Source organism: Staphylococcus sp. LKG4-2, assembly GCF_050955665.1.
Lineage (GTDB): Bacteria > Bacillota > Bacilli > Staphylococcales > Staphylococcaceae > Staphylococcus > Staphylococcus saprophyticus.
In genome coordinates this window covers 1-922,746 of sequence record NZ_CP194532.1, presented here as the reverse complement: position 1 = coordinate 922,746, position 922,746 = coordinate 1, and the positions used below count along the sequence as shown (strand labels likewise).

At 33.4% G+C, this 922,746-nt stretch carries 814 protein-coding genes, 3 tRNA genes, 3 rRNA genes, 1 other RNA gene, 56 pseudogenes, 7 riboswitches and 2 other annotated features (1 of these 886 only partly in view); of the genes and pseudogenes, 352 read left to right on the top strand and 525 right to left on the bottom strand.

The window, feature by feature from the left end:
• The 27 genes from rpsK to rpsJ all read right to left on the bottom strand — a co-directional run.
• On the bottom strand, positions 1-157 hold the beginning of the coding sequence (rpsK, locus tag ACM6UH_RS04385) for a 30S ribosomal protein S11 (RefSeq protein WP_002482636.1). 233 nt of this gene lie to the left of the window's left edge; only the first 157 of its 390 coding nucleotides appear in the window; it begins with the start codon at positions 155-157; its stop codon lies beyond the left edge, outside the window.
• A 23-nt stretch (positions 158-180) separates the two neighbouring features.
• On the bottom strand, positions 181-546 hold the full coding sequence (gene rpsM / locus ACM6UH_RS04380; RefSeq protein ID WP_011302605.1) for a 30S ribosomal protein S13: 366 nt from the start codon (positions 544-546) through the stop codon (positions 181-183).
• Positions 547-567: 21 nt separating this feature from the next.
• Positions 568-681, bottom strand: coding sequence for a 50S ribosomal protein L36 (gene rpmJ, locus ACM6UH_RS04375; RefSeq protein WP_002482634.1), 114 nt, complete (start codon positions 679-681; stop codon positions 568-570).
• 31 nt (positions 682-712) lie between these two features.
• On the bottom strand, positions 713-931 hold the full coding sequence (gene infA, locus ACM6UH_RS04370; protein ID WP_001118443.1) for a translation initiation factor IF-1: 219 nt from the start codon (positions 929-931) through the stop codon (positions 713-715).
• A gap of 171 nt (positions 932-1,102) precedes the next feature.
• A complete protein-coding gene (locus tag ACM6UH_RS04365; protein WP_011302604.1) occupies positions 1,103-1,753 on the bottom strand; it encodes an adenylate kinase in 651 nt (216 codons plus the stop codon).
• 17 nt (positions 1,754-1,770) lie between these two features.
• Entirely contained in the window at positions 1,771-3,063 is a 1,293-nt protein-coding gene (secY, locus tag ACM6UH_RS04360) for a preprotein translocase subunit SecY (RefSeq protein WP_048787596.1), read from the bottom strand.
• Complete coding sequence (gene rplO / locus ACM6UH_RS04355; RefSeq protein ID WP_002482631.1) at positions 3,063-3,503, bottom strand: 50S ribosomal protein L15; 441 nt, start codon at positions 3,501-3,503, stop codon at positions 3,063-3,065. Before rplO ends, secY begins: the two co-directional genes overlap by 1 nt.
• Positions 3,504-3,521: 18 nt before the next feature.
• The gene (gene rpmD / locus ACM6UH_RS04350) at positions 3,522-3,701 is read right to left on the bottom strand and encodes a 50S ribosomal protein L30 (protein WP_002482630.1); all 180 of its coding nucleotides are present in this window, start codon (positions 3,699-3,701) and stop codon (positions 3,522-3,524) included.
• 16 nt (positions 3,702-3,717) lie between these two features.
• Positions 3,718-4,215: a 30S ribosomal protein S5 gene (rpsE, locus tag ACM6UH_RS04345; RefSeq protein WP_011302602.1), complete on the bottom strand. Its 498-nt coding sequence runs from the start codon at positions 4,213-4,215 to the stop codon at positions 3,718-3,720.
• 20 nt (positions 4,216-4,235) lie between these two features.
• Positions 4,236-4,598 (bottom strand): 50S ribosomal protein L18, encoded by a 363-nt coding sequence (rplR, locus tag ACM6UH_RS04340; protein ID WP_011302601.1) that lies wholly within the window; start codon positions 4,596-4,598, stop codon positions 4,236-4,238.
• Positions 4,599-4,629: 31 nt separating this feature from the next.
• The gene (gene rplF, locus ACM6UH_RS04335) at positions 4,630-5,166 is read right to left on the bottom strand and encodes a 50S ribosomal protein L6 (RefSeq protein WP_002482627.1); all 537 of its coding nucleotides are present in this window, start codon (positions 5,164-5,166) and stop codon (positions 4,630-4,632) included.
• Between the two features lie 27 nt (positions 5,167-5,193).
• Positions 5,194-5,592, bottom strand: a complete 399-nt coding sequence (rpsH, locus tag ACM6UH_RS04330; protein ID WP_002482626.1) for a 30S ribosomal protein S8 — start codon at positions 5,590-5,592, stop codon at positions 5,194-5,196.
• A gap of 31 nt (positions 5,593-5,623) precedes the next feature.
• The gene (locus ACM6UH_RS04325; RefSeq protein ID WP_002482625.1) at positions 5,624-5,809 is read right to left on the bottom strand and encodes a type Z 30S ribosomal protein S14; all 186 of its coding nucleotides are present in this window, start codon (positions 5,807-5,809) and stop codon (positions 5,624-5,626) included.
• A gap of 21 nt (positions 5,810-5,830) precedes the next feature.
• Positions 5,831-6,370: a 50S ribosomal protein L5 gene (gene rplE / locus ACM6UH_RS04320; RefSeq protein ID WP_002482624.1), complete on the bottom strand. Its 540-nt coding sequence runs from the start codon at positions 6,368-6,370 to the stop codon at positions 5,831-5,833.
• A 25-nt stretch (positions 6,371-6,395) separates the two neighbouring features.
• Complete coding sequence (gene rplX / locus ACM6UH_RS04315) at positions 6,396-6,713, bottom strand: 50S ribosomal protein L24 (RefSeq protein ID WP_002482623.1); 318 nt, start codon at positions 6,711-6,713, stop codon at positions 6,396-6,398.
• 42 nt (positions 6,714-6,755) lie between these two features.
• Positions 6,756-7,124, bottom strand: coding sequence for a 50S ribosomal protein L14 (gene rplN, locus ACM6UH_RS04310; protein ID WP_433912001.1), 369 nt, complete (start codon positions 7,122-7,124; stop codon positions 6,756-6,758).
• A 31-nt stretch (positions 7,125-7,155) separates the two neighbouring features.
• Positions 7,156-7,419, bottom strand: a complete 264-nt coding sequence (gene rpsQ / locus ACM6UH_RS04305; RefSeq protein ID WP_002482621.1) for a 30S ribosomal protein S17 — start codon at positions 7,417-7,419, stop codon at positions 7,156-7,158.
• Positions 7,420-7,445: 26 nt separating this feature from the next.
• A complete protein-coding gene (gene rpmC / locus ACM6UH_RS04300; RefSeq protein ID WP_002482620.1) occupies positions 7,446-7,655 on the bottom strand; it encodes a 50S ribosomal protein L29 in 210 nt (69 codons plus the stop codon).
• The gene (gene rplP, locus ACM6UH_RS04295) at positions 7,645-8,079 is read right to left on the bottom strand and encodes a 50S ribosomal protein L16 (protein WP_002482619.1); all 435 of its coding nucleotides are present in this window, start codon (positions 8,077-8,079) and stop codon (positions 7,645-7,647) included. Before rplP ends, rpmC begins: the two co-directional genes overlap by 11 nt.
• Before the next feature lie 2 nt (positions 8,080-8,081).
• Positions 8,082-8,735: a 30S ribosomal protein S3 gene (rpsC, locus tag ACM6UH_RS04290; protein ID WP_002482618.1), complete on the bottom strand. Its 654-nt coding sequence runs from the start codon at positions 8,733-8,735 to the stop codon at positions 8,082-8,084.
• Between the two features lie 24 nt (positions 8,736-8,759).
• On the bottom strand, positions 8,760-9,113 hold the full coding sequence (gene rplV / locus ACM6UH_RS04285) for a 50S ribosomal protein L22 (RefSeq protein WP_002482617.1): 354 nt from the start codon (positions 9,111-9,113) through the stop codon (positions 8,760-8,762).
• Positions 9,114-9,141: 28 nt separating this feature from the next.
• Positions 9,142-9,420, bottom strand: coding sequence for a 30S ribosomal protein S19 (rpsS, locus tag ACM6UH_RS04280; protein ID WP_002482616.1), 279 nt, complete (start codon positions 9,418-9,420; stop codon positions 9,142-9,144).
• Positions 9,421-9,484: 64 nt separating this feature from the next.
• Entirely contained in the window at positions 9,485-10,318 is an 834-nt protein-coding gene (gene rplB, locus ACM6UH_RS04275; RefSeq protein WP_011302600.1) for a 50S ribosomal protein L2, read from the bottom strand.
• Positions 10,319-10,348: 30 nt separating this feature from the next.
• Positions 10,349-10,624: a 50S ribosomal protein L23 gene (rplW, locus tag ACM6UH_RS04270; protein ID WP_011302599.1), complete on the bottom strand. Its 276-nt coding sequence runs from the start codon at positions 10,622-10,624 to the stop codon at positions 10,349-10,351.
• Positions 10,624-11,247 carry a 50S ribosomal protein L4 gene (gene rplD, locus ACM6UH_RS04265; protein WP_002482613.1) on the bottom strand — a complete coding sequence of 208 codons (624 nt, stop codon included), beginning with the start codon at positions 11,245-11,247 and terminating at the stop codon, positions 10,624-10,626. The genes rplW and rplD overlap by 1 nt, the downstream gene beginning before the upstream one ends.
• 26 nt (positions 11,248-11,273) lie before the next feature.
• Entirely contained in the window at positions 11,274-11,933 is a 660-nt protein-coding gene (rplC, locus tag ACM6UH_RS04260) for a 50S ribosomal protein L3 (protein ID WP_037537923.1), read from the bottom strand.
• Between the two features lie 27 nt (positions 11,934-11,960).
• Positions 11,961-12,269 carry a 30S ribosomal protein S10 gene (gene rpsJ, locus ACM6UH_RS04255; RefSeq protein WP_002482611.1) on the bottom strand — a complete coding sequence of 103 codons (309 nt, stop codon included), beginning with the start codon at positions 12,267-12,269 and terminating at the stop codon, positions 11,961-11,963.
• 358 nt (positions 12,270-12,627) lie between these two features.
• Here rpsJ and ACM6UH_RS04250 point away from each other — a divergent pair, with 358 nt between their 5' ends.
• A complete protein-coding gene (locus ACM6UH_RS04250; RefSeq protein ID WP_011302597.1) occupies positions 12,628-13,014 on the top strand; it encodes a hypothetical protein in 387 nt (128 codons plus the stop codon).
• Positions 13,015-13,279: 265 nt separating this feature from the next.
• Here ACM6UH_RS04250 and ACM6UH_RS04245 read toward each other — a convergent pair whose 3' ends face one another.
• Both ACM6UH_RS04245 and ACM6UH_RS04240 read right to left on the bottom strand, forming a co-directional pair.
• On the bottom strand, positions 13,280-14,614 hold the full coding sequence (locus tag ACM6UH_RS04245; RefSeq protein WP_011302596.1) for an NCS2 family permease: 1,335 nt from the start codon (positions 14,612-14,614) through the stop codon (positions 13,280-13,282).
• 110 nt (positions 14,615-14,724) lie between these two features.
• Positions 14,725-16,863: a DNA topoisomerase III gene (locus ACM6UH_RS04240; protein WP_011302595.1), complete on the bottom strand. Its 2,139-nt coding sequence runs from the start codon at positions 16,861-16,863 to the stop codon at positions 14,725-14,727.
• 123 nt (positions 16,864-16,986) lie between these two features.
• On the opposite strand from ACM6UH_RS04240, the gene ACM6UH_RS04235 reads away from it, so the two are divergent.
• The 3 genes from ACM6UH_RS04235 (at position 16,987) to ACM6UH_RS04225 (ending at position 19,842) form a co-directional block, all read left to right on the top strand.
• Positions 16,987-17,859 carry a GNAT family N-acetyltransferase gene (locus ACM6UH_RS04235; RefSeq protein WP_011302594.1) on the top strand — a complete coding sequence of 291 codons (873 nt, stop codon included), beginning with the start codon at positions 16,987-16,989 and terminating at the stop codon, positions 17,857-17,859.
• A 197-nt stretch (positions 17,860-18,056) separates the two neighbouring features.
• On the top strand, positions 18,057-18,914 hold the full coding sequence (locus ACM6UH_RS04230; protein ID WP_011302593.1) for a RhaT/GlcU family sugar-proton symporter: 858 nt from the start codon (positions 18,057-18,059) through the stop codon (positions 18,912-18,914).
• Positions 18,915-19,050: 136 nt separating this feature from the next.
• Positions 19,051-19,842: a glucose 1-dehydrogenase gene (locus ACM6UH_RS04225; RefSeq protein ID WP_047504384.1), complete on the top strand. Its 792-nt coding sequence runs from the start codon at positions 19,051-19,053 to the stop codon at positions 19,840-19,842.
• A 169-nt stretch (positions 19,843-20,011) separates the two neighbouring features.
• Here ACM6UH_RS04225 and ACM6UH_RS04220 read toward each other — a convergent pair whose 3' ends face one another.
• Positions 20,012-20,920 carry an AEC family transporter gene (locus ACM6UH_RS04220; RefSeq protein ID WP_002482604.1) on the bottom strand — a complete coding sequence of 303 codons (909 nt, stop codon included), beginning with the start codon at positions 20,918-20,920 and terminating at the stop codon, positions 20,012-20,014.
• A gap of 149 nt (positions 20,921-21,069) precedes the next feature.
• Here ACM6UH_RS04220 and ACM6UH_RS04215 point away from each other — a divergent pair, with 149 nt between their 5' ends.
• Both ACM6UH_RS04215 and mspA read left to right on the top strand, forming a co-directional pair.
• Entirely contained in the window at positions 21,070-21,246 is a 177-nt protein-coding gene (locus ACM6UH_RS04215) for an SE1832 family protein (protein WP_002482603.1), read from the top strand.
• Positions 21,247-21,310: 64 nt separating this feature from the next.
• A complete protein-coding gene (gene mspA, locus ACM6UH_RS04210) occupies positions 21,311-21,628 on the top strand; it encodes a membrane stabilizing protein MspA (protein ID WP_011302591.1) in 318 nt (105 codons plus the stop codon).
• A gap of 345 nt (positions 21,629-21,973) precedes the next feature.
• Here mspA and ACM6UH_RS04205 read toward each other — a convergent pair whose 3' ends face one another.
• A complete protein-coding gene (locus tag ACM6UH_RS04205; RefSeq protein WP_047504387.1) occupies positions 21,974-25,147 on the bottom strand; it encodes an efflux RND transporter permease subunit in 3,174 nt (1,057 codons plus the stop codon).
• Between the two features lie 237 nt (positions 25,148-25,384).
• Entirely contained in the window at positions 25,385-26,632 is a 1,248-nt protein-coding gene (locus ACM6UH_RS04200) for a lipid II:glycine glycyltransferase FemX (RefSeq protein WP_047504390.1), read from the bottom strand.
• Positions 26,633-26,752: 120 nt separating this feature from the next.
• Between ACM6UH_RS04200 and ACM6UH_RS04195 the strand changes: the two genes are divergently transcribed.
• Positions 26,753-27,004: a hypothetical protein gene (locus ACM6UH_RS04195; RefSeq protein WP_011302588.1), complete on the top strand. Its 252-nt coding sequence runs from the start codon at positions 26,753-26,755 to the stop codon at positions 27,002-27,004.
• Here the strand turns inward: ACM6UH_RS04195 and ACM6UH_RS04190 are convergent.
• Positions 27,001-27,762, bottom strand: a complete 762-nt coding sequence (locus ACM6UH_RS04190; RefSeq protein WP_002482599.1) for a VOC family protein — start codon at positions 27,760-27,762, stop codon at positions 27,001-27,003. The two genes, ACM6UH_RS04195 and ACM6UH_RS04190, sit on opposite strands and share 4 nt — an antisense overlap.
• Positions 27,763-28,157: 395 nt before the next feature.
• Between ACM6UH_RS04190 and ACM6UH_RS04185 the strand changes: the two genes are divergently transcribed.
• On the top strand, positions 28,158-28,589 hold the full coding sequence (locus tag ACM6UH_RS04185; protein WP_011302586.1) for a MarR family winged helix-turn-helix transcriptional regulator: 432 nt from the start codon (positions 28,158-28,160) through the stop codon (positions 28,587-28,589).
• A gap of 4 nt (positions 28,590-28,593) precedes the next feature.
• Positions 28,594-29,805, top strand: a complete 1,212-nt coding sequence (locus ACM6UH_RS04180; RefSeq protein ID WP_048787458.1) for an MFS transporter — start codon at positions 28,594-28,596, stop codon at positions 29,803-29,805.
• Positions 29,806-30,028: 223 nt separating this feature from the next.
• Here ACM6UH_RS04180 and ACM6UH_RS04175 read toward each other — a convergent pair whose 3' ends face one another.
• The 7 genes from ACM6UH_RS04175 to ACM6UH_RS04145 all read right to left on the bottom strand — a co-directional run bounded on the left by ACM6UH_RS04175 (position 30,029) and on the right by ACM6UH_RS04145 (position 34,866).
• Positions 30,029-30,379 carry a transcriptional regulator, SarA/Rot family gene (locus ACM6UH_RS04175; RefSeq protein WP_002482596.1) on the bottom strand — a complete coding sequence of 117 codons (351 nt, stop codon included), beginning with the start codon at positions 30,377-30,379 and terminating at the stop codon, positions 30,029-30,031.
• 401 nt (positions 30,380-30,780) lie between these two features.
• Positions 30,781-31,803, bottom strand: coding sequence for a GTP 3',8-cyclase MoaA (moaA, locus tag ACM6UH_RS04170; RefSeq protein WP_011302584.1), 1,023 nt, complete (start codon positions 31,801-31,803; stop codon positions 30,781-30,783).
• Positions 31,804-31,817: 14 nt separating this feature from the next.
• Positions 31,818-32,426 carry a molybdenum cofactor guanylyltransferase MobA gene (mobA, locus tag ACM6UH_RS04165; RefSeq protein ID WP_011302583.1) on the bottom strand — a complete coding sequence of 203 codons (609 nt, stop codon included), beginning with the start codon at positions 32,424-32,426 and terminating at the stop codon, positions 31,818-31,820.
• 6 nt (positions 32,427-32,432) lie between these two features.
• The gene (moaD, locus tag ACM6UH_RS04160) at positions 32,433-32,666 is read right to left on the bottom strand and encodes a molybdopterin converting factor subunit 1 (RefSeq protein ID WP_002482593.1); all 234 of its coding nucleotides are present in this window, start codon (positions 32,664-32,666) and stop codon (positions 32,433-32,435) included.
• Between the two features lie 5 nt (positions 32,667-32,671).
• Positions 32,672-33,118, bottom strand: coding sequence for a molybdenum cofactor biosynthesis protein MoaE (locus ACM6UH_RS04155; RefSeq protein WP_011302582.1), 447 nt, complete (start codon positions 33,116-33,118; stop codon positions 32,672-32,674).
• Positions 33,119-33,610, bottom strand: coding sequence for a molybdopterin-guanine dinucleotide biosynthesis protein B (gene mobB, locus ACM6UH_RS04150; protein ID WP_433911998.1), 492 nt, complete (start codon positions 33,608-33,610; stop codon positions 33,119-33,121).
• Complete coding sequence (locus ACM6UH_RS04145; RefSeq protein ID WP_011302580.1) at positions 33,607-34,866, bottom strand: molybdopterin molybdotransferase MoeA; 1,260 nt, start codon at positions 34,864-34,866, stop codon at positions 33,607-33,609. The genes mobB and ACM6UH_RS04145 overlap by 4 nt, the downstream gene beginning before the upstream one ends.
• Positions 34,867-34,930: 64 nt before the next feature.
• On the opposite strand from ACM6UH_RS04145, the gene moaC reads away from it, so the two are divergent.
• Positions 34,931-35,419 (top strand): cyclic pyranopterin monophosphate synthase MoaC, encoded by a 489-nt coding sequence (moaC, locus tag ACM6UH_RS04140; protein WP_037537903.1) that lies wholly within the window; start codon positions 34,931-34,933, stop codon positions 35,417-35,419.
• A 137-nt stretch (positions 35,420-35,556) separates the two neighbouring features.
• Here moaC and ACM6UH_RS04135 read toward each other — a convergent pair whose 3' ends face one another.
• Both ACM6UH_RS04135 and ACM6UH_RS04130 read right to left on the bottom strand, forming a co-directional pair.
• Positions 35,557-36,057 carry a MogA/MoaB family molybdenum cofactor biosynthesis protein gene (locus ACM6UH_RS04135; RefSeq protein WP_011302578.1) on the bottom strand — a complete coding sequence of 167 codons (501 nt, stop codon included), beginning with the start codon at positions 36,055-36,057 and terminating at the stop codon, positions 35,557-35,559.
• Between the two features lie 14 nt (positions 36,058-36,071).
• Complete coding sequence (locus ACM6UH_RS04130; protein WP_011302577.1) at positions 36,072-37,076, bottom strand: ThiF family adenylyltransferase; 1,005 nt, start codon at positions 37,074-37,076, stop codon at positions 36,072-36,074.
• Positions 37,077-37,312: 236 nt separating this feature from the next.
• Between ACM6UH_RS04130 and cudC (ACM6UH_RS04125) the strand changes: the two genes are divergently transcribed.
• Positions 37,313-37,879, top strand: a complete 567-nt coding sequence (cudC, locus tag ACM6UH_RS04125) for a choline uptake/conversion transcriptional regulator CudC (RefSeq protein ID WP_002482586.1) — start codon at positions 37,313-37,315, stop codon at positions 37,877-37,879.
• Positions 37,880-37,966: 87 nt separating this feature from the next.
• Here cudC (ACM6UH_RS04125) and ACM6UH_RS04120 read toward each other — a convergent pair whose 3' ends face one another.
• From ACM6UH_RS04120 to ACM6UH_RS04085, 8 genes are all read right to left on the bottom strand, one after another.
• Positions 37,967-38,800, bottom strand: coding sequence for an MBL fold metallo-hydrolase (locus tag ACM6UH_RS04120; protein ID WP_011302575.1), 834 nt, complete (start codon positions 38,798-38,800; stop codon positions 37,967-37,969).
• A 165-nt stretch (positions 38,801-38,965) separates the two neighbouring features.
• Entirely contained in the window at positions 38,966-39,571 is a 606-nt protein-coding gene (locus ACM6UH_RS04115; protein WP_011302574.1) for an ATP-binding cassette domain-containing protein, read from the bottom strand.
• Positions 39,572-40,243, bottom strand: coding sequence for a molybdate ABC transporter permease subunit (gene modB, locus ACM6UH_RS04110; protein ID WP_047504400.1), 672 nt, complete (start codon positions 40,241-40,243; stop codon positions 39,572-39,574).
• 12 nt (positions 40,244-40,255) lie between these two features.
• Positions 40,256-41,053: a molybdate ABC transporter substrate-binding protein gene (gene modA, locus ACM6UH_RS04105; protein WP_206170441.1), complete on the bottom strand. Its 798-nt coding sequence runs from the start codon at positions 41,051-41,053 to the stop codon at positions 40,256-40,258.
• Positions 41,054-41,235: 182 nt separating this feature from the next.
• Positions 41,236-42,726 carry a UDP-glucose--hexose-1-phosphate uridylyltransferase gene (gene galT, locus ACM6UH_RS04100; RefSeq protein ID WP_069805205.1) on the bottom strand — a complete coding sequence of 497 codons (1,491 nt, stop codon included), beginning with the start codon at positions 42,724-42,726 and terminating at the stop codon, positions 41,236-41,238.
• Positions 42,727-42,729: 3 nt separating this feature from the next.
• Complete coding sequence (galE, locus tag ACM6UH_RS04095) at positions 42,730-43,731, bottom strand: UDP-glucose 4-epimerase GalE (RefSeq protein ID WP_048787457.1); 1,002 nt, start codon at positions 43,729-43,731, stop codon at positions 42,730-42,732.
• A gap of 35 nt (positions 43,732-43,766) precedes the next feature.
• On the bottom strand, positions 43,767-44,927 hold the full coding sequence (locus tag ACM6UH_RS04090) for a galactokinase (protein WP_048787456.1): 1,161 nt from the start codon (positions 44,925-44,927) through the stop codon (positions 43,767-43,769).
• A gap of 104 nt (positions 44,928-45,031) precedes the next feature.
• Positions 45,032-46,036 (bottom strand): LacI family DNA-binding transcriptional regulator, encoded by a 1,005-nt coding sequence (locus ACM6UH_RS04085; RefSeq protein ID WP_048787455.1) that lies wholly within the window; start codon positions 46,034-46,036, stop codon positions 45,032-45,034.
• Between the two features lie 206 nt (positions 46,037-46,242).
• Here ACM6UH_RS04085 and fdhD point away from each other — a divergent pair, with 206 nt between their 5' ends.
• Positions 46,243-47,040, top strand: coding sequence for a formate dehydrogenase accessory sulfurtransferase FdhD (gene fdhD, locus ACM6UH_RS04080; protein WP_047504409.1), 798 nt, complete (start codon positions 46,243-46,245; stop codon positions 47,038-47,040).
• A gap of 68 nt (positions 47,041-47,108) precedes the next feature.
• Here the strand turns inward: fdhD and ACM6UH_RS04075 are convergent, their stop codons facing one another.
• From ACM6UH_RS04075 to ACM6UH_RS04060, 4 genes are all read right to left on the bottom strand, one after another.
• On the bottom strand, positions 47,109-47,846 hold the full coding sequence (locus ACM6UH_RS04075) for a GNAT family N-acetyltransferase (RefSeq protein ID WP_041784894.1): 738 nt from the start codon (positions 47,844-47,846) through the stop codon (positions 47,109-47,111).
• Positions 47,847-47,882: 36 nt separating this feature from the next.
• The gene (locus ACM6UH_RS04070; RefSeq protein WP_011302565.1) at positions 47,883-48,431 is read right to left on the bottom strand and encodes a biotin transporter BioY; all 549 of its coding nucleotides are present in this window, start codon (positions 48,429-48,431) and stop codon (positions 47,883-47,885) included.
• A 400-nt stretch (positions 48,432-48,831) separates the two neighbouring features.
• Positions 48,832-49,746 (bottom strand): ABC transporter substrate-binding protein, encoded by a 915-nt coding sequence (locus ACM6UH_RS04065; RefSeq protein ID WP_011302563.1) that lies wholly within the window; start codon positions 49,744-49,746, stop codon positions 48,832-48,834.
• A gap of 184 nt (positions 49,747-49,930) precedes the next feature.
• On the bottom strand, positions 49,931-51,082 hold the full coding sequence (locus ACM6UH_RS04060; protein WP_048787454.1) for an acyl-CoA dehydrogenase family protein: 1,152 nt from the start codon (positions 51,080-51,082) through the stop codon (positions 49,931-49,933).
• A gap of 151 nt (positions 51,083-51,233) precedes the next feature.
• On the opposite strand from ACM6UH_RS04060, the gene ACM6UH_RS04055 reads away from it, so the two are divergent.
• From ACM6UH_RS04055 to ACM6UH_RS04040, 4 genes are read left to right on the top strand one after another with little or no spacing between them, the layout of a single operon-like run.
• A complete protein-coding gene (locus ACM6UH_RS04055) occupies positions 51,234-51,980 on the top strand; it encodes an amino acid ABC transporter ATP-binding protein (protein WP_011302561.1) in 747 nt (248 codons plus the stop codon).
• Positions 51,980-52,834: an amino acid ABC transporter substrate-binding protein gene (locus ACM6UH_RS04050; RefSeq protein WP_011302560.1), complete on the top strand. Its 855-nt coding sequence runs from the start codon at positions 51,980-51,982 to the stop codon at positions 52,832-52,834. The genes ACM6UH_RS04055 and ACM6UH_RS04050 overlap by 1 nt, the downstream gene beginning before the upstream one ends.
• Positions 52,834-53,517: an amino acid ABC transporter permease gene (locus tag ACM6UH_RS04045; protein ID WP_011302559.1), complete on the top strand. Its 684-nt coding sequence runs from the start codon at positions 52,834-52,836 to the stop codon at positions 53,515-53,517. The genes ACM6UH_RS04050 and ACM6UH_RS04045 overlap by 1 nt, the downstream gene beginning before the upstream one ends.
• A 13-nt stretch (positions 53,518-53,530) precedes the next feature.
• A complete protein-coding gene (locus tag ACM6UH_RS04040) occupies positions 53,531-54,229 on the top strand; it encodes an amino acid ABC transporter permease (RefSeq protein WP_002482569.1) in 699 nt (232 codons plus the stop codon).
• Between the two features lie 281 nt (positions 54,230-54,510).
• Here ACM6UH_RS04040 and ACM6UH_RS04035 read toward each other — a convergent pair whose 3' ends face one another.
• The 4 genes from ACM6UH_RS04035 to ACM6UH_RS04020 all read right to left on the bottom strand — a co-directional run bounded on the left by ACM6UH_RS04035 (position 54,511) and on the right by ACM6UH_RS04020 (position 58,319).
• Positions 54,511-55,590 carry a PTS sugar transporter subunit IIC gene (locus ACM6UH_RS04035; RefSeq protein WP_047504412.1) on the bottom strand — a complete coding sequence of 360 codons (1,080 nt, stop codon included), beginning with the start codon at positions 55,588-55,590 and terminating at the stop codon, positions 54,511-54,513.
• A gap of 186 nt (positions 55,591-55,776) precedes the next feature.
• Positions 55,777-56,124 (bottom strand): transcriptional regulator, SarA/Rot family, encoded by a 348-nt coding sequence (locus tag ACM6UH_RS04030; protein WP_011302557.1) that lies wholly within the window; start codon positions 56,122-56,124, stop codon positions 55,777-55,779.
• 768 nt (positions 56,125-56,892) lie between these two features.
• The gene (locus ACM6UH_RS04025) at positions 56,893-57,252 is read right to left on the bottom strand and encodes a hypothetical protein (protein WP_011302556.1); all 360 of its coding nucleotides are present in this window, start codon (positions 57,250-57,252) and stop codon (positions 56,893-56,895) included.
• A 14-nt stretch (positions 57,253-57,266) separates the two neighbouring features.
• Positions 57,267-58,319: an LLM class flavin-dependent oxidoreductase gene (locus ACM6UH_RS04020; RefSeq protein ID WP_011302555.1), complete on the bottom strand. Its 1,053-nt coding sequence runs from the start codon at positions 58,317-58,319 to the stop codon at positions 57,267-57,269.
• 514 nt (positions 58,320-58,833) lie between these two features.
• Here ACM6UH_RS04020 and ACM6UH_RS04015 point away from each other — a divergent pair.
• A complete protein-coding gene (locus tag ACM6UH_RS04015) occupies positions 58,834-59,559 on the top strand; it encodes a CHAP domain-containing protein (protein ID WP_011302554.1) in 726 nt (241 codons plus the stop codon).
• A gap of 815 nt (positions 59,560-60,374) precedes the next feature.
• On the opposite strand, the gene nhaC (ACM6UH_RS04010) is transcribed toward ACM6UH_RS04015, so the two are convergent.
• Both nhaC (ACM6UH_RS04010) and ACM6UH_RS04005 read right to left on the bottom strand, forming a co-directional pair.
• Positions 60,375-61,772 (bottom strand): Na+/H+ antiporter NhaC, encoded by a 1,398-nt coding sequence (nhaC, locus tag ACM6UH_RS04010; protein WP_011302553.1) that lies wholly within the window; start codon positions 61,770-61,772, stop codon positions 60,375-60,377.
• Positions 61,773-61,800: 28 nt separating this feature from the next.
• Complete coding sequence (locus tag ACM6UH_RS04005; protein ID WP_011302552.1) at positions 61,801-62,871, bottom strand: NAD/NADP-dependent octopine/nopaline dehydrogenase family protein; 1,071 nt, start codon at positions 62,869-62,871, stop codon at positions 61,801-61,803.
• A 284-nt stretch (positions 62,872-63,155) separates the two neighbouring features.
• Here ACM6UH_RS04005 and ACM6UH_RS04000 point away from each other — a divergent pair, with 284 nt between their 5' ends.
• The 5 genes from ACM6UH_RS04000 (at position 63,156) to ACM6UH_RS03980 (ending at position 66,404) form a co-directional block, all read left to right on the top strand.
• A complete protein-coding gene (locus ACM6UH_RS04000; protein WP_002482560.1) occupies positions 63,156-63,527 on the top strand; it encodes a DUF4870 domain-containing protein in 372 nt (123 codons plus the stop codon).
• A gap of 331 nt (positions 63,528-63,858) precedes the next feature.
• A complete protein-coding gene (locus ACM6UH_RS03995) occupies positions 63,859-64,326 on the top strand; it encodes a CHAP domain-containing protein (RefSeq protein ID WP_002482559.1) in 468 nt (155 codons plus the stop codon).
• Between the two features lie 226 nt (positions 64,327-64,552).
• Positions 64,553-64,873, top strand: coding sequence for a DMT family transporter (locus ACM6UH_RS03990; RefSeq protein WP_011302551.1), 321 nt, complete (start codon positions 64,553-64,555; stop codon positions 64,871-64,873).
• On the top strand, positions 64,873-65,187 hold the full coding sequence (locus ACM6UH_RS03985; protein ID WP_011302550.1) for a DMT family transporter: 315 nt from the start codon (positions 64,873-64,875) through the stop codon (positions 65,185-65,187). Before ACM6UH_RS03990 ends, ACM6UH_RS03985 begins: the two co-directional genes overlap by 1 nt.
• Positions 65,188-65,447: 260 nt before the next feature.
• Positions 65,448-66,404 (top strand): 2-hydroxyacid dehydrogenase family protein, encoded by a 957-nt coding sequence (locus ACM6UH_RS03980; RefSeq protein WP_002482556.1) that lies wholly within the window; start codon positions 65,448-65,450, stop codon positions 66,402-66,404.
• A 60-nt stretch (positions 66,405-66,464) separates the two neighbouring features.
• Here ACM6UH_RS03980 and ACM6UH_RS03975 read toward each other — a convergent pair whose 3' ends face one another.
• The 7 genes from ACM6UH_RS03975 to ACM6UH_RS03945 form a co-directional block, all read right to left on the bottom strand.
• Positions 66,465-67,589, bottom strand: a complete 1,125-nt coding sequence (locus ACM6UH_RS03975; protein ID WP_011302549.1) for an FAD-dependent monooxygenase — start codon at positions 67,587-67,589, stop codon at positions 66,465-66,467.
• A 77-nt stretch (positions 67,590-67,666) separates the two neighbouring features.
• On the bottom strand, positions 67,667-68,443 hold the full coding sequence (locus tag ACM6UH_RS03970) for an N-acetylglucosaminidase (protein WP_011302548.1): 777 nt from the start codon (positions 68,441-68,443) through the stop codon (positions 67,667-67,669).
• 26 nt (positions 68,444-68,469) lie between these two features.
• A complete protein-coding gene (locus ACM6UH_RS03965; protein ID WP_011302547.1) occupies positions 68,470-68,703 on the bottom strand; it encodes a hypothetical protein in 234 nt (77 codons plus the stop codon).
• A gap of 238 nt (positions 68,704-68,941) precedes the next feature.
• On the bottom strand, positions 68,942-69,409 hold the full coding sequence (locus ACM6UH_RS03960) for a DUF1641 domain-containing protein (protein ID WP_002482553.1): 468 nt from the start codon (positions 69,407-69,409) through the stop codon (positions 68,942-68,944).
• Positions 69,409-72,363, bottom strand: a complete 2,955-nt coding sequence (gene fdhF / locus ACM6UH_RS03955; protein ID WP_011302546.1) for a formate dehydrogenase subunit alpha — start codon at positions 72,361-72,363, stop codon at positions 69,409-69,411. Before fdhF ends, ACM6UH_RS03960 begins: the two co-directional genes overlap by 1 nt.
• A gap of 320 nt (positions 72,364-72,683) precedes the next feature.
• Positions 72,684-73,637 carry an LCP family protein gene (locus tag ACM6UH_RS03950; RefSeq protein WP_011302545.1) on the bottom strand — a complete coding sequence of 318 codons (954 nt, stop codon included), beginning with the start codon at positions 73,635-73,637 and terminating at the stop codon, positions 72,684-72,686.
• A gap of 140 nt (positions 73,638-73,777) precedes the next feature.
• Entirely contained in the window at positions 73,778-74,569 is a 792-nt protein-coding gene (locus ACM6UH_RS03945) for an inositol monophosphatase family protein (RefSeq protein WP_011302544.1), read from the bottom strand.
• 451 nt (positions 74,570-75,020) lie between these two features.
• Here ACM6UH_RS03945 and ACM6UH_RS03940 point away from each other — a divergent pair, with 451 nt between their 5' ends.
• The 6 genes from ACM6UH_RS03940 to ACM6UH_RS03915 all read left to right on the top strand — a co-directional run bounded on the left by ACM6UH_RS03940 (position 75,021) and on the right by ACM6UH_RS03915 (position 80,688).
• Positions 75,021-75,713, top strand: coding sequence for a helix-turn-helix transcriptional regulator (locus ACM6UH_RS03940; protein WP_011302543.1), 693 nt, complete (start codon positions 75,021-75,023; stop codon positions 75,711-75,713).
• 216 nt (positions 75,714-75,929) lie between these two features.
• Positions 75,930-76,259 carry a hypothetical protein gene (locus ACM6UH_RS03935; protein ID WP_048787451.1) on the top strand — a complete coding sequence of 110 codons (330 nt, stop codon included), beginning with the start codon at positions 75,930-75,932 and terminating at the stop codon, positions 76,257-76,259.
• A gap of 97 nt (positions 76,260-76,356) precedes the next feature.
• Positions 76,357-77,406, top strand: coding sequence for a MupG family TIM beta-alpha barrel fold protein (locus tag ACM6UH_RS03930; protein WP_011302541.1), 1,050 nt, complete (start codon positions 76,357-76,359; stop codon positions 77,404-77,406).
• 5 nt (positions 77,407-77,411) lie between these two features.
• Positions 77,412-78,299, top strand: a complete 888-nt coding sequence (gene murQ, locus ACM6UH_RS03925; RefSeq protein WP_011302540.1) for an N-acetylmuramic acid 6-phosphate etherase — start codon at positions 77,412-77,414, stop codon at positions 78,297-78,299.
• Positions 78,300-78,371: 72 nt separating this feature from the next.
• The gene (locus tag ACM6UH_RS03920) at positions 78,372-79,811 is read left to right on the top strand and encodes a PTS transporter subunit EIIC (protein WP_011302539.1); all 1,440 of its coding nucleotides are present in this window, start codon (positions 78,372-78,374) and stop codon (positions 79,809-79,811) included.
• 1 nt (position 79,812) lies between these two features.
• The gene (locus ACM6UH_RS03915; protein WP_047504431.1) at positions 79,813-80,688 is read left to right on the top strand and encodes a MurR/RpiR family transcriptional regulator; all 876 of its coding nucleotides are present in this window, start codon (positions 79,813-79,815) and stop codon (positions 80,686-80,688) included.
• Between the two features lie 95 nt (positions 80,689-80,783).
• Here the strand turns inward: ACM6UH_RS03915 and ACM6UH_RS03910 are convergent, their stop codons facing one another.
• Positions 80,784-82,217, bottom strand: a complete 1,434-nt coding sequence (locus ACM6UH_RS03910; protein WP_011302537.1) for an alkaline phosphatase — start codon at positions 82,215-82,217, stop codon at positions 80,784-80,786.
• A gap of 258 nt (positions 82,218-82,475) precedes the next feature.
• The gene (locus tag ACM6UH_RS03905) at positions 82,476-83,864 is read right to left on the bottom strand and encodes an amino acid permease (protein WP_047504436.1); all 1,389 of its coding nucleotides are present in this window, start codon (positions 83,862-83,864) and stop codon (positions 82,476-82,478) included.
• A 431-nt stretch (positions 83,865-84,295) separates the two neighbouring features.
• On the opposite strand from ACM6UH_RS03905, the gene ACM6UH_RS03900 reads away from it, so the two are divergent.
• The 3 genes from ACM6UH_RS03900 to ACM6UH_RS03890 are packed head-to-tail and all read left to right on the top strand — an operon-like array spanning position 84,296 to position 85,739.
• Entirely contained in the window at positions 84,296-85,141 is an 846-nt protein-coding gene (locus ACM6UH_RS03900) for a formate/nitrite transporter family protein (RefSeq protein ID WP_011302535.1), read from the top strand.
• A 56-nt stretch (positions 85,142-85,197) separates the two neighbouring features.
• On the top strand, positions 85,198-85,557 hold the full coding sequence (locus tag ACM6UH_RS03895) for a hypothetical protein (RefSeq protein ID WP_002482541.1): 360 nt from the start codon (positions 85,198-85,200) through the stop codon (positions 85,555-85,557).
• On the top strand, positions 85,554-85,739 hold the full coding sequence (locus tag ACM6UH_RS03890; RefSeq protein WP_002482540.1) for a hypothetical protein: 186 nt from the start codon (positions 85,554-85,556) through the stop codon (positions 85,737-85,739). The genes ACM6UH_RS03895 and ACM6UH_RS03890 overlap by 4 nt, the downstream gene beginning before the upstream one ends.
• Before the next feature lie 47 nt (positions 85,740-85,786).
• Here ACM6UH_RS03890 and ACM6UH_RS03885 read toward each other — a convergent pair whose 3' ends face one another.
• The 3 genes from ACM6UH_RS03885 to ACM6UH_RS03875 form a co-directional block, all read right to left on the bottom strand.
• A complete protein-coding gene (locus ACM6UH_RS03885; RefSeq protein ID WP_011302534.1) occupies positions 85,787-85,978 on the bottom strand; it encodes a hypothetical protein in 192 nt (63 codons plus the stop codon).
• Between the two features lie 4 nt (positions 85,979-85,982).
• Positions 85,983-86,627, bottom strand: a complete 645-nt coding sequence (locus ACM6UH_RS03880; RefSeq protein ID WP_048787450.1) for an HAD family hydrolase — start codon at positions 86,625-86,627, stop codon at positions 85,983-85,985.
• A gap of 186 nt (positions 86,628-86,813) precedes the next feature.
• Positions 86,814-87,728 (bottom strand): bile acid:sodium symporter family protein, encoded by a 915-nt coding sequence (locus ACM6UH_RS03875; protein ID WP_011302532.1) that lies wholly within the window; start codon positions 87,726-87,728, stop codon positions 86,814-86,816.
• A 258-nt stretch (positions 87,729-87,986) separates the two neighbouring features.
• On the opposite strand from ACM6UH_RS03875, the gene ACM6UH_RS03870 reads away from it, so the two are divergent.
• On the top strand, positions 87,987-88,517 hold the full coding sequence (locus ACM6UH_RS03870) for a hypothetical protein (RefSeq protein ID WP_011302531.1): 531 nt from the start codon (positions 87,987-87,989) through the stop codon (positions 88,515-88,517).
• Positions 88,518-88,778: 261 nt separating this feature from the next.
• On the opposite strand, the gene ACM6UH_RS03865 is transcribed toward ACM6UH_RS03870, so the two are convergent.
• Positions 88,779-90,365: an alpha-glucoside-specific PTS transporter subunit IIBC gene (locus tag ACM6UH_RS03865; RefSeq protein WP_011302530.1), complete on the bottom strand. Its 1,587-nt coding sequence runs from the start codon at positions 90,363-90,365 to the stop codon at positions 88,779-88,781.
• 214 nt (positions 90,366-90,579) lie between these two features.
• Here ACM6UH_RS03865 and ACM6UH_RS03860 point away from each other — a divergent pair, with 214 nt between their 5' ends.
• Complete coding sequence (locus ACM6UH_RS03860) at positions 90,580-91,347, top strand: MurR/RpiR family transcriptional regulator (RefSeq protein ID WP_002482534.1); 768 nt, start codon at positions 90,580-90,582, stop codon at positions 91,345-91,347.
• Between the two features lie 60 nt (positions 91,348-91,407).
• Here ACM6UH_RS03860 and ACM6UH_RS03855 read toward each other — a convergent pair.
• The 10 genes and pseudogenes from ACM6UH_RS03855 to hutU all read right to left on the bottom strand — a co-directional run.
• Positions 91,408-91,650: pseudogene (locus ACM6UH_RS03855) on the bottom strand (transposase); the annotation flags it as partial.
• Positions 91,569-91,823, bottom strand: coding sequence for a helix-turn-helix domain-containing protein (locus tag ACM6UH_RS03850; RefSeq protein WP_119496115.1), 255 nt, complete (start codon positions 91,821-91,823; stop codon positions 91,569-91,571). The pseudogene ACM6UH_RS03855 and the gene ACM6UH_RS03850, both read right to left, overlap by 82 nt.
• Before the next feature lie 122 nt (positions 91,824-91,945).
• Complete coding sequence (locus ACM6UH_RS03845; RefSeq protein WP_011302526.1) at positions 91,946-92,452, bottom strand: SRPBCC family protein; 507 nt, start codon at positions 92,450-92,452, stop codon at positions 91,946-91,948.
• A 363-nt stretch (positions 92,453-92,815) separates the two neighbouring features.
• Complete coding sequence (locus tag ACM6UH_RS03840) at positions 92,816-94,108, bottom strand: Na+/H+ antiporter NhaC family protein (protein WP_041784777.1); 1,293 nt, start codon at positions 94,106-94,108, stop codon at positions 92,816-92,818.
• A 115-nt stretch (positions 94,109-94,223) separates the two neighbouring features.
• Positions 94,224-94,324, bottom strand: a riboswitch (SAM riboswitch).
• Between the two features lie 130 nt (positions 94,325-94,454).
• On the bottom strand, positions 94,455-95,066 hold the full coding sequence (locus tag ACM6UH_RS03835) for a flavin reductase family protein (protein ID WP_041079152.1): 612 nt from the start codon (positions 95,064-95,066) through the stop codon (positions 94,455-94,457).
• A gap of 203 nt (positions 95,067-95,269) precedes the next feature.
• Positions 95,270-96,151: an SDR family oxidoreductase gene (locus tag ACM6UH_RS03830; protein WP_002482530.1), complete on the bottom strand. Its 882-nt coding sequence runs from the start codon at positions 96,149-96,151 to the stop codon at positions 95,270-95,272.
• A gap of 81 nt (positions 96,152-96,232) precedes the next feature.
• On the bottom strand, positions 96,233-97,357 hold the full coding sequence (locus ACM6UH_RS03825) for an amidohydrolase (protein WP_048787459.1): 1,125 nt from the start codon (positions 97,355-97,357) through the stop codon (positions 96,233-96,235).
• Positions 97,357-98,535: a SulP family inorganic anion transporter gene (locus tag ACM6UH_RS03820; protein WP_011302522.1), complete on the bottom strand. Its 1,179-nt coding sequence runs from the start codon at positions 98,533-98,535 to the stop codon at positions 97,357-97,359. Before ACM6UH_RS03820 ends, ACM6UH_RS03825 begins: the two co-directional genes overlap by 1 nt.
• Positions 98,536-98,653: 118 nt before the next feature.
• Positions 98,654-99,892, bottom strand: a complete 1,239-nt coding sequence (gene hutI / locus ACM6UH_RS03815) for an imidazolonepropionase (RefSeq protein ID WP_047504452.1) — start codon at positions 99,890-99,892, stop codon at positions 98,654-98,656.
• Entirely contained in the window at positions 99,892-101,553 is a 1,662-nt protein-coding gene (gene hutU / locus ACM6UH_RS03810) for a urocanate hydratase (RefSeq protein ID WP_011302520.1), read from the bottom strand. Before hutU ends, hutI begins: the two co-directional genes overlap by 1 nt.
• A gap of 227 nt (positions 101,554-101,780) precedes the next feature.
• On the opposite strand from hutU, the gene ACM6UH_RS03805 reads away from it, so the two are divergent.
• Complete coding sequence (locus ACM6UH_RS03805) at positions 101,781-102,656, top strand: LysR family transcriptional regulator (RefSeq protein ID WP_011302519.1); 876 nt, start codon at positions 101,781-101,783, stop codon at positions 102,654-102,656.
• On the opposite strand, the gene hutG is transcribed toward ACM6UH_RS03805, so the two are convergent.
• Positions 102,646-103,575, bottom strand: a complete 930-nt coding sequence (gene hutG / locus ACM6UH_RS03800) for a formimidoylglutamase (RefSeq protein WP_047504455.1) — start codon at positions 103,573-103,575, stop codon at positions 102,646-102,648. The two genes, ACM6UH_RS03805 and hutG, sit on opposite strands and share 11 nt — an antisense overlap.
• Positions 103,576-103,830: 255 nt before the next feature.
• Here hutG and ACM6UH_RS03795 point away from each other — a divergent pair, with 255 nt between their 5' ends.
• The gene (locus ACM6UH_RS03795) at positions 103,831-105,246 is read left to right on the top strand and encodes a CPBP family intramembrane glutamic endopeptidase (protein WP_011302517.1); all 1,416 of its coding nucleotides are present in this window, start codon (positions 103,831-103,833) and stop codon (positions 105,244-105,246) included.
• 183 nt (positions 105,247-105,429) lie between these two features.
• Here ACM6UH_RS03795 and ACM6UH_RS03790 read toward each other — a convergent pair whose 3' ends face one another.
• The gene (locus ACM6UH_RS03790; protein ID WP_041784774.1) at positions 105,430-106,131 is read right to left on the bottom strand and encodes a ribose 5-phosphate isomerase A; all 702 of its coding nucleotides are present in this window, start codon (positions 106,129-106,131) and stop codon (positions 105,430-105,432) included.
• 159 nt (positions 106,132-106,290) lie between these two features.
• Here ACM6UH_RS03790 and ACM6UH_RS03785 point away from each other — a divergent pair, with 159 nt between their 5' ends.
• Positions 106,291-106,947, top strand: a complete 657-nt coding sequence (locus tag ACM6UH_RS03785; RefSeq protein ID WP_061046320.1) for an MOSC domain-containing protein — start codon at positions 106,291-106,293, stop codon at positions 106,945-106,947.
• A gap of 134 nt (positions 106,948-107,081) precedes the next feature.
• On the opposite strand, the gene ACM6UH_RS03780 is transcribed toward ACM6UH_RS03785, so the two are convergent.
• The 3 genes from ACM6UH_RS03780 to ACM6UH_RS03770 all read right to left on the bottom strand — a co-directional run bounded on the left by ACM6UH_RS03780 (position 107,082) and on the right by ACM6UH_RS03770 (position 110,828).
• Complete coding sequence (locus tag ACM6UH_RS03780) at positions 107,082-108,098, bottom strand: aldose epimerase family protein (protein WP_041784773.1); 1,017 nt, start codon at positions 108,096-108,098, stop codon at positions 107,082-107,084.
• Positions 108,099-108,697: 599 nt separating this feature from the next.
• On the bottom strand, positions 108,698-109,936 hold the full coding sequence (locus ACM6UH_RS03775; protein WP_048787058.1) for an ABC transporter permease: 1,239 nt from the start codon (positions 109,934-109,936) through the stop codon (positions 108,698-108,700).
• Entirely contained in the window at positions 109,929-110,828 is a 900-nt protein-coding gene (locus tag ACM6UH_RS03770; RefSeq protein WP_037537848.1) for an ABC transporter ATP-binding protein, read from the bottom strand. Before ACM6UH_RS03770 ends, ACM6UH_RS03775 begins: the two co-directional genes overlap by 8 nt.
• Positions 110,829-111,057: 229 nt before the next feature.
• Between ACM6UH_RS03770 and ACM6UH_RS03765 the strand changes: the two genes are divergently transcribed.
• Positions 111,058-112,674: a ribulokinase gene (locus ACM6UH_RS03765; RefSeq protein WP_048787059.1), complete on the top strand. Its 1,617-nt coding sequence runs from the start codon at positions 111,058-111,060 to the stop codon at positions 112,672-112,674.
• A gap of 57 nt (positions 112,675-112,731) precedes the next feature.
• Here the strand turns inward: ACM6UH_RS03765 and ACM6UH_RS03760 are convergent, their stop codons facing one another.
• Positions 112,732-113,430, bottom strand: a complete 699-nt coding sequence (locus ACM6UH_RS03760) for a DUF805 domain-containing protein (protein ID WP_011302510.1) — start codon at positions 113,428-113,430, stop codon at positions 112,732-112,734.
• A 203-nt stretch (positions 113,431-113,633) separates the two neighbouring features.
• On the opposite strand from ACM6UH_RS03760, the gene ACM6UH_RS03755 reads away from it, so the two are divergent.
• Positions 113,634-114,245, top strand: coding sequence for a DNA-3-methyladenine glycosylase (locus ACM6UH_RS03755; protein ID WP_002482515.1), 612 nt, complete (start codon positions 113,634-113,636; stop codon positions 114,243-114,245).
• Between the two features lie 115 nt (positions 114,246-114,360).
• Here the strand turns inward: ACM6UH_RS03755 and ACM6UH_RS03750 are convergent, their stop codons facing one another.
• The 4 genes and pseudogenes from ACM6UH_RS03750 to ACM6UH_RS03735 form a co-directional block, all read right to left on the bottom strand.
• Positions 114,361-115,686, bottom strand: coding sequence for a Na+/H+ antiporter NhaC family protein (locus ACM6UH_RS03750; RefSeq protein WP_037537845.1), 1,326 nt, complete (start codon positions 115,684-115,686; stop codon positions 114,361-114,363).
• Between the two features lie 103 nt (positions 115,687-115,789).
• Positions 115,790-116,590 (bottom strand): DUF4097 family beta strand repeat-containing protein, encoded by an 801-nt coding sequence (locus ACM6UH_RS03745; RefSeq protein ID WP_048787060.1) that lies wholly within the window; start codon positions 116,588-116,590, stop codon positions 115,790-115,792.
• A complete protein-coding gene (locus ACM6UH_RS03740; RefSeq protein ID WP_371284690.1) occupies positions 116,587-116,916 on the bottom strand; it encodes a hypothetical protein in 330 nt (109 codons plus the stop codon). Before ACM6UH_RS03740 ends, ACM6UH_RS03745 begins: the two co-directional genes overlap by 4 nt.
• Before the next feature lie 66 nt (positions 116,917-116,982).
• Positions 116,983-117,108: pseudogene (locus tag ACM6UH_RS03735) on the bottom strand (HAAS signaling domain-containing protein); the annotation flags it as partial.
• Between the two features lie 236 nt (positions 117,109-117,344).
• On the opposite strand from ACM6UH_RS03735, the gene gltS reads away from it, so the two are divergent.
• Positions 117,345-118,553 (top strand): sodium/glutamate symporter, encoded by a 1,209-nt coding sequence (gene gltS, locus ACM6UH_RS03730; protein WP_041079166.1) that lies wholly within the window; start codon positions 117,345-117,347, stop codon positions 118,551-118,553.
• 406 nt (positions 118,554-118,959) lie between these two features.
• On the opposite strand, the gene fni is transcribed toward gltS, so the two are convergent.
• Together fni and corA are read right to left on the bottom strand one after the other, a co-directional pair.
• Positions 118,960-120,003, bottom strand: coding sequence for a type 2 isopentenyl-diphosphate Delta-isomerase (fni, locus tag ACM6UH_RS03725; protein ID WP_048787062.1), 1,044 nt, complete (start codon positions 120,001-120,003; stop codon positions 118,960-118,962).
• A 66-nt stretch (positions 120,004-120,069) separates the two neighbouring features.
• On the bottom strand, positions 120,070-121,017 hold the full coding sequence (gene corA, locus ACM6UH_RS03720) for a magnesium/cobalt transporter CorA (RefSeq protein ID WP_048787063.1): 948 nt from the start codon (positions 121,015-121,017) through the stop codon (positions 120,070-120,072).
• A gap of 137 nt (positions 121,018-121,154) precedes the next feature.
• Between corA and ACM6UH_RS03715 the strand changes: the two genes are divergently transcribed.
• Both ACM6UH_RS03715 and ACM6UH_RS03710 read left to right on the top strand, forming a co-directional pair.
• On the top strand, positions 121,155-121,631 hold the full coding sequence (locus tag ACM6UH_RS03715) for a thioesterase family protein (RefSeq protein WP_002482506.1): 477 nt from the start codon (positions 121,155-121,157) through the stop codon (positions 121,629-121,631).
• A gap of 8 nt (positions 121,632-121,639) precedes the next feature.
• Complete coding sequence (locus ACM6UH_RS03710; RefSeq protein ID WP_433911995.1) at positions 121,640-122,050, top strand: hypothetical protein; 411 nt, start codon at positions 121,640-121,642, stop codon at positions 122,048-122,050.
• 194 nt (positions 122,051-122,244) lie between these two features.
• Here ACM6UH_RS03710 and ACM6UH_RS03705 read toward each other — a convergent pair whose 3' ends face one another.
• Entirely contained in the window at positions 122,245-123,147 is a 903-nt protein-coding gene (locus tag ACM6UH_RS03705) for an alpha/beta hydrolase fold domain-containing protein (RefSeq protein ID WP_011302503.1), read from the bottom strand.
• Positions 123,148-123,397: 250 nt separating this feature from the next.
• Here ACM6UH_RS03705 and ACM6UH_RS03700 point away from each other — a divergent pair, with 250 nt between their 5' ends.
• Positions 123,398-124,033 carry a hypothetical protein gene (locus tag ACM6UH_RS03700; protein ID WP_002482503.1) on the top strand — a complete coding sequence of 212 codons (636 nt, stop codon included), beginning with the start codon at positions 123,398-123,400 and terminating at the stop codon, positions 124,031-124,033.
• Between the two features lie 96 nt (positions 124,034-124,129).
• Here the strand turns inward: ACM6UH_RS03700 and ACM6UH_RS03695 are convergent, their stop codons facing one another.
• A complete protein-coding gene (locus tag ACM6UH_RS03695; protein ID WP_048787064.1) occupies positions 124,130-126,025 on the bottom strand; it encodes a DHA2 family efflux MFS transporter permease subunit in 1,896 nt (631 codons plus the stop codon).
• Positions 126,026-126,038: 13 nt separating this feature from the next.
• The gene (locus ACM6UH_RS03690) at positions 126,039-126,686 is read right to left on the bottom strand and encodes an HlyD family secretion protein (RefSeq protein WP_011302500.1); all 648 of its coding nucleotides are present in this window, start codon (positions 126,684-126,686) and stop codon (positions 126,039-126,041) included.
• Positions 126,687-126,815: 129 nt separating this feature from the next.
• Between ACM6UH_RS03690 and ACM6UH_RS03685 the strand changes: the two genes are divergently transcribed.
• Positions 126,816-127,364 carry a TetR/AcrR family transcriptional regulator gene (locus ACM6UH_RS03685; protein ID WP_011302499.1) on the top strand — a complete coding sequence of 183 codons (549 nt, stop codon included), beginning with the start codon at positions 126,816-126,818 and terminating at the stop codon, positions 127,362-127,364.
• An 84-nt stretch (positions 127,365-127,448) separates the two neighbouring features.
• Here the strand turns inward: ACM6UH_RS03685 and ACM6UH_RS03680 are convergent, their stop codons facing one another.
• From ACM6UH_RS03680 to ACM6UH_RS03670, 3 genes are all read right to left on the bottom strand, one after another.
• Positions 127,449-128,672 carry a multidrug effflux MFS transporter gene (locus ACM6UH_RS03680; RefSeq protein WP_011302498.1) on the bottom strand — a complete coding sequence of 408 codons (1,224 nt, stop codon included), beginning with the start codon at positions 128,670-128,672 and terminating at the stop codon, positions 127,449-127,451.
• A gap of 210 nt (positions 128,673-128,882) precedes the next feature.
• Positions 128,883-130,022 carry a TcaA NTF2-like domain-containing protein gene (locus ACM6UH_RS03675; RefSeq protein WP_433911994.1) on the bottom strand — a complete coding sequence of 380 codons (1,140 nt, stop codon included), beginning with the start codon at positions 130,020-130,022 and terminating at the stop codon, positions 128,883-128,885.
• 522 nt (positions 130,023-130,544) lie between these two features.
• A complete protein-coding gene (locus ACM6UH_RS03670; RefSeq protein ID WP_011302496.1) occupies positions 130,545-131,009 on the bottom strand; it encodes a MarR family winged helix-turn-helix transcriptional regulator in 465 nt (154 codons plus the stop codon).
• Positions 131,010-131,227: 218 nt separating this feature from the next.
• Between ACM6UH_RS03670 and ACM6UH_RS03665 the strand changes: the two genes are divergently transcribed.
• Positions 131,228-132,205 (top strand): YdcF family protein, encoded by a 978-nt coding sequence (locus tag ACM6UH_RS03665; protein WP_048787066.1) that lies wholly within the window; start codon positions 131,228-131,230, stop codon positions 132,203-132,205.
• 187 nt (positions 132,206-132,392) lie between these two features.
• Here the strand turns inward: ACM6UH_RS03665 and ACM6UH_RS03660 are convergent, their stop codons facing one another.
• Both ACM6UH_RS03660 and ACM6UH_RS03655 read right to left on the bottom strand, forming a co-directional pair.
• A complete protein-coding gene (locus tag ACM6UH_RS03660) occupies positions 132,393-133,061 on the bottom strand; it encodes an ABC transporter ATP-binding protein (RefSeq protein WP_011302494.1) in 669 nt (222 codons plus the stop codon).
• A complete protein-coding gene (locus tag ACM6UH_RS03655; RefSeq protein ID WP_069793699.1) occupies positions 133,061-134,113 on the bottom strand; it encodes an ABC transporter permease in 1,053 nt (350 codons plus the stop codon). Before ACM6UH_RS03655 ends, ACM6UH_RS03660 begins: the two co-directional genes overlap by 1 nt.
• A 154-nt stretch (positions 134,114-134,267) precedes the next feature.
• Between ACM6UH_RS03655 and ACM6UH_RS03650 the strand changes: the two genes are divergently transcribed.
• The gene (locus tag ACM6UH_RS03650; protein ID WP_002482492.1) at positions 134,268-134,942 is read left to right on the top strand and encodes a response regulator transcription factor; all 675 of its coding nucleotides are present in this window, start codon (positions 134,268-134,270) and stop codon (positions 134,940-134,942) included.
• On the top strand, positions 134,935-136,317 hold the full coding sequence (locus ACM6UH_RS03645; RefSeq protein WP_048787068.1) for a HAMP domain-containing sensor histidine kinase: 1,383 nt from the start codon (positions 134,935-134,937) through the stop codon (positions 136,315-136,317). The genes ACM6UH_RS03650 and ACM6UH_RS03645 overlap by 8 nt, the downstream gene beginning before the upstream one ends.
• A 164-nt stretch (positions 136,318-136,481) precedes the next feature.
• On the opposite strand, the gene mqo (ACM6UH_RS03640) is transcribed toward ACM6UH_RS03645, so the two are convergent.
• Entirely contained in the window at positions 136,482-137,960 is a 1,479-nt protein-coding gene (gene mqo / locus ACM6UH_RS03640) for a malate dehydrogenase (quinone) (protein WP_048787069.1), read from the bottom strand.
• Positions 137,961-138,352: 392 nt separating this feature from the next.
• Here mqo (ACM6UH_RS03640) and ACM6UH_RS03635 point away from each other — a divergent pair, with 392 nt between their 5' ends.
• Positions 138,353-139,501: a glycosyltransferase family 4 protein gene (locus ACM6UH_RS03635; RefSeq protein ID WP_011302490.1), complete on the top strand. Its 1,149-nt coding sequence runs from the start codon at positions 138,353-138,355 to the stop codon at positions 139,499-139,501.
• 148 nt (positions 139,502-139,649) lie between these two features.
• On the opposite strand, the gene ACM6UH_RS03630 is transcribed toward ACM6UH_RS03635, so the two are convergent.
• Positions 139,650-141,251: an L-lactate permease gene (locus ACM6UH_RS03630; RefSeq protein ID WP_011302489.1), complete on the bottom strand. Its 1,602-nt coding sequence runs from the start codon at positions 141,249-141,251 to the stop codon at positions 139,650-139,652.
• 297 nt (positions 141,252-141,548) lie between these two features.
• Between ACM6UH_RS03630 and ACM6UH_RS03625 the strand changes: the two genes are divergently transcribed.
• Entirely contained in the window at positions 141,549-143,237 is a 1,689-nt protein-coding gene (locus ACM6UH_RS03625; RefSeq protein ID WP_011302488.1) for a CDP-glycerol glycerophosphotransferase family protein, read from the top strand.
• 91 nt (positions 143,238-143,328) lie between these two features.
• On the opposite strand, the gene ACM6UH_RS03620 is transcribed toward ACM6UH_RS03625, so the two are convergent.
• Both ACM6UH_RS03620 and ACM6UH_RS03615 read right to left on the bottom strand, forming a co-directional pair.
• Positions 143,329-144,153: a hypothetical protein gene (locus tag ACM6UH_RS03620; protein ID WP_011302487.1), complete on the bottom strand. Its 825-nt coding sequence runs from the start codon at positions 144,151-144,153 to the stop codon at positions 143,329-143,331.
• A 251-nt stretch (positions 144,154-144,404) separates the two neighbouring features.
• Positions 144,405-144,923 (bottom strand): GNAT family N-acetyltransferase, encoded by a 519-nt coding sequence (locus ACM6UH_RS03615; RefSeq protein ID WP_011302486.1) that lies wholly within the window; start codon positions 144,921-144,923, stop codon positions 144,405-144,407.
• 272 nt (positions 144,924-145,195) lie between these two features.
• Here ACM6UH_RS03615 and ACM6UH_RS03610 point away from each other — a divergent pair, with 272 nt between their 5' ends.
• Both ACM6UH_RS03610 and ACM6UH_RS03605 read left to right on the top strand, forming a co-directional pair.
• The gene (locus ACM6UH_RS03610; protein WP_048787070.1) at positions 145,196-146,185 is read left to right on the top strand and encodes an acrylyl-CoA reductase family protein; all 990 of its coding nucleotides are present in this window, start codon (positions 145,196-145,198) and stop codon (positions 146,183-146,185) included.
• 224 nt (positions 146,186-146,409) lie between these two features.
• On the top strand, positions 146,410-147,774 hold the full coding sequence (locus tag ACM6UH_RS03605) for a sugar porter family MFS transporter (protein ID WP_011302484.1): 1,365 nt from the start codon (positions 146,410-146,412) through the stop codon (positions 147,772-147,774).
• 70 nt (positions 147,775-147,844) lie between these two features.
• On the opposite strand, the gene ACM6UH_RS03600 is transcribed toward ACM6UH_RS03605, so the two are convergent.
• Together ACM6UH_RS03600 and ACM6UH_RS03595 are read right to left on the bottom strand one after the other, a co-directional pair.
• Entirely contained in the window at positions 147,845-148,246 is a 402-nt protein-coding gene (locus tag ACM6UH_RS03600; RefSeq protein ID WP_011302483.1) for a GNAT family N-acetyltransferase, read from the bottom strand.
• A gap of 150 nt (positions 148,247-148,396) precedes the next feature.
• The gene (locus ACM6UH_RS03595) at positions 148,397-149,428 is read right to left on the bottom strand and encodes an NAD(P)/FAD-dependent oxidoreductase (protein ID WP_002482481.1); all 1,032 of its coding nucleotides are present in this window, start codon (positions 149,426-149,428) and stop codon (positions 148,397-148,399) included.
• A 117-nt stretch (positions 149,429-149,545) separates the two neighbouring features.
• Between ACM6UH_RS03595 and ACM6UH_RS03590 the strand changes: the two genes are divergently transcribed.
• Positions 149,546-150,463: an ABC transporter substrate-binding protein gene (locus ACM6UH_RS03590; protein WP_011302482.1), complete on the top strand. Its 918-nt coding sequence runs from the start codon at positions 149,546-149,548 to the stop codon at positions 150,461-150,463.
• Positions 150,464-150,567: 104 nt separating this feature from the next.
• Here the strand turns inward: ACM6UH_RS03590 and ACM6UH_RS03585 are convergent, their stop codons facing one another.
• The 5 genes from ACM6UH_RS03585 to ACM6UH_RS03565 all read right to left on the bottom strand — a co-directional run bounded on the left by ACM6UH_RS03585 (position 150,568) and on the right by ACM6UH_RS03565 (position 154,437).
• Positions 150,568-150,981 carry a DUF2871 domain-containing protein gene (locus tag ACM6UH_RS03585; RefSeq protein ID WP_011302481.1) on the bottom strand — a complete coding sequence of 138 codons (414 nt, stop codon included), beginning with the start codon at positions 150,979-150,981 and terminating at the stop codon, positions 150,568-150,570.
• Between the two features lie 209 nt (positions 150,982-151,190).
• The gene (rpiB, locus tag ACM6UH_RS03580) at positions 151,191-151,637 is read right to left on the bottom strand and encodes a ribose 5-phosphate isomerase B (protein WP_002482477.1); all 447 of its coding nucleotides are present in this window, start codon (positions 151,635-151,637) and stop codon (positions 151,191-151,193) included.
• 30 nt (positions 151,638-151,667) lie between these two features.
• Positions 151,668-152,300: a dihydroxyacetone kinase subunit DhaL gene (gene dhaL, locus ACM6UH_RS03575; protein ID WP_047504479.1), complete on the bottom strand. Its 633-nt coding sequence runs from the start codon at positions 152,298-152,300 to the stop codon at positions 151,668-151,670.
• Between the two features lie 12 nt (positions 152,301-152,312).
• Positions 152,313-153,311 (bottom strand): dihydroxyacetone kinase subunit DhaK, encoded by a 999-nt coding sequence (locus tag ACM6UH_RS03570; RefSeq protein ID WP_069822198.1) that lies wholly within the window; start codon positions 153,309-153,311, stop codon positions 152,313-152,315.
• Between the two features lie 43 nt (positions 153,312-153,354).
• A complete protein-coding gene (locus tag ACM6UH_RS03565) occupies positions 153,355-154,437 on the bottom strand; it encodes an MDR/zinc-dependent alcohol dehydrogenase-like family protein (protein ID WP_048787338.1) in 1,083 nt (360 codons plus the stop codon).
• A gap of 175 nt (positions 154,438-154,612) precedes the next feature.
• Here ACM6UH_RS03565 and ACM6UH_RS03560 point away from each other — a divergent pair, with 175 nt between their 5' ends.
• A complete protein-coding gene (locus ACM6UH_RS03560; RefSeq protein ID WP_002482473.1) occupies positions 154,613-155,377 on the top strand; it encodes a DeoR/GlpR family DNA-binding transcription regulator in 765 nt (254 codons plus the stop codon).
• Between the two features lie 178 nt (positions 155,378-155,555).
• On the opposite strand, the gene ACM6UH_RS03555 is transcribed toward ACM6UH_RS03560, so the two are convergent.
• The 6 genes and pseudogenes from ACM6UH_RS03555 to ACM6UH_RS03530 all read right to left on the bottom strand — a co-directional run bounded on the left by ACM6UH_RS03555 (position 155,556) and on the right by ACM6UH_RS03530 (position 164,008).
• A complete protein-coding gene (locus tag ACM6UH_RS03555; protein ID WP_048787339.1) occupies positions 155,556-157,040 on the bottom strand; it encodes a Na+/H+ antiporter NhaC family protein in 1,485 nt (494 codons plus the stop codon).
• Between the two features lie 85 nt (positions 157,041-157,125).
• The gene (locus ACM6UH_RS03550) at positions 157,126-158,454 is read right to left on the bottom strand and encodes an LLM class flavin-dependent oxidoreductase (protein WP_283995666.1); all 1,329 of its coding nucleotides are present in this window, start codon (positions 158,452-158,454) and stop codon (positions 157,126-157,128) included.
• Entirely contained in the window at positions 158,451-159,467 is a 1,017-nt protein-coding gene (locus tag ACM6UH_RS03545) for an LLM class flavin-dependent oxidoreductase (protein ID WP_047504485.1), read from the bottom strand. Before ACM6UH_RS03545 ends, ACM6UH_RS03550 begins: the two co-directional genes overlap by 4 nt.
• A gap of 248 nt (positions 159,468-159,715) precedes the next feature.
• Positions 159,716-160,495 (bottom strand): SDR family NAD(P)-dependent oxidoreductase, encoded by a 780-nt coding sequence (locus ACM6UH_RS03540; protein ID WP_011302475.1) that lies wholly within the window; start codon positions 160,493-160,495, stop codon positions 159,716-159,718.
• A gap of 161 nt (positions 160,496-160,656) precedes the next feature.
• Positions 160,657-162,321 carry a Na/Pi cotransporter family protein gene (locus ACM6UH_RS03535; protein WP_047504488.1) on the bottom strand — a complete coding sequence of 555 codons (1,665 nt, stop codon included), beginning with the start codon at positions 162,319-162,321 and terminating at the stop codon, positions 160,657-160,659.
• Between the two features lie 397 nt (positions 162,322-162,718).
• Positions 162,719-164,008, bottom strand: a pseudogene (locus ACM6UH_RS03530) (YhgE/Pip domain-containing protein).
• Positions 164,009-164,166: 158 nt separating this feature from the next.
• Between ACM6UH_RS03530 and ACM6UH_RS03525 the strand changes: the two are divergent.
• Together ACM6UH_RS03525 and ACM6UH_RS03520 are read left to right on the top strand one after the other, a co-directional pair.
• Complete coding sequence (locus tag ACM6UH_RS03525) at positions 164,167-164,772, top strand: TetR/AcrR family transcriptional regulator C-terminal domain-containing protein (protein ID WP_047504491.1); 606 nt, start codon at positions 164,167-164,169, stop codon at positions 164,770-164,772.
• A gap of 76 nt (positions 164,773-164,848) precedes the next feature.
• Positions 164,849-165,787 (top strand): magnesium transporter CorA family protein, encoded by a 939-nt coding sequence (locus ACM6UH_RS03520; protein WP_011302469.1) that lies wholly within the window; start codon positions 164,849-164,851, stop codon positions 165,785-165,787.
• 200 nt (positions 165,788-165,987) lie between these two features.
• Here ACM6UH_RS03520 and ACM6UH_RS03515 read toward each other — a convergent pair whose 3' ends face one another.
• Both ACM6UH_RS03515 and ACM6UH_RS03510 read right to left on the bottom strand, forming a co-directional pair.
• On the bottom strand, positions 165,988-167,430 hold the full coding sequence (locus ACM6UH_RS03515; RefSeq protein ID WP_011302468.1) for a sucrose-specific PTS transporter subunit IIBC: 1,443 nt from the start codon (positions 167,428-167,430) through the stop codon (positions 165,988-165,990).
• Between the two features lie 126 nt (positions 167,431-167,556).
• Positions 167,557-168,132 carry a peptidoglycan recognition protein family protein gene (locus ACM6UH_RS03510; protein WP_011302467.1) on the bottom strand — a complete coding sequence of 192 codons (576 nt, stop codon included), beginning with the start codon at positions 168,130-168,132 and terminating at the stop codon, positions 167,557-167,559.
• 236 nt (positions 168,133-168,368) lie between these two features.
• On the opposite strand from ACM6UH_RS03510, the gene rsp reads away from it, so the two are divergent.
• Both rsp and ACM6UH_RS03500 read left to right on the top strand, forming a co-directional pair.
• Entirely contained in the window at positions 168,369-170,474 is a 2,106-nt protein-coding gene (gene rsp, locus ACM6UH_RS03505; RefSeq protein WP_011302466.1) for an AraC family transcriptional regulator Rsp, read from the top strand.
• A 157-nt stretch (positions 170,475-170,631) separates the two neighbouring features.
• Positions 170,632-170,979, top strand: coding sequence for a DUF4889 domain-containing protein (locus ACM6UH_RS03500; RefSeq protein ID WP_011302465.1), 348 nt, complete (start codon positions 170,632-170,634; stop codon positions 170,977-170,979).
• A gap of 232 nt (positions 170,980-171,211) precedes the next feature.
• Here ACM6UH_RS03500 and ACM6UH_RS03495 read toward each other — a convergent pair.
• Positions 171,212-172,435, bottom strand: a pseudogene (locus ACM6UH_RS03495) (cation:dicarboxylate symporter family transporter).
• Positions 172,436-172,921: 486 nt separating this feature from the next.
• On the bottom strand, positions 172,922-173,278 hold the full coding sequence (locus tag ACM6UH_RS03490; RefSeq protein ID WP_011302462.1) for a DUF3139 domain-containing protein: 357 nt from the start codon (positions 173,276-173,278) through the stop codon (positions 172,922-172,924).
• A gap of 377 nt (positions 173,279-173,655) precedes the next feature.
• Here ACM6UH_RS03490 and ACM6UH_RS03485 point away from each other — a divergent pair, with 377 nt between their 5' ends.
• The 3 genes from ACM6UH_RS03485 (at position 173,656) to ACM6UH_RS03475 (ending at position 175,183) form a co-directional block, all read left to right on the top strand.
• Positions 173,656-174,096, top strand: a complete 441-nt coding sequence (locus ACM6UH_RS03485; RefSeq protein WP_047504496.1) for a MarR family winged helix-turn-helix transcriptional regulator — start codon at positions 173,656-173,658, stop codon at positions 174,094-174,096.
• 247 nt (positions 174,097-174,343) lie between these two features.
• Positions 174,344-174,712 (top strand): Hsp20 family protein, encoded by a 369-nt coding sequence (locus ACM6UH_RS03480; RefSeq protein WP_011302460.1) that lies wholly within the window; start codon positions 174,344-174,346, stop codon positions 174,710-174,712.
• 36 nt (positions 174,713-174,748) lie between these two features.
• On the top strand, positions 174,749-175,183 hold the full coding sequence (locus tag ACM6UH_RS03475) for an Hsp20/alpha crystallin family protein (RefSeq protein ID WP_011302459.1): 435 nt from the start codon (positions 174,749-174,751) through the stop codon (positions 175,181-175,183).
• A 214-nt stretch (positions 175,184-175,397) separates the two neighbouring features.
• On the opposite strand, the pseudogene lip (ACM6UH_RS03470) reads toward ACM6UH_RS03475, so the two are convergent.
• From lip (ACM6UH_RS03470) to ACM6UH_RS03455, 4 genes and pseudogenes are all read right to left on the bottom strand, one after another.
• A pseudogene (lip, locus tag ACM6UH_RS03470) lies at positions 175,398-177,386 on the bottom strand (YSIRK-targeted triacylglycerol lipase); the annotation flags it as partial.
• The gene (locus tag ACM6UH_RS03465; protein ID WP_048787340.1) at positions 177,356-177,697 is read right to left on the bottom strand and encodes a YSIRK-type signal peptide-containing protein; all 342 of its coding nucleotides are present in this window, start codon (positions 177,695-177,697) and stop codon (positions 177,356-177,358) included. The pseudogene lip (ACM6UH_RS03470) and the gene ACM6UH_RS03465, both read right to left, overlap by 31 nt.
• A 363-nt stretch (positions 177,698-178,060) precedes the next feature.
• A complete protein-coding gene (locus ACM6UH_RS03460) occupies positions 178,061-178,600 on the bottom strand; it encodes a GNAT family N-acetyltransferase (RefSeq protein ID WP_002482453.1) in 540 nt (179 codons plus the stop codon).
• 327 nt (positions 178,601-178,927) lie between these two features.
• Positions 178,928-179,752 carry a formate/nitrite transporter family protein gene (locus ACM6UH_RS03455; RefSeq protein WP_047504499.1) on the bottom strand — a complete coding sequence of 275 codons (825 nt, stop codon included), beginning with the start codon at positions 179,750-179,752 and terminating at the stop codon, positions 178,928-178,930.
• 194 nt (positions 179,753-179,946) lie between these two features.
• On the opposite strand from ACM6UH_RS03455, the gene ACM6UH_RS03450 reads away from it, so the two are divergent.
• Complete coding sequence (locus ACM6UH_RS03450) at positions 179,947-180,348, top strand: Rrf2 family transcriptional regulator (protein ID WP_047504503.1); 402 nt, start codon at positions 179,947-179,949, stop codon at positions 180,346-180,348.
• Positions 180,349-180,370: 22 nt separating this feature from the next.
• Positions 180,371-180,559: pseudogene (locus ACM6UH_RS03445) on the top strand (family 1 glycosylhydrolase); the annotation flags it as partial.
• A 318-nt stretch (positions 180,560-180,877) separates the two neighbouring features.
• Here ACM6UH_RS03445 and ACM6UH_RS03440 read toward each other — a convergent pair.
• From ACM6UH_RS03440 to ACM6UH_RS03430, 3 genes are all read right to left on the bottom strand, one after another.
• Positions 180,878-181,054: a hypothetical protein gene (locus tag ACM6UH_RS03440; RefSeq protein ID WP_011302453.1), complete on the bottom strand. Its 177-nt coding sequence runs from the start codon at positions 181,052-181,054 to the stop codon at positions 180,878-180,880.
• A gap of 86 nt (positions 181,055-181,140) precedes the next feature.
• Entirely contained in the window at positions 181,141-181,614 is a 474-nt protein-coding gene (locus tag ACM6UH_RS03435) for an SRPBCC family protein (RefSeq protein ID WP_011302452.1), read from the bottom strand.
• Positions 181,615-182,208, bottom strand: a complete 594-nt coding sequence (locus ACM6UH_RS03430; RefSeq protein ID WP_011302451.1) for a helix-hairpin-helix domain-containing protein — start codon at positions 182,206-182,208, stop codon at positions 181,615-181,617.
• Between the two features lie 96 nt (positions 182,209-182,304).
• Between ACM6UH_RS03430 and ACM6UH_RS03425 the strand changes: the two genes are divergently transcribed.
• Positions 182,305-182,643, top strand: a complete 339-nt coding sequence (locus tag ACM6UH_RS03425) for a PadR family transcriptional regulator (protein ID WP_011302450.1) — start codon at positions 182,305-182,307, stop codon at positions 182,641-182,643.
• A gap of 264 nt (positions 182,644-182,907) precedes the next feature.
• Positions 182,908-183,405: a hypothetical protein gene (locus ACM6UH_RS03420; RefSeq protein WP_225310459.1), complete on the top strand. Its 498-nt coding sequence runs from the start codon at positions 182,908-182,910 to the stop codon at positions 183,403-183,405.
• A gap of 317 nt (positions 183,406-183,722) precedes the next feature.
• Here ACM6UH_RS03420 and ACM6UH_RS03415 read toward each other — a convergent pair whose 3' ends face one another.
• The 4 genes from ACM6UH_RS03415 to ACM6UH_RS03400 all read right to left on the bottom strand — a co-directional run bounded on the left by ACM6UH_RS03415 (position 183,723) and on the right by ACM6UH_RS03400 (position 187,136).
• On the bottom strand, positions 183,723-184,238 hold the full coding sequence (locus ACM6UH_RS03415) for a YceI family protein (RefSeq protein ID WP_041784764.1): 516 nt from the start codon (positions 184,236-184,238) through the stop codon (positions 183,723-183,725).
• Between the two features lie 179 nt (positions 184,239-184,417).
• Entirely contained in the window at positions 184,418-185,950 is a 1,533-nt protein-coding gene (gene adcA / locus ACM6UH_RS03410) for a zinc ABC transporter substrate-binding lipoprotein AdcA (protein WP_047504507.1), read from the bottom strand.
• Between the two features lie 184 nt (positions 185,951-186,134).
• On the bottom strand, positions 186,135-186,740 hold the full coding sequence (locus ACM6UH_RS03405; protein WP_002482443.1) for a DsbA family protein: 606 nt from the start codon (positions 186,738-186,740) through the stop codon (positions 186,135-186,137).
• Between the two features lie 27 nt (positions 186,741-186,767).
• Entirely contained in the window at positions 186,768-187,136 is a 369-nt protein-coding gene (locus tag ACM6UH_RS03400; RefSeq protein WP_037537751.1) for a cystatin-like fold lipoprotein, read from the bottom strand.
• 277 nt (positions 187,137-187,413) lie between these two features.
• Here ACM6UH_RS03400 and ACM6UH_RS03395 point away from each other — a divergent pair, with 277 nt between their 5' ends.
• Positions 187,414-188,646, top strand: coding sequence for an aminoacyltransferase (locus tag ACM6UH_RS03395; RefSeq protein WP_011302445.1), 1,233 nt, complete (start codon positions 187,414-187,416; stop codon positions 188,644-188,646).
• 77 nt (positions 188,647-188,723) lie between these two features.
• Positions 188,724-190,290, top strand: a pseudogene (locus ACM6UH_RS03390) (IS3 family transposase).
• Positions 190,291-190,409: 119 nt separating this feature from the next.
• Here ACM6UH_RS03390 and ACM6UH_RS03385 read toward each other — a convergent pair.
• Both ACM6UH_RS03385 and ACM6UH_RS03380 read right to left on the bottom strand, forming a co-directional pair.
• A complete protein-coding gene (locus ACM6UH_RS03385; RefSeq protein WP_225791775.1) occupies positions 190,410-190,796 on the bottom strand; it encodes an ASCH domain-containing protein in 387 nt (128 codons plus the stop codon).
• Between the two features lie 109 nt (positions 190,797-190,905).
• A complete protein-coding gene (locus ACM6UH_RS03380; protein WP_047504511.1) occupies positions 190,906-192,369 on the bottom strand; it encodes an MDR family MFS transporter in 1,464 nt (487 codons plus the stop codon).
• Between the two features lie 219 nt (positions 192,370-192,588).
• Here ACM6UH_RS03380 and ACM6UH_RS03375 point away from each other — a divergent pair, with 219 nt between their 5' ends.
• Entirely contained in the window at positions 192,589-192,693 is a 105-nt protein-coding gene (locus tag ACM6UH_RS03375) for a putative metal homeostasis protein (protein ID WP_011302442.1), read from the top strand.
• A 255-nt stretch (positions 192,694-192,948) separates the two neighbouring features.
• On the opposite strand, the gene ACM6UH_RS03370 is transcribed toward ACM6UH_RS03375, so the two are convergent.
• Complete coding sequence (locus ACM6UH_RS03370; protein WP_011302441.1) at positions 192,949-193,635, bottom strand: 2,3-diphosphoglycerate-dependent phosphoglycerate mutase; 687 nt, start codon at positions 193,633-193,635, stop codon at positions 192,949-192,951.
• A gap of 377 nt (positions 193,636-194,012) precedes the next feature.
• Here ACM6UH_RS03370 and ACM6UH_RS03365 point away from each other — a divergent pair, with 377 nt between their 5' ends.
• Positions 194,013-194,381, top strand: a complete 369-nt coding sequence (locus ACM6UH_RS03365) for a hypothetical protein (RefSeq protein ID WP_011302440.1) — start codon at positions 194,013-194,015, stop codon at positions 194,379-194,381.
• A 289-nt stretch (positions 194,382-194,670) separates the two neighbouring features.
• Here ACM6UH_RS03365 and ACM6UH_RS03360 read toward each other — a convergent pair whose 3' ends face one another.
• A complete protein-coding gene (locus ACM6UH_RS03360) occupies positions 194,671-195,540 on the bottom strand; it encodes a cation diffusion facilitator family transporter (RefSeq protein ID WP_047504514.1) in 870 nt (289 codons plus the stop codon).
• 259 nt (positions 195,541-195,799) lie between these two features.
• Positions 195,800-196,183, bottom strand: coding sequence for a GtrA family protein (locus ACM6UH_RS03355; RefSeq protein WP_011302438.1), 384 nt, complete (start codon positions 196,181-196,183; stop codon positions 195,800-195,802).
• Between the two features lie 273 nt (positions 196,184-196,456).
• Between ACM6UH_RS03355 and ACM6UH_RS03350 the strand changes: the two genes are divergently transcribed.
• Positions 196,457-197,662 (top strand): multidrug effflux MFS transporter, encoded by a 1,206-nt coding sequence (locus ACM6UH_RS03350; protein WP_011302437.1) that lies wholly within the window; start codon positions 196,457-196,459, stop codon positions 197,660-197,662.
• A 323-nt stretch (positions 197,663-197,985) separates the two neighbouring features.
• Here ACM6UH_RS03350 and ACM6UH_RS03345 read toward each other — a convergent pair whose 3' ends face one another.
• A complete protein-coding gene (locus ACM6UH_RS03345) occupies positions 197,986-198,450 on the bottom strand; it encodes a GyrI-like domain-containing protein (RefSeq protein ID WP_048787206.1) in 465 nt (154 codons plus the stop codon).
• A 179-nt stretch (positions 198,451-198,629) separates the two neighbouring features.
• On the opposite strand from ACM6UH_RS03345, the gene ACM6UH_RS03340 reads away from it, so the two are divergent.
• Positions 198,630-199,238, top strand: coding sequence for a C39 family peptidase (locus tag ACM6UH_RS03340; protein WP_048787205.1), 609 nt, complete (start codon positions 198,630-198,632; stop codon positions 199,236-199,238).
• A gap of 136 nt (positions 199,239-199,374) precedes the next feature.
• Here the strand turns inward: ACM6UH_RS03340 and ACM6UH_RS03335 are convergent, their stop codons facing one another.
• Complete coding sequence (locus ACM6UH_RS03335) at positions 199,375-200,184, bottom strand: metallophosphoesterase (RefSeq protein ID WP_048787204.1); 810 nt, start codon at positions 200,182-200,184, stop codon at positions 199,375-199,377.
• 185 nt (positions 200,185-200,369) lie between these two features.
• Here ACM6UH_RS03335 and ACM6UH_RS03330 point away from each other — a divergent pair, with 185 nt between their 5' ends.
• The 3 genes and pseudogenes from ACM6UH_RS03330 to ACM6UH_RS03320 all read left to right on the top strand — a co-directional run bounded on the left by ACM6UH_RS03330 (position 200,370) and on the right by ACM6UH_RS03320 (position 204,147).
• Complete coding sequence (locus ACM6UH_RS03330; protein WP_011302433.1) at positions 200,370-202,391, top strand: cation:proton antiporter; 2,022 nt, start codon at positions 200,370-200,372, stop codon at positions 202,389-202,391.
• Positions 202,392-202,704: 313 nt separating this feature from the next.
• Positions 202,705-203,519, top strand: a pseudogene (yidC, locus tag ACM6UH_RS03325) (membrane protein insertase YidC).
• A gap of 127 nt (positions 203,520-203,646) precedes the next feature.
• A complete protein-coding gene (locus tag ACM6UH_RS03320; RefSeq protein ID WP_011302430.1) occupies positions 203,647-204,147 on the top strand; it encodes a GNAT family N-acetyltransferase in 501 nt (166 codons plus the stop codon).
• A 101-nt stretch (positions 204,148-204,248) separates the two neighbouring features.
• Here ACM6UH_RS03320 and pcp read toward each other — a convergent pair whose 3' ends face one another.
• The 6 genes and pseudogenes from pcp to ACM6UH_RS03290 form a co-directional block, all read right to left on the bottom strand.
• Positions 204,249-204,890, bottom strand: coding sequence for a pyroglutamyl-peptidase I (gene pcp, locus ACM6UH_RS03315; RefSeq protein WP_002482427.1), 642 nt, complete (start codon positions 204,888-204,890; stop codon positions 204,249-204,251).
• Positions 204,891-204,920: 30 nt separating this feature from the next.
• Positions 204,921-205,847 (bottom strand): DUF979 domain-containing protein, encoded by a 927-nt coding sequence (locus ACM6UH_RS03310; RefSeq protein ID WP_011302429.1) that lies wholly within the window; start codon positions 205,845-205,847, stop codon positions 204,921-204,923.
• A pseudogene (locus ACM6UH_RS03305) lies at positions 205,840-206,544 on the bottom strand (DUF969 domain-containing protein). Before ACM6UH_RS03305 ends, ACM6UH_RS03310 begins: the two are co-directional and overlap by 8 nt.
• A gap of 166 nt (positions 206,545-206,710) precedes the next feature.
• Positions 206,711-207,151 carry a DUF805 domain-containing protein gene (locus tag ACM6UH_RS03300; RefSeq protein ID WP_011302426.1) on the bottom strand — a complete coding sequence of 147 codons (441 nt, stop codon included), beginning with the start codon at positions 207,149-207,151 and terminating at the stop codon, positions 206,711-206,713.
• Positions 207,152-207,253: 102 nt separating this feature from the next.
• Complete coding sequence (locus ACM6UH_RS03295) at positions 207,254-208,852, bottom strand: M20/M25/M40 family metallo-hydrolase (protein ID WP_011302425.1); 1,599 nt, start codon at positions 208,850-208,852, stop codon at positions 207,254-207,256.
• A 251-nt stretch (positions 208,853-209,103) separates the two neighbouring features.
• Positions 209,104-210,495, bottom strand: coding sequence for an MFS transporter (locus ACM6UH_RS03290; RefSeq protein ID WP_011302424.1), 1,392 nt, complete (start codon positions 210,493-210,495; stop codon positions 209,104-209,106).
• A gap of 423 nt (positions 210,496-210,918) precedes the next feature.
• Here ACM6UH_RS03290 and ACM6UH_RS03285 point away from each other — a divergent pair, with 423 nt between their 5' ends.
• From ACM6UH_RS03285 to ACM6UH_RS03245, 9 genes are all read left to right on the top strand, one after another.
• Positions 210,919-212,694, top strand: coding sequence for a sensor histidine kinase (locus ACM6UH_RS03285; RefSeq protein WP_011302423.1), 1,776 nt, complete (start codon positions 210,919-210,921; stop codon positions 212,692-212,694).
• On the top strand, positions 212,672-213,436 hold the full coding sequence (locus tag ACM6UH_RS03280) for a response regulator transcription factor LytR (RefSeq protein WP_011302422.1): 765 nt from the start codon (positions 212,672-212,674) through the stop codon (positions 213,434-213,436). The genes ACM6UH_RS03285 and ACM6UH_RS03280 overlap by 23 nt, the downstream gene beginning before the upstream one ends.
• A gap of 120 nt (positions 213,437-213,556) precedes the next feature.
• Complete coding sequence (lrgA, locus tag ACM6UH_RS03275) at positions 213,557-214,003, top strand: antiholin-like murein hydrolase modulator LrgA (protein WP_011302421.1); 447 nt, start codon at positions 213,557-213,559, stop codon at positions 214,001-214,003.
• On the top strand, positions 213,996-214,697 hold the full coding sequence (lrgB, locus tag ACM6UH_RS03270) for an antiholin-like protein LrgB (RefSeq protein ID WP_002482419.1): 702 nt from the start codon (positions 213,996-213,998) through the stop codon (positions 214,695-214,697). The genes lrgA and lrgB overlap by 8 nt, the downstream gene beginning before the upstream one ends.
• Positions 214,698-214,932: 235 nt before the next feature.
• Positions 214,933-215,445 carry a DUF4242 domain-containing protein gene (locus ACM6UH_RS03265; RefSeq protein WP_069803685.1) on the top strand — a complete coding sequence of 171 codons (513 nt, stop codon included), beginning with the start codon at positions 214,933-214,935 and terminating at the stop codon, positions 215,443-215,445.
• A gap of 294 nt (positions 215,446-215,739) precedes the next feature.
• Positions 215,740-216,480 carry an ABC transporter ATP-binding protein gene (locus tag ACM6UH_RS03260; RefSeq protein WP_002482417.1) on the top strand — a complete coding sequence of 247 codons (741 nt, stop codon included), beginning with the start codon at positions 215,740-215,742 and terminating at the stop codon, positions 216,478-216,480.
• A 12-nt stretch (positions 216,481-216,492) separates the two neighbouring features.
• A complete protein-coding gene (locus ACM6UH_RS03255) occupies positions 216,493-217,443 on the top strand; it encodes an ABC transporter substrate-binding protein (RefSeq protein ID WP_069804922.1) in 951 nt (316 codons plus the stop codon).
• Between the two features lie 6 nt (positions 217,444-217,449).
• Complete coding sequence (locus tag ACM6UH_RS03250) at positions 217,450-218,211, top strand: ABC transporter permease (RefSeq protein WP_002482415.1); 762 nt, start codon at positions 217,450-217,452, stop codon at positions 218,209-218,211.
• A 13-nt stretch (positions 218,212-218,224) separates the two neighbouring features.
• On the top strand, positions 218,225-219,274 hold the full coding sequence (locus ACM6UH_RS03245) for an acyl-CoA/acyl-ACP dehydrogenase (RefSeq protein ID WP_011302419.1): 1,050 nt from the start codon (positions 218,225-218,227) through the stop codon (positions 219,272-219,274).
• Positions 219,275-219,854: 580 nt separating this feature from the next.
• Here the strand turns inward: ACM6UH_RS03245 and ACM6UH_RS03240 are convergent.
• The 10 genes from ACM6UH_RS03240 to ACM6UH_RS03195 all read right to left on the bottom strand — a co-directional run bounded on the left by ACM6UH_RS03240 (position 219,855) and on the right by ACM6UH_RS03195 (position 228,304).
• Positions 219,855-220,619 (bottom strand): alpha/beta hydrolase, encoded by a 765-nt coding sequence (locus ACM6UH_RS03240; RefSeq protein WP_011302418.1) that lies wholly within the window; start codon positions 220,617-220,619, stop codon positions 219,855-219,857.
• Between the two features lie 18 nt (positions 220,620-220,637).
• The gene (locus ACM6UH_RS03235) at positions 220,638-221,327 is read right to left on the bottom strand and encodes an ABC transporter permease (RefSeq protein WP_011302417.1); all 690 of its coding nucleotides are present in this window, start codon (positions 221,325-221,327) and stop codon (positions 220,638-220,640) included.
• 2 nt (positions 221,328-221,329) lie between these two features.
• Positions 221,330-222,271 carry an osmoprotectant ABC transporter substrate-binding protein gene (locus ACM6UH_RS03230; RefSeq protein WP_047504523.1) on the bottom strand — a complete coding sequence of 314 codons (942 nt, stop codon included), beginning with the start codon at positions 222,269-222,271 and terminating at the stop codon, positions 221,330-221,332.
• Between the two features lie 15 nt (positions 222,272-222,286).
• Complete coding sequence (locus tag ACM6UH_RS03225; protein WP_002482410.1) at positions 222,287-222,922, bottom strand: ABC transporter permease; 636 nt, start codon at positions 222,920-222,922, stop codon at positions 222,287-222,289.
• Positions 222,922-224,106 carry a betaine/proline/choline family ABC transporter ATP-binding protein gene (locus ACM6UH_RS03220; protein ID WP_002482409.1) on the bottom strand — a complete coding sequence of 395 codons (1,185 nt, stop codon included), beginning with the start codon at positions 224,104-224,106 and terminating at the stop codon, positions 222,922-222,924. Before ACM6UH_RS03220 ends, ACM6UH_RS03225 begins: the two co-directional genes overlap by 1 nt.
• A gap of 296 nt (positions 224,107-224,402) precedes the next feature.
• The gene (locus ACM6UH_RS03215) at positions 224,403-224,876 is read right to left on the bottom strand and encodes a thioesterase family protein (protein ID WP_011302415.1); all 474 of its coding nucleotides are present in this window, start codon (positions 224,874-224,876) and stop codon (positions 224,403-224,405) included.
• Position 224,877: 1 nt separating this feature from the next.
• The gene (locus tag ACM6UH_RS03210; protein WP_011302414.1) at positions 224,878-225,843 is read right to left on the bottom strand and encodes a 3-hydroxyacyl-CoA dehydrogenase NAD-binding domain-containing protein; all 966 of its coding nucleotides are present in this window, start codon (positions 225,841-225,843) and stop codon (positions 224,878-224,880) included.
• Positions 225,843-226,730, bottom strand: coding sequence for a 3-keto-5-aminohexanoate cleavage protein (locus ACM6UH_RS03205; RefSeq protein WP_283995763.1), 888 nt, complete (start codon positions 226,728-226,730; stop codon positions 225,843-225,845). Before ACM6UH_RS03205 ends, ACM6UH_RS03210 begins: the two co-directional genes overlap by 1 nt.
• Positions 226,731-226,912: 182 nt before the next feature.
• A complete protein-coding gene (locus tag ACM6UH_RS03200) occupies positions 226,913-227,473 on the bottom strand; it encodes a TetR/AcrR family transcriptional regulator (RefSeq protein WP_002482405.1) in 561 nt (186 codons plus the stop codon).
• A gap of 237 nt (positions 227,474-227,710) precedes the next feature.
• Positions 227,711-228,304: a YdeI/OmpD-associated family protein gene (locus ACM6UH_RS03195; RefSeq protein WP_047504526.1), complete on the bottom strand. Its 594-nt coding sequence runs from the start codon at positions 228,302-228,304 to the stop codon at positions 227,711-227,713.
• A gap of 193 nt (positions 228,305-228,497) precedes the next feature.
• On the opposite strand from ACM6UH_RS03195, the pseudogene ACM6UH_RS03190 reads away from it, so the two are divergent.
• A pseudogene (locus tag ACM6UH_RS03190) lies at positions 228,498-229,850 on the top strand (APC family permease); the annotation flags it as partial.
• A gap of 98 nt (positions 229,851-229,948) precedes the next feature.
• On the opposite strand, the gene ACM6UH_RS03185 reads toward ACM6UH_RS03190, so the two are convergent.
• The 4 genes from ACM6UH_RS03185 to ACM6UH_RS03170 all read right to left on the bottom strand — a co-directional run bounded on the left by ACM6UH_RS03185 (position 229,949) and on the right by ACM6UH_RS03170 (position 233,673).
• Complete coding sequence (locus ACM6UH_RS03185; RefSeq protein ID WP_011302409.1) at positions 229,949-231,121, bottom strand: MFS transporter; 1,173 nt, start codon at positions 231,119-231,121, stop codon at positions 229,949-229,951.
• A 260-nt stretch (positions 231,122-231,381) separates the two neighbouring features.
• Positions 231,382-232,155, bottom strand: a complete 774-nt coding sequence (locus ACM6UH_RS03180) for an ABC transporter permease (RefSeq protein ID WP_011302408.1) — start codon at positions 232,153-232,155, stop codon at positions 231,382-231,384.
• The gene (locus ACM6UH_RS03175; RefSeq protein WP_002482400.1) at positions 232,152-232,802 is read right to left on the bottom strand and encodes an ABC transporter ATP-binding protein; all 651 of its coding nucleotides are present in this window, start codon (positions 232,800-232,802) and stop codon (positions 232,152-232,154) included. The genes ACM6UH_RS03180 and ACM6UH_RS03175 overlap by 4 nt, the downstream gene beginning before the upstream one ends.
• An 88-nt stretch (positions 232,803-232,890) precedes the next feature.
• Positions 232,891-233,673 (bottom strand): CPBP family intramembrane glutamic endopeptidase, encoded by a 783-nt coding sequence (locus tag ACM6UH_RS03170; protein WP_047504529.1) that lies wholly within the window; start codon positions 233,671-233,673, stop codon positions 232,891-232,893.
• Positions 233,674-233,869: 196 nt separating this feature from the next.
• Here ACM6UH_RS03170 and ACM6UH_RS03165 point away from each other — a divergent pair, with 196 nt between their 5' ends.
• Entirely contained in the window at positions 233,870-235,453 is a 1,584-nt protein-coding gene (locus ACM6UH_RS03165; protein ID WP_047504532.1) for an FMN-binding glutamate synthase family protein, read from the top strand.
• A 150-nt stretch (positions 235,454-235,603) separates the two neighbouring features.
• On the opposite strand, the gene ACM6UH_RS03160 is transcribed toward ACM6UH_RS03165, so the two are convergent.
• Entirely contained in the window at positions 235,604-236,119 is a 516-nt protein-coding gene (locus ACM6UH_RS03160; RefSeq protein WP_047504534.1) for a thioredoxin domain-containing protein, read from the bottom strand.
• Between the two features lie 201 nt (positions 236,120-236,320).
• On the opposite strand from ACM6UH_RS03160, the gene ACM6UH_RS03155 reads away from it, so the two are divergent.
• Positions 236,321-237,397: a M42 family metallopeptidase gene (locus ACM6UH_RS03155; protein ID WP_047504537.1), complete on the top strand. Its 1,077-nt coding sequence runs from the start codon at positions 236,321-236,323 to the stop codon at positions 237,395-237,397.
• A gap of 107 nt (positions 237,398-237,504) precedes the next feature.
• Here ACM6UH_RS03155 and ACM6UH_RS03150 read toward each other — a convergent pair whose 3' ends face one another.
• Positions 237,505-238,323, bottom strand: coding sequence for an SDR family oxidoreductase (locus tag ACM6UH_RS03150; RefSeq protein ID WP_047504902.1), 819 nt, complete (start codon positions 238,321-238,323; stop codon positions 237,505-237,507).
• A gap of 227 nt (positions 238,324-238,550) precedes the next feature.
• Between ACM6UH_RS03150 and ACM6UH_RS03145 the strand changes: the two genes are divergently transcribed.
• The 13 genes from ACM6UH_RS03145 (at position 238,551) to hisIE (ending at position 252,771) form a co-directional block, all read left to right on the top strand.
• Positions 238,551-240,089, top strand: coding sequence for an AbgT family transporter (locus tag ACM6UH_RS03145; protein WP_047504540.1), 1,539 nt, complete (start codon positions 238,551-238,553; stop codon positions 240,087-240,089).
• Between the two features lie 212 nt (positions 240,090-240,301).
• On the top strand, positions 240,302-241,828 hold the full coding sequence (ppx, locus tag ACM6UH_RS03140) for an exopolyphosphatase (protein ID WP_002482393.1): 1,527 nt from the start codon (positions 240,302-240,304) through the stop codon (positions 241,826-241,828).
• A 67-nt stretch (positions 241,829-241,895) separates the two neighbouring features.
• On the top strand, positions 241,896-244,055 hold the full coding sequence (locus tag ACM6UH_RS03135; protein WP_011302400.1) for an RNA degradosome polyphosphate kinase: 2,160 nt from the start codon (positions 241,896-241,898) through the stop codon (positions 244,053-244,055).
• A 334-nt stretch (positions 244,056-244,389) separates the two neighbouring features.
• On the top strand, positions 244,390-245,691 hold the full coding sequence (locus ACM6UH_RS03130) for a D-serine ammonia-lyase (protein WP_011302399.1): 1,302 nt from the start codon (positions 244,390-244,392) through the stop codon (positions 245,689-245,691).
• A gap of 167 nt (positions 245,692-245,858) precedes the next feature.
• Positions 245,859-246,674 carry an ATP phosphoribosyltransferase regulatory subunit gene (locus ACM6UH_RS03125; protein WP_011302398.1) on the top strand — a complete coding sequence of 272 codons (816 nt, stop codon included), beginning with the start codon at positions 245,859-245,861 and terminating at the stop codon, positions 246,672-246,674.
• Between the two features lie 18 nt (positions 246,675-246,692).
• A complete protein-coding gene (gene hisG / locus ACM6UH_RS03120; protein WP_002482389.1) occupies positions 246,693-247,310 on the top strand; it encodes an ATP phosphoribosyltransferase in 618 nt (205 codons plus the stop codon).
• Positions 247,300-248,568, top strand: coding sequence for a histidinol dehydrogenase (gene hisD, locus ACM6UH_RS03115; protein ID WP_225791588.1), 1,269 nt, complete (start codon positions 247,300-247,302; stop codon positions 248,566-248,568). The genes hisG and hisD overlap by 11 nt, the downstream gene beginning before the upstream one ends.
• The gene (locus tag ACM6UH_RS03110) at positions 248,555-249,559 is read left to right on the top strand and encodes a pyridoxal phosphate-dependent aminotransferase (RefSeq protein ID WP_011302396.1); all 1,005 of its coding nucleotides are present in this window, start codon (positions 248,555-248,557) and stop codon (positions 249,557-249,559) included. Before hisD ends, ACM6UH_RS03110 begins: the two co-directional genes overlap by 14 nt.
• Positions 249,537-250,115 carry an imidazoleglycerol-phosphate dehydratase HisB gene (gene hisB / locus ACM6UH_RS03105; RefSeq protein WP_011302395.1) on the top strand — a complete coding sequence of 193 codons (579 nt, stop codon included), beginning with the start codon at positions 249,537-249,539 and terminating at the stop codon, positions 250,113-250,115. Before ACM6UH_RS03110 ends, hisB begins: the two co-directional genes overlap by 23 nt.
• On the top strand, positions 250,112-250,708 hold the full coding sequence (gene hisH / locus ACM6UH_RS03100; protein ID WP_011302394.1) for an imidazole glycerol phosphate synthase subunit HisH: 597 nt from the start codon (positions 250,112-250,114) through the stop codon (positions 250,706-250,708). Before hisB ends, hisH begins: the two co-directional genes overlap by 4 nt.
• Positions 250,683-251,387, top strand: coding sequence for a 1-(5-phosphoribosyl)-5-((5-phosphoribosylamino)methylideneamino)imidazole-4-carboxamide isomerase (gene hisA / locus ACM6UH_RS03095; RefSeq protein WP_048787529.1), 705 nt, complete (start codon positions 250,683-250,685; stop codon positions 251,385-251,387). Before hisH ends, hisA begins: the two co-directional genes overlap by 26 nt.
• Positions 251,384-252,142 (top strand): imidazole glycerol phosphate synthase subunit HisF, encoded by a 759-nt coding sequence (hisF, locus tag ACM6UH_RS03090; protein WP_002482383.1) that lies wholly within the window; start codon positions 251,384-251,386, stop codon positions 252,140-252,142. The genes hisA and hisF overlap by 4 nt, the downstream gene beginning before the upstream one ends.
• A complete protein-coding gene (hisIE, locus tag ACM6UH_RS03085) occupies positions 252,139-252,771 on the top strand; it encodes a bifunctional phosphoribosyl-AMP cyclohydrolase/phosphoribosyl-ATP diphosphatase HisIE (protein ID WP_011302392.1) in 633 nt (210 codons plus the stop codon). The genes hisF and hisIE overlap by 4 nt, the downstream gene beginning before the upstream one ends.
• Positions 252,772-252,842: 71 nt before the next feature.
• On the opposite strand, the gene ACM6UH_RS03080 is transcribed toward hisIE, so the two are convergent.
• Positions 252,843-253,718, bottom strand: a complete 876-nt coding sequence (locus ACM6UH_RS03080) for an ABC transporter substrate-binding protein (protein ID WP_011302391.1) — start codon at positions 253,716-253,718, stop codon at positions 252,843-252,845.
• A 212-nt stretch (positions 253,719-253,930) separates the two neighbouring features.
• Here ACM6UH_RS03080 and ACM6UH_RS03075 point away from each other — a divergent pair, with 212 nt between their 5' ends.
• Positions 253,931-254,299: a VOC family protein gene (locus ACM6UH_RS03075; protein WP_047504906.1), complete on the top strand. Its 369-nt coding sequence runs from the start codon at positions 253,931-253,933 to the stop codon at positions 254,297-254,299.
• Between the two features lie 95 nt (positions 254,300-254,394).
• Here the strand turns inward: ACM6UH_RS03075 and ACM6UH_RS03070 are convergent, their stop codons facing one another.
• The gene (locus ACM6UH_RS03070; protein WP_011302390.1) at positions 254,395-254,895 is read right to left on the bottom strand and encodes a GNAT family N-acetyltransferase; all 501 of its coding nucleotides are present in this window, start codon (positions 254,893-254,895) and stop codon (positions 254,395-254,397) included.
• A 248-nt stretch (positions 254,896-255,143) separates the two neighbouring features.
• Positions 255,144-255,848 carry an SDR family oxidoreductase gene (locus tag ACM6UH_RS03065; protein WP_002482377.1) on the bottom strand — a complete coding sequence of 235 codons (705 nt, stop codon included), beginning with the start codon at positions 255,846-255,848 and terminating at the stop codon, positions 255,144-255,146.
• A 204-nt stretch (positions 255,849-256,052) separates the two neighbouring features.
• On the opposite strand from ACM6UH_RS03065, the gene ACM6UH_RS03060 reads away from it, so the two are divergent.
• Positions 256,053-256,322 carry a DUF1413 domain-containing protein gene (locus ACM6UH_RS03060; protein ID WP_002482376.1) on the top strand — a complete coding sequence of 90 codons (270 nt, stop codon included), beginning with the start codon at positions 256,053-256,055 and terminating at the stop codon, positions 256,320-256,322.
• 202 nt (positions 256,323-256,524) lie between these two features.
• Here ACM6UH_RS03060 and ACM6UH_RS03055 read toward each other — a convergent pair whose 3' ends face one another.
• The 12 genes from ACM6UH_RS03055 to ACM6UH_RS03000 all read right to left on the bottom strand — a co-directional run bounded on the left by ACM6UH_RS03055 (position 256,525) and on the right by ACM6UH_RS03000 (position 266,340).
• Positions 256,525-256,716 carry a hypothetical protein gene (locus ACM6UH_RS03055; protein WP_011302389.1) on the bottom strand — a complete coding sequence of 64 codons (192 nt, stop codon included), beginning with the start codon at positions 256,714-256,716 and terminating at the stop codon, positions 256,525-256,527.
• A gap of 207 nt (positions 256,717-256,923) precedes the next feature.
• Positions 256,924-257,175: a hypothetical protein gene (locus ACM6UH_RS03050; RefSeq protein WP_225791774.1), complete on the bottom strand. Its 252-nt coding sequence runs from the start codon at positions 257,173-257,175 to the stop codon at positions 256,924-256,926.
• Positions 257,176-257,189: 14 nt separating this feature from the next.
• Positions 257,190-257,612 (bottom strand): hypothetical protein, encoded by a 423-nt coding sequence (locus ACM6UH_RS03045; protein WP_225791773.1) that lies wholly within the window; start codon positions 257,610-257,612, stop codon positions 257,190-257,192.
• 127 nt (positions 257,613-257,739) lie between these two features.
• On the bottom strand, positions 257,740-258,813 hold the full coding sequence (locus tag ACM6UH_RS03040) for a YkvI family membrane protein (protein WP_011302387.1): 1,074 nt from the start codon (positions 258,811-258,813) through the stop codon (positions 257,740-257,742).
• A gap of 271 nt (positions 258,814-259,084) precedes the next feature.
• Entirely contained in the window at positions 259,085-259,834 is a 750-nt protein-coding gene (locus ACM6UH_RS03035; protein ID WP_250644998.1) for an SDR family oxidoreductase, read from the bottom strand.
• Between the two features lie 402 nt (positions 259,835-260,236).
• The gene (locus ACM6UH_RS03030) at positions 260,237-261,595 is read right to left on the bottom strand and encodes a gluconate:H+ symporter (RefSeq protein WP_047504548.1); all 1,359 of its coding nucleotides are present in this window, start codon (positions 261,593-261,595) and stop codon (positions 260,237-260,239) included.
• Between the two features lie 189 nt (positions 261,596-261,784).
• Positions 261,785-263,332 (bottom strand): gluconokinase, encoded by a 1,548-nt coding sequence (gene gntK, locus ACM6UH_RS03025; protein WP_011302383.1) that lies wholly within the window; start codon positions 263,330-263,332, stop codon positions 261,785-261,787.
• A 36-nt stretch (positions 263,333-263,368) separates the two neighbouring features.
• Positions 263,369-264,049: a GntR family transcriptional regulator gene (locus ACM6UH_RS03020; RefSeq protein WP_047504551.1), complete on the bottom strand. Its 681-nt coding sequence runs from the start codon at positions 264,047-264,049 to the stop codon at positions 263,369-263,371.
• A 180-nt stretch (positions 264,050-264,229) separates the two neighbouring features.
• Positions 264,230-264,703 (bottom strand): hypothetical protein, encoded by a 474-nt coding sequence (locus ACM6UH_RS03015; RefSeq protein WP_225791772.1) that lies wholly within the window; start codon positions 264,701-264,703, stop codon positions 264,230-264,232.
• A gap of 108 nt (positions 264,704-264,811) precedes the next feature.
• Positions 264,812-264,946, bottom strand: a complete 135-nt coding sequence (locus ACM6UH_RS03010) for a MerR family DNA-binding transcriptional regulator (RefSeq protein WP_011302380.1) — start codon at positions 264,944-264,946, stop codon at positions 264,812-264,814.
• A gap of 79 nt (positions 264,947-265,025) precedes the next feature.
• Positions 265,026-265,721 (bottom strand): GTP pyrophosphokinase, encoded by a 696-nt coding sequence (locus ACM6UH_RS03005; protein WP_002482367.1) that lies wholly within the window; start codon positions 265,719-265,721, stop codon positions 265,026-265,028.
• A gap of 205 nt (positions 265,722-265,926) precedes the next feature.
• Positions 265,927-266,340, bottom strand: coding sequence for a DUF2188 domain-containing protein (locus ACM6UH_RS03000; protein WP_047504556.1), 414 nt, complete (start codon positions 266,338-266,340; stop codon positions 265,927-265,929).
• A 181-nt stretch (positions 266,341-266,521) separates the two neighbouring features.
• Here ACM6UH_RS03000 and ACM6UH_RS02995 point away from each other — a divergent pair, with 181 nt between their 5' ends.
• Positions 266,522-267,685, top strand: coding sequence for a hypothetical protein (locus ACM6UH_RS02995; protein ID WP_047504559.1), 1,164 nt, complete (start codon positions 266,522-266,524; stop codon positions 267,683-267,685).
• Complete coding sequence (locus ACM6UH_RS02990; RefSeq protein WP_047504561.1) at positions 267,685-268,896, top strand: cell envelope integrity protein TolA; 1,212 nt, start codon at positions 267,685-267,687, stop codon at positions 268,894-268,896. Before ACM6UH_RS02995 ends, ACM6UH_RS02990 begins: the two co-directional genes overlap by 1 nt.
• Before the next feature lie 127 nt (positions 268,897-269,023).
• Here ACM6UH_RS02990 and ACM6UH_RS02985 read toward each other — a convergent pair whose 3' ends face one another.
• The 3 genes from ACM6UH_RS02985 to ACM6UH_RS02975 all read right to left on the bottom strand — a co-directional run bounded on the left by ACM6UH_RS02985 (position 269,024) and on the right by ACM6UH_RS02975 (position 273,084).
• A complete protein-coding gene (locus tag ACM6UH_RS02985) occupies positions 269,024-270,949 on the bottom strand; it encodes an FUSC family protein (RefSeq protein WP_047504564.1) in 1,926 nt (641 codons plus the stop codon).
• 511 nt (positions 270,950-271,460) lie between these two features.
• Positions 271,461-271,745 carry a putative quinol monooxygenase gene (locus tag ACM6UH_RS02980; protein ID WP_011302374.1) on the bottom strand — a complete coding sequence of 95 codons (285 nt, stop codon included), beginning with the start codon at positions 271,743-271,745 and terminating at the stop codon, positions 271,461-271,463.
• Positions 271,746-271,806: 61 nt separating this feature from the next.
• The gene (locus ACM6UH_RS02975) at positions 271,807-273,084 is read right to left on the bottom strand and encodes an MFS transporter (protein WP_011302373.1); all 1,278 of its coding nucleotides are present in this window, start codon (positions 273,082-273,084) and stop codon (positions 271,807-271,809) included.
• 267 nt (positions 273,085-273,351) lie between these two features.
• Here ACM6UH_RS02975 and ACM6UH_RS02970 point away from each other — a divergent pair, with 267 nt between their 5' ends.
• Positions 273,352-273,960 carry a DedA family protein gene (locus ACM6UH_RS02970; RefSeq protein ID WP_002482360.1) on the top strand — a complete coding sequence of 203 codons (609 nt, stop codon included), beginning with the start codon at positions 273,352-273,354 and terminating at the stop codon, positions 273,958-273,960.
• A 199-nt stretch (positions 273,961-274,159) separates the two neighbouring features.
• Here ACM6UH_RS02970 and putP read toward each other — a convergent pair whose 3' ends face one another.
• Positions 274,160-275,704 carry a sodium/proline symporter PutP gene (putP, locus tag ACM6UH_RS02965; protein WP_047504567.1) on the bottom strand — a complete coding sequence of 515 codons (1,545 nt, stop codon included), beginning with the start codon at positions 275,702-275,704 and terminating at the stop codon, positions 274,160-274,162.
• A gap of 501 nt (positions 275,705-276,205) precedes the next feature.
• On the opposite strand from putP, the gene ACM6UH_RS02960 reads away from it, so the two are divergent.
• Positions 276,206-278,158 (top strand): fructose-1,6-bisphosphatase, encoded by a 1,953-nt coding sequence (locus tag ACM6UH_RS02960; protein WP_433911993.1) that lies wholly within the window; start codon positions 276,206-276,208, stop codon positions 278,156-278,158.
• Positions 278,159-278,218: 60 nt separating this feature from the next.
• Here ACM6UH_RS02960 and ACM6UH_RS02955 read toward each other — a convergent pair whose 3' ends face one another.
• A complete protein-coding gene (locus ACM6UH_RS02955) occupies positions 278,219-280,018 on the bottom strand; it encodes a cation:proton antiporter (RefSeq protein ID WP_047504572.1) in 1,800 nt (599 codons plus the stop codon).
• A 323-nt stretch (positions 280,019-280,341) separates the two neighbouring features.
• Here ACM6UH_RS02955 and ACM6UH_RS02950 point away from each other — a divergent pair, with 323 nt between their 5' ends.
• Positions 280,342-281,391, top strand: coding sequence for a YkvI family membrane protein (locus tag ACM6UH_RS02950; protein ID WP_011302370.1), 1,050 nt, complete (start codon positions 280,342-280,344; stop codon positions 281,389-281,391).
• Between the two features lie 319 nt (positions 281,392-281,710).
• Positions 281,711-283,126: an anion permease gene (locus ACM6UH_RS02945; protein WP_047504574.1), complete on the top strand. Its 1,416-nt coding sequence runs from the start codon at positions 281,711-281,713 to the stop codon at positions 283,124-283,126.
• A 90-nt stretch (positions 283,127-283,216) separates the two neighbouring features.
• On the opposite strand, the gene ACM6UH_RS02940 is transcribed toward ACM6UH_RS02945, so the two are convergent.
• The 5 genes from ACM6UH_RS02940 to ACM6UH_RS02920 form a co-directional block, all read right to left on the bottom strand.
• Positions 283,217-283,771, bottom strand: coding sequence for a cysteine hydrolase family protein (locus ACM6UH_RS02940; RefSeq protein WP_011302368.1), 555 nt, complete (start codon positions 283,769-283,771; stop codon positions 283,217-283,219).
• Between the two features lie 128 nt (positions 283,772-283,899).
• Positions 283,900-284,502: a methylhydroquinone degradation carboxylesterase MhqD gene (gene mhqD, locus ACM6UH_RS02935; protein WP_011302367.1), complete on the bottom strand. Its 603-nt coding sequence runs from the start codon at positions 284,500-284,502 to the stop codon at positions 283,900-283,902.
• Between the two features lie 30 nt (positions 284,503-284,532).
• Entirely contained in the window at positions 284,533-285,438 is a 906-nt protein-coding gene (locus ACM6UH_RS02930; RefSeq protein ID WP_011302366.1) for a VOC family protein, read from the bottom strand.
• Positions 285,439-285,519: 81 nt separating this feature from the next.
• Positions 285,520-286,476 carry a ring-cleaving dioxygenase MhqE gene (gene mhqE, locus ACM6UH_RS02925; RefSeq protein WP_047504577.1) on the bottom strand — a complete coding sequence of 319 codons (957 nt, stop codon included), beginning with the start codon at positions 286,474-286,476 and terminating at the stop codon, positions 285,520-285,522.
• Positions 286,477-286,545: 69 nt separating this feature from the next.
• Positions 286,546-286,977, bottom strand: a complete 432-nt coding sequence (locus ACM6UH_RS02920) for a MarR family winged helix-turn-helix transcriptional regulator (protein ID WP_011302364.1) — start codon at positions 286,975-286,977, stop codon at positions 286,546-286,548.
• 240 nt (positions 286,978-287,217) lie between these two features.
• Here ACM6UH_RS02920 and aldA point away from each other — a divergent pair.
• Positions 287,218-288,642: pseudogene (aldA, locus tag ACM6UH_RS02915) on the top strand (aldehyde dehydrogenase).
• Between the two features lie 152 nt (positions 288,643-288,794).
• Here aldA and ACM6UH_RS02910 read toward each other — a convergent pair.
• A complete protein-coding gene (locus tag ACM6UH_RS02910; RefSeq protein WP_011302362.1) occupies positions 288,795-289,790 on the bottom strand; it encodes a metal ABC transporter solute-binding protein, Zn/Mn family in 996 nt (331 codons plus the stop codon).
• A 174-nt stretch (positions 289,791-289,964) separates the two neighbouring features.
• Here ACM6UH_RS02910 and ACM6UH_RS02905 point away from each other — a divergent pair, with 174 nt between their 5' ends.
• Entirely contained in the window at positions 289,965-290,246 is a 282-nt protein-coding gene (locus ACM6UH_RS02905; protein ID WP_172439371.1) for a GNAT family N-acetyltransferase, read from the top strand.
• 97 nt (positions 290,247-290,343) lie between these two features.
• On the opposite strand, the gene ACM6UH_RS02900 is transcribed toward ACM6UH_RS02905, so the two are convergent.
• From ACM6UH_RS02900 to ACM6UH_RS02890, 3 genes are all read right to left on the bottom strand, one after another.
• Complete coding sequence (locus ACM6UH_RS02900) at positions 290,344-292,107, bottom strand: ABC transporter ATP-binding protein (protein WP_041079312.1); 1,764 nt, start codon at positions 292,105-292,107, stop codon at positions 290,344-290,346.
• Positions 292,100-293,881: an ABC transporter ATP-binding protein gene (locus tag ACM6UH_RS02895; protein ID WP_047504580.1), complete on the bottom strand. Its 1,782-nt coding sequence runs from the start codon at positions 293,879-293,881 to the stop codon at positions 292,100-292,102. Before ACM6UH_RS02895 ends, ACM6UH_RS02900 begins: the two co-directional genes overlap by 8 nt.
• A gap of 234 nt (positions 293,882-294,115) precedes the next feature.
• Positions 294,116-294,661: a tubby C-terminal domain-like protein gene (locus ACM6UH_RS02890; protein ID WP_048787491.1), complete on the bottom strand. Its 546-nt coding sequence runs from the start codon at positions 294,659-294,661 to the stop codon at positions 294,116-294,118.
• 187 nt (positions 294,662-294,848) lie between these two features.
• On the opposite strand from ACM6UH_RS02890, the gene ACM6UH_RS02885 reads away from it, so the two are divergent.
• The 5 genes and pseudogenes from ACM6UH_RS02885 to ACM6UH_RS02865 all read left to right on the top strand — a co-directional run.
• A complete protein-coding gene (locus ACM6UH_RS02885; protein ID WP_047504584.1) occupies positions 294,849-295,658 on the top strand; it encodes a VOC family protein in 810 nt (269 codons plus the stop codon).
• Between the two features lie 190 nt (positions 295,659-295,848).
• Positions 295,849-296,112 carry a CAT RNA binding domain-containing protein gene (locus ACM6UH_RS02880; protein WP_011302357.1) on the top strand — a complete coding sequence of 88 codons (264 nt, stop codon included), beginning with the start codon at positions 295,849-295,851 and terminating at the stop codon, positions 296,110-296,112.
• A gap of 5 nt (positions 296,113-296,117) precedes the next feature.
• Positions 296,118-296,270, top strand: a pseudogene (locus ACM6UH_RS02875) (PRD domain-containing protein); the annotation flags it as partial.
• Between the two features lie 42 nt (positions 296,271-296,312).
• Positions 296,313-296,651, top strand: a complete 339-nt coding sequence (locus ACM6UH_RS02870) for a PRD domain-containing protein (protein ID WP_011302356.1) — start codon at positions 296,313-296,315, stop codon at positions 296,649-296,651.
• Positions 296,575-296,994: pseudogene (locus ACM6UH_RS02865) on the top strand (family 1 glycosylhydrolase); the annotation flags it as partial. The gene ACM6UH_RS02870 and the pseudogene ACM6UH_RS02865, both read left to right, overlap by 77 nt.
• A 40-nt stretch (positions 296,995-297,034) precedes the next feature.
• Here ACM6UH_RS02865 and ACM6UH_RS02860 read toward each other — a convergent pair.
• From ACM6UH_RS02860 to ACM6UH_RS02835, 6 genes and pseudogenes are all read right to left on the bottom strand, one after another.
• Positions 297,035-297,694, bottom strand: a complete 660-nt coding sequence (locus tag ACM6UH_RS02860) for an NAD(P)H-dependent oxidoreductase (protein WP_037537761.1) — start codon at positions 297,692-297,694, stop codon at positions 297,035-297,037.
• 92 nt (positions 297,695-297,786) lie between these two features.
• Positions 297,787-298,593, bottom strand: a complete 807-nt coding sequence (locus ACM6UH_RS02855; protein ID WP_002482337.1) for a Cof-type HAD-IIB family hydrolase — start codon at positions 298,591-298,593, stop codon at positions 297,787-297,789.
• A 257-nt stretch (positions 298,594-298,850) separates the two neighbouring features.
• Positions 298,851-299,381 (bottom strand): NAD(P)H-dependent oxidoreductase, encoded by a 531-nt coding sequence (locus tag ACM6UH_RS02850; RefSeq protein ID WP_011302353.1) that lies wholly within the window; start codon positions 299,379-299,381, stop codon positions 298,851-298,853.
• A gap of 104 nt (positions 299,382-299,485) precedes the next feature.
• Positions 299,486-299,629 (bottom strand): annotated as a pseudogene (locus ACM6UH_RS02845) (helix-turn-helix transcriptional regulator); the annotation flags it as partial.
• 119 nt (positions 299,630-299,748) lie between these two features.
• Positions 299,749-301,278 (bottom strand): annotated as a pseudogene (locus tag ACM6UH_RS02840) (sodium:solute symporter).
• A gap of 25 nt (positions 301,279-301,303) precedes the next feature.
• A complete protein-coding gene (locus ACM6UH_RS02835; protein ID WP_047504589.1) occupies positions 301,304-302,185 on the bottom strand; it encodes an N-acetylneuraminate lyase in 882 nt (293 codons plus the stop codon).
• 260 nt (positions 302,186-302,445) lie between these two features.
• Between ACM6UH_RS02835 and ACM6UH_RS02830 the strand changes: the two genes are divergently transcribed.
• A complete protein-coding gene (locus ACM6UH_RS02830) occupies positions 302,446-303,318 on the top strand; it encodes an ROK family protein (RefSeq protein WP_047504592.1) in 873 nt (290 codons plus the stop codon).
• Positions 303,319-303,402: 84 nt separating this feature from the next.
• Here ACM6UH_RS02830 and ACM6UH_RS02825 read toward each other — a convergent pair whose 3' ends face one another.
• Positions 303,403-304,200 carry a MurR/RpiR family transcriptional regulator gene (locus ACM6UH_RS02825; RefSeq protein ID WP_047504595.1) on the bottom strand — a complete coding sequence of 266 codons (798 nt, stop codon included), beginning with the start codon at positions 304,198-304,200 and terminating at the stop codon, positions 303,403-303,405.
• 165 nt (positions 304,201-304,365) lie between these two features.
• On the opposite strand from ACM6UH_RS02825, the gene ACM6UH_RS02820 reads away from it, so the two are divergent.
• The gene (locus ACM6UH_RS02820; protein WP_047504598.1) at positions 304,366-305,034 is read left to right on the top strand and encodes an N-acetylmannosamine-6-phosphate 2-epimerase; all 669 of its coding nucleotides are present in this window, start codon (positions 304,366-304,368) and stop codon (positions 305,032-305,034) included.
• A 76-nt stretch (positions 305,035-305,110) separates the two neighbouring features.
• On the opposite strand, the gene srtA is transcribed toward ACM6UH_RS02820, so the two are convergent.
• Positions 305,111-305,710: a class A sortase SrtA gene (srtA, locus tag ACM6UH_RS02815; RefSeq protein ID WP_011302347.1), complete on the bottom strand. Its 600-nt coding sequence runs from the start codon at positions 305,708-305,710 to the stop codon at positions 305,111-305,113.
• 222 nt (positions 305,711-305,932) lie between these two features.
• On the opposite strand from srtA, the gene ACM6UH_RS02810 reads away from it, so the two are divergent.
• On the top strand, positions 305,933-306,424 hold the full coding sequence (locus ACM6UH_RS02810) for a GNAT family N-acetyltransferase (RefSeq protein ID WP_011302346.1): 492 nt from the start codon (positions 305,933-305,935) through the stop codon (positions 306,422-306,424).
• A 100-nt stretch (positions 306,425-306,524) separates the two neighbouring features.
• Complete coding sequence (locus tag ACM6UH_RS02805) at positions 306,525-307,694, top strand: ArgE/DapE family deacylase (protein ID WP_047504601.1); 1,170 nt, start codon at positions 306,525-306,527, stop codon at positions 307,692-307,694.
• A gap of 189 nt (positions 307,695-307,883) precedes the next feature.
• Here the strand turns inward: ACM6UH_RS02805 and ACM6UH_RS02800 are convergent, their stop codons facing one another.
• The 5 genes from ACM6UH_RS02800 to ACM6UH_RS02780 all read right to left on the bottom strand — a co-directional run bounded on the left by ACM6UH_RS02800 (position 307,884) and on the right by ACM6UH_RS02780 (position 314,416).
• On the bottom strand, positions 307,884-308,558 hold the full coding sequence (locus tag ACM6UH_RS02800; RefSeq protein ID WP_011302343.1) for a haloacid dehalogenase type II: 675 nt from the start codon (positions 308,556-308,558) through the stop codon (positions 307,884-307,886).
• An 874-nt stretch (positions 308,559-309,432) separates the two neighbouring features.
• Complete coding sequence (locus ACM6UH_RS02795) at positions 309,433-310,503, bottom strand: NAD(P)-dependent alcohol dehydrogenase (protein WP_011302342.1); 1,071 nt, start codon at positions 310,501-310,503, stop codon at positions 309,433-309,435.
• 18 nt (positions 310,504-310,521) lie between these two features.
• On the bottom strand, positions 310,522-312,015 hold the full coding sequence (xylB, locus tag ACM6UH_RS02790) for a xylulokinase (protein WP_156676063.1): 1,494 nt from the start codon (positions 312,013-312,015) through the stop codon (positions 310,522-310,524).
• Between the two features lie 7 nt (positions 312,016-312,022).
• Complete coding sequence (locus tag ACM6UH_RS02785; RefSeq protein WP_047504604.1) at positions 312,023-313,315, bottom strand: MFS transporter; 1,293 nt, start codon at positions 313,313-313,315, stop codon at positions 312,023-312,025.
• A gap of 84 nt (positions 313,316-313,399) precedes the next feature.
• Complete coding sequence (locus tag ACM6UH_RS02780; protein ID WP_047504607.1) at positions 313,400-314,416, bottom strand: substrate-binding domain-containing protein; 1,017 nt, start codon at positions 314,414-314,416, stop codon at positions 313,400-313,402.
• Positions 314,417-314,753: 337 nt separating this feature from the next.
• Here ACM6UH_RS02780 and ACM6UH_RS02775 point away from each other — a divergent pair, with 337 nt between their 5' ends.
• Positions 314,754-316,826, top strand: coding sequence for a helix-turn-helix domain-containing protein (locus ACM6UH_RS02775; protein WP_011302337.1), 2,073 nt, complete (start codon positions 314,754-314,756; stop codon positions 316,824-316,826).
• Between the two features lie 122 nt (positions 316,827-316,948).
• Here ACM6UH_RS02775 and ACM6UH_RS02770 read toward each other — a convergent pair whose 3' ends face one another.
• The 7 genes from ACM6UH_RS02770 to ACM6UH_RS02740 form a co-directional block, all read right to left on the bottom strand.
• Positions 316,949-318,403 (bottom strand): ABC transporter ATP-binding protein, encoded by a 1,455-nt coding sequence (locus ACM6UH_RS02770; protein ID WP_047504610.1) that lies wholly within the window; start codon positions 318,401-318,403, stop codon positions 316,949-316,951.
• Positions 318,404-318,412: 9 nt separating this feature from the next.
• On the bottom strand, positions 318,413-319,132 hold the full coding sequence (locus ACM6UH_RS02765) for an energy-coupling factor transporter transmembrane component T (RefSeq protein WP_011302335.1): 720 nt from the start codon (positions 319,130-319,132) through the stop codon (positions 318,413-318,415).
• Between the two features lies 1 nt (position 319,133).
• Positions 319,134-319,718 (bottom strand): MptD family putative ECF transporter S component, encoded by a 585-nt coding sequence (locus ACM6UH_RS02760; RefSeq protein WP_002482316.1) that lies wholly within the window; start codon positions 319,716-319,718, stop codon positions 319,134-319,136.
• 185 nt (positions 319,719-319,903) lie between these two features.
• On the bottom strand, positions 319,904-321,628 hold the full coding sequence (locus ACM6UH_RS02755; protein ID WP_048787484.1) for a glycosyltransferase family 2 protein: 1,725 nt from the start codon (positions 321,626-321,628) through the stop codon (positions 319,904-319,906).
• A gap of 150 nt (positions 321,629-321,778) precedes the next feature.
• Positions 321,779-323,467 (bottom strand): teichoic acid ribitol-phosphate polymerase TarL, encoded by a 1,689-nt coding sequence (tarL, locus tag ACM6UH_RS02750; RefSeq protein ID WP_011302333.1) that lies wholly within the window; start codon positions 323,465-323,467, stop codon positions 321,779-321,781.
• Positions 323,468-323,542: 75 nt separating this feature from the next.
• Positions 323,543-324,571, bottom strand: a complete 1,029-nt coding sequence (locus ACM6UH_RS02745) for an alcohol dehydrogenase catalytic domain-containing protein (protein WP_011302332.1) — start codon at positions 324,569-324,571, stop codon at positions 323,543-323,545.
• Complete coding sequence (locus ACM6UH_RS02740) at positions 324,564-325,280, bottom strand: D-ribitol-5-phosphate cytidylyltransferase (RefSeq protein WP_011302331.1); 717 nt, start codon at positions 325,278-325,280, stop codon at positions 324,564-324,566. Before ACM6UH_RS02740 ends, ACM6UH_RS02745 begins: the two co-directional genes overlap by 8 nt.
• Before the next feature lie 509 nt (positions 325,281-325,789).
• On the opposite strand from ACM6UH_RS02740, the gene ACM6UH_RS02735 reads away from it, so the two are divergent.
• Positions 325,790-327,127, top strand: coding sequence for an aspartate aminotransferase family protein (locus tag ACM6UH_RS02735; protein WP_011302330.1), 1,338 nt, complete (start codon positions 325,790-325,792; stop codon positions 327,125-327,127).
• 258 nt (positions 327,128-327,385) lie between these two features.
• Here ACM6UH_RS02735 and ACM6UH_RS02730 read toward each other — a convergent pair whose 3' ends face one another.
• Genes ACM6UH_RS02730 through pgsB form a run of 5 tightly spaced genes read right to left on the bottom strand, consistent with a single transcriptional unit; the run spans position 327,386 to position 331,826 of the window.
• Positions 327,386-328,978 (bottom strand): gamma-glutamyltransferase, encoded by a 1,593-nt coding sequence (locus ACM6UH_RS02730; RefSeq protein WP_011302329.1) that lies wholly within the window; start codon positions 328,976-328,978, stop codon positions 327,386-327,388.
• Between the two features lie 2 nt (positions 328,979-328,980).
• On the bottom strand, positions 328,981-329,139 hold the full coding sequence (locus ACM6UH_RS02725) for a hypothetical protein (protein WP_162837506.1): 159 nt from the start codon (positions 329,137-329,139) through the stop codon (positions 328,981-328,983).
• A complete protein-coding gene (locus ACM6UH_RS02720; RefSeq protein WP_011302327.1) occupies positions 329,129-330,199 on the bottom strand; it encodes a CapA family protein in 1,071 nt (356 codons plus the stop codon). The genes ACM6UH_RS02725 and ACM6UH_RS02720 overlap by 11 nt, the downstream gene beginning before the upstream one ends.
• Before the next feature lie 15 nt (positions 330,200-330,214).
• A complete protein-coding gene (gene pgsC / locus ACM6UH_RS02715; protein ID WP_002482307.1) occupies positions 330,215-330,667 on the bottom strand; it encodes a poly-gamma-glutamate biosynthesis protein PgsC in 453 nt (150 codons plus the stop codon).
• A gap of 1 nt (position 330,668) precedes the next feature.
• Positions 330,669-331,826: a poly-gamma-glutamate synthase PgsB gene (pgsB, locus tag ACM6UH_RS02710; protein ID WP_011302326.1), complete on the bottom strand. Its 1,158-nt coding sequence runs from the start codon at positions 331,824-331,826 to the stop codon at positions 330,669-330,671.
• 436 nt (positions 331,827-332,262) lie between these two features.
• Between pgsB and ACM6UH_RS02705 the strand changes: the two genes are divergently transcribed.
• Together ACM6UH_RS02705 and ACM6UH_RS02700 are read left to right on the top strand one after the other, a co-directional pair.
• Positions 332,263-332,592: a hypothetical protein gene (locus ACM6UH_RS02705; protein ID WP_011302325.1), complete on the top strand. Its 330-nt coding sequence runs from the start codon at positions 332,263-332,265 to the stop codon at positions 332,590-332,592.
• 195 nt (positions 332,593-332,787) lie between these two features.
• Complete coding sequence (locus ACM6UH_RS02700; RefSeq protein WP_002482304.1) at positions 332,788-333,945, top strand: ArgE/DapE family deacylase; 1,158 nt, start codon at positions 332,788-332,790, stop codon at positions 333,943-333,945.
• Positions 333,946-334,117: 172 nt separating this feature from the next.
• Here ACM6UH_RS02700 and ACM6UH_RS02695 read toward each other — a convergent pair whose 3' ends face one another.
• Entirely contained in the window at positions 334,118-334,999 is an 882-nt protein-coding gene (locus tag ACM6UH_RS02695) for an AraC family transcriptional regulator (RefSeq protein ID WP_011302323.1), read from the bottom strand.
• 103 nt (positions 335,000-335,102) lie between these two features.
• On the opposite strand from ACM6UH_RS02695, the pseudogene ACM6UH_RS02690 reads away from it, so the two are divergent.
• A pseudogene (locus ACM6UH_RS02690) lies at positions 335,103-336,011 on the top strand (DMT family transporter).
• Between the two features lie 243 nt (positions 336,012-336,254).
• Here the strand turns inward: ACM6UH_RS02690 and ACM6UH_RS02685 are convergent.
• The 13 genes from ACM6UH_RS02685 to nhaC (ACM6UH_RS02625) form a co-directional block, all read right to left on the bottom strand.
• Positions 336,255-337,229, bottom strand: coding sequence for an alpha/beta hydrolase fold domain-containing protein (locus ACM6UH_RS02685; RefSeq protein ID WP_011302320.1), 975 nt, complete (start codon positions 337,227-337,229; stop codon positions 336,255-336,257).
• A gap of 166 nt (positions 337,230-337,395) precedes the next feature.
• Positions 337,396-337,887, bottom strand: coding sequence for a GNAT family N-acetyltransferase (locus ACM6UH_RS02680; RefSeq protein ID WP_047504616.1), 492 nt, complete (start codon positions 337,885-337,887; stop codon positions 337,396-337,398).
• Between the two features lie 430 nt (positions 337,888-338,317).
• A complete protein-coding gene (locus ACM6UH_RS02675) occupies positions 338,318-338,644 on the bottom strand; it encodes a thioredoxin family protein (protein ID WP_011302318.1) in 327 nt (108 codons plus the stop codon).
• 114 nt (positions 338,645-338,758) lie between these two features.
• Positions 338,759-339,163, bottom strand: a complete 405-nt coding sequence (locus ACM6UH_RS02670; RefSeq protein WP_172439370.1) for an acyl-CoA thioesterase — start codon at positions 339,161-339,163, stop codon at positions 338,759-338,761.
• Between the two features lie 122 nt (positions 339,164-339,285).
• Complete coding sequence (locus ACM6UH_RS02665) at positions 339,286-340,275, bottom strand: D-cysteine desulfhydrase family protein (RefSeq protein WP_047504619.1); 990 nt, start codon at positions 340,273-340,275, stop codon at positions 339,286-339,288.
• A 155-nt stretch (positions 340,276-340,430) separates the two neighbouring features.
• Positions 340,431-340,976 carry a GNAT family N-acetyltransferase gene (locus ACM6UH_RS02660; RefSeq protein WP_011302316.1) on the bottom strand — a complete coding sequence of 182 codons (546 nt, stop codon included), beginning with the start codon at positions 340,974-340,976 and terminating at the stop codon, positions 340,431-340,433.
• Positions 340,977-341,150: 174 nt separating this feature from the next.
• Positions 341,151-343,187: a glucose-specific PTS transporter subunit IIBC gene (gene ptsG, locus ACM6UH_RS02655; RefSeq protein WP_061050480.1), complete on the bottom strand. Its 2,037-nt coding sequence runs from the start codon at positions 343,185-343,187 to the stop codon at positions 341,151-341,153.
• 236 nt (positions 343,188-343,423) lie between these two features.
• Positions 343,424-344,818 (bottom strand): YfcC family protein, encoded by a 1,395-nt coding sequence (locus ACM6UH_RS02650; RefSeq protein WP_011302313.1) that lies wholly within the window; start codon positions 344,816-344,818, stop codon positions 343,424-343,426.
• Between the two features lie 333 nt (positions 344,819-345,151).
• Positions 345,152-346,894, bottom strand: a complete 1,743-nt coding sequence (locus ACM6UH_RS02645; protein WP_011302312.1) for a pyruvate oxidase — start codon at positions 346,892-346,894, stop codon at positions 345,152-345,154.
• Positions 346,895-347,104: 210 nt separating this feature from the next.
• On the bottom strand, positions 347,105-347,791 hold the full coding sequence (locus tag ACM6UH_RS02640) for an LrgB family protein (protein WP_011302311.1): 687 nt from the start codon (positions 347,789-347,791) through the stop codon (positions 347,105-347,107).
• Entirely contained in the window at positions 347,792-348,187 is a 396-nt protein-coding gene (locus ACM6UH_RS02635) for a CidA/LrgA family protein (RefSeq protein ID WP_011302310.1), read from the bottom strand.
• Between the two features lie 244 nt (positions 348,188-348,431).
• Positions 348,432-349,307: a cidABC operon transcriptional activator CidR gene (cidR, locus tag ACM6UH_RS02630; protein ID WP_002482286.1), complete on the bottom strand. Its 876-nt coding sequence runs from the start codon at positions 349,305-349,307 to the stop codon at positions 348,432-348,434.
• A gap of 230 nt (positions 349,308-349,537) precedes the next feature.
• On the bottom strand, positions 349,538-350,884 hold the full coding sequence (nhaC, locus tag ACM6UH_RS02625; RefSeq protein WP_047504626.1) for a Na+/H+ antiporter NhaC: 1,347 nt from the start codon (positions 350,882-350,884) through the stop codon (positions 349,538-349,540).
• 182 nt (positions 350,885-351,066) lie between these two features.
• Between nhaC (ACM6UH_RS02625) and ACM6UH_RS02620 the strand changes: the two genes are divergently transcribed.
• Positions 351,067-351,498 carry a CHAP domain-containing protein gene (locus tag ACM6UH_RS02620; protein WP_047504628.1) on the top strand — a complete coding sequence of 144 codons (432 nt, stop codon included), beginning with the start codon at positions 351,067-351,069 and terminating at the stop codon, positions 351,496-351,498.
• A gap of 230 nt (positions 351,499-351,728) precedes the next feature.
• On the opposite strand, the gene ACM6UH_RS02615 is transcribed toward ACM6UH_RS02620, so the two are convergent.
• From ACM6UH_RS02615 to ACM6UH_RS02605, 3 genes are all read right to left on the bottom strand, one after another.
• Entirely contained in the window at positions 351,729-352,703 is a 975-nt protein-coding gene (locus ACM6UH_RS02615; protein ID WP_061050479.1) for an SMP-30/gluconolactonase/LRE family protein, read from the bottom strand.
• A 188-nt stretch (positions 352,704-352,891) separates the two neighbouring features.
• A complete protein-coding gene (locus ACM6UH_RS02610) occupies positions 352,892-354,175 on the bottom strand; it encodes a hydroxymethylglutaryl-CoA reductase, degradative (RefSeq protein ID WP_048787396.1) in 1,284 nt (427 codons plus the stop codon).
• 2 nt (positions 354,176-354,177) lie between these two features.
• Positions 354,178-355,329: a thiolase family protein gene (locus ACM6UH_RS02605; protein ID WP_002482281.1), complete on the bottom strand. Its 1,152-nt coding sequence runs from the start codon at positions 355,327-355,329 to the stop codon at positions 354,178-354,180.
• A gap of 104 nt (positions 355,330-355,433) precedes the next feature.
• Between ACM6UH_RS02605 and ACM6UH_RS02600 the strand changes: the two genes are divergently transcribed.
• A complete protein-coding gene (locus ACM6UH_RS02600) occupies positions 355,434-356,603 on the top strand; it encodes a hydroxymethylglutaryl-CoA synthase (protein WP_047504632.1) in 1,170 nt (389 codons plus the stop codon).
• Between the two features lie 255 nt (positions 356,604-356,858).
• Here ACM6UH_RS02600 and ACM6UH_RS02595 read toward each other — a convergent pair.
• Both ACM6UH_RS02595 and ACM6UH_RS02590 read right to left on the bottom strand, forming a co-directional pair.
• A pseudogene (locus tag ACM6UH_RS02595) lies at positions 356,859-358,449 on the bottom strand (BCCT family transporter).
• 133 nt (positions 358,450-358,582) lie between these two features.
• Positions 358,583-359,116 (bottom strand): methylated-DNA--[protein]-cysteine S-methyltransferase, encoded by a 534-nt coding sequence (locus ACM6UH_RS02590; RefSeq protein WP_011302302.1) that lies wholly within the window; start codon positions 359,114-359,116, stop codon positions 358,583-358,585.
• Between the two features lie 120 nt (positions 359,117-359,236).
• Between ACM6UH_RS02590 and ACM6UH_RS02585 the strand changes: the two genes are divergently transcribed.
• On the top strand, positions 359,237-359,509 hold the full coding sequence (locus ACM6UH_RS02585) for a YrhK family protein (protein WP_002482277.1): 273 nt from the start codon (positions 359,237-359,239) through the stop codon (positions 359,507-359,509).
• Positions 359,510-359,605: 96 nt separating this feature from the next.
• Here the strand turns inward: ACM6UH_RS02585 and ACM6UH_RS02580 are convergent.
• The 7 genes and pseudogenes from ACM6UH_RS02580 to ACM6UH_RS02550 all read right to left on the bottom strand — a co-directional run bounded on the left by ACM6UH_RS02580 (position 359,606) and on the right by ACM6UH_RS02550 (position 370,670).
• A pseudogene (locus ACM6UH_RS02580) lies at positions 359,606-361,017 on the bottom strand (MFS transporter).
• A gap of 236 nt (positions 361,018-361,253) precedes the next feature.
• Positions 361,254-361,946, bottom strand: a complete 693-nt coding sequence (locus ACM6UH_RS02575) for an alpha/beta hydrolase (protein WP_011302299.1) — start codon at positions 361,944-361,946, stop codon at positions 361,254-361,256.
• Between the two features lie 42 nt (positions 361,947-361,988).
• A complete protein-coding gene (locus ACM6UH_RS02570; protein ID WP_011302298.1) occupies positions 361,989-362,453 on the bottom strand; it encodes a hypothetical protein in 465 nt (154 codons plus the stop codon).
• A gap of 260 nt (positions 362,454-362,713) precedes the next feature.
• Entirely contained in the window at positions 362,714-363,889 is a 1,176-nt protein-coding gene (locus ACM6UH_RS02565) for a M20 family metallopeptidase (RefSeq protein ID WP_047504634.1), read from the bottom strand.
• A gap of 89 nt (positions 363,890-363,978) precedes the next feature.
• The gene (locus ACM6UH_RS02560; protein WP_047504637.1) at positions 363,979-365,376 is read right to left on the bottom strand and encodes an MFS transporter; all 1,398 of its coding nucleotides are present in this window, start codon (positions 365,374-365,376) and stop codon (positions 363,979-363,981) included.
• Between the two features lie 318 nt (positions 365,377-365,694).
• A complete protein-coding gene (gene aryK / locus ACM6UH_RS02555) occupies positions 365,695-367,977 on the bottom strand; it encodes a transcriptional regulator AryK (RefSeq protein ID WP_048787395.1) in 2,283 nt (760 codons plus the stop codon).
• A gap of 182 nt (positions 367,978-368,159) precedes the next feature.
• Positions 368,160-370,670 (bottom strand): MMPL family transporter, encoded by a 2,511-nt coding sequence (locus ACM6UH_RS02550; RefSeq protein ID WP_011302294.1) that lies wholly within the window; start codon positions 370,668-370,670, stop codon positions 368,160-368,162.
• A 147-nt stretch (positions 370,671-370,817) separates the two neighbouring features.
• Here ACM6UH_RS02550 and ACM6UH_RS02545 point away from each other — a divergent pair, with 147 nt between their 5' ends.
• Positions 370,818-371,372: a TetR/AcrR family transcriptional regulator gene (locus ACM6UH_RS02545; protein ID WP_061050478.1), complete on the top strand. Its 555-nt coding sequence runs from the start codon at positions 370,818-370,820 to the stop codon at positions 371,370-371,372.
• 179 nt (positions 371,373-371,551) lie between these two features.
• Here ACM6UH_RS02545 and pruA read toward each other — a convergent pair whose 3' ends face one another.
• Positions 371,552-373,096 (bottom strand): L-glutamate gamma-semialdehyde dehydrogenase, encoded by a 1,545-nt coding sequence (gene pruA / locus ACM6UH_RS02540; RefSeq protein ID WP_011302292.1) that lies wholly within the window; start codon positions 373,094-373,096, stop codon positions 371,552-371,554.
• 240 nt (positions 373,097-373,336) lie between these two features.
• Between pruA and ACM6UH_RS02535 the strand changes: the two genes are divergently transcribed.
• Positions 373,337-374,407, top strand: coding sequence for an acyltransferase family protein (locus ACM6UH_RS02535; protein ID WP_061050477.1), 1,071 nt, complete (start codon positions 373,337-373,339; stop codon positions 374,405-374,407).
• A gap of 110 nt (positions 374,408-374,517) precedes the next feature.
• Here the strand turns inward: ACM6UH_RS02535 and ACM6UH_RS02530 are convergent, their stop codons facing one another.
• On the bottom strand, positions 374,518-375,099 hold the full coding sequence (locus ACM6UH_RS02530) for a DUF4064 domain-containing protein (RefSeq protein WP_061050476.1): 582 nt from the start codon (positions 375,097-375,099) through the stop codon (positions 374,518-374,520).
• Between the two features lie 179 nt (positions 375,100-375,278).
• Between ACM6UH_RS02530 and ACM6UH_RS02525 the strand changes: the two genes are divergently transcribed.
• The gene (locus ACM6UH_RS02525) at positions 375,279-376,064 is read left to right on the top strand and encodes a putative hydro-lyase (protein WP_047504649.1); all 786 of its coding nucleotides are present in this window, start codon (positions 375,279-375,281) and stop codon (positions 376,062-376,064) included.
• Positions 376,065-376,111: 47 nt separating this feature from the next.
• On the opposite strand, the gene ACM6UH_RS02520 is transcribed toward ACM6UH_RS02525, so the two are convergent.
• The 3 genes from ACM6UH_RS02520 to ACM6UH_RS02510 form a co-directional block, all read right to left on the bottom strand.
• A complete protein-coding gene (locus tag ACM6UH_RS02520) occupies positions 376,112-377,128 on the bottom strand; it encodes a PTS sugar transporter subunit IIC (protein ID WP_011302288.1) in 1,017 nt (338 codons plus the stop codon).
• 459 nt (positions 377,129-377,587) lie between these two features.
• On the bottom strand, positions 377,588-378,151 hold the full coding sequence (locus ACM6UH_RS02515) for a sugar O-acetyltransferase (protein ID WP_002482261.1): 564 nt from the start codon (positions 378,149-378,151) through the stop codon (positions 377,588-377,590).
• A 28-nt stretch (positions 378,152-378,179) separates the two neighbouring features.
• Positions 378,180-379,376 carry a DUF819 domain-containing protein gene (locus ACM6UH_RS02510; RefSeq protein WP_002482260.1) on the bottom strand — a complete coding sequence of 399 codons (1,197 nt, stop codon included), beginning with the start codon at positions 379,374-379,376 and terminating at the stop codon, positions 378,180-378,182.
• A gap of 155 nt (positions 379,377-379,531) precedes the next feature.
• On the opposite strand from ACM6UH_RS02510, the gene ACM6UH_RS02505 reads away from it, so the two are divergent.
• From ACM6UH_RS02505 to ACM6UH_RS02495, 3 genes and pseudogenes are all read left to right on the top strand, one after another.
• Positions 379,532-380,953, top strand: a complete 1,422-nt coding sequence (locus tag ACM6UH_RS02505; protein ID WP_047504651.1) for an SLC13 family permease — start codon at positions 379,532-379,534, stop codon at positions 380,951-380,953.
• A gap of 136 nt (positions 380,954-381,089) precedes the next feature.
• Positions 381,090-381,295, top strand: a pseudogene (locus ACM6UH_RS02500) (hypothetical protein).
• A gap of 470 nt (positions 381,296-381,765) precedes the next feature.
• Positions 381,766-382,053: a YxeA family protein gene (locus ACM6UH_RS02495; RefSeq protein ID WP_061050475.1), complete on the top strand. Its 288-nt coding sequence runs from the start codon at positions 381,766-381,768 to the stop codon at positions 382,051-382,053.
• A 235-nt stretch (positions 382,054-382,288) separates the two neighbouring features.
• Here the strand turns inward: ACM6UH_RS02495 and ACM6UH_RS02490 are convergent, their stop codons facing one another.
• The 3 genes from ACM6UH_RS02490 to ACM6UH_RS02480 form a co-directional block, all read right to left on the bottom strand.
• A complete protein-coding gene (locus ACM6UH_RS02490; RefSeq protein WP_011302285.1) occupies positions 382,289-383,158 on the bottom strand; it encodes an SDR family oxidoreductase in 870 nt (289 codons plus the stop codon).
• 170 nt (positions 383,159-383,328) lie between these two features.
• Positions 383,329-385,224 carry an FtsX-like permease family protein gene (locus ACM6UH_RS02485; RefSeq protein WP_011302284.1) on the bottom strand — a complete coding sequence of 632 codons (1,896 nt, stop codon included), beginning with the start codon at positions 385,222-385,224 and terminating at the stop codon, positions 383,329-383,331.
• Positions 385,214-385,975 carry an ABC transporter ATP-binding protein gene (locus tag ACM6UH_RS02480; RefSeq protein WP_011302283.1) on the bottom strand — a complete coding sequence of 254 codons (762 nt, stop codon included), beginning with the start codon at positions 385,973-385,975 and terminating at the stop codon, positions 385,214-385,216. The genes ACM6UH_RS02485 and ACM6UH_RS02480 overlap by 11 nt, the downstream gene beginning before the upstream one ends.
• A 199-nt stretch (positions 385,976-386,174) precedes the next feature.
• Between ACM6UH_RS02480 and ACM6UH_RS02475 the strand changes: the two genes are divergently transcribed.
• The 3 genes from ACM6UH_RS02475 to copZ all read left to right on the top strand — a co-directional run bounded on the left by ACM6UH_RS02475 (position 386,175) and on the right by copZ (position 390,437).
• Entirely contained in the window at positions 386,175-387,626 is a 1,452-nt protein-coding gene (locus ACM6UH_RS02475; protein ID WP_048787390.1) for a SulP family inorganic anion transporter, read from the top strand.
• Positions 387,627-387,800: 174 nt separating this feature from the next.
• Positions 387,801-390,185, top strand: coding sequence for a heavy metal translocating P-type ATPase (locus tag ACM6UH_RS02470; protein WP_061050474.1), 2,385 nt, complete (start codon positions 387,801-387,803; stop codon positions 390,183-390,185).
• Between the two features lie 45 nt (positions 390,186-390,230).
• Positions 390,231-390,437, top strand: coding sequence for a copper chaperone CopZ (copZ, locus tag ACM6UH_RS02465; RefSeq protein ID WP_011302280.1), 207 nt, complete (start codon positions 390,231-390,233; stop codon positions 390,435-390,437).
• A 50-nt stretch (positions 390,438-390,487) separates the two neighbouring features.
• On the opposite strand, the gene ACM6UH_RS02460 is transcribed toward copZ, so the two are convergent.
• From ACM6UH_RS02460 to ACM6UH_RS02440, 5 genes are all read right to left on the bottom strand, one after another.
• Positions 390,488-391,486 (bottom strand): D-lactate dehydrogenase, encoded by a 999-nt coding sequence (locus tag ACM6UH_RS02460; protein WP_061050473.1) that lies wholly within the window; start codon positions 391,484-391,486, stop codon positions 390,488-390,490.
• A 25-nt stretch (positions 391,487-391,511) separates the two neighbouring features.
• Positions 391,512-392,669 (bottom strand): aminotransferase class I/II-fold pyridoxal phosphate-dependent enzyme, encoded by a 1,158-nt coding sequence (locus ACM6UH_RS02455; protein WP_011302278.1) that lies wholly within the window; start codon positions 392,667-392,669, stop codon positions 391,512-391,514.
• Between the two features lie 58 nt (positions 392,670-392,727).
• Positions 392,728-392,836: riboswitch (SAM riboswitch) on the bottom strand.
• A 261-nt stretch (positions 392,837-393,097) separates the two neighbouring features.
• Positions 393,098-393,844 (bottom strand): hypothetical protein, encoded by a 747-nt coding sequence (locus ACM6UH_RS02450; protein WP_048787352.1) that lies wholly within the window; start codon positions 393,842-393,844, stop codon positions 393,098-393,100.
• Between the two features lie 525 nt (positions 393,845-394,369).
• Positions 394,370-395,413, bottom strand: coding sequence for a PTS transporter subunit IIC (locus tag ACM6UH_RS02445; RefSeq protein ID WP_061050472.1), 1,044 nt, complete (start codon positions 395,411-395,413; stop codon positions 394,370-394,372).
• A 512-nt stretch (positions 395,414-395,925) separates the two neighbouring features.
• A complete protein-coding gene (locus ACM6UH_RS02440) occupies positions 395,926-396,354 on the bottom strand; it encodes a 6-pyruvoyl trahydropterin synthase family protein (protein WP_048787350.1) in 429 nt (142 codons plus the stop codon).
• 130 nt (positions 396,355-396,484) lie between these two features.
• On the opposite strand from ACM6UH_RS02440, the gene ACM6UH_RS02435 reads away from it, so the two are divergent.
• Positions 396,485-396,838 (top strand): DUF488 domain-containing protein, encoded by a 354-nt coding sequence (locus ACM6UH_RS02435; protein ID WP_011302274.1) that lies wholly within the window; start codon positions 396,485-396,487, stop codon positions 396,836-396,838.
• 10 nt (positions 396,839-396,848) lie between these two features.
• Positions 396,849-397,514, top strand: coding sequence for a DNA-3-methyladenine glycosylase family protein (locus ACM6UH_RS02430; protein WP_061050471.1), 666 nt, complete (start codon positions 396,849-396,851; stop codon positions 397,512-397,514).
• 175 nt (positions 397,515-397,689) lie between these two features.
• Here ACM6UH_RS02430 and ACM6UH_RS02425 read toward each other — a convergent pair whose 3' ends face one another.
• The 3 genes and pseudogenes from ACM6UH_RS02425 to ACM6UH_RS02415 all read right to left on the bottom strand — a co-directional run bounded on the left by ACM6UH_RS02425 (position 397,690) and on the right by ACM6UH_RS02415 (position 400,819).
• Positions 397,690-398,262, bottom strand: a complete 573-nt coding sequence (locus ACM6UH_RS02425) for a M23 family metallopeptidase (protein WP_225791786.1) — start codon at positions 398,260-398,262, stop codon at positions 397,690-397,692.
• A gap of 197 nt (positions 398,263-398,459) precedes the next feature.
• Positions 398,460-399,406: pseudogene (locus ACM6UH_RS02420) on the bottom strand (nucleoside hydrolase).
• Between the two features lie 58 nt (positions 399,407-399,464).
• A pseudogene (locus tag ACM6UH_RS02415) lies at positions 399,465-400,819 on the bottom strand (amino acid permease).
• 218 nt (positions 400,820-401,037) lie between these two features.
• Here ACM6UH_RS02415 and ACM6UH_RS02410 point away from each other — a divergent pair.
• Together ACM6UH_RS02410 and ACM6UH_RS02405 are read left to right on the top strand one after the other, a co-directional pair.
• A complete protein-coding gene (locus tag ACM6UH_RS02410) occupies positions 401,038-402,000 on the top strand; it encodes a DMT family transporter (RefSeq protein WP_433911992.1) in 963 nt (320 codons plus the stop codon).
• 170 nt (positions 402,001-402,170) lie between these two features.
• Positions 402,171-402,734: a TetR/AcrR family transcriptional regulator gene (locus ACM6UH_RS02405; protein WP_011302267.1), complete on the top strand. Its 564-nt coding sequence runs from the start codon at positions 402,171-402,173 to the stop codon at positions 402,732-402,734.
• A gap of 57 nt (positions 402,735-402,791) precedes the next feature.
• On the opposite strand, the gene ACM6UH_RS02400 is transcribed toward ACM6UH_RS02405, so the two are convergent.
• Entirely contained in the window at positions 402,792-403,574 is a 783-nt protein-coding gene (locus tag ACM6UH_RS02400; RefSeq protein WP_047504669.1) for a trypsin-like serine peptidase, read from the bottom strand.
• Between the two features lie 287 nt (positions 403,575-403,861).
• On the opposite strand from ACM6UH_RS02400, the gene ACM6UH_RS02395 reads away from it, so the two are divergent.
• Together ACM6UH_RS02395 and ACM6UH_RS02390 are read left to right on the top strand one after the other, a co-directional pair.
• Positions 403,862-404,839 carry an LLM class oxidoreductase gene (locus ACM6UH_RS02395; protein WP_011302265.1) on the top strand — a complete coding sequence of 326 codons (978 nt, stop codon included), beginning with the start codon at positions 403,862-403,864 and terminating at the stop codon, positions 404,837-404,839.
• Positions 404,817-405,050: a DUF896 domain-containing protein gene (locus tag ACM6UH_RS02390; RefSeq protein WP_002482236.1), complete on the top strand. Its 234-nt coding sequence runs from the start codon at positions 404,817-404,819 to the stop codon at positions 405,048-405,050. The genes ACM6UH_RS02395 and ACM6UH_RS02390 overlap by 23 nt, the downstream gene beginning before the upstream one ends.
• A 333-nt stretch (positions 405,051-405,383) precedes the next feature.
• Here ACM6UH_RS02390 and ACM6UH_RS02385 read toward each other — a convergent pair whose 3' ends face one another.
• Positions 405,384-406,241 (bottom strand): fructosamine kinase family protein, encoded by an 858-nt coding sequence (locus tag ACM6UH_RS02385; RefSeq protein WP_011302264.1) that lies wholly within the window; start codon positions 406,239-406,241, stop codon positions 405,384-405,386.
• 251 nt (positions 406,242-406,492) lie between these two features.
• Here ACM6UH_RS02385 and ACM6UH_RS02380 point away from each other — a divergent pair, with 251 nt between their 5' ends.
• The gene (locus ACM6UH_RS02380) at positions 406,493-407,560 is read left to right on the top strand and encodes a quinone-dependent dihydroorotate dehydrogenase (RefSeq protein WP_047504672.1); all 1,068 of its coding nucleotides are present in this window, start codon (positions 406,493-406,495) and stop codon (positions 407,558-407,560) included.
• A 109-nt stretch (positions 407,561-407,669) separates the two neighbouring features.
• A complete protein-coding gene (locus tag ACM6UH_RS02375) occupies positions 407,670-408,092 on the top strand; it encodes a universal stress protein (protein ID WP_011302262.1) in 423 nt (140 codons plus the stop codon).
• A gap of 82 nt (positions 408,093-408,174) precedes the next feature.
• Here ACM6UH_RS02375 and ACM6UH_RS02370 read toward each other — a convergent pair whose 3' ends face one another.
• Positions 408,175-408,978, bottom strand: coding sequence for a Cof-type HAD-IIB family hydrolase (locus ACM6UH_RS02370; protein ID WP_002482232.1), 804 nt, complete (start codon positions 408,976-408,978; stop codon positions 408,175-408,177).
• Between the two features lie 50 nt (positions 408,979-409,028).
• The gene (locus ACM6UH_RS02365; protein ID WP_047504675.1) at positions 409,029-409,409 is read right to left on the bottom strand and encodes a VOC family protein; all 381 of its coding nucleotides are present in this window, start codon (positions 409,407-409,409) and stop codon (positions 409,029-409,031) included.
• 453 nt (positions 409,410-409,862) lie between these two features.
• On the opposite strand from ACM6UH_RS02365, the gene ACM6UH_RS02360 reads away from it, so the two are divergent.
• Positions 409,863-411,290 carry an APC family permease gene (locus ACM6UH_RS02360; protein WP_002482230.1) on the top strand — a complete coding sequence of 476 codons (1,428 nt, stop codon included), beginning with the start codon at positions 409,863-409,865 and terminating at the stop codon, positions 411,288-411,290.
• Between the two features lie 139 nt (positions 411,291-411,429).
• On the opposite strand, the gene ACM6UH_RS02355 is transcribed toward ACM6UH_RS02360, so the two are convergent.
• The 8 genes from ACM6UH_RS02355 to yut all read right to left on the bottom strand — a co-directional run bounded on the left by ACM6UH_RS02355 (position 411,430) and on the right by yut (position 418,925).
• Positions 411,430-411,843, bottom strand: a complete 414-nt coding sequence (locus ACM6UH_RS02355) for a MarR family winged helix-turn-helix transcriptional regulator (protein ID WP_011302259.1) — start codon at positions 411,841-411,843, stop codon at positions 411,430-411,432.
• A gap of 301 nt (positions 411,844-412,144) precedes the next feature.
• Complete coding sequence (locus ACM6UH_RS02350) at positions 412,145-413,056, bottom strand: ABC transporter substrate-binding protein (protein ID WP_011302258.1); 912 nt, start codon at positions 413,054-413,056, stop codon at positions 412,145-412,147.
• A gap of 147 nt (positions 413,057-413,203) precedes the next feature.
• Positions 413,204-413,893 (bottom strand): ABC transporter ATP-binding protein, encoded by a 690-nt coding sequence (locus ACM6UH_RS02345; RefSeq protein WP_048787080.1) that lies wholly within the window; start codon positions 413,891-413,893, stop codon positions 413,204-413,206.
• The gene (locus tag ACM6UH_RS02340) at positions 413,886-414,665 is read right to left on the bottom strand and encodes an ATP-binding cassette domain-containing protein (protein WP_011302256.1); all 780 of its coding nucleotides are present in this window, start codon (positions 414,663-414,665) and stop codon (positions 413,886-413,888) included. The genes ACM6UH_RS02345 and ACM6UH_RS02340 overlap by 8 nt, the downstream gene beginning before the upstream one ends.
• Positions 414,658-415,479, bottom strand: a complete 822-nt coding sequence (gene nikC, locus ACM6UH_RS02335) for a nickel transporter permease (protein ID WP_048787081.1) — start codon at positions 415,477-415,479, stop codon at positions 414,658-414,660. The genes ACM6UH_RS02340 and nikC overlap by 8 nt, the downstream gene beginning before the upstream one ends.
• Positions 415,476-416,453, bottom strand: a complete 978-nt coding sequence (gene nikB / locus ACM6UH_RS02330; protein ID WP_370490318.1) for a nickel ABC transporter permease — start codon at positions 416,451-416,453, stop codon at positions 415,476-415,478. Before nikB ends, nikC begins: the two co-directional genes overlap by 4 nt.
• Entirely contained in the window at positions 416,453-417,931 is a 1,479-nt protein-coding gene (gene nikA / locus ACM6UH_RS02325; RefSeq protein WP_047504688.1) for a nickel ABC transporter substrate-binding protein, read from the bottom strand. Before nikA ends, nikB begins: the two co-directional genes overlap by 1 nt.
• Before the next feature lie 91 nt (positions 417,932-418,022).
• Positions 418,023-418,925, bottom strand: a complete 903-nt coding sequence (yut, locus tag ACM6UH_RS02320; RefSeq protein WP_011302252.1) for an urea transporter — start codon at positions 418,923-418,925, stop codon at positions 418,023-418,025.
• Between the two features lie 215 nt (positions 418,926-419,140).
• On the opposite strand from yut, the gene ACM6UH_RS02315 reads away from it, so the two are divergent.
• Genes ACM6UH_RS02315 through ACM6UH_RS02285 form a run of 7 tightly spaced genes read left to right on the top strand, consistent with a single transcriptional unit; the run spans position 419,141 to position 424,200 of the window.
• Positions 419,141-419,443, top strand: a complete 303-nt coding sequence (locus ACM6UH_RS02315; RefSeq protein ID WP_011302251.1) for an urease subunit gamma — start codon at positions 419,141-419,143, stop codon at positions 419,441-419,443.
• Between the two features lie 15 nt (positions 419,444-419,458).
• Positions 419,459-419,863 carry an urease subunit beta gene (locus ACM6UH_RS02310; RefSeq protein ID WP_047504693.1) on the top strand — a complete coding sequence of 135 codons (405 nt, stop codon included), beginning with the start codon at positions 419,459-419,461 and terminating at the stop codon, positions 419,861-419,863.
• Positions 419,864-419,868: 5 nt separating this feature from the next.
• Entirely contained in the window at positions 419,869-421,584 is a 1,716-nt protein-coding gene (gene ureC, locus ACM6UH_RS02305) for an urease subunit alpha (RefSeq protein WP_002482218.1), read from the top strand.
• A gap of 10 nt (positions 421,585-421,594) precedes the next feature.
• Entirely contained in the window at positions 421,595-422,047 is a 453-nt protein-coding gene (gene ureE / locus ACM6UH_RS02300) for an urease accessory protein UreE (protein ID WP_002482217.1), read from the top strand.
• The gene (locus ACM6UH_RS02295; RefSeq protein WP_011302248.1) at positions 422,040-422,729 is read left to right on the top strand and encodes an urease accessory protein UreF; all 690 of its coding nucleotides are present in this window, start codon (positions 422,040-422,042) and stop codon (positions 422,727-422,729) included. Before ureE ends, ACM6UH_RS02295 begins: the two co-directional genes overlap by 8 nt.
• A 13-nt stretch (positions 422,730-422,742) precedes the next feature.
• Positions 422,743-423,357 carry an urease accessory protein UreG gene (gene ureG / locus ACM6UH_RS02290; protein WP_011302247.1) on the top strand — a complete coding sequence of 205 codons (615 nt, stop codon included), beginning with the start codon at positions 422,743-422,745 and terminating at the stop codon, positions 423,355-423,357.
• Positions 423,358-424,200, top strand: coding sequence for an urease accessory protein UreD (locus ACM6UH_RS02285; protein WP_002482214.1), 843 nt, complete (start codon positions 423,358-423,360; stop codon positions 424,198-424,200). It begins immediately after the preceding gene.
• Between the two features lie 86 nt (positions 424,201-424,286).
• On the opposite strand, the gene ACM6UH_RS02280 is transcribed toward ACM6UH_RS02285, so the two are convergent.
• Positions 424,287-424,493 carry a hypothetical protein gene (locus ACM6UH_RS02280; RefSeq protein ID WP_011302246.1) on the bottom strand — a complete coding sequence of 69 codons (207 nt, stop codon included), beginning with the start codon at positions 424,491-424,493 and terminating at the stop codon, positions 424,287-424,289.
• A gap of 177 nt (positions 424,494-424,670) precedes the next feature.
• Between ACM6UH_RS02280 and ACM6UH_RS02275 the strand changes: the two genes are divergently transcribed.
• From ACM6UH_RS02275 to ACM6UH_RS02265, 3 genes and pseudogenes are all read left to right on the top strand, one after another.
• On the top strand, positions 424,671-425,141 hold the full coding sequence (locus ACM6UH_RS02275; RefSeq protein ID WP_011302245.1) for a thioesterase family protein: 471 nt from the start codon (positions 424,671-424,673) through the stop codon (positions 425,139-425,141).
• A 173-nt stretch (positions 425,142-425,314) separates the two neighbouring features.
• Complete coding sequence (locus ACM6UH_RS02270; protein ID WP_002482211.1) at positions 425,315-425,869, top strand: TetR/AcrR family transcriptional regulator; 555 nt, start codon at positions 425,315-425,317, stop codon at positions 425,867-425,869.
• 135 nt (positions 425,870-426,004) lie between these two features.
• A pseudogene (locus tag ACM6UH_RS02265) lies at positions 426,005-427,254 on the top strand (MFS transporter).
• A 98-nt stretch (positions 427,255-427,352) separates the two neighbouring features.
• Here ACM6UH_RS02265 and ACM6UH_RS02260 read toward each other — a convergent pair.
• Together ACM6UH_RS02260 and ACM6UH_RS02255 are read right to left on the bottom strand one after the other, a co-directional pair.
• Positions 427,353-428,498: a bifunctional cystathionine gamma-lyase/homocysteine desulfhydrase gene (locus ACM6UH_RS02260; RefSeq protein ID WP_011302242.1), complete on the bottom strand. Its 1,146-nt coding sequence runs from the start codon at positions 428,496-428,498 to the stop codon at positions 427,353-427,355.
• On the bottom strand, positions 428,495-429,400 hold the full coding sequence (locus ACM6UH_RS02255; protein WP_047504698.1) for a PLP-dependent cysteine synthase family protein: 906 nt from the start codon (positions 429,398-429,400) through the stop codon (positions 428,495-428,497). The genes ACM6UH_RS02260 and ACM6UH_RS02255 overlap by 4 nt, the downstream gene beginning before the upstream one ends.
• Positions 429,401-429,617: 217 nt before the next feature.
• Between ACM6UH_RS02255 and ACM6UH_RS02250 the strand changes: the two genes are divergently transcribed.
• Positions 429,618-430,907, top strand: coding sequence for a homocysteine synthase (locus tag ACM6UH_RS02250; protein ID WP_011302240.1), 1,290 nt, complete (start codon positions 429,618-429,620; stop codon positions 430,905-430,907).
• 405 nt (positions 430,908-431,312) lie between these two features.
• On the opposite strand, the gene ACM6UH_RS02245 is transcribed toward ACM6UH_RS02250, so the two are convergent.
• From ACM6UH_RS02245 to ACM6UH_RS02230, 4 genes are all read right to left on the bottom strand, one after another.
• Positions 431,313-432,383 carry an ROK family protein gene (locus ACM6UH_RS02245; RefSeq protein WP_433911991.1) on the bottom strand — a complete coding sequence of 357 codons (1,071 nt, stop codon included), beginning with the start codon at positions 432,381-432,383 and terminating at the stop codon, positions 431,313-431,315.
• A 165-nt stretch (positions 432,384-432,548) separates the two neighbouring features.
• Complete coding sequence (locus ACM6UH_RS02240) at positions 432,549-433,481, bottom strand: L-lactate dehydrogenase (RefSeq protein WP_011302238.1); 933 nt, start codon at positions 433,479-433,481, stop codon at positions 432,549-432,551.
• Positions 433,482-433,524: 43 nt separating this feature from the next.
• Positions 433,525-434,343 (bottom strand): MetQ/NlpA family ABC transporter substrate-binding protein, encoded by an 819-nt coding sequence (locus tag ACM6UH_RS02235; RefSeq protein WP_011302237.1) that lies wholly within the window; start codon positions 434,341-434,343, stop codon positions 433,525-433,527.
• An 89-nt stretch (positions 434,344-434,432) separates the two neighbouring features.
• Positions 434,433-434,539: riboswitch (SAM riboswitch) on the bottom strand.
• Positions 434,540-434,684: 145 nt separating this feature from the next.
• Positions 434,685-435,440: a CPBP family intramembrane glutamic endopeptidase gene (locus ACM6UH_RS02230; RefSeq protein WP_011302236.1), complete on the bottom strand. Its 756-nt coding sequence runs from the start codon at positions 435,438-435,440 to the stop codon at positions 434,685-434,687.
• Positions 435,441-435,653: 213 nt separating this feature from the next.
• Here ACM6UH_RS02230 and panE point away from each other — a divergent pair, with 213 nt between their 5' ends.
• A complete protein-coding gene (gene panE / locus ACM6UH_RS02225) occupies positions 435,654-436,571 on the top strand; it encodes a 2-dehydropantoate 2-reductase (RefSeq protein ID WP_011302235.1) in 918 nt (305 codons plus the stop codon).
• A gap of 94 nt (positions 436,572-436,665) precedes the next feature.
• Here panE and ACM6UH_RS02220 read toward each other — a convergent pair whose 3' ends face one another.
• The 14 genes and pseudogenes from ACM6UH_RS02220 to ACM6UH_RS02155 all read right to left on the bottom strand — a co-directional run bounded on the left by ACM6UH_RS02220 (position 436,666) and on the right by ACM6UH_RS02155 (position 450,903).
• Complete coding sequence (locus ACM6UH_RS02220) at positions 436,666-437,181, bottom strand: HTH domain-containing protein (protein WP_047504706.1); 516 nt, start codon at positions 437,179-437,181, stop codon at positions 436,666-436,668.
• A gap of 342 nt (positions 437,182-437,523) precedes the next feature.
• Positions 437,524-438,255: an amino acid ABC transporter ATP-binding protein gene (locus ACM6UH_RS02215; RefSeq protein WP_002482190.1), complete on the bottom strand. Its 732-nt coding sequence runs from the start codon at positions 438,253-438,255 to the stop codon at positions 437,524-437,526.
• A complete protein-coding gene (locus ACM6UH_RS02210; RefSeq protein WP_011302233.1) occupies positions 438,252-438,971 on the bottom strand; it encodes an amino acid ABC transporter permease in 720 nt (239 codons plus the stop codon). Before ACM6UH_RS02210 ends, ACM6UH_RS02215 begins: the two co-directional genes overlap by 4 nt.
• Positions 438,955-439,749, bottom strand: a complete 795-nt coding sequence (locus ACM6UH_RS02205) for an amino acid ABC transporter substrate-binding protein (protein ID WP_011302232.1) — start codon at positions 439,747-439,749, stop codon at positions 438,955-438,957. The genes ACM6UH_RS02210 and ACM6UH_RS02205 overlap by 17 nt, the downstream gene beginning before the upstream one ends.
• 233 nt (positions 439,750-439,982) lie before the next feature.
• Complete coding sequence (locus ACM6UH_RS02200; protein WP_061050468.1) at positions 439,983-440,276, bottom strand: PTS lactose/cellobiose transporter subunit IIA; 294 nt, start codon at positions 440,274-440,276, stop codon at positions 439,983-439,985.
• A gap of 43 nt (positions 440,277-440,319) precedes the next feature.
• The gene (locus tag ACM6UH_RS02195; RefSeq protein WP_061050467.1) at positions 440,320-440,640 is read right to left on the bottom strand and encodes a PTS sugar transporter subunit IIB; all 321 of its coding nucleotides are present in this window, start codon (positions 440,638-440,640) and stop codon (positions 440,320-440,322) included.
• 37 nt (positions 440,641-440,677) lie between these two features.
• Positions 440,678-441,574 (bottom strand): hypothetical protein, encoded by an 897-nt coding sequence (locus ACM6UH_RS02190; protein ID WP_011302230.1) that lies wholly within the window; start codon positions 441,572-441,574, stop codon positions 440,678-440,680.
• A gap of 18 nt (positions 441,575-441,592) precedes the next feature.
• Positions 441,593-442,909 carry a PTS sugar transporter subunit IIC gene (locus tag ACM6UH_RS02185; protein ID WP_047504711.1) on the bottom strand — a complete coding sequence of 439 codons (1,317 nt, stop codon included), beginning with the start codon at positions 442,907-442,909 and terminating at the stop codon, positions 441,593-441,595.
• 10 nt (positions 442,910-442,919) lie between these two features.
• Positions 442,920-444,050: a zinc-dependent alcohol dehydrogenase family protein gene (locus ACM6UH_RS02180; protein WP_048787086.1), complete on the bottom strand. Its 1,131-nt coding sequence runs from the start codon at positions 444,048-444,050 to the stop codon at positions 442,920-442,922.
• Between the two features lie 55 nt (positions 444,051-444,105).
• On the bottom strand, positions 444,106-444,954 hold the full coding sequence (gene ahlS, locus ACM6UH_RS02175) for an AhlS family quorum-quenching N-acyl homoserine lactonase (protein ID WP_041079459.1): 849 nt from the start codon (positions 444,952-444,954) through the stop codon (positions 444,106-444,108).
• 245 nt (positions 444,955-445,199) lie between these two features.
• Positions 445,200-445,946, bottom strand: a complete 747-nt coding sequence (gene nagB / locus ACM6UH_RS02170) for a glucosamine-6-phosphate deaminase (RefSeq protein WP_061050466.1) — start codon at positions 445,944-445,946, stop codon at positions 445,200-445,202.
• A 51-nt stretch (positions 445,947-445,997) separates the two neighbouring features.
• Positions 445,998-447,533: pseudogene (locus ACM6UH_RS02165) on the bottom strand (PTS transporter subunit EIIC).
• 454 nt (positions 447,534-447,987) lie between these two features.
• Positions 447,988-449,055, bottom strand: coding sequence for an ornithine carbamoyltransferase (gene argF, locus ACM6UH_RS02160; protein ID WP_170178157.1), 1,068 nt, complete (start codon positions 449,053-449,055; stop codon positions 447,988-447,990).
• 594 nt (positions 449,056-449,649) lie between these two features.
• A complete protein-coding gene (locus ACM6UH_RS02155) occupies positions 449,650-450,903 on the bottom strand; it encodes an MFS transporter (protein WP_011302222.1) in 1,254 nt (417 codons plus the stop codon).
• Positions 450,904-451,296: 393 nt separating this feature from the next.
• Here ACM6UH_RS02155 and ACM6UH_RS02150 point away from each other — a divergent pair, with 393 nt between their 5' ends.
• Positions 451,297-452,886 (top strand): L-lactate permease, encoded by a 1,590-nt coding sequence (locus ACM6UH_RS02150; protein ID WP_011302221.1) that lies wholly within the window; start codon positions 451,297-451,299, stop codon positions 452,884-452,886.
• 240 nt (positions 452,887-453,126) lie between these two features.
• Complete coding sequence (locus ACM6UH_RS02145) at positions 453,127-453,786, top strand: glyoxalase/bleomycin resistance/dioxygenase family protein (RefSeq protein ID WP_047504718.1); 660 nt, start codon at positions 453,127-453,129, stop codon at positions 453,784-453,786.
• 97 nt (positions 453,787-453,883) lie between these two features.
• Here the strand turns inward: ACM6UH_RS02145 and ACM6UH_RS02140 are convergent, their stop codons facing one another.
• From ACM6UH_RS02140 to ACM6UH_RS02125, 4 genes are all read right to left on the bottom strand, one after another.
• On the bottom strand, positions 453,884-454,333 hold the full coding sequence (locus tag ACM6UH_RS02140; protein WP_306462266.1) for a hypothetical protein: 450 nt from the start codon (positions 454,331-454,333) through the stop codon (positions 453,884-453,886).
• A 94-nt stretch (positions 454,334-454,427) separates the two neighbouring features.
• Positions 454,428-455,012: a TetR/AcrR family transcriptional regulator gene (locus tag ACM6UH_RS02135; RefSeq protein WP_011302218.1), complete on the bottom strand. Its 585-nt coding sequence runs from the start codon at positions 455,010-455,012 to the stop codon at positions 454,428-454,430.
• Positions 455,013-455,178: 166 nt separating this feature from the next.
• Entirely contained in the window at positions 455,179-455,718 is a 540-nt protein-coding gene (gene ssuE, locus ACM6UH_RS02130) for an NADPH-dependent FMN reductase (RefSeq protein WP_011302217.1), read from the bottom strand.
• Between the two features lie 229 nt (positions 455,719-455,947).
• The gene (locus ACM6UH_RS02125; RefSeq protein ID WP_047504721.1) at positions 455,948-456,340 is read right to left on the bottom strand and encodes a DUF1398 family protein; all 393 of its coding nucleotides are present in this window, start codon (positions 456,338-456,340) and stop codon (positions 455,948-455,950) included.
• Positions 456,341-456,550: 210 nt separating this feature from the next.
• Here ACM6UH_RS02125 and ACM6UH_RS02120 point away from each other — a divergent pair, with 210 nt between their 5' ends.
• Positions 456,551-457,783 (top strand): ArgE/DapE family deacylase, encoded by a 1,233-nt coding sequence (locus ACM6UH_RS02120; protein ID WP_011302215.1) that lies wholly within the window; start codon positions 456,551-456,553, stop codon positions 457,781-457,783.
• A 317-nt stretch (positions 457,784-458,100) separates the two neighbouring features.
• On the opposite strand, the gene argB is transcribed toward ACM6UH_RS02120, so the two are convergent.
• From argB to ACM6UH_RS02065, 11 genes are all read right to left on the bottom strand, one after another.
• Positions 458,101-458,862 carry an acetylglutamate kinase gene (gene argB, locus ACM6UH_RS02115; protein WP_011302214.1) on the bottom strand — a complete coding sequence of 254 codons (762 nt, stop codon included), beginning with the start codon at positions 458,860-458,862 and terminating at the stop codon, positions 458,101-458,103.
• Between the two features lie 12 nt (positions 458,863-458,874).
• Positions 458,875-460,113, bottom strand: a complete 1,239-nt coding sequence (gene argJ, locus ACM6UH_RS02110; protein WP_011302213.1) for a bifunctional glutamate N-acetyltransferase/amino-acid acetyltransferase ArgJ — start codon at positions 460,111-460,113, stop codon at positions 458,875-458,877.
• A gap of 23 nt (positions 460,114-460,136) precedes the next feature.
• The gene (gene argC / locus ACM6UH_RS02105) at positions 460,137-461,168 is read right to left on the bottom strand and encodes an N-acetyl-gamma-glutamyl-phosphate reductase (protein WP_047504723.1); all 1,032 of its coding nucleotides are present in this window, start codon (positions 461,166-461,168) and stop codon (positions 460,137-460,139) included.
• A 44-nt stretch (positions 461,169-461,212) separates the two neighbouring features.
• The gene (gene rocD, locus ACM6UH_RS02100; protein WP_047504725.1) at positions 461,213-462,397 is read right to left on the bottom strand and encodes an ornithine--oxo-acid transaminase; all 1,185 of its coding nucleotides are present in this window, start codon (positions 462,395-462,397) and stop codon (positions 461,213-461,215) included.
• A 457-nt stretch (positions 462,398-462,854) separates the two neighbouring features.
• A complete protein-coding gene (locus ACM6UH_RS02095) occupies positions 462,855-464,498 on the bottom strand; it encodes an APC family permease (RefSeq protein ID WP_047504728.1) in 1,644 nt (547 codons plus the stop codon).
• A gap of 490 nt (positions 464,499-464,988) precedes the next feature.
• Positions 464,989-466,332 (bottom strand): gluconate:H+ symporter, encoded by a 1,344-nt coding sequence (locus ACM6UH_RS02090; protein ID WP_225791771.1) that lies wholly within the window; start codon positions 466,330-466,332, stop codon positions 464,989-464,991.
• A 199-nt stretch (positions 466,333-466,531) separates the two neighbouring features.
• Positions 466,532-467,200 (bottom strand): ABC transporter ATP-binding protein, encoded by a 669-nt coding sequence (locus tag ACM6UH_RS02085; protein WP_011302207.1) that lies wholly within the window; start codon positions 467,198-467,200, stop codon positions 466,532-466,534.
• 10 nt (positions 467,201-467,210) lie between these two features.
• Entirely contained in the window at positions 467,211-468,134 is a 924-nt protein-coding gene (locus ACM6UH_RS02080) for an ABC transporter permease (RefSeq protein ID WP_011302206.1), read from the bottom strand.
• Complete coding sequence (locus tag ACM6UH_RS02075; RefSeq protein ID WP_048787090.1) at positions 468,131-469,297, bottom strand: ABC transporter permease; 1,167 nt, start codon at positions 469,295-469,297, stop codon at positions 468,131-468,133. The genes ACM6UH_RS02080 and ACM6UH_RS02075 overlap by 4 nt, the downstream gene beginning before the upstream one ends.
• Before the next feature lie 50 nt (positions 469,298-469,347).
• A complete protein-coding gene (locus ACM6UH_RS02070; RefSeq protein ID WP_011302204.1) occupies positions 469,348-470,853 on the bottom strand; it encodes a DUF6583 family protein in 1,506 nt (501 codons plus the stop codon).
• 240 nt (positions 470,854-471,093) lie between these two features.
• Positions 471,094-472,491 carry an MFS transporter gene (locus ACM6UH_RS02065; RefSeq protein WP_047504738.1) on the bottom strand — a complete coding sequence of 466 codons (1,398 nt, stop codon included), beginning with the start codon at positions 472,489-472,491 and terminating at the stop codon, positions 471,094-471,096.
• Between the two features lie 333 nt (positions 472,492-472,824).
• Here ACM6UH_RS02065 and ACM6UH_RS02060 point away from each other — a divergent pair, with 333 nt between their 5' ends.
• Complete coding sequence (locus ACM6UH_RS02060) at positions 472,825-473,766, top strand: nucleoside hydrolase (protein ID WP_047504741.1); 942 nt, start codon at positions 472,825-472,827, stop codon at positions 473,764-473,766.
• A 97-nt stretch (positions 473,767-473,863) separates the two neighbouring features.
• Here ACM6UH_RS02060 and ACM6UH_RS02055 read toward each other — a convergent pair whose 3' ends face one another.
• The 4 genes and pseudogenes from ACM6UH_RS02055 to ACM6UH_RS02040 form a co-directional block, all read right to left on the bottom strand.
• The gene (locus tag ACM6UH_RS02055) at positions 473,864-475,006 is read right to left on the bottom strand and encodes a CapA family protein (RefSeq protein ID WP_047504744.1); all 1,143 of its coding nucleotides are present in this window, start codon (positions 475,004-475,006) and stop codon (positions 473,864-473,866) included.
• Positions 475,007-475,153: 147 nt separating this feature from the next.
• A complete protein-coding gene (locus ACM6UH_RS02050; protein ID WP_047504747.1) occupies positions 475,154-475,780 on the bottom strand; it encodes a nitroreductase family protein in 627 nt (208 codons plus the stop codon).
• 262 nt (positions 475,781-476,042) lie between these two features.
• Positions 476,043-477,348 (bottom strand): annotated as a pseudogene (locus tag ACM6UH_RS02045) (MFS transporter).
• 175 nt (positions 477,349-477,523) lie between these two features.
• A complete protein-coding gene (locus ACM6UH_RS02040) occupies positions 477,524-477,967 on the bottom strand; it encodes a GNAT family N-acetyltransferase (protein WP_047504749.1) in 444 nt (147 codons plus the stop codon).
• A gap of 319 nt (positions 477,968-478,286) precedes the next feature.
• On the opposite strand from ACM6UH_RS02040, the gene ACM6UH_RS02035 reads away from it, so the two are divergent.
• Positions 478,287-480,446, top strand: a complete 2,160-nt coding sequence (locus tag ACM6UH_RS02035) for a bifunctional glycosyltransferase/CDP-glycerol:glycerophosphate glycerophosphotransferase (protein ID WP_069804929.1) — start codon at positions 478,287-478,289, stop codon at positions 480,444-480,446.
• Positions 480,447-480,625: 179 nt separating this feature from the next.
• Here ACM6UH_RS02035 and ACM6UH_RS02030 read toward each other — a convergent pair whose 3' ends face one another.
• The 7 genes and pseudogenes from ACM6UH_RS02030 to betB form a co-directional block, all read right to left on the bottom strand.
• Positions 480,626-482,002 (bottom strand): MFS transporter, encoded by a 1,377-nt coding sequence (locus ACM6UH_RS02030; protein WP_061050462.1) that lies wholly within the window; start codon positions 482,000-482,002, stop codon positions 480,626-480,628.
• Positions 482,003-482,116: 114 nt separating this feature from the next.
• Positions 482,117-482,500 carry a DUF2255 family protein gene (locus ACM6UH_RS02025; protein WP_011302194.1) on the bottom strand — a complete coding sequence of 128 codons (384 nt, stop codon included), beginning with the start codon at positions 482,498-482,500 and terminating at the stop codon, positions 482,117-482,119.
• Positions 482,501-482,533: 33 nt separating this feature from the next.
• Positions 482,534-483,241, bottom strand: coding sequence for an SDR family oxidoreductase (locus tag ACM6UH_RS02020; protein WP_061050461.1), 708 nt, complete (start codon positions 483,239-483,241; stop codon positions 482,534-482,536).
• Positions 483,242-483,287: 46 nt separating this feature from the next.
• Positions 483,288-483,602: pseudogene (locus ACM6UH_RS02015) on the bottom strand (cupin domain-containing protein); the annotation flags it as partial.
• Positions 483,596-483,877, bottom strand: coding sequence for a LysR family transcriptional regulator (locus ACM6UH_RS02010; RefSeq protein WP_225791784.1), 282 nt, complete (start codon positions 483,875-483,877; stop codon positions 483,596-483,598). The gene ACM6UH_RS02010 and the pseudogene ACM6UH_RS02015, both read right to left, overlap by 7 nt.
• A gap of 425 nt (positions 483,878-484,302) precedes the next feature.
• On the bottom strand, positions 484,303-485,985 hold the full coding sequence (gene betA / locus ACM6UH_RS02005; protein ID WP_061050459.1) for a choline dehydrogenase: 1,683 nt from the start codon (positions 485,983-485,985) through the stop codon (positions 484,303-484,305).
• Positions 485,986-486,041: 56 nt separating this feature from the next.
• Positions 486,042-487,535 carry a betaine-aldehyde dehydrogenase gene (gene betB / locus ACM6UH_RS02000; protein ID WP_047504769.1) on the bottom strand — a complete coding sequence of 498 codons (1,494 nt, stop codon included), beginning with the start codon at positions 487,533-487,535 and terminating at the stop codon, positions 486,042-486,044.
• Positions 487,536-487,737: 202 nt separating this feature from the next.
• On the opposite strand from betB, the gene cudC (ACM6UH_RS01995) reads away from it, so the two are divergent.
• Entirely contained in the window at positions 487,738-488,298 is a 561-nt protein-coding gene (gene cudC, locus ACM6UH_RS01995) for a choline uptake/conversion transcriptional regulator CudC (RefSeq protein WP_002482146.1), read from the top strand.
• Between the two features lie 169 nt (positions 488,299-488,467).
• On the opposite strand, the gene ACM6UH_RS01990 is transcribed toward cudC (ACM6UH_RS01995), so the two are convergent.
• Positions 488,468-490,090 (bottom strand): BCCT family transporter, encoded by a 1,623-nt coding sequence (locus ACM6UH_RS01990; RefSeq protein WP_011302187.1) that lies wholly within the window; start codon positions 490,088-490,090, stop codon positions 488,468-488,470.
• A gap of 484 nt (positions 490,091-490,574) precedes the next feature.
• On the opposite strand from ACM6UH_RS01990, the gene ACM6UH_RS01985 reads away from it, so the two are divergent.
• From ACM6UH_RS01985 to ACM6UH_RS01975, 3 genes are all read left to right on the top strand, one after another.
• Positions 490,575-491,297: a class I SAM-dependent methyltransferase gene (locus ACM6UH_RS01985; RefSeq protein ID WP_061050458.1), complete on the top strand. Its 723-nt coding sequence runs from the start codon at positions 490,575-490,577 to the stop codon at positions 491,295-491,297.
• A 125-nt stretch (positions 491,298-491,422) separates the two neighbouring features.
• On the top strand, positions 491,423-492,313 hold the full coding sequence (locus ACM6UH_RS01980) for a fructose bisphosphate aldolase (protein WP_011302185.1): 891 nt from the start codon (positions 491,423-491,425) through the stop codon (positions 492,311-492,313).
• 179 nt (positions 492,314-492,492) lie between these two features.
• Positions 492,493-493,500 (top strand): PTS transporter subunit IIC, encoded by a 1,008-nt coding sequence (locus ACM6UH_RS01975; protein WP_047504772.1) that lies wholly within the window; start codon positions 492,493-492,495, stop codon positions 493,498-493,500.
• 77 nt (positions 493,501-493,577) lie between these two features.
• Here the strand turns inward: ACM6UH_RS01975 and ACM6UH_RS01970 are convergent, their stop codons facing one another.
• The 6 genes from ACM6UH_RS01970 to ACM6UH_RS01945 form a co-directional block, all read right to left on the bottom strand.
• Complete coding sequence (locus ACM6UH_RS01970; RefSeq protein WP_011302183.1) at positions 493,578-494,975, bottom strand: APC family permease; 1,398 nt, start codon at positions 494,973-494,975, stop codon at positions 493,578-493,580.
• A 182-nt stretch (positions 494,976-495,157) separates the two neighbouring features.
• The gene (locus ACM6UH_RS01965; protein WP_002482140.1) at positions 495,158-496,537 is read right to left on the bottom strand and encodes an NAD-dependent succinate-semialdehyde dehydrogenase; all 1,380 of its coding nucleotides are present in this window, start codon (positions 496,535-496,537) and stop codon (positions 495,158-495,160) included.
• A gap of 89 nt (positions 496,538-496,626) precedes the next feature.
• Entirely contained in the window at positions 496,627-497,940 is a 1,314-nt protein-coding gene (gene gabT / locus ACM6UH_RS01960) for a 4-aminobutyrate--2-oxoglutarate transaminase (protein ID WP_061050457.1), read from the bottom strand.
• Between the two features lie 103 nt (positions 497,941-498,043).
• On the bottom strand, positions 498,044-499,429 hold the full coding sequence (locus ACM6UH_RS01955) for a PLP-dependent aminotransferase family protein (RefSeq protein WP_047504778.1): 1,386 nt from the start codon (positions 499,427-499,429) through the stop codon (positions 498,044-498,046).
• A gap of 160 nt (positions 499,430-499,589) precedes the next feature.
• Complete coding sequence (gene cls / locus ACM6UH_RS01950) at positions 499,590-501,074, bottom strand: cardiolipin synthase (protein ID WP_061050456.1); 1,485 nt, start codon at positions 501,072-501,074, stop codon at positions 499,590-499,592.
• Positions 501,075-501,294: 220 nt separating this feature from the next.
• On the bottom strand, positions 501,295-502,479 hold the full coding sequence (locus ACM6UH_RS01945) for a CynX/NimT family MFS transporter (protein WP_041079903.1): 1,185 nt from the start codon (positions 502,477-502,479) through the stop codon (positions 501,295-501,297).
• A 93-nt stretch (positions 502,480-502,572) separates the two neighbouring features.
• Between ACM6UH_RS01945 and ACM6UH_RS01940 the strand changes: the two genes are divergently transcribed.
• Positions 502,573-503,118 (top strand): helix-turn-helix domain-containing protein, encoded by a 546-nt coding sequence (locus ACM6UH_RS01940; RefSeq protein ID WP_002482135.1) that lies wholly within the window; start codon positions 502,573-502,575, stop codon positions 503,116-503,118.
• Positions 503,119-503,229: 111 nt separating this feature from the next.
• Positions 503,230-504,090 (top strand): ABC transporter substrate-binding protein, encoded by an 861-nt coding sequence (locus ACM6UH_RS01935; protein WP_037537515.1) that lies wholly within the window; start codon positions 503,230-503,232, stop codon positions 504,088-504,090.
• 184 nt (positions 504,091-504,274) lie between these two features.
• Here the strand turns inward: ACM6UH_RS01935 and ACM6UH_RS01930 are convergent, their stop codons facing one another.
• The 3 genes from ACM6UH_RS01930 to ACM6UH_RS01920 all read right to left on the bottom strand — a co-directional run bounded on the left by ACM6UH_RS01930 (position 504,275) and on the right by ACM6UH_RS01920 (position 509,834).
• Complete coding sequence (locus tag ACM6UH_RS01930) at positions 504,275-505,090, bottom strand: pyruvate, water dikinase regulatory protein (RefSeq protein WP_011302177.1); 816 nt, start codon at positions 505,088-505,090, stop codon at positions 504,275-504,277.
• A complete protein-coding gene (gene ppdK / locus ACM6UH_RS01925; RefSeq protein ID WP_047504791.1) occupies positions 505,083-507,716 on the bottom strand; it encodes a pyruvate, phosphate dikinase in 2,634 nt (877 codons plus the stop codon). The genes ACM6UH_RS01930 and ppdK overlap by 8 nt, the downstream gene beginning before the upstream one ends.
• Before the next feature lie 1,038 nt (positions 507,717-508,754).
• Positions 508,755-509,834, bottom strand: a complete 1,080-nt coding sequence (locus ACM6UH_RS01920) for a CdaR family transcriptional regulator (RefSeq protein WP_433911990.1) — start codon at positions 509,832-509,834, stop codon at positions 508,755-508,757.
• Between the two features lie 131 nt (positions 509,835-509,965).
• Between ACM6UH_RS01920 and ACM6UH_RS01915 the strand changes: the two genes are divergently transcribed.
• The 5 genes and pseudogenes from ACM6UH_RS01915 to larC all read left to right on the top strand — a co-directional run bounded on the left by ACM6UH_RS01915 (position 509,966) and on the right by larC (position 515,262).
• Entirely contained in the window at positions 509,966-511,123 is a 1,158-nt protein-coding gene (locus tag ACM6UH_RS01915) for a glycerate kinase (protein WP_011302174.1), read from the top strand.
• 63 nt (positions 511,124-511,186) lie between these two features.
• Positions 511,187-512,449, top strand: a pseudogene (gene larA, locus ACM6UH_RS01910) (nickel-dependent lactate racemase).
• Between the two features lie 15 nt (positions 512,450-512,464).
• On the top strand, positions 512,465-513,289 hold the full coding sequence (larE, locus tag ACM6UH_RS01905; protein ID WP_064205597.1) for an ATP-dependent sacrificial sulfur transferase LarE: 825 nt from the start codon (positions 512,465-512,467) through the stop codon (positions 513,287-513,289).
• Between the two features lie 21 nt (positions 513,290-513,310).
• Complete coding sequence (gene larB, locus ACM6UH_RS01900; RefSeq protein WP_064205596.1) at positions 513,311-514,069, top strand: nickel pincer cofactor biosynthesis protein LarB; 759 nt, start codon at positions 513,311-513,313, stop codon at positions 514,067-514,069.
• A gap of 17 nt (positions 514,070-514,086) precedes the next feature.
• Positions 514,087-515,262, top strand: a complete 1,176-nt coding sequence (larC, locus tag ACM6UH_RS01895; RefSeq protein ID WP_069804932.1) for a nickel pincer cofactor biosynthesis protein LarC — start codon at positions 514,087-514,089, stop codon at positions 515,260-515,262.
• A 119-nt stretch (positions 515,263-515,381) separates the two neighbouring features.
• Here larC and ACM6UH_RS01890 read toward each other — a convergent pair whose 3' ends face one another.
• The 7 genes from ACM6UH_RS01890 to ACM6UH_RS01860 all read right to left on the bottom strand — a co-directional run bounded on the left by ACM6UH_RS01890 (position 515,382) and on the right by ACM6UH_RS01860 (position 522,076).
• On the bottom strand, positions 515,382-515,549 hold the full coding sequence (locus ACM6UH_RS01890) for a hypothetical protein (RefSeq protein ID WP_232160376.1): 168 nt from the start codon (positions 515,547-515,549) through the stop codon (positions 515,382-515,384).
• Positions 515,550-515,835: 286 nt separating this feature from the next.
• A complete protein-coding gene (locus ACM6UH_RS01885) occupies positions 515,836-517,479 on the bottom strand; it encodes an alpha-keto acid decarboxylase family protein (protein WP_069804934.1) in 1,644 nt (547 codons plus the stop codon).
• A gap of 159 nt (positions 517,480-517,638) precedes the next feature.
• Positions 517,639-518,100 (bottom strand): MarR family winged helix-turn-helix transcriptional regulator, encoded by a 462-nt coding sequence (locus ACM6UH_RS01880; RefSeq protein WP_011302167.1) that lies wholly within the window; start codon positions 518,098-518,100, stop codon positions 517,639-517,641.
• A 267-nt stretch (positions 518,101-518,367) separates the two neighbouring features.
• The gene (locus ACM6UH_RS01875) at positions 518,368-519,114 is read right to left on the bottom strand and encodes a glycerophosphodiester phosphodiesterase family protein (protein ID WP_011302166.1); all 747 of its coding nucleotides are present in this window, start codon (positions 519,112-519,114) and stop codon (positions 518,368-518,370) included.
• A gap of 258 nt (positions 519,115-519,372) precedes the next feature.
• The gene (locus tag ACM6UH_RS01870; RefSeq protein ID WP_011302165.1) at positions 519,373-519,723 is read right to left on the bottom strand and encodes a DUF4064 domain-containing protein; all 351 of its coding nucleotides are present in this window, start codon (positions 519,721-519,723) and stop codon (positions 519,373-519,375) included.
• Positions 519,724-519,749: 26 nt separating this feature from the next.
• Positions 519,750-520,736: a DUF4352 domain-containing protein gene (locus ACM6UH_RS01865; RefSeq protein ID WP_141711947.1), complete on the bottom strand. Its 987-nt coding sequence runs from the start codon at positions 520,734-520,736 to the stop codon at positions 519,750-519,752.
• Between the two features lie 452 nt (positions 520,737-521,188).
• The gene (locus ACM6UH_RS01860) at positions 521,189-522,076 is read right to left on the bottom strand and encodes a LysR family transcriptional regulator (RefSeq protein ID WP_433911989.1); all 888 of its coding nucleotides are present in this window, start codon (positions 522,074-522,076) and stop codon (positions 521,189-521,191) included.
• Positions 522,077-522,170: 94 nt separating this feature from the next.
• Between ACM6UH_RS01860 and ACM6UH_RS01855 the strand changes: the two genes are divergently transcribed.
• The gene (locus ACM6UH_RS01855; RefSeq protein WP_074381770.1) at positions 522,171-523,379 is read left to right on the top strand and encodes an MFS transporter; all 1,209 of its coding nucleotides are present in this window, start codon (positions 522,171-522,173) and stop codon (positions 523,377-523,379) included.
• A 297-nt stretch (positions 523,380-523,676) separates the two neighbouring features.
• Here ACM6UH_RS01855 and ACM6UH_RS01850 read toward each other — a convergent pair whose 3' ends face one another.
• Both ACM6UH_RS01850 and ACM6UH_RS01845 read right to left on the bottom strand, forming a co-directional pair.
• Positions 523,677-524,651, bottom strand: coding sequence for a tRNA dihydrouridine synthase (locus tag ACM6UH_RS01850; protein ID WP_002482113.1), 975 nt, complete (start codon positions 524,649-524,651; stop codon positions 523,677-523,679).
• A gap of 196 nt (positions 524,652-524,847) precedes the next feature.
• Positions 524,848-525,984 carry a YbfB/YjiJ family MFS transporter gene (locus ACM6UH_RS01845; protein WP_048787506.1) on the bottom strand — a complete coding sequence of 379 codons (1,137 nt, stop codon included), beginning with the start codon at positions 525,982-525,984 and terminating at the stop codon, positions 524,848-524,850.
• A 219-nt stretch (positions 525,985-526,203) separates the two neighbouring features.
• Here ACM6UH_RS01845 and ACM6UH_RS01840 point away from each other — a divergent pair, with 219 nt between their 5' ends.
• Together ACM6UH_RS01840 and ACM6UH_RS01835 are read left to right on the top strand one after the other, a co-directional pair.
• Positions 526,204-527,007, top strand: coding sequence for a DUF3100 domain-containing protein (locus tag ACM6UH_RS01840; RefSeq protein WP_047504821.1), 804 nt, complete (start codon positions 526,204-526,206; stop codon positions 527,005-527,007).
• Between the two features lie 5 nt (positions 527,008-527,012).
• Positions 527,013-527,465 carry a hypothetical protein gene (locus ACM6UH_RS01835; protein WP_047504824.1) on the top strand — a complete coding sequence of 151 codons (453 nt, stop codon included), beginning with the start codon at positions 527,013-527,015 and terminating at the stop codon, positions 527,463-527,465.
• Between the two features lie 220 nt (positions 527,466-527,685).
• Here the strand turns inward: ACM6UH_RS01835 and ACM6UH_RS01830 are convergent, their stop codons facing one another.
• Genes ACM6UH_RS01830 through ACM6UH_RS01820 form a run of 3 tightly spaced genes read right to left on the bottom strand, consistent with a single transcriptional unit; the run spans position 527,686 to position 531,252 of the window.
• A complete protein-coding gene (locus ACM6UH_RS01830; protein ID WP_011302159.1) occupies positions 527,686-528,033 on the bottom strand; it encodes a DoxX family protein in 348 nt (115 codons plus the stop codon).
• Positions 528,034-528,053: 20 nt separating this feature from the next.
• Positions 528,054-529,187: an Ig-like domain-containing protein gene (locus ACM6UH_RS01825; RefSeq protein WP_069805320.1), complete on the bottom strand. Its 1,134-nt coding sequence runs from the start codon at positions 529,185-529,187 to the stop codon at positions 528,054-528,056.
• A 34-nt stretch (positions 529,188-529,221) separates the two neighbouring features.
• Positions 529,222-531,252 carry a cell surface protein gene (locus ACM6UH_RS01820; RefSeq protein WP_174538692.1) on the bottom strand — a complete coding sequence of 677 codons (2,031 nt, stop codon included), beginning with the start codon at positions 531,250-531,252 and terminating at the stop codon, positions 529,222-529,224.
• A 358-nt stretch (positions 531,253-531,610) separates the two neighbouring features.
• On the opposite strand from ACM6UH_RS01820, the gene ACM6UH_RS01815 reads away from it, so the two are divergent.
• Positions 531,611-531,853 (top strand): hypothetical protein, encoded by a 243-nt coding sequence (locus ACM6UH_RS01815; RefSeq protein ID WP_011302155.1) that lies wholly within the window; start codon positions 531,611-531,613, stop codon positions 531,851-531,853.
• Positions 531,854-532,004: 151 nt separating this feature from the next.
• Here ACM6UH_RS01815 and mqo (ACM6UH_RS01810) read toward each other — a convergent pair whose 3' ends face one another.
• The 3 genes from mqo (ACM6UH_RS01810) to panB all read right to left on the bottom strand — a co-directional run bounded on the left by mqo (ACM6UH_RS01810) (position 532,005) and on the right by panB (position 535,399).
• Complete coding sequence (gene mqo / locus ACM6UH_RS01810; RefSeq protein ID WP_011302154.1) at positions 532,005-533,492, bottom strand: malate dehydrogenase (quinone); 1,488 nt, start codon at positions 533,490-533,492, stop codon at positions 532,005-532,007.
• A 249-nt stretch (positions 533,493-533,741) separates the two neighbouring features.
• A complete protein-coding gene (gene panC, locus ACM6UH_RS01805; RefSeq protein WP_011302153.1) occupies positions 533,742-534,590 on the bottom strand; it encodes a pantoate--beta-alanine ligase in 849 nt (282 codons plus the stop codon).
• Entirely contained in the window at positions 534,587-535,399 is an 813-nt protein-coding gene (panB, locus tag ACM6UH_RS01800; RefSeq protein ID WP_011302152.1) for a 3-methyl-2-oxobutanoate hydroxymethyltransferase, read from the bottom strand. The genes panC and panB overlap by 4 nt, the downstream gene beginning before the upstream one ends.
• A gap of 82 nt (positions 535,400-535,481) precedes the next feature.
• On the opposite strand from panB, the gene ACM6UH_RS01795 reads away from it, so the two are divergent.
• Positions 535,482-536,339 carry an oxidoreductase gene (locus ACM6UH_RS01795; RefSeq protein ID WP_011302151.1) on the top strand — a complete coding sequence of 286 codons (858 nt, stop codon included), beginning with the start codon at positions 535,482-535,484 and terminating at the stop codon, positions 536,337-536,339.
• 258 nt (positions 536,340-536,597) lie between these two features.
• Positions 536,598-537,020 carry a DUF2871 domain-containing protein gene (locus ACM6UH_RS01790; protein WP_011302150.1) on the top strand — a complete coding sequence of 141 codons (423 nt, stop codon included), beginning with the start codon at positions 536,598-536,600 and terminating at the stop codon, positions 537,018-537,020.
• A 351-nt stretch (positions 537,021-537,371) separates the two neighbouring features.
• On the opposite strand, the pseudogene ACM6UH_RS01785 reads toward ACM6UH_RS01790, so the two are convergent.
• The 3 genes and pseudogenes from ACM6UH_RS01785 to ACM6UH_RS01775 all read right to left on the bottom strand — a co-directional run.
• A pseudogene (locus tag ACM6UH_RS01785) lies at positions 537,372-537,509 on the bottom strand (gluconate permease); the annotation flags it as partial.
• A 15-nt stretch (positions 537,510-537,524) separates the two neighbouring features.
• The gene (locus ACM6UH_RS01780) at positions 537,525-538,109 is read right to left on the bottom strand and encodes a nucleotide-binding domain containing protein (protein WP_232160434.1); all 585 of its coding nucleotides are present in this window, start codon (positions 538,107-538,109) and stop codon (positions 537,525-537,527) included.
• A gap of 15 nt (positions 538,110-538,124) precedes the next feature.
• Positions 538,125-538,820: pseudogene (locus tag ACM6UH_RS01775) on the bottom strand (four-carbon acid sugar kinase family protein); the annotation flags it as partial.
• Between the two features lie 168 nt (positions 538,821-538,988).
• On the opposite strand from ACM6UH_RS01775, the gene ACM6UH_RS01770 reads away from it, so the two are divergent.
• Positions 538,989-539,915, top strand: coding sequence for a VOC family protein (locus ACM6UH_RS01770; RefSeq protein WP_048787499.1), 927 nt, complete (start codon positions 538,989-538,991; stop codon positions 539,913-539,915).
• A 286-nt stretch (positions 539,916-540,201) separates the two neighbouring features.
• Here the strand turns inward: ACM6UH_RS01770 and ACM6UH_RS01765 are convergent.
• From ACM6UH_RS01765 to nrdD, 3 genes and pseudogenes are all read right to left on the bottom strand, one after another.
• Positions 540,202-541,197 (bottom strand): annotated as a pseudogene (locus ACM6UH_RS01765) (choloylglycine hydrolase family protein).
• An 81-nt stretch (positions 541,198-541,278) separates the two neighbouring features.
• Positions 541,279-541,815 (bottom strand): anaerobic ribonucleoside-triphosphate reductase activating protein, encoded by a 537-nt coding sequence (gene nrdG, locus ACM6UH_RS01760; protein WP_011302143.1) that lies wholly within the window; start codon positions 541,813-541,815, stop codon positions 541,279-541,281.
• A complete protein-coding gene (gene nrdD / locus ACM6UH_RS01755) occupies positions 541,812-543,662 on the bottom strand; it encodes an anaerobic ribonucleoside-triphosphate reductase (RefSeq protein ID WP_011302142.1) in 1,851 nt (616 codons plus the stop codon). Before nrdD ends, nrdG begins: the two co-directional genes overlap by 4 nt.
• 200 nt (positions 543,663-543,862) lie before the next feature.
• On the opposite strand from nrdD, the gene ACM6UH_RS01750 reads away from it, so the two are divergent.
• A complete protein-coding gene (locus tag ACM6UH_RS01750) occupies positions 543,863-544,180 on the top strand; it encodes an antibiotic biosynthesis monooxygenase family protein (protein WP_011302141.1) in 318 nt (105 codons plus the stop codon).
• Between the two features lie 121 nt (positions 544,181-544,301).
• On the opposite strand, the gene ACM6UH_RS01745 is transcribed toward ACM6UH_RS01750, so the two are convergent.
• The 4 genes from ACM6UH_RS01745 to ACM6UH_RS01730 all read right to left on the bottom strand — a co-directional run bounded on the left by ACM6UH_RS01745 (position 544,302) and on the right by ACM6UH_RS01730 (position 548,758).
• Positions 544,302-545,225 (bottom strand): AEC family transporter, encoded by a 924-nt coding sequence (locus ACM6UH_RS01745; protein WP_011302140.1) that lies wholly within the window; start codon positions 545,223-545,225, stop codon positions 544,302-544,304.
• 726 nt (positions 545,226-545,951) lie between these two features.
• The gene (locus tag ACM6UH_RS01740) at positions 545,952-546,578 is read right to left on the bottom strand and encodes a DUF4064 domain-containing protein (protein WP_011302138.1); all 627 of its coding nucleotides are present in this window, start codon (positions 546,576-546,578) and stop codon (positions 545,952-545,954) included.
• Between the two features lie 271 nt (positions 546,579-546,849).
• Complete coding sequence (locus ACM6UH_RS01735; RefSeq protein ID WP_011302137.1) at positions 546,850-547,302, bottom strand: MarR family winged helix-turn-helix transcriptional regulator; 453 nt, start codon at positions 547,300-547,302, stop codon at positions 546,850-546,852.
• A 22-nt stretch (positions 547,303-547,324) separates the two neighbouring features.
• Entirely contained in the window at positions 547,325-548,758 is a 1,434-nt protein-coding gene (locus ACM6UH_RS01730; RefSeq protein ID WP_047504860.1) for a YhgE/Pip family protein, read from the bottom strand.
• 400 nt (positions 548,759-549,158) lie between these two features.
• Here ACM6UH_RS01730 and ACM6UH_RS01725 point away from each other — a divergent pair, with 400 nt between their 5' ends.
• Genes ACM6UH_RS01725 through ACM6UH_RS01715 form a run of 3 tightly spaced genes read left to right on the top strand, consistent with a single transcriptional unit; the run spans position 549,159 to position 550,796 of the window.
• Positions 549,159-549,353, top strand: coding sequence for an ATP-binding cassette domain-containing protein (locus ACM6UH_RS01725; RefSeq protein WP_251465530.1), 195 nt, complete (start codon positions 549,159-549,161; stop codon positions 549,351-549,353).
• A gap of 41 nt (positions 549,354-549,394) precedes the next feature.
• A complete protein-coding gene (locus ACM6UH_RS01720; protein ID WP_250644996.1) occupies positions 549,395-550,039 on the top strand; it encodes an ATP-binding cassette domain-containing protein in 645 nt (214 codons plus the stop codon).
• Positions 550,040-550,043: 4 nt separating this feature from the next.
• Complete coding sequence (locus ACM6UH_RS01715) at positions 550,044-550,796, top strand: amino acid transporter (protein ID WP_047504862.1); 753 nt, start codon at positions 550,044-550,046, stop codon at positions 550,794-550,796.
• A 44-nt stretch (positions 550,797-550,840) separates the two neighbouring features.
• On the opposite strand, the gene ACM6UH_RS01710 is transcribed toward ACM6UH_RS01715, so the two are convergent.
• The 3 genes from ACM6UH_RS01710 to ACM6UH_RS01700 form a co-directional block, all read right to left on the bottom strand.
• Positions 550,841-559,687 (bottom strand): SdrD B-like domain-containing protein, encoded by an 8,847-nt coding sequence (locus ACM6UH_RS01710; protein WP_433911988.1) that lies wholly within the window; start codon positions 559,685-559,687, stop codon positions 550,841-550,843.
• Positions 559,688-560,069: 382 nt separating this feature from the next.
• Positions 560,070-561,164 carry an ABC transporter permease gene (locus tag ACM6UH_RS01705; protein WP_069805308.1) on the bottom strand — a complete coding sequence of 365 codons (1,095 nt, stop codon included), beginning with the start codon at positions 561,162-561,164 and terminating at the stop codon, positions 560,070-560,072.
• Positions 561,161-561,889, bottom strand: a complete 729-nt coding sequence (locus ACM6UH_RS01700; protein ID WP_048787545.1) for an ABC transporter ATP-binding protein — start codon at positions 561,887-561,889, stop codon at positions 561,161-561,163. The genes ACM6UH_RS01705 and ACM6UH_RS01700 overlap by 4 nt, the downstream gene beginning before the upstream one ends.
• A gap of 139 nt (positions 561,890-562,028) precedes the next feature.
• Here ACM6UH_RS01700 and ACM6UH_RS01695 point away from each other — a divergent pair, with 139 nt between their 5' ends.
• Complete coding sequence (locus ACM6UH_RS01695; protein ID WP_037537447.1) at positions 562,029-562,595, top strand: TetR/AcrR family transcriptional regulator; 567 nt, start codon at positions 562,029-562,031, stop codon at positions 562,593-562,595.
• Positions 562,596-562,661: 66 nt separating this feature from the next.
• Here the strand turns inward: ACM6UH_RS01695 and isaB (ACM6UH_RS01690) are convergent, their stop codons facing one another.
• Positions 562,662-562,985, bottom strand: coding sequence for an immunodominant staphylococcal antigen IsaB family protein (isaB, locus tag ACM6UH_RS01690; RefSeq protein ID WP_415844070.1), 324 nt, complete (start codon positions 562,983-562,985; stop codon positions 562,662-562,664).
• 3 nt (positions 562,986-562,988) lie between these two features.
• Entirely contained in the window at positions 562,989-563,162 is a 174-nt protein-coding gene (locus tag ACM6UH_RS01685; RefSeq protein WP_232160382.1) for a hypothetical protein, read from the bottom strand.
• Positions 563,163-563,436: 274 nt separating this feature from the next.
• Between ACM6UH_RS01685 and ACM6UH_RS01680 the strand changes: the two genes are divergently transcribed.
• Complete coding sequence (locus ACM6UH_RS01680; protein ID WP_047504872.1) at positions 563,437-563,568, top strand: beta-class phenol-soluble modulin; 132 nt, start codon at positions 563,437-563,439, stop codon at positions 563,566-563,568.
• Between the two features lie 69 nt (positions 563,569-563,637).
• Here ACM6UH_RS01680 and ACM6UH_RS01675 read toward each other — a convergent pair whose 3' ends face one another.
• A complete protein-coding gene (locus ACM6UH_RS01675; protein WP_047504875.1) occupies positions 563,638-564,108 on the bottom strand; it encodes a peptide-methionine (S)-S-oxide reductase in 471 nt (156 codons plus the stop codon).
• Positions 564,109-564,254: 146 nt separating this feature from the next.
• Between ACM6UH_RS01675 and ACM6UH_RS01670 the strand changes: the two genes are divergently transcribed.
• Both ACM6UH_RS01670 and ACM6UH_RS01665 read left to right on the top strand, forming a co-directional pair.
• The gene (locus tag ACM6UH_RS01670) at positions 564,255-564,476 is read left to right on the top strand and encodes a hypothetical protein (RefSeq protein WP_433911987.1); all 222 of its coding nucleotides are present in this window, start codon (positions 564,255-564,257) and stop codon (positions 564,474-564,476) included.
• A 288-nt stretch (positions 564,477-564,764) separates the two neighbouring features.
• Entirely contained in the window at positions 564,765-565,715 is a 951-nt protein-coding gene (locus tag ACM6UH_RS01665) for a rhodanese-related sulfurtransferase (protein ID WP_002482073.1), read from the top strand.
• A 46-nt stretch (positions 565,716-565,761) separates the two neighbouring features.
• Here the strand turns inward: ACM6UH_RS01665 and ACM6UH_RS01660 are convergent, their stop codons facing one another.
• The 4 genes and pseudogenes from ACM6UH_RS01660 to ACM6UH_RS01645 form a co-directional block, all read right to left on the bottom strand.
• Positions 565,762-566,553 carry an arginase family protein gene (locus ACM6UH_RS01660; protein ID WP_048787543.1) on the bottom strand — a complete coding sequence of 264 codons (792 nt, stop codon included), beginning with the start codon at positions 566,551-566,553 and terminating at the stop codon, positions 565,762-565,764.
• 202 nt (positions 566,554-566,755) lie between these two features.
• Positions 566,756-566,887: pseudogene (locus ACM6UH_RS01655) on the bottom strand (family 1 glycosylhydrolase); the annotation flags it as partial.
• On the bottom strand, positions 566,863-568,368 hold the full coding sequence (locus tag ACM6UH_RS01650) for a PTS transporter subunit EIIC (RefSeq protein WP_225791781.1): 1,506 nt from the start codon (positions 568,366-568,368) through the stop codon (positions 566,863-566,865). The pseudogene ACM6UH_RS01655 and the gene ACM6UH_RS01650, both read right to left, overlap by 25 nt.
• 180 nt (positions 568,369-568,548) lie before the next feature.
• Entirely contained in the window at positions 568,549-569,091 is a 543-nt protein-coding gene (locus ACM6UH_RS01645) for a MurR/RpiR family transcriptional regulator (protein WP_002482069.1), read from the bottom strand.
• Between ACM6UH_RS01645 and ACM6UH_RS01640 the strand changes: the two are divergent.
• A pseudogene (locus ACM6UH_RS01640) lies at positions 569,064-569,960 on the top strand (VOC family protein). The gene ACM6UH_RS01645 and the pseudogene ACM6UH_RS01640 sit on opposite strands and share 28 nt — an antisense overlap.
• Before the next feature lie 107 nt (positions 569,961-570,067).
• Here the strand turns inward: ACM6UH_RS01640 and ACM6UH_RS01635 are convergent.
• The 3 genes from ACM6UH_RS01635 to ACM6UH_RS01625 all read right to left on the bottom strand — a co-directional run bounded on the left by ACM6UH_RS01635 (position 570,068) and on the right by ACM6UH_RS01625 (position 572,979).
• Complete coding sequence (locus tag ACM6UH_RS01635; protein WP_069805312.1) at positions 570,068-570,643, bottom strand: dihydrofolate reductase family protein; 576 nt, start codon at positions 570,641-570,643, stop codon at positions 570,068-570,070.
• Positions 570,644-570,960: 317 nt separating this feature from the next.
• Positions 570,961-571,710, bottom strand: a complete 750-nt coding sequence (locus ACM6UH_RS01630) for a transglycosylase family protein (RefSeq protein WP_061046312.1) — start codon at positions 571,708-571,710, stop codon at positions 570,961-570,963.
• A 537-nt stretch (positions 571,711-572,247) separates the two neighbouring features.
• Positions 572,248-572,979, bottom strand: a complete 732-nt coding sequence (locus ACM6UH_RS01625; protein WP_069822298.1) for a transglycosylase family protein — start codon at positions 572,977-572,979, stop codon at positions 572,248-572,250.
• Between the two features lie 402 nt (positions 572,980-573,381).
• Here ACM6UH_RS01625 and ACM6UH_RS01620 point away from each other — a divergent pair, with 402 nt between their 5' ends.
• Positions 573,382-573,873 (top strand): acyltransferase family protein, encoded by a 492-nt coding sequence (locus ACM6UH_RS01620; protein ID WP_108866149.1) that lies wholly within the window; start codon positions 573,382-573,384, stop codon positions 573,871-573,873.
• 405 nt (positions 573,874-574,278) lie between these two features.
• Positions 574,279-574,842, top strand: a complete 564-nt coding sequence (locus ACM6UH_RS01615; protein WP_048787111.1) for a TetR/AcrR family transcriptional regulator — start codon at positions 574,279-574,281, stop codon at positions 574,840-574,842.
• 127 nt (positions 574,843-574,969) lie between these two features.
• On the opposite strand, the gene fadH is transcribed toward ACM6UH_RS01615, so the two are convergent.
• A complete protein-coding gene (fadH, locus tag ACM6UH_RS01610) occupies positions 574,970-575,734 on the bottom strand; it encodes a 2,4-dienoyl-CoA reductase (protein WP_069804984.1) in 765 nt (254 codons plus the stop codon).
• Between the two features lie 213 nt (positions 575,735-575,947).
• Entirely contained in the window at positions 575,948-576,175 is a 228-nt protein-coding gene (locus ACM6UH_RS01605; RefSeq protein ID WP_011302113.1) for a DUF3955 domain-containing protein, read from the bottom strand.
• Between the two features lie 203 nt (positions 576,176-576,378).
• On the opposite strand from ACM6UH_RS01605, the gene ACM6UH_RS01600 reads away from it, so the two are divergent.
• Complete coding sequence (locus ACM6UH_RS01600; protein WP_048787113.1) at positions 576,379-576,846, top strand: helix-turn-helix domain-containing protein; 468 nt, start codon at positions 576,379-576,381, stop codon at positions 576,844-576,846.
• Between the two features lie 66 nt (positions 576,847-576,912).
• Positions 576,913-577,026, top strand: a riboswitch (SAM riboswitch).
• Positions 577,027-577,096: 70 nt separating this feature from the next.
• The gene (locus ACM6UH_RS01595) at positions 577,097-577,270 is read left to right on the top strand and encodes a hypothetical protein (protein ID WP_002482060.1); all 174 of its coding nucleotides are present in this window, start codon (positions 577,097-577,099) and stop codon (positions 577,268-577,270) included.
• A 77-nt stretch (positions 577,271-577,347) separates the two neighbouring features.
• Here ACM6UH_RS01595 and gtfB read toward each other — a convergent pair whose 3' ends face one another.
• The 9 genes from gtfB to ACM6UH_RS01550 form a co-directional block, all read right to left on the bottom strand.
• Positions 577,348-578,673, bottom strand: a complete 1,326-nt coding sequence (gtfB, locus tag ACM6UH_RS01590) for an accessory Sec system glycosylation chaperone GtfB (RefSeq protein WP_047502925.1) — start codon at positions 578,671-578,673, stop codon at positions 577,348-577,350.
• The gene (gtfA, locus tag ACM6UH_RS01585) at positions 578,666-580,171 is read right to left on the bottom strand and encodes an accessory Sec system glycosyltransferase GtfA (RefSeq protein ID WP_048787114.1); all 1,506 of its coding nucleotides are present in this window, start codon (positions 580,169-580,171) and stop codon (positions 578,666-578,668) included. The genes gtfB and gtfA overlap by 8 nt, the downstream gene beginning before the upstream one ends.
• A gap of 33 nt (positions 580,172-580,204) precedes the next feature.
• Positions 580,205-580,393, bottom strand: coding sequence for a hypothetical protein (locus ACM6UH_RS01580; RefSeq protein WP_047502927.1), 189 nt, complete (start codon positions 580,391-580,393; stop codon positions 580,205-580,207).
• Positions 580,394-580,720: 327 nt separating this feature from the next.
• Positions 580,721-582,223: a DUF6056 family protein gene (locus ACM6UH_RS01575; protein ID WP_047502929.1), complete on the bottom strand. Its 1,503-nt coding sequence runs from the start codon at positions 582,221-582,223 to the stop codon at positions 580,721-580,723.
• Between the two features lies 1 nt (position 582,224).
• Positions 582,225-583,172, bottom strand: a complete 948-nt coding sequence (locus tag ACM6UH_RS01570) for a glycosyltransferase family 2 protein (RefSeq protein WP_011302108.1) — start codon at positions 583,170-583,172, stop codon at positions 582,225-582,227.
• 242 nt (positions 583,173-583,414) lie between these two features.
• Positions 583,415-584,644 (bottom strand): putative glycoside hydrolase, encoded by a 1,230-nt coding sequence (locus tag ACM6UH_RS01565; protein WP_069793460.1) that lies wholly within the window; start codon positions 584,642-584,644, stop codon positions 583,415-583,417.
• A gap of 366 nt (positions 584,645-585,010) precedes the next feature.
• Positions 585,011-586,996: a metallophosphoesterase gene (locus ACM6UH_RS01560; protein ID WP_069793461.1), complete on the bottom strand. Its 1,986-nt coding sequence runs from the start codon at positions 586,994-586,996 to the stop codon at positions 585,011-585,013.
• Between the two features lie 249 nt (positions 586,997-587,245).
• Entirely contained in the window at positions 587,246-587,461 is a 216-nt protein-coding gene (locus ACM6UH_RS01555; protein WP_041080169.1) for a zinc ribbon domain-containing protein, read from the bottom strand.
• A 699-nt stretch (positions 587,462-588,160) separates the two neighbouring features.
• A complete protein-coding gene (locus tag ACM6UH_RS01550; protein ID WP_069805288.1) occupies positions 588,161-589,870 on the bottom strand; it encodes an ABC-ATPase domain-containing protein in 1,710 nt (569 codons plus the stop codon).
• A 263-nt stretch (positions 589,871-590,133) separates the two neighbouring features.
• On the opposite strand from ACM6UH_RS01550, the pseudogene ACM6UH_RS01545 reads away from it, so the two are divergent.
• Positions 590,134-590,631, top strand: a pseudogene (locus tag ACM6UH_RS01545) (ABC transporter ATP-binding protein); the annotation flags it as partial.
• Positions 590,631-591,266 (top strand): ABC-2 transporter permease, encoded by a 636-nt coding sequence (locus tag ACM6UH_RS01540; RefSeq protein ID WP_069793462.1) that lies wholly within the window; start codon positions 590,631-590,633, stop codon positions 591,264-591,266. The pseudogene ACM6UH_RS01545 and the gene ACM6UH_RS01540, both read left to right, overlap by 1 nt.
• Before the next feature lie 53 nt (positions 591,267-591,319).
• Here the strand turns inward: ACM6UH_RS01540 and ACM6UH_RS01535 are convergent, their stop codons facing one another.
• Complete coding sequence (locus ACM6UH_RS01535; RefSeq protein WP_069805286.1) at positions 591,320-592,396, bottom strand: YkvI family membrane protein; 1,077 nt, start codon at positions 592,394-592,396, stop codon at positions 591,320-591,322.
• A 234-nt stretch (positions 592,397-592,630) separates the two neighbouring features.
• Between ACM6UH_RS01535 and ACM6UH_RS01530 the strand changes: the two genes are divergently transcribed.
• Positions 592,631-595,723, top strand: a complete 3,093-nt coding sequence (locus tag ACM6UH_RS01530; protein WP_069805284.1) for a choice-of-anchor I family protein — start codon at positions 592,631-592,633, stop codon at positions 595,721-595,723.
• 28 nt (positions 595,724-595,751) lie between these two features.
• Positions 595,752-595,937 (top strand): LPXTG cell wall anchor domain-containing protein, encoded by a 186-nt coding sequence (locus tag ACM6UH_RS01525; RefSeq protein ID WP_053092667.1) that lies wholly within the window; start codon positions 595,752-595,754, stop codon positions 595,935-595,937.
• Between the two features lie 222 nt (positions 595,938-596,159).
• On the opposite strand, the gene ACM6UH_RS01520 is transcribed toward ACM6UH_RS01525, so the two are convergent.
• Genes ACM6UH_RS01520 through melB form a run of 3 tightly spaced genes read right to left on the bottom strand, consistent with a single transcriptional unit; the run spans position 596,160 to position 600,539 of the window.
• Entirely contained in the window at positions 596,160-597,743 is a 1,584-nt protein-coding gene (locus ACM6UH_RS01520) for a glycoside hydrolase family 2 TIM barrel-domain containing protein (RefSeq protein WP_433911986.1), read from the bottom strand.
• Between the two features lie 7 nt (positions 597,744-597,750).
• Positions 597,751-599,139 carry a glycoside hydrolase family 2 TIM barrel-domain containing protein gene (locus ACM6UH_RS01515; RefSeq protein WP_433911985.1) on the bottom strand — a complete coding sequence of 463 codons (1,389 nt, stop codon included), beginning with the start codon at positions 599,137-599,139 and terminating at the stop codon, positions 597,751-597,753.
• 11 nt (positions 599,140-599,150) lie between these two features.
• Positions 599,151-600,539: a melibiose:sodium transporter MelB gene (melB, locus tag ACM6UH_RS01510; RefSeq protein WP_063488882.1), complete on the bottom strand. Its 1,389-nt coding sequence runs from the start codon at positions 600,537-600,539 to the stop codon at positions 599,151-599,153.
• 183 nt (positions 600,540-600,722) lie between these two features.
• Between melB and ACM6UH_RS01505 the strand changes: the two genes are divergently transcribed.
• The gene (locus tag ACM6UH_RS01505; RefSeq protein WP_011302104.1) at positions 600,723-601,568 is read left to right on the top strand and encodes an AraC family transcriptional regulator; all 846 of its coding nucleotides are present in this window, start codon (positions 600,723-600,725) and stop codon (positions 601,566-601,568) included.
• Positions 601,569-601,682: 114 nt separating this feature from the next.
• Here the strand turns inward: ACM6UH_RS01505 and ACM6UH_RS01500 are convergent, their stop codons facing one another.
• Positions 601,683-602,021: a winged helix-turn-helix transcriptional regulator gene (locus ACM6UH_RS01500; protein ID WP_011302103.1), complete on the bottom strand. Its 339-nt coding sequence runs from the start codon at positions 602,019-602,021 to the stop codon at positions 601,683-601,685.
• A gap of 105 nt (positions 602,022-602,126) precedes the next feature.
• Between ACM6UH_RS01500 and ACM6UH_RS01495 the strand changes: the two genes are divergently transcribed.
• The 6 genes from ACM6UH_RS01495 (at position 602,127) to ACM6UH_RS01470 (ending at position 606,185) form a co-directional block, all read left to right on the top strand.
• Complete coding sequence (locus ACM6UH_RS01495) at positions 602,127-602,399, top strand: MBL fold metallo-hydrolase (RefSeq protein WP_306806842.1); 273 nt, start codon at positions 602,127-602,129, stop codon at positions 602,397-602,399.
• Positions 602,386-602,784: an MBL fold metallo-hydrolase gene (locus ACM6UH_RS01490; RefSeq protein WP_331250217.1), complete on the top strand. Its 399-nt coding sequence runs from the start codon at positions 602,386-602,388 to the stop codon at positions 602,782-602,784. Before ACM6UH_RS01495 ends, ACM6UH_RS01490 begins: the two co-directional genes overlap by 14 nt.
• 5 nt (positions 602,785-602,789) lie before the next feature.
• Entirely contained in the window at positions 602,790-603,566 is a 777-nt protein-coding gene (locus ACM6UH_RS01485; RefSeq protein WP_063488881.1) for a carbon-nitrogen family hydrolase, read from the top strand.
• Positions 603,567-603,665: 99 nt separating this feature from the next.
• Positions 603,666-604,097 (top strand): glycosyl hydrolase 2 galactose-binding domain-containing protein, encoded by a 432-nt coding sequence (locus ACM6UH_RS01480; protein WP_063488880.1) that lies wholly within the window; start codon positions 603,666-603,668, stop codon positions 604,095-604,097.
• 34 nt (positions 604,098-604,131) lie between these two features.
• Positions 604,132-604,767 (top strand): hypothetical protein, encoded by a 636-nt coding sequence (locus ACM6UH_RS01475; protein WP_063488879.1) that lies wholly within the window; start codon positions 604,132-604,134, stop codon positions 604,765-604,767.
• Positions 604,768-604,793: 26 nt separating this feature from the next.
• A complete protein-coding gene (locus ACM6UH_RS01470; RefSeq protein ID WP_176720952.1) occupies positions 604,794-606,185 on the top strand; it encodes an FAD-dependent monooxygenase in 1,392 nt (463 codons plus the stop codon).
• A gap of 468 nt (positions 606,186-606,653) precedes the next feature.
• Here ACM6UH_RS01470 and ACM6UH_RS01465 read toward each other — a convergent pair.
• Positions 606,654-606,851: pseudogene (locus tag ACM6UH_RS01465) on the bottom strand (CatB-related O-acetyltransferase); the annotation flags it as partial.
• Positions 606,782-607,177, bottom strand: coding sequence for a hypothetical protein (locus tag ACM6UH_RS01460; RefSeq protein ID WP_256112268.1), 396 nt, complete (start codon positions 607,175-607,177; stop codon positions 606,782-606,784). The pseudogene ACM6UH_RS01465 and the gene ACM6UH_RS01460, both read right to left, overlap by 70 nt.
• A 798-nt stretch (positions 607,178-607,975) precedes the next feature.
• Here ACM6UH_RS01460 and ACM6UH_RS01455 point away from each other — a divergent pair.
• Positions 607,976-608,560 (top strand): TetR family transcriptional regulator, encoded by a 585-nt coding sequence (locus ACM6UH_RS01455; protein ID WP_048787118.1) that lies wholly within the window; start codon positions 607,976-607,978, stop codon positions 608,558-608,560.
• Positions 608,561-608,838: 278 nt separating this feature from the next.
• Here the strand turns inward: ACM6UH_RS01455 and ACM6UH_RS01450 are convergent, their stop codons facing one another.
• Positions 608,839-609,642, bottom strand: coding sequence for an alpha/beta hydrolase (locus ACM6UH_RS01450; protein WP_371806938.1), 804 nt, complete (start codon positions 609,640-609,642; stop codon positions 608,839-608,841).
• A gap of 269 nt (positions 609,643-609,911) precedes the next feature.
• Here ACM6UH_RS01450 and ACM6UH_RS01445 point away from each other — a divergent pair, with 269 nt between their 5' ends.
• On the top strand, positions 609,912-610,640 hold the full coding sequence (locus ACM6UH_RS01445) for an NAD-dependent protein deacylase (protein ID WP_048787119.1): 729 nt from the start codon (positions 609,912-609,914) through the stop codon (positions 610,638-610,640).
• Between the two features lie 165 nt (positions 610,641-610,805).
• On the opposite strand, the pseudogene ACM6UH_RS01440 reads toward ACM6UH_RS01445, so the two are convergent.
• From ACM6UH_RS01440 to ACM6UH_RS01420, 5 genes and pseudogenes are all read right to left on the bottom strand, one after another.
• Positions 610,806-612,101 (bottom strand): annotated as a pseudogene (locus tag ACM6UH_RS01440) (LLM class flavin-dependent oxidoreductase).
• A 281-nt stretch (positions 612,102-612,382) separates the two neighbouring features.
• Positions 612,383-612,790, bottom strand: coding sequence for a YbgA family protein (locus tag ACM6UH_RS01435; protein WP_048787120.1), 408 nt, complete (start codon positions 612,788-612,790; stop codon positions 612,383-612,385).
• A gap of 72 nt (positions 612,791-612,862) precedes the next feature.
• Positions 612,863-613,525: an ABC transporter ATP-binding protein gene (locus ACM6UH_RS01430; RefSeq protein ID WP_048787121.1), complete on the bottom strand. Its 663-nt coding sequence runs from the start codon at positions 613,523-613,525 to the stop codon at positions 612,863-612,865.
• An 18-nt stretch (positions 613,526-613,543) separates the two neighbouring features.
• On the bottom strand, positions 613,544-614,593 hold the full coding sequence (locus tag ACM6UH_RS01425) for an ABC transporter permease (protein WP_069805282.1): 1,050 nt from the start codon (positions 614,591-614,593) through the stop codon (positions 613,544-613,546).
• Positions 614,594-614,903: 310 nt separating this feature from the next.
• Positions 614,904-616,042, bottom strand: a pseudogene (locus ACM6UH_RS01420) (MFS transporter).
• A 201-nt stretch (positions 616,043-616,243) separates the two neighbouring features.
• Here ACM6UH_RS01420 and ACM6UH_RS01415 point away from each other — a divergent pair.
• Both ACM6UH_RS01415 and ACM6UH_RS01410 read left to right on the top strand, forming a co-directional pair.
• Positions 616,244-616,414 (top strand): annotated as a pseudogene (locus ACM6UH_RS01415) (LysR family transcriptional regulator); the annotation flags it as partial.
• A gap of 87 nt (positions 616,415-616,501) precedes the next feature.
• Positions 616,502-617,134, top strand: coding sequence for a LysR family transcriptional regulator substrate-binding protein (locus ACM6UH_RS01410; RefSeq protein ID WP_011302086.1), 633 nt, complete (start codon positions 616,502-616,504; stop codon positions 617,132-617,134).
• Positions 617,135-617,501: 367 nt separating this feature from the next.
• Here the strand turns inward: ACM6UH_RS01410 and ACM6UH_RS01405 are convergent, their stop codons facing one another.
• Genes ACM6UH_RS01405 through alsS form a run of 3 tightly spaced genes read right to left on the bottom strand, consistent with a single transcriptional unit; the run spans position 617,502 to position 621,551 of the window.
• Complete coding sequence (locus ACM6UH_RS01405) at positions 617,502-619,106, bottom strand: L-lactate permease (RefSeq protein WP_011302085.1); 1,605 nt, start codon at positions 619,104-619,106, stop codon at positions 617,502-617,504.
• A gap of 17 nt (positions 619,107-619,123) precedes the next feature.
• Positions 619,124-619,828, bottom strand: coding sequence for an acetolactate decarboxylase (gene budA / locus ACM6UH_RS01400; RefSeq protein ID WP_002511818.1), 705 nt, complete (start codon positions 619,826-619,828; stop codon positions 619,124-619,126).
• Positions 619,829-619,886: 58 nt separating this feature from the next.
• Positions 619,887-621,551, bottom strand: coding sequence for an acetolactate synthase AlsS (gene alsS / locus ACM6UH_RS01395; RefSeq protein WP_011302083.1), 1,665 nt, complete (start codon positions 621,549-621,551; stop codon positions 619,887-619,889).
• A 751-nt stretch (positions 621,552-622,302) separates the two neighbouring features.
• Here alsS and lqo point away from each other — a divergent pair.
• From lqo to ACM6UH_RS01360, 7 genes are all read left to right on the top strand, one after another.
• Positions 622,303-623,799 carry an L-lactate dehydrogenase (quinone) gene (gene lqo / locus ACM6UH_RS01390; RefSeq protein ID WP_433911984.1) on the top strand — a complete coding sequence of 499 codons (1,497 nt, stop codon included), beginning with the start codon at positions 622,303-622,305 and terminating at the stop codon, positions 623,797-623,799.
• Positions 623,800-623,838: 39 nt separating this feature from the next.
• Entirely contained in the window at positions 623,839-623,940 is a 102-nt protein-coding gene (locus ACM6UH_RS01385; protein ID WP_019468545.1) for an SE2200 family small protein, read from the top strand.
• A 563-nt stretch (positions 623,941-624,503) separates the two neighbouring features.
• Positions 624,504-625,367, top strand: a complete 864-nt coding sequence (locus tag ACM6UH_RS01380; protein WP_256112273.1) for an ATP-grasp domain-containing protein — start codon at positions 624,504-624,506, stop codon at positions 625,365-625,367.
• A gap of 312 nt (positions 625,368-625,679) precedes the next feature.
• Positions 625,680-625,979, top strand: a complete 300-nt coding sequence (locus ACM6UH_RS01375) for a TetR-like C-terminal domain-containing protein (protein ID WP_225310471.1) — start codon at positions 625,680-625,682, stop codon at positions 625,977-625,979.
• A gap of 286 nt (positions 625,980-626,265) precedes the next feature.
• Positions 626,266-626,433, top strand: a complete 168-nt coding sequence (locus ACM6UH_RS01370; protein WP_283995757.1) for a hypothetical protein — start codon at positions 626,266-626,268, stop codon at positions 626,431-626,433.
• Positions 626,427-627,515: an acyltransferase family protein gene (locus ACM6UH_RS01365; protein ID WP_048787126.1), complete on the top strand. Its 1,089-nt coding sequence runs from the start codon at positions 626,427-626,429 to the stop codon at positions 627,513-627,515. Before ACM6UH_RS01370 ends, ACM6UH_RS01365 begins: the two co-directional genes overlap by 7 nt.
• Before the next feature lie 412 nt (positions 627,516-627,927).
• Positions 627,928-629,334: a glycosyltransferase family 2 protein gene (locus ACM6UH_RS01360; RefSeq protein WP_048787127.1), complete on the top strand. Its 1,407-nt coding sequence runs from the start codon at positions 627,928-627,930 to the stop codon at positions 629,332-629,334.
• Between the two features lie 256 nt (positions 629,335-629,590).
• Here the strand turns inward: ACM6UH_RS01360 and ACM6UH_RS01355 are convergent, their stop codons facing one another.
• Complete coding sequence (locus tag ACM6UH_RS01355; RefSeq protein ID WP_225310472.1) at positions 629,591-629,995, bottom strand: TetR-like C-terminal domain-containing protein; 405 nt, start codon at positions 629,993-629,995, stop codon at positions 629,591-629,593.
• Positions 629,996-630,245: 250 nt separating this feature from the next.
• On the opposite strand from ACM6UH_RS01355, the gene ACM6UH_RS01350 reads away from it, so the two are divergent.
• Complete coding sequence (locus tag ACM6UH_RS01350; protein WP_256112310.1) at positions 630,246-630,512, top strand: helix-turn-helix domain-containing protein; 267 nt, start codon at positions 630,246-630,248, stop codon at positions 630,510-630,512.
• Between the two features lie 317 nt (positions 630,513-630,829).
• On the opposite strand, the gene ACM6UH_RS01345 is transcribed toward ACM6UH_RS01350, so the two are convergent.
• The 4 genes from ACM6UH_RS01345 to ACM6UH_RS01330 all read right to left on the bottom strand — a co-directional run bounded on the left by ACM6UH_RS01345 (position 630,830) and on the right by ACM6UH_RS01330 (position 637,401).
• The gene (locus ACM6UH_RS01345; protein WP_069805220.1) at positions 630,830-634,054 is read right to left on the bottom strand and encodes a DEAD/DEAH box helicase; all 3,225 of its coding nucleotides are present in this window, start codon (positions 634,052-634,054) and stop codon (positions 630,830-630,832) included.
• A 118-nt stretch (positions 634,055-634,172) separates the two neighbouring features.
• Entirely contained in the window at positions 634,173-635,159 is a 987-nt protein-coding gene (locus ACM6UH_RS01340; RefSeq protein ID WP_069805222.1) for an HNH endonuclease signature motif containing protein, read from the bottom strand.
• 406 nt (positions 635,160-635,565) lie between these two features.
• The gene (locus ACM6UH_RS01335) at positions 635,566-636,006 is read right to left on the bottom strand and encodes an antibiotic biosynthesis monooxygenase family protein (RefSeq protein ID WP_260677860.1); all 441 of its coding nucleotides are present in this window, start codon (positions 636,004-636,006) and stop codon (positions 635,566-635,568) included.
• A gap of 21 nt (positions 636,007-636,027) precedes the next feature.
• Positions 636,028-637,401, bottom strand: a complete 1,374-nt coding sequence (locus tag ACM6UH_RS01330; protein WP_069805224.1) for a cryptochrome/photolyase family protein — start codon at positions 637,399-637,401, stop codon at positions 636,028-636,030.
• Between the two features lie 184 nt (positions 637,402-637,585).
• On the opposite strand from ACM6UH_RS01330, the gene ACM6UH_RS01325 reads away from it, so the two are divergent.
• Positions 637,586-638,011 (top strand): pyridoxamine 5'-phosphate oxidase family protein, encoded by a 426-nt coding sequence (locus ACM6UH_RS01325; protein WP_019469199.1) that lies wholly within the window; start codon positions 637,586-637,588, stop codon positions 638,009-638,011.
• A 137-nt stretch (positions 638,012-638,148) separates the two neighbouring features.
• On the opposite strand, the gene ACM6UH_RS01320 is transcribed toward ACM6UH_RS01325, so the two are convergent.
• The 13 genes and pseudogenes from ACM6UH_RS01320 to ACM6UH_RS01260 form a co-directional block, all read right to left on the bottom strand.
• Complete coding sequence (locus tag ACM6UH_RS01320) at positions 638,149-639,693, bottom strand: phytoene desaturase family protein (RefSeq protein ID WP_433911983.1); 1,545 nt, start codon at positions 639,691-639,693, stop codon at positions 638,149-638,151.
• Positions 639,690-640,571, bottom strand: coding sequence for a phytoene/squalene synthase family protein (locus ACM6UH_RS01315; protein WP_019469197.1), 882 nt, complete (start codon positions 640,569-640,571; stop codon positions 639,690-639,692). The genes ACM6UH_RS01320 and ACM6UH_RS01315 overlap by 4 nt, the downstream gene beginning before the upstream one ends.
• A 55-nt stretch (positions 640,572-640,626) precedes the next feature.
• Positions 640,627-641,670: a glycosyltransferase gene (locus ACM6UH_RS01310; protein WP_047502991.1), complete on the bottom strand. Its 1,044-nt coding sequence runs from the start codon at positions 641,668-641,670 to the stop codon at positions 640,627-640,629.
• Positions 641,671-641,736: 66 nt separating this feature from the next.
• A complete protein-coding gene (locus tag ACM6UH_RS01305; protein WP_283995778.1) occupies positions 641,737-643,227 on the bottom strand; it encodes a phytoene desaturase family protein in 1,491 nt (496 codons plus the stop codon).
• Complete coding sequence (locus ACM6UH_RS01300; RefSeq protein WP_048787147.1) at positions 643,228-643,701, bottom strand: hypothetical protein; 474 nt, start codon at positions 643,699-643,701, stop codon at positions 643,228-643,230. It abuts the gene before it with no gap.
• 4 nt (positions 643,702-643,705) lie between these two features.
• Positions 643,706-644,206 (bottom strand): TspO/MBR family protein, encoded by a 501-nt coding sequence (locus tag ACM6UH_RS01295; protein WP_002467556.1) that lies wholly within the window; start codon positions 644,204-644,206, stop codon positions 643,706-643,708.
• Between the two features lie 50 nt (positions 644,207-644,256).
• Positions 644,257-645,756: an NAD-dependent epimerase/dehydratase family protein gene (locus tag ACM6UH_RS01290; RefSeq protein WP_047502999.1), complete on the bottom strand. Its 1,500-nt coding sequence runs from the start codon at positions 645,754-645,756 to the stop codon at positions 644,257-644,259.
• Between the two features lie 191 nt (positions 645,757-645,947).
• Positions 645,948-646,064: pseudogene (locus ACM6UH_RS01285) on the bottom strand (hypothetical protein); the annotation flags it as partial.
• Positions 646,065-646,202: 138 nt separating this feature from the next.
• Positions 646,203-646,589 (bottom strand): annotated as a pseudogene (gene isaB, locus ACM6UH_RS01280) (immunodominant staphylococcal antigen IsaB family protein); the annotation flags it as partial.
• Positions 646,590-646,902: 313 nt separating this feature from the next.
• On the bottom strand, positions 646,903-647,268 hold the full coding sequence (locus ACM6UH_RS01275) for a DoxX family protein (RefSeq protein ID WP_047503001.1): 366 nt from the start codon (positions 647,266-647,268) through the stop codon (positions 646,903-646,905).
• 9 nt (positions 647,269-647,277) lie between these two features.
• Entirely contained in the window at positions 647,278-648,282 is a 1,005-nt protein-coding gene (locus ACM6UH_RS01270; RefSeq protein WP_002483586.1) for an NADP-dependent oxidoreductase, read from the bottom strand.
• 3 nt (positions 648,283-648,285) lie between these two features.
• A complete protein-coding gene (locus tag ACM6UH_RS01265) occupies positions 648,286-648,951 on the bottom strand; it encodes an SDR family oxidoreductase (RefSeq protein ID WP_047503004.1) in 666 nt (221 codons plus the stop codon).
• Positions 648,952-648,972: 21 nt separating this feature from the next.
• Positions 648,973-649,656: a type 1 glutamine amidotransferase domain-containing protein gene (locus ACM6UH_RS01260; RefSeq protein WP_037576451.1), complete on the bottom strand. Its 684-nt coding sequence runs from the start codon at positions 649,654-649,656 to the stop codon at positions 648,973-648,975.
• Positions 649,657-649,733: 77 nt separating this feature from the next.
• On the opposite strand from ACM6UH_RS01260, the gene ACM6UH_RS01255 reads away from it, so the two are divergent.
• The 3 genes and pseudogenes from ACM6UH_RS01255 (at position 649,734) to lip (ACM6UH_RS01245) (ending at position 653,813) form a co-directional block, all read left to right on the top strand.
• Complete coding sequence (locus ACM6UH_RS01255) at positions 649,734-650,081, top strand: MerR family transcriptional regulator (protein ID WP_047503009.1); 348 nt, start codon at positions 649,734-649,736, stop codon at positions 650,079-650,081.
• Between the two features lie 869 nt (positions 650,082-650,950).
• Positions 650,951-651,152: pseudogene (locus tag ACM6UH_RS01250) on the top strand (MFS transporter); the annotation flags it as partial.
• A 399-nt stretch (positions 651,153-651,551) separates the two neighbouring features.
• Positions 651,552-653,813: a YSIRK-targeted triacylglycerol lipase gene (gene lip, locus ACM6UH_RS01245; protein ID WP_047503013.1), complete on the top strand. Its 2,262-nt coding sequence runs from the start codon at positions 651,552-651,554 to the stop codon at positions 653,811-653,813.
• A 905-nt stretch (positions 653,814-654,718) separates the two neighbouring features.
• Here lip (ACM6UH_RS01245) and ACM6UH_RS01240 read toward each other — a convergent pair.
• Both ACM6UH_RS01240 and ACM6UH_RS01235 read right to left on the bottom strand, forming a co-directional pair.
• Entirely contained in the window at positions 654,719-656,728 is a 2,010-nt protein-coding gene (locus ACM6UH_RS01240) for a catalase (protein ID WP_061046308.1), read from the bottom strand.
• Positions 656,729-656,931: 203 nt separating this feature from the next.
• A pseudogene (locus ACM6UH_RS01235) lies at positions 656,932-657,107 on the bottom strand (nitroreductase family protein); the annotation flags it as partial.
• 302 nt (positions 657,108-657,409) lie between these two features.
• Between ACM6UH_RS01235 and ACM6UH_RS01230 the strand changes: the two are divergent.
• Both ACM6UH_RS01230 and ACM6UH_RS01225 read left to right on the top strand, forming a co-directional pair.
• The gene (locus ACM6UH_RS01230; RefSeq protein WP_061050419.1) at positions 657,410-658,786 is read left to right on the top strand and encodes an amino acid permease; all 1,377 of its coding nucleotides are present in this window, start codon (positions 657,410-657,412) and stop codon (positions 658,784-658,786) included.
• A 385-nt stretch (positions 658,787-659,171) separates the two neighbouring features.
• A pseudogene (locus ACM6UH_RS01225) lies at positions 659,172-659,959 on the top strand (DUF3387 domain-containing protein); the annotation flags it as partial.
• 39 nt (positions 659,960-659,998) lie between these two features.
• Here ACM6UH_RS01225 and ACM6UH_RS01220 read toward each other — a convergent pair.
• From ACM6UH_RS01220 to ACM6UH_RS01195, 6 genes are all read right to left on the bottom strand, one after another.
• Positions 659,999-660,400, bottom strand: a complete 402-nt coding sequence (locus ACM6UH_RS01220; RefSeq protein ID WP_047503021.1) for a hypothetical protein — start codon at positions 660,398-660,400, stop codon at positions 659,999-660,001.
• Between the two features lie 411 nt (positions 660,401-660,811).
• Complete coding sequence (locus tag ACM6UH_RS01215; RefSeq protein ID WP_061050418.1) at positions 660,812-661,459, bottom strand: NAD(P)H-binding protein; 648 nt, start codon at positions 661,457-661,459, stop codon at positions 660,812-660,814.
• A 50-nt stretch (positions 661,460-661,509) separates the two neighbouring features.
• Positions 661,510-661,995 carry a flavodoxin family protein gene (locus ACM6UH_RS01210; protein WP_061050417.1) on the bottom strand — a complete coding sequence of 162 codons (486 nt, stop codon included), beginning with the start codon at positions 661,993-661,995 and terminating at the stop codon, positions 661,510-661,512.
• Positions 661,996-662,012: 17 nt separating this feature from the next.
• A complete protein-coding gene (locus tag ACM6UH_RS01205) occupies positions 662,013-662,978 on the bottom strand; it encodes an aldo/keto reductase (RefSeq protein ID WP_061050416.1) in 966 nt (321 codons plus the stop codon).
• 113 nt (positions 662,979-663,091) lie between these two features.
• Positions 663,092-663,940: an aldo/keto reductase gene (locus ACM6UH_RS01200; RefSeq protein WP_069844461.1), complete on the bottom strand. Its 849-nt coding sequence runs from the start codon at positions 663,938-663,940 to the stop codon at positions 663,092-663,094.
• 60 nt (positions 663,941-664,000) lie between these two features.
• A complete protein-coding gene (locus ACM6UH_RS01195; protein WP_061050677.1) occupies positions 664,001-664,426 on the bottom strand; it encodes a MerR family transcriptional regulator in 426 nt (141 codons plus the stop codon).
• 156 nt (positions 664,427-664,582) lie between these two features.
• On the opposite strand from ACM6UH_RS01195, the gene ACM6UH_RS01190 reads away from it, so the two are divergent.
• Positions 664,583-665,902, top strand: a complete 1,320-nt coding sequence (locus tag ACM6UH_RS01190; RefSeq protein ID WP_061050414.1) for an MFS transporter — start codon at positions 664,583-664,585, stop codon at positions 665,900-665,902.
• A 351-nt stretch (positions 665,903-666,253) separates the two neighbouring features.
• Here ACM6UH_RS01190 and ACM6UH_RS01185 read toward each other — a convergent pair whose 3' ends face one another.
• The 4 genes from ACM6UH_RS01185 to ACM6UH_RS01170 form a co-directional block, all read right to left on the bottom strand.
• Positions 666,254-666,391, bottom strand: coding sequence for a hypothetical protein (locus tag ACM6UH_RS01185; protein WP_096808032.1), 138 nt, complete (start codon positions 666,389-666,391; stop codon positions 666,254-666,256).
• Between the two features lie 13 nt (positions 666,392-666,404).
• A complete protein-coding gene (locus tag ACM6UH_RS01180; protein WP_061050413.1) occupies positions 666,405-667,289 on the bottom strand; it encodes a permease in 885 nt (294 codons plus the stop codon).
• 89 nt (positions 667,290-667,378) lie between these two features.
• Entirely contained in the window at positions 667,379-667,699 is a 321-nt protein-coding gene (locus tag ACM6UH_RS01175; protein ID WP_061050412.1) for an ArsR/SmtB family transcription factor, read from the bottom strand.
• A gap of 32 nt (positions 667,700-667,731) precedes the next feature.
• The gene (locus ACM6UH_RS01170) at positions 667,732-667,932 is read right to left on the bottom strand and encodes a hypothetical protein (protein ID WP_002452584.1); all 201 of its coding nucleotides are present in this window, start codon (positions 667,930-667,932) and stop codon (positions 667,732-667,734) included.
• 204 nt (positions 667,933-668,136) lie between these two features.
• Between ACM6UH_RS01170 and ACM6UH_RS01165 the strand changes: the two genes are divergently transcribed.
• The 4 genes from ACM6UH_RS01165 to chrA are packed head-to-tail and all read left to right on the top strand — an operon-like array spanning position 668,137 to position 671,350.
• Positions 668,137-668,451 carry an ArsR/SmtB family transcription factor gene (locus ACM6UH_RS01165; protein WP_061050411.1) on the top strand — a complete coding sequence of 105 codons (315 nt, stop codon included), beginning with the start codon at positions 668,137-668,139 and terminating at the stop codon, positions 668,449-668,451.
• Positions 668,448-669,740: an arsenite efflux transporter membrane subunit ArsB gene (gene arsB / locus ACM6UH_RS01160; protein ID WP_172969232.1), complete on the top strand. Its 1,293-nt coding sequence runs from the start codon at positions 668,448-668,450 to the stop codon at positions 669,738-669,740. The genes ACM6UH_RS01165 and arsB (ACM6UH_RS01160) overlap by 4 nt, the downstream gene beginning before the upstream one ends.
• Positions 669,741-669,757: 17 nt before the next feature.
• Positions 669,758-670,150, top strand: coding sequence for an arsenate reductase (thioredoxin) (gene arsC / locus ACM6UH_RS01155; RefSeq protein WP_061050409.1), 393 nt, complete (start codon positions 669,758-669,760; stop codon positions 670,148-670,150).
• A gap of 36 nt (positions 670,151-670,186) precedes the next feature.
• Positions 670,187-671,350 (top strand): chromate efflux transporter, encoded by a 1,164-nt coding sequence (gene chrA / locus ACM6UH_RS01150; RefSeq protein ID WP_061050408.1) that lies wholly within the window; start codon positions 670,187-670,189, stop codon positions 671,348-671,350.
• A gap of 357 nt (positions 671,351-671,707) precedes the next feature.
• On the opposite strand, the gene cstB (ACM6UH_RS01145) is transcribed toward chrA, so the two are convergent.
• Together cstB (ACM6UH_RS01145) and cstA are read right to left on the bottom strand one after the other, a co-directional pair.
• Positions 671,708-673,042 (bottom strand): persulfide dioxygenase-sulfurtransferase CstB, encoded by a 1,335-nt coding sequence (gene cstB / locus ACM6UH_RS01145; RefSeq protein WP_433911982.1) that lies wholly within the window; start codon positions 673,040-673,042, stop codon positions 671,708-671,710.
• A gap of 28 nt (positions 673,043-673,070) precedes the next feature.
• Entirely contained in the window at positions 673,071-674,138 is a 1,068-nt protein-coding gene (gene cstA, locus ACM6UH_RS01140) for a persulfide response sulfurtransferase CstA (protein ID WP_061050407.1), read from the bottom strand.
• Between the two features lie 137 nt (positions 674,139-674,275).
• Between cstA and cstR (ACM6UH_RS01135) the strand changes: the two genes are divergently transcribed.
• The gene (gene cstR, locus ACM6UH_RS01135; protein ID WP_031869238.1) at positions 674,276-674,536 is read left to right on the top strand and encodes a persulfide-sensing transcriptional repressor CstR; all 261 of its coding nucleotides are present in this window, start codon (positions 674,276-674,278) and stop codon (positions 674,534-674,536) included.
• A complete protein-coding gene (locus tag ACM6UH_RS01130) occupies positions 674,536-675,291 on the top strand; it encodes a sulfite exporter TauE/SafE family protein (protein ID WP_031869237.1) in 756 nt (251 codons plus the stop codon). Before cstR (ACM6UH_RS01135) ends, ACM6UH_RS01130 begins: the two co-directional genes overlap by 1 nt.
• 555 nt (positions 675,292-675,846) lie before the next feature.
• Here ACM6UH_RS01130 and ACM6UH_RS01125 read toward each other — a convergent pair.
• A complete protein-coding gene (locus tag ACM6UH_RS01125; RefSeq protein ID WP_000592150.1) occupies positions 675,847-676,392 on the bottom strand; it encodes a YdhK family protein in 546 nt (181 codons plus the stop codon).
• Between the two features lie 17 nt (positions 676,393-676,409).
• Positions 676,410-678,473 (bottom strand): heavy metal translocating P-type ATPase, encoded by a 2,064-nt coding sequence (locus ACM6UH_RS01120; RefSeq protein WP_061050406.1) that lies wholly within the window; start codon positions 678,471-678,473, stop codon positions 676,410-676,412.
• Positions 678,474-679,091: 618 nt separating this feature from the next.
• On the opposite strand from ACM6UH_RS01120, the gene ACM6UH_RS01115 reads away from it, so the two are divergent.
• The 3 genes and pseudogenes from ACM6UH_RS01115 to ACM6UH_RS01105 all read left to right on the top strand — a co-directional run bounded on the left by ACM6UH_RS01115 (position 679,092) and on the right by ACM6UH_RS01105 (position 681,669).
• Positions 679,092-679,514, top strand: coding sequence for a DMT family transporter (locus ACM6UH_RS01115; RefSeq protein ID WP_069822406.1), 423 nt, complete (start codon positions 679,092-679,094; stop codon positions 679,512-679,514).
• A gap of 478 nt (positions 679,515-679,992) precedes the next feature.
• Complete coding sequence (locus ACM6UH_RS01110) at positions 679,993-680,175, top strand: hypothetical protein (protein ID WP_225791765.1); 183 nt, start codon at positions 679,993-679,995, stop codon at positions 680,173-680,175.
• Positions 680,176-680,399: 224 nt separating this feature from the next.
• Positions 680,400-681,669: pseudogene (locus ACM6UH_RS01105) on the top strand (ISL3 family transposase).
• 183 nt (positions 681,670-681,852) lie between these two features.
• On the opposite strand, the gene ACM6UH_RS01100 reads toward ACM6UH_RS01105, so the two are convergent.
• The 7 genes and pseudogenes from ACM6UH_RS01100 to ACM6UH_RS01070 form a co-directional block, all read right to left on the bottom strand.
• A complete protein-coding gene (locus ACM6UH_RS01100) occupies positions 681,853-685,386 on the bottom strand; it encodes a putative Ig domain-containing protein (RefSeq protein WP_433911981.1) in 3,534 nt (1,177 codons plus the stop codon).
• Positions 685,387-685,803: 417 nt separating this feature from the next.
• Entirely contained in the window at positions 685,804-686,355 is a 552-nt protein-coding gene (locus tag ACM6UH_RS01095) for a hypothetical protein (protein ID WP_225791764.1), read from the bottom strand.
• Between the two features lie 6 nt (positions 686,356-686,361).
• Positions 686,362-687,339, bottom strand: a pseudogene (locus ACM6UH_RS01090) (DNA polymerase); the annotation flags it as partial.
• A gap of 210 nt (positions 687,340-687,549) precedes the next feature.
• A pseudogene (locus ACM6UH_RS01085) lies at positions 687,550-688,875 on the bottom strand (DUF6038 family protein).
• 33 nt (positions 688,876-688,908) lie between these two features.
• Positions 688,909-690,768 (bottom strand): AbiA family abortive infection protein, encoded by a 1,860-nt coding sequence (locus ACM6UH_RS01080; protein WP_048787305.1) that lies wholly within the window; start codon positions 690,766-690,768, stop codon positions 688,909-688,911.
• A 409-nt stretch (positions 690,769-691,177) separates the two neighbouring features.
• Positions 691,178-693,253, bottom strand: a complete 2,076-nt coding sequence (locus ACM6UH_RS01075; RefSeq protein WP_433911980.1) for a DUF262 domain-containing protein — start codon at positions 693,251-693,253, stop codon at positions 691,178-691,180.
• A 69-nt stretch (positions 693,254-693,322) separates the two neighbouring features.
• Positions 693,323-693,454 carry a hypothetical protein gene (locus tag ACM6UH_RS01070; RefSeq protein ID WP_275114309.1) on the bottom strand — a complete coding sequence of 44 codons (132 nt, stop codon included), beginning with the start codon at positions 693,452-693,454 and terminating at the stop codon, positions 693,323-693,325.
• 429 nt (positions 693,455-693,883) lie between these two features.
• Here ACM6UH_RS01070 and ACM6UH_RS01065 point away from each other — a divergent pair, with 429 nt between their 5' ends.
• The 8 genes and pseudogenes from ACM6UH_RS01065 to ACM6UH_RS01030 all read left to right on the top strand — a co-directional run.
• Positions 693,884-695,311 (top strand): DUF6038 family protein, encoded by a 1,428-nt coding sequence (locus ACM6UH_RS01065; protein WP_433911979.1) that lies wholly within the window; start codon positions 693,884-693,886, stop codon positions 695,309-695,311.
• Between the two features lie 125 nt (positions 695,312-695,436).
• The gene (cch1, locus tag ACM6UH_RS01060) at positions 695,437-697,227 is read left to right on the top strand and encodes a cassette chromosome replicative helicase (protein ID WP_433911978.1); all 1,791 of its coding nucleotides are present in this window, start codon (positions 695,437-695,439) and stop codon (positions 697,225-697,227) included.
• A 62-nt stretch (positions 697,228-697,289) separates the two neighbouring features.
• Positions 697,290-697,547: a hypothetical protein gene (locus ACM6UH_RS01055; RefSeq protein ID WP_058332293.1), complete on the top strand. Its 258-nt coding sequence runs from the start codon at positions 697,290-697,292 to the stop codon at positions 697,545-697,547.
• A gap of 177 nt (positions 697,548-697,724) precedes the next feature.
• Complete coding sequence (ccrA, locus tag ACM6UH_RS01050; RefSeq protein ID WP_433911977.1) at positions 697,725-699,074, top strand: cassette chromosome recombinase CcrA; 1,350 nt, start codon at positions 697,725-697,727, stop codon at positions 699,072-699,074.
• Between the two features lie 20 nt (positions 699,075-699,094).
• Complete coding sequence (gene ccrB / locus ACM6UH_RS01045) at positions 699,095-700,723, top strand: cassette chromosome recombinase CcrB (protein WP_433911976.1); 1,629 nt, start codon at positions 699,095-699,097, stop codon at positions 700,721-700,723.
• 473 nt (positions 700,724-701,196) lie between these two features.
• On the top strand, positions 701,197-701,535 hold the full coding sequence (locus tag ACM6UH_RS01040; RefSeq protein ID WP_040030080.1) for an SAUGI family uracil-DNA glycosylase inhibitor: 339 nt from the start codon (positions 701,197-701,199) through the stop codon (positions 701,533-701,535).
• 95 nt (positions 701,536-701,630) lie between these two features.
• On the top strand, positions 701,631-701,942 hold the full coding sequence (locus tag ACM6UH_RS01035; protein ID WP_040030079.1) for a DUF960 family protein: 312 nt from the start codon (positions 701,631-701,633) through the stop codon (positions 701,940-701,942).
• 14 nt (positions 701,943-701,956) lie between these two features.
• Positions 701,957-702,208 (top strand): annotated as a pseudogene (locus tag ACM6UH_RS01030) (DUF1643 domain-containing protein); the annotation flags it as partial.
• Here the strand turns inward: ACM6UH_RS01030 and cstR (ACM6UH_RS01025) are convergent.
• A pseudogene (cstR, locus tag ACM6UH_RS01025) lies at positions 702,165-702,266 on the bottom strand (persulfide-sensing transcriptional repressor CstR); the annotation flags it as partial. The pseudogenes ACM6UH_RS01030 and cstR (ACM6UH_RS01025) sit on opposite strands and share 44 nt — an antisense overlap.
• Before the next feature lie 135 nt (positions 702,267-702,401).
• Here cstR (ACM6UH_RS01025) and ACM6UH_RS01020 point away from each other — a divergent pair.
• A complete protein-coding gene (locus ACM6UH_RS01020) occupies positions 702,402-703,466 on the top strand; it encodes a DsrE/DsrF/DrsH-like family protein (protein WP_000438836.1) in 1,065 nt (354 codons plus the stop codon).
• 32 nt (positions 703,467-703,498) lie between these two features.
• Positions 703,499-704,833, top strand: a pseudogene (gene cstB / locus ACM6UH_RS01015) (persulfide dioxygenase-sulfurtransferase CstB).
• 113 nt (positions 704,834-704,946) lie between these two features.
• Here the strand turns inward: cstB (ACM6UH_RS01015) and ACM6UH_RS01010 are convergent.
• Positions 704,947-706,095: an ROK family transcriptional regulator gene (locus ACM6UH_RS01010; protein WP_000427807.1), complete on the bottom strand. Its 1,149-nt coding sequence runs from the start codon at positions 706,093-706,095 to the stop codon at positions 704,947-704,949.
• 319 nt (positions 706,096-706,414) lie between these two features.
• Between ACM6UH_RS01010 and psm-mec the strand changes: the two genes are divergently transcribed.
• On the top strand, positions 706,415-706,483 hold the full coding sequence (gene psm-mec, locus ACM6UH_RS01005) for a phenol-soluble modulin PSM-mec (RefSeq protein ID WP_014532405.1): 69 nt from the start codon (positions 706,415-706,417) through the stop codon (positions 706,481-706,483).
• Between the two features lie 84 nt (positions 706,484-706,567).
• Here the strand turns inward: psm-mec and mecI are convergent, their stop codons facing one another.
• Positions 706,568-706,939, bottom strand: coding sequence for a mecA-type methicillin resistance repressor MecI (gene mecI, locus ACM6UH_RS01000; protein ID WP_433911975.1), 372 nt, complete (start codon positions 706,937-706,939; stop codon positions 706,568-706,570).
• Positions 706,939-708,696 (bottom strand): beta-lactam sensor/signal transducer MecR1, encoded by a 1,758-nt coding sequence (mecR1, locus tag ACM6UH_RS00995; RefSeq protein ID WP_000952923.1) that lies wholly within the window; start codon positions 708,694-708,696, stop codon positions 706,939-706,941. The genes mecI and mecR1 overlap by 1 nt, the downstream gene beginning before the upstream one ends.
• Before the next feature lie 96 nt (positions 708,697-708,792).
• On the opposite strand from mecR1, the gene mecA reads away from it, so the two are divergent.
• Complete coding sequence (gene mecA, locus ACM6UH_RS00990) at positions 708,793-710,802, top strand: PBP2a family beta-lactam-resistant peptidoglycan transpeptidase MecA (protein ID WP_063852655.1); 2,010 nt, start codon at positions 708,793-708,795, stop codon at positions 710,800-710,802.
• A 45-nt stretch (positions 710,803-710,847) separates the two neighbouring features.
• Here the strand turns inward: mecA and ACM6UH_RS00985 are convergent, their stop codons facing one another.
• The 3 genes from ACM6UH_RS00985 to ACM6UH_RS00975 form a co-directional block, all read right to left on the bottom strand.
• Positions 710,848-711,276 (bottom strand): MaoC family dehydratase, encoded by a 429-nt coding sequence (locus tag ACM6UH_RS00985; RefSeq protein WP_000872606.1) that lies wholly within the window; start codon positions 711,274-711,276, stop codon positions 710,848-710,850.
• A 96-nt stretch (positions 711,277-711,372) separates the two neighbouring features.
• A complete protein-coding gene (locus tag ACM6UH_RS00980; RefSeq protein ID WP_000958858.1) occupies positions 711,373-712,116 on the bottom strand; it encodes a glycerophosphoryl diester phosphodiesterase in 744 nt (247 codons plus the stop codon).
• 916 nt (positions 712,117-713,032) lie between these two features.
• On the bottom strand, positions 713,033-713,422 hold the full coding sequence (locus ACM6UH_RS00975) for a hydroxymethylglutaryl-CoA synthase (RefSeq protein WP_020444595.1): 390 nt from the start codon (positions 713,420-713,422) through the stop codon (positions 713,033-713,035).
• 35 nt (positions 713,423-713,457) lie between these two features.
• Here ACM6UH_RS00975 and ACM6UH_RS00970 point away from each other — a divergent pair, with 35 nt between their 5' ends.
• Positions 713,458-714,132: an IS6-like element IS257 family transposase gene (locus tag ACM6UH_RS00970; RefSeq protein ID WP_001106057.1), complete on the top strand. Its 675-nt coding sequence runs from the start codon at positions 713,458-713,460 to the stop codon at positions 714,130-714,132.
• 524 nt (positions 714,133-714,656) lie between these two features.
• On the opposite strand, the gene ACM6UH_RS00965 is transcribed toward ACM6UH_RS00970, so the two are convergent.
• From ACM6UH_RS00965 to ACM6UH_RS00915, 11 genes are all read right to left on the bottom strand, one after another.
• Positions 714,657-715,913 (bottom strand): MrcB family domain-containing protein, encoded by a 1,257-nt coding sequence (locus ACM6UH_RS00965; RefSeq protein WP_000566670.1) that lies wholly within the window; start codon positions 715,911-715,913, stop codon positions 714,657-714,659.
• 321 nt (positions 715,914-716,234) lie between these two features.
• Entirely contained in the window at positions 716,235-716,714 is a 480-nt protein-coding gene (rlmH, locus tag ACM6UH_RS00960) for a 23S rRNA (pseudouridine(1915)-N(3))-methyltransferase RlmH (protein ID WP_041080268.1), read from the bottom strand.
• A 598-nt stretch (positions 716,715-717,312) separates the two neighbouring features.
• The gene (locus tag ACM6UH_RS00955; RefSeq protein ID WP_103301463.1) at positions 717,313-718,113 is read right to left on the bottom strand and encodes an MBL fold metallo-hydrolase; all 801 of its coding nucleotides are present in this window, start codon (positions 718,111-718,113) and stop codon (positions 717,313-717,315) included.
• A 425-nt stretch (positions 718,114-718,538) separates the two neighbouring features.
• Positions 718,539-719,321: a two-component system regulatory protein YycI gene (locus ACM6UH_RS00950; protein WP_048787306.1), complete on the bottom strand. Its 783-nt coding sequence runs from the start codon at positions 719,319-719,321 to the stop codon at positions 718,539-718,541.
• The gene (locus tag ACM6UH_RS00945; protein WP_048787307.1) at positions 719,322-720,662 is read right to left on the bottom strand and encodes a YycH family regulatory protein; all 1,341 of its coding nucleotides are present in this window, start codon (positions 720,660-720,662) and stop codon (positions 719,322-719,324) included.
• Positions 720,652-722,484, bottom strand: a complete 1,833-nt coding sequence (walK, locus tag ACM6UH_RS00940; protein ID WP_048787308.1) for a cell wall metabolism sensor histidine kinase WalK — start codon at positions 722,482-722,484, stop codon at positions 720,652-720,654. Before walK ends, ACM6UH_RS00945 begins: the two co-directional genes overlap by 11 nt.
• Positions 722,485-722,496: 12 nt before the next feature.
• The gene (gene yycF / locus ACM6UH_RS00935) at positions 722,497-723,198 is read right to left on the bottom strand and encodes a response regulator YycF (protein ID WP_002481985.1); all 702 of its coding nucleotides are present in this window, start codon (positions 723,196-723,198) and stop codon (positions 722,497-722,499) included.
• 416 nt (positions 723,199-723,614) lie between these two features.
• A complete protein-coding gene (locus ACM6UH_RS00930; protein WP_011302025.1) occupies positions 723,615-725,021 on the bottom strand; it encodes a DHA2 family efflux MFS transporter permease subunit in 1,407 nt (468 codons plus the stop codon).
• A gap of 453 nt (positions 725,022-725,474) precedes the next feature.
• Entirely contained in the window at positions 725,475-725,933 is a 459-nt protein-coding gene (locus tag ACM6UH_RS00925; RefSeq protein ID WP_011302024.1) for a MarR family winged helix-turn-helix transcriptional regulator, read from the bottom strand.
• A 194-nt stretch (positions 725,934-726,127) separates the two neighbouring features.
• Positions 726,128-726,200 (bottom strand) — tRNA-Asp (locus ACM6UH_RS00920).
• A gap of 6 nt (positions 726,201-726,206) precedes the next feature.
• Positions 726,207-726,281: transfer RNA gene (locus ACM6UH_RS00915), tRNA-Glu, on the bottom strand.
• Positions 726,282-726,565: 284 nt separating this feature from the next.
• Between ACM6UH_RS00915 and ACM6UH_RS00910 the strand changes: the two genes are divergently transcribed.
• Complete coding sequence (locus ACM6UH_RS00910) at positions 726,566-727,777, top strand: macrolide family glycosyltransferase (protein ID WP_011302023.1); 1,212 nt, start codon at positions 726,566-726,568, stop codon at positions 727,775-727,777.
• Positions 727,778-727,865: 88 nt separating this feature from the next.
• On the opposite strand, the gene ACM6UH_RS00905 is transcribed toward ACM6UH_RS00910, so the two are convergent.
• The 10 genes from ACM6UH_RS00905 to hutH form a co-directional block, all read right to left on the bottom strand.
• A complete protein-coding gene (locus ACM6UH_RS00905) occupies positions 727,866-729,149 on the bottom strand; it encodes an adenylosuccinate synthase (protein ID WP_002481979.1) in 1,284 nt (427 codons plus the stop codon).
• A gap of 294 nt (positions 729,150-729,443) precedes the next feature.
• Positions 729,444-730,844, bottom strand: coding sequence for a replicative DNA helicase (gene dnaB / locus ACM6UH_RS00900; protein WP_037537355.1), 1,401 nt, complete (start codon positions 730,842-730,844; stop codon positions 729,444-729,446).
• 39 nt (positions 730,845-730,883) lie between these two features.
• The gene (gene rplI / locus ACM6UH_RS00895) at positions 730,884-731,330 is read right to left on the bottom strand and encodes a 50S ribosomal protein L9 (protein WP_002481977.1); all 447 of its coding nucleotides are present in this window, start codon (positions 731,328-731,330) and stop codon (positions 730,884-730,886) included.
• A complete protein-coding gene (locus ACM6UH_RS00890; RefSeq protein WP_048787557.1) occupies positions 731,327-733,294 on the bottom strand; it encodes a DHH family phosphoesterase in 1,968 nt (655 codons plus the stop codon). Before ACM6UH_RS00890 ends, rplI begins: the two co-directional genes overlap by 4 nt.
• Before the next feature lie 14 nt (positions 733,295-733,308).
• A complete protein-coding gene (locus ACM6UH_RS00885; protein ID WP_172439358.1) occupies positions 733,309-734,235 on the bottom strand; it encodes a DUF2232 domain-containing protein in 927 nt (308 codons plus the stop codon).
• A 265-nt stretch (positions 734,236-734,500) separates the two neighbouring features.
• Positions 734,501-735,469, bottom strand: a complete 969-nt coding sequence (gene metX, locus ACM6UH_RS00880; protein WP_002481973.1) for a homoserine O-acetyltransferase MetX — start codon at positions 735,467-735,469, stop codon at positions 734,501-734,503.
• A gap of 61 nt (positions 735,470-735,530) precedes the next feature.
• Positions 735,531-735,629: riboswitch (SAM riboswitch) on the bottom strand.
• Between the two features lie 111 nt (positions 735,630-735,740).
• The gene (locus ACM6UH_RS00875) at positions 735,741-736,070 is read right to left on the bottom strand and encodes an AzlD domain-containing protein (RefSeq protein ID WP_011302018.1); all 330 of its coding nucleotides are present in this window, start codon (positions 736,068-736,070) and stop codon (positions 735,741-735,743) included.
• Complete coding sequence (locus ACM6UH_RS00870; protein ID WP_011302017.1) at positions 736,067-736,768, bottom strand: AzlC family ABC transporter permease; 702 nt, start codon at positions 736,766-736,768, stop codon at positions 736,067-736,069. Before ACM6UH_RS00870 ends, ACM6UH_RS00875 begins: the two co-directional genes overlap by 4 nt.
• 316 nt (positions 736,769-737,084) lie before the next feature.
• Entirely contained in the window at positions 737,085-738,368 is a 1,284-nt protein-coding gene (gene serS, locus ACM6UH_RS00865) for a serine--tRNA ligase (RefSeq protein WP_048787559.1), read from the bottom strand.
• Positions 738,369-738,431: 63 nt separating this feature from the next.
• Positions 738,432-738,620, bottom strand: a binding site (T-box leader).
• A gap of 79 nt (positions 738,621-738,699) precedes the next feature.
• Positions 738,700-740,199, bottom strand: a complete 1,500-nt coding sequence (gene hutH, locus ACM6UH_RS00860) for a histidine ammonia-lyase (protein ID WP_048787560.1) — start codon at positions 740,197-740,199, stop codon at positions 738,700-738,702.
• Positions 740,200-740,595: 396 nt separating this feature from the next.
• Here hutH and ACM6UH_RS00855 point away from each other — a divergent pair, with 396 nt between their 5' ends.
• Positions 740,596-741,408: an NAD(P)H-hydrate dehydratase gene (locus ACM6UH_RS00855; RefSeq protein ID WP_048787561.1), complete on the top strand. Its 813-nt coding sequence runs from the start codon at positions 740,596-740,598 to the stop codon at positions 741,406-741,408.
• Between the two features lie 61 nt (positions 741,409-741,469).
• On the opposite strand, the gene gyrA is transcribed toward ACM6UH_RS00855, so the two are convergent.
• The 6 genes from gyrA to dnaA all read right to left on the bottom strand — a co-directional run bounded on the left by gyrA (position 741,470) and on the right by dnaA (position 750,825).
• Entirely contained in the window at positions 741,470-744,202 is a 2,733-nt protein-coding gene (gene gyrA / locus ACM6UH_RS00850; protein ID WP_048787562.1) for a DNA gyrase subunit A, read from the bottom strand.
• A gap of 35 nt (positions 744,203-744,237) precedes the next feature.
• The gene (gene gyrB / locus ACM6UH_RS00845) at positions 744,238-746,172 is read right to left on the bottom strand and encodes a DNA topoisomerase (ATP-hydrolyzing) subunit B (RefSeq protein WP_172439369.1); all 1,935 of its coding nucleotides are present in this window, start codon (positions 746,170-746,172) and stop codon (positions 744,238-744,240) included.
• Between the two features lie 12 nt (positions 746,173-746,184).
• Positions 746,185-747,300, bottom strand: a complete 1,116-nt coding sequence (gene recF, locus ACM6UH_RS00840; RefSeq protein ID WP_011302011.1) for a DNA replication/repair protein RecF — start codon at positions 747,298-747,300, stop codon at positions 746,185-746,187.
• Entirely contained in the window at positions 747,297-747,530 is a 234-nt protein-coding gene (yaaA, locus tag ACM6UH_RS00835) for a S4 domain-containing protein YaaA (RefSeq protein ID WP_171914394.1), read from the bottom strand. Before yaaA ends, recF begins: the two co-directional genes overlap by 4 nt.
• 549 nt (positions 747,531-748,079) lie before the next feature.
• Positions 748,080-749,210: a DNA polymerase III subunit beta gene (dnaN, locus tag ACM6UH_RS00830; protein WP_047505101.1), complete on the bottom strand. Its 1,131-nt coding sequence runs from the start codon at positions 749,208-749,210 to the stop codon at positions 748,080-748,082.
• A gap of 247 nt (positions 749,211-749,457) precedes the next feature.
• Positions 749,458-750,825: a chromosomal replication initiator protein DnaA gene (gene dnaA / locus ACM6UH_RS00825; protein ID WP_048787564.1), complete on the bottom strand. Its 1,368-nt coding sequence runs from the start codon at positions 750,823-750,825 to the stop codon at positions 749,458-749,460.
• Between the two features lie 731 nt (positions 750,826-751,556).
• On the opposite strand from dnaA, the gene rpmH reads away from it, so the two are divergent.
• The 12 genes from rpmH to ACM6UH_RS00765 all read left to right on the top strand — a co-directional run bounded on the left by rpmH (position 751,557) and on the right by ACM6UH_RS00765 (position 762,931).
• Positions 751,557-751,694: a 50S ribosomal protein L34 gene (gene rpmH / locus ACM6UH_RS00820; protein WP_000240855.1), complete on the top strand. Its 138-nt coding sequence runs from the start codon at positions 751,557-751,559 to the stop codon at positions 751,692-751,694.
• A gap of 159 nt (positions 751,695-751,853) precedes the next feature.
• Entirely contained in the window at positions 751,854-752,201 is a 348-nt protein-coding gene (rnpA, locus tag ACM6UH_RS00815) for a ribonuclease P protein component (protein ID WP_011304029.1), read from the top strand.
• 162 nt (positions 752,202-752,363) lie between these two features.
• Positions 752,364-753,743 (top strand): tRNA uridine-5-carboxymethylaminomethyl(34) synthesis GTPase MnmE, encoded by a 1,380-nt coding sequence (gene mnmE / locus ACM6UH_RS00810; protein ID WP_103301806.1) that lies wholly within the window; start codon positions 752,364-752,366, stop codon positions 753,741-753,743.
• Between the two features lie 16 nt (positions 753,744-753,759).
• Complete coding sequence (gene mnmG / locus ACM6UH_RS00805; protein ID WP_433911974.1) at positions 753,760-755,637, top strand: tRNA uridine-5-carboxymethylaminomethyl(34) synthesis enzyme MnmG; 1,878 nt, start codon at positions 753,760-753,762, stop codon at positions 755,635-755,637.
• Between the two features lies 1 nt (position 755,638).
• Positions 755,639-756,358 carry a 16S rRNA (guanine(527)-N(7))-methyltransferase RsmG gene (rsmG, locus tag ACM6UH_RS00800; RefSeq protein WP_011304027.1) on the top strand — a complete coding sequence of 240 codons (720 nt, stop codon included), beginning with the start codon at positions 755,639-755,641 and terminating at the stop codon, positions 756,356-756,358.
• Positions 756,359-756,398: 40 nt separating this feature from the next.
• The gene (locus ACM6UH_RS00795; RefSeq protein WP_002481957.1) at positions 756,399-757,238 is read left to right on the top strand and encodes a ParB/RepB/Spo0J family partition protein; all 840 of its coding nucleotides are present in this window, start codon (positions 756,399-756,401) and stop codon (positions 757,236-757,238) included.
• A gap of 207 nt (positions 757,239-757,445) precedes the next feature.
• Positions 757,446-758,903, top strand: coding sequence for a carbon starvation CstA family protein (locus tag ACM6UH_RS00790; RefSeq protein WP_433911973.1), 1,458 nt, complete (start codon positions 757,446-757,448; stop codon positions 758,901-758,903).
• A gap of 193 nt (positions 758,904-759,096) precedes the next feature.
• Positions 759,097-759,660, top strand: a complete 564-nt coding sequence (locus ACM6UH_RS00785; protein ID WP_047505113.1) for a helix-turn-helix transcriptional regulator — start codon at positions 759,097-759,099, stop codon at positions 759,658-759,660.
• A 109-nt stretch (positions 759,661-759,769) separates the two neighbouring features.
• On the top strand, positions 759,770-760,528 hold the full coding sequence (locus tag ACM6UH_RS00780; protein ID WP_069795223.1) for a MerR family transcriptional regulator: 759 nt from the start codon (positions 759,770-759,772) through the stop codon (positions 760,526-760,528).
• A 302-nt stretch (positions 760,529-760,830) separates the two neighbouring features.
• Positions 760,831-760,926, top strand: a complete 96-nt coding sequence (locus tag ACM6UH_RS00775) for a type I toxin-antitoxin system Fst family toxin (RefSeq protein WP_002441941.1) — start codon at positions 760,831-760,833, stop codon at positions 760,924-760,926.
• Between the two features lie 357 nt (positions 760,927-761,283).
• On the top strand, positions 761,284-762,678 hold the full coding sequence (locus ACM6UH_RS00770; protein WP_433911972.1) for an RES family NAD+ phosphorylase: 1,395 nt from the start codon (positions 761,284-761,286) through the stop codon (positions 762,676-762,678).
• 187 nt (positions 762,679-762,865) lie between these two features.
• Entirely contained in the window at positions 762,866-762,931 is a 66-nt protein-coding gene (locus tag ACM6UH_RS00765; protein WP_162009580.1) for a type I toxin-antitoxin system Fst family toxin, read from the top strand.
• Between the two features lie 60 nt (positions 762,932-762,991).
• Here the strand turns inward: ACM6UH_RS00765 and ACM6UH_RS00760 are convergent, their stop codons facing one another.
• Positions 762,992-763,225, bottom strand: coding sequence for a FeoA family protein (locus ACM6UH_RS00760; RefSeq protein ID WP_011304022.1), 234 nt, complete (start codon positions 763,223-763,225; stop codon positions 762,992-762,994).
• Between the two features lie 376 nt (positions 763,226-763,601).
• On the opposite strand from ACM6UH_RS00760, the gene ACM6UH_RS00755 reads away from it, so the two are divergent.
• Positions 763,602-763,901 carry a hypothetical protein gene (locus tag ACM6UH_RS00755; protein ID WP_011304021.1) on the top strand — a complete coding sequence of 100 codons (300 nt, stop codon included), beginning with the start codon at positions 763,602-763,604 and terminating at the stop codon, positions 763,899-763,901.
• A 466-nt stretch (positions 763,902-764,367) separates the two neighbouring features.
• Here the strand turns inward: ACM6UH_RS00755 and ACM6UH_RS00750 are convergent, their stop codons facing one another.
• Complete coding sequence (locus tag ACM6UH_RS00750; protein WP_048787569.1) at positions 764,368-765,201, bottom strand: aldo/keto reductase; 834 nt, start codon at positions 765,199-765,201, stop codon at positions 764,368-764,370.
• Positions 765,202-765,493: 292 nt separating this feature from the next.
• Here ACM6UH_RS00750 and ACM6UH_RS00745 point away from each other — a divergent pair, with 292 nt between their 5' ends.
• The 3 genes from ACM6UH_RS00745 (at position 765,494) to ACM6UH_RS00735 (ending at position 768,358) form a co-directional block, all read left to right on the top strand.
• A complete protein-coding gene (locus ACM6UH_RS00745) occupies positions 765,494-766,915 on the top strand; it encodes an APC family permease (RefSeq protein ID WP_069804925.1) in 1,422 nt (473 codons plus the stop codon).
• Positions 766,916-767,243: 328 nt separating this feature from the next.
• Positions 767,244-768,044, top strand: coding sequence for a Cof-type HAD-IIB family hydrolase (locus ACM6UH_RS00740; protein ID WP_063489087.1), 801 nt, complete (start codon positions 767,244-767,246; stop codon positions 768,042-768,044).
• A gap of 50 nt (positions 768,045-768,094) precedes the next feature.
• Positions 768,095-768,358, top strand: coding sequence for a TetR-like C-terminal domain-containing protein (locus tag ACM6UH_RS00735; RefSeq protein ID WP_011304018.1), 264 nt, complete (start codon positions 768,095-768,097; stop codon positions 768,356-768,358).
• Between the two features lie 238 nt (positions 768,359-768,596).
• On the opposite strand, the pseudogene ACM6UH_RS00730 reads toward ACM6UH_RS00735, so the two are convergent.
• Positions 768,597-768,863, bottom strand: a pseudogene (locus ACM6UH_RS00730) (BCCT family transporter); the annotation flags it as partial.
• Between the two features lie 435 nt (positions 768,864-769,298).
• Here ACM6UH_RS00730 and ACM6UH_RS00725 point away from each other — a divergent pair.
• The 5 genes from ACM6UH_RS00725 to ACM6UH_RS00705 all read left to right on the top strand — a co-directional run bounded on the left by ACM6UH_RS00725 (position 769,299) and on the right by ACM6UH_RS00705 (position 777,249).
• On the top strand, positions 769,299-770,873 hold the full coding sequence (locus ACM6UH_RS00725; RefSeq protein WP_047505126.1) for a CoA-transferase: 1,575 nt from the start codon (positions 769,299-769,301) through the stop codon (positions 770,871-770,873).
• A gap of 17 nt (positions 770,874-770,890) precedes the next feature.
• Entirely contained in the window at positions 770,891-772,417 is a 1,527-nt protein-coding gene (locus ACM6UH_RS00720) for a class I adenylate-forming enzyme family protein (protein WP_047505128.1), read from the top strand.
• A gap of 90 nt (positions 772,418-772,507) precedes the next feature.
• Positions 772,508-773,716, top strand: coding sequence for an acyl-CoA dehydrogenase family protein (locus ACM6UH_RS00715; protein ID WP_011304013.1), 1,209 nt, complete (start codon positions 772,508-772,510; stop codon positions 773,714-773,716).
• A 58-nt stretch (positions 773,717-773,774) separates the two neighbouring features.
• Positions 773,775-776,033 carry a 3-hydroxyacyl-CoA dehydrogenase/enoyl-CoA hydratase family protein gene (locus tag ACM6UH_RS00710; RefSeq protein ID WP_064205719.1) on the top strand — a complete coding sequence of 753 codons (2,259 nt, stop codon included), beginning with the start codon at positions 773,775-773,777 and terminating at the stop codon, positions 776,031-776,033.
• 31 nt (positions 776,034-776,064) lie between these two features.
• Positions 776,065-777,249 carry a thiolase family protein gene (locus ACM6UH_RS00705; protein WP_011304011.1) on the top strand — a complete coding sequence of 395 codons (1,185 nt, stop codon included), beginning with the start codon at positions 776,065-776,067 and terminating at the stop codon, positions 777,247-777,249.
• Positions 777,250-777,499: 250 nt separating this feature from the next.
• On the opposite strand, the gene ACM6UH_RS00700 is transcribed toward ACM6UH_RS00705, so the two are convergent.
• The 10 genes from ACM6UH_RS00700 to ACM6UH_RS00655 all read right to left on the bottom strand — a co-directional run bounded on the left by ACM6UH_RS00700 (position 777,500) and on the right by ACM6UH_RS00655 (position 789,459).
• The gene (locus ACM6UH_RS00700; protein ID WP_047505133.1) at positions 777,500-777,964 is read right to left on the bottom strand and encodes a DUF4188 domain-containing protein; all 465 of its coding nucleotides are present in this window, start codon (positions 777,962-777,964) and stop codon (positions 777,500-777,502) included.
• A 6-nt stretch (positions 777,965-777,970) separates the two neighbouring features.
• Positions 777,971-778,429, bottom strand: a complete 459-nt coding sequence (locus tag ACM6UH_RS00695; RefSeq protein WP_011304009.1) for a DUF3021 domain-containing protein — start codon at positions 778,427-778,429, stop codon at positions 777,971-777,973.
• Positions 778,426-778,866 (bottom strand): LytTR family DNA-binding domain-containing protein, encoded by a 441-nt coding sequence (locus ACM6UH_RS00690; protein WP_047505135.1) that lies wholly within the window; start codon positions 778,864-778,866, stop codon positions 778,426-778,428. Before ACM6UH_RS00690 ends, ACM6UH_RS00695 begins: the two co-directional genes overlap by 4 nt.
• Positions 778,867-779,057: 191 nt before the next feature.
• Positions 779,058-780,125, bottom strand: a complete 1,068-nt coding sequence (locus tag ACM6UH_RS00685) for a WD40/YVTN/BNR-like repeat-containing protein (RefSeq protein WP_063489086.1) — start codon at positions 780,123-780,125, stop codon at positions 779,058-779,060.
• 48 nt (positions 780,126-780,173) lie between these two features.
• Positions 780,174-782,051: an assimilatory sulfite reductase (NADPH) flavoprotein subunit gene (locus tag ACM6UH_RS00680; protein ID WP_047505140.1), complete on the bottom strand. Its 1,878-nt coding sequence runs from the start codon at positions 782,049-782,051 to the stop codon at positions 780,174-780,176.
• Positions 782,052-782,383: 332 nt separating this feature from the next.
• A complete protein-coding gene (locus ACM6UH_RS00675; RefSeq protein WP_011304005.1) occupies positions 782,384-783,124 on the bottom strand; it encodes a cyclase family protein in 741 nt (246 codons plus the stop codon).
• 24 nt (positions 783,125-783,148) lie between these two features.
• Positions 783,149-785,395 (bottom strand): 5-methyltetrahydropteroyltriglutamate--homocysteine S-methyltransferase, encoded by a 2,247-nt coding sequence (gene metE / locus ACM6UH_RS00670; RefSeq protein WP_141711952.1) that lies wholly within the window; start codon positions 785,393-785,395, stop codon positions 783,149-783,151.
• Positions 785,389-787,230, bottom strand: coding sequence for a bifunctional homocysteine S-methyltransferase/methylenetetrahydrofolate reductase (locus ACM6UH_RS00665; RefSeq protein ID WP_047505146.1), 1,842 nt, complete (start codon positions 787,228-787,230; stop codon positions 785,389-785,391). Before ACM6UH_RS00665 ends, metE begins: the two co-directional genes overlap by 7 nt.
• Positions 787,184-788,359 carry a cystathionine beta-lyase MetC gene (metC, locus tag ACM6UH_RS00660; protein ID WP_002484348.1) on the bottom strand — a complete coding sequence of 392 codons (1,176 nt, stop codon included), beginning with the start codon at positions 788,357-788,359 and terminating at the stop codon, positions 787,184-787,186. The genes ACM6UH_RS00665 and metC overlap by 47 nt, the downstream gene beginning before the upstream one ends.
• Complete coding sequence (locus ACM6UH_RS00655; protein ID WP_002484347.1) at positions 788,356-789,459, bottom strand: PLP-dependent transferase; 1,104 nt, start codon at positions 789,457-789,459, stop codon at positions 788,356-788,358. Before ACM6UH_RS00655 ends, metC begins: the two co-directional genes overlap by 4 nt.
• Positions 789,460-789,521: 62 nt before the next feature.
• Positions 789,522-789,891, bottom strand: a binding site (T-box leader).
• Positions 789,892-790,073: 182 nt separating this feature from the next.
• Between ACM6UH_RS00655 and ACM6UH_RS00650 the strand changes: the two genes are divergently transcribed.
• From ACM6UH_RS00650 to add, 14 genes are all read left to right on the top strand, one after another.
• Positions 790,074-790,922, top strand: coding sequence for a ParB/RepB/Spo0J family partition protein (locus ACM6UH_RS00650; RefSeq protein WP_011304002.1), 849 nt, complete (start codon positions 790,074-790,076; stop codon positions 790,920-790,922).
• A gap of 21 nt (positions 790,923-790,943) precedes the next feature.
• Positions 790,944-791,699: an HAD hydrolase family protein gene (locus tag ACM6UH_RS00645; protein ID WP_047505150.1), complete on the top strand. Its 756-nt coding sequence runs from the start codon at positions 790,944-790,946 to the stop codon at positions 791,697-791,699.
• Between the two features lie 282 nt (positions 791,700-791,981).
• Positions 791,982-793,127, top strand: coding sequence for a globin domain-containing protein (locus ACM6UH_RS00640; RefSeq protein WP_064205721.1), 1,146 nt, complete (start codon positions 791,982-791,984; stop codon positions 793,125-793,127).
• Positions 793,128-793,566: 439 nt separating this feature from the next.
• The gene (locus tag ACM6UH_RS00635) at positions 793,567-794,295 is read left to right on the top strand and encodes a phosphoadenylyl-sulfate reductase (RefSeq protein ID WP_002484343.1); all 729 of its coding nucleotides are present in this window, start codon (positions 793,567-793,569) and stop codon (positions 794,293-794,295) included.
• A gap of 178 nt (positions 794,296-794,473) precedes the next feature.
• Entirely contained in the window at positions 794,474-796,303 is a 1,830-nt protein-coding gene (locus ACM6UH_RS00630; RefSeq protein WP_048787578.1) for an assimilatory sulfite reductase (NADPH) flavoprotein subunit, read from the top strand.
• A gap of 15 nt (positions 796,304-796,318) precedes the next feature.
• On the top strand, positions 796,319-798,028 hold the full coding sequence (locus tag ACM6UH_RS00625; protein ID WP_047505162.1) for an NADPH-dependent assimilatory sulfite reductase hemoprotein subunit: 1,710 nt from the start codon (positions 796,319-796,321) through the stop codon (positions 798,026-798,028).
• 22 nt (positions 798,029-798,050) lie between these two features.
• Positions 798,051-798,824 (top strand): uroporphyrinogen-III C-methyltransferase, encoded by a 774-nt coding sequence (gene cobA, locus ACM6UH_RS00620; protein ID WP_011303997.1) that lies wholly within the window; start codon positions 798,051-798,053, stop codon positions 798,822-798,824.
• A 46-nt stretch (positions 798,825-798,870) separates the two neighbouring features.
• Positions 798,871-799,611 carry a sirohydrochlorin chelatase gene (locus tag ACM6UH_RS00615; RefSeq protein ID WP_002484339.1) on the top strand — a complete coding sequence of 247 codons (741 nt, stop codon included), beginning with the start codon at positions 798,871-798,873 and terminating at the stop codon, positions 799,609-799,611.
• Between the two features lie 25 nt (positions 799,612-799,636).
• The gene (locus ACM6UH_RS00610; RefSeq protein WP_047505168.1) at positions 799,637-800,248 is read left to right on the top strand and encodes an NAD(P)-binding protein; all 612 of its coding nucleotides are present in this window, start codon (positions 799,637-799,639) and stop codon (positions 800,246-800,248) included.
• A gap of 20 nt (positions 800,249-800,268) precedes the next feature.
• The gene (locus ACM6UH_RS00605; protein ID WP_047505171.1) at positions 800,269-801,180 is read left to right on the top strand and encodes a sulfite exporter TauE/SafE family protein; all 912 of its coding nucleotides are present in this window, start codon (positions 800,269-800,271) and stop codon (positions 801,178-801,180) included.
• 15 nt (positions 801,181-801,195) lie between these two features.
• On the top strand, positions 801,196-802,374 hold the full coding sequence (gene sat, locus ACM6UH_RS00600) for a sulfate adenylyltransferase (protein ID WP_011303993.1): 1,179 nt from the start codon (positions 801,196-801,198) through the stop codon (positions 802,372-802,374).
• An 18-nt stretch (positions 802,375-802,392) separates the two neighbouring features.
• Positions 802,393-803,007, top strand: a complete 615-nt coding sequence (gene cysC, locus ACM6UH_RS00595; RefSeq protein WP_011303992.1) for an adenylyl-sulfate kinase — start codon at positions 802,393-802,395, stop codon at positions 803,005-803,007.
• Between the two features lie 71 nt (positions 803,008-803,078).
• On the top strand, positions 803,079-803,306 hold the full coding sequence (locus tag ACM6UH_RS00590) for a hypothetical protein (RefSeq protein ID WP_241963191.1): 228 nt from the start codon (positions 803,079-803,081) through the stop codon (positions 803,304-803,306).
• A gap of 425 nt (positions 803,307-803,731) precedes the next feature.
• Complete coding sequence (gene add, locus ACM6UH_RS00585) at positions 803,732-804,706, top strand: adenosine deaminase (protein ID WP_047505174.1); 975 nt, start codon at positions 803,732-803,734, stop codon at positions 804,704-804,706.
• A gap of 3 nt (positions 804,707-804,709) precedes the next feature.
• On the opposite strand, the gene ACM6UH_RS00580 is transcribed toward add, so the two are convergent.
• On the bottom strand, positions 804,710-805,315 hold the full coding sequence (locus tag ACM6UH_RS00580; protein ID WP_011303988.1) for a class I SAM-dependent methyltransferase: 606 nt from the start codon (positions 805,313-805,315) through the stop codon (positions 804,710-804,712).
• A 212-nt stretch (positions 805,316-805,527) separates the two neighbouring features.
• Here ACM6UH_RS00580 and ACM6UH_RS00575 point away from each other — a divergent pair, with 212 nt between their 5' ends.
• The 4 genes and pseudogenes from ACM6UH_RS00575 (at position 805,528) to ACM6UH_RS00560 (ending at position 809,420) form a co-directional block, all read left to right on the top strand.
• On the top strand, positions 805,528-806,148 hold the full coding sequence (locus tag ACM6UH_RS00575) for a phosphatase PAP2 family protein (protein WP_047505180.1): 621 nt from the start codon (positions 805,528-805,530) through the stop codon (positions 806,146-806,148).
• Between the two features lie 38 nt (positions 806,149-806,186).
• A pseudogene (locus ACM6UH_RS00570) lies at positions 806,187-806,581 on the top strand (DUF2294 domain-containing protein).
• Between the two features lie 168 nt (positions 806,582-806,749).
• Positions 806,750-807,774, top strand: a pseudogene (locus ACM6UH_RS00565) (NAD-dependent formate dehydrogenase).
• A gap of 290 nt (positions 807,775-808,064) precedes the next feature.
• Positions 808,065-809,420 (top strand): sugar porter family MFS transporter, encoded by a 1,356-nt coding sequence (locus ACM6UH_RS00560; protein WP_047505182.1) that lies wholly within the window; start codon positions 808,065-808,067, stop codon positions 809,418-809,420.
• 123 nt (positions 809,421-809,543) lie between these two features.
• Here the strand turns inward: ACM6UH_RS00560 and ACM6UH_RS00555 are convergent, their stop codons facing one another.
• On the bottom strand, positions 809,544-809,903 hold the full coding sequence (locus tag ACM6UH_RS00555; protein ID WP_047505185.1) for a DUF1304 domain-containing protein: 360 nt from the start codon (positions 809,901-809,903) through the stop codon (positions 809,544-809,546).
• Positions 809,904-810,160: 257 nt separating this feature from the next.
• Positions 810,161-810,541, bottom strand: a complete 381-nt coding sequence (locus ACM6UH_RS00550) for a winged helix-turn-helix transcriptional regulator (RefSeq protein WP_002484325.1) — start codon at positions 810,539-810,541, stop codon at positions 810,161-810,163.
• A gap of 120 nt (positions 810,542-810,661) precedes the next feature.
• Here ACM6UH_RS00550 and ACM6UH_RS00545 point away from each other — a divergent pair, with 120 nt between their 5' ends.
• Both ACM6UH_RS00545 and ACM6UH_RS00540 read left to right on the top strand, forming a co-directional pair.
• Positions 810,662-811,843, top strand: coding sequence for an MFS transporter (locus ACM6UH_RS00545; protein ID WP_069803631.1), 1,182 nt, complete (start codon positions 810,662-810,664; stop codon positions 811,841-811,843).
• A 152-nt stretch (positions 811,844-811,995) separates the two neighbouring features.
• Positions 811,996-813,192: pseudogene (locus tag ACM6UH_RS00540) on the top strand (amidohydrolase).
• A 120-nt stretch (positions 813,193-813,312) separates the two neighbouring features.
• On the opposite strand, the gene ACM6UH_RS00535 reads toward ACM6UH_RS00540, so the two are convergent.
• On the bottom strand, positions 813,313-814,716 hold the full coding sequence (locus ACM6UH_RS00535; protein ID WP_047505194.1) for an MDR family MFS transporter: 1,404 nt from the start codon (positions 814,714-814,716) through the stop codon (positions 813,313-813,315).
• A 508-nt stretch (positions 814,717-815,224) separates the two neighbouring features.
• Between ACM6UH_RS00535 and mbcS the strand changes: the two genes are divergently transcribed.
• Positions 815,225-816,796 carry an acyl-CoA synthetase MbcS gene (gene mbcS / locus ACM6UH_RS00530; protein ID WP_011303980.1) on the top strand — a complete coding sequence of 524 codons (1,572 nt, stop codon included), beginning with the start codon at positions 815,225-815,227 and terminating at the stop codon, positions 816,794-816,796.
• Positions 816,797-816,864: 68 nt separating this feature from the next.
• Here the strand turns inward: mbcS and ACM6UH_RS00525 are convergent, their stop codons facing one another.
• Complete coding sequence (locus tag ACM6UH_RS00525) at positions 816,865-817,476, bottom strand: YIP1 family protein (RefSeq protein WP_069803629.1); 612 nt, start codon at positions 817,474-817,476, stop codon at positions 816,865-816,867.
• 281 nt (positions 817,477-817,757) lie between these two features.
• Here ACM6UH_RS00525 and ACM6UH_RS00520 point away from each other — a divergent pair, with 281 nt between their 5' ends.
• Positions 817,758-818,222: a DUF805 domain-containing protein gene (locus ACM6UH_RS00520; RefSeq protein ID WP_011303978.1), complete on the top strand. Its 465-nt coding sequence runs from the start codon at positions 817,758-817,760 to the stop codon at positions 818,220-818,222.
• Positions 818,223-818,402: 180 nt separating this feature from the next.
• Here the strand turns inward: ACM6UH_RS00520 and ACM6UH_RS00515 are convergent, their stop codons facing one another.
• Positions 818,403-819,503: a helix-turn-helix domain-containing protein gene (locus ACM6UH_RS00515; RefSeq protein WP_069793582.1), complete on the bottom strand. Its 1,101-nt coding sequence runs from the start codon at positions 819,501-819,503 to the stop codon at positions 818,403-818,405.
• Between the two features lie 213 nt (positions 819,504-819,716).
• On the opposite strand from ACM6UH_RS00515, the gene ACM6UH_RS00510 reads away from it, so the two are divergent.
• Positions 819,717-820,031, top strand: a complete 315-nt coding sequence (locus ACM6UH_RS00510) for an ArsR/SmtB family transcription factor (protein ID WP_011303975.1) — start codon at positions 819,717-819,719, stop codon at positions 820,029-820,031.
• On the top strand, positions 820,031-821,323 hold the full coding sequence (gene arsB / locus ACM6UH_RS00505) for an arsenite efflux transporter membrane subunit ArsB (protein ID WP_164971848.1): 1,293 nt from the start codon (positions 820,031-820,033) through the stop codon (positions 821,321-821,323). Before ACM6UH_RS00510 ends, arsB (ACM6UH_RS00505) begins: the two co-directional genes overlap by 1 nt.
• A 191-nt stretch (positions 821,324-821,514) precedes the next feature.
• On the opposite strand, the gene ACM6UH_RS00500 is transcribed toward arsB (ACM6UH_RS00505), so the two are convergent.
• Positions 821,515-821,973, bottom strand: coding sequence for a threonine/serine exporter family protein (locus ACM6UH_RS00500; protein WP_047505200.1), 459 nt, complete (start codon positions 821,971-821,973; stop codon positions 821,515-821,517).
• Positions 821,974-821,985: 12 nt separating this feature from the next.
• Positions 821,986-822,738 carry a threonine/serine exporter family protein gene (locus tag ACM6UH_RS00495; protein WP_069803627.1) on the bottom strand — a complete coding sequence of 251 codons (753 nt, stop codon included), beginning with the start codon at positions 822,736-822,738 and terminating at the stop codon, positions 821,986-821,988.
• A gap of 564 nt (positions 822,739-823,302) precedes the next feature.
• Here ACM6UH_RS00495 and ACM6UH_RS00490 point away from each other — a divergent pair.
• The 6 genes from ACM6UH_RS00490 to ychF all read left to right on the top strand — a co-directional run bounded on the left by ACM6UH_RS00490 (position 823,303) and on the right by ychF (position 831,426).
• Positions 823,303-824,832 carry an NADH dehydrogenase subunit 5 gene (locus ACM6UH_RS00490; RefSeq protein WP_011303971.1) on the top strand — a complete coding sequence of 510 codons (1,530 nt, stop codon included), beginning with the start codon at positions 823,303-823,305 and terminating at the stop codon, positions 824,830-824,832.
• Position 824,833: 1 nt separating this feature from the next.
• Entirely contained in the window at positions 824,834-827,488 is a 2,655-nt protein-coding gene (locus tag ACM6UH_RS00485) for a DUF2309 domain-containing protein (RefSeq protein WP_047505205.1), read from the top strand.
• A gap of 162 nt (positions 827,489-827,650) precedes the next feature.
• Positions 827,651-828,019 carry a DUF2294 domain-containing protein gene (locus ACM6UH_RS00480; protein WP_002484313.1) on the top strand — a complete coding sequence of 123 codons (369 nt, stop codon included), beginning with the start codon at positions 827,651-827,653 and terminating at the stop codon, positions 828,017-828,019.
• A 1,187-nt stretch (positions 828,020-829,206) separates the two neighbouring features.
• Positions 829,207-830,085 carry a mechanosensitive ion channel family protein gene (locus tag ACM6UH_RS00475; protein ID WP_047505210.1) on the top strand — a complete coding sequence of 293 codons (879 nt, stop codon included), beginning with the start codon at positions 829,207-829,209 and terminating at the stop codon, positions 830,083-830,085.
• 28 nt (positions 830,086-830,113) lie between these two features.
• The gene (locus ACM6UH_RS00470) at positions 830,114-830,329 is read left to right on the top strand and encodes a DUF951 domain-containing protein (protein WP_002484311.1); all 216 of its coding nucleotides are present in this window, start codon (positions 830,114-830,116) and stop codon (positions 830,327-830,329) included.
• Positions 830,329-831,426, top strand: a complete 1,098-nt coding sequence (gene ychF, locus ACM6UH_RS00465) for a redox-regulated ATPase YchF (RefSeq protein ID WP_047505213.1) — start codon at positions 830,329-830,331, stop codon at positions 831,424-831,426. Before ACM6UH_RS00470 ends, ychF begins: the two co-directional genes overlap by 1 nt.
• Positions 831,427-831,588: 162 nt before the next feature.
• Here ychF and ACM6UH_RS00460 read toward each other — a convergent pair whose 3' ends face one another.
• A complete protein-coding gene (locus ACM6UH_RS00460; RefSeq protein WP_047505216.1) occupies positions 831,589-832,395 on the bottom strand; it encodes a GH25 family lysozyme in 807 nt (268 codons plus the stop codon).
• Positions 832,396-832,816: 421 nt separating this feature from the next.
• Here ACM6UH_RS00460 and rpsF point away from each other — a divergent pair, with 421 nt between their 5' ends.
• From rpsF to rpsR, 3 genes are read left to right on the top strand one after another with little or no spacing between them, the layout of a single operon-like run.
• Positions 832,817-833,122, top strand: coding sequence for a 30S ribosomal protein S6 (rpsF, locus tag ACM6UH_RS00455; protein WP_002484308.1), 306 nt, complete (start codon positions 832,817-832,819; stop codon positions 833,120-833,122).
• 18 nt (positions 833,123-833,140) lie between these two features.
• Positions 833,141-833,653: a single-stranded DNA-binding protein gene (gene ssb, locus ACM6UH_RS00450; protein WP_002484307.1), complete on the top strand. Its 513-nt coding sequence runs from the start codon at positions 833,141-833,143 to the stop codon at positions 833,651-833,653.
• A 49-nt stretch (positions 833,654-833,702) separates the two neighbouring features.
• A complete protein-coding gene (rpsR, locus tag ACM6UH_RS00445; RefSeq protein WP_002484306.1) occupies positions 833,703-833,945 on the top strand; it encodes a 30S ribosomal protein S18 in 243 nt (80 codons plus the stop codon).
• A 121-nt stretch (positions 833,946-834,066) separates the two neighbouring features.
• Here rpsR and ACM6UH_RS00440 read toward each other — a convergent pair whose 3' ends face one another.
• The 3 genes from ACM6UH_RS00440 to ACM6UH_RS00430 are packed head-to-tail and all read right to left on the bottom strand — an operon-like array spanning position 834,067 to position 834,674.
• Positions 834,067-834,207, bottom strand: a complete 141-nt coding sequence (locus ACM6UH_RS00440; protein ID WP_162835602.1) for a hypothetical protein — start codon at positions 834,205-834,207, stop codon at positions 834,067-834,069.
• Positions 834,204-834,443, bottom strand: coding sequence for a hypothetical protein (locus tag ACM6UH_RS00435; RefSeq protein ID WP_047505220.1), 240 nt, complete (start codon positions 834,441-834,443; stop codon positions 834,204-834,206). Before ACM6UH_RS00435 ends, ACM6UH_RS00440 begins: the two co-directional genes overlap by 4 nt.
• A gap of 24 nt (positions 834,444-834,467) precedes the next feature.
• Entirely contained in the window at positions 834,468-834,674 is a 207-nt protein-coding gene (locus tag ACM6UH_RS00430; RefSeq protein WP_047505223.1) for a hypothetical protein, read from the bottom strand.
• Positions 834,675-835,493: 819 nt separating this feature from the next.
• Between ACM6UH_RS00430 and ACM6UH_RS00425 the strand changes: the two genes are divergently transcribed.
• Positions 835,494-835,766 (top strand): hypothetical protein, encoded by a 273-nt coding sequence (locus ACM6UH_RS00425; RefSeq protein WP_048787278.1) that lies wholly within the window; start codon positions 835,494-835,496, stop codon positions 835,764-835,766.
• A 241-nt stretch (positions 835,767-836,007) separates the two neighbouring features.
• On the opposite strand, the gene ACM6UH_RS00420 is transcribed toward ACM6UH_RS00425, so the two are convergent.
• A complete protein-coding gene (locus ACM6UH_RS00420) occupies positions 836,008-836,322 on the bottom strand; it encodes a DUF1093 domain-containing protein (RefSeq protein WP_225791762.1) in 315 nt (104 codons plus the stop codon).
• A 593-nt stretch (positions 836,323-836,915) separates the two neighbouring features.
• Between ACM6UH_RS00420 and ACM6UH_RS00415 the strand changes: the two genes are divergently transcribed.
• The 5 genes from ACM6UH_RS00415 to ACM6UH_RS00395 all read left to right on the top strand — a co-directional run bounded on the left by ACM6UH_RS00415 (position 836,916) and on the right by ACM6UH_RS00395 (position 840,241).
• Positions 836,916-837,260: a DUF4260 domain-containing protein gene (locus ACM6UH_RS00415; RefSeq protein ID WP_047505227.1), complete on the top strand. Its 345-nt coding sequence runs from the start codon at positions 836,916-836,918 to the stop codon at positions 837,258-837,260.
• A 41-nt stretch (positions 837,261-837,301) separates the two neighbouring features.
• On the top strand, positions 837,302-837,700 hold the full coding sequence (locus ACM6UH_RS00410) for a nuclear transport factor 2 family protein (protein WP_174543139.1): 399 nt from the start codon (positions 837,302-837,304) through the stop codon (positions 837,698-837,700).
• 41 nt (positions 837,701-837,741) lie between these two features.
• The gene (locus tag ACM6UH_RS00405; RefSeq protein WP_048787279.1) at positions 837,742-838,356 is read left to right on the top strand and encodes an FMN-binding negative transcriptional regulator; all 615 of its coding nucleotides are present in this window, start codon (positions 837,742-837,744) and stop codon (positions 838,354-838,356) included.
• A gap of 200 nt (positions 838,357-838,556) precedes the next feature.
• The gene (locus ACM6UH_RS00400; protein ID WP_037539147.1) at positions 838,557-838,745 is read left to right on the top strand and encodes a hypothetical protein; all 189 of its coding nucleotides are present in this window, start codon (positions 838,557-838,559) and stop codon (positions 838,743-838,745) included.
• Between the two features lie 197 nt (positions 838,746-838,942).
• Positions 838,943-840,241: a peptidoglycan recognition protein family protein gene (locus ACM6UH_RS00395; RefSeq protein ID WP_047505235.1), complete on the top strand. Its 1,299-nt coding sequence runs from the start codon at positions 838,943-838,945 to the stop codon at positions 840,239-840,241.
• A 245-nt stretch (positions 840,242-840,486) separates the two neighbouring features.
• On the opposite strand, the gene ACM6UH_RS00390 is transcribed toward ACM6UH_RS00395, so the two are convergent.
• A complete protein-coding gene (locus ACM6UH_RS00390) occupies positions 840,487-840,897 on the bottom strand; it encodes an Lrp/AsnC family transcriptional regulator (protein ID WP_011303950.1) in 411 nt (136 codons plus the stop codon).
• Between the two features lie 110 nt (positions 840,898-841,007).
• Here ACM6UH_RS00390 and ACM6UH_RS00385 point away from each other — a divergent pair, with 110 nt between their 5' ends.
• The gene (locus tag ACM6UH_RS00385) at positions 841,008-841,415 is read left to right on the top strand and encodes an alkylhydroperoxidase (protein ID WP_047505238.1); all 408 of its coding nucleotides are present in this window, start codon (positions 841,008-841,010) and stop codon (positions 841,413-841,415) included.
• A 43-nt stretch (positions 841,416-841,458) separates the two neighbouring features.
• On the opposite strand, the gene ACM6UH_RS00380 is transcribed toward ACM6UH_RS00385, so the two are convergent.
• From ACM6UH_RS00380 to ACM6UH_RS00370, 3 genes are all read right to left on the bottom strand, one after another.
• Positions 841,459-842,763: a TrkH family potassium uptake protein gene (locus ACM6UH_RS00380; protein WP_048787280.1), complete on the bottom strand. Its 1,305-nt coding sequence runs from the start codon at positions 842,761-842,763 to the stop codon at positions 841,459-841,461.
• Between the two features lie 139 nt (positions 842,764-842,902).
• Positions 842,903-843,649, bottom strand: coding sequence for a poly-gamma-glutamate hydrolase family protein (locus tag ACM6UH_RS00375; protein ID WP_011303947.1), 747 nt, complete (start codon positions 843,647-843,649; stop codon positions 842,903-842,905).
• Positions 843,650-844,015: 366 nt separating this feature from the next.
• Entirely contained in the window at positions 844,016-844,390 is a 375-nt protein-coding gene (locus tag ACM6UH_RS00370; protein WP_048787260.1) for a VOC family protein, read from the bottom strand.
• 186 nt (positions 844,391-844,576) lie between these two features.
• Here ACM6UH_RS00370 and ACM6UH_RS00365 point away from each other — a divergent pair, with 186 nt between their 5' ends.
• The 3 genes from ACM6UH_RS00365 (at position 844,577) to merA (ending at position 846,896) form a co-directional block, all read left to right on the top strand.
• Positions 844,577-844,981, top strand: coding sequence for an SRPBCC family protein (locus tag ACM6UH_RS00365; RefSeq protein WP_048787259.1), 405 nt, complete (start codon positions 844,577-844,579; stop codon positions 844,979-844,981).
• Between the two features lie 171 nt (positions 844,982-845,152).
• A complete protein-coding gene (gene hypR / locus ACM6UH_RS00360) occupies positions 845,153-845,587 on the top strand; it encodes a redox-sensitive transcriptional regulator HypR (RefSeq protein WP_047505249.1) in 435 nt (144 codons plus the stop codon).
• A complete protein-coding gene (gene merA / locus ACM6UH_RS00355) occupies positions 845,574-846,896 on the top strand; it encodes a hypothiocyanous acid reductase MerA (RefSeq protein ID WP_048787258.1) in 1,323 nt (440 codons plus the stop codon). Before hypR ends, merA begins: the two co-directional genes overlap by 14 nt.
• 78 nt (positions 846,897-846,974) lie before the next feature.
• Here merA and ACM6UH_RS00350 read toward each other — a convergent pair whose 3' ends face one another.
• Positions 846,975-847,154 carry a hypothetical protein gene (locus ACM6UH_RS00350; protein ID WP_002484285.1) on the bottom strand — a complete coding sequence of 60 codons (180 nt, stop codon included), beginning with the start codon at positions 847,152-847,154 and terminating at the stop codon, positions 846,975-846,977.
• 308 nt (positions 847,155-847,462) lie between these two features.
• Here ACM6UH_RS00350 and ACM6UH_RS00345 point away from each other — a divergent pair, with 308 nt between their 5' ends.
• Entirely contained in the window at positions 847,463-847,882 is a 420-nt protein-coding gene (locus ACM6UH_RS00345; protein WP_048787257.1) for a GNAT family N-acetyltransferase, read from the top strand.
• Positions 847,883-847,923: 41 nt separating this feature from the next.
• Here ACM6UH_RS00345 and ACM6UH_RS00340 read toward each other — a convergent pair whose 3' ends face one another.
• Complete coding sequence (locus ACM6UH_RS00340) at positions 847,924-848,148, bottom strand: hypothetical protein (protein ID WP_011303942.1); 225 nt, start codon at positions 848,146-848,148, stop codon at positions 847,924-847,926.
• Between the two features lie 293 nt (positions 848,149-848,441).
• Positions 848,442-848,541: riboswitch (guanidine-I (ykkC/yxkD leader) on the top strand.
• 52 nt (positions 848,542-848,593) lie between these two features.
• Here ACM6UH_RS00340 and ACM6UH_RS00335 point away from each other — a divergent pair.
• The 4 genes and pseudogenes from ACM6UH_RS00335 (at position 848,594) to ACM6UH_RS00320 (ending at position 851,781) form a co-directional block, all read left to right on the top strand.
• Positions 848,594-848,920, top strand: a complete 327-nt coding sequence (locus ACM6UH_RS00335) for a DMT family transporter (protein ID WP_047505258.1) — start codon at positions 848,594-848,596, stop codon at positions 848,918-848,920.
• Positions 848,920-849,234, top strand: a pseudogene (locus ACM6UH_RS00330) (DMT family transporter). The gene ACM6UH_RS00335 and the pseudogene ACM6UH_RS00330 overlap by 1 nt, the downstream one beginning before the upstream one ends.
• 377 nt (positions 849,235-849,611) lie before the next feature.
• Positions 849,612-850,237: pseudogene (locus ACM6UH_RS00325) on the top strand (LysE family translocator).
• A 212-nt stretch (positions 850,238-850,449) separates the two neighbouring features.
• Positions 850,450-851,781, top strand: a complete 1,332-nt coding sequence (locus tag ACM6UH_RS00320) for a PepSY-associated TM helix domain-containing protein (RefSeq protein WP_047505265.1) — start codon at positions 850,450-850,452, stop codon at positions 851,779-851,781.
• Positions 851,782-852,148: 367 nt separating this feature from the next.
• Here ACM6UH_RS00320 and ACM6UH_RS00315 read toward each other — a convergent pair whose 3' ends face one another.
• Positions 852,149-852,481, bottom strand: a complete 333-nt coding sequence (locus tag ACM6UH_RS00315) for a DUF4889 domain-containing protein (protein WP_041079841.1) — start codon at positions 852,479-852,481, stop codon at positions 852,149-852,151.
• A gap of 103 nt (positions 852,482-852,584) precedes the next feature.
• On the bottom strand, positions 852,585-852,950 hold the full coding sequence (locus tag ACM6UH_RS00310; RefSeq protein ID WP_047505269.1) for a DUF4870 domain-containing protein: 366 nt from the start codon (positions 852,948-852,950) through the stop codon (positions 852,585-852,587).
• A 139-nt stretch (positions 852,951-853,089) separates the two neighbouring features.
• On the opposite strand from ACM6UH_RS00310, the gene ACM6UH_RS00305 reads away from it, so the two are divergent.
• Positions 853,090-853,668, top strand: coding sequence for a histidine phosphatase family protein (locus ACM6UH_RS00305; protein WP_047505272.1), 579 nt, complete (start codon positions 853,090-853,092; stop codon positions 853,666-853,668).
• Between the two features lie 43 nt (positions 853,669-853,711).
• Here the strand turns inward: ACM6UH_RS00305 and ACM6UH_RS00300 are convergent, their stop codons facing one another.
• The 5 genes from ACM6UH_RS00300 to ACM6UH_RS00280 form a co-directional block, all read right to left on the bottom strand.
• Positions 853,712-853,927 (bottom strand): hypothetical protein, encoded by a 216-nt coding sequence (locus tag ACM6UH_RS00300; RefSeq protein WP_011303933.1) that lies wholly within the window; start codon positions 853,925-853,927, stop codon positions 853,712-853,714.
• Positions 853,928-854,237: 310 nt separating this feature from the next.
• Entirely contained in the window at positions 854,238-854,858 is a 621-nt protein-coding gene (locus ACM6UH_RS00295; protein ID WP_041079844.1) for an NDxxF motif lipoprotein, read from the bottom strand.
• A 604-nt stretch (positions 854,859-855,462) separates the two neighbouring features.
• The gene (gene ahpF / locus ACM6UH_RS00290; protein WP_061050401.1) at positions 855,463-856,986 is read right to left on the bottom strand and encodes an alkyl hydroperoxide reductase subunit F; all 1,524 of its coding nucleotides are present in this window, start codon (positions 856,984-856,986) and stop codon (positions 855,463-855,465) included.
• Positions 856,987-857,002: 16 nt separating this feature from the next.
• Positions 857,003-857,572, bottom strand: coding sequence for an alkyl hydroperoxide reductase subunit C (gene ahpC / locus ACM6UH_RS00285; RefSeq protein ID WP_047505279.1), 570 nt, complete (start codon positions 857,570-857,572; stop codon positions 857,003-857,005).
• A 460-nt stretch (positions 857,573-858,032) separates the two neighbouring features.
• On the bottom strand, positions 858,033-858,386 hold the full coding sequence (locus ACM6UH_RS00280; RefSeq protein ID WP_048787255.1) for a helix-turn-helix domain-containing protein: 354 nt from the start codon (positions 858,384-858,386) through the stop codon (positions 858,033-858,035).
• Positions 858,387-858,789: 403 nt separating this feature from the next.
• Here ACM6UH_RS00280 and nfsA point away from each other — a divergent pair, with 403 nt between their 5' ends.
• Both nfsA and ACM6UH_RS00270 read left to right on the top strand, forming a co-directional pair.
• Positions 858,790-859,545 carry an oxygen-insensitive NADPH nitroreductase gene (gene nfsA, locus ACM6UH_RS00275; RefSeq protein ID WP_047505286.1) on the top strand — a complete coding sequence of 252 codons (756 nt, stop codon included), beginning with the start codon at positions 858,790-858,792 and terminating at the stop codon, positions 859,543-859,545.
• Positions 859,546-859,630: 85 nt separating this feature from the next.
• Positions 859,631-860,206 (top strand): hypothetical protein, encoded by a 576-nt coding sequence (locus ACM6UH_RS00270; RefSeq protein WP_048787261.1) that lies wholly within the window; start codon positions 859,631-859,633, stop codon positions 860,204-860,206.
• A 175-nt stretch (positions 860,207-860,381) separates the two neighbouring features.
• Here ACM6UH_RS00270 and ACM6UH_RS00265 read toward each other — a convergent pair whose 3' ends face one another.
• The 4 genes from ACM6UH_RS00265 to ACM6UH_RS00250 all read right to left on the bottom strand — a co-directional run bounded on the left by ACM6UH_RS00265 (position 860,382) and on the right by ACM6UH_RS00250 (position 864,574).
• Positions 860,382-861,761, bottom strand: coding sequence for an L-cystine transporter (locus ACM6UH_RS00265; protein ID WP_011303927.1), 1,380 nt, complete (start codon positions 861,759-861,761; stop codon positions 860,382-860,384).
• A gap of 263 nt (positions 861,762-862,024) precedes the next feature.
• Positions 862,025-863,062, bottom strand: a complete 1,038-nt coding sequence (locus tag ACM6UH_RS00260; protein WP_011303926.1) for a hypothetical protein — start codon at positions 863,060-863,062, stop codon at positions 862,025-862,027.
• 121 nt (positions 863,063-863,183) lie between these two features.
• The gene (locus tag ACM6UH_RS00255) at positions 863,184-863,849 is read right to left on the bottom strand and encodes a hypothetical protein (RefSeq protein ID WP_047505289.1); all 666 of its coding nucleotides are present in this window, start codon (positions 863,847-863,849) and stop codon (positions 863,184-863,186) included.
• A 308-nt stretch (positions 863,850-864,157) separates the two neighbouring features.
• Positions 864,158-864,574: a general stress protein gene (locus ACM6UH_RS00250; RefSeq protein ID WP_011303924.1), complete on the bottom strand. Its 417-nt coding sequence runs from the start codon at positions 864,572-864,574 to the stop codon at positions 864,158-864,160.
• Positions 864,575-864,800: 226 nt separating this feature from the next.
• Positions 864,801-864,903: riboswitch (purine riboswitch) on the top strand.
• 256 nt (positions 864,904-865,159) lie between these two features.
• On the opposite strand from ACM6UH_RS00250, the gene xpt reads away from it, so the two are divergent.
• Genes xpt through guaA form a run of 4 tightly spaced genes read left to right on the top strand, consistent with a single transcriptional unit; the run spans position 865,160 to position 870,074 of the window.
• Positions 865,160-865,741, top strand: coding sequence for a xanthine phosphoribosyltransferase (gene xpt, locus ACM6UH_RS00245; protein ID WP_002484266.1), 582 nt, complete (start codon positions 865,160-865,162; stop codon positions 865,739-865,741).
• Entirely contained in the window at positions 865,738-867,006 is a 1,269-nt protein-coding gene (gene pbuX, locus ACM6UH_RS00240; RefSeq protein WP_002484265.1) for a xanthine permease PbuX, read from the top strand. The genes xpt and pbuX overlap by 4 nt, the downstream gene beginning before the upstream one ends.
• Positions 867,007-867,043: 37 nt before the next feature.
• The gene (guaB, locus tag ACM6UH_RS00235) at positions 867,044-868,510 is read left to right on the top strand and encodes an IMP dehydrogenase (protein WP_002484264.1); all 1,467 of its coding nucleotides are present in this window, start codon (positions 867,044-867,046) and stop codon (positions 868,508-868,510) included.
• A gap of 22 nt (positions 868,511-868,532) precedes the next feature.
• Positions 868,533-870,074 carry a glutamine-hydrolyzing GMP synthase gene (gene guaA, locus ACM6UH_RS00230; protein WP_002484263.1) on the top strand — a complete coding sequence of 514 codons (1,542 nt, stop codon included), beginning with the start codon at positions 868,533-868,535 and terminating at the stop codon, positions 870,072-870,074.
• Between the two features lie 118 nt (positions 870,075-870,192).
• Here guaA and ACM6UH_RS00225 read toward each other — a convergent pair whose 3' ends face one another.
• On the bottom strand, positions 870,193-870,414 hold the full coding sequence (locus ACM6UH_RS00225) for a hypothetical protein (RefSeq protein WP_011303922.1): 222 nt from the start codon (positions 870,412-870,414) through the stop codon (positions 870,193-870,195).
• A gap of 227 nt (positions 870,415-870,641) precedes the next feature.
• Here ACM6UH_RS00225 and ACM6UH_RS00220 point away from each other — a divergent pair, with 227 nt between their 5' ends.
• Positions 870,642-871,319 carry a hypothetical protein gene (locus ACM6UH_RS00220; protein ID WP_048787254.1) on the top strand — a complete coding sequence of 226 codons (678 nt, stop codon included), beginning with the start codon at positions 870,642-870,644 and terminating at the stop codon, positions 871,317-871,319.
• A gap of 135 nt (positions 871,320-871,454) precedes the next feature.
• Entirely contained in the window at positions 871,455-871,673 is a 219-nt protein-coding gene (locus ACM6UH_RS00215; RefSeq protein ID WP_011303920.1) for a hypothetical protein, read from the top strand.
• 82 nt (positions 871,674-871,755) lie between these two features.
• Here ACM6UH_RS00215 and ACM6UH_RS00210 read toward each other — a convergent pair whose 3' ends face one another.
• Both ACM6UH_RS00210 and ACM6UH_RS00205 read right to left on the bottom strand, forming a co-directional pair.
• Positions 871,756-872,094: a hypothetical protein gene (locus ACM6UH_RS00210; protein ID WP_048787253.1), complete on the bottom strand. Its 339-nt coding sequence runs from the start codon at positions 872,092-872,094 to the stop codon at positions 871,756-871,758.
• 96 nt (positions 872,095-872,190) lie between these two features.
• On the bottom strand, positions 872,191-872,565 hold the full coding sequence (locus tag ACM6UH_RS00205; protein WP_048787252.1) for a hypothetical protein: 375 nt from the start codon (positions 872,563-872,565) through the stop codon (positions 872,191-872,193).
• A 463-nt stretch (positions 872,566-873,028) separates the two neighbouring features.
• On the opposite strand from ACM6UH_RS00205, the gene ACM6UH_RS00200 reads away from it, so the two are divergent.
• The 4 genes from ACM6UH_RS00200 to cspD all read left to right on the top strand — a co-directional run bounded on the left by ACM6UH_RS00200 (position 873,029) and on the right by cspD (position 876,788).
• Positions 873,029-874,303 carry a dicarboxylate/amino acid:cation symporter gene (locus tag ACM6UH_RS00200; protein ID WP_011303917.1) on the top strand — a complete coding sequence of 425 codons (1,275 nt, stop codon included), beginning with the start codon at positions 873,029-873,031 and terminating at the stop codon, positions 874,301-874,303.
• 144 nt (positions 874,304-874,447) lie between these two features.
• Positions 874,448-874,963, top strand: coding sequence for a VOC family protein (locus tag ACM6UH_RS00195; protein ID WP_011303916.1), 516 nt, complete (start codon positions 874,448-874,450; stop codon positions 874,961-874,963).
• 820 nt (positions 874,964-875,783) lie between these two features.
• Positions 875,784-876,227: a VOC family protein gene (locus tag ACM6UH_RS00190; RefSeq protein ID WP_011303914.1), complete on the top strand. Its 444-nt coding sequence runs from the start codon at positions 875,784-875,786 to the stop codon at positions 876,225-876,227.
• Positions 876,228-876,587: 360 nt separating this feature from the next.
• Positions 876,588-876,788: a cold-shock protein CspD gene (gene cspD, locus ACM6UH_RS00185; RefSeq protein ID WP_011303913.1), complete on the top strand. Its 201-nt coding sequence runs from the start codon at positions 876,588-876,590 to the stop codon at positions 876,786-876,788.
• A 108-nt stretch (positions 876,789-876,896) separates the two neighbouring features.
• Here the strand turns inward: cspD and ACM6UH_RS00180 are convergent, their stop codons facing one another.
• Positions 876,897-878,060, bottom strand: coding sequence for an MFS transporter (locus ACM6UH_RS00180; RefSeq protein WP_048787250.1), 1,164 nt, complete (start codon positions 878,058-878,060; stop codon positions 876,897-876,899).
• Between the two features lie 116 nt (positions 878,061-878,176).
• Between ACM6UH_RS00180 and ACM6UH_RS00175 the strand changes: the two genes are divergently transcribed.
• Entirely contained in the window at positions 878,177-879,067 is an 891-nt protein-coding gene (locus ACM6UH_RS00175) for a LysR family transcriptional regulator (protein WP_047505311.1), read from the top strand.
• Between the two features lie 62 nt (positions 879,068-879,129).
• Here ACM6UH_RS00175 and ACM6UH_RS00170 read toward each other — a convergent pair whose 3' ends face one another.
• Positions 879,130-880,569, bottom strand: coding sequence for an MDR family MFS transporter (locus ACM6UH_RS00170; protein WP_011303909.1), 1,440 nt, complete (start codon positions 880,567-880,569; stop codon positions 879,130-879,132).
• A gap of 245 nt (positions 880,570-880,814) precedes the next feature.
• Here ACM6UH_RS00170 and ACM6UH_RS00165 point away from each other — a divergent pair, with 245 nt between their 5' ends.
• Together ACM6UH_RS00165 and ACM6UH_RS00160 are read left to right on the top strand one after the other, a co-directional pair.
• Positions 880,815-881,327 (top strand): GrpB family protein, encoded by a 513-nt coding sequence (locus ACM6UH_RS00165; protein ID WP_011303908.1) that lies wholly within the window; start codon positions 880,815-880,817, stop codon positions 881,325-881,327.
• A 225-nt stretch (positions 881,328-881,552) separates the two neighbouring features.
• On the top strand, positions 881,553-882,767 hold the full coding sequence (locus ACM6UH_RS00160; RefSeq protein ID WP_048787249.1) for a CynX/NimT family MFS transporter: 1,215 nt from the start codon (positions 881,553-881,555) through the stop codon (positions 882,765-882,767).
• 65 nt (positions 882,768-882,832) lie between these two features.
• Here the strand turns inward: ACM6UH_RS00160 and ACM6UH_RS00155 are convergent.
• A pseudogene (locus ACM6UH_RS00155) lies at positions 882,833-883,432 on the bottom strand (poly-gamma-glutamate hydrolase family protein).
• A gap of 181 nt (positions 883,433-883,613) precedes the next feature.
• Between ACM6UH_RS00155 and ACM6UH_RS00150 the strand changes: the two are divergent.
• A pseudogene (locus ACM6UH_RS00150) lies at positions 883,614-883,940 on the top strand (hypothetical protein); the annotation flags it as partial.
• 162 nt (positions 883,941-884,102) lie between these two features.
• Positions 884,103-884,840 carry an alpha/beta hydrolase gene (locus ACM6UH_RS00145; protein WP_048787247.1) on the top strand — a complete coding sequence of 246 codons (738 nt, stop codon included), beginning with the start codon at positions 884,103-884,105 and terminating at the stop codon, positions 884,838-884,840.
• 504 nt (positions 884,841-885,344) lie between these two features.
• On the opposite strand, the gene ACM6UH_RS00140 is transcribed toward ACM6UH_RS00145, so the two are convergent.
• Both ACM6UH_RS00140 and brnQ read right to left on the bottom strand, forming a co-directional pair.
• Positions 885,345-885,716, bottom strand: a complete 372-nt coding sequence (locus ACM6UH_RS00140; RefSeq protein WP_048787245.1) for an iron chaperone — start codon at positions 885,714-885,716, stop codon at positions 885,345-885,347.
• Positions 885,717-885,909: 193 nt separating this feature from the next.
• Positions 885,910-887,214 carry a branched-chain amino acid transport system II carrier protein gene (gene brnQ, locus ACM6UH_RS00135; protein ID WP_011303900.1) on the bottom strand — a complete coding sequence of 435 codons (1,305 nt, stop codon included), beginning with the start codon at positions 887,212-887,214 and terminating at the stop codon, positions 885,910-885,912.
• Between the two features lie 298 nt (positions 887,215-887,512).
• On the opposite strand from brnQ, the gene ACM6UH_RS00130 reads away from it, so the two are divergent.
• From ACM6UH_RS00130 to ACM6UH_RS00120, 3 genes and pseudogenes are all read left to right on the top strand, one after another.
• Positions 887,513-888,844 (top strand): sodium-dependent transporter, encoded by a 1,332-nt coding sequence (locus ACM6UH_RS00130; protein ID WP_172439375.1) that lies wholly within the window; start codon positions 887,513-887,515, stop codon positions 888,842-888,844.
• A gap of 337 nt (positions 888,845-889,181) precedes the next feature.
• A pseudogene (gene lip / locus ACM6UH_RS00125) lies at positions 889,182-890,942 on the top strand (YSIRK-targeted triacylglycerol lipase).
• Between the two features lie 337 nt (positions 890,943-891,279).
• The gene (locus tag ACM6UH_RS00120; protein ID WP_048787243.1) at positions 891,280-891,831 is read left to right on the top strand and encodes a GNAT family N-acetyltransferase; all 552 of its coding nucleotides are present in this window, start codon (positions 891,280-891,282) and stop codon (positions 891,829-891,831) included.
• A gap of 555 nt (positions 891,832-892,386) precedes the next feature.
• Here the strand turns inward: ACM6UH_RS00120 and ilvD are convergent.
• The gene (ilvD, locus tag ACM6UH_RS00115) at positions 892,387-894,081 is read right to left on the bottom strand and encodes a dihydroxy-acid dehydratase (protein ID WP_011303894.1); all 1,695 of its coding nucleotides are present in this window, start codon (positions 894,079-894,081) and stop codon (positions 892,387-892,389) included.
• Positions 894,082-894,391: 310 nt separating this feature from the next.
• On the opposite strand from ilvD, the gene ACM6UH_RS00110 reads away from it, so the two are divergent.
• Together ACM6UH_RS00110 and ACM6UH_RS00105 are read left to right on the top strand one after the other, a co-directional pair.
• Positions 894,392-895,171 carry an arylamine N-acetyltransferase family protein gene (locus ACM6UH_RS00110; RefSeq protein WP_048787408.1) on the top strand — a complete coding sequence of 260 codons (780 nt, stop codon included), beginning with the start codon at positions 894,392-894,394 and terminating at the stop codon, positions 895,169-895,171.
• Positions 895,172-895,334: 163 nt separating this feature from the next.
• Complete coding sequence (locus tag ACM6UH_RS00105) at positions 895,335-896,318, top strand: LysM peptidoglycan-binding domain-containing protein (protein ID WP_048787407.1); 984 nt, start codon at positions 895,335-895,337, stop codon at positions 896,316-896,318.
• A 93-nt stretch (positions 896,319-896,411) separates the two neighbouring features.
• Here the strand turns inward: ACM6UH_RS00105 and ACM6UH_RS00100 are convergent, their stop codons facing one another.
• Positions 896,412-896,690, bottom strand: coding sequence for a hypothetical protein (locus tag ACM6UH_RS00100; protein ID WP_048787406.1), 279 nt, complete (start codon positions 896,688-896,690; stop codon positions 896,412-896,414).
• A gap of 201 nt (positions 896,691-896,891) precedes the next feature.
• Between ACM6UH_RS00100 and ACM6UH_RS00095 the strand changes: the two genes are divergently transcribed.
• The gene (locus tag ACM6UH_RS00095) at positions 896,892-897,773 is read left to right on the top strand and encodes a GNAT family N-acetyltransferase (protein WP_047505343.1); all 882 of its coding nucleotides are present in this window, start codon (positions 896,892-896,894) and stop codon (positions 897,771-897,773) included.
• A 110-nt stretch (positions 897,774-897,883) separates the two neighbouring features.
• Positions 897,884-899,128 (top strand): ammonium transporter, encoded by a 1,245-nt coding sequence (locus ACM6UH_RS00090; protein ID WP_011303890.1) that lies wholly within the window; start codon positions 897,884-897,886, stop codon positions 899,126-899,128.
• A gap of 184 nt (positions 899,129-899,312) precedes the next feature.
• Here ACM6UH_RS00090 and ACM6UH_RS00085 read toward each other — a convergent pair whose 3' ends face one another.
• The 3 genes from ACM6UH_RS00085 to gltC all read right to left on the bottom strand — a co-directional run bounded on the left by ACM6UH_RS00085 (position 899,313) and on the right by gltC (position 902,161).
• Positions 899,313-900,083: a YibE/F family protein gene (locus ACM6UH_RS00085; protein ID WP_002484235.1), complete on the bottom strand. Its 771-nt coding sequence runs from the start codon at positions 900,081-900,083 to the stop codon at positions 899,313-899,315.
• Entirely contained in the window at positions 900,080-901,195 is a 1,116-nt protein-coding gene (locus ACM6UH_RS00080) for a YibE/F family protein (protein WP_047505346.1), read from the bottom strand. The genes ACM6UH_RS00085 and ACM6UH_RS00080 overlap by 4 nt, the downstream gene beginning before the upstream one ends.
• 78 nt (positions 901,196-901,273) lie before the next feature.
• Positions 901,274-902,161 (bottom strand): glutamate biosynthesis transcriptional regulator GltC, encoded by an 888-nt coding sequence (gltC, locus tag ACM6UH_RS00075; protein ID WP_011303888.1) that lies wholly within the window; start codon positions 902,159-902,161, stop codon positions 901,274-901,276.
• Positions 902,162-902,298: 137 nt separating this feature from the next.
• On the opposite strand from gltC, the gene gltB reads away from it, so the two are divergent.
• The 14 genes from gltB to rrf all read left to right on the top strand — a co-directional run bounded on the left by gltB (position 902,299) and on the right by rrf (position 922,156).
• Positions 902,299-906,801 carry a glutamate synthase large subunit gene (gene gltB, locus ACM6UH_RS00070; RefSeq protein WP_047505349.1) on the top strand — a complete coding sequence of 1,501 codons (4,503 nt, stop codon included), beginning with the start codon at positions 902,299-902,301 and terminating at the stop codon, positions 906,799-906,801.
• A 20-nt stretch (positions 906,802-906,821) separates the two neighbouring features.
• The gene (locus ACM6UH_RS00065) at positions 906,822-908,285 is read left to right on the top strand and encodes a glutamate synthase subunit beta (protein WP_002484230.1); all 1,464 of its coding nucleotides are present in this window, start codon (positions 906,822-906,824) and stop codon (positions 908,283-908,285) included.
• Between the two features lie 56 nt (positions 908,286-908,341).
• Positions 908,342-908,434, top strand: a tRNA-Ser gene (locus tag ACM6UH_RS00060).
• 369 nt (positions 908,435-908,803) lie between these two features.
• Positions 908,804-910,231 carry a PTS system trehalose-specific EIIBC component gene (treP, locus tag ACM6UH_RS00055; RefSeq protein ID WP_047505354.1) on the top strand — a complete coding sequence of 476 codons (1,428 nt, stop codon included), beginning with the start codon at positions 908,804-908,806 and terminating at the stop codon, positions 910,229-910,231.
• Positions 910,232-910,320: 89 nt separating this feature from the next.
• Positions 910,321-911,955: an alpha,alpha-phosphotrehalase gene (treC, locus tag ACM6UH_RS00050; RefSeq protein ID WP_011303886.1), complete on the top strand. Its 1,635-nt coding sequence runs from the start codon at positions 910,321-910,323 to the stop codon at positions 911,953-911,955.
• 25 nt (positions 911,956-911,980) lie between these two features.
• Positions 911,981-912,706, top strand: a complete 726-nt coding sequence (treR, locus tag ACM6UH_RS00045) for a trehalose operon repressor (RefSeq protein WP_011303885.1) — start codon at positions 911,981-911,983, stop codon at positions 912,704-912,706.
• A 106-nt stretch (positions 912,707-912,812) separates the two neighbouring features.
• An RNA gene (gene ffs / locus ACM6UH_RS00040) (signal recognition particle sRNA large type) lies at positions 912,813-913,082 on the top strand.
• A 189-nt stretch (positions 913,083-913,271) separates the two neighbouring features.
• Entirely contained in the window at positions 913,272-913,802 is a 531-nt protein-coding gene (locus tag ACM6UH_RS00035) for a GNAT family N-acetyltransferase (RefSeq protein WP_002484226.1), read from the top strand.
• Between the two features lie 59 nt (positions 913,803-913,861).
• The gene (dnaX, locus tag ACM6UH_RS00030; protein ID WP_047505357.1) at positions 913,862-915,574 is read left to right on the top strand and encodes a DNA polymerase III subunit gamma/tau; all 1,713 of its coding nucleotides are present in this window, start codon (positions 913,862-913,864) and stop codon (positions 915,572-915,574) included.
• A gap of 89 nt (positions 915,575-915,663) precedes the next feature.
• Positions 915,664-915,981: a YbaB/EbfC family nucleoid-associated protein gene (locus tag ACM6UH_RS00025; RefSeq protein WP_002484224.1), complete on the top strand. Its 318-nt coding sequence runs from the start codon at positions 915,664-915,666 to the stop codon at positions 915,979-915,981.
• A gap of 4 nt (positions 915,982-915,985) precedes the next feature.
• Positions 915,986-916,582, top strand: a complete 597-nt coding sequence (gene recR / locus ACM6UH_RS00020) for a recombination mediator RecR (RefSeq protein ID WP_002484223.1) — start codon at positions 915,986-915,988, stop codon at positions 916,580-916,582.
• 621 nt (positions 916,583-917,203) lie between these two features.
• Positions 917,204-918,756: ribosomal RNA gene (locus tag ACM6UH_RS00015) — 16S ribosomal RNA — on the top strand.
• Between the two features lie 284 nt (positions 918,757-919,040).
• Positions 919,041-921,963 (top strand): 23S ribosomal RNA (locus ACM6UH_RS00010).
• Positions 921,964-922,041: 78 nt separating this feature from the next.
• Positions 922,042-922,156, top strand: a 5S ribosomal RNA gene (gene rrf / locus ACM6UH_RS00005).
• Together the 16S, 23S and 5S rRNA genes form the textbook arrangement of a ribosomal RNA operon.
• The last annotated feature ends 590 nt before the right edge of the window (positions 922,157-922,746 follow it).

The following is a 922,746-nucleotide window of genomic DNA, read 5'->3' as shown; positions in this document are numbered from 1 at the left end:
TAAATCCTAATGCACCTGCTGATGACCATGATAACGCATTACCAAATTCATCAGTAATAGTTACGATTGTATTATTGAATGTTGAACGGATGTGTGCCACACCATTTTCAATATTCTTTTTCACTCTACGTTTACGAGATACTTGTTTACGTGCCATTTAAATTTTGCCTCCTTTACCTATTATTTTTTCTTGTTAGCTACAGTTTTAACTGGGCCTTTACGAGTACGAGCATTGTTTTTTGTTTTTTGTCCGCGAACTGGTAATCCACGACGGTGACGGATACCACGGTATGATGAGATTTCCATTAAACGTTTAATGTTTAAGTTTTGCTCACGACGTAAGTCACCTTCTACTTTATAGTTGTCAACAATTTCACGGATACGACCTAATTCATCATCAGTTAAATCTTTAACGCGTGTTTCTGGTGATACGTTAGCTTCTTCAGCAATTTTGTTAGCTGTAGTAGTACCGATACCATACACATAAGTTAATGAAATAACAATACGTTTTTCACGTGGAATATCTACTCCTGCAATACGTGCCATAATTATTTACACCTCTCTTTATTAACCTTGTCTTTGTTTATGTTTTGGGTTGCTACAAATTACCATTACTTTACCTTTACGTTTAATGACTTTACATTTTTCGCAAATTGGTTTTACTGATGGTCTTACTTTCATTTTTAAACCTCCCTATATTATGGAGTGACGATTATTTATAACGATACGTAATTCTTCCGCGTGTTAAATCATACGGAGACATTTCTACTGTTACTTTGTCGCCAGGTAGAATACGAATATAATTCATTCTAATTTTACCACTTACGTGAGCTAAAATTTCATGACCATTTTCTAATTCTACTTTAAACATTGCATTTGGTAAAGTATCTAATACAGTACCTTCTAATTCAATTACATCCTGTTTAGCCATTAATTAACTTCCCCCTTTATGAAATAGTCGGTTATCGTCAAAAATCAACTCTAACCATACGTGTCTATAAGTGTTGTTAATCAGTTTAACAAATATAATGAATTACGTAATCGCATTGTCACTCTTATTTAATTATACCTTTGACATTACATAGACCGTACAAAGTTGATCTTATTTTAAATCTTCTAAGATATCAATGACGTCGTTTGTAACGACTTTAATATCTCTAGAACCATCAATGTTTTTCAAAACATTTTTATTATCATAGAATTCTAAGATAGGTTTAGATTGTTTTACATTGACGTTTAAACGATTAGCAACTGTTTCTGGGTTGTCATCTTCACGTTGATATAATTTACCACCGTCAAGATCACAAATACCATCAACTTTTGGAGGATTGAATACAAGATGATAAGTTGTTCCGCATTTCTCACAGATTCTACGACCAGTGAGGCGGTTCATTAATTCTTCTTCAGGTACCTCTATATTGATAACAGCATCAATTTCTCTATCTAATTCTTTCATGATATTACTTAATGCTTCAGCTTGTTCAATAGTACGAGGAAAGCCGTCAAGTAAGAATCCTTTTTTCGCATCGTCTTCAGATATTCTATCTTTAACGATACCCACAGTAACTTCATCAGGGACTAATTCTCCACGATCCATGTACGATTTAGCTTCTTTACCTAAATCCGTTTCATCTTTAATCGCTTTTCTGAACATGTCACCAGTAGATATGTGTGGAATTGGGAATTTCTTAACAATTTCACTCGCTTGAGTTCCTTTACCTGCACCAGGTAAACCCATTAAAATGATATTCATAAATGCCCTCCTACAATTTATCTACCACCAAAGCCTCTATAATCTTTTTGGCTCACTTGAGCTTCTAGACTTTTCATTGTTTCAATCGCTACACCAATTACAATTAGTAAGCTCGTACCACCAACCTGAATAGACTGTGGTAAGCTCATTACTTTCGTTGCAATAATTGGCAGAATCGCTATTACAGCTAAGAATATTGATCCGACAAAAGTTAAACGATAGAGAACTCTAGTAATATATTTTTTGGTTTGTTCGCCAGGTCTAATACCTGGAACATAACTTCCTTGTTTCTTCAGGTTATCTGCCATCTTTTCAGGATTAACTTGTACAAATGCATAGAAGTAAGTAAATGCTATGATGAGTACAACGTACACAATCATACCAATGTTATTCGATGGATTTGCCACGTCTGATACCTTTTGCGCCCAACTTGCGTCAGGGAAAAACAATGTCAATGTTCTTGGTAACAAGAAGAATGCCATTGCAAAGATAACTGGGATAACACCTGCAGAGTTAACTTTCAAAGGTAAATATGTTGCTTGTGAACCTAATCGTTGTGCTGATTGTTTCTTCGCATATTGAATTGGAATTTTACGAATAGCTTGTAGTACATATATTGCACCAACCGTTAATAATATCATTCCAATAATTAAGCCAATTACTTTCAACCAAGCCATAGAAGTATCATCTTGGCCAACAAAGGCCTGTTGATAAAACTGGATTAGTGATGAAGGTAATGAAGACAAAATACCAGCGAAGATGATAATGGAAATACCATTACCAACACCGAATTGAGTGATTTGTTCACCTAACCATATTAAGAATGCTGTTCCAGCTGTTAAAACAACAGCGATTAATAAATAACTAAGAATCGATTGATCCATGATCAATTGACCTTTTAAATAATTATTAAATTGGAAAGCCATCCCAATAGATTGGATAAAAGCAAGTACAATAGCAAAATAACGCGTTACGTTATTAAGTTTCTTTCTACCTGCATCACCTTGTTTTGCCCACTCTGAAAACTTCGGAACAATATCCATTTGTAATAACTGCATTACGATTGACGCAGTAATATAAGGCATTATACCCATGGCAAAGATAGAAAAGTTCTTCAAGGCTCCGCCACCAAATGTATTTAACAAGTCAGTGACACCTTGAGAACCTTGTTGACTGTCAAAAGCAGCTGGGTTAACACCAGGTGCTGGAATATAAGTACCTATTTTAAAAATAACTAACATTGCGAGAGTAAAAAAGATCTTGTTACGAACTTCTTTTGTTTTAAAGAAGCTCACAAGCGTTACAAACATTAGATCACCTCGTGTGCTCCGCCTTTTGCATCAATAGCTTCTGCTGCAGATGCAGAGAACTTGCTAGCTTTAACTGTTAGTTTTTTATCAAGAGAACCAGTACCTAGTATTTTAATACCAGATTTTTCACTCTTAACTACACCAGATTCTACTAATAAAGCAGGAGTTACTTCAGTACCATCTTCAAATTTATTAAGTTGGTCTAAGTTAACAATAGCATATTCTTTACGGTTGATGTTAGTAAAACCTCGTTTTGGTAAGCGACGGAATAATGGTAATTGTCCACCTTCGAAGCCTGGTCTTACACTACCACCTGAACGCGCTTTTTGTCCTTTTTGTCCACGACCACTAGTTTTACCGTTACCAGTAGCTGCACCACGTCCAACGCGGTTACGAACTTTACGAGAACCTTCTGCTGGTTTTAACTCATGTAATTTCATATCGGCACCTCCTTAAAATTATTTTTCTTCTACTGTCACTAAGTGACTTACTTTGTTGATTTGCCCACGAATAGCAGGGTTATCTTCAACAACTACTGAAGAGTTTGTTTTTTTCAAACCTAAAGCTTCAACAGTTTTACGTTGTGTTTCTGGACGACCTATAACACTACGAGTGAGGGTAATTTGTAATTTAGCCATAACTTATTTTCCCTCCTTAATTGTATAATTCTTCTACTGATTTGCCGCGTAATTTCGCAACATCTTCAGCATTTTTAAGGTTTTTTAATCCATTGATTGTAGCACGAACCATGTTAATTGGTGTATTTGAACCTAAAGATTTACTTAAGATATCAGTGATACCCGCTAATTCTAATACCGCACGAACAGGGCCACCTGCGATTACACCAGTACCTGGTGCAGCTGGTTTCATAAATACACTGCCTGAACTGAAACGTCCAGTAATTGTGTGAGGTGTTGTACCTTCAACACGTGGAACTACAACTAAATCTTTTTTAGCTGCTTCAACTGCTTTTTTGATTGCTTCAGGTACCTCTTGTGCTTTACCAGTACCGAAACCAACGCGACCGTTCTTATCTCCAACTACTACTAATGCAGTGAAACGGAAACGACGACCACCTTTTACAACTTTCGCAACACGGTTAATTGTAACAACGCGTTCTTCAAATTCTTTCGCTTCTTCTCTACGAGCCATGTAAATGTCCCTCCTTTAAATTAAAATTCTAAACCATTTTCACGAGCTGCATCTGCTAAGGCTTTAACACGGCCATGGTATAAATATCCTCCACGGTCAAATACAATTGTTTTCACGCCTTTTTCGCTAGCTCTTTTAGCTACAGTTTCGCCAACTTTAGCTGATAATTCAACTTTTGATCCAGATTCATTTGCTAAATCTTTTTCTTGAGTTGAAGCTTGTGCTAATGTTTTACCACTTACATCATCAATGACTTGTGCATAGATGTGTTTATTTGAACGATAGATGTTCAAACGTGGTTTTTCTGCTGTGCCAGCTAATTTATTACGTACACGCGCATGTCTTTTAAGACGCACTTTGTTTTTATCAATTTTGCTGATCATCTTAATACTCCTTTCTTCTGAAAGTTATTTATTATTTACCAGTTTTACCTTCTTTACGGCGAACGTATTCACCTTGGTAACGAATTCCTTTACCTTTATAAGGTTCTGGAGGTCTTACTGAACGAATGTTTGAAGCGATTGCTCCAACTTGTTCTTTAGAAATACCAGCAACAGTTACTGTTGTGTTTTTCTCAACACCGAAAGTAATACCATCATCAGCTTTAATTTCAACTGGGTGAGAGTAACCAACGTTTAAAATTAAGTCATTACCTTGCATTTGAGCACGGTAACCAACACCAACAAGTTCAAGTGTTTTTTGGTATCCTTCTTTAACACCTTGTATCATATTGTTAATTAAAGCACGAGTTGTACCATGTACTGTTCTATCATCTTTAGAATCAGTTGGTCTTACAACTTCTAAAGTGCTTTCGTCTTGTTTATATGTCATTCTTTCATTCATTGTTCTTGATAATTCACCTTTAGGACCTTTAACAGTGATTGTGTTACCTTCAACACTTACTGTTACGTCGCTAGGGATGTCAATAATTTTTTTACCAACACGACTCATGTTATCGCACCTCCTTATTATTTATTATTACCAAATGTAACCTAGGATTTCTCCACCGATGTTACGTTTTCTAGCTTCTTTATCAGTTACAACACCTTCAGAAGTTGAAACTAATGCAATACCTAAACCATTAAGTACTTTAGGTACTTCGTTAGCTTTAGCATATACACGTAAACCAGGTTTTGAAATACGTTTTAAACCAGTGATAACACGTTCATTGTTTTGACCATATTTAAGGAATAAACGGATAACCCCTTGTTTATCGTCTTCAACGTATTCTACGTTTTTAATGAAACCTTCACTTTTTAAAATTTCAGCAATTTCTTTTTTAATGTTTGAAGCAGGTAATTCTAATTTATCGTGACGCACCATGTTTGCGTTTCTTACACGAGTTAGCATATCTGCAATTGGATCGTTGATTGTCATTGATTGTTGCCTCCTTTCAGACTATTTTCTATTACCAGCTAGCTTTACGAACGCCAGGGATTTGGCCTTTATAAGCTAATTCACGGAAACAAATACGGCATAATTTAAATTTACGATATACAGAATGTGGACGACCACAGCGTTCACAACGAGTATACTCACGTACTTGGAACTTTTGTTTTTTTTGTTGCTTAGCAACCATTGAAGTTTTAGCCACTTAATTAGCCTCCTTTAGAGATTATTTGTGAAATGGCATACCGAATTGTGATAACAATTCACGAGCTTCCTCGTCAGTGTTAGCAGTCGTTACGATAACGATATCCATTCCTCGTACTTTATTTACTCGGTCATAGTCAATTTCTGGGAAAATTAATTGTTCTTTAACACCTAAAGTGTAGTTACCTCTACCATCGAATGCAGTTTTAGATACACCTTGGAAGTCACGTACACGTGGAAGTGAAACAGCAATTAATTTATCTAAAAAGTCATACATTCTTTCACCACGTAGTGTTACTTTCGCACCGATAGGCATACCTTCACGTAAACGGAATGTTGCTACTGATTTTTTAGCTTTTGTAATTAATGGTTTTTGACCAGTGATAGCTTGTAATTCTTCTACAGCATCATCTAATACTTTAGTATTTTGAACAGCGTCACCGACACCCATATTTACAACGATTTTTTCTATTTTTGGAACTTCCATTACTGAACTGTAGTCAAATTGCTTAACTAAGTTTTGAGTAACTTCAGAATTGAATTTTTCTTTTAAACGGTTCACAGTGGATCCTCCTTTCAATTAATTATTAATTATTAGATTTGATTTCTTCGCCAGATTTTTTAGCGATACGAACTTTTTTACCATCTACGAATTTATGACCTACGCGTGTTGGTTCATTCGTTTTAGGGTCTAATAACTGTACATTAGAAACATGGATTGCTGCCTCTGTTTCTAAGATTCCACCTTCAGGATTAAATTGAGTTGGTTTTTGGTGCTTTTTAATTATATTGACACCTTCCACAACGACACGGTCTTTTTTAGGTTCAGTTGAAACAACTTTACCTTCTTTACCTTTGTCTTTACCTGCGATAACTTTTACGTTGTCACCTTTTTTGATATGCATGTGTGGCACCTCCTTAAATTTATATATTTTACAAATGTTTTATTAAAGTACTTCTGGAGCTAATGATACAATTTTCATGAAGTTGCCTTCACGTAATTCACGAGCAACAGGTCCAAAAATACGAGTACCACGTGGGCCTTTGTCGTCACGAATGATGACACATGCATTTTCATCAAATTTGATATATGAACCATCGTTACGGCGTACACCTGATTTAGTACGAACTACAACAGCTTTTACTACTTCACCTTCTTTGACAACGCCACCTGGTGTAGCATTTTTAACACTTACAACGATAACGTCACCAATGTTAGCTGTTTTACGACCAGATCCACCTAATACTTTAATTGTAAGAACTTCACGCGCACCAGAGTTATCTGCTACTTTTAATCGTGTTTCTTGTTGGATCATGAGTTAAACCTCCTTTATCTTCACTATTTAATTAAATAATTACTGATTCTTCAACAATTTCTACCAAACGGAAACGTTTAGTTGCTGATAAAGGACGAGTCTCTTGTATCTTAACTGTGTCCCCTAATTTAGCTGAGTTGTTTTCATCATGAGTTTTGTATTTTTTAGAGTATTTTACTCGTTTACCATATAACTTGTGTGTTTTGTATGTTTCAACAAGTACAGTTATCGTTTTATCCATTTTATCGGAAACGACTCTACCTACATAAACTTTACGATCATTTCTTTCGCTCACTTTAGTAACCTCCTCTTTCAATTGAATTATTGATTCGCTTTACCTTGTTCAATTTCTCTTTCACGAGCAACAGTTTTTAGACGTGCAATCGTTTTTCTTACTGTGCGAATACGTGCAGTTTCCTCTAATTGACCTGTAGCTAACTGAAAGCGTAGGTTAAAAAGCTCTTCTTTTGAAGATTTGATTTGTTCTTCGATTTCTGAAGTGGTTAAGTCTCTAATTTCCTTAGCTTTCATTTGTTTCACCACCCAATTCTTCACGTTTTACAAACTTAGTTTTAACTGGAAGTTTGTGACTTGCTAAACGTAATGCTTCACGCGCAACTTCTTCGTTTACGCCTGCGATTTCAAATAAAATTCTACCTGGTTTTGCTACTGCAATCCAACCTTCTACTGCACCTTTACCAGCACCCATACGTACTTCTAAAGGTTTTTGAGTGTAAGGTGTATGTGGGAAGATTTTAATCCAAACTTTCCCGCCACGTTTCATGAAACGAGTCATTGCAATACGAGCTGATTCGATTTGACGAGATGTGATCCAAGACGTTGTAGTTGCTTGCAAACCATACTCACCAAATGTTACATAGTTACCGCCTTTAGAACGACCAGTAGTTTTAGGACGATGTTGACGACGATATTTTACACGTTTTGGTAGTAACATTACTATTTTCCTCCTTCACTAGTGTTCTTAGTAGGAAGAACTTCTCCACGATAAATCCATACTTTGACACCTAATTTACCGTAAGTAGTGTCAGCTTCTGCATGTGCATAACCAATGTCAGCACGTAGTGTATGAAGTGGAACAGTTCCTTCTGAATATTGTTCAGCACGAGCGATGTCAGCTCCGCCTAAACGACCTGAAACTTGTGTTTTGATACCTTTGGCACCAATTTTCATTGCTCTTGTAATAGCTTGTTTTTGTACACGACGGAATGAAGCACGGTTTTCTAATTGGCGTGCAATATTCTCAGCAACTAATTTAGCATCTAAATCAACTTTTTTGATTTCGATAACGTTGATGTGTACTTTTTTGTTTGTTAATGAGTTTAATTTGTTACGTAATTTTTCAATTTCTGAACCGCCTTTACCGATAACCATACCTGGTTTACCAGTATGAATAGCGATGTTGATACGATTAGCAGCACGTTCAATTTCAACGTGTGAAACTGATGCTTCTTGTAATGCGTTATCAATATACTTACGGATTTTTAAATCTTCGTGTAATAATGATGCGAAGTCTTTTTCTGCATACCATTTAGCTTCCCAATCACGGATTACACCAACACGAAGTCCGATTGGATTAATTTTTTGACCCACAGTGTACCCTCCTTAAAAAATATATTAAGCTTCTTTAGCTTCTTCTTTACCGTCACTTACGACGATTGTAATGTGGCTTGTACGTTTGTTAATCGCACTTGCACGACCTTGTGCACGTGGACGGAAACGTTTTAATGTTGGTCCTTCATTAGCATAAGCTTCTTTAACTATTAATTCATCAGTGTTCATGTCATAGTTATGTTCAGCATTAGCTAAAGCGGACATTAATAATTTTTCTACTACTGGTGATGAAGCTTTGTTTTTTAATTTTAAAATTGCAATAGCTTCTCCAGCGCTCTTACCTCTAATTAGATCTAATACTAATCTAACTTTACGAGGTGCGATTCTTATTGTTTTAGCAACCGCTTTTGCTTCCATTCGAATTTCCTCCTCTACCTGTTAGAAATTATCTTCTAGTTTTTTTGTCGTCTGCAGCGTGTCCTTTGAAAGTACGAGTTGGTGCGAATTCTCCTAATTTATGACCAACCATATCTTCTGTTACGAATACAGGCACATGTTTACGTCCATCATATACAGCGAATGTATGTCCGATAAAATCAGGGAAAATAGTTGAACGACGTGACCAAGTTTTGATTACTTGTTTTTTCTCGCTTCCGCTTTGAGCTTCAACTTTTTTCTTTAGATGATCGTCAGCGAAAGGTCCTTTTTTAATACTACGAGCCATAGTGGCGCCTCCCTTCTTATTGTGTGCGTGCAGCTATTAAGCCGCACACGCAAATAAGTTATTTTTATTTTTTCTTACGTCCACGAACGATAAGTTTGTCTGAAGATTTTTTACCACGACGAGTTTTCTTACCAAGCGTAGGTTTACCCCAAGGTGACATTGGAGATGGTCTACCGATAGGTGCACGACCTTCACCACCACCGTGTGGGTGATCGTTAGGGTTCATTACAGAACCACGAACTGTTGGGCGAATGCCTTTCCATCTAGAACGTCCTGCTTTACCAACGTTTACAAGTTCATGTTGGATGTTACCAACTTGACCAATAGTAGCACGGCAAGTTGAAAGAATCATACGTACTTCGCCAGATCTTAATCTGATTAATACATATTTACCTTCTTTACCAAGTACTTGTGCACTAGCACCAGCTGAACGAGCAATTTGTCCACCTTTACCAGGTTTTAACTCGATGTTATGGATTACTGTACCTACTGGAATGAATTGTAATGGTAATGCATTACCTACTTTAATATCTGCTTCTTCACCGCTTTCAAGAACTTGACCTACTTTTAGGTTTTTTGGAGCGATGATATAGCGTTTTTCACCATCAGCATAAACTAATAATGCAATGTTTGCTGAACGGTTTGGATCATATTGTATTGAATCAACTTTAGCATTGATTCCATCTTTATTACGTTTGAAGTCAATAACACGGTATTGACGTTTGTGTCCTCCACCGTGGTGGCGAACTGTCAATTTACCTTGGTTATTTCGTCCCGCTCTTTTCGGTAGCGGTTGTAATAATGACTTTTCAGGTGTAGTTTTCGTGATTTCAGCGAAATCTAAACTAGTCATATTACGACGACCATTAGTAATTGGCTTATATTTTTTTAGAGCCATTGTCGTTTACCTCCTTATTGGTAATGTTTTTTAGTTGAAAAGATCAATTGATCCTTCTTTTAATTTAACGATTGCTACGCGTTTTTTGTTTGTATAGCCTTGGTAACGGCCCATACGTTTTTTCTTTGGTTTGTAGTTAATGATGTTTACATTATCAACTTTTACATCAAAGATTTCTTCAACAGCGATTTTAACTTGTGTTTTATTAGCACGAGTATCAACGTCGAATGTGTATTTGTCTTCAGCCATAGCAGCTGAAGATTTCTCAGTGATTACGGGGCGCTTAAGAACGTCTCTTGCTTCCATTATCCGAGCACCTCCTCAACTTTTTTAGCAGCTGATTCTGTAATTACTACACTGTCAGCGCTTGTGATATCTAGAACGTTTAAACCTTGAGCTGTAGTTACTTGAACACCAGGGATGTTACGTGCTGATAAAGCAACATTCACATCTTCAGATTCTGTTACTACTAATACTTTTTTAGGTTGTTCTAAATTAGAGAGTACAGTTTTGAACTCTTTTGTTTTTGGAGCATCTAGGTTTAATGCATCAACAACAGTTAAGCCTTTCTCTTGTACTTTGAAAGATAATGCTGAGCGTAATGCTAAACGGCGCATTTTCTTAGGCATTTTGTATGAGTAGCTTCTTGGTGTTGGTCCGAATACGATACCACCACCACGCCATTGTGGAGCACGGATTGTACCTTGACGCGCACGTCCTGTACCTTTTTGTCTCCATGGTTTACGTCCACCACCACGTACTGCTGAACGGTTCTTAACAGCGTGAGTACCTTGGCGTAATGAAGCACGTTGTAAGTTAATTGCTTCAAAAAGAACGTTGTTGTTTGGTTCGATTGCAAATACTGCATCGCTTAGTTCAACTGAACCTGATTTAGTTCCATCTACTTTTAATACATCATAATTAGCCATTATGCAATTCCTCCTTTCGTTGTATATTATTTATTACCTTTGATTGATGATGTGATTTCTACAAATCCTTTTTTAGGACCAGGTACATTACCTTTTACTAAAATAACATTGTTTTCAGCGTCAATTTGTACAACTTCTAAGTTTTGAACTGTTACAGTGTTACCGCCCATACGTCCAGGCATTTTTTGTCCTTTAAAGACTCTTGAAGCATCTGATGCCATACCTACAGAACCTGGGGCTCTGTGGAAATGAGAACCATGTGACATTGGACCACGTGCTTGATTATGACGTTTAATGGCACCTTGGAAACCTTTACCTTTAGATACGCCTGTTACATCAATTACGTCTCCAGCTTCAAATGTATTAACTGAGACTTCTTGACCTACTTCGTATTCATCAACATTAACGTTTCTGAATTCACGAATGAAGCGCTTAGGTGCTGTGCCTGCTTTTTTAGCATGTCCTTCAGCTGGTTTGTTAGCATATTTGCTTGATCTGCTATCTTTTTTATAAGCTTGTTTGTCTTCATAGCCTACTTGGATAGCGTTGTATCCATCAATCTCTTCAGATTTCTTTTGTAATACAACGTTTTGGCTTGCTTCTACTACTGTTACAGGGATTAAATCACCATTTTCTCCGAAAACTTGTGTCATCCCGATTTTTCTTCCTAAGATTCCTTTGGTCATCGAAAGTCCACCTCCTAATTTTTTCTATTATAATTTGATTTCGATGTCTACGCCAGATGGTAAGTTTAAGCCCATAAGAGCATCAACTGTTTTTGGTGTAGGGTTAACAATATCGATTAAACGTTTATGAGTACGTTGTTCGAATTGCTCACGTGAATCTTTATACTTATGCACGGCACGAATAACAGTATAAACTGATCTTTCAGTCGGTAACGGAATTGGTCCAGAAACATCTGCACCAGAACGTTTCGCTGTTTCAACAATTTTTTCTGCTGATTGATCGATTACTCTGTGATCATAAGCTTTTAATCTGATTCTGATTTTTTGTTTTGCCATAATTTTCCCTCCTTATATCGTCTACATTTAAGTGATAGACTTCTCCACGAAAACTATCTCACACAGCGCCATGGCAAAGCGGCCGGGTGTGTCAGTAACCTTTCGCTTCATCGCGTGTTCTTAAAGTCCAACATTAGATATGATACATGATAAACAGTGATTTATCAAGCTTTTCTGCAAAAGTTTTGAAACTTTTTGTCTAACACATACTTTGTTATTGTACTTTATTAGGAAACGCACTTCAACCTCTTTTGTAATTTTTTTAGTTCTTTGTAAAATTTTTATTAATCTCTCTTCATATTATTATTCTAATAGTTTACTTTCCTTTATAATTAAAAACAGTTAGGTGGTGAATTATATGAAACGTGGTATACGTATGACATTGTTAGTATTATCTGTCTTACTCATAGTTAGTGAATTGGTTTACGGAATTCCATTCTTAGGTGGAAGCATTGTTTTAAGTTTTGGTTGGCAGCCTTTACTTATTAACGCGCTACTCTACTTTATAATGATGATTATATTAATAGTAGATAAACAAAATTCTATTAAGCCGATGATGTTTATTCCTTTATTAGGTGTGATTGGTTCTTTCTTGGCTTTCATTCCACTTGTTGGTATGGTGATCCATTGGATTTTATTCTTTTTAATGCTATTTTTCATTTTCATTTTATTATCTACACCACTATATGTACCAAACAAATACGCAAAGGTAATTTATACGGAGGATCGACGTAAGAATCATTAATTATTATCGTAGGATACCTGCCCAACTCAAATGTAATTAGCGCAATCCAACGGTATATGTCATAAATTCTTCTAAGCATTTTGATCTGGTTATCCGCTTAAACTACTATAACTTTAAAATGTATATAATGAAGAAACTCGATTTTAGTTATTTATGTAAGAACAAAACTAATTCCTAAACACTTATACTTTCATTCAAATAATAAAATTAAAAGCACATTGTTCAATGTCTAAATGACAGAACAATGTGCTTTTATTTCGTTTTGTTATCCGTGAACAAAGATAAAGTACAATATAAATAAAATCATCAGTGCATACATTATTGGATGTACTTCTTTATGACGTTTTGAAATTAACATTGTAATTGGATAAAAGATAAATCCACAAGCAATACCTGTTGCAATAGAATAAGATAAAGGCATCATAATAATCGTTACAAATGCTGGAACTGCTACTTCGAATTTTTTCCAATCAATTTCAGCAAAGTTAGCTGCCATTAAGACACCTACTACTACTAACGCAGGCGTAGTCACCGCACTGGTTACTACCTCCATCAATGGACTAAAGAAAATAGCTAACAAGAAACAGAAACCTGTAACCACACTCGCAAAGCCGGTTCTTGCACCTACTGCCACACCTGAGCTTGATTCAATGTATGAAGTCGTCGTAGTTGTACCAAAGATCGCACCAACGATTGTTGCTAGTGAGTCAGAGAACAACGCACGTCCTGCTCGTGGTAATTTATTATTTTTCATAATCCCAGCTTGAGTTGCCACAGCAACGAGTGTACCAGCTGTATCAAAGAAATCAATGAATAGGAAAGTTAATATAACGATTAAAAATTGAACCGTTAATAATTGACTAGGATCCTTAAATGCTTCAAACGCAGCGCCAAACGTCGGTTCAATACTAGGTACTTGTCCAACGATACCACTAGGTGTATGTATCAGCCCTGTGAACATACCTACGATAGATGTTAAAACCATTCCTATAAAAATCGCGCCAGGTACTCTAATAGCATAAAGTATTACTGTCACAACGATACCGAAAATAGTAAGTAATACAGGTCCGTCTGTGATATGTCCTAATGTAACTAGTGTAGAATCATTTTTAACAATTATACCTGAACTTTGTAAGCCGACAAAGGTAATAAATAATCCAATCCCAGCCGAGACAGCCATTTTCATTTGATAAGGTATGGCATTGATGATGACCTCTCGAAGCCCCGTCATCGTTAACACTGCGAAAACTAATCCTGAAAATAATACGCCTGTAAGTCCGACTTGCCATGGTATACCCATTGTTAAAACAACAGTAAATGCGAAAAATGCATTTAATCCCATACCAGGTGCTAATGCAATCGGATACCTTGCTATTAATCCCATAAATAACGAGCCTACAAACGCCGCTAATGCTGTAGCTACAAATATTGCGCCTTGGTCCATTTTCATATTTTCAGAAACACCATCGACGCCGGCTAAACTAAGTACTTGAGGGTTAACAGCTAAAATATAAGCCATCGACAAGAATGTTGTAAGCCCGCCAAGTATCTCTTTCTTATAGTTTGTTTCGTGTTTATCAAACTTGAAGTACTTTTTCACGGTTAGTTCTCCTTTTTTTAAAATACTTACATATTTTAATACCAAACGAACTATTTTACAATAGCAAACACGAACCTTACTTAAATTTTTTAACTATTTGTTCGAATTATTTAGAATTTTAAACCCTTCAAAGCATCTTGAAACGGGTTATTTTCAATACCTTCATCATTATTCATATATTTTTTCAGATCTTTTTTATTTACTTTATCTGATTTTTTATTTTTGTGTCGTTTATCCATTTGAGCTTGTGTTTCAGTATGTCCACAAACACAACGATATACTGCGTCTTTGCCTCGACCAAACAGCGTCATTTTTTTATGACAGTTTGGACAACGTGCGTTTGTTTTACGTTGTACATTTTTTTTAGTTTTACACTGTGGATCCTGACACACTAACATTTGGCCATTTTTCGTCTTGACTTTAATCATAAATTTGCCGCATGTAGGACATTCAGTCGTTGTTAGGTTGTCATGTTTATAATTTTGTTCACTTTCTTTAATCTCATTGACTACCTGATTTGTAAAAGCTTTCATTTCAGAGATGAATTGGCTCGCATTATATTTCCCTTGTTCTATGAGTAGAAGTTTTTCTTCCCATTCTGCTGTTAATAATGGAGAAGTGAGTTTTTGTGGCGCTAATTCCAATATTTGTTTCCCTTTTGACGTAACTTTTATTTTACCATCACGAGCTTCAATAGCGTTCATATTAAATAGCTTTTCTATGATATCCGCTCTCGTTGCAACCGTACCTATACCGCCCGTGTCTTTTAATGTTTTATCGTGTTTTTTATCGCTTAAATCAAAGAATTTTTGTGGGCTTTCCATCGCTTTCAAAAGTGATCCTTCATTAAAATAAGGTGGGGCCGTTGTCTCATGTTCTTCTATTAGAATTTTAGTTACATTAAGCTTTGTACCCTTCTGTAACTGATCTATCTGAGTATTTATACTTTCTTTATTTTCATAAATTGCTTTAAACCCTAATTTAGTAGTTACTTTGTCCTTAAAAGTAAATGTATGCTGCCCTACTTTGAGTTCAATGGCGATTGCTTCGTATTCGTGTGGCGGCATTAGGTTTTCTAAATATCTCTGAGCAATCATCATATAAATTTTAGATTCCCTTTGGCTAAGTTGATTGATATCTGGACGCACTTCTGTGGGAATAATTGCATGGTGATCAGATACTTTATTATTATTAACAAATCTTTGTTTTGATGAAAATGTTTGTGACATTTGTGCTTTAGCCATATCTTTTAATGAAGTGGCCATAATCGCTTTCAATCTATCTTTGAGCGTATCAACCATATCATCTGTTAAATAGTTAGAATCAGTACGTGGGTAAGTTACTAACTTATGACGTTCATACAACGTTTGCAAGGTATTCAAAGTTTCTTTTGGTCCAAGATGAAATCGTTTATAAGCATCTTGTTGTAAATCCGTTAAATTATATAATTGTTGTGGATATGCTTTTTTATGTGTCTTGCTAATCGATGCAATGTGCCCGGATTGCCCATCGATTGCTTTTTTTATACTTTCCAAAACAGTTTTATCAGGATGCGACTGTGGCTTAGTACAATGGAAAGTTAAACCAGCCGCATTGAGTTTCATTGTATAATAGGTCTGAGGTTTAAAGTGATTGATTTCATTTTGTCTCATTTGAACTAATTGTATGGTCGGAGTCTGTACACGACCCAATGAGAGTTGTGCATCATATTTTGTAGTCAGTGCACGTGTAGCATTAATACCAACTATCCAATCTGCTTCACTTCGTGCTAAGGCAGCATGATATAGATTATTAAACTTACGTCCATCTTGCAGTTTATTGAAACCTTCTTTGATTGCTTTATTGGTTACAGAACTAATCCATAAACGCTTGGTCGGTTTTTTATTATGCGCTTTATCCAATATCAAACGAGCAACCAGTTCTCCTTCTCGTCCTGCATCTGTCGCAATAATAATATCTTTTACTTTATTATTATTAATTAATGATTGCACTGTCGAAAATTGTTTTCTCGTTTTACTTATCACAATTGTTTTCATTTTATTGGGTATAATCGGTAAATCATTCAATTTCCATTCTTTATAACTTGCATCATATTGTTCTGGTGTCGCATTTGTTACTAAATGCCCTAATGCCCATGTAACAATATATTTATTATTTTCAAAATATCCATTACGTTTTTCATTAATGTTTAGCGTATTGGCAATGTCTCTACCAACTGAAGGTTTTTCAGCTATAATCAGTGATTTCATAATTTCGCCCTTTCAAATTCAGTATTATATTTATTGTAACATGTATGTAGCACATCAAAACTTCCATTTACATCGAAAAGTTCTTATAATTAACTTAATAGATTATTATACGGAGGTATTGTTATGAAAATTGTTCAATTAAATAACTATGATCAAATTGTAAAGTTTATAAATGAAGCCGATTATCACTACACATCGTACTTATACAAGCTGCCACAAGCACACGATGATGTTGAAGCAACGATTAGACAATCCTTAGAGGATCCAGGCGTATTTGCACAAGTTGATGACCAAGCACAAATTGAAATGCTCATGCTTGCATTTAAATATGAAGAAAATAAATATAAAGTGCTCGGTCCTTTTGTCAGGAAATCACTTTCACTCACTGAAGAAAATTTTAAAACTTTATTTGAAGCTTTGGTTCAAAGCAAACCGGATACTGCGAATTTTAATTTTTCATTCGAGGAAACGGAACAAGATTACATGCCTTTTATGAAAGAAATTGAAGCTTCCTATAGTTTTACGGATTATCATCTCATATCTACACAAGATATAGGTAAAATTGATCATGCTCAAAACATTACTACCTACCAACCTGCTTATTATCGACTATTCGAGAAGTTACACCATGATACCTTTAAACACGATGTGATGACTGCAGAAGAAATCATTGAATCGTTAGATAGTCACAATAAATTATTTATATTTATGTCTGAAGGCTTATTAAAAGGTTATCTTTATTTACAAGTTTTTGAAAATACGAAAAAAGCTGAAATCAAATATTTTTCTTCACACACTGACTATAGATTTATGGGTATTGCTTTTGATTTATTATCCTATGCACTTCAATATACATTTTCAAATTATGATGTTGATAAGATTTATTTCAAAATTCGCAGTAAAAATAATACACTCGTGGAACGATTTCATGAATTAGGCTTCAACATCAATTATGAATATAAAAAATTCAAATACGTTGCTGCACATATTGGCTGATTTTTAATTAAGAAGCAAGCAAAACAAGTTCGTTAATACACAAATAAAATGTATGTTTAAAACATAATAAACAAAGAAATCGCTCTTTTTAATTTAATATTTTTTACTAACGTAATATTTTGTTTTAAACTAGATGTTCAGGAACAACCAAAGATGGTTATTCTCGAGGGACAATATAATAGAAAGAGTGAGTATATATGGATTTGTTAATTGCGTTATTGCCTGCATTATTCTGGGGTAGTGTTGTTTTAATTAACGTGCTTGTTGGTGGTGGCCCATATAATCAAATTAGAGGGACAACATTAGGTACATTAATTATCGGAATTATTTTACTACTTACAGGTAATGCAAAATTTGATGACCTCGCCGTCATTATTGTTGGTTTAATCTCAGGTGCATTTTGGGCGCTTGGTCAGGGTTATCAACTTAAATCAATTAGTCTAATTGGTGTTTCAAAAACGATGCCAATCTCTACTGGTTTACAATTAGTTGGTACGACATTATTCAGTGCTATTTTTCTTGGAGAATGGAGTACAGGGATTCAAGTTACATTAGGTTTAGTTGCTATGGTGTTATTAGTAATTGGTATCGCATTAACTTCAATTAAAGGTAAAAATGAAGCTTCAGGCGGTAACAATAAATTCGGCAAAGCAATTCCTATATTGATTATTTCTACAGTAGGTTACGTTGTTTATGTAGTCGTAGCACAAATTTTTGGTGTAGATGGAATGAATGCCCTCTTCTTCCAATCAATAGGTATGGCTATTGGCGGTTTAATACTTTCTGCTAAACATGAGACATCAGTAAAAAGTACTATGTGGAATATTATCCCAGGTGTCATTTGGGGAATTGGTAATTTATTTATGTTCTATTCACAACCTAAAGTTGGTGTAGCAACAAGTTTCTCATTTTCACAATTATTAGTAATTGTATCTACACTTGGTGGTATCTTCTTACTAGGAGAAAGAAAAGACAAACGCCAAATGATTGGTATTTGGGCTGGGATTGTATTAATAATCATTGCAGCCTTTATATTAGGTAATTTAAAAGGTTAGGCATCATTTAATATATTACACATCATTAAGTTTAGAACATCGACATAGCGTTCAGCGTTAATTGTACTATTCCAAATTAACAACACGTCTGTTCTAAACCTTTTTGTAGGAATAACTTTTAAGGAGGCTTCAATATATGTTTACAGATTTAGAAAATAAAGTAGTTGTGATTACAGGTGGTAGTAGCGGTATTGGTAAAGCAATGGCAGAACAATTCGGTAAAGAAAAAGCAAATGTTGTCATTAACTATCGTTCAGAAAGTAGCTTAGATGCTGTTGCCGAATCTATAAAACTAATAGAAGACGCTGGTGGTAAAGCGATTAAAGGATATGCTGATGTTTCTAAAGAGGCAGACGTCGAACAATTAGTCAAAACTGCAGTTGATACATTTGGTACTTTAGATATCATGATTAACAATGCTGGTTTTGAAAAACCAATTCCTACGCACGAAATGCCCTTAGATGAGTGGCAAAAAGTCATTGATATTAATTTAACCGGTGCATTCATAGGTGCTAAGGCCGCTGTTAATCAATTTTTAAAAGAAGATAAACCAGGTATTATCATTAATACATCAAGTGTTCACGATAAAATTCCATGGCCAAACTATGTGAATTATGCTGCAAGTAAAGGCGGTTTAAAATTAATGATGGAAACAATGTCAATGGAATATGCACAGTATGGCATTCGCATTAACAATATATCTCCTGGTGCTATCGTAACAGAACATACAAAAGAAAAATTCTCAGATCCGCAAACGCGTGCAGAAACACTTGAAATGATTCCAGCCAAAGTTATTGGCGACGCACAACAAGTGGCTAATGTTGCAAGATTCCTTGCTTCAGATTTAGCAGACTATATTCACGGTACAACAATATATGTTGATGGTGGTATGACAAACTATCCTGCATTTATGGGTGGTAAAGGCTAATCTCATTGCTACCAACAAAAGACAGAAAGCGAACGCTATCATGCGCTTTCTGTCTTTTTATTTATCTATATATTAATTGTATAAATTAATACTTATTAAGAAACAAAACACGACCAATAATCGTTTTATATTGATCGTGTTTCTTTTTATTATTAAATTTTAGAGCACTTTAAACAAACAACATCTGATAAATATACAAGATAATAATACTAATCACGATTGTTAAATTAGTAACCATCCCTACTAGAGGCAATGTTTTATATTTAAACTGAATTGAATAAGGTATAATCGCTACACCTACTGGTAAGAGCCATGCTACTTGTAATGTAGTCTTTATCATTTCATCATTCACTGGCAAGAAAAAGTGAACAAGTAAGCCAGCAATGATACCAAGACCATAATGCGCTACTAAATACTTAATAGCAATTGGTAAAAAGCGTTTATCTATACTAAAATTCAACATTAACCCTAGAAGTATCATTGATAATGGCATATTTGCACCTGATAACACAGAAAAGAAATCAATGACTGGGTCTGGAAAATGAATATTCATCATATTTAAAATAAACATAATAATATATGTCATAAGTGGTACAGACTTCAATAAATTTTTTCCTAAATATTTAAAATCAAAACTGTCTCCACCACTGCTAAAATAGCTTCCTACAAAATAAGTCACACCAAACATAATGATTGCGCCACCAATATCGGCCATACCAAAATAAATCATCCCAGTTTCTGGCCAAATCGCCTCAACCAGAGGGTAAGCAAATAAGCCAATATTTAAAGAAGCCATCATCATACCTGTTGCACCACGAATTTGATTATCATATTTTATAAAGAACCATACAATTATTACTTTTGTAATGACACCATATAAAATCATCATAATAGGTAAAATAGATAACGAGACATCCAATTTAGCTTCATTCAAATTCACGATAACTAAAGAAGGCAACGTGACATTTAATACTAATGTCGACAGTACTTGGCTATCATTCGCTTTAAAGTAATTGATTCTTTTAAGCGTATAACCTAATGCAATGAGTAAAATAATTATGATAAATTGTTGTGTCACAATAATCCTTCTTTCACTAAGTTATTTCATTTTCATTCTATTTTCATACCTTAACATATAAAATGGTTATTTTAGAAGCTTTCAATTTCATGTTATAATTCAATTCAAACTGGTGTAGGCGTTTTCTACCCGCAAAGGAGTGTACGCTAATGGATTTGAATGAAAAATTAGCTGAACTAAAATATGATTATGTTCGATTACAAGGTGACTTAGAAAAAAGAGAATCTGTTAATCAACAAGTCGATCCTTTAGTAAAGCAACTTGAAGAAATAGAAAAAGAAATTGCATCTGTACGTTCAGAAATTAGTCAAAAAGAACATAAATAACATCCTAGTAAATATTTTTTTTACATGCTAAGATTAAAGGTGAACATAGAAAGGATGTAACAATATGCTACTCTATCTTATCTTTTTACCAGTACTCTATCTAATCGTGTGTTACATAAGCATATTTAGAATGGATACGATTATCACGCGTATTTTGCGTATTATAATGGCCTTGCTCTTATTATTTGTTGTTGCAATTACGACATTATCATTCCCTGCAATTAATTGGTGGGTTTTCATCATATTGTTATTATTAGTTGGTAATGTTGAAATCACTGCTTTCAAACATAGTAAGAAAGACCAAAAAGCGGTTCAAATCTTAAATATCATCAGTATTATATTATTTATAATCTATGCTATTTTAACATTAGTTTTATATTAATTGGTAATTCTGATACTCAAAAATATTTTAGCTATACGCTGTTTAATTAAAAGAGTCTGGGACATAAATAGTTGTCTCAGACTCTTTTTCGTTTAGGCAGTTGATGACTGAATTGAAATGTAAAGTCTCACTGGTTTAAAGAACTACTTTTTCAATTTATGAAAATCAGTAGTTCTTATGCATAAGCCAAAGCTTATGTATTCTGCATAAAATTCTAGGAGACTTATGCATCGGCTTTAGCTCAGATAAACATTTCAATCCTAGTCATCCTTGCCTTGATTGCATAGGTGGGACTACGAAATCTCTATTAAAAAATTTGATTTCTGTCCCACTCCCCTATTTTTTTTATTTATTATGTTTTTGTCGATTCTCTATTTTACGTTTAAGGGTAAACAATATTTCATATATAACCGGAACAACAATCAATGTTAGCAATGTAGATGAAATTAATCCACCTACAACCGTTGCAGCCATACCTTTTGAAATAATGATTGAACTATCTTCACCAAATAGCATTGGGGCTAGAGCACCGATTGTAGCAAGTGCCGTCATTAAAATTGGTCTGATACGCGTGCCACCCGCTTCTAATAACGCTGCTTTCATTTCAAGCCCTTGTTTTTCCTTATTAATCACTCTATCAATCAATACAATCGCGTTCGTTACTACGATCCCAATCAGCATTAACATACCTATCATACTTGGTACCGATATTGTCTCTCCCGTTATAACTAAAGCCACTACTACACCTATAATGGTATATGGTAATGAAAATAGAATTGTGAAAGGTGCCAGTGCGCCTTTAAATGTCAATACAAGCACTAGATATACAATGATAATAGCTGCTAACATAGCCATCGCTAATTGTGTTATGGCATTGCTAATATCTTCATTTGCACCACCAACGTTAACTTTTACATTGCTTGGTGTATCGATATGATTTACTTTCGACATTATTTTCTGTGATGCACCACCTACGTCATCATTTGTAATTTTAGCTGAAACGGTTGCGATTTCATCTCCAGCCTTCGTTTCAATTTTGTTTGGCGTTGTCGATTCTTCTAACTCAGCAATATCACTTAATTCCACAGACTGACCTGTGGGAGATTGCAACTCTGTGTTTTCTAACTTATCTTTTGACCAATCTGTTTGCTTATCTTCCTTAATTTTAACATCTATGGACTTCCCTTTTTCTTTAACAGTTGTCACACTTTCCTCAGGTGTATTCTGATTCAAGGTCATTGCTAACTGTGAAGCAGATAATCCATAACTTGCTGCCTTATTCTGATCTATTTTAATATTATATTGATCATAGGTTTGTGTTAAATCTGATTTAACATTTGCAGTCCCACTGACATCTTTTATTTCATCTTCAACTTTCTTCACTGTACCTTTAATTGATTCTAATGATGGACCACTAACAGTAATTTCTAAAGCATTATTACTGCCACCAGTACCCATATCTTGATTTGACCACTCACCAGGATGTTTGTATGTTTCAATATGATGTAACACCTTATCGGGTTCTTCATCAAAATGAGTTGTGTTCGAATCGTACTCAACCATAATCGCCATACTATTAGAGTTACCAGTTGGATCATTAGGTGTTGGACCGCCAACTGAATATTGAACTGTACGCACTTTATCTTTACTATTCAGATATTTTTGTACTTGCTCTGCATGGTCTAATACCCCTTTTTGCGTTTCTCCTGGTTTAGGCGTATAAGTTAATGCCATATATTTATCTTCACCCGTAGAAATAAAGCTAGTTCCTAGTTTGGCAGCCCCAAGTCCAATACTTGCAATTAATATAATTGTACTGACAATAATGACTATCCATTTATGATTTAATGACCAGTTCAAAACGGATTTATACTTTCTACCGATAAATCCTAATGATGTTTCCTGTTTATGCTGTATTACACCTTTTTTAAAGAAAGTAGCACTTAATGCAGGAACAATCGTAATAGATACAAGTAATGAAGCTAGTAAACTAAACGCGATTGCCAGTGCAAATGGTCTAAACATTTCTCCTACAGAGCCACTTACAAAAGCTAATGGCAAGAACACGACAATTGTAACAATCGTCGATGACATGATTGGTTTAAATACTTCGCTTGTAGCACTTACAATGAGTTGATCACCTTTAAGTGCTTCTGATTTATCAGATAATCGTCGGTAAATATTTTCAACAACAACGATAGAATCATCAATAACACGACCTATCGCAACAGTTAATGCTCCTAACGTTAAAATATTCAATGAAACATCTGATAATTTCAACGCAACCATTGCAATTAAAATGGACATGGGTATAGATACAATTGAAATGGCAGTCGTTCTGATATTTCTTAAAAATAATAGAATTACGATAATCGCTACAATGGTACCTAGTGCAGCTTTCTCAATCATTGTATACAATGCATCTTCTATTGGTTTTGCTGTATCCATCACTTTTGTAGCAACCATTTTCGGATTGTCTTTTATAAATTGATCAATTTCTTTTTTTGTATCTTTGGCAACTTGAACAGTGTTTGCATCTTGTGCTTTTGTAATTTGAACATTAACTGCATCTTTACCGTTTGTTTTAGATATAGATGCCCGCTCATCGCCTGCAGATACTTGTGCAATTTCTTTTAATTTTACGGATGGTACTTCAGAATCACTTGATTGGCTACTCGATGCTGTAGTTGCAGATTGGGAAGCAGAAGCTTGTTGCTCAGCACCTTGACTTGACGCTCCGTCATCACCTTGAGATTGACTATCTCCTGTTGCTGCAGATAACGGAATGTCTAAATTTTCAAGTGCTTTAACGGATGTAAATTGACCATCAATAACGACAGATTTCTCAGTATCATTAAATTGAAATAGGCCTAATGGTGTTTCACTTGTAGCACTTTTCAAATACTGTTGAACACGCTCTTTAGTTAACCCACTTGCTTCTAATTTATCTTGGTCAAATTTTATTGATACTTCTCGTGACGTCTGCCCATTAAGTTGCGCATTTTGGACCCCCTCAATTGTTTGAAGTTTTGGTAATAACTGATTATTAATTTTTCGTGTTGTATCTTTTAAATCATTATCATTGGTAGTAAATGAATAAGCAACTATTGGAAAAGCATCCATAGAGCTTCTTGTTAACTCCGGCTCTTCAACATTCTCTCCAAATTTTATTTTATCTAACTCTTTTTTGAGGTCGTTCTCTGCTTTATCTAAATTAGTACCTTCATTATATTCAACCGTAACCATTGATGCATTCTGTATAGATTGAGCATTAACATTCTTAACACCTGCCATCGATCTAATTTGATCATCAATCTTATCACTTACATCTTCTTTTACTGTTTCTGGTGTAGCACCTGGCATGGAGGTTTGTACGGTAATCATTGGTGGCTCTACGTCAGGTAATAATTCTAATTTCATTTTGCTACTGGCATAAACACCGCCCAATATAACTAACAAAACCATTAAAAATATTGCAAATTTATTTCCTAATGAAAACTGCAACAATTTTTTTATCATGTATTTTTCTCCTCTCACATATCCCTTTAACAGTTCTAATTTACCACAAGTATGGTCCTGAAAATATGTAGTTTATTAATTATAGACAATTTGTCCTGTGACATTTAGTTGAACTTTTAAATTTCAACATCACTATGTGTATCATTATTCCATGGCAATCATAAAAAATGCGTGCTATAAAGTTGAATCAATGTATTCTAACTCTATATAGCACGCGTCTATTTATTCTGAAATGCTTTATTTTTTTAATTTTCGAGACAGTTTAATTTTGGCTTTTGTAAGTTTTGGTTTAATATTCTCGATAATTTGATATAAAGGTGCATTTAACACATAGTCGAATTCACCAATTTTTTCACTTAAATATGTGCCCCAAACTTTTTTAAATGTCCATAAACCATAATGGTCTGAATCTTTATCAGGATTATTATCAGTTCCACCAAAGTCGTATGACGTTGCACCATGTTCTCTTGCATATTGCATCATAGCAAATTGCATATGGTGGTTTGGTAAGAAGTTACGATACTCATTTGATGAAGCCCCATATAAGTAGTAAGATTTTTTACCAGCAAACATTAATAAAGCACCTGATAAATAAATGCCTTCTGGATGCGTTGATTCTAAAGTAACCATTTCATCAATGAGTTCTTGAGTTTTGGCTATTTTATTATCAGCATCATTTATTTTATTAAGTGTCTTCTTATCCTGCTTTTTATCTGCAAGTTTTGCTTTTTCATCTTCTAGTTCATGCAATTCTTGTCTTAAATCTTCTAAAACAGGTTTAGGTTCTAACTTCACTAAAAACAACTCAGCATCCCCATCAGGGTGTAATGCATCATATATATTTTCAAAATAACTAATATCTCTAGTTAAAAAACCATCTCTTTCGCCTGTTATTTGCATTAAATTAGCAAATGTTTTCAAACCTTCTCTATTTGAACGTTCAACTGTAGTACCACGTTTTAAAGCTAATCTCACTTTTGAACGATTTCTACGTTCAAAACTTTGAATTAATGCTTCATCCGTTTTTTCTATTGGTGTAATCATAGTCATTCTTGGTTGAATATAATCTTTAGATAAGCCCTCTTTAAACCCTTTATGTTTAAACCCAAGCGCTCTTAAATTAGACAAAGCGTCTGCACCTTTATCTACTTCAACATCTGGATCAATTTTAATAGCATATGCTTTTTCTTCTTTGGCAATTTGCATTGCAGCTTCAAGTAAAGTTTCTAATGCCAACTTGTTACTATAATCTGTTACAAATCCTCTTGAAATATAGCACAGTGTATAAGGTAGTTTAGGTACTTTTTTAAATAGTAGTTGCGCTACCCCTACAATTTCATCGTCTTCTCCAACTGCGATACGTCTTGAGTACCATCCAGTTAATGTTTTAGTTTCTGCCCACTGCGTTAATTGTAATAAGTCACCTTGTGGGTGTGCTTTAACAAATGCATCATGTGCTTGATCTGTAATATTCATTTTTTCCATAAAAACTGATGTCTCCTTTATCAATTCAATACTTTGGTATTATACAATGCTTTTAGCAAACTTTCACATAGAATTCACTCATTTGATATACTATAATAAATTTAGAAATGAGGTGTAACTATGCGTAGTATTATTATTGGATTGTTTTTAATTATTAATTTAGTTTTCGTTATTCAAGCTTTTATTGAACCACTGACAATTTCATATTTAAGTCTAAGAATTATTTTAGCAGCATTAACTTTTGTCATATCTATTTACTTACTGTTATTGCGTACTAATAAGTTTTCAACTTATTTAACTATTTTAACACTTATTATTTCATTGATACACATATTCATTATCGCTCATAGTGCTTATATTTACATTTATTAATCTGCCTCAAATATATAACTTAACCCTCTTATAATTAAAGTATATGGAGAAGTCGTTTTACTATCTTTAATTGTTATTGATTTATATCCTGAGTTAGGACCATCACTTATTTTAAATATCAAATCATCATGTTTTAATTTAAGTATTGTGACTTTCTCATCTTCACTAACTATGTCCATATCAAACCAATGTTGCCATTTTTTCACAGTATGTGCGCGTTCGGTACTATGCAAATTAATGGATTTAATCATAAATTCTTTTTGGCGAAGTGCTTCTAATTTTTCATTCCTTTTTTGCTCGTTCTCATCCCACTGTATAAAGAACGGTGGCTTCACTCTATAGTCTGGATCTGCAATATATAATAATTTCCAGGATGTCTTATCACCTTTAATGTTTTCTCTGTGCATTTCAATCGGACCGATAACATCTATACCTTTTTCTTCTAAATCTTCCTTAAGTTGATTGATGTCAGCCGTACTTAAAGCTAATGTCTTCATTCCTTGACTATATTGGTCTTGCACAATTTTAGATGGGAATGATACACGCCCTTCATCCGATTTCACTATTTTTTGCAAAACTTCCGGTTTATAAACATCCAACAATTCTACGTAAGCATTTTCTAAATAAGCTAATCTATTAAATGTACCAAAACGCTCATGTTGTCCACCTTGGTTCAAAGTTAATAAATGACCTGGAAATTTAAAGTTCTCTAACTGATGAATATAATGGATAATATGATCTAATTTCAAATATTGCATTAATTTCTCTCCCCTAAGCTTCCTTTAGCTTCATCATAACAAATTGCATACGACTTTACTTCTCATAACACATCCATACAACTTTCTTTCATATTAAACTCACCAAATGTCGGCGCTTATTGTCACTTTTCCTCAACTATTTATACATTGACTCAATTACAAATGTGAGAAATGACAAATTTTCTGAAATTCCCACCAGCTTGCCCTCATTTCAATCACTATTTCTTCATTTATTATCAATGCATGATTTTTTATGTTCGCTTAAGTCTTTTTAACATCAAACAGGTTATAACTTGATTTTAAAAATAAAATACTATTGCTTTATCCTACAAAAAGGTTTACAATATTGTTTGTTGCTAAATAGGTTAGCCTAGCTAACTATTAAGGAGGATCTTATGGACTCACAAAGTATATTCAATCATCTAACAGCTATTTATAGACCCTACACTAAATTTTTCCAACCGGTATTTGAGGAATTTGATGTTTATCCCGCACAATGGTTGGTATTAAAAGATATTGCTCAAAACGCACCAACGACACTCGTTCAAATTTCAAAGCGTCGAGCAATTGAAAAACCAACTACAAGAAAGATTTTAAAAGTACTTTCTGATAAATCATTACTTACGATTGAACCTGGAGAAGATAAAAGAGAAAAATTATTATCTTTTTCTGAAAAAGGACAGCAACTTTATGGTGCAATCAATACACGTATATGTGATGTACAGGATAAAATTATTGAAAATACTGGTTTATCAGATGATGAACTTAACTATGCAATACAAGTCATTCAAAAGATCCATGAACAAATTATCAATATGGAGGAATAGTCAAATGAATCAATCCACTTCTCTGAAATCACCGATTTGGACAAAAAGTTTTAACATTAACTTTTTTACTAATTTTTTAATTAATCTATGTATGTATCTACTGATTGTTATTATTGCTAGTTATACAAAATCAGAGTACCACGCCTCAGATAGTGTTGCTGGACTAGTTACAGGGCTATTTATTATCGGCTCATTAATAGGTAGATTTACGACTGGTAAATATGTTAATAAAATTGGGCCTAAACGTATATTACTCATTGGTTTAGGCTTTTTATTAGTTACACAATTATTTTATTTTATAGAAGGTTCTTTAGCTTTCTTAATGGTAACTAGACTCGTTAATGGTATTGCTACAGGTATTACTACAACTGCTACAGGAACAATTGCAGCTTATGTCACACCAAATGACAGAAAGAGTGAAGGCATTAGCTTATTCTCCTTAAGTTTGGTCATAGGTGCAGCAATCGGACCATTCTTCGGTTTATTACTAATCAATAGCTTCCCTATTAAATTATTATTCACAATCTGCTTACTCTGTGGCATTATCAGCTTTATTATTTCTTTCTTTATTAAATTACAATTTGAAGTAGAAAGTAACACAGAGTCTAAAAAGCAAACGACTCAATCTAAAAAATTCAATATTAACAATTATATTGCAAAAGAGGCTGTACCCGTTGCAATTATCATGTTGATTTCCGGTTTAACCTATTCATCAATTCTTACATTTCTACAATTTTTTGCCCAAGAAATTAATCTTGTAACAATATCAAGTTACTTCTTTATATTCTATGCAATTGCTTCACTTATTACACGCCCAGTTGCTGGTCGATTAATGGATCAAAAAAACGAAAATGTAGTAGCTTATCCAGCATTCATATTCTTAATCATTACTTTCCTTACTTTAAGTATTACAAACAATGGTTGGTTACTCATAATTGCTGGTTTATGCTTAGGTGCTGGTTACGGCAATATTTCATCTTGTATGCAAGCCATTGCGATTAAAGTCTCACCGCCAGCTAAATATGGTATTGCGACTTCTACTTACTTTATTGGTCTTGATTTAGGTTTAGGATTTGGACCTTATGTATTAGGGTTCTTTACATCAGCTGTGAGCTACGCACAACTTTATGCAATAATGGCAATCATCGTTTTAATCACAGCGATCATTTACTACTTTGTACACGGCAGAAAAGTTAAAAATTTAAGTTCATTTTAATTAAAAAATTAGAGTCTGAGACACCGCTTGATGTCTCAGACTCTTTTTAGTTCGACAGTAAATAACTATAAAGTATATTCCCCTACGATATTAAGTTAGTAGATTTTCTGGATCAGTTAAGGTAATTCACTCCTAGCCATTCCTTATCGAATATAAACCTACAGAACTTTTATGGATATTTGATTGTAATCCTATCTGATTATTTTAATTTATGTATATCACACTATTGTGCTATTTGAATTTTTTCAATTTCATTGATAATGTCATCTAATAATTTACTCTGTATATCATTATAATAATAAAAAACTTGTCTTTCATCCGTTTCTGAACGCACTTTAGAAATGAGCTCTTTTTTATAAATTTTTCTAATAATAACGTCAATTTTACTCGTATCCCAAAGCATTTCAAAATGCAAGGTATCTCTTAACTCTTTACCGCTCATTTTCTTTGCTTCATACACTTTATACAATATGACAAATTCTTCTATTGATAAGCGATGTACAGATTTTAACCAATGCTTTAATTGACTTAATGCTCTTTCAGAATTTATAAAATATGATACTTTACTTTCCATAAAAAATGGCCTCCTTATTGACTACTCTCGTTGTGTTCTATGGCTTTATTTAATGAATAAGCTTCAAAAGTATTATATAACACTTTCTTCATTTAATCTATTATTTTTATTGAAACAGATAAATATTATCTTCAATTGAATATAATTTATATAATCTCAAATGAACATCTTAAAAAATTTGTATTACTCAATATCTTTAGACATAAATTAACAAATTTTATCTATTTTATATTTTGCGAAATTAAATATCATTAAAGGTTAAGCATCCTATCATTTTGACCTTGAAATTTATTAAAAGGCAATTAAAAATAGGCATCTTTCCATTTTCAATTCAGTCATCTACTGCCTAAATGAAAAAAATCTGAGACATCTATTTTGTCCCAGACTCATTTCATTTTTTATTATCCACCTATATAATTCATGTTTATTTTTTTACGTTTTCTATTTGCAACTGTTTGTTCAGTTCGTTCATCAGAATAGCGGTCATCTCTGATATTCCATAATGCTTTAAATTGTTCGAATAATTCATTATCAGTTGCGCCATTGCGCATAAATGACTTAACATTAAATCCATCTACAGTACTAAATAAACATCCATAAAACTTACCATCTGATGAAAGACGTGCACGTGTACAAGTAGAACAGAATGACTGAGAAACACTTGTTATCAAACCAAATTGTGCTTTATTATCTTTATGCTGATAATATTTTGCAACTTCACCATAATATTTCGGTGCCACTGGCTCAATATCAAAATTCTGCTCTATCATTTCAAGCATTTCGTCTTTTGACACAACTTTACTAAAGTCCCAACCATTATCATTACCAACGTCCATAAATTCAATAAATCGAATTTGTACATCTTTATCTTTAAAGTATTGCACCATAGGTACGATCTGGTCATCATTTACACCTTTTTGTACCACTACATTTACTTTCACTTGAAATCCTATAGCAACTGCATAATCAATTTGTTGTAAAATCGTAGAAGCCTTAATATTTCTATTGTTTATGGCTTGGAACACAGCATCGTCTATTGCATCTAGGCTGACATTGATACGTCTCAAGCCAGCATCGTATAATTTTTGACCGTGTTTTTTTAATAATAAACCATTTGTCGTTAAACCAATATCTTCTACACCTTCTAATTGATTTAACTGGTATATCAATTTATCTAAATCACGTCTTAGTAATGGTTCCCCACCTGTAATTCTTATTTTTTTCACACCTAATTGCGTGTATACCTGTGCAATACGTACCATTTCATCAAAGGTAAGCAACTCATCTTTAGGTAAGAATACAAAGTCATCACCAAATATTTCTTTCGGCATGCAATAATCACAACGGAAATTGCAACGATCTGTAACTGACAGTCTTAAATCACGAATCGGACGTCCAAGTTTATCAGTTATTTGCTCTACCATAACATTAGGTCCCCTTATCTATTTAATATATCTTGTTGTAAAGAGTCCAAATCTTGTTGATAATTAATATTTTTGTACCAATAATCTGGTGATTCAATTAAATTTACATCTAACCAATCACTTTTCACTTTATTATAAACACTTTTCAAACTATAATCGTTTGAATTTAATGCATCATCAATATATGGCAATGTGTGCGGACTATAAAAAGCAATAGTCGGTATGGGTCTGCCCTTTTCCTTAAACCCAGCGATATCTAATTGGTCTTCTATAAGGTGTTCTACCATGAATTGATATAGTTTACTCACAGCTTTTTGAGAAATCATAGGTGTATCAACCGACACAACAAAGAACAGTTCCTCACTTTCATAATGCTGAATGACTGACTGAATACCTGCCAAAGGACCTTTATCCTTATTTTGATCTTCATCAATAATAATATCAGAATGATCAAATTGAGATGCTAATGTCTCATTTGTACTGATAATAATTTGATTAAACATATTTGTACCCTCTAAAACGTCAATAATACGCTTATAAAATGGTTGCGCATTTATTTGAGCAAAAGCCTTTGGTTCGCCGAATCTTTCTGATTGTCCTCCGGCAAGTATAATTGCTTTCATGTCTTTTTACCCTCCGCTAACTGGTGGAATTAATGCCACTGTATCATCTTGATGTACGATGTCATCACTTTTGACGAATTCTTCATTTACTGCAATTTGAAATTGCTTATCCTTGATTTGAGGATAACGTTCAAATAAATCTTTAGTAAAATCATCTACCGTAATATCATAACTTAAATCAATTGTTTCAGTCTGTTTAGCTAAAATTTCTTTTAATTCTGCAAAGTATAGTATTTTCATAATTACTATTCCCCCTCAACTGCATCATTGTGATTCCCATGTTGATGCCCTTGCCATTGAGCGCCATCTTCCCATATTTCCTTTTTCCATATAGGCACGATTGCTTTGATTCGTTCAATAGCATATTCATTTGCGCGATATGCATCCTTTCGATGTGGCGAGGAAACACTGATAATTACAGCAATATCAGATATATTCAGTGGTCCAATTCTATGAACAATTGCTGTTTTTGTTCCAGGCCATTTCTGTGATATTTCGTCTCCAATTTGAGCGAGTTTCTTCTCAGCCATAGGAATATATGCTTCATATTCTAAGTATTCTGTTTTAACACCTTTCGTCCACTCTCTTACATGACCTGTAAAAACAACTACCGCGCCTTGATTTTCATCTAGGACATAATCTCTATATGGCTCAGTTTGTATCGGGTCACACTTCACTTCGAATTGCTTCATTTAATGCATTCCTTCTATTTTAAAATAATGAAATAGCCATTGATTATAAAGCGTCAATGCATCTGTATCGGCCAAATTCACATAGTATTTTACATTCGTTAGATGGCTTAGACTTTGACGTTCTTTCTCATCTTGATAAACAACTACTTTATCAAATGGTGCAGATTTAAAGCCTTCTACGAGTATCACGTTACAATCTATTGTAACAGATTCGCTGATGATTTCCTCAAGACTTTGATTTTCTTTTCTTGTTACCGACTGTTGATAAGACTTACCTTGTACAATACTTTGATCAGCACCTGCATTAAAATGTTTCATATGGTCAACTTGATCATTTTGTAATGTGATATCCGCTTCTTGATTAACTAATTGGTTAAATCCGTGATGTTTAACAGTTGCCACTGTTAACAAATGTGATTTTAAAAATTGGATTGTATGTGACATTAACGTCGTTTTTCCAGCGTTTTTATAACCCACAATTTGTAGCATCATATAAAACATGTCTTTTCGTATGCTTGTGATTCCGTCAATATGACGTTAACCGTATGTCCTTGACTATAACCTCTCGTTCCACCTGGAAGCATAATCATAGCATTACTATGGGCTATCGCAACTACAGCGCCTGATTTATTAAACCCTGATGGTACTACCGTCATTTCTTTTCCATTCAACGTCGCTGTGGCACGTATAAATCTTGTGAATGGGTTCGCCTTTTTAAAATCTTCCATTAATGTCGCTTGTATTACTTGAGGATATATTGCATTAGCACCCATCATATGAAGTGCTGCCGGTTTAACATATAACTCAAAACCAGTATAGCAAGCCGATGGATTCCCAGATAATCCAAATAGATAGGTTTCATTTGCAACTGCTACAGTCGTAACACTACCTGGTCGCATCGCTATTTTATTGAATAGTACTTCTGCGTTTAATGCTTCATATATTTGTGGCAGATAATCGAAATCACCCACCGACACGCCACCAGTCGTAATGACAATATCATGTTTAGCCATTGCTTCTTTTACGACTTGAATACTACTGTCCAAATCATCTTCTTGAATTTGATATGCAATAGCACTTAACCCTAATTTTTGCGATAAGGCTGTAATCATAGGACCATTTGAATTCCTAATTTTTCCTGGTTCTAAAGCATCATTCACATCCAATAACTCACTACCAGTAGCTATAACACCTACACTTGGCTTTTTATTTACTTTTACTTGTGTATAACCGTAAGTTGCTAATACAGCAATGGCACCGGAATTAATTAATTGCCCCTTTTCCAGTACGATATCTCCTATCTCTGTTTCCTCACCCTTTAAAGAAACATTTTCATTTGGCTCAAAGGTTTTTCTCAAAGTAAAACTATGTCCGTTTTCAACAGTTTGTTCTAACATAACCACTGCATCTGCACCTTCTGGTAGAGCAGCCCCTGTCATAATCCGAACCGCCTCGAAAGCGCCTACCGTTTTATCAGAAACAGATCCTGCTCCAATATGATCAATCACATTAAAGCTTACACGTTGTTCACCACTAGCACCTACCGTATCCTTACTGCGAATAGCAAAGCCATCATAGGGAGATTTATTAAACCGTGGAATTTCATATGTCGCAATGATATCTTCGGCTAAAATATGATGGATACTCTCATTTAATGGAACTTCTACTTGTTGCGTATAAATCGATTGATTGACTACACGTTCAATTGCTTCACTTACAGGAATTGGCGTTCTTTTTTCTACTGGCATTTTAAATCTACTCCTTACATAAATTAATTTCGTGATATACTAAGAAACGATTAGGAGGGATATTTTGTCTGAATTTACGCATATAAATCACCAAGGCAATGCTAAAATGGTAGATGTTTCAGAAAAAAACATTTCTAAACGTACTGCAATTGCACATTCAAGTATCACAGTTAACTCGGAAATTTATAAACAAATTGTCGAACATACAAATCAAAAAGGGAATGTTTTAAATACTGCTCAAATTGCGGGTATTATGGCCGCTAAAAATACTGCAGATATTATTCCTATGTGTCACCCATTACCACTAACTGGCATAGATGTAACATTTGATTGGCAAGAAAATGAACAATCATACACACTTAATATACAGACGATTGTCTCTACTACAGGTAAAACTGGCGTTGAAATGGAAGCACTAACCGCTGCTACTGCTGTTGCCCTTACCGTATATGACATGACAAAAGCATTAGATAAAAGTATGGTAATCGGTGAAACCTATCTGTTATCCAAATCAGGTGGGAAATCAGGCGACTATCAGCGCCAAGATAATTAAAGATAGTGACTCCTTGAATTACCCAAAGTAAACTGAAGTCATGACCATCATTTTTTAGCAGCAACTATATAAACTAAGCGCGAAGTGTCGCAATTCTGTTAAATAAATCAGAATTCAAGTTACACTTGGCGCTTTTATTATTTAGTTATTTCTTTCACTAGGTGATTTAATTCTGGTTTTATCAACTTGTTCAACGCTAATTTAACAGCGCCTGTTGAACCAGGAATACTAAATATCAACTTATCTCCAACTGCACCTGCAATCGCTCTTGATAAAAGTGCACGTGTTCCAACGTCTTCGGTATAACTCAAATATCTAAATAATTCACCAAAACCCTCAATTTCTTTTGTGATTAGTGCTGATACAGCTTCTATTGTAACGTCCCTCTGAGCAATCCCTGTACCACCAGTTGTAATAATGACATCTATATCTTCCTTTAACCATTCTCGTAATTGTTTTTGAATTAAGTCTTGTTCATCTTTAACAATTCGATAATGCTCACTAGCAATACTTACATTCAATTCTGAAAGTAGTGATTGAGCCAATTGCCCCCCCTTATCCGTTTCATAATCTCTTGTATCAGAAACGGTTAAAATAGCACATTTTATATCTTTGTCTAATTGCACATTTGTATGCACGATGCCCACCTCATTTATCCAAATAATTGATTTATTAATTTAATTGCTTCTTGTGGTTGCTTCATGCCATGTATCAGCATACGTCCACCTTTAAAACTGACGATACGATAACCTTTATATTGAAATTGAATGATATAAGGGTTACGTTTAAATGCGATTTTGTGTTGATTTAAAAATACACCTAGCATTTCCTGGGAAATATTAGGGTTTTCATATTGCACCGTATCTCTTCCACACAAACTAACATACTGACGTTTGGTTTCATTTAAATGGGGATATGTTGGATTTTGACCACAAGTTGGACAATTTGTTCTATATAATTTACTAAATCCAAAGCTAAAATGTGTACCTTCCCATAAATCACCATAAGTCAATTTAGTATCAGGCGTATGTTCTATCAATAGTTTCAATGCATCGCGTATTTGTAAACTTGTCGTCATCGTTACAGCGGGTTGTATAACACCTACCGTATCACACGTCATATTGATGGTTGGCAATTGTGGTACCATGCAATTAAAGCACGGTGTTGTGCCAGGTATAAATGCAGCTTCTATATAAGTACTTTGCACTACACCACCATAAATCCACGGTATATTCTGTTGATACGCATAGTCATTAATTAATTGCCGCGTTTCAAAATTATCTGTAGCATCTAAAATCAAAGAAATATTTGTAGCATGCGCTTCTAAAAATTGACGATCAACATGTGCGATATGACTGTGTATGACGACATCTTTACGAATTGCTAATAATTTTGTTTCTGCAGCAATGACCTTAGGCAATGCTGCATCTGCATCCGCTTCTGAAAATAATGTTTGCCTTTGAAGATTACTGTATTCAATATAATCTCTATCCACAATCGTAAGTTCACCTATGCCAGAGCGCACTAAACCCTCTGCAAGATGTGTACCTAAAGCACCCATACCAACAATAAGTACATGCTGTCTCTTAATTTTATCCTGTCCGTCTGATCCAATATGTTTAAATAACATTTGTCTTGAATATCGATCCTGTGTCACACGAATAACCCTCTCTTCACATCATTATTTCTATTATAAATCTTGGTCTCCAATGTAACAACGGTTTAAAATTAATATTGTTATAAAGTAGTGTTTCCCCTTATCTTTATTCAGCTCTAATACGTGTTTTTATTTTATCTTTCATTAATATAGACAAGTATTTTCAACATTCTGAACATATCCTATTATCTTAACTTCATGGTACAATGAATCAAATATTATTTTGAGGTGAATTCATGGCGCGATCAAAAAACTTTGAACAACTATTAGAAGAAGCGAAAGATATCGTAATTAACTCTATTGGAGAAACAATGGATCTTTACGGTGTCAATCGGAGCGTAGGTAATCTTTATGGCACGATGGTTTTCGAACAAAAAAGCATGACATTAGATGAAATGCGTTATGAGTTACAAATGAGTAAACCAAGTATGAGTGCCGGTGTTAAACGACTACAAGAATTTGATGGTGTAAAGCAACAATTTATTAGAGGTAGCAGAAAACAACACTTTACAGCAGAAAAAGATTTCTTTACGTTTTTCGGTAATTTTTTCTCGCAAAAATGGAATCGTGAAATCAAATTAAATTTAGAAGCCATTCAACGAGCAGAAAAATTACTCTTCCCTATTATTGATTCTGAAGATGCAGAACCAGAATGGATTGAAGATGCCAATAAAATGTTAGAACAAATTGAACATTCCAAAGTCTATTACGCTTGGCTATCTACACTTTCCGAAGCACTACATTCCGGAGAAATTTTTGATTATTTTCCTATTCCAAATCAAACTAGCGCTTCACAAAGCTGATCAATATTTAACTAAAAAAGTACCCTTCTCCATTTCACTTTGTTGTGTCGGCTTTGAAGGGTACTTTATTAATGGTTGTTGCCATATTTATTCTATTGTAATTTGTAAACCATCGTAAGCAATGGTAGTCAACAATCCTTCCTCTTTTAATTGCTGTTCTAATTGTTCAATGTGTGTTTCATTTAAGTTTTCCGTTGCTTCTATGTGTGTAAAGTAAGTGTGTGTTGCATTGATTTCACGCGCGATAGTCACACTTTCTTGAAAAGTAATTTCACCTAACGCTGCTAGCATACCATTTTCGTGAATTCGTTCTTCGGTAACTGGATTAACTTCATTACTACCAAATGGTAAAATCGCAACATCAACGTTCTTCAATTTTTCTATTGGGTGATAACCTTTAATTTCATCCGGGATAATTAAAATGCGTAATGTGGATGTCGTAATATAAAATCCAAATGCAATGTCTTCTGCTAGCTGAATCCACTCTATAGTCGTTTCACCTATCTTTATTTGACCATTGTTAGGAATAATCTCTTTTTCAATTACACCTAAATCGCCTAGATAGTTTAAATGATCCCAATGACCAAAATATTTTTTAAAATCATTTACATGTTGCTCTGTAAGGATTATTTTCGATTTTTTGGATTGTGGTACTTTATTTATAAAATCAAAATTTAATGTTTCCCAAATTCTTATACCCATCGTATGATCAGGATGCCAATGCGAATATATGCCATATTTTATATCATAAATTTCTGAACGGCGTAATTGATAAAATATATCCTCAGAAGTATCAATTAATAATTGGAGGTCATGTATATAAATAGCTGGTCCAGTTCTATGTATTGCTTGTGAATGTTGCGAATGGGACTTATAAAGTGACGGAAACCCACCTGCTGTTCCTAAAAATTCTATCTTCATATATACACCCCTTCTAAAATAAAATGATGCTTATTATCATTTAAATTGATCAAAAAATACATTCATATTATAGATATTTGTCTTATACTTTTAAAAAAACCTGTATAACTATTATCTATGTCATACAGGTTTTTAAGTATTGAAGTTTATATTTGGAAAATGATTTTAGCCAATAGTGATGATTTCATGCGCTAGTGAGGTGGCCTCATAATTTGAATGTGTAACAAAGATAATAGGAATTTGCCACTTTTCAAATATACGTTGCACAAGTTGGATACTTTCATGCTTAGTCGAATCGTCTAGACTTGAAAATGGTTCATCTAACAGAATCAAGTCTGGCTTTGTACTCAGTGTTCTAGCTAAAGCCACGCGTTGTGCTTCTCCACCTGATAAACGCATAGGATATTGATCTTTTAGGTGATCAATATTTAGTTGTTTCATCAATTTATCAATATGATCAGAAGGTTGTGCCATGAAAGTAATATTTTGATAGACATTCATGTTAGGAAAAAGTTGGTAATCTTGGAAAAGATAGCCAATATTTCTTTTTTGAATTTTCTCATAAATCGCATGCGCTGAATCTGAAATAATACGTTTATTCAATTGTATAAATGCGCTGTCAGGTTGTCTTAAACCCGCTATCATATTCAATATTGTCGTCTTGCCAATACCGGATGGTCCTTTAATTGCATATATCTTTGGTTTATCATCATTAATTTGTATGCTTAATGGTGTTGCTTTAAGCTGATGTTTCAGATGTATATGTAACAATTAATCAACCTCCCGATAACGATCTTTATTTAACAAATTAATTGTACCTATAACAGTTATCGCAAATGCTACCAATACAATTACCCATAACCATGCTTGATTTTCCTTACCTTGTTCAACCAAGAAATAAATCTCTAAAGGTAATGTATTCGTCTTGTTTGGAATATAGCCAGCCACCATAAGCGTAGCGCCAAATTCACCGATTGCTCTCGCAAAGCTCATCATTACCCCAGATAAGATTGCCCGTTTAGATAGCGGTAGAATTAATTTAAAAAATATTTTACTTTCACTGGCTCCCATTGTCCTAGCTGTATTTAGCATCTTATGATCTATACTGCGGAAGCCTTGTACAGTATGTTGGTACATCAATGGAAAACTGACGATCACAGAGGCAATGACTGCACCAGTCAATGTAAACACTACGGGTAAGTGTAATACATTAGCAAAAAATGCCCCAATATAGCTTCTTGGTGAAAACACAATGAGCAAGATGAACCCCATCACAGTCGGCGGTAAAACAATAGGTAAGACTATGATACTTTCTAAGATTCTAGCAATGATACCACGACGTCTATATAACCATTTTGAAATGAGTACGCCAATTAAAGTTACTATGATAGTACTTATAACGGCTACTTTAAGTGATATCCAAAATGGTGTAATATCTGGCATTGCTAAATCCTCCTATGCATCAAATTGATATTTTTTCAAAATATCTTTGGCCTTATCTGTTTTTAAGAAATCTATCCATTCTTTCGCTAACTTTTTATCCGTTGTAGTAGCTGCTTTATAAGTAATTGGTTTTTTCAAATCGGCTGTATTGATTTCTTTCACTTTACTACTACCATTTTGTTGTGATTGATATAAATCTGTTTTATACACATAACCTAATTGTGCATTACCTTTTTCAACATAGTTTAATACTTGACGCACATCTTTGGCATAAACTAAATTTGGTTTCACTTTATCGAATAAATGATTATCTTTTAAATATTGCTCAGCATATTTACCTGCAGGTACTGATTTCGCTTCACCGATGGCTAGCTTATCATCGCCTTGTATATCAGCCACTGAATGATAGTTACTATCTTTTTCACCAATTAATACTAATTGATTTTTAGCATACTCATATGTATTTTGCGCTTTGTCTTTATCAACTAGCCCATCCACATCTTTCGTATTTGCAGACATAAATACATCTACTGGTGCACCTTTTTCTATTTGTTGTCTTAAAGCACCTGAACCACCATAATTAAAAGAAACGTCTACATCTTTATGATCTTTTTTAAAAGCTTTTTCTAAGTCCTTAGTGACATCCGTTAGACTTGCTGCTGCAGAAACATGCAATTCTTGCTTAGCTTTTTCATCGCTTTTCGTTTTACTATCATCCTTATTATCACCGTTTGAACATCCTGCTAACATAAGGCATAAAGCAATCAATGAAATAATTAAATATTTAAATCTAATTTTCAAAATAATCATCCTTTTTCATTTTATTATATGCTTGTAATCAAGAAAATAAAAGAGCGGAGTGAAGAAATCAATGAGTCCAGTTTGATTTCTTCACTCCGCCTTGAGATAAAAATATTTTCAGTTTATAACATGTCATAAAATATAGCGCGTTTTTAAACATAGCCTAATCAATTCGACATGCGCTGCTTTTATTATAAATGTTTGATAAAGCGTTTAAATGCTTGGCGTCCAGTATCGGTGTTTTTAAAAACACCTGCATCTTCTAACACACGTTTAAATTTATAACCGACTTCTTTATCAACGATGTCGTCAACATTTTGTTTATTGATATCATAAGTGCGCTTCATATTTTCAGCCCATTGCTGGTGTATACCTAAATCAAATTGGTTATCACCCACAAGATACGTTTTTACTTGTTGTAATTCCTCTTTTAAGCGCCCTGGTAATATCGCCGTACCCATCACTTCTATTAAACCGATGTTCTCTTTTTTAATATGTTGTACATCCTCATGTGGATGGAATATCCCATCTGGAAATGCTTCGGAAGTTTGATTATCTCTTAAAACAATATCTAATTCATATTGTGATTGTCTATAACGTGCAATCGGTGTTACAGTATGATGTCTTTCACCATCTTTACTAAATGCCCTTACATCTATCGTTTCATCTGAGTATTGATTCCACGTATTCATGACATATGTTGCTGCATTAATGAGTTCATCGCGATTTTCGCTTTTTAATCGAATCACACTCATTGGCCAATTCAACGTACTCGCTGTTACCGATGAAAATTGATTCATTGTAAACCGCTCTATTTCTGCCGCATTATCCATAGGAAATACATGTTTGCCGGCCTGATAATGATTATGTGATAAAATCGATCCACCAACTAATGGAATGTCTGCATTAGATCCAATAAAATAATGTGGAAATTGTTCAATAAACGCTAACAAATTAACAAATGTTTGTTTATTAATTTCCATAGGCACATGGTGTTCAGATAACACAATGCTATGCTCTGGAAAATAAGCATATGGTGAATATTGGAATCCCCACGACTTTCCGTCTAATTTCAATCGTATAATACGATGATTCGTACGAGCTGCTTGTGTAACCGAGCCTTGGTAGCCTTCATTTTCAATACATAGTGCACATTTAGGATAATGTTTAGCTGGTTCAGCTTTAGCTTTCGCAATTTGCTTTGCATCTTTTTCAGGTTTAGATAAATTGATTGTAATTTCAATATCACCGTATTCTGTTTCTACTTCATAATTAATATTATTAGCAATGGCATCTTCTTTTACATAATGATTCCGTCTAGTTATTTCATAAAAATAATTAGTAGCTGTTTCCGGTGATTTTTTATAGGCTTCTACAAAATTTCGATTAATAACTGAAGGTCGAGGTGTTATTAAATCTAATATTTGTGCTTCAACGATTTCTTTTTTATATAATGCATCTTCTAGGCAGTTTTCATTAACTGCTTGTTCAATCCAATACTGAGCAATCGCATTTGCAGTGGCATCTTGGTTTAGTGGTGATTCATTATCAACATCAATACCTATTGCATTTAAAATTCGGAGCAGTTGATTTTGAATATAAATGTTATCTTCTTGTTCATAATCACCAAATGCAATTGCCTGTGTGACAAATTGCTGTACTAATTGTTGATTTAATAACATGCCTTATACCTCCGTATCTTCTTGATAACCGTTTGGATGTTGATTATGCCAGCGCCAAGCTGAATCAATAATGTCATGTATATTATCATGTTTTGGTTTCCAACCAAGTATTGATTGTGCTTTATCACTTGATGCAACTAATTTACTAGGGTCTCCAGCTCTTCTAGGTCCAACCTTCGCTTCAATTGGTTTGTTTGTCACCTTTCGAGCCGCTTCTAATATCTCAAATACTGAGTACCCTTGACTACTTCCTAAATTAAATGCGCCAGATTCCCCACCATTTTGTAAATGTTGGTAAGCTAAAATATGTGCATCTATTAAGTCGACAACGTGAAGGTAGTCACGAATACATGAACCATCTTCCGTATCATAGTCATCACCAAATATCGTTAATGCTTCTCTTTGTCCCAATGCAACTTGTAATACAATTGGCACTAAATGCGTCTCTGGACGGTGGTCTTCACCTATAGTGCCCTCTTCTTTTGCACCCGCTACATTAAAGTAACGCAAGGCTGCATAATTAACACCGTAAGCATTGTGACTCCAATGCATCATTTTTTCCATCATTAACTTACTTTCACCATAAGGACTCGTCGGTGTTTTAGAATCTGCTTCAGTAATAGGCACTGTATCTGGTTCTCCATATACTGCTGCAGTTGAGGAAAAGATAATATGTTTTACTTGATGATCATACATGACTTCTAATAACACTTGTAAACCATTCACATTATTGTTGAAATACGCTAACGGCTTCTCAACAGATTCACCTACTAACGAATATGCACAGAAATGGAAGACACCTTCTATTGTTTCAGTTGTAAACACCTGATCTAAAAATGGCTTATCACGTATATCGCCTTCATAAAATCGTGCATCTTTATTTACAGCTACACGATGACCTGTCCCTAAATTATCTACAACAACGACGTCGTAACCTCTACTTATTAATTGATCCACCGCATGACTACCAATATATCCAGCGCCACCTAATACTAAAACAGACATATTCAAAATCCTTTCTTTTAATCATTTTGTATTGCTTACAAAGCCTTTACGCCATCACTTATACCCACATGATAAAACGAAGGTGCATAACCAATTTTATCAATATATGCTTTTGATACTTCATCTTCTAACTTCTGTATACTATTTTTATCCACTAAAGCAATGGCACATCCTGCAAAACCAGCACCTGTCATTCTTGCGCCTAATACACCCTCTACTTGCTGAGCTGTTTCAGCTAAGGTATCTAATTCAATACCTGTAACTTCGTAGTCTTCTTTTAATGATTTGTGTGATGCATTGAGTAATTGCCCAAATTGTTCAAAGTTATTATCAGCCAATGCTTTATGTGCAAGCTTCGTTCTCTCATTTTCTGAAATCGCGTGTTTGGCACGTCTACATACGACCTCATCAGTAATAAATGATTGGTACTTCTCAAATTGCGCTAAAGATAATTCACCTAAAGATGTGATTTCTAATTGCTGCTGTAATTGTGAGAGTGCGTTTTCACACTCAGATCTACGTTCATTATATTTACTTTCAGTTAGTGAACGTCTTTTATTTGTATTCATAATTGAGATGACATAATCTCCAAATTTAGCAGGTACATAGTCAAAATCAAGTGTAGCGGTGTCTAATAATATGGCATGCTCTGCTTTACCCATACCAATAATAAATTGGTCCATTATACCTGAATTCACACCCATAAATTTATTTTCAACGACTTGTCCTAATTTAATTAGTTGTAAGCGCTCTAAATGCAAATTAAATAATTGTTTAATTAGCCAGCCAGTTAGTAATTCAATAGAAGCTGATGACGATAAACTCGCACCATTCGGTATATTTCCTTCAACTAAAATATTGAATCCTTGGTTGATATCATTAAATTCTTCTTTTAAATATTTAACGACACCCTTAGGGTAGTTTGCCCAATCGTGTTGCTCGTTAAATTCAAGTTCATCTAATGTAAAAGATACAATACCTGTATCTTCAAAATTATTTGAATATAATTGAATGATACGATCCGTTCTTTTAGATGCTAAACCATATGTCCCCAGTTCTATTGCAGCTGGAAATACATAACCACCGTTATAATCAGTATGTTCCCCAATTAGATTAATTCGTCCCGGTGCAAACGCCCTCACATCTGCTTTTACATCAAATAAAGATTCAAACTTTTTGTGCATTTCCTGTAACATAAGCTTTCCACTCCTTTTTCTAAACCATCTCACATACCTATCGGCCCTTTAGTAAACACAATTAAAGTTTACTTGTTTACTAAATGTTTTGTCAATAAAGTTAACTATACTTTAAATGTGTTTCTTGCTTTGAGTTGCGCTTCTACAACAACATGAATTGCGATTTGCCTTGTGTTATTGATACGTTCTTCTGCCATTCTGACAGCAGTTCTCCCAAATTCATCGACAGGAATATGCACGCTACTAATAGAAGGCACTGCATATTGAATCACTTCTAAATCATTAAAACTAATTAATTTCACTTCTTCAGGGATTGCTTTTTTATTTAGTTGCAATTGTTGTAAAATACCGATTGCAATCATATCGTTGCCAGCAATAAATACTTGAGGAAACGCATGATCACTTTCTAAATAAACTTTCACTGCATCCTCTCCCTGTGTTTTTCCCCATCCATTGAGTAACACTATTTCTTCGACGTCATGTTTTTCACACCATGATTGATATGCTTGGTATCTAACATCTGCTGCGTTAGTAGTTGTTATACCATTCAACTCTCGTATTGTATGGTGCCCACCAATATATGCAATTTTCGTTAGACCTTTATCTAAAATGCGATTAAGCAGTTCTGTCATTGCATCATCCAAATCAGAATACACAGCATCAATAGATTTAGGTGTATTTGGATTATTAATGACCACCATGTTAGCGTTGTGCGTTTTCAATTTGTTCAATGCATCTACAGAAAAATTCCCAATTACAATAATGGCGCCTGCATTTTCAATTTTGTTTAAATCGATATGATCTTGTTGCCCATCAATTCTAATTGTGTGCTTAAGGGATAAGTTTAATCTTTTAACTTCTGCTTCTATCGCTAATCGGATTTCTCTATAATATGGATCCGACATTTCTTTCTCTCGAGAAGCGTATGTAATAATTTGGATACGTTTATTTTTTCTAGTAACTTTTTCGTATTGTAACGCTTGTGCGATTTGATGTATGCGTGTCCGCGTTTCTTTAGCAACGGATAAAGTTGGATCATTGTTTAAAACACGTGAAACAGTACCTGGACTTACTTCAGCTTGACGTGCAATATCCCTAATACTTGCCATTCATGTATCACCTCTATTAGTATTGTTTACCTTTAGTTTACTTCTCACTTTATGTTAAATCAATTGTGACGTAACTAAATCTGATTAATCGTTAAAAGCAACTTATAAACAGAATCGTGTAATGATAATACCTTTATAAACCGAATCATTTTTTTACAACTAAAAATAAGCTAAAATAATAATAGAATATGAAACGAGGTGCTTGTATGCATGAAGATGTTTTGACAAATCAAACAATTGTACGCTTTGAAGATGGTAAACTGATAGAAAAAAAAGATCACTATGTTACTGAATTTCCATTAACTATTATGGTAAATGGTGAAGAATTTGCTACAGTTATTTGTAGTCCAAATCATATGGAAGAACTTACACTTGGTTTTTTAGCTTCTGAAGGTGCTATATTAAGAAGCGATGATTTAAAGTCTATTCAAATAGATGATAGTAAGGGGTTTGCGCACGTTGAGTTAACAAAATCCTTAGGAGAACGCTTCGAGTATTCTACTAAACGCATGATTGCATCCTGTTGTGGTAAAAGTAGAGAATTTTATTTTCAAAATGATGCAGCAGTAGCAAAGACGTCAATGTCAAATATTGAATTAAATCCTCAACAAGTACTGAATATGATGACACGTTTACAAAGCGCTAGTGAAGTATTCAAACAAACAGGTGGTTTACACAATGCAGCCATTAGTGATGGAGATACGTTTTTCGAACATCGTCAAGATATCGGACGCCACAACGCACTGGATAAACTTTATGGTTACTGTATCGAAAGACATATACCAGTACGTAATAAAGTACTTATATTTAGTGGTAGAATCTCTTCTGAAATATTAATTAAAGCCGCTAAAATCGGTGTGGGCGTTATTCTTTCTAAATCCGCGCCAACCACGCTAGCCATAACACTCGCACAAGATTTAAATATTACAGCCATTGGTTTTATTAGAGACGGAAATTTTAATATTTATAGTCATCCTGAACGCATAAAAATAGCGGAGACGTAATTAGTTGATAAATCAACAAACTACGTCTCCGCTTTACTACTATTATAATAGTATCGTTTGATATTATTTTAAATATGCTCTTTTAGTATTTGATAACAGTAGCTAATAAAGATATAACCTTGCTTTATATACATATCTTTCGCGCTATCCTCACCATCAGCTATCAATATTATCGTTTTGTCTTTCGCAATCTGTGCTACAAATGATTGCATCACACTGCCTATGCCTTGCCTTTGATATTCATCCAACACGCCAAATCCATCTATTTCCATCGCCGATGCGGACACAATTAAATCTAATATACCTACTGGGAGTTCACCCTTATATGCTAATATTCTCAATTTATTTTCTTGTGGAAATTGATTACGAATCATCTGTATACTTTCTTGTGCATATGCTAGCCCATAGGGTTCAGCAAACCTACGATAAATAGCTATATAATCTTCAAGTGTTTCATCGTTCACGATTGTAACATCTATTTCTGAGTTTATAGCTTGATGGATATGCTGAGGTTCGATAGCGTAAAGCTCCATAATCCCTAACTCAAATTCTAATGCTTTTATTTCATCCAACCATTGTTGATCTAGGTTCTCATTTTCAGGAAAAGTAAATGCAAGGTGGGAAGATCCTTGTTGTTTATGCATAAATTGTTGGTAAGCCATATCTAATTTCCAAGAATTAAGCGTAGGCATTCGCTTATATACCCATTTGTTTGTATCATATACTAATGGTTCCTCAGGTGTTAAATAAATGGTTTTACTATTATCATCTTGATAAACCGTGCCTTGTTGAAAAATATCATTCATAGAAATGACCAATTTATACACCTTCCCTCTATGTTTTTACTTCATTAATTGTTTGAATTGACTATGGTTTAACATTGTATTGCCTATTAAACTCGCAATAATCGCTTTTAATAAATCTCCAGGCATAAAGACGAATGAAAGCATTACTGACTTAGATATTGGTAAATGTGTTATCCACCCCATAATGATAGTGCCTACAATATCCAACAGTAATACACCGAACACAATTGTTGTACCTAATAATACAACAAAATTCATTTTATTAAAATATAAATCTCTCACTAAACCAATCAGGTATGTAATCACTGGATACATAAATAAAAAACCTGCTGAAGGTCCTGCAAATACACCAATACCGCCACGGCCGCCAGATAATAATGGTAGACCTGTTGCTACTAGTAATAGTAAAACAATGACACTTAAAGTACCATATTTACGTCCAAGAAGTATCGCTGCTAGAAATATACCTATATTTTGTAAAACAATGGGTACTGGCATTACCGGCAATGGTATCGCAGGCACAAAGCCTAGTACCGCTATCATTGCTGTCATCAATGCTGTATATACTAATCTTTTTGTTGTCATAGTTATTCCTCCTCGATGAAGAAATTATATCACGAATGTAAACTTTAAAAAATAAAAAGTTTACATTAGGTTGCGTTTTTTAGTATTTTTACCATTAAATCATCACAAGCATAAGACCACATAAACCCCTTTAATAAAATAAATATATTGCACCCATTTTATAACATGTTGATGTTTAATATCATATAATGAATGAAAAACTACATATCTATACCTTACCCTTAGCATATACATGCAGCGCCTTCCTCTTTGAAACTATAAAAAATAGCTATGAAAAAATCTATTGTAAAGATTTCTTCATAGCTAATCTTAGAATGTTTTAAAAATGAGTCTTTCTGTCCTAAAGTACTTATTATTTACTACATACAATCAAATTGATTTAGCGTACTGATAATTTAGTTTAATTGTTTAAAAGTTTTTCTTTTAAATCTTTTCTCATAAATTCTAATGTGTATGGATCATTGTACCAATATGTCTCAGCTTGAACTTTAATTACATGATCTTGTTGTACCGCTGGAATATTATTCCATAAGTCTGTTTTTTCATAAGCAGGTGTTGATTTACCTTCACTTGTTGAAACAATATAGTCGCCGGCATAATCAGCAATTTTTTCTTGTTTAACTTCTGCCCATCCTTCTTTTTTAACTAAATCATTTAGTTTATCAGGTATCTTCAGACCAAATGCTTGATATAATACTTCGCCACCACGACCCCAGTTAGGACCATAGCTATATAGTTTTTTATCAAATTCATCAAAGATTGAAACAGTAGCATCTTCGCCTATTTTATCTTTTATTTCTTGTCCATCTTTTTTAGTTTGTGATTTCCATTTATCTTCCCAAGATTTCACTTCATCTTCTTTACCTAATAATTTCCCTAATTCTCTTTGTTGATCTAAATACTTATGTTTACCATAGTCATACACAACTGTAGGTGCAATTTTTTGATATTTTTTAATATTTTTATCTGTTGAATAAACAACGATTAAATCAGGTTTTGTTTTTGCAACCTTTTCTACATCATTTTCCCCAATTTTTTCTACACCTTTAAATTTATCTTTAAGTAATTTGCTGTTATCGACTTGTTCATTTACTGCCACAATCTTACCACCAAGATATTTAATACCACCGGCATATGTAGGCGCCACAACAGCAATACGCTCTGGATTTTTAGGAATATCGATACTTTTTCCACTATCTAATTTATATGATTTTGTTTCTTCCTTTTTGTCGCTATTTGAGTCACTATCTGATTTATTACCACATGCGGCTAAAATAAGCATTAAAGCAAGTAACGGAAATAATAATTTTTTCATAATTCTCCTCCATTGAAAATGATTATCAGTATCAATTGATTATATAATGACTCTAGTAATTTTACAATAGTAAAAAGTCAAATTTTTAGCTTTTTAAGTTATTAAAAAAATGCATTCAGACACTATGTCTAAATGCATTTTAATTACAACTATTAAATGAAACTTTCTCAAGTCTTTATATTTTCTAAAATCTATCTAATACACTTTTAGCAATATTAGTATATGCCATATCTTCCATTGGTGGATTGTGTAAACCTGCTCTCATATCTCGATAATAACGTTGTAACGGACGTTCCATTTCAAGGCTCTTAGCACCGACAATACGCATGGCAATATCAATTACTTCGAGTCCTTGATTCATGACTAACACCTTACTTGCAGATGTTTCATTCCATATAGCTTTATCTGAATGGGTATTTGAATATAATGATGCTGTACTCCATAAAAAGTGACGCGCAGATAATAGCAAGGATTCCATTTTGCCAATATTTTGCTGAACGGTTGTTATATCTCCTATCGTACCTTCTATACTATTAGGGCTATAAGTTTTAGCAAAGTCAACAGCATAATCTCTTGCTGCTTGCGCAATGCCTAAATAAGTACTTGGGATATGTAGAATCCAACCGTTTGGTTTTTTACCACCAGCGCCTCTAATTTCTACAAAATTCTGTTCTGGTATTTGAACATCATTTAATATTAAATCATGACTTTCTGTAGCTCTCATTCCTACCATATTCCAATTATCTGCAATTTCTACGCCTGGTGTATCCTTTTCTATAAGATAAAATCCTACTTGCTCAATCGTTTCATCATATGCACTCACAATAAAATGCGTGAGCCCCTTACTCATAGAAGTGAATGTTTTAACACCATTTAATATATAGCCATTTTCATTTTTAATTGCATTCGTAGCAGGTCTACCACCTCGTGTTGGACTCCCTGTTTCCGCTTCACTTACAGCTCTATTAACCAGTGCACCGTTTATGATAGATTCCGCAAATTGATTTAACATGTCTTCGTCCCACATCTTTTGTTCATATAATTGACCCACAACACTCAAATGCCAGCCAATTGAAAGTGCCGTTGCACCATCAATAGAGCCTAAATAGGTTTGAATAATAACCATATCTTCAACTGAGGCACCTTCGCCACCGTATGCTTTAGGTAAAGTTAATAATGTATAACCTTCATTGACTAACCACTCAATATTTTCATATGGAAACCTAGAATGTTGATCATTATAGACTGCATGTGATCTAAATTTATCTTTCGCTGTATTCAATTTTGCTATCCACTTTTCTTGAATATCTGTATGTATTAATGCAGAATCTTTCATTTTTTCCACCTCGTCCATTATATTTCTTTCTATATAAGTATAAGTTTAACACTCGATATGGCTTAAATAAAGGTTTCTACCCCAAATCCTTACTTTACCGATAAGATTTATTATGATAATTTATAATTATTGCTATATTGGGGGGACACATATGATTACAGTTAATCATCTTATACATAAATACAATGAGAATACGATACTGAATGACGTCAGTTTCTCACAGGATAAAGGTACAGTCACAGCTATTATCGGACCCAGTGGTTCTGGTAAAACAACACTCTTACGCACACTAAATGCACTTGCTTTAGCGAAATCAGGGACTATTACTATTGGGGATACAAGCTTTGATGCTTCTAAACATAATAAAAAAGATATATTCAAATTACGTCAAAAATCCGCAATGGTTTTTCAAAATTATAATCTTTTTAAAAATAAAACAATACTAGAAAATATTACTGTCGGTTTAAAATATGGGAAAAATTATAGCCATGCTGAAGCCAATGACATCGCACTGTCTTATTTAAATAGAATTGATTTATTAGAACAAAAAGATAAATATCCGAGTCAATTATCTGGTGGGCAAAGTCAACGTATCGGAATCATTCGTGCACTTGCCTTAAATCCTGATGTACTACTGCTTGATGAACCAACCTCAGCCTTGGATCCAGAATCTATACAAAGCGTACTCTCTCTAATCAAATCGATTGCCCAAGAAGGTATGACAATGGTCTTAGTTACTCACGAAATACAATTTGCAAAAGCAATCGCTGACCAAGTGCTATTTATTGATGATGGACACATTATTCATCGTGGTACACCACATGAAGTATTGGAAAACACTGAGTCAAAAAGAATCCAGCGTTTTTTAAATCATGTTGGCACGGAGCGTGATGTTTAATGCTACGACACAAAAAATATTTCTTCATGATGTTATGCGTTTTATGTTTCTTATTGTCTGCTTGTAATGCTACTCATAATGATGATACTTCATCACACAAAAAGGAAATTAAAGTCGCATTGTCAGCAGAAGTTAATCCACCCTACTTATACACTACGAAAAACAACGAATTTATTGGACTCGATATGGAATATATGAAATTACTTGAAAAAAAATTACCACAATATGATTTCAAATATGAAGTAGGCGAAGAAGAATCCAACTTAGTAGGCATTGGTGCTGGAAAGTTTGATATGGGAATTAACTGGTTCTTCAAAACACCTGAACGTGAAAAACAATTTCTATATCAAGATGAGCCATATAGTTATGCTTTACCTTTACTCGTTGTTAACCGTGATAACAACGACATACATCATTTAGATGATTTACCAGGAAAAAATATTACACCAATGGCTCCTAGTGGTGGCTTGTATTCTATCTTATCTGAATATAATAAAAATCATACAGATAAGATTCAAGTCAATACGATACAAGAACCTTCGAATGGCGATAATTTAAAAATGGTTAGTCAGCAACGTCGAGACGCCATGCTTTTGAATTGGAACACTTATAAAGCCATACAATCTCAAGTCAAAGAAGATGTGAAAATCGGTGGTATTGTTAAAAAAGAACCATTACACATCGTTTACAATAAAAAGCATCAACAATTACATGATGACATTGACCAGGCTACGATTGAATTGAAGAAAGAAGGCAAACTACAAGCGCTTTCAAAAAAATATTTTGATATTAATGTCTTTGAAGATTTAGATGATATTAATAAGAAAAAATCACAATTGGAGGTGCATCGCTAATGCAATCAGTAAATTGGTTGGATTTATTATATCAAGTCTTGCAACAGTTACCTTTGACATTATTGATGATTGTTTTATCGCTCATTTTTGCACTGATACTCGGTTTTATTTTAGCAACCATACGACTACAAAAAATTAAATTATTGTCACCTGTCGTCAAAGTCTATATTTCTTTTATTCGTAGCACACCTTTACTATTACAACTTTTCTTAGTTTATTTTGCTTTACCTCAGTTGTTGTTGTTTGTACATATTGATATCAATCATTTCAGTAGATTATTTTTTGTGATTTTAGCTTTCACATTACATACTGGTGCTTATTTATCTGAAATTATTCGCGCAGGTTACCAATCTGTAGACTACCGACAAATTGAAGCAGGTTTATCCATAGGTTTAACATACCCTAGAATATTAAAAGAGATCATCTTACCACAAGCGCTGCGCAACAGTATTCCAAATTTAACAACACAAATCATCGAACTTGTAAAAGATACTTCTTTGGCTTTTACTATCGGAATCATCGACATGATGGGACAAGTCAAATTAATTATTGGTAATAATTATGGTTTAGGTATGTTAGAAGTATATATTGTCATTTCTGTTGTTTATTGGCTCATCGCTTTAATTATCCAAGGCGTATTTACAATCATTGATAAACGTGCCCAAAAACCATACCAAATTTAAGGAGGACAGACCTATGTCATTTATTTTTTATACTATATTTGAAGTACTCAAAGGCGTGCCAAATACAATCATGATTTCACTTGTTGCCATTATCATCGGTCTGTTCATTGGATTAATTTTCGCAATGATTCGCTTAAAACGTATACCTGTATTATCTCAGTTCATTATAATATACAATTCTTTTTTCAGAAGTACACCGCTGATTGTTCAGTTATTCATTGTCTATTATGGCTTACCAGCCTTTATTTTATTCTTAAACGAACATTTGCAATGGCATATAAACCCTGATATTTTTTCTCCATTAATCATTGCATTTATTGTATTTTCATTACATGCTGTTGCCTACCTTTCAGAATCTATTAAAAGCGGATTGCAATCTGTCGATTATGAACAAATAGAAGCTGCACAATCTGTAGGGCTTACGAGATTTCATATATATAAAGAAATCGTGCTACCTCAAGCATTTGCTTATGCGTTACCTAATATTGAAAATCAATTCATCATGTTAATCAAAGGAACTTCCCTAGCGTTTGCAGTTCAAGTCACTGAAATTATGGCAGTCAGTCACATTATTGCCAATGAAGGATACCGTTTCATAACAGTCTACACTGTTGCTGCAATGTTTTATTGGTTATTAGCAATGATTTTAGAATATATATTTAATAAAATGGAAACAAGCTCATTACGTTATATGCAAACGAATGCGTCATAAAATTTTTATTCCAGAAGTTATATTAAAACGCGCCAGTTGAAATTCGAACATTCAACCGGCGCGTTTTTATTTTATAAGTATACATAACAAATGCTAGATTTTCGTCAATAATTATCTACTACTTGTTACAGATGAATGATTACTAGTTAAATAGGAAGAAACTAGATTTTTTTGTCCTTCAACAATAATTATAGAAGATCAATTTTTTATGAATCATGACAGACCCATAGGGCATCGTCTCATTTTTCTATAATAATTTCGTGATTTCAATCCCTGTTTTATTATGCTAAGCTTTCTGCACATTGTTTTTTTAATTTATAATATTGTTTAACTTTTTTGGGCATTGTACCATTTTGCAATTCGTACTTTGTAATAATTGGATAGTTTTTAAATACGAGTGACCCTAAATAACCACAAATTGCACTGCTTAACGCACACATCAATGCCACTGTAATCACAGTAAGTGCATTGTTAAACCCAAACATTACCATCAGTCCTGCAATTGGCGTAGCTGTTCCAGTTGCTTCATTCACCAAACCAAATGAAGCAATGATTACGCCTGATATTGCGCCACCAACAAAATTTGTAATATAAACAGGTACTGGGTTTGCAGTTACGATATCTGCTTGTGACAAAGGTTCAATTGCAACTGAAATGGTTGTTTTGCGATCACCAAACTTCATTCTTTTGAATAATACAAAATTCATGAATGACGAACCAAACACTGCTAATGCTCCGATAGCCATAGGTGTACCAGTTAATCCAAGTAAAGCAGTTAATGCCATTGAACTTAATGGTGCAGTAGCTACAACCGTGATAATACCACCTAATACCACACCCATTAGTATTGGACTCGAAGTTGTAGACTCTTTAATGATATTACCGATTTGCATTAAAGAAGCATCTACAACTGGCGTCATACCAGTTGCAATCAATCTTGTAATAGGTGCGATGACAATGATTGCCGTTATTAAATCAAGCCCATCAGGTAACTTTTCTTCCATCCATTTCATACCAAAACTTGCAATATAAGCCGCAACAAAACCTGGTAACAAGTCCATATTGCCACATGAAACTGCAATAACAAATGCATAAACAGGAGACACACCCATAGCTAGTGCTACTAACCCTGCTGCTGCAACACCACCAAGCCCACCTGCCGCTTCACCAAGTTGACCTAAAAAAGGTAACCCAATTAAATCACCGCCGACATATTTGTGAAATGCTTCAACTAAAAATGATGCAATGGCAGCATTTGCAAGTGCCCCCATCGCTTTACTACCATTTGGTGCTTTGCTTGTAAATAATGTAAATAAGCATAACACGATGCCCAAGAATATAATCCCTATAAGTAAATTCATAATAACACCTTTCCCGCTTTTATGTATGCGCTTTCATTAAACAAATATAAGTATACCACAGTTAATTTGTTTTCAAAAACATATTATAGTGAAATATATAACTAATAATATAAAATTGCATTTTCAAAATATTAGTCTTGTTATGGCTTACGCAAAATTTTTCATTTTATAGGGATTCTATCGTGATTATAATGAGCGTTGTAATGCTTCAATCATTTCATTAATGCTATTCCGTTGTTGCTCATTCACATAAACTACAACTGTTCTTTCGTCTATTTCACTTCTTTTTTTACTTAAGAAATTCATTTTTATTAATTTTTGCAATGCTTTCGTTAAATAATACGGTTGTAGTTCTGAGTGTTTTGCAATATCTTTTGCAGTAATTTCATTATCTTCACAATTATAAATATAATTTAAGATAAATATTTCTTCATAATTTAATTTATACTCTCGTTTACTGAACTTAAAAAATTTTTTCCCCTGTTGATACGTAGATATAAGCTCATTTAATGATTTAAATGTTTGTGAATTCATACAACCACTCCTTATGTTTTTTCATGATGTTAATATCTGTTTTAGTGATGCTTAACAATATTAATACATTAATTTTATCCCATTTTCTAAAACGAATTCAATATGACCAACTATGTGAAATATTAAAATTTCATACTATTTTTTTAATATTTACTTTTCATTTTCAAATTTTATTAAGCTATTCATTCTTTTTATTACTAAAAAAAGAATGTGTTATCCATTGTAAATATCAAATCTTCTAACTTACAAAATGCATAGTGTTTTTGTATGAAAAATTTTCAATAAAAAAGGGCTATTTACTTTTCGTTAAAAACGCAAATAGCCATTAGCATATAGATAAAAACAACAAATAAATTTGTAGTGAATTTGCCTATTTTTATATTTTTCTTTATATGCATGTGTCATCAATAAACGATCTAAAAAATTTTTCTGTAATACTCAATATGCTTAACTCAAATTATAATTTATTAGCGACATAGTAATGATGCGCTAAATGACTGAATCGCTTTTTAATTTATCAAGCATCCTATTTTTCATATCCTATCGACAGCAATTTAGATTGAATCCAGTGAGAAAAGCATTAGCCGAAGACTGTTGGCTAAGACCGTACCTTCGGAAAATGTGCATAAAAAAACTGCCAACAAGGTCAGAGACTTTGTTGGCAGTCTTAGGTTACTTATCTTTCATTAAAAAAGTAAATAACTTCTAGTATCTAAATATACCAATGTATGGTTACATCCTTCACTTTATAGTCAAAAATGAAGCAACTTATTTTTTCTTACAGTCAAATGTGTCTAAGAAGCTTAATGCTGCTAATCCAGTTAAATCTAAAGCATGTTTAGCGCCTGCTTTACCATGACCTGCTTCAAAGTGTTTATATGCTGCTACACCTAATACTGCGATTGTTAGCAATGAACCAAGACGTGATAATCTTTTACTTGCAAAACTTAATACAAAGAATACTGCACTTAACGCTTCAACAGCACCTGCTAATGGTACTGCATTTGCTGGTAAGTTGAATACTTCAACAAACGTATCTTTCATAGATTGGTCACCTTTTATTTTAGGTTTTGCCGCACCATATAATTCTTTAGCTAATTTTAAATTTGTTAAATAACGTAATATCATTACAAAATCTCCTTTTATTTGTTTTCAAAATATTTATCTACAATAGGTTTTACACGTTCAGCCAATAATTTAATCGTATTGATTGTTCTTTCATGAGGAATAGATCCCACTGGGGTATGCAACATAAAACGTGTAATGCCTAATGCTTCAACCGTTTCAATGATTTTATTTGCTACAGTTTCTGGACTGCCAACATACAATGCACCTTGTGATCCAGCCTCACGTTCAAAACTATTTTCATCATACATTGGCCAACCACGTTCTTTTGCCAATATATCATGACTTGCCTTTACTGATGGGAAGAATTCACGTTTAGCTTGTTCATCGGTTTCAGCAATATAACCCCATGAATGTGTTGCAATAGGTAAAGCTTTAATATCATGTCCATAAGATTCTGCTATAGATTTATACATATCTATATTTCTTTTGAACCTTTTTGGATCACCACCAATTATAGCATAAGTTATTGGTAAACCTAACGCTCCTGCTTTTAATGAAGATTCTGGTGTACCACCTGTTGCTATTGTAATTGGTAGGGGTCGATGTTCTGCCCTTGGATAAACACCTAGATTTTCTATAGACGGTCGGATTTGTCCTTCCCAATTAACAATTTCATTACGATTAATGTGCATTAATAAATCAATCTTCTCATTAAAGAGCTGTTCATAATCTTTCAAATTATAACCAAATAATGGAAAAGACTCTATAAATGAACCTCTACCTACCATTATTTCAGCACGTCCATTAGAAACTGCATCTAATGTAGAAAAACGTTCATATACACGTACTGGGTCATCTGATGACAATACAGTTACAGCACTACTCAGTTTAATATGATGTGTACTTGTTGCAGCAGCTGCTAACACAGTAACTGGATCTGATACAGCGTAATCTGGTCTATGATGCTCTCCTAAGCCATAAACATCAAGTCCATATTGATCAGCGGTTTCAACTTCTTCTATTATGTTACGAATTCTTTGCGCATTTGATATACCAGGTTGAGTACCTACTTCTGTGTGCAAATCCATATTATCTGCAAAAGAAGTTAAACCTAATTCTATTTTCATTCATTCACCTCTCAAACGAGTATAATTTTTATACTCAATATCATAATCTCTTCTCCATTAAGTGTCAATATCATTGCTCAAACAAAACTAAAACATTTATTTAGTTACAAATTACATTTAACTTAATATAATTAGTAAATCATAAAATGGTCGCAAAGTAATTTTTTGTTATTTTAAATATATAAATAGTCTCATATTTTCCCATTTGTAATTTTCTGTTATTTTACAGCTTTGTAATATAATAAAGTGCTATTTTACACTTTATTATACTAAAACATGATACCATCGGTCTTTAGTCCTATGTCACACCTCGACTTATTTGTTACATAAAGGGGTTAATTATTATAACTAAATTACAAAATGATAACAACGCACACAAATCACTTATTTTTTGGTAAAGTAATTCTTGTCGTTGAAACAGCGAATAAAAATTATAAAAATTGTCGTTTAGAGACTGGGATAAAATTAAAACTAAATTTTAAATTATTTACTATTCTTAGGAGGATATTTAACAATGAAAAAAATCGCTACAGCTACTATCGCTACTGCAGGAATCGCTACTTTTGCTTTTGCACAACATGATGCAGATGCAGCAGAAAACAACAATAGTGGGTACAACCCAAATGACCCAAGTTCATATAGCTATTCATATACTATAGATCAACAAGGTCAATACCACTACACTTGGCAAGGTAACTGGAACCCAAGCAACAGTGACCAAGGTCACACTAGCAACGGTTACAGCAATGCTAACTCAACTAACAATAATGCAACTCAATCATATACAACTAATAACCAAGGTACTGGTGGTAAAGGTGCAGTTTCTCACTCTACTTCAAACAGCAATGTTAAAGTAAGTACAACTAGCGCGCCATCAAATTCAAATGGTTCAAACTCAATTTCTAATACTTCAGGTTCTTCAAACAACTTATACACAGCTGGACAATGTACATATTATGTATATGACAAAGTTGGTGGTAAAATTGGTTCAACTTGGGGTAACGCTAACAACTGGGCAAGCGCAGCTGCTGCTTCAGGTTACACAGTAAACAACTCACCTGCTTCAGGTTCAGTCTTACAATCAACTGCTGGTGGATATGGCCACGTAGCATACGTTGAAAATGTAAACAGTGACGGTTCAATCAACGTTTCTGAAATGAACTATGGTCAAGGCGCTGGAGTTGTTACTTCACGTACAATCTCTGCAAGCGAAGCTTCAGGTTACAACTACATTCACTAATTTTAGTGTCATCAAAAAGACAATCCGTATGGATTGTCTTTTTTTGTTATCCATTAAACCTTGAACTTTGATTGCTTTTTATCTCAACCACATTCAACAGTACTTTTTTAATATAAAGTGAACAGAAATCAAATCTTCTAATAAAGATTTCGTAGTCCTACCTGCCCCTCAAGAATGACTAGGATTGAAAAAGAGTCTGAAACATCTATTTATGTCCCAGACTCTCGTTTTCATTATATTTTATTCAAGTCTTTATGTTGACGCAATTGCCATCATATTTATAATAAATTAAAACTATATTTTCTATAATCATCAATCCATATTAACTAAATTTGAAATTAGGATTTCTAAACTAGAAACTTAAATATATGGTCGCGTTAATAAATCGGTTCTATAATGTAATATCGCTACAATATACAGAACAAAACCGATTATAAAATAGATAATAGAAGGATATTTAAAATCTTTATCTACATTAGTAGGATTAACGATGCCCTTTGTATATAAGTAATATAGCCACAATGATTACTATGTACAATTCGGACTCATCTCATCCTTATTTATGTATAGCCTAATTATATATTTTTAAACCTCTTATTTAAGATTCATATAAATAATTGTTCATGTTTTATTAAAAGCTGTCTTTTTATACCCTTCATTAATTTTTAATTAAGTAACTTTATTTAAAAGTTATTACTTTCATACAACAAGTATCATATGGCTACTCATTTATAATAAAAAACAGCTCGATGACTCACAATATGACATCGAACTGCTTTAAATCATTGCATTTTAATTACCACACTCGTATTACATTATTCATTTGGCTGTGCTTTTTTAATTCCAATTCCACTAAATCCATAGAATATCGCAAATACGATACATAGATAACATGGTACTGTCCATATAAAGAATTGATCAACTGTAACACCTAATTGTTGGGTATAATAAATACCTGATGTTCCCCATGGAATTAAGGGTATAATCATTGTACCTGAGTCCTCTAATGTTCTAGATAAATTAGATCTATCAAGTCCCATTTTATTATACATTTCCATCATTAATACACCGACCATGATAATCACTACAGATGCTACACCTGCAGCAAGTACCATCATAAGTCCACCTAAAACAGTTGCAAGCACTAATTGGCCGACTGTATTAATATTTTTAGATATTTTTTGTAAAATGACATCTAAACAACCTGCCCTTTCGACAATACCAGCAAATGCATAACCACAAAATATGGTAACGATAATTTCGGTCATACTCATAATGCCGCCTTGCTCTATTAAACTCACTGCACTATTCGTTAAGTCCCCACTATTCACCGACACCATTTCTTTATTAAACCCATCAAATGTTGCTTTGAAACCGTCGACAATTTTAAATCCATTGTTAAAAGCACCAACAATGATGGCACTTAATGCTGAAATGAGCATGGCTGGTACAGTTGACATTTTCATCAGCAAACAAATAATGATTACAATTAATGGAATCCATACAAAGAAATTAATATTGTATATTTGTGCCAACTCTTTTAACAACGCGTTAACTTGAGCTGTGTTCGTATTACCTCCAAATTGTCTTCCAGCAAAGAACCATACGACAAGTCCTATAATAGAAGCTGGTACAGTTGTCCAAATCATGGCTCTTATATGAGAAAAGATATTTACTTTCGTAACTAAAGCTGCCAGATTGGTTGTATCAGATAAAGGCGACATTTTGTCACCGAATACTGCGCCAGCAATAATTGCACCAGCTGCCATACCGGGTGTGATATGTAATTGTGTTGCGATGGCCATCAATGCAATACCCGCAGTAGAGGCAGAACCCCATGCTGTCCCAGTCGCAACTGAAGTAACAGCGCAAATAATAAATGCTGAAACTAAAAAGTAGTTAGGATTTAAAAACTCTAGACCATAATAAATTAATGCCGGAACAGTGCCAGAATACATCCATGTACCAACAATAATACCCACTGCTAAGATAATGAATAATGCTGGCATTGCAGTAGATAAACGCTTCGTTATTCCTTCTTCTAAATCCTGCCATTTTAATCCTACTCTTCTAGCTATTAAAGCAGCATAAGCAGATGAAAGTATCAATAGTGCTTGTATCGGTATATCAAATACTACAAAACCTGTAATAACGATAATAATCATTACTAGTATCGTTGAAATTGATTCCAAAAATGTTGGTTGTCTTTTCATACGCAAGTCCCCTTTGTCAAATGATTCATTATTCAAACCCTAGTTTATCTTTACCTAATTCATCGATTGTTAGACCTTCTTCAAAAAAGTCACGCTCTAATATTGTTGATGCAAGCACAATGATCGCATCAATATTAGGTGTTGCAACGTCAATTTCACGCCCTAGGCTAGACCACAATACTAATCCAAATGCAATGTCTTCAGTTAAATAACGATTTTTCACATGATTTGGGCCTTTAATCTGTGAAAATACAGGACTCGTATTAAATAACCTATTCAATGGTTCGTCTTCATCTTGTCTTTCTAGATAACCTCTTTCAATACGTGCCTCTTTTGCAGTAGATAATTCAAAACCTAGCTTACGCCCTAAAGTTAGTCTTTCTAATTCAACTGCATGTAATAATCTAACCGTATGCTTCGTAATACCTTCTTCATATAAAGCAAAACTATCCGCATAATCGATGCGACCAACATTTAATAAAGTTGGTCCCGGATGTACCTCTGGGTTACCATTCTCTAAATTTGTTTTCCATAAACTTTCTTCTTTAACGATATTTGGATATAATTTTTCAATTTTATCGAAACACTCACTCAAATACTCTTTATCATAGGTTGAAAAATGTACTTTTCTAACATTTAGCGATAAAGCTACACGGGCTTCTTCAAAATTAACTCGCGTACCATAAGTTAATGTATTTACCTCTGCAAAATGAGGTAACACGTCTATATGCATATCTTCAAGTACATTCATAAATCGAATAGATCCCATAGAAGCTGCAATATTAAAGAAAATAAGTTGTTCTTTTTTAACAAAAGGTGCCATTGTTTGTGCATAGTGTTCAATGAATGAAGATGGAATCACAATTTGGATCACTTCAGCATCCTGAAGGACATATTCCATATCATCACTAATATCCGTAAATTCAACAAAGCTCTCTTCACCTTCATTATTAAAAGTGAATCCACCCTGTTCAAATGCTTTATCAAATTTATTGATTGATTGGTTTCTACAATATAGCTTAACTTCATGTCCCTTACTAATCATATCTAATGCAGCCGTCACTGCACCATTACCTGAACCCACGATAGCTATTTTCATAATTTACCTTCTTTCTTTTTATTTTTGAATACTGTCCATTTTAGTCATTACTTACAACTATAGCCTATAAGGAAATTTAATAAACACTGGTTTACAATTTAAATTTCCGGTTATAGTTAAATAAGGATGCGATAAATCACATTATCATATTTTAACAAGTATACACATTGCGTTACAGTCATATTTAAAATTAAATGAAAAACTCAAGCGATATACTATTATTTTTCAAAATTTGATATAGTTAATCTATCTATAAGTCTTAGGATAAAGGAGGTTTAACTAATATGGCAGAAACAGATTATAATCAACAAACTTATACAAATGTAAACCAAGAGCCTAATTCAGATGCGAGATTAATGGCAACATTAATTTATGTATTAAGTTTCTTTACTTCTTTAATCGCACCATTAATTATTTGGTTAATTAAACGCGAGGATTCACCGTTTGTCGATAGAGCAGGTAAAAATTATTTCAACTTCTTACTTTCATACGTTATTTGGTCAATAATTGGAACTATCACGATGTTGATATTAATAGGCTTTGTATTACTACCAATTATTGTAATACTGAACTTTATTTTTACAATTGTAGCTGCAGTAAAAGCGTATAATGGAGAAGATTATTTACCGCCACTATCTATAAGATTCTTTAAATAATCTAAACACAATTTTGTGATTCTTTATAGCTACTGTAATAATGATAGCTTTTTGAAATACAAAAAATTTGTAAAAACCTTATATTAACGCGTTTTATTTCGTATTACGACTTGATACGATTCTGTAACCTTACATCTCGTTTATTACAACGATATGTGAGGTTTTTTTAATTGTTTTACAAAAGCGTAACAATCCACACAAAGCTTGCTTCATCTGTTAGAGTATTACTTGTCGTTGAAAGCAAACCGCAAAATTAATCAACATTCAAATTCAACACAAATGAATTGAATCACATATAACTATTTATAATCTTTGGGAGGATTTTTTAATTATGAAAAAATTAGTAACAGCAACAACTTTAACAGCAGGTATTGGCGCAGCAATCGTAGGTTTAGATCACGGAAATGAAGCAGACGCAGCAGAACAAACACAACCAACTAACCAAAGCACAACACAATCTACTTCAGGTTCAAGTGCTAACTTATATACAGCTGGTCAATGTACTTGGTACGTATACGATAAAGTAGGCGGAAACATTGGTTCAACTTGGGGCAATGCGAACAACTGGGCTTCAGCAGCATCTTCAGCAGGTTACACTGTAAACAACTCACCTGAAGCTGGTTCAATTTTACAATCTACTGCTGGTGGTTATGGTCACGTAGCATACGTTGAAAATGTAAATAGCGACGGTTCTGTAGAAGTTTCAGAAATGAACTACAACGGTGGACCATTCTCAGTTAGTGAACGTACTATTTCTGCTGGTGAAGCAAGTTCTTACAACTATATCCACTTAAACTAAGTCTTTGAATGACTTTAAAATATAATATTGTAATGATGTAAGAGCCCGGGACATTTTGTTTTGGGCTCTTATTTTAGTATTGCGGATAAATGCGTCAATTCAAAAATTATATTTTTTCTAATAATATGATTGTAATACAATTCCGCTTTCACATCTTATAACATTGAACTCTATCCAAATATTTGAGAAAATATAATAGTTTAGTGATTATAAGGAGGCACATCAAATGCAGTGGTTCAAAGTGATCTTAGCCGGACTCATTGAAATTGTATGGGTGACTGGTTTAAATACTGCCGACTCATTACTTAGTTGGACAGGAACGTTTATTGTAATTATTATCAGTTTCTTTCTTGTTATATCTGCTTGTAAATACTTACCCGTTGGTACCGTATACGCTGTATTCGTTGGTATCGGTGCAGTAGGTACAGTACTTGTAGACATGATCTTTTTTGGTGATCCATTCGATTTAGTAAAAATCAGCTTAATTATCATATTAATTATTGGCATCATAGGGTTGAAATTAACTACAGAGGAGGCTGATGGCTAATGGCATGGATTATTTTATTAATCGCCGGACTATTAGAAGTTGTTGGCGTAGTTATATTAAATGAAATTTCACGCACCAAAAAGAAATGGCTTGTCATTCTATTAGCAGTTGCATTTATCTGTAGTTTCAGTACTTTGAAGCTTGCTATGAATGATATACCTATGGGCACCGCTTATGCTACTTGGAGCGGCATTGGTACTGGTGGCGGTACTTTGGTAGGGATGTTTTTATATAATGAGTCAAAAAACGCAAAAAGAATCTTCTTTATTGCTTTAATCATCCTATCTATTGTCGGTTTAAAAATCGTTAGTTAAATCTTTCAACAACCGTGGTATAGCACTATTCTCAGTCCTGTACAATTTGACAGTTTTTAACTATTTAGAGTGGTAAGTTAAGGTCTAATTATATTTTAGTCCTAACTGCCACTCTTTTTTATTTATTAAAATGTACTTTAACACCCCTATTATTAAGCGATTTTTTCTATTTAAAGTCGACTTTTTTATAATTCACAATATTATTATTTGTTTGCACAATAGAATTTTACTATACTTGAGTGTAAAGGAAGTGATTATACATGGTAAAAGTTTATATAGCAGGTCCAATACCTGAAGTGGGTCTTAACTTATTGAAAGACCAAGGCTTTGAGGTAGATATGTATGAAGGAACAGGTATCATTGATAAAGAAACACTTAAACAAGGTGTTAAAGATGCTGACGCATTAATTAGCTTGCTGTCTACTTCTGTAGACAAAGAAGTGATTGATGCAGCTAACAACCTAAAAATCATCACAAATTATGGTGCGGGTTTCAATAATGTTGATATTGATTATGCACGACAACAAAATATCGATGTTACCAATACACCTAAAGCATCTACCAATTCTACAGCCGAGTTAACTTTTGCACTTGTACTCGCAGTGGCAAGAAGAATTCCAGAAGGCGACAAGTTATGTCGAACAACTGGTTTTGATGGATGGGCGCCACTATTTTTCCGCGGTAGAGAAGTTTCTGGAAAAACAATTGGTATCATCGGTCTAGGTGAAATAGGTAGTGCTGTTGCTAGACGTGCCAAAGCTTTCGACATGAACATTTTATATACTGGACCACATCAAAAAGTTGATAAAGAACGAGAGATTGGTGCTAAATATGTTGATTTAGAAACATTATTAAAAAATGCAGACTTTGTTACAATTAATGCTGCTTACAATCCAAGTCTTCATCACCAAATTGACAAAGCGCAATTTGAAATGATGAAACCAACGAGTTACCTAATTAATGCTTCAAGAGGACCTATTGTTCACGAAAAAGCTTTAGTACAAGCATTGAAAGATAAAGAAATTGAAGGTGCCGCTTTAGATGTCTTCGAATTCGAACCGGAGATTAATGATGAACTTAAAACATTAGATAATGTCGTTATCACTCCGCACATAGGTAATGCTACATTTGAATCACGTGATATGATGTCTAAAATCGTAGCCAATGATACAATTAGTAAATTGAACAATGACCAACCTAAATTTATTGTGAACTAAAATACTTCAATCACAAAAAACCTCGAAACAACAGTCAAACTGTGTTTCGAGGTTTTATTTTTATTTGTTTTTCGATTTGTATATAAACTTAGTTTGCGCTGCAACAAGACGATTAGGCATGATTTTAGCTATGCTATTTCTTAATGAAATAACGATTTTATTGCTTCTTTGAGCTAATTTGCCAATTTTTCTAGATCGCTTAATGACTTTTTTGGTATGATCCACACGGATTTTATCGTATCTTTGTAATGCTGCTTCAAATGGATAAGCTTGTAAACAATTAGCTAGTACGATAGCATCTTCCATTGCTTGACCAGCGCCTTGTCCCATATTTGGCGTTGTTGCATGTGCCGCATCGCCTAATAAAATCACGCGCTGATAGACGAAAGTTTTTAGTGGTTGTAAATCATAAATATCATGTAATAGAATATCTGTTTCACTTTGTTTATCTAACACTTTTCTAACTTCATTTGGAAAATGATTAAATCTAGCTTGTAAATGTGGCTTACCATAGGATTGCATTGTCGCATCATTTTCTTTCGCATTGATTGAAATAAACCAATAAGCTTGATTATTTAATAACGGTACGACACCTACTCTACCTTTTGCAGACCAATACTCTTTTGCAACATTATCAGACTTAATATCTATATCTTCTACAAGACCTCTAAACACCGTATATCCTTGATACTGTGTTTTACTATTAGGTGCTACAGTATGTCTTATGTTCGAATGAAGTCCATCAGCACCAATACATAAATCAAATGCTTCTGCTTCTTGTGCTTCAAAATGCATCACAACTTTTAAAGCATTATTATCAACATGCGTAACATGGTGATTAGTATAAATAGCAGATTCAGAAACGTATGATTTAATTACATCAATTAAACTTTGACGCGTCATTGTTAAATTCACTGTGTTTTTCTTCAATTTTGCTTTACTTAACACATTATCTTTATCATCTAATATTTCCATAACATTGATAACTTGACCTATGTTTTTAATACCTTTTGCTAAATCATGTTTCCCAAGTTTGTCAATGACATTACCACCGATACCAATGCCTGCACCGACTTCTGTAATAGTGCTATTTTTTTCAAAAACTTTAACTTCGTGTCCTTGTTCACATAATAATGCTGCAGCTGTTAATCCACCGATTCCAGCACCCACTATAGCTATTTTCATCTTTTAATTCACTCCAAATTTCCCAATTTCTTCATTATTAATATGACTCTCTTTCAAATGTTTTGTTATATCTTCATTTATAGATAGTAGTCTTTATTAATATGATCTTTTTTTATACCTAGTTGATGATAATAATGTTTCATAAACGTAGCAATGTTCTCATCCCATTCAATATCACTTGCATATTGATGTTCTCCTGGTGACTTAGGATTCCAGCGCATTTGGTACAAGGAGAGTTGATTATTTTCAAAGTAGTTACCTCTCACAAAGCGCGCACCACCCATAATTGCCTTTTCAGGTGATGTCCATTTTTGTTTTTTTGCAAAACTGCTACCTGTATGAACTGCATTCTCATCAAAAGCACCAATGCCGTAAAAATTAAAATATGTTTTACCATCAACTTCTATGCCCTTAGCAAGCTCTGATTTGCCATTTCCTGTCTCAACAAGTGCATGACTTACAAGGTATAGGACATTCACTTCATATTTATCTTGAGCATCTAAAAATGCTTGCCCTTTATTTTTTAAAATACCTTTATCTTTTAAAATACTATTGAGTTCTTCTTCAGACATGGACACTTTTTCAGAAATATCCATATGATTTAAGTTATCTTTGTCACTATTTACATCCATTGCTTTTTCTACATCTTTTTTAGACGCTTCAACAAATCGCCCATTTTTCTCTGTCATATTTAATGTACCAGCACCTACTTGTTTTTCAACAGCTTCATCAAAAGTATGTGTTTTTTCGTCATCAAATAAATGGGTTTCATTAACAATAAATAAGATTGCAAAAACAACTAATATTAAAATTATAATAAACATAGGTATTTTACGCTTTATGTTGTCATTCATTTCGTGAAAAACTCCTCATCTTGCACTTATTTTGTTAATGTAACATAAGCAAATATAATAGCAATTAAAACTATTACAAATGAAATATTGATTATAATTTTCATCGCTGTTCGCTCTCTAAATAATGTATTAAATATGGTTAAGCTTATTGCAAGAGACGCAACAAACATGGTTATTGCCATTGCTATATTTAAAGTGATCAAAAATACTATACCAATCACTAATAATACATTTGAAATAATAGCTAAGATTTTTACCATTTTCGGGCTGATAAGACTTCCACTCCTTGCTATAAATAATTGATTAAAATTAATACCGACATTAGAAATTGTATCACATTTAGCTTTGTTTCAATATGTCATTTTATAAAACACAAAAAAGGAACGTGCTAGAAACCAAAATGATTATTTGATCTCTTATGCACATTCCTCGTTATTGAACTTATGAATTGTAACGCTCATTAAATATCTAATGAATTATGCCTTACAAGGCCCATGGTTAATCTCTAGACATACCTCTTAACATATTTAACATATACGTTAAACTACGGTTCATTTCATCGTCTTTCAAGATACCCATCAATCCAGTAATTGACGTTTTTTGATTTGGATTTGCCTTATTAGCAACACTTAATCCTTTGTTTACTTTATTTAACATTGTTGTTAAATCATCCACATTTAAATCACCAAGTAAAAATACAAGTGATGCCATGTTTGAAATTAAACCAGTGTATTGCTCTTTATTTAATTCTACAGCGAATTTATTGGCAATCACACCTCTACTCTTAACCGCACCAGACATTGCATCTAATAGCTTAGCATCGTCTAGTGTACTAATGATATTGATTGCTTTTAAAATGCTATCCTTATTAGCAACAATTGCATCTGTCACTTCAGTTAAACTTTCTTCCTTGAGTTCTGCTTCTGATTTTTGCATGCGTTTAATCTGTGTGATTCTCTCAGCCATTATCTATCCACCTGACTTCCTGGGAAAGTATAATCTTCACGCTTCCATTTATCTTGAACACGAACACTATATTGCGGTTGACGTTGCTTATTAACACGGAAGTTCGTAGGATTCAATGGTGATTTACCTCTACGTGTCTTCACTTCCATGCGACAACTTGTACGTTTATATGATGGTGTATCTGTATCTTTATCAACATCACTATTAGTTAATAGATTAATCGCACCATGATCACCATGTGCCATTGCATTGTTATTTAACGGAATATAAATTTCTTTGCCTTTTACTCTATCTGTGACATGTGCTACAAGCTCAACTTCACCCGTTTCAGAAATCAATTTAATTTCTGCACCTTCATGGATACCTCTATCCTCTGCAAGCTCTGGTGAGACTTCAACGAAAGCATTAGGTACTTTATATTCAAGTCCAGGTACTTTATAAGTCATATTACCTTCATGGAAATGTTCTAATAATCTACCATTATTTACATGCAAATCATATTCTTCATTCACTTTAAAGAAATTATCAAATGTTAATGGATAGAAATTAGCTTTCTTATCTTCAAAATTAAACCCTTCAAGATAAAGTATTGGCTCATCCGTACCATCTTCAGCTACTGGCCATTGTAAACTATTGTATCCTTCTAATCTATCATAATTCACACCAGAATAAAGTGGTGTTAGACGTGCAATCTCGTCCATGATTTGACTTGGATGTGTATAATTCCAATCATATCCCATTGCCTTAGCAACTGCTTGTATAATTTGCCAATCTGGTTTTGAATCACCTTTTGGTTCTAGTGCTTGGAACAAACGTTGGATACGACGTTCCGTATTCGTAAAAGTACCTGTTTTTTCTAATGATGGGCTTGCTGGTAACACGACATCTGCATAAGTAGCAGTGAATGTAAAGAACTCATCTTGTACAACTAGGAAACCAACTTTCTCTAAAGCAGCTTGTACAAAGTTAATATTAGAATCAACAATACCCGTATCTTCACCATATAAATATAATGAATCAATTTCGCCATTGTGGATACCTTCCATCATTTGATGGTTATCTTTTCCTACTTGTTTTGGTAATGTTTCACCATATTCACGTTCGAATTTGGCTCTAATTTCATCATCAGTCACTTTTTGATAGCCAGGGAATTGGTCTGGCATGCTTCCCATATCACTACATCCTTGTACGTTATTATGTCCACGTAAAGGATACGCGCCTGAACCTGGTTTTCTGTAGTTACCTGTCGCTAATAACAAGTTAGAAATCGCAGTCGATGTATCACTACCGATATCTTGTTGTGTAACACCCATAGCCCATGCTATAGAGACAGATTTAGCATCTGCAACTTGATGTGCAAAATCAATTAACGCATCTTTAGAGATACCTGTTGTTTCTTCCGCAAATTCCATTGTGTATGGCGCTAATGATTTGTAATATTCATCAAAATGATTTACCCATTCATTAATGAATGCTTTGTCATGTAAATCTTCATCGATAATATATTTTGTCACTGCTGATAACCATACTAAGTCTGTACCTGGTTTTGGTTGATAGAAATTATCAGCACGTTCCGCCATTTCATGCTTACGAATATCAAATACATTTAATGTATTATTATAAAGTTTATGACCACGTTTAATTCGTGACGCGATAACTGGATGTGCTTCAGCTGTATTTGTACCTATCAAGACAACCATATCAGCTATTTCAAGATCTTCAATTGAACCAGAGTCACCACCATGACCGACTGTTCTAAATAAACCTTTAGTAGCAGGCGCTTGGCAATAACGTGAACAATTATCCACATTATTCGTACCAATGACTTGTCTAGCTAATTTTTGCATTAAATATGACTCTTCGTTCGTTGCTTTGGATGATGAAATAAATGCTAAACCATCTGAACCATGAGTTCCTTTTACTTTATTAAAGTTTTCAGCTACTACTGAGAGTGCTTCTTCCCATTCCACTTCTTCAAACTGACCATTTTTACGCACTAATGGCTTTGTTAAACGTTCATCAGAATCAACATAATCCCAACCAAATTTACCTTTAACACAAGAAGAGATTTTATTTGCTGGTGATTCATGTTGTGGTTGCACTTTTAATACTTCACGATTTTTTGTCCAAACATCGAAAGAACAACCTACACCGCAATATGTACATACAGTTTTAGTTTTTTCGATGCGTTCCTCACGCATTGCCGCTTCTGAATCTGAAACAGCAAATAATGGACCGTATCCTGGTTCTGCTTTTTTCGTTAAATCAATCATTGCCGCTAATGAACCAGGTTCTAGGTCAGTCATATAACCTGCATTACCTTCCATATTAACTTCCAACATCGCGTTACATGGACAAACTGTTGCACATTGTCCACATCCCACGCAAGAAGAATCATTTATAGAAGTATCGTTATCCCATATAACGCGCGGTTGTTGACGTTCCCAGTCAATTGTTAAAGTCTCATTTACTTGTACGTCTTGACATACTTCCACACAACGTCCACACAGGATACATTGATTTGGATCATAACGGTAGAATGGGCCATAATCTTTTTCGTATGGCTTCTCTTTATATTCATATGTTTGATGTTCAAGACCCCATTGGTCCATCGTATTATGAATTTCACAATCACCATTGTTGTAATCACACACCGTACAATAAAGCATATGTTTTTCTAAAATGCGATCTAACGCTTCTTTTTGGCTGGCTTGTACTTTGTCATTTTGCGTATTAACAATCATTGGTCTATCAATTGTGGTACTACAAGCACGTTCCATTTTACCGTCGATTTCTACAGTACAGGTATCACATGTTTGGATAGGACCTAATGATTCGTTGTAACATATTGAAGGCACAAATGTATCTTGTGATTTAATAAACTGTAGTAAATTGGTTCCAGGTTCAACAAGATAATCTTTGCCGTCTAACGAGACAATCAAATGTTCTTGCATAGTCTTCACCCCTATTATATATTTTCGCCCATGTATTTAACTTCATAAGATGTTTTGTAACATTACATCTAAAAGCCCCACACTTTTTAAAATAATGTTAATACTATTGTATAGGTATTTTTCTCAATTGTTAAGGTATTTCATTATATTCTTTATTTTTTTATTAAATAGCACAATGTTTAACAGCGCTATGCATCAGATTCTATTCAATCTACAATCTCATTGATTATTAAAATAGCTTTTTTGTACTCAATTAAAAACGCGTGAAAAACCAATCTAATTTTTAAATCAGATTTGATTTCTCACGCGCTATTCTTATATTAAATACCTAAATTATCTTTTACGTTTGTCTCAATTTCATTTAATGAATTTTCACTAGGTACAAAGTAATATAGTCCGTCATCTTGAATGCCACCTTGGCCTTCTAATTGATGTCTATTTACATTGTCATTTGCATCTTTATAATTACTTCTTACTTTATTTAATTCACCGACTGATAAATCTGTCTTCACATTATCTTCAACATGATTCATTAAAGAATTAAAATGCGTAATAGAACTCACACTTGTAAGTTTATTGGCAAGGCCTTGAATAACAAGTTGTTGACGTTCTTGACGTCCAAAATCGCCACCAGCTCCATCTTCTTTACGACTTCTGATAAACGCCATGGCTTCTTTACCATCCATTTTAGACCGTTCACCTTCAGTAAATTGATAACCGTCATAAGAGAAAGTTGCGTTACTTGTTACTGTAATACCACCAACAGTGTCAATCATATCTTGCATACCATCCATATCAATTGTTGCGTAATGGTCAATCGGTACATTTAATAATTTTTCTAGAGACTTCACTGCCATGTCAGGCCCACCATATGCATATGCGTGGTTAATTTTTTCAGTTGTCCCTTTACCAACAATATCTGCTTGTGTATCTCTAGGTATACTAACGATTTCAGTTGTTTTCTTTTCTGGATTAACGGATAGTACCATAATCGTGTCACTACGTTGTCCACCGCCGTTAGCATTTCTTTCGGCATTAGAATCTACGCCAAATAATGCAATAGTAAATGGATCTCCATCATCCAAATTCACACTTTTATCTCTTAATGATGATTTATCTCTATCAAGAGGGTTATGGATAGATCCTCCAACAGAAAATATTTTATAGCCAAGATATATGACTGCAATTAATGCTAGCAGCACTAATATGCCTATAAACCACAAGAAAACTTTTGTCGGTAAGCCCATTTTTTTATTTTTTTCAGAACGATTCACTCTTATCATTCTCCATTTCTATGTCAATTTTCTACTCTATTTAATAATACATTATATAGTAATATAATAAATAAGACATAGTTCTTTAGACCTATTATTTATTTAATAAATAATAAAACTAAAACATTTTTTGTGATTTCCTAATTTTTATATCCATTACCTGAATTAAGTACATCTAACATATGTGTATGACAAGCTTTATTACTAATAATAAACGGACCTGCTGTTGAAAAATCTAACTTTGTATTATCCAATGTGGTCATTTTCAAGCCAAGTTCACTTGCAAATAAAAATTGTGCTGCTATGTCCCATGGCTTCGGATTCGTGTTGACATGTGCACCAAACTGACCTTTAATTACACGTATTGAATCTAGTCCACATGAGCCAATACAACGGTATCCAAATGATGCCTCGTTCAAATCTTGAATCGTTTCATCATTAATTACTAATGGATTATAAGAAATAATCGCATCTTTTAACTCGATATCTTCTGGCGATGATAATGGCTCGCCATTTACATAAGCTCCGAATCCTCTGACTGCTTTATAAAGTTTGCCATGTGGATAATCATAAATATATGACAGCATAGGCTCACCTTCTACAAAATACCCTAAGATAATACAATAATCTTCTTGTTGCTTAACTAAGTTGGTTGTACCATCGATTGGATCCATAATCCAAACATGACCTTCTTTAGCATTGATTTCACTATTAGACTTCTCTTCTGCAAATAACTGATGACTAGGATAATGTTCTTTTAAAAATGACTCGAACTTTTGTTGAATGGATTTATCTACATTGGTCACTAAATCAAACCTGTTTTTTTTAGTACTTGTAACCATATCATTGATTAACTTTGGAATAATGTCATCTAACGTATTAAACCAAGCATGAATTGAATCATCTATTTTAATAAGTTGTTCTTTTTCCATATGAGATACACCTCTTCATTTAAATAATATAAACCGAACCTATATACGCTATATAATTGTTTTATTTTATCACAGAATCCGCATTGAAATACATGTTATTTGGCTACGATTAAAATACAGTTAATCAAAATACCATTTATATACTCAATAATTACAAAATAAAACCGACTAGCGTCGCTAGCCGGTTAAATAGAAAGGAAAGTAAGTAATAAATATTGAAGATGTTTGATTAGTAACTCGAACAAATAGATGTTAACAAAACTATATGTAATAGCCTACCCCTTTGCCATCTATTCGCTACCCCTTTGTTACTAGTTATATACTAACATAACCTCCTCATAAATGTAAGCGTTTTCTTTAAATTTCTCGAAAAAATTTTTCTAAATGTCATCATTGTCACTTTTGTGATATAATAAATGTAATATGTAATCATTTGGGAGGTAACTTTCTAATGAATAAACGCGAAAGACAAAATAAACTTGTTCTAGCTATTCAAGAGAATAGACAGATTACTGCTTCAGAATTAGCGACGGATTTAAATGTATCCAAAAGGACGATTTTAAGAGACATTCAAGATTTAGAAGATCAAGGTGTTAAGATTTTGGCAAAACATGGTAAGTTGGGTGGTTACCAATTGCAAGAAACACCAAATAGTTATGAAATTGAGCTAACTGAAAACCAATTATCTGCTTTATTCCTAGTTTTGAATGAAAGTCAATCTTATTCAACACTGCCTTATAAAGAAGAAATAAATGCAATTATTAAAAAATGCTTAAATTTACCTTATACAAAAATGAGACGTTATTTAAAAAAATTAGATCGTTATATTAAATTTGATCATAGTGAACATCTCAATTTACCCCCTATATTCTCAGAGGTACTCATCTACTGTACAGAAAGAAATGTGATGGCCGTGGAATATAATAATCGTACTGATATTGTAACTGAAAATGTTATTTTCATTGGATTACTTTGTGATGAAGGACTTTGGAAGGCTGTCATTTTTGAAATTGGACTTGGTAAAACAAATGAAATCCCCATTGTTGATATTCATGATATTTCGTATTCTTTTGGCAAAACAATCAAAACACAAGATATTACCGTCAATAATTATCAACAATTTTTAAATCCAACTGAGTCCTAATGTTCAGTTGGATTTTCTTTATCCATATATTTAATAAAATATAATTATCTATACCTCCACTACTCAGTTAATTCTGTACTCTACTTCTTCTAATTAACCTACTTTTAGACACTACTAAAAACTTCATCTATAATTCTGCCATTGCATTGTAAAATTTTAAAAACCCTTCGCTTATTTATTGTTTATTATGCCACAATTTAACGAAAGGATGATTCTATGTATCACCTAGAATTTCACAACTTAGAAAAACGTATAACCAAGTTACTCAATTTAATCGAGATATATAAATTTGCTTATGTTACCAATCATAAAAAGAAACTTCAATATAAAGAGGATGTTCATGATTTTATAGAGCAAGAATATACTGAATTTAAACAAGATGCTTTGTATCAATTATCCCTTTTTCATTATAATTACTTTACTTTTTTAAGCAATCAAATGGAACAACCGCTCGACGAATTAACGATCGGCAATACCACGAAACATATCGAACTTATCCAACAACGTTTAATGCATATCCATCAAGTACTTTCCTATTATTTGTAATAAAATTTCATTTTAAATAAAAATAGAAATTCAAATTGTAATACTTTTTCATATGTTGTACAATGAAACCGATTACAGCATTAAAGGAGTGGTAAAAATGCATGGTTTTTCTATTTATCTTGGTCAATCCATCGATAAATCATATATAAGACGCATGGTTGATTTAGGATACACGACTATTTTCACTTCAGTTCAAATTCCTGAAGACAATGAGAATACTAAATATCGCTATTTGGGAGAACTTTTAGACTATCTATCAAACGATCAGCTGACTTATATGATTGATATCAATCCTTCATTGCTGAATCAATCTTTCTATCAATTCTTGAAGCAATATCAGCAGGCGCATTTTATTATTCGCGTAGATCATAGTACTTCTATTGATATTGTCAATGAAATTATTGAAAATGGATTCCAATGTTGTCTCAATGCCAGTATTGTATCCGAACAATTGTTGCAACAGTTATATACTCAGTTAAATGATTTTAGTTATATATGCTATTGTCATAACTATTATCCTCGTCCAGATACTGGATTAACGACAGATTTTGTTAACGCTCAAAATAAATTAATTTTGAAATTTAATCCTAATGCCAATATCTATGGCTTTATAGTTGGAACTACAAAACGTGGCCCACTTTATAGAGGATTACCAACACTCGAATGCTCGAGATATATGCACCCCCTTAAAAGTGCTCAACTATTACTAGATCAATCAGTAAACCATATCATGGTTGGCGATACACAAATAACACAACGATACGCTCATAAACTCATATCACTTTTAACACAAAGACATTTCACTTTATCTATCACATTAAAAGACTTACAAGTTAAATCCATATTATCAAAACGACATAGCGTCCGTATCGATAACCCAGCAAATGTACTGCGCTCACAAGAAGCACGTCATTATTGTCAATCAGATATAAAACCTCAATTTAATCATATCCGAAAAACAGGCGCTATTACCGTAGACAACCAACTCAATGGTCGCTATCAAGGAGAACTGCAAATTATCAAGACAGATTTACACCCTCACGAACATATAAATGTTGTTGGTCAAATTATTGACGATGATATACCGCTCATTGATTGCTTACGTCCTAATGATACCTTTGAATTTATTATACAAACAAGGAGCTGAAATTTATGAATAATTCTATGACTGAAGCAAGAAATGAAGCAACCATGCATTTAGATGAAATGTCCATTATACAAGCCTTAGAAACTATGAATGCTGAAGATCAAAAAGTACCCCAACAAATTCATGATATATTACCAAAATTAGCAGAAGTAATTAAAGTTACAACGGAACAATTTAAACAAGGTGGTCGCATCATTTATATCGGGGCTGGAACCAGTGGTCGTTTAGGTGTCCTCGATGCAGCAGAATGTGTACCGACTTTTAATACTTCAACTAATGAAGTTATTGGACTCATAGCTGGTGGACAACGTGCAATGACAGTAGCAGTTGAAGGTGCAGAAGATAGTGAGTCGCTTGCGCGTGAAGACTTAAAACATATACATCTAAATGAAAAAGATGTTGTTATTGGTATTGCAGCTAGCGGCAGCACGCCCTATGTTATGGGCGGACTCAAATGTGCTACAGAGATTGGAGCACACACAGTCGCTATATCTTGTAACACAAACACCAAAATAAGTGACCTAGCACAATATCCAATCGAAGTGAATGTAGGACCAGAAGTATTAACTGGCTCAACAAGATTGAAATCTGGAACAGCGCAAAAGTTAATATTGAATATGATTTCCACAATTACAATGGTAGGTGTTGGTAAAGTTTACGATAACCTCATGGTAGATGTAAAAGCAACAAACCAAAAGTTAATAGATCGTTCCATACGGATTATTCAAGACATATGTGACATTTCATATAATCAAGCGCAATCACTTTATGAATCCGCTGATCAAAACTTAAAAGTAGCCGTCGTCATGCATCTCTGCGATATTAATAAATCTGAAGCCGTTACTCGACTTAACGATAATAATCATATCATTAAAAAAGCAATACAGAATTAATTCACCACGATATCACTAAGCAAATTTATTCAAGAATGATTACCTGTATTCAATATAAGAGGAGGTTATATTATGACAAAAGAGCAAATATTAGCAGAACATATCATTGACGCGGTTGGTGGCATCGATAATATGGATAATATCATTAATTGTATGACTCGCGTTAGAATTAAAGTACTCGATGAAGATAAAATTGATTACGAACAACTAAAATCAATTAAAGGTGTTATGGGCGTAGTTAAAGATGACCGTGTACAAGTCGTTGTAGGGCCAGGAACGGTTAATAAAGTGGCATCTCACATGTCCGAATTAAGCGGTGCCCCTTTAGGAGAAACAATCAAACATAAATCGAAAGACTACCGTGCAAATGCCGAAGCACAAGCCCAAGCAAATAAATCTGAATTCCAAAGTAAACAAAAACGTGGTAAATTCAATAAATTATTAAAGACCATAGCTAATATTTTCATACCTTTAATTCCTGCATTTATTGGTGCGGGTTTAATTGGCGGTATCGCCGCTGTATTAAGTAACTTATTAGCAGCAGGACAAATTTCTGGCGAGTGGGTAACTCAACTTGTTACGGTATTTAACGTTATCAAAGATGGTATGTTAGCCTACCTCGCTATCTTCACTGGCATCAATGCTGCAAAAGAATTTGGTGCTACACCTGGTTTAGGTGGCGTCATCGGTGGTACAACATTATTGACGGGATTAACAGACAAAAATATGATTACTAATATTTTTACTGGTGAACCCCTTCAACCTGGCCAAGGTGGTATTATTGGCGTAATCTTTGCAGTTTGGTTACTCAGTATTATAGAGAAACGTCTACATAAAATCGTCCCTAATTCAATCGACATTATTGTTACGCCTACAATCACTTTATTTATCATTGGTTTGTTAACAATCTTTATATTTATGCCTTTAGCTGGGTTCGTTTCTGACGGACTTGTTACTGTGATTAACGGCATCATCGATATTGGCGGCGTCTTTAGCGGCTTTATCATCGGTGCATTCTTCCTACCATTAGTTATGTTAGGATTACATCATATGTTTACGCCTATTCACATTGAAATGATTAATCAAACAGGTGCTACTTATTTACTTCCTATTGCAGCAATGGCAGGTGCTGGACAAGTTGGTGCAGCGCTTGCACTTTGGGTAAGATGTCGTAAAAACACAACCTTAAGAGACACACTGAAAGGTGCTTTGCCAGTAGGATTTTTAGGCATTGGAGAGCCATTAATTTATGGTGTGACATTACCACTAGGCAAGCCATTCATTACTGCTTGTATTGGTGGCGGTATTGGCGGTGCAGTCATAGGTGGTATTGGTCACATAGGCGCAACTGCAATTGGACCAAGTGGTATTTCTTTATTACCTTTGATTTCAGATCATATGTATTTAGGTTACATTGCAGGACTACTCGTAGCATATGCAGGTGGTTTCATATTCACCTATTTCTTTGGTACAACGAAAGCTATGCGAGAATCTGATACACTAGGTGATTAAAATGACCAACGTACTTTATAAAATTGATAGCAATTATAATCAATTAACTAAAAGCGAGAAAAAAATCGCTGACTTCATACTAATTACACCGCATAAAATGATAAATATGTCTGTCCAAGATTTATCAAATGAAATTGATACAAGTACTGCATCCATTGTTAGATTTAGTAAGAAAATAACTGGAAAAGGATTTCAAGAGCTTAAAATCGCTATATCTCGTTATTTACCTAATGATGCAATTAACAATAATCATCTAGAACTTGTAGATAATGAATCTGTAGATACACTTAAAAACAAAATGTTATCTCGTGTCACTGATACGATGAATTATGTATCTAATCATATTGATGACCAAATGATAGATCACATATGCGATACGATGAAGCGTGCACGTACAATCTTTCTATTTGGCTATGGTGCCTCTCTCGTGATAGTGACTGACCTTTTCCAAAAATTATCGCGCATAGGACTTAATGTTCGTCTACTTCAAGAGACGCATTTATTCATGTCGACGCTAGCTACCCATGATGAACGTGATTGTATTATTTTTGTTACGAATCAAGGTAGTCATAGCGAAATGCAATCCATGGCAAAAGTCGCTAAAGATTATACGATACCTATTATTACAATTTCTAGTTCAAATGATAATCCAGTTGCTAAAATATCAGATTACACCATTATTTATGGCCAAACAGATGAAAATGAATTGCGCATGGCTGCCACGACATCTCTATTCGCACAATTGTTTACTGTTGATATTTTATATTATCGCTATATTGCCTTAAATTACCAAAGTGCACTGGATTCAATTACACAATCTAAAATGGCTTTAGATAATTATCGTAAGCATTTATCTACCATTCGGTTTAAACACTAATTACTTTTTACAAAAAAAACACTTTCCCTAATGATCACATTGTATTGTGAACTTAGAGAAAGTGTTTTTTTTGTTTTCTTAGTTATGAAATTGAATTAAGATGATTGATCATTTTTGAAAAAATCAAAGATGTTTTTGGCATTATCTGTATTATCAATGTTACCTTGGAATCGGTCACTACCTGGACCAAATGCATAAGTATTTACATCTTCACCAGTATGACCATACGTTGTCCATCCAGTATTAGACTTATCGTTAATTGGTTTTTGTACTGCATCTTGTAGTTTTTGTAATTGATCTTTATATTTTTCGTCATCTTCATCAAGATCTTTTAATTTTTTAGCTTCTTCATTAATTTTATCAATTTGACTTTGTTTTACATCAAATCCATAACCCTCTTTAATGACTTTCGCAGCGTCTTTACCACTAGCAATTTGCTTTGTCATATAAGAACCTGAATGTTTCATTGAGTGAATCGCATCTGGATTCCAAACGTAGTCTTTACCCTTAGCAATGGATAACCCACCTGTTGAATGGTCAGCAGTCGCAACGACTAGCGTATCTGGATTTGCTTTAGCGTATTGTGTTGCATAGTCAAATGCTTTTTCAAAACCTTGCATTTCAGACATTACGCCAGTAACATCATTAGGATGACCAGATTTATCAATTGAAGCACCCTCTACCATTAAGAAGAATCCTTTATCATTTTGTTTCAATTTATTAACAGCAGTATCTGTCATATCAACAAGTTTTGGATTTTGTTTTGGTGCATCAATTTGTAAAGGCATATCATTATCTGCAAATAAACCTAGTATTTGCTTGCTATTAGAGTTTTGCATTTGCGATTTATTCTTCACAATATCATAACCATCTTTTTTTAATTTATCTGTGAGGTTACCATTCTCTTTTCCGAAATATTCAGCACCGCCACCAAGTAGCACGTCCACTTTGTGTTGGCCATTTATTTTATCATTATAAAATTGTTGCGCAATTTCATCTTTTTTATCACGATCATCAACATGTGACGCATAAGCTGCTGGTGTAGCATCCGTAAGTTCAGCAGTAGACACAAGTCCAGTTGACTTACCATTTTCTTTAGCTTGTTCTAAAACAGTTTTAACATCCTTTTTATTTTCATCAACACCAATTGCACCATTATATGTTTTATGACCAGAACTAAAAGCAGTTGCCCCAGCAGCTGAATCCGTTACATTTTCTTTTGGATCATCTGGATTTGTACGTTGGTTACCTGCTAAATAATGATCAAATGCTGTTTTATCCATTTCTTTTGTTTCAGGATTATCTGCAAAATAACGGTATGCAGAGTTATATGAAGGTCCCATACCATCGCCCACAAGGAAAATCACATTTTTAGGATTTTTAGTATTTCCCATATATGAAACTTCATCATTTTGATTTGAATCTTGTCCTCCGCCTGATGCATAAGTTGGTTGTGCACTCCCCAATGCTGTACCAGCCACAATTGCACTTGCTACAGAAATAGTTGCTAACCTATTGAAGATTTTCATAAATTAATAACTCCTTTAATATGTATTATCGTGCTACACATTCAGTTTAAAACACTAGTTTTGAGTGAACATTTTAATATAGTTAATTTTCTGTAAATTAACTATATTATGAATATAAATAGCTTATTAAATAAATATGAAACCTTTTATGTTGAAATTATTTTAATAAAAAAACAAACAGAGCCTGAGACATCTATTTTTGTCTCAGACTCGTTATACTTCAATAAGCATTCAAGCTATTTCTAATATTTACTTTACTTATATCAGTTTGTCTTTACTCAATTTATGGTAGCCTTTTAAGAAAAAGAATAATGTCATAAATAATAAGAATATAATACCAATTACAACTGAAACGACGGTTTCTTTATTAAACAACATACCAATCAATACCATTATAAAGAATGCCATCGTAATATAGTTTGTTATAGCACCACCAGGCATCTTGAATGGGTGACCATCTAATTCGTCAGGATGATTTTTTCTAAATCTTAAATGACTAATTAAAATCATAAACCACGGTACCATACCAGGTAAGATTGACGCACTATATACGTAAACAAAGATACTGTCTGCACCTTTAATGAATAAAGGTAAGATAACATTTAATAATGCACCAATTAAAATACCAATTGCAATGGCAAGTACAGTCCAAATTGGAACACCATTTTTCATAACTTTACCAAAGAATTTAGGTAACATGCCTTTTTGAGATAAGTTCAATGTCATACGACTAGCACTGAATATACCTGAGTTACAACCTGACATTGCTGCAGTCAATACAACAAAGTTAATTAAACCAGCTGCAAAGGTAATACCTACTTTCGCAAATGTTGCTACAAAAGGACTACCTATGTTTCCTAATTCATCCCATGGATAAACAGTAACAATCACAAAAATTGCACCAATATAGAAAATTAATATACGCCAGATAACACCATTAACCGCACTTTTAATATTTTTCTGCGGATCTTTCGTCTCACCAGCTGTAATACCAATTAATTCCACACCTTGATATGAACCAATAACAATTGATAGCGCAAAGAAGAATCCAATCCAACCATTAGGCATGAAACCACCATGTGACCATAAATTAGATAAGCCGATCGCTTCTCCACCATTACCAAGTCCAAAGAAAATTAATCCAAAGCCAGCAACAATCATTAATATAATTGTTACAACTTTAATCATTGCAAACCAGAATTCAAATTCACCGAACGCCTTAACAGATACAAGGTTTGCACCTGCTAATAGTGCAACCACAATAACACCAGGAATCCACTGTGGTAAATCTGGGAACCAGTAGTTCATATATTCTCCAACGGCAATGACCTCACTCATTCCTACAACAACCCATTGGAATATATTACTCCAAGCTGTTAAGTACCCTGCCACTGGATGTATGTAATCACTTGCAAAGTTAGCAAAAGAACCAGAAGTTGGATGTAAGTAAACCATTTCTCCCATTGCTCTCATTACTAAGAATAAAAAGATACCTGCAATTAAATATGCGAATATCACAGAAGGACCTGTCCATTTTATAGTGCTGGTTGCCCCCATAAACAATCCAACACCGATTGTTCCGCCAAGAGCGATCATACGCATTTGACGAGCACCTAATCCCCTTTGTAATTCATTATTTTCTTCCATCATTCAAACCCCATCTCTTTCAAATATAAGTAAATTTCATTTCACTTATTATGTCGCTATTATACTATAAATTCAAAAAATTTAAACAATTATTTTGAATTATGTAAGGGTTTACATTTTCCGTCATTAATTGTATGCGATTTTAGTAAAAAAAGCAAAGTCTTTTTTTATTATTTTATTACTTCAATCCTACATTTTTTAAATATAGGTTTTAAACATCTATATAAATAAGTTTTAAAGAAAGCACCATATCACTATCCATCAGTACTTTGCGCATGATATTCAATGATTTAGGCTCATAAGGAAAATTCATTTTATTCAAACATCACTTAAATACTTTATAGCTTATCAAAATATATTTTGTGAAAATATTCACAATTTAATCACTTCGTAGTATACTATGCTTAATTAAAGAAAGTGAGGATAATAAAGTGAACGAAAAAAATGTTAAATGGGATAAAGTCTTTTACGGTAAATCTTGGATAAATCATGTAGTAGATACAATAAGAACAAAGGATATACTTCAAAGTTTTTATTTCAAACGTTATTTACTTCGCGCCATCATGGCTGGATTTATATTAGGTGTCATCACAGTATTTGTATTACTTATTAAAGCTTCTCTTGATACACATGTTCCCACAGGTGTTATCAATTTAGTGGCTGCTGTCGCATTTAGTTTTGCGCTTGTTTTAATACTATTTACAAATTCAGAGCTACTGACAAGCAACTTTATGTATTTTACTGTTGGTTTATATTATCGCGTTATCAGTCCAACTCGTGTTTTAAAAATCTTCATGCTTTGCTTTATTGGGAATGCCTTAGGTGGCCTAGTTTTCTTTCTTATATTAAAAGGCTCTGATGTTATGACAGTTGATATGTTTACGCAATTAGAGGCAACCATTGAACATAAAACATTATCTTCAAGTTTGATAGCGATATTAATTAAAGGTATTTTTGCAAATTTCTTCATTAATATTTCTTTAGTCATTGCGATGCAAATAGATGATATTTTAGCTAAAATGTTTGTCATGATGTTTGGTGTGTCAATTTTTGCATTTATGGGTTATGAACATGTCGTATACAATACTGTCCTTTTCGCAGGCGGTCTCATTTATCATAGTAACGTATTAGCTTTAACTCCTGCAGTTATCAATCTGATTGGTGCAGGTATTGGGAATTATATCGGGGGTGGTTTAATTATAGGTTTATTCTATGCATATTTAAATGATCACCATCAATATGATCACAAAGTATCAACTAAACCAGTGAAACATTAACTTAAATACATTGTATGGTATACTCTTTATTAGATTTGATTACAAAGGAGTTTTATATGAATCAACACTTACTGAAACGTACAATTACGATTTCCATCATTTTTGGTGTGTTATTTTTCGTATTAAATTATTTTAGTGGTTCCGATAGTTCCATTGGGCAACTCATATTAAAAAGTATACTTGTCATCGTTGTCTTTGGCATTTTATATTTTGTGCTTTTCTCTATAGTAAATTCACCTGAAAGAAAATATAAATTTGGAATAACCATTCCAATCGCATTACTTATTGCAATACTCATTAGTGCGATATTCTCCGCTCTGAAAGTAGGTATTGTCATTGGCTTAATTCTCGGGATTATTGCTGGTTATGTATGGGAATTTATTGCAAAAAATAAAAATGGTGGTGACAAATCATGAGTATTATCTTAGGCGTCGTTGTTATGATTTTGTTAATCGTAAGTTTGATACCCAACCTTAAAGCTGTTAAAAAATCAAAAGAAACAGGTGAAAAGAATCCTCGTTTTGCCATTATGGTGGGAATCGATGCGATTCTACTTATTCTTGTTATCGTAACACTTCTATTTAAATTTTTATCATAGAAACATAAAATGGCTGCCGTGTTTTAACACGACAGCCTTTTTTAATATCAAAATTGATTTTGTAAGACAAAATAATAAAGTGCTGCTGCGCCTAATAAATAAACTAAAGTACCCACCATAAACGAACGGAAATGAATATGAAACGGTATCTTTTTATTAAAAATAGGTCCTAGTACTAAATTACCAATCGCTAATATGATAGGTCCACCTAAGAAAAACAATATCAAATAACCATTCATAGTATTAACCCCTATTATTTTCAAAACATAATTTTATAATCTCTTCTGCAGATAAATCTTTTCCTATATAAGCAACCTCATTAAAATCTTGTAATTCTGTCATCTCGTTTGTATTAACAATGACATCTAATCCTGCGGTAACAGCAGCCGTGGCACCATTAACAGAGTCTTCTAACGCAAGACAATTCGTAGGATTGTAATTTAGTTTTTGCACTGCTGTTAAATATGGATCTGGATTCGGTTTAATTGCTGCAACATCCTCACGTCCTACAATAATATCTATATAAACATCTAAACCTAAGTTTTTAAATGTTGGCAGAATATCTTCTCGATAACTACTTGTTGCGATTGCCATTGGTATATGGCGTTGTTTACAATAATCCATTAACTTTTGTACAGATTCAATAATCGGTAAATCCACACTTGTTTCATGATGCTCTTCATAAATTTTATTTTTATTGTCAATACCAAGTACTTCCTCTAAATAATTATGTAATGCGGTTGCAGCACCACCAATCGATTGTCGATAATAGTCTAAGCTAATTTCATTTTGCTTATGCTGTTTTAAATGTTTATTGATGATTTCAAATAGATGTTTTTCTGTATCAATCATCGTACCATCAAAATCAAATACCACTGCTTTATACATGAATATGCCTCCAATAATTGCTTCACAATTCAATAATTTAATCGTTTCTATTTAGTAATAGCTTATCATAATTTCAAGTGTAATTAATCTTCTTTATCTTATCAATTTCACACCAAAAAAAGTGGGTACCTAAATTCACTACTTAAAGTCGTAGTGTCATTTGTGTACCCACTGTTGATTAAGATTTTAACGTTTATTCCAGTATTTTGCTAAAATTGGTCCTGTAATATTATGTACTAAACTAAATACTGCACCCGGAACAGCTGCTAGCGGACTAAAATGCACAGTCGCTAACGATACTGCCAGACCAGAATTTTGCATTCCAACTTCAATAGATACTGCTTTCTTGTCTGCTCTCTCTAGTTTAAATATACGTGCTAGCGTATAACCAAGTGTATAACCTACTATATTATGCAAGATAACAACAGCAAAGATTAATAAACCAGTTTCAAGAATCTGTGATTTACTCCCTCCAACGACTGATGCTAAAATTAATGAAATAGCAACTACAGATACAATTGGCAATGCCGTAGCAGATTTGGCCGCAAAATTTTTGAATACCTTTTGTAATATAAAACCAATCAATATCGGTATCAATATAACTTGAATGACTGACCAAAACATACTCATGAATGAAACTTGTAGCCATTCATGCGCAAATAAATATATTAATGCTGGTGTCATAATTGGCGCAAGTAAAGTTGAAACACTTGTGATGGCAACTGATAGCGCAACATTCGCATTAGCTAAGTAACTCATAACGTTACTTGATGTCCCTCCTGGACAACAGCCTACTAATATAACACCAATTGCAACTTCTGGTGGTAAATGAAATAATTTTGCTATTAAAAATGCCGTTAATGGCATAATCGTATATTGTAAAATGACGCCAATAATAACTGAACGTGGCGACTGAAATACAATTTTAAAGTCTTTGGGATCAATTGTTAACCCCATCCCCAACATCACAATACCCAATAAATATGGTACCCATCCGCTCAATGTAGCTAACTGTGCTGGAAAAATAAATCCAATAATTGCAGCAATTAACATCCATACTAAGAATGTGTTGGTGGCAAATCTACTAACTTTTGATAACATCTTAAACACTTCCCTCTATGTATTAACAAAGAAAAATGTATCATACTTTAAGCCCTCAAACAACTGAATTTTCTAAATATTCTAATTTTTTAAATACTAGTGTTTAAATTTTTTTCAACTTCATTCTATAGACCTAGTGCTTACTGTAAAAAAGAGTGGTACAATCTAATAGAAATATAAATATGTAAAAATTTAAGTGTAATAGAATATTATGATTAATAACGATAAAACACTTTATATAGATATTGGGGGTATAATATGTTTTTAGATAAAACTGAAACGTTTGTGTTAAATATTGAAGGTCTTGGTAAGCGCGCGACGAGAAAGCACTTAACAAAACTTTTAAAACAAATTCACTTTTGTAATTCTTTTAAATTCACTATTTTCAAGAAAAATAATTTATATGCTTTAGAGATAAATTTACCGAAACAACAGCTACCATATTTGATTAGCTTTTTAAGTTTTCATAATTATGCCATCTATCAAATACTAGAAAGTGCACATTCAGATGAACTGTTAGCATTAGATCACTTATTATTATCATCGAAACGTTTTGAATTAGTCGTAGATGGTCTACATGATGCATTTATAAAAGATAAAGTCATCGACATCATGAATTTAATCAATCAAACTGACTATATCTCTTATACCTTCAATAGAAACAAGATAAATGTTTCATGTTCACCTTCTATATTTGCAAAATTAATATATTTAGTTGCAACACATAATATAGATGTACTCGGAGCAGTATACCAACCAAGACTGATGCATAAAGTAAGAATTTCATAAACTTCACATAAATTTGGAATAAGCATGACATATCGTTTTTCCTAAAATAGCGTTGACATGAACTAATTCCAATATAACTAAGTAGAGTCTGAGACAAAAATAGATGTCTCAGACCCTTTTTCATTTAGGCAGTAGATGACTGAAGTGAAAATGCGCTTATATCAAGCTATTTTCAATCCTAGTCATCCTTGCCGGGGTGGGACCACGAAATCTCTATTAGAAAATTTGATTTCTGTCCCACTCCCTAAAATCCACTATACTTTACTGCGATTCATTCACTATATTTTCAAAAGCCTCTCTTACTTGTGGCACAGACATACCTACAACGACTTGTACGTTCTTACCACTCTTAACTAATCCATGCGACATTTGGTTATGCGTAAAATACCCACTATCTTCTACTTTCTCTGGATCATTAACAGTCAATCTCAAACGTGTCGTACAATTAGTAACATCTTTAATATTTTCCTTACCACCTAAGCCCTCTAAATAATAAATTGCTTTATCTTCATACTCATTTCCAGTAGATGCAGTTGTTTTTGTTTCTCCTTTTTTATCTTTATAATCATGTTTACTATACAATTTCACATCTTCTTCATCTTTTTTACGACCAGGAAGTGGAATATTGAATTTTAAAATTAAAAATCTAAATAAGAAGTAATATATTGCTGTAAATACAAGACCAATAATTATTTGGAATACGTATGTTAGCCAATGGTTTTGTGCTAAAGGAATCCAGTTTGTTGCGAAGAAGTCTAAAAGTCCCCCGCCAAAATTACCGACAAGACCAAATCCATACATTAATGTATCCATTGTAGCAGCTAATAATGCATGTAATACAAATAAATAAGGTGCAATAAATAAGAATGTAAATTCTAATGGTTCCGTAATACCTACAACGACTGCAGTTAATGTTGCTGGTATAAGTAATGCTGCAATTTTCTTTTTATTCTCTTTAGGTGTCGTAGAGTACATTGCTAAAGCAATACCAATAGCACCAAATACTTTACCATTACCTTGTAGCATAAAGCCATAAGGAAATTGTTCTTTTAATGGTTTCGTACTCTTAGCAAACTCATTGACATGTTCGAACCATTCGGCTTTCAAACCGTGATTAACTACTACTGGGCCGACTTCAATTGGTGCATAAATGAAATGATGTAGGCCAGTTGGAATGAGCACTCTCTCTAAGAAATGGTACAACCATACACCAATATAACCTGAACCTATGATAAATCCTTGTAATGATGAAATGCCTCCTTGTACAGTTGGCCAAATAATACAAGTAATTAATGCAACTGGCAACATAACAAAGAATGAAATCGTAACAACAAAGGTCAATCCTTGGAATACCCCTAACATTTCAGGAAGACGTTTACTGTAATAGCGATTATGTATCCAAGTTATGATACTGGAGATGATAATACCGCCTAATATGTTTGTATCGAGCGTTTCTATACCAGCAATCGCTTTAAGGCCTGTTACATTTTCAACGCCTTTTTCCAAATTTGCGCCAAATGTATGTGGCCATTGCGTAAGTATTGCATTGATAAATGTATTAAACATTAAGTAACCCATTAAGGCAGCTAAGGCAGCGTGTCCCGGTGCTTTCTTAGCTAATGATAAAGGTAAACCTACTACAAAGACGATTTCCATGTGATTAAATATCGTCCAACCACCTGATTCAATCACAGACCAAATCTTAAACCAATTCGTTCCTTCTTCTGCAATACTCCCCATAATTGATGGATTTTTAAATAGTGTTGCAAACCCAAGTACAATACCAAAGAAAGCAAACATTAATACAGGTACGATCATTGCACTACCAAACCTTTTAATTGCGTTCATAACTGTGTTCCCTCATTTCCTATCAGTTCAATTTTCAAAATTTTAAACATCTATACTTTTTTATTATATTCAATCGTATTCATTGCTTATGCTTAATATTAAAGGAAACGCTTACATAAAAACAATAGTTTGACGTCATTTGGAATAATTTTGTATAATCAGATTATATTTTCAAAAGTTGAAAATATTTTCATTAAGTGTGAGGTGATTACCATTGTTTTTAGATGAACGCGTCAATAATAACTTTAATAAATTAAACGAAAATGATTTACATATAGCACATTTTATTAATACACATATTAATCAATGTAAAACGATGAAAATACAAGAATTAGCTGCGAATACCCATGCATCCAATGCGACGATCCATCGTTTTACACGTAAGCTTGGGTTTGACGGATACAGTGATTTTAAATCTTATTTAAAATTTGAAACAGAACAATCACATCAGCTGCCTTCCGACTCTATTGAAGGATTTAAACAAGAAATTGAAAATACGTTCACTTATTTAGAGCGCATTGATTATGAACTGATTACCGATAAAATTAACCAAGCCGAAACGGTCTATCTATACGGTACAGGTTTAGCTCAGATGAATGTTGCTCAAGAAGCACAACGGATTTTATTAACAATTCATAAGAATATTATTGTCCTACATGATGTTCATGAATTTAAAATGGTCTTAAATAAAGCAACACCGAAAGATATCTTTTTTATCATTTCGCTTTCCGGAGAAACAACGCAACTTTCAGATATCACTAATTTACTGCAACTGCGTCAAAAATACTTTTTCTCAGTAACTACATTGAAAGATAACACGCTAGCACAAAAAGCAAATTATAATATCTATGTTTCGAGTAATACGTTTTATCTCGTAGATGGTATAGATTACTCTAGCTTTATCAGTTATCATATCTTTTTCGAAACATTGCTACGGAAATATAATGAACGCCAAGAAAAAGGCGAACTCAACACACACTAAAAAAAGGACTTACAAGCAATCAATTCATTTTGTACTGAACCCCAAAAGTTGTACTTTGGTTTAGTGTAATATTTCAAAGGTTTGTTTCCTAAAATTTTTAGGAGACAAGCCTTTTAATTTTGATTTAATTCTTTCATCATTATAAAAAATAATATAGTTTTGAATAGCTAGCTCCAATTGATAAAAATGATCAAATTTTTCTCCATAAAACATTTCTTGCTTCAATAATCCAAAAAAGTTTTCCATAACTGAATTATCGAGACAATTTCCCTTTCTTGACATACTTTGAAACACTTTATTTTCAATCGTTTACTTAACCCTTCGGGTCCAAATTCTTTATATTGTGTAACCCACCTTTCGATTAAACTTTTATTCGATATTTCATATTTCTTTGTTAATGCTCTATAACCTAATAAACTATTCAAATATTCTTGAACTACCTTTAATTTAAATTCATATTTGTAATGTTTGCCCATAAAAAATACACCCCTAAAAGTTAGATTTTTAGTCCAACTTTTGGGGTGCACATCATTCATTTAGCATGCTTGTAAGTCCTTTTTTTATTTGTATTAAAATGATATTTTGTCGTTTTTTATAATTATAATTCCGCTTCAAATGTTTCTAATGCAATTTGTAGTTTATCAAATAACATTTCAAAACCATGTGCAGTAGAATCATGGTATTCTTTTTTCTTTTGCTTATATTCTAATGTTGTAAGTCTACGTTCTCTAGGAACATACGCAGTATAATTGAAAATCATTTGTGTGATGCCAGGTTCTCTTTCGAATATTTCAACTTCTATCGTATCTTCAGAATCACTTAGCTCTGGCATACCTATGGTCATTACAATATATTCAAAAGGCGTTAACGTACGATATGATCCTTGAATTTTATTTTCTTTGCCTTTTCTTACATCAATAATCGTATAGTTTCCATTTTGTTCAGCATCTACTTGGATTGATTTATTTGTTCTTTCTGTTGTCATAAACCATTGTTTAAGAAAACGTTCATCTGTCCACGCTTGATATAACAATTCTGGTTCAACTTTAAATAATCGTTCAAGACGTATCTCAACATTTTCATTCTCTACATTATATTTAGCCACGATGGATTGTTCACCTACTTTCACTCTTATTTCTATTCTAACGCATTATACAAGACTTCTAAACTATAATCATGCGAAATATGAGTGGTTTGTATGATTTTATCAAACTTTCAACAACTTTATTTTATCGTTAATAGTCAGTAAACGTCAAAATTTTGCATTCTTAAATCTTTAACAATTAGGATTAAACTTAATAAAGCATCGTGTACTACGCCGTTAGTCTATACTTAAAAAAGAGAGTCAGAAATCAAATGATACATAAGATTCCGCACTCTCTCAATTTATATTAAACTTAACAATTTTGCATGACGACTGTTAATCATCCATACATATGAAATATTCACTTCACATGATTGTTAGGGTTTATTTCTTGTCCAATCTCGGCAATCTAAAGGCGATAGCAATCAGACCACAAATCCCTAATATCATCGGATAAATCGCATACGGTACCAATTCAAACGGTGATATAGATGCCACACCTGCTGCTGCAATAAGCTGTGGACTATACGGTAATAGTCCTTGGAAACAGCTTGCAAACATATCTAGAATACTTGCTGATTTACGCGGATCTACACCATATTCATCTGAAATGTCTTTAGCTAATGGCCCTGCCATTAATATAGAAATCGTATTATTAGCAGTTGAAATATCGGCCACACTCACTAAGCCAGCAATTCCTAGTTCTGCGCCACGCTTAGATTTCACTCTATTACGCACAAAATTAAGTAACCATGTAATACCACCATTGTGTTGTATCAATGCCACTAGACCACCAATTAATAGTGCAATAATGGCAATATCCTCCATGCCAATAATCCCTTTAGAAATAGAGCTTAATAACCCAATCCAATCAAAGGTACCATAAAATAAACCTATAATTGCTGAAAGTATAATACCGCCAATAAGTACAATAATAACGTTGACGCCGAATAATGCGAGTATGAGTACAAATAAATAAGGTACTACTTTTATAAGATCATAATCGTAGCTCTTAGATGCATCAATTTGTGCTCCATTTGTTAAAAACCAAAGTACAATGACAGTAAATATGGCACCAGGTAACACGATTTTGATATTCACCTTAAACTTATCACTCATTTTTGTTTTTTGAGTTCTTACCGCAGCTATCGTTGTATCTGAAATCATTGATAAATTATCACCAAACATCGCCCCACCTACGACCGTCGCCATAGTGATGGCTGCAGAGACATCCGCCTGTTGGCTTAGTCCAAAGCCAACAGGCGCTATAGCTGCTACAGTGCCCACGGATGTACCCATAGAAAGTGACACGAACATACATATCACGAATAAACCTACAATGATTAAATTCTCAGGAATCAAAGATAGTCCCAAATTCACTGTAGATTTTACGCCACCCATATCTTCAGTTGTTTGCGAAAACGCTCCTGCTAATAAGAAAATGAGCATCATTAGTATAATATTGGAATGTCCTGCACCCTTAGTAAAAATTTCAACTTTCTTTTGAAATGATTCTTTTCTATTTAATACAAGTCCCACAATTGTCGCTACTAGTATCGCAACATTTAGGGGCATTGTAGTGAAATCGCCGGTAATGATACCAACACCTAAAAACATACCCACAAAAATAATTAAAGGTATCAGTGCCCATGCATTACCTTTCTTTGTCTCCTCCATACAAAACCAACTTTCCTTTAAGTTCAAACAGAACATCAATTTTTCTACCATTAAATAAACTTACTCAAATAAAAAACTCTTTCCAATTGAAGAAAGAGTAAACTTTGTACATTTATTCTTATCTTCTAGCATAAATGATGCTACTGGAATTGGCACACGCATAATCATGTTGCCGAAGTATCCACAGGCCAGTCCCTCCACTTCTCTTGATAAGTTATTTAATTTATTTTTCACAGTACAATATTAAATTAGTTTCGTCAATTACTGTTTTAAATTCTTGCTTAAACTTTAACAAATCTTAACAATTAGCTGATGAGCTAATGACTTCAGTCTTATCATTTATAAATTACTCTGTTGGTCGATTAATCGTAAATGATTGTCCTAATGCAGCATAATCATTTCCAGCTAAACGTGCCACAGGCGCTAATGCTTGTGCATCTATTTTACTATCATCAAAGTAAACTGCCTCATCAATGTGATACATCACAACCTCACCAATGATTAAATCTGATCCTTCTTGAGCATCGCCTAATGTAACGATTTGATTTAGTTTGCATTCCATTCGAATTTTGGCTTGTTCCACACCTGGTACAGGCACGACTTCTGATTTCACACATGTCAACTGCGTTCTTTCTAATTCATTTAGTGTTCTGTCTATAGGTGCAGCCGTTTTATTTATTTGTTCTACAGTCATTTCATCTGTAATATGAACTACAAATGAGCCTGTTTCTTCAATATTTAACGATGTATCTTTGCGCTTTCCTTGTGAACGTGCAGTAGAAATCATAATCATAGGAGGTGCGCTGCATACAACATTAAAAAAACTGAACGGTGCAGCATTTAAATTCCCATCTTTATCCTGTGTTGTCACAAATGCAACTGGTCTTGGAATAACACTACCACTTAATAATTTATAATTCTGTTGTTTCGTTAATGTGTTTGCGTTATATTGTTTCATCCACATTTATACTCCTTTTAAAAATAATAAAAAAGCGAGACAGAAACCAAACATTGAATTTGATTTCTCAATCTCGCCCATATAACGTCGGCTATATGACTCATTGTAATATTCGCTTATCAATCTAGAAGTCACAGGGTTTAGATGATACAACTTTAATGTGATTGAATCATCTCCACATTAGCTGTGACGTTTCATATAACCTAGTCTAACTGAGTACCACCTGTCACACCATATACTTGACCTGTTGTATAACTGGATTCTTCAGCTGCCAAGTGTACATATGTGCCTGATAATTCTACAGGTTGACCTGCTCTGCCCAAGACTTCCTTTTGTCCAAAGCTCGGAATTTTAGATTGCGGTTGACCGCCAGAAATTTGTAATGGTGACCAAAATGGTCCTGGCGCAACACAATTCACACGAATGCCTTTCGCACCGAGTTCTTCGGATAGACTTTTCGTTAATGAAATAATCGCAGCTTTTGAAGCAGCATAATCATGTAAAATTGGGCTTGGATTGTAACCTTGAACTGAAGAGGTCAGCGTAATGGTTGCACCAGCTTGTAAATAATCTACTGCTTTTTGAACTGTCCAAAATATTGGATAAACATTCGTCTCAAATGTTTCTGAAAACGAAGCTGTGTCAAAACCTTTTATGCTTTCTCTATATTGTTGATGACCGGCGACGATGGTTACATTGTCTAACCCGCCAAGTTCGTTGTAAGCTGTTTCAACTAAATCGTAATTAAATTGTTCATCTCTAATGTCACCTGGAATTAAGACAGCTTTTCTTCCTGCTGCTTCAATGACTTGTTGTACTTCTTCTGCATCTTGTTGTTCTGCTGGAAGATAATTAATTGCTACATCAGCGCCTTCCTTAGCGTAAGCAATAGCTGCTGCTCTGCCTATAGCTGAGTCTCCACCAGTAACTAACATTTTATAATCATTTAAACGACCATAACCAGTATAGGATGTTTCACCGCAATCAGGCTTTGGATCTAACTTACTTTGTAAACCTGGAACTGGTTGTTCTTGTTTTGGAAAATCTTTATTTGAAAATTTAGTTCTTGGATCTTGACCTGCCATTATGAACACTCCTTAAATTATGAACTAGTTATTAAATACCCAACATTTCTATTGTCTAATACATAATTTAAGTATATTGCCTTAATTTTCATTCAATAATTTTTGTACAAAAGTAACAAAATAGTCAGGTACTTTTTCTAAAATACGTTCATCTGGGTCATATTTTGGATGGTGCAAATCATATTCACTATTAGAACCAATAAAGACAAATACACTTGGATACTTATTAGAAAAACCAGAAAAATCTTCGCCAATCGTCAACGGTTTATCCATAACACTGACATTGTATCCAACTTCTTTGGCAATTGCTATTGCATCATTTGTTAATTGCTCATCATTAACCACAGCACCAGGCAAGCGGTGATAAGACGTTTCAATGTCTACGCCAAATACTTTAGCAAGTCCGCTTCCAATGGCTCTTAATCTTTCTTCAATCAGTACACGTTTATCTTCATCAAAACTTCTCACAGTACCTTGCACATAGGCTTCGTCTGCAATAACATTCCATGTATTCCCACATGATACTTCTCCAATTGTAACAACTGCATTATCAAATGCTGATAAATTTCTACTCACAATAGACTGAACACTATTAATCAACTGTCCCAATACAATCATTGGGTCTTTACCTTGTTCTGGTTTAGCAGCATGCGCACCTTTACCTTTAATTTTAAATTCGAAACGGTCTACAGAAGATGTGATAACCCCCGATTTAACCGCAAATTCTCCAATATCTAACGTTGGATAATTATGATAACCTAACACGGCTTTCGCACCGTCAATTGCACCTGTATTAGCAACTTTCACTGCGCCATAGCCCAATTCTTCTGCAGCTTGAAAAATAATGCGCACGCGTCCGTTGAGTTGATTTTCTATTTCTTTTAATCTCACTGCGACCCCTAGCACACTAGCCATGTGAATATCATGTCCACATGCATGCATCGCACCTTCATTGGTCGAAGTGAATTCATGTTTCACTTGCTCATCTATTGGTAGTGCATCAATATCTGTTCTAACTGCAACGAATTGATCACCTTGTCCAACCTCTGCAACTAGTCCTGTTTCTAATGGTAAATCTAAAACTTTAATATCATATGATGCTAAGATGCGTTTGATACGTTTTGTTGTTTCATATTCTGCATCTGATAGCTCTGGATATTGATGAAATGTTCTTCTCCAATTTATGTAGTCTTCGTATTGTGGCATTATATGTCACGTCCTTTCCTTTTATTAAACCCTTGAATCAAATAGTATAGTAAACTAACAAGCACAACCCCGGCCGCTAGGTTATTCGTACTTAAAATAATCAACATTGTAAGTACAACGATCGCCCCATGCTTTATTGGAGATACCTTAATAAATGAAATCGTTCTCCTATCAAATGTATTAAGGGAAATCGTTATTAATACAGTTGCTAGCACTGCCATTGGTATTTGACCGATAATATCTCCAAAAACGAATAAGCTAATGAGTAAAAAAGCACCCGTGATCAATGTTGATACCCTCGATGTAGCTCCCATCGTTGCATTAAATCGCGATTGACCCACAAGTGCGCTACCACCATAGCCACCAAATAAAGCGACAATTGTATTGGCAACACCTTGCCCTATCGTTTCTTTATTTTTATCACTTTTAGTGGCAGTAACTGCATCCATCATCCGCGCTGTTAATGTCGTTTGTACAACAGCAACAATTGCCATTGTCACTCCATACATGCTTGAAATACCAACGATATGCATATCATACATTGCATCTGGAAATGACAGCATCGGTACATGAATATGCAATGATGCTAAATGGTGTACATAGACAATATCTGGTTTAAGCCACCATGCACATATCGTTAAAATAATAATCGCAATCAATGGTGCCGGCATAAATCTGATATATCTTTGTGCTAACCAAATAATTAAAAAAGATGCCACCGCTATGACATAGGTCGCATTTGAAATATTTAGTATATTTTTTAGTTGCGATGTAAATAACAATACACCTAATGCATTCATAAAACCTATAACAACACCTGTGGGAATATAATCTAATAATTTATTGATTCGGCAAATACCCATCAAAATTTGTATTATTCCCATAATTAACGTAGCCAATATTACAGCGGGCATACCGTGGCTAGACATAAGCGGTGCGACAACTAAAGAAACACCACTACTTGGTGCTGACACCATTAATGTTCGATTGCCGGTCAAACTTATAACTAACATCATAAGTCCAGTACTTAGCATACCTATGGTTGGACTTACACCTGCAATAAAGGAAAAAGCAATTGCACCGGGTAGTAACGCGAGTGCCAACAAAACACCTGCAAGCATATTGGTGACTAATGCCCCGTGCCACTGATTAAAATAACTTATGTGACGCACATTCATTGTCACCTCCAAATTGCTTTAACCATATGGTATCATAATTGTCGAAATATTTAATCAACTCTGCCTAAAATAATACAAAAAAAGCCAAGTCAATTTGACTCAGCTTTAACTATTCAAATTATTGTTCTAATTTGATACGATTATCAATCAACACTTTACCATCTTTAATGACTTTTTCAGCGTGGTTAATACCATAGTGATATGGAATATATTCATGGTTAGGCGCATCCCAAATAACAATATTAGCTTTATCTCCTTGATTAATGGTACCAGCATCAATGTCAATGGCTTTAGCCGCATTAACAGTCACTGCGTTCCAAATTTCATTTGGAGATAATTTCAATTTCAAGGCAGCAATCGACATCACAAGTTGTAAGTTGTTTGTGACACAACTACCTGGGTTAAAATCTGTCGCAATCGCGATTGCGCCATCATTGTCTAACATACCTCGCGCATCTGCATAAGATTCCTTGCCTAAATAGAAAGTCGTACCAGGCAATAACACCGCGACAGTGTCACTATTTTTTAGTTTTTCTTTACCTTCTGTACTTGATGCTACAAGATGATCTGCAGAGATTGCATTTTCGTCGATAGCTAACTCTAACCCCCCCAATGGATCAATTTCATCTGCATGGATTTTCACATCAAAACCTAATGCTTTTGCCGCTTCCATATATTTTTTCGATTCTTCAACCGTAAACACACCAGTTTCACAGAATATATCTGCAAAATCAGCATACGGCTTAACTTCTGGTAATAAATCAATCATCTCTTGAAGAAAAGCTTGATTAGACTCAGCATCTTTAGGTACGGCATGCGGACCAAGGAATGTGTGTTTCATGTCTAAGTTATATTTTTCAGCCAAACGATTAGATACACGTAATTGTTTTAGTTCATTTTCTTTATCTAGACCATAGCCACTTTTACTCTCAACAGCTAAAACGCCATGTTCCATCATCGTCAACAAATTCTTTTCTGCCTTTTTAAATAATGCTTCTTCAGTAGCTTTACGTGTAGCTTCAACTGTAGATAAAATGCCACCACCTTGTTCAAGAATTTCTAAATAAGAAACACCTTGTCTTTTAAGTGACATTTCATGTTCACGTGAACCACCATGAACAAGATGTGTATGTGCTTCAACCAAAGCTGGTGAAACCACTTTATCTGTTGCATCAATTGTTTCAGTTGCTTCATAGGCATCTGAGTGCTCTCCTGCGTAGACAATTTTGCCGTTTTTAACGACAACCGTTCCATTTTCAATAATGTTAAGTTCGTCTAACTCTTTTCCTTTTAATGGACGTTCAGTAGATTTTGGTAAAATTAGTTCTTTAATGTTTTGAATAATTAAATCGTTCATTATTTGTCTCCTTTACCTGTAATCATTGGGATTTTGATACCTTTTTCTTTTGCAACTTTAATCGCAGATTCATATCCAGCATCCGCATGTCTCACAACACCCATACCCGGATCTGTCGTTAATACACGTCCTAATCTTCTATCAGCACGTTCTGATCCATCTGCTACAACAACCATACCTGCATGTAAAGAGTAACCCATACCAACGCCGCCGCCATGGTGGAATGAAATCCATGAACCGCCTGCTGCTGTATTAATTAATGCGTTTAAGATTGCCCAATCGCCAACAGCATCAGAACCATCTTTCATACCTTCAGTTTCACGGTTTGGACTAGCGACAGAACCAGAATCAAGATGATCACGACCAATGACAATTGGTGCAGAAATTTCACCATCTCTTACTAATTTATTCAATGCTAAGCCCATTTTCGCACGCTCTTCATAACCTAACCACGCAATACGTGACGGTAAACCTTGGAAGGCGATTTTTTCTTGCGCTAAATCTAACCAACGAATTAATTTTTCATTATCTGGGAAAATCTTTCTCATTTCTTCATCTGCACGCTCAATATCTTTCGGATTTCCACTTAATGCTGCAAAACGGAATGGGCCTTTACCTTCACAGAACAATGGACGAATATAAGCAGGCACAAATCCAGGGAAATCAAATGCATTTTCTAATCCATCATTAAATGCAACCTGTCTGATATTATTACCATAATCAAATGCAACAGCACCATTTTTTTGAAATTCAAGCATGAGTTCTACATGTTTTCTCATAGAAGTTTGTGCTTCTTTAACATATTGTTTCGGATCTTTTTGGCGTATTGCTTTCGCTTCTTCTAATGAATACCCTTGAGGTACATAACCATTTAGCGGATCATGTGCACTTGTTTGGTCTGTCACAATATCAATTTTAAAACCTTTATCTAAGATTGCTTTATGTGTGTCAACCGCATTACCGACTAAACCAATTGATAATGGTTCACCCTTTTCACGAGCTTCATCAGCTAAACGTAACGCTTCGTCTAAGTCGTGTGTTTTAACGTCACAATAACGCGTCTCAATACGTTTATCTATGCGTGTTTCATCGACGTCTACGCCGATAACAACGCCACCGTTCATTGTAACGGCTAGTGGTTGCGCACCACCCATACCGCCTAGACCAGCTGTCAAAGTGACCGTGCCATTTAATTTGCCATTAAAATGTTGATTCGCAAGTTCTCCAAATGTTTCATAAGTACCTTGAACAATACCTTGTGAACCAATATAGATCCAACTACCAGCTGTCATTTGACCATACATCATTAAACCTTTTTTATCTAATTCATTGAAATGATCCCAATTTGCCCATTCTGGAACTAATACTGAATTAGATATTAATACACGTGGCGCTTCTTCATGTGTTTTAAATACAGCAACGGGTTTACCAGACTGCACTAACATTGTTTCATCTGCTTCTAATGAACGTAATGTATCTTCAATGGCTTCAAATGCTTCCCAATTACGTGCAGCTTTACCTATACCTCCATAAACAACTAAGTCTTCAGGGCGTTCAGCTACTTCCGGGTCAAGGTTGTTATATAACATTCTCAGTACCGCTTCTTGTTCCCAACCTTTACATTCAATGTCTAACCCTCTTTTTGCTTCTATTTTTCTCATGAAAAATCACTCCTTGTTTTTAATAAACATATCCTTTGTTTAACAATAACTAAAAAAACCATAGTACAAATGGTATGGTAATAAGCAATGTAAGCACGATACTTACACAAAAGCACACCTTTCTCTATATGAACCAGTATAATGTGTTATTATATAGACTACCAATATAAATAAACTAATTATTGATAGCTTTAAACTATAAATAACTAATTAAAGGAGCTTTCCTTATGAAAATCATACAATTAGAATACTTTGTTGCTGTTGTTAAATATAATAGCTTTACTAAAGCCGCTAACTTTTTACATATTAGTCAACCTTCTCTGACGACAACAATTAAAAAAATGGAAGCTGATCTAGGTTATGATCTATTTATGCGTACGACTAAAGATATTAAAATTACTGAAAAAGGCATTCATTTTTACAATTACGCACGACAACTGATACATCAATATCATCAAACTATCGAAAAAATGTACGATCTCAATATGGGACATGTACCTAAAATTAAAATATCTATTTTAGAATCGACAAACCAATGGCTTTCTCAAGTATTATCGACACATGCTAAACAATTTCCAGATCAAACTTACCTTGTATCTGAAATTCATGATCAAAATAAAATTTTTGAATTGCTCGTTAACTTTGAGAATCATGTTGCTTTCACTAACGAACAAATGAAGCATGATGATATTGAATCTATACCGCTCTATGAGGAGTCCTATGTGTTGATCACTCCTAAAAATGCTTTTCCACATTCACATACTACTTCTATTGCATCCTTGCCATTAATATTGCCAACCAAAGGATCCCAAGTTCGTAAACATCTAGATGACTACTTTAACCGTATGAACTTGCATCCTAATATCATTATTGAAGCGGATCGATTTGAAGCTGCCACGAACTTTGTGCATAGAGGTTTGGGATATGCTGTGATACCTAGAGTTTATTATCAATCATTTAATGCTAAGGATTTAGATGTCTTAGATATTCAACCTAAGTTAGGTCGTTCTATATATATTAACTACCTAAAAAAAAGAAAGCACTCATCACGTGTGCTTTCTTTCATCGAACAATGTGTTAACTATTGGAATTTTAAAGAATAAAATGATATAAGAAATTAGCTGATAATTTTGCAGTTCTGTTATCTACATCATACTTAGGATTTGTTTCAGCAATGCTAATTGTTGGGACTTTTTCATTCGGAATGATGCGTTTAGCTAATTCAAGTACGATGTGTGGTGATAATCCAAGCACACCATTAGCACTCACACCTGGTGCAAACGCGCTGTCAATAACATCCATACATATTGTAAACATGATGACATCATGATCATGTACAAAACGTTCCACCTTATCTTTGATTGGAGGAGAAATTTGGTGAAGCAATTCTTCTGAATAAACATAACCGATGCCTTTAGTTTCTGCATAGTCAAAAAGTGCTCGAGTATTGCCACCCTGTTGTATACCTAATACAAGATAATCTGTGTTTTCATCTTCTTCTAGTATTTGTCTAAAACTCGTGCCAGATGTTGAACCTGATTCTTCTCGTGTATCAAAGTGTGCATCAATATTAATGACACCAATAGAAGCGTCAGGATATGCCTCTCTCGTGCCTAGATATTGTGCATATGCAATATCGTGACCACCACCAAGTAAGAATGTTTGATTATGTTTTTTTATAGATTTGGCAACGTAATGCGCAAATTCTTGTTGCGTTTCTTCTAATCTATCATGATTGTGTTCAACGTTGCCATAGTCATATACATTACATTGTCTAATAACTGGTAAATTGGCAAACGTTTTTTTAATTGCATTCGGGCCTTCTTTTGCACCAATACGCCCTTTATTCAATTCAACACCTTTATCTACCGCGTACCCTAGTATACCTACACCATGACGTGATTCATTGTCATCATCTTCAATATTGCGAAAATTTATAGTTTGAAAGTGCCTAAATTGTGATTCATCTGTTTCACTATCAATTCTTCCAGTCCAAAGATCACGTTGTGCTAATTTATACATAATTCTCCTCCTTTAAATACTTACGGTCATTTAAAAGTATACGCTTACATTTTCCTCAATTCAATTTATAATAATATTTACCCAATTCGCATCATTATAAATTTAAAAATTCGTAATAAATATTTCAATTTCATGTTAGATTAACTCAAACTATTACATTTCAATGATAAATCGGGAATTTAATTTATTTCTATCTCATAAATATGTATAATTAGGTACAAATGATTTTTTTGAACCCTATTGGAGGTTACATAAATGAATACAAAACGTATACCAGGTTTTCAATGGGCAATGATGATTTTTATCTTCTTTATTGTTGCTTATGCATTACCTATTATACTTAAAGATTTACAGAGTTCCGTTCCATTTAAAGATTTCGTCTTTGATATGAGTACACTTGCACCATTCATAGCAGCTTTTATCTGTATTGCTATATTTTCACACAGAGGTACTCAATTAGCTAGTTTAAAATTGACTATTAGCTTAAAAGTGATTGAGCGTGCAATTTTAGCGCTTATTTTACCATTAATTATTTTTATTATAGCTATGGTATGCTTTAATATTTTTTCTGATAGTTTTGTTCTTTTACAAACAAAAGATTTATCTGTTTCAATTTCATCTATTATTATAGGACAAATTGTCATGGCTTTTTTAGTAGAACTCGGTTTCCGTTCTTATCTACAACATATTGTTGAAACTAAGATGAACACGTTCTTCGCGTCTATTATTGTTGGTTTTATGTATGCAATATGGAATGTAAACATCGCCTTTAGTTTTGACTTTGCAATATATAGTTTCCTATATTCATTTGCTTTTTCAATGATTATTGGGGAATTAATACGTGCAACGAAAGGCCGTACAATATACATTGCAACTTTATTCCATTTCGCAATGTCATTTGGACTTGTATTCTTATTTAATGAAGAATTAGGCGAAGTATTTGCTATGAAAGTCATCGCCTTATCAACTGCAGCCGTTGCTATACTTTATATTTTAATTAGTTTAATTATTCGTACAATCCTTTATTTCTTTACAAAACGTAATTTAGACGAAGTAGAGGAAAATAATTATCTTGATCACGTTAATGACACCGATGAAGATCTTACTGATGTTGGTGATGAATATAACGTGTCAGAAACCGACGAAACGCATCATTCAGCGAATGTAAATGCCGCTACAGCTGAGACATCTTCAGAAGTTCAAGATAAGGAAGATCCAACTGATCGTCATCACGAATCAAATGCATCAGACCAAGATAATCAATACAATTCGACAGAAGATACTGCACATGAGGACGACAGTCGAGCGAATATAATCTCAGAGAATACACCAAGTCCCTCATCAAATGATTCAACGAAAGTGGACGCTAAACACTCAGATTCACGTGCGAATAGTGCAGTAGAAGCATCTACTGAGAAGGCACATCCAGAATCAGACCAAGATGAAGTGAAAGTAAATTCTCGCTATACTTCAAATCGACAGTCATCTGTCGTATCTGATGCACGTACAACAATCGATGAAGAAAGTGATGAATCTTCAAGACATTTGAGTTCAGAAAGTGATGATGTAACGCAACAAGATAATCAACCTTTAGATACAGCTGATTCATCTAATGCTGATTACGAACGCTCACCTTTTGATTTGAAAAGTAAACGTGGACACCGTAGCTAATCATACTCAATATAAAATGATTCAACTGATTTTATGAATTTTAAAAACCAATGCTAAGCTATGTTTCATGACTGATAGCTTTAGTATTTGTTTTTTGTTTAATTACTGTAGCATGTAGCGATATGATATTTTCAAACGATACAAAAAGACATTGTGCTCGAATGAATAAGCACAATGTCTTTTTTAATCTATCAATGATGCTTTATTTTTAATCTTTACTCCATTCGTTGTACCAATAATGGCTTGGTCTGCAACATTTAAAAAATAACCTGTTTCTAGTACACCGATAAGGTGAATCAAAAATTCATGCATACCTGCTGCGTTGATACCTTCATTTAATACAACATCTAAGATATAATTACCGTTATCTGTAATAAATGGCACATCATCAACCATTCTACGTGTTACTTTTAATTCATCATATGCTTTAATTCGTTTAGCTACAAGTAACCAATTAAATTTGTCCACTTCAACAGGCAACTTAAACGTTTGTCCAAGATAGTCTACACATTTACTATCGTCAGCTAAGACAACAAATCTTTCGGCCATGGCATCTATTACTTTTTCTCTAAATAGCGCGCCACCACCGCCTTTAATTAAGTTTAAGTCGTTATCAATTTCATCTGCGCCATCTATTGCAATATCGATATGATCCACATCATTCACATCAATGATATGGATACCTAACTCTTTGGCTATAAATGCCGTTTTATTAGAGGTACAGACACCTGTGATTTTTATTTGTTCTTGTTCCAGTTTCTCTGCTATTTTTGGGACAAGCAATTCAATCGTTGATCCAGAGCCAATACCAACAATCATACCATCTTTAATCTGGTCTAATGCATCATTAAATGTACTCATTTTTAACTGTTTCTTATCCATCATGCTTCCCCTTTTATACTGTACTTTTATCTTTATTGTACATGAGATTTATTAAAATACCTAGACAGAAAACTGATTTTCAAAATAAATTTATACATATACTTGCATAATTAACACATTGTTTTAAAATAATAATCAATCTATTGTTGGAGGTACAAAAATATGATTTATAAATTAGAAGCCATTTCTACTGGCAAAATACAAGATTTACCATATAGTACCAAAAGACCTATGCGTTCTGCATTAAATAAAGAAAAATATTCAGGAAAAATGTGGCTTACACATACTGGATTTGCTGAAGATGAACAAGAATATAAAGGACATGGCGGGCCAAATAAAGCCGTTTGCCTGTACAGTAAGAAAAATTATGAACTTTGGAAACATGACCTACCAGCGTTACCACCCTATGCGATGTTTGGTGAAAATTTAACAGCAACTGATTTAGATGAAGCGCATGTCTATTTTGGTGATCAATTCCAGCTTGGTGAAGCTATTTTAGAAGTTTCAGAAATCAGAGAACCTTGTTGGAAAATACAAGAAAAGTATAAAATCCCTGATTTGATTAAGAGAATGTCATCTTCTTGTAAAACTGGCTTCTATTTTCGTGTGTTAGAAGAAGGCTACGTACACGACTCCGATCATTTAAAACTTATCAAATCTGCGGATGCATCAACACGTCTTTCTGTGTATGAGCTCAATGACATCTATTACAATGATAATAAAAATATTAATCGCTTAACCTATGTTTTAAAAAATCCATATTTAACAAGCGACAGGATTAGCAAATTTGAACGCTTCTTAAAACGTGCTCAAAAATAATAGCGTTTGCTGTAATTAAATTAAAATGAAATGAAAGGCGGGTATCTCATTTAAGATACCCGCCTTTCATATAGTCTATACTTAATGATTAACCACTCTCCCAAATGGTGTCATAAGTATTGACTCGTTCATTTTTATAGTTGCTTTTCAGAAATTTTATATGACGTTTTAGAGTAAAAAGGCTCATTAGCTTCTAAAATGGATGGTGCTTGATCGCCTAATAAATTAATATCGTTTGGAATACATTGCGTTTCTAGTGTAAAACCTGAGTGCGCTTTATAAATATTAAAATCACTATTCCAACCAGTTGTATCATTAAATGTGTAAATGACAATGTTTGGCATATCTGTGTTTACTTTTAATATAAAATGTTTATTTTCCACAGTCATTTCATTACCACCAATATCAAATGGATGATCAATACCACCAAAGCGTTGCATTTGTTCTTTAACAATTGCGTCTTCACTATCAAAAATATCTTTGAACTGGATATTTTGTTCTTGGAAGGTATTTACCAAACTTAAAGGTTCCATACTTTTCACGATATTGTCTTCCCCTAATAAATACATATCCAATTTTGAACTTGAAATGCTGTGATTATCAATCACATTGTTGTCTCTGTTCAAGTTAAAATATACATGATTCATCGGATTAAACAATGTTTTTTCAGTTGATTTCGCTTTATATTCTATCGTCCACTTATGGTCGACATTATAAGTGTGAATCACTTCTAAATCAATATCACCTGGAAAGTGATCATCTGCACTTTGAATTGTAGTAGTAAAAATAACCTTCACTTGTCCGACTTGTTCTTCAATTTTATAATCAAAGAAACGTTTGTCTATACCATTGGGTCCACCATGAATATTATGTACACCATTATTGGCATCTAACTCATATTTTTTACTATCTAACTCAAATGTTGCATTTGCAATTCTTCCGCCATATCGACCTACGGTTGCACCAAAATTATAAGGATTCGATTCATAAAACTCATCTGCTTCAACGACATTACCCAGTACAATATTATTATCGTCGTATTTCCACGATACAATTCTCGCACCATAATTTGTAAAAACAATTTTTGTTTCTTCATTATCAATTTTAATCAAATCGATACCATTGCTTTGACTTTCTACTTTTGCAAACATCATTAATGACTCCCTTTCAAACCTACACTTTAATAATAGGTTTTTCCATGAATAAAATTCAATCATAAATGTCGCCTTCGTTATACTTGATTCAAGGGGTTTTGAACAAGTATGAAGGCAATTATCTAATATAGATTTCGTTTACGAATATAAGATAATCATAATTTCATCATTAAAACACTGAATTGGTGCACACAAATGATCTCTAAAACATATATTTATGGTCCCTCAATCATAAAATATGCTTAGATGTTTAATTAAAAATAATTATGTAACATTTGAATACATTCAATCATTTTTTATATCTTCATATTACTCACTTATATTGTAACAATTTATTCAAATATTTATCTATACTAATCATAAATTCTATCAAACTATATAGAAAATTGTTATACATTTTTCTATTTTTACCTAATTCCCAACAAATTCATCATCTTCCAATCAATAATTATATGAATTAATAACAAAAAAACGAGCTAAGACGTCTATCATGCCTCAGCCCATTTCACAATCTAGTCATGTTATCTAGAGATCACGCAACGCCATTTGCTTAGAAAAAATAATTTTCTATCTCACTCTATTAGGTATTCATGCGTTTAACTTCTTTTAAAAATACGTTTCATTGCATTCATAAAGCCTTTATCAAAACTCAAAATCGTATTTTTGTAACTTCTTACAGCAATCCATAATAAAATAAAAATGGTAATAATGGATAAAATAACACTCACAACAATCTCCCAAACTGCAACATCAGGTGACGCTGAACGTACAAACATTACGAACGGAGACAATAGCGGGATAAAACTAGTGATTTTTGTAAGCATTGTATCTGGATTCATCACACTGAATAACGAGATATAAAATGCAATCATACTGAATAGTGTCATCGGCATCAACGCTTGGTTGATATCTTCAATACGTGCCGTAATGGATCCCAAAATAGCTGCTAATATAATATATGAAAGGATACCAATAATTAGTGAAACGATACCTACAATAGATATTTGCATCGTTAACTCGTTTGGTTCAATTTTAAATCCTTTCAACATATCACTTATATCAAATACGAAGAAACATATTAAGCCTGCCGCTACAAATATGATAATCTGTGTAAATGCCACAGCAATCACACCGGAAATCTTAGCTAAAATATGTGTGACTGGACTCACACTCGTAATAATCATTTCGATAACGCGTGACGTTTTTTCTGTAGCAATTTCCATCGCTACTTGACTTGCATAATTAAAGACAATAAAGAATATCAACATCAGTCCTGCGTATACCATTATTGTGTTAAAGCCTTTTTGCGCTTCACTTAAATTTGAATTGCTTGCTTTATCAGCAATGACTTCTGACGTAACTTTACTTTGTGATTGCAATTGTTTCAGTTCCCCTTGGGACAAATTCAAGTTCGCTGCGACGAGTTGTGTTTGAATTGTTGATAAAGAAGCTTTTAATTTTTGTTTTTGTTGTTCTGAAACTGTATCTTTACTTAAAATTTTTCCAGAAAGTTTATTATCATCTGTCATTTTGATAATGTATGCTTTATCTAATTTTTCGTTTTGAACTTGCGTTTTAGCTTGCTTCTCTGAAACTTTTTTAAATGTAGCCCCCTCGTCCAGTTGATCACCTTGACTTTTTATTATTTTATAAATTTCATTGTCAGATGAAACAACACCGACTTTATCAGGACCATCATCAAACAAATCAATAATCTTATTCATATTAGATGCTAAGAGCATTAAGACAATAACCAATCCAGTAAAAATCATAAATGATTTCGTCTTGACTTTGTTCTTGTACGTCAGTGAAAATGTTGCTAAAAATTTATCCATTAACGTCACCTACTTTGTCTATAAATATTTCATTTAGTGAAGGTTCTACTACCTGGAATCGTTTCACAAAGCCATATTGTTTCACTATGTCATAAATTTGTTCTGCGACGGATTCTGTCTCTATCATTGCTTTAATCTCTCTCTTATTTCTGTCTACCTCTAGGACGCCATCTACTTTATCAATTTCTGGCATTTCGTGATCTGTTTCAATGACTACACGTTTGTTGCCATGATTCGTTTTCACTTCATCAATTGGACCCGATACAACAAGCTCTCCCTTATTTAAAATACATACGTTATCGCATAGTTCCTCAACATGTTCCATTCTATGAGAGCTATATATAATTGTCGTACCTGCATTGTTTAAGTCTTGAACCGCCGACTTTAGCAATTCAACATTCACTGGATCCAAACCACTAAATGGTTCATCAAGAATAAGCAACTCAGGATCATGTAGCATACTTGCTAGTAATTGAATTTTCTGTTGATTCCCTTTAGAAAGTGATTCGATTTTCTTTTCTCTATTTTCTGTAATATCAAATCGTTTTAACCAGTAATCAATTGCTTTTGTAATATCTTTAGATGCCATGCCTTTTAATGTAGCTAAATAACGTAATTCGTCTTCTACTTTCATCTTAGGATGTAAGCCACGTTCTTCTGGTAAATAACCAATACGATTATATAACGAGCGATCGATTACTTTATCATTATATGTGATGCTTCCCTTTGTAATGGGTGTCAATCCTAATATCATTCTAAATGTGGTTGTTTTCCCAGCGCCATTTCTTCCTAAAAATCCTAGCATCTTTCCTTTTTCTAAGGAAAGTGACATATCGTTTACAGCAGTAAAATTTTTATACTTTTTTGTTACATGGTCAATTATTAATGACATACCATTTCGCCACCCTTCTTATATAAATCCTCTACTCTGATGATACCATTTGTCTTTTGAAATATACATTTTTAAATAAATCACACATATTTATATTAATAAGACTGTATTTCTCAATAATCCAATATCACAATGATCTTAACTTTACATTATAATATGTAAGCACTATCATAAAGATAAATGAAGTCTCTAGGCTTATTCCACAAACTGATTAGGGGGCAATGCAATCATGACATATAGTATCGGCATCGACTATGGTACCGCTTCAGGGCGCGTATTTTTAGTAGATACAACAAATGGTGAAATTATTTCTACATATATAAAAGAATATCCACATGGCACCATTTCAGAATCATTAAATGGTACCGAATTACCGCACAATTATTTTTTACAACATGCAGCAGACTACACTTCTATATTGGAGGAAGGCGTTCAGTACGTCTTAAAAGATAGTCAAGTTGATCCTAAGTCCATCATTGGCATTGGTATAGATTTCACCAGTTGTACCATCGTGTTCTTAGATGATGACTTCAAACCTTTACATTTACATCCAGATTTAGAAGATCAACCGCATGCTTATGTGAAACTGTGGAAGCATCATGGCGCTCAAGATGAAGCAACCTACATGAAACAAGTAAGTGATAAGGTAAACCCATCCTGGTTAAATTTTTATGGTCATAACGTAAACAGTGAATGGATGATTCCTAAAATATTAGAAGTTAAAAACAAAGCACCAGAAGTTTTAGAACGTAGTGCCTATATCATGGAAGCTGGAGATTATTTAGTCAGTTTATTAACTGATAAAAATATTCGCTCTAATTGTGGCATTGGATTTAAAGGCTTTTATAACGAAACAGATGGCTTCAATTATTCCTTTTTTGAAGCTATCGATCAGGAATTACCAGAAATTGTTAAAACAAAATGCGAAGCACCCGTAGTCAATATCGGTGAAAGCGCTGGTAGTTTGAGCCCATATTATCAAAATCTATGGGGCCTTACAGAACAAGTACAAATTTCTCCGTATATCATTGATGCGCACTCCGGTGTACTCGGTGTCGGCGCAATTGAACAAGGTGAATTCACGCCTGTTATCGGTACAAGTACATGCCATCTGATGCTCGATCCAAAACAAGAACCCATACCTGCAATTACTGGTTCAGTTAAAGATGCTATCATTCCAGATCTTTATGCATATGAAGCTGGACAAGCTGCTGTTGGTGATTTATTTAATTATTCTGCCAGCCTCGCACCAAAATCTTATGTAGACCAAGCTGAAAAACAAGGCCTTTCTATCCTTGGATACTTAGAGAAACTGGCTGCTGATATATCAATAGATAAACAGCATGTAACCGTACTCGATTGGCATAATGGTAACCGTAGTATCTTAAGTGATAGTAAGCTAACAGGTAGTATCTTTGGTTTAACACTGCAAACACCATTTGAAATGATACACAAAGCTTATTTAGAGTCTACAGCGTTCGGAACAAAAATGATTATGCAACAATTTGAAAACAACCACATTCCCGTAGAAACAGTATATGCTGCCGGTGGTATTCCTATAAAAAGTGAACTTTTAGTTGATATTTATGCTAATGTGCTAAATAAAGAAGTGGTCGTTATTGATTCAAGTAACGCTACAGCGCTTGGTGCAGCTATGTTGGGTGCAAATGTTGGTGGCGCTTATCCAAGCTTAAAAGAAACTGTCAAACATATGAAGCAACCTGTTTATTATCGTAAACAACCAGAAGCTAAAAAAGTTAAACAGTATGCGCTTTTATTTGATCGTTATAAAGCCTTGCATGATTTGCTTGGTAAAGAATATCCACAATTATCTTACATTAATTAAATTATAAAGAGGGCTGTTTCAATTATATGAAACAACCCTCTTTATAATTTATGGCATTTAATATTTAAAATTATCGTCTTTTTTAGTAGCGTTCTCATCACTAGTGTTAACTTCTTCACTGAAAGCATTCTCTTCACTATTCACGTGTTTCACATTTGTGTCTTCGTGTATAGGTGCGTCTTGATTTGCATATGTGTTAGTAGATGATTTAATATGATTGCCATATTTATGACTAGCACCATATTTATTCGTTTTTCTTTCACTATCAAGACAACAAATCACTAGCATGTAGATGCCAAGTGCTATATAGACAAGGAAAATAATAGCAAAAAATATGATATATACTGGATTATTATATTCAGGATCTTGAATATTCACTACAAATAGCACCGGATAACTTATAACAATAACACCTAGATATATTAATGGCATGAGCATGGTTCTTCCCGTATCATGAAATCTTCTGATTAAAAGTGCCCATCCTGGAATTAATGTTGCCAAACTGTATATTAATGCGTAACAAATCGATAAGAATAATAATATAACTCCTATAGCAACCAATTCTTCAGAACTTGATGCTGCGCCTGATACAGTCATTATTAAACCGATGATATACAAAATCAATGCTGGCATCATAAAGATGATGTTCCATAATGCCATGAACCAGTACTCGCTACGACGTGAACGGCCTTTGAAATTAACATAGTTTTTCCAAAATAATTTGAGTGCCTGACCAAATCCAATGCTTCGTTCCATACTTTCCCCTCATTTCATATTCATTTTGTTTTCAATAAGTTTTGTCATATACTAGACTTTAACCAAAAGCATATGCTAATTCCTATTAATCTTATAATAATTAGTGTAACAAATAATCATGTACATAGTAACACAATTTTACAAATATTTTAAAAACATTTAAAAAAATTTAATTTCATATTATTAAAAGTGGAGGGCATCTAATGGATTTTTTACAACGCGATACCGTAACAATTGCTAAAGACTTACTCGGCGTAAGAATCATCTACCACGATGAACTACAAACCTTTACAGGTTATATTGTAGAAACAGAGGCATATATAGGAACAAAAGATCGTGCTGCCCATGGTTATAACGGAAAGAGAACACCTAAAGTTGAATCATTGTATAAACAAGGCGGCACTATTTATGCCCATGTCATGCATACACATCTACTCATTAATTTCGTTACCCAATTGGAAGGCCAACCTGAAGGGGTATTAATTAGGGCAATAGAACCCGAAGAAGGTATAGAGTTAATGGCTATTAATCGAGGAAAGAACGGTTTCGAACTGACTAATGGCCCAGGTAAATGGACTAAGGCGTTTAACATACCTAGACATTTAGACGGATCCAAATTGAATGAAGGTCGGCTAAAAATTGATACAAAAAATCGTAAGTATCCTAAAGAAATTGAAGCAAGTGGCCGTATTGGCATACCTAACAAAGGGGAATGGACACACAAGCCATTAAGATTCACTGTAAAAGGAAACCCATATATTTCACGAATGAAGAAATCAGACATGCGACAACCAGAATATACTTGGCGCATATAAAAAAATAAAGGACATTCAGAATACGTTTTTAAAACGCATATTGAATGTCCTTTACTTATATAGTTCTTTTCCAAAACATAAAGTAAGTGTCTAATGAGAGACAGATATATTTATGCTATTTTTGCTTTTTATCTCGATCCAATAGTCCAAATTGAATTGTAATGATTGTACAAATTACAAAAATCACAGGATAAAATGAATATTTTAAAACTTCTAAGTAAGATACATCACCGTATTGTTCTACCATTAACATCCCTGAGTCATGTGGTAATACCATTAATGCACAACACGCGAAAATATCTAGTAAACTTGCCATACGTTTTGGTGGTACTTTATACTCGTCACCGATTTCTTTTGCAATTGGCGCAGAAATAATAATAGCCAATGTATTGTGTGATAAAGCTGCTGAAAGCACCCCAGACATTAAACTGATAACATACTCAGCACTCTTGCGCCCTTTTGCTTTTGCCTTCATAGCTGTAATAATCCAATCTATACCACCGTAGTAACGAATTAATGCCACAAGACCTGATACTAAGAAAGCAACGAGGAAAATAGTGAACATACTTTCCATACCATCACCTATTGCTTTTGTAAATTGAAATACGCCCATTTGACCTTGCACCATGCCAAGTACGCCAGCCATAACGATACCAATAATTAATACAAGTATTACATCAAGACCAGCAATCGCTGCTATCAAGACGAAAATATAAGGCAAAATATTGATAAAATTAAAACTTAAATCTCCTTCTACTTTACCTGTTCCTCCTACAACAGCATAAAAAATAGCTGTAATAATAGCTGCCGGTAAAGCAATTAAGACATTCATCTTAAATTTATCTTTCATTTTCGCACCGACACCATTTGTTGCTGCGATCGTCGTATCAGATATAATAGATAAATTATCTCCAAAATATGCACCTGCGATCACCGCTGCACCCGCCGCTGCAACACTTAAATCTGCAGCTTGTGCGACTGCAACACCAACAGGAATGAATGCTGCCTGTGCACCAGTTGAAGTCCCTAATGTTAAGGCCGCAAAACCACTCATGATAAATATACCGGGGATGAGTAAACTTGGTGGAATAACAGACAGACCCATATTAACCATCGCAGCCTTGCCACCCATTTCTGAAGTCACAGTAGAAAATGCACCCGCGAGTAGTAAGATTAATCCTAAATTTACTATGCCTGAATTACCAGCATGTTCAGTAAAAATTTGTACTTTTTTTGTGAATGCTGTTTTCCTATCATAGCAAGTCCACGCAATCACAATACCTATCATGATTGCCACATGTCTCGGTAACTGATCGAACGCATCCTCTTTACCCATTATCGTGAAAGTAATCCCTACGCCAATATATAAAATTAAGAATATCAGCAACGGCAATAAGGCTAACGCCCCATATTGTTTTTCACTTCGTAACGACTGTTCCATATATATACTCCTTATAACCTAGTATTTTCATACGATATATAGTAAATCAAAAAAGGAACAATGTCATTGAATTGACGTTATCCCTTTAAAATAAGCATATTATTTATTTAATTAACGCATCACCCGTATCTGTCTTAATCATGATCACATGATGGCCGTTACCGACTTTTTTATTTTCAAATTGTTTGTCTTCAATATTTAAATTACCAGTATCACTACTATACTCAATTTGACTGTTTTTAGGTTTATCCTTACCATATATTAACTCTACATTACCAGTATCTGTTTTAATTTGCATAGGTTTATCCGCTGGTGTATCTTTCATTAAAATATCACCGGTATCCGTTTTGAAATCACCGTGTTGAAATTGCGTTTTGTTCAGTTTAATGTCTGATGTATCACCAGACGCAACCAATTGATTGAACTTACTATCATTGATGGTCAAATCCATTACATCTGTATTCAACTGTGCTTTATCCGCATTGATATCATTTAAAGTTGTACTACCATCATCTGAATGTACCTTTAAATTTTCTAAATCTTGAGGAACATATATAGTCATATCATTATATCGCATGTCTAAAAACGAAATATCCACATTTGATTGTCCTTTGTGGTCACTTACCGTTAAGTTGCCATTTTTAACTTTTGCATGAATCTTGATTTTTTCATTAGAACCTTTTGATAATACCTTAAACGTTTTACCTTCTTTTATTTTCACATTACTATGTTTTAAATCTAAATCTAATCCTTTAATACTTTTATTATTATAAGTTTCATTAAAATTCGTTGTAATTTGATTTGCTTTTTTATGTTCAATTTTAAATTGTTGAACTGCACCTACTGCACAAATCACTGTTATGACTAAACCAATATCAAATATCCATATCAATGATTTTTTCATCTCGTAGCACTTCCTTTCACTACATGGATATTCCATTTTAGATATTTAACACAAAGTACATAAAATCCTTTTGTAATAAGATAAGTAATGACGAATAGTATGAGTCCTAAACCAAACATCGTGCCTGTCACAAAAACATCTAATAAGACAACTGCTTCAAACCCTTCTATAGCACCTTTAATTATAATACCTATCGGTGAGAGTATGAGAGATATCGTCGTAATGATTAATGAAATAACCACACTTAATAATATGATAAAAGGAATCGTTATAATGAAAAAGTTTAATATACTTAAACCCATAACAGCTAATGTAGCATGACCCACATCCCCTAATTTATTACTTTTTTCAGCCTTGACTATCGCAGCATTTGCATTTAATTCTTTCGCTAATTGTCTCGGATTACCTAATTCATCAGCGATTTGTTCTTCGGTTTTTCCTTCTTGTAATCCACTATAAAAATGCGTGTCATATTCATTAATAATATCTTGTCGTTCTGTATCATCTAAATTTTTCAGTAGTTTACGCTAAAAATATAACACACTACTGTACATTGCAAGGTACTGATCAATGTTTTTTCTCCTTTACTATATAGGTTGTTTAAATTGGCAACTATTGTTTTATTATAGGTCAAACTATCATTCTAGTTTTAAAGAATGTATAATGATGCTTGTATATTTTTGTAAACGTTTACTTAATATGAAATCATATTTAAATAATTACATAAAGTTAATGAAATAAAGGGGGTCTATTAATGCTAGAGTTAGATGCAATTACCACTTTAGCACTTGCAAGTATTTTATACTTACTTGGTGTATACATCGTCAATCATGTAAATATTTTGAAAAGATTATGTATACCAGCGCCGGTAATCGGAGGACTATTATTTGCAATTGTTGTCGCAATTTTGAAGTCAGCAAGTTTGTTAACAATCAAATTAGATTCAGAATTTATACAGAATTTCTTTATGCTCGCATTTTTCACAACGATTGGCTTAGGCGCTTCGCTTAAACTACTAAAATTGGGTGGTAAAATACTTATATTTTACTTTATCTTCTGTGGCATATTAGCAATTTGTCAGAATTTAATAAGTGTTTCGTTAGCAAAAGTACTCAATATTTCGCCATTACTTGGCTTAACTGCGGGTTCTATGTCAATGGAAGGCGGTCATGGCAATGCAGCTGCATATGGACAAACGTTACAAGGCATAGGTGTCGATTCAGCATTAACGGCAGCATTAGCCGCAGCAACACTGGGTCTTGTCGCAGGTGGGTTAATTGGTGGCCCTGTAGTGAAATTTTTAATTAATAAATATAACTTAAAGCCTGAACAAGCAGAAGAAACTACGCAAGATTATTCTGAAAGTGATAGAAACGAATACTTACACAATCGAATGGCGCCTACTACCGTATTTTTACTACAATTTACAATTGTAGCTATTTGTATGGCCATTGGATCCTATTTAGGAAACACATTTACCGATTTAACAGGTATCAATATCCCTATTTATGTTGGTGCAATGTTTGTCGCTGTCATAATCAGAAATATCTCAGAATACAATAATCTAAAAATAATTGATATGAAAATCGTTGATCGTATCAGTGATGTATCACTTAGCCTATTCTTATCCATTGCTTTAATGAGTATTCAACTTACTGAAATATATCAATTAGCAATACCGTTAATCATCATCGTACTAGTTCAAGTTTTATTTATTATTCTGTTCTCGGTCATCGTATTATTCCGTGGCTTAGGCAAGAATTACGATGCTGCAGTTATGGTAGGCGGTTTTATTGGTCATGGTTTAGGTGCAACTCCAAATGCTATGGCAAACTTAGATGTTATCACTAAAAAATATGGCGCATCTCCTAAAGCATATCTCGTAGTACCAATTGTCGGTGCATTCTTAATTGACCTACTTGGTGTACCAATAGTGACTATATTTATCAATGCCTTTAAATAGATAACTTACAAATAAATTTTAGTAGCACTTATTAAGCTTTTTTGAAATATTTTTAGAAATGACAATTATTTTGTATTGAGCGCTTTTATTATTTGCTTTATTTAATACAATAAATACCAATCATGTTTATTTTATATACTATTACATTGATAGTGATTTATGCCGAAATTGTGAGTATAGTACTTGTTGAAGATTACATGCTAAGACAGCACCCGTGAAAATTATGGGTAAAAAAACTGCCAACAAAATCAAAGATTTTGTCGACAGTTTGTAGCAAGTAATTTAAGTGTTTGTATAAGTACTTGTCATTTATACTCCAATCCCTTATCACACATTTAAGCAAGCCGAGCATTTTTGCCGTGGCTTGCTTAATTTCGTTTTATTCTATTATTTTGAACTTTTCAAATTATCTGATGTCTAAACCTCTTTGTTCAATCCATGACTGTAATTTAGGACTAAATACCATTTGCGTTTGTTTTAAATCTTTTATTGTTTTGACATCAAGCATGGTCATAATCTTCTTCATATGATCTGTAAATTGTTCAGTATAATTAAGTGTTTCAGTAATACCATAGTTTTCAACTTGATTTAAAAATGGGCGTGACATCCCGACTGCGCTTGCACCCAATGCCAAACATTTAACTGCATCTAAAGGTGTTCTTACACCACCACTGGCTAAAATATCCATATCTTGTTGATATGAAGCACTTTCTAACAGTGATTCAACTGTTGTTTGTCCCCATAATCCTAAATAATCCATATCTTTGTATGTGCGTCTTTCATTCTCAATATCCACGAAATTTGTGCCACCTCTACCGCTAACATCGACGTAGCGTACACCGATTTCATTGAGGCTCTTAATAGTTTCCTTACTCATACCAAATCCTACTTCTTTTACAATCACTGGCACGTCTACGCGTGAGACGATTTGTGCTAAGTTTTCCATCCAAGTAGAAAACGTTCTATTACCTTCTGGCATTACAAGTTCTTGTGGAGCGTTCACATGAACCTGCAGTGCTTGAGCATCGAGTAATTTTACAGATTCAACCGCTTTATCTACAGGGACATCTGCACCAACATTACTGAAAATAATACCATCCGGATTCGTATCTCTGACAATACTGAAAGATGATGCCATTTTACTATTTCTTAATGCAGCATGTGTAGAACCAACTGCCATAGCGATACCAGTTTCACGTGCTATTACAGCCAATTTTTCATTGATTTGCTTCGTCCATTCACTACCACCAGTCATAGCATTGATATATAAAGGTTGATCTAGTGTGAAGTCTTTTAACTGACTTGTTAAATCAATATCATCGACATCGACACTAGGAATTGAATGATGTACAAATCGTATTTCGTCAAAATCAGAAATCGTGGCATCTCCTTGTGCCATCGCAATTTCTACATGTTCATTTTTTCTTTGTTCTCTTTTATTATCGCTCATCTTTTGCTCCTACTTTCAATCATTTTATAATGCTTTGATATATTAAATAATGTCTTAAATTACATACTAAAACCATTTTTCTTTTTTAAAATAATAAATACATCCTGCACTGATCGCCAACATAATACCTAATACAATATAGTAACCATAATGCCACTTTAACTCAGGCATATTGATAAAGTTCATGCCATATATACCTGTAATTAACGTTAATGGTAAGAATATCACAGATACTAGGGTCAGTATTTGCATCACACTATTCATTTTAAATGAGGTATAGGACGAATAATTATCTCTTATTTCAGTTGTCACTTCTTGTGCAGTTTTTAAAATACTTTGTTGTTTAATAATATGATCCTCTATATGTTGAATATACATATGATTTTTACTATCTACAAGTAATAGCTTACTTTCTTTAATATTATCTATTAATTCGTTCATAGGGTATATAATGCGTTTCAATTTAATAATGTCACCACGAATTTTAAATACATCTTCCATGATACCTTTAATGGATTGACTGTTTAAATTTTGGTCTTCGAATTCAAACACTTTATCTTCGATGTCATAAATGTGTTTAAAATAATCATCTACCAATTTATCTAAAATATACAGTGCCACATCAGACGTATCTAAATCTTTATTAAATTGATGTTTAATCATTTGTTCTACATCTTCTAATATTGAAAATGGTTTGTGATGGTATGTAATCAAAATATTATCTTTGATAAACAAATTTAACGCTTTATCCCTATTAAAAGGGGTATCCATACTATGAAAGACGAGATATTGATATGTTTCATAGGCCTTATATTTTGCTCTCGGTGTCCCTTTTATCGTATCTTCAATTTCAAGTTTATTAAATTTAAATTGTGATTGTAATACTTCGTTTTCAGTTTCCGTTGGGTCATTAAAATCATACCAAATCAGCGTAGCTTCTTTTGGTATTTCATTATAGTGAGCTACCTGAACGAAAGGTTGTTCAGAAGTTTGATATTTAATCGTTATACTCATTATTCCCCTCCCGAAATCGTTTCCTTTATTTTACCATGAAATAGTATGTGTGTATGTTTTAGATTTATTTCGTTAAGCATACTTTAAAACATGTTAAACTTTAATTATATATTTTCAAACTTTGAGGAGTTGTATTCATGAAAAATCCTTTCACAGTGATTCAGCAAGTGAACGAAGATATGATTGATCACAATGGTCACATGCATGATGCTCATTATAATATGGTCTTTAGCGATGCCATTAACCAATTCAATTATCAACACGGATTATCCTTGGAAGAGCGTGAAGCCTTAAACTATACACTATTTACAGTTGAAGAACACACGGCCTACCTTTCTGAATTAAAGAAAAACGAACGCTATCACATTACCATCTATTTATATGATTATAATGAAAAAAGCGTCCATTTCTTTTCCATAATGACAAATGAACATGGTTCAAAAGTTGCTACGAATGAAGCACTCATGTTAGGTATTAATCGTGCAACTAATAAAACTGCACCTTTCCCAGAACAATTTGCACAAGCAATTATCAATTATTATGATAATCAACAATTAATTGAATGGCCAAAACAATTAGGCCATCGTATTCGGATTTCAAGAAAAGGAGTTTAGATATTACTATGACAAATCATATACATTCAGCAGTAGCATCACAATTGTATGATTTATTCGATGATACTAAATATGAATTAAGCGAATTAAATCAAAGTAAGCAACTTGTATTAAACGGACCAGACAATAAATTAATTAAACGTGGTTTAGATATCAGTTATTTACAAGGTCAGAAGAAAGCGATTGATGCCATAGATTCAATATTAAAAAATGATTCTGACGATGCAGCTTTCAAGCTTAATTTTACGGAATTTAGCACTCAAGTCATCAAATCATTCGAATCATCTGCAGCTAAGTTTAAAACCCTTGCGCTACCCACCGAAGACTATGATGTAGTACTTGCACATCATTATTCATTAATGGGTCAAAAATTAATTATCGACACAGTTCACACAACGATATTAAACCAAACATTTTAATGACATGTGCAACAAACCTAATGTAGCGTAAAGCTATAAAACTATAATCACAACCTAATCACAGGTCGTTGTATGACAACCATATATGCATTTAGATTCGCTATTTCTAGCCATATAGCATTTTATTAATGATTATAAAAAAACAAGCTTTGACATCCATGTTTCAGCTTGTTTTAAAATATTTAGTTATCTGTTCATTCATCTTTTAACGTTTCTACGATTTGCTTAACCACTTTATGAGACTCTCTTATAGGTAATAAGGGGAAAGCATGAATCATTCTTTTATATTCATAAAAATGTATTTCTTGTGATTTATCTGCTAAAATATGTGCAAATCTTTGCATGTCTGGGAGGTAAATTTCGTATGCACCGCCAAACATATATATCGGTGGCAAATCTGTCAGTTCTCCATAAATTGGTGACACACGTGCATCGTCTAATGGCAGATTATGAGACCATACGTTTAAAATGCGTTGTACGCCATCTTTATCAACGATGACATCTTTTTTATCTAGTGATTCCGTGATACCTTCATTATCCAATTGGGCATCTAGTAACGGTGAAAACAAATATAATTTACTTGGTAAAGGGCGTTGTTTTTCCTTCAGTTGTTGCACAAAACTTAGTGCTAAAGCAGCACCAGTGCCATCTCCCATAATGACAATAGCATCACTATCCACTTCAGTTAGCAATTTATTGTACATCTCAAATATAGCATTATAAGTATCATCTATATGAAACTCAGGTGTCTTTGGATAGATTGGCATGACAACTTCACTTAATGTACTTAATGAAAGCTTATCCATAAATCTCCAATGAAAAGCAGATGGCTGCAATGTATTATAACCACCGTGTATATAGAGTAATTTTCTTTCGTGGCTATGTCTAAAACGAAATCTAAAGACTTGAATATCCCCTAGCATTTGTTTATCTAAATCAGATTTAACATTCAATGTTTCAGGTTGTTTATGTTTTTTTTCATTAATTTTCTCGCGATCATTTAAAAATTGCTCAAAAGCTTCATCTGAACTAAAAATAATAGATCTATGAGGTAAGAGGTACTTATTCACAAATTTAGTTGTCAGTCTTGATTTCATTTATAATCCATCCAATCTAAGTTTATTCTCCAAGTATTTAGAATGTTTCATTTTACTTACTAATCAAAATTCATAGTATGGTAAAATTAATACAATGACAAAAAAATACAGTTATAATATAATTTGAGTTCCCTAATAATCGAATCTATCAATAACTAGTTATCACAGTTATTGCATATTATAACAAAATAGAAACAAAAGTCATAAAATATTTAGATGTAGCATTCTACAGTAATGAAAGGAGTATCCTATGGCAGAACAGAACCATCAATTTAAAGATTTTGAACATACCCTAACAAGTGAACCCATGCAACGTGGGATGCGTTTTGAAAAAAAGAAAAAGTCTTGGGTAAGTATGCTTATCCAGATTATTGTCCTTATTTTAATGGCCATAACGGGTTATAGCATGTTTAAGGAACCTATTTTTAATTTAGTCTTCGCGCAAGAGACAATCAATTTTCATAAACTCACTAATTTCCAAACTACTATAAATGATATTTCTAACTTAAATATTAATGTCGCCTCAATCGATAATTTACAAACGAGTATCGATCGATTAATCCTAGTATTTTACGTGTTCTTTATCGCCTGTATTTTAAGTTTAGTCTTAACTTTCTTTACTTTACTATTTAACAGAACCGTATTAAAAGTAGTAAATATGTTTGTCATCGCGATTATGTTAGTCATTACATTTGGTTTTTCTTATCTAATTAAAAATATTGCTTCTAGAATTTCAGACTCAATGAATCAATATTATATTTCAGTTAAACCTACCCAAATCTTAACTGAAGCTGATGCAATTCATAATGCTTTTACATTGTTAGGATGTAGTATCGCGCTCGTATTAATTAGCATGTTTTTCAGAAATCGTATAGTGCGTAAATAAGCTTATCGTCATCTATTTAAAAACATACTGTAAAAGAAAAAGCCGCTTCCAACATTTAAGTTGGAGGCGGCTTTTATGTTAATCAAAAAATATGATTTAATTTTCTTTAGACATATAGTGATCTTTACCTTTTAAGAATAAACTTAAAATAAATGCAAGTGCACTTAGCGCTGTTGCAATTAAGAATGCACTATTGACACCATTGATAGAAGCTAGTTTTTGAACAAATTCTAGCACTTGTGAAGTTGCCATTTGTTCGCCGCCTAACGCTTGCGCCATTTCTTGTAAACGATCTTTAATAAATGGGTTCGTTTTATCTAAATCTTGTGCGTAACCTGCAGCATATTGCGTTGTTTGTGTAGACATCACTGTCACTAATAACGCCGTACCAATTGAACCTGCAAGTTGTCTTAATGTATTTGATAAGGCATTACCATGTGCAATTAATCTCTGTGGTAATGCATTCATACTAGCTGTCATAATTGGCATCATAATAAAACTCATACCAAAAGAACGAATAATATAAATAAGCATTAAATGACCATAAGTCGTATTCATATTTAATTTCGTTAATTCCCAAGTAGCATAAGTCATGATTGCAGTACCTACTAATGCCAATGGTTTGATACCAATTGTGTCTAATAATTTACCAGCAATTGGACCCATAACACCCATAATCAAGGCACCAGGTAGTAATAACAGACCTGATTGAATTGGGGTAAAGCCTCTTAAGTTTTGCAAGTAAAGTGGTAAAAGAATCATACCACCAAATAAACTCATTGTAACGATCATATTGATGACTGTTGTTAACGTAAATCCTGAGTATTTTAATACTTCCATACTTAACATAGGCACACGCATTGTAAGTTCTCTGATGACAAATGCAATAATAAAGATAACACCTAATATTAAGGAAATGACTACGATAGGTGAACTCCAACTATTGTTACCTGCTTCACTGAATCCGTAAAGTAACGCGCCGAAACCAATCGTACTAAAGATAATTCCTGGTACATCGGCTTTTGGATTTGTTGTTACTTGATATACTCTAAACCAAATATAAGCAATGGCTAAAGATACCAAACCAATGATGAACATACCATAGAACATAACATTCCAATGATAATTTTCAACAATATAACCAGATAATGTTGGACCAATCGCTGGTGCTAAAATCATAGCGATACCAAGCGTACCCATCGCTGCCCCACGTCTTTCAGGTGGGAAAATTGTCATAAATACATTTGTACCTAACGGCATTAATATACCGGCACCAATAGCTTGTAATACACGGCCTACCATCATGATTGTAAATGATTCAGACAGTCCACAGACTAAAGAACCAATCGTAAATAATGTCATCGCAACTAAGAATAGCTTACGATACGAATATTTATTAAATAAGTAGGCGCTGACTGGAATTAAGATACCATTTACTAGCATAAATCCTGTCATTAGCCATTGACCCGTATTAGCTGAAATATTGAAATCTGTGTTTATCATCGGTAACGCTACATTAAGTAAAGTTTGGTTTAATATAGCTATAAACATACCAAAGATCATCGCAATTAATACTTTGCCTTGGGTCGTACCTTTACCAAACATAAATGTACTATGCTTTTCTTTTAATTTTTCATTTACTTTAGCTTCTTCTGAATTAGGATTGATCGCTTCATGATCTGAATCATCTTGTTGTTCTACTTCTGTATCATTGGTATCAGTAGAAAATGTGTTTAATTCATCATTCTCATCTTTATTTTCACGATCATCTTCGTTCGTTGCTTTTGACTCCTTGGATGATTCCTGAGAATCTTCCGTATCGTTCACTTTAAATTTAGATTGATAAATTTCATTAGAAACATGACTTTCATGCTTTGTTTGTTCCACTTGTTGATTTACTTTATTATGTTTTCTTTTAGTTAGAAAAACATTAAGTAACCCAACTAAAATGAGCGCTATGACTACGTAAATTATAATGAAGGTCATTGTCATTTAAAGACCCCCCTTAATTTTTATGAATTTTAACTTCAGCGTTCATTCCTGGAACAACATTTTTAGATGGTTTTGAATCGAGTGAAATTTTCACAGGTACAACTTGAGATACTTTTGTATAATTACCATCAGTGTTTGATGAAGGCATCATTGAGAAACTTGAAGCTGTAGCTTTACCAACTTCTTCTACTTTACCTTTAAGTTCAGCGTCTTCGCCGTCAAGTTTTACATTTACATCTTTGCCTTCTTCAACATCTGCAATATCTTTTTCATCAACATTTGCAGTAATGTAAGAATCATCTAAATTATAAGCATAAGCAATTGGAGTCCCTGCTTGCGCCATTGAACCTTCCATACCATCTGTTTTTACGATTGTACCATCTTGTGGCATTTTAACGTCCATGTTTTGTGATTGGCCATCTTCACCTTTAGCTGCAATTTCTGCAACTTTATCACCTTTATTTAATTTTTCATTGTTTTTTACATCGAATGATTTGATTTCACCTGATGCTGGTGCAGATATTTTAATTTGTTCTCCATCTACTTTCGCATTATCAGTACTTACAAATCCTGTAGCTTGATTATAAAAATGGAAACCGACTACTCCTATAATCACAAGAACTACAATGGTAACGATGTTGATTAATACCATTTTTTTCATTACTCTTTCCTCCTATTTGCTTTTAAAATTCACTTTATATATTATAGATACATAACATTTAAAAAAACACCGACACTTCTATAAAATGTGTCGGGTAAGTTATTGTATGCAATTTTTGAAGGAGATAAAATGAAACAGAAAGCTAAAGAAAAAATTATTCGAAATATGATTACTTTGCTAGAAGAACATCCTTTTGAAGACATTACTATTAAAATGATCTGTGCTTATAGTGGCATTAATCGAACGACCTTCTACGATTACTTTGTAGATAAGTATAATCTTTTATCTACGATTCAAACATATCATCTTCAAAAATATAAAAAATTATTAAATGCACTATACTTCAGTTTCGATAAAAATGAAATTAATCATTTTAAACTCTATCAATTTTTCAAAGTCATATTAACTTATATTAAACGTCACTATGGATTTTTCCATGCCATATTTGTCTCACACCCTAATCGAGATTTATTTACGGATTATGTAAAAATCACTAAAGAGACGTATACGAATATGCTTGTCGATTACACGACAGTATTGAAGAAAAAACAATTTGTCACGTATGCTATTGGCGGACAAATTGGTATTATATACTTTTGGATACGTGAAGAGTGTATCGAAACACCTGATGAACTGGCACAAATTTTACTAGCAAACGCTATAAAACTTAGACGCTAATATCATATGAGTCATTGCGCATAAGCATAACATTTTAAAATAATTAAAGCGGTCGAGACATGATACGTGTCTCGACCGCTTTAATTATTCAATACTATTTTTAGATGGTACATACTTAAACACAAAATAATTGATACATTGCAAAATAATGAGCAAAATACCAGCTATCATAATAATCGTAATATATGGTATATAACTGTCTTCACCCATCATGCCGACTAAAGGCGAAACAAGTCCACCTAATAAGGATTGAACTAATCCTAATAAACTAGATGCACTGCCGTTACCACCAGTGCGTTCATCCATTGCAATTGAAAAGCCTAATGTCGCCACACCAGTAACTGGTGCTACGAGAATAACAAAACCAATAAATAACAACCACATTGATAAATGCATGACTAGCGTCATCGATACGACTGCTACACCAATAATTTGTATTATGGTTAAAATTCTTAACAAAGTTAGTCGATCTATATAATCAACCATTTTACCAGTCAATTGGCTAGAAATAATCAAACTGATACCTATGACTGCAAACATAATACTAAATTGTTGCGCCGACATTTGATAAATACTTTGCGTAATAAATGGCGAAGCAGATATGTAACTAAACAACATAATAAATGTTACACCTTGAATCAACATCGGTAATACAAATCTAGGTGTAATTAATAATTGCTTGAAATTTTTAAATATACTACCAAGATGTGGACTGTCTCGTTCTTCTAATTCCAAAGATTCTGGTACTTTAAATAGTGAGCCAATGACCATTGAAACACCGAACAACGTTAAAATAACAAAGACCATACGCCAAGTAGCGAACGATAATATAACGCCACCTAGAGCAGGTGCTATGACCGGCGCCACACCATTCACTAGCATAAGTAAAGCTAAGAATTTTGTTAATTGCTTTCCACTATATAAATCACTAGATATCGCGCGTGATATGACTGCACCTGCACCGCCACAGAAACCTTGAACAAATCTTAGAGCAATCATGAGCCAAATATTATCGACGAAAATAATACCTATACTTGCCAATGTAAATAATGACATGGCTACAACAAGTGGCGTTTTTCTACCTATCGCATCAGAGATTGGACCAACAAATAAATTACCTAAAGCGAGACCAATCATAAATAGAGATAATGTTAATTGTGAATTTGAAGTTGTTGTACTAAAATCTGATTGTATTTGAGGTAAGCCAGGCAAGAACATATCAATAGATAAAGCGCCGATTGCTGTTAAAGCCCCTAAAATAATGACAAACAGTAATGATTGTTTGTGCTGCGTTTGTTTATTAGTCATTTAAGTTCTCCTAAAAATAATTCTATTCTTATCATTTTATACATATTAACACCATTATAGCTTTAACCTTACCACTTTTAAATACTTGCTTGTATATTCATTTCTCTATACAAAAAGAACGAGGTTAAAAGCACCTCGTTCTTCCTCATTCCAATTATTTAATATTATATGGTCTTACAATAATATAGACCAATTAAATACCTTTATTAATTACTCTGAATATTTAACTACTTTTAAATTATCTGCATCTCCATCACCTTGTAATTGATAGTCAACTTCTCCATATTGACCATTCTCTTTCAAAGCTTGTCCAGTTACATAAAATGTATTACCTTGTTTAATGATTTCTGTTATTTGTGGTTGTTGTATAAAGAATAAACGGTTTGAATTCACATCACTTTTAGTCGACTTATAGTTATCTGTGTTTTTCTTCAAATAAGATGATACTAAAGAAAAATCACTTTGACTATGTGCACTATTCATCGCTGTAGTGAAATTACCGAAAAAATTAGTCACCTTATTTCTAAAGCTATTCTCTTCTTTTTCTTTTTTATCTACATAGGATTGTATTTCATCATCATCAAAATTTAATGTTACTTTTGTTTTATCTTTTAGATTATCTGTTTTCACTGTCGTTTCAGCTGACTTAAATGTTTTCTTCTTAGCTTCGCCTTCAGCAGAAACAGTAATATCATTTGTTTTTGGATATGGACCAATCTCTTTTGCTTTAGCATAATCGTAAGTTTTATCGTTGATTTTTACTTTTACAGTGTCTTTATCTATTTCTGATGCGCCACTTAATTCAACTTGAATATATGCCTCGTTAAAATCTTCGCTGACATCTATCGTTTCATTATTACTATTATTAAAATTAAACTTTAACTGACCATCAAATTGGCCATTAGCCGTTTCTTTTTTAGTTTCTAGTAAGTAATCACCTGGAATAAATTTACCTATTGTTGTCGTTTTATTTTTTTCAGCAGTGACTGTTTTTTGTTTATCATCAGATTTAAATTTATATGTCGCATCATATTTAGGTTTGACGATAGCTTCTTTAGTAGGAGCCGTAAAACTCATGTTATCAAAAATTAAATAACGTCTTCCATTTTTACTAACTCTCAATACATTTTCTCCATTTTTAGCAGTGACAAAATCCGCTTCTTTGGTCTCGCTCTCATTTAACTTCTTGATTTTTTGATTCACATCTTTTACAAAGTTGTCCATCCCAACCTCATTTTTTATATATTTAATATAAGCGGTTGCTTCTGTCTCATCCACACTATTGTTTTGTGTACTTAGGATTGTAGAAAGCTTTTGTGTATCATTATTATCGACTGCATTTATAAGCAACTCTGATTGTGCTTCAGGCGAATTGAAGTTTTTTAATAAGAAGAAAATAATAATAAGTAAGATAATGATAAAGAATGCAATTCCCCAGGGGATAATTTTACGTGCTTTTATATTTGCGCTTTTTTTTTATCTTTTAATGAACGCGTGAGTTGTTCTGAGTGATTGTCAGTGACTTCATAACCACAATGGCCACACTTACTTTGTTTATCTCTCATATTCCCCCCACATTTAGGACATTTTCGCATTTTATCACCTCTTTATCTCTAAATTCATACATCATCACATTATTTTAACACACATTAAAATGAAACCATATGTAAGCTTGCTGTTGCTACTTTAATTAATCCAATATGCAAACATAAATTGCCTATTTTATTCTACTTACCTTATTATATGTAACGCATGCTAAAAATGATATACATCGTTAGTCCAATAACACGATTAAACTAGCATTGACGCAATAACGTCAATGATCAATATTTAAGATTGCTTTTTACTCATCGTATGTTACGTCAACTAAATTTATGTGTGGTTTTTTAAATTAAAATTCTTTAGTCGACGATCAATAATCTCGAGCACATATCTCGCCTGTTCGATTTCTTCATCTGATAAATCATGCAACATGTCACTTACGATATCGTTGATGATAGATTTACTTTCTCGATTGAATTGCTTACCTTTTTCCGTTAACTTAATATATTTTAAACGCTGATCTGTATGCGCTTCGGCTTTATCCCATTCTACAACTTCAGCTTGTATCAATTTTTTTATTCTTCGACTAACTGCTGCTTTATTAACCCCTTGTTTCTCTGTAATTGCTGTCAAAGTCATTGCTTTTTCATTTTCTAACATCAAAATCACGTTAGCTTGTTCTTTTGAAATTTTATATTCTTCTCTCAATGCTTTCAGTAACTTCGCCATCAATGTATTCACATCATCAATGAATTCTCCCATAAACTCAATATGATTACCTAAATTTTTTACCATACCTGCCACCTCAATGTTCCATTAAAAATCATTTAATTTTGTTTTTTTTATATTATGTTAATGATATCAATATTTTATTATGTATAAAAGTTAAAACTCGCAACTTATACTTATATTAATTCATATTTTTACTTGGTTACCTTAGTATTAATAATTAAATTTGCTTATTTCGAAAGATTACACTACATTTAATATACTATAAAAATCGGAAGTGAGGCATGGGTATGTTAACTTTGGCTTTATGTATTATGATATTATTTACATATTTGTGTATGTTTTTTAACTTCAAATATTCGGCACATCTCTCAATCTATATTTCCCAGGTAATATTAGGTTATGTTGTCATTATTATACATATTGGTGAGCATACGCTACCTATAGATATTCTTGTTGTCATGTCCTTAGGCGCTCTATTATTACACATCAAACATAAGCATTTAATGCAAAATCGCATGAGTGCCCTTTTCTTAAAACGTCTCTATTATGTGGCTTTTAAGCTCGTTGTTTTCACGCTTGCATGCTTTTACATTAGTTTGATTCCTATTGGTATTAACGTTATCTTTCTATGGATTTCAGCTATATCTTTTAGCGCGCTTTTCACTTTTATTTGCTACATGATGTGTTCGTCGAACTTTTTAAATCTGAATAATAAACCTGACTTCGATGTCATACTTGTCCTAGGTGCTGGTATATTTACAGAAAATGTAACGCCTATGTTAGCTAGCCGTTTGGATCGTGCTTTAACTTTATATATGCAACAACCAAATGCTAAGTTTATTGTGAGCGGCGGACAAGGGCCCGATGAACCCATCTCCGAAGCGCTAGCCATGAAGCGCTATTTAATACATCATGGGGTTGAATCAAATCATATTATGTTAGAAGATCAATCCACAAGTACGTCAGAGAATATCCAATTCTCTAAATCACTCATTGAGAGCCACTTCGAATGTGTCCCTAAAATTGTCTGTGTCACAAGTCAATTTCATATTATGCGTGCTTTACGCTTTGGACAAAAATTCAATTTAAAATTAACTGGAGTTGGAAGTCATACACCTTATCATTTTTTTGAAATTGCATTAATTCGTGATTTCTTAGCATTAATGTATCAATATAAATTATTATTAACGGTTTATTTTGCAGCTTTATTTTTCATATGCATAATCGCATATTGGTTTATTCCAAGTATCCCTTTATAACATATTTTAAATATGTCCACTGTATCGCTACGCGTCATTGAGTGAATAAAAAAATCTGAGACATCACTAAATGTCTCAGATTTTTATTTATACTATTTGCGGATGTAATAAATTAAATACTTTAAGTATACATTCCGTTTTATCTTAACGCCCTATTGCATTGTATCTAAAATAACACATCTATCATTTAGGCATTGGTAATAACGCCATCATCTAATTCAATGACTTTGTCAGCATATTCAAATAAACGTTTATCATGAGTAATCATGATGCCAATCATTTTTTTACTTTTAATTTGATTTTTGATCATTTCAATAACTTCCGTCGCACGTTCCGCATCTAAACTTGCAGTCGGTTCATCAGCTAAGATAATTTTAGGATGATTCATTAGTGCTCTCACAATTGCCACACGTTGTTTCTCCCCACCAGACAGCATATGAGGAAAGGCAGTCAAGCGATGGTTTAGTCCTATTTGTTTTAGTAAAGTTTCTGCCCTTTGATTAGCTTCTTGCATAGTCATTCCTGCCTCTTTACCAATCGTTGTCAATTGTGCTTTTACTTTTAAATATGGTACTAAGTGAGACGATTGAAAGATAAAGCCAATCTCATTTAACCTTAATTCTGAAGCCTTTCTATCTCTAGTAAATAAAGGTTGATTATTATACAAAATATCTCCACTACTTTGTGAAAGTAAACCACCTAAAATAGTTAATAATGTCGTTTTACCAGATCCAGATGCACCATTAAGAATAACAAATTCGCCTTCATTCACATTGAAATTGATACCTTTTAATACAGGGGTTTCTGATTGGCCATTACCAAATGATTTTTTAATATCTTTAACTTGTAAACTCATTATTCTCCACCTCCAATTGTTTCGATAGGATCTACTTTAAATAATTTGATAAATGATAATATTGCTCCAATTATAGCAACAATAATAAATACACCTACAACTAACAGTAGATTTGATGTTGTAACATGGAATGGCATAGATACTGGCATTAAGAATGACAATCCCGTAATAATAGCAACTGATATAATCACGCCTATCATCGTCGTAATTAATATTTGAATAATTAATGCGCTTAATAAGTGTTTTGTTTTCATACCAATCGCTTTTAATATTCCAATTTCTGGTATTTTTTGAATTGTCATAACATAGAAGAATGCACTAAGTACAATCGCTGAAATAACAAACAAACTTACAATCATCATATTTAATGGCGCTTGTTCTGCTTGATAACTTGGAATTTCACTTGTTATGTCATTTTCTGTAAATACTTTCACGCCAGAAATATCATTCACTTTCTCTTGCTCTGATTTTGATAAATCTTTAACTGGATAAATAGTGCTAGCTTGTTTATTCAATGTGTTAAATCCATTATCACTCATGATCACAACTGAACTATGTGAATACATCGTATCATTGAGTACACCTGATACTTTTAATGCTTTACCATCTTTAAGTTTAATTTTATCTCCTACGTTAATACTATCAGCAGTAAGTTTATTATTAATTGCCACTTCATTGTCTTTAGTAGGATAATGCCCTGCTTTTAATTCAGGTTTTTCGTTTTTAACCGTATTGATCATTAAGACGTCTTCTTCATTTTTATCAATCTTTAATGTTTGAGGTGCCATTTTTAATGGTTCTTGACCTGTAATATCTTCAATTTTATTTTGTTGTTCTGGTTTAATAATCGACTTCTCAATTTGTGGTTGCTTATTATCTGGTAAAACATACTTTTCGGATTTCATGTTGTCTAACATTGAGATATTTTCTCTTGCTAATCCTTGAGCTAATCCACTTATAAATAACACCATAATACCTAACAATAATATGATGAGCATGATTAAAATATAGCGAAACTTATAATATTTGATTTCTTGCCATGCTAATTTCATCATTTTCAACTCCTTCTTTAAAACTTATATTTGGAGTTTATGCTATCAATGTGAACTCAATATGAACGCATCTAAATTATTTCATTATTATAAATTGTATCGTCGAAGTGTTACATTTATAATAATCATAATACTTAATAAGGAGACCTTGCGTATGACAACCTGTCTAATTGTCGATGATGACCCAAAAATATTAGAATATGTTTCGAAATATATTGAACGAGAGCATTTCGAAACAATTGTCCAATCTAGTGCAGAAAATGCTTTATCTTATCTTGAAACACATCAAGTTGATATTGCAATTGTAGATGTGATGATGGGAAAAATGAGTGGATTTGAATTATGTAAAATACTTAAAGAAGATTTCGATATCCCGGTCATTATGTTAACTGCACGGGATGCTTTAAGTGATAAAGAACAAGCTTATTTAACAGGTACAGACGATTATGTTACAAAACCTTTTGAAGTTAAGGAATTGATGTTCAGAATTAAAGCGGTACTTAAACGTTATAATGTTAATATAAATAACGAAGTTTCAATCGGTAATCTGACATTAAACCAATCCTATTTAGAAATTCAATCTTCATCAAAATCAATGAATTTACCTAATAAAGAATTTCAGTTACTTTTTTTACTTGCTTCTAATCCAAGACAAGTCTTTAATCGTGATGCATTAATTGAAAAAATATGGGGCTTTGATTATGAAGGTGATGAACGTACAGTGGATGTTCATATTAAGCGTTTGAGAAAACGACTTGAAAAAATAGATGCTTCTGTAACGATTCATACTGTAAGAGGATTGGGCTATAAGGTGGATGATCATGTTTAAATCACTCTATACACGAATAGCCATTTACACAATCACTGTTATGATATTCTCTGCAGTTGCTAGTTTTCTCTGTACTAATATTATTTATCATAACTACTTAAAAGAAAATAACGACGCTAAAATCATGCGCACATTAAAGGATTCAATTCAATATCAAAAAGAATCAAGGATTGAAGCATCTGCACCCTTTTTCAAACACTTGGGAGAGATGAATTATCAAGTGATGACAATTTCTGAAGATGGCCATCGTACATATTATGGCACTGAATTCAGAAAAGATAATATTAGCAAAAAAACAGCTGAATCTGTATTACATGGTAAGGATTATCATGGTATTAAAAATTTACCCTATAACCCTATTATCACTGGTTTTTTTGAGAATACAACGAAAAATACCGTTGGTATAGCTTATCAATCTAAAGGACATACATATGCTGTTTTTATGCGTCCTGACATTGGCAAAACATTTAGTGAATTTAGAATATTTCTTGCGATTCTAATCACATTATTACTACTTTTCTCAATTATATTGGTTATTTCATCTACTTATGCGATTATCAAACCGATACAACAGTTGAAACGTGCTACAGAACGATTGATGCATGGTAACTTTGATGAGGTCATTCATGTAACACGTAAAGATGAATTTGGTACATTACAATATCGTTTTGATAAAATGCGCCTATCTCTCAAACAATTAGACGATATGAGACAACATTTTGTTCAAAATGTATCGCATGAAATTAAAACACCGCTAACTCATATTCATCATCTACTTGATTTATTAAAGTTTGCTAAAACGGATAATGCACGTGAGCAATATATTGAAGAAATATATGAAGTCACAACACAACTTAGTGAATTAACAAAAGCATTGTTACTGTTATCAGAAATAGATAATGGCGCGCATTTAGACTTTGATGATGATATTCAATTAAATCAGTTGATTAAAAAAATAATTAGACATGAGCAATTTTCTGCCAATGAAAAAGATTTAATTATAATGTCAGACTTAGAAACAATTAGTATGAATGGTAACGAACGTTTATTACATCAAGCCTTTCAAAATTTGATTACCAATGCGATAAAATACTCAACAACGGGTGGCATGGTTGACGTCACACTTTCACAAAACTTAGAGACAATTACATGTACAATTACAGATGACGGCCAAGGCATGTCAACCGAAACACAAGCTCGTATATTTGAACGATTCTACAAGTCAAGTAATCATGATAATAGTAATGGCCTCGGTTTAGCGATAGCAAAAGCAATATTTGAACTGCACCATGGCACAATAACGGTAGATAGTGAAAAAAATGCTGGAACGACCTTTACAATCACATTCAAAAAGGTGCCTAAGACAATAAGTTAATTCGATAAAACGATGCCCTACATTTACAACCCATACAATGAATTAGGCCGAGACACATTTTGATGTCTCGGCCTAATTTAACATGAATAAAAGATATACAATGCACAATTTCTACTTCATTAGTTCATGGCTTATTTATTTGTCATCCTTAATCACCAATAACTCTAGTTAATTTTAAGATATTTCGTAATCTCTTTGTTTAATTGCGTATAAAGTGCTTCATTCTCAGATAATTTCATACCGAAAGAAGGAACCATTTCTTTAATTTTTTCTTCCCAACCTTCAAATTCATCTTTATAGCAACGTTTCAATAAATCTAACATAATATCTACCGCAGTAGAAGCGCCAGGTGAAGCACCAAGTAATGCAGATAATGAGCCATCTTCAGAAGTGATGACTTCTGTACCGAATTGTAAGGTACCTTTACCTTGATCAGTATCTTTGATTACTTGTACTCTTTGTCCTGCAACAACAACTTCCCAATCCTCACTCTTTGCGTTCGGTACAAATTGACGTAAATCTTCCATACGTTCTTCGTTGGATAAGGTAAGTTGTGAAATAAGATATTTCGTTAAATTCATCTCTTTAATTCCCGCAGAAAGCATGGTAATTATGTTATTAGGTTTAACAGACTTGATTAAATCCATATTTGAACCTGTTTTTAAAAACTTCGGTGAAAAACCAGCAAAAGGTCCAAATAAAATTGTGCGTTTACCATCTATATAGCGTGTATCTAAATGTGGTACAGACATTGGCGGCGCGCCGACTGGTGCCTTACCGTATACTTTAGCTAAATGTTTTTTGGTAATCGCTTCATCTCTACACACTAAGAAGAGCCCACTAACTGGGAATCCTCCTATATGTTTAGATTCTTTGATGCCTGTTTTTTGTAATAATGGTAAACTTGCGCCACCTGCACCGATAAATACAAAGTCGCTTTCTACAATTTCTATAGTGTTTGTATCAAGATTTTTAACTTTCACTTCCCAAACACCGTCTTTACGCTGTTTAATGTCTTCAACTTCGTGTTTATAATTTAATGCTACATCTTTATCTTCTAAATTTTCAAATAATTTTTTAGTCAATGCACTGAAGTTAACGTCTGTACCTGTTTTATCATAACTAATCGCCATGGGGATATTAGACGTACGTCCTTCCATAATTAAAGGCGTCCATTCAGTTATCTTATCTTTATCGTCCGTGATTTCCATATTACTAAATAAAATGTTTTTATTTAGTCTTTCTACACGTCTTTTCAAAAAGTCTACATTTTTAATCCCTTGAACAAAGCTCATGTGAGGCACTGGTTTAATAAATGCTTCTGGATGATCGAGTTGCCCTTGTTTCACCAGATAGCTCCAAAACTGTTTGGAAACTTGAAATTGTTCATTGATTTTAACCGCTTTTTTGATATCAATTGTGCCGTCTTTATTTTCGCTCGTATAATTTAATTCACATAATGCAGAGTGCCCTGTGCCCGCATTATTCCACGCATTCGAACTTTCTTCAGCAGGTGTTGATAACCTTTCATACATCTTAATTTCTTTCTCAGGAGCGATTTCTTTTAAAATCGTCCCTAGTGTTGCGCTCATGATACCGCCACCAATTAAGATGACATCTGTTTTGCTATGTTGTGTACTCATAACAAATACAGTCCCCCTTTTATATGTGTTTAATAGAAACGTTATCTTTACTTTTATAATACGTTCACTAATTTAGTAAAGCGTTTTCTATAACTTAAAAATAAAAAATTCGTCTTATTGCCATTTATGTATTTAACGCAATAACACAATTACTTCATACCTCTCTAATTATATACGTAATTATCGCATGAAAAAAGGGGTTTCAGTAATTTTACACAAATTTTGTTAATAAGTGTTAACTAGAATATATCATATTTTGATGATTATACTTATTAAAACGAGGTATACTTTATTTATCACAACGTTTTATAAACAAAGAAAATATAGAAATCCACCACACATTTCGTGATATAATGGATTTCAATTTAAGTAAAGTACGCTTGGAGGTTTTTATGAAATCAATCACTTTTTTTATGCATAATTTTTATGCGATGGGTGGAACGGTAAAATCGATTTCCCAAATCGCTAATGTTCTAGCTGAAAAAGGACATCACGTGGAAATTATTTCCGTTTTTAAAGGAGACACATCACCTTATTTTGATATCAATCCATCCATTAAAGTTAAGCCCTTAGTTAACTACCAATTACATCCCTTTAATTTTAAAGATATCTTATTTAATCGTATTACTAAATGGACATCCTTATCGAAACCCAAGTATATTTCCCAACACGAACCTGGTCTTAATCAATTTTCACATTATATAGAAAAGAAAATGATTAAAGCAATTAAACATGTTAATACCGATGTCCTAATTGGGACACGCGCAAGTTTTAATATACTTATCGCTCAACATGCGCCTATGAAATGTGAAAAAATTGGTATGGAGCACATGAATTTTGATGCGCATCCAGAAGCATATCAACAAGAAATCATTAATGCCTATAAAAATCTAGACAAATTAACAACATTAACTGAAACTGATAAAGTAAAATATCAAGATTACATACACATCCCTACTTTTGTAATCCCAAATATTATCAATGAAACACGCTTACAAGAACAAAAAGTTAAAAATATTAGTGCCGCCGGACGTTTAGAATACGAAAAAGGCTTTGATTTACTGATTGACAGTATTAATCTAATTCAAGAAAATATGAGACAATTTGGATATCAGGTCCACATATATGGTGATGGTAAAGAACGAAACAACTTATCCAAGTTGATCCGTAAAAATAACTTAGAGGATATTGTTTTTCTTCAAGGCGCAACACATCAATTAAATGAAAAATTAGCTAAAAGTGAACTGACAGTTATTCCATCCCGCAATGAAGGGTTTGGCATGGTTATATTAGAAGCAATGAATCAAGGCAGTGTCGTAGTAAGCTTTGACGGAAATGCTGGTCCTGAATCAATTATTCAAAATAATGTAAATGGCTATTTAATTGAACATGGCAATGTAGACGCTTTAGCAAACAAACTACGCCGTCTCATTAACCAAGAATTTAAAGATCAAGTTATTATCGAAAATGGTTATCAAACGGTTGAGAATTATGAGCCAAATGCAATCTATCTTTCTTTTAGACATATGCTTGATACTTAGACATTAGATAAACCGACAATCATAGGATTTTCACCTTACACAATGCAAAAACGCCTACAAAGTAGACATACATATGACTACTTTGTAGGCGTTTGTTTTATAATAAGCTATTAAAAATAAATCCATTTGAAATTAATATCTGTTTTTTCTATATAAATATATTTAATAAGAAAGTCCAAATACATACGAAAACCAGTAAAGCCACACTATAACGAAGTGTCATTTTAAGTAATTCTGATTCTTTACCTACTTGTTGTACAGAGGCTGTTGCAATAGCGATTGATTGAGGTGAAATTAATTTTGCTGCAACACCACCCACGGTATTTGCAGAAACAAGTAACGCACCACTTGCACCAATATTGCTTGCTACCGCGGCTTGAATTGGCGCAAATAAAGTATTGTTATTCGTAACTGAACCAGTTAAGAATACACCAATCCAACCTAAAATTGGTGATAATAATGGGAAAATACTACCTGTTTTCGCAATTCCCTCACCTACTGCATTACTCAAACCTGCATAAGTCATTAATTTAGAAATAACTAAAATAAAACAAATCGTAATGATTGGTAACCATAACTCTTTAAATGCGTTCTTGAATAAACGCACACCATCTTTAAAATGTACTTTATTGGACATCAAAATTGTAATAACAATAACGATTAAAATAGCTGTTCCTGTTTGACCTATGATGTTTAACGGTAATGTGATCGCCTTATTAGCGATTTCACTATATGTACCTGGTAGTGCAATGTTGAACACGAATGATTCTAGCGCACCACCTGGAACAAACAACGCTTTAAAGAAAGATGCACTCCAAATCATTACAACTACTGTTAAAATGACGAATGGACTCCATGCATAAATAATCTCTTTAGGTTGATGTTTGCTGATTTTTGGAGGTTCTTCATCTTTATTAATTCTAAAGATATGTTTTGGCTGGAATTTTTTAGAAAATATTGCAAGTGCCATCATTGCACCTAATGGTGGTATGATATCTGCTAATTCTGGGCCTATAAACACCGTAATGATTGCTTGTAAAACAGTGAAAGTAATCGCAACTACAAGTATCGCTGGTAGTGTTTCTTTAATACCTTTAAATCCGTCTATAATCCATATTAATAAAAATGGAATAAGCATATTCATAAGCACAAGTGTTAAGGCAGACATAGAAGAAACTGCCATACCTGTCACACTATCGTGTAAACCTAATGTGTCTATAACTGTAACTGGTAAACCAATGGCACCAAAAGCACCTGCTGAAGCGTTTGCAATCAAACACAACATGGCAGCTTGCAATGGCGCAAATCCTAATTGTGTAAGTAATAAAGCACAAATAGCGATAGGTACACCAAATCCAGCAGCACCTTCTAAAAATCCATTAAATGCGAATCCAATTAATAGCAATTGAATACGTTGGTCCTGAGAAATGCTCGATATACTATCTTGAATCGTATCGAATTGACCAGTTTCATTCGTAATCTTATAAAGTAAAACTGCCATTACAACGATATAACCAATGGGTATAATCCCTTGGAAAAATCCTTCTACAACAGCACCTGATGCAATATTTACAGGTAGTTTAAAGAAGACGATAGCAATAATAACTGTAACAACAACAGTTGTGATTGATGCATAAATGCCTTTCATTTTAAAAATAGTTAAACATAAAAGAAATAAAACAATCGGCACTGCTGCAACAATTGATGATAACAGGACGTTATCAAAGGGGTTAAACGTATCTACAAACATTTTGACTCACTTCTACTTTCTACATATATTTATGATTGTGTATAAAAACGATTCCTTATTGTGAATTTTTTCACAATTAAATTATAGCATTTTTTCTACCAAATTCAATAAAAATTTAAAATATTATTTTTAAATGCGACAACTTATACCCTATAATTACATTTAATTTACATTGCTGTAAAGAATAAATTTAAATATAGTGAGTTTTGCTCGGGGTTTTTTATTCACGGATATCTTTTGTCTCACGTACGCAACATGGTAAAATAAGATTATTAACTATTAAGTAGAGGGATATTCATGATAAAACAAATTGAAATTACTGCAGTTCATGATTTAGAATCTGAGCTGGAGAAAGCTAGACACGAAGACTGTACACACTTTGTCTTAATAAATGACAGCATAGACATATATCAACCCATGCTTGAGGCTGTATCATTAAAACCGTGTACGATTGTAGCGGACTATACAGTGAAAAATCAATATATCAACGATTGCACATACTTCGGTAAATCAGACATTACATTTAATGATTGGATAGAAAATATTAATCATTTTCCAAATGTGATATATCATATAGAAACAACACAATCTATCTTAAATAATTACGATATTAATAATATATTCGATTTGGCTCTGATATCTTTAATGCAAGATGATGTCATTACAGATAGTCATGTCGTTTTTAACTTTAATTCTGAATTTATAACAAGTAGGCGCATTTGGCATGATATTAAAAATCTAACGCCATTAAATACTACAAAATTCAATTTAAACAAATTAGCTTATACGCATAATCACCCGTTGCCCTTTAAAAACAACGAAATATTAGCTCCTGATCAAATGCGTTTTACTGACAAATGTTTAAATCGCACGCATTTTAAATTACCACATTGGTTATTTAAAATGATTCAAAATCACTTTGTAAAGAAACACCAAAATATGAGCTACATATATGAAAAAGATAAATCAAACATTAAAGACCATATTGTATTCTTAGGTTTTGATTATGGTTTCAGAGGTAATTCTCGCTATTTGTTCAATCACTTTGCAAAACATTTTTCTAAGTTACCCATATATTTCATTACGAATGATGTAAATGGACCCAATTTTATAAAACCAGATGACCCTAAAGCCAAGTCTCTCATAGAAAGTGCCCAGGTTGTTATTTTGGAAAGCTATATTCCAGACAATTTAAAACCAAATGGTACCATTATCCAACTATGGCATGGCACACCAATAAAAAAATTGTTTTTAGACAGTATGGAACCAACGCAAAATCTTAACATTTATAATTATCGAGCACGTAAATATAATAAATGGTTACAGCAAGATTATTTTATCAGTGACTGTGCCCCAATTATTGAACACTTTAAATCTGCTTTTCCACAACAACAAACTCATATTTTAAATTGTGGCTATCCAAGAGTTAGATATTTAATGGACAAACAATCTGATAAACATTATATTTCTTTCATCAAACAAGAACTTAAATTGGATCCTGACAAAGAAACACTATTATATGTTCCAACTTGGCACTCACATTTTGATGAAGTTGATTTATTGCCTATAAGTGACGGGTTACTTAACAAATATAATGTGATATTCAAAGGACATATTGAAGATCAATCAGATTATATGCCTGAAAATGCAATCATTGCACCTACGCATATTGAAGTTCAAGATTTATTGTTAGTATCTGATATTGTATTGACTGATTATTCATCGATTATATTTGATGCCCTATCGATAGATAAAGTTGTATGTCAATATACACCAGATCATGAAAAATATGTAACAGAACGTGGTGTATATGATGACGTGATGCACGCATTATCAACTGTACGTTATAGTGATTCAAAAGCATTGTTAAATGATTTAATCAGTCATCAAATGAAAGATGTTCATCATACTGAATTTATTAATAAAGATAATCATGCCTTTGAAACAATTTCTCACATCATTCATAAATGTATTAAATCTAAGTAATTGAGACTATGTCATAACTAAATAACAAACAAAAAAGTGAGCCAGACTTCATTAAAAGACTGGCTCACTTTTTCTAAACCTAAATTCAATATTATTGTTGATAAGCAGGGTCCACTACTCTAACAGTACCTTGTTGATCAACTGTAGCTATTGTATATGTTCCAGGTTGCGCTTGATTTTGGAAACTGAAGATATAGCTATAATTTCCTTCGCTACCTTCAATTGCATAATCATTATATGGATTAGATTGTCCATTTAAACCATTCACTTCAGTTGTAGCATTATCTAAAGCATTTTGGAAATTCGGTAAGTTTTGTAATGCAGCTTGTGAATCAGGTGTACCAGATGTAATATTTTGTGCTACTGGCACTGCATTTTGACCTTGATACGGCGCTACGTATTGCGATGTGTTGGCACTAGAAGCACCATTATTTGCATCTGCACTTGCATTATCATTTGAATTACTACCATTAGCATCATTCATAGCACCATTCTCGTTGCCATTACTTTCTGAAGATGTGGCATTGTTAGCATTGTCATTGTTTCCTGATGCATTATCTCCATCAGCATTTGAACTTGAGCCATCACTATTTGCGTTACTGTCATTGTTACTTGATGAACTATCTGAACCTGACGCATTATCCGAGCTGTTTTCATCATCTCCATTATTGCGATCACTTGAACTACTGTCATCAGATTTACTATCTGAATTTTTGTCTGAATCTGAATTGTTATCTTTGTCTTTATCAGAATCATTGTTCTTTTTGTCATCGTTCTTAGAATCTTTGGACTTATCATCAGAAGATTGATTGTCTTTTGAACTATCATCCTTTTTACTGCTGTCATCATCACTACCATTTGAACAAGCAGCTAGTGCTAATGATAAAGTCAAAAACCCTGCTAATAATTTTTTCATATATGAAAACCTCCTTGAATTTATAATACTCATGACACAAAGGTTACTTAGTATGTATCACGCTATCATTTAGGGTTGATGAGAATTATTATGTTATTCACTATAAATTCAAAAATAAACATCTTTCATCAAAATTCTTTCAAAAGAAAATATAAATTTAACAAAATCAAAACAATTTTTAAGTTTATATTGATAGATTACACATCTTCGACAATTTAAATCATTACACATGTTAAATTAACATACCTAGGTCAGATGTCTCTCTCCATTATCAAGTCGGTATCTACAACATTCCCTGTATAAAATTGATGTTCACCTGTCACCGACAATCCTTGCTTTTTATAAAAATTAAAAGCCTGTGCATTATGTTCCCACACGCCTAACCATATTTTCTTTTTATTTAATTCACGCGCTTTCGCAGTGGCAAACTCAATTACTTGTTTGCCCCGCCCACCACCTTGGGCATGTGGTAAAAAGTAGATACGTTGAATCTCAAGATAAGCATCCCCCTTTGGTTCAGTTTGTGCTTCATTAATGTTTAATTTAAAATATCCAACAATGTCACGATTTTCCTTATAGAAATAAATGAATGAATTGTCATCTTTTAACTCTTGTAGTAATTGATCTTTTGCATAAGCCTCATCAAAGTATGCGTCGAAATCTTCATCTGTATATTCACCATGCTCAAACGTCGTCCTAAACGTAGTGATACTTAATTCTCTTAATACTTTAACTTCATCTAGTTTAACCATTTCTATAGATTGATCCATTCCGCTTTCACCCCACATTATATTTTATTGTCATTATACTAAAGTCGAAGACAGGTTACTATTTTAAAAAGCACCTGACTCAGTTCTAACTTATTCACTCTATATAGAATAAATCTACGAATTTTATGTAATTTAAAAGTTTTTTTAAATTAAAACGCTTTCTTATAAATACTCTAGGTTTGGCTTATTGTGTAATATTCAATTACATGATAAAGTAGGTCTTGTTTTTTAATTGTTCGTAATTTTTATACATAAGGGAGTGCCATTCAGTAATGACTAACACATTCAAAGCCTTTGTAGTCGATGAACAAGACGGCAAAGTCGTGAATCAATATAAAGATATTTCAGTAGATGCTCTACCAGAAGGCGATGTACTTATTAAAGTAAAATATTCTGGAATCAATTATAAAGATGCGCTTGCTACAGTAGAAAATTCAAAAATTGTTTCTTCTTATCCAATGATTCCAGGTATTGATTTAGCTGGTGTTGTAGAACATTCAGATACACATGCTTTCGAAAAAGGCGATGAAGTCATCGTTACGGGTTATGACTTAGGGACTAGCCATTTTGGTGGTTTTAGTGAATATGCACGTGTTAAAGAAGAATGGATTGTACCATTACCAAAGGATTTAACATTAGAAGAAGCAATGATTTATGGTACAGCTGGATATACAGCTGGATTAGCTATTGAAAAGTTAGAACATAACGGACTTTCTATCGAAAAGAAAGATATACTCGTACGTGGTGCTACCGGAGGTGTTGGTACATTAGCGATTATGATGTTAGATTCAATTGGATTTGATGTTATTGCTAGTACTGGCAAAAAAGGTGCAGAGGACAAACTAAAAGCGCTTGGAGCTAAAGAAGTTATTTCCCGCATTGCTAATAGCGATCAAAAAGCACTTGGCAAACGAACTTGGCAAGGTGTCATTGACCCAGTTGGCGGAGAGAGTTTATCACAAATCGTGAAACAATTGGATTACAATGGTATGGTTGCTGTTATTGGTATGACAGCAGGTGCAAAATTTGATAGCTCAGTATTTCCATTTATCTTGAGAGGCGTAAGTATTATAGGTATTGATTCAGTTTATACTGAAATGAGACAACGCAAACATATCTGGCGCCGTTTAGCTAAAGATTTAAAACCAGATAACTTACATGATATTAAAAAAGTAATCCACTTTAATGATATTGAAGATAATATTAAACAAGTACTTGAAGATAATAATTCAGGTAGAATCGTCATTGATTTTAATGCTTAATCCTTAATCCTTAATCCTTAAAATAAACCTTAGTTTTCTTTTAAAAAGGAAATTAAGGTTTATTTTTTTATCGATTTAAACGCGTCCCTTTTTTATTCGTATATGAATAAAATGATATCTAATATAAATAGATATGAATAAATAAAAATCTTATATTTTAATATTTACAACCAAAATATGAAAGCGTATACTTATTGATATCGAAACTTATCAGGAGGGTTTTTATGGGAATTAAAGTAGATAAAAAACTCATCTTTTTCCTTGGTGCATTGGGAGGTTTACTCTATGGTTACGACATGGGAGTAATATCGGGTGCTCTATTATTTATAAAAGATGATATACCATTGAATAGTGTTACAGAAGGATTGGTTGTTGCATCTATGCTTGTCGGTGCCATCTTTGGTTCTGGTGCAAGTGGGCCATTATCTGACAGACTTGGCCGTAGACGTGTGGTATTTGTGATAGCTATTGTTTATATTGTTGGTGCACTTATCTTAGCATTAGCACCTTCAATGCCCGTATTAGTTATAGGTCGTTTAGTTATCGGATTGGCTGTTGGTGGCTCTACTGCCATTGTTCCAGTTTATTTATCTGAAATGGCACCTACGGAACAACGTGGTTCTTTAAGTTCTTTAAACCAATTAATGATTACGATTGGTATCTTATCTTCATATTTAATCAACTATGCTTTCACACCTATCGAAGGTTGGAGATGGATGTTAGGTCTTGCAGTTGTACCGTCACTTATTTTATTAATTGGTGTCGCATTTATGCCTGAAAGTCCTAGATGGTTACTTGAACATAGAAGTGAAAAAGCAGCACGTGATGTTATGAAATTAACATTTAAAGACAGCGAAATCGATAAAGAAATCGCAGATATGAAAGAAATTAATAGTATCTCTGAAAGTACATGGAATGTTTTAAAATCACCATGGTTACGTCCAACACTGATTATTGGTTGTATATTTGCTTTGCTACAACAGATTATCGGTATTAACGCCATTATATATTATGCACCTTCTATCTTTAGTAAAGCAGGATTAGGCGATGCTACTTCTATTTTAGGTACTGTTGGTATTGGTACTGTGAACGTTATCATTACGATTGTTGCAATTATGATTATTGATAAAATTGATCGTAAACGCTTATTAGTCATTGGTAATATTGGCATGGTTGCTTCATTACTTATTATGGCCGTATTAATTTGGACAATTGGTATTCAATCTTCTGCTTGGATTATCGTGGCTTGTTTAACGTTATTCATTATATTCTTTGGTTTTACTTGGGGACCTGTATTATGGGTAATGTTACCAGAGTTATTCCCTATGCGTGCACGTGGTGCCGCAACGGGTGCCGCAGCATTAGTATTGTCAATCGGAAGTTTATTAGTTGCTCAATTCTTCCCAATATTGACTGAAGTCTTACCTGTAGAACAAGTATTTTTAATTTTTGCAGTGATCGGGATTTGTGCACTAATATTTGTCATCAAATACTTACCTGAAACACGTGGTCGTAGTTTAGAAGAAATTGAAGCTGATTTACGTTCTAGAACAAATGCCACAGATGCAAATATTCATGAATCAAAATAATTTATAAACTGACACACATAAGGGTGAATCGCCATAATGCGACTCACCCTTTTTTATTGCCATACTATGCTTAAAATTTGATATACATACCACAAGAATGAGGTTCTGTAGTGATAAATCCATATTGTGCGTATAATTGATCTGCTGGATAATCAGCCATTAAACTAACATAAGTACCTTCTTCAGCTTCATTTTCTACATATGACATGATATGCGACATAATCGTTTTACCATAACCTTGTCCTTGAAACTCAGGGTTTACAGCAATATCAATAATTTGAAATGCTGTACCACCATCACCGATGACACGTCCCATACCTATCAAGTCTGTTCCATGATATATGGTCACATTAAAACATGCATTGCTAATGCCCTTTTCCGCAGCTTTTTGTGATTTCTCACTTAACCCTGCTACTTTTCGCAAATTTCTATAATCAACTACACTAGGTGCTTCATGCTTTATCTCTATCATCGTGCCACATCTCCTATAACTTATGTTTTCTATATTATGATATAGTCCGTAATAATTCTCAAACTATCCTTCATATAAATAATGATTTTTGTATAAAAAAATCGACAACGGTTTTTCCGCTGTCGTTTAAAAAGCATCATGTGCTGTAAGCTATAAATATTTTTTCATAACTACCTTATTAGATTCTTTGAAAATCTCATTATGGCTAGAAACATAGCCTTCTGCTTTTGCTTTTGGTTCTATATAAAGTTTAGCTAGGTTAGCTGCATTCGCAGCGTCACTAAATGCACTTGCAATTAAATGTGCTTTAGCTTCATGATAAATAATGTCACCACATGCATATAGACCATCGATGCTTGTAGCAGTATTACCAAAGCCCTTAATGCTATATTCATTAAACATATCTACTTTAGCAGAAGATTGTTCAAGTAATGTATTCTCTCTATCAAAGCCATGACTAATGATGACATCATCAAATGATTTTACAGTATGTTCCCCAGTTTCAATATTCTCTAAGATGACTTGCTCAATCTGCGTTTGCGTTTCATCACCAATTAATTGATGTATATGTGTATTCGGTAATTTTTTAACGTTTAATTGTTCCAATTTTTCTTTCATGACTTCATAACCTTTAATATCAGCTTTTCTATATATTAGCGTTACACTTTTAGCATAGCCACTTAAATCATTTGCCCAATCCAATGCTGAATTGCCAGCTCCTGAAATCAATACATGTTTGTCTTTGAATTTTTTTAATGACTGAACGACGTAATGTAAATTTGTCAATTTGTATCTCTCTGCATCCTTAATATCGAGTTGCTTCGGATTAATGATGCCGCCACCAATCGCAATAATAACTGATTTACTAGAAAATACATTACCTTTATCAGTTTCAACTTCAAAGTGTTGTTGTTCTATTTTCCTGATATCAATCACACGTTCTTCTAAATTTACTTCTGGTTCAAAATGCAAACCTTGCTTAACTGTATCTTGAATTACTTCAAAACAAGGTTTTGGAGCTAACCCACCAATATCCCAAATAATCTTTTCTGGATATACATGCATTTTACCACCAAGTTTATCCTGGATATCTATAATACGCACACGCATACCCCTTAAGCCTGAATAGAAACTAGCAAATAATCCTGCAGGACCTCCGCCAATTATAATAACATCATCCATAAAGCATCCTCCCAAAATTCAGCTTGTGTCTTTCCTACATTATGCTATAATTGATAACGATTATCAATGAAAACCTTTTAATTTTCAAAATTCTTAAAATTTAGGAGCTGTTAATCTGTGAAGAAATTGTTATTAATTTTAATTTGTTTGACATTATTTGTAGGCGCTTGCAGCACACAAGATTCAAGTAAAAAGAACGATAGTGAAAATAAATCCACTGAAAAATCTTTTAAGGATGATACAGCTAAAGAAGTTAAAATTCCTAAAAACCCTAAAAGAATTGCTGTTTTACACCCAACTTATATCGGCGCATTGGTAAAATTTGGCCATAAGCCGATTGCCGTACCAGAATTTGTAGAGAAAAACAAAGTATTAAATGATGCTACAAAAGGCATTAAGCGTATTGATAATACCAGTGTTGAACAAGTTACTAAACAAAAACCGGACCTTATCGTAACGACAATACAAGATAAAAATATTAAAAAATTACAGAAAATTGCTCCAACCGTAGCTTTTGATTCAGAAAAATCTACTTATAAAGACCATGCAAAAAAACTTGCCGCTTTAGTCAATGAAGAGTCGAAAGCTAAACAATGGATTAAAGACTGGGATAAACAAATGGCCGACGATAAAAAAGAATTGTCACCATTAATTAAAGGCAAGACTGTGTCAGTATTGCAACAAACTCCAAAAGGTACTATGGCATTTAGTGATCATTTAGGTAGAGGCACAGAAATCTTATATGATGGTTATGGTATGAAGCAACCTAAAGCGCTAGAAAAAGCAACTCAAGACAAATTTGCCACACCTATTAATCCTGAAAATTTCAAAGATTATATAGGCGATTTTGCAGTTATTGCGACAAATGGTGATCAACCTGCACCGTTCGAAAACACTAATTATTGGAATAATCTACTAGCAGTTAAAGATAATCAGGTGATTAAATTTGATGTTACAGAAACACAGTATAATGACCCTATTTCTTTAGAAAAACAACGTGATATTTTTTATAAAGCATTAAAATCAAAAAAATAATATAGTACATCTCGTTTCATTTTTACTAGTACTGTAGATAAAAATTATTTATAAAAAAGCAAAAGCTGCCAACAATGGTTTACGCATTGTTAGCAGCTTTTTAATTAATCCCTTGGGTCTTTCACTATTGCATTTCTTAATAAGAAGAATAATAGTATAAAGCCAGCAGTTAAAATCGTATGACCTATACCTGCATATCCCGCAAAAGATTCAGGCACAGTCAATCCAATGACTTGGTATGTACCTTTTGTAAACATCATACCTATTGTCGTTAATACGCCAATATTATAAACAATAAAGAACCAATTAAATAAATAATAACTACTTAGTTTAAATACTTTTACAACAGGCAATAAAATCAAATGCATAAACATCCCTAATATAAGGGTATGAGTATGTACTACAACGAGTTGTGTATCACCAGTGAAATGATGTGCAAGCGTCAATTCACGATAATAGAAACCACTGAGTAAGCCTAAAACTGTATAAATTAAAAAAGCATATAATACTCTACGCATAGATAATCCTCCTCAAGCATATTATATGACAATTATCTTAAAATTACAGTGACAATTCTTCAAACATATAGAAATACTACGACGTCTTTGCTTTACCTTATATATAACCACGTCTTGTTTATCACATAACTACAAATTAAAAACTAAGCATCCTATTTTTAGCGCTAGTATAGGATGCTTAGCCTTTATATTATTAATCCAGTTATGTTTTACTTATTTTCACTTTCTTCCACTTTATCGATCTTATCAACTTTGCGCTGTGAACCACCTTCCCAACTCACATTAAGATAAGCTTCAACATTTTTTTTAGCAACTTCAACACCTATAATTTGTGCCCCCATAGTTAAAATCTGTGCATTATTGCTTAATTGTGCACGTTCTGCAGAATAATAATCGTGTGCTAATGCTGCACGTATGCCTTTTATTTTGTTTGCAGTAATTGCTACACCAATACCCGTACCACAAATCAAAATACCGCGTTCGTTTTCACCTTGTTGAATGCTTTTTCCAACTTCAGCCGCTACATCAGGGTAGTCCGTTTCAGCACATTGATGACAACCAAAATCTTCAACTACATGTCCTAAATGCTCAACATGCGCTTTGACCGCTTCTTTTAAATCATATCCATTATGGTCTGCACCAATTGCTATTTTCATTAAAATTCCTCCTTAAATTTTCTTCATACCTTATATAAATGTTTTAAATGTATCTAGCATCAAATAGGCAGACATTGCGCCAGGATCTACATGTCCTTGGGAACGATATCCCAAACGTTTTGATCTTCCTTTATTCGATACAATATCTTTAGTACTTTCCATACCATGTTTTGCTTCACCTAACGCTACTTGAAATGCATCAGCAAACGATTCCCCTGATTGTTGTGCATGTTCTAATGATTTGTAAAAAGGTTCAAGTGTATCTATCATCGTTTTATCGCCTATTTTAGCTTTACCTCTATCCTGGATTCCTTTACAAAAAGCAATCCAATATTGATAGAGACCTTCATCATCTAAAGATGTCTCATTTTTAACAGCAACGGCACCTTTTAAATAGCCAGAAGCGTACAATGGTCCGACAGATGAACCGACAGCATCTAAGAAACGCTTACCAACTGCTACACTAATTTTTGAAATATCATCTTGGTCTGCCAATTCATTTTGAATTGTTTCTTTAACAGCTTGATAACCGATATCCATCGTTACGCCATGGTCACCGTCACCAATTTTTCTATCCAATTCGCAAAGTTCGTCTTTTTTATTTTCAAAAAGTTCGGTTAAAGCTAAAATATACGCTTTAAATGATTCATTTGTTAATGTCATAATGCGCTCCTCCTAAATGACTTTGAAATTTGGACAATCTATAGGATGATCTATACAGCGCTTCAATGTATCATCAACTTTCATCAATGTAATTGAAAATCCACCCATTTCCATTGAAGTAATGAAATTCCCTATAAATGTTCGGTATGTGTTGATATGATTATCTTTTAAAATTGCATCTACTTCTTTATTGGTAATATAAAGTTCCATTTGTGAAGTGGCGCCCAAACCATTGATTAAGACAACAACATCATCTTCAGCGTGATAGATGTCTTCTTTTAAAATATTTTGCATAATAACTTGAACCGTTTCTTTAGCTGTGCGAATTGTTGTTTTTTCAATACCAGGTTCACCGTGATGACCTAAACCGATTTCCATCTCATTATCTTTTAAATCAAAGCTTGGTTTACCTGTTTGCGGCAAATAACATGGACTCAAACCAATACCCATTGAACGCGTTTGATCGTTTGCCAATTGCGCAAAACGTCTAACTTCTTCTAAATCATAACCATAGTCTGCAGCCGCACCAGCCGCTTTATAAACTAATAATTCTCCTGCAATCCCCCTGCGATCATCTATATCTTTGGAAGAAGCGACGTCATCATTACCAATCACTGCCTTAGTCACAATATCATCTTCAATTTCCGTCATTTCACTCGCCATTTCAAAATTCATTAAATCTCCTGCGTAGTTTCCATAGATATAAAGTACGCCATGGCCATGATTTATTTCTCTTGTAACTGCCTGTATAGGTATTGGCGAAGGTGAAGCAAAAATATTTCCAACGGCTACACCATCTGCCATACCTTTACCAACATATCCTAAGAATGCTGGTTCATGACCAGAACCGCCACCTATCAATATGCTAACTTTTCTTTTGTCATTTCTCTTTTTGCCTATTAAAGCTCTCTTATGGAGTTCAGAACGTCTAATATATTCTGGATAAGCAATTAGATAACCAGACATTAGTTCCTCAATCACATTATCTGGGTTATTAATCATTTTTTTCATTTTAAAACGCTCCTTTTACGACGTTGTGTTTGACAATATTAATTTATGGTACTAGAACCACTTTTAGCGATTGATCTCCTTTTTTCATCAATTCAAATCCTTCTTCAAAATCTTTTAAAGGTAGTTGATGTGTGACAACGCCATCTGTAGGGAAGTCGCCTTTTTGAATACCATCTATAACCAATGGATAACAATAAGGTCCTAAGTGACTACCCATTAAATCTAATTCTTTACGGTCAGAGATAATACTCCAATCCACCGTGACTGGATCTCCAAAAACAGAAAATTCTACAAAACGACCTAATTTTCTAATTGCACTTAAACCTTGTTCTACAGACTTAGGATGGCCAGTTGCTTCAATATACGTATCACAACCATATCCTTCTGTCATATCTTTAATTTCTTTTACAACATCCACTTTTGATGGGTTCATAACAATATCAGCACCAAATGCTTTAGCTAATTCTAATCGATCATCTTTCATATCTAAGACGACTAATGTTTCCGCACCCGCTTTTTTAGCTACGCCAACCATACCTAAACCTAGTGTACCGGCACCAGATAGGACAACAAAGTCACCTAATTTAATATTGGCACGTTGAATGGCATGCAAGCTACATGCATATGGTTCAATTAAAATGGCTTTTTCAATAGGCATATCTTCTGGTACTTTGTAATTAATAGCCTCTTTAGTAAATTTCATATATTCCGCCATACCACCGTTAACATTGTTTTGGAATCCATAAAGATCATGTTTTTCACACATCCAATATTCGCCGCGGTTACAGAATCTACAATTCCAACAAGGTACGATTTGTTCTGAAATCACACGATCTCCAATTTCAAAATCTGTAACATCTTCTCCTTTTTCTACAATGCGTGCTATAAATTCATGTCCCGGAATCATAGGTGCTTTAATGTATGAAGGTTGCTTTTCATCACCCCAAAAACTTGGTGCACCGCCATAAGCCTTTATATCACCAGCACATATACCACATGCTTCAACTTTCACAACAATTTCTTTAGGATGTTCTATCGTTGGCGTTTCAACTGTTTCATATTTATATTCTCCAGGCGCGTATGCGACTACTGCGTTCATTGTTTCAGGATAATTTTTCTTACTCATCATTAACAGCTCCCTTATCATTTTTAGAAAACGCTTTCATATATATGTGTAATTCTAATATACTTTTTCATTTATCACAAATATTTTTTCATTTATTTTCGTTTTGTTTTCTTTTTGTTTTCTTATATAGAATTTATGTTAATATAAAAGTGATACTAAAGAGGATGTGAAGCACATGAAAATGTATGCAGATGAACGCAGAGAACATATATATTCGTATATTAAATCTCATAAACGCGCAACAGTAAAACAACTATCTGATTACTTAAGTGTTACTGAAGCAACAGTAAGAAGTGATTTACGGAGACTAGAAAGTGAAAATAAATTAACACGTACACATGGTGGCGCTAAAGTCACAGAAAATATAGGCTCTAAATTTAACTTTTCTTATCGTTTAACACAAAAACACGGTGAAAAATATAAAATAAGTAAGTCCGCCTTAAAAAAAATCAAACCGCAACAATGTATTATGATTGATGCAAGTTCGACTACTTATGAACTCGCCAAATTACTTGCAGAAACTACGATGGAACTGACAATTATTACAAATGGTCTAGAAAATGCCGTACTATTAAAAGAAAATCCACATTTAACCGTTCTCGTAGTTGGTGGTTTTGTTTCACAAGATTCAAACGCGATAACTGGGAATATCGATTCTCAAATTCTAGAAATGTATCACATTGACTATTTCTTTTTATCTGCAAATGGTTTTACGTTAGAAAATGGATTAACTGATTTTTCATTACCTGAAGTACAATTAAAAAAACAAATGGTACAAGAAAGTGAAAACGTCATCGCTCTCATTGATAAAAGTAAATTTGGTGTTTCTTCAACACTTTCCTTTGCGAAAATATCTGATATTAATGAAGTCATTACGGATGAAAAACCAGAACATAAATGGCTTAAACATGTCCCGTTTTCAGTAACCGTTGCACAATAACAATAATGAAGTTTCACTGAATCGCACATGCATATGGTATATTTTTAATTTCAACATCTTACAAACGTGATCACTAAATAATTCGCGACATATAAAACGCCCTACAAAGTAGACATGCATAAATGCAAACTTTGTAGGGCGCTTTTCATTTCTATAACCCATATGATTCAATTTTCAGTTATACGCCACCTGACCAACCAACAGCTGTAAATATAAAAAGTACGATGGAACCAACTACTAGCCATACGATGAATAATGGTATCATAAATTTGAACCATGAGCCAAAGTTTGCTTTAGCAATCGCAATGGCACCTATCGTAGCACCTAAAGTAGGCGTAATTAAGTTACCTAGTCCACCACCAAAAGATAAAGAAGTTAATAAAATTTGATCATTAACACCTAATGTTTCTGTTACCGGTTGTAATATCGGTACCATGACACTCATTAGACCTGAACCTGACGGAACTAAGAAGTTAAAGACCGTTGCCACTAAAAATACGATTACGGAAACAATACCTAAAGATGCACCATCAAGTTGTGTTGTAAGTGTATGAACAATCGTGCTAAGAATTTGTCCTTTTTCCAAAATAACACTTATCGTATTCGCCATGATAATAGCAAACGCAACGACCAACATTGGCTTTGCACCTTCTAAAAATCCATCGACCATTTCGCTAGGGGTTTTGCTTTTTACAATATAAGCCAATACAAAACTTATTCCGAAAATAGTAATAAATACACCATTTCCGTATTTTTCTGTCCATCTAAACAAACCATTTCCTAAAGCTAAGACAATTGGCGTTAAGACAACTAATGCAACGACGATACTGTCTCTCCAATTGACTTGTCTATCCTCGGTAGCCATTTCATGATGCGCTGTTTGAGTTATATCTTGTCGCCATTCACTTGTATTCATCACACTCTTACTGGGATCTTTTATTACTCTTCTTGCATACCAAACAACATACAATAAAGTAACAATTAAGAATACGCCATACATAATCGCTCTTCCACCATAACCCGAATACAATGCAACCTCAGGATATACAATTTGTCCTATCTTTGCCATACCGGATGGAGATACTGAAAAAGCCATGTACAATGGTAAAAAGGTAATCGCTAATGCCATGATTGGATCTAGTTTCAATCGATTCACTAAAATGACACCTAATGTTACAAATACAATCATTTGATCTCCGCCAATAAAGAAACCAATAAATGCCATTAATGAAAATAAGCCAATAATAAGTGGCAATGCGCCGGCATGTTCAAAGCGATAAATCATATAATTCGTTAATTTTTTTACAGAATCAAGATATAATATACCTCCCATTGCGCCGCCGATAAACAGTAATAAGGTTACTGTTTGTGCTGATTGAATACCGCCGTTTAAAATGAGTGTTATAGCATAAATTGGATTCACTGGATTTTGATCAATAGCATGATATGTGCCTTGGATAATTGAACCATCTTTATTAGTATCAAATGCACCTGCAGGAATAATATAGGTCAAGAAACAAGCAAACATCATCATGATTAACATGATTAATAGAACGTGAGGTAATTCGAATTTTTTCTTAGTCTTTACTGCTATATTATCAGAAGTCTGATTTACATTTTGATTACTGACATTTTGATATGATGTTGTGCTTGATTCTGACATACGGATTCACTCCTTTTATAATATAAAAATAGACACAACTGTATATAACATAGATGTGTCTATCTATATAAGTACGTATATTTAATTATTGCGTTACATGTGACTGACTATATCTATTTTCTTTAAATGGAATACCTATGTGATCACGTAATGTATCACCTTGATACTCCTGAGTGTAATAACCTTTTTGTTCTAATATCGGTAAGACATGATTGATAAATTCATCATAAACCGCACCATAAATATGTGGTCCAAATATAAAGCCATCTGCTGCACCATCTTCAAACCATTCAATAATTAAATCGGCAACCTTTTCATATGTGCCCATGAATGGAGAACGGCGGACAGTCTCTTCTAAGGCAACTTCTCGTAAAGTAAGCTGATGTTCTTTAGCGCGAGCTGCGATCGCATCTGCAGTAGCACGGAAACTATTTTGTCCAACTTCGCCAAGCTCTGGGAATGGTGCGTCTAAATCATATTGACTAAAATCATGATGATCATAATATCTTCCTAAATAATCTAACGCCTCATCAATATTAGCTAATGATTTTATTTCCTCAAATCGAGATTCAACTTCATTTTCAGTTTCACCAATAATCGGTGCTAATATAGGGTATACTTTCACTTCATTAGGATTACGTCCAAATGCTTTTGCTTGCGCTTTGATACTATCATAATTGCTTTGAGCGATTTCTTTGGATTCACCTAACGTAAATACTGCATCCGCATATTTAGCTGCGTAAGCCTGACCTTTCGGAGATGCACCAGTTTGGAAAATGACCGGTTGACCTTGTTCAGAACGGCTTGCATTTAGTGGACCTTTGACCTGAAAATACTTACCTTTGTAATCTAAAGTATGCATTTTATCTTTATCAAAATACTCACCTTTTTCCACATCAAAAGTAAATGCATCGTCCTCATATGAATCCCATAAGCCTTGAACTACTTGAATATGCTCTTCGGCAATATCATATCTAATATCGTGTTCCGGATGGTCACCTTTACTATAATTATCTGCACTACCTGCAAGTGGTGATGTAACTACATTCCAACCTGCACGTCCATGGCTAATTCTATCTATTGTTGCTAACTGACGTGCTACTGTAAATGGTTCACTATAAGACGTTGAAATTGTCCCTACTAAACCGATATTTTTTGTAACTGGTGCAAGGGCAGCCAGCAATGTAAGTGGTTCATGTCGATCTAAAAAATGAGGTATAGATTTCTCATGTATATATAAACCATCGGCAACAAATACAAAGCTAAAACCTGCTGCTTCTGCTCTCTTAGCAATTTCCAATTGAAAATCAAAATTTGTACTCGCATCATCAGGCACTTCATTCGATTTCCAAGCATGCATATGACTACCTGGCCCGTTAAGCATAATTCCAAAATCTATTTTCCCTTTAGTCATACTATCCCTTCTTTCTCGTTAATCACATGCTTTGCAGGTGACATTTGTTTAACTGTTTTCATTCGTAATTCATGATTTTGAACCGGTATGTGTAACATAAATTCATCTATCAATCCATCGACATTTAATTGTTGCAATTGTTGTTTTACTTCGCTTGCTAAACCATCTAATACTTCAATTTTTTTAGTTTCAACTTCAAATGTTTCCGTACTTTGTTCTGTAAATGTGTCTAATTGTTGTTTCGTATTGACTGTAATTTTCCGACCGTCTTTAAAATGAAGTGCATAATTTGTGCGCCCTTCTTCTACCAAAGCCTTATCTGATTCACTTTCAGTTACTACTGTAGCTACACCCACGATAACTCTTCCCTCAGGATATTGTGCTTTATATGCTTTAATCGACTGATGTAACACGTCAATATTAGAATTAATGAAAAATGCATATACAAAACCTACTTTTTCGTCAGCAGCAAATTGTGCTGAATTTTCACTTCCTCCAAGTAAGTAAAGTTCTGGTGACGGAATTTCATTATTACGTATAGATGTTTGTAGCTGACTATATGCTTCTTCATCTGTGAAATCATTTTTATTAAAACGATTTAATAAGTGAAATTTTTCGTTAAAAGTTGTTTGCGGAGATTTTAATTCAGATTGTAATGCTTGGGTTGCTAAAGGAAAACCACCCGGCGCCTTTCCTATACCTAAATCCACTCTTCCAGGTGCAATATTGCTAATCAAATGAAATTGCTCAATCACTTTAAACGGACTATAGTGTTGTAACATAACGCCACCCGATCCCACTCGAATACGTTTCGTTTGATTTAGTAAATGTGTCACTAATATTTCTGGACTCGTTCCAGCGACTTCAGGTATATTGTGATGCTCTGCAACAAAATATCTTGTGTAATTTTCTGTATCGGCAAGTTGAGCTAATTCAACTGTACGTGCGATACCATCCCTAACAGTTTCATCAGTATCTATTGGACTTTGATCTAAAATACTCATTGATGTCATACATAAACCCTCCCAATCAATTTTCTGAATATTATATTAATAGTAATACTATGCCTGCCTCGCACATTTGTCAAGTATTCCTATCGTTTTAATAAGGATTAAAATAACAATAATGACAGGTCATTAATTCATGTTCATATCTGATTAATGACCTGTCTTATATAGTTTCATTTATTTATAAATATTGTTGGTTGGTATATTGAATAGACCTTACCAAAACTCACATATATGAATTTAAATAATCTATACTATAACGCTGTATAACCGCCATCGATTGTAACAACACTTCCCGTCACAAACGATGAAGCATCAGACGCTAAATATAATGCAGCACCTTGTAATTCTTCTGGAACCCCTGGTCTACCAAGTGGTGTAAATTTCATCCATGTATCAATCATATCTCCGCCTTGTGCGAAATAATCTTTTGTAAGTTCTGTCTTCATGTATCCTGGTGCAATAGAATTTACACGAATACCATGTTCAGCCCATTCACTTGCTAAACTTTTCGTAAACATAATGACAGCACCTTTCGATGTATTATAGGCAGCTTGAGGTTGTGGCGTATTCACTATAATACCTGACATTGAAGATGTATTAATAATTGATCCTTTTTTCTGTTCTATCATCACTTTACCAACTGCTTGTGAGACTAATACCATACTGTTAATATTCACATCCATATTTTTTACCCAACGATCGTATGGCATATCTTCAAATTTCACATGTTCATTAATACCTGCATTATTAAATAAAATATCAATACGGCCAAATGTATCCATGACATCTGTAACCATTTGTTCAACATCCGATACGCTTGTAACATCTACTTTACATGCGATTGCTTTGTTACCTGTTTCATTTTTAAATTCAGCAGCTGTCTCCTTGGCCAATTCTAAATTTATGTCAGCAATAACTAAGTTTGCGCCCGCTTCGGCTAACCCTTTACCCATAGCTTTACCTAATCCAGAAGCACCACCCGTAACAATTGCCACTTGGTTATCTAATTTAAACTTATCGAAAACACTCATATTGTAACCTCCATTATTTCCTTATGTTATTACTAATTGTAGGATAAAATAATTAATTAAGATAGTGCAAACGCTTACTAAATTTAAAATTAATAAAGTGAGACCGGCATCACAGTTTCTAAAAGTGATTCCAGTCCCACATTCACCTCATTAAACGTAATTTAATGTGACCATTCTAATGCATGTTCCGTCTCTTCATTTGTCTCAATTTCATCGATGTCTATCATTGATTCTGAAATATTTCTCGAATGATAACCGATACGTTCTAATATACCTATCATATCAAGATATAATAAACCACCTTCTGGTGTACACTCACCTGAACTTAGTCTCTTAATATGTTTTTTCCTTAAATCATGCTCTAAACGATAAGACTCATTACTTATTTTCACAATTTCATCTCGTTTGACCCTGTCATAGACATCAAACATATCGATTGTTTTGTCAAAAGATGTCGTTACATGATCATACAATCGATTGATACTCGCTTCTGCTTTTTCAGAAATTTGAACTTGATTCGTTTGTTCTTTTTTCTTATCTAATAAATAAGCTTCAGATAATCCTGCCACTTTCAATATTGTTCGGTTTACATCTTGAAGTACAGTCATTCTTTCCGCATCTTTTTTAGATAATTTCTTTTCAGATATCTTAGTTAAATATTGACGTACATTATCATTCATATTATCTATAGCCGCGTGTTTATGCATGATGTCTCTTTCTTTTTTATCATCATATTCATTTACATTCTTAAGCATAGAAAATGTCATGTGCCCAATATTTTGAATTTCTTCTTGAGCCTCTTGGAGAGCAATGCTCGGTGCTCTATTAATAAGATTTCTGTCTAAATTTCTAGGTTTATATTTTTCATTTAAATCTTCACCTGGAACAATTTTAGTCACTACCCATGCGAGTACAAAAATAAACGGTAATTGTATTAATGTATTGGTAACGTTGAATGTACCATGTGCAAAAGCAATAACCATTTCCGGTTTTAAGTTGAGCAGACTTTGCATCCATTCAATAGCCATTTGATACAGTGGCAGTATAATTAAGAATATAGATGCGCCTATAACATTAAACATGACGTGCACCGCTGCAACACGTTTAGCTGCCAGTGAGCCAGCAAGACTCGCTAATACTGCAGTGATCGTCGTACCTATATTATCACCAAGTAAAACTGGTAATGCGCCATGTAAACTAATCAAGTCATTTGCAAAAAAGCCTTGCAAAATACCGATTGTTGCACTTGAACTCTGAATAACTACAGTCAATATTGTTCCTGCGATAAGGCCATAAATTGGATTAAAAGACATATCCAACATCAATTGTTTAAAACCTTCTAAATCAGCTAAAGGTTTAACTGCGCCACTCATCAGTTCTAAGCCATAAAACAATGCACCGAAACCAAATAGGATCATCCCTATATTTTTCACTTTACGTTTTTGAATAAAGAATATTAAAAATGCACCAATAGCTAAAATAGGAAGCGCATAAGCACCAATGTCTATACCTATAATAAATGCTGTAACCGTCGTACCTATATTGGCACCCATGACTACTCCTATTGCTTGACGCATGGTCATAAACCCTGCACTTACTAGCCCAATTGTAATTACAGTAGTTCCCGAGCTACTTTGAATTAAAATCGTTACAATCATACCGGCAAGTACACCCATGATTGGATTACTTGTAAATGTATTTAAAATGTTTCTAAGACGATCACCCGCAGCTGCCTGTAGGCCATCACCCATTTGTTTAATTCCGTATAAAAATATACCTAAACCACCTATAAAAGTAAAAATAATCTCCATTACTGAAGAATCCATCATTACACCTCTTTGAATTATTTGTAAACCATGTTAATTGTATCTAATTTTTGTTAAGTCAATGTTAAACAAATATTAAAATATAAGGTCAGTTAGTCAATAAATTTGTAATCATATTGCAAGGAGATAATAAATTTCCTTAAAAGACTGGCGCAATCGAACTTTACCTTATTGATTATTTTAATTAATATTAAAAATCCGAATCGATTTTTTAGTATCGACTCAAATTTAAAACTTGCTTATTTTTATTGATGCCGCTTTACGTTTATGACTGTCATCATTTTATCAATTGAAGTGACACATAATGATAAGTGCTTTCCCCAATTTTTTACGTAAACAAAAAAAGAGCCTGGGCATCAATAGATGTCTCAGACTCAAAAATTTATTATATTTATTTTTATGACGGAATTTCAGTACGTTTACCACTATGTTTTCTTATCATAGCAGCACTAATAGAAGATACAATACCAAAGATGATAAATCCTACAAACATCCACATTGTAGCATTCATTTCTAACGGTTGATTCATATAAAGTAATTCTCTTAGGTACTCACCATAGTGTGTAAATGGATTCCAACTTACAATATAATCTTGATAGAACTTAGGTAGCATTTGTTTAGGGAACATAACTAATTGCATACTAAAGAACATTGCAATAAAGAATATTGGTATTGATTTCATACCTAACCAAGTCATTACGCCTAAAATAAGTCCAATAAATCCTAACAGTGCAATTGAGACAAATACGGCTATTTTATTAATGTCAGGAAAATCAAACCCTTGGACGGCAGACATAAAGTAAACATAGCCAAAGCCACCAATAAATGCTGTAAGTACACCCACACCTAATTGACCTAAAGATGCAATTAAACGGTGAGAAATTTTAATATTGTCAGATGTTCTAAAGGCAAAGAATAACAAGATTGATGCCACAATTGAACTGATCCACACTGGCATAAACATTAAGAAAGAAGCATTACCATTACCTTGATGATCTTTCACTTTGTGCACTTGTTTATCAGCTACTTTTACAGGATTTGTCAGTCCTTCAATTTCATTAGCACTCACTTTTACATCTTGCTTTTCTAAAGTATCTAAACTTTGTTGCGTGATTTGTTTATTTAAATTGTCACCAATACCGTTTAGTACATTAGATGAAATTTGAGATGCCTGCATATTTGCACCCTTATTAGTTATCGTTTTAAACTCTGCACGTTTAACTTTAATATCTTGAGAAGCACCTGATTTAGCCATTTGACTTTGCATTTGTTTGGCTTGTTCTGGTGGTATTTCACCTGATTTAACTTTATCTTGCATTTCTTGTTTTTTGCTATCCATCACTACTTTTTGAGTTTGACTCATAGCATGTTTTGAAAAATCTTTTTCGAAAATCGCTGCGCCATAATATTTTTGTTCGTCTAGTCCTTTTCGAACGTCTTTTTCATTATCAACCTTTACCCATTTTACTGTATCAGAATCACTATCTAAGAGTTTATCCTCTAAATTTTTCCCTATATTAATATCTTTATTTTATATAGAAGTACCTTCATCATGATTAACGATTGCTATTGGTAATTCCTTAGGTTTTGGATTATATGCTGGATAAAATGCAATTGAAAAAATTGCAAGTATGATTAGAATTGCAATAGGTGCAATCCATAATAATTTACTTTTAAAAATATTCATATTAACTTACCTCCTTCTTAAACACCTTGTTGATTAATAACTACTTTGTTTATTATAATGAGATTGTTTCAATAAACAATATGCAATGATAACCATTATGTCCGTTTTTGAACATTTTTACTTAAATTGTCTATTAACGTACAAGGAGTTGACAATATATGATTGAAGATCGACGCGTTCGTAAAACGAAACAAGCAATTAAAAATGCATTCATTAAATTATTAAATAAAAAAGATTTAGAAAAAATCACGATACAAGATATCACAGAATTAGCAGATATTAACCGTGGCACTTTTTATTTACATTATGAAGATAAATATATTTTATTTTCAGATATAGAAGATGAGTATATCAGTGATTTAGCAGATGATATGCTTTTCTACAAAGATATGACAAAAGGGCTCAACATTGAAGCTTTCGCTAAAGTCTTTTCAGAGAAAGTGCTAAAAAATATCATGGTTTATATCAATAAAAATATCGAATTTTATCAAATTATTTTTAAATTAGAGCGAAAGAGTCATATAGAAGAAAAAATATCAGAACTCAAGTTTGAGAATATGTCTAAGAATGTTAATGATGACCATAGCATTTCTGGTATACCGTTAGATTACTTTCATAGTTATGTTTTTGGTGCTACGATTTCTTTTATTAAACACTGGGTTCAAGATACAAATAGAAAGGAACCTGACATTGTCGTTGGCTACTTATTTAAAATTATTTTTAATGGTCCATTGCGCTTAATGGCAAACGGACAATTAAAATAATGAATTGTATGCTTGTCAATATCATGTTTCTTCGCTAACATTAAAAAGAATTTCAAAGAAAGGACATCATTGTCTTATGATAACTGCTTACAAGCATTCACAAACCCAAGAAATTGTTCATACTGAATTAGATCAAACCGCTTCATGGATAAATGTTGTTGATCCAAATTGGGAAGAAATAGAAACTTTAATCAATCGTTATGATATTCCTGAAGATTTCATTCGCGATCCACTAGATTCAGAAGAAAGCGCCCGTGTAGAATACGATGAGGATACACGCTACTCGCTTATCATACTAGATTTACCTGTTGTTAATGACACAAACTTGAAAGTATTGTCATTTATTACGATTCCTTTAGGTATTATTATCGGTAATAAAAAGATTATTACTGTTTGTAATGTAGAAAATGAATTTCTTGATAATTTTGCACGCCAAAATATTAACTTACATTTTCACAGTCGTTTTGCATTAAATATATTATTGACCATTTCAAATCACTATAACAGAAACTTGAGATTACTCAATAAAACGCGTCTACGTATAGAACGTGACCTAAAAAATAACGTCACAAACAAACAGTTATATAATTTAATGGAAGTAGAAAAAAGTTTAGTCTATTTTTTAGCCGCGCTAAAAGGAAACGAAAGCATAATCAAAAAATTATTTAGGTTGCCAGCCATTAAACGTTTTGATGAAGACGAGGATATATTAGAAGATTTAGTTATAGAAAATAACCAAGCATTAGAAACAACAAGACTTTATACAGATATCTTAGAAAGTATTACAACATCATATGCTTCCTTACTTTCAAATGAAATGAACAATACCATGAAGACATTAACGCTTTTTACAGTATTTTTAACTTTACCAACATTGGTATTTAGCTTTTTTGGGATGAACGTCCCATTACCAATCAATGATCACAGTTACATCTCATGGATTATTGTGATCTGTATTTCACTTATCATTGTATCAATTGTCGGCGCATTTTTATGGCGAAAACAAAAGTTATGATGCTTAATTAAAATGTAGTAATTAAATACACAATCCTCATTTTAAATATGATTTCGTATGAATGCTTTAGCACATATATGATCAAAAAGGTTTGTTCATTTTTAGAGTAATAAAGAAAACGGTAATTTCTATTTTATTTCAATAGAAATTACCGTTTTCTTAGTTTATGTTTTCAACTTGTAATCTATAACAACTTTTAGCTATTTTGAAATGGCTTTATTCCCTTTTCTATAAGATAGCCCATATGTTAATCCAAATGCTACGATAAAGGCGATTAACATGCCTATTCCATAATGTAACCAACCATTATGTTGGCCACTTATAGAAATAAAACCAGGGATTCCTGCCGTACCTAACGCGATTGCTTTCACTTTAAAGAAAGATATATAGGCTGCTCCTATACCTGAACCTACTATCGCACCAATAAAAGGATATCTAAGTTTTAAGTTAACACCAAACATAGCTGGTTCGGTAATACCTAATAATGCTGATATACCCGCTGCAGATGCGACGCCTTTAAGTTTTTTATTTTCTTTAACAATAAAGAAAGCTGCTAGTGCTGCTGCACCTTGCGCAATATTCGACATTGTCGCAATTGGGAAAATAAATGACCCACCTGTTGAAGCACTATCTGCAATCAACTGTGTTTCAATCGCAATAAAGCTATGATGCATACCAGTAATTACAATAGGCGCATATAATAATCCGAAAATCAGACCGCCAATCGCACCACCAAATTCATACAGCCATGTTAAACCATCTGACAACCAATAGCCTAATGTCCGTGTAATTGGTCCTACAAATGAAAATGTGACAAATGCAGTAACTAATATAGATAATAATGGCGTAAGTAAATTATCTAAGACAGTTGGTACTACTTTACGTAGTGCTTTTTCAATTGTCGCAAGAATATATGCAGCCACTAACATAGGAAGCACTTGCCCCTGATAACCAACTTGGTTAATGTCTAAACCAAAGAGATTCCAGTGAGGGATTGCCTTACCTTCTTCTACAGCTTTCGGATAATCATAGGCACTCATTAAATCGGGATGTACCAATATCATCCCTAAAGCTGCACCAAGAAAGGCGTTGCCTCCAAACCGCTTCGCAGCACTAAAACCTATTAATATAGGTAACAATGTAAATGGTGCATTAGCAAAGACATTGATCATCTCAGCTAGCCCTTTAAACTGGTTATGTACGTCAATTAATGATTGACCATCATAAAAAATACCTGGTGCTGTTAAAATATTATTAATACCCATTAATAGACCACCAGCTACAATTGCCGGTATGATTGGTACAAAAATGTCCGATAACATTTTGACAAATCGCTGAAATGGATTCATATTTTTATTACCTTGTGCTTTCACTTCAGAAGTTGTAGAAGCTTCTTTACCTGTTATGTTTTCTAATTCATTAAACACTTTATTCACAGTACCAGAGCCAATAATAATTTGATATTGACCACCTGTTGAAAACGTTCCCTTAACGACATCCATATCATTCAATACTTTCTCATCAACTAAACTTTCATCCTTAAGAACAAGTCGTAAACGCGTAGCACAATGCGCCATTGCGTCTAGATTGTCTTCTCCTCCTATTGCATTTAATAGTTCTTCCGCAGACTTTTTATAATTCAATTAAATCCCTCCTCATTAAATGGAACCGGTACCAAAAATCTTTATCCTTATTGTAACCGGTTCCAACTAAGAACGCAATATCCCACTTTAATTATTTATTATTACATCTATGGCAACTACAACATATTACCCTACTGTTTTTAATTCTTCATCTGATATACAACTAGCATAGGACTTAATTCTTTCAATAAAATAATCTTGTAATATTTGTATCGTTTGCTGATTTGTTTCTACGTTACCTAAATGAATTTTCCACGCTCGCGCAGGACATTCAGTGTCAAAAAATTCCTTATGCAATCTCACTGTTTCACGGTTTATAGGTAAATGATATTTGTTCAATATAAGTGCAGCCATTTTGAAACTAGCTTCTTCATTTCTCATAAATGCCTCATCATCTAAAACACCATTTATTTTAGATTGGCAACGTTCTATACCTACATAATGTGAATTAGCAAATGCGTTACCACAGTGCCATTCTATATATTCAGATGGATGAAACCAATAGCACGTATTAGCGTCTACATAGAGACATGCCCAGCCTTTCTCTAATTCATTTCTATTTATTCTGCGCTTCAACCACTCAATGTATGCTTTAGCCGTATAATTTTCAGCATCATCATGAAGTACTACGCCTAATACTTGTAATTTAGGTTCTGTGATCTTTTCTGTTTGTCTATAAAATTCAGAATAAATATGTTCCATTGTGAATCCTCCTTCGTATTTTTGAATTTGTTTTAAAAATTAACTCTCTTCATTCAGAAAAATTATCCAACCTTGAAATTGAATTGTGGTAAATTTAATTTTTAGCTTTAAATCACTTTGTAAGATTTAAATTTATTTATATTTAAAGGATTAAAATTTTCAACTTTTTATAATATAATGTATTTTGTTCAATATATTTATAGCATGTTATTTTATTATCAGGAGTTGCTTTTACGATGGATAATACAACTTTATGTATTCATGAGCATTTAAACACCATTACACGCCGTTGTATCAATCAAGTGATCTTATTGTTTTCACTGAGTAATCATTTAGACATAACTTTAAATGGAAGAAAAATCTCAGCTGGAAATAACATTATTATCATTAACCATAGTGATTTATATCAAATATCGAATGCACAACAAGTAGTTGAAATATGCATACCTATTAGACATTTTATAAAATTAGAAAAACACTTTTTCAATTCCAATTATAATTTTAAATTACTAAATTCTGAACCATATTTAAAATATCAAATTTTGACAATGGCGCAACAATTAAACCAATCATTTACTATTGATACTTCTCTAATGACAGAAATTATCACGAAATTAAACAAAGAAGCCAGAGTCGAATATGATGCGCCTTATATTCCAACGATAGACACTGAAAATAGTTTATTAAATAAAATTACTGAATTTATTAAAGCTAATATTTCACTACCTCTTTTATCTAAAGACGTGTCCAAATCATTCTATATCTCGGCATCTTATATTTCAATTCTGTTCAAAAAACATCTAGGCATGAGTTTTAAAAATTATATTACGAGCTTGAAAATTGCCCTTTCACTTTCCGAACTTGTTCAGAATAAGCAAACCATTTATCAGGTTTCCGAACAGTTTGGTTTTAATCATTATTCAAACTATACGCAACAATTTAAACATTTTATGCAAATGACACCAAATGAATTCAGAAAAAATGTTCAATCTAATCCTAAAATGATTGTTCAACTTGTTAATGAAGATATTAGCCCGTATCAAAGTGCTATAGATACTTATACCTCAGATAAACCGCAGACCATAAATCAAATCAACATTGAGTTAAATCAATTAACTTTTAATGATGCTATTAAATCACCTACTGTTTTTATACACGTTGATAATTTGATGGATATTGTGCAATCTGACTACAATACAAAGCTTAGCTTTAAAGATTTAACGAATGCCTATATTTTAATAAATAATAGTCGTAATTTAGCATTAGAAAACCTAAGTCTTACAGGTATGATTGACTTTATCGATGCTTTATTTTCAAATTATGTTGGTATTGCCATAAGAATTAAATCCTTAAATCAGTTTGATCTCATCGAAGATAGTATCTTTCAATTTTTAAAATATAAACCTGAGTACGTCAAACAAAATCGTGATTATAATTTCCTATTGTTACTAGATGCGACACATTTATCTCTAACAGATATTAATCGTTTATATATTAAAATCAAAAACTTCAATGTGAAGCTCAATATTAAAGTTGGCATCACAGTTGAAGGTGTCATAGAGCAGACACACTCATTAAAGAATGCGTCAAAATTATTAAATCGGTTTAATTTTGATTTTCATTTCATCGATATTGAGCAAGACAACGTACAAACATTACTTAACAAAAAAAGTACGCATTTCAATAACTCAATGAGTCATTTTGAATACTATAATAAACTCATCGAAGAAACACAAATTGATGCTTCAAAATTTGTTTATACGAAACTATCTAAAAAAGGTTTTTTACTTTATGACGGAAAACATCCCTTACAAATTACAGATTTAATGTGCCATATGCTTATCATGTTAAAAAGAGGCAGTGGCGTCGGCTATGAATTAATACGTAAAGAAAAATATGATATCGCCTTAATGAATAACCATGGTATTTATGAACCATTAATGTACTTATATCAATTTGTTAAACCTTTCATTAGTAAATATACAGCCATTCATCAAAACTATATTATTCTGCATGAAGATCATTCTATTCATCTTTTATTGTTTAACGCACCATATCAAAGATCATCAACACAAGATGTTCAAAAATTCATTTTAAAAGAAAAACATCTACCAGCTAAAACAACGTTGTTCATTCAAACATTGAACAGAGAGCATGGATTTGTTGATTATGCATTACCTTCTTCATTTAATGACACTTATATTGAAAGATCGTTATTACGCTATATTGAAGATTCCACAATTCCTAAAGCTGAAATAAGACACTTCTCTCGTTCAGATTCACCATTATACTTCACTTTACATCATGATGAATTGAAATATATACGTATTTTACCATCTTAGAATCACACTAATGTTAAACTTAACTTAATTTACATCCCAATGAATCTGTACAATTATAGATTATTAACAAGGTATCTGAATCATTTCATTTTGAATGGCAATGTTATAGAATGTTATTTGTAACAGAAACAAATAGTTCGAAAAGGAGCGTTGCACATTGAAAAATAGTAAAGTATTTGCTATATCGTTAAGTGTAATCATGTTAGTTATAGCTGTTGTATTGATTATAATGATGTTCACAAGTGGACAAAAAGAAACTTATTACGGATATATGAAAGATGCTACGACAGCTGATAAAGTCATAAGTGAAAAAGATCATAAAATTGAGAAGAATGTTAAGTTACCATCAAAGTCTGATTTTTCACCTAAAAAAGGAGACTTTGTTAAATTAGTAAAAGCTGACGGTGATGACACTTATAGTAAGATGGAAGTTGTAGATCATGACGATATTCCACATGGCTTAATGATGAAAATCCATGATATGGGCGGCATGAAGGGTATGTAAATATATATTCCACATATCAAATTCGATATACTAAAATAGCTATGAAGAAATCTATAGTAGTAGATTTTTTCATAGCTATTTTTACATTTATAGAAATATGTCTCACTCAAATTAATTATAAAAGCGTGAGAAGTAAAGTCAGTTTAGGAACTAAATGGCCTTCCACAACAGCTTTTTATAATTAAATCGATTTTAAATATGCTTGTCCTTTTTCTTTATCATAAGCATTCTCTCATTTTGCTATAACAATTGTAGACAATGCATTCCCCATGACATTTACGCATGTTCTAACCATATCTAATATACGGTCAACACCTATAATTAATGCAAGTCCTTCTGCTGGTAAGCCCATAGATGTCAATGTCGTTATCAATACGACTATAGAAACACCTGGTACGCCTGCCATACCTTTAGACGCTACCATCAAAGTAACCATCAACATAATTTGCTGCTCTATGGACATATCGATACCATACATTTGTGCTACAAATAATGCTGCGATTGATTGATATAATGCTGATCCATCTAAGTTAAATGTATAGCCGATTGGTACGACAAAAGAGGTAATGTCTTTCGGTGAGCCAAAGCGTTCCATTTTTTGCATTATAATAGGTAGCACTGATTCAGAACTAGAAGTTGAAAAAGCTAAGATTAATTCGTTTTTCAAGATTTTCATTAAAGCAAAAATACTGACACCACATATTTTTGCAACAATGCCTAATATGACTACTACAAAAAATATCATAGCGCCTATAACAACTAAAAATAATTCTAACAATGGAATTAGTGCTGATGCACCAAACGTCATAATCGTTGTACAAATAAACGCAAACACACCAATAGGTGCAAGTTTAAGTATCTTGTTTATCATCCAAAAAACAGCTTCTAATGTACCTGATAAAAAGAGCTTTACAGGTTCAGCTTTTTGACCTATTGTCGATAAGGCAATACCAAAAAATACTGCAAAGAATATAATTGGTAACAATTCACCACTTGTCAAAGCTCCAAAAATATTGGTCGGTACAATATTGACAATCGTATCTATAAAATGGTTGCCATATGTAGATTGTTCTGCAGCTTTTGCTGAACTTTCATAATGACTTATATCCCCTTTAGGTAACTTATTTGGCTCTAAGCCTGCGCCTGGTTTAAAAATATTAGCAAATATAATGCCTAATCCAATAGCAATTGTTGTTATAATTTCAAAATAAAGAATTGTTTTAAAACCATAACGACCCACTGTTTTAGATTCACCAACATCAGAAATAGATCAAGCTAGTGAACAAAATACTACTGGTATCACTATCATTTTTATTAAATTTAAAAAGATGTCCCCAAATGGTTTAATATAATTAGCGACGTCACTATGACCATAGAGCAATAACCCTACTATGACACCTAATACCAAAGCAATCATAACTTGCATTGGTAAACTTATTTTCTTAAATATTGTCATGATGTTTCTCCCCTTTTATAATATCGACTAATTATACCAAATTAAATCTTTTTACACATCTATTTTTTCTACATTTTAAAACTTTATACACTTAAAATAACATAATTTATTTTTGATTATTATTTAAGTTACATAATTAAACCTTTAAGACAATCAATACAAAGGCTTTAACAATAACATGATGTTTTTCTTAACTTTAACTCTTTTTAGTATATATAGTAATTATGCGATTGAATTGAAATTTTTCTATTTAATTTTATATTTGAGTAACATAAAAAAATCATACTTCTTATATATTTAAAAGCCAGAAATTCTAACAAAACAGTATATTTACAAAAAAGAACGAATCCATAATAAATGGATTCGTCTTTTTTAAATATTAACTTTTAAGCGTACTTGATAATCTACAGAAGTAACTCATATAATCATTTGATTTCTGTGTTATTCCTAATTTTAAAGGCCTTCATACTTCAGCTATTTTATGAGCTAATCCTTAGGTTTGTAATCTTGTTTAAATGCATTGTGCTTCGCATCTTTAACATTTTTATTCGTTTCACTATCAAAACCTTGAACTAATATGCCTTTATAAGTACTAATCGGTTGAACAACATAAGTGTATTTAGGATCATCCTTAAACTCTACTTTTTTATAATACAATCCTTTTTTAGCACTATAAAGTGTCTTTTCTGTTTTAATTTTTTCTGTTAAATGCTTTTCGTCCATATAATGGTCAACTAAGTCCAAATTTTTATGACCTTGATACGTTCTCATACCAAAGAAAAATACGATAGCAATAATCAATGATATGACCAATAGCCCTATGATTTTTAAAAATGTTTTCATCATTAAACTCCTTTTATTAAAACATAACCTTCTATAAACAATGATAAATCATAATTGTTGTAACTTTTTATACATAAAACGATATGTATATATTAAAATCCATAATGTTATTATTATGACTGATTACAATTCATTAATAAAGTATTAAAGCACTTTTGTAACAAAATCTTCTTAAATTCATTACTCATTATAAGTAAATTACGCCCTGTCATTTGTTAAGAATAAATCCTATCAAATGAGTTGGTTTTCTATATATTGTTTTGCATTATGTATTATATATAAAATATTATAACGAGGGGGTAAAAGAGGCGCACAACTGTTGCTTGACAATAGACAACGTTCATAATAAGGTTAACTTTCATAAGGGGTGATTTATAATGGAGGAAAAAGACAACACGCTAGAACGACAACTATGTTTTCTTTTTTATGTTTCTTCTAAAGAGATAATTAAGAAATATACATCTTATTTAAAAGAATTCGATTTAACATATACAGGCTACATTGTTTTATTGGCAATCGGAGTGGAAGAAAAATTAAATATTAAAACACTAGGTGTACGTGTTTTTCTAGATTCAGGTACACTTACACCATTATTAAAAAAACTAGAGAAAAAAGGTTACGTGACTAGAACACGTGAAATTGATGATGAGCGCAATTTACAAATAGCGCTTACAACAAAAGGTAAAGATATTAAAGAACCACTTTCTAATATATCTAAACAAGTCTTTAACGAATTTGATATGGAAGTTGATGAAGCGATTGACTTAAAAGAAACATTACAAAATTTTGTTAACAAGCATTTCCAACAAAATATTTAATTTACGATGGATAAGTTAAAGTTAGAAGTACATTTTATAATTATTTTTGACTTTACTTATCTTTTTTTAACTACCACTGTATTTCACTATTTTTGCCATATGTAGTTGTATAAATCTATTTACATATATTTATTTAATGAACGCCCTATTACAAGTGGTGTTTTTTTATGTCTAATGCTTTGACTTTGACTTTCTTTGACTATAGTATTATACTGTAGTTGTAAGGTTAAAGGAGAGGTGATTAGAGATGATACAAAATACCAGTAATCTTCCACAAGATTTATTAGAAGGTTTATTATCAGATCATCATGAATTCAAAGTAAACGTTTATCAGTCAGATAATCAATACACAGTTGAAGCTGAGCTTCCTGGTTATCAAAAAGAACATATTTCAATCAATTATGAAGATAAAACACTAACAATTACTGCAAAACATTCAGATGCACAGCAAGATGATATGACATATCTTATCAAAGAGCGTAGTACTGATGAACAAAGCAGACAATTTATATTCAAAAACATCGATACAAATGCTATTAAAGCCACAATGGATGATGGCATTTTATCTGTTATACTACCAATCAAACAAACAAAAACACAAATTTCAATAGACTAAATTTTTATAAAATATTATTTAAAGGAGAGATGTACGATGGCTTTTGATATGAGACCATTTAACAATTCATTTTTTGAAGGAAATCCTGGAGATTTATTTAAAGATTTTGGACGTCAGTTTTTTGAGCAATTCCCAGATAGTACAAGCATTAAATCAGACGTAAAAGAACTAGATAATGCCTATGTTGTGGAAGCTGAACTCCCTGGTTTTCAAAAAGAAAATATTAGTTTACAGTTTGAAAACAATGTTTTAACTATTGAAGGAAAACAAGTTATTGAAAACAATGAGGAAGATGAAGCAGGTCGTCTAATTCATCAAGAACGTAGTACGAGCAACGTCAAACGTCAATACCCATTTGAAAATGTTGATGAAAATGCTATTAAAGCTTCATATGAGAATGGCATGTTAAATGTAACATTACCTAAAAAAACACAAGAAGAACGTTCTTCATCTAATATTCAAATAGACTAACGATAATGAACGTTTACACGAGTTAATTTTTATAGTAAAAATCATAACGGTAGAGTCACTTTATTGGTGACTCTACCGTTTTTCTTTATGTTGATCTATTGGGTTTCCCCTACTTACACATAGGCTAATAATTAAGGACATATAAGCATATTAAAAAACCCATCTCCAAAAATTTATGGAAATGGGCAATAACTTTATTTAGCCTATTGGTAGTTTAGACAGCTAGATTTCTATTTTCGGATTCCTCTACGCGCATTAAATGATCAACAATACCAGTATAAAATTGTTCTAATTCTTCACCAGTGCGTTTATAATCTGTAGGATCCATACCAACAAAATCCATATGATCCCAATCCTTTTTAACTGGTAAGACTTGCCAAATACCTTTTTCATTAGCTGAACTAATATCTGTTACATTTTTATAGGCTTGTCCATTTGGATATAAGGCTGAAATAGTAGGTACAATACCATCATTTAATCTCAATTGGTGATTCTTATCTTTACCAATGATTCGACTTGTTAAATCCATTAGTGGATATTGTCTAATATTTGGAACATGTTTGCCAGATAATGTTGCATGTGAAGCTTCCCCAGCATATGACGTATAAACAATATTAGGGTTCAGTGAGGTATTTTGATTTAATTGTTCCGAACCTTCGGCTGTTAAGTCGGTTAATGCATTATCCTTTGTATCCCATAAAGGACTATTCTTTATACGTTTTGAGTATTCGATATAACTTTCATTCGCACGTTGATGGAAGCCCCATTGTACAAAGCCTAAATCTACGGTTGAGAATTTATTACCACCTACTTTGCCAATTGTATTAATAATATCTCTGGCAAATTGACGTACACCTAATTTATCTGAACCTTGTGTACCATTATGTGTTGCACCTAATGTTGTCATTGAAGAAATCATATTATCATGATTACCCTCGAAAAGCGGTGATATTTCTCCACCATGTTCTTTTTGATAATCAATTTCTTCTTGATTTCCAAAACGTAAATAGTGTTCAAGCAAACGAATCATTTGGCCACCCATACTATGTCCAACTAAATGAACTTTTTGACCTGGTTGCCATTCTGGCATCACGCCAGTATATGTACGTCCGTATCTATCATGACCATATTTTTCAGCATGTGCTTGACCATAATCTACACGACCGCCTTTGATATAATAATAAAGTTCCGTTGCTCTATCATGGTTACTACTGAAAGTACCAACTGTAGCTTCATGTACTTCATACCCTGACTTTTCAAATTGCTCTTTGATATGGAATTTATCCCCACCCCAATAATTAGGGTAAAAAACAGGTCTATTTTCACCTACACCACCAAAGAAACCGTGTACTAAAATCAGCGGGTATTTGTTTTTATATTCACCTTGTTTTGCAGTTTTTGAATCTTTAAGTAACTTATCCGCTTCTACTTCTTCAGCATCAGCACGTTTTCGAGGTGTAGCTGTTTCATTTTCAACTTTATCTTTTGCTTTATAAGGACTATCTTTCGCGTTTGGATCTAAATCTACTTTTTCTGTATCAAATTTTGTTTTTGTTTTTAAATTATTCTTATCGCCATTATTTTCTATACGTTGTGGTTCTTGTGTTGTTTCATCTTCTGTGAGGCTTTGTTGGTCTTGTTGCTCATTTTTTGTGTCTTCTTTTGAATTAATATCAGGCGCAGTTTCTGGTTTAGCTTTATCTTCTGATGAAGTTGGATTCGCTTTTACGTCTGCTTGATCATCTACTTTTTCATTTTTAGCATTTGATGTTTCTGTTGAATCTTCTTGAGTTTCAACTTCCAATGATTGACGTTTTTCTTTTTGTTCATCACTTAAATTAGATGAACTTGCTTGATGGTCTATCTCACTATCATTTTCATCAGCCGTTGATTGTTTATCTTCTGTGTTTTCATTTAGTTTACCTGTATCAACTTTATTATCTGATGAATGCTTATCAGATGCATTAGGAGTGCCCTGTTCATCATCTTTTGCTTGATTTAGTTCTATTGGTGGATTAAATTCTGTTTTTTCTGAATTTTCATCTTCTACTTTATTGCTATCTTCTTTCTTTTCTTGATTATCATTGTTTTGGTTTGATTCAGGAATTTTTTCCGTCTTTATATCTTCGGTCGAATTTTCTTGTTTAATTGGTGGTTGTTGAGATTTAGACTCTACTTTTGTAGGCGTATTTGAGCTATCATTGTTAGCTTGTGATTGATTTGTATTTTGAGGTTCATCTTGTGGTTGTGCTTGAAGATTTTTTGTTTGGTCATCCGTTGATTTGACATCAGGTTTTCATTTGTAACTGACGGCGATATTGCACGATTTGACTCGTCTTTCGCTGAAGTTTGTTCATTCTTTAATTCATTACTTGAAGATTCACTTGCAAATGACACATTTCCGCTAGCAATAAAAAATGTAGCCGCTAATACAGATACTGTGCCGATAGAATATTTTCTTATACTGAATCTTTGCCTCGAATTACCATTTTTTTGGATATTGTTTTTCTTCAAAAAATCCCTCTAAATTATTTTTTGTGAAACTACATCCCTTGTTAATAATTTTCCCCAAAAATTATAAATAACTGTATATATAAGATAACATATTTTATATTGAAGTAAATTAATTTCAATTATTAATACATTTCTTTAATGCATAATTGATTAAAATCTCATTTAAAAAGCAACTTTTGTATAGTTAAATGTAATTGCTAATCATTGGAAAAATTAAGGTTTATTTCTTTATAAAATTAAAAGTAAACCTAAATGCGATTTCGATATCATTTGTTGTGTTTATCAGTTTTATCTTATATAAAATCATCAAAAAAGGAATCCTCTTATTCAACTAATAAAAGGATTCCCTGACTCATATATTTATTAATGGAATGGTGGTTTTCCCAACACATCTTCATCAAATCTTTCTGGTATAAGTACTTTTCTCATGATAACACCTAAATCGCCATCTTCACTTTCATGTTCATTATAAATTTCATATCCACGTTTTTTATAAATATCTAGAAGCCACGGGTGTTTACGGGCTGAGGTACCTAAAGTTACAGCTGGTACTTTAAGTGTATCTCGTAAAAATGTTTCTTCTACATATTTTAACAATTTACTACCTATCCCTTTACCATCATATGAAGGCTTAGTTGCAAACCACCACACAAATGGATATATGGAAATACGTCGTTTACTTTCCCATGGAAAACGCACTGTTATAGTTGAAATGATTTCTTTATCATCTTCTAATACAAATGTAGTATTTTTTGTTAGATTATCTTTTACCAAAGCTAAATCAGCATTGACAGATGGCCAATCAATTCCCAATTCTCTTAATGGTGTAAAAGCCTCATGCATAAGTTGTTGTAGCGCTTCTGCATCTGACTCTGTTGCAATTCTTATATTGTAATCAGACATGTTGTCACTCCTATCATTCCCAAGCTTATTAAGTCATTAAAATAAAATGATTTTCATAAACTTACTTTTAAATTATATAAATACAATATGTCTTCTTTATAATCGAGTCAATTGATATGTTTTAGAATATAGATCTAATACATACGTGAAGGCAAAGCAATCACACTTTGCTATCATGTTTTCGTGAATCTACGTCAACATTAATTGCTGTTTATAGCGTCACAAGTGTTAAAGCTATTGTGTATACATTATGTATTTGTAAATCAATCAGTTACAGTACTATTGATTAAATTTTAGAAATACTATCTGTTTTCATAGATGCTCATTTTATGATTTACTATGCCAACTATCTCTTCTTCCATTCAAATATGCATAAACTAACCCTACGAAAATACCTCCACCGATAAAATTACCAATAAACGCGCAGACAATATTTTTCAATACATGTAACCATGCTACCGCGTCGAAATCATAAAAAACCATACCTAAATATAACCCAGCATTAAACACAACATGCTCGTATCCCATAAATACAAATACAATCACTCCACAAGCGATGAAAAATGCTTTGGATAAACCATCTTTAAATTGAATTGATACATAGATGCCGATATTAATAAAGAAATTACAAAAAATCGCTTTTACTAAAATCGCATACCAACTACTATCAATGGTTTTGCCGTCGACCATACTAGTTAAGCTACTGATCATTTCTGGTGTCATAATAGGTGTAAATTTCATTAATGCAAAAAGTATAAAACCACCGATTATATTAAATAAGAAACAAACCAACATAATACCTAACGCTTTATTCATACCAATGATTTTATAATACCAACCCACTGTCAGATACATAAAATTACTAGTTAATAATTCTGAATTAGTTAACACAATCAACACCAATGCTAAACTAAAAGAAATGGCGCCCATCAGATTCACTAAACCTTCATTCGTTCCTGCAAATTGTGTTTTGATACCTAGCATAAATACTGTAACAATAGCTAATAGAAATCCTGACATAATGGATTTTAGTGCATAGCGTCCTGGAGTTTGGCTAAACATGACTTCTTTCATTTGTACCTGATTATTAATATTTTCAATTGTTTCTTTTGACGTATATGTATCGTTTATAGACTTGCCATTATCAACCATAAATCATTCGCACCCCTTATCAATTTTTAAAAAATCAAATTTTGCTAACAATATTATTATAAGAGTTTATACCTATACTTAATAGTCGTTTTAGAACATTTTATTAAATTAATACATTGCACGTTTAAATAATATATCGTAAACTCTACTTGTAACTAAAATTTACACAAGCACTAGCAAAAGGAGTCTTAATCTTGAACACTCAATTTTCTGTGTCCATACACATTCTTACACTATTAGCCACTGAAAAAGAACCAGTGTCTAGTCAATATATAGCAGATAGCATCAATAGTAATGCCACACTAGTTCGTAAAATATGTCGTTATTTAAGAGACGGTCATTATATTCAAAGTAGTCAAGGTATCTCGGGATACAGTCTATCTTCTTCCGCAAATGACATTCACTTAGGCGACCTATACCAACTTATCTTTTCAGAAACAATGCATTTCGCAAAAATTCATAAAGATACCAATCAACATTGTCATGTAGGTAAAAATATTAGCCATGCGCTAGATGAAATTTATAGTGAAGTTGATACAACCATAATTAATAAACTAAACACGTATACAATCCAATCGGTCATTGATCATTTTTAAAAATGCTTACGTAACTTACTTTTTAATGGGTTATACACCATGGGGAATCATTGATATTATTTCATTTACAACTGGAGAAATGAAAAAACGTTATGGTCTCATTTATGTAGATAGAGATAATGAAGGACATGGTACTTTAGAACGTAAGAAAAAAGCTTCCTTTGATTGGTACCGTAATGTGATTAAAACAAATGGTGAGTCCCTCAATTAATATTATAAATAAAACAGCCTGAGACAAAATAGATGTCTCAGGCTGTTTTCAATTAGTCAGTAGATGACTGAATTAAAATATAAAGACTCACTTGTTTAAAGAAATGATTTTTCCATTCCCATGGAAACGAGACGCTCTAATGCATAAGCCAAAGCCTATATACCACATGAAATTTCTAGAAAGACATATACATGAGCATTAGTTCAGGTGAACCTTTATACAAGTCATCGTTGCCTTGATTGCATAGGTGGGAGTACGAAATCTCTATTAGAAAATTTGATTTCTGCCCATCCCCTTTTTGGTTAAACAACTATAGTATTATTGTTTAAATTTACTTAAAAAATGTAGACCATAGGCAAAAATACCATATCCAGCTAATGTACGTAAGAACCATTTAAATGTATGACTACTTAAGGTTTTTTCATTTAATAATACTGTAGGAATTAATGTACTAAATGAATACAAACCAAGTACTTTCATGTAACGTTTATTCAATACACACACCTCTTTTCAATACTATTATATCGAAAAACGCTAAATGATTACTATGCCAATTACAACATTTTTTTGAAGTTTTACTGTTATAAAGTTTCTAATAATGTCTCTAAGTTATCAAACGTACTATTCATACCTTCTTCGACACCCATATCTAATAATTGTTGTGCCGCTTTAGGGTCGGGTAATACAGCAACTGAAGTAAGCTTTGCTACACCATTATCGTTATCTTCAATATGAATCGTATTGTGCATACCAGCCATTTTTTGATCAATATTACCATCTTTATCTGCAAAATAATCATTATAATCAATCAGCGTGGGTTGTATCACTTCGGTATATTGCGTTACAGTATAGCTCGTACCTTGTGGTGCGCGTATAGCAAAAAAGGCATTCCCACCCGTTTGTACATCAGATTCATACACTTCTGTAGTGGCACCTTGTGGGTGAAACCATTTTTCAAATAAATTTTGGTCTGTATATGCTTTAAAAATTTGTTCTGCAGTAGCTTTAAATTCCCTCGTAAATATGATGTTATTTTCTACAATTTTTACACTCATTTATGATTCTCCTTCATTCATTATTATATATGATGTTATTGATTTAACTTTGGCATCTTTACGGTGACTTGTAAATTCAAACATATCAGCAAAATAAATCGTTGTACCATTTTCCAAAATCTGCGTACCATGCAATGCACCAGATTTACCGTGACTTATATTCATTTTCACATCTATGGATACAATAGTTTCTTTGTGGTCTTCAAGCTCTTGATAAAATGCGTCAAATCCAGTTAATTGAAATGCGTCTACTACTTCCCATTTAAAATCCTCTGCAACGATCGCTTGCAATTTGTCTTTATCCACAAGTGCTGAGCCAATTAAAAAATCTAGCATGACTCTTCTCTTAGGTGCGTTATCACATTTCAAATCACCAGTTAAGTGAAATGGCACATCAAATCCAATATCCTCTTTAAAATTCATGTTATGTTTTTTCAAGTTATCTTCCAATATATCCATTGCTTTCGGTCCTACACCATGTATTGCTAATAATGTCGTTCTATCATATCCAGCAATATCTTCTAATGTTTTTACCCCTATATGGTGTAATGCATTCGTCGCTGGTTTCCCTATTTTAGGTAAATCTATCGTCATTTTATCAACCCCTTCTTTTTAATAACTATACCCAATTTAAACATTAATCAAAATTTATACTATCTTTTATTATAAGATAGTGAAAAGAGGGATTATATGTCAATATCTGATCAAATGATGAAAGGATTGTTAGATGGAGCTATTTTAGGTTTAATTGCACAAGGCGAAACTTATGGCTATGAAATATTAGACAAATTAAAATCACAACAATTTCCAGAAATCAGTGATGGCAGTATTTATCCAGTATTATTACGCTTAAATAAAAAAGGTTATGTTACAAGTGTTTCTAAAAAATCGATGACTGGTGGACCTAAACATAAATATTACTCAATTACTGATACTGGTAAAAATGAATTAAATCAATTTAAAGCAAATTGGCATTATTTGAATAATGGTATGAATAATTTGATGAGGAGTGTAAACGATGTTAACTAAAAAAGCTGAAGATTTTTTACTAAAGCTGCGTATCGAATTATTATTTCGTGATAAAACGAAAAAGATGTTAACGCGATTGAAGAAGAATTACGTGACCATATTACCACTGCTGAAGCACAAAACGAAAATGTCGATGACTTATTGAATACACCTATAAAAAACTATGCCGACACATTTTCAAAGGAACTAAATTTAACACAAGGTATTTATAAATATATATTTTATTTCATTTCTTTCATGATTATTATGGTAGTCATTCCTAGGATGCTTGATAACTCATTTCAACTAACGTTAGCGCTCATGCTTTATATACTATTTATATTTATAGGTTCTTTAGTACTTATATTATTTGTCATTAAAAAATTAATTATGACATGGGGAGATAGTAAAAAGACTTATATTGCTGTCGGTTTTTCATCAGCTATCGTCTTCGGTATTTATATATTAAGTGAGTATTTATTACGACATTATCCAATATTTATTTTTTGGTCACCTAATCAAACTACTAATTTTATTATTGGCATAATACTTTTATTACTAACAATGGCCATTTGCTTGCTATTAAAGAAAAAATATTTTGCTGGTCTTATTTTAATCTTAAGTCTGCCTAACATAATAAGCCGGATATTTACTGGCGGCGATTACTCTAATAAAAATTTCTTAATCATTTCATCTATTGTATTAACAATTATCTCTTTATCTTTCATTGCTTATATTGTTGTACAATATTATCGTGACAAAAAATCAATCGACAATAATTAAATATAAAAAGCTACTCGATTAACAATTTGTTTCAAATATAGACCAAGCTACTGCATTAATTTTGTGTTAGTTTGGTCTATTTTTTTATCGTTTGCGTAATTCAATGTAATAAACATTACGGCTTTTTAATTTAGATTTTCTCATGTTTTTAATGTATTGGCATTTATTTGGACCGACTCCTACGGGAAAAGCACTAGCCGAAGACTACAGGTTATGGCAGTGCCAACGGAAAGCGTGCACAAAAAAACTGCCGACAAAGTCAAAGACTTTGTCGGCAGTCTGAACCTACTCGATAATCTAGTAGTTTTTTATATAGTTTAGTCTTCTAATGCGAATTCTAAACTCACTTGGAATTTCACATCTTTACCAATCATTACGCCACCAGTTTCAAGTGCTTGGTTGAACGTGATGCCATATTTTTCACGGTTAATAGAACCGTTAACAATAAATCCAACCGTTGTTGCACCGTTCATTGGGTTTTTACTTTGGCCTTCATATGATAAGTCAAAAGTTTCTTCATTCGTTTCGCCTTTAATTGTTACATTACCTGTGATTGATTTTTCATCTGCTTTAGTAATTTCAAATTTGATTTCTGGATTATTTTCTACATCTAAGAAATCTCCACTACGTAAATGCGCATCACGATCATCTACACGTGTATCAATAGAGCTCGCATTAATTGTAAAATCACCTTTAATTGTACTTAAATCATTAATGTCGCCATCAATATTTGCATCAAACTCTGTAAATCTACCTTTAATATTTGAAATCATTAAATGTTTTACTGAAAATTCTACTACTGAATGTGCTGCATCGAAATTAAATTTTGTCATTATCACTATACCTCCAAAGTATTATAAGTTTTGTTTATACATTTATTATACCAAGTATATAAAATATATCAAACAAAAATCTTAAATATTTTCTTCTAAATTCATTATTCCCATTTCTGAATAAAGTATTCATTTGAAGATTCAAACAATTGTGAAGGTTTTATTGAAAATTATCATTCTTAATGAGCTAACATTTCCTCTTTAATTTCCTCGCTACTTAACGAATTTGGATAATATGTTGGCCAATTATCTAATTCTTTTAAAATTTTATCTTTATTATTGCCCATAAAAATATGGAAATGTGCAGCTTTTTTCGGTTCAATATTATGATCACTGAACTGTACATATTTAGGTAAATGACTATTTTGATCTACTAATTTAAAAGTATATCTCACACCTCTGTTACCTTTTTCATATTTTAAAATATCTTTGCCATCATATACATATTTCCCAGTTTCTTTTTTACCATCTTTTTCAAACGTTATTGTATCGTTTGAAATAGTAATATGACTTATATCTGTTTTATAACCTTTTTCATAATATGACTTATATGCTTTAGCAGACATGGAATCATCATCTTCTGCTTTATGTTCCATAACTTCATCCAAAGTGCCATCTTTTAAGTAAGGATAAACTGATTGCCAGTTGCCTTTATAATCACCCAATGTTCTATCTTTAACTTGGCTATCTTTAAAATAACCGTCAGAAATCGCTTTATCATGTTTACTTTGTTCCTTATCGTCTTCAGTTTGAATAGAATCACTTAATGCTTTATCCATATTTATAATATTTTTCTTCATCAATGATTGATAACTCAACTTATAATCTTGTTGCTGCGATTTATTTAAAGATTCCATATTATAAAATTTTAAAGGTTTTGCCTCTGTTTCTTTACGTATTGTGTCTGTCACTTTATTTGATACATTATCTTCATATAAAATATATTTAGCTCCAGAATCTTTAATTTCTTTCACAATGTTCGACAATGATTTTTGTGAAGGATCTTCAGCATTCATATTTTGTACACCTTTTTGAACAAAATCATATCTTTCTGCAAGATATCCAATAGATTCATGAGATATAAATATCGTATTACCTTCTTTATTTTCAGTAATAGATTTCAAATCTTTATCTATTTCTTTTAAATCCTTATTTAATTTTTCATAGTTTTTTTCATATGTTTTCTTGTGTTTAGGATCCTTCTTAATTAGTTCATCTTTAATCTCTTTAGCAAATGTCTGATCAAATTTAGGATCTAACCAAACATGAGGATCGTATCCGCCATGATGGTGATGTTCATCATGGTCATGTCCTTCTTCTTCATGACTATGTTGGTCCGTAAGCAATTGAGATTTATCTAATTTATCTTCAAGTGCTAATTTTTTATCATCTTTTTTAATTGTACTTGCTACTTTTTTAGCAACTGGATCTAAATTGTCACCAGTATATAGAAATAAGTCCGCTTTTGATGCATTAATTATATCTTTTTGTGTAGGTTCGTAATTATGTAAATCTGTTCCAGCTGGGTAGATAGAATTCACCTCTACGTGTTTACCACCTATTTGTTCAGCAAATGACTTCAAAGGGAAAACAGTTGTATTTATTTTTATTTTTTCATTCGATTTTGTATTATCGGACTCTCCTTTTCCACAACCGGCTAGAACTACCATGAATGCCAGAACCATAATACTAATGTATGTAATTTGTTTCAATTTTAAAACCTCCTAAATAGTAATTGTTACGATTTATTATTATATGCTTTCTTCCTCATAAAAACAATACTAAATATAAAATTTTCGTAATTATTACGATTTAATGCTGAGAAAAAACACAGACAAGTAAAATCAAAAATGTGATTATACTTGTCTGTGCTCATTTCAACTTTTAGTTAAATTTCTACTCTTTTTCTAATATTTTTTTGTAATTCTCAAAATCATAAGGATCTTCTACTTTTTGGCCATGGACGAAAACAGTAGGCGCTGTTTCAATATGGTTATCTTTATATTGCTTTTGATCCTTTTTTGCAGCTACCCAAGATTTACTATTTTCTTGTTTATAGTCGTCTTTGATTTCTTTTTTAAGCGTCGTATTAATTTTAAGTTTATCTATTTGTTGATCAACTATTTGATTTGTAATCCATGCTTTTTCTGAATTAGGTTGTTGTTTAAACATTAATTCTTGAAATTTTAAATATTGTTCTGGTGCTAGCCTTTGTACAGCATGACCTGCTCTTGAACCAATAATAGAATCATCACCTAAAAATGCCATATTAACAAATTGATAGTCCACTTTATCTGTATCAATATAGTGCTTTTTCAATTTTGGCATTACATTTTTTTCGACTTTTTTACAATATGGGCACTTAAAATCGCCATACTCAATAATCTTTATTTTCCCATCAGACGTTGTTTTATCATCTTTATGTGTATCTTCTGGGTTGGTACAAGCAGTTGCTAATACAAGTGTAAGCACTAGCACGATTGATAACCATGCTTTTTTCATTTATTACACCTCAATTTCATTTACTCGTTATTCGTCTAAATCCATATTTTCTTCTTTATAGTCTGGGTCATGTTTCTGTATATAGCCTTTTGAATTAAAATCTTTTTTAAATGTTGTTTTACCATCTTTATATTCATAAGCATAATAATGAATCTCTTCATCATTCTTAATAGGTTTATAGGCAATGATTACAAATTTGCCTTTTTCATATACATATATATTGGCATCTTTTTTGTCAAATTTGCGTTCAATATCACCTTTGTGTTGTTCTGCAAGTTTTTTCTGATAATGTTGTTGTTTATTTACTGCTTTATCTATTTTATCTGCATATTTACCACTACTACACCCAGCAATCATTAATGTAGAGATGACAATTAGCGTTATAATCTTTTTCATACTTTATTTCACTCCTAAAACAATCCTCTTTTTAAATTAAATACTTTGATATACATTATAACCGTAAGTAATATCATACACTGAATTAGCAAAATGTACTATAATATTTTTAAAGTATATAGCCTACCAATGTGATACACTATTTAATAAAAATATTTTTAATATTGCAATCTGTTTTTTTGTAAAACATGGCATTTAATAGTAAATTTGGTATACTACTTATAAGTTGTCCAACTCAATTTCAAAATAAACGTTGCCATTTAAGGAGGCAAAATATATGTTCTTTGTGAATCTTACCCCTGAAGAATTCCAAACATTCACACAAAATCACTTTTCACATTACACACAATCACGTGTTAATTATGAAGCTCAATACAATGCACACTTGTTAGGTGTTAAAGACGACAATGACGAAGTCATTGCTGCTGGTATGTTTACAGAAGCACGCGCGCTAAAATTCTTTAAATATTTTTATAGTCAACGTGGACCTATCTTAGACTATACCAATTTGTCACTAGTTGATTTTTACTTTAGCGAATTAACAAAATATCTTAAACAACATAATTGCCTATACGTATTACTTGATCCGTATATCTTAGAAAACTTGAGAAATGCTGATGGCGAAATCAAGAAATCTTACGATAATCGAATGCTTATAAGCACTTTAGAAAAACTAGGTTATAAACATCAAGGTTATCCTGTAGGTTATTCAAAAACGAGCCAAATACGTTGGCTATCTGTCTTAGATTTAAAAGACAAATCAGAACAACAATTACTTAAAGAAATGGATTACCAAACGCGACGTAATATCAAACGTACTGAAGAAATGGGCGTTAAAGTACGTCAACTTCCTATAGAAGAAACCGATCGTTTTTTCAAACTATTTAAGATGGCTGAAGAAAAACATGGCTTCAGCTTCCGTGACGAACCATACTTTGAACAATTACAAAAAGATTACCAGGGCTTTGCTTCAATACAATTAGCATATATTGATTTAAGCGAATACGTTAACGGCCTTAAACAAAAACTAGACACATTAAATCATCAAATGAAAGACGTGGAAGCTGCATTACAAGAAAGTCCAAATTCTAAAAAACAAAAAACGAAACAAACACAACTTAATCAACAAATTGTCAGTACACAACGCAAAATTGATGATACTAATAAGACAATTACGACGGATGGCCCAGTCTTAGACTTAGCAGCTGCTATCTATATTTATAATGATTATGAAGTATATTATTTATCTAGTGGTTCTAATCCAGACTATAATGCCTATATGGGTGCTTATAAGCTGCAGTGGGAAATGATTAAATTTGCAAAGAATCACAATATCGATCGTTATAATTTTTACGGGATCACTGGTGACTTTAGTGAAGACGCCATTGATTATGGCGTTCAACAGTTCAAAAAAGGCTTCAATGCAGATGTTGAAGAATATATTGGAGATTTTGTTAAGCCAATCAAACCATTACTCTACAAACTAGGAAAACGAATTGGAAAATTATAGCCTCATTGTGTAACTATGAAATAAAAAAGGTTTAGGACATGTTTTGATATGCTCCCTTCAAAGTAGACATTTAAAAAATGAAAACTTTGAAGGGAGTTTTTCTATGTCTAAAAAAATCGTTGATCTAGATTTATTAGAATTGATTTTTGCTAAATATGAAAATGGTATGAGTTTCGAAAATATTGTAGATGTAGTTGATATTGATATCTCTCCAGGCCATCTCCGATACATGTACAACAAATATTTAACCAACGGTATACAATCTTTTATACGCAATTCACAAAATAATAAGTATACACTTCAATTTAAAAAGAATGTGGTTCAAGAGTATTTGAATGATGGCATATCTTATAAAAATTTAGCCATTAAATATAATATTTCTGCTCATGAAACTGTACGTAGATGGGTAAATCGTTATACTGGAAGAAAAGAGAATATCAATTCTTCTCCTAAAAATGAGGTGTATACGATGAAGGGTAAAAAAACAACATTCCAAGAACGTCTTAAAATTGTAGAATACTATTTAGATAATGAAATTAATTATAAAGACTGTGCTGAAAAATACGGTATCAGTTATGGTCAATTGTACCAATGGGTACAAAAATATAAAGTACATGGCCGCGATGGCCTTCAAGATGGTCGAGGCAAAGGCAAACCTAAATCTATATTAACACCAGAAGAACAGAAAGAAGCTGAAATTCAAGCTCTAAAAAGTCGGAATAAAATACTAGAAATGGAAAATAAAGTACTAAAAAAATATCAAGAAATAGAAAGAGAGATGATAAACCAAAAAACAAGCAAATCGTCGCATACGAAACGATTGAAACGCTAAAAAATGAATTTCCTATTAAGCATTTATGCCAAATTTTAAAGATTTCCCGTGCAAGTTTTTATAAATGGTTACATCGTAATCCCACACAAAAAGAAATTGAAAACCAAGTATTGTTAGAAGAAATAAAACATATTTATAAAAAATATAAAGGTATTTATGGATATAGGAGGATTTATATTTATATTCGCCTATATTTACAGAAAGAAGTAAACCATAAACGTGTTTATCGGTTGATGAATCAACTGAATTTAAAAGCAGTTATTCGCCGAAAACGTAAGCGCTATAAACCTAGCAACCCACAAACCATAGCCGAAAACGAATTAAATCGTAAATTTCAAGAAAGTAAGGCTAATAAAAAATGGCTAACAGATGTAACTGAATTACAACTTAAAAATGGAAATAAAATATATCTTAGTGCGATATATGATTTGGGATCAGGTAAAATTGTAAGTCATGTATTAGGAAGCTCAAATAACAATCAACTCGTATTTGAAACATTTGATAAGGCAGTTAATACTGTAACTGATACCGAAGGTATTATATTTCATAGCGATCGTGGTTTTCAGTATACATCCAGATTATTTAAAAATAAGTTAAATCAACATAATATGATACAAAGTATGTCTCGAGTTGGAAGATGCATTGATAATGGACCTATGGAAGGTGTTTGGGGAATTATTAAATCTGAAATTTATAGGGGTTATAAAAACTTTAAATTTGAAACTATAGAACAAGCGTTTCAAGTTATCAATGAGTATATAACATTCTTTAATAATGAAAGAATTACATTAAAAATGGCTAATCTCGTATAAACCGAGATTAACCGATAATTTAATTATTTATTTGTCTACTTGACGGGGTGCAATTCATTTTGATGTCCTAAACCTTTTTTCATGTACTAAGTTATGCTTTTACAAAATACATTTCTCTATTATGGAACTAAATGTATTTCAATTGCTAATGCACCCAAATGAAGTTCGTCAGTTTGATTATATATTTGATAGATAGATGCTAATTTTTGAGATAATTGTATCTCATCACTAAAACCTACTTCTTTATTTGAATAATGTTGTAGTAATGCTTGGAACGAATCGTACACTTTAACATTACCCACTTTCACCTTCACTTGTTCACCTGTTGCTAAATTAGTAAATTCTATGAAATCGCCTATTTGCACTGCTTGTCTTTTCTCATCATTCAATCTAACTTCTACAGTTTTTGTACTATTACTTACTAACCGAAATGGTTCTTCATATAAACGCATCGAATGTTCTATAAAGCCTTTCACCCTTTTCCTATAAATCTTATGATGTAACATTAAAAATACCATAATCCTATCATTTAAAACACTAAATTCGTCTTGCTCGATAATAATATAAAAACTGTCGGCAGCATACACGCTGCAGACAGTTTCGGTCTTTTAATAATTATTTGCTTTGTTGTTGTTCGAGTTCTTGTTGCTCTTGATTTATTTTACGTTTACTTTTAAGCATAAATACACTGATTAAACTGATAATAGAAATGATTACAGCAAACCAAAATGCTGCGTGATAACCACTTAACAATGCTTCATGTTGTATTTGCATTGCCATTTCTTTTTTATCCATTCCTTTATAATCACTCATATTAGGTGAAAAGTCTTTTGCTACTTGACTCATAATTGTTATTAAACCTGCCGTCCCTATGGAAGCTGATATCTGTTGAACTGTATTAGTCATAGATGAGCCATGCGCATTCATCTCTCGTGACAATTGGTTCATTGTATGCGTCATAAGTGGCATTAAACCAAGTGCTATACCAATCATTCTAATAGCGTAAATTGTCGCTAATATAGCTGATGATGTGTTTTCATCCATAAATATAAAGTATGAACTTGTTACAACGACAATCAGCATACCTATAAATGCAAGTATTTTTGCACCATATTTTTCATATAGGAAACCTGAAGCCACTGACATAATACCCATCACAATTGCACCAGGTAATAATATTAAACCAGACTGTAATGCTGTATCTTTCATAATATTTTGCACAAACATTGGTAATACTGTTTCCGAACCTATCATAGCAATCATCGTAAAGGCCATGATAACAATTCCCACTGCAAATTGACTATTTTTAAATACTGAAAAATCAAGTAACGGGGTTTCTAATCTTGTTTGACGGAAAATGAATAACACGACTAATATTAAGCCGCCAATAACTGTTGTCAGTACAACAGGATCATTCCATCCATCTCGAGATAAAGAACTTGTCCCATAAAGTAAACCACCAAAGCCTAAGACTGATAAGGCTATAGATAATATATCAATAGGCGCTTTCCTGTTGGTACCAACATTTTTCACAAATTTTATTGCACCAAGAAATGTTAGCGCTGCAATCGGCGCAACGACATGAAATAGTGAACGCCAATCAAAATACTCCACTAAATAACCTGAAAGCGTTGGACCAATGGCAGGCGCTAAACCGATAACTAAACCAAAGGTCCCCATGTATTTACCACGTTCATGTGGTTCGAAAACATCTAAAATTGTAGTCATCATTAATGGCATCATAATACCTGATCCCATTGCCTGCACAATTCTTGCACATAATAAAACCGTAAAATTCGGACTAAATCCTGCAATGATTGTACCGATAAAGAATATAAAAATTGCAGTTAAGAAAACTTGTCTTGTTGAAAAACGTTGTATAATCATTGCTGATAACGGAACAACAATGCCGTTTGTTAATAAAAAGGCAGTTGTAAGCCATTGTACTTGCGTATAATCTATATCAAAATCTTTCATTATACTCGGTAATGCGGTTGTTAACAGTGTTTCATTTAATAGTCCAAAGAAACCACCAAACAACATCATTAGAATCATAATTATTTTTGTTTTTTGAGTCATTTTTATCTCCTATTTACACATTCGTCTTTAGCATATTTATTTGTCGCATTTATGCATTATACATATAAAATGTTTATCTGACATTAAAATAACTCAAAAAAATGGTAATTTTTACAAATTAGGTTATTAGATAAAAAATTAATCGTAAATCGTAATAATTACTATTTACAAAACGTACTTTTTAATTCATAATCAATTTCTATAAAGGAGGTTTTATGTATGAAATTAGACTTACAAACAGCACGTAGAAATTTAAATAGTCCTAATATCAAAACACGTAAACGCGCACGCAAAATTATTCAACAACATAAGCGTAGTAAATAATTTATCTTCATAGCATGTCGCTGTCATTTTAAACATGCCACGTTATTTTTAATATCCAACTATTTTTTCCACAATTAAAAGAGTCTAAGACATCTATTTTTGTCTCAGACTCTTTTAAACATATGCATAATAATTATCTTCCTTTAGATAACCTATTTGATTAGCTATCCTTGGTGCCCTACTACTACAAACTCTTATTAAAATTATTTTTTCTGACTGGTTTGCTTTTTAAAGGCTATTTACTATTACTTTCAATTATAAGTAATATTTGTCTATAACTTGTAAGTCATCTGTAAGTTCATATATTAATGGTGCACCTGTTTTAATTTCATATCCAACGATATCTTCATCAGAAACATTCTCTAAATACTTAATCAATGCACGTAATGAATTACCATGAGCTGATACTAACACTGTTTTACCATCTAAAAGTTGTTGAGAAATTTGATCGTTCCAATACGGTATCACTCTTACTAACGTATCTTTTAGGCTTTCAGATTCAGGCATGACACGTCTATCCAAATGTTCATATTTACGGTCATTTAAATAACTTTCTCGTTGTGCTTCATCTTGTTTTGGCGGTGCAACATCATATGAACGTCTCCAAATATGTACTTGATCTTCACCAAACTTTTTACGTGCATCATCTTTATTTAGTCCTTGTAAACCACCATAATGTCTTTCATTTAATCTCCAAGATTTAATTATAGGAATAAATAATTGATTAGATTCATTTAATAAGTGATAAGTTGTTTTAATCGCACGTTCGAGTAAAGATGTATAAACTATATCGATTTCAATGCCTTGTGCTTTTAATTTTTTACCAGATGTTATGGCTTCATTTTCGCCCTGTTCTGATAGATCAACATCTGCCCATCCTGTAAATAGGTTTTCTGCATTCCACACACTTTGTCCATGTCTACATAAAATTAATTTTGGCATAATATTCCTTCTTTCATTAAGTGAAATTAAATTTTTTGCGATATTTACAGTAATATTACAATTCGCATATGCATAACATATCCCATAAATACTTTAATAATCGCATTTATGCTGTCGTCTTTGCTTTGATATATTAAAATTATAACAATTTACAATAGCTTTTGAAATAATTGTAGTCCTTTATTCACAAAAGATACTTTCTTTTTATTTTACTGTAACCTACGTTATAAAATTAGGTGTTATAGTTGTAATCGTTGAAAAAAAGCAAAGCAAATAAGGCAGTAAATTAAATAAATAGTACTTTAAACAAATTAGAACACAAACCTGTTCATTATATTAAAACAGACAGGTACATTCATTAGGAGGATTTTTAAACTATGAAAAAATTATTATTAGCATCTTTCGCATCAATTACAATTGCAGCTACTGGATACGGCGTAACATCAACAGCGGATGCTGCAGAAACACCAGTACAACAATCATCTCAATCTAATAGCGATGTATACAGCCAATTTATCGAAGCTGGTGGAACTAAAGCATTATGGGACAATATTGTAATGCCTGAATCAAGTGGTAATCCTGATGCAGTAAATGAATTAGGATATAGAGGTTTAGGACAAACGAAAGAAGCTTGGGGAAAAGGCTCAGTTGAAGAACAAACTAAAGGTATGATTAAATATGCTGAAGACCGTTATGGTTCAATAGATGCAGCAATTGACTTCCGTTTAGCTAACGGTTGGTGGTAAGTATCATGTCACGAGAGTGACTTTAAAATAAATAACTTAGACTAATGAAAACAGCAATTTCTATTGTAATAAAATAGAAATTGCTGTTTTTTTACGATGATATCAAATCATTATTGATTCTAATTAGGCCTGTATTTAAAGCTACTCAAGAAAGCAATAAATGCCTTTGTAAGAGCATAACTGATTTTGATAACATCATTTTTATATACAAAATAACTGATAGTTAAAATATGAATATTTAGATCTCAAACGCTTTTACAGTCAAGTCACATATTGACACGCTCATTTTTCATTGTATGGAAACAGGTTCTGGATGTACATAAACTGAAGAAATACCTTTTTCATGCATGTGATGTTCTACTTTGTCACAAATATGATGTGCTTCTTCCAAAGATAAATCAGATTCCACTACAATAGTGACATCTACAAAGATGCTACTGCCATGATATCGACCTTTAATTGACTGAACATCAATAACCTCTTCTATTTCTAAGACATAATTTTTATATGCATCTAATTCTTGCTCATTGAATCCATCGCTCAAAGTGAAGATAGATTCTTTAAAAATTCCAAAGCCTGTATATATTATAAGTAGGCCTAAGATTGTCGCTAATATTATATCCACAATTGGAAAGCCGATTTGTGTAAATACTAAGCCAATAGCCGTACCAATACTGACCAAAGCATCAGACAAGTTATCTTTTGCTGCAGAATTTAGAGAACTACTATTTGTACGTTTAGCTAATTTTTGATTAATAAAGAAGACTATGATCATGATGACACCACTGATAACACTGACATAAATCGTGATTGCATTTGGTGTTGCATGTGCCCCTGAAAAAATTCGAGGGAAATTTTCTATAACAACTTGAATACCAACAAACATGATAATAAATGAAACAAGCAGTGTGGAAATATTTTCTGATTTTAAATGACCGTATGGATGATTTTTATCCGCAGGTTTTATTGAAATTTTCAATCCTATAATTACAGCTAGCGAAACGATAATATCCGTCATATTATTTAAACTATCCGCTCTTACTGCTGCTGAGTCATATACATAACCAACAAAATACTTTACTATAGACAGAATGATATAAACAATTAAACTAAGATATGCGCCTTTTTGAGCGATTTTTAAATTCTCACTTTGTGTCATGTCTGTTTCCACCTTAATTGATATTGGATAATATATTATGACGCATCAAAACAACATTTACAACATTTTTTATTATAAAATTATTTAATATAATTATTTTAATTATTTATTTAGCCTTTCCTAAAAATCACTATCAAATTGCATAAAAATAAAGGAAACAATTAAGAAATTAATTATTAGAAATTGATTTCTTGGTTGTTTCCTTCAACTAAAAAGACTAAATAAAGTTGGTGTTCCCTTTTATAACAGGAACTTTGTATCACTCGTCTCTTAATATATATTTTGATAAGACAAAGGTAATTGGAATCGTGATAATTAATCCAGCAAACGGTGCAATGACCGATGATATATGAAACCATTGTACAAATACGTATAATAAACCTGTTTGCATTCCCATGTTTACAACCTGTGTCAACGGAAATTGTATAAATTTTCGCCATGTAGGTTTTACTTTATAAACAAAATAGCAGTTCAAATAATACGAAATAATAAAGCTGACTACAAACCCACTTACATGACTGATTAAATAATTAATACCTAATAATTTTAATAATATTAAATAGACCACATAATAATTAAACGTATTTATGCCACCTACTATGATGAATTTAATTACTTCATATTGTGTTTTACTTAAGCTCATTCATTTACTCCTTTATAACCAAACATTATCTATCTTGTATCTCAATTGTGTGATTTAAATGATTCGTATTGTGATTCATTGTAAATATGCTACATTAAATTTATTCATAATCTATTGTATTATATAACAATGTTGATATCATGCAACATACATTGCATTTCTACAAGAAATTTTCCCATTGCATTTATCTTTACGTATGGGATAATAGTCTAGTTAAGAAATTATCCGTTTTTTCACACTATACTTTAATCCGATTTTTAAGGAGTATTATATATGGACAAAACTTCAAATCCCCGATTACCCATCATGATCATCATTATGTTGGGAATCATGACTACCTTTGGTCCTTTAACGATAGATATGTATGTGCCATCGCTTCCAAATGTACAAAATGCTTTTGACACAACGGCTTCACAAGTACAACTCACTCTTTCATTTGCAATGATTGGTCTTGCAGTTGGACAATTTATCTTCGGACCACTATCAGACGCTTATGGTCGCAAAAAAGTAGCATTAATTATTATTTCATTATATGTCATCGCTTCATTAATAGCCGTGTTCACGACTTCGCTGTCTATCTTACTTACACTTCGTCTCATACAAGGGTTAACTGGCGGTGGCGTCATCGTCATTGCTAAAGCATCCATTGGCGATCAACATAAAGGAAAAGCGTTAGCTAAAGGCTTAGCGTCTCTACTTGTTGTTAATGGCATTATCAGTATCATTGCGCCATTAATTGGAGGATATGCACTAACTATCGCAAATTGGAAAGCAATATTTTTAATATTAACCATTATAAGTTTTGCAATTTTGTTATTTGCCTTTTTTAAAATGGAAGAAACAAGAAGTAGACATCTCTCAAAACTTAACTTTTCAGCTATTTTTAAAGATTTTGGTTCCTTATTAAAGAAACCAGCTTTCATTATACCTATGTTACTACAAGGGTTAACGTATGTGATGTTATTTAGTTTTTCATCAGCTGCGCCTTTTATCACTCAAAAAATTTATGACATGACGCCACAACAATTCAGTATTTTATTCGCAATTAACGGTATCGGGTTAATTATAGTGAGTCAGTTAACCGCTACATTAGTTGAATATATAAATCGTTATTTGTTATTAATACTACTAACCTTGATTCAAATAGCTGGCGTTATTCTAATTTGCTTTACGCTTATATTCCACTTACCACTTTGGGTATTAGTCATTGCTTTCTTCTTAAATGTTTGTCCTGTTACTGGAATCGGACCTTTAAGTTTTACTTTGGCAATGGAATCTAGAACTGGCGGTAGTGGCAATGCATCAAGTTTACTTGGTTTATTCCAATTTATATTAGGTGGTATAATGTCGCCACTTGTGGGATTAAAAGGAGAATATAGTGTCATGCCTTATATAATCATTCTGATTATAACGACGATTTTCATTGTATTACTCGAAATCTCATTAAAATCATTTACGTTCAAAAACAGTTCTAATTAAAAAATCAAATAATGAGAGGCTGCGACAAACATAGATGTCGCAGCCTCTTTTTATATTAGGTAATAGATGACTGAATTGAAAATGCAAAGTCTCACTTATTTAAAGAAAAGATTTTTTCATTTTATAGAAACGAGTCATTCTGATGCATCAGCAAACGCATATATTGCCACATAAAAATGCTAGCAAGATTTATGCATGAGCATGAGCGTTAGCTTAGTTATACCTTTAACCAGGTCATCCTTGCATTGATTGCATAGGTAGGACTACGAAAACGCTATTAGAGACTTGGATTTCTGTCCCACTTGTGATTACTTTCTATTTTATTAAACAATAGGTAACCATATTTCTGTGACATAGTCATCTTCTCTAATGGCCCCTTCTTTGTATAATTCAAAAAATGGTGCATGTCTTATTTCATAATCCAATTTAGGTAAAATATCTTTGTTAATTTGTTGCATCGCTTTTTTAATTGACTCTGGTACTGGCCCTTTAGCATCAAATACTAAGTATCTGCCACCTTCCAATTCTATGTTCCGCCATTTGTCATCTTTATGTTCACTGGTTACGCCTATCAAATAATGTATCTCTCCACTATTATGGGGCTTGCAAACACCAAGTAAGCCCGGCAATTGATTATTTCCTAGCTCTAATAATTGATCTTTTTTTCCACTATCATCAAATTCCATCCAAAACATAAAAATATTTTCTTGTGCTTTTTGTCCAGTGGCATATATCTTTTTCTCACCAATAACAGATAACGTTGGCAACTCTTCAATTATATAATTCATTCGCATTCCCCACCCTCTTTTTTGCTATTATAACCAAAACATATATAGAATATCCATGGCAAACTATTACTTCGAAATTCAAGCATCTTAATAGGCAATCTTTATGAATAGATATATAATAATAGCAATTAACTTCATTCACACTTTTGTTGAGTAAAATTTACTAGGAGATTTTCATCATGCATTCAAATATTTTATCAGTAAAACCCATCAGCCAATTGTTTCCAATTCCGATGATCATGGGTTGTGAGGGTGTTTCTGCAGCAATTATTTTACAATTTAACCACCTTAACATACCAGCCACTGAAATTATGCGTCACTGGCCGAGACATAGAAATAACCCATATAAAGGATACGTAGGACATCATTTATGGATAAAACTAGGTTATCATCAGACTATTTTTCCAACTGCTCTCGTCCCACATCTTAGACGCTATTCAAATCATGTCGTTGATAGCACTGGTCAATCCTTAACTGATTTATGTCACATTATAGACCAAGGACAACCCGTTGTTATTTATCATACCGTACTGGGTAAAAGACCTTACCGTCGTACTTATAAATTAGATAACCAACCAACAAAGTTAGTAGCTAATATTCACGTCACCGTTCTCGTTGGTTATGATGCTCAACACTATTATTATATTGATCCCTTGTGGTCCCACTTAGGAAAATCATTTATCTTACCAGCTATAATACCAACCAAATATCAATTGATGAAAATCAAAAAATCAAAATTAGAGCAAAGTTATGATGCGCCTGGCCGCATGAGTTTTCATTTATCATAAAACTGCTAATAAAACGAGCGCCCAATCAAACATAAAATGATAAAATCACTTATGGTTGATCGGGCGCTAGTTCTCTTTTTTTTACTAAACGACAATGAAATTAAACTCATTATCCTATTTATAGTTTCTGCATGTTTTAAATCTGAATGATATTTAGCGCATGATCTATTTCACGAGTCACATCATCTGAACGCCACTCTCGTTGATATCCAAGACACGGACAAATATAAGTGACACCTTGTTCATCAAAACGATTTCTAAAATGTACATGTCCCATAATACTATAACGGATTGGATACTTTTTATAAATTTCATCAAAATCAGATGTTCCAATAAAAGCATTGAAATAATCAAATAATCGATGTGGCATCGGCACTGCAAACTTCGGATGTGTCACAATATGGGTCATTAAAATAATTTGCTTGTCTTTGACTTTTTCTATATCTTTAATGGCTTGATTTGCTGCAATTCTCGATAATTTTCTATCGTCCATGGGCCAATCAATTTTCACCTTATCTTGCCACGTTGCACCATAGTATTTTCTACGTGCAATGCGTTCAAGTGAAAATTCAGGACTTGCATATGAATAATCATACCACCCCGTATTTCCCACTATTGCCCAAGCGTCATTTAAATGGTATGGTTTACCGATTAAACAGGCTTCCATCCCCATATACTCTTCTAAGATTTCAGCTGATGTAGCATTCGTATCAGCAGACCAGAAATCATGATTGCCCGGAATAAATAAAACTTTTATTTGAGCTTGTACTTCTACTGATTTAATAAAAGCTTGAGTTAACTTGTAATTATTCGAAATATCTCCAGCAATTAATAATAATTCTACTTGATTACGCTGTATTGCCTTGATGAGTTCGTATTCATAATCCTTTGGCTTTAGAGATTTATGCCTATCAATATGTAAATCCGAAATAACACCAATGTTCATATTTATCACATTCCTCTATTAACTTAACATCACCATTATGACATATTCCGTTAAATAGTATTAAATGATGCGCCTAATCAATCCTTTGAAATACTTATTAAATTTAGTGACATTCTATATATGACTATCTATGATTTTTATATAATGATAAGATATAATAATCAAAAAAATAACTAGGAGTCTTTATGCTATTACTAGAAGCTTTTCTAATCTTTATTATTGCTGTGATAATCAGTTCAATTATTCACAATAAATTCCCTAAAGTGCCAATGGCATTTGTTCAAATTGCGTTAGGTGTCTGTCTTTATGTCCTTCCTATCCCCTTGCATTTTGAATTTGATTCAGAAGTATTTATGATGGCTGTCATCGCACCATTACTATTTGTTGAAGGCACACATGTATCAAGAACTAAGCTGTTAGAATATCGTAAACCTATCATTTTGATGGCTATGGCGCTTGTATTTACTACCGTTATTGGCGTCGGCTACTTTATTGCTTGGATTTGGCCGGAACTTCCTATGCCAGCAGCATTTGCAATTGCTGCAATCCTCTGTCCAACGGATGCCGTTGCAGTTCAAGCAATCACTAAAGGTAAAATCCTACCAAAAGGGGCACTATCTATACTTGAAGGTGAGTCTCTGTTAAATGATGCTGCTGGTATTATTTCGTTCAAAATAGCAGTGACTGCTTTAGTAACAGGCGCATTCTCTGCATTTGATGCAATTGAACAATTTATTATTTCTACAATATTAGGGGTTGTAATAGGGATTGTTATCGGCATGTTAATTGTACGTTTGCGTATTTATTTATCAATGAATAAAGGGCTTAAAGATGGTAATACAATGATTTTCATTCAATTACTGACTCCCTTTGCAGTCTATTTTGTCGCTGAAATGTTACACGCGTCCGGTATTATCGCAGTAGTCATCGCTGGTTTAATTCATGGATTTGAAAGAGATCGTTTGATACGTGCTCAAACAGAGTTACAAATGAACTACAATCAAATTTGGAGTACCTTAAGTTATGTACTTAATGGCTTTGTTTTCGTAGTGTTAGGTTTCATCGTGCCAAAGGTCGTTTCTGAAATTATTAATAAAGAACCAGAAAATATTAAATTTTTAATTACCACAACGTTACTTATCGCTCTAGCCATTTATGTATTTCGTTTTATTTGGGTGTTCATCTTATTCAAACAATTTTACTATCCGAATAACATTCAATCCTATTTAAATGACAATCAAGAAACACCGCCAAAACGGGTGCATTACGCATTTATCATGACAATGTGTGGTATTCACGGTACGATTTCGCTATCTATGGCACTAACCTTGCCCACTTTACTAGCACAGCAACAAACGTTTACTTATAAAAATGACTTACTATTTATTGCTTCTTTGATGGTAATTATTAGTTTAGTCATGGCACAAATCGTTCTCCCATTAATTACACCGTCTGAACAACGCAAAGCATCAACTTCTATGAGTTATGTTGCTGCCAAAGTCCTTATTGTTCAAAATGTAATTAAACACTTTAAAGTTAAATCTAAAGAAGATGAGTCTATAAACTATAATACTGTTATATCAGAGTATTTTGATGAATTATTCTTTTTACTGCAAATGTCACCAGAAGATAATAATGCTAAAGAAATGAAGCGTCTTGAAGATATTGCCAATGAAGAAGAATCTGAGACGTTGGAACGCTTAGTTTCTCAAAACAAAGTAGACCGTCAAACTATTTTAAATTATCGTTCTGCATTAGAAACTTCTAGACAATACAAGGAATCATCTGCACTTCATAAATTCAAAGTAGTATTACAGATGCTCATTTTGAGAATTAGAGCTAAAAAACATGCAGACACATCACAGATAAAACAATTTAAATCTAATTTCCAAGAAGTAAAGAAAATCATGCGTATTGTAAATCACAACGTTGCATTACGCTTAAAGTCTGAACAAACAAGTGACAACGTATTAGAAGTAAATATTGTTTTAAACCAGTATTACAATAGATTACACAGAATTAGAAAAAATCAAAATAAAAACAATCAAACACCCGCTTCTATTACAGAAGCGCATAAACTTGAAGGTTTGTACATGCAAAGAGCATTCTTAGATAAACTTGTACAAAATAATAAATTGGATGCACATATCGCTTCACAAGTTCGTGAAAATATAAATTATAATGAGATTGTTTGGGCATCAAAATAAAGCAATGTAATAGAAATCAATTTTTTTAAACGCTTGCTTAATTAGACGCTCGTAGATAGATAGTGTCACAACATTAAAATCATCTCTATATGCTGATTGCGTTCTAGTGTAGGTTGTTAAGTCCTCGATATCAACTTCACACTTAAGGTACTACTTTAATTTAGTCATAAGGCTATACTAAAGTGGTGCCTTATTTTTATACTTATGGATAAATATAATGCTTCCGATTTTTACTACTTTAAAAATACTTAAAAATCTCATTCAATTGTGTTAAAGTTATATTTATATCAACACTAATTTGGAGGGATGAATGATGCGTATAAAGTGGCTATTCTTATTATCGATTCCCCTTTTCCTAACTGCATGCAATAAGTCACAACAAACTCATAATCATGATCAAGGCATTTTCAATATGATATTCGTACAACCCATCGATAAGTTATTACATGCCTTAGGCCATTTGTATGGAGAAAATTATGGTTTAGCAATCATTACCATTGTTTTACTAATACGTGTGCTCTTACTCCCCTTTATGGTATTGCAAGTTAAAATATGCACATGATGCGTGAAAAAACTGAAGTGGTACAGCCTCAAATTGATACATTGAAAGAAAATGTAAAGCTTGCTAAAACTCAAGAAGAAAAACTAGAAGCAAATAAACTTTTGATGGATACATATAAACAATATGATATTAACCCTTTAAAAAATATGATTGGTTGTTTACCTATATTAATTCAGTTGCCTATCTTATATGGTTTAATTATCACTTTAAAATTCCCGAGTGATGGAGGCATTGACAGCCATCCACATTTTCTTTGGTTTAATTTAACTGAGCCAAATCTATGGATTTCTTTAATTGCAGCAGTGGTTTATTTTTTCCAAACTTTAGTAAATGCCATTCACTACCCAAAAGATCAGCGAAAAACGCACTATGTTTTAATGATACTATCTCCCATATTTATCACTTATATTTCGTTACAATCTGCTTCCGCTTTAGGACTTTATTGGACAGTAGGTGGTTTATTCTTAATCATACAAATGCATTTTGCACATGCATATTATGGCAAAATTGTACGCAATGAAGCTTCATTACTTCAAGATGAATTAAAAGAAGAAACGAAATCATAAAATCGTTTATACTTTAATACAATGTATCTCCCATTTCTAATTACATACAATTTTGAATTGAAAAATTTCTTTTTCAAAAATAATGATGCTATAATAATATCAATTTAGTATGTAAGGGAGGCATTCTATGGAATTTACAATCAGAGCTTTAACTGAAGAAGATCGACATAGCAAAGCAAATGTCCATTACGAAAGTTGGTTGAGCACTTATAACCATATATCTGTAAATGACTATCTAGAAAATCTTGATAAAGCACAATTTATTAAGAAGTCCTCCTTGCATAACTTACCTACGTTAGTAGCAATTGTTAAAAATGAAATCGTAGGTTTTATCACTTATGGTAAAACAGAATCCATTTCAGAATCAGATGACTGGAGCGAAATTTATGCATTATATCTATTAGAAGCTTATCAGCGTCATATGATTGGTTACGCTTTAACGCAACGTGCATTAGAATTATCCTATCCTGATAATGTGACGCTATGGGTAGTTGAAGAAAACACAAATGCCATTCATTTCTATGAACAAATAGGCTTTAAAGCAACTGAGCATAAAAAGCCAACATACTTTGGTAAAACCTATAATGAAGTCCGCATGGATTATACACGTACAGAACATGATCATTAAAAAAGCGGCGCAAAATCATTGCTTGATCTACTTTTCCAATAAACAAATAATGAGACCGGGGCATCTATACATGTCTCGGTCTCATTATTTGTTTATTTTATTTAGTGTGTTTCACCTAAAGCGACTTTTATATCTTCTCCTGATTCAACAATTGCTTCTAAAGCAGCATATAAACCAATTCGAATCGTTTCTAATGACATAGACGGTTTTTCTGGTTTATCAGTAACTTGTTCAGGAACAAATGGTACATGAATAAAGCCAAATTTTATTTTTGGAAACGCTGTTGCTTGTAAATAACCTAGCTGATATAAAATATGATTACAAACAAAAGTGCCAGCAGTATTAGATAACCTTGATGGAATACCCTGTGCTTTAATCGCTTCTGTTATTCGTTTGACTGGCAAATTAGAAAAATATGCTGCATTTCCATCAACTTGTATCACTTCATCAATCGGTTGATTACCTTCATTATCGGCAATGCGTGCATCATCCACATTAATCCCAACACGCTCAGGTGTTAATTCATATCTCCCACCAGCTTGTCCTATAGCCAAAACGATATCATATTCATAACGCTTCATTTGAGATAGAATGACATCTTTACTTTTGTGAAAAACAGTAGGTATTTCTAACTTATCTATCTTATGTGCGCCAATTTCATCAGGTAATAATTTCACAGCTTCTAATGCTGGGTTAACGCGTTCTCCACCAAATGGATCGAAACCAGTTATTAAAATTCTCATATAAATGTTCCCTTCTTAACCTTATTTTTTCTAAAACGCCCATACATACATTAAAGCGATATGTACTATAATCATTATTATTGCAATGGGTGCTTGCGCTTTAATCACACCAAACTCTTCTTTCATTTCTAGCAAAGCTACGGGTAACGTATTAAAATTAGCTGCCATTGGCGTTAATAATGTGCCACAAAATCCTCCTGTCATTGCTAATGCGCCTGCAATAACTGGATCACCACCTTGTGCAATAACAAATGGTATACCAATACTTGCAGTTATCACAGTAAATGCTGCAAATGCGTTCCCCATAAGCATGGTAAATAACACCATGCCTAAGACATAGGCTGTTGCACCAATTAAATGATTACCTTCTGGTAGTATTGTCGAAATGCCTTTAGATATCACATCTCCCACACCACTAACCGTAAACAGCACACCTAAAGCTGCAAGAAATTGTGGTAGTATGCCCACCGTGCCAATTTGTTGTGTTAATCGATCGCTATCATAGAAAATATATTTCACTTTAGGTTTAATCACCATATATGCTGCAATTAGTCCCAATATAGAGGAAATGCCCAAACCAATTGCGCCACCCAATGGCGTCCAGTTTGAGACAGCAATAGCAGCAATCGCTAATATAAGTGCTGGTATAAATAATTTATTACCATATTTTTGTGCACCCATATCTCCTTCTTTTTCTGTAACATGAACAATATTTTTAATGGTAACTTGTTTAAATAAAGTCAATCCGCCCATCATTAATATGAATATGCCATTAAAGACATTAGGTATATAAGGTCCAGCGATAAATGTAATTGCTAATAAAATCCAAAATAATGCCGTACCATACTTTTTATGATGCTTAGAAGATTTAAGTATTCGAAACGCAGTATAAAGTAATTGGAGACCTATTAATATGTAAAAAATTTCTAAAATATGATTTAAAATACTTTCACTCATCCTTATTCACCCGCTTTGTACCATATTTCTTATATAAATATTTATCAAACCGTATATTATTTATCCATACAATTAAAAATACGATAATGGATATCGGTACAGACGCTAATACAAGTTGAACTGCGTCCACTTTAATACCTAAGGATTGAAAAGTACCAACCATCAATAATATACCAGCTGCACCAACAAATAAATTTTGACCAAAGAAATTACCATAGTTTTCCATTGCCGATGTCTGAGCTTTTATTTTCTCAATATCTTTGGCATCAATTTCTTTTTCATTTAAATTATAACGCGTCCTTAGTGCGCCCTATACCATCGGATTTATCAATGGACGTACGAACTGTGGATGACCACCTATACGAATTGATGCTACTCCAGCAAGTTCCCTAATAATTAAATAAATCGTCAGTAATCGACCACTCGTCACTTGCTTAACCTTGCCAATCATATTAGAGGCTTGTTTCTTCAATCCAAATCTTTCAATAAGTCCGACCATCGGCAACGTCAATATAAATAATGTAACTAAACGATTATCTACAAACGCTTTTCCTAATGTATCTAATATGGCATATAAATCTAAACCTGAAACAAGTCCTGTCACGACAGCTGCAATTAAAATAACTGCAATGGTATCTATTTTAAGTAAAAACCCTAAAATGATAATTATAATACCTATTAATTTTAGCCATTCCATAAAATCCCTCCTTCAGTTATATTATAGTTTTCTTCTGTCTAAAAACAATGAATTTTCAGATTTTTTAAATGAAAAAACGTGCTTTTCACAAATTTTTATTAATAAAAAAACATGGAGATAGGAATCACATTTCATCATAATGATTTCCATCTCCATGCTTTATATTTTATAACCATTTTAATTGTGCATCTTCTACATTTTTCGAAGGTAGTAGTGTTTCTATCACTAATATAATAGTACAAATTATTGAAACAATGTTTAAGAAGACTGCTATACTGTCAACTTGGATAATATCAAAGACAATATTAACTACCACAGATAGAATAATTAATATGATCGCTGTTGTCCGTTTTCGACCAGCATCATAAAATCTTCGCAAGGTCACTGCAGCCATCGGGACAATGTTAGCTAATCCAAACAACCCTATTAAAGCTGACAATACTGCTGCTACAATGAATATACCGACAATAAAACTAAACGCACCAATCAACGCAATGATAAAAATACTGATAATATGTACCAATACTGGCGTCCAAAATTCTAAACGATTCGATTTACCTTTAAAATCTATATATCTTTTCCAATAATCTTTATACGCCTCTATCATAGCATTACCTCTCTAATTTAATTATATGGTTCCTCATTTGTATATAATCTTAATATATCGTAATACCCACATCACACTCAACCCATAGATGATAATCGGAAATTAAATATATGATTTTATGAGTTTCTCTAACACAAATGGTAATTCTTCAAAAGCACTTTTTTTATGCAATCGTTCACTCACTTTATGCGCATCTTTGCCAATAGGACCACAAAGTAATGTCGGCGCACTAATTTCTTTAATCGCCTCAAATGGAATCGTATACGTTGCATTAAAATTCGGTGTGTTCTTTTCGTAAGTTATCATTTGAGACATATCTCCAGCAAAATTTAAATAACTACTATCACTGATACCGTTAAAATAATGTATACGTTTACTCTGACATTGAAATTTTTCTTCAAATGTCTCTTTAACTAATGCGATGGTTTCCTCAATTTTTTGATCGTATGAAACATTTACAGCAGGATAATATGGTGTCGCAAAAAATGTCACAACTGCAGGTGCGATATTGCGACAAATTTGCATTAAGCGGTCTGTCACACGAATGCTCTGCATATGAAGCCCCGGCGTTTCTTTGATAACCTGTTGTATTTCTTTATCGATGCGTGATTCGCCATAATGTTTAATCGCATATTGTTTTAACTGATCAAAGGTGAGGACGTTGATTTTTGTTTCAAATTCAATGTCTTCGTTCTCTAATATTTTTAACCAATCACTTTCACAACGCTCTGTCGCACGAATGACCGTATCTATAAATTGTCTATATAAATCCGCTGGCTTTTGCTTAAATAGAAACATGTTATATAACCCCATTGTCCTAAATGGCGTTTGAACATCATACGTTTGTTTAATGTCTTTCGTCATAAGCGAAACAGGCAATGGTGTCGTTTCATTTTCAAATTCTTCTTTAAATAAATGGTTATACTCAATTGCTTGATTCATATAACTCATCATAAAATTAGAACTCAGACCATCTAATGGGTTACCTACATGTGTTTCTTTTCCGTAGCACAATACCCCAGGCATAATTTTACCTATAGAGCCAGAATAGATATAATGTTGTTCATCTGCACTTGCTTGTTGAAACGTTGGCTCACTATTCAAATGTAGTTGAATGTCTAATTGAAATGTTTGTTTTATTGAAGCTATCGTTTCCACTGCTTTTCTCATACCTGATGAATTTACTTCTTCATCTGGCACAGTTACTAATATCAAATTGATATCCCATACTTCTATACTTGCTAATTCGATTAATGATAAATGCAACATTAACCCAGCCTTCATATCCATCACGCCCCGACCAAAGAGGTAGGTGTCATTTTTTAAATCTTCAATAGCATCTGTACTTAAATAACTGCTGTATTGTGTGAAATCATATTTTAGTTTATCTGGGTCAAACGCATCTTCACGAAATGAGCCATAATCATCTACATCTACTGTATCGAAATGACTAATTAACACAATCGTTTTAGTTGTCGTGGGCGCCTTATAAAAGGCTACAACGGCCTCTTTATTATCTTCTGTAGTCTCAAGTAAAATTTGTGACTGATTTTTTTCAAAATAAGGAATCTGTAATAATAATTGCTTTATAAAACTCGGAAATGTTAATTCACCTTCCGTATTCGTCACAGTTTGATGATTTACTAAACGTTTTAATAAAATCAATCTGTCTTCATATGTTTGCCATAATAATTTAGTCAATTGATCACCCCCATATGTAAGCGCTTACTAGATTATAAACCGTTTTGAATTTCATAATCAATGCATTTAGTATTAAAATTTTTCAATACACTTATTTAACTATTAATTCTTAAATTTTCTTGATAATAAAAATAGAGCGGAACAGCAATCAAATCTTCTAGAAATGATTTCTCTGTCCCGCTCTAATAACAATGACGTTCTATGAAAGATAAGCTTCCAGGATCAATTCATATCACAGTTTGCATTCTATTTTAATTATTAAATTGATGTTTAGGCACGAGTAATAGAACAGCTAAAAATGCAATAATAGCTAATGCTGCATTAAATAACAAACCATACATGGCACCTACATGTATATTCGCAGTGGTTGTCATAACCGTAAATATTGTTCCTGACAACGCAACACCAAACGAATTACCTAAAGAGGACGCCATTTTATAGACACCAGAAGCGACACCTACTTTGTCATCAGGCGCTGTCGTAACAGCAGTGTCTGTAGATGGCGTTGCATACATACCTAATCCGATACCATAAATTAAGTAACCAAGTATACACATAACGATATACATCGGTGTAGGTAGGAATGTGAGTGAAATTAAAATAATACCAACAGCATTTAACCCTGCACCGATTAACATTGGACGTTTAGGTCCAATGTGTTGAAGTATTTTTTCTCCGACTCTAATCATTACAAGTACAGCCACAAGATAAGTAATCGTCATTGCGCCAGATTGGAATGATGTAAAATGAAGGCCTGATTGAAAATAAGTATTCGCTACAATTAAAGTACCGGCAACGGCATTTAATAAAAAGTTCGATACTGTTGCACCCGTGTAACCTTTATTTTTAAATATCCTAAAATCAATCAGCGGATTGTGTATTCTTGTTTCATAAAATAAGAATCCAATAACTGCAACAATAAAAATGAACATCAATGACAAAATGAGTGGTGAAAATAAACCATAATTTGAAGCTTGTGTAATAATCAAATTGACACTCAACATTGCAATAATTAAAATAATAAGTCCAATCGTATCAAATTTGGCGCGTTTCGTTTCTTTTGTTTGAACCGCCTTTGTTTCTGGCGCATGCTTCATTAAATACATCGCTGCGAGTGCCACAATAATAGAGATAATAAAAATTGATCTCCAACCTACAAAGGTAGACACCATGCCACCGAATAATGAACAAATACCTGTACCGCCCCATGAACCAATAGACCAATAGCTCAGGGCGCGTTGACGTCGGCTTCCTATGTAATACTCGTTAATGATTGCTAACGTTGATGGCATAATACACGCAGCAGATAAGCCTTGTATGGCTCTACCAACTACTAACAATGGTATAAATCCAGGAATAATAATCAGTAATGAACCGACAATACTTAAAATCAATCCTATATATGTCATTTTAACTCTACCATATCGGTCAGCTAGCCCACCAGCACCGACAACAAACAGCCCACACAATAATGCTGTGATACTTACTGCCACGTTAATTGTGCCATAATTTGTATCAAACGATGACTGAAGATCTGGTACGATATTTACAAGAGATTGTGCAAATAACCAGAATGTAATAACTCCTAAAAATATACCTACAAGAAGCCTATTATCTCCTTCAAATGATTGTGATGACTCCATATTCTTTTTTCCTCCTATATCCCCCAAAAAGCATTGCATCACTTCAAAAAAGATATACACGTTTTTAAACTCAAATTAAACATATTCTAAAAAAGTCTATATCTATTTCAAAATGAATCTTTTAAAATGAAATTAAGCTTTATTTATTTGTGAAAACATCAGACAATTATTTATTATATAATTTCTTTCGTTTTCACAAAATATTTAAAAACCCAATATTAACAAAATAACACTTAGCTATAGATATTGCTAAAAAACAGCGTTAAATGTATATTTGTAAACTCAAAGAGTAATATTCTCTTTAAAATTCATCGAATTATACTAAAATTTTATCGCTTAAAATGATAATTACTTTTCTGCAATAACATATAGCTAAAAAATTTCTGTATACTATATTAAGACAAACTATGATAAGGGTGCATTATGTTAAATTTATTTATACTACTTCTTGAACGTGTGGGCTTAATCATACTTATTGCCTATATACTAATGAACATCAACCATTTTAAAACAATGATGAATGAGCGCGAGAAACGACGTTCACAATGGCAATTAATTATTATTTTTGGTTGCTTCTCTATGATTTCAAACTTCACTGGTATACAAATCCGAGGCGATGAAATAATTAATGGAACTGTTTATAACCATCTAGACCCTGATGCTTCTTTAGCAAATACACGTGTTTTGACTATTGGCGTATCAGGACTTATCGGTGGTCCATTTGTAGCATTAGCAGTTGCCGTCATTTCAGGTATGTATCGTGTTTACATTGGTGGTGCTGATGCATATATTTACTTGATTTCATCTATTTTCATCGCTTTAATTTCTGGCTATTTTGGCTATAAAGCGATGCGTGCTAACCGTTATCCTACGATAGTCAAAGGTGCGTGCATTGGTGGTACAACAGAAATAATTCAAATGCTTTGTATTCTTTTATTTTCTGATAATACTGAACATGCGTGGACATTAGTAAAACTCATCGCTATCCCTATGATTTCGATTAATTCCATCGGTACAGCAATATTTTTATCTATTATTTTATCTACTATTAAACAAGAGGAAGAAACGCGTGCGATACAAACACATGATGTGTTACAGCTTGCTAACCAGACATTGCCTTATTTCCGCTCTGGTTTGAATGAGCAATCAGCGAAAAAAGCAGCAGAGATTATACTTAATTTAATGCGCGTATCTGCGGTAGCAATTACCAACCGTAAAGATATTTTGACTCATGTTGGCGTAGCGAGCGACCATCATGTTGCCCAAAAAGCAATTATTACTAATTTATCTAAACGAGCCATTCAATCTGGCACTTTAAAAGAAGCATATTCTAGTGAAGAAATCGGTTGTAACCACCCAGGATGCCCTTTAGAAGCAGCAATCGTAGTACCTCTACGCGTCAAGAATGATGTTGTCGGGACATTAAAATTATATTTTACAAATAAATATGATGTTAACTATTCAGATAAACAATTAGCAACTGGACTTGCTGAAATATTTTCCAGTCAACTTGAATTAGGTCAAGCTGAAACACAAAGTGCCTTAATACGTGATGCTGAAATTAAATCACTTCAAGCACAAGTTAATCCACATTTTTTCTTTAATGCAATTAATACCATTTCTGCATTAATACGTATTGATAGTGAAAAAGCACGTGAATTACTTTTACAACTCAGTCAATTTTTCAGATCTAATTTACAAGGTGCGCGTAATAACACGATTTCTTTAGAAAAAGAATTACAACAAGTAGAATCCTATTTATCTCTAGAACAAGCTAGATATCCGGACCGCTTCAATGTGTCGTTTGACATAGATCGTACTTGTTACGGCGCACTTGTACCGCCTTTTGCTATACAGATACTTGTTGAGAATGCCATTAAGCATGCTTTTAAAAATAGGAAATACAATAACGAAATTATCGTAAAAGCACACAAAGCTCAAACAGGTTTAGTCATTTCCGTATCCGATAATGGTCATGGTATCCCTTATGAAAAACTTGATAAAATTGGTAAAACCAGTGTCCATTCAGAATCTGGTACAGGCAGCGCGTTAGAAAATTTAAATCGCAGATTAGATGGATTGTTTGGTTATGAAGCAAGTCTTCAAATTCATTCCGATCACCAAGGCACACAAGTGAGTTGTACGATTCCGTACCATAATTTAGAGGAGGAAAAAATTGAGAGCAATCATTGTAGATGACGAACCCTTAGCACGTAATGAACTTCACTATTTGCTAAATCAAATAAACCATTTTGAAAAAATTGATAAAGCAGAAAATGTTTCTGAGACATTAGAACTATTACTTTATGATGATTATGATGTTATTTTTCTTGATATTAATTTAATGGACGAAAGTGGTCTTGATCTTGCCAACAAAATAAAGAAAATGAAACATGCGCCTTTTATCATCTTTGCCACAGCGCATGATACTTTTGCTGTAAAGGCTTTTGAATTGGATGCCATCGATTATATCCTTAAACCTTTTGAGCAACAACGTATTGCACAAGCAGTTCACAAAGTAGAACAAGCTTTGGGGCAAACTACCGAACATCATAGTGATAGTTATACAACAGCTTCTATGGATACTCAAAACAACGAAAAAACAAAAACAAGTAAAGTGCTCCCTATTGAGGTAAATGAACGCATTCATATTATTAACTTAGATGATATTATTGCAGTTTCGGTCAACAATGGTATTACTACAATCAATACAACACTCGACGATTTCGAAACTTCAGAGCCTTTGAGTCATTATGAAAAGAAAATTGAAACGCAAAATTTCATGCGTATCCATCGTGCAACATTAATTAATAAATCCCATATTCAAACCATTGAACATTGGTTCAATTATACGTATCAACTTACCATGACAAATCAATTAAGGTTTCAGGTTAGCCGCTCCTATATGAAAACTTTCAAACAAATGATGGGGCTTAATTGATAGTCACATTTCAATTTATGCATTTCAGCTCTAACGTGTCGTAAGTCACATCAAAAACGCTCCATCGTAATCGCTTTCATTTTATAATTAACTCAAGATCATTTTGGGAGGCAATTTTAAATGGGAGTAGAAAAAGAACAACGCAAAACGCACAATAAAATCTCTAAAACATATAATTTTTTCCATCAAGCGCTTGTTATAGCGATTATTATGTTTATTTCAAACATCATCGAAAGTTTCATGCCGGTGCCAATGCCAGCTTCAGTAATAGGACTTGTCCTATTATTTATTGCTTTATGTACTGGTATTGTAAAACTTGGCCAAGTAGAAACTGTTGGAACCACATTAACGAATAACATTGGTTTCTTATTCGTACCAGCAGGTGTTTCAGTCATTAATTCATTAGGCATATTAAGCACAAGTCCAATCCTAATTATATTATTAATTATCATTTCAACATTGCTCTTGTTGTTATGTACAGGATTTTTATCTCAGTTGCTTATTACAAAATCCTTTATTCCGAAAAATTCAAAACAAAAAAATTGGCGGAGGATAAATTATGATTGAACATTTAGCGATTAATACACCTTATTTTGGTATTCTACTATCACTTATACCTTTTATCATCGCAACTTTTTTATTTAAAAAGACAAATGGCTTTTTCTTGTTCACACCATTGTTTGTCAGCATGGTCGTCGGCATTGCCTTTTTAAAATTAACTGGTATTGATTACGCAAATTATAAAATCGGTGGCGATATCATTAATTTCTTCTTAGAACCAGCAACAATATGTTTCGCTATACCTTTATATAAACGTCGCGATGTCTTGAAAAAATATTGGAAACAAATCCTAGGCGGCATCACATTAGGTACAACTGCTGCACTTGTTTGTATCTATCTTATCGCCGAAGCATTCCAATTTTCTAATGGCATCATAGCATCTATGTTACCTCAAGGTGCGACAACTGCCATTGCATTACCCGTATCTGCAGATATCGGCGGCATCAAAGAGTTGACATCACTAGCAGTTATTTTAAATGGTGTGATTATATATGCTTTAGGATCTAAATTAATTAAGTTATTTAATATAACAAATCCTATTGCACGTGGTTTAGCACTTGGTACAAGTGGCCATTCGTTAGGTGTTTCTTCTGCACAAGAATTTGGTGAAACTGAAGCATCTATGGCGTCTATTTCTCTAGTTATTGTTGGTGTGATTGTTGTAATCGTAGCTCCAATATTAGCAACATTACTATTATAATTTAATAACCCGCACACGTATAAAGTTAAATGACGTGTGCGGGTTTATTTTTTAAAAACTTAAATCTATACACGTATATTTTCTTACCTTACTGCACCCATTACAATTTAACCGCTAACTATATACTATTTTTATAATTTATCAGAAAATTTAAATTACTTATTTTCATATCCTTGTAATCTGATAAGATTTATTGTATTATACACCTACTATTAATATTTGGAGGTTAAGATTTATGACATTATTTTTACTAGAAGCAAACGATTTGGCTTTTGCCTCAAATAAAAAAGAATTAGAAGATAAAGCTGCTCAATTAACAACTGGTGATGTACCTACTTTAATTGAAGTTCAAGCTACTGAAGACTTAACACATGGTTACTTTATTGTAGAAGCAAATAATGATACTGAAGCAAAACAATTTCTAGAAGATGCTTCAATTAATATAAATTTAGTTAAAGAAGTGCGTCTAGTTGGTAAAGAACTGGATGAAGTTAAAAAAGGCGATCCTAAAATTGACTACCTTGTAACTTGGAATATCCCAGAAGGTATTACAATGGATCAATATTTAGCACGTAAGAAGAAAAATTCAGTTCACTACGAAAAAGTACCGGAAGTACAATTCCAACGTACGTATGTTTGTGAAGACATGACAAAATGTATTTGTATGTACGATGCGCCAGATGAAGACGCTGTACGCCGTGCTCGTAAAGCTGTAGATACACCAATCGATGACATCGAAAAAATATAAAGAACTACTTTCTCAATAGAATTGAGATTAGTAGTTCTTAGGGAGAGGGACAGAAATCATTTGTTTTAATAAAGATTTCGTAGTCCCACCCCGGCAAGGATGACTAGGGTTGAATAAGCTTAATATAAGCGCAATTCAATCCAGTCATCTACTGCCTTTTTACAAAGTGATTAATCACTAGATTTTCTAAAAAGTAAATTCATAAACAACCACTTCACGGGCTATGTACTTGCATAGCCCTTTAGTGTAAACGCAATTCTTATTAAAACGATAAGAATAATTGAGGTGTCTACCGTGATTCATATTAATCGAGTTCATCATCAATTTGGAGAGAATACTGTCATTAACGATTTCGAACTAAATATAGATAAAGGAGAAATCATTACTTTTATTGGGAAAAGTGGATGTGGCAAATCAACTTTATTAAATATTATTGGAGGTTTCTTAACACCCTCATCTGGTTCTGTTAATATCAATGGTCAAATTAAACAAACGCCATCTCCAGATTGTTTGATGATATTCCAACATCATAATCTTTTTCCATGGAAAAATATCTATGACAATATACGCATTGGTTTAAATAAGCGTATGAGTAATGAAGAAATTAACCATCATTTAAAAAGTGTCGATTTAAATAATAAAGGCTCAGCATTCCCTGAATCATTATCTGGTGGGATGAAACAACGTGTTGCACTTTGTAGAGCACAAGTACATCAACCGAAAGTTATTTTAATGGATGAACCACTTGGTGCTTTAGATGCATTTACCCGTTATAAACTACAAGATCAATTGATTCAATTAAAGCATCAAACTGACGCTACTATTATTCTTGTCACACATGATATAGATGAAGCATTATATCTTTCTGACAATATTATTTTACTTGGAGAGGGTTGTGAAATTATCGATCAATATAAGATTAAGCAATCACATCCTCGTAATCGCAATGATAGCCATTTATTAAATATCCGTAATACTATCATGGAAAAGTTTGCCTTAAATCATTATATGGCAGAACCGGAATATTATTTATAAGGAGGCAGCATATTGAAAAAATTATTAATCCTTTCTCTAATATTCCTAGTATTACTTTCTGCTTGTACACAAAGTAATAGTCAAAAACAATCCGATAAAAAAGAAACTATAAAAATTGGTTATTTACCTATTACACATTCAGCAAACTTGATGATGACCCAACAAATACAGCAACAAACCAAAAACACGAATTACAACTTAGAACTAGTAAGATTTAATAATTGGCCTGACCTGATGGACGCTTTAAATAGTGGCAAAATCGATGGTGCATCTACCTTAATCGAACTTGCGATGAAATCTAAAGAGAAAGGTTCAAATATTAAAGCAGTTGCTCTAGGCCATCACGAAGGTAATGTCATTATGGGACAAAATAACGAAACAATTTCAGACTTCCATAATCACGAAGATTATAGCTTTGCGATACCACATCGGTATTCGACACATTACCTACTATTAGAAGAAATGCGAAAACAACTTCATTTAGACTCTGATACCTTTAGTTATCATGAAATGGCACCTGCAGAAATGCCCGCAGCTTTAAGTGAAAATCGTATTTCAGGATACTCAGTAGCTGAACCTTTTGGTGCCTTAGGAGAAAAACTAGGCAAAGGACATACGCTAAAACATGGTAGCGATGTGATACCTGATGCATATTGCTGTGCACTTGTGCTCAGAGAGGATTTAATCAATCAACACCATCATACAGCACAAGCTTTTATGACTGATTATAAAAAAGCTGGTTATAAAATGAACAATAAAAAGCAAAGCGTAGAAGTCATGAGTAAACATTTTAAACAAGATAAAAAAGTTTTAAAACAATCAGCAGATTGGACTTCTTATGGAGATTTAACAATTGAAAAAGAAGGCTATAATAAAATCACTCATTTAGTCAAAGAACATAAATTATTTAACACACCTGACTATAAAGATTTTGTTGATCCAACATTATACAAGGAGGGCTAGTACGCATTGACACATGCATTAACTAAAAAATTCACTTTACCTATTATTAGTTTCATCATTTTCTTATTTATATGGCAATGCGTGATTTGGATAGGAAATTATCAACCTATCCTCTTACCTGGTCCTTTACTTGTTGCTAAGAGCATTTGGCAGTTCATCATTTCCGGGGAAATATTTTCTCATTTGTTTATTAGTTTATTTCGTTTCATAGTCGGATTTGTTCTTGCCATTTTAATCGGTGTTCCTATCGGATTTTTATTAGGTCGTGTAAATGCACTATTCCATGCCATCGAACCACTTTTACAATTAATTAGACCTATATCACCTATCGCTTGGTCACCTTTCGTTGTACTTTGGTTTGGTATCGGTAGCTTACCAGCTATGGCAATTATTTTTATCGCTGCTTTCTTTCCGATTGTTTTTAACACAATTAAAGGCATTAGACATATTGAACCTCAATATTTAAAAATCGCTTCAAATCTTAACTTAACAGGTTGGCAATTATATAAAAATATCTTATTCCCTGGTGCCTTCAAACATATTATGGGTGGTATTCATATGGCTGTAGGTACGAGTTGGATATTTTTAGTTTCTGGTGAAATGATTGGTGCCCAGTCTGGATTAGGCTTTTTGATAGTAGATGCAAGAAATATGTTGAACTTAGAAGATGTATTAGCCGCAATATTTTTTATTGGTTTGTTCGGCTTCATTATAGATAGATTTATTAGTTATTTAGAAAAATTAATTCTAAAACGATTCGGAGAATAAAGGAGACGTTATTATGAGTTTACAAACACTTATCGAAAATGAATTAGATCCATATTTAATTGAAATAGATGAAGGTACACACTATCCTAAACAATTTATTCAAACTTTATTTAAAGAAGGTTATTTTAAAGAAAATGATTTGAAAAATAATTTAGAAATTATTGAAGAAGTATCCAAATCTTGTCTAACTACAGGATTTTGCTTATGGTGCCAACTCGCATTCTCAACATACTTAGAAAATGCTGACCAAGCGCATTTAAATCATGATTTACAACAATCATTATTAAATGGTGATATATTAGGCGCAACTGGTTTATCAAATCCTATGAAATCATTTAATGATTTAGAGTCTTTCAATTTATCTCACCATTATCAAGAGGGAAAATTTTACGTAAACGGTAGACTTCCAGCAGTAAGCAATATCGGTTCTGATCACTACTTTGGGGCCATTTCAAAGTCTGAAACTGATGATGAATTAGTAATGTTTATTGTACATGCCAATCAAGATGGTATTATACTTGATGAGAAGTCGAATTTCTTAGGTGTCAATGGTTCAGCAACATTTGCGATAACGATGGATGATGTACTGATTCCTGACACGCAAATCATCACGCATGACGCAAAATCATTTGCCTCAGATATTCGACCAAAATTTGTAACACTACAAGTTCCTATTGCCCTAGGTTCCGTTCGTGCTTCACTTGATTTAATTCATAAATTCTCTGACGCACAAAATGGCATCAATAAATATTTAGAATACGACATTTCAGATTTTGAATCACGCTATAAACAGATCAAGCAAGACTTTTATAACCTTGTTGCAAAAAATGATTTGGATAATCAATTTGGCGAACTTATTCGACTTAAAAAAGAAGCTGGATATTTACTATTAGAAGTTAATCAGGCGTCTATGGTCAATGGTGGTTCAAGAGCATACTCTCCTAAAGCACCACAAGCACGTAAGTTGAAAGAAGGATTTTTCTTTGCAGCATTGACACCTACCTTAAGACATTTAGGTAAATTAGAAGAAGAATTTAAATCATTTAATTATACTGTAAATTAGTTTAAACTTTTCTAATATACGTAAAAAAGAGTCTGGACATAATAGTTGTCTCAGACTCTTTTTCGTTTAGGCAGTAGATGACTGAATTGAAAAATTTGATTTCTGTCCTACTCCCTCAAGACATAGACAAACATTGCGCAATAAATGTGCAGGGTTTGTCTATTTTAATTTTTTTCTTATTTTTGATTCCTAATTGTCTTTGTATAAGTAATATTTTAGTAAAATAACAGGTACTTTAGATGGACTGCTATTAATATGACAATATTTGTCTTCGATAAGTTCATAAATAAAATCTAAATATAATGCTAAATAGACTATAATTAACAAATGATTTTTTGGAACTAATATGTAGATAGGAATCAATCCCTATTAATGTGTTTAATTTATATATTATAATTTAGGCAGTGATTTATGCCGACTCCTGCGGGAATAGCACTAGCCGAAGACTACAGGCTAAGGCAGTGCCCGCGGAAAGCGTGCATAAAAAAACTGCCAACAAAGTCGGAGACTTTGTAGACAGTCTGAAGCATCCCCCTATGAGGATGCTTTTTTGTGACTCATATCATTCCAATTTGATTTTCTATATTCCTTCTATGAACCACTTGATTGCACGTTGTATCGCTTTATCCCAATATGCGTAATCATGTTCACCAGGTCCATCTTCAAATATGTTTGGTATTTGGCGTTTATTTAAATATTGTACAAACTGCTGATTGTCTCGGTATAAATCATCTTCTGTACCACACATGATAAGCAATTCGGGAATTTCTTTTTGTTTCTTAATCGCTTCATCCACTAAATAATACGGATCTAAGTTTGTATTTGCTACTTGTGCATTTGGACCAGCAATTGCAAATCCAGAATAATCATACCAATCATAATCAATCAAACCTTGTGCGTTAAATGCAGCAGATAAAGGACAAGCTTTCGCAAAACGATGACCTTCTAACAGCGCATATTTGATTGTGCCATAGCCACCCATCGAATGTCCCGCAATAAAATTGTCCTCTTTGCTAGTCGAGAGTGGTAATATTTGATGCGCATAATCCAATACTTCAAGTATATAATCATAATATTTATGACCATACACCATATTACTATAACCACTATGATCTGCATTCGGCATGATTACTGCTAATTGATGCTCATTTGCATACCGTTCAATACTCGTATAACGCATATACGACGTTTCGTCACTTGAAAGTCCGTGTAAAAGCAATAACGTTTTCAACGCTTTCGGTTGTGCATTTGAATCAAAATAAGTAGCGTCTTCAGGTAAAATCACTATAAAAGGATGATGCATACCAATCGTCGTCGAATTATAGTTTATTGATAATATTGCCAAAGTCAGTCACAACCTTTATTAATTAATACTTTGTGTTTCGTGTTTTTTCTTCTTATGCGTTTTATTAGATGGATCTAAACGTTTTTCCAAAAATCTTAAGAAGATATCAATTAAAATTGCAATTAAAGCAATTGGAATTGCACCAGCTAAAATAAATGTTGTTCCGTCTGTTGCATTCGTACCTCGAATAACAATGTCACCTAAAGTTGGCGCACCTATGAATGAGCCGACTGCAACAACCCCGATGGCTACAACAAGCGCAATTCTCAGTCCACCAAGAATGACTGATAAAGATAATGGTAATTCAATCATACGCAAGACTTGATTGCGCGTCATTCCCATACCTTTACCGGCATCTTTAATATTTTCATCGACACCAACAATACCAGTAAATGTATTTTTTATAATTGGTAATAGTGCGTATAAGAATACCGTTACCACTACAGTTGTAGGACCTAGTCCCATCACTAACATTAATATTGCTAACATCGCAATAACAGGTACAGTTTGAATGATGTTTGCAATGGTAATAATTGTCCAAGACAATTTTTTATATCTTGCAATGACGATACCAATAGGAATACCTACAATAGCTGCAAATAGAACACCATAAACAGACATAAGTAAATGCTTAATAAATAAATCCCATAGGTAGCCAAAGTTTACTGAATAATATTCAATTAATTGTTGAAATAAATTACCTTCCATTACTAATGACCACCTTTCTTATCATTTTCAAAATAGTTATGTGCTTTTAAGAATTTTTCAGCGACGACTGCAGGCTCTTGACCTTCACCATCAGCTTGATAATTAAGTTTCTGCATTTCACTCGTTGAAATTTTATTGTGTAATTTTTCTATTGTTGGTTTTAATTCTGGATGCTGTTTTAATAAATTATTTGTCGCCACTGAACTTGCGTCATAAGGTGGGAAGAAATGTTTGTCATCTTTCAATACTTTTAAATCATATGCGGCAATTCGACCATCCGTTGAATACCCGACTGCTACATCTAAATTATTCGAATTCAATGCATCATATACTAATCCGATTTGCATTGGTCGTACTGTATTAAAATCAAAGCCATATGCTTTCGTAAATCCTGGATAACCATCGCCTTCACGGTTTAACCATGAACTATCGACACCTAGTTTCAATTTATCGCTATGCGCTTTTAAATCAGACACAGTTTCTAAATTATATTTTTCAGCAGTTGCTTTAGTTACCATAAATGCATAAGTGTTTGCAAATCCATATGAATCAAAAAATGTTTGATCAAATTTCTTTTGGAAACCATCTTGTGTCGCTTTCATAGCTTTTTTTGGATCTTTAATAGGATCTTCATTTAATGCACCTGTTAAATCCGTACCATTATAACGGGCACCTGATAAGTTTGCATCACCATTTACGAGTGCGTTATGTTGAATGGTACTCGATCCTAAGTTGTTAATTAATGATGGTTTGATTTTTCCTTCTGTATCATGTTCTATTAATAGTCTCAACATATGAGACATAATTTGTGACTCGCTCGTTGCAAGTGCTGTGATTTTGACCTCGTTGTCTGAGCTATTTCCACCTAAACCGGGTAAACTACATCCAGATAACACCGTCAGACACAGTACAAGCACGATACAATACTGTTTTATCTTTTTCATAATGTCCTCCTTAAATTATCTGGATACTTTTAATCCTTTGGGTACTGCCCATTTTTCTACTAATGATAATAGTACATCCACTATTAATGCTAATGCTGTAACTAATACAGCTGCACTCACAATCATTAATGGGTCATATAAGTTCAATCCATTAAATACAAAGTCACCTAAGCCACCTGCACCTACATAACTTGCAAGTGTTGCCCAACTAATGACATAAACAGATGATAATCGAATACCACCCAAGATTAATGGTAAAGCTAATGGTAATTCAACGTCTTTCATTAATTGAAAGCGTGTCATCCCCATACTGATTGCTGCTTCTTTAAGATTACTATCAATATTCTTAACACCTAATACTGTGTTATTTAATATTGGTAGTAGTACATAGATAAATAATGCGACAATGGCCGGTAATTTTCCAACACCAAAGATTGGTATCATTACAGCTAATACTGCTAATGTTGGTATCGTTTGTAATACACCAGCAATTGTGAGAACAATGTTTGAAGTTCTTTTCATTTTGGATAGTATAATACCTAATGGTACTGCGACTACGATTGCAATTAACAAAGCGATCATTGAGATATAAAAGTGTTCGACTGTTTTGGAAATCAGTTGCCCACCATATTGCTCTATGAATTGTTTCATTACTTATCAGCTCCTACATTATCGGGCTCAACAATTGCGTCTTGTGTAGCATCATCGTCTTCATCTGTTTCTCCCCAGATACTGTCATACACGATATCTACTAAGTTTGCTCTCGTAACCAATCCAATTAACGTTTCTTCATCACTATCCACTACAGGTACGTTTCTTACATTTCTTTTCAATATTGTACGAACTGAATCTTGTAATTTACTGTCTATTCTTACGCGATAGATATCGCGTTGCATTGTATCAATCAGTTCTTTATTTCCACGTAAACCTTGATTGATATCTTCAATATCTAAATATCCAAGTAATCTACGATTGTTACCCACAACAAAGATGGTATCAACACGACGATCTCTCATAATCTTAACTGCTTCATTTAATGAGCTATCCGCATGAACTGTTACAGGTTTAATCATCGCATCTTTAACTGTACGCATGTTAGGTCTATCTTGAATCAATCTATTTTGACCAATAAAGTCTCGTACGAAATCGTTTTCAGGATGTCTTAAAATATTGTCTGGCGTATCAAATTGTATGACACGTCCCTCAGACATAATGCAAATTTTATCTGCCAGTTTAATAGCTTCATCCATATCATGTGTAACGAAAATGAAGGTCTTACCTAACTTTTGTTGTAGTTCTTTAACCAAGTCTTGCAACGTATCTCTCGTAATTGGATCTAACGCGCCAAATGGTTCATCCATTAAAATGATATCTTGTTCTGCTGCTAACGCACGCACAACACCGATACGTTGCTGTTGTCCTCCTGAGAGCTGTGAAGGATATCTATCTAAAAATTCTTCTGGTAAATCCACTAATTTTATCAGTTCTTTAGCTTTTTTCTCTTTCTTTTCTTGAGACCATTTTAAAAGTTTAGGTACTAATACGATATTTTCTCTAATCGTCATATGTGGCATCAATCCAATTTGTTGTATCACATACCCAATTTTTCTACGTAGCTCAACTGGGTTCATTTTGCGAACATCTTTGCCATTTATAGCTATTTGCCCTTCAGTTGCTTCAATCATTCTATTGATCATTCTTAAAGCAGTTGTTTTACCACTACCACTTGTCCCTATAAATGCAATAAATTCACCGGCTTCAATCTCAAGTGAAATATTATCTACAGCTTTCTTTCCTCCACCATAGACTTTAGATAAGTTTTTAATACTTAACATGAGTCAATTCCTTTCTATGTACATATTCAATTTAAAATATTTCATAATAAATATAGGACTATCTGTGGATGTTATACAAATACTAAAAAATAAGTAAAAACATGAGCACACATAGCCCTACTTTATTCGTGTGTAAACAATCAAAACAGAATAATCAATTTAGCTTTGATTTTATCATCCTATATATAACAAGATACATTAATAAATAACATTAAACAATTTATAACCAAATATTTGGTTATATAAAATATTTTTAACACCTTTTTATTCAATCGTTTCAAACTCATTCAAAAATTTTATTTACGTTTTATACCAATAAGATGTCCAAGTTCTTTGGGTTGTTTTTTTATTGAAGCATGTTGTGCATAATCATCAATTGCTTTTTGTATATCAGTAGGAAAAGCATCAGGCTTATGCAATTTAGTATTCATTCCCATTAACATAACCTCATAAGTTGCACACTTATCATTTGCTTCATCACTTAATGTCATAAACACATGTAATCTTTTGGCGTCGTAATCAAATAACTCAACTGAAGCAGTAATCGCTTCATTTACTTTAATTTCTTTTAAATACATAACGTGGTTTTCTAAAGTAAAGACAGTGTAGTCCAACGTTTCAATTGTTTGCACATCTAACCCTAAAAATGCGAGCCATGCATCCGTTGCATCACTAAATACACGATTATATTCTGCGTCATTCATATGCCCATTATGGTCGACCCAAGCTTCATTTACATGCGTCTTGTATTCATATAATTTGTTTGTCATTTTATTTCACCGATTGTTGTGTTTTCTTTTTCATAGAGGGTGTATCTTCTGGCCAATATGACTCAGCAAGTTGTTTTACTTTTACTAAGAATTCATTACGTTTTTGGTCAAGTTCCGCCATTGTTTGTCCTTGAGAAGATGATTCACAGCCATTGACCACTTCTTCATACAGGTCCTGTGTTAATTCTGGTGCTACTAATTTAGTCCATGGTTTTTTTAAAGCTGGACCAAATTGTTTCAGCATGTGACGCATACCGCCTTCACCACCGGCCAAATGGAAAGTCATGAATGGACCATATTGTGCATAGCGCAAACCTGCAGCATGTGTAAATGCTTTATCAACTTCTTCCGTTGTCGCTATACCATCATTAACAATGTGCAATGCCTCTCTCCATAGTGCTTCCATTAATCTATCTGCTACATGTCCTTCAATCTCATGTCTAACATGAAGTACATCCATACCAATGCTTTCGTAAATTTCTTCAGCTTTTAATGTTGTTGCTTCCGTTGTTGCTTTACCAGGAACGATTTCAACGAGCGGTAAAATATAAACTGGATGAAATGGGTGGGCTACAATCAATCTCTCAGGATGTTGTAAATTTTGTTGCAATTCTGATGGCATAATACCAGAAGTACTCGAACCAATCGTTGCATCTGTTTTCGCATAAAAATCAATTTCTGTCAGCACTTGATCTTTTAAAGATTCAATTTCTGGAACATTTTCTTGTATATGATCTGCATCTTTAACCGCTTCTTCCAAATAAGGTGTAAATGTTAAATTATCGATTGCAGCGCCTTCTGCTAAACCTAATTGTTCTGCATATGGCCAATTTTGTTTCACTTGTTTTAACATTCTTTCATATGCGCCTTCACTTGGGTCTGTAGCAATGACTTCATGCCCATGAGCTAACATTCTAGTAATCCATCCACTTCCGATAACGCCTGTACCTACAACTGCAAACTTCATTATGCTCCTCCTTGTGGATCTCTTAATTGATATTTTTTACGTGCTTCTGCCGGGGTCATTGGTTCTATATCTAATCCGTTCAATATTTCGACAGCTTTTTCAACTAATTGCTCATTTGTTGCCTTAACACCTTTGGCTAAATATAAATTGTCTTCTAATCCAACACGAACGTTGCCGCCACGCTTTGCTGCTTCTTCAACCGTTGGAAATTGCATTCTTCCAATACCAAATGCTGACCAGGGGGCATGCTCCGGTATACGCGTTTTAAAGTATTCTATCGTTTCTGGATCATTTTCAGCTCCCCAAGGTATACCTAAACAAAATTGGAACATTGGTTCACCATCAATTAATCCTTCACTGATTAATTGCTTAGCGAATGAAATATGACCACTGTCAAAGCACTCTAATTCAGGCTTAACACCAGCCTCTTTTACAAGTTGAGCTTGTTTTCTTAACCAATCAGTTGGACTTAAATAAACTGTATCTCCCATGTTGACACTACCACAATCTAAAGTACACATTTCAGGTAGTAAGCTGCCTATCGGTTCATGTCTTTCTTCTGGTGTTTGTATATCAGATCCTTCTGCAGCGAGATATGGATCTTCAAGGTTTGGAATAAAATCTCCGCCACCACCTGACGTAATATTTATAATAATATCTTCATCTGCAGCTCTAATAAGTCGTACGGCTTCTTTGAAAAATTCAACATCGTGGCTAATACCACCTGTCTCTGGATCTCTCGCATGAATATGTGCAACTGTCGCGCCTGCTCTTGCACATTTTATTGCTGATTCAGCAATCTCTTGAGGTGTTACAGGAACACACTTATTCTTTGCTGTAGTATCTCCAGCACCTGTTAAAGCTGCTGTTAGCATCACTTTTTTCATTGATTATAAACCTCCACAGAGTTATTTAACACATCGTTAAGTGTACCAACCAGACGGTTTAGTTTCAAGTTTTATAAATATAAAAAATAAGGATAAACAACATTCAAAAGTTGATTATCCTTATACTATCAGTGGTTTACATGAATTAAACATTTTATTATTTTTTTATTAATTTAGAACATTTAGCCATTGCTTTCTTGATTTTTATTGGGGTGCGTATATTCGGTTAATCTATTCAAAACTTGTTCTCTCATGTTTTCATCAAGTCCATCTAGTCCAAATATTTCTGAAAGCCACAAACCATCCACTGCCAGACGAATAATTGTAGCGTCTACTTTGTCTAATCCATCATTTTCAATATTAGTTTGCCACTCTTTATAAGTGTCCTGTAAAGGTAATAACAAATTGCTATTAATACCTTGTGCAGCAAGCATTCCTGAGGTAATCGATCCATTTTCTGAACGATGAGATCTCGTCGCTTCAATAAACGCCCGTGCCCATTTCCCTTGGTCTTGTTTATCTGCATGTACATGTCCATTCACATTTTCTCTATATAATTCATCGGCATGATCAACAAGACCTTGAATTAATGCAAACTTGTTTTTAAAGTGATACAATAGCCCACCTTTACTGACACCTGCCTTTTTGGCAACGGCATCTAGCGTTAAATATTCACTACCTTGCTCATCTACAATTGCTGCAGCAGCTTGTAGTAATTGTATCCTCTTGGAAACTCTCGGCATTCATACACCTTCTTTCTCAAAATACGTTTCAAAATATGACTTAACCGTAGTTTTATATTCGAGCAAACTATATACGATATATGATAAAGTTGCAACTTCATTTTTGGATGCTAAACTAAAATGTGTGCTATTTTATCATAACTCAAGCGTTAACCTTCATAAGGCAATCCGCTTTGTATTTTTGCATACGTCGTTCACATGATAACTTCTTTTACTTATACAAATGCTTTCAAGTATTTAATCATTCATGCCTTTGCCATCCAATATATAATCAATATATTTTTCTACTCGATTTTCACGTGTTGCCGCTCTCTTTGCCTGACCAATATGATACATATATTGCCTTTGTCTACCAGGCGTTAAGTTATTGAATGCTTCTTTTAATTCTGGCATTGCATCTAATTTTGCTTGTAATTCTTCAGGCATATCATAGTCTTCAGTTTTTTTCATAGGTACTTTCTTACCTGATTTTTCTATTCTAATCGCTTCTTCAACATACCATTTAATCTCGTCTCTACGTTGATTAACTTCATCTAAACTTTCGAAACGTAATTGTCTTGCTGCTTGTACATTTTTAGTTTGTTGTATAAGTGATTGATAAGGATCTTCCATAATAGCACCTTTTTCAAAAAGTAATGCGCAATAATGCTTAAAGTCTTGTATGATAACGACATTTTTATCATCTAACGTGTAGCAAGGATGCATCCATTTATAATCTTCAGTTAATTCCGTTTCATTTATAATTTCACGTAAAATTTTAAATTCCTCTTGCCATTGTTTCAATCTATCAATAAATGCATTTACTTTAATATTTTCTTTTTCATTAGTCATAAAAATTACACCTCTTAATAATTTTTTTATTAACTTTATTCTACTATGAAAACCTTTTATTTATCTATAATTAGCTTTTTCAAAAACTTAACTCTTGTTTTCCGATAAGTTTACTATGAATTAAGGGATAATTATGTTATAATTTTTTTATTATTTTTAAAAATACATATAATTTAGAGGTGATTGAATGTAACAAGCAACAAACTTAAAAAAAGTATTAGGCTTTACGGATGTAATGGGTATTGCTATAGGTCAAATTATCGGTGCTGGCGTCATGTCGCTAACAGGCATTGGCATACAAATGACCGGAAGTGGTATCACACCCGCATTTATCTTATCCGCAATCATTACATTACTAACGATGTTCCCAATTGCCATATTAGGATCCACATTACCTACGACTGGTGGTATGTATCAGTATACAAGTCGTTTATTGTCCCCTAAAATCGGGATATTTTGGTTATTATTATTCATCTTTTTACAGGTTACATTATCTTTATATGCTTTATCATTCGCACAATACTTAGAAGGACTCTTACCAGGTATTCCTGTTAGACTTGTTGCTTTTGCCTTACTTACCATTTTATTTATTGTTAATATCATTGGTATTAAGTCAGCATCTATCATTGGTAATTTAATGGTTGTCATTCTAATTATTGCTTTGTCTTGTTTTATCATTTTCGGTCTGCCACATGTGGATTTTGGTGTTTTTAATATGCATGCCATGCTTCCGGATGGATTCACAGGATTCTTTACTGCCGTTGGGCTTGTTTCGTTTGCAACTGGTGGCGCGCAAGTTGTTGCTGAACTAGGTGGAGAAATGAAAAATCCAAAAAGAGATATTCCAATAGTCATTATCATTGCAACTATATTTGTAGGTTTGTTATACGCTTTTATCGCTTCTATTGCTGTAGGGGTACTACCAATTCCAGAGGTTGCTGGCAGACCATTAACGAGTGTTGCGCAAGAAGTCTTGCCGACCCCAGTATTCATCTTCTTCATGGTTGGGGGCGCAATGTTCGCATTAGCGACTACACTCAATTCAACGTTTACTTGGGTAACTAAAAGTTTATTAGTTGCAATACACGATGGTTATTTACCTAAACGTTTAGGTAGTGTGAACAAACGATTTGGTACACCTCATTGGCTTTTATTACTTTTCTACATTATTGGTGCATTACCTATTATTACAGGTATGTCACTAAATGTTGTAGCACAGTTAGGTACTGGGATTTCATTAATTGTTTTTGCTTTTCCAGCTTTAGCTTCTACGCAACTACCCAAAAAATATCCAGATGCTTATAAGCAATCGCCATTTAAAGTACCCTATCCAATACTTGTAACGATGGCAATCATTGCTATTATTGTGCTATTGTATCAATCTTATTTATTAATTTCTGATTTAAAAATAGGTTATATTATTGGTACATTAATTTATATTTTACTTTCCGCTATTATTGCGCAAGTTTCTAATAAGAAAAATAAAATTGCACTTAGCGATATTCATTTTAATACAGCCCAATCAATAGAAAAATCAACTTTATAAATTAAAAAAAGGACTTACATCCTCTCTTCTACATTGAGAATGTAAGTCCACTTTTATATACAAAGCACTGTTCATTTTATAAGTGTAATTGATTTACCTTAGGCTCTATTAAATTTAGTCATTTGCTTTAGACTAATGATTAAAATAAAAGCTACGAATGCGATGGCTGCAGTGAAGTACGTAGTTGCTAAAACATCTATTTTAGAAACAACTAGACCACCGACAATACCACCAATGCCGATACCCGCATTTAAACTAGACATATTCCAACTCATCACTTGGCTTGTATCACCTTCAACATGTTCTATAATACCACTTTGAACAGCTGGATTTGTACTCCATTGCATGATATTCCATATGAAGATAATCATTAATAATACGCCTGTCACTGATAAGAATAAATTCAACAGTAACATCATCGTGATAAATATAATAGTGGCAATCGTTAGCCAACGTTTACTCGTCAATTTATCTGAAAGGAACCCACCCATCGATGTTCCAATAACACCTGCAACACCATTGATTAATAATACAATCGATACGAAAGATAAGTCATGACCACTTGATAACATAAGTGGATTAATATAAATAAATGTCACAGAATTTGCAACTAGCAATAAGAATGTGATAGCTAAAAACTTAGCGACTTCTCCTGGTCTAAGTATTTTAGAATAATTACTTTCACGCTGCTTAGTACTAGACTCTGTATTTACCGTTTGATATTGAGGTTGTGGTACATAGAAATACATCAATATACCTACTAACACACTTACAAAGACAATAAATAAGAATGTATATCTCCATCCAACTAAGTCACCGATAATTGTCCCAATTGGTACACCAAGTACATTTGCGCCACTAAAGCCTGAATAAACAATACCTATCATTTTCCCTCGATGTTGTGGCGCAGTTAATAAAGCTGTTAGCGCTAATATTTTAACCACGATAAGTGCTGCTGCTGCAGATGATATGATGCGTCCAAATACTAAAATAGAAAAATTAGGTGCAAAAGCAATGATCATATTTCCGACAATAAAAACAAGCAATGCATATAATAATACAGGTCTTGGAGAAAACCGATTCGTTATTTTCACTAATATAGGTCCTGCAATGGCAAATGTGATGGCATAAAGCGTCACTAACTGTCCAATAATCGCTTCCGAAACATGCAAGTCAATGCTCATCAAATTCATAATCCCTGCAACCATCATTTCAACCATACCTACGATAAAGATACTCAAAATAAAGGTGGCAATTCTCATAATCGACATCTTTTCACTCCTCCCTTAAATTAAGATGTAAATTTTTACATAACTATTACATTATAAACCATACGTCAACACATTTGAACACTTCTGAATTTGCTCTCACAGCAAATATCCAACCATACAAAAAAAGAACCTGAGACATCAATAGATATCTCAGATTCGTGTTTATATTGAAACATAACAATAAAGCTCTGCTCAATTCTTTTTAAAATTTTTATTAAAATGCTGAACAGTGCTTTTTATACTCGCCGTCTATCCAATATTTATGCGTCTTCTTGGTTTAAATGTCTACTTATCAGTTGATCGCGGTGATTAAAGAATTGTTTATAACTTAAATAAGTCGCAATAAGCGCAGACATAATCGTCGCAGTTGTGTGAATAAAGACAACCATTAATTGAAATTTAACAGCTTGTAACGGCTCTACGCCTCCAATAATTAAGCCGGTCATCATACCTGGTATCGAAACAATACCATACGTTTTAACGGAATCAATTGTTGGTACAATCGCCGTTTTCACACTATTACGTATCGTTTCTTTAGAAGATAATTTGGGATTCGCACCAAGTGCTAACTTAGATTCAATTTGGCTCATTTCTTTCACAAATTCTCTATCTAAATTTTGATAGGCTAAATTTATAGCAATTAAACCATTACTACCTAGCATACCTGCAATCGGTATCACTTCATTAGGCTTAAACTCTATCGCCCCTGTTAAAACGACACCAACTAGAGGTAACGCTACACCAACAAAAATGGCAACAAACGAAATCCAAAATACATGATGCATTACTGGAGATGCTCTACTAATTGTATTCCACGAAGCATTAATAATAATGACTAGTACAAATACGATTAATAGCCATGTTTGATTCACACCAAATATAAAATGCAATAGAAAGCCGAGAATAATTAATTGAATAATTGCTCTAACCGTCGCAATTAATAAATCTTTAATAATATGTAATTTTTCTTTGTAAGAAACAATAATCGGAAAAAGTAAGAGGAGACCCGTTAATGCTAGTGCAGTTGTACTCATGATAAACGCTCCTCCTTATCGATTTTGCCATCCACAATTCTAATTTTCTTTTTAAAATGTCTATTACTTTGATCATTACTATGTGTAATCCATAAAATAGCAACGCCTTCATCAGCCAATTTAAAGATTAAGGATTCTATTTTTTCACTATTATGCACATCCAAAGCACTTGTCGCTTCATCTAGAAGCAATACCTTTGGTGTGTACATGAGTTGTCTCGCTATCGTAATACGTTGTCTTTCACCACCGGATAAATGTTCAACACGTGTATTAAAATTATAATGACCTAAACCTACTGTTTTCAATAAACGTTTAGCTTGTTTACGATCGAATTTATCTTGTCTAACTTCTGCTGGAAAAGCTAGATTTTCTCCGATAGTTCTATCAAATAAATCACTTTCTTGTAATAGATAACTTACATTCATACGTAGTTGTTCTGGGTTTATTTGTTCGTAAGGCTTATCATTTAAATATAGTTCTCCTTTTGTTGGGCTAATCAAATTACTAATCAAACGCAACAATGTACTTTTACCACTTCCGGAAGGCCCTACAATTGCTATCGTATCGCCTGCCTCAATTTTTAAATTTATATCATTGATAATATCCCGGTTATCTATCTTATATGTTATGTTTTTTAGTTCTAACATAGAAGCCCACCTTTTTTAATTTCTCGCATTACTATTCCCTAACTTTTCAATTTTAATAGCTTGTTTCATCAATAAGCTCAAAAATCATTTATTTTAAAATAACGATAGCTATAAATGATATGAGATTATTTAATGCATGTAATGTTATTGAAACAGCCAAATTCATTCCGCTCTTCACATATACAAAGGCTAAACCAGCCCCAATGATGAGATAACTACCGATTTCAAATGGTGATGTTGCACCTAACACATGCACACTTGCAAATAATATCGTTGAGAGTATCGAGGCAACAGTATATGTTATCTTTTTGCCTAACTCATGAATAATTAAATGTCTAAATAATAGTTCTTCGATGATTGGTGTGAGTATGACAATATCTATAAATAGAAATGGTAACATCCAATTATTTTCAAACATTTTTTCTAAAAGCATTTGATTTTGAGTTTCTGTATATTGCAATCCTTTAGGTAAAAATTCCATCATCCAATCATATAAACTATTTAATCCAAGTGTGACAATATAAGTCGCCACGATGATAAACAGATATTTAGGGATTGCATGAATGCGTTGGTTGGAAATCGGTATTAAACGATCTTTTAAATGCATTGCATAAAAACTAACTAATATAACGATTTCGGCAAGCAAGCCACCCATAATTAGTATGTTTTCATCAGTTACAAAATCTTCATTTTTAAAATTAAATACTGAATAGACAATATATATAGCAGCAAATAACAAGAGTGGCATGATGTTATTCGCTAATAAATAAATTGGAATAAGCCAAAAATCTCTTTTTACAATTTTTTTGTTATCCCAAACACTTTTATCTTGCTGATTATTATTTTTTAATTCGGTTGATTTCTCAGTCATATGACACCTTCCTAATTCGTACATATACTAAATATATCATGTCTACTTATAGTGTATATACAAATTATTAAATTTTTTATCAACTTCCTTTCTAAAATATTATAATCTCAAATAACTTACGTATTCAACTCACTATATTATTGTAATATGTTCATTTTGTTGTACTATATAATTAACATAAGGGGGGCTGATTTTTATGACTATATTAACTACATTACAATTTATCGTTAATATTATAATTGTATTCTTTTTATTTAGTGTTCTGGTAATGGGGGCAGTGTTACTTTTTAAAGATAAACGACAAAAGCAACATAGTGTGCTACGCAATTATCCACTACTTGCACGCATACGTTATTTTGGAGAAAAAATTGGGCCTGAATTACGTCAGTATCTATTTTTGGCTGATACCAAAGGTAAACCATTTTCAAGAAATGATTTTACAAATATTGTCGTTGCGGGTAAATATAATTCTAGAATGACAAGTTTTGGAACACAACATGATTATGAAGATGGTTTTTATATACAAAACACGATGTTTCCTTTACAAACAGCTGAGTTACATATCGACCAATCACCTATGATTTCTTCTTTTATTTATAAAATTGATAACGAACGCTTGTTTAACCGTGATGAACATAGAACAAAAGTTGAAATAGATCCTTACTATTTATCAGATGAAGACCAAATTATATTAGGTGCTCAACTTGAGCATCCATTTAAAATAAAACGTTTAGTAGGTCAATCGGGTATGAGTTATGGCGCTTTAGGTAGCCGTGCTATCACTGCCCTTTCAAAAGGGCTGGGTCAAGCTGGTACATGGATGAACACGGGCGAAGGTGGTTTATCGGAACATCATCTATCTGGAAACGTTGATATTATATTTCAAATTGGACCAGGCTTATTTGGTGTTCGTGATAAAGCAGGAAAGTTTGACCAACAAGCCTTTATCGATTTATCCCATAATCAACATATTAAAGCATTTGAAATCAAATTAGCACAAGGCGCCAAAACACGTGGTGGCCACATGCAGGGCAACAAAGTCACAGAAGAAATCGCTTCTATAAGAAAAGTAGAACCTTGGCTGACAATAAACTCACCTAACCGTTTTGAGCATATCGACAGTCCAGATGCCTTATTGAATTGGGTCCATGAATTACAACAAACCGGACAAAAACCTGTTGGCTTTAAAATGGTCATTAGCAAAGTATCTGAAGTAGAAAACCTTGTTCGTACAATGGTTGAAAATCAGCAATATCCTAATTTCATTACCATCGACGGAGGAGAAGGCGGTACTGGTGCAACATTCCAAGAATTAGAAGATGGTGTCGGCTTACCTCTATTTACAGCGCTTCCTATTTTAACAGCATTATTGGAAAAATATGGTATTAGAGATCAAATTAAAGTTTTTGCATCAGGCAAATTGATAACGCCAGATAAGATAGCTATCGCATTAGGACTTGGCGCAGACTTGGTAAACATCGCCCGTGGCATGATGATTAGTGTTGGGTGTATTATGAGCCAACAATGTCATATGAATACTTGTCCAGTAGGTGTGGCAACGACTGATCCTAAACGTGAAAAAGGATTAATCATCGATGAGAAAAAATATCGTGTCACTAATTTTATTACAAGTTTACATGAAGGCTTGTTTAATATTTCTGCAGCTGTAGGCGTAGATTCCCCTACAAAAATTACAAAAGAACATATTATCATTAAAAGTAAAGATGGTGGTATCCAATCTATACAGGACTATAAATTAAAATTGATTGAACACGCTTAACTGATTAAGTTCGCTAAAGTTAAAATAAATAATAAGCATTGAACTACTCAATACTTTTGCAATTTACATGATTTAATTCAAGCTAACCCAAAAAAAGTCTCAAACGTTAAAATGATCACTTTAACGCTTGAGACTTTTTTATTTTATAGATTACTTTAATTTAGAAATAGCTTCATTTAACAATGACTCAATTTTATCTTGTTCATCTTTTAAGGGGTTAAATTCAAATTTTTCGTTATTAATAAATACAGTGGGTATCCCTTTAATACCGCGTTCAAATGTTTCTTCATTGATTGCTAAAGAGCGTTCATCTGCATCTTTTTGAGGTGTTAAATTAAATTCATTTGCCATTTTATCTTCAACAGTGGCAAAACTTACTTTCCATTGATCTTGTGTATCGTATAATTGGCGAATAATTGCTAATGTTTCTTCAGGATTGTCATAATTTAAATGAATGTTTGCAACCGTTCCTTTTAATAATGCTTGTTTTGTTTTATCAAAATGTTTAACGACATGTTGCACTTCACCTGACTCAATATAAGGTGTGAGTGCATGATCTGCTGCTTTAAAATAGTTCTTGCAGAACGGACATGCAAAATTGATAAACGACTCAATTGTTATTGGCGCATTTTTCGAACCAAATGTTAGATGTTTAACTTCTGTCATAATTAATCCCTCCACTTTATCTATAATACTATTGAAACATGACACATTACATATTGCACTCATTTAGTCTTAGTATTTTAGTAAGGATTAACAATCATTGTTGTTTCTTATGATTTGAATTTGTATTCAATCAAAAAACTATATTATTAAATTCTAAATGGTAAAATATAGATACACATAAATTTTTAAGGGGGAATTCTTATGAATGATTCAGTGAAATTACTAAAATCACTAACGGATGTCGATGGCATTGCTGGACACGAAATGGCAGTCAAAGCATTAATGAACGATTATTTAACACCCGTAAGCGATGAAATTATCGAAGACAATCTTGGTGGTATTTTTGGTAAAAAATCAGCCACTAATGGAGATAAAACATTAATGGTTGCAGGTCATCTAGACGAAGTTGGTTTTATCGTTACTAAAATTGATAACAATGGTTTCTTAAAATTCACACCCATTGGCGGTTGGTGGAACCAGGTCATGCTTTCGCAAAAGGTAACGATTACAACAGATGAAGGTAAAAAAATCAGAGGTATCATCGGTTCAAAACCCCCTCACGTATTATCACCAGAGGAACGTAAAAAAACAATTGATATGAAAGAAATGTTTATTGATATTGGTGTTAAGAGTAAAAAAGAGGCAGAACAATTTGGCATCGAAATCGGTAATATGGTGACGCCATACAGTGAATTCGAAACATTGGCTAATCAAAAATACTTAACTGCTAAAGCATTTGATAACCGCTATGGCTGTGCACTTGCCATAGATGTATTACAAAATTTAAAGAATGAAGCGATAGATATCAACTTGGTGGCTGGCGCAAATGTACAAGAAGAAGTCGGTCTGCGTGGCGCCAAAGTTGCTGCCAATAAAATCAAACCTGATTTGGCAATTGCCGTTGATGTTGCCATTGCTTATGATACGCCAGGTATGTCAGGTCAAGTCAGTGATACGGCTATTGGTAATGGACCGGTTGTGATTATTATGGACGCATCCAACATTGGTCATGTTGGTTTCACAAAACATATTAAAGACGTGGCTAAAAAACATAATATTACTGTTCAATTAGATACCACTGCTGGTGGCGGTACTGATGCCGGCAGCATTCATGTCGCTAATGAAGGCACACCAACCGTCTCTATCGGGGTTGCATTGCGTTACATGCATTCTAATGTGTCCGTTTTACACACAGATGATTATAAAAATTCGGTAGCGCTTGTAACTGAGATTGTAAAATCATTAAATAATGATGTTGTCGATCAAATTATCTGGTAATATTCGCTAACCTAGTTATAAATTAAAATCCACACAGAGACTGAGTTAATCAGTTACTGTGTGGATTTTATTACATTTCACATTCGTTCATAAAAACAGCTACCAAATTATTTCGTTGTATTTTTCCAACTATCATCACTTAACATTTCTCCTGGCCATGTATACGCCATAACACCACCATCTATTGTGATAGACTCACCCGTTATAAATGAACTGTCATCAGACGCAAGGAAGGCTACAAGTTTGCCAACTTCTTCAGGTGTTCCTAATCTACCTAATGGTGTAACCCATTTTTGATTATCTCTAAATGCTTTACCCGCTTCATCTTCAGCCGTACCTGTTAATTTATCTACAAGTGGTGTTTCAATCGTACCTGGTGAAATAGCATTTGCTCTAATATTTTCACGACCATATTCAATCGCAGTCGAACGCGTGAAATTAATGACCCCACCTTTGGCTGCATTATAACCTGAACGATTTAAATCTGCAGCTAATCCAGAAAATGATGCCGTATTGATAATCGAACCGCCCTCATCCATCATAAGCGGTAGTAAAAACTTAGTCATTAAAAATGTACCTCTTAAATCAACACCTAATATCTTATCGAATACTTCAACTGGATATTCATGAATACGCCCCGCCGCATTATCAACACCAGCGTTATTAAAGAGCACATCTATTTTTCCATGCTTTTCTTTAATTGCTTGAGCAAAGCGTTCAACTGCGTGCGCATCGGACACATCTACGATATAACCTGAAGCTGTATTGCCTGCATTATTGATTTCTTTGACAGTGTCATGCACTTTTTCTGAAATATCCACTGCCAATACATGCGCACCTTCATTCGCTAATACTTTTGCTGAGGCAGCACCAATACCTGTACTTGCACCTGTCAAAATAGCGATTTTGTTATTTAATCTTCCCATCATTCATCACTTCTCCTATCTAAAAAATGTATTTCCAGTTCTGTAAAAACGTTTTTTTACATAATTCCCTTTTTCTAGAAAATTGAAACTTGATTACGCTTTTTGATACTTTTTTACATGCATATGTGTAAATTTTTTCTTAAGCACATATTTATTTTCAGAATATTTGTTCAATTAAAAAGATTATTCTGATATACTTTCGATAACTTAATTAGGAGGTAGTACATATGACTTCAAATACAAAGCATAAACCGACACTCGTATATAGATTTTTAAATATTGTAGAAAAAGTTGGTAATAAACTACCTGATCCAAGTATTTTATTTTTCTTGATGTGCTTAGGACTTGCTATTATCACATGGATTGTTTCACTATTTCACATCACCGTAAAACACCCTGGTACTGGAGATACAATTGCTATTAAGAGTATTTTAAGTAAAGACGGTCTAATGATGATATTAAATGATGCTGTGAAGAATTTTTCTGAATTCCCAGCTCTAGGTCTCGTATTAGCTGTTATGCTTGGTGTAGGTGTCGCTGAAAAAACAGGTTATTTTGACAAATTAATGGTTCAAATTGTACATAAAGCACCTAAAAAATTTATCGTTCCAGTCATCATACTTATTGGAATCTTAGGTAATGCAGCTGGTGATGCTGCACCTATCGTTTTACCCCCGTTAACTGCCATGGTATTTATTAAATTGGGATATCACCCTATTGCAGGATTAGCGATGGCATACGCATCAGCCATTGGTGGGTTTTCAGCAAATATCATGATCGGTATGTCAGATGCCTTATTATATGCATTTACTGAACCTGCGACTAAAATTGTTTCTGACAATGTTCATGTCAATGTGGCCATGAATTGGTATTTTATTGCTGCAAGTGTACTTGTTTTACTCCCCGCCGTTTATTGGGTAACTATGCGCTTTGTTATTCCAAGATTAGGTTCATACGACGACTCAAATTCTGATATTCAAGTTGATGATGAAAATACTGGACTGACAACAGAAGAAAATCGCGCTGTATTTTGGGCAAATATAAGTTTTTTCATCATGATTGCGTTACTTATTATTTTAGCTATACCTCAAGGCAGTTTTTTAAGAAATGCTAAAACAGGTAGCTTACTTAACGATGCCCCTATTATTAATGGCGTTGGGCTAATTATCCTTGTTTTATTCTTAGTACCTGGTTTAGTTTATGGTTTAATGATGAAGGAATTTAAAAACTCTAAAGATTTAGGTAAAATGTTAGCTGATTCTATGTCGTCGATGGGTTCATTTATCGTCATCGTATTTTTTGCAGCACAACTACTAGCATTTTTAGAATGGAGTAATTTAGGCGTTATCGTTGCTGTTAAGGGAGCCGCCTTATTACAAGGTCAAAATGGCATCATACTTATCTTAGGCATTATTTTGTTAAGCGTAATCATCAATTTATTGATTGGTAGCGCTTCTGCCAAATGGGGCATTTTAGCACCTATTTTTATACCTATGCTCATGCTTGTAGGTTTCCATCCTGCTTTCACACAAATGCTTTATCGCATCGGAGATTCAATAAGTAATCCGATTACACCGATGATGCCCTACCTACCACTGTTATTATCATATGCACAAAAATATGATAATAACATGAAGTTAGGCTCATTATTATCGAGTCTAATGCCTTATACAATTGTGTTAAGTATCGTATGGCCTTTATTTATGATTATCTGGTATTTATTAGGTTGGCCATTAGGTCCAGGCGGTCCTTTACAGGTTAAATAAACAATTATAACCAAGCATACAAGTAGCGATGTTACTGTATGCTTGGTTTTTTTCATCATTATCATTCAAACAATTGACTTATTTGTATTTACATTGGACAATATGAAAATTTTTAATCACAAATTTTATTTTTTAATGTAATATATAGGAAAGAACAGGGTAAACAAAATAGAGCATATGATAGAACCTCATTTTTTACATAGGAGGCAAACATGGAACGTATAGGATTAATTGATATCGGTTCAAATACAATCAGGTTAGTTATTTTCGAATTTGATAAAAAAACAGGTCTAAACGAATTATTGAACATTAAAACACCAGCAAGGCTAAGCCAATATTTAACAAAAGATTTGGCGATGAACAACGAAGGTATTGAAGTATTAACTAAGACATTAAGCAGTTTTAAAACTGTAGCAGATAAGTTTGAAGTAACTGAATTACATCCCATTGCTACAGCGGCAATTAGACAATCAACAAACAGAGACAAAATTATTGAAAACATCAAAAAAGAACTGAATATAAAAATCAAGTTAATACCTGAAGAAGAAGAAGCATTTTATGGTTTTTATGCCATTACTCATACCACAGACATCCAAGATGGTGTTTCTGTCGACATCGGTGGCGGTTCTACAGAAGTTACACTTTTTAAAGACAAAAAGTTAATAGAAGCACACAGTTTTCCATTTGGTGTCGTCACTTTACAGCGTAAATTCTTTGACGGTAAAGATCATAATGATAAATCTTCAATCAAAGATATGGAGAAATTTTTATCTAAACAATTTGATCAACTCGCTTGGTTAAAAGACCAAGAAGTCGCTTTAGTTGGGATAGGCGGTTCAGCTCGTAATGTTGCACGCATCCATCAATCTGAACATTCATACCCTATTGGCGGTGTCCATAATTATACAATGACGGACGATAATATCGATGAGGTATATTCTATACTTAAAAAAAGTTCTCGTGATGAATTGAAAGACATCGATGGTTTAAGTAGAGATCGTGTAGATATTATACTGCCTGCTGTCTCCGTCTTTAAAGTACTGTTTAATAAAATAGAAGCTTCGCAGTTTACATTTTCTCGTAAAGGTTTACGCGAAGGCTATGCCATGAATATTATTAGTGAGCGTTATCCAACAGAATTTAAAAAAGAAAACATTAGAAAAGATGCCCTTTTCCACTTAGCTAATGAATATGGCATAGAGGAATCGAGCGCAAATCAACGTGTTAAATTGGCACAGTCTTTATTAAAACAACTTATCAATTTAGATAAAATTGAGGTATCAGATGACGAAAAAACATTATTTGCCGAGGGTGCTTACCTGTATTACTTAGGTAGATTTATTGATTCAGATTCTAGTTCACCGCACACATATTATATTATTGCTAACTCTATGATTGATGGTTTCAAACATGAGGACCGCGTTAAATTAGCATTGCTTGCAAGTTTTAAAAATAAATCACTGTTAAAATTCTTTAGTCATGAGACGGAATGGCTACGTGGTAAAGAATTGGATAATGTTCAATCACTTGGTGGCATTATAAAATTTGTTAATGCGCTCAACATCTCTCATACAAGTGCTGTTGAGTCGATAGATTTAAAAGAAAAAGATGGCGAGTATACATTATACGTTTACTATAATGGTGCACCAATTGCTGAAGAATATCAGTCACTTCGTCAAAAAAAACATATTGAGAAAATTTTAAAAGAAAACCTTTCTATTATCTTTACAAAATCTTAAAATTCATATGATACGGTATACGTAGCAAAATATGTATTTTAGACTACAACGAGGTGTATAAAGCGTTATGCATAGAAATTTGGGAGATAAAGACTTAAATTTACCGCAATATTATAATAATAGAGAGCTTAGTTGGTTAGATTTTAACTACCGTGTATTACAAGAAGCACAAGATAAGAACAACCCACTATTAGAACAACTTAACTTTATCTCTATATTTAGTTCGAATTTAGATGAATTCTTTATGGTTCGCGTAGCGGGCTTACAAGATCAAGTCAAAATGGGATACGATAAACCTGAAAACAAAGCACAATTAACACCTAAGCAACAACTCGTTCAAATTAAGCTAAAGAACAAGGAAATTGTTGATTTACAATACAAGCGTTATAACGAATTAATTGATGACTTAAAACAATATCAAGTAGAAATCATAAAACCAGAACAACTACCTGACGATTTATTGCCTCAACTTGAATCAGAATTTAAGTATGGCATCTTGCCAACACTAACGCCCTTAGGGATTGATGCTTATCATCCTTTCCCTAAATTAAATAATAAAAGCTTGAATATTTTTGTAGATATCGATACAGAAGATGATATTAATTCTGCTATCGTTCAAATACCTTCACTTATTTCTCGATTTTATTCATTTAACAAAGGTGATAAACAATATATCATTTTGATTGAAGATATTATCACCTACTTCATTAACGACTTATTTTCAGGATATACGGTCTTGAACACATTTACGTTTAGAATCACACGTAATGCTGACTTAACTATTCATGAAGATGGCGCAGAAGATTTATTAATAGAAATTGAGCGCTTCTTAAAAGAGCGTAAACGTGGTACTGCTGTACGTTTAGAAGTAGATGGCCGACAAGCGACACATGAGGATATTGTGTGGATTATCAACCAACTAGATGTGCACGATAATGACGTCTATTTTGTAGATGGGCCTCTCGATTTAACCATGTTGACTGATTTAGTTGACCACCTATCCAATAAGCTGAAATATTTGAAATATAATAAATATGTCCCACAAATACCTCAATCTCTAGGAAATCACAATATTTTTGATTTATCTTTAAAAAGAGATATCTTCTTCCACCACCCATATGAATCATTTGAACCTATTGTTGATTTTATACGGGAAGCAGCTGAAGATCCAAATACTATTGCAATAAAACAAACACTCTATCGTGTAAGTAAGGATTCTCCTATTATTAATAGTTTGAAAAATGCAGCTGAAAATGGCAAACAAGTCACTGTGCTTGTCGAATTAAAAGCACGTTTTGATGAGGAAAACAACGTACATTGGGCAAGAATGTTGGAAGAAGCAGGTTGTCATGTTATTTATGGTATGACACATTTGAAAACACATAGTAAAATTGCACTCGTTGTTAAGCGAATGAATAATAAATTAACTTCATTCATTCATTTAGGTACTGGTAACTATAATGATAAAACAGCGAATATTTATACCGATATGGGACTGATTACAACGAATGCTGAAATTGCTGAAGATGCGATTAATTTCTTCAATTATTTAAGTGGCTATTCAGTAAAACCTGAATATAACAAATTGATTGTCGCACCTTTCGATATTCGTGATGTCTTTTTAGCTAGAATAGATAACGAAATCAAATCACATCGTGAAAATGGTAACGGTAAGATTATCATGAAAATGAACTCATTAACGGATAAAGATATCATTCTTAAATTGTTTGAAGCATCCTGTGCAGGAGTAAAAGTTCAATTGATCATTCGTGGTATTTGTTGTCTCAAGCCAGGTGTTCCAGGAATCAGTGAAAACATTGAAGTCGTAAGTATCGTTGGTAGATTCCTAGAACATTCACGCATCTATCATTTCCATAATAATGGCGACGACATCATATATCTTTCTTCCGCCGATGCAATGACTAGAAATATGATTAAACGTGTAGAAATTTTATTCCCAGTTGAAGATAAAAATATTGCGAAACGTTTATTAGATTATATGAACTTACAACTCTCAGATAACCAAAAAGGACGTTACCAAGATGAATTAGGTCAATATCATTATATTGAAAATAATTTATCACCTTTAAATTCTCAAGCATTTCTAATGAAAGAAGCTATGGATTATGGCCAACAATTAAAAGAGGATAATACACGCCCACAAGTTATGTCTGTTAACGAGCGTAAAGGCTGGTTTACTAAAATACGTAAGCAATTCAGAAAGTAATTTGTTAGTAAGATAGCTTAGACAAAGCAGTCATTTTAACTAGTCCACAAAGAGTCAGGAACATTCAAAGTTGTTCCTGACTCTTTTTTATTTATATTTCATCAATCATTTTTCTAACTTACAATTAAAATAAGCAATCATGCTAATTTGTAAAAATATTATCGTTCACTCTGTGTAAACCCATTTTTGAATCGAGTCAATGGTTCTAACTACAATAACCAATATCATCATATTATATCGGCGAATCAGGCGATTTCATCTATTTTTTGCTATAATTAATGTAGCGTGAAATTTATATTTCGTACTGTTATTAAAATGATACGGAGGTATTAATATGAACGATTTAGCAACACTTAAACAAGATTTCCCTCTCATAGATAGTATGCAAAATTATAAGCCTATTTTTTGGGAAAACCCAAATTTTCGTAAACCAGCGTCATTAACATTTACTTTAAAAGATATGGAAGATGCTGCGCAACGACTTGAACGATTTAGTAGTTACATAAGCACTGTATTCCCAGAAACTGAAAATAATCATGGCCTTATTGAATCACCTTTAAAACACATACCTTTTATGCAAAATACTTTGACAAACATAGAGTCCTTACCCATTGAAGGTAAGCTATGGCTAAAATGTGATAGTCACCTCGCTATATCTGGATCAATTAAGGCGCGCGGTGGTATCTATGAAGTACTTAAATTAGCTGAAACGATAGCGATGCAAGATGGCGATTTAAAAGAGACAGCTGATTATCGTGTACTGGCTGAGCAAAAATATCAAGATCTGTTTAGTAAATATAATGTTGCCGTTGGTTCAACCGGTAATTTAGGATTAAGTATCGGTATTATGAGTGCAAAACTGGGCTTTAAAGTGACGGTTCATATGTCTACAGATGCACGTCAGTGGAAGAAAGATCTTTTGAGGTCACGTGGTGTGGAAGTCATAGAACATCAGTCAGATTATCAGTACGCTGTAGCAGAAGGAAGAAAACATGCTGAAAACGATCCTACCTGTCATTTTGTGGATGACGAAGGTTCATCTGACTTGTTTTTAGGATATACAGTCGCTGCATTAAGATTAAAAGCACAATTAGCTGCTGAAAATATACAAATAGATGCTGAACACCCTCTATTTGTCTACATACCTTGTGGTGTCGGTGGTGGCCCAGGAGGAGTGACATTCGGTCTAAAACAAGTCTTTGGAGAACATGTTTATTGTATTTTTACTGAACCAACACATGCCCCTTGTATGCTATTAGGTATGATGACGCAATTACACGATAAAATTTCAGTTAAGGATATTGGCATTGATGGAAACACAGACGCGGATGGTTTAGCAGTTGCGCGTCCATCTCGCTTAGTCGGGCAAATTATGAATACGTTACTCTATGGTATACAGACCGTATCTGATAGCGAAATGTATCGTTATCTATATCTTTTAAGTGAAAAAGAAGATATCTTTATTGAGCCCTCTGCCGCGTCAGGGTTTGCTGGCATTAAATCAGCAATAACATTAGCCAAACAACAGGGTATCCAAATGAATCAAGCAAATCATATTGTATGGGCAACTGGTGGTAATATGGTGCCTAAAGAAGAAATGCTAAAATATGTTAATCATGGTAAATCTTGCTTATAGTATTAATCCCTTGCACTTTTTTAAATGCAAGGGCATTTTTATACCGCTTAACCAAAAACATTTTCAGAATATTTATTGAATTCTAAAAATAAATGTGTTAAAGTATTCTTTATCAATTTACTTTAGTTCGGTAGAGAAACAAAGTATATGCAAAGGATGGTTTTAATATGGATGCAGCAACAATCATTAATAACAAAGAAAAAGAACTTAACTTTTTAAAGCATTTTCAACAAGCTGACTTTAACTTAGTAGATTTTAGCTTTATTGAATCTCTAGCTTGGCAAACATTGAATAAAGATGATTTACAGCAAATGACTGAAAGAAGTTTCTGGCAACATGACCATCATATCTTTGCATTACGTAATGATTTCACCGACCAATTATTGCGTTATTACAGTAATTATCCTCCGCGTCATCAAAAAGTAGTTTATGCGGGACCGATTGTTCGTGATAACCATGTCTATACGCAATTGGGTATCGAACATTACAACCCTACCATAACGGATATGCAAGAAGATTTTATGACGTTTTATAAATATATACAACAATATCTTAATGACGATATCGATTTTGTCATTTTAGGACATTATCAACTTATCGATTTACTGTTAACTACTAAAGAACAAACAACAACGATTTTAAAATTAGTACAAGAGCGTAATATTTCAGAACTTTCATCCGAACTTGGCACTTCTCATCCGCTTGTTCAATTATTGACAACAAAAACAACGGATCAATTAGATTTACTTAGTCAACTCTTTCCTTACGATCATCGTACAATACAAGCTTTGCGCCGTTGGGAACAGTGGTTTAAGTCATTAAATGTAAAAGATATACATTTAGATATCACACCACAACCGCCTCGTTCATATTACAAAGGTGCATTTTTAAAATGTTATCTAAAAAATGATAAAAACCACCAACTTACTGGAGGTTTCTACAAAGGTGAATTAGATGGTTTTGGATTAGGTTTTATATTATAAATAAAAGGAGTTCTTATTATGCTTACAGTAGCTATAGCCAAAGGTCGATTATTAAAAAGCTTTATTACTTATTTAAAACAAGCTAATGAACAAGAACTAGTAGATGCATTAGAAAAACGAGAACGTCAATTATTAATTTCTGTAGGATCTATTCAAATCGTATTAGTTAAAGGTAGCGATGTCCCTATTTATGTAGAACAAGGTGTAGCTGATGTCGGGATTGTTGGTAGTGATATTTTAGAAGAAGGAAATTATACAATTAATAATTTGGTAGATTTACCATTTGGAGATTGTCATTTTGCTTTAGCTGCTAAACCAGAAACTTCTTCTTTCAATAAAATTGCTACGTCGTATGTAAAAACTGCACGTGCCTACTTCGAAGCACAAGGTATAGATGTAGAATTGGTAAAACTATCAGGTTCTATTGAATTAGCTTGTCTCGTAGAAATGGTGGATGGAATAGTAGATATTGTGCAGACTGGTACAACACTAAAATCAAATGGCTTAGTTGAAAAAGATACGATTAAACCCATTAACGCGAAACTTATCACAAATAAGCAATCCTATTTTAAAAAATCATCTGAAATTGATGCTTTTTTATCAACACTGGAGGTGTCACTCATTGATCATAGATAAAACGCTATTTTTGAAAAAGTATTTAAACCAATCTTCCTTAAATGAAGACCTATACCCCATCGTAAAGGATATTTGCGAAAACGTCAGACTTCACGGAGATGATGCCCTCAGAAATTATAATCAACAGTTTGATCAGGTAGAGACTTGCAATTTAGAAGTCGCTTACCAAACTTTAGAAAATGCCTATAATCGCCTAGACAGTGATTTACGTGAGGCCTTACAACAAAGTCACGCGCGTATTCAATCTTACCAAGAATCCATTAAATGTACTAAGCAACAAGGCACATCAGATTGTTATGAATTGTACCATCCTTTAGAACGCGTTGGCGTATATGTACCAGGTGGTAAAGCCAGTTACCCATCAACCGTCTTAATGACAGTAACACTGGCAAAGGTAGCTGGTGTAAAAAATATATCTGTAGTCACGCCCCCACAACTAAATGGTATACCAGATATCGTATTAGCCGCCTGTTATATCGCAGGTGTCGATAACGTTTATCAAGTTGGAGGTGCTCAAAGTATTGCTGCCCTAGCTTACGGTACAGAAACATTGCCAAAAGTTGATAAAATTGTAGGACCTGGTAACCAATTTGTTGCCTATGCTAAGAAATACCTCTTTGGTCAAGTAGGAATTGATCAAATCGCGGGCCCTAGTGAAATTGCATTAATTATTGATGACTCTGCTGATTTAGACGCCATCGCATATGATGTATTTGCACAAGCAGAGCACGATGAACTTGCAAGAACTTTTGTCATTAGTGAAGATGAAGCATTATTAAAACAACTTGAACAAAAAATACAGCACATACTTCCTCAAATTGAACGTCAATCAATCGTTCAAGCAAGTTTAAATGATAACCATTTTTTGATACATGTGAATAACTTTAGCGAAGCGTGTGATTTAATGAATCAAATTGCACCCGAACATGCTTCAATACAAACAGTTTCGCCACATGATTATCTAAATCATGTCCGTTACGTCGGCGCACTATTCTTAGGTTATTATTCACCCGAAGTTATTGGTGACTATGTCGCTGGCCCAAGTCACGTACTGCCAACCAATCAAACAGCTCGATTTACCAATGGTCTATCTGTTAATGATTTTTTAACACGTCATTCAGTGATAGATTTATCAAAAGATACATTCGATACCGTAGAACTGACTGCGCGTAAATTAGCCCATGTTGAACAATTATATAATCACGAACAATCCATAGAAATTAGAACATCAAAGGAGTTTAACGATGATAAGAATTAACAAAAATGAAAGCCCACTTCGCCCTTTAACAGAAGCACAACTCACATCGATTATACATCATGCTTCATTTAACTTTTATCCAGATGAAGAATATGAACGATTTAAGGCAGGTTATGCGCGTTATTATAATCTATCACCAGACCAAATTATTGCAGGTAATGGTTCTGATGAATTAATTCAAAAATTAATGCTTATCATGCCAGAAGGTCCAGCATTAGCACTTAATCCAGATTTCTTTATGTACCAAGCCTATGCCGACCAAGTTCATCGACCAATAGCGTTTGTAAATGCAGATAACGACTTAACATTTAATCTAGAAAATATATTAAGTCGCATTGAAGCAGTGCAACCCGCATTCTTTATTATGAGTAATCCACACAATCCATCTGGCAAGCAGTATAATCTAACATTTTTAACTGCAATTGCAGATAAAATGAAAAATATTGGTGGTTATTTTGTTATTGATGAAGCTTATTTAGATTTTGGGGATGCCTACACGCTTGAATTGCAACCACATGTTCTTCAAATGCGTACCCTTTCAAAGGCATTTGGTATTGCCGGTTTACGTTTAGGCGTGTTAATTGGAACACCTGAGACGATTCAACTTATACAAAGTATTGAACATCCTTATCCATTAAACACACTCACTTTACACATTGCACTTTTCATGTTTGAACATATTGATAAGACACGCACATTCATTGAACATCAGCGTGCATTAGCTGTTAGATTAAGACAAATGTTCCAAGATAATGTTAGCGATATAATGAAAGTCTTCCCTTCATCAACTAACTTTGTCTTAACAAAAGGATCCGCAGCGCAAAGTCTTGGCCTTTATATTGAAGATCATGGCTTCTTACCTAGACGTTATGACGAACCAAACATGAACGATTATGTAAGATATTCCATCGCCACAGACGACCAGTTAGACCAATTAGAACAGCTCATTAAATCATGGAGGTCACAATATGATATTTCAAAAGAAACGTAAGACTGCAGAAACAGAGTTATCAATCATTTTAGCCGATGACAAACGAACAAGTGAAATTAACACAGGGGTTGGTTTCCTAAATCATATGCTCACACTCTTTACGTTTCATAGTGGGCTGTCAATTATAATTGAAGCAAATGGAGATACCGAAGTAGATGATCATCACGTAACAGAAGATATTGGCATCGTACTAGGTCAGCTATTATTAGACATGATTCGAGAACGCAAATCTTTCCAAAGATATGGTGTGAGTTACATCCCTATGGATGAAACTTTATCTCGTGCTGTAGTTGATATTAGTGGACGCCCTTATTTATCGTTTAATGCCACTTTGAGTAAAGAAAAAGTAGGCACATTTGATAGCGAATTGGTTGAAGAGTTCTTCCGTGCTTTGATCATCAATGCACGTTTAACTACGCATATTGATCTACTTAGAGGCGGCAATACGCATCATGAAATTGAAGCCATATTTAAATCATTTGCCCGTGCATTAAAAATGGCACTTTCAGAAAATGATAATGATAACATCCCTTCATCTAAGGGTGTGATTGAGTGATTGCGATCATTGACTACGGATTAGGTAATGTAAAAAATGTTCAACGCGCAGTTCAGTATTTAGGATACGATGCGATATTGACCGATAAGTATAACGAAATTGCAAATGCTGATGTCGTCATCTTACCCGGTGTAGGTCACTTTAAAGATGCCATGCAAGCAATTAACGAGCGCGGTTTAGCAAATATAATCACATCCATTACGGATAAACCAGTGATTGGTATCTGTCTCGGTATGCAACTATTTTATCGTTGGAGTGCAGAGGGTGATGTCGAAGGGTTAAATATTTTCCCGGGAAATATAATTCCAATACAGTCCCCTTATCCTGTACCGCATTTAGGATGGAATAATCTAATAAGTAAACATCCTTTATTATTACATGATGTTTACTTTGTCCATGCGTATCAAGCTGAAATGTCACAACATGTGGTTGCTTACACAGAATACGGCACAAAAATCCCAGCAATTGTGCAATATCAAAATTATATCGGCATTCAATTCCATCCAGAAAAAAGTGGTGATGATGGATTAGCAATACTTAATCAAGCACTGAAAGGCGGATTTCAAGATGATCAAACTATGGCCAGCAATTGATTTAATCAATGCTACTAGCGTGCGACTTACTGAAGGTAAATACGATTCAGAAGTTAAAATGGCGCGTAGCGCAGAAGAAAGTGTACTTTTCTACAATCAGTATCAGTGTGTAGACCGAATTCATATCGTCGATTTAATTGGTGCAAAAAATCAAGTATCCATCGAGAGTGACTATATCAATCAATTACGCTCACTGACTGATAAACCTATGGAAGTTGGCGGTGGTATTAGAGATAGAAATACCATTGACACTTACTTTAATAATGGTATTGATTATTGTATCATCGGCACCAAAGGTATCGAAGATTTAGCGTGGTTATCGCACATGACACAAGCATTTCCAAATCGTTTATATCTATCCATTGACGCTTACCGTCGACAAGTCAAAATTAATGGCTGGGAAGAAGATGCTGGCCTCGATATCTTTGATTTATTACAACAAGTAGAATCTCTCCCACTCGGTGGTATCATTTACACAGATATTTCTAAAGATGGCAAACTCGAGGGCCCTAATTTCGAAATCACACAACAATTAGTTCAAGCAACTCAAAAACCAATTATTGCTTCTGGTGGTATTCGTCATCAACAAGATTTAGCCCAATTAGAATCCATTGGCGTTCATGCAGCCATTGTTGGCAAAGCTGCACACAACACTACCTTCTGGGAGGGATTGTCATGATTAAAAAACGCATTATTCCATGCTTAGATGTCAAAGATGGTCGCGTCGTCAAAGGCATTCAATTTAAAGGCTTGCGTGATATTGGCAACCCTGTAGATTTTGCACTTTATTATAATGAACAAGGTGCTGATGAACTTGTTTTCTTAGACATTTCACGTACAGAAGCTGGACATGATCTTGTACTTGATGTTATTTCGGAAACAGCAGAAAAACTTTTCATTCCATTGACAGTTGGCGGTGGTATTTCAACCATTGACGATATCTCTCAATTGTTAAACCACGGTGCAGATAAAGTATCCTTAAATTCAAGTGCACTTAAAAATCCAAGTTTTATAAAGGAAGCCAGCGAAAAATTTGGACGACAATGTATATGTATCGCCATAGATAGCAATTACGATAGCGAACTAAATGATTATTTTTGTTACACACACGGTGGTAAACAGCGAACGGATAAACGCGTTTATGATTGGGTTCAAGAAGTTGAAGCCCTAGGCGCCGGTGAACTTCTCATTACAAGTATGACGCACGATGGTATGAAACAAGGTTTTGATGTCTCACACTTACATGAAATTGAAAAACTTGTGAATATTCCCGTTATCGCTTCTGGTGGTGGCGGAAATCCTGAACATTTCGTTGACTTGTTTAAAGAAACAAACGTTTCAGCGGGACTTGCGGCAAGCATATTACACGATAAAGAAACAACTGTGAATCAAATTAAATCATCAATGAAACGAGGAGGTATTCCAGTAAGATGACTACTCAAGAGCCTGATTTTGACAAAGGACTTATTCCTGTTGTATTACAAGATGTACGTAACAAGCAAGTACTTATGCTAGGATATATGAATGAAACTGCCTATCAAAAAACACTCACTGAGGGGATTGTTACATTTTACTCTCGCTCAAAAGAACGTTTATGGACTAAAGGTGAAACTTCAGGTCACACACAAATAGTGAAACATATCCATCTGGATTGTGATCAAGATACATTGCTTATTGAAGTACTTCCAAACGGACCAACCTGTCATACAGGTAGTCAAAGTTGTTTTAATACGTCCGTACCTTTTAATGTGCAACAACTTGAACAAACAGTTGCAGCAAGTGCGCAGGCAGATAAAAGTAATTCGTATACTCAATATTTATTAAAAGAAGGACTTGAAAAAATAACTAAAAAATTTGGTGAGGAAGCATTTGAGGTGGTGATTGGTGCAATGAAAGGCGACGTTGAAGAGGTGACGAATGAAACCGCCGATGTTATGTATCACCTTTTTGTATTATTACATGCTTTAAATATTAAATTTGAAGATGTTGAAAAAGTACTAGCAAAACGTCATCAAACAGCCAATAATTTTAAAGGCGAACGAAGTGATATTGATCACTGGTAAGCGTCAAAATAAACTAAGCACGTCATAGATATCAAATTATATAAATTCGATGACTATGACGTGCTTAGTTTTTACTTATGCTTTAAAAGTTCTTTTTTAAATAGTTCAGCTTGTTTCTCTACTGAAATTAAATCTGCATAAATTGCTTCATCCATAGAATAATAAATAACATTACCGTTTTGAACAGCTTTATTATTTTTCCAAGTATTTGATTTCACAAAATCATTATTCGGTTTCTTACCATCTTTAGTAGGAAGGAGTAAATAATCTCCCGAATACGTATTGAATTTCTCTTTTGGAACTTTCATAAACTTCTCTTTTGGCATTGCTTGCTTAGCTTCTGGGTCCTCTTTCAACTTAAACCCTTCATATATAGCTTCACTTCCGCGGCCGAATCTAGGGCCAAATTGATAAATATCTTTTGCTTGAATATCCATAATTGAAAAAGTATTATCTTTACCAATTGCTTTCTTAATTTCTTTACCATCTTTAGCTAGTTTTTCTGATAGTTTATCAGCTTGTTTTTTAGCTTTAGCTTCTTTGTTTACTAATTTCCCAATTTCAATATGTGTATCTTTATAGTCCATATCCTGTACTTTAATAGGTACTGTCAGTGCAATTTTAGCTAATTTTTTATTATTCTTGTTCTCTTTATATGTAATAATTAAATCTGGTTTTAATTTTGCCGCCGCTTCAACATTTTCAGGATCAATTTTTTTAACCTTACTCATATCTAAATATTTAGAATCTGGAAATACATTTGTGATAGCGACAGGTTTAACACCTAATTTTTTAAAGTTTCCATAATTAGCGGTTAACACAAGTACTCTTTTTGGATTTTTAGGTATTTTTACTTTACTACCATCATCTGTAGTATAAGTCTTTGTACCTTTGTCATCTTTTGACTCTGAATTTTTCGAACCATTACCGCAAGCTGCTAAAAACAATAACTAACATAACATCAAGCATAAAATTTTTTTCAAAACGATAACCTCTTCTCTTGTTTATTACTACCATTTTAATCGAAAACGATTATCAATTGCAATAGAATAAAATGAACTTTTAAAATAATTAGTTGCTTCTAATTTATAAAAAAATAATTTACCAAATACTTTTATAGTTATATTTTTGCTATTATATATTAAAGGAGTTGTTATTTATATTCAATCAATTTTTAGGTATTGATCATGTTCAGTTAGCTGCACCACCTCACAATGAATCGTTAGCAAAGGCTTTTTATTCTGATAAATTAGGTTTTAAAGAAATAGCAAAACCCTCCAATCTCGCGAAAAATGGTGGCGTTTGGTTTCAAGTTGGTGACCAACAACTACATATTGGTGTTCAAGATGACTTTAAACCAGCAACAAAGGCCCACCCAGCCTTTTTAGTACAGAACGCTTCAGATATACGGAAAGAACTTGAAGCTAAAGAAATTGAAATCATCTATGGTGATGAACTTGAAGGCGCCAATCGTTTTTATATCTATGACCCATTTGGTAACAGAATTGAAATTATAGGATGGTTATGATATTTCAAACTAAAAAACCAGAACGAGACATAATGGTGACTCGCCCTGGTTTTTTTATGTGCACCCATGAGTTGAATACGTGTTATTTATAACAACTACACTTCAAGATACATTAAGTCTTCATCATAATACCTATGACCATCAAAGATTGATTTAGGTTCCCTACCATAACGCTTAAACCCTAATTTTTCATACAAACGAATGGCTTGTGTATTCTCAGATAATACACATAAGCCAATGATTTTCACAACACCAACCACACTAACATCGTTAATGATATGTTGTATCATTTGAGCTGTAATACCTTGACCTCTATATCGGGGATCACAATAGACAGTCACTAAGTTACCTTTATGTTTTACCTTTTCCATTCTCTCACTATAAAATGTAGCGATACAAATAAGCTCCCCACTATCAAACGTGCCTATCGTAAAATGCGTATCATTTAATTTAAGCCGTGCTTTAAATTCATCTTCCGGCAATGATTTTTCACGTTCATATGTTGATACAAATCCCTTTGGATCCGTCTGTAACGATTTTAATCGAATGGCTCGGTACTGTTTTACATCTCTTTCGGTAAGGTATCGCATTTCCATTTTTCTCACTTCTTTCACGAATACATTCAAGCTAAACTATTAGTAAGATGAACAAAATCAAAAAGTCCTGATAAAAATTTCATAGTCTTCGCTCTTATTAAATAACGCGTTAAATGAATCTCATTTGCGTAATACATGAGCTAGCGTTTTTATATTTGTAACTTAGCATGTAGATTACAGTCCATATAAATTAATTTGGCCGAGACACTTCTTATTGATGTCCCCGCCTTCTAATATTTCATTTATGTTTAAACAGGTCTCACTGTCACTTCATTCACATTGACATGGCTTGGTTGCTGTAATGCATAAATTGCTGCTTCTGCAATATCTTTAGGATCTAATTTTTTGCGTGCTCCCCAATCTGTATCTCCACTTAATGGTGTATCAACCATCCCAGGAGAAATACTTGTCACACGTACGCCTGTTTTCGCTAATTCTTTTTCTAGACCTTGTGTAATACTGTGTACAGCTGCTTTGGATGCACTATAAAGCGTGCTTTTTTTAGTAACTTCAAATCCAGAAATTGAGGCAATATTGATAATGTGACCACTAGACTGATTTAGCATAGATGGTAGCACAGCATTAATTGTATATAAGGTACCTTTGATATTCACATCAATCATTGCTTCCCATGCTTCAACGTCACCCTCAGTTATTGCTGATGATAACATTAAGCCAGCACTATTCACTAAAATATCAATCTGACCAAATTTTTCTTTTGTTTTTTCAACTAATTCTGTTACTTCTTCTTTGTGTGTAACATCCACAATACTTGTCTCAACTACTGCTTGTTTATTATCTTGTATACGTTTAGCCACTTCTGCTAAGCGCGACTCATCTCGTCCTGTTAAGACAACTTTGACTCCTTGATTAGCTAATGTTTCGGCTATACTTGCACCGATACCACTACTCGCTCCTGTTACGACTGCCACTTTATCTTGTAATTCAACCATGTATATCTTCCTTTCTATTTATACTTCTCTATATTTATTTAAATATTTCTCTAATTACGATTATTGTATCATGGCGTTTTCATTTTCTTGAAAGTTTTGCTTTTGATTAGCTTGTCAATATCCATATTTCAATATAAAGTGGGTATATAATAAAGTATATATTAATAATGTTTATTGTAGCGTTAAGGGAGGGGCATATATATTATGAATTTTGATGAAAAATTAGAAGCATTAAGAAAATCAATAGATCGAACAAGTTTCCAATTTCATTTTGAAGATTTATTCGACAAAGATGAATGGATTCAAATGCCTATATTAGAACGACAACAATTAGAAAAAACTTTCCGTAAATATGTAGCACAACATAATCACTTACGTATTCCTTATGCATCTGAAGAACATATTCGTATGCGTATGTACAACTCTTTATATGATTTTAATGAAATCAAGCATAATTTTAAAGATTATGTTTAATTGTCATCATTAAATACTATAACTAAAAGCCTATGTTACTGGATGGACAGTAAACATAGGCTTTTTAAAATACTTTAGGGCGTTTCAAATAAATCATGAAAGTTAATACGAGGGAGAAAAACTTTAATAATAATACCCGTTTGCTATATTCATAAATTGTGAATACAACAAAACTTTTTAATTACTTGATGCATACAGTGTATTAATGATTAACTAATAGCGTCTTTTTCAATCCATAGTTGTATAATTTTTCTGCATCAATATAAGCTATATAGTCAATACTTCTGTATCCATCTTTAATATCATTAATAATACCTTGATTTACACCTGTATGAATGTAAATTTCATAGCTGCTTTCATTTGAAAAAATAACCTTTTCAATTACTTCTCTCATATGAATCACTCCGTATTTTTTCTTTCGCAAAGCTTGCGTCATTTATTACATCTTTATCTTAATTCATAAGGATACAAATTGGAAGCGTTTTGTGATTAATTTCACAAATTTATCACTTTTGCCTTTCTCCGGTTAATTTCCTTAGTTTTAAAATTGACAATTTAATCAATACAGCAATTTTAACTTCTGTTAAGATACACGAAGTTTTTAAAATGCCTTATACTGTTCATTTAAAATATCATCTTTCACTCTACGTAGCCCAGAAACAGATAAATTCATCCTATTTAAAATGTCTAATGCCTCATCCACATTGCCATTTTCTACTGCAGTAAGCAGTTGATTTTCTAAATTATAGCGTTGCTCTATTTCTCTTAACGTATAATCAATCTGAGTCTTAGATTCTGCAAGTGACGCCGTACTTGAATGAAAATGGAAATCTATTTTTTCAGTCTCATACACAATATTTCGCTTCTTCAAAAAGCGAATTTCTTCTGTGCTTTTACATGGTGACACAGTGGTATACGTAATAAATATTGCTTTAATATAGACAATTTAGATATTTTAATATTCGTTTGTTGTAGCAGTTCATTACAACGTCGTTCATTAGGTCGCTGTTCCATGTATGGTCCTATAATGTAAATCTGTTTATATTTCTTAAACTTAAATATTAAGAAGTTCACATCGAAAACATTGGTATAATGGTAAATTTTATTACTGCCCATATTGACGATAAAATGTTTCAACTCATCTTTGAATTGTTTACGTGACGTATTTGTAAATGGTGACTTGATATGATTGCTGATCCCTTTTAAGTCATCCATATCATAGCCTTCTAGTTGAATCCCCAATAATTGCAACGCATTCGTCTGTAAAATTTCTAATGTTTCCTCGTTCATAAAAAAAACACCCTCTATTCCTTTATTTTATTATAACTAAAAATAAAGATAAGGTGTGTTTCGAAATTAATTTTATATACATAAATATCAACAAGCATAAACAAAGTTATAGATTATAATAAAACTTTTATATATCTTTCTTGCCAAACTTCAATTTAAAAGGTGCATACAACAATACAAAAATTAATACAAGGCCTAGGTATCCGATTAATGGGTAGAAGATTGCTACTAAATCTGTAAAACCAACAAAACTCAGACATAGACCTACAATAACGGTAACAGCATAGAACAGTTTGAAGCGTTTCGTATCTACGACTGTAAACCTTGTAGCAAACGCATAAAACATACCCAAACCCGTATTAAAGATCATTCCAAAAATAACAATAGCCATAATGACTCCAAGTATTGGTGAAATATGATTCACAATACCTAACATTGGCATTTCCATATTTCCAACAGTATCTATTTGCGTGAATATAGCCAGATGACTCAATACAATCATGACGCCTAACGCGAGTCCACCAACTAGTCCACCAATAGCTGCTACTTTCGTATTCTTCTCTGAACCTCCCATAACAATGGCCATTGATGCACCTACAGCTGTATTAAATGATGCGTAGTTCACACCTGCTACAAACCAATTCGGTAATGTTGAAGGTTTCGCATCAGACAAAGTATTTAACTGTGAAAATGAACTATCCGTTGTCATAAAACTATAAACTGAAATAATAATTATAAAAATGATTAAAAACGGCGTAATATTTCCAATTACTTTTACAACACCTTCAACTTTCAGCATACCCGCGAGAATGATAAGTACAGTCATCAATAGTGTGCCAACGATAGATGGTAAGCCAAACTGCTGATTAAGATTTGAACCTGCACCTGCAATCATGACAACCCCTACACCAAATAATGTGAATATGATGACTAAATCAATCACCCATCCCAATAATTTTCCAAACATTGACTTACCCGTGATACGATGAATGACTTCTTTATGAGAATCAGTTTCAGACTTACTTCCCAGCCAAACTAACATCATTCCAACATATGTAAATAATGCGGTCGTTATCATTGCGCCGAATGTTCCCATCATGCCAAAACTTGTGAAGTATTGGAGCACTTCTTGTCCAGAAGCGAATCCTGCACCAACAATGACGCCAATAAAAGCACTCGCAATCAATAATATCCTTTTCATTTTCCAACCCCCTATAGCGATATAACTACTTCCTTTACAACATACTTCCGTTTATCTCTATACTTTAATCTAGCATCTAAATTATACATTCCAATGCATTTTCAGTATGTTCAGACAATAGTAACTTCTCTATTTTATCATTTTAAAATTAATTCATGTTGTAATTCAATGGTCTCACATTCAAACAAACGGCATTGATATCAACATTATTAAATTTGTTTCATTAAAAAATCGGACAAAAATGATTTTGTCCGAAGCATCTGTTTATCTATTATCTTAGTAAATAACCACCATCTACTGGTAATGATATACCTGTTACATAATCTGAGGCTTCACTAGCTAGAAATATAAGTGGACCCATTAAATTTTCCAGAACACCCCATTCTCCCGATGGTATATGTCCTTTAATTTCTCGCCCTCGAATTGGATCTTCTTCTAGCACTTTCGTCATATCAGTACGGATATAACCAGGAGATAATGCATTTACTTGTATATTGTATGGTGCCAAAGCATCTGTATAGGCGCGCGTAATGCCAACTACGCCATGCTTACTCGCTGCGTAAGGAAAGATATTTTTTCCAGCGCGGTATGACTGCATAGAACCTATATTAATGATTTTACCTGAGCCTTGTTCTGTCATCACTTTAGCCGCTTCGTGAGCCATATAATACGTTGCATTTAAATTAATTTCTATGACATTTTGCCAATCTTCATCTTTATAATCTAAAATATTATTTCTAATTTGAACACCTGCATTATTAACTAATATATCAAGTGATCCCCACGTTCCAACTGCATTTGTGATAACCTTTGCTGCAGAACCCGATTCGGTTAAATCTTGCTGAAGGAAGGATACATTTTTATAATCTAAAATATTATTTCTAATTTGAACACCTGCATTATTAACTAATATATCAAGTGATCCCCACGTTCCAACTGCATTTGTGATAACCTTTGCTGCAGAACCCGATTCGGTTAAATCTTGCTGAAGGAAGGATACATTACCCTCATGCTGTTTCACATATGCTTTCATTTCATCCCAGGCATTGGTTGAAGAACTAACTACAGTTACATTTGCCCATACATTGTTAAAGCAATGGTATAATATTTGCCTAATCCGCGTGCACCGCCTGTTACTATCGCATTTTTACCTTTTAAAGAAAAACTTTCTAAACTAAATTTTGTCATTTTCAAACTCCTTCACTGACCCTTTTACGTTAAAACATTGTCCAAGTATTCATTTAGTAAGCCTTTGTACCATGCTATAAAATAAACCAAACTCAATAATTAACTTAATTTAAAATAAGCTTAATCTAAGCCTTTAAAAATTGAAGTTATGTTAGTGAGTCTGGTCAAAAAACATCTACAATGTAAACCGTGATCCTATTCAATCTTCTATCGTTTTCACTGCTATGATTTCGTTTTATACAAATATACTTAAAATCAAGATAAAGACAAGACCTGAAACTGAGATAACTGTTTCTAGTAATGACCATGTTAGGAAGGTTTCTTTAACTGTTAAACCGAAATATTCTTTGAACATCCAGAACCCAGCATCATTAACATGAGATAAAATAACACTCCCTGCACCAATTGCTAATACCACTAATGCAACGTTAACGTCTGATGCTTGTAATAACGGTAAAACGATACCTGTGGATGAAATAGCAGCTACGGTTGATGACCCAAGTGCAATACGAAGCACTGCAGCTACAATCCACGCAAGTAATATCGGAGACATTTCTGTACCTTCAAATAATTTAGCGATTGTATCACCGACACCGCCATCAATTAATACTTGTTTGAAAGTACCGCCACCACCAATAATTAAAATCATCATTCCGATTGGATAAATCGCATTTGAAACTGAATCCATAATATCGGCATTTTTACGTCCTTGTTTGATACCCATTGTAAAAATCGCAAATAAGACAGCGATCAACATTGCAGTTGCTGCAGTACCAATAAAGTAAATAAATGATTCAAAACCATTCGTCGCTGATTCATGTCCTGTTACTAACTGTACAATTGTTGATAATAACATTAAGATAACTGGAGACACAGCTGTCAAAAAGCTGATGCCAAATCCTGGCATTTCTTCTTCAGTAAATTCTTTTTGTGCACCTAAAGCTGATATGTCCCCTTCACGACCATAAGCTGATGGTGTGATTTTTTGTGCAATTTTATTGAATAATGGTCCAGCAATTAATGTCACTGGTATTGCAATAATAATACCGTATAGTAATACATGTCCTAAGTTTGCTTGTAATTCTTTTGCAATTACAACTGGGCCAGGGTGTGGTGGTAAAAATCCGTGTGTTACAGATAGCGCCACTACCATTGGTAAGCCTAATTTTAATTGTGAAACATTAGCTCGTTTGGCAATCGTAAATACCAATGGAATTAATAAGACAAGACCTACTTCAAAGAATAACGCAATACCTACAATAAATGCGGCAACTAACATTGCCCATTGTACGTGCTTATGACCGAATTTCTTTATAAGCGTATCAGCTATTCGCGTAGCACCGCCACCGTCCGCAAGTAATTTACCGAGAATGGCACCTAGACCAAATATTAAAGCAATGTGACCTAGTGTACTGCCCATGCCATTTTCGATTGTTTCTATGATTTTATCTAAAGGCATTCCTAGTAATATAGCAGTTACAACTGATGTAATAATAAGTGAAATAAACGTGTTTAATTTCAAGAATATGATGAGCGACAATAATACAATGATACCGATTACCACAGTGATCAGTGGCCAAATTGTTTCAAACATTTCCGTTCTCCCCTTTCAATATCAAGATTGAATTTCAGCTAATTGAAATCGCCATTCAATCTTGGTAACGCTTTCTTAATTACGTAAAATTTTTATCCCTAATAATATGACACAGGTAAGGTAACGTCATGATTAAAAATACATTGTTTGTTTAACCATGACATCCATTATACCTGCTCTAATATTTCATCATTCGTCTTCTGTCATATGTTCGCGTTGGAATGCTGCTATTTCTGTATAACGTGCTTCCAATGAACGACTTAAATTAATAAATATAGATATTAACTGTTGATACGTTCTTACATTATCCTCATTAGGATGATGTTTGTTTGTTGTTCCAACCATATCTTCTATAATTGAAAAATCATCAATTTCACCTAATGCCTTCATACCTAATACGCAAGCGCCTAAGCAAGAACTTTCGTAACTTTCTGGCACAATTAAATCTGTATCAAATATATCTGCCATCATTTGACGCCAGACTTCACTTTTAGCAAAACCACCAGTCGCCTTGATTGTTTTAGGCGTTTCATTCATCACTTCAATAAGCGCAAGATACACAGTGTATAGATTATAAAGTACACCTTCTAAAGCGGCTCTTATCATATGTTCTTTCTTATGTGATAGTGTTAAACCAAAGAATGAACCTCTTGCATCAGCATTCCATAAAGGCGCACGCTCTCCCGCTAAATAAGGGTGGAAAATTAGTCCATCTGCACCGGGTTTGACATTATTAGCAATCTTGGTTAAGACATCATAAGAATCAACGCCTAAACGTTTAGCTGTCTCTACTTCACTAGCTAGTAATTCATCGCGTAACCATCTCAGTACAACACCACCATTATTAACTGGACCACCAATAACATAATGATCTTCTGTCAGAACATAGCAAAATATTCTACCTTTATAGTCTGTACGTGGTTTGTCAATCACGGTTCTGATGGCACCAGAAGTTCCAATGGTCACTGCAACTTCACCTTTTTTAAATGCGTTCACACCTAAATTTGAAAGTACGCCATCGCTTGCACCCACTACAACTGGCGTATTTTCATCGATACCCATTAATGCTGCATATCTACGTTTCATACCTTTTAAGATGTGTGTCGTTGGTACAATCTCAGGCAATTGAGATTCAGTTATACCTAAAAGCGACAAGGCTTCTTTATCCCATTCCAACGATTCCAAATTAAGCATCCCTGTCGAAGAAGCCATTGATTGATCAATCACAAACGTTTCAAAAAGTTGATAAAAGATATAGGTCTTAATATCCGCAAACGTTGCAGTTTGATTGAATATTTCTTGTTGTTCATGTTTCATCCAGAATATCTTAGACAATGGCGACATTGGATGGATAGGTGTCCCTGTTCTTTGATAAATCGCATCGCCATTATGCTTGGTTTTAATTGCTTCTGCATATCGACTCGCACGATTATCAGCCCAAGTTAAATTCTCTGTTAAACGTTGATGACTTGCGTCCATTGCAATTAAACTGTGCATTTGTGCACTAAATGAAATTAATTTGAGGTCTTCTTTAGCTATGTCTGCCTCTCTCATAATATATTTTATGGTCATTAACACGGCATCAAATAATTCATCTGGATTCTCTTCTGAAACTTCAACATTTGGCGTGTGCAATGGATAACCAATATTATGTTTCATTATAAACTGACCTTTTTCGTCATAAAGTACTGACTTTGTACTTGTTGTACCAATATCAACACCAATCATGTATTTCATGATTTCGCCTCCTACAATCTTTACTGCATTAAATTGCTAAGTTAACCAAAAACTATCGATGTCTTCACCAACATCATCAAAGTTTAAATGGAATGCTTTATTTAATTTCTTAGCATCTTGTTGTTCTATCGCTTCTATAAATATCTCATGGTTATGATGAATACGTTCAAAATCTTCCGGATTCTCATTCATTCTTTTACGCATAGATAATAATATGAGTGATTCCATCACTGGTCTCAAATTATTCCAGAATGTTTTTAAATATTGGTGCTTTGAAGCCATAATCGTTACTTCATGAAATTTCATATCATGTTCAGTGAAGGCTTCTGCATCTTCAAATTGCACTGCAACTTTCATCATTTCAAGCTGCTTTCTCATTTCTTTTATAATTTGCTCATGATTTAAGTTTTTAATTCTACTAAAAGCAAAGGACTCTAGCATAACTCTCAAATCATAGAGTTCCTTTTTCTCTTTATCTTCAAACGGTAAAACTTCTGCTCCCATTCGTTCAAGATGAATGAGTTGGTCTTGCTTTAATAATTTAAATGCATCTCTCACTGGTGATCGACTTACATTATATTCTTTAGCAATTTGGTTCTCCGTTAATAATGTATCTGGTGCTATTTTTCCATCTACAATTCTCAGTCGAATTTCTGCCGCAATCATTTCGCCCTTTGAAACACCTTCTAACCATTGTTCTGGGTAATCGTATTTCACTAAAACATCACCTCGATAACTTTACTATATACTTGTATACAAGTATATTAAAACACAAGTACCTAATTTGCAAGCGCTTGCAATTATAAATATCGTTTTCTTAAAGTAAAAAAAACGATATGTCAGGTTTCATCCCTCACACATCAGTTTCAAAAATTTTTTTATTCATATGAAATTTGATTAAGATTGGACAATTGCTACACAGTGATGATCTTGGTCACAATGTGGACATTGTAATTTTCTCGTTTTAGGTGTATGTGCCGAAAACATCCATTGCTTTAAATTGGGTTTAAATGTTGCTTGGCAATTTGGACAAACATAGCTTAGTGCCGTATAAGTAAATATTGTAAAATTTACAGCATAGGTAAACAATATAGGTGAGGTAGATAACAATGGCCACCATTTTTTAGTGACCATACTTGCTATTAAAGCAGTATATTGAAATATACCTATAGGTATGATGCGATACAATACAGATTGTTTAAATTGTTTCATTTTTGGTTTTTGATTTACGTATGTTTTTGTTACTAATAGTTTTTCTAAAGGCACTTCAGAACGTCGACCAATATATTGTTTAAATTGTCGTATCTCTGCAAGCAAAGTCTTATGGCTCTGCATTTCCTTTTCTATCTCTAATTCCTTTTGTTCTAACATAACACGAACCGTTTTCAACTTATTTTTTTCATTCAAGATTGTTTTAATATCTTTCAAGGAGAAATTAAAAGCTTTTAAAATTAGAATGATTTCTAAATCTTGTTTGCTTTATTCATCAAATATACGCCGCCCATTTTTTGCTGTTTGTACCGTTTTTAATAAACCTTTTCTATCATAATATTGAATGGTCCGAACAGAAACATTTTTTAGTTTCGCTAATTCACCTGTTTGATATTGGCTCATGTAATCACCTCCTGAGTCTAATCATAGTTGATGACGCGACGTCATGAGCAAGCAAATTGTTATATTGCATTGTTATTATTTAATTATCAAATACTTCAGAATGTATTTCCTGCATTTTACTTTCTACTGATGTAATGTCTGTTGCACATTGTTTCAATATCGCTTTATATTTTTCCGTATTTTCTGTGTTTTTATAACGTATTTTATGCTCTAAGCTCGCCCACATATCCATTCCAATCGTTCTTATTTGTATTTCTACGGGAACTATTTCAACAGAATGCGCTAAATAAACTGGAATGGTTACAACAATATGTAAACTTCTATAACCATTTTCTTTCGGATGTTCGATATAATCTTTACGTTTAATCAATTTCACGTCTTCTTGTTTTAATAATAATTTTTCAATAACATATATATCATCAAAGTAATTACAAACTACTCTAATACCGGCAATATCTAATATGTTTTCTTTTGCTGACTCAGTACTAATAGGGTAACGCTTTCTGTCTAATTTTTTAATTAAGCTTCTCATCTCTTTCACACGACGTTCCATGTGATGAATGGGATTATGTTTATACATCTGTTGAAATTGATCATCTAAAATATCTAACTTTGTACTAATTTCTTTAAGAGCCGACGTATAAAGTTGTTCTAAAGCAACAAAGCCTACAACCATATCTAATGCTTCTTCTGACGCGTTTATATGATCAATACTTTCCTTAAATTCAGCTTTCAAATCGTCAATGTTTACCGAGGGTTTACGTTCTATATACATTTTGTCTTACCTCCAATAAAAAACTTCTTTAAAATTCATTATAGCTTATTATAATTGACTTATTAAATTTAAAAGCTATTCAAATTTTACGCTTCTAAAAGATTCAATTTGTGTTTTAAGTGGTTATTTTCAATACAGAAAAGCAACCCAATGCCTTCAATTTATGCATTGGATTGCCCTTTTAATTATTCTAGCATGCTTAATTTTATTCATCTTTTTTATGTTCGATAATTTCAGTTCTACGGTTATCAGCGATATTACGTGCACGTTTCATTGCATCTTCTTTTTTATCGAAACTATCAGATGCCTGTTTCGCACCATCTGATTTAATCTTCCATTCATCATCTTCATAATAAACATGTACATCTTTCTTGTTTAATGAAGGATCTGCTGAATCATCTTTTTCATGTTTAGTAATTTTTTTGTTTTTTAAGGATTCCAATTCTTTTTCGGATGCATCTTTATACCAAGATTCTGCTTGCTTTGTAGCAATAGGTATCACGTTACTCTCCTCATAACCATCTTTTAACAGGGCATTGCCAATATCAATGGCTTTTTTTCGTTCAAGTTTATCCATATTTTTCCAACTTTGAGGGTAATCTTCCATTGTCCAAGGCATTATGAGCACTTCCAATCTGTTTTCTTCTTGTTATCTATTTACCACTAAAATTGAATAATAAACGCGCGCTAACGCTTGATATTTTGTACTCTTATAATATGGTTCATGATTAATACTGGTCATAAAGGGAATTATAAAACAGTTGAAATTTAATCATATACATAGATTGGTGGTGTTGTTTATGGCTAATATCACCGTTGGTTTGATCCCTTCACCCGATATGCCACATAAAATTATAAATAAAATATATACTGATTTACCGAATGAAATCCGTCATCATACAGGGGGAAATGATGAATGGCATATTGAAAAACATATTGCTTCAATTGTAGGCACTGCTGAGCACATGGATAAAGCAATGGATATCACTACGAATATGAAAAAACAAAAAGCATGGGACTATGCTATTTGTATTACAGATTTACCTAATCTTTCTAACAATAAAACCGTCGTATGTGACATAGACTTAACAAATAATATTGCCTTGATTTCATTACCAGCATTAGGTGCAATAAATTTAAAACAAAAATTACGAAATTTTATTTCATTTGTCATTCAATATATGCATAGTAATGGTTCAGATAATAATCTCTTGAATAGTCAACACTTTAAATTAACGAAATTTACCACAGTTACTCCAAATGAAGAAGATAAAAATAAAAATCATTTACGTATCATTTCAACATCTACCTTCATAGGTTGGTTACACCTCATATCTGGTATGACTTTTGCTAATGAGCCATGGTCAACAATTTTTGATTTCAAAAAAATCATTTCTGTCTCCTTTGCGACAGGTACTTATATTTCAATTTTCTCTACTCCTTGGGATATAAGCTTAGATTATGATTATTGGCGCTTCATTTTACTTATGTTTATGTCCATTTTCGGCATGGTTGGTTGGCTTATTTATTCTTATAATTTATGGGAACGTAAAAACCCAAAAACACAAAAGTTATATAGATATATCTATAATTTTACAACGTTGACCACATTAACTGTAATTACGCTTTTTAATTTTATAACCCTATTTCTATTACTAACCATTAGCACATTATTATTTGTACCTCCGGAATTGTTTTCCAACTGGACTTCGCTTGGTAGTAAACAACCCACTTTAATCAATTATATTAATTTGATATGGTTTATCACTTCTTTAGGAATCTTAGCAGGTGCAATGGGATCAACCGTAGAAAATGCTGACAAGATTAAACGTGCTACTTATTCATTCAGACAATATTATAGAAACAAGCAATTAGAACAAGAAAATGATGCGGATTATAATAACGATGAAGAATCAAATGATTATGCAGGTCGAAAACAAACGCACAGAGAGGAGGAAGAATAATGTGCAATCACATTATCAAGATAGGTTTAGTAGCTGCACCTGGTGTGACTGAAACAATAGCCAACCATTTGCAACAAGAGCTACCTTCATTGTTATCATCTGCTATAAATTCAGAAGTTGAATGGCAAATTGATACAATGATTGACCCACTTACTGGTTCTGCTGAAACGGTGCAAAAGATATACACTAAAATTTCTGATTATCAAAATGATAATGAATGGCAATATACGATTGGTTTAACGGATTTACCAATTATTAAAAACAAGCATGTTGTCGCATTTGATATCAATAGTAAAAATGGCGCAAGCTTAATTTCATTACCTGCATATGGTTGGCGCCCCATAAAAAAAAGAATTAAGCATTCCATATCGGGCATTATTAAAGCAATTGACGAAAATATGAATCCAAACCAATCGTCTACTCAACATCATAGTGAAGAACAATTAAATTCACAGTTCCCCTTTTCAACTTTAGAAACACATACTGAGTACTTTGAAGATACAGACTCTCAACATACTTTATATTATGTATCTTCGAATACGAGAGGCATGATACGTTTAATTAGTGGGATGACTTTTGCTAACAACCCTTTTAATATGCTCAAAAGCCTCAGTAATGTAGTTACTATTGCCTTTACAACTGGTGCCTTTGGTATTGTCTTTACAACAATGTGGAATTTAAGTTTTGTTTATTCTGGATGGCGCATGTTATTAATTATGTTGGTCGCTATTTTAGGTATGATGTTGTGGGTTATTGTTGCACATGGTTTATGGGAATCTACTTCTGAAAGTAAAGATAGACAAATAACAATATTATACAATTTAACTACAACTTTAACGTTAACTGTATCCATTGCTTTTTATTATGTCATATTGTTTTGTCTTTTCTTGTTAGCCACACTCGTTGTATTACCACCAGGATATTTAGGGCAAGCACTACAGTTACAGGGCTCGGCTAACTTTATGACTTATATTAATCTCGCTTGGTTTGCAACATCCATTTCTACTGTTGCAGGTGCAATTGGTGCTGGATTAAATAATGAATCACAAATACTAGAAAGTACATACGGTTATCGCCAAAAACAACGTTATCAAAAAATGAATGAAGATAAACAAAATGAAGCAGAAAAAGAACAACATGCGCAAGCTGCCGTTGAAAAGAAAAAACAAGAAAGTGAAGCAAAGGCTAGACAAGAACGCAGCGATGATTGACACTTTCAAGTGGCGGCAGTCTGACCTAAGACAACCCGCACACTACCTATCTCAATATACTCAAATATTTTTAATAAAAAGGCCAAGACATTAATAAATGTCTTGGCCTTTTTTCAAATCACCATATTTAATTAAGAGATAATTTAACTTCTTTTCGAGCATTGACACAGTTGTTTTGTATACTCATTAAAGCTGTTTTTATATGTGTATATTGCGGTAATGCAGCCATTTCTTGAACTTGAATATTCGTGCCTCTTTCAAAATGTTTGGCTATATTTTCAAAGACAAGTAAATACTGTCCCATCGTTTCATCATCAATATGATATCGTTTTTCATTACTTAGTGCTCTTGTTAACATAAAGCTGATTTCTTCTAATGCGTAAATGCTTGGATAATAATACTGTATAACCATTTTATTACTGAATAGTTCACCGTTTGCACTGTTATACACTTGGGTCATATTATTCAATTTCACACTTAGTTTTAACATTTCTTTTTTATCTTGTTCTCTAGATGCATATTTGTTACTTGAGAATAAGTAATGAAATAATATGGATTCGTCTCTCGCTACGGCTGCTAATGTACTTGGCAACATAGAAGATGCTGTTTTTCTACCAATCACTAGCAAGCAAATCACTGCGATGATAATTCCTACAATTACATCAATAATTCTTGGTAATGCAATGAGTATGGTTAGATGATTTGACGCTAATCCATTTAACAAGATAACTTGTATCGTGATAAATATAACTGCAAATGAGTAATTTGCACCTACAAACATTTCTGTCACACCGGCAGCTAAAGCCAATAAAACAATGGCTACTGGTACAGGCGGTGTTGTTAATAAGATGAGTGATAACATCAACACCCCGAAGATCGTGCCAACGCCCCTTGACCCAGCTCTTTCAAAGCTATGCAGTGTTGTAGAGCCTAGTAAGACTGTATGTGTACTCAAAGGTATCCAGTAGGCTTTTTCAAAATCAAACATTAAAGCAATAAAAATAGAAATTGCCATAATGACTGTGTAGCGTATTGTATTTCTAAATATAAAAGAATCTAACGTCAAGTTTTTCAACATGCGATGTCCATAAATTGGTACACGAATATCTATTTCATGTTCGACTCTATCATTATTTGCATTCATAATTGCGTCAACTTTAATGATACTATCTACTAAACTTTGATACTCTTTATCGAAATCTACTTTTTTAGTCCACTGTTGGGTTGACTTACCAAGTGAATAAACACGTTTAATGACAAAATCCGTCATTTCTTTTATTTCCGTTGGTAACGGACGTGCATTACGTTCATTGAGTTCCAATAGTTCGGAATGAATACCTTGCGCCGTATTATGCAATAATAATAAGCGTTGAAATTCAGGTGAGGTTTTCGATTTTGGTGTACTTGACGTAATCAATTGATTATCCGAATTTCTGAAAGCTGTTACTGCAAATTGTGATGCTTTCGCAAACGCTTTGGGATCATCAAAGTTATAGACCAATTGTTTAATAATATTATAATCATTTTTAATGGCTTTGATTTCTGTAGATTCTTTAGATAGTAGGATTACAACGATTACAATCAGTGTTGCTAATAATCCACCTACAAACATTGCTAGACCTCTAGTTAATGCTTCTTCTGGCGCTACTGGTAAATTAATTGGCAAACTGAAGGCAACGATAAAGAAGGTTGAAGATGGCCCTGGGATATTTAACGAACTAAAGATGTAATATGGAATAACAGTTACTAATAGTAGTAACACACCAAATATAAGTGGTTGATTAACTGTGAGTGTCCCTAAAATCATCGCAATGGATAAACCTAACGATGAAAATAAGACAATGCGTAACTTAGATCTCTTAGGACCGCCAAATACATAAATATGCGCTAGCGTCCCTGTTGAAATGAGTAATCCCGTAGAAAAGTGACCTGTCAAATAGCCAACAAGTAACGGAATGAGCATGAGAATACATTGTCTTATACCTTTAGCAACATCGATTTTCATCGAATTGAAACGTATTAATGACTTTAAATATTTAATCAATGTTGTCATGCATCTCCTTTAATTTTTAATATTTCGTATTTTATTTCATTTATTGTCACCATATCAAATGACATTTAAAAATACGTTACTCATAAATAACGTATTTTTCAGAAAAACATATAGGTAAAGTAAACATCAACTTACTTTTCATTTTATAAAATCTATATCTTCATTCTAAAATATCCGCGCATAAATTCGTAACAACACCTTACTATTTTAACACTTTTTTTAAATTCTTCTAGTGGCGATGTCTTTAAAATAAATTCACCTCCATATCATTGTCTTTATATTCACATACATACGTGCTCATTTAATTCTTCTCAAATCGCTGTGTAAATCATGGCAAGTGCTATATAGACAGAGTTCATGACTAAATATTCAAATTTAGCTATTTATCCATCTAATACGTTATGTAATGACATTATATTTACACAATAACAAGCCCATTTTTTTCTCTCTTATCACACTATTCAAAAAAACCCTGAACTCACAGTTATTTGTAAGATCAGGGTTTAAAATATTAATTTGAACTTAGCACTTTAATTTCAGGTTCTTCAACTAAGTATTGTTTAACTTCGCTAAAGAATTGTTGAAAGTGTTCTGACTGATTATGCGCTTCCAAAGCTTGTTCATCTTTATATCGTTCAATAAAAGCAAACGTATTCGGTTCATCTGTATTTTCAAAATGTTCATAGTATAATGCACCTGCTTCTTGATTTGAAGCGCGCTTTAATGGTTCTATTAAAGCTAAGTAATTATTACGTTGAGCAGCATCCACTTTCATAATCGCATTGATAGTAATCATATCATTTCCTCCATTATAAGCATGATGTTTAATAATTACCTAAAAGTTAATAAATTAAACATTACAAGTCTTCTTTTTCTACGATAAGTGGTTGGTCTGGTTTTACAAAGAACCACATAATAATTGCGAAAACAACTGGGATAATAACAAGTTCTAACGTTACTGTCCAACCTACAATATCAACCATCATACCAGCTAATAGTGGACTTAATAACGCACCAATGTTCCCCCATAAATTCATCCAACCTGATACAGAACCTGAGAAGTTACGTCCTAAATCTGTTGCTGCTGCCCAGCTCATTCCAGTCGCAATACCAATACCACCTAAACAAAGCGATAACCAAATAACATTTGTTACTAAATTATCCGTTTGTATAGACATGAAGAGTGAAATACAGAATACAACAAATCCTGTGATAGCGATAGAAGCACGTGCTATGAAACGTGACATACCACTTTGTAATAATTTATCTGAAATAGCACCACCACATAAAATCAATAAGAACATTGCAATCCATGGTGCACCGGCTGCCCAAGCCATGTCTGGATCTGTTAATTTAACGTTATACTGTTCCGTTAAATAGGTTGGTAACCAAATCAAGAATAATGAAACGACGAATTGTACTACAAAATATTGAGCTGCTAATGCATAGAAACTAAAGCGTTTTAAAAATATATTCCATGGCGCATTAGATTTTTCAGTTTTAATAATGTCTCGATTTTCCATAATATAGCTTTTTTCTGCTTCATTAACCATTTTATGTTGTTCTGGCAAGTCTTTGGCAATAACCATCCATAATATAGCAATAATAAAACCAATAGCACCAAAAATATAGAAAACGGCTTGCCAACCAAACATATTTACGATTGCAATGGTTACTACTGGCGCGATGACTGGGCCAAAATAGGATCCAGCTAATAACGCACTAGATGCGCGTCCTTTCTCACCTTTCGCAAACCAGTTCGTATTAAAAACTGCGTTAGAAGGATACATTGGCGCTTCACCAATACCAAATAAGAAACGCACTGCATATAACATCCCGTGATTCTTCACAACACCTGTCAATATTGTAAAGGCACTCCACCATACAAGTGCAATAGTTAACATTTTTTTAGAACCAAATTTCTCAGCTAAAAATCCAGAAGGCACTTGCATCAGTGCATACCCCAGTGAGAAGAATGACGCTAATAACCCAAATTGTGTCTTATTCAAATGTAAATCTTCCATCATCGGACCGGCTATAATCGATATGTTCGAGCGGTCCATATATGCAATAACCCCTATAATGAAAAACGCTATGGCAAAATACCATCTAATATTTGTTCTTTTTTGATCCATGTTTTCTCCAACTTTCTCCCAATCTTTTATAGTCATCATATGACCTATTGTTTATAGATAGTACCACAATATGAAATCGCTTACAACGACTTTTTTCAAAATTTACTTATTTAAAATGTAATATACTTCCTATAATTTGATTTCCACAAAAATCATCCTGTAGACCTATAACATAACAATGCATATTTATTGTTTTTGGACTATAATAAAAAGACATGTTTTAATTAACTACTAAGTTACATTTTAAAAGGAGCACATTGCAGAATTATGGAACAGATACTCACTGATTTTATTAGTACATGGGGCTACGCCGCAATCACTATATTAATATTACTTGAAAATATATTACCTTTTATCCCTTCAGAAATTATATTAACCTTTGCCGGACTGATGTCCGTCAAATCTGACTTATCCATTCCTGTACTCTTTACAATTTCAACCATTGCCTCATTAATTGGTTTACTTGTGCTTTACTATATTAGTAGGCTTGTTTCTGAAGAACGTTTGTATCGTTTTGTAGATAAATATGGCAAATGGATTAAACTTAAAGGTAAAGATGTTGCACGGGCAAACGATTGGTTTAAAAAATATGGCGCAATTGCTGTTTTTATTTGTCGCTTTATACCTGTCTTACGTGTACTGATTACGATTCCAGCGGGTATTAATCGCATGAACGTGATGCTATTCGCGATCTTGTCTTTAATCGGGACTACGATATGGAATTTTGCACTGATCTACCTGGGTAAAATGTTGAGCGGCAGTTGGGATATGCTAATGAATGGTCTCCATACATATTCATATATTATGTATGTCATCATCATTCTTGCAGTAATTTTCATTGTATATAGATTATTCAAAAAGAATCGCGCTCAATAAATAGATTCAATTCCAAACAAACAGGGTCTGACATCAATAAGTGTCAGACCCTGTTTTATCATAATATAAAAAGACTAACTCCCCCTTGAAGTTAGCCTTTTCTCTATTTAAAAATTTCTCCCTTTTGATAACAGACATAGCCAATTATCATTTTCTACATTAAATCATAATTTAAACCCCTTTTAAATTATGATTCTTTTTAATCTTCACCAGTTTTAACCAGACGGCGAACATCTGTTAAATCTGCTTCAACATCAATTTGTGGTTTCTTCGTGAATTTACTTACTACAACCGTAACGATTAAACTAGTTAAAAATCCAGGTATAATTTCATATAAATTAAAGAAATCATTCACATCACCTAATGGCTTAACAAATGCAATCCATATGATGACTACAATGGCACCTGATAACATACCACTTACAGCACCTGTTCTACTTAACCCCTTCCAATATAAGGATAAGAGTACAAGTGGTCCGAATGCGGCACCGAAACCAGCCCATGCATTACCTACTAGACCCAAAATGGTATCGTTAGGTGACCAAGCAATCCAAATCGAAACAATCGCTACGATGATGACTGATAATCGACCTACTAAAACAAATTCTTTTTCATGTTCCTTTGCAGCTTCCTCACCACGAATTAATTTATAAAAGTCTTCTGTTAATGAACTTGACGTTACTAACAATTGTGAAGAAATTGTACTCATAATCGCAGCTAAAATAGCAGCAAGCAAGAATCCACCAACTAACGGATGGAATAAAATTTGTCCCATTAAAATGAATAGTGTTTCAGGATTTTCTATATCTGTACCACTTTGATTAATAAACGCAATACCTGTCAATCCGACACCCACTGCGCCTAATAAGCTGATTGCCATCCAACCGATACCAAAACGTCTTGCCGTTGGTAATTGTTTGACAGATTTAATTGACATAAAACGTACAATAATATGTGGTTGACCAAAGTAACCTAATCCCCACGCAAAGAATGAAATAATACCTATAACTGTCGTTCCTTTAAACAAGTCTAAGTTTGTCGGTTTTAATTCTGCTGTTTGCGTAAAAGTATCAAGTCCGCTTAATTGCAACATAGCAACTATTGGTACCATAACCATAGCAATAATCATCACTACACCTTGGAAAAAGTCTGTTAATGATACTGCTAAATAACCTCCGAAAAATGTATAAGCAATGACAATCACAGCGACAAGTAACATACCAATGTGATAGTTAACGCCAAACGCACTTTCGAATAATACACCGCCTGATACCATTCCAGAATGCGTATAAAGTGTGAAAAATACAACGATAATGGCACCTGAAATAATTTTAATCGAATTAGATTTATCATCTAATCTATTTTTAAAGAAATCAGGTAGTGTAATTGCATCTCCGGCTTTTTCTGTATATACACGAAGTCGAGGTGCAACAACAATATAGTTTATGTATGCGCCAAGTGTTAATCCAATCGCTAACCAGGCTGCTGATAAACCGGTAGTATATACTTCACCAGGTAATCCCATAATCATCCAACCACTCATGTCAGATGCGCCTGCAGATAATGCAGTTACATATGGACCAATGTTTCTACCGCCCAGCATATATTCACTGACGTTACCGGTAGATTGTTTAAAGCCATAGTACCCAATCACTAGCAATACCACAAAATAAACGACAAGCATGATATATGTTTGCCAGTTTGGATCGACTTGACTCGATAATGATGTCCCCAATGTAAACATGAAACAAAACGCCCCCTTATAATTTTGTTACATGCATATATTATACAAAAATAAATTATAAATTAAACAGTAAATCAATAATTTTTTTCAAATAAAACCAATAAAATACAGCTTTATAGCGATTAATCATTGATTTAACAGTATTTTCAAGCTCCAAAATTATAATGGTAAAATTACTAAACAATGTTAATTATACAATAAATAACATTCATGAAAATGTATGTTTCCCACAACTTTTATATAAATCTCCACTTTATTATATTTGAGTAACATAATTTCCTTTTTCTACTTTTCTAACATATGCGCTTACTAATAAACCTTAAATTTTTCAGTTAGTAATATACACTCAATCCATTTTTTAGAATTTAATTTAACTTCATAATATAATAAGAAATAGACAAAGGCGTGCCAATTAATGCTACAATAAGAAACATAAATTGGAAGCGTTTTATAAAATGCATTTCATAATTACGATATTTTTACAACTGGAGTGACATAACCATGCAGAAATCAGCAGATAAGAGCCTAAAAGATAGATATTTAGATTTACTTTCACAACAATTTAATACTAAAGAAGAACTTGCAACAGAAATTATTAATTTAGAGTCTATTTTGGAACTCCCTAAAGGTACTGAACATTTTGTAAGTGATTTACACGGTGAATTTCATGCCTTTCAACACGTATTGCGTAATGGTTCAGGCAACGTTCGTTCAAAAATTAATGATATCTTCCAAGATACTTTGACACGCAAAGAAATTAATGAATTTTCTGCGCTTGTATACTATCCTGAAGAAAAACTTAAAATAATTAAAAACAGCTTTAGCTCAAAATCCGAGCTCAATGAGTGGTACATTACAACGATTAATCGTCTGATAAAACTAATCACCTATGCTTCATCCAAATACACGCGCACAAAGTTACGCAAATCTTTACCAAAAAATTACGTCTTTATTATAGAAGAACTGTTATATAAAAGTAATAAATATAATAATAAACATTCTTATTATGAAACATTAATTAATCAAATCATAGAGCTAGAACAATCAGATGATTTGATCATTGGCTTATCTTTCACAGTTCAGCACCTTGTAGTGGATCACCTTCATGTTGTTGGCGATATCTACGACAGAGGACCAGAACCTGATAAAATTATGGAAACACTGATTGATTATCCTTCAGTAGATATTCAATGGGGAAATCATGATGTCCTTTGGATTGGTGCCTATGCAGGTTCCAAAGTTTGCCTTGCAAACCTACTTCGCATTTGTGCACGTTATGATAACTTAGACATTATCGAGGATGCTTATGGTATCAATTTAAGACCCTTATTAACCCTTGCAGAAAAACATTATGATGGAAAAAACAAAGCATTCAGACCTAAAAATGCTGAAGGCTTAACTGAATTAGAACTTGAACAAATCACAAAATTTCATCAAGCCATCGCCATCATACAATTTAAATTAGAGGCACCAATCATTAAACGTCGCCCTACTTTTGAAATGGAAGAACGATTGGTATTAGAAAGTATTAATTATGAAAAAAATGAAGCAACACTCTATGGAAAAACATATCCATTAGAAAATACTTGTTTCCAAACGATTGACCCAAATGGTCCAAACAAACTCACAGACGAAGAGTCAGAAGTGATGGATAAACTATTATTATCTGTCCAACAATCAGAAAAATTGAAACGACATATGACCTTCCTTATGCAAAAAGGCACGCTTTACCTACCTTATAACGGTAATTTATTGATTCACGGCTGTATTCCAGTAGATGAAAATGGTGAAATGGAATCAATGGTTATCAACGATGTGAAATGCTATGGCAGAGATTTATTAGACCATTTTGAAGATTACGTCAGAGAAGCTTTTGATCACAATGATATTCAAGACGATTTAGCCACAGATTTAGTATGGTATCTTTGGACTGGTAAATACTCTTCACTATTTGGCAAACGCGCTATGACGACTTTCGAGCGTTACTTTATTAAAGACAAAACAGCGCATAAAGAAACTAAAAACCCTTACTACCATTTGCGTGAGGATGTTAATATGTGTAAAAAAATGCTCAAAGATTTTGGCTTAGACCCTGAACAAGGGCACATTATCAATGGGCATACACCTGTCAAAGAAATAGATGGTGAAGATCCAATTAAAGCTGAAGGAAAAATGATTGTGATTGATGGAGGCTTTTCGAAAGCTTATCAGTCAACAACAGGTATCGCAGGTTATACATTACTTTATAATTCATTTGGTATGCAACTAGTCGCACACCAACATTTTAATTCCAAAAAACATGTTTTACTGAATGGCGCTGATGAACTTTCTATACGTCGTGTCGTCGATAAGGAATTACAACGACAAAAAATAAGACATACAAACACCGGACAAGATATTCAAGAAAAAATCGATATTTTAAAAGAACTTATGCATGATCGTTATGTTAACTAATCAGTATTCATAAAAAACCCCGTTCACACATGATTTTCAATCTGTATGGACGGGGATTTTTTATATATTCGAATGTAAATAAGCATCTTTTAAATAGCCAATCACACCTTCTTCTGAATTTGTAATATTTTGATTATCACGTTTAAATGTGACTTCGTTATTATCATCAATATGATAGAGGACCATGTCATAAGCCGTTAAATTATCCTTACTCGAAACTGGCATTTCTAAAATATTATGTTCGACGATATAGCGATTAAACCAATGCGACGTAAAATCAGAATCAAATAGTATGTGATTTCTAATTGGTCCATCTAAGTTACTTCGCGCATGTTCATCACTAAAAGAAACTGGCATCATGTTGACATTTTTCAAACCAAACTCAGGCACTAATTCATTAAACGCCAAACTATTGAACACAAAAGATTGAGTCATTAATAAGCATTTATTGTAACGTGTCATATCTGCATATATACGATCATTACTAGATAATAAATTGCCTTCAAATACTTCAAAATCTAATTCCTGTGCTCGTTTTGATGTGTTATTAAATAAATTAAAAGTCATAACTGGAATGTGATGTTCCCTCAATTTCGCACCTAAATGAAATGAAAATTCACTTTCTCCAACAATAATGACGCCCGGTGGTTCCGTACTTGAAAGGTGCATCATTTTGCTTAACGGTAGAAAACTAAAGCCATAAATGACCACAGTTATAAATACTAATCCAAATGTAACAGGCGTGATGTATTCTGCCATGGGTGTTCCTTTTTCTACAAATAAGCCTCCAAAGAACTGTGCAACAGTAAGTACGACAATACCTCGTGGTGCCATCATTGAAACCATAGCTCTTTCCCGTTTAGAAATCTCAGTATTCATCGTAGATAACAATATAGAAATAGGTCTGACTAATATAATCATGACTGCACAGAATATAAATAGTTTCCACGATATAATACTTTCTAACACATTTAAAGTTAACGAAGACGTAATTAATATAAAGACGGTAGAAACCATAATAGAAGATGCATTTTCAATAAAATGATCTGATTCTTTAAAGATCAAATCATGACGCTTCATACGTGCCATCATTAACCCAAATATGGTTACCGCAAGTAGCCCTGATTCATGCAATATTTCATCACATATTGCAAAAATAAGTAAAATAAAAACCAATTGGATGGGTGGCATTAAATTTTGTGGAATGAGATCTCTTTTAATGAGCATCATAAATAAATAAGAAGCACCAAAACCTATAACAATGGCAATAACAAAACGTAAAGCAAAACTTAAAATAATTTGAATCTCAAAACCTTGCTCTACGATTTGAAAAACATAAAATGCACCTAACGCTAACATTGGTCCAATAGGATCAAGAATAATACTTTCCCACCTTAAGATGGAATCTACACTTTTCCTAACTTTTGCTTGTTTTAATAATGGCTGAATCACGGTAGGACCCGTAATTAAAAATAAACCACCTAATACAAGTGATATCGTTACTGAGAAACCTAATACAAAATGTAAAGCCATGGATCCTAAAATCCAAGCAATCACTGCCCCCACAGTAATGATTCTTATAACTGCTTTAGAGATACCTTTTAACTCACGAAAATCTAAGTTACTGCTACCTTCAAACAAGATGATTGCAACTGCCAACGAAACGAGTGGGCTAAACACCTCTTGACCCAGACTTTCTTGAGGGTTAATCAATCCAAAAATAGGGCCCACAAGCAACCCTACAATAGCCATAACAACGATGGATGGCCATTTTATTTTATCGGCGAACCATTGGCTAAAAATACCCAACGCTAAAAAGATAACAATGAGTAATGTTAGTGGTAAGTTTAATAAAGTCACTTTGTTCCCTCTCTCTTATACAGATTAAATTTCGTTATCTTCCAAATCACTTTAAACATTTATCACATAATAAATAAACATACTATCAAATTTTTAAATTTAACGCATCCAAAGAACCTTCATCATTTACCCACTTTGATAAACCATTAATCTAAATACGTTTATGTGCGCACTTTTAAGTTCTCTCTAAAAATACAATTGTTCTTATCAAAAATACTTTTTCTTTTCAATTTATTTTATTTTAAGCTAAAATAATAAATTGTGAGTATATATATATGAATGACATTTATATTATCTACACCATTGAAAGGATTTATATGACTATGACAAGTTTAAAAGAAATTATTATTGTGGCATTTGCTTTTGTTGGTGTGGTTGTAGGCGCTGGATTTGCTACAGGTCAAGAAATATTCCAATTCTTTACCAGTAATGGCAATTACAGTATCTGGGGCGTGATTATAACGGGTTGTATTGTCACTCTAGGTGGCATTTTTGTACTCCAAACTGGCTATAAATTAAATGCACATAATCACACTGGACCTATAAAGTATTATTTACCCAAGCGTATTGCCACTTTATTTGATATCATCTTAACTTTATTTCTACTTGCACTCGCTATGATTATGACGGCAGGTGGGGTTTCAACGATTCATGAAAGTTTTAATATACCATATGCATTGAGTTCTGTACTTTTAATTTCAATTATTTTAATAACATTATTCTTAAAATTTGAACGCCTCATCGCAATTCTAGGTATGGTCACACCTTTTTTAGTTATTATCGTTACTATTATTGCTATGTATTATTTAATGACCGGTTCACTCAGCTTTAGTGATCCCAATCAATACGCGAATACCGGGACTCGTTCTGATCAATGGTGGTGGTTCGATGCAATTAACTATGGGAGCTTACAAATTGCAGCAGCGTTCAGCTTTTTATCTGTAATGGGAGGTCGTTTAAAATTTAAATCTTCCTCTGTTTACGGAGGCATGATAGGTGGCTTAATCATTACTTTCCTATTGCTTATGTTAAACTTAGGCATGGTATCGCAATTCTCTCACATAAAAGATGTCGCACTGCCATCACTATTATTAGCAAAAGAAATTTCTCCTATGATTGGTTTATTTATGTCTATCGTTATGATATTAGTTATTTATAATACTGTCGTGGGTCTTATGTATGCATTTGCTTCTAGATTTACAAGACCTTATAGCAAACATTATTATATTATGATTATTTGTATGGCAGTCCTTACCTTTGCTACGACCTTCATTGGGTTTATTGATTTAATAGGAAAAGTATTTCCTGTTATGGGGATCTTTGGTTTTATATTATTATTTCCAATTTTGATAAAAGGTATTTCACGTAAATAACGCCCATTTAAAAATGCTAAACTATTGCTTATTACAATAAAATATCTCTGTAAATGGCAACATCATTAACTTATACGCTATAAGTTAATGATGTTGCCATTATTTTTCTAAAAGCTAGCTTTACATAAGGTTTTGACAGAACTATAATTATTATGAAAAATCTTATAATAAATTAATAGGATATGATGTTAAATTTAGTGTGGTAAGCGCTCTAGTTGCCTATTCTACGCTAGTTTGCTTAAATACGATTTTAATATCATATACTTGTACTATATTTAGTTTTTTATCAAATAAAAGGACAAGAAAGGTGCATCATAATATGAATAGTGACATCCACTACAGAAAATTTATCTTTCCCATATTGATTGGTATCATTATCTGGCTACTTACCCCAATTAGACCAGAAGGCTTAGATGTTGGCGCATGGCATATGTTTGCAATTTTTGTAGCAACAATTATTGGTTGTATTACACAACCTCTTCCAATAGGCGCCGTTGCAATGATTGGTTTTACACTCGCGGTATTAACGCAAACCGTTAAGATAGACACTGCAGTTTCTGGATTTGGAAATAGTAGTATTTGGCTTATAGCAATGGCATTTTTTATTTCAAGAGGATTTGTAAAAACAGGTCTAGGCCGACGCATCGCCTTACAATTTGTTAAATTATTCGGTAAGAAAACTTTAGGCTTGGGCTATTCATTGATTGGTGTAGATTTAATCTTAGCACCTGCCACACCAAGTAATACAGCACGTGCTGGTGGTATTATGTTTCCAATCATTAATGCACTTTCCCGTTCATTTGGATCAAAACCTGAAGATGGTACCCAACGTAAAATGGGTGGATTCCTTATCTTTACAGAATTCCACGGCAACCTTATTACAGCTGCCATGTTTCTTACTGCCATGGCAGGCAACCCTTTGGCTCAATCTTTAGCGAAACATCAAGGCGTAGATATTACCTGGATGCAATGGTTTATTGCAGCACTCATCCCTGGCATCATATCGTTAATCCTTGTGCCATTAATAATTTATAAAATGTATCCTCCAGAAATTAAAGAAACTGCTAATGCGAAATCTTGGGCTCAAAACGAGCTTAAAGATATGGGTAAAATGGCGACCAGTGAAAAATTTATGGTTAGCATCTTTCTCGTTGCACTTGCACTTTGGGTATTAGGTAGTACGTTAAATATCAATGCGACATTAACCGCTTTTATCGCACTATCCTTATTACTCATTACCGGTGTCCTTACTTGGAGTGACGTACTCAAAGAAACTGGTGCTTGGAATACATTAGTATGGTTCTCAATATTAGTAATGATGGCTAACCAACTTAATGAACTGGGCTTTATTCCTTGGCTAAGTAAGTCTATCTCAGGTAGTTTAGGAGGTCTTAGTTGGCCAATCGTGTTAGTACTATTAATCTTATTCTACTTCTATTCTCATTATTTATTTGCTAGTTCAACCGCGCATGTAAGTGCTATGTACTCAGCATTATTAGGCGTCGCTATCGCTACTGGTGCACCACCACTTTTCAGTGCGTTAATGTTAGGTTTCTTCGGTAATTTAATGGCATCTACTACACATTATAGTAGTGGTCCTGCACCTATTTTATATTCAGCAGGCTATGTTTCTCAAAATCGATGGTGGACGATGAATGCCGTACTTGCGATATTTTACTTTATTGTATGGTTAGGTATCGGCTCTTTATGGATGAAACTCATCGGCCTTATGTAACTATAAAGCCCTATGTTATGATTTCAACGACATGATTAATGCTATAGTCATGTAAATGTTTGAAATATACATAGGGCCTTTATTTTTATTTTAACTGTTACACCATGCTTCTACTGTTGTCACATCTGCATAACGCGTTAATATTTTATTGATTAAAAATTGATGTTTTTCTACATCTTGATCGGCCATTGCATCTGATAATAGCGTTAGCTTATAATCTTTGTCTGCCGCTTCAACTGCTGTAGATAATACTACACCGCTCGTACTCACACCTGTAAGTACAAGATGATCAACTTGCAAACCGCGTAATAACACCTCTAAATTACTACCAGTAAACGCACTTAATCGATGCTTCGTTACAAGGGGTTCCTTTGCTTGGCGATTCAATGCTTCAACAATTTGAGTTGATTCATCTTGTTTATTCATAGGCACGCCTTTTGCTTTCATTTGCGAAAACATTTTATTATTTGGTGAAACTTCCATATATTCACCTGTAAACGCAACACGTACAAAAATGACTGCCACACTATTACGACGCGCGTGTTCAATTGCTTTTTGATTATTAGCTATTACATTTTCTTTTTGCTGCAAACCATTTACAATACCATTTTGCATATCCATCACTATCAACGCTTGATGATTCATTATGATCGCCACCTTTTCTATTATCCATATATTATAGTCTAGATTGACTTCATTTTCTAAAATTGAAATCGCCACAAGCCATCTACACTTTGTATCATGTATAACAAATGGTGACTTATATTGGGAAATTATTTAAAAATATTGTTTAATAAGTCTCGACCCGCTACCACACCTGCTTGAGTCAGTTCGTGACTATTCACCCAAACTTGCGTGACATTTGCACCACGGTTTTCGAATAAATCAATGACATTTTGACTATCTTTGCTTGTAACAATTGGGTCATGTTCACCCATTGAAAGTAATACATGCATACCACTTAAATCTTTATCATTCGCATCATTCACCGGATAAAGTGGTGCATATAACAGTGCTGTTTGAAATGAAATGTCCTGATGTAAAATCATGCTGATTGCAATATTAGAACCGTTTGAAAAACCTACAGGAATTGCTAGCGATAAATCAAAACCATAGCGTTCAGCAGCTTCTTTTAAAAATGCAATGAGTCTATCTGTTCGAAAGTTTAAATCCTCTATATCGTATTGTCCTTCACCGTGACGTTTGAAGAAACGGTTCATTCCATTCTCAGATACTTCACCTCTTATACTTAACACATTATACTTAGGGTTAAGTAGCTGACTTAATGGTAATAAATCACTTTCATCTCCACCTGTCCCGTGTAGTAAAATCAATGTAGGTGCATTTGCTTCACCTTCTCTAAAAATATGTTCCATATCAAGTGTGCCTCCTCTTATATCTATTTTCTATATACGAATAGGTGGTAGCAATTGAAGTATCGTTTCTCTTCTGTCTTCAAATTGAGGTGGTAATACTAAATGCGTACCTAATGTTTCAAATCGTTCATCCACTGTAAAACCAGGGCCTTCTGTCGCAAATTCAAAGATAATGCCACCCTGCTCTTTCATATAAATAGCTTTGAAATAGTTGCGATCTTTAACGTCAGTCACATGATAACCTTTACCAGTCATTTTAACTAACCATTCTCGTTGTACTTTATCAGTTGGAACTGACCAAGCAATGTGATGAACAACACCAACACCCCAACGAACATTCATTTGAGCGCTTTCTTTTTTGATAATCACATGATGTTGCCAATGGCCTTTTGTTTCAACATGTACCACATTGTCATCTTCGTTCACTTTATGAAGACCCATATCGTTTACTAGTGTATTCAACGTTGCCTTAGGATGACTAGATAATAAAGTCACCCCATGAAATCCAATGATACTCTGTGCGTCAGTTTGGTCGTTATCGTCATCTGCTTCAACTAATGCTAAAGGTAAGTCATGTGTATCGTTAAATTCTAATGTTTCACGATCAAACAATCTAGTTTCTACTACTTCAATTTGATGTGCTTGTAAATGTGCTTTCCAAATATCCCTTGAGTTTTTAGGTATTCTAAAAGCAATGCGTTCGACTTGCCCATTTCCTTTACGACCTTTATGTGCATTTGGCCAATTGAAAAACGTTAAAATCGTACCATTTTCAATATTTCCATTTGAGAAGTAAAGATGATAAGTGGATGGATCATCATAATTAACCGTTTTTTTAATTAACTTTAGATTTAATACATCTCTGTAAAATCGAATATTTTCTTCTGGATTACCTACAATTGCTGAAATATGATGAATATGTTGAATTGCTTCCATAAAATTACCTCCTTAAATATTTGAATTTAAATTTCCCTTTATATCTTATGCTATGGTGGTTTACTCTAACCAAAAGTCCTTTTATCTGCTTGTATCAAACGGACGTATTTCTGATTCAATATAGGCTCTTTGTGGTTCTAGAAATGGTGGTAAAGCTAGACTTTCACCCAATGTTTCATAAGGCTCATCACCCATAAATCCAGGTCCATCTGTAGAAACTTCAATTAATATATGTCCTATTCGTGCATATAACGCTTCAAAATAAAATCGATCTACTAAACCAGAATTACCGATACCTAATGTTTGATATTTTTCTAACCATTGTACGATTGCTGCATGATCTTTTAGTCTAAATGATACATGATGCACCTCACCATAACCTTGTCTTGCTTCAGGTCCATCTGTATCTTTCCTTAAGATAACTTGCCCCCCATTACCCCCTTCACCGACTTCTAAAATGGCTACTCCGTCTTCTTTAGTTAAGACTGTCATGCCAAATACATCTTCAAGTATTTTCATAAAATCCTCAAAATAACTCACGGTAATTTCGATAGGACCTAGACCATAGATTGCTTTATCCATTGGTACTGGACCATTTTTCCATGGTTTACCTGGTGCCACACCTTTATTATGCTCATCAGACACCAGTTGGTAACTTTGACCATCTACCTCTTCAAACGGTAATACCTTTGTACCAAGGAGTGATTGTATACCCTCATGTTTAATATTAAATTCGTCAAATCGTTGCTCATAATATTCCAACGCTTCATCGTTAGGCACTCTAAATGAAGGACGTGTAATTGAATTTGTACCTGCTGACCCTTTAGGAATATTAGGAAAATCAAAGAATGTCATATCCGTTCCAGGTGAGCCTTCGTCATCCGCAAAAAATGTATGATACGTATAAATATCATCTTGATTTACTGTTTTCTTAACGAGTCTCATACCTAATACTTCTGTGAAAAATTGATAGTTTCTTTCCGCATCATCTGTCATTGCTGTGACATGATGAATACCTAATAATTGGTTATTTGTCATAATAAACGCCTATCCCTTATAATTATCTCGATTTCGAAGTAATTTTTGATAAAAATTTTAAGTGCCCTTTTATTCAATCGGTTGAGCACTTAATTTTTTTAAAGTTGTTTGTAATACCGTTATTTCTTCATCTGTTAGTACTGAAAAAGTAGATTCTAATGTTGATGCATGATCTGGGAATATTTCATCCATCATACTACGTCCCTTATCGGTTAAAGATGCATTCGTCACACGCTTATCTTTCTCATTGCGTTGTCTAACTACACAGCCTTTTTCTTCTAATTTATCTACGACATACGTAATGCTACTACTTGCTATTAATACACGATTACCGATGCGTTGAATGGGTTGGTCACCTTTATTGTAAAGCAACTCCATTACAGCAAATTCTGTTACATTTAATCCATAACGTTGCACATCTGTTTTAACGATTTTCATTAGATGATCTAAGGTTCTATTTAAACCAACAAATGTATTTAAAGATATTTGTGTACGATCCACTTTTTTCACCTACTCCCTAAATTTATTTCGAATTCGAGATGAATTATAATGCGCTATTCACTTTCTGTCAACATATAAGTATAAAAAATATATCACCCACTATAAATTTAGCATTAGTCCGTTTTAAGCACTTTCAGTAAGACATATAAAATAATATATTGAATGTACGTTTCAATGAAAATCAAGCGTTCGGTTTTTCATCATTACTTAAGTGGTATGTATATATTGTGAGGTGCACAATTGAATCAATTATTTATAAACAATGAATTTATAGCAAGTAAATCTACTGACACAATGGATGTTATCAACCCTGCAACAGGAGAAAAAATAGATACGATTACATTTGCAACGGAAGCCGAAGTCAATGATGCTGTAGAAAAATCCAAACAAGCTCAATTATAATGGGAAAAAACACCAGAGCCTACACGCGCTGATCATGTTAAATTGCTCATTCCATTATTAGAACAAAACAAAGATACATTAGCTGAACTTTATGTTAAAGAGCAAGGTAAAACCTTAGCTTCAGCAAAAGGTGAAATTGATAAAGCTATTCAATTCATTGACTATATGACTGGATTGAGTATGAATAATAAAGGAGAAGTTTTACAAAATAGTCGTGAAAATGAAACCATTTTACTAACGAAAAAACCGATTGGTGTAACTGCAGGCATTGTACCTTGGAATGCGCCAATTATGGTCTTGATGAGAAAAGTGATTCCTGCTGTTATTACTGGTTGCTCTGTTGTCATTAAACCAAGTGAAGCAACTTCTTTAATTACATTAAAAATCGCAGAATTACTACGTGCCTCAACGATACCTGCTGGCCTAGTACAAATATTACCAGGTACAGGCGAAACTGTAGGAACGCAACTAGCACAACATCCTGATATCCAACTCATTTCATTAACCGGTAGTATGCGCGCTGGTAAGTCTGTCTATGCTGAAAGTGCCTCTACAGTCAAAAAAGTGAACTTAGAGCTTGGAGGTAACGCGCCAGTTATCGTTACATCAAATGCTGACTTAGATAAAGCCGTTAATTATATTGTTACAGCAAGAATAAATAATGCTGGTCAAGTTTGCACTTGTCCTGAGCGTATTTTTGTCCACCAAGATATTCACGATACATTTATCGACAAATTGAAAGCTCAAATGGAACAATTAACAGTCGGCGATCCATTTGATGAATCTACAGATTATGGTGCCATTATTAATCAACAACAACTTGACAGTATAGATGACAAAGTACAAAATGCTGTAAAAAATGGTGCTCAATTAATCACTGGTGGTCATAAAATTAAGCGTTCTGGTTTCTTTTATGCTCCTACTATTTTAGATCATATCAATCTCGAAGACAGTGCGTTCAAAGAAGAAATATTCGGTCCTGTTTTACCAATTGTGACATATTCTGAATTTGAACATGCGCTTAACCAAGCCAATGATACGAATGCAGGCTTATCATCATATATCTTTTCTGAAAACTTAAAAGAAATTATGTTAGCTACTGAAAAACTTAAATTTGGTGAAGTTTATGCCAATTGTGAAGCCGAAGAAGTCGTTAATTATTTTCATGCTGGTTGGAGAGAATCTGGCTTAGGTGGCGCTGATGGTATTCATGGCTTAGAAGAGTATTATAATACAACTGTTTCTTATATTAGATATGATTAACTAACTTAGACCATGTCTTTTGTTAATACCGACTATTATTTTTATAATATAAGTTCATTAGATTGATACTGACGGAAAAGTGCTCAAAATAAAAAAGGTGCACATAGCTTATTTATGACAGTTCATAAATGGTTATGCGCACCTTTTTCTAATTAATGATTTAATGCTTTATCCAATGATTTAATATTTTCTTTCATAAGTGATTGATAGGTTATATCTTTATCATTCATTTCTTTTTTAGATAGTGTAGCCATATTGTGAAAGCTAAGCGGTGTTGTGTTAGATTCTTTCTGAATAACATCTGTTACTTTAGAAGAGATGTTTTGTTCATAAAGCACATACGGTTGTTTTGTATCATCAATGCGCTTAACAATAGCCATTAAATCCCTTTGACTAGGTTCTTCATTATTCATACCACTGACACCTTCTTGCTTAAATCCATAACGATTGGCTAAATAACCAATAGAATCATGCGAAATCACTACTGTATCTCGTTTAGGATTTGAAGTAATATCTTTCATTTCATGATTAATATCATCCAAATCAGCAATAAGTTGTTTATAACGTTTTTCATAATATGCTTTATGGCGTGAATCTTTTTTCACTAAGTCATCCTTAATCGCTTTCACCATCTTTTTGTTTAGAACTGGGTCTAGCCAAATATGTGGATCTTTGCTACCCTCTTCGTGATCATGCCCTTCATGTTCATCGTGTTCTTCATGCGCTTCGTGTCCTTCGTGCTCATGGTCATGTTCATGTTCATGATTTGATAATAAATCAGCTTGCTTTAAATTCGCTGCTACAGGTAATTTTAGATGCTCATTATTGATTGAGCCCGCAATTTTTTTAGCGACAGGATCCATATCTTGATTAGAATAAATAAATAAATCGCTCTTAGCAATATTCACCATTTCTTTTTGTGTTGGCTCAAAAGAATGCATATCTGCGCCAGGCGGATAAATTGATTCAACATCTACATATTTGCCACCAATTTGCTCCGTAAAACTTTGAAAAGCAAAAGCTATTGTATATATTTTAAGTTTATTATTTGTACTGACGTCTTTTTTCTCACTTTTATTGATGTTACCACACGCACTTAATGTAATCATCATTACACATGTCAGCATGATTATTATACTTTTCTTCAAAAAACGCCCCTCCAAATCGAAATTATTTCGTTAAAACTATAAACTTATTTTTGCAATATTTCAATGCTTTTAACTCAATCTATTACATTTCTTCTCATTTCATTCAATCACAAATTGTTTAATAGTCGCTAAAATGTGATATTTAATAACTATAGACAAAAATTAAGGAGCGATATTATGGCTGAAATTAAACAAGGTACAAACAAATTTTACATTGGTGATGACGAAAATAATCCACAAGCTCAAATTACTTTTAACCAACAAAATGATAATCAAATCGATATTGACCACACTGGTGTACCAGAAGAAATGGGTGGCCAAGGTATTGGTTCTCAGTTAGTTAAAGCTGTTGTTGATTACGCACGTGACAATAATTTAAAAGTATCTGCTACATGTCCATTTGCTAAAAGCGTTATTGAAAAACATGATGAATATCAAGATGTGTATGTCGGTTAATCAAACATTGGACCTATTAATATAGGCATAGGACATCGAGTTTCACACTCGTCATCCTATGCCTATACTTATATTTAAATTAATTATGATAACAGTTTTATCCATTCTGTAATAAATACATATTATGATAAATACCTTTTTGTGCTATCAATTGTGCATGCGTACCACGTTCAACAATTTCCCCTTTATTTAATACAAATATTTGATCAGCATCTTGAATTGTAGATAATCGGTGGGCAATCGCTAATGTCGTACGGCCTTTTCTCATTTTATTCAAAGATTGTTGGATTTGTTCCTCTGTTTCTGAATCTATATTCGCTGTGGCTTCATCTAAAATTAGGATTTTAGGATTTGTTGCAATCGTTCTTGCAAAAGCAATCAACTGTCTTTCACCACTTGAAAATGCGCTACCTTTCTCAATCACTTTATGTTGATATTGATTTGGCAGTTTTTCAATAAAATGATTTGCATGAACAAACTCTGCTGCTGCTTTCACTTGTTCAAATGTCATTGACGGATGATAAAGTTTAATATTTGAAGCTATCGTGCCATAGAACATAAAGGCATCTTGTAAAACCAAGCCAATTTTTTCTTTCAATTCTGTTTTTGGTATCTTTTTAATTGAATTGCCGTCTATTTTAATATCACCGCGATTGAATTCATAGAAACGCATGAAGAGATTGATGATAGAACTTTTACCAGAACCTGTATGACCGACAAGCGCAATCATTTCTCCTGGTTTCGCGGTCAAACTAATGTTTTTTAACACGTCTGTTTCTCCGTCATAACTAAAGCTCACATTGTCGAACTCGATTTCACCGGTCTCAATAGCATTGTCATTGTTTGCTTCTTGTTGTGGTTCATACGTATCATCATCGATGAGTGCAAACACTCTACTTGCTGAAACCAGCGCTTGTTGCAGTATATTTAAATTTTGACTTACTTGATTGATAGGTTCAAAAAAACGTTCCATATATTGTACAAAAGCAAACACCACACCTGCAGTGATGCCAGTAGTAAAGCTGATTACTCCAAAGTATCCAAGAATCATTACAACCGCAAAAATTGAAATAGAACTGATTGCAGGGCGAAGTAAAAGACTATCTAATTTAACAGTTTTTAACATATATTGATAATGTTCATCATTAATCTTATTAAATTCTTTATTTAATCGGCGTTCTTGATTAAAGGCTTGGATAATTTTCATGCCTTCTATAGATTCCGCTAACTTCGAATTTAAATCAGATAACCGTTGTCTTGACTTTGAAAATAAAAAAGCAGAATACTTTCTATAACTTGCTAATATTATCATTATGATAGGTAAAAAAATGAGCGCAATTAAAGCTAATTTGACATCTAACACAAACATCATGATGTAACTTGAAATCATCATAAAGAATGCCATTATAAAGGTGGAAAAAACACCTACAATCATATCAACAATCGTTTCTGTATCATTTGTAAGTCGAGAAACAATGCTACCACCAGGTACTTTATCAAAGTATCTCATACCTAATTTACCCAGCTTATTAAATGCATCAATCCTTAATTGTTGAATTACTTTAAATGCTAAATATTGAAATAAATATTGGCTAAAGTAAAGGGTGATAGCGCCAATCAACTGTATGCTAATAAAAATAACAATCAACCATACCATTGTCTCTTTAGGAAAATGGCGTGGTGTCAAATAATCATCGATGAAAATTTTCACCATATAAGGTGTCATCATACTAGCAATCGTTGATAATATGAGCGTAATAAATGCCAAAACAATAATCCATTTATAGGGTAAGGTGTATTTAAATAACCTAATGAGTGCGCTACCTTGATCTTTTGCTGTTAGATTAGCATTTTCAGTCATTTTCACCATCCCCTTTCGTTAGACTATCCAAGTTGCGAGACAGTTGCTCTTGTAATGCTTGAGCCTGGTAAGTATCGTAATACCAACCTTTTTTACTCATCAGTGTTGCGTGATTACCACGCTCGATGATACGGCCTTCATTCATTACTATAATTAAATCGGCGTGTTTTACAGCACTCATTCTATGTGCCGTTATAATATTGGTCTTACCGCTTCTCAGACGTTCCAAATTTTCTAATATGGCTTCTTCTGTTTGTGCATCTACTGCTGATAATGAATCATCTAAAATGAGTATTTCTGGATTAACGAGTAGCGCACGTGCAATAGAAACACGTTGCTTTTGACCACCTGATAACGATACACCACGTTCTCCTACTACGGTTTGGTAATCTTTAGAAAATTGCATGATATCATCGTGAATGTGACTAAGCTTGCTAGCTTCAAATATTTTCTCATCGTCAATCGTTTCATTACTAAATGCAATATTATTACGTATGGTTGTTGAAAATAAAAAATGTTCTTGTGGCACATAACCAAATTGAGCTCTTAATGACTCAACATTGTAATCACGAATGGGATGTCCACCAAATTCAATATCTTGAGCGTGTTGTGTATCAAATTCTCGTAATAATAACCTAATTAATGCACTCTTACCTGAACCTGTACGACCAACAATACCAACTGTAGAACCTTCTTTAATTGTAAAATGAATATCATAAATACCTTGATCCTCATTACCCGGGAAATAAAACTGATTTATATTAAACCTTATATCCCCTTGAGGACGTTCATCAATGACATATGAAGTATCGATATCATTAGGTAGTTCGCCAATTTCCTCAATACGTTCATATGATGCTTTAGCTCTTTGGACAATATTAAAAAACAGGCCTAGCGCTAGTAAAGGCCATACCAGCATGCCAAGATATGTATTAAATGTGATTAACTGCCCCAAGCTGATATCATTATGAAAAACCATCTGCGCACCGAATGCGATCGATAAGAAATAACTCATACCTATGACTAAAGTAATCGTTGGATCAAAAAGTGCATCTATTTTTGATACTTTCAAATTTTTCGCAACAACATCATCACTTAAATGCTTAAAATCCGCCTGATCACTTGGTTCATAGCCAAACGTTTTGGTTACTTTGATACCTGCCACACTCTCTTGCGTCTTATCATTTAGTTTACTAAACGCAGCTTGTGCTTTTTTAAATCCTTTACTTAGTAGCGAACCATAAATGCTGGTAAGCAATACCATAAATGGAAGTGGAATCATGGCAATCAACGTTAATTTCCAACTGACTGTTGTTGCCATCGTGATGATGACTGTGCCACCAGTTATCAATGAATCTGCAATCATTAAAATACCTGCACCTGCAGCATTTTGAACAGCTCTGATATCATTCGTAGCATGTGCCATCAGATCACCTGTTCTTCTATTTTGGAAAAAGATAGCACTCATTTCTGTATATTTTTTATATAGATAGGTCCTTAATATCTTACCTAATTTTTGACTTGTTCCAAATATAGATAATCTCCATACATATCTAAGAACGTAAGTTAATATTGCAGTAATAACAAGTATGAATAAATAAATGGCTAATAATCGAGGCGTTAATCTATTAGAAGTCATCTCATCAATTGTACGACCAATGATTTGAGGCGGTACAATTTCAATTAATGCGATTAACAATAAGGTGCCTAAGCCTATGAGATAACTCATTTTTTGTTGTTTAAAAAACCAACCTAATTTCAAGAATACTTTCATCACGCCACCTCCATAAAATCATGATTTAATACCAAATCTATCAATTATTATGGACATCCATGCTTTATATCAGTCCATACAATACGTGTCTCATATTTTACCACAACTTAACATCTGTAAATAGAATGGATATATTACACACTAACTATCCACAGATTTCCATTGAATTTAAAAAATGAACTTGAGACATTTGCCATATCTCAAGTTCTAGCCTGGTATTGTGCTATTGTTAACCTAGTTTGCATTTTTACGTTGTTTTTCCTGAAATTCATAAAACACTTGGAACAATAGTATTAACATAGTCGGATGATATGTTTCCGTTTCTATATACACATCGTGCCTGGAAGCAAATTTAAATCGCTCTGATTTTGTTTGCATAATTTCTTGATTACTCTCTGTCACCTTTACACTTCTCGAAAAAAATCCTGACTGAAATTTTATTATATCTCCTTGAGTCCCTTCAAAATACATAGTTGGTTTGAGCCCCACTTTCGAACGAAATAGGCCTATGGGTTGATTATTCTTTTCAACTGTCCAAACTGTCTTAAAAGGTTTTTTAATAGCACCACTTATCGCGCCCTCTTGCAACACACCATAGGTGTCTTGGCCATCTGTAATCTCAAAGTTCTGCTTGTTATTACCTAAATATGCCATTGTTTGTTGTACAGCCGACGTATAAAACAGTTCGATGGTAAACACTACATCTTCTTTATCATTATAAATTTCTATCGCTGAGCTAGAAGCATTGAAAAAGTTTTCTTTAAAATAATAGTGTGTCATCTATAACATCCTATTCTTTTGGATTTAATACATTGCGTTATACCCATTTTACAAAAATGAATCTTTTAATGCCACCAAATATATTTCTTATACTTTCCAAGCTTTGTGTATTGACTTAGTATATTTTTTATACTAGAATTCAACTTGTAATAATTATAAATACATGTAATGAATAAGGAGCTAAATTATGACTTTCCACGATAAAAATGCAACGCAAGTAACAAATATCACATTAAACGTCTCAGATTTGAAAAATATGATTAAATTCTACACACAAATTTTAGGGTTAACTATTAAACACGAAACAAATCATGCCGTTACCTTTAATGTCGGCGCACATGGACATACGCTAACACTAAATGAAATAGAAAACGGACGTCGTCCCTCTATGAGAGAATCAGGACTATTTCACATGGCGCTCTTATTACCGACGCGTCAAGATCTCGGTAATTTCTTATATCATGCTGCAAGTACAGGTGTTCAAGTTGGCGGTGGCGATCACCTTGTCAGTGAGGCGCTCTATTTTGCAGACCCTGAAGGTAATGGGATTGAAATTTATTATGATAGACCTAAAGCAGGTTGGATTTGGAATGACAATAAAGTGAAGATGGATACGCTCGAAGTCGATGCGAATAACTTAGTTGAACAAAGAAGTGAAAATGGATGGCAAGGTATGCCAGATGATGCAAAAATTGGTCACCTACACTTAAAAGCTGCTGATATAGGTCAATCCCGTCATTATTATCTCGACGAACTCGGCTTAGACCACGTTTCTGATTTACCACAGGCTGTATTTATGTCAACTAATCATTACCACCACCACATTGCTTTTAATACTTGGCAATCTAATATGTTACGCCAAAACAATAGCCAAAGTTTAGGCTTAACACATATAGAAATATATAAACCAAATGCACAAGAAACACAATTTATTGGACCAGAAGGTTTCGAAATTTTAGTTCATAGCAATACACATCTCGTTGCTGATAAAGACTAATTGATGCTAGGAAGATGTTATGACATTGATTGCAAAAGCAGTGTTCATTCAAGTTAAATGCGCACTGCTTTTTATTGTTTTCAGAAACGATATCGGCGTTTCTTTTTGACTTATGATAAACATCTACCCTATATTAAATATATAATCATTTTTATTACTAAGTTAATAAATAAGGGATGTTATATTTATTATGAAAATTACTAAAATATTGAATAACAATGTGGTTATTTCAAAGATTAACAATGAAGAACGTATCGTCATGGGAAAAGGGATTGCCTTTGGCAAACAAAATGGTCAAGAGCTAGAAAAAGACAAAATTGATAAAGTTTTTAGACTCACAAGCGAAGAACAAGAACGTATGCTCACGTTACTTAATGAAATCGATCAAAATGTCTTATTAACGACTCAAGATATTATTATCAAAGCCAATCAGCTTTATGAAAAACCTATGTAGAATCTATTTACCTATCACTAACGGACCACATAGATTACGCTATTAAAAGAACCAGAGAAGGTCACATTATTAAAAATCCATTATTATACGAAATCAACAGACTCTATCCTAATGAATATGATTTATCAATAAACGCAGTTGAGACCATTAACCGCCGCTTTGATATTCAGTTACCTAAAGATGAGGCTGGATTTATTGCTATGCATATTGTCAACGCAAGTATGGATGAAAATATCGCAAATATATATGAAATCACAAAGATTACCAAAAGTATTTTAGATATTGTGCGCTATCACTTTAATTTACACATTAATGAAGATGCCCTAAGCTACTCCAGATTTATGACTCACCTCAAATTTTTCAGCCAAAGGTTAATTAACCATGAGTCACTAAACGAAGTGACTGATGAATCATTGCTACAAGTATTGCAACAAAAACATGTGAAATCCGATGCATGTGTAGATAAAAAATCCTTACTTAGAAGCATCCGATTGGGGCTGGCAAATCGATTCAATTGGACTCAGAGTCGTCTTAAATGAATTGTGGGACCGTTATAATAAACCGTTATTCATTGTTGAAAATGGGTTAGGTGCAAAAGACACTATTGAAGATGGCCAAATTCATGATAATTATCGCATTGATTATTTACAAAAACATATTGCTGAAGCAAAAAGAGCCGTTGAAGATGGCGTTGATTTAATGGGTTACCTTGCATGGGGGCCTATTGATTTAGTATCAATGTCAACGAGTGAAATAACTAAACGCTATGGCTTCATTTATGTAGATCAAGATGATTACGGTCAAGGTACTAAAAAACGTATTAAAAAAGATTCTTTTGACTGGTATAAAGCTTTAATTCAATCGAATGCACGTGATTTATAATATAAAAAGCTTGGTGCAACTGCACCAAGCTTGTCTTCATTTATTCTAACCATTCTACGATATCATCTTGTGTTTGGCGTACTTTATCTTTCGGTTCCGTTTCTCTATAACCAAAAGCCACCATAACAGATGGCGCAAAATGCGCTTCGTCTATAATGCCTTCATCAGTTAAAAATTGTGTGACCGCATCTAAATCAAAGCCTTCTATTGGACATGAATCGATATTTAATAATGCTGCACTTGTCATCATGTTACCCAGTGCAATATAAGTCTGTTTTCTCGCCCAATCTAATAAAGATTGGTCATTGTCATTAATGTGAAAGTTAGTTTGAAAATCATCAAATTTCTTTTCTGTAGCTGGAATGCTCGCTTCACTATATTTTTTTACATTTCTTATCATATGTTGTACGTAATCTGATTGTGAAGTTACATTTTTGCGTGCTAAAATTAATACAAAATGACTTGCTGTATCAAGTTGCCCTTGTGCACCCCAACTGATTGCTTTAAGTTTATCTCTAATTTCACGATTTTGAATAACTACAAATCTCCAAGGCTCTAAGCCTAATGAACTGGGTGAAAGTCTCCCCGTTTCTAAAATTGTATTAAAATCACTCTCTGAAATTTTTTTGTTTGCATCAAAGCGTTTTGTTGCATGTCTAAAATTAAAAGCATCTAAAATCGTTTGTTGCATTTGAGTCATCACTTTTTGAAACCTACCTTTCAAATTAATCATTTATATATGTAGTATAGCTATTTTGAAATTCGTATTAAAACAATATGTTTATAACACAATCAAATCGGTTTGTTTAATACTTCGGATTCAATCACGCTTAACACACCTTGCTTATCATTTGAGGGTGCCACATGTTTTGCTGCTTCAAACAACGAATGATCTTCACTATTCTCCATCACATAACTATGCTCGGCTAATAGCAACATATCTAAATCATTATTTGCATCACCAAATGCCATTAATTCTGACGCGTCGAGTTGCCATGTGTTCAATAAACGTTTTAATGCGTTCCCTTTTGTTACACCAGGGATAATGATATCAATACTATCATGTCCACTAGATACAAATTCTAACTTACCATTAAAACGCGCTTTAAGATCCTCATCAAGTGTAGGATGCGTCTCACGATTTATGTTAAATGCTATCTTCACATACTCATCTTCGGGTAAGTGTTGTAAAGAATGAATTTCTTCTAATTGACGATAATAAAAATGTGCATCTTTTTTAAACGACTCAGGATTTTCCTTTAAAATATAGGCACTACTTAATCCGCATACAATTAAGTTATTGATACCTCTTTCAATATTTAAATAATCTACCACTTGCTGATAAAAGTCTCTATCGAATGTTTGATAATCATATAATTTATCCCCTTCATAAATAACCGCACCATTTTCTGCCACAAAGTACATCGCTCGTTCTCCGAAAATTGATTTCAATTTCGCATATTGGTTACCACTAGCAGCTATAAACTTAATCTGCTGCGTTTTTAATTGCTGAAATATACGTTCAAATCGTTCTTCATCGTATGTTTTTTGCGTATTTAAAAATGTACCATCCATATCAACTGCAATTGCTTTTATCATAGTGTCCCCTCAAATCTTTAAATTTATATGTTTATCTATTATTATATCGACATTGTAGTTTGATTCAAAGTAAATCCCTTACATAATAGCTGAATTCATAAAAAAACAGAGTCAAACAGCAATCCCTTTTAATAAGATTTCGCTTGTTCCACCCTGTAGGTATGAACCCATATTATAAATACCTATACTTTACCGCTTCAATTTAATCATGTTAAATATAACCATAAACGAAAAAATTTGTCTTAGATTATCTTTAATTACTTGTTTAATGATTGAATAAAGTTCAAATAATCTTGCGTATTCTCTTCTAATTGACTAGGCGCAATAGTAAATGCACTGTATAGCTTATGCGCACCAACATAGTTTGCAGATACAAATCGTGTCGTTGCAATCATCGGACTCACTAATTCATCAATTGTAAATTTCACATTACCTTCTGGTGTATAGGCTTCTGCTATTGACCCAATAGAAATCGCCAATCCTATATTCTTTCCTTTTAAGGCGTCTCCTTTAGAACCATATGCCCAACCATGTGTAAAGACTTCATCTAAGTACTGTTTCATTAATGGTGGAGAACTATACCAATATAATGGATATTGAAAAATAATATGATCATGCGCTTCTATCAGTTTTTGTTCTTTTTCGATATCAATTTTGCCATGTGGATATTCTGGATAGATTTCATGTACTGTGACAGACTCACCTATCTTAGAAAGTGCATCTCTCCAATGCTTATTCACAGTTGAATTGCTAATATCTGGATGTGCAATAATGACTAATGTAGACATTTGGTCAGTACCTCACTTTTTTAAATTTAATAAGTATATATTAATCGCATATGACTCAAATTGAAAATTTTTTGCCTAATTTAACTAAATCTTTTTAAAATTATTTAATTTTTCATATTTATTTCAAAAAAAAGTTCATCTACTGTCACATCAAATAACTTCGCGAGTTTAAATGCTAATGACAATGAAGGGTCATATTTAGCATTTTCTATAGCATTGATTGTTTGCCTAAAAACATTTAATTGCTTAAAATCCCTTAAGAAACACCAACTTCCATTCTGTCTAAGCTGTTAACAAAAATACATTAATATTTTTGAAATTAATAAAAAGCTTACCAGTGTGTACTACACTGATAAGCTTTACTTATCTATTTCTTCACATGTATTTTAGAAACGTAATTTGATTTTTCTTTAATATCAAAAATAGTTAAGCCAACAATATCTTTTTTCTTACCAGGTATTACAATACTGATTAGATAAGAGAAGATAAATGCAACTAGGAATGAAATAATGGATACAAAGAATGGCGAATTGCCACCGCCAATACCATTGAAGATATAAGCGAAGATAATACCTAACGCCAAACCGCATATAACGCCTAGGGTATTTGTTCGTTTCGTAAAGATACCTACAGCAAATACACCCGCCAATGGCACACCTACAAGGCCCGTAATTAATAGGAATAAATCCCATAAGTCATTAGAATCTGAAGCAATTAAGTAGATAGACATACCAAATCCAAATAAACCAGAAAGTATAATCATCCATCTAGCAAAAGTAACTTCGTCTTTCTCTTTACCTTTACCGAAAAATCTATGTTAGATATCGACAGATAAACAAGCTGAAATTGAATTTAAGCTTGATGAAATTGTAGATTGTGCAGCTGCAAATATTGTTGCAATAAGTAATCCGGCAATAAATGGTGGCATTTCTGTCAGTATGAAATAAGGTACAATCGATGATGTATTAAAACCTTCTGGCAAAGCACTTTCATGTGTGTAGAAGGAATAAAGCATTGTCCCCATACCATAAAATAATGGGGCTGAAATCAATGCCAAAACACCATTCATCCATAATGATTTTTTCGTTTCAGACATGGATTCAGATGCTTGATAACGTTGTACAACATCTTGACTTGCAGTATATTGATGCAAATTATTAAATATATTCCCTAAGAAAATAATAGGAATTGCTGCCGCGGCAGTATTAAACTTCCAATTATCTGCACTGATTAATTTTTTATGATCTAGCGCGTCCGTCACTACAGTTCCCATACCACCTTTGATATGTACAATACCCAAGATAATGATTGCTGCAGCACCACCTAATAGGATGACCCCTTGAATGAAGTCACTCCATACCACACCTTCAAAACCATCAAGGAATGTATAAAGAATACACAATATCCCTACTAGACTCGCTACGACATAAGGATTTAAATCAGAAACCGCAGTAATCGCTAGCGTCGGTAAATAAATCACAATAGCTACCCTTCCTAAATGGAACAATACAAATAGCAACGACCCAATCACACGGACACTCGGCCCAAATCGTGCTTCTAAATATTCATAAGCTGATGTCACCTTTAATTTTTTAAAGAATGGTACATAAAAATAAATTAACAATGGAATAATAGCTACAATAGCGATATTGCCAGCTATGTAAGACCAATCTGTTAAAAATGCTTTTTCTGGTGTCGACATAAATGTAATCGCACTTAATGTCGTTGCATAGATAGAGAACCCAACTGCCCACGAAGGCAAACGGCCACTAGCTGTAAAGAAACTATCTGTGTTTTGACTTGCTCGTTTTGTAAAATACGCACCCACCAATAACATTAATACGAGATAAACTATTACAGCTACCCAGTTCCACGTCCCAAAACCTACTTGTTGCATTTACTTCATCCCCTTACGCGATGTCTTATAAATTATAGTCTTTAATCAGTTTGTCTAATTTACTTCTGTTTGCTTCGTTAAATGGTTTAAATGGACGTTTAGGTACGCCGCCGTCAATACCACGTGATGCTAAAATCTCTTTTAACGTAGAATAAATCCCCATAGATAATACATTTTCGATAATATTATTGGTTTCGTGTTGAATTTCATAAGCTTCCGCAATATTGCCATTTTGCGCTTTTTCAAATATTTGTCTTGCACGCACACCATTGACATTATAGGTTGAACCAATTGCACCATCTACGCCTGATACTGCTGCTTGAACTAACATTTCATCAAATCCTGATAAGATTAATTTATCTGGAAAAGCTTTACGAATTCTTTCTAATAAGAAGAAGTTTGGCGCTGTATACTTCACACCAATGATTCTTTCATGGTTGAAAAGTTCACCAAATTGTTCAATCGAAATATTTACACCCGTTAAATCTGGAATTGCATAAATAGTTAAGTTATTTTGTGTAGCTTCAATAAGTTCAAAATAATAGTCTTTAATTTCTTCAAATGAAAATGGATAATAGAATGGTGTGACTGCAGATATCGCATCATACCCAAGTTCTGTAGCATACTTACCAAGTTCAATCGCTTCATTTAAGTCTAATGAGTCAACTTGCGCAATCATTTTCACATCGTCATTGACCGCTTCTTTTGCGACTTTGAAGACTTGTTTCTTTTGTTCTTTACTGAGCAAGAAATTCTCACCTAAACTACCATTAACATATAAGCCATCTAATTTTTCTGTCTCAATCGCATTTTTGGCAATTTGTGCTAACCCTTCTTCTTTCACTTGTCCATTTTCATCAAATGGTACTAATAATGCTGCATATAATCCTTTAAATTTATCTTCCATGAAATAAACCTCCGTTTGCTTTTATGAGTATTTTTCTGTTAAAAACCCTGTGTTCCTTTATCCAAGTTGAAAAGTGTTTGTTTAATACTATTTACAGTTCAAACTGTAAACGCTACCATAAAGTGTATCAATAGCATTTCGAAAAAATTCATCATTTATACTAAATTTCAATGAAAATATTTTTCAAAGTTATTATAGCTACACTTTTAAATTTAAAAATGATACATATATATTTGAATACATTACAGGAGGCAATATAAATGACGGATTATAAAGTCGCAATTGATATCGGAGGCACTGATATCAAAGCTGCTGTTTTAGATAACGGCTTAAATTTTGTAGATTATCAAAAAATACCCACACCGAATAATACCAATGAATACATCGTTGACAAAGTTTATGACATTGTTAAACATTTTCAAATGACCTATAAACTTTCACCACTGCATGTAGGCATTTCCAGCGCAGGTGTAATAGATGAAACCAATGGCGTGGTTGATTATACTGGCCCTACCATTCCTAATTTTAGGGGCACAAATTTCCCCAAACTGTTAGCATCACTCAATGCGGATGTCAAAATTTACAATGATGTTAATGCGGCTTTATTAGGAGAACTTTATTTTCATCAATATGATGTAGATAACATTTTTTGTCTTACTTTGGGAACTGGTATTGGTGGTGCTTTTTATAATCAAACTTTAGGTTTATACAATGGCACACGTCATCGTGCCAATGAGATTGGCTACCTACTATATCGCTCTGAAGATCAATTAACATTTGAACAACGCGCTTCTACTACAGCACTTAAATTTTTAATGAAATCCAAATCATTCCCTTATAGCGATGATGTGCCAATGCTATTTAAATTGGCGGATCAAGACAATGAACTCGCCTTAGATATTCTAAATGAATGGAGCTTTAATGTTGCAGAAGGCCTAGCACAAATACAAATCATGTATGATCCTGGTTTAATTCTGATTGGTGGAGGGATTTCTGCTCAAGATCAAACTTTACTTAAATATATCGTTCCTAAAATTCAGAATTTCCTTCCACCTGAATATGGTCATGCCGAAATTAAAACGACACACACTAAGAATCATGCTTCACTATTTGGTGCAGTTTCACAATTTTAATAATTAAAAAAAACGCACTTTATCAAAACCAAATATGGTTTGATAAAGTGCGCTTTTAAGTAACAACATCCTACATATAAAATGCTATTCATTCAGCACAGTCTTTTTCGTATGTTGATAGACATTATGCATATAATCGTCATCTAACAGTAAATAACTTACAATATCTATTAAAAAAAGTGTCGCTATTTGTGTATTGATAAATCTTGAATCATTGATTCTTGATTGAGCCGTAGTAATTAATACCAAGTCTGCACATTCCGTCAATGTACTACCTTCGTAATTTGTTATAGCAACCACATAGGCCCCACGCGCGTGTGCCACTTCAGCTGCTGCAATTAACTCAGCAGTTTCCCCACTATTTGAAATGGCAACAAATGTATCAGAAGTTGTTAATAATGATCCAAATATTTTCATTTGATGCGCATCTGTCGATACACTACCTTTTAATCCCATGCGCATCATTCTGTAATAAAACTCTGTCGCAGATAAACCAGAACTACCTAAACCCGCATAAATAATTTGTCTACTTCTCATGATTTGATTTACAAAACTTTGAATTTTTTCATCAGATATAAATTCACCAGTTTGTTGGATAATATCTTGATGATATTTATGAATACGCTGAATCAACGGACTATTTTCTATCACTTTATCCGTCATTTCTTGCTGTAAATTAAATTTTAAATCTTGGAAATTATCATAGTCTAATTTATTACTAAAGCGCGTAATCGTTGCTGGCGATGTTCCAATCGCATGCGCCAATGAATTGATTGTTGAAAATGAATCATCAAAATGATTACTTTGAATATATTCAACAATTTGTTTGTCTGTTTTTGTAAATAAATGATGATAGCGTTGAATGCGATTCTCAAATTTCATATAATCCCCTGCTTCCAAATTTTGATTTCATTATATTATAAATGAAAATGTTTTTCATAACAACGAAATGTATTGATTAATATTTTCTTGTGTTATATTGAAAATACAAATCTAATACAATATAAATATTCAATTAAATCTACTAAAGTTATGGAGAGTGCAATTATGTTACCACAGGGATTAATCGTATCGTGCCAAGCATTACCAGATGAACCATTACATTCATCTTTTATTATGTCTAAAATGGCCTTAGCAGCATATGAAGGTGGAGCCGTTGGTATCAGAGCGAATTCTAAAGCAGACATTATTGAAATCAAAAAAGAAGTCGACTTACCAGTAATTGGAATAGTAAAACGTGATTATGCGCATTCTGACGTTTTCATCACGGCTACAAGTAAAGAGATCGATGAATTAATTGAAAGTAACTGCGAAGTCATCGCATTAGATGCAACCAAACAAACTCGTCCTAAAGAATCATTATCAGAGCTTGTATCCTATATAAGAAATAAAGCACCAAACGTTGAAATTATGGCGGATATTTCTACACTTGAAGAAGCTAAAAATGCAGATGAACTTGGTTTCGACTATGTCGGCACTACGTTACGTGGGTATACGTCATATACAAAAGGTCATATTTTATATGAAAACAACTATCATTTTTTAAAAGATGTCTTGGCTCATGTAAATGCTAAAGTCATTGCTGAGGGTAATGTAATTACACCTGAAATGTTTAAAGATGTAACAGATTTAGGTGTTCATTGTACTGTTGTAGGTGGCGCGATAACAAGACCGAAAGAAATCACAAAACGTTTTATCAATGCTTTTGATAAATAATACAATAAAAAAGACCTTATCTTAAGAATGATCTGTATCGTGTCATCATTTCTATGATAAGGTCTTTTATTTAAACTTATACCGCTTCAGCTATAAATATTTTACGATCTTCCCAAGTATTTGTTTGTTCATTATAGTTGTCACAAGTAATTAACGTTAATTGTTTTTTACTAGACTTGTGTTCATCTAAAACTTGCACATCTTCAGGTTTGACATCAAATATTTTTGTGATTTTATAGACATTGTTCTTATTGCCTACTTTAAAGCGCACTTCACTGCCTTTTTTCGCTTCTTTTAAATTAGAAAATTGATAATCAGACGATCCGATATTAGTATGACCAGCAATGGCAATATTCTGATCATCTAGCGACTCATCCGCTTCTGCAAAGCTAACACCTCTATCTAACAGCTCAGGCGTTGCCGGTCCTGGATAAACAGGAGTCTTTATTTCTGCATCTGGGACTGTTAAGTATCCCACCATCTCAGATTTATCTTTTGGAATTTCCTGTTTGTTTTCTTTTTTATTTGCAGCATCTTTATCATACGTTTCTATTTTTTCTTCGCTTTCTTTTTCATGTAAATACTGGTCAATATGCGGTTTAGCGAATAAATAAATCGCTGCTAATATGAATAGCACACCAATTAAGGTAATGAGTCGATTCCCCCATTTTTTCATACACGTGTAACTCCTTTTCCAAATCATCTTTTCTTCAAATATTATAAATAAGTATAGCACAACTTATAATGTATGATGTACCTTAATCTAACTATACCAAAAGAAGTATAATGCTACTAAATGTTAACTTTTATAACATACATTTGCTAAATTTTGCACTGAGGTATTTAATGATTTTATTATTTAATTTGAAACATAGTAAAAACAAAGGATGGTCATATAATGATAAGACATGCTACTAAAAGTGATTTGCCAAATATTTTAGATATATATAATGATGCAATTTTAAATACAACTGCAGTATACTCGTATAAGCCACAGACCTTAGCATCACGTGAAATTTGGTTTGAAAATAAATCTCAAAATAATGAACCTATTTTTGTTTTCGAAGAACAAGGTGAAGCTGTTGCATTTGCTACTTATGGGTCTTTCCGTGATTGGCCTGCATACCAATACTCAATTGAACATTCTATATACGTAAATGAACATCATAGAGGTAAAGGCATCGCTTCACAACTACTCAAACAACTTATAAATCATGCTCAGGTTGAAGGTTATAAGACACTCGTTGCAGGTATTGATGCTACAAACGACAATAGTATTTATTTGCATAAAAAATTCGATTTCCAACACTCAGGTACGATACAAAATGTTGGTTATAAGTTCGATAAATGGTTAGATCTTGCATTTTATCAACTTGACTTAAGCAAATAAAACACGTCATTACGACATCAACTCACTTCTCCTATGCGTTTTAAAAATGCATGTTAGTGGTATATATTACTGTATATATATCAATTGAAAGAGTGTTTACATGTCAGTATTATCTAATGAAGAACGCGTGAAAATATTATCAGATATCATTGAAATTCAATCCGTAAATGAAAAAGAGTTAGATGTTGCACATTATTTACAAAAACTATTTAAACAATATGATATTAATTCCGAAATATTAGAATTAGAAGATGAATCTTCACGTGCAAACTTGGTGGCTGAAATTGGAAGTGGCAAACCTGTGGTTGGAGTTTCAGGACATATGGATGTCGTTACAACAGGTGATACAGAGCAATGGAACTATGATCCATTTAAATTAACAGAAGATGATCAGGGTAGATTACACGGCCGTGGTTCTGCTGATATGAAATCAGGGTTGGCAGCACTCGCTATTAGTTTAATAGAAATTAAAAAAGCAGGTACATTAAATCAAGGTACCATTCGCTTTATGGCCACTGCTGGTGAAGAAGTAACGAGTAATGGAGCTGCTTTATTGCATGAAAAAGGTTATATGGATGACGTTGAAGCATTATTAATTGCTGAGCCTTCACAAGATGGTATTGTTTATACTCACAAAGGTACGATGGATATCCAAGTGATTTCAAAAGGTAAATCCGCACATAGTTCAATGCCAGAACTTGGATTTAATGCTATTAATCCACTCGTTGATTTTATTCACTATTTAAATGTTGAATATAATAAAGTAGATGTTCGTAGTAAACTTTTAGGTACACCTACAATGAATTCAACGATTATCAATGGTGGCGATCAAGTGAATTCCATTCCTGAATACGCAGAATCATTATTTAATATGCGTACCATTCCTGCATATGATAATAAAAAATTCGAAAGCTTATTCAACAGTATAAAAGAAAAAGTAGAAAAAGAAGATAACGCCGATATTACTGTTAATCCTTATGTTAATCGTGATCCAGTATATACGACTGGTGACAATGAATTCTTAAAATCAGCAAAATCTTTAGGCGATGAATATTTCAACAGAGATTTAGATGTTACGTCTTCTACAGCAACTACTGATGCGTCTTATTTAATGAAAGATAAAGGTGAAGATTTCTCATTTGTTATGTATGGTCCAGGTGAAACAGGACAAGCGCATCAAGTTGACGAATATGTATATAAAGATACGTACTTAACATTCATTGATCTTTACACACAAATGCTTCCACAATATTTGAATGACTTTAAATAATCTAATATATTGTTTTTAATACAAGATGTACTAAAAGAGCTTGGGACACAAATAAGTGGCTCAAGCTCTTTTTCTATTTGGCAATGGGTATAGAGTTTATTTCTTCTTCAGTCAATATTAAATTCACTTATAACAACTATCAACATAAAGTAATCCAAAATTTTCACTAAACTTCACAATGTTATTTTATTATTTATTCATTTCTAACCATTTAACTAACTCATTAAGATTGCTCACAGTCATCGTAGGAGATTGGCCATTATAATCGAATTGTACTTTGTCACGATTTATCCAAACGGTATCAAAACCAAAGTTTGCAGCACCTGTAATATCCCATGAATTTGAGGAAACAAATAAAATCTCTTCTCTAGTCAAATGATAATAATTTAATATTAAAGCATAGCTCGCAGGACTTGGTTTATACTGTTTAATTTCGTCCACACTCATGACAGTGTCAATATATTCACTGATTTTCGAATTATCAACTAAAGGCATTAACATGCTATCATTACCATTCGATAGCACACCTATATCTATATTTTTAGCTTTTAAATCCGAAAATACTCTTGGTATTTCTTTAAAATAGTCTAGATCTAAAAAAGCATCAAACAATTGATTAATATCTTCTCTATTATATTGTACTTTGTGTTCATCTAACGTATATCGCAAAGCATCTTTAGTTAAATCATCAAAAGTGATATAACGTTGCATAATTTGTTTTAAAAACATATGTTGTAATTGTGTTTTTCTCCATAATTGTGAGATAGAAGATGCTTGCGCTTCATCAAATTGGTCCATATGCTTTTCAAGTGAAGATATATCAAAAATAGTGCCATACACATCAAAAATAATCGCTTTATACATCATTAACCTCCCCTTCATCCAAAAATCAAACTTACTTACTATTTATCACCAATTTAATCAATCAAAACCGTTTTTACTCAAATTCTATATATAGCTTACTAAACCTAATTAATTAAATTTTTTAATGTCTTCAATCATTCGATTCATATAAACACTTTAATTATAGTTAACATGCTAAATATTAAGAATTTTTAAAATTGCACCTATGCAGATTATATAATCTTAAAACGGTTATAGCATAGTAAAAAGGAGGCTGGTTGATATGAAAAAACTTTTTCTGGTAGATTTATTAAACTTGTTCTTCATAGCACTGGGTTATTTAATAATCATTGCAATCCTACTATTTTCATTCGACTTACTTGAAATTTAAACAACCGGTTCTGTTTTTCTAATGGCCCTGAGTCAGATTACTTTTGTTAATATTTTTAGTAATTCAGTATTCAATGGATTATTCACTTTATTTTTAATCATTTCTTCTCTAATCTTCATATATAAATCAATCGCTTTATATATATAAAGCAAATAAACGTGCACTTAATGATAATGCGACGTCATCATGAATACTTTATAGCAGTAATTAGTATTTATCGCAATTAAAATCGTTTTATCTTTAAAATTTTTTTGATTTAATATTGTAAAGATACATTATAAGTTATATAATATTCATATAGAATGTGTGTGTTTATATCGAGGCTTGTGATGTGCCGTTAATTATCATAGTTATATTCCATTCCCAGAATTAAACTTTATGCACCCATTTTAATCTATGATATAAAACTACATTCTTAAAATGTGCGCTTAATTGTGTGTGCATTAAAAAGAGAACTAAAGTCACATTCAGGCTGTGACTTTAGTTCTTCTATTTATAATCAATTTATTCAGGTTTACCATTAGGATAAACCATTACTTTTAATGATCCACTCTTATTCGTTCTCGCCTGTTCCATCGCTTCTTTTGCCTCATTTAAATCATAAGCATCCGTGAACATCGTGTTTAAATCTGCTGATGTGGACGCCAACATTTCTAGACCCATATCATACGTATTTGCGTATCTAAAAATACCTACAATATTGATTTCATGATTTGCTATAAAAGGAATGTTTAACTCAATATTTTCTTGTTGAGGTAAACCAACAATAGCTAATGTACCACCATTGTTTAAAGCAGCTAAAGCATTTTGTAGAGCAATTGGGTTACCCGCTGTCTCAAATGCATAATTAACACCTTTACCTTTTGTAATTTCATTAATTCGTGTAGCCACACCTTCTTCTTTAATATTAATTGCATGTGTTGCACCTAATTTTAATGCTTCGTCTAGACGTATTTTTTCAAGATCAGATACAATAATTTTTGTAGCACCAAATGCCTTGGCTGCCACAACTGCCATGAGCCCTACTGGTCCCATTCCCATAATAACCACTGTTGAGCCTGGTTGAACATTGGCTCTTTTACAAGCTTGCACACCTACAGAAAATGGTTCATTAAGGGTTGCCTCTTCGTATGATAATGCTTCTGGTATATGGAATAAAAAGCCCTCAGGATGGCTGATATATTGACTAAATGCACCGTCAACTGGCGGTGTTGCAAGAAATTCTACATCCGGACATAGATTGTATTTTCCTGATTTACAATACTCGCATTCACCACAAGGCACACCAGGTTCAATCGCTACTCTATCCCCGACTTTAAATCTTGTTACATTACTACCTACATCGGTCACTACACCTGAACACTCATGTCCTAGAATGAGAGGTTTTTCAACTACAAATTCACCTACACGTCCGTGCTCATAATAATGTACGTCTGAGCCACATACCCCTACAGCCATCACTTTTACCAAGACATCTGTTGCGCCTATCTTCGGCACTTTAACTTCTTTCATTTCCATATCAAATGGCTTATTTAATAATGAGATATTCATTGTTTCTGGTATATTTTTTTCCATAATTGTACTCCTCCTATATTATTTAATAGTTAATAATTGTTGCGTTAATGTCTGTGTTTGTTCATAAATTTGTCTATAAACGTTATAATACTGTTCATATTTTTTATGGTTTTCCAGGTTTGGATAATACGTTTTATCATATTCAATAAAAGCATCTACACAGTCTTCCATAGATTTAAACCAACCCAATCCATAAGCTGCCAGCATTGCTGCACCCATACCTGGTCCCTCCTCATATTTCAAAGGTGTGACCTCTGCGTTAAAGACGTCAGCTTGAAGCTGTAACCAAAAATTACTTTTAGATCCTCCACCAATCGAAATAACACGATTACTGTTACTGTTCGCTTGCATCATGTATCGATACGATTCATAAAGCGAGTATGTGATCCCTTCAATTGTTGCTCGTGCAAAATCAGCCTTAACTGTATTACTACTTAAACCAATAAAGCTGCCTCTTATATATGCATCACCATGAGGTGTACGTTCACCTTGTAAATATGGGGCAAATAGTAAACCATTGGCACCAATTTGAGATTCGGCAGCCTGTTGCACAATATCATCAAAGGATTCATCATCAAACATTGTACGTTTTAACCAATTCAAGCTATCTCCTGCACTCAAAGTCACCCCCATTGTATATGTCATTTGAGGCAATGCATGATTAAAATAATGTATATTGTTTCCTAATGATTTTTCATTTTCTTGTGAGCAAGTTAATACAACACCAGACGTTCCTATACTGCATAAAGCCTGTGCTTCATTTATAACCCCTGCTCCTAAGGCGCCACAAGCGTTATCAGCTCCGCCAGCAAATACAGCGACATCATTATCAAGCCCTAATGCTGCTTTTACATCTTCTGTTAAATTACCAACAAAATCATGCGAATTAATTAACTTAGGATATATATCACCTATTGCTAATTGTTCACCTACTCGTGTATCCCATTGCTTTGTATCTGTATTCAATAATAACGTACCTGCAGCATCACTATATTCCATTGAAATATCACCAGTCATTTTGTATCTAACATAATCTTTAGGTAGTAAAAACACATCTAATGCTTGCCAATGTGTTGGTTCATTCTCTTGTAGCCACAATAATTTAGGTAAAGTAAATCCTTCTAGTATTGGATTTTTCAGCAATGTTTCTCCAAACTGATTTTTGATTGATTGGCATTGTTGTGTCGTTCTTGTGTCATTCCATAAGATTGCATTTCTAATTGGTTCGCCTTGGTGATTCAGTGCTACTAATCCATGCATCTGTCCGGAGAACGATGCGCCAGATATTTTTTTATTTTTCAACTCATCTAACTTAAGCAGTTCTTTAATGCTTTTCATAACCGCTTCAACCCACGAATCTGGATCTTGTTCATTATAACCAGGTTCAGTTTGAATTAATGTCAATGGTTCACTCATTTGACCAACTACTTGCCCATCTCTATTAACTGCGATTGTTTTAACTGCACTTGTACCTAAATCGATACCTAGAACGACCTCTTCCACTAAAATCATTCCTTTACTAATTAGTTTGTGTTTGTTTATTCATTTCAGTTACTTTACGATCATCTATACCCGGTTGATGTACTTTTATAAAGTAAGTAATCACTGCACCCACGAAATAACAAATTGCAAATGCCCATACGACACCAACTTCATTAAATATTGGTAAGAACAGTGTTGCAATGGCTGGTGCAGCAAAATTACTCAAACCTGCAGCTAAATTATGTGATGATAACGTTGCACCAATATGTTCAGGTTCTAATGCAGTAAAAATTGCAAAAATTGGAACAAATGCTGACTGCGTAATACCAAATAACACTGCACATAAAATAGCAATAGCAAATATATCTCCACTCAATATTGGTAAATAATAGAAAAGTAACGTTGTAATGCCACATCCTATACAACCAAATAACATGACTTGGCGTTTCCATCCAATCTTATCCGCTACAATACCCCATACGACATCTCCTACAATACAAGTAATATGCATCGTTCCCCATGTCCATAGCCATTGTTGCATTGTAAAACCAATCGTATCTGTAAATAAAACAGGGAAAATAACGACTAATCCAAATAGAGAAAGCTGATTAATAATCCTAACTACAAACACTTTAATAATATCTGGATTTTTATAGACAATCCCCACTTCTTTAAGTACTTTTACATATCTTTCTTTAATAGGCTTATCCACATTAGGTTTAATATTTCTCTTGCCAACGACATAGAATGCAATTAATCCACCTACCCCGATCCAGATGACAGACATCCAAAGTGTGCCCATAAATCCTATATGAGGGATAGTAAAGCTTGGTAAATATGTACCAATCACACCCATACCTACTGAGAACATTGCCCAGAACCAACCTATAGCAGTTGCCAACCGCGCTTTATTCGTAATATATGTTACCCACACTAAAAATCCATATAAAAATAAAGGATAACCTAATCCTCTAATACCGTACATGAGCAACATCATACTGTAATTTTCTAAACCAAGCCCAAAAACTAAAAATAATATGTGAAATACTAACCAAATAACTGTTCCTAGAACCATCACTTTTCTCGGACCATAGACATCTGATAAAACTGCCGCTAACCATGAACCGACGACTACCATGACACCATATACTGTGAATACAAGTGATGCTTGTCCGCTTGAAAAACCTAAATCAACAATGTTTTTTGATAAAAATGCTTGTTCGATGCCATCACCTGTCATGAAAATGAATATTGCAATGAGCGCTGCAAATATGATTCTCGGTACTCCCATCCAAGTCTTTTCTCTCACGCTATTACTTGAAGTATCCAAATTAATTTCCCCCTTTATGATTAACCATCTTTTACTTAAACGTTTAAGTTAAATTCAATAAAAACCCATATAGTCATGGATTTTTTAAGTTTTATTAAATGAACACGATTCACGGATAATCAATTTTGTCGATAGTTTGATTGACGTTACATCCTTACCTTTAATCAATTTATAAATCATTTTTGCTGCAACCTGACCCATTTCTTTAACTGGTTGAGATATTACTGTAAGTTTAGGTGTATAAATTTCATTCCAATAACTATCATCAAAACCCACGATAATAACATCTTTTTTAATTTCTTTTTCACTTTCTTTTATGGCTTGTAACGCGCCTAACAGTAATAAATGATTCGTAGCAACAATTCCTTTAATCCCTTTACTTAGCAAAGTCTTCGTAGCTTCGTAACCACTATAGATTTGAGCATTTGTCCCTAATTGTTGATCACTATAATGAATTAATGACGGATTAACATTTAAATCAAACTCGGAAATAGCCTTATTATAGCCATTTTTCCTGCCGATTGTAGTGCTAATATTAGGATTCGCAAGTAGTAAGCCCACTTCTTTACATGTACTTTCTAAAACACGTTTTGTTGCAATATAAGCCGCTTCTTCATTATCAACGGTTATAGACGGTAGGCTTGTAGATTCAAGCTCTCTGTCCAACGTCATTATCGGTATTTTCAACCACTCACGCTTCATTTGAAATTTTGATTTCACTGGCACAAGTATAATAGCGCTTACATTTTGTGATACAAATGTTTCTATTAAATCTTGTTGTTTGTCTTCATTTTCTTCTGAAGATGCAACGGCAACATGTAGATGATGTTTTTGACACTCGTGGCTTATCTCAGTTAACACTTCTGTAAAAAAAGGATTTTGGTCTGGGATAATAAATGCAATAATATTGGAACGTCCTGTCTTTAATCCCCTAGCAAATTGATTAGGTTCATAGTTCAATGTTTCTATGGCATTTAGCACCTTATCTTTGGTTTTATCACTTAATTCAGAACTTTTATTGTTCAACACGTTTGATACTGTGGCAATGGATACACCGGCCACACGAGCTACGTCATGCAAAGTAGGTTTATTATTTTTCATCTCTCTCACCTTAAACGTTTAAGTTATACTGTAGACTTTTACAAGTCAATATATACATTATAAGAACTAATCTTTGTTTTTGCAAGCGCTACCAAACAAATTTTGAATTTCCTCGCTTCAAGTTTTCTTAGACATCTTTTTATTAATCCAACACCCCAACTTTTTAATACCATCTGTACAAAATCTAAAATATAAATAAATTCACCCCTCATTAATTATTTCAAATAGTCTTTATATTAATAAATTTAGATATTCAACATTTTCAAACAATGAAGTTGTACAATAATAATATTATTATCTAAATCAATCGTTATTTATCTAGGCAAAGGTGATATTTGTGATTAGTTCCTTATCAATTAGAAATCATTACACAACTGAATTAAAAAGATGTATAAACAAAGTTATTATACTACTCCCCTTAAATAAACCTTGTAAAATCAATTTAAATGGATCAACGATTACCATTGAAGACGGGATCATCATTAACAACGCTGATCTATTTCAAATGTTCGATGTACAAGATTTAGTAGAACTAAGTTTGCCTTTACAATTATTTTTTGAAAAAGATACCTGTCTTTCAACCTCTTACTTTGATTTCAATCACATCAAACTTGTAGAACAGTTTAGAAATTTAATACTAGAGAATTTGCACTTACCCTTACAAGATGAAAACACTGCAAGTCTTTATATTTCAAATATCATTGACTTTTTAATTAAAGAAGCTAAAGTAACCTTAAATACAGTTTATATTCCACCACTTAATACCAAACATCCGCTATTGCAGCAAATAACTGAATATATACATAACAATATCTATCATAAAATAAGTACGAAGAATGTATCTAAAGCATTTTATATTTCACAATCATATATCTCAATATTATTTTCCAGTATTCTAAATATGAACTTTAAGCATTACACTACTTCATTAAGAATTGCTTTATCATTATTTGATTTAATACAAAATGATCAAAGTATTTATGATGTGGCTATCAAATATCAATTTACAAATGTAAGTACGTATTCAAAACATTTCAAACATTACATTCAGATGCCACCCAAAAAATATATTTATAATTTTAGGCAAGAATACTATAACGAGCCCAAACAAATTGATATAGATCAAGCTAAAACGATTCACTATTTTGCACAAATCCAAAAGTCAGCTAAACGTGTAGACCACATTGCAAAGACACTCAACTTATCAACATTATCTTTTAGCGATACTTTTAATGAACCTCATACATTCATACAATTAGAAAGACTTGATGACTTAGTACACTTTGATGCTATGATTTCAGAACAAAATGATATCCTTGTATTTCCAAAAGTAAATATATCTATATTAGATACGCAAATCATTCATTTAAATGCCTTTAAATTACAACAAGTATTAACATCTATACACCAACTCATTGATAGAAATTATCACATTACGCTTAAAATTACGTCTAAATTTTTAACAAATCAATCTAGTACTTTTTTGCGTAAATTATTGCTTGAATTAAAAAATAACTTAAATCATATTACATTACAGTTAGATTTAACTTTTAATGAAGCTAAGTCGATGACTGAATCGATTAACAATATCAAACAGTCTTACCCACAAATAAAAATTGGTGTGATAATTGATAAGATTATTGAAAACAGTGCTAATATACTACAAATTCGTCGCTTTATGTCATTGTTAGAAACTGATTTATATTTTATTAACTTAGATTTAATATCTTTAGCAGAGTTAATCACACAAAAAATTTCACCTATACAACAGGACCTTGATTTAAAAGCACGTATCGTATTGTTTATTCACAGTTTAGGTTCTAAGCATGCTAAAAAATTGATATTCAATCACCTTACCCATAGTGCAATAAAAAGTTGCTATCACTACTCTAAACAAGAAACACATGTCGCAATAACTCAATTTCTTATTGAATTTAATCAACTTATTGGAGGATTTGGCTATCCTTACTATTCTGATGATTATGATCGCATCATGTTGTTCAATCAATATCAAAGTGCTATGCCAGTGGTTCATATTTACGGTTTGTTATCACCTTATTATAAGCAACCAATTACAACACTGCCTTATGCTATCGTCACAAAAACCAAAACACACTATCATATATTACTTTTTAATAATCTTAGCGAATCAACGATTTCAGTTAATATCAATCATCATTTCATTAAGTCATTTCCAATATTTTCTAGTTTAATCAATAGTGAATATGGTCTGATTAACAATTTAATACCTCAAAATATAAACCAAACCTATATAGATAAATCACTATTAAAACAAATAAACAGAACGAATTATCCACGTTTAAAATTAACAATGCATTATTTTAAAGATCCTTTGATTTTCAAGCTAACAAAATCTGCTTTACTTAACATTATGATTTCTATCAATTAAATCAAAAAAGAACCTGAGACATCCATTTATGCCTCAGGTTCTTTTGCATGCGCGCTAGCCCTAATATTCTCTTTATATCCTAGTCGTTCATATGCGCTACTTTATCCATGCACTCAATAACTTTATATTTCAAAAAATGATTGTAATTTCCCTAAAATTGCATCATTCATTGTATATTGATCTTTAACGTGCCCATTTTCTAAATGTAAGATTTCATCGGCACACGATAGTAATAGTTCATAGTCATGAGTGATCACTATAATGGTATGCCCATTAGTTGCTAAATCGTCGATGATTCCACTAATTTCTCGCATACGCTGACCATCTAAACCACTTGATGGTTCATCAAAAATAAGTATATCACGGCTTGTTTCTACTGCACTTGCAATAGCCAAACGTTGTTTCTCTCCTCCTGATAATGATAAAGGATGCCGTTCAATGTGCTGAGAAATACCATAATATTGTAACTGTTTTTGAATTGTTTCGTCATCTAAATCAGCATGACTTAAACGTAATTCTTCACCAACACTTTCTGCAAAAAGTTGATTATTTACATCTTGAAACACCAAATAGACATTGTTTAATCTATGTCCCCGCTTCAAAGTAACTTCATCATTATCAACTTTCCCTTTGAATTTACGTTCCACACCTGTTAAGCATCGTGCAAATGTAGATTTTCCCGAACCGTTATGCCCTATAACTGCTGTCACTTTACCTTTATTTAGTTCAATTTTAGGTATATTAATTGATAAAGGTAATCTAGGTTTATATTTAAAATTAAAATCTTTCAACGTTAACGTACCACATGCGACATTGTGATGAACTTTAGGTTTCATTTTATCTAAATGTGTTGTTCTCAATCCTAACTCTGCCAATGTTTCATGACTCAGTTTATTAAATGTATCCTTGTCATATTGTTTACGCATTGTACCTTGTGCCAATATGATAAAGCGATCAACAACATCCATTAAATAATGCAAACGGTGTTCAGCTATAATAATGGTTTTACCTTCTTGCTTCCATATATTTAACATTTTTCGCAGTTTGCTGATTGTTTTGAAATCTAAATTTGATGAAGGTTCATCTAAAATAATGATATCGTGACCACTCACTTGAATCGTCGTACATGCTATTAACTGTTTTTCTCCACCAGAAAGATTAAATATACCTCTATCCAATAAATGTTCAATATTAAATTCATAGGCGCTGTTAGCAATTTGTGTATTAATTTCGTTTGGCTCCACACCAAAATTCTCAGGCTCAAAAGCAAGTTCACTTGTTGTATTTAAGCAGAAAAATTGTGAGCGTGGATTTTGAAAGACTGAGCCACTTACTTGTGAAACCTCATAAATAGATTGTTTAGTAATGTCTTTACCATTCACAATGATACGACCATCTATCTCTCCATGAAAGAAGTGTGGTATCGTCCCGTTCAATAATCGTGTTATGGTGGTTTTACCGCAACCTGATGCACCAGTTAAACAAATAACCTCACCATCATTAATAGTAAGGTTTATATCGTTTAAGATTTTTTCGCTATTGTCATAATTAAATGATACATTTTCAAATTGAATCATATTTTAACCTCACACTATATAGTAAGTTATACATAAAAGCAGTGTGCCAACTATGAATAACCAATCAAGCCAACGTATTTTCAACGTCACAATAGAACTTCTTTTATGTGTCAAATTCAATCCACGAGTAATGGATGCGATAGTCAATTCATTCCCTATTTTAATCACACTATTTAATAAAGGTACAATACGATACTCGATATATTGCATTGGTTTTTTAAACGCAAACCGTAAAGAAATCCCTCTTATTTTCATTGCATCCTTAATGGATGCTGATTCCATTCTTATTGTGGGTATAAATCTAAACATAACAGCAATTGGGATAGTTATTTTTCTAGATAACTTCATGCGTTCTAAACCTAAAATAAGCACTTCTACTTGTGTTGTCTTAAATATATAGTAACCCATGGCTAAAGAAGGCAAAAATCTTGTAATAATTCCAGAAGGTACAAACACGAGTAATGTTGCAACTTGGCTTTGTTCAATAGACACAAATGCTTCACCATACCAAGCAGCTACGGTTAGCACAATACAGGCAATGCCAATCTTATATTTCCCTATCACAATCAATAATAAGACGGGAATCACCATTATAATCAATCTGATAAATATGCCCTGACCCGTTACGCCACCTGTTAGTGAAATGAGTGAAATAATTAGCATGAGTCCAATTTTTATCCTTGGATCAAAGTTAAATATATGATTTTGACTTAATACTTGATTATACATTTTATATAATACCTGCCCGCTTAAAATGCTTTTTCAAAATGCCTTTAGCAATGTATGCACCTATCCAAGCACCAATAATTGTAGTGATAAGAATAATGGGAATCATACCAATAGAAAACAATCCTTCTACTGTCGCTTCATAATCTGTACCATATTTGTCTTGAATAAAAGCTAAATATGAATTTCTCATAAAATAAAACGGTAGTAAATTACCTATTGGCCAAAATGAAAAAATAATATAACCTATACTATTTAATTTCCAACTTTTATATTGGCCCATCGCCATAACCATATCTGCAATCACAATCACTGGCACGCTTAAAATCAAAGCCATCCAAGGATGCCCCATGATTGCTAATAATAAACTTACGACAACACCACAAATCGTTAATGCACCAAATTTCTGCGTTTTGGTAATAAGTAACATCACAGGTATGCCACCTACTAGCCCTATCATTGCAGGAAGTAACAACATAAAGATAGGTATAATACCTAAAATACCCGGTGGTGCTATAAAAATGAAGTATACTGCCGTAAAGAGTCCTATATTAATTAAATCTTTAACATCTATTTTACTTTTTGTCATCGGTAACTCCCTCTTCACATGAATCTAAAAGACAATCTATATATAAATTAATTATTATTAAATTAAGATATAAAAATCATTCATTTCAAACTTACTATAATTGAAAATCATTATCAATAACATTCGATTAAAAAAAATAGTAAGTCAGCTAATATTTCTTTAACTCACTTACTATTATATACCAACTAGTATTTTAAAACTAAATGGGGCGTTTCAATTTTGAAGTTCTTTTTCAGATCTTTATCTTTCACTTTTTCTCCAACAGACAGATGATAAGTAAGTGTGTCTTTTGTAGTCACAGACGTTAAATAACCATACGTAAACATATGAGGTAAGATGACAGCTGTCATCCCTTCAGATAGAATATAGTTAAATTCTAAGCTGCGTAGTTGTATTGTCTGTTTATCCTTAATTTCAACAGCTAACATTTCATTTAATTTGTTGCTCGTTATATAAAATGATAAATTATCGAAGTCTTTCGTAAAATATGGTGTAAATCGATAATACCGATTGTTATATTGGGTAATTGTGCTCGTTTCCTTACTATACGGGTACTTAACACGTTTATTGCCAATACGTTTCTCAATGGTCATATTATCCACACGCATCTCTAGATGTGCATCCCAGACTTTTTCTTTTATGAGATAAGGCATCAAATCATTTAAATCTGCCTTAAACTTAAATCTAGTCTGATTATTCATAGTTAAAGGTATATAAATAAATTCTTTTTTATTACGTGATAATAATTTGAGTTGAATCATTGAAGCAACATGGTTGGGATTAATAATAGAACTAATAAATTCTAACTCCAGTTCAAAACCTTGATCGTTAAATTCGAAATGTGACATTCTAATATCAGGCTTCACTAATTTTTTGAAGACAAAATACGGTTCACCTTCATCAAATTGTATTTTTAACGTTCCTTCTTGAGCACTGTAGCTATGAAACTTTCCATTTTTATAACTTTCTTCTACCATTTGGTAATGCTTCATGTCTTTTAGACGAGCGTAATGTAATAACGGTTTGAATGAATCATTCACTAATTCATCTACAGCTGTTGGTACTTTTTGAATAAAATCTCCTAACGCATCCATCCACGCTTCTTTTTTATCATCTGCAATTTTAAGAGAAAAGTTATTTGTTCTAGAGAATGAGAAATGTCTATCTATAAAATATCCTAGCACTTCATTTTTATTTTCTAATGGGCTGTTTAATATTTCTTCAGTAATTAATGACATCACTTTATAAAAATCTTCGGGTGAGACATACGCAGAACTCATATGTTCTCCCTCACGTTTAGTTGCATAATAGTAAGGCTTATCTGCAAGTACAGCAATTCGTTTCGCATTGACATATGCCTTCATTGTAAATAATTGATCTTCTGCACTTCTTAAGTCCTCTGGAAATTCGATTGCGTGATCACGTAATAATGAGGTTCTATAGAACTTAGTTGGGCTAAGTGTATAAATAATTCTAGAATTGGCTAATGTGACTGCATCACTCGTTTCTTTAAACATGGATTTCGGTACACCACGACCATTCACGCCTTCCATTTTCACCAAGACCACATCTGCATGATTTTGATCAACAAATTTCGACACATCTTTTAATGTATCTTTATTAATGTAATCATCTGAATCTACGAAAAATACATATTCACCTTGCGCTAATTGTAAAGCCGTATTTCTAGGTTTACCTGGTCCGCCTGAATTTGTATCAAGTTGTTTTATTATCAAATTTAATTTATTTTTATAAGCTTCTACCACATTTAAAGTATTATCTGATGAACAATCATCTACCAAAATAACTTCAAAATCTTTTTTATCATAACTTTGATTTTGTAAACTGTTTAAAAGTTCTGCTATATATTTTTCTGAATTGTAACTTGGTACTATAATTGAAAATTTCATTATACTCCACCTTGTAAAAATGAGTTAAGTACAAATCAATATCAGCCGTTCGGCAATCACAATTACAGGATCCCGTTCTATATCTAACGCTGAATATATATTTTTGTAGTTAACTCATTATGTTTTAATTGGTATTTCTATTCACTTAATTTAGCTGCCAAAAACGTTTCTTACTAAACGTTCACTTGAACGTCCATCTTGATATTTAAAATGTTTATCTAAAAATGGCTCAACTTTTTCAACGTCAAAATCTTTTTGATCCAATGCTACAATTAAATCGTTAAACGATTCAACGATTTTACCAGGTACAAATGTTTCATATGGTTCATAAAAATCACGTGATGTGATGTAATCTTCTAAATCAAATGCATAAAATAACATTGGTCGTTTAAATACAGCAAATTCATATACAAGTGATGAATAATCACTAATTAAGATATCCGTAATAAACAAAATATCATTCACTTCTCTAAAATCAGATACATCTACAAAGTATTCTTGATATTCTCTAGGAATATTCAATTTATTTTTAACAAACGGATGCATCTTGAATAGCACAATTGCATTATTCTCACGGCAATAACGTGCAAATCTTGCAAAATCAATTTTGAAAAACGGATAATGCGCTGTATGATGTCCACTACCTCTAAATGTCGGTGCAAATAATATAACTTGCTTTCCTTTAACAATTGGAAGTGCTTCTTCCATATCTGCAACAATGGCTTTTTCATAGTCTTGATCAAATAATATATCCGTTCTTGGTACGCCAGTTGGAATAATATTTTGTTCTTTTATACCAAACGCCTCACCATAAAATGGAATATCCGTTTCTGATGATACAAATGCTTTGGTGTAATTCCTATGGTTTACTGAGTTAAAAAATGGTCCGCCTTTTTTACCAGTACGGCTATAGCCTACTGTTTTAAATGCGCCTACTGCATGCCATACTTGAATAATTTCCTGACTCTTTCTAAATTTCACAGTATAAAGTAATGGATGGAAATCATCTACAAATATGTAGTCTGCTTTACCTAATAAATACGGAAATTTAAATTTATCGATAAAATTACGTCGTACAGATATATTAGATTTAAACAATGCATGTATTTTATATTTTTTATCTAAATTTTGACGTAACATTTCATTGTAAACATACTCAAAATTACCTGACATTTCGGCTCTAGAATCAGAAGTGAAAAGTACTGTATTCCCCTTTTTCAGATGGAAAAATTTAGTAATCTTGAAAATAGACTGAAAGATGAAGTTACGGACATTAAATGAATATTTATTATATTTTAGTTTAAGGTCTGTAATCCTTTTCTTAACTGGATTCATTTTAGGCATAGGTGCTTTAAATATAATATTCAATACAAATTCGTTCACTTCACTCGAAATCATAGGCTTTACAGTATATTCTGTTTTAGATGAATTACCTCCCTTTTTAAAGGTAAATGTAAAGTGGTCTAATAATAAATTATTTTTGCCATTTTGAGTCATTTCATCGCTATACTGTTCGAGTGCTGTTTCTTCTAATTCATAATTATTGGGATCTAACAATGTTTCATTTATATTGGCAATATAATCAAAATCACCTTTATAAACAATTAAGTACTCACCTGATGGTAGATAATTACCGTCATCTAATATGGCAACATTAAAACGTGCCTTAAATTGTTTGCCTTCTACTTTCACATCGTTTGCTTTTAGTTCTTTGGTTTCAGTCAAATTTCTCAATACAAAGTTTTTCTTATTAAGCTTTATATCTTCAACATGACCTTCAATAAATAATTGAATTCTTTCCCAATATATATTATCAATTATTATTTTAGATTTACTCAATTTTAAAAAATCCTCTCTTCATTCAAGTTGATAGGTTTTTATTACTAATTAAAAAAACGAAAATGCCTTACAAATTTACATTGTCCATTTGATAACCGTTTTACCCCATGAAGTGGATAAATCTGTTTCAAATGCATTGACCGCATCGTTGATTGTTTTGACATCAAACTCATTACCTTTAAGGAGCGCTAATTTTTCTACAACATCTGGATTATTTTTATAAAATTCAGCAATTTCTCTAAAGTCTTGTGCGCCACTTCTACTACTACCAAACATCGTCAAACCTTTTTCAAGTACTAAACGTGTATTGACTTCAATTGGATATTCACTGACACCAAGTAAACTAATCGTTCCTTCAGGTGATACTAAGTCAATAATCTGGTTAACTGCGGATTGGCTACCTTTGCCACCCACGCACTCAAAAGCATGATCAAACGTGACATTTGCAGGTACTTCATCAATATGATAGATGTGCTCCACAAACGAAAAATGACTTAATTTATAATCTGTTTTACCAAACACATAAATTTTAGCTTGAGGATACAATTTACTTAACAAAATAGCTGTAATATAACCTAAATTCCCATCTCCCCATATACCAAAACTATTTTTATTGGAAATTGATTTACGTTCAAATCTTTGTAATGCGTGCCAACTTACACTTACTAACTCTGAATAAGCAATCGTACTTAAATCTTCAATACTGTCATCTATTTCAACGACGCGATCGTGATCCATAAATACGTAATCTTGCATAAATCCATCGAAGCCACTAGATCTAAATTTACTACTAGGTAAATAGTTTTCTGCTATAACATCATCTTTTTCAACTGGTGTGTTAGGAACCATAATGACCCTTGTACCAATTTCATATTCACCTTTACTGTCATAGACGACTTCGCCAACACCTTCATGAATTAATGACATAGGTAATTTCTTTTTCAAAACTTTTTCATTTCTACTACCTGTATAATATCTTTGATCAGCAGCACAGATAGACAAATACAACGGTCTGACAATCACTTTGTTACTTTTAATATCTTCATTATTATAGGTTACTTCAAATTGTCTTGGCGCAACGAGTTGATAAACTTGATTAATCACTCAACATCCCACCTTTTATGATTGAGTTTGCCACTTTAAGATCATAAGGTGTCGTTATTTTAATGTTATATAATTCTCCCATTACCAATTTCACTTGTTTACCTGCTACAACTAAAATCTTACATGCATCTGTCATGATTTGTTTATCTTCATCAGATAAATCATTGTAGCTATTTCTCAATAGATTTACATTGAAAGATTGCGGCGTTTGTCCTTGATACATCTCACTTCTCACCGGTATCGATTGAATTGAATCACCATCTGCCGATGTGATAATCGTATCAGTTGCTGTAATAACAGTATCTACTGCACCATATTTTAGGACACTTTCAATATTTTCTTTAATTATTCTGCGTGTTAAAAATGGTCGTACCGCATCATGCGTTATAATAACATCATCATCAGAAATACCATTTTCTTTTTCTGCTGCACTAATAATATTCATAATTGTTTCATTACGATCAGAACCACCTTGAACAACTTCAATTCTGTCATCTGTAATGTGATGCTTACGTAATGTATCCTTTGTGTGAGAAATCCATTTTTGAGGTGTCGCGATAAATATCTTATCGAATTCACTTGTTAATAAAAACTTCTCAACCGTATGTACTAAGATAGGTTTTCCATCTAAATCTAAAAATTGTTTTGGTAGTGGTACGTTGCCCATTCTTGAGCCAATGCCACCCGCTAATATACCTGCATAAATCATATACATTCCTCCATTAAAGTTCTAACTCATACTGCTGTTCAACTTCATTACTATTTATTTTCATGTTTAATTAACGCTATATATATTTCCTGAATTTTGTTATAGATAAAAATATTATTTTATAAGAACAATATTACCAATTATCCCTCACTTTTTCTACTTATTACATTTTTCACAGTGTCCAACCATTTCTCAAATCAATGCTACTTATTAGATACAATATTTTCAGGATTAATTTCATCCACAGAATATTTGTGTCAAATTACACATAATGAGCGTTATTCAATTTTAATTTTTCAGAATATATTTACAATTCTAAATTTTCTTAGTATATTCATACGTATCAACGATTATTTGGGAGATGTCATAATGCATGCACTGTGGCGTATAGTAATCATTTCTATTTAGAAATACACTAGCAATTAATAGAGTGCCAATCACTATTTTCAATCCAAATCTGCATCAATCATGCGCACTATCTTATTTTCAATCATTGGGAGGCACAAATTATGAACAAATCAGAGCAACTTATAAATGAGGACAGTCAATACTTCGCAAAACCAGGACGCATCAAATATTATCCTTTAGCAATTTCTCATGGATATGGTGCGACACTTGTTGATGTTGAGGGCAATACATATATTGATTTATTATCAAGTGCAAGTTCACAGAATGTTGGACATGCACCTGAACAAGTCACTGAAGCAATTAAGGCACAAGTAGACCAGTTCATTCACTATACCCCTGCTTACATGTATCATGAACCCTTAGTTAAATTAGCAAAAAAATTATGTGAAATTTCACCCGGCCAATATGAAAAACGTGTCTTATTTGGACTATCTGGATCAGATGCCAATGATGGTATTATCAAATTAGCACGTGCTTACACCGGCAGACCTTATATCATCAGCTTTGTAAATGCATACCATGGTTCAACCTATGGTTCACTTTCAATGTCTGCTATTAGCTTAAATATGCGTAAATATTATGGTCCAATGTTGCCTGGTTTTTATCATATTCCTTTTCCAGACAATTATCGTGGAATGTTTGGCAGCAACCAGCCCAATACCGTTTCCGAATATCTAGCACCACTTAAAGAAATGTTTGAAAAATATGTACCTGCAGAAGAAGTGGCCTGCATCATGATTGAAACAATACAAGGCGATGGTGGTTTGCTCGAACCAGTAGATGGCTATTTCGAAGCCTTACAAGACTTATGTAAAGAACACGGTATCTTACTTGCTGTTGACGATATTCAACAAGGATTAGGACGCACAGGTAGCTGGAGTTCTGTCTCACATTACAATATTGAACCTGATTTGATTACATTCGGTAAATCATTGGCAGGCGGTTTACCAATGTCTGCAATCGTAGGGCGTTCAGAAATCATGGATTATTTAGAAGCACCTGCACATCTCTTTACCACGGGGGCTAATCCAGTGAGTTGTGAAGCAGCATTAGCAACCATCGCCATGATTGAAGACCAGAATTTATTACAAGCAAGTACAGATAAAGGTAATTATGTGCGCAAACGTATTGATGCTTGGACAGAACAATTCAATACTGTGGGTAACGTTAGAGGAAAAGGATTATCCATTGGTATTGATATCGTTTCTGATAAAATTAATAAAACACGCGCATCAGAAGCAGCATTAAAAATTTGTAACCGTTGCTTTGATAATGGTGTTGTCATTATTGCAGTAGCAGGCAATGTACTACGCTTTCAACCACCACTTGTCATTACCTATGAGCAACTGGACACTGCGCTTAACGTTTTGGAAGCAGCGATATCAGATTTTGAATCGGGTAAACTAGATAACTACGACACTGCAGGTCAGGGTTGGTAATAAATGAGTAAACTATGACAACCTTCTTGAATTTAAATAAACAACAAAAGTTAGTTTTTAAAACTACAGTATAATTAAAAAAACAAGAGTCTGGGACATAAATAGATGTCTCAGACTCTTGTTCATTTGTGAAGTAGATGATTGCGTTGAATAGGGATGGGACTACGAAATCGCAATTAGAAAATTTGATTTCTGTCACGCTTCCTTGTTTTGAATTATATATTACGTTTCATACCCCTTTGTATGACGATATATGGATTATCTATTACCAACATCTTGTCCTATTTCTACTGTTTTATCATTTTTATTGTAAAGTGCAGCTTGGACACTACCAAAGTTTGGATCATTGCGTTTTTCTTCAATTTCGAATCCTAAACTTTTGAATATATCTACATCTTGTTTACTAGTTGCATTTTCATAGAATATTTTTCCACCATCGTTGTAAAAACGCGGTTTATCTATAGACTCTTGTAGCGTGCCATCGCCTCTTAAATAATCTACCAGTACTTCATTCAGTGTTGTTGGTATTTTATTACCACCCGGTGTTCCTATACCCATATAATAATCAGGGCCTACAACAATACTTGGTGCAGTAAATGATCTCGGTTCTTTGTGTTTACCACCATAGTTAGGACTGGCTGGATTCGATGAGAAGTTACTTAAAGAGTTATTCATATAGAATCCCTCTTTCATGAATTTACCAGATCCAAAGAAACTCGCGAGTGTATTGGTAGTACTTGTTAATTTTCCATCTTTATCTATGACAACAAAATGCGTTGTGCTCGTATTATCAACATTATTCGTATTAAAGTTACTATTAAAGTTAACCTCGTTTAGTCTACCGAGTAAATAATCTTGTGATAAATATTCATCATAATCTTCATCTTGGCCATTGATAATATCTCTATTTCTATACATCAATGCTCTAGATTTTAAGATACCTGTTATGTAATCTAGACGATTATCTGGTGCTGCTTGGTTATCAGTAGCTTCATCTATTTCCAATCCTTGAAGCATTAATGTACCACCAAGTGGGTTAGACGCAGAGTAAACTTTATTATTCAAATAATCTGTACCTACAGGTTCTTTCTTCTCTGTTTTATAACTTTCAAAATCTTTCTCATTAATTTCATCATCTACTTGTTTAGAAACACTTTTACCAATTTTATCATAGAAATAATCTGGTCCTTTGTCTCTAATCCCTTTGATAGTAGAAGCTAGAGCTGGTTGTTTAACAACATCGCCTTCTCTTTTCGTTTGTTTTCCATCAAAAAACGGTGAATTTCTATCGATGTCTGAACCGTATAATTTTAGACTTCGCTCGAGTTCTGAATCTACTTCAAAACCATCTTCAGCTAAAGGAATAACGTAATTCAGGATTTTCTTTTCATCCATTTTCCCTGCTTCTTTATGTGCATCATGTATGCCTCGAACAAAACCAGGTGTACCGATTTCATCTTTTTGTTTAAAGTTAAATGACGAAATATCTTTATATTGCCATTGTTTTGGTGCAACGTTCTCTTGACCATCATAAGATAACATGGCACCGCCACCACCTAAACCGGATGAATGCGGTTCTGTTATAGCTAAAGCATAAGAAACACCCATGGATGCATCTACGGCGTTACCACCATCTTTTAATATTTTTTCACCAACGCGCGTAGCAATTGGATTATTTGAAGCGACACCGTAATTTTTATCTGACTTATCTTGGTTATGATCAGCTATTTTATTCTCATATAAATCATCTTTATCGTAATTATCTTTTTTTGTAATCATAAAAAAGATAAACGAAATAATGATTGTTAGGAGTAATATTACGATGAGCGATTTCTTATTGTAAATACTCATACTTAAGCTCCTTTAGACAAATATTGGTGATGAGAAGTCTCCAGTTCATTTTTTTCATATTGATCTAAGCCTTCATTCGCTCTAGCAAATACAATTAAAAGAAAAATAACCAATACGATTGAAATGATTGTAATACTTATCCAATGTTGTTTAATGTTCATAAACGTAGCCTCCATTCTCTTTTTTAAGATCTAAGTTTTTACTTTCTATATTGTTCAATAACTTTCTCTCTTCTACTACATTTGGTGATGACTTCGTTACTTTACCACCTTGAGATTTAATTGGTGTAATCATAAATTTAGATTGTTTACCATTCCAAGTTTGCTGAACTGCTAGACCTTGTTTATTTTTTGATAAGAAATCTTCGGATGTCGTATTGCCTAAGCTGTAAAAAATATCTGTATTTTTATATTTTTCAATTTCTTGAACAACCGAATTATGGCCGATAATCACATCAGCACCAGCTTCAGATAATGAATGTGCATACTCTCGTTGTCTAGTCGTCACTGAACGTTCATCGGTAATCCCCCAATCAACATTCACAACGACATAATCGTTATTCTCTTTTAATTTTTTAATTAATGGCATATAAATACTGGGTTCTAAACTAACTGATGTTGTATTTTTCAATGTATCCGTGTAATTCGACTCAACATCTGTAAATGAAACATTGGCAATTTTTTTACCCTTTATAGTTTGTTGTACAGTCTTACTATTTATCGGATTTGAACCATTTCCAGTAAGATAATTATATCCAGTTTGAGCTTCTACTGATTTCATAAAATCACGTGCCGTAATATTATCGGTAACTTGATTGATTACATTCAAACTTTTTAAATTGAGTCCCTTTAAGAACAATACATTTTCCAAGTTTTTGGATATATTCGTTTTCCTGTCATCTGAGAACTTCGTCATTTCTAAACTCGCAGTAGAATAATCACTTCCCTTTAAGATCTCTTTAATGGATGCAAAAGCATCATTAAGATTGTTCTTTCTGATATGATTATTTAATTCAATGTTTCCTAGATATGTCATACTTATCTCATTTGGTGCTTTTCCTATTGCTTTTACTGGTTCTATTTTTTGTGAAGTCATGGCAAATACTAAAAGTATCAATGCTACAACGAAGATAATACCGGTGTATATTGAATTCCTTTTTTTATGCCGCTTCGTCCACTTTAGTATGCGTTCTTCCATTGAAAATTTTTTAGAATTCTTCATAATCCAAGCTCCTTACTAGTTGATAAAGCTGTAAAAGAATAAGATGACATATGTAATACATGTGAGTAACATACAAGTTGACAAAGTAATTATGACACCTTGTTTTTGAATCGTATTAGCTATGATGCCCGGTATTACAACGCCAATGCCTGACATCTCTACCATTTGAAATGGACTTAACGGATAAATTAAATCAAAAACAAATTTCAACACCATACCGGTTAGTATCATCGCCGCAAATTTTCTACGTCCATATAATATAACGATACGACTAATACCATGGTTAACGATGAAGTATGTAATACAACTAATAATCAGTACGGATAATAACATGATCGGCTGATCAAATATTAATGCTAAATATCCTGGTACTACTAAACCAGCAGGACTGATACCAAATTTTTCGGCAAATATTAAACTTAATACGATGCCTACAAATAATGAAAAATATAACTCTGAACCTATCATATTATTTGATCCCTTCTATATACTCTGCTATTTGTTTACCTGGTCCGTGAATATTCCCTACACAGAACATCAAGGCATTTTGAGATTCATTATAAACTGCGCGTTCAACCTCTTTTATGTCTTTACCTTCAAAGTTTAAATATTTCTTCTCGGGCAATCCTTTCATTACGTCCGTTACCATCTGTGTACTCTTTCCTGTACATATCAATGTATCGAATTCAACATCCGTAATAAAGTCTTCACAGAACTGTCTCGTTCTATCAATTCTGTCTGAACGACAATTTAATATAAGAACAATTTTATTGTAAGGGTAATTATACGTTTCAACCTTGTTTAAAATTGCTTTTGTAGACTGCGGTTCATTGGCAGCAAATGCATTTACATAAACATTTGTTGAATTATTCGCATTATAGTATTTCACTTCCACTGCGCCGACATCTGGTGGTGCATTTAACATGCCTTGTAACGCAATATCTCTGTCGATGCCAAGTGCTTCAGCCACACCCATTGCAATTGCAACATTATCTGGAAACACAATATACCCAAATTTCCTTAAGAATGATTCAGGCACTTCTTCTTTATTAACGACAATTAATTTAGTCTTACGTCTTTTGGCTACTTTAGCAAAAAAGTCGGTGTAATCATCCTTCATTACGATAAGATGACCTTTGTAAGGAATTGTCGCTGTAAATGCTTCAGCTACCTCGTCTAAAGTAGGTCCTAAGACATCCATGTGATCTTCCATGACATTAACGATAACGCCAATATTAGCTTTAACCAATTCTTTTTGAAAGGTTATCTGATAATCAGGATTCACTGCCATACACTCATTTACAAGCGCGTTCGCCTTTTGTTTAACAACCTTCTTTATAATGTCGCGTTGTTCACCAATATTAGCGCCTTGAGGCTTTCTATAAACTGGATACTCTCTCGGTGTAAACCAATACATCATACGAGCGTCTGTACCTGTTGTCTTGCCTATTACACGATATTGATCTTCGCGTAAAATACTATAAATCAATCTTGTAATTGTTGATTTACCTCTAATACCATTTATATTGATGCGTATAGGAATTTTTTCTAATCTATCAGAATGCTGTCTTTTCTCAACAATTCCTAACCATAGAATCAAACCTACACAAATAATGATTAGTAGCAAATTTTGTCCCTCTTTTCACTTCAGACTATTAAATTTTATGTATAAATGCTTAAAGGCAAAGCACATGAGTCAACCACACTATACATAAGATGTATGAGACTATGTATATTCTTCACCATTCAATAAAGCCATCCTAACACGGAGTTATTGATTTAATATAAACACTTTGAACTAAGTGTTAATTAAATGTAAATTCGCATTTACAATACATGTAAAAAAGAATTTTTTTCAATCAACAAATCCTATCATAACAATGTTTTAATTTTTTTAAAATCAAATATTTTTTTTATTATTTTTTAAAAATATTTTTACTCATCTCAAACGTTTTTCAGAAAACAAAAATATAATATTTACTTCAACTTTACATGATATTAAAAATCAAATGTTATCTTGTATGTATTAAGACATATACGAATAAATGATTAGGAGGCAGTTTATGAGTAAGTCAGTTAAATTAGTAGTTTCAATTTATCTTGCAGTAGTTGTAATTATTTGTTGTAGCTATCTAATTATGATTCTAGTTGGTAGTTTTCAAGGAAATGATATGAGAGGTTCTGTGCTAGATACGGATAACACAAAAAATATTGAAAATGTAGACTATATTAACAATACTTCAAAATCATTAGAATCAAATGCATCTCCTTCAGATAGTGTTCCAAAAATTTCACAATCTAGTATCGATACAACTTCAAATAAACTGTCTTCTATACAAGACGCTCACCATACATGGTCTTTAGATAATTCAATTTCTAAAAACCATGTATGATTTTTTTATTTCTATATATAACAATGATTGAAAGCCCTTTTTGATTTAATACGTCATTATATCCAATATTCAAGTTGAACATTCAAATGCAAATACCTTCCCTTTCTGAATTTATGCGATGCCATCTTTAATATATTCGATATAATTAAAATGACTCACATAAATTGTTTATTTATTGAAAAGGGGTTTTTAATTATGAGTAAATTTACAGAAGCTGAAAAAGTTCAAATTCTAGAAGATTTAGTTGCGATTAAATCAGTTAATGACAATGAAATGGAAGTTTGTATGTATTTAAAAGACTTACTATCGCAACACAATATTGATGCTAAGATTGTTAAAATCAATGACACGCGTGCCAATCTAGTTGCTGAAATTGGTGAATCAGGACCAGTCTTAGGTATTTCAGGACATATGGATGTTGTCTCAGAAGGCGATATTAAAAAATGGACATATGATCCATTCAAATTAACTGAAGTTGACGGCAAATTACACGGTCGTGGTGCTGCAGATATGAAATCAGGTTTAGCCGCTTTAGTATTGAGCCTTATTGATATTCATGATCAAGGTTTATTAGAATATGGTAGAATCCGTTTACTCGCCACTGCAGGTGAAGAGATTGTTGGCGAAGGGGCTAAAGCTTTCCAAGAACAAGGTTACATGACAGATGTAGAAGCACTTGTCATTGCTGAACCTTCACAAGACCGCATCATCTATGCACATAAGGGTTCGATGGATATCCGTGTTATTTCCAGAGGTAAAGCATCACATAGTTCAATGCCACAACTTGGTTTCAATGCCATTTCACCACTCGTAAAATTTGTTTACAAAGCGGATGAAGGCTTTAAAAGTTTCAATAAACGTAACGATTTATTAGGTGATGTACTAATGAACGCGACTATTTTCAATGGTGGTAATCAAGTGAATTCAATTCCAGAGCATGCCGAATCTGAATTCAATATACGTACGATTCCAGAACATGATAATGACCAATTCATCACTTATTTTAATGAAATTTTGAAGCAGGTTGAAACCGATAAAACAGATATAGAAATTGACACTTATATGTCTAGACCTCCTGTATATACGACAGGTGAAAATAAATTAGCTTCATTAGCGCATGATTTGGGTGAAAAATATTTAAATTCCGATTTACCTCTTGAAGCATCACCTGGTGTAACCGATGCATCCGATTTATTAGTCGATAAAGATGAAGACTTTTCATTCATTATGTATGGACCTGGATTAATACATCAAGCACACCAAGTTGATGAATATGTTGAAAAAGATGTTTATCTTACATTTATAGATTTATATACAGAATTTTTCCCTACTTATTTAAAAAACATGAAATAATTTATTAACAAGTAATCCAATTACTCAACTTTTATAATACACTTTATAAAAACGACACTTCTGCAAAAGTCGTAACAGCAATATACGCGCTACAAATTTTCACTTATCAGTGTCTATTTTGTAGCGCGTATATTATTTATGTAAATATTTTCTGTTTGCATATTTGATGCGGTTAATTTGTATGATGATATTTTTGGTATTGCTTTGGCGTCATACCGTAGCGTGCTTTAAATACTTTTATAAAATAACTCGTAGTTGAGAATCCACAAGCCATAGCTATTTCTGTAATAGTAGATAACCTATCTTTATCGAGGATAGATTTACTTTGTTCTAGTCTGTATCTCAACAGATATTCAAATGGCGTTTGTTTTACATATTTTTTAAATAATCTTATCGCTTCAGCTTCGCTTAAATAAATATTTTGACTCAGATGTCCTAGAGTGATTTTATCTTGAAAATGTTTATGTATATAAGACATCATTTGCTTTACTCTATAATCAAAATGGTATGTTAATTCCGTAGGTTGTTGTTTCATATATTGCATGAGCCATTTCACTATCTTATAAAAATAGGTCATGATATCCAGCTGAAAATATGCCTCTTGTTTCTGATATATTGTACCAACGCTTTCAATACATGCTAGTAATGCATGATGACTCAAATTTTTGTGAGATAAATATATATAAGGTACCATTTCAGCTTGTTGTGATATATAACTTAAATATTTATACTCCATATAACTCGAAATATTTGGTATTTCAATATTCCAACAATAAAACTCACTTATATGTTCAAGCCCCTGTATCTCGTGCACAACATTCGAATTAATAAATATGCCATCACCTGTATTTAACACGATGTTTTTGTCACTAATGCGAATAGTCAATTTACCACGTAATACAAACACAAATTGCAATGCACTGTGCCAGTGTATGGGTATCTGTTCCATAAACGCTTGATCTAACCTTGTTTTCAACACAATATGTCGCCAATATTCATCAGGGTATTGAATGCGCTCTTCTCCATTATCTTCAATAATTATCCCTTTATACATAGCCTATCACCTCAATATATTGATAATTTTAAACCATTTATTTGTATTATATCAATATTAAGTGCGTTATATTTTAATATATTAATACATCGTAGGTGATAAAATGAAACAACAATCTCGTTTTCTCGGCATTATATTGGCAATATTAGGCGCATCTTTTTGGGGTTTAGGTGGCACAGTTTCTGATTATTTATTTAAACATCAAAATATCGACATCAACTGGTACGTTACTGCACGACTCTTAATCAGTGGCTTGCTACTATTAACAATATTTAAAATACTTAACCCTAGGCAGTCCATATTTATAGTATTTCGTAATGTAACGAATACAATACAGTTACTTATATTTTCAACTTTAGGTATGCTACTTGTTCAATATGCTTACATGGCATCAATTAACTATGGTAATGCTGCCATTGCTACCTTATTACAATACATTGCACCTGTTTATATTACTTTGTGGTTTATCATACGCAAAAAAGAAACCTTTAAATTATTTGATGTTATTGCAATATTATTAACACTCACAGGAACATTCTTATTATTAGCCAATGGTTCCCTTGACAGTTTAATGGTTTCAAGCTCGAGTATGATTTGGGGTATCATCTCTGGTTTATCGTAAGCCTTCTATACTATTTATGCCAGTAATCTATTATCCAAATTTCCATCAATACTCGTCGTTGGTTGGGCAATGCTCATTTCTGGTATCTTAATGAATTTCAAAGCACCTATTTGGCAATTCACTATGTCTCAAATAGATATAAGTGTGATTTTGTATTTAGCCTTTGGCATTATTTTAGGTACTGCAATGGCATTTTTCTTCTTTATTAAAAGTTTAAATTATTTATCTGCCAAAGAAACTACACTTTTTGGGACAATAGAACCTGTAATGGCAATTGTTGCGAGCGCACTTTGGTTAAAAGTTGTTTTCCTACCATTTCAACTATTAGGCATCGTGCTCATTATTATTCTGATATTAGCACTTTCTTTAAAAAAGGATAAAGAACGATAAATATGTATTGTACATCAGTGTAAACCATTACAACACAACTACTCAATCTTATACTAAAGAGGACTCATCCATCATATACGGACGAGTCCTCTTTAACTGAGGCAATCATACTATTTTGAAGGTGCATGCTTGCTTAGAACCTAGAGCATAACTTGAGCTGTCAATCTCTTACTCACACTCATACATTGCTCCCTCGGCGTCAACAGATTATGAAGTCAGTGACACTACCTCTATCATGTATATTTAATTTTGTTTAATAATTTTGTTGATCTTAGCGATAAATTGTTCTTTTTCTGGTATTGGGAAAATAGGATGTATATGAAATAAATTATATCCTGGCATAAAATCATGTTGAATATTTCGAGCATTCAACATATTTGATAATTTCACTGCGTCTGGATATAACGTTTCTTTCGTCCCTATTGAAATTGTTATATGACCCAGCCCTTCAATATCACCAAATATAGGAGATACGCGCCAGTCTGTCAGATCAAGGCCATTCGCCCATAATTTTATAAAATATTTACTTCCGTCGATTGCAAGCATTGGGTCTATTTTTTCATAAATTTTTGCTTCCGGATTTGAAAATGTTGCGTCAAGCACTGGAGATATTAAAACGATGTTACTTGGTTGTGCTAAGTTTAACGTTTTAATATATTGTGCAAATGATAAGGCTATTTGGCCTCCTGCAGAGTCACCCATTATTGTGAGTTGATGAGGATTTTCGACTTGTTTCAGTAATTGTGTATATAATGTTTCCAACAGAGTGAACGTCTCTTTATAGGTTGCATGTGGTACTTTAGGATATATAGGCATGATTACTTTAGCACCTAGTTCGCCAGCCAGTGAATCTATAAAATCAAAGTGATATTTTAATGGATTTTGGAACCAAGCACCACCATGAATATACAAGACAACTGGTTGTTGTCTATCTTTGTTGTCATTCACAATATATACTGTAGACTCTTGAACTGTAGTCGTTTGGACATTGTGGTTGAAATAATAATCCGTACCTTCATATAATGCTTTCGTTTCATCTTTAACCTTCTCTAAAGCTTGTTGCGCATTTTCCACATTTAAAAATGAACTTTTCATTTTTGTTGCTCTAATAATGATTTCTTCTAAAAAACTTTTGTAGCTACGTTTTTCTTTAACTTTTGCATATACGTATGATGTGGCAACACCTATACCAACAATAGTGGCTATTTTTCTAATCACGTTAATTATCCTCCTCGCACTTTCTTATACATATATTTTATAACAAATTGAGCAATCATTTTAAATAAAAGGTACTATCTTTATAGTAGATTATAAAGTATATACGCAATTTCCTGTTTATAGAAAATTCTAATGCATCATGCTCAGATTTGTTAAGCGTTAAATTTTAATCTTGGTTTAGCATCATTGCCATATATAATTCATCAAAATAATGTTCTTCCATAAAAACAGATTCATGCTTAATTCCCTCAATTTTAAAATCTAACTTTTCATAAAAGTTAACTGCTGGTTTATTCGAAGTAATCACCGTTAATTCTAACCTTCTTAATCCTTTGCGTTGTGCCCATTTGATTGTTTCATTAAACATTTGCGTCGCTAAGCCTTGTTGATGTAAGTCATTGATTAAGCCAGTCACAATATATCCAATATGTCTAACTTTAGCTAACATACTGATATGGACAGATAAATAACCTAATATTTGATTATCGTCCGTTTTAACACCTATGTAAAAATTCCTTTTTATATCTTCACTCAGTTTATCTTTATCAAAACTTCTTTCATCAGGCAAATAAAGCATATATTGCGTTTCTTGATCTATCTTTTTCATACAATTATAAAGTGCTTCTGCTTCATTTGGACAGATTCTTTCGATACGCATAAACATCCCCCTTAATGCTATAAATTAACTTTATCATACATTACTTTTTATAATTGCGATATAATTTATCTGATTTTTCTTGTTTCAATTTAACACAACTTTTTTAATTAAAAATAAAAGCATGGAAGTGTGACAGAAATCAAATTTTTTAATAGAGATTTCGTAGTCCCAACTATGCAATCAAGGCAAAGATGACGAGGATAAAGGTTTACTTGAGCTAAAGCTCATGCATAAGTCTCACTAGCATTTTTACGTGGCATACATAGGCTTTTGCAAAAGAACAAGTGAGACTTAATATTTTCAATTCAGTCATCTACTGCCTAAACGAAAAAGAGTCTGAGACAACTATTTATGTCCCAGACTCATGCTTCGTTATATCAACGTGATGGTTGTATACATTTTTTATATATAGTTAATACAAATCTTTCTGTTATACCATGCTTTTATACATCAAAGTCAGTTGATGTTCAAATTGTTGCATATCAATAAATCGACCTTGACGATGCATTTCTTTACCATTAAAGTAAATTAAATCTACAGGCACAGTAAAGATAGATAATTCTCCTGCAATCTCCTCTAATTCACTTTGATTAATCACACCTAATGGAACATCAGGAAACTCATTCACTATACCCGCAATTTGAGGTAATACAGCATGACATACGCTACAATGATCTCTCATGATATGAATGACTACAAGCCTATGCTCTGCAATAAATTCATGAAACGCTTCTATCGATGTTAATGTTTTTGGCATTTTGAAGACCACCTCTACAACATAAATTGAATATCATTATGTACTGTATTGCTTTGGACAATCAATTATTTTGCTCACTGTAATATCATATTTACACTTTTTCACATATTATGATTAGCTTAAAATCGTTTGAAATACTTCCGGCAATCTCGTTACTTTTTTCTTTTGTAAATCAAAAAATGTCCCACTTTGTTTGCCTATACAATGCACTGCATCCTCTGATTCAATTTCAAACTCAAATTCCCAACGTAGTTTACTTGCTTTTACTAAATAACAACGTCCTACGGGTTTATCATGTATGGTAATGGGTGTTTTGTATTCTGCTTCTGTATTCATTAGAATAGGCGATATTTGTTGATTCATCATATCAGAATATGGCATATATTGATTAATAAAGTCAGTTCGTAAATCTTCAAACCATCTTATATATACAATATTACTTACTATGCCCATCGCATCAATATCATATCCATTTACTTCAAAGTTTCTTTCAGCCACTAATTTTCTTTCAGTCATAATCCTATTCGCTCCTCAAACAACCTTTAATTTATCTATCCTCTATATTATAAGTATATAACTAGCAAATTGCATTTGTTTGAGTTTATTGTTAAAAATGCGATTATTCTTTGTAAAAGTTAAATTTACTTTAATAATGAAAGATCTATTTTATGCAACATCGTTTGCAAACGTAAACGTGTCTCTTGAGTATAGCCTTGTAGTCCACCCGTATGTATAAATAGAATGTTGTCTTGATTATCATACGCACCAGATTTTATTTCATGAACTAAACCTCTAAAAGCTTTTCCAGTATATGTTGGATCTAGTATAATGCCTTCTTTTTGTGCAATATCGATATAAAATTGTAATTCTTCGTCAGTTGCTTTACCATATCCCAGTCCAATATAAGCATCGTTTATCGTAATTGTCTCGTATGATTGAATTGTTTCATCTAATTGCTTTATTATCTCTATCACTTTATTTTTGAATGTATGTGCACTTTGGTCTACTGCATAACCTATAATTTGCGTAGTTTCACAGTTAATCATTTGCCCATACCAAAGACCAGCATACGTACCACCAGAACCAACAGCAACATTGATTGAATCAAAATGTACTTTCAGCTCATCCTGTTGCTTTATGATTTCATTATACGCATTAACGTAACCATGTGTTCCTATCCAATCCGAAGCACCCACTGGAATTAAAAATGGAGTTTTCCCTTGTCCTTCAAATGTCTTATATAGCTTATCCATCGCATCTTCCCGAGAACTTGTTGGTTCGATGATATGTATATGCGCACCTAACATTGCATCTAAAAATAGATTCCCTTCATATTCTGCCATCTCTCCTCTTAGAACAAGATGACATGATACATTACACTTAGCACACAAGGCAGCTGTAGCACGTGCGTGATTCGATGTAATTGCTCCGGTTGTTATAATAGTGTCATATCCATGATCTAATACATATTGCATTGTATACTCGAGTTTACGCACCTTATTACCTGATATTTCTGATCCAGTGTAATCATCTCTCTTAATATAAATATTTTTTCCTAATGCATCACTTAACTGATCTAATTTTTGAATTGGTGTATTTAAATTGGCAATATCTAATTTATTATGTAACATTCTTTAATCTCCTTCATACGTGTCAAATCGCTAACGCTTTATTTTCCGGAAAATATTTTTCATGCTTTTCGTTCCGCTTCGATAATATATTTTTACTTAAGTAATCATCTGTAATTATTATGCATTGATTTTAAAAGAAGTAGTTCTACCTGCGCTTAAAAATCTCTTTTCAACAGTACATAGCGATTCATATCTCTAAAGCGTTCACCATTAAACACATCTTCATAATCTGTTGCAACAAATTTAAAGCCCGCTTTTTCTGCTACTTTACAACTCGCTATATTGTTAACATCCGCCATAATAGTTAATTTATTCAGTGATAATGTTTCAAAAGCGTAATGGCATAACTGTTTAACGCATTTTGTAACAATTTGCTTCCCTGTATAGCCTTCTGCTATCCAATATCCAACCTCTGCTTTGTAATTAGCTTGATCAATATGATGTAAATCTATCGTACCAATCATCGTTTCCTCGTAGTAAATCATAAATAACCTAGCCTTATTTTTTGCATGCTGCTGTATCATCATTTTCAAATATGCTTTTTCATCTTCAACGGTTACATCTTCCTTAATAAAATCTAAAAATGGAGATAAATGTGAAAAATTACTTTTAATCAAATCATATAAAGTTTCCGCCATATTTAACTCTGGCGGTATTAGCGAAACATTGGGCATTACATTCATTGCTGGTCTATAATTCATACGTTCACCTGCGATTATTTATTTGTTATCTCTCATGATATTTATATTTTCAGAATATTTCAATACTTTAGACAAAATAAAATAGGAGTAGCTTTGAAATCTATGATGAGATTTCAAAATTCTACTCCTATACTATATGGATAAACTCAAGTGTTTCATCCTAGTTTACAACATTTATTTGTCATCTATCACTTTAATGATTAATTGTTCTGCTGTTACATCTTTGACGTCTTCTACAGATAATTGTCTATCCTCTAAATTAGTAATAATTAATGGCGTAACCGTACTTGGTGCATGGGCTGTTATATAATCTAAATCAATTTGCATCAGTACTTGTCCTTTATGGACTCTATCATCTGTTTCTACAAAACTTTCAAAACCTTCCCCATTCAACTTAACCGTATCTATGCCTATGTGTATTAATAATTCAAGACCTTGATCTGATTCTAATCCAATGGCATGCTTTGTCGGAAAAATGGTTTTCACTGTACCATCGAATGGCGCAACAATTTTACCGTCAGCTAGTATAAACCCAACACCATCGCCCATCATTTTTTGCGCAAAGACTTGGTCTGGCACTTCAGACAACGGTATAACTTGACCATTTCCTGGCGCATAAATGTTTACTTCAGACGCACGTTCGATATGAACTACTTCTTCACTTTCTTCTTCCGTAACTGTCGTCTCTTGAGGTTTTGTAATTTCACCTTTCATAATCAAGGACATGTCGTGTTTAATTTGATCTGATTTAGGACCAAAAATGGCTTGCATATTGTTTCCTACTTCAAGCACACCTGATGCGCCTAATGCTTTCAATCCTGCTACATCAACTTTACCTTTTTCTTTTACTTCCACACGTAATCTTGTAATACATGCATCTAAATGCTTAATATTTTCTTCTCCACCCATTGCTTTCAATACATTAAATGGAAGTTCGCTTGCTGATGAATTTGTAAATTGTGCTTGTTTATCTTCGCGTCCCGGTGTTTTATACTTGAATTTTAAAATTAAGAATCGGAAGACAAAGTAATAAATAAAGGCGTACACAACACCTACAGGAATCACTAACCACCATTGTGTCTTGTTTGGTAATACACCTAGTAAGACGTAGTCTATAAATCCTCCTGAGAAGGTATATCCCAAATGTACATTTAATAAATATAAAATTAAGAATGATAAACCATCCAATATTGCATGCACAAAGAATAATACTGGCGCTACAAATAAAAATGAAAATTCTAATGGTTCTGTAATCCCTGTTAAGAAAGAAGTTAATGCAGCTGATCCCATTAAGCCAGCTACGACTTTTTTATTTTCAGGTTTTGCTGTATGATAAATGGCTAAAGCTGCTGCAGGGAGACCAAACATCATCACTGGAAATTCACCTTGCATAAATTTACCTGCAGTTAATTTACTACCTTCACGTATTTGTTCAATGAAGATACGTTGATCCCCATGAATCATTTCTCCAGCTGCATTTTTCCATGCACCAAATTCAAACCAGAATGGTGCGTGGAAGATATGATGTAACCCAAATGGTATCAATAATCGTTTAATAAATCCAAAGAGAAATACGGCTAATCCAGTATTCGAGTCAAGTAAACCTTCACTAAATGCATTTAAGCCTGTTTGAATACTCGGCCATATCCATGCCATTGGAAACGCTAATATGAATGATGTTGTTGCCATCATAATAGGTACAAAACGTTTACCTGCAAAGAAACCTAAGTAAGACGGTAACGAAATATTATAGAATTTGTTATAACACCAGGCTGCTAGTGCACCCATAATAATACCGCCAAATACACCTGTTTGTAATGTTGGAATACCTAACACACTTGCGTAGCCACTCGCTGCATCATTTACATTATCAGGAGATACATGTAAAAATGCACCCATTGTTTTGTTCATTACAAGATAACCTACAAATGCTGCAATAGCTGCAACTCCATCACCACTTGCTAACCCAATTGCGACACCCATCGCAAAAATCATAGGTAAATTATCAAATATAATACCTCCGGCACCGGTCATCATTTCTGCGACACTTTGAATCCCCCCATTTTGAATAAATGGTAAGTAGTGTTGTAACGATTCACCTTGCATCGCAGTACCAATTGCTAATAATAGCCCGGCAGCAGGTAAAATAGCGACTGGTAACATTAATGCTTTACCAATACGCTGTAGCTGTCCAAATAGCTTTTTAAACATATAAAAACATCCCTTCAAAAATTTAAAATTTTATCAAAACCACCAAAAAGCGCACAAAAAAAGACATGAACAAACAGACTATCTCAGATAGTCATTATGTTTGCTCATGCCTGCCTAACCAGTAACACGCAATTTGACGATTATTTTTTTATATTATATAACGCTTTCATTAAAGATACAATAACTAATTGCAAATTTATTTTATTTTTTTGATCTCAATCTAAATACCCTTGTGATTAGTAACCTACAATTAATGCAATCGACATACCAATACAACAGATAAGTACCCAAGTTAAAATAATCTTCCAAGCAAACTTCAACCATTGTGTATACGTGATTTTACCGACTGCTAAAGCGCCCATTAAAATAGCCGACGTAGGAAATAATACATTACTTATTGCATCACCATATTGAAATGCTAATACAGTGATTTGACGATTAATATCTAATAAATCCGATATCGGTACCATAAGCGGCATGGTCGTCAACGCTTGTCCCGATCCAGATGGAATAAAGAAATTTAACATGAATTGTAAAATGAACATTGCGATGATGACTAATGCTGATGGAACACCATTTAATAATGTCGTCATACCATAGACAATACTGTCTATGACTTGTCCGTTTTCCAAAATAACAATAATCCCCTTAGCAAATCCTACAATCATTGCCCCAAACAAAATATCTTTCATGCCATCAATCATTGCATCAAATGTACCATTTAAACCAAGTCCACCAATAAATCCAGCAAGTAAACCTGCCAATATAAAATTCGCACTCATTTCATTGAATGACCAACCATATGAAAAAATACCGTATACATTTAAGATAATTGCTAGAACGATTAAGCCTAAACCACTTGCTTGTCTTTTGGTAAAACGAGCTATATGCATGGACGTAACCGTATGTCCTTCAGATTGTTCTAATTCATAAACATAACTTTTTGTTTTATCATGCTTAACTTTACGCGCATATAACATCACTGTAGTGATAGCGGCAATTAAAATGAAAATATAGATGATGGAACGTAGACCCCATCCTGAAAACATCGGTAATTCTGCTACTGTTTGAGCAACACCTACAGTAAACGGATTTAACATACCACCCATAAAACCACTCGCTGCGCCTAATATAACCATAGCAGCACCAGTAAGCGCATCATAACCTAAAGTACGTGCAATGATGATCCCAATAGGTACAAAAATAATTGTTTCTTCTGCTAAACCAATTGAAAAACCTAAGATTGAAAAAATCGTCATCGTCAATGGAATCATCAGCACTTTATATTTTCCTAATGATTGCATTGCTTTATTTACTCCATTTTCAAATGCGCCCGTTTTATGTACAATGCCAAACGCGCCACCTACAAGAAAGATATAAAATACAATTTCGCCACCACTCATCAATCCTTCTGGAATTGCACGAAAAATATCGAAAAATGAAACACCGTGCTGTTGTACTTGTTCATACGAACCAGGAACGACAAGCGTCTGCCCATCTTTTTTCTCCCTGGCATATTCTCCAGCAGGAATTAAATATGTTAATATGCTAGAAATAATGATGATCATGAGTAACAGTGCATATGTATGTGGTGTTTTTATACGTAAATGCCTAAAGCTATGTTTCCCCATATTTTAACTTCCTCTCCCAACTATAAGTACGCTTTAAAATGTTCATTTATTTAAAATTTGTATAAGTCTTATTTTTATATTATGCCATTTACATATATAATTATCAGAATATTGCGCTTACTCTATTATCCCATAGTCCTAATTTTAATCAATGCTAAAGCGACAAAAAACGAAAACAAAATACAAATAGCAGGCCGAGATATTATTAAACATCTTGGCCTGCTATTCTAATAGAAAATCAATAACTAAATTATTAAATTATAGCAACCTAGTTATCCATTTTTAAATATTATTTTAGTCAAATAAACACGTTGCTACGTTCCGTTTTAACTATTAGAAGAAACGTTTAACGGCAGTTGACATTGGAGGGATTTCATCTAAATCTAGTTTTTTATCTTCTGTAATAGATCTGTATGCCCATTTACCATAATTAATTGCTTCATCTTTAACAATTTTACCAGGTAATGGTGCAGCATTTGGATCAACATAAACATTTACAATTGTTGGTTTATCTTGAGACATTGCTTCTTCCACTACTTCGTCAATTCTATTTGGATCTTTCAATGTATAACCAACACCGCCACAGCTTTCAGCAAATTTTGCTAAATCCATATCTGTGAAATTAATTGCATATTCTAATTCGCCCGCTGCTTGTTGTTCATATTTAATGAATGATAATTCTTGGTTATTTAATACAAAAATTGTCATTGGTAAATCATATTGAACGGCAGTTGCAAAATCTTGCATAACCATTTCGAAAGCACCGTCACCAGCAATACCGACAACTTGGCGATTTGGGTAAGCGCGTTTTGCTGCAATAGCACCAGGTAATGCACAACCCATTGTACCTAACCAACTTGAAACGATAAATTTGTTATTTACAGTTAAGTTTAAATAACGCGTAGACCAAACAGTTGAAGTACCAACATCAATAGAGAAGATGGCATCATCTGTTCTAACTTGATTGATAGCATCCATGAGACGTTCTGGGCGGATAGGCGAACTGCTGTCTGCCATATCTTTTGCCATCCATGAATCCCAAGTCGCTTTTCTTTCAAGTGTTTTATTTAAGAAATCACGATTTTTAACGTGTTTTGCTGAATCAGTTAGTTGTTGTAACGCTAATTTACTATCACCAATGATACCAGCATTTACATCGAAACGGTGTCCAATATTTTCAAGATTTGTATCGACTTGAATTGCTTTAATATTTTTCTTAGGTAAATAATCTACATAAGGGTAGTTCGTACCTACCATAATCAATAAGTCTGCATCTTGAATTGTTTGATAAGATACTTTCGTACCAATCTTACCTAAATTACCTAAGTTATAAGGGTGGTCATCTGCAAGAATCCCTTTCGCAGGTAACGTAACAATTGTTGGGATTTTAAATGCTTCGATAAATTCACGTACTTCATCTTTAGCGTGTTTCGCACCTGTACCAAGTAACATCACTGGACGTTTACTTTTATTTATTAATTTAGTTGCTTTTTTAACACTACGAGGTTTTGGCGCAACTCTTGCTGGAGGTGCAGTATCTACACCTTTGCTTGTAGTATCTTTAACTTTATTATTTAATAAGTTGTTTGGAAGAATTAACACCGCAACACCTTTTTTCTCATAAGCTGTGCGAATCGCTTCATTCACGATACCAAATACGTCTTTATCATTTTCAGAAATTTGATGTTTATATACAGCAACATCATCAACCATGTTACTAATATCAGTTTCTTGGAAAGCTTTTGTACCTAAAGCAGTACTATCTGTTTGTCCTGCTAAAATAAGTTGCGGTACGTTATCCATTTTGGCGTCATACATACCATTAAGTAAATGTACAACACCTGGACCACCAATACTTAATGCGACACCAATTTTACCTGTTAGTTTAGTGTAACTTGCAGCAGCTAAACTTCCGACTTCTTCATGACGCACATGTACAAACTCAATATTATCTCTTTCCGTTCTTAAACTATCAACTACTGCATCTATTGAGTCACCTGGAATACCATAAATATGATCAATATCCCATGCTTGTAATGCTTTTACTAATGCTTCATTTGCTTTAATCTTGCCCATTATTAAAAACTCCCTTCATTTTTAAATCGACTTCAATCGAATTTTTAAAGCTAATTTTAAGATAGATGTGGAACAGTAAGCTGATTTTCTAATATCTTTTTTAAATAAAGGAGTAGTTCTTTAAAATATTTACATTAATTTCATTTAACTCCAGCTCACTGATACCAAATCATTACTTAAATGTACAAATTGATTATAACGCATACCTATTTAGTATAAAAATAGTATGAGTATAGGTAAAACAATTGAACTTAGAACTGCTGTTAAAATCATACCAATTGAACTATAAGCACCAGTTTCTGAATCAATATCAAGTGCTTGAGCAGTACCAAAGGCATGTGATGCGTTACCATAAGTCATTCCTTTAGCAATTGAAGATCTAAATCTTCCTAATCTTAATAAATAAGCGCCTAAAATGCTACCAATCAAACCTGTCGTTATAATAAACATAACCGTAATTGTATCAATGCCACCTAGTTGATGTGACACTTCAATACCTACTGCAGCCGTTATTGATCTTGGTAACATCGTTACAATAGTTTCTTTAGAATAGCCAAATAATTTTAATATACTAAATACAAATACAAAATTTAACATGACCGCCATCAATACACTACTAAAAATAACACGCGCATACTTTAAAATTTTATGACGGTTTTGATAAAGTGGGAAAGCTAAACAAACCACCGTACAATTCAATAAATAATTAATCCATTTTCCACCGAGCATGTAAGTCTTGTAATCTACTCTAAATAATAATAGAACAATAATAATACCAATAGATGCTATAAGTGCAGGATTCAAAAATGGAGTTTGAAATTTTTGTTGTAGCTTTTTCGCGCCAATATACATTGCTATTGTTAAAATAATCATTATTATCGCTTCTAAAATCAACATCTAATTAACTCCATTCCCGTCTTGTTTATTTTTAACCATTTTTTCAGCTATAAAGCCTGAAATTAAAGCTACGCAACATGTACCAAGAAGAATCATTGAGAAGAATAAAATGAAATTCAAATTAATCATTGGTACAACATCCATGATTCCTACTACTGAAGGTACAAAGAAAAATACCATTGTCGTTAGGAAAAAATTTGACCCTTCATTTACCCATTTTGCTGGAATTACTTTAAATTGTAATAATAAGAAAAATAATAATAATCCTACGATACTGCCTGCAATGGGTATATGCATATAACGTTGAATTACATTACCTAAATAAGTAATCCCCATAATCACTAATACTTGAATCAACACTGTTATTATCTTTTTAAATTGTTGCAATAGCATCATTCCTTAATTGCATTTTTTTCTACTTGCTTTCCTGATTACAATTACTAGTATAGAATGATTATTCTTATAATAAAAATATTGAATTTTTATATGACCTATTATGATTATGAATGAAAGCGGTTTGATTAATCATTTCAGATAATAAATCCTCTTATTCTAATGAATTACGCATAAAAACCGAAAAGAAATCTTATTTAATGTAAGATTTCTTCTCGGCTTTTATTAAGTGTATATATGTTTATCTTTATAATCTTTCTTTCATAAAATCAATCCACTGTTTCGTTGCATGACTTAGGTACTTATCTTTTTTCCAAATCACACCTAATTCCCAACGCATACCTGGATCTTCTAATGTTTTGTTACTAAAACTACTATCTAATAAATGTACAATATTTTCGGGTAATATGCTGACTCCTAAATGGGCGTTCAATAAGTTTTCGATAAAATTCCACTGTGAAATTTTAGAAATCGTATTAGGAATAAAGCCGGCATTTTTCGCCGCTTCAATAATTTTGTCGTTCAAATAAAAATCTTCATTAAATAAAATGAAGTCTTCATCTTTTAACATACTCATATCAACATGCGCTTCATTCGCTAAATGATGTTCTTTATTTAATACTAATTTTAAATCTTCTTGATATAACGTCACAGAATGAAAAATGGACTGATCAACCGGTAATGTTGTGATGCCTATATCGATTTCATCATTAATTAATTGTGTTTCTATCATTTTCCCGCCATTTTCGACAAGACTATAGGTAACATTAGGATATTTTTGATGAAATTCACCTAAAATATTAATAAATTGGTTCATGTTCATCACTGCAGACAAACCTATACTGATATGCCCGGTTTCCAATCCTAAAAGGCTATTGATTTCTTTCGGCACATCATTATATAACGTTAAGATTTCCTTACATTTTTTATAAAAAATCGAACCCGCATCGGTTAAGACAAGTTGTCGCTTACTGCGATCAAACAATGTCATATCTAATTCTTGTTCTAAATCTTTAATCGCTTTACTTATTGTCGGTTGAGCGATAAATAAATGTTTTGAAGCATTCGTCATACCTTTTTGGTCAACAACTTCAACAAAATATTTCATATGTTTAATGTCCATGTATTCACTCCTTTGCATATATTTATTTAATATTATTCAGTATACGTTGAAATTTCAATAATTCAATAATATCGTAGGACTGAAACCAAATTTACTATTAGGCTTACATCTCACTTTAGACATTTCAACTAAAAAATGAATACAGAACATATATTCAATACATTTCATAAACTATCATAACACGTACAAAATAAAATTATTTTCTTTTATTTATTAAATTCGTTTCAGTTTTAAGCATTATTCGCATCATTTGTTTGTGTTAATTTATTTGGTTGATTAGTTATTTCATTATCTTGATTGCTAAGTTTAACAATTTTAAATCCAATATAACCAAATATTATTGAGATGATAGGGACTGTATAATTTAATATCGCATAGGGAGCATATTCTATTACTGAAACACCTAAGGTAGATGCAATAAATACGCCGCATGTATTCCAAGGTACAAATACAGAACTTAATGTACCGCCATCTTCCAGTGCTCTCGAAAGGTTTTTAGGATGCAATTCCTTCTCCTTAAAGGCATTAATATACATGCGAGAAGGTACGATGATTGATATGTATTGCTCTGAACAAGTAATATTTGTGCCGATACATGATACGATGACCGATGCTATTAATGTACCTGTAGACTTTGCAATTTTAAGTATCTGAGTGATTAAAGCCTTTAGCATACCTGAGTACTCTAATACGCCACCAAACGTCATCGCTACTAATGTTAAAGAAATTGTGTAGAACATAGATTCTAATCCACCACGGTTGAATAATTCATCTACAAGTTTATTACCTGAATCAATCGTATACCCTGTTTGTAGCGCGGTTAATGCTTCTGTAATCGTACCACCTTGTACAAAGATTTGTGCAAAAAATCCAAGAACAATCCCCATACAGATGGCTGGAATCTCCGGTACTTTTAATACAACTAGAGCTATGACGATTAAAGGAATTAATAATAACCATGGCGTAATTAAAAAGTGATTTTGCATGGTGTCTAGAATGGCATTAATGTTTTTTGTATCAAAGTTTTTCGTCCCAAAACGGTGACCAATAATAAAGAATGCAACCAGTGAAATGATTAAAGCTGGAATCGTTGTATAGAACATATGTTTAATGTGCTCAAATAAATCAACGCCTGTTAAGCCAGAAGCCAAGTTCGTGGTATCAGAAAGCGGGCTCATTTTATCACCAAAATATGCACCACAAATGACCGCACCAGCAACCATACCAGCTGAAATCCCCATACTGATTCCAATGCCCATTGATGCTACTCTCACCGTTGCCATCGTTGACCAACTACTGCCAATCGCTAATGCAACAATACCGCACAAAATAACAACTACAACCAAGAAATATCTTGGATCTATCAATTGCAACCCATAATAAATCATAGTCGCAACCACACCACTACCAATCCATGAGCCGATTACTAAACCAACTAATATAATGATGACAATCGCTGGTAAAGCATGTCTTATGCCCTTATACATCATTTCTTCTACTTCACTGAATTCATAACCATGTATTAAGGTAACTAAAATAGCCACTGCTGTACCAATTAATAAATGATAGTTGGACAATTAATGATATTGATTTGTGATATTGACTTTTAAATATGCACTTATTCAGATGTCATATTACAATTGTGTGGCATATATTTCTTCCTTGTTAAAGTTATTTGTAATAATTGTTTATATTATTGTACTTTTTACTTCTCAACCTTATTATAAAAATATAATTTTAAAAATGACTGGAGATATGTATGAATATTAAAAAGAAATTAGTAAATGTATTTATTGCAACTACGCTATTAATGACAGGGACAGTCACTTTTCAAGCGATTAATGAATCACAAACTACAAATGCTGCTGTTAACTATTACTATAAAAACCAATGTACTTGGTATGTATTTAAAAAACGTGCGAGTGTCGGTAAAGTTGTACCAAATGGTTGGGGTAATGCAAAGTACTGGTACAGTAAAGCTAAAAAAGCCGGATATCGTGTAGGAAAAAAACCAGCAAAACGTGCTGTCATGCAATCTACTAGTGGCACATACGGTCATGTAGCATATGTAGAAACCGTTTATAATAATGGTAGTATTAAAGTCTCTGAATATAATTACAATCGACCTTTAGCCTATGGAACAAGAGTGTTAAGCAAATCCTCTGCAGCGAAGTACAATTACATTTATTAGTTTCTATTTAGACTAAATAGATGCAAATCATAATTGCCATAGAAATCTTTCTAGATTAGCCAGCGTTTTATATAACTGTTACAAACACGCCATAGATGACGTCTTGCTGTTTAATTCAAGCCAAAACGCATACCTAAAAAAGTGGCGGCTCAATGTTTTCAGTCATCTGCTGCCAAATAAGAATAAGCGTCCGAGACATCTATTCATGTCTCGGACGCTTATTTTATATATTAATGAAATTGATAACTTTGATGACCTTTAGCAAATGCTTTAACAGTGTATATCCATGATCCCCCATCATTTTCGATGTCATTTGCACAAATGATGAGTTGGTCTGTACCTGGTATAAACGCTGGATGTGTCGATCTTAACATGTGACCTTGATCGCGCCCTGGCATTAATATCTGACCAATAGGCGAACCTTTTTTATTAAAAACGAGAACTTTTCCTTGACCATACATGGCAACATACAAATTATCATCGCTATCAATACAGCACGAGTCTGGACCCTCATGACCTGTAAAATAATATGGAATGGAAGCACCAAATGGCGCAATTGTCACCCCATCCTCTAATAAATCGATACGGTGTAAACGATTGGCATTCGTTTCTGTTACCCACAATGTTTTTTCATCTGTGCTTAAAGCTACACCGTTAGCAACTGCAAGATTTTGTATGACTGGTGTAATTGATTTAAAATCTGGCGATACATAATAAACGCCACCTTTGAGATTAGTAGAATAACCACGGAAATCAGTAAAATAAAACCCACCTTTACTATCAAAGACAAGATCATCAATACAGTATTCAGTTCCAATATCTGAAACGATATCTTGCGCGTCATTACCGTCAGCATCTACCATGAAGATTCCTCCAGTGCTCTCAAAATCCCCTAAATAGCAGACAAATAGTCTGCCATCTTTATGAATTTTGACGGCTGCTGGGTTTTGTTTATGCGATTTAAATAGTTCAGTGACTTTTTTATCTGGTAAATTCACATGAAAAATCGTACCACCAAACACTTCACAAAGTAATAAGTTACCTTGTCTATCAAAGCATAATCCTTCTAACTGTAATCCTTGTTTAGATATTTCTAGCCAAGGATCGGCAGTGACTGTAGGTAATTGTTGCTCATATGCAGGTATTGGTGCGACACTATTTTCTCCATCTTTATAAGCTAGTACTGGCAATTCATTTGAATCCATAAAGCTCCACCCCTTTTTTAATTACTCATCTTCTTAATTATATGCAAAGCCTTTCATAAAATAAAATAATTTCATTTCCTGAATCGTGCGTATATATCTAACGCTTATAATAAAAACCCCTTTTAATGAGAAATTAAAAAGGGTTAAATAATTAATAAATGACTCTATTATAATCATTCGTATTGTACTTATTGTTTTTGTAATCTTAATTCGTCTAATAATTGTTGGGCAACAACTGTATTCGCTCTTGGTTGTGTTTTTAACATATCCGCAATTTGTGCTATTTCCTCACCTTGCGCACCAACAACGATTGCTAAAGATTTATATTGTAAGCTCATATGTCCTTGTTGAATACCCTCAGATACAAGCGCACGACAAGCTGCAAAGTTTTGTGCTAAACCAACTGCCGCAACAACATGACCAAGTTCTTGCGCAGAATCTACTTTCATTAAATCCAGAGATGCTTTTGCAATAGGTAACACTTTCGTGCCTCCACCTACCGTTGCAAGTGTCATTGGTACTTCAATTGTTCCCACTAAAGTTTGTCTTTCTTCATCATATTTCCATGTTGCTAAACCACGATATTGACCATCTTTACTTGCATAAGCATGCGCTGTAGCTTCTGCACCTCTAGTATCATTGCCTGTTGCGAGTACAACTGCATGTATGCCATTCATGACACCTTTATTATGTGTAGCTGCACGATGGATATCAACTTGAGCTAATACAGAAGCCCGTTCCATTCGCTTAGCAACTGCTTCGCCATCTCGATCACCTTTAGATAACGCATCAACTGTAATTTCACCTTGTACCTTTACTACAGAAGCTGTGGCATGATTCGACAAGATACTCATTAATATATCAACGTCTTTTAATTCATTTTTAAGATACGCTGTTATACCTTCTAATATGGTATTTAACATATTCGCACCCATTGCATCTTTGGTATCTACGGATACTTTTAATGATAATAACCCTTCATTTGGAAAAGTATCAATATCTATTTTACGATAGCCGCCACCTCTTTCTATAATAGAAGGATACACTTCATCCGCAATTTGTTTAATTTGCGTTTCGAGATTATATATCTGTTGTGATAGTATCTCAGTATCGGATACTCCATCAAAAACGATTTGACCAATCATTAGACGTTCACTAGAAATAACTTTAAATCCACCTGTCTGATTGACAAGTTTTGCACCGTAACTTGCCGCTGCTACTACAGATGGTTCTTCAACCATCATCGGTACCACGTAAGATTTATCATCTACTATAATTTCTGGCAATAAACCGACAGGTAATGTTCCTTGTCCAATGACATTTTCAATTAAACTATTCGCAATTTCTTCAGGAATTAAAGGATTATTTAACAAAGTATTTTTATTTTCTTCATTTAACCAACCTTTTTGAACTAACGTGTTTAACTTGTCTTCTCTTGATAAATGACGAAATGATTTGTCTAATGCTTCCATTATTAAACCTCTCTTTCTATAGCAATAGCGATACCTAAACCGCCACCAATACAAGCAGTAGCAATGCCTGTTTGTTTATCTTCTTGTGTTAAAATATTTACAAGTGTTGTAACTAAACGTGTACCACTTGCACCTATAGGGTGTCCCAAGGCAATCGCTCCACCATATAAATTGAGTTGTTCTTCAGCTATACCTAGATTTTTACTTACTGGTATACTCTGCGCCGCAAAAGCTTCTGTCATTTCAACCACATCAAAGTCTTCTATCGCTTTATCAGCTTGGTTTAATAATTTTGTAACTGCATGATATGGTGCATAACCCATTAACTCTGGATCACAGCCTATTTCTGCATGTGCTCCAACAAATGCTAATATTTCAAAACCATTTTCTTTGGCATAAACTTCATCCATCAAGATAATTGTTGATGCCCCATCATTAATGCTTGAAGCATTGCCACCTGTCACAGTACCGTCTTCTTTAAAGATTGTTTTTAGTGTACTTAATTTTTCAACACTACTATTGCCACGAATACCTTCATCTGTGGTCATCCAGTCTCCGTTTACATCTTCTAAAGGTACAATTTCATTTTCAAATTTCTTAGCTTGTGTGGCTTGATGTGCTTTCAGTTGTGATTCATTAGCAAACGCATCTTGCGCTTCACGTGTCACATCATATTTTTCAGCAATTTTTTCCGCTGTAATACCCATAGGTACATTCATAAAGGCATCAGTAAGACCATCATGCATAAAGCTATCAACAGGTGTTTCACTGTCATTTAAAATGAGTTGAGGCGCATTCGTCATACTTTCAACACCGCCAACTGCTACGACTTTGGCTTCACCTAATTGTATTAATTGTTTTCCTAAAATAATGGATTTCAATCCTGAACCACAGACTTCATTTATTGTCATAGCTGGTGTTGTATTAGGCACGCCAGCATTAATAGCGATTTGACGTGCTGGATTTTGTCCATTGCCAGCTTGTAGTACATTACCATATATGACTTGCTCAATATTTTGTGAATCTAAATTTATAGCTTTTATAGCAGCTTCCAATGTTTTAGTGCCAAGTTCTACTGCTGAATAATGACTTAACTTTCCTTTAAATCTCCCTATCGGTGTACGCTTAGCACTTACAATTGCGATTTTATTCATGTTCATTCTCCTTTATATCTCTTTTTCAAATCATTGTATTTTATTGTCACGATTTGGTATGATACAATTGCTTATTTATATATAGAAAGGTGTCGATACGCTTTATGACAGTTGGTATTGATCAAATTAATTTTTATGTTCCAAGATTTTATGTAGACATGGCTAAGCTTGCCGAATCCCGTCAAGTAGACCCAAACAAATATTTATTAGGTATTGGCCAAACTGAAATGTCAGTAAGTCCAATGAGCCAAGACATCGTTTCAATGGGTGCAAATGCTGCCAAAGCGATTGTTACAGATGAAGATAAAAAACAAATTAGTATGGTTATTGTTGCAACTGAATCTGCCATTGATTCAGCTAAAGCATCTGCAGTACAAATACATAACTTGCTAGGCATTCAACCATTTGCTCGTTGTATTGAAATGAAAGAAGCTTGCTATGCAGCTACACCTGCCATTCAATTAGCTAAAGATTATTTAGCACAACGTCCAGATGAAAAAGTGCTTGTTATCGCTAGTGATACAGCGCGTTATGGTTTACATTCTGGCGGCGAACCAACACAAGGTGCTGGTGCAGTAGCTATGATGATTTCACAAAATCCACGCATTCTTGAACTAAATGACGATGCCGTTGCATTTACAGAAGATGTCTATGATTTTTGGCGTCCAAGCGGACAAGCTTATCCACTTGTAGATGGTGCTTTATCTAAAGATGCTTATATTCGTTCATTCCAAGAAAGTTGGCAAGAATATGCACGTCGCCACAACAAATCATTAGCTGATTTTAAATCTTTATGTTTCCATGTACCATTTACTAAAATGGGCAAAAAAGCACTTGATTCTATTTTAACAGATGACATTGATGCTGAAACAAAAGAACGTTTAACTTCAGGTTACGATGCAGCCACTTATTATAATCGTTATGTAGGTAATATTTATACTGGCTCACTTTACTTGAGTTTGATTTCTTTACTTGAAACACATGATTTATCTGCAAACGATACGATTGGCCTATTTAGTTATGGTTCAGGATCTGTTGGCGAATTCTTCAGTGGTAAAATCGTAGAAGGCTACCAAGATGTACTTGATATTCAAGGACATAAAGATTTATTAAATAACCGCGAAGAAATTTCAGTCGAAACTTATGAATCATTCTTTAACCGTTTCGACAATTTAGAATTTGATCATGAAACTGAGTTAGAAAATGAAAAAAATACTATCTTCTACCTTGAAAGTATTAATGATCATATCCGTAATTATAATACCTTAAATTAGATTTTAAATCACTAAATCTTATCACCTACGAACGACATCCTTTAAATTGTCTTATTTATTGTATACATTTTAATCAAATGTCCGTTGTTCGTTATAAATTCAAGTTCAAAATTATTAATTAATAATGAGCGCTTTCATACTCCAGTTTCACTGATGTAATGAAAAGCGCTTTTTATATTCAATAAAAAAATCCACCTCAAAAATTGTTTAAATTCTTTGAGGCGGATATAGGTTTAACCGTAATAACAACAAATGTTATTCGTATCTTTTTCTATTTTCTTCTTCAATCAATTTTGTATATGTTTCACTTCGTTTTTCATTTATTTTTAATGTTAATCCCAAGGCTTTTCTCTCACTATTAGCATCCTTATACAAAGAAACCATCATTAGAAAAACAACAACACTAAATGGAAGTGCTGAAATAATGGCAGCTGATTGTAAAGCGCTTAGTCCAGTATCTCCACCTGCTAACAATAATACATAGGCAATAGCTGCTAAAGCCAAACCCCAAACAATTTTTATAAAACCTGAAGGATTTAATGTTCCATATGCAGTTTGCATTCCCAGTACATATGTCGCAGAGTCGGCAGAGGTAATAAAGAAAGAAGCTATCAACGCTAATGCTACAATTGATAATATAAATCCAAATGGCAATTCATTAAAGATGCCAAACAGTTGCGTTTCTGGTGGCATTTTTAAAATGCTTGAATGCGATTGGCCCACTGTAATACCTGTAGCACCAAAAGCACTAAACCAAATAATACTTATAACAACTGGAACACCCAAGACTGCAATGATGAATTCTCTAATACTTCTCCCTTTGGAGATTCTAGCAATGAACGTACCAACAAACGGACTCCAGCTCATCCACCAACCCCAATAATAAATAGTCCAAGATTGAAGCCACTCACTTTTCTGTTCGTTCAGCGGCGCTACGTCTAAACTATTAAATACAAGTGAGTTTAAATAATCACCTGTACCACTCGTCATCATGTTGAGGATAAGTAATGTTGGACCAACGACAAATATGACAATTAACAATATCGCTGCTAGAACCATATTCAAATTACTTAAGTACTGTATGCCTTTACTTAATCCACTCCATGCGCTGTATAAAAACAATACGGTAACGATTGCAATAATAATACCTTGTACAACTGAATTACTTGGTACACCAAATAAATAATGCAAGCCACCATTAATTTGAATCGCACCGACACCTAAAGAAACAGCAACACCAATCACTGTTGCAAATACAGCGAGTATATCAACGATGTTACCAATTGGCCCATCTACTTTATCATCTAATATAGGTCTCAATGTTCTTGAAATAGAGACCATTTTCACCTTTACGAAACTGAGAATAAGCAAGACCTAAGGCAACAATACCGTATACTGCCCATGGATGAAATCCATAGTCAATAAATGACGACTTAAAAGCTTCAGCCATAGCCGCTTTTGTTTCTGGATCTGCTGTTGGCGGTGCCATATAGTGGGATATTGGCTCAGAAGCACCGTAAAATACTAAACCGATACCCATACCAGCACTAAATAGCATAGCAAGCCAAGAAACTGTTTTAAATTCTGGTTTATCTTTTGGTTTTCCTAACTTTAACTTTCCTATTGGACTGAATAATAAGAAAATACAAAATCCTAATATAGCAGTATAAAGTAGCATATAGTACCAACCAAACGTCTCAGAGACCCATGTTGATATATTGCCACTAACTGTTCCGAATTGTTGTGGAAAAATTGCACCCACAATCACTAGCAAGCCAATTACTGCTGTAGAATATAAAAATACACTTGAAAATCCCTTTTTTTCCTTTAACAGAACACTCACCATCCCTAAATAATTAAATAAAGACGGTTATCACGATATCATACTGAGCTAATTAATCAACTCTATTTAGAAAAACTTTACAATCAGTAAATAGAAAGTGCAAAGCTCAATACATGTGGGTGTTCCTTAGACTGCATCAAGGTTTCGTACTGTGCTTGGGTCTATAAAATACATTCATGTCTAGACCCTCTAATTTTAACAATTCTATTTTGGTATCTATGCCACCACCATAACCAGTCAAGCTTCCATCTTTTCCTACAACTCTGTGACAAGGAATGATAATAGAAATCGGATTACTACCAACTGCACCACCAACAGCTTGAGATGACATCTTAGCTTCACCTCTTTTCTCAGCAATTTTTTGAGCAATTTCTCCATAGGTCCATGTTTCACCCTGTGGTATTTCCAAAAGTATTTGCCATACTTGTTCCCTAAATGATGTTCCAGTTGCTTTTAAAGGAAAATCTATTTTAGGATTATTTCCTGAGAAATACGCATCCAACCAACGTTTTGCTTTATCAAAAATTGGCAAATCAGCTGTCATTAATTCATCTTTATACTGTGTTTCAAAGTCTTTATGATTAGGTAACCATAAACCCGTTATATTTTCCCCATCTGAAGTGAGTGCGATTTGACCAATTGGCGATTGATAATTACTTTTATAATGCATGGTATCCCCTCTTTTCCTTACTCATTTATTGGTTATAATCTTAATGCTTTCATCATTTCGTGTAAACTCGTAAGATGATATATTAAAATATTTTCATTACTTACTAAAGGAGGACTGTACATGTCTAAATTCAAACAATCATCTAAACACTTAAATTTAAGTTTCCATCAAATCCAAGCATCTGACCGCATAACAGCCATTTACAAAGCACTTTACCAATTCAATGATGTCGTACTCGGCTTAGTTTTTCTAATTGGTAGTATTCTATTTTTTAATAGTTCAACTGTAACAAATGGTACGATATTATTTGTTATTGGTAGTATTCAAATGACTATAAGACCATTAATTGCCTTCGTACATGATTTACATCTTGCTTTTAAACGAAAGCAATAATGAATCTTGTTAAAGGATTTCCTAAGTTAAAACACAATTCCAAGATAAACCTGGCCAAACCATCTAATTATGCAGCGACCAGTTTTTTTATTTTTATTATCCTTCTGTCACTTGCCCCTTTTCGCCTTGTCTCACTTTTCGCGTTGGAATAACCAGTGCACTTGCACATACGCCGCCTATAACCAAACATGTTCCAACTACAAACCCAATACTAGCAGCTGTATCAACTGTTTGTCCGCTTTGTGAAACTCCAGTAAATATGGACGTCATAATCGCTATACCAAAGGCTCCACCAAGCGTTGAGCTCATTTTAAAAATACCAGATGCTACCCCAACTTTTTCTGCAGGAGTTGTTGAAACTGCGGTGCTTAAAGCCGGTCTAGCAAACAAGCCAGTACCTCCACCAAAGAAAACCGCAGCAATTAATGCGACTACTACATAAATTGAAGTATTAAAGAAAGTTAAACTAAATAACAATATACCTGTCGCTGTAAAAATAGGTCCAACAACCATTGCGCGTTTTGCACCAAAGCGCTTGATACTTTTTTCTCCTAATCGAACTACAAGTAACAATGTAATTAAATAGGGTAGCGTTAACAAACCAGCTTGAAAAGCACTGAATTTCAAGCCACCTTGTGCATATATATTAAATAAAGCAATAACGCCTACACCAGTATTCAACAAAAAGTTAGCAATGACTGCACCAATAAAAGGTTTGTTTTTAAATAACTCCAAATCAATAAACGGTGATTGCTTTGCTTTTTCTACTTTATAAAAAATAAAAATACAGATAATAAATACGGCACTCAATATTAGCGTTGCTGAACTTAACCATCCTAATTTATATCCTTGTGTAATTACAAACTGATACTAGCAATCATAATTACAAAGATAGTTAGACCAATATAATCAAAATGGTTAGATTGTGCTTTGACTTGTTTGCTTTCTGGCAGGTTTTTTACCAACAGCAATGCAACCAAGGACAAAAGTATAGAGAGTACAAAGATGGATTGCCACGATATAAACGTAGCCATTGCACCTGCAAAGAATGATGATAGGCCGGTCCCTCCAAATGCACCTATAGACCAAAAACTTAATGCTTTTTGTCTATCATCCCCTTCAAAGAAATCATTAACGATAGAAATGGTTGCTGGCATAATAATCGCTGCTGAAAAACCTTGTACAATTCTTCCCAAGAGCAACAAAGTGACATTACCAGAAATAATAAGCATCAATGATCCAATAATACTCAAAATTAGAGCAATACGCGTCATCTTAACCTTCCCAATTCTATCTGAAATGTTACCTGCTACAACCATAAAGACGCCAGTAACAAATGATGTCAAACTTACTGAAATGTTAACAATATCTGGACTTGCTCCAAAAGTTGCCTGTATCTTAGGTCCAATATTTAAAAAAGATTGTGCAAATAGTCAATAAGTTAAAATAGATAAGACAATTCCTACCAATAACTTATTGTCTGAAATTTTAGTAGTACCTTCTGTCATAAAAAAACATCCCCTATGTTTAAACTAATACGAAAATTCAGCTTAATATTTTTAAAATCATATATCCAACTCACTGCCCAAAACGTTATTTTACACATTATGGCTAAGAGCGGTATCGGTATATTTAAAAATGATTTACACTTTGAATTTTAGCATTTTTTAACATAAAAAGGATGAATTCACTTATTTTTTGCGAATTTTCTGACAATAATCGTATTTCTTTTATCTGTCGCTACTTAAAATAATTTATTGATTGCTCTATTAAAATATTTCTTAAAATAATATTGGCGGTGCAGCCCTTTTCTATTTGTATCAAAATAAAATACGGATGTCTCTGATACTAGCAGTTCATTCAAAATATCTACTGCTGCCTCTGTTTGTGGCACCATATATTGGTTTAAGTGATTACTTTGTTTCCCTTCAAGTTGGCCGACATACCAGTAAATATGATGTGTTGAATTAATAATCGGTTGGGATTTCATAAACTTAACAAAGTCAGGGTACCAAACTGAAGGTGAAATTAATATATAATGCCCAAACGTATCTGCGTGTTTAAACAACGCATATAGCGATACGAGCCCACCAAATGAGGCACCTGCAATACCGATGTCTTTTCTATCCTGAGAAATACGGAAACATTTTCTTAAATACGGTATTACCGCATCAGCCACCCAAGTGATATACGCATCCGCTTGACCACCATATTCAATATCACCAACAACACTTTTCCAGGGTGTATAATCTTTTTTTCGATTATTAGGCACGATACCAACAAATATAACGTCTTTTTTTACATCTTTAAATAAGTAGTCTCCATCTTGAACTATAACTAAAGGATAAGACTTACCGTTTGTCTTAAAATAATTCTTCGGTAATTTAATTTTTATTTCTTGGTGATGAAAAGATAGACTGAGTTCTCTTATACTCATAACAATCACCTCTTTCTATAACCAACTTAAAACGAACTGTTTTTATAAGAAATTATAAAGGTTAATATCGTTTTCTTTAGCATACTCTAAAGCTAATATTTCCAATATATTAATCATTGATGGATTGCCTTTAACTTTAATAAATTGAAATTTTAATCCATAATTTTCAGCTTTAATTTCTTTTGTTTCAGCTTCATCTAAGCTATTTTGTTCGGCAAATACTCTTCTGAATCTTGCAGTACCAGAGTCTGATTTCACATTAAATTGGCCTAATTTATCGTTTAAATCTTTTTGTGTTATTTTATAACCCGTCATATAACCGCCTACTTGGCCCACAAAGATAGGTTGCTTATTATTAAAAATAACAAAAATCCCTTTTTGACCTTCAACCTTACTTCTGCTGTCTTTATCAAAAGCACGTGCCTTTGATTTATCATATTTAAAAAGCTTTTTTAGTGGTTTTTTATAATTATCAAGCAGTTCACTTATTTTTTTGTCACCGTTCATTTTAATCATCCTTTATCATTTTATTATCACTCTTTATATACACTATATCGTATTTTCATAAACTTACGGTAACATATATGTTTTTTGATTAATTTTATACAATACAAATAGAAACAGAATGATGATAAGCTACTTTATATAGCTATCTCATTCTGTTTCTATGTTTACAATAAAAATAAATGAACTTTATCAAAATGAATACTAGAAAATATCTCTATTCCTCATAAGGTACAAATGTTTTCAATCATTGGGCTTATATTTTATTTTAAATAATTCATGACTGTAACACCTACAGCCTCTGCTGAGACACGTAAGGCTTTTTCACTGATATTGAATTTAGGATGGTGATGTGGATAGATGTTACCATCTTCTGGAGCAGCACCCGCATATATAAACGTACTAGGCAACGCTTTTGCATAATACGCAAAATCTTCTGATGGTGGCTGAGCTTCACATCTTTCTACTTTTTGAATGGCATCCGTATCAGCACTTTGAATTGAGTCGACCACAAATTGCGTAAACTCTGGATCATTGTACAACGCTGGATAATCGTCATGATAATCTAATTCACATGTTACACCAAACGTAGCTTCTAAACCTTCTGTTAAACGTTGTATTTCTTTCTTAATCGTATGTTTTGTGTCATCTGTCAGTGCGCGAACGTCTCCTTCTATTTCGATACTGTCTTTAATAACATTAAATTGTCCTTTACCATCAAATGAGCCGATAGTAACAACACCTGTTTCAAATGGATTTAATCTTCTTGAAACAATTGTTTGAACTGCATTGACGAAATATGCGCCAGCAACAATACTATCATTGGCTGTATGTGGTGAGGAACCATGTCCACCTTGGCCATTCACTTTCAATTTAAAGAAATCCCTACCAGTTTGAACATACCCTTCACGATAATAAATATTACCTGCTGGCATTTGACTCATAACATGTACGCCTAATACATGATCAACGCCATTTAATACACCATCTTGAATCATTGCTTGTGCACCACCAGGTGGTACTTCTTCGGCTGGTTGGTGAATGATGACTACTTTCCCTTTGAATTGTGATTTTAATTCAATTAACGTTTCTGCAAGTATGAGCATATATGCTGTATGCGCATCATGACCACATGCATGCATGACACCATCATTTTTAGATGAAAAAGATAAACCTGTATCTTCTTGGATTGGTAAAGCATCAAAATCTGCACGAATTGCAATTGTTTTACCCGGTTTTCCACTATCAATCGTTACTTTCAAACCATTTGGTCCAACATTTGTCTCAACTTCACAGTCTTTATCTTTATAAAATGCTTCAATATATTTAGGTGTTTCTTCTTCGTGAAATGATAGTTCTGGATGCTCATGTAAATATCTACGTATTTCAATCATACGTGACTCTTTGTTTTTTAATATATCTATTAATTGTTTAACCATTATTATTCCTCCTAATAATCCTTTGTTTAATAACATGATACACTTTCTAGTTTCTCTGTATGTGTTAAAACATTTATAATTGTTTTATTTTAACACTTAGCTTTTGTTTTAGTAGCTGGCACCATAAACATGATAATGATTAAAGATAATAGTGCCATAATGACATTTAACCAAAGACCTGCGAATGCACCAATTTGAACATTTGTTGCACTTGCTATAACACCAAAAAGTGCGCCTGATAATGCAATACCAAATGCACCACCAAGTGATGATGCCATTTTATATATACCTGAGGCAACGCCCACTTTATCTTCTGGAGAATTAGAAATTGCCATATCTGTAGACGGTGTCGCATAGAATCCTAAGCCTAAACCATATAATAAATAACCAATAATACAAACTACTACATAAATAACACTAGGTAAGAATGTCAGCGATATGAGCATAATACCTACCATATTAAAAAGTGTCCCTAATAGCATCGGCTTTTTAGCGCCCACCTTTTGCAATACTTTCTCACCTACACGGATCATTAATAACACAGTTATTAAGTAAGTAATGGATAACAGTCCTGTTTGAAATGCATTAAATCCTAGTCCTTGTTGTACAAATGTATTAGCAACTAAAAGTGCACCTGCAACACCATTCAATAAGAAATTAGATAATGTGGCACCTGTATATGCTTTATTATTAAATAATTTAAAATCAATTAATGGATTACCCACCCTGTTTTCAACTTTTAAGAATATGATTGTTGCTACTATAAATATAATAATAAGACCTAAAATCAATGGCGACGTGATACCGAATGTTCCACTTTGCGTTATAACAACGTTAATACTCAACATCATAATCACAAATAATATCAGTCCACTATAATCAAAACGTTGCTTCAGTGTGCTTTCTGATTTTGTTTCGGGTGTTCCTTTGATTAAATACATTGCTAATAATGCAATGATAATAGATAAAATATATATCCAGCGCCATCCCACAAAAGTAGCAACCATACCTCCAAATAATGATGCTAGTCCTGAACCTCCCCAAGATCCTATAGACCAGTAACTTAACGCACGTTGTCTCTCTTTTCCTTCAAAATAAGTTTTCATAATTGCTAATGTTGATGGCATAATAGCAGCCGCAGACAATCCTTGAATAACCCTTCCAACAATTAATAATAGTGGTAAATTACTGATAATGATTAATAATGATCCAATAATACTGAGCCATAAACCAATATAAGTAATTCTTACGCGTCCCACTTTATCAGCAAGACTCCCCGCACCTACAACAAACATACCTGAAAATAAAGCTGTAATACTAACTGCAATGCTAATTGTTCCAATATTACTATCAAAAGATTGCTGTAACGTTGGGACCACATTAAGTAAAGATTGTGCAAATAACCAAAACGTAACAACGCCTAACACAATACCTAATATGAGTTTATTATCCCCTTTATAATTTTGTGTATTTCCCTGTTGTGTCATTATACTTCCTCCTCTATCCAATTTAACTAATGACCATTAGGGAAGATAAGCTTTCATTGTAAATGCCCTTCATAGCAACATTTTCAACTCTATTAATTCGCTATCCTCTCTATCTCAAGTGTAGTGATTATCAATTAATAGCAATATATATTATTTGCTATTTTAACTACCTATTTATTGCATATGTATTATTTCTTCGACTAACAACAAAAATAGATGTATCATTTTTGTCTTTTTAACAACATACCTTTCAAATTTTGATAAATAGAAAGAGGCTATTACAACAAAAGGTGCCTCCCCTTCGTTGTAATAGCCAATTCAACATAGATATTTTTTAAACTCTATAATTTGGATAGCATTCGTTAACAATTTCAAGTGATATGTGATTGTATCATTGACTTTCACTTCACTAATGTCCATTTTCGGATATGAGATGCGATTAACATAAGCAATGGTTTCTTCATCCATACCATATCGCGTATTATAATGTTGCCAAACTGTATATAATGCCCCGTTATTTTTATCTAAGGTCATATGCTTAATTTTGTATGTTCCAGGATGTGCATTGATGATATTAATCTGATATTCCTTATGATTTAAATATTGTGCATGATGATTCAATATATAATATGGATTATAATGTTCAGCATCCCACATGACAATTTGAAAATGGTCAGTCGATCCAACAACCATACAATTTTCACTTTGATATAACACTTGATCGAACAGTTTTCTATAAAAGGCACTTGTAAAAAAGGCCGGCCTTTTTCCATCAAATTGATGATATAACTCAATACCAGTGAGTTGTGCACTTGAATCTTTTAATTTAAATTGTTCATGCAGCTCATAATTCAGCCAATAACCGATCATTTGAATTCTGTCATTCATTTCAATTAACTGTTCAAATATGATACCCGCTCTAAAATACTCTCCATTCGTTAAATGTGTATCTCCAGTCAACGTATTCCAATTTAATAATATAAACGAGATAGAACTTTGCTGAAGCTCTAATGTTTCAACAACCTTATTAAATTGTTCGTAAATATGTCGTTTCGCTAATTCATATTGCTGACTTTCTATAGATTGAAAATCAATCATATCATTCTGATTGGCTGAAAAAGCAATGCGATCAACAATTCTGTCTGATCGTTCTAAAATTCGTTTCGCTTTATGAGGCGCTTCTAATTTCCCTATGTCCACATTGAGCACAATTTCCACATTTGTAAAATAATATTTAAAAAGAGCAACCAGCTGATTAAATATTGAATCTTGCTTACAATCAATATAAACTACAAATTTCAATAAATTATTATTTGGTAAGCCATTAAAAATATGTTCTAAAAGGTAAGTCAATTCTTGATAATATTGGGTGAAATTAATCGTACTTCTAGGTGGCGTAAGTTCGATGCCTAAACCAATTTGATGTTTTATTAAAAAATTAATTGATTCATCCACTTGCATATAAGGATGTATATTGGGAATCATTTCATCACTCTCAATTTCCGAATGATTAATACGTCCCTGTTGAATGGGATCTTTGATAAGTATATGGTCTAATCCTAACATGGTCTTCACTTCAATTAACTGTCTTCTAACGCGATGTGTCAGGATTGTTTCGAGATAACCAACTTGAATAACGTGTTGATAGTGGGAAATGGATTTCCCGTCATTTTGTAATGTGATATCAATTACTTTTTGTGCATCGGGTGATTGAACAATATCTCCAATATTTTGATCAATCAATAAAGATAAATAATATAAATAAGATTGATACGTTGTTGTGGTAGGACAATCATCTACTTTTATATGTTGTTCTTTCATTTGAAATTTAAGTCGGTAGTTCGATGGCGTGTATGTTGTTTCAGCTTTAAAGTACTTTAATAATGCGTTAGAGTTACTAAAGCCATTTTTATAGGCGATTTGTGTAATGGGTTCATTCGTGTAAATTAAATCATTTTTACACTGTTCAAGGCGCACATGATTCACATATTGATTAAATCCAACGCCCTTTTTTTGCTTAAACAATTTAGATAAATAAGCATCGCTAAGTCCAACCATGTCTGCCATCTCAGTGAGTTTAATCGATTCAGTATAATGTTTATCAATATATTCGCAAATATATGCTAACCTGTCATCAGCTACCAATGGCATTTGTGCTTGTATATTGGTAGTTGGTAAATACCGCATCATGATAAATACTAAATCTATGAGTTGTTGTTCGATATATAAACGGTAGAATTCACCTTTTCTAATATAGACAATGCCTATTTTAGCAACTGCATTCACAATTTGTTGGTAAATGACTTCTTGCAAAGTATTTTTATTTAAAATAAATGCTTTATCTTTATAATCATTCATATACTGTTTTAAGTATGATTCCGTTAAATGAATTGAAAGATATAATGTATTTTTATGAGTTGAAAATCGACATGACGCTCTATGATTAATCAGAAATACTTCGCCTTTTTGATAGTTTGTCACAGAGTCTCCATTAATCACTTTCATCATACCGTTTAGTACGAGCACAATGCGTAACCCTTCTTCTAAATCTGTAAGGTTATTAAAATTTTTATTAAATTCCACATTATATAGTTCTCTCATGTTGCACCTCTTATTAAATTATACTTCGTGTACAAGGACTAATTAATACTTTCATTTTAGCAAGATTAGCAAATTTTTGACAGCGACGCTTACGCTATCACGAAACAATTTGGTATATAAAAAAACGTAGGTATCACAGCCTAATGGCTATGTACCTACGCTTAATTCAACAATAGAATCTATTATTTTTTAACAAGTTTTTCTATCAATGCATTTAATTCACTGATATTATCACTTTGTTTTGATAAGAGTGACATCAATGCTTTATCTTGTAGCTCTGAATCTTCATTTAATTTAGAAGTTGCTTCATGACGTTTATCAGCATCATTATCTGCCTTACCTTGATAAGCTTTTAATGCTTCATATAAGAAATGTTGATTCGTAGACTGTTGAGCAATTTGATCATATAAAGCTTTAGTTTGTGCGTCAGTAGTAATCACATTTTTGTTGTCACGGTTATCATTTGAAGTTGCAATACTAAATGAACGATCATACTGTTCTTTCGATGCATTTTGATTTTGTTTCGCTTCTGGTTTTGAAGGCATTTTATCTTGTAATGCATGTCCTTCAATATCAACATGCGGTAAGATTCTATTTAACCAACCAGGAATGTACCAAGATGCTTTACCAAACAATTGTGTTAATGCTGGTATTAATAATAAACGTACGACAAATGCATCAAATAATACACCAAATCCAAGTGCAATACCCATGGATTTAATCATCACGTCATCTTGGAATACAAAGGCGATAAACACACTGAACATAATTAATGCGGCAGCGACAACAACTGGGCCACTTTCTTTAATACCAACTTTAATTGAGTGTTCATTATTGCGTGTCTTACTGTATTCTTCATGGATACGTGACATTAAGAACACTTCATAGTCCATTGCTAAACCAAATAACAGACCTATAGTTATAACAGGTAAGAATGCAAGTAATGGTCCAGTCGTATCCACACCGAATAAGCCAGACATAAATCCTTCTTGCATAATTAAAGTTGTAAAGCCTAGTGTTGCGACTAATGAAAGTACAAAGCCTAATACCGCTTTAAGTGGAATAATAATTGAACGGAATACAATCATTAACAAGATAAACGCTAATGCTACGATAACACCTGCAAATAACGGAATCGCTTCATTTAATTTTTGAGACATGTCTATATTGATGACACTTTGTCCTGACACTTCTGTCTTGAAGCCATATTTATCTTTAGCATCATCATTATAATCTCTTAAATCATGAACTAAATCATTTGTAGATTCTGCGTTAGGTCCTTTTTCTGGAATTACCGCAATTAAGGCATAATCTTTGTTTTTACTCAATTGTGGTGGTGTCACCATATCAACATTATCTTTTTTATCGATATCTTTCGTCATATCTTGTAAATCTTTTTGTAATGCTTGTGGGTTATCATTCTTATCTTTAACATTCACAAGCATGGCAATTTGACCGTTATAGCCTTCGCCAAATTTATCGGATACAATATCATACGCTTTCTTCTGCGTACTATCTGCTGGTTTCATACCATCATCTGGAATACCCAATCTCATATTACTAATTGGTATTGCAGCTACGACTAATATAATAAGTCCTATAAGTACAGCAGCTAATGGTTTACCAACGACAAATTTAGACCATTTTGTGTCTACATCATTGTCAAATTCTGATTTTGTTTTTTTCGGTTTGATTTGTTTATGGAAAATACTGATTAAAGCTGGTAACAATGTCAACGCACTAATAACCGCTACAAGCACACTGATTGCGGAGGCATAACCCATGATAGCTAGGAAATCAATGCCAACTAACGATAAACCACAAACAGCTATAATTACAGTTACCCCAGCAAAGATAACGGCACTTCCTGCAGTACCTACTGCTAAACCAACTGCTTTAATATGATTCGATTCCGTCTTAACAATCTGACGGTATCTAAATAATATAAATAAAGCGTAATCTATACCTACGGCTAAGCCAATCATTACCGCTAATGTTAGTGTTACATTAGGGATATCGAAAGCATATGTAAGTAACGAAATAATACCTACACCTGTACCTAAGCCAAGTAATGCACTAATAATTGGCATACCAGCCGCAATAAATGAACCAAATGTAATGAGAAGCACAACAAACGCTACAATAATTCCGATTAATTCAGAAGAACCGCCAATTTCTGTGTTTTCCATACCTGTACCCATCAATTCAACTTGGACATTATGGTCATCTTCTAATTTATCGACTTTATCTTGCACATTATCCTTGCCATCTTGTGTCATAGACGTCGCAGAGATATCATAATTAATATCTGCAAAAGCTGTCGTTTTATCTTTACTTATTTGTCTGTTTTCGTATGGATCGGTAATGTTTTTAATATCTTTGTCATCATCTTTGATGTCTTTCAATGTATCCTTGATATCTTTTGTCATATCTTGTTTAACGATGCCATTATCGGAATCGCTTTTAAATACAACCCTTATTTGAGCCTTCTCACTGTCTTGATTAAATTCATCTTCAATTTTTTCATTAGTATCAAGTGATTGCAAACCATTCATTGTGATATCGTTATCAAATTTAGGTGCACTTACTGTAAGCGGGATAATAATTGCAGCAAGTATAATAACCCACGCAACGACACTCCACCATTTATGTTTGGCCACAAATGATCCTAACTTGTATAAAAACTTTGCCAATCTATTGCCTCCTCAGATAATCAACGTTATAGTTTAATTGTATAGTGTAGATTATTTATATTAACACAATAAACGCTGTGTACAATTAATAAAAGAATTAAAAACTGTAATATGCCTATTTAAACTACAGATTAGGAGAAATGTAGAATGAATGAAAAAGATTTACGAGTCATTAAAACCAAACGCGCTTTATCCACAAGCCTATATGTCTTGCTTGAGAAACATGCATTTTCAAACATCACGGTAAACCAAATTTGTAATGAAGCACTCACACATCGAACGACATTCTATAAACACTTCTATGATAAATACGATTTGCTTATTTATTTAATTACAGAAATCACAAAAAATTATTTCTCTATGGATATTAAAGATCGTATCAATAATCCCTTTAGTGTTATGGAAAGAACTTTAAATGATATTAACGAGTTGAAACGTGTTGGTGATAAACAATGCGATGATAAAGAATTCGAGCGTACGATCAGTAATTATTTCATCAAAATATTGCAAAATGATATTAAAGAAAATGAACATCGCATTTCAGTAGACGCAAGCGTTCCAACAGAATTGATATTTTATGTTTATGGAACGAGTTTATATGGTTTTATGGGATGGATACGAGATAATGATATTCAACTTAGCGCACATGAAATCGACGTACTCTTCCAAAAATTAATCAATATCAAGGTTGAAGATGTTTAATCATTGTTGAAGTATTTTATATGGTATGTCATTTCCATAATCTTAATTATAATGCCCTTTTTCAATGACATTAAAACTTATTACACTACAAAAAGGCGACGCCATTTGACTGGCATCGCCTTTTTCAATTTAAAGATCGTGTTATATTGCTATGCTTTTTATAAACCACTTTATGCGATTTAAAACATTTCTGAAACTACTTTTTGTTCTAAGAAGTTTAATAAGTAGTCTGGACTTCCTGTTTTAGCATCTGTACCTGACATTTTGAAACCACCGAATGGGTGATATCCAACAACTGCAGATGTACAACCACGGTTCAGATATAAGTTACCAACATCGTATGATTCAACGGCTTCTATCCAGTTTTCGCGATTATTTGTGATCACAGCACCTGTTAAACCATAATCTGTATCATTCGCAATTTCTAATAATTCTTCAAAGTCTTTACCTTTAACAAAACCTACAACCGGTCCAAAGATTTCTTCTTGCATAATTTGGTCGCTCGATTTAAGGTTTGCTATAATAGTAGGCTCTACAAAGTATCCAGTAGCATCATCTGTACCGCCACCTTGTTTTAACTTGCCTTCTTTACTACCAATTTCAATATAATTTTTAATTTTATCAAATTGTTTTTGATTAATAACTGGTCCCATATACGTGTTATTTTCCGTATTGCCTACAGTTAAGTTTTTAGTTAATGCAACAGCTTTTTCTAAAACTTCATCATATACATCTTTGTGTACAATGGCACGTGAACAAGCTGAACATTTTTGACCAGAGAAACCAAAAGCAGACGATACGATTGATTCTGCAGCTAAATCTGTATCAATGTCTTTATCCACTACAATAGCATCTTTACCGCCCATTTCAGCAATCACGCGTTTTAAGAATTGCTGTCCGTCTTGTACTTTGGCTGCTCTCTCAAAAATTCTAGTACCTGTTGCACGAGAACCTGTAAATGTAACGAAATGCGTGTGTACACTATCAACAAGATAATCGCCAATTTCTTTAGGATCACCTGGTACAAAATTCACAACACCTTTTGGTAATCCAGCTTCTTCTAAAATTTCCATTAATTTATATGCCGTTAATGGTGTATCTTCCGCTGGTTTTAAAAGTACTGTATTTCCTGCAACTACAGGTGCTAATGTTGTTCCTGCCATAATTGCAAACGGGAAATTCCATGGTGGGATGGTTACGCCTGTACCGATAGGTTTGTAGAAATATTTATTATGTTCTCCTTCTCTATCTAATACTGGTTTACCATCAGCAAGTTCCATCATTGATCTTGCATAATATTCAATGAAGTCAATACCTTCTGCAGCATCGCCGACCGCTTCATCCCATGGTTTACCTGCTTCATAAACCATTACTGCTGAGATTTCTTCTTTACGACGTCTAATAATAGCTGCAACTCTAATTAAAAATTCAGCACGGTCTTTGTGTGACCATCGTTTCCAAGATTTATAAGCTTCATTAGCTGCTTCAAATGCGTCATCCACATCTTTTTGAGTTGCTTTTGAAACTTCTGCAATCACTTCAGTTGTATTTGCAGGATTGATAGACTGATACGTATCTTTTGTGAATTTCTCTTCTCCATTAATAACTAAAGGAATTTTTTGATTTAATTCACCTTTAACTTTCTTTAATGCTTCTTTAAATGATTCAACATTCTTACTATCTGTAAAATCTATGCTTGGTTCATTGTGATAATTGACTACCATTTTTCTACCCCCATGTGAGTTTGTAAATAGAAAACTAAATGGAATCTTCCATTCTTAATGTCATTGTATATGTATCACACAATAAATGCAATCGCTTACATAAACTTTCCTAAAATTGGGTCGCTTCGAATCTATTTCCGTTCATTTTGCCACACTTTATATTATATTCGATATTTTTAATTGTGTAATGTTTATATTTTGTATTTTAAATTAAATGAACAATCGAGAGGTAAGCTATATATGAAAACATATACGTCAGTTATATTTTGGATGCGCACGATAGCTTGTTTAAGTATTGTTCTCATTCATTCTATTACAACTACATTTAGCAAAATGGATTTTCTAGGTCATGGAACTGCAATCAGAGTATTTCAATTAATGCTTATGTTCAGTACCCCATTATTTGTATTCATTTCAGAATTCTTATTAGCTAAAAATTATCACGTCAAAACAAAACCAGGATTTTCTAAGAATAAATTAATTTATTTAGGTATCCCCTATATAATCATTAACATTGGTATTGCACTATTCTATTTTGAATCCAAAACATTCGATCAATTCATGACACATCTGGGAGACACAATGTTCCATGGTGGTGCAGTGACATATTTCATTGTTATTATTTTCCAATTCTATATATTACATATACTTTTTGCAAAATATCTCATTAAATGGAAACCTGTCCCAGTGATTATTGGTGCCGTTATCTTTGCTACAATTTATTGGGCATTTAGACAATATGCACCACAGTCAGAACATCCAATCCTTGGTCTATTCTGGGAAAGAGAAGGCTGGATGCTCTTTTTAGGATGGATTAGTTACTTCTTACTTGGCTTTTACACTGGTATCTACTATGAAACTTTCATGAAGAAGATTAAAAAATATACTTGGCCAATTATTATTGGCGCAATAATAGCAACATCTATATTAGTCGATAACTATTTGTTTGGCATTAGCACGTGGGTAGAATCAAAACGCTTTGATATACCTTTTTATGTAAAGATGGTTATTCTAGTCTTTTTCTTATTCGCTTCATATGTTAAATACGTACCAAAATTCATTTTATTTATAAGTAACTATTCTTTCTGTATCTACTTAATACATTACTTCTTCGTCCACGAATTAGGTTTGTTAAGAGCAGCTAGTTCACTTAGAAATATTGCTTTCAATTTCATTATCACGTTAACCGTGTCCATTTGTTTAGCTTATATATTCAATTTGTCAAAATATGGTAAGTTTATCGTTGGTGGTATTGGCCATATAAAATATGACAAAGTATACGAAAGTTATAAACACGGTAAAATGGACTAAGCTGAAATGTTAATATGCGTTAATGCGCATTTTCTACTTTCATTCAGTCATCTACGCTCTAATTGGAAATAGCCTGAGACATCTATGTATGTCTCAGGCTATTTTATTCCCTATTTTTTATAACGTGCTTTCCTACTTAATTGTGTTGGTGCTTTATCTTGTTCTTCTGATTTATGATCATCCTCTTCATGATATGTAGTTTCAGTATTACGTTTTTGATTGTTATGATGATGCTTTGCTTGTTCTTTTTTTCTATTTCCTTTAGCTGGTTGATAGCGATCATAAGATTTTTGTTTTTTTCTTACTAATAACAATATACCTGCTACTAACCAAAGTATAGCTGTTATCCAATTGAGTGTAAGAACTGTCACAAGTCCCAGTAAAATAAATATAATACCAACAAATTTTGGAAGTTTATTTGTTAATATTGCAAATATAATGGCAATCACTGTACAAACAATAACAACAATTAAAGCTAAAATAAATAGATTACTCACTAAGTCTACTATATTAGCTGGATCCATCTGTGATGCATTTTGATTATAAATATTACTCTGGTTTATTACTTCTATTAACTCATTTTTCACACTGACATCATTAAAAAATGGTGCAACGATGGCCATTAAAAAAATTAAAATAAATTGTAGAATAATACCAATCCATATGAGTATTTTTTCAGCAGTCCTTTTCATATGTCTCCTCCTAACATCATCTATGTTGTTTTCATACCCTGCTTTTCAATAACTTATGCACTAGTCTGTATGCCATTCAGTGACACGCGTTCAAGTAAATTACTTTAAAAGTATTTAATCCCTATTTGATTACATTTTTTGTTAAAATAGTAATAATACATAGTTAAGGGGTGGTTTGATTGAACATACAAGATGCGCAACCTAGCACTTTAAGAGAAATGATTAAACAAGGGAAACTAACTGGTCACACAAGCGGGATGGCAAAAGGCTATGTACAAGCTAACGTAGTCATACTTCCATCTAAATATGCTTATGATTTTTTACTATTCTGTTTTAGAAATCCCAAAACATGTCCACTCTTGGACGTATCTGAAAAAGGAAATAAATCATTTACAAAATACGGTGTAACTGCAGACATTAGCACTGAAGTAGCTGCTTACCGTATTTATCAATATGGTGAACTCATTGAAACACGCGCCAATGTGGACGATTTATATACTGATGATATGGTTAGCTTTTTAATAGGCTGTAGTTTTACATTCGAACATGCTTTATTGGAAGCAGGCATACCGATTCGACATTTAGAAGAAAATCACAATGTCCCTATGTATGTAACTAATATACCTGCTAATCCAAGTGGGCAATTTAAAGGTAACATTACAGTGAGTATGAGACCCATGACCATGACACAAGCAATTAAAGCTACAGAAATTACGACGCGTTTTAAAAATGTCCACGGGACACCTATTCACATTGGTAATCCTACAGAGATAGGTATCACAGACCTTGCTCTACCAGATTTCGGTGAACCCGTTACTATTAATGAAAATGAAGTTCCTGTATTTTGGGGATGTGGTGTAACGCCTCAGTCAGTTGCACTAGATGCTAAACCCGATTTAATGATTACACATGCACCAGGTCATATGTTTATTACAGATATACCAGATAGTCAATTAAGCGATTAGTCAAAAACACTCCGATGCCTTAACTTTTTTAGCATCGAAGTGTTTTACTATCTTGTTTCTATATCCTCTTTTGAGACAATTGGATAGTTTTTAAATAACACTGAACAAACATAACCAACAATTAAACCTATTAATCCAATAATCGCACCATAGATAAATATTTTTATAGGATCATTAAAACCGAACATAACCAAGAACCCTGCCAATGGTGTCGCAGTACCTGTAGCATCATTTATCATACCTGATGATGCAATCACAGCACCTGCCAATGCACCTCCAATAAAATTAGCTGTGTATATTGGTACCGGGTTCGCTGATACAACATCAGCCTGAGACAAAGGTTCAATACAAACTGCAATTCTAGATTTACGATCTCCCAATTTTAATTTATTGAACATTGTGCCATTGATAAATGATGATGCAAAGGACACCATCGCTGCAATGGCCATTGGCATACCAGTTAAACCGAGTAGCGCTGTTAAAGCCATTGAACTTAACGGTGCAGTACCTACTACTGTAATGACACCACCTAAGATAATACCCATAATAATTGGACTGACCTCAGTAGAACTTTGGATAATATCACCGATTTTTAATAATGAATTATTGACTAATGGTGTAACACCTACGGCTACTAACCTCGCTAAGGGTGCAATAATTAAAATACCAACTATTAAATCAACACCATCTGGTACTTTACGTTCTGCATATTTCATTAAATAACCAATAACATAACCAGCAACAAAACCAGGTATTAAATCTAGTCCACCACATGAAGCAGCAATCGCTAATGCATAGACCGGAGATACACCAATTGCAAGTGCAACTAAACCAGCAGCTGCAACGCCACCGAGACCTCCGGCTGCATCACCAAGATCTCCCAAAAATGAAATGCCTAATAAATCTCCACCGACATATTTGTGAAATGCCTCAACCAAAAAAGTCGCAATCGCTGCATTTGCTAAGGCACCCATAGCTCTCATACCCATAGGTGCTCGATATGTAAATAGTGTAAAAAGTGCTAACACTACAATTAAAAACAATGTTCCAATCAAAATATCCATTTTTTCGAATTCCTCATTCCTATTCTAGAAGTAGTTAAATTAAGTACGGAAATAATTTTTCAACCATTTGCTAAGCAGTATAGACAAACATTTTATTAATTATTACTCCTACTATTTCACTCATATTTTATATTAACACAAATTCGTTTTATATTCCGAACAATTTTATTAATTTTTATTTAAGCTCCGCGGAACATTTTGATAAATGGTTTTAATTATTTTTAATATATTACACAATTTTATATTAATTTTCTTTCAAAAAGCCTGAATATTTGTTTTGTATATTTTATATGTTTAACTTTTACTGTACTAAAAAAACGAGTATACAAATCTAAAAAACAACTTTAGCATTTGCACACTCGTCTTGCGGAGCATTATTATATTCTTCTATATAAAACAAGAAACACCTTGTAAATTACTTATAGCTAAGCAGCATGTCAACATACGATTAGCTTAAATTTATTGATTTTTGATATCGCTGACCGGTTTGGCTGGTGTACCTAACGCTAGCACATTCGGCGGTATATCTTTAGCCACAGTACTACCAGCGCCTATTACTGAACCTTCACCAATTGTTACTCCAGGTAAGACAACGACATTGGCACCTAACCAGACATTAGACTCAATTCGAATTGGTAGTGCTTGTTCTAACCCAATATTACGTTCTTTATATTCTAAGGGATGCACTGCTGTATATAAGCCACAACTTGGCCCGATGAACACATCATCACCAATAAATATCTTGCCACCATCCATAAAATAGCAGTCATGATTAATAAAAATTCTTTCACCTAAAAAGATATTATATCCATAATCTGTTTGGAATGGACTTAACAACTCCAATGCTTTCGGTTCATAATTTAATAATTTTGTAAGTATTGTATGACGCGATTCTTTATCACTAGGTTTGATATGATTTAATTCAAAGCACAAATCCTTAGCCTTCATTCTCTCAGCATCTAATGATTCGTCAAAATTAGCATCATACCAATCACCTGCTAACATTTTTTCTTTTTCACTCATCGTAAATGCACCTCCATATTTTTTATATTCACCCTAAATAAGTTAAAAGTTGATACATTAACGTTCCTGCATAATTTCCAATAACATAACCTAATGTGCCAATGATAAGTATAGGGCCAACCACCTTCGTCCAACCTTTGCCAATTGCTAATGCGGCAGCAGTTGTTGGCCCACCAGCAGTTGCGTTACTTGCAAGTAAAATTTCTTCTATTTTAAAGCCAAAAATTTTACCAAAGATTAAGCTTAGCCCTAGATTAAAGACAAGGATAATTATAACAAAGATAAACAATAAAGGCGCCGTTGTTATTATCGTAGCAAATGAGGCAGGTGTCCCAATAACCACAAAGAAAATATAAATTAGAAATGTACCAATTTCTGAAGCACCTGCTAAACTTTCAAAGAAGTCTCCCCAAACTGCAACTACAATTAAAGTTAAAGTGGTTAACAATAAATAAGGATCTCCCAAAAAAGAAACAATCAATGTAAGAACTACATTGTGTTGCGGCATCCATTGTTGAATGAGATCAGCACCTTTGAAACTAACTGCTACAAGCGTCACAGCACTTGCAATCGAAAAAGCAATATCTAATAATTGTATTTTTTTTGGCTCCCAATACGCTTGTTGAGATTCTGGAGTACTTTTTGATTCATAGTCACTTTTAAATTGTTTTTTAATTAAAGGCAATGAAGGTAGTGCGATTAGCAGCATAAAATAAAGTGCCATAACGCTATTATCTGCTACTACAGTAGATGAAATCATTTCACTTGGTGTCTCAAGTTTGGAACTCAATGCCGCAAAGTTAACGCCTCCTCCAATGTAACTTCCAGTCATCATGGCTCCTATTTTATTTAAATATGGAATCCATTGATTTAAGATCATAAATCCTACCGTTGTACCAATCATGGTACCTATAGAGGCTACAAAAAATATCACTAATAATCTTCTACTTTCTTTCCAAATCTTCAATATATTAGAACTAAAAAGAAGTAATGGAATAGATAAGGGCACAATATAATCCCACACAGTATCATATACTGGCGCGCTCATTGGAATCACTTTGAAATTTGATAGTAACATTGCCCCAACAAGTGCAATAATCGCACCCGAAATGGTACTCGCCCATCGATAACGTTGTTCTAAAAATAAACTCACCGTTGCCCAAACAATAATGATTGCCCATAATAACCATGTATCATCTTTAGCTACTATTGCACCTATTAGCATAAATAATCCCCCTTCGACAATCTACAATTTGTTAAATTCATTCTACCAGTTACCTCGGATTATTTTTACAATTTTCTGAAAAATGAATTGTTTATAAAGTTTTAAATTGATATTCTTACTGGTACAGGGGTTATAAACAAGGGGGATTTACATTTATGAAACAAAAAATCGGATTGATTTTAGGACCATTACTTTTTATTATCTTTTATTTTATACCTGCCATTACAGGTTTAGCAGACGCACCTAGAGCTGTGTTAGCAGTCACATTATTCGTAGCAACATGGTGGATTACAGAAGCGATTCCAATTCCTGCGACTTCATTAATTCCACTTATTCTCCTACCACTTACAGGTGGTACGGATGAAGTGATTGCAGCAAGTGCGTATGCGGATCCCATTGTTTTTATGTACATGGGTGGATTTATTATTGCGCTAGCGATTGAAAAATGGAATTTACATAAGCGGATTGCGATGACAATCATTTCCATGATGGGCACAAGCAGTAACCGCATTATATTAGGAACAATGATCGCCACTGCCTTTATATCTATGTGGATATCAAATGCTGCGACAGCACTGATGATGTTACCGATTGCCTTAGCACTTATTCAAGAAATTAAGGATGCACAATTTCTCAAACCAGCATCTGCAAGTAAGTTTAGTAAAGCGCTCTTACTTACCGTTGCTTATTCCGCTTCTATTGGTGGACTAGCTACACTCATTGGTTCAGTACCCAATGCAGTCTTTGCTGCCGTTGCATCATCAAGTCTTGATCGGAAAGTATCATTCGCGCAATGGATGATTTTCGCAGTGCCATTAACAGTTATTTTATTAGCAATTCTCTACTTCCTCTTAACAAAATGGCTATTTAAAATTGAAGATGCTGACCAAATATCCTCAGATTTTGCCAAGAAAGCTTTGCATGATTTAGGTCCGATGTCTAAAGAAGAAAAATTAACAGGCATTGTCTTTTTACTCGTTAGTTTATTATGGATTTTCGGAGGGCTTTTACCTGAAACATTGCACATCACAGATACGATTATAGCAATGTTTGGCGCTGTGTTGTTATTCCTTATTCCAGCCAAAAATGCTAAAGGCGGATTACTGGTATGGGACGATATGAATAAGTTACCCTGGGGAATATTACTACTATTTGGTGGCGGTTTGTCTTTAGCTGCAGCATTTGAAGATTCAGGGTTAACAAAATGGTTTGGTGGTATGTTAGGTATTGTGAAGCCACTGCCATTCATACTCATTGTGATTGTATTAACAACGGCCATCCTATTCCTAACAGAAGTGATGTCAAATACTGCCGTTTCAAATATGTTAATGCCTATCAGTATTGGATTTGCAGCAGCTATCAGCCAAGATCCCTTTATCATTATGGGTATCGTTGCCTTATCTTCTACTTGTGCATTTATGTTGCCTATATCCACGCCACCGAATGCAGCCGTATTTAGTTCGGATGAGTTAGAAATGAAAGATATGGTCAAGGCTGGCTTTGTACTTAATATTTTTGCAATTATTGTTATTTCACTCTTTGCGTATTTCTGGCTACCTATCGCATTCGGTTTATAGCTGGATGCTTCACAATAAACGATCGATACGTGCTATACTGCTAAGGTATGACACAACATCTATACTAAGGACGCATGTTAAATTGAGCGAAACAGTATAAACTAGGTATATAAACTTATAAAAGGAGTCAATAATTATGAAATTTTTAATTAAGGGAGCAATTGCCGTGGTCATTATACTTGGTGTCGTGAAGACTTTTGAAGATCATGATGTAACTGCCGAGGCAACAAATTACTATAACCAAGTTAAAAACGGTGAAATACTACAAAGCATTGAAAACGTAAATTTGACGGTATAAAAAATTTGGATTTCGAAAAGTTGATTCCTTCTGATTTCTTTTAAAGTTTATAACCTCATCAAGACATGACACATAAGTATTTAACATATGCTATACGTTATCTTGAGGTAACGCTATGCATATACAAATTGGATTTACTGTATCGGAATAACGCAATTGCAACAAATAGATTTTCTAAGACAACCTTCAGACTGAAGCAACGGACCGCTTATTTAAAAGCGCCGTTGCTTTTTTGTCGTGAATTTTAATTTCCCTATACATTATAGTGAAATATTATAAATAATTATTTATAATATAATTAAATTATAAAAAGGAGGTTTTCTTATGAAGAAATTCATTGTAAGTTCATTGTTGCTTGTCTCATTTTCCTTAAGCACTAGCCCTATACTCAAAGCCGCTACTGTTTATACTCAAGGTGCCGTTTGGAATTAAAGTATAGGTAGTATTGTCGTTATTAGAAAGTACTCATTTCATTAAAATAAAGGAGCTATCATCATGAAAAAAAACCTTACTCATTATCGTTATCCTTTTCGTACTATTGACAGTTGCCTTCTTCTCATTTGATAAATTTGACAGATTTAACCCATTATTAAAAAAAGAAACCTCTTATGCCATCGTTAAATTAAACACGCAATACTATCAAGATTTATCCATTTATTCTAAACAAGGAGAAAAACGCAGTTATAAAGTGTCATTTAATGGGTATAACCCTTCTGAACAATATGTAAAACTAAAACATAAAGGTACATACGTTGAACATATAGAATATATCAGCAAACAATCTTTCCCATCATTAAAATGATTAAAAATAATATTTCCAATAAAATATTTAACTTTAATAAAAGGTACTTCTCCCCAGTTTTATCAATTAAATATAAGTTTCCAATAACATTAAGCAATCAAAATGAGTCAGAAATCAGATTTTCTAATATAGATTTTTTAGTCCCATCCTGCGAACGATGACTAGAAAATGAAAAAGAGTCTGAAACATTTATGTTTGTCCCAGACTCATTGTCTTATTTTTTCCATTTCTATATTTATGAAGTAATATAATCTCCACCATTAACATGAATCACTTGGCCAGTGATATACGAACTATCCGCATAGGAAGCTAAAAATACATAAGAAGGCGCAAGTTCTGCTGGCTGTCCTCTTCTTTCCATTGGTGTTTCTCCACCTTGATTTTCCACTTTATCTTCAGAAAATGTAGCTGGTATCAGTGGTGTATAAATAGGACCTGGTGCCACAGCATTGACTCGTATGCCTTTGCTCATTAAAGTTGTCGCTAGTGAACGCGTAAATGCAACAATTGCCCCTTTAGTAGCTGAATAATCAATTAGGTGTGCAGATCCTCTATAAGCTGTAACACTCGTCGTGTTAATGATTGCGTCACCTTCTTTTAAATGTGGTACCGCTGCTTGAGATAAAAACATCATTCCAAATATATTTGTTTCAAAAGTTTCTTTGATTTGTTCAGGTGCGATATCTTCAAAATGATCTTGTGGAAATTGAACACCACCGTTGTTTACTAAAATATTCAATTCTCCGAAATCAGCAACGACCTTTTCAATTAATTTTTGTGAATCTTCGACTTTTTTTAAATCATGGGCGTACGCTTTTGCAGTAACACCTAAAGATGATATTTGTTCAACGACCGCTTCAGCATCTTCATGCTCATCATAGTATCCAATCGCTACATTAGCACCCTCTTTTGCATAAAGCACTGCGATAGCACGTCCTATACCAGAGTCACCACCCGTTATTAATGCAACTTTACCTTTTAACTTGCCACCACTTTTATAACTTTCCATTTCCGTTATTGGTTGTGGGTTCATATCTTTCTGTATACCTGGCTGTCTATCTTGTGTGTATCCTTTTATTTGCTTATGAAATTCTAATAAATTCATTAACTATACACCTCTCTGTTATAATCTCTATCCATTTATAGATACCACTTTATTCTTATGACAAACATGAATGGCACAACATAAATTCTAGACAGACTATGTGCGTTATACAAAAAACACTGTAACGATATACGCTACAGTGTTCTAAATAAAAACCAATGCTATTATATTTAAATTGAATGTCTGACGATACGGCTTGAATGTACAAAAGCCATTACTGCAAAAATACCATAAACAATTGAATAGGCAATCATGACGATATAAATAGGAGTCATCGTTGAACCACCCATAAGAAACATAAAGGCTTTTGCTGCAAAGTAAGCATGTAATAATGAAACAATGAGTGGTAGACCAAAGTTGAATATCACTTTAAGTCCAAGCCCTTTCAGCATATCTTGATGTGTATAACCAATCTTACGTAGAATACGGAAGTTAGGAATTTCATCTTCGGTTTCATCCATTTGTTTGATATAAATGATACATCCTGCCGCCACTAAAAATGCTAATCCTAAAAATGCAGTAACAAATAGTAGAATTCCTACAGAATCATTCATATCTTGTCGCTGTGTTTTTTGAGATTGTATGTCTGGATTAATGGATTTAGCAATTTTATTTGCCGCTTTCCAATCACTTTGTTTTTCCAAATTATATCCATATTGATGTTTGGTTTCTACAGCACTTTGTTTCAATTGATTATATTTATCTTCACTAACAATAAGTACCGGTCCAGCATAGCTCACTTCACTACTGAAATGGACATCTTCATTACTGTCTATAACCTTAATTGATTGATCCGGTTTACTTTTCAGTTTAATAATACCTTGATCATTATGTTGTGCAAATCCACCTGCAGCTGCTAAATTAGTTATCTTAGCTTTGTTTCCAGTAATGTCTTTATCTTTAAAATATTGATTACTCGTAATAAACATTTCAGTTGGCATCATATTGCCAGTGCCTCCACTTTCCTTGAAAAAGCTATCCTTCGTCACTTTCACTCTCTCTAATTCTTTATATTGTTCATCGTAACCAATATGCGCCTCATCTAATTTATTTTCGAACGCTTCTGCTTGTTTTTGTTCTGTGAAATTAAAATCTTGTGGAGAACTCAACTTCACATTGTCATCAATCGTTGCTTTGCTAATTGCACCAAAGCATAATACTGTCACTGTCACTGCAGATATTGTGGCAATAATTGTTAAAGATAACGCATTCTTTTTCATTCTATGCATAATTGAAGAAGTAAATACAACATCTGTAATGGACACTTTACCATGTTTAGCATTTTTGATTGTTTTAAAAATAACTGATACTGAACTTCTGAAGAATAGATATGCGCCTACAACTGTTAAGAACAGAATGATAAATGGTGTGAACATCATACCACTTGCAAATTTACCAAACATTTCTGTAGACATATAGTAACCAAAGATAATCATAGCGATACCCAAAATACCAGATATGACTTCAGCAATTGAAATATTATTTTTAGTTGCTTCTGATTTTGAACTATCGTTCATCATTGATAAAATACTGCGTTTTCGTAAAAAGATAAAACTTTGTATCATAATTAAGCACATTGCTACAATAACGAGTAATACAGTTTGTGTAACTGCTGGAAATTGGAATGTTAATGATACGCTTGTACTAATATCCAATATTTTAAGTACAATCATCAGTAGAATTTTCGATCCAAAAACACCTACGATAATACCGATTACACTTGTCACTAAGAACATAGCGATTTGTTCAATCAAAATCATGCGTAAAATATTAGATCTCGTAAGCCCAATGAGTTGGTATAATGCAAATTCACGTGTACGTCTTTTAACAAATAACTGATTTGCGTACATTAAAAAGACGATAATAATAACGAATAAAAAATATGAACCAACGACAGAGCCTTTTTTAATGATGCCTATAGAATTCGCGTTATTGATACTATCTGTATATTTTAATGTAACAAAGCTAAAATATAATACAATACTCACAATGAGCGAAAATATATACATCGCATAGTGACGTAAATTTTGTCTTAAATTTTTAAGAACAATTTGATTAAAGCTCATGTGCCACACCACCTAAGGCTGTTTGCATATGAATGATATTTTTATAAAATGCTTGATTCGTATCTTCACCTTGGTAGACCTCTGAATGAATATTGCCATCTTTCAGCATGATTACTCTATTTGAGTAACTCGCTGCAACAGGGTCATGTGTCACCATAACGATTGTCGCATTCATGTTTTTATTAAGATCTTCAAGTCTATGCAATAAGTCTTGCGCACTTTTAGAGTCTAACGCCCCTGTAGGTTCATCCGCGAAGATAATTGCTGGTTTATGGACTGATGCACGCGCTGCAGCAGTACGTTGTTGTTGACCACCAGAAATTTCATTAGGATATTTATCTCCAAGTTCTTGAATACCTAATGCTTCTGTCACTTCTTTATAATTTTTTTCTTTTTCTTCTTTTGACATTTTTTGAATTGATAGAGGCAACATAATATTTTCTTTAACTGTCAGTGTATTTAAGACACTATAATTTTGGAAAATAAAACCGACTTCTTTTTTTCTAAAGTCTGCCAATGCTTTATTACTCATTTCATTCAATTTGTGACCATTGATTTCAACTGTTCCACTGGTAATATAATCAATAGAACTCAATACATTTAACAAAGTTGTCTTTCCTGATCCAGACGGTCCCATAATAGAAACAAATTCACCTTTTTCTATTGAGAATTCAATCCCTTTTAATACTTCTTGTTGACGATGTCTGTTTCCGTAACTTTTCGTTAGTCCTTCTACTTTCAATATAGACAAGCCGCTCACTCCTTAATTACTGTATAGTCATAGCTTAACGAATCTCAATTCTTTTTTCGTTTGTTTCAACTAACAAATATTTCCATTTAAATGACAAACCTGTCACATATATAAAAAGTATTTTATTCAAATCTTAAAATGCTCAGTTATATCTTATGATATAATAGCTAAGTTCAATTTTAAATAAGGAGTACAAGAGATGTTAAATAAATTAAAAAGTGAATGGCTAACTGCACCAGGCACCAATGTTTTAGCTGGTATTGTTGTTGCATTAGCGCTCATTCCAGAGGCCATTTCGTTCTCAATTATTGCTGGTGTGGATCCCATGGTCGGTTTATATTCTTCATTTATTATAGCAGTGGTCATTTCCTTTGTAGGGGGCAGACCAGCTATGATATCTGCTGCTACCGGTTCTGTCGCATTAGTAATTGTTCCTTTAGTCAAAGATCATGGCGTCCAATATTTGCTTGCTGCGACAATACTAATGGGTATCATACAAATCATTTTCGGTATTTTAAAAATAGGAAGATTAATGAAATTCATTCCAAATTCTGTCATGATTGGATTCGTTAATGCACTAGCTATTATGATTTTCATGACCCAAATCAAACATATCTTTGGTATTTCTATCCCAACTTATTTATTTGTTATCTCTACCCTACTTATTATTTACTTGCTACCACGCGTATTTAATAAAGTACCCGCACCACTTGTTGCAATTATACTACTAACCATAACGTATTTAATTACCGGTGCAAAAGTTGAGACTGTGGGTGATTTAGGTGCAATTAATCGTTCATTGCCACAATTCTTTATTCCGGATGTACCATTCAACTTACAGACATTACAAATCATTTTTCCATACTCATTATCTATGGCGATTGTCGGTCTGGTAGAAAGTTTATTGACTGCTAGAATTGTGGATCAAGCAACAGATACATATAGTAGTAAAAATCAAGAATCACGTGGCCAAGGTATTGCTAATGTAGTAACTGGTTTCTTTGGCGCAATGGGTGGTTGTGCGATGATTGGTCAATCTGTCATTAATGTTCGATCAGGTGCAACGACAAGATTATCTACTTTTACTGCCGGTATATTTTTAATCATTTTGATTATCATCTTTGGCGACTGGGTTGTTCAAATTCCAATGCCTATTCTCGCTGCAATTATGGTTATGGTTTCAATTGGTACATTTGATTGGAGATCTTTTAAATTTATTAAAAAAGCACCTCGCACTGATGCATTTGTCATGATTTTAACAGTTGCGATTGTGCTAATCTCTAATAACCTAGCTCTAGGTGTTATCGTCGGTGTCGTTGTGAGTGCACTTTGTTTTGCAACAAAGATTTCAAACGTGGTTGTTACCTACGAAGAAGAGGACGACACCATTCATTATTATATTACTGGACAAATTTTCTTCGTATCTATTGATTCATTAATGAACCAAGTTGATTTAGAATTAAGACATAAAACAATTTACTTAAATTTTAAAGATGCACATTTATGGGATGATTCTGCAGTAAATGCCATAGATACTTTAATAGATAATTATCATAAAAAAAACAATACAATTTACGTTCAGTATCTAAATAAAGATAGCCGTAAAATCGTAAATGAATTAAGTAAAGTGAATCAACAACATCTTTTATAAATATTTTCCAAGACTGAAGCATGATATACCTTAATTGGCATACGATGCTTCAGTCTTTTTTTAAACATTGTGTTTGACTTGTATACCTACTAGGGGTATATTATAAATATAAAACAAATGACTTAATCGTATGTATCCAGCCATTTTATTTTAACTATAAGGAGGTCACAGCATATGACTGAACAGAAAAAGACGACCATTGGCATTACTGGAATGACATGTGCTGCCTGTGCCAATCGCATTGAGAAAAACTTAAATAAATTAGATGATGTAGAAGCAAATGTGAATGTTACAACTGAAAAAGCTACAATATCTTACAACCCAGAATCAACATCCGCAGATGATTTAACAAAAACCATAGAAAAAACAGGTTATGGTGTGTTAAATGAAACAGCTGAGTTAGATGTTATTGGCATGACGTGTGCAGCATGTTCTAACCGAATTGAAAAAGTATTGAATCGTACAGATGGTGTAGATCAAGCAACAGTCAATTTAACAACTGAAAATGCTACGATTTCCTATAATCCTAGTGCAACGTCTGTTGATGCATTAATTAAAAAAATACAAAAAATAGGTTACGATGCACAACCCAAAAAAGAGGTGGCCGAAAAAAGTTCACAAAAAGAATTAGAATTAAGAAGCAAATTAGTTAAATTAATCATTTCTGCAGTGTTGGCCGCGCCACTCTTGCTAACAATGCTTGTACATCTTTTCGGTATACAAATTCCATCTATTTTTATGAATCCTTGGTTCCAATTTATATTGGCAACACCGGTTCAATTTATTATCGGATGGCAATTTTATGTTGGAGCTTACAAAAACTTAAGAAATGGCTCAGCAAATATGGACGTACTCGTTGCATTAGGTACAAGTGCCGCCTATTTCTACAGTTTATACGAAATGGTCAAATGGCTATTTAATGCTAATGTGATGCCTCATTTATATTTCGAAACAAGTGCCGTATTAATTACACTTATTTTATTTGGTAAATATTTAGAAACTCGTGCAAAAACACAAACGACAAATGCATTAAGTGAATTATTGAATCTTCAAGCCAAAGAAGCGCGCGTTTTGCGGGACAATAAAGAACAGATGATACCGCTAAACGATGTGGTTGAAGGCGATTATTTAATTATTAAACCTGGTGAAAAAATACCTGTAGACGGTAAAATCATTAAAGGAAAAACGTCTATTGATGAATCGATGCTAACTGGTGAATCCATGCCAGTTGAAAAAGTGCAAGATGATAACGTTATCGGTTCAACTATGAATAAAAATGGTTCTATCACTGTTAAAGCTACGAAGGTAGGAAAAGATACTGCCCTCGCGTCTATTATTAAAGTTGTTGAAGAAGCACAAGGTTCGAAAGCACCGATACAACGTCTAGCCGATGTTATTTCAGGTTACTTTGTACCTATCGTCGTTGGTATCGCAGTACTCACTTTTATTATATGGATTGCATTCGTTCAACAAGGTCAATTTGAACCCGCATTAGTTGCCGCAATTGCAGTACTCGTCATTGCGTGTCCTTGTGCACTTGGTTTAGCAACACCTACATCAATCATGGTAGGAACTGGAAAAGCTGCAGAAAACGGTATTTTATTTAAAGGTGGCGAACACATTGAACGTACCCATCAAATCGATACCGTCGTACTTGATAAAACAGGTACGATAACCAATGGGAAACCAGTAGTCACTGACTTTGATAGTGATGAAGAAGCTTTGCAATTATTAGCTAGCGCAGAAAAAGGTTCAGAACATCCTTTAGCAGATGCCATTGTAAATTATGCCCAAACGATGAATATTAAATTATTAGATACAACTGACTTCGAAGCGGTACCTGGGCGCGGTATTAAAGCAAATATATCTGGCAAAAATTTAATTGTTGGTAACCGTCAATTTATGAACGACGAAAATGTCGATATAAAAGATTCAGAAGACATCATGACTCAATTTGAAAAATCTGGTAAAACAGCAATGTTAATTGCAATCAATCAAGAATATAGAGGGATGGTTGCCGTTGCAGATACAGTCAAAGACTCAACTGCTGCTGCAATTAAACAATTACATGATCTCAATATTAAAGTCGTCATGTTAACCGGTGACAATGAACGTACAGCACAAGCTATTGCCAATGAAGTTGGTATCGATACAATCATTGCCCAAGTATTACCAGAAGAAAAAGCAGCAAAAATCAAATCACTCCAAACCCAAGATAAAACCATTGCGATGGTGGGTGACGGCGTTAACGATGCACCAGCACTCGTACAAGCCGATATTGGTATTGCTATTGGTACTGGCACAGAAGTCGCTATTGAAGCCGCAGATGTTACAATTCTAGGCGGTGACTTATTATTAATACCTAAAGCCATTAAGGCAAGTAAAGCAACCATACGCAATATTCGCCAAAACTTATTCTGGGCATTTGGTTATAATGTTGCAGGTATACCTATCGCCGCACTTGGTTTGCTCGCACCATGGATTGCTGGTGCAGCCATGGCTCTAAGTTCTGTTAGTGTAGTAACAAATGCGTTAAGATTAAAACGTATGAAATTATAAATGATATATAATACAATCATACGACTTTATGAGGAGGTGATTTATATGGCTACAGAAACAATTCAAGTAGAAGGCATGAGCTGTGACCATTGCAAACATGCTGTAGAAACTGCATTAACTGAGCTTGATGGTGTATCAACAGCTGACGTTAGTCTAGAAGCCGGTAATGTTAAAGTAGATTTTGACGATGACAAAGTTACAATGCCTCAAATGAAAGACGCAATAGAAGACCAAGGTTACGATGTTAAATAAATATAAAAGAAGGGACGCTTAGTCATTTAAGCGCCCCTTCTTTTATATATTTAATTTACTCTTAAACGCGTGTCACCTGTTTTTATGACTTCCCTCGTTGCATCTAATGCATCAACAATTAAATTTTCGACAGCGGCATCTGTATAAAATGCAATGTGTGGTGAAACAATGACATCTGGTCGTTCAATCAATTGCTTTAACATATCATCATTAAATGCTGTATGACGTTGATCACTAGGGAACAAGCCTTTTTCACCTTCATACGTATCTAATGCTGCACCTTTTATCAAACCTCGATCTAAAGCATCGATTAATGCACTTGTTTTCACAATTGTACCTCGAGCACAATTAATAAATACAGAACCTGGTTTAAATTCATTGAATAAAGTTTCATCAAACAAATAATCATTTTCCTTACTAGCTGGAATATGTACTGTTACGATATCTGCATTTTGGATTGCTTCATTGATGGTACTTGCATAAGTTAAAAAGCTTCTATAATCATCATTAGGTGCAATGTCATAAGCCGTTACTTCAGCGTCAAATCCTTGCGCAAATATCTTAGCAACAATTGAACCAATGCGACCTGTTCCAATGACAGCAACTTTCAAGTCTCTAATAGAACGTGATAATATATCCGGTTGCCACCTAAAATCATATTCAGCAGTTTTTTGTTGAATGTCATTATAATTACGAACTAGATTGAGTGCTTGTGACACAGTATATTCCGCAATTGAATGTGGTGAATAAGAAGGTACATTACTAATAATCAAATTATATTTTTCCGCCAATTCAAAATCATAAATATCAAAGCCAGCACTACGTTGAGCAATTTGTTTAATCCCAAAATCATGTAATTGCTTATAAATGGTTTCGTCCAATGGTATTTGTTGCGAAATAGACACACCATCAAATCCTTTTACACGTGAGACAGTTTCACATGTTAATAAATCTTCATCTAAATCGACTTCTACTTTATGCTTATTAGACCAAGCTTCAATGAAAGCTTTATCCTCATTTCTAACGCCAAAAAGTTTTATACGCGTCATGTTAGCATCCCCTTTAAAATTAATGTTATTCATACAGATGTCTCAGAGATTGGATTCTCTCGGCAGCTACTTTCAATTGCTCATCATCAAGCGCTAATGATATACGCACATAGTTTTTACCATGTTCACCAAACGGAATACCCGGTGCAACAAGTATGGATTGCTCTTGTAATAAATAGTCAACAAATGATTCCCCATCAAAATTTGGCGGCGTTTTTAGCCACAAGAATATACCACCTTTCATCGGTTCAAATGGAATATTTTCTTCCTTTAACTTCGCTTCAAAAGTATCCCTACGTTGTTTGAAAATATTACTTTGTTCGTCCAAGAAATCATCATAGTGATTCAATGCATAGGTCGCTGCATCTTGTAACGCACCAAACATACCCGCATGCGTGTGTGTGTGATATTTTTTCAACGCTTGAATCATATCTTTATTGCCTACTGCAAATCCAACTCTAAAACCGGACATATTATATCCTTTAGATAATGAAAATACTTCAATCGCTAAATCTTTTGCACCTTCTGTTTGTAAAATACTCGGATTTTTATGATCAAACCCAAATGCACTGTACGCAAAATCATGAACTATTTTAGTCTTTGTACCTTTAAATTGCGCTACAGCCTCATCAAATACAGCTTGTGTAGCTACTGATCCAGTAGGATTATTTGGATACGTTAAATAGACTAATCGCGTATTTTTCAATATATCCCTATCCACTTTATCCCATTGAGGCAAGTAATATGGTGGTTCTAATACGAGCGGTTGTGGATGTGCATCAGCTAATAAGACACCCGCCTTATAATCTGTATAACCTGGATCTGGTAGTAGTACATTTTCACCAGGATTAACAATACAAGATGGTAAAGCTACCAAACCATTTTTAGTTCCGTACAAAATACAGACTTCATCGTCTTTATCTAACACGACATCATATTGCCTTTGATAAAAATCTACAATCGCTTGTTTAAAAGTCTCTTTACCATGAAATGCTACATACTTTTGATTATTAGGCTCTCGCAATGCATCTGTAAAACAATCAATAATCCCTGTTGGTGTTTCTCCATCTGGTATACCTACCGCCATATTAATTAAAGGTAACGGCCCATGTTCAACAGGCTGCCCCATCGTTTTTGCAAAATAACTATCTGGTACTTGTGCTAATCTATCCGAAATCACCATCAAAGTCCTCCTAATAAAAAAACTATATACCTACGAAAGTGGCATATAGTTTACATGTCACCTATCTTTCAAGTAGTGTTACTTGTTGGACGAAGCACAGTACTTCTTTACAAAGTCTGTTGCTGAAGCTTCACAGGGCCAATTCCCTCAACTTCTCTGGATAAGTTTTGCTTTTAAATTACTATTAATTTTATCAGAATATTCAAACATGTCAATGCAAAAAAAGGGAGTAGGACAGAAATCAAATTTTCTAATAGAGATTTCGTAGTCCTACCTCGGCAAGGATGACTAGGATTGAAAAAAGCTTGATATAAGTGTATTTTCAATCCAGTCATCTACTGCCTAATTGAAAAAGAACCTAAGACATTAATTTATGTCTCAGGCTCTTATATTTATACCACCAAACCGCGTGTTCAGTGCTATAAATCCTACCACCAACCGTGTGAATCACGGTAAGATATCGCTGCGTCTACTGAACCATAACGTTGTTCAGCGTAGTTTAACATACCTTTAGTTTGATCAGCTACTGAACCAGTACCCCATGATTCTTTAGTTTGACCTAAACCTCTGTATCCAGCTGGGTTAACAGCGTTTGGATTACCACTTGATTCAGGTAAAACGATTGAATTCCACATAGCTTCTGAACCACCAGCAGCTAAGAATTGAGCTTTAACTGATCCACCAGTTGAAGCAGCTGAAGTTTGAGCAGCTTTATAAGTTTTTACTGCAGCACTTGTTTGTGCAGTTTGAACGTTTGTGTTAGATGAAGCTTTAGGCGCTTCAACAGCTGCTACTTCAGTGTTACTTGATTGTTGTTGTGTACGAACTTCGTTAGCTGAAGTTTCGTTAGTGTGTGTAGTTGCTTGAGCAGTTACATCTTGGATAGTGTTAGAAGATGCACTTTGAGCACCTGCAGTTGTATAATTCCATGACCAAGTTTGGCCATCAGAAGTGAAAGTATATTCGTTTCCACCTAATACGAAATCATAGTTATACGCACCAGCGTGTAATGGTTTTTCATTTAATTGCTCTGGGTTGTTTTGAGCTAAGTCAGCTAAATGCGCTTGGTCGATATTTTCTTCTGATGCATGCGCTTGATTGTGATCAGCTGTTGCTGCATATCCTGTTACACCTAATGCTACTGCTAATGATGATGCTAAAATTGTTTTCTTCATAATAAAAAAATCCTCCAATTAATTTCTTTTTAAGTTAAATTATATTTTCGTTAAATTATTTATCGTATGTGCTGAAATCTTTTAAATTTAATGTCTTATCTTTTCGCCACAAATAATATACCATAAATTTCGTTCAGTTATATTACACTTCCTTAACAAAACGTTACAAATCAAATTCCACTTTGTAACATTACGACATATTTGTTTTATTTTGTAATGCTAAATAACTATTGATAGATAAAAGGATATTATATGAGTATATGATATAAAGCGATTAAATAAATTTACATTTAAGAAAATCATATATTCTGAAATATTACAAATCACACTTTTGTTACATAACTGTAAAATAACAAAAAGACAAAAAAATTATATTTTGGAGTAAAACTTGCAAATTTTTTTGTTTAAATTAAAAAAAGACCACTGATGGGTGGCCTTTTTTAATCATTTTATATTTTTTTATGTAACGACAACCTTATGCTTTATTACAAAATATGACACACATTTTAAGCAAATTGTGTAACCTTACGCTAAGAACTTGAAGATTTCTCTATCATATATTTTCAATATCTTCATATATAAGGTATTAATTAAATACCCCATAACAAATGGTATGACAAAAAATGCAATAAACACAAAAACTAAATTCAATATTATTGAATGTTCCATAAATCTAAAAGCACTGATCGGTCCAACTAGTCCGATAATACCAAAACCAGCTGATTCCTTTGTACCTCCAATACCAATTAACCCACCAACTAAACCTGTAATAAGCGCATTGGTAAAAATAGGTAACAATATAATAGGATGTCTGACCATATTCGGAATCATCATTTTGACGCCACCTAAGAATATCGTAAGTGGTACACCCGCTCTATTTATTTTAAGTGTGCCTGCTACTAATGCACCTTCACACGCAACAATACCTAGTGAAGCTGAACCTGCAGCTAAGCCATTGATACCAATAGCTAAAGCAGTCGCAACTGTGGAAATTGGTGAAATAATAATAAAGCTAAACACTAATGCAATGAGCATTGACATAAGGACTGGCTGCAACTCAGTAAAAGAATTTACTAAGTTCCCAATACCTGTTGTAATCATTTGGATATATGGTAAGGTAAATACACCAATTACACTTGCGATGACCCCCACAATGGTAGGTAAAATAATTAATGTCAGACTGCCAAATTTTTCTCCTACTAATAATATTAAAAATACTGCAATCGCTGCAGTAAGCATTGTATTAATTAAATCTCCAACTCCAACTAATAACCACACGCCATCTTTGAATTGTGCTGCGCCGCTTCCTACAAATGCAGAGCTAGCTACGACTGCAGTTGCTAATGGGCTTAGTTTGAAACGCATGGCAATTAAAGCACCTACTAATAAAGGAACTGTAAATTGAATACTTTCCACAACTTGCAATAAAGTTGTAAATACTGAAGATTTTGGTGCAAAAAGTTTAAATAATTCTCCCAAGATCGCATTAGGAATTAAACCTGCAACAATAGCAATTGCTACACCTGACAGAACATTATATAGAAATTGTTTTGGACTTACTTTAATCATAGAAGTTCCCCCCTAAGTTGAAATAGAATACTACCATATCATATTTTCTTAATTTTCAGAATATTTATTTTGTATTATTTTCACTTTTACTAAATTCATCACAGGGGTGATTTCATTTAGTAGCAAACACAAAACATTGGAGGAACTCGACTTTCTAAAAATCGCATCTTATATCAAGCTAATTTTAAGTGTTTTCTAAAACGATATATATCAAACTAGCGAGTCTAGGACATAAATAGTGGTCCTAAACTCGCTTACATTTAGCATTAGCAGATAGTTGAATTGAAAATGTAAATCCTCTCGTATTTAAAGAAACTAATTTTTTCATTTTTATGGAAACGTGTCGTACTGATACATAAGCCAAAACTTAGATATGCCACATAAAAATGCTAGTAAGACTTATCCATGAGCTTTAACTTAATCATCCTTGCCTTAATTGCATAGGTAGAACTAAGAAATCTCTATTAGAAATTTTGATTTCTGTTCTACTCACACTTTTTATATCGTCATTTTTATTTATCCATTAATTCTGTTGTTAACACTACCCCCTGTGTATCCGTTTCAAAAAATTCTAGCTTTTGTAATGAATTATTTTCAGGTAAGTGTTTATTAAATTGATGCCAAATCCAAATCGCAATATTTTCTGCTGTTGTATTCATCTCTGGCAATGTTTCATTCACAAGTTGACCATCAATATAAGGCGCTATTTCTCTTTCATACAGTTTATCTACTTCATTAAAATCCATAGCTAGACCATATGCATCAATGCTAGATAATATTTCTATATTGAACTTATATGTTTGGTTTTCTAAATCTTTATGCACAGTTTGAGTAAAATAAATTCTATTATCACATGTAAATTCATAATAATTTTTTATTAACACTTCACCCTCTTTATATCGAAAATGGTCAGGTGGTTGAATATGATCAAATTTAGACATTAACATCACTCCTATTTCCCTTTTATTTATATACCCATTCCTGTTCCTTCTATAATATAACTATGTTTTCAAATTTCATTTAACGGTAATAATATGATTGATACTAAATGATTTTCAGGGAGGCAGTAGCATGACAATTGAAATACAACGCATTTATGAAAATAATCAGAGCGAAGGTACGCGTATACTTGTAGATCGTGTTTGGCCTAGAGGCATATCAAAAGAAGACGCAAATTTAGATTTTTGGTTAAAAGAGCTAGCGCCAACTACCGAATTAAGAAAATGGTTCAATCACGATCCCAAATTATATGCTGCTTTTAAAGAAAAATATGCCAAAGAATTACGTGACAATGAATCACAAAAAGAAGCCTTTGAAAAATTAAAATCTATCATTTCTAATACTGAGAATGACGTCATCTTATTATTTGCAGCAAAAGATGAACAGCACAATCAAGCAGTTGTGCTTCAAGACTTATTAAATTAAGAGGTAATTTATGAATACATGGCAAATTTCCGTTCAAGATGCATGCGTACAAACGCTAATTAAACAAGATGCCACACTTGCGCAGTTAATTAACCAGATAGGAGATTTACAGATTCAGACGCGCCCAGACCCGTTAAAATCCCTTATCCGGTCTATCATCGGACAGCAAATTACAGTAGCTGTAGCGCAATCTATTTTCCAAAAATTATCCATCGCCATTGACGATCACTGGACGGTAAATCAATTATCACAACTAAGAGAATCCGAAATGAAAGCGTTAGGTTTATCTCAATCAAAAATAAACTATATCCAAAATGTACTATTTGCAGTGCGCAATGGACAATTGAATTTTGAACAACTCTACAAAATGGACGATAATAGCGTTATTAACGCACTGACTCAAATTAAAGGGATTGGCAGATGGACTGCCGAAGTTTTTCTTCTATTTACATTACAGCGCAAAAATATATTACCTATATACGATGTTGGATTGCAACGTGCTGCTCAATGGTTATATCAAACAACCAAAGCCGAAAGAAAGAAACAACTCACTATCTGTAAGGAACAATGGCAGGGTTGTGCTTCAATTGGTGCATTCTATTTATGGGAAGCAATTCATCAAGATTTATTACAATACGATTCTATCTATGATATACCAAAAGACCATAAAAATTAGGGCGAGGCAATGAAATCAAACATTATCATTTGAATTCATCGTCTCGCCCTATTCACGTTATCTCAAAAGCTATTATTTTTTCATAAACCCCATTTTTCATTACTTCTTGTGTTGTTTGGTATTAATAGTATGAAAAACTCTAACTTCTAGAATCTCTTTTATTTAATATAGCGATTTACTCTACTTCAAATAAACTTTCTTCTCCATTTGGCAAATCTTCAACATAATCTTTAGGGTCTATCGCATAATCGTTACCAACGCCACCTTCCATACGTTGAAAATGCAAGTGTGCGCCAGTCGTTTGTTCACCGGTATTACCTGACAATGCAATCGTATCACCTGCTTTAACGTCATCTCCTACTTCCACTTTAAATTCATTAAGATGCATATACCACTGATGATATTCACCATTTGACTCTGCTATCTGAATTACTTTACCACCTAAATCATCATCGAATGTTCGCGTCACTTTGCCATCAGCAGCCGCTTTGATTGGCGTATCTTCAGGCAAATGATAATCGATGCCGTAGTGTTTACCATCAAATTCACTAAATTCATATTCCCCAAAATTTTCTGTTTCCCTACTGCCATCGAAAAATTTAATAAAAGAACCTTCACTTTCACCTTGGTCTGCGTCCTGATTTTGTGTAGTAAATGTTTCATTCATATTTTCTTTTATATCATTTATATTCAGTATTAACCACGTTAGTGGAACAATAATAATTATTAGTAAGACAATCCATTTCATTACATTTTTCACTATTTGATTCACCTTTTAATCATTTTAAGTATTGGCTTTTTAGTATACTTTTTATAGTGATAAATCTCTAATAATTCGCTTGAATTAGCGCTCATACTTTAGTTGTAGCAAAAAGGAGCAGCACTATGAAATCTTTATAGTAAAATCAGATTTCTGTACCACTCCCGCTTATAAATGCCTGCTTGTTAATGTGTATGCTTCTCATAACTTGCTAACATATTTTCCATTAATGTCCATACACTCGCTACATCGACCGCTGTAGCAAAATAGGCATTTTTCTCTTTATTCATAATATCATTTAAATCTACTGACATCGTGCCATATGTCAATGGACTCTGGTGCTCTATATCGATATGTGTATGTTGCATTGTAAATAAATCAGGTTGCATCAAATAAAGTATCGTACAAGCATCATGTATTGGACCACCATCCATGTCAAAGTGCGTTTTATACGTAGATTTGAAAAATTCTAGAAGTTCTACAACAAAGTTTGCAATTGGATTCTTAATCTGTTTAAATCTATCGATAACATGATCTGTGGCTAATACTTGATGCGTCACATCTAAACCAAACACATTGATACACACACCACATTCAAAGACGCGCTTAGCCGCTTCTGCATCAACCCAAATATTAAATTCTGCAGTAGGAGTCCAGTTCCCGAAGGTGCCACCGCCCATAATTGTAATAGATTCAATATGTTGTGTGATATTTGGTTCCTTAATCAGCGCCGTAGCAATGTTGGTTAATGGACCCGTTGCAACAAGCGTGACTGGTTCCTTGCTTTGCTTCAATGTTTCGATAATAACATCGACTGCTTGTTTTTGCGTTGGTTTTAGTGCTGGGACTTCAGGCAGTTTCGGACCATCTAACCCACTATCGCCGTGTATTTGTGAAGCAAAGGATGCTGGCTTAATAAGTGGACGCGTAGCACCAACAGAGACACTAATATCATCTCTTCCCATCACTTCTAATACATTTAAAGCATTTTGGTATTTTTTTCTACCGATTGATTCCCTGCTACCGTTGTCACAGCTAATATATCTAATGGACTGTTTTGTGCTCCTGCTAAAATTAATGCGATTGCATCATCATGACCCGGGTCACAATCCATAATTATTTTTTTACTCATTTTAATCACTCCAATATAAAAATTCACAACCTATGCGTATTCATGTTAAAAGCACGCATTACTCAGCTGTATGCTTTTTGTATTGTCTATACATTAAAGCAAGTACAATCAACCATAAAGGTGCTAAAATAACCCCAATACGTGTTTCTGGGTTAACAAATAATACCCCGAAAATAAATACGAAAAATGCAATAATACAAATCGACATAATTTTTCCACCTGGCATTTTATATCTACTTTGTTTATGTAAGTCCGGACGTGCTTTGGTATACCTTACATAGGCAATCATAATAATTGTCCAAATAAAGATATTTAATACTGTAGAAACTGTACTGATATACACAAACACAGTCGTCGCATTTGGAATAAAATAATTCAATAATACTGCAAATAACAATAATGCACACGTTACAAGAATTGCGACAACAGGTACGCCTTTACGGTTTGTCGCTTGAAACTTCGGTGGCGCTTGTTTTCTATCTGATAATCCGAATAGTGTTCTACTATTAGCAAATATCCCACTATTACACGCTGACGCTGCAGCTGTTAACACAACAAAATTAATCATGCCTGCAGCAAATGGTATCCCCACTAATGCAAATACTTTCACAAAAGGGCTGCCTTCTGGATCTAGTTCATTCCAAGGTATAATAGAAATGATGACTGCTAACGCACCAATGTAAAACAGTAAAATCCTAAGTGGCACATTATTAATCGCCTGAGGAATTGTCTTATGAGGATTTTTTGTTTCTCCGGCTGTGATACCAATCATCTCAATGCCGACAAATGAAAAGATTGCCATTTGAAACGACATTAAGAAACCAGACATACCATTAGGGAACACCCCACCATGACGATAGATATTTGATACGCTAGCATGACCAAATGGCGTTTTATAAGCCATGATAATCATTACAATGCCCACAATAATCAATGCCACAATAGTTACTACTTTGATTATTGCAAACCAAAATTCTAATTCGCCAAATAATTTCGTACTTAATAAATTAAACGACATAAGTAACAATACACATGCCAGTGCTGTTAACCAATTTGGAATATCTAGATACCAAAAGGATACATATTTAGCTACTGCTGTCACTTCTGCCATCCCTGAAATAATCCATGTTAACCAATATGTCCATCCCGTTATAAATCCAGCTAACGGCCCTACATATTCATGCGTGATATCCGCAAAAGAATTAAATTCAGTGTTTGACAATAACATTTCTCCCATTGCCCTCATGAACATAAACAACACAAATCCAACAATAATATAGGTGAGTAAAATGGATGGTCCAGCTAAGTGAATAGATTGTCCAGCACCTAAAAACAATCCGGTTCCAATGGCTCCTCCAATCGCAATTAACTGTATATGCCGATTACTGAGTTCTCCTTTAATTTATCTGCCATTATTTCTACCCCTTATTCGAAATATTTGCACATTTTTATCATACTACTTTTTTCATGATAAGTATCAAAATACTTTTAACACAAATGAAATCATATTGCTTTACACTTATTATTTCCTATAAATATATTTACAAACATACTAGCTTTGCTAATTTTTAAATAAATGTTAAATTAAAAATATTAATTATTTTCAATTACAATGTTAAAGGGTGAATCGTATGCGTGCAATATTAATTGGTATTCTTGGTGCATTATTTTTTTCTGTAACATTTATCTTGAATCATGCAATGGCTAAAGATGAAGGCAATTGGCTATTTAGTGCTTCATTACGCTTTTTATTTATGTTCCCCATACTTTTTATAATTATATACATTAAAAAGAACCTAACTAAAGTACATTATCATATTAAAACGCATTTTGTTCCATGGATGATTTGGAGTACCCTAGGATTTGTATTTTTTTATATGCCAATTACATTTGTCGCTAATTACAGTCCCGGCTGGCTTATCTCTGCAACATGGCAATTAACAATCATTTGTGGTCTACTCCTCGCGCCATTATTTTATGAATATGTGCAAATAAATCATCAACAAATAAAAGTAAGAGAGCGTATTTCTTGGCGCTCTGTAGGTACCTCTAGCATTATGGTCTTGGGTGTTGTACTTGTCCAAATACCTCAAGTTTCTCATATTGAAATACAAGTTTTTATCATGTCGGTACTTCCTTTAATTATAGGTGCCTTTTGCTATCCTTTAGGTAATCGTAAGATGATGATTCTTGTGGATAATCAATTAAATACACTTGAACGTATTTATGGTATGACGCTCGTCACACTACCTATATGGGTGGTTATATTTATATGTGGTGTATTGAAGTCCGGTCCGCCTTCTTCTAATCAACTTTTACAGATATTTATCGTAGCCGTATTCTCTGGGATAATAGCTACGACACTCTTTTTCTATGCAACCAATATGGTAAAACATAACCAAGCAAAACTTGGAGCAGTCGAATCGACACAAGCGACTGAAATCATTTTTACATTAATTGGTGAAATGCTCCTTTTGGACTTACCGCTTCCAAGCACAGTTAGTATGATAGGGATCATCATAATTACATTAGGTATTTTCATCTATAGTTTCATGAACAGCATAATTAAGGAAAACAATAACATGACACTGTAATTCAAATCACAAAATATTTTGGGACAAAGTTTTATAGTAAGGTTTTTAAACGTATTGCTTAATTTGTAATATATGCAGTTCAAATCATTCACATTGACATCTCGTTACGAAAGCAAGATAATTTGTTTGAATACATAATCGTTTTATAAATTAGAGGAGGTATGAGGTCAATGACTACAACACATGTTGACCCAAGAGTAACCAGAACTAAAAAGTTGTTGATGGACGCCTTTCGTGAAATTGCTAAAGAAAAAAAATTACAAACTATAACAATTAAAGACATTACGGAACGTGCAACGGTAAATCGCGCTACGTTTTATGCTCATTTTTATGATAAATATGACATTATGGATTATACGCTCTCAGAAACTGTATTAAAAAATTTAAATGATGCATTAGATGTTTCTTCAGAACTTAACGAAACGACATTATCTTCTAGCTTCATTACAATTACGAGTTATATTCAAGAAACACATAATGAATGTAAATTAAATAGCGAAGCCTATGGACAAGTTGTTGAAAAAAGAGTGAAAGAAGAGTTAGAGGATATCTTTTTAACATTGCTTGTCCAACAACATCCAAATGAAACAAGAGAATCTCTTGCGGCAAGTGCGAGATTTCTTTCATGGGGGTTATACGGTACAGCTAAGCATTGGTTTCATAGTAGTCAATTATCAGCAAATGATTACATTGAGGGTGCACTACCCTTTCTAATGAAACAGATTTTAAAATAAAAATCCACGTCAGGACTTATTAGGTCTCTGTCGTGGATTTCATGCTTGTACCTTTTATTAACTTTTATTCTTATTAATAAAGCTCAATACATCATCTGTCATAGCTACGGCACTATTACTTTCACCTTCAATACCACCTTGGTGTATACCAATCACTTCATTATTTTCGTTAAATACAGGAGAGCCAGAATTACCTCCGAATGTACTCGCATTATATTCAAATTCAGTAGTGTTCGTATTCAGTATTTGGCCCTTACTCTCCCACATTGTAGCCAAGGGCTTATCTCCTGGATAACCCGTTACGGTAATCGGCATATCTTTTGTTACCGCTGAGGCATCTTTTAAAGTCGCCGGTTGAACTACATCTCCAACTGATTGCCCATCTTTATTTTTATTTAAATGTATAAGCGCTAAATCTTCATTTCCTGGGTACACTTCAATTTCTTTTTCAGAAAATGTACCATAAGGCATCGTATTTTCATTTTGGGCAGCTGGTGAAAAATTCATATTCCCTTCAGAAAGGTTGGCAACGTGTTTATTAGTTAACACTGTATTTTTATCAATCACAACACCCGTCGCAATATTATCTCCAATACTAATATAGCCAACAGATTGATAATGACCATTTGTTGTATTTTCTATTTGTGTTCTATCGTCATTAGGTAAGACGACTCTTGTCTTAATTTGATTGGTACCGACTTTAGCGTCTTCAGACTGAGCTGACTGATCAGTCGATTGATGTGTTTGCGTTGCAGCATATGTATTTCCATTTATCGAGATCACAGTACATAATAAAGCTATTATGAATATGATACCACCTCGTAGTTTTCTTTTAAGCATAAACAACCTCCATCAAAATTTTTTCTATTTCAATTTAATGAATTTTCGGATAATAATCAAATAATTGTATTATCGTTTTAGAAATTTAGCTTTTAAAATAATAAATATCATTTAAATTCAACTGACTTTTTTAGTGAATAAACAACACAATTTCATTTTTGTTGTTTAGACAATATATGCATAAACATGTTGTTTGCATTAGTTAACAAATCAGTATACAATGCATTTATACAACACGTGTTAGTTAGTTATCAGGTGTTGTAAATACAAGTTAAGGAGGGATAGACGTGACAACAATTCAAAAACACAATGGTTTCAAACGGACTTTTCAACAAGGCCATTTAACTTTGGGATTAATGCTGCCTTTTGATAATTCTGAAAACATCGCATTGTCGTTTGAAAATCAAGTTGATTTAGCACAGTATGCTGAAAATCTTGGATTTACAAGCCTTTTTGTGAGAGATAATCCACTTTATAGTCCACATTTAGGTAATGTAACGACAAACTACGATCCGTTTGTATTTTTATCTTATTTAAGCGCTAAAACATCGAAAATCGCTCTCGGAACATCTAGTATTGTTGCTACATTGCGTCATCCAATTCATACAGCTAAAGCTGCAACTTCTCTTGACTTGATATCAGACGAGCGATTTTTATTAGGTTTAGCAACAGGAGATCGTCCATTTGAGTTTCCAGCTTTCAAGATAAAAGAAACGCAATTATCAAAGCAATTCCAGGATGCGATCTATGCAATGAATGATTTGTGGCAATCACATTCGCCAAAAATATCAAATTCAATATTTGAATTATATGAAGATTCAGGTCTTCAAATATTGCCAAAACACAATCATATACCCATGTTTGCTACAGGATATTCGCGACAGGAACTCTCCTGGATTAAGAAAAATATGGATGGCCTTATGTTTTATCCACAACCATTTCAAAAACAAAAAGCTTTATTAAAAGAATGGCATAACAATGATGTATTCAAACCATTTATGCATCCATTAGTTATCGACTTATCTTTAAATCCTAATGAACTCGTTAAACCAATTAAAGGTGGCTACCGTTTAGGTAGAAATACTTTATTAAACATTTTAAAATCATATGAAAAAATCGGTACAAATCATATGATGTTGCATTTAACATCTAATGATAGACCATATAAATCACTATTAACTGAGGTCGGCGATTATATTATTCCACACTTCCCACCTCATTTATCACAGGAGGAAAAAAACAATGACATTACTAGACAGAATTAATGAACTTGCAAATAAAGAAAAAATAGAAACGTTAAGCATTGAAGAAAAAGAAGAACAACAAACTTTGAGACAAGAATATTTGAAAATGATACGTGGACAAGTAATCCATACATTTTCAACGTTAAAAGTAGTTGATCCTTTAGGTGAAGACGTGACACCAGACAAAGTTTACCAATTAAGAGAAGAAATGGGTACACTTGATATAGATTAATTTAAATGAATCATCTAGAGATACTTGATTGTTATGAGTAAGAGCCTGAGACATAATTAGATGCCTCAGGCTCTTTTTCGTTTAGGCAGTAGATGACTGAATTGAAAATGTAACGTCTCACTTGTTTAAAGAAACGATGTTTTCATTTTTATGGACACAAATCATTCTGATGTATCAGCTGAAACTTAGCTATGCCACATAAAAATGCTAGTGAGATTGATGTATGAACGTTAGCTCAGGCAAACCTTTATCCGAGTCATCCTTGCCTTGATTGCATAGATAGGCATACGAAATCTCTATTAGAAAATTTGATTTCTATCCCACTTCCTTATTTTATTGATTTAATATTTTTTGCATTGAACGATCAACACTACCTGCATACATTTCACCAAATTTAACTAGATGTACCATTAAAAGATACAATCTATAAAATTCTAAGCGCACATCTGCTCCCTCACTCAGTGGATAGTGCTTATGATAAGCGTCATAAAATGCTTGCGTAAATCCTCCAAACACTGAAGTAATGCCTATATCAAATTCTCTATCCCCATATAATGGTGCAGGATCGAATAGCGCTGGTGAACCATCTGTTAAAAACATGTAATTACCGCCCCATAAGTCGCCATGTAATAATGAAGGTTTGCTATTATGACTTTCTAATTCATTTACAATCACACGACGTACTGCCTGATATTGAGTGACATCTGCGTCTCCCCATAATCCTTGTTGCACCAATCTATCTTTGAGCTTATCTAAGCGTTTTTCTACAAACAAGGTAATCCAACTATTCGTCCAACTATTATCAAATGAAATATCGCCACCTTCATAAGGTAAATCAAAACCAAATTGATTATCTGCTTGTTGCTCGCTATGCATACGCGCCACAAGTTGTCCTAATGCTTCTTGGCTACCTGACACGCCTTCATCTAAATAAGTTAATAGTAAATAAGCGTCATCTTCAATTTCTCCACTATCAATGACTCTCGGTGCAGTAATACCGACTTTTTCAAATAAATTGAGCCCTGCAATTTCGGCATCAAAAAAAGTTGACTTTCTCTTACGTTGTACTAGTAGAAAATAATCTTCCTGATCCGTTTCAATACGAAATGCATCATTAACATCTCCACCACTTACAGGAACGATATTTTTAATATGACTTAAAGGCAATTGTGATTGCCACGCTTGATTCATGAATCATCCCTCCACTAATCTCTTAAAATTAAGTTATATATGGTTATTTCCTTTTTCTTATCTACTTAATCATACAAACCTACCCAATGATTTCTGTGAAACTTCTATTAATTATTTTTATTTGGTCTAGGCATATATTCCGTAAAATGCTAGTCTATTAAAGACATCATTTTCAATTCAGCTTTTTTACATATTGAACTTAAGATACATAAATATTTTTAATTAAATTTGATAAATGGAGCGATCACTATATGTATAAACTCATCAAACCAATGTTATTTCAATTCGATCCTGAAAAAGCGCATGGAATGACGATAGACGCGCTTAAATTTGTTCAAAACCATCCAAAATTATTAACTGTAATTAAAAAAATCTTTCATTACGAAAACGACTCATTAAACCAAAACCTCAAAGGCATTCACTTTGCGAATCCTATTGGTTTAGCAGCCGGCTTCGACAAATCTTGTGAAGTTCCTAAAGCTTTAGAAAATGCAGGATTTGGATCAATTGAACTTGGTGGTATAACGCCTAAACCACAACCAGGTAATCCAAAACCGCGTATGTATCGTTTAGTTGAAGATCAAGCACTCATTAACCGCATGGGATTTAACAATTTAGGTATGAATAAAGCTTTAAGTTATTTACGCAAGCATCGTTATCAAATTCCAGTCGGTTTAAATGTTGGTGTAAATAAATCCACACCTTATGAAGCGCGTTATGAAGACTACATCAAAGTGATTGATACGTTTAAAAACGACGTCACATTCTTTACTGTCAACATCAGCTCACCTAATACAGAAAATTTACAAAGCTTCCATGATAAAGATGAATTCTCGCAATTATGCGAAGCTATTCAGACATATAAATATAAAGAAAGCCTTAATGTTCCTATTTTCATAAAATTAACTTCTGATTTATCTTTAGATGGTCTTGGTGCAATGTTAACACCAATTACGCAAACTTTTGATGGCATTATACTAGCCAACACAACACAACAACGTGAAGCACTGCATTCAAATCATCGTGAAGAAACTGGCGGTTTAAGTGGCAAACCACTATTCGAGCGTAATCTTAAACTCATTTCTTATGCTTATAAACAAACAGATGGCCAATTTTTAATTATCGGAACTGGTGGTATTTTCAACGCAGAAGATGTCATAAAAATGATGCGCCAAGGTGCATCGCTAGTTCAAATTTATAGTGCTTTAGTATTTGAAGGTCCAGGACTAACTCAGAAATTGAATAAACAATTAGCACATTATCTTAAATCAAATGGCTACAACAATGTTAACGAAATTATCGGTTTAGATGTAAAATAACGCTATGCTAACAAGCGTCATCCTATTTATTTAAGCAATCACTTAATCATCAATATTAAATTATTACTTTATTTTTAATAGGGTATATGAATAAAAAGGAGGCGCTATCATGTATAAGAAAATATTATTAGCTTATGACTTTGATAATTCGTTCAATAACGTCCCTAAAGAATTGGAAAATTTAACCAATGGCGTTGAAAATGCTGAAGTTACAGTATTTAATGTTATTCCAGAAAGTGAACTTGAAACGTCGGTACGTTACGATAATAAGCATTTTGAAGATTTAGCAAACGAGAAGAACGAAGTGCTCTCACCTTTCATTCAACAATTAGAAGCACTCGATTTAACTGTCACGGTTAAATTTAGCGCAGGTTATATTAAACAAGCGATTTTGACTGAAGTGAAGGAAAATGCATATGACATTATCGTAATGAGTAATACGCGTGAAAAATCTGATATCAAGAATATACTTGGTAACGTTACACACAAAATTGCAAGTAATGTTGACATACCTGTATTAATTGTAAATTAGCAAATAAAAACTCAATTTCAGTTATAACTCGCCTCTATTCATTGGCAGGTATAACTGAAATTGAGTTTTATTATTAAATGCACTATTGTTGAAGATATCGTTCAATCACTTGTAAAACACCTGATTCATCGTTAGACGGTGCCCGATGTTTTGCAATCGCTGCTAATTCATCACTGCAATTTGCCATAGCATAACTATGTATGGTTAAACCGAGCATTTCTAAATCATTATTGGCATCACCAAACGCGAGTAATTCGTCTTGCTGTATGTCCCATTCTTTTAACAATTCTTTGATCGCAACGCCTTTATTCACACTAGGTAAGATTAAATCCACACTGTCATTTCCACTTGTCACTGCACGTATCTTCCCTTTATAACGTTGTTCTATTTCGTTAGTCACTTGCTTAACCAAGTCTTCATCTTTAATCCGTAAAGCTATTTTTACAAAGTGATCCTCTGTGATTTCATTAAATGAAGCTACTTTTTTGATATCATAGTAATAATTTCGTATAAAATTTAGGAATTCGTCGCTACTCTCATCACTTACATATGCTGAATGTATACCACTTAAAACAACATCACTGATATGATACGTTTGATGAATCATTTCTAAAACTTCAAATATGAGTTGTTGGTCAAAATAATGTGCTGTCAACAATGCATCATTTTGATAAGTTACCGCGCCATTTTCTGCTACAAAAGTGATATTATCTACCTTGTCAGGAAAAAATGAGCGTAACTGTGCATATTGATTACCACTAGCTACGATAAATTTTATATTTTGCTGTACAATTTTTTGATATAAACGATCAAAATATGCTTTGTCATAGGTATGGTCAGATTTAAGAAATGTACCATCTTTATCTACCGCAATTGCTTTTATCATACTGATACTCCCTTCAATACTGTATATAAATGTTTACGTTATAGTTTAAATTACATTGCGATAATATTAAATAAGTGTCCATCAATATCGCTAAATAGACCACCATAAAAGCCTTCATGTTTTGTACCACGTTGAAGTACTTTTCCACCTGCTGTTTCAACAAGATTTAATAAGTCATCTACCTCTGCTGCCTCTTTTACAGAAACTGAAACCAATGCTTCATGTCTAACTATATCAGATTGTTGCGCCACTTTTTCAAATTGACCTTGCTCAATTAACATAATGATTTTATAATCTGCTGTTTCAATACCTCTCATTTTGTCTAAAACAGCTTCATTCTTTTTAATCGTAAACCCAATATTTTCAAAGAAAGTCGCACTCGCTTTTAAATCTTTTACTGGTAAATTAAGCCATGATGATTGTATATTCATAATAAATACCCCCTATTTCATTCAATCTCAAATTTAATATTAGCTTACCATTTGCACTTGAATAAAACTATAAATCACTGTTTTTAATATAAATAAAAATACATCCTTTAAGTTAAGACCATGTGCCTAACTTTCGGGATGTATAAATTATTTTTCATCAGAGCATTCTATTATAATGAGGCTAAATAAAAATACTTTTTGAAAATATTAATGCGCTGCTAAAAGTATGTGTTAATTAGCTTTATTATCACCTTTCTAAAAATTTCTAGGTAATCATCTACTGGTATTAAACACTGCTTAACAAAAGTTCACATAAAAGTGGTATTTTTGTGTATATTTACACATATTTTTATAAAATTTTCTGAATATTTAGATATATATGTGCTATGATATACATTATCATAAATTAGTTATTAAGTTTTACGATATATTATTCATTGGGAGAGGTTCATTATGAAAGGTTTTTTTAATAAGATTTTAAAAAGAGAAGATCCTTCCGTCTATCAAGTGAAGGATGCACATTTAAATAGAACATTACGTGTAAAAGATTTCCTTGCTTTAGGTGTTGGTACCATTGTTTCAACTTCTATTTTTACATTACCAGGTGTAGTCGCAGCACAGCATACTGGGCCAGCAGTTGCACTTTCGTTCTTATTAGCTGCAGTTGTAGCGGGTCTCGTATCTTTTGCTTATGCTGAAATGTCATCGGCAATGCCGTTTGCTGGTTCAGCATATTCTTGGATTAATGTCGTATTTGGGGAGGTATTCGGTTGGGTTGCCGGTTGGGCATTGTTAGCTGAATACTTTATAGCCGTCGCCTTTGTTGCCTCTGGTTTTTCGGCAAATTTACGTGGTCTCGTCTCACCATTAGGGATTGAATTACCCAAATCATTATCCAATACATTAGGGACAGATGGAGGCATCATTGATATCGTTGCCGCTGTGGTCATTTTACTTACTGCTTGTCTCTTGTCATATGGTGTTTCGGCAGCAGCACGTATTGAAAATATACTCGTTGTAATTAAAGTTTTAGCTGTTTTACTATTTATCGTAGTAGGTTTAACCGCTATTGATTTAAGCAATTATGTACCATTTATACCTGAACATAAAGTAACTGAAACAGGTTCCTTTGGTGGTTGGCAAGGTATTTATGCAGGTGTATCAATGATATTCTTAGCATATATTGGTTTTGATTCAATTGCAGCAAATTCGGCTGAAGCAATTAATCCACAAAAAACAATGCCTCGCGGTATCTTAGGGTCATTAGCAATAGCTGTCATTCTATTTGTCGCAGTATCACTTGTCCTTGTAGGTATGTTTACTTATTCAGCTTATGCTGATAATGCTGAACCTGTTGGTTGGGCCTTAAGACAAAGTGGTTTTGGTGTTGTGGCAGCTATTGTGCAAGCAATTTCTGTTATTGGTATGTTCACAGCCCTTATTGGAATGATGTTAGCTGGCTCACGTCTACTATATTCCTTTGGTCGTGATGGTTTATTACCTTCTTGGTTAGGAAAACTAAACAAGAAAAATTTACCTAATCGTTCATTAATTATTTTAACCGTGATTGCAGTTATCATTGGCTCTATGTTCCCATTCGCCTTCCTTGCGCAGTTAATTTCTGCAGGAACCTTGGTCGCATTTATGTTTGTTTCCATTGGTATTTTTGGGTTACGCCCAAGAGAAGGAAAAGATATTCCGATGCCAGCTTTTAAAATGCCATTCTACCCTGTTATGCCAATCATCACGTTTGTCAGTGTCGTTGTTGTATTCTGGGGCTTAGGTGCTGAAGCAAAATTATACACACTCATCTGGTTTATTATTGGGTTGCTCATTTACCTTCTATATGGTGTGAAGCATTCTAAAAAACGTCAATCTTAATAATACGAATAAAAAGGGCTAAAACATGCGTACATGTTTTAGCCCTTTTATTTATAAAACACTCGTTTTATCATTCAACCAAATATTTATACTGCTGTTTATTTATCAACACAGCTATCGTTATAGCTTACATACACCATTAATCTATACTATCTATTTGAGAAAGCTTACGAATATTAGAAAAGCTCACTTTTGAGATTAGACTTTCATACGTGTTCAAAGCTTTTTCAGTAATGTCCTGTCCTTCCTCAGTTAAATAAATATACATCGCCCGGTGATCTTCAAGACATTCTTGTCTCACTACTAATGCTTTCGTTGGCTTTTCTATTCTTACGATTAAACGTGACATTGCACTTTGGCTTAAATCTACAATTTTAATCAAATCATTAATTTTATATTTTTTCCCTTTAGCTTTGTAAATCTCATACAACACATAAAATTCTTTTACACTCAAATTGTATTCTTGCTTCAATTTTTTCTCAATCATCGTATCGATATAGTTTACATATTTCGTGAGCTGTACCCAATTATCAATTTTCTGTTGTTTTTTCATCGTATCCTCCCAAAGATATAAGCATCGTTTTAATACAATGTGATTTTATTTATGTAAATGATAACATTTATTTAATTAATTCTCTAAATACATTTTTTGTCTTAATATAGGATGTCACCTTATAATGTTTAGCTCAAAAACTATGACATATGCATCTTTCTTTATCATCTTGGCGCTGTTACCAAAATAATGATCATTGATACACATTGACATACTCAATCAAATAGAAAAACTGCCGCAAAGTTTAACAACTTTGGCGACAGTTTTAAGTTTACTTCACTAACTAATTTGTTTTAAATGACTAATGGTTTAATAATTTTTCTTTTAAGTCTTTACGTTCATAGTCTAATGAATATGGATCATTTAACCAGTAGATACCTTCATCCACTTTAAATGTTTTACCATTTTTAACCGCTTCTGTATTTTTCCAAATATCTTTATTTTCGAATGATAAATCTGCACCTTTGGCAACTGGTGTAACAACATAATCTCCTGACATTTCAGGAATTTGTTCTTCAGATATATCAGCTAAATCATTTTTCTTAGTCGCTTTTTCTACTTTTTCAGGCATTTTCAAACCAAATGAATCATATAGAATTTCACTACCATGACCATATGTTTTACCTAATGCATAGATTTTTTTGTCGAAATCTTTAATGATAGATACAGTTGTATCTTCACCGATGGCATCTTTAATTTCATTACCATCATCTTTTGTTTTTTCTTCCCAGTCTTTAATCCAATCTTCTGCTTTATCTTCTTTACCTACAATTTTACCTAACTCTTTATGCTGTTCTTTATAATCATGTTTCATATAATCAAAAGCAATAGTTGGTGCAACTTTATTTAATTTTTTCAAATTCTTGTCAGTGTTGTATGTAATAATCAAATCTGGTTTAAGTTTCGCTACACTTTCAACATTTTCAGCATCTACTTTATCAACATCTTTAAATTTGTCTTTTAACACTTTACTATCATCTACAATGTTTGCGACACCCACGATATTTGCATCAAGTTCTTTCAATCCACCTGCATATGTTGCACCTAACACTACGATACGTTTAGGATCTTTAGGTATCTTTACTTTTTTACCTGAATCTTGTGTATACGTCTTTTCTTTTTTATCCTTTTTCGAAGCGTCATCACTTGAATTATTGCCACACGCCGCTAGTATTAACATCAGTGCTAGCAACGGAAATATTAATTTTTTCATTTATCTTTCCCCTTTTCTCATCTTATTCTCAATTATACATTATTATATATTAATCTCAATCATATATATTAATCTCAATCATATATCACGCATTATTTTTGAAATTTAAATATATTTTATTATCGAAATTTAAAAAAATACTACTTTCTAATAAATAGAAAGTAGTGTTTTAGTATATTCATGACGCGTAACATTAAATAAACCTTTAGTTTCAAAATCATCTACAATTTCACCATTTTTCATTACAATGAATCGATTAACAATTTGATTTAGAAACGCAAGATCATGTGATATTAATATCATGCCTTTATGTGTTGTTTTATAATAATGCCTTAATATATCAATCATACGTTGTTCTGCAATGACATCTAAGCTTGCTGTAATTTCGTCACAAATAAGTATGTCAGGTTCTAACATTAATGTACGTATCGTATTAAAACGCTGCAATTGGCCACCACTTAACTCTTCAGGCAATCGATCCATCAATTTTGTATCTAATTGCATATAGGCCATTAAATCAGACAAGCGTTGCGCCGCCTTTTGTGATTCCCCTCTACGTTGATACTTTATTGGCTCTTCCATAGATTTTCTAATTTTAAATTTAGGATTAAAGCTATCTACAGCATGTTGAAATATTGGTAAAACGCGTTCCTTATGCGTGATAACTTCACCATGTGTTGGTTGAAGTAATCCGAGCATTATTTTTGCTAGTGTCGTCTTACCAGAACCACTTTCACCAACGATTCCGACAATCTCGTCGGCTTGTATGGATAATTGAATCTTTTTTAAAATAGCTTCATGTTTATAGCTAAAGCTAACGTCTGTTAAATTAAGCATGGTAATCCCCTTTCTTTAATCGACTACGGGAATTAAATAATTTTAAACTATACGGTTTAACATCATTATTTTTAAAAGCATCAATATGATTGGACTCTACCATTTCACCATTTTTAATGACATGAATCCAGTCACTAAAATCTAATACATGCGATAGATTATGTGTTATTAACAGCAAAGTCACTTTGTGTACTTCAGCCAAATGTTTAATCAAATTCATAATACTCACGCCTGTAACAGCATCTAATGAAGCTATTGGTTCATCGGCAATAATGACCTTAGGATTGAGCATTAATACGCTAGCAATTTGAACTCGAGCTAATTGCCCTCCAGAAAGGCTGAAACGGTACTTTGACATCATTTGAGAAGGATTTAATTCGACCCATGATAGTGCTTGTTCCACAATTTTTTGCGCACCTTTTTTATCTGTCTTGTAATGTTGTCTATATATAGAAATCAATTGTTTCCCAAGTTTCGTATGATCGTTAAAGCTGTGTGTATAGTTTTGAGAAATAAAACCAATTTCTTTACCTAAAAGATTGTGCATATCAGACATCTCACTATGTTCATAAGTCATGCAATCGTATTGCATATCTAGTGTGTTCGGTATCTGTTGGACCATTGCTCTAGCTGTTAAACTTTTGCCAGAACCACTCTCACCAATTAAGACATTCACTTTACTTTTTTTAAGACCTAAATCCACGTGTTGAATCAGCTTATTACCAAAACGATCTGCTATAGATAAATTTGTTATTTCTAGTATATTAGTCATTCACATCACGTTGTCCTTTCAATAACCTATCTCTCAGCGCGTCGCCTGCTAAGTTAAATAATAAAATCGTAACAGTAATTAAACAGGCTGGCACAATAATCAGTAATGGGTAGGAACTAATATAATCTCTGCCTACATTGAGCATCGCGCCCCATTCAGGAGATGGTGGTTGTGCACCTAATCCTAAAAATGAAAGTGAAGAAATATATAATATTATTTTCCCAAAATCTACCGTCATTAATACAATAATAGATGGCATCACTTGCGGCATAAAATGTTTAAAAATAATGACATGTGTCGGTACATGAAATAACCTTGCCATCTGTATATATGGTTTATTGATTTCACTACTAACTACTGATCGCGTTAATCTTGTATAGGTCATCCACTTGATAATTGTAATCGCAATGACAAGGTTCCAAATACTCGGTTTGAAAAAACTAGCTAATGCAATCATTAACACAAACTCAGGAATGCTTAATCCAATATCAATCAAGCGCATAATGAACGTATCCACGATACCTTTCTTATAGCCAGCAAGCAGGCCTAATGGCACACCAATGATAACTGTAATAAACAGCGTAATTAAACTTATAATCAATGTATATCTAGCACCGATAATCACTCTTGAAAATAAATCACGTCCGTAATCATCCGTACCTAACCAATGTGTTAAATTTGGCGTTTCCAAACTACTGCCTAAATTGACTTCGTATGCACTATAAGACGATACAAAAAACTGTGCAATGATAAGTACAACAAAATAAATCGCAAATGCATAAAATATCATATTTCGTCGGTTAATCTGCTTCATAATGACTCACCATCCTGACGTTTCATGCGTTCAATATCCGTTGGCTTGTTATATCGTCGCTTGGGATCAATCCATAATAACAGTAAATCACTCATTGTATTTGCTAATACAACAAAGAAACCAATCATGATAACAGCACCTTGAACAACAGGGTAATCACGTGCTCGAATACTATCTACAAGAAAATGACCAATCCCTGGTATACCAAATAAATTTTCTATCACAACAGTACCACCGATTAGACTGCCCACAGACATACCTAACACCGTAATGATTGGAATAATTGCTGGTTTAAATAAATCTTGCCATAATATATAACGTTCAGACATCCCTCTTAATCTTGCTGCTTCCACTTCTTTTGATTGGTAGAGTTCGACTAAATTTGAACGCATTAACCTTACGTAATATGCACTCATACCAACGCTTAATGCAATGACTGGTAATATATAGCCTGCCATTGTATCAAGACCAGAGGACGGGAGTAGATTCCACTTTTGCGCAAACACATAAATCAATATCGTACCCAAGAAGAAGGACGGTATACTTACTGTAAAAGATGTCACACTTCTTATTAAACTGTCTAACCATGTATGATAGTACTTTGCTGCAATCATGCCTAATGGTATGGCTACGACAAACACGACAACTATTGTCATCACTGCGATAAATAATGTTGGCGGTGTATAGTAAATTAATTCTTTGATAACGGGTTCACCTGTTTGATAACTGGTCCCAAAATTTAATTGGATAATTTGCCCGAGCCATTGCACATACTGAATGATTACGGGTTGGTCTAGCCCAAGTTTTGCTTTAGTCGCTTCTATTTGATCACTTGAAACATTTGCTACATCCAAATGTAATATTTTATCTATAGGATCTCCTGGCGTAAGTTTCATTAAAATAAAAGTAATAGTAGAAAGGACAAACAATACAATGATCATTTGTCCAATTCTAGAAAGTATATTTTTTAATATCATTTCGCTTTATCAACCTTATAATCAATGAGATAAATGCCTTCAGGCGTTGCTTTTAAGTTTTTAACTTTTTTATTCATACCGACAATATTATCCATATAAGTAAGATAACTATTGGCTTTATCTTTATCTGTAATATCGATAATTTCATTAGTTAGTCGATTACGTTCAGTTTTATCAACTGTTTTATTGAATTGATCAATCAGTTTGGTTACTTTCGCATTGTCATATCCACCTGCATTGATTGCACCCTCAGGCTTATACGCTTGATTAAAGAAATAACCCGTATCACCTCTAGGAATCGTTCCAAAGCTATACATTGATGCATCCCATTGGCTCTTGTCTTTAAGATAACCCTCAATATCATCTAAGTTACGAATCGTAATATCAATATTTGCTTTTTTAGCATCTGATTGAAGTACTTGAGCCATTTTTGGAAGCTCTGGACGTCCGTTATATGTTGATACCGTTAGTTTTAAAGGATGTGCTTTCGTGTAGCCTTGCGCTGCCATTATTTTTTTAGCTTCATCAATATCTTGCTTTTGTACCTGTTGTTTATCAATAAAATCTAATTTTGTATTAAATGGCCCAGTGGCAGGTGTCGCATGATTCTTGGAGACATTTTTAGCAATGCTTTCTCTATCCACAACTTTGTCAAGGGCTTCACGCACCGGTTTCGTCATTTTTTTACTTGTGTGGTTATACATAATCAAGGACGTTCTAAATCCAGAAACTGAAGATGTTGTCGTTTTATCACCTTGATTTAATGTTTTTTCTTTTTCGACTGGCACATCTGTGATGACATCGGCTTTGCCTGAACTTAGATTACTTGAACGCACATTACCATCTTCTTGATATGTAACATTTACATGGTCTAATTTTGGTTTACCTTGCCAATAATCCTTAAATTGATCTAGTTTAATATTTTGAGATTGTTTGTAATCTTTAATTTGGTATGGTCCCGTACCAACAGGCGCTTTCGTTACATCACTATCCGCTTTTGTATCGTAAATAGCCGAAAATGGACTAGCCAATTCAGATACTAATTCAGGATAAGCCTCTTTGGTAGTGATACTTACATTTTGGCCATCTACTTTAATTTCTTTAATTGGTAATGAGCCTTTAACGAGATCACTTTTTTTTATACTTTCCTCAAGACTCGCCTTTACAGCTTGGCCCGTTACTTTTTTACCATTTTGAAATTTAATGTCATCTTTTAATTTCAAATCTAATTGCGTTGGTGATTTCTGGTTATACGTATCTACTAAAAGTTTTTGTACTTTACCATTCGCACCTGCTTTAAATAGTGATTCTGCTGAGCCTATCTTAACAGGTACATCTGTTTCGTAAGGTGCTATAGAAGTTGTCTTTAGTGGCAATTCGACATTCAATGTTTTACCTTTTGATTCATTACCTGATCCACTGCAACCTGCCAACACAATCGCTGTTGTTGCTAATAGTGCGACCATTTTTTTCATTCATATTCCTTCTTCCTAATAAATTATTAATCACTTAGAAAATATACTTATGACTTTATCTTGCATAACATTCATTATTAATAACCTATGATTATATTTCTTGCGCTTTCATTTGATTACCCGCAAATAGCATTATCCACGTTGCGATAATAAACGGCAGTGTAAAGACAGGGAGTCCATAGGGTGTTAATAATGTCGTCATACCTGCATGGATTACCACAGTCAGCAATATACCTAAAACGATACTAATTGGTCGTTGTATTCTAGTTCGAAACGCTATGCCTAGCGCTAACACAGTGAGTATCACATTATAGCCGAATAAACCTTCATTAATTTGATCATGATTTGCACCTAATACAATCACTGCTAAAAATCCTATTAAATTGGCTACTATCGCATAAACACCCGCTTTTCTAGATGCTATAAAAATGCCGATTAATATTAACGTGCCCGCTAACACACTTTTCAATAAAAATATTTCACTAAATCCGGATAAAAAAGCATTGATAAATTGAATATGATGACCCGAAAATTGAATTTCCTGTATCGCATTGGGAAGAATATTTACATCAGCATTTACGAATTTAAATTGAAATGACATGAGTAAAATGAGCCAACTTACGAACACATAAGGCATCGTTAACATAGGTACACCAAAAGGTTTAAAGAATTCTCTAAATGCAGAACCGATTGGCATCGTAATGATGATTGCAACTAAAATAATAATTAAACTGTACCATTTTGGCACTAAAAATAATGTCAATGCAATTGCTGTTAATACTGGATTAAAACCTGATAATCCTGTATTGATTTCTTCTTCTGAATAATTAGTCCTTTTTGCTAGTAACAATGCAATGACGCTCGCTATGAGTGCCATCACACCCACCTTCCAGCTACCTATAAATAACCCTAGCAAAATAAATAATCCCGTCCATGCATTATTTAGCAGTAGTACTTGTGAGATATTCTTCAATACAATTCGAATCGCATCCACATTGTCACCTGATTTCTATATATTCTGACTTAAACAATAATATATGAGAAATACAAAAAATTAAAGCAATATATATCATGATTTTATTTAAATGTTTTTTAATTTTGTGGAATGTAATGGTTTATTCTTGTAGTTCCAAATTAATCGTCTTATTATTAAGGTGCACATATAAATTTTTATGTACACAATTCAATTTGTCGAAAGGTAGTGAGATTGTGCATTTTACACAACGTGAACAAGATAAACTGATGTTGGTCATCGCAGCAGATTTAGCTCGCAGACGTCAACAACGAGGTTTGAAATTAAATTATCCGGAAGCTGTAGCTATTATCAGTTTCGAGTTACTCGAAGGCGCTAGAGACGGAAAAACAGTTGCCGAACTCATGAGCTATGGTAAACAAATATTAAATGAAGATGACGTGATGGAAGGCGTTGCAGATATGTTAACTGAAATGGAAATCGAAGCAACGTTCCCAGATGGTACGAAACTCATTACTGTCCATCACCCAATCGTTTAGAGGAGGATTAAAATTATGAAACCTGGTGAAATTATAGTCAAACGTACAGAAATCGAAGTGAATCAAGGGCATAATGCAACAATCCTTAATGTTAAAAATACAGGCGATCGCCCTATCCAAGTTGGTTCACACTATCACTTTTTCGAAGCTAACCCAGCGTTACAATTCGATCATGAAAAAGCCTATGGCAAACGTCTAGATATACCAGCAGGCGCGGCTGTTCGTTTTGAACCTGGTGATGAAAAAGAAGTACAACTCGTAGAATACAGTGGTAAACGTAAAATCTACGGTTTTCATGGTGACGTAAATGGTTCCATCGATGAGTCACGTGTTTATAAACCAGAAGATGATAGTACTGCAACAGAAGTCATTGCTGAACAAGACAAAACGAGTGAAAATGCTAACAAAGGAAGAGGGTAAAAAGTATGAGCTTTAAAATGACGCAATCCCAATATACAAGTCTCTATGGACCAACTGTTGGTGATTCTGTAAGATTAGGCGATACAAACTTATTTGCTCGCGTAGAACGTGATTACGCTACATATGGAGATGAAGCTGCATTCGGCGGTGGTAAGTCTATCCGTGATGGTATGGCACAAAATCCAAATGTCACACGTGATGACAAGCAAGTTGCTGATTTAGTCATCACAAATGCGATGATTATTGATTACGATAAGATTGTCAAAGCCGACATCGGCGTTAAAAATGGCTATATCATGAAAATTGGTAAAGCAGGCAATCCAGATATTATGGATAACGTAGATATTATTATTGGTGCTACAACAGACATTATTTCTGCTGAAGGTAAAATTGTAACTGCGGGTGGCATAGATACACATGTCCATTTCATTAACCCTGAACAATCGCAAGTTGCATTAGAAAGTGGTATCACAACACATATCGGTGGCGGTACAGGCGCGTCTGAGGGTACGAAGGCGACAACTGTCACACCTGGACCATGGCACTTACATCGTATGTTACTCGCAGCAGAGTCATTACCGTTGAATATTGGCTTTACTGGTAAAGGGCAAGCTGTAAACCACACAGCTTTAGTCGAACAAATTCACGCTGGTGCAATCGGCTTAAAAGTGCATGAAGACTGGGGTGCAACGCCTTCAGCACTTGATCATGCTTTACAAGTCGCAGATGACTATGACGTACAAATCGCGTTGCACGCAGATACGTTAAATGAAGCTGGTTTCATGGAAGAAACAATGGCTGCAGTAAAAGATCGCGTATTGCATATGTATCATACGGAAGGTGCTGGTGGTGGTCATGCGCCCGATTTAATTAAGTCTGCTGCGTATGCTAACATTTTACCTTCTTCAACAAATCCGACGTTACCTTATACTGTAAATACAATCGATGAACATTTAGATATGGTTATGATTACCCACCATTTAAATGCATCTATCCCTGAAGATATTGCGTTTGCGGATTCACGTATTCGTAAAGAAACCATTGCAGCTGAAGATGTACTTCAAGATATGGGCGTATTTAGTATGGTAAGTTCTGATTCACAAGCAATGGGACGTGTCGGAGAAGTAATTACCCGTACTTGGCAAGTTGCTCACCGTATGAAAGAACAACGTGGATTATTAGATGGCGACAGTGAATACAATGACAATAATCGTATTAAACGCTATATAGCAAAATATACAATTAACCCAGCCATTACACATGGTATTTCTGACTATGTAGGTTCAATTGATGAAGGTAAATTAGCCGACATCATTCTTTGGGAACCAGCATTCTTCGGCGTTAAACCTGATGTCATCGTTAAAGGCGGGTTAATCAACGCTGCAATCAACGGAGATGCGAATGGCTCTATCCCTACTTCAGAACCTTTAAAATATCGCAAAATGTATGGTCAATTAGGTGGAAATCTACAAAGTACATCGATGACTTTTGTTTCTACAACTGCTTATGAAAACGATATTGGTAAACTTTTAGGCTTAAAACGCAAATTAAGACCTGTGCACAATATCCGTAAATTAAGTAAAAAAGATATGAAAAACAATAATGCAACACCAGATTTAGACGTTGACCCACAAACATATGAAGTTTTTGTTGATGGAGAGAAAATTACAAGCGAACCTGCTACAGAATTACCATTAACACAACGCTATTTCTTATTCTAGGAGGTAAATCGTGATTATCGAAGAAATTGTAGGTAATATCGCTAATCTTTCAGATAGTGAAAAAGGTAAACATATGGAAAAGGTATACCTAGAAAATTCAGATTTAGTAAAAAGAATTCAACGCGTTACAACAGATCATGGTAATGAAATAGGTATCCGTTTAAAACAGCCTATTGATTTACAATACGGCGATATATTATATAAAGATGATAAAAATATGATTGTTGTTGATGTAAATTCTGAAGATTTACTGGTAATCAAACCACGTACATTACAAGAAATGGGAGATATCGCTCATCAACTTGGTAACAGACATTTACCAGCACAATTCACAGAAACTGAAATGCTCGTTCAATATGACTACTTAGTGGAATCTTTATTAAAAGACCTAGGTATTCCTTATGAACATGAAGACCGCAAAGTTAACAAAGCATTCAGACACATAGGACATTCACATGATTGATCATGCACACCTACGCCTGTTTCAATTTTGCGATTCGCAATTCCCAACAGGCGCATTCAGTCATTCATTTGGACTTGAGACATATATCCAGCGTGATACTGTCCATGACGAAGAAAGTTTCCAACAATGGCTCGTGTTATTTTTAAATGAGCAATTAACATATGCAGATGGTTTAACAATGCGTTTAGTGTATGATGCCCTAAATGAAAATGATACAAAAGCAATATTGAAATTAGATCGTATTCTTTTTGTTCAAAACTTACCAAAAGAAACGAGACAAGGTTCAAAACAAATGGGAAATCGCATGGTTAAACTTGCGTCTGAATTATATGATAGCGATTGGATTAATTGGTATCATGCCCAAATGAAAGATAAAAAAGCATCCTTGCATCCTGCAATTTGCTTTACAATGCTTGGTCACCATCTCGGTGTCGATATCGAAACCATCATTGACTATTATCTATATCAAAATGTGTCCAGTCTCACTCAAAATGCCGTTCGTGCAATTCCATTAGGACAAACTGCCGGACAGCGTATTGTTCATAAAATGATTCCAATCATGAAAGAAACAAGAGACCATATCATGACAATTCCTGCGTCACAGCTCGGTATTACAGCACCAGGTTTGGAAATCAATCAAATGGAACATGAAAACGTAAATGTAAGAATTTTTATATCTTAGGAGGACAAGCTTTATGACAGATACAATTAAAATAGGTGTCGGCGGCCCTGTTGGTGCAGGGAAAACGCAACTTATCGAAAAAATTGTCAAACGCTTAGCGAAAGACATGAGTATCGGTGTAATTACAAATGATATCTATACTAAAGAGGATGAGAAAATATTAGTGAATTCAGGTGTCTTACCCGAAGATAGAATCATCGGTGTAGAGACAGGTGGTTGCCCTCATACAGCAATTCGTGAAGATGCGTCAATGAACTTTGCAGCAATCGATGAATTAAAAGAGCGCAATGATGATATTGAACTTATCTTCATAGAATCAGGTGGCGATAACTTAGCTGCTACATTCAGTCCTGAACTTGTCGACTTTTCAATCTATATTATCGATGTTGCCCAAGGAGAGAAAATCCCACGTAAAGGTGGCCAAGGTATGATTAAGTCGGACTTTTTCGTCATTAACAAAACAGATTTAGCACCTTACGTTGGCGCATCATTAGATCGCATGGCAGAAGATACGAAAGTCTTCCGTGGTAACCGACCATTTACTTTTACAAATCTTAAAACAGACGAAGGCTTGGATGAAGTCATACAATGGATTGAACAAGATGTATTTCTTAAAGGATTAGCCTAAATGTCTAACAACAAACAAGCTTGGACAGGACAATTAGATTTATCCGTTTTTAACAATGGTAAAAAATCTGTTGCTAGAGATGTCTTTTTTGAAAAAGCCTTAAAAGTCATGCGTCCAGTCTATCTAAATCAATCTGATATCCCCACCTTCTATATCGTCAACGTAGGTGGCGGATACTTAGATGGTGACCGCTATACGATGAATTTTAATATTGATTCTGATGCTAAAGTTATATTAACTTCACAAGGTGCCACAAAAATTTATAAAACATTGAATGATCATGTCGAGCAATACCAAACCTTTAATATAAAAAATAATGGTTATGCTGAATATGTTGGTGATCCCATTATAGCCTTTGAAAACGCAAAGTTTTATCAACACAATGTATTCAATTTGGAATCAACTGCGTCTCTATTCTATACAGATATTCTTACACCAGGTTATTCCAAATCAGATAAACGTTTTAGTTATACGTATATGCACTTACTAAACGAAATATATGTAGATGATGCATTGGTAACGTTTGATAATATGTTACTCGATCCACAGAAACAAAATGTGGATGGTCTAGGTTATATGGAAGATTATACGCATCTAGGTTCTTGTTATTTCATCCACCCTAGCGTTAATCAAAAATTTATTGAACAAGTTTATGAGGAAATTAAACACTTCCAACATAAATATGACTGCCGTTTTGGTATCACACATTTACCAACTCACGGTTTCAGCCTTCGTATCTTATCTAATAAAACGCAAGTGATTGAAAGTATCATAACTGCAGTTCAATGTTATGTCGTCAAACAAATCTTTGACCGTGATGTAGATTTTTTAAGAAAGTATTAGTTTTAAAAAAAGGGCTGGAATCATTTCCAGTCCTTTTTATTATGAATATGCGTTCTGTTATATTATTAACGTTCAAAGTCTATTTCTTAAATCAGGTTAAGTAGCCAAACTAAGCTTGCTACAAATAATACAATAGTAATGAGATAAATGGTTAACTTTTGTCCTTTAGTTAATGCTTTTTCTTCTTTTGTAAACAAACTAAACATGGTACCATCTTTGCCCATTAATAATGTAATAGAATAAATAAGAAAGACAATAGAAATAATGAATAATATTAAGGCAACCAATACCATATATGTCCCCCTTTTCCAGTTGTAAATTTTTCTAGTAAGCTAAATATCATACTATCTTACATTATGCATTTTATAAAGAATTAACTATTTTTAAGCCTCGTAAAACAAATTGTTAACTCTGTTCATACATAATTGATACAATAGTACAGGCTTATAAAAAATAAAGGAGTGATTTTTGTGACAGATGAATATATCTATAAAAATACGGTACAGCCATCTTGGATAGACAATAATAATCATATGCATGATGCGCAATATTATTCCATTTTCAGTGATGCTGTTGTAGGCTTTTTTGAATCTATCGATTTCTCCACAGATTATCGTCATAGTCAAGATGTGACAATGTTCAGCGTAGAAGCGCATATTTCATTTTTAAAAGAACTTTTACTCGATGAATCCTTCTATATTAAAGTACATATTTACGATTACGATGCCAAAAGAGTACATTTATTCTTAACAATGTATAATAGCAACGATGAACGCAATGCAACATATGAAGCCATTATGATGGGTGTTGGCAATGAAACAAGACGAAGCATGGACTTTCCTAAACCCATCCAAGAAAAAATCAAACACTATTTTGATCAACAAAACACTTTCGACGTACCTAAACAACTCGGACATGTCATCGGCATTCCAAAGAAATAACTACGCTTGGTTACGACAACTAAATCATGCAAATATCATCCGACGCTATTAGTAAAGCTCAATACACTTTATAATCAGATAAGTGTATTGAGCTTTACGCTTTTTTTGACATTCTCATTGTGCGTTGCTAGAATTAAATAGAATGACCATTCTACTTTGAAAGTGTGAGATATATGTCACAAAAGAAACAAGATATCTTGAGTGTAGCAGAACGCCTATTTTATGAATATGGTTTTAAAGGTGTAGGTTTGAAGCAAATTATACAAGAAGCTAATGTCGCAACGATGACGCTATATAATCATTTTGAATCTAAAGATAACTTAGTGGCTCAAGTACTGAAACAGCGTGAAACACGTTATTGGCACTATCTAGACAGTCACGTTGAACAACATCCTGAAAAACCTTTTATATCAGCAGTCACGGCGCATTGTCAGTGGTTAAATGATTATTCGTATAAAGGTGATATGTTTATGCGTGCTATTGAGGATTATGCAGACACGGATAATGAGATTGAAAGTACAGCAAGAGGTCACAAAGAAAGACTGTTACATTATTTAGAAAAACTTGCTGATGATGCTGGTATTGAAAATGGTTATGATTTAGCCGTTCAATATACTTTGCTTTTAGAAGGTACAACTTCTATGACTGCTTTATTAGGTTCTAAAGATGCGACTTCGCATGCTATCACAATGGCCAAGTTATTATTAAATGAAGCACATAATCAATAATTCCAAACGAATTTGAAGTATTTTAATACAAAATGCACTTACTCGTTATCTTTACACAAAAGTAGAATGAACATTCTATATATTTTTAGTTCTAAGTAGAATGAACATTCTATCTATAAAAGGAGGTTCCTATTAATGAAATTTTCAAAACTTGTATTCCCTGGTATTGCTATGATCGCAACGACCTATGGATTAGGCCGTTTTAGTTTTGGTCTCTTTTTACCAGACATTACTAATGATTTATCTTTATCTGCATCTCAAGCTGGTCTAATTTCGTCTTTATTTTATTTAGCGTATTGTTTTACAATCGTTTATTCAACTCTACAGACAGATACGATTGGTCCAAAACGTATGATAATACTTGCTGGCATCTCTGTAGTCATTGGTTTGATTACTATTGGCGTATCAAGCAATGCAATCATTCTATCTATCGGTGTTATTTTTACAGGTGCAAGCACCGGTCTCGTTTCTCCTCCGTATGGCTATACCATTTCGTTGTGGATTAATCTTCAAGATCAAGGTAAAGCAAATACTTTGATTAATTCAGGAACGAGTATGGGTTTAATGTTTACTGGTATAACAGCAATGCTTGTATTTTTAGATTGGCGTGATACTTATTTAATATATGCTTTAATTGCATTGGTCGTTTTATTTTGGAACTATATCGTCATACCGAAGCTTCAAAAAGATATTAAAATTCATACAGGTAGTCTTAATATTAGAGATATTTCTGCGAGCACACGTATCGTCACTGCCTCTACACTGCTCGGTATATCTACTGCACCATTTGGACTTTCTCAAAACCCATTGTCCAATTAACAGGCAATTATTCAGATATAGCACTTTCTATTTTTTGGATTTTAATTGGCATATTTGGTGTAGTTGGTGGTATTTCTGGTTCAATTATCGATAAAAAAGGGATTCACTTCGCGTTTAATTTTGGCGTTATTGCATTAGCATGCGCTAGTGTATTATTAGCATACACGCCAAGCATTTGGTTACTACCATTTATTGCGTCATCATTATTCGGCCTGAGTTATATTTTCTTAACCGGTGTTTTACTGGTTTGGGGAATCAAACTGTTTGTCAAAAATGCTTCTCTTGGCATAGGCATACCTTTCTTACTTCTAGCGGTTGGACAAGTCATAGGTTCATCTATCGCTGGTATTGTAATTGATATACTAAATTATGAATATAGCTTTATCATTTTTGGCATTATCGGACTGATTCCATTACTCATTTATCCTAAAGTAGAGGTTACAGAAAACAAAATACCGAAAGGTCGTTATAGTAAATTACAAAAAACTAACTCAGATATACTTAACGATACTTACGCACAACATCAAACTTCAAACTCAAATAATGATAAATATAACCATATATAAAAAAGGAATAAGCCTGAAATCAATGATTCTAAATTGATTTCAGGCTTATTCCCAACTTATTCCTATATGCCTTTCATTTCTTTTTGAAATTTATACTATTAACCTAATGCGTTTAATGATTGTTCTAGATCCTCGACTAAATCTTTTGTATCTTCAATACCTACTGATAAACGTACTAATCCGTCGGCGATGCCTTCTTTTTCACGAATATCTTTAGGAATTGAAGCATGTGTCATTAATGCAGGTACTGAAATTAAACTTTCAACAGCACCTAAACTCTCAGCTAAAGTGAAATAATGTGATTCACTGATTACTTTTTTAGCACTTTCTATGTCAGCGACTTCAAATGCGACAACACCTGTATGGCCCTCAGATTGTGCTTCGTGAATATCATGATTTAAATGGTCCGAGATACTTGGATGGAATACCTGTTTCACTGCTGAATGTTGTTGTAACATATCAATGATAGCAAGTGTATTACGTTGAACCTGTTCCATGCGTAATCCAAGTGTTTTTATGCCACGAATCAGTAAATAACTATCTTGAGGTCCAAGCACACCACCAGTTGAGTTCTGAATAAATCCTAAACGTTCAGCTAATTCAGCGTCACTTGTTGCAACTAATCCGGCAACAACATCGCTATGACCACCAATATATTTTGTGGCTGAATGTAAAACAATATCAATGCCCAATGTTAATGGATTTTGGAAATATGGCGTCATAAATGTATTATCAACAACCGAAATTAAATGATGCTTTTTAGCAATTTCTGCTGATTTTTTAATATCAGTGACACGTAATAAAGGATTAGACGGCGTTTCAATGTATAACATTTTCGTTTCAGGTTTAATATATTGTTCAACAGCTTCTATATTTGTCGTATCGATAAACTCAGCATCAATACCAAACCTATTAAACACTTTTGTTAAAGCTCTATAAGTACCACCATATACATCTGAATTGATGAGTAAATGGTCACCTTTATCTAATAACATAATAACTGCTGAAATAGCTGCCATACCAGAACCAAATGCAAAGCCACTTTCACCTTGCTCTAAATCTGCAATTAAACCCTCTAAAGCACTGCGTGTTGGATTTGCCGAACGAGAATATTCATATCCCTGTCTCATGTCGCCAATACCATCTTGCATATACGTACTTGTTTGATAAATTGGCGTTGTAACTGCACCTGTATATGGATCTGTTGTTTGTCCACCATGAATTAATTGTGTTTTTTTATTCATTTGATTGTCTCCTTATAATTTAAAATTTGTTTTGACATATATCGGTCACTGCCATCTGGAAAAATGGTTACAATGACACCTTTATTAATATGTTTTTTAATTTCTAGAGCGCCTTGCAATGCTGCTCCGGAAGAACTACCTACTAAAAGACCTTCTTGTCTTGCTAATAATTTAACATTTTGAAAAGCGGCATCATCACTCACTTTTATAATATCTGACACCAATGCTTTAGGTAGAAAAGATGGCCATTTTTCTGAACCGATCCCTTCAATATCATGACTATGCGCATTACCGCCACTTAAAATAGATCCTTCTGGTTCTACGATGACACTTTCGGTATGATATGTTGCTGCTAAATGTTCAGCAACACCTGTAAAAGTCCCTCCTGAACCAACACCACCTACAAAATAATCAATATCTTTAAGCTTATCTGTTATTTCTTTTCCTATTGTAGACTTATAGGTCTCAGGATTGCGATAAGATTCGAATTGATTTAAATAATACGCACCAGTTTGCAGTTCATAATCACGTGCGGCCTTTTGTGCACCTGCCATGCCTAAAGTTTGATCTGTTCTGATGACTTCAGCACCTAACGCTTTTATAATTGATATCTTTTCTTCAGAAAAACCTTCAGGTGCAAAAATCACAGCACTGACGCCGTAATGATTAGCAGCAATTGCAACACCAATTCCTGTATTCCCTGCAGATGCCTCTACAACGACATCGCCTTTTTGGATTATATTCTCTCTTATTGCTGTTTCGATTAAATGTTTTCCTAATCGATCTTTCACACTACCACCAAGATTATACTGTTCTAACTTGGCATAAATTTGTACATCTTTATTACTAAATGACTCCAACAATACTAATGGCGTATTTCCAATTAAATCAAAAGCAATCATTATTTCCCTCCATAGTGCCTTTCTCCCCACAATACCTTACTATACCGATAAGAATTATAAATCCTTTTCTTCATATTTGCAATCATTTCATTTTCAAGTCAATAAAGTATAATAATCTAATTCCTACTTTTTCAGTAAGCATACTTGAAATAGCCAATTAGCTCTTGTATAGTTGTAATTATCAGAAAATTTAGAAATTATAGGGAGGCTTTATCATATGACTCAAAACCCTTGGCATTTAGATACTTTATCTATTCACGGCGGGCAAGTAGTAGATGATTTTTCAAAAGCACGTGCTGTACCAATTTATCAGACATCTAGTTATGTGTTTGATAATACTGAACATGCGAGAAAGTTATTTGCTTTAGAGGAAGATGGCAATATTTATACAAGAATTATGAACCCTACACAAAATGTTTTTGAAGAACGGATTGCAGCCTTAGAAGGTGGTGTAGGTGCTTTAGCTACATCTTCTGGACAAGCAGCCATACATTTAGCACTTTTAAATATTGTAGAAAGTGGCGATGAAATTGTTGCTTCGTCAAATTTATATGGAGGTACCTATAACCTTTTAAATATTACCTTTAAAAAACTAGGTATTAAAGTCCATTTTGTAGATCCTAGTCATCCAGACAATTTCAAAAATGCAATAACAGATAAAACAAAAGCAGTATATGCTGAAACCATTGGGAACCCACGCATTGATGTGTTAGATATTGAAGCTGTAGCCGATATCGCACACAATCATAACATTCCTTTGATTGTTGATAACACATTCCCAACACCTTACTTATTGCGTCCTTTTGAATTTGGAGCAGATATCATAGTACATTCAGCCACTAAATTCATTGGTGGCCATGGTACTTCCATTGGTGGCGTGATCGTTGATAGTGGAAAATTCAATTGGGATAATGGAAAATTCCCAGGTTTAGTAGAACCTGATGAAAGTTATCATGGTATTTCTTATGCAAAAGATGTTGGCGAAGCTGCCTATATTACCAAAGCACGTGTACAGTTGTTACGTGATTTAGGTTCTGCAGTATCACCCTTTAATGTCCATGAATTCTTAATTGGTTTAGAAACACTACACTTACGCTTAGAACGACACTCTGAAAATGCTTTACGTGTCGCACAATATCTAGAACAACATCCAAAAGTAACTTGGGTCAACTATCCAGGTTTAAAAAATAACGCTTATCATCAACTCGCTCAAAAATATTTACCTGATGGCCAAGGTGCTATATTGACCTTTGGCATAGATGGCACGGTAGACGATATCGCCAAATTTGTTGACGGTTTAAATCTATTTTCCCACTTAGCGAATGTAGGTGATTCAAAATCATTAATCATTCATCCAGCTAGTACTACACATTTACAATTATCACCAGAAGATCAAAAAGCTTCCGGCGTAGTACCAGAACTAGTTAGATTGTCTGTAGGTACCGAAAACATTAATGATATTATTGCTGATCTCGATAACGGTTTTAAAGAATCACTTGGAAATTAATGTTAAAAATTTCCTTAGTGATTCTTATGCAAAAGATTTTCTTTTGTATTCATTAATTTCACTTGGAAATTAATGTTACGAATTTCCTTAGTGATTCTTATGCAATATTACTACGTTTATGATGTAACTTTAAAGTGTGACATCACATATACTCATAAAAAAGGCAGGGCCATATCACTATGGCCCTGCCTTTTTTACACGTCCCATAACACTTACCTCACACAAACCGAAGCCTAACCTCAGTGTAATTTCCTACAACCTTCTATTCGTGCTAACCATCTCTGACTAATTTAAAAATCTAGATATTAATAAAGGTTCCAGATCTTTATTCTAATTTAGTTTATCCGGAGTGAGACTACGAAATCTCTATTAGCATATTCAATTTATGTCACGTTCTCCTATATATTATTTGTTTACATGATATAAACCCGTTAAAACATTTGCCTCTAAATTACTTATTGTTACATTTAATGTGCTATTTTGAATTAAATAATGTTTTTGTGCATAATTTTCAATGCTTGATTTATAAGGTAGCTTACTTTGGGTAACACCGCCACCCAATACAATGTTATTAATATTAAAAATACTGAATAGATTTGTACATAGTTGTTGTGTTAATATCAAAACTTCATCTATCATTTCAGTTATCTCACTATGCGCTTGATGGAGATACATTTCTATAGCTTCTCTAGTACTTACATGCTTATTTAAAATGTGACTCGCTTTTCTACTGATCGCTAAACCTGATATTTCATTTTCCACACAAACATATTGTTTACAAACCGGACATTGGTAATCACTATCGCCTTTTATAATGGTATGACCAATTTCACCAAAGTTCCCATTAACACCAGAAACAAGTTCCCCTTTTCTTATATAGGCCATACCTACACCCGTACTAATAGTTAAATATATAAAATCCTCAGTTTGATGTTTCATATATTGATGCTCCGCTAAAATAAACGCATCCACTGTTTTAACATTTTCTGAGAGTTGATTTAGGTGCAATATTGCATTTCTGATATTCATTTCACTACCATTGACGATGATCCCTTTTTTCTTGGTTATTTGGATATTCACGTCGAATGATATACACCATGCTTTAATTTTATTTATATAATCAGTGACTTCTGCCTTCGTTAAATGAAAAGTTTTTCCTATGGCTTCACTTGTAAGTGGTTGTTGATACATGAGTAATTGATAACCCAACTTGATTAATAGTTCACTTTCTTTATTGGTAAAATCAGTTACAATTGTTTCTATTTGTTGCATACTATATAAGGACTGATTCAATTTATACCCTCGTCCTTTTACACTTACAATGAGATCATCTAAGATTTCACTATTAATATATTGAATATCATTTCTAGCTGTTCGATTAGAAACATTTAAGTACCTTGCAATTTCATCTGCATTTAAAAATTGATTACGATTGATTAACATTAATCTGATGAGCTTTACATGTCTTTCTAGCATCATTACACCTCCCATGCTCATATACTTCACTTCTATTCATCGCTATATTTAAGTATATTGTAGCCATTACCGGATTGATAAACAAGATAAGCATTTATTTTAAATATAAAAAACACGCATTCAAAAGAAAATATCTAATGAATGCGTGTTTGAATGTTTTAATCGCTATTGTTGTGCTGTATGAATCGTTTGTCTAATATATTCATATGCTTCTTTAAGTTCGCGTTCTTCTTCTTTGTCTAATGTTATCGCAAATCTTTGAACAATACCCTTTTTATCTATTAATGTTGGTAAACTAAATGCACCATCTTCTAAGCCATATTCTGAACTCAGGGAAGTCAATGGTGTAATTGTTCTCTGATCCAATGCAATGGACTGTATCAAAAATGATGTCACTTTTGATATCGCTGCGTTGGTCCACCCTTTTTGGTAAAAAACATCCATCGACACTTCGTTGATAATGGACGATATGTGTGACTTATCAATTGCTGGACGGTCACTTAATGCCTCAAATTCCGATAGTTCCATACCATGAATATGCACTTTACTCCACACGGGGATTGCATGTTGACCATGTTCCCCAATGACAAAAGCTTCCACATTATTTGGATCAATTTGATAATGATCGGCTATAATTGTTTTAAATCTTGATGTCTCTAGAGCCGTACCCGTACCAATAATTTTATGGGCTGGGTAATCTATTTGATTTGCAAAGTAAACCATAGAATCTACAGGATTAGATATCAGAATCACAACCGCCTCTTGCGTCACTTCAGCTATTTGGGACATTATGCCCTTAATGATGTCGTGATTTCCTTGCGCTAATAATGTACGGTCACCATTATTTTTATCGGTTGCTTCACTCGCAGCTATGACGATAAAGTCTGCATCCGTTAAGTCTTGATAGACACCGCTACGAATCTTGATATGTGCAGTATTTATCAGTCCTTGCGAGTGAATATGGTCAAGTGCTTCACCACTTGCCACGTCCGCTCTATCATCAATTAAAATAATCTCTGAAAACAAATTCAGTTGCTGTACATCTGTAAGTACTTGCGTACCCACTTTTCCTAAACCAATAATACCTAGCTTAGACATAATCGAATCACCTTCCTCTTCAATCTATATATTACATGATTATTTATTTTTCATACGGAATAACATCTTGTCCATATTTATCAGTTATAAATTTCTTCATCTCTTTAGATTGTAAAACTTTCATAAGTTCTTTGAATTTTTTATCGTTTTTATGTCCTTCTTGTACGGCAACAATATTCGCAAATGGTGATGATTTTCCTTCTATAGCAATTGCATCTTTATGTGGTGTTAGACCATTATCAATCGCATAATTAGAATTCATTATCACTGCTGCGCCTTCTTTACTATTATAAGTTTTAGGTAAGAATTCCGCACCTTGCTTGTTATTAAATTTCAAATCTTTTTTATTTTCTACAATGTCATCAAACTTAGCATCTTCAATACTGACACCTTTTTTAATTTTGATTAAGCCTTTATCAACAAAGAATGACAAGAAACGACCTTCTTCAGCAGGATTGTTTGATACATAAATGGTAGAACCTTTAGGGATATCTTTAATGTCTTTATATTTTTTACTATAAACGCCCATCGGTGTCGTGAACACTTTCCCGGCTTCTTCTATTTTATAATTATGGTCTTTCTTTTCTGCTTTAAGATACGGTGTATGTTGAAATGCATTCGCATCAACATCTCCTTTATCTAATAATTTATTAGGAACCTTATAATCATTAACTGTTTTTATTTTTAAATCATAGCCTTTCTTTTTCATTTCTTCTTTTGCATGTTCAAGTACGACGCCATGGGGCGCTGGCGAAGCAGCAATCGTAATTTCCTTATCCTCTTTTTCACCATTCGATTTACCACATGCTGCTAGTATAATCGTTAACACAAACAATGATCCTAAAATAAACCATTTTCTCATAATACTTTCACTCCTTAAAAATTTGTTTCAACGTACTTATATGTATAAAAAAACTTTCTCTTAATAAATCAAGAGAAAGTTTGCACTTTCTCTCATCTCCAAAAGTTAAATAACTTTTTGTGACTTAGCACCATTTCGAAAAATCGACGGTTGCTGGGTTTCATCGGGCACATCCCTCCACCACTCTTGATAAGAGTCAATCATATTTATGTTTAGTGGTTTAATCCTAGCATTATGCTCAAGATTAGTCAATGAGTTTTTAGAAAATTCTAAACACTAACACGATAAAATATACCTGTCCTTCACAAAGAAGACAGGTATATCACTAAGAATTATGTAAATTACATGATAATCATGAAAATATACGCTAATAAATTATTCAAAGCATGTAACGCAATGGCTACAGCTAAACTACGCTGCGATTTCATATATACATATACAATACCAACTGCTATGGCAAGATACATCACAATTTCTAATGGAGATTTAGCTTCTGTTACATGTAAAGATGCAAACACAATAATTGAAATAACAGACATAACATAGAAATTTAATTTCTTTCCTAATTCGCCAATAATTAAATGTCTAAATAAAAATTCTTCTGTCATTGGTGCAATAATTACAATTGAGAAAAAAGCTAATATGGTTGATACAGGCGTAGCAAACATTTCCTCCACCATTTTGTCATTTTGTGTTTCTTCAAATTTCCAATGTTCTGGTGCGAATGCATTTACTAAATATGGATAAATTTCTTTAAACACTATAATAACGATAAATGTAATGACAATGAGTTTCCAGTGTTGCTTAATATTTTGTAGCCCCTGTTTCCACGATTGTCTAAATGAATGTCTATGGAATAAAATCCATAACGCGAATATAATTATAAAGGCAATCATTTCCATTAATATGCCTGGCGTACCTGAAAAGTTAGCATTAAAGTTAGCGTTATTTTTCCCTTGCGTTTCATTGATTCCAATCATGATTGTTAAGATGACTATAGATAAACAAAAATTACCTATCAAATAAATAAACGGTAGTAGAAAATCTTTCCCTTGCATATCTTTCCACTGATACTTATGATCATTTTTAAACGACATTGGAACCCCTCCATGTTTGTAATTAGTGAACACTTATTACATTGCACAAATTTTATTGTTTTCAAATATATATTTAAAAATAAAATATACTGTCCCAACTACATCTATTGAATTATTTGAAAATTATTTTCATATGCGTATATGCCCCTCAAATGTGGTATATATACATCAATTAACAAATCAACACACATAGCGTATAAGGAGTTGTATTCAATGCGTATATTAGTATTAGGTGCTGGCGGTATCGGAGGCTATTTTGGAGGCAGATTAGCCGAAAGCGGACAGAACGTGACATTCTTAGTAAGACCCAAACGCAAGTCATTTTTAGAAAGAAATGGATTAGCCATCCACAGTGAGCAGGGAGATTATCATTTCAATCCTCAACTCATTACAAAAGACGATCGCGTAGCGCCTTTCGATGTTATTTTACTTTCTTCTAAATCCTATCATTTAGAGCAAGCCATGACAGATTTGAAACCATTTGTCGATGGTCATACTGCCATCATTCCATTATTAAACGGCGTCGCACATATTCCACAATTACAATCTATCTTTGGTAAAGACAAAGTTATGGGTGGCTATTGTGTGATAGAAACAACATTAGATAGTATGGGAGAAATCATACAAACAAGCCCTTTTGATAAACTCTTTTTTGGAGAACTAGATGGAAGTAAAAGTGAACGCGCACAAAAAATTGCACAAGCATTTTCTGAAACAAAGGCAGAATTCAAATTAAGCACTTCAATCGAACAAGGCATGTGGCACAAATATTTAATGATTACTGTGTTATCCAGTATCACAACATTAATGCATGCGCCTATTGGTCCTATTCGAGACAGTGATGGTGGCATTAACTTCGTTCGCTCTTTATACAATGAAGTCGCTTCGATAATGCGTGCACATCGAGCGCCACTCGCAGACGATATTGTATCACAATATATGACATCATTTAATCAGTTATCATACCATTTTAAGACTTCTATGCAACGTGACATGGAAAAAGGATTAAATATTGAAACAGGTCACTTACAAGGTTATTTATTAAACTTAGCCGATACGTACCAAATTGACGCCCCATTACTTAAATGCGTCTACCAAAACCATAAAGTCTATAAAGAAATGCTTAAATAATATAAACAGATCACAAATCTGAAATACAACAGCGCATGTCATCTTTATTATGAGATGACATGCGCTGTTTAAAGTTAAGTCGATAAATGCAATATTATTTTAGTTTTGACATATATTGATAAGCTGTTACGCCATATCGATATTTAAATACCTTATTTAAATGCGCTAAATCTACGAAAGCACATTCTGCTATAGCAAGATAGTCATGCTGCTCTAACCAATTTTGAACGCTTTTCAAATCTTCCACAATCGTTCGTCTTGAAACAGATACGGTGGTCGCAAGCACTTGTGATGATGTCGGCGTATTGGCTTCAAGTAATTTTAACGTTATATATAACAAGCGCTCTTCTTTTGCATAATGTATTGTATGCGTTGTCGATTTAGGTGCAAAGCGCTTTAACTGTTCTGGTGTTGTGGTTATTTTGACCCCCTCTTGCTTAGTCCTTTGAATAATTAAACCTAGGTTACTTGCCATATCTTCAATGTATTCAAGATCGTACTGTATCGTTCTTTCTGTAACATTAAAGTGCGTTGCTAAATGATGAATTTGCACAAAAGTTTCACATTCAAGTATGAACATTAAAATATGATACTGTCGCTTACTTAACATATTAGCAACCTCCTCGCCTCTTTATTGTAAACGCTTTCTAAAGATGATAGATGTGTAATCTCTTTCGTCTTTAAATGCGAAAAGTTGCACATCAAATAAAAAAATCATTATATTTTTAAATTATAAAGTTCAAAGTACATATATGATATCGTTTTATAAAAAAAGCCCGGACATAACTAAATGTCTCGGACTCACCTTATTTAGGCAATCATATATTCTATTGAAAATACATCGCTATCACTTTTAAAAATGCTATTCTTCAGACTGCCTAATCATCCTTGTCAGTATATATAACAAGGCAATCGTTTTATCATAATACTTTCACTAAACTTTCTTTCAACGTTAAACTTCACGAATCATATTTAAAAATCTTTGTAGTTCAGCGCTTTGTGGATGATTAAAGATTTGCTCTGGAGGCCCAGATTCTCCAATTACACCATCATGTATAAATACAATCTTGTTAGATACTTCTTTAGCAAATCGCATTTCATGCGTCACGATAATCATTGTCATACCTTCATTAGCTAGGTCCTTGATGACACGAAGCACATCATTAACGAGTTCTGGATCTAACGCAGACGTAGGTTCATCAAACAGCATTACTTTTGGATTCATGGCTAAAGCTCTAGCAATTGCTACACGTTGCTGTTGTCCTCCAGATAAAGCATTCGGTCTTTGATCTTTTACAGCAGTTAAATCTACTTTTTCCAATAAAGCTAATGCTTGTTGCTTTGCTTCATCTTTTTTCGTTTTTTTAACAGTAATGAGACCTTCCATTACATTTTCTAATGCCGTTTTATGTGGGAATAAATTATAACTTTGAAATACCATGCCCGACTGTTTACGGACTTTTATCTGTGATTTCTTGTCTGCATTGCTATAAGTCTCTCCATTAACATACACAGCACCTTCTGTAGGCAACTCTAAAGCATTAATCATTCGCAACAAAGTCGTCTTACCTGAACCTGATCGTCCAATAAATGTCACAACTTCTCCTTGATTAACGTTTAAATCAATCCCTTTGATAACTTCTTTATCATCAAATGATTTTTTTATATTTTTTAATTCAATCATGAGCGATACCCTCTTTCAAGATAAGATTCATAGAAGTTTTGTGCAATTGAAATGATAAAGCAAACCACCCAGTACATAAGTGCTACAAGTAGATAAATAGTTAAATACTCGTATGTCGTTGAAGCGACTTCTTGTGCTTTTCTAAACATTTCAGCTACTAATATAAATCCTAAAAGTGATGTATCTTTAATTAAACTTAAAAATGTATTACCTAATGCTGGTACGGATACTCTAATCGCTTGTGGCAAGATAATACGTTGAATCGTTTGTCGATAATTCATACCGATTGAATAGGCCGCTTCTGTTTGACCCTTAGGTATAGACATAATACCTCCACGAATAATTTCAGAAGCATATGCCCCTACATTTAATGATAAGCCAATAATTGCTGCGATAACTGGTGCTAACGTCCATTGATTTTCAGAGTTATTTGTCAATAATCTGCCGAGTTCAGGGATCCCGTAAAAGATAATGAATAATTGTACAATCATCGGTGTACCTCGGATGATTGAAATATAAAAACGAGCAATCCCTCTTAAAATACGGCTTGTTGAAATGCGCATTAACGCAGTGAGTAACGCAATCACTAAACCTAACAAAAAGGTTACTAATGTAATAGGTATAGAAAATTTCACTAATCCTTCAAGCATCGGTGCAAATGCTTGACCAGCTGCGTCTAGTGCATGTTGCTGTTCAGTATTAAGATTTAGAAACATCTTCGCCGAACCATTTTTTGCTTATTTTTGCTAATTCACCATTATCTTTTAATTTTTTCATTGCTTTATTTACTTTTTCAATTGTTGCATCGTCTTCTTTTTTACTAAATGTTAAAGCAGATTGACTCTTCTCAGCATTACCTTCAATAATTTTCACATCTGCATTAGGTTTTTGTTTTTTATAATCTAAGTATGAAATATTGTCATTAAATGTACCTTCAACTCTATTAGATTGTAATAAATCCATAGCCTGATTGAAGCCATCTACTTTCGTTAATTCTGCACCTTTAGATTTAGCCAATTTACCATAATTTGAAGTAAACGTTTGAGCCAATTTCTTACCTTTAACATCGTCAAATGATTTTATATCTTTGTTGTTTTTGTTAACGACTAATACTGCTTCTGAATACGTATATGGTTCTGAGAATTTATATTTTTCTTTACGTTCATCATTAATACCTACTTGGTTCGCTATCACATTAAATCTACCAGAGTCTAATCCAGCAAACATAGAATCCCATTGTGTTTCTTTAAATTTAACTTTGTAACCCATTTCTTTAGCTACTGCTTTCATTACATCAATATCATAACCTGTTAGTTTATCTTGTTTATCATGATATGAGAAAGGTGCATAGGTCCCTTCCGTACCTACAACAAATGTTTTATTTTCACTTGCAGTTTTATTTTTGTTATCGTTGTCTTTTTTGTCAGAAGTACCACAAGCTGCGAGTCCCACAACTAAAAGTAACGTCAGTATACCTAATAATATTTTTTTCATTTCGCGCCCTCTATTCTTATTATTCTTATCGGAATAAAAATATTCTATGCCTAACCCTTCATTAAGTCAATAACTTTTTTATCCAAATATACATTTATTTTTTAATTTCCATTAATTAACATATAATACAATTAAGTTGATTCCCTTGTTTACTCCTTTTTTTACAATAATGAACAAAAAAGTACATCTTCAAATCTTTTGAAAATGTACTTTTTCAATGATACTTAATATATTTATGCTTTTGAATCCATCTTTTTATATAAATCGATCATTTCTGCTGCCATATCTTTGAACGTAATAGCTGTCATTAAATGGTCCTGACTGTGAATGGTTAACAGCGACATTTTTATCTCATCACCTTGCGCTTCTTTGGTTAACATATTTGTTTGAATATGATGTGCCTCTAATAATGAAACTTCTGCAAGTTTTAATTTCTTTTCAGCTTCTTCAAAAGCATTTTTCTTTGCCGCATAGATGGCTTCCATTGCATGACTTTTGGCGTCACCACTGTATGCAATAAGTGACATGGCAAACTCTAAACTATTTTCCGCTTATGACATTGAACCACCTCTATTTTTTCATCAATTGTTCAGCTGTATTTAATACATTTTCTCCATTCATCGTTCCATAATCTCTCATTTCAATGACCGCTACAGGTATGTCTTTCTCAGAGCATTTTTTAGTATATTCATCTTTTTTAAAGCGAACTTGTGGTCCTAGTAGCAATACATCTATATTGTCACTTTCAATTTTTTGATCTGCTTCTGAAGTGGAAACGGCAAAAATATCTCTATCAAGCTTTTGCTTTTCAGCTTCTTTTTGCATTTTTTGTACCAACATACTTGTACTCATTCCCGCTGCACATACCAACATGATTGTTTTTTCTGCCATAAAAAATTCCTCCTGATTAAAAGCGTAGTTTCATCATTTAACGTTGAATCGATCTAGCTATCATGGATACTGTATGTCTTTCCCCTCTGATTGCCTTACTTAATTCAAAAATATTATTGACTGGTGCAAGACCGCAATAACCAGCATCACCAATGTGTTGAATATCAACACCACAGATTTTATTACGTATCGCAAAATCCCTAATGGTACTTGGATCAGAACTTTCTTGGCTTGTTCCTATAGCAGACATAACTAAACCTTCACGACGGTGTACTGCTTTAACAATATTTTTCAATTGTTCCTCATCAAATCCTGGTACCGTGCCAATTGATGGTACAAGAATAATATCTGCCCCAGCGTCTATAAATTGATCTACATACGTTTCCGTTATTACAGGTTCATCTACACCAGCGCTATGCATTTTCCCCGCTATAATAAGTCCTGTAAAATGCTTTCGTGTCTCTGAAATAGCGTTGACAATTTTATCATTCGTTACACCTGTCCCAGGATTCCCTGTCATACATATAAAATTAATACCTAATTTTTCTAATGCCTTTACCGTTTTCGAACTTGCTTGTCGACCTTCTACAATATTTAGTTTTTCTTCTGACATCGTTGCGGTTTTATCTACAGGTTCTAAATTGACACCAATCGGTCTACAAACAAGACGTCTCAATTCATTGATAACCTGTTTATCTTCATCTACATTAACAACTTTAGGATCAAAGGCATCTAAACCATTTAATAAAATTAAATCTGCGCCAAATGCACGAGCAAGTTCAGCATTTGTAATATCTGGAATGACTGGAGTACGTGTGACCACATTTTCAGATAATACAACACGACCATCACTTGCTTTAATACTTTGTTTTAATTCTGTGGCTGTCATTTCAACGATTTCAGATGCATTCGCACTTAATAATCTTTTTACCATGAGACAAATCCCCTTTGTTTAGATTTCTTTTGTTTCATCTGCTTCTTTTTGCTCTAGTTGCAAATTATATTTTTCCATCGTTCTGTAAAATGGATAATACAATAAGATATCAACAATGATACAAACCATTTGTACCAATGAACCACTAACATGACCCGTAGCTAAAAACCCACTAATAATAGGTGGGATTGTCCAAGGCATCGCAGTACCATTAGTTAAATGAACAAGCCCGCTTGCCATGGCAAAATAAGTAATCGTCGCATTGATCATCGGCGCCAATATAAAGGGTACAATCAGCCTAACATTGAGAACGACTGGCAAACCAAACAAGGTCGGTTCATTAATATTAAAAATACCAGGCATCAATGTCAGTGGTGCCATTGTTTTCGTAATTTTACTCGAACGCTTTTTAAAGGCTAAAATGGCAATAACAATCACTAAGCCAATGGTTGAGCCACCGCCCCCCATAAATACAAAATTATCTATAAAAGGTTGCGTGATGATATGTGGCAAATCGCCATGAGGATTAGCTTGATATACAATACGGTTTTCATCTATATTCTTAAGCCATATTGGCTGCATAACCGCATTTACTACATTTGCACCATGAATACCTACAAACCAAAAGGCACTATTTAGTCCTACTAATATAATCGTACCTATTAAAGTACTTCCCATTAAACTTAATGGCACACCTAATGTATTAACAATAAGGTCATGTATGTTTCCAAAAGGAAGGTTATCTAATGCTATATAGATTATAAGCCACAATAAAATAATGACAGCTCCAGGTATTAATGCGCTAAAGCTTTTCGCTACTGCAGGTGGAACTTGATCGGGCATTTTAATCCTTATATTTCTATTAATAAACCATTGAAATATCAATCCGGAAAAGATCCCTATAATTAATGCTACAAAAAGTCCCTGACTTCCCATATACATTTGAGGTATAGCTTCTTCTGGTGTTTTGCCACCGGTCATAACATTAGGTGTTACAACTAAAAATGCAGCCATGGAAATAATTCCTGCTGAAACACCATCCGTATCATACTGTCGAGCAATACTATGTGCCACACCAAAACTTGCAACTAATCCCATCAATCCAAATGTGCCATTTACTGCTTTCATTAAATAGGGTTGTATGCCTTGTGCTTCCAACCATTCAATCCATCCCGGTATGGCGATGCCACTAATGACAAGAAATAGTGATCCAATGATAATCAATGGCATCGCAACGATAATACCATCTCTTAATGAAATTAAAATTTTATTCCATCCCAATTTAGACGCGACTGGTAACAAATACTTTTCTAATGTGTCATTAAAACGACTCATATGAACACACCTAATCCATTTTCACTACTAAACGTGCCGCTTCACCTCGTGCCAAGCGGTCAAACCCTTCATTAATATGTTCTAATGGTAATGTATCTGTTAAAAGTTCATTTACTGGTAAACGACCTTGATGATATAAGTTGATGAAACGTGGTATATCACGGTCAGGAACACAACTTCCCACATATGACCCTTTTATCGTACGCTCTTCAGCAGCGAGCGTTACTTGAGGAAATGAAAATTGGTGTTTGGGATCTGGTAAACCTGTTGTCGTTGTCATTCCACCTCGACGTGTGATTTGATATGCGACATCCATGGCAGGTACTACGCCCGCCGTTTCAAAAGCATAATCCACACCACCTTGCGTATATTGTTTAATATCTTCTATTGTATGTGCTTCACCTGAATTAAATACTGCTGTTGCTCCAAGTGATTTAGCCAATGCAAATTTTTCTTCATTAATATCTAGTGCAATAATTTCACTTGCACCTGCCAGGCGTGCACCAAGAATTGCGTTAAAACCAATGCCACCAAGCCCAACAACCGCCACAGTACTCCCTGCATTAATGCGAGCTGTATTAATGACTGCACCTATGCCCGTAATGACTGCACAACCAAAAATCGCCACCTTTTCAAATGGAATCTTTTTATCTACTTTGACAATTGAATTTGTAGATACCACTGCATAATCTGCAAAACCTGATACACCTAAATGATGATGCATTACCTCATCACGGTCAGATTCATAACGAAAGCCACCTTCTAACATTTCTCCTTTTTCATTTGCCGCTGCACCATTTTCACATAAGGCAGGTCTGCCTTCACGACACGGAATACAATGTCCACAACTTGGTATAAATGTACATACGATATGATCACCCACTTCAAATTCCGCAACGTTTTCACCTACTTCGATAATTTCTCCAGCTGCTTCATGCCCTAATACCATTGGCATTGGACGTGGTCTACTGCCATTAATTACAGATAAATCAGAGTGACACAAACCCACTGCGCCTATTTTTATAAGTACTTCATTTGATTGAGGCCCTTGAAGTTCTAAAGTTTCTATTGTTAAAGGATGACTTTCTGTATATGGTGCATCTTTACCCATTTCACGCAATACTGCCGCTCTTGTTTTCATAACATACACTCCTCATTCACTGTAGTGATTTAAAGATACTTTGATAAAATAGCAATTATTCATAATAACCTTCCGTTGATTTTCTAAAGCCTTCGAATTGTTCGCCATCATGTCCAAACCAAATTTGAGCATTTTTTTCTTTTGCTAATCTTTGAATTTTCTCCACTGATTTCGTCCATCCAATAGAATCATATAAAATACCTGGTGGCTTCAATGTATCCTCTATACTTTCCTTAGTGTATATTGCGTCCGATGCTAATATAATCGTTCCTAATTCAGCACTCTCAATCTCTAGACCAATGATGCCCCATGCATGACCACTACCATAATTTAAAATTCGAACACCATCTACTAGTTTCAAATTATCTTCTTCTTTTTTAATCGTTCTCCATTTCAGATTATTTTTCACCCAAGCATCTATATCTGCCCAAATATAAGCCCCTTCTTGTTGGTTTCGTGCATATGTTTTCATTGCACCACTTAATTCATCATCATGGACAATTATGGTTGCATTCGTAAAATATTCTAAACACCCTGCATGATCCAAATGTAAATGTGAAGCAATAACAAAATCGACTTCTTTAGGATCTACATTAATTTGCTCGAGTCTATTAGGTAAATGACAAGCTTCATCAGCAAAGTACGGAAAAGCTTTTTGTGTTGCACTTATCCATCTCCCACTATCTCCCATAGCGTTCGGATTACAAGCTGTATCAAAAAGGATTTTAGCATCTGGGTGATCTATAAACACAGTATATATAGGGAATTCATGCATCTCGTTATTGGCGTTAGGGTCATCTAATGTTGCTTGATTGGAATTAGCAATCATCAAATTCTTATCCATCTTCATGCGTCCGTTATCCAAAACATAGACTTTCATACGTTCTTTTTTCACATTAACCATAACTACACACCCCTTTTAAAATTATATAATTACATTATAATTGTAAACGTTTACAAAAATCAATTTTTAAATTATTATTTCATTTAAGATTTATACTTTATGTATTTCATTAAAAACGATACAGACTCATTTTTGATTCATTAAAAATAGTATTTAATTATTACAAGACATAAAAATGCGCCCTCCAAAGTTGTCATTTTTAGAATGTCTACTTTGAAGGACGCATATGATTATTTACATCTCACTTACAATGTTCCATCTTCTATGAGTGAAGTAAAAATTTCATCATCAATAATAACTTCTACATTAGGATGTTTGTGCAAAATAGAAGCTGGCAATGCTTCTGACACTTCGCCTTCTAACAAAGCTTTTATTGCTTGCTGTTTATTTTTACCAAATGCTAACAATATGATCCGTTTTGCTTTCATAATAGACGACAATCCCATAGAAATCGCTTGCTTAGGTACGTCTTCTATATTTTCAAAATGTTGACTATTCGCATTAATGGTTGAAGGTATTAAATCAACAACTCTCGTTACACTTTCAAAAGATGAATATGGCTCATTGAAGCCAATATGCCCATTTTCACCAATGCCTAATATTTGGATATCAGCTGAACCGATTTCACCTAAACGCTGTTCATAAAGTTCACTTTCTAATTCAATATTAGGCGCATCACCTACAGGCAAATAAATATTTTTATTATTCCATGTTTGATTATGATTAAATAAGTGCGCGTTCATATAAACATGATAGCTTTGATTATGTTCTGCAGATAAACCTACATATTCATCTAAATTAAACGTTACGACATTGGATAGATCTATTTGATTCACATTTAATAACGCTGCTAATGTTTTATAAACTTCGATCATGGTATTACCAGTGGCTAAACCTAATATAGTATTAGGTTTGGAGATAACCTGTTTCAGTATTTCTGTTGCTACGTATTGGCTTCCAATCGTACGATTTTTTAAGTTGATTACATTCATCATCTCACCAAAACTTTCTATAATCTATTCATCATCCTCTAATTGAATACCTTACTTATCATTTTCTAAAAGTTCTTCTACTTCGTTTTTAATGGTAGTAACATGTGGCCCATAGATAACTTGTACACGTTCCCTTTTTGAATCACGCCACGTGCTTCTGTAGAAGTTAGCATTGTTTTATCGACAGCTTTATCACTGTTTAACGTTACTCTCAATCTAGTTGCACAACAATCAACGACATCGATATTTTCTTTTCCACCCAGCGCTTGAATAATCGTTTTAGCACGATCAGTTGCTTCAACTGTTTCTGTTACACCTTCGTCTTCACGACCAGGTGTTTTAAAATTAAATTTCGTAATGAGGTATCTAAATATGACGTAATATAGCACAAACCAAACGATGCCAATTGGAATGACCCATAAGAAATTCGTCTTTTCATTACCTTGTAGTACACCAAACAATAAATAATCAATGAAACCACCACTAAATGTTTGTCCCACAGTGATATTGAAAATGTCAGCCATCATAAATGCTAGTCCATCTAAAACGGCATGGATTACGTATAGCATTGGTGCAACAAATAAGAAACTGAATTCTAAAGGCTCTGTAATACCTGTTAAGAACGATGTTAATGCTGCAGATAACATTAAACCACCGACTACTTTTTTACGTTCAGGCTTCGCCGTGTGATAAATTGCTAATGCTGCACCGCAAAGTCCAAACATCATTGTGATAAATCTTCCAGACATATAACGTGAACCGCCTGAGAAATATTTAGTTACATCAGGATCACCTAGCTGTGCAAAAAATATATTTTGCGTTCCTTGAACCATGTGCACTTTAACTTCTAAAGAATCTCCCAGTGCGGTTTGCCAAAACGGTAAGTAGAAAATATGATGCAAACCAAATGGTCCTAATAACCTCAATATAAAACCAAAGAAAAACGTACCAATAACCCCTGTTTTATCTACTAGACCACCGATACCAAATATCCATCCTTGTACCGTTGGCCAAATAAAGAATATAACCACACCTAGCACTATTGAAGAAACTGAAGTGATGATAGGTACAAAGCGTGACCCACCGAAGAAACCTAAATACGCAGGCAGTGATATTTTATGAAATTTATTATGTAACAAAGCTGTCATAATACCGGTGATAATACCTCCAAATACACCTGTTTCTACAGTTTGTATTCCCAATACCATACTTTGACCTTCTTCTGCCAAGTTGCCTTTCGCCAATGTATCTGTGATCGTCAACAAACCATTCATTGATGCATTCATAATTAAAAACCCAAGCATTGCTGCTAGACCAGCCGTGCCTTTTATCACTTTTTGCTAAACCTAATGCCACACCCACCGCGAAAATAACCAGTAAATTTTGAAAAACGATATTTCCTGCTGCTGACATTAAAATAAATATATTTTGCAAGAGCGCAATATCCAATACTGGATAGGCTTTGATTGTATTCGGATTACTCAACGCACCACCAATACCTAACAATAAACCAGCTGCTGGTAAAATAGCTATCGGTAACATAAATGATTTCCCAAATTGTTGTGCTTTTTCAAACAACTTACTCATATACTATAACCTCCTAATTAACATCAATATACAGTCGAAGAAAATATTAATCATTACAATAGAACAATATGAAAAATATTTTCATAAAGTGTTATCATTATCTATTATATGCATCTATTAAGTTATCCATATGTTGTCCAAATTCATTTTAGATATATACTTTCAACTTCCTTCATTTCAACGAAAGTCACACCTTAACTTCATTTTTAAATTTGAAGATAAAAAAACAACCAACAAATTAAATTTGTTGGTTGTTTACAAGTAGAAACGTCAATCTATTTCATAATAAAATGCTAACACTATCTATGCATTAAATTAAGTTGGCCTTTACATGTTCAATTCAGTCATCTACTGACTAATCGTAGGAAAAGAGTGTAAGACATTTCTTTTGTCCCAGGCTCCATCCTTTTTATAGTAGCATTACAAAACCTCTTCATAATACTTAACATCTAATTTAAAAAATATCACCCAGTGTTACAGCCATAATTGCTTTAATAGAGTGTAATCTATTTTCTGATTGGTCAAAAATGACAGCATGTTCACCTTTAAATACGTCATCTGAAATTTCCATTTCAGTTAAGCCATACGTTTCGTAAATTTGTTGTCCTACTTGTGTATTTACATCATGAAATGCAGGTAAGCAATGTAATACGATAACATCTGGATTCATTGTGTTGATCAGCATCTCTTTGTTTACTTGATAAGGTAATAATTGATTGATACGCGGTTCTAATACCGATTGATCTTCACCCATTGAAAACCAAACATCTGTGTATATTGCATCTGTTTGATAGATTGCTTGTTGAATATCATCTGTAATCAATATATCGCTCGATGATTCAGCAGCATATTTTTGTGCCATAACTTGAATATCTTCATCCGGTTGTAACGCTTTTGGTGCGGCTACATGTATGTTCACACCTAAAATTGCACCCGTAATAAGTAAATCATGAGCTACGTTATTTCTAGCATCACCGACATAAGTCAATGTTTTACCTTGTAATGTTCCCCAGTGTTCTTTTAATGTGAAAAAATCTGCAATCATTTGAGTTGGGTGCCATTCATTAGTGAGCCCATTCCATACTGGTACACCTGCATTTTTAGCAAGTGCTTCTACATCTTTCTGATGATGACCTCTAAATTCAATACCATCATACATTCTACCTAGAACTTTGGCAGTATCTTCTGAGGATTCTTTAACTCCTAAATGAATATCACCTTGCCCAAAGTATTCTGGATAAGCGCCTAAATCATATGCTGCCACACTAAATGCTGAACGCGTTCTAGTAGAAGGTTTTTCAAATAAGAATGCCAAATTTTTCCCTTTTAAATACGGGTGTGGAATACCACGCTTTTTCTTTTCTTTTAATTCACCAGTAAAATCAATTAAAGTATGTAACTCATCTGCTGAAAAATCACATGTCTTCAAAAAGTCTTTACCCTTGAATAATGCTAGCTTGTTTAATGCTGTTGTGTACGCCCCATTTTCATCACTCCAATGTTTTATAAGATTTATATACATAATAAAGGTATTTAAATGATATTTCAAGTATATTTATACTAAAAAATGAATATTATTTAATTTTATATACATTGACAGCTTTTTTCAATTTTAAAAAAAGTTAAAGTCTCTTAAACAATAACGTCGAAAATCTCGTCATTTAAGCATTGAAAATATCTGAAAATAAACAGTTGTGAACTTTAAATTTCAAGTTATGCGTTACATATCTTTTATTATCAAAATGGTTGTATATTGGGAATGTAATCATTTATCTCACGGAGGTGAATTATTATGTTTAAAGATATTGTAGCTGTAATTAAACAAATCGTAGCACAATTTGTTTCAGGCGGTTTCCAAGAAAAATAAAGCATTTATTTCCACTCCACCTCAAAAAATTCCATAATCACCCTTTTAATCAGAAATGAATTTTCGAATCAGTCGTTGATCATCAATTTGATTCAAAGCCTATGAGACACCCCTTATATTTCATAGGCTTTTTTATAAATTTCGTTATATTTCAATATCTATTCAATTTATTTAATTATTACCTATGAAAAAAGACCATGACATCTATAGATATCACGGCCTTGTTCATTATATGTTATCCATCGGATTTTAAGTTGCTTCTTTTTCGTTCAAAATACCACGCTCTTCTGGTGTTTTTAAAAAACGAGTCATAATCGCACTTGCTACATAAAGTCCAAATATAAGATACATCATACCTTGTACGCCAATACTATCGTAGAATAAAGCGACTAATCCAGGTCCAGCAAACACACACAAACCTGCTCCTAAGTTCAATATAGCCATTGCCGGACCTTTATCACCATCATGCACAAGTGAAGGCACAAGTGCTGATATAGGAACGAATCCAGCTAAACACATTCCCCATAAAAATCCTACTGTTCCGACAATGAACACATTCCCTGTAAATATTTCAGGTATAAAATACAAGCCTAAAGTAAATACAGCACAACCAATACCTCCGATATAAGATATTGTATTTTTCCAACCAATCTTGTCGCTTAATGCACCAAATATAAGATTGAAAATAATATTTGCAATAAAAATCGTACCCCAAATATTTAACCACGTCGTCGTTGCGATACCTTTCGTAGATAAATATATTGGAAGGAACAACGGAAATGCATATTGTGCAGCTTGATTAATAATTCTTACAATACAAGCAACCGCTACGCGAGGTTCTCGTTTTAAAATTGTAATACCAGCGCCCATCTCTTTCAAATGGGTTTTAAAACCATTCCCTTTATTCTCTATTTCAAATTTATCACGGTTTACAAATACTGCTAAAAATGTTCCAACAATCACCCATAAAATCGCAGTCCATAAGGTGAATATATGACCAAATATTTGAATCGCCATCGAAGAATAAAATGAACCCAGTACACTCAAACCTCCTGTAAATACAAACCAAAACCATCCTACTGCTGCACCTAAACGTTTCTGTGGAGAACGATATGCTACCCAAACTAAAAATGAATAGGCAAATAATGGATACCCAAAACCTCTAATCGCATACGATGGTATCATTAGTCCATAATTCATGGATGGAAGTGCTAAGCCTACAAATATCATGTGACCAATAATATACAATAGCGTTCCCAATAACATTACTTTTCGTGGACCAATAATCTCTACTAATACACCTGAAAACCAAGATCCAATAGCAATCGTTACACCATAACAAGTAGTTAATATAGCAGTTTGATGTACAGATAGGCCATGATCATGTAAGTATGGACTAATCCAGGCTAGCTCCAAGCCATCCCCCATCATAAAAATGAGTACACCAATATATCCCCATAATAGTGTCGGTGGCATGCCCATTTTAGCTAACTTTTTATTCATTCATAACACCCCTATATCTATAAATTTTCATTCCTATGTTATTTCAAATAATATGCGCTTTCTTTAAAACCCTATGCGTTCATTTATTCCAATTAAAAGAAAACGCTTTCATTTATTTCTATTATCTTATTTCATTTTTTCTATTATCGCAAATTTATTTTCGTTTCTTTTCGTTTCTTTGTTTTAATTACTATTAAAAACTGTGTTTACAATTTTAAATTTCCTACAAACGTTTTTACTCTTAAAGTATGTTTTTAAAAATAAATGTCATTTTTTAAATGAAATAATTTATTTATTGGAATTTGAATTTTTACATGAATGCGTTTACAATGAATAATATTTAATCATCATATGACTAGATGATTGTTATTTTTACTTAGGGGGATTTTTTAAATGATGTTATTTGTTGCTTTTAGTGCTGTCATTGTGCCTTTTATTTTTTTAGTATTACTACGTATGTCTGCACTAAAGGGTATGATTATTAGTGCGTTCATTGTCACATTCTTGGGCGTCTTTGTTTGGGGAATGCAAGGCCATGTCATATCGGCCTCACTGCTTCAAGGTACTCATAAAACACTTACCATTCTCTATATTTTATTTGGTGCGCTTGTGTTGCTTAATACTTTGCGACAAACTGGTGCAGTTACACGTATTAATGAAGGATTCAAAAAATTATCAGGAGATATGCGTGTTCAAGTTATTATTGTGGCTTTTTTATTTGGTTCATTGATTGAAGGTGCATCTGGATTTGGCACACCTGCAGTGGTCACAGCACCACTCATGGTAGCACTAGGTTTCAGACCGATGATAGCTGTTGTTACCGCTTTGATTGCTGATAGCGTTGCTGTTTCATTTGGTGCCGTGGGTACACCTGTATTAGTCGGTTTAAGTACATTAAATGACGCAGATAGTTCACTGTTTCAAGCTACAGCTGAACGTATTACAACATTAGATTTACTAAGTGGTATTTTTATACCTATTATATTAATTGCTACTTTGATTATTTTCTTTGGCAAAACAAACAAACTCAAATCTATTGTTGAAATGATTCCATGGCTAGCCTGTATTGGTTTCATCTATGTCGCTTCTTCATTTGCCTATGCCTTTCTATTCGGTCCTGAATTCGTTGCAATTCTCGGTTCACTCACAGGACTTATCGTAGCCGTAGTCACAGCAAGTAAAGGTTGGCTACTCCCTAAAAATGAATGGAAAGACGGTTTTGATGACAGTTATACACCCACAAAATCAGAACATGACATGCCATTATTAACTGCTTGGTCACCCTATTTAATGGTCGTTATATTATTATTACTGACAAGAACTGTACCACTGATTAAAGATTTCACTACACAAGTGTTAGATTTATCTTGGAATCAAATTCTAGGCTTTGAAACAATTTCATCTGATTGGGAATTTCTTTATTCACCAGGCACTATCTTACTGCTTTCTGCTTTATTTGCCATCCTAATACAGAGAAAATCGTTCAAAGATCTATCGCAAGCAAGCGTAGAATCGCTAAATACGATTAAAACCACTGGAATAACATTAGTAGCTACACTTGTGATGGTGCATGTGTTTATCAATTCTGGAATCAATACAAGTGATTTAATCAGCATGCCAGAATATATTGCTGAGAATATGTCTAAATACTTAGGACCTATTTGGTTATTCGTAGCACCTTTCTTAGGCGCATTAGGCTCCTTTATTACAGGAAGTGCAACCGTTTCTACATTGACATTTTCACCTATTCAATTAAATATTGCTCAATCCATTGGCGCAGAACCTTATACCGTCTTGGCTGCACAAATTATTGGTGCAGCAGCTGGTAACATGATTTGCGTACACAATGTCGTAGCTGTATGTGCTGTAGTGAATATGCCAGGAAAAGAAGGCAGTGTAATTAGAAAAACACTCGGCCCAGCCTTACTATACTGTCTCTTAGTTGGTTTAAGTGCTTATATCATTACCTCAATATTCTTTTAATCTATAAATGTATTTTTAAAAGGACTAACCCCTTACTGTTGGGCTTGGTCCTTTTATTTAACTTCATAAATACTTTATTATAATTTAATAATTACTTTTGATGATAATTTAGAATCTGAGCAATTTCAAAACATTTAGGTTATATAAATTCTTAATATTATCATCTTTATTATTATTTTGATAAAGTACTATTAAAATACTTTTTAAAATATGGTTACTACGTGGGGATGGGATATACATATGAAATTTGAAAGTATAACGTTATGTACTTCAGAATTAGAAGAAACGCTACAATTTTATGAGGAAACTTTGGAATGTCCTGTAGAAGTTATTAATCAAGATACTTTCATTGTTCAAATTGGTGAAACACAATTGCAATTTTGTAGGTCTGAAGACGTTATTCAACCTTATTATCACTTTGCAATTGATATTCCATACAATCATTTTTATGACATGAAAGAGCATTATCAAAATATATTATTTTTATTAATGGAAGACGGGCACCATACAACTTATTTTGAATCATTTGTCGCACACGCTATATACTTTAATGATCCATCTGGAAACATCGTGGAATTGATTGCAAGAGTATCCAACATTACAAATGAACCTGAATTTTCTAGAATCAGTGAAATCGGCTTTGTATGTAATGAGACAAATGCTATTTACCAAGCTTTATCGGATTATAAAATCGAAACATTTGAACACGCTCATTTTGAACCTTATGCGTTAAACTTTCTAGGCGATACATCCGATGAAAGCTATATACTACTCACACCTGAAGATAGACGCTGGTCATTTTCTGAGAAACATTCCATTGCGTATCCAATTGATATTAAGACGGAAACATTCCACTTATCGTATGATACGCGTCATCAATGGCACTTAAAGCAATCTTAAATTATTCAAAAATAGTAAATATAAACGTGGAACAGAAATCCAATTTTCTCTAAAAATTAAATTTCTGTTCCACTATTTTTATATCATCGGTTATACTTTATACTTTTTTAGGTTTCGGCCAAATAAAGTAGCTCAGTGTGATTAATAAATCAATCCCTAATATAACTGTCCAAATTTTAATAACATGATAAAGCGCTGCTACACTATCGCCTTGTCCTACAATATTTATAATTAACCACAATAGACCTGTTCCAATCAAATAGGCTAAAACATGTCTTAACCAACTTACAAAATAAGCTTTTGCATAAGCAATACCCGTTTTCTTTTCAGGTAAATTTCCTTCCTTTAAAACATAGTATTTAAAACGTTCGTCTGCCCATTGAATCATTTGTTTTCTAAATGCAATTGAAACGCCAATATATACTGCTGCTATGCCATGAGGGACCGTTGCTTTGGCACCATTTAATAAATCTACACTCATCGTAATAATTAAAATCAAATCAATTACAGGCGTCATTGCAAGTAAAATCAAACCAACTTGTTTCATGCGTAAGACATATCTTGAAATCAAAACTAAAATAATGACAATTCAAAATAATAATTCAGCTACAATAAGTATCATTAATACCCCGTTCATTATATTACCTCCTTAACCAGGATTTCACTTCGCTCTCTATTAAATGTTCAATATCTTCATTTATCATCTGCTCGGGATTTAACAATTTATGTAATGCTAATCCATCCAATAATGCATGCATTTTCATTATTGCTACATATTGATTTAACGATGTGTCGAGTAAGTCATGTTCTTCTAAAAATGACATCGATGCTTTTATTAAAGTAAAGATTTCATTCCCCATGGAATCTTTACCTACTTCATGTAACTCATATTGAAAGGCCAACCAGACCTCCATATCCGCATATCGTTCTTCATCAAGCGGCATAGCTTTCAACATCGCCTGTATGACTTTATCAAGCGGGCTTAGACTTCCGTCGTTATATACCGCTTTAATTCTTCCTCTAACTTTACTATCTACTTCGACCGATACTGCTTTTAACAAATCATGATGGTTTGGATAATAATAACGTATTTGTCCTGGTGTCATTCGTGCTAACTTTGCAATATTTCTAACTGTAGCACCCTTAGCGCCATTGCTTACGATAGATTGCCATGCATACTGTATAATTTGCTGCTTCTTTTTCTCGTGATCTACTACTTTGGGCATATATCAGAACCCCCTTTTTAATACAATTGTATTAATTAAAAACTAAAAAAATAGCCTTTAAAACTTATTTTATTTACTTTAACACATTTTAATACACCTGTGTTAAAACAAAGCATTTTTAAAGACGTATCGCAATTATTTAGATACGCCTTTAAATCAATATCTTTTATTCTATTACTTGCGCTTTATCACTGACAAACTTTTTTAAAGTTTTATTTAAGCCATCTTTCGCTTCTTGATCATAACCATAAGTACCGTCTTCATTAGATGTAATATGTTTGTCTAAAATAAATCTACCTTTATGAATTGTATCTGCACCCAATTCTTTTATAACTGGATCTAAGCTATATTGAATCGCTAATACATGTGCAAATGTACCACCTAATGCGAGCGGGAGGACTGTTTTACCTGTAAATGCGCCACGTGGCAGTAAATCTAAATATGTCTTCACGATGCCTGAATACGCTGCTTTAAATACAGGTGAAACGATAATTATCCCATCAGCTTCTTCAATTTTTTTATGTGTTTTATTAATTGATTCATTTGAAAAGTTAGCGGTAATCAATGCTTCAGCGTCTAATTGATGTACATGTATGACATCTGTCTCAATGCCTTCATCATTTAAATATTTTTCAGCATATTTTACTACACCTGTTAACCTAGACTCAATCTTATTACCACCTGCGATAATTGCTACACTTGCCATACTTATTGTCCCCTTTCATTGTTAAACACGATATATCTATATGAAGCACTTTAGGGTCATTGTTCGACTCGCAACTTTCCCCTAAACAACCCACGTTTAATTAATAATTAAGCTTTAATCTTGCCACTTTATAATCTTTCTACACTCTCTACCGTATCATCAATTATAAATGCTGTCATAGTATACGTCTTAAATATCTTATCTTTTTACTCGTATTTATAAACACATATCAAGATTGAGGTATATTTTCTGTAATGAGAACCTGATTTTCCTTGTCTATATAGGCACATGTGCCAGCGATAATATCAATATGCCACTTATAAATGCCCGCTCGTGCCATTTCATCGCAAAACTTTGGAAAATCCGTTTCACCTGCTTGATGACGCTGCAATATATCTTTTACCAACGCAAGGTGTGTCTGTTGTGCAATGGGTACAGCTACTTTAACACTTTCATCAGTAATTTCAGCTCCATCCTGATGAATATAAGATGTTTCACCTTGTTCTATATTCACTGTATTAACAATGATTCCCATATCTTTAAAAGCTTTAAACAATTTCGGAAAATCTACGCCTGTATATTGTTGGTGTGCTTGATGAATTTTATTTAATGATAACGTCATAATCGTACCTCTTTTACGCTTATTTGCTTACTCTATATCATAGCTTTAAACCTTGTATACAACAAGTTTATTAATCAATTAATCGCACTATTGTAATTATACACAATATATATTTTAAAATTATAAAGTTTTTATTAAAAGTCTTTTCACTTATCAAAATAATTTGTCAGATGTATACTTGTTATAGTTTTTCTAAAGGAGTGGTATGTTATGAGTACATTTTCTGTAGAAGAAAAAGTACAAATATTATCTGATATTGTAGCAATGAATACAGTAAATGATAATGAAATCGAGGTATGTCAATACTTCCAAAATTTATTTGAACAACACGGTATTAAATCAACCATTGATAAAGTTGATGAACGACGCGCTAACTTAATTGCCGACATTGGTGAAGGCAGTCCAGTCATCGGTGTATCTGGACATATGGATGTCGTATCAGAAGGTAATCGTGAACAATGGTCATATGACCCTTTTAAACTTACCGAAGACAATGGTTATTTATATGGTCGTGGTGCTGCTGATATGAAATCTGGACTCGCTGCACTCGCTATTGCTCTTATCGAAATGCACGATGCACAATTATTAACAAAAGGACGCATTAAATTCTTAGCTACTACAGGTGAAGAGATGGAACAACTTGGTTCACAAAATCTCTACGAAAAAGGTTACATGGATGATGTTGACGCACTCATCATAGCCGAGCCTTGTCAAGATATGATGGTCTACGCACATAAAGGGTCTATGGACTATCGTATTAAATCACAAGGTACTTCTGCACATAGTTCTATGCCTATCTTCGGTGTAAACGCAATTAAACCTTTAATTGAATTTATTCAAGATATCGATAACGCATATCAAAAAATATCTAAAGAAATTAAAGGTGAATCTTTAGACTTCACTCATTTGCTCGATCGAATGAAACCTTCTCTACCAGCTACATTTGCTGTTGAAGAAATTGAATCCGCATTACAAGGGCTTGTCATCACTAACACATTAATCAAGGGTGGCGTTCAAGTGAATTCTGTCCCTGAAGACGCTGATGCTGATTTCAATATTCGTACAATCCCAGAATACAATAATGACCAAGTTAAAAATTTATTTAATAATACAATTGAAAAACATAATGCAAATGGCTCAAATTTAGAAAGTGAATTATATCTTGACTTAGATCCTGTACTTACTACTGGTCAAAATAGCCTAATTGACACTGCTAAAACGATTGGCAAAACAGCATTTAATAAAGATTTTGTCGCTGCCCCAATTGGTGGTGTGACGGATGCTTCTAATTTACTACGCGGTAAAGATGAATCTTTCCCATTCTTAGTATTTGGTCCAGGTGAAAAACCACACCAAGTAGATGAACGTGTAGAAAAAGCAATGTACCTTAAATTCATTGATTTCTATAAAGAACTATTAATCACTTATTCAAAAAATTATTAATGGCCTGATTAGCACTAAGTACGATATCCAAGCCATTTATAAAAAAACAACGCATATGCGTCATTCCAGCATATGCGTTGTTTTTTTATTTTCAAATTAACCATTACACTATCACACCAATTCAATCCTACAATGTAAACAGCTGCTGAAAAACACTAACCAATTGCGTTACTTTAATATGTACCACATCGTTTAAAAGCAGCGCTATTTCAAGCATCTACCAATTTTGTTTATACTATGACAAAGTCTTTTTTTAATTTTTAATATAGTGATACTTTGATTTAACGATTTCCCAGGAAATTGCTATTATATTATGCTCACAACACAATCGTTGTCCCAATACCTTTCCCAGTTCTTATCCTTTCCACGACATGCGCTTCGTTACCTGCTGCGATAACTACTTTTTGACAGCCATATTCAATGGCACTGATCGCATCCTGTACTTTAGGAATCATCCCCCCATATATTTGCTCTTGTTCAATATAATTTTTAATATGCTCTGAATTCAATGTGGCCTTTACTTTATTATCTATCATGACACCTGGTATATCACTCAATAAATAGATAGGTGCGTTTAATGTCTGCGCTATTTTGTACGCCAACGTATCTGCGTTAATATTATATAAATGTCTAGAGGTTTTATGTCTGCCGATAGACGCAATAACAGGTATATATTCTTCTGTAAGATGATCTATAACTGCTGTATTAATGTTGATTGGTTCGCCTACATATCCATATTTTTCGTTTAATGGTTCAACGTCAAATAGCTTGGCATCTATTCCATTTAACCCAATACTTTGAATATTTTCATCATTCATTTTACTTACAAGCTGCGGATTCACCTTTCCGATTAATATCTGACTTGTAATTGACATTACTTCATCTGTAGTAACCCTCAATCCATCTTCAAATAATGAATCGACGCCTTGCTGCTCTAACGCTTGATTGATAAAAGGCCCTCCACCATGAATAATAATCGGATGCAAATCCTGTTGCTTTAACTGTGCAATATCATCAATGGTAGTTTCATGTAATTCGGTCAAGGTACTACCACCAATTTTGATAACTATATAATTCATTGCAGTCACTCCTTAAGTTCTGTACGACGCGTTGATACGTACATATTCATATGATAAATCACAACCATATGCTGCCGCTTCTCCTTCCCCGTTTCCAACAGTTGCTTCAATTAAAATATTATCTGATGCTAATTCTTCTTTTAAACGCTGTTCATCAAAATCTACAGCCATACCTTTTTCCAACACACTCACTTGGCATAACGAAACATGGGTTGCGCTAGGTTCTATATATCGCGATGCGTATCCTATAGCAGTGACAATTCTTCCGAAATTCGCATCTTCACCATGGACAGCGGTTTTCACTAAATTCGAGGAGACAATGCTCTTGGCAATTTTTCTTGCTTCAACAACATCGTGAGCGCCCTTGACCTTTACAGTAACCAATTTAGTTGCCCCTTCACCATCTTTAGCGATGCTCTTGGCAAGATAGTGGCATACAAAATTCAATGCATACACAAACTTATGCCATTCGGGATGTAATGCATCAATTTGTGTATGTTGCGCTTGACCATTTGCCATGCATAGCACCATATCATTTGTACTTGAATCACCATCCACCGTAATCATATTAAACGATTGATCGATTGATTGTTTTAGGCAATAATCCAACGTATTCGCATCAATATTGGCATCAGTAGTTATAAATCCTAGCATTGTTGCCATATTGGGATGTATCATGCCTGATCCTTTTGCAGTGCCACCTATCGTTACTGTGGTACCATCGATTTCAACCTTTACTGACAGATGTTTCGTCATCGTATCAGTTGTTAAAATAGCTTGATTGAATGCTTCACTTTTATTATATTGTTCTTTTAAAACGTGCTGCGTTGCATATTGTATTTTATCCATTGGCAAAAACGATCCAATAACACCTGTAGAGGCAACACCAACAAGATGTTGCTCGATATTTAATTGCTCAGCAATCCAAGCTTGTGTATCCAACGCATCTTGCATACCTTTTTCTCCTGTGCACGCATTCGCAATAGCCGAATTCACAATAATGGCTTGTAGTGCTTTATCCTTATTAATACTATCTTCAGTTAGTTTTAATGGCGCAGCTTTAAATTGATTCAATGTATAAACACCTGTTGCTGTAGCTGGGGTCGTTGAATAAATCCAACCAAAGTCCACTTTCTTTCTTCTCAAACCGCAATGTAAACCACCAGCAATAAAACCTAATGGTGAACTCACGTCGCCTTGTAAATCTATATTTAATTGGTTTAATGTATCAATTGTTTCAATGTCTCTCATTTCTTCTCTCCTTTCATCCTACTTTATGGATAAACTGGTGATTGTAGCAATCCAGTGTTTTCTTTCCATCCATACATTAAGTTCAAATTCTGAATCGCTTGACCACTTGCACCTTTAACTAAGTTATCAATCACAGACACGAGAATCGCTGTTTGATTCTCTTCATCAACATAAATACCGATATCACAATAATTGCTACCGTAAACTTCCTTAGTTTTTGGAAATTGACCTAATGATCTAATTCTTACAAATGGTTTATCTTCATAATAATCTTTAAACAGATTATGTAAGTCTTCATTAGTAAAAGCATGGTTTAGTTTGATATAAATGGTTGATAAAATACCTCGAGTCATAGGTACGAGATGCGGTGTAAATGTTACTTTTACTTCTTGTTGGGCTAATAATGATAAATATTGTTCAATTTCAGGTTTATGCTTATGCTTTCCTATCGCATAGGCGCTTAAATTTTCATTCATCTCCGCGAAATGAACATGTTGTGCCAAAGACCTACCGGCACCGGATACACCCGTCTTCGCATCGATGATAATGTTATCTAGCTTTACAATATCTTTATCTATTAGCGGATGTAGTGCTAACAATGTAGCTGTTGGAAAACATCCAGGGTTCGCAATTAATTGCGTTGTTTGTGCATTTACATTTGACCATTCTGCAATGCTATAATTTGCTTCATTCAAATATTCTTGAGAAGCTGCCGTTTCACCATAATACGTTTCATAAGTAGCTCGATTAGTTAATCTAAAATCACCCGACAAATCAATGATTTTAATCCTATTGCTAAGCAACTGAGGAACAATGTGTTTACTCACATTTGAAGGTGTCGCAAAAAATATCACGTCGCATTCAATTCCTTCACTATTTAACGTTTCATAGTGATATGTGAGCTGTTCCAAATGTGGGAATGTTTCCTTTATAGGTTGATCCTGTTTAGAATGCGAAAAGATATATTTTATATTTACATTAGGATGCTGAATTAATAATCGAATTAATTCAATGGCTCCATATCCACTACCGCCAACGATACCAACTTCAATCATTCACTTCATTCCTTTCTGAATATTCGGAAATTTTATATTAAATTTTACTTTTCCAAAACTTCTGTTATGACACGAATTACTTCATCGATTTCATCTTTATCAATAACAAGTGGTGGTGTAATCCTTATAATATTGCCCTGTGTTTCTTTACAAAGCACACCTTTATTTATCATTTGTTCACAATAGTCCTGTGCTGCTACATTTAATTCTATACCTATAAACAATCCCCTACCTCTCACTTCCACGATCAGTTCACTTTCAATTTGTTGCAGGTGCTTTAATAATCTATCGCCTAAGTCTAATGCATTTTGTACTAAATGCTCTTCATTCAGCACGTCTAATGCTGCCATTGATACAGCGCAAGCTAGTGGATTACCACCAAATGTGGAACCATGCGTGCCTGGGGTCAGGACACTCATCACATCTTGGTTCGCTAACACTGCGGATATCGGATATAACCCTCCACCTAGTGATTTACCTAATAAATATATATCTGGCTCTGTATTTTCCCATTCCATTGCGAACATCTTACCCGTTCTTCCAAGCCCCACTTGTATCTCGTCTGCAATTAATAACACATTATATTCGTTACAGAGTTGACGTACTTCTTGTATAAAATGTGTTGGAGGAATATTTACGCCTCCCTCACCTTGTATAGGTTCCAGAATAATTGCAGTTGTTTGATTATTAATTAATTTTTTTAATTGTTCTATATCTCCAAAATCTGCGTAATGTATATTGTTTAATAACGGTCCAAAACCTTTTTTATAACTATCTTGTGATGATAATGATAATGAACCTAACGTACGGCCATGAAAGTTTCCATTCATAGCAATGATTTCTGATGATGATTCATCAATATTTTTAATATCAGCGCCCCATTTACGAGCCATTTTTATGGCTGTTTCCACAGCCTCTGTGCCAGTATTCATTGGTAAAACATTTTCTTTATTTGCAAGTTTACAAATCTTTTCTTCCCATTTACCTAAATTATCACTATATAAAGCACGAGAAACCATTGTTATTCTTTGGCTCTGCTCTTGAAATGCCTTTATGATTTTAGGATGACAATGGCCTTGATTAACTACCGAAAATCCAGAAATACAATCTATATAACAATTGTCTTCAATATCCCAGACTTTTGCACCACGTCCTTTAGCTAAAGCTAATTTTAATGGACTATAATTTTTAGAACTATATTTGTCTGTGTGTTCATATAAATCAAGCATCAAAACCCTCATTTCATAATATTTATTCTTAAAAATGAATTAATATTCATAAATAATACACTTGTCAGATTAATTAGTCAAAGGTTATTTTGAATTTTTACACTTTAAACGAATTGAAAATGTTGTTTTAATGGGAATAAAAAACATTGTTAAATAATTTATTTTAATGAAATTTACTTTTCCATAGAATATCCCATGCATTTATTTTGCATAAAATGTTGTCCACTGCAATATTGCATACGCTTATTGTCTAAGTACAGTCGCATTATTATAGTCATTTTCTATACATAAAAAAGATGGAGCAGAAATCAAATTGTCTCAAAAAGATTTCAGGCTCCCACTCCATTTAAGCATGATCATTCAAATGATTAACTATGTCGCTATTTATATGAAAAAAGCGTCTGGGAGATTTAACAATGTCCCAGACGCTATATATATTTCTACTCACAGAATTAAATTATTCTTCACTAATGTGTTCTGATTTACGTTTTTCACGTAAATCCGCACGCATATCTTTATTAATCTTTTTAGCACGTTTAAAGTAAACACTTTCAAAGTAACTAGACGTACCTATTTTGTAGAAGATTAATGCAATAATGATAATAACAATAAAATCATAAGGGTAATGAATCCAGTTCATACCTTTAAATTCTTTACTACCGATAAATGATAAGAAGGCAAGTACAATAAGATATAAGATAATCCACAAGCTACCGCCAATTTGTTTTTTGGTATTTTTCCAATTCATTTTATATTCATAGAAGAAGTAAATTGGTAATCCTAGAATAATAATTAAAATAACTTCGGCTGTTGTTGGCCACATCGCCCAATATATCGCTAATGAAGCCATCACAAATGAAAATGGTGCCATAAATTTTAATAAGTTTGCTCTAAATGGTCTATGCATTTTAGGTGCCATTTTACGTAGTGAAATCACTGTCGTTGGTCCTGTTAAATATGCCACTAACGTAGCTGTTGATATTACACTTGCTAAAGTACCCCAATCACGGAATAGCGATACCATGACCATACTTATAATTGCATTAAATATAATGGCTACACGAGGAATCATATATTTTTTATTCATTTTCCCTAAAAATTTAGGAATATGACCATTTTGTTCCATAGCACGTAAGACACGTCCAGTAACAGCTACAAATGATACACCTGTACCAAATGGTGAAACAACTGCTTCCATATATAGTAATATAGCTAACCAATTTAATCCTAATAGAATAGCCATATCAGCAAATGGTGAGTTAAAGTTAATACCACTCCAACCATTTTCATGCAGCATTTCAGTAGGCATTGACGTAATAAATGTACTTTGTAGTACTATGTACAGGATTGCACTTAAAGTCAGTGAAATAGCTATACCACGTGCAATGTTTTTTTCAGGTTTTTGAATTTCAGATCCCATATTAATAATTGTCTGGAATGCGTTGAATGAAAAAATAATACCTGATGCTGTTGTTGCAGCAAATATAGGTGCTGAACCGTAAGGCATAAATGTTCCAACTGAATGACCATAGTTCCCAGTGTCAAAACCAGAAATAATTAACATGATAATCGTTAATAAAGGCACACCTAATTTAAATACTGAAATTAAACTTGTGAATGACGTCAATAATTTTACTGACCAATAGTTTAATAATGAGAAGATAATAATAATTACAAATACTGCAAATAAACCTGCGTTACTTATTGTAGATCCATCCATTAAACCAGACGTAAATTTCGCCCATTCCCAAGGCCATGAACTCATATATTGTACAGCTGATACTGCTTCAATAGGAATGATAGTTACCAGCGATACCCAGTTTGCCCAGGCAGCAATGAATCCAAGTAACGAACCATGTGTATATTGCGCATAATTACTCATACCACCTGATTGTGGAAACATCGTTCCTATTTCAATATAGTTATAAGCAATTGAACCTATAACTACAAAACCGATAATCCAAGAAATAATTGCGGCTGGTCCTGCAATGGAAGATGCCTCCCATGCGCCAAATAACCAACCAGATCCAATTAATGAACCTAATCCTAGCAATACGAGCTGTGGTAAATTAATTTTACTACTTTCATCTTTTTGTCCCATAATTACTCCTAATATTTTCTCTTTTATATTCATATCAAGAATAAGTGGCTTTTATACACCTTCTTGTATATGGTGTTATTATACTCGTATAACAATTCAAGTCAAATCAACTTTTCACTACCAATAATTGTATATTTTTGTGTTTTTATTCATAATATTAGCATATTACTGTATAAAAACATCACACAACATAAGTCACTCAAGATAGTGTCATTAATACGCTGAAAGTAGATTTATTCATGTTACTCATTTATTCACATAAAGTATAATGCCCACAACCTTCTAATTTATAACACATATGCTACAAATACCTTTACATCAGTAATCACAAGACTTTGAATCGATGCATTTAAAAATATTTGTAACTTTTGTAACGGTTTTGTGTATTTATACTAAAATAAAACATTATTTACAAAAATATCTTTAAATACTTTGCAAATAATGCTTTTTATGATGTTACACAAATATGAATCATTGTTATTTTACTTTATTATTTTAAATAAATAGATCCAGAATTAAGACAACCATTAATCCTGTTACAGATGTCGTTAATAACAACGCACCCCCATGTCTTAAATGTATCCTTAATAGAAATATTAAAATATTCTTTGAATAACCAAAATGATGCATCATTAACATGAGTAATGGTATTACTACCTACAGCTGTAGCTAATACCATAAGCACAGGGCTGACATCAAAAGTGGGTATCAACGGACCAACGATACCTGCAGCAGTAATTGCTGAAACAACACCTTGACCCGTCGCAATACGGATCAGCGCTGTAATTAACCAAGCCATAATAAGTGGAGAGATATTGGTACCTTTCATGATATCTGCAATATAATCTCCAACATGTGCTTCTAAAATGATTTCCTTAAAAGCGCCACCCGCTCCGACAATGAATATAATAGTTGCAACACCTTTTAGACCTGTTTCAAATGATTTCATCATTGTATCCATATCTTTACCTTTTCTAAGTCCAAACATAACAATCGCAGTAATAATAGCAATGATAAGACTGATTTCCGCACTTCCAATAAATGATACGATTTCATGTAATATCGTGTCTTCGGTAATAAATAAACTGAGTATGGTTGATATTGAAATTAGAATAGCTGGTATTAATGGTACAAATAAACTCAAACCAAAACTAGGCATTTCACTGTCTGTAAAATTTTTTCTTTTTTGTAATAATGGTGGTATAGGATAATCTATGCGCTTCATGAATCTCGGCAATATAATACCCGCAATAATCACACTAGGAATAAAGACGATCATCCCCAAAATATAAACCATTCCCATATCCGCATTGTAAGCATCTACGAGTGCTGTGGGCCCTGCTTGTGGCGGGAAAATATTGTGTGATAAAGTTGTCGCTGCAACCATTGTAATCGCCAATTTCATAAATGGTGTCTTAGCTTCAACAGCAATACTGATGACTAACGGTGCTAAAATCATAAATGCTACTTCATAAAATACAGAAATACCAAATACAGCACCGATGATGATTAAAGCCCATTGAACATATTTAGCACCAAATCTTTCTATAAGTGTTGAAGCGATACGTTGTGCTGCGCCAGAATCTACCATTAATTTACCAAGTACTGCACCAAACCCAATAATTAATGCGAGACTCCCTAATGTAGATCCTAATCCTTCCTTAATTGTATCTAAAATTGCTAACGGCTTCATGCCATTCATAAATCCTACAAGCACCGCTGCGAATATGAGCGATAGGATACTATTAATCTTCAATTTAATGTTTAAAAATAGTAATACTCCTACACCAATAACAAGCGATATGAGCGGCAAATGTTCCCCTAAAAATGACAAATTCGTGTTCCCCCAATCCCTTAAAAATAATGAAAGCGAATTCACAATTACTCATTATAAATTATTTATCGCAAAATAACAACGTTGTTATTATTGTATTAATTTATGTTTCTTCTTTTTCACCTCATTATATACAAAATAATTAAAACCACATCCATCATCACGGGGGTTCTCCATGAATGGATGTGGTTCATCATCTCTATTTATTATTATATACTTCGAATGCCCAATGCTTATCTTCAAGAATTTCCCTATAGAATGGATCATTACCAATTACTTTAATTTGATCCGCTAATGCTTCAACTTCATCTAAGTGGTGTGTCGTTAATATAATGAGTCGTTCCCTCTTCATTGTATTCAAAAGGTTATGAATATCAAATCTGGATTTTAAATCTATACCTACTGTAGGTTCATCTAAAATTAATATTTGCGGATTACTTAATAAACCGATTAGAACATTCACCTTTCGTTTCGTACCACCAGACAAATTAGAAATTGTCATGGTTCTCTCATTTAAATTGAGTTGACGTGCATACTCGTCTATCAATACATTGGATAACGGTGTTTTGCATAGCGCCTTAAAACATCGAATATTTTCATTAACTGTCATATGTTCAAATAGTGCAATATCCTGTGGTACATAACCGATTTTATCTTGTCTTTGCTTTTTTGACAGTTGTTCTCCAAAATAACGTATTTCACCTTTAGTCAATTGTTCTAAACCGGCAATCATTCTTAATAATGTGGATTTACCAGCGCCGTTTTCACCTAATAAAACGGTTAATTGCAAATTTTCAAATGTCATATCTAGGGACTCAAAGATGCATTTTTTACGATAGTGCTTGCTTAAATTTTTTAATTCTATCATCTTATCACTCCTATAATTGTATAAAGATATATAACACCGCCATCAATAAGGCAAATATGACTGCCATAAAGAGCCTATGACTGAGTGTATTTATTTTGAAAAGTAACCATGAAACCCCTAGTTCATACACAATAATAATCACTAATGATTTCGCAAAGAACGTAAATGAAAGTTGTTGTTGAAATATGAATGTTGTTATGCCAAGTACAAGCATTAAAATGAGTGTATGAATCAAAATATAAGTTGTGAAAAGTATCAACTTACTGTATTGAAATATAAAAAGTCTTGTTAACGGACCATTTTGTTTCAGCCTTTGATGCAACACGATTTGAACACTACTAACGAATAAGATAATGCCAAACACTAGGCTGATTGATATAGACGTCTCAGAATTGGTATTTACGACATGGTGAACAATGGCTGATTTGGGCGTGTGTTGATTTAATGTATCGGACACCTTTTCTAAGGACGTCTCTTGACCGTCATCATCTAAATGTTTTTTTACAATATACGGAATTTGTTGTTCATATAATGAACGACTAATCATTTCAAATGTAATATCACCAATAAAATCATCTCTTGCATAAAGTGTAAGTGCCAATTTTAATTGATTATTTTTCAATTTATCACTGTAATCTTTAGGGATATGCATCGCTGCAACCGCTTCTTTTTTACTAACACTTTCATCCAGATATATTGCTTCTTGGTCCAACTTTTCAACTTTAACAAAGTCGTTCTTCTCAATACTTTGAATTAATGTATGTGAAGCTTGGGATTGATCCTGATCTTGAACTGCGACTGGAATTTTAAAAGATTGATTCAGCGATGAATAAGCTGCCCATATCAATAACAACGTACACGTTAAAATAGTAAAAAAAATCACTAATTGCTTCCACTGTTTTAATATAATGATAAATATAAAGGACTGTATCATCGGCGATACCTCCAAACAATGATTACCAATAATATAATAGCTGTTATCACAAAGCTCATATAGAAAGTAATGGGTGTATCTAAGATATAATTATTTAATATAATCTCTAACATTTGATTAGTGACAAAACTAAATGGCTGCACATTAAACATGCCATTCAATAAATGTTTGAAATATATCGTTGGTATAATTTGACCAGAAAATAGAATAACCATAAGTGCAAGCATGATTTTCAGTACGATATTGAACCAACGGAAACTGATCAAATCAATAATGGTTAACCAACCTGTAATCATTAGAATATAATAAACTAATTGAATAACTACAGTTGGCCAATTATAAGGCTCAAAAGTATTGGGCAATATCTGTATCATGCATAAGCATCCTAACAAGGTCCACACGCCAGTATAAAATAGCGTAAATAAACTTCTAATTAATGTTAGCTTTTCAAATGAAAAATGGTACATATGTAATCTGGATTTTAATGCCTTAGCTTGGTTCATTTTTAAAATTGAAAATAGTGATAGTGCAAAAATAAATATGGAGGCTAAATAACCTGTCACTACATAATAGCTCGATGTATCAAATATTTGTATCGGTTGATAATCAAATCCGCCTGTCCGATTTAAACCGGTAAATAATAAATCCGTCAATAATTGTAACTTATCGTCCTTATTGGCCTCTGGTGATAATGTCGTGTAGGTTAACCCTCCACCCATCGATAACATGAGGCGACTATAAACTGAATCAGTCAACTGATTAATAACTAAACTTTTAGTTGACGTTTGATCATATGTATAAACAGCTATAGGTAAATTACCATGTTTATAAAATGTTTTTGTCATACCTTTTTCAAAAACATAATATCCCTCTAATTTTTGTGCTTTCAATAATTTTTGCGCTTGATTTTGATTGTAACGCTGAATACGAATATCTTTACCTAGATGTGTTCCATTTCCCATTGAATTGAGTATGAGCTGTGTCTCCGCCGAATTATCGTGATCAACAATACCTATTCTAAACTTTGCATCATCTTGATTAACGTACTGAACGACTAGTAAGGCAGTTAAAAAAGCACACATCATCAAAATCAAATAGAAAAAAAGATGCCATTTTTTTAATAGAAAAGAGTGGTAAATGCGAAACAATTGAATTGTTTTCATTTAACCACTCCTCTCTCCATTAATATATTACCTTTTTAAATGAGTTATCTTTATTTTTTATCTTTAATATCTTTTGCGATATCTTTTACAATATCTTCAGTGTTGTTAGATATTTCTCGTTGTAGTTTTCTAAAGTCACTATCAGACATTGTATTTAAATCTTGTGCATTTGCTTTTTTAAATTTAATGTCTTCTTTAAGTTTTGTGTCACCTTTAATATTAATCACGACCGTCTCATTATCGATATCTGTTGATAATGAAAGTTCTTGTTTTTGTGTATTATTTTTAGTGTCTGTGTCTAATTTATTATTGAAATCAATTGTTGTTTTATCGTAGTTAGCATTGATTTCAATCTGACCTTTGTCGTTACGTTTATCCCCATCTTGTGATTCTGTATTTGTTAAAGTTGCATCAGACTTACGGTAACCATTATCAAAAGTTACTTTGTAGTTATCTTTATACTGATCGTCTTTTTTAGTCGACTTACCTTTCAGTGCTACTTCTTGGTCATCATCTGTTGTTAATTTATAATCAATCATTAAGTTATCATCATCAACTTGACTTGTCCCATTTAATTTCACTGTTGAACCGTCTTCATCTTTCATCGTTAAATTACGTTTAAGAATCTGATTATCGTCTTCCCATATAACTGATTTCACACTTGGAAATTCTGCTTTATCTGTATCTTTTACTTCTTTTAATATATCATCTAATTGTTTTTTATAGTCTTTCGCATTAAATTGATCTTCTGCAATCGCTTTAATATCTTTGTCTTTTTTAGCTTTTTCTAATATGTCTGTTAAAATGGCTTTTGTTTCACCTTTACTTACATTCATTGTTACTTTTTTAACATCTTTATCCTCACCATTGACCTTAATTGTTACATCGTCTTTTTCAAAATTATCATCGTCTAATTTATCTGTAATCACTTCACTATATTTCTTGCTAATTTCATCAATTTTATCTTGAGATATTTGTGTACCAGATAACAACGAATTTAAATTTAATGAGTCATTTGTAATGCCATTATTTGTCCCTTCAACACTCGATGTTTCCCCAGTGATTTTTTTATACACATCGACAAGTTCATTATTCTTCGCTTTGTAAACATCATCTAAAATTGGAGCTGCATAATATTGATTTTGCTTATCGGCAGCCCATTGAAATTCCCCAATTTCATTATCTGCAACTGTAGGTGTTAAAGCTATAACTGAATGCTCTTTATCCGGATCATGTCCCAATTTAAATCCTAACTTCGAAGCATCTGCAACAGATTTTGGTATATCCGATGATTTGAGTAGTGCTTCTGGTACATCTGCACTTGCATTTAAATTAATTAAATACGACTCATCTTTCATCTTATCTTGAAATTCAAATTCATTTTCAAACCTGTCTTCACCATACGCTTTCATTTGCTTTGCTGTTTCCTGTTCACTTAGTAAATACGTATTTTTAGGTGTGTTCTTTGTGAAATAATACGCTGCTGCTCCCCCAATGCCACAAATCAGTAGTACCCCAATAACGACTGCTATAACAATCTTCACTGTCTTAGACATATCGTTCTACCTCCCCTTAAGTTTTAATTTCTTTTATAATAGCACAATATATATATAATTAATTAACTAATTCTAAAATTCTATCAATTTTTACATCTTTTTTAATAATAAGTATTATATTTATTATTTGTATAAAAATATAATTATACCCAATGTAGTCCTTCACAGTAGGTTGAGCTTAAATTTTTCAAAAATAAAAAGTAGTTGCCATTTTTGATAATGACAACTACTTAAATATATTTAATCTTTTCTAACTTCATCTTCCCACCATAAAGCATCTTTAGGATTTTTCACTACATGATCATAATCCTCTTGCGTTTCGACATTTGGATAAGAACCTCTGAGTGATTTGTTAGAGGTAGATTTAAACATTGTTATGAAGATAATGAGTCCAACGACATTAATAAACATCAAGTAATAAGATGGTGCAATTTGTTGTCCTGTCGTTTCTACTAAAGTTGAAAGTATAAATGGCGTTAAACCACCAAATACCGCAGCACCAATATTATAAACAAGTGATAATGTACGTAACCTAACCTTTGTATGGAACATACTTGGTAATAAGGATGGCATAACACCTTCAAATGTTGACATAAATAATGCAATGATAAACAATCCAAGTATTACAAATGGAATCATTGGAATACTCATTAACCAAAATGCAAGCACCGAGAATAAACTAAATCCTGCTAAACCAAATATAATGGTGCGTTTGTTACCAACTTTATCACTATACCAACCAAAGAAAAATACTGCTGGTATCATAACTAACATGGTTATGGTGCTCAATATGGATCCCATAGTTCCACCTAAGTTGATTGTTGAATTCAAGAATGATGGCATATAGGAAAGTACCATATAGTTGGCAACATTTAAGAAAGCTACGCCTGCAAAACAAACGACGACGTCTTTCCAATAATATTTGAAAATATCTAAATATGAATATTCTAATTCTTCTTGTTCTTCTAATGTAGATTCATAAGCTGGGCTTTCATCTAAACTTGAACGTAAGATAATACCAATAATACCTAATGGTGCAGCAAGGATGAATGGAATTCTCCAGCCCCAATCAGCCATTTGTTGATCACTTAATAATGAATACATCAGCCCCGCTAAAATAGCAGCCATAATATTTCCAGCAAGTGTACCAATTTCTAATCCACTGCCTAATTTACCGCGTGTCTTATCAGGAGCTGTTTCTGCAATATAAGTCATTGCACCTGCGTATTCCCCACCTGTTGAAAATGACTGAATCATACGAACAACAAGTAATAATATAGGTGCCCAAATACCAATTTGATCTTGTGTAGGTAACAGCCCGAGCATCAATGTCGATGCTGCCATAAGTAATATCGTTGTCGATAATACAATTTTCCGTCCATATTTGTCCCCTAAGTGACTGAAAAATATACCACCGATTGGTCTCACTATAAAAGCAAAGGCAAATACTGCAAATGTTGAAACAATTTGCATCTCTTGAGGTAAATTCCCAAAGAAATTTGCACTTAATATCACAGCTAATTGTGCATATAAACCAAAATCAAACCATTCTATTGCATTACCAATCCCTGTGGCTACAACACCTTTTTTGGCTTGATCAGAATCTACTCTGTTAACTTTCTCTTTTTTAAATTTCACAAATAAAAACACCCCTTAAATTGTTTCTATTTATATAACATAACCTATGTATTAACTTATAAACACTTATAAGTTATAATTTATTATTTTTTAATTTTCAAAATCAATAAATTTTAAAATGATTTCGCGAATTTATTAAATGCCATTTTAATTATAGACATTCATCTAATGCCGTATCGTAAACACACACTTCAATCTTTTAGTATTTATATAAGTATTTAAGGCAATAAGTTCCAACATGATATCTCAAAGACGCCGCTTTTTTCTCAACACGATATGACTCTGATTCACTTTTGATATAATAGATTTACAAAATGAAACGGAGGATATTTTATGAAACAAATATATTTTAACCATGACGGTGGCGTCGATGATTTAATTTCTCTATTTCTGTTACTACAAATGGAGGATGTATCACTCATTGGTGTGAGTGCAATTGGTGCTGATAGCTATGTTGAACCTGCAGCAAGTGCATCTCAAAAAATCATTAATCGCTTTAGCAAGCAACCGATTCATGTCGCCGCTTCGAAACAACGCGGAAAAAATCCATTCCCTAAAGATTGGCGTATGCATGCATTTTTTATGGACGCTTTACCTATTTTAAACGAAGCTAATCAAAGCCATTCAAATTTACTTGAACACGATGCTTATGAAGATATTATTGAAAAATTACAAAAGAGTCATGCTCCAGTGACTTTATTATTTACTGGCCCATTAACGGATTTAGCTAAAGCCGTAACAGTTGAGCCTACAATTATTAATAAAATTGAACGTTTAGTATGGATGGGTGGTACATTTTTAGAAAAAGGAAATGTCGAAGAACCTGAACACGATGGCACTGCAGAATGGAATGCTTTTTGGGATCCAGAATCTGTTAAAACCGTCTTTGATACAAATATAAAAATAGACATAGTCGCATTAGAAAGTACAAATCGTGTACCACTGACATGGGATATTAGACAAGCTTGGGCAAACGAACGACATTATCCAGGTGTTGATTTCTTAGGAGTCAGTTATGCTGCTGTACCTCCATTAACACATTTCCAAACGAATTCTACTTATTTCTTATGGGATGTACTAACAACTGCATATGTAGGTAAACCTGAATTGGTACAGCAACATTCGGTCAATGCTAGTGTTTATACAGAAGGGCCTAGTCAGGGGCAAACGTATATAGATGATGTACACGGCAGAACAATTTCAGTCGTCGATCATGTCGAACACGATGCCTTCTTTAAATACATTACAAATTTAGCAAAAAAAGTTGAACAATAACGTGTTAAAAAGCGCCCTTTTCGTTGTTACACTTCAATACTGTGTAGTAACGAGAGGGCGCTTTTGCACTTTTATATATATATATTTACGCAACATACTAGTAACTCTTTTCATCCAGATATTGTTTATCAATCACATCTTTCGTAATACCTACAAGTCTCTGACGTGATACTTCCATGCCTTTTTTATCATTTAAAGCATGATATTGTGCCTGCTCATCTTTATAATGATCTAATTTATACATTTTAAAATTTTGAGGAGTTGCTTTTAAATAAGGTTCCCCATTTTCATAATGTGTCACCAATGATTTCCATTTAACATTATTGATTTGTACGCCTTTAGGATTTTTTTCTAAATTAAAACGTATGTTACCACCTAATATATTCTTTTCAGTTCCTGTAGCTTGTCCATTTAGAAAATTTCCCAGGGAATAAGCAACGAGTGTTTTATGATTATCTTTCCCTTTCACCCATTTAACTGGCTGTATCACATGTGGATGTGTGCCTAATACGACATCTGCACCCGCATCAGCAAACACTTTGGCATACTGTTGTTGCGTCTCATTGGGTTTAGTCTTACCTTCATTACCCCAATGTGCGGAGACGATAACTGCATCACTTTTTTCTTTTGCGCTTGCGATATCTTTTTTGATTTGTGCCTTATCAAAATAATTGATTTGATATGGTTTTTCTCTAGGAATATCATTTGTTCCATATGTATAACTCAGCATTGCCATTTTTATTCCATTTTTCTCAATTACAGGAATCGTATCATGTTGCTTTGGCGAATCAAACGTTCCGAAATAAAACACGGACTTAAATTGCTTCCAAACGCTGATTTCATTTTCTAAACCTGCAGTTCCTTGATCTAAAGCATGATTATTAGCTCCATTAACCACATTAAATCCAGTATGTACTATGTTTTGTGCGATTGCCTCTGGCGTATTAAATTGTTTAAATCCTGACAAACCGCGTTCATCACCACCAAGTGGCGACTCTTGATTGATGTATGATACATCTGTTGATTGAACTTCATCTTTTAAATTGTCATACATTGACTCAAAATTGAACTGTCCATTATCTTGCAAAGCATCCTGATAAACGACTGGATGGATTAAATTATCGCCTACTGCATAAAAAGATAACGTTTGCGTTAATTTATCTTTTTCATTTAAACAACCTACACATAAAACTAAAAAACACGAAAACAAAAAACACAAAATAATCCCATATTTCCACATATTTCATAACCCCTATCAATACTCATTAAATTTTATTATAAATTTGATAAGTCAATATATCAATAGAGTTGTAAAATCGAATACTATTTTTTATAAAGAAATAAAAAAAGACATTTTTCAATATTAAAAAATGTCTTTCACTATATATTAAACGTATTTAGTCACAGTTTCTGTTGGTAATCTATAAGAACCATGGGCTGGATTTTTAGCTTTACCAATCGCAACAATTAGTACGGGTACATAGCGTTCTGAATCTATACCAAATGCATCTGCGATTTGATCACTTTCAAATCCGCCAATTGGATTTGTATCATATCCATGCGCTTTCGCAACAAGCATAAATTGCATTGCGGCTAAACTACTATCAATCTTCACAATGTCATTCATTTGTTCTTTTGGTGCATTATCATATAATGGTATGACTTTTTCTAACATTTCTTGTTTTACTTCTTCCGGCATTAAATCATGTTTAACTGCATTACCATAAATTTCTTCGGCATTTGTTTGACTCTTCATATCACCAAAAATAACGACCATAGCCGCTGATGAATCATTTTGACGTGTGTTAAAACGAATGAGCGGACGTAATGTGTCTTTACCTTCATCACTTTCGACTACTAAGAATCTCCACGGTTGCATATTAACTGATGATGGTGCTGTCGTTGCTTTTTTAATCATTTCATCCATTTCTGCTTTCGGTATTTTCACTTGTTCATCAAATACTTTTACAGACTTTCTATTCATTAAAATTTCTTCAAAATTATTATTTATCATTTGTTATTTCTCCTTAATCATTTTTAACAAAATCAAATTATACTCAATTTAGCTATAATTACAAATCATTTGTTTATAATTAGGAACAAAAAATGTTTTACCTCAAACGCCCCACACTATTTACTTTGAGTAAAAACAAAAAAAGCGAGTATAAATGAACCTCATATTAAAATGATGGTCATTTATACTCGTAGCTTTATTTTATAAGTAATACTTCTTTAAAGCATTTGGAATATATCCATGTAACTTACATAAATTTGATTTATGAAGTTGGTTTCATTTTTTTAATACCTGGTTTAACAAAGCACATCGCAATAATACCGATGACTGCCGCTACTACTGCAGATATAAACATTGATGAATATCCATATAATGTTACAAGTATACCTGTTAACGTTGGCGCTATAATCGTTGCAGAGTTAACAAAGAAATGCGTAATACCGCCATACGTCCCAGTTTTCTTCGGTGCTGTATCAATAATGACAGACCAATAAACAGCATTTGGCAAGAATATACAGGCATTACCTAGCATCATTAGGAACATTATCCAGCCAATTTGATTGGTTGTTGGGATAATTAAAAAACAAATCGCTGCCAAAGTCATTCCAAATATCGCTAAACCTGATCGTGCAATTCTTAGACTGCCTGTTTTCACACGTAACCAATCTGATAATCTTCCACCGAAACATGCTGTAAAACAAGCACCTATCCAGGGAAGCATACCAAGATACCACAATGAGTGAATCTCAAAATGATACTCGTCTTGTAAATATTTTGGTGTCCAAGTTAAAATCAAAAAGTTTATGTATTGAAAACCAAAATAACCAACCATATTAAAGATAAGTGTCGGACTTTTGAAAAAGTGATACCATTTTTCATGTGCATTGTGCTCAGTTTCAACTGGATTTTCACCATGAACCGTTTCTTCTGTGGATCGAATACTTTCAATTTCTTCCTGAGAAACATGTTTATTATCTTCAGGATAATCGGTAAATACTTTATACCAAATAATAATCCATACGAGACCTAATAAACCTAAAATTACAAAAAGCACGCGCCAAGTTGAAATAACTAAGAAACCAGAAACAATCGGTGCTGTGATTAACGCACCCAGTGGTACACCAATTAAACCTAAAGCTGATAATAAACCGTGTTCTCTCGGTGCTGCCAAGTTTGCATTGGTCTTACTGATTGTAGAAAATATTGGACCTTCAGATACACCAAATAGTACTCTTAATAAGCCAAACCCAGCTAATGCAGAACCGCCAAATAAAGCCATGCCTATCTCACCAGCAAATGCCATACCTATTTCAAATAATGACCAAAGTGTACCAGCAATTAACCAAACAAATTTTGGCCCCCTTTTTATCTGCTGTAACCCCTCCAAACAATGAACCAAGCATATAACTATAGCCAAAATAACCTAATATTGATCCCCAAGCGATATTATCGAAACCAAATTCGTTAATAATATCTTCTTGAGCATAGGAAATAGCGCCACGATCGACATAGTTGATCATTGTCATAATAATAATCATCGTAATGATAAAATAACGATAGTTTTTCATTTTTAATTTCCCGACTTGTTTACAACATTGGTAAATATAGAAAAACCTAACGCTAAATGAAAACGCTATCAACAATATTTTTGATTATTAAATTTACCTTTATTACTAATAATGTCTAAAACCCTTGCTATTAAAAGAAAAATAAAGTTTTTAAAAATAGCAAATATTCAAAAAATTATTCTACTACTTTCATAGACATTGTAATATTTCTCTCTTGAAAACCAACTTTTTCATATAATAATTTAGCTTTATTCTGTACATTTACATTTAACCTAACTTCACCAATATGCTGTCTTTTAAAAAAGTCATTAACAAAATACATTAACTTTTTAGCAACACCCTGTCTTCTATAACCTTCAAAGACATATAACTCATAGATAAAACCGTAATCTTGTTGTTCAAGGTAATCTGTTTTTTTATCAATAAGCACAAATCCTTTGCATATGTTTTCTTCAATCAACACATAATATTTTGCACCTTGCAATAGCAATTGACTTGACATATCCCGCAATGACGCATCTGATAAATCAAAATTCACCATCATCGCTTCTTTGAATAACTTTGGTATAACTTTGTTAATGAGTTTCAATTCATTATCTTTAGCACATCTTATTGTCATGATATTCATCCCCTGTCTTTAATATTTTTATATACATTTCCAAAACTACTAACTATGCTTTAATATAATAAAAGTAAATAATGTATTTTACCTATAAGTTGAAGTCTTTTGCTTTTCTTTATACTACATAACCGTGCTACAATATATGCTTTAGAAATAATATATACTTATAAATAATAATATATTATTATTCGTACGTTTTATGCACATAATAATCAAAAAAATTTGATTTCAAAGTTGAAAAGATAAAACAAAGTTTGTTAATATTTTACCTTATATAGAAGATAGTGAGAAAATTTAAGTAAAAAGAGGGAACACAATGAAGTCTATATCAGTCATAGTGACTTATTACAATTCAGAAGATTATATCGAAAGATGTTTAATAAGCCTTAAAAAACAAAGATTCCAAGATTTTGAACTCATCTTAGTAAATGATGGTTCAACAGATCAATCGAAACCATTTGCAACACAAATACTTAAAGATTGGGATATTCCAATTAAAGCAATTGATTTACCAGAAAATACAGGACATGCGCATGCTAGAAACACGGGCTTGAAAGAAGTTGAATCTCCTTACTTTATCTTTATTGATTCTGATGATTATTTGGCATCCTATGCATTATCATTTTATATGAAGAAACTAAATCAATTCGATGCGTTAATTGCGCCTATCCATGGGTTCACTTTGGATATACCTCAATACGTTGACCAAAATTTAGTGCGTACTCAATATTTAAATACTAAAACACATTCTAATCAATTTTTAAGAAAGCAAACCGCATGTAATATTGTTTTCAAAACTGCAATTGCACGTGGCCATAACTTACAATTTAATGAAGATTTGAACGTCTTTGTAGATTGGTCCTTTATTTTAGAATTTATTAAATATGCCAATGGATTCGTGCGTGTCAGTCGCTTTCCTTTCTATATTAAAGGGGAAATCTATGACCCGTTTGTGAAACCAGCACTGTCTAAACAAGATTTTGGCATTACGTTCAACGATTATGTATATAGTTTCTCTGATTCTGTTCAACGTGCGCCTTTAAAAGAAAATAAAGTTTTCATAAAAAATAAAATGAAAAATATTTACAAACATTCATTCGAACCCTCATCAAGAAAAACCCCTGAGCGTTATAAATATAACAGTGAATTGCTTCCAAAAGTGACAAGAGAATTAATTCCGACGCTTTTCAAAAATGAGAAACCACTCTTTATATTAGAGTCATTGATGCTCATGGTGAATAAACGTAAATCCGCTTTTAAAATAAATAAACTTAGAAAAAAAGCACGTTTAGTAAAAAGTATCTTGTTACGTAGAAAAAATAAAAATCGTGCATTATACCAATTAACAGATAGTGAAGATAAAGTGAGTCCAAATACGATTGTATTTGAAGCATTTGCTGGTAAAAATTACAGTGATAGCCCGAAATATATTTACGAATATATGCTGAAACGCCATCCGAATTATGAATTTATATGGGTCTTTAAAAACCCTTCTAAAGTACAAATTCCTGGCTCAGCTAAAAAAGTTAAAAAAGGCTCTAAAGCTTACTATGAAGCATATTCAAAAGCTAAATACTGGGTGTCTAACGCGAGATTACCGCTTTATCTGAATAAAAAACCAAACCAAGTTTATATACAAAATTGGCACGGCACACCATTAAAACGATTAGCAAATGATATGAAAGTCATTCGTATGCCAGGAACTACAACGGATAACTATAAACGTAATTTTAGAGAAGAAACAAGCCGTTGGGATTATTTAGTGTCACCAAATAGATATTCTTCTAAAATTTTCGAGACTGCATTTTGGATGAAACCTGAACAACTACTTGAAATTGGTTATCCTAGAAATGATGTATTAGTTAACCATGCAAATGACAAATCATATATCCAAGAAATTAAAGAAAATTTAAACTTACCTGCAGATAAAAAAGTCATCATGTATGCGCCAACTTGGAGAGATGATGAATTTGTGAAAAAAGGTAAATATTTATTTAATCTACAAATTGATTTAGATAATTTACAAGCACAACTTGGCGATGACTATGTTGTACTATTGAGAATGCATTATCTCATTTCTAATGCCTTAGATTTACGTGGTTATGAAGATTTTGCCATTGATGTTTCAAACTACAGTGATATCTCTGAATTATATTTAATTTCAGATTGCCTTATCACAGACTATTCATCCGTCATGTTTGATTACGGTGTATTGAAACGTCCTCAATTCTTCTTTGCTTATGATTTAGATAAATACGGTCAAGATTTACGCGGATTCTATTTAGACTATCACAATGATTTACCTGGACCTATTCACCAAGATCCATACCAATTAACAGAAGATCTAAAAAATCTAGATCAAGTTTCAATAGATTACAATGACAAAATCAATCAGTTTTATGATGACTTTTGTTCATTAGAAAATGGACAAGCGTCTAAAGCAATTTCCGATTTAATTACTAAAAATAACAACTAGCCTATTAAATTAGAAATAATTAGGAAAAAAAATACTCATTCTGAAAATAAAGCGTCTGGGTCATAAATCCTTAATCTCAAAAAAGAGGACTAATCCTTAGTATGGATTGGTCCTCTTTATATTTAAATTCTAACACTTTCGATTGTGCATGCTTTCCTAGGAAATAACGACTTCAAATATTATATTTCGTACTTATTTTCTTTTTTCTTAAATACTAATAAAACATACAATAACATGATGATTTGAATCACTGTCCCAATCACCATTGAAATGAGCGTTAAACTACTGTTGTTATTTTCAAAGTTTAAAATATGCAGTAATGTCGTTGCAATAATGAGTTCAAAGACGATACCCGCTGATGATCCAATTTGATGAGCTAGATTGACTAATCCAGAAGCGATACCTGATTGCTCATTCGTCACTTGATATACGCCTAAATTTGTTAATGGCGTAAAAATAAACCCCTGCCCAACCCCAATTAAAATTAATGGCAGTATAAACATTGTTATGCCAACTTGATGATTCAAACAAAAAATGAGTAAAATCATGCCTACAATTGAAATTAGAATGCCTTTGATTAACACCGAAATATTGGTTTGACTTTTCAATAATTTATGAATATTTAACGCTACTATAAAATTAACTCCTGTTGTGCAAATAAGTAGTAATACCGTATTCAAAGGCGATAAGTTGAAACTATCTTGAAAATAAATACTCATATAATACCAATAACTAAAACTTGTACTTAAAAATAAAAAACGCAATAGATAACCTGAGCTTCGAATTTTATTTTTAAATAAACTTAGCTCGATAATGGGATACTTCACTTTATGTTCATAAGCAATAAAGGTTATTAATAGTATTAAGCCTATGAGGATTAATACAAAATTTATTAGGCTAAAAGCCATATTCAGACGTTCCATGCCTAGCACAATCAGTAATATCGATACAACAGATAATAAGGCACCGAAAAGGTCTATACGTGGTGGATAACTGGATGTAGTTGTTTGGGGTAATAACTTTATCGCTAATAAAATAAATATGATACACATTGGTATGTTAATCAGAAAACATAGTCTCCAAGATACTAAAGACGTCAATATACCACCCACAATTAAGCCGCCACTTGCACCAATACCAGCAATTGTACTATAAAAAGAGACTGCTTTTCTTTTTTCTGGACCATCATCATATATTAAGTTAATAAATGCCAAAATAGAAGGTGAAACTAATGCTGCTGCAATACCTTGCCCAACTCTTGAAATAATCAGCATCATTGTATTGGTGGCCAAACCAGTTGTTATAGAAAACAAGAGAAACAAACATAATCCACATAAAAATACGTGTTTAAGGCCTAAGACATCTCCAAGTTTAGCTCCCAGTAACAGTAATCCTCCAAATAGTAATACATATGCACTCTGCACCCATGTCAACGTCCCACTCGACATATGTAATGATTGTTGCATTTCATTTAAAGCAGTCATCGTGATGGAAGTGTCCATCATAATCATAAAATATGCTCCTAAAACAATAACTAATACGAGCTTCTTATTCATTTATTCCCTCCTTTCCTTTTGTAAATAGTCTACATAGCTAACTTATGATTAAATATCTAAAAATGGCTGCTGTTTCAACTTGAAGAAACAACAGCCATGCCATCTCATGATTCATTATTTGGGTTCAATCTTGACGGTCGCACTTACTGGACCTGGTTCAAGCATAGGTGGCAAATATGCACTATTACCATATTTTTCTTTATAGGCACCATTGATGCTTTCATCTAATTGCTTATCGCCATGCACCGGTATGAACTGAACATCAAATGTTTGCTGTGCTAATTGAATTTGTCCTGCTTGTTGAGCTTTAGCTGACTGGTACCATCTAGAATTTTGACCATTATACGCTCTGACAAACAATTTCCCATCAACTACAACAGACCATATCCATGTTGGTGTTGCCAAAGTTTGCCCATCATCATAAAACGGCGATACATGCATATCATCTGCTTCTTTAAATTGTTTTAATAAATCACTATGCCAATGTTGTTCGGACATATTAACCTCACCTTTCACTGCGTTTTTATATGATTAAGGTAATTGTCGTGTTGGACGAATAACAACTTCATTTATAGATGTAGATGCATCTGTATCAATCGCATTAACAAGTGCTTTAGCAACTTCATTTGGGTTTAATGCATCTTTATAAACATCCTCCATACCCTGTTTTAGCCCTTGATCCGTTATATGATTTAAGAGTTCTGTTTCAATTGCCCCTGGTGATACAATCGTCGTTCTAATATGACTTCCCACTGTGACTTCTTCTTGTCGTAGCGCCTCAGTTAAAGCACGAACAGCAAATTTAGTAGCACAATATACCGCACCATCAGGATTAACTTGGTGTCCTGCAATAGATGCTATATTAATAATGTGTCCAGACTTTTGTGCTCTCATCTTAGGTACAACTGCACCAATGCCATAAAGTACACCCTTCAAATTGACATCTATCGTTTGATTCCATTCATCAATATTATTGTCGCCTAAGAAAGACTGTGGAATTAACCCCGCATTATTTATTAACACATCCACTCTGCCAAATATTTCTATAGCATTTTGAACTAACGCCTCAACATCTTGTGGATTTGTTACATCGGTCGATTTTGCAATGACCTCCGTTTTCAAATCAGACTTTAGTGCGTTTAATTTATCTATTCTTCTTGCGCCTAATACGAGCTTAGCACCTTTTTCACTTAATAATTTTGCTGTGGATTCACCGATACCGCTGGAAGCACCAGTAATAACTACTACTTTATCTTTTTACATTTTCTGCCATTTTAATCACTCCTTACTTTTCAATACTTTCATAATGTTCATCTGACACTGACTCTAGAAATTCTGACGCACCAGATGTGATTGCGATATGTTCAAACCAACTATCTTTTGTTGCGCCATGCCAATGTTTCACACCTTTATGCGTTACGATAACTGACCCTGGCGCTAATTTTTGGGAAGGTTTGCCTTCTTCTTGATACCAACCTTCTCCGCCAGTAACTAATAATATTTGATAGCCTTCTGTATGAACATGCCAGTTATTACGACAACCTGGTTCGAATGTAACGTTACCTACGACTACATCGATATTATCTTCGTTGACTAAGGATGTTCTCTCACCATCTCTTCTAATATCATGGCAAGCGTGTCAGAATTATCCGCTTCTACACATCCTATCGTAATATGTCCACTCAACGCTTGTTGTTTTTTATTTTCAAATTCTTGTTGCGTCTGATTCGTTAATGACAATATCTCTTCTGCTCTATTTTTTAAAAATATGCCTTCTTCTGTAAGCATAATACCTTTATTTTCTCGATAAAAGAGCTCTACCCCTAGTTCTAATTCTAAGTCATGCATTTGTCTACTTAATGTAGGTTGCGTAATGTTTAGTACCGTTGCCGCTTTTGAAATCGCATGTTCTTCAGCAACTGTCCAAAATATCTAAGTGTTCTCAATTCCATTGGGTATCCCTACTTTGTTTATGGTTTATTTTACTCATTATAACAAAATTAAATGATACTTCCTTGTAATATTTGTGGTGTATAAAAGTCATTCATTCAACCACCATAGATTTAACCAAGCCTCCCCGATAAATAATATCTCTCATATTACGTAACAGCGCGTTATGCGTGCGTCTGTCGAAAATGAACTCGTAAAAGCTTTAAGTATCAAAAAAGGCAATGTTAGTCGGACGTGCACAAAAAAACTGCCAACAAAGTCTAAGCCTTTGTCGGCAGTCAGAGATAATAACAAATACATGCCTTACCTCTATATCTATTTCATTTATTTTAAAATATCATAATCAAACATTACTTTATAGTACCCGCATCTTTATCATGTACACCATGACGATAGAAATCAATATATTCTGGATCTAATGGTTTTTTACCACGTATGATGTCCGCTGCTTTCTCAGCCATCATTAATACAGGTGAATGAATGTTACCATTTGTTGTACGTGGCATAACAGATGCGTCTACAACACGTAGATTTTCCATACCATGTACTTTGAACGTTTCTGGATCTACGACTGACATTTCATCTGAAGCTGGCCCCATTCTACAGCTACAAGATGGATGCAATGCTGTTTCACCATCGCGTTTTACCCATTCAATAATTTCTTCATCTGTTTGCACTTCAGGTCCAGGAGAGATTTCTCCTCCATTATAAGGGTCTAATGCTTTTTGGCCTAAGATATTTCTAGCTACTTTAATTGCTTCCACCCATTCACGTTTATCTTCTTCTGTAGATAAGTAGTTAAACACAAAATCTGGCTTAACAAATGGATCTTTTGATTTGATTTTTAAATGTCCACGAGAATTTGAGTACATTGGTCCTACATGCACTTGATAACCATGTGCAGCTGGCGCTTTCGTACCATCGTATCTTACCGCAATTGGTAAGAAGTGGAACATTAAGTTTGGATAATCTACATCTTCATTTGAACGTACAAAGCCACCACCTTCGAAATGGTTTGATGCTGCAGCACCTTTACGTCCGAAAATCCATTGTAATCCTATGAATGGCATTTTTAATTTATTTAAACTTGGTTGCATTGAAACAGGTTCTTTACATGCATGTTGCACATAAACTTCTAAATGGTCTTCAAAATTTTCACCAACACCTGGTAAGTGAATACGTGGTTCAATACCTAATGAACGTAAATGTTCTGAATCACCGATACCTGATAATTGTAGTAATTGCGGGGAGTTAATTGCACCACCTGATAGGATAACCTCTTTCGCATTTACTGTATGTTCTCTACCATTTTTCTTAAATGTAACACCCGTTGCTTTGTTACCTTCAAAATTTAATTTCGTCACAAATGCACGTGTTTGCACTTCTAAATTCTTACGTTTCATCGCTGGATGTAAATATGCTCTAGATGCAGAAACACGACGACCATTATGTACTTGACTATCAAATGGTCCAAATCCTTCTTGACGGAATCCATTTACATCTGGTGTTTTATTATAACCTGCTTCAACACCTGCATCGAAGAAAGCCTGGAATAACGGATTATCAGCTGGACCTCTTCTTAGTTTAATTGGTCCGTGATGTCCACGGAATTGATCATCTTTTGTTGCACCGAATGTTTTTTCTAAACGTTTAAAATAAGGTAAACAATGTGCGTAATCCCATGAATCCATGCCTTCAGGCTTCGCCCATTTTTCATAGTCCATTGGGTTACCTCTTTGATAAATCATACCGTTAATCGAACTTGAACCACCTAGAACTTTACCACGTGCATGACCGACTTTACGTCCATCCATATGTGGCTCAGGTGTCGTTTCATAAATCCAATCGTATAATTTATTTCCAGCTGGATACATTAATGCTGCAGGCATCTGTATTAATAAGTCCCATGGATAATCACTACGTCCAGCTTCCAATACAAGTACGTTATTCGATACATCTTCACTTATACGGCTACCAAGTACTGACCCAGCACTTCCACCACCTATAATGATATAATCGTATGATTGCTTCATTGTGATACTGCCTCCTCTAATTTATATACGTTCATTCTCTTATTTGAAAATCTATATTATGCTTTACCAAACCAATTAACTGGTTCTGGGTTTGTATTACGTAATATATGTTTCTCTACTTGATATTCAGCTAGACCTTCTTTACCAAGCTCTCTACCAATACCAGATTGTTTATAGCCGCCCCAAGGTGCTTGGGCAAAGTATGGATGGAAATCATTAATCCAAACTGTTCCCATCTTCAATTTATTAACGACGCGTTCAGCTTTGCCTATATCTTGTGTAAAGACACCGCCAGCCAAACCGTAAATGGAATCGTTCGCAAGTTCTATGGCTTCTGCTTCAGTTGAAAAACCTTCAATTGTTACAACTGGTCCAAATACTTCCTCTTGAACAATTCTCATAGAAGTATCACAGTTTGTAATTACAGTTGGTTCAAAGAAGAACCCATCTTGTAGGTCTTCACGTTCAGGACGTTTACCACCAATAGCAATCGTTGCATTTTCAGCTTTTGCAATTTCCATATAATTTTCAATTTTTTCTCTATGTTCAGCTGAAATCACAGGTCCCATTTCCGTTTCTGAGTCAAAACCATTACCTAATTTAATATTTTTAACTCTTTCAATAAGGGCTGCTTCGAATTTTTCTTTAATATCGTTATGCACGATAATTCTTGCGCCAGCAGAGCATACTTGACCTGCATGGAAGAATCCGCCATTTAATGCTTGATCTACTGCTAAGTCAAAATCGGCATCGTCAAAAATGACATTTGGGTTTTTACCGCCAAGTTCTAACGCTACATCTGTAACATGATCTGCTGCTTGTTTCATAATGTGTTTACCAGTTTTTATGCCACCAGTAAATGACACTAAATCCACTTCTTTATGTGCAGATAACGGTTCACCAACTTCAGATCCTTTTCCTAATACTAAATTAATCACACCTTTAGGGAAGCCAACTTCTTCCATTAATTCAAATACACGAATTGTTGTTAACGGCGTGATTTCACTTGGTTTCATAACAAGCGAACAACCTGTTGCCAATGCAGGTGCAAGTTTCCATGAAGCTTGCAGTAAAGGATAATTCCATGGCGTAATTTGAGTTACAACTCCAATCGGTTCTTTTATTACTTTGCTTTCTGTATTTGGGATTGGAGAATCTATCAATTCTCCACCATCTTTATCTGCCAAACCTGCAAAATAGTTAAATACGTTCGCAATATCATCCATATCTGCGTAAGATTCTTCTAATGTTTTACCTGTATCTAATGTTTCAAGTCTCGCTAATTCTTCACGATGTGTCACAATTAAATCGGCAATAGCACGTACTTTTTTGCCTCTATTTTCACTTGTTTCTAATGACCATTCACCTTTTTCAAAAGCACGACGTGCAGCTAATATCGCACGTTCACTATCCTCAGCAGTACCTTCTGCTACTTCAAATATGACTTCTTGGTTAAATGGATTAATAATTTTTCTTGTTGCTTGATTCGAGCTATCTACCCACTCACCATCAATGTATTGACGACGAGACAATTGATTTACAAGTTCCATTAAAATTACCTCCGTTAAGTTTGTTAAATTTTTATTTAACGAATTTTATAGATTTTATGTTACCATAGTAAACGAAAGCGTGTCAAACCAGTTCAAATTTCAATTGGCTCATAACTTCAGAAACAAAGCGCTACTTAAATTCTGTTCGTTAACCTGCTATAATTTGAATTCACAATAAAATATTTGGTCGGAGGTGTACTACATGGCACATTCAAACAACCCTGAACATCAATTAGACGAAGCAAAAGATATTGTTATCAATGCGATTGGTGAAACAATGGATTTATATGGTATCAACAGAAGTGTTGGTAATTTATTTGGTACTATGCTCTTCGAAGATAGCATGACACTCGATGAGATGCGTGAACAATTACAAATGAGTAAACCAAGCATGAGTGCTGGGGTCAAAAGACTCCAAGAATTTGATATCGTTAAGCAACAATTTACACGCGGTAGTAGAAAACAACATTTTATTGCAGAAAAAGATTTCTTTAACTTCTTTAGCAATTTCTTTACACGCAAATGGCGTCGGGAAATCGTAATTAATGCCGAAGCTGTCCATGATGCCGTTGCGATACTAAACAAAATTATTAATGACGAAAGTACAGATGCCGCTATTAAAACTGAGGCAAACGAAACGAAACAGCAACTCATCGACACGTTACCTTATTACGAATGGTTAGATCATTTAAGTGATGCATTGGAAAGTGGAGAAATATTTAAATACTTCCCAATACCTGAAAATAATTACAAAGAAGATTAAATATGTGTAAGATAGTTAGCCCAAAATCAACAGAATTTCAAAAAGCGTCCGTGTGAAGTTAAATTTCAAACGGTCGCTTTTTTATTTAACAAATAAGCATGACAATTCAACCTTAAGTTAAAGCATAAAAAAGCTGAGACATCGTACTTGTCTCAGCTTTTATTTAAAATTACAAATTATCGTCTTCTTTTTGTTCTCTAACTTGTGTGATACGCAATGAACGTCGCTCGACCTCTCTATACTTGTCTGCCCGACTTTCTAGTTTAAGTCGGTCCTCATTAAGTGTCCGCATAAATGCGACCATCATCATAACAAAGACTACAAGTACTGGCACACTCGCCAATAAGGCTGCTGTTTTCAGTACTTCTAACGCTTTCTCGCCACCGACTAACATAAGCGCAAATGGTAATAAACATAACGCAAACGCCCAATAAAGACGGTTTGCTTTTAATGGTTCACCAATTACTTTTTTCTGAGATGCTGCTGCTAAGATATATGATCCAGAATCAAATGTTGTCGCTAAGAACAGCACTGCCGAAAGCATAAATAATACAATGATAATATTATGGAACGGTAATTGATGCAATACCTCTATGATTGTAGCTTCCGTACCATGTGTATTCAGATTTTGGATCACATCAAATTGTCCACTAATTTGTAAAAACACAGCATAGTTACCAAAAATACCGAAGAACAACATACATCCTAATGTACCATAGATAATTGTACCTAAAACTACTTCTTTTAACGTACGACCTTTGGAAATACGTGCGATAAACAATCCAATAAATGGTGCATAAACAATCCACCATGACCAATAGAATATTGTCCACTGTTGTGGGAAGTTCGTTTCTTTACGGCCACCAATACCGCCAAATGGTTCTAGCCAAGTAGCCATTTCGAAAAAGTTCTTAATCATATTACCCATACTTGTAATTGTCGTTTCCATAATAAATACCGTTGGTCCAACAATTAACACAAATCCAAGTAATACAAATGACAAAATAACGTTCCAATCACTTAATACTTTTATACCTTTTTTCAATCCAGAATATGAACTATAAGCAAAGATAGCAGTTACTAAAAACAGTATCGCACCACGCATTAACATGTTATCACCATCGATACCAGTCAAGCGCTCTATCCCCGCTGTAATCATTGGTACACCAAGTGCTAATGATGTAGCTGCACCACCTAATAATCCAAAAATGAATATAATATCGACAATCTTACCTACAAGACCATCTGTTTGCCCTTTTAATATTGGACGTAACGTTTGGCTTACTTTATAAATAGGTTTCTTCTTCACGAATAATAAGTAACCAATACACAGCGCTGGTAGTACAAAGGTCGCCCATGCAATCGGTCCCCAATGGAACATACCATACATCGTTGCATAATTAAGCGCACTATCTGTCATACCTTTACCACCATGTGGCGGATCTTGATAATAGAATGCCCACTCGATAATACCCCAATATAGAATATCAGACGCAATACCGGCACAAAACAGCATGGCAGCCCAACTAAAATTATTAAACTCGGGCTTATCTGTCGCTTTACCTAAAGTTACATTACCGTACTTACCAAAGGCTATGTATAAAACAAATATTAAAATAGCGAGTCCGATAAACAAATAAACTGAACCTAATGCACTAGAAACGGCATCGTTCATTTTAGTAATCACTTCTTGACTTGCTTTAGGAAAGACCATCATAGGAATTACTGCAATCAGTAAAATAACCGATGATCCTATAAAGGTCGTCCAATCCATAACTTTATTTTTCTTCATTATTGAACACCCCTGTATTTATTTTTATAACTATGGAAAAGTCGCTAAAAATAGATAAACATTAGCAAAAATATATATTAATTCACAAACATGAGCCTAACGAACTTTAAATAATAATGCAAATTGCATTCAATATTCTGAAATTAATTATATGAATATTTATATAAAACAGAGAATTAATTTCGGAGTATAAATCGCTATAATCACAGTGTTAAGTTTAAACTTAATGAAATTAATGAATCTTACAAACTTTATAATATGTATCTTTATTCATTATTTACGTATAAATATTTGTTTTTATTTTTTTGTATTTTCAGAGAAAAAGACTGTTTTTTTATAAAATATCGCATAAAGGTTGTTCGATACATAATTAAATGTATGTCGTTTTTTGTGTGTTTTTAAATAGTCATCACAAACTTTTATACTTAAATATTCTATAATAGTGTAAACAGCAAAATAATTGTAATAAGCGGAGTGAATTTAAATGGAAAAATCAAAGATCATTAATTATTGGGATAAACGTGCTGAATCCTTTAGTAAAAATAAGCTAGCAGAATTAGAAAGTACGCATGCTCAAAAATGGATAGAAGAAATTAATAACATAAACCCGATACAACCTGGTATGAAAATCTTAGATATTGGTACTGGCGCGGGTTTTTTAGCTATTTTATGTGGAAACCTAGGTAGCGATGTCACAGGGATAGATCTTTCTCCTGAAATGATCAAATCAGCAAAACAGAATGCCGAAAGTCATCATCAAGATATTCACTTTCAAGTAATGGATGCTGAATCACTACAATTCAATGATGAAACTTTTGATATGGTTATTTCTCGCAATGTAACGTGGCTACTTCCTAATACAAAGGCAGCATATCAAGAATGGTTACGTGTATTAAAACCTAACGGTAAACTGATTAATATTGATGCCAATTATGGTAACGATTCATTCACTGACTATAAATCCCTGAATACTGAACATGCACACCACACACTCGGCAAAGATATGCTGGCTGAAAGCGAGGCAATCAAACAAAATATACCCATTAATCACCAACCCAGACCTCAAACAGATATGGATATCTTAAAATCATTAGGATTTGATCATATCCATTTAGACACTGAAATTTATTTACGTATGTACTCAGAACAAGATGAATTTTATAACCCAACGCCCATATTTTTAATTTCAGTTACTAAATCATATTAGCTACAGAAAAAGTTTTTATTAAAGACACAATTTCCATTATATTTTATCGTAAAAGAGCCTACAGCTTGCGTTATTTTTTAATTTTTATCATACTATAAGAGAATATAGTAAAAGGAGTGGTAAGAATGAATCAAGAACAATTTGACAAAGTAAAAAATGGAAAAGGCTTCATTGCTGCATTAGACCAAAGTGGTGGTAGTACACCTAAAGCGTTACGTGACTACGGCGTTACAGAAGATCAATATGACAGTGAAGACGAAATGTTCAAACTCGTTCATGACATGCGTACACGTATCGTGTCGTCACCATCATTTAGTTCAGATAAAATTGTAGGTGCGATTCTGTTCGAACAAACAATGGACCGCGAAGTAGAAGGCAAACATACAGCGGACTATCTAGCTGATAAAGGTGTTGTACCTTTCTTAAAAATAGATAAAGGTTTAGATGAACAAAAAGATGGCGTTCAATTAATGAAACCTATGCCTGAGCTAGATGACTTACTAAATCGTGCAAATAAACATAAAATTTTCGGTACTAAAATGCGTTCTAATATCTTAGAACTAAATAAAGACGGTATTGATTTAGTTGTTAAACAACAGTTTGATGTAGCTAAACAAATTATTGCAGCTGGTTTAGTTCCAATTATTGAACCTGAAGTTAATATTAATGCTGAAAACAAAGAAGAGATTGAAGCATACTTAACTGATTCAATTTTAGAAGAACTAAACAAACTCAACGATGATCAACTTGTAATGCTTAAAGTAACTATCCCTACAAAAGCAAATCAATATCAATCATTAATCAACCATCCAAACGTTGTACGTGTCGTTGCGTTATCTGGTGGCTATAGCAGAGAACATGCAAATGAAGTACTTAAACAAAATAAAGATTTAATCGCTAGCTTCTCTCGTGCATTAATCAATGATTTAAATGTGAACCAATCTGATGAAGAATTCGACAAAATTTTAGGCGAAACAGTTGAATCTATCTATGATGCTTCTGTAAACAAAAATTAATCTATCCTAATACATTTAAATACAATTACAACACTGTCAGTGCGTTTCGATACGCACTGGCAGTTTTTATTTTATGATTGTGAAAAAAATCCCAATATAGTCTAGCCAACTTCACTAACTATCTATATACTAATATTAATTTATGAAATAATTTAATTAAAAAATAAGGAGATTACTTAATGAAAAATCATTTGCATAGGTGGGTTATTGAAGCATTAAGTTTTATGGCTTTGGGTTTGTTTGGCTCTTTAATTATTGGACTTATCTTAGAAACTATTGGCAATCAAACACTCATTCCACAAATAGATTTATCGTTTTTATCAGAAATTGGTAAGGTCGCAATGTCAGTTACCGGTGCTGCTATTGGGGTAGCAATTGCTTATGGATTAGGCGCTAAACCTCTAGTTATTTTTTCGTGTGTTATCGTTGGCACACTAGGTTATACGACGTTTGGAGGCGGTGCAGTTGGTGCCTATATTGCTACACTCATCGTCGTAGAATTAAGTAGATTTTATGCAAGCAAGACTAAAATCGATATCATTGTTACGCCCTTACTCACGATTGTTATCGGGGGCGCTATCGCAAAACTTTTTGGACCTGCGTTAAATGAGTTTATGACTGGGTTAGGTAAAGTTATCATTGTCGCAACTGAACAACAACCGTTGATAATGGGAATTTTAGTATCTGTCATCTTTGGTTTAGCACTTACTGCGCCAATTTCAAGTGCAGCACTTGCACTCATGCTTGATTTAAGTGGTTTAGCTGCTGGTGCAGCAACGATAGGCTGTGCGGCGCAAATGGTAGGCTTTGCTGTAAATGGCTATAAGGATAATGGTTGGAGTGGTATTTTATCTATTGGTATTGGTACAAGTATGCTACAAGTCCCAAATATCATTAAACATCCCATGATCTTAGTACCTCCAACAATAGCAAGTGCAGTTGTTGCTCCAGTTATGACAACTCTATTTCCTATGACAAATAATGCCGCTGGTGCAGGTATGGGTACAAGTGGTTTAATTGGCCAAATTATGACGATTAATACCATGGGTGGTTCACTTCAAACCTGGCTATTAATTATAATCTTCCATATTATATTGCCTGCAGTCATTAGCTTTGCTTTATATAAGTATTTCTTAAAAAAACAGTGGATTATGCCAGGCGATCAACTTATCCATGTCGCTAACTAGTTCAATAACATAACTATTTTCATTAAAAACAGCCGTGCCAGTTAAATTAAACTGACACGGCTGTTTTATATAAAGTGTTACTGATAATCTGATTGCTTGTCTCCTTGTATTGATACATAGGCATCTTCTGTTGTCTTTCTTTTTTGAGTTAAATAAAGTACACCTGCAATCAAATACCAAACTAATACAATTAACCACTCTGATGGCCAAGCTAACGATGACGGCATACCCGGTAAATAAATCACGATAAACAAAATGCTCAAAATAACCGCAATGATACCAACAATTTGTCCGTTTTTAATACGGTAAGGACGTTCTAAATTAGGATGCGTTTTGCGTAACTTAAGAAACGAAATTGCAACGAGTAAATAACCTAGAACAACACCAATACCGCCTGCATTAACAATCCACGAAAGTGCTGGTCTTCCTAACAGCGGTGCTACAAAAGCGAGTACACCTAGAAATAAAATACCATGCGTAGGCGTTTTAAATTTCGGGTGGATATAGGCAAACCATTGTGGAATCATTTTATTTTTAGCCATTGCATACAATATTCTACTTCCACCAATAATAAATGCATTCCAACTGGTTATAATTCCGGCGACACCACCGAGTACAAGTAATACACCAAATCCACTATGACCGAACAGATTAACCATTGCATCCGCCGTTGCTAAACTACTCGTGTTCAGTGCTGAAGGTGAAAGTCCTGTGGCTACCCCAAATACAATCAATAAATAAAATATAACAGAAGCAATGATTGATAATATCAAAATGCCACCAATCTTTTTAGAAGGTGCTTTCACCTCTTCAGCAATTTGTGGAATGACATCAAATCCTACAAATAAAAATGGAATCATCATCAATACGGACATGGTTCCGCCAACACCATTCTCGAATGGTTTTAAATTACTAAAGTTGCCATTGAATCCAGCACCAAATACAAGCAACAAGCCCACTGCTACAATAAAGATAGTGAACACAGTCTGCATGATGGCTGCTGGTTTTACGCCGAAATAATTCAGTGATGTTAATACAATACTACCAATTGAACCAATTAATACCCATGTTAAATAGACATCCCAACCAGCGATATTCCACATAAAACCATGATGTTTAAAAGGAATGACGTAATCGATGACTGTGGGCAAAGCAACCGCTTCAAATGTAATTACGGATACATATCCAAAAAGTACGGACCAACCAGAAATGAATGCAATACCAGGAGAAAAAGCCTTTTTAACAAATACAAATCCTCCGCCAGTTTCCGGAATAGCTGATGCAAGCTCTGCGTATGTAAGGCCTATAACAATAACTAATAATCCACCAATTAAAAAAGCGACAATACTTCCGATAAATCCAGCTGCTGATACCCATTCTCCTGACAAGACTACCCATCCCCATCCAAGCATGGCACCAATAGCTAGAAATAAAACATCAACTATATTCATTGATTTATTAAATTGTGATTTCATTGAACATACCCCATAACATTTTCAATAACGTCAATTAAAGTTGAGAAGCGCGCAGCGTAGCGTTGTATTTATTTCACTTTAATAAACGGCGCCCTATCATATGTGATTAACCAATCGCTTTCTCAATCTTTAATTGACTGATTTTATATTTTATTTAAGATTTGGTTTATCCTAATGCATTTTTATTCTTGTATAGAAAGATACTTCGTCTCTAAATAAGGTTCTATGCCTTCTACGCCACCTTCTCTACCATAACCACTTTCTTTCAAACCACCAAATGGTGCATGTGCAGCAGATGGTCCACCATCGTTCCAACCAATCACACCATATTCCAGTTCATTAAAGAGTTTTAATCCAGTACGATAATCATTCGTGAAGAAATATGAAGCTAAGCCAAATTCTGTGTCATTTGCTATGTTAATCACTTCATCTAAATCACTATATGTCATCACTGGCGCAACTGGTCCAAACGTTTCTTCATGCATTGCTTTCATATCTAAATTTGCATTCGTAATGACTACCGGTTTTAAGAAATTACCGCCCAATGCTTGAATATCTTCAATGCTACGTGATAGTTGCCCACCTTTTTCTTGCGCATCTTTGATGTGTGTTAACACTTTTTCTACAGCTTGATTGTCAATGAGTGGTCCAATTTTAACCTCTTCTTTCAAGCCATCACCTACAGATAATGCATGCACTTTTTCTATTAATTTTTCGTTATATGCCTCGGCGATATCTTCGTGAACATAGATTCTGTTTGCACATATACAAGTTTGTCCTGCATTTCTAAACTTCGAAGCAATCGTACCGTCTACTGCCGCTTCAATGTCTGCATCATTATGAACGATAAGCGGTGCTAAGCCACCTAGCTCCATCGTCACATTTTTAACTTGTTGCGCAGATGATTCAATTAATGATTTACCAACAGCAGTCGATCCAGTGAATGTCACTTTACTAATCAAACTATGATTTGTGAAAATGTCCCCTGCGTCTTTACCTGAAGCAATAATGTAGGAGATAGCATCTTTTGGAAAACCCGCTTGATGTGCAAGTTCCACAAGTTTAATCGTTGTCAGTGGCGTTTTAACTGCTGGTTTACAAATGATTGTACATCCTGCCGCCAATGCTGGTGCCATCTTACGCGTAATCATTGCTGCTGGGAAGTTCCACGGTGTAATCGCGCCTACGACACCTACTGGAAATTTATCTATAACAATTTTTTTCGAAGGTGAATTAGCTGGTATCGTACGACCATATACACGTTTTGCTTCTTCGGCATACCATTTGACGTATGAGTTCGCATAAGCTACTTCACCTTTTGCCTCTGCCAGTGGCTTACCTCCTTCTAATGTAATCAGACGTGCAAGTTCGTCTTGATGATCATCAATTAATTGAGCCCATTGCGCTAATTTCGCTGAACGTTCGTGCGCATCGACCTTCTTCCAGTTTTGAAATGCTTGATGTGCTTGTTTAATTTGATGATTAATTTGTTCATGCGTAGCATAATCTAAACGCTCTAAAACTTCATTAGTAGCTGGATTAATTACTTCTAACTTTGTCATGGTAACGACCCCTTTTTAAATATAATTATAAAATCCCTTTCATTTATCCATACCCTTTCCGCTTATAAAATATAAATGCTACTTATTCATTAATTCGTTTGCTTTTCAATGGCCTTTTCAAATACTTCTGTTAATATATTTAGACCTTTGTTTAATTCTTGATCTGTAATAACTAATGGTGGTAAGAAACGAATCACATTGCCTTTAATACCAGCCGATAATAATAATAAGCCTTTTTCGTTTGCAGTTTTAATAATCTTAGCTGTTAACGCTTTGTCAGGTTCACCAGTTTCCGGATCAACGACTTCAAATGCAACCATAGCCCCTAAACGACGAATAGCTTTAACTTGCTCATAATCTTGACTCAATGCTGTTAAATATGCTTCTAGTTGATGACCGAGTTGTTCCGCTTTTCCATTTAAATCTTCATTTTCTATGATTTCAATCACTTTAAGTGCAGCTTCACATGCTAATGGATTTCCAGCATACGTACCGCCCAATTCTCCTGGTGATGCGCTATCAACGATTTCTTTTCTACCAACGACACCACTTAAAGGGAATCCAGCAGCCAATGATTTAGAAACCGTAATTAAATCTGGTTCAACATCAAAGTGTTCTATCGCAAATGTTTTACCTGTTCTAGCAAAGCCACTTTGAATTTCATCTGCTACAAAGACAATGCCATTATCTTCACAAATTTGTTTAACGGCTTTTACAAACTGGATATCAGGTATGATAAAACCGCCTTCTCCTTGAACAGGTTCCATGACGATACATGCTACTTCACTCGGATCCACCGTTTCGATAAAGAAATCATGTAACTTATTGATTATATGTTGTGTGTAAAGTTCATCTGATAAGTCTTCAGATTTTTCAGAAACATTAGGGTATGGTGCTTGATAAACTTCCGGAGCGAATGGTCCAAAACCTAATTTATATGGTTTCACCTTACTCGTCATAGACATGGTTAGATTCGTTCTACCATGGAATCCTCTTACAAATGAGACTACGGCTTGTCTCCCCGTATATTTTCTTGCAATTTTAACGGCATTTTCTACAGCTTCTGCACCTGAGTTAAGCAAAATTGATTTTTTGTCAAAATGACCAGGTGTAATTTCCGTTAATTTTTGCGCTAAATTTAAATAGCTTTCATACATAATGACATTAAAACCGGGATGTATAAATTTATCCAATTGTGCTTTCAAGTGTTTCGTAATTTCTGGGTGGGAATGTCCGACATTCAAAGTACCAATGGCACCAGCAAAATCAATGAACACATTACCTTCGACGTCTTTAACGGTTGCACTTTGTGCCTCGTCCGCTACATGTAAATTTCCGTTTCCTACACCACGAGCTACATATTTTTCACGTTGCGTTTTATAATATTCATATTTCTCTGACATAATGAAACCTCCTAGTTTTAAACATTTTCATTGATTGTCTAGAAATTTAAAATATTATTGGTCTTCTGTAAAGTACCAGTTATCGGTTTTTAATGGTACCAGTTTATTCAATAAGTACACTTTTTAAACGTTGAACTGCCTCTGGTATGTGATTTTGTTCTATTTTTGAAAATCCAATAATCAATATTTTCGGGCCATTATTTTTTTGAAGCGCTTTCACTTTAAATCTATTAATAGTATAAAGTTCCAATTTTTGTTCTTTCGCACGTGTTTCAATTTCTTCATATGAATACGGAGAATTCACTTCAATAATAAAATGCAATCCTGCTTGTGTATCTTTGATTTGGATATGTTCGCCGAAAGCCATACTCAAATGTGCTATAAGGTTCTCTCTTTTTTTACCGTATAACTGATGCATTTTCTTTATATACTTTTCATAATGCCCTTCTTTTATCATCAAATTTAACGTTAAAGCGTTTAGCATGGAATAATCTGGAATTGTGTTTTGATTTTGTAGTTCAAATTGTCTAACTAATTTTGTTGGTAAAATCATATAACTCATTCTTATACTAGGCATCAGTGTTTTTGAAAATGTCCCTAAGTAAATAACACTCTCATTTTTGTCAAAACTAAATAAAGACGGGATATTATCTGTTTCATATTTAAATTCACTATCATAATCATCTTCAATAATATAGCTATGTGTTTTACTAGCCCAATTTAATAAATCTATACGTCTTGAAACGGGCATAATTGTCCCAATTGGAAATTGATGCGATGGCGTCACAATCACTGCATTAGGTTGAATATCTTTAATGCCCTCTAACGAAATCCCTTTACGATCCAATGCGATTGGCTCCATATGTATACGCGTTTGTTCTAGCAATGTTCTGAAACGAGAATAGCCAGGATCTTCAACTGCAATGGTTATATTTTTAGTCATGAGCTCAATTAATTTGGTTAATAATGCATTGGTGCCTGATCCTATGACAATTTGCTCAGGATGGCAATGGATACCGCGTTGATAGGAAATTAGTTTCGCAATCGATTGTCTAAGTTCCATAGGACCCTTTACTTCAGGAATAGATGATAGATAGTGATCATAATTTTGAAAAACTTGTTTCATCATTTTAGTCCATGTATCTACTGGAAATTCTGATATATCAGTGCTCATGTGTGAGAATGAATATTCAAATTCTGTTGCTGTATGCTCATGATATGTTTCTAATGACGGTTGCTTATCGTTTTCGATAATCAGTTTATCTATGGGTTCGATATAATAGCCCTTACGTTCTTGAGTGTAAATATAACCTTCTGCTAGCAACTGTTCATACGCTGCTTTCACACTATTTATGCTAATATCTTTATGTTTGGACATCACTCGCTTAGACGGTAATTTTTCATGGCTATTATATTTAAATGCTAAGATATCTTCTTTTAATTGTGTATATAGTTGTCTATAAATGTATAAGTTACTATCACGTTGCATAGCACACCTCAATTGTTTTGTTTATCAAATCATTATTTATATTATTAAAATGTTTTTCAATTATCCTAATAATTATATCATATAAAAAAATCAGTAGTTATACGATGATAACTACTGATTCCAACAAAATTTATATTAAATTAAATGCTCATTTTGACTTTTATAATATTGGTGAGGCTAATTTGGCGATGGATTGTTTAAATTTAATCCAGTTTGAACGTTGATTATAACGTTCTTCTGTTAATTCTTTTGATACTTTTAAATCTTCTAGAAATGCTGCTTTAAGTTGTTTCGTAATTTGTTCGTCATACATAAAGGCATTTACTTCAAAATTCAATTCGAAACTACGGATATTCATATTAGATGAACCGACACTTGCCACTTCATCATCGATAATCATCATCTTAGAATGAATAAATCCATTTTCATAAGTATATACCTTCACACCATCTCTAATTAATTGCGCAACGCTTGTAATGGTCGCCCAGTATACAAAGATATGGTCTGGCTTATTAGGGATAATTAAACGAACATCAACCCCTGATTTAGCGGCGATTCGCAACGCATTAATATAACCTTTATCTGGTATAAAATATGGACTATGCATGTATATGGAGGATTTGGCATTCATAATCATTTTCATATATCCAAATTCAATTTGATGCCAATTATCACTTGGTGCACTCAGTGCGAGTTGCATTGACACATTACCACCTTGGTACGCATTATCTGGAAAATACTTCATATTATATTCTAACTGCTCACGCTTAGCCTGGGAGTTCCAATCATGTATAAAACTTAATTGTAAGGCATCAACGCCGTCACCTCTCACTCTCAGGTGTGTATCTCTCCAATAACCGAACTTATCATTTAGACCCAGATATTCATCGCCAACGTTAAAGCCACCAACATAACCTGTCATCCCATCAATGACGACAATTTTACGATGGTTTCGATTATTCACTCTAAAGTTGATTAATGGTATTTTAGCTTGGAAAAATGCCTCCACTTGTCCGCCATTTTCTCGGAATTTTTTAAATTTCGACTTATGTACAGATTTAGACCCTACTGCATCATAAAGTAACTTCACTTCAAGTCCCTCTTCTGCTTTTTGTTCTAAGATATTAATGATTTCAGTACCTAAACCATCTAAATTCAATACATAATATTCCATATGAATATACGTTTTCGCATTGCGCAGATCTTCTTTCATTTGACTGAATAAATCATGACCATCTGTATAAATATCAATATTATTATCATTACTTAAAAAAGAAGGTTCTTTTGTTAAAAGTGTTGTTGCAATATCACGGTGTTTTCTCACAATAGGATTATCAGAATCACTGATTTTATTTGTCGAATCTTGTAGTTGGGCTTGAACTCGTTTCATCCCATCTTCTATCTGATTGTGCGCAAAGCCACGTTCACGTTTCTTACGAATACCTCTTCCGAAAAATATATAAATGAAAAATCCTAAAACAGGCATAACAAAAAGTAAAAATAACCATGCCCATGTTGCAGTAGCATCTCTTCTATCCCTGTCTAAAAAGACTATAACAAAGGCTAATATCACATTGATAACAAAGAAGAATGCTAACACACCCCGATATACGGGACTTACACCTGGATCAAATATTAATTGCATAACTTCACCTCATCATTCTTTCCCTAATAGCTAAAAATATTTTTAACTATAATGTTTTAGTTCTAAAATCTTATATTACTTATACATATATTAATTTTAATACAATTGTCTCCAATGTAATCTGATTTATTTCACATTGATTCATACCCATTATATGCCATTATAGGTATATTTACCATTTTAGCTTTAATCTAAATTCTATAAAATCAAGTTAAACACTTCACTTTTGAAGTGATTGTTCGATTGTTCGATTACGTCCTGCTTGTGAACCAAACAAAGTAATGATAACTGCTGTAAATAGTAATATACTTAAAGATGCAATCCAAGTACCCGTCATATCATGTAGAACACCAAATAATAACGGACCCATAGCGGCAAATAAATAACCAATAGACTGTGCCATACCAGATAATTTTGCTGCCGTTTGACTATGTTCTGTACGTAAACTAAAGAACGTATTAACAAGTCCAAAAGCGATTCCCCCAGCAACACCTATCAATATTGTAGAGATAATGGCCAGTTGAGGTACGCATAACATAATGATTACACCCGCAATAAACAACAATCCTGTCACGAAAGTTAATGTAAATTGCGATTTCATCTTAGTTGCAAATATTGGTGTGATAAAAGTAAATGGAATAATTGAAATCTGTAACACAGATAAATATACGCCCGCTTCACTAATAGACATACCACTCTGCGACAAGTATGCTGGCATCCAGTTGATGAGAGAATAAAATATAAGCGATTGTCCGCCCATTAGTATCGTGATTTGCCAAGAAATTGGAGATTTCCACACATTCACACTTTTACGAGGTAACGCTGTAGCCATTTCTTGTTTACCTTTTAATTGAAATGACCAAATAATTATCGTCACTAATGTTACGATACCGATTAAGCTTATTGCTACATTATAATGAAACGACTTTAGCAATGGCGCAGTACCGTATGATGATAAACCACCAAATACATTCATTACAACAGTATAATATCCCGTCATGATACCGATATGTAATGGGAACTTCGCCTTAATGACTGCGGGTGCTAGAACATTACCAAATCCAATACCTATACCAATCAGAACTGTCCCAATATATAACCAGGAAATTTCTGTCATTGATCTTACAATAATACCTATAAAAATTAAACATAAGGCTAGAAAAATCGTTTTTTCTAAACCAAATTGATTACTTGTTCGTGCTGCAAATAATGAAATGACTGCAAAAGCTAATAATGGTACTACCGTAATAACACTAACAGCACTATTCGACATTGCTAAATCCGTTTTAATATCAGGCAATGCGACCCCAATAGAAGTAATAGGTGCTCTTAAATTCGCACCGACAAGTAATATTCCTATAAATAACAACCAATTGAATGGTTTTATTTTTCTATAATTTTCCATAATCTATCATTTACCACCTTATCAGGTCTATTTTGAAAACAACACATTATATGGTACGATATGTACGTTATAATGTAAACAGGAGAGATATATTTGTATAATATTCAAAGCATCGTAGCAAAAAATATTGCCGATTATCGAAAAAAGCATCAACTAAGTTTAGATAAAGTAGCGAATGCAACAGGCGTCAGCAAAAATATGTTAAGTCAAATTGAAAAGGGACAATCTAATCCAACGATTACCACATTATGGAAAATAGCAAATGGCCTTCATATTTCATTGTCGCAATTAACTTCTACATCCAATGATACAATCGATTTTATTGACGAAAGTGATATCATCCCTCTCATTGATAAGGAAGTTTCAATATATCCATACTTTCCTTATGATGAGAACAAGAAATTCGAAATGTTTAAAATGGAAATCCAACCTGGTGGCAAAATGCATTCCGACCCTCACCACCCTGGTTCCGAAGAGTATATTATTGTTAATGACGGTGTATTAGAAATCGAAGTCGATGGTAAACAATATACAATCAATCATCATCAAGCTTTTCGATTTAATAGTGATTTGCCTCATAGTTACTTTAATCCAGGAACATCAATCGTAGCACTAACTTCTACAATGTATTATCAATAACCAACGTAACACCCTCTGAATCATTTATGACAACCCTATACATCATTGTTATGTTTCACATTTTAATTGTGTGGAATATAAACAGTAAAAGCAATTTAGGGAGGTAATATGATGACTTTTGAATTTAAACATGATTTAGGTACAAGTGAATTACCAGAAGATATAACTTCAGCAGTAGCATTAGAATTTTCATTCGTTGATGCATTAGTTGCTTTAGATATAGATGTTAAAGGTATTGCCGATGACGGTGATAGTACAAATTTAACATCACCACTTAGAGAAGCAGTAGGCGATTATGTCTCAGTTGGTACACGTTTAGACCCAGATTTTGAATCTATTAGATCATCAGCACCACAACTCATTATTGGTGATTCTGATCGCCACAAAGAGATTTATGAAGAGTTAAGTGAAATTGCGCCTACCATTCTTTTCAAAAGCTTCGATGCTGGTTATCAAGAAACATTAGAAGTATTCCAACGTATTGGTACTGCCGTTTCTAAATCTAAAGATGCTAAAGAGCGTCTAGATAGACATCAAGCTTTAGTTAATGATTTTAACAATCAAATTTCTATAGATAAAAATAAAGAAACATTAGCTGCAGTCGTATCAGAACAAGGTGTGACGGCGCATTCAAATAGCACGTATGTAGGTGAATTTTTAACTAAATTAGGCTTTGCAACAGCACTTAATGATAAAGTTGCAGACACATTACCTGCTTATAGAGAATCAGATTATTTAGAAATGTCTTATGAACAACTTGCAAATGTTAACCCTGAAAGATTAATCGTGATGGTAGAAGACGATAACGATAAAGATTTAAATAAATTACAAAATAGTAATCAATGGGATGACTTAGAAGCAGTTAAAAGTCAGCGTGTACATTTTGTAAGCAGAGATGACTGGGCTAAATTACGCGGTCTTATCGCTTCAGAAGATATTGTTGAAACTCTAGCTAACCTTAATGAAGCATAAGCAATGAGGTCATAACAATGTAAGCTAACAAAAAAACGACCATTTCTATTAAAATAGAAGTGGTCGTTTTTCTGCTTTTCTTTAATATGATTAAAATTTCAAGGCCGCTAATCCAATATTTTTCCTGTACTCAGTGACTCGTATATTTATCTTAATATCTCTTATTCTCTCTTTTTGAATCATCTTATAAGCATTTTTCAATATAAAAGGCAGATTCTTCAATGGATTTATACTCTGTATTAATAACCGTTGCATTTAATTTTTCAAAAACTTCTTCTGCATGAATTAGCTCTTCTCTGATTCTATCCATACTATTATAGTTTGACGGACCCGATAACCCTAAAATTTTAACGCGCTCATTACGAATATTTAAAATATAGTCAGGACTCGCAGTTAAACCAAATACTTTCAAATGCTTATGTTTAAACACCTCATCTGGAATATCAACCTCTAGTACCAATGGAATATTCGCAATCTTATAGCCCTTATTTGCTAAGTACATGCTTAATGGCGTTTTAGATGTTCTTGAAACACCTACAATCAATGCATCCGCTTCTCCAATATCTGTAAAATGTTTACCATCATCATATTTCACAGCATACTCCATTGCTTCGATTCTCTTGAAGTAATTTTCATCTAGTTTACGTAATGCCCCACTTTCTAGTATGGGGTTACATTGTGTTTGTTGTTGAATAATGCCTATCAAATCAGACATATAATCGATATACGGAATTTGCAATTTTTTCGCAAGGTGTTGACCTGCAATATTGAAATCTGGATTCACTAATGTCGTAACAACAACGGCATTCAACTCTTTAGCTCTGTTTAAAATATGCATCAGTTCTTCTTCATTTTTAATGAATGGATATTTTTTTATCTCTATTTGTGAAATGTCAGGAAATTGCGTTAACGTCGCATGAATCATTCGTTGCGCTGTCTCTCCTATAGAATCCGATATGACAAATAATCTCAGCTGTGGTGCTTGTTGGTCATCAAACATGTAATCGGCCACCTTCTACTTCACTTTGCGCAGTTGAAAGCAATGCACCCGGCACTCTAAATGGCGAACAAGAAACATAATCTATGTCTAATTGATTAAAATATTGAATGGATTTATGATCTCCACCTAGTTCACCACACACACCAATTGTTATGTCTGGATTCGCTGATTTTGCTTGTTGTGAAGCAATTTTTATCAGTTCACCTATACCTTCTACATCTAACGTCTGGAACGGGTCGTGCTCTAAAATGCCTAATTCAGAATAAGTACCAATAAACTTACCAGCATCGTCTCTTGAAAAACCGAATGTTAGCTGTGTTAAATCATTTGTTCCAAAACTAAAGAAATCACATTCTTTTGCTAACTCACTAGCAATCAAGCAAGCACGTGGTGTCTCGATCATTGTTCCAATCATATAATGAATATGTTCTTTTGCTTCTTGTTGTAATGTTTCAATTCGTGAAATAATTTGCGCTTTCAGCGTTGTAAATTCAGCAACGGTGGAAACTAAAGGAATCATAATTTCTGGTTGGCATGATACACCTTGCGCTTTCAGCTCCAATGCACTTTCTATAATCGCTTCTGCTTGCATGATATAAAGTTCAGGATACGTAATGGCTAACCTACATCCTCTATGTCCAAGCATTGGATTCACTTCATTTAAACTTTCAATATACTGGTCTAATTCCTTAATCGTTACATTCAATTGCTCTGCAACTGTTGCTTTTTCGTTATTTGAATTGGGTAAAAATTCGTGTAACGGTGGGTCTAACAAACGAATAATCGTTGGTCGTTCACCAGAAAGTTTTAGTATTTCTTCAAAATCATTCTTTTGGTACTGCTTAATTGTGTTTAAAGCAGCAATACGTTTATCCTGTGTATCAGACAAAATAAATCTGCGCATTTCTATGAGTCGCTCTGGCGCGAAAAACATGTGCTCTGTTCGAACAAGCCCAATCCCTTTAGCACCAAACTGATAACCTGCTTGAATATCTTGTGCTGTTTCTGCATTCATGCGTACATCTAATCTTGCATTTTCTTCTGACCATTGCATAAATTTCTCAAAAGCATGACTACGCTCTGCTTGGATTGTCTCAACTTCACCAAAATAAATATCCCCTTTGGCGCCATCTACTGAAATGATATCACCTTCATATAGTGAACCACCTTTATAATGTACAACCTTATCTGTAATATTAATTTCTAAGTCTGAACAACCTGTGACACAACACTTGCCCATACCTCGCGCTACGACTGCAGCGTGTGATGTCATACCACCATGCGTTGTAACAATTGCCTCACTTGCAACCATCCCTTCAATATCTTCTGGTGATGTCTCAGGACGCATTAAAATCACTTTATTCCCTTGTTCTGCTTGTTGTTTAGCCGTTTCTGCAGAAAAAACAATTGCGCCACTAGCTGCACCAGGACTGGCAGGTAAGCCGACCTTAGTTATAACTGACGTCTGTTTTAATGATTGTTCATCAAAATTTGGATGTAATAATTGATCAATAGATTTCACTTCAACATTCATGACCGCTTTTTCTTTGCTTATCACATCTTCCTCAACTAAATCAACAGCGATATGAATCGCAGCATTGGCAGTACGTTTACCACTTCGTGTCTGTAATATATATAAGTTTTCATTTTCTATTGTAAATTCAATATCTTGCATATCTTTATAATGCGTTTCAAGTTGTGTTGAAACTTTTACAAATTGCTCATGCACATGTGGCATTTGTTCTTTCAATGTTTCAATATCTTTAGGTGTACGAATACCTGCTACAACATCTTCACCTTGAGCATTCAGTAGATACTCTCCAAATAACTTTGCTTCTCCCGTTATAGGATTACGCGTAAATGCTACACCTGTACCACTTTTTTCACCACTATTACCAAATACCATTTCCTGTATATTGACTGCAGTACCAATATCATGTGGTATTTCATTTAACTGACGATATACACGCGCGCGATCATTATCCCAAGATTTAAATACTGCTTCAATTGCCTCTGTTAATTGGTCAATCGGTTCTTGTGGGAATGGTTTATATGCTTCATCTAAGTAAACTGCTTTAAAATGTTCACAAATTTCTTTTAACCCTTCGGCTGGAATTTCTGCATCGCTTTCATAATGATGTTGTGTCTTGTATTGATCAAAATATGTATCAAAAGATGACATTGGAATACCATAAACAACCTGACCAAACATTTGCAACAATCTTCTATAGCAATCATATGCAAAGCGTGAATCATTTGTTTTATTTGCTAATTTTTTTACATTTTCATCGTTCAAACCTAGATTTAATATCGTATCCATCATACCTGGCATAGAAATTTTTGCACCACTTCTTACAGAAACTAGGAGTAAAGCACCATCATCAGAAAATGATTTCTGTATACGTTTAGATAACGCATCCAATTCTACATCTAACTGTTTCAGTAATAAATCAGGTAGTTTTGAATGGTTATTTAAATATTCTATACATGCTTCCGTTGTAATGGTGAATCCGTCTGGCACTGGTAAACCTAAGCGTTTCATTTCAGCTAGATTTGCACCTTTTCCTCCTAATAAATCTTTCATACTTTTTTGGCCTTCATCAAATGCATAAATATATTTTGTCATACTTAATCACCTCTATAAGTTATTATGTTATACTGATTGTTATAGAGTATGTCACATTAAAAAGAAAAAGACAACCATTATATTTAACATCAATAAAATATATTTAATTTTTGTCTATTATTTAAACAAATACTCATTGATAAACTGTACGTTAAATGACTAAAAAAAGCCTCAGTAACAATGAAAGCATTGTTGCTGAGGCCATATTGTTTCACCAGTTTATTGTCCTTTTAAGTGAAAATATCTCCTGACATACTTAAATAATGATATGGGTTGGGTGGTAGTAATCAAAATAGACGCATTTATAAAGGCTACCCTATAAATGATAGCTCACGTTACAATGTTTTCTATTTCAAATCATATGTTCTTTAAACTGGTCCTTAAAAATGAGGAATTAAAAGTAGGTGAAATAGATAAAATTTAGAGTCTATGCATTGGGTTTTATAAATGTATGCATTTCACTTAAAAGTGACTGAATACCATAGTATAAAGCGTATTCAAGTAGGTACTGTAATATATAATCATTTGAAAGTGGTGAAAGAGGAATACTTGTTATTAAATTACAACAAGTTTAAGGGTTCACTTCACGTTAATTTTGACGTGATTAGACTGTTTGTTTTGTAGTGTAATTATTTTTTACGCTAAAACTTAGTTACAAAATAAGTCATGTCTCATCATATCATACCCATCATATTCACTCCCCATCTTTTTAAATACATCAAAGCAAGATTGATGTGAGTCATTACTAAATAACTCAAAAAATGGCGCCATTTCTATAACAAGTAAATTCAGATTGGAAACAAAACGTTTTGTATCTATAAAGATTTTTATTCTAAATTTAATAGAATTATTTAGTAATAACTTAATTTTATTATATTGTTGCTCGTGTAATTTGTAAAGCGCTTTTTTGTATTTACTAAAATAACATTTTTTCTCGCCTTATCATATTTGTAAAATGAAAACCTCAAAAAATACTGTAATCTTTTTAATTGATTATAGCTATTTTATAAAATATTTTGTACTTAATGTCTATACTATTTAACACCACAAAGCAATTTGTAATTTGATTGCATCAGAATATTTTTTGGGGTTCAAACCTGTTTGTAGTTTACATTTTTCTAAACGATATAGCAGTGTGTTGCGATGAATATAAAGATACTTAGCCGTTTGTGCAATATTCAAGTCATTTTCAAATAAACTTTTTAATGTTTCAATACTTTGATTGTCTAACTCACCTAGTATTCTTTTTTTATATCTCTCCCTTATTTCTTCATTTATCTGATAAAGTAATGTTTTTTCTTCCACATCTTCAAATGAAGCGAAAGATACATTTTCTTCGTTTAACATAAACACAAGTTCACATTCTTCGTAAGCATTTTTAAAATCATTTAAACTTGTAAACACTAAACTAGAAGCAATACGTACATCTAAATTTAAGGATGTAAATACTTGATGAATGCGATATATTTTTTGATTCAGTTCATCTTGTAGCTCATCTGTTGCTAAAATAACAATATGATTATAATTAGTAAAAGCGACTGCGAAAGTCGCCTTATCCATTATTTTAGCTAATCTTTGTACAATACTACTTCGTGAAAAAATTTGTTTCTCCAAATTAATAATGATGCATTTTCTATAAGTTAGAAACGCTACATTTAATTGTTTTGTTAAATATTGGATAAAGGATTGTGAGGGTTCACTTTTCAATAATTCCTCGATTAGTAATTCCTGACTACGTAACTGTCCTTCTAATTCATATGTAAAATAATTTTGATAAAGTAACAACTCTGTGGACATTTTCACCAAATCAGCCACATGCACTAATGCTGATGGATCACCTGTAATACCAATCACACCTACTACGTTATCTTGAAATATAATTGGTAAATTAATACCCGGCTGTGTACCTTGTAAATAACTCGTTTCTTCTTCAGACAAAATCATTATATCTCCACTCGCTAATACTTTGCGCGCACCTTCATGAACTTGACCAATTCTACGCTTATCAAACGAAGCAATGATTTCTCCATTAAAATTCATTATATTAATATTACTATTCGTTCTTTTTACTGTTTCCTCAACGATTAATGCAGCTAATTCATCTGTTAATACATTCATCATTTTATCCCCTATCATTTTCATACAAATTAATAACATCATTTTTGTATATTTTAACCCTATTTTCAATAAAATTAAATCGATATAATAGAATAATACAACGATGAAATCGTTTACAAGGAGGATGGCGTATGACAATTGTTTTAGCACCGGATTCATTTAAAGGTAGTATGTCAGCTACTGAGGTTGCTCGCTATATGAGTAAGGGTATTTCTGATATATTCCCTGAAGCCGATATACATACCTTACCCGTTGGGGATGGAGGTGAAGGCACCATGGAAGCTTTGGTAAATGCCACGAACGGTACATTCACCACACTCAATGTGACAGGACCACTTGGCGATACTGTCTCTGCACAATATGGTGTACTCCATGACAAGGAAACCTGTGTCATAGAAATGGCTGAAGCGTCTGGATTAAAGCATGTGCCAGACAATGCACTTAATGTGATGCAAGCCACTACATATGGTACTGGAGAATTAATTCTTGATGCATTGGATAGCGGTTATACGCAATTCATCCTTGCAATCGGCGGGTCTGCAACGAATGATGCAGGTGCTGGTATGTTACAGGCACTTGGTGCCAAACTTTTAGATCAGCATCATCATGAAGTTGATCTTGGTGGTGGTAATCTACATAAGATACAGCATATTGACTTAAGTCATTTTGATGCACGTATCAACCAATGCAACTTTACGATTGCCACTGACGTACAGAATCCATTAATTGGTACAAACGGTGCTTCCTACGTTTTTGGTAAACAAAAAGGTGCAACAGAATCAGATTTAAAACAATTAGAACACAACCTGACACATTGGGCCGATTTAGTAGCCCATAAGAAAAGCATTCGTCTGCATGACTTACCTGGCGCTGGTGCTGCTGGCGGTTTAGGTGGTGCTTTCAAAGCTTTTTTCCCTAGTCATTTTGAAGATGGCATTCAAGTCGTCATAGACTATATCAAACTGGATCAATATTTAGAAAATGCTGATCTAGTTATTACAGGTGAAGGTAAGATCGATTTCCAAACATTATACGGTAAGACACCCATGGGTATTGCCAAATATGCAAACAGATACAATGTCCCCGTTGTTTTTATAGGCGGATCGATTGATGTCGATATCGATCAATTTAAAGATATGGGGGTAATTGGTGCTTTTAGTTTAACCGATGGACCGATGTCGCTGGAGGAAACAATAAACCAATCAGAAAAATTAGTTAAAAAAACAACCCAAAACATTGTTAGTCTCTTTTTTCATGAGTCAGCAATTTTATCTAAATTTTCTGAATAATGTTAAACTACACTTACTAGTCATGTGTTATATCATAATTTGAAGTATAAGGAGGAGATCATTTTGAAAACAAGCATATTATATGGTAAATCCAATGTCGAAATCGATTTACCTGATCACAGTGTATTGATTGAACCTACTGATATCGATGCACTCGATGACGATACAAATGCAATTCGTAATGCTTTAGCAGATCCTATAGGCACTAAACCATTAAATGAAATGGTAAGTGCAAACCAAACCGTCGCCATTGTCATTAGCGATATTACTAGACCAACGCCTAATCATATCCTTGTGCCATTGATCCTAGAAACTTTATCACACGTACCGCCTGAGAATTTCGTCATCATAAATGGTACAGGCACGCATCGTGATCAAACACAAGAAGAATTGATACAAATGTTAGGTAAAGATGTCGTCGATCAAATTAAAATTGTTCATAATCATTGTAACGACAAGGATACTTTAAGTAAGGTAGGCCATAGTAAATATGGATGTGATGTCTATTTAAATAAAGACTATGTTGAAGCCGATTTTAAAATCGTCACTGGATTTATCGAACCGCATTTCTTTGCTGGATTCTCTGGTGGCCCAAAAGGCATAATGCCTGGTATTGCAGGTATTGAAACAATCATGACTTTTCACAACGCTAAAATGATTGGCGATATACGCTCTACATGGGGCAATATGACGGATAATCCCGTCCAGGATATGACTAGAGAAATCAACGCTATGTGTAAACCTGACTTTATGCTCAATGTCACTTTAAATAAAGAAAAAGAAATTACCGCAGTCTTTGCTGGAGAATTATATGAAGCACACGATAAAGGATGCGCCTATGCTAAGGCTCATGCCATGTTTAAATGTGATAATCGTTTTGACGTAGTGATTGCTTCAAATTCTGGTTATCCGCTAGACCAGAACTTATATCAAACCGTTAAAGGCATGAGTGCTGCGCACAAAGTAGTTAAAGAAGGTGGCAGTATCATCATGTTATCAGAATGTAGCGATGGTTATCCCAATCACGGTAACTACGCTAAAATACTGAAAATGGCAGACTCCCCGCAAGGCCTTGTGGACATGATTAGCGATCCGAATTTTGCAATGCTCGATCAATGGCAAGTTCAAAAACAAGCAGTCATTCAAACATTTGCTGATGTATATTTATACTCTAAACTGACTGATAAATAAACAACAGATGCTATGCTTCATCCTGTACATGAGATTAATAACACATTAAAAGAACTGGAAACAAAATATGGAACTGACATGACCATAGGCGTCATGCCGTTAGGACCACTGACAATTCCATATGTTGAATCATAATTGAGGAGGAATACTATGTTAACTGAAATGATTACAAAAGAACAAAAATTAGAAACGATTCTTAAAGATATGAACAGTGTTATTGTTGCTTTTTCTGGTGGTGTAGATAGTAGTCTTGTGCTAAAAAAAGCAATCGATGTTTTAGGACATGATCATGTCAAAGCCGTTATTGTTAAATCTGAATTAACTAGAAATGAAGAATTTGATCAAGCCATTGCTTTAGCTCATCAACTCAATGCCCAAGTAATTGAAACTGAGATAGAAGCTTTAAAAGATCCACATATCGTTGAAAATACCCCTGATAGTTGGTATTACAGCAAACGTCTATTATATTCTAAGCTCGAAGCATTACGCGCACAGCTCAACTTTAACTATGTAGTTGATGGGATGATTATGGATGACATCAATGACTTTAGACCAGGATTAAAAGCAAGAACAGAATTTAATGTTAGAAGCATTCTCCAAGAGGCTGAATTGTTTAAATCTGATGTGAGAGCTATGAGCAACTCCAACCATCTACCTGTTTGGAACAAACCTGCATTATGCAGTTTCGCTTCTCGTATTCCTTACGGCGAACCATTAAGCATTTCAAAAATAAATAAAATCAATGAAGCTGAAAAATTTATTTTAGCTTTGGGCTTAAACCATGTTAGGGTCCGCTACCATCAAAATATTGCTAGAATTGAAGTCAACGACGCTGATATACCTAGTGTAATCCATAACAAAGACCAGATAACCGTCTACCTTAAAGAACTTGGATTCGACTACGTTACGATTGATCTTGAGGGCTACCGTACAGGCAGTATGAATGAAGTGATTGATACGCATCATACACATTAACAAAGTAAAGGTGGCAGTCAAATGGTAGAAAAATACGACGCAATAGAACAATTACTGAAAGCTGTACATGCAAATGAATTATCTGTCGACGATGCAAAAGACCAATTAAATCACTACGACGAGCTAGGCTTTGCAAAAATCGATCTTCATAGAACACAACGCCAAGGCTTTCCTGAAGTCATTTTTGGTGAAGGAAAGACAAAAGAACAATTGCATGATATCGTGCATACACTTATTAAACATGACTCTATTGTTCTGATTACGAGAATTGACCAAGAAAAAGCTGACCATATTACTGCCAAATATGATCAGCTTGAATACCATGAAACGGCACGCATTGTCTCAACACCAATCAAACATATAGCTAAGACAAATCATTATGCCTCCATCATTTGTGCAGGTACTTCAGATTTACCAGTTGCCGAAGAAGCTGCTATCACCGCTGAAGTCATGGGGATTCAAGTTCAACGTTTTTATGATGTAGGTGTTTCAGGTATTCATCGATTATTTGCACATATTGAATCTATTCGACAAAGTAAAGTTTCAGTAGTTATTGCTGGAATGGAAGGCGCCCTTTCAAGCGTTGTTGCTGGATTAGTTGATCATCCGGTTTACGCTGTACCCACGAGTATCGGTTATGGAGCCAATCTACAAGGTGTAACAACTTTATTATCTATGGTTAATTCATGTGCACCAGGTACAAGTGTGCTTAATATTGATAATGGTTTTGGTGGTGGTTACAATGCTGCTATGATTATTAATATGATTGAGAGTCATTAAAATTGGAGTGGTAAATTATGACAAATGGTCTTTATTTAGATTGTCATGCGGGTATCGCGGGTGACATGTTATTATCCTCTTTGGTAGATTTAGGTGCAGATGTAGATTATGTGCATCAACACTTATTATCACTACCTTTAGATCAATTTAGTTTAAACTTTGCTAAAAAAAATAAACAAGGCATACAAGCGATGGGTCTAGCAATTGACTTTGAAGAAGCACATCATCATAGAAAAGCGTCAGACATTTTCAAAATGATTAACGAGAGCACTTTACCCAACAGAGTCAAAGAACGTAGCATGCTGATATTTGATGTTATTGCACAAGCTGAAGCAAAAATTCATGGCATGAAAATAGAAGATGTCCATTTTCATGAAGTTGGTGCGATGGATTCCATTATAGATATTATAGGTAGTTGTCTTGCATTAGAAGATTTGGGTATTGATGAAATAAAATCGTCACCCGTACCTACTGGAAATGGCAAGATTAAAATTGCACATGGTATATATCCCATTCCAGCGCCAGCAACCGCTGAAATACTTAAGGATATCCCACTTGCAACATTTGATGTTCAAAGTGAACTGACAACACCCACTGGTGCGGCATTTATTAAGGCTTTAGCAACACATATCGGTCCTTTGCCTGCTGTATCAATGTCAAATATTGGTTACGGTTGTGGTACAAAAGACTTTGAGTTTCCAAATGTTATACGTGCTATACAATATACAGCGACAGAAACGACCCCAAATCAAGTACAAGTATTAGAATGTCAAATTGATGATATGACGCCAGAAACACTTGGTTACTTTATAGAGCAAGTGATAAATGAAGGCGCATTAGACGCATTTTACACACCTATTACGATGAAGAAAAGTCGGCCTGCGACTCAATTAACAGTAATAAGTAGCGTCACACAAGCAAAGGAATTCGAAGATTTTATTCTTAAACACACTACATCTCTCGGTGTGCGCAGTTACGCTGTTAATCGCAAAATTTTGCATCGTCAATTCCAAACCATCCATACAACATATGGCGCCATTTTGGTCAAACTAGCAATGAAAGATAATAAAATTATAAAAGCAAAACCTGAATTTGAAGATGTTAAAAATGCAGCACTTCACTCTGGACAGTCTTTCACTAATGTATATAATGACATTCAAAATGAAGTCAGAAAGCACATTCAAATAGATTAAAATGAAAAAGTGAGAATCTTCATCTAATAAACTAACTAGATGAAGGTTCTCACTCTTTTTTATAGCAGTAATGACTGCTCATCATTTGAAGAAAATCATCTTTACACGCTTCATGCGTTCTATTTTTGCGATGGTCCTACTTTGATGTTTGCACTATCCAATGCTTGTTCTAATACTTCAATAACTTGGATACTATGTTCTAACTTTTGGGCGGCTAAATCATTATTTTTCTGTTTAATGATTTGGGCAATTTTAAAAAAATCTTTCTCTACCTTGAGGATCTCCAAATCTTTCTTGACCTCTACCAAAACCGAATTCAAATCCTTCACGTTTTCTCTTTGTATTATGAAAATGTCTTCTAAACATATAAATCACCTTTCTTTATTTCGATATATCGAAATATGTCAACGATATATCGTTATTCTTTAAAATTTATTTATATCTAACGTAAAATAAAGAACGACACAAACCCAAATTTTACCTTCGGATTTGTGTCGCTCTTATCTTTATTAATTATACTGCTAATTATCTAATATATTTTAATGACTGTAATCTTGCATCATTGCAACGATATTAACCATTTTGTTTTGCGAAAGCTTGGCCAATTGCATTTAATTTATGTGGCGCGTCATGAACACCCATCTTAACTTCAATGAAGTGCATTGTGTCTGGTTGCGCTTCTATTTGAAGTAGTACTTTTTGAAATGCTTCACTCGTATTCACATCATGTACTTGAACTTCATCTTTTCCACCAAATACGGTAGGTAATAATTTATAATCCCACATCTTAATATCGTTATACATAGCATTTTCACCATGGATTTTACGTTCTACTGTGTAACCATCATTATTAATCACAAAAATAATAGGTTTAATCTTCTCTCTAATCATTGTTGATATTTCCTGAACCGTAAGCTGTAGTGAGCCATCTCCAATCAACAATAAGTTTCTACGACTTGTATCTACCATTTGTGTGCCTAAAGTAGCTGGTAATGTGTAACCAATAGAACCCCAAAGTGGTTGTCCAATAAATTTATTGTTATGTTTCAATGCTAAATCATACGCACCAAAGAATGATGTACCTTGTTCAGCTAATATAACATCTTCTTCTCTAATAAAATCTTGCATCATTTTGAAATACGTTTCTTGTGTTAACGGCTCATCAGTCAAATCGTAATCATGTGCTTTCGGTTGTTTAAATTTTGGGAATTCCGCATTATTCACATAGTTAATGGTATTCAAGCCGTCCAATAAATCTACCAATGATACTTCTGTATCTTTCGTTTCATTCATTTTAAAATGATGATGATTAATCATAACTACATCGTCAATATCAAATTGATATGAATAGCCAGCTGTAGCAGAGTCAGTTAATTTTGCACCTATATTTAAGATAGCATCACTTTGATCTACGTAATTTCTAATATCTTCTTCGGCTAACGATGCATCATAAATCCCCATGTAGTAAGGAGATGTTTCATTAAATGCGCCTTTACCTAATGAAAGTTGTACAACCGGAATTTGAGATTGCTTTACAAACTGTTCAAGCTTCTCATGTAATTTAAAACTATTAATTTCATGTCCGGTAATAATAACTGGTTTGTCTGCACTTTGTAATTTATCTTTAACCATTGTCATGTACTTCGTTACATCAGTCTGTGGTCGTTGTTCAATTTCAAATGGCGTTGCTACATCAATTTCACTATTTGCCACATCAATGGGTAAATGAATATGCACAGGTCTTTTTTCATAAAGTGCTGCATTGATTACTCTTGGAATTTCACTTTGTGCATTTTCTGGTGTAATATACGCTTGCGCTGTAGTAATGGATGCATACATATTTCTATAGTCATCAAAATTCCCTTCTCCTAGAGAGTGATGTACATATTTCCCAGCGTTTTCAACTGCTCTTGTAGGTGCACCAGTTATTTGAATCACAGGCACACGCTCAGCGTATGAACCAGCTATACCATTAACGGCACTTAATTCTCCAACACCAAATGTCGTAACCATTGCGGCTATACCTTTCATGCGAGCATAACCATCTGCTGCATAACTCGCATTCAACTCATTCGTATTACCAATCCATTCCATGTCATCTCGGCTAATAATGTCATCTAAAAATGTTAAATTAAAGTCTCCTGGAACACCAAACACTTTATCTACACCAACATCACTGATACAGTCCATTAAATATTGTCCAACTCTTTTTTTCATTCTCATTTCCCCTTTCAAACCATCTCAATTACACTACAAATTTAACTCATTTATTATAAAAGGTCAACAATGTTGACTTATATATTGATAGCGACTTATTGTTTAAAAAAAGAAAACGATACAGCTCGTTACGCTATATCGTTAGTTAGACACTCATATTTATTTGTTAAAATCATCTTTTAGATATTTCACTTCCTGAAAACCAGTACGGTATGAAGCCAATTCTTCCATAATTGCATACCAATCATTACCTACTTTTTTCTGTATATCTTGAAACATATCATTTTGTTTTTTATTTAACTCTCTAACTAATTTCGTACCTTTATCAGTAGAATATAACGCTTTGACACGCTTATCCGTAGCTGTTTGCTTTTCAATGATGTAAGCTTCATCTTTTAATTTTTTTAATGTGGCATGACTACCTTGTTTAGATATTTCTAAACTTTTCAATAAATCTTTAATTGTAATACCAGGTACTTTCTCAATAAAAAATAAAAAACGATGATGTTGTCTATTCAACCCATATTTTTCGATTATTTCATCTGCAGTGTTAATAAATGTTTTATAGGCAAAATAAAACAACAAATTCTCATAATCATTGTTATTACTATTACTTTCCATTACACACAATCCTCTGTTTCTTATTTTAATACAATTTTACTAGCTGAAATCCATTTGAGCATTATCCATACATATATTACTCACTATTTTCTTTATTATAACAGTTCTCATACCACGGATTATCTAATTTTCATATATTAACTGTTGAGACGTCTAATTAATAATAAATGATTACTTTTTTGTTTACTTATTTTCTAAAATGCTTACACACATAAAAGTGACTTCTTATTGCTAAATCGTCATCAGTACCCATTCATTTTTCAATCGTTATGGTCTCTCTAAATGAATCATATCGTCAGCATGATCCGTAAAAATACCATCTACGCCCCAATTAGCTAATTGATTCGCACGTAGTGATTTGTTAACTGTCCACACATTTAATGTATAACCTGCATTTTTTATCATTTTCACACGCGCTTGAGAAAGTTTGGCATCTTCAATATTTACAATATTTGATCCACAAAAATCTAATAAAGTTCTCCAATCTCCTTGGAACGCTGCAGATTTAAAAATTAATGCTCTTGGATATTCTGGCAATAATGCTTCGGCTAATTTAACTAAATAGACATTAAAACTTGAAATCAATACTTCTATATTCGAATCTAGTTCTTTTAATTGTTCAGCGACTTGTGTAACCATGCTTTCAGATAAGGCCGTACCATTCGAACCACTTACGCCCTTTAATTCAATATTTAGATTTATTTGCGTTTCATTCGCCATCTTGATGACATCTTTAAAAGTCGGCAATCTTTCAGCTTCAAATGCTTTGCCAAACCAACTGCCAGTCGAAGCATTCTTTATGTCCATATAATCTAATTGAGTTACTTCACCTGTCATATCCGTTGTTCGATCAAGAAAATCATCGTGTATGATAACTAGCTGTTCATCTTTCGTAATTGCAACATCTAATTCAATCCATTTTAAACCAGGTATGTCAGCAGCCTTTTTATATGAAGCCAGTGTATTTTCTGGCGCTTTACTCGGTAAACCTCTGTGACCATAGATTGTAAACATCGAACCATCCTCTTCCGTTATCGTTTTCCATAATTATGATATGAACATAGCCATATTTCAAATAATCTATGTAAGATTCATGAAACTATTATTTATAATATGCCTTATTTAAAAATTAAAAACACCCTCAAATATGTACTAAATTCCTAAAATTAGGTTTTCATACCAATTTTCAGGTGCACATCATTGAGCGTGTTTTACTTTTATCATTACTAAAAACTATTTAAAGTATTGTCACTATTTTCGTTAAATACTAACTTATTTTCTAATTAAAGCTAAGATACCAGCAACTAAAATTAAAATTCCTGACAATATGCCAAAAAAGCTAATAAACACGATATTTAAAATGCCACCAACTAATAGCAACACTCCTATAAGTACTCTTTTTTTATTTATTATACAACTAAGCACTAGAGTTATAATACATGTTAAAATAACTGCTATGCCTAATCCTGTAATACTACCACTTTCAGTAGCTCCAAATTCTGCACCAATACCATCAAGCATAATAGCAAATAATCCACCTAAAATACCAAATATACTTCCTAAAATTCCTAAAATCATTTCTGCTACCCTGTTTGTTTGTCTAACCGTTTGATTTTGATTCATATTTATTTACCTCTTTCATTTTTAGTTTATGCTGCGTCATCTTCTGATGTATCTTCATCCGTTGTATCTTCTTCTTCGATTTTCTTCATTTCTTCTTCGTATTCTTTATCTATAGCTTCCATTTCCTCTTCATACTCTTTTTCATCTTGTTCCATTTCTTCTTCTAAAGCTTTGTCTTCTTGCTCCATTTCTTCTTCTAAAGCTTTATCTTCTTCATCCATTTTCTTATCATATAATGCGTCAACACGTGCTTCTAATTGATCATATTCGATTTCTAACACATCATCGTCTACATGATTCATTTTTTCACCATCAGTTAATGCGTTATATTCATCCACTAGTGCGTTATACATTTCTGCTGAATATCCTGTTTCTTCACTTTCAGTATCTTCTGAGTCTTCATCTGTTATTTTTGGTTCTTCGCTATCTTCTGATTCAACATTAGTGTCTGTTTCCGCTTCATCATTCGACTCATTACTATTAGCTACAGATGCTTCCTTGATATCTGTTTTTTTAATTTCCCATTTAGCTTTTACATTATTGAATTTTGGCGTAGCATCCATCTCTAAAGTATAATTATCACTATCCGGCACATCATAAGTTATGTATCCAGAACCAGTGTTCCCTTTATTTAATTGATGAGAAAAGCCTGCATTCGTATCGTCATTACCAAACCATTCTTGATAATTTTCATTATTTACCTTCATGCTAAAGTCAGATGAATCCATAAGCACCTGATCTTCATTATTATTTTTAAATTTCAAATACACTTTAATAACTTTTCCGTTTTCTGGTGCACTATATTCGTCATAATCATTAACATATTCAATTTTAGTTAATTTCACTTGCACACCATCTGCATCAACACCCTGTCCAATTTTAAACTTTTTCATTTTGCTAGTTGCTTTTGATTTATCTGAATCTTTATCCGCGCTTTTTGCTTCATCATTTTCAGTACCACAACCAGCTAATACAAACATAACCATTATTACAAAAAATAATAATCTTTTCATATTATCCCAATCCCCCAATTTTATTCTTATTATTTATTTAATGTGTTTTACTCCATTTTAAAATTAATTATACACATACTCTATAATCTTATAACATTTTTAATTAAAATCAATAGTTTTTAAAAGAAATTTTTTACCTTTTAAAATATTTTTGAATTGCGTATATAAAATGACTTAAAATAACAAAATAACCGTACAAAATTTATTTGTACGGTTATTTTGTGTAATTATTTTTGGAATTTTTAATACTAAACGAAAAAGTATGTATCTCATTCCTTTTCATCTTGATTGTGAAGCCACACCAACAAATACGCCTCACTATTCGTAATAATGAGGGAAGCGATGTATAAATGAATGCTTATTTTTATCACGCGTAGTATAACACCACAGCAAGTAAGAAAGAAAAATGGAAGTTAACTCAAATATAGTTAATTATTTAAATGATTATGCCTCTATTTTTGTATCTTTGAAAAATAATAAATCAAACTTTCTTTAGTTTTATTTATTATTGGAACCTTGTTACTTTTATTTTTATAACACAATCCTATCGTTCTTTTCGCATCATGATTTTTTATTGGAATTTGTTTCAAATTAGGTAAGCGCACATCCCTCAAATGTGGCAATATAGATACGCCCAGTCCAGAACTGATAAATGTCGCTATTGTAATGACTTCGTCACCTTCAAAACTAATTTCCGGTGTAAATTGATATGCTTTTAATATTTCATCTACTTGTTGTCGTAATAATAAATTAGGCTTTAATAATATGAATTTTTCATTCACCAATGCTTCAATAGCAATTTCACTACAATGGCTTAACCTATGCTGTTCATGTAATGTCACATATAATTTTTCTACAATGAGCGGTTCAAAATGCGTATTCTGACTTGTTTCAGAAATAGTAGTAATAATCATATCCACTTCCCCGTCATCTAACATTGTAATTAAGCGTTTCGCATCATATTGTATCAATTTCAATTGGATATTTGGATATGCTAAATTAAATGACTTTAAAAATTCTAATATATAGGTCACGCCCACTGAATGTAAAAAACCTATGACTAATTTCCCATTATATACATTAGTAGCATCAAGCACATTACTTTTATAGATATCCATTTCATTGATGATATTATTCGTCGTTTTTAAAAATGCGATACCGTACTTATTCAGTTTAATCGTTCTTCCAACCCTGTTAAAAAGTGGGATGCCTAGTTCCGCTTCTAAGTTCTTTATCGCCCTACTCAACGTTGATTGACTTACGTTTAACATTTTTGCACACTCTGACATATTTTCAGTTTGTGCTAATTGCTTAAAGTATTCAAAGTGATGCCACTCCATCTCAACAACCCCTTATGCATATTGTGCATTCATTAAATGAAAATAATGCATTTTTTATATTATTAATTACATGCTAACATAAATACATCAGATCATAAGCGGGGTTTTAACATTGGACGATTTAAAAAACAACTATGTCAAAAAAGGATCACAGGCTTATATAAAAATCATTGTTGCCCTGTTCATTTCAGGATTCACTATATTTTCAATTCTTTATAGTGTGCAGCCACTTATTCCACATTTTACAAATGCTTTTAATGTAAGCGAAACCGTTGCTAGTTTAGCGCTGTCTGCAGCAACAATCACCTTAGCGATTGCAATGCTGTTCTTCGGTGCACTATCAGAAGTTTTAGGTCGCAAACCGATTATGATATTTTCTGTTATATCTGTGTCACTTTTAGCATTGGTGCAACCTTTTATTTTAGATTTTAATACTTTTCTAATCGTGCGCTTGATACAAGGTATCTGTTTAGCAGGGCTCCCTTCCATAGCAATGGCTTATATTGGCGAAGAAATTTCTTCACATAATTTACCTGAAGCTATGGGAATTTATATTAGCGGTAATGCTTTTGGTGGTGCTTTTGGGAGGATATTCACTGGTTTTATTTCTAGTATTTATGGTTATCAAACAGGTCTAATTTCAATAGGTATTATTAGTGTGATTGCTGCAATTCTTTTTACATTTCTATTACCTGCATCTAACCATTTCGAAAAACAACGCTTTTCTGTCAAAGCATTATTAGTGAGTTACAGTAAACATTTGAAGAATATTAGATTATTAAAACCATTTATGATAGGTTTTTTGCTTTTAGGTTGTAACATTGCAGCCTTTAACTATATCGGTTTTGTATTAGCGGATGAACCCTATCATTTACATGATAGTGTGATTAGCTTTGTTTATTTATTATTTTTAATCGGTATGATTTCATCTATACTTAATGCAAAATTAAGAGCACAACTTGGGACTTTAAATGCTTTGAAATTTAGTATATTGCTGCTCATTTTCGGTATTTGGATCACACTTCTACCGCCATTACCCTTTAAAATACTAGGTTTAGCATTTAGTGTTTATGCGTTTTTCAGTGGTCATGCAATTGCAAGTGCAGTTGTTACAAGTCGTGCCGAAGATCATAAAGCACAGGCATCTAGTTTATATTTACTTTTCTATTACATGGGGTCATCTGTCGGTGGTACTTTAGCAGGGATTTTTTATGGCGCTATTCAATGGCCTGGTGTTGTATTGATGATTACAGCATTTATGATCATTGCCTTTATCATCGCGCTTACTATAAAACAAAAATAAGAGAATAGAACAGAAATCAAATTTTCTAGTAGAGATTTGTTAGTTACATCCCTGCAATGTTGGCTGGGATAAAGGGTTACCCTAATCTAAAGGTCATATATAAGAACGACGCGTTTCTCTAAAAATAGAAAATAGTCTCTTTAAATAAGTGAGACTTTATATTTTCAATTCTGTCACCTACTACCTAATTGCAAACAGAGTCCGAGACAACTATCTATGCCTCAGACCCTCATTACTATAATAAAAAGCTAACTCAGAATCCTTATGATTTCAGAGCTAGCTTTTATTTTTGATATTTTATTTGACTTGTTCCGTTTGTGCTTCAAATTCATCAAGTAATTTCCGAGCATCATCTGTCGTATTCGTACTCATCAATTGATGTCTTAATTCACTTGCACCTCGGATGCCTCGCACATATATTTTAAAGAACCTACGTAATGGCTTAAACTGACGTGGTTCATTTTCAGTATATTGATCGAACAAATCAAGATGTAATCTCAATAGTCCAAGTAACTCTTCACTCGTATGTTCTCTTGGCTCTTTTTCAAAGGCATATGGATTATGAAAAATCCCACGGCCAATCATTACGCCATCAATGCCATATTTTTCTGCAAGTTCAAGTCCTGTCTTTCTATCTGGAATATCTCCGTTAATTGTTAACAACGTGTCTGGTGCAATTTCATCACGAAGCTTTTTAATTTCACCAATCAATTCCCAGTGCGCATCTACCTTACTCATTTCTCTACGTGTACGTAGATGAATCGACAAATTTGCAATATCCTGTTCAAATACATGTCTCAACCAGTCTCGCCATTCATCAATTTCAGAATAACCAAGACGCGTTTTCACACTTACTGGTATACCGCCTGCTTTAGCTGCTTGAATAATTTCTGCAGCTATTTCAGGACGTTGAATTAAACCCGAACCTTTTCCTTTTGTCGCAACATTTGGCACAGGGCAACCCATATTCAAATCGATACCTTTAAATCCCATCTCTGCCATACCGATACTCATTTCTCTAAAATGATCTGGTTTATCTCCCCAAATGTGAGCAACAATAGGCTGTTCATCTTCGGTAAATGTTAAACGCCCACGCACGCTATGGACACCTTCAGGATGGCAATAACTTTCTGTATTCGTAAACTCAGTAAAAAATACATCTGGTCTGCCCGCTTCACTAACCACATGACGGAAGACCACATCAGTAACGTCTTCCATCGGCGCTAATACAAAAAATGGACGCGGTAATTCACGCCAAAAATTTTCTTTCATATATAATTAAACCTTCTTATCTATTATTATCTCGAATTTTTATCCATGACGATATTACCACAAAATGTCAACTTACACAAAAAGATGATAACCAATAAAAAGACTACACACATATATCTTCAGAAGCCTTTTATAGATATAAATCATTCTTGCTTTGATATTATGACATGCTATACAAAAACACTTTGCACAAAAGTTAATCTGTTACTCTATAGCTATAAAAACTACTTAATAAGCCGATACACAGTATAACTGCTGCAAATATTAATGCTGCATTATAATTACCTGACTCGCCAATTAATACACCTGAAAAAGCAGGTGCAATCATTTGTCCTAAACTATATATGACAGTTAATGAAGCGACTAAATTAATTTTACTAGCACTTTCAAACATCAGCGTTTGTGCTTTAGACATGAATAATGTCGTCAAGCCAAGGAATGTTGCTCCAAAAAATAGCGAACTAATCACCAAACTCATCATACTTCCTGAAAATACTGGCAATACCACAGCAATAATTTGTAGGATAAACGCCAAATATATTGCTTTCGCATGCCCTAGCTTGTTAGCCATCATCGACCACAAAATCGTTGACGGAATTGCACCTAAACCTACAAACATCCAACTTAAAGCTGCATAATCGGCTAATTCGGGTATAGATTTAACGATGGCTACTAAGAAAGTACCCGTTATAATATATCCTGCACCTTCACAAAAATATGCTATTGAAAATCCCCAAATAAATTTTTTCTTCAACTTAACCGCTACATTATTTGTGTTATTTGATGAATTGGAATCTTCATTTTCAGTGATTGGATTTTCACGCATTCCAAATAATACAAAACTTCCCATAATTAATGAAAAAAGACTAAGTACAATCCAAGTCATCTTCCACGTGTCAGCACTAGTATAGATGAAAATAAATATACTACTTGTAAAAATTCCTAAACCTACACCACTGTACAATAAACCTGAAATACCATCTTTCTTAGCTACTCTTAACGCCTCAAGGGCTACATTTGATGCTAAGACAAAAACAGTACCACTTGTTATCCCAGAAATGAGGCGTAATATGGTCCAAACTGTAAAATCATCCAATAACCCCATCATTAAGGTTGAAATGATATTTATAAATAAATAAATTTTCAAATCTGTAACTTTGTTCACTATAACTAACCACATAGGTATGATAGCACCTATTAAATAACCTAAATAGTTGATTGTTGCCAATAAACCAGCACTTTGATTATCCATATGACCTGTTTGTTGCATAAATGGCATTATAGGTGTATATGCAAAACGTCCAATTGCCATCACTATAAATAAACAAACCATCCCTAATATGAGTTGTCGGTATGCGTGTTGCACTTTCACCACCACTTTCTAACTATAATGATTCCATTATACGCCTAAGCTTTCACTTTACATATATTAAATTCCAAAAATATATGAATCACTTCTACCCCCTTTTAATTTTCGAATTGTAAGTATACAATAGATGCTATTAATATTTAGAATTTTCTTTATATTCAGATTATTTTAGGGGTGATTGATTTGGAACAACAAAACAACTTATGGAAAGATTGGAGATTACATAGCATCGTTTTGGTCATAGTCATTATTTCCGAAGTCATCGGTGCACATAAAATACCTTTGGGCATGACATCAATCCTCTTATTACCCGTAGTGTATGCTGTACTATTAGGTTTAGCTGTTTATTTCACGCCATTGATTAAACACAAACAAGCTAAAAATTCTGAACCTATGGTGTTCATTTCTGTAGCTTTACTTATAGCAAAATTTGGTGTAGAAGCCGGACCTGCTTTACCCAAAATTATTGCTGCTGGTCCAGCTTTGATACTTCAAGAAATTGGTAATTTAGGAACCATTGTATTTTCTTTACCTTTAGCGATTTTACTTGGACTTCGTCGTGAATCTATCGGTATGACCCACTCTATAGGGAGAGAGTCTAATTTAGCTTTAATCACTGAAAAATTCGGCATTGCCTCTCCTGAATGGCGAGGCGTTATGTCCATGTACATATTTGGTACTATTTTCGGCGCTATCTTTTTCAGTATATTTTCTGGCATCATCATTTCAATTCTACCTTTAAGTCCCATTGCTTATGCTATGGCAACAGGTGTGGGAAGTGGTGTAATGACTGCTGCCGCACTTGGTCCTCTGGTAGAAATGTATCCAGATCAGACAAGCACAATCACAGCTTTTTCTGGTGTAAGTAATTTACTCACGTCCGTGACTGGTTTATATGTCGGCATGTTGATTGCACTACCTTTAACTAGAAAATATTATAGTTTAATCATGAACATCAAAAATAAATTTACTAAGGAACAGGAGTGATTAGGATGTCATCAAAAGTGATGAATTGGATACTTACTTTATGTGTTGTCGGTATTATTTCTTTATTAAGTAACTGGATAGGCTATAGCATTATGCCATTAAACGCTTTACCAGGCATTCTTTCACTCATGGCCATCGCATTACTAGGATTAATTCTCCGTGACATCGTGCCTTTTAATATCCCTAGTATTGCCTACATAGGCATTATTGGCTTGTTATTAACTATTCCAGGTGTGCCAGGTGCAGCACATATAGTTGAATGGACTGAAAAAGTAGACTTATTATCACTCGCAACACCTGTCGTTGCTTATGCAGGTGTTTCAATTGGTAACTCTTGGGCAGATTTCGCAAAGTTAGGGTGGAAAACAGTTGTTGTGGGTATTGTCATTTTAATAAGTACATATATTGGTTCTGCCTTAGTTGCGGAAATCGTATTAAGAATACAAGGGATTGTATAAAATTTTCGTAGATATAGTTTGGCAATGATGAATAGATAGTTCAAAATAGCCTGAGACATAAATAGATGTCTCAGGCTATTTTCCAATTAGATTGATATGAATACTTAAATAACTAACACTAATACCATAAAATTGATATTTTAATTTTCCTATAAATCATCAACTGACTATTCAACAAAGATGCCTAAGACAATGTCTTATGTCCCTGGTGCCAAAGCTTTTAAACTATCAATAGATAAATCAATATAATCAAATTCAAAACAAATAATACGATGGCTGGTATTGCTTTTTTAATAGGGTCTTTCCCAAGGAATACAAGTGAACCTGCACCTGCCAACATAGTTAAAGCTAATAAAATACTCGCAAATATAGCCAATGGTATATAAAAAATACCAACAAGCATTGCTATACCACCTATAAGTTCAAACAGCCCTGTAATTTTATTAAAAATTGGTGGATAACCTAATTTTGCAAATTCCTGTTTCATAGCACCAGATAATATTTTCAAGCCTGTCATTATAAAAAAGATACCTAAAATAATTTCCAATATGATAATAATAATCCCCATAACAAACACCTCATTTCATTTTATTTACGAGATACCAATCCAGAAATAATATAAGGTGTGACACTTTGAATATATGTCTCAGCTGGAACATCACTAAATCCATGACACCACTTTTCAGAAGCTCTATAAATACTTGCGCTTAACATACTCGCTGAAAGCTGACGAATACTATCATCTTCAAGTAAAATTGAAATTTTATCATTGATATTTAATGTTATATCTTTTGGTAACTTAATTTCATATTTACCATGACTATTCACTCTACCAGTAATTCGTTTACCATTTGGAAGATTGATAATCACTTTTGTATTTGGCTCTCCTTGACCTGTGATTATTGTATCTGTATCTGTCAATTCATCTACAATCGGTGCATTAGGCTCAGTCTTATCGATTACTATCACGCTTGTTTTATTAGATATATTACCTGCTTTATCTGTAATATTGATAATAAGAATTTCATTACCTAATAACTTAATTTCACTTAGTATGCCTATAGAAAAATCACCTTGTTCATCTGCTTTTCCAGTAATAATTTGTTTATTAGGGAATTGAATTGTCACGCTTGCATGAGGCTCTGTTTTACCTATAATTTGAATATCGTTACTTGTGACATTATCAACTTTTGGTGCTTCTGGCACCGTTTCATCAGCGACATCTTTCGTTGTTTTTGGTGATTCGTTGCCTGTTTTATCTGTTGCCTTGGCGCTAACTTCTCCTCCGTTGTTTAGTGAACCTGACGGAATATCGACGATATAGTCGCCTTGTTCATCAGCAATTACTGTTACTTTTTGACCATCTAGGAACGTCACTTCTACTGTTGAATTTGGTTCAGACTCTCCAGTTATTTGAGTGTCGTTACTTGTGAAATCTTTCATTGTTGGTGCCATCGGCGCTGTTTCATCCACTATATTTCTTATTGTTTTTGGTGATTCGTTACCGGCTTTGTCTGTTGCTTTGGCACTAACTTCCCCACCATTGTTTAGTGAACCTGCTGGAATATCGACGATATAGTGGCCTTGGTCATCTGCAGTCGTTGTCACTTTTTGGCCGTCCGGGAACGTAATTTCAACTGTTGAATTTGGTTCAGATTCTCCTGTAATTTGGGTATCATTACTTGTGAAATCTTTCATTGTTGGCGCTAATGGCGACGTCACATCTTCAACTATGACAGAATTCGAAACATTACTATTAATGCCATTTTTTTCTGCTATTGCTGTTAAAATAGTTCCTGCTTTTAATGGTTTTTAAATTAATAATACTTGTAGTTTGTCCATTATTTAATATCGTCTGACCAACAATAACATTATTTTCATCTTTAATAATGATTGTTGAGCCCTCAACACCATTAATTTCAATTTCCTTACTTTGATCATTCACAGGATTTATGCTAGGTTTAAGTATTTCTTTTATATCTATAACTTTGAAAGTGTTAACTTCATCATTAGTATAATTTGGAGATTCGATAGCTATTGTATAGGTCCCTGGTTTTAATTTCGGAACTTGCATACTGAATGTACCATCCTCATTTAAAGTATCTATACTTATTAATGTGCCGTTTTCATCTAGTATTTTCACTTTTTGTTGAGGCGCTAAAAAATCTAAATTTACTTTACCAATTACTGTAGTATCTTCTGTAGTTATATCATCGGCTATAGGTTTTCCTACTAATGGAGAAGTCCCATAACGTAATACTTCGTCACCATCATTTTTACCGTCACCATCCGTATCTTGATTAAAGGGATCCGTGTGTGATTTATGAAATTCAAAGTTATCTGTCAAACCGTCTTTATCTAAATCTTGAATATAATATGTAGATGATCCGAATGTATTTTTAAACATCCCACCATTCTTATCTGTCAGATACCCATAGAATGCAAAGTCTTCTTTTACTTTTGTAGTATTGCTAATTAAATTACCATTTTCGTCATATTCAGCATTTCTTGTTAATATATTATTTGGACTTTGATTATATTTGATAACCAATCTAATGCCCACTGTTTCCGGTAATGCATTATTAAATACAATTAAATCATTTAAATTACTACTTGTAATTGACCCTCTACCATCTTTATCTATTGCCAAATCAGCGACTTTATTTTTAGGGTAATAGGTTTTATCGAAACCACTCACTCCATAAAAGTCATAACTATGTAATTCAATTGAACCAATATATGGAACAAGTTTCGGATCAATTTGGTAGTGATATCTCCATTGTTTATTTAATCCTGAATCTATTAGAGGGCCACCATAATTAAAAGTTCCATTTTTTAATATTTGTTGGTCTACCGTAATACCACCAAATTCACCAATATCGGAATCAAATTGGATAGCACCACTACTTGCTTTAAATGCACTATTCGCAGTATCAGAGTTTGATGAGACAATACTATTAATTAAAGTTTCAGATGGCGTTAGGAAATAACCGCTAGTTTCAGAAGTTTTAATCTTTTTGTTTTCTTGTGAATCTTTTACATATATTAAGTAATTTAACTTATCACTATGGTCTTCCATTTTTTCTAATATGTTCCGTACGGTATCGTCCAATTCTATTTTTCCGTTTTCAGCTGTGTACTGACTCAATATTTCCGCTCCACCAAAAAGGCCACCACTAGCTCTAATAAAGTTAACTTGCCAAATATTTGTTGCCTTACACTCTTTATTTGCCAGTCTTACTAATTCCACTGATGAACTACGACCGGATGGGTTTACAGTTATTTTCTTAACATGGTTTGCAATAATGGGATCTAATTGTAAATTAATCTTATAAACATCTCCTGAATTTGCTCCTGTTAAATAACTATGTATTTGGAAAGGTATTGTTTTACTGTCTAACACTTCCTTCGTAGTTAATGGTTCTGGCTGAAAAATTAACGTTTGAAATGTATAGTTGTCAGAATAATCCAATGCTTCCAATGAACTATCTTCTATCATTTCTCTTACACTTTTTGTTACTACAGGGTGATACAAATCATGTTTAGCAAGTAGCTTTCTTAATTTTATAATATCTTTATCAGTTAATTTTTTATAAGCTCTTGATGTTCCAATTATATTTTTATTAGGAGTTTCACTTTTATTTACTGTTTTTATATTTTCAAAATCAGTCGTTGCTCGTTTCACAGTTACTTTGGTTTTAATGTGATTATTGGTTTGAGATTGGTTATTTAGATTCTCTTTCGTTCTTGTTTGAATGGCATCTTCCTGAATCGCATCATTCTCCATTTTTTTATCATTTATAGTTCCATTAAAATGACCAACATCTTCCGTTTTTATCTCTGTAAATTTTCGATTATTATTTTCATTTGGCTTAAGTTTTTCATCTTGTTGTTTATCTTGTTTTTCATCCTTTAAAACTGCTTCATCGAATTTTTTGTCTTCTACATTATTTCTAATAATATTATTTTCACTAATTTGTATTTTTGATATTTCACTATTTTTTCAACGTGATTATTATCTTTATTTACCACAGAGATATCGTTCTCATTATTATCCTTATTTTCATTAATAAGGTATTATTGAAATTGTAAAAAATCAAAACTTATTAGGTAAACGTTATTTACTATCTGGATATACCTATTCTATGGAAGCATTAGCGCAAATTTTATCAGAAGTTGCAAATTCAAATATATCCTATGACCCAGTGACACTTGAAAAATTTGGAAAAATGTATGATGAACCTAAAGGATTCGGTCCTTTACTTGCCTCCATGTATAAAGCCGGAGAAATGGGATTACTTGATCAAAGTAGCAACGATTTTGAAAAACTTACTGGAGAAAAACCAGATACATTTGAAACTTATTTGCATAAGCATTATAAAAATTAAATTCAGCTACAATCTCCCCCTACATACTTTAATACTATGTAGGGGGATTTTTCTATATTGACTATTAGACCATGTGTTCATTTATAAATCTTTACTTCAGGCCACAAAAAATCCCCTTGATGCCACAGCACACCAAGGGGTATATTTTTGACTATTTATGATTTAATTCTAATTCAGCATTACTTGCTTGACGTATTTGTTTCAATAAAGCATAGTCCTCAATTAATGATTGACCATAAGATGGAATGATTTCTTTTAGTTTAGGCTCCCATTGTTTAAGTTGTTCTGGGAAGTTTTTCTCAATAACTTCTAAAGCAACTGACACTGATGTAGACGCACCAGGAGATTCACCTAATAAAGCAATCACAGAGTGATCTTTTGAATTAACTACTTCTGTACCAAATTGGATAAAGCCTCTGCCGTGTTCCTTAGTATCTTTTATAACCTGAACACGTTTACCTGCTTGCATAATATCCCAATCCTCATCTTTAGCATCTGGAACAAAGCGACGTAATTCTTTCATACGGTCTTCTTTTTTAGCTAACACTTCTTGGATTGAATATTTAATTAATGGGAAGTTTTTCGCTGCAGCTGATAACATCGTTATAACATTACTTGGATTGATAGATTTGAATAAATCTAAGTTTGAACCATTTTTCAGGAATTTTGGTCCAATTGCTGCGAATGGTCCAAATAGTAATGAATTTTCATCTTGAATATAACGTCTATCTAAGTGAGGTACAGTCATTGGTGGTGTACCTTCAGGTTCTTTACCATAAGCTTTAACTTCGTGCTTAGCTACAACTTCAGGATTATTACATACTAAGAATTCTCCCGTGATTGGGAAACCGCCTAAATGTTTACTTTCTGGTATACCTGTTTTTTGTAATAATGGAATCGCTGCACCGCCAGCTCCAATAAATAAGTAGTCTGTAATATGATGTTCTACTTTTTTCGTTTTAAGGTCTTTAATTTTAACTTCCCATTTACCATCTTTACGACGACTAAAATCTTGTACTTCATGACGATAGAAAAGTTCTGCATTGTCATGTTCACTTAAATTTTTAGCCATTTTTCTAGTCAATTCACCGAAGTTAACATCCGTACCTTCATCAATTTTACTAGCCGCTACGGTTTCATTTGGATCGCGACCTTCCATCATTAGTGGCATCCACACTTTTAATTTTTCATGATCTTCTGTATATTCGATACCTTTAAACATTGATAAAGGAGATAATGCTTCAAAACGTCTTTTTAAAAAGTTTACGTTTTTATCACCTTGAACAAAGCTAATATGAGGTAATGGTCTAATAAAGGCTTGCGGATTTTGAATTTGTTTACTTTTCACTAAATGAGACCAAAATTGTTTTGAAATCTCGAATTGTTCATTAATTTCTTTCGCTTTTTCAACATCAATTGAACCATCTTTTTGCTCTACCGTGTAATTTAATTCACATAGTGCAGCATGTCCAGTACCTGCATTATGGCGTTCATTAGAACTTTCAATTGCAGGTTTGTCGAGTCTTTCAAAAAGTTTAATATTCCAATCTGGTGCAAGTTCTTTTAATAATGTCCCAAATGTCGTACTTAAAACACCAGCACCAATTAAAATAACGTCTTTAGAATTCTTTTCACTCATCATTTTTCCACCTTTCGTATTTACTTTTCAATAAGTCATTTATAATAATTAATAGCGATGTATATTCATATAGTAACTATTTTACGTATAATTTATCTATACCCTATACTACCTATTATTATCATAAAACTATTTTCCTTGATAAGAATCTTCCATATTAATGATAAAACAACCATCTATAAATGTAAAATCTATATTGCAATACTATAAATCATAACATTTATATTTATTCAAGATTAAATAGCGTTATTATCCTTCAATAATAATATTGTCAATTAAGCGCGCTTTACTAAATTTGACAGCGAGTGAAATAAAAATGCTGTCTTTGATTTGTGTTTGCTCGACAAGTTCTGGATAACTATATATTGCAACTGTTTCTATCGTTCCACTTGTATGTTCTGTTAAGTAGTCCCGTGTCGCTTTGATAATTTTTTCGCTATTACGCTCTCCATTTTTATAAAGCGATTGTGCTAGACATAAACTTTTATACAGGTGAACCGCTTCTATACGTTCATTTTTAGTAAGATAGATATTACGCGAGCTTTTCGCTAATCCATCATCCTCTCTAACAATATCTACACCTTTGATTTCAATTGGATGATTGAAGTCCTCTACCATTTTTTCTACTATTGCCAACTGCTGTGCATCTTTTTTACCAAAATATGCTTTATGCGGACGTACAATATTAAATAATTTATTAACAACCGTTACCACACCATCAAAATGTCCTGGACGTTCAGCACCTTCCAAAACGGATGCAAGTCGGCCTGCTTTTAATTCAATTGTCGGTAATTCTGGATACATTTCTTTAACAGTTGGATGAAAGATATAATCCACGCCTACAGATTCAGCTTTTGCAGTATCACCTACAATATCACGTGGGTAAGAATCTAAATCTTCGTTCGGACCAAACTGTAATGGATTGACAAATATACTAATAATCGTCACATCATTTTCATTCAATGATAATGACATCATCTTTAAATGCCCGTCATGCAATGCCCCCATGGTAGGAATAAACCCAACTGAACGACGCTGATTATGAAGGTTTGCTATAATACTTCTCATTTCTTCTATTGTTGTAATTAACTGTGTCATTCTGTAACCTCATTCATAATTTGCTTTTTATAGGTATGGGCCTCACCAGGAAATTGTTCCGCTTTCACCTCATTGTTATATTGCTTTAATGCATCAATGCCCACTGAGAAATCACCAAATTGTTTAACAAATTTCGCTCTATGTTCTACAGCATAATTTAATAAATCATGATAAACCAATACTTGTCCGTCTGTTTCTTTTCCTGCCCCAATACCGATAACAGGAATATCTAGTTTATCTGAAATTTCTGCAGCTAAATCGCTTGGGACTGCTTCAAGAACTAACATCACAGCGCCCGCTTGTTGCACAGCATAGGCATCTTCAATAAGTTGTCGTGCAGCTTCTTTATTACCAGCTTGCATTTTATATCCCATAATACCAACACTTTGTGGTGTTAATCCCAAATGTGACACAACTGGAATACCCATATTGCTACAATTTTTTATATATTGAGTTAAATGTGCACCTTCTGCTTTGATTGCATTGGCATCTGTTTCTTTATATAGTTTTACCGCTATTTCTAAATCATATTGATCATTGACACCTACTGCCCCGAAAGGTACATCCACGATCAAATATGTATTAGGTGCACCTCTTCTAACTGCTTTTGTATGATGGATCATATCTGCTACAGTAACCTGAACTGTACTATCATAACCTAATACCGTCATTCCTAATGAATCACCAACTAAAATGATGTCTATATCAGCCGCTTCGACTTGCTTCGCACTTGGATAATCATATGCTGTCACCATTGAAATTTTTTCTTTATTCACTTTTAAATCTTGTAACTGATTTAAAGTTTTCATTTAAAATCAACTCCACATTTTGATATATTTACATTGTTATCCATATATTAACCAATCTTTTTAGAAAAGGAAATAAAATAATATGAACAATGTCGCAATTATAGGTCCTGGTGCAGTAGGAAGTACCATTGCATTTGATTTAAGAGACGCCTCATTAAATGTAAAATTACTTGGTCGCCGCAATGAAACGCTTCACTATTATTCAAATAATGCTCTTGACACTAAGTATCAACTAGACGTGTGCGCACTTAATGAATACCATGAAACCGTAGACTTCTTATTTATCACTGTCAAAATTCCCCAACTGGATACCGTTTTAACATCGTATCAACATTTATTACATAAAAATACGATAATTATCCTCGCACAAAATGGACACGGCCAATTACACAAATTTGATCATCCTTATGTATATCAAGCTGTCGTATATATTAGTGGCCAAAAAACAGGGAATACCATCACACATTATCGTGATCACAAATTAATATTAGACCAAAATGCACATACGCAAGCATTGCATCAATGTATATCCAATTCTTCTCTTAATATTGAACTTACCACTGATATCGATAACGCTATTTGGTACAAGTTACTCGTAAACTTAGCAATTAATAGTGTTACAGCCTTAACTCGTTCTACTGCATCAGTATTAGAAGTACCAGGGATAAAAAAACTCTGTGAACAATTACTCTTAGAAGGCATTAACATCGCCAAAGCTGAACACGTACACTTTGAACCAAACATTGTAAATACAATACTTAATATTTATGATGGCTACCCTGCTGAAATGGGCACAAGCATGTACTATGATATAGTTGATGGCAGATCCTTAGAAATTGATGGTATTCAAGGCTATCTATTCTATAAAGCAAGAAAACATCATTTAAATACACCTATTTTAGACACGATATACCACCTACTCCTTGCGCAACAAAAATAAATAATAGCACTTTTAATATTCAACTTTAATTAACATGAGCGAGACGGAACAAACCATTTGAAATGATTGTCCCGTCTCGCTTTTGTTTCTTTAATAGGTACTCAGTCCTTAATACAAAGAACTCTGTAATGTATATAAGCAAAATGACATGATATTAGATAAATATGACCTTTGTTATGTCTTTTTTCTAAATTGTTCATATTGTGTTCATAAATTAACTTTATATTGTAATTATTAACAAATTGGAGGTACACATTTATGAAAAAATTAATGTACAGTTCTGCTTTTTATACTTTATTAGGTTTACTCAGTGGGCTATTTTACCGCGAAATGTCAAAAGCAGAAAACTTTAGCGGATACTCACAATTGAACATCACACATACGCATTTATTAGTATTAGGCACCATCATGTTCTTAATATTTATGATTATCGAATTTCAATTAAAGTTAACCTCAAACAGACAATTATTTAACTATTTCTTTTATATTTTCCATTTAGGTGTATTAATTACGGTTACGATGCAATTTATAAATGGCATCGCGGCTATGAAAGATTTTAATGTAAGTCCTGCTATCGCTGGCATTGCTGGGTTGGGTCATATTATGATTACGCTTGCTTTTATATTATTCTTTGTTTTATTAAATAAAAGAATCAATGCGTATACTGGTAAAAACGTATAATAATATATAATAAACCCTGCTTTCGCTATGATGTGAAAGCAGGGTTTTTAATGAGCAAAAATAAGTAACAATCCTAAAAATGCGATAAATAAATATAGCCATTTATCAAAATGATAATCTAATGTGTGGCGTTTGCAATATTTACCAATTAACACTGAAATAAGTAAAAACGGACATGCTAAGAAAAATAAAGGGTAATGTAGCACTTGTCCAAATATCACCTGTACCCTGTCCGATAACAACTAAAATGGCTGTTATTAAAAAATGAACTTGTATGGTGCTGCTTAATGTTTTTACAGATAAGCCAGTTAAAGTACTATATATCACTACTGGCACACCATGTGAATTATAAAGACTGCCTAGCACACCAGTAAGCATAGATGTAATAATGAGTGCAATAAATGTATTTAATTTAAACCACATGATCAGCATTAACAAAATAAGTACACCTATCATCACAGCAATTAATGGCCAAATTTCTCCCAACATAAATTCCCCTACTTTCTATAACTCATTTGAATTCATTTTATAAACTTCTGTTAGCGTATCGACCTCACCAATATTTCCTGGGAAAATAACATATGGCATTTTGTTATATTTTGCTTCTTCTCCCGTTAACCAAACCGGAACCCCTTGTGTTATTTGTCCAATGACTTGGGCTTTTTTGATACCTAATCCTTTCGTCGCTACATCACTTGAAGTAATGCCACCTTTTGCAATAATGAATTGAGGCTTTATTGTCAACCCTTTTACAATTTCTACCAATGCATTGGAAATATTTGTTGAAATACTTAAATTGTTCGATAGGTCTTCCGTTTTAATAACATCTCTAGAAGTGTAGACAACGACATCTTTTCTAGAATGGATTAATTCAGATACTTTAACTATTTGATCATCTATATAACTTTGCAAATAATCTGACGTGACTGCTTTAACATCAAATTCTACAGCGTTGATATTAGAATTTACTATGAGATCATTCAATTGTGCACATGTCTTTTTCACATGTGAACCTACAATAATTAAGCCGCCATGATTTTGATCGCTATAGTTTTTTAAATTAATGATTTCTCCAGGTGTTTGACACATCACTTTTACAAAAGATGCTGCTGTTCTAAACATAAATCTTTTTTCATTTTTATTTAGAAATGCTATCAGACAAGTTGCAAAATAATTCATGTCTTCATCATTTAATGCGTCTACGACCACTGCATCAAAATGAGAAACTTCATTTAGTACCTTTTCAATTCCTAGTGTGTCACGCTCACGAATTTGAGTTAAACTAATGCGTTTTACATCTTTTGCATTAATCTCGCCGTCGCTTTTTTCTTAGATAAAGCTTGCCATTGTTTCAGAATCAAACCCAAAAGTCGTGTCATTTGCAAATTCACTTTCTGAAACTGGTATGTAGCGTCCCTCTTCTTTAAGATAATGTATGCCTTGATAGGTATAACGGTTTCCTTCAAAAAAGGCTGGTAAATAAAACACTGCATCAAATGTTTCATTAGAAGCCTCACTCAACACTTTAGGTTCAAGATAAAAGTGTCCTCTTAATGTCGAATCACCTCTACTTATAATGATATAGGGATGGTCTAATTTTCTTGAAACACTTGCGATATGATGACTAATCTCTTGATGTAATTCGGTTGTTTCTACTTCATTTAACGCTCTTGAATTCGTTAATATATAAAACATATTATTTTCTTGCTTAAATCCATCTTCGATTAATGCCTCTGACCATTCCGTATAAACAGGTAGGTCTTTAACAGTCTGTGTACCAGTAGGATCATCATCTAACACAATAATTTTATAATTAAAGTCATTAAGATTTTTTGAAATATGATCGTTTACGGTTTCATTAATTAAACTTTCAGTTAGTATATTTTTTATACTTATTAAGTTTATTTTTGTTCTAAAAGGAAATGATTATAGCAATTATGATATAAATTGCTTTTGGAGGTCTCTTTTATGAATATTATCGGACATCCTCATATTTCAATGTATACAAAAGGTGCACAAATCAATAAAAATTTTTACACACAGACATTAGGCCTACGCCTAGTTGAAAAATCTGTAAATCAAGATAATCCAACGATGTACCATTTATTTTATGGAGATGAAATCGGTACACCAGGCACATTGCTTAGCTTTTTCGAAATTCCAAATTTAGGTAAAAACCGTCCAGGTACGAACAGTATACATCGCGTATCACTACTCGTTCCCGATGAATCTGCATTAACTTACTTTGAACGTCGTTTAAATGAACAGCATATCACAACAACACAAATGACTTATTTAAATCATCATGCGCTGTTATTCAAAGATATGGATGGTTTAGAAATATTATTACTTGCAAATAACCATCGCAACACACCTAACGCTTGGAGAAAAAATCCTTATACAGATATTCCAGAAGCATATCAAATTTTAGGTATGGGGCCAGTGGAACTGCGCTTACGCGACATTCAACCAACACTTCATTTTTTAAAAAATGACTTACGTTATTCGTTAAGAGAAAATGTAGATGAAACTGTATTGACATTAGATTCTGATGGGCTCTATACGGATTTTGTCTTAGTTGAAGAACAAGGTTCACGTGCTCGACCTGGACAAGGTTATGTGCATCATATTGCAGTCAATACGCCAAATGATTCAGATTTGTACGCTGTGTTAGATACAATCAATCATAACCCGGGAAATCATAGTGGCATCATTGATCGCTACTTTTTCAAATCCCTTTACTATCGCCATAATAGCATTATGTTTGAATTTGCAACGGCAGCACCTGGTTTTACAGTAGATACAGCGATTAAAGATTTAGGTAAAAAACTGAACCTCCCCGATTTTATGGAAAATCAAAGAACAGAAATTGAAGAGAAATTACATGATTTATAAAGAAGGCTGAAAATAACAATCTTAAAAATAAATGCATTAGGTGTTTTGATTTAGATAACATATTTCAAATATATTTAATGCACTTACGTTACACCCTATTTAAATTGTTGTTCAATTTTTTCATCTAAAACTTGAATGATTGCATTCCAAAATCTGACTATTTAATCCCACATCTACCTATTACTTTCAAAAATAAAACGGTGCCAAGAATCCTAAATAGAAATAGGTTCTCGGCACCGCTTCTGTCTATCATGAAATTTAATTCACGAGACCATTTTATTCATATTTATGAAGATGTATGATTCAATTTATTTGTTACAAATGCTTGGACTGGTTCAAATATTGTCATGTCTTCTTTTAAAATCAAATCTTCTGTTAATTATAATTCGGTAATTTGATTTGTGTCATACCACTTGAGGTACATTGTGCGAGTTGTTAAATTAAATACCGTTTGATATAACGTATAATGCATATCGCCGTTTTCATCTAAGACAGCGCCTTTAGGTATACTCACACTATCTAATAATTTAAAAGCATCCATCACATCGTATTCTGGATCTTCACTTCCAATTAAATAATTTTTCAAATAAGCTGTTTTAATGAATCGTTCCGGTGACGTATAACCACCAGGCAATCCATAAGTACCACCTTCATTGCCTAAAGAGCCTAATGATTGGCCCATGACATTTTTAGCTTCGGGTTTATGCGGTGTGACAGCTGTATAATTTCTTAAATTCTCATAATGCCAATTTAAATCTGGATTATTTGTCAAAACACCGATTGGATTCTCGTTAATTACAATTTTCCCATCCTGGAAAGTAAGTTCAACTGAACGACCTGTATCATCTGTAATATGATAATGTAATGGTGGGACTTCAGCAATATCATTAAGCACGTGTGCGACAACATTTACTTGCTTACCATTTTCAATCAAGTCATCAATATTTTTATTATAGCCAAGCACCCATGTAATCACTTCATTTTGAGCGATATTCATATATCCTTCACGCACTTCTGTCGCATATGAAGCATAGCCTCTAAAATACTGTATCGATACACCTACACCGTGCTCATTTAACCCATCACCAAATAAGAATCCTTCCATGTCACTTCCTGCACCAATGAAGCCATATTGTGTTTTACCTTTATATTCGACACGCGATTCCCAATAGAAATGACGTGGTTGTACTGCAGGTTGACCCTCTAAGTGATAAACAAAGTCCATTGTTCGACCAAGTATCGCCTGCTTACTTTTTGATAAAAATGAAAATCCTGTACACATACATTATCTACTCCTTTACATTATGATGACTTATATTTTGAGGATTCATAAATGCCTTTGAGCAAATCATGTATATTATAATTAACTTTTGATATACTCACACACCCTGCGCTTTTGCAATGATGCTTGAACATCGATCACGCGTTGATTCATTGAGCCTTTATACGGTAAATTAGGTCTATATAAATGATTAATAAATGGACCATCTACTAAGACGTCAATGAGCTCAAGCAATGTCTTTCTTTCTGCTGAATCTCGCTCTAAATATTCAAATAAAAAACCAGTCCATACCCATAATGATTTGGTATTTCCAAAACGTTTTCTAAAAGTTTGAGCACACTTCAAAGTGATATCTACATTACAAAAAGGTTCGCCACCAAGGATACTGAGTCCTGAAATATAATTTGGCGCACAGTATTCCATAATTTCTTCTAATGTGTCTTCATGAAATGGCTCACCGTATTTAAAATTTTGAGCCACTTTATTATAACAATTTTCACAGGCAAATGGGCAACCTGAAACATATAAACTGCAACGCACACCTTCACCATCTACAAAGCTTTGTGCTTCTATTTTAGCGATATGGCCTTGCCCATGTCTTATTTTTAAAATATTCATACTGATGCATCTTTCAAATGTTTAACGCGCGCGCACATTTCTTTATGGCGACCTTCTATAGTAGGCCGTTGAACAGGATTGCCTAAATAGCCACACGTACGTTTAACCACATCTACCGACTTAGGATCATCATTGCCACATTGCGGACACTGATAGCCTTTTGCAGTTGTTTTAAAATCTCCGACAAATCCACATTTTCTGCAATGGTCAATTGGGATATTTGTGCCTAAATAACTTACTTTATCGTAAGCATAATCCCAAACCGCTTCTAATGCCTTTAAATTATGATTTAATTTCGGGTACTCGCAATAATGGATATAACCACCACTCGCATATTCTGGATAATCTTTTTCAAAATCAATTTTCTCAAAAGGCGTCACATCTTTTCTAACATCATAATGGAATGAATTTTGATAATAACCTTTATCTGTGATATCAGCTATTTCTCCAAATTGTTCACGATCTAGTCGACAAAAACGATCCGTTAAGGATTCACTTGGTGTGCTATAGATACTAAACCAAATATCGTATTGCTCTGTCCATTTTAACTGATATGCTTTCATCGATTTTAATATATCTAATGTAAATGCTTTTGCTTTAGATAAACGTTCCCAATGAGGCCCATAAAATACCGTTGCCGCTTCATATAACCCAATATATCCTATAGACAAAGTTGCACGTTGCCCTTTAAATAATGTCATAATGTCATCTGTTTCTTTTAATCTGTGTTTAAATGCCCCGTTTTGATATAAAATCGGTGCATTCTCTGGCGTAGCTTGTGCAATACGTTCAATTCGATAAACCAGTGCATCGTGCATTATGGCCATACGCTGATGAAATATTTTCCAAAAAGCTTCCATGTCACCTTTTGATTCCAGAGCAATCCTTGGTACATTCAGTGTTACCACACCTAGATTACAGCGGCCATTATTCTCATAATGACCATCTTTATCTTTCCATGCAGGTAAGAATGATCGGCAACCCATAGGTGCTTTAAAATCTCCTAATAGTTCCACTGTTTTATCATAGTTTAATATATCTGGATACATGCGTTTAGTTGAACATTCTAAAGCGAGCTGTTTAATGTCATAATTGGGATCTGACTCATTTAAATTAACACCTCTTTTAATTGAAAAAACTAATTTAGGAAAAATTGCAGTAATACGGTCTTTACCTAACCCTTTAATTCTAGTAGATAATATCGCTTCTTGAATCTTGCGGCTATATCGATCAGTTCCTAATCCAAAGCCGAGTGTAACAAAAGGTGTCTGCCCATTCGAAGTGTATAGCGTATTGATTTCATACTCGAGACTCTCAATGGCATCCCCAATGTCTTGCGTTACTCGCTCATCTACATATGTATCAATGACTGACTCATGTACAAATTTTTCTGCAATTTGTCGATGTTTCATTTCATTAAATTTTGCGTATTTACTCAACAATTCATCAACGCGATCTATTGTACAGCCGCCGTATTGACTACTAGACACATTAGCAATAATTTGTACTAATTGTGCTGATGCAGTCTGTATAGATTTCGGTGACGTTACGGTCGCATTACCTATTTGAAAGCCATGTGACAACATACTTTCTGCATCAATTAAACAACAATTCGTGAGTGGTTGGAATGGATGATAGTCTAAATCATGAAAATGAATGTCTCCTGCTTCATGGGCTTGAGCGACATGCTTAGGTAATAAATAATCCAAAGCATACGACTTAGACACTACACCTGCTGTTAAATCTCTCATAGTCGAAAATGTAGCACTATCCTTATTAGCATTTTCATTAACTACAGTTGGATCTTTCGTAATGAGATGCTTTAAATTTTTTTCAAGTTTGTTCATATTAACCCTCATTTCTATATATAGTATATACATTAATTATAAAACACTATATATTGTGTTTCAAATCTGAAGATAGACATTAACAAATTCGTCAAAAGTTTATTAACACTTCGTGAATTTTATTTTGAAATTTTCATTAGAGCGAAAAATTTATTAGTGCTAAAATAATATATGTATTTAATTTATAAGGAGGGATTGTAATGTTTGTAGCAGAAGTTGCTTTTTCGACTAACAAGGAACATGAACAACAACTATATAATAAAGTAAAGAAAACACAATCCGAGTTGCATAATGTGGCTGGTTTAAAATCATCAGAAGTGTGGACAAAATCTAAATCAGATGATGTTGAATATGTTGTTGTAAGTAAATGGGATGAGAAAAAAGATTTTCAAAATTGGGTTGCTAGACCTTCTCATGTTGAAGAGCATAAAGCAATGCATAAAAAATCTAAAAATGGTGAAGCTGACAAGCCACCTTTTCAAAAGACATTACGTCAATATACAGTAGTAGAATTTTAAATACTTGAATCATATAATAAAATCAAAGGTGAACATAAGTGACTTAAAATCATAATTTAATCACTTATATTCACCTTTTTTTAATTTCATGAGCAAGCACATCACGATATAGCTGCTCCTATTAAAATAATATTTTAGACATGTATATCACGATGACAACTGTAATGGCACTTAATAAAGTAGATAAAAAGACAAGTTCTGCTGCTAATTCAGGATGATTGTCATATTCTTGTGCGATAACTGAACTATTTACAGACGTTGGCATTGCTGATGCGATGAATAATGTTTGAGCTATGATGCCCTCTATCCCCATGATTTTGATAATAACAAGGGCAATCAAGGGCCCTATAATCAATCTTATAAAAACATACGCATAGGATTTGGACCACTTCAAACTAAATTTGATATTAGATATTTGAGCACCTAGCATTAATAACGCAATCGCAATCATAGCATCGGCAACATAATTCGCTGGTGTCCAAATAAATTCAGGAATAGGTATATGATTGTAATTTAATATAATTGCTAGTAATAATGCATATAACACAGGCATTTTAAAATAACCTAAAAGTGCCTTTAACTTTCCTATATGTAAAGATTGAATCGCAAATACACCATAAGAAAACGTGAATATGTTCTGCAAAGATAACACAATAACTTGAACAGACATTGCTAATGGATCGCCTTTGAAAACCAAATCATTTACTGGGACACCGTAGTTACCCGAATTAAAGAACATCAGACTGTTTGTAAGCGTTGTTGTCTCCCCTTTATCCGTTTTACGGAACATAGACAATAACTTACCAATAAGAAATAGTACAAACATATAGATTACGAAGAAAATGATAATGTAAAACAATAAACTTAACGCAAAATGCGTCTTGTAAAATTTCACAAAAATAAATCCAGGCACAAAGACATAGATATTAAGTTTGGCCAATGTATTTAAATCTAATGTAAATTTCTTTTGCAGTATGTATCCTAAAAATATCATGATAAAAATAGGTAAAAGTACAGTCTGTAGTATATATAACATTTCACTCATAAGCATCCCCCTTTGTTGCGCTTTAGTTATTTATGATTGAAGTTGCATTTTATAACTTTACTATTTAACCTATATTACTATTAATCATATCAGAATATTAATCGTTTGACTTTAACCATTAATTTAAAATCATTTTGTTTCACGTTAAACATTTTATGCATCTCAATAACATCATCCTTATGCCATATCTTAATTTTTTATACTGCTATAATTTTTCAGTTCACAAGAAAAAAGACCGAAACATCTTTATATGTCTCGGCCTAATTACCCTTAAAATCCTACTACGCTATAAAACGACTTTTCCATTCCTACAGACTAATCATCCTTGTTGCGTAGGCACTATGAAATCTTTCTTTGGAAATTCGATTTTTACTTATATGTGTTCTTACGTTATATACACAAAAAGCTGCATAAGCTTTTCACTCTGATAACAATTATTTATCTTTCTTTTTATTACGATTTCTTTTTCTTTCTTCCAATATGGACATAGTAATAAAACCAACCACCAAAACAGGCAATAGCATGCCTAATGCCATCATCATCTTTCTCACCCCATTTTAATATTTAACTACTTTTAATCTCATTTTATTAAAATATATCACAATTTTTCTAAGTTTATATACATAATTGCTTTAAATATTGGTTTGCAATCTATGTATTATAAAATAGACTAGGCTACATTTAGTAACCCAGTCTATTTAGATATACAGACTAACAAAGTATCATTTAATACTTATAAGGATCTTCTTTCAATTTTTTTGATCTTTCATCTAGATCATCTAAGTTATCTAAATCTGTTTTATTATCATCTTTAGATTGTGAGTAAGCATCCTTTATTGTCTCTTGCTCATTTTCTTTTTGCTCTTCAGATAAAATAAATGAGTTATTACGCTCATTCACTTGAGATCCATCTTTAATATATGGATTTACATCGTCATCTTCTTCTTTGTCATAAATTGGTTCTTTCGGCTTTCTCACTAATAACATAATACCTGCAACAAGCCATAAAACCGCATTTATCCAATTTCCTAAGAATGAAATCACACCAGCGATAATTAATAAAACGCCTGCCACTTTTGGCTTTTTGCTAATTAAAAATACTGCTATAAGCGCTATGATTAATAGTATAATACCTAAGACTAAACCAGTAGTCAAAAGACCACTAAAAGTGCTAAATATCGTATTTCCGTCTTCATACGTGAAACTACTATCTTCTTGCATCATCTGACTAATGAATGCTTCTTTGACCTCGCCGTTACCCATCATAGGTATTAGAACAGCCATTAGTACAACACCAAGTATTTGTAAGACGATACCAATCCACGTCAGTACACGTTCTATTGTTCTTTTCATAACAATATACCTCCTGTGATTTTTAAAATAAATTTATTAGGACAATAATCTTTACCTACAATCTTTTTAAAAATATTTAATTATACAGTAATTATACTAATTGTTAATATTGAAGTCCATTTTTTACAAATAATAATGTTCGCTGAATTACGTATGTCTTATATTTTCATAAAAAATGTTAAATAAAAAGTGCCAATATCCTATAGAATCGAATTGGCACTTTTTATATTATAATTCGCACATTTGTAAATGCCACAAGTACATCTATTAACTACTTATGTGCTTTAAACGCATTAACGATATGTGTAAGTTGCTCAACGAAATGATGTACTTCTTCGGCAGTAAATTTATTACCTAGTCGATCTTTTACTGCTTCGGTCATCACTGCAGTCGCTCTCTGTAAAAATGTTTCACCTTCGTCACTTAACATAATCAGTTTAATACGTTTATTATCTGAATAAGCGCGTTGTACATAGCCCATTTCTTCTAATTTTGCGATGCGTTTAGAAGCAGCAGTTTTAAAAATATTTTGTAAACCCGCTAATTCATTAATTGTTACTTTGCCTTCATTTTTTATAATTCTCATCGCATCAATTTGTTCTCTTGAAAGTAAATTACTTAAACCTGTCTCTTTAACAATTTCAACTATCTCTTTATTTAAATGCAACATAACTATCTGAAATTTAGTAATTGCTTCTTCAATTGTTTTATCTACGTTTTCCAAATAAGTCACCTCCGTATTGCACTTATTTAAATTCTATTGAAAATGGTAAACGTTGTCTTTTGTTAAACCATAGTAATACTAAATATTGTAAAATCATCATTATGACAATAATACCAACGAGCAATGCTACTACAAATCCAAAGTTAAAGTGTCCTGCATTTGTAAAGATGGCTTCTCTATAACCCTGTATCGCATATGACATTGGAGAGAATGGGTGAATCCATCTAAAGAATTGTGCTGATAACTCTATTGGGAACATACCTTCACTCGCACTTAATTGTAATATGAGTAAAACCATAGATATGAATAGACCAATTCGATCTAATAATAAACTTAAGAATGTCGTAACAGTAATTGCTGCAATTGCCCATAGCAATCCGACTAAGATAAATTTACCAATGTTATCTATAGACATATTAAGTGCAAATATCGCCCAACTACTCATCAATAACGCAGATACCGCACCTTGTACGAGATACAATAATAACTTACCGAATGCTTGTTTTAGTGATGTAACATCTTTAGTTAACATTTTTCTCAGTGGGTATATTGCACTAAATGACACAGCACCTACAAATAAACTAACACTCGCCATATAAGGCACGATTGTTTCACCATATTTATCGGCTTCTGTAGCATTATTTTCATTTACTTTCGTTACATTATTTAACGCTTTTTCATTGTCACCTTCAAAAGCAACGCCGTCTTGTTGCTCTACAGATTGGTCTATTTGCGCTTTTAATTGATCATTATTTTGTTGCAATTGATTAAGTCCATCTGTGACTTGTTGATTGCCTGAAATTAATTGCTGTGCAGGTTGTCCTACTGTTGGTGCTAATTGTTTCAATCCATCCGTTACTTGCTGATTACCATCAATTAATTGTGATTCTGCATCAGACATGTCACCTAATGCATTTGAAGTATCCTTGAATCCAGATTGTGATTTTTTAGCACTAGCAAATAATTGATCTAAATAATTGGTACGAATATTATCCTTAATTGAATTTGTTACCGTATCAATTGCTTTTTGTGCTGATTGACTACCAGTATAACTAGACCCTGGATTGACTTGTGTTTCAATATTTATTTTTTTAGGATTTTTATCTAATAATGTCGTAGCGTTACTAGAGGCATCTTTAGGTATAATGATAGTTCCTACACTTTTACCTTTTTCTAATTGATTAAATGCCTCTTTTTTTGAAACTTCTTGAAAATCAAATTTATCGTTATCTTTTAATTTGTCGACAACATCATCACCTATTGTAACCTTTTCACCATTTAGCTTTGCACTTTGATCTTGGTTTACAATTGAAATTTTCAATTGATCTGTCTTATCATATGGGCTCCACATAGAACCTACGAATAAAGCAACATATAATAGCGGGATAGCTGCTATTGCAATAAGTGCTATGATTAACATTTTATTTCTGAAAATAAATTTAAATTCATTAAACATTTTCTTCTACCTTCCTATTTTTAAATTGTACACCCTGTGTACTATTAGGTTAAAATTAAACCCAAGAACGCATGAAATCCACCTTAGGCTATTGTTTACTATTCAAATTGATGAGGGATAGATCATATCTTTTGAATAGTACACCCCTTATACCGTTATCTATCATACTCTCCTTAAAAATCATTGTCAATTGCGATTTCAAAAATCTAGTAAATCCCTTTTTCTATAAACTAAAAATATATAAATTAAATTGTAAGTAGAATACATAAATTTTTAATAAAACAACTTATTTACTATATTGAACAAATTCATTTTCGTTGTTAAAATTAACTTATATAAGCGTAACATCAACAATTCATATAAATTTCATTAAAACTCTATTAGTTCAAAGGAGGACATTATGTTAAAAATAGATGACCTTTATAAACGTTTTAAAGGAGCCGATTTTAATGTTATTGACGGTGTTTCATTAACCATAAACCGTGGAGAAGTCGTAGGTTTAATTGGAAAAAACGGCGCAGGTAAAACAACACTTATGAAAATGATTGCTAAAACAAAACGACCTACTTCAGGTGCTATATTTTTAATGGCATAGATATTTTCCAACATCATAATATACTTAAAAATGTAGGTATCATGATTGATACGGTTCATTTCAAACACTTTTCAGCTAAAAAGAATTTAACTTATTATTTAAAAGTTAATCATAAAACGCAGTACTTAAAAAATATCGATAATATATTAGATCTCGTAGGTTTATCACATACATATGGCAAAAAGGTAAAAGATTTTTCTTTTGGTATGAAACAACGTTTATCACTAGCTATGTGTTTAGTTGATGAACCTGAAATAGCTATTATGGATGAACCTTTTGTTGGTCTGGATCCAGACGGTGTTAATACGCTCATTCACTCGTTAAGAACTTGGGCTAGTAAAAAAGGAACCGCATTACTTATTTCTAGTCATCAATTAAATGAATTAGCAGAAGTCTGTGATCGCTTTGTTCTTTTAAAAGAAGGAAAACTCCAAAATATTGATTTCAATAAAGAACAATTGATAAAAATTGTAGTAAAAGAACAAATATATCCAGAACATCGTCAGGAACTTCTCAATTTGTTTTCTACAATAAAAGATATTGAGGAAAAAGCAGTTATCATGCAGTCAGGTTCTGAAGAGTATAATGAAATCATAAATTATTTAGTTAAATACTACACTTTAGAAAACACGATTAATGAACAAGATAACTTATATCAATATTTCGATGAGTTCGAAAGGAAATGATGATATGTTAATTAAAAATATTTTCACTACAGTATCTTCGCGTAACTCTGCAATTATCTTTTATGCAATAGCACTTTATCCATTTTTATATTTAATCACACTTATACTACCTACCAATTTTATGCAAATTGGAGGAGAGACGAATTCACTCTCTGGTTTAGAATTTTATTTTGTTATTTTACTTGCACAATCTCAATTTGCCGTACCATTGATTCTTATGACATATTTTGTCAGTTATTTATTTTTTGAAGAATATGAATCTGGTAGATTAATCTTTTATAAAGATATCAGCCGAATACGTCTATATAATTCAAAGTTAGTCGCCTTATTCTCTATGTATATAATATATTATGTAATATTATTTGTGTCTTCTGAAATTTTGTATTTTACGTATATACATCAATATGATTATGCTTCCGGTGCTTTCTTATCGAATGTTCACGAAACTAATTACAGTACAATATTATGTATCGTCGGTATTTTCTGCATTACTTTAATTGCAATATGCTTTTCAGTCATGTTATCTATGAAATTGTCTACTGGATTTAATATTTTAAGCGTTATTGTTTTACTTATGTTTATGGTTATCGCACCAATGATTCATGGACTCAAATATTTATTTCCAAATGGTTATGATCATGCGATTACGCCTTCAGACTTACTAACAAAACTAGGTTTAATGATATTAACAACTCTATTGTACTCAGTCATTTGCTACTTAGTAGGTTTGAAAATGTTCAAAAAATTAGAATATTAATATAAGAGCCTGCACTTTCTATTTTTGAAAGTGCAGGCTCTTTTTTATTTATCTTGAATTTCATTATTTCTACGTCTTCTAAGGAGTATGATTCCTCCAAGCGCAGTAAGTAATGGTATCAACCCATTATGTTTATCTTCATTACCTGTATCTGGTAATTTATCTTTCTCTTTTTCATAGTTTCCATCATTATTTAGGTGTCTATTTAATGATTCGTACTCACTTATTGACTCACTGGCACCCAACGATTCGCTTTCACTTATTGATTCACTTGTACTAAGTGACTCGGATTCACTTAAAGACTCGCTGGCACTTAATGATTCACTTGTGCTCAATGATTCACTCTCACTTAATGACTCGCTATCGCTCAATGACTCACTCTCACTTAGTGACTCACTCTCACTTAATGACTCTGACTCACTCAATGATTCGCTGGCACTTAAAGACTCACTCGTGCTTAACGACTCACTTGCACTTAATGACTCGCTTTCACTTAACGATTCGCTTGCACTTAACGATTCGCTCTCGCTTAATGATTCACTCTCACTCAATGATTCGCTATCACTTATTGATTCGCTTTCGCTTAATGACTCTGACTCACTCAACGATTCGCTCTCACTTATTGATTCGCTTTCGCTTAATGAATCACTCTCACTTAATGATTCGCTTAAACTCAATGACTCACTTGCGCTTAATGACTCGCTCTCACTCAGTGATTCACTCTCACTCAATGATTCGCTCTCGCTTAATGATTCAGATTTACTTAACGACTCACTCTCACTTAATGACTCTGACTCGCTTAATGATTCGCTTTCACTTATTGATTCACTTGTACTAAGTGACTCGGATTCACTTAAAGACTCGCTGGCACTTAATGATTCGCTCTCACTTAATGACTCGCTTTCACTTATTGATTCACTGGCACTTAATGACTCACTGGCACTCAATGACTCACTCGCGCTTATTGATTCGGACTCACTTAATGACTCACTTTCACTTATTGATTCACTCTCACTTAATGACTCTGACTCACTTTCACTTAATGACTCACTGGCACTCAATGACTCACTGGCACTTAATGACTCGCTCTCACTCAATGATTCGCTATCGCTTAATAACTCGCTTTCACTTAACGACTCACTCGTGCTTAATGACTCTGACTCACTTAACGATTCACTCTCACTCAATGACTCACTTTTACTTATTGATTCACTTTCGCTCAATGACTCACTTTCACTCAATGACTCACTGGCACTCAATGACTCACTGGCACTCAATGACTCACTGGCACTCAATGACTCACTGGCACTTAACGACTCACTTTCACTTATTGATTCACTTTCACTTATTGATTCACTTGCGCTCAACGATTCAGATCCACTTAACGACTCGCTTTCACTCAATGATTCGCTCTCACTTAACGATTCGGACTCGCGCAATGACTCACTCTCACTTAATGACTCACTTGCGCTTAATGATTCGGATTCACTTAATGACTCACTGGCACTTAACGACTCACTTTCACTCAATGACTCACTTTCACTCAATGACTCACTGGCACTTAATGACTCGCTTTCACTCAATGACTCACTCGTACTTAAAGATTCGCTTTCACTTATTGATTCACTTGTACTAAGTGACTCGGATTCACTTAATGACTCGCTGGCACTCAACGATTCGCTCTCACTTAATGACTCACTCGTGCTTAATGATTCGCTATCACTCAATGACTCACTCGTACTCAATGATTCGCTATCACTCAATGACTCACTCTCACTTAATGACTCTGACTCACTTAACGATTCACTCTCACTCAATGACTCACTTTCACTTATTGATTCACTCGTACTCAACGATTCGCTCTCACTTAATGACTCACTCGTACTCAATGATTCGCTTTCGCTTAACGACTCACTCTCGCTTAACGATTCACTCGTGCTTAATGATTCGCTCTCACTTAATGATTCGCTCTCGCTCAATGACTCACTCGTACTTAATGATTCACTCTCACTTAATGACTCACTTGCGCTTAATGATTCACTCTCACTTATTGATTCACTCTCACTTATTGATTCACTTTCACTTATTGATTCACTTGCGCTCAACGATTCAGATCCACTTAACGACTCGCTTTCACTCAATGATTCGCTCTCACTTAACGATTCGGACTCGCTCAATGACTCGCTCTCACTTAATGACTCGCTTTCACTTATTGATTCACTGGCACTTAATGACTCACTGGCACTCAATGACTCGCTTGCGCTTAATGATTCACTTGCGCTTAACGATTCAGATCCACTTAACGACTCACTTTCACTTAATGATTCACTCTCACTTAACGATTCGCTCTCGCTCAATGATTCGGACTCGCTTAAAGATTCGCTCTCACTTATTGACTCACTGGCGCTTATTGATTCACTGGCACTTAACGACTCACTAGCACTCAATGATTCGCTATCGCTCAACGATTCGGACTCGCTTAATGACTCACTGGCACTCAACGATTCGCTTGCACTCAATGATTCACTGGCGCTTAATGACTCACTGGCGCTTAATGACTCACTGGCACTCAATGACTCACTGGCACTTAATGACTCGCTCGCGCTTATTGATTCGGACTCACTTAATGACTCACTTGCGCTTAATGATTCGCTTTCGCTTAACGACTCGCTTTCACTTAACGATTCGCTTTCACTTAACGATTCACTGGCGCTTAATGATTTGCTATCGCTTAACGATTCACTCTCACTCAATGATTCGCTTTCACTTAACGATTCACTTGCACTTAACGACTCACTCTCGCTTAATGACTCACTCGTACTTAATGATTCACTTTCGCTTAACGACTCACTTGCACTTAACGATTCACTCGCACTTATTGACTCACTTGCACTTAACGACTCACTTGCACTTAATGACTCACTCGCGCTTAATGACTCACTTGCGCTTAATGACTCGCTCTCACTCAGTGATTCACTTTCGCTCAATGACTCACTCGTACTTAACGATTCAGATTCGCTTAATGACTCACTCTCACTTAATGACTCTGACTCGCTTAATGATTCGCTTTCACTTAATGATTCACTGGCACTTATTGATTCACTTTCACTTAACGACTCACTTTCACTCAATAATTCACTTTCGCTTAATGACTCGCTTTCACTTAACGATTCGCTATCGCTTAATGATTCACTCTCACTTAACGACTCACTTTCACTCAACGATTCGCTCTCACTCAGTAATTCACTTTCGCTCAATGATTCACTCGTACTTAATGACTCGCTCTCACTTAGTGATTCACTTTCACTTAGTGATTCACTCGTGCTTAATGATTCGCTCTCACTTAATGATTCGCTCTCACTTAATGATTCGCTCTCGCTCAATGATCCGCTATCACTCAATGACTCGCTCTCACTTATTGACTCACTCTCACTTAATGACTCACTCTCACTTAATGACTCACTCTCACTTAGTGATTCACTCGTGCTTAATGATTCGCTCTCACTTAATGATTCGCTCTCACTTAATGATTCGCTCTCGCTCAATGATTCGGACTCGCTTAATGACTCTGACTCACTCAACGATTCGCTCTCACTTATTGATTCGCTTTCGCTTAATGAATCACTCTCACTTAATGATTCGCTTAAACTCAATGACTCACTTGCGCTTAATGACTCGCTCTCACTCAGTGATTCACTCTCACTCAATGATTCACTGGCGCTTAATGACTCACTGGCACTCAATGACTCACTGGCACTTAATGACTCGCTCGCGCTTATTGATTCGGACTCACTTAATGACTCACTTGCGCTTAATGATTCGCTTTCACTTATTGACTCGCTTTCGCTCAATGATTCAGACTCACTTATTGACTCGCTGGAACTTAATGATTCACTTGCACTCAACGATTCGCTCTCACTTATTGATTCGCTTTCGCTTAATGACTCGGACTCACTCAACGATTCGCTCTCACTTAATGATTCGCTCTCACTTATTGATTCGCTTTTGCTTAATGACTCGGACTCACTCAACGATTCGCTCTCACTTATTGATTCACTCTCGCTTAACGATTCACTCTCACTCAATGACTCACTAGCACTCAACGATTCGCTGGCACTCAATGATTCACTCGTACTTAATGACTCGCTCTCACTCAATGACTCACTGGCACTTAATGACTCGCTCTCACTCAGTGATTCACTGGCACTCAACGATTCGCTCGCGCTTAACGATTCACTCTGTCTTAATGATTCGCTTGTGCTCAATGATTCACTCTCACTTAACGATTCGCTTTCACTTAACGACTCGCTCGTGCTTAATGATTCGCTTGTGCTTAATGACTCGCTCGCGCTTATTGATTCGGACTCACTTAATGACTCACTTTCACTTATTGATTCACTCTCACTTAATGACTCACTTGCGCTTAATGATTCACTCTCACTTATTGATTCACTTTCACTTATTGATTCACTTGCGCTCAACGATTCAGATCCACTTAACGACTCGCTTCCACTCAATGATTCGCTCTCACTTAACGATTCGGACTCGCTCAATGACTCACTCTCACTTAACGATTCACTTGCGCTCAACGATTCAGACTCACTCAACGATTCACTCTCACTCAATGACTCACTTGTGCTCAATGATTCACTTGCACTTAAAGATTCACTGGCACTCAATGACTCGCTTTCACTCAATGATTCGCTGGCACTTAATGACTCACTCGTGCTTAACGACTCACTCGTGCTTAATGATTCGCTCTCACTTAATGATTCGCTCTCGCTCAATGACTCACTCGTACTTAATGATTCACTCTCACTTAATGACTCACTCGTACTTAACGATTCACTCGTACTTAATGACTCACTGGCACTTATTGATTCACTTATGCTCAATGATTCACTTTCACTTAACGATTCGCTCTCACTCAATGATTGACTGGCACTTAACGACTCAGATTCGCTTAATGACTCTGACTCGCTTAATGATTCGCTTTCACTTAATGATTCACTCGTACTCAACGATTCACTGGCACTTAATGACTCACTGGCACTTATTGACTCACTCGCGCTTATTGATTCGTACTCACTTAATGACTCACTTTCACTCAATGATTCGCTTTCACTTAACGACTCACTCGTGCTTAATGATTCGCTTGTGCTTAATGACTCACTTGCACTTATTGACTCACTCGCGCTTAATGACTCGCTGGTACTCAATGATTCGCTCTCACTTAACGATTCGCTCTCACTCAGTGATTCGCTATCGCTCAACGATTCGGACTCGCTTAATGACTCACTTGCGCTTAATGACTCACTGGCACTCAACGATTCGCTTTCACTCAATGATTCACTTGCGCTTAATGACTCACTGGCACTCAATGACTCACTTGCACTTAATGACTCGCTCTCACTTAATGATTCACTGGCACTTATTGATTCACTTTCACTTAACGACTCACTTTCACTCAATAATTCACTTTCGCTTAATGACTCGCTTTCACTTAACGATTCGCTATCGCTTAATGATTCACTCTCACTTAACGACTCACTTTCACTCAACGATTCGCTCTCACTCAGTAATTCACTTTCGCTCAATGATTCACTCGTACTTAATGACTCGCTCTCACTTAGTGATTCACTTTCACTTAGTGATTCACTCGTGCTTAATGATTCGCTCTCACTTAATGATTCGCTCTCACTTAATGATTCGCTCTCGCTCAATGATCCGCTATCACTCAATGACTCGCTCTCACTCAGTGATTCACTCTCACTCAATGATTCACTGGCACTCAATGATTCGCTTTCGCTTAACGACTCGCTTTCACTCAATGACTCACTGGCACTCAATGATTCGCTTGTGCTCAATGATTCGGACTCGCTTAAAGATTCACTGGCACTTATTGATTCACTGGCACTTAACGACTCAGATTCGCTTAATGACTCACTCGCGCTTAATGATTCGCTCTCACTCAATAATTCACTCTCACTCAATGACTCACTTGTGCTCAATGATTCGCTTGCGCTCAACGATTCACTTTCACTCAATGATTCAGACTCACTTAATGACTCACTGGCACTCAATGATTCACTCTCACTCAGTGATTCACTTTCGCTCAATGACTCACTTTCACTTAATGACTCACTCGTACTTAATGATTCACTCTCACTTAACGATTCGCTATCACTTAATGACTCACTGGCACTTAATGACTCACTCGCGCTTAATGACTCGCTGGCACTCAATGATTCGCTCTCACTTAACGATTCGCTCTCACTTAACGATTCGCTCTCGCTTAATGATTCACTCTCACTTAACGATTCGCTGGCACTCAACGATTCACTCGTACTTAATGACTCGCTCTCACTTAGTGATTCACTTTCACTTAGCGATAGTGAATGGCTCAAACTCAATGATTGTGAAGTGCTTAGCGACTCAGATAAGCTTAGTGATTCCGAAGTTGTGTCAGAAACTAAACCAGCATCTATCGTCATATTGTCAGCATCTTTAATAGTAACGTGTGCAATGTATCTTCCATTCTCAAAAACTACATCTGAATCTTTGTCATCTACAGTGTTGTTCGCTTGTGTAGGAATATATCCTTCTGGCATTACGAATTCCACAAGATAATTACCATTTGTTAAATTATCAAAATTGTAGTGTCCTGTTATATCAGTAGTCGTTGTGGCTAAACGTATACCAGTTGGGTCAAGTAAATTCACAGTAATGCCAGCTGCAGTTGCGTTCGAATCATTCTGAACACCGTCATTATTCTTATCAAACCATACATAACCACCGAATCCACCGAATCCAGCAAGTTCTGCTCTGACAAACTGAATGCTACTTGCGTGTGCTCGTGTGTCTCTTTGGTTTTTATTATTAGTAAATGTGTATTCTGATTTTAATACACCAATCCCCGAAAAGTCAGGTAGCGTGTTTGGTTTACTTCTTATTATATAACCAAGTGTTCCAATATCCCCCAGGTCTACAGTTGCTGATCCATCACTATTTATAATGATTTTAGGATTTCTAACTTGCGTTAAGTTTGCATAATCTGGTGAGAAACTATCTCTGAATTGTGAGTTATTTAATACTTTATAAACCTCAATCTCATCAGGAGATGTAAATTTGAATCCTTGGCCACTTAACCTAACTTTTGATCCTGTATTAAATGCTCTATTTTGATTTATATAAGTTGTAAATTCAGCAAAGTCCTTCGTCAAATAATTTATATCTGAAATAACTGGTACCGTTCTATTACCATAATTGAATATGACATTTTGAGTATAATCCTCTCCAGCAACAGTAATGCCTACTGGGACACTCTGTTTATCAGTAGTAACTAATTCTTTAAATGGCCAACTTAATAAACTAAAAGATCCTCTCACATTATTATAAATATCCACATAATTTGTGAAGGTATATTTCGCAGTATTCGTTGCACTATCATATGATCCAATAGCGATTGTTCTCCCATTAGCATCATGTATGTTATTTACTCGATACGGTTTTCTTGATGTACCTGGATGTATATATTTACCGAAATCAACTGTAAAATAATCTCCTTCAACCACGGAGTCATCTACCGTATAGTCAATCTTAATTTTCAACTTACCATCCATAGTCATAAATACTTGATTGTATTTCTTACCGCCACCTAGTATTTCATATGAAGTGTTTGCAAAGACTAAATGGTTAACATTTCTACCACTCTGATTAGCTGCATAATTAACTACATTCGTTGCTCTTGTATTTGCAGATCTAAATTTACTTGTAGATGGTTTAGCTAAAGTTTTTTCAATATTCGTAGTATTCGTTTCAATACTTAAACTTTCGTTATTTGTTTCCGCACGCTTTGAAGCAGGCACATTGGCTTGTACTTTATCTTTATCCATTTGATTAGCTAGTTCAATTAATAATAATGCGATTAATTGATCTGAATTTTGTTTAGTAAAATCAATGTTTAATTTTTCAATAGCTTTTTTTGCATCACTAGCTGTAGCATTCGTATGTGTTTGGTAATAATTTTCTAATAGAGATTGCTTTTCTGTGTTATTTTTAGCATTATCTAATTGCTTTAAAGAGTGATTTACTGAGTTTATTAAATTTGAGCGGGTTGCATTATCTTCAGGTTTTTCAATAGAGGTACTACTTGAAGTGTTAACTTTATCATCTTTATTAACATTTTCATTTTTAGACTCTAAATTTGTTTCTTTGTTATTTTTATAGACGTTATCTTCTACTTTATTTTCGATACGGTGATTATGGCTTTCTAATTCATTTTTCTTTTTGCCGTTATCTTTTTCATCTTTATATGTATCTTTCTCTTTTTCTAAATCTAAGCTGCCTTCATCATTTTTTTCAGTTGTATTTTCTTTGTTTGCTTCTTCTACAGCTTTACTTTCTTCGGTTGTGCTTTCTTCAGTTTTTCTGTCTTCTATTGACTCTTCTTCTGTTGATACTTCTTTACTTTCTTCTTTTACATGATTTTCAGTAGCATTTTGATTCAAATGACTTTCATGATGATTTGACGTATCTTGCTCATTTATAGGCTTTTGGTCATACTCACTAGATTTATCGTGGATTGGTATCTCACTATGATTAGAATAGTTAGCCTCGTCATTATCATTAATTATGTTTGTTCTTTCTTCATCATGTTGTACTGAATTGGACTTGTTTGATTCGCTTTTGTAATTATTATCAGTCTGTCCATATACTTCTGATGTTGGTTGCTGTTCCGCTGCATCCGCTTCTTTATCAATTACTGCACCTAACAATATCGTTGATCCAATTAATACTGAAGCGATACCATTTGTAAATTTACGTATAGAATATTTATTTAATCGATTAGGCAAGAAATCAAATCGATGTCTTTTCTTGTTTTTGTTCATATGTTCCTCCTAATTTACTAACCTAAATTTCTAGTTGATTTTTATTGTACTTTATGTCCTTTTATCACAATACATTTCTTATTTTACCTAATAGTACAAAATAATTCCATAATATTTTATAATTACACAAGAATATTATGCTTTAGTTTATTAAAATCAATAGAAAACCAATAACCCACAATCGCTTTCACACTGAATTTAATTGTATCTGTATCATTTCTGTGAATTTTATTTCTTACCGTCAATAAATTTAATTTTGTCTCGTTTTCAAAAATTTTTGCTATAGAAAAAGCTTCTTTTTAAGTTATCACCCTAAAGTGTGTACTTAAAAAGAAGCTTTAATTGAATATAATTTAATAAATTTACCTTTTTATCGTTTGGTCTAAACTTTTCTATAACGCTTAAGACCTACAATATTAAGCACTGTAAATACGAAAATAAATACGAACAGAATACCAATATCGAACCAAATAAATTCGAATCCTTGGCTTTTGATCATAATATTGGTCAATGCATCCCCAGCATAGCGTAATGGAAACAAATAGCCTATCACACTGACCCAATCATCAATATTTTCAAGAGGAATAATACCTGAAAAGAAAACTTGTGGTATTGCTACAATTGGAATAAATTGGATCATTTGGAATTCTGAATTTGCAAATGTTGATACGAAGATTCCCATCGCTAACGCAGCTAATGCAATTAAAATATTGATTAATAGTACCCACCAAATACTACCTGCCACTTCAATGTTTAATATGAGAATCGCATAAAATACAATCAGTAGTGTTTGGAGAATTGCAAACAATCCATAGCCAGCTAAATAACCAAATACGATTTCACTACGTTTAACGGATGTAGCTAATAAGCGCTCTAATGTTCCATTTGTACGTTCTCGTAATAATCCAATGCCTGATATTAAAAACACAAATAAAAATACGAAGAAACCAATTAATATCGGAAACATTTTATCAAAATAAGTGCTATCTTCATCTCCATATAAATAATGATTATCTAATTTAACATTTTCATCTTGTTGTGCATTTTTTTGTTTCATATTATTCGGTATTTTTTCAACGATTTTCATCATATCTTGCATCTTATTTTGTTGTATCGCGCTACCAAGTAATTGTTTTGTTGAACCTGTTTTACTAGGATCTTCATTTGCATATGTGACCTCTAAATTAGAACCATTTTTCGTAATGTAACTATCTAATTTAGTATTTACGATCGTATCTTTTATAGAATCGGGCGATTTTATTTTTTCTATATCTACTTTATCTGAAGGTAATGCATTCACAATTTTTTGGGGTACATTGTCATCGATGCCTATTTTTAAATCAGTTTCTGAATTTGTATCGAATACAAAATATAATAATGTTAATACTAGGATTGGTGCAAATAACATGAGCGCCAAAGTTCTTTTGTCTCTTAATAATTCTTTAATCACTCTTATGAACACTGCTTTGAATCTCATGATTGCACCTCCGCTTCAGCTTTAATAAATACTTCTTCTATAGAATCTACGCCAAATTTATCTTTTAGTTCTTGTGGCGTACCCATAATAAATAATCGTCCTTCTACAATTAAACCTATATAATCACAGCGTTCAGCTTCCCCCATAACATGTGTAGTCACAATCACTGATTTTCCTTTTTTAGTTAAATGTTTTAACTGCTTCCATATATCTCTTCTTAGACTTGGATCTATGCCTACTGTAGGTTCATCTAAAATAATAAGGTTTGGATTCGCAAGTAATGTAATAGCTAATGATAATCTACGTTTCATCCCACCAGAAAAAGTATTAACAATTTTGTTTAATTCTCCTTCTAAATTCACAAGTTTCATATTAGTCGCTATAGCTTGCTTTAATTTCTCTCCTTTTAAGCCCATTAAATTACCAAAAAAGACTAAATTTTCATGTGCAGTCAGTGATTCATATAATGCATCACTTTGGCCCATATAACCGATTTCATTTAAAATTTTACGATCTGGTATTTCAGTATCAAAAATTTGAGCATAACCTTCATCTAATTTCTCCATACCCATGAGACATTTAATTGTAGTTGTTTTGCCAGAACCACTTGGCCCGATAAGTCCTAATATTTTTCCAGATGATAACTCTATATCGATATGATCTAAAACTTTCTTCTTACCATAATATTTAGTTGCATTTGTCAATTTGGCTACAAGTTCAGACATATAAAGCCTCCTTATTAGACACAGTGTCAATTATCGTTCATAATGCGATTATATACCTCTACTTTGCAAAAGCAATGGAAAAATAACCGTTAATGAACATAATAAAATATATGTCTATTAATATTTGGAGTGAGTTTAATTGAATGAAGAAATGATGACAGATTCGCGTATATTAAAAACAAAAAGAAATACCAGAAAGGCATTAATAACGCTGTTGAAGCATAAAAAGTATGATGATATTTCAGTTAAAGATATATGTGAAGTAGCTGGCATTAGTCGAGGCACTTTCTATTTACATTACAAAGACAAGTTTGATTTAGTGGAACAATATCAATTTGAAATTACAAAAGAAGGCAGCAAAAGAGTTCAAAGTTTATTACAAAGTGAACGTCATTTGTTGTATTATCATATAATTAACTTTTGGAATAATGAAGCCGAGCTTTTATTGTTGCTCATTTCGAATAATGGATCACCTGACGTTCAAAATCAACTAAAAAAAACATTACAATATAATGCGGAAAAGAATGTTTTCCCATACACAAAAAAATCCCATTTTAGTGAAAAAGAACGACACTATTTTGTAGTTTTCTTGAGTAATGCTATATTTGGTATTATTCAAGAATGGGTCAATAATGGTCAACAAGAAACCCCAGAAGAACTATCTGCCATTATCCATAAAATTATACCTGATTCTTTATTAGGTTAATAAAACATATAATAAAAGCACAATGCCATTATAAGTAGCATTGTGCTTTTTTGAATCGTCTGTTATTTATTCATTTTCTGCATTAATTTGTACATCTTTCACATAACCATCTTCAACAATATATTGAACTATGTTATCTCCAATATGATATCTATAATCAAATCCTTGAGCACTTTCAAATGGCTTTTCAATAGGTTGACCATATTGCTCAATTAAAGCTTCCTTCGATACTGCACCCTTCTTCACTTCAAAATCTACCATTGAAGCTGTTTGCTCCCCTGTCTTTGCAATGATTTGATCATATATATCAATCATCGAACTCTCTTGTTGTTCGTTTCCAGTAATATTATAACCGTTAATCACGAAGTTATTATTTTTTACGGCTTCAATAAATTATGGCTCCAATATAAAGTCATTTGCGTCAGTAGTATAACCATTTACTTGATAATCAATATTTTCTGATCCATGTGCAATAAAAGTTGAGTTTGATGTCATGCTATTCGTTGTGCCAACCATTGTGCTCAGTGCTAATCCAGTTGCTAATGTTACCTTAACCAATTGATTCATACTCAATCGCCTCCTAAATTTTATATAGCCCAATCAATTACAATATTGCATATTCTTCCAGACGTTTCCACACAACATTTAAGTCTTTACAAAAATTTAAATTTTTTATTTATTTTTAACAATTCCTATAAAAAAACTATTATTACACTTAGGCATAAAAAAATAGTGAGTTAGGCATTTTTACACAATTAATTAACAAAAAGATATATATTGTGTTTAACGAATTAAAGCGCAAGTTTTAATTTAAATTTTTCAAAATAAAGGAGTGTCTCACATGACAGGAATCGTAGAAGCAATTGGTAATGCAGTAAACGTAGGATTAGCACACGACTGGGCAACAATGGGCGTTAGTATCGCAGATGTTTTAGCTAAAGGTGTAGACTTTGTTTTAGGTTTCTTTAAATAAATCACACACAAAACCCCTTTTCTAAAATTCTTACTTATGTAGGAATCATTTAGAAAAGGGGTTTGTTTTTTATTTATACTTATAAACAAGTTCTTTAGGTAAGTGACAATAATCATCTGGAAATCTTGATAAGCGATCCTGGTTTTCTTCTGCACTTCTTACATAATTCGTTAGTGGTAATACTTCAGTAGCAATAAGGTGATGGTCCTCAATGCCATCTATGAATTGTTGAGCCTCTTTTAAATGTTTCTCATCTTCACTGTATAATCCAGTTCTATATCTTAAGCCTACATCTTGACCTTGTTTATTCACACTATATGGGTCAATAATTTCAAATAAATAACCCATCAAATCTGTTACTGATACTTTTTGTGGGTCGAATTCTGTTCTAATTACTTCCACGTAACCATCATATTCACCGTCTAACGTATCCGTAATACCGTTAGCTCTTCCACCTTCAGTATTGATAACGCCGGGTAACGTTTTTACAAATGCTTGTACGCCCCATAAACATCCACCTGCTAAATATACTGTTTCCATTGCAATCCGCTCCTCATGATATTCATTCTCATTTGAGTATAGTAATTTACCGTTATTTTTTCAATCACTTCTATTTAATTCAGCATCACACAATATGATTGACTGTTTTTAAAAAGGGAAAATAAATTAATATAAGGAGGAATTCTATGCCTAAAGTAGAAGAAAGAATGTTAGAAGATATTGAAAATAAAGAAACAAGATCTGAAAGTAATTTGAGTTCAGAAAAAGAAATGCAACAAAATGCTTTTGAGAGACTCGGCAAAGATGTCGTTATTATCGAAACATTATCTATCATGAACGTTATTTTTGCCATCAGCACAATCAGCTTAATTGGTGCATTAATATTTACAAATAAAAAGAAATCATAATAGATATTAACTTGCTCTCTTCAAGATTTACTTGTAGAGAGCATTTATTATTACATTAATCAAAAATCTTTACTTAATATAATAAAAATAATGAAGATACTTAAATTAATAAATTGAATAATATCCCTTTTTTGTTATAATGTAATAATGATAATTTTATGCTTTCGCTCAAAAAATAAATAAACCTTATTAAAATTGAAGATACTCACATACTTTATATTAGCGAAAAAATGATACCAACATTTTATATAAATTTATAAGAACAAGAAATAAAAGGAGATTAGTATTATGGATTATAGAGTATTATTATATTACAAATATACAACAATCGATGACCCTGAATTATTTGCAACTGAGCATTTAGCATTTTGTAAAGACTTAGAACTTAAAGGTCGTATTCTCGTATCTACTGAAGGTATTAATGGGACAGTTTCTGGTACAGTCGAAGCTACCGATAAATATATGGAAGCATTAAAAAACGATGCTAGATTCCAAGGGATTACTTTTAAAGTGGATGAAGCCGAAGGACACGCTTTCAAAAAAATGCATGTTCGCCCTAGACAAGAAATCGTTGCTCTAGACCTTGAAGATGATGTAAACCCTAGAGAACTTACGGGTAACTATTTGTCACCAAAAGAATTTAGAGAAGCATTATTATCAGATGATACTGTTGTGATTGATGCTAGAAACGATTATGAATACGATTTAGGCCACTTCCGTGGTGCAGTTCGTCCTGATATCACAAGATTCAGAGATTTACCTGACTGGATTAAAGAAAATAAAGAGCAATTTATGGATAAAAAAATTGTAACGTATTGTACTGGTGGTATTCGTTGTGAAAAATTCTCTGGTTACTTACTAAAAGAAGGCTTTGAAGATGTGAGTCAACTTGAAGGCGGCATTGCTACTTACGGTAAAGACCCTGAAACAAAAGGTGAATTCTGGGACGGAAAAATGTACGTATTCGATGAACGTATCAGTGTAGAAGTGAATCATGTAGATAAAACTGTAGTAGGAAAAGAATGGTTCGATGGTACGCCTTGTGAACGTTATATCAATTGTAGTAACCCTGAATGTAACAAACAAATCCTTGTATCAGAAGAAAACGAAGCGCGTTATTTAGGCGCTTGCTCACATGAGTGTGCAAAACACGAAAATAACCGTTATGTAAAAAAACATAACATTAGCGATGAAGAAAAAGCGAAACGCTTAGAAAATTTTAAAGAATTAGTTAAATAACTATAAAAGAACCGCTGCTATATTGAATAGCAACGGTTCTTTTTATTTAATGGAATATATTCAAATCTTTCAATGTATTTTTCAGATTGATTTCATCCCATGGCATGTACTCTGCTACAGTAAAGCCTACAATATCATTATTTTCTGAAATGCCTTTTAGTATGTCATTTAAATGCGACAAGGACATTTGTCCAGCTGCTGCTGGGAACGATTCAATGTGAGGTTCCGCAAAGTAAGTGGCACGAAACTCATTTGGATCCAAGACATCAATATCAAAATGGATGGCTATTTTCGAAAAGTTATTTTCCTTAATCCATTGTTGTATTTCTTCATAATTATAACTTTCTGTGCCTTGTACTTTATAATCAAAATTTAATTTTTCTAGATTTTCCGCTTCAAAATCTAATAATTCTTGTAAACCTACGTATAAAAATTGATTAGTTTTTAATGGTGCGTTAACCAATTTCGACATTTCACTATCGCCTTCACCAAGTAAATTAGCTACAACCATGGCGTGTTCATTTGTAATGTCTTTAGGATATGAAATATCTGGATGTGTATCAATCCAAACAATACCGAGTTCATCACCATATTTTTGATTTAAATAATCAAAAGGTGCTTGTGAGACCATACAATTGCCGCCTAAAGTACCTACTTTATCTGGTTGTTCTTGATTTAAAATATCTTGTGCTTGCTTTACATTATTTATTATTTGAGACTGCCCGTATACACCATTTTCTAATTCTAATGCGTCTTCATCTGGTTCTTCGACTTTAATCTCAAACGCTTCTTGGTTAGAATCATTAGGAATTAACCAGTTTAATAAGTGTGCCCCCATGATAATAGGCTGCTCTACCTCCTGATTGCCAATCTGGTGCGATTAATCTAATTGTTTTACTCGTTAAAATCCCTCCATCAATTGTACTATTATTTTCTACCCTTAATCATGATTTAAATGTTCTCATCGTCTCATTTAGAAATTATATTTCACTAATTTGATCATTTGAGATAATTATTTGAAACTCTTTTTCATTAACTATTTATTTGCTTATTAAGCTATTGCCGTTTGTTTTAATCACATTTTGATACCAGTAAAAACTTTTCTTTCTATACCTCTCGAAAGTGCCCTCGAAATTATCATAACGATTCACATAAATAAAACCGTATCGTTTTCAGGTTCAATAGCAATCCCTTTACCCATTGCTTCGGTTGAAAATACTGGGTCTGGCACATTTTCCAGTTTTACAATTTCTCTTGATAAGGGTGCAAATATCATTGTCGATACACCTTCTTGCAAGTTATTTGTATTTTCTTTAGCTTCCAAAGGTTTTTCACTATTTTTAGCTTCAAAACCGAACACAAATGTTAAAATCGTACCAATAATCAATGCGATTGCAATACCTAGAATGTAGCCGTACATTGGTTTAAATACTGGTATAGTAAATAAATTATTTAACACAAACGTTGTCACTCGCACATCAAAAATAGCTATTATAGCACCGCCAATGGCACCTGAAACGAGTACAATAGGTATGAGCCGTTTATACCATAAAATAAGTCCATATAAAATAGGCTCAGTAACACCTGCTAATAATCCTGATAACGTTGTACCTATAGATAGTGATCTTAAATCTTTGTTTCTTCGAGAACGTAAAACGACACCAAACGCAATTCCAATTTGTGCAAAAACAGAAGCAGCAGTAATTGCTATGAGTATATCTCCACCATGAGCAAAGTTATCTATCATGATAGGGACTAACCCCCAATGAACACCTAGTACTACTAAGAATGGCCAAACCGATGCGATGATAACCCCAGTTAATATTCTAGAAAAACCAAGCATATAATCGATGCCGATGCCACTGCTCACATATTCACTAAAAGGACCAAATACTAAAACAGTTAATGGCACCATAATAATGAGGCTTAACGTAGGAACTAAAAATAATTGCAATACTTTTGGAACCCATCGTTTAAGCAAGCGTTCAAGTGGCGCATAGATGGCAATAGCAATTAATAATGAAAACACTGTAGAAGCAAAATCAGTAACTACCAAAGGCAGACCTATAAAAGTTAGATTTTCTTCTGATTTAAGGAGATTAGTAAACGATGGTTCGAGTAACGACGCTGCAATCACACCACCTATATATGGATTCACATTCAATTTTTTACTAGCAGACATACCAATAAATATCGGTAAAAAGTAAAAAACTGCGTTTGATGTTGCATTTAAAATCGCAAATGTCGCACCTTTGTCGTTAATCCAATTCAATGATTTTAGTATTTCGACTAATTCTTTCAACATACCAGAGCCTGCGAGTGCAGGTAATAGCGGAGAAAACGTTCCCGATATATAACTAAATATGATATTTATAATGTTACGTTTCCCTGATTCGTTTTCTTCTTTAGCATAAGTTTGACCAATACTGTAATTTTTTACAATTGCGTCATATACATTTGCAACATCATTGCCAATAACAATTTGAAACTGCCCACCTTGTTCTACGACTTGTAAAACTTTAGGCAGTTCATTTATTTTTGAATTATCTGCTTGATCTGTATCTTTCAGTACAAATCTTAAGCGAGTTGCACAATGCTCTAATGATGAGATATTATTTTCTCCACCAACTAAATCAATAATTTCTTTTCCCAAATTGTCATAATTCAATTTTCATCACCCCATTTATAGAAAGTAGATACTGTAGGATATCCTTTTCAATATACAATGATGAAACTACAACGAAGAAATCCCTTACATAAGCGAGGGCGAAATTGATTGCTATTTTCATTTTTTATCACTATTGAATATCCATAAATGAAAATAGATTTCATTTTATGCAAATGGATTTTTAATCACATTTAAAGATGTTTCAATGTTTTGATCATATTTATGTGTTAATAATATTGAAAATAAAATATCTATGACATATTGTACAGAAATAATAATTGGTAATACTTCCATACTCAAAATCAATTTATCATCACTAAATTTAAATATTTGATCACAAACTTGACCTAATTCTGTATTTATCGATGATGAAATAGCTATCGTATATATACCACGTGCTTTTAAATACTTTGCTATTTCAATAATTGTAGGATTTTGCCCAGTAATTGATATCAAAATCGCTATTTTCTTATCCGTATTTTTTAAATTAGAAATATAATGTTCATTTATACCATCGAAACTATTACTTTCGATACCAATAGATTGAAATTTAAAAGTTGATTGTTGTGCCAAACTGTAGCTAATGCCCAAACCATATACGTCAATTTTCTCAACTAGTTTCAGCTTGTTCGCTATGGATTTTAATTCACGTTCATCTATATAAAAATACAGGAGATGACATGATGCGTAATCAAAAAATTGTGCCACATTTATGGTTTGATACTGAAGCTGAACAAGCAGTCGATTTTTATAAAAATGTTTTCCCAGAAACAGAAATTATTAAAAAAGTCACATTACAAGATACACCTTCCGGAGATGCACAACAATTAATTTTTAATATCTTTAATTTTCGTTTTATGGCTATCAACGCTGGCCCTTATTTCGTAAAAAACCCTTCCATTTCATTCACTGTTCTCTTTAAAAAATCTGAAATTGAATTATTAGAAACGGTCTATAATAAATTAGTTGAAAATGGAAAAGCAATCATGCCATTAAATCAATATGATTTTAGCGAAAGGTACGGATGGGTACAAGATCAGTACGATGTATCTTGGCAATTATTAGTCACTAATGATCCTATTACACATCGCATAGAACCCACACTATTGTTTATGAATGAAAATGTCGGACGTGCCGAAGAAGCCATCCATTTCTATAAAAAGGTATTTAAAAATAGTGAACCAGGCGATAAATTCTATTATCCTGAGGGTCTTGAACCAAATAAAACTTCTCAGTTGGCGCATGCACGTTTTAAAATTGAAAATCAATGGTTCACATGCATGGATAGTGCTTATGATTAAGGCTATCAGTTTAATGAAGGCATTTCACTTATGGTTACCTTAGAGGATCAAGGTGAAATTGATGACTATTGGGAGAAATTATCCACTGTCCCTGAAGCAGAACAATGTGGCTGGTTAAAAGATCCATTTGGCGTATCTTGGCAAATTGTCCCTGAACATCTGGATGAAATGATGGCACATGATTCTCCTGAACAACTTAAACGTGTCACAGAAGCTTTTCTGAAAATGAAAAAATTCGACATCGCTACTTTAGAAAAAGCATATCACGGTGAGTAATGATTAAACGATAGCGTCTGTAAAAACCATCTCACTACTATAGAAAAAAGAGAGTAACATCATCAAACCGATTCAATATATTGGTTAACGATTTACTCTCTTTTCATTTAATTTAAAACTTGATAATTTAATCCTAACGCACCGGATTCAAATGTCTCGCTCTTTATTAGTTTGAGATCAACTTTATCATGAATATTTTGAAATAACGGTAATCCTTTACCTATTAAAGTAGGCGATATTGTTATTTTATATTCATCCACTAAATTAAGTTGCATTAAATAATGTGCAAATCTTGGACTGCCTAACACGACAATATCTCCGCCTTCTTGCTGTTTTAATTTATTAATTTCTTCTTCAACATGATCTTTCACCAATTTTGAGTTACTCCATTCTACATGATTCAATGCTTTTGAAAATACAACTTTTTCAACATTTTCAATCCATTGAGCATGATTCAATTCGTGCTCATTTGCATTTTCATCAGATGGTACCGTCGGCCAGTAATCATACATCATTTCATATGTCTTACGTCCCCAAACAATCGTATCTGTATTACTCAGTACATTATCCGCAAATTTTTCCAATTCTTCATTATAGGCAACCCAACCGATGTCCATTGCACCTTTAGGACCCTCTACAAAACCATCTAGCGTACTATGCAAAAATACTATAAGTTTTCTCATATTCATCATCACTCCCTAATTTGAATTATTATAGCTAAATGTAACCAAGTATTACTACATCATTACCCATTTGCATATTTAATCATTCAAAGATATGCCATTAAAAACATTAAAGTAAAATCCAAGCTGCTTAGTACTATTGTCATCTTATTTCTTACTCAATTGAATGAACAAATTCAAAAATCCATATCCTACCTAAAAATTAAAACCAACAATTAACTATACAAAAAACCCGACTTCTTTATTAAGAAGCCGGGACCAAATTTATCATGTTAATTTAATTTTTATACTTTATTTTTAAAATTATGACTTACAGTTTATGCAGTAACCCATTGTGAAGCGCCTTCTGTATCATAAAGTTTTTGCGCTGCAGCATCTTGTACTGATTCTGGTGCTGAAGCAGCTGGTTGACCTTGATACTCAGCTGGAGCTACTGAATCCCATGTACTTTGTAAGAATTGGAACTTACCAGAAGCACCTGATGATGGATTTGTAGCATGGATGTCGCCACCTGATTCACGTTGCGCGATTTGTTGTAAGTGCGCATTAACACCTGATGATGAACTTTCTGAAGCTTCACTTGAACTTGATTCGTTTGAACTAGATTCATTTGAGCTTGATGCAGATTGTGTTGTTGCCTCTTGTTGTGGTTGTTGTGTTGCTTCAGTTTGTGGTGCAGCTTCTTGTACTGGTTGTTCAGTTGAAGCTTGCTCAGTTTGTTGTGGTTGTTCTACTTGTTGTGGTTGCTCAGCAGTTTGTTGTGAACTATTGTCTGTAGCTTGTTCTGATGAAGCATTAGATCCTTCGCCTGAACCTTCACCATAGCTCCAGCTAAAGTTTTCACCATCTGATTGGAAACTATAATCTGTATTATTATAGTTAAAGTTGATATTATAAGCACCATCTTGAATAGGCGCCGCGTTTAATGATTCTGGATTTGATTGCGCTTGTTGTGCTAATTGTGCTTTGTCAACGCCTTGTTCTGAAGCGTCTGCTGAATTTCCTGCTGCTATTCCTGTTACGCCAAGTCCTACTGCTAATGTTGATGCAATTACTGTTTTTTTCATTATTAATAATCCTCCTAAGAGATTGTTTGTATTTTTAAAATTTAATAAATTAGCTTGTAATTTCAACCGTCAATAAATAAGTTTACTTTTTACAACTAATTTGTATTTCCTACTATAACACCTATAAAAAGCTTGTAGGTTACAGTGAAGTTAAAAAAACAAGCTCTTTTTTACATCCTAATTACGTTATATATTACACTCAAATCAGGAATTTCTACCTAAAAATCCTTTCATGTACACCTTGTAGTGTATTTATAAACTTTTGTGGATGTAATCGTTTTGTAATTAGTGTGAAAAAAGATATATATTTGCACTCCAGAAAACATTAACATTGCTTACTATATATATTTAAAAACATTCAAATTAACTACTTTACTAAATACGTTTTAAACAGCACATTTGCGTTTTGCGCAACAAAATTTATCTCAAAAGAATTCTATTGACTGACCAACTTGATATACTTATAAATAAAAAAGCTGAGACATATATGTCTCAGCTTTAAATATTTATCTTAAGTTCATTACTACACTTAATTTTTTATGCAGTAACCCATTGTGAAGCGCCTGCTGTGTTGTAAAGTTTAACAGCTGCTGCGTCTTGTACTGCTTCAGGCGCTTCTGTTGGTGATACACCTTGATATTCAGATGGTGCTACTGAATCCCATGTGCTTTGTAAGAATTGATATTTACCTGCTGCACCTGATGATGGGTTAACAGCTTTAAGGTCGCCGCCTGATTCACGTTGCGCGATTGCTTGTAAATGAGAGTTAACATTTACTGATGAACCTTCTGAATCTTCACTTGAACTAGATTCATTTGAAGTTGATTCATTTGAAGTTGATTCATTTGAGCTTGAAGTAGTTTGTGTAGTTGCTTCTTGTTGTGGTTGTTGTGTTTCTTCAGTTTGTGGTGCAGCTTCTTGTGCTGGTTGTTCAGTTGAAGCTTGCTCAGTTTGTTGTGGTTGTTCAACTTGTTGTGGTTGCTCAGCAGTTTCTTGTGCTGGTGCATTAGTTGAACCTTGTCCATAGCTCCAAGTCCAATATTGACCATCTGATTGGAAGCTATAATCAGTATTATTGTAATTAAAGTTTATATTATAAGCACCGTCTTGTACTGGCGCTGCATTTAATGATTCTGGATTACTTTGAGCTTGTTGTGCTAATTGTGCTTTGTCAACGCCTTGTTCTGAAGCGTCTGCTGAATTTCCTGCTGCGATTCCTGTTACGCCAAGTCCTACTGCTAATGTTGATGCTACTACTGTTTTTTTCATTATTAATAATCCTCCCAGAAGATAATTTTTAGATTTTATTATTTTTAAGATTTAATGTTGAATTTCAATTACCTTAAATAGATAATTTACTTTTTCAACTGACTCACAAATAACACTATAACATCCATAAATAGCATGTAGGTTACAACGAAATTAAAATACCCCCTTACTTTTTTACATCCTAATGACACGCGCCATAGGATTTTATATACCATAAACACCCACTCAAAACTATCATGAAAGTCATGAGTTACTTAATTCAGCCATAAAATCTTGTAATATTCATGTAATTTTTGCGACAACTATACATGTTTTTCAATGGTTAATAAAGAAATCTCGCCTTATAAAAATAAAAGATATGTTGTTATTACACCTCAACATATCTTTTATTAATTAACTACTATTATTTTACAAACGACATTTTTATATTTATTAAACCATTCCGAGACATTTGCACACACGTTCCATACCATTTATCCGTTAAGTGAAAATACATTCATTTTAGGTTGGCTATTTTTCTTCTTTCTTGGTGGATACATCGGAGCTAACTATGAAAAAACGATAAATTTCTTACATCAATATATATTTATCATTCTATCATTAGCTATCATTGCCTTTACCTATTTCGTACTATTTACAGAACACGATTTCTGGAATGTGACTAGCTTTACTTATGCACTTACTTCGTATCATACATTTATGTTTTTACTACTTCTTGGTATATGCATCCATTTTAAGACAATAATGTATGGATCTATCAATTTAATCAGCACTTTCTCGTTTTTCATTTATTTAATGCATCCACTTATTTTAGACGCTTTATATAGTTACACCTCCACTTTTGAAAATGCTACCATTATTTTTGTAGCAATTTCATTGCTCTTTATCATATGATTATGTATAGGTGTTGGCATTTTGCTTCGTGAGTTTTACATTTTTAGATTTTTAATTGGTAAGCAGCCATATAGATTAAAAATTTATTTAAGTGAATAAATTTTGAACATATGATTAGTATGCTTCACACCTATATAAATAATATTTCCTCATTAACCTGTCACATCCTAGCACTTTTTAATAAATCAAGACAGATTTAATCTCATTTATGTACTATTCAAAAATTAATTTGACACTTAAGAACGAATTAACCATACAAATTAATTCTCTGCAAGTCACATCACACACTATATTAATACAATCGCTTTCATTTTATTAATGATTACTTTTACACTTGAAATAATTTATGTTTTGAATTAATTTTTATATGACAATATTTGATATAGATGGAGGCTCAAACCTAAATTGAAACTAGGGGTAAAAGAACAAATTATCGAAAATGCTATCTCCTTATTTTCTGAAAACGGCTATGAAGGAACTACACTAAACCGAATTGCGAGTAGCGTGGATATTAAAAAAGCAAGTTTATACTATCATTATGCAAACAAAGACGAAATTTATCGATCTTGTATTAATTCATGTTTTAATTATTTTAGCTGCTTTATAAAAGCAGCACATGAGGATACACAATATTCAATTGAAAACTTACATCAATTTTTATTTGATTTTATTTTCAATATTGACGAAAAATATATCCGCCTTTATTTGCAACTTTCTTATGCACTATTTCAGTTCAAAGATGAATTTTTACAACACATCAAAAATATTCACCAAATCTTAGATACTAACATTGCAAATTACTATAATAGTATTGAAATTTCAGTGAATAAAGACGAATCCACTACAATGATTCTTATGTTTTTAGAAAGTTGGTATCTTAAATGTTGCTTCATTCATAGATATGGAACAATAGAAAAATTTAAGTCTTCCTTTGAATCTGAACTTACTTCGTTATTTAAAGCAATCTAAGTAAACTCATAAAATGAGATTGTCATGATTCCAATTCTAAAGCGATTAGACACCCTTTAGACATCAGTCAGTCTTCTCTCTACATACATTGCACACCGATTATCTTTATTAAAGTTTTTATAATACTTTAAAATGGATTTTGATTCAGCCATTGTCCACCATCCATTGTCATACATGCACCATTAATATAACTCGCATCCTCTGACATTAAGAATTTTGCCAAACCTGCGATTTCTTCAGGTTGACCCATCCTTCCAAGTGGGACACTATCCAGCGTTTGTTGTTTTGCTTCTTCTGATAAACTTAGCTTTCCCGATCCACCTGTATTATCGATTGGCCCTGGGGCAATTGCATTGACATTAATGCCATATTTAGAGCCCCATTCAACAGCCAGTGTTCGAGTCATTGATAACACGCCTGCTTTTGCACTTGCTGAATGTATCACACCTATACCAGCTCTCCATGCATAAGTCGCAACCATATTAATAATACGTCCACGTTGACCATTTTTAATCCATTCTTTTCCTACAGCTTGTGTACAGTGCCATGTCCCATTAAGGACAATATCAATGACAGAATGCCATCCATTATATGATAAATCTTCAGCTGCACATAGAAAGTTACCTGCTGCATTATTAACCAAACCATCTATTTTGCCAAACGTTTCAACCGTTTTATCCACTGTATATTGCACTCTTTCAGGATCTCGCACATCCATATCTATGCAAAGAATTTGTCCTTCATATTGTTCTATTTCTTTTTTTGCCGCTTCTAACCGTTCCAATGAGCGACTCGTTATAACCACTTTTGCACCCGCTTCAGCAAATTTTTGCGCCATTGCTTTGCCCATGCCACTACTTCCACCAGTCACCATCATCACTTTACCATTCATGTGCATTCTCCTTTTAAAAACGATTTATACTAAAGCGTCTAAATATTTTTAGTAAGCGCTTACAATTAGTATAACAAATATCGTGCAAATTTATAACAATTCATCTGTTTTGAATGTATTTACCATATAAAATCCCTACGTTTTGAACCATAAGCTCAAAAAATAGGCTGTAACATTAAACATGCCTCAGCCTATTTCCTATTTCAAACCACTCTATTTATGAATCTTATTTTCAAAATAGTGACATAAATAACCACCTATTGCAAAAAACATGAGTAAACCTCCAATAATGACAAATGAAAATCCAGATTCTACTAAATACCAAGGCTCTTTCAATATGCCATTTTCATTTACATAACTTGGAATTAAAAGAAAACTAATCCCTAACGATGCACCTAAAACAATACTTATAATACTTGCAAAAAATAACTTTTTATTCATAAACTTATTATGCCTCCTAAATTTTTAAATTTACTTGATGTCATCTATTATTGAATAAGCTTATTTTATTTAAAAGAAAGCATTGCTAGCATTTTAAAATATGCGCGCTAGGTGAACTTGCGGAGCATGTAAAGTATCACTAGCGTTCGCTTAACCACACTTTTTATAAACAAAATACGATTTAAAAGGAACACATTTAACATATGAATTTTGGCACTCAAATTAAAATGATTCGAAAAGAAAATCAACTGACCCAAGAACAATTTGGCAATCAATTAAATATTTCACGACAAACTGTATCTGCATGGGAGAATAATCGTTACTTACCGGATATTGAAATGTTAGTAGAAATTGCCAAAACCTTTAATTTATCTCTAGATGATTTAATCTTAGGTAATTCTGTGGTAAAGGATAAATTAGTTAATGATACGAAGTTTGTGAAACGCATTCGCTTAAGTATATTAAGTATGATATTTATCTTAATTGCTATAGTATCCGCATTGCTTTTCACAAGTTTACCTTCACATGTCTCTCAAGATGGTGTGTTACAAGAACCCTGGTTTCTAGTTATTCTTGCATTTTTCTCATTATTAACTGGTTTAATCATTGGTATGGTCAATTTAGTATTAATATTCATCAATTACTATAAATACGCACGCCGAAGAAAATAGTGTATTGTATGACTTTGTTTGTCATTTTACATTCATTTGCTATAATGATGTTTAAATAAAATAGTTCTCTTATTAAGAGTGAGTGGAGGGACTTGGCCCTATGAAACTCCAGCAACAGCAGTCATATGCGATGTGCTAAATCCAACAACTCAGTATGACGATTGAGTTGAAAGATGGGAAGTTGTGTGGATGCTCTTCTTATCTAAGAAGGGCTATTTTATTTATAAAAATTAAAAAGGCGGTTATTTTTATGAGATCTCTACACACACTATTTAAACAATTAGAAAAATGGGAACAGTATCAACCTAAAAACATGGCAAGTAATATGAATAAAATGCAACATATTCAAGACATTAAAAAGCAAATTTGGAGACGTATTGATATAAATGATTATAAACAAGTGATACTAGAGAAAAATAAATAAAAAAATGGTTACCAATACCTTTATATCTCCTGGTATTGGTAACCTATTTAAAATTTTATGTTCTGTAATAAAATGAATTATTGCGCTAATGAACGGATAAATTCAGCTTTGCTGATTGAACCTGCTTGTTGCCATTGTTGTCTCAACCTTTGATCTAAATGAGATGGTTCAGCAACAATATCCCTCAATATACTACTTAATATCTCAAATTGTACTTCCTCAAAAAGATTGTTCTCTGGCGTAACATCCTTATTGTGAGATGTCTCGTTGTATCCTAAGATGACTAAATTGTAATCAAACGCCGCTCTTACAGCATCTAATATTTCATTACCTTTATTTATATCTAAATAAATATCACATGATTTATATAACGAAATAAATTTTTGCCTTTTGGCATTTGGGTATAAATTTACATTGTCATATTTATTGAGGCTTAATAACTTCATAGACATTTCTGTTAAAGCTGCAACATGAAACTCTAGATTTGGATGGGCTTGTACGATTTCTTCTAAATGCGGTATTTGGTCTGAATTTGTCAAAGTTAATACCTGATTAGAATGACGATTCTCTTTCACAAATCTATAAACATATCCTGATTGGAAGATACGATTTTTATATTGTTCATCGATGAGCTCTATTACTTTTTCATACGCTGAAGGACTAGGCAAAATAATTTTAAAATTTCGTTTTTCTTTTGCCAGTGCATTTTCCATATGTTTCATAATTTCAGGCGTAATATCTCCCTGCCAAAAAATAGAGTCGTTTCCAGATTCAGACAAACCATTTAATACGGCAGAAGAAATCGATAGTGAATTAATCATAAAGTTTTCAGACTCAAGCTGCGCAACTTCTAAGTAAAAATTGACAAACTGTATCTTTGAATGGAAGAAATAGGCTTTGTTTTTCCAAGTTAACATGATGTCATTAGTCACAAAATTTTCTACCATCATTACTTCATTATTATAGTTAAAATACCTTTTCAAAATGCTTTTTTGTGAGTTTGCGTCCAATACCACTTGTGCGTATCGCTTACCTACTTTATTGTAATAATCTATGTATTGCGTATGCCCGCGTTTATTTAACCATTCTACACGTTCAACAATTCTATGTTTATAATTTGCTTTATAAATAATTCTCGCTTTCACCTCATCCAAATTTTTGATAAAGGCAGTATTATTATTACCTTCTATCGTCCAAAATCTTGGAATCGGTACTTCATTAAAAAATAAAGGTTGTGAAGTTGTTTCAGGATTATTCGCGAAAAAAGCGTAAGGTGTTAATATATCATCTGGTAAAAATCCATTTTCTTCAATAACGATTGTTTTGCGTTGCTTACCAGCATGTTTAAAAGATTTATATAAGATAATGGCTTTTTTATCAAAAACATCAAATAAATTAATCATATAGCACCTCACTAATCAAATTGTTCCATTTTTGTACGACAACCGGTTGGGTAAAGTTTTCAGCGATTTCATATGAAGCTTGATTAAATCGGCTTGTGTCATTATCGAAATAATTAACAATACCTTCAGCAAGGTGATCTATAATTTCAGATTCTTTATCCTCATTTAAATCAATCGGTATTAAATAACCATTTTTTTGATGCTTAATAAACGTTGGGTTACCATAGTTCACATCAAAACCAATCATACCTAAACCTGAACCGATAGCCTCCATTAATGTAAGACCGAAACCTTCGCTAGTTGAACCCGATAAGAAAAGTTCATAATCTTGATAAACTTGATTTAAATTAACATGTCCTTTTAATGTGATATAATCTTCAGCATGATTTTCTTGAATTAGTTTACTTAATAATTGTCTTTGGCCACCTTCGCCATAGATATCAAATGTTATTTCAGGAACAGATGCTTTCGCTTTCAATACGGCTTTTACTAACCAGTCGACATGTTTTTCAGTCGCTAGCCTTGAGGCTGTAATGATTGAGTAAGGTTTTCTACGATTTGGCTTCACTAACGCACTTAAACTACCTACAGGAATTGTATAAATTTTAGGCTTCCTATGATAATTTTTTTCAAATTGTTGTGCTAACAACTGATTTTGAATATCCGTTGCTGTAATAAAGAAATCAATCTCATGTGCATTCATAAACACATATTCGTAATGATTATTCCATAATATGTATGTATCATTTGTTGTCGATTCATTATAATGTTCAGCATGAATCACAACTCCTAAGCGTGCTGATCCTTTATTTTGCAAAACCGTTTGTCCAATATCTTTTGAGCGATCTACAATCAACATATCTTTATCTGTTAAATGCAATTTTTCTAAAAAATAAGCTATTAATGCTTGCTTACCGTACAGAATATTATCCTCAAAAACAAACATACTTTCCTCATCATTAACATATTCGTTATATGCAATGGATCCATCCTCATTATAAAAGGACCTCATATATAATTTGGCCGAATTATCCTCAGGTGCAAAGTACTCAGACAAAACGCGTACATAAGAGTAATAGTCTCTCCTAAGCAACTTGCCTCTAGAAATGTATTCCACTCTATCTACAACATCACTATCTTCATTTTTTAAATAACATACTAAATAATTACTATTGTGATTAAAATGGATTTTTCGAGTTTTACCTTGATCTTCAACTTTAGTGATTTCTGAATACAATGGTTTGATAATTTCATCTACAGTCACACTTGTAGGTGCTATTTTAATATCTGTAAAATACTGATACAGCCAGATGATTTCCTCATTTTTAAATCCTATATTTTCAGTCAATGTTTGAATGTTTTCATTCTTAATAAAATCTAAAAACACAAATTTTATCGTTTCATTACATTTTCTCAATAACTGCGCTCTATAACGTTGTGCATATTCCACACCACTACTCGCCCAGCCAATCCCAAAATTAATATTATAGATTGTCACCTATTTCACCTCTATATGCATTTGTCTATGACTCTATATAAATAACTTCACTAACCCCATTAGCATTAACAACACAATAATCAATTTACAAATAAATGTAAGCGTTAAAAATTGTTTCTTTTCTTTTTGGAATTCTTTATCAGCGTCATATGCGTTTAATTCCGCTTCAATTTCCTTATTCAATTGCTCAAGTTCATGATTTTCAATTTCTTTTTCACTCATATAAATACCTTCTTTTTATAATTTCTACAATCAAATTATAACTAATCCATTGTCCAATACATAAATAACTGTCTCTCTATCTAATCATCTAAAACGTAGATGATTAGCCCCAAATTTGAAGTAACACGTCCAAATGCGATTGTGTCAACACTACTGCTACATGCACTTGTTGCTCAGTTAAACCACATAAATCCCAAGTACTACTGCTACATGCCTCTTATTTCAAGTATACCTTTAATTAACCATCTTTGGCGACGTATTGCAAACTTATTTTCAGAAAAATCGGATAAAAGCTTTTTATTTTGTTTGTTGTACTTAAAAACAATATTATTTTGATTGTTTTTGGTTACTAATACTGCCATAGGGCACATACTTCACTTTCGTATCTTTTGGTAAGCCTTCATATTCATTAAATAACGTTTGATACTTAGCACTTGTTGGTGTGGCATGATGTAAATAATGTTCAAAAGGTAATTTTTCCATACTATAAATTCTTTGCTTAGAATCTGCATGAACGGCTTCTTTTAGCTGACTAATTCTTGCTTCATTTGCAGCGTGAATATTGTAGAATACCCCTAAATACATCACTGCACAAAGGATAGCTAATCCAGTAATCCACTTTTCTGATTTCCTGTTAAACACTTCCAGTTGCGCAAGTAAAATTAATAATATGACAACATAAATTGCATATACTGTGTAAAAATTACGTGGACCTATGGGTGATACGATGATTAAAGGACCACACACAAGTATGATTGACGCGATTAATAAGTAAAGCGTATATCGAACTTCCTTTTGAGATATGACCGTATGGATAGCCAAGATCAATGCACACAAAAAGATAAAACATACCATAGTATTTAAAATATTAGTAAGTGTAATCATGTGAAAATGGTGTAATTCAAATTGTTTAAAAATAAAAAAATAATATATCGGTAATAGCGTTAAGCCACATACGATGAACCAATATCTACTTGTATATGTTTTCGTCATTTGTCGTGTTTTATACAACATAACAAGTAAGATACCAACGATTATCGTAATAATCACAATTTGATTAAAGAAAATCCAATCCGGCAATATGGTTGTTACCGTTTTATAAACTTTATCAACGATACCCGTATCACTAGAGACCTGTTGATAATCGCTACCTTCAAAAAATATTTTGCGATAGTTCGGATTCAAAAACATAATGATTGTCCCTAAAGCAGAAATGAACCATCCTACAACAAATTTAGGATACGCTTTTTTATAGAAATATATATGTAATACAAGTGCGATTGCTATGATTAATGTATTAAATAATGTTGCATTTTCAATGAAAAATTGACCACCAAAACACACGCAATAAAAAATGATATTCGTACTTGGTTTATGACTGTTCCGGTAAAATAGTACCGTTACAATAAACCATAGAATAAATAATACACACAGCGTTGCTGGTACATAATTATAAAATCCTGCAAACCAGCCATACGTTTGTTTATAGATTTCATTTGGCATTGTCACCATTAAAATAAATGCCGCTAAACAAATGATAGAAGTCTGTTTATGTTTAACAAATTGACTGATGACCCATATGATCAACATGCTAAATACGGCATACGCCAACCACCTAAACCAGTCAAATCGAACTGCTACAATTTCAAACAAATTACCAAGATAACGGCCGTTTAAATTAGCAAAATGTTCTTGCAACATTTGAATACCATATTGACTATACCAGTCCCAATCATCATGGGTTAATGGCGTAAAAATAGCCATTAGTATATAAAAAATAAATAATCCTGTAAGTATTAGATGGATTTTATTTATATGTAAAGCTCTCATTTCAGTCCACCTCGCAATCACTTAAATTGGTTTGGCGTATGATATAGAGCGGTCGTTGTTTTACTTCATAATAAATTCTGCCTATGTATTCTCCAATGACCCCTAATGATGTTAACTGAACACCACCTAAAAATAATACTGCGACAATCGTTGTGAAATAACCTGGCGTCGAAACACCATAACTGACTGTATAAATAAAATTAAATAATATATAAAGGAAACTCATCGCGCACACAAATAAACCAAAGTATAAAATGGCACGTAACGGTTTATTATTAAATGAAATGAGACCATCTATACCATAATTCAATAAAGAACTAAACGTCCACTTAGACTCACCATCGGCACGCACAACATTTTCATATTCAATCACTTTAGGTTCAAATCCAATCCAAGCAAATAAACCTTTAGAAAATCTATTGTATTCTCCTAAGTTCACTACTTCTCTGATCGCACGTTGGCTCAATAATCTAAAATCCCCTACGCCGTCTTCTAAATCCACATCTACAATTTTATTAATTACTGCATAATATAATTGAGATACAGTCTTGCGAATGACGTGTTCACCTGTTCTATCTCTTTTTGCCACAACCTGGTCTTCACCATCTCTATAATGAGCAATCATCTGTGGAATAAGGGTTGGCGGGTGCTGCAAGTCACCATCTAATATAACTAATGCTTCCGCTTCAGTACTCGCACATAATCCAGCATACATTGCAGATTCTTTTCCGAAATTTCTTGAAAATGATATGAACTTTACCGCATGATCTCGCTGTGCTAATGCTTTAATAATGGCTAGTGTGCGATCCTTACTTCCATCATCTATAAAAAGCAATTCATATTTATAATTGTTGCTGATACTATCTCGTTGCATAATTTCAGTTAATTTGGCATATGTTTGTTCTAGCACTGATGCCTCATTAAAACATGGAATTAAAATTCTAATCATAAAATACAGTGCTCCTCTTTCGATTTTAATTATATAAATATTAATATATTTCATATTATACAATATTAAAAGTAGAATGTAGTATCTATTTTTTCATCACTCGGTAATTAATTAAATTTTAATTCTAATGATTCTTTTTATTCTCACATTTAAACAAAAAGAATCCGAAACATTTATTTATGTTCCGGACTCATTTTTTCATTGTTATAATATTTAACATTCAACTTATATGAACGCTCACATTATTTTTCTTTCTTCGTTTCTTCTTTTAATTCTTTTTTATTTGCTTCTACCTTCTCTTTATCTGCTTTAGGTGTGTAGTCGACACCTTCTGTATAATCATTGGCAGCATTCCATAGTAAGAACTCATTGATACCATGGTCTTTCAATGCTTTTACTTGATCTTCTACAGCTTCACTATCATAGGTCTTATAATTGCCTTCACCTAAATATTGCGCTGTAAAGTCTTGTAACCATGGACGAGATTTAGGTTTTTTATTACCTAATTTATTTAATACTTCAGTCTCTTTATCTAAATATTTATCAACTGCACCATAGGGCTCTTTGTCAGGGGTGTCATAGCCAAAGTCACCCGGACTCCAATGTGATGGATAGATCATAGATGAAATGGCATCCGTGTTTTCAGCAATTTTAGGGAAACTTTGACCAATACCCGGCGCTTCTTCGACCATTGCTGAATAACCAAATACATCAGCAGATATTTCAGCACCATACGGTTTCAGATCTTTGCGTGCAGTTTTCAAAAATTGAGTTATTGTATCCACACGTTGGTCAACTTCACTTAAGTCACTATCTTTATACTTTCCTTTATCGTAAGTTAAACTGTGCTCTACATTTTCAAATGCTTCAGGAAATCTCACATAATCATATTGAATATCTTTAAATCCAGCTTTAGCTGCTTCTTTTGAAACATTGATATTGTAATCCCATACTTCTTTTTTAAATGGGTTAACAAATTTATCTCCACCGTCACTTTCCCAAACAGTACCATCTGCATTTTTGAATGACCATTCAGGATGACTTTCTGCTAAATTCTTATCCTTAAAAGTAACAATTCTAGCTATTGGGTAAATATGTTTTGATTTCATCTTGCTAAGTAATGGCTTCGCGTCGACAATATCTAATGTGTGTTTATCGATTTCTTTGTTACCTGTATTAAAATTAATCGTGACATTTCCTGAATCATCTTTAACATCAATAACCATCGCATTCAAATCGCTATCTTCTATAAATTTAGTTAATTCATCAAATTTTTCACCTTTTGTTGAATTTGCACTGACGTAAATCCCCTTCACTCCGTCTTTAGGATATGTCACCCCACTGTTTTTACTAGCTTGTTCAGTTTGTTTATCATTATCTTCTTTATTTTTGCCTTTATCATTACTATTTGAACATCCAGTGATGATTAATGTACTTGCAAGTAATGTCGTTAAAACCCATTTTCCCTTCATTTCTTATCCATCCCCTTATCGATTATCGATTCAGACTATTTTTCATTCTATTTAAGCTTATGTTAGTTATCTTATATTGTAAACTTCTTTTTTATAAATAATTTGTATATTACACTATATTAAAGCTATGTTTCTTTCGTTTTAAAGTGCACAATTAGCTGGGTACATTCTCTTTTAAAGCAATGGATTTTACGGAGTTTATGAAAAAAGGTCTAAGACATATATAGTCTCAGACCTTTTCATCATACTATTTAGAAATCATTTCATTTTAAACATCCGTCACAGTGAAGGAACACAACCCGATGCCTACCTGAAGATGTCTTTTATAGAAGACATGCCTTTCACGATATCAATCAGATACGTATTTTATTTATCATCTTTATTAATGCGAACGCGATCAATTGGTTCACCAAGTTTTTCGTTACCTTGTGGCACATGGTAGGTTAATAGTTCTATATAATCTTTCGTTATGTTTACTTTCGTATACGCTGGTTGATTATCCTGTATCGATTTGGCTGCATAATCCTTTTCACCATCTAATTCATAGAATTTACTGCCACTAGCTGAATTTAACGTTACATAAATTGTACCGTCCGGATTCGTGTACATTTGTGGTGCTTGTCCATTTTCATCCCATTGTACTTGTGCATCTTTCCCTTTCATCACATGCGAACGGCTATAAGAATGATCATGTCCTCCTAGTACTAAATCGACATTATATTTTTCCATTAACGGTGCAAATTTATCGCGTCTGATTTTGGACGCTAATTTGTCAGAATGCTTACCTGCCGAATAAGGGTTTCTATGCGTAAGTCCCACAATCCATTTAGGATTTTGATCTTTAGTATCCGCAATTGCACGTTTTAAAGTTTCTTCATGACCTTTAAAGTCTAAACTCTCAGAGTTCAAACTAACAAAAAGTGTATCATTGTGAGTGAAATAAAAATCTGAACTCGCAAAGTTTTTACCGCCATTTTGTAAATTAGGTAGATTAAAATGTTCAGAATATGCTTTGTTGGCGCGATCATGATTACCTAAAGTAGGTACCACTGTAAAATTCTCCATACCTTTTGCTTCTATAAAACCAATATACGCTTTTTCATCCCAAGGTAGATTGACTTGATCACCCAAGCTCATTAAGAAGTCAGGATTCTGATTTAATTGTGCCATTTGATTTACAGTATTTTGCCAACCTTTATTATCTGATGCTAAATCTCCGGAAGCCCCTAGTTGAGGATCAGCTACTGCTATAAAATTTGTTTCTCCATTATTATTTGTATCAAAACGACGTATAGCCGATTTCTCTCCATTCTCTCCATTATAAAAACGATACATATATGCTTTATTTTCTTCTAAATTAGGTAACGTGGCCTGAGTATAATTCATATTCGGTATATCTTTATTTACTAAACGTTTCGTGTTGCTACCTTGGTGTGTTTGTCCCTCAATTCGTCTTGCATTTGAAAAATCTCCACGGTCATTTGCTTCTGCAATTTCTACATAACCTTGTTCTTCGGATTCGTGATACCAAGTTAAATTCTTTTCTGTATGATCTTTGCCAATCGTCATGATGTCATAACGATGTTCATTGCTTTGTGTTTGATTTGAAACTGTTTCTTTATTATTTTGCTCTTGTTTCGTACGTTCGTCATTATTTGGATAAGATGGTTGAGATGACTTAGATGGTTGTTTTGTATCTTTGATATCCGTATTTTCTGGTTTATCCGAAGGTGCTAATTCTTTGTGAGCCTCATGATGATTATCTTCTATTTGTGTGTTCTCTGATTGTTGCTTTTTCTGTTGTTCCTTTGCAATAACTTTATCAGTATTATCTGTTTCAGTTTGCTGATTATTTCCTGGGTTATGTTGATGAGATGTTGATTGGCTAGGTAACTGCGGGTGCGCTTTTGAGTCTGTATATTGTTCTAATTTGAGTTGTGATGGCGCTTCTTGTTGTTTTTGAGAAGATGCTAAAGTTTCATTACTTTTATCTTGTTGATTCGATGTGAATGCTTTAGCTTGAGGCGCTTTTCCATTATCAGAAGTTGAGTTGTCTTTATCAAAATTTTTATTATTATTTATTTGAGACTGTGTCGTTGTGTCATCTGTATTATGTATTGTATTATTCTGATCTATATTATCTTCTTTATTAGGATATGTATCTCTTTCTAACTGTTTGTCTGAAGTTTGTGATTGTGACATAGTCTCATCACTTTGACGCGTTTCATCTGTAGTTGGTTCTAACGCTTCTTTCTGCTGTCCTTCTAGTTCCGAGGCACTGGCATGATGCGTTCCGATAAATACGCCAACCGCTGACAAAGTAAATATGATACTCGAGGTCCTTTTTTTCATAAATTAAATCCACTCCTAACTATTTTTATAGATTGCGTATTCATGTTGATTACCACGAACTTAACAAAAGAGTATTAATTTCAAATTAAATAGAAGTAAATGTTATATGAAAAAAGAGCGGATAAGAAATCTAGGAAAAAAGATTTCGTAGTTCCGCTCACAATCATGCGTTCTTACATTAGGTGAAATAGTGCTACTCGGGTTAAATCTTATACAGTTTGTCTATCGTTTAAGCACTTTTTATATTTACTATCCTCCAAAGAACAAATCGATAATATCTGTTGTTCGATTTTTATCCGCTTTATAAAATTCTGTATAACCACAATTTTTACATGTGATTGTAGTAAAATTATTATGTTGCAAATCAAACACTTTAGATAACCCTGAACCTGTAGCTGAAAGCGTGCCTTCTTCAATTTCAGTATGTCCACATTTGACACACCCTTGATCTGATTCTGTTGCCATTACTCCCACTCCTTTGTCGTAAATGTTATTTTTTATTTATCACTAATTCAGGTGTACGAAACTTGATTTGGTGTTTCTATGTATCGCCATATTTAAAAAGACATCAACTCAGATTTTAGTATCCGACGATTGATGTCTTTTATAATGATCATTTTAATTTTATTTTGAGATAATAGACATAAAATACAAAAATTGTTATTAAACCCAATCCAAGTAAAATCAGCGATCCGCAAAAATTATAATCCATAAATATTATTGCGCTTGATATAAAACACGTACTAATCATTAAACAAGTTACAAACAAAGATATTAATGTATTCACTTTATTACGTGGTACCTTCTTTATTTCTATAGATGCAATAATAGATAAATTCTTAGTTTTTAGAATATAAATGGAACATATAGTAGATATTAAGATACATAAAACAGCTATTAAAATACTTATATTCATGTTACTCCCTCACATTTACAAACAAATTTGAATTATAAATTATCTATTTTCTAATAATTCCCTATCCCAATTTTATAATAAGTTATGTCTCTATCGTACACTACTCATTACTTTTAATTTTTGTATTATAATCATTCAAAAAATGGTATTCACATTGGATAAATAACACAATAAATTCAATATCTACATATAAAAAGAGAGCAATCATTGGAGTTTAATAACCAATGATTGCTCTCTTTTATATCTTACTATTTATTTTTCACTTTTAATCCGCGATAACGATTTAACATCGCGCAGAATTCTTGTTTTCTTGGTTTGGCTAGATTACCTGGATGGCCTTTAAATGATGAAATAGCATCAAGACCATGTACTTCTATAAAGTCATAAAGTTTATCCGCAGCTTGAGATACTGTATCGTGTTCATTTAGAAGATGTGTTTTATAATAATCCACCATTTCTGCTAAACATTGTGTTTGACTATGATCGACAAGCTGTTCTAGTCCTGATATATCAATTAGTTCCTTACCATATAAAATGGAATAGCGGCCTTTCACTTTAAAACGATCTTCTTTTCCCTTTTTAGAGAAGCTGGATTTTAATGGGATTCTATTCGATATATCACCAAATGGTTGTTTCGCATTTATCTGTTTATCACTTTCATCTGATGCAGCTATCTTTTTAGCATTTTCTGTAACATCATTCAGTACATACTCATCCATCATCAACACATGATCTGCCGCTTCAAAATAATCCCCTGAACCCCCTACGATTAAAATAGTGGAAACATCATAATCTTCATACAGTGATTTCACCTTACTCGCAAACGGTGTAATAGGCTCTTTTTCAGGTGCAATCAATTGTTGCATACGGCTATCTCTAATCATGAAATTCGTTGCAGAGGTGTCTTCATCAATGAGTAATAGCGATGTGTCTGCTTCTAACACTTCCATCACATTAGTCGCTTGTGATGTACTTCCACTCGCATTTTCAGTGGAAAATTGATGTGTGTCTTTATTTCCCGGTAAATTATTAATAAATGGACTGATGTTCACTTTTTCAATATGACGTCCATCTTCTGCTCGTATTTTCATTGCGTCGTGAGATGTAATAACATATTCTCTACCGTCATTATCAATATGATTATATACGCCGCGTTCTAACGCTTCGAGTATCGTTGACTTACCATGGAAACCTCCGCCTACAATTAACGTAATGCCTTTTGGAATCCCCATACCAGAAATCGTCTTCCCACTAGGCAATGATAAGTTTACTTCTACACTTTCAGGACTATGAAACGCAACAGCACCCGATAATGGTTTATCCGAAACCCCACTTTTACGTGGCAATATCGCGCCATTTGCAACAAATGATACAAGTTGTCTACGCTCAAGTTCTTCACGAATAAACACTTGATCTAACATTAGTGTAACCTGATTCTTTAGTTCAGACTGATTCATATTTTGATAAAGTAATGCATCAGCTACAATTTTTGGTAGCGTATCTATCAGTATATGCGCTGCAACTTTTCCTAAGATTTTTCTACCAGCTGCAGGTAAACTAACTTCAAGTCGCACGTCGATGTCATGTTTATTAATGACCACTGACGTTCGCTCTAAAATCTCTTGACCACAATGATCTATAAAGATATTCTTGACACTTTTCGAATCTTTTTCACTATGCTTGAATGATTCGAGACTTTCTCTAAACGCTCGTGTTAAGAAATCTGATACTGCAATCACTTTATTTTTTGAATCTAGTAAGTCTCTTGGAATATTTGCAGTTTCGCGATTCATAATGACTCTCATTTTAGAAGGTGGTGCATAAGGATCCACTTGTGCATGATCAATAGCTAAACGAAATTGCTTAAACTGATACGCACCTTTCAATCGTTTATATGCACCATATTTTTGTCCATCTAAGGATTTCAATAATTGCGCTAACTCTGTAGCTTGTTTCAATGGAATGCCTCCTAGAAATGCATTTTTGCTATTTTCCCGCTTATTTAATATTTATTTAGTATAGAATACTAAATTTAATGTGTACAACAAAAGCATTATAACGTATTTAAGCCGCCAACCAATGGCGGCTTAAATATATTTTTCTAGTTATTTTTAGTAAAGTAATTACTTTACTATACAAATGATATGTTATTTGGCGTTTTTAATTTAATGTTTTCCTAAAACTTATTAGTTCACTATAAATATTTTGTAAAATTTCAATTTCCTCTATAAAATCATTTGAATTACCAACCGATAATGAAATCAAATCTTTCTCACGAGGCATGCGTATGAAAGCCGCATTAGCCATTGCGCTAGGGCATGATAGCAAGATACTCATTCTTAATGAAGCTACTGCTGGCATGGACGCTTCTGGACGTGAAGAAGTCATTGAAATATTAGAAGATTATGTTGCAGAAGGCAATAGCATTTTAATTTCTTCACATATTTCAGAAGATATTGAACAACTTGCGACTAAATTAATATTTATGAAAGACGGTCAAATTATACTTGAGGAAGATAAACAATACTTGTTGGACCATTATGGCATAGTAGAACAACCTGAAGCTGATTTCAACTTACCTAATGAAGCGATTGTAGCAACTAGAAAGCGTAAAGATGTGAGAGTTACGTTGGTCAATAACCAAAAAGACATTTCAGATGCACGTCCTTTAGAAAGCACAGACGATGCAACAAAATTGATTATGAGAGGTGAAAAATAATGAGAGGTTTAATTATGAGCAGTTATTACTCAAGTAAAAAATCACTTTACACTTATCTTATTGTCTCAATTTTTGCCAGTATTATTTTCGCATTTATTAATCCGACTATGACTTGTTTTTTACCTATGATTTTCTTACTATCACCTGTTACAGATAACATTAAACATGAAAAAGATTCCAAATGGATGTACTATATCTCTACTTTGCCTAGTGGCAGAAAAGCCTATGTAAATGGTTATTTTAGCTTTTATGCCATACTGATATTGATTGGCCTCATCATAGGCGTAATATCCGTTGCACTCGTGACCCAAAGTCTAGCAATGACGGTACTGTCTATATTCGTCGGTATTGGTGGTGCTGGAACGTATGCCATGATGTTTCCATTAACATTTAAATTTGGTCCAGAAAATTCAAATGTTATTTTAATTACGACTTCTATTATTGCGATTGCTTTATTTTTCATAGTTTTCTATGGTGCCATTTTCGCAAATCTTGGCTCTACAACGGGTACATTAAACCCATCAACTATGGGCAGTACTTACCTATTTGTTGGTATTTATGCATTAGTTGGCTTATTGATTTTAATCGTTTCGTACATTGCATCATTAAATATTTTCAAAAAACAAGAACTATAATATGTAAAAAGCTTGTTCTCTGTTTGAAAATTTAGGGAGCAAGCTTTTTTATGCTATATCAGTTTCTTTTTCGTGAATTTATTTTGAATCCATCTTACAAGTAAAGCAAGTGTGATAAATAATCCTAAGTAACCTACCACTTTAAATACAAAGTTTACAAGATCTACGAAACCTACAAAGCTCAAGACATATGCCAATATTAATGAAACAGCTAATAATAAAACATAAGCCTTTGAACCAGGGCTGGTAAATCTATTTAAAAATGGATATAACATGCCAATACAGCTATTAAATATCACTGCAAACATGACGAGTGACATCAGAATACCTATGATTGGGTGAATATCATTTGCCAATAATAAAGTTGGAATATCAACTTTATTCGCATTACCAATATTAGCGAGTAATCCAGCGACCATAATTAATAACAACACACTAAAAGCTAATCCGCCAAAATATGCACCTCTACCTGCAATTTTATGATTATTCGCATCATTACCTACAATAGTTAAAAAGCTAAAACTGTTACCAGTGATTAAGCCACCATAAATAATCGCATCCCACCACCAAAATGGGCTTGACGCTTTAGATGGTTCAATATGTTGTGATACTTCTGAAAACGAAATTGTAGGATTTATGATATTCGTTCCGGCAATGATTAATACCGCAATAACTAAAAATGGTGTAACCGTCCCTAGTACTGCAAGAATTTTATCAAACTTAAGTTGTAAAACAACAAACAATAATATAACAATGGCAAGCGATCCTATCCAAATAGGTATATCAAATCCTTGGTTAAGTGCAGATCCTCCACCTGCTACCATTACCACAGTTAAACCAAATAGGAAAAAGATAATTAAAAAGTCGATGATTTTCCCCATAATATTTCCAAACAAATTATTTAAAGAAATATCATAGGAATCTGCATCCACACGATATCCTAATTTTGAGATTTGTCGCGTCCCAAATGTAACGATGATACCTGTAATGATTGCAGCAATATAACCATAATTGCCGTGATTAACGAAGAACTGCAATAATTCTTGTCCAGTCGTAAAACCTGCGCCTACGATAAAGCTAAGATAAGCTAGGGCAATCCCAATCGACGCTTTGTTATCTTTACTAAACATAATATAAGTTCCCCCTATAAAATATGTATAATTGCTATATTTCATAGTGTAACATGAATTCATTTTTTATTTTTAAATTGTTCGAATTATATGATTGATATGATTGATTAACCATTTTATTTATTTCACTTATTGTAAAGAATATTTACTAATTCTTTATTTTTATAAAATAATAGACAAACATCGTAATGAGATAATGAAATCGTACGTATTTTATCTATTTAGGGGGATTTTATGTTTAACAAAGCTAAAAAGAATACCATTTATTCTATTAGAAAGAGTGCAATGGGTGCCGCTTCGGTGACCATAGGGACATGTCTATTACTTGGGATGACTCATACAGCATCTGCTGATGAACGTGAACAAAACCGTATTGATTCTGAAACAACCACTGCTCCAAAACAAGGCACTAATGAAAGTAATCCTTCAGCAACACAATCAACTTCACCCACATCTACTGAAAATCATACGATACACACAAAACAAGCAGATACGATACATAAAGAAACCGAAAAACGCAAAGAAACAGCAATTAATCATGCCAAACAATCTATAAATGACAGTACTGAATCAATTCCTAATCAAAATACATCAAATAGAAACTCAAATAAACTTAAACCTGAACAAAAAATGGAAAATCACATTACTGAACAGCAAGAAGTAGAAGACAATATTACTAAACAACAAGCTGGCACAAGCAATACTGAATATCAAAAAGAACCATTATTAGAAAACAATGCAAAACAAAAAGGCGTTAATGACACTAAAATTCAAAAACAGCAACAGCAAGAACGTACTCAACAAGAAGATAAACAAACGATTTCAAAAGTGGAAAAAACAACATCCACACATACACAAAAAACAATTAATCCAAATCAGGTTCAATACAATAATGAATCCAAACAAACTCTAGACTCACCTAATGAATCAACAACATCAAAAACAAAATCTCAACCAGCGACATTTACTGAAAAAGATAACGTACATCAGTCAACAGAAGAGACCATCATACCAACTCATAAACAACAATCAACACAAAAATCACAAAATAATACTGTTCAGCATACGCACCCAGCACATGAAATGGAAGTGACATCAACAAAAACCCAACCCATTTCAAAAATAACTAACGACAAACATATTCACCAAGACACAGTTTCAAATAACAAACAATCATCCAAGAATTTAGAAAACTTATCTAACAATGAACGTACATCACTGCTCAAAACCATTCAACATGATACGCAAGAACAAGACAAACAACCTAAGGCAGCATTACAAAATTTATCAACTCAAATTAAAACAACAAGACAAACACGTAATGCAACTAAAGAGTCAACACAACTCAACATCGAGCATACAGGTCGTTATGACAGTGGCTCAGGATTTGATAAAGGTGGCACTGAAATTGTAAAGTATAACCCCAAAAATGGTTATGCTTATTCAATAAATGGTGATAAAGAAGCTTTAGACATTTTAGATATTAAAAACACGAACAATAAAGATATTTCACTTGTAAAAAGAGTTTATTTAGAAGATGCAGGTATTAAATCCGGAGATTTAACGAGTGTCGCTGTTCATCCTAACGGTGATTATATCGCCCTTTCAGCACCTGCCAAAGACAAAACAGAACCTGGTCACGTAGTTTTTTATAGTGATACTGGAAAGTATCTAAACGCTTTGACAGTAGGCAGTCTACTCGATATGGTAACTTTCACTAAAGACGGGACACGCTTACTTGTAGCTAACGAAGGCGAACCATCTGATGATTACAAAAAGAATCCAGAAGGTTCTGTGTCAATTATTGATACGTCCGGTTCACCATCTAAATTAAATCAAACAAATGTAAACACCGTTCCCCTCACACAGGCACATATGAACGACTCTATTCGCGAATTAGGTCCTGATAAATCAACAGCTTACCTAAATTTAGAACCTGAGTACATCGTTCCTGATGAACATGGGAAATACGCTTATGTCACAATTCAAGAATCTAGTGCTATAGCGAAACTAGATATTGAAAAAGGTGAATTCGTAAAAGTACAAGGTTTGCCTTATAAAGATCATTCTTTACCAGAAAATGCTATGGACCCTTCAGACAAAGATGGTAAAAAAGCATTACGCCCTGTCCCTGTGCTCGGCATGTTACAACCAGATGGTATTACCGCATATGAATATAATGGCGAAACATACTTATTAATTGCTAATGAAGGTGATGCACAAGACTATGATGGCTATAGTGAAGAAGTCCGTGTCAAAGATATTAAAGACGATATCAAACTAGATGCTAAATACTATGAAGGCTATACACAAGCAGAACTAGATAAACTTGTAGCCAATGGATTATTTGATGATGATCAATTAGGTAGATTAAAAGTGACAACTTCTCATAAATTTAGAGATAAAAATGGAAAATATAATGCACTCGTATCGTTTAGCGGTCGCTCATTTTCTATATTAAAAGGCTCTGATTTATCTATGGTTTACGATAGCGGTAGCGACATCGAACAACGCATAAAAGATATTTTACCAGGGCGCTTTAATGCTAATTACGAAGACTTTAATGATATAGAAGTAGACGGAAGAAGTGATGACAAAGGTCCTGAGGTTGAATCCATCGAAGTTGGAACCATCGGCAATCAAACGTACGCCTTTGTTGGCTTAGAACGCGTAGGCGGTGTGATGATTTATAACATTACAAACCCAACTACACCTCAATTCACACAATACTTATACGATGAAGAAAATAAAGATATCTCTCCCGAGGGCATTACATTTGTATCATCAGAAGACAGCCCTACTGGTAAACCCATGTTAATGGTGTCATTCGAGTTATCAGGAACAACATCTACATTTGAATTAAATGAAATTGATGAAACTTTTGACCAAACACACCCGGACGGACAAAATGATACTGATAATGCACAACAATCTAATAACAGTGATGAACATGATGATACAGATGAAACGAAAGGTGAATATAATACCGATGTTGAAACACAAGATGATGAGGAGGATACTGTAGCGACACAAGATAATGATAGTGTAACTTCAGTAACAAATATAGAAGATAATGTGATTGAAAACATTGGCAAAAGTCCTGCTATCAATCAAACTACAGACATTGATAATTCGGATAATCTAAATTCAGAAAATATAGTAGCAGTCCATCATGGACCAACGCATTTAAATAATAATGCGACATTAAACATTTCTAAAATTTCTAGATCATTTGTAAACGAAGCATCTAATCATACATTGAAAATGAGTGATGCGAATACACGACTAAACCATAATCAATATCAGCTAGCTACAAAAAAAAACTAACCAAATAAATCATCAAAAGATTATAAATATGAATAGTCCTATCGCAACAAATACTGAAATAGAACACCCCGAAGCTAAAAATGAAGGCAACCATTCAATTAATAAACAACAACTCCCTAACACAGGTCAAAGTCAAAACCATGCTCCACTTTGGTCATCTTTAATTTTAGGTGTTGCTTTACTACTAATTGGTAGAAAACAAAAATCAAAATAATCATATAGCAATAAGTTATTTTAAATAATTTAAATATCTTTTATCCGCTTCAATAACGTAATAATTTATAAAAGTTGTACTTATCCTTTCAGTTTATTCATATACTATCCATATCATTAACTAAGCCGAGGCATTTAATCATGTCTCGGCCTAGTTAAAATCCATAAATAATTAGTTCTAATCTATCAGGATTAGAACTTTTTATAAATTTGAATTTTTATTCTAATAAATATTCAAATCAAAATTGAACGTTATCTTTTTATTGTTTAATCGATATTCCTCATTTAATTCAGGACCACAACTATTTGAACCTATACCGCTTTGTGCATAATCGACATATAAATATGTGTTATTTTCTATTTCCAATTCATCCACATGTTTTGCCTCTGTTAATTGATTTAAAGAATAATGTGATGCGTTAAAGCTGAATGTATCTTCACTAGTGATAGTAAGCGTATGCTCATTGTTGGTAATATTCATAATTGTTGTTTGATTATGACTACCAGCTTCTTGAGGTTTAATATGCACATCACCATTATTTGTCACCGTTGTTTCAAACATGTCTAAGTATGTTGCTATCCCTTTATCTTGATAGCTACTCATTGGACCATTTCCATAGTAATTTATTTGTTCATATGTTGAAGGTAAAGTTATTAGTAAACCAAATCTTGGTAAAAATGGTGCGTTGTTATCTTTTTCTAAGTTATAATCTACATTTACTTTTCCATCTTGATAAACCGTCCAAGTAAGTGATCCTTTCAAAACTGGCGGCACGGCTTCTGACTCTATATTAATTTCAAAAACGAGACTGATATTAGACTCATCTTCAATTATTTTATAATTTGTCACAAGTGTTTGAATGTTATTATAACCAGAATATAACCACTCTTTTTTAATATATGCATCATTATCTATCGGGGCACGCCAAATTTTAGTTTCGGTATTGTTATTGAAAATGATTTCATTATTGTGAAGCACTGATTTTAAGCATCCTTGTTTCTTGTCAAAACTATATGCATATTTGTTGCCTACCGAAATATTAATCGAATGTTCCATATCTTTGCATTGAAACTCCATTTTTTCTTCATTGAGATATGGTAATGCTCGACGTTGATAAATAATTTGATCATGTCCAACCTCAAAATACTTATCTCTATAGCTTTCTTCTTCTTTTAATTTATAACGAAGCATCAAACTACTTATGTTATCAAGCGTTACATAATCTCTTAAATCAAAAGTTTGGCTTATATGAGGCGCGAAAGCAGTTAATGGAATATTAAACACCTTTCTCTCACCATCTAAATAAATAGCTTCTCCCTCAACAATCAAACTATCCTCCGCATTTGTAAAATCAAATTGATTCTTCAATGTAAACCGATAATCCTCTTCGTTAACCAATCTCAAAGGTCTATGTTCATGTTTAAACTCATAATAACCTTCATGTGGAATTCGATCTGGCGAAACAATACCATCAACACAAAAATTACCGTCATGTAAGGCCTCACCAAAATCTCCACCATATCTAAAAATTGGTTTACCTTCCTTTATCCCAACCTGAATGCTATGATCACACCATTCCCAAACAAAACCGCCAATAAAACTATCATATTTTTCAATTAATGTTTGATATGCATTAAGATCTCCTGGTGAATTTCCCATTGCATGTGCGTATTCACATAATATAAACGGTTTATCTAATTTGGGATTTTCTAGATATGTTTCTAAAATTTCTTCTGGAGAAGCATACATTCTACTTATCATATCAACATTGGACATATCATAATTTTTTTCTTTATCTCGATACAATGCACCTTCATAATGTAATGGTCTCTGTCGTGTCTAATTGCTTTGCCCGTTCCAATCCTTTAACCATATTGATGCCAAATCCAGATTCATTACCTATTGACCAAGAAACAATAGAACTATAGTTTTTTAATGGCTTGATAGAGGCTTCTATTCTTTCAATAATAGATGTTTCAAATTTTGGATTATCAGCAATAATATTAAAGTGTTCTGTATTTTCTTCTCCATATAACCTTACTACACCATGAGTTTCTAAATCTGCCTCACTCATTACATAGAAACCATATTGGTCAGTCATTTCATAAAATAATGGTGCCTTCGGATAATGCGCAGTACGAATCGCATTAAAATTGCCTTGTTTCATTAATTTTAAATCTTTTTCAAAATCTTTTTCATACATGACAAAACCATTTTGAGGATGGCTATCATGGTAATTTACTCCCCGTATTTTAATTGATTTTCCATTAATATAGAATTGATTATCTTGTATTTTAACTTCTCTTATTCCAATTTTCTGAGTGATTACTTCGTTTTCTGTTTCAATAATTATCTTATAAAGTACTGGATTCTCAGATGACCATAATTGTGGATTATCTATTACAAATTGATGATGCTTTGAAACAATTGCGCGATCTATTTCTAGCCCTTTAGGATTATATAAAACCAAGTTAATATTCCCTAAATGATGCTTTCCTTGTAAAGTGAAATTTATTTTTCCATTATTAGATTCATGGTTTATTGTTGTCTCAATTTTAAAGTCGTCCACGCGCGATTTAGATCTTTTTAATATATATACATCTCTAAAAATACCTGAATGACGAAACATGTCTTGATTTTCAAAATATGTTCCATCAGAGTACTTAAGTACAATGACTTCAATTGAATTTATTCCTTTTTGAACATATGGTGTAATATCAAACTCTGAAATTGAATGTGCAATTTGACTATATCCTACAAACTGTTCATTGATCCAGATATAGAATGCACTATCGACACCTTCAAAGTTTAAATGATAATCGCTTTGTTCATTATAGTCATTTATTTCAAATGAACGTTTATATCGACCACATGGATTTTCTCTAGGCACGTATGGTGGATTAAACGGTATAGGGTATTGTGTATTTAAATACTGAATCTGATCAAACCCATACAAATTCCATACAGATGGTACTGTTAAATATTGCTCTTTGCTATTAATATCTTCATTTGTATAGTCTTCCAATGAATTAAAAAATTCAAATTGCCATTTACCATTAAGTAATGTGATATTTTGAGTTTCATATCTCGTTTTGAAATCATAATCTTTTTCTCCAAGCTGATATGGTATATAAAAAGCTCTTCTAGGCAACAAATTCACATTTTGTTTTTCTAAATCTTCATGAAATTTTTCTTTAAACATATGACATCCCCCTATTTAATTCTTTCTCTATGTTCTCGTTGACGTTTAAATTGCAAAGTCTTTTCAATATCCGTTAAAAAATCTCCTTTCAAATTAAAGGCTTTGTGATATAAAAATGCAGTTAAACAAACGAATAACAGTGGTGCTATGATAATCATGATTCTTAAGCCATTAATTGTAACGAGTGATTGTGACTCATTTGGCGTGTATCCCAGAATTGATAATCCGACACCAACTATTAATGCTGCAACAGCTTGTGAAGCCTTAGTTAAGAAAGTGTTCGTTGACGTGATGATACTCTCGTTGCGTTGTCCAAATTTAACTTCACCATAATCAATAACATCAGCTAATGAAACTGTTGTAATACCTATCATGAAGCCAGAACCAATTCTCAAAATGCCCGCACCTAAAATAATTAAAAGTGTACTTTTCGGAGCGATAAATCCAGCTATTAAAATAATCAATAATCCTAAAATAATAAATGAAATAGCCGTATTAAACGCTTTTGTTCTACCTACCCATTTGATAAATCTAGGAAGTAATAATAAACCAACCATTTCACATAAAATCATCGAATTAAAAATTGAAAATAAATGTTCTGCATTTACCACATATTTAAAATAGTAAATAATAGAACCATTTAAAGTTTGTAAACATAAATTAAAAGTTAGTAATACCCCCATAATTGCCAATAACTCTTTATTTTTAAATAAAATACGTCCGATATCTTTAAAATTAACTTTAATACCAATTTGTTGTTCTAATTCCTTATCTTCAGGCACTTTAAAAACAGTAACACTAATTGTAATTATAAATACTGCACTACAAATGATTGCAAATATGAATATCCCTACTGAATCACTGCCATTACCAAAAACGTCTCCTAATTGATGAATAAAATACAGTCCAAATGTACCTACTGTGAATGCTGCTAAACTCGCAAAAAATCTTGGAATTACTGACACTTCTTCACGTTCTCTAGGATTATGTGTTAAATTCGGCAACCAAGACCAATAAGGAATATCCATCATTGTGTAAGTCATTCCCCAGGAAATATATAAAATTGATATGTAAACATACATTGCTGTCTGTGGTAAATCAAAGTTAGTAAATAGTAATATGGTGACAATTGCATTCGCTAACGTTCCTATAGACAACCAGGTTTTGAATTTCCCGAAATTATTTCTAGTGTTATCAACTATCATCCCCATAATTGGATCATTTATGGCATCCCATATACGAGCAACAAATAGCATAACACCAACAAATGCGGGTGATAAACCTACAATATCTGTGATATAAAACATTAAAAAGACACCGACGATATTAAATATGGCGTCTTTACCAATTGCTCCAAATCCAAATGCAAACTTCTGCTTTCCTGTTAAATGTCTGTCCATTTTCCCACCTCTAAATCCTCTTTAAGTAAAGCGCTTTCATGTTTGTTGTTTTTATTTTATCATTACAGATATAGAGGGATGAATAGCATAATGGTGATGATATATGGCAAAATGTTTCATTTCATATTACTATGTATTTATATAAATACAAATTAAAATCATTTTTTAATTAAGAGGGATATTATGCAAGTACTATGGAAAAAGTTTCAAAAGAAATTGATAGATGCCAACTTGGCAGAATGCGGTATTGAAGTTGGTGTGCCGAATGTTGGCTATAGCTATAACGTTTTTCAACAAGCCGTATTACATATCGTCACACAAGGTGAAGGTATTTTTACATATAATAATGAAACTCATCATCTGAAAGCGGGAGATATGTTTTTACTAGAACGAGGTATGGAAGTTGAATATAAACCTTCTTTCTCAAACCCTTGGACTTATTATTGGGTGGGAATTAATGGCAAACAAATTCTTACATATTTATCTCGCTCTAGTATCGTCGATACGCACGTTCTTATTAATAAAAACACTAAAGATATTCAATCTATTATTAAAAAAATTTGTAACCTATCTCAAACGATTCAATCTAATAATTCTCATGACATACTGATTATGCAACATATATATCAACTGGTTTATGCCTTGCAAGACAAGTTTCCAAAACACTTTTCTGTTCAAGTTGATATTGTAAATGAAGACATTCAATATGCTGTCGAATATATAAATTCTAATTACCAAAAAGATATTACAATTGTTGATGTTGCAAAATCAGTCAATATCTCAAGAAGTCATTTATTCAAATTATTTAAAAGAAATTTAAACTGTTCGCCTAAGGAATACTTAACTTATATTAGGATGTATCATGCTTCTCAACTTTTAATTAATACCAATTTATTGATAAATGAAATATCTAGCAAAATAGGTTATAAAGACCCACTGCTATTCTCTAAAAATTTCACAAAACATTTTGAAATAAGTGCTTCTGAATATCGTACATGTTTTTCAGTACACCAAACAAATACAGACTAACACATAAAAAATACTCCTCTCAAAATAGACATTAAAAAATGAAAACTTTGAGAGGAGCATTTTTAATTCAGATAGCTTGCCTTTTTATTAAACTTCCACAATAACACGACATAGTTAATTCATTTTAAGCACTTGCGCCAATTCATTTATCAATGGGTAGACGGATTTTCCTCGTTGAGTTAAGGAATAGCGAACTTTTTTAGGATAATCATTCGTTTCTTCTCTTTTTACAATTTGCAAAGCAATCAAATCATTTAATTGTTCTGTCAAAATCTTTCTACTTATACCTGAAACTTCACGATGTAATGCATTATAAAAGTAAGCTTCATCATAAAGCGTATTGATAATAATACCTTTCCATTTTCCACCTAATGACATCAATGTTTCTTCTATCGGACATCCTCGTTGAATTACAAGATTACAGCTACCATAGTCCATGCTATTTTTTAACATATGAACCTCCTCATTAACGTGAGTTACTTATTTGTGCCTTCTTGTGACATTGTCGCTTATCCTCTACCCTTTAGTTATAACAAATAATAGAAAGAAGCGATAATAATGAAACTCATTCAAATGTCAGACCATATTTATAAATTAAATATACAGACAACAGTTGGTATCCCGATACAAATAAACACTTGGTTTATTGTGAATGATAACGACGTTTATATCATAGACACAGGTATGGATGATTATGCTGAGCTACAAATCACGATTGCTAAATCGCTCGGTAATCCTAAAGGCATTTTTTTAACGCATGGACATCTAGATCATATCAATGGCGCAAAACGTATTTCTGAAGCTTTGAAAATTACCTATCTTTACACATAAAAATGAACTCCCTTATATCAATGGTGAGCTGCCTTATCCAAATAAAACGCATACCGAAAATACAGGTGTTCAATACATTGTTAAACCTCTAGAAACTAATACAAATCTGCCCTTCAATTATTACTTAACTCCTGGTCATGCACCAGGTCATGTCATCTATTTTCATAATCAAGATAAAATTTTAATATGCGGAGATTTATTTATTTCAGATGCGCAACATCTGCATATTCCTATCAAAAAATTCACTTATAACATGACTGAAAATATCAAAAGCGGTCAAATCATCGATAATCTTTGTCCCAAATTAATTACAACTTCACATGGCGATGATCTATATTATTCAGATGACATTTATTCAATTTATAAATTTAAGTACGAGGAGTAAGCAATATGAAATTACAAATTTATCAATTTGAAGTTGCAGAAGCGAATTTCAAACAAAACAAAGCAAAGATCTCTTCATTAATAGAAACGCATTACACAAATGCTGATATCATTGTGCTACCTGAAATGTGGAATAATGGTTATGCCTTAAATCAGTTAAAAGATAAAGCGGACATAGATTTACAACAATCTCTACCATTTATACAACAACTTGCACAACAGTATACAACACATATAGTAGCAGGATCTGTAGCTAATATGAGAACTAACGCCATCTATAATACTGCTTTTGCAGTTTCAAAAGATAAAACATTATTAAATGGTACGGATAAAATTCACTTGGTACCTATGCTAGATGAACCTTTTTACTTATCGCCAGGATTAAACCAACCTAACAATTTTTCTATTAATGGCATTCAAGCATCACAAATAATATGCTACGACCTGAGATATCCTGAAGTAGCAAGAGCTTCTATTAAGAATGGTGCTGAAATGTTGTTTGTTGTCGCACAATGGACAACTCAAAATTTGCATCATTGGCGTATTTTATTACAAGCACGTGCCATTGAAAATAATTGTTTTGTCATTGCATGCAATAGCGTGGGTAATGTAAATCATCAACATCACAAGGGGAATAGTTATGCTGGCCATTCTATGGTTGTTAACCCTAACGGAGAAATTCTTGTTGAAGCTGGTCATTCAGAAATGGTTTTTGAAATAGACATTCAAACGAACGCCGTTACTAAACAAAGAAAAGCAATACCTGTCTTGGAAGATATTTAATACCAATACATTTTTAGATTTTACGCCACTTTATTTTTTATTATGAATTATAAAAGTGCTAAACTTTTATATATCAAGATATTTAAGGAGATGGACACAGTGAATGTAATTGACTTAAATGGTACTTGGACATTAAATAATCTCACAAACACAACACGTTTCCACGATATGCCTGTCACAATACCTGGTAGTATCGTAACCGGAGCACTTGAAAATAATTTAATCAATCACCCCTGTTATGGAAATAACGAAGACGCAATTCAATATTTATTTAATGATCATTACAGTTTTTCTAGGACGTTTACTTTAGAAACCGAGGTATTAATGAGTGAGCAAATTCTATTAAATTGTGAAGGTCTCGATACGTTAGCAACGATTTTCATCAACCATACCAACGTATTAGAAACGGATAATATGTTTCGTCGTTATAAATTTGATATTAAGCCTTATGTCGAACTTGGTGAAAACATTATAGAAATCCAATTTTACTCTCCAGTACAGTATTTAAAAGAAATAAAAACTGCAAGGTGAAAATGGCTTAGCTTACTTAAGAAAAGCTCAATGCATGTTTGGCTGGGACTGGGGCATTAAATTGCCTGATTTCGGTATATGGAAATCGATTGCGATTGAATACGGCGATTACATGAACATACCACCTTTTCTATTTACTCAGACACACCATACACAAACAGTTGAATTAAATGTACGTTCAAAAAAAGCTATTGACGAAGCCACATCTTTAACATGCACATTGTACGATCCCAACAATCAGGCTATCGAATCTATTACGATTAACAATAGTCATACATTCAAGCACACTTTCATAATTGAAAATCCACAGTTATGGTGGCCAATAGGTTACGGTGAGCAACCGTTATATACTGTGGACGTTGAACTATATACAGGTAACCAATCCATAGATCACACAAGCTATTCGATTGGCCTAAGAACGGTCAAATTAAATCGAGACAATGATGGAGACGGCTCTAAATTCGAATTTATAATTAACGACACGCCTGTGTTTATTAAAGGTACGAACATGATTATTGAAGATGCCATTTTAACGCAATCACGTCGCTATAGTTTAACAGCCCAAATTAAAGATTGTGTGCGTGCAAATATCAATTGTATTCGTGTGTGGGAGGCGCCTACTACCCGTCAGACCTTTTCTTTGATTTGTGCGATCAATACGGTATTTTAGTTATCCAAGATTGTATGTTTACGAGTATGTCTTACCCAACAGATATGGATTTCATGGTCAATGTGACTATGGAACTGATTCAAAATATTGAACGCATGGCACATCACCCAAGTTTAATATTGCTATTTGGAAACAATGAAATCGATATGACCTATACAATGTTAACAAGTGATGGACCTCGTACCGCACAGACACGAGATTTCTTCGAGGTATCGAAAATCACAGATGAAAATATGAAACATATAATGCAAACACGCTATAAGACGCTATTTCTTGAAACAATACCTGATATTACGAAACGGAGTGCACCACAAGTACCTTACGCTCATTCATCTCCAAACAGGAAATCAAACCATACGTCTAAGTCCATTTTTGATTACGCTAAGGATGGCGATTTTCATTACTATTTAGCTTATGATGGCCAAGCACCTTACGAATCTATCAAACAACTTCATGCACGTTTCATTTCAGAAATGGGCTTTCAAAGTTATCCTGGTATGAAGACGATTGACTCATTTTCCAAAACAAGTGATCAATCTCCCAATTCGTCAGTGATGTTGACCCATCAAAAATGTAAAGATGGCAATCAAATTATTGATAATTATATGCAAGCCGAGTTTAAATTAACTGAAGATTTTACAGATTATGTATATTTATCACAAATACTTGCCGGTATCGTGATGCGCTATTCAGTTGAACATTTCCGTTCAGAAAATGATTATTGTCGTGGTGTGCTACTATGGCAAATGAATGATTGTTGGCCAACCATTTCATGGTCTGGGGTAGATTATTATGGTCGATGGAAAGCGCAACAATATTTCACTAAACGTTTCTATGCATCTGTCCTTCCAGTCATTCACATAAGCCATAAAAGTGTAAACATGACAGTTGTTAACGATTTAACGCATTCATTTGAAGGACTTTTTACATGGCAACTTAAACATTATAATAACCTTTTAAACTCTGGAGAAGTGCCTGTAACAGTCACTGCTAATCACCATTTCCAATTATCTGGACTTCATTTAAATGATTTAGCAAATATACCCTTGAACGAACTTTATTTTGAATATCAGCTTTATGATAATACTGATAATATAATTGCAAATGGTATTGAATTATTTGTAAAACCTAGTTGGCAACGTACACCTGGTGTTACGCTACTCGGTGATGCTGCGCATTTAATGGCACCATCTGGAGAAGGCGCAAACCTAGCAATGTATGATGCAGCAGAGCTTGGCAAGTTAATTGTTGAATATCCAAATGATATTGAACTTGCACTTGAAAACTATGAACATGCCCTATTTAAACGTAGTGCCGCAGAGGCCGAAGAATCTCATGAATTATTAGACTTGTGCTTAGGTCAAGATGCACCCTATGGACTGATTGCATTGTTTGAAGGTAGTAACGAACAAAACTAATAGAATTATAATTAAAATTTAGCTAAAACTTCAATACACACACTATAACCAATACATTCTAAACTTAATCCTTTCCAGCCCGAAACGGGACAGCAAACCTGATTTAATTCAGCTGCTGTCCCGTTTGTTATTAAGTAAAGTATTATATGTATAAAATTAGCAACTAATTATAACATTCATAATTGACCTTGATTCCCCTTTGTTAACTCGCATATTAACAAATAAAAATGGTACACGAAACCAATTAATAGGACTCCGTGTACCATCTTCACTTTTATACAATTCATACATCCATATTTGAAATTATTCCTCTGAACTTTTTTCAATATCTAAAAAGTCTTTTACTGATATGGTTGTAGGACGAAATGGCTGAATTTGATTTGTAGACACAAGTTTTTCTACTTTTTCTAAAAATACCTCAATCGAATCGTCTGCAGTCACGCCTTTGAAATCTGCAAATCCATATTGCCACCATTTTAATTTAAGTAATCTTTCAATAATATGTGCTTCAAATCGATATCTTATTACTTTAGCGGGATTACCACCCACAATTGCATAAGGTGGCACATTTTTGGTAACCACTGAACCAGCTGCTACTATCGCACCATCACCGACAGCGATACCTTTTGAAGAAAACAATACATCTTGTCCAATCCATACATCATTCCAATAACTATCGGTTCCATGCCACCGACTGTTGAGGGGCGATGATCGAATTCAACGCCTGCCGCATCAAGATAGTCATTAAATGCACAAGTATTTTTACTGTAAGTTAACATTGACGTTGTAAAACGTTCCATCGGGTGATTGCCAGCCATTCTTCTAACTTGAGCAGCGATTGAGCTATAGCGACCAACGATTGTATTAGCTGGTAATTGACTATTCGTTGAACTAAAAGCACCCATAGTATGAAACACATTTCCTACAAAAAATATTGCATATTGTTCAATTTGTGCATAATTTGCTACTTTTAATGGGTGGTTATTTGACAACCTGAATTTTCCTTGCGCACTCGACATGGTATAAACATTATTATCAAAAAAGAGTTCCTTGTATGTTGGATTGACGTTGAATGTATTACAAGCATGCGATGATGTATCCACTAAATTATCTGTAAAAAATGTAATTCCCTTAATCTCTGTTGACATTACAAACCTCCACAATGATTCATTACTTAAGGTATATGTGTCCGTATGCATCTCTATAATATATAAGCCAGGTCATATTATTCCTTAGATTAATATTAAATTATTTTTTAGTTGTTTTCTACCTTAAATTGGTGTTTTACGAAAGATATATCCAATAAAAAAGACTAACCGCTTTTAAATTGAGGTGCGTCATTTGTATATAAGCTTGTTTGCCCTTTATATATTAAAAGCAATTATTTAAAATATGATTTTGTGTAAAACACTATAATGATAACATTGAAGTGAGCATCTCCTAGCGACTGATATAATGTTTTATAAAATCGTTTAATTCTTGAAGCACTTTCTTCTCCTTGTGATCAGACATCCCTATGACGCCTTTTTAAATCAAATTATTCTTTACTAATATTTAATTTATTAGCTAGAGTAATTATTGTTCAAGAAATTTGTTTAATAATAAATGTATTATGCATAAATTATCACAATAATATTTCCCGATAAAAAGATTTTTGACAACTAATTATGTATCATGTGTGTATAATTGAATCATAACAAATAGAATCAATTATACAATTCATAAGTAGTACAATATGAGAAATAATACTCATTTTATTGAAAGTGGGTTATAAGAAAGGTGTAATCACGATGGATTTACGTATTGTAAAAACAAGAAAGACCATTAATGATAGTTTTTATGAGCTTTTTGAACAGAAAGATTTTGATAAAATTACAGTAAAAGATATTACAGAACACGCGCAAATCGGGAGAAAAACATTTTATCTACATTATATTGATAAATATGACTTATTAGGCCGTATTGTCGATAAAAAATTCGAAGCGCTCGAAGAAATTTGTGAAGCCAAAAAAGAACTCGGTATGCAACAGGGAGTTAAAATTTGGTTTGCGTTTTTTGAAGAAAACAAAGCGTTTTTCACAAAACTTTTCAGTATCCAATATTCTGATAAATATAAGAAAAATTTGCGTACTTTTATGGAAAAAGAATTCGAGAAAAAAATTCCTTATGAAGAAGGCTTAAATCAAAAATTAGATGACTATGTATACCTTACATTTATTAGTAACGGCATGGTGCGCCTTATCGATTTATACCTCAGTGCAGACTCACCATACCAAGAAACATTAATTTCCGAAGTTTCTAAGTTAATGCAAATCATTACTGACCCGAACATAGGCTCAGAACAAGAAGATTGTCTGATCCTTAACAACTTATAATAAATATGTTGCTAAACTAATAGCAACCAACTCATTACACAGCCTAAACATAAAAATACATTACGTGAACACCTTTCACGACATAATGAAAAGTTAAACACTTAGACCTCGCTATCTCTACTTTGAAGCTTAACAATGATAATACGACAAAATATAAAAGACCTAGAAAACGCACTTTCCATGCATTTCCAGGTCTTTTATACTGTATAATTTATCCATAACAATAAACCCAATTCACACTTTATAAATTTTCAATTCTAACCCTTAAATGTTTAATTTTATGATGTGCCCCATAAATCCTTAATAATTTCATTAGCGACATCTCTATTCTCGTGTAATTGGCTATGTTGTGCCTGCTTACCATGATATTTTGATTCTTGATAACTTTCCGGACTACTGCCCAATAAATATTTCAATGACTTTGAAGAACTGTTCGATACACGACCGTCAGAGTGCGTGCCGTCTTCAAGGTCACCATAAATATTCAACACTTTAATCTGTTTGCCTTGATAAATTGCTTTCAATTCACGCAATTGCTGATACGGTGGATTCATACGACTTGGTTTCCCTTCTTTATCCACACTAATTTCATTAACTTCTTCATTCATATTTAAGACACCATTAAATGTTCCCGCAATATTTACTTGTTTATTCAAACGTGGTAGGGAGGCATTGTTACCATAATTCAGCATATACGTCGCAAATGATAAATTTCCCATAGAGTGACCTACAAAATTGAATTGCTTGAATTGATATTCCTTTTGTAGGGCTACCAGAACATTTTTAAACCATTTTGCATTTTTATCGTAGTCACCGTCTTTATTATTTTCCAACTCAACTTTCACTATAGGGTTGATGGCATTTTTGTTTAACTGACCTTTAAAGGTGACGTTACCATTTTCAGATACCACTGCGGTGATGACATCGTGAGTGACGCCTTTGTTTTCAGCTTGTTGTACCAGGAACTTCTCTGAATTGGCACTGCCACCATACCCATGTAAAAATAATGTAGGTATCGGATGATTCACGAATTTTGAGTGTGTTACCTGTTTTGATGGCTTTTGACTTACAAAGACTGCCATCACAATCCCTACTACAATAACTATCGCTATGATACTTGCTCCCCAAATCCACAATTTCTTCACTAAAATAACCTCGGTTCTCATTTTAAACCCATTATAAAGCATGCTTCATAAAATTGTCTTGTATCTGACGAACCTCTTTTGAACATCATTTAAATTCTCTTATATTTGCTAAAATACTTTCTAAAATTTAAAATTATATTAAAAGCGCAACGCATATTACTCGTATTTGCATCATATTATTTAAAATTTCCAATGGAGTGAGATAAATGAATCAAAATATTGAACACTTAAAAAAGATTATTAAAGATGCGAATCAGATTACATTTTTCACAGGTGCTGGCGTCTCTGTCGCAAGTGGCGTGCCTGATTTTCGATCTATGGGCGGCTTGTTTGATGAGATTTCAAAGGAAGGCTACGCTCCAGAATATTTACTAAGCGCTGAATACTTACAAAATGATCCAGAAGGATTTGTTGATTTTTATCATAAGCGCCTACTATTGGCAGACAAGCAACCTAATGTCGCACACGAATGGATTGCTCAACTTGAACACCATCAACGTTCATTAGGTGTTATTACTCAAAATATCGATGGACTGCATACAGATGCTGGAAGCGCGAATGTTGACGAACTTCATGGAACCTTAAACCGCTTCTATTGTATCCAATGCGAACATAAATATGATAAAGCCACAGTGATGGCAAAGCATCTACGCCATTGCAAAACATGTGGTAGTCCAATCAGACCCGATATTGTACTTTACGGTGAAATGTTAGATCAACAGACTATTTCTAATGCGATTCAAAAAATTCAAGCAGCTGACACCTTAGTCGTCTTAGGTTCCTCTCTTGTAGTTCAACCTGCAGCAGGTCTCATTTCTTATTTTGAAGGTCAACACCTTATTATCATTAATAAGGATGCAACGCCCTATGATCGAGATGCAGATGTTGTTATTCACGATGACATGGTTGATGTAGTTAACGCGATTCGTGATTAATGAAGTTGACTAAAGGCTATATGTTGCGTTTGAACATATAAAAAAGAGAACGCGCTTTTAAACGGTACGTTCTCTTTTTGTTTATTTTTTATATGCAAATACCTTCTAATTAATATCGAAATGGATGCGATGTCGTCACTTTTTCTAGCTTTTTATCTATCCATATTAACTATGTATTTTTTGATTTAATCCCAACTTTTCACGTAAAGTCCCTTCACTATAAGCCGCTTGAATCAAACCTCTTTCTTTTAAAATCGGAATCACTTTATCGACAAATAAATCAAACTGCGTCGGATTGAGCGGTGGCATAATATTGAATCCATCTGCTGCACCACTTGTAAACCATTCTTCCATTCTATCCGCTACATCTTCAGCAGTACCAACGACGATATGATGCCCTCTTGCACCAGCAACGTGCTTCATTACATCTTCTAAAGTATATTCATTCTTCTTCGCTGTATCTTTGATTAAGTCTACACGACTTTGTATATTGTTTCCTTTTTCTACTTCAATATTTTCAAACGGTGTATTTAAATCGTAATGACTTAAATCTGTATCACCTAAATAAGAAGATAATAACTCTATTCCCATCTCTGGCACAATAAGATTTTGTAATTCTTGGAATTGCGCTTCCGCTGCCTCGCGTGTTTCTCCAATAAATGGAAAAATACCTGGCATAATAACAATTTCATGTGCATTTCCGTGCTTTTGTTCAACTTTATTTTTCAAATTATGTGCAAACGTGATTGCATCGTTGATATCATTTTGCGCTGTAAATACAACTTCTGCATGTTTCGACGCAAATTCTGTACCCTTTTCTGAAGAACCTGCTTGTACAAGTAATGGATAACCTTGAGGTGATGCTTCAATATTTAATGGGCCTTTTACACTGTAAAATTCCCCCTGATAATTAATTGGTTCTGGCTCTTTTTCACCAAAAAAGCCTCCTGCAGCATGAAGATGTTCCGTATTAACGCCACGCCAAGAACTCCATAATTGCTTAGAAATATTCACAAATTCTTCGGCTTGATCATAGCGTAAATCATGATTTGCATTCGTAGTGCCATTAAAATTCTTCGCTGTATAATTAATACCTTATGTAACAATATTCCAACCCGCTCTGCCATTGCTGTAATGATCTAAAGACGAAAAGATTCTCGCAAGGCTAAATGGTTCTGAAAATGAAGTAGATCCTGTCACAATCAATCCAAGATTTTGAGTTTCTCTAGCTACAATAGACATTAAAGAAATTGGCTCAAACATCGTAAACATATCTGGATGCGTCTTGTTATCAAGATATAAACTATCAGACACAAATAGAAAATCAAATTTAGCTTGCTCTAACGTTTTTGCTTGTTCAATGGTTTTCGTTAAATTTATACCCCCACGTTCTAATGCATCTGGGTGTCTACTACTCGCAACATGGTGACCAAAACCAGTTAAAAAATATCCTAATTTCATTCTTTTCATCTTTATCCCTCCACACACTTATTATTCCGATTGGATTAATAGGGGTAATATTACCATTCCATTATTATAGAGTCAATTAGTTATATAAACAGCATATGAAACAACTTTTTTTAAATTTAAAACAAAAATAATGATTGATGCTTCATATGCACCAACCGTTATGATTAAGAAACTTTATATTGTAATGACATTAAAATTATCGCCCATACCATCGACTAAATCACACAGCGTATATCATAAACTTGAATCAACCATCACGTTAGCAAATCATCCTATTTAAATGATCTATTTGCGATTGAAAAATTTTTGATTAATGTGGATTCCTTGAGATACGTAACATCATAATATCTTGTCATACAATAGATAAAGAAAATGAGCGTATGTGTATCGATTCGATCTAGTAAGTATTGTGCCTTCAGCTTTTTAAATAATGCTTTCTCTGAGGCGCTACAAAACTTTTTAAAATAACCCCATATATGGCTAAATGTATTGATTACCGAACCTTTGCTAGGCTGTATGGACAGTGCATGATCAATTGCTTCTTCAACATCTCTATATTCACATTGCCCTTTAAGCATTTCTCTAATCTCATTATAGCTTTGTTGACTATGCCACATGACCTCATATTTATATGCTTTCCATAACAATTCCATTTCATGCCTATGTTTGATTATGCTCATCCCCTTATTTAGAGATTATAACTTTAACTTTCACAATAATTTAATATCACCGTACCCATATTAAACCGTTATTTAAGTATGTGTTAACACGCCATCTTCCATATGATAAACCTTGTCACAATAGGATGTAAGTCGTTCATCATGTGTAACCACAATACACGTTTTATTTTTTTCTGATGTTTGTGCTTTTAAAATTCCCATGACTTCCATCGCATTTTGTGTATCAAGCGAAGCCGTTGGTTCATCCGCTAAAATAATCGAAGGTTGTGTATATAGCGCTTTAGCAATGGCTACACGCTGCTTTTGCCCACCAGAAATTTCACTCGGCAGTTTATTTTCAATTGCTTCGAGATTGAGTTGTGACATCAACTGCTTATATTCAGTTTGACTTAATACATCTTTCTTTTGTTTAGCCAATAATTTAAACTGCTGTTTCACCGTTAAAAAAGGCACCAAGTTAGTTGCTTGAAGTATAAAGCCAATCTCCTGCATCCGCGTGTTTGCTAATGCTTTCTGAGACATCTGGGAGACTTCCTTACCATTAATGAGAATCTCTCCAGACGTCGGTGTTTGAAGTGCGCCCGCCATAGTTAGGAAAGTACTTTTCCCAGATCCTGAAGGTCCTATAATTGCAATGAGTTCAGTTTGATTAAATTTTAGTGAGGTAGGTTTCACAGCTTCTATTTTTTGGTTTCCATCTTGGAAATATTTCGTGACATTTTTAAATTCTAGCATTTATTATACACTCCTCATTTACCCTATCGCTTTCAGTGGATCAACTTTTCTTATCGTTAATATGGAGAATAGACTACCTATTAATGAAACAGCGATAAGGACAACCCCATAAATTAATAATGTTGTGGCGCTAAATTTAATCGGTACCGCACTCGGCAAGAACGCTCCTGTAATTATGGTCAATACCAGTCCAATGACCGTACCAATCAAGGCAATGATAAACGTTTGCGACAACACTACTTTGGCTAAATAACCATTTGAAAAGCCTTGTGCTTTTAATACACCAAATAAATTCGTTTTTTGTAATGTAATGACATATAAAAAGATGCCAATAACTGTAGCAGAGATGATAAATAAAAATGAAATCATAAAGTTTAACGTTAAGTTTTGCGCTGTATAACCTGGTAAGTTTTTAACGAAACTTTCGATACCAATCGCTTCTAAATTATGATTTAAATCTTTAGACTGCCAATCTTTATCTTTTACAACAACCGCATTCGTCTTATCTTCAGTTAATGACGGATTAATATTTTCAATGGTTTTGTTATTTGAAAAAAGTACCGGAGAAGCATTATATTTAGCACTTTCACTAAACCCAACTATTTTTAACTTTTCGTCGGATTGTGATAGCGATAATGTATCACCTAGTTTGAATCCCTTTTCTTTTAACGTTTCATCAACAACGACTTCATTATCAGCATTAAATTTCTTTCCATCAATCGTATTCGGCACGAGAAAAGAATCATCTGTTACGCCAAATAGCAATGCATTTTCTTCATTATCTCCATTAGATACAATGACACCGGATTGCTTTAGCGTTGTTTGTTTTTTATATGTATCTGCAACATCCTTTTTATCAAACATTGATTGTTCAACCGTTTGATTCGCATCTTTGTTTAAAATGATGGCGTCTGCTTGCCATTTATCAATACCTTCTCTATTCATATTCATTAAACCACTTGCCAAACCTGATAATAGGAACAGCAAATAACTAATCATAATTAAGACACCGATAATCAGACTAAATTTCAATTTGTTACGCTTTATTTCATTCCATGCTAAAAACATAAACAACCTCCTTTCATTTATCTTATAATTTTTATGTATTTGTATTAACAACTACTGTATATTCAGTGTACCAACTAAACAACTAAAATTACAGCTTTGTACATATCGTAAACTGATTGCGCTTGTATAACATAAATAGATGCTCAGACTTTAATCAATTTGTTAGCAGCTGTATTATGTGTAACCATTTAAAATATATAAAAATCCCCTCTCAAGTTTGCACTTATATGTGCCATCATTGAAAGGGGCATATGTTAATTAAATAATTCAAATTCTTGAAAATGGATTCAATATTTCACGAGGGGCATGATTATGCTTTTGACACACTCACTTTTCTACCATGTATGAAGCGATAGATAAAGAAAGTGACAATTAATAATACAGCTATTACTATATACATATTGCCTAACCCGATCTGATTAGTAAACAAACCTAGTATATAGGGCCCAAATCCTAAGCCTAAATCTAAACCGATAAAGAATGTTGAGGTTGCTCGCGCAATTTTTTCTTTTGGTACGACTTTGACAGATACCGATTGAGACGTAGACGTGATATTACCATAACCTAATCCTAATAAAGCACCACCAATTAATAACATCCATGCTGAATGTGAAAATGCAATAACTAAGAAACAGATAGCCTGAAATATAATACTAGTGTATATAACTATATTTTCATTTTTTGCATCCATTAATCTACCACAAACTGGTCTTGAAAAAATTGAGACGATTGCATAGATAACGAAAAAATAACTTGAAGCTGTAATTAAGTCTCTCTCTTGCGCAAAAACTTTAATATAATTAAGAATAGAAGAATAAGAAAGACCAGGTATAAACACGATAATGGCAATTGGAATGGCTTCTTTCGCGATAAAATCTGAAACCTTAAACCCTTTATCCTCTGCTGTTCTAGCAATTGTTTCAAAAGGTACTTTCATAAATATTGCCAAAATCAATGAAATAAAACTCAATACAAGATTAAGTCCAAAGATGACTTCTATTGAATATTGTTGCATTAACAATAAACCTAAAAATGGGCCAATGGCTACACCAAGCACCATACTCAAACTAAAAAGCTGATACCTTCACCTTTTTTAGTTTCCGGTGTTATATACCCTGCTATTGATCCAGTTGAAGTTGTACAAATCCCAAATGAAAATCCATTAATGATTCTAACAATAATTAAAAATAATAATGAAGATTCTACAAAATAAAAAACACTCGTAATTGTAAATAATACAGTTCCAATTAAGAGTACCTTTCTAGGTCCTAAACTATTGATATATTTCCCCATAACAAATCTACCCATCAGTGATCCGACTATAAATAAACCTGCTACCAGCCCAGCCGAACTATCTGAGGCATTAAATTGAGACTGCGCATAGCCTGCAATTAAAACAATCAGTAAATACATATTCAAATTAACCAAAAAGTTAACTACAAAATTCATCGTGAAATTTTTTGTCCAAATTCATTCCATATCCATTGTACTATTTTCCATAAAAAATTGACTTCCTTTCTAGTTACAGTGCCTTCCCCTTAAGAATTAAACGCAACATATATATTGTCTGCTCATATTGACTAAATGTAAAATAGTTTTTAGTATATATAACATATAAGTAATTACTTATGTCATTAAGGAGAGAGCCTTATTAACCGTAACTATAAATATATTGAAACGATCATCAATGAAGGAACAATAACCAAGGCAGCCAATAAACTCTATGTTTCCCAGCCCTATCTCAGTAGTTTTATCAAAAATATTGAAACTGAGTGGAACATCATTATTTTTAATCGTAAAAAACATCCCATTACCTTTACGCCCGAAGGTCAACTTTATTATAAATATCTACAAGAACAAGAGCGACTTTATCATGATGTAACGCGAAAAATCACTAATATTTCAAACTTGAATTCCGGTTTTTTAAACATAGGTGTTACACCTACATTAGCGTTCCATATACTACATAAAATTCTGCCTAAATTTATGAATCTTTTTCCTAATATTAAAATTAACTTAATCGAAGGTAATTCCCAAGACATTGAAAAACAAGTACTAGAGGGTAAAGTCGATTTATGTCTAAATACACTACCATTATGGAATAAAAATATTCAATACACTCAAATCTATACGGAACCGATATATTTAGTTGTGCCACCTCAGCACCATTTATATAAAAGAATCCAACAAAATGAATTAAATTCCAATGAAATCATGTCACTCATATCTCACGATCACTTTATCATTCTAAAAGATAGATACGGACTTAAACAGATCATCAATAAAGTTCTAGAAACATACAACATTTACCCTAATATTATTTTAGAAACTTCAAACGTAGACAATGCCGATCGCCTTGCAATTTCTACAGGCGTCCTCACATTTATACCAAGTAGTTCTACTGAACATAATAGTGACGCCATTTACGTTGAATTAAATCAATCATTTACAAACACAGTAGTGATTGGTTATAACAAATTAGAAAATTTAACAAAAGCAAGTGATCAATTCATTGACTTAACACTTAAACAATTTAACTAAACCACTGCTAGCCACACCTATATTTAATTTTAAAAAGCGATAACTAACACAATTTTTATAGTTAGAGTTGGTGTATCGCAGTTAGCATTTTTGTCCAAATAAAATTGAAAATGTGTATAGAATTGATTGGGGAATCTTTAGCATAAATAATACTTTATATACAGCAAAACTTTGAGGAACACAAAAAACACTAAAGTCGTATGACAAAACGCCATCGACTTTAGTGTTTTTTAATTGGTTTTATAATAAATATTTTCCAGGAAATAATCTATGCGGTATTTCCACTAACTTTTTAACTTATCATACATGCTCATATAGCTAAGTAGCGAGCATGATATGCTTTAATTTCGGTCTTTTCAAATTCATTTTATGAAATAAATAAACTACAAATAAATGTCCAAATACAAACGAGAATTAACAATCCGATACTGAAACGCATTGCCATTTTCATCAGTTCTGATTCTTTACCTACTTTATTAACTGCTGCTGTAGCGATAGCTATAGATTGTGGTGATACAATCTTAGCAGTTACACCCCCAGCGACATTAGCTGCAACAAGTAATGACCCTTTTGTACCAATTTGTTCAGCAACAGAGGCTTGAATTGGCGCAAACAATGAATTATTGTTTACGACGGATCCCGTCATAAATACACCAATCCAACCAAGTAGTGGTGACAATAATGGGAAGGCAGCGCCTGTTTTAGATATGCCTTGTCCCATAGCATTACTTAATCCACCATATGTTGTAATTTTAGATACTGCTAAAATGAAACAAATGGTTAACACTGAAATCCATAATTCTTTAACTGTGAGACCCAGTAAATGACCAGCCGTTTTAAAGCTCATATTTTTCGCAATAATAATTGTAATGATCGCTGTAATTAAAATCGCTGTACCTGTTTGAGCAAAGAAATTGAATGTCAGTTCATTCGGTTTATTAGTCACAGCATTCATCGTACCCGGCACATTAAAGTTCACAACAAGTGCACTTAGGGCACCACCTTTTTCAAATAAACCTTTAAATGCTGGTAAGCTCCAGATCATCACAACAATCGTTAAAATGATAAACGGGCTCCATGCATAAGTGATGTGTCCAATAGAATGTTTAGGCACGGCATCTGCTTTTTCATCTTTATTAATTCTGAAAATATTTTTAGGTTGCCATTTTTTTGAGAACAATGCTAATGCAATCATTGCTACAAGGCCAGGGATAATATCAGCCAACTCTGGTCCAGCAAAAGCTGCAATAAGCACTTGTAAAACTGTGAAAGTAACTGCCACAACTAAAGTGGCTGGGAAAGTTTCTTTCACACCTTTAAAGCCATCCATAATATACATTAATAAAAATGGCACAACGAAACTAATAAAACCTAACGTTAAATTACCAATTAACGCTACTTGAGATGTTGTTACACCACCTGGCAAATTCAAAGTATCCACGATAGCAATCGGTATACCTACCGCACCATAAGCACCTGCTGCTGCATTACTTACTAAACAATACATCGCAGCTTGCAAAGGTTTAAAACCTAATTGTGTTAATAGTACCGCACAAATGGCAATAGGTACGCCAAAGCCTGCAGCACCTTCTAAAAATCCATTAAATACAAAGCCAATCAATAATAATTGAACACGTTGGTCTCGTGAGACACTCGCGATACTATCTTGAACAATAGCAAATTGGCCGCTTTTTGTAGCAATTTTATATAACCAAACTGCCATGATTACAATAAAGCCTATTGGGATAATCCCTTGATAAAAGCCCTCTAAAGTAGCGCCGCCTGCAATACTTCCTGGTAATTTAAAGAAAGCCATAGCAACAATAATTGTAACGATTAACGTTGTAATTGCTGCATAAACACCTTTCATTTTAAATACAGTCAAACATAATAAAAATAATATAATTGGTATTGCGGCTACAATACTTGAAAGTAGCAGATTATTAAAAGGGTTAAAACTTTCAACTAACATATTTGCTCGCTACTCCTTTATTCTGCTTGTCTTATTTCTTTTGCAATATCTTTGTAGTCAATATCCGTATTTGTAAATGCTTCATCATCGACTGCAAAATGTTGTTCAAATGTTTCAAAGTTTTGAATTTCTACCGTAACATCTGAAACTTCAAAATCCAATACGTGTCCGCCAAAATTACGGTCATCATTAGCGAAATGAACATGGAAACCTGCTGAACCAATACCATGGAATAATTCTGGTGTAAAGAAGCCTACAATAGAACCTTTGATGTTTTCTTCAATTTGTTCAGGTTGTCTATTCGCTGAGTTAATCAATCTTGTATATGGTGGTTCTTGTCCTGGCATCATACGTACATGCATTTTTTTAAATGTTCCTGAAATTTTAACAGCAGAGAATAAATTTTCACTTAACATTTTTTCTTTAACTTCATCATAAACTTCTGCTGAAGATTTATTGCTCGTGCTATACGTTTTATCAGGTGTAAATCTTGATACGGTTGCATATGGTGATAATTCGTCACCTTTCAATTCTACAAATTCTTTATGTTCATTGGCATGATAAGCTTTACCATCAACGATAATCACTTCACCATCTGAACCTGTTAAAGTCGCAATACCAATGTCTCCATGTTTTAATAAATCATTGATTGAAGCAGTACCTTGTAAAAGGCCTGCCATCAATGTACCTAGTGTGCCGTGTTGATATAGTACGTTAGTCATAACTTTATTCACTCCTATTTTGATAAATAATTAATCATTTTCGCCGTTTGATTCGATATTAGTTAAAAGCGTCAGGTAACATATTTGTTGAAAGTTTGACATTATCTTTGTAATTCACTGGGATATCAATTAATACTGGTCCTTCAGTTTCGTATCCCTCTTTAATTGCCGCTTCTAATTCTTCTTGATTTGTTACACGTAAGCCTTTAGCACCAAATGATTCAGCATATTTAACGAAGTCTACTGAACCAAAGTCTACGCCTGAACTACGTTCATATTTCATTTCTTCTTGGAATTCAACCATGTTATATTTACCGTCATTCCAAATTAATTGAATGATATTAAGATTTTTACGTACAGCAGTTTCTAAGTCTTGTGCTGAGAATAAGAAACCACCATCACCAGCAACGGATACAACTTGTGTATTAGGACGTACTAAAGCAGCTGAAATAGCCCATGGTAACGCAACACCTAACGTTTGCATACCATTACTGAATAGCAAGTGTCTTGGATTGTAACTTCTAAATTTACGTGCCATCCAAATATAGTGACTACCTACGTCTACAGTTACTGTTGTATCATCTGATAATACTTTTTGCATTGACTTAATGACTTCAACTGGGTGTAACACGCCATCTTCATGTGTTGGTTTGATACCAGTTGATTCAAGTATATGCGCTCTTAAAGTTTCTAATTCGTCTAAATGTTTTTGACTGATAAAAGGTTCATCGACTTTGTCAGAAATAAGTTCGATTGTGCCAGCAATATTACCAACCAATTCTTTTGCTGGTTGCATATGATTTGTAATTTCCGCTTGAATTTCATCTATATTAATAATTTTAGTATCTAATTCTTTATTCCAATTGCTCGCTTCATATTCAATTGGATCATAACCAATCGTAACAACGAGGTCACTTTTTCTTAATAATTCGTCACCGACTTGGTTACGGAATAAACCAACACGACCAAAGAAATGGGATTCTAGTTCACGACTAATCACACCCGCGCCTTGGAATGTTTCTACAACTGGTAAATTTGTTTTTTCAACTAATTTACGGATTGCATTCGTTTCGTCTGAACTTGAACTTCTCATACCTGCTAATAATACAGGGAATTTCGCGTTTTTAATCGCTTCAATTACTTCATTAACATTTTGTTCACTTGGCACACCTAAGCTAGGTTTTTGGCAAAGTGCAATCGCTTGTGATTCAACCGGTGCAGAAATAACATCTTGCGGTATGCTTATGAAACTTGCGCCATTTTTACCTGAAGTTGCAGTTCTCATCGCATTTGTCATAACTTCTGATAATGACTCTGGATCTTGAACTTCTTCACTATATTTTGTTGAAGATTTTAATAATGCTGCATTATCAATACTTTGGTGTGTTAGACGTAATAAATCGTTACGTTTAACTTGGCCACCTAATGCTAATACAGGGTCTCCTTCTGATGTCGCTGTTAAAAGTCCAGTCGTTAAATTACTTACCCCTGGGCCACTTGTTACTAAGGCAACACCTGGTTTACCTGTTAAGCGTCCAATACCTTGTGCCATCATTGCCGCGTTTTGCTCATGACGCGTTACAATAAGTTCTGGGCCATCATCTTCAAGTGCATTGAATAAATAATCGATTTTAGCACCTGGGATACCGAATACATATTCCACACCATTATTTTTCAAAGTATTTATTACCATATTTGCTGCTGTATAATTTTTGTCAGCCATTTTACATTCATTTCCTTTCAACATTTAATGCAAAAAATCATTAATCATTGCAAGCAATTTAAATTATTCACTTAACAATGTATTAAAAATTTAATCTCATTACATTATTATGAAAAATTCATATTTAATACTCTAAATTAGCGCCGTTCACATTTAGTCCTATACCATGGCATGTCATAACGAATGATTTGCGCTGTAAATTGATTACATACTTATTATAAAACGCTGCAACATATATATAAAATACATATTATCTATCTAACCCATAGAAAAAAGTAATGGTTAGAACATGTGAAAGTTGGATAATTTGCGTGTATATGGATAACTATTATATAGGAAGTTTTTAAAATAGCTGTTATCTTTCCAGTTGCTCATATATTGATACTTGAAAAATTAAACTCTCCTATTTAGTACTTACACGCGTGCGTGCATAAATAAATGTACATATATTTTAATAGTTGTGTTTGTTGAAGATTGATCGGGGTAAAATTACATAGAACTATAATTTTTCTATATTTAATTAGCAATGCTATATTATGGAATGTTTGTAAATTTTCTGTTTAAATGAAGTTATACATCAATCGAATAACAAAAAAGATATTTAAAAAATTTATTTCTCTCTATGTTTTAATAGTAGAAATAAAAAAGATTCCATATTAGAATGGCACCTATAAAAAATATGTATTTTAATGATAGGTGATTTAGTATTATACTATAGTTGCAAGTTGAGATAAGGAAAGGTGATTAGATAATGGCTACTAACAAAGAGTCAAAAAGCGTTGTAATAATCGGCGCTGGGGTATTAAGTACTACATTCGGTACAATGATTAAAGAATTAGCACCAGAATGGGATATTAAATTATACGAGCGTTTAGATCGTCCAGGTGATGAAAGTTCTCACGAGCGTCATAACGCTGGTACAGGACACGCTGCTTTATGTGAATTGAATTATACAGTTAGACAACCAGATGGTTCAATTAACATTGAGCAAGCGAAAGAAATCAATGAACAATTTGAATTATCAAAACAATTTTGGAGTCATTTAGTTCAAAACAAAACAATCAATAACCCTGAAGAATTTATTCGTCCGTTACCACACATTAGTTTTGTAAGAGGTAAAAATAACGTTCAATTTTTAAAAGATCGTTATGAAGCTATGAAAGAATTCCCAATGTTCGACAATATCGAATATACAGAAGATATTGAAGAAATGAGAAAATGGATTCCATTAATGATGCAAGGTCATAGTGCAGGTGACATTATGGCAGCTAGTAAAATTGATGAAGGTTCTGACGTAAACTTTGGTGAACTTACTCGTAAAATGGCCAAAAACTTAGAAAAACAACCTAATGTAGATGTTCAATACAACCACGAAGTAATGGACTTTAACCAACGTAAAGACGGTAAATGGGAAGTTAAAGTACGTCAACGTAACAGTGGTAGTGTAGAAACACAACTAGCTGATTATGTATTTATTGGTGCAGGTGGTGGCGCAATTCCACTATTACAAAAAACAGGTATTCCTGAAAGTAAACACTTAGGTGGATTCCCAATCACTGGTCAATTCTTAATCTGTACAAATCCAGATGTTATACAAGCACATGATGCTAAAGTATACGGTAAAGAACCTCAAGGTACACCACCAATGACTGTACCTCACTTAGATACACGTTATATTGATGGTGAACGTACATTACTATTTGGACCATTCGCTAGTATTGGACCTAAATTCCTTAAACAAGGTTCTAATTTAGATTTATTTAAATCTGTTAAACCATATAACATCACAACTTTATTAGCATCAGCAGTTAAAAACTTACCATTAATTAAATATTCAATTGATCAAATCTTGATGACTAAAGAAGGTACTATGAACCATCTTCGTACATTCTACCCAGAAGCACGTGACGAAGACTGGCAATTATACAATGCTGGTAAACGTGTTCAAGTAATCAAAGATACACCTGAAAACGGTAAAGGCTTTATCCAATTCGGTACAGAAGTGGTTAATTCTGAAGATCATACTGTAATTGCATTATTAGGTGAATCTCCAGGGGCTTCTACTTCAGTATCAGTTGCATTAGAAGTATTAGAGAAAAACTTCCCTGAATATAAATCAGAATGGACACCAAAAATCAAAAAAATGATTCCATCTTATGGTCAATCATTAATTGAAGATCCTGATTTAATGAGACGTACACGTCAACAAACTTCTAAAAGCTTAAACCTAAACTATTATAGTAAATAGTAGTTTAATGCATAATAATTTTAAAGGATTGTGAAAAAAATGAAAAAACTATTAGTAGTTTCAGTAATCGGCGCTATCGGTTTTTGCGCTTTAAAACGTTATCAAAAACACGTGAATAAAGCACCGAATATCGAATATTAAAAACAACTAACAATTGTAGGGCTTCAATTGAGAGTTTAGAACGACCCCCACTCTTAATTGTAAAAAGACTAATTCGCTTGAGCGAATTAGTCTTTTTTTATATTTCCAATCTTCTTAATCATGCTTCGAATTTCATTACACTTCTCTCAAACCAATTCAAAATACTCAAATTAATAAAATTCATATTTCCCAAAATTCATTCCAACTATATTCCAAATATAATTTTATATAGTATTATTTTTATATATTAATCATTTCATAAAAATTAGGAAGCTCATATGACAGAATATCTATTGTTATTAGGTGCAGATTAGTTTTTAAGAGAACGTGCTTACGCTGGTGGCAAAGCAATCGGTGATTTTCAAATATGGACAGCAATTCAAAATGCAAAATATAAGTACAATGCGTATTTTGATTTTTGCATTGATTCCAATCCTTTAAGCTATGAAGAGATAAAGAAAGAGATAGCATATTATCAAATTCAGGGGTACGAACCAAAAAGCATCGTCCCTTTAAATGATTGGACATTAGAAGTAGCTAATCAATTAAATCGAGACTACGGTTTGCCTTACCTTGAACCAAAGGTTATTAAAGCTTGCAGAAACAAGCACATCATGAAATCCTTATTTGAAAAAGCAAACATTCCTACAGCAAAGTCGATACAATTTAATGATGCAACAGAATTGAAAGAATGTATCAAAGAATTTACTTTCCCAGTAATTATAAAACCAATGGATTTTGGAGGCAGTGGTGGGGTTTACTTAGCAAATAACGAAAAAGAATGCATGGATGCCTATAGAAAATCGAAACAAATTATGGAGACTTATGCTGATACCTTTCATGTATCTAAAAATAAATTTCTGATTGAAACATTTATTGATAGTGATGACGAAGTTTCAGTTGAAGTGTTGTGTGGTCATCATTTTTATGAGGTCATTACAGTTACCGAAAAATATTTATCTCCCAGACCATGGTTTACTGAAATGGGTCATTTAGTCCCAAGTCACAGATATAAAAATGAAGATATTAAAAACCTTGCAATCCGCACGTGTCAGACTTTAGGTATTACGCGAGGCGTTGCTCATGTGGAAATAAAAATCAAAGGCGACCAACTCTACGTCATAGAAGCTGCTGCTAGACCTGGTGGTGACGCTATAATGGACTTAGTTGAAAATGCTTATGATATGAACCTTTATCAACTCCATATTTCTATGTACATTAATAATAAAGTTAAATCAGCAGATATATTCACACCAAAACGTACGTCTGCTATCGCTTTTATGAAAGCTAAAAAAGGTAAGATACAAAATATTAACTATCCTGATATAGCCAATGATTCTGAAATAAAAAAAGTAAATTTATTAAAGGGCATTGGAGACAATGTAACCGATCCTGAAAATTGGAGCAGTCGTGAAGGACTTGTGTAGTTTAGCTGGCCTGAATTATCGACTACAAAAACTTTCAAACATATTCATAAAGCCAATGAACTGGCATCTAAAATTTTTGATTGTAGTGATGCGCATCATGACTAATTATTTAATAATCACTGCATTATACCGTTTTATCTGTTTAGCCTACCTAATTCTTTGCTTAGCAATTAGAAGTAGAAATAAGATGATGCATCTTACCTCTATAAACGAATCATCTCCACCCAAGTCATCTGTAAAATTAATACATTATTTTATGAGCATGCTATTGATTTTATTTTGAGTGCAGCAGTAAATCAATGCAATCTTTACATGGCAAAATCAGAGGATAATGAAAAGGCGTTACGTGAAATATTATATGTCATTGATGATCAGTACACTATTTTAAAGACTTTGTTTAAAAGGTCGGATCTTAATATAGTTAAACAAACATTATCAAAGAAAATGCGCGACAACATGAATCAAGAAAATAATGAAATTACAATCCAATTTTTATCATCAGCTGTAGTAGGCGTTATTGTATGGTGGATTGAAGCATCAAAACCATGTGATATTGATACTTTAACAACAGAGCTGTCCGTTTTATTGGAACCCCATTCAAAGCACTTATAATGCTAAAATTGATTGGAGCATAAAGTTTATATTAAATCGTGTTATAAATTGGGAGTCTGGGACATAAATAAATGTCTCAGTCTCTTTATGTACAATAAAAAAGAATATCTAAATCATTAACTAGTCATTTTTCAATGTCTATCCCTATGTCACTCAACAAAAATTAAAAGTTATAGAATTTATACATAAAATCGATTTAAATCCAAAATAATTTCAACTCTAGTTTAAACTGCGCCTATCAGTTATAATTAGCTGATGTGTGTTATTTTCATTAAGGGGGAGCATGTTGAAGTATTTTGAAGAAATACCTATTATTAGATCTATTGCTACACTATTTATCGTATGTGTTCATCTATCAGTTTCATATACGAATAGCGAAAACAACCATAATATGACCATTCTCGCAGGATATTTGAGTCAAATTGGTCGGCTTGGCACGGGGGGAGCATGTTGAAGTATTTTGAAGAAATACCTATTATTAGATCTATTGCTACACTATTTATCGTATGTGTTCATCTATCAGTTTCATATACGAATAGCGAAAACAACCATAATATGACCATTCTCGCAGGATATTTGAGTCAAATTGGTCGGCTTGGCACGCCTGTTTTTGCAGTGATTAGCGCTTTTTTATTAACCCATTCTGTATTAAAACGAGGTTTTGATTTAAACTATTTCGCTAAATCACGATTCACCAAAATATTTGTGCCTTATATCATTTGGACTACCGTTTATTTATATTATTTAGGTGTTGTTGAAGTGAATTTAGATAGTAATAAAAACTTTATTAGCTATTATTTATTTGGAACTGGAAATTACCATTTATATTTTATATTAACCGTGCTGCAGTTTTACATATTATTTCCATTCTTACAAAAAATTAAAAAAGGGATTCCCTTATTACTAACTTACTTATTATTTACATTCATCACTATTTTATGGCAATTAAACTATGAACACATTTCAATTGATATACCAGTTATCGGTACTTTTATAACAAGTAGGGCATTCATACTCAATTGGATTTCTTATTTTATATTGGGTATTATTTTTGCTAAGTATTATGAAGAAATCAATTCATTGATCAAAAAGTATATCAAGTTATTTTTACCTGCCATTGTTGTCGTCTTTATATCTTTTTTATTGTTTATTGATTTAGATCATTTTGTAACCTCATCGCATCCAGCATTTTTATTATATACACCGTTTTTCTTAATATTTTTGATTTATTTTTATTTTTTAATTAGAAAAAATAAATTACTTATGAAAACATTAACTTTAATTGGTAATTACTCTATGGGGATATATTTAGTACATCCTTTAGTAAAATGGCTTGTATTAAAAATTTCAATTTTTGATAATAGAGATAGCATACTGTTATATGGTCTTTCATACATCATTATCGTCGGTTTATCTGTACTAGTTATTCATTTACTTATTAAAATTCCAAATGGAAACTATATCGTACCTGTCCCTAGAAAACCAAAACTTAAAAGTAATCCCACTCAATATTTCAGAAGTAAACCATCATCATAAATTTACTGTTTTCCATCTAATCAAATTCATTTCACTATTAATATAGCGAAAAGCAATATAGCTTCCTTGACACCACACGTCAAGGAAGCTATATTTTGACTTTGTAGGAGAACGAAAACCGCATAAAAGACGTATTTACTGAAAAATACATTAAGTTGCGCTATGCCCCCACTACTATAAAAATAACTACTATTCACAAGCTACTTTTTAAAATCACCCCCAAAAAAAATTGCACAATTTATACAACTTTTAAAAACTATTCCATAATTACTGGTTTTAATAGTATAATAAATAACAAAAGTTAATTGTTGTCACAAAACACAAAAAGCAACTATTTATATTTACACAACTAGAGGCTAATTACAAAATTTCATCAAATTATAAATCTTATGAACATAGAAAGGGATATGAAATGAAAGTTATAAAAAGTAATAAAGTAACAAATAAATTTAAAGTAAGTATACTTATAAGTACATACAATAAAGAGAAGTTTATTGAAAATACGTTAAATAGTATATTGGCACAGACAATGAATAAAAATGATTTTGAATTAATCATTGTAGATGATTGTTCCACAGATAATACGCTTGATATTATATCTAAAAAGATTGAAAGTTTTTCTAATTATCAATTTGTTCAATTAGATGAAAATTCAGGAACACCTGCCAAACCTCGTAATCTATCAATCGATTTAAGCAAAGGTAAATACATTATGTTTGTAGATGGCGATGATTGGTTACCTTCAGATGCCTTGGAAAATTTATATACGCTTTTAAAATCAAATAAAACTGACTATGCTACAGGTCTTACAAAATATGTATATAGTGATCGTATTGCACGTAGTGGTGTTGCCTTATCTAAAATTGCATATAATAAAGTTGGTTTGAAAAATTTTAGAAAATCATTTTATCATTTAGCGCCTGCTGGTAGGATGATGAAATCTAGTGTTATCAAAAAAAATAATATTCGTTTCCCAGAAATGATATTTGGAGAAGATTTACAATTTTTCGCTGAAGTGTTTTTTAACACTAAAAATATCAGTACCACACAAGACGTTGTTTATTGTGCTAATCGTTATGACGAAAATATTTCTTTAGTAAAATCTGAAGCATCTACCGTGCTTAATCGTATAAAATGGCAAAATGAAGCCTACCGTTACTTAACAAAAAAATACAAAAACAATAAAATTTTTGCTAACTTATTATACCGAATTATAAACAAAGATATTTTAGAAGGTAAATTTTATAAAAAAGGATTCATTAAAGAAATTGATACATTACTTCCTGTCTTTCAAGATATTTTAAATACGATAGATAATGATTTTAATTCTTTGGACTATGCAGATGACACATTGAATCAACATGCCTTAACGCTCATTAAAAATGGTGACAAAGAAGAGATTATAGACTTTGTTAACTTTTATTTAAAGAAAGACGAGAAGCCACTTTACCTTTCAAACGATAAATACTATTACGTCTATAAAGAAAATAAATATAAAAAAAGAATGCATATCATATTGCAAAAAATAATCAAAAAAGATGAAAACATATTTTTAAAACTCTACTCTAAAAACTCAGAATTAAAATATCTTGAAATAAAAAATAGAAAAGATCCAACCAACTATACAGTTCTAGAGATTAAAAAACATCTTTTCAAAACTGGAGAATACACAGTTCAATTCAAAGCAAATGAACTTTCAAAAGGTAAATTAGCACTGACAGTACTTGATAAAGATTTAAATGGAGCTGCTATTAAATCAGGTATGCAATTCGATTTTTATGAGACTGTTAACGGAAATCTCGGTTATATTAAGAAATGATACTTTTATCCTCCTTATTATAGATTTAATGATACGTCCTAACTATCAAAATAAATCAATCAGTAAAATTTAAAAACGACAGTTATAACCTGTAGTTGAAGCGATGTCATAACACATAGCCAGTAACAAATAAAATACTTATAGATGCAAAAAGGCGAACCCACTAGGATTCGCCTTTATTTATAATATGATCAAATAACAAGATTTGAATTTTCATATTATTTCCCTCTTTTCTACTATTTGCTTTTCCTTGAATTTACAACCCAATTGTCTTTCTGATACCTTTTAATTGAATATCTCTCATCGTCGATGCCACTTCTCTTACGTCAATGCTATCTTTATTAGCGGACCAATACTGAAATGTTTTAATTAAAATAACATACAAATATTCTTTCACTAAATCTTCACGTACTTTGGATACATGATGAAGCTCACCTAAATTGATAAACCTTTTACCTATTTCATTCTTTATTTTCATTTCAAAACTTGAGTCTCCATTATGCCCTAATAAAAGTCGTATTGTTTCTGAATATGGCTCTAATGCTTCAAACAATTGTTGAAATACTTCAACATTCAACATATCTTCTTTCGCAAATTGTTGATCTATCTTTTGACGTTCTTCGTATAAATGCGTCAAAATCTCTTCTATCTCTGATAGCAAAATTATATTTATCATCATAATATCTATAAAATGTACTTCTTGTGATCTCCGCTAATCATACTATTCTATAAATGTCAATAACTCATGTATTAATTTTAATATTTATACTGCCGATTAATAGATAATATAACTATTTTATTCTAACCAAAGATGTTTGGTTTAGCATATTACGTAATAATTAATAAGATTAAAAATTTTTTTACTAAACAACTATGGATATACCAAAGCAACTGAATTTACTGATTTATTATTGCTCTCTTCTAAAAGTTTTTATCGTTTAATAAATGAAATTTTAAAAGATCTATTAATAAGCTCCCCAAAACCAACGACTGTGTACCAAATTATTAATAAATTCTATATTAGTGAAAGTATGTTATCCGTAGATGAAAAAATGATTATAGAAACGATCCAGCCATTTAACCTAAAACTGATTCGCAAAGATCGTACCTTGGTAATTTGTGGAGAAGAATCTGATATCAGAAGTGCATTAATGCAAAGTATGGATACTATATTTTAGATATTGAAAAATCAGATAGTATACCCAAAATATAGAAGAAAAAGATAAAATTTTGTTTATCACCAAATAAGTACGATTGAAAAAACGCTCAATGTTAGCATACCGTACCCATACAATATTAATATCTTTTCACACTTATATATTTTAATATCACGCTTTAGAAAGCACGAAAAACCCGAAGTAAAAAAACATAAAAATTGCACCCCTTAAAGTTGGAATTTTAGTCCGACTTTAGGGAGTGCATATCATTTGAATTCAACGAAAGTGTTTTTTATTGTTATGACTTATATTCAACTATATAAAAATATTAGATTTAACTAATTGAACTTTTTATTTGTATCTCGACCACCTTCTATTGCTTCGTCGAGATATTCTATATTAGATTCTAAGTTAATAACGCTGTAGTATGGTTTAGATTTAATACGCTCTTTATCACCAATAATATAAAATTCTTTTTTAGCTCTTGTTACAGCAACGTTTAATAAATTTGGTTTTGCACATGACCAATTGACTGCACCATCTTGATTATTGTCAGTACCTATTACAAAATAAACTTTCTTTGCTTCTTTACCCTGGAATGTATGTACAGTTCCAATTGAATTTTTGATCCAGTCACTTACTTTTTTAGTATCATCGCTTACAGTTTGAATCAATTCTCTTCTTGCTAATAATTGAATTTGTTTTTTTACTTCAGTAAATGGTGAAATGACATAAACGCTTGGTTCATTCTCTCCATTTTCTATACTTTGTTTCCAATCGTTTTTAAGTAGTGCTATGACTTTATCCCCTTGTTCTTTTACGAATTGCCTCTGTACAGAATTACCTTTAACATCATACCATCCAGTTTTACCTATATCGGTAATAGTTTTAGGTAAGACCATTTTATTATCATAGGCAATTTGATTGGCGATAGTAAACATTGGCTTTAAACATCTTCTATGTACCCATAATGGAATTCCAATCCAGTGTTTTTTAGCATCATCATCCGTCTGGGTTTTCCAATATCCATATTTATTTGCAAAGTCAGCTACGGTTTGAACAGAAGATTCTTTTGAAAGTAAGCGTTCATGAATATTATAGCCTTTTCTAATATTAGCTATTAAATTATCTTCCATTGTTACTACTGGCTCTATTTGAATAGGATCTCCAACTGCAATCACTCTCTTAGAACGATATAATGCACCGACTGCTGCTTGTGGTAGGGCTTGTCCGGCTTCATCTATAAACAAGTAATCAATAAAATCTTTAGGCAAACCTCTATACATTGATGCAAAACTTGCAAATGTTGTACTCACTACAGGAAAAATAAGATGCATCACATTCCATGCATTAGTCACTCGAATCGGCGCTGAATCAAGATATGAATTACGAGCTTTAAAGTCTTGCATAGCATAATAAACTGGACCATTATTGGCAATTAATATCAGTTTTTGGAGTTCCATTGCTTTTAAAAATAATAATCCACGATGATATTGTAATTCATTAGAATTCCACAGGTTTTCTACCTGACGTTTTTCATATTTATTTTTGTTCCAAAAATCAGAATCAGGAAATTTCACATTAGAATCACTTTTATATTGATTATACTCTGTCAATTTAATATTACACTCATTTATTTTTTCTTCGTTATTCTTTATCTTTTGCTCAAAATCTTTATTATTATTACTTATCTCTTTTATACATTTTTGTAAATCATTTATTTTCGTATGGTAAGACTTTTTTTCTTCTAATAATTTTATTTTATCTTCTTTACACTTATCTAGATTATTAGTAGTAGTTTGGTTTAACCATGACTTCATTTTCTTAAATATATTATTGGGGTTATATGTTTGAATCATTTCATCAATTGTTTCAATTTGTTGCTCTATATATTGAAAATTATTTTTTACATCCTCTAATTCACTGTTTTTGCTTGATAAATCATTACGGTTTTGATTTAAACTTTCTTTCAACATTTCTATTTCTGATTCTAATTCTTTTTCTTTATTTAATAATTTTTCATTTTCTTTGTATTTATTATATGCTTCAACTGATAGTTCTTTTAATTCTTTCACTTTTTTGAGTTCTTTACCAAAATCTTTCGTACAATCTCTCCATTTTTTCATAAGTTGTTTATAACTAAGACTATTTTTTTCATTTTGCAACAACTTCACAAATGAAGTGTGCGGATCGTCAAATTTTGAATCACTATTATTTGAACCATTATTAAAAATTTGATTCATTACTTTATTAATATTGTCACCTTTTCCAAACACACCTGAAAATAATCCCCACGCTGGCTCTCCTATTAATCGAGATGCAATCGTGCTAAAGCTTTTCAATTCATCGATCGCTTTATTATAAGATAGTTCATAATCTGGAAACACTTTACCTTCATGATCGCGAGCTACTTCTTCCATTTTTGGTAAATCTTTAGATATGTTTTCTACAGCACCATTATTACTTGATGCAACTACCATTTTAAATTTAGAAAATTCCTCTTTTAACACTTTAATAGGAGAAGTATCTGTTTCATGTATTTTAAAATTTTCAAATGCATCTCGTGGTTCATCCAAAGCTGCAAAGGCTTTAGCACGCTCAACAACCAAGTGTGCAAAGATATCCTTTAATAAAGTCGTTTTCCCTGTTCCTGGAGGGCCATTTACTGTACTAATATGTTCTTTACTACTTGTTATTTGGTTTACAGCTAATTGTTGCATTAAATATAATTTATGTTCAATTTGAGATGGCCAACGACCGTCTGGTAAGTTTGCCGGGTGTAAAAACTCATCGAATATTTCTTTATTCTCATCTACTTCAATACGCTTTTCACCATTTATACCTTCAATATAAGCTTTCAAAGTTTGATTAGGGTCTTTACGAGCTCTTTCTATATCACCAATAAAGAAACTATTAAAATTAGGGTCTGGAGATTCACTATTTTTAACATATTCAATCACAAAATAATGTTTGAATATGCCATTTGTTTCAGAAATAAGTACAGCAAAAAAGTCACGATATGTTGCATCCAATCGCTTAAGTTTATCTTTGTTAATAGGCTCATCTGCAATAATTTCGTTAAATCTTTGTTGAAATTTACGTTTAGAGTCATTAAATATTTGTTCTATATTTGCGCTCTTATTATTTCTGATTTCTTTAAGTGCACTCATAATCATGGGAATATGTAGACTGTCTGTTATTACTTTTCCATTTTCATCAGTTTGGAATGTATAGCCATAACAACGCTTTTCATTTGGGTTGAAAATTTCTGTGTTATCGTTAAAAATATTTTGAATTTCTTTATCAATTTCTTTATAGTAAAAGCAATTTCTATATAAACGAAATATTCTTTTACCGTATTTTTGAGATTGCTCTGCAATTGTATATCGTTCGTCATTCCATATATCATAATAATCATCAAAGCTTTGTAATTGCTTTTGTTGTTCATTATTTTGAAAATTACTTTTAGGTAAAGTGCTTCCCTTGTCGTATTTAACTTCACCAGGTTGTAAAGATTCTACAAGTAACCATGCTGATAAAGTATCATTAACTAAATTCGCCATTTTATCTCACCCTTATTTAATTAAGTTCATCACCTTATTTTAGCAATATTCTGAAAAAATTCATAATGACTATAAATATTAATAATATTCTATTAAGTTAATCAAACAATTAAAATTTCTATAAATTCTTACTTTGATAATAATTTAGTCTATCTTTCAGAAATTTCACATCAGATTTTAAATCTAATTCATGCATTTTCCTGTGACAATTAGGGTCTAAAGCAACAGCATTACCGATGCTATCTTTCCCACCGTTTGCTAGCCAATCTACATGATGACATTCAAGATATGCTCTCCCATTTCGATCCTTAAACGGAGCTGGTTTATTACATAAATCACAATAGCCATTAGACCTATTTTTAACATGTGCAGCCACATGGATATTTCTGGCATATACTTTAGTAACCGCTTCTTTTCTTCCCACTTGTTTCACCTTTATAGCACGTTCATAGATATCATTGTCACTGAGTTTATTTATTAGATTCGCCTGTTCTCTATACTTTTCATCCGAAATATTTCCTGGGATATAATATTCACTGTTATTAAAAGTTAGCGGGAAGACCCAAACCATTCTATCATTTTGCTCTGTAGTATATGGTTTATCATACAACCTCACTTCTCCACGAAATATATGTTCGCCCGAAATAAATGATTCAAACAGATATACTTTAATACTTAAATCTTCAGAATGGTTTAAAGTCTTATTTTGACCATGCTCAATATCTTGATCACCTTTTTGACCCATACCTGTATAATGCAATGTTTCATTTCCTTCATCATCTATTACTGTATGATCTCTATAAACAACATTTTTATGGTTAGAGAATAAGACTAGTGTATTAGTTAAATGAGAACGTCGCATTCCTCCCTGCTGAGAACATTTGAATACATCACTAATCGTATTATTGTCATACTTTTTATCAATTATGAGATTATCAATTCCTTCTGTTACCTTTTTATGCCAACGCTTTACTTGTTCTAGATCAAAGAACTCTTCATTCTGCGCTTTAACTATTGGCATTCCGGCTTTCTTCCAATTTCGAAAGGTGCCATCATTTATTTTCAACAATTGCATTAAATCTTTTCTCTTTAATAATTCGCTCATAATATTTTCCACCTTTATCTATATCTATTACTGTAACATTACCATATTGTCAGATTATTATTAGTTTCCTTTTTCATATAAAAAAATGGAAATAACTAAAATCAATAGTTATTTCCATTCAAAACTTTAGTTTTAAGATAAATAATGTACAATTTTTATCTCTGATTCAACAATTTTATCATTATAAAATTCGCTTGAATAGCAACTAAGTCATGTTTTTTGAACTGATAAATCTACTACTATATCTTTTTAAACATGGTAAAAACTTCAGCTAAATTATTTGTGATACGCTTCCCTTAATCAGTGATTTTGCTAAAATTTTTATATCGCTTAAAAAATAGGCAAGTTAGTATTTAAATAACTCGCCTATATGTTTGCAGAAATATCATTTAATTCAAAAATTATGTTATTTAAATTCTAAACTAATATTAAATGATAGGTTTCTGTTTACAATAGATTTATCAGCACCTTGCTTGGTTCCTCTATTTTTATGGGATGCTTTATATTCCTGAGACTCTTGCCAATGTTTGTAAGCTGCTTCGTCTTGCCAAAACGTAATGATAACATGATGTTCATGTGTACTATGTGGCTTTAGAAATAATAGATTTTCAAACCCTTCAGTATTCTCTAGATGTTTATCTCTATTTAAGAACACACGCTCGAAGTCTGCCTCTAAACCAGGATTAGCATATAAATGGTTTAAAACTGCATAACCATATTGTGGCAAATCATTAATTTGTTCTAATATAGTATAGTGATATGTCGCATTAAATCTATTAATAGTTACCTCATTATTATTTTTTTCTAAATAAATACGATGTATTTCATTTTTCAACAAATAAATCACTCCTTTTTATTGGATGATATGTCAAAATTTCTTAAATTTATCCATAACATAATCTCTACTATTTTTATGATTCACGATAGTCTGTGGATAATCTTTTCCAATTTCAATATGATAAATTTCTTGTAACTTGTCTTTATATTTAGTTGGATCATGAATGTATTTACTGCTCACATCATTAAATATTTCTAGCTGTGTTTTAATAAAATACCCTTGCGCATCAAAACGCTCACTTTGACGTATAGGATTAAACATTCTGAAATAAGGCACTGCATCTGTTCCAGTTGATGCTGACCACTGCCATCCATGTACATTAGATGCATTATCATAATCTATCAAATACTGTCTAAAGTACTCCTCCCCCCAAGTCCAATCAATAAATAAATTTTTCGTTAAAAATTGTGATACGACCATTCGTAAGCGATTATGCATATATCCTGTACGATTCAGCATCTTCATTGCAGCATCAACGATTGGGTAACCAGTTTGACCTTTTTTCCATACTTCAAAATGTGTTTTATTATACGACCATTGGATGTTTCGATATTTTTCAGAAAAAGATTTAGTTGCCGTTTCTGGATACTGTGTCATTAACACATAATAAAATTCACGGAATAGAACCTCTCTTATAAAAGCTTCATAATTTTTTTCATCGCTCTCATAATCTTCAAGTAAATCATTTATAATTTCACGAATATCGAGTAGTCCATATGCTAAATATTTACCTAATCCACTTACAAAATCCTGCGACACATCGTCAGTCAATTTATCATAATGAGCTATGTCACCATTTAAAAAATCATCCCAAGCTTTACGGGCTAACTTTTCTATATCTTTATTATTTTCAAATTTTAAGTCACTTTGATTTGAACCCTTTTCCGCAATTTGAGACAACTGCTTAAATTGATAACTTTTTTTAGGGGTGTGTACTAAGTCCTGACGATTTGCTTTATAAAAACTAGTAAATACTTTATAAGGCTGTTGCTGTTTATTAAAAGTCTTTGTTGGCTCAAAATAATGATTCACGCGCTGTCCAATTACTGTAACTTGGTGATTTTCAAAAGCCTTTTTTACATGAGGATAGTCATATATTTCTTTGTGATAACTCATAATATCTTTTGCTACTAATACGTGAGATAACGCCAATGTTTCTGCTAATTCACCTAGCTTTTCGTATGTGACAATATAAGGTTGTATATCATGCTTATCTAAAGCATTTACAAATCCTTTTACAACTTTATAGTAATAGTCACGTTTTACTTCTGATGCGTCAGTTAAATCTTCTAAAGGTAAGATACAATACAATTTATTTATCTCATTTTGATGCTTCACTATATATTGAAAAAGTGGATTATCTTTCGTTCTAAAAACTCTGTTAAGTATGAGTCCTAAATGCATTTTATTGCCTCCCAGCTTGTTTCATACAAATTCACTTTATAATTGTCCTTTAACTTAAGATTGTGTTTTCAATCATATACCCGTTTTAACTTTTATATAATTCACTAAAAAATAAAATAAATTTTTAATACCTTACATATTATAGGCAACTTCAGGGTATATTATTATCAGAGGTGATTAAATTATGAATAACGAACAATTACAAAATGAAATTGAAAATATATTAAATACATCAAAAATAGGTGTCCTATCTACTGCACATAACAATACACCTAATAGTAGATACATGGTATTTTATAATGATGGACACACACTTTATACTAAGACAAGCATTGAGTCTAAAAAAATTGCTGAATTTAAAGATAATCCCAAAGCTCATGTACTTATAGGTTACGATGAAACGAATAATCGTAGTTTTCTAGAAATTGATGCTAATGTTGAAATACTGAAAGATCAAGAGACTATTGATTGGATTTGGAACAAACAAGATAAGTCCTTTTTTGACTCTAAGGATGATCCAAACTTGTGTGTAATTAAAGTAATACCAAAATCCATAAAAATTATGAACGATAAAAAATTAGACGCACCACAAACCATTACGTTCGATTAGTTAAAAAGGCGAGCCTGGGACATAAATAGATGTCTCAGGCTCGTTTTCAATTTGGCAGTAGGTGACTGAATTGAAAATGCGATTATATCAAGCTTTTTTCAATCCTAGTCACCCTTGCCGGGGTGGGACTACGAAATCTATATTAGAAAATTTGATTTCTGTCCCACTCCCGTTTTTTTTTTACCATTATTAATATCTTCTAACATAGCATCAACTGTAATTTTAGCACTCGTCAGTACAATTGGCACTCCTGCCCCTGGATGAACACTAGCTCCAGCAAAATACAAATTTTTGTAATCTCTGCTCACATTAGGCGGTCTGTAATAGTTACTTTGCGCTAAAGTAGGCATTAAACCAAAGGCTGCTCCAAATTTAGCATTATAATCTCCTTCAAAATCCTTAGGCGTATAAATAATTTCTGTCACAACTTGCTTTTTCAAATCTTTTAACGCTTTAATCGTAGAAAGCTTATTGTAAATAATATCTTTCACTTGTGTGATTGTTGACTCATCAGACCAATCCGTATTACTTGTTTTCAATTCTGAAACGGGCATCAGCACATAAATACCTGTTTGACCTTCTGGCGCTAACGACTGATCTTCCACACTAGGAGCGTATACATATATTGATGGATCTTGGGATATTTCCCCGGAAAATATTTCATTGATATTATTATCAAAATCCTTTGAAAATATAACATTATGTAACAAGATATCTTCAGATAAATCTTTATCAACCCCTATGTACATTAAAAAGGCTGAGCAAGAATAGTCCATATTATCAATTTTCTGTGTCGTATACTTCTTAGGATGATGTTCATTTTTAATTAAAGATGAAGTAGCATATGGAAAATCAGCAGTACAAATTATTTTGTCATACTTTTCTATATGTCCGTTTACTTTTAGTCCCTCCGCACGCTTATACCTACTATCAATGATAATTTCTTCAACGTTTGCGTTGGTATAAATTTGAGTACCTAATTCTTCATTTAGCGTTTGAAGCGCTCTGACAAAGCTATACATACCACCTTTTATAAAGTGAACGCCAAACATTAACTCTATCATGGGTATAATTGAATACAATGACGGGCTTCGTTTAGGGTCGATACCTATATATAATGTTTGAAACGCTAAAATCTTTTGGATTTTTTCATTATCAACATATTTTTCAATTAAATTATCTGCTTTATCAAATGTTTTGAGTTTCATACCTTGATATATAGTAAAAGGATTATAAAAATCCGTAGGTTTCCTAAACGTACGTTCTAGAAAATATTTTCGTGCTATTTCGTATCTTTCGTATATATCTGTTAAAAAGGACATAAAACCATATGTAGAGTTAGGTTCAATACTTTCAAGCATATCTCTTAATTGAGCAAGATCTGTAGGAACGCGAATTTGATCTGTTTCACTAAAATAAACATCATATATATGTGATAATTGTTTAATTTCCAAGTAATCATTCATATTTTTTTGAGCGTAATTAAAAACGTCTCGATAAATCTCAGGCATCATTACGATGGTTGGTCCCATATCAAATGTAAATCCATCTTGCTTGATCTGATTCATCCTGCCACCTATTTGTTGGTTCTTTTCATATAAATCTACTTGGTGACCGTTTGCTGCTAATCTTGAAGCTGCAGCTAAACCTGAAACACCGCCGCCTATAACTGCAATCTTCATAATGTTTCACTCCTATTATATTTCGCACTAAGTTCACGATAAATTTTCATTTTTTTCAATTTGCTTACATATACTTTCTTATGCAACGTATAGTTTGCCTTCCTTACTTCCACAAGTATTTCATGATAAGCTATCGCAGCTAATTCGATAATGTAACGTACCTCTTCGTCAAAATAATTAATACCGTTTAATGCAATATCATATAACCTAACTGACTCTGTAGCGTAACTTTCCCACAGTTCTATATAATTTGGCGTAACTCCTTCATAATATATAGAATGTAGATTAACTCGATATTGAGCTAATTTTTCTACACTTAGATAAATTCTTCCATTTTGAAAATCTTCGCCGACATCTCTTAAAATATTAGTTATTTGCATTGCCTTGCCTAAAGCAATCGCAGCTTCTTCAGCTTGCTCGAAATTATTTTCATTTGATGAAGTTAATATAGGAGTTAACAATTCACCGACAGTACCTGCCACACCATAGCAATACTCATATAAATCTGAATCAGTTTTCATTTCTTTTAAAACTAAATCTTCCTTCACATATTGAATTAAAGATTCAAAAGGTTTTTTAGGTATTGAATATGTATTCAATGTATTACTTAAAGCATTCATAATAGCTGCATCACTTTGATACGCTTGAATATAATCACAATCGCTATAAATCACATCTAAATCTCTAGCTATGCCGTTTAATTGCTCAAGGTCTTTGTATTTATCAATACTGTCATCTATAATTCTGCAAACTGCATAAATAGCCCAAATTGCTTTTTTCCTTTTTAAATCCAAAAAATCAAAGGCATATGAGAACGTTTTTGAATGTTCTTTCATTATATTGTGACAATGGTTATAATCTCTCTCTAATTGATTCATTTATTGGCCTCCTCAGTAAGCCTAGAACTTCGTGACATTTGTATAAAAAATTAAGCTATAAATCTATTCTACGGCCTTTCCAATATATACGTTTGAATACATTGATATCTAACCATGATTTAAAAAATATCACGACAAAGCATATGAAGAGCAGTGGATGACATAAACTCGCAACGATATTAAAATTTCCTGTTCTTCGAATAAATATATGAAATTGTATCGCATATATAAAATATAGAGTAATAGCTAATAATATATATAACGAGCCTAAATTAATTGAAAAAATTATCGCTAAAACTGTTGTAAGTGAACCAAATAGCCATAAAAATACAAACGTAAGCGTAGACTTTTTAGTTACTTGAGAGCCAAGTGCAAAGTGTTTACTCCAACCCTCTAATAGCGATTTATATCCTTGAGAATACATTCTAAAATTCACTACGCCTTGGCCTTCATGCAAACTAACTGGCAAACCTTGCTGATTATATGCTTTACTTATTGCAAAGCCTTCAATGATTTGATTTTTAGCTTTCAAATGTCCTTGTGTCAATTTATAATCTTGCTTATTTGTCACAAGGACTGGTCCAAACGCGCCTTGCTCATTATTTGCTGATTTCGTGATTGAAAATTGATTCATACCTACGATTGTCATTAAATTAAAAATCGCCGATATATTTTCATATAGCTTTTTTATCTTGTGATAAGGTTGTATTGACAACAAACCTTTACCACCTTGTAAATCATATTGATTGGCTATATTTTGAATACTATCATCACAAGCAAACTGAACATCAGCATCAACAAACATTAATAAATCATGCGTTGCATATTTGCTACCTTGCCAACAAGCATGTGACTTACCTTGCCATGTAGTATCATTTTCAACAGTATATACGCTCGCACCATAATATCTAGCGACAACTTGTGTCTCATCAGTTGAACCATCATCCATAACAATTACTTCTATTTCTTGCTCTTTACTTATACTGTTAAGTAATTTAGGTAAGTTCTCCGCTTCATTTCTAGCAGGTACAATAACACTGACGGCTGTCTGACCTCTTCCTTTTCCGGAGTTATTTATAATCGCTCGACGCGCATACATACACATTCCACTTATTAGTGATAGTATCGTCAATACTATTGCTATTATATAAAGTATCATTCAGCCTCAACTACTTTCTCCATTAATAATAGCTTCTGCTACTTGCATACCACTCAAAGTAACCATAGGCATACCAGCGCCAGGATTTACAGCACCACCTACAAAGTACAAATTTTTGAAGTACTGACTTTTTTTAGGAAATTTAAAACCTTTATTTTTCTTCTTATTGGATACTACGCCATATATAGCTCCTTTATTAGAATTGTATGTATTTTCTATATCATGTGGTGTCCATACGTCTTCATATACAATGTGCTTTCTCAAATCTTTCAAGCCCATGGACTCTAATTTATCCAATATACGTTCTTGGAATTGCAGATATTCTGCTTCACTAAATGACTTACTCTGAATGTACGGTATGTGTGGCAATATTTTTATATTCTCGTGTCCCTCTGGCGCCTGTGTCTTATCTGTTTTATTTGTATTCACTACATAAATAGTCGGATCTTCAGGCAAAACATACTGGTGAAAAACTTGATCATAATTAACTTTAGAATTACTTGAAAAGAAAAAGTTATGATGTTGAAGCTCTGGATAACTTTTGTCCACACCAAGATGCATGACATAACCTGAACTAGCTGGCTCAAATTTACGTTCCAATTTGTTTATTTGGTTTGCATCAAAATTCAATAAATACTTATAAACAGGGATTACTTCCATATTAGATATAATGTAATCTGCATATATTTCCTTATTACTTTCTATTGTTATCCCTGTCACCTTATTTTGACTATTATAATTGATACGTTTTACAGGGGTGTTAAAATGTATGCCCACACCTAATTTTCTCGCTAATTGTTCCATCGCTTCCGCTAACTTATGAATGCCACCATCTACGTACCACAAACCTTCCTCATGTTGCATTTGAGGTAATAAACTCAATACAGCCGGAGCATCATAAGATGAGGAGCCGACATATTTTATGAAATAACCTAGCATTTCTCTTAAATATGGGTTATCTACCCTTTTATTAATGGCTTGTTGCATTGTGTGAAAATAATCGAATTGCTTTAAAGCTGAAAACGGACCATGATAACGAATAATTGCAAACATCGTATCTAATCCCTTATCAAAGTAGCTTTTTTCAGCAACTTGATGTATCTTTTGTGCGTAACTAAAAAACGAAGAAAGTTGCTCTATATCTTTATTTGTTAACGATTCATTATTTGTTAACATATCTTCCATGGATTCATATAAATCTAAAATTTGGCCATCTGGATAAACGTTTCTAATCTGTAAACTTAACTTACGAATGCTAACATAATCTTCTAGCCTTTCATCACATCGTTGAAATAAGCGTTGAAATACTTTAGGCATGGTTAAAATTGATGGACCGAGATCAAATCCATAGTCATCTATGTCTAACCTATTTACCTTTCCACCGATATGCTTATTTTGTTCATATAAATCCACTTGATAGCCTGCTTGAGCCATACAAATTGCGCTAGCAATCCCTCCCAAGCCACCTCCTATGACAACCACTTTCTTATTTCCCATTTAATCACCTTTTCTTTTTTGTACTTTATTATAAATACGTATTAACTTAGGGCGATTATAGCGCTGAACAATCATACAAGGCACATTAGCTATAATGACATATATAAAATTAATTATTTTAACACTTTTTGACGCTTTAAAAAACGCAATAACAGGAAATATGGATAGCAGATGAACCACCTCTGCACGTCTAGTTTCTAATATAAATCGCTGTATATCATTCATATTTTTAGATAAATCGAAAGTCGCTTTACTACTGATATTAGGGTTAAGATTTTGACCATCTGGCAAATAATCTTTCCAATATTGCACTTTAACTAATTGTTGCCATAATTGACCCTCTTGTTCAATATTCCAACTTCGAAAATACTTATTATCTTTTTCTAAGAACTTATAACTAATACGAGTACCAAGTTGAGCAATAATCATTTGAACTATAAACCAATATAGCGCAATATATATAATCTTTTTCATCAATTTAATGCTCAGATTTCGCTGTATAGCTTGGGTTATCTTTATTTAAATACCAATTACCAGCTGTTAAATAAGTAGCAAAAGCGCTCCAAAGCATATATGGAACTAGTAAAATGCCAGCAACTTTTTTTACATTGAAAAATTTTACAGTTGTTGTAACTACTGCGCCCAGTAATACAACACTCTCTATCAACGCACTAAAGCGTAATTTATATTTGAAGTATAATATCGACCATAGATAATTCAGGCTTAATTGTGAGTAATAAGCACCTTTCAATGCCTTACTAGTAGATTTATTAGTCACTAATGCATAAGCTACGCCCATCGTTGTATAAAGTATTGGCCACACAATTGGAAAGACATAGCCGGGTGGTGAAAAAGGTGGTTTAACATTATTTTTATAATCTTTTCTCGCGTTTTTCACTGCAAATTTCCCTATAAATTTACCACCTGTAATTGGTGTTATAACTTTTATAATTGTTTTAATTATCTCGTTTGCTTTCATAGTTGATCCCCTCTTTTTTTGTAAAAGTAACTAGCTATTATATCTAATAGCTATAGTTCGGCATTAGACATGTTATTTTTTCTAGCTAAATACTTTTTCAATCCATATACTTTCAAAACAATTGCACCTGTAATAACAACTGGCAAAATAAATTTCTTCATATTAAAGTATTCTCCTTTATTAGTTTTTTGGCTATTAATCTTGAATTTAAAAAGATTCATTACACTTTTATGAACTTTTGCTTGGGTATACTTATATACCCACCAAGGTAACGTCGGTTCATATTCTTGTAACGCTATGATACATGCGTCACTATTAGGTAATCTTCTAAACTCTAATCTCGCATTACCACCATCTGAATCTAAAGCGAAATCTCCACCAACAATTCGATATAAAATTCTCTCATTATTAGAAGCTTTAAAATCTTTACTTAATAATAGTAAGTCCTTATTTAAAAACGGCACACTAATCGTAAAGTTATCTTCGTTAAAATCACTATTAACGACATTTAATGTAATTCTATTTAAAAAATTTGCATATGATTCTGCCAATTGAATCATATTTACATCTTTAGGTAAGACTACCCTTGATATTGCTCTAACATCTTTAATATCGCCCTTACGTGATGACTTCCCTTTCTTTTGTGTCTTAGTTTCTTCTTCCAAGGCATTACGCACACTTTCCTTATAATCAATCTTGCCTATAGAAATGTCTTTCACAATATTTTCATCATTTCTAATCATATCATGAATTAAGCTATCCATTAACGGATAGACCATTTCTTTTGGAACACCTGAAATAAGTTTCACCCAATATTTACTTAGCCAAATGGGAATAATAGGCAAATCTATCGTAGGTAATCGTTTATCTAGTACCTCTGCAGTTTGCTTGAATAGATCTTTATAAGTCATATGACTAGGTCCACCAATATCTATCGATTCGTTCTCATTTGGATTACGCTCTACAATTTTATATAAACCGTCAATCACGTCGTCTATTGCAACTGGCAATGTTGTATTATAAGCCCATTTTGGTAGTAACAGGCCAGGTAATCTTTCTACTAATTTTTTTAATATAGGGTAAGAACTTCCTTTAGAGCCTATAATCAAACCAGCTCTTAAAGTACTTACTGGTACACCATATGATCCTAAAATCTGTTCGCACTCTAAACGGCTTCTTAAATGTGGTGATAATTCATTTGTATTAGGTATCAAACCACTCATAAATACAATATGCTGAACTTTGTTATAACTTGCGGCTTTAGCAAAATTATCAGCTAATAATGCATCCATATCTTCAAAGCTCGCCTGCGTCAACTTAGCTGAAGGCATCATAGAATGGACAAGATATATAGCGATATCAATATCCTCCATTACCTCAGTGATTTCATTTAAATCAAACAAGTCAGCTGCCTTCCAAGTAACATTGTGTTCATTTGATTTATTTTCTATATTTCTAGAAATAGCTATAATTTCATAGTTATCTTTTAATTTATTCATTAAGTGACTACCGATATATCCCGAAGCACCTGTTAATAATATTTTTTTCATATATTTAGCCTCCAAATAGAAAAAGATAGGCAGGTAAACTTTACCTCAGCTCATCTTTAACTTAACGAGCTCACTTGCTCATTATCTTAATTGACAAGAGCTCCAAGTCTCTTACTTAATATTGTACCCTTCTTAAAGCTTTTCAATCTTTATTAGCAAGAATTATGAATTAAGTCTACGAATCATCACAATTATCTAAAAAAGGGGATAATCTTACTTGCTTTAATGATGTCACTAGTATAAAAAAACTCTTTCCCCTTTCCTGTATAAGCTGGAATTAGTACCATATTTACTTTGGTACTATATAATCACTTTCGATTTAATATATATTCTGATATTATTGAAAAGTATTTGAGCAATTTAAGTTTATTTTTACAATGTATCTACTACAACTTTATATTTTAAAAGTCATCATTTTCTATTTTATACATATATGCTTTGCCTCAGGCTGATGTAGATGTATACTTTGGTTCACCGTAATGATTCAATAATTCTTTTTTGCTCACTGACTTACCGTCTAATAAGAAGAAAACACAATTCGTTTTATGATTAGAAACCCCGTAATATGTTGGATCGTGTAAATCTTTATTATTTTTAGCTAATGCATTTTTAGTAATCTTGTGATTATTAATCTTGAAGTTATCAGCTTTTTGAGATGTTTTAAAATTCTTATCTAGAATAAAATTACTTTGATTTGCTGTATAACCACTGTAACTATAATAAGGTTTCACAGATTCTTGCGCATGTGCTTGAGTGATATTAAATAATTCGGGCGTTACGAAAAAGCCCAAAACTAAACTACTAGCTAAAATAAAGTTAGAAACTTTTTTCATAAAAACCCTCCTCATATTTGTCTTACAGGTCACGTTATTACATTAATGTTACAATGTTGCGATAGCATCACATGATAAAATACATTTTTTATTTCTTCTTACACTCACACACGCAAATTAACTTATGCTTTTCTTAATTTAGAAGCTTATCACTATAGAAAAATTGAAAAGTAAATGTCTGATATGAGCTTATTTAAACAAAGAGCACATAAGCGTTGTCAAGAGAATCATTTGATATACGTCGATTTTAAGTGTAAATATTAAAAAATCGCCTGGAACAAAAGTAATGTTCCAGGCGTGGCTATGGTAAGTCTTATAATAGTTTCGCAAGTGCGACCATGACAAATTGTAATGGTAAACGAATGACATGCTGCTTAACACTATCTATTTCATCTCTTTCATCTTTGTAAGAGATGTTCTTACGTGCAGCGTAAATATTTGCAGGAAATACGAGCCAAAGGAATCCTTGTACTACTTTTCTTACGCGTGATCTATTTTTAGCACTGAGTACATAAAAAGCAATTATAAATTCTAATATGCCCGAATACTTAACTATTGCGTGTTTGAAAGGTAAATAGGACGGCACGATTTTTAAAAACATATCTTTATTTTTAAAGTGTGCAACACCACTTTTATAAAACAGTAAACTAAATATGAATCTTACGATGATATTTTTCATAGTCTTCTGCTATTCTTCAGCGACTTTGACAACTTGTTTACCAAAATTCTCTCCTGTGAATAACTTTCTAAATGCAGAAGGTAAATTGTCAAAACCTTCATCTATCGTCACTTCAAATTTAATTTTACCTTCAGACACCCATTGTGCGAGTTGTTCGCTTGCTTCTTTAAAATGATCAGCGAATTGTGCTACTACAAAACCTTGCATCAATGCTTGATTTTTAATCAACGTTCCTTGGATACGTGGTCCAATATCGTCTTTTTCATTATTATATGCTGAAATTGCACCACATACCGGAACGCGTGCAAATCGATTTAAGTGTTTAAACACTTCATCAGAAATTGCGCCGCCTACATTTTCAAAATACACATCAATACCATCTGGTACAGCCGCTTCGAGTTGCTGTGCGAAATCATCTTGTTTATAGTCAATGGCCGCATCAAATCCTAATTCATCTGTTAAATATGTTGTTTTCTGCTTACCACCAGCAATACCGACAACTTTTGCGCCTTTAATCTTAGCAATTTGTCCTACGACAGAGCCTACTGCACCTGATGCAGCTGACACGACAACCGTCTCGCCAGATTGTGGTTGACCAATTTGAAGCAATCCTGTATAGGCCGTCATTCCCGGCATGCCTAAAACACTCAAATATAAATGTAATGGTACATCTTTTGATGGCACAGGGGTCACATCGTCTCCATTCACTGTATTTATCTTTTTCCATGGTAATATGCCTGTGACATAATCACCGACAGATAGACGTTCATCGTTCGATTGTGTGACTTTTCCAACAATATGACCTTGTAATGGCTCATTCACTTGGAAAGGTTGAACATAACTTTTTGTATCATTCATTCTGCCTCTCATGTAAGGATCTACAGATACATAAATGGATTCTACTTGAACCTCACCTGCATGTGGTTCTCGAGTTTCTATTGTTTCAAATCTAAATACATCGTCTTGAGGGATACTTTGTGGTCGTTTTGCAAGTACAACTTGTTGATTATTCATTTATTATTCCTCCAGATATTTAGTCGTAGCGTCTGATAATGACAAATCACCATTGATGATTTGGAATTCGTGACCTTGTAATGCTTCATCAGTTAATACAGAAACAAGCACTTCTGCTACATCTTCTCTTGTAATAGACGGATTTTGTACATTTTCAAATTGCGCACTCATATTGAATTGTTGCATTTCATGTTCGTTTGTTAAAGCGCCTGGATGCACAATGGTATATTTTAAATTTGCATGTCTTAAGTAGTCATCCGCATAATGTTTAGCAATGGTATATGGTTTCAAGTCGCCTGACGCATCAAACGCTTCTCGACGTGAGTCGTACGTTGATACCATAACAAAATGTTGACGACCGACGTGTTCACTTGCTTTAATTGCTTTCACTGCACCGTCTAAATCTACTATAATTGTTTGATCGTCACCTGTGCTTCCACCAGAACCGACGGAAAAAAGGATTTGATCATACGGTTTAAATAATTCTATTAATTCATCAATAGATTGTTTTGCAACATCAATGTAAGTTGCATCAATACCATCTGCTTTTAAAACTTCAACTTGTTCTTCTTTTCTAACACCGGCAGTAAAGTCAACGTTTCGTGCTTTGAGTTTGCGTACGAGATGTTGACCAACGCCACCATGAGCGCCAATTATTAATGATTTCATGTGTATCGCTCCTTTTTAAAATTATTGATTAGCTAAGATTTTTAAAGCATGTTCAGCAACTGCATGTCCTGATTGAGGATTTTGACCAGTGACAATGCGACCATCTACGACTGCGAAATTACTCCAGTCATCCTCTTTTTTAAAATGTGCACCGTTACTAATAAATTCGTCTTCTAATAAATATGGCATGTATTCAGTTGTACCATTTGCTTGTTCTTCACTATTTGTAAAACCAGTCACGTCTTTATGACGAACGAGGTAATCGCCATTTTCTTTAATGTCGAGTAGACCAGCCGCACCATGACATACAGAAGAGAGAACGCCTTGGTTATTGTAAATACTTAACGCAATGTCGTTAAGTTCTTTGTTATTTCTTAAATCCCAAATCGCACCATGTCCACCTGCAAAGTAAATGGCTTGATAGTCGCTAGGATTAACCTCTTTTGGAGATAACGTTTGTCCAAATTGATTCATATAATCGTGATCCGTATAATATTCCCAGTCCTCAACACTCATCATTTCAGGGCTAAGACTGACAGGATCAATAGGTACATATCCACCGTTCGGACTTACGAAATCAACATCATAACCTGCATCATAGAAGTCCTTCGCAAAATGCGTAACCTCTGAGAACCACGCACCTGTAGGTCTGTCTAAATTATCGTATTTCGCAATGTTTGTTACAACAATTAAAGCCTTTTTCATTGTCTTTCCTCCTCATTCATGTTTATATAGAGTACAATATCAGTTAAACCTTGGTTTAAGAGAAAGGATATGCTTACATGAAACAATATTACATTGAATATGTCTCAGATTATTGCAATATACCTAAAAGCAAACTGCGTTATTACGAGAAAAAGAATATCTTGAAACACATCGACAGAGATAGCAATAACAAGCGTTTATACACAGACGACGATATCGAAATGATTAAATTTATCCAGTGCCTAAGCAATTTGAATATGCCATTAAAAGAAATCCGAAAAAACACAGACATGCTTTATCAAAACAAAATAGATGTACCAAGCGTTTTACGCGCACACCTAGAATTCTTGAATGAACAACGGAATTTGATTAGTAAACATATCGACTTAATTGAACAAGAATTACAAACTGCCATGACCGAGTGACGAAGGAAAAGGGATGTGTGAATTAAAAGAACGATGAGAAGAGTACGGAGGGAAAGTGAATGAATAAGCATAAGGAAATTGTAGATTTTAAAGGTGGAGTGCGTAGATAAAGGGCGATAGGTGGATAGGCAAAGCTGGAATGAGTCAGAAAATTGCGTCGGGTGGATAAGCTAGAATAGAATGAGTGGGCGATGGATGGATAGACTAAAACGGTTATAATATACCTTATACCTAAAATTACAGAGTACTAAAACTATCTTATCTGCCATCTCTTGACGCGTTCCCCTTGTTAGTGGTTTAGCTAAAAAATCTCATTAAGTAAATGAATTTATATTATTAAAATTTTATAATAGATAAAATTACTGTACTTCTAATTAAATATAGCTAATTCATTTTGTTATCATCATATTTTTTTATTCATCATTACCTATATTAGTAAAAAACCACCTCTTTTTTCCCAACGAATTATTATAATTTTCTTGTATTCTTTTTAAGTATTGTCTATATGTGAATTCAATGTTCTGTTTGTTTTCATATTAATTGGTAACAAATCTAAAAAATTTATTAATATCTTGATAAGGCGTACTAATTTAATATTCAAACATCAACATTACTTTTTCTATTTCTTCTTTATATTTAAGAAATCCATTCAACATTTCTTGCAAATGGTCATTTAAACTATTTGCGTTAAGCGTGAAATATGCTTTTCTTGTATATATGGCAGTTATAATAGCTGCAACACATGCAAAAATTGCAATAATAATCGAATTCAACAAAAACTAGGCGATTTAGCCTCTATAAATTCAGAGAATTAGTAGCCTAGAACCATTGTATTTTTATTAAATTCCCATTCTTAGGATTCACCGCCATCTGTTTATACAGAAAATATTACAAATCTTTATTTTATATAAAGTGTACAAAAGACAGTTCGATTAAAGCTGATCATACCGTCTTTTTACTTATGATTATTTTTAACTCGATGATGTTAATGTTTTGATTATTCAAATGTTACTTGGGAAAGGGAGACGTATTACGCTACCTCGTTCGCTTAAAATTTCGATTTACATTTGAAAACATAAAAATAACGATTTTCAAAAAGCAGACTATTTCATTAGTTTTCCGTTCTTTTATTTTATCATTTATTTACAAATTTTAACTCTATATGCTTTTAAAGCGTATATTTACTTATAAAATTGTGACAAAATATTGACAGCGCTTTCATTTAGAGCTACTATATATTTAGATTCCCTCACCAACGTTAATTGATAAGTCTCGTATGTAACTTCTTTTTACATAGAAATTTTTTATAATTGTAAGCGCTTCCTAAAAATATCGATTTAAGAAAGGCTGATTGTTTTGGAAAATGTTAAAGCAGTATTTAGTAAGTTCTTTGGATTTATACCCCGTGCAATTATCAACATTTTTATCTAATTTATATATTTAAATAACTAATTAATAGAGGTGCTATTCATGAAAAATAGAGAAAACAGATACAGTATTCGTAAATTCAGTGTAGGTGCATCATCCATTTTAGTAGCGACATTGCTATTTATGGGAGGTGGCGGCGGTGCTGCACAGGCAACAGAAACACATCAGAAAGTGGGTACTTCTGAATCAACTTTAGCGCAATCTACTGGTGATAATCAAAAACAAGCTGATGAACAAGAAACACAACAAAACAAAGTTCAATCTAACGAACAAACAGCCTCTACATCGCAGTCAGTAACTAATGAAAATGAAAAACAACAAAATTTACATAATGAAAATACACCTTCAACTTCAGTTAATGATGACACGAATAAATCATACACTAATGAAGAAACAACAAACCACCTAACTGATCAAACTACAAAAAATCAATCAACTGAAACTACAGAAGCATCAACTACAGAAACACATTCCGATAACTCTCAATCAGCCTTAACTAGAGAGGATCCACCTTCTCTTGAAAAACAAGAAACGACTAAAAGCACACTTCAAAAAGACACAGAAACTTCAAATAAAAAAGATAACACAACAGAAACAACTGCAAATGTAAATCCCACAGCAGAGAAAGCAACTAATCAAGAACTTTCAGTAACACCAACTACTACTGATGAATCAAAAACACTATCTACAAAAGATAATACGTCAAAAATAACTGACAATCATTCATCAGAAAAGATTCAATCAGAGCCAACCGAAGAAACCTTACAATCCACGTCATCAAAAGCTGAAGATAATTCAAATGTAAATCACGATTCAACAAAAAATGATAATAATGATGTAGAAACACTGTCTACTGAAAAAAACAATGGTATCATAAATACAAATGCAGCAAAACAAACAATACCAACTAAACAATCAATAGATTCCACTACATCTAAAGAGAATACTTTAAATATTAAAAAGGGAACTATCTCAATCAATGATACAGCAAATGAAACTGTTGGAAATAAAGGTGCTAAAGATCAAAAAGACTCACCGGCAGAATTAGAGATGTTAGCTAACAATACAGTAGCCACGACAAATAATACGTCTCAACAACAAGGTACGACGGAAACAAAAGACCAAACAAACAAACCTGCTAAGCAAGGTCAATACAAAAATCAAGATCCAATTATTCTTGTTCATGGTTTTAATGGATTTACTGACGATATTAATCCTAGCATTTTATCACATTATTGGGGTGGAGATAAATTAAACATTCGTCAAGACTTGGAACAAAATGGTTATAATGCTTATGAAGCAAGCATTAGTGCGTTTGGTAGTAACTATGACCGTGCAGTTGAACTTTATTCCTATATTAAAGGTGGTACTGTAGATTATGGTGCTGCACATGCAGAAAGATATGGACATGAACGCTACGGTAAAACATACGAAGGTGTTTATAAAGATTGGCAACCTGGCCAAAAAGTACATCTAGTCGGTCATAGTATGGGAGGACAAACTGTCCGTCAATTAGAAGAATTATTAAGAAATGGTAGTCAAGAAGAAATTGAATATCAAAAAGCACATGGTGGTGATATTTCTCCTTTACTACAAGGTGGTCAAGATAATATGGTTTCTTCAATTACCACATTAGGTACACCACACAATGGTACACACGCCTCTGATAAATTGGGTAATGAGGCCATTGTTCGTCAAATTGCGTTTGATCTAGGTAAAAAACTTGGTAATAAATACTCTCGTGTAGACTTCGGTCTATCTCAATGGGGTTTAAAACAACAACCTGGAGAATCTTATTTATCATACCTTTCACGAGCTAAAACTTCTAAACTATGGCAAACAAAAGATAATGCTTTTTACGATTTAACACGCGATGGTGCCACAGATCTTAACCGTAAAACATCACTCAATCCTAATATCGTTTACAAAACGTATACAGGTGAAGCAACACACTCTACATTATCGGGTAAATATAAAGCGGACTATAATCTTTTCTTACCATTCACAGCTACTGCAAATGTCATTGGTAAAGCTACTGAAAAAGAATGGAGAGAAAATGATGGCTTAGTTTCTGTTATTTCATCCCAGCATCCTTTCAATCAAGCTTACACAGAAGCAACAGATACAAATCAAAAAGGTATTTGGCAAGTAACATCTACAAAACATAACTGGGATCATGTCGATTTTGTAGGACAAGATAGTAAAGATACAAAACGTACACGTGAAGAATTACAACAATTTTGGTACGATTTAGCCGATGATTTAGTTCAAAGTGAAACGCTCACTCAAACTCAAAAAGCTTAGTCTTTAATAGGTATTTAGAGAAAGGTGGTTAATCTAATGTCTGGTGATATCTTTCAATTATTTAGTTCTCTTTTCAGAGTAGTTAAAGCATTATTTTTCTAATTTAATATAAGCAAAACCCCATTCAAATGAGATGAAAATCATTTCCTTTGGAGGGGTTTTTCATTGTGAAAAAGTATGTATTACATTGTCTTATACTTTTCTTTTTAATTGTGTGAACGTAACTCTTCATAATCATCACTTGATAAGAACGCTTTTTCATTTACTGTAAGTATTACTTTTTTGCGTGGTTATAACCTTTGATTGCATAGCTTAATTCACTATTCAAACCTAATAAATTATTTGCTTGTGTTTCCTCACTATTGCGCTCTTCTAATCCATTCACAAATTTCAGTTGCTAAATACTCACATGCATCTTGAATTTTACATCGAATTTTTCATTATTAATGGTTTCAATTACTTCAATTAAATAATCTTTTTGAATTTGAATATCAATAATTATTTATTTTTCCCCCCCTTAAAAACCTTCTTTATAACACTTTTAAATAGGTTTTAAGCCTTTAATTAACTCTTTTAATTCATTACCCTTTTTATAGAAAAAATACACAAAATCTTCACTGTCGAATAAATCATGTCATTATAAACGCGAATCTTAGAATTTAAAAAGAAGAAGGAAGTGGGACAGAATTCATTCTGAATTCGTCATCACGTCTCGGTCCACAGCTCCACCTTGCGTTGAACATAGGTTTTCTATACGAACGTTTCAATACTAGGGCTTCTACCAAAGTTGAAACAATCTTGATAGAAGCGTATTTTCAATTCAGTCATTGTCTGCTAATACATTAAAAATGCCTGGGACAACTTATCATATCCCAGGCTCCACTCTCATTATACGGCAATATTAATTATTTTCTATCAAAGTATCTGTATCGTTTAAATGCATCAATGATTGCTTGAGGTTCACTAGATACTACGACACCTGGTGCATCTAACTCAATTTTATTACTTTGTAATATATTTTTCGCTTCTTCAGTAATCACAACTGGTTTTTTATGATTATAGCTCATTTCAGCGAAGTCTACAGCAGTTAGTAACAATTCTTTACCATCAGAAAGAACAATAACGCTATCAAATACTGTTGAACTTGCCGTGCTATAAGTTTCTGTAATACCAATCTCATTGTTATTAAGATCTTTAGCAGTTTGTCCAACAAAAGCATAGTTGAGTTTATTGTCGACAAATGTTTTTGCGTATGATTTTAATGTTTCCTCATTTATTTCACCATTCACTAATACTGCTACAGAATGTCCAGGTAACGGTATATCGAATTTTTCCATTGTTAACTTACTATCTTTTGCATCAGTTTGTACTTCTTCATTTTCTGCTGGCACTTCAACACCTACGTTTGCTGCGACACGTTCTGCCAGTGTACGATCAACTTTGTTTAGTTGATTCACTGCATTTTGTTTAACCATAGCTGATTGACATTTACCAATTTCAAATGAAAATCCGTCTACGGTATGGTCAAATTCAGGCTCTGTTAAACTATTCAAATAAAGTTTAGCTTGGCTGTAATAATCTTTAAAGCTTTCACTACGTTTTTGTATTTTACGGCCTTCAACTTTTTCTTGATAATGTTCGTAGCCGCCTTCTTCTTTAGGCGTTGTGTGAGGATCGTTGTTGTTCAAAGCATTGTTGTGGTAGGCTGTTTGCCCTTTATGGACATTCATTTGATGCATAGCGTCTCTTTGATTGTTGTGTACTTCGTTAACTGGTCGATTAATTGGTATTTGATTAAAGTTTGGTCCGCCCAATCTTGATATTTGCGTATCTGTATATGAGAATAAACGTCCTTGTAATAGAGGATCGTTAGAAAAATCAATGCCAGGTACGATGTGACCAGGATGGAATGCGGCTTGTTCTGTTTCATCAAAAACATTAGATACATTTTGATTCAACGTCATTTTGCCAACAATTTCAACTGGAACCTCATCTTCGGGCCATATTTTTGTTGGGTCTAAAATATCAAAATCAAAATCAAATTCTTGTTCTGGTCGTATGACTTGGAGACCTAATTCCCACTCAGGGTAGTCTCCCTTTTCAATTGCTTCATATAAATCTTTACGGTGGAAATCAATATCTTTACCAGATAAGATTTGTGCCTCATCCCATACCAATGATTCTAAACCGTGAACTGGCTTCCAATGAAATTTTACGAAATAGGATTGACCTTCACGATTAACTAAACGGAAAGTATGAACGCCAAAGCCTTCAATTTGTCTGAAATTTTTAGGGATTCCTCTGTCACTCATAGCCCAAACAGCCGTGTGCATTGTTTCTGGGTTTTGTGCGAAAAAGTCCCAAAATGTATCGTGTGCAGTGCCACCTTGAGGCATTTCATTGTGCGGTTCAGGTTTAACAGCGTGAATTAAATCTGGAAATTTAATAGCATCTTGTATAAAGAAAACAGGTATATCATTACCTACTAAATCAAAGATACCTTCATCTGTATAGAATTTTGTAGCAAAACCACGCACATCTCTTACCGTGTCTGGAGAACCTTTTGAACCTTGGACAGTAGAGAATCTGACAAACACTGGGGTAGTCTTTTCAGGATGTGTTAAAAAGTCTGCAGAAGTGTATTCAGATAAATCTTTGTAAACTTGAAATTCACCGTGAGCACCAAAACCACGTGCATGTACGATTCTTTCAGGAATACGTTCATGGTCAAAGTGCATAATTTTCTCTCTAAAATGAAAATCTTCTAGTAAGCTAGGACCACGTTCACCAACGGTTAATGTGTTTTCGTCTTCGCTTACTTTAACGCCATTATTCGTCGTCATTGCTTTATCGTTATTGTTTTTTTCTACATTTTTTAATTGTTTCTGTTTTTTGTTTTCATTTGATTGATCCATACTTATCTCTCCTATATATATAGATTAGTATCGTAAATACATCATTATGTATATTGCTTCCATATTATGAAATACAATTAGTTATTCCCCTTTATGAAAGAATTAATCATTTTAAAGAAAAATTATACTTCCATAAGCTTTATTTAAAGTTAATTCTTTTTTAATCATTTATGAATTATTAAATCAAATTAATGGATGTAATTTTCTTTAGTTTCATCACTTTCTACTACTACAAAACGCCATGGTTGCATATTTACTGACAAAGGCACTTTTGTTGCTTTTGCAATCATTTCATTCATTTCTTCATGCGGAATTTTATAATTTTGTTTCGAAAGCTTTAACAAATTTTCTAATCTTATAATTACTCATTAAAGTCATTCCTTTTTTATCCTACTTTCTGTATTTGAATTGTGTTATAGAATGTGAAATACTTTGTTTATAAATAAAAGTAATTTGTTTGGCAAATGTAAAAGGTTCATTTTTGTTAATAATATATTAAATTGCGTTAATCGTTATTAATATTTATTATTCAATCTATTATTTGATTAACATTAATGGGTATTTTTAATTTTAACTAAATAAATTTGAAATTTAGAAAAATTATTTAGGTTATAACAAAGGGTATTTGAATGCATTCATACTATTTCAGTCATAACATTACTCATGAAAGGGAAGAAAATTATGGCAGAAGATAAACTGCAAAGAGAGTTAAGTAATAGACATATTCAACTTATCGCTATCGGTGGCGCGATTGGCACAGGACTATTCCTTGGGTCAGGAGAATCTATACATTTAGCTGGTCCATCTATTTTATTAACTTACGTCATTGTTGGCTTTGTATTATTTATGTTTATGAGAGCAATGGGCGAAATTCTTTTATCAAACTTAGGATTTAAATCATTTGGAGATATTGCACATTATTACCTCGGTCCAATTGCTGGATTTATGGTTGGTTGGACATATTGGCTTACTTGGATTATTTCAGGTATGGCTGAAGTTACAGCAGTTGCAAAGTATGTCGCATATTGGTATCCAACAGTACCGAACTGGCTTACAGCTGCATTTACCATTTTAGTATTAGTTGCTTTAAATTTATTTAGTGCAAAGTTATTCGGAGAATTAGAATTTTGGCTTTCAATAATTAAAGTTACAACGATTGTAGCTTTAATTATTGTTGGTATTGTAATGATTGTGCTTGGAATGAAAACTTCGTACGGCCAAGCAAGCGTGACAAACCTTTGGAGTAGAAGTGGCTTTTTCCCAAATGGTATTCAAGGTTTCTTAATGGCCTTCCAAATGGCTATCTTTTCATTTATTGGTATTGAGTTAATCGGAATTACAGCTGGAGAAACTAAAAATCCACATAAAACAATTCCTCAAGCAATTAATAATGTACCTGCACGTATTCTAATATTCTACATTGGATCATTAGCAGTCATTATGTCTGTAGTGCCATGGGACAAATTAAATCCTGCTGATAGTCCTTATGTAAAATTATTCGGACTGATTGGTATTCCATTTGCTGCAGGTATTATTAATTTTGTTGTATTAACAGCAGCCGCTTCTTCATGTAATAGTGGTATTTTCGCAAATAGCCGTACAATGTATGGTTTAGCTGGTCGTAAACAAGGCCCACCATTCTTACACAAAACAAACAAGCATGGTGTACCTCATTATGCAATTTTAGTAACTTGCGGTTTATTAAGTATTTCTGTAGTTTTAAATGCAATATTTAAGGATGCAACAAAAGTATTCGTTCAAATCACAATATTTTCAACAGTATTAAACATTTTAATTTGGACACTTATCATGATTGCCTATTTAAATTATGTCAAACGTAATCCTAAATTACACAAAGACAGTAAATTCAAAATGCCTGGTGGAAAATATATGGCCTTTGCAATTTTAGCTTTTTTTGCCTTTATCTTCATAATCTTATTAATTAATAGCTCAACAAGAATTGGCGTATTATTTATACCAGTATGGGTAATTATTCTTTGGATTATGTATCAAAATTATAAAAAAGAGTCTGATAAAGCGAAAGTTAAAATGGAATAATAATATTATTAAAAATTTTTTAATGTAATGAAAAAGCAAAGCTATATTCAACTCTATTTATTCTATATTTTAAAGGACTCATAGACGATGTCATCCAATTGTTTATAATATGAAGAAAATTTTGATTCAAATCTAATGTCTTTACACTAATCGTATTATTACTCATTTGAAACGTATTGTATGTTACAAGTCGTTCATTAGTTTTTGCATACAATACCATACCGAAACATTAACCCGTTCTGGTTTTAAGTGTAGTGCTTCATTTTTTACATAAGTAAAAATTTGATATAAAATTCTAGAATGAATGGTTTTGTATCAAAATATTGTGGCAAGGTCGTCGTATAGTATTTCGTATCAATAATTGAACATTGATTATTATAGGTTAGCATTGTGTGCAACAGAGGAAGCTGCTCAAGAACTGAATAGTGAAATTGCGTTTTTAAAAGCAGTAAAATCAGGACTTGTTAAATTATTAGCTCCACCTATTGAAGGAAGCAAGCGTAAAAAGACACCTGCTGAAATAGAAGCAGAAATAAATCAATTGATTTCAAAGTCAGTTGTAACTGAAGAAGTTGTAGATATTTATCAAACACTCGGAATTGAAAATCCAGATATCTCCATTTTATCTGACGATTTCTTGAAAGATGTAGAAGGTTTACAACAGAAAAATGTAGCTGTTGAATTATTGAATAAGTTACTTAAAGGGCAAGTAAAGTCATTAATGAAAACATATGCTACAGTATCTAAAAGATTTTCTGAGATGCTAAGTAAATCAATACAAAAATACAATAATCGTTCTATTGAAGCTTCAAAAGTAATAGAAGAATTAATTCAAATGGCTAAAGAAATTAAGCAAGAACAAAAACGAGGTAATAACTTAGGTTTAGTTACTGAAGAAATCGCATTTTATGATGCATTAGCTTCACATGAAACAGCAAAAGAGGCAATGGGCGATAAAGAATTAAGAGCCATTGCACATGAATAACTAAAACCGTTAAGGATAACATAAGTGGGGATTGGTCTAAACGTGATAGTGCCAAAGCTAAAATGAGAGTACAAGTTCGTAGATTATTAAAGAAATATGGCTATCCACCAGATCTTCAGAAAATAGCAGTAGAACAAGCAGTAGAACAAGCAGTAGAACAAGCAGAATTAATGGCAAGTCAGCAATAAAAATATATAATAATGCGGTTAGAGAAAGAATTTATTTCTCTAACCGCATTTATTATAATTCGATTTTAGTTTATATTTTAGATACATAGGAAGTAATTGACGACCATAAACTTGACTCTCACCATTTTCATTAATTAAAACTACAAAATAGTAGCATCCTCCATCTTTTAAATACATTTCCAAATCCCTTTTATTAACTTTATTTTGTTTAAATAAACTAGGGTGCTTCTTTTTTGCTTTCTTTCCTTTTATTTGAACAGGTATATTACCTAAATAATCATCTTTAGTCTGACTGATTGAATCATAAATTTTTAGATGTCCATCATAACCTGGTTCCTTATCTTCATTAGCAATATAGCTTTTAATTTTAGAAGTATGAAGGCAATAATTTTTAACAGCATCAGTAGCAAAGTTCTCTATCATATAACTATTCATTTCCATCTCAAATCACCTCAAATTATATTTTTCACAACCTATTTTTTAGTTTTATTTGTGATACGCTTCTGCTTATCGTGTTGTGATGCGGTTTTTTTAAATTTACATTTACTTATATATTAAATCAATCACTTAACTAAATAATTAATTATTATAAAGGTTACTCATTAACCTCCTATTTATAGTTATCATCTTGAACAATTTATATAATATACTATAAATTCAACTCTTGTGTATTAAAAAGTTGTTTTACCCTATGTAAATACAAACAAAAAGGCTATACTACAATTTGTTGTAGTATAGCTCTAAACTTATATTAAAAAAACTAACAACCAAGTTACATCTATTAGCATTATAATTAATTACCTTTAGCATTTATATCATAGCTATATTCCTTTATAATGCGCATTTACAACATTAATAAAATGATGGTTTACTTAATTTTTCTGAACCGGGACGATACACGCCTATACTTCTCTCATCAAATACATTTGTATCATCAGCAATAATTTCTGTAATGAGTTTTGTAACTGCTTCTCTAGATACTTCTGCACCTACAAAAGGTTCGCCTTTTTCAGTTAGCGCATAATCTTCATCATTATTGTCATTGTATAACCATGTTAAACGTAAAAGTGTGTATGATAGCCCTGAGTTCTCTATGGTTTTTGCAGATGATTTTTGCTCATCTAAACGTGGAGAATGGCCAATCATTTGACTATTCCACTCACCGAATTTACCGGCTACTTCGTCATAAATGCCTAATATCGAAGCGCCGATGATTTTGTTAACATGTTGGGCTTTCATCGTTTCAACAATATTTTCTGTTGCTTTAGACTGTCCCATATCATTTAAGTAAATTACATCAACATTTTTCATAGCTACTTGTAACGCAGTACGATCATTAAAATCTCCATCGATTAAAGTAACTCTATCATCTTGATAATTATTTAAACGTCTACTTGCATTTCGAGCAAATAGGACAAGCTCATGATTTGATTCTTTCAGTAAACCTTTAGTGACGAGTTGCGATATTTGCCCAGCTGCGCCTAAAATTAATATTTTCATTATAATTACACCTTTCCTTGCTTAATTTATTTTTCGTCAACAGTAAATATTCATGAGTAAAATTTATCTCTTAATTTGTTATTCTCATTAGAGGCAGTTTGATGATTTGTTATTGTTCCACAATAAGACATAAAAAATCGTCTACTGATATGTTTAATGACATTTTCTATTCCAGGAATCGCATCTTCTGGAGCTGTACCTTGCACAATTAAATATGAAACTTTCTCATATAATGGGTTTTCATCACTCTCTAAATTTAAGCCCATTAGTTCATTTAGTCTATCAATGAATGTTTTAAGATATCCTGTCATGTCAGACCAATAAATTGGTGTTCCAAAAGCTATAATGTCTGCATCAACAAGTTGCTTCATCACTTCTTCTAATTCATCAGTGTTATCTTGCTGACCTATTTGTGCTATGTGATAATTTTTTAAAGAGATTTCTGTATAATTAAGCTGGCTAAATAGCGCTTGTCCTAAAGATGAAGTCGTACCATTGTCGTCTTTACTTGCATTAATTAATATGCCTTTTTTCATATCATTCACCCATCTTTTTAAAAGTATGTTTCATCAATATCCAGTTTGTCTAAAGTTTCATTTAGATATTTAAGTTCAGAAGCGCTAAATTCTACTTCATTACTTTTTAAATTTTCTTTTAGACGCTCTATTTTAGTTGTCCCAGGTATTGGAATAATAAATTGCTTTTGATGCAGTTCCCATGAAAGCACAATTTGCGCAGGTGTTGCATTTTTATTTTTTGCCATTTGTTTAATTTCATCCAATACGGCTTGATTTTTTGCCATAACTTCAGGTTTAAATCTTCCCATTGTACTTCTTAAATCATCATCGGAAAATGTTTGATTATCTGAATACTTTCCACTTAAAAATCCATTACCTAAGGGACTATAAGCTATAAGAGCAACATTCTCTTGTTCACAAAATTCGAAAAGTTCATCTTCTGGTCCTCTATAGACCATAGAGTATTGGTTTTCTATAGCCGAAATTGGACATACCTTATGGGCCCTCTTAATATATTCAAGTGGTGCTTCTGATACTCCCCAGGCTTTAATCTTACCTTCTTGAATGAATTTATTCATCGTTTGTGCTACTGCTTCGGGTGATACTTCAGGATCAACACGGTGTTGAAAATATAAATCTATATAATCAGTTTGCAACCTTTTTAAAGATGCTTCTAATTGCTGTCTTATACTCTCGGGCTTACTATCAAGCTTGTTCTGTGGTTTATTATTCACCATCTCTTGTCCCGTAATACCAAACTTCGTAGCAATAACTACATTTTCTCTCGTTCCTCTAAATACTTCACCTAATAACTTTTCATTAGCGTCGCCATAAACTGGCGCTGTATCCACAAAATTACATCCTAAATCAATGGCTTGTTTTAATAACTTTTCCATTTCTAAACGATCAGATTGTGGACCATAAGCGTGATCCATCCCCATAGCGCCTAAACCTATTGCCGAAACCTCTATATTAGAACTTCCTAAAACTCTCTTTTTCATGAGAACGCACCTCCTATGTTTAAAATCGTACACCCTTGAGTTAACTTCAAGGCAAATCATAAAGCTTATAAAAAATCCCGAAACACTAAGAAGTTGTTCCAGGATTTATTATTTTAAACATTTAATTTTCTGCTAGAAAGTGCCTTAATCATCTCAGGATCAGCATGTGAAAAGAACTGACTATTACTTTCTTCTAGTGTGGCAATTTTATTTTTATCTTCATCTGACAATTCAAAGTCAAATATATTCATATTTTGTACCATTCTTTCTGAGTTAACCGATTTTGCAAGTACAACAATATCGCGTTCTACTAACCAACGTAGTATGACTTGTGCTATTGATTTATCATATTTATCCCCAATCTCTTGTAATACTTCATTTTGGAATAAATTATTTTTTCCTTCTGCAAAAGGCGCCCAAGCTTCAACTATTACATTTTCTTTCTGTAATGCGGTTACTAGCTCTTCTTGTTGATGGAAAGGATTAATTTCTATCTGATTAACTTCAGGTTGTATGCTGTTGTTAATACCTAAATCTACAACACGGTCAATACCAAAATTAGAAACACCAATTGCTCTAATTTTACCCTGTTCTTTCAATTCTTCTAATGCTCTCCAAGAACCATAAACATCATTATAAGGTTGATGAATAAGTACTAGATCTATATAATCAATATCTAACCTCTCTAAAGAGCGATCAATAGATTTTAACGTATCTTCATAATTAACATTTTCTATCCAAACTTTTGTTGTTATAAATAACGCTTCTCTATCTACACCTGATGCTTTAATGCCTTGCCCCACTTCAGTTTCATTCAAATAGCTTTGAGCCGTATCAATATGTCTATAACCTGCTTTAATTGCTTCAATAACAGCATTTTTTGTTTCTTCTTGAGGAATTTGAAATACGCCGAAACCTAATACCGGTATTTTAACGTCTTTACTTATTTCAATATTTTTCATATAAAAACCTCCTTAATAAGATAATATCACTATAAACAATGGAGTTAACTCAACAGCAAGCTAAATGTTTATTTTTTTCTCCCAAAGTCTCTCTACATTTTCTGCATCAAATGCGCCAGCCTCAATTTTAGCAATATGACTATCATAATTATCGATTTTATATTGCAATAAATCTCTTGCGTTAAGAACTTCTTTCAATTTTACATTTAATTCATCGAGTTGATTATTTAAAACTTGTTTTTGTTGATTTTGTATATATTGATCTTTAGATAACTGTCCTAATCTACAAAACTCGATAAGGGATTCAATACTAACACCAGCTCTTCTTAAGTGTTTCACTAAATAAATCCAGTTTAAATCGTTATCTTTATAAACTCGATAACCATTTTTGTCACGATCAACAGGGGGTATGACACCAACTTTTTCATAATATCTAAGTGTATCTTGTGAAATTTCCATGAGTTCGACAACTTCTTTTGTTTTCATGACATCCATCCTTTCCACCAGTATATTTATCGTAAACTATAGAGTTAACTTCATAGCAAGTCAAAAATAAAAATTTTCAACTTCCTATAATTGTTGCTTGCATTGGACCTCACTCCACACTTTATAATCATTTTATTAAATTAAAGGAGTTTTCTTATGAAACACACATACGGTATCGTATTACCCATTATTTTATTTAGCTACTTTTTAATCTTAATGGATAATTCAATTATATTCACAAGTACAGTAAAAATAGCACAAGACCTTAACATGGATGCCACTTCACTTTCATGGGTCTCTAACGCTTACACCATAACTTTCGGTGGCTTTTTACTGCTTGCTGGTAGACTTGGTGACTTACTCGGTCGCAAAAAAATATTTCTCATTGGTTTGATTACTTTTGGTATATCCAGCTTATTAATAGGTGTATCTCAGACGGATTACCAAATTATTACTTTTAGAGCAATTCAGGGTGTTGGATCAGCTATTATCGCACCTACTTCACTGGCCCTTCTTATGGATACGTATAAAGGAACAAAACGTGTCAGAGCAATTAGCTATTATGGTGCAACGGCGGGCATAGGTTCTAGTGTGGGCCTACTTCTAGGAGGATGGTTAACGAGTGTTATAAGTTGGCGTTCAGGATTTTTAATTAACGTTCCATTTACTATAATATTAATTATATTAACACTATTGTACGTTAAACAAACGCCAGTAAAACGTACAAAAATTGATTATTTCGGTGCACTTATTTCTATTATTGCAGCCATGAATTTAGTTTATGGCATCACTGCTAATTCAATAACTTTCATTATTCTAGGATTAATTTTTTTGGTAGCTTTTGTTTGGTTAGAAAAAAAATTAGATTATGCTTTAATGCCTATGTCTTTATTCAAAAGTTCAGTTCGTTCAGGTGCATATATAGGTAGATTTATCTTTATGATGGCTATGCTTTCTTATTGGTTTATACTTCCTCAAATAATGCAACAAATTTATCACTACACACCATTGCAAGCGGGAATTGGATTTTTACCACTTACAATCGTAAACTTTATTGCTGCCATGTATTTACCCGTAATCACAGAAAAATATGGAAATACTAAAGTGTTGATAGCAGGACAAATAATATTAATTTTAGGCTTAATTATTTCTGCATTAATTAATCCAACAAATGGTTATTGGTTAGCAATTGGATTGCCTATGATACTTATAGGATTAGGTCAAGGATGGATTCTTGCACCACTTACTAGCGCTGGTATTTATAAAGTTGATAGTAAAATAGCTGGCGCAGCAAGCGGCATGACTAATAGCATGCACCAATTAGGCGGACCCGTAGGTTTGTCCATTATCGTATTATTCACCGCTCAAATTACAAGCATAATCATTTATTATCATATAGTTATGTGGATGATAGCAGGTTACATGATTATTTCATTTATTATCATCATCTTTTCACAGAAAGAAGAGATACAATGATTAGTTTCTATATATAACACCATAAAGTAGATTCATAGTTTTATACAACCGGAAAATTCCCATGATATTTTCCAGTTATATATACTTTCATGATAAAGTTATATTTTAAAATACAAAAACAAAATTTTCACCTTTTAATTCTTCATCAAAAGGTCATTTGTTATAGGTCTCTGCGTATCGGTTAGTGATGCGGTTTTTAATTAACGTCTTTTTGTTATAAGTCTTAAAAAATATTAAATAAACAACATCATTTTCCTTAACTGAAACGAAAGAACGACAAGTTCCATACTATTACTTTGGAATTTGTCGTTCATTTATTTATTAGAAGCATATATTTTACAGACTTCTAAATTAATTGTTACAACAATTGTTATTATCTTCTTGCTCTTTTTCATCTTTTTCTTTTTTTTCGTTCTTTTCCTCAATTTCTACCGAACAACATGACTGTTCTTGAGGTTTTATTTTTTTTAATGCGTCTTTAATACCCATTATTTCACCTCCTTTAAATAATGATATTCACAATCAAACCTGTAACAATAGCCACAACTAAAATTGCAATAATGAATGATATTACAAATTTTTTCTTGAATAGCTTAGATAGCAATACGACCTCTGGAATACTTGCGCCAGCACCACCAATTATTAATGCAACTACTGTTCCTAGCGACATACCTTTTGATACTAATGCTTCGGCTATAGGTAACATTGTTTCTGGTCTGATATACATAGGGATACCGATAACAGAAGCAATAAACACCGATATAAAACCATCACCACTTGCATACTTAGTTATAAATTCTTCAGGTATGAATCCATATATAAAGGCACCAATAAATACACCAATAAATAGATAAGGTAACATTGGGTATAAAAATGCCCACGCATCGTTTAATGCTTGTTTAAAACGAGATCCTGTTTTATTAGCAAAAAAGCCATCACCTTTAACATTGACCCCTTTATAACTTTCAGCTAAATTCATTTTTGAAAATACTAAACCTGTTAAAATACTGAAAATTGCTAGTACTACAAAATAAACAATGGCTACTTTCCATCCTAATAAAGCCCATAACATAAATATCATTAGTGGGTTCATTAACGGTGAAGCAATTAAGAAACTCATTGCTGGACCAAAAGGAACTTTGGAATTTAATAGACCTGCAAGTATTGGAATAGTTGAACAAGAACAAAATGGTGTAACAGCACCAAATATCATACCTAATATATAATTGACGACTTCATTAGGTTTGCTCAAAAGCTTTATAATTTTTTCTTCTGAAACAACTTGTTGAATCAGACTTACTATAAAACTCACTACTATAAATAGTAATAATAATTCAAAAAATAACATCAGAAATGTTTTTATGAATTCCAAAATTGAATCTATCATTAGTATAAGGCCTCCGAATTCATTTAATCAACTTTTCTTGATGTATTAATCAAAAAAATTTGATTAATTCTATGTTATAAAGAAGATACTTAAGGTATCTTACAGCAAGTATCTTCATTTAAAACCACCTGTATTTGTTGCTCATTAATTTTATAATAATTCCATGTGCCATGCTTTTCAGCAATAAGAATATTTGCATCTACTAATTTTTTTAAATGATAGGAAAGTTTAGATTGTTTTAACGCTAATAATTCTTCTAGATCACAAACACATAAAGATTTTGAATCGCTTTGACGTATTGATTGTAGAATTTTAAGCCTGATTTTATCAGCTAGCGCATTAAACATCTGTTCATAAAAGTCTAATTGTTCTTTCTCACTTCTATTAGGACTGGACTTAATAATTTCCATTAAATAATCACCTCTCTTATATATAGATATTTCTATTTTTGTTTGAGTTCTTGTATTGCTTGATTAAAATGAGTTTCTGTTATTTTACCATACATGTCAGGTTCTCCTTTAAAGAACTCATTTTTCATATATGATATAGCTTCTTTTAAAGAAACTTCTCTTGATATCATAATTAGATTTAAGTAGCTAACAAAATAATCAACAGATAATGTACCTGCATGATTTATTCTCATAAAATCGAACTCCTTTATAAAATACTAAAATGATACATCAATTTTTTTTGATGTATTAAATATAAATTATTATTTCAACTTTTGCAAGATAATAAAACTAGTTATTTAGGACGCATTCTAATCTAATACTAAAATTAGTCAAAAAACTACATAGACATAAAGCTATATAGATGTTAATCTATGTAATGAATAGGAGGTATATTTATGTCTTATAAAGAATTATCAGCAATATTAAAAGTTTTATCTGATCCAAGCAGATTAGAAATAATAGATTTACTTTCATGTGGTGAACTATGTGCTTGTGATTTACTGGAACATTTTCAATTTTCACAGCCTACGCTAAGTCATCATATGAAGTCATTAGTCGATAAGCAATTAGTTCTTTCAAGAAAAGAAGGTAATAAACATATGTATCGACTTAATCATGAAATTTTAAATGATGTTAATCATAACTTAAATCTTATTAATACATCTAACGAACGATGTGTATGTAAAAGTATGAAACAAGGTGAGTGTTGATGACAATATTAGCAATTGTGATTTTTCTTTTAACTTTAACCTTTGTGATATGGCAACCGAAAGGTTTAAATATTGGTATTACAGCTTTAATTGGAGCTGTCGTTGCTATCATTACGGGAGTCGTAAGTTTTTCCGATGTATTAGAAGTAACAGGTATTGTTTGGAATGCTACTTTAACATTTGTAGCTGTTATTCTTATTTCATTAATATTAGATGAAATTGGATTTTTTGAATGGTCTGCGATACATATGGTCAAGGCTTCAAACGGTAATGGATTAAAAATGTTTGTTTTCATCATGATATTAGGGGCAATTGTAGCAGCCTTCTTCGCAAATGATGGTGCAGCTTTAATACTGACGCCTATTGTTTTAGCAATGGTACGTAGTCTAGGTTTTGATAAAAAAGCGATATTTCCATTTATTATTGCTAGTGGTTTTATTGCAGATACCACATCATTACCACTTATTGTTAGTAATTTAGTTAATATTGTTTCTGCTGATTACTTTGATATTGGATTTGTTGAGTACTTCAGTAAAATGATTATTCCTAATATATTCTCTTTAATCGCAAGTATTCTTGTCTTATGGCTTTATTTTAGAAAGTCTATCCCAGGAAAATTTGATGCAGTAAATATTAGAGAACCAAAAGAAGCGATTAAGGACAAAAAGCTTTTTAACATCTCGTGGATTGTACTCACTGTATTGCTAGTTGGTTATTTAATAAGTGAGTTTATAAATATTCCAGTATCAATTATTGCTGGTATCATTGCTTTAATATTTGTATTATTAGCACGTAAATCTAAGGCTGTTCATACGAAACAAGTAATTAAAGGTGCACCATGGAATATTGTTGTATTTTCTATTGGTATGTACTTAGTTGTATTTGGTTTAAAAAATGTAGGTATCACAACAATTTTAGCCGACGTATTATCTAATATTTCAATTCATGGATTGTTTGGCAGTATCATGGGCATGGGCTTTATATCGGCCTTTTTATCATCAATTATGAATAATATGCCTACAGTTTTAATAGATGCAATAGCGATTGGTCAATCTCAAACAACAGGCATACTCAAGGAAGGTATGATTTATGCGAATGTTATCGGATCTGATTTAGGACCTAAAATAACACCCATTGGTTCGTTAGCAACACTTCTCTGGTTACATGTACTTACTCAAAAAGGTGTTAAAATTTCTTGGGGAACATACTTTAAAACCGGTATTATTATAACGATTCCAGTATTATTTATTACACTGTTAGGGTTATATCTTACACTAATTATATTTTAAGAAAAGAGGTCTTAATTATGGATAAGAAAACAATTTATTTTATATGTACAGGAAACTCTTGTCGTAGCCAAATGGCTGAAGGTTGGGGAAAGGAAATATTGGGTGAAGATTGGAATGTCTATTCTGCTGGTATTGAAACACATGGTGTTAATCCTAAAGCAATAGAAGCTATGAAAGAAGTAGATATTGATATATCAAACCATACGTCAGACTTGATTGATAATGATATTTTAAAACAATCAGATTTGGTCGTGACGTTATGTAGCGATGCAGACGATAATTGTCCTATTTTACCACCAAACGTTAAAAAAGAGCATTGGGGTTTTGATGATCCAGCAGGTAAAGAGTGGTCAGAATTTCAACGTGTTAGAGACGAAATTGGCAAAAAAATTAAAGAATTTGATAGTTAAGTAAAAAATTAATCAACGAAATACAAGGAGCTTTTTATGTATAAATATATAAATATATTTTTAGTTGCATTAAAACTTGGATTACTATCATTTGGAGGACCAACTGCCCACTTAGGTTATTTTTATGATGAGTATGTTAAGAAAAGAAAATGGCTTGATGAAAAAGAATACTCAGATTTAGTAGCGCTATGCCAGTTTTTACCTGGACCTGCAAGCAGCCAAGTTGGTATTGGTATAGGAACTATTAGAGGAGGAATTCTGGGAGGAATTATTTCTTTTATTGGTTTTACACTTCCTTCTGTGATTATACTTATGGTTTTTTCAGCATTAATTATTAACAATGATTCTAGTTTAACTTGGATGCAAGGATTAAAACTAGTAGCTGTTGCCATTGTTGCCCAAGCCGTAATAGGTATGGGTAAAAAATTAACTAATACTAAAAGTACCATTACATTGGCATTATTTGTTCTTATATTATCTCTAACAATCGATAATCTTTATATTCAAGTAATCGCATTATCTATTACTGGTATATATGGTCTTATCTTTTTAAAAGAAACCTCTACAGATAAAAATTATTTAAGAGTGAAGACATTTAAATTACCTAAAATGTTAGGTTTTATTTCAATTTCATTATTTTTTTTACTATTAACTGTATTGCCTATAGTTAGTTCTATGACGAATAATTTATGGCTTAGAATGTTCGATAGTTTTTATAGATCTGGTTCTTTAGTGTTTGGAGGTGGTCATGTCGTATTACCTTTATTAGAAAATGAGTTTGTACCACAAGGTTTAATATCACCTGATAGCTTCATAACGGGTTATGCTGCTGCTCAAGCTGTACCTGGACCATTATTTACGTTCGCTTCATATATTGGCATGTCTATAGAAGGTATTGGAGGAGGAATTTTGGCTACTGTCGCTATATTCCTACCAGCATTTCTATTATTATTTGGAGTGTTACCATTTTGGGATAATATTAAATCTAACACTTATGCTGAAGGTTTTTTAAAAGGTATAAGCGCGGGTGTAGTCGGTATTCTTATCGCTGCATTTTATAATCCGATTTGGGCTTCAACTATTAAATCAGAATTAGACTTTGTTCTAGCTAGCTCATTATTCGTATTCCTGGTGTATTATAAATTACCTTCCTGGTCTATTGTACTAATAGGCATTATAATAGGTATAATGTTTTACTAATCTTTCTCGTTCATAATCAAAGAATAAATTTTATAAGTATAGTTATTAAAGTAACCATTATAAATTAAAATAATTGATTTCGTGTAATTATAGTATCTTATCTCAATGTAAAAGATAGTAAAAAACCATTAATTATGTAGTGAGCCCAAAAAGTAAAACTTTTTGGGCTCACTACATTTCCACTAGAAAAGGTTTTATATTAATTTTATAAATCTATTGCTATTATGACTAATTAGGAATCATATCTATATTTCTTTTAAACTTCTATTTATTCTAAATAAACTTGGTGGTATTATAATATCTGATTGTCTTACAATAACAATTTGATATGACTACTCACTTTTCCACATCTTTAAATTATTTTAATGATTCTGGGAAATCTTGATAGCCTTCTCTAATATTCACGACATTTTCATAGCCTTTGTTTTCTAATATACCCACTGCTATTGAGCTTCTAACACCTGACTCACAATGTACGTATATTTTATCCTCTTTATTAAATGGAATATTTTCATTTAATAATTTACCATGCGGAATATTGACTGCTTGATCTAAGTGCCCATTATTCCACTCTTCTTCATTACGTACGTCAAGTATATATTCTTCTTTACCAGTCATATCAACGCTATGGATGGATTGGGTTAAAATTTCTGATTTTGGTAAACGATAACCTGCTACATTATCAAAGCCAATTAATTGTAAAGTATGTGTTGCTTGCTCAACGGTAGATTTATCACCAATTAAATCTATACTGTTTTCATAGTCTAAATACCAACCGATTTGGTTAATGAAGTTTTTGTTGTAAGGAATATTGATTGTACCTTCAGTATGACCGCCATGAAAGGCTTCTTTACTACGAAGATCAAAGGCTATTCTTACATTATCTAAACTAGGAAAAACGTCGTATGGTTGATACATGTTCATACCAAACTGATTAATTTTTTTCATCTGTGCAAAGTGATGGGGTGGCGCTGGTTGATTTGATATTAATGTTTCAACAAATTTAGATTCATCTGTTACATTAAATGCCCAGTTATTAATTTTTTCGTAACCTAGCGTAGACATTGGTATGGCACCTAATGCTTTACCACAAGGACTTCCAGCACCGTGTCCAGGCCATATTTGAATATAATCTGGTAAATTTTTAACACCTTCTATAGATTGGTACATCTGTTTTGCACCAATCTCTGTAGTACCTTCCATTTGTACTGATTTTTCTAGTAAATCAGGTCTACCGATATCACCAACAAAAATAAAGTCACCACTAAATAAACCCATTGGAACACTTGAGCCGCCACCTTCATCCGTGAGTAAGAAACTAATACTCTCCGGGGTATGACCAGGTGTATGCAAGACTTCTAATTTAATATTACCTACTTGAATAATATCTTGATTTTTAACAAAATTTGTATGTTCCGGCATATTTTTATAACTTAATTGATCATCACCTTCGCCAGATACATATATATTGGCGTTTAAACGTTCTTGCACGTCCCGAATTCCAGAAGCAAAATCAGCGTGAATATGTGTTTCTGCAGCTTGTGTAATTTTAAATCCTTCGCTATCTGCAACTTCCATATATTTTGTTAAATCACGAACAGGATCAATTACTATCGCCTCTCCTGTACGTTGACAGCCAACTAAATAAGATGCTTGAGATAAATGATTATCGTAAAATTGTTTAAAAAACATGTTGAAACTCCTTTTTTAATAGATTTAATTAGATGAATAAATTATGATTCGCATTTTCTGTATCACCAATATAAGTACCTACGCCCCCGTACTCAACTTCGTCTCTGAGCTCTTCTTTCTGAATGCCCATAACATCCATACTCATCGTACAAGCGATTAATTTGATATCTTGGTCGATTGCTTGGTCAATGAGTGACGGTAAGGAATCAACATTTTTCTTTTTCATTACGTAGCGCATCATGATATTACCTAAACCAAACATATTCATTTTAGATAGCGGCATGCGTACAGGTGTTTTTGGCAACATCAAGTCAAACATTTTTGCGATACCTTGCTTTTTAACATGAACGGATTGGTTCTTTTTCAACGCGTTGAGTCCCCAAAAAGTAAAGAAAATAGTTACGTCTCTGCCTGCAGCCTTAGCGCCATTCGCAATAATCATTGCTGCCACTGCTTTATCTAACTCACCACTAAATAGTACAATTGTCGTACCTTTGGCAGTATGGTTCACTTCCAAGTCTTTTGGTTTTTCTTTTTGAATAATGGCATTAATTCCATTATTACTTTCATCCAGTTTAACTAATGTATGTCCTGTTTGTTTGACCCAGCTTTTAATGTCACTAAAGAACCCAGGATCTGTAACTGTAACCTCGATTTGCTCGCCTACTTCGATATTTTTCACTTCTTTACTGATGTTTACAATTGGACCTGGACATTGAAGACCACTATAGTTAAATTGTTTACGCTCTGCTTTAATTGCTACATTAGTATTTTCTTCTAATGTATTATCATCGTCGTTTTTTGCTTCATACGCTTTATAGCCACCGTCTAAATTAACAATGTCGTAGCCTTGTTCAGCTAAATATTCGCTCGCTTTAGCACTTCTGGTACCACTTTTACAGTGTACAAAATAGGTTGTGTTTTTATCTTTATTGAACGATTCAATCTTATCTACAGGATGTAATGTCGCACCATTTATGTGTGCAAGCTCATATTCTTCTTGTGTTCTAACGTCAATCAGTTGGCCTTGTGCACCCAATTTTTCTAATTCTTGTTTACTAAAATTGTTGATATGGTTTTCGTTATATTGTTTCATAATATCCTCCTAATAAATACCTGTAGGGGTATATTAACAGTTTGTTTACGCCGTGTCAAATACCGTGTGGGGTATTTGACATTTTCGATTCTATCTATTATTATGATTTTAATCAATTAAAAGTGGAGGAAATAACTATGCATTATGATAAAAAAATGATTAATCGTATTAATAGAATACAAGGGCAACTCAATGGCGTTATTAAAATGATGGAAGAAGAAAAAGATTGTAAAGATGTCATTACTCAAATCAGTGCATCAAAAAGTTCAATCCAACGTTTGATGGGAATTATCGTTAGTGAAAATTTAATAGAATGTGTAAAAGCAGCAGAGGATAATGGTGAAAATTCAGAAGAATTGATTAATGAAGCCGTTAACTTATTGGTAAAAAGTAAATAATGGATATTTCAACTGTTATTATGATGTTACTTATTGGAGTGTTCGGAGGCTTTATTTCCGGTCTAGTAGGTATCGGTGGTGCTATCATTATTTATCCAGCTATTTTATTATTACCGCCACTATTTGGTGTTCCTCCATACAGTGCATACATCGCTTCAGGACTTACTTCCAGTCAAGTCTTTTTCAGTACTTTAAGTGGGTCATTAAAAGCGCGAAAAAAAACAGAATTCTCCCCGCCATTAGTTATTTATATGAGTGGAGGTATGATTACAGGGAGCATGTTAGGCGCACTCCTAGCAAATTTATTTAATGCTGCATTTGTAAATACGATATATATTATCATTGCTTTACTCGCATTAATTTTAATGTTTATTAACGTAAAACCGAATTTAAATCAGTCTTCCTTTAACAAACCATTATTAGTTATGGTTGGTCTTTTCGTTGGTATCATTTCAGGTATAGTTGGCGCAGGCGGCGCTTTTATTATTATTCCTATATTGCTAGTTTTATTCAAATTACCAATGAATACGGTAGTTGCTAATAGTATAGTAATTGCTTTTATATCTTCAATTGGTGCCTTTATCATTAAACTTATACAGGGATTTGTTCCTTTTGAAGACGCATTATTTCTAATAATAGGGAGTATTCTCTTTGCTCCCTTAGGTTTGAAATTAAGTAAAAAGATCCCTAACTTCATACAAAAATGGATTATAAGTATTTTAATCATTGTTGCAATTATTCAACTTATCTTTTAATCAATGAAATTTGTCAGGCAACTCCTGATATTTATAATTATACACACCAAAAATTAGGTATTAGTATCACAAAATAGCATTCAATAACTATGGATATCGTAAAGGGATTAGAAAAGAGAAACATAAAATCAATAATAAAGAATTCGATTATTCAAAAGACCTTTGTGACATTGTATCAAAAAAACAAAAAGCCTATCATTATCTATTTAAATCTTAGTGATAAAGTACAAGAATTAAATCGCTTTACAAGTGTCATGTTTATTATCTTTATATTATTTAACCTAAACTGAAAATCCACCCAATTAATCTTTAAATTGGGTGGATTTTCAGGGTTATTTATTATATGGCTCTGCGTATTGGCTAATGATGCGGTTTTTAATTATATAATTTCAATTAATAAGGTAATGAACAGTTTTTTGATAAATGTTATTCTTCTAAAATTCTTTTTAATTTACACACTAAAAAATATCCTCCTTAACAATAATAAGTTATTTAAATTATTGATTAAGGAGGATATTTTTATATCTATTTATTTCTCAATTTAGAACTAGATTTTTATCGTGCTTTCAGCTCATTTCCTGTCATCCATTTATGATTTTTAATGATTTTACCATTATCTTTGGATTTGTAATCAACTACGTAAACAGTAGTCTTTTTCACGTTATCTATATTGGCTGTAGCACCTTTCATACCAGACATATGACTTGCTTCTAATTTAACAGTATCGCCCTTACTAAATCCATCTTTAGGTGCATCTTTAATCTCTTCGTTTACGACCCATTTATGATTGTTTACTTTTTCATTTCCATTTGTGGGTTTATAACTTACAACATAGGCATATGTTTTATACGCACCTTTTACAGTAGCTTCTGCACCTTTCATACCTGGCATATGCCCTGCTGTAATCGTTACTTTATCTCCCACTTTAAATTCACCCTCATTAGTCGATTTCATATCTTCTGGAACTTTACTTTCATCATTATGCTTCATATGGCTCTCACTTTTTTGGTCATTAGTGTCTTTATCTTTTTCATCATTATTGGAGCAAGCTGATAATATTAGTAATGATCCTAATATCATAAAAAATAATTTTTTAATCATAATAAAACTCCTATCTTTTATTTTAATTTTAATGTAAAGGCATTAATTGCAACAATAACCGTACTTAGTGACATTAAAATAGCACCTATTGCAGGTGATAAAATCAAGCCGATAAATGCTAAAATACCAGCTGCTAAAGGTACAGCAACAATATTATAACCTGCACCCCACCATAAGTTTTGCACCATTTTTCTCATAGTATTATTTGAAAGGGTCAAGAAATGAATAATATCTGATGGATTACTTTTAACAAGTATGATATCACCTGAATCCACTGCAACATCTGTGCCTGCACCAATTGCTATACCAATATCGGCTCTTATAAGACTCGGCGCATCGTTGATACCGTCTCCGACCATCATGACTTTATTACCGTCACTTTGATAATCTTTTATAATGCTTTCCTTATCTTCTGGCATGAGTTGTGCGTGGACATCACTAATACCTAATTCTTTTGCGACAGCGTGTGCCACTTCATTATTGTCACCTGTAAGCATGACTGGTGTAATATTTCTTGATAGTAAATCAGCTACCATTTGTTTTGAGCTTTCTTTAATTTGATCTCCTTGAGCAATCATGCCAATGACTTGTTGATCCTCAATTAAATAGCTGATTGAATTACCTTGTTGAGCTAATTTAGTAAACAAGTCATCGTCATAATTAAGTTTATGTTTATCAAGATAAGAGACATTTGTTATTTTATATGTTTTATTATCAATTAGACCTTCTAATCCGACACCTGGAATATTATTAACGTCTTGTGGATTAGTAAATGAAACATTTTTACTTTTCGCAAAATCAACAATACTTATAGCTAATGGGTGATTAGATTGACTTTCTAATGAGGCGAAAAGGCTTAATATTGTATCATTACTCAAATCATTTTTAAAGCTCTCATAATGATTCACAGAAAAGTTACCCTCAGTTAAAGTACCAGTTTTATCCATCATTACATAATCGATATGTTGAGCTATTTCTACAGACTCTCTATTTTTAATAATTAAACCATTATGTGCACCAATTGAAGTAGAACGTGCAGTGACTAAAGGTATTGCCAAGCCTAAAGCATGTGGACAAGCAATGACTAACACAGTTACAAGACGTTCTAATGCAAAATCAACATCATTTTGAATGAGCATCCAGACAATAAAAGAAATCACGCCAACACTTACAGCAAAGTAGAATAAATAACCCGCTACTTTATCAGATAACAATTCAGCACTAGATTTATCACTTTGTGCTTGATTAACAAGTCCCATAACTTGAGAAAGATATCCATCTTCTCCCACAGCTGTAACCTTGACTTGTATTGTTCCAGACCCATTAATAGAACCCCCGATGACGTTGTCATTTTGATTTTTTTGTACTTTTTTAGATTCTCCAGTGACTAGGGATTCATCTATAGATGTTTGTCCTTGAACGATAATACCATCTGTTGGAATGCTTTCTCCGGCTTTTACTTCGACGATATCATCAGTCATGATGTCTGATATTTTAACTTCTTCGCGTTGGCCATTATCCATAACTTTAATAGCACTATTAGGTAACAGTTCTGCCATTTTCTTTAAAGCATCTCCAGCATTTCCGACAGCATTCATTTCTATCCAATGTCCTAATAGCATAATTAAAATTAAGGTTGCTAATTCCCAAAAAAAGTCCATTGTATGACCAGTTGCACTACTAAAGTTATTCATATAAAAAGCATACAAGCTATAAATATAAGCTACTGAGATACCTAGGGTAACTAAGGTCATCATGCCTGGTTTTTTTGTAGCAATTTCATCTTTACCACCAGACAAGAACGGTTTACCACCATAAAAGAATAAGATTGTACTTAATATTAACACTACCCATTCAGAACCTGGAAATGTGAATTGAAAAGGTAAGTTAACACCCATCAGTGGCGATAAAAGAATGATAGGTATTGCAAAAATTAATGAAACAAAAAACTTAACTTTAAAATTTCCATGATGATGTGCATGGCCACTATGATGATCATGTGAGGCATGGTTATCATGATGCATTTGATTGGAATGATTCATGTGATTTTGATGATTATGCTCTTCACCATTATTATTCAAATTAACCCCTCCTAATGAAAATGTTATAGTAAAGCTACTTATACTATAACATATACCCACCCAGGGTATAAAGGTTTTCGATTTATCTCCTTTTATGGATTTATATAATTCCGAACATTATATCTACACGTCCTACATTAGACCTTGTCATCGATATTTAAAACAATGTTTTAATTAAAAGATCTAATCTTAACTATCACATGACAATACACTCTAACCAAGGTTATCATTACCAACACAAGTCATATATTAATATTCTTAAAGAAAATAGCGCATTTCAAAGTATGCCTAGAAACGCAAATTGTCTTGATAATTATTAGAGAAGCCAGTAAATGAGTTTATAGTAAACTCATTTACTGGCCATTTTTCTAGTATTTATGCTCACTCTCTTCAAACTATATTAATCATTTTTTGATTCTCATATTCTACGCCACAATAGCTGCATTCTATTAAAGTTACTATATATTCAATCAATTTCAAAGTGAGTTACATACAACCTATTTTTTAGTTTTATTTATGATACGCTTCACAAAAACATAACTGCAATTCTCATAAACCTCATACGTTCCGATACGTTCAAAATACCTTTATGGAGCGGCTGAAAAAACCGCGTCATTTATGATACGCTTCCCCCTATTACTGATTTTGCTAAAAAATAGAATGAACCCTAATAATGAGTTCATTCTATTTTTTCAGTTAACGATTTATACAATTATTGCAGGCGCATTATTTATGGTTATATTTTTACCAGGAAGTTTTAGTGAATTACAGACGGCAAATATGACATCGATACTATCTGTCATTTATTTAGGAGCATTTCCAACTGTTATACCTTACATTGCCTTAGCCTATACGATACAAAAAATCGGTGTGTCAGATGCGACGATTTCATTATATTTAACACCTGTTGTTTCTTTAATAATAGCTTATTTTATGTTAGGTAAAATACCTACTTTATATGCTATTTTTGGTGGTATTATTACATTAATTGGAGTAACTATTACATCAGCAAACGCTGAAGAAAGCGTAGATTTGAAATAGTAATAAAATTATATTAATATAAAATTAACTTTCTACATACCATTTTTACCTATAATAATTAAGGAAATTGTACATATGGAAAAAGATATAATCAATATAATTGAAAGACACAGAAAAGATATACAACTTGATAACAATCAGTTAACTATCAAATTAAAATGTACTCCAATCAATAAAAAAAGGTAAAGAGTTATTTAAGATTTTAAATTATGTAATACAAGAAAATTATATTTTAACTTTTGGAAGCAATGAATATGAGTGCTACAAATGGCAAGCATATTACAAAGGGGAAAATATTATAGAAAAATATCTCAATAAGTACCTTGATAACGAAATAGAATTGTATGCTGTACCATTATCAAAAACAAACGTTGATATAAAAACTAATTCTGTTGATATAAAAAAAGCCAACCAAGTTAACGTATTTACTGATAGTATAAACTCAATAAATGCAAAGAAATTTATATATAATGAAGAATTGACAGATACAAGTAATACTGATTTATTAGTCGCTATTAATAATATAGAAAATTCGCTTAACAATTATGAGACACCTAATTACAATGATATGTCTGTAGTTAAACAATTCGCTAAATCATCATCCAATATCGCAAGTTTTGCTGCAGATGTTATTACCATTCTAGGTGTATTTTTAAAATAGAGACTTTTGAAAACCAGAATTATATTGAACTAATGCCTTTTGATTATTACTCAGAATATAGGTTCTATACTAAACAGGACTGATATAAAAATCAGTCCTGTTTTTTGATACAAAAAAGCGCAAAAATCTCTATAATTTAAATGTCCTACCAAATAAACTAAGGAGAGATTATGCGCCTATGAATTATTTATATCAAAAACACTTGGAATTGAAGACCTAATGTTATTTTCGACAATAAACTAGAAGAAATTGAATACAAAGGAGAAAGATTTAAGTGCTATTATGCGAAAGTTACATATATTCCTGATTATTGTGAAAGTTGTGGTGTATGTAACACAAACTATAGTATTGTAAAAAATGGTTTTAAAAGTTCTAGAATAACAATTCCAAAAGTATCTGAAATGAATGCATTTTTAATCCTTAAAAAAACAAAGATTCTATTGTAAGCATTGTTGTTCTTACTTTACAGCTCAAACTAACATCGTTGATGTTGATCGCCACATTTCTAATAATACACGTTTAACAATTTTAGATAAGGCAACCACTATACGTTCTCAGAAATTCATAGCGAAGTCTTGTGGTGTATATAATTCAACCGTTTCACATGTGATTAATCATGCTGCACAAGATATCAAACATTTGCCATTCAGCACATTACCGAAACATATACTAATGGATGAATTTAAAAGTGTTAAACAAGTAGACAGCGCTATGAGTTTTATTTTTTGTGATGCGACTTCGCATAAAATTATAGATAGTGTAAGAAATAGAAAACTATATTCTCTAAAAATTTATTTTTCTCGTTTTCCTCTCGAAGAGAGAAACAAAGTGTTAACCGTTACAATTGATATGTATGAACCATATATGTCCTTGATTAAAGAAGTATTTCCTAATGCTCAAATTATTATTGATAGGTTTCATATTGTTCAAGCGCTGAATCGTGCGCTTAATATGTCTAGGGTTAATCTGATGAATACGTTTAGAAGGAGTAATAGACCTTTATATAATAAATACAAACGTTATTGGAAATTACTTCTAACTCCGTTTGAAGATCTTAACGCCTTTTCTTATCGCAAACTTAAGTTATTTAAGTCTTGGCAAACACCTAAAGGTGTTGTTGAGTATTTACTGAGTTTTGATACAAATTTCCAATATAGCTATGAAGTAGTTAATGAATTAAGATATGGTTTAAAACACAATAATTCAAAAGATTTTATAACTACGCTCAATGAAGTAGAGTTAAACGAAGTATGTTTTAAATTAAAAATAGTCCTAAAAACTTTAAAAAAATACCAACTATATATTGATAATACCTTGAAGTACCCTAATATAACCAACGGCCCAATAGAAGGCATCAATAATAAAATTAAACTTATTAAAAGAATATCATTTGGATATAGAAATTATGATAATTTGCGTAATCGTACCTTACTAACTTCACGACTTTATGCTTCTCCAATCAAAAAAGAGATTAAGCAACCTAAGGTTGCCTAATCTCAAAAATGGTATCAGTCCTCTTTGACAAAGAGCCAGAATATATCACTAAAAGCTAATTAATATTTTTCATATTAGTGAATTATAAAAAATAATGAGAAAAAGCTACATAATATCTATGTTGATATCATGTAACTTTTTCTCATTTTAAATAATCATCCTAATATTAAGATTTAAGAAACTCTATTGTTTTTTCCTTCTTCCTCTTCCTAATAAGAATATACCTGAAATAGCTGCTAAAATACCTCCTAGCAATGTAATATTTTTACTTTCAGTTTCACCTGTTTCTGGTAACTCTTGTTTTTTATTATTATTATTTTCTTGTTTATCTTCCTTGGAAACATTTTCCTGAACATTATGATTGTAATGGTCTTCATGTTCACTTGGTGTATCTGATGTACTCGATGGATTATTCGATTCGTTCGGTGTTACTGTAATCGTGAATGTTGTTTCTGTCTTATTACCATTCGCATCTGTTGTCACAACTGTTACTGGATATTCTCCTACTTCTGTTGGACTTCCACTAATTGTGCTTGTTTCTGGATCATACGTTACACCTTCTGGTAAGCCACTTACTTCGTTTGTAACTGGTTTTCCACTATTATCTTCACCTTTGATTGTTATTGTATCAATTGGTGTATTTACTTCTTTTTCTTGGTCTGGAATTGCTTCCACCGTTGGTGCTGTTTTATCCGTTACTGTAATCGTGAATGTTGTTTCTGTCTTATTACCATTCGCATCTGTTGTCACAACTGTTACTGGATATTCTCCTACTTCTGTTGGACTTCCACTAATTGTGCTTGTTTCTGGATCATACGTTACACCTTCTGGTAAGCCACTTACTTCGTTTGTAACTGGTTTTCCACTATTATCTTCACCTTTGATTGTTATTGTATCAATTGGTGTATTTACTTCTTTTTCTTGGTCTGGAATTGCTTCCACCGTTGGTGCTGTTTTATCCGTTACTGTAATCGTGAATGTTGTTTCTGTCTTATTACCATTCGCATCTGTTGTCACAACTGTTACTGGATATTCTCCTACTTCTGTTGGACTTCCACTAATTGTGCTTGTTTCTGGATCATACGTTACACCTTCTGGTAAGCCACTTACTTCGTTTGTAACTGGTTTTCCACTATTATCTTCACCTTTGATTGTTATTGTATCAATTGGTGTATTTACTTCTTTTTCTTGGTCTGGAATTGCTTCCACCGTTGGTGCTGTTTTATCCGTTACTGTAATCGTGAATGTTGTTTCTGTTTCATTATACGTGCTATCTGAAGTAATGATTGTAACTTTATAAACTCCTACTTCTGTTGGAGTTCCACTAATTGTATTTGTCTCTGAATCGAATATTACTCCGTCAGGTAACCCATATACATCGTTTCTCACAGGTTTATCACTATCATCTTTTGCATTTATAGTAATTGTTTCAATCGGCGTTTTCACTTCTTTTTCTTGGTCTGGAATTATTTCCACCGTTGGGGGCGTTGTATCAGATACAATGACACCTGAAGAGTTACTTGTAGAAGGGGCAGCTTTACCTATTTTACTAGTATTAGAAATACTACTTAAATTAGACCCAGACAAATTAATTTTACTTTCAATAAATGTTCCTGCTACAAAAGGTTTGGAGGTTTTGCTGTCAACAACAATTATATATGGTGAGGTTATATTTTTTAGGCTAATTGATATTGTTCCGTCGGTGTTATATACAGGAGTATATTGTGAAGTTACATCTGTTTTATCAACGTATTCAGCACTACCACTCTCATTTAAAGTTGTAGCATCATTTACTTTATAAATAGTAATATTAGTATCGTTCTTATTAAACTGACTTATAGTGTTTGGAGATTTACTATTATCTACATACGGCGTCAATTTAATATTAGCATTATTTATAGAGTAGTTTTTAGCGTTTATCGTATATGTTGTATTATATGGATGATAACCTTCTTTTTTTCCTTCTACTTCAGTTTCTTGAAATACAGTTGACGTTGAAGCATCACTACTAAAAGCAATAGTTTTAGTATTTTCAAATATTTGATTCCCAACTTTAAGTTCGAGATTATAATTTCCAGACTTAAGCGTAGTTTTAAAATTAATAATTTGCATAAGTGAGACATTTACTTTTCTATCTTTATACTTTTCTACGTTATCAGTAAATTTAAATATAAAAGAATTTGCCTCTGCATTATATGTACCTTTTGCATAAATATTATTTTCATTTTCACCTAAAAGGATACCATTGTCCCTGTCAGCTGATGTTGGTTTAAGTTCTTTAGGCATTTTCACTTCAAAATAATCGTTTCGCTTCACTTCATTTGGAATATCTAAATCAAAACTGATTGGATATGCCTTACCTTTTGTCCAAGTACCATCTGCGTATTTAACATTAGATACCTTTATTAAATCATTTACATCTTTACCTCCAATAACAGTTGTATCTCCAACTGCATTCTTCACAGCAGTTACTTGTGCATCTCTCGCTGCTAAACTTCTAGTTTTTAAATTCGTGGCTTTCAACTTATTTTCTACTACATTTTTTTCATCTGATTTATTTTTTAAATCTTCTAAAGAAATGACTTCATCATTTGTATTGTCAGATTTAATTAATAAACCACTGTCTGCTATTTCCTTAGTAGTTATTTGAGTATTATTTTCAGGTGCCGAATTATTTGCAGTAGTTACTTTTTCAGTTGTTCTATCAGCAGTAATTTTATTATTTATTACATTAGATTCTTCAGATTGTTCATTATTTTCAGCAGTATTTTTTTCTGAATTTGTTCCAGTTTTTTCTTTTAGTTCATCTTGTTCGTCAAACTTCGCAATTTTTTGCACTTCGTCTTCATTCTGTTTCTCAGACTTCGCGTTTTCTTTTACTTCATCTTTGTCCTGTTTCTCAGACTTCGTGTTTTCGTTTACATCATCTTTGTCCTGTTCCTCAGACTTCGTGTTTTCGTTTACTTCATCTTCATTCTGTTCCTCAGACTTCGTGTTTTCGTTTACTTCATCTTCATTCTGTTCCTCAGACTTCGTGTTTTCGTTTACATCATCTTTGTCCTGTTCCTCAGACTTCGTGTTTTCGTTTACTTCATCTTTGTCCTGTTCCTCAGACTTTGTGTTTTCGTTTACATCATCTTCGTCCTGTTCCTCAGACTTCGTGTTTTCGTTTACATCATCTTCATTCTGGACTTCAGATTTCGCGTTTTCTTCTATCTCTTCATTATTATTTTTATTTATTTTCCTATCTGAAGAATTAGTTTCTTCTTGTTTCGCTGAAACTTCTTGATAATTCTCGTTTGTGTTAATATTCTGTTTTTCATCTCTTCCATTTCCTGTGCTTTCAACATCTTGCTCTGAATTTGTTTCTTCTGAACGCTTCTCTTGTTTCTCAACTGCTATTTTTCCATTTGTCGTTTCACGTGCTGCTTCTTGAGTTTCCTCGACACGACCGTCTAAATTTTGTGATTGGTTACTGGCAGTCTCTTGCACATTTAAGTCACTATTTGAATTGGTTTCATCCACTTCATCTTTATCATTATTTTTTTCACTATCTGTCATATGTCCAATACTTGATGGAATATTAGCTATAGCTTCAGCTGCTTCTACTTTAGCGGAATCAACCGCAAAAGATAAGCTCAAACCAATTAAAACCGAACCTGCTCCAAATGTATATTTCCTAATTGAAAATCTTTGTTTCTCAGTATGTTTTCCCATAAACATCACCTTTTTCTAAATATTTATGTATATTACCATCAATTAAAAAAATTTATTTTTAAATGGTACATCCAATTATACACTTTAAGTAAAAAGATACAACATTTTTTAATGAATTTAGAATAAAAACATTTTAAAAATTTAGAGTATTACTTAGGATTATTAATTTGGCTATCTTCATGTTATTTACCTAAAATTATTTTAATTCATTGGGTCACCTAATACATCATTTATAATACCAGTAATACTTTTCATTAATTTTCCTTTAAATGAGAAAGTCCTTTTTATTCCAGACAAACTTAACCCTAGAGCTATTGTTGTACCGAATATTCCTGAGGCTGCCAATGGGAAAGCTAATGCAACTTTCCCTATTTGCTTTAAAGTTTTTGACGATGTGCTATAACATTTCCATTACCTTTAGTTTAATGTAACTTTTTGTTCTTCAATTTTTTCATTCATCAAGCCATCCCAAATTTGAACAGTTCCATCTTGATCTACAATAAAGGTATATGAACCGTGACCACTCTTATTATTTGCTGCTATTCTCCATAAGCCATCATCTTGTGCTGAAAATTCTGGTTGTTGAAATTTTATAACAGAAGCATCTCCACCATCAGTTTGATTAACAGCTGCTATGACGTAATCAAACACATTATCTCTATTCACTTTCAAATCAGAAAATTCATCTTTATCCGCAGTTCTTTCACTACTTCCTTCGTGAACTTTTACTGTTTGACTAACATCATTCTCTTGCGCTTGACTATTATTTTGACTTTCATTCGATTGATTCTCATTATTAGATATTTCACTAACATTTTGAGAATTATTATCGTCATTCTCTTTTTGCTGAGCTTGTAATTTATTTTTCTCTAACTCTACTTCTTGATACTCGTTGTATCCAAAAAATCCAACAGCTGCTAATATGCCAACAATAGCAATTATTGTTATTATACTTAATAATTTTTTCATGATTTATTCATCCATAATCGCATCGTGTATGGGTACAATAATTTTAAACGTTTTTTGTTCGCATTGTGCTCTGTACACTTCCAATAGAATGTGTTTAAAAATATAACTCGCTACAGTTTGTACATAGAATGCCATGATACTACTACCTTGAAATGCGCTCATATCATGTTCAATACCATAAGGCATAGGCATCGATTTATTCTCATCGACGTGTTTTTTTAGTTCAATGACTTTTGTAAACTGGCTGACTACATCCAACCATTGCACTTCACTTACATATTGTTTCAACTTGAATTTAGGGCTATCGAAGTTGCCGCCAAATAGAAACGAACCAATAAATGCACGTTTAACAAGTACTCGTTGCTCATCTTGTAATTCTAATTCACTTAGTAATGCGTCATACAGTCCGTCTTTTTGATTCAAAAAGTCAATCAGTTTTGAATCTTGGGTCATGTATGCTACAACTGATGGCTCAAATGATTTAAAGTCAACTGTATACACCTTCTTATATTTTGAAGGTAAAATTGTGCGTTGGACTGCTTTAGGTAAGCCCTGAAGATTAAAATTTTTAGTTGTGATTCGATGTGTTCGTGTACCTATCAACGATAATTGTGTATATAATCGATACGTTCCATTTAATGAATGATCTAATCTATCAAATAACTGTTCGATTTTATCAGAATGTTCATCGTTCTTAGCCTTTTCAAGCATTGTTGATTTTACATCGGGTAATTTATCGATATTAAGCATAATGGGTTCCGATTCAATCTCTTTCTTTAATGCTTCCAATCCTTGATGTACTTCCACATATTGGTCTAACTTAGCTTGTTCATCAGCTAAAAGTGCATTATATTTTTGATCTAACTGCTGGCTGAATTGTTGTTGTAATAGTTGAACGTCATCTTGGTTAGATGATTTGTCCATTAACCATTGCTGTATTTTGTTACTCTGAGTCAACGACATCAGTTTGTCTCTTGTCTCCATGTAAATCTTCTCCTTTATGGTTGAAAGTGGCGCGCTCACTTTCAACTTAAAATTTGTTCAAAACGTTTTGACAAGACAATCTTAATACTAAATAGAGGTCATTGATGAAGTGGCAAAAAATTTCAAAAAAATTCCCACCAAATAAATAAGCTCAATCCCTTTATATGAGGGATTGAGCTTACCAATTATTTATTAATTTTCTACTTAACTTCAATTAGAGCTTTTCCGGTTATTCCTTCTTTTTAACAGTTGATTCTTAAATTGTTTCATTAACATTGCCATTGGGATGTTATTTTCGTGCGTCTTAATCACTTCAATTTCATTATTATATGCATTGTAAAATGATTTATATTCATTAATATAGCCATTTTTCATATCATTATAATGTTCATCCTTATTAATGTATCGGTCTATCAATGTTACAACTTGTTGCATATCATCCATAAAATATTGGAACATTTCATTGCCTATGTGTGAATGATTTTTCTGATTTAATACTGCTGCAGAACGAAAGTCTAATCGTTTACGTAACTCTAGTAAATGCTTTCTAATTTGTTCATCTTCATTAAAAAGCTCAATATTGTCATTAATGACCTTTATCTTATTATCGAAGTCATATTTTTTAGATTGCTTATTTAAGTTTTCCTTTTTGTTAAGCTCTTTATCTATCATTTTCGATACATCTCTAAGGAAATAATGCTCCATATCTCTAAATGTTTTTGTTCTATGATGCGGTTTAGCATTTCTCATTCCCCATCCATCCGCAGCTCGTTGAACTTTATTTAGTATGTTAACTAATAACCAATCTAATTGTTCATCTCTATCATATATGAATGCTTTCTCTTCATCTATATCTTCTGTTATTACATTATCTGTTAACTGATTTACAAAATAATTATTTCGAAAATCATGCTGACTTGACTTTTCACTCGTTTGATTATGTTCATCAATTTGTTCATTATATTTGTTCTCTGCAAATGTAGAATAAACAACTTCATGTATAGCAAGTGCAATTTTGTCACTTAATTCCACTTGTTTATCTATAGGTAATTGACTCATTACTTCAGAAGCTAATTGTAACTTATCGTTTATTTTACTGCCTGAATCAAACACCTTTTTTACATCTTGGTATGCTTTTTGTGCGTGTATATGTAGTCTTAATGGTTTAAATTCAATTTTATCTATATCACCCTTAAGGTTTTTAATAAAGTGAGCATATTAGGTAATATCAATATTTTCTATCGTATCTTTTCTCAGCTTTACATCTTCATCCGTAATTGCTTTCGGTATGTTATCATCTGTCATATTATTTAATAGGACACATAATATATCAAAAGCAATCCCATTGAAACTATAAGCAGCTCTTTCACTTTCACCAGAATTTTTTTGAAATTTCTTCATATCAACCTTATAAATATCAACTAATTTATCAATTCTTTTCTGCAATTGAGCTTTGTTTTTAAGACCTAAAGCTTTCTCGAGATCTTTCTTTGTATATGTTTTTTGAATTCTTTCTTTGAAATTAGATTTACTCAACCTATTCACCTCTTCGATTCATTACAATTAATATCAAAAGCTATTAATTAGTAAAGTTTCCGATTGCCTTATTAAATTAATTATTTGGGATTCTTTCAACATTTGGTCTTCAATTATTTCAGCCGAAGAATGATTGATTGGATTGTATTGGCGTAATCTATATAATTCACTCAAAAAATTATCAATGTTTTGTTTTTTATAATAATTTGGATTTAGTTCTTCAAAATCCTTTTTTACATTATTTACTTTATAATGTCTATGATAATCTGGTAACTTTCTTTTAGTATATGAAATACCTTTATAGCACATTAGTAATGAAACTATTCTATCAAAATAAGTTTTATAATAAGCAAATGCTTCTAGTGTATCACCATTTTTGTCATGAAATTTATATAAAAAGTAAAGATACCATACTTTTGAACTATTATCTGAAAATGCATTCTTTAAATTTAAGTTTAAAATATAGTTATATTCTTTATCTAGCTCTTTTAAAAAATCTTGTTTACAATATCTATCAATGTAATCAATAATTTCTGAATCTACATCTTTAACTTTACTCATTAAGTCATTATGTTGAAAATTTCTCAACAATAAGTAATTAATACTTATTGATACATCAAAAGAATTAAATTTTTCCTTATTAAATAACTCATTTAATAAAAATTTGATTAACTCACCATTATTCGTCTTTAATATAATTCTTAAAAATATATTGATTTTATAATTTATAAAATTGTAATCAGTTAAAATAAGTCGTTTTATTTTACAAATAATTGCTTCATCTTGAAATAACTCATCTTCATAATATGCTAAATATCTAAGTACTTCATCTGAAGAGTATGTAATACCTTCTTTAGTAAAATATTTATCTAATATTTTTTTAAAATTTTCATGGTTGTGAGAATACGCTAAGTTATATAAATCATCTAAAAAATAACCTATATTATATTTATCATAGAAATAAGCAATGTCAATTTCTTTTTTATTAACGTAATGATTATACAATGCAGCATTCAATGTCTCATTTACTTCGTTAGATTTTCCTAGTTTTGTTTTATTTTCATTTAAATTTAGTTTAACTTTTCTATATGCATCAATTACTGCATTTTTAATCCTTGATGATACTAAATTTAATTCATCTTCCATAGAGTTAAAAAATATATACAAATCATCTACATAACGAATAATTTGGAAATTTTCTATTTGAGGTTCATTCTGTAATACTGTCTCTAATTCATAATCAACCTTATCCAAATATATATAAGTTGCTAAATAAGATAAACTTGCACTATTTTCTACAGTAGGAAATTTGTTCCCACCGATTTGTTGTAATAATCTTTTATAAATCAAACTACTACGTGTATCAAGTACTTCTTCTCGTTCGTTTATTAATTTAAATAATAAGTTCATATCAATAGCATCAAAAAAATTGCTAATATCAAATTTATAAAAATTATCATATACACTTGAAAGTGCGTTTATATCTGCAAAAAATTTATCATAACTATTCTTATAAGAAAATTGATTTTCATTTAAATCACCTGAATAATAACACCGAACATTTTTCGACTTACGAGTGTATTCTTGATTGATATGATAACCTATTGCTTCTATGTAAAGATATACAAACGGAGAAATAAGAGACATATTTCTAAAAGAAGCACTTGTCTTTTGAGAGTAGTGAGATGGAAAATTAAAAGTGTTATATTCCTTAAAAATAGCTCCATTTTTAATAAAATTTTCAAAAAATTTTTCACTTGATATTATATTCTTACTATTTTCTGTTAACTTCGAAAATGGGTACCACTGAATGTAACTTTCTAGTTTTGACCCATTTAAATTAAAGAATGATTTACATACTTTTTCCCAATCATTGAAATTTATATTAATCACTATTAAAATACTTCCAATTAAATTACAAATTTATAATTATAATTCATCTTTATTTTTGGCTTTTATTTTAAAATAAGTTGTTCAAAATCTAATTTTTAGTTTTATTTGTGATACGCTTCTGCTTATCAGTTGATGATGCGGTTTTTAGATATTAAACTTATGAACTTAATTGTCACTGATGCCATTTAATAACTAGAATCCACACTCCTGTTTTAATAAAATAAAAACGCTATCTTCAGATGATAGCGTTAAAATTAAATTCTATATGTTTTCAATAGCAATATTATTTTTTTTACTAAAATTGTAAATATAATTTAAAATTATTATTTTTATTTTATACCCGCAAATTGGGTCAGTTCACCAATTATCCAGTTTCGCTTTATTTTAATATTAGTGTTAATACAACAACTTATTCTTTATATTCAACGTCTAATGATAGCTGATCGTATGATATATTATATTTTTCGAAAAACTTATTAATATAGTTCATTTTTCTTTCATTAGATAATATTAAAAATAAATACACACCAGGAATTATTTTTTCAGAATCCTTTATTTTTTCTTTTAGAATTACCGATTCAAAGCCATAATTTGTATCTATTTTTGTACATTCAATTAATGGATTTATATCAATTTTAGCTAGTAACTTAAATAACTCTACAAAAAATGCTTTCCATGTCTTCACAGGAATATACTCATCATTAATAAATGTAAATCCATGTATTTTATAATTAGAAAATGTTTCATTACCATCATAAATAAATAATTCTTTTTCTTCTCTTACTTCCTGTATTGTAGATTCAGGAAAACTCCAGATTTCTATTGCAGAGTTAATTAATTGGTTGGTTCTTTCAATTATTTCAGTTTCTCGCCAATTTTCACTTTTAGCTGGCAATTTGTTTAAATTAACAAAATGACTTTCTTTAAACCCTTTTACCATATTTTGTTTTTCTTCAAAACTTCTATTACTATATTTTGAATTATAACCAGTTATAGTAAGGTTACCTAAACTGTTAACATAATTATCATGGATCGTTTGATAATCCTTTCCTAATTCTTTTTTCCAATCAGAACTTAATTTTTGTGGCATTATGTGTTCGATACTATAGTCTTTATTTTTTAAACCTTCATATATTGATAAAGATTCAATATGATTGTGATTTTCTAACCTTTCAAATATATACGAGCGATACGATGAGTTGATATTATACCAATCATTATTTTTGAAGTTTCTAATTAATTCTTCATCAGTAGGAACTTTACCTGAGCCTTGTTTTTTAAGCAATAAATACAGGATAACTTCTGAATCCTGATACTGACCTTGATGTTTATCTTGAAAATGCCTAAAGTCTCTATATAAAGTAGCAATCACTTTATTTAATGCATTTGAAGGTGTTTTTGTAATTATCCTTCTTGCTATATATTTTTCCATTATTTCTACTATTTTTATAGCTTCTTCTTCCATGATTCTATCAGAAGTAAAATCATTAATAATAGCCATAATAAATGGCCTTATAACTGTTACGTTCAATTCTAAAAATCTATTTAAAATCATATCTATCTTCTTAGTTCCTGTATTACATTCAAGAATCATTTTATATGTATTTGAATAGTCATTTAGATCTTCAAATAGATCATATTTATTAAAATTCAAATCAAAATAAGTATTCTTAAATTCATTATAAACATTAGATATTTTTGGAAATTCAGCATTCTTGATTGTTAGGTAATATCTGAAAAATTTACTTACTTCAAAATGTGTATTTTCTTCTAATGGCTGCCAATAATTATGGAAATATTTATCTTGTTCAGGTATTTCTTCATTCATAAGTAAGAAATTACGTATCTTATCTGCATCAGTTAAAGCAACACCAGTTGAATTAAGACTTTCAAATATTAATTGTGGGTCATCTTCTGGTGCATTAAGATTTACAACCATAAATTGAAGTTTTTGTATCGAATTCATTAATTGATCAATTGAGATTTTCATATTATCAATACAAGAATATAAATAATTATAGTTTAATGTAATATTTGATAATTTATCATGAAACTTTTCATTTCCAAATAATAACTTATATGACTTATAATCTCTCGGGTTAGATTGTAAAATATATTTATCAGGCGTACTTAAATATTGATCTTGTAAAAAAGTATTTAGTACATAATCAGAAGTTAAACGAACATTTTGAGCTTTTTCTTCATTTTTATCCAACCAATTTTTTATAGCTAACATCAAAAGTGATAAAGTAGTTAAACGTTGTTGCCCATCAATAACAATTATATCTTGTGAATAATTACCTGGTTTTACAACAATACTACCAAAGAAATGTGACTTATTATTATTAATTTCTAAGTCTAATAAATCATCAAACATTAATTTACAATTTTCAATATGCCAATCATAATTCCTCTGATATACAGGAATATAAATCTTTACTGCACTCCTTAAAAAGTCAATCGCTGATCGAACATGTCCATCCATATTAATCACCCTTAATTTTAATATTTATATCTAATAACATTATAACGCAATATATTTTATAGGAAACTATTATTTAACATATGTGATTAATCGTGAAGAACTATTGAATAACACATTAAAATTATCTACATTTGCTTCAATTTCATTTAATATATCTACATCTTTTAAAAACTCAACTAATAATTTTTCATCATTATCCACCTGAAGTCCACCCTCTAACACAATAATAATTAATTTTGTCTAATATTAAATCTAAATACTTATATGTCTATATTAATCGTTCAAAGTATACCTTATTTGGCTAATGTTTCTTTAATATTTAATAAGCGTTGTTTATAACTCACATCATCGCAAATCTTTTTATAATATTTTGTCATACGATTTCTTTCTAGTACTTTGCTTTTAGAATTTTTTAAGTATCATCATTTTTTATTAGAAAAACTTCTATTAGTAATTTCTGAATAAAGATTATCCACATAACGTAATTCTCTTGTAAAATCTTCAAAAATGATTCTACAGTAGCCTAGATCTTAAAAGAATACCCATTTTCTTATAACTAATTGAAATTTTACTTTATAATATAATTAAAGTAAACATAACCAGTAAAGACGGTTTGAAAGGACTATCATTTTGAATTTTGAAAATTATAAATATTTTACAGGAAAAGATTTAATGAAAGAATGTAACTTAAGTGAAAAAATGTTTAAGAATAGTATGGATAAGCTCGAACGAGTTTATAAGTTAGATATCACTAGATACAAATCCAATCCATCAGCAACCAATAGCGGTTACAGTTTTAACTTATTTGAATTAGAATTATTTAAAATTTTGCTAAATAATATTGAGGACTTTCCTGTTCCAACATCTGCTAAAAAATTTGATGACATAGATTTAAGAGAGGAAGCATTAAAGAAAAATAATAGTCAATTTATTAGCTATATTACTAATATCAGCGATTCAATTGATAATATTAAAAATGATGCATTAAAAGCGCAAATTTATGCATCTGAAAACTATTCTTTTACTTTAGAATGGCTTAGTGCTCAGTCAAAGTGTAATGATGCATTGTCTTCATTTTTTAATTATACAAATTCTCTAGATTTAGATAAGAGTTCAAAATTATATAGAAAATTAGCACATAGAATTGACGAGTTACTGTTTGAAACATTAATGGAAGATAATATGACATTTGATAATGACTTCAATTTCAAGCAATTATATAAAGCTCATCAATATAATAAAGAAAACAATCCCGAAAATTTTATTATATACAACCAAGTAGAACCTGATGATTCCAAGTATTCAAATGTAAATCATGAAGTAGCTAGATATATATCAAATGAGCCAACTATAGATGAGTATAGTGAACGTACTGATAACAAATTATTAGATTTTTTCATTATTGATATATTAAACAAACTCTACCTTCCAAGTTTGAATAAAAGAATCAATCATAAAATTGTGACTGATGATATACAAAATGATGAATCGAAAATCCGTGAAAAATTAAGAAAAAAAGAAATTGTAAAATACCCATTCAACGTTAATGGATACTTTCTCAGTATTGAAAACGACTTATTTTCTAACTATCAAAGAATTATTAATACTATAAATCAATATAAAAACAGTACTTTTGATTTACAAAATTTTGAATCACGTCTAGACAATATAATAAATAGCTCCAAGCCATTAATATCAAACGATAAGTTTTTCCATATTTATAAAGAATTTTATTTGTCATTATCTAAATTTTCTAACCTATTTTATACTAATCGCCAATCTTATATTGATGATGGTATGAGTCCAAATCAAGTAGAGAGCTTCTTAAATGACTTGTATCGAATTCATCTTTTATTAGATAAATATTCACTTAATGAAGATATTGAGCCACTTTCAAAAATAAACATTACCGAATTAACGAACGTTTTCCACTTATTTGAAGAAATAAAATCTACTCAAATTAAAGACGAAATCGTCAGTAAACAAGTCAATGATTTATCTAGTTGGTCTATCGCAAAAACTCTAAGTGAAACCTTAGACAATTTAAAATTTGAATAGCACTACCAAAGGAGGTCGTCCATTTTTTTTGTTTATGGACGACCTCCTTTTTTGCGTTTAATTCTCCTTTAATATGTATTTAGCAACACAAATTTAATGCTTATATAGCAAAGGAGAGATTTATTATGAGTAACAACATATTCAAGCAATATCCATACTGGTTAGATTCAACTGCATGGTATGAACTTATTCGAGCAAAAAACAAAAATGACGAAGATAAGATAATTCGTTTATCTAGTCCAATCATCATAGAAAACAAATTTCTCGACCCTACTACAGGGGTTGAGAAATTGACTATCACGGATGGCAAAAATATTGAACGTATTGAAACGTCAGATATTCTAACGACACAAAAGTTACCTAGACTGGTTATGTTTGGGTTCAGCATCAATGAAAAGTACATTAAATCGCTAGGTAATGCACTACAATTAATGCGTCAATCACTGCCCATTTCTACATTGTATACAGGTGTAGGTGTCTTAAGTACTGATGAAGGTACTGTCATTTCATTAGATGAACCATATCTTTCAAAAGACATCAAGCAGTCTCAGGCTGATGAAATCATTTGTGAAACAAAGTATGACTTACAACCTAAAGGTACATTTGAAGGCTGGTGGCAAATGTATCTTGATGAAGTAAAAGGAAACTTGTTACTGGAGCTTGCTGTGATATTTGGTGTTTCTTCATTAGTGACTGCGTTCTTAAAAACAAAGCATGAAGTCGAATATTTTGGCACGATATTTTCATTTATGGGGAACTCTAGTACGGGTAAATCGACTGCAGCGGCATTAGCAGTTTCAATAGCAGGTAATCCATCTAAAGGTGACCAAACATTATTCAGAGGTTGGAACGGCACCCGTAATGCAATTGAAGGATACTTAAGTAATAACTTTGGTGTTCCTATTGTCTTAGATGAATTATCAGCAGCTACCTTTAAAGATACAAATGGTCTACTTTATTCCCTAGCAGAGGGGCAAGGTCGTCTACGTGCTAATCGAGAAGGAAATGTAAAAAATCCTCACCACTTTGGATCTAGTGTGATTAGTACAGCAGAACACACAATATTCAAAGATGCTAGTGCAAATGATGGTTTGAGAGCAAGATGCATCGAAATATCTGAAGCCTTTACGACAAGCGCTGACAATGCGGACGCCATTAAAAAAGGAACATCAAAAAACTATGGACACGTAATGCCGTTAGTAGCTGAATATCTTCTAAATCGTGAATCTGAAGTAATCAAGTGGTTTCATAGAGAACACGATTGGTTCAAAACTCAGCTTAACAGTGAAACAAACAATGTAGGTATTCGAATGTTCAAACGCTATGCAACAATAACGACATCAGCAAGAATATTAGAACGTGTAATTGCAACCCCTATCGATTTGGTCGCAGTTAGAGAGTACCTAGTTAGTTATCATGTAGATTCCGTAAGTGAACGCAGTTTGGCGGCCAAAGCGATTGATAGTGTGGTTCAATTCGTGGCACGCAATCGTAGTAAGTTTGCAGAAAGTAAAAAACTCTCCATAATGACTGAAAATTATGGCCTTATTGAGCTGAAAGACGATCACATTCAAGTCAAGATGCTTAAAGATGTTTTTAAACATATGTTAGAAGAAAACCAATACCAAGATGTAAAAAATGTAATAGATAGTTTAAGAGCAGAAGGATATATCCAGATGGATTCCGATCGGATAGCTATCAAACGTAATGTCAAAGATACTCAAGGCAAAACAAAAACGATCTTGTTCTACCATCTTGTATTGCCTAGTGAGTTTGCACCTGTTCTCGGTTTAAGCTCAAATTCTGAACCATACACACCACCGCAATTTGATAATAATACAACAAATAAGGAATTACTCAACAAATTTGTTAAAGATGGTAGAGAATGGGAAGAAAAGGGCGATTTAGAACTCTAAATATAAATATCGCTACAACGCGCTATGCGTTGTAGCTCATTAAATTAATCGGAGGCATAAAAATGAAAACAAACGTCAACTTATTAAATTACACAATTGATTCAGTAGAAGTCGATGATCATCAAAAACCTATTGTCGTTAATTATATCGACAGATACTACCATATGCAACAATATGTATTAACTGAAACGGAACAGAAGCTACTAAAATTTTATCACTTGTACCCTGAATTCATAAATGAAAAAGAGATAACTGAACATATTGTTCCAAGTACACAGAGTGAACGAATAACAATGCAACATGTTATCAATTCAATATAATTTGATATTTGGAGGTTGAACCATATGGACGAATTAATCACATTACTCGCTGATTTAGTGATTGAAGAAATCAATCACTTTGATGACTAATAATAACGCCCAACACCTCACTGGTGTTGGGCTCATCTATAAATTCGTTCATAAATATATATTATCACTGTGGAAGGAGGAAACAGGATGAAACAAGCAATGGGTTACTTACGACAGAGCACTACAAAGCAACAATCCTTAGCAGCACAAAAACAAACCATCAAGGTATTAGCCGAAAAACATAATATTCAACACATTACCTTTTATAGCGATAAACAATCAGGACGTACTGATAAGCGGAATGGTTATCAACAAATTACTGAACTAATTCAACAGGGACAATGTGACGTATTATGTTGTTATAGATTAAACCGACTTCATCGCAATCTTAAAAATGCATTAAAACTCATGAAATTGTGTCAAAAATACCATGTCCATATCTTAAGCGTTCATGATGGCTATTTTGATATGGATAAAGCATTCGATCGGCTCAAACTCAATATTTTCATCAGCTTGGCCGAACTAGAATCTGATAATATAGGCGAACAAGTCAAAAATGGAATCAAAGAAAAAGCTAAACAAGGTAAAATGATTACAACACATGCACCCTTTGGGTATCACTATCATAATGGTACTTTCACAATAGACACAGTAAAAGCACCAACAATAAAAGCTGTGTTCAATTATTACCTTCAAGGCTATGGTTATAAAAAAATTGCACAATATTTGGAAAAAGATAATAAGTTAATCAACCGAAAACCATATCAAGTACGTAATATTATCCTTAACCCTAATTACTGTGGCCGCGTTATCAATCAATACGGACAATATGAAAACATGTTCCCAGCTATTGTCAGTACAACGATATACGAAGAAGCTCAAGTTACCCGAACTCAGAAACAAGTAGAACGTAAGCCGTCAGAAAATCAACTCAAACAAAAAATCAAATGTCCCTATTGTCATTCGACACTCACAAACATGACTGTCCGAAAACCAGATCATTCATTGCGTTACTATGTCTGTCCGCAAAATATGAATAACGCTCGCTTTGTTTGTAAATTTAAAGGAATCAACGCACAGGAATTAGAAACAAGTGTTTTAGCGACTTGTCAGGACTTCTTTCAAAATCAACAGCTCTATTCAAAAATAAACCATACTATTCAACAACGACTCAAAAGACAAAGAGATATAGAAACTAAAACTACACTCAATCACGAGCAACTGATAGAAAAATTAGCCCAAGGCAAAATTGATGCAGAAACATTCAAAGAACAAACGCAATCATTATGTCAACAATCCAAACCTATATCATCAATCCATACGCATCAAATTCGAAAGGCTTTACAAAATGTCATTCAACAACGTTTCACGTTAAACATGTTGTACCCTTACATCGATGAAATTCATATTACCAAAAGTAAAACGCTTACAGGTATCTATTTCAAAAATGAGCCCTTAAACATCGTCAATCAAACAGCACAATCATCGATTGCTTAATCAGAAAGGATGAAAAAATCATGCAACAACTCAAACAAAAACGTGTCGGTATCTATGTCCGCGTATCAACAGAAATGCAAAGTGCAGAGGGTTATAGTATCGACGGTCAAATCAATCAAATCAAAGAATATTGTAACTTCCATCATTTCGAAGTCAAAGATATATACGCTGATCGTGGTATTTCAGGAAAGTCTATGAACCGCCCTGCACTTCAACGTATGTTACATGATGCGAATAAAGGTCATATTGATTGTGTTATGGTGTATAAAACAAATCGACTCGCACGTAATACATCAGACTTACTCAAAATTGTCGAAGATTTGCATAAACAAAATGTCGAATTTTTCAGTTTGTCTGAGCGTATGGAAGTCAACACTTCTTCTGGTAAACTCATGTTACAAATACTTGCAAGTTTTTCCGAATTTGAAAGAAATACCATTTTAGAGAATATTTACACCGGACAACATCAAAGAGCCTTAGAAGGCTATTACCAAGGTAATCTTCCTTTAGGATATAATAACATACCAGATAATAAAAAAGATTTGATGATTAATCAGCATGAAGCTAATATTGTGAAATATATTTTTGAATCTTACGCCAAAGGTCATGGTTATCGTAAAATTGCCAACGCACTCAATCATAAAGGTTATGTCACTAAGAAAGGTAATCCTTTTAGTATTTCAGCTGTTACTTATATTCTCTCAAACCCATTCTATATTGGTAAAATTCAATTCGCGAAATACAAAGATTGGAATGATAAACGTCGTAAAGGCTTGAATGATAAACCAGTAATCGCCGAAGGCAAACACACCCCTATTATTAGCCAATCATTATGGGATAAAGTCCAAGCACGTAAAAAACAAGTAAGTGAAAAACCACAAGTTCATGGTAAAGGAACCAATATTTTAACTGGATTAATTTCGTGTCCCCAATGTTCTGCTTCAATGTCTGCGAGCACAACAGTTAATACACTTAAAGATGGTACTAAAAAACGCATTCGCTACTATTCGTGTAGTAACTTTCGTAATAAAGGGTCAAAAGTATGTTCTGCGAATAGTGTCAGAGCTGATGTTATCGAAAAGTATGTTATGGATCAAATACTCGAAATAGTCAAAAGTGATAAAGTTATCAAACAAGTTGTCGAACGTGTCAATCAAGAGAATAGAGTCGATGTAGCTGCGCTCAATCATGATATTGCATATAAACAACAACAATATGATGAGGTCCAAATCAAATTAGATAACTTGATAAAAACGCTTGAAGATAATCCAGACTTAACATCTGTGCTTAAAAATACGATTCATCAGTATGAAAAACAACTCAATGACATCACAACTCAAATCAATCAACTTAAGCAACAACAAAATCAAGAGAAACCATCTTATGATACGAAACAAATCGCTGCCCTATTACAACAAATATTTCAAAACGTAGAATCAATGGATAAAGTACAACTCAAAGCATTATACCTTACGGTCATTGATCGTATCGATATTCGTAAAGACGGTAATCATAAAAAACAGTTCTACGTTACACTCAAACTCAATAATGAAATTATTAAACAACTTTTCAATGATACCCCACTCGACGAAGTGCTCCTCAGCACTTCGTCTTTATTTTTGCCTCAAACGCTCTTTCTTCAAATCTAATACAAATGTACTGTCCTTTCGTCATTCAATAACACTCATCTAACAAATATATTCAACACGCTAACAAATCATGGCTCAATGTGAAGCTTATATTGATATGACGAAAGAACATCCCAAAACAAAATATAAGTGGGATAGTAACGGGATTGGCTAACTTCATGTAAGAGAAGGATTACGCAAGCGTAATCCCAAAATCCCATTATTATTTATAAATAAATAATATAAAAAGAAAAAAGTAAATCATAACCACACCTATTAATCCAAGTGATATTAAATATATAGCTATATTTCCCGAGAAATGAGCGGGATAACGGGATTTCCTTGTCATATCAACAATTGTGACGACTTTCGATTGGGATCTTTTCTGTATTTCAGTGGGATTTCTAGGCGAAACAAATGGTATTTCAAACTTATATTATCAAAATGATGTATCACATGCATACGTCAATCCAATACATTAGGAGGTCATAACAATGACACTAGAACAACAACTCAAGCACTATATAACCAACTTATTCAATCTGCCAAAGGACGAAGTGTGGCACTGCGAATCTATCGAGGAAATCGCTGATGATATCTTACCCAATCAATATGTAAGACTTGGCCCACTCAGTAATAAAATACTTCAGACTAATACCTACTACTCTGACACACTTCACGAAAGCAATCTCTATCCTTTCATTCTCTACTATCAGAAACAGCTCATAGCCATCGGTTATATCGACGAAAATCACGATATGGATTTCTTATACCTACACAACACTATCATGCCTCTTTTGGATCAACGATACTTACTAACAGGAGGACAATAATATGCATAAATACATCAAAATTACACAATTAGTCATTACAATTCTTAGTGAAATTATCATTTGGATGAAAGAATCAGAACGAAAGGAAAACGCTTATGAATAGATATATTACCCGCGGTATCGATAACAACTTACCTATCACCTTACAACATCAATTATGGCAACTTGTAGCTCAACGTGAAAACGAACAGTCTAAGGAACTAGAAGAAATAGATTACTTTCATATTTTCCAGTTCAACATGCACAATGATCGACTATATATCAAACACAAGCAGGAACGACCAACATATGTGAAAACTCATAAGTCAAATGTCAAACATCATATCAATATCAATAGGGTCTATATCATTCGTGAAGATGATATAGACCTTTCTTATTATGTCATGCTTTTACCTGAAGAATACTAAAGGAAGTGAATACTATGAATACGATCAAAAGCACCATACACACAGAAGCAATTTTTAGCGACGATGAACAACATCGTTACTTACTCAAAAAGACTTGGGATAAAAACAAACCCGCATGTACAGTGATAACGATGTATCCTCATTTAGATGGCGTATTATCACTCGATCTTACAACAGTTCTTATCCTCAATCAATTAGCAAATTCTGAACAATATGGCGCTGTATATCTTGTAAATCTTTTTCTTCTTCCATCATTTTTACGACACCATTTAATTGACCTTGTATTCTATTTATACGATTAATCATTTTTTTATCATAAGTCATATTCATTTCCTCCACATAAATTGATTAAGTTAATAATAATAAATTAAAACAAAATTGTCAAATACCCCTATAGGTATTTGGCAAATGATTCTATCCGTTTTATTATACCCTCATAGGTATTTATAGGAGGTAAGTATGGAACAATACAAAGAAGTACACATTAATTCATTAAACAAAGAAGAATTAGAAAAATTGGCAAAAATGGGTCAATTGATTGATGTTAGAACAAAAGAAGAATATGAATTAGGACACATTAACGGTTCAACTTTACACCCAGTAGAAGAGATTAAATCATTCAATAAGAATAGCAACAAAACGTATTATATACATTGTAAAAGCGGTAACCGAAGCACTAAAGCTTGCGATTATTTAGCCAAACAAGGTTATGATGTCGTGAATTTAAAGGGTGGATATAAAGATTATGAAGCAAAGAACTTCAATAGTGCTCCTTTAATAGAAAAAGATATTGAAATCAAAGAGAATCGTAAACAATTTGATTTTAGAGGTCTTCAGTGCCCTGGACCTATTGTTAATATCAGTAAAGAAATTAACAATATTTCAACGGGTGAGCAAATCGAGGTAACAGTTACAGATCCTGGTTTCAATAGTGATATTAAAAGTTGGGCGAAACAAACAGGGAATACCCTTGTAAATCTTACTGAAGAAGCAAATGTAATTAATGCAATTATTCAAAAAGAAAAGCCAAAAGAATTTGAAATCAATGACACTGCTACAGGTACAACAATTGTTTTATTTAGCGGTGAGTTAGATAAGGCAGTAGCAGCAATGATCATCGCAAATGGCGCTAAAGCAGCAGGTAAAGATGTAACTATTTTCTTTACTTTTTGGGGCCTCAACGCATTAAAAAAAGCGCAATCAACTCGCGTTAAAAAGAAAGGTATTTCCAAAATGTTTGACCTTATGTTACCTAAGGATCCAATACATATGCCATTATCAAAAATGAATATGTTTGGACTAGGTAATATTATGATGCGTTATGTAATGAACAAGAAAAATGTTGATTCTTTATACTCACTTATCGATCAAGCAATCGATCAAGATATAAAGTTAATTGCTTGTACCATGAGTATGGATGTTATGGGAATTTCAAAAGAAGAATTAAGAGATGAAGTCGATTATGGTGGCGTAGGTACTTATATTGGACATACTGAGCAAGCAAATCATAACTTATTTATCTAATCAATAAAATCTATTTTAAAAAGGAGTTTTTTTTGTTTTTCAAACAATTTTATGAAGACAATTTTTCACAAGCATCTTATTTAATTGGATGTCAACGTACAGGAGAAGCAATGATTATTGACCCTATACGAGATTTAACAAAATATTTAAAAGTTGCAGATAAAGAAGGATTCACAATTACTAAAGCTGCAGAAACACATATTCATGCTGATTTTGCTTCAGGTATTAGAGATGTGGCAAATAAATTGAATGCAAGTATATACGTATCTGATGAAGGTAAAGATGAATTTAATTATAAAAATATGCCTAAACAAACACATTTCGTTAAGCATCAAGATATTATCTATTTAGGAAAGATTAAATTAGAAGTCTTACACACTCCAGGCCATCCCCCTGAGAGTATTAGTTTTTTACTTACTGACGAAGGTGGGGGTTCCAGTATACCAATGGGATTATTTAGCGGTGACTTCATCTTTGTTGGTGATGTAGGTAGACCAGATCTATTAGAAAAAGCTGTAAATGTTGAAGGTTCTACAAAAATCGGAGCAAAACAAATGTATCAGTCCATACAATTTGCTGCAACATTACCAGACTATATTCAAATTTGGCCAGGTCATGGTGCAGGGAGTCCTTGTGGTAAAGCGCTAGGTTCATTACCTACAACTACTTTGGGTTATGAGAAAATAAACAACTGGGCTTTTAATGTTAAAGATGAAACTTCATTTATCGAAACTTTAACACTCAATCAGCCAGCTCCACCACACCATTTTTCACAAATGAAAAAAATAAATCAATTTGGTATGCAAATGTACCAACCATATAATGTTTACCCTAGTTCAAGCAATACACAAACTGCTTTTGATCTTCGAAGTAAAGAAGCATTCCATGGTGGTCATATGCATGGAACTATCAATATTCCTTTTAATAAAACTTTTATAAATCAAATTGGTTGGTATTTAGATTATGACTAAGATATTGAATTAATTGGCGATAAATCTACCGTTCAACAAGCTATTCATGCTTTACAATTAATTGGTTTTGAAAATGTAAAAAGTTACCGTTTGCCACAAACAAATATCGTCACATCATCTATTCATAGTTCTGAAATGACTGGTGAAGAACATAATGTATTAGATGTTCGTAATGATGATGAATGGCGTAAAGGTCATTTAAAACAAGCAATTCATATTCCTCACGGTAAACTTTTAAATGAAGATATACCTTTCGATAAAAATGACCTAATTTATGTACATTGTCAATCAGGTGTTAGAAGTTCAATAGCGGTAGGAATATTAGAATATAAAGGATTTACGAATATTGTTAACGTTAGAGGTGGCTATCAACATTTACCAGCATTTTTAAAATAGTTTTCTTCTGCAATAGAACTATAAAAATCCCTCAATCCGAAAATTCAATTCGGATTGAGGGATTTTTTTATAAAGACAATTACGAACTTTGATTATTCATTTGAATTAGTTTTTTATGCTTTTATATCTAAGTAAATATCATTAATCTGTAGTACTTTTTGGATAATTGCTAATGTACCACCTAGCAAAGTTGCAAATTTGACATTAGATGTTAACTTTATTTGAATTTCGTTACGTGAATATTGTTTGAACTGGTTCTTAATTGCTTCTAATATTTCAGGCATTTCATTGAACAATGGACAGTTAATGTAAATTGCATTCGGATTAAACTGGGTGTTTAAATTATGTATTAAAACAGCAATTTTATTTATAAATTGTTCCATTTCTTCAACTACGACTGGATTTTTTTCATTATAAAATTGAATTAATTTGCTAAGCGTCATCTTCTCATTTAGTTGATTACTTAAATTATGCAGTAAAGCTTCTTGTGAAAAAATATCTTCAATCTTATGAAAGATCTCCACATTATCGCTAACTTTTGAGACAAGTGTTTTTCCAATTTCACCCGCTTCCCCATTTGCACCACGATACAATTGATTATTAATAATAAGCCCAGCACCAATACCTTTATGTATACTTAAAGCAATAAGATTATTGTAGGATAAATTATGATTAAAATTACGTTCATATAACGCTGAAAGATTCGCTTCATTTTCAACTACGACTGGAACATTAGTAATTTCTTTTATTTTCTTAGCAATTGAAATTCCTTCAGTTTCATGGAATGGTAAATATGTCACATGCTGCTCATTATCCACAACTCCATGTATAGAAACAGACACACCTAATAGTCCGTTATAAGTATCAAGTTTCTCCTGAATATCAATATGTTTTTTTATTATGCTTAATATACTACTAACCTTTTCATCAGGTAAATCATAAGATTCATGCTTAATGACATTACCATCAAAATAATTGTACATCACTTCAACAGAACTATAAGTTAAATCCAAAGAAATAAAATAACCATAAAGATGATTAACCTTCAGAAGAATAGGTTTTCTACCACCACTCTTCGTGCTATCACCCTCACCAACCTCATTAACAAGAGATTTATACTTTAACTTATTCAAAATACTAGAAATCGTTGCCTTATTAATCTCAAGATTTTTAGATATTTGAGTACGCGAAATATTATGATGGTTATAAATTTCCCTTAGCACTCTTTTTTCATTATCATTTATATTTAAAATATTTTCCATAATTGCCTACCCCATAAGTTATTTTGAATTTAGTTTATAGTTTATCATGTATTTTTATACCAACTATTTTAACATAAATTAAATTAAACCTTAGAACAACTTAAAACCTCACTTAGGTTATCATCTTCGTTCTTTTATTTTTTTTATTATTTCAATAAATTACGTATTTCCAATATGACGATTTTTTATGCAAAGTCGTTGTATGTTTTTCAAATTTTTGACATTTATGCAATCTAAATAGCCAATTAGGGAATTTTTAACATTTTTTATTTGTTTGATATTATACTTAATGTATCTTAAATAGAAAGAGGGTATGCATATGGATTTCACTGGTGTTATTACAAGCATTATTGATTTAATCAAGACTTGCATTCAGGCTTTCGGTTAATTTTTTCAACTAAAAAACAGAGGAAATATTCAACGACTTGATTGTTTCCTCTGTTTTCTATGTATTGTTGTAAACACAACAATTTTATTTTTTATTCAATATATTTCTCAATTCTTCTATTTCATCTTGTGATAGATCTTCTTTTTCTACAAAGTTTAAGACAAGTGAATTGAAACCGCCTTTGTATACTTTATTGATAAAGTTTTTAGATGTTTTATATTTTATATCACTTTCTTCTATAAGAGAGTAATATTGAAAAATTTTATTGTCTTTTTTACGATCTATAAATCCCTTTTTATACAATCTCGTTATAAGTGTACGAATGGTTTTTGGACTCCAGTCCTTTTGCATTTGTATTTCTTCTATTATATTATTCGCACTTGCATATTTTTTCATCCAAATGATATTCATAACTTCCCATTCTGCAGATGATATTTCATACGTTTTATTATCCATTATATTAACTCCATTTCTTTTAAAATACGCTCAGAAATTTGTTGTGCTTTTTCGCCATTCGCATTGTCTTCGCCTTTTAAATGTGTAGCAAAATAATACGTATTATCTTTCGTTTCAACATAACCTACGAACCATCCATTTGCTTCTTTGTGATTCACGATTCCTGTTCCAGTTTTACCTACATATTTATAAGTATCTTTTTGTTTCAAAGTCATACTATTTTCAACTTTTTCAATAGCCTTATTATCAAAATGCATGTTATGTTGTTTCATATTTTTCAACAAATTAACCTGTTCTATTGCAGAAATTTTTAATGAAGATTCATTCCAATAATTTTCATTCCCTGATATTTCTTCATTACCATATTCAATTAGATCTAAATAAGATTTAACCTCATCTTGTCTTAAATGTTTGTTTAAATTTTCGTAATACCAATTTACTGAATATTTCATTGAAGAATTTAAATTTTGATCTTGGTTCCATTCTTTAAATGGATATTGATGTTTATCCCATTGTTGTTCAGTATGATTTAATGAGAGTAAATTTTGGTCGAATGCCATTAACGCTAAATAAATTTTGTAAGTAGAATTAGGTGAATATCGTTGTTTACTTTCTGGTTCATTATAAATAGAATAAGCTTGCTCCCGTTCATTATAAAGCACAAAACTTCCATCAAATCCTTTGAAATACGGAGCTAGTTGATTTAATTTTTTATATGATACATTTGTTTCATATTTGTCTTGTTGAACATGTGCAGATAGTAACGGTGCTTGTATTAAAAGCGATATACTACATACAATATACGCAACAATACGCTTGTTTCGATTAGGTTTAGGCATTGAATCATAAAGTGCAATATACTTAACACGTTCTTTAATATTTGAATTAAAACCTAGTAAATATTGTGCTGCCACATTATTTATGTGCTGAGATTTTAAAATAGAGCATTTTAATATCGATTCACCATAACGTATATGTTCATGGCGATTCAAAATTTTTAAAACGTTTCTATCACATACTTTTTCACAGTCATTGTCCATCATTGTTTTACTTATATATAGTGCAGGATTAAACCAGAATATCATTTTAAAAACAACATAAAGCTGGTTGAATATTAAGTCATGACTTTTCACATGTGATAGTTCATGTAGAATAATATATTCAATTTCTTTGTCATTCATGGTTTCGACTACGACAGTTGGTAGTACAATTTGGGATTTCACTAAACCAAATACCATCGGATTATCAATGTTTGAACTATAACTAATTGTTATATGCTTTTTGTAGAACTGCATCTTACTTTGACATACTTTAAGTCGTTCATTAAGATATGACGATTCCAATGACGAACTTTTAATAACATCAATTTGTCGGAATGCCTTAATCATATAAAATAAGCACAACAAACTACCAAATACCCATATCAAAAGAATCATATACGTTATATTTGAGGTCTCAAACTGATTAACATTAATTGCTAAGTCTTTCGTAACAGATGATTGTTGACCATCTAACATATGACTAACCGAAGAAGTCGTGTCAGATACATTTCGATTCATCATATCTTTTGAAAATGTAAAATTCGATATTTTGTAAAATGGTATTAATGGAATTAACGTGGAGACGAGCACTAATAACCAAATCTTATGTGACATAATATTTTGAGTATATTTTATATAGAGCATTCTCACTAAAAAAATTACACATATCGTGAGCAATGAACTGATTATACTTAACATTAAAAAAGATGATAACACCTTCTACACCTCCATATCACAAAAATTATAACATTATTTTGACATAAATACTACATTTGTAATATACTACAAATGTAGTCTTATATACGGAGGATATTGATGAAAAAGATAAAAATTGTTCCACTTATTTTAATAGTTGTAGTTGTCGGGTTTGGTATATATTTTTATGCTTCAAAAGATAAAGAAATTAATAATACTATTGATGCAATTGAAGATAAAAATTTCAAACAAGTTTATAAAGATAGCAGTTATATTTCTAAAAGCGATAATGGTGAAGTAGAAATGACTGAACGTCCGATAAAAATATATAATAGTTTAGGCGTTAAAGATATAAACATTCAGGATCGTAAAATAAAAAAAGTATCTAAAAATAAAAAACGAGTAGATGCTCAATATAAAATTAAAACAAACTACGGTAACATTGATCGCAACGTTCAATTTAATTTTGTTAAAGAAGATGGTATGTGGAAGTTAGATTGGGATCATAGCGTCATTATTCCAGGAATGCAGAAAGACCAAAGCATACATATTGAAAATTTAAAATCAGAACGTGGTAAAATTTTAGACCGAAACAATGTGGAATTGGCCAATACAGGAACAGCATATGAGATAGGCATCGTTCCAAAGAATGTATCTAAAAAAGATTATAAAGCAATCGCTAAAGAACTAAGTATTTCTGAAGACTATATCAAACAACAAATGGATCAAAATTGGGTACAAGATGATACCTTCGTTCCACTTAAAACCGTTAAAAAAATGGATGAATATTTAAGTGATTTCGCAAAAAAATTTCATCTTACAACTAATGAAACAGAAAGTCGTAACTATCCTCTAGAAAAAGCGACTTCACATCTATTAGGTTATGTTGGTCCCATTAACTCTGAAGAATTAAAACAAAAAGAATATAAAGGCTATAAAGATGATGCAGTTATTGGTAAAAAGGGACTCGAAAAACTTTACGATAAAAAGCTCCAACATGAAGATGGCTATCGTGTCACAATCGTTGACGATAATAGCAATACAATCGCACATACATTAATAGAGAAAAAGAAAAAAGATGGCAAAGATATTCAACTAACTATTGATGCTAAAGTTCAAAAGAGTATTTATAACAACATGAAAAATGATTATGGCTCAGGTACTGCTATCCACCCTCAAACAGGTGAATTATTAGCACTTGTAAGCACACCTTCATATGACGTCTATCCATTTATGTATGGCATGAGTAACGAAGAATATAATAAATTAACCGAAGATAAAAAAGAACCTCTGCTCAACAAGTTCCAGATTACAACTTCACCAGGTTCAACTCAAAAAATATTAACAGCAATGATTGGGTTAAATAACAAAACATTAGACGATAAAACAAGTTATAAAATCGATGGTAAAGGTTGGCAAAAAGATAAATCTTGGGGTGGTTACAACGTTACAAGATATGAAGTGGTAAATGGTAATATCGACTTAAAACAAGCAATAGAATCATCAGATAACATTTTCTTTGCTAGAGTAGCACTCGAATTAGGCAGTAAGAAATTTGAAAAAGGCATGAAAAAACTAGGTGTTGGTGAAGATATACCAAGTGATTATCCATTTTATAATGCTCAAATTTCAAACAAAAATTTAGATAATGAAATATTATTAGCTGATTCAGGTTACGGACAAGGTGAAATACTGATTAACCCAGTACAGATCCTTTCAATCTATAGCGCATTAGAAAATAATGGCAATATTAACGCACCTCACTTATTAAAAGACACGAAAAACAAAGTTTGGAAGAAAAATATTATTTCCAAAGAAAATATCAATCTATTAACTGATGGTATGCAACAAGTCGTAAATAAAACACATAAAGAAGATATTTATAGATCTTATGCAAACTTAATTGGCAAATCCGGTACTGCAGAACTCAAAATGAAACAAGGAGAAACTGGCAGACAAATTGGGTGGTTTATATCATATGATAAAGATAATCCAAACATGATGATGGCTATTAATGTTAAAGATGTACAAGATAAAGGAATGGCTAGCTACAATGCCAAAATCTCAGGTAAAGTGTATGATGAGCTATATGAGAACGGTAATAAAAAATACGATATAGATGAATAACAAAACAGTGAAGCAATCCGTAACGATGGTTGCTTCACTGTTTTATTATGAATTATTAATAAGTGCTGTTACTTCTCCCTTAAATACAATTTCTTCATTTTCATTGTATGTTGAAAGTGACACTGTAACGAGTCCATTTTCTTTTTTTATGGATTTCTTATTTGTAATTTCAGCGATAACGTACAATGTATTACCTGGGTATACAGGTTTAATAAATTTAACGTTATTCATTTGTGTTCCTGCTACAACTTCTTCTCCGTATTTACCTTCTTCTACCCATAATTTAAATGATATTGAAAGTGTATGCATGCCAGATGCAATGATACCTTTAAATCTACTTTGTTCTGCTTTTTCTTTATCTATATGCATATATTGAGGATCAAAAGTTGTTGCAAATTGGATAATTTCTTCTTCTGTAATATGAAGGCTTTTTGTTTTGAATGTTTCTCCTACTATAAAATCATCGTATTTCATATATGTCTCTCTTTCTTATTCAAATTAATTTTTTAGTATGTAACATGTTAAAGGTAAGTCTACCGTCACTGAAACGTAAGACTCACCTCTAACTTTCTATTGAGACAAATGCACCATTTTATCTGCATTGTCTGTAAAGATACCATCAACTCCCCAATTAGCAAGTTGGTTTGCACGTGCTGGTTTGTTTACAGTCCATACGTTCAATTCATAACCCGCTTCTTTTACCATTTTTACTTTTGCTTTAGTAAGTTTGGCATCTTCAGTGTTTACTATTTTAGCATTACAGTAATCTAAAAGTGTTCTCCAGTCTTCACGAAACGAAGTTGTATGGAATATAACTGCTCTGTTATATTGTGGCATGATTTCTTCTGCAAGTTTAACAAGCACAACATTAAAGCTTGAAATGAGCACTTCTTGATTCTGATTTAAGTTTGTTAATTGTTCTTCCACTTGCTTAACCATACTTTTAGAAAGTGCTAGTCCATTCGGTCCAGTAATACCTTTTAATTCTACATTTAAATTCATATTATATTCATTTGCTATTTTTACTACATCATCGAAAGTTGGCAAATGTTCATCTTTGAATTTTTCACCAAACCAAGATCCTGCAGAAGCATCTTTAATTTCATCATAATTCAATTCAGTTATTTCCCCGGACATATTTGTAGTCCGTTCTAAATAATCATCATGAATGATAATCAGTTGTTCATCTTTTGTAATTGCAACATCTAACTCCAACCAGTTTATACCTTCTACTTCTGAAGCAGCTTTAAATGATGCAATTGTATTTTCCGGAGCTTTACTAGGTAATCCTCTATGTCCATATACAGTTAGCATATTACCTCTCCTTGCATTTTTATTTTTTTAATTAACGTAACTGTATTATCACATTAATCGCACTTTTATTTCCATTAAAAAGAGATGAATATCATAAATAAAGAAGTCGATAGATTCGTATTGATTATGGAGTTAATCTACGTCTCATCTCATTTTTAAAAAATCATTTATGTCCCAAGCTCCATTTTGTAATCAAGTCTAGTTTTTCTGTACCCCTTATCTGCAATTTTACTTAGGATTGCTTTTAACTTACCTCTTATCTGCAATTTTACTTAGGATTGCTTTTAACTTACCCCTTATCAGCAATTTTACTGAGAACTGCTTTTAACGCACCTCTTATCTGCAATTTTGCCTAGAACTGCTTTTAACGTACCTCTTATCTGCAATTTTACTGAGAACTGCTTTTAACTTACCCCTTATCAGCAATTTTGCATGGAATTGCTTTTAACGTACCTCTTATCTGCAATTTTACTTAGAACTGCTTTTAACAAACCTCTTATCTGCAATTTTACTTAGAACTGCTTTTAACGTACCTCTTATCTGTAATTTTACTGAGAACTGCTTTTAACAAACCTCTTATCTGCAATTTTACTTAGAACTGCTTTTAACAAACCTCTTATCTGCAATTTTACTTAGAATTGCTTTTACTATTCCTCTTATTAGTATAATCTCAGTAAGAATGCGTATAAAAATGAAAATTACAACCGATTTTGTAAGTGCTGACGCCTGAGGGAATAGTATGTGCGAGAGACTAATGGCTCGAGCCATACCCCTAGGCAAGCATGCACGTACAAAATCGTAAGATAAAAAAATAAGCATATCACTGTAAACTTTAAAAAATCAGTTTAGTGATATGCTTATTTATTTCGAGTTAGGATTTATGTCCCAAGCTCATCAAGCACAATCGGCCACTAGTTTATTTCTCTATCTTATATGTTCTGATATGGTCTTCTATACTGTATAAGTATACTTTTGAATATGGATCTTGTGTCAATTCACGTTCGAAATCAAATTCTTGATTATCAAATCTGTTAAAGAATGTTTCGTATTCTTCGACTGATAATTGCTCTCTAGATTCTAGCATATTTAAGTGTTTCTCTTTATCTAATGCTTTGTCATATCCTTTAACGATTGAACCACTAAAGATTTCTCCTACTGCTCCTGAACCATAACTAAATAGACATACTTTCTCTTCTGGTTGGAATGTGTGGTTCTGTAATAACGAAATTAAACTTAAGTATAATGATCCTGTATAAATGTTACCAACATCTCTATTCCATAATACGGTTCTGTTGCAAAGTTGAATTTATAGTATAATTTTAACAAAAAGGAGTCTTCTGTATGAACTATTTCAGATATAAACAATTTAACAAGGATGTTATCACTGTAGCCGTTGGCTACTATCTAAGATATACATTGAGTTATCGTGATATATCTGAAATATTAAGGGAACGTGGTGTAAACGTTCATCATTCAACGGTCTACCGTTGGGTTCAAGAATATGCCCCAATTTTGTATCAAATTTGGAAGAAAAAGCATAAAAAAGCTTATTACAAATGGCGTATTGATGAGACGTACATCAAAATAAAAGGAAAATGGAGCTATTTATATCGTGCCATTGATGCAGAGGGACATACATTAGATATTTGGTTGCGTAAGCAACGAGATAATCATTCAGCATATGCGTTTATCAAACGTCTCATTAAACAATTTGGTAAACCTCAAAAGGTAATTACAGATCAGGCACCTTCAACGAAGGTAGCAATGGCTAAAGTAATTAAAGCTTTTAAACTTAAACCTGACTGTCATTGTACATCGAAATATCTGAATAACCTCATTGAGCAAGATCACCGTCATATTAAAGTAAGAAAGACAAGGTATCAAAGTATCAATACAGCAAAGAATACTTTAAAAGGTATTGAATGTATTTACGCTCTATATAAAAAGAACCGCAGGTCTCTTCAGATCTACGGATTTTCGCCATGCCACGAAATTAGCATCATGCTAGCAAGTTAAGCGAACACTGACATGATAAATTAGTGGTTAGCTATATTTTTTTACTTTGCAACAGAACCGATTATATTATCATTGATATAGTCAATGAATAATGACAAATTATCACTCATAACAGTCCCAACCCCTTTATTTTGATAGACTAATTATCTTCATCATTGTAAAACAAATTACACCCTTTAAATTTAACTCAACTTAAATATCGACAAATTAAAAAACAATAAAATTACTTGAATATTATTCATAATATATTAACAACTTTATTATACTGCTCTTTATATATAAAATCATTAATAATTAAACAAGCCTTAAAATATTTAACTTTTTTGTGATTATTACACATTATCTTATCTGCTCTTTATCACCATAAAAATAGAAAAAACAAGATTCCTAAAGAATATAGGAATCTTGTTTCAGACTGTGGACAAACTGATTTTTTATCAGTTAGCTTATTTAGAAAGTTTTATTTAAATTACAGTTTCTATTTTTATTAGATCACAATTTTATTTTAGCTCTTGTTCAAGTAATCATTTTTCGCCAAAAACTTTATACTGAATAGCTTCTACATTAAATACTTTGTCAATGAGATCATCTACATCTTTAAATTCAGAATAATTTGCATATGGATCTATAAAATAAAATTGTGGTTCTTTACCGGAAACATTAAATATTCTTAATATTAAATATTTCTGCTTATATTCTTTCATAGCAAACATTTCATTTAGCGACATAAAAAATGGTTCCTCAATACTAGAAGATGTAGATGTTTTAATTTCAATAAATTTTTCTACAGCTTTATCTGTATTTGTTGGATCAAAAGCTACTAAATCATAGCCATGACCGTGTTGAGAGCCTGGATTATCATTTAAAATATTCCTAAACTGTTCTTTCTTATCTTCGTCTATTTTATTATCAATTAGCTCATTAAAGTAATTTAGCGCTAATTTTTCTCCAACTTTACCGGTTAATTTATTCTCTTTATTTGATTTTTCAATTTCTGAATCATTTTTAGTAGTCTTTGATACACCTTTTTTATATTTTGGAATTATTCCTTTAGGTGCTTCCACTTCCTTGAGTGTCTTATCTTTTTGTGCTGTTCTAATTTCTTCAATTTCGCTGTCTTCCTGTATTTCGTCTATGCTATTGACCAAGCTATCATAGGATGTTTTTGTAACTTTTGAAGCTAATTCATTAAATAGTTCTAAAAATTTCTTTAAATCCTCTAGCATATCTTCTTCTGTGAATCCTTCATTCAAATCATAATATTTGAATCTTATTGATCCATGAGAATATCCTGATGGATAATCATTTTTTAAATCATAAGATGAATCTTTATTTTCTGCGTAATAAAATCTTCCAGTATTAAATTCATTTGATGTAATATATTTATTGAGTTCGGAAGATAAAGTTAATGCTCTTTGTTTTGCAGCATTTTTATCCCGCGGAAACATATCACTTATCTTTGACCATCCTTGATTCAAAGATAAGTATATGCCTTCTCCTTCCGGATGAAAAAGATATACCAAATAATATCCATCCTTTGTTTCTTTTGTTATATTCTCATCATATATTGAAATCCAAGGAACTTTACTATAGTTCCCAGTAGCAACCTTCCCTACAACTGAATATTTATCTTCTTTTATATGCACTTTTAACTGCTTGGGTAACTTATCATGGACTAAAGTTTTATATAGATCACCTTTATCCCAATCAGATTTTTTAACTACATTATTGGTACGTTTCTCTTTAATTAATTTAAGGACCTGCATAAAGTTGTCTATCATTTGAAATTCCCTCCTATTATAAAATATATTATGTCTCATTTTCTTCAATATGTACTTATTTATATTTTACCGTAATTTACTATATTTAGTTGCAGAAAGAATTTTCTCAAAGCTAGAACTTTGCTTCACTATAAGTATTCAGTATAAAGAATATTTCGCTATTATTTACTTGAAATGAAAGACTGCGGAGGCTAACTATGTCAAAAATCATGAACCTCATTACTTATGATAAGCTTCTTAAAAACATAACAGCAATTCACATAAACCTCATATGTTCTGATACATTCAAAATCCCTTTATGAAGCGGCTGAAAAAACCGCATCATTTATGATACGCTTCGCCGCGCATGATTTTAAACGCACGATAAACTTGTTCTATTAATATCACGCGCATCATTTGATGTGGGAAGGTCATCTTGCTGAATGATAGTGCGTAGTCGCTGCGGTCTAGTACGTCTTTATGCAGACCGTTGGACCCGCCAATAATGAATGTAAAGTCACTTTGGCCACGTGTCATGCGGCTTTCTATTTCTTTTGCCAAACCTTCAGACGTTAACATATTACCTTTAATTTCTAACGTGATGACTGTGGACTGCTGTTTTACTTTTGCTAGCAAACGCTGGCCTTCTTTTTCCTTAACTTGTTCTACTTCTTTATCGCTCATATTTTCTGGTGCTTTTTCATCGGGAACTTCGATGATTTCTACTTTCGAATAGGCACCTAAACGTTTTTCATATTCTGCAATGGCTTGTTTCCAGTATTTCTCTTTTAATTTACCTACTGTGAGTATTGTTATCTTCATTTTTATCCTCCGAGTTTAGTGAAAAGTATAAGTTGTTAGACTTATCCACAAGTTATACACTTATTCACACTATTCCCTCTTATTATAACAGTAATGTATACTGCTTTTTAATAATTTTTACGTTTTATCAACAAAAAAGAAAGAATAACCTGTGTATTTGTGGATAACCTTGTGTATAATGTGGGTATTTCTATGTGAATTGTTCACATCTCTGGATAACTTTGGACAAAACAGTGGATAAGTTGACGGTTGTCTTACATACTTATTCACAAACTTAACCTTTTCTTCATAAAGCTCTTGTCTAATCCTTACAAAATACCATGTTATCCCCTGGTTATATTTATTCGATTACTGTATATTTCATCTGTGTTAAGACATAGGGTTGTATAACCATGTACGATTTATGATGACGGCTAACAAAAAACCTATACCTCCTTATGAGATATAGGTTAAATATGTACCTTAAATGATGTCTATTATGTGAGTTCCTTAAGTAGTCGCTAAACTTTTCCTGTTAAGTCTGTTTATATTAATGATTACATTCGCTTACGCTAATGCATTAAGAAGCCCTAACCCCTCAATAAAGGGGCAAGGGCTTCTATAACGTATATATTGGTGTGGCGTTGGCTTTGTCGGTATCGCACAGCAATACTTCTTTTTCTGTGTCGATATCGTTCTCGTTAAGTACTTGGCCGACGCTCATGCGTGCGAGATCTTTCATATTGTTGTCTTGTGATAAGTGAGACAGGTAAATGCGTTTGGTACTACCTGTGATGACGTCTGTCATGGCACGACCTGCATCTTCGTTGGAAACATGGCCCATATCGCTGAGGATACGTTGTTTGGTCTTCCAAGGGTAACCGCACATGCGTAACATATCTACATCATGATTACTTTCAAAGACAAATGCATCGCTGCCTTGAATCATGCCTTTCATACGATCTGAGACATAACCTGTGTCTGTTAAAATCGTAAATTTCTTATAATTGTTATGGAAGATATAGAATTGTGGATCGATGGCATCGTGTGACACGTTAAACGATTCGATATCAAAGCCGGCTAATGATTTTGTTTCGTATGGATTGAAGATAAATTTTTGATCCATTGGAATTTTGCTGTCTTTCTTTTCTATTGCTGTCCATGTTTTTTCATTAGCGTAAATTGGCAATTTATATTTACGTGCTAACACGCCAAGACCTTTAATATGGTCCGAGTGTTCATGTGTCACCAAGATGCCATTCAAATTTTGAATCTGTTTGTCTATTTGTCCAAATAGTTCTTCCATTTTCTTTCCTGTCAAACCTGCGTCGACAAGGATACTGCCTTTATCACTTTCCACATAAGTGGCGTTTCCTGTACTACCACTCGCTAATACACTCATACGTATCAAGCGATTCACCCTTTCTAATCTATAAACATTGTTTAACGTTATTATTACTGGGCAGACTACGGTTTATGTGCCGTCAACATGCCCTCTGTCTAATTTATTCTATTGATAAAGTGCAATCTAGGAACGCTATCATAACTTTTCCTTATATCGTTATAAAAGTTACAAGCATACTGCACTTTTCTAAAATATTAACCGTCTTATGATTATCTACTCAATGATAAATCAACATGATTTCGACTTTTTTTATAATATCTTTTCGCGTTATTTAAAATTTCCATAACACGTTATTAACAGTATTTAATTCTAACATACTTTTGACTTCACTTCTGTGTATATTGTTTATTTTAACAAGCATCTTTTTCAAAAATTCTCAAACAAAACTCAAACAATCCAAAAAAAGCACACCTTCAAAAGGTGTGCCTATATAATCCACATTATTCTTCAATAATTTTTGGGCTGTCTGATACGGCTTCAACATAGTAGGTCTTAATCTTATCACCGTGTTTGACTTTAATTTCCCAATTGGCTTCGAGTACTTGTACGTTCGGCTCTTTAACAACGGTATAGTAGCCAAGTCGTGCATTGGTTACTTCATCATTACGCTTCAAGTAACGATTATAATACAGTGCTTCTATGGCGCTCTTAGCTGAATTCACTTGTTTCTTATCGTTATTCGCACCTTCAGATGGCGCAATCGATTTCATTGCGGTTTGCTTATAGCTCGTTGCTTTACCATCATTCTTAACATTAAACTCAAGTCTCGCTTTATTATTGTTCATAATCGGATAGTCATGATACGTTTGTTCAAAGGTCACTTTGTCGTTATCAATATTACTCATTTCGTAATCCTTACCTTTATAGACATTGTCTTTGACGTAGGATTTTAATGCGGTATATTGATCATTTCCGACATCGACCGCATTATTGATTTCGCCTTTTGCTCTGGCACCGGAATCTTCACTTGAGATCTCAGAGCGTGATTTTGCATAAGATGAAAAATCAAATGACCGTGCAGTCAATAATTGCATTTTCAAACCTTTAACACTTGGAAGGTTATCAGGAATTGTAATTTCTTCTTGTTTAAAATTCACAGCATTTTCTTCTTCGCTATCATTGATATGCGATTTATTCACCTTATCAATATAAATAATCACTAAGCTAATATTGACTAGAATAAACACGAAAATAAATAAAGTTTTGGCTCGTTTCCAGTTCATTTATTCTAGCCTCCCATCTTCGTATGCACGCCATTCACCGTTATATTGTACATACCATTGTGGTTTAAATTCGCTATTGCGTTGAATTTCAATATCACTTTTATCTGGTTTTTCTTCCATTCTGTAACCAATCGTCATGTTCGTCACATCTTCAAAGTTAATTTCTGGGTTGTTGGCCAACTCTGAACGTACCGTTTCAGCACCAGGCAATTTCGTTTCATTTCCGCCACTGTCAATTGTGACATTGGCTTTAAGCAATGCACGTGCATAGCTGAAGACGCCTTTATCTCCCCAAGATACTTTGATATTGTTTAAATTTTCATCGTTAAATGTTGGACGACCGTTTAAGAACATTTGATAGGTAAGTTCCCCATTTTTATTATCTATATTGAATAAACGATAATCATCAGTAAAACCACCGTGGTTATTAATATAGTCATAGGTACTTGGTATACTATCTTGCATGTTAGTTGAACGGTTTTCATCTTCTGAGAGGTTAGTATAACGATACTTTTCAGTTTCATCATTATAATTCGCCACACCTGTATTATTGTTATAGGTTGCGGTACCGCTCTTCGTACTACGTACAACGACAGAATCATTGAATAATATAGAGTTCATCGTATCAACACTGATGCGGTTGTAAATCGTATGATATGATTTCATCGCTTCTGGTGCTTTTGGTGCAAAGATATGTGTCGCTCTATCAATCGTATCTTTATTCGTTATGATTTCTGAGTATGGCTGCAATTTTTTATGTTGTGTTTGCATCACTTTTTTTAAGTTATTTAATTTTGCGGAAGTGGTCATACGCACAACGTTATGTCTATCGCTACTAATCGCATAAAGTTTCACATTGCCATCTTTGTTATTGTCGATGATAAGTCGATCGAATTTAAAATTATTCGGAACTTTGGCATCGATATTCAGCGCTTGTCCTAAGTAGGTTGCTAATGGCATGTCATAGCTGAAATCAAGTACGAGAAACTCATCCGTTAAATCTGGAATGATTAAGTTGTGGTTGCTGTGCATTTGTTCCGCATGCAATACGCGATGGTTCTTTAATGGCTTTAATATGGTTTCGATATTTTGCTTTGTCGCTTCCATGCCTTCAGTTTGGTCACCTTTAGAGTGAACCACTTGATAGGGTGTAATGACTTGATCCATACCTTGATTCAACGGTTTGCCAATTGTATTGGGCTCATAATCTTTGCTGTTGCTACCTTGGTTATCTACATTGGCTAAATCAGGTGAGAAATTCCAAGTCATATAGGTTAACACGACGCTCATTAAGACAAGAAGGATGAGGATAATCGATTTAATTAATTCTTTACTCCGCATCCCAATCACCATCTTCTAGAACTTCACAAGGAAGTGTAATAAAGATTGACGTGCCTTGTCCTTCTACGCTGTTTGCCCATATACGACCGTTGTGTGCTTCAACGATTTCTTTAGAGATGGCTAAGCCTAAACCTGTACCACCCATTTTACGTGTACGTGCTTTATCTACACGATAGAAGCGGTCAAATATTTTATCTACTTTATTAATTGGAATACCAATCCCATTATCTTTCACACGAATGGTCATACGATTATATAACGCATTCTGTTTCACGTGAAACTCGACACGTTTATCGCCACGAGAGTATTTCATCGCGTTCGTTATGACGTTGTCAAACACTTGGGTCATCTTATCTGGATCGATTTCCGTAAAGATGGTTTCGGTTGGTACTTCACGCACAAATGTCGTATCTTTTGCTGACATTTCATGGCGGTTAATGATTTTATTAATAAACATATTAAAGTCGACAATTTCTTTGGTAATTTGCTCTGATTCATTGTCCATTTTAGATAATTGTAATAGGTCATTAACAAGACGAATCATACGTTCTGTTTCTTCACGTGTAACGGATAGAAATTGTGGTGCTAATTCGCCATCTTTCCAAGCACCACTTTCGAGTGCCTCGATATAACTGTTCATGGAAGTCAGTGGCGTACGCAATTCGTGTGAGACGTTCGCAACGAATTCACGGCGTTCGCGTTCTACTTGTTGTTGTTCTGTTACATCATGTATCACGGCAATATAACCTGTCACAAAACCAGTTTCTTGTACAATCGTACTAAAGTTAACCCGGGCAATAATACCTTCATTTTCATTAATATCTAATAAGAAGCTATCATTATTTTCTTGAATTTCATCTAATGAGAAATCTTCTTCGAGTTTAAGCACTTTAAGCATGTGGTCACCAATAATGTCTTCTTTCATTGTGCCCATCATAGTGAGTGCCATGTCATTGACAATGCGCACACGGCCACGACGGTCGGTTGCAATGATACCGTCACTCATATGTGTGATAACGGAATCGAGACGGCGTTTCTCACTTTCGGTATTCGCTTGTGCTTCTTGAACACGTTTGGACAGATTGTTAAAGGCGAGTGCGAGCTCACCGATTTCATCGTTACCGTAGATTTTCACACGTTGTGTATAGTTACCTTTAGACATTTCAACGGTTTGGTTCCGCATGTCTGTAATCGGCTTTGTAATGGTACGCGCAATAAAGAAACCAAGTATCACGGTAATCAATAGTGATATCCCTGTACCAACGATAAAGATTTGATTGATATTGCTCAATTGGTTATACACATCATTGATGTCCGCTTCGATATAGACATCACCAATTGTGCCATCGTTTGATGTTTTCACAGGCAGGTTGTATACCCACACACGTTGTTTACCATTACCGTAGTCTTTTAATACGGTATGGCTATTGATTTCACCGAGTGACAGTGCCTTTTGAATGGAATTGTCATTCGCTTTTTGATTAATTAGACTACGCGTAGACTGCTTCGAAGTAGCCATGATAATCTGATCTTTATCTATAAAGCGGATTTCTTCTATTTCTTGTCTATTCGCATACTCATTAAGTAAGTTCTGAACTTCTTTTTGAGCATTAATTGCATTATCTTCGTCATAGACTTTTTCTATATTAATTTCAATTTGTTTCGCGTATTGCGAAATATTATTTTTAAATGTTTGTGTTAATTCTTTTTCTAGACTATTCGTAAAATATAAACCGATAATTTGCATACCGATTATAATGAGTAATACATAGACAATAACCAATTTCGTGTGTAAGGACTGAAAATGTTTAAGCCATTTCATTAATATGTGCCTCTATTCATGTTGTTGGAGGAAATATCCAACACCACGACGTGTAACAATATATTCTGGATGAGATGGATCATCCTCGATTTTTTCACGTAAACGACGAATTGTTACGTCTACTGTACGTACATCACCAAAATAGTCATAACCCCAAACAGTTTGTAATAAATGTTCACGTGTCATTACTTGTCCCATATGTTTAGATAAGTAATGGAATAATTCAAATTCACGGTGTGTTAATTCGATATCATCGCCACGTTTTTTAATAGAGTATGCATCTGGATAGATGACGATATCTTTAATCGTAATTTCATTGGACGCATCATTAACTTCTTGTGCTGGTTGTGAATAATGACGACGTAAGTTGGCTTTAACACGCGCGATTAATTCACGTGTGCTAAATGGTTTCGTCACATAGTCATCTGCACCTAGCTCAAGACCTAATACTTTATCAATTTCTGAGTCTTTCGCTGTTAACATGATAATTGGCATTTCGTATTTTTTACGTACTTCACGACAAACTTCCATGCCGTCGCGACCAGGTAACATAATGTCTAATAACACGATGTCTGGTTCTTCATCATAGATTAAATCGACTGCATCGTTACCATCATAGGCACAAAATACTTCGTAGCCTTCTTTTTTCAAATTAAATTCTAAAATATCAGCAATTGGTTTTTCATCATCGACTACAACAACTTTTCTAGCCATATTTATAAACCTCATTTCTATATTGTAGTACATTTACATTAAATTCTACGCATTTCCCTATAATACAATTTACCATTTATGGCGCGCTAATTCTATTTTTCCAAATAAAAATTTAAAATTGTATATTGTAAAATTATAACATTATCCCGATTAAATGGGTATTCATCGGGTCATCATAGGTATTCCTAGTTTAAACAAGCATCCTGTATCATTCTAATTTATTGCTTATAACACAAATAAGGGAGCGCACGCGTCACCTAATATGCATTAGATGACGTATGCTCCTCCCTCTGTGGTGCTTTATATTTATCTAAAACTGTATCATTCCGTTATTTATCACGTGCGTGTCGACGCAACGCTTGTTTCAATGTTGAAAAGCCTCATTGTCATAGCTTACTAATCACTGTAACGCATGCTTAGACACTTTTCTGTTTCTTAACGAATAATGAAAGTATAAAACCAATCACTGTTAATGCAGTGATAAAGAAAAAGGTAAACTGTACGCCATGTGAAAGTATGATTTCTTGGCTTACATTCGGATTAGCAGCGCCAAATGATTTCATTGCTGTTGTATAAAGCGTAATGGCGATAGCTGTACCTGCTGAACCACCGACTTGTATTAATGTCGTAATGGTAGCTGAACCATCTGCGTATAAATCGTGTGGTAGTTGATTTAAAGCGTTCGTTTGTGCTGGCATCATTACCATTGTGATACCAAAGAAAAGTACCATAAACGTAAGAATAATGGCCCAAACTGGTGTAGATGCAGAAATAATGAGTGCAAACGTCATTGCAGCGATAAACATTAATAAATACCCGATAATGCCGAAGTATCTCGCACCAAAGCGGTCAAACAATGAACCGACGACCGGAGACAATACTAAATTGACTGCGTTACCAGGTAATAACGTTAAACCAGCAATCACTGAACTAAATAGTAAGGCGCCTTTTAAATATAAGGGTAATAAGATGCCTGTTGATAAAATACATAAGATCGTAATAAATACCATAGCTGCCCCAAGGACGAACATAGGATATTTAAAGACATTTAAGTTAAGCATTGGTGAGTCAATTTTAAATTGACGTACAACAAAGATGATTAAGGCTAGGATACCGATGACTAATGGTAGCCAAACGATAACATTTGTGAAGGCCGCTTCTGCCATTGAACTTAATGCGAAGATTAATCCAGCAAATCCAATCGTTGATAAACAAATGGATAGGATATCGATTTTAGGCTTCGAAATCTCTCCTACATTCTCAGTATTTGTAAAAGCTAAACCTAAGACGACTAAATATAACACTGCACTGATCCAGAAGATGTAGTGCCAACTAGATGCGGAAATAATGACACCTGAAAGTGTGGGGCCGAGTGCTGGTCCTGCTGTAATAACCAGTCCCATGATGCCCATAACCGCACCACGTTTTTCAATTGGGAAGATAAGCATCAAAACCGTAACCATAATAGGTAATAAAATACCTGTCCCTAACGCTTGAATCAAGCGTCCCAATAATAGTAAACCGAAGTTAGGTGCAAGCGCGCCAATAACTACGCCTAATAATGATAATAAAATACCTGAAACAATTAGTGTTTTTGTGCTAAACCATTTAATAAGGTACGATGACGCTGGTACTAAACAAGCCATGACGAGTAAGTACCCTGTCGTTAACCATTGCACCGTTGCCGCTGATACTTTAAAGTCAGCCATAATATCGGTTAATGCCATATTGAGTGCTGTTTCACTGAACAGTCCCATAAATCCACCAATCATTAAGACCAGTGCAAACATTTTCGGGCTTTTTACGTTTACTTGTGTTGCCATTTGATATACTCCTTTTTGATGGTAAATGAAGTATAAGTATAAATGAGAGTGTTAAGTATGGATGAGACAAATCAACTACTGTTTCCATAATCATCGATTGCTTTCTTCTACTTAATTCATCTACATAAGTTATGACTTATTCCTATATTTCCATTGAATTTTTATTATGCTAAGAATGATGCATGCTATATAGAAGATGTTTGATGTTACTCAAGATCCCTTTGTAAAGAAACTTTATGCCACATACCCCTGAATTCAAGCCATCTTTAAGTAACATTGTTTCATCATTATGCGACAATCTTCTATATAAATGCTCTAGCTATTTATGTAGTCGAAAAGACTGACCAACTTACTTTAGCAAAATTCCGCTATTATTGTCAACCTAGTTGACAATAATGAATTGCAAAAAAATTAGAGTATGTAACGTTGTGTTTATCGTTTTATATACTCTAATTATTCATCTGGCTTATCATTTTCTAATTGCCAGTCTGCTTGTAACAATTGCTCTAAATGTGCAACTTCTGACGCACCGATCACTTGACCAATATGTTCAATGATGTGTTGTTTGTTTTTAATATATTTCTCATAACACATGATACCAAATTCCGTTAAGGTTACACGTTTTTCTTTCTTATTATTGGGCACACTTTCAATTTGAACAACTTGTTTCTGTTCTAATTGTTTCACTGCTTTATGGATTGCCTGACGCGTTAAATTGATCTTGTGCGTGAGTTCTGCAAAAGTAGGCTGATCATATTTAATGATCATAATTAAATACCATTCAGAACTACCAAAATGAACCTGAGGTAATTGTTGTGCCGTCATATATTCTACTTTTTGTCTTAAGTCATGGTGTCGATCACTGATGAGGTTAATCAAATCTGTTTCTTCTATATGCTTATGATTTGTCATTTATTTACTCCTCATTTTAAATTTCATTTCATTGTAAAAAAGTTTATTCATTCATTAAATAGGTTCCAACCAAAACATACGATAAAGTATTGCTCATCCACCATATTACAACATGATATAAAAAATTATCTAGCAAAACTTATACATTTCTATATTTACGCATAAAAAAACCCATCCTATTGGATGGGTTTATACGGTCTCGACGGGAATCGAACCCGCGATCTCCTGCGTGACAGGCAGGCGTGTTAACCGCTACACTACGAGACCTAAAAATGGTGACTCCTACGGGACTCGAACCCGTGTTACCGCCGTGAAAGGGCGGTGTCTTAACCGCTTGACCAAGGAGCCTGTCTTAAGCACAAAATAAATTATATCAACTCTTATACCGGATGACAAGCTATTTTTTTAATTTCATTAGTATAATTTTCTATATTAATTGTATAAAGTTCAAATACGGTGCTAAAACGCTTAAAAAGTCTGTCATATTGGTATGGCAGCACATTCATTTTTATCATTTCAGTCACTAAAATATGAGAAATTGATATTTTTTAAAAACTATTAAAATTTAAATCTTTTTTGTTTTCAACACTTTTTGATAAACTAGTTAAATAAAATATGAGGAGGGCTTATGATTGGCTAAGGTATTATTTATTAATTCAGGATCCATTGGACATCTTAATCCTACGATTGCCGTGTGTAAAGAACTTGTGGCGCGTGGTGAAGAGGTGGTTTACTACATTGGAGATCAATATCAAGACAAGCTAAAAGATACGGGTGTGGAAATACGTACACTACCAACAGATGAGATTATACAACGCTTTACAGCATACGGCTCTGGCAATTTATTCCACGTCGTCAACGGCTTATTGAATACTGCGGATGTAATACTTCCAAAGATTTTGGAAGATACGAAAAATGAACATTATGATTATTTAATTTCTGACTCCATGTTTAGTTTTGGTAACTTAATTGCGCAAAAATTACATATTCCTACCATTTCGTCGATTACCTCTTTTGCACATACTGCAGAAACGTTTGAAGCGGCACTCAACTATAATGCACAGGCGTTATCAGAAACAGAAATGAATGACGTAGAAGACACTTTTAATCATTTACAACAGCATATTCAAACAACCTATGGCGTCGAGGTTAACTCACGTTATGAAACAATGAATAATCCGGGGGATTTCAATATTGCTTATATCTTGGAAAAATTCCAAATAAATCCTGAATTATTTGATTCAGCACATTATCGTTTTGTTGGACCATCTGTGATGCAACCACAGTCAACGGATTTTATGAGTCAAGTTGATCAAAGCCGACCAATAGTTTACGTTTCCCTTGGCACGGTATTTAATCAAAATATTGGTTTCTTTAATCAATGTTTTGCCGCGTTAAAAGATCTTGATGTATCTGTCATCGTATCGATTGGTGAAGCAAATAACGCGGCTGACTTTGATACAGTCCCTGATAATGTATTATTGAAATCCTATGTACCTCAGACAGAACTATTACAGCATACAGCACTTTTCTTAACACATGCTGGAATGAATAGTACAAATGAAGCATTATTAATGGATGTGCCTTTATTGGCTTTTCCACAAAATGCGGACCAACCGCTCGTTGCGCAACAAATTGAAAATATCAACGTAGGTCAACAACTGAATTCTGAAACTGTCACAACCGAAGATTTGAAAGCAAAAGTTGTGGAAATGTTACAGAATCGCGCAACTTATCAAGCACAGATTAAAAAAATCAAGCAAACACAAGCCTTGGATCAACCTGGTTACGTAACGGCAGTTGATCAAATCCTCACTTTTCGCGATCATCACATAAATCATTAATATAGATAAACAAAAAACCTTGTAGAAGTACCATCCACTCATTGTGTGATGACATCTACAAGGTTTTTATAATATCTAATCTACAATCTTACCATAGTGATTTTAATAGGTTTGTTTGATTACGGTCTGGACCTACTGAGAAGATTGAAATCTTCACGTCACATAATTCAGAAATACGTTCTAAGTATCTACGCGCATTATTAGGTAATTCTTCTAATGAACGACAACCTGTCACATCTTCTGTCCAACCTGGTAATGTTTCAAAAATTGGCTTACAACGTTGTAAGTCTTTCAAGTTAGCTGGGTATTCCGTAATTTCTTTACCGTCTAACTCATAAGCAGTACAGATTTTAACTTCTTTAAGGCCTGTTAATACATCAATTGAGTTAATAGATAAATCTGTAATACCACTTGCACGACGAGAATGACGTAATACAACTGAGTCGAACCAACCTACACGACGTGGACGTCCTGTTGTTGTACCGTATTCACGACCTACTTCACGGATATGGTGCCCATCTTCGTCAAATAGTTCTGTTGGGAATGGACCATCGCCGACACGTGATGTATAGGCTTTACACACACCGATAACTTTAGAGACGAATGTTGGACCTACACCGCCACCGACAGTCACATTACCTGCAACTGGGTTACTTGATGTAACGAATGGATATGTACCATGGTCGATATCTAACATCACACCTTGTGCGCCTTCGAATAATACTTTTTCGTCAGCTACAAAGGCATCATCTAAAACTTTTGCAGTATCTGTCACGAATGGTGCTAAACGTTGACCAGCTGCATAATATGTTTCAAAGATTTCTTCAAATGTTGGACATGCTTTGCCAAACATCCCTTCGAAGTATGCACCTTTGTATTCAATATTATCTTTTAATAATTTTTCAAATGTTTCTTTATCTAATAAATCTGCGACACGGATACCAATACGTTGTGCTTTATCTACATAAGCTGGACCGATACCTTTTTTCGTTGTACCGATTTTATTATCTCCGCGACGTTCTTCTTCATATTCATCTTGTTTAATATGATAAGGTAAAATAACTTGCGCACGGTTTGAAATGCGTAAATTATCCGTTGAAATACCTCTTTCGTTTAGCGCGTCTAATTCTTTTAATAGTGCTACTGGATCGACAACGACACCATTACCAATAACTGCTAATTTTTCTTTATAGAAAATACCAGATGGCACTAAGTGTAATTTATATGTTTCTCCACCAAATTTAATTGTGTGGCCTGCATTGTTACCGCCTGAAAAACGTGCAATAACATCTGCTTGTTCTGCTAAGAAATCTGTAATTTTACCTTTACCTTCGTCTCCCCATTGTGTCCCAACGACTACTATTGATGACATATGAGCACCTCCAAGTTTTCTCGATTAACCATTACGTATTTTACCAATACACCAACCATATTGCAAACCAAAAATCGAACATTAATTTATTTATATTTTGAAAATTTTGATGGTGTTCAAAGTGGAAAGAGATACAGTTTAAATACAGTCACACCAAGTATTAAGACCATTTTTTACATTTATAAGGACACATACTTACTGCGAATACACGGCAATAAACACAAACAAAAACCGTACAATGAAATACGTATTTGTATTATTGTACGGAAATTAACAAGAAAATTATTTTTTACCTTATCCAAAATCAGCATGTGCATAATCTATATCTGTAAATTTATTATATTGTTTCATAAAGTGTAACTTAACGGTGCCTGTAGGGCCGTTACGTTGTTTCGCAATAATGATTTCAATTTCACCATTATCGTCATTCGTTTGTGGTTCGTAATTTGAATCATCATCGTCGTCTTCATCTTCGCCACGATTGTAATAATCATCACGATATAAGAAGGCTACGATATCGGCATCTTGCTCGATAGAACCCGACTCACGTATATCACTCATCATCGGACGTTTATCCTGACGTTGTTCTACACCACGAGATAACTGACTCAATGCAATCACAGGACATTCTAATTCTCTGGCAATCGCCTTTAAAGTACGTGATATTTCTGATACTTCTTGTTGTCGATTGTCAGAAAAACGAGAACCACTACCTGAAATTAACTGTAAGTAGTCAATAACAATCATGTCTAAGCCATGTTCTTGTTTCAAGCGACGACACTTTGAACGAATATCTGTGATACGAATCCCAGGTGTATCATCAATAAATATCTTTGTACGTGATAATTTACCTACAGCAATTGTGAAACGATTCCAGTCTTCCTCAGTCATCATACCTGTTCTTAAGCGGTTCGAATCCACATTGCCCGAGCTACAAATCATACGTGTTGCTAACTGATCTGCACCCATCTCTAAAGAAAAGATCCCTACAGAAAAATGATCTTCATGTGTTGCCACTTTTTGTGCAATATTAAGTGCGAAGGCAGTCTTACCTACCGAAGGACGTGCTGCTAAGATAATTAAATCGTTACGGTTAAAACCCGCTGTCATTTGGTCTAAATCGCGATACCCTGTTGGAATACCTGGCGTTTGACCACTGTTCTGATCTAATAGTTCCGCATTTTCATAAACATCACCTAAGACATCTCGAATGTCTTTAAATCCATCACTTTCACGTGTGGATGATAGTTCTAATATACGACGTTCAGCATCGTTAAGTATCGTATCTAGTTCCAGTTCATCATTATAGCCATCGTTCGCAATACTATCCGCAGTTTGAATTAATTTACGCTTCGTGGCGTGTTTAAACACAATTTCCGTATAATATTGAATATTACGTGTGGTCGGCACATTACTTGATAATTCTGCAAGATATTGAGGACCGCCCGCTTCATTCAATCGTCCTTCTTGGGATAACTGATCCATAATCGTAACGACATCGATATCTTTATTATCTTCATTGAGGTTCATCATTGCTCTGAAAATGTGCTGGTGTGCCCCTCTATAAAAGGACTCAGGAAGTAATACTTCCTGAGTAGTGTTGATTAATTCTGGATCTATGATAATGGCACCTAAGACAGACTGTTCAGCCTCATTACTGTGTGGCATTTGATTTTGTTCGTACATTCCATCCATTCCATCCATTGCGCTTACACCTCATATCTCAATCCGTTATTATTGTTCAACTGTGTGTACACGAATTGTACCTTCAACTTCTTTGTCTAATTTAACTGGTACGTTAGTGTAACCTAATGCATGGATACCATTTGGTAAGTCCATTTTACGTTTATCAATCTTAATGTCATGTTGTTGTTGTAATGCTTGTGTGATTTGTTTGGTACTTACTGAACCAAATAATTTACCGCCTTCACCTGTTTTAGCAGATACTTCGACTTCAATCTCACTTAATTGTTCTTTTAATTTTTTAGCATCTTCAATTTCTTGTTGACGTTCTGCTTCAGCAGCTTTATTTTTTTGTTCTAATTGTTTTAAGTTACCTGGCGTTGCTTCAACTGCCATGTTTTTCTTCAATAAGAAGTTATTTGCGTAACCAACTGGTACGTCTTTAACTTCGCCTTTTTTACCTTTACCTTTAACATCTTGTGTGAATATTACTTTCATGAATTTTCACTCCTACTCATTTGTTCTGTTATAGCTTGTTGTAATTTTTCAATTGCTTCATCAACAGTCACATCTTTTAATTGTGTGGCTGCATTCGTTAAATGACCTCCACCACCAAGTGCTTCCATTGTTAACTGAACATTGACTGCACCAAGTGAACGCGCAGACATACCTACGACATTGTCTTCTCTTCTTGCAATTACATAAGAAGCTTCTACACCATCTAAACTTAACAGTTCATCGGCAGCTTGTGCAACTGTAACAGGATGGTAGATTTTCTCATTTGAACCATGTGCAATGGCAACACCATTATCTTGTAGTTTCACTGTTTGAATCAATTCAGTACGATTAATATACGTATCAAGGTCATCTTTTAAGAAATGTTGCGTCAAGATTGTATCGGCACCATGTGCACGTAAATAACTTGCCGCATCAAATGTTCTAGAGCCGGTACGTAATGTAAAGTTACGTGTATCTACAATGATGCCGGCAAACATGACCGTTGATTCTAAACGTGTCAGACGCTGTTCTGTTGGTTGATACTCGAGTAATTCTGTAACGAGTTCTGCTGTTGAACTTGCATAAGGTTCCATATATACAAGTAATGGACTCGAAATGAAACTTTCACCACGTCTATGATGGTCAATGACTACTTTACGATTGGCTTTATTTAAAATATTTTCATCGATGACCATTTCTGGTTTGTGCGTATCTACAACGACAAGCGTTGTCTTGGAAGTCATAATATCCCATGCTTCATCTGAAGTGATGAAACGATCTTTAAGTTCTGGTTTTTCATTTACCGCATCCATAACACGTCGTAACGTCGGATCGATATCAGATTCATTTAAAACGATATAGGCATCTAGGTTATTCATCATCGCAAAACGGGATACACCGATTGCTGCACCAATTGCGTCTAAATCGGGACGTTTGTGCCCCATGATAATCACTTTGTCGCCTTCCATTAAGATATCTTTAAGTGCATGTGAGATAACACGCGCTCTTACACGTGTACGTTTTTCCATTGGGTCAGTCTTACCACCATAGAAACGTACATTACCGTTCATGTGTTTAATCGCAACTTGGTCGCCACCACGACCGAGTGCTAAATCTAGGCCAGATTGAGAAAGTTCTCCAAGATCAATTAGATTTTCAGAACCTTCACCCACACCAATACTTAATGTTAATTGCGCGCGATAACCTACGCTCTTTTCACGTAATTGGCTTAAAATACTAAAGTTAGTTGCTTCAATTTCGTTTAAAATATTTTGGTTTAAATATGCCACGAATTGATCCGAACTATAGCGTTTAAAGTAAATATCATGTTCCGTTGCCCATCTACTGATGACGCGCGTAACCATTGAGTTAATTTCTGATTTTTGCGTATCATTCATATTTTGGGTAATTTCATCATAATTATCCAAGAATAATGTCGCTATAATTGGTTTAGATGATTCATATAATTCATTTGTATAGACTTCTTTTGTAATGTCGAAGAAATAAAGCACGTGTTCTTTTTCTGAATAACGCACACGATAGTGGTATTCATTTTCATTAATTTCTATTTCTTGTGTTTTTTCTAATTGTTTTAAGATATTAGGATATACTTCGTTGACTGGGTCGGAAATTACATTACGATTTAAACGTTCCGACATAAATCTATTCATCCACTCTATGTTTTCATTTTCATCTAAGATAATCATTCCGATAGGTAGATTTTTAATTGCGATATTACTACCTTCAGAGATATGACCACTTAAATTGTCCACATAGCTGTCTAATTTTTGTAAAGCTTGTCTTACCATAAATGCGGTCCCTATAATAATAATCACTAATACAATCGTCGCTATACCTGCTACGAGTTGGTTAAAAACAAACCAAACTACAACCAGCGCAATTGCCGTGAGCGTCATAATTACAAATGGTAAAATCAACGCTTTTTTAGTGGATTGACGGTTCATTCTTCCACCTCAAATCATTTTTTAATGATACTTTTTAAGTTAAAACATAAATCGATTACACCCAGGAGACTTACAATATGTGTTAATGGCATTAAAATTGTCCCTATAACCATTAGTAACACAGTAAGTACGAATGGCATTGATTTTGCTTTGCCGAAAAAGTGAATAACACTTAACCCCTGAATATACATACATAATGATAACACAATTTCAAAATTTAAAACGATACTTTGGAAAGTACCAGCTTGGCTTGCAAACATAACACAAATCAAGACAATAATATATATCCATAATAATGAACGGCTCATCTGCCAAGCATATAATGGTTTAAATATTGGTGTAGCGATTTTGAATTTACGTAAAATTGGAAAAGTAATAATTAAATTGATTAAAATAAGTAGAAAAACTGCAATGATTACCATACTTGGTAACTGAACTGCCAATTGACGGAATCCCTCTTCGAGCATTTGTTTATACTCGTTACCAACTGAAGCACCTGAAATAACCTGATGCATTTGATCTTTTATTGGGTTCATTAAAACTGTCGCGCTTGGTATCTTATCAAACGTTTGCAGTCCCATAAATGCAATTAATGAAATCATACTAATATATGTAGTCGTTATATATAGTATACGTTCTTTAGATGTTCTTTCTTTTAATAATTGGCCAACAACGAAACTCGTAATGAGCACGAGGACCATGATACTTAATACAAATATATTACCCAGTAAAGTTGTTAATACAACCGTTACGACAGCTGTCAATCCGAATGATTCAATTGATTTATGCCATAAGATAATGCCAGGAATTGTCGCAAACGCGCTCAATACAAGACCAAGCGGTGGTAATATATGCAAAGCCAAAGCGACTACGATTAGCGTTAGAACACTAAGCACAGTTGCTTTAGGATATATTTTAGAAAACAAATTCGCCACTCCCATACTATTTTTGACTATACCCTTTATTTTAACCTCTTTAAAACTTTTATACAATTATTGGCAACCCATTTTATATAGAAGTTCTATTCAGAAAATACACATTCACTATAATCCTTAGAAATCATTGTTATATATCAATCGCTTCTTCACTAACAACAACTTATTTATATTTCACACAAAAATAGGATGTAACCAACTTGTTTCTCTCCTCTATTTAGTAGTAAGAAGACAACCGGCACATCCCAAAAATTAAATCTATTTAGTTAGTTCATTTACGTTTGATTTTATAGACTTTTAAAAAGTGATATAGATTCGGCGCCCAATCATTGAAGTTAAGTAAAAATCCATCATGTCCTACATTGTCAGGAACGAAAAAATGTTTATGAAATTTAAAGCGCTCGCCGACTGCTCGAACAAGGTCATCAGGATAAAGTAAGTCATCGGTAAAGCCCATTGTCATAACCTTCGTATCTAAATTACGGAATACTTCATCCACATCATCACGTCCTCTATCGACATCATGACTATCCAAGACATCCAGCAGTGTTAAATAACATGCGTAATCAAAATGATTCATAAACTTATCACCTTGATGTTTTTGATAGGCGACAACTTGATCTGGTGAAAAGCGCTTATCGTAACTTTTAGATGATCGATAAGTTAAGAAACCCAATTGTCTAGCGATACTCATACCATTTTTAGGATCTAAATGAATGGCTTGCCTCGCTATCTCGTTAAACGCTCGACTGTAGGATGATGTTTTATCCGTTGCAGCAAGTATAACGGCTTTATCGACATTAAATTTGCGATTATATAATAATTCAATCGCTTGCATGCCTCCTAAAGAACCACCAATGAGAATATTAATGTGTTCAAATCCTAACGTTTCTATGCCTATTTCAATTGCACGTACAATGTCTCTTAACGTGAGCGTTTGAGGGAAATCAGCATCTGTTAATGCCGAACTTGAACCATACGGACTACCAATTACATTAAAAGTTAAAAATTGATAATCATTGATGGGCATATAGCCCCCATCAATGATACCTCTCCACCATCCTGGTTGATCATTTGTCCCATATGTTAAATGGTTACCTGTCAAAGCGTGACAGACAACAACTAAAGGTTGTCCTTTCAACCCCACATGTTCATAGCGTAGTTTCAAATTAGATATGAGTTCTCCAGATTCCGTTGTAAAAGGCCCTAATTCTAAAGTATCTACCGTATAATTCGTCATGATTTCCCTCCTACTTAATAAAAAACTTCTCACTCATATAAAATAAGTAAGAAGTTATGATTACTTATCATTCGAGTGTATCGTTGGTTTTAGCACCGTACTACACAGCCGGTTGCTGAAGCATCACTGGGCCAAGTCCCTCAGCTTCTCGAAATAAGATTTGATTTTAATTGTATAAAACGAAAGTATGACAGACTAAAAATCGGAAATATCATAATTTTCTAATTATTCTAATTCTAACGGATATCCTGTGTTTCATCAATGATATTCTTTAAAAAACCCATCTCAACAATGCCATAATAATAATCCCACTTAAAATCGTTATCGTTAAACTTCTTGAAACGATGGCAACTACAATCGTAGGTATCATCGTTATCAAAAATGGCATATTGATTGTGTATCCCATTACGCCCTCTTGTTGAACCAAGACACCATCAATAATCAACGCTGTAAACAATGTAATTGGGATAAAAGAGAGCCATTTGACTACACGTTCAGATAAATGAACTTTAGAAATCATCACAAACGGTATAATTCGAGTCAACCATGTCACAATTCCGCATAAAATAATAATCGTTAACATATGTATCGTTGTCGTCATCGTTCCATCACCACCCCAAGTGCTGCCGTTATTGTAGAAGCTAAAATAATCGCTAAATATGATGGCATAAATAAACTTAATCCCAACATCATCACAATGACACAAATAATCAGAACTAAGTAAATCTTAACTTTTGAGCGCCTGATTGATTCAAATTGGGAGACGGCAAGAAAAATAAACATAGCCGTTATTGCAAAGTCTAAGCCTAATACGTCTGGGTCATGGATGTATTTACCAAATAAAGCACCAATAATACATGCAATCGTCCAAAAAACATAAGCCGTTATATTCAAACCGTGTAGCCATCGATCATTAATTTTTTCGCCTTTTAGATGTGGTGTCACTGCAACCCCAAATGTTTCATCTGTTACCAATGTTGCCAACCCAATTCTATTTAGTAAACTATAATCTTTATAGCTTGGTGCGAGTGTCATACTTAATAAGAACATCCTAGAATTGACGATGAACGCAGTTAATACAATTGCGGATATAGGTGTACCTGCAATAACAAGCGCGCAAATTATAAATTGTGCTGCGCCTGCGTATACAAGCAAACACAGTAAAATAATTTCCAACAAGCTAAATCCTGAAGCAACTGCAACAATTCCAAATGATAAACCCACACCTGCGTATCCTAACAAGGTAGGAATACACGCTTTGACACCTTGTTTAAATGTTACATGCGCTTCATTTTCCATACACACCCACCCTCTCATGGCACTTCAAAAATAATATATCAATTCTAATACAACTGATTCTAAATGCGCAATATCTTTAGACATCCGTTTGTGTGAGGTTAGACTAACGATTGTCTTAAAAAGCTTAAACACATGTTGTTTATATTTCTCTGAATTTTTAGAAATAATTAAGACATACCTCTAAAATATATCTGAATTCCGCCTAATCATATTTGCTATTTTATACTTTTTACACCTCCCCTACCCTTTCGATAGTGCACAAAAAAACGCATAGGACCTATTGTCGCTACGCGTTTTTAGCATTACTTTCAGTTTTTTATTTAGTCGGACGGATGACTGTTTTACCACCCATAAATGGAACTAACACTTCTGGAATTGTAACTGAGCCATCTTCATTTTGATAGTTCTCAACGATAGCTGCAAAGGTACGACCTACAGCTAACCCGCTACCATTTAAAGTATGCGCTAATTCTGGTTTCGCATTTTTATCGCGTTTGAAGCGAATGTTTGAACGACGTGCTTGGAAATCTGTAATATTTGAACAAGAGCTGATTTCTTTATAATCATTATAGCTTGGTAACCAAACTTCTAAATCATATGTTTTACTTGAACCAAAACCAATATCTCCTGTACACAAGATAACACGGCGATATGGTAAACCAAGTTCTTCTAAAATCGCTTCTGCATGATGAGTCATGTCTTCAAGTGCTTGCCAAGAATCTTCAGGTTTTTCAATACGTACCATTTCAACTTTATCAAATTGGTGTAAGCGAATAAGTCCTCGTGTATCACGACCAGCAGATCCAGCCTCACTACGATAACAAGCTGATTGAGCTGTAAATTTAGCTGGTAATACGTCAGGTGCAATGATTTCATTGCGGTAATAATTCGTTAATGGCACTTCTGCAGTTGGAATGGTATAAAGACCTTCTTTTTCTACTTTAAATAAGTCTTCTTCAAATTTTGGAAGTTGACCTGTACCATACATAGAATCGGCATTAACTAATTGTGGTACCATCATTTCCGTATAGCCATGTTGTGTCGTATGTTTCGTAATCATGTAGTTCATTAACGCTCTCTCTAATTGTGCACCGTCACCTGTCAAGAATACGAATCTCGCACCAGAGACTTTAGCTGCTCTTTCAAAATCAACCATCTCTAACTCTTCTATTAAATCCCAGTGTGCTTTATCTTCAAATTCAAAAGTTCTAGGTGTACCCCAACGTTTAACTTCTATATTATCTTCATCCGTAGCACCTTCTGGTACATCGTCGTGAATGATATTTGGAATACGAGACAATTTATCATTAAGGTCAACATCTACTTGATTTAAAGTATCATCTAGTACTTTAATTTCATCACCTAGATTACGCATAGCTGCGATTGCATCGTCTGCATCTTCTTTATTACGTTTTTTCTGAGCAATTTCTCCACTCACTTTATTACGCTCTGCCTTCATTTCTTCGGCTTGACTGATAAGTTGACGACGTTGCTCATCTAGTTCTAATACTTCATCTACTACTTTTGAATCCATACCACGTTTTGCAACTTTTTCTTTAAGGAATTCTGGATCATTACGGAATAATTTAATATCTAACATGCTGGTCATCCTTTCAAATTTCAAAATTTATTGGATAATAACACAAAAAGACCACGTCCCTGTACAAGGGACGTGGTCTACGCGTTGCCACCCTATTTAACAGTCCAAAATTAGACTGCACTCTCACTAAATAACGGCTATAACCGATTGTTCTCATATAGTAGGTAGATTCATATTAAATATGATTACTTGTTCACACTAACCACAAGCTCTCTGAAATCAAGATTCAATATTACTTATCCTACGAACAATAGCATAATTAAGTTAATTTAAATATAGCAAATAACATCAGCTATTTCAAGGGTGACAACGTTTATGTCAATTAGAGTCCCTACATATAAGCAAGATCTTGTAAATATTGCGATACCGCTTCAATATCTTTATGGAACTGTCTATCTTCTGTAATTGATGGTACGATGTGACGTAATTCTTGATACTTTTCATATGTTTTCGGTGATAATTTATCAATATCTTTATATTCAACGGCTTGTAATGCAATAATCGTTTCAATTGCTAAGACACGTCTCGCATTTTCAATGATGTGATAGCCATGACGAGAGGCAATCGTTCCCATCGAAACGTGATCCTCTTGATTAGCTGACGATGGTATTGAGTCAACACTTGCTGGATGTGCGAGTGTTTTATTTTCTGATACTAAGCTCGCAGCAGCATACTGCATAATCATCGCGCCACTCTGTAATCCTGGTTGTGGACTTAAAAAGGCAGGCAATCCATTATTTAATTGAGGATTTACGAGTCGTTCTAAACGACGCTCTGATACATTAGCCAATTCACTTACACCTAACTTTAAGAAATCTAATGCAAAGGCAATCGGTTGCCCATGGAAATTACCTCCAGAAATAACAAGCGTTTCATCGCCTTCATCAAATATTAATGGATTATCATTAGCAGCGTTCATTTCAAATTCTAATTTTTCTTTCACATAATTAAATACTTGAAAACTTGCGCCATGTATTTGTGGAATACAGCGTAATGTGTATGCATCTTGTACACGTATGTCACCTTGTGTAGTGGTTAACTCTGAGCCATCTAACCAGTCTAACATTCTAGCTGCAACATCTATTTGTTCTTGAAAATTACGTGCTTTATGCACTTTTTCATTATAAGCATCTGTAATACCATTTAATGCTTGATGTGTTAGAGCAGCAATCCATTCTGCTTGGTAACCTAAGGCTTCCGCTTCAATATAATTAATCACACCTTGTGCAGTCATCGCTTGCGTGCCATTAATGAGTGCAAGTCCCTCTTTAGCTTGTAATTGTATTGGGTTACGATTTAATTGATTTAAGACATACCGGCTGTCTACTTCTTCACCTTTAAAAAATACATTGCCTTCACCAATTAAAGCTAATGCTAAATGAGATAATGGTGCTAGGTCCCCTGATGCGCCTAAAGATCCTTGCTGTGGAATCACTGGTACAATTCTGTTATTGATATAATAAACAAGTTGATCTACTAACGCGACTGTCGTACCAGAATGACCTTTCAACAAAGTATTTAATCGTAAGACCATCATTACTAAAGCAACTTCTTCTGAAAATGGTTTCCCAACACCACAAGCATGTGATCGAATTAAATTTACTTGTAATTGATTGTATTCATCTTTATCAATTCGCACATCACTAAATAATCCAAATCCAGTTGTAATACCATAGATTGTTTCTTTGTTTTCTATAATATGTTCCACCGTTTGTCTACTTTTCTTTACGCGTTCCAGTGCTTCTTGTGTTACTTCAACGGTATCTTCCTTATTTAAGAACGTTTTAATATCATTGATTGTTAGCATTTCACCATTAAGTTGTAATGTCATTTCCCCATCTCCTTGCTTATCTATTTTGTTCAATTAATTCGAGTATACGCTTACATTTTCACACGAACAATAGGATTGACCATATCCGTAATATGGTATTAAATTACTGATTTAATGGGATAAAGTCGTATCAAAATTATGTTTTCTAAAATTAATATTTTCTTTACGACTTTGCCTATTGACTAATCTCGAAACCAGGTATAATATTTCTTATTGTATTTATAAATGAGCACATGAAAATAAGATATAAGTAACTTAAAAGAAAATGGTTTTAACATTCTATGATATAGAGAATATAAGATAGCCAACTTTAACATTTATCATTTTAAGCAGATGCTTATCTTTTTCAAGTCAACGTATTAAATTAACGCTAAATGTTTAAAAGGAGGTTTCAAAATGGAAACTTTATCACAAGTAAGCATTCCAAAACGTAAAGATGAAACACATAAAGGTGATTATGGGAGAATTCTTTTAATTGGGGGCAATGCGAACTTAGGTGGTGCAATCATGCTTGCAGCTCGAGCGTGTGTTTATAGTGGTAGCGGCTTAATCACTGTAGCTACACATCCAACAAATCATGCCGCTTTACATTCACGTTGTCCAGAGGCCATGGTGATTGATATTAACGATACTAAAATGTTAACAAAAATGATTGAGAACACGGATTGTATCTTAATCGGACCAGGACTCGGTTGTGATTTTAAAGGCAATAATGCCATTACTTTCCTATTACAAAATATTCAACCACATCAAAAATTAATTGTAGATGGGGATGCTATTACAATTTTTAGTAAATTGAAATCAGACATTCCTACGTGCAAGGTTATCTTTACGCCTCACCAAAAAGAGTGGGAACGTTTAAGTGGTATTCCTATAGAGGAACAAACGTATGAACGTAATCGTGAAGCCGCAGATCGCATTGGTGCAACCATTGTCTTAAAAATGCACGGAACTGAAATCTATTTCAGAGGTAAAGATTACAAACTGCCAATAGGGACACCAGCAATGGCTACAGGTGGTATGGGCGATACTTTATCTGGTATGATTACAAGCTTTGTCGGCCAATTCAACGACACAGAAGAAGCCGTTACAAGTGCTACGTATACGCATAGTTATATTGGAGAACAGTTAGCAGAAAAAATGTATGTCGTGCCACCATCCAGACTAATCAGTGAAATACCTCATGCTATGAAAGCTTTAGAAAATTAAGCCAAAAAAGACCTACCTCATTGAGGTAGGTCTTTTTTATAATGACTATTATCGCATAAAATTACTCTTCTTCGTTATCTTCATTGTCCGCATTATCAATATCTTCATTCACACGGTCCATAAAGTCTTGTCGTACTTCTTGACGATCATCATCATCTGATACATCACTATCTTCAACTTCTGTATGAATGGCGTTGCCTGGTGCATCGTCCTCTATCACAGCTTCACCTTGTTGTGAATCTTGTGCCATTTGTTCAGTTGCATCAGTATTTTCTGAATCGGAGGCAATTGCTTCAGTTTCATCAGTATTTTCTGAATCGGAGGCAATTGCTTCAGTTTCTGTTTCAGCTTCATCTTCCTCATTTACTTTAGCTACTGTAGATACGAATTGATTTTCACCTAATTTAATCAATCTCACACCTTGTGCTGCACGACCGTTTTGTGAAATATCCTCTACATCAATACGGATAATCACGCCAGAGTTTGTAACAACCATCAAGTCTTCTTCACCAGTCACTGATGTGATACAAACTACATTACCATTACGTTCTGTGATAGTCGCTGTTTTAATACCTTTACCACCACGGTTTGATAATCTGTAATCTTCAACTGGTGTACGTTTACCGTAACCATTTTCAGTCACGACGAGTATTTCATCATCGCTTTCGGCTTTTGTAACATCTAAACCGACTACTTTATCGTCTTCTCTAAGTGTAATACCTTTCACACCCGCCGCGGTACGGCCAAGTGGACGCAATGCAGTTTCAGGGAAGCGAATTAATGAAGCGTGCGATGTACCGATTAGAATATCAGTTTCACCATCAGTTAGACGTACTGCAATCAATTCGTCATCCTGTTTGAAACTAATCGCAATTTTACCGTTTTTATTAATATGTGAGAAGTTACTTAGGGCAGAACGTTTCACTCTACCTTTTTGAGTAGCAAAGACTAAATAATCTTCTTCACTTTCTAAATCTTTAACAGCAATCATCGTACTAATCGATTCGTCATTGTCTAACTCAATTGCGTTAACTACTGGAATACCTTTAGACTGACGAGAAAGCTCTGGCACTTCATAGCCTTTAAGTTTATAGACACGACCTTTATTCGTAAAGAATAGCACGTTGTCATGTGTACTTAACGTCACAAGTTGACTTACAAAGTCTTCTTCTAGCGTATTCATACCTTGAACACCACGACCACCACGGTGTTGTGCTCTATAAGTTGAAACTGGTAATCGTTTGATGTAGTTATTATGACTTAACGTAATCACAATTTGTTCTTCTGGAATTAAATCCTCATCTTCAATGTCATCTAAACCACCAAGTTGGATTTCAGTCTTACGTTCATCACCATAACGCTCACGGACATCAATCAATTCATCACGAACAATTTGTAATAATTTTTCTTCATCTGCAAGGATAGATTTCAATTCTTCAATATAAGCAATTAGTTCATTATATTCAGCTTCAATCTTATCTCTTTCTAAACCAGTTAAACGTCTTAAACGCATATCTAAAATCGCTTGTGCTTGACGTTCAGATAATTTAAATTGTTCTTGTAAACTTGCCATGGCAATCTTATCGTTATCTGATTCACGAATAACTCTGATAATTTCATCAATATGATCAAGCGCAATTCTCAAACCTTCTAATATATGTGCACGATCTAAAGCTTTTTTCAAATTATATTCGGTACGTCTTCTTACAACGACTTTTTGATGTTCTAAGTATTCAACTAAGGCATCTTTAAGTGAAATAAGTTTTGGTCTGCCATTAACTAAGGCAATCATGTTTACACCAAATGATGTTTGTAATGGTGTTTGTTTGTATAAGTTATTTAAGACAACACTCGCGTTGGCATCTTTACGGATATCGATTACTACACGGACACCTGTACGTAAACTTGTTTCATCGCGTAAGTCTGTGATACCGTCTATTTTCTTATCACGCGCTAATTCAGCAATCTTTTCTATCATACGTGCTTTGTTAACTTGGTACGGTACTTCTGTAACAACAATACGTTGACGACCGCCACCACGTTCTTCTATTTCTGCACGAGAGCGCAATTGTATTGATCCTCGACCTGTTTCAAATGCACGACGAATCCCACTCTTTCCAAGGATAATACCTGCAGTCGGGAAGTCTGGCCCTTGTATATCTTCCATCAATTCAGCAATGGTAATATCGGGATTATAACTTAAACTTAAAATACCGTTGATGACCTCTGTTAAATTATGTGGCGGAATATTTGTAGCCATCCCAACAGCGATACCAGATGCACCATTAACTAATAAGTTAGGGAATCTAGCAGGTAAGACTGACGGCTCTCTTTCATTACCATCATAGTTATCGATAAAATCAATTGTATCTTTATTTAAATCTCTAAGTAATTCAAGTGTAATCTTAGACATACGTGCTTCTGTATAACGCATCGCAGCCGCACCGTCGCCATCCATAGAACCAAAGTTACCTTGTCCATCAACTAAAGGATATCGATAGCTGAAGTCTTGTGCCATTCTAACCATTGCTTCATAAATTGATGAGTCACCATGTGGGTGATATTTACCCATTACGTCCCCAACAATACGCGCAGATTTCTTGTATGACTTGTCTGGTGTCATACCTTGTTCATGTAATCCATACAATATGCGTCGATGTACTGGTTTCAAACCATCTCTAACATCAGGTAAAGCACGTGAGACAATAACACTCATTGCATAGTCTAAGAATGACTCGCGCATCTCATTCGTTATATTTCGTTCATTAATTCTTGATTCAGGTAATTCAGCCATCAAGATATCCTCCTTCAAAAATTCAGTTCATCGTATTAGAAATCTAAGTTGGCATAGACTGCATTATCTTCAATAAACTGTCTACGGTTCTCTACAACGTCGCCCATTAACATTTCGAAGACTTGGTCCGCTTCAATCGCATCATCCAATGATACTTGTAACATGGCTCTATTTTCTGGATTCATGGTAGTTTCCCATAATTGATCCGCATTCATTTCACCAAGACCTTTGTAACGTGAAATCGACCATTTTGGCGTTGGTTCTAACTCAGCTTTAAGTTTTTCTAATTCACGTTCATTAAAGACATAGTATTTTTGTTTACCTTGTGTCAGTTTGAATAAAGGTGGTTGTGCAATATACACATATCCTGCTTCTAACAATGGTCTCATAAAGCGATAGAAGAATGTTAATAACAATGTTCTAATATGTGCACCATCGACATCAGCATCTGTCATAAGGACAATCTTATGATAGCGTGCTTTACTTAAATCAAATTCGCCACCAATACCCGTACCAAATGCCGTAATCATCGAACGAATCTCGTTATTATTTAAAATTCTATCTAAACGTGCTTTTTCAACGTTCAAGATTTTACCACGCAATGGTAATATCGCTTGTGTTTCTGAATCACGACCGGATTTTGTAGACCCACCGGCAGAGTCACCCTCGACGATAAAGATTTCACTACGTGATGGGTCTTTACTAGAGCAATCCGCCAATTTACCAGGTAAGCTTGATATTTCTAATGCTGATTTACGGCGCGTAACTTCACGTGCTTTTTTCGCAGCAAGGCGTGCGTGTGAAGCCATGATACCTTTTTCAACTACAATACGGCCTACTTGAGGATGTTCATATAAGAAACGCTCAAATAACTCAGAGAATAGTTTATCAACGATTTGACGTACTTCAGAGTTACCTAATTTTGTTTTTGTTTGTCCTTCAAATTGTGGATCACCGTGCTTAATTGAAACAATTGCTGTCAAACCTTCACGTGTGTCTTCACCTGAAAGTCTTTCTTTATCTTCTTTGATAATTTTACTATTTAATCCGTAACTATTAAGTACACGAGATAGTGCACGTTTGAAACCTTCTTCGTGTGTACCACCTTCATATGTGTGAATATTATTCGCATACGTCAACAAGTTTGTTGCAAAACCTTTGTTGTATTGTAAAGCAATTTCAACTTCAATATCTTCTTTGGTTTGATGCACGTAAATAGGTTCTTCATGTAAAGGCTGTTTGTTTTCATTTAGCATTTCAACATAAGATTTAATACCACCTTCATAGTGATATGTGTCTTCACGAACTTCTTCACCACGTTCATCTCTTAAAGTAATTGAAATACCTTTATTTAGGAACGCAAGCTCTCTTGTACGTTGTTGTAATGTTTCATAATGATATGTTGTCGTTTCTGTGAAAATTTCAGAATCCGCTTTAAAACGAATGACTGTACCTGTATTATCATCATCTGTTTCTTCAATGACTTTCAAGTCAAATTGAGGTACACCTTTTTTATAACCTTGATGATAAACTTTGCGGTCTTTATACACGTATACTTCAAGATCTTCTGATAACGCGTTTACTACTGATGAACCTACACCATGTAAACCACCAGAAACTTTATAACCGCCGCCACCGAATTTACCACCAGCATGTAATACAGTTAGAATAACCTCAACTGCAGGACGTCCCATTTTTTCTTGAATGCCAACAGGTATACCACGGCCATTATCCGTTACCTTAATCCAATTATCTTTTTCGATTACAACTTCAATTGTGTCGGCATAACCTGCAAGTGCTTCATCGATACTGTTATCGACAATTTCCCATACAAGATGGTGTAAACCTTTTTCTGAAGTTGAACCAATATACATACCTGGTCTTTTACGTACCGCTTCTAGACCTTCCAATACCTGAATCTGTCCAGCACCATAATCTTCCGTGTTGTTCACATCTGACACTGCTTCCACCTTCACTTTCCATTACTTTATAATTTCGCCCTGATTAATGCGATAAAGTTTAGCGTTTTTCATAATTTCATGTTCTATACCGTCTACGGATGTCGTAGTAACAAAAGTCTGCACTTTATGTTGAATAGTGCTCAATAAATGAGATTGACGTGAATCATCTAACTCACTTAATACATCATCTAGCAATAGAATTGGATACTCACCTACTTCAATATTCATTAACTCAATTTCAGCGAGTTTGATTGATAGTGCAGTAGTTCTTTGTTGACCTTGCGAGCCATAAGTCTGAGCGTCCATTCCATTCACATTAAAACCTAAATCATCTCTGTGAGGTCCGTATAAACACACACCTCGATCTTTTTCTCGTTCCATATTGTCATTAAGTATCGTTAAGACTTCCTCTAAGCGTTCCGTCTCACTTTTATCTTTATTTTCTAGTTTAATACTAGGTAAATAGTTTAAAGACAATGTTTCACGTTCATTTGTAATCCCAGAATGGATAGGTTTCGCTAGTGATTCAAGTTCATTAATAAAATGTTCACGTCTTAGCGTAATTTTGAGTGCGTATTCTGCAAATTGTTGGTTTAAGACTTCAAGCATGGTGCTGTCTGTCTTTTGTCCATATTGCAGTTGCTTCAAATAATTATTCTTTTGTTTTAAAATACGTTGATACTGTGACAAATCATTTAAATATACTGCTGAGATTTGTCCAAGTTCCATATCTATAAATCTACGTCTAATCTGCGGTGATCCTTTGACAATATTTAAATCCTCAGGCGCAAACAAAACGACGTTCAAGTGCCCAATATACTGGGTCAGTCTACTTTGTTCTAAGTGATTGATTTTGACTTGTTTACCTTTTTTAGTGATGTACATCGTTAAAGGCATCTCACCATATCTATAACTAAGGTCCCCCTCTATTTTAGCATAGTCGCTATCGAAACGTATGAGTTCTTTGTCATTAGACGTTCTGTGACTTTTAGCTAGTGCTAATGTATAAATAGATTCTAATAAATTAGTCTTCCCTTGGGCATTTTCACCAATCAATATATTGACATCGGGATGACAATTTAAGGAAATCGACTCATAATTACGATAATTTTGTAACTGGAGTGTCTTTAATTTCATTCTTCACCTTGATGTAATATCAAAAATGAACCGACTTCTGGTATGACAATGCTATCTCGATGATTTAATTTCTTACCGCGACGCGTTTCACGCTCATCATTGATCATGACATCAAAATCTTGTAAGAACCATTTTGCTTGTCCGCCAGATTCGATAATACCTTCTGTCTTTAGAAATTGCCCTAAAGTAATGTCTCCATCAACAATTACCTCTTCAACCAAATCAATCACTCCATTTCTTTTAAGCTCACTTATATATTATACCTTTTTTTGCGGAAAATTTCATGCAAAATACAGTGAGTAAGCGATTTCTTTTAACTTATTTTAACTATTTTTAAATAATTAGTTTCAAAGTTATTTTTAACGTTGTTTCATAATGTCATATTATATCAAAAATAAATACATTATATGGGCATTCTTTACAAATAATATTAATTTTCACTAAATACCTTAATCTGCTTAAAAATTTATGTATGATATACGGACTATATTTATTTTGCATTTAGAGCTGTTTTAAGACACTTTTATTACTTTTAAGCATTTTCCCCTAAGAAAATGTTCAAAATGCTTATATTTGCCCTTTAAATGTCTTTAATCATGAAATTAATTAATAACATTAGCAAATTTCTAATTATCTCTTAGTATCTGCTTTTAAACTCAGACTCTTTTTTCAAATAAAAACAGGAACAAACCAGAAATCACTAAGATTTCAAAGGCTTGTTCCTGTTAAGTTGCACTTTTATGAGAAAAGTTATTGCGTTGATCTATTTAACAATACGATTAATACGTTCTAATCGGTAAGATGAGTTGTGTAACTGAATCATCATCTTTTGGTTTTAAAATAAATGGTTTCATTGTACCGAAAAATTCTACTTCCACTTCATCGTTATCAATGGCTTTTAAAGCATCCATCATATATTTTGAGTTGAATGAAATTTTTAGGTTGCCACCATCTACATTACTTGCTTTAACATCTTCTTTTACCGTACCAATTTCTGGTGATGTTGAAGATAATTCTACAAGTTCATTACCTGTACTTAATTTAATGACATTATTGCCGCCTTCACGTGCTAATAATGATGCACGATCGATGGCATGATAGAATTCACCATTATCAATTCCTAATTTAATTTCGTAATTCTCTGGGAATAAACGAGATGTATCAGGATAATGACCTTCTAATAAACGTGAAATAAAGTTTACGTTACCCACTTTGAATAACACTTGATTTGAAGCAAAGAAAATATCGATGTCTTCTTCACTGTCTGACATAATCTTATTTAACTCAGATAATGCTTTACCAGGAATGATGACATTTTTATTTTCTGAGTCATCTTCTAATGCTACCTTTCTTACAGCCAAGCGGTGCGAGTCAGTAGCTGTGCATATTAATTCATTTTCTTGTATAAGCCAGTTGACACCAGTAAGTACTGGGCGTGTTTCTGAGGTGGACACTGCGAAATTAGTCTGTGCGATAACGTTTTTAAGCACTTTAACTGATAATTGGATCGCATCATCACGAGAAACTTGTGGCAATAACGGGTATTGATCTGGGTCTAAACCACTTAAGTTAAATTCAGAATGTCCAGATGTAATAAGTGTTTGGAACTGTTCATTTGTAGAAAGTTTAACTTCTTTACCTGGTAATTTTTTTATAATGTCTACGAAGAAACGACCAGGAAGCACGACTGATCCGGTTTCAGCAATATCAATAATATTTTCACCATCGACTTGTTTAGGAATGGTGATTTCGATTGAGATTTCTGAATCAGAACCAGTTAGTATAACTTCGTTGTTTTTAACTTCAATTTTGATACCAGTTAAGATAGGTAATGTTGTTCTTGGTGAGATGGCCTTAAGTGTGTCATTTAATTGATTAATAAAATAATCTCTTCTTATTGTGAATTCCATCTTTATTAAACTCCTTCCAGTCGTTTATATATTAAATTATATAGGTTTTAAGACAGTAGTAATAGTAGTAGGGCTTGTGGATTAGGGGATAAGTTAATTTTAGTGAACAGTGACGTCGATTAAAGACTGTGGATAACTTGTGCACTGTGTGTATGACTTTTTAACATTATCCACAATAACGTTTATAATTCCTCTATTAACTATTCCTCAAAATACCTACGATTAATCTGTTATAGTACAGTTTGTTTTATTGGTTTCTTATTTCTTTTTCTAAATTTTCAACTTCTTGTTTAAAAGTTGAATCATTTTGTATATCTTTAACTATTTTTTCATGTGCATGAATAACCGTTGTATGATCACGACCGCCAAACTCTTCACCAATTTTTGGTAATGAAAAATCGGTTAACTCACGTGATAAGTACATTGCAATTTGACGCGGATAAGCGATGGATTTTGTTCGTTTTTTAGCGCTAAAATCTTCAATTCTTACACTATAATACTGACCAACAATTTTCTGAATATCTTGTATCGTGATTTTTTTAGATTTAGGTGCTTGAATAATATCTTTAAGTGCTTCAGCTGTTAACTCAGTCGTAATGGGTTGTCCCTGTAATTTTGAAAAAGCTAAGACACGTGTTAATGCACCTTCAAGTTCACGAATATTAGACTGAATTTGATTAGCGATGTAAGTAAGCGCCTCAGTTGGAATGTTAAGATTTTCTTCGCCAATTTTCTTCTGTAAAATCGCCATTCTTGTTTCATAATCAGGCGGCGTAATATCTACGATTAATCCCCATTCGAAACGTGAACGTAAACGATCTTCTAGTTTAGCAATTTCTTTTGGAGGTCGATCACTAGAAATTACAATTTGCTTATTTGCTTGATGTAATTCATTAAATGTATGGAAAAATTCTTCTTGAGTTTGTTCTTTATTTTGAATAAATTGAATATCATCAATTAATAAAACGTCGATATTACGGTATTTTTCCCTAAAACGTTCAGTTTTATTATCACGAATGGACTTAATAAATTCATTTGTAAATTTTTCACTAGACGTATAAATAACTTTAGCGTCTGGATTGTTATCCAATACATAATGACCAATCGCATGCATTAGATGGGTCTTACCTAAACCAACGCCACCATAAATAAATAATGGATTATACGCTTTAGCTGGTGCTTCTGCCACTGCAAGACTTGCAGCATGAGGGAATCTATTACCTGGTCCAATGACAAATGTTTCAAACGTATTATGTGTATTGAACTGTTCACCGCCAATGACAGCTTCATCAACGCCTGGCGTATACTTTTTGGCTGGTTGTTCTGGTTGATTTTCTTCTTTTTGCTCACTTGTATGTAAGCTTTTTAGCTCTTCTTCAGTATAAAAGACTGGTGCTATCTCATGACCAATTGCTTCATATAAAGCAGCTTTAATAATTTCTGCGTAATTCATCTTTAACCAATTAGCAACAAAATCGTCATCAGTAACTACAATCGCTTGCTCATTCTGCAGTTTAAACAATTTTGTATCTTTAAGAAATGTTTGGTAGCTTGCACTACTTACTTTTTCTTGAGCCAAGGTTAGAACTTTTTCCCAAATTTCTTGTTCTGACATAATAACAAACTCCAACTTTCATAAATTTTAAAGTTATACACAAAAACAACAGGTACAAATAAAAAGAATCACAGGCTGTTGATGATTATCCACAAGTTACGCACAATCAGTGGATAACTATTACCTAACTGTGATTTATACACAGGCTTTTGTTGTATAATTTATTAATTTAAACCCTGTAGCAATCAATATCTACATAATTTATCCACACAATTATACTTTTTAACAACAACCTCTGTCAAATGGGTGTGAATATGTTCTTAAATGTTGAGGAACTCTGTGAATAACATTATACTTATCCACAAATTTGAGGTATAGCGTTGTGTATAAGTGGATAACTTTGAGCAATAGACAGTATACCAAATTTTAAGGTGTTTGTGGGTTTGGGAAATAATTTATAAAGATTGTATGAAAAATGTATAACACAAAATGGATAAATGCAGGGGTGCTGCAAAAGGGGAGTATCTGCATAGACAGAAGCACTTTTGGAGTGAAACATAGTAAATGCTTGATTGTAATATAATAAAGGAAGTGTATGATGTAACTCATATATTTTAAATCAGTCACTTAAATTGAGACTTGCTTTATAAAATAGATTTTGTTATATTGTAGTAGTTGCTTGAATTATGACTAGAAATTAATAACAGTTAAATCAAGACTTGAAGCAGAAGCGTATATTAATTTATCTATTATAATAGTATAGAACCGAATAAAGATGGAGGTGTTTTTGCATGGTAAAACGTACTTATCAACCAAATAAACGTAAACATAGTAAAGTTCATGGTTTCAGAAAACGCATGAGCACAAAAAATGGTCGTAAAGTGTTGGCGCGTCGTCGTCGTAAAGGCCGTAAAGTATTATCAGCATAAGATCACTGACTCATCAGTGGTCTTTTTTTTGGTTTTAGTGAAGTAAAATTGCTGAAAATTACGTAGATTTCTACTATTAATTTATGATAACGAATGAATAGAACGAAACATAAGGTTCGTTGGTATATGTATTGAAAAGATATGATAAGTGAGTGATGCTTGGTGGAGAAAGCTTACCGAATAAAAAAAAATAGTGATTTCCAGTTTATTTATAAGAAAGGGAAATCAGTTGCAAATAGACAATTTGTAATATATACGCAACCTAATAAAGCGTTGAATCATTTTCGCTTAGGTATTAGTGTTTCTAAAAAGTTAGGTAATGCAGTCGTAAGAAATAGAATTAAACGTGCCATTCGCGAAAATTTTAAAATCCATAAAGAAGATATCTTACCAATGGATATTATTGTGATAGCGAGGCAACCAGCAAAAGATATGGACACATTACAAATACAAGCGAGTTTGGAACATGTACTCAAAATAGCAAAGGTATTTAATAAGCGTGTTTAAGTAGGGTAGGGGAAGCAGATATTAGACAGAAGTAAGTCTTACCTCAGACAAACTGAAGACTAACTTTTGAGAAATGGTAAACAAGATACTCGCTTTTTAATAGGAAACTATTTACAATATTATAATGATAAAAATGAAGTCGAAAAGGAGGCGAGATGGATGATGGATTTAGATACGATAACGAGTATATCAACACCAATGGGTGAAGGTGCAATTGGTATTGTACGTTTATCAGGTGTAGATGCTGTAGATATTGCAGATAAACTTTATAAAGGTAAAGAAAGACTTGAAGATGTAACGTCTCACACGATTAACTATGGTCATATTATTGATCCTGAATCGAACGAAGTGGTGGAAGAAGTTATGGTTTCCGTACTACGTGCACCAAAGACGTTCACACGTGAAGATATTGTCGAAATTAACTGTCATGGTGGTATTTTAACAATTAATAGAATACTAGAATTGACGATGACCTATGGAGCCCGTATGGCTGATCCAGGTGAATATACAAAGCGTGCTTTCTTAAATGGCAGAATAGACTTATCTCAAGCAGAAGCAGTGATGGATTTTATTCGTTCTAAAACCGATCGTGCGTCTAAAGTTGCAATGAATCAAATAGAAGGTCGTTTAAGTGATATGATAAAACGACAGCGACAATCCATTCTCGAAATCCTTGCTCAAGTCGAAGTGAACATAGATTACCCAGAATATGATGATGTCGAAGATGCGACTACAGAGGTATTATTAGGGAAATCAAATGAAATTAAAACAGAAATTAATAAATTACTCGATACAGGTACACAAGGGAAGATTATGAGAGAAGGGCTTTCTACGGTTATCGTAGGTAAGCCTAATGTCGGTAAATCATCGATGCTCAATAACCTCATTCAAGATAATAAAGCCATTGTGACTGAAGTGCCTGGTACTACAAGAGATACTTTAGAAGAATATGTTAATGTCCGTGGTGTACCATTAAGACTTGTCGATACAGCAGGTATACGTGATACAGAAGATATCGTCGAACGTATTGGTGTAGAGCGATCAAGAAAAGCTTTAGGCGAAGCGGATTTAATACTATTTGTACTTAATTATAATGAAAGATTAACAGATGAAGATCGTAAGTTGTATGAAGTGATTAAGAATGAAGATGCGATTGTTATTGTTAATAAGATGGATTTAGACAAGCATTTAGATCTTGATGAAGTCAAAGATATGATTGGCGATATGCCATTGATTCAGACATCGATGCTCAAACAAGAAGGTATTGATCAATTAGAAATTCAAATTAGAGATTTATTCTTTGGTGGCGATGTTCAAAACCAAGATATGACTTATGTTTCTAATTCAAGACATATTTCATTATTGAAACAAGCAAGAAATACCATTCAAGATGCAATAGATGCAGCAGAATCAGGTGTACCGATGGATATGGTACAAATCGACTTAACAAGAACATGGGAAATTTTAGGTGAGATTATCGGTGAATCTGCAAGTGATGAATTAATTGACCAGTTATTTAGTCAATTCTGTTTAGGAAAATAATAAGGAGGAAATAATAATGGCTCAAGAATATGATGTGATAGTAATAGGAGCCGGACATGCTGGTATTGAAGCTGGATTAGCTTCAGCACGTCGTGGTGCCAAAACGTTAATGTTGACGATTAACCTAGATAATATTGCTTTTATGCCGTGTAACCCATCAGTGGGTGGTCCAGCAAAAGGTATTGTCGTACGTGAAATCGATGCATTAGGTGGTCAAATGGCGAAAACCATTGATAAAACGCACATTCAAATGCGTATGTTAAATACTGGTAAAGGTCCAGCAGTAAGAGCGTTACGTGCTCAAGCAGATAAAGTCTTGTATCAACAAGAAATGAAAAAAGTAATTGAAGATGAAGCAAACCTTGATATCATGCAAGGTATGGTAGATGACCTCATTATTGAAGATGATGTCATTAAAGGTGTAAGAACAAATATCGGTACAGAATACTGGTCAGAGGCAGTTATTATTACAACAGGTACATTTTTACGCGGTGAAATCATTTTAGGTAACATGAAGTATTCAAGTGGTCCAAACCATCAATTACCTTCAATCTCTCTAGCTGATAACTTAAGAGGATTAGGTTTTGAAGTCGTTAGATTTAAAACAGGTACACCACCGCGTGTAAATGCCAAAACGATTGATTATTCTAAAACGGAAATCCAACCTGGTGATGATGTTGTAAGAGCCTTCAGCTTTGAAACAACAGAATATATTTTAGATCAATTGCCATGTTGGTTAACTTATACAAATGGTGATACACACCAAGTGATTGATGATAACTTACATTTATCAGCAATGTATTCAGGTATGATCAAAGGTACTGGTCCAAGATATTGCCCATCCATTGAAGATAAATTTGTAAGATTCAATGACAAACCACGCCATCAACTATTCTTAGAACCAGAAGGTAGAAATACAAACGAAGTTTATGTCCAAGGTCTATCAACAAGTTTACCTGAACATGTGCAACGTCAAATGTTAGAAACGATTCCTGGTTTAGAAAAAGCAGATATGATGCGTGCAGGTTATGCCATCGAGTATGATGCGTTAGTTCCAACACAATTATGGCCAACACTTGAAACTAAAAAAATTAAAAACTTATACACTGCTGGCCAAATTAATGGGACATCAGGTTATGAAGAAGCGGCTGGACAAGGTATCATGGCTGGTATCAATGCAGCAGCACGTGTTCAAGCTAAAGATGAAGTTATATTAAGTCGTTCAGATGCCTATATTGGTGTATTAATTGATGATTTAATTACCAAAGGTACAAACGAACCTTATCGTTTATTAACTTCTCGTGCTGAATACCGTCTATTATTAAGACATGACAACGCTGATTTACGTCTAACAGACTTAGGTTATGAATTAGGTATGATTTCAGAGGAACGCTATGCACGTTTTAATGAAAAACGCGCTATGATTAAAGCAGAACAAGAACGTCTAAATGGCATTCGCGTCAAACCAAACGACCGTGTGCAAGAGATTATTGAGGCTCAAGGCGGGTCTCGTTTGAAAGACGGTATCCTTGCTTTAGAATTATTACGTCGTCCTGAAATGACATACGATTTAATTCTAGAAATTTTAGATGAATCACATCAATTGCCTTCAGACGTTGAAGAACAAGTTGAAATTCAAACTAAATATGAAGGTTATATCAATAAATCTTTACAACAAGTTGAAAAAGTTAAACGTATGGAAGAGAAGAAAATTCCAGAAGATCTAGATTATAGTAAGGTAGATAGTTTAGCGACTGAAGCACGTGAGAAATTAGCAGAAGTTAAGCCGCTCAATATTGCACAAGCTTCACGTATATCTGGTGTCAATCCAGCCGATATTTCAATTTTACTTGTATATCTTGAACAAGGTAAAATCCAAAGGGTGAATAACTAAGATGAGTGTAGCATGGTTAACACAGCAACTGAGTACACATGGAATAGAACTTTCAGATAAACAACAACAACAGTTTCAAACGTATTATCAAATGCTTGTTGAATGGAATGAAAAAATGAATTTAACAAGTATTACTGAAGAACATGAAGTATATTTGAAGCATTTTTATGATTCAATTGCGACAAGTTTTTATACGGATTTAACTAAAGAATTAACGATATGTGACGTGGGTGCTGGTGCTGGTTTTCCTAGCATTCCTTTGAAAATCATTTTTCCGAATTTGAAAGTTACAATTGTAGATTCATTGAATAAACGCATTCACTTTTTAAATCAATTAGCGGAAGCTTTAGAGTTAGACAATGTGAGTTTTGTACATGATCGTGCCGAAACTTATGGTAAGGGAGACTACAGGGCGTCTTACGATATCGTTACAGCACGTGCAGTTGCTAGACTTTCTGTATTAAGTGAGCTATGCTTGCCATTAGTTAAAAAAGGTGGTCACTTCATAGCACTGAAATCGTCTAAAGGTGAAGAAGAATTGGAAGAAGCACGTTTCGGTATTGGCGTATTAGGTGGTAAAGTACTTGATACAATTTCATATGAGCTACCTGAAGATGCAGGTGAAAGACAGATGATTATCATAGACAAACGTAGTCAAACACCTAAGAAATATCCTAGAAAACCAGGAACACCAAATAAATCACCGTTACTTGAAAAATAGTAAAATTCAATACAATTAATTTAGAGGGAGCGCATAGTAAATGAAAAAACCTTTTTCTAAATTATTTGGTTTAAAGAACAAAGATGACATCGTTGGTTATATTGAAGAGGATTATAATAATAGCGTTGAATCTATTCATACGGAACGTATTGTGCCAAACCGTTATCAACCAAGACAAGTATTTGAGCCAAATAAGATTAAAGAACTCGCAGAATCTATAGAAGAACATGGTTTGCTACAACCGATTGTCGTACGTCCAATTGAAGAGGATATGTTTGAGATTATAGCAGGTGAACGTAGATTTAGAGCTTTACAGAGCCTAAGTAAAACGCACGCTGATGTAATTATTAGATATTTAGATGATGAGGAAACTGCTGTAGTCGCACTCATTGAAAATATTCAACGTGAAAATTTATCTGTTGTTGAAGAAGCCGAAGCTTATAAAAAGTTACTAGAAATCGGGGATACCACACAGAGCGAATTAGCTAAAAGTGTCGGTAAAAGTCAGAGCTTTATTGCTAATAAACTCCGTTTATTAAAATTGGCGCCTAAAGTATTGGAACGTTTACGTGAAAGTAAAATTACGGAACGCCATGCGCGCGCGATGCTCAGTTTATCAGAAGAAGATCAAGAAATATTAGTTGAAACAGTTATAAGTCAAAAATTAAATGTAAAACAAACAGAAGCACGCGTGAAACAAAAGATAGGCCCTGAAAAAGTAAAAGCACAAAGATTTGAATTTGAAAAAGATTTAACTGATGCGCGTGAAGCGGTTGGTAAAAGTTTAGATTCTATCGAAAAAAGCGGTATTAAATATGAGCATCAAGCCAAAGATTACGATGATTATTATGAAATTAAAATAAAATTATTTAAACATTAATAGTGATAGAGGTTTACCTATGATAAGACGAGGTAAGCCTCTATTTTTTGTACTAATATATATGATTAGGTATTAATTAAGGTTTAATAAAATCAAAAATACATATTTATAAAATTAGAATAAAAAACAAATGTAATATTGTGAAATTTTACCATTTATGGTTAAATTAAGAAAACGCTTTCAAGTTATCTAAGGGGGAATGGTAACATGATTACTTTTATTGTAGCTATTATTTTATTGGTGGTGGGTTATTTCACTTATGGAAAATACATAGACAAAATGTTTGGACCAAATAAAGAGCGACCCACACCAGCGTATGATCAAAGAGATGATGTTGATTATTTACCAATGAAGACGCGATCTAACTCGCTTATACAATTGTTAAATATCGCTGGTGTTGGACCTATATTTGGACCTATTATGGGAGCACTTTATGGACCCATAGCATTTATTTGGATTGTTGTAGGCTGTATCTTTGCAGGGGCAGTACATGATTATCTGACCGGTATGATTTCAATTAGAAATAAAGGGGCGCACTTACCAGAACTTGCAGGGAAATTTTTAGGTCAAGTGATGAAGCACTTTGTTAATATATTTTCTATTTTATTATTACTCTTAACAGGAACTGTATTTGTGACTAGTCCGGCACTTCTATTACATAATTTAATGGATGGACGCATTGCACTGGGTATTATTATTTTTGTTATATTTGTTTATTATACATTATCTACAATTTTACCTATAGATAAGATCATTGGTAGAATTTATCCAATGTTTGGCGCATTATTATTAGTGAGTGCGGTAGGTATAGGTTTCCGTCTTATTCAAACAGGGGCACCTATTCCAGAACTAAATTTTAGTAATATGCATCCTGATGGGGCGCCAGTATTTCCATTACTATTCTTTACAATAACTTGTGGTGCATTGTCTGGATTTCATGCGACACAGACACCGATTATTTCTAGAACAACAAATAAAGAACAGAATGGTAGATTCATCTTTTACGGTATGATGATTGCGGAAGGTATCATAGCAATGATTTGGGCTGCAGCGGGTATGAGTTTATTTAATGGCTATAATGGTTTGAATGATGTCTTAGCACGTGGTGAAGCTGCATTAGTAGTGAGCCAGGCATCACATCTATTACTGGGCTCTGTATTCGGTACGATCGCCGTGTTAGGTGTTATCATTTTACCAATCACTAGCGGGGATACGTCTTTCAGAAGCGCTAGAATGATTATTGCAGATTATTTAAACTATGGTCAGCGAAATATTGTTAAACGTATTATTGTAGCAGTACCATTGTTCGTTATTAGCTTTGGTCTTACACAAGTTGATTTCACGATTCTATGGAGATATTTCTCTTGGGCAAATCAAACAACAGCGGTTGTTGCACTATGGGTAGGTGCGATGTATCTATTGATTGCGAAAAAGAATTTCTGGGTGGCGGCAATCCCAGCTGTGTTTATGACATGGAATATTTTTACTTATATTTTAAGTCAGAAAATTGGATTGGGTTTAGACCTCAATTTAAGTTATATCATAGCCTTTGTGCTAACGATTTTATGGGTAGCTTATTTCAGTTATCAATACAAAAAAATCACAGCAGGTGCTAAATTTGAATTGGATTATCAAATATCTTATAAGCAACAACAAACAACATAATATTATATTAAAGGATAGGAGCTTGCTAATATAACAAGTTTCCTATCCTTTGGTATGTCTAAAGGGCAGTCTTGATTCACTGTGACAACAGTATGTAAAAATATTTAAGCATGGCAAAATGATGCAGATGTCAACGAACTTTGATAGTCTTATATTGAAAATCATCATAATCTCTACTTAAAGGAGCAGAACAATGAATTTAGGACATCAAATTAAATATTATCGGCAACGCGATTATTTATCTCAAGAAAGTTTAGCTGAAAAATTATATGTTTCACGACAAACAATTTCTAATTGGGAGAATGATAAAAGCTATCCAGATATTCATAATTTATTGATGCTAAGTTCATTGTTTGATGTTTCTTTAGATGACTTAGTCAAAGGAGACGTGGAGATTATGGAGCGTAAGTTGAAAGAAAGCAGATTTAATCTATCGTCGCATTTAATGATATGGCCGATGTTGATAGCAGGAATATTAATTGGACCTGCGATGTATTACTGGGGAGCATTTGGTTTAATACTAGAAATATTATTATTAGGTACTGGTATTATTGCATCATTTAAGGTAGAGCGTTTTAAGAAATCATATCAAATACAAACCTATGATCGTATCGTAGCTTTTATGAATGGAAAGGATCCAAATGAAGTACATTCATCTAATTTAAGAAATTTAATTACTTCGATATATAGTTTCGTATTAGTCGTGGGTATTTTTATCGCAGTTGTATTAATTAGTATATATCTATTTAAGCCATAAGTATGATATAAAACATGTGGATGATAGTTCGATTTTTAAAAATTAGAAATTTCTCCTTGAGATTGACGTAACGTAAGGGTGTAACGTGTTATTTGTCAGGAGGTGAATTATGGAATATACCGTAAGTCAATTAGCTAAACTATCAGGTGTAAGTCCTCGCACATTGCGCTATTATGATCAAATTGGATTGCTTAAACCAGATAGAATCAATTCATCAGGATACCGGATATATGGCAAAGAACAAGTAGACATGCTACAACAAATTATATTCTATCGAGAGTTAGATGTAAGTATTGAAGAAATAAAAAACATCGTCCAACAACCTGGATTTGATCAAGTAACTGCTTTAGAAAATCATTCTGAAAATTTAAAACAAAAACGTGCACACCTCGACAAAATTATAGAAACCGTAGAAAAAACCATTGCGCATACGAAAGGAGAAATTGCTATGCAAGATAAAGAAAAATTTGAAGGATTGAAAGTACAAGCAATTCAAGAAAACGAACATGAATATGGTACTGAAATCAGAGAAAAATACGGTGACAAGACTGTAGATGAAAGTAATGCAAAATTTAAAGATATGACTGAAGCGGAATATAATGAATGGCGTAAATTAGAGAATGAAATTATTGAGTTATTACCCAAAGCATATCAAACCGGCGATCCATCATCTGAGGTTGCGCAAATGTTAGCTGCGAAACATAAAGCATGGTTAATGTATACGTGGTCTGATTATACTAAAGAAGCACATGCAGGTTTAGCTGAAATGTACGTGGCTGATGAACGATTTTCTAGATATTATGATAAATATGTAGAAGGTGGTGCTCAATTTTTAAGAGATACCATAATCGCTTTTGTTAAGAAATAAAGACGGATAAGATAGCGGGGCGTCTTAGGTAATGTCTTTCGAGCTAAAGATTATATATTAATTAAGAAGTTAGACAACACAACGTTGTTTAGCTTCTTTTTATTATTTGGGGATGGTAAAAGTAGGGAGTTAATCAATTTTAAGTTTATAGTTTTTGGTAGTAAAAGTGTTGGAAATGAGGCATTTTTTAATATGCTTCAACGTAGTTTAAGTAGGTACGCTGATACATTAGCAGGTGGTATAATAATAGAGTCGCCTTAACTTCCGGCGGGCGATATTTTCGGCGGAAGGAGGTGTTTAATATGCTTATGATCTTCGTTCACATCATTGCACCAGTCATTAGTGGCTGTGCAGTTGCGTATTTTACTTATTGGCTTAGTAGTAAACGCAATAAATAGAAGGCGACGTTAAGCCGCATCAAAAAATCCCCTCACTACCGCAAATAGTGAGGGGATTGGTGCTTATATGCATATAACCTTCGTTAATTGAATTATAACATCATAGTGGGTAGGAATGCAAAATCGAAATTGTGAAATATAAATATTTAATATAAAGGGAATGGGATAGTAGAAATATATACTTAATTATTTAAGTGAAAGATTTTATATAACCTTTATAAGCGTAACAAAAACACATGCAATATTATGCATGTGTTTTAATTTTTTCAAAATATTAATTTATTTGCTTATAATTGTATAAAATACTAATATAATAGCTTTAATAGCATTGAAAGGTGTGATCATTAAATATGAATTATGAAAACTTTTTTCCAATATTGTATAAAAAATTATGAAGATATACTTAATAATAAATTTTTATTTTTTATTGACTTTATACCTAAAAAAACGAATGTGTATGATATATCACCAATTAATAAGAAAAGAAACAAACCAATTTATACTAGTTATATCAATTCAATAAATAACTCTTCACTATTAACTAGTAGTGCTATTAATAAAGCAATTTTAAATACCAATAAATTCAACAATAACGTTATTAATCCTACCGTTTACAATACATCTGTGCTTAATGCAATAGGGTTACTTAATAAAAAAACAAATTCATTAATTTCTACCAATTATACTTATCCTATTAAAAATCCTTCACTATTAGCTAATAACGCTATTAATAAAGCGTATTCAAATACAACTAAATTCAATAATATAATTGGCAAAATCAATTTATACAATACATATAATTATTCGGTAACTGATAAAATTTTAAAAAGTTTAAATTATAATAAACCTTCTTATTTCAGTACCATCAAAAACTTTAATTATAAGATACCGTCATCTGCTTTTTACACTAACTTTAATAAAACTATTGATATTAACAAACTAATAGTTCCCAAAAATCATTTCGATTTATTTGGTAGAGTGGGATTCAAAGAGAACTTTACAGCAACTAGAATTAGAGGCCATAGTACATATTTAAAAAGAAAAGATAGTGATGAATATACTGACATAAATAGTATTTCTGACGCTTATGCTCTTTATGATGAAAATTTAGGATTTAGCGAAAAAGAACTTTTTGAATTTATTAGGTATATTCAAAATACTCCAATGCTTATTTTAAATCATAAAATTGGCAAGAAAATTTATGATGAAATCCAAAGTTTTAATATAGGTTTATTCGAAACTGCAGAAGAACTAACACTTTATAAAACCAGAACTAAAAAGGATAAATTTCCATTTTCATATGAGCAAATGAGTATTACACCTTATGATATTTCAAGAGGTGGACGCTTTGATTCTTATGGCCAATCTCTACTATATACTGCTAATCAAAAAGAAATTTCGTTATTAGAAGTGTATGACGAACATTCAAAGTATTACCATGTTCAGCAGTACTTATATAATAATAATTTGAAGCTAGCTGATTTTACTAAAATTGATAGTCATCTTTTAGATATATTACTAAGGCCTAAAACCTCAAATAACTATCAAGAATATATATTACCTAGGTTCATTGCGGAATGTATTAAATTTGGTGGTTATGGTGGTCTTGTTATTAGAAGTAGTAAATCATTAAAACACCGTAATGATTTAAATTTTAATTTATTTGATCACGCTACAAATGAGCTAAAAAGAGGTGAATATGAGGTTTTATCCAAGAAAGAAGTAGACTTTTTAATTCATCATTATAAATGAAGTTAAAAGATGTACACTATAGCTATGATAAGATTATCTCAAATATGAAATTTCTCTTATTGTTTACATAAATTATGATTAAAGGAATAGGAAATTTTATTTGTTAACAAGTAGTATTATAATAGTCTCACCTATTTATCATTCGTCAAATTGAATTTGGAGGAAGTGCTGTTCTCATTGGAAATCTTTGTGCACAATCATAAGTGTTTGTATTATTGCGTTATTTACGCATTGGTTACGTAAATATAAATAGGATACAATAACTACATCTACAAAAAACCTCACTATTGCGAGTAGTGAGGGGTTCGGTGCATCAAATGCAAATATCCTTGAAAATCTGACATGCGTCACAACCACGGATACTTAAATTTTGACCATTTATTTCTAAAATGCAGGGTCCCTTAAATAAACATTTTTGTTTGATTTTTATCTTGGTTCCATGAGTTAAACCTAATGCATGGAGACGCTGAAGCATGTGCTTGTTTCTAATTTTTAAATCAGTTACTGTGTAATTTTTTTCTAGAACGCCAGTCTTTAAATTCAACATATACATCACTCTTTCACAATAATAATCATTATCAATTATATAATTAGGTTTAGTGCAATAGAAGTGGTATAAATATTAAATTTATAAACATTTTGTTAAACTTTATTGCTGTATGCATACAACTTTAACGTGGATAATGATATTAGAAAAAGGGTATAGAAAAGTGAGCAAAGAGATTGTATTTACTTATATGTAATATTACACTATAGATACTATCGAAATATGAAACAATAATGTTTTATATTGAATATGTAATATGACTATACATAATGATTAACGGCAACTAGGTGATTTGATCTCAATCCAATAAGTAGCAGATGTGATAAAAATGAAGTTGATGTTTGTCAAATGCACATGAATGTTAGGAGGGATTCAAATGGCTATCCGTGAAAATAAACGTATTAAAGTAAAAAGAGTAAACGAAACACGTTCAAATGGTATTTCTGTCATGATTGAAGAAGGTGGATTGGGGGCCGATCAATACTATCAGATAGAAAAGCAAAATGCGAAGACCTCAGAAGAACATTTGCATCAATTTGAACATGAAGTCAGTGAGAAAAGCGACGTAGAATTGGTTGATTTATTAATTATTAATGCACAAGAAAGTACAAATCGTGAATATAATGAAGCATTAAAAGTAATACAGTTAGAAGTGTTACAACGCATGAAGCATTAAACGTATAACGTACTGTATGACCTGCTAGAATAGCATACCAATAAACTTTGGAATGAAGTAACGATACGCTAAAGTTTATTGGTATTTTTTTAATGTTAAAATAAATGCGTACGAAGTATAACCTACAAGTCTATTGTAAATTCAAAAAATTAGGGTGAACACATGTATAATCCTCAAATCAAAACATTTATTAAAGTTGCTGATTTAGGAAGTTTTAATTAATTACGGAATGAATAGCATCTTTTTTCAAAGACAACTTAGAATTGAAAATAACGGAGAGGGACAAAAATCCAATTTTCTAATAGAGATTTTGTAGTCCTACCTATGCAATCAAGGCAAGGATGACTAGAATTGAAAAAAGCTTGATACAAGGGTATTTTCAATTCAGTCATCTACTGCTTAATTGAAAAAGAGCCTTAGACATCATTAAATGTCTAAGGCTCTTTTATGAGGGAAAATGAGTATACTATCCGTTGAACTCTAAAGGATTTGGTCCAATTCTACGATCTTGATTTAACGCATCGATGCGTGCGATTTGTGCTTGCGTTAATGAAAAATCAAATATATTTATATTTTCTTCGATTCTATGTGGTGTGACTGATTTAGGTATAGTCACCACACCATGCTCAATATTCCATCTGATAACGACTTGAGCTGGGGATTTTCCAATTTCATTAGCGATTGCGACGATTGTCTCATCTGTAAGAATTTCAGCATTCATTAAAGGAGACCAAGATTCCATTTGAATAGATTCAGAAGCAAGATAATCTCTTAATGATTGTTGTATAAGGTATGGATGGAATTCCACTTGATCGATGACCGGTTTGATAGAAGTATGTGCTTTTAAAGTTTCAAGGTGTTCAATATCAAAGTTACTGACACCAATGTTTTTGACTTTTCCATCATTATATAATGCTTCCATGCCTTCCCATGTTTCTATCATTAGCGACTGATCAGTACCTGGCCAATGAATAAGATAAAGGTCTAAGTAATCTAAGCCTAAAAGCTTTAATGAAGTTTCATAACCTACTTGAACGTTATCTTTACCGTAGTGGTCTAACCATAATTTTGATGTGATAAACAAATCTTCTCTTTGAATACCAGCTTCAAGGATGCCTTCTTGAATGCCCTGACCGACCATTTCTTCATTACCGTATACGAAAGCAGCATCAATACTACGGTAGCCACTAACAATTGCATGTTTAACAGCATCCTTTGCCGTATCATTATTTTCCACTCTAAAAACGCCTAAACCTAGTTGAGGCATCGTATGTCCATTATTAAATGTTGTATATTGCATCAAAAAACTCCTTTTTATCTAAATTCGTATTATGACGATAATTATTATTTTAAAGGGCATACTTTAAAAAAGTAAGTACGCACTTTAAAGTACCCGTGCAATAGATAATGCCAAGAAAATAAGTGATGTAAAAAAGTCCCTGAATATAAGGTAGGTGATTAACGGATAACTTTGTAAAATATATGAAAATACAAGAAAAGTTAATTCTTTCTTCAATAGCATATACATCAGATTCAAAAATCATTATACTTAAAAACATGTTTGTTTTAAAAATAGCAAGGAGAAGTAAAAAATGAATCTTATACAAAGCTTATTACGAAAAGAAGATGTATCTCGATACCAAAATAAAGATGCGCATCTAGAACGTACACTCCGTGTAAAAGACTTTTTAGCGCTAGGTGTAGGGACAATTGTTTCTACAGCGATTTTTACACTGCCTGGTGTTGTATCAGCAGATCATACGGGGCCATCTGTTAGCTTATCTTTTTTAATGGCGGCGATTGTTGCTGCAATGGTCGCATTTGTCTATGCTGAAATGGCAACGGTAATGCCTTTTGCGGGTTCTGCATATACTTGGATTAGTATTTTATTTGGAGAGTTCTTTGGATGGATTGTTGGATGGGCATTAATTGCTGAATATCTGATTGCCGTATCTTTCGTTGCTTCAGGTTTTTCTGCTAATTTAAGAGGGCTGTTAGACCCTTTCCATATTTCATTACCGAATTCACTTTCTAACTCATTGGGTACGGATGGCGGTATCTTAGATTTGATAGCAGCAGTCGTCGTTGTTATTACTGCCTTGTTATTATCTCGTGGAACTTCTGAAACAGCACGTGTTCAAAATATATTAGTAGTACTTAAAGTACTCGCGATTTTTTTATTTATTATTGTAGGGGTATCAGTGATAGATCTTGGAAATTACGTTCCGTTTATACCTGAATATAAAGAAACTGCAGCAGGCGCATTTGGAGGATGGCAAGGTATTTATGCTGGAAGTTCAGTCATCTTCGTAGCATATATTGGTTTTGATTCAATAGCAGCTAATTCTGGTGAAGCGATTAATCCACAGAAAACAATGCCAAGAGGTATACTAGGTTCGCTACTGATTGCCGTAACGCTCTTTATTGTTGTAGCACTTGTGCTAGTCGGCATGTTTGACTATAGTTCATATAAAAATAATGCAGAGCCAGTTGGATGGGCATTACGTACAAGTGGCTATGGTACGATTGCTGTCATTGTTCAAGCCATTTCAGTTATTGGTATGTTTACTGCCTTAATCGGTATGATGTTGGCTGGTTCCCGTTTATTATATTCATTTGGTCGGGATGGTATCCTTCCGTCTTGGCTTGGAAAATTAAACAATAAAAATCTACCGAATCGTGCATTGATTGTACTTTCTATTGTTGCTGTAGTTATTGGTGCAGTCTTTCCGTTTGGTTTCCTTGCACAATTAATTTCTGCAGGTGCTTTGGTAGCATTTATGTTCGTTACGGTTGGTATCTATGCCTTACGTAAGAGAGAAGGAAAAGATTTGCCAATGCCAGCATTTAAACTACCATTTTATCCAATCATGCCAATCATTATCTTTGTGTGTGTATTCGCTGTATTTTGGGGCTTAAGTGGACAGGCTAAGCTCTATACATTGATTTGGTTTATCATTGGTATTGTGTATTATCTATTTTATCTAGTGAAAACGAATCGTCAGCAAAAATAAGTAGTTCAAATAAAAATAAAACGATCCAATCGATCAATAGCATCACAGTAATTAACATTGAAGTTGCTATTGGTAGTGTAAGTTGAGTGATATTATAACCTTTATCTATAAGGCCCCTCGTTAATTTAGTTTAGTAGTATTTATTAAATTATACGAAAGGGCCTTATTTTTTTAAAAGCATTGTGATATAAAATGACGTATAAATGGTATTTATGTCCGAGTTCATTGGCAATACTAAACACGATTTGAGCTAGGAAAACGTCTTCATATACATTTAATATATAAATAGATACAATTAATATAAATATATTAATAAAGGGGATTTTTAATGAATATCAAGCTTATTGTGACGGATATGGATGGAACTTTTTTAAATAGTAATAGTCAATTCAATAGTGAATCATTTCAATTATTGAAAGAACACTGTGCACAAGCACACATTCGTTTTGTGTTTTGTACTGGTAAACAATGTGAGCGCGTTGAAAATATCGTTGGGGATTTAGCGCAAGATACATTTATCGTTGGAGATAGTGCTACTAGAACTAAATATAATGGATTGTTTATATACAATGCCACGATTGATCATCATAAAGGGCAAGAAATTATCCAAGCAATTAGTGAGATTGATTCGACGCAAACGATTTTAGGTTGTACGGCATCTAGTGCATATGTACTCAATCATATTTCTGAAGCAGAGAAAAGAATTGTACATGGCTCGTATCAAGAAGTGACCTATATTAATGATTTTTCAGAAGTTGAGGAAGATTTTTTGAAAATTTCAGTGCATGATCCTAAAGCAAATTGTAAAGCGACGGCACAGCAAATTAAGCACTATGAGTCAGACGTTTATATTATTGCATCTGATGAGGAATGGATTGATATTGCAGATTTAGGTGTTAATAAAGGGACGACGATACGTCGTATTCAAAATTTATTACAAATTAGTCCCGCGGAAACAATCGCATTTGGTGATGGTATGAATGATATTGATTTATTTAAAGCGGCTAAATATAAAGTAGCGATGGATAATGCATACCCAGAGTTGAAAGCAGAAGCGAATTTAATCGCCAAAAATAATGATGAAGATGGTGTCATTCAAACACTTAATCTTTTACTTGGTTTTAAATAATTAATCATAAAAAATGTTTTTAATTTTATGAAAACGCTTTTTAAAAAACCATGTTTGAACTTGGTAAAGCATCCATACTGCAAGAAAAGTTATATACCCTGATATATAGTCATTTAAGTGCGTATAAAAATGCGGATGACAAAATTGGCAATATGCCATTTGATTACTTTATGAGTTATGTATCAGGTGCCGGTATTTCCATACTGAAACACTGGGTCAAAGATGACAATAGAATAGATAAGCGTGAATTTGTTCATCATTTCTATAATATTGTGACCGTAGGGACGGTGGGTATTGTAAAGCAAGCCTTTTAAATGAAGTATGTGAGATATTTATCGTGAAATTGAATGACAAACATCTAATAGATATATAGGAGCAATCAATATGAACAAGATTACATTAACATTTTTTGAAAAAGTGACAGTTATCCTTACGCCGTTTCTTTTATCAGGTATTGCATACGCCATATTAGTGAATTTATTGTACATAAAGAAAATCCCAATCATTGGTGACAATATGCTATTTAATCTTATTGAGCGTTATTATAGTGATTGGCTTGTCGTTAGGTTTTCCGAGCTTTAATTTACCAATAGGGCTAAATATTAAGAAGACACAGAAGAATATCATCAATGCAACGATAATCATATAATACCAACCGAAGTATTCTGTAATCCAACCCGTAATGTTTGTCCCTATGGTATTGAACTGATTAGGGAAAATAGCACCTAATAATACAACGATAGCTGTAAGAATAAGACTATAAGTAAAAACAGAAGAAAGCTTTTTTCCGCTAAATTTTTGTTCATTAGATTCCAAAATAAACCCTCCTTATATTTTTAAACATTGTTAAGGATAAAAACTTATGCGAATGCTACAACTATATAAAATGTTTATAAAAGCAACGATGTATAAAAAATAATTAATATTTTTGTAACGAAAATATTAAATAATATAATGTCGAAATCTAAATTTTAAAAAAATAGAAATGCTGTAAATCATCAGCATTAATAAAGTAAATATGATGAGTCAACTAGACATGATGTGTTAAAACATTAATTTGAATTTATGTCTGCTCAAACCCCGTTATAAAGCCATAAAATAGTTAATCTTAATTTGTAAAATTTAAAATTTTTGCATAATTTTCAAAAATAATGTTATATTACATGTAAGGGCTTACATTTACATAAAAAGGAGCGCTTTTTAAAGGGGAAAGCTTATAACAGATTGGATTAAATAAAGATAGGAGACACCTATATGAAAATTATTCCATTTTCAAAATTGACAAGCATCATTAATAAAGGTGATGTTATAGCTCTGGCAGCCTTATCAACGGCTAATTTACCAGCTGAGATACTCAAAACGTTAGTCGAATATAATGATGAAGATCAATCGTTTACAGATTTTACATTTATGTTAGCAAATGATATTAGTGATTATCGTGGCGATAGCTATGACTTAGATGCGTTTACAACAAGGGGTATGATTAAGCGATTAATCACAAGTATCATCACAGCGTCACCGGCAACAATCAATGCAATGCGCAATAACGAGATCGAAGCGTATTACTTACCTCAAGGCGTGATTACCACACATTACAGAAGTAAGACGCAAGCATCACCAGGTACCATATCTAAAATTGGCCTGAACACCAATGTAGATCCTAGGTATACAGGTGGTAAAGTCAATGAGCGCACGACCGAAGATTTAGTATCGTTGATTGAAATTAATCATCAGACATATTTACAGTATGACTTTCCAGACATAGATATTGCGCTATTAAGAGGTACATATGCGGACATGGATGGCAACATATACATGACACATGAAGCACATCTTGGTGAAGGATATAGCTTAGCATTAGCAACACATAATAATCGCGGAAAAGTGATTGTACAAGTTAAAGCAGTTGTTCAAAATGGTAACTTTAATCCCAATGATGTATTTATTCCAGGAAAACTGGTCGATTATGTTGTCGTAAACACGAATCCTAAACTGCATAGGCAAGTGATGCAAACGCAATATGATCCAGCACTATCAGGACATTATCAAATTACAGAAATGCGAGAACCATATATAGCATTAGGTACCCGTAAAGTGATTTTGAGACGTGCGGCTCAATTTTTATTAGAGGGTGACGTAATCAGTATTGGTTTTGGCATAAATAATGAATTATCTAATGTCTTATCGGAAGAACAAGTCAATCATTTAGTTCAGCCTAATATTGATACGGGCGTATTTGGTGGATTAATCAGTAGTCGAGAACACTTTGGTATGAATTACAACTTGAGTGCACGAATGAGACATGATATGACTTGGGATTTTATCTATAACAATGGCTTGGATGTTGCCTATTTAAGCTTTGCTGAAGTTGATCAGATGGGTAATGTCAATGTGTCTAAGTTTGGAGAAAAAATGAACGGCTGCGGTGGTTTTATAGATATTAGTCAGACAGTAAAGACAATTGTATTTTCAGGAGCGATGGTTGTTGGGGGTCAACTATCATACGAAAATAATAAAGTAACTGTAGAAGCGCAAGGACGCGCTACAAAATTTGTGGATAAAGTGGGTAGTATGGATTTCAATGCTGAAAATGCAATTAAATTTAATCAAGAGGTCTACTTCGTAACGGAACGTGCAGTATTTGAACTAACGCACAAGGGTTTAAAACTTATTGAGATTGCACCAGGTTTAGATTTAGAACAAGATATTTTAGCCAACATGGCTTTTAGACCGATTCTTTCTGATGATATCAAGCTAACACACAGTGATATCTATCAAGCGCACTGGGGAGGATTGGCTCAAGCAATTAAGTCGGATTATCGTATTTAAATAAGGGGGAGAAAAATATGAACTACGACTGGATTAAAACAAGAGCAACGTTTGACGAACCAAAAGCAGCGGTCATTGATCCATTCAAAGGTACAGAATGGACATATCAAGATTTAAATATTAGAGCAGAGAACTTGGCGAATTATCTACAAGAACAAGGGGTTCAACGTGGTGATGTTGTTGGTATTTTTTCACCAAATGATGTTGCGTTATTAGACCTATTGTTTGCTTCATTCAAACTAGGCGCTGTGTATTTGCCCATTAATTGGCGATTAAAGACACAGGAAATTGAAAGCGTGATTGCTGATTCTGATGTGAAATTAATATTTTATTCAGCAAAGCATTTATCAAGTTTAGAAGGCATCGCAGATGAACTGATTCATATGGATATTGATTCTAAGACATATGATGATATCGTTGATCCAACCCATCATCGTCCTTTTACAACGGTTAGTGTTGAAGGTGATGATTTAGCATCTTTAATGTACACGAGTGGTACGACAGGATTACCAAAAGGCGTGATGTTCTCTTATGATTCATTTGTAAATAATCCAATTAACACAGCATTGACATACAAAGTATACGCATCCTATACAACCATTATTTCAACACCGATGTTTCATGTACTAGGATTTAATGACTTAACGATTCCATTATTAATGGCAGGTGGAACATTGGTATTACAACGGTACTTTAACGGTGAATCATTAAATGATTTAATGGCTCAATATCAACCGAATTTCTTAATTCAAATCCCAACGATGTACTACGCCATGTTGGCTGCTGACAACTTTGATTTAAAGAACTTTGCCAATATTGAATTCCTCATACAAGGGGGGGCAGCGCCTTTACCAACTGTACAGAAAAAATTTGTGAGCTTGGGAATTCCTATTATTACAGGTTATGGTTTAACAGAGGCACCACTTGTCAGCGTCAATACAGCAGCGAATAACGAACGTAAACCAGCGAGTATTGGGCAACCCGTGATGTTCACAGATATCCGTATCTTCGATGATAATTTTGAAGAAGCACAAGTTGGAGAAATTGGAGAACTGGGCGTTAGAGGTAATAATGTGACGCCAGGTTATTGGAATAAACCAGAAGAAACAGCCAAAGCATTTAGTGGTGAATTTTTCTTAACAGGAGATTTAGCCAAGATAGATGAAGATGGAGATGTTTATATAGTGGATCGCCGCAAAGAGATGATTATTACTGGCGGTGAAAATGTTCTCCCTTCCGAAGTTGAAAGGGTACTATCAGAACATCCACTTGTCGCTCAAGGTGTTGTGGTCGGTTATGATAGTCCGAAATACGGGGAGTCAGTTTCAGCAGCAGTTGTTTTAACAGAAGATGATCCAGATTTTGAACAGAAATTAGATGCACATATGCGAGAACATATTGCGGGTTATAAAATACCGAGATTGTATCTCAAATTAACACATATTCCATTAAACTCAACATCGAAACCAGATAAATTAGAAATTCAAAAATATATGAATGACAAAGCGCAAAAGCAAGACCAAAGTAAAGACGAATTAACATAACCCGTCGATTTGAAGCAGGATGTATTTAAAAGTTGGAAAAATTTTTAACTGTAAATGTAAGCGCAATCATAATAAATGGAGGTTTATATTATGCCAACAAAAGAAGAAGTAATCAAAGCATTATACCCAGAAGATATTTTAAGTATCGCAAAAGATTTAACGGAAGGAGAAGTGAAATTATTAAAACAACTTAACGATATGTTAGAAGAAAAATATCGTGATTCTGTTAATGAACATTGGTTAAATGCAACTGAGCCTGAAGACTATTTTGAGGAATTAGGAAAATTAAATTACTTCCAAAATCCATTGCTTTTTGAGGGACGTGAAGGTGAAAAAACGCCTAGCCAATTATTCCAATTCTTTATGTCGTATACAATAGCGAAATTTGATGTATCTCTAGCAACATTACTCGGTGTACACCAAGGACTCGGTCATAATTCATTTTGGTTTGGAGGCAGTAAAGAACAACAAGCTTACTATTTACCGAAATTACAATCACATGAATTACGTACCTGTTTCGCATTAACAGAACCCGAACATGGCTCTGATGTTGCTGGCGGTCTTGAAACCACTGCCAAACGAGATGGTGATAAATGGATTATCAATGGACAGAAGAAATGGATTGGCGGTGCCAATGTAGCAGATGTGATTCCAGTCTATGCAGTTGATGTAGAAACTGGCAAACCTAAAGGCTTTATTATCGAACCCAGTCAAGAAGGTGTCGAAATCGATGTGATTGAAAATAAAATTGCCTTACGTATCGTACCGAATACAAATATTCATTTGAACAACGTAGTCGTCAAAGAAGAACAACGTCTACAAAATATTAATAGCTTTAAAGATATTGCACGAGTACTTTACTCAACACGTGCAGGCGTTGCATACATGGCGACAGGCGCTATGGCAGGTGCGTTAAAAGCCACAACAGATTATGTAACGAAGCGTAAACAATTTGGTAAAGAAATTAGTAAATTCCAGTTAATTCAAGAGAAATTAGCCATGATGCAAGGAAATCTTGCACAAGCCATGGCAACATGTGCACAATTGGCGCGCATGCAGGCAAATGGAGAATATGATGAAGTGGCTACTTCTACAGCTAAGATGATGAATGCCTTACGTCTAAGAGAGTCTGTTGCGATGGGCAGAGGGGTTCATGGCGGAAATGGTATTCTAGCTGGTGAGTATGATATTGCCCGATTCTTTGCGGATGCAGAAGCTATCTACACATATGAAGGTACACATGAAATTAACGCACTTGTCATAGGCCGTGCATTGACAGGTGATTCCGCGTTTATCTAATAGATGAACGCATTGATATAACGCATTAATTCAGAACATTAAATTTGGAGGGTTTAGTATGACAATAAGAAAAGCAACGGTGTTAGGTGCAGGAACAATGGGGAGTCAAATTGCTGCGCTACTAGTCAACGCAGGATTAAAAGTAAAATTACTAGATATTGTGATTGACGAGAACGAACCAAATAAAATTTCAAAAAAAGCATATGAAATTATCACAAATCCTAAACGTCCACAATTATTCGATTTATCATTTGCCTCTAACCTGACGTACGGTAATTTTAATGAGGATTTAGCAGGGGAAGACGATGCAGATATCTATATTGAAGCAGTAAAAGAAGAAGTTGATATCAAACATCAAATTTGGAACAAAGTGAAAGACGTGGCTAAAGACGAAGCAATATTTGCCACGAATACGTCAGGTATTCCAATCGAATCAATTGCAGATGTCTTTGAAGATAGTGACAAAGAAAGATTTTTCGGAATGCATTTCTTTAATCCACCACGCATCATGAAATTAGTTGAAGTGATTCCTAATAGCAAGACTTCGAAATCGGTTGTCGATCGCGTGCAACGTTTTGCTGAAGACGTGTTAGGTAAAGGTGTTATCGTTGCTAACGATGTACCTGGATTTGTAGCGAACCGTGTTGGTACACAAACAATGAACGACATTATGTATCGCGCAGAAGTACAAGGATTTTCAATCACAGAAGTAGATGCACTGACAGGTCGCAGTATCGGGCGTCCAAAAATGGGAACTTATGGTTTATCAGATTTGGTAGGTCTTGATATCGCGATTGCAGTTATTAAAGGACTACAACAAATACCTGAAGAACAACCATTCTTCCATGATGTGAAACTATCCGAAAAACTTGCAGAAAAAGGTGCACTCGGCAATAAAACAAAACAAGGATTCTATAAAAAGGTAAACAAAAAGCGTTACGTCTTTGATCCTAAACAAAATGATTATGTTGAGCCACAGAAACCACATTTAGAAATATTAGGTCAATTCGGCAAAGATTTAGCTAAAAATTTAGATGTCATTTTTAATGCACAAGATGATGCTGGTGTGTTTTTATGGGAGACGCTAAGAAATAACTTCTATTATTCAGCAATTAATGTACCTAAAGCGGCAGAATCTTTCAAAGACATTGATAGAGCGCTTGTATGGGGCTTTAACTGGAAACAAGGTCCATTCCAATTATGGGATTTAATGGGTTTCGAACGTGTGAAAGCACGTATGAAAGAAGAGGTAGGACAGTTACCTGATTGGATAGAGCAACGCAATGAATCATTTTATGCGAAAGGTGAGACTATCGAGCGCATTACGCCCGTAGCGGAATATATTGATCAAGAACTATGGGATAGATCAGATTCTAATCTGTCTGTAGCAAATAAAGATCAATTATTACTAAAACTACAAAGTAAGAATAATGTTATTTCAAATAGCTTCCTTGATGACTTACTTGAAGCTATCGATACATTAGAGCGTGAAGACTATAGTAGCATGGTGATTTACGCAGGTGGATTTAATTTCAGTGTCGGTGCAAACTTATTCCAAATGAAACAAGCACATGAAGAAGGACGCGTTGTAGAAGAAGTCGGTGCAGCCGTTGAGCAACTGCATCATGTCTTTGCAAGATTAAAATATGCGCTTAAACCGATTGTTACAGCTGTACAAGGTAAAGCGCTTGGTGGTGGCTGTGAGCTTGTACTACATTCACCGATTGTTGTTGCTGCCAGTGAATCATATATTGGTCTAGTTGAGACAGGTGTCGGATTATTACCTGCAGGTGGCGGACTTGCAGAGTTATCAGATAGAATTCTTCGCACAAACCATAAAAATGATGACAAACAAAAATCAATTACTGATATACTCATGCAAATCGGCTTTGCCAAAGTATCAACTAACGCATATGAAGCGGTTAGATATGGTTATTTAAGAAATACAGATACAATTATTTTAAATACAGAAAAACGTGTCGAAGTTGCTTTAAACCGAGCGCGTTATGAATCGCAAACAAACTATATTCCAACACCAAAAGCACAGTATATTGCTTTAGGCAAAGACTTTAAAGCGCTGGCAGAAGGACAGTTGGATGCGCAGCGTATAGGTCATTTCATTAGTGACTATGATTACGAGATTACGTTGAAAGTGGCTGAAGTATTAGGCGGTGGAGATATTCCTCGTAACACATATATCAATCAAAGATATTTGCAAAAGCTTGAAAAAGAGAGATTTTTAGAATTGTTACAAAACAAAAAAACATATGACAGAATTTCTCATATCTTAGAAACTGGTAAACCACTACGCAACTAATTATGAATCAGTACAGGAAGGGTGAATTTAAATGCGAGACGCATATATAGTAGCTTACGGACGTTCAGCAGCTGGCAAAGCCAAAAATGGTGCTATGGCACATGAAAGACCAGATGAGGTTGCTGCAAAAGTATTAAAAGGTGTATTAGAAAGAGTCGGTGGTTCGTTTGAACCGAGTATGGTTGAAGATGTCATTGTAGGGAATTCATTCCCAGAAGGTTTACAAGGGCAAAATATCGCTAGAACCATTGCTTTGCTAGCAGGTCTACCGAATGAAGTACCAGGTCAAACGGTCAATCGTTATTGCTCATCAGGACTTCAAACTATTGCACATGCAGCAAATCAAATTATTGCCGATCAGGCAGATGTTATTGTCGCAGGTGGTATTGAATTGATGAGCGCTGTGCCAATGGGTGGTAATGAACCAACGAATAATCCGATTCTTCAAGATGAAGATTCAGGCGTTTCATACCCGATGGGACTTACAGCGGAAATGGTAGCAGAAACATATCATGTTTCTAGAGAAGATCAAGACGCATATGCAGTTCAAAGTCATCAACGCGCAGCAGAAGCGCAACAATCTGGTAAATTTGATGATGAAATTATACCTATTGAAGTCAATCAAGTAACATATGATGACAATGGACCTGTTGTTAGTAAAGCAGTATTTAAAGAAGATGAACTCATTAGACCAGATACAAATAAAGAAACTTTAGCTAAATTACCAACCGTATTTAAGGCTGACGGTACAGTGACGGCAGGCTCCTCGGCCCCATTAACAGATGGCTCAGGTTTTGTCGTTGTGATGTCTGGTGACAAAGTGAAGGAGCTAGGCGTAGAACCTATTGCACGCTTTGTTGGATTTAAAGCAGTAGGGGTAGATCCTAAATTGATGGGTATCGGTCCAGCATATGCGATTCCAGAAGTATTGGAACAAGCTAACTTAGACGTTAATGATATTGATTTAGTAGAATTAAATGAAGCATTCGCTTCTCAAACATTGGCTTCTATGAGAGAAGTGGGATTAGATGCTGAGAAGACGAATGTAAATGGCGGTGCCATTGCACTTGGACATCCACTTGGTGCTACAGGTGCGATGTTAGTAGGGCGCTTATTGTCTGAAATGAAGAAACGCCCAGAAACACGATACGGTATGGTTACCATGTGTATCGGTGTAGGTATGGGCGCAGCTGGAATTTTTGAATATGTGAGATAACACATGGATTAGTAAATGAAGTTATAACAATAAATAAAATATTTGTGATATAAACATTTCAAAATAAAAACGACAATTTCTGCAGTAATGGAAATTGTCGTTTTCTTTTTATGCGAATGACATTTATGAATTTCAGTAAAAGATGCTATAACTATCTCGTAATAAATGATTGTTATTGTGACAGTACGTATGCCTTTGACATTTCAACTTCAACTCTATGATTATGATATCGTTTGATTTAAAATACGCGTTAAGTATGTTTTTTTAGTCGTTGTTTTTCAGTATGTGTGGCTTTGCTTACAGGTTCATTACCGAGTGCTTTGCCGAGACCGAAATCAGGCATATTGATATAAATATTTTCATATTGATGGGAATCTACATTATATGTTTCATGGTAAAAACCAACGGCTTCATTATGCATTAATTTTTTCGAGAATTTGCGCCAAGCTTTTAAATGTACAGGCATTTTTGCATAACTAAGCAATTTTTCGTTTGTTTCCCAATATTGAACGATCATAACACCACGATATTTAAACAACATTTCATAAGATAAACAACCGAGTGATTTATCCTTTGATAATTCCGAGAGCATTGGTGGCATAGCTAAAAGTACAGGCAACCAGTGATGGACTTTATACCACTTGTTGATGTGAAGGCCAATCAAAAATACAGTGACCGATTCATTAGGTAGTACAGTATAACGACCTTGATTCATATCAAATCATCCCTTCCGTTTTGAGAGCATGGTATTAATTTCGTCTATATCTTGTTGATTACGTCTTGTTTCAATACCCCAAATGATAAAATAAACAATTGTATAAATGACCACAAATAGTATGATTGCTGAAAGTTTAAGAGGAAACCATCCAGCTAATATAGCCAGTGGGAACATGATGATGAGCATTAAACTAAAGTGAGTTAATGTTTTAAACCATAATGTCTTTCGTGAATTCGAAAAGATAAGCGCGCCATAACTGAATGTGATACCGATTAATGCCCATATCACAACAGCAATAAACATAATTTGTAATTCAGTTAAATGTGCAAAGTAAATGCTACCCATCGTTGATTCTGGAGAAACTGGATGAAATTGGTGGTGCGCAAATAGTGTTGAAAATATTAAAGAGACAAAGACGCCAATCGTAATACCAATGGTTACACCGTGAAAGAATCGTTTCATAGCTTTAAAGCCTCCTTAATTAATGGTAAGTATCTTCTAGAAGAGTACGTAAATGATTGATCAGTAAAACGAATTTCAATCGTGCCATTTTTATTTAATGTTAGATAATCAATGAAGTTCACATTGATGATTTCAGATTTTGAAATTTGTAGAAAGCTATGATTAAGCTGTGCTTTTATTTCGTATAAACGTTGATTCATCGTATATTGACGTTGAGCGGTGATAACATTTAATATCTTATTTTCTATCCGAAAACAAATGATATCTTGTGGTTTAAGATAATAGATGGTTTCGTTGTATTTTCCGGGAAATAATATATTTTGAGATAATTGTTGAATTGAGTTGATAATATCTGATAAATTGTTGGCATCTTTACGCGTGTATAGTATGATTTCATCTTCGTCTAATGTTTGATCATAAACAACCTTTACTTTCATGTTCAGTCCCTCCCCTTACATTAAGTAAAACAAATTTTTGATTGTAATACTATATAGAACAGGCAAGTGGCTTCTATATGAAGCTAAGTGGCGCGATTAAGGGTAAAAACGTGTAAATAAAAACACCCAAAAGATTGAATTTATCATACAATCTTTTGGGTGTTTACTTATATCATCTATACTAACATTACTTAGTCTAAAGTGATCAATTGATAAACATGTTGCTCTGTTAATTCATTTGGCCATGTTATGTTCAAAGGATGCCAACTTTTACCACCATTGTCGGAAGAGAAGATACCTTTATTATTCGCAATATAAAAAATACCATCTCTTTCAGTGACAGCGGAGATAAGCGTGCCATTTGTGGAAGGTAAGCCTTCAGTTGCTTCAATCCAGGCATTATCTTGTGATTTATCAATAGCATAAATGGTTGAAAATGTATGACTTTCATAACTATGGGCATTCATTGGCGAATTTGATGTTGAGATGACGATATTCTCAGCATTATTTGAATTGATTGCCAAGCCATAACCATATCTATGCTCAATGCCATCTATAAATGTTGTCCATGTTTTACCGTAGTCATCACTTTCAATAAAGGTATCTCTACCACCATTTAAAAAGGCATCTCCGAGAACGCCATATAATTTGTTGGGATGCTCGTCATGACTTTTGAGTACGTGAATATCGATAGGCGCATGATCCGTTTGCGGTACTTCCCAATGTTGTCCAGAATCTGTAGATTGAATCAAACCACCAGCCTCAATTGTAAGAGAAATGATATTGGGCGAGCGATGATTGTTATCTAACCATTTAACGTGATGTGTGTGCGGTCTTGGAGGGAAAAACCATTGTTCTTTTCCAGGAATATGTGCGAAATCTGTCAGTAATTCAAATGAGTCACCTTGATCATAGGAAATAAAGAGTGCACTTGGTTCTGTACCTACTAATACCGCACCAGTATTGTTACCTGTATCTATGACTGAGACTGCAGTAATGGATGTCATAGGAATGTCTTGCTTTTTAAAAGGACTATTATACGTAAAGCGTGTGCCAATAGGTAACCATGAATCGCCTTTGTCCACGCTTTTCCACAAACCGCGATCAAACGTGCCACAATATAATATGTCAGGATTGAATGGATCCTGAGCGATGGCGGTGGGGTTCATTCCTTCTAGTTTCTTTTCTATATGAAAACGACCATTAACTTGTTTAACTAATAATAGTGTATTTGCATATGTTGCTATGAATTGACTCATCAGATTAGCCTCTTTTTTATCATTTTTTGAAGTCTATTTGTGATGTACTTAATATACATCACGTTGGTAACGTTGATTTTTAATCATTTCTGTCAAATAGGCTTCGGCTTCAGTTTCATCCAAGTTACCTTCTTTGATGAGTACTTTAATTAATGATTCGTGTACACCGCTTGCCATCTCATCTTTATTACCACACAGGTAAATTGTGGCACCTGCCTGAATCCATTTATAGAATTCAGCACTATTTTCTTCGATGCGGTGTTGGACGTAAATTTTATTTTCAGTTTCTCTTGAGAAGGCTAAGTCTAATTTGCTTAATACACCTTCTTCGAGCCATTGTTCCAAATCATCTTTATAAAGAAAATCATGATGATAATTTTGATTGCCAAAAATCAACCATTGCTCACCTTTAAGATTGAGATAAGCTCTTTCTTGAAGATAAGCACGATAAGGCGCAATGCCTGTACCTGCACCAATCATGATGACAGGTGTTTCTGTGTCATATGGAAATTTGAAATTTGGATTCTTTTTCAAGTATACAGGTAGCTTATCCCCAACAGACGTACGATCTGCTAATTGGACAGAACAAACACCAAAGCGTTCACGACGATGTGCTTCGTATTTCACAACACGTACAGTAATGTGTACACTATTAGGATTTACCTTGTTACTACTTGCAATTGAATATTCTCGTGGCGGTAATTTTCTTAACAGTTGTGGTAGCATGTTGGGTTCAAGCGCAACAGGCGTAAAATCTCTAATTAAATCAATGACATCTTTACCGTAAATATAGTTTTGGACCCATTCCGATTTTTGAATATTAGCATTTAACATGGGATTACCTAATAATTCTGCAGCATTTTTCATCAGCACAGGCGTTAATTTTGCAATTTCAAAATCATGTGTTAAAGCCTCTTTAAGCGAACGCATTGAATCACTGTCGTTCATTTGAATAGGTGTTTCAGCATCCCAATTAAGTGCATCGATGAGTTGGTTCACGAGTACAGGATCGTTTTGTGGGATAACGACTAAGCTATCACCGGGTTCATAGGCCTCACGATAACCTTCAAGTGATATTTCAAGGTGTCTTACTTCTCGAGAAGCTTCTGGTTGTGTAAGAATGGTATTTTTCAGTACTTCTGCTTGAAAAGGATTAGATTTTGAATAAGGTGCTTGAGGTTCTTCTATTGTGACGTCCTCATTTTCAACGCTAGGCGTCTCTTCATTTGTATTGGATGAGGCTTGTGTTAATAGCTCAATCATGTTGGTAATCCATTGTTCAGCTGTCTCTTCATAATCAAAGTCGCAATCCACTCTATCTGCCACTCTATTCGCACCGAGTTGACCTAAGATATGATCAAAGTCTTTACCAGCTTGGCAAAAATCAGGAAAATCTTGGTCACCAAGCGCTAGTACCGCAAAGTTGACTTGATCTAATTGTGGCGCATCATCACCGTGAAGGTAATCATATAAATCTAACGCATTGATAGGTGGTTCGCCAACGCCTTGTGTTGAACAAATAATAAAAAGGTGTTCAACCTCAGGTAATGAATCTCTCGGAAAATCATCCATATCCCAGAGATGGACATTTAAGTTCTGGGATTTGAGTTTTGTTTCAAATGTTTCAGCAATTTCTTCAGCATTACCAGTTTCAGTACCATATAGTACATGCACGTCTAGTGGTTCTGTTGAAGCTGATACAGGTTCTGACACGGACTGGTCAGTAGAAGTGCTAGTTTCTGTTTCGGTAATACCAGCCTCATTTTCTTGTATGTCCGTTTTGTTATCTGACACTGAAGTTGTTGCTGGATTGAGTAGATAACCACTTAACCAATGTTGTTGTTCAGGTGTTAACATAGGTAGTAGTTGATTGATAAGTGCCAATTGCTCCTCATTAAAAGGGGTGTTGGTTTGGTTCAGTTGCACGGATGTCACCTCTATTGATTATATTTATATAGAAAATAGGTGCATTTGCCCTATGATAAACTATATTGAATTTTATTGAATTATAACATTGATTGAATCATTTTAAATGATAGGAATTATCATTTATTTGAAAATCAAACTAATGACCTATACAGCTCATATATCCAGTACACTTAAATATGCCCACATCATATCGATAATGATGCGGGCATGTTATATATTTTAAAGGAGAATCGTAAATTAAGAAGTGCTCAAGTTCTTAATTTTTAATATAATGGCTAGGTTTTAATAGTAATAAACGAAATACGATGTTGTCGTATACGAATATATGTTTAAGGTTTTATAGCAAATGCGCGTACAGGGAAACCTGGCGCATCTTTAGGCTTAGGACTGATTGTGTAAATAATTGCCCCTCGACTTGGGAGTTGATCAAGATTTGTCAGTAGTTCTACTTGGAAAGTATCTTGACCTAATACATAACGCTCACCAATAATGTCACCGTTTTTTGCGACATCGATAGAGGCATCGGTATCAAATGTTTCATGACCGATGGCTTTCACATGGCGCTCTTCAAATAAATACTTTAATGCGTCTAGTCCCCATCCAGGTAAATGGAGCGCACCAGCATCATCTTTATTCTCGAAAGCTTCAATGTTGGGCCAACGTTTAGACCAATCACTTCTAAATGCAACAAAGGTGCCTTGCTCAATAGGGCCGTTATCAGCTTCCCATTGTTCAATGTGTCGACGTGTTAAGATGAAATCCGAATTTGCTTTAACGCTTTGTGAAAAATCTAAAACAACGAGTGGTAGGGCAAGTTCTTTTAAATTTAATTCATGTAAATAGCGCGTATGTTCCACAAAATGAATCGGTGCATCAATATGGGTACCATACTGACTCACAACATTCCAATTTTGAACATAGAACCCGTCGTCTGCGACATTGAATAGTGTCGACACTTGGGCCCGTTCAAATTCGCTAAAACACGGTATGGTTTCATCAAAAGTGTGGGTCAAATCGACCCACGTTGCTGATTTTAATTCTTCTAATTGCTTCCATAAAGGATAACTCATACGCATCACCTATTTAAGTTAATTTTAAACAGTTGCTGGATTTGTTGATTTACGTAATTTATCGACAGAATTAACTAACACACTTAAGGCTTCTTTAACTTCATCTTCTTTACGCGTCTTCAAACCGCAATCTGGATTTACCCAGAATAATGAACGATCTATTTCTTGTAATGCTCTGTTAATTGCAGCTGTAATTTCTGATTCAGTTGGAATTCTTGGACTGTGAATATCGTATACACCTAAACCAATACCTAAATCATAAGTAATATCTTCAAAATCTTGAATCAAATCACCATGGCTACGAGAAGTTTCAATAGAAATAACATCCGCATCTAAATCATAGATTGCATGAATAATTTGACCGAATTGAGAATAGCACATATGCGTGTGAATTTGTGTTTCATCAGCGACTGAAGATGTTGAGAGTTTGAATGAACGAACGGCTTTATCTAGATAGTCTGCATGGTATTCTGAACGAAGTGGTAAGCCTTCTCTTAATGCTGGCTCATCAACTTGTATGATTTGAATACCTTCACTTTCAAGCGCTAATACTTCTTCATTAATTGCTAATGCAATTTGGTCTTGAACCTCTTCACGTGGTAAGTCAACACGTTCAAATGACCAGTTTAAAATAGTGACAGGACCAGTAAGCATACCTTTAACTGGTTTATCAGTTAAACTTTGTGCGTATAATGTTTCTTTGACAGTAAGTGGTTCTGTCCATTTAACATCACCATAAATAACAGGTGGTTTAACCGCACGTGAACCGTATGATTGTACCCAGCCATATTTTGTAACTAGGAAACCTTGAAGTTTTTCACCAAAGAACTCTACCATGTCGTTACGTTCAAATTCACCATGTACCAGAACATCTAAACCGATATCTTCTTGAATTTTTATCCAACGTGCAATTTCATTTTTTAGAAATGTTTTATATGCTTCATCAGTGATACGGTTATTTTTCCAATCAGCACGGTATTTACGTACTTCTTGAGATTGTGGGAATGAACCGATCGTAGTTGTTGGTAAATCAGGTAAATTTAGGCGTGCGTCTTGTGCTTTTTTACGTTCTTTAAATGCTGATTGTCTAGAAGTTCTGACGCTATCAAAGTCGTATTCAAGATTTTTAAATGATTGGTTTTGAAAGCGTTCATAGCGGGCTTTCAATTCATTGTATTTTTGATCATCGTCTTTGTTGAACAAACGTTTTAACGCATCGAGTTCATCTAGTTTTTCAGTAGCAAAACTTAATCCTTCTGCAATAGAAGTATCAAGTGTTTCATCATCAAGTGATACTGGAACGTGTAATAATGAAGATGAAGGTTGAATGACAAGCTCATCTGTATAATTTTGTAATGTTTCGATAAGCTCTTTTTTAGCTTCTATATCAGCAGCCCATACATTACGACCATCAATAATACCTGCATAGAGTGTCTTCGTACGATCAAATTGGCCGTCTTCAATTTGTTTAAGATTAAAGCCGTGGTCGTGTACGAAATCTAGACCGATACCTCTGATTGGTAGGCTGTTTAAGAATGATAAGTTTACGCGTTCAAAGTAAGTTTGAACGACTAGGTAATCACCTAAGTTTGCTTCAGAAAAATAATTATATGCCGTTTTTGTGATGTCTTCGTAATCTGCGCTATCGTCCGTAACAAGTGCAGGTTCATCAATTTGAATATACTCTGCGCCTGCATCAACGAGTGATTGTAAGACTTCTTTATATAATGGCAATAATGTTTGTACTTTTTCTTCAAATGATTGGTCGCCACCTTTAGATAACTTAACAAACGTAATTGGACCAACGATCACAGGGTGTGCGTTGACGTTTAATGATTTTGCATAGTTAAAGCGTTCTAATAATACATTTTTATTTAATTTTGGTTCAGCATTGTCCCATTCAGGTACAATATAATGATAATTTGTGTTGAACCATTTAATTAAGGCACTTGCAACATGTTCTTTGTTACCTCTGGCAATATCAAATAGTAAGTCATCATCGATATCTCTACCTTGGAAACGTTCAGGAATGATATTGAAAAGTAATGATGTATCAAGAATATGGTCATATAAAGAAAAATCGCCAACCGGAATACTAGATAAATTATAATTTTTTTGTAGTAATAAATTCTCTTTGTGCAAATCTGTTAATTGTTGATGTAATGTTTCTAAATCATATTTATTTGCCCAGTAGCCCTCGATGGCTTTTTTCCATTCTCTCTTTCTACCTAATCTCGGAAAACCTAAGTTTGATGTTTGAATTGTCATAATATTGCCTCCTGTTTAGTTGAAGTAATTGATTTTGAATAATTTGCAAGTTCCAGTGTATAATCGACCTTTTGGAATGGTGTAATTAAATACAAGCCATTAAAATATTCATGCACTGTGTCGATCAATGCTTTTGATAATTCAATGCTCAATGATTTTGTTTTTGCTTTATCATCTTTAACAGCTTCAAATTGTTCGAGAATGTCTTCTGACAATTTAATGCCTGGTACTTCATTGTGTAAAAATAATGCGTTGTTATAACTAGTGACAGGCATAATGCCAATAAACAATGGCACATCTAAATGTTTGGTTGCTTCATAGACTTCTTTAATTTTCTCTTTGCTATAGACCGGTTGGGTTATAAAGTAGTGGGTACCACTTTCTAATTTTTTCTCTAACCGTCGTACAGCACCGTCTAATTTTCTTACATTTGGATCAAATGCCCCTGCGATGTTGAAGTTCGTCTGCGTCTTCAGCGCATCACCGTCTGTGTTAATACCTTGATTGAAGCGTAAAGCAATTTCAGTTAACCCTTTAGAATTCACATCGTATACATTGGTTGCGCCTGGAAGGTGCCCAATCTTTGAAGGATCACCTGTAATGGTCAAAATTTCATTAATACCTAAGAGTGATAGGCCAAGTAAATGTGATTGTAAGCCAATCAAATTGCGATCACGACAAGTGATATGGACTAAAGGTTCGATGTCATATTGTTGTTTAATGATACTCGCTGCGGCAACATTACTGATTCTTACTGTGGCTAACGAATTATCAGCTAAGGTTACGGCATCAATCTTGGCATCGTCGAGTTTTTTGATATTTCTGAAAAATAAGTCTGTGTCAAGATGTTTCGGTGTATCTAGTTCAACGATAATTGTAGGTCTGTGTTTAACCTTTGATGTTAGATTTTGTTTTTGTGTTGGTTTCTCCGAATGACCCGTATATTTAGCGATAGGAATGACATTTTTTTGGTTTACCGGTTTTAAATCTGAGACCGATGATTTGATGTATTGAATATGCTCAGGTGTCGTGCCACAACAGCCGCCAATTAAACGAACGCCTTCATTGATGAGTTGCTCAGCTACTTTTCCAAAATAAGCTGCATTATCACTATATTTAAATTGACTATTTTCAATATCTAATAAACTTGCGTTTGGATAACATGATAGATAAGCACCATCGGGCAATTCAATATGTGAAAACGATTGTTGCATATGGTGGGGACCGTGATGACAATTCAGTCCAACAATATCAGCACCGCTCTTAACAACTTGTTGCAAGGCTGTATTGATTTCAGTACCATTTCTTAAATAGTTTGTATTTAAAGCCGTGAGTTGAGCAATAATCGGAATATCATATTTACGTTTAGTAGCTTTGATAATGGTTGTAAGCTCTTCTAAATCGTAATATGTTTCAAATAGAATGCCATCAACACCTGCATCGATTAATGTCTCAATTTGTATTTCTGTATGATATTGAATCGATGATAATTCTAAATCTTCTTGTTTGATACCCCTGAATCCACCTACTGTGCCTAAAATAAAGGTGTCGTCGTTTGCAGCTTGTTTAGCAATTTCTACTGCTGCGTAGTGAATGTCTTTAACTTTATGCTCAAGACCAAAAGGTTTTAACTTTTCAAAATTAGCACCATACGTATTGGTTTGAATAATATCGGCACCAGCGTCTATATAAGAACGATGAATGCGCGCCACTTTATCTGGATGTGTAATATTATAGGCTTCTGGGCATGTATCTAGACCTTCTGAATATAGAATGGTTCCAATCGCACCATCAGCTACTAATATGTTGTGCTTTAGTTTGTCGAGTAGTTGACTCATTGAAGGCCTCCTTAAATGCATAATTTAGATCAGAGATTAATTCATCTGCAGTTTCTAATCCAACGCTTAATCTAAATAATCCAAAAGTGATATTTCTGGCTTCTCTTACTTCTTTAGGTACAGCTGCATGTGACATCGTAGCAGGGTGTGAAAGTATTGTTTCAACACCACCTAAGCTGACGGAAACTAAAGGTAAGGAAAGGGCATCTACAAAATCTTGCGCTTTTGTCTCATCTTTTAAGCGGAAACCTAATACAGCACCGCCATGACTTGCTTGAGATAAATGTAAATCGCTATTTCCAGGGTAATAGACTTCTGCAATTTCATCACGTTGTGCTAGATACTCATAAAGTTTTTTAGTGTTTTCAACTGATTGATTAAAACGTACAGGTAATGTTTTTAAGTGTTTAGCCAGTGTCCAACTATCTTGAGCAGATAGGGCAGTACCTGTACCGTTTTGTAATAAATATAATGCATCGGCAATCGTTTGATCGTTTGTTATTGCTACGCCTGCAATAATATCAGTATGTCCACTTAAGAATTTGGTAGCACTATGCACGACAATATCAGCGCCGAGAGCTAAGGGTGATTGTCCTAGTGGTGTCATAAACGTATTGTCTACGGCGAGTTTGAGATGATGTTTTTTAGCAATATCGGCTGCGCCTCTAATGTCTGTAATTTTAAACAGTGGATTAGAAGGTGTTTCAATATATATCAGTTTAGTATTATCTTGAATAGCCTCTTCAATTTCATTTAAATGCGTCGTATCAATAGTTGAAAATTGTATATTAAAACGAGTTAGAATTTGTTCTGTTAATCTAAACGTACCTCCATAAACATCATCAGGTAAGATGACATGATCACCTGCATTTAAAGTTAATAACACAGCTGAAATGGCTGCGATACCTGATGCGTATGCAAAGGCATGGCTTCCGCCTTCCAATTTAGCTAATTTTTCTTCTAATAAGGCACGGTTTGGATTACCACTTCTGGCATAATCATATTGTGCACCGCCGCCAAGCGTTTTTTGATGGAAAGTTGAAGAATCATATAAAGGAGGATTTGCAGAATCGTAATCTACACCTCTATGTGAATCGAATATTACTTCAGTTTCTTTTGATAAACTCATGAAATCACTCCTTGTTTAGATTTTTCTAATGCTTGAATAATGTCTTGTTCGATATCTTCATAGTCTTCGATACCGATGGATAACCTAATCAAATATTCATCGATGCCCCGTTTGTCTTTCTCTGCGTCTGGCATATCTACATGTGTTTGTGTATATGGAAATGTGATAAATGTTTCTGTACCACCAAGACTTTCTGCAAAAATACAGACGTTTAAATGTTCTAAGAATTTATCCACTTTATAATCTTTATTTAAACGTAAACTCAACATACCTGTACGTCCGCTATAAAGCACTTTGTCGATGGCCTCTAAGTCACTACATCGTTCTGAGAGTAATTTCGCATTATATTCTGAACGATCCATTCTCAAATGGAGTGTCTTTAAACCACGTTGGAGTAGGTAGCTATCGAATGGTGACAAAGTAGCACCAATCATGTTGTGTAACTGTCCTAATTGTTCTGCAAGTTGATTATCTTTAACGGTTACCACACCAGCAAGTACGTCGTTATGTCCGCCAATATATTTTGTAGCTGAATGTAAGACGATATCTGCACCATCTTCTAATGGCGTAGAAAGGTATGGTGTTAAAAATGTATTATCTATAATAGTTAATAAATTAAATTTTTTGCTTAAGATATAGAACGGGTCTACATCTACTTCAATCATTTGTGGGTTTGAGATTGGTTCAATGAACAATGCTTTAGTATGTTCTGTAATACTTTGTTCCACTTCTTCATAATTGAGGAAGTCAACATATTTGAAATGGATACCATACTGTTGTTCATAAAAATCGAAAAGTCTAAAGGTACCACCATATAAATCGAAAGATACCAATATTTCGTCACCAGATTTGAACAGATTACATATTAATTGAATAGCAGACATGCCACTTGATGTTGCAAATGAAGCTGTGCCGTGTTCCAATTTGGCAAATGCCTCCTCAAATGCTGAGCGTGTTGGGTTCTTAGTTCGTGTGTAATCATATCCTGTTGACTCACCGAGATGTGGGTGTTGATATGCTGTTGATAAGTAAATTGGATTGGCTATGGCGCCTGTATGATCATGTGACAATGCGATTTGTGCTAGTTCAGTATTTTTCATAATTGTTAACCTCCTTGTAAAAATAAAAAAAGCTCCCGTCCTTTAAACCCGAAAATTCGGATGTAAAGGACGAAAGCTTAGCTCGCGGTACCACCTTTGTTTGTTACATTATCACTAAAGTAACCTTATCCAGTACGCTAAATTGTTGTATATGTAACGTTGACTGAATCGTGTTATCATTTTTCGTAAATAAAAAACCCATTCTATAAATAAAATGAGTATTAACGAGAAGATAACGTGTGGAATAATCCAGTACGCCATTTAACAAAATGTTAATACTGTAGCGCTATAACGGGCGCGCCCGTTGATACCTCATATTGGCATCAACACTCAAAGGCCATTTTCAAACTTTCTTTCTGTATCTTCTTTCAGCGTTACGAAGACTCTCTGTGTCAGCAGTGTAAGTTCTACTTTCCTTGTTACTGTGTTTCTATTATTTCGAATTTGATATACCCAAGATTACACATTAAAATTACTTTTGTCAACAACTTATCTGAAAATTTCGATTAAACTAATTATTTGTCCTATATTCTTTGGTAGATGAGTGATGATATAATAGGCACATCTAATAATAAATCAAATTAAACGAGCTAGAGAAAATAGAAAGTAGGTGTTTGACAATCGAAAATCATCAAGATGAGCAATTAACCATAGAAGATAACGAAAATATTCAAAAAATAGCTATGACTACTGTTAAGGCAAATCCATATCAACCACGTAAAACATTTGATGAGGAACGATTAAATGATCTTGCCAAATCAATTAAACTTCACGGCATATTACAACCCATCGTTTTGAGAAAAACGATTTCTGGCTATCATATCGTTGTCGGCGAAAGGCGATTTCGTGCTGCAACAATTGCGGGATTGACTGAAATACCTGCGATTGTTAAATCACTTACGGATGAAGATATGATGGAACTTGCAATCATTGAAAATTTACAGCGTGAGGATTTAAATGCAATTGAAGAAGCGGAAAGTTATCGTAAATTGATGGATGACTTAAATTTAACGCAGCAAGATGTTGCGCAACGTCTAAGTAAATCTAGACCTTACATTGCGAATATGTTGCGTTTATTAAACTTGCCACAGACTGTTTCAAATATGGTGAGAGATGGTGCGTTATCAAGCGCTCATGGCCGCACATTATTAAGTGTTAAGGACAAACAAAAAATGCAACAAATTGCCAAACAAGCTTCCCGTGAGGCATGGAGTGTAAGAGAATTAGAACATTATGTCACTACACATTATAGTGATAATAAAGATAAAGTAGAGGCTACACAAAAGGCAACAAAACCAAAGTTTATTAGACAACAAGAACGTCAACTTAAAGCGCAATATGGTGCAAATGTAGCTATTTCCACTAAAAATAAAAAAGGCCAAATTACGTTTGAATTTAAATCAGAGGATGAATTTAAACGATTAATTCATCAGTTAAATGCTAAATATCAGCATGATGAATAAAAATTTAAAAGAGGTATGACTATGATATTTGTTTTTGATATAGATGGCACGATTTGTTTTAATGGCAAATTTATAGAATCACGGTTAAATCAAGTGATACAGCAATTGAATCGGCAACACGATATCATATTTGCGTCAGCACGACCTATACGTGATTTGTTACCAGTTGTTAGAGATTACAGTAATCATTGGCTCATTGGTGGAAATGGCTCTATTATTTCAAAAGTTGGAGAAATTCAAACCATGGCTTATATCCCGAATGATTTATTTGAAAAGATTGTGAAGTTAATCAGCGATTATGATTTAAAATATATTATCGATGGAGATTTTGACTATGCTGCTAACGTAAGTGAAAGCCATCCAATTTATAGACAATTAGATCCAGATGGTTTAGCAAAGAATGTGAAGGTTGCTCATATTCAACATCCAATTAAGGTGATTCTATTCGCGACTGAGGAAAAAACATTTAAAGCACTTAAACAATGGTTTCAAAGTTACGAGGATGTATTATCAATCCATATACACGAAGTGGATCATAGCATAGATATTACAGCCATAAACATTAATAAGCACTCTACCTTAAAGTACATGATTGGTGCACAAAACTATATTGCTTTTGGAAATGATGTGAACGATACGCAATTATTAAACCATGCCCAACAATCTTTTTATGTGACTGGCACATCAGGCTGCTCTGAGGCTTATGATGTGTATATTCAAAATAATGCTGAATCCGTAGCAACAGTCATAGAAGATTTATACTTAAGTGAAAAATAAGAATAAAAAACCACGCTAAAAAGTAGTGAAGTACAGACTTTTTAGCGTGGTTTTAGTTGACTAATCATAGTGGATTAAAGTTTTAGATCATACAATATACGATTTCAATTTATAAAATGTGAGCAAATCAATACATACCAAAGAATTTGAATTTATACTTTTTTTAATTAGTTAACATTTTGTGAACTATGCATTTAGAAAATGTTTGAATTAATTGTTAATGATTGTAAGTTATATTATTTCGTACAATAATAGTGGTGAGAAGTAATTAGGAGGTATAATATGTTAACAGAAAGAGAAATTCAAACAATTAGAGATACAGTGCCATTACTTAAAGAAAAAGGACAAACTATTACGAAAATTTTCTATAAAAGGTTATTTGAAGTGCATCCAGAATTAAAAAATGTATTTAACCAAACAAATCAAAAAAAGGGACTGCAATCATCAGCACTTGCTATGGCAGTACTGGCAGCAGCGGAAAACATTGAAGATTTAACACCTATCGTACCAGCAATAATGCCTGTAGTTTATAAACATTGTGCTTTACAAGTGCAACCGGAACATTATGATATTGTTGGAGAAAATTTAATTTGGGCAATCCAAGAAGTGACAGGTTTAGAAAATAATGATCCTATTATTCAAACATGGATAAAAGCTTATGGAGCTATCGCTGATGCCTTTATTGGCTTAGAAAAAGATATTTATAAACAAATGGCATGGGAAGGTTTTAAACCATTTGAAGTTACAAATATCACTGAGGAGACAGAACTTATTAAATCATTTACTGTCACATCAAATCGCATTGATTTAAGTCAATTTATACCAGGACAATATATAACTGTAGATATTTCTAGTGAAAAATTACCTTATCGTGCAAAAAGACACTATTCCATAGTTGATGGAGATGAAAGTTACTTAACATTTGGTGTAAGAAGAGATGTTACTGAAACGCACGAAGGTGAAGTTTCTACTGTGTTACACGATGAAGTAACTGAAGGTGCCATTTTAAATATATCTGCACCAGTAGGTGGATTTAAATTAGAAAATATAGAAAACAAACAATTATTTTTGGGTTCAGGTGTAGGGGTTACACCGCTTGTCTCAATGTTTAATGAAGCCGTTAACATAGGTACACCAGCTATTTTCTTACAATCAACATCTAACGCACAAAATGTTGCTTTTGAAGAAAAATTAACTACAATTGCAAATCAATCAGACCATGCCCAGTTTGATATTCATTTTCGTGATGAAGATGGTTTTATCGAATCAGAACAACTGCGTCAATATGTGGACAATGAGACGGAGATCTATGTGTGTGGCGGTAACTCATTCTTAAAAGCAATGATTGCTGAATTACAAACATTAGGTATTTCTATGAATCATGTTCATTTTGAAACATTTATACCAAGACTCAGTTTTTCAGTATAATATAAAAGGATTAAAGATTTAAGGTATTAGAGATTTAATCATTTTTGCAACGCAGGTATATAACATCAAATTAAATATTTGATGTTATATACCTGCGCTTTTTGTTTCTAGATTAGAATTATTATTAAAATTTAAAAAATTTTTAAAAAAATTTAAAACATGATAACCATAGGCTTTAGGGCGATTTGAAAGTAACTAGATTATTATGACTATTGTGTGAAAATAATTATTATAAAACGTTTTAACTTCGCTTTTTAAAGCGGTTTCAATGGTGTATTTTGTCAAAAAATTAATATAATTATTTTAATAAACACAAACTTGACATAAAAAATTTCAATGAGTAAAGTGTGTAGCATAATTATTTTCAAATAATTCAAAAAACGAAGTATAACTTGAATTTAAGTAAGCGTACATTAGAAGAAAAGGGGTGGACCCGTTAATGTCAGAAACAAAAATTACGTATGATGATTTCAATCCACACGCTTTTGAAACACTGGATATCACTGATGAAACTAAAGGTGCACGTGAAGTGATTAGATGGGCTTACGATGTATATGGTGATTCTATTATTTATTCATGTAGTTTCGGTGCAGAAGGCATGATTTTAATTGATTTAATTTCTAGTGTGAAGAAAGATGCGGAAATTGTATTTTTAGATACGAATCTCCACTTTCAAGAGACATACGATTTGATAGACCGTGTTAAAGCACGTTATCCGGAATTAAACATTAAGCTTAAACAACCGAGTCTTACTTTAGAAGAACAAGCGGATCAAGTTGCGCCAGCTTTATGGAAACAAGATCCAAATCAATGTTGTTATATTCGTAAAATTAAACCGCTTGAAGAAGTGCTATCTGGGGCGACAGCTTGGGTTTCAGGTTTAAGAAGAGAACAATCACCGAGTCGACAGGCAACTAATTTTATTAATAAAGATGAACGATTCAAATCAGTAAAAGTGTGTCCTCTGATTCATTGGACTTGGGATGATGTGTGGGATTATATTAAAGCGCATGATTTACATTATAACGAACTACATGATTTCAATTTTCCAAGTATTGGTTGTATTCCATGTACTGAGGCCGTTTCTGGTAATGGTGATTCAAGAGCAGGTAGATGGACGAATTCTACTAAGACGGAATGTGGTCTACATACGACGAATAAACCATAAATTAAGTAGATTCTTTTTTTTACACTAATAACCTAGTATTCGTATCGGAAATATAATGAATGTTGTAGAAGATATAAAATTCGATTGCTATATCGTTGATATGGCAAGAAATGAAATTGATTAAACCTATTTAGACAATAATTATAATTTATCAAATAAATATCGGGGTGAATGCATTGTGAATTTATCAGTATCAAATAGTCCTTTTGACCAAGAACAAGCAGCACAGTTAAATCAAATTTTTCAGACGTTAACTGCTGAACAGCAAATATGGTTAACCGGTTACCTTACAGCGCAACAAGGGGCTGTAGCACAAACAACTGAGGCGCCACAACAGGTGGCAGAATATGTTTTAAATAATGAATCCGAAAGCCAAACAAACAACGATCGTCACATTACCGTAGTTTATGGTTCAGAAACAGGTAATGCACAAAGTTTAGCTGAAATATTTGCAGATCGACTGGTCGAACATAATTACACTGTTAAGTTAACGGCAATGGATGAAATTAAACAAAAGGAATTTAAAAAAGTGGAGGATTTATTTGTCATTACTGCCACGCACGGTGAAGGTGATCCGCCAGACAATGCACTTACATTTCATGAATTTATACATAGTCGTAAGGCACCAAAATTAGAAAATGTAAGGTTCTCCGTGCTTGCATTAGGAGACGAGTCATACGAGTATTTCTGCCAAACAGGTAAAGACTTCGATGCAAAATTATTAGAATTAGGTGCTGAACGCCTTACGGATAGACAAGATTGTGATTTAGATTTTGATGATTTAGCTGAAAAGTGGATGAATAAGAATATTGAAATTCTAAATCAATCTACAGGTCATGGTTCAACGGTGACTTCTACTGAAACAGTACAATCTGCCAAAGAAAAACGTTACTCAAAATCGAATCCTTACAAAGCTGAAGTGTTAGAGAATATCAATCTGAATGGTCGAGGTTCTAACAAAGAAGTTAGACATGTTGAATTGCTATTAGATAATTACGGTGAATCATTTGAACCTGGAGACTGCGTGGTAGTCTTACCTCAAAATGAACCAGAAATTGTGACACTACTGATTGAGACACTGGGTTGGGATAAAGATATTGAAATTCCAATCAATGATGATGGCGATACATTGCCATTGGAAAAAGCGTTAACTGAACACTTTGAGATTACTAAGCTGACGAAACCATTACTTCAAAAAGCAGCGGAGTTATTTGGCAATACGGAGTTACTTAGTCAAATAGACAATGCAGAATGGATACAACAATATGTTGATGGTCGCGATGTCATAGATTTATTAATAGAATTTCCAACTTCAGAACTGAAGCCAGAAACATTTTATAAATTACTAAGGAAATTGCCAGCAAGAGAATATTCTATCGCTAGTAGTTATGAGGCCACACCAGATGAAGTGCATATAACCGTTGGCGCCGTTCGATATGAAGCGCACGAACGCACGCGTAAAGGTGTGTGCTCTGTCCAACTAGCAGAACGGATTCAACCTGGAGACACATTACCGATTTACCTTAAAAAAAATCCAAACTTTAAGTTTCCATTTGATGAAGAAACGCCAGTCATTATGATAGGGCCAGGCACAGGCGTAGCACCATTTAGAGCTTATATGCAAGAACGTGAAGAGCTTGGGTTATCTGGCAATACGTGGTTGTTTTTCGGAGAACAATATTTTACTACAGACTTTTTATATCAAACAGAATGGCAGGCATGGCTGAAAGATGAAACATTAGCTAAACTGGATCTCGCTTTTTCACGAGATACAGAAGAAAAAATTTATGTTCAGCATCGTATTGCCCAACAAAGTGAGCTATTTTATCAATGGCTACAAGATGGTGCAGCAATATATGTTTGCGGTGATGAAAAACACATGGCAAAAGATGTACATGACACCATTCGTAGTGTTATAGAGCAAGAAGGTGACATGTCAGAAGCAGATGCAGAAGCCTATCTTACTCAAATGAAACAAGAAAAACGTTACCAAAGAGATGTTTACTAAGAAAGGAATGATTACATGGCTGAAACAAAAGTCAATTTTTCAGACAAACTGGATGAAATGGAACGTATCAAAGCACATAGTGATTATCTTCGAGGATCGATTGTTCAAGGTTTGGCAGATAGAGTAACAGGCGCTATCGCAGAAGAAGATACGAAACTTTTAAAATTCCATGGTAGTTACATGCAAGATGATAGAGATATACGTGATGAACGTAGAAGACAAAAGCTAGAACCTGCGTATAGCTTCATGATTAGAGTGCGTGCGCCAGGAGGTGCATCAACAGCAGAGCAATGGATAGCGATGGACGATATTGCTAATACATATGCGAACGGCACAATCAAACTAACTACAAGACAGGCATTTCAATTTCACGGTATTTTAAAACGCAATTTAAAACAAACGATGAAAGATATTAACCAGTCCTTATTAGATACACTTGCGGCTTGTGGTGATGTGAATCGTAACGTTATGTGTAACCCTAATCCATATCAATCGGATGTGCACAGTGAAATTAATCAAATTGCCAGTGATATTAGTAGACATTTATCGCCGAAAACACAAGCCTATCATGAGATTTGGTTAGACGGAGAAAAAGTCTTAGATACTAGCGATGAAGAACCAGAGCCAATTTATGGCAAAACATATCTTCCTCGTAAATTTAAGATTGGTATCGCAGTACCCCCATCTAATGATATAGATGTTTATTCTCAAGATATTGGATTAATCGCTATTTTAGAAAATGAACAACTTGTTGGCTTTAATGTCGCTGTAGGTGGCGGTATGGGTATGAAACATGGTAATACAGCAACCTATCCACAAGTTGGCAGATTGATTGGTTACATTCCTAAGGAAGAAGTCGTCGATGTATGTGAAAAGATTTTAACGGTTCAAAGAGATTATGGTAATCGTGAAGAACGTACGAATGCACGCTTTAAATATACAGTAGATAGACTTGGCGTTGATTGGATTAGAAATGAAATCAACAATCGCTTAGGTTGGCAATTAGAAAACAAGCGTCCTTATCATTTTGAACATAATGGTGATCGCTATGGGTGGACTGAAGGTAGTGGTAAATGGCACTATACACTCTTTGTTCAAAACGGACGTGTAAAAGATACGGAAGATTATAAATTAAAAACGGCATTAAGAACGATTGCAGAAGTTCACACAGGTGATTTTAGGTTAACACCGAATCAAAACCTTGTGATTGCGAATGTAGCTGCACATAAAAAGAATGAAATTGAAAAAATTATCACAGATTTTGGTATTACAGATGGTCAACATTATACAGGTTTAAGACGTAATTCTATGGCTTGTGTTGCTTTCCCAACATGTGGACTGGCGATGGCAGAGTCAGAGAGATATTTACCATCGTTGATTACGAAGATTGAAGATTTACTTGATGAAGCAGGTCTAAAAGAAGAAGAAATTACGATTAGAATGACAGGTTGTCCAAATGGCTGTGCAAGACCAGCGTTAGCAGAAGTTGCATTTATTGGAAAAGGTCCAGGTAAATACAATATGTATTTAGGCGGTGGCTTTATAGGTGATAGATTAAACAAAATCTACAAAGAAAATATCGGTGAAGCAGAAATTTTAGAAAGTTTAAGACCTATTTTATTACAGTATGCAAAAGAAAGAACAGAAGGCGAACATTTTGGTGATTTCGTTGTACGTGCTGGCATCGTTGAAGAAGTCAGAGATGGGCAAACATTCCATAGTTAAAAATTGAGAAAGTGGTGACAGGATGGGGAAAGTATTTTTAGTAGGCGCAGGGCCTGGAGACCCTGATCTAATTACAGTTAAAGGGTTAAAAGCAATTGAACAAGCAGATGTCATCTTGTATGACCGATTGGTGAACAAGGCGTTGTTAAATCATGCATCGCCTTCAGCGAAATTTATGTATTGTGGGAAAGATCCGAATCGTCATTCATTACCACAAGAAGATACGAATAAATTACTCGTCAATCTAGCAAAGAAAGGACAAACCATCACAAGATTAAAGGGTGGAGATCCATTTATCTTTGGTAGAGGTGGAGAAGAAGCAGAGATATTAGCCGAACATCATATACCATTCGAAATCGTTCCTGGCATCACTTCAGGTGTTGCAGCACCAGCATATGCAGGTATTCCAGTAACACATCGTGACTATAGTTCATCTGTTGCATTTGTAACAGGTGTGATTAATAAAAATATAGATAAAGAAAGTTACTGGAAACATCTTGCACTTGGGCCGGAAACGCTATGTATTTATATGGGTGTTAAAAAATTACCTGAAATTAGTGAATTATTGATGAAACATGGTCGTTCATCTGAGACACCTGTCGCTTTAGTTCATCTGGGAACATCTGAATTTCAAAAAACTGTGGTAGGTACATTATCAAATATTGTCGAAGTAGCAAAGGATATTGAAAATCCAGCGATGATTGTTGTCGGAGAAGTAGTCAAACTAAGAGAACGTATTAGTTGGTTTGAAGAAATGCCTGTTGAATCAGCAGTAGCGAAATTAACATATCAATAGAAAGTAAAATAGGTGAGTTTATCGCTATAAATAAGGAGGGGTAACTATGCGAGGTGTCTTATATGTGAGTCATGGTAGTAGGGTTCCAGATGCAGTGAACGAAGCGACAGACTTTATTGATTTAGTCAAAGCGCAGGTCAATGTGCCATTACAGGAAACATGTTTTTTAGAATTAACCAGTCCGAATTTGGCACAAGGATTTCAGCGTCTAGTAGATAAAGGTGCGACAGAGATTTCAGTTGTGCCAGTGTTGTTATTAAGTGCAGGGCATTACTACAAAGATATTCCAGCAGAAATTGAACATAGTCAGCAAAGATACCCTAATGTACATGTGTCCTATGGCAGACCGTTAGGCGTACAACCGAGACTGACTGAGATATTAAAGCAGAGAATTGAAGAATCTGGCGTGACGCCTAATTCGGATGCAAAAGTGCTCATTATCGGTAGAGGCAGCTATAATCCCCAAACACAAATAGACATTTCTACGATCAAGACACAGTTGTATGAACAAACTGAAATTGAAGATATCGAGACTTGCTACTTAGCAGCTTGTAAGCCTGCATTCAAAGATGCACTACACAGCGCAGTACAAACGGAATGTTCCCAAATATATATTGTGCCTTATTTATGGTTTACAGGTATTTTAGATCAACAAATCATTGATACGGTTACAGAATATCAAAATGATAAAGAGATTATATTGTGTAAACGATTGGGTAAACATCAACATTTACAAGATGCATTGAAAGCACGTGTTGAAGAGACTTTTGAATATGTGACACAGTAATTCATTTTAACAAGGAAGTGATGGTATGCCATTCATACCACTTATGATAGATATTTCTAATAAACGCGTCGTGATTGTGGGCGGTGGACAGGTTGCTGAACGCCGTATTGCCACATTAGTTAACTATACAACCCATATTAAAGTTATTAGTCCTTCACTTACAGTTGCACTATATCACCGCTACGAACAGGGTGAGATGAGTTGGTGTGCTAAAGCATTTGAAGTAAATGATATCGCGGAAGCAGATTTAATCATTGCTGCCACGAATGATAACCGCGTAAATCAACAAATCGCTGCTTCTAAACCGCAACACGCATTACTAAACATGACGTCTAAAGCACATACTGGTGATGTTGTATTTCCAAGCATATTAAGAAGAGGGCGATTAACGCTGAGTATTTCTACGAATGGTGCAAGCCCAACGCTCACTGCACAAATTTTAGAAGAGTTTAAAGCACGTTTCGATCTCAGTTATGAAGCGTATGTGGATTTTTTATATGAATGCAGACAGCATATCAAACGAAGTAATTTAACGACGCAAGAAAAACAAGATTTTTTGAAACATGTGTTAGATCCATCCTATAGAGATAAAAATAAACAAATCAAAATGATAAAGAAACTTGAATCACTAAACTAAAGTCGGAAGGGGCACGACAAATGCATAAATTATTTATCTTTGCACTTGCAGGATTCCTCGCTCAACTCATTGATGGATCACTAGGCATGGGCTTTGGTGCTTCATCATCATCAATATTACTCACATTTGGTATCGCACCAGCAATTGCATCCGCGACAATACATTTTTCAGAAATTGCAACAACGGCTGCTTCTGGTACCTCACATCTGAAATTTGAAAATGTACATAAACCTACCATGATTAAGTTAGCAATACCAGGTGCGATTACATCATTTATTGGCGCAGCGTTTTTAAGTCATATACATAGTGACTTGATTAAACCTTTTATAGCAATATTTCTATTAACAATGGGCATATATATTTTATATCAATTTTTATATAAACGTCATCAAACAGTTGTTAAAGATCCTTCGACGATCGGACGTTATGCCATGATTCCGCAAGGCGCAGTTGCAGGATTTTTAGATGCCATTGGTGGTGGCGGCTGGGGCCCAGTCAACACACCTTTATTATTAGCACAGAAAAAGCTAGAACCGAGATATGCCATAGGTACAGTATCTGCAAGTGAATTTTTTGTCACTATTTCAGCATCCATCAGTTTCATTATCTTCTTGGGATGGAGCCAGATTAACTGGGGGTTAGTGATTGCGCTAAGTATTGGTGGTTTGATTGCTGCACCTTTTGCAGCATGGTTAGTTAAAATTTTGCCGATGAATATATTAGCAGTCTGTGTCGGTGGGATGATTATTTTTACAAATAGCAGTTCACTAATTAGTGTTTTTCAATTAAATGCAACAACTTCCATAGTGATAAAAATTGCAGTCATACTGCTTTGGATAGGCTTAATTATTTTCGCTTTATATCAAAATAAAAAGCTACCCATAGATTTTTCTAAAAAGAAAGTGAATGTTAACGCAAATGAGATAGATTAAAAGGAGTGAATCAATATGGCATTAACAAAAGAGATTATTGAAAATACGATTCAACCACATGGTGGTACATTAATTAATAGAGAAGTTAACGCTGAGCTGAAGGAAACAATGTTGGAAGTATCGCATTCCATGCCAGCCATTACACTGAACCCTTGGAGTTTATCAGATTTAGAACTGATTGGCATTGGTGGTTTTAGTCCCCTTACAGGTTTTATGAATGAAGCGGATTATAATGAAGTCGTTGAAAATCTCCATTTGAAAAACGGTCTAGTGTGGAGTATACCGATTACGTTGCCGGTTACGGAAGATAAAGCAAATGAGCTTGAAATCGGTGAAAGCATTGCGTTATATGGTGAAGATAATCATTTATATGGTGTGCTTGAACTTGAGGAAAAATATACCTATGACAAGGAGAAAGAAGCAGCATTCGTTTATGGTACTACGGATATTGAACATCCAGGTGTATTGAAGGTATATGAAAAAGGCAGTGTCTATCTTGCTGGACCCATTCACCTAGTAGATCGACCGAAACATGATGAATTTGTCGATTATCATTTGGACCCATCTGAGACGAGACAATTGTTTTATGACTTAAATTGGAAAACGGTTGTTGGGTTTCAAACGCGTAATCCTGTACACCGTGCACATGAATATATTCAAAAAGCAGCTTTAGAATCTGTAGATGGTTTATTACTGAATCCTTTAGTAGGTGAAACAAAATCAGATGATATTCCTGCAGCCGTTCGCATGGAAAGTTATGAAGTGATATTAAAAAATTATTACCCGGAAAATAGAACGAGATTAGTTATTTATCCAGCTGCGATGCGTTATGCAGGTCCACGTGAAGCGATATTACATGCCACAGTACGAAAAAATTATGGTTGCACGCATTTTATTGTAGGACGTGATCACGCGGGTGTCGGTGATTATTATGGAACTTACGATGCGCAAACACTCATCGCACAATATGAAGATGAATTGGGCATACAAATTTTGAAATTTGAACATGCTTTTTACTGCAATGTTTGTGAAAATATGGCAACAGCCAAAACATGTCCACACGATGCTTCAGAACATTTACATTTGAGTGGCACGAAAGTTCGTGAAAAATTAAAAAACGGAGAGTCCTTGCCGAAAGCTTTTTCAAGACCAGAGGTAGCGGATGTACTTATCAAAGGATTACAAGAAAAATAAGATCAAAGGAGTTTGAACATGGCCACTTCAAATCATATTACATGGCATGAATCAGCAGTTACGAAAGTAGAAAGACAACAACGTAATCAACATCGCAGTGTTGTCATCTGGTTTACGGGTTTATCAGGTTCTGGTAAATCTACGATATCAGTAGCATTAGAAAAAGCATTATATCAACAACAAGTACATACGTACCGACTAGATGGAGATAATGTCAGACATGGCTTAAATAACAATCTTGGCTTTAGTCCGGAAGATCGAAAAGAGAATATACGTCGTATTGGCGAAGTAAGTAAACTCATGGTCGATGCAGGATTAATTACGATTACAGCGTTTATATCGCCCTATCAAGCTGACCGAGATGAAGTACGAAACTTATTAGACGACAAAGAATTTATCGAAATATACACGTCTTGTAGTATAGAAACGTGTGAATCTAGAGATCCTAAAGGATTGTATCAAAAAGCAAGAAACGGAGAAATTAAAGGATTTACTGGAATCAATGCGCCTTATGAAGAGCCCAATAATCCAGAAATTATTATAGATACAGAGCAAGACAGTATTGAAACAGCTGTTAATCAAATTATTGACTATTTAAAAGTACATGACTATCTTGATGTGAAACCAGTATAGGTTAAGCATTGATGTTTGGGAGAACGTGATAGAGATGTGCGAAATAACTGATGCATACAGAAGGTCAACATGTGAATCGTACGCAAAGGGGCATTGATATGGGCATTTTAAATATAATTGCATATTGTTTGATTATAATTTTTGTACTCGTCGTGGTTTTAGGTGTTTGGCTTGTAAATAAAGGACAAGATAGAAAATATTTTTTGACTGAATTGAAAATTGTTGTCACGCTACTCATTATGAGTTTTGTTGGTTTAGGTATTTCACTAGTCATATTAGGTTACTTAGGTGAAATATGATGTCTATTTTTAATCAATGTTATCAAGCTATGTAGATAATGTTTATTGTATAATAATGGGGAAGTGATACATCAACCCCAGAAAAAGAAGCGCTCAGGTGATTTAATTCAATGGATCTGAGCGCTTCTTCTTTATTTAATTTTTCGTATGGTTGGCTCACTTTCTAAGGATCCAGCTTCAGTCTGAGGTCTTTAGCTTGTCCTGTTCCTTCAAGCGTCTCGCCCAAAATACATTGTATTTATATGACTATACATCATCAGACACTGCTTTTTGGTTATACTTAATTTAAAATGAGTTGATTAAAAATGATGGCTCAACGTTATGTCGACATGTAATTTGAGTCGTAGCAAAGTTAAATGCATCATGATATAGTAAATAGATAAATTTTAAACATAATCAAATGTAGGTAGAGGTAGGTTCTAAGCATGAATAAGTCCATAGAAGAAATTGCCAAGGTTGAATTACATTGTCACCTAGACGGTTCAACAAGTGTAGAATTGATTAGACAACTTGCAGATGAACAAGGTGTTAACTTAGATGAATCAAAATTATTTGTCAGTAGTCAGTGTGATAGTTTAGATGACTATTTACAGTGTTTCGATGAAATATTAAAAGTACTTCAGACAAAAGATAGTTTGAAACGTGCGGTTGTAGATGTTGCCAAGCAAGCATATAACGATAATGTGAAATATATTGAAATTCGTTTCGCACCATTATTTCATATGGATCAAGGGTTAACGATGACAGAGGTGTTGGAAGCAGTAGAGTTAGGTGTTAATGAAGCGGTTAATACATTAGGGATAGGCGTTAATTTGTTAGTATGTGCGATGCGACAACATCATACTGAACAAAACCAAGCACTTTTTGATTTTATTCATCAACATCATCATGAAGCAATTTGTGGCATTGACTTTGCAGGTCCTGAAGTAGGATTTCCTACTGAAGCGATTGAAGATACAATAAAATATGGCTTAGATAAAGGTTTCAATCTTACGTTACACGCTGGAGAGTGCGGTTGTATGCATAATGTGATAGAAGGTATTAAATTAGGCTCGAAACGTATTGGACATGGTGTTGCTATAAATCAAGATAAACAATCATTGCAGTTTGTTAAAGAAAATGACGTACTCTTAGAGATGTGTCCAAAAAGTAATATTCAAACCAAGGCCATTACAGGGTTAGAAGCATTAAATTTACCTTATTTGCTAGAACAAGATATACCTTTTTTAATTAATACAGATAATAGAACCGTTACACAGACATCATTAAATGAAGAATATACTTTACTTATAGAAAATGAAATGATGACATTAGAACAAGTCAAATATATTAATGAAAGAGCAGTAGACTATGCATTTTTAAGTGACGAAGAGAGAAAGCAGTTACACTTAAAAATGTAAAAATTATTTAAAACCCGAAGCAATAAATATACTAGCATGTTGATTCATAAAAAGATGATCACCAGCATAAAATGTATGAGCCTGTGTTTGTGATAACCCTATTTGAGCAAAGGTTTCTAGAATATCAGATTGCTTAAAGCCATTGTAAACTTTTGGATGCTGAACATTTTCATTTTTATCAAAATCAACTAAAATCAGCATGCCTCCTGGATTGAGGTGCGTGTAAAGTTTATGCAATAAAGCTTTATAGTCACCACTATGAAGTAAGACTAAAGATAAGAAAATGACATCATAGGTTGATTGGTTTAATGGATGATCATCAGCCAAAATATCGCCGACAAGTGTTTGAATAGAAGTCTTTTCTAATGCTGATATTTTTTCATCAAAAATATTTACCATTTGAGTTGAGGCATCCATAAGTGTGACTTGTTCAAAGTGATGATCTATATTTAATGTTACGAGTCCAGTGCCACCACCATAATCTAATAACGAATGGTAAGTTGTATGATTGAGCAATTGATTTGTTGCTTGAGCAATGATTTGTGCTAGGTGAATTCTGTCAGGGTGGTCATACTTGTGGGCCATTTGTTCAAACTGGTCTTTATTCAAGGTAAAACTCCTTTAGTATTATAATAGTTATTGTAGATACTTTAAGTCTTTAATTGATTTTAGCATAAGACCATGCAAGGATACAAATCGTTTTATTCAAAATCATATACATTATAAATATTATGATTTTATCATATTAATATTTATAAGCCTAAAGTAGGATTGAGTAAATTGAAAATACTTGGTTTACTTATTATATAGAAGAATGCGTTATGGAAGGAATAGTCAACGTGAATAATTATTTAAAAATGACGGTAGGCAGTCTGTGTCTCATTATGCTAATTATATGCATTGCGTTTAACTTAACGGAAAATATGGATGCTAGCATATATCAATTACTACATCGTACGATGTCTTCAGAGATAATCGTTCAATATTTAACAATGATTTCAACAGTATTTTCACCTATTGCCTGTTTATGTATGGTGTTAATCATATTACTAGGTTTACTGATTTATGATAGATTTAAATGTGTTTGGTATGGATTTTGGTGTTTTAGTGTCTTTGCTATTGGAACATTTTTAAAATATGCTATCCAACGTCCAAGACCGAGTGCGATCATCGACGGTTATAGTTTTCCTAGTATGCATGTTTTAAGTGTATGTATCTTAGTTAGTTTGATTGTATTATTAGCGAAACATAAGGCTGTCATCTTTATAGGCGCGATATTAATCTTATCGATTATGATATCTAGAATTTATTTACAAGCACATTATTTCACAGATACGATAGCTAGTTTATGTGTATTGTATATATTAATACAAACACTATATATTGAATTTGAAACTAAAGGTATTTTTAGTGTGATTTTTAAAAAAAGTAATAACACTTGAATTTTAAATTGCTTGATATATAATAGAAATATAAGTAAATGAAAGCTATAACTCATTACTTTGTGAAGAAGGTGAGTCAAATAGAATCACATAAAAAAGAACAACAATTTTCAAATTTAATTCGTTCTTATCGTAAACAACATGTAGGTAAAGGGCCTGAGAAAGTACAAGTTTCGTTTAAATGGAAACTGGGCTATTGCCTATATGACGGACGCGTTAAGTAAAGTTGAACAGTTTTATTTAGGCGATAAACAAAATGAAGTCATGCTTCACTATAACCGCACTGAAAAGATAAAACAGTTATACAGCGATATTAAATTAGATGAAATTGGAAACGCTCGTTGGAGCTAAATTTGTTAAATTATTTACAGATATTGATTTAGCCGATGATGAGGTTGTATCAATATTTGTATTCGATAAATCAATTGAATAAATACGGAATGGTGTAAGGTACTCGGTGCTATTTGCTAACTACGTTTTGAATGATTCATTCAAGGAGGTGGTATGTGCAAATCGTATCGAGTATTTTTTTGCTTCGAAGATGCACATAAGTTCAGTAACATTGCACAGTTTTAAAAATAAATTATTAGGAGAGATAAGCATGAAAATCGTAGCATTATTCCCAGAATCCGTAGCAGGCGAAGATAATCAATTATTAAATACTGAAAGAGCAATTGTTTGAAACCATTTTTAGAAGAAAAAGGGCACGAATTCGTTATATTAACAGACAATGAAGCTGATTTAGATAAACATTTAGCAGATATGGATATCGTTATTAGTGCGCCATTTTATTCAGCATATATGACGAAAGAACGTATTGAAAAAGCACCTAATTTAAAATTAGTAATCACTGCTGGGGTAGGTTCAGACCACGTCGATTTACAAGCGGCAAGTGAACACAATATTGGTGTTGTAGAAGTCACTGGTAGTAATACGATCAGTGTTGCAGAACACGCAGTTATGGATTTACTCATCTTATTGAGAAATTACGAAGAAGGTCATAGACAAGCTAAAGATGGCGAATGGAACTTATCAAAAGTTGGTAACCATGTGCATGAATTACAAAATAAAACAATTGGTATCTTTGGTTTCGGTAGAATTGGCCAACTTGTAGCCGAAAGATTGGCACCATTTAATGTAACAATCCAACACTATGACCCAATCAATCAAAAAGATAATGAGCATTCTACTTTTGTTAATTTTGATGAATTAGTATCAACAAGTGATGCGGTTACAATCCATGCGCCTTTAACACCTGAAACAGATAACTTATTTGATTATGATGTGTTAAGCCGTATGAAAGTTGGCAGCTATTTAATAAATACTGCACGTGGTAAAATTGTAAATACAAACGATTTAGTGGAACTCTTAAATGCGAAACATATTCAAGGTTACGCAGGTGATGTTTGGTATCCACAACCAGCACCAGCAGATCACCCATGGAGAACGATGCCTAGAAATGGTATGACAGTACATTATTCAGGTATGACCTTAGAAGCACAAGCGCGTATTGAAGAAGGCGTCAAAGATATCTTAACGCGTTTTTTCAATAACGAACCTTTCCAAAACAAAGATATTATTGTGGACGCTGGTAAAATTTCAAGTAAAAGCTATACAGCAAAATAAAAATAAAAATAAAACAAAACTGCTAAGATAATATCTAGTGAATCCTTAAAGTTGAATTTCAAACTTCAATTTCAAGGGTTTTTTAAATGGTGTGAAAGAAGTTGTAGAGTTTAAGCGTGTTAGAAAAGTTAATTTATATAACTTAGACAGTAAAATTACTTATCAAATAATAATATAACGTAGATTTAAAATATATTTATTTCAAAAAATTTTAAGAGAAATTAATTTAATATTTGAAACGCTTACATAATAGGAATATACTGTAATTAATTTTAAAGGGGATGTTAAATTTGAAAGTAAATAAGAGTTTGATTTTCATATTAGGGGCACTTGGTGGTTTGTTATATGGTTATGATAATGGGGTTATTTCAGGGGCATTGCTTTTTATCAATGATGATATTCCATTGAATAGTTTTACAGAAGGCTTAGTTGTAGCATCCATGCTTGTTGGTGCTATTATTGGTTCAGGTGGGAGTGGACCGCTGTCTGATAGGATTGGTAGAAGACGTTTAGTATTAATTATAGCCATTGTTTATATTGTCGGTTCATTAATATTGGCCGTTGCACAAAATATGCCGATGCTTGTAGTCGGTAGATTGGTTATAGGTTTAGCAGTCGGTGGCTCCATGGCAACTGTTCCGGTTTACTTATCCGAAATGGCACCTACGGCTTATCGTGGCTCGCTAGGGTCATTGAACCAATTAATGATTACAATAGGTATTTTAGCAGCATATTTAGTGAATTATGCTTTTGCAGATATGGAAGGATGGCGTTGGATGCTCGGATTAGCTGTCGTACCATCCGTTATTCTATTAATTGGTATTGCATTTATGCCTGAGAGTCCTAGATGGTTGCTAGAGCATAAAAGTGAAAAAGCTGCGCGTGACGTTATGAAAATTACGTTTAATGACGACAAAGAAATAAATACAGAAATTAAAGAAATGAAAGAAATTGCAGCCATTTCAGAATCAACGTGGTCTATCTTAAAATCACCTTGGTTAAGACCTACGTTAGTGATTGGTTGTGTATTTGCACTGTTCCAACAAATCATCGGCATTAATGCGATTATATTTTATGCGCCAACTATTTTTAGTAAAGCGGGTCTAGGTGAAGCGACATCTATTCTAGGTACTGTGGGTATAGGTACGATTAATGTACTTGTGACGATTGTCGCAGTATTTATTGCAGATAAAATTGATCGTAAAAAGCTACTTATCACAGGAAACATCGGTATGGTCATGTCACTCCTTGTAATGGCTATCCTGATTTGGACGATAGGTATTGAATCTTCGGCCGTTATTATTATCGTATGTTTATCACTATTTATTGTGTTCTTTGGCTTAACATGGGGACCTATTCTTTGGGTTATGTTACCAGAAATGTTCCCAATGCGTGCACGTGGTGCTGCTACTGGTTTAGCAACACTCGTATTGAATTTTGGAACGCTGATTGTGGCACAATTATTCCCAGTATTGAATAGTGCCCTAAGTACAGAATGGGTATTCTTAATATTTGCATTTATCGGCATCTTGGCAATGTATTTTGTAATTAAATACTTACCAGAAACACGAGGTCGTAGTTTAGAAGAGATTGAATATGACTTAAGAGAAAGAACCACGGGTGTGGATCTAGCAAAAATTAAATAAGTATCATGAAACAAGCCCAACAACACGCAATCGTTGCTGGGCTTATTTGTTGGAACATTATTTGTCTATAGATTAGATATGGCTCAAGACAACTAGCTAATAGCTACGGTATAAGAAATAAATTTAAAAAATAAACGAGATAAGTGCTAGTATAGGGAGACCGCCTTGCTTAAGCAGGATGGTTTTTTGACTTGTGATTGCACCATATAATGCTACAAGGATCATATAAATCAATATGCTAATAATAAGCTCTCTGGGGTGGTCAGAAAAAAATAAACCATATAACAATAATATTCCTAAAAGACCATTATAAACACCTTGGTTTTTCATAAGCGTTTTTAATTTGTCTTGTTGAAACACTTGCTGTTCGATTTTGAAAAGTTGACTCGTTTTTTTCGAAGTTGTTAAAAAGGTTTGCAAAACGAGAATGTATAAAAATTCTATAGCAACGAATAAAGTTAATATGAAAGACAAGGTACTCATATGGATAACTCCTTTGTGTATTAAATTGAAAATGCACTGTCTTCATGATTATATAGAAAGCGTTAAATAAAAGAAACACAGAAAAGAATAAAGTTATACTAAATAAAAGCAATGCTCCCGTTTAAAGTAAACATTTAAAAATGACAACTTGAACGGGAGTATTTTTATAGCTTTTAATAACTAAAAATTAGACGGATAATAATGTAATTTAAATAATTAATAAAAGTTTTCGATTTTTACCATAGCTTAATAAATCATTAGCTAGGACGAGGAATATCTACAAAGTCTTGTTGATTTAAAGTAACGGATTCGCCTTGCTTATACATTTTTTCTACATGAAATTCTCCCCAATAGCAAAGTGATGAAAGAATTTTACCCAGTGTTTGACCGTATTCTGAAAGTTCGTATTCAACTTTTGGAGGCACTTGATCGTAAACGATGCGATTAATAATGCCATCTTTTTCTAGTTCTCGTAATTGTTGTGTGAGCATCTTTTGAGTGATTGTTGGTATGGCACGTTTTAATGCAGACGTACGCATGCGGCCATTATTTTGTAAATGGCAGAGCATGACCGGTTTCCATTTGCCTCCAATAACATCTATTGTCGCTTCGACACCAATATTATATGTTTTACTCATTTCATTAGCTCCTTTATAGACACTAAAAAGTACCTATAGTACTTTAAAGTGCGTACTTCCTATTTTTATATGTGTGAATTATAGTAACACAATCAACAAAAAATAAGGAGCGAAAAAATTATGAGAAAAAATAAATTTGCAATCTTAGCATTAGCCATGTCTGCATTTGCTATAGGCATGACTGAATTTATAAGTGTAGGTTTATTACCATTAATCAAAGATTCATTTAATACGACGATTTCACTAGCAGGATTAACGGTTTCACTTTATGCCGTTGGTGTAACGATTGGTGCGCCATTGTTAACGCCAATGACAAATAAAATAAAACGTAAGCATTTGCTGATAGGGATCATGCTGATTTTTATTATCGCTAATACATTAGCAGCATTTTCAACGACATTCAGTATGTTACTTGCTATGCGCGTCCTTTCGGCATTAATGCATGGTGTCTTTATGTCTATCGCTACAGCCATTGCTAGTGATCTAGTGTCACCTGATAAACGTTCAAGTGCCATTGCCATGATGTTTACAGGTTTAACGGTTGCGACAATCACAGGTGTGCCACTTGGAACTTGGATAGGTCAACAATTTGGTTGGGAAGCTTCATTTATAACAATTGCGATTATTGGCTTTTTAAGTTTAGTAATTAATATCATATCTGTACCGAACGATTTAAATGAATACGAACAAGCATCTATGTTAGAACAGTTAACCGTTTTTAAAAATAAATCATTGATGATGGTATATTTAATCACTGCACTTGGTTATGGTGGCACTTTTGTTGTGTACACTTACTTAACAACACTACTGACTGATACTTTACATTATAGTGATGATGCAGTTGTTATATTGTTAGTGATTTATGGTGTGATGGTAGCCATTGGTAATACGCTTGGTGGTAAATTAACGAATAACCGTCCAAGGCAAGTGTTAATCGGTATATTTTTAATTCAAGCCATTGTATTGTTAATTGTTGGTGTGACGGTATCACATCAAATTTTAGGTACAATCGCTATTTTAATTATGGGACTGTTTGCTTTTATGAATGTACCAGGTCTGCAGTTAATCGTTGTACTTTTTGCAGAACGTAAAAATAAAGCGACTACGAATTTTGCGTCTAGTTTAAATATTGCATCATTTAATATAGGTATTACTTTGGGTTCTGTCATTGGTGGTTACGTACTTAATCATTTTTCAATTACTATGACGCCTTATTTTGGTTTCGCGATGGTATTGATTGCGAGTGCAATGATGTATATGGTTTATAAAAATGAAAAATCAACAGAATTGAATATAGCGTAATGCTAAGATGCATTGATAATTCATTTTGAAAAATATTCATAAAAAATGTAAAGTTTTTAAAATTTAAATTTATATTTGAATTAATTTACTATTAAATTTAAAATTGTTGTAGAGTGATATGTTTTAAATTTAATTGAGAGAAGTGAATGTTTATGAATGTAAAAGAAAGTTTATTTGAAAAATTAGAAGCAAAAAAAGAGGAAATGGTGCAGCATCGTCGTTATTTACATCAACATCCAGAATTATCTTTTCAAGAAACGGAAACCGCTGCTTATATTCAAGATTTTTACAAAAATAAAGATGTCACAATAACACAACCCGTTGAGGGTAGTAATGCAATTATTGTTGAGATAACAGGCCGATATCCGGGTAAGACAATTGGGTTGCGTGCTGATTTTGATGCGTTACCAATTGAAGAAGAAGCGGACGTCCCATTCAAATCGTTAAACCAAGGCGTGATGCACGCATGTGGACATGACGCACATACTGCCTATTTATTAGGATTAGCGGATGCGCTGATTGACATCAAAGACCAACTTTCAGGCACAATCAAAATCATTCACTAACATGCAGAGGAAATGCCTCCAGGAGGGGCGCAACAAATCATGGCATCTGGTGCACTCAATGATGTGGATGAAATTTATGGTATTCATGTTGTGCCCGTGGCAGGACCAGAAGTGATTGGTTTCAATAAAGGCAATGCATTTGCGGGTAGTTCCACTTTCACACTAACAATCAAAGGATTGGGTGGTCATGCTGCTAGCCCGCACAAGACACATGATGCATTAGTTGCGGGAACAAACTTTGTAAATACGCTTCAAACAATCGTATCAAGACGTATTGATCCATCAGAAATGGGAGTCATAACGGTAGGAGCTTTTGAAGCGCCAGGTGGTGCGAATGTCATTCAAGATAAAGTTACAATTAAAGGGACTGCACGTTATCAAAATGATGATTTAGAACAATTTATGTATGAAGAAATTGAGAAAGTTGCTCAAAGTGTCGCTGTCGGATTTGATATCACATATGATTTGGATTACCAATTTGGATATCCTGTACTTTATAATCATCCAACACAAACCAATCATGTTGTTGATATATTATCTGCAAGTAAAGGCGATTATTTTGAACAGCTTGTAGAAATACCTGCTGTATCAGGATCTGAGGACTTTGCATATTATTTAAAAGAGATTCCGGGTACCTTCTATATTGTGGGTTGTAAACCAGAACAGTTGGCGTCACCATATATGAACCATCATCCTAAATTTGAAGTGAATGAGGATGCATTAATTGTAGCTGCCAAATCGCTTGGGGAAATAGCAATTAATAGACTGACAGCTACTGATTGATTTTAATAAATAATCAGTGAATAAGAATTGAGATAAAAAAAAGCACTTACGAAATGCATGATAGAATACATCGTAAGTGCTTTTTTTAATTATTTAATAACCATTAACCTAACACATAGACTACATTGTTCTGCGTGAAGGTTTGCTATCATCAGATAATTTGGCTGATAATATCAATGCTACAAATGAAATTGCTGCTGCAACCATAAATGTAACGTTAACGCCATGGATGATACCTTCAATACCATCACTAGGGTTTGATGAAACAGACATCAATGTAATAAATAATGCTGTACCAATTGCCCCAGCCATTTGTCTAAATGTATTGTTCATTGCAGTACCATGTGCGATAAGGTGATTTGGCAATTGATTGATTGCTAAAGTTGTCATCGGCATCATTACCATAGCGAGCGACACCATACGAACGGCATTCGATGTAGCAAGATAAGTAAACGACGTGTGCGCCGTTAATACTGTAAATGGTAATGTGGATAGAACTAAAATGAGTAGTCCAATACGTGCAAGCCATTTACCTCCGAACTTATCGAATAAATAACCTGTAATTGGGTTCATGATACCCATAATAATAGCGCCAGGCAATAATACGAGACCAGACTCTAAAGCAGAGAACTGTAACATATTCTGCATATATAACGGCAAGATAATGTTAGATGCGATTAATACACCAAAGACAAACATACTTAATGCTGTACCTAAAGTGTAAATATTATAACTAAAGACTCTAAACTCAAGCATAGGTTCTTTTAGTTTCAATTGACGACGAATGAAAACAACTAATGAAACAATGCCAATGATGAGTGGTGCAATGAATTGAACACTGCCCCATCCAGCTTCGCCGACTGAACTAAAGCTGTAAAGGAGTCCACCGAAACCTAATGTAGATAGAATTACAGATGTGATATCCAGTTTTGGATGTGATGTTTCGGTAACGTTTTTCAATAGGAAAATTGAAGCAATAATTATAATAATTGCGATAGGGAACACAACGTAGAAGACACTTCTCCAAGTAAGATGTTCAACTAAAACACCTGATAATGTTGGTCCAATTGCTGGCGCAAATGCGATGACGAGTCCGAAGAGACCCATAGCAGTCCCACGTTTTTCTTTAGGGAAAGTTAGGAATAAGATTGTTTGCATAAGTGGCATCATAATACCAGCACCTGCTGCTTGTAGGACACGACCAATCAGAAGCATTGAAAAATCTACGCCCACTGCACAAAGCAATGTACCTAAAGCAAAAATACTCATTGCAGTTAAGAATAACTGCCTCGATGTATAACGTTCAATTAAAAATGCTGTAATAGGAATCATTATTCCGTTTACTAACATAAATATGGATTGTAACCATTGTACGGTACTTTCAGATACTTGAAGATCTTTCATAATTGGCGGTAAAGCCGTACCAAGTAACGTTTGGTTTAAAATAGTAATAAAGGCCCCTGATAGTAGTACGATAAATAAGGGGATTCTTTTTTCGACATGGAAAGTATCGCTTGCACTCAATTAACTCACTTCTTTCATAAAAATTAAACAGTATTATATTATAGCACTATACAAAATTTAAATCTAAAAGTTGAACTGGAAAAATTAAATTTGTAGTCAAACAGAACGAGACAGGAATGAAATAGTTTTTAAAAAGGCGGTTTAAAAGGTAGTTCTTTAGGTAAGTAATGATTGATATTTGTGTGAATAATGATTAGAAAATGCACAATAACATTTTACAACTGTATGTTAAAAATACTACATGAGATGTGAGGCAAATGTCAAAGTTATCATTCAGAGATTTTAGTTGGCACATCAGGCATGACATTACTTTTAAAATTCAGAATATTTTCAAAATTAGTTGTAGTTGTATTATAATAGGAAAGTATTCATTACTGAGTAGCCGTAATCATATTTTTTTACATGCAAAGATAATAAAATTATGATGACAATGGACTAGAATATTTAAATGAAATATTAGGAGTTTTTAATCAATATAGATATAGAACCGAAGGAGAGTTAATAGACAATGGATAAAAAAGATTTAATCGCCCCTGAGCAATATAATATTGTCAGCGAAATTGAAAAATTTGCGACTGATGCAATGAAGAAAGCAGTGATTTTTGAAGACGCGGGTGGCGAAACAAAAGAAATCACATATAAACAATTAATTAAGCACGCTAATAAAGTCGGAAATATGTTTTTAAAACATGGACTACAAAAAGGTGACAAAGTCTTGGTGATGATGCCGCGTTGCATTGAAACATATGAAATTTATCTCGCAGCATTGAAATTAGGCCTCGTTATTATTCCTAGTTCAGAAATGTTACGTACTAAAGACTTACAATATAGAATTACGCATGGCGAAGTGAAGGCCATCGTCGTAACTTCAGATAGTATAGATGAATTTAAAGCGGTAAAAGAATACGCATCGCTTACGAAATTTATTGTCGGCGGTCAAGAAGCGGATTGGTATGCTGTTGAAGATGAAAAAACAACAGTTTCAGATCAATTAAACACTGTTGAGACGTCTAGAGATGATATCGCCTTACTGTCATATACTTCTGGAACTACGGGTAATCCTAAAGCGGTTGTTCATTCACACGGTTGGGGCTATGCACATATGCAAATGGCGCCGAAACATTGGTTAAGTATTAAAGAAGATGATGTTGTTTGGGCAACTGCTGCACCAGGCTGGCAAAAATGGGTATGGAGTCCTTTCTTATCTATTATGGGTTCAGGTGCAACGGCTTTTGTTTATAACGGCAAGTTTAATGCAGAAAAATATTTAGAATTACTGCAAAATTATCAAATTAATGTACTTTGCTGTACACCAACAGAATATCGCTTGATGGCGAAGTTACCTAATCTGACTGATTATAATTTAGAACATTTGCATAGCGCAGTGTCAGCAGGAGAACCACTTAATAGAGAAGTCGTTGAAAAATTCCAAAATCGTTTCAACCTTACAGTGAGAGATGGTTATGGACAAACAGAAAGTACATTATTAATTGGGTTCTTAAAAGATACAGAAAGTCGTCCTGGTTCTATGGGCAAAGCAATTCCTGGCAGTCATGTTACAGTAATCAATGATGAAGGTGAACTTGCCGAAGTAGGTGAAGTAGGTAATATTGCAGTGCCGTTAGACTTACCTGCACTGTTCAAAGGTTACTATAAAGATCCGGAACGTACAGCGGAACCTAGAAAAGGTGAATATTATATTACAGGTGACTTAGCTAAATTAGATGCAGATGGTTACTTCTGGTTTGAGGGACGTAAAGATGATATTATCATCAGTTCTGGTTATACGATTGGGCCATTCGAAGTGGAAGATTCTCTGACAAAACACGAATATGTGAAAGAATGCGCAGTCGTTGCGAGTCCACATGAAATCAGAGGTAATATCGTCAAAGCATTCGTGATTTTACAAGATGATGTGCCAGCAACGGATGAAACGGTTAAGACATTACAAAATTATGTGAAACAAGATGTAGCACCTTATAAATATCCACGTGCTATCGAATTTGTTGAAGACTTACCTAAGACAAACTCAGGTAAAATTAGACGTATTGAATTAAGAGAAGCAGAACAAAATAAATAATCTATGATACTAAAAAATCCCTTCACTACAATTGTAGTGAGGGGATTTGATGTTTCTATGGTTAAAAATTATTGGAAGGCAGCGCCTAAGAGTGAGAAACCGATAACTACGACAAGATAAACAATAGACCAAATAAAGGACGATTTCTTAGAGAAACGACTTGTTGCAAAAAACAAGATTCCTAAAACATAAGCACTGATAAGCGTTTGTAAGTCAAACACGCGAAGTATAGGATTACCCTTATCAAAGATATTTAGGCTGGTAATTGAATAATCTGTGACTGATAGTCCTGCAATCCATTGTATAAGAACAACAATGAGTGCGATGGTACTGGTAATAATCGTATAACTTAAAGTTGCAGAAAAAATAGATTTAGCACTAGCATCTGATTTCATGATTTTAGAGATAATTAAAATGATTACAAAAGTAACACCAATCGTAAGGATAGAGCCAATCACACCACTAACAACACCGATAATTTTTGCGAATTCAAGTGATTGGTCAAGCTGTTGTCCACTTAATCCAGCATCTTCGAAATTTTGTTTGAAGTCCGTAGTTAATGCAACAATCGTAGCTGATAACGCGACGATAACGATTGCAATAATAAGTTTTAAACCCCAAGTGGGTTTTTCACGTAAACTAGAAAAATGTTGCGCTAAAGGTAAATTAGATGATTCCATATGTATAGTGCCTCCTATTTATAGCGTTTTCAAAAGCATAACATGTGTCACAATATTTTAAAATACTACAATAAGTATTTTTTGAATAATTAATATATAATAATAAAGATGAAAAAGAAAATATAGGACTATAGTAAAAGTGGCTTGTGATATGTGATTATAATAAATTAATTAATAAAAACATGAGATTAATTATGTTTTTTGTTGTGTTATCGTGTTATGGTTTAAGTGAAGCAAGTAGTCAGTTTATTTATTCAAATCATAATTAAGGGAGCAATGGGATGATACATTATTACAAATTATTTTGGATCAATGCACTTAATATCAAAGGTAGAGCGAGGCGTAAGGAATTTTGGTATCCTTTTTTAATGAATATCCTAATTAATATAATGCTTGAAATCATTTTTTTCTTATTACCAATTCCAGCAATAATAGAAGATACTGTTGGTTGGATTGTGTATATATTAATCCTAGTCGCTATGTTCACTGTTACAGTTAGAAGGTTTCACGATGTTGGTATGACGATGCTAATACCCATTATCATTTTTCTAATTGCGGTTATTAATGATTTTAGTGAATTTATAAATTCAGATATTCCAACACTCGATAATTCTGCATTAACAGTTATTGCTGTTATTTTTGGAGTCGTGTACATTGTGATTTTAATTGTTTCATTAGCAGTTTGTTGTACAAGCGGTCAAAAAGAAACAAATCAATATGGTGTAAACCCTAAAGCAGTTGAATAGCATTTTATGATGTCGTTTGTTTCACGTAAGCATTGAAAGTGATACGAAGCATGAAACGTTAGTATCACAAAATTCAATTACTGAAAGAGGTTTTTATGATGTTCAACAACAAGAAAAAGCGTAAATGGGATAAAGAAAGTAAAGAGAGCATATTTTCTATAGACCTTTTTTGTGTATCAATTATCCTTCATCCTTTTTGTTATAAATTCTAAGTGGTTTCTTTTTTATATATCCAAAATTATCTAAAGTAACAAAATTTTCGTTTTCCAAGATTCTTGCACAGATAATATTCAATGTGTTTTCATAATTGGCAGGTAGTCGTCCTTCTAGGGGTAATGTATTTAGCCATTCATCAATGCCTTCAAAAAATTCATCTTTTTGATATACAAAATCAACAACTAAGTAATCAAAGCATTGGCAATATTTTTCCAAATAATTAATAGCTATATCAGTATCTTTTTTTATATAATATAAAGCTAATTTATGATAGCAATTAATACTTAGATGGGGATATAAATAATCTACATTAAATGCTTGATTTAAATGATAAAGTTTTGATTCTAATGATTCTATTGGAACAGTATGTAAATCATAGATAAGCATTAAAGCGAAATCATGCATATAAATCATTAAAGACTGATACATATCTGTTTGAATTACATTTTTAGCTTTTGTTTGGTTTCCATTTTGTAAATAAGCTAATGTTAATGTTGCATTTTCACCAATTTTTAAATCAAAATCTGGCGTATTTTCTATAACTGCTGAGTAATCACCTTCAAACATATACATTAAAGTTTGATATCCTTGTGCATGTCTTTTTAAGTAAATAGAGTTTGAATTATCTTCTGTAATTTTGATTATTTCATGCGCTAAGGCGGTAGTTTCTTTTATTTGTGTTTCATTCTCACAATATAAAATATTATTTGCTAAAATGCCTAACAATGAATTAAGAAATTTAAATTCATCACAATAATTAAGATAATAGTCTCTAACAGAAAATAGGTATTCAGAATAACTCGTGTGATTAACCATTTTAGAAAGAGATATAGAGATCTTTTTAATTTCTTCATCTGTCATAGTGATACTATAATTAAGTAAATCATCTACTGAAATATTAAATAATTTTGCTAATTTGGGAAGTATCGTAATATCGGGATAAAGTATTTCGCTTTCCCACTTAGAAATAGTAGTTTTGGTTGTATTAAGATATTCAGACAATGCTTCTTGGGTCATACCAAGTCTTAAGCGTTCTTTTTTTATTGTTTTAGATATTTGAATCATTATTAACACCTCTCGTATTTAATGTTACTAGAAATTTTTAATAAGGTATATTGCTTATATATCAACATAAAGAAACAAAGTTTCTGCATAAGAAACTAATTTTTTATATGATAGTTAAGATAAGCAAATAAGTGATTTTTATAGAGATAATCAACACAATATAGACACCAATCTATATAGATGTTAGTCTATGTATTGTCTAGGAGGTATATAATGTCTTATAAAGTATTGTCATCTATGTTAAAAATCTTGTCAGATCCAAGTAGATTAGAAATATTAGATTTACTTTCTTGTGGTGAACTATGTGCGTGTGATTTATTAGAACACTTTCAATTTTCTCAGCCTACATTAAGTCACCATATGAAATTATTGGTAGCGAATGACTTAGTTACGACACGTAAAGTGGGCAATAAACATATGTACCAACTTAACCACACATTATTAGAATCAATTCAGCAAAATTTAAACGTGATTCACACGTCTAATCAAGAATGTGTATGTAAAAATATGAAATCAGGTGAATGTTAATGATGACTATTTTGGCAATTGTCATTTTTTTATTAACGTTAACGTTTGTTATCTGGCAACCTAAAGGATTAGATATCGGTATTACAGCACTAGTCGGTGCTATCCTTGCATTAATTACAGGGGTTGTTCGTTTTTCAGATGTGTTAGAAGTAACAGGTATTGTATGGAATGCCACATTAACATTTGTGGCGGTTATCCTTATTTCATTAATATTAGATGAAATTGGATTTTTTGAATGGTCAGCGATACATATGGTGAGGGCTTCTAAAGGTAATGGGTTGAAAATGTTTGTGTTTATTATGTTACTTGGTGCAGTGGTTGCAGCATTTTTTGCTAATGATGGCGCAGCATTAATCTTAACGCCAATTGTACTCGCTATGGTGCGAAATCTAGGTTTTAATAAAAAAGTGATATTTCCATTTATTATTGCAAGTGGATTCATCGCAGATACAACGTCATTGCCATTTATTGTAAGTAATTTAGTTAATATTGTTTCGGCAGATTATTTTGATATTGGCTTTGTTGAATACTTAAGTCGAATGATGATTCCTAATCTATTCGCGCTCGTCGCGAGTATTGTAGTGCTTTGGATATATTTCAGAAAATCAATACCTAAAACGTTTCATACAGAAAATCTCCAAACACCTAAAAATGCGATTAAAGATGAAAAATTATTTAAAATATCGTGGATTGTATTAGCAATTTTACTCGTAGGTTATCTTATAAGTGAATTTGTTCAAATACCTGTATCGATTGTCGCAGGTATGGTTGCTTTAATCTTTGTATTGTTGGCTCGCAAATCACATGCTGTACATACGAAGCAAGTTATTAAAGGCGCACCATGGAATATCGTGTTATTTTCTATTGGTATGTATTTAGTAGTATTTGGATTGAAGAATGTGGGTATTACAACCATTTTAGCTGATACTTTATCTAATATTTCAAACTATGGCCTGTTTAGTAGCGTTCTAGGCATGGGCTTTATAGCCGCATTTCTATCATCAGTCATGAATAATTTACCGACCGTACTTATTGATGCTATTGCGATTGGCCAGTCCAATGTAACAGGGATAATTAAAGAAGGTATGATCTACGCCAATGTGATTGGGTCAGATTTAGGTCCTAAAATCACACCAATCGGTTCGTTGGCAACATTGCTTTGGTTGCATGTATTGACTCAAAAAGGGGTCAAAATTTCATGGGGAACGTATTTTAAAACAGGTATTATAATTACGATTCCAGTATTATTTGTAACACTTGTCGGTTTATACCTTACGCTCATATTATTTTAAACTTTATTGCGATCTGCATTGATAGCCAGGTTTAGAATAATCAGGATTTAAAAAGACATATGATAGTCAGAACGAATAGTATAACTTGAATTTTTAACTAAATATAGAAAAATTACAATGCAACATTATCAATTATACCGTCATACGTTTTGCCCCTTGCTATTTCAAATAGCAAGGGGATTTTTCACGTATTATAATCGATTGCGTTTTACTTTCCAGTATTTTTTAATATTCAATGTTTTTGATAATTGATCAGACAGCAGTAAGCCTAAGGCGATGGATCCCGCGATAAGGATAGTTCTAATAAACGTATTGTTAGCTTCAGTAAAGTTTAATGTTACCAATTGTTGCATCGCTTTATAGGCTAAACTACCAGGCACTAAAGGGATGATACCGGGAATCATAAAAATGACTACAGGAGATTTAAGGATTCGACTCATGATATGACTCATCACACCTAAAGTTAAACTGCCAAGCAAACTAGAATAGATACTATCAATTTGTAATAGGTCATTTAATATAAAACTAATAAGATATCCTGATGCACCTGCTAATCCAGCAGCAAAGAATAAATTTTTAGGCGCATCATATATTACTGCGAAAAAGTAAGAGGCAGTAAAGCTAAACAAGAATGCATAGATTAAGGTCATGATATACGCCTCCTAAAATAGTAAATAAGCAATAGAAATGCCAGATCCTATAGCGAATGCGATAACGAGCGCTTCTAAAAATTTGGCTGTAAATATTAACATGTGTCTGCTAAATAAGTCTTGAATGGCTGTGGTAATTAAGACACCTGGCACAATCGGCATAATAGAAGCAATCAAGGATGGTCCTATCGTTTGATGAATGTTGAATAGTTGACTACCTAGCAGGACAATGACGCCAATAACGAAAGATGCAACGAATTCTGGTATGAACATGGTCGTAGATTTACTTTGCATACATTCAACGATTAGAAAACCAAGGAACCCAGCAATAAATGTAATCACAATATTTTGAAAATTCCCGCCCTGTAAATATAAAAAACTGAGTGATATCACACCTGCAGCTAAACACTTCTTCCACAATTTAATACTAAGTGTCGCTTGTTCAATATGATTTAGGCGATCGAAGGCCTGGGTAATTGAAATTTGATTACTGGCTAACTGACGTGAAATAGAATTGACTTGAAATATTTTTAACAAGTTTGTGGTATTTTTGTTGATCCTGATAATGCGTGTATCATGATTTTCACTTAGGGAAAAATTGATGAAAATATTAATCACATAACCCTGACTATTATGGTAGCCCATACATTGTGCGATTCGTTTCATTGTATCTTCTATACGAGAAATCTCCGCGCCTGAAGATAATAATATTTTCCCTGCAAGTAAAATCACACGCATAGTGATTTTATCTTGAGCATGCTCCATGTTTACACCTCCAAATGCGTCATAGGTAAAGTTATCATTCGTAATACAAGAATAGTCGATAATAATAATCGGATAAATATATATTGATTATATTAAAAAAAGTTATTTGTTTCTATTATTTTATGTATTTTCCACTTATTATCAGTATGAATGAATATAGCTATTCTTGACAATGACGAATAATGATTATATATTAGTAATATTAAATAAAAATAAATATAGTCGTTGAAGGACGCGCTTTAATTGATATTACGGCTTTAGCAAGATGTTAATAGAAATATTGGCAAATTGAAAAAGTGGACGAATAAGAGTTAAAAGTTCAAATCATACGACATATTGCGTGAAGTAAAACTTTTATTGTTAAATTTAAAAACATGAAATTATATATTAGGTAGCAAAGCAAAACACTTTAGATTTAAAAAAGTGCGTTGTTATGAAGCCGGCAATGGTAATGAATCGTTCAGGGTTTATTATATATTGTCGGCTTTTTTGTGGTGTGCTACGCAACCTATCATGTAATTAAGTAGTCTGCACTACATTATATCTTACAAAGGAGAATCTGAAATGCTTACATCGTTTAATGCATCTATACTGTTAACTATCTTTTTCATCACCATTATTATTGCTGCACTGAGCGGAATTATATTTTTAAATAAACGTATTCCAGTTGCTTATGTGCGCATACATATTTGTATCGTTGCTTTACCACCGTTGCTAGCATTTATCGGACTCCTATTTACTTCAAATCAGGTTGAAGCTGGTTTGTGGTATTTAGATATTTTAGCTTGGTTAATGGCATTTTTTGTTTTATTTATTGGATTAATTATTCAACGCTATTGTATACGATATTTAGCAGGAGATAGAAGCTATCGAAAATATTTCATGTTATTTACATTGACGACAAGTTTTGCGGCAATGGCATGGTTAACTGGTGACATCCGCATAATGGTTATAAGCTGGGGTTGTACTTTAATAGGGCTAACACTTTTAATTAGTTTGACGAGTGCTTGGAGAGTTACTAGAGCCGCAGCAATTGTGACAGGTAAGTTGTTCTTCTTAGGTTGGATAGCTTTAGCAATCGCTGTTGTTTGGATCGGCTTAATAACAGGAGAATGGCATTACACTGCTATATTTACAGAGAGTAATTTAGCGCAGATCAATGCTTGGTCAAAATTTGGAATCAATATATTAATTATATTAGCGGTTATGGTACCAGCTGCACAGTGGCCATTCCAAAGATGGTTGATTGAATCTGTAGCAGCACCTACACCGGTATCAGCAATCATGCACGCGGGAATTGTTAATGCGGGTGGTATTATGCTGACACGTTTTTCACCACTATTTAATGGTGACATCGCAACGATGGTCTTACTTGTGTTTGCAAGTGTATCTGTTTTAATTGGTGCGGGTATCAGTTTAGTGCATGTTGATTATAAACGATTACTTGTTGGATCAACGATTGGTCAAATGGGCTTTATGTTAATTCAGTGTGCATTAGGTGCCTACATTCCTGCAATCATTCACTTAATATTGCACGGTTTGTTTAAAGCGACGTTATTCTTACGTTCTGGTTCAGCGGTGCGTCATTTTAACGTTCCAAGCCGAGTTAATGAACGCATGTCTTATCTATGGATTCTAATTGGTCGAGGTCTTGCAATCGCAATCGGGTTAGGCTTTTGGTTATCAGCGCCAGAACAGGGTTATCGACTAGTAAGTGGTTTGATTTTAGCATGGTCGTTATCAGTATCATGGACACAACTTGTTGCGTTTGGAGAAGGTCGATTTGGTCGCATGATGGGCTTGTTTGTACTCATTGTGGTTGGTGCAGTCTATTATATTGTACATCACTTTTTCAGTGGTGCTTTACATACAATCACATTCCATAGCGCACAACCACCAATGTTTGCAGTAGTGATAGTTGCAGTATTATTGCTATTTGGTAGTTTGATGAGTACTTGGGTAGCACGTAATCGTTCGTCAAAAGCATTCTCGATATTATACATGTGGATTGTACGCTTAGGTGATGCGAAACTTGAATCAGTAGAACGACACCCTAATTATTTGAAATCATATTTATCTAAAGGAGGGCATTAAAATGGGCGTATCAAAGATAGAATCAACGCAAGCGTCGACATATATTGATGATATACATGATAAAGTTACACGTGCGAGTAACGTAATCGTACCATTGTCACCTATTTCAGTGTTCGCTGCTAGAAGTCCGTGGGCAAGGCTAGAACATAAATCATTTGATGAAATTGCCCATTGGCTAAAAGAAACGCGCAAAGTAGATATGTATCCTGCACGAATGACCATTTTGGAAGCCAATCAAAAAGGCGAAATTGATGATGCGTATGTAGAACAATTTTTTCAACAATGGTTAAATGATACAGCATTAAAGATTCCAAGAGAAAATGCAGCGCAATATGGCCGTAACGCATTGAAATTGGAGACGTTGGAAACACCTACGGATATTAAATCGCAGCTAGAAGCGTTAGCTAGTGATTTAAATGAACAGGTCAAATTTGAATCTGAAAATACTGTACCGTTAAAGAGTACCTACATTTTAGATGAAAAAAATGAACGACTGATTGATACGGTGGATTACCATACGATTAAGTGGTGTAAATTATATATTGATGATGCACAATCTGGATGGACAATGCCAAATCGTGACAAGGGATTATTCTATGCTTGGCGTAGATTAGTAGCGTATGATCCTGCGTTAACCAAAGATCAACGCGCACGTTTAAAATCATTACCTAATGAGGCAGAGGATTTAATGCAACAAGCATTAAGCTATTTAAATATCTCAGAGGCAGACGCGCAAACATATTTAGAAAATCACTTACTATCTTTACCTGGTTGGGCTGGCATGATGCTATGGCAAGATGAACATAATCACAAAGTGCATGACTTACTTTTTTCTTATCTTGCTATCCGTATTGCTATGGAATGGGCAATTGTTGAGCCATATTTGCCTGTATCACAGCCTGAAGATTTAAATGATATGAATAAAGAAGAGCTGATTGCATCATGGATCCAGTGGGGCAATTTTTCAATTCAATCTTGGAAAGCTCTATCTATCGAAGCACAACAAGCACATATTCAATTTGCGTATCGATTCAATGAACAATTTTGTAGAAAATTATGGTTAGACGCTTGGGAAGCTACTTATAATCAACAATTGAAAGCAATGATCGGACCGAAATCAAGCGTTGAGGATGAACAACAATCACAAACATTAGTACAAATGGCATTTTGTATTGATGTGCGTTCTGAACCGTTTAGGAAGCACATTGAAGCTAATGGTCCATTTGAAACTATTGGTATAGCTGGATTTTTCGGTTTACCAATCGAAAAAGCGGAACTGGGTAAAAAGTATAGTCATCCATCATTACCTGTAATGAACCAGCCACAGCATAAAATTAAAGAATATACTCATGAGCACGAGCCTAATGCATTCCAACAACGTAAACATGCATTAGAATCAGTGACGTATACATTTAAAAAAATGAAACAAAATGTCTTGCCTAGCTTACTATTACCAGAATTAAGTGGTCCGTGGTTATCGCTACAAATGTTTACACGTAGTTTTATACCGAAAAGTGTTGGCAGTGTTATTCGAAAATTTTATACAAGTTGGTTAAAGAAACCCAATGATACTGCATTGACTTTAAATTATGAACCACAACATCAGCACAATCATCGCCACATACATTTGGAAGATGATTTGCCGGTTGGTTTTACAGATGAAGAAAAAGTGAACTACGCTCTACAAGCACTTAAACTAATGGACTTAACAGACGATTTCGCACCGTTAGTTGTCATGTGTGGACATGGAAGTCAGAGTGCCAATAATCCCTATGCAGCGTCATTAGATTGTGGTGCATGTGGTGGTGCGGCGAGTGGTTTTAATGCAAAAGTATTGGCGCAGTTATGTAATTTGCCAGAAGTGAGACAAGGTTTGTTGCAAGAAGGTGTAGCTATTCCTGAGACGACAATCTTCGCTGCTGCAGAACATCAAACTTCTATTGATACATTGACATGGATTTACGTACCTGAACTTACAGAAGCGGCACGTAATGCATATGAAAATATTGAAGCGGCCATGCCAAAAATTAGTTATCAAGCAAATAAAAAACGCCTCTCTCAATTGCCGAATAATAATTTAACTAATCGCAATCCGAATCATGAAGTGTATCGATTAACGAATGATTGGAGTGAAATTAGACCAGAATGGGGTCTAGCTAAAAATGCAGCGTTTATCATTGGTCAGCGTGAATTAACTAAACAGAGTGATTTAGCAGGAAGAGCATTTTTGCATAATTATAATTGGAAAAACGATGAAAATGGCACTATTTTAGAAAATATTATTGCGGGTCCAGCACTTGTAGCGCAATGGATTAACTTACAATATTACGCATCTACGGTTGCGCCGCACTATTACGGAAGTGGTAGTAAAACAACACAATCAGTGACTGCAGGTATCGGCGTGATGCAAGGTAATGCAAGTGATTTATTGACCGGTTTACCATGGCAATCCGTGATGTCAGCAGATAATAAGATGTATCATTCGCCGATTAGATTAGTTGTTGTAATCCAAGCACCACAAGCCTTTATTAGTCGGTTATTAGAAAATGATGAAACATTTAAGCAGAAAGTCATGCATGGTTGGGTTCGTTTAGCAAGTGTTGACGAAGACAATCACTGGCATGAATGGTCAAACGAAGTTAAAAAATTTAGTTAATGCGAACTGAGCATGATGGATCATAGCATTTGTTAACGTATGACAACCAATGTTATTTCCTAGGGAATATGACAGAACTATGGAGAAAGTGATTAAAAAATGGTACTGTTATCTTTGTTAAAATGAATTTCTAATTTTAGTTCTACAGGAGATGCATATTTTATGAAAATGACCAAAGGTCGCTATGAGTCTGAAATCAGCAAAGCAATTACCCAATGGGAAAAAGACTTCCTTGGCCGCGGCTCTCTGTCAGTTAAAACGGATATATTACGTGACATGATTATTGTGAGTTTACACGGCGTATTGACTCAAGCAGAGTACAAAGTGTGTGAAACGAATGAAGGTTTGTTAACTATAAAAAAAACACGTTCTAAACTGGTTGAATCTGGTATTGAAGCGCTTGATGAAATCGTGCTGTCTATAACAGGCGAAAAAGTGAAAAGTTTTCATACAGATTTAAGTTCTAGAACAGGTGAAAGAATTATCATTTTTAAATTGCATAATGATTTAGAAAAACAAATTATTGAATAATGGAAACAAACATGAAACCGAAAATACACATGTCATTTATTGAAATATGAGGATAAATGATGTGTGTTTTTTACATGGAATGCGCATGGCGTCGGGTAATCAGCAAAGGCATTTGTATTATCAGTATTTTCAATTTTAAAGGGCTGCAGAGACAGTATAAGTAATATAAGATAAAAAACACGCACATACCGTTGTAAGGGACAGTATGTGCGCTTGGTTCATTACTCATAAATGTTAGAAAGTGCAATACATTAAAGTAATTACTTATCATATAAATTTGGGTGTTAAAGCATCATAATCTTTAATTAAGATTCTTTTATTAAGATATAACAATCGTGCTCAAATCGTGCTCAAAATCAATTATTAGGTTGTAAACTAAATACAGTTTGAGTTTGTGTTCTTAACATGCGTAAAGGACGCTCATCATGTATGTAGTTTAGGTTTGGTGCACAACAACGACAACGAAAGGATTCATGTAAAGCAGTGCTCAAATTATTTTAAAAGCGACTTGAAAATGAGTTCAATAATGTTTTCAATCATTAATACCCCTCCTTCATAAATTGTACGTGACAACTTGTGCGTTATTCAATTTGGTCTAGGATTAAAGAAAGAGTTTGTTCTACTAAGTTAGCTAGCATACGACACACCTCCTTTATTTGAATATTATAACAATTTAATATTTTTTTGTAACAAAATTCCTAGATGTATAAAAATAATGCTAGAATATTAATATTATATATTTATTAAAATTCAATTATATTTAATTTGATTATTTCAGTTCATGAGTGCGGGTCATTAAATATAATAAAATTAATGTAGTCCTCAGGATATTTGAATGAATGCGTTTAAATCTTATAGGAGTTATAAATTAATTAAAAAGACTTGAATTATATAGGTTTAATATAGTAATATCACTAATTGGGTGTTAAAGAATCATAATTTTTAATTATGGTTCTTTTTCTTTTGTCTTTTTTTAAGTATAAAAATTAAAAAATGTATCTAGCATTGCTAAAATACTTTGCTAAAGCCTATATTTTTAATAAACTAGAAAAGGTTAAACTTTATATAAGCATAAGCAATGCGTCCACTTGTTCATTTTTGTATACTAAAGCGCAAGTTGGATTTGTTTCATTGCTAAAATGAGTATAATACAGTGATAAAGAGACTTATATTAGGAGGGAATATGGTTGGGTCAAATTAAAAGTATCCTATATTCAATTATAGAACCTTTAACAAAGCCGGAAACGTATCAAGCTTTACTATCTAATCTGATTATGATTATTGTATACGTTGTCGCGGCATGGATTATTTTGCGCTTTGTGAATAAAGCGATTGCGCAGTTCTTTAAATTTCAAAATAAAGGCAAAAGTGGGAATAAAAAGCGTTCGAAAACTTTGATATCATTAGTTCAAAATGTAGTATCCTATGTGGTATGGTTTATAGTACTGACGACCATTTTAAGTAAATTCGGTATAAGCGTAGGTGGCATTATTGCCAGTGCGGGTGTCGTTGGTCTTGCAGTAGGTTTTGGTGCTCAAACTGTTGTTAAAGATATTATTACAGGTTTCTTCATTATTTTCGAAAATCAGTTTGATGTTGGGGATTATGTTAAAATTAGTAATAGTGGTTCTTCCGTGGCAGAAGGCACAGTGAAATCGATTGGTTTAAGATCAATGCGCATTAATACCATTACAGGTGAATTAACAACGCTACCGAATGGGAGTGTTGGGGAAATTACCAATTATTCAGTTATAAATGGTGAGGCAATTGTTGAAATTCCAGTATCTATTTCAGAAGACATTGATCATGTGGAAGAAGTACTGACGACATATTTTGAATCTATTAGATCTAAATATTACTTATTTATCTCGACACCAGAAGTAGTAGGTGTTAATTCGATTACAAATAACGAAATCGTATTGAGTGTGTCTGCAGAGACAATTCCAGGCGAAGGTGCGTCAGGTGGGCGTATTTTAAGAAAAGAAATCTTGAAATTATTTAAACTTAAAGAAATTAAAACACCACAGCCAACGATGGTACAGTACGATGCGAACCAGCAAAAATAATGATTAAGACGGTCGGAGGTGTTACAGAATGACATCCAATTACGGTTTAAATGATATTGTAGAAATGAAAAAACAACACGCATGTGGCACGAATCGTTTTAAAATCATTCGTGTAGGTGCTGACATCCGAATAAAATGTGAAAATTGTCAAAGAAGTATCATGATTCCAAGACAAACTTTTAATAAAAAAATTAAAAAAATACTAGTATCCCAACAAGATACTGATAATAAGGAGAATGAATAATGGCTTTAACAGCAGGTATTGTTGGATTGCCCAACGTAGGTAAATCGACACTTTTCAATGCAATTACAAAAGCAGGTGCTTTAGCAGCAAACTATCCGTTCGCTACGATAGATCCGAACGTAGGGATTGTCGAAGTGCCAGATAGCAGATTAGATGTTTTAACGAAGATGGTACAACCTAAAAAGACAATTCCAACAACATTTGAATTTACGGATATTGCAGGTATTGTTAAAGGCGCTTCAAAAGGTGAAGGGCTAGGTAACAAATTCCTATCTCACATTCGTGAAGTAGATGCGATTTGCCAAGTCGTTCGTGCATTTGACGATGATAATGTAACGCATGTTTCAGGTCGTGTAGATCCAATTGATGACATTGAAGTCATTAACATGGAATTGGTGTTAGCGGATTTAGAATCTGTTGACAAACGTTTACCAAAAGTGGAAAAAATGGCTCGCCAAAAAGATAAAGATGCGGTTAATGAAACACGTATTTTATCAAGAATTAAAGAAGCTTTAGAAGAAGGCAATCCAGTAAGAAGTCTGGAATTCACAGAAGAAGATCAAAAATTCATCGACCAAGCGCAGTTGTTAACATCTAAAAAAATGCTTTATATTGCTAACGTCGGTGAAGATGAAATCGGCGATGACGATAATGAAAAAGTAAAACTGATTCGTGAATATGCAGCAAAAGAAGATTCAGAAGTGATTGTCATTAGCGCAAAAATTGAAGAAGAGATTGCTGTCTTAGAAGATGAAGATCGCGAAATGTTCTTAGAGGACTTAGGCATTGAAGAGCCAGGTTTAGATCGTTTAATCCGTACAACTTATGACTTGCTAGGTTTGGCAACATACTTTACAGCCGGTGTACAAGAAGTGCGCGCTTGGACGTTTATTAAAGGCATGACAGCACCACAATGTGCGGGTATCATTCATACAGACTTTGAGCGAGGTTTTATTCGTGCCGAAGTAACGAGCTATGACGATTACGTGGCATTCGATGGTGAGAATGGCGCTAAAGAAGCAGGAAAACAACGCCTAGAAGGTAAAGAATATATTATGAAAGACGGAGACGTTGTACACTTTAGATTTAATGTATAAGATACAAAGCAACCCCTCATTACAACGAGTAATGAGGGGTTTTTTCTAATCTATATATTAATGTTAGTGACATGCGGTGTGCTTCAATTTGAGATGTTAAAAATAGAAGTACAGCGTTGATAAAGAAAACGCACTTTTAAAATAACATCAAGGTTAAAATTTTTACGAAGTGAACCAAGATGTTTCAACACCAGGTCCTACATAATTTGCATCAACATCTTGATTTAATTCAGGAGATGCATAGCTATCTGTATATTGCCAGAGGACGTGTTCACGTGTAGGTTGACCTGGATTATAATTTGCCAACCAGTAACCATCATATTGACCTACAGAATTAGAAGCATTTTCTACCATGAAATTTTCATAAGAATAAAATAATACTTTTTTATCGCCAGCTAATCCTTTCATTTCATCATACCAAGCGTCTGTGCTTTCTTCAGGCGTACCAGAAGTTACAGTATTTTCTTCAAAATCGTTGATATAGAAACTCGCTTTTGGAGCACGATTGTAAAGTGTCTGCGCCTCGTATCTTGCGTCGTCAGGATTTTCATACATACTATAGGAATATACACCAAAGTCTAAACCGTTTTTATCTAATAAAGCAGAATTGTGCTCTAATGCAGCATCCACTTTTTCTGAGCCATATTGAGCTCTTATAATAATGAAATCATAATTCTCTTTTAAGTCTTTGACTTCTTGTGTCGTTAACTCACCTTGCCATTCAGAAATATCCAACACACGTTCACCAGATTGCGTTGTTCCAGATTCGGCTTGCATGGATTTAGAGCCACTTTCTTGTTTTTGTTGAGAGGCTTTATCTGGATGCTTTTCTAAATATTGTTGATAGCCATAACCCATTGTACCTTTTTGGTTAGAAGGGTTATCGGAGGCGTAAGTTGTATTGATAATGACTGTTGATGCAAAAAATATACTTCCTGCAAGTAAGCCTTTTTTGAATTTTGAAAACATAAGCATCCCCTTTATCTATGTAGATTATTGAAATTTATTTTGAAAAATAGTAAATATGACATCAAAAAATAATATAGATGATATGCTATTAGAATTAAATATACTTTTCAACCTTAACTTAAAATATATTTAAATTTTATTGATATTAATTAGTATTTGAATAATGATTTAATTTGAAAATATAATCGTAGAAGATGTCATGTTTATTTAACTTGAATGCTTTGGTAGATATCATGAATGGCTATATGTCATAATGTTTCATATGAAACAACTATGAAATTTAACGTGCTATAACGTGGTAAACCCATTGTAAAATGTAAAGGCATGTGCTATAATTCTTGATTGTGAGTAATGAAAATTATTCCTTGCTTATCACATTTGATGATGAGCCGCATAGACCACAAGGAGGTGCAATTATACAATGAGAACATATGAAGTTATGTACATCGTTCGTCCGAATATCGAAGAAGATGCTAAAAAAGCAGTCGTTGAACGTTTCAACGGAATTTTAGCTTCTCACGGTTCAGAAGTTTTAGAAGCTAAAGACTGGGGTAAACGCCGTTTAGCTTATGAAATTAACGATTTCAGTGAAGGTTACTACAATATCGTACGTATCCAAACAGCTGATAACGAAGCTACTGACGAATTCCAACGTTTAGCTAAAATTTCTGACGATGTAATCCGTTATATCGTAATTCGTGAAGACGAAGATAAAACTAGAAAATAATAGATGGGGGTCGCTTAAATGATAAATAGAGTTGTTTTAGTCGGTCGTTTAACTAAAGATCCAGAATATAGAACAACACCCTCAGGCGTGAGTGTTGCGACTTTTACTCTAGCAGTAAATCGTACGTTTACAAATGCGCAAGGGGAACGCGAAGCGGATTTCATTAACTGTGTCGTTTTTAGAAAACAAGCAGAGAATGTTAACAACTACTTATTTAAAGGTAGTTTAGCTGGCGTTGACGGTCGCATTCAATCACGTAGCTATGAAAACCAAGAAGGTCGTCGTATATTTGTGACTGAAGTAGTTTGTGATAGTGTTCAATTCCTTGAACCTAAAAATCAAAACCAACGTCATGGTCAAGAAGGAAATAACAATAATTTCCAAAACTTTGGCGGACAACAATCAGGACAAAATACGTCATCTTATCAAAGTAATAACAACAATAATTCATCAAACAATAATCAATCTGATAACCCATTTGCAAATGCAAACGGACCAATTGATATTAGTGATGATGACTTACCATTCTAATTATATAGAACATATAAAAATGAAAATTTCTTAAAAGGAGGCAGTTACCATGGCAGGTGGACCAAGAAGAGGCGGACGTCGTCGTAAAAAAGTTTGTTATTTCACAGCAAACGGAATTACACACATCGACTATAAAGATACAGAATTATTAAAACGTTTTATCTCAGAACGTGGTAAAATTTTACCACGTCGTGTAACAGGTACTTCAGCTAAATATCAACGTATGTTGACATTAGCTATTAAACGTTCTCGTCATATGGCATTATTACCATATGTTAAAGAAGAACAATAATAGATATTGTATCTGAAAACCCCGTAGGCATATACCTACGGGGTTATTTTTTTGGTTTGAGAATTGGGAAAGGTATGAAAAATATGATGCAAAGAATTTAAATGAAAACAATTTTTAACTATTAATCTTCTTCTTTCTCTAACCCAATAATAACCATTATGACTACTGAAATTAGCATGAATGGTACAAAAATAGGAGTTACTAAAAATCCACCAATCATGATTAGATAAAACTCATCAATTTTGTAACTACCAACCTTCATGTGATTTCTCCAATCCAATTATTTTGTCTTTTGTAGTTTATATATGCATTAATTGTAAGTGTTAACATAGAAGTGAAAATGATTAAACTAAATATAGAGAGCGATATAGCGATTGTACTATCTTTAATGAATATATTATAAATCGATAGAACAATGAAGAATAAATGTAATAAAACGGTAATTGGGAATGTAGTTGTCATCAATTTAGAATTCGGCATAGTACTTTTATGTTTCATGATATCTCTCCAATCTAAGTTATATTATTTTTTCTTATAGTCATCTATAGTAACGCCATCATTTTCAATTTTCTTTCTGTTTGCTCTGATTAATAAAGCTGCATTAATTGTAATTGAAATGGCTAGTATAATTGAAACTGGTAAGCTTAAAACATTAAAATGATTTACTATTATTAGAATGATCATTAATACAATATTAAGCGTGTGATGGGCAATTATTGCTTTATTCATTTTAAACCCTCCTTAAATTTTACCCCTTTGTCTTATCTTTACTTTTAGACAATTTACTCAATAGCTTTGATGTTTTTCGTTCGAAAATGCTAACTATGCTCACAATAATATCTATTGTTTTAATAAGTAATCCGATGAGTATATCCAAATTAAAACTCCTTTTTATGTATGTCATTTTAATTTAACTAAAATAACTTATATAAATTGCAGAAATCACCATAAGAATAGCGGATACTGCATGAACTAACAAAAGAACATAGAATGATTTCTTAGTCATTGGTTCGAAATTGTTACGTTTAACTCTTCTGTTATTTTCCCATCGGAATATAAACACCCAAAAAAAGCGTAGATAGGTACAAACATGATACCTAAGACAATAGCGACTGGTAAACTCATAGCAAAGCTTCTTTTTTGTAAGCGTAGCATAAAAATTATTTATTGTGAACGAGATGAAAAGTAATACTTTTTATCTATATAGCAATATCTCAAAGAATATAATTATGTTTTTAAAATCTATTATATAAATATGATTATATTGTGGATAATATGGTATTTATATAGTAAGGGAGCGTGCTATATGGATATCATTGGAAAAATAATAACCTTTATTATGAGCGTCATATCTAATTTAATCGGTAGCAGATCATTGATTGAGGATATTAAAAAAACTTTTGTAGAAAATTTCAAAAAAGATAAATAGTATAAATATGACCCATTAACTCTAAGTGTTGATGGGTGTTTTTATACACAATACATGTTCAATAGAATTTATGTTAACATATAATTAAGTTGCGAACTATGTTTTTAAGGGGAGATAGTATGACTAAAGATAATGAACAGGAACGATATAAAACATTAGCATCTATTGCCAATACAGCAGGGATAGTAGCTTTAGTCTTAACATTAGGTTCATTAGTACTAGCTATCATATTTGATTGGCAGTTCTTAGACTATATCGTTAAATTTTCTGGCGTACTCATTGTACTGAGCTTGATAATAGATTCAGTACCACATATCGAAGAAAAAAATATTAAGAAAATCATATATAACATTCTTTTTATCATAGTACTGGTATACATCATTTTTGGATAATTTTTTAATTCAATAATGGATGGGTTAATTTGAATAATAAATTCAAGCAAAGAGGATTTCACATGAGAATTATTAGAAAAATAGTTGCGACGATTACATCAATTATATAAAAACCAAGCAGGATTGATAACCTCATTTTATTATTACTGTTGCATTTCTAGTTTTTTTAATGGCTTATGAGGAACTTTATCTTTAGAGATTTCATTGTATGATTTCGCTTCTCCTAAGAATAAAGAGACCTTTAAATAAGCTCTTTTTTTAGTTTTTTCATTCCGTTAAAAGTAACTGTATGACCTACTCCATCTTTATCGAAACCATCGGTCATATAAGTATATGCTCCGACTTGATTTTTACCATTTTTCTTAAGTGGATTACTTACTTGTACATAATAGTCAGTTTCTCTAATCAAAGGATTGAATTGAGCAGCCTCTCGTATATTAGTGTTATTATAATTGCGTTCAGCATAAATTTTCCAAGCAAATAAAGCAAGGAAGATGAATGCAATGATAACAATGACTGTAGTGATCATAATGATGAATTTTTTAGAACGGGTCATAATAGGAACTCCTATGAAATTTATTTTTGATATATTTATTTGGATGCTTAGTAATTATTTTGATAAAAGCTTGATACCTCGAATTAAATTAAAGATAAATAGCATAACGACGATAACTGCAAAAAGTAAACCTAGCGCGATAGAGGTATAGGAAATCGTCATGGGGTTATCAAAGGGTTTCTCATAGACTTCTTTAGAAAATATAAAGTCGATACTACTTAAAAAATAAAAAATTGCCACACCTATATGGTTTAATAGTGCCTTTTTGACATGTGTGGTTACTGGTTTTTGAGTGAATATCCAAACAATTATAGGAAATAAGATTGGCGCAAAAAATACACTAAAATAATTTAATGATGAAAGTACGTTTTGATTGTTATCATGATCTAAGATATTTCACCTCCGATAAAACAAGTAAAACACAAAAAAATAATGTAATAAACAATGCATTACTCAAGTGATAACATTGTAAGTCATATATAAATTTTATGTAAATTTATTAAAGATTATACATAGTTGTATATCTTTAGTTGTTGCCATAAACTATAATTATAAATCGATACGCTTCAGTTTTTATGATTAGGAGATGTTACATGCGCAATTTAATAAAAGTGGAAAATGCCTTTGTTTTAATTCTAGTCATTAGTTTATATTTTATGTTTGATTTTTCTTTTTGGCTCTTTTTAATATTTTTATTAGCGCCAGATTTAACTGCCATTGGCTATGTATTTAATAAACGGATAGGTAGCATGGTCTATAATATGGGATATACGTACGTGTTGCCAACCTTAGTAACAATATTATACTTATGGGTTAAAGAGCCTGTTTTAATGCAAATTGCACTTATTTGGTTCACGCATATAAGTATGGATCGAACGCTTGGTTATGGATTAAAGTACGCTTCAGATTTTAAAATAACGACCATACAAAAACTTTGAAAAATTCCTTTTCAATAATAAAAGATGGAGGCATGAGACATATGTTGGATAAGCAATTATTAAAAACACAAATTGAAAATTTATACCAAGATATCCTGATTAATTTGGATACTGAAAAAATAGATCATTATTTTGCAGCTGAGTATATACAAGAAACAGATCATGATACGTTAAATTTAACGGAATTTAAGTTGCATCTTCAAAAATTAAAAGAAGTGGTAAAGACTTTAACAATAGAGCAATTTAAAGATATGTTGATAGACGAACAACAACAAACTATATTTTTAAGATATGATATTAGGGTAGAGAAAAAAGATAGTTCGAAAGGCAATATTGAAGTCTATGCGATATTTAAATTTAATGAGTCTGGTAAAGTCACTTCATGTCGTGAGTTGACTAAAGCATATCACCATGATGTACAAGGCTTAGCCAATATATAAATTTTGCATTATTGTATTTACTGATTAAAGGGGTGGGAATGATGTATATTCCTAAATATTATGAAATGAAAGATTATGAGGAAATCAAACGTTTTATCAACGCACATAATTTTGCGACAGTCGTTTCGATTGATGGGGAACAACCTGTTGCCACACATGTGCCAGTGAATATTTATGAGGATGATAAGCAGCTGTATGTTTCTGGACATCTGGCAAAAGGTAATCAGCAATGGCGAACATTGAATAACAATAAGTCAATTTTAGTCATTTTCCAAGGACCACATGGCTATGTCTCATCTACATGGTATGAAAATGAAGATGTCCCAACTTGGGATTATCAAAGTGTTCATATTTATGGGGAAGGACAGTTATTAACGCATGAAGCGCTTGAGGCAGATTTAGCAAAACTATTAGATCGATACGAGGCACATCGAGAAGATGGTGCAACTTGGAATAATTTGTCGGATAATACCAAACAACAAATCAAGGGTATTGTTGGTTTCAAAATTAAAGTGAATGACATACAAGCTGCATATAAATTAAGTCAGAATAAATCTGAAAAAGATTACACAACGATTGTGGAACATTTAGCTGAAAGTGATGACGAATCTGAGCAACAACTGGCAGATGTTATAAAAGACCATAGACAATCTTAAGAGAAAGATGATCTAATGCTAAGTGAATTCTAGAATTTCGTTTCTGATTGTTATGAAAGGGGTATTTTAATACAAAGACTACGCGCAGACTAACCTTTATACGATGAAATTCATTATGCTTTTAAGTTAATAAGTTCATGAATGCTTAATTATAAACACTTGCGTTTGAATTTATATTGATCATATTAGGGGTGATGAACATGGCTACGTTTGTATTAATCTTCCACTTGATTTGTTTAGTGCTTGTAATAGTAGCAGGTATTGTGGCATTAAAAGAATTTAGGAAACCGCCTAAAAGTCGTAATCAAAAAAGAATTGATGCATTGCTCGTATTTGTATTAGTCATTGCATTAATCGCAATATTATCTAGTGTGTTCACTGATATATAATGAAGCCACCATCTTTGAAGATGGTGGTTTTTAATTTTCAAAATAAATTTATAGTGAAATCACCAAAAATAATAAGTAGTATAAAATAATAAAAATTTTTGTGAATGTTTGGATAATATTATAAACTAAAAATATAGGTGTTTGAATATACAGTGGCACTTCTAATATGGCTATGGTCAAAACAAAGGAGATATTTTATGAAATATAGGTTGAGTTTGTCAGTAGTATTGGCAACGAGTTTAATTTTAAGTACAACAGTCGCACAAGCGCAAGAAGGCAATCATAAGCAAACAACAGAAAAAAATGAAAAAGAGAATACAAGTAAGCCGATTAATTTTGAAAAAGCTCAAAAGATGAGCCCACAAGCGCTGAAGGACCAATTAACACCAGAAGATTTAAAATTACATAATAAAGTAGCAGAACATAATACTGTTGAAGCACGTACGTTTGCGAATAGAGCATACCAAGACGTCAATACATATATTGCAAATAATAATATAAAGCCAGCCCAAATCGTCCAAGATGCTAGAATGAATAATTTACCTAAATATAATTATAAGTCTGGAAAATTTATAGGCGTAGTTATTCATGAAACGGCCAATCCAAGCAGTACGATTGATGGTGAAGTGAACTACATGTACAACAATTACAATAGTGCGTTCGTGCATGCCTATGCAAGCAGTGATAAAATTATTCAAACTGCGCCGAGTAACTATTTAGCATGGGGTGCTGGTGCAAATGCCAATCCGTATTTTTATCAAATTGAATTAACACGATCTAATACGTTTGATGATTTTGCTAAATCTGTTAATAATCAGGCATACTTAGCTGCAAAAATGTTAAAAGAAAATGGTTTAACACCGTCACTTGCAGATAATAATCAGGGAACAGGCACAATTATTAGTCACAATGCCATCAGCCAATATTGGGGCGGCACAGATCACTCTGATCCAGTTGGTTATTTTAGTCAATGGGGATACAATATGAATCAGTTTTACAGTTTAGTTCAAAAACATTATAAAGCACTCTCTGGTGGGAACAATGGCGCTATTACAGGTGCGACTTATAAAGTGGTTAAAGGCGATACATTGTATAGTATTTCTAAAAGAAGTGGTGTAACGATTGATAATATTAAAAATTGGAATAACTTGAAGAGTAATTCCTTATCAGTTGGTCAGACATTAAAGTTGAAAGCACCAAGTAATAATAGCGACATATCCGGCGATACTCATACAGTTGTCACTGGTGACACGTTATATAATATTTCAAAGAGAAGTGGCGTCAGTGTAGATAATATTAAAAAGTGGAATAATCTTAAATCTGATAGCATTAGTAAAGGTCAAACACTGTATTTAGTTAAAACATATACCGTAAAAAAAGGTGATACATTATACAGTATTGCTAAAAATCAAAAGACTACTGTAGATAAAATTAAAGCAGATAACAAATTGAATTCCAATAGTATTAAAGTCGGTCAAATACTGAAAATGAAATAGATTAATAAAGACACTTCATTTAATTGTTAAATTACAATAGTGAAGTGTCTCTTTTAATTTATATAAAGATCTTAAAGCGTATGTCTAAATAGCATAAATGCAACAGTATGATATTTATCATTTGAAAATAAACCGTATTTTTCATAAAAATATCTTGTTTTATCAGTGTTATCCGTTAAAAGAACGACTTGCATCACATTTTGATATTTATTCAAAGTAGTAATTGAAAGAAGGAACGTTTGATATCAAACCGTTTCTGAAAATATAAAATGTGTTTTTGTATGGCCATATTTTTGCAAAATATCTATAAACGTTTCTACATCTTGCATGGTTTTAAATCTTGCTTTAAATAAAAAGCAGCTATCTCCTGATATACGATAACAAAATGCGACGTGGCTCTGTTCTGCAATAAAGGTTTTGAAATCTTTATATAAATTGTTTTTAATAACGATTTCAATGATGATATCTATATCATAGCCTAAAGCACTGTAATCAATATCAATGGTATAGTTCTTTATAATTCCTGAATCCTTCAATTTATTAATGCGTTCACGAACAGCGGGGATGGAAAGATTTGTAATTTCACTAATATCGCTGAATGATCTGCTACTATCTTCATTTAAACTTTGTAAAATTTTTCTATTTGTTAAGTCCATTTATAAAAACTCCTTAAATAATAAAGCATTTAACTATTTTTACTTAAAAAATAGCATTTCAATATAGTTAATAATGCCATAAAATAATGGATAATCAAGGAGTGATTATAATGGCATTAATTCAATTATCGGAAAATGGTACTACGCCTTTTCAAAAGTTGCTTGGATATAACAAAGATATCATGTTAAGTTGGAGTAATTTAAGTGAATCTCTAGAAACAGATAACCAACTGTCTAGCGATTTAAAAGAAGAAATAAGAAGCATGCTTGCTCAAAATCACGGATGCGCGTATTGTAAAGCAAAAGGGAAACCATCGGGAAAATTTACTGATGAAAAATCTATGATATGTCTTGGTTTTGTTGATGTTTATATGAAACTAGGAACGGAGATTCCTGATTATATTTTACAGACTTTAAACGACCATTTGACTGAAGCAGAAATGAGTGAACTTATTGCTTTTATAACGTTTACAACATGTCAGCAATATTTCGGAGCAATAATGAAATTAGAGGTATAAATTAGAACAAGCACATGTCCAATTGAATTGGATATGTGCTTGTTTATAACTGTACATTGTCTTTTGCATAATGGAATAATTGTTTCTTTTCACTAATAAATAATTGCACAAAAGTGAGGATGCCAATTTTACCAATAAGCATCGTTACAATAATAATGATTTTAGTTACAGTACCATAGTCAGTTGTGAAATTCATGCTTAAACCTACAGTGCCGAACGCTGAAATAACTTCAAATAATACGGTCGTATAGGATGTATGTGGATTTAGCACACTCACAATAAACGATATACTTAATACAAAGATAGTTGCTAAAAGCGTGATGGTAACAGCAATTTTAAGTGTACGTTCAGGTATAGATTTTTTAAATATAGCTGAATGGCTCTCGTTTCTTAATGTACTTTTTATAAATAATAGCGTCAGAACTAAGCTGGTTACTTTGATACCACCAGCAGAACTGATGGGTGCACCACCGATAAACATAAATAACATCATCATCATTGATGTAGGTGTGGAAATTTGTCCGATATCAACGGTATTAAATCCAGCAGTACGTGTTGTGACGGATTGAAAAAATGAAGCTCCAATTTTTTCAATCAAAGATAAATGATTTAATGTGGATGGATATTCTAAAATGAAAAACGAAATGCTACCGACGATGATTAATATGAAAGTTGTACTCAAAACGATTTTGGAATGTAATTTAAGTTTAGTTAATTTTTGTGTTGTTACTAAATCAAGAAATACAAGTGGACCTATGCCACCCATAATAATTAATAAGGGCACGGTTATAGTGATAATAGGGTCGTTAACCGCACTGATTAGGTTATCTTTGAAAAGTGCAAAACCAGCATTATTAAAAGCAGACACAGAAGTGAATATACTTAAAAACACCCCTTGTCCTAAGCCATACTTTGGAATAAAGGATAACGCAATACATAACGCACCTACAAGTTCAGTTACCAAACTATACAAAACAAATTGTAAGATTAAGCGGATTATGCCCCCAGGCGTATCAATGTTCCACATTGCCATGACGAGGTAGCGACTTTTATTACTAATTCGCTTATTGATTAATATAAAGGTTAAAAGTGTCACAGTGACGATCCCTAATCCACCGATTTGTATGAGTGACATGATAATCGTATCGCCCAACCAATTGAATTGGGTAGAGACATCTATAGTAGCTAACCCAGTTACCGTAAATGCACTAGCAGCTATAAAAAAGGCGTCCACAAAATCAATAGGATGTTTACCTGTGATTGGCAAATATAATAGTAACGCGCCAATCAGTGTTGTTGTAATAAAAAGTAATAGGTAAAAGTATAAAGGCTTAGTTAATTGTTTCATGATTCATTTCCTTTACTATTTTAATCAATTGTATTTTATACCTATACTTTAAAAAAGAAAGTAAATTTTTTAGAAAACTTTTTGAATTTAAAAAACCAGAATCGTCATATAGTTTTAACGATTCTGGTTAAGTTGCCTATTAATTTTTATTTGTTTGTTCCTTAATACCTTTTGTTACAGCTTCAGCAAAATCGTATATTGATTGTTTATAATCATTGGGATTTTCACGTGTTTTTCTATCGAGACGCCCATGATCAAAAAAAGATTTACGATACTGAGTTGAGATTTCTAATTGAACGCCCGAGCCCGTATCATTCTTATTGATGATATTTTTACTGGAATCTCCATTAACATAGTTGGGGCTCTTTTCAACATTAAATCCTTCTTTTTCGAGTTCTTTAGTAATTGATTTGGCCATAGCTTTATCTTTACCACCGATATAGACAACTTTCTTCTGTTCTTGTATACCGTGTATCGAAATCGATTCATTTGATTGATTCGTTAATTTAATTAGTTTGGGATCATCAAAACGGGTTGAGGTAATATGCAATTTTTGATTATTCGATTTCATTAAACCTTCAAAACTATATAAATTATAATCACCTTTTTTAGAAATAAGTTTAGCTAATTCTGAAGTGCCAGGCTCAATGCCTCCTCCATGAATCGCTGTAACGAGTATATCTTTGTTATTTGTTGTTTTGGCATTTGTTTGCCAATCACGATGTTCTTTAGTATCTGATTTAAGTTCAGTGAAATTTTTATAATGATCTTGATTTTGTGGTTGATCATTTTTCCAAACATATAAAAAATAAAGTGTAGCCAGAATAATTCCCACAATAATCAACATAATTAAATAATATAAATAAGAATGGAATGCGTTTTTCATAATACTCCCTTGTTAAGCATGAGCCTAAGACAGAAATAGATGTCACAGGCTCTTTTTCATTTAGGTAGTAGATGACTGAATTGAAAATGTAAAGTCTCACTGATTAATTCATTAAGTTAGTGAGACTTATGCATGAGCTTTAGCTCAGGTAAACATTTCAATCCTAGTCATCCTTGCCGGGGTGGGACTACGAAATCTCTATTAGAAAATTTGATTTCTGTCCCACTCCCAGAAATCAAACATTAATCGTGTCATATATTTATTACAATCTTGTTACTTTGGTAATAAAGTGATGAATGATAGACAGTTAGCCCATTATCAATATCAATGACAAATAAAATAGAACGGCTCAAACTATGTTGGAATCTAAACTTCTTTTACTGCAAAATAGTTGTTTTCTTCATCAGCAAAATTAAAAACGCGTCCCATAGTTAATGTCATAATATCGCCAACAGTTACTTGGCTATCTTTTAGACGATTAAATAGTTCATCGAATTGTGTAGTAGCAAAAATCAAAGAGGGTGTATCAGTGCTAACGCCCATATCCATTTCATCTACTTTAGCTTTGTCTTGTAGAACAATGGCAGTTTGCGCATCGTCATTGGGTGCCAATTTAACCACACGCATTTGCAATTCTTCAGTATCTTCTACTACTTTGAAATCTAAATTTTTAGTCCAAAAAGTAATTGCTTTATCATGATTATAAACATAAATCATTACCTCATCTAATCTTTGAATCATTATATCGCCTCCATAATTTTGTATTACTTAACTTTAAGTATATAAAATAAAACAAGTAATACAAAATAATTAACTGTTCAAACTATGTGAAGTCAAATCGTCATAAAATATCATGCTAAGTGCAAATCATGTCAAACATATGTAAAATTCATATTATATTATACAAATAGGAAGGACGTGGTTGGGATGGATATCATAACAAAAATGCAAGTTGATGTACCAAGAGAAACTGTTTTTGAAGCATTTGTAGATCCAGAGAAAATTGGAGGATTCTGGTTCTCTTCTAGTTCTGAAAGATGGGAACAAGGTAAGACCATTACACTCCGTTATGAAGAATATGATGCTGAGTTAAATATCAACATTGAGCGGGTGGAGGATAACCAGTTAATAGCGTTTACTTGGGGTGCACATCCTGTAACCATTCAATTTGAAGAGAGTGAAGCGGGCACTGTTGTAACAACAACTGAAAAAGACTTCGACACGCAAGATGTGAAGCAATTATTAGGTCAAAAAGAAGGCTGGGTTTATATGCTCAGTTGTTTGAAAGTCTACTTAGAGCATGGCGTTACCATTAGAGCAGCCATTTTATAGTGAAAGTGATTGAGCGAGAAATAGAAATCTAAATTAATTAGATGCAATCTCGCTCTTTTTTTTATAAAAGTTAAAAAAGAGGGAATACAAAAATATAAGCAAAATACTTTTCAAAGTAAACGCTATGCGTTTTAATGTAATTATAAAAGTTACAATTAAAAGGTGATGTTCATGAATTTAGAGTTTAATATTGCTGTGCATCTTCTGACGTTTTTAGTGAAACATCCGGATGAACGGTATAGTAGTAGTGAATTAGCAGAACGAATTTGTGTTAATCCTGTACAGTTAAGAAGAGTCACAAGAAAATTGAATGATCAACAGTACTTGGATGCAAGCCGTGGTAAATATGGTGGCTATCAAGCGAATGATCAAACAATGAAGGTGAATCTCGCTGAATTATTTGTTGCATTTAGTGAAGAAAGATCGGATGGACGATTGTTTACAGGTGATGAAGGTAGTGACTGTGAAATTTCCAGGGAAATAGGTCATACAATGTCTAATTTTCATAAAAGAGAGCAAGCCTTACTAATTGATTATTATAAAAGTGTAACTATCCATGACGTATTAAATGAAGTATTAAAGGAGGATTCTCATGAAACAGTATGATTTAGTGATTATAGGATTTGGTAAAGGTGGTAAAACACTAGCGAAATTTGCTTCAGCACAAGGTAAAAAAGTAGCTGTCGTTGAAAAATCTCAAGAGATGTATGGTGGTACTTGTATTAATATCGGTTGTATTCCTTCTAAAACACTTGTACATGAAGGCTTAGACCATGGTTCGTTTGACCAAGCATTTTCAAGAAAAACAGATGTTGTCAATGCATTAAATAGCAAGAACTATCATAATTTAGCAGATGAAGACAATATTGATGTATTAGATTACACAGCTAAATTTAAATCGAATCGCGAAGTCAATTTATTAAATGATCAAGGTGATGTGGTAGAAACATTATCTGCAGAGCATGTAGTCATTAATACAGGTGCAAAATCAGTTATTCCACCGATTAATGGTGTAGAAAGTTCAAAAAATTTATATGATTCTACAGGTATTATGAATCTAGATTTCCAACCTAAAAAATTAGTTATTGTCGGTGGTGGCTATATTGCATTAGAATTTGCATCTATATTTGCCAATTTTGGTACACAAGTCACTGTCCTAGAACGTGGCGATGATATCATGCCGAGAGAAGACGAAGATATCGTTAAAGAAGTTAAAAAAGACTTAGCAGATAAACAAGTCGATATCGTCTTAAACGCGAATACAGAAAGATTTGAAGATGTTGAAGCAGGTACACTTGTTCATACGACAGATGGCACATACGAAGCGGATGCTGTACTATTAGCTACTGGTCGTAAACCCAATACAGATTTAAATCTTGAAAATACAGATATTGAATTGGGTGAACATGGTGAAATTAAAGTAAATGAACACCTCCAAACAACTGCAGCAAACGTTTATGCATTAGGCGACGTTAAAGGTGGTATGCAGTTCACATATATTTCATTAGATGACTTTAGAATCGTGAAAGATCAATTATTTGGAAATGGTGAACGTTCTACTGAAAATCGTGGCGCGGTGCCTTATACTGTATTTATCGATCCACCATTAGCACGTGTTGGTTTAACTAGTAAAGAAGCAAAAGCACAGGGATATCATATTATAGAAAATACGGTTCCAGTTAATACAATCCCTAGACATAAAGTAAACAACGACCCAAGAGGCTTATTTAAAGCAGTCGTTGATAAAGACAGCGAAACCATCTTAGGTGTGACGTTATATGGTAAAGAATCTGAAGAAATTATCAATTTAGTGAAATTAGCCATTGATCAAAAATTATCATATAAAGTATTGAATACAAATATTTATACACATCCAACGATGGTAGAGTCATTTAATGATTTATTTAATATGTAAATAAATCTAAATTTCACGTTCGATATAAGTATGCAAAAGCTCGGGTCTCATAATAGACCCGAGCTTTTTTATATGACTTTAACTAACCAAGGCTTTAATAATCTGTCCGATAAGGTAAAAAGCACCAATAATGATACAAACAATGCCGATACTAATATAACTTTGTTTTTTGCTTACGCCTTCCTTTTTAGAAGTCTGCTGATTTATGATGAGTAACACAATACCGACAATGATGAGTATGATTGAACCAATCCACATGATAAGTCGCCTCCTAATAAATATTCAGTATTGATTGCGTTGCGTGACAATGTTATCGCCCCGTTTAATATATATTTACCCGTCAGTCGCTAATAATTAACGTGTACAATGTATATTTCTATTTATACATCATGATCAGCGTTATACGTAATAATGAAATTAGTTAATATGTATTAAAATCAATAGATTGCTATGACATCCATTAATTTTTAAAGATTCATGTTAAAATATATATATTATTTAATAATTCATATATAAAGAACGATGTGGTTTATAAATATTGAAAATTATTTTGGAAGGTGTGCTAAATGGATATAAAATATGAGTATCAATTTGATATGAATGATATAGATGAAATAGTGCGCATTTATCATGGGAACCATTGGAATGGCCATAATCAAGAAGAAGTGATTACACTATTTAATACTGCGACACATGTCGTGATTGCAAAAAGAGAGGGCCAAGTGATTGGTTTCGCCAGAGCGATGTCAGATGGTGTGTTTAATGCCGCGATTTATGATGTTGTAGTAGATACCGCTTATCAATCTAAAGGCGTTGGCAATAAAATTGTTCAAGAAATGGTGAATTATTTGGGGGAACTTTCTTGTATTCATCTTATCGCAACAACTGGGAATGAATCATTTTACGAAGCGATTGGATTTCAAAAATTAAAAACTGGAATGGCTATTTATAATAATGCAAAATTAAAAGATGAGTATACTGTTTAATTTATAGCAGATATACTCATCTTTTTGTTGTGTAAAGAAGATTATAAAAGATTGTGACTCACGTCCTCGTAGGCATAATTTTTAAGTAAAGAACAACCAAGTGGGTGTTGTCCATTGTCTACATAGTGATTTATTTCTTCAAGGACATCTAATATTTCATATTCTGGCGTCGTAACATCAAAAGTATATTTAAATAATTGCTTTTTGTCGGAAAGTACAGTAGCGATTAGTTCATCATTGTGCATTTTATAATTTAGTAATTGCATCGTTATCCCTCGCTTATATTATATTTCAATGCATTTGAAGCATTGATTGATGTAAATGAGAATAAATTTCAGCTCATCTTTATCTATATTATAATAATTATAATCTATAACTGATTATACATTAAAATTTATAAAATGTAGAGGGTTTTGACTTAAAAAATCTTAGAAATTTGTAAAATTTCACATGTAAACGCATGCTTAAGCCTTTTCTTAATAATAATTATTTTAAACTGGGTGAAATGAATGAGCATGCTTGTAATCGTTAGTGTAATTTGCTACGATACAATTAATCGAATAAAGCTTTCTAGGGTTCCGCAAGGTGATTACTTTGGTCTGGTCCGAGAGAAAGCCACATATTTTTATGTGACACGGAAGGATAAAAGCCTGGGAGATAGTAATTAACACTATCTCCCAGGCTTTTTTTATTTTAAAGGAGGACATAGGAATGAATTGGATCAAAATTATTATCGCAACATTTTTTGAAGTAGGATGGGTGATTGGTTTAACCCATGCGTCATCTTGGTGGGAATGGCTGTTTACGATGATTGCTATATTTGTAAGCTTTTATTTATTAGTAGATGCTTCAAAGGTTCTGCCTGTAGGCTCAGCGTATGCCGTGTTTGTAGGTCTCGGAACAACATGGGTTACGTTGTTTGATTTCTTGTTTTTTGGCGAACCGTTTAATGTTATGAAAATAATGTTAATTGTCATTTTACTTGCAGGCGTCATTAGCCTGAAATTAGTAACTACAAATAAAGGAGGAGAAGCATAATGGCATGGATCTTATTAGTTTTTGCAGGTGTCTTTGAAATGTTAGGTATAAATTTTTTAAATGCATATGTGCATCATCGTCAAAAACGAGATGCAATGGGACTCATTTTCTTTTTTGCTGTGAGTTTCATGGCATTATCTACCGCAATGATGTACCTTCCGATGAGCACAGCGTACGCAATCTAGACAGGTATTGGTGCAGTAGGTGGCGCAATTCTTGGGATGATCTTTTATAATGAATCTAAGGATATTAAAAGAGTAGTATGTATTTTAGTGATATTGGGAAGTACGATTGGTTTAAAATTAGTGAGTTAAAGTGAAGGACAATTTGGTAAATATTATACGGTCAAAAATGTGATGCGGTATTATTCAATTTTCAAGTTTATATAGGACGTGAAGGATCTCGAAACACAGTATTGCAGTGTAGACAATGTACGTTTATATAAAAAAAGACGACACATCCGTGTCGCCTTAAGAGTAATATGTTCATGAATATAAAAGACTAGTAGTCGGTTTCCAACTACACCTTTAATATATCATATCTAGTAATCAGGCTTCAATAAAAATGTAATATTGTCACATAAGCATTCATTTTTCCTCAAATCATATGAGTTAAAATAAAAACTGTTAATTACGATATTGCGGGGATATTTGGTAACTGATGCCTGAAGTACAAAGGTGGGATGTAGTCTATGGAAGGTTTGGCAGCATTTATTATCATAACATTAATGATTATTATTGTTCCGGGGCCGGATTTCTTTGTCGTAATGAAAAATTCAATTACCTCAGGAAAAGGTAATGGCGCTATGGCAGCCTTAGGTATTGCGTCAGGGCATATAGTGTATTCATTGTTAGCTGTGTTCGGTATTATTTTTATACTGGCTAATATGTATTATGTCTTTGTGACAATTAAGATTTTAGGTGCTATATATCTTATATATTTAGGAATTAGAAGTATCATCAGTGCAAGACAAAGTATGAACTTTTCAACATCTCAGATGAAAGCACAGCGTATTACTTATTTAAGTTCATATAGACAAGGTTTTTTTAGTACGATTTTAAATCCCAAAGCATTACTTTATTATATCAGTATATTGCCGCAATTTTTAAGTACTGGTGAAGCTGTTACATCTAAAATTGCTATATTAACTGCAATTGTGACCACAGTTATTTTGCTCTGGTTTATTTTCTGTGTTTATATTTTCAATATATTAAGATATTGTTTACTAATAGAAAAATAAAAGCAATTTTTGATTATACGGTTGGCGCAATATTGATTGGCTTATCACTTAATCTGCTATTGAGTAAAAGTAGTTAAATACCATGTATGAACGTCTGAGACATTACTTGATGTGTTGGACGTTTTATTTTATCCCATTTTAAATTACAAGTTACCATAGTCATAAATAAACAAAATAATTTAAATTGTAGATAATTGTTTTTAAAACTCTTTTGAAATATTCACAATTTATCTACACAATAATCTTGTTAGTTATTTATAATATTAAAAGAGAGAGGGGAAATAAACTTTTGAAAAATATATTTAATCCATTACAGAGGCTTCATTTCTATGCAGCGTTATTTATTACGCCGCTACTGATTACGTTAACAATTTCGGGCATTGGGTTTCTGTTTTTCCAAGAAGTAGAAAATAATATTTATAAGACAGAATTTTTCGGTGATAGTCCTGTAAAAGAACATCAATCACTTAATCAGGCAGTCGATCAAGTAGAAGATAAATTTGATGGTTTTTACATAAGTAAAGTTAGTATTTTAGAAGAGCCTTATAATAGTAGAATTACATTAGATGATATGGCAGGGAACCAACGTTATGTTTTTCTAGATCAAAATAATCAAATTGTTGCTGATCAAAATGCAAAACATACGTATGCGAACGTTGTACGAAATATACATAGCTCATTATTTACTGAAAATACTTTTATTAATTACTTGGTAGAACTGACAGCGTGTTGGACTATTTTCATGATATTGTCTGGAACGTATATGTTAATTAAGAAAAAATTAATTACAAATAAAAGTAAGCGATTAAGATTCCAAAAATGGCATGCTACACTTGGGATTATCATTGCCATACCGGTGTTTGTGCTTGTATTGACTGGCTTGCCATGGTCTGGATTTATGGGGGCTAAAATTGCGAGTGTTATGGATAATTCTGGAGAGTTGGGACAGTCAGAATTGGCAGTTAATCCACCTAAATCAGATGTGAATGAAATACCTTGGGCAACACGTAAAAATAAGCAACCAGAGTCTGAGAGCGGATCTGCGCATCATGGTAGTGGTGAAATGCCAAGAACAGATATTGAAAAACAAATTTCGATTGATAAAGTTGTTGCAGAAGCACAAAAAGATGGCATTACGAAGCCATTTTCAATTGTTTATCCAACGAGTGAAGAAGCGGCATTTACAGTTTCGAAAGGTAGTAATACAGGTGTGACAGGCTTAGACGTGTCACCTTACGATGAACAGACGTTATATATAGATCAATATAATGGTAAAGATTTAGGTAAGGTGAAATATCAAGAGTACGGCATAATTGGTAAATGGTTTACATGGGGTATTCCTCTGCATGAAGGTCATTTGTTCGGTATTGCCAATAAAGTGATTAACTTGCTTGTATGTATCGCATTACTTGCTGCGGTAGGACTGGGTCTAACGTCTTGGATTAAGAAAATGAAAGCAACGCAAATTAAAATACCAAAAAGAGTTAAAAAGCCAATGTCTATTCCATTGGTTATCATACTGGTTATATTAGGGATATTGATGCCATTATTTGGTTTTTCTCTTATTATCGTTTTCTTAATAGAGCTATTGCTTTATTTTAAGGATAAAAAGAATCGATAGTGCACGAACGGAATTTTACTGCTTTCAGACTGTCGACAAAGTCTCCGACTTTGTTGGCAGTTTCTTTATGCACACTTTCCGCGGCACTGCCTTAGCCTGTAGTCTTTGGCTAGTGCTATTCCCACAGGAGTCGACATAAATCACTGTCAATAAAATATTGACTTGATTGCATAGGTGAGCCTACGAGAACTCTATTAGAAAATTTGATTTCTGCCCCCACTCTCATTCTGTATTAAAAATAAGACTAATAATTAAAATAGATAAACTCCGCGCATATACTTGCGCAGAATTTGTCTACATTCAAAAAGCAGGAAGGTCTCTATGAGCCTCCCTGCTTTTTGTGTAGTAATCACATTAAATGTATAGATTACATTTCCATTTCATGTATTTTCATCATTAAACCATGTGGAATATCGTCGTGTTTTACAACTTCTTGTTTATAGAATGTTTTGCCGTCATCTTTAGAAACTAATTTAACAAAGTCACCTTTTTTAGGTTTGAAATCGTCATTTTTATTGTCTATTTTAACGTTTTTAGTCACGAGACCATCTTTTTCACTGACCACTTTTTCAGCAGTTGTACTATCTGACATATAGCCATAATATGTGCTCTTTTGACTCGATGTAATCATAAAGATGGTGAAGACGACACCAATAATGACTAAAATACTAATGATAGAAATTGTTAATTTTTTATTCATATACTCTGTCTCCTTTTATGTTAAGCATAAAGGATTAAAGTAAATTCGTATATAACCTTTTAAAATGTTGCTAATTTTGTCAAAAAATAAATTGCTATTCAGTTTAGGGATGGAAATAAGCGTGTTCAGAGATCAATACTCTGACACCACGATAAATATTTTTGATCGTATACCAAACGGTTATGACGAATAAAATAATTGCCACTGTAATCATTATCACACTGGTAATGGTAGAACTATTATTGATTAAGACGCCACCAAATCCAATGCTGAGAATTAAAAGTATCGGTCCAATATACGTTATAATATGATAAGCTAACGATTTAGCTGCGTGGTTAGAAGTAGGTCTATCAGCAAAAATCCATATAAAAATAGGTAATATGATTGGTGCAAAAAAGATACTAAAATAACTCAGTGCTGCGAGAACACGTTCTCCTTGTGTACTGTTTTGTATAACTCTGTCATTCATTTGTATCACCTCAGTTAGTATACTAACAAGGTAGTTTCAAAAAATATAGAGTAAAAGCTTAACATGACAGTATTGTTAGTTAATCCAATTGATTATGGTAATCATGCGCATATGCATACGAAAAGAGAGGATGGTTAATATGAAAATATATTTGGTAAGACATGGTGAGTCACAATCAAATTATGATAAGAAACAAGGGAAAAATTATTTCTGTGGACAATTAGATGTACCACTTACTGAGAGAGGCACATGGTCAGCTCAATTATTACAGAGCTATTTTGACAAAAAAGCAATAGATCATATTTATATTTCGGATTTATTACGGACACGTCAAACTTATAATGCGATATTTGATAAATCGATTCCGGTAAGCGTGACCCCTTTGTTAAGAGAGCGTTCGCTTGGTGTTTTTGAAGGTAAAATTGTTGAAGCAGTGGAACAAAATTCATCTTATACACGCTATTTTGAAGATCAAAATTATCTTGAATTTCGTCACAGTTTTACGCAAAAGGCGCCAGAGGGAGAAAGTTATGCGGATGTTATGGAACGTGTTAAACAATTTTTTGAAAATGAAATTGATGATTCACTCGATTCCATTGCTATCGTAGCACATCAAGTTGTTATACGTTGTTGCTTCGTATATTTAGGATATGATTCGGAAGCTACAGTGATTGATAGAAAAATTGAAAACTGTTTACCTTATGAACTAGAAAAATAGCCATTAACATAAAAAGCCTGAACTACGACATCGTCGGTTCAGGTTAATATCTTTTAGCTGCTGTTAAGCTATCATGAAATCCTTGGAATAGCGTATTGAAATTGTCTAAAAAACTTCCGACAATTACGGCAAGTATGACGTAAGTTACACTAAGTGCGATTGTTTTATAAGAAACAACGCCATATTTTTCTTTCTTCTCAAAGAGATTAAAAGCTATGAAGATAGCAGCCATGGCACCTATTAAAATTGTTAATATCATAAAGGTGTTCCTCCTTAAAATTATTACTTGATTGGCTGAGCTTCGATGCATTTGTTCTTTAACTTATAAATAAGCATAACAAATGTTACTTTGTGAAAAAAAGGGATATCATATTAAAAAACCTTACAATTAAGTAAGGTTTTTTACAGAAATAAGTCATAGACCATGGTTAATATGGATATAAATAGGCTTGAGCCCTTTATAAATTTGAAAAGGTGTCATGTAATCTCTTTGTAACTTAACCGAATATTTTGTAAATACTTAGGTAGCGACAGAGTTGGAAAACATATCTAAACTATAAGTTTGTCACTTATTTGTCGACGGCGTCAGATTTAATACCTTTATCTTTTAAGAATTTTTTGATTTTATCTTGTTGTTTCCCGTTAACATCTCCAGCATATTTTGTTGGTACATCTGCAACATTAAGTTTGTTTTGTGGCTGGTAATCTAATTGCTCAATGTCTTCGTCAGCATTTTTGATTGTGCTATTTAAGGCTGTAAAGTAATTAACGATTCGATCGAGGTTTTCTTCATACCCATCTGGGAATTTGTTGTTTTTTACGAACTTTTTGAAACGCACATCATTTTTAACTGAGTTATGTGATAGTTCGGATAAACGTTTTGCTTGTTTATCGGTAATCTTTGTATCTGTACCTGTTTGCTTATCTAATTGGTATTGGATTAGATACTTATTGTCTATAATATCTGAGTTCACATCTAGATATTTTTTAATTGCTTTATTAGCTTCTGCTTCGCTTAGTGTTTCGCCACTTTTGTCTGAATTAAAGATGTCTTGTTCAGTAATTGTTTTAACATTTTTAGGTGCGTTTTTTCCACTATAACCTTTGTCATCATCGGATTCATCATTTGAACATGCTGCGAGTATCACAGTTAGCACTAAGACCAATGAGAGTAATATACTTTTTTTCATAAATAAAAACTGCTCCTTTAAAAATAATCATACGTATATAACAAACTAATGAATGTATAAACACGTTCTTAAAAATTATAACTTAAGCGTATCATGTAGTGCTATTTATTTGAATGATGTATTAAATAATAAAATGCACAATCTTTTGAACAAAATATAAAAGAAAAGAGATGAACTTAGTAATTTTAAAAATATTCATTAGATTTTCATAATAAAATGTTACTTAGATATGTGCTGTATTTCAATTAATCATCAAATAAGCTATATGATGTGAAAAAGCATATGGGAGATGAATACCTCTAGTTGACACGGTGATTCGTTTTACAATGAGATGTCAGTCATTTCCTTATGTGAAAAAGTCTTAATTTTTGGGCATTCATATATTGTAGTGATTTTGTAATTTGCTGACGCCGTGGGGAAATAGTATGAGTGAGAGACTATAGATTTGAACCAGATTTTAGGCAAACATGGACGGTCTAAATAGTGAGATTTTAAATATAAAGAGGAGCCTAAAACATCTATTTATGTCTCAGACTCCTCTTATTTGAGAATGGGGGGATTTATATCTCAAATTTTTAATTTTCAGTGACGATAATGGGTATTACTAATGTCTGATAATATAATCAAAAGCATTTAATGCTGCATTAGCACCTGCGCCCATTGAAATAATAATTTGTTTATTGCGATCATCAGTGACATCGCCTGCCGCAAATATACCTGGGATACTTGTCGCATTCGTGCGGTCTACTTTAATTTCTTTGGCATCATTTAGTTCTACATAATTGTTTAACCACTCTGTATTAGGTAGTAATCCAATTTGTACAAAGATACCTTCTAAATCTAGCGTATGTTCCTCACCTTGTGCCTTATCCTGATATTTAATACCAGTCACTGCATCGTCTCCAAGTACTTCGGTTGTTTGAGCATTTTTAATAACTGTTACATTAGGTAAGCTGTTTAAACGTTTCTGTAAAACATTGTCTGCTTTAAGGTTAGCGTTACGTTCAAGTAATGTAACATGTTCAACGATGCCAGCTAAGTCGATTGCAGCTTCGACGCCTGAATTTCCGCCACCTATAACAGCGATATTTTTATTTTCAAATAATGGGCCGTCACAGTGTGGACAGAATGCAACACCTTTATTGATTAATGCTTCTTCACCTGGGACTTCTAGTTTACGCCAACGCGCACCTGTTGAAATAATAACCGTCTTACTCGTCAATTGAGCACCATTATCTAATGTTACGACAATACCGTCATCCGTTTTTTCAATATCACTGGCACGAATACCTGTCATGACATCGACATCATATTGTTTAATATGATCTTCTAATGCAGATGAGAATTTAGGCCCATCTGTTTCTTTAACAGTGACAAAGTTCTCAATGGTAGCTGTATCGTTGACTTGACCACCGATACGGTCTGCGACGATACCAGTACGTAAACCTTTACGTGCAGTGTAGACTGCAGCGCTACCACTTGCAGGACCACCACCGACAATTAATACGTCGTATGGTGCTTTATCGTTAAATTCAGCTGGGTCTGCTTGACTACCAAGATTTGCTAAAATATCTTGGATCGTCATGCGTCCATTTCCAAATTCTTCGCCATCTAAGAAAATAGCGGGTACTGCCATAATATTTTCAGATTCTTCTCTGAAAATAGAGCCATCTATCATTGTATGAGAAATATTTGGATTTAATAAACTCATCAAGTTTAATGCTTGAACTACGTCGGGACATTTTTGACACGTTAAGCTAATATACGTTTCAAAATGTAGTGGACGATCGATTGCTTTAATTTGATCTATAATGGCTTGTTCTTCTTTTGGTGGACGACCACTTACTTGTAACAAAGCAAGAACTAGAGAATTAAATTCATGACCCATTGGTAAACCAGCAAAAGTAATACCTGATGTTTCATTAGGTTTATCTACTGAAAAGCTTGGTGTACGTTTCAAGTCAGATGCTTCTATAGTAATGTAATCGGACGCGGCAGATACTTCATCTAAAAGTTCTTTCAGTTCTTTAGATTTATCATCTGAACCAAGGCTCGCTTTTAGAACTACGTCGCCTTCCATCAATTGAAGTAATTGTTGCAATTGTGATTTAAGCTGATCATTTAGCATTTAAATCAATGCCTCCTTAGATTTTACCTACTAAGTCAAGACCAGGTTGTAATGTTTCTGAACCTTCTTCCCATTTTGCTGGGCAAACTTCGCCTGGGTGTTGACGTACATATTGTGCTGCTTTGATTTTGTGTACTAATGTGCTAGCATCACGGCCGATACCGTCAGCGTTAACTTCTGCTGCTTGTACAACGCCATCTGGATCTACGATAAACGTACCACGTTGTGCAAGTCCTAGATCTTCATCTAATACATCAAAATTGCGTGTGATTGTTTGAGAAGGGTCACCAATCATAGTGTATTGAATTTTACTAATTGCATCTGAATGATCATGCCAAGCTTTGTGTACGAAGTGTGTATCTGTTGATACAGAATATACGTTGACACCTAATTCTTGTAATTTATCATATTGACCTTGTAAGTCTTCTAATTCAGTAGGGCACACGAATGAAAAGTCTGCTGGGTAGAAGCAAACAACACTCCATGAACCTTTTAAGTTTTCATCTGAAACTTCGAAGAATTCATCCTTTTGTGGATCGTATGCGTTAGCTGTAAATGGTAAAATTTCTTTATTTATTAATGACATAAAAATATCCTCCTATTTAATAACATATTTTCAATTAGAATTAAGTAAGGGTAGATTTTTCTGTTTCTTAATTATAATAATTCTAATCTTCGTATTCTATTATTGCATTTCCCTCATTATTCGTCAACACAGAAGAATTTTGAGAAAACGCTTAAAAAAACCACTTTGACTCTGTGTTTCAGTATACAATAAAAATGTATTTTTACATTAAAATCGAGCGTTATACTTTATAAAATAACGCTGTATAAATAATAAATAGCCTTTAAATTCTCAACTAAAACATGAAAATGAGAAGAAAGGCTATTTAAAAAAAGTATGTTATTATTGGGTGCTGATTAAATTCATATAGATGAATATTTACGTGCTTATGGTCTGTTCATATTTTATAAGCTATATAGCAATCAATAATTTCATTGTTTAGACGGATAGCAGACTGTCCTGAGCGATGTTATTCAATTTGTTAAATAAAAGAACGCAACACCCACCAAATCATGCCCGCGATGGGGAAGAATAGCCACCAGTTTCCAGCTAAAAATTCCCAACCATTCATGCCTCTTTTTTGATGATGATACGATACAGGATCTTGGTATGTTTCAATGATTGTTTTTTTAAACTGTTTGTCGCCCTTGATTAGTTCATCTAAAGAGATATCAAACAGATCACTCATTTTAATGAGCATATCAATACTTGGATAAACTTTGTTTAATTCCCATTTTGAAATACTTTGTCTTGAAATATTCAATATCTCTGCAAGTTCGTCTTGAGACCAGTGTTTTTGTTCGCGTTTTTCTTTTGTTTTTGATCCGATTTCCATAATAATCACTCTCTTTACGAATAATTTAATATAGAGCCTTTAATGCGTCACGCACCAAATCATATATTTTAAAGCAACCTAAAGGTGCATCTGTGATTTAAAAGTATTTCATAAAAAAATATAGAAAAATTATGTATAACATATCGCAATTATTGATTGAATGATTTTAATTATATTATACCCATTAATTGGATTTGTACCGTGATATAAAATAATTTAACTATTAATAAACCATGCATGGTGCGATTTTTTTATAATGATACGATTAATCTGTATTGCAATAAGTAAGTTATTTACCTCTAAGTCTTTTAATAGTAATGAAAACGGGTAAACATAATGTAAACAAAGCAGTCGCTGTTTTGTTATGCTATGAGTAACTTTATGTAAAGAGGAGCGGTTAACATTGTCTGAGCATGTATACAACTTATTGAAGAATCATCATTCAGTTAGAAAATTTAAAAAGGAACCAATATCAGAAGCGCATATAAAACAACTGGTAGAAGCTGGTCAAAGTGCATCAACTTCAAGTTATTTACAAGCCTATTCAATTATTGGTATCAATGATCCAGAAATTAAGGAAGAATTGAAAGAAGTATCTGGGCAACCTTATGTTGTTGAAAATGGCTATTTATTTGTTTTTGTAATGGATTATTATAGACATTCCATTATCAATGAGGAATCTAAACATGATATGCAAACATCATTTGAATCTGCTGAAGGATTACTTGTAGGCACTATTGATGCGACATTAGTAGCTCAAAATATTGCAGCGACAGCTGAAGATATGGGCTATGGCATGGTGTATTTAGGTTCATTGAGAAACGATGTGGAAAGAGTAAGAGAAATTTTAGAATTACCTAAACATACTTTCCCACTTTTTGGTATGGCATTAGGTATTCCAGAAGATGATGAAAATGGTAGCCCTAAACCAAGATTGCCATTTGAACATGTATTTCATGCTAATAAATATGATAGTGATAAAGATAGCCAACGTGAAACATTAAAAGCATATGATCAAACAGTGAGTGACTATTATAGTTCACGTACAAATGGCGAACGTACTGAATCATGGTCTAATCAAGTTGCTAACTTTATGAGCGCGAAGCAACGACTAGATATGTTAGAACAACTGAATAAATCAGGATTTATTAAAAAATAATTCATTGAAAAACTGAGATTTACTTATAATAATTTCAATATTTTTAATATCCTGAGATAACTCGAAAGGGGGGATTAAGTTGAATATGTTTGATAAGATTTTTAGAAAAAAATCAGATGCTTCGGAGCTTCAGAATAAAAATGAAAACTATATTTATTCATCAAATAGTAAACTCACGCCCGATGAAGCCCAACACTATTGGGAAAAGATGGCTCAAAAATTAATTGTCGGTGTTATTAATTCAGTAGATTATACGGCAGAACGCATCTTCATCTTGATCTCCTTTGATGAAAAAGACCCTACGATTGATATATTCTTCCAAATGAATGGACAGTTAAGAATGTGGAATGATTTAGATAATGAAGCGCACAAAAAGGTCATTTCAAATAGTATCGTTACTCAGGCGCCTAATATGGTTAAACAAATAAACTGTATATATAATAGTGTAGATATGACGAGACTCGCGTATTCTCAAGTTCAATATGAATTTGAAAGTAAAGCGTGGTATCTTCACGACATTACCGAAGACAGTATAGAAGCACAATTAGAGAAAACACCTGCATTTCTAAAGTGGTTTGATGATGTGTCAAAATCAATCGATACACTGTCGCTCGATGGAAAACATAAAATCACGTGGGGACCTTTTAAACCAGAGTATTAGACGCAATTAGTGATATTAAATAAGAAGTTGATAAAAACTATAAAAAAGGTTGGAACACAACGTTCAACTATCTCTTGTGAGACAGTGAAACGAGCAGTATGTGTTCCAACCTTTTTCCATTTACTTGAATTATGACTAAACTTGCTACTCGGATTTAGTGATTAATTCAAATATATTAGTTTGTAATCTCGGCATATTCATTGTCGTTATAAGTGTCTTTGTCTAGGTTGTTTGTTAATTTTGCTGTACCTGTACCTGCAAGCATAGAGTCATTAACATTCAATGCTGTACGACCCATATCAATTAATGGTTCAACAGAGATTAAGACACCTGCAAGTGCGACTGGTAAGTTTAATGTAGATAATACAATAATGGATGCAAATGTTGCACCGCCACCTACACCAGCGACACCAAATGAACTGATAATAACGACACCGATGACAGATAATATAAATTGTAAGTTAACTTCTACACCAGCTGCTGGCGCTACCATAACAGCAAGCATTGCTGGGTAAATACCGGCACAACCATTTTGCCCGATTGATAAACCGAATGAAGCAGAGAAGTTAGCGATACCATCAGGTACACCTAAACGGTTCTTCTGAGTTTGCACATTCAGTGGTAATGATCCTGCGCTTGAACGAGAAGTGAAGGCGAACATAAGCACTTCGCCAGTTTTCTTAACAAATGTGACAGGGTTGAGACCTAAACCTGAAACAATGATTAGGTGAATGATATACATAACAATGAGTGCTGCGTAAGATGCAATCACGAACTTACCTAATGTCCAAATAGCACCAAAATCACTTGTCGCAATGGTAGATGTCATAATTGCTAAAATACCATAAGGTGTTAAACGTAAAACAAATGTCACGATTGCCATTACTAAATTATATAATGCATCGATACCACGTTTAAGTAAGTGTCCACTTTCAGGTTGTTTACGCATAACACGTAAAAATGCAAAACCGATAAACGCTGCGAAAATAACGACCGCAATTGTTGACGTTGTACGTTGACCAGTGAAATCTAAGAATGGATTACTTGGTAATAATTCTAAGATTTGTTGTGGTAATGTATTAGCAGCCATATCTTTAGCTTGGCTTGCGATTTCACTACCTCTTGAACTTTCGGCACTGCCTAAGTCAATAGATGAAGCATCTAGTCCGAATACGAGTGCTGAAATAATACCAATGATTGCTGCAATAGCAACGGTACCAATTAAGAAAATAAAAATATAAATTCCAATCTTAGCGAATTTGTCCCCAATTTTAATTTTAGTAAATGCTGAAACGATTGAAATGAAAATAAGTGGCATTACAATCATTTGTAGTAATGCAATGTAGCCATCACCAACGATGCTAAACCAATCCATGGACTGTTTAGTTACTTGTGAATCCACGCCGTAAATTAAATGAATAACGACACCAAAAACAATTCCTACCCCTAAGGCAGAGAATACACGTTTAGGAAATGATACATGTCTTTTAGCCATTACATATAATCCAACGAGGAAGGCCACAAAAATAATAATGTTAAGAATAGTTAATAACATAAAAAAAGACCTACACTTTCTTAATAATAATTTTTTGAAATCCGATACGTATACTAAGGATATTAGCAATTTCAATAATATTCAAGTCTATGACTCAAGAAATTCATGAATTTTAAATGACTTTATTTTCTGATAATTTAAAGGTAGCAAAACGATGATTTCACCGTTTAGAGAATGAAATAAAAAAACGAATTCTAAATCACATTTCTGTGATTTAGAATTCGTTTAGTTTGATAGTTAATTAGCACCATTTATTAAATAGTTTATAGATTGAATAGGCGTGCGAAGAAACCTTTACGTTCTTCTTTTGGTGTGTCATTTGCAACTGATGAAGACTGCGCATGTGTATCTTCAGTTGGCTGCGTTTGTGTGTTCGGTTTCGTTATTTCTTCATTAATAGATGAATTATCAGTAGATGATGTAGAAGTTTCATCTGTTTTGTCATCTGCTTTGACTTGTTCAGCAGAAGCCATTTCTCTTTTTGTAGCTGATGTTGAAGCATCTGTATCAGCTGTTGTCGTTTCAGTTGGTTGTTCGCTGATTTGAGTGATTTCAGATTCTTCAGTCGCAACTTGCGCAGATGATTTATCAGTTGGGTTAGAAGCAGTTGCATCAGTTGTATCAGCTACAGTTTCAGAAGTTGTAGAAGTAACTTTATCATCAGATTTTTCGTCATTGCTCGCACTCTCAGTTGAATGTTCTGTTAGCGCGTCGCTGTTATTCGTTGTTGTATTAGCAGTGCTAACATGTTCAGTTTCAACATTTGATTTAGCTAACTCAGATTGTTCTTTTTGAGAATCTTGGATAACGCTCTGTGTCGTTTTGATTTCATCTGTTGACGTTTGAATCGCTTTTAGAGATTCTGTATTTGCGTCTAATTTTGTAGTGATTTGGTTCTGCATTTCGTGTAATTCCTGTTGTTGTTGATGTACTTGGTTAATCATTTGACCAAGCATATGACGTTCATCACGCATTTTTTGAATTTCCGAACGTAAATCTTCAACAAGTTTAGAAACATTTTGATCTGTAGGTAAATGATTACCGTCATCTTTGACTAATACTTGTAAGAAGTCTTTTTCTTTTTCTAATTCTTCAAAAGCTAAATCATAACTATTTGTTTGTTTAACTTTATCGGCGATATCTTGGAATAGTTCGATATCCTCTTCTTGGAAATCTGTAGCTTCACGGCCACGGTATTCTGTTTTACTAAGTTGGTAACCGCGTTCTTCTAAATGCTGAACGATTTTACGGACTTGTTTTTCACTTAGCTCCACGCGTTGTGCAAATTCTTTGGTTAACATAGAAATAAGTCCTTTCATTAATTAATTTATGTATACCGACGTTTGTCTTCGGTCAGTGAAACGTCAGTCTTACCTCTATGTTAGTTTAAACTGTTTTAACAGTGATTTCAAGTGGTGATAACTATCGTTTGCGTAATTCCATTTGTTCAAGCAACGGATAAATAACACTTCGAGAAATTCTGTTTGCAAAAACATACTTGAGAATATAATTTGATTTCACGCTTGGTCCATAGATATCTTTTGTTAATTCAATATTTGACTTTATAAATAAATCCATAGGTTCGCCGCTCGCATAATCTTGGATATTAGGGGCTAAATAATCAATTTCATATTGTTTTTCAAAACCATGTTCATATAAAAATTGGCGTCTGTTATCCATGATTTGAACGACATCTTCAGAAATGTCTTCGGGTTCTTTAGGCACTTCCAACATAATGAAATTGACATCATGTGCATGCAGTTGATTCGACAGAATGTTTATTTCTTTTTGAATACGTTCAAGCGTTTTTGTGATAATTTCATCATGCTCGTGTTTATCTTTAGCAATTAAATAAATTAAAAAAGATGAATTTGTCGTAGCTTCATAATGCGCTGTGGCTAAACTCACTACTTCATCTGATTCAATGCCTACTAAAAAGATGTAATCATCTTTTGTACGTTCGTTTCTTAAGGACTGTTTAAAAATTTGTTCGTCTTCAGATAGACCGATATCAAATTTAGCATCATATAACTTCAATGCAGATTTAAATAACGGATCATCGATTGATGTTATTGTCTTAAACTCCATAGGTACACCCCCAAATTATTGCGTTCATTATAACATAATAGAGAAAATATGAATCGAATTGCAATTTAATTTAATTTGCAGTTAAACATAAAAAGGGTCGAGACATCAATATGTGTGTCTCGACCGACTAAATTATAAGGGCGTTATATGTTTACGTTAGTACTGCTTATACAAATGTTGTAGTATTAATCAAACAGTATCTCAGTACTTAATCTAACTTCGCAAATGCGTCTCAAAATGGTTTTGGTGAAATGAGAGTTTAAGCTGACGCCTCCAGTACCATCTTTGATTTACGTATAACGTTTGGATTATGATTTTGGTCCGTTTGTTTCTTCGGAGTAATGGCTATTACTTTTAGTTTGGTTCGTTTCGAAAGCAACGTTGGCTTTGTCGGCTTCTACGTGTGAAGTCGTATCCTTTGTAGCAACAACGAGATAATTATCGTTTAATATTTCTTTCTTATAGCGTTCTAATTCTTCTTCAGGTAGCTTGTAGTGAGCCAATACGGCTTCTTCACCGTCTTCGCCAGTTAAAATTTTAGCCATCTTATCACTGAACGAACCACTTGTAGCAGTTAGATTGACTTCAGAATCATGTAACGCATCAATGTGTAATTTTGTTTTACTAATTACGGTCATTTCCGATTCTTTATAACCCTCTGATAGTTTAGATTTTATTGCATCGATAAGATCTTCTTTGTTTTGTACAATAGTGAATTCTGACATTTAGTGTTCCTCCGTTCATTATTATATGAATTATTTTGTGTTTACCCTTAAGTTATTATATAAAACGAATACAATTACATTGTATAATGAACTTACACAACTGACAAACGATATTTTCATGCATATGTGAATGTTTTCTGAAAAAATATGAAAAAGAAGTAAAAGCTTTTGTGAAGCGTTTACAATCAATAAGTGTATTGAAAATATTGCCAAAATTTGCTATCATCAGTTAATAATTTATCTAACTCATATAATCTGAAGGATACGGCTTTAGAAGTTTCTACCATGTTGCCATTAACAACATGACTATGAGTAACCAATACAATACACTAGCGATTCAAATTGAGAAGTTATGAAAAGTTGTGAAAGAAACTAGACTTTTTAAAGCGCTCATACATATAAGCTTTGTTCATTAAGAATACTTTTTTTACATAGTTAAAGGGAAATGAATGTAAAAAAATTAATTTTAAGGACATATATTGTAATTGAAACGATGCTGCTTTGGTATTGCACGTTCACTCATAGATCCTGAAACTAAGTTAGTTTAGGATTTTTTTGTACACAAAATGAGGAGGTTTTTTTCGAGTGGATTTGTTGAAGCAGAAAGTTGAAGCAGATGGTGTTGTGATTGATGAAAAGATATTGAAAGTTGACGGTTTTTTAAATCATCAAATAGACGCAAGGTTAATGCACGATGTGGGACAAACATTTTATGAGCAATTTAAAGATGAAGGTATTACGAAGATATTAACGATAGAAGCTTCAGGTATTGCACCAGCAATTATGGCCGCGATGCACTTCGACGTACCTTGTCTTTTTGCTAAAAAAGCGAAGCCGAGTACATTGAAAAAAGGTGTTTATCAAGCAGAGATTCATTCTTTCACAAAAAATACGACAAGTACCGTTGTCGTGTCTGATGAGTTTTTAGGTGAAAATGATCGCGTATTAATCATCGATGATTTCTTAGCCAATGGTGATGCTTCACTTGGGCTAAATGAAATTGTGAAACAAGCTAAGGCTACAACGGTAGGTATAGGTATTGTCGTAGAGAAAAGCTTTCAACCAGGCAGAGAACGTTTAGAAGAAGCTGGTTTAACCGTTTCATCTTTATGTAAAGTGGCATCATTAAGTGGTAATAAAGTGACGTTTGTAGGAGACGAAGCATGAAAACGTTCATCTTAAGCTTACAACATTTATTAGCGATGTATGCAGGTGCGATACTGGTTCCTATTATTGTAGGTACTAGCTTAGATTTCACGCCAGAACAAATCGCTTTTTTAGTAACAGTTGATATTTTCATGTGTGGTGTAGCAACCTTCTTACAAGTATGGAAAGGCACAGGAACAGGACTACCAATCGTATTAGGCTGTACATTTACAGCTGTGGCACCGATGATTTTAATTGGACAAACAAAAGGTATTGGTGACTTATATGGTTCATTATTCTTATCGGGTATACTAGTAGTTCTTATCGCACCATTCTTTTCTTATTTAGTTAGGTTCTTTCCACCCGTAGTTACAGGAAGTGTCGTTACGATTATTGGTATCAATTTGATGCCAGTTGCGATGAACTACTTAGCAGGCGGTGAAGGTGATAAACATTACGGTGATCCTAAAAATATCATCTTAGGTGTCGTTACGCTGATCATCATTTTAATTGTACAGCGTTTTACTGCTGGATTCCTAAAATCTATTGCCATACTTATTGGACTGATTGTTGGCACAGTATTAGCTGCACTCTTTGGTATCGTGGATGTTAATCAAGTTGGCACAGCACATTGGTTCTCTTTACCACAACCATTTAGGTTCTCAACGTTTAGCTTTGACTTAGGTGCAACGCTCGTATTCTTTATTGTCGCATTAGTCAGCTTAATAGAATCAACTGGTGTATATCACGCATTGAGTGAAATTACAGGTAAAAAATTGGAACGTAAAGATTTCCGAAAAGGTTATACAGCAGAAGGTATTGCTATCATTTTAGGGTCAATCTTTAATGCGTTTCCGTATACCGCTTATTCACAGAATGTTGGGTTAGTGTCATTATCTGGTGCGAAAAAGAATAAAGTTATCTATGGCATGGTTATCTTGTTAATCATTTGTGGTTGTATTCCTAAATTGGGTGCACTTGCTAATATGATTCCTCTACCAGTATTAGGTGGAGCGATGATAGCAATGTTTGGCATGGTCATGGCATATGGTGTTAGTATATTAGGTAATATTAATTTTAAGAATCAAAATAATTTATTGATTATTGCTGTATCAGTTGGACTAGGAACGGGTATAAGTGCAGTACCGCAAGCGTTCAAAGCTTTGGGTGAGCAATTTGCATGGTTAACACAAAACGGTATTGTTCTTGGCGCAATTTCAGCAATTATTTTGAATTTCTTTTTTAATGGTATAAAACAGCAACAAGATACGGAAGTTATGAAATAATGATGTTATCAAACAAATATTAGGAGGCTGTAAGCGTATGTGGGAAAATAAATTTGAAAAAGAGTCTTTAACTTTTGACGATGTGTTATTGTTACCAGCAGAATCAGATGTGTTACCGAAAGAAGTGGATTTAAGTGTGCAATTATCAGAAGGTATTAAATTAAACATCCCTGTTATTTCAGCAGGTATGGACACAGTAACTGAATCAAAAATGGCAATCTCAATGGCACGACAAGGTGGACTTGGTGTTATTCATAAAAATATGAATATTGAAGATCAAGCTGATGAAGTACAAAAAGTAAAACGTTCAGAAAATGGCGTTATTTCAAATCCATTCTTTTTAACTCCAGAAGAAAGTGTTTTTGAAGCAGAAGCATTAATGGGTAAATATCGTATTTCAGGTGTGCCAATTGTGAATAATAAAGAAGACAGACAATTTGTCGGTATTATTACTAACCGTGATTTACGCTTTATTGAAGACTTCTCAATTAAAATTTCTGATGTGATGACAAAAGAGCAACTCGTTACAGCTCCAGTTGGTACGACATTAGATGAAGCAGAAAAGTTATTACAACAACATAAAATAGAAAAACTTCCATTAGTTAAAGAAGGCCGTTTAGAAGGTCTGATTACAATTAAAGATATTGAAAAAGTACTAGAATTCCCTAATTCTGCAAAAGATGAACACGGCCGCTTATTAGTTGGTGCTGCTATCGGTATTGCTAAAGATACAGACATCCGTGCTCAAAAATTAGTAGAAGCTGGTGTAGATGCATTAGTTATTGATACAGCTCATGGTCACTCTAAAGGTGTATTAGAGCAAGTTAAACATATTAAAGAAACATTCCCACAAGTTACATTAATCGCAGGTAACGTAGCTACAGCCGAAGGTACAAAAGCGTTATATGAAGCGGGTGCTGATGTAGTGAAAGTTGGTATTGGTCCTGGTTCTATTTGTACAACACGTGTCGTTGCTGGTGTTGGTGTACCGCAAATTACAGCAGTTTATGACTGTGCAACAGAAGCGCGCAAACATGGTAAAGCAATTATTGCTGATGGCGGGATTAAATTCTCTGGAGACATCATCAAAGCATTAGCGGCTGGTGGCCATGCAGTTATGTTAGGTAGTCTACTTGCTGGTACTGAAGAAAGCCCAGGGGCTACAGAAGTATTCCAAGGCAGACAGTACAAAGTATATAGAGGTATGGGCTCATTAGGCGCAATGGAAAGCGGCTCAAACGACCGTTATTTCCAAGAAGATAAAGCACCTAAAAAATTCGTGCCAGAAGGTATCGAAGGTCGTATTGCATATAAAGGTTCATTACAAGATACAATTTATCAACTTATGGGCGGCGTAAGATCTGGTATGGGTTATACAGGTTCTAGAAACTTAGAAGCATTAAGAGAAGAAGCACAATTTACGCGCATGGGACCTGCTGGACTAGCAGAAAGTCATCCACATGACGTTCAAATTACAAAAGAATCACCAAATTATTCATTCTAAGTTAAAAGGAGATAAAAAAGATATGGAAATGGCGAAAGAGCAAGAGCTCATACTTGTTTTAGACTTTGGTAGCCAATACAACCAATTAATTACACGACGCATTCGTGAAATGGGTGTATATAGTGAATTACATGACCACGAGATTAGCATGGAAGAAATTAAACGTTTAAATCCTAAAGGGATTATCCTTTCTGGTGGTCCTAACTCAGTTTATGAAGAAGATTCATTCACAATTGACCCAGAAATTTATAACTTGGGAGTACCTATTTTAGGTATTTGTTATGGTATGCAACTAACTACAAAACTTTTAGGTGGAAAAGTAGAGCGTGCCAATGAACGTGAATATGGTAAAGCCATTATTAATGCGAAGACTGATGAGTTATTCTTTGGTTTACCAGAAGAACAAAATGTTTGGATGAGCCACTCAGATAAAGTGATCGAAATTCCAGAAGGTTTCGAAGTGATTGCTGATAGCCCAAGTACCAACTATGCAGCAATTGAAGATAAATCTCGTCGCATCTATGGTGTGCAATTCCACCCAGAAGTACGTCACACAGAATACGGAAACGATTTACTTCGTAACTTTGTACGTCGTGTATGTGACTGTACAGGTGAATGGTCAATGGAAAACTTCATTGAGATTGAAATTGAAAAAATTCGTAATCAAGTTGGCGACCGTAAAGTCCTATGTGCGATGAGTGGTGGCGTAGACTCATCTGTAGTAGCTGTATTGTTACACAAAGCGATTGGCGACCAACTGACGTGTATCTTTGTAGACCATGGTTTATTACGTAAAGGCGAAGGCGACATGGTTATGGAACAATTTGGTGAAGGTTTCAACATGAATATTATTCGTGTCGATGCACAAGAACGATTCATGAGCAAATTACAAGGTGTTTCTGATCCAGAACAAAAACGTAAAATCATTGGTAATGAATTCATCTATGTATTTGATGATGAAGCATCTAAATTAAAAGGTGTGGATTTCTTAGCACAAGGCACATTATATACAGACGTTATCGAATCTGGTACGAAGACAGCACAAACAATCAAATCACACCACAATGTGGGTGGTTTACCAGAAGACATGGAGTTCCAATTAATCGAACCCATCAATACACTGTTTAAAGATGAAGTGCGTGAATTAGGTATCGAGTTAGGTATTCCTGAACATTTAGTATGGAGACAGCCGTTCCCAGGTCCTGGATTAGGTATCCGTGTACTTGGTGAAATCACAGAAGACAAACTTGAAATTGTACGTGAATCAGACGCCATTTTAAGACAGGTCATCCGTGAGGAAGGTCTTGAACGTGAGATTTGGCAGTATTTCACAGTGTTACCTGGCATCCAATCTGTAGGTGTTATGGGAGACTACCGTACATACGATCACACGGTAGGCATCCGCGCTGTTACATCGATTGATGGTATGACAAGTGACTTTGCACGTATCGACTGGGAAGTCTTACAGAAGATTTCTAGTCGTATTGTAAATGAAGTGGACCACGTTAACCGCGTTGTCTATGACATTACATCTAAGCCACCAAGCACAATTGAGTGGGAATAATCGTATAGAATGAAGTAACCCCTTAGGCATAGGCTTAAGGGGTTGTTTTTTTATGTTTTGAAATTACAAAAACCAAATTAAAATTTTCTGACCACGTATATATTACAAAAGTCGCTATCTAGCTAAAATATCCTATGTAAATAAGTAGTGACACAAATGATATGCCAGCTAATACAAAGAAGAATGCTTCGACGTAGATGCGTAGTTTAGACATCGGTTCTACATTATAATGTTTTCTTTTATGATTATGGTGTTTGAGTGTTAATTTCATACCGATATAAGTATAAAGAATAACAAAAATAATTCCCAAGACAATCGCAATTGGTATTGGTAAATGCATGAATAGCCACCTTTTTTATCTAAGCGTAGCATAAAGATAATATGTTGTTAACAATACAATAAACATCTGTTTAAAAAGTGATTAAGTAAAATTGGTGAAAAATAACTATTAAAATAGCCGTTTTCAAAAAACTATTATGGATAGTTTTAATGTTGAATACAATGTAAATGGATTAGAAATATGTTATTGTAAACTTAATAATTTGATAAAAGGGGTTGGCTGCTGTTATGAAAAAGACTATTATTGCTACATTTGCCGTGAGTCTATCAGTTCTATTAGCAAGTTGTAATAACGAAGCTTCAGAAAATAACGAACCTAAAGAAAAAAGTGAAAATACAGATAACACGAGCAACTCAGATAAAGACAAATCGGAAAAGAACAAAGACAACAGCAAACAAAATGAACAAAAAACAGAGCAACAAAATACCAATAAAAACAATGATGGACGTAATCAGTCTGCTCAAGACAAGAATGAAACAACTGATGAAGACGAAGGTGCTTTAAATCAATACAATAATGAAGAAATTGAGTATGCTCGCGTGTGGAATCAACTAGGACCACTGAAAAATAATATGGATGGTATGGATTCATTAAATGTAGAAAAATTGCCAAAAGGTTCTAAAGTAAATCCACAAGCTGAGGACAGTGCTGTCTTTAAAGAAGACGTTGTAAAATTAAAAGCTCCTATGCGTGTAGGTGGTTCAGTGACATATAGTAGCAATGGTGATGGGTCAATCAATGTATATAAAAATGTTCCATATGATTGGCGTGATTCAAGAACTGATGCAAATATGAAAGAAGCAACAACAAAAGCGATTGAAGAGAATGTTGAAACGGTCACGATTAATCAAGGGGATGACCAGACAATCGCAGATTTAGCTGGAAAAATTAAGTACAGCAATTAATTTAAAATCGCTTTAGATGGGGTATACAGTTTTGTTTGGAAAAGTATAAATTTTAATGAGGTATGGCAAGAAAGCTTAACCATTAAGGTTATTAATTCAACGCGAGTGATTAATTAATAGTAAGTGGGTGTTTATATGAGTATATTAAAAATGATATTATACGTGGCATTGCTCGTTTCATTTTGTATTTTAATGTTCCAATCCATCTATTTTGTACTTGTATTTTGGAAATTGAAAAATAAGAAAATTAGCGAATATGATTATGAGCAATATAAACAAAAATATGAAAAACCAACGTTTATCAACTTAGGAGTTTTAATGGCTGTAACAGCGTTATTTAACTTATTAGAATGATGTACTTGGTGATTTCATTGAATGAGTAAAAAGCGTCTTTTCGAAATTAAAAAGGCGCTTTTTGATTCATAGATTACAAGTTTTAATCAGTAGTCTTGTATTTTTTCTTAACAAACAAATAGTTCAAAACCCCAAGTATAATCAAGGGAATTAAGACCGTGATTAGGGGGTACTTAGATATTAAATCAAAGTTTGTGTTTGACGGCCCTAAATACCTTGTGAGAATTGAAATGACTAAAAAATAAATGAACCAAGTGCAAGTTCTAGACAATGTTTCTAAAATGATTAAACGCTGTTTTTCATTGTAACGTGTCTTATCACGTTTATTAGCAGTTGCTGCATCCGGTAAATAGTTAATGATAATCATTGACCAAATCATTGAAAATACAAAAATTGTGACGAAGAATAATGCTGTTTTCAATATAAATACTCCTAAATATTTTATAAATGAAATTTAACGTATTTATATATAAAGTGTCAAACTGTGCAAAGGCATCATAATGAAGTGCGTCAAGAATCATTCAAGATCTATTTCTTTATTCACTTGATTATAGATAGCAGATTTTATATCATCTGCAATTGGTTTGAGTTCTGGTAAATAATTATTAGCAAAGCCAATGATAATTTTATGTTTGATATGAAGTGATAAGTCTCGTGGCATCTTGTCTTCTATTAAAGCTAGTAAATTCTTATATGAGATAGATTCTCCTTTATGCCTGCTCACATATTGTATGAATGATAGAAATAGTTTGTCAAAGTATTCATGTTCGATATCTAGATCTAAAAATATGAGACTAATAGATTTAGTTTCAAACTGATTATCTCCCATTTCTGCTGCAAGTTCTCTAATAGCTTGATAGAGTAATCTAAAACTTTCTTTGTTTTCTATCAAGATACCCCTCCTTAAATATTTCTACACTATATTTTAAAAATAACATATATTCAAAAGTAATTTAAATAACATCAAACCAACCATGTATATCATGAAATGAGGTAGCATGATTTTACAAAATCACGTTTATATTTATTCAATATTAGGCATTTAAATAAACAAATAAGCCTGAATTTTGATGATTATTTTATTATTGTTCACAAATTTGTTCACAATTAAAAAATGACCTTTAAAATACTTATATATGCGTAAATAACCTTTGGTGACAGGGTTTATCAGTTTATAACCCCTTTCAAAATAATTTATAAATCCTTAATTGAATGTCTGCATAAAATTAAAAATCATAAATATTTTTAAAAGCATGTAAATTTAATATATGAGTGGAATTTTGTTTATGATAAAATATATTTTGTAGAAAACTAGCATTTGGACAATGTTAGGTTGAAAAAGGGGATGAACAAGAGTGAAAGTTATCAAAAAAATAAACTTACCGACCCAAATTATCATAGCATTAGTGCTAGGGGTAATTTTAGGGAGTATATTACATGGAAATAAAGATGTAATTAATTATATACAACCTTTTGGCGATGTATTTATAAATTTAATTAAAATGTTAGTCGTACCTATCGTATTCTGTTCTTTAGCGTTATCGATCTCAAATGTAGGGGATACAAAAACGATTGGACGTTACGGTGGTAAGACATTATTATACTTTGTTATTATGACAAGTTTCGCGATATTTATGGGCTTGATTTTTGGTAATTTATTCAAACCAGGTGTTGGACTAAATCCTGATTTGCTTCCAAAAGGTGATATTTCTAAATATGAATCAACTGCAAAAGCTGCAGAACAATCTACATATGACAATCACTTGATCGATACAATTGTAAATATTATACCAACGAATATCTTCGAGGCATTTGCTTCTGGAGAATTATTACCAGTTATATTCTTCTCAGTATTTTTTGGTTTAGCATTAGCGGCAATTGGACAAAAAGCACAACCGGTTAAAGACTTTTTAGGCGGTGCACTAGAAGCAGTATTCTGGATGATTGGAAAAGTATTATTATTAGCACCAATTGCAGTATTTGCATTTATTACTACAACGATTATTACTTTCGGATTATCTGCATTAATTCCATTGTTCAAATTGTGTTTAACTGTGGTAATTGCAATGCTATTCTTTATTTTCATTGTATTAGGCATTGTTTCAAGAGTTTGTGGTGTAAGAATTACACAAGTTATCAAACTATTAAAGAACGATTTAATGTTGGCATTCTCGACTGCAAGTTCAGAAGCAGTATTACCTACAGTAATGAAAAAAATGGAGCGTTTTGGTGTGCCGAGAGATATTGCATCTTTCGTACTACCAACCGGCTATTCATTTAACCTTGATGGTGCGGCCATGTACCAATCTATTGCGGCGCTATTTGTTGCTCAATTATATGGTGTTGATTTAAGTATTGGTGAACAGATCTTATTAATGATTACATTAATGTTAACGTCTAAAGGTATGGCGGGTGTACCAGGAGCCTCAATCGTAGTATTACTAACTACATTAGGATCTGTAGGATTAAATCCACAAGGTTTAGCATTGATTATCGGTGTAGATAGAATACTTGAAATGCTTAGAACATGTGTAAACGTATTAGGAAACTCAGTAGCTACAATCTTTATCGCTAAAACAGAAGGTGTTTATGATAAAAAACAAGGCGAAGAGTATCTGAAAACAATTTAACAAAATAATAAATCTACAAGCACGCCTTATAAATAAAAATAAGGTGTGCTTTTTTCTGAAAAAAATGGATGATATACTGCAATTATTAAGCTCATTTTAAATAGGGTATACAATTAAAACGTTTATAAATTGGAGGAAGATAAAATGAGTAATATAAGAGGTATTAACCATATTGGCATGACAGTGCCTAATATTGAAGCAGCATTTAAATTTTTGAAAGATGCCTTTGATGCGAAATATGCATATGATGGCTTAACTTACGATGATGAACCTAGAAAAGGTCCAGAAGTAGAGCGCATGTTAGGCCTATCTAAGGGGTCTGCTATTGTTAAACAACGTATGATTGTGATTGGCAATGGTCCGAATATTGAGATGTTTGAGATAGAAAGTGACGATAAAAGGGAACCACTTGATTTGGAAGATAATGGGTATCATCATATTTCGTTATTTGTCGACGATATGGATCGTGCAATTCAACAAGCTGTTGATGCAGGAGCGAGCCCTTTATCTGAGAAACATGATAACTCTAGATATGAAGACAGTGAAGGTAGCAGTAGTGTATATTTAAAATCGCCATGGCATAGTCTGATAGAGTTACAATCAATTCCAAATGGTTATTATTATCCTGAGGATAGTGAAAGTAATGTATTTATTCCATAATTTCGAGTTATTGTATGTACTTAAGCACTGAATTTTATACTTTTAATTAAAAAAGGTATGAACCAAAAGTAAATAAAAACCAGTAGACATCGTCACATTTAGAAAAAACATGAAACGAAACTGTTCCCCTGTCATTGGTTCAGTGCGATGTTTTTCAGCTTTTTTATTAACCTTCTGTCGTGTAGAAATGGTGTTGTTCCAAGAACTGATACTGACGAAAAGTATACCTAAAAGGATTTTTAATAGGAAGTTGATTTTCGACACACCTTCCAGCATTTAATAACTTAAATAATATATGTTATTAAAAGTTATATTATGTTACTTTGTAAATAAGATAACATGCTGTTTTAAAATTGAAAAATGTTAAAATGAATGTCCTTGTACTGTAATAAGTGCGAGGATATTTTTAAATTAAGAAAACTAAAAGTATTAAATTAAGCACATAATTAAAATGATTTGGTATTGAGAAACATAATGTAACAACAATGAAAATGGAGTGGACTGAAATAATTATAGGGAGAGCAAATTAGTGAAACAAAAACTTAAGCATAACTTAAATAAATATGTAGAAAACGGTAAGTTAGAACAAGGCTTGTATAAAGTAAGCCATAAAATTAGAGACAAAAAGGAAAAGATTATTCTAAGTATGTTAGCAAGATCATGAATTTTATAAGAAAAAAGTGTGATGATATAGGTTCTGGTTGTATCATTACAAATTAAACGAAAATAAATTGTGTAATTCGGAGTTAAAAGTACCGCTATTTTATAGCTTATGTAATAATATGCAAAGCAAGTATAAATTAAACAATGGGGTGTCAGGATGACAACAATTTTTCCTTATTTGAATTTTGAAAATACAAAAGAAGCATTAGCATATTATGAAGAAGTATTTGGTGCTACAAATATTACAAGATTACCAGTTGGTAAAGATCAAGCAGCTCATTTTAATATGAGTGAAGCAGAAGCAGCTAATGCGACAATGCATGCGCAATTTGATATTGCTGGTACTACAGTGCTTGCATCTGATTCATTTGGTAGAGCAGAAAGAATTAACAATGGTATTTCATTATTAATAGACTATGATATTAATAATGAAGATGACACAAGAGAAGTTGAAGCGTTATATCATCGTGTTAAAGAAGCGGTAGATGTTGAAATGCCTTTAGAAGAACAATTCTGGGGTGGTAAAATGGGCGCATTTACGGATAAGTACAATGTACGTTGGATGTTACACGGTCAGGATTATACAAAAATCAACAAATAGCGCTCAGGCGGTTACGGATTAAACTTAAGAAAGTGTGGACTTATAGATTAAGTTGCCTTTCTTTTTATATTGTGAACTCATAAATCATAAAAATTGTCTTGATCTTTAAATTAACTGAGAACAATGCATGAATCGTGTGAAAATTAAGTCGGTCAATACAATATAATGACGAGAATGATTAAATAATAAAAGTTATTTTCAATTAGGGGTGTACAAACTCAGAAGTAAACGCTATAATAGGTATTAAGTAATTTAGTTCGTGAAATTGATTTGTAGTTTTATTCTTTTGAATTTACTCCTTTTGATTTTTTAAGACAGATTACAAATATTCGTGCAAAAGCACATATGGAGGAATTTAATATGAATAACGGTACAGTTAAATGGTTTAATGCAGAAAAAGGTTTTGGTTTCATCGAAGTTGAAGGTGGAAACGACGTATTCGTACACTTCTCAGCAATCGCTCAAGAAGGCTACAAATCATTAGAAGAAGGACAAGCTGTTGAATTCGAAATCGTTGAAGGCGACCGCGGTCCTCAAGCAGCTAACGTTGTTAAACTATAATAACGGCTAAAAGACGAGTATAACTCGTCTTTTTTTTATGCCCAAAATACAAATATTGAATAATTAACCCCTTCATGTAGTGAAAACATATGAAGGGGTTTTTGCTTTTTATGAAGTTATTTCAAACTGCTTAAGCTCCCTGTTTCTTAAGTAGATAAATAAAATATTTATCATACAGGCCAGTATGCCAATAAAGATAACAAAATTCGATCCTAAACTTGCAATAAATATGCCGCCCAAAAATGTACCTATGGTTGCACCAGAATTCACAGCAGATAGAAAAATACCATTTGATAAATCAGGTGCATCGGGCGCAACTGAGATAATGACATATTGTGTAATATTTGCTGAAATACCTGCGAGTATACCCCAAAGTACTGAAATCATCATCATTGGAATTAAAAATGAGCCAATACCAAACATGGCCACATAAATAATTATCAATGAAAAAGGTAAAAGAAAAATTGCTTTTTTGGGAATCGTTGTTAATAGCTTACCTGCAATGACATTGCCTAAAATATTAGAGGCACCATATAAAAAGAGAATAATAGATACTGCATGACTTGGCGCGTTAGTTACAATATTTAAAAAATCGGTCAAATAACTATAGACACCAAAAACTGCAGCATTAAACAATATAGATACAATAATGGATAGCCAAGTTAAAGGGCGTTTAAGTACACGTAACTGTGTTCCATATGTTACTGCTTTTTTAGCGGGCATTTTAGGTATAAAGATTATAGTGAGAATCAATACAATCATATTAATTAATGCGAAAAATGCTAACGCAGCATATAAATTGAATTGATTTGCCAAGAAATTAACGATAGGCACACCCACGACCATGCCAGCAGAGACACCAATAAATACTCTAGCTACTGCTTTTGGAGCATCTTTTGAATTAACGGAATCAGAAGCAACAGAAAATGCTAACGCAATGTATACAGGATGAAATATGGCCGGTATGATTCTTGCAATGAGTAATATGCTGAAGCTTGTTGTGAATAATGAGACAATGTTACTGATAATAAAGATAACAAGTACAGCAATCATTACTTTTTTACGTTCTATTTTTGAAAGTAATAAAGGCATAATAGGTCCAGATATCGCAATGCCTATAGCAAAAACGGAAACTAACCAACCAGCAGTAGATGTACTTACATTAAAATGTTCAGCAATCTGAGGGATTAATCCAATAAACCCCATTTCAGTATTTAATATACCGAAGACGCCAATAGTTAAGATGAATATGATTAATTTATTATTTTTCATCATTTGTCCCTCCCAAACTTTAATAATTTTAGTTTAGGCGGTAGAATAAGATATGACAAATACTTATTTTAAAGTTTTAGTTATGCTTATTTTGAATAACTCAAAGGAGATGCCTTATGGAACTAAAGACACTTCAATATTTTGTGAGAATAGCGAGGGAAGAAAGTATTACGCGTGCTGCGAATGCGTTACATATCACGCAACCAACATTATCTAGACAAATAAAAGAATTAGAGAAAGAGCTAAATGTGAAACTTTTTAAAAGAAGTAATCATAATATTCAACTAACGGATGAAGGACAACTATTAAAAAATAGAGCTGAAGAATTACTTGAAATGTCTAATAAAATACAAGAAGAATTCAAAGTAATTGATAGGAGTATTGAAGGTAATGTGTATATAGGATGTGGTGAAACAAAAGGTATGGAAGTTATCGCAAATATTTTTAAGGATATTCACAATGAACACCCTAATATTCAATTTCATATTTATAGTGGTAATGCGGACGATATCGCAAATAGGCTTGATAAGGGATTATTAGATTTTGGAATTCTGATTCAACCAGTAAGTTTAAATAAATATAAGACATTGTATTTACCTACTTCAGATCATTGGGGTGTTGTGGTTAAAAAAGGTGATCCATTGTCACAAAATAAATATATTAATAATAAGTATCTAGTAGATAAACCATTAATATGTTCAAGACAAGTATTAGATACAACATTGGATAAAAATGATTTTGCAGAATGGTTTGGTACACAATTTGACGATTTAAATATCGTTAGTACTTTTAATTTGGCTTACAATGCTGGGTGGATGGTAAAGGCAGGATTGGGTTATGCGATTACATTGGACAGTATTATTGATACGTCTACAGAAAGTGAACTTACTTTCATTCCATTGAAACCAAAATTAGTTTCGAAACATAATTTAGTATGGCGTAAGGATCATACATTTTCAAAAGCGGCACAATTATTTTTAGACAAAACCAAAGCAACATGTCAGTAAATACATCATAGACCAAATCAAATGAATCCCCTCACATTACTGATGTGAGGGGATTTTTTATATTAAATTTCACGGCTATTGATTGTTTCTTTTTTAGTGCGAATCATTAAGGTTAAGACGAAACCGATGATCATTAAAATTGCCGTGAAGGCAAATGCAGCATTGATACCAAGCACTGTAGCATGTTGCATGATTTCTGTTTTACTTTGCGAACCACTAACATGTTCAGTGTAATTAGATCTAACAATCGTTAATATTGTAATCATAACTGCTGTACCAATAGCGCCTGCAATGATTCTTAAAGAATTAATAATGGCAGTGCCGTGGGAAATATTTTTTGCTTCTAATGCGTTAATACCAATCGTATTTAACGGCATAATAATGAGTGCTACTGCAAACATTCTGATAGCGTAAATAATGACAACATACCAATAAGGTGTGTCTGTAGTTAAGAAACAATGTAAAATTGTCATAATAATTAATATGATGAATCCAGGTACGGCTAATATTTTCAAACCATATTTATCATAAATTTTGCCGGTATAAACGGACATAAATGCATTGACAATGGCTCCGGGCAAGATGACGAGTCCGGATAAGATAGCCGACAGTCCTAGACCAGTTTGAATATACATGGGTATTAATAAAGCCGGACCTACGATACCGATAAATAGTACCATAGATGCGAATGCAGATAGTGAAAAGGTTCTATTTGCAAATACACGCATATTTAATAATGGGTTATCGATTCTAATTTGTCTCATGACAAAGATACCTACGATGATAATACCAAGTATTAATGAAATGATAACAATGGGTGAAGAGAAACCAAGATTACCGGCACTACTAAAACCGTAAAGCATTAGTCCAAAACCAAACGTGGAATACATAACAGACGTTTTATCTAGTTCTGTACGTTTTGTTTCGTTATTACTTTCGACAAATATAATACCAATAATAAAGGCAATGATAGCAATTGCTGCAACTACGATAAAAGGAGCTCTCCAACTAAAGGTGTCTATGAGAAATCCAGTTAATGTAGGGCCAATTGCAGGTGCTGATTGCGCAACAATTCCTGTAAGCCCCATGGCAAATCCTCGTTTTTCAGAAGGAAAGAGGGTGAAGACAGTGAACTGCATTAATGGTAGTAAAATACCTGCCCCAATAGCTTGAATCACTCGAGCAAACATAAGTAAACCAAATGATGGTGAAAAAGCAGCTATAATGGAACCGATTAAGAATGCACTCATTGAAAAAATATAAAGTGATCTTGTATGAAACCGATCCATAAGGAATGCAGTCATAGGAATCATAATTCCGTTAACAAGCATGAATCCTGTAATGAGCCATTGAGCAGTTGTTTCAGTGATTTCAAGACCTGAAATAATGGCAGGAAGTGCAGTGTTGAGCAATGTTTGGTTGAGCATCGCGACAAAAGCACTGCTGAGCATAACTAAAATAATAGTATTTCGTTTCTTATTTGATATTGTAATTTCCGACATTACGATTACCTCTCCTTTTATAACATCCCAACGATAAATTTTATGCCTTTTAAGTTAGCAAAGCAAACCATTAAGGTTAAAAATCTAATATTTTTTGCAATTATTCTTTAAAAAATAAGGATGGTATCAAGTTGTTCGGAATATATTTAATAGCATATAAAATATAACGGATAGGTAATCGAAGCATGATAGGACAATGATTGTTCATGTATACTATAAAAAAATAGGTGAGGAAGTGTGCAATTATGAAAATAGATGTTCAATCACATCAAAAGCAATGGATAATGCAATTTGAAAATGAAAAGCAAAAAATCCTTTCAATATTGGGTGATGAAGTTATTGAAATACATCATATTGGTAGTACGTCAGTTCCTGGCTTAAAGGCAAAGCCTATTATAGATATATTGCCTGTTGTACAAGATATAAATAAAATAGATCATTTTAATGAAGCAATGGCAAATATAGGTTATAAGGCATTAGGAGAAAATGGGATAACAGGGAGACGCTTTTTTAAAAAAGGAGAAAATCCTCGAACACATCATGTGCATGCATTTCAACAAGAAAATCATTATGAAATTAATCGTCATTTGGCAGTTAGAGACTATTTAAGAACAAATGTGGCAGTTGCACATGCATATGGAGAATTAAAAGTAGCGTTAGCACACCAGTTTCCATATGATATAGAAGGATATTGTGACGGAAAAGATGCATTTGTAAAACGGCTGGAAAGCCAAGCACTTGAATGGTATCTTAAATAAAAGTGTCTGTGATTCAAATTAATAGTAGTAAGTGTGTGTATAAAGCACATGAACCCTCTTAAGTGTTATCTGGACTAATGTGAGTGGTTAGAAATCTGTTCAGAGAATAGAATAATCGTCATTTTATTAAGTCGTATGCGATTAACGACGTCAAAAATTTGTTGTATACTTACATCAGTATATAAGTATCAGTTTATTAAATGAAAATGAGAAAGTTGGTGGAGAATGGCTGAATTAACTCAGAACCATAAAGTTCAAAAAAATTGGATTGTTGTTATAGCAATCATTCTTATTGCATCAACTTTAAGAGCGCCATTAACTTCTGTAGGACCTGTGATTCATGAAATTAAAGAAGCGATGTCAATCAACGATAGTATCGCAGGTTTTCTAACAACGATTCCACTCATTATATTTGCAATCGTTTCACCCTTAGTATCTAAAGTTACAACACGTTTGACCATGTCCTATACATTACTTTACTCGACGTTATTGTTAATTGTAGCTTTAATATTACGTATTATGGGTGACTTTAATGTGTTTATTATCGGTACTATTTTATTAGGGGTTGCCATTGCATTTGGAAATGTTGTCCTACCGAGTTATGTAAAGTGGTACTTCCCAATGCAGATAGGACTTATGACTGGCATTTATAGTGGGACAATGAATTTTACTGCAGGATTGGGCGGAGGGTTGAGTCATCCTTTATCTGAAATGACGCTATTAGGATTCAGATTGTCGTTAGTGTTTTGGGTCATATTAGGGCTGGCTGCAATAACGCTTTGGCTATTAACCGTGCGCAGTGGATCGAATCTCGAAGCAAGAACGATTGAAAATGCTGAATTAAACAAAAATAAAAAATTAAATATGATAAAATCCAAAATCGCATGGATGGTTGCATTAACGATGGGATTTCAGTCAATGATTTTTTATACGATGGTCGCATGGGTGCCCTCTATTTTGATGGACAGAGGTATAGATCCTAATACTGCAGGTTATTTATTGATGTTGAATCAATTTGCGCAAGTACCAATGACATTTATATTTCCAGTAATAGCTGCGAAATTAAAAAATCAACGTATTTTAGTGATTATTGTCACATTGCTCTTTTTAATAGGATTTGGATTATTTTTTGCACAATCCTTACCAATACTTATTATGGGTATGGTTATTGTAGGTTTAGCAATGGGGGCATGTTTTAGCTTATGTATGACTTTCTTTTCAATACGTGCTCGTACTAGCAATGGTAGTATTTCGTTGTCTGGCTTTGGACAGTCTGTTGGTTATTTCATAGCTGCATTTGGTCCATTTTTGATTGGATTGCTTCATGACCTTACAAACAGCTGGGACATTGTCATTATTGCATTTATTATGATGTCTATTTTAGTTTTCATTTTTGGGTTCGCAGCCGCTAAAAATAGAGTGGTGGAAGAAGAAACTTAATACTTTTAAAAAGATATGAATCGAACACAGTGATGATATGAACAGTGACTGTGATTGATTCATATTTATTTTGCTTCAATCGTGTCCTTAAGGGCATGAGCAAAATCATATAGGGTCATACTCCAATTACTTTGATCAGAACGCGAATTAAATGATAAATCTTGGTTATTAAAGAAAGATTGACGTAAACCTGTAGTCAATTCTAACTGTACACCTGCATTTTCAGCGTTCTTATTAGCAATGTTTTGGCTGGATTCACCTTCTAGATGACTAGGAGATACCTCTACATTAAAGCCATTTTCAGTTAGTTCATTTTCAATTGAATCTTTAAGTGTTTCATCTTTGCCCCCAATGTATATTGTGGCATCATTACCATCTGCCCCGTGAATCATTACAGAACTGGAAACCTTTTGTTGCATTGATTCAATGATAGGTTCATCAAAATTTGTGGAAGTTACATGGAGATCAGAATTGTCTCATGGTCGAATGCCTTCAAACGCATAGTAGCGATATGCGCCTTTATTCGCAGTTAATTTTGCGGCTTCAGAAGTTCCAGCTTCAATGTTACCACCGTGAATAGCACCGATAAGTGTGTCACTATTATTATCGTTATAACTGAGTTCCCAATCTGTACCTTCGTTTGTATTATCCATTAAGTCAGTCATAGACTGATAAGTATCTTCAGCTCTTAAATCTGGAGAGAAAATAATTAAAAGCAACATTAACAAGATAGTTATAACAGAGAGACGGAAATTGTAAATTTTGATGAATAAGCGTAATTTATTATTTTGAAAAGACATATATTGCTCCTATATAATTTAAGAGGAGAATGTATAGATGTTTTAGTTGAAATTATATAACCTAGGTGGCGGAGCAGCTAAAAATATAAAAATTGAAATTTATATTGGCGAACAAGATGTATTACAAAAGAAATATGTGAATATACAACCTAGTAATGAAGGTTATTTATTGCTAATTAATCGTGATGTTTTTAGTGAAATTGAAAAGACAATCAAAAATAATGGCTATGAATCAGATTTAAATGTAAAAATATCATATCAACATAATGTAAGTCGAAAAACACAAGTACTGTATTTAAATGGTATTATTGATAGCTTTAATGTTTATAATGATGAATCTATTTATGAATTACAGTTTTTCAGTAAGAATTAAGCATAGGAAATTGAATTTGTAGTACTTCCTTTTAAAGTGATATGTTGTGTCTATCATTTTGAAAGGAAGTTTTTTAATTGTATGATTAAAATGAAAGATTTTGTTGGACAAGTTCTTTTCAATTACAATACATAAAGAAACTAAAATTTGGAGTGACAAATAATGATAAATGTGAAGGCACCGAATCCAATATTTTTGGAACATGAAGCGTCTGAAAAGGCGATATTATTGCTTCATTCTTTTACAGGAACCGTACGAGATGTAAAACTATTAGCAATAAAATTACATGAAGCGGGATTTACCTGTTATGTACCAGCATACAAAGGACATGGTTTAATGCTTGATGAATTAATGGCATTTGATGTTGATGATTGGTTAGCAGATGCAACGGCCGGTTACCAATTTTTAAAAGATAAAGGATATTCAGAAATTAGTGTGTGCGGTATTTCGCTAGGTGGTATCTTGTCATTGAAATTGGCAGAAAGCAAAGAGATAAGTTCAATAGCGATTATGTCTACACCTTATAGAAAAGGTGATGCGGGTCTTTCGGGTAGACTTGAAGTTTATGGACAGCGTATGGGGAGTTTAGTTGGTCTTGAACAAGCAGATATTGACCAACAGTTGGCTGAAATTGAAAATTATAGTCCTCAGCTATATAAGTTTCAATTATTGGTAGAAAATGTCATGGCGCATTTAAAAGATATTACTGCACCGATTGCAATTAAATATGGCGAGCAAGATGATGATGCTTATGAAACGAGTGCACATTATATTTATGATCGCATCCAACATGAAGACAAAGAAATGAAAGGCTATGGCCCGTCTAAACATTTGATGACTTATGGTGAGGGTCATCTCGAAGTAGAACAAGACATCATCGCATTTTTTGAAGATTATTAGATAAAATATTCAAAAGGGTGGTATGTGTCAATGAAACAAGGAGAGAGAAGACTTGATAAGTTCGATAAAATTGCACTTGTGATATCGGTAATACTTTTTATCGTGAACGGGGTGTTCATGTTTAATATCATATCTGTTCATAGAGGCGTCTCGTCACTTGTTTTAGCACTATCCATGATAGTACTTTATTATGTCATAGTTAAGAAACAATCGAAAAAACTAGGATACTTGTATCTAATCTGCGCTATTTTATTTTTAATATCTGGAATTATGGCTTTTATATAAAAATAGAACCTATAAACATTTGCTTTAGCCATTTAAAAAATATTTCCAATTTATTATTAAAATGATAGTGAAATATTTAAATAACTCATATTAAGTGATTTTACTGAATAAATAGAATCATGAACAGAACCCCCTCACTGGAAAACTAGGTGAGGGGGTTTTGTATGTGGTTTTCGTCTTTAGTGAATCAGCACAAAAAAGAAAGATATATTTTTCAAGTTATGGTCTCCAGAATGTATCACAATGGGATTTATCATCTATATTGTATTGAATTATAGCTTTTAATAACGTGTAATTTACGTCTTGACTCCATTTTATTCGAAAAAGGTTGCTGGTCTGCGAGTAACCAACTGCCTCAATTTGTTGTGTATATTCCTTTAAAGCTTTAGCTTCGGGAGCGATTGAAAAATGTTGTTTCGCAACGCTAAATCCAATGATAAATGTGCCGTGATCCGTAAACATAGGTTGATTCCATTTTATTGTTGTTTTTAAGTTAGGAAACGTATCTGCAATCCAGTTCAAAACTTCAGACAATGTTGCTTTGTGTTTGTCGTTATCAATTGTTTCTAAAAATGTATTGAATGTATCCATGATAATGCTCCATTCTATATGTTTTATTAATCAAATGACAATTGCATATATTTGTTTATACTGATTATAACAAATGACGATAATATATATCTTCTTGTAGCTAAAAAAGAGTATTCGTCTACCTCATTTAATCTAGGTAACGAATACTCAATGAATTTCAAATCATATATTTAAGTATGGCATGTCAGACTATTTAAGATGTACTGACGGTTTTATTTTTTAAGAAATAATCAATGATTAATCCAATAAATAATAAAATAATGAATGGAAGTAACCAGCTTAATTGTATATCTGATAATGGTAGCACTTTATATAATGAAATTAATGGTTGGAACAGGTTAAAATCATTAAATATTTGTAACAACGAAATGAATAGTGTCATAAGTGTTGGTAATATAAATGCATATTTCATCTCAAATGGGATGAAAATACTTACCAATGATATAAGGACTAATACAATCGATGTTGGATAAATAAATGTTAAGAGTGGCACAGCGATTTGTAAAATCAATTCTAAGCCTAATGTTGAAACTAAAAAGCCTAATAAAGAAAAGATTAAAACAAACATCTTGTAGGATATTTTTGGTAATTTCTTCATAGCAAAAGCTGCGCAAGCATTAACTAAACCAATACATGTTGTTAAACATGCCAAGATAACGATAACGCCAAACAATAAGTTTCCGATTGAACCAAATACGCGTAACGAATTGAATGTTAATATACCAGTTCCATCTTTAAAGCCTTCATGACTTGTAGTCGCACCCACATACGCCAGTGCAAAATAGATAATTAATAATAATATGGCTGAAATCAGTCCGGATTTAATTACATTTTTTACAAGCGTCTTATGATCGTTTACACCGCTCATTTTAAACATTTGAACGATGACTACGGAAAAGGCTAATGCCGCTACTAAATCCATGGTGAAGTAACCTTCTAAAATACCTGACACGATAGGTGTTTGAGCATATTCGCCACTCGCTTGTCCGATTGAACCTTCAGGATTAATGATTACTAATATACATAAGACTGCAATAATAATAATTAATATCGGCGTTAAATATTTTCCAAGGTTATCAATAATACGATTTGGATAAAGCGCAATTAGATAAACAACTAGGAAAAAGATAAGCGAGAATATAATTAAAGTGAAATGATTATGTACCGGTAAAACATGGTTGGTTCCGATTTCATAGGCAACGTTAGCCGCCCTTGGAATACCATAAAGTGCTCCAATAGATAAATAAATACAGATAGCAAAAACAGTACCAAAGATTGGGTGTACTTTATTCCCAATACTTTCAACGCCACCGTTCATATATGCCACAACGATTACAGTTATGTAAGGAAGTAAAATACCTGTAATAGCGAATCCAGTCATAGAAACCCACATATTTTCTTGAGCTGTATAACCTAACATAGGTGGAAATATTAAATTTCCGGCCCCGAAGAAAAATGAAAATAACATAAGACCAGAAATTAGTATGAGTTTATTCATTCTTAATACCTCGATTTCAAGGAGATTGTCTTATACAAAACACATGCTACTTTATCATAAATTGAATATATATTCAATGAAATGTCAGATAATTTATAATATTTAAAGTATTTTTCATATGAAAGTTCATGAAACATTCATATGTTATTATAGCTTGCTATGACTGGTGTCATAGTTTTAATAAGGAAATCATGTGTAAAAATATATTGAGTCAGTCATAAAAAAATGTTATAGTAGATGCTATGTCACGCGAACGCTTTAACGCAATAAAGCTTTGTAAAATATAAAGGATGTAAAAATAATGAATAAACAATCACAATGGAAATCCTCGACAGGATTTATTTTAGCAAGTGCTGGCTCTGCTATCGGACTAGGAGCTATGTGGAAATTCCCATATATGGCTGGCATATATGGTGGTGGTGCGTTTTTACTAATGTTTCTAGTATTTACGATATTTGTAGGATTGCCACTACTTATAATGGAATTTACTGTAGGTAAAATGGGGAGAACCTACACAACTAAAATATATGAAAAATTAACGAAAAAGCGTTGGCTTAATGTCATTGGCTGGAACGGTAATTTAGCAGTATTTATATTATTTGGTTTTTATAGTGTCATTGGTGGCTGGATCGTTATATATATCATCAATGTAGCGTTTCAAATATTAACTTTTAGTAATGATCAATTAGGAAGTATAGCATTTGAGACGATTATAGGAAATCCTTGGTTAACCATTACAGGTCAAGGTATCTTCATTTTATTAACAATGATTATTGTTATGATGGGTGTCGAAAAAGGCTTAGAGAAAGCATCTAAATTTATGATGCCATTACTGTTTATCTTTTTAATTGTGATTGTGATTAAATCATTTTCTTTAGAGGGTTCAATGGAAGGCTTGAAGTTTATCTTAGAACCACGTTTAGAAGATATATCCATGGAAGGTGTCTTATTTGCACTTGGACAATCATTCTTCACTTTATCTTTAGGAACAACGGGCATGATTACTTATGCCAGTTATGCTTCGAAAGAAATGACTATTAAGACTTCTGCAGTTTCAATTGTTGCTATGAACATTTTGGTGTCGGTATTAGCAGGAATGGCGATATTCCCAGCAATCGCTGCATTTGGTTACAGTCCAACTGAAGGTCCTGGCTTATTATTCAAAGTATTACCCAAAGTATTTGATCAGATGGCTTTTGGACAAGGATTCTATTTAATTTTTCTAATTTTATTCTTGTTTGCAGCACTGACTTCTTCTATATCATTACTTGAATTAAACGTCTCAAACTTTACTAAAAATGATAATTCAAAACGTAAACCTGTTGCTTTTTATGCTAGTTTATTAGTGTTTATGATTAGTATACCTGCTACATTGTCATTTAGTAGTTTAAGTGGTATTCAATTTGGCGCAGGTTCAATATTTGATAATATGGATTTTTTAGTTATTAACATATTAATGCCTTTAGGTGCATTAGGGACAACGTTAGTGGTAGGACAATTGCTAAACAAAGATGATTTAAAAGCCCATTTTGGAAAAGATAAATTTAAATTATTTATGCCGTGGTATTATCTAGTGAAATTTATTTTACCGGTCATCATCGTACTAATATTTATTGCTCAATTTATCTAAAATGTACTCGTCGTTATTTGGCGAGTGCTTTTTTGATTGCGCAAAATTAAATTGCACTCTATCGTTAGCTTGATAGCAGTTATTTAGTAAAATTTAATTAAATTATTTATTAAAAGTTTTAATTTTTTAGATACGATGTATGGACTTAATGTCTTAAATTATTCTTTTGATAAATAAAAATTTTCGGAAATTATGTAAGCGTTTTCTTTTAAAGGAGTTGAGTCGTATGAAAGCTTTAATTGGTAAGTTTTTTGAACTGATACCACGTTTTATCGTTAATCTTTTCATATAGTTTTATTTGAATGTGTATAAAATCATTAACCAAGAGGTGTTGAATATGGATAAAAGACAAAACAAGTACAGTATACGTAAATTTACTTTCGGCGCTTCTTCAATTTTAATAGGTTCATTACTATTTTTAGGTGTAGGGACAGCTCAGGCTGCTGAAGAAGACCATCATACTGAAACAAAGGTACAACAATTGAATGGGAATCAATTGGGGAATGATAAACAAGAAAAATTAGTGAATGAAACATCAGCAATACCGGTTGAAAATGATCATACACAAGCGAATGATGAAAAAAATACGAATAATGCAAGCTTACATACTGAACAACAATCCGATCAAACAAAAACAATTGATAATAAAAATACAGTAGACCCGGAATATAACCAAGCAGACAAAAATAAGCTGACGGAAAATACGGATACGTTATCAACTGAGCGCCCATCTCCTAACAAAGAAGCGGCTGTCACTACAGATAAGTCAGGACTGTCGTTCGATAAATTAAATGGTGAAAAAGTGGCAACTACCAATTCAGATGACGAACGTAAAGATAATCAAGATAAATCACTAAAAGCATTAAAAGAAAGCGCAGTAGCCACACCGAAAAATCAAACTCAGCAAGCTGTTAACAAAACAGCTGAAGAACCAAATAAAACTGCTAAACAAGGACAGTATAAAAAACAAGACCCAATCATTTTGGTTCATGGCTTTAATGGTTTCACAGATGATATTAATCCATCTGTTTTATCGCATTACTGGGGTGGCGACAAATTAGATATTCGCCAAGACTTAGAAAGTAATGGATATGAAACATATGAAGCAAGTATAGGTGCATTAAGCAGTAACTATGACCGTGCTGTTGAACTTTATTAATACATAAAAGGTGGTACTGTGGACTATGGTGCAGCACATGCTGAAAAATATGGACATGACCGTTACGGAAAAACATATGAAGGTGTGTATAAAGATTGACAGCCAGGACAAAAAGTACATCTAGTAGCGCATAGTATGGGTGGACAAACGGTAAGACAATTAGAAGAACTGTTGCGTAACGGCAACAAAGAAGAAATAGAATATCAAAAAGCGCATGGTGGTGAAATTTCACCATTATATCAAGGTACGAATGACAATATGATTAATTCTATTACGACTTTAGGTACGCCACATAATGGTACAATTGCCGCAGATAAATTGGGTAATGAAGCCTTTGTAAGACAGTTGGCCCTTGATTATGCGAAATTCAAAGGTAATAAAAACTCTAAAGTAGATTTTGGATTTGGACAATGGGGACTTAAACAAAGAGAAGGCGAATCATATGTTAAATATGTACAACGTGTACAAAATAGTGCACTTTGGACAACGCAAGATAATGGTTTCTATGATTTAACACGTGAAGGCGCAGAAAAGTTAAATAAAAAAACGTCCCTAAATCCTAATATTGTATATAAAACCTATACTGGTGAATCTACAAGACCGACATTATTAGGTAAGCAAAAATCTGATATCGGCATGTTCTTCCCGTTCACTGTTACAGGTAATGTGATTGGGAAAGCAGCAGAAAAAGAATGGCGTGAAAATGATGGTCTGATTTCTACAATTTCAGCACAACATCCATTTAATCAGGCATATACAGAAGCAACAGATCAAATTCAAAAAGGTATATGGCAAGTAACACCTATCAAACATGGTTGGGATCATGTAGATTTCGTTGGCCAAGATGCAACGGATTATAGCCATCCAACAGAAGAACTACAACAGTTTTGGCATGGTTTAGCCGATGATTTAGTACGTAACGAACAATTTGATGCATAATTTGTGCGATAAATTTTGCGAAGGAGGTTATGATGATGTCAGGTGACTTATTCGATTTATTAGGTTCTTTCTTCAGAGTAATAAAATCTTTATTCTTTTAATAAAATAGTAAAATATGATATCAGTTCGCTAAGATGATTTGAACATCTAAACGTAAGTTAGCTATTCACGTAAAGCTTATTAAGTAAAATCGTATTTAAGCTATATATCACAAGCTCTTTCTTAAAGTAGGCACGCAATATGCGTAAACTTTTTAGGAAGAGCTTTTTTATGGGTGAAAGTATATTTATTAAATGATCATGCGTATAATATGTACTAATAGTTGGGAGGCGTTTCAATGATTCCATTTTCAAAAGGTGAATTAGCAGTCATAAACGATGCTATAATTGATGAAATTTATTATTGGAAGTATGAAGAAAAGCTACAAGCAGCTAAAAAATGGAATGGACCGTATATTAATGAACCCAAAATAGATAAATCTACATTTTTTGAGCGAACGAAACAAGGGCGTTACATTTATCCAAGTGTAGAAAGTACGTTAGCTATTATGGCTGATGGTCAATTTATAGGTACAGTTGGATCGTACTGGGTGGATAAAAATACAAATTGGTTAGAAATAGGTATTGTCATCTATGATACAAAGTTTTGGGAAAGTGGTATTGGTTCTGAAGTATTTAAATTGTGGGTAGATTATTTATTTGAACAGAACTTTGTACATCGACTTGGTATTTCCACTTGGTCTGGTAATAAACGGATGATAAAACTTGCAATGAGGGTAGGTATGAAAGAAGAAGCTTGTATTCGCCAAGCAAGAATTGTAGAAGGCCAATTATATGATGCGATTAAAATGGGCATACTGCGTGAAGAATGGGCAAACGTAAATGATTAACATGGAAAAGGTTAAAAAGGAGTCAGCGCTTGCACCTATGCTCTAATAAAAAAGGGGCTTGAGACAACTATTTATGTCCCAAACCCATCAAATAATTTTTAAAAATTATTTACCTGTGAATAAACCAACGATTTTTTTGATGATATCAATGATAAAGCTCATGTAACTCACCTCGCTTTGTTTTGTTACCCTTACTTTAATATAATTGCGCTCAATTGTGTTGAGTAATACCTAAGTAGTAAAAAAGCATTCACAAATGGTATAGCGAGGAAAAATAAAAACAATTGCGCATGCTAAAGTGTCTTGAATGGAATTGTTTTATTTTTGAGCAAAATGAATAGACCGAAACTTCATTAGAAGTTTCGGTCTATTCATTCATATACACAGCAGTTAGCTGTTTTTTTAAATGTAAAACACAAGTTCATGAAATAGATTGCTAGTATAACTAGAACATGATATTAAAATCGTTTAGTCATGTTTCAAATGTGATTCTAGTGCTAGAAATAACTATTAATAACAAGCGACATTACGCTGCTACTTGCCTATAAAGAAAATTTAGTCTGTGATAGCTCCTTTTGAAGCGGATGACACAAGCTTAGCATACTTAGCTAGCGTACCTCGATTGGCTTTTAAAGGTGGTGCTTGCCATTGTTTGTTACGACGCTCAAGTTCTTCGTCTGATACATCAAAACTAATTTCAAGTTTTTCTGCGTCAATGGTAATCGTGTCGTTTTCTTCTAATAATGCCATCGGACCGCCAACTTGTGATTCTGGCGCTGCGTGTCCGATAACAAGACCATGAGAACCGCCAGAGAAACGGCCATCTGTGAGTAACGCTACAGATTCACCTAATCCCTTACCAACAAGAATGGATGATGCAGATAGCATTTCAGGCATGCCAGGTGCACCTTTAGGGCCAGCATATCGAATAACGACCACGTCACCTGGTTTGATTTCGTCATTTAAGATGGCTTTGGTAGCCTTAGATTCGGAATCAAATACGCGTGCGGGTCCTTTGATATAAGTTACGCTCAGACCTGAGATTTTTGCAACGGCGCCTTCTGGGGCAAGATTTCCTTTCAAGATAACAAGCGGTCCAGTAGCATGTTTTGGATTGTCAAAATCAATGATAGATTTATTATCGGTTAGGTCAGGTTGTTGTTCAAGGTTTTCAGCAACAGTCTTGCCAGTTACGGTCAAGCAATCTCCATGGATTAAGCCTTTGTCATGTAATAATTTCATAACTGCTGGAATACCACCGACTTCATCAAGATGTGCCATGACATATTTACCACTTGGTCTCAAGTCAGCGATATGTGGGACACGCTTACGAATTTTTTCGAAATCATCAAGTGTTAAATCGACTTCGATTGTATGTGCAATAGCAAGTAAATGTAAAATTGCATTGGTAGATCCTCCAAGTGCCATGACTACAGTAATTGCATTTTCAAATGCTTCTTTAGTCATAATATCTTTTGGATAGATGCCTTTTTCTAATAGTTTATAAACGGCTTTACCTGCTGCTCTGCTGTCTTTGGATTTATTTGTAGAAACTGCTGGATGCGAAGCACTTCCTGGTAAACTCATGCCCATGGCCTCAATAGCAGATGACATCGTATTGGCAGTGAACATACCACCACAAGCACCGGCCCCTGGACAAGCGGCACATTCTACTTTGTGAAGTGCCTCTTTATCTATTTCGCCATTATTATACTGTCCGACGCCTTCAAAGGCAGAAACAGCATCTAAATCTTTACCATCCAATTTCCCAGGCAATATTGTGCCGCCATAAACAAAGACAGCTGGTAAATTAAGACGAGCGATACCAATCATACATCCCGGCATGTTTTTGTCACAACCACCAATAGCGACAAGTGCATCTAAATTTTCAGCACTGACAACTGATTCTATAGAATCCGCGATAATTTCACGACTTGGTAAAGAGAAGCGCATACCGTCTGTTCCCATTGAAATACCATCTGATACTGTAATGGTATTGAAAATAAGTGGCGAAGCACCTGCCTCACTAATGCCTTGTTTTGAAGCACGAGCTAAACCATCAATATGCATATTACATGGCGTGACTTCACTCCAAGTACTTGCAACACCAATCATTGGTTTTTGAAAATCTTCATCTTCAAAGCCGAGTGCCCGTAAATAAGCTCGATTGGGTGTACGACTGACACCTTCACTAATTACTTTGCTGCGAATACGTAAATCTTTTTGTTGTTCGCTGTGTTCTTTAGTCAAATAATTACCCCCATTAAAATAGTTTGATAGATATTGAAATATGAATTTAAAAGTTTGAAAAATCAGAAAAATTGAATTGTTAAGCTATAACAACTTTAAAAACATCGAATATACACCGTATCTATTTATTAGTCTAGTGTCAAATCTATCAATACATATATGTATTGTCTTACCCGTTTTTGTTATTTGCAAATAACAAAATTGAAAAAAATCGATAAATGTGTAATGTAGATAAATTGTATTAGTCTAGCAAAATTTATTAAAATGAATTGTATTAGGGAGTATTTTAAATTTAAAAAGGGTGAAGACAATGACCGATTTTAAACCATTAGAAGATTACTTAAATATTAATACAGAAAATTATCGTGACAATGATTTAACAACACTACATCATTATATATATCAATATGTTATTAATGTACCTTTTGAAAATATCAATGTGCAAAATAAACAACCGATTGCTTTAGACGATGAGGCGATGATTTATAAAATTGTTTCAGAGCACAGAGGTGGTTATTGTTACGAACAGAATCGTTTGTTCCATAGTTGGATAACGTCCAAAGGGTTTGATGCTTATATGATATCAGCAACAATCAATACGGGTAATGGGTGGGCCATGGCCGGTTCTCATATGGCATTAATTGTACAAATAAATCAAGAAAAATATTTAGTAGATGTGGGTTATGCCGATGTACCTAAACAAGCGATGCCATTAAAAAATGAACCGGAAGTGATTGAGGATGTGAATGGATATTTTCAAGCGTCGTGGATTGATACGCAAACGATTGATATGAGCAAATATAAAGATGAGGCTTGGGAAATTCAATATCGCGCGATTGACAAAGCGCAAGCAATCATGGATTTCGATGAAGCGATTCATTTTAATCAGTATGATGCGCATTCTATATTTGTAAAAAAATTAATTGTTAGTAAAGCAAAGTTGTATGGACGCGTAACATTATCTAATAATCATTTAACGATTACGGATCATGGTGAAAAAGAAAAAATTCCTGTAACACAAAGTAATTATCAGACACTATTAAAAGCATATTTTGGTATAGAAAATATAAAATTACGACCTTTTGAATAAATCTTTGTTGTTTGCGGTTTAATTTGAACGCAACCGAGTTGTTCTCTTTTGTAATGATAATGTCATATAATTAATATACTCATTTACAGGTCGAGGGTGTATAATAAACAGGTGAGTATAGAGATGAAGCGAAAAAAGAGAATATTTGGGAGGTTTACATAAATTGCGTAAAAAAATTATTGCAACTGTAATCGGGACAAGCGCATTAGCTGCAGTTACTTGGACAAACGCAGATGCTGCAACAACTTATAAAGTTAAGAGCGGCGATTCATTATGGTCAATAGCGAATAAATATAATATGTCAGTGGCTAAGTTAAAGTCGCTTAATAATTTAACGTCAAACGTTATTTTTCCGAATCAATCGTTGAAAGTATCTGGTTCAACAAGTTCTAGTACATCGTCAAATACATCTACGGGATCAACATACACGGTTAAATCGGGTGACACTTTATCAGGGATTGCTGCAAAATATGGCACAACGTATCAAAAAATTATGAGCCTAAATGGTTTATCAAATTTTAATATTTATCCGGGACAAAAATTAAAAGTATCAGGTGCAGCGTCTTCAAGTAGCTCAAGTACTTCAGGGAACACAAGTAGTGGCAGCACAACAACCTATACAGTTAAATCGGGTGACTCATTATCAGCGATTGCTGCAAAATATGGCACAACGTATCAAAAAATCATGAGTTTAAATGGTTTAACTAACTTTAATATTTATCCAGGTCAAAAATTAAAAGTATCAGGTAAAGCATCTACAGGTGGTTCAGGATCAAGTTCTACTGGATCTGCTGGGTATAAGACACCTGTCTTTAATCATTCAAATTTATATGACTGGGGTCAATGTACGTGGCATGTATTCAATAAACGTGCCCAAATTGGTAAAGGAATTAGTACATATTGGTGGAATGCCAATAACTGGGATACAGCTGCTGCAGCGGATGGTTATACAATAGACCGCAAAGCGACTGTTGGTTCTATCTTACAATCTGATATGGGCTATTATGGTCATGTAGCGTTTGTAGAATCTGTAAATGCTAACGGTAGTATAACGATTTCTGAAATGAACTATAGTGCATCACCAGGTATTGTGACTTATAGAACAATTCCTGCTTCACAAGTAAGTTCTTATGTATATATTCATTAATAATAAATTAAAAAAAAGACTCGAAGCATAGTATGGATGTCCATATTGTGATTCGAGTTTTTTTAAATAGAACTTGGGTTGGTTTGTTGGTGACTAGATACTTACTTCACCTTTACGAACAGTTTTTAAGCGTTTTACTGTTGAAAATAGTGTGCTCGCAAGTGTGAAAGTTGAAAATACTTTTGCGAATTTACGTGGTGATTTTAAAGCTGTATAAAAATCTAACACAGCGCCAACACTAGTGATGGCAATGCTTGCGTAAATTAATTTTTTATTTCTTGATTGATAGGCATACCAATTAAAACCTTCTACAGCAATGCCTACAAAATTAAGTGTGTTAGAAATGCGATTTATTTTAGTTTTTTTAGCCATTTATCGTAAAGCCTCCATTTTTGAAAATAGTTATCTTGTTTCGTATTATACCATTAATATACATTCAATTAAGATTGTCTGAAATTTAATGTGTATGGATAATAAAATATGATAACATAAGCGTTGATAGTATAAAACCAGTTTGATTCATTAATATAAAGTTAGTATGGAACGGAAATTGATGCTGTGGGGTGTTGAGTAATGATTAAATGTGTGTGTTTAGTAATTGAAGAACAAGAGAAATTATTGCTTGTTCAGTCAAGGAATAGAGAAAAGTATTATTTTCCAGGCGGCAAGATTGATATAGGAGAGACGTATAAACAAGCGTTACAAAGAGAATTAAATGAAGAACTACAATTAGATATACCTGAGTCATCTTTAATTTATATGCATACCGTTGTTGGCGAAGCCTACCCACAAAAAAATATGAAAACAGAACTCAATTGTTTTTATACGACGGCAGATATAGATTGGTCTACCTTGGTACCAAGTCAAGAAATCACTGATTTACAATGGATAGATAAAAAGGATGAACATAAAATTGCGCCTGCCGTTATTACATGGATAGAAGAACAGCAACATTTTAAAAATATAGAACGAGAGATATCTTTCGTTGAGCTTGTTCCCTATACTGAGAAATTAATAAGTGATGTGAAGCATATAGCGTTAGATATTTCCGATCGTCAATTCACTAAGACACCTGTTGAAAATATCAAACTCGCAGCGCATGATAGTGAAAGGCATCCTACGCTAATTTATAATCATAAGCACCAATGTGTTGGCTTTTTTACTTTACATGAGGGGCAAGGCGTGGCACCATATACTACAAATAAAGTCGCAATATTTTTTAGGTCATTTAGCATTGATAAAAACCAACGTGGGAAAGGTTACGCTAAAAAAGTAATGGATGCACTGCCAGGCTACTTGAGTAAACAATTTCCAGATATAGATGAAATTTATCTCACTGTTAATAATGACAATATCGTAGCACAAGCATTGTATAAACAGGCCAATTATGAAAATGCGGGAACATCTACTTTAGAAGGTCGATCTGTTTATATTTTAAGGCGGACAATTAAATAGTTATGATATGGAATGCGTTAGAAAAGGTAACATAAAGTGTTATTTTTCCTGACGCATTTTTGCTATTCATATGGAATGGGTTTATGCTCCGGTATAAAGGAGTGAGTGCTATGAATATGAATGATACATTATTTTTGTTTCTTTGTACGTTACTAGTGTGGTTAATGACACCGGGGTTAAGTTTGTTTTATGGGGGATTGGTTCAATCTAAAAACGTATTGAATACAGTCATGCAAAGTATGTCGGCAATTGTTATAGTAACGTTTGCATGGATGTTATTTGGATTTAGCTTTAGTTTTGGATCTGGGAATTCATTTTTTGGAGATTTTACATATATAGGTTTAGCTCATGTTGGTTTTAGTACACAATCAGCAATTTCACCGCATATACCTTTAGCGCTGTTTATGCTATTTCAGTTGATGTTCTGTACCATTGCAGTTTCAATTTTATCAGGATCAATAGCTGAAAAAATGAAGTTTATACCTTATTTAATTTTTGTGTTTTTATGGGTTATCTGTGTATACAGTCCTGTTGCACATTGGGTATGGGGTGGAGGTTGGATTGATCAATTAGGTGCGATTGATTATGCAGGTGGAACAGTTGTGCATATAACGTCTGGTATATCTGGTTTGGTCTTAGCAATTATGATTGGTGCAGGGAAAAACTTTGATAAAAGACCGCCACATAACCTTATTATTACACTTATTGGCGCAATTTTCGTTTGGATTGGGTGGTATGGATTTAATGTAGGGAGCGCATTGTCGTTTAATAAAATAGCGATGATTTCATTTGTGAATACGGTGCTCGCAGCGAGTGCAGGTGCCTTAGGTTGGTCAATGATAGAGTATTGCATGAAGAAAACGACGAGTTTGATAGGTATGTTGTCGGGCATGCTTGCAGGATTAGTTGCTATTACACCAGCTGCCGGTTTCGTAGGATATATGAGTGCTGTGGTGATTGCGCTTATAGGCGGTGTGTGTTGTTACTTCGTCATTAATTACATTAAAGGGAAATTACATTATAATGATGCCTTAGATGCATTTGGCATACACGGTGTAGGGGGGGTGGTCGGTGCACTTTTAACTGGTGTATTTCAGTCACATCATATTAATGGCGATGTGGTAAATGGGCTTTTATTAGGCGGAGGTATGATGCCCGTAATCAATCAGTTGATAGCTGTAGCTATTACCATTGTATTTAGTGGGATCATGACTTTTATTATTGCGAAAGTGATTGCCCAATTTAGTGAACTAGGGACAGATACAGAAGAAGAGGCACAAGGCTTGGATTATGTTGTACATGGGGAGCGCGCTTATTTTAGTGGCGAATTAAATAAATTAAATAGACGTAAATAAATATAAAAAACCAGTCTGAAACAATCGTTGATGTTTCAGACTGGTTTTTAGTTAGTTATGAGATGGCAGCACTGAACATACAATTTATGACATCTATGATTACATCCACAGCGCAACATAATATGAGGTAGGATGATGCTTTGAAACAATACAAAGAAGAACTGTGGATACGCTGTCCTTAAAATTAACGATGGGTGTCTGGTGCTTTTTGATTTTTGATTAATAATGCTGTTAACCATGCAGTAATTGGGATGCTTATAGCAACTGCGATACCGCCAAGAATAATAGAAATGAATTCTTGTGCGAAAATTTTAGAATTTATAATGTGCCCAAAGGAATAGTTAAGCTTGAAAAACCAGAAAAACAATGTCAATTGACCACCGAAATAAGCGAGATATATCGTATTGGCTGATGTTGCTAATATTTCACGACCGACCCGCATACCTGAATGAAATAATTCTTTTTGTGTTAAATTAGGATTTGTTTCGCTTAATTCATACATTGGAGAACTGATTGTAATAGCTAAATCAATAACAGCGGCGATCACGGCAAGTACGATGGTAAATACCATAAATTTCACCATATCTATACCGATATTCATAGAAAAGATATAAGTTTCGTCCTGTTGTTCGGTTGTAAACCCTTGTAAATGTCCGATTGAAACGGATAAATATATAGCTGCGATTAATATGACTGTCGTAACGATTGTAGCGTAAAATGCAGCTTTTGTTTTTGTATTATAGCTATTTAGTACAAACAAATTACAGGCTGCAATAACAATGCAGAATATAAGTGTAACTAGATAAATAGGCACACCGAATATGATGAGTATAATTGAAATAAATAAAATGACAAAATTTAAAAACAGTGTCAGATAAGAAATCAATCCCTTTTTCCCACCAAAGATCAACATTAATATAAATAATATGAGACCTAATAATGTTATCGCACTCATGATTTAACACCTCGCAATTTAAACCAAACTTGCATCAATAGAATGGTGATGGGAATTGTTAAGACAATGCCAATACCACCCGTGATTGCCCGGGAAATTTCCAATGACCAATTCATAGAAATTGTATACGTAATGGTGTTTGCATTTTTTAAGTAAATTAGGAGCATAGGCAAACTTCCGGATAAATATGAAAATAGTAATATATTTGTCATTGTTCCCATAATGTCTTGTCCGATGTTACATCCTGCAAGTGCCCAACGTCTCATACTGATATCAGGTGTACGACGTAGAATTTCAGCCATACCACTGGCAATTGTAATAGCAACATCCATGACAGCGCCTAGTGAACCAATCATGACAGAAGCTAAGAATACTTCCTTTGGTGGCAAGGTTAGAAAACTCATAGTTTCGAATTTTAAACCAGAGCCATCAGTTATTTGAATGATGCATTGCGTAATACCTACGCATAAGAATGTGCCAAGTAAAGTGCTGATAATGGTGATGAGTGTCCGCCATTGCCAGCCTGTGACGAGGACTAGCGTTAATGTCGTAGAAATGAAGATGGCGATGCTCATTAGGCCGAACAGACTGATATTTGGCGATTGATTATGAATATAAATCGCTAATAATACAATACATGTATTGAGCGCAAGAGATAGAATCGATTGTAAACCTATTTTTTTACCTACTAGTAACACGGTTAATAAAAATATACCAGTTATCGCAACGACTAAACTATCGCGTTTCTTTTCCGTTATATAGGCGGTGCTGAGATTTTTGTCAACGTGCAATAAGACTTTATCATTTTTTGAAAATGCTTCACTGTCTGCTTGTGACTCGGTATATTCATGTGTGATTGTAGTTGTTTTACCTTCGAATTTACCATTTAAAATATGAATATGTAATGTTTCTTTATGCTTAGTATCTTTGTTGTGATGTTCATCTGACACTTGTGTTGATTGAGTATTGTTTATTTGTGTAATTTGCCCAATCGGTGTGTCATAAAACTTAGCATTAAAAAAAGTGAATATGAATAATCCAACAAAAATAATGCAAAAGGTAAGTACAACCCAATTGAAGGGGCGTGTTAATAATGTTTTAACAGACTTCAAATAAATTCAGTCCTCTCTTTATAGACAATGCGATTATACGCGCATCGAGAACTGAATTCAAAGATTTATGAAAAGTATTTAATGATATGTGGCGCTACGACTTAATAACTGGTCAATCGTAGATAACATGAGTTGAATATCATTTTTTCTATTATCACGACGAATGATGCTACATATGGTCCGTTTTAACTCTGTGTGTTCTAATGAGATATCTATCCATTTTTGGGGATTTTTATCTAAGAGTTGATAAGATGGTGCGATGATATAGCCTCGACCTTTATTTAATAAGTATTGAGCTAACTGTGTACTAGTTACAGTGCGAATAGGCGTTTCTACGACATTAGCTAATGTTTGTTTGATGTGCGGTGGCAAAGCATAGAGTTCATAAATCGATTTGTTTGAAAATTGTATTAAAGGTGGATTCGTTGCCATAGTAATTGGATCATCTTTAGGGACGTAGATATGAAAATTTTCTTCAAATAACGGATTTATTTTTAATGATGTATTTTGTTTGATTTTTTGTGTTAAATCCATAAAGGCGATATCGATTTGGTTTGTAATCAGAGCGTTCAATATTTCGCTTTCTTTCATTAGAATAGGTTCAATAATAGAATCACTGTTGTTTTCAAATGCTTGTATCAATAAAGTGAGTACTTGAGAAATATAACATTCAACATAGCCGATTCTTATAATGAAGTGATTTGACTCTGATTGATTGTGGAACAGACGGATTGTTTCATCAAGTTGGTCGATAATTTTGGTTGCTTCAGAGAAAAACTGTTTTCCTTCATCTGTTAAATAAATATTTCGACCTTCTCTTTTGAATAGGGTAACTTGGAGTTCATTTTCAAGATGAGCAATTTGGCGACTGATTGCTGATTGTGCAATATTTAATTCTAATGCTGCTTCTGATAAATGTTCTCTTTTTGCAACTTCTATAAAATATTTCAATTGTTTAATTTCCATGTATAACCCTCTTTTCAACAATCGTTCTAATAATTAGAATGATATCATCTATTTTATATATTGAACAGATTAATCAACTGCTATATAGTTTACTTACTTATTTAATTTTCAGAATTTTCGTAAAAGAGGTGAAGATCATGGTCGAGTATAAAGAGAAATTGGGGTTATATGATAGTCGCGAGGAACATGACGCTTGTGGTATAGGATTTTACGCCAATATGGATAATAAAAGAAGTCATGATATCGTGGAAAAATCATTAGAAATGTTACGTAGATTAGATCATCGTGGTGGTATAGGTGCTGATGGTGTCACAGGTGATGGTGCAGGCATCATGACCGAAGTACCATATGCATATTTTTCACGACACCTTGATTTTGATATACCTGAAGAAGGTCAATATGCAGTAGGTATGTTTTTTACAAACGAAAAAATTAAAGGTTCTCAACATGAAGCGCAGTTTAACGCGCATTTTGAAGCGGAAGGTCTAACTGTGCTTGGCTATAGAGAAGTGCCTGTAGATATTAACGCGATTGCAGCACATGTAGCAGAAACAATGCCGTATATTCAGCAAGTATTTGTTGCGTTAAATGATACTTCACATATAGAGCGCACATTATTTTTAGCGAGAAAACAAATTGAAAATTACGCAAATCAACAACAATTGGATTTGTATTTCACGAGTTTATCGCATAGAACAATTGTATATAAAGGTTGGTTGCGTTCAGATCAAATTAACGCATTATATGAAGATTTGAATCATGAAGATTTCGTGTCAAAACTAGGTCTGGTTCATTCTCGTTTTAGTACAAATACTTTCCCGAGTTGGAAACGTGCACATCCTAATCGATTGTTAATGCATAACGGTGAAATTAATACAATTAAAGGTAATGTAAACTGGATGCGTGCAAGACAGAATGAGCTTATAGCTACCATTTTTGGTGAAGATAAGGATAAAGTCAAAGATATTGTAGATGAAGATGGTAGTGATTCTGCAATTGTTGATAATGCATTAGAATTTTTATCTTTAGCTATGGAACCAGAGCGAGCGGCAATGCTGATGATTCCAGAACCTTGGTTATACAATAAAGCAAACAACGCTAATGTACGTGCGTTTTATGAATTCTATAGTTATTTGATGGAACCATGGGATGGACCGACGATGATTTCATTCTGTAACGGCGATAAGATTGGTGCGCTAACAGATAGAAATGGTTTGAGACCAGGTCGCTATACCATTACTAAAGATAATTATATTGTCTTTTCATCAGAAGTAGGTGTAGTAGATGTACCAGAAGACAATGTTGCATTTAAAGGCCAATTAAACCCAGGAAAATTACTATTAGTTGATTTTAATGCACATAAAGTGGTTGAAAATAATGAATTAAAAGCACGTATTGCAGATGAACATCCATATGAGAGTTGGTTGAGTCAATTTAAAGTTGATTTGAATTTAGAGCATGTGTCTTATCAACCATCTTCTTGGAATGAAGCAACATTAACACGTATGCAAAAACAATTTGTCTATACCAAAGAAGAAATAGATAAATATCTTACAGAATTGGTTGAAAGTAAGAAAGATCCTATTGGTGCGATGGGTTATGATGTGCCGATAGCAGCATTAAATGAACAGGATGAATCACTCTTTAATTATTTCAAACAATTATTTGCACAAGTTACTAATCCTCCTATTGATGCTTATCGTGAAAAGATTGTAACGAGTGAGTTGTCTTATTTAGGTAGCGAGGGGAATTTGTTACAACCGAGTGAAGATGCGTTAAATCGTATTCAATTAAAACGCCCTGTCATGACGGAAGCGCAGTTAAATGTCATTGAAGAAAGCCGATTTAATGTCGCGCGTTTATCAACGGTATATCATGATGATTTAGAAGACGCGCTAGATGTACTTGGTAATAAAGCTATTCAAGCAGTAAAACGTGGAGAAGAAATTTTAGTTCTCGATGATAGTGTTTTAGTTTCAGAAAAAGGTTACGCGATGCCGATATTATTAGCTGTGAGCCATGTTCACCAATTGTTGATCAAAGAAGGATTGCGTATGCGAACAAGTATTGTTGCTTTGTCGGGCGAAGCAAGAGAGGTTCATCACATTGCTTGTTTGCTAGGTTATGGTGCTAATGCGGTTGTGCCATATTTAGCGCAACGAACAATTGAAGAATTAGTGCAAAATGAACGTTTAGAAGGGGATATTTCTGAAAATGTTCAAACTTATACAGATACATTGTCTGAAGGTGTAATTAAAGTAATGGCTAAAATGGGTATTTCAACAGTTCAAAGTTATCAAGGGGCACAAATCTTTGAAGCAGTTGGATTATCAGATGAGGTTGTTGAAAGATATTTCACTGGAACGCAAACAAAATTATCTGGCATATCACTTGAGATGATTGATAAAGAGAATAAATCTAGACAGACACCAAAAAGTGAGTACATTGAATCGGGGAGTACATTCCAATGGCGTAAGCAAGGTCAACGCCATGCTTTTAACCCTACATCTATTCATTTATTGCAACATGCGTGTCGATTGAATGATTATGAAAAATTCAAAGCATTTTCAAACGAAGTTAATCATAAGCGTACGGATCATATTCGTCACTTGATGACATTTAAATCATCGCAAACACCAATCGATATCAGTGAAGTAGAACCTGCAAGTGCAATTGTTCAACGTTTTAATACAGGTGCAATGAGCTATGGTTCTATTTCTGAAGAAGCCCACCAAACATTAGCAGAAGCAATGAATCAAATGGGTGGTAAAAGTAATAGCGGTGAAGGCGGAGAAAATCCAGAGCGCTTTATAGTTGATGAAGAAGGACGTAATCGTTCAAGTGCGATTAAACAAGTGGCATCCGGTCGTTTTGGTGTGACAAGTGACTACTTGCAACACGCAAAAGAAATACAAATTAAAGTTGCGCAAGGCGCTAAACCAGGGGAAGGCGGACAATTACCAGGAACCAAAGTATATCCATGGATAGCTGAAGTAAGGGGCTCAACACCAGGTATTGGCTTGATATCACCACCGCCGCATCATGATATTTATTCGATAGAAGACTTAGCACAGTTAATACACGATTTAAAAAATGCCAATAAAGATGCCAATATAACAGTTAAGCTCGTATCTAAAACAGGTGTTGGTACCATTGCAGCGGGCGTAGCAAAAGCCTATGCCGATAAAATTGTTATTAGTGGTTACGATGGTGGTACAGGGGCATCACCGAAGACGAGTATTCAACATGCAGGCGTGCCATGGGAGATTGGATTAGCTGAAACGCATCAAACATTGATGATGAATGACTTGAGATCACGTGTGAAGGTAGAAACAGATGGTAAGTTACTCACTGGCAAAGACGTAGCCTACGCTTGTGCGTTAGGCGCTGAAGAATTTGGCTTTGCGACTGCACCATTGGTTGTTTTAGGATGCATCATGATGCGTGTTTGTCATAAAGATACATGTCCGGTTGGTATTGCAACACAAAATAAAGACCTACGCGCACTATTTAATGGTAGAGCGGATCACGTTGTGAATTTTATGCATTTTGTTGCTGAAGAATTGAGAGAGATTCTTGCGGAACTAGGATTGAGAACAGTGGATGAATTAGTAGGTAGAACGGATTTGTTAACGCGTAAAACCAATCTTGCAACGCGTCAACCTAAAGCTGCATCTATGAATGTTGAAGCATTATTGTATCAACATGATGGAGATAGATATAAGAAGATTGAACAAAATCATCATTTAGATATAGGATTTGACTTAACTGAATTGTATCCTGATGCACAAACAGCGATAAGATCTGGCCAATCATTCGAAGGTCAATATCGCTTAAACAATGAACAGCGTGATGTGGGTGTTATTACTGGCAGTATGATTACAAGAGCGCATGGAGCAGAAGGATTGAGTGAAGACACGATATATGCACAAACGACGGGTCATGCAGGTCAAAGTTTAGCTGCGTATACACCAAGCGGACTGACAATTCATCATACAGGTGATGCTAATGACTATGTTGGAAAAGGCTTATCGGGCGGAAAAGTAATTGTTAAAGCACCTAATCAACAACGTGAAAATGAAATTATCGTAGGTAATGTTTGTTTTTATGGCGCATCTCACGGTAAAGCTTTTATTAATGGTAAAGCTGGCGAGCGTTTCTGTATTCGTAATAGTGGTGTCCAAGCCGTCGTGGAAGGTATCGGAGATCACGGTCTTGAATACATGACTGGAGGCAGAATCATTATATTAGGAGACGTAGGTAAAAACTTTGGTCAAGGTATGAGTGGTGGCGTTAGTTATGTTTTTCCATCTGATGTAGCGCAATTTAAAGCGCAGAATCAACTTGAGAGTTTAGACTTTGATGCGATAACAGTAGATGAAGAACGCAACGTCGTCAAAGATATGTTAGAAGCACACGTTAAATATACCGACAGTACTAAAGCGAAAGAGATATTAGCAGATTTTGATCATATTGCAGATAAGGTAGTAAAAGTGATACCAAAAGATTATAAATTAATGATGCAAAAGATAGATTTGCAAAAACAACAGACGGATGCTTTGGATGAAGCTTTATTAAATGCCTTTAATGATAAGCGTACGCACTTAATGTCAGAACAACAAAAAACAGCCGTATATTAAATCGTAAAGGAGGGATTGTCATGGGTGAATTTAAAGGATTTATGAATTATGACAAACAACAATTACACGAATTATCTTTAGTTGATCGTTTGAAAAATCATGACGCATTCCAGCAAAGGTTTACAAAAGACGAAGCTGCACAACAAGGTGCACGTTGTATGGATTGTGGTACGCCATTTTGTCAGACAGGTGAACCATTTGGCAGAGAAACGATTGGTTGTCCTATCGGTAACTATATACCTGAATGGAATGATTTAGTTTATAGACAAGATTTTAAGACGGCATATGAGCGATTAAGTGAAACGAATAATTTTCCAGAATTTACAGGTAGAGTATGCCCAGCGCCATGTGAACAATCATGTGTTATGAAAATAAATCGTGAATCAGTAGCTATTAAAGGTATTGAAAGAACGATTATTGATGAAGCATATGAAAACGGTTGGGTTAAACCAATTGTGCCAGAACAACGTAAAGATGAGTCTGTAGCCATCGTTGGTAGTGGCCCAGCAGGATTAACGGCAGCAGAAGAACTTAATAAATTAGGTTATCATGTAACGGTATATGAACGTGCGCATGAAGCGGGCGGTCTACTGATGTATGGCATACCTAATATGAAATTAGATAAAGATGTCGTGCGTCGTAGAATATCTATTATGGAAGCTTCGGGCATCCGATTTGAAACAGATACAGAGATTGGTGTCGACGTGAGTAGAGAAGCATTAGAAGAGAAACATGACGCAATCATCTTATGTACAGGATCTCAAAATGCGAGAGATTTACCATTAGAAGGGCGTATGGGATTCGGCATACATTTTGCGATGGATTATTTGACGGAGCAAGGTCAGTATTTGAATGGTGAAATCAAGGAACCAACGATTTCTGCAGAAGGTAAAAATGTGGTCGTTATTGGAGCGGGAGACACGGGAGCCGATTGTGTTGCAACAGCACTTCGTGAAAACTGTAAGTCTATCGTCCAATTTAATAAGTATACGAAACAACCTGAAGCGATTGAATTTGATGAAAATACCTATTGGCCATTAGCAATGCCAGTATTCAAAATGGATTACGCGCATAAAGAATATGAACAGCGCTTTGGATTTGAGCCGCGTGCTTATGGTGTGCAAACGATGCGTTATGATGTTGACCGTATTGGTAATGTGAAAGGTGTTTATACTCAAATTCTGGAAGAAACAGACGAAGGCATGGTGGTCGTAGATGGAACAGAACGCCATTGGCCTGCAGATCTAGTATTGTTATCGATTGGTTTCATAGGTACAGAAACAACAGTACCGCATGCTTTTAATATTCAAACAGAAAGAAACAAAATTGTAGCTGACAACAAAGATTTTAGAACCAATCAACCGAACATTTTTGCTGCTGGAGACGCTAGAAGAGGTCAAAGTCTTGTGGTATGGGCTATTCAAGAAGGAAGAGCTGTCGCAAATGCAGTGGATGAATATTTAAAAGAAAAAACATTAGTATAAGGTAATGATTTTAATTGACTTTTGTCATGGACTATAATATTATAAATATTGTGTTTGGAGGAATACCCAAGTCCGGCTGAAGGGATTGGTCTTGAAAACCAACAGGGGCTTAACGGCCCGCGGGGGTTCGAATCCCTCTTCCTCCGCCATTATATTTAAAATACCAAGACTAATGATATAGATAAAGCAAGTATTCAATGAAAAATTTGGATGCTTGCTTTTTTAATGCGCTTTTCTACATATTCGAAATTTAAGTTAGGCTAAGTACTTTTATATAGAAAAAAGATGTAAGGTCATTTCCGTAAATTTATCAAAGAAGTACATGATTATGATGTAACCATCTATAATTTGAGCCCCCTAATAACGCCAACTCATTGTTATAGGTGGTTTTAAATATTTAGATTGTAGCCCTGTAGTCGACGAGCACCCCCCCTTTTATGAAAACCTTTACAAAACTTGTATAGACAAGTTATACTTCTAGTAATATCTAAAGTTTAATTATAAGGGAGTGAATCATCATGGCTGTTAAAAAGAAAGATGTACAAGATATCGTCGAAGCTATTGGGGGCAAAGACAACTTGGACACAGCAACACATTGTGTGACACGTCTAAGACTGGTCTTGAAAGATGATGATAAAGTAGATAAAGATAGATTGAGCAATAATGATTTAGTGAAAGGACAATTTAAAGCAGACAACCAATACCAAATCGTTATTGGACCTGGCACAGTAGATGAAGTTTACAAGCAATTCATCCAAGAAACAGGTGTCAGTGAAGCATCTAAGGATGATGCAAAAGCGGCAGCGGCGAAGAAAGGAAATCCGATTCAAAGGTTGATTAAGTTATTGGGAGATATCTTTATACCGATTTTACCTGCAATCGTAACTGCTGGTTTACTGATGGGGATTAATAACTTACTGACGATGGAAGGGTTATTTGGTCCAAAGCCACTGGTAGAACAATTTCCGCAGCTAGGTGATATTTCGAATATTATTAATGTCATTGCAAGTACAGCGTTCATATTCTTACCCGCGTTAATCGGTTGGAGTAGTATGCGTGTGTTTGGTGGGAGTCAAATTCTCGGTTTGGTTTTAGGCTTGATTTTAATGAATCCACAGCTTGTATCACAATACGATATAGCGAAAGGTCATATTCCAACCTGGGATATACTTGGTTTAGAAATTAAGCAATTAAACTATCAAGGACAGGTATTACCGATCTTGCTTGCTGCATATGTATTAGCGCAGATTGAAAAATTCTTAAATAAATTTGTGCATGATTCAATTAAAATGTTGGTCGTTGGACCTGTAGCACTATTGATTACAGGGTTCTTAGCATTTATTGTTATTGGTCCTGTTGCGTTATGGCTAGGTACTGGCATCACAAATGGCGTAACATTTGTGTTTGAACATGCTGGTTGGTTAGGTGGTGCCATCTATGGTTTGTTCTATGCACCATTAGTTATTACTGGTTTACACCATATGTTCTTAGCAGTTGATTTCCAATTAATGGGTAGTCAGCTTGGTGGCACATATCTGTGGCCAATTCTTGCAATTTCTAATATCTGCCAAGGTTCTGCAGCATTTGGTGCTTGGTTCGTTTATAGAAGACGTAAAATGGTCAAAGAACAAGGTTTAGCAATGACTTCAGGCGTTTCAGGTTTCTTAGGTGTCACAGAACCTGCACTATTTGGGGTGAATTTACCACTGAAATATCCATTTATCGCCGCGATTACAACTTCTTGTATCTTAGGTGCAGTATTAGGTGCGACGCGTGTGCTAGGTAGTGTTGGTGTTGGTGGTCTTCCAGCATTTATTTCAATAAAAAGTGAATACTGGGGAGTATATTTAGTAGTGACAGCTATAGCATTTGTAGTTCCTGCCATATTAACAGTATTCCTATCAAGATTTAGTAAAGAAGAAGCGAAAGAAATGGTTGAAGAATAGGCGTCAACGACAGAGAAGTACAATTAAACTCGCTAAAATTACTTAGCGGGTTTCTTTTTTAAAATATTAAAAGTAGAGGTGGCAATAATATGCAACAAAATGATTGGAGAAAATCAGTCGTTTATCAAATTTATCCGAAGTCATTTAATGATACGACAGGTAGTGGTGAAGGTGACTTACAAGGAATTATTGAAAAATTAGATTATATACAATATCTCGGTGTGGACTATATTTGGCTAACACCGGTATATGAATCGCCTATGAATGATAATGGTTATGATATTAGCAACTATTATAAAGTGAATGAGAAGTTTGGGACAATTGAAGATTTAGAAATGCTAGTGGCTGAAGCGCATAAAAGAGATATCAAGGTTATGATGGACATCGTGATCAACCATACGTCAACAGAGCATGAATGGTTTAAACAAGCATATGCTGATAAAAATAGTCCTTATAGAGATTATTATTTCTTTAGAAGATCGGCAAATGAAGAACCACCTACGAATTGGGAATCCAAATTTGGTGGAAATGCCTGGAAATATGATGAAAAAACGGATGAATATTATTTACATTTATTTGATGTGACACAAGCAGATTTGAACTGGGATAATCCTGAAGTCAGACGTGTGCTATACGACATCATTAATCACTGGATTGATTTTGGAATAGATGGTTTTCGATTCGACGTCATTAACCTCATTTCAAAAGGTGAATTTAAAAACTCCGAAAAAATCGGCAAAGAATTCTATACAGATGGTCCACGTGTTCATGACTATTTACACGAAATGAATCAGCAAACATTTGGTGATAAACAATTAATGACTGTTGGCGAAATGTCTTCGACAACCATAGATCATTGTGTGAAATATACTTCGCCTGAACGACAAGAATTAAGTAGTGTGTTTAATTTTCATCATCTTAAAGTAGATTATGTAGACGGAGAAAAATGGTCGAATGCTAAATTAGATTTTCATAAGTTGAAAGACATTCTAATGGAGTGGCAACTTGGTATTTATGAAGGTGGCGGTTGGAACGCGATATTTTGGTGTAATCACGATCAGCCTCGTGTCGTTACGCGTTTTGGTGATGACACATCTGAACCACTACGTAAACAAAGTGCTAAGATGCTAGCGACTGTACTGCATATGTTGCAAGGGACGCCATATATTTACCAAGGCGAAGAAATTGGTATGACGGATCCAGGCTTTAATGACATTAAACAGTATCGTGATGTTGAATCTTTAAATGCTTATGACAAAATGAAAGCAGCAGGATATGAGGAGCAAGAAATTTTAACTATTCTTGGACAAAAATCACGTGATAATTCTAGAACGCCTGTTCAATGGACAGCAGGTGAACATGCTGGTTTCACTTCAGGTACACCATGGATTGATATCCCTAATAATTTTGATAAAATAAACGTTGAAGCAGCTGTTGAAGATGAACAATCCATACTTCAGACATATCGACATTTAATTCAATTACGCCATGAGCATGACATTATTACTTATGGAAATATTGAACCACTATACATGGATCACAATGAATTGTTTATATATAAACGTCATTATAAAGGTGAAACTTGGATAGTGCTTGCAAACTTTTCAAAAGAACGCATAGAAATACCAGAAGGATTAAAGTTAGATGGCGAAGTCATAGTGCAATATGGCCAGTTGATAGATGGAAAGATTGATGGATTTGGCGTCATAGTAGTTGCACAATAATCTATAAAAGGCAGTGAGCGAAACGATGACACAGAAGAAATTTATTACGATATATGAAACATTGCGGAAAGATATTATTGAATCACGTATATCGTATGGTGCTCAATTGCCATCGGAACATGAATTGGTAGAATCTTATCAGGCATCACGTGAAACTGTGCGTAAAGCGCTAAATTTACTCGTTAGAGAAGGAATGATACAAAAGATTCGAGGGAAAGGTTCTATTGTTATTTATCAAGGTGTAACAGAATTTCCTTTTGCTGACTTAACCAGTTTTAGAGAAGTGCAACGCGGACTAGGTTTACAGCATGACACAGAAGTGAAGATGATCGAAAGCATTACTGCGGGCGATGTTCCGAGAGTCAAAGAAGCTTTAAATATTAGTATGAATACTGTCTTATGTCATGTGGTACGTACTAGAAAAATAGATGATAGAGTAAAAATCATTGATGAAGACTATCTAATAGAAGAAATTGTGCCGAATGTTACAGCGGAAATTGCTACAAACTCTTTATATCAATACATTGAGGAAACATTAGGGTTGGAAATTAGTTATTCAAACAAATCCATAACATTTGAACCGTTTGGAGAGATGGAGTATGAAGTGTTTGGTGAAATCAATCCAGCGTATACAGCGACGGTACGTGGCATTGTTCATTTAAAAGACACTACGATATTTCAGTATAATATTTCTAAACATTTAGCGACCGAATTTAAATTCAATGATTTTTCTAGACGTCATAAACTATAAATGTACAATGATAAGACTGATGTGTGAAGGATTTGTAAAGGTTTTACTAGCCATGCAAAAGGTAATACTTGCATTCTAATATGAGATTATAGTATGATATATCTTGCCGTGCTAGGTGGGGAGGTAGCGGTTCCCTGTACTCGAAATCCGCTTTATGCGAGACTTAATTCCTTTGCTGAGGGTGCGTTTTTGTGAAGTCTGCCCAAAGCACGTAGTGTCTGAAGATCTCGGTCCTATGCAATATGAACCCATGAATCATGTCAGGTCCTGACGGAAGCAGCATTAAGTGGATCATCGTATGTGCCGTAGGGTTGCCGAGATTTAGCTGTCGACTTTGGTAACGTTTGTGATACGCATTCGAAGCGAAGGTGCACGGTTTTAATTTTTAAAACTAATGAAATCATATACATATATAAAGAGTGACTTATCTTTTGATAGCGGTCACTCTTTTTTTATATTAAAATATAAACAATACTTTGATGGCATATTGGAACCGTCTTAAAACTTGTTGGAAATCGATGTTATGACATTAAAGGCTTGAACTGAACGTTTGGGGGGGAAACCAATGCAAATATATTTAAGTACGCTAACTGAAAATGATTATGACACAAGCTTGAAAGCAATCGAAGCAGCATTTGCAGATGTTACAGAGTCGAATCATGATGAACAAAATTTGGTAGCTAAACTGAGGAACGCACCTGAGTATAATTATGAGCTTGAAGTGGTAGCTAAAAATAATGACGGTGATGTGGTCGGTCACATTATGCTATCTGAAATAACAGTCATTAATGGAACGAAGCGATATACTGTTCTGGCATTAGCCCCACTATCAGTATTGCCGGAATATAGAAATAAAGGCTTGGGTAAGGCGTTGATACAAGCTGTAGAAGAACGTGCGAAAACACAAGACTATACAACCATTATAGTGCTAGGTGACCCAAAATATTATAATCAGTTTGGATACGAACCAGCAGCAGATTATGACATAACATGTCCATTTGACGTGCCTTCAGAATATTTCATGGTAAAATTCCTGTGGGATCAACTATTAGAACAGCCTCAAGGTGATGTCGTGTACTCAGAAGCTTTTAATTGATATTCAAAGTACGAAGTTCAATGCTATAATAGTTTGTGAATGCAATTGGAGGTGCGAAAGTGAATTATCAAGCTTTATATAGAATGTTCCGACCGCAGAGTTTCGAAGATGTTGTAGGTCAAGAACATGTAACTAAAACACTACGCAATGCAATTTCAAAAGAGAAACAATCCCATGCATACATTTTCAGTGGTCCAAGAGGGACAGGTAAGACAAGTATTGCGAAAGTGTTTGCGAAAGCAATTAACTGTCTTGAACGTTCAGATGGCGAACCGTGTAATGAATGCGCAATTTGTAAAGGGATTACACGAGGGACTAACTCAGATGTGATTGAAATTGACGCTGCGAGTAATAATGGTGTAGATGAGATTAGAAATATTAGAGATAAAGTAAAATATGCGCCGAGCGAATCAAAGTTTAAAGTTTATATTATTGATGAAGTGCATATGCTAACTACAGGTGCTTTCAATGCATTGCTTAAAACATTGGAAGAACCACCAGCACACGCTATATTTATCTTAGCAACGACAGAACCACATAAAATACCTCCGACAATAATATCAAGAGCTCAAAGATTTGATTTTAAAGCGATAAGCCAGGAAGAAATTGTGGAAAGATTAAAGTTTGTAGCGGAATCGCAAGCGATTGAATATGATGAAGCGGCATTAAACTTTATCGCCAAAGCATCCGAAGGTGGTATGCGTGATGCATTGAGTATCATGGACCAAGCAATTGCTTTTGGAGATGAACATTTAACGTTAGAAGATGCATTGAATGTTACTGGTAGTGTAGATGCGAAAGCTTTAAATGAATTATTTAAGGAAGTTGTAGAAGGTGATGTGAGAAACGCCTTCTCTACGTATCATCAATTCATCTCACAAGGTAAAGAAGTAAATCGTTTGATTAACGATATGATCTACTTTGTCAGAGATACAATCATGAATAAGACATCTAATGAAGAAACTGAATATGATGCGCTGATGCATTTTGATTTAGAAGTACTTTACAAAATGATTGATATCATTAATGATACACTCGTTTCTATTAGATTTAGCGTAAACCAAAGTGTGCATTTTGAAGTCTTGTTAGTAAAAATCGCAGAAATGATAAAAGAAAAACCAGAAAGTGTTCAAACATTAGCGACTACAAGTGTAGCAACAGAACCAAACAATGATGTGTTACTGCAAAGAATGGAACAATTAGAAAGTGAATTAAAAACACTTAAAGCGAATGGTGTAACAACGAGTGCGCAACCACAACAATCAAAACGTTCTACAACTAAAAGTAGTCAGTCTAAAAATGCATTTTCTATGCAGCAAATTGCTAAAGTATTAGATAAAGCTAATAAAGATGATATCAAGCAGCTTAAAGATCACTGGCAAGAAGTGGTTGATCATGCTAAAAGTAATGATATGAAGTCATTGGTCAGTCTTTTACAAAATTCTGAACCGGTGGCTGCAAGTGAAACGCATGTACTAATTAAATTAGAAGAAGAAATTCATTGTGAAATCGTGAATAAAGACGATGAAAAACGTGAAAATATCGAAAATGTTGTTTGTAATATTATAGATAAAACCGTTAAAGTGGTTGGTGTACCTGCAGACCAGTGGATGCGTGTGAGATCAGAATACCTTCAAAATAGGAAGCAAGGTACATCAGAAGATACACATAACAATGGTACGGATACAACAGAACCTGAAGAAGTAGACGTAGTTCAGAAAGCGAAAGACCTATTTGGTGAAAGTACGGTAAATATCATAGATGAAGAGTGATACATGACAATGATTAAAAAGGCATGTATAATGAAACGAAAGATGAATGATATTCAATATAATATATAAGTTTTAAGGAGGATATATTTATGCGCGGTGGCGGAAATATGCAACAAATGATGAAACAAATGCAAAAAATGCAAAAGAAAATGGGCGAAGAGCAAGAAAAGCTTAAAGAAGAAAAAGTACAAGGTACAGCTGGTGGCGGTATGGTTACTGTAACAGTTTCTGGTCATAAAGAGGTGCTTGACGTGGAAATTAAAGAAGAAGCGGTAGACCCTGATGATATTGAAATGTTACAAGACTTAGTAATTGCTGCAACGAATGAGGCAATGAATAAAGCTGATGAACTTACACAAGAACGTTTAGGTAAGCATACGCAAGGCTTAAACATCCCTGGAATGTGATCATATGCACTATCCTGAACCAATTTCGAAACTAATTGACAGTTTCATGAAACTGCCAGGCATTGGGCCAAAAACAGCTCAACGTCTGGCGTTTCATGTATTAGATATGAAAGAAGATGACGTTGTACAATTTGCTAAGGCATTAGTAGATGTGAAACGAGAACTTACTTATTGTAGTGAGTGTGGGCATATTACAGAACAGGATCCTTGCTATATATGTCAGGATAAACAACGAGATCGCTCGGTTATTTGTGTAGTCGAAGATGATAAAGATGTTATTGCAATGGAAAAGATGAGAGAATATAAAGGTTTATATCATGTCTTGCATGGATCTATTTCGCCGATGGATGGTATTGGACCAGAAGACATCAATATCCCTAGTTTGATTAACCGACTCAAAGATGAAGAAGTTAAAGAACTTATATTAGCGATGAACCCTAATTTAGAAGGTGAATCGACAGCGATGTATATATCTAGATTAGTAAAACCTATTGGAATTACTGTCACTAGATTAGCTCAAGGTTTGTCTGTTGGTGGCGATTTAGAATATGCTGATGAAGTTACATTATCTAAGGCTATCATGGGCAGAACAGAGATGTAATATGGTTGAAATACAATATGAAGTAAGCGATAAAGCTATCTTAAACAGATAGCTTTATTTTTTTGTAAATAAAATTAAAAAAATGTAAAAGAAATCAAAGTATGGTTATTGAGCAGTAAATCTATGATAAGTGTAGTGTTACAATCTTTAAATTGTCTAAAAACGTACTTTAAAAAATATATGTATAAGGAGGTTTGCTTTTTGATGAAAACGCAATGAAAACACGGAGTTATAGTGTAAATTTTACCGTTGTTAAAAGTAAATTAAGCGTGTATAGTATTATCTTGTCGGACGAAACAAAACGACAAACACAAAAACGAAATGAAAAACACAACGAAAAATAATTTTTAAAAGTTCTTGACTTTCTGAGTCAAAGCGAGTAAAATTAATTCTTGTGATTGAAGAAATGAAAAATACAACGAAAAATAATTTTTAAAAGTTCTTGACTTTCTGGGTCAAAGCGAGTAAAATTAATTCTTGTGATTGAAGAAATGAACATTGAAAACTGAATTGCAATATGTCAACGTTAATTCCGAACGCAACATTAAATTGTTGGTTCAAAACAAGTGTTAGAGATAACACAAATTAGTATTTTATGAGCTAATCAAACATCATAATTCATTTATGGAGAGTTTGATCCTGGCTCAGGATGAACGCTGGCGGCGTGCCTAATACATGCAAGTCGAGCGAACAGATAAGGAGCTTGCTCCTTTGACGTTAGCGGCGGACGGGTGAGTAACACGTGGGTAACCTACCTATAAGACTGGGATAACTTCGGGAAACCGGAGCTAATACCGGATAACATTTGGAACCGCATGGTTCTAAAGTGAAAGATGGTTTTGCTATCACTTATAGATGGACCCGCGCCGTATTAGCTAGTTGGTAAGGTAACGGCTTACCAAGGCAACGATACGTAGCCGACCTGAGAGGGTGATCGGCCACACTGGAACTGAGACACGGTCCAGACTCCTACGGGAGGCAGCAGTAGGGAATCTTCCGCAATGGGCGAAAGCCTGACGGAGCAACGCCGCGTGAGTGATGAAGGGTTTCGGCTCGTAAAACTCTGTTATTAGGGAAGAACAAATGTGTAAGTAACTGTGCACGTCTTGACGGTACCTAATCAGAAAGCCACGGCTAACTACGTGCCAGCAGCCGCGGTAATACGTAGGTGGCAAGCGTTATCCGGAATTATTGGGCGTAAAGCGCGCGTAGGCGGTTTCTTAAGTCTGATGTGAAAGCCCACGGCTCAACCGTGGAGGGTCATTGGAAACTGGGAAACTTGAGTGCAGAAGAGGAAAGTGGAATTCCATGTGTAGCGGTGAAATGCGCAGAGATATGGAGGAACACCAGTGGCGAAGGCGACTTTCTGGTCTGTAACTGACGCTGATGTGCGAAAGCGTGGGGATCAAACAGGATTAGATACCCTGGTAGTCCACGCCGTAAACGATGAGTGCTAAGTGTTAGGGGGTTTCCGCCCCTTAGTGCTGCAGCTAACGCATTAAGCACTCCGCCTGGGGAGTACGACCGCAAGGTTGAAACTCAAAGGAATTGACGGGGACCCGCACAAGCGGTGGAGCATGTGGTTTAATTCGAAGCAACGCGAAGAACCTTACCAAATCTTGACATCCTTTGAAAACTCTAGAGATAGAGCCTTCCCCTTCGGGGGACAAAGTGACAGGTGGTGCATGGTTGTCGTCAGCTCGTGTCGTGAGATGTTGGGTTAAGTCCCGCAACGAGCGCAACCCTTAAGCTTAGTTGCCATCATTAAGTTGGGCACTCTAGGTTGACTGCCGGTGACAAACCGGAGGAAGGTGGGGATGACGTCAAATCATCATGCCCCTTATGATTTGGGCTACACACGTGCTACAATGGACAATACAAAGGGCAGCTAAACCGCGAGGTCATGCAAATCCCATAAAGTTGTTCTCAGTTCGGATTGTAGTCTGCAACTCGACTACATGAAGCTGGAATCGCTAGTAATCGTAGATCAGCATGCTACGGTGAATACGTTCCCGGGTCTTGTACACACCGCCCGTCACACCACGAGAGTTTGTAACACCCGAAGCCGGTGGAGTAACCATTTATGGAGCTAGCCGTCGAAGGTGGGACAAATGATTGGGGTGAAGTCGTAACAAGGTAGCCGTATCGGAAGGTGCGGCTGGATCACCTCCTTTCTAAGGATATATTCGGAACATCTTCTTACGAAGATGTAGGAATAACATTGACATATTGTATTCAGTTTTGAATGCTCATTGGAGTATTCATTGCATAATTTTGTACATTGAAAACTAGATAAGTAAGTAAAATTTATGATTTTACCAAGCAAAACCGAGTGAATTAGAGTTTTTTAACAAGCTTTGAATTCAAAAAGAAATAATCGCTAGTGTTCGAAAGAACACTCACAGATTAATAACATTTTGGGTTTTCAACCGACTTGTTCGTGTTGAAAGTCAAAAAAGATTAAGTTATTAAGGGCGCACGGTGGATGCCTTGGCACTAGAAGCCGACGAAGGACGTTACTAACGACGATATGCTTTGGGGAGCTGTAAGTAAGCTTTGATCCAGAGATTTCCGAATGGGGAAACCCAGCACGAGTTATGTCGTGTTATCGATATGTGAATACATAGCATATCTGAAGGCAGACGCGGAGAACTGAAACATCTTAGTACCCGCAGGAAGAGAAAGAAAAATCGATTCCCTGAGTAGCGGCGAGCGAAACGGGAAGAGCCCAAACCAACGAGCTTGCTTGTTGGGGTTGTAGGACACTCTATACGGAGTTACAAAAGAACAGACTAGACGAATCATCTGGAAAGATGAATCAAAGAAGGTAATAATCCTGTAGTCGAAAGTTTGTTCACTCTTGAGTGGATCCTGAGTACGACGGAACACGAGAAATTCCGTCGGAATCTGGGAGGACCATCTCCCAAGGCTAAATACTCTCTAGTGACCGATAGTGAACCAGTACCGTGAGGGAAAGGTGAAAAGTACCCCGGAAGGGGAGTGAAATAGAACTTGAAACCGTGTGCTTACAAGTAGTCAGAGCCCGTTAATGGGTGATGGCGTGCCTTTTGTAGAATGAACCGGCGAGTTACGATTTGATGCAAGGTTAAGCAGTGAATGTGGAGCCGTAGCGAAAGCGAGTCTGAATAGGGCGTTGAGTATTTGGTCGTAGACCCGAAACCAGGTGATCTACCCATGACCAGGTTGAAGTTCAGGTAACACTGAATGGAGGACCGAACCGACTTACGTTGAAAAGTGAGCGGATGAGTTGTGGGTAGCGGAGAAATTCCAATCGAACCTGGAGATAGCTGGTTCTCTCCGAAATAGCTTTAGGGCTAGCCTCAAGTGATGATTATTGGAGGTAGAGCACTGTTTGGACGAGGGGCCCTTATCGGGTTACCGAATTCAGACAAACTCCGAATGCCAATCAATTTAACTTGGGAGTCAGAACGCGGGTGATAAGGTCCGTGTTCGAAAGGGAAACAGCCCAGACCACCAGCTAAGGTCCCAAAATATATGTTAAGTGGAAAAGGATGTGGCGTTGCCCAGACAACTAGGATGTTGGCTTAGAAGCAGCCATCATTTAAAGAGTGCGTAATAGCTCACTAGTCGAGTGACACTGCGCCGAAAATGTACCGGGGCTAAACATATTACCGAAGCTGTGGATTGTCCGTAAGGACAATGGTAGGAGAGCGTTCTAAGGGCGTTGAAGCATGATCGCAAGGACATGTGGAGCGCTTAGAAGTGAGAATGCCGGTGTGAGTAGCGAAAGACGGGTGAGAATCCCGTCCACCGATTGACTAAGGTTTCCAGAGGAAGGCTCGTCCGCTCTGGGTTAGTCGGGTCCTAAGCTGAGGCCGATAGGCGTAGGCGATGGATAACAGGTTGATATTCCTGTACCACCATTATTCGTTTTAAGCGATGGGGGGACGCAGTAGGATAGGCGAAGCGTACGATTGGATTGTACGTCCAAGCAGTGAGATTGAGTGTTAGGCAAATCCGGCACTCTTAAGATTGAGCTGTGATGGGGAGAGGAAATTGTTTCCTCGAGTCGTTGATTTCACACTGCCAAGAAAAGCCTCTAGCTAGAATTGTGGTGCCCGTACCGCAAACCGACACAGGTAGTCAAGATGAGAATTCTAAGGTGAGCGAGCGAACTCTCGTTAAGGAACTCGGCAAAATGACCCCGTAACTTCGGGAGAAGGGGTGCTCTTTAGGGTTAACGCCCAGGAGAGCCGCAGTGAATAGGCCCAAGCGACTGTTTATCAAAAACACAGGTCTCTGCTAAACCGTAAGGTGATGTATAGGGGCTGACGCCTGCCCGGTGCTGGAAGGTTAAGAGGAGTGGTTAGCTTCTGCGAAGCTACGAATCGAAGCCCCAGTAAACGGCGGCCGTAACTATAACGGTCCTAAGGTAGCGAAATTCCTTGTCGGGTAAGTTCCGACCCGCACGAAAGGCGTAACGATTTGGGCACTGTCTCAACGAGAGACTCGGTGAAATCATAGTACCTGTGAAGATGCAGGTTACCCGCGACAGGACGGAAAGACCCCGTGGAGCTTTACTGTAGTCTGATATTGAAATTCGGCACAGCTTGTACAGGATAGGTAGGAGCCTGAGATACGTGAGCGCTAGCTTACGTGGAGGCGTTGGTGGGATACTACCCTCGCTGTGTTGGATTTCTAACCCGCACCATTTATCATGGTGGGAGACAGTGTCAGATGGGCAGTTTGACTGGGGCGGTCGCCTCCTAAAGAGTAACGGAGGCGCTCAAAGGTTTCCTCAGAATGGTTGGAAATCATTCATAGAGTGTAAAGGCATAAGGAAGCTTGACTGCGAGACTTACAAGTCGAGCAGGGTCGAAAGACGGACTTAGTGATCCGGTGGTTCCGCATGGAAGGGCCATCGCTCAACGGATAAAAGCTACCCCGGGGATAACAGGCTTATCTCCCCCAAGAGTTCACATCGACGGGGAGGTTTGGCACCTCGATGTCGGCTCATCGCATCCTGGGGCTGTAGTCGGTCCCAAGGGTTGGGCTGTTCGCCCATTAAAGCGGTACGCGAGCTGGGTTCAGAACGTCGTGAGACAGTTCGGTCCCTATCCGTCGTGGGCGTAGGAAATTTGAGAGGAGCTGTCCTTAGTACGAGAGGACCGGGATGGACATACCTCTGGTGTACCAGTTGTCGTGCCAACGGCATCGCTGGGTAGCTATGTATGGACGGGATAAGTGCTGAAAGCATCTAAGCATGAAGCCCCCCTCAAGATGAGATTTCCCAACTTCGGTTATAAGATCCCTCAAAGATGATGAGGTTAATAGGTTCGAGGTGGAAGCATAGCGATATGTGCAGCTGACGAATACTAATCGATCGAAGACTTAATCAAATTTTAAATGTTTTGTTTGGTTGAATCATATTTTACTTACTATCTAGTTTTGAATGTATAATTTCATACATTTCATTGTCTGGTGACAATGGCAAGGAGGTCACACCTGTTCCCATGCCGAACACAGAAGTTAAGCTCCTTAGCGCCGATGGTAGTCGGACTTACGTTCCGCAAGAGTAGGACGTTGCCAGGCAATCAGAGACCCAAGCGGGTCTCTTTTTTTGTGTCAAAAAAGCTTAACTTCTAGTTCGAAGAACTGAAAAACCTAAAATAAGCTATTATGAGAAAGCGTTTGAAACTGACGAACTGAACAAAAGACGAAGCAAGCTTACAAGCGGTGTTGATTAAATGAACATACGAGTCAAAACTCGTATGTAAGAATAACTAAATCCAATAAATTGGAAAGTTATTCTTTATAGGAAAGCGTGAAAGTGAGAAAAGATGCGAGCGCTTGCCTCATGATAGAAAAAGCTCCTTAGCGCCGATGGTAGCCGACTTACGTTCCGCAAGAGTAGGCAGAGAGGAGCACATGAGCTAAAGCACATGTGTAAACGTCACTAACTCATTGAAATGAGAAGTGACGTTTTACAGGCAATCAGAGACCCAAGCGAGTCTCTTTTTTTGTGTCAAAAAAGCTTAACTTCTCCAGTTCGAAGAACTGAAAAACCTAAAATAAGCTATTATGAGAAAGCGTTTGAAACTGACGAACTGAACAAAAGACGAAGCGAGCTTACAAGCGGTGTTGATTAAATGAACATACGAGTCAAAACTCGTATGTAAGAA

Bases quoted from the DNA above. Each gene is read 5' to 3' on its own strand.
- ACM6UH_RS02800 (WP_011302343.1), bottom strand. From the start codon at position 308,558: ATGTATAAAGCGATTATTTTTGATGTGTATGGCACTATTTTTGATATA.
- ACM6UH_RS03070 (WP_011302390.1), bottom strand. From the start codon at position 254,895: ATGGAAATGCGATACCTTACCGAAAGAGATGTAAAACAGTACCGAGCC.
- ACM6UH_RS00315 (WP_041079841.1), bottom strand. From the start codon at position 852,481: ATGAATAAAAAATTAACAATTTCTATCATTAGTATTTTAGTCATTATT.
- ACM6UH_RS02660 (WP_011302316.1), bottom strand. From the start codon at position 340,976: ATGAATTATAGACCAGCAATGAATGTAATGCCCAATGTTTCGCTAATA.
- ACM6UH_RS00470 (WP_002484311.1), top strand. From the start codon at position 830,114: ATGACATCCAATTACGGTTTAAATGATATTGTAGAAATGAAAAAACAA.
- ACM6UH_RS00695 (WP_011304009.1), bottom strand. From the start codon at position 778,429: ATGAAACGATTCTTTCACGGTGTAACCATTGGTATTACGATTGGCGTC.
- ACM6UH_RS01860 (WP_433911989.1), bottom strand. From the start codon at position 522,076: ATGGAGTGGCATCACTTTGAATACTTTAAGCAATTAGCACAAACTGAA.
- ACM6UH_RS03560 (WP_002482473.1), top strand. From the start codon at position 154,613: ATGAAAATGTATGCAGATGAACGCAGAGAACATATATATTCGTATATT.
- ACM6UH_RS01515 (WP_433911985.1), bottom strand. From the start codon at position 599,139: ATGTTTAAAGAAAAATTTCATGAAGATTTAGAAAAACAAAATGTGAAT.
- rplC (WP_037537923.1), bottom strand. From the start codon at position 11,933: ATGACCAAAGGAATCTTAGGAAGAAAAATCGGGATGACACAAGTTTTC.
- ACM6UH_RS00175 (WP_047505311.1), top strand. From the start codon at position 878,177: ATGGAACTAAAGACACTTCAATATTTTGTGAGAATAGCGAGGGAAGAA.
- ccrA (WP_433911977.1), top strand. From the start codon at position 697,725: ATGAAACAAGCAATGGGTTACTTACGACAGAGCACTACAAAGCAACAA.
- ACM6UH_RS02945 (WP_047504574.1), top strand. From the start codon at position 281,711: ATGAATAGTGACATCCACTACAGAAAATTTATCTTTCCCATATTGATT.
- ACM6UH_RS02505 (WP_047504651.1), top strand. From the start codon at position 379,532: ATGAAACAAAAAATCGGATTGATTTTAGGACCATTACTTTTTATTATC.
- ACM6UH_RS04075 (WP_041784894.1), bottom strand. From the start codon at position 47,846: ATGAATGATATTTTTCAACAAGGCACGGTTTATCAAGATGATAATAGT.
- ACM6UH_RS02620 (WP_047504628.1), top strand. From the start codon at position 351,067: ATGAATATTAAAAAGAAATTAGTAAATGTATTTATTGCAACTACGCTA.
- modB (WP_047504400.1), bottom strand. From the start codon at position 40,243: ATGCCAGATATTACACCATTTTGGATATCACTTAAAGTAGCCGTTATA.
- ACM6UH_RS03795 (WP_011302517.1), top strand. From the start codon at position 103,831: ATGAATACAAAACGTATACCAGGTTTTCAATGGGCAATGATGATTTTT.
- ACM6UH_RS00780 (WP_069795223.1), top strand. From the start codon at position 759,770: ATGGAATATACCGTAAGTCAATTAGCTAAACTATCAGGTGTAAGTCCT.
- ACM6UH_RS04240 (WP_011302595.1), bottom strand. From the start codon at position 16,863: ATGAAATCACTGATTATAGCTGAAAAACCTTCAGTTGGTAGAGACATT.
- ACM6UH_RS03415 (WP_041784764.1), bottom strand. From the start codon at position 184,238: ATGACAAAATTTAATTTCGATGCAGCACATTCAGTAGTAGAATTTTCA.
- ACM6UH_RS01685 (WP_232160382.1), bottom strand. From the start codon at position 563,162: ATGAATCAATTGGTTAAGGTAACATTAGCAACTGGATTAGCACTGAGC.
- ACM6UH_RS03915 (WP_047504431.1), top strand. From the start codon at position 79,813: ATGACCAACGTACTTTATAAAATTGATAGCAATTATAATCAATTAACT.
- ACM6UH_RS00295 (WP_041079844.1), bottom strand. From the start codon at position 854,858: ATGAAAAAAAGTATATTACTCTCATTGGTCTTAGTGCTAACTGTGATA.
- ACM6UH_RS02030 (WP_061050462.1), bottom strand. From the start codon at position 482,002: ATGAATAAGAAGCTCGTATTAGTTATTGTTTTAGGAGCATATTTTATG.
- ACM6UH_RS03555 (WP_048787339.1), bottom strand. From the start codon at position 157,040: ATGTCAGAATCAAGCACAACATCATATCAAAATGTCAGTAATCAAAAT.
- ACM6UH_RS00440 (WP_162835602.1), bottom strand. From the start codon at position 834,207: ATGAAGGTTGGTAGTTACAAAATTGATGAGTTTTATCTAATCATGATT.
- ureG (WP_011302247.1), top strand. From the start codon at position 422,743: ATGACAGATACAATTAAAATAGGTGTCGGCGGCCCTGTTGGTGCAGGG.
- pbuX (WP_002484265.1), top strand. From the start codon at position 865,738: ATGAAAACGTTCATCTTAAGCTTACAACATTTATTAGCGATGTATGCA.
- ACM6UH_RS02445 (WP_061050472.1), bottom strand. From the start codon at position 395,413: ATGATTAAAGTAAGTCCAAAACAATTTCTATATAATGTTCTGTCAGGT.
- ACM6UH_RS02755 (WP_048787484.1), bottom strand. From the start codon at position 321,628: ATGAAATTTTCAATTATAGTACCAAGTTACAATTCAGAAAAATATATA.
- ACM6UH_RS02795 (WP_011302342.1), bottom strand. From the start codon at position 310,503: ATGGAAAAAAATATACCAGAAACAATGAATATCTCATTATTAAATAAG.
- ACM6UH_RS02385 (WP_011302264.1), bottom strand. From the start codon at position 406,241: ATGAATCAAGCGTGGCAATCACAATTGCCTTTAAGTCATATTAAAAAT.
- ACM6UH_RS02760 (WP_002482316.1), bottom strand. From the start codon at position 319,718: ATGACAAAAAGTAAAATAGATGTTAAAGATTTAATTAATATAGGACTC.
- gtfB (WP_047502925.1), bottom strand. From the start codon at position 578,673: ATGATTAATTTATTTGATGTTTTTGATAAAAAAGCCATTATCTTATAT.
- argB (WP_011302214.1), bottom strand. From the start codon at position 458,862: ATGAATTATATAGTTATCAAAATTGGTGGTAGTACCTTGACCGAATTA.
- ACM6UH_RS02700 (WP_002482304.1), top strand. From the start codon at position 332,788: ATGAGTAAATTTACAGAAGCTGAAAAAGTTCAAATTCTAGAAGATTTA.
- ACM6UH_RS01575 (WP_047502929.1), bottom strand. From the start codon at position 582,223: ATGAGAGCTTTACATATAAATAAAATCCATCTAATACTTACAGGATTA.
- ACM6UH_RS04055 (WP_011302561.1), top strand. From the start codon at position 51,234: ATGATTACAGTTAATCATCTTATACATAAATACAATGAGAATACGATA.
- ACM6UH_RS01365 (WP_048787126.1), top strand. From the start codon at position 626,427: ATGTTGAAGTATTTTGAAGAAATACCTATTATTAGATCTATTGCTACA.
- ACM6UH_RS03130 (WP_011302399.1), top strand. From the start codon at position 244,390: ATGAACGATTTAGCAACACTTAAACAAGATTTCCCTCTCATAGATAGT.
- ACM6UH_RS03145 (WP_047504540.1), top strand. From the start codon at position 238,551: ATGACTTCAAATACAAAGCATAAACCGACACTCGTATATAGATTTTTA.
- ACM6UH_RS03395 (WP_011302445.1), top strand. From the start codon at position 187,414: ATGTTCTTTGTGAATCTTACCCCTGAAGAATTCCAAACATTCACACAA.
- dnaN (WP_047505101.1), bottom strand. From the start codon at position 749,210: ATGGAATTCACAATAAGAAGAGATTATTTTATTAATCAATTAAATGAC.
- rplF (WP_002482627.1), bottom strand. From the start codon at position 5,166: ATGAGTCGTGTTGGTAAAAAAATTATTGACATCCCTAGCGACGTAACA.
- ACM6UH_RS01885 (WP_069804934.1), bottom strand. From the start codon at position 517,479: ATGAAAAAAAGAGTTGGACAATATTTAATGGACTGTATCAGTGATGTT.
- ACM6UH_RS00160 (WP_048787249.1), top strand. From the start codon at position 881,553: ATGGCTGAATTAACTCAGAACCATAAAGTTCAAAAAAATTGGATTGTT.
- ACM6UH_RS01835 (WP_047504824.1), top strand. From the start codon at position 527,013: ATGTCATCAAAAGTGATGAATTGGATACTTACTTTATGTGTTGTCGGT.
- ACM6UH_RS00400 (WP_037539147.1), top strand. From the start codon at position 838,557: ATGGCTACGTTTGTATTAATCTTCCACTTGATTTGTTTAGTGCTTGTA.
- ACM6UH_RS04180 (WP_048787458.1), top strand. From the start codon at position 28,594: ATGAATCAATCCACTTCTCTGAAATCACCGATTTGGACAAAAAGTTTT.
- ACM6UH_RS02645 (WP_011302312.1), bottom strand. From the start codon at position 346,894: ATGGGCAAGATTAAAGCAAATGAAGCATTAGTAAAAGCATTACAAGCA.
- ACM6UH_RS02510 (WP_002482260.1), bottom strand. From the start codon at position 379,376: ATGCTAATAGGTGCAATAGTAGCTAAAGATGATACATGGTTATTATGG.
- ACM6UH_RS02810 (WP_011302346.1), top strand. From the start codon at position 305,933: ATGATAAGACATGCTACTAAAAGTGATTTGCCAAATATTTTAGATATA.
- ACM6UH_RS03630 (WP_011302489.1), bottom strand. From the start codon at position 141,251: ATGTTTGTAGATACGTTTAACCCCTTTGATAACGTCCTGTTATCATCA.
- ACM6UH_RS01445 (WP_048787119.1), top strand. From the start codon at position 609,912: ATGAATCAAAATATTGAACACTTAAAAAAGATTATTAAAGATGCGAAT.
- ACM6UH_RS00675 (WP_011304005.1), bottom strand. From the start codon at position 783,124: ATGAGTTATCCTTTATGGAAGCAATTAGAAGAATTAAAATCAGCAACG.
- ACM6UH_RS02820 (WP_047504598.1), top strand. From the start codon at position 304,366: ATGTTACCACAGGGATTAATCGTATCGTGCCAAGCATTACCAGATGAA.
- ACM6UH_RS01535 (WP_069805286.1), bottom strand. From the start codon at position 592,396: ATGTTTAGTAAAGATAACAAAGCGTCGATTGGGATTGCCCTAGCTTAT.
- ACM6UH_RS00795 (WP_002481957.1), top strand. From the start codon at position 756,399: ATGAAAAAACCTTTTTCTAAATTATTTGGTTTAAAGAACAAAGATGAC.
- alsS (WP_011302083.1), bottom strand. From the start codon at position 621,551: ATGGCTGACAAAAATTATACAGCAGCAAATATGGTAATAAATACTTTG.
- ACM6UH_RS03685 (WP_011302499.1), top strand. From the start codon at position 126,816: ATGAAACAGAAAGCTAAAGAAAAAATTATTCGAAATATGATTACTTTG.
- ACM6UH_RS03525 (WP_047504491.1), top strand. From the start codon at position 164,167: ATGATTGAAGATCGACGCGTTCGTAAAACGAAACAAGCAATTAAAAAT.
- ACM6UH_RS00145 (WP_048787247.1), top strand. From the start codon at position 884,103: ATGATAAATGTGAAGGCACCGAATCCAATATTTTTGGAACATGAAGCG.
- ACM6UH_RS02600 (WP_047504632.1), top strand. From the start codon at position 355,434: ATGACAGTTGGTATTGATCAAATTAATTTTTATGTTCCAAGATTTTAT.
- ACM6UH_RS03895 (WP_002482541.1), top strand. From the start codon at position 85,198: ATGAATCAACACTTACTGAAACGTACAATTACGATTTCCATCATTTTT.
- ACM6UH_RS04060 (WP_048787454.1), bottom strand. From the start codon at position 51,082: ATGAAAGATTCTGCATTAATACATACAGATATTCAAGAAAAGTGGATA.
- ACM6UH_RS01100 (WP_433911981.1), bottom strand. From the start codon at position 685,386: ATGGGAAAACATACTGAGAAACAAAGATTTTCAATTAGGAAATATACA.
- galT (WP_069805205.1), bottom strand. From the start codon at position 42,726: ATGTTATTAAATCAACAATTAGTACAGCAATTTGTCACACAGGCAATT.
- walK (WP_048787308.1), bottom strand. From the start codon at position 722,484: ATGAAATGGCTTAAACATTTTCAGTCCTTACACACGAAATTGGTTATT.
- ACM6UH_RS02400 (WP_047504669.1), bottom strand. From the start codon at position 403,574: ATGCTTAAAAGAAAACTACGAGGTGGTATCATATTCATAATAGCTTTA.
- mbcS (WP_011303980.1), top strand. From the start codon at position 815,225: ATGGATAAAAAAGATTTAATCGCCCCTGAGCAATATAATATTGTCAGC.
- ACM6UH_RS02270 (WP_002482211.1), top strand. From the start codon at position 425,315: ATGTCACAAAAGAAACAAGATATCTTGAGTGTAGCAGAACGCCTATTT.
- ACM6UH_RS00500 (WP_047505200.1), bottom strand. From the start codon at position 821,973: ATGACCTTAATCTATGCATTCTTGTTTAGCTTTACTGCCTCTTACTTT.
- ACM6UH_RS03125 (WP_011302398.1), top strand. From the start codon at position 245,859: ATGGATGCAGCAACAATCATTAATAACAAAGAAAAAGAACTTAACTTT.
- ACM6UH_RS02940 (WP_011302368.1), bottom strand. From the start codon at position 283,771: ATGAATCATCAAGCGTTGATAGTGATGGATATGCAAAATGGTATTGTA.
- ACM6UH_RS03425 (WP_011302450.1), top strand. From the start codon at position 182,305: ATGTCAATATCTGATCAAATGATGAAAGGATTGTTAGATGGAGCTATT.
- ACM6UH_RS00090 (WP_011303890.1), top strand. From the start codon at position 897,884: ATGAATATGAATGATACATTATTTTTGTTTCTTTGTACGTTACTAGTG.
- ACM6UH_RS01295 (WP_002467556.1), bottom strand. From the start codon at position 644,206: ATGAAAGCAAACGAGATAATTAAAACAATTATAAAAGTTATAACACCA.
- rplW (WP_011302599.1), bottom strand. From the start codon at position 10,624: ATGGAAGCAAGAGACGTTCTTAAGCGCCCCGTAATCACTGAGAAATCT.
- ACM6UH_RS02605 (WP_002482281.1), bottom strand. From the start codon at position 355,329: ATGAATAAAATCGCAATTGTAAGTGCTAAGCGTACACCGATAGGGAGA.
- ACM6UH_RS03600 (WP_011302483.1), bottom strand. From the start codon at position 148,246: ATGATAGAGATAAAGCATGAAGCACCTAGTGTAGTTGATTATAGAAAT.
- ACM6UH_RS03625 (WP_011302488.1), top strand. From the start codon at position 141,549: ATGATAAAACAAATTGAAATTACTGCAGTTCATGATTTAGAATCTGAG.
- hutH (WP_048787560.1), bottom strand. From the start codon at position 740,199: ATGACATTACAACTTAATGGTGAAATGCTAACAATCAATGATATTAAA.
- ACM6UH_RS03990 (WP_011302551.1), top strand. From the start codon at position 64,553: ATGCAGTGGTTCAAAGTGATCTTAGCCGGACTCATTGAAATTGTATGG.
- ACM6UH_RS03290 (WP_011302424.1), bottom strand. From the start codon at position 210,495: ATGGAGTCATCACAATCATTTGAAGGAGATAATAGGCTTCTTGTAGGT.
- ACM6UH_RS03475 (WP_011302459.1), top strand. From the start codon at position 174,749: ATGGCTTTTGATATGAGACCATTTAACAATTCATTTTTTGAAGGAAAT.
- ACM6UH_RS04030 (WP_011302557.1), bottom strand. From the start codon at position 56,124: ATGAATTCACAAACATTTAAATCATTAAATGAGCTTATATCTACGTAT.
- ACM6UH_RS02885 (WP_047504584.1), top strand. From the start codon at position 294,849: ATGACTTTCCACGATAAAAATGCAACGCAAGTAACAAATATCACATTA.
- ACM6UH_RS00555 (WP_047505185.1), bottom strand. From the start codon at position 809,903: ATGAGTACCTTGTCTTTCATATTAACTTTATTCGTTGCTATAGAATTT.
- ACM6UH_RS02240 (WP_011302238.1), bottom strand. From the start codon at position 433,481: ATGTCTAAGCTAGGTATTATTGGTTTAGGAAAAGTGGGTACGCAAGTA.
- ACM6UH_RS00165 (WP_011303908.1), top strand. From the start codon at position 880,815: ATGAAAATAGATGTTCAATCACATCAAAAGCAATGGATAATGCAATTT.
- ACM6UH_RS00735 (WP_011304018.1), top strand. From the start codon at position 768,095: ATGTTTGAACTTGGTAAAGCATCCATACTGCAAGAAAAGTTATATACC.
- ACM6UH_RS00365 (WP_048787259.1), top strand. From the start codon at position 844,577: ATGGATATCATAACAAAAATGCAAGTTGATGTACCAAGAGAAACTGTT.
- ACM6UH_RS02310 (WP_047504693.1), top strand. From the start codon at position 419,459: ATGAAACCTGGTGAAATTATAGTCAAACGTACAGAAATCGAAGTGAAT.
- ACM6UH_RS01260 (WP_037576451.1), bottom strand. From the start codon at position 649,656: ATGAAAAAGGCTTTAATTGTTGTAACAAACATTGCGAAATACGATAAT.
- metC (WP_002484348.1), bottom strand. From the start codon at position 788,359: ATGAGTTTATCAAAAGAAACTGAAGTAATATTCGATTCACATAGAGGT.
- ACM6UH_RS00480 (WP_002484313.1), top strand. From the start codon at position 827,651: ATGAAAATGACCAAAGGTCGCTATGAGTCTGAAATCAGCAAAGCAATT.
- ACM6UH_RS02985 (WP_047504564.1), bottom strand. From the start codon at position 270,949: ATGACAACATTGATTAAATATTTAAAGTCATTAATACGTTTCAATTCG.
- ACM6UH_RS01710 (WP_433911988.1), bottom strand. From the start codon at position 559,687: ATGAACAAAAACAAGAAAAGACATCGATTTGATTTCTTGCCTAATCGA.
- ACM6UH_RS00490 (WP_011303971.1), top strand. From the start codon at position 823,303: ATGCTTACATCGTTTAATGCATCTATACTGTTAACTATCTTTTTCATC.
- ACM6UH_RS04090 (WP_048787456.1), bottom strand. From the start codon at position 44,927: ATGTTACAGGAAATGCACAAAAAGTTTGAATCTTTATTTGATGTAAAA.
- ACM6UH_RS01985 (WP_061050458.1), top strand. From the start codon at position 490,575: ATGGAAAAATCAAAGATCATTAATTATTGGGATAAACGTGCTGAATCC.
- ACM6UH_RS03880 (WP_048787450.1), bottom strand. From the start codon at position 86,627: ATGTATAAAGCAGTGGTATTTGATTTTGATGGTACGATGATTGATACA.
- hisB (WP_011302395.1), top strand. From the start codon at position 249,537: ATGATATTTCAAAAGAAACGTAAGACTGCAGAAACAGAGTTATCAATC.
- ACM6UH_RS00485 (WP_047505205.1), top strand. From the start codon at position 824,834: ATGGGCGTATCAAAGATAGAATCAACGCAAGCGTCGACATATATTGAT.
- ACM6UH_RS00875 (WP_011302018.1), bottom strand. From the start codon at position 736,070: ATGACGACAACGATACATATGTTAACGATTATTATTTTATGCGGAATT.
- ACM6UH_RS00140 (WP_048787245.1), bottom strand. From the start codon at position 885,716: ATGGATACATTCAATACATTTTTAGAAACAATTGATAACGACAAACAC.
- ACM6UH_RS01740 (WP_011302138.1), bottom strand. From the start codon at position 546,578: ATGAAAAGAACAATAGAACGTGTACTGACGTGGATTGGTATCGTCTTA.
- ACM6UH_RS02280 (WP_011302246.1), bottom strand. From the start codon at position 424,493: ATGGTATTGGTTGCCTTAATATTATTCATTATTTCTATTGTCTTTCTT.
- metX (WP_002481973.1), bottom strand. From the start codon at position 735,469: ATGACGAATTATACGGTAGATACTTTAGAATTAGGGCCTTTTACAACG.
- fadH (WP_069804984.1), bottom strand. From the start codon at position 575,734: ATGAATGGTAAAGTGATGATGGTGACTGGTGGAAGTAGTGGCATGGGC.
- ACM6UH_RS02155 (WP_011302222.1), bottom strand. From the start codon at position 450,903: ATGAATAAAAAGTTAGCTAAAATGGGCATGCCACCGACACTATTATGG.
- ACM6UH_RS00790 (WP_433911973.1), top strand. From the start codon at position 757,446: ATGATTACTTTTATTGTAGCTATTATTTTATTGGTGGTGGGTTATTTC.
- ACM6UH_RS03015 (WP_225791772.1), bottom strand. From the start codon at position 264,703: ATGTTAGAACAAAAGGAATTAGAGATAGAAAAGGAAATGCAGAGCCAT.
- rpmH (WP_000240855.1), top strand. From the start codon at position 751,557: ATGGTAAAACGTACTTATCAACCAAATAAACGTAAACATAGTAAAGTT.
- corA (WP_048787063.1), bottom strand. From the start codon at position 121,017: ATGAGTATAACGATTAAATATCAAACTTCTGAACAACCTTTCGTTCAG.
- ACM6UH_RS01980 (WP_011302185.1), top strand. From the start codon at position 491,423: ATGAATCAAGAACAATTTGACAAAGTAAAAAATGGAAAAGGCTTCATT.
- ACM6UH_RS01305 (WP_283995778.1), bottom strand. From the start codon at position 643,227: ATGGGAAATAAGAAAGTGGTTGTCATAGGAGGTGGCTTGGGAGGGATT.
- ACM6UH_RS01320 (WP_433911983.1), bottom strand. From the start codon at position 639,693: ATGAAGATTGCAGTTATAGGCGGCGGTGTTTCAGGTTTAGCTGCAGCT.
- ACM6UH_RS01870 (WP_011302165.1), bottom strand. From the start codon at position 519,723: ATGAATCAAAATCAAACGGTTAGACAAACAAACAGGGTAGCAGAAATG.
- ACM6UH_RS01485 (WP_063488881.1), top strand. From the start codon at position 602,790: ATGAAATTACAAATTTATCAATTTGAAGTTGCAGAAGCGAATTTCAAA.
- ACM6UH_RS03510 (WP_011302467.1), bottom strand. From the start codon at position 168,132: ATGGAACATATTTATTCTGAATTTTATAGACAAACAGAAAAGATCACA.
- ACM6UH_RS02650 (WP_011302313.1), bottom strand. From the start codon at position 344,818: ATGGGGAAACATAGCTTTAGGCATTTACGTATAAAAACACCACATACA.
- ACM6UH_RS02835 (WP_047504589.1), bottom strand. From the start codon at position 302,185: ATGGAAGATAAATTTAAAGGATTATATGCAGCATTATTAGTACCATTT.
- rplD (WP_002482613.1), bottom strand. From the start codon at position 11,247: ATGGCTAATTATGATGTATTAAAAGTAGATGGAACTAAATCAGGTTCA.
- dnaA (WP_048787564.1), bottom strand. From the start codon at position 750,825: ATGTCAGAACAAGAAATTTGGGAAAAAGTTCTAACCTTGGCTCAAGAA.
- ACM6UH_RS02190 (WP_011302230.1), bottom strand. From the start codon at position 441,574: ATGGTAAAAAGATTATTAAGTGCGAATGCATCTGAAATCGTTGAAATG.
- ACM6UH_RS00775 (WP_002441941.1), top strand. From the start codon at position 760,831: ATGCTTATGATCTTCGTTCACATCATTGCACCAGTCATTAGTGGCTGT.
- ACM6UH_RS03330 (WP_011302433.1), top strand. From the start codon at position 200,370: ATGCTATTACTAGAAGCTTTTCTAATCTTTATTATTGCTGTGATAATC.
- ACM6UH_RS00690 (WP_047505135.1), bottom strand. From the start codon at position 778,866: ATGAAAGTAAAGGTTGTTTATGATCAAACATTAGACGAAGATGAAATC.
- ACM6UH_RS02375 (WP_011302262.1), top strand. From the start codon at position 407,670: ATGTATAAGAAAATATTATTAGCTTATGACTTTGATAATTCGTTCAAT.
- ACM6UH_RS00265 (WP_011303927.1), bottom strand. From the start codon at position 861,761: ATGTTATTAACTATTCTTAACATTATTATTTTTGTGGCCTTCCTCGTT.
- dnaB (WP_037537355.1), bottom strand. From the start codon at position 730,844: ATGGATGGAATGTACGAACAAAATCAAATGCCACACAGTAATGAGGCT.
- ACM6UH_RS03745 (WP_048787060.1), bottom strand. From the start codon at position 116,590: ATGAAAAAATCATTGATATGGATATTTGATATTGGTTTAGTCATAACA.
- ACM6UH_RS02560 (WP_047504637.1), bottom strand. From the start codon at position 365,376: ATGACACAACAGGGAAATACACAAAATTATAAAGGGGATAATAAACTC.
- ACM6UH_RS00215 (WP_011303920.1), top strand. From the start codon at position 871,455: ATGAGTATATTAAAAATGATATTATACGTGGCATTGCTCGTTTCATTT.
- treP (WP_047505354.1), top strand. From the start codon at position 908,804: ATGGCTGTTAAAAAGAAAGATGTACAAGATATCGTCGAAGCTATTGGG.
- ACM6UH_RS01210 (WP_061050417.1), bottom strand. From the start codon at position 661,995: ATGAAAAAAGGCATATTAATTAATGCAAGTAAAGACGACAATGGTACG.
- rpsR (WP_002484306.1), top strand. From the start codon at position 833,703: ATGGCAGGTGGACCAAGAAGAGGCGGACGTCGTCGTAAAAAAGTTTGT.
- ACM6UH_RS02060 (WP_047504741.1), top strand. From the start codon at position 472,825: ATGAAACAAATATATTTTAACCATGACGGTGGCGTCGATGATTTAATT.
- ACM6UH_RS03300 (WP_011302426.1), bottom strand. From the start codon at position 207,151: ATGATAGAGGCGTATAAAGATTATTGGAAAAGATATATAGATTTTAAA.
- galE (WP_048787457.1), bottom strand. From the start codon at position 43,731: ATGTCTGTTTTAGTATTAGGTGGCGCTGGATATATTGGTAGTCATGCG.
- ACM6UH_RS01820 (WP_174538692.1), bottom strand. From the start codon at position 531,252: ATGGAGAATGATGCGATTCAGGAAGATGCCATTCAAACAAGAACGAAA.
- ACM6UH_RS02145 (WP_047504718.1), top strand. From the start codon at position 453,127: ATGAAATTTGAAAGTATAACGTTATGTACTTCAGAATTAGAAGAAACG.
- ACM6UH_RS04235 (WP_011302594.1), top strand. From the start codon at position 16,987: ATGAAAATTGTTCAATTAAATAACTATGATCAAATTGTAAAGTTTATA.
- ACM6UH_RS02425 (WP_225791786.1), bottom strand. From the start codon at position 398,262: ATGAAATGGATTGTCTTACTAATAATTATTATTGTTCCACTAACGTGG.
- ACM6UH_RS03775 (WP_048787058.1), bottom strand. From the start codon at position 109,936: ATGGATAAATTTTTAGCAACATTTTCACTGACGTACAAGAACAAAGTC.
- ACM6UH_RS00665 (WP_047505146.1), bottom strand. From the start codon at position 787,230: ATGAGTCAACTACTCGACAAACTAAAGCACAACATATTAGTAGCTGAT.
- ACM6UH_RS01325 (WP_019469199.1), top strand. From the start codon at position 637,586: ATGAATAACGAACAATTACAAAATGAAATTGAAAATATATTAAATACA.
- ACM6UH_RS01095 (WP_225791764.1), bottom strand. From the start codon at position 686,355: ATGAAAAAATTATTAAGTATAATAACAATAATTGCTATTGTTGGCATA.
- ACM6UH_RS00985 (WP_000872606.1), bottom strand. From the start codon at position 711,276: ATGAAATACGATGATTTTATAGTAGGAGAAACATTCAAAACAAAAAGC.
- ACM6UH_RS04065 (WP_011302563.1), bottom strand. From the start codon at position 49,746: ATGAAAAAATTATTATTTCCGTTACTTGCTTTAATGCTTATTTTAGCC.
- ACM6UH_RS02470 (WP_061050474.1), top strand. From the start codon at position 387,801: ATGACTGAACAGAAAAAGACGACCATTGGCATTACTGGAATGACATGT.
- ACM6UH_RS03840 (WP_041784777.1), bottom strand. From the start codon at position 94,108: ATGGAGGAGACAAAGAAAGGTAATGCATGGGCACTGATACCTTTAATT.
- ACM6UH_RS04040 (WP_002482569.1), top strand. From the start codon at position 53,531: ATGTCATTTATTTTTTATACTATATTTGAAGTACTCAAAGGCGTGCCA.
- ACM6UH_RS01300 (WP_048787147.1), bottom strand. From the start codon at position 643,701: ATGAAAAAGATTATATATATTGCGCTATATTGGTTTATAGTTCAAATG.
- ACM6UH_RS03185 (WP_011302409.1), bottom strand. From the start codon at position 231,121: ATGTCGATTATGAGAATTGCCACCTTTATTTTGAGTATCTTTATCGTA.
- ACM6UH_RS02120 (WP_011302215.1), top strand. From the start codon at position 456,551: ATGAGTACATTTTCTGTAGAAGAAAAAGTACAAATATTATCTGATATT.
- ACM6UH_RS01375 (WP_225310471.1), top strand. From the start codon at position 625,680: ATGGCAAAATCAGAGGATAATGAAAAGGCGTTACGTGAAATATTATAT.
- ACM6UH_RS01275 (WP_047503001.1), bottom strand. From the start codon at position 647,268: ATGAAAAATATCATCGTAAGATTCATATTTAGTTTACTGTTTTATAAA.
- ACM6UH_RS02180 (WP_048787086.1), bottom strand. From the start codon at position 444,050: ATGAAAACAAGAGCGGCAGTATTGCGTGAAATGGGTAAAGATGCACCA.
- ACM6UH_RS01500 (WP_011302103.1), bottom strand. From the start codon at position 602,021: ATGTTAAAAAATAGCATGGACTATGGTAGCTGTAATCTTGTAATTCAA.
- ACM6UH_RS00420 (WP_225791762.1), bottom strand. From the start codon at position 836,322: ATGACCCGTTCTAAAAAATTCATCATTATGATCACTACAGTCATTGTT.
- ahpF (WP_061050401.1), bottom strand. From the start codon at position 856,986: ATGCTAAATGATCAGCTTAAATCACAATTGCAACAATTACTTCAATTG.
- nrdD (WP_011302142.1), bottom strand. From the start codon at position 543,662: ATGAACAAACTTGAAAAAAATTTAAAGCATCTCATTACGAAAGATCCA.
- merA (WP_048787258.1), top strand. From the start codon at position 845,574: ATGAAACAGTATGATTTAGTGATTATAGGATTTGGTAAAGGTGGTAAA.
- ACM6UH_RS02615 (WP_061050479.1), bottom strand. From the start codon at position 352,703: ATGGATTCAAATGAATTGCCAGTACTAGCTTATAAAGATGGAGAAAAT.
- ACM6UH_RS01540 (WP_069793462.1), top strand. From the start codon at position 590,631: ATGAGAGGTTTAATTATGAGCAGTTATTACTCAAGTAAAAAATCACTT.
- nikA (WP_047504688.1), bottom strand. From the start codon at position 417,931: ATGAAAAAAATGGTCGCACTATTAGCAACAACAGCGATTGTGTTGGCA.
- ACM6UH_RS01525 (WP_053092667.1), top strand. From the start codon at position 595,752: ATGAATAGTCCTATCGCAACAAATACTGAAATAGAACACCCCGAAGCT.
- ACM6UH_RS03200 (WP_002482405.1), bottom strand. From the start codon at position 227,473: ATGCCGAGAGTTTCCAAGAGGATACAATTACTACAAGCTGCTGCAGCA.
- ACM6UH_RS00770 (WP_433911972.1), top strand. From the start codon at position 761,284: ATGAAAACTTTTTTCCAATATTGTATAAAAAATTATGAAGATATACTT.
- ACM6UH_RS02870 (WP_011302356.1), top strand. From the start codon at position 296,313: ATGCATATTGTCAACGCAAGTATGGATGAAAATATCGCAAATATATAT.
- ACM6UH_RS04000 (WP_002482560.1), top strand. From the start codon at position 63,156: ATGGCAGAAACAGATTATAATCAACAAACTTATACAAATGTAAACCAA.
- ACM6UH_RS01560 (WP_069793461.1), bottom strand. From the start codon at position 586,996: ATGAAAAAAAGGACCTCGAGTATCATATTTACTTTGTCAGCGGTTGGC.
- ACM6UH_RS02255 (WP_047504698.1), bottom strand. From the start codon at position 429,400: ATGATTGCTTTTGATTTAATTGGAAATACGCCATTAGTATTGTTGGAG.
- ACM6UH_RS04020 (WP_011302555.1), bottom strand. From the start codon at position 58,319: ATGAAAATAGAATTAGGTTTAACTTCTTTTGCAGATAATATGGATTTG.
- ACM6UH_RS03755 (WP_002482515.1), top strand. From the start codon at position 113,634: ATGGATTTTTTACAACGCGATACCGTAACAATTGCTAAAGACTTACTC.
- ACM6UH_RS02235 (WP_011302237.1), bottom strand. From the start codon at position 434,343: ATGAGAAAATGGTTTATTTTAGGATCATTGTTTGTGTTAACGATTATA.
- melB (WP_063488882.1), bottom strand. From the start codon at position 600,539: ATGGACAGACATTTAACAGGAAAGCAGAAGTTTGCATTTGGATTTGGA.
- ACM6UH_RS01075 (WP_433911980.1), bottom strand. From the start codon at position 693,253: ATGGATGGACATGTTCGATCAGCGATTGACTTTTTAAGGAGTGCAGTA.
- rpmC (WP_002482620.1), bottom strand. From the start codon at position 7,655: ATGAAAGCTAAGGAAATTAGAGACTTAACCACTTCAGAAATCGAAGAA.
- ACM6UH_RS03820 (WP_011302522.1), bottom strand. From the start codon at position 98,535: ATGAATGTGCGTCACATAAGTTATTTTAATCAGTGGCACGGGGCATTA.
- ACM6UH_RS03805 (WP_011302519.1), top strand. From the start codon at position 101,781: ATGAAAATCATACAATTAGAATACTTTGTTGCTGTTGTTAAATATAAT.
- ACM6UH_RS01195 (WP_061050677.1), bottom strand. From the start codon at position 664,426: ATGAAAACAAAAGAAGTTGTCGAACTCATGGAAATTTCACAAGATACA.
- ACM6UH_RS03960 (WP_002482553.1), bottom strand. From the start codon at position 69,409: ATGGCTGAGAGAATCACACAGATTAAACGCATGCAAAAATCAGAAGCA.
- ACM6UH_RS00460 (WP_047505216.1), bottom strand. From the start codon at position 832,395: ATGTTTTCAAAATTCAAAAAAGGCTTACTTGCAGGAAGTATATTTTTT.
- rpmJ (WP_002482634.1), bottom strand. From the start codon at position 681: ATGAAAGTAAGACCATCAGTAAAACCAATTTGCGAAAAATGTAAAGTC.
- ACM6UH_RS02360 (WP_002482230.1), top strand. From the start codon at position 409,863: ATGAAAGGTTTTTTTAATAAGATTTTAAAAAGAGAAGATCCTTCCGTC.
- ACM6UH_RS02285 (WP_002482214.1), top strand. From the start codon at position 423,358: ATGTCTAACAACAAACAAGCTTGGACAGGACAATTAGATTTATCCGTT.
- ACM6UH_RS01270 (WP_002483586.1), bottom strand. From the start codon at position 648,282: ATGAATAATCAACAAGTTGTACTTGCAAAACGACCACAAAGTATCCCT.
- ACM6UH_RS01450 (WP_371806938.1), bottom strand. From the start codon at position 609,642: ATGGCAGTCTTTGTAAGTCAAAAGCCATCAAAACAGGTAACACACTCA.
- ACM6UH_RS02040 (WP_047504749.1), bottom strand. From the start codon at position 477,967: ATGACAATAAGATGTGCTAAAGATAATGAATTGAAACTCATTAACAAA.
- ACM6UH_RS03595 (WP_002482481.1), bottom strand. From the start codon at position 149,428: ATGGATGATGTTATTATAATTGGCGGAGGTCCTGCAGGATTATTTGCT.
- ACM6UH_RS03610 (WP_048787070.1), top strand. From the start codon at position 145,196: ATGACTAACACATTCAAAGCCTTTGTAGTCGATGAACAAGACGGCAAA.
- ACM6UH_RS01745 (WP_011302140.1), bottom strand. From the start codon at position 545,225: ATGAGTGAAATGTTATATATACTACAGACTGTACTTTTACCTATTTTT.
- infA (WP_001118443.1), bottom strand. From the start codon at position 931: ATGGCTAAACAGGATGTAATTGAATTAGAAGGTACTGTATTAGATACT.
- ACM6UH_RS00625 (WP_047505162.1), top strand. From the start codon at position 796,319: ATGGCTGAAACAAAAGTCAATTTTTCAGACAAACTGGATGAAATGGAA.
- gltB (WP_047505349.1), top strand. From the start codon at position 902,299: ATGGTCGAGTATAAAGAGAAATTGGGGTTATATGATAGTCGCGAGGAA.
- ACM6UH_RS03210 (WP_011302414.1), bottom strand. From the start codon at position 225,843: ATGAAGTTTGCAGTTGTAGGTACAGGCGTTATCGGAAGTGGATGGATT.
- ACM6UH_RS00635 (WP_002484343.1), top strand. From the start codon at position 793,567: ATGTCAGAAACAAAAATTACGTATGATGATTTCAATCCACACGCTTTT.
- rplR (WP_011302601.1), bottom strand. From the start codon at position 4,598: ATGATCAGCAAAATTGATAAAAACAAAGTGCGTCTTAAAAGACATGCG.
- rplO (WP_002482631.1), bottom strand. From the start codon at position 3,503: ATGAAATTACATGAGTTAAAACCAGCAGAAGGTTCTCGTAAAGTTCGT.
- ACM6UH_RS00700 (WP_047505133.1), bottom strand. From the start codon at position 777,964: ATGAATCAAGGTCGTTATACTGTACTACCTAATGAATCGGTCACTGTA.
- ACM6UH_RS03180 (WP_011302408.1), bottom strand. From the start codon at position 232,155: ATGAGTACAACTGCACTAGCATTAACGGGTCTCCTCTTACTTTTTCCG.
- ACM6UH_RS02635 (WP_011302310.1), bottom strand. From the start codon at position 348,187: ATGATGCTATTGCAACAATTTAAAAAGATAATAACAGTGTTGATTCAA.
- ACM6UH_RS01630 (WP_061046312.1), bottom strand. From the start codon at position 571,710: ATGAAAAAAACAGTAATTGCATCAACATTAGCAGTAGGACTTGGCGTA.
- ACM6UH_RS00110 (WP_048787408.1), top strand. From the start codon at position 894,392: ATGACCGATTTTAAACCATTAGAAGATTACTTAAATATTAATACAGAA.
- ACM6UH_RS00425 (WP_048787278.1), top strand. From the start codon at position 835,494: ATGACTAAAGATAATGAACAGGAACGATATAAAACATTAGCATCTATT.
- ACM6UH_RS01780 (WP_232160434.1), bottom strand. From the start codon at position 538,109: ATGTGTCAAACACCTGGAGAAATCATTAATTTAAAAAACTATAGCGAT.
- nagB (WP_061050466.1), bottom strand. From the start codon at position 445,946: ATGAATGTAATCAACTTAAAAAATCGTACGATTGGAAGCCAATACGTA.
- cspD (WP_011303913.1), top strand. From the start codon at position 876,588: ATGAATAACGGTACAGTTAAATGGTTTAATGCAGAAAAAGGTTTTGGT.
- ACM6UH_RS00965 (WP_000566670.1), bottom strand. From the start codon at position 715,913: ATGATAGACAACTTTATGCAGGTCCTTAAATTAATTAAAGAGAAACGT.
- ACM6UH_RS02150 (WP_011302221.1), top strand. From the start codon at position 451,297: ATGATGTTATTTGTTGCTTTTAGTGCTGTCATTGTGCCTTTTATTTTT.
- ACM6UH_RS03065 (WP_002482377.1), bottom strand. From the start codon at position 255,848: ATGGTTGAATTACAAGATAAAGTGGCAGTCGTAACAGGAGCGAGTAGT.
- mobB (WP_433911998.1), bottom strand. From the start codon at position 33,610: ATGATGCTACAAATTGTGGGTTATAAAAACGCTGGAAAAACGACGTTA.
- ACM6UH_RS03570 (WP_069822198.1), bottom strand. From the start codon at position 153,311: ATGAAAAAAATGATTAATAACCCAGATAATGTGATTGAGGAACTAATG.
- ACM6UH_RS02355 (WP_011302259.1), bottom strand. From the start codon at position 411,843: ATGAAAAAACAACAGAAAATTGATAATTGGGTACAGCTCACGAAATAT.
- ACM6UH_RS03005 (WP_002482367.1), bottom strand. From the start codon at position 265,721: ATGTATATAGAACGTAAACCCTCGGTAAACATTGACGATTTGAAAGCT.
- lrgA (WP_011302421.1), top strand. From the start codon at position 213,557: ATGGGAGTAGAAAAAGAACAACGCAAAACGCACAATAAAATCTCTAAA.
- ACM6UH_RS03615 (WP_011302486.1), bottom strand. From the start codon at position 144,923: ATGGATCAATCTATAGAAATGGTTAAACTAGATGAAGTTAAAGTATTA.
- ACM6UH_RS02565 (WP_047504634.1), bottom strand. From the start codon at position 363,889: ATGGTTAAACAATTAATAGATATATTAAAAAACAAAGAGTCACGTATG.
- rsp (WP_011302466.1), top strand. From the start codon at position 168,369: ATGGATAATACAACTTTATGTATTCATGAGCATTTAAACACCATTACA.
- ACM6UH_RS03850 (WP_119496115.1), bottom strand. From the start codon at position 91,823: ATGGGCAAACATTACAAATATGAATTTAAATTAAAGGTAGTTCAAGAA.
- ACM6UH_RS01055 (WP_058332293.1), top strand. From the start codon at position 697,290: ATGAAAACAAACGTCAACTTATTAAATTACACAATTGATTCAGTAGAA.
- ACM6UH_RS00615 (WP_002484339.1), top strand. From the start codon at position 798,871: ATGCGAGGTGTCTTATATGTGAGTCATGGTAGTAGGGTTCCAGATGCA.
- ACM6UH_RS01205 (WP_061050416.1), bottom strand. From the start codon at position 662,978: ATGAAAAAGAGAGTTTTAGGAAGTTCTAATATAGAGGTTTCGGCAATA.
- ACM6UH_RS03695 (WP_048787064.1), bottom strand. From the start codon at position 126,025: ATGACAATGACCTTCATTATAATTTACGTAGTCATAGCGCTCATTTTA.
- ACM6UH_RS03830 (WP_002482530.1), bottom strand. From the start codon at position 96,151: ATGGCAGGTCAAGATCCAAGAACTAAATTTTCAAATAAAGATTTTCCA.
- ACM6UH_RS02970 (WP_002482360.1), top strand. From the start codon at position 273,352: ATGGAACAGATACTCACTGATTTTATTAGTACATGGGGCTACGCCGCA.
- add (WP_047505174.1), top strand. From the start codon at position 803,732: ATGAATAAGTCCATAGAAGAAATTGCCAAGGTTGAATTACATTGTCAC.
- ACM6UH_RS03545 (WP_047504485.1), bottom strand. From the start codon at position 159,467: ATGACATCAATGAGTATTTTAGATCAAAGTCCAATAGATACTGATGAA.
- ACM6UH_RS02460 (WP_061050473.1), bottom strand. From the start codon at position 391,486: ATGACGCGTATAAAACTTTTTGGCGTTAGAAATGAGGATAAAGCTTTC.
- ACM6UH_RS01790 (WP_011302150.1), top strand. From the start codon at position 536,598: ATGAAAAAATTAATGTACAGTTCTGCTTTTTATACTTTATTAGGTTTA.
- ACM6UH_RS01425 (WP_069805282.1), bottom strand. From the start codon at position 614,593: ATGTTTTTAGCATGGAATGAAATAAAGCGTAACAAATTGAAATTTAGT.
- ACM6UH_RS00645 (WP_047505150.1), top strand. From the start codon at position 790,944: ATGATATTTGTTTTTGATATAGATGGCACGATTTGTTTTAATGGCAAA.
- ACM6UH_RS00025 (WP_002484224.1), top strand. From the start codon at position 915,664: ATGCGCGGTGGCGGAAATATGCAACAAATGATGAAACAAATGCAAAAA.
- ACM6UH_RS01230 (WP_061050419.1), top strand. From the start codon at position 657,410: ATGGCAGAAGATAAACTGCAAAGAGAGTTAAGTAATAGACATATTCAA.
- ACM6UH_RS03235 (WP_011302417.1), bottom strand. From the start codon at position 221,327: ATGGAAGGTAATTTATTTCAACAATTAATTGAATATTATTCAGTAAAC.
- ACM6UH_RS02995 (WP_047504559.1), top strand. From the start codon at position 266,522: ATGGCTAATATCACCGTTGGTTTGATCCCTTCACCCGATATGCCACAT.
- ACM6UH_RS00655 (WP_002484347.1), bottom strand. From the start codon at position 789,459: ATGAAAAATACTGAACTAGCACAAATCGCATTGTCACATGATCATACA.
- ACM6UH_RS03780 (WP_041784773.1), bottom strand. From the start codon at position 108,098: ATGTTTGCAAAAGTAGAAAGTCAAAGCAATGGTATCGATTTGATTAAA.
- ACM6UH_RS01330 (WP_069805224.1), bottom strand. From the start codon at position 637,401: ATGCATTTAGGACTCATACTTAACAGAGTTTTTAGAACGAAAGATAAT.
- cstA (WP_061050407.1), bottom strand. From the start codon at position 674,138: ATGAAACAATATAACGAAAACCATATCAACAATTTTAGTAAACAAGAA.
- ACM6UH_RS01580 (WP_047502927.1), bottom strand. From the start codon at position 580,393: ATGAGTGAAAAAGAAATTGAAAATCATGAACTTGAGCAATTGAATAAG.
- ACM6UH_RS00220 (WP_048787254.1), top strand. From the start codon at position 870,642: ATGAAAAAGACTATTATTGCTACATTTGCCGTGAGTCTATCAGTTCTA.
- ACM6UH_RS02185 (WP_047504711.1), bottom strand. From the start codon at position 442,909: ATGAGTCGTTTTAATGACACATTAGAAAAGTATTTGTTACCAGTCGCG.
- ACM6UH_RS01845 (WP_048787506.1), bottom strand. From the start codon at position 525,984: ATGGTTTGTTTATTTATAGTGATGGCAATTGGACGTTTTGCATATACA.
- rplI (WP_002481977.1), bottom strand. From the start codon at position 731,330: ATGAAAGTAATATTCACACAAGATGTTAAAGGTAAAGGTAAAAAAGGC.
- gabT (WP_061050457.1), bottom strand. From the start codon at position 497,940: ATGTCAGAGAAATATGAATATTATAAAACGCAACGTGAAAAATATGTA.
- ACM6UH_RS02075 (WP_048787090.1), bottom strand. From the start codon at position 469,297: ATGAAAACAATTCAATTGTTTCGCATTTACCACTCTTTTCTATTAAAA.
- ACM6UH_RS02455 (WP_011302278.1), bottom strand. From the start codon at position 392,669: ATGGTGATTTCGGATAGATTAGCACAAGTACCAGATAGTTATTTTGCA.
- ACM6UH_RS00280 (WP_048787255.1), bottom strand. From the start codon at position 858,386: ATGGAAATCGGATCAAAAACAAAAGAAAAACGCGAACAAAAACACTGG.
- ACM6UH_RS04145 (WP_011302580.1), bottom strand. From the start codon at position 34,866: ATGCCAGTAGAAAAAAGAACGCCAATTCCTGTAAGTGAAGCAATTGAA.
- ACM6UH_RS00945 (WP_048787307.1), bottom strand. From the start codon at position 720,662: ATGCGGAGTAAAGAATTAATTAAATCGATTATCCTCATCCTTCTTGTC.
- ACM6UH_RS01935 (WP_037537515.1), top strand. From the start codon at position 503,230: ATGACTTTTGAATTTAAACATGATTTAGGTACAAGTGAATTACCAGAA.
- ACM6UH_RS00520 (WP_011303978.1), top strand. From the start codon at position 817,758: ATGATACATTATTACAAATTATTTTGGATCAATGCACTTAATATCAAA.
- ACM6UH_RS03750 (WP_037537845.1), bottom strand. From the start codon at position 115,686: ATGGAACAGTCGTTACGAAGTGAAAAACAATATGGGGCGTTAGCCTTA.
- ACM6UH_RS00385 (WP_047505238.1), top strand. From the start codon at position 841,008: ATGGCATTAATTCAATTATCGGAAAATGGTACTACGCCTTTTCAAAAG.
- ACM6UH_RS02410 (WP_433911992.1), top strand. From the start codon at position 401,038: ATGCGTGCAATATTAATTGGTATTCTTGGTGCATTATTTTTTTCTGTA.
- ACM6UH_RS02140 (WP_306462266.1), bottom strand. From the start codon at position 454,333: ATGAAACAAGTTGGTTTGATTTTACTTGCAATGACGCCTGTAATTGAT.
- rpsE (WP_011302602.1), bottom strand. From the start codon at position 4,215: ATGGCTCGTAGAGAAGAAGCGAAAGAATTTGAAGAACGCGTTGTTACA.
- cudC (WP_002482146.1), top strand. From the start codon at position 487,738: ATGGCACATTCAAACAACCCTGAACATCAATTAGACGAAGCAAAAGAT.
- nrdG (WP_011302143.1), bottom strand. From the start codon at position 541,815: ATGAATATTTTAAAAATAAGACATGGGCAAGGCCATATCGCTAAAATA.
- ACM6UH_RS02250 (WP_011302240.1), top strand. From the start codon at position 429,618: ATGACTCAAAACCCTTGGCATTTAGATACTTTATCTATTCACGGCGGG.
- arsB (WP_164971848.1), top strand. From the start codon at position 820,031: ATGATGACTATTTTGGCAATTGTCATTTTTTTATTAACGTTAACGTTT.
- ACM6UH_RS01730 (WP_047504860.1), bottom strand. From the start codon at position 548,758: ATGTTTAATGAATTTAAATTTATTTTCAGAAATAAAATGTTAATCATA.
- ACM6UH_RS04005 (WP_011302552.1), bottom strand. From the start codon at position 62,871: ATGAAAATAGCTATCGTGGGTTCAGGTAATGGTGCAGTGACGGCTGCA.
- ACM6UH_RS02610 (WP_048787396.1), bottom strand. From the start codon at position 354,175: ATGGAAGCATTAGACAAATCATTTCGTCATTTATCAAGAGAAGACAAG.
- rpsM (WP_011302605.1), bottom strand. From the start codon at position 546: ATGGCACGTATTGCAGGAGTAGATATTCCACGTGAAAAACGTATTGTT.
- hutU (WP_011302520.1), bottom strand. From the start codon at position 101,553: ATGAGAAAAATAGAAGCAAAAAGAGGGTTAGACATTGAATGTAAAGGT.
- ACM6UH_RS00250 (WP_011303924.1), bottom strand. From the start codon at position 864,574: ATGTCAGAATTCACTATTGTACAAAACAAAGAAGATCTTATCGATGCA.
- ACM6UH_RS01180 (WP_061050413.1), bottom strand. From the start codon at position 667,289: ATGATAGATTCAATTTTGGAATTCATAAAAACATTTCTGATGTTATTT.
- ACM6UH_RS03980 (WP_002482556.1), top strand. From the start codon at position 65,448: ATGGTAAAAGTTTATATAGCAGGTCCAATACCTGAAGTGGGTCTTAAC.
- ACM6UH_RS03520 (WP_011302469.1), top strand. From the start codon at position 164,849: ATGATAACTGCTTACAAGCATTCACAAACCCAAGAAATTGTTCATACT.
- cch1 (WP_433911978.1), top strand. From the start codon at position 695,437: ATGAGTAACAACATATTCAAGCAATATCCATACTGGTTAGATTCAACT.
- ACM6UH_RS02025 (WP_011302194.1), bottom strand. From the start codon at position 482,500: ATGTCCGAACAACATTGGCATAGTGATTTATTAAAACAATTTAAAGAA.
- rplB (WP_011302600.1), bottom strand. From the start codon at position 10,318: ATGGCTCTAAAAAAATATAAGCCAATTACTAATGGTCGTCGTAATATG.
- ACM6UH_RS02450 (WP_048787352.1), bottom strand. From the start codon at position 393,844: ATGAAGAAAACAATTTTAGCATCATCATTAGCAGTAGCATTAGGTGTA.
- ACM6UH_RS01530 (WP_069805284.1), top strand. From the start codon at position 592,631: ATGTTTAACAAAGCTAAAAAGAATACCATTTATTCTATTAGAAAGAGT.
- ACM6UH_RS03680 (WP_011302498.1), bottom strand. From the start codon at position 128,672: ATGACTAATAAACAAACGCAGCACAAACAATCATTACTGTTTGTCATT.
- copZ (WP_011302280.1), top strand. From the start codon at position 390,231: ATGGCTACAGAAACAATTCAAGTAGAAGGCATGAGCTGTGACCATTGC.
- mecI (WP_433911975.1), bottom strand. From the start codon at position 706,939: ATGGATAATAAAACGTATGAAATATCATCTGCAGAATGGGAAGTTATG.
- mqo (WP_011302154.1), bottom strand. From the start codon at position 533,492: ATGAGTGAAAAGAATTCTAAAGACGTTATTTTAATTGGTGCTGGTGTT.
- ACM6UH_RS04195 (WP_011302588.1), top strand. From the start codon at position 26,753: ATGCGTAGTATTATTATTGGATTGTTTTTAATTATTAATTTAGTTTTC.
- ACM6UH_RS00640 (WP_064205721.1), top strand. From the start codon at position 791,982: ATGTTAACAGAAAGAGAAATTCAAACAATTAGAGATACAGTGCCATTA.
- ACM6UH_RS02050 (WP_047504747.1), bottom strand. From the start codon at position 475,780: ATGATAAATAATAATTTTGAAGAAATTTTAATGAATAGAAAGTCTGTA.
- ACM6UH_RS02980 (WP_011302374.1), bottom strand. From the start codon at position 271,745: ATGATTACTATCAATGCGATTATGAAAGTGGATGCTGCTCAACGTAAT.
- ACM6UH_RS03040 (WP_011302387.1), bottom strand. From the start codon at position 258,813: ATGAAAAGGATATTATTGATTGCGAGTGCTTTTATTGGCGTCATTGTT.
- ACM6UH_RS00755 (WP_011304021.1), top strand. From the start codon at position 763,602: ATGGCTATCCGTGAAAATAAACGTATTAAAGTAAAAAGAGTAAACGAA.
- rlmH (WP_041080268.1), bottom strand. From the start codon at position 716,714: ATGAAGATAACAATACTCACAGTAGGTAAATTAAAAGAGAAATACTGG.
- ACM6UH_RS00395 (WP_047505235.1), top strand. From the start codon at position 838,943: ATGAAATATAGGTTGAGTTTGTCAGTAGTATTGGCAACGAGTTTAATT.
- ACM6UH_RS03635 (WP_011302490.1), top strand. From the start codon at position 138,353: ATGAAATCAATCACTTTTTTTATGCATAATTTTTATGCGATGGGTGGA.
- ccrB (WP_433911976.1), top strand. From the start codon at position 699,095: ATGCAACAACTCAAACAAAAACGTGTCGGTATCTATGTCCGCGTATCA.
- rsmG (WP_011304027.1), top strand. From the start codon at position 755,639: ATGAGTGTAGCATGGTTAACACAGCAACTGAGTACACATGGAATAGAA.
- ACM6UH_RS02950 (WP_011302370.1), top strand. From the start codon at position 280,342: ATGACAAGTTTAAAAGAAATTATTATTGTGGCATTTGCTTTTGTTGGT.
- ACM6UH_RS02095 (WP_047504728.1), bottom strand. From the start codon at position 464,498: ATGGGACAAAAAGATGAAAGTAGTAAAATTAATTTACCACAGCTCGTA.
- ACM6UH_RS02850 (WP_011302353.1), bottom strand. From the start codon at position 299,381: ATGTCTACATTAGTCATTATTGCACATCCAGATATTAGCAATTCAACT.
- ACM6UH_RS02975 (WP_011302373.1), bottom strand. From the start codon at position 273,084: ATGGATCAAAAAAGAACAAATATTAGATGGTATTTTGCCATAGCGTTT.
- ACM6UH_RS00885 (WP_172439358.1), bottom strand. From the start codon at position 734,235: ATGGGAGTGGCGAATTTGTTTTCTAAAATATATCCTAAAGCAACTGTG.
- ACM6UH_RS02545 (WP_061050478.1), top strand. From the start codon at position 370,818: ATGAATGAAAAAGATTTACGAGTCATTAAAACCAAACGCGCTTTATCC.
- rplP (WP_002482619.1), bottom strand. From the start codon at position 8,079: ATGTTACTACCAAAACGTGTAAAATATCGTCGTCAACATCGTCCTAAA.
- ACM6UH_RS03770 (WP_037537848.1), bottom strand. From the start codon at position 110,828: ATGTCATTAATAATTGACCATGTAACAAAAAAGTATAAAAATTTTACT.
- ACM6UH_RS04365 (WP_011302604.1), bottom strand. From the start codon at position 1,753: ATGAATATCATTTTAATGGGTTTACCTGGTGCAGGTAAAGGAACTCAA.
- ACM6UH_RS01750 (WP_011302141.1), top strand. From the start codon at position 543,863: ATGTTTGTAGCAGAAGTTGCTTTTTCGACTAACAAGGAACATGAACAA.
- ACM6UH_RS00405 (WP_048787279.1), top strand. From the start codon at position 837,742: ATGTATATTCCTAAATATTATGAAATGAAAGATTATGAGGAAATCAAA.
- fdhF (WP_011302546.1), bottom strand. From the start codon at position 72,363: ATGCAAGAACATTTGATTGTCTCGTTAGACGGCAAAGATTATCTTGTT.
- cobA (WP_011303997.1), top strand. From the start codon at position 798,051: ATGGGGAAAGTATTTTTAGTAGGCGCAGGGCCTGGAGACCCTGATCTA.
- ACM6UH_RS02860 (WP_037537761.1), bottom strand. From the start codon at position 297,694: ATGACTCAAATGCAACAAACGATTTTAGATGCTTTTAATTTTAGACAT.
- ACM6UH_RS01675 (WP_047504875.1), bottom strand. From the start codon at position 564,108: ATGGAAACAGTATATTTAGCAGGTGGATGTTTATGGGGCGTACAAGCA.
- ACM6UH_RS03045 (WP_225791773.1), bottom strand. From the start codon at position 257,612: ATGAACGAGGAAACATTAGAAATTTTACAGACGAATGCGTTGCAATTA.
- cidR (WP_002482286.1), bottom strand. From the start codon at position 349,307: ATGGACATTAAACATATGAAATATTTTGTTGAAGTTGTTGACCAAAAA.
- ACM6UH_RS01795 (WP_011302151.1), top strand. From the start codon at position 535,482: ATGAACAATGTCGCAATTATAGGTCCTGGTGCAGTAGGAAGTACCATT.
- ACM6UH_RS02345 (WP_048787080.1), bottom strand. From the start codon at position 413,893: ATGCTTAATTTAACAGACGTTAGCTTTAGCTATAAACATGAAGCTATT.
- rplN (WP_433912001.1), bottom strand. From the start codon at position 7,124: ATGATCCAACAAGAAACACGATTAAAAGTAGCAGATAACTCTGGTGCG.
- ACM6UH_RS04015 (WP_011302554.1), top strand. From the start codon at position 58,834: ATGAAAAAAATCGCTACAGCTACTATCGCTACTGCAGGAATCGCTACT.
- recF (WP_011302011.1), bottom strand. From the start codon at position 747,300: ATGAAATTAAAGACACTCCAGTTACAAAATTATCGTAATTATGAGTCG.
- mobA (WP_011302583.1), bottom strand. From the start codon at position 32,426: ATGAAAGCAATTATACTTGCCGGAGGACAATCAGAAAGATTCGGCGAA.
- ACM6UH_RS02695 (WP_011302323.1), bottom strand. From the start codon at position 334,999: ATGTATAAAGGGATAATTATTGAAGATAATGGAGAAGAGCGCATTCAA.
- ACM6UH_RS01670 (WP_433911987.1), top strand. From the start codon at position 564,255: ATGCCTAAAGTAGAAGAAAGAATGTTAGAAGATATTGAAAATAAAGAA.
- rpsH (WP_002482626.1), bottom strand. From the start codon at position 5,592: ATGACAATCAACGATCCAATTGCAGATATGCTAACTCGTGTAAGAAAC.
- ACM6UH_RS00430 (WP_047505223.1), bottom strand. From the start codon at position 834,674: ATGAATAAAGCAATAATTGCCCATCACACGCTTAATATTGTATTAATG.
- argJ (WP_011302213.1), bottom strand. From the start codon at position 460,113: ATGAGAGACATTGAAACAATTGATACATTAAACCAATTAAATATAGAT.
- ACM6UH_RS02515 (WP_002482261.1), bottom strand. From the start codon at position 378,151: ATGAGTGAAAAAGAAAAAATGTTAGCAGGTGATTGGTATGATGCTAAT.
- ACM6UH_RS01830 (WP_011302159.1), bottom strand. From the start codon at position 528,033: ATGGGGATTATTATTATCATATTGGAAATTATTTTAGGTATCTTTTTT.
- ACM6UH_RS02035 (WP_069804929.1), top strand. From the start codon at position 478,287: ATGAAGTCTATATCAGTCATAGTGACTTATTACAATTCAGAAGATTAT.
- rpsF (WP_002484308.1), top strand. From the start codon at position 832,817: ATGAGAACATATGAAGTTATGTACATCGTTCGTCCGAATATCGAAGAA.
- ACM6UH_RS02085 (WP_011302207.1), bottom strand. From the start codon at position 467,200: ATGATAGAATTAAAAAATTTAAGCAAGCACTATCGTAAAAAATGCATC.
- ACM6UH_RS00740 (WP_063489087.1), top strand. From the start codon at position 767,244: ATGAATATCAAGCTTATTGTGACGGATATGGATGGAACTTTTTTAAAT.
- ACM6UH_RS02825 (WP_047504595.1), bottom strand. From the start codon at position 304,200: ATGAAATTTGAGAATCGCATTCAACGCTATCATCATTTATTTACAAAA.
- ACM6UH_RS03875 (WP_011302532.1), bottom strand. From the start codon at position 87,728: ATGTTATCAAAAGTTAGTAGATTTGCCACCAACACATTCTTAGTATGG.
- ACM6UH_RS01570 (WP_011302108.1), bottom strand. From the start codon at position 583,172: ATGATTAGAATTTTAATTCCATGTTTTAATGAGGCATCAGTGCTAGAA.
- ACM6UH_RS01565 (WP_069793460.1), bottom strand. From the start codon at position 584,644: ATGAAGGGAAAATGGGTTTTAACGACATTACTTGCAAGTACATTAATC.
- ACM6UH_RS01310 (WP_047502991.1), bottom strand. From the start codon at position 641,670: ATGTATGCGCGTCGAGCGATTATAAATAACTCCGGAAAAGGAAGAGGT.
- ACM6UH_RS01255 (WP_047503009.1), top strand. From the start codon at position 649,734: ATGAAACAATATTACATTGAATATGTCTCAGATTATTGCAATATACCT.
- ACM6UH_RS01505 (WP_011302104.1), top strand. From the start codon at position 600,723: ATGCAAGTACTATGGAAAAAGTTTCAAAAGAAATTGATAGATGCCAAC.
- cstR (WP_031869238.1), top strand. From the start codon at position 674,276: ATGCATTATGATAAAAAAATGATTAATCGTATTAATAGAATACAAGGG.
- ACM6UH_RS03995 (WP_002482559.1), top strand. From the start codon at position 63,859: ATGAAAAAATTAGTAACAGCAACAACTTTAACAGCAGGTATTGGCGCA.
- betA (WP_061050459.1), bottom strand. From the start codon at position 485,985: ATGAAGCAATCATACGATTATATCATTATAGGTGGTGGAAGTGCTGGG.
- ACM6UH_RS02640 (WP_011302311.1), bottom strand. From the start codon at position 347,791: ATGTTGATTTTAGAAGCGATAATAATGATTATTTTAACAATAGCAATG.
- ACM6UH_RS03910 (WP_011302537.1), bottom strand. From the start codon at position 82,217: ATGAAAATCTTCAATAGGTTAGCAACTATTTCTGTAGCAAGTGCAATT.
- ACM6UH_RS03940 (WP_011302543.1), top strand. From the start codon at position 75,021: ATGAATAAACGCGAAAGACAAAATAAACTTGTTCTAGCTATTCAAGAG.
- arsC (WP_061050409.1), top strand. From the start codon at position 669,758: ATGGATAAGAAAACAATTTATTTTATATGTACAGGAAACTCTTGTCGT.
- ACM6UH_RS04070 (WP_011302565.1), bottom strand. From the start codon at position 48,431: ATGACAACAAAAAGATTAGTATATACAGCATTGATGACAGCAATGATA.
- ACM6UH_RS02740 (WP_011302331.1), bottom strand. From the start codon at position 325,280: ATGATTTATGCAGGTATATTAGCGGGTGGCATTGGCTCAAGAATGGGC.
- ACM6UH_RS03215 (WP_011302415.1), bottom strand. From the start codon at position 224,876: ATGACAAACAAATTATATGAATACAAGACGCATGTAAATGAAGCTTGG.
- ACM6UH_RS03230 (WP_047504523.1), bottom strand. From the start codon at position 222,271: ATGAAAAAGATAAAACAGTATTGTATCGTGCTTGTACTGTGTCTGACG.
- ACM6UH_RS02590 (WP_011302302.1), bottom strand. From the start codon at position 359,116: ATGCATTATAAAAGTAATTATCAATCGCCAATTGGTCAAATCGCACTC.
- ACM6UH_RS03715 (WP_002482506.1), top strand. From the start codon at position 121,155: ATGAAAAATCCTTTCACAGTGATTCAGCAAGTGAACGAAGATATGATT.
- ACM6UH_RS03160 (WP_047504534.1), bottom strand. From the start codon at position 236,119: ATGACAGAAGTTAAACATCTAACATTTGGTTCGAAAAATGCGCCAATA.
- ACM6UH_RS00745 (WP_069804925.1), top strand. From the start codon at position 765,494: ATGAATCTTATACAAAGCTTATTACGAAAAGAAGATGTATCTCGATAC.
- ACM6UH_RS00715 (WP_011304013.1), top strand. From the start codon at position 772,508: ATGCCAACAAAAGAAGAAGTAATCAAAGCATTATACCCAGAAGATATT.
- lrgB (WP_002482419.1), top strand. From the start codon at position 213,996: ATGATTGAACATTTAGCGATTAATACACCTTATTTTGGTATTCTACTA.
- ACM6UH_RS00300 (WP_011303933.1), bottom strand. From the start codon at position 853,927: ATGATATTAACAATTTTAATAGGTGCCATGGCTGCTATCTTCATAGCT.
- ACM6UH_RS04085 (WP_048787455.1), bottom strand. From the start codon at position 46,036: ATGGCAAGTATTAGGGATATTGCACGTCAAGCTGAAGTAAGTCCAGGT.
- ACM6UH_RS02765 (WP_011302335.1), bottom strand. From the start codon at position 319,132: ATGTATAATCAAGTATTAAGTCAAAATCATATATTTAACTTTGATCCA.
- fdhD (WP_047504409.1), top strand. From the start codon at position 46,243: ATGCATGAAGATGTTTTGACAAATCAAACAATTGTACGCTTTGAAGAT.
- treC (WP_011303886.1), top strand. From the start codon at position 910,321: ATGCAACAAAATGATTGGAGAAAATCAGTCGTTTATCAAATTTATCCG.
- rpsJ (WP_002482611.1), bottom strand. From the start codon at position 12,269: ATGGCAAAACAAAAAATCAGAATCAGATTAAAAGCTTATGATCACAGA.
- ACM6UH_RS00065 (WP_002484230.1), top strand. From the start codon at position 906,822: ATGGGTGAATTTAAAGGATTTATGAATTATGACAAACAACAATTACAC.
- ACM6UH_RS03645 (WP_048787068.1), top strand. From the start codon at position 134,935: ATGTTTAAATCACTCTATACACGAATAGCCATTTACACAATCACTGTT.
- aryK (WP_048787395.1), bottom strand. From the start codon at position 367,977: ATGAGAGAACTATATAATGTGGAATTTAATAAAAATTTTAATAACCTT.
- ACM6UH_RS04225 (WP_047504384.1), top strand. From the start codon at position 19,051: ATGTTTACAGATTTAGAAAATAAAGTAGTTGTGATTACAGGTGGTAGT.
- ACM6UH_RS04035 (WP_047504412.1), bottom strand. From the start codon at position 55,590: ATGAATTTACTTATAGGGATTATATTCTTGGGCATCGTGTTATGCTTA.
- ACM6UH_RS00725 (WP_047505126.1), top strand. From the start codon at position 769,299: ATGAAAATTATTCCATTTTCAAAATTGACAAGCATCATTAATAAAGGT.
- ACM6UH_RS04215 (WP_002482603.1), top strand. From the start codon at position 21,070: ATGGATTTGAATGAAAAATTAGCTGAACTAAAATATGATTATGTTCGA.
- ACM6UH_RS02430 (WP_061050471.1), top strand. From the start codon at position 396,849: ATGAATACATGGCAAATTTCCGTTCAAGATGCATGCGTACAAACGCTA.
- ACM6UH_RS03355 (WP_011302438.1), bottom strand. From the start codon at position 196,183: ATGAGCTTAAGTAAAACACAATATGAAGTAATTAAATTCATCATAGTA.
- betB (WP_047504769.1), bottom strand. From the start codon at position 487,535: ATGGAACTTGTAAATCAATTGTCTCGTCGTCAATACATTGATGGTGAG.
- ACM6UH_RS02675 (WP_011302318.1), bottom strand. From the start codon at position 338,644: ATGCCAAAAACATTAACATCGATAGAAGCGTTTCATGAATTTATTGCA.
- ACM6UH_RS00435 (WP_047505220.1), bottom strand. From the start codon at position 834,443: ATGAAACATAAAAGTACTATGCCGAATTCTAAATTGATGACAACTACA.
- ACM6UH_RS01125 (WP_000592150.1), bottom strand. From the start codon at position 676,392: ATGATTAAAAAATTATTTTTTATGATATTAGGATCATTACTAATATTA.
- ACM6UH_RS03700 (WP_002482503.1), top strand. From the start codon at position 123,398: ATGGCAGAACAGAACCATCAATTTAAAGATTTTGAACATACCCTAACA.
- ACM6UH_RS01495 (WP_306806842.1), top strand. From the start codon at position 602,127: ATGAAACTCATTCAAATGTCAGACCATATTTATAAATTAAATATACAG.
- ACM6UH_RS02535 (WP_061050477.1), top strand. From the start codon at position 373,337: ATGAAAACATATACGTCAGTTATATTTTGGATGCGCACGATAGCTTGT.
- ACM6UH_RS04250 (WP_011302597.1), top strand. From the start codon at position 12,628: ATGAAACGTGGTATACGTATGACATTGTTAGTATTATCTGTCTTACTC.
- larC (WP_069804932.1), top strand. From the start codon at position 514,087: ATGACAAATGGTCTTTATTTAGATTGTCATGCGGGTATCGCGGGTGAC.
- hisG (WP_002482389.1), top strand. From the start codon at position 246,693: ATGCTTACAGTAGCTATAGCCAAAGGTCGATTATTAAAAAGCTTTATT.
- ACM6UH_RS00685 (WP_063489086.1), bottom strand. From the start codon at position 780,125: ATGAGTCAATTCATAGCAACATATGCAAATACACTATTATTAGTTAAA.
- ACM6UH_RS04050 (WP_011302560.1), top strand. From the start codon at position 51,980: ATGCTACGACACAAAAAATATTTCTTCATGATGTTATGCGTTTTATGT.
- ACM6UH_RS00705 (WP_011304011.1), top strand. From the start codon at position 776,065: ATGCGAGACGCATATATAGTAGCTTACGGACGTTCAGCAGCTGGCAAA.
- treR (WP_011303885.1), top strand. From the start codon at position 911,981: ATGACACAGAAGAAATTTATTACGATATATGAAACATTGCGGAAAGAT.
- ACM6UH_RS01340 (WP_069805222.1), bottom strand. From the start codon at position 635,159: ATGAGCGAATTATTAAAGAGAAAAGATTTAATGCAATTGTTGAAAATA.
- mnmE (WP_103301806.1), top strand. From the start codon at position 752,364: ATGGATTTAGATACGATAACGAGTATATCAACACCAATGGGTGAAGGT.
- ACM6UH_RS02380 (WP_047504672.1), top strand. From the start codon at position 406,493: ATGTATAAACTCATCAAACCAATGTTATTTCAATTCGATCCTGAAAAA.
- panC (WP_011302153.1), bottom strand. From the start codon at position 534,590: ATGACACAGTTAATTACAACAATAGAAGAAATGAGAAGTATTATAGCA.
- ACM6UH_RS01435 (WP_048787120.1), bottom strand. From the start codon at position 612,790: ATGAGCATAATCAAACATAGGCATGAAATGGAATTGTTATGGAAAGCA.
- ACM6UH_RS01130 (WP_031869237.1), top strand. From the start codon at position 674,536: ATGGATATTTCAACTGTTATTATGATGTTACTTATTGGAGTGTTCGGA.
- ACM6UH_RS02705 (WP_011302325.1), top strand. From the start codon at position 332,263: ATGAGTAAGTCAGTTAAATTAGTAGTTTCAATTTATCTTGCAGTAGTT.
- ACM6UH_RS01850 (WP_002482113.1), bottom strand. From the start codon at position 524,651: ATGAAAGAAAATTTTTGGCGTGAATTACCGCGTCCATTTTTTGTATTA.
- ACM6UH_RS01200 (WP_069844461.1), bottom strand. From the start codon at position 663,940: ATGAAAAATATTGAAATAAGTAAAGACGTTAAAATACCGGTATTAGGT.
- ahlS (WP_041079459.1), bottom strand. From the start codon at position 444,954: ATGGTTAATGTGAAAAAAGAACGTATGAAAGTCTATGTTTTGGATAAC.
- ACM6UH_RS02855 (WP_002482337.1), bottom strand. From the start codon at position 298,593: ATGATAAAAGCAATTGCAGTTGATATGGATGGTACATTTTTAAATACG.
- ACM6UH_RS03760 (WP_011302510.1), bottom strand. From the start codon at position 113,430: ATGGAACGAAGCATTGGATTTGGTCAGGCACTCAAATTATTTTGGAAA.
- lqo (WP_433911984.1), top strand. From the start codon at position 622,303: ATGGCTACTAACAAAGAGTCAAAAAGCGTTGTAATAATCGGCGCTGGG.
- ACM6UH_RS00605 (WP_047505171.1), top strand. From the start codon at position 800,269: ATGCATAAATTATTTATCTTTGCACTTGCAGGATTCCTCGCTCAACTC.
- ACM6UH_RS00390 (WP_011303950.1), bottom strand. From the start codon at position 840,897: ATGGACTTAACAAATAGAAAAATTTTACAAAGTTTAAATGAAGATAGT.
- ACM6UH_RS00270 (WP_048787261.1), top strand. From the start codon at position 859,631: ATGTTTGATAAGATTTTTAGAAAAAAATCAGATGCTTCGGAGCTTCAG.
- ACM6UH_RS02230 (WP_011302236.1), bottom strand. From the start codon at position 435,440: ATGTCGTTTAAAAATGATCATAAGTATCAGTGGAAAGATATGCAAGGG.
- ACM6UH_RS02435 (WP_011302274.1), top strand. From the start codon at position 396,485: ATGACAATTGAAATACAACGCATTTATGAAAATAATCAGAGCGAAGGT.
- ACM6UH_RS03350 (WP_011302437.1), top strand. From the start codon at position 196,457: ATGGACAAAACTTCAAATCCCCGATTACCCATCATGATCATCATTATG.
- ACM6UH_RS04120 (WP_011302575.1), bottom strand. From the start codon at position 38,800: ATGAAGATAGAATTTTTAGGAACAGCAGGTGGGTTTCCGTCACTTTAT.
- ACM6UH_RS02930 (WP_011302366.1), bottom strand. From the start codon at position 285,438: ATGGAAGCAATTCAACATATTCATCATATTTCAGCAATTGTAGGTAAT.
- ACM6UH_RS04230 (WP_011302593.1), top strand. From the start codon at position 18,057: ATGGATTTGTTAATTGCGTTATTGCCTGCATTATTCTGGGGTAGTGTT.
- ACM6UH_RS00515 (WP_069793582.1), bottom strand. From the start codon at position 819,503: ATGATTCAAATATCTAAAACAATAAAAAAAGAACGCTTAAGACTTGGT.
- ACM6UH_RS03565 (WP_048787338.1), bottom strand. From the start codon at position 154,437: ATGAGTAAGAAAAATTATCCTGAAACAATGAACGCAGTAGTCGCATAC.
- ACM6UH_RS01625 (WP_069822298.1), bottom strand. From the start codon at position 572,979: ATGAAAAAAACAGTAGTAGCATCAACATTAGCAGTAGGACTTGGCGTA.
- ACM6UH_RS01455 (WP_048787118.1), top strand. From the start codon at position 607,976: ATGGATTTACGTATTGTAAAAACAAGAAAGACCATTAATGATAGTTTT.
- yycF (WP_002481985.1), bottom strand. From the start codon at position 723,198: ATGGCTAGAAAAGTTGTTGTAGTCGATGATGAAAAACCAATTGCTGAT.
- ACM6UH_RS03690 (WP_011302500.1), bottom strand. From the start codon at position 126,686: ATGAAAAAAATGGTATTAATCAACATCGTTACCATTGTAGTTCTTGTG.
- ACM6UH_RS03455 (WP_047504499.1), bottom strand. From the start codon at position 179,752: ATGGTTGATAATGGCAAGTCTATAAACGATACATATACGTCAAAAGAA.
- ACM6UH_RS00930 (WP_011302025.1), bottom strand. From the start codon at position 725,021: ATGGCAACACAAGTAAACGTAAAAAGCCCGAAAATGTTTGCACTGGTC.
- ACM6UH_RS02390 (WP_002482236.1), top strand. From the start codon at position 404,817: ATGACATTACTAGACAGAATTAATGAACTTGCAAATAAAGAAAAAATA.
- ACM6UH_RS00905 (WP_002481979.1), bottom strand. From the start codon at position 729,149: ATGTCATCAATAGTAGTCGTTGGGACACAATGGGGAGACGAAGGTAAA.
- mspA (WP_011302591.1), top strand. From the start codon at position 21,311: ATGCTACTCTATCTTATCTTTTTACCAGTACTCTATCTAATCGTGTGT.
- ACM6UH_RS02350 (WP_011302258.1), bottom strand. From the start codon at position 413,056: ATGAAAAAATTAATATTTCCGTTGCTAGCACTGATGTTAATACTAGCG.
- ACM6UH_RS01470 (WP_176720952.1), top strand. From the start codon at position 604,794: ATGTCTTACCCAACAGATATGGATTTCATGGTCAATGTGACTATGGAA.
- ACM6UH_RS01555 (WP_041080169.1), bottom strand. From the start codon at position 587,461: ATGGCAACAGAATCAGATCAAGGGTGTGTCAAATGTGGACATACTGAA.
- ychF (WP_047505213.1), top strand. From the start codon at position 830,329: ATGGCTTTAACAGCAGGTATTGTTGGATTGCCCAACGTAGGTAAATCG.
- ACM6UH_RS02295 (WP_011302248.1), top strand. From the start codon at position 422,040: ATGATTGATCATGCACACCTACGCCTGTTTCAATTTTGCGATTCGCAA.
- ACM6UH_RS03785 (WP_061046320.1), top strand. From the start codon at position 106,291: ATGATTTATAAATTAGAAGCCATTTCTACTGGCAAAATACAAGATTTA.
- ACM6UH_RS03420 (WP_225310459.1), top strand. From the start codon at position 182,908: ATGCTTGATAACTCATTTCAACTAACGTTAGCGCTCATGCTTTATATA.
- ACM6UH_RS03220 (WP_002482409.1), bottom strand. From the start codon at position 224,106: ATGTTAAGTATTAAAAACTTATCTAAAGTCTATGGTGGAGGAAAGAAA.
- ACM6UH_RS01880 (WP_011302167.1), bottom strand. From the start codon at position 518,100: ATGGAAAGTAATAGTAATAACAATGATTATGAGAATTTGTTGTTTTAT.
- ACM6UH_RS00525 (WP_069803629.1), bottom strand. From the start codon at position 817,476: ATGGAATCATCTAATTTACCTTTAGCGCAACATTTTTCTAGTTTACGT.
- srtA (WP_011302347.1), bottom strand. From the start codon at position 305,710: ATGAAAAAATGGGGGAATCGACTCATTACCTTAATTGGTGTGCTATTC.
- ACM6UH_RS03535 (WP_047504488.1), bottom strand. From the start codon at position 162,321: ATGGATTCTTCAGTAATGGAGATTATTTTTACTTTTATAGGTGGTTTA.
- ACM6UH_RS03335 (WP_048787204.1), bottom strand. From the start codon at position 200,184: ATGAACATTGGTGTTATTTCGGATTTACATATTGATAGGCATAAATCT.
- cysC (WP_011303992.1), top strand. From the start codon at position 802,393: ATGGCCACTTCAAATCATATTACATGGCATGAATCAGCAGTTACGAAA.
- ACM6UH_RS03605 (WP_011302484.1), top strand. From the start codon at position 146,410: ATGGGAATTAAAGTAGATAAAAAACTCATCTTTTTCCTTGGTGCATTG.
- ACM6UH_RS02215 (WP_002482190.1), bottom strand. From the start codon at position 438,255: ATGATTGAATTAAAAAATATAAAAAAATCATTTGATGATAAAGAAGTT.
- ACM6UH_RS03265 (WP_069803685.1), top strand. From the start codon at position 214,933: ATGACATTATTTTTACTAGAAGCAAACGATTTGGCTTTTGCCTCAAAT.
- ACM6UH_RS03485 (WP_047504496.1), top strand. From the start codon at position 173,656: ATGGAGGAAAAAGACAACACGCTAGAACGACAACTATGTTTTCTTTTT.
- ACM6UH_RS04175 (WP_002482596.1), bottom strand. From the start codon at position 30,379: ATGGAAAGTAAAGTATCATATTTTATAAATTCTGAAAGAGCATTAAGT.
- ACM6UH_RS03165 (WP_047504532.1), top strand. From the start codon at position 233,870: ATGACTATATTAACTACATTACAATTTATCGTTAATATTATAATTGTA.
- murQ (WP_011302540.1), top strand. From the start codon at position 77,412: ATGAATAATTCTATGACTGAAGCAAGAAATGAAGCAACCATGCATTTA.
- ACM6UH_RS03175 (WP_002482400.1), bottom strand. From the start codon at position 232,802: ATGTTAGAACTAAAAAACATAACATATAAGATAGATAACCGGGATATT.
- ACM6UH_RS00950 (WP_048787306.1), bottom strand. From the start codon at position 719,321: ATGAACTGGAAACGAGCCAAAACTTTATTTATTTTCGTGTTTATTCTA.
- ACM6UH_RS02200 (WP_061050468.1), bottom strand. From the start codon at position 440,276: ATGTCACTTATTGCATACAGTGGTGACGCCAAAAGTCATGCAATGGAA.
- ACM6UH_RS03285 (WP_011302423.1), top strand. From the start codon at position 210,919: ATGTTAAATTTATTTATACTACTTCTTGAACGTGTGGGCTTAATCATA.
- mqo (WP_048787069.1), bottom strand. From the start codon at position 137,960: ATGAGTACACAACATAGCAAAACAGATGTCATCTTAATTGGTGGCGGT.
- ACM6UH_RS03385 (WP_225791775.1), bottom strand. From the start codon at position 190,796: ATGTTACATCATAAGATTTATAGGAAAAGGGTGAAAGGCTTTATAGAA.
- ACM6UH_RS03620 (WP_011302487.1), bottom strand. From the start codon at position 144,153: ATGAAAAAATTATTAGCAGGGTTTTTGACTTTATCATTAGCACTAGCT.
- nhaC (WP_011302553.1), bottom strand. From the start codon at position 61,772: ATGAAAAGACAACCAACATTTTTGGAATCAATTTCAACGATACTAGTA.
- ACM6UH_RS01930 (WP_011302177.1), bottom strand. From the start codon at position 505,090: ATGTTTGATGACCAACAAGCACCACAGCTGAGATTATTTGTCATATCG.
- ACM6UH_RS03245 (WP_011302419.1), top strand. From the start codon at position 218,225: ATGAGTTTACAAACACTTATCGAAAATGAATTAGATCCATATTTAATT.
- ACM6UH_RS02530 (WP_061050476.1), bottom strand. From the start codon at position 375,099: ATGAAAAGGACTGCTGAAAAAATACTCATATGGATTGGTATTATTCTA.
- ssuE (WP_011302217.1), bottom strand. From the start codon at position 455,718: ATGGCAAGTGTAGCAATTATCGCAGGTGGTAATAAGATTGAGTCTAGG.
- ACM6UH_RS01875 (WP_011302166.1), bottom strand. From the start codon at position 519,114: ATGTTTACAATCTATGGTCACAGAGGTTTACCGAGTAAAGCGCCAGAA.
- ACM6UH_RS01385 (WP_019468545.1), top strand. From the start codon at position 623,839: ATGAAAAAACTATTAGTAGTTTCAGTAATCGGCGCTATCGGTTTTTGC.
- ACM6UH_RS01965 (WP_002482140.1), bottom strand. From the start codon at position 496,537: ATGACAAAGTTAGAAGTAATTAATCCAGCTACTAATGAAGTTTTAGAG.
- ACM6UH_RS01635 (WP_069805312.1), bottom strand. From the start codon at position 570,643: ATGAGAAAACTTATAGTATTTTTGCATAGTACGCTAGATGGTTTTGTA.
- ACM6UH_RS01475 (WP_063488879.1), top strand. From the start codon at position 604,132: ATGTTTGGCTGGGACTGGGGCATTAAATTGCCTGATTTCGGTATATGG.
- ACM6UH_RS00305 (WP_047505272.1), top strand. From the start codon at position 853,090: ATGAAAATATATTTGGTAAGACATGGTGAGTCACAATCAAATTATGAT.
- ACM6UH_RS02125 (WP_047504721.1), bottom strand. From the start codon at position 456,340: ATGACGTTATCATTAAATAAAATTCATCAAGCACACCAACAATATACA.
- ACM6UH_RS02520 (WP_011302288.1), bottom strand. From the start codon at position 377,128: ATGGATATTTTGATTGGAACATTGTTTTTAATTGTAGTGTTAGCACTT.
- ACM6UH_RS01170 (WP_002452584.1), bottom strand. From the start codon at position 667,932: ATGAGAATAAATCATGCAGGTACATTATCTGTTGATTATTTTGTTAGC.
- ACM6UH_RS03585 (WP_011302481.1), bottom strand. From the start codon at position 150,981: ATGCGTAGAGTATTATATGCTTTTTTAATTTATACAGTTTTAGGCTTA.
- ACM6UH_RS03765 (WP_048787059.1), top strand. From the start codon at position 111,058: ATGACATATAGTATCGGCATCGACTATGGTACCGCTTCAGGGCGCGTA.
- ACM6UH_RS02485 (WP_011302284.1), bottom strand. From the start codon at position 385,224: ATGAGCTTTAATCAAATTGTTCTTAAAAATTTAAGACAAAATTTACGT.
- ACM6UH_RS02490 (WP_011302285.1), bottom strand. From the start codon at position 383,158: ATGAATTTATTAGAATTTCATAAGCAAATAAAAGGATACACACAAGAT.
- ACM6UH_RS02195 (WP_061050467.1), bottom strand. From the start codon at position 440,640: ATGGCAGAAAAAACAATCATGTTGGTATGTGCAGCGGGAATGAGTACA.
- moaA (WP_011302584.1), bottom strand. From the start codon at position 31,803: ATGGTAGAGCAAATAACTGATAAACTTGGACGTCCGATTCGTGATTTA.
- ACM6UH_RS03365 (WP_011302440.1), top strand. From the start codon at position 194,013: ATGAAAAAATTATTATTAGCATCTTTCGCATCAATTACAATTGCAGCT.
- ACM6UH_RS01660 (WP_048787543.1), bottom strand. From the start codon at position 566,553: ATGGGGGCACACTTATTAAACTGGTTAATTCCTAATGATTCTAACCAA.
- ACM6UH_RS02575 (WP_011302299.1), bottom strand. From the start codon at position 361,946: ATGAGTATAAGAGAACTCAGTCTATCTTTTCATCACCAAGAAATAAAA.
- ACM6UH_RS02080 (WP_011302206.1), bottom strand. From the start codon at position 468,134: ATGATACAGTCCTTTATATTTATCATTATATTAAAACAGTGGAAGCAA.
- gltS (WP_041079166.1), top strand. From the start codon at position 117,345: ATGCTAGAGTTAGATGCAATTACCACTTTAGCACTTGCAAGTATTTTA.
- ACM6UH_RS03710 (WP_433911995.1), top strand. From the start codon at position 121,640: ATGACAAATCATATACATTCAGCAGTAGCATCACAATTGTATGATTTA.
- ACM6UH_RS03405 (WP_002482443.1), bottom strand. From the start codon at position 186,740: ATGAAAAAAGCATGGTTATCAATCGTGCTAGTGCTTACACTTGTATTA.
- ACM6UH_RS03835 (WP_041079152.1), bottom strand. From the start codon at position 95,066: ATGAAACAATATAACGCAAACACATTAACGAAACAACAGAATTATAAA.
- serS (WP_048787559.1), bottom strand. From the start codon at position 738,368: ATGTTAGATATTAAATTATTCCGTAATGATCCAGAATTCCTTAAAGAA.
- ACM6UH_RS00925 (WP_011302024.1), bottom strand. From the start codon at position 725,933: ATGACAAATCATAAGCATATAGAAGAAACAGATTTGATTAACCTCATC.
- ACM6UH_RS03400 (WP_037537751.1), bottom strand. From the start codon at position 187,136: ATGAAAAAGATTATAACGCTAATTGTCATCTCTACATTAATGATTGCT.
- ACM6UH_RS03985 (WP_011302550.1), top strand. From the start codon at position 64,873: ATGGCATGGATTATTTTATTAATCGCCGGACTATTAGAAGTTGTTGGC.
- ACM6UH_RS02340 (WP_011302256.1), bottom strand. From the start codon at position 414,665: ATGACTAATATACTAGAAATAACAAATTTATCTATAGCAGATCGTTTT.
- ACM6UH_RS02830 (WP_047504592.1), top strand. From the start codon at position 302,446: ATGACGGATTATAAAGTCGCAATTGATATCGGAGGCACTGATATCAAA.
- ACM6UH_RS03320 (WP_011302430.1), top strand. From the start codon at position 203,647: ATGGAATTTACAATCAGAGCTTTAACTGAAGAAGATCGACATAGCAAA.
- ACM6UH_RS00095 (WP_047505343.1), top strand. From the start codon at position 896,892: ATGATTAAATGTGTGTGTTTAGTAATTGAAGAACAAGAGAAATTATTG.
- sat (WP_011303993.1), top strand. From the start codon at position 801,196: ATGGCATTAACAAAAGAGATTATTGAAAATACGATTCAACCACATGGT.
- ACM6UH_RS03790 (WP_041784774.1), bottom strand. From the start codon at position 106,131: ATGATGGATAAGAAACAGTTAAAAATGAGTACATTTAATGATGCATTA.
- ACM6UH_RS03705 (WP_011302503.1), bottom strand. From the start codon at position 123,147: ATGAAATCAAGACTGACAACTAAATTTGTGAATAAGTACCTCTTACCT.
- ACM6UH_RS03460 (WP_002482453.1), bottom strand. From the start codon at position 178,600: ATGTCTGATTACAATATAAGAATTGCAACAGAGTCAGATGCAGAAGCG.
- ACM6UH_RS03345 (WP_048787206.1), bottom strand. From the start codon at position 198,450: ATGAATTATATAATTGAAGAGTTGCCAACGTTATCTGTTATTGGTGAG.
- ACM6UH_RS01700 (WP_048787545.1), bottom strand. From the start codon at position 561,889: ATGTCTGAACTTGTAGCCAAATTGACAAATGCAACTAAATATTATGGT.
- ACM6UH_RS00785 (WP_047505113.1), top strand. From the start codon at position 759,097: ATGAATTTAGGACATCAAATTAAATATTATCGGCAACGCGATTATTTA.
- ACM6UH_RS01770 (WP_048787499.1), top strand. From the start codon at position 538,989: ATGAATATTATCGGACATCCTCATATTTCAATGTATACAAAAGGTGCA.
- ACM6UH_RS03655 (WP_069793699.1), bottom strand. From the start codon at position 134,113: ATGAAATTAGCATGGCAAGAAATCAAATATTATAAGTTTCGCTATATT.
- cls (WP_061050456.1), bottom strand. From the start codon at position 501,074: ATGCAATTAATATTTGATCCAGGTGTAAGTCCCGTATATCGGGGTGTG.
- pgsC (WP_002482307.1), bottom strand. From the start codon at position 330,667: ATGATAGGTTCAGAGTTATATTTTTCATTATTTGTAGGCATCGTATTA.
- ACM6UH_RS03110 (WP_011302396.1), top strand. From the start codon at position 248,555: ATGATAAGAATTAACAAAAATGAAAGCCCACTTCGCCCTTTAACAGAA.
- ACM6UH_RS00710 (WP_064205719.1), top strand. From the start codon at position 773,775: ATGACAATAAGAAAAGCAACGGTGTTAGGTGCAGGAACAATGGGGAGT.
- ACM6UH_RS00980 (WP_000958858.1), bottom strand. From the start codon at position 712,116: ATGCTAACTGTATATGGACATAGAGGATTACCTAGTAAAGCTCCGGAA.
- ACM6UH_RS03370 (WP_011302441.1), bottom strand. From the start codon at position 193,635: ATGCCAAAATTAATTTTATGTAGACATGGACAAAGTGTGTGGAATGCA.
- ACM6UH_RS03660 (WP_011302494.1), bottom strand. From the start codon at position 133,061: ATGAGTTTACAAGTTAAAGATATTAAAAAATCATTTGGTAATGGCCAA.
- rpiB (WP_002482477.1), bottom strand. From the start codon at position 151,637: ATGAAAATAGCAATTGGTGCAGACCATAATGGATATGATTTAAAAGAA.
- ACM6UH_RS02365 (WP_047504675.1), bottom strand. From the start codon at position 409,409: ATGAATATACAATCATCATGGCTTAATTTACCAGTAAAAGATTTAAAA.
- ACM6UH_RS02070 (WP_011302204.1), bottom strand. From the start codon at position 470,853: ATGTCTAAGACAGTGAAGATTGTTATAGCAGTCGTTATTGGGGTACTA.
- ACM6UH_RS02730 (WP_011302329.1), bottom strand. From the start codon at position 328,978: ATGAGTATTTACAATAAGAAATCGCTCATCGTAATATTACTCCTAACA.
- ACM6UH_RS01970 (WP_011302183.1), bottom strand. From the start codon at position 494,975: ATGAAATCACAATTTAATAAATCAATGAATATAGTTGATGTTTTATTT.
- ppx (WP_002482393.1), top strand. From the start codon at position 240,302: ATGGAACGTATAGGATTAATTGATATCGGTTCAAATACAATCAGGTTA.
- hisA (WP_048787529.1), top strand. From the start codon at position 250,683: ATGATCAAACTATGGCCAGCAATTGATTTAATCAATGCTACTAGCGTG.
- ACM6UH_RS02720 (WP_011302327.1), bottom strand. From the start codon at position 330,199: ATGAAGAATTCTAAAAAATTTTCAATGGAAGAACGCATACTAAAGTGG.
- ACM6UH_RS01725 (WP_251465530.1), top strand. From the start codon at position 549,159: ATGTTAAAAATAGATGACCTTTATAAACGTTTTAAAGGAGCCGATTTT.
- guaA (WP_002484263.1), top strand. From the start codon at position 868,533: ATGGAAATGGCGAAAGAGCAAGAGCTCATACTTGTTTTAGACTTTGGT.
- ACM6UH_RS01680 (WP_047504872.1), top strand. From the start codon at position 563,437: ATGACAGGAATCGTAGAAGCAATTGGTAATGCAGTAAACGTAGGATTA.
- ACM6UH_RS00415 (WP_047505227.1), top strand. From the start codon at position 836,916: ATGCGCAATTTAATAAAAGTGGAAAATGCCTTTGTTTTAATTCTAGTC.
- ACM6UH_RS00170 (WP_011303909.1), bottom strand. From the start codon at position 880,569: ATGTCGGAAATTACAATATCAAATAAGAAACGAAATACTATTATTTTA.
- ACM6UH_RS01665 (WP_002482073.1), top strand. From the start codon at position 564,765: ATGGATTATAGAGTATTATTATATTACAAATATACAACAATCGATGAC.
- ACM6UH_RS02880 (WP_011302357.1), top strand. From the start codon at position 295,849: ATGAAAATTACTAAAATATTGAATAACAATGTGGTTATTTCAAAGATT.
- ACM6UH_RS00255 (WP_047505289.1), bottom strand. From the start codon at position 863,849: ATGGAGTTTAAGACAATAACATCAATCGATGATCCGTTATTTAAATCT.
- ACM6UH_RS00760 (WP_011304022.1), bottom strand. From the start codon at position 763,225: ATGTTGAATTTAAAGACTGGCGTTCTAGAAAAAAATTACACAGTAACT.
- gltC (WP_011303888.1), bottom strand. From the start codon at position 902,161: ATGGAAATTAAACAATTGAAATATTTTATAGAAGTTGCAAAAAGAGAA.
- ACM6UH_RS03380 (WP_047504511.1), bottom strand. From the start codon at position 192,369: ATGACTCAAAAAACAAAAATAATTATGATTCTAATGATGTTGTTTGGT.
- rocD (WP_047504725.1), bottom strand. From the start codon at position 462,397: ATGCTTGATTTATATGAACACACAGACAAATATAGTTCTAAAAATTAT.
- ACM6UH_RS01360 (WP_048787127.1), top strand. From the start codon at position 627,928: ATGAAAGTTATAAAAAGTAATAAAGTAACAAATAAATTTAAAGTAAGT.
- brnQ (WP_011303900.1), bottom strand. From the start codon at position 887,214: ATGAATAAACTCATACTAATTTCTGGTCTTATGTTATTTTCATTTTTC.
- larB (WP_064205596.1), top strand. From the start codon at position 513,311: ATGGTAGAAAAATACGACGCAATAGAACAATTACTGAAAGCTGTACAT.
- hypR (WP_047505249.1), top strand. From the start codon at position 845,153: ATGAATTTAGAGTTTAATATTGCTGTGCATCTTCTGACGTTTTTAGTG.
- ACM6UH_RS03670 (WP_011302496.1), bottom strand. From the start codon at position 131,009: ATGGTAAAAAATTTAGGTAATCATATTGAGTTTATGGGAGAATTCATT.
- ACM6UH_RS00100 (WP_048787406.1), bottom strand. From the start codon at position 896,690: ATGGCTAAAAAAACTAAAATAAATCGCATTTCTAACACACTTAATTTT.
- lip (WP_047503013.1), top strand. From the start codon at position 651,552: ATGAAAAATAGAGAAAACAGATACAGTATTCGTAAATTCAGTGTAGGT.
- ACM6UH_RS01920 (WP_433911990.1), bottom strand. From the start codon at position 509,834: ATGAATGTATTAACAGATGAATTAGCTGCATTAATCGTTGAGGAAACA.
- ACM6UH_RS04155 (WP_011302582.1), bottom strand. From the start codon at position 33,118: ATGAAGCAATTCGAAGTGAAGTGTGACCCGATACAAACTGAGCCATAT.
- ACM6UH_RS01240 (WP_061046308.1), bottom strand. From the start codon at position 656,728: ATGGATCAATCAAATGAAAACAAAAAACAGAAACAATTAAAAAATGTA.
- ACM6UH_RS03540 (WP_011302475.1), bottom strand. From the start codon at position 160,495: ATGAGTGTTTTCGATAAGTTTAAATTAGATAACCAAGTGGCAATTGTT.
- ACM6UH_RS00720 (WP_047505128.1), top strand. From the start codon at position 770,891: ATGAACTACGACTGGATTAAAACAAGAGCAACGTTTGACGAACCAAAA.
- ACM6UH_RS01165 (WP_061050411.1), top strand. From the start codon at position 668,137: ATGTCTTATAAAGAATTATCAGCAATATTAAAAGTTTTATCTGATCCA.
- ACM6UH_RS02665 (WP_047504619.1), bottom strand. From the start codon at position 340,275: ATGTTACATAATAAATTAGATATTGCCAATTTAAATACACCAATTCAA.
- recR (WP_002484223.1), top strand. From the start codon at position 915,986: ATGCACTATCCTGAACCAATTTCGAAACTAATTGACAGTTTCATGAAA.
- ACM6UH_RS02990 (WP_047504561.1), top strand. From the start codon at position 267,685: ATGTGCAATCACATTATCAAGATAGGTTTAGTAGCTGCACCTGGTGTG.
- ACM6UH_RS04025 (WP_011302556.1), bottom strand. From the start codon at position 57,252: ATGATATTACGTTATTTAACAAATTTAAAATTAGCTAAAGAATTATAT.
- putP (WP_047504567.1), bottom strand. From the start codon at position 275,704: ATGTTTACATTGGGGACATCATTATCGAGTCAAGTCGATCCAAACTGG.
- ACM6UH_RS02725 (WP_162837506.1), bottom strand. From the start codon at position 329,139: ATGAACATTAAACAACATTGGATAAGTATTACAATCATTTCAATCGTA.
- ACM6UH_RS03225 (WP_002482410.1), bottom strand. From the start codon at position 222,922: ATGAAACAATTCATAGAGCAATATGGTGGGCAACTGATTTCCAAAACA.
- ACM6UH_RS00035 (WP_002484226.1), top strand. From the start codon at position 913,272: ATGCAAATATATTTAAGTACGCTAACTGAAAATGATTATGACACAAGC.
- ACM6UH_RS03010 (WP_011302380.1), bottom strand. From the start codon at position 264,946: ATGAGCCAATATCAAACAGGTGAATTAGCGAAACTAAAAAATGTTTCT.
- ACM6UH_RS03825 (WP_048787459.1), bottom strand. From the start codon at position 97,357: ATGCCACAATACGAAGACTACATAAATTGGAGAAGAACATTTCATCAA.
- ACM6UH_RS01315 (WP_019469197.1), bottom strand. From the start codon at position 640,571: ATGAATCAATTAGAGAGAGATTATAACCATTGTCACAATATAATGAAA.
- ACM6UH_RS02475 (WP_048787390.1), top strand. From the start codon at position 386,175: ATGTTAAATAAATTAAAAAGTGAATGGCTAACTGCACCAGGCACCAAT.
- ACM6UH_RS02370 (WP_002482232.1), bottom strand. From the start codon at position 408,978: ATGATAAAAGCAATTGCGGTAGATAAAGATGGTACATTTCTTAAATCT.
- rpsS (WP_002482616.1), bottom strand. From the start codon at position 9,420: ATGGCTCGTAGTATTAAAAAAGGACCTTTCGCTGACGATCATCTAAAG.
- ACM6UH_RS01815 (WP_011302155.1), top strand. From the start codon at position 531,611: ATGGAAGCATTAGCGCAAATTTTATCAGAAGTTGCAAATTCAAATATA.
- ACM6UH_RS03170 (WP_047504529.1), bottom strand. From the start codon at position 233,673: ATGACTGAGAAATCAACCGAATTAAAAAATAATAATCAGCAAGATAAA.
- rplV (WP_002482617.1), bottom strand. From the start codon at position 9,113: ATGGAAGCAAAAGCGGTTGCTAAAACAATAAGAATCGCACCTCGTAAA.
- ACM6UH_RS01190 (WP_061050414.1), top strand. From the start codon at position 664,583: ATGAAACACACATACGGTATCGTATTACCCATTATTTTATTTAGCTAC.
- ptsG (WP_061050480.1), bottom strand. From the start codon at position 343,187: ATGTTTAAAAAGCTATTTGGACAGCTACAGCGTATTGGTAAAGCATTA.
- ACM6UH_RS02220 (WP_047504706.1), bottom strand. From the start codon at position 437,181: ATGTTAAGTAAGCGACAGTATCATATTTTAATGTTCATACTTGAATGT.
- hutG (WP_047504455.1), bottom strand. From the start codon at position 103,575: ATGTATAAATTAGCACAACGTGATCTTTGGACTGGAAGAATTGATAGT.
- ACM6UH_RS03890 (WP_002482540.1), top strand. From the start codon at position 85,554: ATGAGTATTATCTTAGGCGTCGTTGTTATGATTTTGTTAATCGTAAGT.
- ACM6UH_RS03430 (WP_011302451.1), bottom strand. From the start codon at position 182,208: ATGACGATAGATTTACCTAAAATAGGGAAACCAGCGACGAATGCATTA.
- ACM6UH_RS01290 (WP_047502999.1), bottom strand. From the start codon at position 645,756: ATGAAAAAAATATTATTAACAGGTGCTTCGGGATATATCGGTAGTCAC.
- ACM6UH_RS01915 (WP_011302174.1), top strand. From the start codon at position 509,966: ATGACAATTGTTTTAGCACCGGATTCATTTAAAGGTAGTATGTCAGCT.
- ACM6UH_RS03930 (WP_011302541.1), top strand. From the start codon at position 76,357: ATGCATGGTTTTTCTATTTATCTTGGTCAATCCATCGATAAATCATAT.
- ACM6UH_RS00085 (WP_002484235.1), bottom strand. From the start codon at position 900,083: ATGAGTGCGATAACATTATTAGGTCTCATATTATTTATATTAATGTTG.
- ACM6UH_RS00855 (WP_048787561.1), top strand. From the start codon at position 740,596: ATGGAAACTTTATCACAAGTAAGCATTCCAAAACGTAAAGATGAAACA.
- ACM6UH_RS03965 (WP_011302547.1), bottom strand. From the start codon at position 68,703: ATGGTAAAAATCTTAGCTATTATTTCAAATGTATTATTAGTGATTGGT.
- chrA (WP_061050408.1), top strand. From the start codon at position 670,187: ATGTATAAATATATAAATATATTTTTAGTTGCATTAAAACTTGGATTA.
- argC (WP_047504723.1), bottom strand. From the start codon at position 461,168: ATGATTGAAGTTGGTATCGTTGGCGGTAGTGGATATGGAGCCATTGAA.
- ACM6UH_RS01605 (WP_011302113.1), bottom strand. From the start codon at position 576,175: ATGAATAAAAAGTTATTTTTTGCAAGTATTATAAGTATTGTTTTAGGT.
- ACM6UH_RS02205 (WP_011302232.1), bottom strand. From the start codon at position 439,749: ATGAAAAAAATATTATTAGGTATACTGACGTTACTTTTAGTTGTGGGA.
- ACM6UH_RS02735 (WP_011302330.1), top strand. From the start codon at position 325,790: ATGAACAAATCAGAGCAACTTATAAATGAGGACAGTCAATACTTCGCA.
- ACM6UH_RS01430 (WP_048787121.1), bottom strand. From the start codon at position 613,525: ATGCTAGAATTTAAAAATGTCACGAAATATTTCCAAGATGGAAACCAA.
- ureC (WP_002482218.1), top strand. From the start codon at position 419,869: ATGAGCTTTAAAATGACGCAATCCCAATATACAAGTCTCTATGGACCA.
- ACM6UH_RS00225 (WP_011303922.1), bottom strand. From the start codon at position 870,414: ATGCATTTACCAATACCAATTGCGATTGTCTTGGGAATTATTTTTGTT.
- ACM6UH_RS02770 (WP_047504610.1), bottom strand. From the start codon at position 318,403: ATGATTCAATTTGAAAATGTATCATTTAATTATGACAATAGCGAAAAA.
- ACM6UH_RS04200 (WP_047504390.1), bottom strand. From the start codon at position 26,632: ATGGAAAAAATGAATATTACAGATCAAGCACATGATGCATTTGTTAAA.
- mhqD (WP_011302367.1), bottom strand. From the start codon at position 284,502: ATGGAACATATTTTTAGAGAAGGTGAAGCAAATGCACCTACATTGATT.
- ACM6UH_RS00870 (WP_011302017.1), bottom strand. From the start codon at position 736,768: ATGGAAAATGAAGCGCATGTAACATTTAAACAAGGTGTCAAAGCGTGT.
- ACM6UH_RS02780 (WP_047504607.1), bottom strand. From the start codon at position 314,416: ATGAAAAATAATAAACCTACTTTGCATGACGTAGCTCGTGTGGCCGGT.
- ACM6UH_RS01010 (WP_000427807.1), bottom strand. From the start codon at position 706,095: ATGGAAAATATTTTAAATATAAATGATAATGAAAAAAGAGTGCTAAGG.
- cudC (WP_002482586.1), top strand. From the start codon at position 37,313: ATGGCGCGATCAAAAAACTTTGAACAACTATTAGAAGAAGCGAAAGAT.
- ACM6UH_RS04190 (WP_002482599.1), bottom strand. From the start codon at position 27,762: ATGCAATATTTGAAATTAGATCATATTATCCATTATATTCATCAGTTA.
- ACM6UH_RS03885 (WP_011302534.1), bottom strand. From the start codon at position 85,978: ATGAATGGTTATTTGATATTGTTTTTCTTAGGTGGACCTATCATATTA.
- secY (WP_048787596.1), bottom strand. From the start codon at position 3,063: ATGTTTGTAACGCTTGTGAGCTTCTTTAAAACAAAAGAAGTTCGTAAC.
- ACM6UH_RS02570 (WP_011302298.1), bottom strand. From the start codon at position 362,453: ATGAACGGTGACAAAAAAATAAGTGAACTGCTTGATAATTATAAAAAA.
- ACM6UH_RS04185 (WP_011302586.1), top strand. From the start codon at position 28,158: ATGGACTCACAAAGTATATTCAATCATCTAACAGCTATTTATAGACCC.
- ACM6UH_RS02680 (WP_047504616.1), bottom strand. From the start codon at position 337,887: ATGCGTATCGAAAGAATCTGTCCAAATGAAGCAGAAGCACTTTATAAT.
- ACM6UH_RS00180 (WP_048787250.1), bottom strand. From the start codon at position 878,060: ATGAAAAATAATAAATTAATCATATTCATCTTAACTATTGGCGTCTTC.
- ACM6UH_RS03435 (WP_011302452.1), bottom strand. From the start codon at position 181,614: ATGAGTGTAAAAATTGTAGAAAATAACATCATATTTACGAGGGAATTT.
- mhqE (WP_047504577.1), bottom strand. From the start codon at position 286,476: ATGACAAATAACCAATTATTAGGTATTCATCATGTCACAGCAATGACA.
- ppdK (WP_047504791.1), bottom strand. From the start codon at position 507,716: ATGACAAAATATATTTATGCATTTGATGAAGGCCAAAAAAGTATGAAA.
- ACM6UH_RS02260 (WP_011302242.1), bottom strand. From the start codon at position 428,498: ATGAATAAAAAAACACAATTAATTCATGGTGGACAAACAACAGATCCA.
- ACM6UH_RS03550 (WP_283995666.1), bottom strand. From the start codon at position 158,454: ATGACTAAAGGGAAAATAGATTTTGGAATTATGCTTAACGGGCCAGGT.
- ACM6UH_RS01265 (WP_047503004.1), bottom strand. From the start codon at position 648,951: ATGAAATCATTAATAATTGGCGCTCATGGTGGCGTTGGTCAACATCTC.
- ACM6UH_RS01595 (WP_002482060.1), top strand. From the start codon at position 577,097: ATGAGATCTCTACACACACTATTTAAACAATTAGAAAAATGGGAACAG.
- panE (WP_011302235.1), top strand. From the start codon at position 435,654: ATGCGTATATTAGTATTAGGTGCTGGCGGTATCGGAGGCTATTTTGGA.
- ACM6UH_RS01865 (WP_141711947.1), bottom strand. From the start codon at position 520,736: ATGAAAAGATTATTATTTTTTGTAATAATGGTTATGTTTGTATTAGCT.
- ACM6UH_RS00350 (WP_002484285.1), bottom strand. From the start codon at position 847,154: ATGTGGATTGGTTCAATCATACTCATCATTGTCGGTATTGTGTTACTC.
- mnmG (WP_433911974.1), top strand. From the start codon at position 753,760: ATGGCTCAAGAATATGATGTGATAGTAATAGGAGCCGGACATGCTGGT.
- ACM6UH_RS03665 (WP_048787066.1), top strand. From the start codon at position 131,228: ATGGGTATGTTAACTTTGGCTTTATGTATTATGATATTATTTACATAT.
- ACM6UH_RS01405 (WP_011302085.1), bottom strand. From the start codon at position 619,106: ATGTTAGTTGAAAGTTTTAACCCTTTTAATAATCTGCTACTTTCAAGT.
- ACM6UH_RS01720 (WP_250644996.1), top strand. From the start codon at position 549,395: ATGATTGATACGGTTCATTTCAAACACTTTTCAGCTAAAAAGAATTTA.
- ACM6UH_RS03340 (WP_048787205.1), top strand. From the start codon at position 198,630: ATGCATTCAAATATTTTATCAGTAAAACCCATCAGCCAATTGTTTCCA.
- ACM6UH_RS00310 (WP_047505269.1), bottom strand. From the start codon at position 852,950: ATGAATGACAGAGTTATACAAAACAGTACACAAGGAGAACGTGTTCTC.
- ACM6UH_RS01945 (WP_041079903.1), bottom strand. From the start codon at position 502,479: ATGGAAAATTATAGAAAAATAAAACCATTCAATTGGTTGTTATTTATA.
- ACM6UH_RS02585 (WP_002482277.1), top strand. From the start codon at position 359,237: ATGTCTAAATTCAAACAATCATCTAAACACTTAAATTTAAGTTTCCAT.
- ACM6UH_RS00610 (WP_047505168.1), top strand. From the start codon at position 799,637: ATGCCATTCATACCACTTATGATAGATATTTCTAATAAACGCGTCGTG.
- ACM6UH_RS01975 (WP_047504772.1), top strand. From the start codon at position 492,493: ATGAAAAATCATTTGCATAGGTGGGTTATTGAAGCATTAAGTTTTATG.
- ACM6UH_RS01040 (WP_040030080.1), top strand. From the start codon at position 701,197: ATGACACTAGAACAACAACTCAAGCACTATATAACCAACTTATTCAAT.
- ACM6UH_RS01185 (WP_096808032.1), bottom strand. From the start codon at position 666,391: ATGGGTATTAAAGACGCATTAAAAAAAATAAAACCTCAAGAACAGTCA.
- ACM6UH_RS02900 (WP_041079312.1), bottom strand. From the start codon at position 292,107: ATGACTGAAAATGCTAATCTAACAGCAAAAGATCAAGGTAGCGCACTC.
- ACM6UH_RS01345 (WP_069805220.1), bottom strand. From the start codon at position 634,054: ATGGCGAATTTAGTTAATGATACTTTATCAGCATGGTTACTTGTAGAA.
- ACM6UH_RS03920 (WP_011302539.1), top strand. From the start codon at position 78,372: ATGACAAAAGAGCAAATATTAGCAGAACATATCATTGACGCGGTTGGT.
- ACM6UH_RS03975 (WP_011302549.1), bottom strand. From the start codon at position 67,589: ATGAAAATAGCTATAGTGGGTGCTGGAATCGGTGGATTAACAGCTGCA.
- ACM6UH_RS03650 (WP_002482492.1), top strand. From the start codon at position 134,268: ATGACAACCTGTCTAATTGTCGATGATGACCCAAAAATATTAGAATAT.
- hisIE (WP_011302392.1), top strand. From the start codon at position 252,139: ATGACTACTCAAGAGCCTGATTTTGACAAAGGACTTATTCCTGTTGTA.
- ACM6UH_RS00260 (WP_011303926.1), bottom strand. From the start codon at position 863,062: ATGTTAACCAAAGAATTTGCACAACGCGTGGAGCTAAGTGAAAAACAA.
- xylB (WP_156676063.1), bottom strand. From the start codon at position 312,015: ATGATTTTAGTGGAAGAGGTCGTTCTAGGTATCGATTTAGGTACAAGT.
- ACM6UH_RS00545 (WP_069803631.1), top strand. From the start codon at position 810,662: ATGAGAAAAAATAAATTTGCAATCTTAGCATTAGCCATGTCTGCATTT.
- ACM6UH_RS03135 (WP_011302400.1), top strand. From the start codon at position 241,896: ATGCATAGAAATTTGGGAGATAAAGACTTAAATTTACCGCAATATTAT.
- ACM6UH_RS03870 (WP_011302531.1), top strand. From the start codon at position 87,987: ATGTTTTTAGATAAAACTGAAACGTTTGTGTTAAATATTGAAGGTCTT.
- hutI (WP_047504452.1), bottom strand. From the start codon at position 99,892: ATGAACGATTTAATTATTCAAAACATTAAAGAACTAATTTTACCAAAA.
- ACM6UH_RS02895 (WP_047504580.1), bottom strand. From the start codon at position 293,881: ATGAAAGTATTCTTGAAATTAGGTTGGTTTTTTAAACAACAAAAAATG.
- ACM6UH_RS03155 (WP_047504537.1), top strand. From the start codon at position 236,321: ATGAATGATTCAGTGAAATTACTAAAATCACTAACGGATGTCGATGGC.
- ACM6UH_RS00120 (WP_048787243.1), top strand. From the start codon at position 891,280: ATGATTCCATTTTCAAAAGGTGAATTAGCAGTCATAAACGATGCTATA.
- ACM6UH_RS01175 (WP_061050412.1), bottom strand. From the start codon at position 667,699: ATGGAAATTATTAAGTCCAGTCCTAATAGAAGTGAGAAAGAACAATTA.
- ACM6UH_RS03310 (WP_011302429.1), bottom strand. From the start codon at position 205,847: ATGAGTGAAAGTATTTTAAATCATATTTTAGAAATTTTTTACATATTA.
- ACM6UH_RS04205 (WP_047504387.1), bottom strand. From the start codon at position 25,147: ATGATAAAAAAATTGTTGCAGTTTTCATTAGGAAATAAATTTGCAATA.
- ACM6UH_RS03000 (WP_047504556.1), bottom strand. From the start codon at position 266,340: ATGCCTTGGACAATGGAAGATTACCCTCAAAGTTGGAAAAATATGGAT.
- ACM6UH_RS00750 (WP_048787569.1), bottom strand. From the start codon at position 765,201: ATGCAATATACAACATTTAATAATGGACATACGATGCCTCAACTAGGT.
- ahpC (WP_047505279.1), bottom strand. From the start codon at position 857,572: ATGTCATTAATAAATAAAGAAATTTTACCATTTACAGCTAACGCATAC.
- ACM6UH_RS03360 (WP_047504514.1), bottom strand. From the start codon at position 195,540: ATGACACAAAGTGAGAATTTAAAAATCGCTCAAAAAGGCGCATATCTT.
- ACM6UH_RS01020 (WP_000438836.1), top strand. From the start codon at position 702,402: ATGGAACAATACAAAGAAGTACACATTAATTCATTAAACAAAGAAGAA.
- ACM6UH_RS03480 (WP_011302460.1), top strand. From the start codon at position 174,344: ATGATACAAAATACCAGTAATCTTCCACAAGATTTATTAGAAGGTTTA.
- ACM6UH_RS02960 (WP_433911993.1), top strand. From the start codon at position 276,206: ATGCAGAAATCAGCAGATAAGAGCCTAAAAGATAGATATTTAGATTTA.
- ACM6UH_RS02405 (WP_011302267.1), top strand. From the start codon at position 402,171: ATGACTACAACACATGTTGACCCAAGAGTAACCAGAACTAAAAAGTTG.
- ACM6UH_RS03375 (WP_011302442.1), top strand. From the start codon at position 192,589: ATGAAATTAGACTTACAAACAGCACGTAGAAATTTAAATAGTCCTAAT.
- cstB (WP_433911982.1), bottom strand. From the start codon at position 673,042: ATGTTTTTTAAACAATTTTACGATAATCATTTATCTCAAGCATCTTAT.
- rplX (WP_002482623.1), bottom strand. From the start codon at position 6,713: ATGCATATCAAAAAAGGTGACAACGTAAAAGTTATCGCAGGTAAAGAC.
- ACM6UH_RS01705 (WP_069805308.1), bottom strand. From the start codon at position 561,164: ATGAGATTCAAAGCAGTGTTCATAAGAGTGATTAAAGAATTATTAAGA.
- ACM6UH_RS03490 (WP_011302462.1), bottom strand. From the start codon at position 173,278: ATGAAAACATTTTTAAAAATCATAGGGCTATTGGTCATATCATTGATT.
- ACM6UH_RS04045 (WP_011302559.1), top strand. From the start codon at position 52,834: ATGCAATCAGTAAATTGGTTGGATTTATTATATCAAGTCTTGCAACAG.
- ACM6UH_RS02890 (WP_048787491.1), bottom strand. From the start codon at position 294,661: ATGACACACTATTATTTTAAAGAAAACTTTTTCAATGCTTCTAGCTCA.
- ACM6UH_RS02805 (WP_047504601.1), top strand. From the start codon at position 306,525: ATGTCAGTATTATCTAATGAAGAACGCGTGAAAATATTATCAGATATC.
- ACM6UH_RS02135 (WP_011302218.1), bottom strand. From the start codon at position 455,012: ATGCCCAAAGTAGTAGATCACGAGAAAAAGAAGCAGCAAATTATACAG.
- ACM6UH_RS03030 (WP_047504548.1), bottom strand. From the start codon at position 261,595: ATGTTTGAAACAATTTGGCCACTGATCACTGTGGTAATCGGTATCATT.
- ACM6UH_RS01600 (WP_048787113.1), top strand. From the start codon at position 576,379: ATGAATTTTGGCACTCAAATTAAAATGATTCGAAAAGAAAATCAACTG.
- budA (WP_002511818.1), bottom strand. From the start codon at position 619,828: ATGACTAACGTACTATATCAACACGGCACACTAGGTACATTGATGGCA.
- ACM6UH_RS01990 (WP_011302187.1), bottom strand. From the start codon at position 490,090: ATGAAGAAAAATAAAGTTATGGATTGGACGACCTTTATAGGATCATCG.
- ACM6UH_RS00335 (WP_047505258.1), top strand. From the start codon at position 848,594: ATGAATTGGATCAAAATTATTATCGCAACATTTTTTGAAGTAGGATGG.
- ssb (WP_002484307.1), top strand. From the start codon at position 833,141: ATGATAAATAGAGTTGTTTTAGTCGGTCGTTTAACTAAAGATCCAGAA.
- ACM6UH_RS01955 (WP_047504778.1), bottom strand. From the start codon at position 499,429: ATGCAACGTGATAGTAACTTATACATTTATAGACAACTATATACACAA.
- ACM6UH_RS03935 (WP_048787451.1), top strand. From the start codon at position 75,930: ATGTATCACCTAGAATTTCACAACTTAGAAAAACGTATAACCAAGTTA.
- ACM6UH_RS00195 (WP_011303916.1), top strand. From the start codon at position 874,448: ATGAGTAATATAAGAGGTATTAACCATATTGGCATGACAGTGCCTAAT.
- ACM6UH_RS00550 (WP_002484325.1), bottom strand. From the start codon at position 810,541: ATGAGTAAAACATATAATATTGGTGTCGAAGCGACAATAGATGTTATT.
- guaB (WP_002484264.1), top strand. From the start codon at position 867,044: ATGTGGGAAAATAAATTTGAAAAAGAGTCTTTAACTTTTGACGATGTG.
- hisF (WP_002482383.1), top strand. From the start codon at position 251,384: ATGATTAAAAAACGCATTATTCCATGCTTAGATGTCAAAGATGGTCGC.
- ACM6UH_RS02210 (WP_011302233.1), bottom strand. From the start codon at position 438,971: ATGTTTCTAAATCTTAATACTGAACAGCAACATGCACTAGACGCAGCT.
- ACM6UH_RS00890 (WP_048787557.1), bottom strand. From the start codon at position 733,294: ATGAACCGTCAATCCACTAAAAAAGCGTTGATTTTACCATTTGTAATT.
- ACM6UH_RS00495 (WP_069803627.1), bottom strand. From the start codon at position 822,738: ATGGAGCATGCTCAAGATAAAATCACTATGCGTGTGATTTTACTTGCA.
- gyrA (WP_048787562.1), bottom strand. From the start codon at position 744,202: ATGGCTGAATTACCTGAATCAAGAATTAATGAACGAAATATAACGAAT.
- gntK (WP_011302383.1), bottom strand. From the start codon at position 263,332: ATGAAATACATGATTGGTGTTGATATTGGTACAACAAGTACAAAGTCA.
- argF (WP_170178157.1), bottom strand. From the start codon at position 449,055: ATGTATATAAATCTTATAAAACATTGGAGTGATGAAAATGGGGCGTAC.
- ACM6UH_RS03055 (WP_011302389.1), bottom strand. From the start codon at position 256,716: ATGAGAGAAGTAATTGAAAAGGTTATTTTTTCAAATGAAAGCAGCTAT.
- ACM6UH_RS00370 (WP_048787260.1), bottom strand. From the start codon at position 844,390: ATGATTCAAAGATTAGATGAGGTAATGATTTATGTTTATAATCATGAT.
- ACM6UH_RS03945 (WP_011302544.1), bottom strand. From the start codon at position 74,569: ATGGAAAAAGAACAACTTATTAAAATAGATGATTCAATTCATGCTTGG.
- ACM6UH_RS00380 (WP_048787280.1), bottom strand. From the start codon at position 842,763: ATGAAACAATTAACTAAGCCTTTATACTTTTACCTATTACTTTTTATT.
- ACM6UH_RS03205 (WP_283995763.1), bottom strand. From the start codon at position 226,730: ATGAAAAAAGTGATGCTAACAGCAGCTTTAACAGGTGCTGGAGATACT.
- ACM6UH_RS01215 (WP_061050418.1), bottom strand. From the start codon at position 661,459: ATGAAAATATTAATTTTAGGCGCAGCTGGGCAAATATCGCAACTCGTC.
- moaD (WP_002482593.1), bottom strand. From the start codon at position 32,666: ATGAAAATACTATACTTTGCAGAATTAAAAGAAATTTTAGCTAAACAG.
- ACM6UH_RS00410 (WP_174543139.1), top strand. From the start codon at position 837,302: ATGTTGGATAAGCAATTATTAAAAACACAAATTGAAAATTTATACCAA.
- ACM6UH_RS00190 (WP_011303914.1), top strand. From the start codon at position 875,784: ATGACAACAATTTTTCCTTATTTGAATTTTGAAAATACAAAAGAAGCA.
- ACM6UH_RS00970 (WP_001106057.1), top strand. From the start codon at position 713,458: ATGAACTATTTCAGATATAAACAATTTAACAAGGATGTTATCACTGTA.
- ACM6UH_RS01220 (WP_047503021.1), bottom strand. From the start codon at position 660,400: ATGGAAATGAATAGTTATATGATAGAGAACTTTGCTACTGATGCTGTT.
- ACM6UH_RS01715 (WP_047504862.1), top strand. From the start codon at position 550,044: ATGTTAATTAAAAATATTTTCACTACAGTATCTTCGCGTAACTCTGCA.
- ACM6UH_RS02440 (WP_048787350.1), bottom strand. From the start codon at position 396,354: ATGTCTAAATTTGATCATATTCAACCACCTGACCATTTTCGATATAAA.
- ACM6UH_RS00575 (WP_047505180.1), top strand. From the start codon at position 805,528: ATGGAAGGAATAGTCAACGTGAATAATTATTTAAAAATGACGGTAGGC.
- ACM6UH_RS00345 (WP_048787257.1), top strand. From the start codon at position 847,463: ATGGATATAAAATATGAGTATCAATTTGATATGAATGATATAGATGAA.
- ACM6UH_RS02055 (WP_047504744.1), bottom strand. From the start codon at position 475,006: ATGTGGAAATATGGGATTATTTTGTGTTTTTTGTTTTCGTGTTTTTTA.
- ACM6UH_RS00375 (WP_011303947.1), bottom strand. From the start codon at position 843,649: ATGAAAAACGCATTCCATTCTTATTTATATTATTTAATTATGTTGATT.
- fni (WP_048787062.1), bottom strand. From the start codon at position 120,003: ATGAGCGATAATAAAAGAGAACAAAGAAAAAATGAACATGTAGAAATT.
- ACM6UH_RS02245 (WP_433911991.1), bottom strand. From the start codon at position 432,383: ATGCTAGAAAGACATGTAAAGCTCATCAGATTAATGTTAATCAATCGT.
- rpmD (WP_002482630.1), bottom strand. From the start codon at position 3,701: ATGGCTAAATTACAAATTACCCTCACTCGTAGTGTTATAGGTCGTCCA.
- ACM6UH_RS01035 (WP_040030079.1), top strand. From the start codon at position 701,631: ATGAATAGATATATTACCCGCGGTATCGATAACAACTTACCTATCACC.
- dhaL (WP_047504479.1), bottom strand. From the start codon at position 152,300: ATGACATTAACAAATGAATCATTTAAAGCGTATATTTTAGCTTTAACC.
- pruA (WP_011302292.1), bottom strand. From the start codon at position 373,096: ATGGTAGTCAATTATCACAATGAACCAAGCATAGATTTTACAGATAGT.
- panB (WP_011302152.1), bottom strand. From the start codon at position 535,399: ATGAAAACTTTAAATCAGTTACAAGATTTAAAAGTGAATAAAGAAAAA.
- ACM6UH_RS03865 (WP_011302530.1), bottom strand. From the start codon at position 90,365: ATGAACGCAATTAAAAGGTTTGGTAGTGCAATGATCGTACCTGTATTA.
- ACM6UH_RS00510 (WP_011303975.1), top strand. From the start codon at position 819,717: ATGTCTTATAAAGTATTGTCATCTATGTTAAAAATCTTGTCAGATCCA.
- ACM6UH_RS03195 (WP_047504526.1), bottom strand. From the start codon at position 228,304: ATGACTAATGAAAAAGAAAATATTAAAGTAAATGCATTTATTGATAGA.
- ACM6UH_RS03970 (WP_011302548.1), bottom strand. From the start codon at position 68,443: ATGAATGACAACATAAAGCGTAAAATACCTATGTTTATTATAATTTTA.
- ACM6UH_RS03060 (WP_002482376.1), top strand. From the start codon at position 256,053: ATGAATTTTGATGAAAAATTAGAAGCATTAAGAAAATCAATAGATCGA.
- nikC (WP_048787081.1), bottom strand. From the start codon at position 415,479: ATGAAGCAGATTAACCGACGAAATATGATATTTTATGCATTTGCGATT.
- pcp (WP_002482427.1), bottom strand. From the start codon at position 204,890: ATGAGAATTTTAATAACTGGTTTCGATCCATTTGGTGGAGAACGCGTT.
- modA (WP_206170441.1), bottom strand. From the start codon at position 41,053: ATGATTATTTTGAAAATTAGATTTAAATATTTAATTATTTCATTGATT.
- ACM6UH_RS01115 (WP_069822406.1), top strand. From the start codon at position 679,092: ATGATACGCTTCCCCCTATTACTGATTTTGCTAAAAAATAGAATGAAC.
- larE (WP_064205597.1), top strand. From the start codon at position 512,465: ATGTTAACTGAAATGATTACAAAAGAACAAAAATTAGAAACGATTCTT.
- ACM6UH_RS03905 (WP_047504436.1), bottom strand. From the start codon at position 83,864: ATGGAAGAAAATAATGAATTACAAAGGGGATTAGGTGCTCGTCAAATG.
- ACM6UH_RS00340 (WP_011303942.1), bottom strand. From the start codon at position 848,148: ATGCAATTACTAAATTATAAAATGCACAATGATGAACTAATCGCTACT.
- ACM6UH_RS03150 (WP_047504902.1), bottom strand. From the start codon at position 238,323: ATGGGAAGATTAAATAACAAAATCGCTATTTTGACAGGTGCAAGTACA.